Annotated in this window: 751 protein-coding genes, 29 tRNA genes, 12 rRNA genes, 3 other RNA genes, 5 pseudogenes and 13 riboswitches (2 of these 813 running past the window's edge); of the genes and pseudogenes, 208 read left to right on the top strand and 592 right to left on the bottom strand. The window is 45.2% G+C overall.

The features are described 5' to 3' along the window. Both NSQ50_RS04240 and NSQ50_RS04235 read left to right on the top strand, forming a co-directional pair. A protein-coding gene (locus NSQ50_RS04240) for a helix-turn-helix transcriptional regulator (RefSeq protein WP_076224960.1) crosses the window boundary here: on the top strand, window positions 1-72 show its end. 816 nt of this gene lie to the left of the window's left edge; the window shows 72 of its 888 coding nt (coding positions 817-888); the start codon falls outside the window, past its left edge; its stop codon occupies window positions 70-72. Window positions 73-305: 233 nt separating this feature from the next. Continuing rightward, complete coding sequence (locus tag NSQ50_RS04235) at window positions 306-1121, top strand: hypothetical protein (RefSeq protein WP_076224959.1); 816 nt, start codon at window positions 306-308, stop codon at window positions 1119-1121. A gap of 99 nt (window positions 1122-1220) precedes the next feature. On the opposite strand, the gene NSQ50_RS04230 is transcribed toward NSQ50_RS04235, so the two are convergent. From NSQ50_RS04230 to NSQ50_RS04205, 6 genes are all read right to left on the bottom strand, one after another. Continuing rightward, on the bottom strand, window positions 1221-3290 hold the full coding sequence (locus NSQ50_RS04230; protein ID WP_076224958.1) for a class I SAM-dependent methyltransferase: 2070 nt from the start codon (window positions 3288-3290) through the stop codon (window positions 1221-1223). Between the two features lie 129 nt (window positions 3291-3419). Continuing rightward, entirely contained in the window at window positions 3420-4295 is an 876-nt protein-coding gene (locus NSQ50_RS04225; RefSeq protein WP_076224957.1) for a radical SAM/SPASM domain-containing protein, read from the bottom strand. Window positions 4296-4317: 22 nt separating this feature from the next. Next, window positions 4318-5304 (bottom strand): Gfo/Idh/MocA family protein, encoded by a 987-nt coding sequence (locus NSQ50_RS04220; protein WP_036680747.1) that lies wholly within the window; start codon window positions 5302-5304, stop codon window positions 4318-4320. Window positions 5305-5555: 251 nt separating this feature from the next. Further along, window positions 5556-6329: an SDR family NAD(P)-dependent oxidoreductase gene (locus tag NSQ50_RS04215; protein ID WP_036680744.1), complete on the bottom strand. Its 774-nt coding sequence runs from the start codon at window positions 6327-6329 to the stop codon at window positions 5556-5558. 77 nt (window positions 6330-6406) lie between these two features. Further along, window positions 6407-7219 carry an acetoacetate decarboxylase family protein gene (locus tag NSQ50_RS04210; RefSeq protein WP_051491139.1) on the bottom strand — a complete coding sequence of 271 codons (813 nt, stop codon included), beginning with the start codon at window positions 7217-7219 and terminating at the stop codon, window positions 6407-6409. A gap of 29 nt (window positions 7220-7248) precedes the next feature. Next, window positions 7249-9189, bottom strand: a complete 1941-nt coding sequence (locus NSQ50_RS04205; RefSeq protein ID WP_036680741.1) for an NAD(P)/FAD-dependent oxidoreductase — start codon at window positions 9187-9189, stop codon at window positions 7249-7251. Between the two features lie 121 nt (window positions 9190-9310). Here NSQ50_RS04205 and NSQ50_RS04200 point away from each other — a divergent pair, with 121 nt between their 5' ends. Continuing rightward, window positions 9311-10585: a PucR family transcriptional regulator gene (locus tag NSQ50_RS04200; protein WP_038568822.1), complete on the top strand. Its 1275-nt coding sequence runs from the start codon at window positions 9311-9313 to the stop codon at window positions 10583-10585. Window positions 10586-10672: 87 nt separating this feature from the next. Here NSQ50_RS04200 and thrC read toward each other — a convergent pair whose 3' ends face one another. From thrC to NSQ50_RS04175, 5 genes are all read right to left on the bottom strand, one after another. Continuing rightward, a complete protein-coding gene (gene thrC / locus NSQ50_RS04195; protein WP_036680736.1) occupies window positions 10673-12064 on the bottom strand; it encodes a threonine synthase in 1392 nt (463 codons plus the stop codon). A 248-nt stretch (window positions 12065-12312) separates the two neighbouring features. After that, a complete protein-coding gene (locus NSQ50_RS04190; RefSeq protein ID WP_036680734.1) occupies window positions 12313-12816 on the bottom strand; it encodes a CYTH domain-containing protein in 504 nt (167 codons plus the stop codon). 1667 nt (window positions 12817-14483) lie between these two features. Then, entirely contained in the window at window positions 14484-15443 is a 960-nt protein-coding gene (locus NSQ50_RS04185) for an alpha/beta fold hydrolase (RefSeq protein WP_370510618.1), read from the bottom strand. 594 nt (window positions 15444-16037) lie between these two features. Further along, window positions 16038-18191 carry an alpha-galactosidase gene (locus NSQ50_RS04180; protein WP_036686930.1) on the bottom strand — a complete coding sequence of 718 codons (2154 nt, stop codon included), beginning with the start codon at window positions 18189-18191 and terminating at the stop codon, window positions 16038-16040. A 25-nt stretch (window positions 18192-18216) separates the two neighbouring features. Continuing rightward, the gene (locus tag NSQ50_RS04175) at window positions 18217-20769 is read right to left on the bottom strand and encodes a beta-mannosidase (RefSeq protein ID WP_076100564.1); all 2553 of its coding nucleotides are present in this window, start codon (window positions 20767-20769) and stop codon (window positions 18217-18219) included. Window positions 20770-21080: 311 nt separating this feature from the next. Here NSQ50_RS04175 and NSQ50_RS04170 point away from each other — a divergent pair, with 311 nt between their 5' ends. The 6 genes from NSQ50_RS04170 to NSQ50_RS04145 all read left to right on the top strand — a co-directional run bounded on the left by NSQ50_RS04170 (window position 21081) and on the right by NSQ50_RS04145 (window position 28396). Then, window positions 21081-22427 carry an ABC transporter substrate-binding protein gene (locus NSQ50_RS04170; RefSeq protein ID WP_038568815.1) on the top strand — a complete coding sequence of 449 codons (1347 nt, stop codon included), beginning with the start codon at window positions 21081-21083 and terminating at the stop codon, window positions 22425-22427. A 107-nt stretch (window positions 22428-22534) separates the two neighbouring features. Next, the gene (locus NSQ50_RS04165) at window positions 22535-23428 is read left to right on the top strand and encodes a carbohydrate ABC transporter permease (protein ID WP_036686923.1); all 894 of its coding nucleotides are present in this window, start codon (window positions 22535-22537) and stop codon (window positions 23426-23428) included. 2 nt (window positions 23429-23430) lie between these two features. Continuing rightward, complete coding sequence (locus NSQ50_RS04160; protein ID WP_051491485.1) at window positions 23431-24264, top strand: carbohydrate ABC transporter permease; 834 nt, start codon at window positions 23431-23433, stop codon at window positions 24262-24264. A gap of 31 nt (window positions 24265-24295) precedes the next feature. After that, the gene (locus NSQ50_RS04155; RefSeq protein ID WP_036686920.1) at window positions 24296-26128 is read left to right on the top strand and encodes a cache domain-containing sensor histidine kinase; all 1833 of its coding nucleotides are present in this window, start codon (window positions 24296-24298) and stop codon (window positions 26126-26128) included. Window positions 26129-26145: 17 nt separating this feature from the next. Further along, a complete protein-coding gene (locus tag NSQ50_RS04150) occupies window positions 26146-27645 on the top strand; it encodes a response regulator transcription factor (RefSeq protein WP_036686917.1) in 1500 nt (499 codons plus the stop codon). Continuing rightward, complete coding sequence (locus NSQ50_RS04145; protein WP_051491484.1) at window positions 27617-28396, top strand: spermidine synthase; 780 nt, start codon at window positions 27617-27619, stop codon at window positions 28394-28396. Before NSQ50_RS04150 ends, NSQ50_RS04145 begins: the two co-directional genes overlap by 29 nt. A 76-nt stretch (window positions 28397-28472) precedes the next feature. On the opposite strand, the gene NSQ50_RS04140 is transcribed toward NSQ50_RS04145, so the two are convergent. From NSQ50_RS04140 to NSQ50_RS04120, 5 genes are all read right to left on the bottom strand, one after another. Beyond that, window positions 28473-29360: a sugar phosphate isomerase/epimerase family protein gene (locus NSQ50_RS04140; RefSeq protein WP_036686914.1), complete on the bottom strand. Its 888-nt coding sequence runs from the start codon at window positions 29358-29360 to the stop codon at window positions 28473-28475. 36 nt (window positions 29361-29396) lie between these two features. Further along, window positions 29397-30419 (bottom strand): LacI family DNA-binding transcriptional regulator, encoded by a 1023-nt coding sequence (locus NSQ50_RS04135; protein WP_036686912.1) that lies wholly within the window; start codon window positions 30417-30419, stop codon window positions 29397-29399. Between the two features lie 68 nt (window positions 30420-30487). Then, window positions 30488-32065, bottom strand: a complete 1578-nt coding sequence (locus NSQ50_RS04130; protein ID WP_036686909.1) for a DUF3502 domain-containing protein — start codon at window positions 32063-32065, stop codon at window positions 30488-30490. An 80-nt stretch (window positions 32066-32145) separates the two neighbouring features. Further along, window positions 32146-33042: a carbohydrate ABC transporter permease gene (locus NSQ50_RS04125; protein WP_036686906.1), complete on the bottom strand. Its 897-nt coding sequence runs from the start codon at window positions 33040-33042 to the stop codon at window positions 32146-32148. A 28-nt stretch (window positions 33043-33070) separates the two neighbouring features. Further along, the gene (locus NSQ50_RS04120; RefSeq protein ID WP_305953532.1) at window positions 33071-34015 is read right to left on the bottom strand and encodes an ABC transporter permease; all 945 of its coding nucleotides are present in this window, start codon (window positions 34013-34015) and stop codon (window positions 33071-33073) included. Window positions 34016-34659: 644 nt separating this feature from the next. Between NSQ50_RS04120 and bglX the strand changes: the two genes are divergently transcribed. The 4 genes from bglX to NSQ50_RS04100 all read left to right on the top strand — a co-directional run bounded on the left by bglX (window position 34660) and on the right by NSQ50_RS04100 (window position 39772). Further along, window positions 34660-36819 carry a beta-glucosidase BglX gene (gene bglX / locus NSQ50_RS04115; RefSeq protein ID WP_076100566.1) on the top strand — a complete coding sequence of 720 codons (2160 nt, stop codon included), beginning with the start codon at window positions 34660-34662 and terminating at the stop codon, window positions 36817-36819. Window positions 36820-36935: 116 nt separating this feature from the next. Beyond that, a complete protein-coding gene (locus NSQ50_RS04110) occupies window positions 36936-37904 on the top strand; it encodes a metallophosphoesterase family protein (RefSeq protein ID WP_076225240.1) in 969 nt (322 codons plus the stop codon). Window positions 37905-38090: 186 nt separating this feature from the next. After that, the gene (locus tag NSQ50_RS04105) at window positions 38091-38843 is read left to right on the top strand and encodes a 3'-5' exonuclease (protein WP_076225239.1); all 753 of its coding nucleotides are present in this window, start codon (window positions 38091-38093) and stop codon (window positions 38841-38843) included. 176 nt (window positions 38844-39019) lie between these two features. After that, a complete protein-coding gene (locus NSQ50_RS04100) occupies window positions 39020-39772 on the top strand; it encodes a MerR family transcriptional regulator (RefSeq protein ID WP_256717131.1) in 753 nt (250 codons plus the stop codon). 83 nt (window positions 39773-39855) lie between these two features. Here NSQ50_RS04100 and aroD read toward each other — a convergent pair whose 3' ends face one another. Both aroD and rbsK read right to left on the bottom strand, forming a co-directional pair. Then, window positions 39856-40620 (bottom strand): type I 3-dehydroquinate dehydratase, encoded by a 765-nt coding sequence (aroD, locus tag NSQ50_RS04095; RefSeq protein WP_076225237.1) that lies wholly within the window; start codon window positions 40618-40620, stop codon window positions 39856-39858. A gap of 61 nt (window positions 40621-40681) precedes the next feature. Further along, window positions 40682-41611, bottom strand: a complete 930-nt coding sequence (rbsK, locus tag NSQ50_RS04090) for a ribokinase (RefSeq protein WP_200870230.1) — start codon at window positions 41609-41611, stop codon at window positions 40682-40684. 255 nt (window positions 41612-41866) lie between these two features. Between rbsK and glgP the strand changes: the two genes are divergently transcribed. Beyond that, the gene (gene glgP / locus NSQ50_RS04085; protein ID WP_036686887.1) at window positions 41867-43483 is read left to right on the top strand and encodes an alpha-glucan family phosphorylase; all 1617 of its coding nucleotides are present in this window, start codon (window positions 41867-41869) and stop codon (window positions 43481-43483) included. 262 nt (window positions 43484-43745) lie between these two features. Further along, entirely contained in the window at window positions 43746-45203 is a 1458-nt protein-coding gene (gene katA, locus NSQ50_RS04080; RefSeq protein ID WP_076225236.1) for a catalase KatA, read from the top strand. Window positions 45204-45354: 151 nt separating this feature from the next. On the opposite strand, the gene NSQ50_RS04075 is transcribed toward katA, so the two are convergent. Next, window positions 45355-45549, bottom strand: a complete 195-nt coding sequence (locus NSQ50_RS04075) for a sporulation protein Cse60 (RefSeq protein WP_036686883.1) — start codon at window positions 45547-45549, stop codon at window positions 45355-45357. Between the two features lie 396 nt (window positions 45550-45945). Here NSQ50_RS04075 and NSQ50_RS04070 point away from each other — a divergent pair, with 396 nt between their 5' ends. Then, window positions 45946-46401, top strand: a complete 456-nt coding sequence (locus NSQ50_RS04070; RefSeq protein ID WP_036686880.1) for a GreA/GreB family elongation factor — start codon at window positions 45946-45948, stop codon at window positions 46399-46401. 139 nt (window positions 46402-46540) lie between these two features. On the opposite strand, the gene NSQ50_RS04065 is transcribed toward NSQ50_RS04070, so the two are convergent. The 18 genes from NSQ50_RS04065 to NSQ50_RS03980 all read right to left on the bottom strand — a co-directional run bounded on the left by NSQ50_RS04065 (window position 46541) and on the right by NSQ50_RS03980 (window position 52901). Next, window positions 46541-46611: transfer RNA gene (locus NSQ50_RS04065), tRNA-Gly, on the bottom strand. Window positions 46612-46623: 12 nt separating this feature from the next. Continuing rightward, a tRNA-Pro gene (locus tag NSQ50_RS04060) sits at window positions 46624-46697 on the bottom strand. Between the two features lie 32 nt (window positions 46698-46729). Then, a tRNA-Arg gene (locus tag NSQ50_RS04055) sits at window positions 46730-46806 on the bottom strand. 10 nt (window positions 46807-46816) lie between these two features. Then, window positions 46817-46891, bottom strand: a tRNA-Gly gene (locus NSQ50_RS04050). Window positions 46892-46898: 7 nt separating this feature from the next. Continuing rightward, window positions 46899-46983, bottom strand: a tRNA-Leu gene (locus NSQ50_RS04045). A 15-nt stretch (window positions 46984-46998) separates the two neighbouring features. Continuing rightward, a tRNA-Lys gene (locus tag NSQ50_RS04040) sits at window positions 46999-47074 on the bottom strand. A 7-nt stretch (window positions 47075-47081) separates the two neighbouring features. Continuing rightward, window positions 47082-47156 (bottom strand) — tRNA-Gln (locus tag NSQ50_RS04035). Between the two features lie 16 nt (window positions 47157-47172). Next, window positions 47173-47250 (bottom strand) — tRNA-Asp (locus tag NSQ50_RS04030). A 25-nt stretch (window positions 47251-47275) separates the two neighbouring features. Beyond that, window positions 47276-47352: transfer RNA gene (locus tag NSQ50_RS04025), tRNA-Met, on the bottom strand. 71 nt (window positions 47353-47423) lie between these two features. After that, window positions 47424-47500: transfer RNA gene (locus NSQ50_RS04020), tRNA-Met, on the bottom strand. A 15-nt stretch (window positions 47501-47515) separates the two neighbouring features. Further along, window positions 47516-47591: transfer RNA gene (locus NSQ50_RS04015), tRNA-Val, on the bottom strand. 6 nt (window positions 47592-47597) lie between these two features. Beyond that, window positions 47598-47669 (bottom strand) — tRNA-Glu (locus NSQ50_RS04010). 16 nt (window positions 47670-47685) lie between these two features. Next, window positions 47686-47778, bottom strand: a tRNA-Ser gene (locus NSQ50_RS04005). A gap of 5 nt (window positions 47779-47783) precedes the next feature. Continuing rightward, window positions 47784-47859, bottom strand: a tRNA-Asn gene (locus tag NSQ50_RS04000). A gap of 3 nt (window positions 47860-47862) precedes the next feature. Continuing rightward, a tRNA-Ile gene (locus NSQ50_RS03995) sits at window positions 47863-47939 on the bottom strand. A 57-nt stretch (window positions 47940-47996) separates the two neighbouring features. Beyond that, window positions 47997-48113: ribosomal RNA gene (gene rrf / locus NSQ50_RS03990) — 5S ribosomal RNA — on the bottom strand. A 73-nt stretch (window positions 48114-48186) separates the two neighbouring features. Beyond that, window positions 48187-51111 (bottom strand): 23S ribosomal RNA (locus NSQ50_RS03985). Window positions 51112-51343: 232 nt separating this feature from the next. Continuing rightward, a 16S ribosomal RNA gene (locus NSQ50_RS03980) occupies window positions 51344-52901 on the bottom strand. The 16S, 23S and 5S rRNA genes sit together here with 15 tRNA genes alongside, the layout of an rRNA operon. A gap of 472 nt (window positions 52902-53373) precedes the next feature. On the opposite strand from NSQ50_RS03980, the gene NSQ50_RS03975 reads away from it, so the two are divergent. Continuing rightward, on the top strand, window positions 53374-53661 hold the full coding sequence (locus tag NSQ50_RS03975) for a hypothetical protein (RefSeq protein ID WP_036684938.1): 288 nt from the start codon (window positions 53374-53376) through the stop codon (window positions 53659-53661). Window positions 53662-53705: 44 nt separating this feature from the next. Here the strand turns inward: NSQ50_RS03975 and NSQ50_RS03970 are convergent, their stop codons facing one another. From NSQ50_RS03970 to NSQ50_RS03915, 12 genes are all read right to left on the bottom strand, one after another. Further along, a complete protein-coding gene (locus NSQ50_RS03970; protein ID WP_076224332.1) occupies window positions 53706-56453 on the bottom strand; it encodes an alpha-mannosidase in 2748 nt (915 codons plus the stop codon). A 21-nt stretch (window positions 56454-56474) separates the two neighbouring features. After that, the gene (locus NSQ50_RS03965; RefSeq protein ID WP_256717068.1) at window positions 56475-59636 is read right to left on the bottom strand and encodes a beta-galactosidase; all 3162 of its coding nucleotides are present in this window, start codon (window positions 59634-59636) and stop codon (window positions 56475-56477) included. Next, window positions 59633-60952: a glycoside hydrolase family 125 protein gene (locus tag NSQ50_RS03960; protein WP_076224336.1), complete on the bottom strand. Its 1320-nt coding sequence runs from the start codon at window positions 60950-60952 to the stop codon at window positions 59633-59635. Before NSQ50_RS03960 ends, NSQ50_RS03965 begins: the two co-directional genes overlap by 4 nt. Before the next feature lie 36 nt (window positions 60953-60988). Continuing rightward, entirely contained in the window at window positions 60989-64147 is a 3159-nt protein-coding gene (locus NSQ50_RS03955; protein WP_076224339.1) for an alpha-mannosidase, read from the bottom strand. Window positions 64148-64151: 4 nt separating this feature from the next. Further along, window positions 64152-66446, bottom strand: a complete 2295-nt coding sequence (locus tag NSQ50_RS03950; RefSeq protein WP_076098668.1) for a glycoside hydrolase family 3 N-terminal domain-containing protein — start codon at window positions 66444-66446, stop codon at window positions 64152-64154. Then, window positions 66443-67366, bottom strand: coding sequence for a carbohydrate ABC transporter permease (locus tag NSQ50_RS03945; RefSeq protein WP_076224342.1), 924 nt, complete (start codon window positions 67364-67366; stop codon window positions 66443-66445). The genes NSQ50_RS03950 and NSQ50_RS03945 overlap by 4 nt, the downstream gene beginning before the upstream one ends. Window positions 67367-67390: 24 nt before the next feature. Continuing rightward, on the bottom strand, window positions 67391-68296 hold the full coding sequence (locus NSQ50_RS03940) for an ABC transporter permease (RefSeq protein WP_282579979.1): 906 nt from the start codon (window positions 68294-68296) through the stop codon (window positions 67391-67393). A 123-nt stretch (window positions 68297-68419) separates the two neighbouring features. After that, window positions 68420-69922, bottom strand: coding sequence for an ABC transporter substrate-binding protein (locus NSQ50_RS03935; protein ID WP_076224345.1), 1503 nt, complete (start codon window positions 69920-69922; stop codon window positions 68420-68422). A gap of 175 nt (window positions 69923-70097) precedes the next feature. Then, window positions 70098-71618 (bottom strand): response regulator transcription factor, encoded by a 1521-nt coding sequence (locus NSQ50_RS03930; protein WP_076224347.1) that lies wholly within the window; start codon window positions 71616-71618, stop codon window positions 70098-70100. Beyond that, window positions 71611-73434 (bottom strand): cache domain-containing sensor histidine kinase, encoded by a 1824-nt coding sequence (locus tag NSQ50_RS03925; protein ID WP_036684922.1) that lies wholly within the window; start codon window positions 73432-73434, stop codon window positions 71611-71613. The genes NSQ50_RS03930 and NSQ50_RS03925 overlap by 8 nt, the downstream gene beginning before the upstream one ends. A gap of 179 nt (window positions 73435-73613) precedes the next feature. Then, window positions 73614-78668, bottom strand: coding sequence for an endo-beta-N-acetylglucosaminidase (locus NSQ50_RS03920; RefSeq protein ID WP_081386942.1), 5055 nt, complete (start codon window positions 78666-78668; stop codon window positions 73614-73616). Between the two features lie 561 nt (window positions 78669-79229). Further along, entirely contained in the window at window positions 79230-83588 is a 4359-nt protein-coding gene (locus tag NSQ50_RS03915) for an S-layer homology domain-containing protein (RefSeq protein WP_076224350.1), read from the bottom strand. Between the two features lie 168 nt (window positions 83589-83756). Between NSQ50_RS03915 and NSQ50_RS03910 the strand changes: the two genes are divergently transcribed. Next, entirely contained in the window at window positions 83757-83882 is a 126-nt protein-coding gene (locus NSQ50_RS03910; RefSeq protein ID WP_051491363.1) for a DUF4023 domain-containing protein, read from the top strand. A gap of 98 nt (window positions 83883-83980) precedes the next feature. Here the strand turns inward: NSQ50_RS03910 and NSQ50_RS03905 are convergent, their stop codons facing one another. Continuing rightward, window positions 83981-84685 (bottom strand): hypothetical protein, encoded by a 705-nt coding sequence (locus NSQ50_RS03905; RefSeq protein ID WP_036684919.1) that lies wholly within the window; start codon window positions 84683-84685, stop codon window positions 83981-83983. A 186-nt stretch (window positions 84686-84871) separates the two neighbouring features. Further along, window positions 84872-85393 (bottom strand): GNAT family N-acetyltransferase, encoded by a 522-nt coding sequence (locus NSQ50_RS03900; RefSeq protein ID WP_036684918.1) that lies wholly within the window; start codon window positions 85391-85393, stop codon window positions 84872-84874. A gap of 169 nt (window positions 85394-85562) precedes the next feature. Here NSQ50_RS03900 and mbcS point away from each other — a divergent pair, with 169 nt between their 5' ends. After that, window positions 85563-87158 (top strand): acyl-CoA synthetase MbcS, encoded by a 1596-nt coding sequence (gene mbcS / locus NSQ50_RS03895; RefSeq protein ID WP_036684916.1) that lies wholly within the window; start codon window positions 85563-85565, stop codon window positions 87156-87158. Window positions 87159-87246: 88 nt separating this feature from the next. Here the strand turns inward: mbcS and NSQ50_RS03890 are convergent, their stop codons facing one another. Both NSQ50_RS03890 and NSQ50_RS03885 read right to left on the bottom strand, forming a co-directional pair. Further along, complete coding sequence (locus NSQ50_RS03890; RefSeq protein ID WP_076098672.1) at window positions 87247-87825, bottom strand: SMI1/KNR4 family protein; 579 nt, start codon at window positions 87823-87825, stop codon at window positions 87247-87249. An 11-nt stretch (window positions 87826-87836) separates the two neighbouring features. Continuing rightward, on the bottom strand, window positions 87837-88274 hold the full coding sequence (locus NSQ50_RS03885; RefSeq protein WP_036684913.1) for a HEAT repeat domain-containing protein: 438 nt from the start codon (window positions 88272-88274) through the stop codon (window positions 87837-87839). A gap of 227 nt (window positions 88275-88501) precedes the next feature. Between NSQ50_RS03885 and NSQ50_RS03880 the strand changes: the two genes are divergently transcribed. From NSQ50_RS03880 to NSQ50_RS03870, 3 genes are read left to right on the top strand one after another with little or no spacing between them, the layout of a single operon-like run. After that, complete coding sequence (locus NSQ50_RS03880) at window positions 88502-89002, top strand: DUF4358 domain-containing protein (RefSeq protein ID WP_036684911.1); 501 nt, start codon at window positions 88502-88504, stop codon at window positions 89000-89002. Between the two features lie 6 nt (window positions 89003-89008). After that, entirely contained in the window at window positions 89009-90394 is a 1386-nt protein-coding gene (locus NSQ50_RS03875) for an MBOAT family O-acyltransferase (protein WP_036684909.1), read from the top strand. Window positions 90395-90414: 20 nt separating this feature from the next. Next, a complete protein-coding gene (locus NSQ50_RS03870) occupies window positions 90415-91554 on the top strand; it encodes a DHHW family protein (protein WP_076105354.1) in 1140 nt (379 codons plus the stop codon). Window positions 91555-91747: 193 nt separating this feature from the next. Here the strand turns inward: NSQ50_RS03870 and NSQ50_RS03865 are convergent, their stop codons facing one another. From NSQ50_RS03865 to NSQ50_RS03850, 4 genes are all read right to left on the bottom strand, one after another. Continuing rightward, the gene (locus NSQ50_RS03865) at window positions 91748-93157 is read right to left on the bottom strand and encodes a sensor histidine kinase (protein ID WP_081386943.1); all 1410 of its coding nucleotides are present in this window, start codon (window positions 93155-93157) and stop codon (window positions 91748-91750) included. Next, window positions 93141-93788, bottom strand: a complete 648-nt coding sequence (locus NSQ50_RS03860; RefSeq protein WP_076142146.1) for a response regulator transcription factor — start codon at window positions 93786-93788, stop codon at window positions 93141-93143. Before NSQ50_RS03860 ends, NSQ50_RS03865 begins: the two co-directional genes overlap by 17 nt. An 86-nt stretch (window positions 93789-93874) precedes the next feature. Next, complete coding sequence (locus NSQ50_RS03855; RefSeq protein ID WP_076224353.1) at window positions 93875-95146, bottom strand: glycoside hydrolase family 5 protein; 1272 nt, start codon at window positions 95144-95146, stop codon at window positions 93875-93877. A gap of 126 nt (window positions 95147-95272) precedes the next feature. Beyond that, complete coding sequence (locus NSQ50_RS03850) at window positions 95273-95809, bottom strand: hypothetical protein (protein ID WP_340949281.1); 537 nt, start codon at window positions 95807-95809, stop codon at window positions 95273-95275. Window positions 95810-96011: 202 nt separating this feature from the next. Here NSQ50_RS03850 and NSQ50_RS03845 point away from each other — a divergent pair, with 202 nt between their 5' ends. Next, the gene (locus NSQ50_RS03845) at window positions 96012-96455 is read left to right on the top strand and encodes a hypothetical protein (RefSeq protein WP_036684901.1); all 444 of its coding nucleotides are present in this window, start codon (window positions 96012-96014) and stop codon (window positions 96453-96455) included. A gap of 80 nt (window positions 96456-96535) precedes the next feature. Here NSQ50_RS03845 and gshAB read toward each other — a convergent pair whose 3' ends face one another. Genes gshAB through NSQ50_RS03830 form a run of 3 tightly spaced genes read right to left on the bottom strand, consistent with a single transcriptional unit; the run spans window position 96536 to window position 100679 of the window. Further along, window positions 96536-98866 (bottom strand): bifunctional glutamate--cysteine ligase GshA/glutathione synthetase GshB, encoded by a 2331-nt coding sequence (gene gshAB, locus NSQ50_RS03840; RefSeq protein WP_076224359.1) that lies wholly within the window; start codon window positions 98864-98866, stop codon window positions 96536-96538. 19 nt (window positions 98867-98885) lie between these two features. Next, a complete protein-coding gene (locus NSQ50_RS03835; RefSeq protein WP_249267769.1) occupies window positions 98886-100259 on the bottom strand; it encodes an MATE family efflux transporter in 1374 nt (457 codons plus the stop codon). A gap of 48 nt (window positions 100260-100307) precedes the next feature. Continuing rightward, window positions 100308-100679, bottom strand: coding sequence for a MerR family transcriptional regulator (locus tag NSQ50_RS03830; protein ID WP_218640741.1), 372 nt, complete (start codon window positions 100677-100679; stop codon window positions 100308-100310). A 64-nt stretch (window positions 100680-100743) separates the two neighbouring features. Between NSQ50_RS03830 and NSQ50_RS03825 the strand changes: the two genes are divergently transcribed. The 3 genes from NSQ50_RS03825 (at window position 100744) to NSQ50_RS03815 (ending at window position 103568) form a co-directional block, all read left to right on the top strand. Beyond that, window positions 100744-101052, top strand: coding sequence for a hypothetical protein (locus tag NSQ50_RS03825; protein ID WP_036684896.1), 309 nt, complete (start codon window positions 100744-100746; stop codon window positions 101050-101052). A 260-nt stretch (window positions 101053-101312) separates the two neighbouring features. Next, window positions 101313-102224, top strand: a complete 912-nt coding sequence (locus NSQ50_RS03820) for an ArsR/SmtB family transcription factor (protein ID WP_036684895.1) — start codon at window positions 101313-101315, stop codon at window positions 102222-102224. A gap of 69 nt (window positions 102225-102293) precedes the next feature. Further along, complete coding sequence (locus tag NSQ50_RS03815) at window positions 102294-103568, top strand: MFS transporter (RefSeq protein WP_036684893.1); 1275 nt, start codon at window positions 102294-102296, stop codon at window positions 103566-103568. Between the two features lie 318 nt (window positions 103569-103886). On the opposite strand, the gene NSQ50_RS03810 is transcribed toward NSQ50_RS03815, so the two are convergent. The 5 genes from NSQ50_RS03810 to NSQ50_RS03790 form a co-directional block, all read right to left on the bottom strand. Further along, entirely contained in the window at window positions 103887-104615 is a 729-nt protein-coding gene (locus NSQ50_RS03810; RefSeq protein WP_076105347.1) for an ECF transporter S component, read from the bottom strand. Then, window positions 104597-106267 (bottom strand): ABC transporter ATP-binding protein, encoded by a 1671-nt coding sequence (locus NSQ50_RS03805; RefSeq protein ID WP_076179115.1) that lies wholly within the window; start codon window positions 106265-106267, stop codon window positions 104597-104599. The genes NSQ50_RS03810 and NSQ50_RS03805 overlap by 19 nt, the downstream gene beginning before the upstream one ends. Beyond that, complete coding sequence (locus tag NSQ50_RS03800; RefSeq protein ID WP_081383600.1) at window positions 106240-107130, bottom strand: energy-coupling factor transporter transmembrane component T; 891 nt, start codon at window positions 107128-107130, stop codon at window positions 106240-106242. Before NSQ50_RS03800 ends, NSQ50_RS03805 begins: the two co-directional genes overlap by 28 nt. Further along, complete coding sequence (locus NSQ50_RS03795) at window positions 107130-108119, bottom strand: DUF4430 domain-containing protein (protein WP_036684886.1); 990 nt, start codon at window positions 108117-108119, stop codon at window positions 107130-107132. Before NSQ50_RS03795 ends, NSQ50_RS03800 begins: the two co-directional genes overlap by 1 nt. Before the next feature lie 71 nt (window positions 108120-108190). After that, the gene (locus NSQ50_RS03790) at window positions 108191-113800 is read right to left on the bottom strand and encodes an S-layer homology domain-containing protein (protein ID WP_340949280.1); all 5610 of its coding nucleotides are present in this window, start codon (window positions 113798-113800) and stop codon (window positions 108191-108193) included. Window positions 113801-113964: 164 nt separating this feature from the next. After that, a riboswitch (cobalamin riboswitch) is annotated at window positions 113965-114165 on the bottom strand. A gap of 342 nt (window positions 114166-114507) precedes the next feature. On the opposite strand from NSQ50_RS03790, the gene NSQ50_RS03785 reads away from it, so the two are divergent. Then, window positions 114508-116229 (top strand): cellulase family glycosylhydrolase, encoded by a 1722-nt coding sequence (locus NSQ50_RS03785; protein WP_038568775.1) that lies wholly within the window; start codon window positions 114508-114510, stop codon window positions 116227-116229. 70 nt (window positions 116230-116299) lie between these two features. On the opposite strand, the gene NSQ50_RS03780 is transcribed toward NSQ50_RS03785, so the two are convergent. The 8 genes from NSQ50_RS03780 to NSQ50_RS03745 form a co-directional block, all read right to left on the bottom strand. Then, window positions 116300-116548: a transposase gene (locus tag NSQ50_RS03780; protein ID WP_339815378.1), complete on the bottom strand. Its 249-nt coding sequence runs from the start codon at window positions 116546-116548 to the stop codon at window positions 116300-116302. A gap of 65 nt (window positions 116549-116613) precedes the next feature. Continuing rightward, window positions 116614-117195 (bottom strand): hypothetical protein, encoded by a 582-nt coding sequence (locus NSQ50_RS03775; protein ID WP_038568773.1) that lies wholly within the window; start codon window positions 117193-117195, stop codon window positions 116614-116616. 192 nt (window positions 117196-117387) lie between these two features. Further along, window positions 117388-118338: a carbamate kinase gene (gene arcC / locus NSQ50_RS03770; RefSeq protein ID WP_036684877.1), complete on the bottom strand. Its 951-nt coding sequence runs from the start codon at window positions 118336-118338 to the stop codon at window positions 117388-117390. Between the two features lie 36 nt (window positions 118339-118374). Continuing rightward, the gene (locus NSQ50_RS03765) at window positions 118375-119640 is read right to left on the bottom strand and encodes a tetratricopeptide repeat protein (RefSeq protein WP_063829824.1); all 1266 of its coding nucleotides are present in this window, start codon (window positions 119638-119640) and stop codon (window positions 118375-118377) included. A gap of 33 nt (window positions 119641-119673) precedes the next feature. Beyond that, on the bottom strand, window positions 119674-121215 hold the full coding sequence (locus NSQ50_RS03760) for a hypothetical protein (protein WP_036684876.1): 1542 nt from the start codon (window positions 121213-121215) through the stop codon (window positions 119674-119676). An 89-nt stretch (window positions 121216-121304) separates the two neighbouring features. Next, on the bottom strand, window positions 121305-122735 hold the full coding sequence (locus tag NSQ50_RS03755) for a YlbE family protein (protein ID WP_076142351.1): 1431 nt from the start codon (window positions 122733-122735) through the stop codon (window positions 121305-121307). Window position 122736: 1 nt separating this feature from the next. Further along, window positions 122737-124281, bottom strand: a complete 1545-nt coding sequence (fdrA, locus tag NSQ50_RS03750; protein WP_036684874.1) for an acyl-CoA synthetase FdrA — start codon at window positions 124279-124281, stop codon at window positions 122737-122739. A 3-nt stretch (window positions 124282-124284) separates the two neighbouring features. After that, on the bottom strand, window positions 124285-124995 hold the full coding sequence (locus NSQ50_RS03745; protein ID WP_081383599.1) for a DUF2877 domain-containing protein: 711 nt from the start codon (window positions 124993-124995) through the stop codon (window positions 124285-124287). A gap of 540 nt (window positions 124996-125535) precedes the next feature. Between NSQ50_RS03745 and NSQ50_RS03740 the strand changes: the two genes are divergently transcribed. Beyond that, on the top strand, window positions 125536-127233 hold the full coding sequence (locus NSQ50_RS03740) for a PucR family transcriptional regulator (RefSeq protein WP_036684872.1): 1698 nt from the start codon (window positions 125536-125538) through the stop codon (window positions 127231-127233). Window positions 127234-127291: 58 nt separating this feature from the next. Here NSQ50_RS03740 and NSQ50_RS03735 read toward each other — a convergent pair whose 3' ends face one another. The 8 genes from NSQ50_RS03735 to NSQ50_RS03700 form a co-directional block, all read right to left on the bottom strand. Beyond that, window positions 127292-127948: a M48 family metallopeptidase gene (locus NSQ50_RS03735; protein ID WP_036684870.1), complete on the bottom strand. Its 657-nt coding sequence runs from the start codon at window positions 127946-127948 to the stop codon at window positions 127292-127294. An 80-nt stretch (window positions 127949-128028) separates the two neighbouring features. Continuing rightward, window positions 128029-129402, bottom strand: coding sequence for a hypothetical protein (locus tag NSQ50_RS03730; RefSeq protein WP_036684869.1), 1374 nt, complete (start codon window positions 129400-129402; stop codon window positions 128029-128031). A 164-nt stretch (window positions 129403-129566) separates the two neighbouring features. Further along, a complete protein-coding gene (locus NSQ50_RS03725; protein ID WP_179086900.1) occupies window positions 129567-131438 on the bottom strand; it encodes a flagellin N-terminal helical domain-containing protein in 1872 nt (623 codons plus the stop codon). 239 nt (window positions 131439-131677) lie between these two features. Further along, complete coding sequence (bshB2, locus tag NSQ50_RS03720; protein ID WP_036684950.1) at window positions 131678-132331, bottom strand: bacillithiol biosynthesis deacetylase BshB2; 654 nt, start codon at window positions 132329-132331, stop codon at window positions 131678-131680. 23 nt (window positions 132332-132354) lie between these two features. Next, on the bottom strand, window positions 132355-132699 hold the full coding sequence (locus NSQ50_RS03715) for a YojF family protein (RefSeq protein WP_036684865.1): 345 nt from the start codon (window positions 132697-132699) through the stop codon (window positions 132355-132357). A gap of 233 nt (window positions 132700-132932) precedes the next feature. Then, on the bottom strand, window positions 132933-134813 hold the full coding sequence (locus tag NSQ50_RS03710; RefSeq protein ID WP_036684863.1) for a PAS domain S-box protein: 1881 nt from the start codon (window positions 134811-134813) through the stop codon (window positions 132933-132935). 112 nt (window positions 134814-134925) lie between these two features. Continuing rightward, a complete protein-coding gene (locus tag NSQ50_RS03705; protein WP_051491360.1) occupies window positions 134926-136623 on the bottom strand; it encodes a hypothetical protein in 1698 nt (565 codons plus the stop codon). A 241-nt stretch (window positions 136624-136864) separates the two neighbouring features. Beyond that, window positions 136865-137314, bottom strand: coding sequence for a VOC family protein (locus NSQ50_RS03700; protein ID WP_036684862.1), 450 nt, complete (start codon window positions 137312-137314; stop codon window positions 136865-136867). 96 nt (window positions 137315-137410) lie between these two features. On the opposite strand from NSQ50_RS03700, the gene NSQ50_RS03695 reads away from it, so the two are divergent. Further along, window positions 137411-138349, top strand: a complete 939-nt coding sequence (locus NSQ50_RS03695; protein ID WP_036684860.1) for a helix-turn-helix transcriptional regulator — start codon at window positions 137411-137413, stop codon at window positions 138347-138349. Between the two features lie 2 nt (window positions 138350-138351). Here the strand turns inward: NSQ50_RS03695 and NSQ50_RS03690 are convergent, their stop codons facing one another. After that, the gene (locus tag NSQ50_RS03690) at window positions 138352-139026 is read right to left on the bottom strand and encodes a MarR family transcriptional regulator (protein WP_036684858.1); all 675 of its coding nucleotides are present in this window, start codon (window positions 139024-139026) and stop codon (window positions 138352-138354) included. Between the two features lie 168 nt (window positions 139027-139194). On the opposite strand from NSQ50_RS03690, the gene NSQ50_RS03685 reads away from it, so the two are divergent. Next, window positions 139195-139818: an NAD(P)H-dependent oxidoreductase gene (locus tag NSQ50_RS03685; RefSeq protein WP_036684857.1), complete on the top strand. Its 624-nt coding sequence runs from the start codon at window positions 139195-139197 to the stop codon at window positions 139816-139818. Window positions 139819-139914: 96 nt separating this feature from the next. On the opposite strand, the gene NSQ50_RS03680 is transcribed toward NSQ50_RS03685, so the two are convergent. Continuing rightward, window positions 139915-140757 carry an aldo/keto reductase gene (locus NSQ50_RS03680; RefSeq protein ID WP_036684855.1) on the bottom strand — a complete coding sequence of 281 codons (843 nt, stop codon included), beginning with the start codon at window positions 140755-140757 and terminating at the stop codon, window positions 139915-139917. A 223-nt stretch (window positions 140758-140980) separates the two neighbouring features. Here NSQ50_RS03680 and NSQ50_RS03675 point away from each other — a divergent pair, with 223 nt between their 5' ends. Together NSQ50_RS03675 and NSQ50_RS03670 are read left to right on the top strand one after the other, a co-directional pair. Beyond that, on the top strand, window positions 140981-141979 hold the full coding sequence (locus NSQ50_RS03675; RefSeq protein WP_036684854.1) for a DUF4003 family protein: 999 nt from the start codon (window positions 140981-140983) through the stop codon (window positions 141977-141979). Window positions 141980-142000: 21 nt separating this feature from the next. After that, window positions 142001-142447 carry a GNAT family N-acetyltransferase gene (locus NSQ50_RS03670; protein WP_076179114.1) on the top strand — a complete coding sequence of 149 codons (447 nt, stop codon included), beginning with the start codon at window positions 142001-142003 and terminating at the stop codon, window positions 142445-142447. Between the two features lie 108 nt (window positions 142448-142555). Here NSQ50_RS03670 and NSQ50_RS03665 read toward each other — a convergent pair whose 3' ends face one another. The 3 genes from NSQ50_RS03665 to NSQ50_RS03655 all read right to left on the bottom strand — a co-directional run bounded on the left by NSQ50_RS03665 (window position 142556) and on the right by NSQ50_RS03655 (window position 147030). After that, on the bottom strand, window positions 142556-142978 hold the full coding sequence (locus tag NSQ50_RS03665) for a hypothetical protein (RefSeq protein WP_340949275.1): 423 nt from the start codon (window positions 142976-142978) through the stop codon (window positions 142556-142558). A gap of 691 nt (window positions 142979-143669) precedes the next feature. Beyond that, on the bottom strand, window positions 143670-146315 hold the full coding sequence (locus tag NSQ50_RS03660; RefSeq protein ID WP_076179113.1) for an FtsX-like permease family protein: 2646 nt from the start codon (window positions 146313-146315) through the stop codon (window positions 143670-143672). Window positions 146316-146328: 13 nt separating this feature from the next. Further along, window positions 146329-147030: an ABC transporter ATP-binding protein gene (locus NSQ50_RS03655; RefSeq protein WP_036684849.1), complete on the bottom strand. Its 702-nt coding sequence runs from the start codon at window positions 147028-147030 to the stop codon at window positions 146329-146331. A 274-nt stretch (window positions 147031-147304) separates the two neighbouring features. Here NSQ50_RS03655 and NSQ50_RS03650 point away from each other — a divergent pair, with 274 nt between their 5' ends. Further along, window positions 147305-149080, top strand: coding sequence for an ABC transporter ATP-binding protein (locus NSQ50_RS03650; RefSeq protein WP_036684847.1), 1776 nt, complete (start codon window positions 147305-147307; stop codon window positions 149078-149080). Further along, on the top strand, window positions 149067-150842 hold the full coding sequence (locus tag NSQ50_RS03645) for an ABC transporter ATP-binding protein (protein WP_036684845.1): 1776 nt from the start codon (window positions 149067-149069) through the stop codon (window positions 150840-150842). Before NSQ50_RS03650 ends, NSQ50_RS03645 begins: the two co-directional genes overlap by 14 nt. A gap of 81 nt (window positions 150843-150923) precedes the next feature. On the opposite strand, the gene NSQ50_RS03640 is transcribed toward NSQ50_RS03645, so the two are convergent. The 4 genes from NSQ50_RS03640 to NSQ50_RS03625 form a co-directional block, all read right to left on the bottom strand. After that, window positions 150924-154289, bottom strand: coding sequence for a hypothetical protein (locus tag NSQ50_RS03640; RefSeq protein ID WP_036684843.1), 3366 nt, complete (start codon window positions 154287-154289; stop codon window positions 150924-150926). 173 nt (window positions 154290-154462) lie between these two features. Further along, entirely contained in the window at window positions 154463-155215 is a 753-nt protein-coding gene (gene yaaA / locus NSQ50_RS03635) for a peroxide stress protein YaaA (protein WP_036684841.1), read from the bottom strand. A 96-nt stretch (window positions 155216-155311) separates the two neighbouring features. Next, entirely contained in the window at window positions 155312-155560 is a 249-nt protein-coding gene (locus tag NSQ50_RS03630; RefSeq protein WP_036684840.1) for a hypothetical protein, read from the bottom strand. A gap of 31 nt (window positions 155561-155591) precedes the next feature. Continuing rightward, window positions 155592-157148 carry a glycosyltransferase family 39 protein gene (locus NSQ50_RS03625; protein ID WP_036684838.1) on the bottom strand — a complete coding sequence of 519 codons (1557 nt, stop codon included), beginning with the start codon at window positions 157146-157148 and terminating at the stop codon, window positions 155592-155594. Between the two features lie 365 nt (window positions 157149-157513). Between NSQ50_RS03625 and NSQ50_RS31550 the strand changes: the two genes are divergently transcribed. After that, the gene (locus NSQ50_RS31550; protein WP_367946913.1) at window positions 157514-157594 is read left to right on the top strand and encodes a putative holin-like toxin; all 81 of its coding nucleotides are present in this window, start codon (window positions 157514-157516) and stop codon (window positions 157592-157594) included. Window positions 157595-157820: 226 nt separating this feature from the next. Here the strand turns inward: NSQ50_RS31550 and NSQ50_RS03620 are convergent, their stop codons facing one another. Together NSQ50_RS03620 and NSQ50_RS03615 are read right to left on the bottom strand one after the other, a co-directional pair. Beyond that, a complete protein-coding gene (locus tag NSQ50_RS03620) occupies window positions 157821-158690 on the bottom strand; it encodes an aminoglycoside phosphotransferase family protein (RefSeq protein WP_036684837.1) in 870 nt (289 codons plus the stop codon). 51 nt (window positions 158691-158741) lie between these two features. Next, a complete protein-coding gene (locus NSQ50_RS03615; protein WP_036684835.1) occupies window positions 158742-159629 on the bottom strand; it encodes a spermine/spermidine synthase domain-containing protein in 888 nt (295 codons plus the stop codon). 484 nt (window positions 159630-160113) lie between these two features. Between NSQ50_RS03615 and NSQ50_RS03610 the strand changes: the two genes are divergently transcribed. Next, a complete protein-coding gene (locus NSQ50_RS03610; RefSeq protein ID WP_036684833.1) occupies window positions 160114-161637 on the top strand; it encodes a flavocytochrome c in 1524 nt (507 codons plus the stop codon). 83 nt (window positions 161638-161720) lie between these two features. Here the strand turns inward: NSQ50_RS03610 and gnpA are convergent, their stop codons facing one another. Next, window positions 161721-163883, bottom strand: a complete 2163-nt coding sequence (gnpA, locus tag NSQ50_RS03605; protein ID WP_036684832.1) for a 1,3-beta-galactosyl-N-acetylhexosamine phosphorylase — start codon at window positions 163881-163883, stop codon at window positions 161721-161723. Window positions 163884-163895: 12 nt separating this feature from the next. Next, on the bottom strand, window positions 163896-164915 hold the full coding sequence (locus NSQ50_RS03600; RefSeq protein ID WP_036684830.1) for a glycoside hydrolase family 88/105 protein: 1020 nt from the start codon (window positions 164913-164915) through the stop codon (window positions 163896-163898). Window positions 164916-165339: 424 nt separating this feature from the next. Between NSQ50_RS03600 and NSQ50_RS03595 the strand changes: the two genes are divergently transcribed. Then, a complete protein-coding gene (locus tag NSQ50_RS03595) occupies window positions 165340-166281 on the top strand; it encodes an AraC family transcriptional regulator (RefSeq protein WP_036684829.1) in 942 nt (313 codons plus the stop codon). A gap of 22 nt (window positions 166282-166303) precedes the next feature. On the opposite strand, the gene NSQ50_RS03590 is transcribed toward NSQ50_RS03595, so the two are convergent. The 5 genes and pseudogenes from NSQ50_RS03590 to NSQ50_RS03570 all read right to left on the bottom strand — a co-directional run. Beyond that, the gene (locus tag NSQ50_RS03590) at window positions 166304-167062 is read right to left on the bottom strand and encodes a hypothetical protein (RefSeq protein ID WP_051491358.1); all 759 of its coding nucleotides are present in this window, start codon (window positions 167060-167062) and stop codon (window positions 166304-166306) included. Window positions 167063-167724: 662 nt separating this feature from the next. Then, on the bottom strand, window positions 167725-168888 hold the full coding sequence (locus NSQ50_RS03585) for an Abi family protein (RefSeq protein WP_051491357.1): 1164 nt from the start codon (window positions 168886-168888) through the stop codon (window positions 167725-167727). 325 nt (window positions 168889-169213) lie between these two features. Then, on the bottom strand, window positions 169214-169420 hold the full coding sequence (locus NSQ50_RS03580) for a hypothetical protein (protein ID WP_036684827.1): 207 nt from the start codon (window positions 169418-169420) through the stop codon (window positions 169214-169216). 22 nt (window positions 169421-169442) lie between these two features. After that, window positions 169443-170012, bottom strand: a complete 570-nt coding sequence (locus NSQ50_RS03575) for an SF0329 family protein (protein ID WP_036684825.1) — start codon at window positions 170010-170012, stop codon at window positions 169443-169445. Then, window positions 169994-170242: pseudogene (locus tag NSQ50_RS03570) on the bottom strand (winged helix-turn-helix transcriptional regulator); the annotation flags it as partial. The pseudogene NSQ50_RS03570 and the gene NSQ50_RS03575, both read right to left, overlap by 19 nt. A gap of 185 nt (window positions 170243-170427) precedes the next feature. Here NSQ50_RS03570 and NSQ50_RS03565 point away from each other — a divergent pair. Then, the gene (locus tag NSQ50_RS03565) at window positions 170428-170961 is read left to right on the top strand and encodes an NAD(P)H-dependent oxidoreductase (RefSeq protein ID WP_036684823.1); all 534 of its coding nucleotides are present in this window, start codon (window positions 170428-170430) and stop codon (window positions 170959-170961) included. Window positions 170962-171034: 73 nt separating this feature from the next. Here NSQ50_RS03565 and NSQ50_RS03560 read toward each other — a convergent pair whose 3' ends face one another. Beyond that, the gene (locus NSQ50_RS03560) at window positions 171035-172201 is read right to left on the bottom strand and encodes a DUF4317 domain-containing protein (protein ID WP_036684821.1); all 1167 of its coding nucleotides are present in this window, start codon (window positions 172199-172201) and stop codon (window positions 171035-171037) included. A 158-nt stretch (window positions 172202-172359) separates the two neighbouring features. After that, a complete protein-coding gene (locus tag NSQ50_RS03555; RefSeq protein ID WP_036684819.1) occupies window positions 172360-173481 on the bottom strand; it encodes an NAD(P)/FAD-dependent oxidoreductase in 1122 nt (373 codons plus the stop codon). Window positions 173482-173650: 169 nt separating this feature from the next. On the opposite strand from NSQ50_RS03555, the gene NSQ50_RS03550 reads away from it, so the two are divergent. After that, window positions 173651-174838, top strand: a complete 1188-nt coding sequence (locus NSQ50_RS03550) for a YhgE/Pip domain-containing protein (protein WP_036684818.1) — start codon at window positions 173651-173653, stop codon at window positions 174836-174838. A 46-nt stretch (window positions 174839-174884) separates the two neighbouring features. Next, window positions 174885-175424: a PadR family transcriptional regulator gene (locus tag NSQ50_RS03545; RefSeq protein WP_036684816.1), complete on the top strand. Its 540-nt coding sequence runs from the start codon at window positions 174885-174887 to the stop codon at window positions 175422-175424. 80 nt (window positions 175425-175504) lie between these two features. Here the strand turns inward: NSQ50_RS03545 and NSQ50_RS03540 are convergent, their stop codons facing one another. From NSQ50_RS03540 to NSQ50_RS03475, 14 genes are all read right to left on the bottom strand, one after another. Beyond that, window positions 175505-176491 (bottom strand): FecCD family ABC transporter permease, encoded by a 987-nt coding sequence (locus NSQ50_RS03540; RefSeq protein ID WP_162164281.1) that lies wholly within the window; start codon window positions 176489-176491, stop codon window positions 175505-175507. Next, on the bottom strand, window positions 176491-177531 hold the full coding sequence (locus NSQ50_RS03535) for a FecCD family ABC transporter permease (protein WP_036684813.1): 1041 nt from the start codon (window positions 177529-177531) through the stop codon (window positions 176491-176493). The genes NSQ50_RS03540 and NSQ50_RS03535 overlap by 1 nt, the downstream gene beginning before the upstream one ends. A 70-nt stretch (window positions 177532-177601) precedes the next feature. Next, window positions 177602-178423, bottom strand: coding sequence for an alpha/beta hydrolase (locus NSQ50_RS03530; protein WP_036684811.1), 822 nt, complete (start codon window positions 178421-178423; stop codon window positions 177602-177604). Beyond that, the gene (locus NSQ50_RS03525; RefSeq protein ID WP_076179112.1) at window positions 178420-179436 is read right to left on the bottom strand and encodes an ABC transporter substrate-binding protein; all 1017 of its coding nucleotides are present in this window, start codon (window positions 179434-179436) and stop codon (window positions 178420-178422) included. The genes NSQ50_RS03530 and NSQ50_RS03525 overlap by 4 nt, the downstream gene beginning before the upstream one ends. Before the next feature lie 112 nt (window positions 179437-179548). Then, window positions 179549-180661, bottom strand: a complete 1113-nt coding sequence (locus NSQ50_RS03520) for a helix-turn-helix domain-containing protein (RefSeq protein ID WP_076224365.1) — start codon at window positions 180659-180661, stop codon at window positions 179549-179551. Window positions 180662-180874: 213 nt separating this feature from the next. Further along, window positions 180875-181738, bottom strand: coding sequence for a hypothetical protein (locus NSQ50_RS03515; protein ID WP_076224367.1), 864 nt, complete (start codon window positions 181736-181738; stop codon window positions 180875-180877). After that, complete coding sequence (locus tag NSQ50_RS03510) at window positions 181731-182309, bottom strand: sigma-70 family RNA polymerase sigma factor (RefSeq protein WP_081383426.1); 579 nt, start codon at window positions 182307-182309, stop codon at window positions 181731-181733. Before NSQ50_RS03510 ends, NSQ50_RS03515 begins: the two co-directional genes overlap by 8 nt. A gap of 675 nt (window positions 182310-182984) precedes the next feature. Continuing rightward, entirely contained in the window at window positions 182985-185399 is a 2415-nt protein-coding gene (locus NSQ50_RS03505) for a restriction endonuclease-like protein (RefSeq protein ID WP_076224369.1), read from the bottom strand. Beyond that, window positions 185371-187608, bottom strand: a complete 2238-nt coding sequence (locus tag NSQ50_RS03500; RefSeq protein ID WP_076098729.1) for an MrcB family domain-containing protein — start codon at window positions 187606-187608, stop codon at window positions 185371-185373. Before NSQ50_RS03500 ends, NSQ50_RS03505 begins: the two co-directional genes overlap by 29 nt. Before the next feature lie 110 nt (window positions 187609-187718). Further along, a complete protein-coding gene (locus tag NSQ50_RS03495) occupies window positions 187719-187826 on the bottom strand; it encodes an NERD domain-containing protein (RefSeq protein WP_081382388.1) in 108 nt (35 codons plus the stop codon). A gap of 181 nt (window positions 187827-188007) precedes the next feature. Further along, window positions 188008-188157 (bottom strand): hypothetical protein, encoded by a 150-nt coding sequence (locus NSQ50_RS03490; RefSeq protein WP_176462595.1) that lies wholly within the window; start codon window positions 188155-188157, stop codon window positions 188008-188010. A 69-nt stretch (window positions 188158-188226) separates the two neighbouring features. Then, on the bottom strand, window positions 188227-189249 hold the full coding sequence (locus NSQ50_RS03485; RefSeq protein WP_076098730.1) for a restriction endonuclease: 1023 nt from the start codon (window positions 189247-189249) through the stop codon (window positions 188227-188229). Further along, window positions 189246-189935 (bottom strand): nuclease-related domain-containing protein, encoded by a 690-nt coding sequence (locus NSQ50_RS03480; RefSeq protein WP_076098731.1) that lies wholly within the window; start codon window positions 189933-189935, stop codon window positions 189246-189248. Before NSQ50_RS03480 ends, NSQ50_RS03485 begins: the two co-directional genes overlap by 4 nt. A gap of 248 nt (window positions 189936-190183) precedes the next feature. Then, window positions 190184-190681 (bottom strand): hypothetical protein, encoded by a 498-nt coding sequence (locus tag NSQ50_RS03475; RefSeq protein WP_076098732.1) that lies wholly within the window; start codon window positions 190679-190681, stop codon window positions 190184-190186. A 151-nt stretch (window positions 190682-190832) separates the two neighbouring features. Between NSQ50_RS03475 and NSQ50_RS03470 the strand changes: the two genes are divergently transcribed. Continuing rightward, window positions 190833-191078 carry a helix-turn-helix domain-containing protein gene (locus NSQ50_RS03470; protein WP_036684794.1) on the top strand — a complete coding sequence of 82 codons (246 nt, stop codon included), beginning with the start codon at window positions 190833-190835 and terminating at the stop codon, window positions 191076-191078. A 450-nt stretch (window positions 191079-191528) separates the two neighbouring features. Here the strand turns inward: NSQ50_RS03470 and scfB are convergent, their stop codons facing one another. The 5 genes from scfB to NSQ50_RS03445 form a co-directional block, all read right to left on the bottom strand. Further along, a complete protein-coding gene (scfB, locus tag NSQ50_RS03465; protein WP_076224372.1) occupies window positions 191529-192923 on the bottom strand; it encodes a thioether cross-link-forming SCIFF peptide maturase in 1395 nt (464 codons plus the stop codon). A 122-nt stretch (window positions 192924-193045) separates the two neighbouring features. Then, window positions 193046-193195, bottom strand: coding sequence for a six-cysteine ranthipeptide SCIFF (gene scfA, locus NSQ50_RS03460; RefSeq protein WP_076098734.1), 150 nt, complete (start codon window positions 193193-193195; stop codon window positions 193046-193048). A gap of 290 nt (window positions 193196-193485) precedes the next feature. Beyond that, complete coding sequence (gene ltrA, locus NSQ50_RS03455; RefSeq protein WP_036681916.1) at window positions 193486-194748, bottom strand: group II intron reverse transcriptase/maturase; 1263 nt, start codon at window positions 194746-194748, stop codon at window positions 193486-193488. Window positions 194749-195657: 909 nt separating this feature from the next. Next, entirely contained in the window at window positions 195658-196440 is a 783-nt protein-coding gene (locus tag NSQ50_RS03450; protein WP_076128491.1) for a response regulator transcription factor, read from the bottom strand. Next, a complete protein-coding gene (locus tag NSQ50_RS03445; RefSeq protein WP_076224976.1) occupies window positions 196415-198001 on the bottom strand; it encodes a histidine kinase in 1587 nt (528 codons plus the stop codon). The genes NSQ50_RS03450 and NSQ50_RS03445 overlap by 26 nt, the downstream gene beginning before the upstream one ends. A gap of 272 nt (window positions 198002-198273) precedes the next feature. On the opposite strand from NSQ50_RS03445, the gene NSQ50_RS03440 reads away from it, so the two are divergent. Next, on the top strand, window positions 198274-200064 hold the full coding sequence (locus NSQ50_RS03440; protein ID WP_076142561.1) for a flavocytochrome c: 1791 nt from the start codon (window positions 198274-198276) through the stop codon (window positions 200062-200064). A gap of 490 nt (window positions 200065-200554) precedes the next feature. Here the strand turns inward: NSQ50_RS03440 and NSQ50_RS03435 are convergent, their stop codons facing one another. The 8 genes from NSQ50_RS03435 to NSQ50_RS03400 all read right to left on the bottom strand — a co-directional run bounded on the left by NSQ50_RS03435 (window position 200555) and on the right by NSQ50_RS03400 (window position 209148). After that, window positions 200555-201160 (bottom strand): hypothetical protein, encoded by a 606-nt coding sequence (locus tag NSQ50_RS03435; RefSeq protein ID WP_076224977.1) that lies wholly within the window; start codon window positions 201158-201160, stop codon window positions 200555-200557. Beyond that, a complete protein-coding gene (locus tag NSQ50_RS03430) occupies window positions 201153-201776 on the bottom strand; it encodes a hypothetical protein (RefSeq protein ID WP_340949270.1) in 624 nt (207 codons plus the stop codon). Before NSQ50_RS03430 ends, NSQ50_RS03435 begins: the two co-directional genes overlap by 8 nt. Before the next feature lie 352 nt (window positions 201777-202128). Further along, window positions 202129-203277 (bottom strand): hypothetical protein, encoded by a 1149-nt coding sequence (locus NSQ50_RS03425; RefSeq protein ID WP_076224979.1) that lies wholly within the window; start codon window positions 203275-203277, stop codon window positions 202129-202131. A 99-nt stretch (window positions 203278-203376) separates the two neighbouring features. Then, window positions 203377-204825, bottom strand: a complete 1449-nt coding sequence (locus NSQ50_RS03420; RefSeq protein ID WP_340949269.1) for a hypothetical protein — start codon at window positions 204823-204825, stop codon at window positions 203377-203379. Between the two features lie 515 nt (window positions 204826-205340). Then, window positions 205341-206897 carry a 23S rRNA (uracil(1939)-C(5))-methyltransferase RlmD gene (gene rlmD, locus NSQ50_RS03415; protein ID WP_340949268.1) on the bottom strand — a complete coding sequence of 519 codons (1557 nt, stop codon included), beginning with the start codon at window positions 206895-206897 and terminating at the stop codon, window positions 205341-205343. Window positions 206898-206962: 65 nt separating this feature from the next. Then, window positions 206963-207853 (bottom strand): diacylglycerol kinase, encoded by an 891-nt coding sequence (locus NSQ50_RS03410; RefSeq protein ID WP_036680719.1) that lies wholly within the window; start codon window positions 207851-207853, stop codon window positions 206963-206965. Between the two features lie 230 nt (window positions 207854-208083). After that, the gene (locus NSQ50_RS03405) at window positions 208084-208854 is read right to left on the bottom strand and encodes a sirohydrochlorin chelatase (RefSeq protein ID WP_076225040.1); all 771 of its coding nucleotides are present in this window, start codon (window positions 208852-208854) and stop codon (window positions 208084-208086) included. Window positions 208855-208857: 3 nt separating this feature from the next. After that, a complete protein-coding gene (locus NSQ50_RS03400) occupies window positions 208858-209148 on the bottom strand; it encodes a YerC/YecD family TrpR-related protein (RefSeq protein WP_019913624.1) in 291 nt (96 codons plus the stop codon). A gap of 429 nt (window positions 209149-209577) precedes the next feature. Here NSQ50_RS03400 and NSQ50_RS03395 point away from each other — a divergent pair, with 429 nt between their 5' ends. Beyond that, on the top strand, window positions 209578-210138 hold the full coding sequence (locus NSQ50_RS03395) for a hypothetical protein (RefSeq protein WP_038568686.1): 561 nt from the start codon (window positions 209578-209580) through the stop codon (window positions 210136-210138). A gap of 82 nt (window positions 210139-210220) precedes the next feature. On the opposite strand, the gene corA is transcribed toward NSQ50_RS03395, so the two are convergent. The 10 genes and pseudogenes from corA to NSQ50_RS03345 form a co-directional block, all read right to left on the bottom strand. Further along, a complete protein-coding gene (gene corA / locus NSQ50_RS03390) occupies window positions 210221-211180 on the bottom strand; it encodes a magnesium/cobalt transporter CorA (protein WP_076225041.1) in 960 nt (319 codons plus the stop codon). 1210 nt (window positions 211181-212390) lie between these two features. After that, window positions 212391-213413: a hypothetical protein gene (locus NSQ50_RS03385; protein WP_340949267.1), complete on the bottom strand. Its 1023-nt coding sequence runs from the start codon at window positions 213411-213413 to the stop codon at window positions 212391-212393. A 104-nt stretch (window positions 213414-213517) separates the two neighbouring features. Continuing rightward, window positions 213518-214510 carry an inorganic phosphate transporter gene (locus tag NSQ50_RS03380; RefSeq protein WP_036686873.1) on the bottom strand — a complete coding sequence of 331 codons (993 nt, stop codon included), beginning with the start codon at window positions 214508-214510 and terminating at the stop codon, window positions 213518-213520. 13 nt (window positions 214511-214523) lie between these two features. Continuing rightward, a pseudogene (locus tag NSQ50_RS03375) lies at window positions 214524-215140 on the bottom strand (DUF47 domain-containing protein). Window positions 215141-215342: 202 nt separating this feature from the next. After that, window positions 215343-216440, bottom strand: coding sequence for a DUF3048 domain-containing protein (locus tag NSQ50_RS03370; RefSeq protein WP_036686869.1), 1098 nt, complete (start codon window positions 216438-216440; stop codon window positions 215343-215345). A 203-nt stretch (window positions 216441-216643) separates the two neighbouring features. Further along, window positions 216644-217420 (bottom strand): DODA-type extradiol aromatic ring-opening family dioxygenase, encoded by a 777-nt coding sequence (locus tag NSQ50_RS03365; protein ID WP_076148059.1) that lies wholly within the window; start codon window positions 217418-217420, stop codon window positions 216644-216646. A gap of 85 nt (window positions 217421-217505) precedes the next feature. After that, window positions 217506-218336, bottom strand: a complete 831-nt coding sequence (locus tag NSQ50_RS03360) for an alpha/beta hydrolase family protein (protein WP_076195105.1) — start codon at window positions 218334-218336, stop codon at window positions 217506-217508. A 511-nt stretch (window positions 218337-218847) separates the two neighbouring features. After that, window positions 218848-219711 (bottom strand): IS3 family transposase, encoded by an 864-nt coding sequence (locus NSQ50_RS03355; protein WP_235219498.1) that lies wholly within the window; start codon window positions 219709-219711, stop codon window positions 218848-218850. Between the two features lie 11 nt (window positions 219712-219722). Next, window positions 219723-220040, bottom strand: a complete 318-nt coding sequence (locus NSQ50_RS03350; RefSeq protein ID WP_036683594.1) for a transposase — start codon at window positions 220038-220040, stop codon at window positions 219723-219725. A 335-nt stretch (window positions 220041-220375) separates the two neighbouring features. Beyond that, complete coding sequence (locus NSQ50_RS03345) at window positions 220376-220576, bottom strand: hypothetical protein (RefSeq protein WP_036680885.1); 201 nt, start codon at window positions 220574-220576, stop codon at window positions 220376-220378. Between the two features lie 183 nt (window positions 220577-220759). Here NSQ50_RS03345 and NSQ50_RS03340 point away from each other — a divergent pair, with 183 nt between their 5' ends. After that, the gene (locus NSQ50_RS03340; protein WP_036680887.1) at window positions 220760-221422 is read left to right on the top strand and encodes a DUF1129 family protein; all 663 of its coding nucleotides are present in this window, start codon (window positions 220760-220762) and stop codon (window positions 221420-221422) included. Window positions 221423-221472: 50 nt separating this feature from the next. Beyond that, on the top strand, window positions 221473-222411 hold the full coding sequence (locus NSQ50_RS03335) for a hypothetical protein (RefSeq protein WP_052096760.1): 939 nt from the start codon (window positions 221473-221475) through the stop codon (window positions 222409-222411). An 87-nt stretch (window positions 222412-222498) separates the two neighbouring features. Here the strand turns inward: NSQ50_RS03335 and ilvA are convergent, their stop codons facing one another. The 19 genes from ilvA to NSQ50_RS03240 form a co-directional block, all read right to left on the bottom strand. Then, window positions 222499-223761 carry a threonine ammonia-lyase IlvA gene (gene ilvA / locus NSQ50_RS03330; protein WP_036680889.1) on the bottom strand — a complete coding sequence of 421 codons (1263 nt, stop codon included), beginning with the start codon at window positions 223759-223761 and terminating at the stop codon, window positions 222499-222501. Window positions 223762-223919: 158 nt separating this feature from the next. After that, on the bottom strand, window positions 223920-225215 hold the full coding sequence (locus NSQ50_RS03325) for an SEC-C metal-binding domain-containing protein (RefSeq protein WP_036680892.1): 1296 nt from the start codon (window positions 225213-225215) through the stop codon (window positions 223920-223922). 287 nt (window positions 225216-225502) lie between these two features. Then, window positions 225503-226768 (bottom strand): phosphoribosylamine--glycine ligase, encoded by a 1266-nt coding sequence (gene purD, locus NSQ50_RS03320; protein ID WP_036680895.1) that lies wholly within the window; start codon window positions 226766-226768, stop codon window positions 225503-225505. 23 nt (window positions 226769-226791) lie between these two features. Then, window positions 226792-228339: a bifunctional phosphoribosylaminoimidazolecarboxamide formyltransferase/IMP cyclohydrolase gene (purH, locus tag NSQ50_RS03315; RefSeq protein WP_076225249.1), complete on the bottom strand. Its 1548-nt coding sequence runs from the start codon at window positions 228337-228339 to the stop codon at window positions 226792-226794. 206 nt (window positions 228340-228545) lie between these two features. Further along, on the bottom strand, window positions 228546-229163 hold the full coding sequence (gene purN, locus NSQ50_RS03310; RefSeq protein WP_038568663.1) for a phosphoribosylglycinamide formyltransferase: 618 nt from the start codon (window positions 229161-229163) through the stop codon (window positions 228546-228548). Further along, window positions 229163-230203 (bottom strand): phosphoribosylformylglycinamidine cyclo-ligase, encoded by a 1041-nt coding sequence (gene purM / locus NSQ50_RS03305; protein ID WP_076225248.1) that lies wholly within the window; start codon window positions 230201-230203, stop codon window positions 229163-229165. The genes purN and purM overlap by 1 nt, the downstream gene beginning before the upstream one ends. A gap of 695 nt (window positions 230204-230898) precedes the next feature. Continuing rightward, entirely contained in the window at window positions 230899-232395 is a 1497-nt protein-coding gene (purF, locus tag NSQ50_RS03300; RefSeq protein ID WP_036680905.1) for an amidophosphoribosyltransferase, read from the bottom strand. Then, entirely contained in the window at window positions 232380-234626 is a 2247-nt protein-coding gene (gene purL, locus NSQ50_RS03295) for a phosphoribosylformylglycinamidine synthase subunit PurL (RefSeq protein WP_076104163.1), read from the bottom strand. Before purL ends, purF begins: the two co-directional genes overlap by 16 nt. Continuing rightward, window positions 234604-235293, bottom strand: a complete 690-nt coding sequence (gene purQ / locus NSQ50_RS03290) for a phosphoribosylformylglycinamidine synthase subunit PurQ (RefSeq protein WP_036680909.1) — start codon at window positions 235291-235293, stop codon at window positions 234604-234606. The genes purL and purQ overlap by 23 nt, the downstream gene beginning before the upstream one ends. Before the next feature lie 5 nt (window positions 235294-235298). Further along, on the bottom strand, window positions 235299-235544 hold the full coding sequence (purS, locus tag NSQ50_RS03285; RefSeq protein ID WP_036680912.1) for a phosphoribosylformylglycinamidine synthase subunit PurS: 246 nt from the start codon (window positions 235542-235544) through the stop codon (window positions 235299-235301). 124 nt (window positions 235545-235668) lie between these two features. Beyond that, complete coding sequence (locus NSQ50_RS03280; protein WP_036680914.1) at window positions 235669-236559, bottom strand: phosphoribosylaminoimidazolesuccinocarboxamide synthase; 891 nt, start codon at window positions 236557-236559, stop codon at window positions 235669-235671. 312 nt (window positions 236560-236871) lie between these two features. Continuing rightward, window positions 236872-238167, bottom strand: coding sequence for an adenylosuccinate lyase (gene purB / locus NSQ50_RS03275; protein WP_036680917.1), 1296 nt, complete (start codon window positions 238165-238167; stop codon window positions 236872-236874). Between the two features lie 5 nt (window positions 238168-238172). Continuing rightward, window positions 238173-239294 carry a 5-(carboxyamino)imidazole ribonucleotide synthase gene (gene purK, locus NSQ50_RS03270; RefSeq protein WP_256717133.1) on the bottom strand — a complete coding sequence of 374 codons (1122 nt, stop codon included), beginning with the start codon at window positions 239292-239294 and terminating at the stop codon, window positions 238173-238175. Beyond that, the gene (locus NSQ50_RS03265; protein ID WP_256717132.1) at window positions 239197-239433 is read right to left on the bottom strand and encodes a hypothetical protein; all 237 of its coding nucleotides are present in this window, start codon (window positions 239431-239433) and stop codon (window positions 239197-239199) included. Before NSQ50_RS03265 ends, purK begins: the two co-directional genes overlap by 98 nt. Then, window positions 239402-239887, bottom strand: coding sequence for a 5-(carboxyamino)imidazole ribonucleotide mutase (gene purE, locus NSQ50_RS03260; RefSeq protein ID WP_036680920.1), 486 nt, complete (start codon window positions 239885-239887; stop codon window positions 239402-239404). Before purE ends, NSQ50_RS03265 begins: the two co-directional genes overlap by 32 nt. 306 nt (window positions 239888-240193) lie before the next feature. Next, window positions 240194-240295, bottom strand: a riboswitch (purine riboswitch). A 233-nt stretch (window positions 240296-240528) separates the two neighbouring features. Next, the gene (locus NSQ50_RS03255; protein ID WP_036680923.1) at window positions 240529-240963 is read right to left on the bottom strand and encodes a universal stress protein; all 435 of its coding nucleotides are present in this window, start codon (window positions 240961-240963) and stop codon (window positions 240529-240531) included. Window positions 240964-241003: 40 nt separating this feature from the next. Further along, the gene (locus NSQ50_RS03250) at window positions 241004-241267 is read right to left on the bottom strand and encodes a DUF1294 domain-containing protein (RefSeq protein WP_036680925.1); all 264 of its coding nucleotides are present in this window, start codon (window positions 241265-241267) and stop codon (window positions 241004-241006) included. 91 nt (window positions 241268-241358) lie between these two features. Further along, on the bottom strand, window positions 241359-242582 hold the full coding sequence (locus NSQ50_RS03245; RefSeq protein WP_052096757.1) for an MFS transporter: 1224 nt from the start codon (window positions 242580-242582) through the stop codon (window positions 241359-241361). 161 nt (window positions 242583-242743) lie between these two features. Further along, window positions 242744-244879, bottom strand: coding sequence for a DNA topoisomerase III (locus NSQ50_RS03240; protein WP_076100599.1), 2136 nt, complete (start codon window positions 244877-244879; stop codon window positions 242744-242746). 127 nt (window positions 244880-245006) lie between these two features. Between NSQ50_RS03240 and tsaA the strand changes: the two genes are divergently transcribed. Both tsaA and NSQ50_RS03230 read left to right on the top strand, forming a co-directional pair. After that, on the top strand, window positions 245007-245453 hold the full coding sequence (tsaA, locus tag NSQ50_RS03235) for a tRNA (N6-threonylcarbamoyladenosine(37)-N6)-methyltransferase TrmO (protein ID WP_038568655.1): 447 nt from the start codon (window positions 245007-245009) through the stop codon (window positions 245451-245453). Window positions 245454-245503: 50 nt separating this feature from the next. After that, window positions 245504-246421 (top strand): AraC family transcriptional regulator, encoded by a 918-nt coding sequence (locus tag NSQ50_RS03230; protein WP_038568653.1) that lies wholly within the window; start codon window positions 245504-245506, stop codon window positions 246419-246421. 106 nt (window positions 246422-246527) lie between these two features. Here NSQ50_RS03230 and NSQ50_RS03225 read toward each other — a convergent pair whose 3' ends face one another. From NSQ50_RS03225 to NSQ50_RS03140, 18 genes are all read right to left on the bottom strand, one after another. Further along, on the bottom strand, window positions 246528-247715 hold the full coding sequence (locus NSQ50_RS03225) for a DUF4179 domain-containing protein (protein ID WP_038568651.1): 1188 nt from the start codon (window positions 247713-247715) through the stop codon (window positions 246528-246530). Next, window positions 247690-248277 (bottom strand): RNA polymerase sigma factor, encoded by a 588-nt coding sequence (locus NSQ50_RS03220; RefSeq protein WP_036680935.1) that lies wholly within the window; start codon window positions 248275-248277, stop codon window positions 247690-247692. The genes NSQ50_RS03225 and NSQ50_RS03220 overlap by 26 nt, the downstream gene beginning before the upstream one ends. 184 nt (window positions 248278-248461) lie before the next feature. Continuing rightward, window positions 248462-249226, bottom strand: a complete 765-nt coding sequence (locus NSQ50_RS03215) for an acyl-[acyl-carrier-protein] thioesterase (RefSeq protein WP_076225246.1) — start codon at window positions 249224-249226, stop codon at window positions 248462-248464. A gap of 238 nt (window positions 249227-249464) precedes the next feature. Then, window positions 249465-249581: ribosomal RNA gene (rrf, locus tag NSQ50_RS03210) — 5S ribosomal RNA — on the bottom strand. A 128-nt stretch (window positions 249582-249709) separates the two neighbouring features. Further along, window positions 249710-252636 (bottom strand): 23S ribosomal RNA (locus NSQ50_RS03205). 263 nt (window positions 252637-252899) lie between these two features. Next, a 16S ribosomal RNA gene (locus NSQ50_RS03200) occupies window positions 252900-254457 on the bottom strand. Between the two features lie 367 nt (window positions 254458-254824). Then, window positions 254825-255634 (bottom strand): transglutaminase-like domain-containing protein, encoded by an 810-nt coding sequence (locus NSQ50_RS03195; RefSeq protein ID WP_081383731.1) that lies wholly within the window; start codon window positions 255632-255634, stop codon window positions 254825-254827. Between the two features lie 13 nt (window positions 255635-255647). Beyond that, a riboswitch (cyclic di-GMP riboswitch) is annotated at window positions 255648-255728 on the bottom strand. Between the two features lie 74 nt (window positions 255729-255802). Further along, window positions 255803-255885, bottom strand: a riboswitch (cyclic di-GMP riboswitch). A gap of 113 nt (window positions 255886-255998) precedes the next feature. After that, a complete protein-coding gene (locus NSQ50_RS03190) occupies window positions 255999-256664 on the bottom strand; it encodes a class D sortase (protein ID WP_244886418.1) in 666 nt (221 codons plus the stop codon). A gap of 102 nt (window positions 256665-256766) precedes the next feature. Further along, window positions 256767-257174 (bottom strand): GtrA family protein, encoded by a 408-nt coding sequence (locus tag NSQ50_RS03185; RefSeq protein WP_036679899.1) that lies wholly within the window; start codon window positions 257172-257174, stop codon window positions 256767-256769. Then, window positions 257161-258141, bottom strand: coding sequence for a glycosyltransferase family 2 protein (locus NSQ50_RS03180; RefSeq protein ID WP_038568643.1), 981 nt, complete (start codon window positions 258139-258141; stop codon window positions 257161-257163). Before NSQ50_RS03180 ends, NSQ50_RS03185 begins: the two co-directional genes overlap by 14 nt. Before the next feature lie 97 nt (window positions 258142-258238). Next, window positions 258239-260017 (bottom strand): phospholipid carrier-dependent glycosyltransferase, encoded by a 1779-nt coding sequence (locus NSQ50_RS03175; protein WP_076106075.1) that lies wholly within the window; start codon window positions 260015-260017, stop codon window positions 258239-258241. Continuing rightward, entirely contained in the window at window positions 260007-262262 is a 2256-nt protein-coding gene (locus NSQ50_RS03170) for a glycosyltransferase 87 family protein (RefSeq protein WP_076223339.1), read from the bottom strand. The genes NSQ50_RS03175 and NSQ50_RS03170 overlap by 11 nt, the downstream gene beginning before the upstream one ends. Window positions 262263-262664: 402 nt before the next feature. Beyond that, on the bottom strand, window positions 262665-264065 hold the full coding sequence (locus NSQ50_RS03165; RefSeq protein ID WP_036679893.1) for an NCS2 family permease: 1401 nt from the start codon (window positions 264063-264065) through the stop codon (window positions 262665-262667). Between the two features lie 122 nt (window positions 264066-264187). Continuing rightward, window positions 264188-264287: riboswitch (purine riboswitch) on the bottom strand. A gap of 202 nt (window positions 264288-264489) precedes the next feature. After that, window positions 264490-264954, bottom strand: coding sequence for a hypothetical protein (locus tag NSQ50_RS03160; protein ID WP_038568636.1), 465 nt, complete (start codon window positions 264952-264954; stop codon window positions 264490-264492). Window positions 264955-265099: 145 nt separating this feature from the next. Then, the gene (guaA, locus tag NSQ50_RS03155; protein ID WP_036679874.1) at window positions 265100-266638 is read right to left on the bottom strand and encodes a glutamine-hydrolyzing GMP synthase; all 1539 of its coding nucleotides are present in this window, start codon (window positions 266636-266638) and stop codon (window positions 265100-265102) included. 162 nt (window positions 266639-266800) lie between these two features. Beyond that, window positions 266801-269140: a transglutaminase family protein gene (locus NSQ50_RS03150; protein ID WP_036679872.1), complete on the bottom strand. Its 2340-nt coding sequence runs from the start codon at window positions 269138-269140 to the stop codon at window positions 266801-266803. Further along, entirely contained in the window at window positions 269109-270473 is a 1365-nt protein-coding gene (locus tag NSQ50_RS03145) for a DUF58 domain-containing protein (RefSeq protein ID WP_076223341.1), read from the bottom strand. The genes NSQ50_RS03150 and NSQ50_RS03145 overlap by 32 nt, the downstream gene beginning before the upstream one ends. A gap of 132 nt (window positions 270474-270605) precedes the next feature. Next, a complete protein-coding gene (locus tag NSQ50_RS03140; RefSeq protein WP_036679871.1) occupies window positions 270606-271979 on the bottom strand; it encodes a polysaccharide deacetylase in 1374 nt (457 codons plus the stop codon). A 107-nt stretch (window positions 271980-272086) separates the two neighbouring features. On the opposite strand from NSQ50_RS03140, the gene NSQ50_RS03135 reads away from it, so the two are divergent. After that, the gene (locus NSQ50_RS03135; protein ID WP_036679870.1) at window positions 272087-272755 is read left to right on the top strand and encodes a DedA family protein; all 669 of its coding nucleotides are present in this window, start codon (window positions 272087-272089) and stop codon (window positions 272753-272755) included. 14 nt (window positions 272756-272769) lie between these two features. On the opposite strand, the gene NSQ50_RS03130 is transcribed toward NSQ50_RS03135, so the two are convergent. Further along, window positions 272770-274032 carry an MFS transporter gene (locus tag NSQ50_RS03130; protein ID WP_036679869.1) on the bottom strand — a complete coding sequence of 421 codons (1263 nt, stop codon included), beginning with the start codon at window positions 274030-274032 and terminating at the stop codon, window positions 272770-272772. 150 nt (window positions 274033-274182) lie between these two features. Between NSQ50_RS03130 and NSQ50_RS03125 the strand changes: the two genes are divergently transcribed. Next, the gene (locus NSQ50_RS03125; RefSeq protein WP_076223343.1) at window positions 274183-275124 is read left to right on the top strand and encodes a helix-turn-helix transcriptional regulator; all 942 of its coding nucleotides are present in this window, start codon (window positions 274183-274185) and stop codon (window positions 275122-275124) included. A 95-nt stretch (window positions 275125-275219) separates the two neighbouring features. Then, a complete protein-coding gene (locus NSQ50_RS03120; protein ID WP_052096752.1) occupies window positions 275220-275525 on the top strand; it encodes a zinc ribbon domain-containing protein in 306 nt (101 codons plus the stop codon). An 84-nt stretch (window positions 275526-275609) separates the two neighbouring features. Here the strand turns inward: NSQ50_RS03120 and NSQ50_RS03115 are convergent, their stop codons facing one another. From NSQ50_RS03115 to bcp, 4 genes are all read right to left on the bottom strand, one after another. Further along, window positions 275610-277121, bottom strand: coding sequence for a DHA2 family efflux MFS transporter permease subunit (locus NSQ50_RS03115; protein WP_036679866.1), 1512 nt, complete (start codon window positions 277119-277121; stop codon window positions 275610-275612). 5 nt (window positions 277122-277126) lie between these two features. Then, window positions 277127-277570 (bottom strand): MarR family winged helix-turn-helix transcriptional regulator, encoded by a 444-nt coding sequence (locus NSQ50_RS03110; protein WP_036679864.1) that lies wholly within the window; start codon window positions 277568-277570, stop codon window positions 277127-277129. A 215-nt stretch (window positions 277571-277785) separates the two neighbouring features. Further along, on the bottom strand, window positions 277786-282069 hold the full coding sequence (locus NSQ50_RS03105) for a 2-hydroxyacyl-CoA dehydratase (RefSeq protein ID WP_081386881.1): 4284 nt from the start codon (window positions 282067-282069) through the stop codon (window positions 277786-277788). A 123-nt stretch (window positions 282070-282192) separates the two neighbouring features. Then, window positions 282193-282660, bottom strand: a complete 468-nt coding sequence (gene bcp, locus NSQ50_RS03100; protein WP_080742389.1) for a thioredoxin-dependent thiol peroxidase — start codon at window positions 282658-282660, stop codon at window positions 282193-282195. Between the two features lie 105 nt (window positions 282661-282765). Here bcp and NSQ50_RS03095 point away from each other — a divergent pair, with 105 nt between their 5' ends. Together NSQ50_RS03095 and NSQ50_RS03090 are read left to right on the top strand one after the other, a co-directional pair. Beyond that, window positions 282766-283812: an LCP family protein gene (locus tag NSQ50_RS03095; protein WP_036679863.1), complete on the top strand. Its 1047-nt coding sequence runs from the start codon at window positions 282766-282768 to the stop codon at window positions 283810-283812. Between the two features lie 124 nt (window positions 283813-283936). Then, a complete protein-coding gene (locus NSQ50_RS03090; RefSeq protein ID WP_036679861.1) occupies window positions 283937-285253 on the top strand; it encodes a glutamate-1-semialdehyde 2,1-aminomutase in 1317 nt (438 codons plus the stop codon). A 553-nt stretch (window positions 285254-285806) separates the two neighbouring features. On the opposite strand, the gene NSQ50_RS03085 is transcribed toward NSQ50_RS03090, so the two are convergent. From NSQ50_RS03085 to NSQ50_RS03045, 9 genes are all read right to left on the bottom strand, one after another. Further along, window positions 285807-286427 (bottom strand): hypothetical protein, encoded by a 621-nt coding sequence (locus tag NSQ50_RS03085; RefSeq protein WP_076223346.1) that lies wholly within the window; start codon window positions 286425-286427, stop codon window positions 285807-285809. A 168-nt stretch (window positions 286428-286595) separates the two neighbouring features. Continuing rightward, window positions 286596-287147: a peptide deformylase gene (gene def / locus NSQ50_RS03080; RefSeq protein ID WP_036679906.1), complete on the bottom strand. Its 552-nt coding sequence runs from the start codon at window positions 287145-287147 to the stop codon at window positions 286596-286598. Between the two features lie 101 nt (window positions 287148-287248). Further along, window positions 287249-288541: a stalk domain-containing protein gene (locus tag NSQ50_RS03075; RefSeq protein ID WP_076106079.1), complete on the bottom strand. Its 1293-nt coding sequence runs from the start codon at window positions 288539-288541 to the stop codon at window positions 287249-287251. A gap of 106 nt (window positions 288542-288647) precedes the next feature. Then, window positions 288648-288905 carry a hypothetical protein gene (locus NSQ50_RS03070; protein ID WP_036679858.1) on the bottom strand — a complete coding sequence of 86 codons (258 nt, stop codon included), beginning with the start codon at window positions 288903-288905 and terminating at the stop codon, window positions 288648-288650. Window positions 288906-288920: 15 nt separating this feature from the next. Further along, window positions 288921-289805 (bottom strand): inositol monophosphatase family protein, encoded by an 885-nt coding sequence (locus NSQ50_RS03065; RefSeq protein ID WP_036679857.1) that lies wholly within the window; start codon window positions 289803-289805, stop codon window positions 288921-288923. Window positions 289806-290073: 268 nt separating this feature from the next. Continuing rightward, complete coding sequence (uvsE, locus tag NSQ50_RS03060; protein ID WP_076138420.1) at window positions 290074-291081, bottom strand: UV DNA damage repair endonuclease UvsE; 1008 nt, start codon at window positions 291079-291081, stop codon at window positions 290074-290076. Then, complete coding sequence (locus tag NSQ50_RS03055; protein ID WP_036679853.1) at window positions 291078-291395, bottom strand: hypothetical protein; 318 nt, start codon at window positions 291393-291395, stop codon at window positions 291078-291080. The genes uvsE and NSQ50_RS03055 overlap by 4 nt, the downstream gene beginning before the upstream one ends. A gap of 44 nt (window positions 291396-291439) precedes the next feature. Further along, the gene (locus tag NSQ50_RS03050) at window positions 291440-292531 is read right to left on the bottom strand and encodes a D-alanine--D-alanine ligase (RefSeq protein ID WP_038568619.1); all 1092 of its coding nucleotides are present in this window, start codon (window positions 292529-292531) and stop codon (window positions 291440-291442) included. A gap of 20 nt (window positions 292532-292551) precedes the next feature. Next, on the bottom strand, window positions 292552-293583 hold the full coding sequence (locus NSQ50_RS03045; RefSeq protein ID WP_080742388.1) for an amidase domain-containing protein: 1032 nt from the start codon (window positions 293581-293583) through the stop codon (window positions 292552-292554). A 453-nt stretch (window positions 293584-294036) separates the two neighbouring features. On the opposite strand from NSQ50_RS03045, the gene acnA reads away from it, so the two are divergent. After that, window positions 294037-296778: an aconitate hydratase AcnA gene (gene acnA / locus NSQ50_RS03040; RefSeq protein ID WP_038568617.1), complete on the top strand. Its 2742-nt coding sequence runs from the start codon at window positions 294037-294039 to the stop codon at window positions 296776-296778. Window positions 296779-298518: 1740 nt separating this feature from the next. On the opposite strand, the gene NSQ50_RS03035 is transcribed toward acnA, so the two are convergent. Continuing rightward, the gene (locus tag NSQ50_RS03035) at window positions 298519-299262 is read right to left on the bottom strand and encodes an IclR family transcriptional regulator (RefSeq protein WP_036676839.1); all 744 of its coding nucleotides are present in this window, start codon (window positions 299260-299262) and stop codon (window positions 298519-298521) included. A gap of 296 nt (window positions 299263-299558) precedes the next feature. On the opposite strand from NSQ50_RS03035, the gene NSQ50_RS03030 reads away from it, so the two are divergent. After that, a complete protein-coding gene (locus NSQ50_RS03030) occupies window positions 299559-300599 on the top strand; it encodes an alpha/beta hydrolase (RefSeq protein WP_143760481.1) in 1041 nt (346 codons plus the stop codon). Here NSQ50_RS03030 and NSQ50_RS03025 read toward each other — a convergent pair whose 3' ends face one another. Further along, window positions 300600-301976, bottom strand: a complete 1377-nt coding sequence (locus tag NSQ50_RS03025) for an MATE family efflux transporter (protein WP_036676836.1) — start codon at window positions 301974-301976, stop codon at window positions 300600-300602. A 255-nt stretch (window positions 301977-302231) separates the two neighbouring features. On the opposite strand from NSQ50_RS03025, the gene NSQ50_RS03020 reads away from it, so the two are divergent. Continuing rightward, complete coding sequence (locus tag NSQ50_RS03020) at window positions 302232-303410, top strand: Fe-Mn family superoxide dismutase (RefSeq protein WP_076105973.1); 1179 nt, start codon at window positions 302232-302234, stop codon at window positions 303408-303410. Window positions 303411-303528: 118 nt separating this feature from the next. Here the strand turns inward: NSQ50_RS03020 and folE are convergent, their stop codons facing one another. The 5 genes and pseudogenes from folE to NSQ50_RS02995 all read right to left on the bottom strand — a co-directional run bounded on the left by folE (window position 303529) and on the right by NSQ50_RS02995 (window position 307000). Next, on the bottom strand, window positions 303529-304122 hold the full coding sequence (folE, locus tag NSQ50_RS03015) for a GTP cyclohydrolase I FolE (RefSeq protein ID WP_036676830.1): 594 nt from the start codon (window positions 304120-304122) through the stop codon (window positions 303529-303531). A 45-nt stretch (window positions 304123-304167) separates the two neighbouring features. Next, entirely contained in the window at window positions 304168-304419 is a 252-nt protein-coding gene (locus tag NSQ50_RS03010) for a YneF family protein (RefSeq protein ID WP_036676828.1), read from the bottom strand. 129 nt (window positions 304420-304548) lie between these two features. Then, window positions 304549-305745 (bottom strand): annotated as a pseudogene (gene queG / locus NSQ50_RS03005) (tRNA epoxyqueuosine(34) reductase QueG); the annotation flags it as partial. 35 nt (window positions 305746-305780) lie between these two features. Then, a complete protein-coding gene (lepB, locus tag NSQ50_RS03000) occupies window positions 305781-306389 on the bottom strand; it encodes a signal peptidase I (protein ID WP_076101394.1) in 609 nt (202 codons plus the stop codon). Between the two features lie 191 nt (window positions 306390-306580). Beyond that, window positions 306581-307000 carry a GNAT family N-acetyltransferase gene (locus NSQ50_RS02995; protein ID WP_036676822.1) on the bottom strand — a complete coding sequence of 140 codons (420 nt, stop codon included), beginning with the start codon at window positions 306998-307000 and terminating at the stop codon, window positions 306581-306583. Window positions 307001-307484: 484 nt separating this feature from the next. On the opposite strand from NSQ50_RS02995, the gene NSQ50_RS02990 reads away from it, so the two are divergent. Next, complete coding sequence (locus NSQ50_RS02990; RefSeq protein WP_076223350.1) at window positions 307485-308093, top strand: superoxide dismutase; 609 nt, start codon at window positions 307485-307487, stop codon at window positions 308091-308093. Between the two features lie 1139 nt (window positions 308094-309232). Here NSQ50_RS02990 and mutY read toward each other — a convergent pair. Together mutY and acpS are read right to left on the bottom strand one after the other, a co-directional pair. After that, entirely contained in the window at window positions 309233-310513 is a 1281-nt protein-coding gene (gene mutY, locus NSQ50_RS02985) for an A/G-specific adenine glycosylase (protein ID WP_076223353.1), read from the bottom strand. A gap of 37 nt (window positions 310514-310550) precedes the next feature. After that, window positions 310551-310949, bottom strand: coding sequence for a holo-ACP synthase (gene acpS / locus NSQ50_RS02980; RefSeq protein WP_076223355.1), 399 nt, complete (start codon window positions 310947-310949; stop codon window positions 310551-310553). Window positions 310950-311149: 200 nt separating this feature from the next. On the opposite strand from acpS, the gene NSQ50_RS02975 reads away from it, so the two are divergent. Next, window positions 311150-311977, top strand: coding sequence for an alpha/beta hydrolase (locus NSQ50_RS02975; RefSeq protein ID WP_036676817.1), 828 nt, complete (start codon window positions 311150-311152; stop codon window positions 311975-311977). A 94-nt stretch (window positions 311978-312071) separates the two neighbouring features. On the opposite strand, the gene nadE is transcribed toward NSQ50_RS02975, so the two are convergent. The 3 genes from nadE to NSQ50_RS02960 all read right to left on the bottom strand — a co-directional run bounded on the left by nadE (window position 312072) and on the right by NSQ50_RS02960 (window position 315320). After that, a complete protein-coding gene (gene nadE / locus NSQ50_RS02970) occupies window positions 312072-312881 on the bottom strand; it encodes an ammonia-dependent NAD(+) synthetase (RefSeq protein ID WP_036676815.1) in 810 nt (269 codons plus the stop codon). Window positions 312882-313049: 168 nt separating this feature from the next. After that, window positions 313050-313484 (bottom strand): BrxA/BrxB family bacilliredoxin, encoded by a 435-nt coding sequence (locus tag NSQ50_RS02965; RefSeq protein WP_036676813.1) that lies wholly within the window; start codon window positions 313482-313484, stop codon window positions 313050-313052. Window positions 313485-313604: 120 nt separating this feature from the next. After that, window positions 313605-315320 (bottom strand): two-component system sensor histidine kinase NtrB, encoded by a 1716-nt coding sequence (locus tag NSQ50_RS02960; RefSeq protein ID WP_081386883.1) that lies wholly within the window; start codon window positions 315318-315320, stop codon window positions 313605-313607. Between the two features lie 181 nt (window positions 315321-315501). On the opposite strand from NSQ50_RS02960, the gene NSQ50_RS02955 reads away from it, so the two are divergent. Further along, window positions 315502-316770 carry a BaiN/RdsA family NAD(P)/FAD-dependent oxidoreductase gene (locus tag NSQ50_RS02955; protein ID WP_076223358.1) on the top strand — a complete coding sequence of 423 codons (1269 nt, stop codon included), beginning with the start codon at window positions 315502-315504 and terminating at the stop codon, window positions 316768-316770. A gap of 445 nt (window positions 316771-317215) precedes the next feature. Here the strand turns inward: NSQ50_RS02955 and NSQ50_RS02950 are convergent, their stop codons facing one another. The 3 genes from NSQ50_RS02950 to NSQ50_RS02940 all read right to left on the bottom strand — a co-directional run bounded on the left by NSQ50_RS02950 (window position 317216) and on the right by NSQ50_RS02940 (window position 320715). Continuing rightward, window positions 317216-318475 carry an ABC transporter permease gene (locus NSQ50_RS02950; protein ID WP_076223361.1) on the bottom strand — a complete coding sequence of 420 codons (1260 nt, stop codon included), beginning with the start codon at window positions 318473-318475 and terminating at the stop codon, window positions 317216-317218. Further along, a complete protein-coding gene (locus NSQ50_RS02945) occupies window positions 318472-319212 on the bottom strand; it encodes an ABC transporter ATP-binding protein (protein ID WP_036676805.1) in 741 nt (246 codons plus the stop codon). The genes NSQ50_RS02950 and NSQ50_RS02945 overlap by 4 nt, the downstream gene beginning before the upstream one ends. A 159-nt stretch (window positions 319213-319371) precedes the next feature. Beyond that, window positions 319372-320715 carry an MFS transporter gene (locus NSQ50_RS02940; RefSeq protein WP_076141870.1) on the bottom strand — a complete coding sequence of 448 codons (1344 nt, stop codon included), beginning with the start codon at window positions 320713-320715 and terminating at the stop codon, window positions 319372-319374. Window positions 320716-321064: 349 nt separating this feature from the next. Here NSQ50_RS02940 and NSQ50_RS02935 point away from each other — a divergent pair, with 349 nt between their 5' ends. Beyond that, window positions 321065-321532: a MarR family winged helix-turn-helix transcriptional regulator gene (locus NSQ50_RS02935; RefSeq protein WP_036676802.1), complete on the top strand. Its 468-nt coding sequence runs from the start codon at window positions 321065-321067 to the stop codon at window positions 321530-321532. A gap of 588 nt (window positions 321533-322120) precedes the next feature. On the opposite strand, the gene NSQ50_RS02930 is transcribed toward NSQ50_RS02935, so the two are convergent. From NSQ50_RS02930 to NSQ50_RS02915, 4 genes are all read right to left on the bottom strand, one after another. Further along, window positions 322121-322261, bottom strand: a complete 141-nt coding sequence (locus NSQ50_RS02930; RefSeq protein WP_179088401.1) for a hypothetical protein — start codon at window positions 322259-322261, stop codon at window positions 322121-322123. Window positions 322262-322286: 25 nt separating this feature from the next. Beyond that, the gene (locus NSQ50_RS02925; protein WP_076101386.1) at window positions 322287-323795 is read right to left on the bottom strand and encodes an MDR family MFS transporter; all 1509 of its coding nucleotides are present in this window, start codon (window positions 323793-323795) and stop codon (window positions 322287-322289) included. 30 nt (window positions 323796-323825) lie between these two features. Further along, on the bottom strand, window positions 323826-324380 hold the full coding sequence (locus tag NSQ50_RS02920) for a GNAT family N-acetyltransferase (protein ID WP_076105960.1): 555 nt from the start codon (window positions 324378-324380) through the stop codon (window positions 323826-323828). Between the two features lie 184 nt (window positions 324381-324564). Then, the gene (locus NSQ50_RS02915) at window positions 324565-324846 is read right to left on the bottom strand and encodes a hypothetical protein (RefSeq protein ID WP_036676794.1); all 282 of its coding nucleotides are present in this window, start codon (window positions 324844-324846) and stop codon (window positions 324565-324567) included. 228 nt (window positions 324847-325074) lie between these two features. Here NSQ50_RS02915 and NSQ50_RS02910 point away from each other — a divergent pair, with 228 nt between their 5' ends. Next, a complete protein-coding gene (locus NSQ50_RS02910) occupies window positions 325075-325554 on the top strand; it encodes a GAF domain-containing protein (RefSeq protein ID WP_036676791.1) in 480 nt (159 codons plus the stop codon). An 86-nt stretch (window positions 325555-325640) separates the two neighbouring features. On the opposite strand, the gene NSQ50_RS02905 is transcribed toward NSQ50_RS02910, so the two are convergent. The 3 genes from NSQ50_RS02905 to NSQ50_RS02895 form a co-directional block, all read right to left on the bottom strand. Then, on the bottom strand, window positions 325641-328073 hold the full coding sequence (locus tag NSQ50_RS02905) for a glycogen/starch/alpha-glucan phosphorylase (protein ID WP_038568597.1): 2433 nt from the start codon (window positions 328071-328073) through the stop codon (window positions 325641-325643). A gap of 100 nt (window positions 328074-328173) precedes the next feature. Beyond that, a complete protein-coding gene (gene glgD / locus NSQ50_RS02900) occupies window positions 328174-329277 on the bottom strand; it encodes a glucose-1-phosphate adenylyltransferase subunit GlgD (protein WP_036676786.1) in 1104 nt (367 codons plus the stop codon). A gap of 122 nt (window positions 329278-329399) precedes the next feature. Beyond that, a complete protein-coding gene (locus NSQ50_RS02895) occupies window positions 329400-330563 on the bottom strand; it encodes a glucose-1-phosphate adenylyltransferase (protein ID WP_038568594.1) in 1164 nt (387 codons plus the stop codon). A 475-nt stretch (window positions 330564-331038) separates the two neighbouring features. On the opposite strand from NSQ50_RS02895, the gene NSQ50_RS02890 reads away from it, so the two are divergent. From NSQ50_RS02890 to NSQ50_RS02880, 3 genes are all read left to right on the top strand, one after another. Continuing rightward, window positions 331039-331722: a response regulator transcription factor gene (locus NSQ50_RS02890; protein ID WP_038568592.1), complete on the top strand. Its 684-nt coding sequence runs from the start codon at window positions 331039-331041 to the stop codon at window positions 331720-331722. Continuing rightward, entirely contained in the window at window positions 331719-333302 is a 1584-nt protein-coding gene (locus tag NSQ50_RS02885) for a sensor histidine kinase (protein WP_076141868.1), read from the top strand. Before NSQ50_RS02890 ends, NSQ50_RS02885 begins: the two co-directional genes overlap by 4 nt. Before the next feature lie 167 nt (window positions 333303-333469). Further along, window positions 333470-334036 (top strand): FAD-dependent oxidoreductase, encoded by a 567-nt coding sequence (locus NSQ50_RS02880; RefSeq protein WP_036676776.1) that lies wholly within the window; start codon window positions 333470-333472, stop codon window positions 334034-334036. Between the two features lie 392 nt (window positions 334037-334428). Here NSQ50_RS02880 and galU read toward each other — a convergent pair whose 3' ends face one another. The 18 genes from galU to NSQ50_RS02790 all read right to left on the bottom strand — a co-directional run bounded on the left by galU (window position 334429) and on the right by NSQ50_RS02790 (window position 360776). After that, complete coding sequence (galU, locus tag NSQ50_RS02875) at window positions 334429-335349, bottom strand: UTP--glucose-1-phosphate uridylyltransferase GalU (protein WP_218641097.1); 921 nt, start codon at window positions 335347-335349, stop codon at window positions 334429-334431. 18 nt (window positions 335350-335367) lie between these two features. Beyond that, on the bottom strand, window positions 335368-336354 hold the full coding sequence (locus NSQ50_RS02870) for a glycosyltransferase family 2 protein (RefSeq protein ID WP_076223364.1): 987 nt from the start codon (window positions 336352-336354) through the stop codon (window positions 335368-335370). 78 nt (window positions 336355-336432) lie between these two features. Continuing rightward, the gene (locus NSQ50_RS02865; RefSeq protein ID WP_076223367.1) at window positions 336433-338559 is read right to left on the bottom strand and encodes a glycosyltransferase family 39 protein; all 2127 of its coding nucleotides are present in this window, start codon (window positions 338557-338559) and stop codon (window positions 336433-336435) included. Window positions 338560-338765: 206 nt separating this feature from the next. Next, window positions 338766-339311: a DUF1697 domain-containing protein gene (locus NSQ50_RS02860; protein WP_036676770.1), complete on the bottom strand. Its 546-nt coding sequence runs from the start codon at window positions 339309-339311 to the stop codon at window positions 338766-338768. A 27-nt stretch (window positions 339312-339338) separates the two neighbouring features. After that, window positions 339339-340157, bottom strand: coding sequence for a phosphotransferase family protein (locus NSQ50_RS02855; RefSeq protein WP_038568584.1), 819 nt, complete (start codon window positions 340155-340157; stop codon window positions 339339-339341). Between the two features lie 14 nt (window positions 340158-340171). Further along, the gene (locus NSQ50_RS02850; protein ID WP_036676767.1) at window positions 340172-340468 is read right to left on the bottom strand and encodes an antibiotic biosynthesis monooxygenase family protein; all 297 of its coding nucleotides are present in this window, start codon (window positions 340466-340468) and stop codon (window positions 340172-340174) included. A gap of 18 nt (window positions 340469-340486) precedes the next feature. Beyond that, on the bottom strand, window positions 340487-341113 hold the full coding sequence (locus NSQ50_RS02845; RefSeq protein WP_036676765.1) for an alpha/beta hydrolase: 627 nt from the start codon (window positions 341111-341113) through the stop codon (window positions 340487-340489). 23 nt (window positions 341114-341136) lie between these two features. Then, a complete protein-coding gene (locus NSQ50_RS02840) occupies window positions 341137-341655 on the bottom strand; it encodes a DJ-1/PfpI family protein (protein WP_076223369.1) in 519 nt (172 codons plus the stop codon). A 225-nt stretch (window positions 341656-341880) separates the two neighbouring features. After that, entirely contained in the window at window positions 341881-342993 is a 1113-nt protein-coding gene (locus NSQ50_RS02835) for a GerAB/ArcD/ProY family transporter (RefSeq protein ID WP_036676761.1), read from the bottom strand. 26 nt (window positions 342994-343019) lie between these two features. Further along, on the bottom strand, window positions 343020-343208 hold the full coding sequence (locus NSQ50_RS02830) for a hypothetical protein (RefSeq protein WP_143760483.1): 189 nt from the start codon (window positions 343206-343208) through the stop codon (window positions 343020-343022). Window positions 343209-343232: 24 nt separating this feature from the next. Next, window positions 343233-344390 (bottom strand): Ger(x)C family spore germination protein, encoded by a 1158-nt coding sequence (locus NSQ50_RS02825; RefSeq protein WP_076223371.1) that lies wholly within the window; start codon window positions 344388-344390, stop codon window positions 343233-343235. Beyond that, window positions 344387-345937, bottom strand: a complete 1551-nt coding sequence (locus NSQ50_RS02820) for a spore germination protein (protein WP_218641096.1) — start codon at window positions 345935-345937, stop codon at window positions 344387-344389. The genes NSQ50_RS02825 and NSQ50_RS02820 overlap by 4 nt, the downstream gene beginning before the upstream one ends. Window positions 345938-347460: 1523 nt before the next feature. Further along, the gene (locus NSQ50_RS02815) at window positions 347461-353838 is read right to left on the bottom strand and encodes an S-layer homology domain-containing protein (RefSeq protein WP_340949265.1); all 6378 of its coding nucleotides are present in this window, start codon (window positions 353836-353838) and stop codon (window positions 347461-347463) included. A gap of 19 nt (window positions 353839-353857) precedes the next feature. Next, a complete protein-coding gene (locus tag NSQ50_RS02810; protein WP_081383335.1) occupies window positions 353858-354736 on the bottom strand; it encodes a carbohydrate ABC transporter permease in 879 nt (292 codons plus the stop codon). Next, on the bottom strand, window positions 354736-355713 hold the full coding sequence (locus NSQ50_RS02805; RefSeq protein ID WP_081383334.1) for a carbohydrate ABC transporter permease: 978 nt from the start codon (window positions 355711-355713) through the stop codon (window positions 354736-354738). Before NSQ50_RS02805 ends, NSQ50_RS02810 begins: the two co-directional genes overlap by 1 nt. Window positions 355714-355747: 34 nt before the next feature. Further along, a complete protein-coding gene (locus NSQ50_RS02800; RefSeq protein ID WP_076223379.1) occupies window positions 355748-357148 on the bottom strand; it encodes an extracellular solute-binding protein in 1401 nt (466 codons plus the stop codon). 93 nt (window positions 357149-357241) lie between these two features. After that, a complete protein-coding gene (locus tag NSQ50_RS02795) occupies window positions 357242-359656 on the bottom strand; it encodes a hypothetical protein (RefSeq protein WP_076223381.1) in 2415 nt (804 codons plus the stop codon). A gap of 67 nt (window positions 359657-359723) precedes the next feature. Continuing rightward, the gene (locus tag NSQ50_RS02790) at window positions 359724-360776 is read right to left on the bottom strand and encodes a LacI family DNA-binding transcriptional regulator (protein ID WP_076193723.1); all 1053 of its coding nucleotides are present in this window, start codon (window positions 360774-360776) and stop codon (window positions 359724-359726) included. 215 nt (window positions 360777-360991) lie between these two features. On the opposite strand from NSQ50_RS02790, the gene NSQ50_RS02785 reads away from it, so the two are divergent. After that, a complete protein-coding gene (locus NSQ50_RS02785) occupies window positions 360992-361309 on the top strand; it encodes an MGMT family protein (RefSeq protein ID WP_036676747.1) in 318 nt (105 codons plus the stop codon). Here NSQ50_RS02785 and NSQ50_RS02780 read toward each other — a convergent pair. The 8 genes from NSQ50_RS02780 to NSQ50_RS02745 all read right to left on the bottom strand — a co-directional run bounded on the left by NSQ50_RS02780 (window position 361306) and on the right by NSQ50_RS02745 (window position 368055). Then, entirely contained in the window at window positions 361306-362001 is a 696-nt protein-coding gene (locus NSQ50_RS02780) for a DUF1361 domain-containing protein (protein WP_038568569.1), read from the bottom strand. The two genes, NSQ50_RS02785 and NSQ50_RS02780, sit on opposite strands and share 4 nt — an antisense overlap. 150 nt (window positions 362002-362151) lie before the next feature. Next, window positions 362152-363915 (bottom strand): SulP family inorganic anion transporter, encoded by a 1764-nt coding sequence (locus NSQ50_RS02775; protein ID WP_076223383.1) that lies wholly within the window; start codon window positions 363913-363915, stop codon window positions 362152-362154. Window positions 363916-364022: 107 nt separating this feature from the next. Further along, window positions 364023-364349: an ArsR/SmtB family transcription factor gene (locus tag NSQ50_RS02770; protein WP_036676741.1), complete on the bottom strand. Its 327-nt coding sequence runs from the start codon at window positions 364347-364349 to the stop codon at window positions 364023-364025. A gap of 74 nt (window positions 364350-364423) precedes the next feature. Beyond that, complete coding sequence (locus tag NSQ50_RS02765) at window positions 364424-364801, bottom strand: hypothetical protein (protein WP_038568565.1); 378 nt, start codon at window positions 364799-364801, stop codon at window positions 364424-364426. A 62-nt stretch (window positions 364802-364863) separates the two neighbouring features. Then, complete coding sequence (locus NSQ50_RS02760; protein ID WP_076223386.1) at window positions 364864-366432, bottom strand: phospholipase D-like domain-containing protein; 1569 nt, start codon at window positions 366430-366432, stop codon at window positions 364864-364866. A gap of 175 nt (window positions 366433-366607) precedes the next feature. Further along, a complete protein-coding gene (locus NSQ50_RS02755; RefSeq protein WP_036676736.1) occupies window positions 366608-366901 on the bottom strand; it encodes a putative quinol monooxygenase in 294 nt (97 codons plus the stop codon). Window positions 366902-366957: 56 nt separating this feature from the next. Beyond that, window positions 366958-367593 (bottom strand): nitroreductase family protein, encoded by a 636-nt coding sequence (locus tag NSQ50_RS02750; RefSeq protein WP_076223389.1) that lies wholly within the window; start codon window positions 367591-367593, stop codon window positions 366958-366960. 33 nt (window positions 367594-367626) lie between these two features. Next, on the bottom strand, window positions 367627-368055 hold the full coding sequence (locus NSQ50_RS02745) for a MarR family winged helix-turn-helix transcriptional regulator (RefSeq protein WP_076304354.1): 429 nt from the start codon (window positions 368053-368055) through the stop codon (window positions 367627-367629). A 158-nt stretch (window positions 368056-368213) separates the two neighbouring features. On the opposite strand from NSQ50_RS02745, the gene NSQ50_RS02740 reads away from it, so the two are divergent. Further along, a complete protein-coding gene (locus NSQ50_RS02740) occupies window positions 368214-368999 on the top strand; it encodes a carbon-nitrogen family hydrolase (protein WP_076223445.1) in 786 nt (261 codons plus the stop codon). 102 nt (window positions 369000-369101) lie between these two features. On the opposite strand, the gene NSQ50_RS02735 is transcribed toward NSQ50_RS02740, so the two are convergent. Further along, entirely contained in the window at window positions 369102-369995 is an 894-nt protein-coding gene (locus NSQ50_RS02735) for a lipoate--protein ligase family protein (protein WP_076223391.1), read from the bottom strand. 239 nt (window positions 369996-370234) lie between these two features. Here NSQ50_RS02735 and NSQ50_RS02730 point away from each other — a divergent pair, with 239 nt between their 5' ends. Further along, the gene (locus tag NSQ50_RS02730; RefSeq protein WP_076124450.1) at window positions 370235-371122 is read left to right on the top strand and encodes a CHAD domain-containing protein; all 888 of its coding nucleotides are present in this window, start codon (window positions 370235-370237) and stop codon (window positions 371120-371122) included. A 28-nt stretch (window positions 371123-371150) separates the two neighbouring features. On the opposite strand, the gene NSQ50_RS02725 is transcribed toward NSQ50_RS02730, so the two are convergent. From NSQ50_RS02725 to NSQ50_RS02695, 7 genes are all read right to left on the bottom strand, one after another. Next, window positions 371151-372362 carry a Ger(x)C family spore germination protein gene (locus tag NSQ50_RS02725; RefSeq protein WP_076185167.1) on the bottom strand — a complete coding sequence of 404 codons (1212 nt, stop codon included), beginning with the start codon at window positions 372360-372362 and terminating at the stop codon, window positions 371151-371153. Further along, window positions 372359-373450 carry a GerAB/ArcD/ProY family transporter gene (locus tag NSQ50_RS02720; protein WP_076185168.1) on the bottom strand — a complete coding sequence of 364 codons (1092 nt, stop codon included), beginning with the start codon at window positions 373448-373450 and terminating at the stop codon, window positions 372359-372361. Before NSQ50_RS02720 ends, NSQ50_RS02725 begins: the two co-directional genes overlap by 4 nt. Before the next feature lie 27 nt (window positions 373451-373477). Then, window positions 373478-375220: a spore germination protein gene (locus NSQ50_RS02715; protein WP_076185169.1), complete on the bottom strand. Its 1743-nt coding sequence runs from the start codon at window positions 375218-375220 to the stop codon at window positions 373478-373480. A gap of 116 nt (window positions 375221-375336) precedes the next feature. Continuing rightward, window positions 375337-375663, bottom strand: a complete 327-nt coding sequence (locus tag NSQ50_RS02710; protein ID WP_076124458.1) for a thioredoxin family protein — start codon at window positions 375661-375663, stop codon at window positions 375337-375339. A gap of 37 nt (window positions 375664-375700) precedes the next feature. Beyond that, on the bottom strand, window positions 375701-376093 hold the full coding sequence (locus tag NSQ50_RS02705) for a MerR family transcriptional regulator (RefSeq protein ID WP_076185170.1): 393 nt from the start codon (window positions 376091-376093) through the stop codon (window positions 375701-375703). Window positions 376094-376238: 145 nt separating this feature from the next. Further along, window positions 376239-376874 carry a ThuA domain-containing protein gene (locus tag NSQ50_RS02700; protein ID WP_076185171.1) on the bottom strand — a complete coding sequence of 212 codons (636 nt, stop codon included), beginning with the start codon at window positions 376872-376874 and terminating at the stop codon, window positions 376239-376241. A 48-nt stretch (window positions 376875-376922) separates the two neighbouring features. Next, a complete protein-coding gene (locus tag NSQ50_RS02695) occupies window positions 376923-377645 on the bottom strand; it encodes an SDR family NAD(P)-dependent oxidoreductase (protein ID WP_036676722.1) in 723 nt (240 codons plus the stop codon). A 228-nt stretch (window positions 377646-377873) separates the two neighbouring features. Here NSQ50_RS02695 and ytxJ point away from each other — a divergent pair, with 228 nt between their 5' ends. Further along, a complete protein-coding gene (gene ytxJ, locus NSQ50_RS02690) occupies window positions 377874-378200 on the top strand; it encodes a bacillithiol system redox-active protein YtxJ (RefSeq protein ID WP_038568551.1) in 327 nt (108 codons plus the stop codon). Beyond that, window positions 378197-378436, top strand: a complete 240-nt coding sequence (locus NSQ50_RS02685) for a glutaredoxin family protein (protein ID WP_036676715.1) — start codon at window positions 378197-378199, stop codon at window positions 378434-378436. Before ytxJ ends, NSQ50_RS02685 begins: the two co-directional genes overlap by 4 nt. Window positions 378437-378536: 100 nt before the next feature. On the opposite strand, the gene NSQ50_RS02680 is transcribed toward NSQ50_RS02685, so the two are convergent. The 6 genes from NSQ50_RS02680 to NSQ50_RS02660 form a co-directional block, all read right to left on the bottom strand. Then, on the bottom strand, window positions 378537-380861 hold the full coding sequence (locus tag NSQ50_RS02680) for a histidine kinase (RefSeq protein ID WP_076220122.1): 2325 nt from the start codon (window positions 380859-380861) through the stop codon (window positions 378537-378539). A 104-nt stretch (window positions 380862-380965) separates the two neighbouring features. Further along, window positions 380966-381553: a potassium-transporting ATPase subunit KdpC gene (kdpC, locus tag NSQ50_RS02675; protein ID WP_076124738.1), complete on the bottom strand. Its 588-nt coding sequence runs from the start codon at window positions 381551-381553 to the stop codon at window positions 380966-380968. A 76-nt stretch (window positions 381554-381629) separates the two neighbouring features. Continuing rightward, window positions 381630-383663 carry a potassium-transporting ATPase subunit KdpB gene (kdpB, locus tag NSQ50_RS02670; protein ID WP_076138246.1) on the bottom strand — a complete coding sequence of 678 codons (2034 nt, stop codon included), beginning with the start codon at window positions 383661-383663 and terminating at the stop codon, window positions 381630-381632. Window positions 383664-383679: 16 nt separating this feature from the next. Then, window positions 383680-385356, bottom strand: coding sequence for a potassium-transporting ATPase subunit KdpA (gene kdpA / locus NSQ50_RS02665; protein ID WP_076223394.1), 1677 nt, complete (start codon window positions 385354-385356; stop codon window positions 383680-383682). Window positions 385357-385368: 12 nt separating this feature from the next. Beyond that, the gene (gene kdpF, locus NSQ50_RS31545) at window positions 385369-385446 is read right to left on the bottom strand and encodes a K(+)-transporting ATPase subunit F (protein ID WP_076101420.1); all 78 of its coding nucleotides are present in this window, start codon (window positions 385444-385446) and stop codon (window positions 385369-385371) included. A 126-nt stretch (window positions 385447-385572) separates the two neighbouring features. Next, window positions 385573-386064, bottom strand: coding sequence for a hypothetical protein (locus NSQ50_RS02660; RefSeq protein WP_306083442.1), 492 nt, complete (start codon window positions 386062-386064; stop codon window positions 385573-385575). Window positions 386065-386241: 177 nt separating this feature from the next. Beyond that, window positions 386242-386431: riboswitch (cyclic di-AMP (ydaO/yuaA leader) on the bottom strand. Between the two features lie 419 nt (window positions 386432-386850). After that, a riboswitch (cyclic di-AMP (ydaO/yuaA leader) is annotated at window positions 386851-387015 on the top strand. Window positions 387016-387083: 68 nt separating this feature from the next. On the opposite strand from NSQ50_RS02660, the gene NSQ50_RS02655 reads away from it, so the two are divergent. The 3 genes from NSQ50_RS02655 to NSQ50_RS02645 all read left to right on the top strand — a co-directional run bounded on the left by NSQ50_RS02655 (window position 387084) and on the right by NSQ50_RS02645 (window position 388668). Next, entirely contained in the window at window positions 387084-387638 is a 555-nt protein-coding gene (locus tag NSQ50_RS02655) for a hypothetical protein (protein WP_036676704.1), read from the top strand. A gap of 14 nt (window positions 387639-387652) precedes the next feature. Further along, window positions 387653-387877: a hypothetical protein gene (locus NSQ50_RS02650; RefSeq protein WP_076223397.1), complete on the top strand. Its 225-nt coding sequence runs from the start codon at window positions 387653-387655 to the stop codon at window positions 387875-387877. 143 nt (window positions 387878-388020) lie between these two features. Next, on the top strand, window positions 388021-388668 hold the full coding sequence (locus NSQ50_RS02645; RefSeq protein ID WP_076223400.1) for a hypothetical protein: 648 nt from the start codon (window positions 388021-388023) through the stop codon (window positions 388666-388668). 462 nt (window positions 388669-389130) lie between these two features. On the opposite strand, the gene NSQ50_RS02640 is transcribed toward NSQ50_RS02645, so the two are convergent. The 6 genes from NSQ50_RS02640 to NSQ50_RS02615 form a co-directional block, all read right to left on the bottom strand. Further along, complete coding sequence (locus NSQ50_RS02640) at window positions 389131-389325, bottom strand: hypothetical protein (protein WP_143761263.1); 195 nt, start codon at window positions 389323-389325, stop codon at window positions 389131-389133. A 31-nt stretch (window positions 389326-389356) separates the two neighbouring features. Continuing rightward, complete coding sequence (locus NSQ50_RS02635; protein ID WP_076141852.1) at window positions 389357-390637, bottom strand: ABC transporter permease; 1281 nt, start codon at window positions 390635-390637, stop codon at window positions 389357-389359. Beyond that, window positions 390630-391532: an ABC transporter ATP-binding protein gene (locus tag NSQ50_RS02630; RefSeq protein WP_036676693.1), complete on the bottom strand. Its 903-nt coding sequence runs from the start codon at window positions 391530-391532 to the stop codon at window positions 390630-390632. The genes NSQ50_RS02635 and NSQ50_RS02630 overlap by 8 nt, the downstream gene beginning before the upstream one ends. Window positions 391533-391536: 4 nt before the next feature. Next, entirely contained in the window at window positions 391537-392466 is a 930-nt protein-coding gene (locus tag NSQ50_RS02625) for an ATP-binding cassette domain-containing protein (protein ID WP_036676691.1), read from the bottom strand. A gap of 19 nt (window positions 392467-392485) precedes the next feature. Then, window positions 392486-392881, bottom strand: a complete 396-nt coding sequence (locus tag NSQ50_RS02620; protein WP_036676688.1) for a GntR family transcriptional regulator — start codon at window positions 392879-392881, stop codon at window positions 392486-392488. A gap of 61 nt (window positions 392882-392942) precedes the next feature. Further along, window positions 392943-393671, bottom strand: a complete 729-nt coding sequence (locus NSQ50_RS02615; protein WP_051490929.1) for a hypothetical protein — start codon at window positions 393669-393671, stop codon at window positions 392943-392945. A 506-nt stretch (window positions 393672-394177) separates the two neighbouring features. On the opposite strand from NSQ50_RS02615, the gene NSQ50_RS02610 reads away from it, so the two are divergent. Then, window positions 394178-394345, top strand: a complete 168-nt coding sequence (locus tag NSQ50_RS02610; protein ID WP_179087745.1) for a hypothetical protein — start codon at window positions 394178-394180, stop codon at window positions 394343-394345. Window positions 394346-394697: 352 nt separating this feature from the next. Here NSQ50_RS02610 and NSQ50_RS02605 read toward each other — a convergent pair whose 3' ends face one another. The 7 genes from NSQ50_RS02605 to NSQ50_RS02575 form a co-directional block, all read right to left on the bottom strand. Beyond that, window positions 394698-395162: a DUF420 domain-containing protein gene (locus tag NSQ50_RS02605; RefSeq protein ID WP_076223402.1), complete on the bottom strand. Its 465-nt coding sequence runs from the start codon at window positions 395160-395162 to the stop codon at window positions 394698-394700. A gap of 26 nt (window positions 395163-395188) precedes the next feature. Further along, entirely contained in the window at window positions 395189-396109 is a 921-nt protein-coding gene (gene ctaG / locus NSQ50_RS02600; RefSeq protein ID WP_076101359.1) for a cytochrome c oxidase assembly factor CtaG, read from the bottom strand. Window positions 396110-396194: 85 nt separating this feature from the next. Continuing rightward, a complete protein-coding gene (locus NSQ50_RS02595) occupies window positions 396195-396521 on the bottom strand; it encodes a cytochrome C oxidase subunit IV family protein (RefSeq protein ID WP_036682505.1) in 327 nt (108 codons plus the stop codon). A gap of 5 nt (window positions 396522-396526) precedes the next feature. After that, complete coding sequence (locus NSQ50_RS02590; RefSeq protein WP_076101357.1) at window positions 396527-397153, bottom strand: cytochrome (ubi)quinol oxidase subunit III; 627 nt, start codon at window positions 397151-397153, stop codon at window positions 396527-396529. After that, a complete protein-coding gene (gene ctaD, locus NSQ50_RS02585; protein WP_051491246.1) occupies window positions 397150-398997 on the bottom strand; it encodes a cytochrome c oxidase subunit I in 1848 nt (615 codons plus the stop codon). Before ctaD ends, NSQ50_RS02590 begins: the two co-directional genes overlap by 4 nt. Before the next feature lie 126 nt (window positions 398998-399123). Further along, window positions 399124-400170 (bottom strand): cytochrome c oxidase subunit II, encoded by a 1047-nt coding sequence (coxB, locus tag NSQ50_RS02580; protein ID WP_076101356.1) that lies wholly within the window; start codon window positions 400168-400170, stop codon window positions 399124-399126. Window positions 400171-400574: 404 nt separating this feature from the next. Further along, window positions 400575-400763: a hypothetical protein gene (locus tag NSQ50_RS02575; protein WP_019913840.1), complete on the bottom strand. Its 189-nt coding sequence runs from the start codon at window positions 400761-400763 to the stop codon at window positions 400575-400577. Window positions 400764-401233: 470 nt separating this feature from the next. Between NSQ50_RS02575 and NSQ50_RS02570 the strand changes: the two genes are divergently transcribed. From NSQ50_RS02570 to NSQ50_RS02560, 3 genes are all read left to right on the top strand, one after another. Continuing rightward, on the top strand, window positions 401234-402223 hold the full coding sequence (locus NSQ50_RS02570) for a serine hydrolase domain-containing protein (protein WP_076223405.1): 990 nt from the start codon (window positions 401234-401236) through the stop codon (window positions 402221-402223). Window positions 402224-402316: 93 nt separating this feature from the next. Beyond that, window positions 402317-402655 (top strand): DUF4870 domain-containing protein, encoded by a 339-nt coding sequence (locus NSQ50_RS02565; RefSeq protein ID WP_036682511.1) that lies wholly within the window; start codon window positions 402317-402319, stop codon window positions 402653-402655. Between the two features lie 111 nt (window positions 402656-402766). Then, a complete protein-coding gene (locus NSQ50_RS02560) occupies window positions 402767-403723 on the top strand; it encodes a diacylglycerol/lipid kinase family protein (protein ID WP_052096739.1) in 957 nt (318 codons plus the stop codon). Between the two features lie 113 nt (window positions 403724-403836). On the opposite strand, the gene NSQ50_RS02555 is transcribed toward NSQ50_RS02560, so the two are convergent. Genes NSQ50_RS02555 through NSQ50_RS02540 form a run of 4 tightly spaced genes read right to left on the bottom strand, consistent with a single transcriptional unit; the run spans window position 403837 to window position 406451 of the window. Further along, window positions 403837-404430, bottom strand: a complete 594-nt coding sequence (locus NSQ50_RS02555; protein ID WP_076101352.1) for a xanthine phosphoribosyltransferase — start codon at window positions 404428-404430, stop codon at window positions 403837-403839. 42 nt (window positions 404431-404472) lie between these two features. Further along, the gene (locus NSQ50_RS02550; protein ID WP_038568522.1) at window positions 404473-404775 is read right to left on the bottom strand and encodes a hypothetical protein; all 303 of its coding nucleotides are present in this window, start codon (window positions 404773-404775) and stop codon (window positions 404473-404475) included. A 25-nt stretch (window positions 404776-404800) separates the two neighbouring features. Further along, entirely contained in the window at window positions 404801-405619 is an 819-nt protein-coding gene (locus NSQ50_RS02545) for a TrmB family transcriptional regulator (protein ID WP_036682516.1), read from the bottom strand. Window positions 405620-405659: 40 nt separating this feature from the next. After that, window positions 405660-406451, bottom strand: a complete 792-nt coding sequence (locus NSQ50_RS02540) for a zinc ribbon domain-containing protein (protein WP_036682517.1) — start codon at window positions 406449-406451, stop codon at window positions 405660-405662. A 243-nt stretch (window positions 406452-406694) separates the two neighbouring features. Here NSQ50_RS02540 and NSQ50_RS02535 point away from each other — a divergent pair, with 243 nt between their 5' ends. After that, window positions 406695-407384 carry a GTP pyrophosphokinase gene (locus NSQ50_RS02535; protein ID WP_051491247.1) on the top strand — a complete coding sequence of 230 codons (690 nt, stop codon included), beginning with the start codon at window positions 406695-406697 and terminating at the stop codon, window positions 407382-407384. 362 nt (window positions 407385-407746) lie between these two features. On the opposite strand, the gene NSQ50_RS02530 is transcribed toward NSQ50_RS02535, so the two are convergent. From NSQ50_RS02530 to NSQ50_RS02520, 3 genes are all read right to left on the bottom strand, one after another. Then, window positions 407747-408898 carry a WD40/YVTN/BNR-like repeat-containing protein gene (locus NSQ50_RS02530; RefSeq protein WP_076223407.1) on the bottom strand — a complete coding sequence of 384 codons (1152 nt, stop codon included), beginning with the start codon at window positions 408896-408898 and terminating at the stop codon, window positions 407747-407749. A gap of 138 nt (window positions 408899-409036) precedes the next feature. Further along, the gene (locus NSQ50_RS02525; protein WP_076223409.1) at window positions 409037-409828 is read right to left on the bottom strand and encodes a hypothetical protein; all 792 of its coding nucleotides are present in this window, start codon (window positions 409826-409828) and stop codon (window positions 409037-409039) included. 33 nt (window positions 409829-409861) lie between these two features. Further along, a complete protein-coding gene (locus NSQ50_RS02520; RefSeq protein WP_036682521.1) occupies window positions 409862-412948 on the bottom strand; it encodes a DEAD/DEAH box helicase in 3087 nt (1028 codons plus the stop codon). Window positions 412949-413411: 463 nt separating this feature from the next. Between NSQ50_RS02520 and NSQ50_RS02515 the strand changes: the two genes are divergently transcribed. Beyond that, window positions 413412-414179, top strand: coding sequence for a TspO/MBR family protein (locus NSQ50_RS02515; RefSeq protein ID WP_036682522.1), 768 nt, complete (start codon window positions 413412-413414; stop codon window positions 414177-414179). Between the two features lie 93 nt (window positions 414180-414272). Here NSQ50_RS02515 and NSQ50_RS02510 read toward each other — a convergent pair whose 3' ends face one another. From NSQ50_RS02510 to NSQ50_RS02490, 5 genes are all read right to left on the bottom strand, one after another. After that, window positions 414273-414653, bottom strand: a complete 381-nt coding sequence (locus NSQ50_RS02510; RefSeq protein WP_036682524.1) for a RidA family protein — start codon at window positions 414651-414653, stop codon at window positions 414273-414275. A gap of 93 nt (window positions 414654-414746) precedes the next feature. Continuing rightward, window positions 414747-415412, bottom strand: a complete 666-nt coding sequence (locus NSQ50_RS02505; RefSeq protein WP_076103876.1) for an oxidoreductase — start codon at window positions 415410-415412, stop codon at window positions 414747-414749. A gap of 19 nt (window positions 415413-415431) precedes the next feature. Next, window positions 415432-416706 carry an MFS transporter gene (locus NSQ50_RS02500; protein ID WP_051491245.1) on the bottom strand — a complete coding sequence of 425 codons (1275 nt, stop codon included), beginning with the start codon at window positions 416704-416706 and terminating at the stop codon, window positions 415432-415434. Between the two features lie 95 nt (window positions 416707-416801). Next, a complete protein-coding gene (locus tag NSQ50_RS02495) occupies window positions 416802-418214 on the bottom strand; it encodes an ATP-binding protein (protein WP_076223413.1) in 1413 nt (470 codons plus the stop codon). 167 nt (window positions 418215-418381) lie between these two features. Beyond that, window positions 418382-418585, bottom strand: coding sequence for a CsbD family protein (locus NSQ50_RS02490; protein WP_036682530.1), 204 nt, complete (start codon window positions 418583-418585; stop codon window positions 418382-418384). Between the two features lie 460 nt (window positions 418586-419045). Between NSQ50_RS02490 and NSQ50_RS02485 the strand changes: the two genes are divergently transcribed. The 4 genes from NSQ50_RS02485 (at window position 419046) to NSQ50_RS02470 (ending at window position 423560) form a co-directional block, all read left to right on the top strand. After that, window positions 419046-419939: a hypothetical protein gene (locus NSQ50_RS02485; protein WP_036682532.1), complete on the top strand. Its 894-nt coding sequence runs from the start codon at window positions 419046-419048 to the stop codon at window positions 419937-419939. Between the two features lie 48 nt (window positions 419940-419987). After that, on the top strand, window positions 419988-421868 hold the full coding sequence (locus NSQ50_RS02480) for an FAD-dependent oxidoreductase (RefSeq protein ID WP_036682533.1): 1881 nt from the start codon (window positions 419988-419990) through the stop codon (window positions 421866-421868). 245 nt (window positions 421869-422113) lie between these two features. Continuing rightward, the gene (locus tag NSQ50_RS02475; RefSeq protein ID WP_076223415.1) at window positions 422114-422563 is read left to right on the top strand and encodes a hypothetical protein; all 450 of its coding nucleotides are present in this window, start codon (window positions 422114-422116) and stop codon (window positions 422561-422563) included. 16 nt (window positions 422564-422579) lie between these two features. Next, entirely contained in the window at window positions 422580-423560 is a 981-nt protein-coding gene (locus tag NSQ50_RS02470) for a polyprenyl synthetase family protein (protein WP_036682537.1), read from the top strand. Between the two features lie 559 nt (window positions 423561-424119). Here the strand turns inward: NSQ50_RS02470 and NSQ50_RS02465 are convergent. From NSQ50_RS02465 to NSQ50_RS02420, 10 genes are all read right to left on the bottom strand, one after another. After that, a complete protein-coding gene (locus NSQ50_RS02465; RefSeq protein ID WP_036681005.1) occupies window positions 424120-425004 on the bottom strand; it encodes a UbiA-like polyprenyltransferase in 885 nt (294 codons plus the stop codon). A gap of 38 nt (window positions 425005-425042) precedes the next feature. Then, the gene (locus NSQ50_RS02460; RefSeq protein ID WP_076103873.1) at window positions 425043-426329 is read right to left on the bottom strand and encodes an aspartate aminotransferase family protein; all 1287 of its coding nucleotides are present in this window, start codon (window positions 426327-426329) and stop codon (window positions 425043-425045) included. A 97-nt stretch (window positions 426330-426426) separates the two neighbouring features. Beyond that, window positions 426427-428352: a peptidase U32 family protein gene (locus NSQ50_RS02455; protein ID WP_076223417.1), complete on the bottom strand. Its 1926-nt coding sequence runs from the start codon at window positions 428350-428352 to the stop codon at window positions 426427-426429. A gap of 43 nt (window positions 428353-428395) precedes the next feature. Continuing rightward, a complete protein-coding gene (locus NSQ50_RS02450; RefSeq protein WP_036681014.1) occupies window positions 428396-429187 on the bottom strand; it encodes an energy-coupling factor transporter transmembrane component T family protein in 792 nt (263 codons plus the stop codon). Further along, window positions 429180-430082, bottom strand: coding sequence for an ATP-binding cassette domain-containing protein (locus NSQ50_RS02445; protein WP_076215095.1), 903 nt, complete (start codon window positions 430080-430082; stop codon window positions 429180-429182). Before NSQ50_RS02445 ends, NSQ50_RS02450 begins: the two co-directional genes overlap by 8 nt. Then, the gene (locus NSQ50_RS02440; protein ID WP_051491165.1) at window positions 430073-430927 is read right to left on the bottom strand and encodes an ATP-binding cassette domain-containing protein; all 855 of its coding nucleotides are present in this window, start codon (window positions 430925-430927) and stop codon (window positions 430073-430075) included. The genes NSQ50_RS02445 and NSQ50_RS02440 overlap by 10 nt, the downstream gene beginning before the upstream one ends. Before the next feature lie 29 nt (window positions 430928-430956). Next, window positions 430957-431514, bottom strand: coding sequence for a Gx transporter family protein (locus NSQ50_RS02435; RefSeq protein ID WP_036681020.1), 558 nt, complete (start codon window positions 431512-431514; stop codon window positions 430957-430959). Further along, window positions 431498-431887 (bottom strand): NusG domain II-containing protein, encoded by a 390-nt coding sequence (locus NSQ50_RS02430; RefSeq protein ID WP_036681022.1) that lies wholly within the window; start codon window positions 431885-431887, stop codon window positions 431498-431500. The genes NSQ50_RS02435 and NSQ50_RS02430 overlap by 17 nt, the downstream gene beginning before the upstream one ends. An 818-nt stretch (window positions 431888-432705) precedes the next feature. Beyond that, entirely contained in the window at window positions 432706-433641 is a 936-nt protein-coding gene (locus tag NSQ50_RS02425) for an alpha/beta hydrolase (RefSeq protein WP_306068379.1), read from the bottom strand. 149 nt (window positions 433642-433790) lie between these two features. Further along, on the bottom strand, window positions 433791-435746 hold the full coding sequence (locus tag NSQ50_RS02420) for a choice-of-anchor A family protein (RefSeq protein WP_340949262.1): 1956 nt from the start codon (window positions 435744-435746) through the stop codon (window positions 433791-433793). 108 nt (window positions 435747-435854) lie between these two features. Beyond that, window positions 435855-435945, bottom strand: a riboswitch (cyclic di-GMP riboswitch). 390 nt (window positions 435946-436335) lie between these two features. Between NSQ50_RS02420 and NSQ50_RS02415 the strand changes: the two genes are divergently transcribed. Further along, a complete protein-coding gene (locus tag NSQ50_RS02415) occupies window positions 436336-436833 on the top strand; it encodes a hypothetical protein (RefSeq protein ID WP_143760486.1) in 498 nt (165 codons plus the stop codon). A gap of 196 nt (window positions 436834-437029) precedes the next feature. Here the strand turns inward: NSQ50_RS02415 and NSQ50_RS02410 are convergent, their stop codons facing one another. Continuing rightward, entirely contained in the window at window positions 437030-437443 is a 414-nt protein-coding gene (locus tag NSQ50_RS02410) for an ASCH domain-containing protein (RefSeq protein WP_076179467.1), read from the bottom strand. 327 nt (window positions 437444-437770) lie between these two features. Between NSQ50_RS02410 and NSQ50_RS02405 the strand changes: the two genes are divergently transcribed. The 4 genes from NSQ50_RS02405 (at window position 437771) to NSQ50_RS02390 (ending at window position 440086) form a co-directional block, all read left to right on the top strand. After that, complete coding sequence (locus NSQ50_RS02405) at window positions 437771-438184, top strand: MarR family winged helix-turn-helix transcriptional regulator (RefSeq protein ID WP_076223419.1); 414 nt, start codon at window positions 437771-437773, stop codon at window positions 438182-438184. Between the two features lie 13 nt (window positions 438185-438197). Beyond that, a complete protein-coding gene (locus tag NSQ50_RS02400; protein WP_036682566.1) occupies window positions 438198-439019 on the top strand; it encodes an SDR family oxidoreductase in 822 nt (273 codons plus the stop codon). 191 nt (window positions 439020-439210) lie between these two features. Beyond that, on the top strand, window positions 439211-439555 hold the full coding sequence (locus NSQ50_RS02395; RefSeq protein ID WP_076223421.1) for a DUF3221 domain-containing protein: 345 nt from the start codon (window positions 439211-439213) through the stop codon (window positions 439553-439555). 315 nt (window positions 439556-439870) lie between these two features. Further along, window positions 439871-440086 (top strand): hypothetical protein, encoded by a 216-nt coding sequence (locus tag NSQ50_RS02390; protein WP_038568499.1) that lies wholly within the window; start codon window positions 439871-439873, stop codon window positions 440084-440086. Between the two features lie 277 nt (window positions 440087-440363). Here the strand turns inward: NSQ50_RS02390 and NSQ50_RS02385 are convergent, their stop codons facing one another. The 3 genes from NSQ50_RS02385 to NSQ50_RS02375 form a co-directional block, all read right to left on the bottom strand. Further along, window positions 440364-441167 carry an undecaprenyl-diphosphate phosphatase gene (locus tag NSQ50_RS02385; RefSeq protein WP_038568497.1) on the bottom strand — a complete coding sequence of 268 codons (804 nt, stop codon included), beginning with the start codon at window positions 441165-441167 and terminating at the stop codon, window positions 440364-440366. A 722-nt stretch (window positions 441168-441889) separates the two neighbouring features. Continuing rightward, window positions 441890-441961, bottom strand: a tRNA-Thr gene (locus NSQ50_RS02380). Window positions 441962-442055: 94 nt separating this feature from the next. Further along, a complete protein-coding gene (locus tag NSQ50_RS02375; protein ID WP_036682575.1) occupies window positions 442056-442364 on the bottom strand; it encodes an MTH1187 family thiamine-binding protein in 309 nt (102 codons plus the stop codon). Between the two features lie 378 nt (window positions 442365-442742). Then, a riboswitch (cobalamin riboswitch) is annotated at window positions 442743-442977 on the top strand. A 242-nt stretch (window positions 442978-443219) separates the two neighbouring features. Between NSQ50_RS02375 and NSQ50_RS02370 the strand changes: the two genes are divergently transcribed. From NSQ50_RS02370 to NSQ50_RS02355, 4 genes are all read left to right on the top strand, one after another. Beyond that, on the top strand, window positions 443220-445205 hold the full coding sequence (locus tag NSQ50_RS02370; RefSeq protein ID WP_076103867.1) for an anaerobic ribonucleoside triphosphate reductase: 1986 nt from the start codon (window positions 443220-443222) through the stop codon (window positions 445203-445205). Next, window positions 445202-445717, top strand: coding sequence for an anaerobic ribonucleoside-triphosphate reductase activating protein (gene nrdG, locus NSQ50_RS02365; RefSeq protein ID WP_036682580.1), 516 nt, complete (start codon window positions 445202-445204; stop codon window positions 445715-445717). Before NSQ50_RS02370 ends, nrdG begins: the two co-directional genes overlap by 4 nt. Before the next feature lie 55 nt (window positions 445718-445772). Continuing rightward, window positions 445773-448106, top strand: a complete 2334-nt coding sequence (locus NSQ50_RS02360) for a ribonucleoside-diphosphate reductase subunit alpha (RefSeq protein ID WP_036682582.1) — start codon at window positions 445773-445775, stop codon at window positions 448104-448106. Between the two features lie 285 nt (window positions 448107-448391). Next, complete coding sequence (locus NSQ50_RS02355) at window positions 448392-449423, top strand: ribonucleotide-diphosphate reductase subunit beta (protein ID WP_036682584.1); 1032 nt, start codon at window positions 448392-448394, stop codon at window positions 449421-449423. 181 nt (window positions 449424-449604) lie between these two features. On the opposite strand, the gene ssuE is transcribed toward NSQ50_RS02355, so the two are convergent. Continuing rightward, complete coding sequence (gene ssuE, locus NSQ50_RS02350) at window positions 449605-450153, bottom strand: NADPH-dependent FMN reductase (RefSeq protein ID WP_036682586.1); 549 nt, start codon at window positions 450151-450153, stop codon at window positions 449605-449607. Between the two features lie 401 nt (window positions 450154-450554). On the opposite strand from ssuE, the gene serS (NSQ50_RS02345) reads away from it, so the two are divergent. Together serS (NSQ50_RS02345) and NSQ50_RS02340 are read left to right on the top strand one after the other, a co-directional pair. After that, entirely contained in the window at window positions 450555-451841 is a 1287-nt protein-coding gene (serS, locus tag NSQ50_RS02345; RefSeq protein ID WP_036682588.1) for a serine--tRNA ligase, read from the top strand. 418 nt (window positions 451842-452259) lie between these two features. After that, a complete protein-coding gene (locus NSQ50_RS02340; RefSeq protein ID WP_076223424.1) occupies window positions 452260-458550 on the top strand; it encodes a 5'-nucleotidase C-terminal domain-containing protein in 6291 nt (2096 codons plus the stop codon). A gap of 105 nt (window positions 458551-458655) precedes the next feature. On the opposite strand, the gene NSQ50_RS02335 is transcribed toward NSQ50_RS02340, so the two are convergent. From NSQ50_RS02335 to NSQ50_RS02285, 11 genes are all read right to left on the bottom strand, one after another. After that, window positions 458656-459294, bottom strand: a complete 639-nt coding sequence (locus NSQ50_RS02335) for a histidine phosphatase family protein (RefSeq protein ID WP_076223426.1) — start codon at window positions 459292-459294, stop codon at window positions 458656-458658. Window positions 459295-459331: 37 nt separating this feature from the next. Next, complete coding sequence (locus tag NSQ50_RS02330) at window positions 459332-460135, bottom strand: aminoglycoside N(3)-acetyltransferase (protein ID WP_036682594.1); 804 nt, start codon at window positions 460133-460135, stop codon at window positions 459332-459334. Between the two features lie 73 nt (window positions 460136-460208). Beyond that, window positions 460209-461768 (bottom strand): response regulator, encoded by a 1560-nt coding sequence (locus NSQ50_RS02325; RefSeq protein WP_038568486.1) that lies wholly within the window; start codon window positions 461766-461768, stop codon window positions 460209-460211. Next, a complete protein-coding gene (locus NSQ50_RS02320; protein ID WP_080742381.1) occupies window positions 461765-463675 on the bottom strand; it encodes a cache domain-containing sensor histidine kinase in 1911 nt (636 codons plus the stop codon). Before NSQ50_RS02320 ends, NSQ50_RS02325 begins: the two co-directional genes overlap by 4 nt. A gap of 118 nt (window positions 463676-463793) precedes the next feature. After that, on the bottom strand, window positions 463794-465488 hold the full coding sequence (locus NSQ50_RS02315) for an extracellular solute-binding protein (RefSeq protein ID WP_036682600.1): 1695 nt from the start codon (window positions 465486-465488) through the stop codon (window positions 463794-463796). Between the two features lie 92 nt (window positions 465489-465580). Continuing rightward, the gene (locus NSQ50_RS02310; protein ID WP_036682603.1) at window positions 465581-466471 is read right to left on the bottom strand and encodes a carbohydrate ABC transporter permease; all 891 of its coding nucleotides are present in this window, start codon (window positions 466469-466471) and stop codon (window positions 465581-465583) included. Between the two features lie 17 nt (window positions 466472-466488). Next, a complete protein-coding gene (locus NSQ50_RS02305; RefSeq protein WP_036682605.1) occupies window positions 466489-467478 on the bottom strand; it encodes an ABC transporter permease in 990 nt (329 codons plus the stop codon). Between the two features lie 173 nt (window positions 467479-467651). Next, complete coding sequence (locus NSQ50_RS02300; RefSeq protein ID WP_076223429.1) at window positions 467652-470879, bottom strand: cellobiose phosphorylase; 3228 nt, start codon at window positions 470877-470879, stop codon at window positions 467652-467654. Between the two features lie 28 nt (window positions 470880-470907). Further along, a complete protein-coding gene (locus NSQ50_RS02295) occupies window positions 470908-472245 on the bottom strand; it encodes a glycoside hydrolase family 30 protein (protein ID WP_036682611.1) in 1338 nt (445 codons plus the stop codon). 395 nt (window positions 472246-472640) lie between these two features. Further along, the gene (locus NSQ50_RS02290; protein WP_036682614.1) at window positions 472641-473657 is read right to left on the bottom strand and encodes a LacI family DNA-binding transcriptional regulator; all 1017 of its coding nucleotides are present in this window, start codon (window positions 473655-473657) and stop codon (window positions 472641-472643) included. A gap of 62 nt (window positions 473658-473719) precedes the next feature. After that, on the bottom strand, window positions 473720-474109 hold the full coding sequence (locus NSQ50_RS02285) for a hypothetical protein (RefSeq protein ID WP_256715949.1): 390 nt from the start codon (window positions 474107-474109) through the stop codon (window positions 473720-473722). A gap of 366 nt (window positions 474110-474475) precedes the next feature. Here NSQ50_RS02285 and NSQ50_RS02280 point away from each other — a divergent pair, with 366 nt between their 5' ends. Then, window positions 474476-475198, top strand: a complete 723-nt coding sequence (locus NSQ50_RS02280) for an HNH endonuclease (protein ID WP_076103848.1) — start codon at window positions 474476-474478, stop codon at window positions 475196-475198. A 65-nt stretch (window positions 475199-475263) separates the two neighbouring features. Here the strand turns inward: NSQ50_RS02280 and NSQ50_RS02275 are convergent, their stop codons facing one another. After that, window positions 475264-475461 carry a YwbE family protein gene (locus NSQ50_RS02275; protein ID WP_036682616.1) on the bottom strand — a complete coding sequence of 66 codons (198 nt, stop codon included), beginning with the start codon at window positions 475459-475461 and terminating at the stop codon, window positions 475264-475266. Between the two features lie 62 nt (window positions 475462-475523). Here NSQ50_RS02275 and NSQ50_RS02270 point away from each other — a divergent pair, with 62 nt between their 5' ends. Continuing rightward, window positions 475524-475826 carry a hypothetical protein gene (locus NSQ50_RS02270; RefSeq protein ID WP_036682619.1) on the top strand — a complete coding sequence of 101 codons (303 nt, stop codon included), beginning with the start codon at window positions 475524-475526 and terminating at the stop codon, window positions 475824-475826. A gap of 2 nt (window positions 475827-475828) precedes the next feature. Here NSQ50_RS02270 and sdaAA read toward each other — a convergent pair whose 3' ends face one another. From sdaAA to NSQ50_RS02250, 4 genes are all read right to left on the bottom strand, one after another. Continuing rightward, window positions 475829-476707 carry an L-serine ammonia-lyase, iron-sulfur-dependent, subunit alpha gene (gene sdaAA, locus NSQ50_RS02265; protein ID WP_036682621.1) on the bottom strand — a complete coding sequence of 293 codons (879 nt, stop codon included), beginning with the start codon at window positions 476705-476707 and terminating at the stop codon, window positions 475829-475831. Then, window positions 476704-477414, bottom strand: coding sequence for an L-serine ammonia-lyase, iron-sulfur-dependent subunit beta (sdaAB, locus tag NSQ50_RS02260; RefSeq protein WP_076147382.1), 711 nt, complete (start codon window positions 477412-477414; stop codon window positions 476704-476706). The genes sdaAA and sdaAB overlap by 4 nt, the downstream gene beginning before the upstream one ends. Window positions 477415-477568: 154 nt before the next feature. Then, window positions 477569-477988, bottom strand: a complete 420-nt coding sequence (locus NSQ50_RS02255; protein WP_076103846.1) for a GNAT family N-acetyltransferase — start codon at window positions 477986-477988, stop codon at window positions 477569-477571. 2 nt (window positions 477989-477990) lie between these two features. Beyond that, window positions 477991-478566, bottom strand: coding sequence for a DUF4269 domain-containing protein (locus NSQ50_RS02250; RefSeq protein WP_038574055.1), 576 nt, complete (start codon window positions 478564-478566; stop codon window positions 477991-477993). A gap of 124 nt (window positions 478567-478690) precedes the next feature. On the opposite strand from NSQ50_RS02250, the gene NSQ50_RS02245 reads away from it, so the two are divergent. Beyond that, window positions 478691-479590, top strand: a complete 900-nt coding sequence (locus NSQ50_RS02245; RefSeq protein ID WP_038568476.1) for an SDR family oxidoreductase — start codon at window positions 478691-478693, stop codon at window positions 479588-479590. Between the two features lie 31 nt (window positions 479591-479621). Then, a complete protein-coding gene (locus NSQ50_RS02240; RefSeq protein ID WP_051491252.1) occupies window positions 479622-480077 on the top strand; it encodes a hypothetical protein in 456 nt (151 codons plus the stop codon). 16 nt (window positions 480078-480093) lie between these two features. Here NSQ50_RS02240 and NSQ50_RS02235 read toward each other — a convergent pair whose 3' ends face one another. From NSQ50_RS02235 to NSQ50_RS02225, 3 genes are all read right to left on the bottom strand, one after another. After that, window positions 480094-481740 carry an NAD(P)H-hydrate dehydratase gene (locus NSQ50_RS02235; protein ID WP_076223431.1) on the bottom strand — a complete coding sequence of 549 codons (1647 nt, stop codon included), beginning with the start codon at window positions 481738-481740 and terminating at the stop codon, window positions 480094-480096. Window positions 481741-481830: 90 nt separating this feature from the next. Then, window positions 481831-482463 (bottom strand): NAD(P)-dependent oxidoreductase, encoded by a 633-nt coding sequence (locus NSQ50_RS02230; RefSeq protein ID WP_076101322.1) that lies wholly within the window; start codon window positions 482461-482463, stop codon window positions 481831-481833. Between the two features lie 232 nt (window positions 482464-482695). Then, window positions 482696-483109: a GNAT family N-acetyltransferase gene (locus NSQ50_RS02225; RefSeq protein ID WP_254924569.1), complete on the bottom strand. Its 414-nt coding sequence runs from the start codon at window positions 483107-483109 to the stop codon at window positions 482696-482698. A 179-nt stretch (window positions 483110-483288) separates the two neighbouring features. Here NSQ50_RS02225 and NSQ50_RS02220 point away from each other — a divergent pair, with 179 nt between their 5' ends. Continuing rightward, window positions 483289-483597 carry a hypothetical protein gene (locus NSQ50_RS02220; protein ID WP_038568468.1) on the top strand — a complete coding sequence of 103 codons (309 nt, stop codon included), beginning with the start codon at window positions 483289-483291 and terminating at the stop codon, window positions 483595-483597. Between the two features lie 557 nt (window positions 483598-484154). On the opposite strand, the gene NSQ50_RS02215 is transcribed toward NSQ50_RS02220, so the two are convergent. The 4 genes from NSQ50_RS02215 to NSQ50_RS02200 form a co-directional block, all read right to left on the bottom strand. Continuing rightward, window positions 484155-484379: a YezD family protein gene (locus tag NSQ50_RS02215; protein WP_036682638.1), complete on the bottom strand. Its 225-nt coding sequence runs from the start codon at window positions 484377-484379 to the stop codon at window positions 484155-484157. A 117-nt stretch (window positions 484380-484496) separates the two neighbouring features. Then, window positions 484497-485360 (bottom strand): sulfate ABC transporter permease subunit CysW, encoded by an 864-nt coding sequence (cysW, locus tag NSQ50_RS02210; protein WP_076179471.1) that lies wholly within the window; start codon window positions 485358-485360, stop codon window positions 484497-484499. Window positions 485361-485486: 126 nt separating this feature from the next. Continuing rightward, window positions 485487-486335 carry a sulfate ABC transporter permease subunit CysT gene (cysT, locus tag NSQ50_RS02205; RefSeq protein ID WP_038568467.1) on the bottom strand — a complete coding sequence of 283 codons (849 nt, stop codon included), beginning with the start codon at window positions 486333-486335 and terminating at the stop codon, window positions 485487-485489. 93 nt (window positions 486336-486428) lie between these two features. Then, window positions 486429-487556 (bottom strand): sulfate ABC transporter substrate-binding protein, encoded by a 1128-nt coding sequence (locus NSQ50_RS02200; protein WP_076215059.1) that lies wholly within the window; start codon window positions 487554-487556, stop codon window positions 486429-486431. A 387-nt stretch (window positions 487557-487943) separates the two neighbouring features. Here NSQ50_RS02200 and NSQ50_RS02195 point away from each other — a divergent pair, with 387 nt between their 5' ends. Continuing rightward, window positions 487944-490211, top strand: coding sequence for an alpha/beta hydrolase family protein (locus NSQ50_RS02195; RefSeq protein WP_076223434.1), 2268 nt, complete (start codon window positions 487944-487946; stop codon window positions 490209-490211). A gap of 129 nt (window positions 490212-490340) precedes the next feature. Here the strand turns inward: NSQ50_RS02195 and NSQ50_RS02190 are convergent, their stop codons facing one another. After that, window positions 490341-491390, bottom strand: coding sequence for a lactonase family protein (locus NSQ50_RS02190; RefSeq protein WP_076215053.1), 1050 nt, complete (start codon window positions 491388-491390; stop codon window positions 490341-490343). Between the two features lie 249 nt (window positions 491391-491639). Here NSQ50_RS02190 and NSQ50_RS02185 point away from each other — a divergent pair, with 249 nt between their 5' ends. From NSQ50_RS02185 to NSQ50_RS02175, 3 genes are all read left to right on the top strand, one after another. Next, entirely contained in the window at window positions 491640-491900 is a 261-nt protein-coding gene (locus NSQ50_RS02185) for a GlsB/YeaQ/YmgE family stress response membrane protein (RefSeq protein ID WP_036682650.1), read from the top strand. A 207-nt stretch (window positions 491901-492107) separates the two neighbouring features. After that, the gene (locus NSQ50_RS02180; protein ID WP_036682651.1) at window positions 492108-492608 is read left to right on the top strand and encodes a CcdC family protein; all 501 of its coding nucleotides are present in this window, start codon (window positions 492108-492110) and stop codon (window positions 492606-492608) included. A 402-nt stretch (window positions 492609-493010) separates the two neighbouring features. Beyond that, a complete protein-coding gene (locus NSQ50_RS02175) occupies window positions 493011-493973 on the top strand; it encodes an L-lactate dehydrogenase (protein WP_076147370.1) in 963 nt (320 codons plus the stop codon). Window positions 493974-494082: 109 nt separating this feature from the next. On the opposite strand, the gene NSQ50_RS02170 is transcribed toward NSQ50_RS02175, so the two are convergent. Next, window positions 494083-496125, bottom strand: a complete 2043-nt coding sequence (locus NSQ50_RS02170) for a methyl-accepting chemotaxis protein (protein WP_256717042.1) — start codon at window positions 496123-496125, stop codon at window positions 494083-494085. Window positions 496126-496305: 180 nt separating this feature from the next. Next, window positions 496306-498555, bottom strand: a complete 2250-nt coding sequence (locus NSQ50_RS02165; protein ID WP_076147368.1) for a heavy metal translocating P-type ATPase — start codon at window positions 498553-498555, stop codon at window positions 496306-496308. Window positions 498556-498819: 264 nt separating this feature from the next. On the opposite strand from NSQ50_RS02165, the gene NSQ50_RS02160 reads away from it, so the two are divergent. Continuing rightward, the gene (locus NSQ50_RS02160) at window positions 498820-499581 is read left to right on the top strand and encodes a CPBP family intramembrane glutamic endopeptidase (protein WP_076147366.1); all 762 of its coding nucleotides are present in this window, start codon (window positions 498820-498822) and stop codon (window positions 499579-499581) included. Window positions 499582-499944: 363 nt separating this feature from the next. On the opposite strand, the gene NSQ50_RS02155 is transcribed toward NSQ50_RS02160, so the two are convergent. The 7 genes from NSQ50_RS02155 to NSQ50_RS02125 form a co-directional block, all read right to left on the bottom strand. Then, window positions 499945-500310, bottom strand: a complete 366-nt coding sequence (locus NSQ50_RS02155; protein WP_036682656.1) for an ArsR/SmtB family transcription factor — start codon at window positions 500308-500310, stop codon at window positions 499945-499947. A 100-nt stretch (window positions 500311-500410) separates the two neighbouring features. Then, complete coding sequence (locus NSQ50_RS02150) at window positions 500411-501145, bottom strand: ABC transporter permease (protein ID WP_036682657.1); 735 nt, start codon at window positions 501143-501145, stop codon at window positions 500411-500413. Window position 501146: 1 nt separating this feature from the next. Further along, complete coding sequence (locus NSQ50_RS02145) at window positions 501147-501863, bottom strand: ABC transporter permease (RefSeq protein ID WP_076223436.1); 717 nt, start codon at window positions 501861-501863, stop codon at window positions 501147-501149. Beyond that, window positions 501860-502771, bottom strand: coding sequence for an ABC transporter ATP-binding protein (locus NSQ50_RS02140; protein ID WP_036682661.1), 912 nt, complete (start codon window positions 502769-502771; stop codon window positions 501860-501862). The genes NSQ50_RS02145 and NSQ50_RS02140 overlap by 4 nt, the downstream gene beginning before the upstream one ends. A 70-nt stretch (window positions 502772-502841) precedes the next feature. Continuing rightward, window positions 502842-504269, bottom strand: coding sequence for a HAMP domain-containing sensor histidine kinase (locus tag NSQ50_RS02135; RefSeq protein WP_076223438.1), 1428 nt, complete (start codon window positions 504267-504269; stop codon window positions 502842-502844). Continuing rightward, window positions 504266-504940, bottom strand: coding sequence for a response regulator transcription factor (locus tag NSQ50_RS02130; RefSeq protein ID WP_038568445.1), 675 nt, complete (start codon window positions 504938-504940; stop codon window positions 504266-504268). The genes NSQ50_RS02135 and NSQ50_RS02130 overlap by 4 nt, the downstream gene beginning before the upstream one ends. Window positions 504941-505059: 119 nt before the next feature. Beyond that, the gene (locus tag NSQ50_RS02125; RefSeq protein WP_036682665.1) at window positions 505060-505479 is read right to left on the bottom strand and encodes a pyridoxamine 5'-phosphate oxidase family protein; all 420 of its coding nucleotides are present in this window, start codon (window positions 505477-505479) and stop codon (window positions 505060-505062) included. A 160-nt stretch (window positions 505480-505639) separates the two neighbouring features. Between NSQ50_RS02125 and NSQ50_RS02120 the strand changes: the two genes are divergently transcribed. The 6 genes from NSQ50_RS02120 (at window position 505640) to NSQ50_RS02095 (ending at window position 512546) form a co-directional block, all read left to right on the top strand. Further along, window positions 505640-506860, top strand: coding sequence for an MFS transporter (locus NSQ50_RS02120; protein WP_076215041.1), 1221 nt, complete (start codon window positions 505640-505642; stop codon window positions 506858-506860). A gap of 72 nt (window positions 506861-506932) precedes the next feature. Then, window positions 506933-508396, top strand: coding sequence for a hypothetical protein (locus NSQ50_RS02115; RefSeq protein WP_076101301.1), 1464 nt, complete (start codon window positions 506933-506935; stop codon window positions 508394-508396). Window positions 508397-508554: 158 nt separating this feature from the next. Beyond that, window positions 508555-508665: riboswitch (TPP riboswitch) on the top strand. 161 nt (window positions 508666-508826) lie between these two features. Beyond that, window positions 508827-509876 carry an ABC transporter substrate-binding protein gene (locus tag NSQ50_RS02110; RefSeq protein WP_076101299.1) on the top strand — a complete coding sequence of 350 codons (1050 nt, stop codon included), beginning with the start codon at window positions 508827-508829 and terminating at the stop codon, window positions 509874-509876. Window positions 509877-510626: 750 nt separating this feature from the next. After that, window positions 510627-510920, top strand: coding sequence for a thiamine-binding protein (locus NSQ50_RS02105; protein WP_076225294.1), 294 nt, complete (start codon window positions 510627-510629; stop codon window positions 510918-510920). Further along, window positions 510917-511678, top strand: a complete 762-nt coding sequence (locus NSQ50_RS02100) for an ABC transporter permease (RefSeq protein ID WP_036682669.1) — start codon at window positions 510917-510919, stop codon at window positions 511676-511678. The genes NSQ50_RS02105 and NSQ50_RS02100 overlap by 4 nt, the downstream gene beginning before the upstream one ends. A gap of 34 nt (window positions 511679-511712) precedes the next feature. Further along, window positions 511713-512546 carry an ABC transporter ATP-binding protein gene (locus NSQ50_RS02095; RefSeq protein WP_076101297.1) on the top strand — a complete coding sequence of 278 codons (834 nt, stop codon included), beginning with the start codon at window positions 511713-511715 and terminating at the stop codon, window positions 512544-512546. A gap of 869 nt (window positions 512547-513415) precedes the next feature. Here NSQ50_RS02095 and NSQ50_RS31540 read toward each other — a convergent pair. Together NSQ50_RS31540 and NSQ50_RS02080 are read right to left on the bottom strand one after the other, a co-directional pair. Then, window positions 513416-514279: an IS3 family transposase gene (locus NSQ50_RS31540; RefSeq protein WP_256717136.1), complete on the bottom strand. Its 864-nt coding sequence runs from the start codon at window positions 514277-514279 to the stop codon at window positions 513416-513418. Between the two features lie 11 nt (window positions 514280-514290). Further along, the gene (locus NSQ50_RS02080; RefSeq protein ID WP_036683594.1) at window positions 514291-514608 is read right to left on the bottom strand and encodes a transposase; all 318 of its coding nucleotides are present in this window, start codon (window positions 514606-514608) and stop codon (window positions 514291-514293) included. 71 nt (window positions 514609-514679) lie between these two features. Between NSQ50_RS02080 and NSQ50_RS02075 the strand changes: the two genes are divergently transcribed. Beyond that, on the top strand, window positions 514680-514967 hold the full coding sequence (locus NSQ50_RS02075; protein WP_340949259.1) for a hypothetical protein: 288 nt from the start codon (window positions 514680-514682) through the stop codon (window positions 514965-514967). A 645-nt stretch (window positions 514968-515612) separates the two neighbouring features. On the opposite strand, the gene NSQ50_RS02070 is transcribed toward NSQ50_RS02075, so the two are convergent. Next, window positions 515613-516251 carry a WecB/TagA/CpsF family glycosyltransferase gene (locus NSQ50_RS02070; RefSeq protein WP_340949258.1) on the bottom strand — a complete coding sequence of 213 codons (639 nt, stop codon included), beginning with the start codon at window positions 516249-516251 and terminating at the stop codon, window positions 515613-515615. A gap of 408 nt (window positions 516252-516659) precedes the next feature. Next, window positions 516660-517541 carry a nucleotidyltransferase domain-containing protein gene (locus tag NSQ50_RS02065; RefSeq protein WP_076225290.1) on the bottom strand — a complete coding sequence of 294 codons (882 nt, stop codon included), beginning with the start codon at window positions 517539-517541 and terminating at the stop codon, window positions 516660-516662. A 185-nt stretch (window positions 517542-517726) separates the two neighbouring features. Between NSQ50_RS02065 and NSQ50_RS02060 the strand changes: the two genes are divergently transcribed. Next, a complete protein-coding gene (locus NSQ50_RS02060; RefSeq protein WP_076107432.1) occupies window positions 517727-518773 on the top strand; it encodes a YncE family protein in 1047 nt (348 codons plus the stop codon). Window positions 518774-518887: 114 nt separating this feature from the next. On the opposite strand, the gene NSQ50_RS02055 is transcribed toward NSQ50_RS02060, so the two are convergent. From NSQ50_RS02055 to NSQ50_RS02045, 3 genes are all read right to left on the bottom strand, one after another. Next, a complete protein-coding gene (locus NSQ50_RS02055; RefSeq protein ID WP_340949898.1) occupies window positions 518888-519622 on the bottom strand; it encodes an IS3 family transposase in 735 nt (244 codons plus the stop codon). After that, on the bottom strand, window positions 519612-520025 hold the full coding sequence (locus NSQ50_RS02050; RefSeq protein WP_340949257.1) for a helix-turn-helix domain-containing protein: 414 nt from the start codon (window positions 520023-520025) through the stop codon (window positions 519612-519614). The genes NSQ50_RS02055 and NSQ50_RS02050 overlap by 11 nt, the downstream gene beginning before the upstream one ends. A gap of 100 nt (window positions 520026-520125) precedes the next feature. Continuing rightward, window positions 520126-521649, bottom strand: a complete 1524-nt coding sequence (locus tag NSQ50_RS02045) for a DHA2 family efflux MFS transporter permease subunit (protein ID WP_036682711.1) — start codon at window positions 521647-521649, stop codon at window positions 520126-520128. Window positions 521650-521854: 205 nt separating this feature from the next. Between NSQ50_RS02045 and NSQ50_RS02040 the strand changes: the two genes are divergently transcribed. From NSQ50_RS02040 to NSQ50_RS02020, 5 genes are all read left to right on the top strand, one after another. Next, window positions 521855-522745, top strand: a complete 891-nt coding sequence (locus NSQ50_RS02040) for a TetR/AcrR family transcriptional regulator (protein ID WP_235219480.1) — start codon at window positions 521855-521857, stop codon at window positions 522743-522745. A 77-nt stretch (window positions 522746-522822) separates the two neighbouring features. After that, entirely contained in the window at window positions 522823-523512 is a 690-nt protein-coding gene (locus NSQ50_RS02035) for a response regulator transcription factor (RefSeq protein WP_076148008.1), read from the top strand. After that, a complete protein-coding gene (locus tag NSQ50_RS02030; RefSeq protein WP_076148006.1) occupies window positions 523509-524513 on the top strand; it encodes a sensor histidine kinase in 1005 nt (334 codons plus the stop codon). Before NSQ50_RS02035 ends, NSQ50_RS02030 begins: the two co-directional genes overlap by 4 nt. Before the next feature lie 106 nt (window positions 524514-524619). After that, a complete protein-coding gene (locus tag NSQ50_RS02025) occupies window positions 524620-525381 on the top strand; it encodes an ABC transporter ATP-binding protein (protein ID WP_038568421.1) in 762 nt (253 codons plus the stop codon). Next, a complete protein-coding gene (locus NSQ50_RS02020) occupies window positions 525371-527317 on the top strand; it encodes an FtsX-like permease family protein (protein WP_038568418.1) in 1947 nt (648 codons plus the stop codon). Before NSQ50_RS02025 ends, NSQ50_RS02020 begins: the two co-directional genes overlap by 11 nt. A gap of 164 nt (window positions 527318-527481) precedes the next feature. Here the strand turns inward: NSQ50_RS02020 and NSQ50_RS02015 are convergent, their stop codons facing one another. Beyond that, entirely contained in the window at window positions 527482-528153 is a 672-nt protein-coding gene (locus NSQ50_RS02015) for an O-methyltransferase (RefSeq protein ID WP_076142319.1), read from the bottom strand. Window positions 528154-528381: 228 nt separating this feature from the next. Between NSQ50_RS02015 and NSQ50_RS02010 the strand changes: the two genes are divergently transcribed. Next, entirely contained in the window at window positions 528382-529278 is an 897-nt protein-coding gene (locus NSQ50_RS02010; protein ID WP_076224901.1) for a LysR family transcriptional regulator, read from the top strand. A 65-nt stretch (window positions 529279-529343) separates the two neighbouring features. Here the strand turns inward: NSQ50_RS02010 and NSQ50_RS02005 are convergent, their stop codons facing one another. From NSQ50_RS02005 to NSQ50_RS01995, 3 genes are all read right to left on the bottom strand, one after another. Further along, window positions 529344-529826, bottom strand: a complete 483-nt coding sequence (locus NSQ50_RS02005; protein ID WP_076142321.1) for an NUDIX hydrolase — start codon at window positions 529824-529826, stop codon at window positions 529344-529346. Window positions 529827-529862: 36 nt separating this feature from the next. After that, a complete protein-coding gene (locus NSQ50_RS02000; protein WP_076224900.1) occupies window positions 529863-531578 on the bottom strand; it encodes an ABC transporter ATP-binding protein in 1716 nt (571 codons plus the stop codon). Window positions 531579-531884: 306 nt separating this feature from the next. After that, entirely contained in the window at window positions 531885-534137 is a 2253-nt protein-coding gene (locus tag NSQ50_RS01995; protein WP_076224899.1) for a glycoside hydrolase family 127 protein, read from the bottom strand. A 145-nt stretch (window positions 534138-534282) separates the two neighbouring features. Here NSQ50_RS01995 and NSQ50_RS01990 point away from each other — a divergent pair, with 145 nt between their 5' ends. Next, window positions 534283-535176, top strand: coding sequence for a helix-turn-helix transcriptional regulator (locus tag NSQ50_RS01990; protein WP_036682739.1), 894 nt, complete (start codon window positions 534283-534285; stop codon window positions 535174-535176). A gap of 47 nt (window positions 535177-535223) precedes the next feature. On the opposite strand, the gene NSQ50_RS01985 is transcribed toward NSQ50_RS01990, so the two are convergent. The 5 genes from NSQ50_RS01985 to NSQ50_RS01965 all read right to left on the bottom strand — a co-directional run bounded on the left by NSQ50_RS01985 (window position 535224) and on the right by NSQ50_RS01965 (window position 541356). Next, a complete protein-coding gene (locus NSQ50_RS01985; protein ID WP_051491258.1) occupies window positions 535224-536201 on the bottom strand; it encodes a phosphotransferase in 978 nt (325 codons plus the stop codon). 102 nt (window positions 536202-536303) lie between these two features. Next, the gene (locus NSQ50_RS01980) at window positions 536304-538694 is read right to left on the bottom strand and encodes an ABC transporter permease (protein WP_076224897.1); all 2391 of its coding nucleotides are present in this window, start codon (window positions 538692-538694) and stop codon (window positions 536304-536306) included. A 266-nt stretch (window positions 538695-538960) separates the two neighbouring features. After that, the gene (locus NSQ50_RS01975; protein ID WP_076224896.1) at window positions 538961-540535 is read right to left on the bottom strand and encodes a sigma-70 family RNA polymerase sigma factor; all 1575 of its coding nucleotides are present in this window, start codon (window positions 540533-540535) and stop codon (window positions 538961-538963) included. A gap of 85 nt (window positions 540536-540620) precedes the next feature. After that, window positions 540621-540950, bottom strand: a complete 330-nt coding sequence (locus NSQ50_RS01970) for a carboxymuconolactone decarboxylase family protein (protein WP_036682746.1) — start codon at window positions 540948-540950, stop codon at window positions 540621-540623. A 1-nt stretch (window position 540951) separates the two neighbouring features. Then, entirely contained in the window at window positions 540952-541356 is a 405-nt protein-coding gene (locus NSQ50_RS01965; protein ID WP_038568393.1) for a tautomerase family protein, read from the bottom strand. Between the two features lie 110 nt (window positions 541357-541466). Between NSQ50_RS01965 and NSQ50_RS01960 the strand changes: the two genes are divergently transcribed. Together NSQ50_RS01960 and infC are read left to right on the top strand one after the other, a co-directional pair. Next, window positions 541467-542372, top strand: a complete 906-nt coding sequence (locus NSQ50_RS01960; RefSeq protein ID WP_076224895.1) for a LysR family transcriptional regulator — start codon at window positions 541467-541469, stop codon at window positions 542370-542372. Between the two features lie 61 nt (window positions 542373-542433). Beyond that, on the top strand, window positions 542434-542952 hold the full coding sequence (infC, locus tag NSQ50_RS01955) for a translation initiation factor IF-3 (RefSeq protein WP_076101229.1): 519 nt from the start codon (window positions 542434-542436) through the stop codon (window positions 542950-542952). 533 nt (window positions 542953-543485) lie between these two features. On the opposite strand, the gene NSQ50_RS01950 is transcribed toward infC, so the two are convergent. From NSQ50_RS01950 to NSQ50_RS01910, 9 genes are all read right to left on the bottom strand, one after another. Next, a complete protein-coding gene (locus tag NSQ50_RS01950) occupies window positions 543486-543659 on the bottom strand; it encodes a histidine phosphatase family protein (RefSeq protein WP_081386973.1) in 174 nt (57 codons plus the stop codon). A gap of 18 nt (window positions 543660-543677) precedes the next feature. Then, entirely contained in the window at window positions 543678-544280 is a 603-nt protein-coding gene (locus NSQ50_RS01945) for a response regulator transcription factor (RefSeq protein ID WP_036682756.1), read from the bottom strand. Next, on the bottom strand, window positions 544277-545431 hold the full coding sequence (locus NSQ50_RS01940; protein WP_076224894.1) for a sensor histidine kinase: 1155 nt from the start codon (window positions 545429-545431) through the stop codon (window positions 544277-544279). The genes NSQ50_RS01945 and NSQ50_RS01940 overlap by 4 nt, the downstream gene beginning before the upstream one ends. 4 nt (window positions 545432-545435) lie before the next feature. Continuing rightward, the gene (locus NSQ50_RS01935; RefSeq protein WP_036682760.1) at window positions 545436-546170 is read right to left on the bottom strand and encodes an ABC transporter permease; all 735 of its coding nucleotides are present in this window, start codon (window positions 546168-546170) and stop codon (window positions 545436-545438) included. Between the two features lie 2 nt (window positions 546171-546172). Further along, entirely contained in the window at window positions 546173-547081 is a 909-nt protein-coding gene (locus tag NSQ50_RS01930) for an ABC transporter ATP-binding protein (protein ID WP_076224891.1), read from the bottom strand. A 195-nt stretch (window positions 547082-547276) separates the two neighbouring features. Beyond that, the gene (gene nfsA / locus NSQ50_RS01925; protein ID WP_076224889.1) at window positions 547277-548029 is read right to left on the bottom strand and encodes an oxygen-insensitive NADPH nitroreductase; all 753 of its coding nucleotides are present in this window, start codon (window positions 548027-548029) and stop codon (window positions 547277-547279) included. Between the two features lie 25 nt (window positions 548030-548054). Continuing rightward, window positions 548055-550517 carry a heavy metal translocating P-type ATPase gene (locus tag NSQ50_RS01920; protein ID WP_036682766.1) on the bottom strand — a complete coding sequence of 821 codons (2463 nt, stop codon included), beginning with the start codon at window positions 550515-550517 and terminating at the stop codon, window positions 548055-548057. Window positions 550518-550630: 113 nt separating this feature from the next. Further along, entirely contained in the window at window positions 550631-550831 is a 201-nt protein-coding gene (copZ, locus tag NSQ50_RS01915; protein WP_036682768.1) for a copper chaperone CopZ, read from the bottom strand. A gap of 53 nt (window positions 550832-550884) precedes the next feature. Next, entirely contained in the window at window positions 550885-551232 is a 348-nt protein-coding gene (locus NSQ50_RS01910; protein ID WP_051491259.1) for a metal-sensitive transcriptional regulator, read from the bottom strand. Between the two features lie 259 nt (window positions 551233-551491). Between NSQ50_RS01910 and NSQ50_RS01905 the strand changes: the two genes are divergently transcribed. The 8 genes from NSQ50_RS01905 to NSQ50_RS01870 all read left to right on the top strand — a co-directional run bounded on the left by NSQ50_RS01905 (window position 551492) and on the right by NSQ50_RS01870 (window position 558264). After that, window positions 551492-553012, top strand: coding sequence for an MDR family MFS transporter (locus NSQ50_RS01905; RefSeq protein WP_036682771.1), 1521 nt, complete (start codon window positions 551492-551494; stop codon window positions 553010-553012). A 5-nt stretch (window positions 553013-553017) separates the two neighbouring features. After that, window positions 553018-553584: a PadR family transcriptional regulator gene (locus tag NSQ50_RS01900; RefSeq protein ID WP_076134833.1), complete on the top strand. Its 567-nt coding sequence runs from the start codon at window positions 553018-553020 to the stop codon at window positions 553582-553584. A gap of 89 nt (window positions 553585-553673) precedes the next feature. Continuing rightward, window positions 553674-553889: a hypothetical protein gene (locus tag NSQ50_RS01895; RefSeq protein ID WP_076224887.1), complete on the top strand. Its 216-nt coding sequence runs from the start codon at window positions 553674-553676 to the stop codon at window positions 553887-553889. Between the two features lie 52 nt (window positions 553890-553941). Further along, window positions 553942-554919, top strand: a complete 978-nt coding sequence (locus tag NSQ50_RS01890) for an aldo/keto reductase (protein WP_036682775.1) — start codon at window positions 553942-553944, stop codon at window positions 554917-554919. A 379-nt stretch (window positions 554920-555298) separates the two neighbouring features. Further along, window positions 555299-556474 (top strand): hypothetical protein, encoded by a 1176-nt coding sequence (locus NSQ50_RS01885; protein ID WP_076224884.1) that lies wholly within the window; start codon window positions 555299-555301, stop codon window positions 556472-556474. A gap of 1 nt (window position 556475) precedes the next feature. After that, on the top strand, window positions 556476-557066 hold the full coding sequence (gene sipW, locus NSQ50_RS01880) for a signal peptidase I SipW (RefSeq protein WP_076101220.1): 591 nt from the start codon (window positions 556476-556478) through the stop codon (window positions 557064-557066). A gap of 90 nt (window positions 557067-557156) precedes the next feature. Next, window positions 557157-557765, top strand: a complete 609-nt coding sequence (locus NSQ50_RS01875) for a TasA family protein (RefSeq protein WP_036682781.1) — start codon at window positions 557157-557159, stop codon at window positions 557763-557765. Between the two features lie 169 nt (window positions 557766-557934). Then, complete coding sequence (locus NSQ50_RS01870) at window positions 557935-558264, top strand: helix-turn-helix domain-containing protein (protein ID WP_036682795.1); 330 nt, start codon at window positions 557935-557937, stop codon at window positions 558262-558264. A gap of 107 nt (window positions 558265-558371) precedes the next feature. Here NSQ50_RS01870 and NSQ50_RS01865 read toward each other — a convergent pair whose 3' ends face one another. Beyond that, window positions 558372-558527: an anti-repressor SinI family protein gene (locus NSQ50_RS01865; protein WP_232061118.1), complete on the bottom strand. Its 156-nt coding sequence runs from the start codon at window positions 558525-558527 to the stop codon at window positions 558372-558374. A gap of 27 nt (window positions 558528-558554) precedes the next feature. Beyond that, window positions 558555-558639: riboswitch (cyclic di-GMP riboswitch) on the bottom strand. 470 nt (window positions 558640-559109) lie between these two features. Here NSQ50_RS01865 and NSQ50_RS01860 point away from each other — a divergent pair. The 4 genes from NSQ50_RS01860 to NSQ50_RS01845 all read left to right on the top strand — a co-directional run bounded on the left by NSQ50_RS01860 (window position 559110) and on the right by NSQ50_RS01845 (window position 565167). Continuing rightward, entirely contained in the window at window positions 559110-561977 is a 2868-nt protein-coding gene (locus NSQ50_RS01860; protein ID WP_076224882.1) for a 2-oxoglutarate dehydrogenase E1 component, read from the top strand. A gap of 52 nt (window positions 561978-562029) precedes the next feature. After that, complete coding sequence (gene odhB, locus NSQ50_RS01855; protein WP_076224879.1) at window positions 562030-563316, top strand: 2-oxoglutarate dehydrogenase complex dihydrolipoyllysine-residue succinyltransferase; 1287 nt, start codon at window positions 562030-562032, stop codon at window positions 563314-563316. Window positions 563317-563841: 525 nt separating this feature from the next. Beyond that, window positions 563842-564126 carry a helix-turn-helix domain-containing protein gene (locus NSQ50_RS01850; protein ID WP_081383738.1) on the top strand — a complete coding sequence of 95 codons (285 nt, stop codon included), beginning with the start codon at window positions 563842-563844 and terminating at the stop codon, window positions 564124-564126. Window positions 564127-564375: 249 nt separating this feature from the next. After that, window positions 564376-565167 carry a hypothetical protein gene (locus NSQ50_RS01845; protein WP_340949256.1) on the top strand — a complete coding sequence of 264 codons (792 nt, stop codon included), beginning with the start codon at window positions 564376-564378 and terminating at the stop codon, window positions 565165-565167. Between the two features lie 348 nt (window positions 565168-565515). Here NSQ50_RS01845 and NSQ50_RS01840 read toward each other — a convergent pair whose 3' ends face one another. The 3 genes from NSQ50_RS01840 to NSQ50_RS01830 all read right to left on the bottom strand — a co-directional run bounded on the left by NSQ50_RS01840 (window position 565516) and on the right by NSQ50_RS01830 (window position 569228). Further along, window positions 565516-566760 carry an L-lactate MFS transporter gene (locus tag NSQ50_RS01840; RefSeq protein ID WP_036687460.1) on the bottom strand — a complete coding sequence of 415 codons (1245 nt, stop codon included), beginning with the start codon at window positions 566758-566760 and terminating at the stop codon, window positions 565516-565518. Window positions 566761-566898: 138 nt separating this feature from the next. Further along, window positions 566899-567627 carry a LytR/AlgR family response regulator transcription factor gene (locus NSQ50_RS01835; RefSeq protein ID WP_036687441.1) on the bottom strand — a complete coding sequence of 243 codons (729 nt, stop codon included), beginning with the start codon at window positions 567625-567627 and terminating at the stop codon, window positions 566899-566901. Beyond that, window positions 567624-569228, bottom strand: a complete 1605-nt coding sequence (locus NSQ50_RS01830) for a sensor histidine kinase (RefSeq protein ID WP_280513476.1) — start codon at window positions 569226-569228, stop codon at window positions 567624-567626. The genes NSQ50_RS01835 and NSQ50_RS01830 overlap by 4 nt, the downstream gene beginning before the upstream one ends. Before the next feature lie 261 nt (window positions 569229-569489). Between NSQ50_RS01830 and NSQ50_RS01825 the strand changes: the two genes are divergently transcribed. Further along, the gene (locus tag NSQ50_RS01825) at window positions 569490-570005 is read left to right on the top strand and encodes a nucleotidyltransferase family protein (RefSeq protein ID WP_076224903.1); all 516 of its coding nucleotides are present in this window, start codon (window positions 569490-569492) and stop codon (window positions 570003-570005) included. A gap of 75 nt (window positions 570006-570080) precedes the next feature. Here NSQ50_RS01825 and NSQ50_RS01820 read toward each other — a convergent pair whose 3' ends face one another. After that, entirely contained in the window at window positions 570081-571595 is a 1515-nt protein-coding gene (locus tag NSQ50_RS01820; protein WP_076224877.1) for a methyl-accepting chemotaxis protein, read from the bottom strand. Window positions 571596-571829: 234 nt separating this feature from the next. Here NSQ50_RS01820 and NSQ50_RS01815 point away from each other — a divergent pair, with 234 nt between their 5' ends. Further along, window positions 571830-572924 carry a GGDEF domain-containing protein gene (locus tag NSQ50_RS01815; protein WP_076224874.1) on the top strand — a complete coding sequence of 365 codons (1095 nt, stop codon included), beginning with the start codon at window positions 571830-571832 and terminating at the stop codon, window positions 572922-572924. Window positions 572925-573042: 118 nt separating this feature from the next. On the opposite strand, the gene NSQ50_RS01810 is transcribed toward NSQ50_RS01815, so the two are convergent. Beyond that, on the bottom strand, window positions 573043-576165 hold the full coding sequence (locus tag NSQ50_RS01810) for an EAL domain-containing protein (RefSeq protein WP_051491508.1): 3123 nt from the start codon (window positions 576163-576165) through the stop codon (window positions 573043-573045). A 305-nt stretch (window positions 576166-576470) separates the two neighbouring features. On the opposite strand from NSQ50_RS01810, the gene NSQ50_RS01805 reads away from it, so the two are divergent. Beyond that, on the top strand, window positions 576471-576614 hold the full coding sequence (locus NSQ50_RS01805) for a hypothetical protein (RefSeq protein WP_167348483.1): 144 nt from the start codon (window positions 576471-576473) through the stop codon (window positions 576612-576614). Window positions 576615-576788: 174 nt separating this feature from the next. Further along, the gene (locus tag NSQ50_RS01800; protein WP_076101188.1) at window positions 576789-579071 is read left to right on the top strand and encodes a TPM domain-containing protein; all 2283 of its coding nucleotides are present in this window, start codon (window positions 576789-576791) and stop codon (window positions 579069-579071) included. 91 nt (window positions 579072-579162) lie between these two features. On the opposite strand, the gene NSQ50_RS01795 is transcribed toward NSQ50_RS01800, so the two are convergent. The 20 genes from NSQ50_RS01795 to NSQ50_RS01700 form a co-directional block, all read right to left on the bottom strand. Further along, entirely contained in the window at window positions 579163-580779 is a 1617-nt protein-coding gene (locus tag NSQ50_RS01795; protein WP_036687435.1) for an ATP-binding protein, read from the bottom strand. 192 nt (window positions 580780-580971) lie between these two features. Continuing rightward, on the bottom strand, window positions 580972-581760 hold the full coding sequence (locus NSQ50_RS01790) for a formate/nitrite transporter family protein (RefSeq protein ID WP_036687433.1): 789 nt from the start codon (window positions 581758-581760) through the stop codon (window positions 580972-580974). Window positions 581761-582176: 416 nt separating this feature from the next. Next, complete coding sequence (locus NSQ50_RS01785) at window positions 582177-583277, bottom strand: toxic anion resistance protein (protein WP_036687432.1); 1101 nt, start codon at window positions 583275-583277, stop codon at window positions 582177-582179. An 11-nt stretch (window positions 583278-583288) separates the two neighbouring features. Beyond that, window positions 583289-583996 carry a hypothetical protein gene (locus NSQ50_RS01780; RefSeq protein ID WP_076224902.1) on the bottom strand — a complete coding sequence of 236 codons (708 nt, stop codon included), beginning with the start codon at window positions 583994-583996 and terminating at the stop codon, window positions 583289-583291. A gap of 34 nt (window positions 583997-584030) precedes the next feature. Next, window positions 584031-585086 carry an ATP-grasp domain-containing protein gene (locus NSQ50_RS01775; RefSeq protein WP_036687430.1) on the bottom strand — a complete coding sequence of 352 codons (1056 nt, stop codon included), beginning with the start codon at window positions 585084-585086 and terminating at the stop codon, window positions 584031-584033. After that, window positions 585083-585916, bottom strand: coding sequence for an HAD family hydrolase (locus tag NSQ50_RS01770; protein WP_036687429.1), 834 nt, complete (start codon window positions 585914-585916; stop codon window positions 585083-585085). Before NSQ50_RS01770 ends, NSQ50_RS01775 begins: the two co-directional genes overlap by 4 nt. After that, complete coding sequence (locus NSQ50_RS01765; RefSeq protein ID WP_076224872.1) at window positions 585913-587064, bottom strand: cysteine protease StiP family protein; 1152 nt, start codon at window positions 587062-587064, stop codon at window positions 585913-585915. The genes NSQ50_RS01770 and NSQ50_RS01765 overlap by 4 nt, the downstream gene beginning before the upstream one ends. Next, window positions 587045-588487 (bottom strand): phosphoribosyltransferase family protein, encoded by a 1443-nt coding sequence (locus NSQ50_RS01760; RefSeq protein WP_081386972.1) that lies wholly within the window; start codon window positions 588485-588487, stop codon window positions 587045-587047. The genes NSQ50_RS01765 and NSQ50_RS01760 overlap by 20 nt, the downstream gene beginning before the upstream one ends. Further along, window positions 588432-589640, bottom strand: coding sequence for an HpcH/HpaI aldolase/citrate lyase family protein (locus tag NSQ50_RS01755; RefSeq protein ID WP_235219550.1), 1209 nt, complete (start codon window positions 589638-589640; stop codon window positions 588432-588434). The genes NSQ50_RS01760 and NSQ50_RS01755 overlap by 56 nt, the downstream gene beginning before the upstream one ends. A gap of 224 nt (window positions 589641-589864) precedes the next feature. After that, complete coding sequence (locus NSQ50_RS01750; RefSeq protein ID WP_036687425.1) at window positions 589865-590605, bottom strand: TerC family protein; 741 nt, start codon at window positions 590603-590605, stop codon at window positions 589865-589867. A gap of 27 nt (window positions 590606-590632) precedes the next feature. Continuing rightward, window positions 590633-591913 carry a TerD family protein gene (locus tag NSQ50_RS01745; protein WP_038568304.1) on the bottom strand — a complete coding sequence of 427 codons (1281 nt, stop codon included), beginning with the start codon at window positions 591911-591913 and terminating at the stop codon, window positions 590633-590635. Between the two features lie 133 nt (window positions 591914-592046). Continuing rightward, entirely contained in the window at window positions 592047-592628 is a 582-nt protein-coding gene (locus tag NSQ50_RS01740; protein ID WP_036687422.1) for a TerD family protein, read from the bottom strand. Window positions 592629-592684: 56 nt separating this feature from the next. Next, on the bottom strand, window positions 592685-593260 hold the full coding sequence (locus NSQ50_RS01735; RefSeq protein WP_036687420.1) for a TerD family protein: 576 nt from the start codon (window positions 593258-593260) through the stop codon (window positions 592685-592687). Between the two features lie 29 nt (window positions 593261-593289). Then, window positions 593290-593886: a TerD family protein gene (locus tag NSQ50_RS01730; protein ID WP_036687418.1), complete on the bottom strand. Its 597-nt coding sequence runs from the start codon at window positions 593884-593886 to the stop codon at window positions 593290-593292. Window positions 593887-594010: 124 nt separating this feature from the next. Next, window positions 594011-594457, bottom strand: a complete 447-nt coding sequence (locus tag NSQ50_RS01725) for a tellurite resistance TerB family protein (protein ID WP_036687417.1) — start codon at window positions 594455-594457, stop codon at window positions 594011-594013. 155 nt (window positions 594458-594612) lie between these two features. Further along, window positions 594613-595335: an amino acid ABC transporter ATP-binding protein gene (locus tag NSQ50_RS01720; RefSeq protein ID WP_038574023.1), complete on the bottom strand. Its 723-nt coding sequence runs from the start codon at window positions 595333-595335 to the stop codon at window positions 594613-594615. A 10-nt stretch (window positions 595336-595345) separates the two neighbouring features. Beyond that, window positions 595346-595996 (bottom strand): amino acid ABC transporter permease, encoded by a 651-nt coding sequence (locus tag NSQ50_RS01715; protein ID WP_036687415.1) that lies wholly within the window; start codon window positions 595994-595996, stop codon window positions 595346-595348. A gap of 93 nt (window positions 595997-596089) precedes the next feature. Then, entirely contained in the window at window positions 596090-596899 is an 810-nt protein-coding gene (locus NSQ50_RS01710; protein WP_370510592.1) for a transporter substrate-binding domain-containing protein, read from the bottom strand. A gap of 231 nt (window positions 596900-597130) precedes the next feature. Continuing rightward, window positions 597131-598006, bottom strand: a complete 876-nt coding sequence (gene aguB / locus NSQ50_RS01705; protein WP_036687411.1) for an N-carbamoylputrescine amidase — start codon at window positions 598004-598006, stop codon at window positions 597131-597133. A 54-nt stretch (window positions 598007-598060) separates the two neighbouring features. After that, window positions 598061-599089, bottom strand: a complete 1029-nt coding sequence (locus tag NSQ50_RS01700; RefSeq protein WP_038568299.1) for an agmatine deiminase family protein — start codon at window positions 599087-599089, stop codon at window positions 598061-598063. Between the two features lie 106 nt (window positions 599090-599195). Here NSQ50_RS01700 and NSQ50_RS31535 point away from each other — a divergent pair, with 106 nt between their 5' ends. Next, window positions 599196-599615 (top strand): hypothetical protein, encoded by a 420-nt coding sequence (locus NSQ50_RS31535; RefSeq protein ID WP_370511394.1) that lies wholly within the window; start codon window positions 599196-599198, stop codon window positions 599613-599615. Between the two features lie 13 nt (window positions 599616-599628). On the opposite strand, the gene yfcE is transcribed toward NSQ50_RS31535, so the two are convergent. The 5 genes from yfcE to NSQ50_RS01670 form a co-directional block, all read right to left on the bottom strand. Further along, the gene (yfcE, locus tag NSQ50_RS01690) at window positions 599629-600177 is read right to left on the bottom strand and encodes a phosphodiesterase (RefSeq protein WP_036687408.1); all 549 of its coding nucleotides are present in this window, start codon (window positions 600175-600177) and stop codon (window positions 599629-599631) included. Between the two features lie 125 nt (window positions 600178-600302). Beyond that, window positions 600303-601787, bottom strand: a complete 1485-nt coding sequence (locus tag NSQ50_RS01685; RefSeq protein WP_036687407.1) for a glutamate synthase subunit beta — start codon at window positions 601785-601787, stop codon at window positions 600303-600305. Window positions 601788-602037: 250 nt separating this feature from the next. Further along, on the bottom strand, window positions 602038-603993 hold the full coding sequence (gene pulA / locus NSQ50_RS01680) for a type I pullulanase (protein WP_038568292.1): 1956 nt from the start codon (window positions 603991-603993) through the stop codon (window positions 602038-602040). A gap of 107 nt (window positions 603994-604100) precedes the next feature. Then, window positions 604101-604724: a C39 family peptidase gene (locus tag NSQ50_RS01675; protein WP_036687404.1), complete on the bottom strand. Its 624-nt coding sequence runs from the start codon at window positions 604722-604724 to the stop codon at window positions 604101-604103. Beyond that, on the bottom strand, window positions 604721-607222 hold the full coding sequence (locus tag NSQ50_RS01670; RefSeq protein WP_051491506.1) for a PAS domain-containing hybrid sensor histidine kinase/response regulator: 2502 nt from the start codon (window positions 607220-607222) through the stop codon (window positions 604721-604723). The genes NSQ50_RS01675 and NSQ50_RS01670 overlap by 4 nt, the downstream gene beginning before the upstream one ends. Before the next feature lie 280 nt (window positions 607223-607502). Between NSQ50_RS01670 and NSQ50_RS01665 the strand changes: the two genes are divergently transcribed. Then, on the top strand, window positions 607503-608318 hold the full coding sequence (locus tag NSQ50_RS01665) for a hypothetical protein (protein WP_051491505.1): 816 nt from the start codon (window positions 607503-607505) through the stop codon (window positions 608316-608318). Here NSQ50_RS01665 and NSQ50_RS01660 read toward each other — a convergent pair. Continuing rightward, window positions 608311-609087, bottom strand: coding sequence for a YheC/YheD family protein (locus tag NSQ50_RS01660; RefSeq protein ID WP_036687402.1), 777 nt, complete (start codon window positions 609085-609087; stop codon window positions 608311-608313). The two genes, NSQ50_RS01665 and NSQ50_RS01660, sit on opposite strands and share 8 nt — an antisense overlap. 181 nt (window positions 609088-609268) lie before the next feature. Here NSQ50_RS01660 and NSQ50_RS01655 point away from each other — a divergent pair, with 181 nt between their 5' ends. Further along, window positions 609269-610408: a glycosyltransferase family 4 protein gene (locus NSQ50_RS01655; protein WP_052096721.1), complete on the top strand. Its 1140-nt coding sequence runs from the start codon at window positions 609269-609271 to the stop codon at window positions 610406-610408. Between the two features lie 448 nt (window positions 610409-610856). Here NSQ50_RS01655 and NSQ50_RS01650 read toward each other — a convergent pair whose 3' ends face one another. Continuing rightward, window positions 610857-612098 carry a DUF445 domain-containing protein gene (locus NSQ50_RS01650; protein WP_076224869.1) on the bottom strand — a complete coding sequence of 414 codons (1242 nt, stop codon included), beginning with the start codon at window positions 612096-612098 and terminating at the stop codon, window positions 610857-610859. Between the two features lie 304 nt (window positions 612099-612402). Between NSQ50_RS01650 and NSQ50_RS01645 the strand changes: the two genes are divergently transcribed. Continuing rightward, window positions 612403-613275: a Cof-type HAD-IIB family hydrolase gene (locus tag NSQ50_RS01645; RefSeq protein WP_076179345.1), complete on the top strand. Its 873-nt coding sequence runs from the start codon at window positions 612403-612405 to the stop codon at window positions 613273-613275. 478 nt (window positions 613276-613753) lie between these two features. Here NSQ50_RS01645 and NSQ50_RS01640 read toward each other — a convergent pair whose 3' ends face one another. Together NSQ50_RS01640 and NSQ50_RS01635 are read right to left on the bottom strand one after the other, a co-directional pair. Further along, window positions 613754-615133 (bottom strand): sugar phosphate nucleotidyltransferase, encoded by a 1380-nt coding sequence (locus tag NSQ50_RS01640; RefSeq protein WP_076147820.1) that lies wholly within the window; start codon window positions 615131-615133, stop codon window positions 613754-613756. Window positions 615134-615135: 2 nt separating this feature from the next. Next, on the bottom strand, window positions 615136-615972 hold the full coding sequence (locus NSQ50_RS01635; RefSeq protein WP_036687392.1) for a DUF6492 family protein: 837 nt from the start codon (window positions 615970-615972) through the stop codon (window positions 615136-615138). A gap of 1409 nt (window positions 615973-617381) precedes the next feature. Here NSQ50_RS01635 and NSQ50_RS01630 point away from each other — a divergent pair. Next, window positions 617382-619679, top strand: a complete 2298-nt coding sequence (locus NSQ50_RS01630; protein WP_036687345.1) for a UvrD-helicase domain-containing protein — start codon at window positions 617382-617384, stop codon at window positions 619677-619679. Window positions 619680-619743: 64 nt separating this feature from the next. Here NSQ50_RS01630 and NSQ50_RS01625 read toward each other — a convergent pair whose 3' ends face one another. The 3 genes from NSQ50_RS01625 to NSQ50_RS01615 all read right to left on the bottom strand — a co-directional run bounded on the left by NSQ50_RS01625 (window position 619744) and on the right by NSQ50_RS01615 (window position 621622). Further along, the gene (locus NSQ50_RS01625; RefSeq protein WP_052096720.1) at window positions 619744-620328 is read right to left on the bottom strand and encodes a 50S ribosomal protein L25; all 585 of its coding nucleotides are present in this window, start codon (window positions 620326-620328) and stop codon (window positions 619744-619746) included. A gap of 87 nt (window positions 620329-620415) precedes the next feature. Then, window positions 620416-621360, bottom strand: coding sequence for a DUF1861 family protein (locus NSQ50_RS01620; protein WP_036687344.1), 945 nt, complete (start codon window positions 621358-621360; stop codon window positions 620416-620418). Beyond that, window positions 621326-621622: a helix-turn-helix domain-containing protein gene (locus tag NSQ50_RS01615; protein ID WP_051491502.1), complete on the bottom strand. Its 297-nt coding sequence runs from the start codon at window positions 621620-621622 to the stop codon at window positions 621326-621328. Before NSQ50_RS01615 ends, NSQ50_RS01620 begins: the two co-directional genes overlap by 35 nt. Before the next feature lie 216 nt (window positions 621623-621838). Between NSQ50_RS01615 and NSQ50_RS01610 the strand changes: the two genes are divergently transcribed. The 3 genes from NSQ50_RS01610 to NSQ50_RS01600 are packed head-to-tail and all read left to right on the top strand — an operon-like array spanning window position 621839 to window position 625198. Beyond that, window positions 621839-623020, top strand: coding sequence for a glycosyltransferase family 4 protein (locus tag NSQ50_RS01610; protein ID WP_036687342.1), 1182 nt, complete (start codon window positions 621839-621841; stop codon window positions 623018-623020). After that, entirely contained in the window at window positions 623020-624126 is a 1107-nt protein-coding gene (locus NSQ50_RS01605) for a glycosyl transferase (protein WP_051491501.1), read from the top strand. Before NSQ50_RS01610 ends, NSQ50_RS01605 begins: the two co-directional genes overlap by 1 nt. Next, window positions 624119-625198, top strand: coding sequence for a mannose-1-phosphate guanylyltransferase (locus NSQ50_RS01600; RefSeq protein WP_036687341.1), 1080 nt, complete (start codon window positions 624119-624121; stop codon window positions 625196-625198). Before NSQ50_RS01605 ends, NSQ50_RS01600 begins: the two co-directional genes overlap by 8 nt. Window positions 625199-625302: 104 nt before the next feature. Here NSQ50_RS01600 and NSQ50_RS01595 read toward each other — a convergent pair whose 3' ends face one another. From NSQ50_RS01595 to NSQ50_RS01535, 13 genes are all read right to left on the bottom strand, one after another. Next, window positions 625303-625539 carry a DUF6953 family protein gene (locus NSQ50_RS01595; protein WP_036687339.1) on the bottom strand — a complete coding sequence of 79 codons (237 nt, stop codon included), beginning with the start codon at window positions 625537-625539 and terminating at the stop codon, window positions 625303-625305. Window positions 625540-625649: 110 nt separating this feature from the next. Beyond that, window positions 625650-625967 (bottom strand): hypothetical protein, encoded by a 318-nt coding sequence (locus NSQ50_RS01590; protein ID WP_036687337.1) that lies wholly within the window; start codon window positions 625965-625967, stop codon window positions 625650-625652. A gap of 57 nt (window positions 625968-626024) precedes the next feature. Continuing rightward, entirely contained in the window at window positions 626025-626900 is an 876-nt protein-coding gene (locus NSQ50_RS01585) for an alkaline phosphatase family protein (RefSeq protein WP_051491500.1), read from the bottom strand. A gap of 4 nt (window positions 626901-626904) precedes the next feature. Next, entirely contained in the window at window positions 626905-627948 is a 1044-nt protein-coding gene (locus tag NSQ50_RS01580) for an ABC transporter ATP-binding protein (protein ID WP_036687334.1), read from the bottom strand. Beyond that, the gene (locus NSQ50_RS01575; protein ID WP_051491499.1) at window positions 627945-628748 is read right to left on the bottom strand and encodes an ABC transporter permease; all 804 of its coding nucleotides are present in this window, start codon (window positions 628746-628748) and stop codon (window positions 627945-627947) included. The genes NSQ50_RS01580 and NSQ50_RS01575 overlap by 4 nt, the downstream gene beginning before the upstream one ends. Then, a complete protein-coding gene (locus NSQ50_RS01570; protein ID WP_036687331.1) occupies window positions 628745-629665 on the bottom strand; it encodes an ABC transporter permease in 921 nt (306 codons plus the stop codon). Before NSQ50_RS01570 ends, NSQ50_RS01575 begins: the two co-directional genes overlap by 4 nt. Window positions 629666-629756: 91 nt before the next feature. Further along, on the bottom strand, window positions 629757-630869 hold the full coding sequence (locus NSQ50_RS01565; protein WP_036687329.1) for an ABC transporter substrate-binding protein: 1113 nt from the start codon (window positions 630867-630869) through the stop codon (window positions 629757-629759). A gap of 275 nt (window positions 630870-631144) precedes the next feature. Continuing rightward, window positions 631145-631924 carry an ABC transporter permease gene (locus NSQ50_RS01560; protein WP_036687327.1) on the bottom strand — a complete coding sequence of 260 codons (780 nt, stop codon included), beginning with the start codon at window positions 631922-631924 and terminating at the stop codon, window positions 631145-631147. Window positions 631925-631939: 15 nt separating this feature from the next. After that, on the bottom strand, window positions 631940-632716 hold the full coding sequence (locus NSQ50_RS01555) for an ABC transporter ATP-binding protein (RefSeq protein ID WP_036687325.1): 777 nt from the start codon (window positions 632714-632716) through the stop codon (window positions 631940-631942). Between the two features lie 12 nt (window positions 632717-632728). Next, entirely contained in the window at window positions 632729-633769 is a 1041-nt protein-coding gene (locus NSQ50_RS01550) for an ABC transporter substrate-binding protein (protein WP_036687322.1), read from the bottom strand. Between the two features lie 22 nt (window positions 633770-633791). Beyond that, a complete protein-coding gene (locus NSQ50_RS01545; RefSeq protein ID WP_036687320.1) occupies window positions 633792-635246 on the bottom strand; it encodes an aryl-sulfate sulfotransferase in 1455 nt (484 codons plus the stop codon). A gap of 25 nt (window positions 635247-635271) precedes the next feature. Beyond that, entirely contained in the window at window positions 635272-635811 is a 540-nt protein-coding gene (locus tag NSQ50_RS01540; protein WP_036687318.1) for a MarR family winged helix-turn-helix transcriptional regulator, read from the bottom strand. A 575-nt stretch (window positions 635812-636386) separates the two neighbouring features. Beyond that, window positions 636387-642290 carry an S-layer homology domain-containing protein gene (locus NSQ50_RS01535; protein ID WP_051491498.1) on the bottom strand — a complete coding sequence of 1968 codons (5904 nt, stop codon included), beginning with the start codon at window positions 642288-642290 and terminating at the stop codon, window positions 636387-636389. A gap of 256 nt (window positions 642291-642546) precedes the next feature. On the opposite strand from NSQ50_RS01535, the gene NSQ50_RS01530 reads away from it, so the two are divergent. Then, window positions 642547-642933 carry a hypothetical protein gene (locus NSQ50_RS01530; RefSeq protein WP_036687317.1) on the top strand — a complete coding sequence of 129 codons (387 nt, stop codon included), beginning with the start codon at window positions 642547-642549 and terminating at the stop codon, window positions 642931-642933. 105 nt (window positions 642934-643038) lie between these two features. Here NSQ50_RS01530 and NSQ50_RS01525 read toward each other — a convergent pair whose 3' ends face one another. From NSQ50_RS01525 to NSQ50_RS01515, 3 genes are all read right to left on the bottom strand, one after another. Beyond that, window positions 643039-644055, bottom strand: coding sequence for an AI-2E family transporter (locus NSQ50_RS01525; protein WP_036687315.1), 1017 nt, complete (start codon window positions 644053-644055; stop codon window positions 643039-643041). 140 nt (window positions 644056-644195) lie between these two features. Continuing rightward, entirely contained in the window at window positions 644196-645383 is a 1188-nt protein-coding gene (locus tag NSQ50_RS01520) for a polysaccharide deacetylase family protein (protein ID WP_051491497.1), read from the bottom strand. Between the two features lie 210 nt (window positions 645384-645593). Next, a complete protein-coding gene (locus NSQ50_RS01515) occupies window positions 645594-646151 on the bottom strand; it encodes a GbsR/MarR family transcriptional regulator (protein WP_036687313.1) in 558 nt (185 codons plus the stop codon). Between the two features lie 195 nt (window positions 646152-646346). Between NSQ50_RS01515 and NSQ50_RS01510 the strand changes: the two genes are divergently transcribed. From NSQ50_RS01510 to NSQ50_RS01485, 6 genes are read left to right on the top strand one after another with little or no spacing between them, the layout of a single operon-like run. Next, on the top strand, window positions 646347-647252 hold the full coding sequence (locus NSQ50_RS01510) for a carbohydrate ABC transporter permease (protein ID WP_256717342.1): 906 nt from the start codon (window positions 646347-646349) through the stop codon (window positions 647250-647252). 25 nt (window positions 647253-647277) lie between these two features. After that, window positions 647278-648123 carry a carbohydrate ABC transporter permease gene (locus NSQ50_RS01505; protein ID WP_051491496.1) on the top strand — a complete coding sequence of 282 codons (846 nt, stop codon included), beginning with the start codon at window positions 647278-647280 and terminating at the stop codon, window positions 648121-648123. A 35-nt stretch (window positions 648124-648158) separates the two neighbouring features. Next, the gene (locus tag NSQ50_RS01500; protein WP_081383642.1) at window positions 648159-649505 is read left to right on the top strand and encodes an ABC transporter substrate-binding protein; all 1347 of its coding nucleotides are present in this window, start codon (window positions 648159-648161) and stop codon (window positions 649503-649505) included. 15 nt (window positions 649506-649520) lie between these two features. Continuing rightward, window positions 649521-650309, top strand: coding sequence for an HAD family hydrolase (locus NSQ50_RS01495; RefSeq protein WP_036687306.1), 789 nt, complete (start codon window positions 649521-649523; stop codon window positions 650307-650309). Between the two features lie 11 nt (window positions 650310-650320). Then, window positions 650321-650647 (top strand): DMT family transporter, encoded by a 327-nt coding sequence (locus tag NSQ50_RS01490; protein WP_036687363.1) that lies wholly within the window; start codon window positions 650321-650323, stop codon window positions 650645-650647. Window positions 650648-650698: 51 nt separating this feature from the next. Continuing rightward, on the top strand, window positions 650699-651568 hold the full coding sequence (locus tag NSQ50_RS01485) for a metallophosphoesterase family protein (protein ID WP_036687304.1): 870 nt from the start codon (window positions 650699-650701) through the stop codon (window positions 651566-651568). Window positions 651569-651662: 94 nt separating this feature from the next. Here the strand turns inward: NSQ50_RS01485 and NSQ50_RS01480 are convergent, their stop codons facing one another. The 7 genes and pseudogenes from NSQ50_RS01480 to NSQ50_RS01450 form a co-directional block, all read right to left on the bottom strand. Beyond that, window positions 651663-652112: a hypothetical protein gene (locus tag NSQ50_RS01480; RefSeq protein WP_036687301.1), complete on the bottom strand. Its 450-nt coding sequence runs from the start codon at window positions 652110-652112 to the stop codon at window positions 651663-651665. Window positions 652113-652145: 33 nt separating this feature from the next. Then, window positions 652146-653063, bottom strand: coding sequence for an ABC transporter ATP-binding protein (locus NSQ50_RS01475; protein WP_280513446.1), 918 nt, complete (start codon window positions 653061-653063; stop codon window positions 652146-652148). Continuing rightward, on the bottom strand, window positions 653056-654075 hold the full coding sequence (locus NSQ50_RS01470; protein ID WP_340949253.1) for an ABC transporter ATP-binding protein: 1020 nt from the start codon (window positions 654073-654075) through the stop codon (window positions 653056-653058). Before NSQ50_RS01470 ends, NSQ50_RS01475 begins: the two co-directional genes overlap by 8 nt. Before the next feature lie 15 nt (window positions 654076-654090). Beyond that, the gene (locus tag NSQ50_RS01465) at window positions 654091-654936 is read right to left on the bottom strand and encodes an ABC transporter permease (RefSeq protein ID WP_036687295.1); all 846 of its coding nucleotides are present in this window, start codon (window positions 654934-654936) and stop codon (window positions 654091-654093) included. A gap of 4 nt (window positions 654937-654940) precedes the next feature. Further along, entirely contained in the window at window positions 654941-655891 is a 951-nt protein-coding gene (locus tag NSQ50_RS01460) for an ABC transporter permease (RefSeq protein WP_036687292.1), read from the bottom strand. Window positions 655892-655960: 69 nt separating this feature from the next. After that, window positions 655961-657577 (bottom strand): ABC transporter substrate-binding protein, encoded by a 1617-nt coding sequence (locus NSQ50_RS01455; RefSeq protein ID WP_076141416.1) that lies wholly within the window; start codon window positions 657575-657577, stop codon window positions 655961-655963. Window positions 657578-657704: 127 nt separating this feature from the next. Further along, a pseudogene (locus NSQ50_RS01450) lies at window positions 657705-657865 on the bottom strand (peptidylprolyl isomerase); the annotation flags it as partial. A 434-nt stretch (window positions 657866-658299) separates the two neighbouring features. On the opposite strand from NSQ50_RS01450, the gene NSQ50_RS01445 reads away from it, so the two are divergent. Further along, a complete protein-coding gene (locus tag NSQ50_RS01445) occupies window positions 658300-659877 on the top strand; it encodes a glycosyltransferase family 2 protein (RefSeq protein WP_038568244.1) in 1578 nt (525 codons plus the stop codon). Between the two features lie 55 nt (window positions 659878-659932). Here the strand turns inward: NSQ50_RS01445 and clpB are convergent, their stop codons facing one another. Beyond that, a complete protein-coding gene (gene clpB / locus NSQ50_RS01440) occupies window positions 659933-662587 on the bottom strand; it encodes an ATP-dependent chaperone ClpB (RefSeq protein WP_076224527.1) in 2655 nt (884 codons plus the stop codon). A 109-nt stretch (window positions 662588-662696) separates the two neighbouring features. Here clpB and NSQ50_RS01435 point away from each other — a divergent pair, with 109 nt between their 5' ends. Then, window positions 662697-662840 carry a hypothetical protein gene (locus NSQ50_RS01435; RefSeq protein ID WP_340949252.1) on the top strand — a complete coding sequence of 48 codons (144 nt, stop codon included), beginning with the start codon at window positions 662697-662699 and terminating at the stop codon, window positions 662838-662840. 1074 nt (window positions 662841-663914) lie between these two features. Here NSQ50_RS01435 and NSQ50_RS01430 read toward each other — a convergent pair. Further along, a complete protein-coding gene (locus NSQ50_RS01430) occupies window positions 663915-664919 on the bottom strand; it encodes a DnaJ C-terminal domain-containing protein (RefSeq protein ID WP_179087765.1) in 1005 nt (334 codons plus the stop codon). A gap of 175 nt (window positions 664920-665094) precedes the next feature. Further along, window positions 665095-665568 carry an Hsp20/alpha crystallin family protein gene (locus tag NSQ50_RS01425; RefSeq protein WP_076224521.1) on the bottom strand — a complete coding sequence of 158 codons (474 nt, stop codon included), beginning with the start codon at window positions 665566-665568 and terminating at the stop codon, window positions 665095-665097. A 409-nt stretch (window positions 665569-665977) separates the two neighbouring features. Between NSQ50_RS01425 and NSQ50_RS01420 the strand changes: the two genes are divergently transcribed. Beyond that, entirely contained in the window at window positions 665978-667624 is a 1647-nt protein-coding gene (locus NSQ50_RS01420; protein WP_076224519.1) for an SWIM zinc finger family protein, read from the top strand. Beyond that, on the top strand, window positions 667621-670641 hold the full coding sequence (locus NSQ50_RS01415; protein ID WP_076224517.1) for a DEAD/DEAH box helicase: 3021 nt from the start codon (window positions 667621-667623) through the stop codon (window positions 670639-670641). Before NSQ50_RS01420 ends, NSQ50_RS01415 begins: the two co-directional genes overlap by 4 nt. A 49-nt stretch (window positions 670642-670690) precedes the next feature. Here the strand turns inward: NSQ50_RS01415 and NSQ50_RS01410 are convergent, their stop codons facing one another. Then, window positions 670691-671491, bottom strand: coding sequence for a hypothetical protein (locus tag NSQ50_RS01410; RefSeq protein ID WP_076224515.1), 801 nt, complete (start codon window positions 671489-671491; stop codon window positions 670691-670693). A gap of 527 nt (window positions 671492-672018) precedes the next feature. Between NSQ50_RS01410 and hflX the strand changes: the two genes are divergently transcribed. Continuing rightward, window positions 672019-673284 carry a GTPase HflX gene (gene hflX, locus NSQ50_RS01405; protein WP_076147608.1) on the top strand — a complete coding sequence of 422 codons (1266 nt, stop codon included), beginning with the start codon at window positions 672019-672021 and terminating at the stop codon, window positions 673282-673284. Between the two features lie 156 nt (window positions 673285-673440). Here hflX and NSQ50_RS01400 read toward each other — a convergent pair whose 3' ends face one another. From NSQ50_RS01400 to NSQ50_RS01385, 4 genes are all read right to left on the bottom strand, one after another. Next, window positions 673441-674169: a protein-glutamine gamma-glutamyltransferase gene (locus NSQ50_RS01400; protein ID WP_076107334.1), complete on the bottom strand. Its 729-nt coding sequence runs from the start codon at window positions 674167-674169 to the stop codon at window positions 673441-673443. 75 nt (window positions 674170-674244) lie between these two features. Next, window positions 674245-675507, bottom strand: coding sequence for a PucR family transcriptional regulator (locus NSQ50_RS01395; protein ID WP_076224513.1), 1263 nt, complete (start codon window positions 675505-675507; stop codon window positions 674245-674247). A 761-nt stretch (window positions 675508-676268) separates the two neighbouring features. Next, window positions 676269-677402 carry an alanine dehydrogenase gene (gene ald, locus NSQ50_RS01390; RefSeq protein WP_076101139.1) on the bottom strand — a complete coding sequence of 378 codons (1134 nt, stop codon included), beginning with the start codon at window positions 677400-677402 and terminating at the stop codon, window positions 676269-676271. A 281-nt stretch (window positions 677403-677683) separates the two neighbouring features. Further along, the gene (locus tag NSQ50_RS01385) at window positions 677684-678910 is read right to left on the bottom strand and encodes a Zn-dependent hydrolase (RefSeq protein ID WP_076224511.1); all 1227 of its coding nucleotides are present in this window, start codon (window positions 678908-678910) and stop codon (window positions 677684-677686) included. A 220-nt stretch (window positions 678911-679130) separates the two neighbouring features. On the opposite strand from NSQ50_RS01385, the gene NSQ50_RS01380 reads away from it, so the two are divergent. From NSQ50_RS01380 to NSQ50_RS01365, 4 genes are read left to right on the top strand one after another with little or no spacing between them, the layout of a single operon-like run. Beyond that, window positions 679131-680189, top strand: a complete 1059-nt coding sequence (locus NSQ50_RS01380; protein ID WP_076101136.1) for a glycosyltransferase family 2 protein — start codon at window positions 679131-679133, stop codon at window positions 680187-680189. Next, window positions 680186-681313 carry a polysaccharide pyruvyl transferase family protein gene (locus NSQ50_RS01375; protein WP_076141422.1) on the top strand — a complete coding sequence of 376 codons (1128 nt, stop codon included), beginning with the start codon at window positions 680186-680188 and terminating at the stop codon, window positions 681311-681313. Before NSQ50_RS01380 ends, NSQ50_RS01375 begins: the two co-directional genes overlap by 4 nt. After that, window positions 681288-682835, top strand: a complete 1548-nt coding sequence (locus NSQ50_RS01370; RefSeq protein WP_076224509.1) for a sugar isomerase — start codon at window positions 681288-681290, stop codon at window positions 682833-682835. Before NSQ50_RS01375 ends, NSQ50_RS01370 begins: the two co-directional genes overlap by 26 nt. 19 nt (window positions 682836-682854) lie before the next feature. Next, window positions 682855-684171: a glycosyltransferase family 2 protein gene (locus NSQ50_RS01365; RefSeq protein ID WP_052096714.1), complete on the top strand. Its 1317-nt coding sequence runs from the start codon at window positions 682855-682857 to the stop codon at window positions 684169-684171. On the opposite strand, the gene NSQ50_RS01360 is transcribed toward NSQ50_RS01365, so the two are convergent. Continuing rightward, a complete protein-coding gene (locus NSQ50_RS01360) occupies window positions 684157-685257 on the bottom strand; it encodes a threonine aldolase family protein (protein ID WP_076147663.1) in 1101 nt (366 codons plus the stop codon). The genes NSQ50_RS01365 and NSQ50_RS01360 overlap by 15 nt on opposite strands. Window positions 685258-685414: 157 nt before the next feature. Between NSQ50_RS01360 and udk the strand changes: the two genes are divergently transcribed. The 3 genes from udk to NSQ50_RS01345 all read left to right on the top strand — a co-directional run bounded on the left by udk (window position 685415) and on the right by NSQ50_RS01345 (window position 688218). Further along, window positions 685415-686041, top strand: coding sequence for a uridine kinase (udk, locus tag NSQ50_RS01355; protein ID WP_036687251.1), 627 nt, complete (start codon window positions 685415-685417; stop codon window positions 686039-686041). Window positions 686042-686187: 146 nt separating this feature from the next. After that, window positions 686188-687780 (top strand): spore germination protein, encoded by a 1593-nt coding sequence (locus tag NSQ50_RS01350; protein ID WP_076224507.1) that lies wholly within the window; start codon window positions 686188-686190, stop codon window positions 687778-687780. Window positions 687781-687987: 207 nt separating this feature from the next. Next, window positions 687988-688218 (top strand): hypothetical protein, encoded by a 231-nt coding sequence (locus NSQ50_RS01345; RefSeq protein WP_235219548.1) that lies wholly within the window; start codon window positions 687988-687990, stop codon window positions 688216-688218. 30 nt (window positions 688219-688248) lie between these two features. On the opposite strand, the gene NSQ50_RS31530 is transcribed toward NSQ50_RS01345, so the two are convergent. The 5 genes from NSQ50_RS31530 to NSQ50_RS01325 all read right to left on the bottom strand — a co-directional run bounded on the left by NSQ50_RS31530 (window position 688249) and on the right by NSQ50_RS01325 (window position 693023). Next, the gene (locus NSQ50_RS31530) at window positions 688249-688524 is read right to left on the bottom strand and encodes an ArsR/SmtB family transcription factor (protein ID WP_367946839.1); all 276 of its coding nucleotides are present in this window, start codon (window positions 688522-688524) and stop codon (window positions 688249-688251) included. 88 nt (window positions 688525-688612) lie between these two features. Continuing rightward, on the bottom strand, window positions 688613-689644 hold the full coding sequence (locus tag NSQ50_RS01340) for a LacI family DNA-binding transcriptional regulator (RefSeq protein WP_036687244.1): 1032 nt from the start codon (window positions 689642-689644) through the stop codon (window positions 688613-688615). A 164-nt stretch (window positions 689645-689808) separates the two neighbouring features. Next, window positions 689809-690642, bottom strand: coding sequence for a carbohydrate ABC transporter permease (locus NSQ50_RS01335; RefSeq protein ID WP_036687243.1), 834 nt, complete (start codon window positions 690640-690642; stop codon window positions 689809-689811). Continuing rightward, a complete protein-coding gene (locus tag NSQ50_RS01330) occupies window positions 690642-691484 on the bottom strand; it encodes a carbohydrate ABC transporter permease (protein WP_036687240.1) in 843 nt (280 codons plus the stop codon). The genes NSQ50_RS01335 and NSQ50_RS01330 overlap by 1 nt, the downstream gene beginning before the upstream one ends. A gap of 156 nt (window positions 691485-691640) precedes the next feature. Beyond that, window positions 691641-693023 carry an ABC transporter substrate-binding protein gene (locus NSQ50_RS01325; RefSeq protein ID WP_036687237.1) on the bottom strand — a complete coding sequence of 461 codons (1383 nt, stop codon included), beginning with the start codon at window positions 693021-693023 and terminating at the stop codon, window positions 691641-691643. A gap of 333 nt (window positions 693024-693356) precedes the next feature. Here NSQ50_RS01325 and NSQ50_RS01320 point away from each other — a divergent pair, with 333 nt between their 5' ends. Genes NSQ50_RS01320 through NSQ50_RS01310 form a run of 3 tightly spaced genes read left to right on the top strand, consistent with a single transcriptional unit; the run spans window position 693357 to window position 696485 of the window. After that, entirely contained in the window at window positions 693357-694007 is a 651-nt protein-coding gene (locus NSQ50_RS01320) for an N-formylglutamate amidohydrolase (protein ID WP_051491494.1), read from the top strand. After that, window positions 693973-695121, top strand: a complete 1149-nt coding sequence (locus tag NSQ50_RS01315) for a hypothetical protein (protein WP_143760525.1) — start codon at window positions 693973-693975, stop codon at window positions 695119-695121. Before NSQ50_RS01320 ends, NSQ50_RS01315 begins: the two co-directional genes overlap by 35 nt. A 14-nt stretch (window positions 695122-695135) precedes the next feature. Further along, entirely contained in the window at window positions 695136-696485 is a 1350-nt protein-coding gene (locus tag NSQ50_RS01310; RefSeq protein WP_076224504.1) for a bifunctional folylpolyglutamate synthase/dihydrofolate synthase, read from the top strand. Here NSQ50_RS01310 and NSQ50_RS01305 read toward each other — a convergent pair. Beyond that, window positions 696480-697277 (bottom strand): ATP-grasp domain-containing protein, encoded by a 798-nt coding sequence (locus tag NSQ50_RS01305; protein ID WP_038568197.1) that lies wholly within the window; start codon window positions 697275-697277, stop codon window positions 696480-696482. The two genes, NSQ50_RS01310 and NSQ50_RS01305, sit on opposite strands and share 6 nt — an antisense overlap. 362 nt (window positions 697278-697639) lie before the next feature. Between NSQ50_RS01305 and NSQ50_RS01300 the strand changes: the two genes are divergently transcribed. The 7 genes from NSQ50_RS01300 to NSQ50_RS01270 all read left to right on the top strand — a co-directional run bounded on the left by NSQ50_RS01300 (window position 697640) and on the right by NSQ50_RS01270 (window position 705983). Next, window positions 697640-698533, top strand: a complete 894-nt coding sequence (locus NSQ50_RS01300; protein ID WP_036687229.1) for a carbohydrate ABC transporter permease — start codon at window positions 697640-697642, stop codon at window positions 698531-698533. Beyond that, window positions 698530-699408, top strand: coding sequence for a carbohydrate ABC transporter permease (locus NSQ50_RS01295; protein ID WP_038568194.1), 879 nt, complete (start codon window positions 698530-698532; stop codon window positions 699406-699408). Before NSQ50_RS01300 ends, NSQ50_RS01295 begins: the two co-directional genes overlap by 4 nt. Before the next feature lie 52 nt (window positions 699409-699460). Continuing rightward, window positions 699461-700846: an ABC transporter substrate-binding protein gene (locus NSQ50_RS01290; protein ID WP_038568191.1), complete on the top strand. Its 1386-nt coding sequence runs from the start codon at window positions 699461-699463 to the stop codon at window positions 700844-700846. A gap of 135 nt (window positions 700847-700981) precedes the next feature. Next, on the top strand, window positions 700982-701971 hold the full coding sequence (locus tag NSQ50_RS01285) for a LacI family DNA-binding transcriptional regulator (protein WP_036687224.1): 990 nt from the start codon (window positions 700982-700984) through the stop codon (window positions 701969-701971). 30 nt (window positions 701972-702001) lie between these two features. Next, window positions 702002-702997 carry an N-acetylglucosamine kinase gene (locus NSQ50_RS01280; protein WP_036687222.1) on the top strand — a complete coding sequence of 332 codons (996 nt, stop codon included), beginning with the start codon at window positions 702002-702004 and terminating at the stop codon, window positions 702995-702997. Between the two features lie 6 nt (window positions 702998-703003). Further along, complete coding sequence (locus NSQ50_RS01275; protein WP_036687220.1) at window positions 703004-704314, top strand: 6-phospho-beta-glucosidase; 1311 nt, start codon at window positions 703004-703006, stop codon at window positions 704312-704314. Between the two features lie 190 nt (window positions 704315-704504). After that, window positions 704505-705983 (top strand): alpha/beta hydrolase, encoded by a 1479-nt coding sequence (locus tag NSQ50_RS01270; RefSeq protein WP_076224501.1) that lies wholly within the window; start codon window positions 704505-704507, stop codon window positions 705981-705983. Here the strand turns inward: NSQ50_RS01270 and NSQ50_RS01265 are convergent. Both NSQ50_RS01265 and NSQ50_RS01260 read right to left on the bottom strand, forming a co-directional pair. Continuing rightward, window positions 705965-706939 carry a MerR family transcriptional regulator gene (locus NSQ50_RS01265; protein WP_256717074.1) on the bottom strand — a complete coding sequence of 325 codons (975 nt, stop codon included), beginning with the start codon at window positions 706937-706939 and terminating at the stop codon, window positions 705965-705967. The genes NSQ50_RS01270 and NSQ50_RS01265 overlap by 19 nt on opposite strands. Window positions 706940-707504: 565 nt before the next feature. Next, window positions 707505-708845, bottom strand: coding sequence for an aminotransferase-like domain-containing protein (locus NSQ50_RS01260; RefSeq protein WP_076224495.1), 1341 nt, complete (start codon window positions 708843-708845; stop codon window positions 707505-707507). Between the two features lie 142 nt (window positions 708846-708987). On the opposite strand from NSQ50_RS01260, the gene NSQ50_RS01255 reads away from it, so the two are divergent. After that, window positions 708988-709911, top strand: coding sequence for a DMT family transporter (locus NSQ50_RS01255; RefSeq protein ID WP_076224493.1), 924 nt, complete (start codon window positions 708988-708990; stop codon window positions 709909-709911). A gap of 96 nt (window positions 709912-710007) precedes the next feature. On the opposite strand, the gene NSQ50_RS01250 is transcribed toward NSQ50_RS01255, so the two are convergent. Then, complete coding sequence (locus NSQ50_RS01250; protein WP_076224491.1) at window positions 710008-710655, bottom strand: hypothetical protein; 648 nt, start codon at window positions 710653-710655, stop codon at window positions 710008-710010. Window positions 710656-710815: 160 nt separating this feature from the next. On the opposite strand from NSQ50_RS01250, the gene NSQ50_RS01245 reads away from it, so the two are divergent. The 3 genes from NSQ50_RS01245 (at window position 710816) to NSQ50_RS01235 (ending at window position 714484) form a co-directional block, all read left to right on the top strand. After that, window positions 710816-711553, top strand: a complete 738-nt coding sequence (locus NSQ50_RS01245) for a response regulator transcription factor (protein ID WP_036687211.1) — start codon at window positions 710816-710818, stop codon at window positions 711551-711553. Further along, a complete protein-coding gene (locus tag NSQ50_RS01240) occupies window positions 711531-712883 on the top strand; it encodes a sensor histidine kinase (RefSeq protein WP_036687209.1) in 1353 nt (450 codons plus the stop codon). Before NSQ50_RS01245 ends, NSQ50_RS01240 begins: the two co-directional genes overlap by 23 nt. Window positions 712884-713728: 845 nt before the next feature. Further along, window positions 713729-714484: an SDR family NAD(P)-dependent oxidoreductase gene (locus NSQ50_RS01235; protein ID WP_038568170.1), complete on the top strand. Its 756-nt coding sequence runs from the start codon at window positions 713729-713731 to the stop codon at window positions 714482-714484. Window positions 714485-714587: 103 nt separating this feature from the next. Here NSQ50_RS01235 and NSQ50_RS01230 read toward each other — a convergent pair whose 3' ends face one another. The 6 genes from NSQ50_RS01230 to NSQ50_RS01205 form a co-directional block, all read right to left on the bottom strand. Beyond that, on the bottom strand, window positions 714588-718895 hold the full coding sequence (locus NSQ50_RS01230) for a glycosyl hydrolase (RefSeq protein ID WP_081386951.1): 4308 nt from the start codon (window positions 718893-718895) through the stop codon (window positions 714588-714590). A gap of 397 nt (window positions 718896-719292) precedes the next feature. Then, window positions 719293-719637 (bottom strand): hypothetical protein, encoded by a 345-nt coding sequence (locus NSQ50_RS01225; RefSeq protein WP_076147676.1) that lies wholly within the window; start codon window positions 719635-719637, stop codon window positions 719293-719295. A gap of 217 nt (window positions 719638-719854) precedes the next feature. Next, complete coding sequence (locus tag NSQ50_RS01220; RefSeq protein ID WP_076147678.1) at window positions 719855-720955, bottom strand: glycerol dehydrogenase; 1101 nt, start codon at window positions 720953-720955, stop codon at window positions 719855-719857. A 163-nt stretch (window positions 720956-721118) separates the two neighbouring features. Then, window positions 721119-722513, bottom strand: a complete 1395-nt coding sequence (locus tag NSQ50_RS01215; protein WP_036687203.1) for an MATE family efflux transporter — start codon at window positions 722511-722513, stop codon at window positions 721119-721121. Between the two features lie 118 nt (window positions 722514-722631). After that, window positions 722632-722715: transfer RNA gene (locus tag NSQ50_RS01210), tRNA-Leu, on the bottom strand. A gap of 227 nt (window positions 722716-722942) precedes the next feature. Next, on the bottom strand, window positions 722943-727250 hold the full coding sequence (locus NSQ50_RS01205; RefSeq protein ID WP_076147680.1) for a bifunctional 2',3'-cyclic-nucleotide 2'-phosphodiesterase/3'-nucleotidase: 4308 nt from the start codon (window positions 727248-727250) through the stop codon (window positions 722943-722945). 686 nt (window positions 727251-727936) lie between these two features. Here NSQ50_RS01205 and NSQ50_RS01200 point away from each other — a divergent pair. After that, entirely contained in the window at window positions 727937-728365 is a 429-nt protein-coding gene (locus tag NSQ50_RS01200) for a hypothetical protein (RefSeq protein ID WP_076147682.1), read from the top strand. A 36-nt stretch (window positions 728366-728401) separates the two neighbouring features. Here NSQ50_RS01200 and NSQ50_RS01195 read toward each other — a convergent pair whose 3' ends face one another. The 5 genes from NSQ50_RS01195 to ltrA (NSQ50_RS01175) form a co-directional block, all read right to left on the bottom strand. After that, window positions 728402-729316, bottom strand: a complete 915-nt coding sequence (locus tag NSQ50_RS01195) for a polysaccharide deacetylase family protein (RefSeq protein WP_076147684.1) — start codon at window positions 729314-729316, stop codon at window positions 728402-728404. Continuing rightward, window positions 729288-730610 (bottom strand): MFS transporter, encoded by a 1323-nt coding sequence (locus tag NSQ50_RS01190; protein ID WP_076141434.1) that lies wholly within the window; start codon window positions 730608-730610, stop codon window positions 729288-729290. Before NSQ50_RS01190 ends, NSQ50_RS01195 begins: the two co-directional genes overlap by 29 nt. Window positions 730611-730764: 154 nt before the next feature. Beyond that, window positions 730765-731298 (bottom strand): DUF1854 domain-containing protein, encoded by a 534-nt coding sequence (locus tag NSQ50_RS01185; RefSeq protein WP_051491493.1) that lies wholly within the window; start codon window positions 731296-731298, stop codon window positions 730765-730767. Then, entirely contained in the window at window positions 731291-733486 is a 2196-nt protein-coding gene (locus NSQ50_RS01180; RefSeq protein WP_076224489.1) for an ABC transporter ATP-binding protein, read from the bottom strand. The genes NSQ50_RS01185 and NSQ50_RS01180 overlap by 8 nt, the downstream gene beginning before the upstream one ends. Before the next feature lie 166 nt (window positions 733487-733652). Next, window positions 733653-734915: a group II intron reverse transcriptase/maturase gene (gene ltrA, locus NSQ50_RS01175; protein ID WP_036681916.1), complete on the bottom strand. Its 1263-nt coding sequence runs from the start codon at window positions 734913-734915 to the stop codon at window positions 733653-733655. A 361-nt stretch (window positions 734916-735276) separates the two neighbouring features. Between ltrA (NSQ50_RS01175) and NSQ50_RS01170 the strand changes: the two genes are divergently transcribed. Further along, window positions 735277-735411: a hypothetical protein gene (locus NSQ50_RS01170; protein ID WP_340949247.1), complete on the top strand. Its 135-nt coding sequence runs from the start codon at window positions 735277-735279 to the stop codon at window positions 735409-735411. Between the two features lie 128 nt (window positions 735412-735539). On the opposite strand, the gene NSQ50_RS01165 is transcribed toward NSQ50_RS01170, so the two are convergent. From NSQ50_RS01165 to NSQ50_RS01150, 4 genes are all read right to left on the bottom strand, one after another. Next, window positions 735540-737921 (bottom strand): phosphoketolase family protein, encoded by a 2382-nt coding sequence (locus NSQ50_RS01165; protein ID WP_174890031.1) that lies wholly within the window; start codon window positions 737919-737921, stop codon window positions 735540-735542. 293 nt (window positions 737922-738214) lie between these two features. After that, entirely contained in the window at window positions 738215-738937 is a 723-nt protein-coding gene (locus NSQ50_RS01160) for a GntR family transcriptional regulator (RefSeq protein WP_036687196.1), read from the bottom strand. A gap of 87 nt (window positions 738938-739024) precedes the next feature. Next, window positions 739025-739213, bottom strand: a complete 189-nt coding sequence (locus NSQ50_RS01155; RefSeq protein ID WP_036687195.1) for a hypothetical protein — start codon at window positions 739211-739213, stop codon at window positions 739025-739027. Window positions 739214-739328: 115 nt separating this feature from the next. Then, window positions 739329-740027, bottom strand: a complete 699-nt coding sequence (locus NSQ50_RS01150; RefSeq protein WP_235219546.1) for a GyrI-like domain-containing protein — start codon at window positions 740025-740027, stop codon at window positions 739329-739331. Between the two features lie 119 nt (window positions 740028-740146). Between NSQ50_RS01150 and guaD the strand changes: the two genes are divergently transcribed. The 3 genes from guaD to NSQ50_RS01135 all read left to right on the top strand — a co-directional run bounded on the left by guaD (window position 740147) and on the right by NSQ50_RS01135 (window position 744256). Next, entirely contained in the window at window positions 740147-741511 is a 1365-nt protein-coding gene (guaD, locus tag NSQ50_RS01145) for a guanine deaminase (RefSeq protein ID WP_038568158.1), read from the top strand. 38 nt (window positions 741512-741549) lie between these two features. Then, on the top strand, window positions 741550-742902 hold the full coding sequence (locus NSQ50_RS01140; RefSeq protein WP_036687191.1) for a uracil-xanthine permease family protein: 1353 nt from the start codon (window positions 741550-741552) through the stop codon (window positions 742900-742902). Window positions 742903-743104: 202 nt separating this feature from the next. Beyond that, window positions 743105-744256, top strand: coding sequence for a glycosyltransferase (locus NSQ50_RS01135; protein ID WP_038573993.1), 1152 nt, complete (start codon window positions 743105-743107; stop codon window positions 744254-744256). Between the two features lie 48 nt (window positions 744257-744304). Here NSQ50_RS01135 and NSQ50_RS01130 read toward each other — a convergent pair whose 3' ends face one another. Next, the gene (locus NSQ50_RS01130; protein WP_036687189.1) at window positions 744305-744646 is read right to left on the bottom strand and encodes a nitrous oxide-stimulated promoter family protein; all 342 of its coding nucleotides are present in this window, start codon (window positions 744644-744646) and stop codon (window positions 744305-744307) included. Between the two features lie 204 nt (window positions 744647-744850). On the opposite strand from NSQ50_RS01130, the gene NSQ50_RS01125 reads away from it, so the two are divergent. From NSQ50_RS01125 to NSQ50_RS01115, 3 genes are all read left to right on the top strand, one after another. Beyond that, the gene (locus NSQ50_RS01125; RefSeq protein WP_038568157.1) at window positions 744851-745333 is read left to right on the top strand and encodes an RNA polymerase sigma factor; all 483 of its coding nucleotides are present in this window, start codon (window positions 744851-744853) and stop codon (window positions 745331-745333) included. Continuing rightward, window positions 745330-745938, top strand: a complete 609-nt coding sequence (locus tag NSQ50_RS01120; RefSeq protein WP_038568155.1) for a zf-HC2 domain-containing protein — start codon at window positions 745330-745332, stop codon at window positions 745936-745938. The genes NSQ50_RS01125 and NSQ50_RS01120 overlap by 4 nt, the downstream gene beginning before the upstream one ends. Window positions 745939-746151: 213 nt before the next feature. After that, window positions 746152-748533 carry a GH36-type glycosyl hydrolase domain-containing protein gene (locus NSQ50_RS01115; protein ID WP_038568153.1) on the top strand — a complete coding sequence of 794 codons (2382 nt, stop codon included), beginning with the start codon at window positions 746152-746154 and terminating at the stop codon, window positions 748531-748533. 213 nt (window positions 748534-748746) lie between these two features. Here the strand turns inward: NSQ50_RS01115 and NSQ50_RS01110 are convergent, their stop codons facing one another. From NSQ50_RS01110 to NSQ50_RS01100, 3 genes are read right to left on the bottom strand one after another with little or no spacing between them, the layout of a single operon-like run. Continuing rightward, window positions 748747-751332 (bottom strand): metallophosphoesterase, encoded by a 2586-nt coding sequence (locus tag NSQ50_RS01110; RefSeq protein ID WP_076224806.1) that lies wholly within the window; start codon window positions 751330-751332, stop codon window positions 748747-748749. Between the two features lie 3 nt (window positions 751333-751335). Further along, window positions 751336-752601, bottom strand: a complete 1266-nt coding sequence (locus tag NSQ50_RS01105; protein WP_036687179.1) for a class I SAM-dependent methyltransferase — start codon at window positions 752599-752601, stop codon at window positions 751336-751338. A 25-nt stretch (window positions 752602-752626) separates the two neighbouring features. Further along, on the bottom strand, window positions 752627-753418 hold the full coding sequence (locus NSQ50_RS01100) for a nucleotidyltransferase domain-containing protein (protein WP_076105209.1): 792 nt from the start codon (window positions 753416-753418) through the stop codon (window positions 752627-752629). Window positions 753419-753647: 229 nt separating this feature from the next. Between NSQ50_RS01100 and NSQ50_RS01095 the strand changes: the two genes are divergently transcribed. From NSQ50_RS01095 to NSQ50_RS01085, 3 genes are all read left to right on the top strand, one after another. Beyond that, window positions 753648-754961, top strand: a complete 1314-nt coding sequence (locus NSQ50_RS01095) for a helix-turn-helix transcriptional regulator (protein ID WP_076224808.1) — start codon at window positions 753648-753650, stop codon at window positions 754959-754961. After that, window positions 754948-755745, top strand: coding sequence for a WYL domain-containing protein (locus tag NSQ50_RS01090; protein WP_076224810.1), 798 nt, complete (start codon window positions 754948-754950; stop codon window positions 755743-755745). The genes NSQ50_RS01095 and NSQ50_RS01090 overlap by 14 nt, the downstream gene beginning before the upstream one ends. Before the next feature lie 200 nt (window positions 755746-755945). Next, entirely contained in the window at window positions 755946-756167 is a 222-nt protein-coding gene (locus NSQ50_RS01085) for a helix-turn-helix domain-containing protein (protein ID WP_076126905.1), read from the top strand. Window positions 756168-756308: 141 nt separating this feature from the next. On the opposite strand, the gene NSQ50_RS01080 is transcribed toward NSQ50_RS01085, so the two are convergent. Further along, the gene (locus tag NSQ50_RS01080) at window positions 756309-758462 is read right to left on the bottom strand and encodes a pectate lyase family protein (RefSeq protein ID WP_340949245.1); all 2154 of its coding nucleotides are present in this window, start codon (window positions 758460-758462) and stop codon (window positions 756309-756311) included. Window positions 758463-758804: 342 nt separating this feature from the next. Between NSQ50_RS01080 and NSQ50_RS01075 the strand changes: the two genes are divergently transcribed. Further along, a complete protein-coding gene (locus NSQ50_RS01075) occupies window positions 758805-758981 on the top strand; it encodes a hypothetical protein (RefSeq protein ID WP_169744731.1) in 177 nt (58 codons plus the stop codon). A gap of 111 nt (window positions 758982-759092) precedes the next feature. Here NSQ50_RS01075 and NSQ50_RS01070 read toward each other — a convergent pair whose 3' ends face one another. Then, on the bottom strand, window positions 759093-759230 hold the full coding sequence (locus NSQ50_RS01070) for a helix-turn-helix domain-containing protein (RefSeq protein WP_081386638.1): 138 nt from the start codon (window positions 759228-759230) through the stop codon (window positions 759093-759095). 173 nt (window positions 759231-759403) lie between these two features. Between NSQ50_RS01070 and NSQ50_RS01065 the strand changes: the two genes are divergently transcribed. Both NSQ50_RS01065 and NSQ50_RS01060 read left to right on the top strand, forming a co-directional pair. Further along, entirely contained in the window at window positions 759404-759874 is a 471-nt protein-coding gene (locus NSQ50_RS01065) for a DinB family protein (protein ID WP_162164288.1), read from the top strand. Window positions 759875-759925: 51 nt separating this feature from the next. Next, window positions 759926-760372, top strand: a complete 447-nt coding sequence (locus NSQ50_RS01060; RefSeq protein WP_036687161.1) for a YdeI/OmpD-associated family protein — start codon at window positions 759926-759928, stop codon at window positions 760370-760372. Between the two features lie 235 nt (window positions 760373-760607). Here NSQ50_RS01060 and NSQ50_RS01055 read toward each other — a convergent pair whose 3' ends face one another. The 11 genes from NSQ50_RS01055 to NSQ50_RS01010 form a co-directional block, all read right to left on the bottom strand. Then, on the bottom strand, window positions 760608-761924 hold the full coding sequence (locus NSQ50_RS01055; RefSeq protein ID WP_036687159.1) for a BaiN/RdsA family NAD(P)/FAD-dependent oxidoreductase: 1317 nt from the start codon (window positions 761922-761924) through the stop codon (window positions 760608-760610). 31 nt (window positions 761925-761955) lie between these two features. Continuing rightward, window positions 761956-763263, bottom strand: a complete 1308-nt coding sequence (locus tag NSQ50_RS01050) for an aminoacetone oxidase family FAD-binding enzyme (RefSeq protein ID WP_340949244.1) — start codon at window positions 763261-763263, stop codon at window positions 761956-761958. Window positions 763264-763801: 538 nt separating this feature from the next. Beyond that, complete coding sequence (locus tag NSQ50_RS01045; protein ID WP_036687158.1) at window positions 763802-764167, bottom strand: hypothetical protein; 366 nt, start codon at window positions 764165-764167, stop codon at window positions 763802-763804. Window positions 764168-764573: 406 nt separating this feature from the next. Continuing rightward, entirely contained in the window at window positions 764574-764936 is a 363-nt protein-coding gene (locus tag NSQ50_RS01040) for a hypothetical protein (protein ID WP_036687156.1), read from the bottom strand. 305 nt (window positions 764937-765241) lie between these two features. After that, window positions 765242-765522: a transfer-messenger RNA gene (gene ssrA / locus NSQ50_RS01035) on the bottom strand. Next, on the bottom strand, window positions 765475-765999 hold the full coding sequence (locus NSQ50_RS31525; protein WP_440971517.1) for a hypothetical protein: 525 nt from the start codon (window positions 765997-765999) through the stop codon (window positions 765475-765477). The genes ssrA (NSQ50_RS01035) and NSQ50_RS31525 overlap by 48 nt, the downstream gene beginning before the upstream one ends. Continuing rightward, window positions 765996-766853, bottom strand: a complete 858-nt coding sequence (locus NSQ50_RS01030) for a ParA family protein (protein WP_076224815.1) — start codon at window positions 766851-766853, stop codon at window positions 765996-765998. Before NSQ50_RS01030 ends, NSQ50_RS31525 begins: the two co-directional genes overlap by 4 nt. Before the next feature lie 227 nt (window positions 766854-767080). Continuing rightward, the gene (locus tag NSQ50_RS01025) at window positions 767081-769396 is read right to left on the bottom strand and encodes a DGQHR domain-containing protein (RefSeq protein ID WP_076224817.1); all 2316 of its coding nucleotides are present in this window, start codon (window positions 769394-769396) and stop codon (window positions 767081-767083) included. Further along, a complete protein-coding gene (locus NSQ50_RS01020) occupies window positions 769389-770276 on the bottom strand; it encodes a Dam family site-specific DNA-(adenine-N6)-methyltransferase (protein ID WP_081386970.1) in 888 nt (295 codons plus the stop codon). Before NSQ50_RS01020 ends, NSQ50_RS01025 begins: the two co-directional genes overlap by 8 nt. Before the next feature lie 166 nt (window positions 770277-770442). Further along, window positions 770443-772047, bottom strand: a complete 1605-nt coding sequence (locus NSQ50_RS01015) for a recombinase family protein (RefSeq protein ID WP_076224819.1) — start codon at window positions 772045-772047, stop codon at window positions 770443-770445. Between the two features lie 101 nt (window positions 772048-772148). Further along, the gene (locus NSQ50_RS01010) at window positions 772149-772997 is read right to left on the bottom strand and encodes a recombinase family protein (protein WP_076224821.1); all 849 of its coding nucleotides are present in this window, start codon (window positions 772995-772997) and stop codon (window positions 772149-772151) included. Window positions 772998-773591: 594 nt separating this feature from the next. Here NSQ50_RS01010 and NSQ50_RS01005 point away from each other — a divergent pair. Further along, window positions 773592-774434 (top strand): hypothetical protein, encoded by an 843-nt coding sequence (locus NSQ50_RS01005; protein WP_143760542.1) that lies wholly within the window; start codon window positions 773592-773594, stop codon window positions 774432-774434. A 44-nt stretch (window positions 774435-774478) separates the two neighbouring features. Here the strand turns inward: NSQ50_RS01005 and NSQ50_RS01000 are convergent, their stop codons facing one another. The 5 genes from NSQ50_RS01000 to NSQ50_RS00980 form a co-directional block, all read right to left on the bottom strand. After that, entirely contained in the window at window positions 774479-777106 is a 2628-nt protein-coding gene (locus NSQ50_RS01000) for a hypothetical protein (RefSeq protein ID WP_076224825.1), read from the bottom strand. A gap of 179 nt (window positions 777107-777285) precedes the next feature. After that, window positions 777286-777438, bottom strand: coding sequence for a hypothetical protein (locus tag NSQ50_RS00995; RefSeq protein WP_179087773.1), 153 nt, complete (start codon window positions 777436-777438; stop codon window positions 777286-777288). Between the two features lie 144 nt (window positions 777439-777582). Beyond that, complete coding sequence (locus tag NSQ50_RS00990; RefSeq protein WP_076224827.1) at window positions 777583-777864, bottom strand: hypothetical protein; 282 nt, start codon at window positions 777862-777864, stop codon at window positions 777583-777585. A gap of 27 nt (window positions 777865-777891) precedes the next feature. Beyond that, the gene (locus NSQ50_RS00985) at window positions 777892-778164 is read right to left on the bottom strand and encodes a hypothetical protein (protein WP_076224829.1); all 273 of its coding nucleotides are present in this window, start codon (window positions 778162-778164) and stop codon (window positions 777892-777894) included. A gap of 40 nt (window positions 778165-778204) precedes the next feature. Beyond that, window positions 778205-778753, bottom strand: coding sequence for a hypothetical protein (locus tag NSQ50_RS00980; protein ID WP_076224831.1), 549 nt, complete (start codon window positions 778751-778753; stop codon window positions 778205-778207). A 176-nt stretch (window positions 778754-778929) separates the two neighbouring features. Here NSQ50_RS00980 and NSQ50_RS00975 point away from each other — a divergent pair, with 176 nt between their 5' ends. Beyond that, a complete protein-coding gene (locus NSQ50_RS00975) occupies window positions 778930-779262 on the top strand; it encodes a helix-turn-helix domain-containing protein (RefSeq protein ID WP_076224833.1) in 333 nt (110 codons plus the stop codon). Window positions 779263-779408: 146 nt separating this feature from the next. Here NSQ50_RS00975 and radC read toward each other — a convergent pair whose 3' ends face one another. From radC to NSQ50_RS00915, 13 genes and pseudogenes are all read right to left on the bottom strand, one after another. Further along, window positions 779409-780017, bottom strand: a complete 609-nt coding sequence (radC, locus tag NSQ50_RS00970) for a RadC family protein (protein WP_081386971.1) — start codon at window positions 780015-780017, stop codon at window positions 779409-779411. Between the two features lie 514 nt (window positions 780018-780531). Further along, window positions 780532-780671: pseudogene (locus NSQ50_RS31520) on the bottom strand (Rpn family recombination-promoting nuclease/putative transposase); the annotation flags it as partial. Window positions 780672-780722: 51 nt separating this feature from the next. Next, the gene (locus NSQ50_RS00965) at window positions 780723-781253 is read right to left on the bottom strand and encodes a hypothetical protein (RefSeq protein WP_076224837.1); all 531 of its coding nucleotides are present in this window, start codon (window positions 781251-781253) and stop codon (window positions 780723-780725) included. 509 nt (window positions 781254-781762) lie between these two features. Continuing rightward, window positions 781763-782127: a transfer-messenger RNA gene (gene ssrA, locus NSQ50_RS00960) on the bottom strand. A 201-nt stretch (window positions 782128-782328) separates the two neighbouring features. Beyond that, window positions 782329-782808 (bottom strand): SsrA-binding protein SmpB, encoded by a 480-nt coding sequence (smpB, locus tag NSQ50_RS00955; RefSeq protein WP_036687155.1) that lies wholly within the window; start codon window positions 782806-782808, stop codon window positions 782329-782331. Between the two features lie 706 nt (window positions 782809-783514). After that, complete coding sequence (gene rnr, locus NSQ50_RS00950; RefSeq protein WP_076224862.1) at window positions 783515-786382, bottom strand: ribonuclease R; 2868 nt, start codon at window positions 786380-786382, stop codon at window positions 783515-783517. Window positions 786383-786736: 354 nt separating this feature from the next. Continuing rightward, window positions 786737-786970 (bottom strand): preprotein translocase subunit SecG, encoded by a 234-nt coding sequence (gene secG, locus NSQ50_RS00945; RefSeq protein ID WP_036687153.1) that lies wholly within the window; start codon window positions 786968-786970, stop codon window positions 786737-786739. Window positions 786971-787201: 231 nt separating this feature from the next. Then, complete coding sequence (gene eno / locus NSQ50_RS00940) at window positions 787202-788488, bottom strand: phosphopyruvate hydratase (RefSeq protein WP_036687130.1); 1287 nt, start codon at window positions 788486-788488, stop codon at window positions 787202-787204. Between the two features lie 73 nt (window positions 788489-788561). Next, window positions 788562-790106, bottom strand: coding sequence for a 2,3-bisphosphoglycerate-independent phosphoglycerate mutase (gene gpmI / locus NSQ50_RS00935; protein ID WP_036687125.1), 1545 nt, complete (start codon window positions 790104-790106; stop codon window positions 788562-788564). A gap of 1 nt (window position 790107) precedes the next feature. After that, a complete protein-coding gene (gene tpiA / locus NSQ50_RS00930; RefSeq protein ID WP_036687124.1) occupies window positions 790108-790860 on the bottom strand; it encodes a triose-phosphate isomerase in 753 nt (250 codons plus the stop codon). A gap of 26 nt (window positions 790861-790886) precedes the next feature. Beyond that, window positions 790887-792068: a phosphoglycerate kinase gene (locus NSQ50_RS00925; protein WP_076224839.1), complete on the bottom strand. Its 1182-nt coding sequence runs from the start codon at window positions 792066-792068 to the stop codon at window positions 790887-790889. A 116-nt stretch (window positions 792069-792184) separates the two neighbouring features. Continuing rightward, on the bottom strand, window positions 792185-793195 hold the full coding sequence (gene gap, locus NSQ50_RS00920; RefSeq protein WP_036687120.1) for a type I glyceraldehyde-3-phosphate dehydrogenase: 1011 nt from the start codon (window positions 793193-793195) through the stop codon (window positions 792185-792187). A 113-nt stretch (window positions 793196-793308) separates the two neighbouring features. Next, window positions 793309-794361, bottom strand: coding sequence for a sugar-binding transcriptional regulator (locus tag NSQ50_RS00915; protein WP_036687118.1), 1053 nt, complete (start codon window positions 794359-794361; stop codon window positions 793309-793311). 268 nt (window positions 794362-794629) lie between these two features. Here NSQ50_RS00915 and NSQ50_RS00910 point away from each other — a divergent pair. Continuing rightward, window positions 794630-794704 (top strand) — tRNA-Arg (locus tag NSQ50_RS00910). Between the two features lie 193 nt (window positions 794705-794897). Next, entirely contained in the window at window positions 794898-795494 is a 597-nt protein-coding gene (clpP, locus tag NSQ50_RS00905) for an ATP-dependent Clp endopeptidase proteolytic subunit ClpP (protein WP_036687113.1), read from the top strand. A gap of 89 nt (window positions 795495-795583) precedes the next feature. Here the strand turns inward: clpP and NSQ50_RS00900 are convergent, their stop codons facing one another. The 26 genes from NSQ50_RS00900 to NSQ50_RS00775 all read right to left on the bottom strand — a co-directional run bounded on the left by NSQ50_RS00900 (window position 795584) and on the right by NSQ50_RS00775 (window position 823631). Further along, on the bottom strand, window positions 795584-796222 hold the full coding sequence (locus tag NSQ50_RS00900) for a GDSL-type esterase/lipase family protein (RefSeq protein ID WP_076224841.1): 639 nt from the start codon (window positions 796220-796222) through the stop codon (window positions 795584-795586). Window positions 796223-796333: 111 nt separating this feature from the next. Then, complete coding sequence (locus NSQ50_RS00895) at window positions 796334-797437, bottom strand: PdaC/SigV domain-containing protein (protein ID WP_076224844.1); 1104 nt, start codon at window positions 797435-797437, stop codon at window positions 796334-796336. Between the two features lie 126 nt (window positions 797438-797563). Further along, complete coding sequence (locus tag NSQ50_RS00890) at window positions 797564-798319, bottom strand: SIMPL domain-containing protein (protein ID WP_076147709.1); 756 nt, start codon at window positions 798317-798319, stop codon at window positions 797564-797566. Between the two features lie 168 nt (window positions 798320-798487). Further along, a complete protein-coding gene (locus NSQ50_RS00885; protein WP_036687106.1) occupies window positions 798488-798757 on the bottom strand; it encodes an HPr family phosphocarrier protein in 270 nt (89 codons plus the stop codon). A 97-nt stretch (window positions 798758-798854) separates the two neighbouring features. After that, the gene (gene whiA, locus NSQ50_RS00880; RefSeq protein WP_076224847.1) at window positions 798855-799784 is read right to left on the bottom strand and encodes a DNA-binding protein WhiA; all 930 of its coding nucleotides are present in this window, start codon (window positions 799782-799784) and stop codon (window positions 798855-798857) included. A 45-nt stretch (window positions 799785-799829) separates the two neighbouring features. Next, a complete protein-coding gene (locus NSQ50_RS00875; RefSeq protein WP_169744815.1) occupies window positions 799830-800777 on the bottom strand; it encodes a gluconeogenesis factor YvcK family protein in 948 nt (315 codons plus the stop codon). A 54-nt stretch (window positions 800778-800831) separates the two neighbouring features. After that, complete coding sequence (rapZ, locus tag NSQ50_RS00870) at window positions 800832-801731, bottom strand: RNase adapter RapZ (RefSeq protein ID WP_036687099.1); 900 nt, start codon at window positions 801729-801731, stop codon at window positions 800832-800834. Between the two features lie 46 nt (window positions 801732-801777). Next, window positions 801778-802728: an ROK family glucokinase gene (locus tag NSQ50_RS00865; RefSeq protein WP_036687097.1), complete on the bottom strand. Its 951-nt coding sequence runs from the start codon at window positions 802726-802728 to the stop codon at window positions 801778-801780. 209 nt (window positions 802729-802937) lie between these two features. Then, entirely contained in the window at window positions 802938-804197 is a 1260-nt protein-coding gene (locus tag NSQ50_RS00860) for a DUF438 domain-containing protein (protein ID WP_076105203.1), read from the bottom strand. Window positions 804198-804212: 15 nt separating this feature from the next. Further along, window positions 804213-804437, bottom strand: coding sequence for a DUF1858 domain-containing protein (locus NSQ50_RS00855; RefSeq protein WP_036687092.1), 225 nt, complete (start codon window positions 804435-804437; stop codon window positions 804213-804215). A 208-nt stretch (window positions 804438-804645) separates the two neighbouring features. Then, window positions 804646-806136 (bottom strand): UxaA family hydrolase, encoded by a 1491-nt coding sequence (locus tag NSQ50_RS00850; protein ID WP_036687136.1) that lies wholly within the window; start codon window positions 806134-806136, stop codon window positions 804646-804648. Between the two features lie 33 nt (window positions 806137-806169). Next, window positions 806170-807639 carry a tagaturonate reductase gene (locus NSQ50_RS00845; protein WP_076147711.1) on the bottom strand — a complete coding sequence of 490 codons (1470 nt, stop codon included), beginning with the start codon at window positions 807637-807639 and terminating at the stop codon, window positions 806170-806172. Window positions 807640-807796: 157 nt separating this feature from the next. After that, complete coding sequence (locus tag NSQ50_RS00840; protein ID WP_076147713.1) at window positions 807797-808801, bottom strand: LacI family DNA-binding transcriptional regulator; 1005 nt, start codon at window positions 808799-808801, stop codon at window positions 807797-807799. A gap of 57 nt (window positions 808802-808858) precedes the next feature. After that, a complete protein-coding gene (uxaC, locus tag NSQ50_RS00835; protein ID WP_038568112.1) occupies window positions 808859-810286 on the bottom strand; it encodes a glucuronate isomerase in 1428 nt (475 codons plus the stop codon). 351 nt (window positions 810287-810637) lie between these two features. Then, window positions 810638-811591 (bottom strand): thioredoxin-disulfide reductase, encoded by a 954-nt coding sequence (gene trxB / locus NSQ50_RS00830; RefSeq protein ID WP_036687084.1) that lies wholly within the window; start codon window positions 811589-811591, stop codon window positions 810638-810640. Window positions 811592-811742: 151 nt separating this feature from the next. After that, complete coding sequence (locus tag NSQ50_RS00825; protein WP_051491491.1) at window positions 811743-813482, bottom strand: tetratricopeptide repeat protein; 1740 nt, start codon at window positions 813480-813482, stop codon at window positions 811743-811745. Window positions 813483-813714: 232 nt separating this feature from the next. After that, window positions 813715-814665, bottom strand: a complete 951-nt coding sequence (locus tag NSQ50_RS00820) for a ribose-phosphate diphosphokinase (protein WP_036687083.1) — start codon at window positions 814663-814665, stop codon at window positions 813715-813717. 26 nt (window positions 814666-814691) lie between these two features. Next, window positions 814692-815519, bottom strand: a complete 828-nt coding sequence (gene hisJ, locus NSQ50_RS00815; RefSeq protein WP_076224850.1) for a histidinol-phosphatase HisJ — start codon at window positions 815517-815519, stop codon at window positions 814692-814694. A 13-nt stretch (window positions 815520-815532) separates the two neighbouring features. After that, the gene (gene hisIE / locus NSQ50_RS00810) at window positions 815533-816246 is read right to left on the bottom strand and encodes a bifunctional phosphoribosyl-AMP cyclohydrolase/phosphoribosyl-ATP diphosphatase HisIE (protein ID WP_036687080.1); all 714 of its coding nucleotides are present in this window, start codon (window positions 816244-816246) and stop codon (window positions 815533-815535) included. Continuing rightward, on the bottom strand, window positions 816243-817001 hold the full coding sequence (gene hisF, locus NSQ50_RS00805; protein ID WP_076101059.1) for an imidazole glycerol phosphate synthase subunit HisF: 759 nt from the start codon (window positions 816999-817001) through the stop codon (window positions 816243-816245). Before hisF ends, hisIE begins: the two co-directional genes overlap by 4 nt. 1256 nt (window positions 817002-818257) lie before the next feature. Further along, window positions 818258-818995: a 1-(5-phosphoribosyl)-5-[(5-phosphoribosylamino)methylideneamino]imidazole-4-carboxamide isomerase gene (gene hisA, locus NSQ50_RS00800; RefSeq protein WP_036687075.1), complete on the bottom strand. Its 738-nt coding sequence runs from the start codon at window positions 818993-818995 to the stop codon at window positions 818258-818260. Between the two features lie 147 nt (window positions 818996-819142). After that, complete coding sequence (hisH, locus tag NSQ50_RS00795) at window positions 819143-819760, bottom strand: imidazole glycerol phosphate synthase subunit HisH (protein ID WP_076224852.1); 618 nt, start codon at window positions 819758-819760, stop codon at window positions 819143-819145. A 1-nt stretch (window position 819761) separates the two neighbouring features. Further along, the gene (gene hisB / locus NSQ50_RS00790; protein ID WP_036687073.1) at window positions 819762-820370 is read right to left on the bottom strand and encodes an imidazoleglycerol-phosphate dehydratase HisB; all 609 of its coding nucleotides are present in this window, start codon (window positions 820368-820370) and stop codon (window positions 819762-819764) included. Beyond that, window positions 820357-821667: a histidinol dehydrogenase gene (gene hisD, locus NSQ50_RS00785; RefSeq protein WP_076126836.1), complete on the bottom strand. Its 1311-nt coding sequence runs from the start codon at window positions 821665-821667 to the stop codon at window positions 820357-820359. The genes hisB and hisD overlap by 14 nt, the downstream gene beginning before the upstream one ends. Window positions 821668-821705: 38 nt before the next feature. Beyond that, the gene (gene hisG, locus NSQ50_RS00780; RefSeq protein WP_036687062.1) at window positions 821706-822344 is read right to left on the bottom strand and encodes an ATP phosphoribosyltransferase; all 639 of its coding nucleotides are present in this window, start codon (window positions 822342-822344) and stop codon (window positions 821706-821708) included. Window positions 822345-822413: 69 nt separating this feature from the next. Beyond that, complete coding sequence (locus tag NSQ50_RS00775; RefSeq protein WP_036687060.1) at window positions 822414-823631, bottom strand: ATP phosphoribosyltransferase regulatory subunit; 1218 nt, start codon at window positions 823629-823631, stop codon at window positions 822414-822416. A gap of 280 nt (window positions 823632-823911) precedes the next feature. Here NSQ50_RS00775 and gntK point away from each other — a divergent pair, with 280 nt between their 5' ends. Beyond that, entirely contained in the window at window positions 823912-825441 is a 1530-nt protein-coding gene (gene gntK / locus NSQ50_RS00770; RefSeq protein ID WP_076224865.1) for a gluconokinase, read from the top strand. A gap of 70 nt (window positions 825442-825511) precedes the next feature. Here gntK and NSQ50_RS00765 read toward each other — a convergent pair whose 3' ends face one another. From NSQ50_RS00765 to rpoE, 35 genes are all read right to left on the bottom strand, one after another. Then, window positions 825512-826669 carry an acyltransferase gene (locus NSQ50_RS00765; RefSeq protein WP_076224854.1) on the bottom strand — a complete coding sequence of 386 codons (1158 nt, stop codon included), beginning with the start codon at window positions 826667-826669 and terminating at the stop codon, window positions 825512-825514. A gap of 111 nt (window positions 826670-826780) precedes the next feature. Next, entirely contained in the window at window positions 826781-827989 is a 1209-nt protein-coding gene (locus tag NSQ50_RS00760; protein WP_076186883.1) for an acyltransferase, read from the bottom strand. Between the two features lie 293 nt (window positions 827990-828282). Then, entirely contained in the window at window positions 828283-828792 is a 510-nt protein-coding gene (locus NSQ50_RS00755; RefSeq protein ID WP_170914218.1) for an acyltransferase, read from the bottom strand. Then, window positions 828789-829445, bottom strand: a complete 657-nt coding sequence (gene ppaX, locus NSQ50_RS00750) for a pyrophosphatase PpaX (RefSeq protein WP_340949236.1) — start codon at window positions 829443-829445, stop codon at window positions 828789-828791. The genes NSQ50_RS00755 and ppaX overlap by 4 nt, the downstream gene beginning before the upstream one ends. 5 nt (window positions 829446-829450) lie before the next feature. Then, on the bottom strand, window positions 829451-830482 hold the full coding sequence (lgt, locus tag NSQ50_RS00745; protein WP_076126827.1) for a prolipoprotein diacylglyceryl transferase: 1032 nt from the start codon (window positions 830480-830482) through the stop codon (window positions 829451-829453). A gap of 12 nt (window positions 830483-830494) precedes the next feature. Continuing rightward, window positions 830495-831433, bottom strand: a complete 939-nt coding sequence (gene hprK, locus NSQ50_RS00740; RefSeq protein ID WP_036687047.1) for an HPr(Ser) kinase/phosphatase — start codon at window positions 831431-831433, stop codon at window positions 830495-830497. Between the two features lie 210 nt (window positions 831434-831643). Then, on the bottom strand, window positions 831644-832765 hold the full coding sequence (locus NSQ50_RS00735) for an ABC transporter ATP-binding protein (protein ID WP_076126826.1): 1122 nt from the start codon (window positions 832763-832765) through the stop codon (window positions 831644-831646). Window positions 832766-832876: 111 nt separating this feature from the next. Continuing rightward, window positions 832877-833971, bottom strand: a complete 1095-nt coding sequence (locus NSQ50_RS00730) for a PucR family transcriptional regulator (protein WP_036687042.1) — start codon at window positions 833969-833971, stop codon at window positions 832877-832879. Window positions 833972-834120: 149 nt separating this feature from the next. Further along, window positions 834121-834193: transfer RNA gene (locus NSQ50_RS00725), tRNA-Lys, on the bottom strand. A gap of 5 nt (window positions 834194-834198) precedes the next feature. Further along, window positions 834199-834284: transfer RNA gene (locus tag NSQ50_RS00720), tRNA-Tyr, on the bottom strand. Between the two features lie 8 nt (window positions 834285-834292). Continuing rightward, window positions 834293-834365: transfer RNA gene (locus tag NSQ50_RS00715), tRNA-Phe, on the bottom strand. Window positions 834366-834427: 62 nt separating this feature from the next. Further along, a tRNA-Asp gene (locus NSQ50_RS00710) sits at window positions 834428-834505 on the bottom strand. Between the two features lie 14 nt (window positions 834506-834519). Continuing rightward, window positions 834520-834595 (bottom strand) — tRNA-Thr (locus NSQ50_RS00705). Between the two features lie 32 nt (window positions 834596-834627). Next, window positions 834628-834703: transfer RNA gene (locus NSQ50_RS00700), tRNA-Val, on the bottom strand. A gap of 8 nt (window positions 834704-834711) precedes the next feature. Continuing rightward, window positions 834712-834788, bottom strand: a tRNA-Met gene (locus NSQ50_RS00695). A gap of 30 nt (window positions 834789-834818) precedes the next feature. Next, a tRNA-Ser gene (locus NSQ50_RS00690) sits at window positions 834819-834910 on the bottom strand. A gap of 82 nt (window positions 834911-834992) precedes the next feature. Further along, a 23S ribosomal RNA gene (locus NSQ50_RS00685) occupies window positions 834993-837918 on the bottom strand. Between the two features lie 139 nt (window positions 837919-838057). Then, window positions 838058-838133, bottom strand: a tRNA-Ala gene (locus NSQ50_RS00680). 24 nt (window positions 838134-838157) lie between these two features. Next, a tRNA-Ile gene (locus NSQ50_RS00675) sits at window positions 838158-838234 on the bottom strand. A 46-nt stretch (window positions 838235-838280) separates the two neighbouring features. Beyond that, window positions 838281-838397 (bottom strand): 5S ribosomal RNA (gene rrf, locus NSQ50_RS00670). Window positions 838398-838521: 124 nt separating this feature from the next. Next, window positions 838522-840079 (bottom strand): 16S ribosomal RNA (locus NSQ50_RS00665). Window positions 840080-840380: 301 nt separating this feature from the next. After that, complete coding sequence (locus NSQ50_RS00660; RefSeq protein ID WP_370510561.1) at window positions 840381-840638, bottom strand: pro-sigmaK processing inhibitor BofA family protein; 258 nt, start codon at window positions 840636-840638, stop codon at window positions 840381-840383. Between the two features lie 42 nt (window positions 840639-840680). After that, window positions 840681-840932 carry a DUF2508 family protein gene (locus NSQ50_RS00655; RefSeq protein WP_076130375.1) on the bottom strand — a complete coding sequence of 84 codons (252 nt, stop codon included), beginning with the start codon at window positions 840930-840932 and terminating at the stop codon, window positions 840681-840683. 137 nt (window positions 840933-841069) lie between these two features. Then, window positions 841070-841669, bottom strand: a complete 600-nt coding sequence (gene recR, locus NSQ50_RS00650) for a recombination mediator RecR (RefSeq protein ID WP_036679922.1) — start codon at window positions 841667-841669, stop codon at window positions 841070-841072. Between the two features lie 38 nt (window positions 841670-841707). Further along, window positions 841708-842019, bottom strand: coding sequence for a YbaB/EbfC family nucleoid-associated protein (locus NSQ50_RS00645; RefSeq protein WP_036679924.1), 312 nt, complete (start codon window positions 842017-842019; stop codon window positions 841708-841710). 47 nt (window positions 842020-842066) lie between these two features. Continuing rightward, window positions 842067-843836, bottom strand: a complete 1770-nt coding sequence (gene dnaX, locus NSQ50_RS00640; RefSeq protein WP_076225179.1) for a DNA polymerase III subunit gamma/tau — start codon at window positions 843834-843836, stop codon at window positions 842067-842069. A gap of 137 nt (window positions 843837-843973) precedes the next feature. After that, an RNA gene (ffs, locus tag NSQ50_RS00635) (signal recognition particle sRNA large type) lies at window positions 843974-844242 on the bottom strand. A 117-nt stretch (window positions 844243-844359) separates the two neighbouring features. Then, window positions 844360-844557: a 50S ribosomal protein L31 gene (gene rpmE / locus NSQ50_RS00630; RefSeq protein ID WP_036679927.1), complete on the bottom strand. Its 198-nt coding sequence runs from the start codon at window positions 844555-844557 to the stop codon at window positions 844360-844362. Between the two features lie 121 nt (window positions 844558-844678). After that, complete coding sequence (locus NSQ50_RS00625) at window positions 844679-845956, bottom strand: radical SAM protein (protein WP_038568079.1); 1278 nt, start codon at window positions 845954-845956, stop codon at window positions 844679-844681. Between the two features lie 25 nt (window positions 845957-845981). After that, complete coding sequence (rho, locus tag NSQ50_RS00620) at window positions 845982-847334, bottom strand: transcription termination factor Rho (RefSeq protein WP_036679930.1); 1353 nt, start codon at window positions 847332-847334, stop codon at window positions 845982-845984. A gap of 164 nt (window positions 847335-847498) precedes the next feature. Continuing rightward, window positions 847499-848752, bottom strand: a complete 1254-nt coding sequence (locus tag NSQ50_RS00615; RefSeq protein WP_036679932.1) for a UDP-N-acetylglucosamine 1-carboxyvinyltransferase — start codon at window positions 848750-848752, stop codon at window positions 847499-847501. Window positions 848753-848940: 188 nt separating this feature from the next. Then, window positions 848941-849795 (bottom strand): class II fructose-1,6-bisphosphate aldolase, encoded by an 855-nt coding sequence (fba, locus tag NSQ50_RS00610; RefSeq protein ID WP_036679934.1) that lies wholly within the window; start codon window positions 849793-849795, stop codon window positions 848941-848943. 207 nt (window positions 849796-850002) lie between these two features. Further along, window positions 850003-850389: a response regulator gene (locus NSQ50_RS00605; RefSeq protein ID WP_036679935.1), complete on the bottom strand. Its 387-nt coding sequence runs from the start codon at window positions 850387-850389 to the stop codon at window positions 850003-850005. Window positions 850390-850659: 270 nt separating this feature from the next. Further along, window positions 850660-852267 carry a CTP synthase gene (locus NSQ50_RS00600; RefSeq protein ID WP_076130377.1) on the bottom strand — a complete coding sequence of 536 codons (1608 nt, stop codon included), beginning with the start codon at window positions 852265-852267 and terminating at the stop codon, window positions 850660-850662. Between the two features lie 325 nt (window positions 852268-852592). After that, entirely contained in the window at window positions 852593-853141 is a 549-nt protein-coding gene (gene rpoE / locus NSQ50_RS00595; protein WP_036679939.1) for a DNA-directed RNA polymerase subunit delta, read from the bottom strand. Window positions 853142-853601: 460 nt separating this feature from the next. Here rpoE and NSQ50_RS00590 point away from each other — a divergent pair, with 460 nt between their 5' ends. Next, window positions 853602-854768: a S8 family peptidase gene (locus NSQ50_RS00590; RefSeq protein ID WP_076225178.1), complete on the top strand. Its 1167-nt coding sequence runs from the start codon at window positions 853602-853604 to the stop codon at window positions 854766-854768. A gap of 127 nt (window positions 854769-854895) precedes the next feature. On the opposite strand, the gene argS is transcribed toward NSQ50_RS00590, so the two are convergent. From argS to NSQ50_RS00575, 3 genes are all read right to left on the bottom strand, one after another. After that, on the bottom strand, window positions 854896-856581 hold the full coding sequence (gene argS / locus NSQ50_RS00585) for an arginine--tRNA ligase (RefSeq protein WP_036679944.1): 1686 nt from the start codon (window positions 856579-856581) through the stop codon (window positions 854896-854898). Beyond that, window positions 856578-857021, bottom strand: a complete 444-nt coding sequence (locus tag NSQ50_RS00580) for a DUF1934 domain-containing protein (protein WP_076225177.1) — start codon at window positions 857019-857021, stop codon at window positions 856578-856580. Before NSQ50_RS00580 ends, argS begins: the two co-directional genes overlap by 4 nt. A 629-nt stretch (window positions 857022-857650) precedes the next feature. Further along, window positions 857651-858835 (bottom strand): hypothetical protein, encoded by a 1185-nt coding sequence (locus NSQ50_RS00575; protein WP_076225176.1) that lies wholly within the window; start codon window positions 858833-858835, stop codon window positions 857651-857653. Window positions 858836-859016: 181 nt separating this feature from the next. Between NSQ50_RS00575 and NSQ50_RS00570 the strand changes: the two genes are divergently transcribed. Continuing rightward, complete coding sequence (locus tag NSQ50_RS00570; RefSeq protein ID WP_076225175.1) at window positions 859017-861083, top strand: transglycosylase domain-containing protein; 2067 nt, start codon at window positions 859017-859019, stop codon at window positions 861081-861083. A 205-nt stretch (window positions 861084-861288) separates the two neighbouring features. Then, entirely contained in the window at window positions 861289-861762 is a 474-nt protein-coding gene (locus NSQ50_RS00565; RefSeq protein WP_038568063.1) for an AbrB/MazE/SpoVT family DNA-binding domain-containing protein, read from the top strand. 77 nt (window positions 861763-861839) lie between these two features. Here NSQ50_RS00565 and NSQ50_RS00560 read toward each other — a convergent pair whose 3' ends face one another. Continuing rightward, window positions 861840-862346 carry a YwhD family protein gene (locus tag NSQ50_RS00560; protein ID WP_036679953.1) on the bottom strand — a complete coding sequence of 169 codons (507 nt, stop codon included), beginning with the start codon at window positions 862344-862346 and terminating at the stop codon, window positions 861840-861842. Window positions 862347-862449: 103 nt separating this feature from the next. Here NSQ50_RS00560 and NSQ50_RS00555 point away from each other — a divergent pair, with 103 nt between their 5' ends. From NSQ50_RS00555 to NSQ50_RS00530, 6 genes are all read left to right on the top strand, one after another. Beyond that, on the top strand, window positions 862450-864456 hold the full coding sequence (locus NSQ50_RS00555; protein ID WP_076225174.1) for a M1 family metallopeptidase: 2007 nt from the start codon (window positions 862450-862452) through the stop codon (window positions 864454-864456). 11 nt (window positions 864457-864467) lie between these two features. Beyond that, window positions 864468-865298, top strand: a complete 831-nt coding sequence (locus NSQ50_RS00550) for a hypothetical protein (protein WP_076225181.1) — start codon at window positions 864468-864470, stop codon at window positions 865296-865298. Between the two features lie 218 nt (window positions 865299-865516). Further along, window positions 865517-865655: riboswitch (cyclic di-AMP (ydaO/yuaA leader) on the top strand. Window positions 865656-865712: 57 nt separating this feature from the next. Beyond that, window positions 865713-866141 (top strand): C40 family peptidase, encoded by a 429-nt coding sequence (locus tag NSQ50_RS00545; RefSeq protein ID WP_076130394.1) that lies wholly within the window; start codon window positions 865713-865715, stop codon window positions 866139-866141. Window positions 866142-866502: 361 nt separating this feature from the next. Next, a riboswitch (cyclic di-AMP (ydaO/yuaA leader) is annotated at window positions 866503-866645 on the top strand. 5 nt (window positions 866646-866650) lie between these two features. Continuing rightward, window positions 866651-867142 (top strand): C40 family peptidase, encoded by a 492-nt coding sequence (locus NSQ50_RS00540; protein WP_036679958.1) that lies wholly within the window; start codon window positions 866651-866653, stop codon window positions 867140-867142. Window positions 867143-867331: 189 nt separating this feature from the next. Beyond that, the gene (locus tag NSQ50_RS00535; protein ID WP_076138618.1) at window positions 867332-867817 is read left to right on the top strand and encodes a GNAT family N-acetyltransferase; all 486 of its coding nucleotides are present in this window, start codon (window positions 867332-867334) and stop codon (window positions 867815-867817) included. A gap of 127 nt (window positions 867818-867944) precedes the next feature. Then, entirely contained in the window at window positions 867945-868301 is a 357-nt protein-coding gene (locus NSQ50_RS00530) for a c-type cytochrome (RefSeq protein WP_076225173.1), read from the top strand. An 82-nt stretch (window positions 868302-868383) separates the two neighbouring features. On the opposite strand, the gene NSQ50_RS00525 is transcribed toward NSQ50_RS00530, so the two are convergent. Next, on the bottom strand, window positions 868384-868671 hold the full coding sequence (locus tag NSQ50_RS00525) for a 4a-hydroxytetrahydrobiopterin dehydratase (protein ID WP_076187214.1): 288 nt from the start codon (window positions 868669-868671) through the stop codon (window positions 868384-868386). A gap of 228 nt (window positions 868672-868899) precedes the next feature. Then, on the bottom strand, window positions 868900-869193 hold the full coding sequence (locus tag NSQ50_RS00520) for a hypothetical protein (protein WP_036679966.1): 294 nt from the start codon (window positions 869191-869193) through the stop codon (window positions 868900-868902). Between the two features lie 206 nt (window positions 869194-869399). On the opposite strand from NSQ50_RS00520, the gene motA reads away from it, so the two are divergent. Together motA and motB are read left to right on the top strand one after the other, a co-directional pair. Then, a complete protein-coding gene (gene motA / locus NSQ50_RS00515; protein WP_036679967.1) occupies window positions 869400-870200 on the top strand; it encodes a flagellar motor stator protein MotA in 801 nt (266 codons plus the stop codon). Continuing rightward, window positions 870184-870999, top strand: a complete 816-nt coding sequence (gene motB, locus NSQ50_RS00510; RefSeq protein ID WP_076130384.1) for a flagellar motor protein MotB — start codon at window positions 870184-870186, stop codon at window positions 870997-870999. The genes motA and motB overlap by 17 nt, the downstream gene beginning before the upstream one ends. 112 nt (window positions 871000-871111) lie before the next feature. On the opposite strand, the gene rluF is transcribed toward motB, so the two are convergent. Then, a complete protein-coding gene (gene rluF / locus NSQ50_RS00505; protein WP_076225180.1) occupies window positions 871112-871813 on the bottom strand; it encodes a 23S rRNA pseudouridine(2604) synthase RluF in 702 nt (233 codons plus the stop codon). Beyond that, window positions 871803-874130 (bottom strand): sensor histidine kinase, encoded by a 2328-nt coding sequence (locus NSQ50_RS00500; protein WP_076225172.1) that lies wholly within the window; start codon window positions 874128-874130, stop codon window positions 871803-871805. Before NSQ50_RS00500 ends, rluF begins: the two co-directional genes overlap by 11 nt. 304 nt (window positions 874131-874434) lie before the next feature. Here NSQ50_RS00500 and tadA point away from each other — a divergent pair, with 304 nt between their 5' ends. Together tadA and NSQ50_RS00490 are read left to right on the top strand one after the other, a co-directional pair. Beyond that, window positions 874435-874956, top strand: coding sequence for a tRNA adenosine(34) deaminase TadA (gene tadA, locus NSQ50_RS00495; RefSeq protein WP_076225171.1), 522 nt, complete (start codon window positions 874435-874437; stop codon window positions 874954-874956). Then, window positions 874957-875526: a GNAT family N-acetyltransferase gene (locus NSQ50_RS00490; protein WP_038568049.1), complete on the top strand. Its 570-nt coding sequence runs from the start codon at window positions 874957-874959 to the stop codon at window positions 875524-875526. A gap of 105 nt (window positions 875527-875631) precedes the next feature. Here NSQ50_RS00490 and NSQ50_RS00485 read toward each other — a convergent pair whose 3' ends face one another. From NSQ50_RS00485 to NSQ50_RS00265, 45 genes are all read right to left on the bottom strand, one after another. Next, the gene (locus tag NSQ50_RS00485) at window positions 875632-876723 is read right to left on the bottom strand and encodes a hypothetical protein (RefSeq protein ID WP_076138622.1); all 1092 of its coding nucleotides are present in this window, start codon (window positions 876721-876723) and stop codon (window positions 875632-875634) included. A gap of 105 nt (window positions 876724-876828) precedes the next feature. Continuing rightward, window positions 876829-876981 carry a small acid-soluble spore protein P gene (locus tag NSQ50_RS00480; protein WP_076138623.1) on the bottom strand — a complete coding sequence of 51 codons (153 nt, stop codon included), beginning with the start codon at window positions 876979-876981 and terminating at the stop codon, window positions 876829-876831. A gap of 11 nt (window positions 876982-876992) precedes the next feature. After that, window positions 876993-877334, bottom strand: a complete 342-nt coding sequence (locus NSQ50_RS00475) for a hypothetical protein (RefSeq protein WP_036679977.1) — start codon at window positions 877332-877334, stop codon at window positions 876993-876995. A 145-nt stretch (window positions 877335-877479) separates the two neighbouring features. Continuing rightward, window positions 877480-877568 (bottom strand) — tRNA-Ser (locus NSQ50_RS00470). A gap of 67 nt (window positions 877569-877635) precedes the next feature. Further along, window positions 877636-878922, bottom strand: coding sequence for a serine--tRNA ligase (gene serS, locus NSQ50_RS00465; RefSeq protein ID WP_038568043.1), 1287 nt, complete (start codon window positions 878920-878922; stop codon window positions 877636-877638). Between the two features lie 74 nt (window positions 878923-878996). Continuing rightward, complete coding sequence (gene pdxT / locus NSQ50_RS00460) at window positions 878997-879593, bottom strand: pyridoxal 5'-phosphate synthase glutaminase subunit PdxT (protein ID WP_038568040.1); 597 nt, start codon at window positions 879591-879593, stop codon at window positions 878997-878999. Between the two features lie 18 nt (window positions 879594-879611). Beyond that, complete coding sequence (pdxS, locus tag NSQ50_RS00455; RefSeq protein ID WP_036679980.1) at window positions 879612-880493, bottom strand: pyridoxal 5'-phosphate synthase lyase subunit PdxS; 882 nt, start codon at window positions 880491-880493, stop codon at window positions 879612-879614. A gap of 112 nt (window positions 880494-880605) precedes the next feature. Next, window positions 880606-882000 (bottom strand): D-alanyl-D-alanine carboxypeptidase family protein, encoded by a 1395-nt coding sequence (locus tag NSQ50_RS00450; RefSeq protein WP_036679981.1) that lies wholly within the window; start codon window positions 881998-882000, stop codon window positions 880606-880608. A gap of 125 nt (window positions 882001-882125) precedes the next feature. After that, a complete protein-coding gene (gene guaB, locus NSQ50_RS00445; RefSeq protein WP_036679982.1) occupies window positions 882126-883583 on the bottom strand; it encodes an IMP dehydrogenase in 1458 nt (485 codons plus the stop codon). Between the two features lie 431 nt (window positions 883584-884014). Further along, a 5S ribosomal RNA gene (rrf, locus tag NSQ50_RS00440) occupies window positions 884015-884131 on the bottom strand. A 128-nt stretch (window positions 884132-884259) separates the two neighbouring features. Continuing rightward, window positions 884260-887186, bottom strand: a 23S ribosomal RNA gene (locus NSQ50_RS00435). A gap of 263 nt (window positions 887187-887449) precedes the next feature. Further along, window positions 887450-889007: ribosomal RNA gene (locus tag NSQ50_RS00430) — 16S ribosomal RNA — on the bottom strand. Window positions 889008-889413: 406 nt separating this feature from the next. Then, window positions 889414-890931, bottom strand: a complete 1518-nt coding sequence (gene lysS, locus NSQ50_RS00425) for a lysine--tRNA ligase (RefSeq protein ID WP_038573979.1) — start codon at window positions 890929-890931, stop codon at window positions 889414-889416. Window positions 890932-891179: 248 nt separating this feature from the next. Beyond that, window positions 891180-891659 carry a transcription elongation factor GreA gene (gene greA, locus NSQ50_RS00420; RefSeq protein WP_036678719.1) on the bottom strand — a complete coding sequence of 160 codons (480 nt, stop codon included), beginning with the start codon at window positions 891657-891659 and terminating at the stop codon, window positions 891180-891182. Window positions 891660-891860: 201 nt separating this feature from the next. Then, a complete protein-coding gene (dusB, locus tag NSQ50_RS00415) occupies window positions 891861-892877 on the bottom strand; it encodes a tRNA dihydrouridine synthase DusB (protein WP_036678722.1) in 1017 nt (338 codons plus the stop codon). Window positions 892878-892910: 33 nt separating this feature from the next. Next, window positions 892911-893120 carry a helix-turn-helix domain-containing protein gene (locus NSQ50_RS00410; RefSeq protein ID WP_076099929.1) on the bottom strand — a complete coding sequence of 70 codons (210 nt, stop codon included), beginning with the start codon at window positions 893118-893120 and terminating at the stop codon, window positions 892911-892913. Beyond that, complete coding sequence (gene folK, locus NSQ50_RS00405; RefSeq protein WP_036678725.1) at window positions 893072-893623, bottom strand: 2-amino-4-hydroxy-6-hydroxymethyldihydropteridine diphosphokinase; 552 nt, start codon at window positions 893621-893623, stop codon at window positions 893072-893074. The genes NSQ50_RS00410 and folK overlap by 49 nt, the downstream gene beginning before the upstream one ends. A gap of 11 nt (window positions 893624-893634) precedes the next feature. Further along, window positions 893635-893997 (bottom strand): dihydroneopterin aldolase, encoded by a 363-nt coding sequence (gene folB / locus NSQ50_RS00400; protein ID WP_036678726.1) that lies wholly within the window; start codon window positions 893995-893997, stop codon window positions 893635-893637. Window positions 893998-894027: 30 nt separating this feature from the next. Beyond that, window positions 894028-894885 (bottom strand): dihydropteroate synthase, encoded by an 858-nt coding sequence (folP, locus tag NSQ50_RS00395; protein WP_036678729.1) that lies wholly within the window; start codon window positions 894883-894885, stop codon window positions 894028-894030. Continuing rightward, on the bottom strand, window positions 894882-895763 hold the full coding sequence (locus NSQ50_RS00390) for an aminotransferase class IV (RefSeq protein WP_036678731.1): 882 nt from the start codon (window positions 895761-895763) through the stop codon (window positions 894882-894884). The genes folP and NSQ50_RS00390 overlap by 4 nt, the downstream gene beginning before the upstream one ends. Next, a complete protein-coding gene (gene pabA / locus NSQ50_RS00385; RefSeq protein ID WP_036678733.1) occupies window positions 895760-896341 on the bottom strand; it encodes an aminodeoxychorismate/anthranilate synthase component II in 582 nt (193 codons plus the stop codon). The genes NSQ50_RS00390 and pabA overlap by 4 nt, the downstream gene beginning before the upstream one ends. After that, a complete protein-coding gene (locus NSQ50_RS00380) occupies window positions 896338-897951 on the bottom strand; it encodes an anthranilate synthase component I family protein (protein ID WP_076225103.1) in 1614 nt (537 codons plus the stop codon). The genes pabA and NSQ50_RS00380 overlap by 4 nt, the downstream gene beginning before the upstream one ends. A gap of 406 nt (window positions 897952-898357) precedes the next feature. Beyond that, entirely contained in the window at window positions 898358-899296 is a 939-nt protein-coding gene (cysK, locus tag NSQ50_RS00375) for a cysteine synthase A (protein ID WP_036678737.1), read from the bottom strand. Between the two features lie 141 nt (window positions 899297-899437). Beyond that, window positions 899438-900382, bottom strand: coding sequence for a peptidylprolyl isomerase (locus NSQ50_RS00370; protein WP_081386996.1), 945 nt, complete (start codon window positions 900380-900382; stop codon window positions 899438-899440). Window positions 900383-900391: 9 nt separating this feature from the next. Then, on the bottom strand, window positions 900392-901276 hold the full coding sequence (hslO, locus tag NSQ50_RS00365; protein WP_036678742.1) for an Hsp33 family molecular chaperone HslO: 885 nt from the start codon (window positions 901274-901276) through the stop codon (window positions 900392-900394). 48 nt (window positions 901277-901324) lie between these two features. Continuing rightward, window positions 901325-902092, bottom strand: coding sequence for a type III pantothenate kinase (locus NSQ50_RS00360; RefSeq protein WP_036678745.1), 768 nt, complete (start codon window positions 902090-902092; stop codon window positions 901325-901327). Further along, on the bottom strand, window positions 902089-902964 hold the full coding sequence (nadC, locus tag NSQ50_RS00355; RefSeq protein WP_036678747.1) for a carboxylating nicotinate-nucleotide diphosphorylase: 876 nt from the start codon (window positions 902962-902964) through the stop codon (window positions 902089-902091). The genes NSQ50_RS00360 and nadC overlap by 4 nt, the downstream gene beginning before the upstream one ends. Beyond that, window positions 902954-904570, bottom strand: coding sequence for an L-aspartate oxidase (gene nadB / locus NSQ50_RS00350; RefSeq protein ID WP_076105842.1), 1617 nt, complete (start codon window positions 904568-904570; stop codon window positions 902954-902956). Before nadB ends, nadC begins: the two co-directional genes overlap by 11 nt. Before the next feature lie 39 nt (window positions 904571-904609). After that, window positions 904610-905548, bottom strand: coding sequence for a quinolinate synthase NadA (gene nadA / locus NSQ50_RS00345; protein ID WP_036678753.1), 939 nt, complete (start codon window positions 905546-905548; stop codon window positions 904610-904612). Window positions 905549-905807: 259 nt separating this feature from the next. After that, window positions 905808-907862: an ATP-dependent zinc metalloprotease FtsH gene (gene ftsH, locus NSQ50_RS00340; protein ID WP_038568034.1), complete on the bottom strand. Its 2055-nt coding sequence runs from the start codon at window positions 907860-907862 to the stop codon at window positions 905808-905810. Window positions 907863-907971: 109 nt separating this feature from the next. After that, on the bottom strand, window positions 907972-908511 hold the full coding sequence (gene hpt, locus NSQ50_RS00335) for a hypoxanthine phosphoribosyltransferase (protein WP_036678757.1): 540 nt from the start codon (window positions 908509-908511) through the stop codon (window positions 907972-907974). A gap of 46 nt (window positions 908512-908557) precedes the next feature. Continuing rightward, entirely contained in the window at window positions 908558-910000 is a 1443-nt protein-coding gene (tilS, locus tag NSQ50_RS00330; RefSeq protein WP_036678759.1) for a tRNA lysidine(34) synthetase TilS, read from the bottom strand. Between the two features lie 36 nt (window positions 910001-910036). Then, a complete protein-coding gene (locus tag NSQ50_RS00325) occupies window positions 910037-910975 on the bottom strand; it encodes a serine/threonine protein kinase (protein WP_076225110.1) in 939 nt (312 codons plus the stop codon). Then, entirely contained in the window at window positions 910965-911711 is a 747-nt protein-coding gene (locus NSQ50_RS00320) for a VWA domain-containing protein (RefSeq protein WP_038568031.1), read from the bottom strand. The genes NSQ50_RS00325 and NSQ50_RS00320 overlap by 11 nt, the downstream gene beginning before the upstream one ends. Before the next feature lie 468 nt (window positions 911712-912179). Then, window positions 912180-914687: a stage II sporulation protein E gene (gene spoIIE, locus NSQ50_RS00315; RefSeq protein ID WP_036678764.1), complete on the bottom strand. Its 2508-nt coding sequence runs from the start codon at window positions 914685-914687 to the stop codon at window positions 912180-912182. 343 nt (window positions 914688-915030) lie between these two features. Further along, window positions 915031-915531, bottom strand: a complete 501-nt coding sequence (locus tag NSQ50_RS00310; protein ID WP_036678766.1) for a S1 domain-containing RNA-binding protein — start codon at window positions 915529-915531, stop codon at window positions 915031-915033. A gap of 124 nt (window positions 915532-915655) precedes the next feature. Then, window positions 915656-915991 carry an FtsB family cell division protein gene (locus tag NSQ50_RS00305; RefSeq protein ID WP_036678769.1) on the bottom strand — a complete coding sequence of 112 codons (336 nt, stop codon included), beginning with the start codon at window positions 915989-915991 and terminating at the stop codon, window positions 915656-915658. A 24-nt stretch (window positions 915992-916015) separates the two neighbouring features. Then, window positions 916016-916579 (bottom strand): spore cortex biosynthesis protein YabQ, encoded by a 564-nt coding sequence (gene yabQ, locus NSQ50_RS00300; RefSeq protein WP_036678771.1) that lies wholly within the window; start codon window positions 916577-916579, stop codon window positions 916016-916018. Then, complete coding sequence (gene yabP, locus NSQ50_RS00295; RefSeq protein ID WP_036678773.1) at window positions 916576-916860, bottom strand: sporulation protein YabP; 285 nt, start codon at window positions 916858-916860, stop codon at window positions 916576-916578. Before yabP ends, yabQ begins: the two co-directional genes overlap by 4 nt. A 158-nt stretch (window positions 916861-917018) precedes the next feature. Further along, window positions 917019-917297 carry an RNA-binding S4 domain-containing protein gene (locus NSQ50_RS00290; protein WP_036678775.1) on the bottom strand — a complete coding sequence of 93 codons (279 nt, stop codon included), beginning with the start codon at window positions 917295-917297 and terminating at the stop codon, window positions 917019-917021. Beyond that, on the bottom strand, window positions 917297-917569 hold the full coding sequence (locus tag NSQ50_RS00285; protein WP_036678778.1) for an HU family DNA-binding protein: 273 nt from the start codon (window positions 917567-917569) through the stop codon (window positions 917297-917299). Before NSQ50_RS00285 ends, NSQ50_RS00290 begins: the two co-directional genes overlap by 1 nt. 289 nt (window positions 917570-917858) lie before the next feature. Beyond that, window positions 917859-919358 (bottom strand): nucleoside triphosphate pyrophosphohydrolase, encoded by a 1500-nt coding sequence (gene mazG / locus NSQ50_RS00280; protein ID WP_038568022.1) that lies wholly within the window; start codon window positions 919356-919358, stop codon window positions 917859-917861. A 27-nt stretch (window positions 919359-919385) separates the two neighbouring features. Further along, window positions 919386-921068, bottom strand: coding sequence for a putative polysaccharide biosynthesis protein (locus NSQ50_RS00275; RefSeq protein ID WP_076225104.1), 1683 nt, complete (start codon window positions 921066-921068; stop codon window positions 919386-919388). 148 nt (window positions 921069-921216) lie between these two features. Further along, window positions 921217-921759 carry a stage V sporulation protein T gene (gene spoVT / locus NSQ50_RS00270; RefSeq protein ID WP_036678783.1) on the bottom strand — a complete coding sequence of 181 codons (543 nt, stop codon included), beginning with the start codon at window positions 921757-921759 and terminating at the stop codon, window positions 921217-921219. Between the two features lie 255 nt (window positions 921760-922014). Then, a protein-coding gene (locus NSQ50_RS00265; protein WP_036678785.1) for a peptidylprolyl isomerase crosses the window boundary here: on the bottom strand, window positions 922015-922746 show its 3' portion. 309 nt of this gene lie beyond the right edge of the window; the window shows 732 of its 1041 coding nt (coding positions 310-1041); its start codon lies off the right edge, out of view; it ends in the stop codon at window positions 922015-922017.

Genomic DNA, 922746 nt, shown 5'->3' with positions numbered 1-922746 from the left:
TACTCTTCCTGCTTCTCCAAAAAAGAAGGCATCTCTCCCTCTCACTTCCGACAAAAATTCACTGGAAAATAGACATGAAAAAGCCTGGAATCGAAAACAGCTTCCTCTTCCGGGCTTTGTTCAGATAGGCTAATCAAATCTTTAGACACGCTGCAAACGAATAACATTCCAGGATAATTAGGACAAAGAAGCCGTTAAGTATCCATCAACCAGCGCTGCGGCTAACAGCTCTCCTTATTAAGTATTACTGCTGATTTGCCGATATATTATAGATAGATCTTATCGTCGTAGGAGGATAAAGAACCATGCACATAACGAATATGACCTCATCTATGGGAACGAGGTTTAATGTCTCTGTTAGTCACCAAACTAACGATAAAACCATGAAATCAAACAGCAATACTAGTGGTAATGGCAATGGAGACAAATTATCAATAAGTAAATCTGCAAAGGCCGCTTTTCAAAATCAATCCAAAATGGACGGAATGGTTAACTCCCTGCTTAAACAAAAACAAAGTATCATCGACAGTAAGAACAGTCTGATTGAAAGAACTACCAAAAGTTCGCATAATCTCGAATCTATTCAAGATCAACTTAAGGAGTTCGACAAGCAGCTCCAAACGATTGACCAACAAATTGCAAAATACAGCTTCGAAGAGCAACAAAAGAACTTAGAAAATGCTCAAAAAGAAAATCAATCGGATGAACCTAAAACCGAGCAAGAGATACAAAACGAAAGATTAAATACGCTTGTTTCTGTAAGCCAAGATGTTAGCCAAATGGAGGTAGTTTCTTCTACCCACACTAAGATGCGTGGCGAGGCTAAAATTCTGACCAAGGAAATAGAGCTGGATGAGGCTCGTTCTACTCATTCTGCAACAGCCAAACGGGAGCAGTTATCCAAAATCGAAAATAAACTATCGGAAATGAACGAAACGTTAGGCGATGCCATGAAAGACACGGGAGATAAAATTAAAGATCAGATCGATAAAGCAGGTTCAACAGAAATTAAACCTTCTGAAGAGAACACCAATGAGCGGACAGAACAATTAGCTACCTATCAAGAAATTCAACGTTTAGCTGAAGAATCTGATAAGTCGCAGCTAGAAGTACTAATTTAACAAGGGCATGATTCTCTAAATAAAAAAAGCAATCGGATCTCCTCCGCATCAGAGGGTCTGCCGATTGCTTTTTTAGATGCAGCTAATGTTATTCTTCGGCTATTCCTTCCGAATCACAATAAAGCAGGTGCTGTCCGGCAGCGCCACTTCCTGTCCGCTCTCATCCATGAACCTTACTCTATCACGCAAAGCTTCGGTATAACCTTCTTGCAGGTAATGCCGGAAGATCTCAAGCTTCGCCTGCTTTCCTAAAATCTGTTCAATAAATGAGGCAAACTCCGTAGGGGTGAAATAACCAAATTGTTCTTGGACTTCATGAATATAAGCCTCTTCCCCCCAGGTATACGTATATAAAAATTCCATGGCATCATTAACGGGCATGAGCACTTCTTGTTCCCCTAATCTTTGAAACTGAATCTGACGTCCAGCAAAATCCTTCGCATAACGCTCCAGCCACATCAGACCGTCCTCTTCCAAAAAGTGAACTCTCCGCAGCAATGATGCAGGTTCGGTCATGATCCCATCGCGGATAATGATAACCCCGCCAGCTGACAATACCGCAAAGGCACTTCGCAGAGCTGCGGAGACGGTGTCGTGATTGAACTTATTACCATTTAGCGGCACATAAGAATATAGCTCATGCAAAATCGAAGAGAAGATTACCGTGTCCACCGTTCCAGCCTCCACGAAATCTTTAAGGTTCAACGCATCTCCCTGCAGCACCTCCCACTGGCGACCTTCCCGCTGCTTGCGTTGCCGCAAGGCTTCCACTACATTGCTTGAGATATCAATGCCGATAGGAGTAACCTCAGGCATACGCTCTTCCAGTAAATCCAGCAGCACACCGCCGCCCGGACCGATATCCAGCACTTTTTGTCCAGTGACATGATCCAGAATTACGGCTTTATAATCTGCTGTATTATTCATTTGGCTTAAGTAGGTATCTTCATTATGAAAACGGTCGAAAGCATCCCTGCGCAACTCGAATAGGTCGAACAACAGCAATACAGCACGTTCATACAAGGGTGATTTTTCAGCTTCCATACAGAATTCGATCAGCTTCTCAGCCGCTGCCGAGAATTGGAATTGAAAAAATACCGTGCCTGGCAGATGTTCCTTAGAATATTGCCGCAAGAGTAGGTGAGGGTTCTCAGCAGGCAAAGTCCCTTGCTCGATATCCTTCCATGTAAGCTCCGCTAAATATTTTTCGATAATCCGCTTCTTATAAATGTTGGTCTTCTTAACACCCTTGTAATCGTAGTAAATGCTGTTCATGACATGTTCGAAGCTGATATGGCTTAAGAATTCATTTTGCGCCCTCTGGGCAGCAAGCACCATCACCTTCAGAAATTGCTCCAGCGAAAAGGTCTGTAATGCAGATTCCACATACCAGAAGGTAATCTTACTTAATGACTCCAACCGTTCAGCATGGAAGCCTTCCTGCGTCAGCTTAGCCCATTCCGTAGTGAAATCCTCTCCTCTAGAGATCGGTCCCAGCCGCATTCTGCGCAGTCGTTCCTTCATCGGCATAGGACTAGCAAGATCGCCTGAAGAAATCAGCTCAATAAGCTGCTTCACTTCATGCTGCACATTCTGCCATAACTCGGGAGACACAGCTCCGATGATGCAATGATTGAGCACGGTCAGCAGGCGTTCCAGTTCCTCCGCGGTCAGCAGCTGATCTTCCACTATATCATGGAGTGGCTTATTGACTTCCGGCGGCACTTCTCCGCGAATTTGCTGTCCTATGAGTCCATGAGTCTCAATTAGCCGCTGAATCATCGCACCTTTCTCGGAGACAGCCCTCCCTAAATATCTCTCATATAACTGTGCGGAACCTAAATTATGTACAAAACAATTAATCCCTTCCTCCTGCCAAACCAGCCGCTCCTTTGCTGTACCTCCCTTAGCTGTTTCTGACCAAATTAACGTTTCTTCCACCAGCTCTTTTATCCAAATAGAACGGGGGAGTTGGTCCAGAATCTGCAAGCTACGTTCCACATAATCCAGTACGGGATTCCTGCGATCCAGCTCCTCCAGAGATTCCACACGTTCCAAATTTACTATCTGCTCCTCCGCTTGGACAATAAGCTTCAGCCAAAGGTTATCCTCCAAATGATCTTGCACACCTTCACGGTATAAGGCGATGGCTTCCAGTGATTTCAGCATATGCTCCTCCTTCGCTCCAAAGTGGAGACTATAAAGACCTATTATTATATATATACAATCCCGTTAATTAAAAAACAGAACCAGGATTCATGAAATAGCCATGTCCCGGTTCTGTTTGCATTCCAATCATTAGGTTCCGAACCGCTGCCGATACCCACATTTGCGGCATAGCTCCTCCACCGCTTCTCTACGTGAGAAGCCATAGAATAAATTGTTCGCCCGCTCCCCCTCCATAATCTCTGAGAACGGAGTCTCATGGATGTTGCCTAGGTTAATTACTCCTTCACCATCCAGACAGCATGGCACAACAGTGCCATCCACAAGAATCGCCGCTTGGCTCCGCAGGGCATGACAGAACCCTTTTCCGTCATCTTCCGGCTCATTTAGCGCTGGCCAACGGAACTCATGATCCTGATTAATGTAAACGCGCGGGGCAATCTTGACACCACTGCCAGGCACAACCTTTTCTTCGATCTTGAAATCCAAGTTGAAGGCTTCCTCCAGCAGGGCGAGGGTTTCACGGTTACGGTTTCTTTCCAGATTCGTCAGATTATCCTCCGTCAAATTCCACAAGCGGAAAGAAATAATGACCCCTTGCGCAGAGGCTTCCCGTACAAAAGAAATTATCTCTGAAAGATAGCCTTCACGGTTCTCTGACCCTTCATGCCCATCAAAGCTGTGCAGAGAAAAGTTCATCTGACGCAGTGCGGGCTTACCAAGAATTTTAGGTCCGGCTTTATGAATTAACGTGCCATTAGTTGTAATATTAACCTTGAACCCTTTGGCATGAGCAGCATCCAGCAGTTCACCTATCTTGGGATGCAGCAACGGCTCCCCTTTTACGTGAAGATAAATATGATTGCTGTGTGGTTTAATTTCATCCAATATCGTATTAAACGTATCCAGCTTCATGAAATTTTTCGTCCGGGCGGTTTGTGGACAAAAGCTGCAGGCGAGGTTGCAGACGCTTGTTATCTCAATATAAACCTTTTTAAAAGTCTTCAAGTCCTGCTCCCCATTCTATTTATTATAAATCTGAGGCATAGCGGAGACCGATCTGTGCTCTGGCTTCCTCCATAATCTCTGCTGCGGCCATGGAGTTCTCATGAGTATTAATTCTGCTCTCCCGTTCACCATTCTTAATCAAGTTGATGAATTCCTCAACCTCATAATACATAGGTTCAAACACCTGAGGCAACGTAAGCTCCTCAACTGTACCATCACGATAGTAAATTTTCACCTGATAAGGCTCATTGATCTTGTCGATCACCATCGTACCGTTCTCTCCATGAATCTCAGCTGGCAGATAGGAGTCGGAAATTTTGGAGTGCATAACTACCGCATCCATATCGTCATATTTCATAATGAGACTTCCTTCACCATCCACACCTGAGGAGAGCATGACACCCACTGCCTGTACTGATTGAGGCTTGCCAAAGAGCACCACCATTGGATACAAACAGTACACACCAAGATCCATTAACGAGCCATTGGAAAAAGCGGGATTAAACGCATTTAGCACAGTCCCCTGCCGATAAGCATCATATCTAGAGGAGTACTTACAATAACTTGCAAAATAACGGCGAACTTGGCCGAGTTTATACAAATTATCCCGAATCACTCCAAAGTTCGGCATAAAAGTCGATTTCATCGCCTCTACCAGCAGCACATCATTTGTGCGCGCAGCTTCAATCATAGCTTTAAGCTCTATACTGTTGGATGCAGCCGGTTTCTCGCAGAGCACATGCTTGCCGTGATTTAAGCACATAATCGCTTGCTCTGCATGCATAGAATTTGGGCTGGCAATATATATAGCATCTACATCTTTGCTTTTCACCATATCTTCCAGATTCGTATAAATTGTAGCTCCCGCATATTTAGCAGCAAAGGCCTGACCTTTCTCCATTGTGCGAGAGTACACGGCTGTCAGGATAAACTCCTCATTCTCCAAGCCGGCTTGCACGAAGCGGTCTGTAATAAAGTTTGTTCCAATGACCCCGAAACGAATTGTCATGATGTTATCCCGTCCTTTTTAGTTATTACTAACTCTACATGCTATTTTCTCACTCATAGGTAGTCATGTCTACTTTTTAAGGCAAATTAACGACAATTTCTGATAAATTCAGCAATTCCCTTGTTACTGGCGGAGCATCTTTCATCGTACAATGCAAAAAAAGGCGTATCCCAGCCACCCTTTCATGGCTTTTGAGATACCCTTTTTTTGGAGTTACAACTATTGCCTGAACTTACGGACCCAGATGAACTCTATATAATCGTCCAGCCGCCATCTACAAACAAAGTCTGACCTGTAGTGTAGCTGGAAGCATCTGAAGCAAAGTAGAGTACAGCACCGTTTAATTCTCCCGGATTACCAGGGCGGCCCATCGGACACACTGCGTTGTACATTTTTAGCGCTTTTTCTGCAAATAACGTATTCTCAGTCATTTCAGTTTTGAACAAGCTTGGTCCAATCGCATTAACAGTAATCCCATGCTTAGCATAAGTTGCCGCCACCCCTCTTGTCAGATGGATCACTCCACCTTTAGCAGCATTGTAAGAATGCGTAGGAACCGAAGCAGAAGCTGTAAGGCCTAGCATTGAGGCTGTATTGACGATTTTACCGTAATTCCGTTCTTTCATATGCCGGATCACATGTTTCGACATCAGGAAAACGCCCTTTAAATCAGTATCCAATACCCGATCCCAAGCTTCTTCTTCCAGCGCTTCAATCGGAACCGCATCCACCACACCAGCATTGTTCAGCAGAATATCAATTTTTCCAAAGGCTTCCATAACCTTTTGAACAGCCACAATAATCTGGTCCTCTTTTCTTACATCACACTCAATAGGAATTATTCTGCGTTCAGGGTATTTAGCCCGGATATCCTCGGCTACTGCTACAAGCTTGTCATATCTTCTAGCCAAAATAGCAATGTCTGCTCCTTGCTCAGCAAGCATCTCTGCGAATTGTACCCCGATCCCACTGGATGCTCCTGCGATAATAGCTGTCTTACCCGTCAAATCAAAAAGGTTAGTCATTCTAATTCCTCCTAATGTTTGGTTAGCCAATCCTTCTTCGGTTTCATTTCGCACAAACTCACTTCAAACACATAGGCTTATACTGAGGAAGCAGGTTGCAAATTGTTTTCCCACCAGTCCCAGCGGAGATAGCAGTATGGAAGATACTCCATTGGATTCAGAGGCTCCAGAATTTTACCTTTTTCAAGCACATTTGTACTGACGGTGTAAACCGCGCCCAGCATATTCACAACTTCAAGCTCACTCCAAGGATCATGCGGGGAGTCTTGGAAGGTGATAGAGGCTTCTGCCGCTTTATAGACTTTAACCTCACTTACTAAACGCTGTGTGACCAAGGTTGGCATCAGATCGAAGCCGTTTCCGTCAATTGCATTGGCATATTTGATGTTATACAAAGGGATATCTTTGCCGTAATATTCCTCCAGAATCTTCTCGGCTCCATTGTCATTGAAGTGTCCATCCATAGTGGCTTTTACGTTGAAAAAGTCAATGCCATGCCGGCCAATTGCCCCATCAATGCCAGCTTCTGAGGTGTTCATACGCACATCGGCCATTTTCTTAGGCAGCCCACATACTTCCCGGCCCATAGCCATCCCGATATCGCTTGTAATAGGCATCGACAGGCAATAGTTGCCTAATTGTCCGTTATAGTCTGCTAGAACGAACAATCCAGCTTCACGATAAGGTGGACAAAAGTTCGTAGCTGGGTAATTGGCGATAAAAGCATTTACCAGCGGCCGGCTTGTTGGCTTCAGTGGCTTCGGCAACAAACGCTCGATAATCTCTGGTTTGGTCTCCCAATACACCGTCAGCATCTCAGCATCATAAAAGGTGGTTGGCTTGCCTCCGTATTTCTGCATATCTGCGAAACTTTTCACAAAACTCACCATGAATGAACCCTCCTTAGATTAGTAACCCTTTAGTTCAGCACAAATGCCGTTTCGAATCCAGATTGAATGGCCTGTCCGATTCGTCCTGGCTTGCCTGCATCGCCGATTACCTTCACATTGGGCAGTACCTGCTTCAGCTCATCAACGAATGAGCGATCGGGTGTAACACCAATGGATAATACAACAGCATCCGTCTTTTTCAGCGAAGTTTCCCCAGTGGACGTATTCTCAAGCACAATCGCGCCGTCCTGCACTTCTACCAGCTTGGTTGATGCTAAGAGCTCCACGCCGTTCTTTTTCAGCCTAGTCACAATGTCGATCAGATTTGGCAGATAGGCGTCTGGGCCAACCCGCGGCTGCATTTCCACCACCGTGACCTGATTTCCCATATCGGCTAAATATTCAGCCGTTTCCAGCCCTGTCATGCCGGAGCCGATGACCACAGCCTGCTTGTTCTTAATCACAACTGACCCACTAAGTACGTCAACAACCGTGCAGACCGCTGCCTTTTTCACTCCCGGAATAACAGGCACTATAGGCTGTGCCCCAGCGGCAACAAATACCGCATAAGGGTTCAGTTGCTTCAGTTGTTCCAGCGTAGGTTTCGTAGAGAGATGGACATCAACATCCAGGTCCTCTAACTGATGCTGCATATTATCAATAAACCAGTTCAGCTTCTCCTTCAATGGTGGCCGGCTTCCCAGCTCCACACTGCCGCCTAGCACATCTCTGGCTTCGAACAATACAGGTTTAAAATCTCTGAGCGCCAAAATCCGTGCTGCTTCCATACCTGCTGGACCCCCGCCGATCACAGCTACTACTTTGCCATCGCCATCTTTTGCTGGTTCTGCAAATTCAAGCTCCCGGCCCACTCTGGCATTGACAGCACACTTGATTACCTTGCACTCCATCACTTCCTGAATACAGTACAGGCAAGAGATACAGGTTCTGATCTCTGCTTCTTTGCCTGCTGCCGCTTTGTTACCCCACTCCGGATCGGCCAGTTGGGCTCTTCCAAGGGCTACAAAGTCCGTGTTTCCTTCCTGTAGCAGACTCTCAGCAAATTCAGGCTTACGGATCACATCACAAGCAATCACTGGAATTTGCACCGCTTGCTTAATGGCTGCGGAGAGATGTTTTTTCCAGCCTTGCGGGTAGGATATCGGCTCAATGATCGTATTGGATGATTCATAAGTGCCGGAGCTTACATTTATGCAATCCACTCCGATGCTTTCCAGATGTTTCGCAGTCTGGATAGCCTCATCCAGTGTAATCCCACCTGAGACAAATTCATCGCCGTCGATTCGCACCGATACTGGGAATCCTGCGCCACAGATCTTTTTGATGCCAAGCACAATTTCGTTCAGGAATGACATTCTACCTTCCAGTGAACCGCCATATTTATCAGTTCTCAGATTGGTAAGCGGGCTCAGAAACTGTCCTACGAGATAGCCGTGGGCACCATGGATCTCCACGCCATCAATACCTGCTGTTTTAGCTATATAAGCTCCGAACACAAATTTACGAACTAACTCTTCTACCTCTTCAGTAGACAGCTCCCGGGGCATTTCCCCAATCGCTGAAGACATCACTGCGCTAGGAGCAACAATTTGTTTGCCTCCAATAAGCCGTCCGTGATTTTGCCGGCCCGGATGCTGGAGCTGAAGGAATATTTTGCTGTCATGACGGTGCACAGCTCTTGCCAGTTTCTCCAGACGCGGCACAAACAGCAAGTCACTTGCATTCAGCTGGTTCGGTGTACCTACTCCGGTCTCATTATCCACACGCGTAATTTCCGTAATGATTAGACCACAGCCACCCGCGGCACGTTCCTCATAAAAAGCAATCATTTCGTCCGATGCTTCACCACTGGCCGCGGCCAGTGACGTTCCCATAGCCGGCAATACAATTCTATTCTTAAGTTCAAGGCGTCCAATTTTACCTGCTGCAAACAGTTTTTCATATTTCATCTGCTTAGCACCTCCACCTTTAGTTTAAGGCGTCCAATACTTTGTGAATATATTTACAAGCACCAAAAATCACTTCTTTATAGTGCATATTGCACTATTATTGAACTAGGGGGCGATATGAATGGATGTTTCCTTAAATGAGCAAATATCAGGTAAAATCGAAATGGAGCATTATACCGCATCTTTGTTTACTGCATACATTTCAGGTGCAGGCCTTTCAGCTATCGTACAGACAGCTGCCGAGCTACTGCAGAATCCCGTCATTGTATTTGATTGCAGCTTCAAAATTGTAGCTCACTCTGACCTTTCCGATATCGACGATTACATATGGAGTGATAATATCCGCAAAGGTTATTGCTCTTACGACTTCATTGCGGCTGTGAGTAAAATGAACAGTGTCCAGCGTGGGAAACAAAGCGATGAATCTTATGAAGTAACCTGCGAGGAAACGTCAAACTCTAAACTGATCTCCAAAATAAAAGTAGCCGGCAAACAAATCGGTAATGTATTGCTTCTTGGATGCAAAAATCCTTTTCGCGCCAGAGATAACGAGCTGCTGTCCATCACCGCTACCATACTTGCCGAAGAGATGGGCAAAAACAGCTACTATCGCAACGCCAAAAATATAAAAGTTGAAGATTTTATCTGCGCACTGCTAGAGGAACAGCTTCAGGACAACCGGATCATTCAGGACAGAATGCGGAGTGCAGGATTAAAGTTCGGAAATCAGCTGCTTGTGCTGCTGTTCGATCTTACCTGGTATGAGGGTTCAGGCCGTTATGATGATTATTTAAGAGAACGTTTGCAACAGCTTTTTCCGGGCAGTCCTTCCACCTATTATGATGGGCAGATTGTAATGATCCATGACGGAAATCTCTCCAAAGAGCTTGTAAATAAGCAACTGCAGGAATTTCTAACTCAAACCGGCATCTCGCTTGGCATCAGCAATATATTCACTAATCTTACGCAGTGTAGGAGACACTATCTTCACTCCCGAAACGCTATTCGGATCGGTTCCATTCTCAGCCCGCAGCAGCAGCTGACTTACTACTCAGATATCCAGCTCTATGAGATGCTCTCTGCTGATGTTGTGTTTAACGAGGATAATAACTACTACCATCCAGAGCTGCTCAAGCTTCAAGAATACGATGCTGTGCACCAGTCCAATCTGTATCATACCTTTTACGTTTATCTCAAAAATAACCGGAACATGCAGATTACATCAGACGAGCTGTACATTCACCGGAATACACTCAGATATAAGCTCGATCTTATTAGCAGACTGCTGGACACCGACTTTACCGATTCTGAAAAAATGCTGGCGTACTATGTCTCTTACAAGGTCGCTGCTTTTTGTGAAAAAGCTAGGGAGCAGACCCGTACGCCGCAACGTTAATGTTAGAAGCTACTATAAACGCACAAACAGCCCCCGTTCTTATCCCAAGAACGGGGGCTGTGCTGTGAAGTAGAACTGTATATGATATTACAATCCGTAAAAAGCTTGCAGCTGACGCACGATTTCATCCTTGTCATGATCCACTACGGTTTGATGTTGTGGCATCTCGAACAATGCTTTAATCTGTGCCGGGAATTCCTGCTTAATATCGATCAAAGTAATTGCCTCATCGAACTTAGCTGGATGTGCAGTCGCAAAGGTAACGCCAATCTCATCCGGGCCATTAAAGGCTTCGTAAGCCGCGATTCCACATGCTGTATGTGGATCAAGCAGGTAGCCATATTCTTTTTGATACTTAGCGATCGTATTCAAGCATTGATCATTCTTCACACCCAGCGCTGCAAAATCCTTCTGCACCTGCTGAAGCGCCTCGCCTTCAACCGTAATCTTGCCTTCGGTTTGTAGCTTGGACATATACGCGGATAACTTCTCAGAATCCTCGCCTACCAGATAATACAGATACCGTTCGAAATTACTGGCCACTTGGATATCCATCGAAGGGCTGTAAGTGCTTGTGAAATTACCTGGTTTGTATTCGCCAGTATTCACGAAACGCTCCAAAATATTATTTTCATTCGTAGCAATGATTAGCTTGTTAATAGGAAGCCCCATTTGCTTAGCCAAATAGCCCGAGAAAATATTACCGAAGTTACCGGAAGGCACGCTGATATTAATCTTTTTCTCGTTGCTGCCATCAACATGCAGATATGCATAGAAATAATAAACAGTCTGCGCCAGAATCCGTACAAAGTTAATGGAATTGATTGCACGCAGATGATACCGACCTTTAAAGTCCAGATCTGCGAACAGATCCTTAATCACCTTCTGGCAATCATCAAAGTTACCATGAACAGACAGATTCAGTACATTGCTGTCGTCCACCGTAGTCATCTGCAGCTCCTGCACTTTACTTACCTTGCCGTGTGGATGGAGAATACAGATCTTGATGCCTTCTTTGCCGCGTACACCTTGAATAGCCGCCGCTCCAGTGTCCCCAGAGGTTGCACCGAGGATGTGGATGATTTTGTTTTGTTTTTTGGAAATATATGAATACAGCTCACCCATAAACTGCAGCGCTACATCCTTGAAAGCAAAAGTAGGCCCATGGAACAATTCAAGTACATATAAAGAATCATTTACTTGGTGTATAGGCGTTACTTCAGGTGTGCGGAAATTGGCATAACTGGTGTTGACCATTTCCTGCAGATCCTCGTAAGGAATCTCATCATTGGTGTAATAGGCAACAATCTTCAGGAACAACTCCTGATAGCTAAGACTTCTCCACTCTTCCAACGTTGCTGCTGAAACCACTGGAATCTCGGATGGAACCATCAACCCACCGTCGTCCGCAAGTCCCATCAACACCGTATCAATAAAACCTTTAGGTTCCACATTACCTCTTGTGCTTATAAACTTCATGCTCATCCTCCTGAACCCCTCGTTAATATATGACAAGAATATATGATAAGAAGAAACAACGTTGTCGTCCTATAGAGATGACAACTGTTTCTCGCAGAAATATAAGGCTATTATAGTTGCACCACTTATAAGTTCTTATAATTAACTATAAGTTTCACCCTAAACGTTATCCTTAAGCTAGTTAGGGATGATAAAGCTATTTCTGCTTGTTTTCCCTATATACTACCACGTTTACGCGCTAAAGTCCGTTAATTCTTTGTCTTATTTTGCAGCTCTCTCCAGACTGTTTTGTTGCTGTATTGCCGTTCTGTACTAACATCCTTACCGAACCATTCCGGCTCTTTAAAGCTTTCCGCTTCCTCCAGAGATTCAAATTCAACCTCGAGTACGGACAATTTCAGCTGGGAATATACGTCGATCTCAACCGTTGTGCCATTCCACACCGCTGTAATTCGCTCTTTGACCAAAGCTACCGCATTTACCGCTTCGATCATCTGATTATATAAACCCTCTGAGATAAAATATTCGATCTCTTCGCGTTTGATCCCTTTGCCATCCTTAAACGTATGCGTGTAGGTTACCTCACCTGAGTCCAGATCCGTAATTTTACGCACACGAAGCTCTTGACCACCATCTATCGCCAGATATGTCTGATCGATATTATGACGGGTAACAATCTTCAATTCTCCCTTTTGAATCAGCTGCTCCGGAAATTCCGGCAGCAGAAACTTGCGTTCGATCTCCAAAGCCATGATGTTTCGCTCCTCTTCGTGTCATATATTTTATATTAATAATCATCATAGGGGTGTGACAAACCCAAGTCAATGTGGATTATAGAGAAATAGGACATGCTCTAGCTTAAAAAGGCTACCGTGGTGCTCATTGTGGGATTTATGGAGGTTGTGGAAGCTGGGGCTCACCATAGATTACTGGAAACTACGGATAATTAGCGAGTCAGCCGGCGATCATTGGGAAGCATCATTTGATTAGTTGGTCAGTGTGCCACTGGTCGTACTCACCTATTCGATTAGTTGGTCAGCGCGCACTGGCGGCTCCCCATTCGATTAGTTGGTCATGCGCTACTGGTCATACTCACCCATTCGATTAGTTGGTCATGCGCTACTGGTCATACTCACCCATTCGATTAGTTGGTCATGCGCTACTGGTCATACTCACCTATTTACTTACGGACCGTATAGCCACTATTTGCGAAAAAAGCACATATTTGAGATGGTATCGGACTCAGGTGCAGCTATTTACTCCAAAACACCCCATGCGGTTGCGATAATTAGCCAATAGCGTCGCTGGGGTCCGAAAGTAGCCTCAATTACCTCTTTTCTAGCAAATAAGGACTCCTGAGTCCGATCCGAAGCAGGGTACCTAGGTACCTAGCAGCAGCCAAGGAAATTCTCCATCAAATGTAATCGGCGCCTTCTCGTTCTTAACCCAGACCAAACCATAATGATTGGAGCATCGTTAACTGTTGGTGCCTCCTCATACTCCCTCATACTTTCTCATACTTTCTCATACTTGCTCATACTTGCTCATACTTTTTCATACTTTCTCATACTCTCTCATACCACCCCTACTCCCTATTTACTTACGGACCGCACAGACGCTATTTGCGAAAAAAACGCACATTTGAGATGGTATCGGACTCAGGTGCAGCTATTTACTCCAAAACACCCCATGCGGTTGCGATAATTAGCCAATAGCGTCGCTGGGGTCCGAAAGTAGCCTCAATTACCTCTTTTCTAGCAAATAAGGACTCCTGAGTCCGATTCGAAGCAGGGTACCTAGGAACCTAGCAGCAACCAAGGAAATTCTCCATTATATGCAGTCAGCACCTTCTCATTCTTATCCCAGACCAAACCCTAAAGATTAGACCATCGTTAGCTGGTGGCACTCCCCCATACTTTCTCATACTTTCTCATACTTTCTCATACTTTCTCATACTTACTCATACTTACTCATACTTACTCATACTTACTCATACTTACTCAACTTTCTCATACTCCCCCACTCCCTATTTACTTACGGACCGTATAGCCTCTATTCGCGAAAAAAACGCATATTTGAGATGGTATCGGACCCAGATGCAGCTATTTACTCCAAAACACCCCATGCGATTGCGATAATTAGCCAATAACGTCGCTGGGGTCCGAATGAAGTCCCAATTGCCTCTTTTTTAGCAAATAAGGACTCCTGAGTCCGATTCGAAGCAGGGTACCTAGGAACCTAGCAGCAACCAAGGAAATTCTCCATTATATGCAGTCAGCACCTTCTCATTCTTATCCCAGACCAAACCCTATTGATGGAGCATCGTTAACTGGTGGCACTCCCCCATATCTTACGGACTAATAAAAAACCGAACGAAAATCAGAGGAAATCCTGAAATCCGCTCGGCTCGACGGCAAACTTATTTTATTTCTTTCATAAATGCCTGAAAGTCTTCTACGATTTCTTTTGCTTTAGTGCGATATAAATAATGTCCCTCTTCAAACTTCACTATTTTTCCATGTACAGAGTCCTTGATTTGCTTTTCATGCTCTGGTATCCATCTATCCGTTGCTGGTTGATTCGCTTGTATAAAGAAAATAAGAGGAAGATTTTTAGGAAATGTTAAACTTTCAGCTGATTTAAAATTAGAATACATCATTCCAGCTTCATTTAATTGGGTGGGATTAAATATGTTTTTGCGATTGATCAATCTCATTTGTTCTTTTGTTTTATCATCAAATGGTAGTTCAGCAATTGGGTCAGCACTGAATTTCATTTGCAATCTGATTAGACCTGATTTTTTGAGCAGATTTATAGTTTTTAATTCCGAAGCTTCGATTTTCCTCTCGCTTATCGATGGAACACTACTATCAAGCCCGACAAATGCACTCACTTCATTTTCATACTTGTTAACATAATCTAGTCCATAAATGCCTGAAATGGAGTGGCCCATTAGAATATAACGGTCAATATTAAGAGCCTGTAAAGCCTCATGAATTTCACTTACAATATTCTCTGTGCTGCGCTCCTTTTTGGTCAGATCACTTAATCCATACCCAAAAGGCTCAATCATGACGACTTTGTAAAACGGTGAGAGCTCATTTATTAATGATTTAAAATCAAGAGCTGGCGCTGCTGTGCCATAACCCGGTAGTAGAACGACTATTTCTTCACCTTTTCCTTGAATATAAACATTCATATTTTTCCCATCAACAGGTACTAACTGACCATAGGGCTCTATTTTACTCTGTTCCGATTTGTTGCTGATCAGATTAACTGTATAAACAATGGCGAGAAAAAGCAGGATTGCGATAATTATTGCTCCTATTACTTTAAGTAGTATGTTTAGTATTTTACTTGTTCTCGTGCCCGCCTTCATTTTCATTACTTCTTTTATTTTCAATCGTATCTTCTCCTGTCATCACCTGTGTATTGGACTGCCATAACTAACTGCTAATCTAAGATTAACCAATAAAGATGTACTCTCTATGACCTTAATATGAACGGAATATGAACAGGTAAAAAAGCTACAGCGTCTTACGCAAGGTAGTTGCACAGGATGTCATAACATAAGGAATATATGTGTATAGGCGGAGACGGTCAAGGCTGCCTTGCCATCCGCAGCTTCAGCTGGTTCAAATTTGTCATTGCCAACAAAAAAAGCAAACCACGAGCTAGGCTCATGGCTTGCTGGTGGCTTGCTCGTGTTTGCTCATGTCTTACTCGTAGCTTGCTCATGGCTTGCTCGTAGTTTGCTCATGGCTTGCTCGTAGCTTGCTGGTGGCTTGCTCGTGTTTGCTCATGGCTTGCTCGCAGCTTACTCATGGCTTGCTCGTGTTTGCTCATGGCTTGCTCGTAGCTTGCTCATGTCTTACTCGTAGCTTGCTCATGTCTTACTCGTAGCTTGCTTATGTCTTGCTCGCAGCATTGCTCGTGTTTGCTCGGGGTTTGCTTTCTGTTTATCTAATGAATTCTAATCCTGCACCTTCAATTTATAACATCCGCTAACAAAATCCTGCTGGATATCCGGCAGAGCCAGTCCAGCCTGCATTAGCCGATCACCACCGTAAACCTCACCACTCACCTCCAGAATATAATCCAGCTCCGGATTCAAACCATTCAGCTTCAGGCTACGGCGGGGCGGGTGCGGCACAGCCATTACCCGGAAGTAATAAACTAATGCCTCACGCTGATCATCGGACACGAACATCCATGCTGTCTCATTGCCCTCAAACGGGCTATGCAGCCGGTACAGATTCCCTTGCTGCACAAGACTGCGGATTTGCTTATAGTTCGCAACCTGTTCCTTCACAATTTCCTTCTCTTCGTCTGTAAACTTCGTAAGATCCAGCTCATAACCGAAATTACCGGACATAGCTACATCTCCACGGAAGGACAGCGGGGTGATCCGTCCTACCTGATGATTCGGCACGGCAGACACATGCGCGCCTATCGAACTAACCGGATACACCAGACTTGTTCCATACTGAATCTTCAGTCGTTCCACAGCATCGGTATCATCACTGGTCCAGGTCTGCGGCATGTAATGCAGCATGCCTGGGTCGAAGCGGCCACCACCACTACAGCAGCTCTCGAACAGGATATGTGGAAATTCTGAAGTTATTTGCTCCAATAGCTCATACAGACCAAGCACATAACGATGTGCGGTTTCCCCTTGGCGTTCAGAAGGTAACTCTGCAGAGCCAATCTCCGTTAAACAACGGTTCATATCCCATTTCACATAACTAATGGGCACGGTCGAGAAAATCCGGGACAGTGACTCATAAATGTACTGGCGCACATCCTCCCGAGTATAGTCCAGCACCAATTGCCAGCGAGCTTCGCTGCGGCGGCGTCCCGGCACATGCAGACACCAGTCGGGATGCTTACGATAGAGCTCGCTGTCCGGCGAGATCATCTCCGGCTCGAACCAAAGGCCGAACTGCAAGCCTAGATTGTTCACGCGCTGCGCCACATCAGACAGTCCGCCCGGAAGCTTGCGCAGATCCTCCACCCAGTCTCCGAGAGAGGAGTTGTCAGCGTCTCTTTTGCCAAACCAGCCATCGTCCAGCACGAATAGCTCTATCCCGAGCTTGGCTCCTTCCGCCGCAATCGACTCCAATTTATCCGCATCGAAGTTGAAATAGGTAGCTTCCCAATTGTTGACCAGAATGGGCCGTTCCTTATCTCTATATAATCCTCTGCATAAACGGGTCCGGTACAGGCGATGATAGGTTCTCGACATTTCCCCGATCCCCTCGGAAGAATACACCATCACTACCTCAGGGGTCTGGAATTGTTCGCCCGGCTCCAGCAGCCAGGAGAAATCAAAAGAGTTCAGTCCCATCGTAAACCGGGTCATCCCGAAGGAATCGACCTCTGCCTCAGCTTCAAAGCCTCCACTATATACAAGACTGAAGCCGTAGGCCTCTCCATGATTTTCATCCGTTTCAGGTTTCACCAGCGCAGCAAATGGATTTAACTGGTGGCTGCTCATCCCTCTGCGGCTCCCAATGGTCGTACCACCTTGCACCAGACGTCTACGAGTCAGATTACCTTCCCTTGACCAAGCTCCTGCCAAATAGATCATATCCATATCGCCAGACGAGAAATCGACACTAGCACTCAGTGCACGCTGCAATTGCAGCTGCGTTTTCCCCGCATTGGTGAACTCCACAGAGCGGGTGATTACGTTAGTATGTTCAAAAACTGTATAGCGCAAAATAACATTCAGCTTGGTGTAATCATCTTTAAGTGTAAGCTCCAACGTCTGTGCTTCTTGCGCAGACTCAACATATACGGATGGTAGACCCGGCAGTGAAGGTTTACCCTCAACTACCCGATACCCGCTGTATTTCAACTCTGTAATACGAGTGCCGTCTTCGAGCCGAACTTGATAAGCAGGTGTTCTGAAATCTCCCGTCCCGTATTGTGGGTATTCCTGCGGGAGCCGGTCGAGACCCGTATTTCCTCCCAGATTCAACAGCCCTTCCAAATTGCTGTCACTACGCAGCTTCTTGCCCCAATACGCATGTGCCGGATAATCATTTACAAGCTGAAGAATGTAACTCATCCCTGCACTCTGTAAATGGAATAATCCCTTATCTTCCTGAACTAAAATCCCCATGTGCCAGTCCTTCTCTCCTTAGGATTTACAGCAAATCTTCGCTCACAAAATCAACCATCGATTGAACCTTTAGCCCCTTAGGTGCGGCTGGAATCCAGTCTCTTCCATCGTTCCCGCGTTGTGAGAACTCTATCGTCTTGGTCTGACCTGGGAGAAGGTCAAAATAATTGTCAGAGAATATTCCTTCGTCTTCTGAAGTCAGGTATACGCCTCTAGCTAATACATCACTGGTCACGGTGAAGCTTAATCCGCCACTCTCTGGAGTTTCCAGCACGGTAATCACTGAGCGCTGTAACGCAATTTCTTTTTCCGGAATAAAATAATGCAGCTTGTGATCTATCACCCGGCCATCCGCCTGCAAGCAAATTCCAAGCAATACATCACCCACCCCTTGACCTTCTAGCAGGTCTGCCACAGGAGAAGAGAATACGATAGCAGCAGAATCAGCTCCCAGCTCAAAGGGATGTGTCCACTCTCGCAGCACCGAACCGTTAAACTGATACAAAGTAAGCACCAACTCAGCGCTCACTGCTGTTCTTAAATCAGATACGACATGAACGTCTACCTTCTCACGGTCTGTACCGTCGATAGACAACAAAACATCTTGGAAGCTTGAACGCACGGTATATTGCAGAGCTTTCCAGCGCCCGTTATAATCCATCCCCGCCCAAGAAGCCACCGGCCAGCAATCATTCATCTGCCAATATAAAGTGCCCATACAATAAGGTTTATTTCTTCTGTGGCTTTCAATCGCGATTCGGATCGCTTCGGCCTGCAGGATTTGACTCATATATAAAAAGGCTTTGAAGTCCTTCGGCTGCGGCAGATACATATCCATATATTCTTTAATCAGCAGATTACCGCGACCATTCTTCTGATGTGCCAGCATCACCTCTGAGGTAAGCTCCATATCCTGCTCTTCTGCATAGCTCATTACGGTTTTCAGTTCCGGGAACGACTGGAAGCCGTATTCACTCATAAAGCGGCCAACCTTTGTATTATAGTTCTCAAATGGCTCGATCCCGTGCCACACACCCCAGTAATGCACATCCCCTTCGCCCACAATCCGCGTCGCATGCTGATTTATATCGCCAGTCAGCTCCCGCAGCGGCGAAGACGGCCAATAGTCCACACCTGGATGGAATGCGGCTACAGCCTCCGGCAGAATACGGTGGAAGATTTTAATATAATCGGCCCACATTGTCGCTCTTTGCTCAGCGCCGAGTTTTTCTTTCCAGCCCCAGCCCATATTTTCCTCGAACTGTGACCAGGCCGAATCAATCTCGTTATTGCCACACCATAAGGCGATGCAGGGATGATTGCGCAATCTTTTGACGTTGTATTCGGCTTCTTTTTTCACATTCTCAAGGAACGCCTCGTCCCCGGGATACATACTGCAAGCGAACATAAAGTCCTGCCAGACCAGCAGTCCGTATTCATCACAGAGCTGATAAAAAATATCTTCTTCATATATACCGCCGCCCCAAACGCGCAGCATGTTCATATTCGATTCTACTGCTGTGGCAATTTCATGCCGATACCGCTCCTCGGTTACTTCTGTGGTGAAGCTGTCATTTGGAATATGATTGGCACCTTTGGCGAAGACGGAAACTCCATTCAGCGCAAAAGAAAACGAAGCTCCTTTGGCATCACGCTCCCGAATCAATTCAATACTGCGGAGTCCGGTTTTTACACTTTTGCTAACCTCTACTTCCGTTCCCTGCAGCAATTCCGCTTGGAAGGTATATAAATGAGGCTCTCCAAGGCCCCTGCACCACCAGAGCTTTGGCTCAGGTATAACAATATTCATCTCTAATTGCTGCTTGCCTTCCTCTAAAGTAACCGCTTGCATCCACTCCAAACCATCGGCACTTATTCGCAGCATTCCCCGCCAAGCAGCAGGAGCATCCACTTCTACCATTGCGGTCAGGCGAGCTTCTTCCTTAGCAATCACATTTTGACGGATATAGAGGTCAGTAATTTGAACGGTGTCACGTCCCACCAGAGATGCTGCACGCCAAATTCCACTGGTCAAAAAACGCGGGCCCCAATCCCAGCCGTAATGATAAGGTGCTTTGCGCGCAAAAATACTAATCCGTTGTTCATCTAATCCCCCAAGCTCGGATTGATCATTCGAGGCAGGCAGCGCATAACCCAGCTTCGCTAATTTCGGTAAATCTTCCTTAACCACAGAGCGGAACTTCACCCGTATATTATTTTCTCCAGTCTTCAGCTGACCTTTGACATCCACTTTCCATGCCAGAAACATATTATCAGCAGCGAGCACATGTACATTATTCACGTACACATCTGCATAAGTATCCAGTCCCTCAAAAACTAACTCCGTACAAGCAAGCTCCTGCCACTCTTCCCCCAACTGCAGCGAGGTTTGATATTCCCAGTCCTTCTTATCGATCCACTGTAGATCATGTTCATTTGTTCCATAAAAGGGGTCTGAAATTTTTCCGTTCTTTAGTAAATCCGTATGAACTGTACCTGGCACAGTCGCCGGAAGCCACTCCTCATCACCACAGCCTCTAAATTCCCACTTCGCAAGATTCATATGCAAATGTTTCATAATACCTCCTAAAAGTTTTGTAAGCATAGACTTCTCTGAATGACTTCGCGCAAAACTCGCTTCGGAAGCATATGCCTAAGTTTGGTAAGCATAGACTTCTCAAAAATAGCATAAGACTCAAATTAATTCATTGAACCCTTTTGATATTCTTTGTATTTTGTTATCTTATTGTTAGGTACATGCTAATTATAAACGCAGAAACAAAACAAATAAAGACAATAAATAATAATACAATACATTTATTAACGGCTTCGATAAAGCTATAATGTTCATGTAAACGCTAACAATAAAAACGAAAAGGGGATTAAGCTATGAGAAATAAGTTATTTTCGTTATCCTTTGTTATGATTATGGTCTTATCTTCAACGCTTGCTGGCTGTGGTTCGAATAATGACAACACCACGAATAACGGTGCTGCCGCAACTGATAAGCCCGCAGCAACTAACACAGAGAATACCGGCGGTGACACGAATGCAACTGCAGAACCTGCAGCAGGAGCTGATATCAGCGGCAAAATCACCTTCCTAACTAACAGAACAGACATGATCGGTAAAGAATATGACGAATATGTAAAGCGCTTTAATGAAAAATACCCGAACATTAAAGTCGAGTTCGAAGCTTCCCAAACCGACTATAACCAACAGGCTAAAGTCAGAATGGCCAGCGGCGAGCTTCCAGATGTTATGTTTATTCCTTCCATCCCTAACTCTGACTTGCCGAAATACTTTGCTTCACTGGATGATCTCGGTTTGAATGACCAAATCACCTTTAAAGACTTCAAATCCTTTGATGGTAAGCTGTACGGAATTACTACAGGGAACTCTACTTCCGGAATTGTTTATAACAAAAAAGCATTCACCGATGCCGGCATCACCGAAACGCCTAAGACTTGGGATGAATTCCTGGCTGCCTGCGAGAAGCTGAAAGCAAAAGGTGTCATTCCACTGTCCTCCAACTTCAAAGACAAATGGCCACTTGGTACTTGGGCTTATGATACACCACGCCTAATTGAAGGCAATCCCGACTTTCCTAATGCTAAGCTGAACTCTGAAACACCATTCACTATGGACAACGGTTACGGTAAAGCCTTTAGCCTGCTTAGTGAGCTCAACGAAAAAGGTTATCTGGAAAAAGACATCAACTCCACCAACTGGGAACAATCGAAAAAGGACATCGCTTCCGGCAAGTTCGCCATGTATTATCTTGGCAACTGGGTTATTAACCAAGTCATCGGAGCAGGCGCTGCTTCAGACAATGTCGGCTTCTTCCCATTCCCTTATGACAATTCGGGTAAACCATCTGCTACCCTAAGCCCTGACTTCTTCTATGCCGTTGCCAAAAACAGCAAAAATTTAGAGGCAGCTAAAGCCTTCGTAAAATGGATGATTGAGGATTCGGGCTATGAGGATTTCGCTGGCTTTATCTCTCCATTAAAAGGCAAGGAATCCAATCTGACTCAGCTGAAAGAATTCCAAGCTACCGGAGTAGAACTGGTAGAAGGAACTGTTGACGATGCGAAGGTTACAGAGATCGGTAACAAGGCACAACTGGATCTTCCTGCTGTAGTACAGGAATTCGTGCTTGCCAAGGATCCACAAACTGTATTAGACAAGTGGAATAAAGCTTGGGCTAAAGCCAAGAAGGACCTCGGCTATTAATTTGAGCTTGTGATTAGAAGTACAGAACGGCGCAAAATGGATTATTGCCTTTACGGATAATCCATTTTGCCTTTCCATACCACGCTTTTATGAAAGAAGGGCTAGCGATGTTCGGAACACTTTCCTATAACAAACAGAAGACTATAATCATTGTATCCTTCCTCACGATTCCATTGTTGCTGCTTGCAACATTCACGTATTATCCGGCACTTAAACTGATCTATTACAGCTTTACAAATTGGGATGGCTATAGTCCCGAAAAACCTTGGGTTGGCCTAGATAACTACCGCGAGGTCTTCTCCAATCCTGATATCTTCAAGGTTTTCACACATAACTTTGCTTATTTTGCAATGGGAATTCTCCAGAATATCGTTGCTATTTATTTTGCGGTTGTGCTGAATAGTAGACTAAAAGGGAAAAATGCATTCCGCATCTTACTTTTCCTTCCTTATATCATGAACGGAGTCGCTGTAGCCTTTATGTTCGGTTATGTCTTTGACACTACTAACGGTTCATTGAATATGCTCCTGAATAGCATTGGCCTGACCGGCCTCGGACAGACCAGTTGGCTTGGAACAGAAGGACTAGTCAACTACTCCCTTGCATCCACAGGATTTTGGCGTTTCATGGGCTACAACATGGTCATTTATATCGCATCCTTGCAGGCCATTCCACGTGACATTTATGAAGCTTCTAAGATCGATGGTGCCGGCTCCTTTCAAACGCTGTGGAGAATCACTTTGCCCAATATGAAGGCTGTTATTCAGCTTAATTTATTTCTTACCGTTACAGGGGCACTGGAAGTATTCGATCTCCCCTTCGTGTTGACCAAAGGTGGTCCAGCAGGGGCCAGCCAAACTTATGTACAACGGGTTGTCGATACCGCATTTGCATTTAACAACTACGGCCTTGCATCTGCAATGAGTATAATCCTACTCTTCTTTGTCGTCATCGTACTGCTCATACAACAACTTGTTCTTAGCCGGGGAGGAGATAAGTAGCTATGACACACTCTAAGTTTCGTTTTACAGATATCATTAAATACTTTTCGCTAATTATCGGCGTATTCGTCGTGCTCTTCCCTCCATATGTGGTCATCGTTAACGCCTTCAAATCGACCGAAGAATTCAACAGCAGTAGCTCCACCGCGTTGCCAAAAAGCTTTTTAAACTTCGATAACTTCATTGCCGTGTTTCAGCGTGGAGGTCTACTCAATGGCTTTGGCAACGTATTAATTATTATAGCTATCACTTTAATTCTGAACATTTTGTTCGGGACTATGGTAGCATTTGTATTAGGACGCTTTTCTTTCAAATTGAAACCCATTGTTTTCGGTGCTTATTTAGTAGCCACTATCATTCCTAGTATCACGACACAAGTAGCGACTTTTGGTATCATCAAAAATATGGGTCTTTACAATACGCTTGGCGCCCCGATCGTGCTCTATATTGGAGCAGATGTAATTCAAATCATTTTATACCTGCAATTTATCCGTAATATTCCCGTGGATCTCGATGAAAGTGCGATGGTAGAAGGTGCCTCTCTGTTCAGAATCTATCGGTCGATTATTTTCCCTTTACTTACGCCAGCAACGGCTACTTTGATTATTTTAAAAACCATTAGTATCTATAATGACATGTACATCCCTTATCTCTATATGCCTAAACAAAGCCTTGGTGTAGTTACGACGATCCTGATGCGTTTTCAAGGGGTCAATTCGGGGGAATGGAATTTAATCTGTGCAGCTATTCTGCTTATTCTGCTGCCAACAGTAATTTTATATTTCTTCCTGCAGCGTTACATCTTTGAAGGCGTAACCAGCGGAGCGGTCAAATAAGGTAGCTTATTACAGGAAAGGAACAACGCAAATGCTATCATACATCCGGTTAACTTTACGCAAAATGTGGTTGTTCCTTGCCAATCTACCGATGGAGCGCAAGCTGATCGTTATCTTTGTTTTTCTGATCTCTCTGCCGATCACTTATGTAAGTTATCTATCATCCCGCTCCATGTTCAACTCGGTTCTTGTGAATGCGACTGACGGTGCGGGTCAAATGACATCGAATGCTTCAGATACCATTGACCGGTATATTGCCGACCTCAAGAGATATACAGCCCTGCCGCTGTATAACACCGATGTGCAAGTCTACCTGACACAGCAAAATACCGACTGGGAAAAAAATACGGGCATGGCGATGTTCCTTAGCTATTTGAATCATACTAAGGAAGAGATCATTGCCGTGTATTTGGTAGACCAGTACGGTTCGGTCTTTTATGATAAGGACGCCGGAATTAATGAGCTGTATCCAGAGGAACGATTAGCTAAATGGAGAGCCATGAGTGAAGATGCCGGAGCGGCGCCTGTCATTCAGGGCAGACATACAATCCGTACCAACTCGAATGTCCATAAAGAGGTCTTTAGTGTTCTGCGTACGATTAACTCTGTAAGTACTTTGCAGAATATAGGAATTCTCGTTTTCGATGTAGACATCAATCTGTTTAAGGGTATTATCGATCCCGTAAATGCAGTTACGCAAGGAAATACGTTCATTGTAGATAACAATGGAGAACTGATCTATGCCAGTGAAGATTCAGCGGTTCCGAATCTGGCTGCCGATACACAAACTCTGAATACAAAGCTGTTGCTGCAGCAAGTAAATCAGCAGCAGGATCATTTTCAAATAGACTTGAATGGCCAGTCTTATCTTGCAGTGTATACCGTCTCGAAACAGACCGGTTGGACCACCATGGTTACGATTCCTTTAACACGTATCCTATCCCCTGTACAAAAGAATCGGAATACGCTTATCTTGACCACACTGATCATCATTGCCTTTGCGCTTTTTGTTGCGACTATAATTTCCCATGCCCTGACCAAACCCCTTAAATCCTTGGTCCGCCTAATGAAACGGGTGCAGCATGGTAATCTGGATGTCTGGCAGCATTCCAAATATAATGATGAGATTGGGATGCTGGGCAGTCATTTTAATCGGATGATCGTAAGGGTCAAAGATCTGTTACAAGAAGTATCCATCACGGAGAAACGGAAGCAGAAGGCTGATATGCGGGCACTTCAGAACCAAATCAATCCCCATTTTATTTATAACACGCTGGAATCCATCCGCATGCTTGCAGAAAGCAATGATGATCCACGTGTGGCGAAGCTAACCTATTTACTGGGACTTCAAATGCGTTACAGCATTGTCCGAAACGAAGAGGCTGTTACAATTAGACAAGAGCTGGATCATGTACGGAATTATTATCAGCTGCTGGAAATCCGATTCCCAGACAAATTCAGACTTAACATTGACGTGCCGGACGAACTCCTTCATCTTCCTGTTATTAAACTTGTCTTTCAACCGATCGTAGAAAATGCAGTCTTTCACGGCTTGGATCAAAAAGTAGGACTGGGCACCTTGAGCATCACCGCATGGAGCGAGCATGGAGATGCCGTTTTCTGTGTAGAAGATGATGGGATCGGTATGGATGAAGCTAATCTTCGTTCCTTAAACAATAGTCTGCAAACTGGAACGGACAATGAAAGGTTCGGGATTGGACTACGTAATGTAAATGAGAGAATCCGCCTGCATTACGGCAGCTCGTTTGGACTGCTTGTAGAGAGTGAGCTTGGAGTCGGCACTCGTGTTACCCTGCGCATTGAGGATATTAACGCTAAATATAGCGAAGATGAATTTATTTAGGAGAGGGGCTGCTCTGATTGCTGCGTATTGCGATTGTTGATGATGAGATCTTAATCCGCGAAGGACTGGCTCGAATGATCAGTAAAGAAAGCGCCGAATTTCTGGTCATCGGCACCTACTCCGACGGAAAACATCTATTAGATGAGTTAACCACACTTCAACTTGATGTCGTGATTACAGATATTCGTATGCCGCAAATCAATGGTTTGGAGCTGATTAAGCAGTTAAAAGCCACCCATCCGCAGATCTATTCTATTCTAATGAGTGGATTTGTTGAATTTAATTATGCCCGAGAAGCCATCCGCAGCTCAGCTGTAGACTATTTATTAAAACCAATCAATAAAGAGCAGCTGTTCGAGCTGCTATATCGGCTAGACAAAGAACGGCAGCTCGCGCGCGACAAGGAAGAACGCCACCGTTCCGGGCTTTTATTGACATTCTTACATATCGAAGAGCCCTCTTCCCCTCTACTATTATCCAGCCTTACCTTGCCCCAGACTTATTTCTCGGTCTTTGTCCTCAAAGGGAGCACCAGAGAAACCGTCTGCTCCTGTGCAGACAGTCTGCGGCAAGAGAAGGCGTTGAGCTTTGACAGCTTAGAGCTTCAAAAGGGACTATACGTGTGGATTGTATATTCTGCTGAGCCGCTGTCAGACAACGATTTAAAAGATATCGGTGACATTATGCGGATATCTGCGCACGGAAAGATCCTACATGTAGGTACCAGCGGTTGTTATAATGAGGTTTCCAAGCTTAGACAGGCATACCTAGATGCTAAACAAGCGTGCAACCTGGGCATATATAATCCGGAGCCTGTGCATTACGCGAATATTCAGGATATTCAACAGCCGGAGATAAACATCCTGGATCACTTTAATACAATTAGAGAACCGCTGATCCATAACCTGCAGATTCTGAATGTGACAGGCATCTTAGAATGGGTTCATGACCTGTTCTCAGTGTTGAAAGCGCAACAAGCCGGCCCTGACCAAATTCTCCGTGTCTGTCGATGGATTGAAGAAACCGCACAAAAGGAACTGCAAGAATTCGAGGCCCGCAATAAAAGTGCTCCCGACCTCAGGTTGGATGACAGAATCGCGTCCAGCTTAAGCTTTAGCGACATTGAGGAGATGTTTACCGCCCACTTTACAAATATTCTGACCGAAATCAGAACCCATCGTCTGGAAATGTCCGGTACAGCCATAGAAACCATCAAACGCTGGATATCCGCTAACTATAATCAGCATGCGGATCTGAACACTTTGGCGAATATGGTTTTTTTGACCCCAAGCTATTTAAGCAAGCTGTTCAAGCAAGAGACTGGACTTACACTGACGGACTACATCACCGAAATTCGGCTGCGCAAAGCCAAACATCTGCTCAAGAATGCTCCGGACCTAAAGGTTCACGAGATTGGGGCAGAGGTTGGATATGGCGACCCTGCCTATTTCAACAAGCTTTTTAAACGTGTTGTCGGGGTTACACCCAATGAATATAAACGAATTTCTATTGTATAAGGAGATTGATCACTTGCATTCAGAGCTTCAAAGAAATAGCGAAAATCATGAAATAACCGTCTACGACACAACAGAACTATATGGTGAAAAAGGCTCCTTCCGCGTTATGCAGTTCTCGAATCATGCCACTCAAGGTGCGATGGATCTTAATGACCCGCAACGAATTCTCTTTGAATATCCGCGGGCCATCATTCACTTCATGGAGTTCAACCTCCCCTCTTTTGAGGATGTTTTTCTTATTGGGCATGGAATTGGAACAATTGCCGGGCATTTTCCGGAGAAAAGATTTAAAGTAGCCGAGCTAGACAACGAAGTAGTCGAATTAAGCCGCCGCTGCTTCGGATATAGTCAAGATAACGTAGTGATCGGTGACGGACGTCAGATCCTTGAAGGTGAAAATCCGCAAGTATATGATTACATCATTTTGGACGCATTTACTGCCGCTGGTACACCAAGGCATTTAGTCTCCCGTGAATTTTTCAGTATTACCCGTTCGAAGCTAAACACAGGCGGATATATTCTCATGAATCTAATGGGAAAAGGTGAAAATGACCCGCTTATCAACGCGATTTATACGACGCTTACCGAAGAGTACGCCTATATCAAAGCCTTCTCCCTGCCTTCAGAAGGGGCCGCTGATATCCAAAATATCATTATGGTTGGCGGCAGCTCCCCTGTCCGCTTTCAAGCCCGCCATTTGGCAGGTTTCAAAGAAATACAGCTGGGACAAGGATATCTGATTCAGGATTAACTATAAAAAATGACCTCATCCTCCACTTCATTGTGGATTTCGAGGTCATTTTTGGGTTGTTTTCATATCGCACCATTTAAACCGGATTAGGCACAAAGCTGCCACCACGGCAATATTTCAAGTAATTCAGTGCATGCACCTGGCCGGTCATTTCCAGCTCATCACGATACACTGGATCATGCCAGCCTTCGATATCAATCGTACCTTTATAACCCGCTTGGCGCAGGATGGTGATTACATCTACCCAATTGGTATCCCCGAAGCCAGGGGTTCGATCCCATACATAAGGTTTGGGGCCATGAATACCGTATTCCTTGACGATGTCCCAAGCGATGGTCGCATCCTTGCCATGCACATGGAATACTTTATCCATCCATTTGCGCAGCTGCGGAAGCGGATCAATTAATGCGATCATCTGGTGGCAAGGCTCCCATTCCAATCCCAGATTATCTGCCGGAACGGCATTGAACATCTTCTCCCAGGCCGAAGGATTGTGAGCGATGTTCCACTCTCCGCTCTGCCAGTTTCCGCCCATAGCACAATTCTCAAAAGCAATTCGCAGGCCGCGATCTGCCGCTCTCTTCGCCAGTTCTCCGAACACCTCTGTAAACTTCGGGATGGACTCGTCAATGGACAAACCTGGCAATCGGCCGGTGAACCCGCCTATAATATCTGTGCCAAATAAATGTGCATGATCAATCAGCCGCTCCCAGCTGGCCAATGTGTCGGCATTGTCGCCGCTGCCATCCAGCGGATTGCCATAGATGCCCACAGAAGAGATGACAAAATCATGCTCAGCAGCTAACTCCCTCAGTCGTGCAGCCGTTTCGATCAAATCGGTTTCGCCGGTGGTCTGCCAAAAGTTCAGATTAAATGATTCAAATCCATGCCCCACAATTTGTGGAATGACCTTAACGGCTTCTCCACCACGAACAATCGTACCTATTCTCAGTGTATCTTGCATTTCGGTTCCACTCCAATAAAGGTTTATAGTGTGATCTTAACGAGGTTTAATCATCTTGCAGGAACCACGCTTGAGCAATACCGCATCATAGACAATATGCTGATGGTTTGACCGTCCGGAAATGAGGTCGAACAGAACACCTACACTGGATAAGGCCATTTCCGTACCCGGCTGGCTGATTGTATCCAGAGAAGGATGATAATATTCAGCCATCTCGATCCCGTCAAAGCCAATGATTGAAATGTCATCAGGGATAGATAACCCCGCGGTAAGCACCGCTTTGGCAGCACCGATGGCAATCGTGTCGGAAGCGGCAAATATAGCTGTAATTCCCTTGTTCTTGTTGAGCAGTCTTCGCGCAGCATTAAATCCCGAGCTGGGACTGTATTCACAATCCTCGACCAGCCCCGAATCGTAGGGCAGACCCTGCTCTTCGAGTGCTTTTTTGTAGCCCAAATACCGCCGGTTGCCCGTGGTTTCATCCAATAAAGGAGACTTGGCTAAAAAGCCGATATTCGTATGACCTAATGAGATCAAATAATTGGTAGCCTTATAGGCTTCCTTCGTTTCATTGATAATAACGCTGGAAAAAATAAGCGGGTTCACCTCCTGCGTTGAGGTGATCGTTGTCAGCACAAACGGAACCGTCAGCTGTTTGAACTTCTCTTCAGAATGATCATAGGTTCCACCCATGAAGATAATCCCGCACAGATTCTTCTCCTTCACCAGTTGAATAGCAGCATTGATTTCATCGGTCCCATCCTCTACTTGCTGGATAAGAAACGGGTAGCCCCGCAGATTGACCTGCCGTTCAATTTCTCTGATCATATTAGAGAAAAAAGGATTGGTAATCCCCTTGACCATAAGTGCAATGTTCTTAGATTGTGTAGTTTTCAAATTCCGCGCGTTGGAATTGGGAATATAATTGTATTCCTTAACCACACTCATCACTTTCTCACGTGTAGACTTGCTCACCGGTCCCTTGTTATTGATTACCCTGGAGACCGTCGAGATGCCCACACCGGAAATCCGCGCGATATCCTTGATATTTACATCCACTTTACTCCCCCATTTATGGGTAAAGGAGCTATATCGAATTATAGCTCCCTTACACCCCTTAACTTTCTTTAGTTGACAGGAACAAACGCAGCCAATTGCTTCTCTACTTCGGCAATGACCTTGTCAACTCCTGCTTTTTTCAGCTGATCGCGGTACTCTGCAACAGCTGCTTTTGGATCTTTGCTTGTTTTACCAAGCATCAATTGAATACCGAGCTGTGAATTTACGTTGGAAATCGAAGCAATTTCAGTTGTAACATTGGTTGGATCAAAGCTGAAGCCATTGTAAGGATCATCGATAGCCACTTTATCCCATTCTGCGAATAAGGAGTTACGGATTGGGTTTTCTGTATCCGTAGGAACTACGAATTTGTCATTACGAAGTGACCAAGCAGCGAAACCTCCGCCGTCCGTTTTATCATTGAAGCCTGCAGGCTGCTTTTTAACACCATTTTCCATCACATATTGTTTGCCTTCAATACCGTTTTGGATGAGGTTGTAGTAGCTTTCATCGGTCATGAACTTCTCGATCACCATCAGAGCGCGCTCTGGATTAGCTGAGTTCGTGCTGATTACAGTCGAGTTATCAACGCCCATTTTACGTTTGATCTTCTTATTAGCTTCCGCAAAAGTAAAGAAGTAAGGATCTGATTCCGGTTGTGCTTTCAAATCCGCACCGTATTGGCCGATCCAGTCCTGAGCATGAGTCAAATAACCTGCGGAGTTGGCTGCTCTGAAGTTATCCTTGCTGCCAAGGGTTGCAGACAGCACATCTTTACTCCAGTAGCCTTTATCCGCCCATTCACGCATCTTCACAGCCCAATCTTCAAATTCCTGAGTAAAGGCTGGATGGAAGACGGTCTTGTAGTCCTCTGGACTTTTGGTCACAAGATTCAGCTCATTCAAGGATATACCAGGTGCGTTAAGCCACATCCCTGTAGTATCTACGAGCATTCTGAACATATTGGCCGCATCTTCTGCCTTGCCGTTAATTGGCGGGAAGGACTCATTAGCAACCACATTATCCATGTATTTAACCATATCATCAATGGAAGTGATTTTGTCCATTCCATATTTCTTCAGCAAGTCAGAACGGTAGGCATAACCGGCAGGTGTATATTCGCTATAAAGACTTGGTACACCATAAATTTTGCCTTTGTATTTTGTATTTTCCCACACACTTTCCGGAATTTCCGCCTTCAGCTTAGGAGCAACTTTATCCAGCATTTCTGTAAGGTCCACTAGAGCACCTTCACTAGCCAATGTGAAATAAGACACCGGAGCTCCGGGAGATGCATGCGACATATCAAATTCTTCGCCTGAAGCAAATAGCAGCGGGTACTTAGTAGCGATATCCGGCCAGTCAATATACTTCACTTCAATCGTAGCGTTTAGATCAGCTTTGAGCTTCTTGTTAATCTCAGCGAGGATTTCTTTATTTTTAACTCCTTCGCTGCCCCACAGGTAGTACACCAGCTTAGCTTCCTTGGAAGTATCCACTCCGCCTGCATTGGCTGAAGCCTCTGGAGCTTTCGTGGCTGCCGGATCATTACTCGGCTCATTGTTGTTCTTGGATGTGCAGGCTGTCAGTGCTCCAGTAAGCATGAGGACAGCAATTAAAGAAGACGCGATCTTTTTACCTTTCATTTAGGTAAGCCTCCCTTTTCTCTTCTATTTATGAAACTTTCATTTATAATAAACGCTCTTCGAAAAGAAGATTGCGTCCATTAACCCTTTACAGCCCCGATGGTGAGGCCTGTTACGAAATAACGCTGTACAAATGGATACAGGAGAATAATCGGTCCAGTGGCCAGCACAGCTGTAGCCATCTTGATGGATTGCGTCGGAAGATCAGCAGTATTGATGACCGCTCCCGAGTTGATTAGCGCTCCTAAGTTCGTCTGATTGACCATTCGCTGCAAAAAGTATTGGAGCGGATATTTCGTCGGACTGTCAATATACAACATCCCGTTATACCACTCATTCCAGAAGCCTAGTGCTGAGAAAAGCCCGATGGTAGCCAAGGATGGAACCGCCAGCGGAATAAATATCCGCCAATAGATGCGAAAGTCGCCAGCACCGTCAATGGTAGCGGATTCATATAAGGAATCCGGAATCGCCTTCATGAAATTACGCATCAGGAAGATGGACCATGCGCCAACTACACCTGGCAGAATCATAGCGAATAAGCTGTCCTTCATATGCAGGTGCTTCACCATCAGGATGTATGTCGGAATCAAGCCGCCACTGAATAGTGTTGTAAAGTAAATCAAGAAGGAAAAGAAGTTGCGGTACTTGAAATCCTTACGGTTGAGCACGAATCCGGCCATCGACATCATAAACAGTCCGAGTACCGTACCCACTACGGTAATGAAGATAGTTACCTGATAAGCATTCACCAGCTGAGTAGAGTTGTTGAATAGCATCTCGTAAGCTTTAAAGGAAAATGCCTTCGGCAGCAGCTTATAACCTTCACGAACAATTTCCTGCTCGTTCATGAACGATGAGGAGATCATCAACGCGAAGGGGAATAAACAGAATAGCGCAAAGATTGCGATACAGATATAACTGACTGCTTTTATGAGAATGCTTCCGGAATCCTGTTTGATGGTCGTATTTTCCATATTTATCACCCCTGTTTCGTGTCTAGTCTTAGAACAAAGCGCTGTCCGGTTCTACCTTACGTACAATAAAGTTAACCACAAGCACCAGAATCAGGCCGAATAAGGATTGGTAGAAGCCCACTGCGGCACCCATAGAGAAGTTGAATTGTCCCACCAGTGAACGGAAGACATAGGTATCGATGATATCTGTCTGCGGATACAGTACGGAGTTCGTACCGATCAGATTATAGAAAAGGTCAAAGGATCCCTTGAGAATTCCACCCATACCGAACAGTAGAAGCAGAATAAAGGTTGGCTTCAGAATCGGCAAGGTCATATAACGGATTCGCTGCCAGGTAGTCGCTCCATCCATATAAGCAGCCTCGTACAGATCATGATTAATTCCTGTGATCGTTGCCAGATAAACAATCATTCCATATCCGGTACCCGCCCAGATCTTGAAAGCCACAATAATATATTTCCAGATGCCCGGATCGGAATAGAACTCGTAACGGTCTAGCCCCATTCCAGTTAACATCGTATTGATAAACCCGGAATTGAAATTGAATATATTGTAGGCAAACACACCGACGATAACCATGGAGATGAAATTCGGTAACAGGATAACGGATTGTGATATTTTTTTGAACCACTTGCCTGAGATCTCAGACAACATAATGGCAAATACTATTTGAATGATATTACCTAGAGCTAGAAAGACGATATTATAGAGCAGCGTATTTTTGGTAATATTCCATAGATCCCCATTTTGAACCAGAAACTCAAAGTTCTTAAGGCCGATAAAGTTACTTCCAAAAATCCCCTTATTGAGCTTGTAATCTACAAATGCGACGTAAGCTCCAGGCATTACAGCATAGTGAAAGATAACGAAATATACGATTACAGGCAGCAACATTAGAAAAAGAACTTTGTTCTTAATGACTTCCCGAACAATGTTTCCACCCACAAGCTTCAGTCTCGCCAAAGTGCCCACCTCCAATTTGAAAGATGCATTCAGTCACATGCATAAATTACCTTCCTTTCTTGTCCAGCAGCCAGAATAAAAACAGTTTGCCCAACCTTCATAAAAAAGTGTATCGAGCGTTGTAGAAACGTTTCCAGTGTTTCTGTAAAACTCTCTGTGTGAGAAGCATACTCCCAAAATGTATGCGCTGTCAATTCATTTTATTTTTGAATTACAAGTACTAAAGTTACATTTTTCACGTAAAAAAATATAAATTAGCTGTTTTTCCAAAGGCGATTGACTTTTTTTGGTGTTCAGACTAATATCGAGGTGTATCGTTTGTGGAAACGTTTTTATACTTTTCTTTCATAGACATGTCAGTCTCCATATGTAACATCTTAATGATGCAATCCTCTTCTGATTTAATTCATGCCTCATCCCTGTATCCGAAGAGAGAAATGCTATGATTTTCACAACAATTGAACCTGATTATAGCTCAGGCCCATTCCGCATCTCGGAGCTGCGTGCCAGGAGAGTTAACGGTTCACTCCCATCCTTATCGCCTATATAACGTAAGCTTTGCAAATAAAAATCATGCTTACGCTGCCCGGCGGGGAACTACACATCTATTTAACAAACTAACTTTCGATGCGCTCACGAGGAAGGAGTTAACCATGACTAAAACGTTTATCCAAGATCTTGTGAACGATATGACCCTGGACGAAAAGCTGGCCCAATTAACCCAGCTAGGTCCTCACTATTGGGGTTTGGACGATACCGTGGATTTAACCGGACCATTTAAGGAACTGAACATTAAGCCGCAGGTAATGAAGAACATCGGAAGTGTTCTGAACGGTATTGGAGCTAGGAATGTTATCGAGCAGCAAACCCGACATTTGCAAACCAGCAGACAAAAGATTCCTCTGCTCTTCATGGCGGATGTCATTCACGGCTACCGGACCATCCTCCCGATTCCGCTGGCCATGGGCAGCAGCTTTGACCTTGAAGCCTGTGAAAGGTTTGCCGAAATCGCCGCCAAGGAAAGTGCGGCTGCCGGTATTCACGTTACCTTCTCGCCCATGACTGATCTCGTACGCGACCCGCGCTGGGGACGCGTCATGGAGACATCTGGTGAGGATCCCTATCTGAATGCCCGTGTCACCGAAAGTATGGTGCGGGGTTATCAGGGCAAAGACCTAAAAGAAAAAGGACGCATCGCTGCCTGTGTGAAGCATTTCGCTGGTTACGGTGCTCCCGAAGGCGGACGGGAATACAACACAGTGGATATGTCTTCCGGCGTATTGCGTGAGTTCTACCTGCCAGCCTATAAGGCTGCCGTAGATGCTGGAGTGGCCATGGTTATGGCCGCATTTAATACCATTGACCGTATCCCGGCAAGTGGTAATTCCGAGCTTCTTCGCGGGATTTTACGGGAAGAATGGGGCTTCAACGGCGTTACCATCGCCGATTTCAATTCCGTTAATGAGCTGATTCCCCATGGCGCCGCGATAGATGGCAGTGAGGCAGCGGAGAAAAGTCTGGCTGCTGGGCTGGATATTGAGATGATGTCCACTCACTATCTAAACCACGGCGCTGCTCTGGTCGAGGAAGGCAAGCTTGACATCGCCTTGATCGATGAAGCCGTCATCCGGGTGCTGGAGCTCAAGGATGCGCTCGGCCTGTTCGATAATCCATTCAAGGATGCAGATCCGCTGGTGGATGAGGCTCCGAAACCTAGCGCTGAGCATCTGCAGGCCGCACGGGAGCTTGGAGCTAGCTCAGTTGTGCTGCTCAAAAACGACAATGAAGCTCTGCCCCTTAAACGTGGCATGAAGATTGGTCTGGCTGGTCCTTTCGCCACCTCCATTCATGTGCTGGGCGGTTGGGCCGGGACAGAAAAAGATCCGGCTGTATCACTCTACACCGGCATTTTGCAAAAAACATCTGCCGAAGATATACTTACGGCCATGACTGGTGAGCTGGGAAGCATGCTTGAGGGTGTTTTTGATGTGGAGGATGAAATCGAGGACGCCTACCAGCAGCTGAAGGATTGTGATGTAATTCTCGCCGCTGTCGGTGAGAATCAGCAGGATACCGGGGAAGGCGGAAGTAAAGCCAATCTCCGCCTATCGGCCAATCAGGAGAAGCTGATCTGGCGTCTGAAGGATACCGGCAAAAAGATCGTCACCATTGTATTCAGCGGCAGACCACTGGAGCTGAAACCCGTTCTTGATGCCAGCGACGCTCTGCTGCAGGCTTGGTTTCTGGGTACAGAGTCAGGAAATTCATTGGCCGATGTGCTGTTCGGAGACTATAATCCTTCCGGACGTTTATCGATGAGCTTCCCCTACTCGGTTGGGCAAATTCCTGTCTATTACAACGCTTATCAAACGGGACGACCTTATGATCCTAAGTATCCTAATGTGCGTTACGTGACCCGTTATCTGGACTGCCCGAATGACCCGCTGTTCTGTTTTGGTTATGGCCTGAGCTATTCCAAGTTTGCTTACAACAGCTTCAATGTTGAAGCTGCGGATCGGGTGGTTACCTCCATTGAAGTAGAGAATACTTCGGACATCGCCGGCAAGGAAACCATTCAGCTCTACATCCACGACGTCAGCGCAAGTGTCGTGCGCCCGGTCAAGGAACTGAAAGGCTTCCAGCAGATTACACTCGCACCGCATGAGAAACAGGTGGTTTCCTTCGAAATCACCAGAGAAATGTTAATGTTCTACGGAAAAGACGATCAGTTGGTCTTCGAGCCTGGGGAATATGATATTATGATCGGTAGAAACTCTGGAGATCATTGCACTCAGCGGATCTGGATCGGTTGACCTGCGTATAGCTATGCTTCTAACGACGTCAGCCCTTATTGCCCTCTTGGCGCAATGAGGGGTTGGCGCCTCCACAGCTTGCTATTCAATATTCGATAGTAAGGGAGATTATTCTAATGAGACACAGTTTATCATTTCAGCAAAATGGCACTTTTAAAATCGTACAATTTACCGATCTGCACTGGATGGATGGAAGAGCTGAGGATCAGCTTACCCAGGCACTGATGGAACGCATTCTGGATGCGGAACAACCTGATCTTGTGGTTTTCACGGGAGATCTTATTTACACCGGTCCTGTATCACCGGGAAACAAGGCATGCGAGCACCCCGCACAAGCATTTCGTGAGGCTGTCGCTGCCGTGGAGAGATCCGGCATCCCTTGGACCTTTGTATTTGGCAACCATGACACAGAAACTCTGATTTCAAAAAGTGAACTGATGCAAATTGCCCTGGAACATCCCCACTGCCTGACCGAAGCCGGTCCAGAAGAGCTGGAAGGCTCGGGCAATTACACTCTTGAAATTAAAGATCAGGAAGACCACGCGGCCGCTATTTTGTATTTTCTAGACTCTGGCGGCTATTCCGAGTATGAGGATATCCCGGGCTACAATTGGGTTGGGCGGAATCAGATCAACTGGCTGACGGCTGAATCTGCGCGGCTGAATCCGAAGACTGCTGAGAACAGGCTGCCTGCCTTGGCTTTCTTCCATATTCCAATTCCCGAATATCGGGATGTCTGGTCTACACAGGTCTGTCATGGGCATAAGTTTGAGCGTGTATGCTCACCTGAGGTGAACTCGGGCTTATTCTCGGCTTTGCTGGAAATGGGTGATGTGCTTGGCACCTTCTGCGGACATGACCATATCAACGATTTTAGCGGCAACCTGTATGGCATACGTCTTTCTTATGGCCGTGCTACCGGCTACAATACTTATGGAAAAGAAGGCTTTATGCGGGGAGCACGCGTCATAGAACTGGTCAAAGGCAACCAAGACTTCAATACCTGGCTTCGTCTTGATGACGGATCTGTTATTAATGAACAGCCGATTCATATGCCTGAACCTGCTGCCGATTCAGGACATTAATCTTTTATAGGATTAAATTTAAATACTGATTAAATGAACCAGTGCGCAAATGTTGTGCTGGTTCATTTTTTTGTGCAAATATTAGCTTGTCTCCATATTCCCCATTACATCACTTTTTTTGTTAAAATAGAGAAGTCGACGTATTAAGCACTACAGCGTCAGTCATGGAAACGGAGGCAAGTACCTGTGGATTATATTATTCTGGACATCGAATTCAACGGCCGTAAGTTTGCCAGCGAGCACCCTATGGAGGTCATTGAGATTGGAGCCGTCCGGTTAGACTCTTCACTGCAGTATAAGGATGAATTTTCTTCCTTGATCAAACCTATATATTTCTCCACCCTGAATTCCTTTATTAAGAAAAAAACCGGTATCCCTCAAGAGGAAATCGACATTGCCTCCCGCTTCCCCAAAGTCATCACTGCTTTTAGAGAGTGGCTTGATCTAAGTACAGACGGAGTTCTGCTGCTTACCTGGGGTGGCGAAGATATGAAGCGAATCATTCAGGATGTGCGCATGCACAAGATGGACGAATCCTACTGGATGTCCGCTACGTATTTCGATTTGCTCAAAGGAGTTCTACGTGCGCGTGGTCTTAGCAATGATGTCAGCGTGGAAAGCGCGATGGCATTGTTTGAGCTTGAGCCTACTGGATCTGCACACCGGGCGCTGGATGATGCACGGATGACGTCAGAGATCTTCCGCGCCGTGTTTAAGGATCTGGATTTTGAACGTTCACAACATTACGTAGATACCTTCTCCAATGCCAAAGAACGCAAAACAGTTAAGGTAGCCATTAAGGCAATGACCTCACAAAAAATTGTACCTACCTGGGACCTTGTCGTTGAACACTACTTCTCAGACAAAGCAACCCTTGCGGACCCTCGCAAGCTGGAGGAATTGCACAATTATTTCACAGCACAAATGGGCCATAAATAAATTCAGGCAGCAGCAAAGCTCAACATTATAGACTTATTCATAGCAGCGGCAGACTTCCCCATGATCATTCAGAGGGTAGCTGCCGCTGTTTTGGATATGCTAAAAAAACCATTTGACCTTCACGTTACGTAAAGGTGTACATTTGAATTGTAGGAGGTGATACTACGGAATACACAGTGCAGAAGCTCGCAGAGTTAGCTGGAATCAGCACACGGACCCTGCGCTACTACGATGAGTTTGGCATTCTTAAGCCGGCGAGAATCAACTCTTCAGGGTATCGTATCTATGGCCGTACCGAAGTAGATCTACTACAGCAAATTTTGTTTTATCGGGAGCTTGGCTTAAGTCTGGAACGTATCAAGGCTATTATGACAGAGCCCTCATTCGACGGAGCCAAAGCGCTGCGGGAGCATCATGACAAGCTACTGGAAAAAAGACAGCAATTAGATCTATTAATCGCTAACGTCGAAAAGACGCTGGCTCAAAAAGAAGGGAGAATTACCATGAGTGATACTGAAAAATTCGAAGGCTTTAAGCAAAAGCTGGTAGATGATAACGAAAAGAAATATGGCCAAGAAATACGGGAGAAATACGGAGATAACACCATTAATCAATCCAACCAAAAGCTTAAAGGGATGACAGAAGAACAATATGCAGCTATACAACAGCTTGAGGAAGAGATGTTCGAAACGCTCTTGCAAGCGATGGAGCATGGAGATCCTGCCAGTGTATTGGCGCAAAAAAGTGCTGACCTACACCGTGAGTGGCTCTCCTTCTACTGGAATTCCTATTCCAAAGAAGCTCATGCTGGTGTTGCACAATTGTATGTTGATGATGAACGTTTTACAGAATACTATGACAAGCGCCGCTCTGGACTCGCTGCGTTTCTAAGAGATGCCGTACATGTATATACGGGAAAAAATGCGTAAGCGCACGAACAATACTTTAAAATAGAAAAAGGCTTCCGGATATTCCGGACGCCTTTTTTTGCGGCAATAGCAATCAGCAGAAATCACAGACTGCGGTGCAGCAGTGACAATGTATTCCGAAGCTCAACCACAGCTACCTGTCCAGGTGCAGAAGGTTTATCTGCAGCTCCGAAGGTAAGCGCTGAACCGAAAATTTCCCCTGCCAAACGGCTGATCACCCCGGCTCCCGCCATAGACATCGTTATAATTGGGCGGTCTGCATATTTTTCCTTCATGATGTGTGTAGCTTCCAGCAAAGTTAGCACATCGCCTGCATCTTGGGGCATAACTGCAATTTTGGGCAAATCCCCGCCAAGCTCCTGCGCCTTGCATAACCGCGAGATGATCTCCTCTTTAGGAGGTGTTCCATGAAAATCATGATTTGAAATAATGACAGATACATTATGAGTATGAGCAGCTTCGACCAATAGCTTTACATCCTGCTCATCATTAAATAATTCAACATCTATTATATCTACTAGACCGCTCTCGGCAGCAGCTTTATTCAGTGCTGTGTAATATTCCGTGCTGACTTGCTTCTCTCCGCCTTCTTTTGCACTCCGAAAAGTAAAAATCAGCGGCAGATCTGGAATCACAGAACAGATTTCGCTTAGTGCGTTCTTAACAGAAGCAACGTCTTCCACTTCAGCAAAAAAATCCGTCCGCCACTCCACCAAATCAGGTTGCAGTACTTTCAGCGCTTCCGCTTCCTGCTTCAGCTCAGACAAGGTCGCTCCAATTAGCGGAACACATATCTTAGGGATTCCTTCGCCGATGATCACATTTTTAACGGTTACTGTTCTGCTCATTATTTAAGCTCCTTATCCTATCTCATCTAGTATAGATCTTGAGTATCCTGTACTGTCTATTCTACAGCGATTTACGATTTAGAAACTGCTCGACCTCGGACAACTGCGGCAATGAAGGGATCGCCCCTTCTTTCCCTACAGCCAATGCACCTACAGCATTAGCGAAGCTCACGGCTTCCTCCAAGGTCTTTCCTAAGACTAACTGCTGGGCTAATGCGCCATTAAATGAGTCTCCGGCAGCAACTGTATCTACCGCCTTTACCGGGAAGCCTGGAACAGCCTTGGCTCCTTCAGCATTCACAATCAGAGCGCCTTTTGAGCCCAAGGTTACGATAACGTTCTGTACTCCTTTTTGCAGCAAAATACGGGCTGCCTGCTCAGCAGTCTCTGCGCTATCCACAGTCATTCCGGACAAAATCCCGGCTTCTGTCTCATTAGGTGTCAGGTAAGATACCTGAGCCAGCATCTCATCCTTTAGCACTCTAGCTGGTGCAGGATTAAGGATCACCGGAATCCTCTTACGATGGGCAATCGCAATCGCCTGCTCACTCATCGCCAGATCCATTTCAAGCTGCAGCACAATGATCTTAGCCTGGCTAATCACAGCCTCCAATGCCTGAATATCCTCTACCGTAAGCTCAATATTCGCTCCAGGTACCACGATAATCCGATTTTCTCCATCTTCTTCAATAACGATCGAAGCGACTCCTGTTGCCTGATGTTCACTTACAGAAATATGCTCTATATGAATGCCTTCATTCCTGATAATCTCCAGCATTTCGCTACCAAAGGTATCTTTTCCAACTCTTCCGATCATACTAACCTCTGCACCCAGACGTGCTGCGGCAACGGCCTGATTTGCCCCTTTTCCGCCAGGAGATAGAGCAAAGGCTTGTCCAATTAGGGTTTCTCCAGCATCCGGTGACCGGTTTGTACGTACTACCATGTCCATATTCAAGCTTCCAATCACAACTATATCCAACTTAGACACCACCATTAATTATTTCTTCAATCTCTTTATCTTAGGGGCTTCTGTCCACTTTATCAATCAATTCCGCTCAATTGGATTCAAAATGGTTGTTTTCACCAAATTGACGTTATGCTTTTATTCATCGAGTGTGCTAGAATAGTGGTGCAATCGCTTCCACAATGATTGCTGCACTATTTTGAGCAAACGTTTGCACCTGAGATAATGCCCGCAGCTTCACTGCAATTTAATCTAATCCGTGATTAGGAGGCTTATCAAGTGAACGAACAAAAATTACCGTCAGTCGCTTATTTTAGTATGGAGTACGGGCTGCATTCCGATTTCAAAATGTATGCCGGAGGTCTGGGCATTCTTGCCGGAGACTACATTAAGGGTGCAAAAGATATCAACGCCCCTATCATCCCTATTGGGCTGAAGTGGAAACAAGGTTACACGGACCAAAAGATTGATGCAAACGGCAATCCGTACGACTCCTATCACAATTATGTTTATGAGTTTCTTGAAGATACAGGGGTTAAGGTAACTGTTAAAGTCCGAAAAACCGATGTGGTATGCAAAGTATGGAAAACTGATTATTTTGGCAACAGCACATTGTATTTACTGGATACAGATATCCCCGAGAATAATGATGCCTGGATCACAGGCCAATTGTATGGTTGGTTCGGCGAGGAACGGATCGCACAAGAGATCGTGCTTGGGATTGGTGGAGTCAAAGCTATGCGTGCGCTGCAAATCCCTATTGATGTCTATCACTTCAATGAGGGTCATGCGGCTCTAGCGGCTATCGAGCTAATCCGTGAAAAAATGTCCGGAGGCCATACCTTCGAAGAAGCTTGGAAAGCGACTCGCGAAGAAGTAGTATTCACTACCCACACACCAATCAAAGAAGGCAACGAAACCCATCCTCTCGACCGACTTGAGTATATGAGTGCGTTCAACGGCTTAACCCGTGACCAGATGGAGCGGATCGGCGGCGAGCCATTTAATATGACGGTTGCAGGTCTAAGGCTGTCACGTATCTCCAACGCAGTTGCCCAGCTACACGCCGATACGGCTAATAAAATGTGGAAGGAAGTAGCCGGAAGATCAGAAATTATAGGCATTACTAATGCCATCCATACTCCTACCTGGGTAGATGAAAGAATGACGCAAGCCTACGAACAAGATGGCGACTTATGGGCAGTGCATAAAGAGATCAAGGGAGAACTGATCCAGTTCATCAAAGAACGTTCCGGCATTAGCTTAAATGCTGACAATCTACTCATTGGCTTCTCACGCAGAGCAGCTCCATATAAACGAAGCGACCTGATCTTCTCGCAGCCAGAAATTATCGAACCTTATCTGGAGTCTGGAAAGATACAAATTGTATTCTCCGGCAAAGCGCACCCACTCGATGATAACGGTAAAAAAATCGTCAGCAACCTAGTAGCGATGATGAAAAAGTATCCAAAGAGTGTGGTGTTCCTCGAGAATTACGATATGACGATTGGCGCCCAGCTGACGCGCGGTGCCGATATTTGGCTCAACAATCCACGTAGACCATTGGAAGCCAGCGGCACCTCCGGGATGAAAGCAGCTATGAACGGTGTATTGAACTGTTCTATTCTGGATGGCTGGTGGCCGGAAGCCTGCATCGATGGTGAGAATGGCTGGCAGATTGGAGACGGCTTCGAAACTACAGACTTTGAGGTGCTGGATAAGCATGATAGTGATGCACTGTACGACACCTTATTGAAACGTGTGCTCCCAACCTTTTACGAGAATCGTAAACAATGGGTGCAAATGATGAAAAAGAGTATCGAAACCACCCGTACGGAGTTTGCCACCAAAAGAATGCTAGATGAATATTACAACAGAATGTACATTAAAGCCTAAGTACAAGAACCGAATATCTTCTATATCAAAAAATGCAGCGCACCCCTCCAGTCATGGTAGGGATGCGCTGTTTCTTTTTTAATTCTGCTAAGCAATTAATCACTTTGTCTATCATATATATCTGAATGTGCCAACGATGTAATGACGATTCCCACATATTGTAATGTGCCAATTATTTAAAAAGTGTTGCAATTTCTTTAAAAAACATTAATATAGAACTTATACTAAATCTAAAATCAAATCTCATGAGGTGATTCTATTAATGAGCTCCAATAATAATAATCTTACAACCAGCTGGGGTGCTCCAGTAGGCGACAATCAGAATTCAATGACAGCCGGTGACCGCGGTCCCACTTTGCTGCAAGATGTCCATCTGCTTGAGAAATTAGCCCACTTTAACAGAGAACGTGTTCCTGAACGTGTCGTTCATGCTAAAGGTGCTGGCGCTCACGGGTATTTTGAAGTTACAAAAGATCTGACCCAATACACAAAAGCTAACTTTTTGTCTGAAGTAGGCAAACGTACACCGTTGTTCATTCGTTTTTCTACTGTAGCTGGTGAATTAGGTTCTGCTGATACCGTACGCGACCCTCGTGGTTTTGCCGTGAAGTTCTATACTGAAGAAGGAAACTATGATCTCGTAGGTAACAATACGCCTGTATTCTTCGTTCGTGATGCGATTAAATTCCCGGACTTTATTCATACACAGAAACGTGATCCACAGACACATCTGAAGAACCCGAATGCTGTATGGGACTTCTGGTCTTTATCGCCTGAATCTCTGCATCAGGTAACGATTTTGATGTCGGATCGCGGAATTCCAGCTACGCTGAGACATATGCATGGGTTTGGTAGCCATACCTTCAAATGGGTAAATGCCGAGGGTAATACAGTCTGGGTGAAATACCATTTCAAAACAGAACAAGGCATTAAGAATCTAGATGCAGACCTTGCTTCCAAAATCGCTGGGGAAAACCCGGATTATCATACAGAAGACTTGTTCAATGCTATTGATAAAGGAGATTTCCCTGCTTGGAAGCTCTACGTGCAAATTATGCCGATCGAGGATGCGAAGACTTACCGTTTTGATCCATTTGATGTAACAAAGGTCTGGTCACAAAAAGATTATCCGTTAATCGAGGTTGGCCGTATAGTATTGGATCGCAATCCGGAGAACTACTTCGCTGAAGTAGAACAAGTCACATTCTCTCCCGGCTCTTTCGTTCCTGGTATTGAAGCTTCGCCGGATAAATTGCTACAAGGCCGTCTGTTCGCGTATGGTGATGCACACCGCCACCGGGTTGGCCCTAACCACAACAGCCTGCCTATCAACCGTCCAAAAGTAGAAGTGAAGAACTATCAACGTGATGGTGGCATGGCCTTGGGCAACAATGGCGGTTCCGGAGCCTATTACGAGCCTAACAGCTTAGGGGGACCAAAAGAATCACCGCAGCATAAAACATCGCCGTTCGAAGTCTCCGGATATGCGGATAGTGTCGCCTACAATAGTGACGATCACTATACACAACCAGGTGACTTGTACCGTCTAATGTCTGAAGAAGAACGTACCCGTCTAGTTCAAAACATCGTTGGCGCTATGACTCCTGTTGAAAGTAACGATATCAAACGTCGCCAGATTGAACATTTCTTTAAGGCTGATCCAGACTTGGGACAGCGTATCGCATCCGGTTTGGGTCTATCCGTACCAGACGGAATGTAAGACTGTAAATGCACTTATAAACTAAAGAGGACCTTTGCCCGTAGATGGGAAAGGTCCTCTTTTTACTAATTAGCTGAAAACATAATAAATGATGACAATCACAACGCACAGCGTAGAGACAATGGATAGACATGAAAAAAACGTGTTCCAGTTATTGCCTTTCATTTGTCTTATACACGACCAGTATAGTGGTTCTTTGGTGCTCTGCCCCATCACGTGATGATTTAACTACCGAACCGTAACAGATATTCACAATCTGTTCCTCCCGTAGTCCTGCCAGGAACTCATTAGCTTTATTCTCTGCATAAGAATTATCAGCATCTACAAACTCTTTAACTTGAATCATCCTGATCTCCTCCTTTAATAAATTAAGTTGTTATTTTATAGTTCTGGAATCTATATGTGAACTCAACGAAATGTACATGGCGTATCACTCCCCAGGTAACAATTAATGTAAAAATATCTTCAAAATACAGTATAGGCATTTCGCAGTTTTCTACGAAATGCCTATGCATCAGCCTATCATAGCACCCAAGTATGTAATAGTCAAAGGTTTTCATTACAATATTTAGAAGGTTTTAATTCCCCTTTTAAAATGGATTGGATTTACAAATAGAAGCTGGTATACTGATCAGAAGGTCTCCATTGGGGGACCTCTATTTGTATAGGAGGGATTTTAAGATGGCAACACACCATAACAAGTTTACAAGGAATGTGCTACTTAGAGGGGGTGAAATCTACTATGAACCATAGTCTTATCTATGAAGGCTCACGGACACAGCTGCTTCAGCAGCTTATCTATTTTGATGAGGAAAAAATCGCATTTCTAAATCAATACTTTCCGGTACGAAGCAAGGATAGAAGCAATGCTGAAACGCTGTTGTCCCGTTATTGCTCCGAGCTGGAACAATTACTAACTGAGTTTAACGGTGAAGATTTAAATTCTCAGGTCTTTATCGGAAGCCAGTTGCAGCTTCGTTACTTGGACGATAATACTACAGATATCTATACCATCGTATTTCCTAACCAAGCAGAACCTAACGATAACAAGATTTCTATGTTGTCACCTATAGGCATGCAGTTGCTGCTGGCTGAGCTCGGCAGTACTTGTCAGCTAGCGATTCCTTCAGGTCAACTAGAGGTGAAGATCGAAAGTATTAAGTTCGTGAATAATGGTGAGGTAGGCGTTCTTATATAAGGACGATCCCTTATAAACCCACTACAGCAGCGTCCCTTTCCTATATTAAGGAGGGGGGCGTTTCTATTATTTAAGTCTCCGTAAGATATGTCCAATCAAAAAAACACCCGCCTAATACCGGCAGGTGTTTCTCATTATAAGCGGGTGATGGGAATCGAACCCACGCTATCAGCTTGGAAGGCTGAAGTTCTACCATTGAACTACACCCGCAAAGGTATAAAATCGGGATGACACGATTTGAACATGCGACCCCCTGGTCCCAAACCAGGTGCTCTACCAAGCTGAGCTACATCCCGTTAACAATACTATAACTGCTTAGTAATAAAAATGGCGCGCCCTGAGAGATTCGAACTCCCGGCCTTTTGATTCGTAGTCAAACGCTCTATCCAGCTGAGCTAAGGGCGCAAAATCTATATGGAGCGGACGACGGGAATCGAACCCGCGACCCTCGCCTTGGCAAGGCGATGCTCTACCGCTGAGCCACGTCCGCAAAAACATGGTGCGCGTGAAGGGACTCGAACCCCCACGTCGTGAAACGCCAGATCCTAAGTCTGGTGCGTCTGCCAATTCCGCCACACGCGCACACTTTAAAGAAAATGGTGAGCCATGAAGGACTCGAACCTTCGACACCCTGATTAAAAGTCAGGTGCTCTACCAACTGAGCTAATGGCTCTCATAAATGGCTGGGGATATAGGATTTGAACCTATGCATGACGGAGTCAAAGTCCGTTGCCTTACCGCTTGGCTAATCCCCAATAATAATTAACTAAATGGCGGAACCGACGGGATTCGAACCCGCGATCTCCTGCGTGACAGGCAGGCATGTTAGGCCAACTACACCACGGTTCCATAGACATAATGCATAAGTGTAAATTGGTTGCGGGGGCAGGATTTGAACCTGCGGCCTTCGGGTTATGAGCCCGACGAGCTACCGGGCTGCTCCACCCCGCGTCATTAATAAGTATATACTATTCATTTTCACCATACCAGCTTATCCCTAAACATAATGTATAAGAGTAAATTGGTTGCGGGGGCAGGACTTGAACCTGCGACCTTCGGGTTATGAGCCCGACGAGCTACCGGGCTGCTCCACCCCGCGTCAGTGAAAATAATATGGTGGAGGCTGAGGGGATCGAACCCCCGACCCTCTGCTTGTAAGGCAGATGCTCTCCCAGCTGAGCTAAGCCTCCATGATATGACCCGTATGGGATTCGAACCCATGTTACCTCCGTGAAAGGGAGGTGTCTTAACCCCTTGACCAACGGGCCATGCTAATAATTTTTATGGCGGAGAGAGAGGGATTCGAACCCTCGAGACGCTTGTGGCGCCTACACGATTTCCAATCGTGCTCCTTCGGCCAAACTCGGACACCTCTCCATAAATGGCTCCCCGAACAGGACTCGAACCTGTGACAACTCGATTAACAGTCGAGTGCTCTACCAACTGAGCTATCAGGGAATATGGTGGGCCTTAGTGGACTCGAACCACCGACCTCACCCTTATCAGGGGTGCGCTCTAACCAGCTGAGCTAAAGGCCCTTCTAAGACATATTAATATTAAGGGCAAAAAAAATACCACGGGTAATGTGGTTGTCCGCTTGGCGGCGTCCTACTCTCCCAGGACCCTTCGGTCCAAGTACCATCGGCGCTGGAGGGCTTAACGGTCGTGTTCGGGATGGGTACGTGTGGAACCCCTCCGCTATCGCCACCAAACGGGCATTTACAGCGTAAATGCTCAGGCTTGATGCCTGAAAACTGAATCCGAAACGAATTTGCATTCTAAGTATAGGATAAGCCCTCGACCGATTAGTATTGGTCAGCTCCATGCATTGCTGCACTTCCACCTCCAACCTATCTACCTCGTCGTCTTCAAGGGGTCTTACTAATTGGGAAATCTCATCTTGAGGGGGGCTTCACGCTTAGATGCTTTCAGCGCTTATCCCGTCCGTACGTAGCTACCCAGCCATGCTCCTGGCGGAACAACTGGTGCACCAGCGGTACGTCCATCCCGGTCCTCTCGTACTAAGGACAGCTCCTCTCAAATTTCCTGCGCCCACGACAGATAGGGACCGAACTGTCTCACGACGTTCTGAACCCAGCTCGCGTACCGCTTTAATGGGCGAACAGCCCAACCCTTGGGACCTACTTCAGCCCCAGGATGCGATGAGCCGACATCGAGGTGCCAAACCTCCCCGTCGATGTGGACTCTTGGGGGAGATAAGCCTGTTATCCCCAGGGTAGCTTTTATCCGTTGAGCGATGGCCCTTCCATGCGGTACCACCGGATCACTAAGTCCGACTTTCGTCCCTGCTCGACTTGTAGGTCTCGCAGTCAAGCTCCCTTATGCCTTTGCACTCTGCGAATGATTTCCAACCATTCTGAGGGAACCTTGGAACGCCTCCGTTACTCTTTAGGAGGCGACCGCCCCAGTCAAACTGCCCGCCTGACACGGTCCCCGTACCCGGTAAGGGTACTAGGTTAGAACCTAGATACGATCAGGGTGGTATCCCAACGGCGCCTCCACCGAAGCTTGCTCCGATTTCTACGGCTCCCACCTATCCTGTACAGATCGTACCCAAATTCAATATCAAGCTGCAGTAAAGCTCCATGGGGTCTTTCCGTCTTGTCGCGGGTAACCTGCATCTTCACAGGTATTAAAATTTCACCGGATCTCTCGTTGAGACAGCGCCCAAGTCGTTACGCCATTCGTGCGGGTCAGAATTTACCTGACAAGGAATTTCGCTACCTTAGGACCGTTATAGTTACGGCCGCCGTTTACTGGGGCTTCGGTTCATAGCTTCGGGTTACCCCTAACCACTCCCCTTAACCTTCCAGCACCGGGCAGGCGTCAGCCCGTATACTTCGCCTTGCGGCTTCGCACAGACCTGTGTTTTTGCTAAACAGTCGCTTGGGCCTTTTCACTGCGGCCCCCTCGTGCTATTCACACTACCGGGGCACCCCTTCTCCCGAAGTTACGGGGTCATTTTGCCGAGTTCCTTAACGAGAGTTCTTCCGCGCGCCTTAGAATTCTCTTCTCGCCTACCTGTGTCGGTTTGCGGTACGGGCACCTTCTCCTGGCTAGAGGCTTTTCTTGGCAGTGTGAGATCATGACCTTCGCTACTATAATTTTCGCTCCCCATCACAGCCCAGCCTTATCGATGTGCGGATTTGCCTACACATCAGCCTCACTGCTTAGACGGACATCCATCAGTCCGCGTCACTACCCTCCTGCGTCACCCCATCGCTCATAGCGGATTACGGTGGTACAGTAATTTCAAACTGTTGTCCTTCGACTACGCCTTTCGGCCTCGCCTTAGGTCCCGACTTACCCTGAGCGGACGAGCCTTCCTCAGGAAACCTTGGGCTTTCGGCGGATCAGATTCTCACTGATCTTTTCGTTACTCATACCGGCATTCTCACTTGTGTAGTGTCCAGCGCTCTTTTCAGTACACCTTCAACCCCTACACAACGCTCCCCTACCCCAGATACATACGTATCTAGCCATAGCTTCGGTGGTGTGTTTAGCCCCGTTACATTTTCGGCGCAGAGTCACTCGACCAGTGAGCTATTACGCACTCTTTCAATGGTGGCTGCTTCTAAGCCAACATCCTGGTTGTCTGTGCAACTCCACATCCTTTCCCACTTAACACACACTTGGGGACCTTAGCTGATGGTCTGGGCTGTTTCCCTTTTGACAATGGATCTTAGCACTCACTGTCTGACTCCCGGCAATAAGTATATGGCATTCGGAGTTTGACTGAGCTTGGTAATCCTTGCGGACCCCGCACCCAATCAGTGCTCTACCTCCACTACTCTTATACCGAGGCTAGCCCTAAAGCTATTTCGGGGAGAACCAGCTATCTCCGAGTTCGATTGGAATTTCTCCGCTACCCCCACCTCATCCCCGCACTTTTCAACGTACGTGGGTTCGGGCCTCCAGTGCGTGTTACCGCACCTTCACCCTGGACAGGGGTAGATCACACGGTTTCGGGTCTACGTCCACATACTCATTCGCCCTATTCAGACTCGCTTTCGCTGCGGCTCCACCTTCTCGGCTTAACCTTGCATGTTAAACGTAACTCGCCGGTTCATTCTACAAAAGGCACGCCATCACCCATAGATCGGGCTCTGACTTTTTGTAAGCACACGGTTTCAGGTTCTATTTCACTCCCCTTCCGGGGTGCTTTTCACCTTTCCCTCACGGTACTGTTTCACTATCGGTCGCCAGGTAGTATTTAGCCTTAGCAGATGGTCCTGCTGGATTCATACGGGGTTTCACGTGCCCCGCACTACTCGGGATCCGTCTCGGAGAGAACACAGTTTAGGTTACAGGGCTTTTACCTCTATCGCGGGCCTTTCCAGACCTCTTCACCTACCATATTCCTTTGTAACTCCATGTGAGACGTCCCACAACCCCAAGAGGCAAGCCCCTTGGTTTAGGCTGTTCCGCGTTCGCTCGCCGCTACTGACGGAATCACTATTGTTTTCTCTTCCTCAGGGTACTTAGATGTTTCAGTTCCCCTGGTCTGCCTCTACACACCCTATGTATTCAGGTATGAGTAACTGCGAATTACCACAGCTGGGTTTCCCCATTCGGACACCCCCGGATCAAAGCTTGCTTACAGCTCCCCGAGGCAGTTTCGTTGTTCGCCACGTCCTTCGTCGGCTCCTGGCGCCTAGGCATCCTCCGTGTGCTCTTATTAGCTTAACCTTGATTTTTCCGAAGAAAAATCTCACTAATAACATTTACTTGTTTGCACAAGTTGCTAAAAGATGTTCTAAAACGCAAATTCGTTTCGGTATCCAGTTTTCAAGGATCAAGTCTTACTTGAGAGCTTAAACTCTCAAAACTGAGCAACGAGTGAGTAACAGGCCTAAACCTGAGTTTTGGAAGCTGAGCTTCCGATTTGAATGTCCTCATTGCAGAGAACGATTCTCCATAGAAAGGAGGTGATCCAGCCGCACCTTCCGATACGGCTACCTTGTTACGACTTCACCCCAATCATCTACCCCACCTTCGGCGGCTGGCTCCCTTGCGGGTTACCCCACCGACTTCGGGTGTTGTAAACTCTCGTGGTGTGACGGGCGGTGTGTACAAGACCCGGGAACGTATTCACCGCGGCATGCTGATCCGCGATTACTAGCAATTCCGACTTCATGCAGGCGAGTTGCAGCCTGCAATCCGAACTGAGACCGGCTTTGATGGGATTGGCTCCACCTCGCGGCTTCGCTTCCCGTTGTACCGGCCATTGTAGTACGTGTGTAGCCCAGGTCATAAGGGGCATGATGATTTGACGTCATCCCCACCTTCCTCCGGTTTGTCACCGGCAGTCACTCTAGAGTGCCCAGCATTACCTGCTGGCAACTAAAGTTAAGGGTTGCGCTCGTTGCGGGACTTAACCCAACATCTCACGACACGAGCTGACGACAACCATGCACCACCTGTCTCCTCTGTCCCGAAGGCCGCTGCTATCTCTAGCAGATTCAGAGGGATGTCAAGACCTGGTAAGGTTCTTCGCGTTGCTTCGAATTAAACCACATACTCCACTGCTTGTGCGGGTCCCCGTCAATTCCTTTGAGTTTCAGTCTTGCGACCGTACTCCCCAGGCGGAGTGCTTACTGTGTTAACTTCGGCACCAAGGGTATCGAAACCCCTAACACCTAGCACTCATCGTTTACGGCGTGGACTACCAGGGTATCTAATCCTGTTTGCTCCCCACGCTTTCGCGCCTCAGCGTCAGTTACAGCCCAGAAAGTCGCCTTCGCCACTGGTGTTCCTCCACATATCTACGCATTTCACCGCTACACGTGGAATTCCACTTTCCTCTTCTGTACTCAAGCCACCCAGTTTCCAGTGCGACCTCAGGTTGAGCCCAAGGTTTAAACACCAGACTTAAATAGCCGCCTGCGCGCGCTTTACGCCCAATAATTCCGGACAACGCTTGCCCCCTACGTATTACCGCGGCTGCTGGCACGTAGTTAGCCGGGGCTTTCTTCTCAGGTACCGTCACTCCGATAGCAGTTACTCTACCGGACGTTCTTCCCTGGCAACAGAGCTTTACGATCCGAAAACCTTCATCACTCACGCGGCGTTGCTCCGTCAGGCTTTCGCCCATTGCGGAAGATTCCCTACTGCTGCCTCCCGTAGGAGTCTGGGCCGTGTCTCAGTCCCAGTGTGGCCGTTCACCCTCTCAGGTCGGCTACGCATCGTCGCCTTGGTGGGCCGTTACCCCACCAACTAGCTAATGCGCCGCAGGCCCATCCCTCAGTGACAGATTGCTCCGTCTTTCATTCTTCTCTCAGGAGAAAAAAGAAATTATCCGGTATTAGCTACCGTTTCCGGTAGTTATCCCAGTCTGAAGGGCAGGTTGCCTACGTGTTACTCACCCGTCCGCCGCTAAGTTATTTTGAAAGCAAGCTTTCAAAATAACTCCGCTCGACTTGCATGTATTAGGCACGCCGCCAGCGTTCGTCCTGAGCCAGGATCAAACTCTCCAATTAGTATTGAAAAGAGCGATATGCTCATTTTGAAACATCTGACGAGAAAATTAATTCTCTAATTTTGGATATCACTTACGTGATTTCCTACTCACTCGTTGTTCAGTTTTCAAAGATCAAGTTCTCGTTGGCGCCGTTTAATGTCTCAGCAGCAACTCTTATACTATATCATGTTCGGCTATTTAATGTCAAGCTCTTTTTTCAACTTCTTTTTCGAGCTCGGCATGTGTATTTCTTGGCCGGACTTAGAATATATCATGTATAGAGATTCATTGCAAGCTTTATTTTAAAAAACTAAACACATACTTTTCCCCAATTGTATCGCAACCGCATTCCCCTTTTCCGCGTCTATCTATTCAACATCAAAGTCCCTTCATACATAGGTATCAACTCCATTATTTTTTGGCAAAGAGGTGATTCATATAAAGACCTTGCATGATCTCTAGCTTCCCTCTAAAAGGAGGTTGGAGAATCAATGAGCAGAAGTGTGAAAAAGCAACCCGTGTGCAGCGACCAACAGAAACACGGTTCCTCATGGGCTAAAAAACAAGCCAATAAAGCCGTCCGCCGCTCCCCTGGCGACATCCCTAAAGGGAAATGGTATCAGAAACTGTATAACAGCTGGAACATTTGCGACTACAGCTTTTACCAAACTAAACAGCAGGCGATTCATGAATGGGAGACAAACAACTGGATCCAGATGAGATTTCCCTCCCGCCAAGAGGCCATTCAAGATTGGCACAAGTCTTATAGAAGAAAGTAAATCAAAAGATGCCCCGGCAGGGAAGCGCCGGGGCATCTTTTTACCTAGAAGCTTAATTTCGCACCTACAGTTACAATCTCAGATGGACCTATCTCTAAGTGGTGAACCGAAGACGTTGCTCCTTGTAAAGCAGGGTTAAGCTGCTCTAAGATATTGCTTTTAAATAAATACTCTTGAGGACTGTTCACTTTCAGTTGCAGTTGTGTCTGCTGAGCGGACATATTGTACCAACGCAAAAACAAGTCGCCTGAAGTTCCGTTCATTTTCATGGATGAGAAGGCCATGTTGTCTCCTTCCCAAACCAATGGGGTATATCCAGAGTTCAACTTCCCGCTATGCAGACCGGTCTGACATACCGTCCAAGGGATCTGGAATTGATAGGCCTCTGTAAATGCCCGCTGTTCACTTCCCTCACCAGAATGAGGAATCAGCTCCAGTTGTGCTGTATATTCACCCAGGCACTGAGCTTCCGGAGTTGGGAACCAGCCCCAATCCCCCAATTCCCCTACGCTGCGTAGCAGGGTGACGGCAATAGTATTGCGTCCATCCCGCAGAACCTCATATTCGTTCAATCCCTGGTTGGCTACCGTAAGTCCTACATCGCCATTGCTGACATCTACAAAGGATTGCTGATGTTGAGTATTGCTCGGATTTGCCCATTCCGGTGCCGGATTATTGTCCCGCATAGCCACTTCGAACATAGAATCCACACGATGCACATCGGTAGACAAATCGGTCGGGAACAGCATTCGCACCCGGTGATCCTTGGCTTTGTTATTAATTGTGGATTCAATATGCACGCCTTTGCCTTCCCGCTCCAGCGATACGACGGTACGAAGCTTCAAAACCACCGTATTTACGCTCCGCTGCGCTTTACGCTCAGGATAATACACAAGTGCACGCTGTTCCGCCTCCAAGGTGTCATCCGCCGAAGCCGGAATCTCCCAATCTATTTGGATCTCAATGGCCGCACGGAAGGGAGAGTCTTCAATCACCTTAATGACTGCAGGCTGGCCTTTGGTCGTCAGCGCTTGTTCACCTTCTGGCTGCTTGTACATGTATTCATTGCCTACGTCTCCGGTATTCTCGTAAATCCCCAACTCACGATAAGTGGTACCGCTGCGCTTATCCAATAATGTAAATGAACCATCCTCAGCAACAACTACCTTGAGAGATGCATTCTCCAAGCTGCGCTCTCCTTCTATTAAAGAGCTTCCCTGAGCGGATTCCGTAGTTGATTGTACCCAAGCGTAAGTACAGAGTCCAAGTGCAGGCACATTGCGGGCTTCAAAAGTAAGTCTCACCTTGCGGCACATATACGGCTGGCGGAATTGGTCATCAGGCAGATCATAACCAAAGCTTAAACCCAGGTCTTCCACTGTAGACGCTAATTCCTCCCCTGTGTGATCGACGAGAATCCGGCCGGACAAATCAACAGCCAACATTCTGCGGGCGGTCTCATCCAACGGATAACCCTCGCGCAGATATAACCGTTCAGCATCCAGCTCTATAGTCACCGTTCCCGTACGCTTCCACCCCGTGGTATTCATCACTACAAAAGGAACTGCATCTTCCCCGTAGGCGGAAAAGCCCGAAGTCTCCACTTGATCTGCGATAAACTTAGCACTGTCATCTATGATGCTTTCGGCAACATGCCGGCTTTTATCAAAACGCGTTACCATCTCACGATGCACTTCATCCACACTACAACCACAGATACTGTCATGCGGATGGTTCTGCATCAGCGTCTTCCAGGCATAGGTGAATAGATGATGTGGGTAGTCCTGTCCGGACAGGCGGGCGATGGAGGCCAGCGGCTCGGCTACTTTTTCCAAAAGAGTCTGGCCCAGCTGGTTCATCTGCTTCAAATAAACCCGAGCTGAGGCTGTGTTCACTAAGGTGCCCCATCCGTCTGTACGCTGACTGCGCAGTTCCCCTGTAACGGTGGAGAGCTCCCGCTGATCCGAGGATAATTGCTGATCCAAGGCTTGCAGATAGTCCGGGAAATTTGAATGCACGAACTTCACTTCAGGGTATAGCTTTTCGGCGGTGCGGATAGCTTCCGGCAAATCCAATTGCAGAGGCTGGTGGTCGCACCCGTTCATGAACAATAACTCCCCCGTTGAAGCATACTTCTCTGCATCCGCAAGCTTACGGTCCCAGAATTCCCGGGCCGCACCTTCCTCTACAGGAACTTCATTGCCGTTAGAATACCAGTTGGCAAATAGGATACCGAGAATTTTGGATCCATCCGGCCCTTCCCAGATCAGCTCGGAGAAAGAGGACTCATAACCCGCATCCGATACAGTGTTGTTAAATCCCGTAGGCTTCACCCCGCGTCCAAAAAAAGCATTCGTAATCCCTGACTGCAACATCAGCTGCGGAGTCTGTCCGACCAATCCAAAGGTATCGGGAAAATAACCGATTTTGGAAGGCTCGCCGTATTTCTCGGCATCCTGATGGCCGATCTGCATATTCCGCACATTTGCCTCACCGCTCGTCAGGAACGCATCCTGCAAAATGTACCAAGGTCCAATCAAGATTCGTCCATCCCGGATATACTGCTCCAGCTTCTCTTTGTTCTCTGGCCGAACCTGAAGATAATCCTCCAGAATAATGGTTTGCCCATCGAGGTAAAAACTGCGGAAGGCGGAATCTCCGTCCAGCTTGGCAAGCAGTGCATCCACCAGCTGAACCAGACGGACGTGGTGTTTCTCATACGGCAAATACCATTCACGGTCCCAGTGAGTATGGGACACGATATGGGCTGTTTTGGTTGTTGTGTGGGTCATCTGTGTGTACACCTCAGTTCTTCAGCATTTATTAAGCGTAATGTTAACCTCTTCAGGTCTATAGACAGCTACCAGCTTGCCCGCTGAATCAGCTGCAAACAACACCGAACGTTCCTTCTCCAGTAAAAATGAGTAATGAGCTCCAGTTGCAGGATCTTTTACTTCAAGTTCGGCATCCCAGGCGTATTCAGATACGAAGATATACAATGAACCTTCTGCAAAAGCAAGCTTTCGCCCGTACACACCTGGCAGGTCTCCACCGCTGATCCATTCCAGCTCGGTTTCGATACCTGCGGCTTGTGCAGCATATTGGTAGAGCGCGGCGATTGGCTCGTCGCGGTCATTCAGTTCTAAAGGTAGCGGGCACCAGATCAGGCGACCTGTGCCAATCTGGCGTTCGATGAGGTGATCACCTACACCTCCTGAGCTAGACGAATCAACATCTGCATTTGCTGGCGTTTCTTTGACTAGCTCCGCGATTCGCTTCTGTCCGTAGGACACGGCAAACTTGCGTCCGTTCAATAGAAGCTGCTCCTCACGGCGCATGTTGCCAAGTTTACGGACTCCTACTATTGCGTCCATACGATCCGAAGGCTGCCAGTATGCATCTACACCCAATGCTCCAGTAATGAGCAGAACGGCACCTGTACGCTCCACTATGTCCAGCAAGTGCTGAAGGGCGTCATTATCCAGATTGTGCACACTCGGCAGGAGAATCAACTTAGCCGGCTCTGCCTCCAGCGGAGCCAGATCGTATTCCGATACGGCGCGGAAAGGCAAATGAAGCTGATAAGATAAGATCCGTGTCAGGCGGGTAGTCGCATCATAGGTAAGCTTCCGGTTCGAGAAGTCATTAGAGTAAGGGAAAACCACGGAAATCTCTTCCAGCTTCCGCCCGTCAAATAACCCCCCCGCTTCGCCGATGAACCGCCCAAAATCATAAGACACATCCGCTTCCGGCTTCTCAGTCCCATCGGCCCGCAGCGCACCGATCTGCGATTCATTGGCATTATCCATATAAAAGTTCGTGTTCCAGATCCATTGCACAGCCCCGGCACCTCCAGAAGCAAACGCATAGGCATATTTGCGCTCCAGCATGGCCCGCAATTCTTCCTCACTGCGTTTAGCCCGTCCGTCTGGCGTCTCCACATACATGATGCCGGTCTCCTGGATGAGGTTCGGTTTGTGATGGGTTTTGGCAAAAATCCCATCCCAAAGCAGATTGTCATTCAACCACCAGCTGTGAACAGTGGTGTAATCGACATCGCGCTCATAAAAGAACGGCGATGGCCGCTGGGCACCCAAAGCCTCATCCTGCCCTACAGTCACTAAATGATCTGGGCAGAGTTCCTTGATAGTGCCGCTAAGCTCCCTTGCCCATACGTTGTGCATGTCCATGGAGAACAGGCAGTAGTCGAGCCAACGCGTGCCGCGCTTCCCGGAATGAATATCCTGCACACTGAAGTTAATCTCTTCTTGCTCAGGAGGTTGTGCAGCCGCAAAATCCGGCAATTCCAGCGGCGTCATATTCCAGCGCTCTTGCAGCGAAGTTATATCACCATGGCGTTCTTCCAGCCAAGCAGAGAAAGCAGCGCGTTCATATTTATCTCGCGCCGAGCTCGGTCCGTCCGAGAAAATCCGCGGCGGATCAAACATTGACGGTTCATTGATCAAATCCCAATCGACATGGGTTGTCGTGCGATGCCGGGCGACGATGGAGCGGATGAACCGTTTTTGCGCTTCTACACTGCGCGGATCGAGATAAGGATTCGTCCCTTCCCAAGTCTCCGGCGTAAAGGAGAAGAACGTAAAGGTAACCTGCAGCTCATGCCGCTTCGCAGTCAGTAGAAAAGCATCAATCGCCCGCAGCACTTCTTCCGAGGCATGGCCGTCTACCTGCATAATATTGCGGTAGGCTGTCCAGATGCCGGTACGAATCCAGTTGATGCCTGCCTTCCGCATCTGTGCCATATCCCGATCCCAGACATCAGCATTTGGCAGGAATAGAAACTTCCGCGCTACGTCAGAGGTCATATAAGTCATGCCGACAACAGGTAAAGGCTGACCGTCTTTGATAAAATAATCTCTTCCAGCCTTAATCGCTTCCCCCTGCGATAACAGGCCCACGTCATGTCCCCAGAAGCCTTGACGCAACATCCGCACTTCGCCTTCTTCAGATACAGCATGGCAAGTGAGATGGTACAGGCCAGGTTGAATTTCTACAGCAAGCGGTACACGTAGGAAGTTCAGCTCGCGACTGACCTCAAGCTTGCACTCGTGAGTAAAACATGGGATAGACTCCCCGTCTTTGCTCAGAGTGATGTTCAGGGTCCACTGCGCTGATGTCGGTGAAGATTGGCTGCGGCTTAGCCGCTGGCCCTGCAAAAACAGCAGCGGCCGCTCGCCTTCTTCATAAGAAGCATAGTTTGGCTTCAGCCACAGCTCTGTTACACCCCGAGCGGCAAAGGTTGCCCAGCGGGTTAATGCTTCCGTTCCGCCTTGATTCCAGAAATCAGGCGTAAGCGGTTGGCCGATGAAGATCCAGCGGCCACCGGCAAAAGGCCCGCCGATATGCTCCCACAGCACAGCTGGAGCTGAAACTTCCCGCCCGGCGGCGGTAATGCCCTTAAGCAGCGGATAAATCCGCGTGTCCATAGGTCCACTGGAACCCATCTGCTCCGGCAGGTCACTGCTTTTAGTGACATGCGGTACCAGGTTCCAGGTATCCGTCAGAGCCAGCAGCTGCTCATCACCTACGAAGAGCGGAATGTCTCTAAGCGCAACATGCTGCTGTATGCGATCTGTGCTGCTCACACGCAGCGCTTCATGGATATGCAGCTGGCGGTGATAGGCAGTCTGCTCAGCTTCGATCCGCCACTCTTCAGCGACTAGGCGGACTGGATGCTTAAACGGGGCACCCCCAATGCTGATCAAGCTGCCGCCTCTGCTCAAATAAGCGACGATGGAAGGCCAAGCCTCCTTCGGGAAGTATGGAGCATGGAAGCTAACGAAGCAGTCCCCGGCCTTGGCGCTGTCCAGCGTTTCGGCCAGCTGTTCTGCATGAACAGGAGAGTCAGTATGATGTAATCCTATGGACTGTGCCTGTTCTGTGGTCAGTCCGCCCGCTGCGGTATACCCGGGAAAAGACGGGTCCGCGAACAGGATGATACGGCCCCCGCTCACAGAATACCTTCCTTCATCGCCCGATAGACAAGCTGCGAAAATAAGCTGTTAGACCATGCAAACCAGCTGCGGGTAAATACACTAGGATCATCTACATGGAAACCTTCATGCATATATCCGGTTCCGGCATCCGTACTTTCCAGCATCGCAATCAGTTCCAGCTTCTCTTCGGCAGTCTGAGCCGTAATGCCCTGCATGGACAACGCCATGTGCCAGATATAGTTCTCCGGAGTGTGCGGGCTGCCGATCCCTTTGGCAGCTGTGCCTTCGTAATAGAACGGATTTTCTTTGCTCAATGCGAAACGTCTGGTGTTCTGGTAGATGGGATCATCCGCCGAAGCGTAACCCAGATACGGAATGGAGATCAGTCCGGGCGTTCCCGCATCATCCATCAGGCAGTAATTGCCGAAGCCATCGGTCTCATAAGCATAAATCGGACCAAACTCCGGATGGCGATAAATGCCGTAGAGTTTGATGCCATGATCCACTTCAAATTCCAACTCTTTAAGTTCAGCCAGGAAGTCTAGGTCGCGGAAGACCCACTCCGCGAATTCCTGCATCTGGCGCAGCGCGACAACAGCGAACATATTGCCAGGAATGTTGTAGTGGAAATCACAGGCATCATCGCTGGACCGGAAGCCCGACCAGATCATTCCGGTATAGTTCACCGGCATGCCGAGACCGCTATTGTGCAGAGAATCTTCCGGAATGCCGTTATTGCGGCTGAACCGGTACGGAGACTGCTCGAAATGCCGCTGCTCTCTTTTGAACAAATCGAAGATCTGGCGCATGGCCGACTTGAACCCCGCGTCGAAGAAATCAGTCAGACCCGTCTCTTTCCAGTAGGTATAAGCGAGGCGTACGACAAAACATAACGAATCAATCTCAAATTTACGCTCCCACACCCATGGCGACATCTCGGTCACATCCGTAGTGTTCCAGTGCCAGTCATTGGCCGACTCATTAAATGCATTGGCGTAAGGATCGATATGAATATACTGAATATGGCGTTTGATAAGACCTCCGATAATGCGCTGGAGATCGGGATCGTTTTTGGCCAGAGGCACGTATTGAATTACCTGCTCCACTGAATCACGCAGCCAGGAGGCCGGAATATCGCCGGTAATCACAAAGGTGGTTCCGTCATCCAGCAGTTTAGTCGTCGTCTCCAGCGTATTCGGAAAACAATTCTTGAACAGCTGCAACAGCTTCGGGCGATGTGCCAGCTTCTCCTCTGCTTCGGCAAGCACTTCTTGTACAGCCTGCGGCAGCGGTAGCTGGGGCATTGCTATTTTGGGTAATCGGAATTGTTCCAAGTGAGTTATGCTCCTTTGCATCTGTGATGTGATTATTTAACTTCTGATGTAGATTGTTTTGATCTCGTAAGGGGCAAAGTGAAGTTCCAGTTCACCGCCAGCCGTGTGTTCGATCAGTTCCAGCTGCTCTTCCAGAGCATTGGACAGGTAGACGCTCTGAACCGGATGCTGCCATTTGAGCTGAACCCGCTCGCGGCCTCCCGAGGATTCGTAGAAACGCAGAACAGTCCCCTGCCCATCCTCGGATGGCTTGATCGTATCCAGCACCACATGCTCACCGGAGAATCCGATAAATGAGCCCGTTGGCGGCAGCTGCCCCTGTGTTGATGAAGCGGCAAAAGTATACAGCTCATGATTTAGCTCTGCTGCACGGCGAACAGTATGAGCCTCCTGCCAATCCCCACGGTGCGGATATAGCGAATAGGTGAAGTCATGCTCGCCGAGATCCGCAGTAGCATCCGGCCATTTCGGCGCGCGCAGGAGCGACAAACGAATGGTGCTGCCTTGGATGTCATAGCCGTATTTGCAATCATTCAGCAGACTGACACCATATCCGCGTTCGGATACATCGGCAAAACGGTGCCCGCAAACCTCATATTGCGCCTGCTCCCAGCTGGTGTTGCGGTGGGTCGGACGTTCCAGCGCACCAAAAGGTATCTCGTAAGTCGCTTTATCCGCCACAACATCAATTGGAAACCCTACCTTAAGCAGCTTATGGGCTTCGTTCCAGCTTACATGCGTCTGGAAATCAATCCGGGGATTATGGTGATGTAGAATCATATCCTGAGTAATCTCGGATTGGCCCAGCTTCCAGCGGAAGCGCAAAATATCCTGCACCGCCCCAGTGCGGATCACTGCCTTTTCTATAAGTTCAGCCTCCCCGGCGGGTTGGGCTTCATAACGGTTGTCAATGTCCCAGGCATCCCAAAGCGTGGGACGGTCGTGGAAAAAGTGGAAGCGATTCGCCGGCTCACCGGATTTTACGATCTCCCGGTTTACTTTTTTATCAAAAAGGCTGGTGATTTCTCCCCGCTCGTTAAAGGTAATACGATAATAGTCCGTCTCCCAACGATCGCCGAAGGGAACAGCTCCTACAACTGTTTGATTATGTTCAGCAGCGGCAGATTCTGCATGACTTTCATCGGATGTGTTCTGAGACAGTTCACGAATCCAGATCGTTTTGTAACCAAAGGCTGGAATATCCGGAACGAGAACCGAGACACCAGAAACTGCTGCCTCTTCCGTCAGGACATCTGCTTCCAGCAGTACGTTATCCTCGCCATACACCGCAAAGTTTCCGCTGGCGACTCCTTCTTCATTGAGGGCAAGTTCGACCACGGCATCCCGAGTCCAACCCAAACTATTAAAAACAATGTAAGGTGTGCCCTCGCCTGATGTGTTAATGTTCCCCGCCAATGCCGCAAGCCCCGGCTGAAGGGCAACACGGCCAAGCTCAAACACCTCTGCGTATTCCTTCTCTGAGGTCTCGTAAGCTTCGGTAATCGCCGAGCCCGGAATAATATCATGGAACTGGTTCAACAAAATCAGCTTCCAGCCCTGATGCAGCTGCCCGGCAACTACGGCACGTTGCTCTGTGTCCAGCTGCGGCGAAGCTAGTGTCTGCCACAGCTCCGCTTCACGGTACAACACTTCCGCCTTGCGGTTGTTCCGCTTGTTGCGGCCGTGCGTAGTGTAGGTGCCGCGGTGCAGCTCCAGATACAGATCGCCCCGCCACTGCGGCAGCTGCGGCTGACTGTGCGTAATGCCCGCGAAAAAATCCGCGGCATTACTGTATTTGCTTTCCGGCTGGCCGACCATTAGCTCGGCACGCTGGATATATTCCAGCATCTCGCGCGTGACCCCGCCGCCGCCGTCACCATGCCCATAGAGCAGCATCTGCTCGTTATGTTTATCTTTTTCGCGGAAGGACTGATAGTGTTCATGCACATCTTTGGGCAGCGTATTCTCATTAACCCCGTGATTCAGATAAGACAACATTGGTGTGCCGTCAATGCCGACCCAATGGAACAGATCGTAAGGGAAGACATTAGTGTCATTCCAGCCCAGCTTGGTGGTCATAAAATATTTGATTCCACCATGCTGCAGAATCTGCGGCAGAGAGGCGCAGTAGCCGAAGGTATCCGGCAGCCACTCAATCTGCGAGGTGCGCCCGAACTCTTCCAGATAAAAGCGTTGGCCATACAGCATTTGCCGCATCAGCGATTCTCCGCTCGGAATGTTCAGATCCGGTTCGATCCACATTCCACCGACCAGTTCCCAGCGTCCTTCACGGATGCGCGTCTTGACCTTCTCATAGAGTACCGGGTCATTGTCTTTCAAATATTCGAACAGCAGCGGCTGGCTCTGCGCATATTGATAGTCAGGATATTCGTCCATCAGGGCATTCACCGTCGAGAACGTCCGGCTAGTCTTGCGCACGGTCTCGCGCGCAGGCCACAGCCAAGCAATATCGATATGGGACTGGCCCACCATGTGGATTGTTCCTTCGGCATGACCGCCGATCTCCCCGACTCTGCCCCGCAGCTTCTGCTCGATTCGCGTAATCTCACCACCATCGCGGATCTCCTGCGTGGTAAGGCCAACGAATTCATCCATCGCCACATACAAAGCTTCCAGCATCCGGTTACGGCGCTGGTCCTGCTCAGGCAGCAGAATTGCCGAATCGCGAATCACTACTGCCGTGTACATTAGACTCTGCACAGGTCTGTTCACCAGCACCAGCTGGCTGTGGATCAGCCGAATCGGCGGCTGGATCACCGCCTGTTGATTTAATGGGTCCACCGGCTCGGGGACCGGATCGAAGAGTTCGATTTCCAGTTCCAACGGACGGCCAGAAGGATCACCTGTCAGGGTCACAAAGGTATGATTGCGGTCGAGTCCTTGCCGCGATTCACCGTTCACCCGCAGCAGCCCTTCCCCACCTGAAGCAAAAATCAGTCCGATGTGGCCCGGCAGCCAGTTAGCCGGAATCTCCAAAGTACGGCGGAAGAAATAGGTCGTTCCTTGCACACTCGGGAAGAGATCATAATTGCTGGCGTCCTTGTAAGGCTGCAGCTTGTCATACTGTCCCGGCAATTGATACACCGAGGACATAATCTCCCAATCGCGCAATTCCTCCACCTCTAACCATTGCTGCTCGGAGAGCTCGCGGATGAAGCGTTTAATGCGTTCCATGTCTTTACCCCCTCACCGTCAAATCGGTGCTCAGTGTATCATTCACATGCTTACCCACCAGCACTTTAAAGGCTCCTGGCTCTACAACAGGTCTTAAATCCGGTCCGATATATTGCAATTGCTCCGGTCCTACCGTGAACAACACGGTTTGCTTCTCACCCGGAGCCAACTTGATTTTGTCAAAAGCCTTCAATTCCCTGGCGGGACGGGTGACCTTACTGGCGACATCGGAAATGTACAGTTGCACCACCTCTGCGCCCTCACGGTCTCCTGTATTCTGAACGTCCACGGAAACTGTAGCCGTCTCCCCAGCCGTAATTACTTCTGGTTCTACCTTTAAGCCGGAGTACGTAAATTCGGTGTAGCTAAGCCCGAAGCCGAACGGATACTGAGGCTGGGAATCGGCCTCCAGATATCTTTTGCCACGGGAACGTTTGCCGTTGTAATAGACCGGGAGCTGGCCCACATGCTTCGGTACAGATACAGTCAACTTCCCGGAAGGGTTCACATCGCCGAACAGGATATCCGCAACAGCGTGTCCGCCTTCTTGGCCTGGATACCAGGCTTCCAGAATGGCATGTGCATGCTCGTCAATCCAAGGCTCGCTCACCGGACGGCCGTTAATATAAACGACGATCACAGGTTTGCCGAGCTGATGAACCTGCTGGATCAGTTCCAGCTGCACTCCCGACAGGGTCAACGACACCCGGTCAATGCCTTCGCCGCAGTCCATATCATTCCAGGCATTCTCCGTCACCTTGGACGCGCCTGTCTTGAGATCGATACTGCCTTCCCCGAAATCGCGTGCACTGGAGCCGCCGACGACCATAACAACGGTATCGGCCTGCTCTGCACAAGCGAGCGCGGCTTCAAAACCTTCGCGCGAATCGCCTTTGATCCGGCATCCCGGTGCATAGAGCACCCGCTCCGGCTCTGCAGCCAGCTTGCTGCGGATGCCGCTGAGCACGGTCGCTACCTTAGCCGGAGGCTGTGGCGAGGTGTAATCGCCGAGCTGGTTGTACCCGGCATCGGCGTTAGGGCCAATGACGGCGATCGTGCCGGCCGTCTTGGATAATGGCAGCACACCTGCTTCATTTTTCAGCAGGATGATGCTCTCGCCCGCCACTTGCCGGGCCAGCTCTTGATGCGCCTTACTGCCGATGACGCGTTCAGCCGCATCAGGATCAGCATATGGCTGCTCGAACAGGCCCAGCCTGAATTTGAGCGTCAGCACACGGCGGACCGCACGATCCAGCAGTTCCGGGTCCAGCTTGCCATCACGGACGGCAGCCACCAGGTATTTGCCGTACATTTCCCCGGACATCTCCATGTCGATGCCGGCTTCCATTGACTGCACTGCTGCATCCATGCCATCTTCAGCTACATCATGGCCAGAGGCCAGCATCTCTATAGCTCCGCAATCGGTAATGATTAGACCCTCAAACCCCCATGCTTCGCGGAGTATATCCTCTAGTAGTTCTGTATTTGTCGTGCAAGGCACGCCGTCTATTTCGTTATAAGCAGGCATAATGGAGACTGCACCCGCTTCGACCGCTTTTTTGAAGGGCAGCAGATCCACTTCCAGCAGTTCACGCCAGCCCATGTGCACAGGCCCGGCATTCCGGCCGCCTTCTGAGCTGCCGTATCCCACAAAATGCTTCAGCGTAGCCCCCACGCTGCCGCCGCTCTGCAAGGATTCCCCCTGCAGACCTTCAACGGCCGCAACCGCCATCTCGCTGATCAGGTAAGCGTCCTCGCCGAAGCACTCCTCGGTGCGGCCCCAGCGGGGATCACGCACCACATCCAGCACGGGCGAGTACGTAACCGCGCCGCCCTGACTGCGTGTCTCCAGCGCTACGGCGCGGCAGACCTCACGATACAGCTCCACATTCCATGAGCTGCCAAGCGACAGGGGCACCGGGAATACGGTGGCCCCGATCGCCATGTGACCATGCGAGCATTCCTCGCCGATCAATACCGGAATGCCCAGCCGCGAATGCTCCAGCACATACCGCTGGAGCGTATTCACCGCTTCCGCACCTTCACGCGGAGACAGGCCAGTGGCCAGCGTCACACCGGTCCACGGGTCAGCGCGTAACATCCCGTAAAGCGAGCCCACGCCGCCCCCCGCAACCTTCTCCTTGAAGCTTTCTGTCAAGGTCATCTTACCGTCTCTATGTTCATAGGCCTGCCAGCCAAAAGGCTGAATCAGCTGACCGGCCTTCTCTTCCAAAGTCATCAGTCCGAGCAGATGCTCCGCCCGTTCTTCAGCAGGTAAATTCGGGTTTGTATAACTCATTCCTTAACAGCCCCTACGGTAAGACCTTGAATGAAATAACGCTGGAAGAACGGATAGGCAAAAATAATCGGCCCTGTCGCCAGCACGACCATCGCCATCCGCGATGTATCCTGCGGCATGGAGCGAAGAGCTTCCAGACTTAGCGAACTGTTCTGGGAGTTCTGCAAAATAAACTGCATACTGGTCTCGATCCGCATCAGCATCGATTGCAGCGGGACTAAATTCGGGTTGTCGATGTACAGCAGCGCATTGAACCAGTCATTCCAATAGCCGAGGGTGCTGAACAAAGCAATCGTAGCCAGACCGGGCAGTGATAAAGGCAACACCAATTTCAGGAAGATACGGAACTCGCCCGCCCCGTCGATTTTGCCGGATTCGATAATGGCATCAGGCACACTCGTGCTGTAGAAGGTGCGCAGAATCATAATGTAAAAAGCATTCACCGCCAGCGGCAAAATCAACGCCCAGATCGTATCCTTCAGGCTTAGAAACTGCGTAACGATAATATAAGTCGGCACAAGTCCACCGTTGAACAGCATGGTAAAAAACGCGAAGAACGAGAAAAAATTGCGGTAACGGAAGCTTTTCCGGGAAATGGCATACGCATAAAAAGCGATAAACAAAAGGCTGATGATCGTCCCGATCACCGTTACAAAAATCGTCACACCATAGGAACGCAGCAGCATATCTCCGGATTCAAACACATAGCGGTATGCGCCGAGACTCCATTTTGCCGGAATCAGCTTATAGCCATCCCGCGCCAGCGCCACCTCATCGGTGAAGGAGATGATCACGACGAACAGAAACGGAAACACGCACAGAAACGCAAAGATGCCGGCTATCAGATTAAAAGTGACATTCCAGGGCGTTGAGAGATGGTGGAAATCACGTTCTTTTTTAGTCTTAGTAATGGAAGACATATGGCCCACTCCTTTCATGAGGTTCTAGAACAAAGCGCTATCCTTGTTGTATTTGCGGACAATATAGTTAGAGGTCATCACTAGCGTAAAGCCGACAACCGATTGATACAGACCTGCGGCAGTGCTCATACCAATCTCACCCGTTGTTTTGAGGCCTTGATAGACATAGGTATCAATAACATTCGTGACACTGTAGAGCGTACCGGAATTACGAGGCACCTGGTAAAAGAGACCGAAGTCGGCGTAGAAGATTTTACCGATGGCCAGCAGGGTCATGATCGTGATAATTGGACTCAGCAACGGCAGTGTAATATTGCGAATCTGTTGGAACTTACTAGCTCCGTCGATCATCGCCGCTTCATACAGCGACTTGTCGATCCCCATAATAGCTGCGAGATAAACTACGCTGTTGTAACCAACCGCTTTCCACAGATAGACTAAGATCAGGATGAACGGCCAATAGGCTTTTTCCGAATACCACTGAATTGACTCTGCGCCAAAAAAGCCCATGATCTGGTTCAGCATCCCGCGTTCGGAGCTCAGGAAACTAAATGCAAAATAGCCGACCACGACCCATGACAGGAAGTAGGGCAGGAACATGCCGGTCTGATACACTTTGGCCAGCTTCTTGTTCACAATCTCGGACAGCACAATCGCCATCAGAACCGACAAGATCAAGCCAAGCAGGATAAATGCTCCATTGTAGAGCAAGGTGTTGCGGGTAATAATGTACGCGTCATTGGTGGTGAACAAAAACTTGAAGTTGTCTAGCCCCACCCATTTGCTGTTGATAATACTCGCCCAGAAGCCATCGCGGCTAAAGCGGTATTCCTTGAATGCAATAATCGTCCCTATCATCGGCAGGTAAGAGAAAAAGAGAAACCAAAGCGCACCTGGTAAAACCATGAGCAGCATAATCTTGTTATTCATAATATTTTTTATAAATCCGCTGATTGTCTTCACACTTAGATCCCTCCTGTATGTCCTTATATTTCAAAAAAAGACCGGGTCAGAGGCCACGCCCCTGCCCCGATCTTCTCTTACGTTGATGTTTTACTTGTTGTTGGACGCTTTCCAGGCATCAATTTGCGATTGCGCTTCAGCGATAATTTTGTCCAAACCAGCTGCCTTGAATTTCTCAATAGCTTTCGGTAGATACTCGTCAGGATCAACGGTTCCAGTCATCAGTGGTGACCAGTATTCTTCTTTTACGTTCTGAACCGCAGCGATTTCAGTAGTCACCTTGGAAGTGTCGAAGTTAAAACCAAGCAGCGGTGCATTTACACCGGATTCATTAAACTTTTTGAACTCTTCCCATTTGTTCTCAGGGTCACCCTCGTTCAAATAGTTGATCATGATATTGCCCAGCGAGAAGGTTGGCATGTCATAGTTCTTGGATTCATCCAGGTTCTTCATGGAATTCTCACCAGTCTTCTCGTAGTGCACGCCTTCGATTCCGGAGTCAATCATGTTGCGCAGCACCGGATCGGTGTTGAGCAGGTTCAGGAACTCCATCGCTTTCTCCGGATATGCGGAGTTAACCGAGATGGCTTGCATCGAACCCATAACGGACCAGTTGTAAATGTAAGGTTTGCCAGCTGGCGTGGAAACTACAGGATAGCCGTAGCTTGCCGACCACAGATTGTCCGCCATCGGCTGGGTAGCCGCGCGATCCATGAACCAGTTCGAAGATTTATATAGATCATCCACCGAAGTTGTAGTTGCTACTTCCGGCGAGATATAACCTGCCTTGTAATATTTGCGAACGGTTTCAAGAGTGCTTTTGAGTTCTGGGGATTCCAGAATGTTCACGATCTTGTAATCCTTCGTGTCCATATAAACAGCCATTGGCATCTTTTCAATGATATAGTCGAACGGCAGCACTGGCATGAAATCCTTCACCATAGCGTAAGGCGTGATGCCCGGTTCATTCTCTTTAATCGTCTTCAGCAGTGGTTCAATGCTTTCCATTGTGTTCACCCCGGAAATGTCGAGGTTATATTTGTCGAGCAGCTCTTTATTGAAGCGCCAAACTTCTTGCGCCGGAAGCTCTTTGTTGGCAGGAACGGCATAATTATGTCCATCTACCTTGGAACCTTCCAGGAACGCCGGATCAATCGTGTCTACGATGCCTTTTCCATATTCATTAAGCAGGCTGTCCAATTCCATAAAAGCGCCTTTGCGGGCATTTTGCACATAATCGAACGCCCAAGAGCACGTAAAGAGAATGTCCATGGGTTCACCAGCGGCTACTTTGACCTGCATTTTTTGTGTATAATCACCAAAATCAATCATATTCATCTTCAGGGTGACATTTATCTTCTCTTTAGTGTACTTATTGACTTCTTCCACGACACGGTCCAGATCCTTCTGCGGTCCGCCGATCGTGTACCAGATCAGTTCGACTGGTTTCTCGGATGATGCACCGTCGCCGCCCGCTCCTGAACTGTTAGTTGCCGCGTTGTTTGAATCGCCGCCACATGCGCTGAGCGCAAGCGAGAATGCCATAAGTGATGTCAGTAACAGGGAAAACCTTTTTCTTTTGTTGTTGCCCATTCCTGTATAACCTCCCCTTTGTTTACCTCAAGATCGCTGGCCTAATCCGGAATTAAACCAGCAGCTTTCTCCTTCAAGGACTATCTTTACTGTAATTTATGAAAGCATTTTCAAACAGAAGATAAACTAAATAAATCATGTAGAAAATAAAGAAAAAGCTTGCAGCGGGGGTCCGCTAGACAAGCCCTTTGTACTCCGTAGGAGATATCCCGACATGCTTCTTAAATTGTTTGTAAAAATATCCGGTCTCCCAATAACCTACTTTGAGAGCGATTTCATGAACTTTAAGTGAGGTAATCCGCAGCAGCTCCTTTGCCTTCTCAATCCGGTATTTATTGATATATTCGGTGAATGACTCATTCACCTCTTTATGGAACAGCTGTCCCAAATACACCGGGTGAATATGGTATTGGGCACCGAGGGTCTTCAGTGACACATCTTCATTGTAGGACTCATGGATATAATTCAGCACCTGCTGCACGACTGGACTCTTTACGTCCCGAACTAAGGCGTCTACCGTAATGGTAGCGGCTTCCTGAATAATCTGAGTTAGTTCATTTATGGAAACTGTGGAGCGAATGAGGCCAAAACCGTCTGCGAAAAGCTCCGGTTCTTCCACATGGCGGATCTCCTGCAGCTGCATCTTGAAGCGGATCAACCATTCCATGGCAATGCCTTGCAGCAGCACAGGTGTAATCCCCTCCATTTGCCGCAGCTGCTCAAAATGATCCTGGATCCGCACCAGCAGCGCTTCCTTATCCTTCGCCATAATCAGCTTGAGATCATCTTCCCAATTCAGCGGCATACCTTGGACAGCAACCTCATGCCTATCCTGAACTTCCTCATAATGCAGCAGATTCCGCTCTGGAAACAGCATGAAATATTCCTGAGTCATCTTTGCATGGGCATAACTCTGAGCCGCAGCCTCCTCCATCTCCTCCACCGTTCCTACGGAGAGACGCATTGGCGGACCGCCAGTTAGGGATAACAGCAGCTGCGCATGAAGCATCTCCACCGCTTCTTTACCCTGCTGATACTCACTAAGCAGATGCAGCAGCACGGTATCTCCATCCATATCCCGGAATGCAATCAAAGACGGGTTACCGCCTACAACCTCTTCCACCGCCTGGAATAGCTCGGCAGCGTCCTGTTCAGAGCGAAGCAGGGCCACCTGCACCAGCGGCTTATCTAGTCTAAGTTCCAGAAAATCAGTCCGTTCACTGAATTCCTTCGGCCCAATCTGGCACCGCAGCCAACGGTACATCACATTATCGCGCAGAATGGAAATACTATGCGCATTGAATTGACTCTCTTGGCGGGAGACACCCAGCTTCTCGGCGGCAGTCACTAGTGTTGCCCGGAACTCTTGCAAATTAATAGGCTTGAGCAGATAATTTTCAATGCCGAGCGCCATTCCCTCCTTAAGATATCCAAATTCATCATAACCACTGAGGATAACAACTTTGATCTCCGGTTGAATCTCCCGCACAGCCCGGATCAGATCCAGTCCGTTCATCAGCGGCATGGAAATATCCGTAATCAGAATATCCGCTGGGACAAACCGCAACGACTCCAGCGCTTCCTGGCCGTTCTCGGCGTGGCCGACAATCTCCATCCCCAGTGCTGCCCAATCCACAATGTCATATAATCCTTCGATAATAAAAGGCTCGTCGTCCACAATGAATATTTTATACATGGTTTGGATCATCCTCTCCCAGATCGGGAAAATACACAGTCACGGTTGTGCCGGTACCCGCTTCGCTTTGTAATTCAATGCCATACTCACTGCCATAAAGCAGCTTCAAACGTTCATGAATACTGCGCAGGCCGAATGATTCCGATTGTTCATCTGGCTGCAAAAGACCTTCTTTGAGCTGGACCAATCTGTCCGGGGCAATCCCCCGCCCATTGTCTGTAACTACCGCACGCAAATATTTGCCATCCTTGGCCACAGCCACACTGATGTGATTATCATTCTTGTCCACGCGCATCCCATGCAGAATGTAGTTTTCAATGATGGGCTGCAGCGACATTTTGAGTACAACTCTTCCGGTAAGCTCTTTCCCGCATTCCATTGTATAAGAGAATTTATCCTTATAACGGATGCGGAACAGCTCCAGATATAAACGGCAGGCCTCTAGTTCATCCTTCATCGTATGCTTGGGTTTCTGGTGAACATAGCTTTTGAACAACACCGACAAGCTGTAGATCATCTCCCCGACATCTGAAGCTCCTTGAGAGATGGCCCTCATCCGGATCACCTCTAAGGTATTGTAGAGAAAATGTGGGTTTACCCTGGCTTCAAGCGCGGCAATTTCGGTATGTTTTTGCTTGATTTCAGCCTTGAACACACGGTCTATATGAAGATTCAGCTCATCCAGCATGTCGTTGAAGCTCTTGGAGATCTGCCCCAGCTCGTCTTCTCTGACATCGGTAATCCGGGCATCCAGGTCACCGTTTTTCACTTTGCGGGTGAACTTGATAATTTTATGAGTCCGTCTGGCAAAATTATTGATAAATAAAGTGGGCGTAATAATCGCAAACAACAGGCAGATCAAGCAGATAATGAAGATCATGTTCCGCAATCCCCTATAGGTGGCGGCTAATTCCTGCTTAGGCACAGCACTCAACACAGTAAATCCGCCTTGGGTATGAGTCTGCTTAGTAATGATCATCCCGCCAACTTCTTCACCATCTGTATAGGCGGAATTCATCTGCTCGGGATAAGGATAGCGCTTTCCATAATAAGTGCCCGAGGTATCAAATAACACATCCCCATCCGCTGCCAGCACCAGAATCTTTCCCTTGAAGTCATCCTTATAATTGCCCATACTCCCCCAGACCTCGCTGGCATCAAAATAGACTAGAAGCTGACCAATGTTGCGCAGTGATATCTTGTTATTGACCGGGGTACGAACCGTAAACATCGGCCCCTCTGGAGATGAGATTGCCTGACTGACCCAAGTGTTTGGAGCGGTGACACTGCCTTCCTCCTCCAGATACAGCGCATCCGGTACAAAAGAATGGGCTGCATTAGTGGAAATAATCTGAAATTTGCCTTGGTCGTTATAGACATACAACTGCTGCTCAGCTGCACTGTAGAGCATTAAACTGCGGATATCAGGATCATCTTCAACTTGATTGCGAAAAAACTGCACGGTATCCGTCGTAGCATTACTTTCGTTGAAATACCGGTCCAGCCGGTACCTCACGTAATCTTCATACGGGTGCTCCAGCAAATACGACGTATTAGCAGTCAGCTCCGTGTCCCGGTACACGTCCCGCATCATAGACTGTACAGAGTCATATTTTTGCTCAATATAGCTGTTGATGCTCTCCACGGTACGTTTCTGAATCTCCATCTGCCGCTGCACTACGGCCTGAGACATGAGCAAGAACATCAGGTAAGAGAAGGTGATAATGGTGACCACGGCAATGACTGAGAAGAGCAGGATGATTTTCATAAACAGATTATTCTTCAGATACTTTCTGTACAATTTCCCCGGAAACATCAGCAACCTCCTACAGCAGGGGGGAAGCCTAAGCCTCGCTGCTTGTCATTATGAATAAAGTATAGCATGAGGTGCTTCCTGCCTGTGGCTGGTAAAAGCTTGCATTCCTCCGCTAAGCAAAGACAGTCTGCCCATGGAGCAAAGGGCTCCTTGGGCAGACCGGGGTGGGACTATATAATCTACCGGATGTAATTCAAGATGAACTGCGCAGCCTCGGCACGGGTCGCCAAGCCACCGGGCACAAAATTTCCGTCCGTGCGGCCATTCACCAGACCCAGTGATGACGCAGCATTCACGCTGTCTGCCGCCCAGGCTGCTACCTCACCGGAATCGGTGAATGTTGCCGGGGCTGATGACTGAAGCGCTCCATGCTCCAGTACATAGGCACGCATTAGCATAGTCACAATCTCCTGGCGGCTGATGTTCGCACTCGGATCGAAGTGTTCAGCAGTGCGTCCGCCTACAATACCTGCCCGGACCAGACGCGCCAGGTCCTGCTCATACCATACACCAGATGGCACATCACTAAATTTCAATTCCGCCTGAGCTTGCAGTCCCAGCACGCCAGCCAGCAGCTTCACAAATTCCGCTCTTGTAATACTGCGGGCGGGCTCAAATCCATTTTCGGAAGTGCCTTGTATCAGATGTTTAGCCGCCAGCTGGCGGATAGTGTCCGCAGCCCAATGGGTAGACGGAACGTCAGCGAAGGATTTATTGTACTCCAGCACAGCCAGCCTGCCTGTTCCGCTAAACTCTCCTAGCAGGAAGCCATTCGCGTATACTCCGCCGAGATAGGTAAGCGAACCCCCTTCAGCAATAGCATATAAACCAAGCAAATTAGTATTATAATCCGTATTTGCTGCACTCCATTGTATGGTTACTGGTTTGCTGAAGCTTGGAAGACGGTTAGATGTACCATTCCCCGCGATGATGCTCAGATCAAACGTCATCCCCGTACCCCGCAAGACCACCCCACGCTCTGCTTTCAGTGTGCTCATGTTCAAAGTTTCCGGGCTGAGCTTCACCTGAATCTTGCTGCCTGAAGCTTGAGCTTCATTAAGCAGAGCCTTCAATTGCACCAGCAATTCCGGCGCAATACCAAGTGTGGTTCCCGAGGCGGCCAATTCAAGTTGACGGATCCCTAGCAATTCACCTGCATTCACAGGCAGCTCGATAGCTGTAACGCCTGCCGGCACATTTACCGTCACTTTTCCGTTCTCAGTAGATGTACTGAGTGCACTTGCTGGAACAGTCAATGTTGCACTAGTCGGACTTGGAAGCGGCGTTGCTGTCGCTGCCGGAGTCGTTCCGCCAGTTCCCGTACCTGTCCCTGGAGCCGATGTCGGCTGCGGTGTAGATACAGGAGTATTGTGGACCTCCAAATCAATAATCCCGCTCTTTTGAACAGCCGTATAAGGGCGGCCATTCAGTATTTTGGTGTTGGTGACTACGGCCGTGTATTCGCCGCTGTCTGTTTCTTTTGCAGAAGCAATCGTATAATTACGCTCCACAGCGCCTTCAACGGCCTGCCCGTTTTTCAACCATTGGTAGCTTAACTCGCCATAAACTGCAGAAGCCACTACGGCAAAAGACACCTTATCACCTACAGCTGCCGGATTCTTATCTACGCTATAAGCGGTGATAATTGGCGCATCCGGTGCCGGATGTACTGTCACCGTAAGTTCATTACCGGTTCTTGTTGAAGGCTCCGTTCCCTCTTTTCCAGTCAGAACCACACGGAACTGCGTACCGCTGTCTGCTTCAGAAGCAGTATATGCGTATACCGCCGAAGTCACGCTCTCCGCCACAGTCCATTCCTCTGCGGTTGCTGCCTTCGTCTCCCAGTGAATCGATTCCACATCCCCGCGGATCTGTACGAACAGCTTCACCTCTTCACCGGTAATGACATCAAGTGCAGATGGAAGATCGGTTATGAAATCAGGCGCTTCCCATGGTGCTTCAGCCGGAGTTACGTTAAGTGTGTACTCTGCTTCACTGCTGTCACCAGATTCATTGGTGACGATGACCTTGTACTTATTGCCATTCATCCCGGTAGTCAAAGCAGGGATATTATAGAAGGCGGACATTCCCAACGCATCTCCATAACCGCTGCCTGTGTCCGCATACCAGGCATAAGTCAGCTGCCCTGCGCCAGTCGCAACTGCCGTTAGTGTCGCGGACGTATTTTCACGGAAGGAGCCTTCCCCTACGATCTGCACCTTTGGAGCTTGCAAGGCCCACTTCGCCTGCAAGTTCAGTTCACCGGTTATTAGATCTTCGGCAAAATTCCATCTTCGCGCACCTTCTCCTTCTCCAACGTACCAGCCTTCCAGGTCATAGCCCTCTCTGGCAATGCCCGTAGGCTCCAAGAGCAAAGTGCCATACACAGCCTCGGCCACAGTATTTGCTGGTTCACCCCCATTAGCATCAAAGAGAACGGGATAGCTGCCTTTCAGATAGACCGGTTTGGAGCGGTTGCCTGCATAATCCTCCATCACCACATGCACAACTTTTGCCGTCGAGGTAAAGCTTAAGCTCGCCTTAGTTGTCCGTCCACGGATAATCATCGGCTTATTGCCAGAGCTATACGTTGTGGCAAAAGATTTCGGATTCCCATCTTCATACACATACATATACCGCCAGTCTCTGGTATTCGGCATCGGCAGATTCAGCTTACCGTCCGTCCAGGACCATTCTTCCGCGTAAGGTTCCGCGACCGTGTCGATGAACCGGCCGCTGACCGAGACTGGATCGGTGTTGCCTGCGGTAACGGTGACAATGTAATCATCGCCGTTTACCGGCATCCCCGTGAACAGCGCAGTGCTTGCACCTGCCGGGACAACCACTTGCTGTGACACCGGTTCGGATGTCGTAATCCAATTCAAGGACTGCACTCGAACGGTAATGTCACCGGAAGCTTGAGCGGAGTTCGTCCAGTTCACATTCAACTCTCCGTCCGCACTTGAATCCACCTTCACTCCGGAAACCGCCGCATCCAGATCAAAAGCCAGCGTTGCCGCTTCACCCTCCACTCCATCCGCACCCACTGCAACCACTTTAAGGGTTCCGGATTTCACTGGGAGATGCTTCAGATAGAACACCTCATCGTATTTGCCGCCCATAAATACATCATTCACGTACACATTATATTGCTTGATCTTAGTGTAATCGGGATCTAGCTTCCACTTGACAACCATTTCACCTGTATCTGCAAAAGCTTCGGCAACTGCTAATTCCGCAGGAGCTGCGGGCTTTAGGGCAGACCCGTCATAAACGCGCAGCTGTCCGACGTTCATCTGGTAGTTGGACGCTGTTCCTTGCCCGGGATCGAAGACCAGTCCAAGGGCTGCAATATTATGACCCGCGTATGCACTCAGGTCCAGCTCCTTTGTCACCCAACCTTCCGAGTGTTGACCACTGTTTGGAATAGCGACCTCTACTACGGTATTCGGATCATCAGCCAGGATGAGTCCCACTTCCATCGCCGAAGCATCCGTGGCAGATGGCTTGTTGAAGCTGATCGACAGCTTGGAGTTGCCGTTGACCTCCAGCTCTGTTTTGTATAGACGCAAGAAGTTCTTCGCATTCAGATTGCCGTTCACCACCAGTGAACTGCCACCGTTATACGCACCGATCTGCTCATAGTTGTAACGGTTTGTACCCGCAAGGTTGTACTCCGGTCCATAATCAAAATCTACAGTAAGCTTATTGCCAGCAGTATCCTGCCACCACTGCCAAGTCACCGGGATATCCTGCAGGCTCATATTAGACCACTCATCCGGGTTCGATACTTCACCGTTCACGGAATAGGACAAGCCCTGTCCAGTGTTAAAATTGGTGTAAAAGTTCTTGTCCTTAATTACCGAACGCTCCGCAATGACGGAGGAGATTCCCGGCCAGTAACGGTTGTCGGCATAAACATCGGAAACAGTATTGGTTGCCGATTTGACCGTATTCTTAGGGTCCACGTTCGGGCCTGACCACCATAGCTGCTCACGCAGTTTTGTCATCCATTGGTAGTCATTTTCGGATCTGTGCGAGACCGGGTAAGACAGGTTCATGTCCTCATCCAGACCGGCATGAACGAAGTCCGCACCGAGTGTAGCCAAGCTGAGCCGTGGCAAGCCATTGCTGTCCAGCTTGTTCATCAACGCTGTTCCGTTAACGGACTTGAACCGGTCGCGGCCTGCTTCCAGCCCTGCAAAACCAACGTCAAACAAGTTGTAGCTTGTTCCCAGACTGGCATTCAGATTGCTTAAGTAATTAGCCGCGTTGGTAATCTGTGTATTGCCAGCCCCGTAGTCGAAGAAAAACGAATTGGAGACGGGTTCCTTGGTGCTTTTATCCACTAAAAAGGAGATATTGGTATCATTAATCGTCCGGGCGAACGTATTAGCACCGGTATTGGTGTTCAGAGAGTCATACCACTGTACATATAGGCCGCCCTCTTGCAGCACCTTCATAAAAGCGATGTAATCGGGGATATCCTGGGTCGCGACATTCGGATTCATCTCTTCCTGATTTACAAAATAACCGTCAAACCCGAAATATCCGGCCATCTCGATCAGTTTATCCGCCACCGGAAAATTACCATTCTCGTCTTTAACTATCATTTGTTTGTACGTCTGCTGTCCACGGTCATTATTGGAAAAAAAGATTCCCGCCAATGACAGCACGCCGTTCTTATGCGCTGCATCGGTGTAGGTAGGGTTCGGGATGTTCAGCATGCCGAATTCGAACCATTTTTGCTGCCAGTCCTTCTGGGCCAATTCATCATAATATTCCGGCGGGGTGTACGCAGTTGCTGTACCGTGCCAATAGGAGTAGTAATCGATATATTGCCAAAAGTTAAAATGATACTGCGCAAACTTGTTCGTATACGGCGCGTTCTCAATAAAAGCATTCCCGTAGTCGCCAGCAACGTTGATCATCTGTGTATCTGCGCTAAGCGCTGGGTTAGCTTGGGTTGCAGCAAATGGGGCATTCCGCTTCTGCAGCGGCACCCGCGATCTCAACAGCTCTGCATCCGGATCAGTTGCCGGACTCCAGTTCGCAATATGGCTGCTCGTATATCCATGTACATTAGGCTGATTGGCACCCGGCGCACTGTCTCCTGTAAAAGGCCATGTATCGCCGGCGTAAGCCGTTAGGGGAAGTCCTGAAACTAGCAAAGCTGCCGCCAGAACAGCTGATGTCAGCTTACGACGCGCTCTTTTACCGGTGTGAAGGTTCATTTTCCACTCTCCTCGTCCTGTAGTTGTTTCGGTTACTCTCATCCATGAAGCGTAATGTGTGCTGTCTATGTCGCCGAACAGCCAGGTAGATTACTTCTGTTATCCCGTCCCTCTGCCGCTCCTACCCTCTTCTGCCTGCACATTCTGTATCCAACCACATATGTGCAAGCGCATTCATATTTGTCGGCAACCCCCCTGTCTTACTTTGATTAGTCCACCCTAATCTAACCCAGATCTTTCCTTACAAATAGCCGCAAAATTAAAGATATGCTGGATAAATTAAAGATTATCGCGCCAGCAGGGATCGATATCCTGGCAATGAGTGGGTTGTTAAACATATGTTGGTTGAAAATATAAAGAGGATAAAGGAGCGTGGCCTCTTTTGCCTCTTATCTCCGCCACTCCGCCGTATTCGCTCAAATCAGAGGCACTTTTGCTTCTCTTTCACGCCGCACCACCGTATCGCCGCCTCCCTCAGACTACCCAGCTACGAAAAAAAGATTGTCTCTCCGTCATCAACGATGACCTTGAGGCAATCTTTTTTCAAACCATCCGATTTAGTTACTTTCCTTGCTTCTCAAGCAAGTTCAGAATGATTGTTACTGCTTCAGCCCGGGACGCTACCTGGTTAGGTGCGAAACGATTTTGTCCTATGCCATTCACAATGCCCGCGTCTGCTGCTGCCGCAATATATGGTACTGCCCATGCGGGTACATCCTTAGCATCATTGAAGGTTAAGGTCGCTTTTGGATCTACTGTAATGCCCAGAGCCCTAACAACCATAACTGCTAATTCAGTGCGAGTAAGCTCCTGCGTAGGACGGAAGGTACCATCGTCATAGCCGCTGATAATTTGCAAAGCTACTGCCTGAGCTACAAAGGACTTAGCCCATGCCGGAATCTTCGCTGAATCCTTAAAGCTTGAAGTGTTACCACTGTCCGGCAATTGCAGGGCACGAGCCAGCATAGTGATAAATTCAACCCGATTTACTTTCTGATTAGGACGGAAAGTATTATCCGGATAACCGCTAACGAAGCCTCCTGCTACTGCCTTCTCAATAGCCGCTGCTGCCCAATGGCTGCCAGTATCCGTCAATGATGGTTTGACTACTGGCGTTGCAGATGGTGTAGGCACCGTTGTTGGTGCTGGTGTAGCTGTTGGTGCTACTGTTGGCGTTGGTGTTGGTGTCGGTTTTGTTGTTGCCACTGGACCTGTTGATGATCCTGTTGTTGGTGCTGCTGTTGGTGCTGCTGTTGGTGCTGTCGTTGGCGCTGTTGTCGGTTCCGTCGTTGGCGCTGTTGTCGGTTCCGTTGTCGGCGTTGTTGTCGGTTCTGGTGTTGGGCTTACTTCAGGATCTGCTTCCTTAATAATACCAAACTCTTCCAGAACGTATGGTTTAGCATCATTAATATTCTGATCGATCTCATAAGATACAGCTGTTAATTTGCCAGCATCTACAGTAATACCTACAAAGGTCTGAACTTGACCGCGTTTTGGACGCGTAGCATCACTTGGGTCCGGTCCGTATTTTGCTGCTGTATTCTCATTTGCTACTTCGAAGAGATTATAATACGCATCTCCCAATTCTGGTTTCATGTTCTTGTAGTAAACCTTCGCTCCCGCTGTAGCTGGGATCAGATAAATCGTTCCATCTGGATTTACTGTGTACTCTACAGTTTGACCATTGAAGCTTTCCTTGATCTTCACTGTGTCTGCCGCAGTTCCATCAGCTTTAATTGGCTTGGTCCGGGCATAAATATGGTCGTGTCCTTGAAGAACCAAGTCAATGCCCAGTTCAGCCATCATTGGAGCAACCTTCGCTCTTTCTCCATTTGTACCCATAATGTCTTTGTCAGTAGCATGGTTAGAGGTTGTGTATGGACCTTTATGCATAGCTACGATAATCCACTTCGCACCAGCAGCCTTCGCTGCTTTTACGTCAGCCTTCATCCAATCCAACTGTGCTTGGCTGAAGTTAGCAAATTCATCGGAATTCTCATTTGTATTCAGGACTACAAAGTGAGCATTGCTGTAGTCATAGGAATAATATGCTCCAGTTTCTGTTGCAGAGCCCGGTGCTTCCTTAATATTGTAGTGCTCATAGAAGGCATTTGCCTTATCCTCATGATTCCCCGCAACAGGCACGATGGTCGTGTTAAGCAGGGTATCCTGCGAATGACCAAGCAACCAATTCCATTGTGATTCATTAGTTCCGGTATCTACGATATCTCCGTTAATCGCCACAAACTCAGCATTCGGGAACGTCGTAAGTGCTTTTGCCATCGTTTCACCGGAAAGAATCGCTTCATCTTCGGTCTTAGCCTGTGTATCAGCCAAATCGATGAAAGTAAATGCTCCTGTCTTAGCGGCAGTTTCAAAAGTTCCCACTGCACTCCACAGGCCTAATGCTTTATCACCTACACGGAAGTAGTATTTTGTATCAGCTTTCAGGCCAGAAGCTTCCGCTTTATGAACTAATTCATCTTTTGAATTTCTGGAAACCGCCGAACGTCCTGTAAACTCAGCAGCCTTAGCAAAGTCTGGAGTAACGCCCGTATTTTCTACAACCTGCAGATCGTTTCCAGTAGACTTCAACGCTGTGTACCAAGTGAAGCCTTTTGCACTCACTGGGTCGCCATTAAAGGTAACTGTAACCTTTTTAATCGAATCCGTTGAAGCGATAGCAGCTTCTGAATTTGTTCTTTCACTTACAGCTTTGATAACAAATTGATAGGTTTGGTTTGAATTAGTATTTTCTACAGTGTAAGTATAAGAAGCTTTACCTTCTTCATTAGGAACACTGGCCGTCCAATTTGCCGATACCAGATCATTTTGCTCATAAATACGATATCCAGACACTGGTGCACCGGAAGCAGGCGCATCCCAAGTCAACGTTATTTTACCACCATCTGCTGCAGTAGCCTTTGCATTTTGCACAGGTTTAACTGCTACTTCCGATTTATGAATGCTGTAGTTATCATACAAGTCTGTAGAACCACCAGTTGTTGTGGTGTAGGCTTCGTAAGATAGCTCATCATTCGTTACCGTCATCCCCGTGAACATTTCCTTGCCAGGCTGTCCGTATTTAGCTGCAAAAGGGAATGTTCCTGAAGCTACGTTGTATTTTTTATTGCCCGCTGCATTTGTAATCAGGTATAAAGTACCCTTAGGATCAGTTACTACTCCGTTTGAGTCCGGAACAATATCCGTCAATGGCTTGTTGTTGTACATCTGATAGCTTCTAGCAAAGGTGTGGTCATGCCCGCCAATTACCATGTCGATACCAAGCTCATCAAACACCTTCGTTAATTGCGCTCTGTAAAAGAGCACATCTGTATCATTGGTGTGATTGGCAACGGAATAAGGAGATTTATGCAGAAGCACAACCTTCCATTTCTGATTGCTTTTTGCTGCTTCGCTACGAAGCCATTCCACTTGTTTATTGTAAATTTCGTTATTCTCAAGATTCGAGCTTGCACCATAATATTCTGTATTAATTACCATAAAGTGCGCTGAACCGTAGTCAAAAGAATATACAGAACCATCAGGCTTCGCACCTGTATTCGAAACATTCGGCAAATTAAAATGAGAGCTATAATTGCTATAATTTTTGCTTTCATGGTTGCCTACCAAAGGCACCAACGGAATATTCGCTAAAATATCCTTAGGCTTATTGAAAAACCATCCCCATTGCTCCTCAATATCACCGTTATCCACCAAATCACCAGAATTCAGAATAAACTCACTTTCCGGGAATTTAGTCAATCCTTCTTGAAGGGTATGATTCCAGATATCAAAATCTTCTTCAGTTGTCCCTTGGGAATCCGTTGTATATAGGAATTTAAAAGCTTGGTTGCTGGAACGTTCTGTCTTAAAAGTTCCTACGTCGCTCCAATTATCAGCTTGTCCATCTCCAGCACGGTAAGCATATTCCGTGCCCGGCTGCAGATGATCCGCTATTACCTTATGGCTGGTTAGCACAAGTGGTTTTTTAGCTGATTTATCCGCTTTTGTCATATACACACTAGTTGTAACGGATGTTCCTTCATACAATTGAGCTCCTGCCGCTGGAAACTGGCCATTCTCCAATTTAGAAGCTTCTACCACTTCCAGTTTGGTGCCAGTCACACTTTCAGGTGCATACCAGTTAAATCCCATACTAGTCTGCGGGTTGCCATTAAAAGTAATTGCGATAGAATCTGGCTTCCCAACTCCAGGTTCTACTGTCTCCACTACAGGATAAGCAATCAGGCTCATATCCCAATAAAGGTCAGAGCTAGTGTCGCCTGTCTGGTGAACTTCAGCTGAAAGCTCATTACTTCCATCCTTCAGATTGGCTTTTACGATTTCCGTTAGGTCAACCTTTGTATACTCATTTGGATCACTGCCATTAGTTGTACTAAGTGTCTGATAGTCGATTTCACCAGCTGGCATAGCCTCGCGGTAGATTTCTGCACCGTTCAGATACAGCACAACTCCGTCATCAAATGCAAAATTACCCAATACTTTATCCGATTTTGTAATTTCTTCCTTATTCACAGTTACATTTGTCCGGAAATAGGAAGTACGATATTTCTTCTTTTTATCCGAGCCGTAGCTTATATTTGTATTCAGAGCACCAAATTGCTTGCTGCTGACTCCGGCCCCAGAATCTTTATAACCAAGCGGCGCTTGGCCTGATGCCCATGTAGAATCATCGTAAACAGACCGCCATACCGAACCTTGATCCGTTCCGTTATCTAGATATTTCCATGTAGAATTGCCCGCCAGTAGTGTAATTGGCTCTAGCGTTTGTAATTGCAGTAATCCAGCATCCTCATTGCTGTCTTCTGCAAAAGCTGGCATTCCTGTAAATGTAAGTCCCAGTACCATAACGAAGGCTAGTGTCATGGATACTGCTTGTTTTAATAACCTGTTCATAATCAGTCTCCCTTACTGTTATTATGAAATGCTTGCATCCATTCATAGTAACTACTAAATATTTTCACAATGTACGGATTGATCCACTAGTTTGTAAAAACGGCTTGTGTATTTAATCAGGCAAAAGTGGTTACAGTAACGGCAAGGTTATGATCAAGGAGGACAAACATGGACGATACTCAAGCTTTTGTAGACAAAGTACACGACACCCAGAAGAAAGCAGAAAAGAACAAACAGAATCACGGTAAAGGAACACCAAGCCAAAAGCTGCCTAATAAACAGCACAGTAAATAGAACACGCCTCCACGAAAACAAAAAAAGCAGCAAGCCCTCCCGGATCGGAGTGACTTGCTGCTTTACTTTTTGTAAATTGAGCTTTGCTTTTAAAGGAGTTATTTACTCCATTTCACCACATTCACGGCTACCTTCTCTAATTGCGCCTTGCTCAAAGCCTTGTCTGGAGAACTAATCGTCACAAAACGATCATCCAGTTTATAGGTCAAAAACAATGAATCGCTGGTAGGGCTGTACCACTTAGCTTCTGTACCATTGGAAAGCTTTATGGTATCGCCTTTGTAATCATAGGAGTAGTCACGTGGAGAAACGTTCACCCTCATATGGTTGAACAAAAAGTACACTCCATCTTCAGAGCTAGCTGCCTTTTGATAAGCGTCTCCACTCACCATTTGTGCTGGTGCATAAACCGTTTTAAACCCATCGAAATTTGCAAAAGCTTTAGAAATTTGTTCTTTTTGAGCGTTGCTGTACTGTACTGGTGTTAATGTATCTTTATCCGGCACCACAGTTCCAGTACCCAGAATGACCTGATTCGCTGCCGCATCAAAAGTCACTGGCACCTTCAACACGTCAGCCAAGGCGCGTACAGGAAGGTAGGTTGTATTGTTATAAGTAATCGGAGCTAATGTGTTACCTTTATTATCAACAGGCGTATAAGCTGCACCATTCACTTTAAATCCAATGCTGTGATTGAGGTATGCGGTGATTTTTTGCAGCTTAGTTCCTGCGTACACACCAGCCGAACCTGTGATTGCCATCCCAAATACCATCGTTGCTATAATGAACTTTTTACTTTTCATATGTTATGCCTCCTTAGAAGATCAATCTCGGTTTTTACTTTAGCTCAAGTTTTAAAAGAATATGTCTCTAAGTTGTATTTAACTTGTACCCAATTTGTAAAGAAACTATTCATCTGGAGCTCTGGTTTGTATAAAAAAAACAGCAACCCGCTTATCCCATAAGGATTTAACGGATTGCTTAGAGCTTTAACCTTGATACGGAGTTGTAACCTTATACACTTCTGAATATAAAATTTCTCTATAAAGTTGGAATTCTTCTTCATCAACAGGGTTAGGGTAAGTCATAATTAAGAGTGGTAAGTCTTCATTTCCTTCACGCAAAGGAGGCTGCACATAATCGTAAGGATTCAAATGAAAGCCCAGCCGCTCATAAAAGCCAATTCTCCGCTGCTCCATTTCACCCAGTGGCCGCTCAACTTCCAAAAGGACAGGCTTGTTAGATAGACTGATGTATTCAGTCATCAGCTTTTTGCCAATTCCTCCGCCTCTAATGCTTGGGTCGACTGCTATATGTTCTACAAAACGAAAGCCGGGAAACTCCCAGCAGGCCATAAAAGCAACAATTTTACCCTCAGAGTTCATCTCGGTAATGAGACGATAATCTGGAACGTCCAATAACTCCTGTTGTCCCTCAAAGGTTCTGATCTCAGAAGTAGGAAATGAGGCTTCCATAATAGCGAATATTTCATCAAAAGTTGTGTGATTCATAACATAAGTTCTCACTTTCTGGATTTGTGGTCTATTATAAGTATACCTTACACATATTATCTTAACCCGAAATTCATTAAGAACTCAAGGTACTAGTACCTGGTACTAGGATAACGTGATATACTAAATAGAACAGTTATACACATCTTGTTTGATATAGGAGAGGTTCATATTGGATAATCAGCAATGGATCGCACCTGAGTTCTACAATCTCACTTCGGAAATGGAAAGCCATGCTCCTGAGAAGATTGCGCTTAAGTGGTTAAATGAGCAAGGAGATTATGAGGAAATTACTTACGGTGAATTACGCAAACAAGCTAACCGGCTGGCCGGAGGACTTGCGAAGCTTGGGCTGCAACAAGGGGATCGTGTTCTTGTTATGGTTCCACGCCGCATCATCGCTTATGTCATCTATTTAGCTTGTCTGAAACAAGGACTTGCCATCATTCCATCCTCAGAAATGCTGCGTGCCAAAGATTTATCCTACCGCCTGCGCCATTCTGAAGCCAGAGCGGTTATTGCTTGGTCCGAAGTAACCGGGGAAGTTAATAAAATCTCAGAGGATCTTCCTGCTCTCGATTACCGTCTTTCCGTATCTGGCAGCTCAGACGAACTCGGTGAAGGCTGGCTGGATCTAGAAAGTCTGATGGTCGGACAACCAGATACCTTCACAGCAGTCGCAAGCCGCCGGGATGATATGGCTATTCTCGCCTACACCTCAGGTACTACCGGCAACCCTAAAGCGGTCGTTCATAGTCATGGCTGGGGTTATGCTCACTTGCGGATCACCTCACCTCAATGGCTGGATATTCAAGGATCTGACACCGTCTGGGCAACAGCAGCTCCCGGCTGGCAAAAGTGGATCTGGAGTCCCTTCTTAACCGTTCTTGGCAACGGAGCTACAGGTTTTGTATATAGTGGATCCTTTCATCCCAAAAAATATTTGCAGCTATTGCAGGATCACAAAATTCAAGTATTATGCTGCACCCCAACGGAATATCGTCTAATGGCTAAAACAGAAGACTTAGGTCGTTACGACTTGTCTACCCTGCGTTGTGCAGTATCTGCCGGAGAGCCATTAAATCAAGAGGTCATTAACACCTTTCAGCGTGAATTCGATATCACAATCCGTGATGGGTACGGCCAGACGGAAAGCACCCTAATTATCGGAACACTCAAAGATACTCCAATACGCATTGGTTCTATGGGTAAATCAATCGCACCCGGCTTAGTCGAGGTTGTGGACGAAGACGGCAAGCCACTACCTGCTGGAGTGGTTGGTGATATTGCCGTACATTTGAGTATGCCAGCCCTGTTCCACACTTATTACAAAGATCCCGGTAGAAAAGAAAGCTCCACACACGGCGAATTCTTCATAACCGGCGACCGGGCAAAAAAAGATGAAGATGGTTATTTCTGGTTCGAGGGCCGTGGGGATGACATTATCATTAGCTCAGGTTACACTATCGGTCCTTTCGAGGTAGAAGAAGCATTGATGAAGCATGCCTCCGTTAAGGAATGTGCGGTCGTAGCCAGTCCAGACGAGATCCGTGGGCACATTGTTAAAGCATTTATCGTGCTCAAGGATGAAATTGTTGGTTCACCAGAGCTTGTAAAAGAGCTGCAATCCCATGTTAAAGAGTGGACAGCCCCTTATAAATATCCGCGCAAAATCGAGTTTATTCAGGATCTTCCGAAGACGACCTCCGGTAAAATACGGCGAGTAGAGCTTCGTGAGCAAGAGAACCAAGCTGCGCAGGAATAAACATAGCCATGGAATTCACCTTATTAAAAAATAAAGAGCAGCTAGTCCATAAATGGACTGCTGCTCTTGTTTATTTGGCATCAGGTCGTTACTCGGACCAATATTTCGCATCCGGGTTCAGCGCCGCGCCAACTTCGCCTTCTAATACTAAATCGCAATCGAGGTAGCCCTCTTCATCCAGGAAATAAACCTCCTGCTTGTAGAACTCGCATAAGGTCTCCAAGAATTTATCGGGCGAATCATACATCACGATTAAATCGCCGAAATCATGGAGCAGGTCACATACCTGTTCCACACCATCGGCAGACTTATAATAACAAATGAAATCACTGCCATAGTTCGTTAAGATAGGCAAGATAACTCCATCAGGATGTTGACCTTTTTCCTCCAATATCCCAGCTAATACCTTCATCTCCTCTTCATATTCATCCATATGAATCAGGCGGTACCCTGGAATAAATTCGATAAGGCTTGGTTCCTCTTCCTCACTGCTTGTCCCTGAGACAGTGCTATAAATAGCTTTCAGCAGTTCAGGAGTCTCCGGCAAAACTGCCGTAATCTTTGCTTCGTTACCGCCCTTGCCCAAGCTGGCAATATAATCAGGGCGTAATTCTGCGGACAGCTTAAGGTATTCTTGAAATTGTTCTGTCAATTTATTGGTGTGCATATTGTCATCCTTTACTTATTCGCAGAAGTCCACATCTTCATCAGCCACGTATCGAAGTCAGCGCCTTTTTCACCTTCATAAGCGTCGTACACGTCAACTCTCATCTTCTTCAACTTCTCTTTGAAGTCCTCGTAAGAATGATCTCTTGGCAGGCTCTTTTTAATTCTCAGCAGGATCTTGGATACGCCTTTAACTAGTTCAGGCTTGTTCTTCGATGGCACCTTAACGTCTTCACCAAAAGCCTTCAGCTTAAGGTAAGCAGCTTCTTGAACTGTATATACAGGATCGCTCTCCATTAAACGCGTCAGGATATCGATAATTTGTTTGTGGTTGGTCTGTCCCAGCTCTTCAACTGCTTCTAGACGTGCTCTCCAATCCGCAGAGCGGTTGGCAGCTTTCTTTAATTCCTCATAATTCTCCGGTAGTTCATTGTTCAGTTCTTCGATCATTCCGTTCAATCCCCTTCTATTAAAAACTATCTATCTTACAGTAACAGTATAACCAACCATTGCGCAAGCTAAGAGAGGAAGATCTTTGCATGAATTCATGTGAATATCATATTTCCGCAAAAATATGGGTAAAGTATCCGAAGTAAGTATCCAGCGCAACATTCTATCGACTATATACGTTAGTAACTAGAGAAATTTAGACAATACATCAAGGAGAGTGACCTAAGTTGAAAAAGCATACCTTCATGCTAGCGTTAACCATTGTACTAAGTGTGGTGCTTGGCGCCTGTTCCAGCAACAACAGTAACAATGGAGCTGCCATTGAAACGAATCTAACTGCAAAAGAAATGGTCGATCAAATGCTGAGCAAAGTAGAGCAGCCATCATTAATGGAGCTTGATGCGGCTACAGTCGAACAGCTATATCATCTCAACCCAGAATTGCTTGAAGATTATAGCATTAGAATGCCTATGATGAATGTGAAGACTAACGAAATTGCCGTTCTGAAAGTTAAAGATGTAAAAGATATGACTACTGTTGAGGATGCCATCAAAGCGCGTGCAACAGATGTTCAAAAACAATTCGAAACCTATCTGCCTGATCAATACGAAAATGCCAAGAACTATAAACTTATTAAAAAGGGTAACTATTTCCTGTTCGTTATTGCTGATCCTGCGGATCAAGATAAACTCGTAGCAGACTTCGATACTTACTTCACAGAAAAATAAATAACCATGGTATTCAGCAGCCTACTTTTCCTATTCCTATTCCTGCCGGCTGTCCTAGCGCTCTACTATGTTTCGCCCTGGCGAATCAAAAACCTCATATTGTTTTTAAGCAGCCTGGTTTTTTATGCTTGGGGCGAACCTGTCTACATTGTAATCATGTTGCTGTCCACCATTACAGATTACAGCTTTGGTTTACTGCTCAGCAGACCAAAGCTGACTGCGGTGCAGCGCAAGTGGATTGTGGTTAGTTCTGTCATTATTAATCTAGGCTTATTGTCGTATTTTAAATACGCAGATTTTCTCATCCAAAATATAAATGGACTCCTCGGTACACATATTCCTTTAACGGATTTACCTTTACCTATTGGGATTTCATTTTATACTTTTCAATCCATGTCCTATATTATTGACGTCTATAGAGGAACTTCGAAAGCACAACGCAATTGGATTGATTTCGGTACATTCGTAGCGCTGTTTCCACAGTTAGTAGCAGGTCCGATTGTTCAATATAACACCATTGCCGGGCAACTACGTGAACGTTCGGTCGATATCCCCATGTTCGCAGAAGGTGTACGGAGATTCATAATCGGATTAGCCAAAAAAGTACTGCTCGCCAACAACATCGGTCTGCTCTGGCACACCATATCCAGCTCCAACCTAGATTCCCTGCCTGCTTTAACCGCCTGGCTTGGGATTATTGCGTTTGCTTTTCAGATCTATTTTGACTTCAGCGGGTATTCGGATATGGCTATTGGTCTCGGTCTCATGTTCGGCTTCCGCTTTAACGAGAACTTCAACAAACCTTATATCTCTCAGAGTATTACTGACTTCTGGCGGAGATGGCATATTTCCCTTAGCAGTTGGTTTCGTGACTATGTCTACATCCCGCTTGGAGGCAACCGCCGGGGGTTAGGCGTTCAAGTGCGCAACATCCTCATCGTATGGCTGCTCACGGGTATCTGGCACGGGGCAAGCTGGAATTTTCTGCTCTGGGGATTATACTTCGGGGTCATTCTTATCTTTGAAAAATGGTGGGGATTAAAGCTATTAAGCCACCTCCCCCGTTGGACAAGACATTTATATGCTGTAGTACTTATACTCATCGGATGGGTCTTATTCGCTTTTGAAGAACTTCCTCTGGTCATTGGCTACTTACAAGCGATGCTTGGCTTTAATGGACAGCCGTTATGGAATAATACCACTTTATACTTCACTTACACGAACGCGATTCTACTCGTGGTGTTAACCTTTGCCTCTACACCTGTGAAGCTCTCCAAGCGGATGGATTCTAGATCGGTTCCTGCTCTTGTTTGGTATGGCGTGTTATTTTTCCTATCTGTAGCCTACTTAGTAGATGCAACCTTTAATCCATTTTTATATTTCCGATTCTAACCATTAGGGGGTGATTGTTTATGAAGCTGAAGACGGATCGAATCCTGGTTGGGGGATTTGCTGCAACGTTATTTCTGGTCGCTATCCTTTTTTTCTTACTGCCTGTTCAGCGTTTCTCTGAGCTTGAGAACCGGTATTTGCAAAAGGCACCCCATCTGACATGGGACAATTTATTATCCCACACCTATGCGGAAGAGGCCGAAAGCTTTGTAACCGATCATTTTCCATTTCGGGCCAAATGGGTATGGGTGAAATCGGCGGTGGAACAGATGAGGCTGCAGCAAGAGAATAACGGAATCTATAAGGGAAAAGACGGCTATCTTTTCGAAAAATTTGCAGCACCTGATTACACTAAAGTTCAGCAATATGCAGCAGCTGTGAAACGCTTTGCCGATAACAATCCTGATGCAAACACCACTTTCTTACTCGCACCTACATCGGTTGGCTTGTACAAGGAACGTCTACCCTGGTTAGCTCCTGTCTACTCGCAAGCTGAGGTGAATCAAACAATAGCTAAGGATGTAGGAGATAGCCTTACTTTTATAAATGGATTTGATGTTCTTAGCCCACATGCCGCAGAACCCATTTACTATCGGACCGACCATCACTGGACAACCTACGGTGCCTACTTAGCTTATGTAGCCTATGCTCAAAGCATGGGCTGGCAGCCTCTGTCCCGGAGCGAATACCAGATTCAGACTGTGAGTAATTCATTTCTCGGGAGCTATCATACCCGGGGGCAATTTATCGGGGTCACACCTGACTCCATTCAAATGTACAAACCTAATCATGAGGTATCCACCCAAATGTACATTGAAGATACCGGTGAGACTTTAACAAGTATGTATGACCCAAGTTTTCTGGCGAAAAAAGATAAGTACTCTTATTTCCTAGGGGGCGTACATGCGCTCATGAAAATTACCAGCCAGCTTGATCCAACAACGGTCAAACAGGAAAAGCTGCTCGTCATCAAGGACTCTTATGCACATAGCGTTATTCCTTTCCTGACTCAGCATGTGCCTGAAATCCATGTGATCGATATCCGTTATTATAATGGAAACATCAGTGACTATATGGCTCAAAATGATATCAAGGATGTCTTGCTGCTTTTTAATACGGCTACTTTTATTGATAATGCGGCGCTATTGAAGCTTAATTAATGATATTGCGATGGATGCGGTGAAAAGACCTTTAATATGGTGTTGTGCGTAACTGCGGGAATGTTGGACTTTCGGTCGCTGTTGTCTCCAGATGTTTTTGATTTTACCGCTATCAGCGGATAACATCCGGAGACAGCTTATGCTTCCGATGCGAGCTTTCCTTCGGAAAGCTTTCAGGCGAACGCTAACGCTCCTACAGTTCCAAAATTCCCTCCTTAACTTCAAACCAAATACTAAAACTAATATACGAGTCCTCTAATCTGGACTCGTATTTCAGATCATTTTTGCCAAGTATCTCCGCGACGATGGACAGGCCAAGTCCAGTACCGGAGATTTCTTTATTTCGAGACTCTTCAATTACATAGAATGGGTCCCAGATATACGCTAAATGCTCCGTTTTTAGGCGAGTGGTTTTATTGGAGATCGTAAATTTTAATGTACGCGTAGTGTCACTCCGTAGTTTTATTTCAAAAAAATCCTCTTCACCATACTTAATGGCATTACTAATTAAGTTGTTGAATACTATCTCGATTTGGCTGATATCTTCTTCAACGATAGAGGATTCAAGCGAATGAAAGTCGCTCATTAAGGTTATGTTTTTATTTTTTAACGTAATATTATATTGTGAGATCACTTTTAGCAGAAGCTCTTTAAGATCAAAAGGCTCTTTATGCACTTCTGACTTCTGGATCTTGGACAATTTAATTAAATAATCCACCATATCCGACGTATACTTCACTTGCTCCAAAATGATATCCGTATACGTGCCATCATCCAGACCGTCCTGAATGCCAATCGTATATGCTTGGATTAAGGATAATGGTGTTTTCACTTCATGCGAAATGCTTGAGATAAGGGTATTTAAACTTTGATTTTTCTCCTCCAATTTGGCATGGGTGCTCTTTAGACGCTGACTCATCTGATTGATGCTTTTCGAGAGCTCTTCGATTTCATCCCCCGTTTGGATCGTCACTTGTTTAAAATCGAGATTGGATATATCCTTTGCGACATCCTGCAATTGTTCTAACGGTGTAATGATCTTTTTTGAAAAATAAGCCACTAACAGCAAACTGATAATAATCCCCAATAGAATGGAGTAAAAGCTGAATTGATTTACGAGGGTCAAGGCATCTGTATTGTGCACAACCACAGTTCCTATGAGGATTAGACTGCTATCCTGCTCGTATATTTTCGTTAACAGACTCGATTTCAATTTGCCCTGATTAAATAAAAGATTAACCGTGTTGCCTTGTCTTACTTTTTGTAATACCTCATCTGTGATCCAAAATTTATTAAGTGCCACCTTATCTTTAAACAACGCAAATTGAATATTTTCATTAATTTCTGCTGTACTTCCACTGTTTTCAACCCTAACAATCGTTACGTTATTATTGTTCTCGATCCTGCTTTCATTTTCCATGAGTTGATCCAAACGGAGATCCTTTACTTCGTCATAAATGGTGTTGATCTTGGTTTTCATTTTGTATAGGTAATAATCTGCTGAGAAATAGTTGTGCAAGAAATAAGACGTACCAAAAACAATCAGCAAAATAATGCTCACCATGATCAATAACTTCGTACTTATTTTATGAATTTTTATCATGGAAGCTGTACCCCATTCCCCTATGCGTGATCACGTGGTCGGCCCCAATCTTATCGCGCAGCCTCTTAATATGCGTATCTACCGTTCTTTCTTCGCCCAGATAATCCATTCCCCAAACCGCAGACAATAAGGCATCTCTGGATAAAATACGCCCTTTATGCTCGTACAGGAAGGTTAGCAATTCAAATTCTTTTTTATATAACGCCAGTTCTGCCCCATTCTTGTACACTTTCTTCCGCTCAAAATCGATTTCTAAATCCCTAATCGCAGCCACTTTTTCGGTGCCTAGCATTTTTTTAATTCTAAGCATCAAAATCCGTGGGTCGAATGGTTTTCTTATATATTCATCTGCCCCTATATCCAAGGCACTGAATTCATCATCATGGGAAGACCTTGCGGTCAGCATTACAACTTTAGCCAAACTGACCTTCTTGATTTCATTACAGACCTCAAGACCGCTTCGCTTAGGCATCATCCAATCCAGCACCACAAGATCAATCCTATTCGAAAAAAAGAGCTCAAGCGCCTCCTCACCATCCGCAGCTGTCCAAACGTTATAGCCTTCTTTTTCAAAATAAGTCTTCAATATAGTGATCATATGTTTCTCATCATCCGCAATTAAGATATTCAAAGTTTAGATTCTCCTTGCTGTAGTTATCAGAAGAAAAAGGCGAAATCCTTTACAGGTTTCACCTTTTCATATATTTTCATGCTACGCTATTGCAACTTCTCTAGTCCCTTCGTCAGTACGTTCCATATCGGGTTATCGACTGTCTTTCGATCAGGCTGTTCACCCTTCTCTATCGCTTCCCAATACTCCCAGGTTGGAGGCTCAATGCCAAGTTCATAATCCATGCCATCCCAAGTATCCTCCCGGAACGCATAAAACGCCCAGTGCCAGCCGTAATCAGCAAAAATCGAGATTAAATCAGCCAAGTATTGATCTGCACCTTTTACAAGCCGGTTCGTGCCAAATTCTTCAGCGACAATACGATTAGCAGGGATGTTATTCTTTTCTGCCCACTGTGCGATAGGTTCTAGAAAATCCTTTAAAGCTTTCTTATTAAATGCTTTTTCCGTCTTCTCCTCACCCACTTTAACCGTTCCAGGATATTCATAGGTTAAGCCTTTTTTCTTATTTTGGCTGGTGAGTTCGTAGGGTTCATACATATGAAAAGCATATAATACATTTGCATCATCGATGGGTTTCAAATATTTAAAGGCCCATGGTGTAGCATACAGACCAGAATTGACGATAATAGGGGTTTCCGTATCTACGGTTCGAATCGCTGTCACAATAGTCTCATATAAAAGATTCAAATCCGCCGGAGTATTCTCCACTGAGCTATACCACTCGTTGTAATCCTCTGTCCAGAAATCATTAAATCCAGTAGCTTGTTCAGGATGTGGCTCATTAATCAGATTATAGCCGGCCACCGCAGGATGATCTTTTAATCTTTCCGCAAGATCCTTCCAAAACGTTGCCGCTTGTTCATGATAACTGAAATCCTTCCAGATTCGATCATCATTTGTATAATCATTAAACTGTCGCCACCGATCTCCGGGCAGACTAAGGACTGTCAGCACTACTTTTGAACCCCGCGCCTCGGCTGCATCCAAGTCTGCTTTTAACGCTGTAAAATCATCCTCAACAAGCCCCTCGTATTTATCTGCATTCCCTATTAAAAAGTCTTTATCTGGAGTAGCATCCGGTTGATCGTTAAACAGAAAATCACTATCTTTTGCCCATTTATCTGGCGCAAGTCGAATGAACTCTATATTATTTTCTTTCGCCGCATCATAATTTTCGGGTATAGATTTGGAATTCATGAAATTTGTTCCTTTTCGCTGTTGATCCCAGAAAGCGATCTTCTCATTGACCTCTTTCTTTACCTCCTTCTCCGGTTCATGATTTGCTTGTGGTGTTGCTGCACTGCATCCTACGACTGCCAACAAAATCAATACGATAAATCCTTTAAACTTCTTCATTCCCTCACCTCATAACCTATCGTAGCCAATCTCTGTTACAAGAGTGTCACAAGAGAAGTCCAGATTAAAAAAAGAGATATTCTTTAAGCCAAACGGCTTTAGAATATCTCATTATTTCGACTAACCTCACAAATCATATTCATAGTTATCAAACTTGCCATCTGATGCAAAGACATATTCGCAGATGTTCTCACCCCATCTAGCTATTACACTAAAGACGCGACCCGAAGTGGGAATATCACTGGTGGATGCTGGAGGGTTCACAAATTCATATTTCCCTTCCACGAGTGTTACAGGAACTTCTACAATTGGAAGCTGCGATTCATCAAAGCTCTCAGTTAGATAGGCCATCTTTACTGTGACTTCACTCGGTGCGTAATCTCCAAAGTCGACCTGCATTTTCTCCCCTGGTTTCAAGCGACGCAGACCCGTTAGAAGCGTAGGTTCATTATGCCAAGCCGTATAGTAAAAGGAGGCCCGATCATAGTCCGCTCCATTCCAGCTCGTCTTTAGAATGACATAGTTCTCTATAGCATCTGTACTATTCTCATGTGTAATGATAAGGGGCGACGGTTCAGCAGGACTTTTGAAAGAGCTCTCGGATTTACTCATTATTCCTCCGCGTTCCCCAAGCACCACCGCACCAATGATAACCACTGCCAACAGCATTAATGAAATCAATAATATCCTTTTAGACTTATTCCTATGTTTGATAATAGCTCCCGCCTTTCCTTAAACTTCTAACCCTTCTTTCATTTAACACTTGATCATCAAGCCATGCAAGTAGGTAGCTGATGAATTACATAGCAAATCCAAGAGTTAACTCTCCTTCTATCATATTCTATTTCTAGGAGGTGAATATAATATGACCATTCAGTTTGTAGATTTAAGACTATCCAACCAAGCTGCTTCGGATGCTACACCAGCAGTTATTCCACTAGCAGCGACCCCCCTTGTTTTTGGGGATATTGGTATTCAGACCGCAGGCGTGTCGGCTGAGAATCAAGGCAATGTCCGCGTACTTTTGACCGGATTTCTAAAAGTAGAAAACAATCCTCTTTTCAATACCAATACCGTTAATGTTCGCAGAAACGGAACGATCATTTTCACCACGACATTTGGGGTTGCGATCAGCAGAGAAAATGAAGCTTTCGGTTTTACAGCAGTAGATATCCCACCACCAGCGGCTGTCGCAACAGGTCAAATTCAGTATACAGCGGAGATCTTCACCAATGCAGCCGCAACAGATCCCTTTAATAATGTCCAAGCCAGAAACTTTAGTGGCGTTGCAGCTGCGGGTAACTCCTAACATGAACATGTAGTGGGTGAGGGAGCGAATTGCCCCTTTAAAAACAGAAGCTCAGCCAAAGGTACTGGTTGAGCTTCTGTTTATTCCCCAAATAATAGATCCAGAATCCGTTCATCCGCCTTTCGGTTCTTCCCTTTATAAGGATAACAATGAATATGAATCGCTGGATTAAAGTTAATCTCAATAACGCTATAGTTGGTAGCATTGGCTTCTTCCTTGATGTCATCAATCATCATATCCACTCCACAAAAAGTGGCGCCCGCAGCTTTAGCCGCTTGAATCGCCAGAGCCTTATAACTATCTGGGATCTCATCCGTAAAATCCAGGCTGTCACCACCCGTGCTAATATTAGAGTTCTCCCGAAGATAGATGACTTCGTTTAATGGAGGAATATCACTCCAAGCCTGAGCGTGGTTGTTCAAGAACATCGCTTCTGCTTCACCGATCTGAATTTTCTCAAGTGGTGTCTTGTACCCGCGGCCTCTTAACGGATCCTTATTCTTCTCGTGCACCAGTTGTTCAATCGTATGTACACCATCTCCAATCACATTCGCAGGAACACGGTGTAATACTCCGACTACTTCATCACCCATGACAAGAAAACGATATTCTTTTCCCGTCATGAACTCCTCTAGTAGCACAGTTCGATCAAATTCGAAGGCGATTTCGAAAGCTTTTTGATAATCTTCTTTAGAGAAGTCGTCTGTAAAAATAGTAATGCCGAGTCCAAAATTGGTTGATTTGGGCTTAATCACAATAGCCTTGTTACGGTAAGTGCTATGCGCATTCATTGCCTCTTCCAGATTTCGAAAAGCTTCTCCTGCGGGAACCCGAATGCCTTGCTGTTTAAGAACTTCTTTCGTAACGATCTTATTCTCCATGATTAATACCGTACTATAAGAATCAAGGGAGGTCTTCGTAGCTTGCTTAATATATTCTTTATGATCACCTTGCGTAAGCACTACAAAGTTCTCTTCCCGATCGATCAATTGAAACTTAATGCCACGTTTAACCGCTGCCTTCAAAAGAAGCTGTGTAGATAGCTCCAGATCCTCATATCCCACAAAACGGTATCCATTCGCAAGACTTTCCTTAGCATATTGTTTAGCTTTATTCAGATGGTATTGTACAAAAGAGGATTGTTGAACTTCCGACTTCACAATAGCTGCAAAACTCCGGTCTGGCTCTACAATTTTATTCTTAGCTCCATGCAATACGTTCAAAAACACTTCATTCTCCGGGTTCAACAGTTGGATCATATCCTGCATCTCATGAATACAAGTTAATGCCTGCTGCTCCATCGTTGTACATGAATCCCCGTAATCATGCAAACATCCCTTTATCCCCTCCATGATCAATTGATCATGATTAAGATTCGCCATCTTCTGATCCTCTACTCCGAACGGTTCGTCCTCCTTCAGCAGCATATACAAGATAAATAGATGAATGAAAATCATCGTTTCTTTGCCGATTCCTATTTTGTAGAGTGGATTCAGATCAATAAACCGAAGCTCCAAATAAGCTATCCCATCTTGCATCAGTTCCTCTAAAGGATGTTTGCCTCTTGCTGTCTTCACTCTAACCGGACTATAAAACTCTTTTACACTTAATAATTCTTCCGATTCGATCAAAGCTTGTAAATCATGAACATAATCCTTTAACGAAGCAAAAGATACATAAAGAGGCTTTTCGTTTCGATACCCACATTCGCTATTCCGAAGTGAATTCATATTCTGATAATAAAAGCTTTTGTCGTCATCTGATTCCCCGCGAGCTACACATTGTTCCATATAAGTCTTATCAAAAACAGGGCTGGCGCCTGTTAAATAGATAAGAAGCCAACGGTACCGCAATAGGTTGCGGGCTATTTTTAAGTAGGTAGCGTCTTTGAATTCTTTAAAGCTCACCTGCGGATCTGCTATGTCATGAAGCTGTCTCAGAAATTGTTCATCAAAAGAGAAATTGTAATGGATTCCGCTCAGCAATTGTCTTTTGCGACCGTATTTGTCTGCTAGCTGATGTCTGTATTCATCCTCAATCGGATTACCCATCTTGGCAATGGGGATGTCCTGATCATTCGGTAGCCTCGGAGGATTACTACTTGGCCACAGATATTCTTCCTTGAGCTCAAGCGACACAATATCCTGCAACGCCTCCAGAAAGTTATAAGTTTCATCAATAGAATCAAAAGAAGGGGTGACCATTTCAATTTGACTCTCTGAGAAGTCGGTTTGAATATACGGGTTCTCCATTTTGTTGCCAAAAGCTTTAGGATGTGGTGTCAGCGCAAGTCTTCCCTCTGGATCCACTCTGACATTTTCTTTTTCCAGTCCAAATTCGCCGTGAAAAAGCTCCTTATTCAAATGGTTATCCCTCAGAAGCTGTATGAGTTTACGATTTAATAAAGCCATTTCAACGATCATCCTTTGCTTAGTAGTTTACCTGCTGTTTGTTCATTTTGAATAAAGATCTTCTAAACCAGAACACAAGAATAACTCCTTTAAACACACTGCTTAGAGCAATCGACATCCACACCCCACTCAAGCCAAAAGGTCCGGATAAGATCAAGGCTAGTGGAATTCGCAGTGCTGTAAATGTAATACTAAAGATCGGCGGGATATGGGTTTGGCCAATACCGTTAAAAGCACCTACTGTCATCAATTCCATACACATGAATAATTGTGAGTAACCAATGATGCGCATATAATTAGTGCCTAATTCCAGGCTTGTCTGATCTGATAAAAATAAGGAAAATAGCTGCTGCGGGAACGCGATAAATATAAGCGATATGATCACGCCAAAGATGGAGGTTAAGATCAAAGCCTTACGATAGCCCTGCCCAATACGGTCCAATCGGCGTGCTCCATAATTTTGACCAAAAAAGGCAGCAATAGCTCCCTGTAGTCCTCCAATTGTCATATAAGAAATAGATTCAATTTGAATCCCTACTTTTTGCACCGCAATCGCATCCGCCCCAAAACGTACAATGATCTTAGCAATGACGATCGATATGAGCGTAAAGGTGACCCGTTGGATTGTGATCGGAAGTCCCATACGGATTACTTCTTTCATTTGACGACTGTCCCATGCTGATGTGTTCGAAATGATTTCTGACTTTCTTGTCTTTATGATAAAAAGAGCCGTAACTAAGATGTTCGCTGTCAATGTTGCCGTGGCTGCCCCCGCTACTCCCCAACCTTCAAAACTGCCCCAGCCAAAAATTAAAAATGGATCAAGAACAATATTAACCATAAGACCAATGGAGAAGATCTGAAACGGTTGTTTACTATTTCCCATCGAGTTTAAGAGTGTGGCAAACAAAGTATTTACGATGGAAAATACCGTCCCGAAGATCGAAATCATTAAAAATTGCCGTGCCATCCGTTCAACTTCATCACTTCCAAGATCAAAAAAACCAATCAACCGATTGTTGGTCAACAGAACTAAACTCATATAGAGAAATCCTAATAAAATAGACATCATAAACCCGTTTTTCATATAAGATTTAGCCTTCTCTATCTGGCCAGATCCCATACAAAACGCAACCTTAATCCCTGTACCGATCGTAATCATAGTCGACAATGCAATCGCTAGATTAATGAAAAAACTCGCCGTGCCAATCGCGGCAACAGGACCACTTCCTAATCTTCCAACCCAAATCATATCGACGAGGCCATAAGTTGTGGAAATGAAATTCGTCGCAATAATGGGAAGCGTTAATTTCATTAAGGTAGGCATAATAGGACCCTGAGTCAAATCATTCATGCCCTTCAATTCCTTCAAATCTAATAACACCTTCTTCATCTGATTTTCAGATTTATTATATAACCAAACACTTATATAATCAATTGATTATATTTCAGCAATCTGTTGGACCAGCCTTTCAAGCATCCGTATCCGATTACGGAGTTCCAATTCTTCTTGTCTCAATCCGTCCAGCTGAAGATTCAGAGAATCACCTACTTCCTTAATCAACTCGGCATGGCCACACCCATAACTCCTTTTCAATTTAAAAATAGACTGGATATCCCTTAGTATAACTCCATAACTTTTCAACTCTTGAATGACAAAATAATCTGCCAGATGCTGCTCTGTATATATCCGTTTACCATCTGGTCCCTTGGACATAATCAAGTCCAGATCCTCATAATGTCTGATGGTGTCTTTCGTAGTTCCTGTTAGGGCTATAAATTCACCGATTCGCAAAAGTACAACCTCCTCCATACAAATATAAATTGACACGGGGTTAACCCCGCAACGTTTAATTTTATTAATGGGGGTGCATCAAATGATAGGTTCAAGCCTTATAATCTTGTATGGAATGGTTAGTGTGCTTGGGGCAGTGGGGATTCTAATTAAGGGCTCCGCTAAATCTGCTGTGGGTTATATTTATTTGTTTTTGCTTTCTCATATTACGTTAGTCGTCATCACCCTTTATGCCTTATGTAAACCGCTTAACTTCATTTGGTTTATTATCGGTTTTCTCACCTGTCTTATCTCCCGCTGGCTCAACGGTAAGTTTGTCTTCGGTAGGAATAACTGGCTTCATTACTTTATTGTTGCGCTGATCTTTGCTGTGGGCTACTTCTTAACCTAGTCTCTTCATTATGAGCCTGAAGACAGAAAGTGGAACTCCTAAAAAGTATATAAATTGTGTAGACATCAAAAGACAGTTCCTAGTGCACAAAATGTGCCTACCGGAACTGTCTTTTTTTCGTAATTAAAATTTCTTTTGTTTTTCAGTCGAATGGCTATTGAAAACGAATTTTAGTTCGTTTACAATAAAACCAATAATAAGTTCTATAATTATAGAACAAATAAATGTTTCAGCAACTTACTCAAAGAATGGAGAAGCTCATGGAATATAAAGTAGAAGTCGATTTTGCCCCCATGTATGAATGTGTGAACAGTATGACTGCTTTTCTAAGCAAGCAGAACCATACTGCTATGGATTCCGGTAAGCTCTGGGTACGTGAAGTCCAAGCAAGATTTGCCCCGATGTTGCTTCGTAAAATGCAAGAGGTCGTTAAAAAACTTGATGATTTCAGTTTGGCTCCCTACATTTGGTCTTCACCGGGCGAGCGTTCTGTAGACGGCTTTTTGAATTGGTTCGATGGTTTATCTTCGGGTGAACTGTATGAAATATCTGGACGTTTCGGCCAATCGGTTCCCTCTAATCTTTCTGAGCTAAGGGACACTGCCTCTGACATCCTGCGCGAATGGAACGCGGGTTACTTCAATGGAATCGACCCTAATATCCTCAAGGGGCTTGAACAGGAAGCCGAGTCAAGACGAACGACACTGAATGGGAACAATGATATGGAAGTCTTTGAAGCAGCAACCGACGGAATGCGCCTCTATCCAACCGAACGTCTGAAGCAGGTCATTATCATTCCGCAATATCATGCCCGCCCACTGGTCACCACCTCTATGTTTGATGAATTCGTGTTCACTAGCTACTCTTGTGATGTTCTCCCTCCGGAAGCTGGCCGGCCTGCTCCAGCACTGCTTCGACTTACCCGGGCACTCTCGGATGAGACGCGGCTGTATATCCTTCGTTTGCTTACAGGCAAGCAGTTGAATTTCACGGAAATCGTGCGGGAAGTCGGACTTTCTAAAAGTACAATCCACTACCATCTGATCGCGTTGCGCGCAGCAGGTCTGGTCATTGTCCATACCAACGTTAAAAGCACATCGTACAGCCTGCGATTGGAAGCCTTAAATGGGCTACCGCAGCAGATTGGGTCGTATCTAGAGAGTCAAGCATAAACGCCTTAAGCGTCCATATAAGGACGGTAAGCGTATATGCGAGAAATATAAGAAAGGAGTGAACAGGCTATGATAAAACGCAGCTATTATGGTTTACTCTCAACCATAACTTTAAGTGCTTTTGGGGATGCTTTTGGCTTGTTGGCTATGGAATGGCTCGTCTATGAATTGACGGGTTCCAAGCTAGCGATGGGAGCACTCGCGCTCAGCTCCGGCATACCTGAGCTGCTGCTGCGCTTGCTGGGCTCGCCGCTGTCCGACCGACTCCACCGGGTACGCTTTATGGCCTGCTTGGCAGCCATTCGCCTGCTGGCTATAGCACTGCCGCTAGGCATGGGTCTGGCTGGCCAACTGCAGCTGTGGCATCTGTTTGTCGCTGCTGGTCTCAGCGGGGCCTGCGCCGCTCTGTTCATGCCAACAGCCATGGCTGTTATTCCCGGCGTTGCCGATAGCCAGAAGCTGGTGCGGGCTTTTGCTATCATCGATGGCAGCAAAAGTGCAGCCGTCTTGCTAGGCCCCGCCCTGGCTGGGGCGTTGACCGCTGCCAGTGGAGCACTGCCAGCCCTTAGCATCAACATGTTATGTTATGTTGCGGCCATCATTACCTTGCTGTGCCTGCAGAAGCTACCCAAGCCCTCTCCAGCTCCAGGCCGTTTCTCCATTACCGTCTATGTTCGCGAAATTGCTGAGGGTTTTACCTTCTATAAACAATTCCCCGCCATGCTTACGATAATGATGATGGCCTCTATTAGTAATCTAAGCTCAATTGCCGTCTGGACCATGATGGTTCCTTTTGTACGCGAAGTGCTCCACCGTGATGCGGCGACGATGGGCACACTTAGTACAGTTTTCGCACTTGGAACCTTAGTCGGGCTAAGCATCATTTCCATGATAGGGGAAATTAAAAAGAGGCGGCTTGTCATGCTCGGTAGTCTGGGGACCATCGGTTTAGTAACAACATTATGGGGGTTATTTCCTAGTTTTTCTTTTGCTCTCGCCGCCGTATTCGCCACCGGAACGATAGCTCCCTTCTTCGGCTCCTTAAGCTCTTCACTCCATGGACGTCTGGTTCCGGGTAATCTGCAAGGAAGAGTCAACTCCATCCGTTTTTTAATCGGTGGCGGCTTGCAGCCTTTTGGTGCTTTTGCCGGCGCCGCGATTGCTGAACTCTATGGCGTGCCTGCGCTTTTTGTCATCGCCGGATTGCTTCCAATGCTCTGCGCCAGCGCAGCCTTGCTGCTCCCCGGACTCAAAACACTGGACGGCGACCTCTCTACACTTGAAGCCACTCATAAGCAGCCCGATGCTGGGGTTCCCCCGCACAAAGTTGTTGCTGAACGTTAAGTGAATCAAAAAAACAGGCGATACCGGTATACCGGAACATCGCCTGTTTTTATAAGTTTTCACCTAGGAGCATCGCTACTAGGTATATTCTCTTTTCAGTGGTTTGTCACAGTGGCTTGATTCGTAGCCACTAGTTCCCCTCCCCCTTCCGGTAAAAACCGAAGCGGGAGGCGTTGAGCCTTTAGTTTGTGTTTGTGTTTGTGTGTTGGTGTTTTGGAATTCGCGCTGATAGCAGCGGAGAGAACGGACTGATTGTGGAAAAGCGGAGCGTTCGCCAGCGTAAAAAGCGCACAACGTCCAAAAGCTAACACCAAGAACCTAAGGCTCAATCAACCCATATTTCGTTTTTATCCGATCCAACTTCTCAATCATAGGATTAGCAATAAAAAACAAAAACACCACCGTCGAGATCGCATGCACCATATCGAACCAAAAACCTGAAATATAAGTGGTCATTAAAGCCGGCCAAGAGAACTCTGAAGTGAACATCATCAACGAGCCTATATTGATAATGCCTCCGTATACGAAAAACGTCGCTAAGCCTCCGAATATACATAGCGAAAGCTTATTCTTTTTAAGCAGACCCTTCTTGAAGAAAATGCCCGCCAGGAAGCCAATGATGCCAAAACAAAACATTTGCCAAGGCGTCCAAGGCCCCTGCCCAAAGAAGAAATTCGAGACAAAACCTGCAACAGCGCCAACCAGAAACCCTGCCTCCGCACCCAAGCTTACCCCTGCGATGATGACAATAGCAACCACTGGCTTAAACTGCGGCAACATAAAAAAGGCTGCGCGTCCCGCCACGGCAATGGCTGCTAACACTGCTATAACGATCAGCTCCCTCGCCTGCGGCTTCCGGTTCTCGAACACCATCGCAAAAGGAACCATCGTATAGATAACAATTAATAGACTGATAAAATAATACTTCCGATCATTTAGCACAAAGATGCCTAATAAAATCGTAGCTGGAATGACTATGAGGATTAGTAGTGCCGCTAATAAAGTTCGACGACTCAAACGACGATCCGTTATCTGCTTCTTTGACATAAATCAATCACACCCTCTATCGTTACTCCCTCATTCCATACATGACGCGCCATACGGTTGGCAGCAGTTGTATAGAAGCTGTTTCCCGCAAAAAACTTCTGCGCTTCATTCGTAGTGATAATGCTTCCATCAAAAAACATGGCGCAGACCTCAGCATACTTGGCACAAAATTCAACATCATGCGAGACCATTACAATAGTAACGCCTTCGGCATTGAGCTTTTGCAGGAATACGGCTAGCTTCTCTTTGAAGGGCCCATCCAGTCCTTTGGTCGGTTCATCCAACAGCAGAATCTTTGGTTCTAACAAAAGGACCTTCGCCAACGCTGCACGCTGTTGTTCTCCCCCGCTGAGATCATACGGATGCATGGAGAGGAGATGTTCCAGTTCTGCGAACTTAACCACAGCTTCAACTCTGGCGTTTTTTTCTTCCTTCGTCAAAGAGAGCTGGGATAACATTTCATATAAATCTAGCTCGACTGTTTTTTTCACAAATAAGGTTTGCGGATTTTGCGGGAGGAAGCCCAGATTGTTAGTAAACAACGCTTTGGCATTCATCTTCGCAGGGTTGCTCCCGCCGATAAGAACTTTCCCTCTATAAGGCTGAAGGATTCCGCTCATCAGCGACAGCGTCGATGTCTTCCCTGTTCCATTCCCGCCAACAATACAATAAAATTGCCCTTGCTTCACTTCAAACGACAAATCTTTAATGACATTCGGCCCATTTTTATCATATTTAAACCATACGTCCTTAAACTTTATGACTACAGGGCCGGCCTCTTTCGTGCTAGGCTGAGTTTCTGCCATCGTTGCAGGAGTCTTACCCTTTAGAAAAGCATCCAACCATTGGCGTCCTTCCTTTACAGTAACAGGCCACACTAAGTCATGATCTACTCCTGCAACAATCTGCATCGGTGAGGGCATGGACAGAAACATCGGATGGTTCAGCTTACATAAAACCTCGCCCACCTTTTGCGGGGGATCATCAGCTATCACAGCTCCCTCATTCACCACAATCAACCGATCTGTAAGCGGAAGAACATCCTCTAGACGATGCTCGGTCATGATCACGGTTGTTCCCAGCTCACGATTTATTTTTTTGACCGTCTCCAGAAAATCGGAAGCCGCAATAGGATCTAGCTGGGAGGTAGGCTCATCGAGGATTAGAACCGAGGGATGCATAGCCATTATGGATGCTAAGTTAAGCAGCTGCTTCTGGCCGCCTGATAGCTCGGTCACACTTTTATGAAACCAGGTCTGGATCCCAAAAAAACTAGCCATTTCCGCCACACGCAGGCGAATCGTAGAATTATCGTACCCTAAGCTCTCAAGCCCAAAAGCAAGCTCATGCCATACTTTATCTGTCACAATTTGATTGTCCGGACTTTGGAGTACATAACCAATTTCCGCTGCCTGTGTGCGTTGATCGATCTCCTCTACAGGTTGACCCTTATAATAAATTGCCCCTTGGCGATTGCCATGTGGGGTTAGGATTGTTTTCAGTTGTCTAAGCAGAGTGCTTTTGCCACAGCCTGACTTTCCACAAATGGTAATGAAGTCTCCACTTTCAATCGTTAGATTAATATTCGAAAGAGCCGCTTGCTCTTGTTCAGGAAAAGTAAAGCTTAGTTCTTCGATTCGATAGATTTCCATTTCATTGCCTCCACCATATTGATGAGCACTGGGATCATACATAACGCAAAATAAGCGATATATATAAGAATACTAAAAGGTGTAATTGTGCTCGCTTTAATCGATGGATAGAATCTCATGGTGTTCTCACCCATCACTGCCCCTACGGCTACCAGCGCAATTAAGCCTGTCATGATCAAGAGAACTACTTTGTCTCGGGCATCTAACCGAAAGATAGAAAAGCTTGTACGGCCCGGCAATCCATACCCTCTCGATCTCATGGAATCCGCTGTCTCAATCGCATTTTCCAAAGCCCAGGTGGTCATAATGGAGAGAATCGTAATCCCATTCCGCGCACGCGCGAGGAGATTTCCCTGTGAGACATCCCGGCCTATACATTTTTGAGCATTAGAAATCACCTTGATTTGCGCTAAATATCTAGGAACAAAACGAAGCACCATCGAAAAAATCAACGACAGTGCCGGCAGTATTTTTCCGAATATATAAATAAACTTATCCGAGGTCATCACGACGTTATAACAAGAGAACCAAACAATTACCGTCACAAACATACACGCCGCTGCCACGCCATAAAGAATCGATTCTTTCGTAATGGGATTCCCGTTGTTTAAATAGAACAAGATCGTTACCCCTTGATGATTAAAAACAGGATTCATCACTGCCATAAATAGCAGAAAAGGAATCATGTAAAGCAGATTAAATCGGATGCCCTTTTTTCCTTTTAACATAATTGAGTAGGCTACAGCACTAATAAGGGCAATCACCTGAAATATAGGATGCATAAACACCATGCTAAACAGCAATACAACAACAAAATATAGAAAATTCACAAACGGATGAAAGGTAGAAAAGCTATCCTTCATTATTTCTGAGCTCCTCCTGTGGCTACATATCCACCCACATCTCGACCTAGATCACAAGTGTATACCCAATCAATGACATCGCCATCTTTGAGAACATAACGGCTACTGCCGTAGTTAGGGAACCAGCCATTTACTTTGTACATCCATCCACTGAGCTCTCCAGCATCGAATTCATACAGATTATTTATGCCTTCAATATAATTACTGTTATAGATCGGCGTCATGCTAAATTCCATATGGATTTTATTCTTCTTCATTTCTCTTAGTAAAACATCAAACACAGACTCACCTTCATAAAAGGTTACCTTCTGCGCTTTATAAATGATACCATCTGCCGGCAATACTTCAAGCTTATCCTCATTAAAAATATCCATGTTATCTAAAATTGTTGCCGCTGAGACGGACAAGGTAGCCGTTAATTGCTTCTTCTTATCTACTGTTGCATCTTGCCATTCCACTGGTTTAGGTTTCCCGCTCGGCACTGGATCGGTAAGAAATTTATCCCTTTTCGGTTCCTGCTTGGTTTCTGTTGTCGCTACTTTTGAATCAGGTTTTGTTACGGGTTTTGCCGTCGCTTTCGTCTCCGGCACGGGCGTTTTAGCCGCTTTCGGCGTTGCGGTAGGTTGCTTCGTTGCAGCAGGTTTTGTTGTTACGACCGGTGTTACAACTTCTGTTGGTGCTGCAGTTCCTGTTGGTGTTACAGCTTCCGTTGGTGTTGCCGATTCATTTGGTTTTAGGGTTTCAATGGGCTTAGCTGTTTCACTTGGCGTAGCTGACGGTGTTATCTCTGTTGTCTCAGTAGCGATTGCCTCAGTGGGTTCAACATCATCATTTGTTGCGGAAGCAGTGTTCTCAGGCTCTATAACCTGTGTCTCAACGCTACTATTAGCGACCTTGTTTGGGCTCTTCTGGTAATCCCCGCCCCAAAAGAAGGCGATAGCCAATACACCTATGATTAGTATCGCGGTTAACCATTTCTTCTTGTTCATTTCTCTAGTCCCACCTTAAATAATAAGCAAGGGTATACACGCTACCCTTGCTTATCTCTCTAAATAAAATTCTATTTGACGTCTGTCATATCATAAAGACGTGTCTGGCCATTAACGAGCCGATCATAGGAAACCAGTGCATACATCGCCTGATCCGTAGCCATAAGATCTACTTCTCCTGGTTGCGCGCCTCCATTGCCTACTCCACCCTGCTTCACGTGATAAAAGCCACCTTCAGGTGCAGCAAAACTAAGCAATGCGTCTACTGCGGAATGTCCATTTTTAATAAATCTGGAATCCTTATGCGGGTCAATACCAAGGCCAGTTAAAGCTACAATCACCTGAGCGATGCTTTCGGAATTTGTAGATTCCCAGCTTGCAAAACCACCGTCTGCTGTCTGTGTTTTGGATAACCAAGCAATCCCCCGGTCCACAGCAGCTGTTACTTTGGCGTTGGTTTTGTAATAAGGCGTTAAGCCTTGAATGACCATCCCCGTGATATCTGGATCAGCCGCTGTAGCATTACTGCCTAGTGCCCATCCACCGCCGCTGATCTCTCTGCCCAAAATATAATCAATGAGCATCTCTCTAGTCGTCTGCGTCTTTACATCCTTAACCACTGGAATGTCGTAATGATTACTGTCCAGTGCAATGAGAGCAAACACAGGTCCATTAATACCTTGCTTAATTACAGTATCAAAATCCGCGAGCGGTTCCAGTAGGTTATAACCCGCCACTTTATCAATATTTTTGTTGATTGAAGTTAATGCCAAAATAACTCTATCATATTCCGTATATTTTACGCTATGCAGCTTCCCTGATTTTTCTTTAAGAGTCGCTTCTACATTTGCATAGTACTTAGTGTAATAACTATCTGGAACCTTCACACCTGAACGTGCCAGCCCGAAGACTGTCCAGTCCCCGCCAACCGAGGAAATGACCGGGTTTGTTACTGTTTTTTGCAAAAAGGCAGCTGTGTTCTGAATGTAAGAACTAACTGCTGTATTCTGAATAGTTGGACTAACCACTTTGTTCCCACTCTTATAATCATGGGTTCTAGTAGCTACAACAGCCGCCATTTCTCTGGTTACTAGCTCTTTAGGCTTAAATTGATTATCATCACCTAACATCAAACCAGTCGCAACAACGGTCTCTACATCTGCTTTGGCCCATGCCGATACTGTGTTGATATCTTTAATCGCTGTTCCAGGCTTCGTCGCCGGGATGGCCAATGCTCTGACGATAATTGCGGCCATCTGCTCACGAGTAATCTTGTCATTTGGCTTAAATTCATTATTAAAGCCTGTGATTAGACCTGCCTTATGCGCAGCATTCACATATGGATAGAACCAATCGCCTAGAGCGACATCCTTATAGGTAATGCCTTTATCACTCTTAATATCAAGTTCTAATGCAGAAACGAGAATCTTAGTGAACTCCGCTCTTGTGATATAAGCCTTCGGATTCACCTGACCATTGTTACCTTGGATATACCCTTTTACTGTAGCTGTTTCAATCGCTGAATAGGCCCAGGAAGAGATCTTATCAGCATCTGTATACAGTTGTTTAATATCATTCGTATTCTGGGTAGGATCCTTAGGAGTCACTGTTGGAGATGGACTCACATTTGGATCACCACTGCCTTCCGGATTAGCTCCCCCACCAGGAGCCGGAGTAGCACCAGGCTTAGGCGTTGGGGTTGGGCTCATCGTTGGTATCGGTGCATTTAGATCCACACCCAAATTCGTAGTATAACGCCACTGAATTCTGTCCCCGGCACTTAGGTCATATGAAGATGCACCATAATTAGGATATTTCCCATTCACATTATACATCCATCCACTGCCGCTGCCATGGTCAAATTCCCCATCACCAGCTATGGATTCAACATACACACTTCCAAAGTCACTGTTCCAGGAATCTCTATAGTCGATACCGCGGCTATCCAGCACTCTTTTTAGTACAGACCACACTGTGTCACCAGATTGTAGCTCTACCTGTACAGATGGAACAACATATCCCTTATTAATCGTAAGCTTATCCACGGACAGGATTACATATGGTTTCGATGGAGTGGTTCCGCCACCATTGTTGCTGCCATTTCCTTCACCATTTCCACTACCATTACCTTCGCCATTACCGTTACCACCGTCGCCGCCAGGTGTTTGTACTGCACTGGAAGCATAAGCAATGTAGTCAGTGAAGTGATTGGTTTTTACAATTAAATCATTTCCACTATCATAGGCATACTCAGACTTACCGCTTGCAAAACCTAAGTCATCACTTGCAAATTTTTGAATGGCATGAGGAGTGCCATTTTGAATATAAGCTGCATCTTTTCCTTTAAGGTCCTTAAAGGTTAACGTAATAAATTGACTGAATTCTACTCTTGCACTACCACCCATGGAAAATGCTTGAAGAATGTTATCAAGCTTCTTGTCCCCGGGAATAATCTGATTCACACTATCTTTTAGTGCAGATTCTCCACCGGTTAAAGCTGAAATCAGTTCAATTGCAGAGGCATCCCCACTTGTAACTTTTGCACCCTTAGGAATGACTACAGATACGTTACCTTTTATGGCCTCTATCTGAGGAAGGTCGCTGTTACTTGGTAAATTGACACTAACCTTCGATTGATTTCCCTCCGGAATAGCTACTGTGATTTCTTTGTTGCTATCTCCAGTGCTGATCGGAACGATATAATCATTAGCGTCATTTGGGATTTCAACTTTCGGGTTCTCCCCAGAAGGTAACGGAAATTCTTTCGGACCCTCTGGTTGCCCAGGCCCAGGTTCTTCTGGTTGTTCCACTTTCACATCATTCATATCAAAGAGACGGCTGCTATGATTGATCAGACGATCATAAGACACAAGTGCATACGTACCTTGGTCCGTTGCCATATTGTCCACTTTGCCTGTGAGGATATGCTTAAATCCACCCTCAGGTGCAGCAAAGCTAAGCAGTGCATCAATAAGCGAATTTCCACTTTTAACAAATCTAGCGTCCGTGTGCGGATCTACACCTACACCAGTTAAGGCTACAATTACCTGCGAGATACTCTCGCTGCTAGTGCTTCCCCAGCTTGTAAATCCGCCTTGATTGTTTTGGTTATCGGACAGCCATTGGATGGCCCGATCCACGGCAGCTTTTACATCATCTCGGGTTGCATAATAAGGTGCAAGAGCTTGCATCGCCATCGCAGTCATATCGATATCGGCTTTGGTTACGCCTAATGCCCAGCCACCAGCTTCTGCTGTACCTTTTTTAACCTCTTTATCTAAAATATACTGAACTAGTTTTTCTCTTGTGGTCTGTTCTGTAACTCCATCAACTACAGGGATCTCATAGTTATGGCTATCTAGCGCAATCAGAGCAAAAATCGGACCATTATTGCCTTGCTTTTGGATATATTGATAATCAGCGAGTGCTTTTCTCAGATCATATCCCGCAACATTTGTGATATCTTTTCCGATAGAGGTAAGTCCTAGAATCGCTCTGGAATTCTCTGTGCTTTTATTGGCGTCGAGTTTTCCATCCTCTTTAATGATCGATGCTATTTTCGTTGCTACATTGTTGTAATAAAGATCGTAATAACCGTTAGGTACTGTATAGTTCGCCCGTGCCAGAGAAAGGATCGACCATTCTCCACTACCTGTACCAAACGACGGATTCTTTACAGTGTTTAGAATATAGGCAAGGCTTTTATTTAATTGTTGTTTGGCTACAACAGTAGTAGGTTGTTCTAATTGCACATCATTCATATCAAAGAGACGGCTGCTATGATTGATCAGACGATCATAAGACACAAGTGCATACGTACCTTGGTCCGTTGCCATATTGTCTACTTTGCCTGTGAGGATATGCTTAAATCCACCCTCAGGTGCAGCAAAGCTAAGCAATGCATCAATAAGCGAATTTCCACTTTTAACAAATCTAGTGTCAGTGTGCGGATCTACGCCTACACCAGTTAAGGCCACAATTACCTGTGAGATACTTTCGCTGCTAGTGCTTCCCCAGCTTGTAAATCCGCCTTGATTGTTTTGGTTATCGGACAGCCATTGGATGGCCCGATCCACGGCGGCTTTTACATCATCTCGGGTTGCATAATAAGGTGCAAGAGCTTGCATCGCCATCGCAGTCATATCGACATCGGCTTTGGTTACGCCTAATGCCCAGCCACCAGCTTCTGCTGTACCTTTTTTAACCTCTTTATCTAAAATGTACTGAACTAGTTTTTCTCTTGTGGTCTGTTCTGTAACTCCATCAACTACAGGGATCTCATAGTTATGGCTATCTAGCGCAATCAGAGCAAAAATCGGACCATTATTGCCTTGCTTTTGGATATATTGATAATCAGCGAGTGCTTTTCTCAGATCATATCCCGCAACATTTGTGATATCTTTTCCGATAGAGGTAAGCCCTAGAATCGCTCTGGAATTCTCTGTGCTTTTATTGGCGTCGAGTTTTCCATCCTCTTTAATGATCGATGCTATTTTTGTTGCTACATTGTTGTAATAAAGATCGTAATAACCGTTAGGCACTGTATAGTTCGCCCGTGCTAAAGATAGAATCGACCATTCTCCACTACCTGTACCAAACGACGGATTCTTTACAGTGTTTAGAATATAGGCAAGGCTTTTATCTAACTGTTGTTTGACGGCAACTGTAGTTTCCAGTTTGTAAGTAACTTGATAAGTTACATTTGTTTTGTTTCCAGCTCCGTCAAGAGCCGTTACAGTAATTGCATTACTGCCTGAATTCAGAGAAGCTTTGTACTCCCCATTCGCAGGTGATAAAGTAACACCATTCAACTTCACTTCTGGAATGATGTCACTATATACATTGTCTGTGACAGCTACTTTGAAGCTTATATCTTTATTAGATACTTCCTGTTTATCTTGTATGCCACTTACAGTAATAACAGGGGGTTCTATATCTAATGCATGGTTAAGCCCTACAAGCGCATGATCTACACTTATTTGAGAGCTTGCCATATTTTCGAGCACGGAATAGGCTTGATAAACTGCCGATTGTACTACTGGTCTGTCCAAAATAGTTTCTTTATTAGGGTCACTGTTAATCTCGGCGATTTCCGCAGTTAAAGCATCCTTATTGGCAAGTTGAACTGGGATTTCTCCCCAGCCGCCAAGATCAGAACCATAGCCATAAGTGGTGAACTGAGTTCGAATGATATCACCGTCTTGAGGCTTATAATCGGTCATCCCAAACGGAGGAAACACATTATTTACTGCATACATCCAACCCGACATGGAAGTATAGTCAAACTGACTTAACCACTCTGGGTCTGCTTTAGTGCCGACTGTATTCCCATCAGCTGAAATCATATCTAAAATATATTGTGGAATATTGACTTCGCTTCTGCCACTATCTTTAACTTCTGATAAATAAAAACCACTATCTATATTTCCTAAATATCTATAATTCCCATCTCCTAGCGCACGTGTTATTAAAGATGCGCCATTATCGCCTTCATAAATCGGAACTTTAATAGGTTCCTTAATATACCCTTGGCCTACGGTGAATTTCTCTACGGCTACAGTTACGTACCCTTTAAGAGTAGAGCTTGCTCCATTTGCTTGAGCCGGGATAACACTTGTAGAGAATGTCGTAATAAATACAGCTACAATGAGTAACCACGCTAAAAACTTATTTTTCTTCATTTTTCCATAACCCTTCCCTTCATACCTATGATAAAAAAACAGAATAAACTTTCTTATAACCACAAAAAAACCACTCAACATAAACGTCAAGAGGTTAAGATAGTGAACCACAATACTAGCTGGCAAACACTATTCAAGCACCTCTCTATCGATCGTAGAGTTTGATGGTGTAACAGAAAAAGGCAGATATTCTGGCTCAAGTATCATCACCCTTGCTGCCTTCCCAGTTTCCCAGTGGCATTTTGCAAGGACTCCTCTTTCACAGCGGCGGGACCGCGCGGGATTCACACCCGCTTTCCATTTAACCACTCTATGATTGTACTTCCGCAACATTCATAGTTGGCACCTATTTCTAATTTTAAATTTTCATGCTTCATCATATCTAATATATATGCTTTTGTCATGTTATATTTCTTTTTTGTATAACGGGCAGCTAGAGATAATCCTATTGAATAACCAATTTCTACGAGTAGGGATATTTAAATAATTTCTTTATCCAACTGTGGGGAAAATTAATTTAAATCACTAATTCTTATATGAATTTGCCACAAATTAGTAAGGTACTCGCTGAGTGAATTCTATGTTAGGGTATATTCAGAAAGCGTTTACAAAAATAACATTGGAGGTGTTCGTGTTCATCTAACCACCAAGTACAGCGTCAAAGCCAGGTCCAAGCATCCTAAATTTATCTCACAAAGGAGAATTCAATGACTACGCGAATCCAGAAATCCTTCTTATCATTGACACTTGTCACCGCTCTTCTGCTCTCTCTGTTCTCATCCATGGCTGCAGCTGCAACTAAGGATGAGCAACAAGCTAAGGCAGCGCCAAAGAGTAAGATCCAATCCTATGTAGACGAAATGCAGCCCGGATGGAACCTCGGTAATACTTTAGATGCTACAGGTGAGGACGAAACCTCCTGGGGCAATCCTCGTGTGACCCAAGAACTTATTAAAAAGATCGCCGCTCAAGGCTATAAAAGTATTCGGATTCCTGTGACCTGGGATACTCACATGGGTGCGGCACCAGACTATACCCTAGAAAAAGCCTACCTCGACCGTGTGGAAGAAGTTGTCGGCTGGGCACTGGACGCCAAGCTTTATGTCATGATTAATGTCCATCATGATTCCTGGCTATGGGTAAGCCATATGGAAGAAAAACACGATGAAACGCTGGCGCGTTATAATGCAGCCTGGACTCAAATTGCCGATCGCTTTAAGGACAAATCCGATAAGCTGATGTTCGAGAGCATAAATGAACCTCGGTTCACCGATGGTGGAAGCACAGACGAAGCAAAAATGGAGCAAATGCTTACTGAACTCAATAACTCCTTCTATCAGATCGTGCGGAAATCCGGTGGGAAAAACGACCTCCGCCCACTTGTATTGCCTTCATTAGAGTCTTCACCTACACAAACAAGAATGGATCATCTCTATAAGACGATTACGGCTCTAAACGATCCGAATATTATTGCGACCGTTCACTTCTATGGCTTCTGGCCTTTTAGTGTGAACATTGCCGGCTACACCACATTTGAAAAAGATACAAAAAACGATATCACTCAAACTTTTGATAACGTTTACAATACATTTGTAGCTAAAGGCATCCCTGTCATCGTCGGCGAATTTGGTTTATTAGGTTTCGATAAAGACACGGGTGTGATTGAACAGGGCGAGAAGCTTAAATTCTTCGAGTATCTGACTTATTATTTGAAAGAAAAGAAAATGACTTCCATGCTCTGGGATAACGGGCAGCATTTCAACCGTAAAACTTATAAGTGGTCTGATCCTGAACTCCACAATGTATTAATGTCTGGTCTGAAGGAGCGTTCCTCCAGCACCGAAAGCGATTTGGTCTACCTAAAAAAAGGTGCACAAATCAAAGATACCAAGGTTAAGCTAAACCTGAACGGCAATAAGCTAACCACCATTAGTGCCAACGGAAAATATCTGACCAAAGGTAAAGATTACACATTAAATGGTGAGGAGCTCATCCTCAAAGCCAGCCAACTCAAAAAGCTCACAGCTTCCCAAAAATACGGTGAAAATGCCGTGCTGACTCTGAAATTCAACAAGGGTGTTGCGTGGAGACTTAAGGTGATTGTGTATGACACAGCTAAATTAAGCGATGCAAAAGGCACGACTGAATCCTTTGCCATTCCGACCACCTTTAATGGTAACCAGCTTGCCACAATGGAAGCTGTATATACCGCTGGTGGCAATGCAGGTCCGCAGGACTGGACTCCATTTAAGGAATTCGGCAATACCTTCTCACCTTCTTATAACACTAAAGAAATCAAGCTGCTTCCCGCGTTCTTTAAAGATGTTAAAGACGGCGAGGTTATCCTAAAATTCCACTTCTGGAATGGGGATATCATCACCTACAAGATCACGAAGAGCGGAGCAAACGTTGTAGGAAAGTCCTCTTAAGCATCCGTCCTGTTAACAACACAAATAGGGGTGTCCCTACGCGGGAACACCCCTATTTGTATTGTACCCATCACATATTAACCTCGTCATACGAAATTATCATCAACCGATAAATTAAATAAACGCCAAGATAGGCTCCGGTAATAAGAAACATTGGATTTAAAAATATCGCATGGATCGAGGTCATAAATACAGCATGATCCCTTAATATTTCGTAAATCGCCAAAGCGGAAATATTTCCAAAGATAATCGCACTTAAGACCGAAGCAACATTGAATACCATACGCCACTTTATCGATTTACCTTGTAACATCAGCATGACAATGGGAACAATAATACTACCAAGTACGATTAGAAATTTCATCCAGTCACCTCGGTAAATTTTTAATCGTCCAGTTCCACGCTTTCGATTTGTCCGTCTGCATTTACCGTCCACTCGATTTCAACGCCATTATTTAATCCGAGCTTGTCTTCATCTTCAATGACTATATGATCAGGAATCGTTAAGGTTTGCTCTTTACCACCCTCCACTTGAACGGTAATCTGTTTATCCTTAACCGCAGTGATCCTTCCGTCATATTCAATCTGCTGCAAAACAATCTTTTGATTCTGATCTGTAATGGTAACCCGCTTGCCACCGTCGCTTAACAGTTCAACCTTTTTATGATAGCTATCTTTTAACGAAACATCCTTGATAACTCTCTGAATGCTCACTCCCTCTGGAAGTTCCCCAGTATTTGAACCGGGTGACGCAGATGTCATGGGTTGTTCTGTTGCGTTATTCGTAGGCGCAGGTGTAGTAGCTTCTGCAGAAGGTGCTGTGGTTTCTACTTGAGCCGTTGGAGTAGCCACTTGAGTCTCATCCGCTGCTTTAGTGCATCCACTTAACAATACCGTACATGCACAAATACAACAAAGAATTGTAGCCCTGGTAAAACGTTGTGTTGTTCCTTTATTCGATCTCATCTTTTACCCCCGCATTTTAATGTATTCTTTTTTATATAGTGGACATAGTTTTACCTCTTATCTTCCTTTTATTCACCAGAATATGGCCATCTGAAAGCAGCAGTTGAGTAACAATTCATGAACATGTCAAAAAACCGCCCTGATTTAGATCAGTGGCGGTCTCCATGAAATGATGAGATAAATAAGATCATATTAATTTACAATATGTGTGCCAGCCTGTTGACTCATCGCAGCTTTCATATTTTCCGGATTAGTAATGATAACTCTACGTCCCTCCTTTTTCAAAAAGCTAAGACTTGCTTCAATTTTAGGCTGCATACTTCCAGCAGGAAAATGACCCTGCTCCGCATATACCATCATTTCTGCCGCTGTAACTTCTTCAAGAGCCTTCTGCTCAGGCGTACCGAAATTTACACATACCTGAGGAACTCCTGTTGTAATAATCAGCGATTCTGCATCGATCTGTTCGGCCAACAGACTTGTAGCAAAATCTTTGTCAATGACCGCATCGATACCTTCGTAGGTATTATTTTCGGTTTTGATCACAGGAATCCCGCCTCCGCCAACAGCGATCACCACATAACCCGTCTCAATGAGTGATTTAATGACGTCTTTTTCAACGATATCAATCGGCTTAGGCGATGGAACAACACGGCGGTAACCACGACCTGAATCCTCAATGATGACCCAATCTGGCTTGGCACGCTTCATCTCCTCTGCTTGCTCAAGCGTGAAGAAGGAGCCCACTGGTTTCGAGGGAGACTGAAAATTCGGATCATTTTTGCTAACCTCGACCTGAGTAATGACTGTGGCAACCTTTTTGTCTAATCTGCGGTGAATGAATTCATTTGTTAAGGCCTGCTGAATTAAATAACCTATGCCCCCTTGCGTGCCCGCCACGCAATTGACCAGCGGAGTAACATCCATTCCAGTGACTTCCGAAGCCACCTCGCTTCGTCTCAGCTCGAATCCAACCTGTGGACCGTTGCCGTGAGTAACCACCACATCGTTGCCTGCTTGCACCAGATCAGCGATATTGACAGCAATTTCACGTACTGCCTCAGATTGATCCTCTATAGAATCGCGGCCATTGTCTTTCACCAATGAATTACCGCCAATGGCTACAACTATAAATTTACTCATTCCATTCCTCCTGACGGATCAGTTGATCCTCATTGATTAGCGTTTAAGGGCCAGCTGAAATTGTTCCTTCGCGGAGTGAAAATCCGGATTGGCAGGATTATAGCTGATAGCAATATCTATTTCTTGAATGGCCATTTCATGATCACCAAGTAAACCAAGTGACTGAGCCTTATGATGATGATATAAAGGATTGCTCGGATCGTTAGCAATTGCGTTCTCAATCGCCTCAACTGCCTCTTGATGCCGGCCAAGTGATCTCAAGCTGTTCGCCTTATGGAATGAGAAATCATACCGGGCAGGCTGCTGTTCCAGGAGCTGATCCATAACTTTGACCGCTTCCTCATGCCTGCCCAACTCTCTTAAATAATTGGATTTATGATAGCGGAAGAAGCTTTCGCCAGGATCGCGTTCTATCGCTTTGTCATACTCTGCTAATGCTTGCTCGGATCGCTTCATCATTCGGTAGGCATTTGCGGTATAGAAATAGAAATCAAGGTCATCCGGATCAATAGTAAGTGCCTGTTGATAGGCTGCCAGAGCTTCGTCATATCTCCCGAGTTCCCCTAAGAAGTATCCTTTATAGTAATAGAAATCTGAATTATTACTGTCCACTTGCATTGCATGTTCCATAACCAAACTTGCTTTCCGGAAATCCTCTGCCCGAGCTAGCTCTTGAGCGCTTTGAATACTTGGATGAATCGTTAGCTTTTCTTTATTGAGAATACGGATGACCCTCTCCTGACCCAGCTCTTCTGCATGCTGCAACGATGATTTCCCGTCACGATCCGGCAAATGAACATCCGCTCCAGCATCCACCAACAACTGAATAATATCGGAGTATAAACGGCCACCATTCCCGAGAATTACTGCCTCCAGCAAGGCAGACCATCCCAGATTGTTCATATGGTTAACTGCAACACCTGCTTCCAAGCATTTCTGAACAGTTCTTAGATACCCCTTCTCGCTGGAGGGAAGCAGTGTAGTTCCCCCAAAACGATTTACACTGGTTGTATCCGCACCTGCGGCAAGAGTTAAAGACAGAATCTCATGAAATCCATTGGCACCGGCACACAGGTAGGGTGATAACATAGTGATATCTCTTGCATTCACATCACTGCCTGCTTCAATCAGCTTTTGAGCGAGAGGAATATGATTTTTTTGCGTTGCCGCCATCAGCGCAGTACGACCACTGGCATCCTTATGATGAACATCGGCACCACGAGCCAAAAGCTGTTCTACGGCAGCTAAATCCCCGCGATCCGCTGCTTGAATTAAATCTTCTGACAGAGTTTGATTAGTCATGGCTTAGCTCTCCTATTTCTTTTTATCAATTATTTATTCGGATTGCAGCTTGTTCGCTGGGTCACGAAGGTCTGAAAAATGCTTATAAACAAATAATCCTGCCACCATCAAGTAGGCGTATACGAACGGCATAAGTGAAGCTTGAGCAAATCCAACAGTCGGCGCGTGAATGATTCCAAATAAAGATAGGCCAGACGCGATTACAGCAAAGACAGCAGCCCGCAGTGGTTTATTCAGGATAGAGAAAATAGTGATGGAGCCCCAAATCAAGCTGCTAAGCGGTGCACCATTTCCTAAATGCATCAGGCCGTTGTAATAAACCCCTTTGCTTAATAAGAGATCAATCCCCACCTTGGAAGCCGAAGTTTCAGCCGCATTAAAAATGTTGTTCGCAAGCGTTAAAGCCCAGTTGGCGATCCATGGGAACAAGGTGATAAAGATAACGGGCACTTCATTTTTAGGTGTCTCTCGAACCACCTGATTCGCCGTAACGACCCCGACATAGACCAGAATCGGAACAATCGCCACAACAGGTATGATAGACAACAGCAGTGCTCCTATGCCAAAGAGACAAATAATTAACATGGAGAAACCAGAAGCTATGGTATAACCAAGTCCAGCCCCAATAGATTTCCAGCCTGCATGACCAATATACACAGTTACCGGGAACGGATTACCTGTGAAAGCACCAATACTTGAAGCAACCCCATTCGTTAGCATAACGTTACGAGTGTTATAAGGGTCTCCGGCAGCATGTGCGCTCTCAATATTTTCAAGGTCAAAAATATAATTCGCCAGTCCCAATGGAATTGCAGAAGCCAGGTATGGCAAGGCATGCGGAATCCCTTGAATTAAGCTGGTAATATGCACCTCAGGTGGATTAAACCCAAGTGTTGAAAGAGCCGTTGTGATCGCTTCTGGATTCTGCAAGCCGAATATCCAAGCCAGCGCGGTTCCAGCAATCAGCAGCAGAAATCCTGTAGGAATTTTTTTGAATATTGGCGATTTGCCAAACCAGTTAATAAAGATGATCACAAGTACAACAAAAGCAACCACTGGTGTTTCGAAGGATTGTAGCATCGGGTTCATGGCCAGCAATAACAATCCAAGTCCAGATAAACAAGATAAAAGTACGGTTCTTGGAATAACCTTGCGCAGCACATCTCCCAGAAATGAGCCGACAATAAGGATCAAGGCTTCGAACAAACACCATACGAGACCAATTTGCAGCGCAAATGATGCATCATTGGTTTCTCTAAATACGGGAATTAACACTAGAAAAGTTACCGTAAAAATCGATGGAGCACTAGGTCCTGAAGGTAATGCGGTTATATCCGTTCGGCCTGTTTTTTTGGCTAGCTGATATCCAAACCAGCCATAAGCAATACTTGCGATAAAAATCGCGAGTCCAAACGCAGGAACGACTCTGCCGTAAACCATACCTTCCGGAAATCCTACTACAAAAATTAACAATGAAATCATCGTAAGCAGATTGGTTAAATTGTTAGCAAGCAGCCCGAAAAACGCGGCCCAATCTCCCTTTTTCCAGAACATCTTCATAAATACTTGATCCATAATAAATCTCCCCCTAGATCGTTAGCGCTTACATACCAATGGCTTATGAAGCCCTCAGACCCTTGAATAGGCCTGAAGGGCGGGTGGTTCTATGAATGCATGCTCTGACTAAAAGCGAGAATGGCTTGCTCGAAACACTCGATTGGAGGATGAGTGATTCCGGCTCCAATCATTCCGATGCCTGGATCCTTATGGGCAATAGCCGTGTTGATCACTGGCATAATGCTGGTTTGACCCACTTTACGAATATCGATTCCAGTAGGAATTCCGCGGAAGTTCAACAAAGGAATCGTCACATTTGGATTCTCCGTCGTAGTGATTTCCTTCATTTTCACAGAATAGTTCATGGCATCATCTACGGTTCCCCCAACTAATGCTACAATCGCCGGCGCGGTTGCCATGGCGAAGCCACCTATACCATACGTTTCGGTAATCGCACTGTCTCCGATATCGAGTCCCGAGTCTTCCGGCTTATACCCTGCAAACATCGGTCCGACAACCTTTTGCGCAGGACCGGTAAACCAGGTATTGCCTTGCATTCCACTGACACGAATACCAAATTCCACGCCATTGCGGGCCATCGTTGTTACGATGGTGCTATGCTCGATGCCATGGGCAGCATCAAGTGCACATTTACAAAGAGCCATCCAAGTTGGTCCGGAGAAATAATCACTCATTGCCACAAAGTCGAACACTTCGATTTTCTGCTCATTAGTAAAATCTGTTCTCAGGATAAGCGGCGTTAATGCCTGAATCAAAAGAGTTGTTCCAGCGTTGTTGCGGTTATGGCATTCATCTCCCATATGGAGCGCCTGTGATAACATGAGCCGCAGATCAATGCCGTTCTCAGAGAACTTCATCGCCTCACGCAGCATCGGTCCAAGCACATCTCTCATCCAGATCAAACGGGCAACGACCGTTTCATCGTTTGCACCCATCCGCAAGATTTTCGACAGTTGCTCACTAAGGTTCGTATAAGCGATGTTGCCATACGTTTTATTCTCTACAATGTGCATAAACATAGAGGCTGAGGTTACCCCTGCCATGGAACCCACACAATTATGCTCGTGACAAGGGGAGAACGTAATCTCACCTGATGCCGCTAGTTCGGCAGCTTCATCGAGATCCTTCGCCAAGCCCTCAAAGACCAAAGCGCCGGTAACTGCACCTTTCATGGGACCACTCATCTTATCCCAAGTAATCGGAGGCCCTGCATGTAATATCGTAGTCTTAGTCATCCCTGGTACGACGTTGATCGCTTGGTCAAAACCAACCAATACCGGTTGTGAATTCACGATTCGCTCTACAGCCAGCTTGTTGGCAGCCTCAATCTTTGCAGCAATTTCCTCTTGCTCTAACGCATCCAGTGCGGCAATTAATTCGGGCTTACCTCCACCAGGTGGCTTCCATTCCAGATGGGTTACGTTGCCTTTTTGCTTCAGGATATCATCCTTGAACATTTCTAGGCCGACATTGATAACGTGAAGTTCACTCTTAAATAACTCATTGATTCTGCTCATGTTATACTCCCTTCTCTACAAAACCTCTGGCAAGAAGTCCTGCATTCGTATTACTGCTTGCATAGGTAACACCCACGGATACCAGCTTATCAAGCTGTTCTTGGACCGAAGGTGTATCCAGATCGGTTCCAAGGACATAGCCGATAATCTCCAAATGTCTGCCTTCTTGTTCCGCTGCTTGCTTAGCCTCAATAATTGCAGGCACCATAACACCTACTGGATCCTCATGCGATCCATAGCCTAATACAAAATCCATAATGATCACGCCCACCGCCGGGTCCTTCGCTTCCTGCTTGAATCTGGCAATCCGTGAAGAAGGATCAATCATCGGATGTGGTTTGCCGTTAGTGAACCCATCATCCCCAAAGTCAATAAACGTATGTGCTTGGCTGATATGGATATCACCCAGCTGATATTCCGGATCTTTTGGAATGTTGCTATAGACATCGTCGTATTTCTCCATCGCTAGATACATTGCTTCATCACATAAAGTACCGCCGCAGAATAGCCCACGAATATACTTCTGTTCTGGCTTCAGCTTGACCTTAATCTCTTCAATCAGCGGAAGGTTTAGCGGATGCTTATCAATTTGACTCTCATCAATGCCGGATAGAATTACCGCCTTCAGCGCGGCCTCTTTGGTTGTTTTGGCAAAATGTCCACCTGCCTCCAGAACAGCTTCCTCCGTTCCTCCGATAAAGCAGACTACGACAGGCTTATGCATATTTTTGATTTCATTCAGCACTTTTTGTTCCACACTTTTGGCTGGTGGCTTGGAAATCAACACAATGATCTTAGTGGCTTCGTCTTCGTTAAGCGCTTTCATAGCATCAAGCATCATTACTCCGCCGACACGTTCACTTAGGTCTCTGCCGCCTGTGCCAATCAACTGTGAGATGCCTCCGCCAAAATCGTGAATCCGCACGCTGATTTCCTGACTTCCTGTGCCGGATGCACCCACGATGCCGATATTGCCTTTACGAACTTTATTGGCAAAACATAAGGCCATATTTCCAATGATCGCGGTTCCGCAATCCGGCCCCATCATCAGTAATCCACGCTCATGTGCTATTTTTTTTAATTCAATTTCGTCTTCTACGCTTACGTTGTCACTGAACATCATGACATGGAGATTATTCTCCAGCGCTTTTCTTGCTTCTCTGGCTGCAAACGCTCCGTTGACTGAAATCACTGCAAGATTAGCTGCTGTCCTATTCTTCACTGCCGACTCAATTGTTGGATATTTAAGCTCTGTACCGCCAACTGCACTGTCTTTTTTAATAAACAGCTCTTCGATTGCTCCAAAGGCAACTTCAGCCAGCTCAGGGGATGCTGCTTTGATTACGATCATCAGGTCACTATTCTTAGCTTCCTCTAGCTCAGGGGTTATCAGCCCTACATTCGCTAATACCTCTTTATTCATTTGAGTAGCCATTGCGATAAAAGCTTGTTCGACACCCTCTATTTGATTCGCTTTGGTCGACAACGACATGAGCGAGACGGAATCAAAGTATGTGTTTCTTTTAATTACTATTTTAGTCGACATATCTTACCTCCAACGTTGTTCTAGATTAAGATCCAAACCGCTAATGATCCCCAAGGCAATATCTGTTCCGGAAGAAGAACCTATATCCAGCACTGCCGATAAGCCAAGAAGCATATTTTCCTTACTCTCATACATGAGCGAATGCAGCATCTGACCCATTGACTCTCTCACCTGACCCCAAGCCGCTTTTTTCAGAGCCATATAGCTTATTTCATTCGTTAATTCAGCTGCTTCGTTCACGACTTCCCTGCACCACGGCTGATATTTATTAATAGGACTCTGAGGCAGATGGATCACAGCAAACAATCCAACTAAAAAATCATCTCCCGACGGAGTCAGACCTGGGCCTAATCCCATTAGTCGAATTGCATAATGAGCAGCATCTCCCATGCTGTCATTCGCCAAAGCATTTAGAAGACCTGAAGATCGCTCTTCCAGCAGCCGCATCGTTTCTCTCTCAAAGCAGCTAGAACCCGCAAACTGCTTCATACCGCCTGGTTTTCCATAGCTATTGATATAAGCTTTTGCCACAGCCAAATTATCTCTTAGCGTCTTTACTTCTTTTGGAAAAATAGATAGAGAGCTCTGCCAAACTGTCAGTTCCTTGATCGATATTGAAAGCTTAGTGCCAATATATAATTGATCATTCTCCGCAAAAACTTCTTCTCCCACAACCAGTCCAAGAACCGAAAAACTACTAACCTCTGTAATCAAAGTATTAGGCGCATTATCTACCCTACTGCTCGCAATGGTATATAATTCATCAGTTGCCTTGCACCTTACATTTATCGTCCGCTCAAATATGCTGTGTATATTTCCGAAAAATCTTGATTCTCGAATCCGATGAAAGAACGCGCTATCACTGGATATCCCAGCTTTTAAATAAGAGGTACACTTGCTCTGAGAATACTCCGTTTGATCGCCCCCTTGAGAAGGAAGTAGATAATGGTTTGGTCACTTATTGTCAGGTTATCCTATATAGAAAGCGTTCTCATAAAAAACCGTAACGGTTGATGATGAATGATAGAAGATGTTACACTCAGTTCATAAAATTCCAAGAATGATGAAGATTGAGCTGCTTTCTGTGTGAAAAAGGATATTTTTGTGAAATATATCACAGTTTAACGGTTAAACGTTACCTGACACCCTTATTGTAGTCCTCCGTACACTGGGGGTCATCATACAAGAACACTAAAAACAACAAGTAATCACTATGCACATTGCACAATGGGTGATGATGAGAGGTGTGAATTGATGCTAACGATAAAAGATATCTTACAAATCAAATCCATCGAAGGCATAAAGATCGTTGCGGGGCATTCTGGCCTAAACAATCAAATCTCCGTAGTTAATATCATCGAGAATCCGGACGTATTTGACTGGCTGACCTCGAACGAGCTGCTTTTATCCACCGGATATATCTTCAAAGACAGCACGGAGCTGCAGAACAAATTCATTCATGAGCTGGTGGAGAATAACTGTGCAGGACTCTGCATCAAAATGAAGCGATATTTCGATGCTATCCCGCAGAACATGACCGAGCTTGCTGATAAGCATGGACTTCCGCTACTGGAGCTCCCTTTTGAATACACCTTGTCCAGAGTCATTGCGATCATTAACGAAAAGACCAACGCGGATTACGATGCAGTGAACCGACGTTCGCTCGACCTTCATAATGCGCTGTTCAAAATCGCGCTCGAAGGCGGCGGTATTGAGCAAATATCGGCGGAATTGTCCGACACGATCCATAACCCTGTTCTTATATTAGATAGAGACTGGAACCTACTCTGCTATACAGATCATAAGGACAACCCATCTCCACTTCAGGAATTCCTGCCACTGGTGAAGAACAGGCCTGTTTTTCCAACAGAGTTCACGGTAGCTTTCCCAAAGTATATTACTGAAATCAAAAAATCCATCAAACGCACCTACTATTCTCAGGGACAGCCGTACAAGTGCTGCATTATGCCGGTTTCTGTATCCAGTAACGCTTACGCGTATATCGTCGTTCTGCAAACGGTACGCAAGCTGGTTGAATTTGACTACACCGCGTTAGAGCATGTATCCACGATGCTTGCACTGGACCGGATCAAAGCCAAGGAAATCGAAGAGGTAAAGCATAAAATTAGGCAGGACTTCTTCGACGACTTATTAGCTGGCAATATTACTTCAACAGAAACACTGCATTCCCTATCTGCTATGCATGGGCTTAAAGTTAACTATGCGTATTACTGTACAGTTATCCATGTTGAAGCTACACAGCTGGAAAACTACACGGACATGGTTTATAGAAAATATGAAATGGAGCATATGGTCAAAAAATGTGTCAATTTGATCTATGGCTTGTCCAGTAATGCAGGTGGAGAGCTAATCTGTTACTATCGCAATCAGCAAATCATCATCTTGATCGGCAAAAATGAAAATAAACCGCCAATTTCCGTAAGCGATACGAAAGCCTTTGCTCAAGAGGTGCTGCAGTTGCTGGCTCAGGAAATGACTAAAAATCATTTTCTCATCGGCATTGGCAGTCAGTATAAGACACTTGCTTCGCTCCATCGAAGCTTCTTCGAGGCCCAGGAAGCTATGCGGCTCATGCAGCGGTTTAATAAAGACAGCCGGAGCATTGCTCACTTCGAGGATTATTCTGTCTATCATTTTCTGGATTCCAACATTAAGCCTACGGAAATGGAGACATTCTTTAACAAAGTTCTGGGAGGCATTCATGAACATGACCAGACGATGAACACGAGATTCATGTCTACCTTGGAGTATTATTTTATGTACAATCAGAATGTAACCGAAGCCGCCAAAGCGATGTTTATTCACCGCAACACCTTTATTTACCGGATTGATAAAATCAAAGATTTGCTAAATATAGATCTGAAAAACTCTGATGAGTTATTCGAGATTCAACTGGCACTTAACCTCTATCGATTGCTGCAAAGGGGTTAAAATAACGAAGGGTATTCCCGGCAACCATTACTCTAGTTGCACTGGAATACCCTTTTTTTCATAACGTCATAGCACCTCCATATCTTGCTAAATATTCTTCCTTCTCCTTATAATCCGGCATTAGGCTTCCAACCCGTCGCCAAAAGGAGCGATCATGGTTCATATGCAGCAAATGACATAACTCATGGATGATCACATAATCGATAACCTCCACGGGAGCCATGGCCAGACGATAGTTAAAGGTTAGTTTTTTATCGGAGCTGCAGCTTCCCCATTTGGTCCTGGACTCTACAATCTCGATACTTTTAGGTTTTACTCTAAGCTGCGTCTGGTACCTAGTGATCCGCTCTCCTATAAGCTTCTTGCAGCTAGAGAAATAGAACTTTTTCAGCTTTAACTGAAGTTGTTCTTCACTTAGCTCCGCTGTCTCTATAAGCTCATGCAGAGAATAATATTTGCCTAGATACAGGAACTTCCCTTCATCTTCGTACGCTCTGATCATCTTTGGCGTTTCACGAGCCGCTTCGAGACTTTGCAGCTTCTCCACAATCATTTTGCCATTACGCTCTACCACACTTTTAATCGTCTCTTCAGATGTTTTCTTAGGTACCTTGAGTGTTATGCGCCCTGACGAATCTATATGAATGGAGATTTTTTTTCCGTTTCCATATTGAACATTAAACTCGATCACCTGATTGTCGTAATCAATCTTCATACCCACCATCGTTTCTATAAGATTATTCGCAATAAAAAAGAAGAACGCACCTAGGCGTTCTCCTATTTTAACACGATTCCTCAGTACACCGGATATCCCGCTACAAACATTGCCAAGTACAGTATACTACCTACAACAGACATAACAGTGAGTGCAACATCCTTCGGCTTTTCATTAGTGAGCGCAACGGCTGCAAAAGCTAGCGGAAAGGCAACAAGCAAATAACGCGGGGCTGACAGCAGCCAAGTAGCTCCCACTACGAAAGCAAAATACACGATAAAATAAGCAGTGTAGGATGGCCGTAGTTTTCTTGCTCCCATAAACATGATAATTAGTGCTGAGAATATAGCGATTAAATTGGGCAGCCACATGCCGAGAAAAGAACGGCTATCTCCACTTTTAAAGGTGCCCACCGCATATTCCATCTGATATCTTACGGTATCAAAAAAAAGATAGAACTTCTGTGACCAATGCTCCCTCTGGTAAATACTGAACTGAAAAGCATTTCCCGTAACATAGTAGTTGATATAAAGATAAGCCAGCAAACCCATCGATATGATAGCAAGACAACCAATGGCGGTGGTCAGTTTATGTATAAACGCTTTTTTATCTAGTAATTTATAATTCCCGAAAAGTTCCCGTGCAAATTCAATCGCAACCGGTACAATCAACAGCACCCCTGGAGAACGTGTATACGCTGCGAGTGCACCGCATAAACATCCGATGAGCCATTCTTTTTTTCTCACAAAATATAAACACAACAGCGATAAGGCCAGAAATAGAGATTCGGTCATAGGGATGAAGAAAAAGAACGCAGCCGGAAATATAAAAATATACTTCACTACTCGCATAGCACTCTTTCGATGCATGTCTAGTGAGGCAAGCTCATAGGCGACCAAGGCAGCAACAAGCGAGCAAATATTAGAAACGATAAATCCAGCGACGAGATAATTCCCTACGAATACCTGAACTACTTTAATTAGATTTGGAAAAAAAGGAAAAAACACAATATGGTATTTCGGATCTCCCTCCGTCACATACCAATTCTCCGCGATGCCCAAATAATGTGAAGCGTCGATCCCTGATATATGCCAGGTCTCAGCTATTTTGCTAAACAAACCACCGGAATAGCCATTCTGTATGATCAAAAATATATAACCGATAAACATAAGCAAGACCCGACTAGCCACTACCCAGCCGATAATATATAGCCAAGCCTGCTTTCTGTCCCGTGTTTTATTTTCCAGAGTTACTTCAGGTGCTGGATTTGTCAGAACAAAATCTGTCAAAACAGGTATAGTGCGGAGTCCCAATAATATAAAAAGTACGAAACAGGCCACGGAAGCAAGGGTACCCATCATAGTCCAACTAGTGGTCGAGTTTACCCAGAAAATAGCCGTCACCATCATAATGAACATGAAGATGAAGGAAATGATTTTGTCGTGCTTTTTCATTTGAACCTCCAGAGATAAATTCTTACAATAATCTAGTTAAAAAAGGAAAATATTACGCATAGAAATATAATAGTCTCTGGAAATTTTTTTGTAAATCATTTCTTAGATCCTCATAGATTCTAAAAAAGTCTATGCACTGAAATGCATAGACTGTATGTATAGCCCTATTTTAACAACTCTAACACGCCTTGAGGCTGTTGATTAGCTTGAGCCAACATGGCTTGTGATGCTTGAGATAGGACATTGAATTTGGTAAGCTTCATCATTTCCTTTGCCATATCCACATCTCTTATTCGTGATTCAGCTGCTGTTAAGTTTACTTCGTAATTGGTTAGGTTATTATGGATATGTTCTAATGCATTTTGATACGCGCCGTACATTGAACGCTTAGATGAAACGGTATTTATAGCCTTGTCTATTTTCGAAATCGCTAATTCGGCACCTTGTCTAGTTGAAAGATCTATATCCGCAATTCCCAGAGCAGTAGTTCTAGCATCTGTTAATTTAACAGCGAAGTTATCCCCAGAGTTTGCTCCCACCTGAAGGTTTACTGTTTTGTAATCATATGTGGTACCAGGGTTTGATCCGTAAGATACATTGAAATTGGTTATTCCAGTTGTAGTTGAAAAAGTGTAACTTCCGTCATCATTACTAATAATGTTATTTAATCGATCCGTAGAGCCCCCACCATTTAGATTAACATTAGCCAATTCATTTCCCTGTGAATCAAAAATGGAAAGACGATAATTATTATCTACTATTCCTCCAACGATGTAATTCCCATCTTTCATTTCTGTAATGCTAGTAAGTTGACTGGAGTTGGAAGTTTCATTTGAGATATTCTTCTCCCATAATACGTTTCCACTACTGTCTAGTTTATAGATTAATCCACTAGTTTTAGTAGAGTCGTTATAAGAACCAACAATTATGGCCCCTCCATCACTGGTTGCGATGGCGCGGTAACCTTCATCATCCCCAGCAGCACCGACTCGTGTGTCCCATAACGGATTTAAGTTACTATCATATTTCACAACCCAGCTTGACTTATCGGTATAAGAACTGTTTAGTTTGAGACTTGATGAACCAATAGCCAAATAACCGCCGTCAGCAGTTTCAATAATAGAATTAAATTCTTCGCTTCCATAGCCAACAGGATTGGATTGTGAAGAACCCACTATCGAGGTGGATTGTTGCACACCACTGCTATTAAATTTAGCCATAAGGCCATCCCAATTTTGAATACCGGAACCCGTCCCTGCCACAATAAAGGAACCGTCACTAGTCTCAATTACTTCATTCCCCATAATGGAGTAGACGCCAGATACCCCTGTACTCCACTGCTCATTCAAATTCCCATCCCATTTAATTATATTTATCCTTTGATCGGAAATTGCCCCTGCTGAGAAATCATTTCCTAATAAAATATAACCACCATCACTAGATTCCTTAATACTATACACATCCATATTAGGAATTGCTTGTGACCAAACCAGATTACCCATACTATCTAATTTGAAGGGATTATTACCGGGAATTCTTATTCCGACGTAACCTCCATCTGAAGTCTTAGATAAATCTCTGGCAGGTATGTTAGCTGTCCAGTTCGTACTTATATTGCCCTGTACTGGGGTAATATTCGTGTTTACTTCGAGGTCATTATTCAATAAATGAATTCCATTAAATTGAGTGTTATTAGCAATATCATTTATCCCAAGCTTTATCTGCTCAACTTCTTTTTGAATCAATGTTCGATCAAAATTTGTTAAGGTATCATTTGAAGCCTGTATTGCAAGCTCCCGAAGTCTTAGCAGATTAGGATCTTGTATAGTTCCAAGTCCACCCTCAGCAGTCTGAATTAGTGAAATACCATCCTGTGTATTCCTTGCTGCCTGAGATAATCCACGAATCTGTGCTCTCATTTTCTCAGAAATTGCTAATCCTGCAGCATCATCTGCCGCTATATTTATCCGAAGTCCAGAAGATAACCTCTCTTGTGAACTTGTAATAGATTTATTATTTTTATTTAATCTGTTCAAACTATTTAAAGACGTGATGTTGTGACCGATTCGCATTTAATCACCTTTCAATTGTTAGTATCTTCTATATCGGATAGTCCTTAGTAATTTTTTAGGTCAAATTACCCGTGTCTTAAGGCCTCGCCTTAAATTCCCACCGTCCCCCGCTGAAAAGTTGAATATTTACATACAAAAACGGCGACCTATCCCCGGTTAAGCACCGACAACAGATCACCGCTAAAATTCTGACTAGATCATTATCATTCAAACGGATAAATCCAGAAATGTTCTGTTCCAAAACGAGCTTGGATCTCTTTATCATTTAAAGGTTTGCTGCCCAACAGCTCAGCAGCCTGGAATTGGGAACGATGCGCCTGAATGGACGCCATCTTGTGCTTGAGGAAATCTCTCACATCATTGATAACCTTTGGCTCCCCAATCTCTACAATATTATTAGCAAAAGCTATACAGTGAACAGGAGGTCTTTCTTCCTTCGGCAATCTTGCAACGGTTCGGATCACTGCAGCTCCAGTAGCATCGTGATCAGGATGAACGCTGTACCCTGGATAGAACGTGATGATCAGCGAAGGTTTAAGCTCTTTCAAGAGCGCATCAATCTGCCCATCGAGCAAGACTTGATCTTCGAATTCTATCGTCTTGTCGTGAAAACCAAGCATTCTTAAATCCTGTATGCCAATAGCCTCGCAGGATTCCTCCAGCTCCTTCTTACGTATTTCCGGGAGGGTTACCCGATTCGCAAAGGGCGGGATGCCCATATTTCGGCCCATTTCTCCAAGCGTTAGGCATGCGTAGGTAACTTGGGTCCCATTTTGTATTTGTTTGGCAAGGGTACCTGATATACCGAAGGCCTCATCATCCGGATGTGGCAAAATAACAAGAATATGTTTTTCCACAGAACTCTTCATCTCCTCTTCCATTAGAACGGCTCTCGGCTTAATTGTAACGATACGATCAGTTTGCCTTGAGCATCATGTCCAGCCATAATCAATCTGCCTGTCTCACTCTCTTCATAGTGAGTTAGCCCTTCCGAGTAAACCCAGCCCTGCGACATTTTTAAGCCGACCCGATAAGGACCGTTGCCGGAAATCGAACCATGGGAATATCGAATAATAGCATTGGTAATAAAAGTAGCGGCTGGATGCTTCGAACTATCTAAATGGGCAGCGTAGGCTCCCGTTGTCATCTCAAGATGGATATATAGATCCTGATCTTTAAGCAGGTCGATCCTATCTTGTACTTCCGATTGATTGATTAGCTGCAATGTTGCGCCTCCGTCTCTGACTGAATATATACATACAAAAAATAAGATCCATACCTTATAGAAGGACGGATCTGTTATATGATAAGCGGGTCCGTATTTCTTTTCAAAGTATAACGTGCAATGCTATGTAATTCAATGGATAGAGCGATCCCCTCCAAGTGTAACAGTAATGGACTGGCTTTTTACTGTTCACCTGAAGGGGATAATATCACTAAGAGGTTATGCAGTTTATATTAGATCACAAACTGATCTAACATCTTTATGATGACTTCACGTTTTACAGGCTTGCTGATATACTCGTCCATCCCGGCAGCTAGACAATTTTCACGATCACCCTTCAAAGCATTAGCCGTGACCGCGATGATGGGCGGACATTTCTCTTGATGCTCATCTCTTAACATCTTCATAGCCTCTATACCGTTCATAATGGGCATGTGAAGATCCAATAAAATAAGATCAAAGGGTTCTTTCCGTGCTGCTTCAACCGCATCTATGCCATTTGTGACGGCGATAACGCTGTGACCCATTTTTTCGAGTATTTTGGTCAGCACTAGCGCATTGATAGAGTTGTCTTCAGCAAGTAAAATTCTTGCCTCACGTGCGGTATGAAGCTTGTTAATGTTAGCCTCTTGGCTAGGGATTACCACTGATTTCTTGGGCCTGATTGTGAAGGTAACCGACGTACCGCTCTTGCCGTCACTCTCCGCATAGATCTCACCACCCATCATTTCGACAATTCTGCGGCTGATGGCAAGGCCAAGACCCGTGCCTTCGTGTCTCCGCATCATAAAGCTATCCACCTGCTCAAACGGTTCAAAAATATCAGTAAGTCGATCAGGATCAATTCCAATGCCAGTATCGGTTACCGTAAAGGCCAGCAGGAAGGGATCTTCCTTTACAAGCCTCACTTTTACCGATATGCTGCCCGCGGGTGTGAATTTCACAGCATTCCCTAGCAGGTTCAAGAACACCTGCTTCAAGCGTTCCTCGTCACCGTAAATAAAGTCAGGAACATCATGATTTATGATGCTGGTGAGCTCCAGATTTTTTTGTTCAGCTTTTATTGCGATAACAGAAAAGCTGTCCTTGAGGCAAGTCCGCAGATCGAATGTATCCTCTTGCAGCTCGCTACGGCCTGCCTCAATTTTTGAAAGATCAAGGATATCATTGATTATATTGAGCAGGATTCCTCCGCTTTTGCGAATGATTTCTACATATTCACGTTGTTCTTCATTAAGCTCTGTTTCAAGCAAAATATCAGTCATGCCGATCACCCCGTTCATGGGAGTGCGAATTTCATGACTCATCATAGCCAGGAACTCACTTTTAGCTCTATTCGTGGACTCTGCGGCTTCCTTAGCTAGCGACAATTGCCTTTGCTCGGAAATGTCCTTGCATATAAGGTAAAATCCGATATTATGATTGTTCACATAAATGGGTGCAATACTGGTGAGCACTTCAACTACTTCGCTTTCCTTAGTGACAAGCTTATTGATATACTGCTCAACCGTATTATCGTAAAGGGCTCTTTCCAGAATGCGCTGGACATTCTCTTCTCCAATCAGACTCGCAAGCTTCATCCCGATCAACTCGGACTCGATGGCGTAGCCCGTTATCTTTTCAGCCATACTATTAGTGTTAATGATTCGACCGTCAAGGTCAAAGGAAATGACGGCGTCATGGTTGTATTTTTTAAGCGACGTATACCGTTCAACAGACTCCTGAAGGCGTTGCTCGGATTCCTTTTGCTTTGTAATGTTAACGATTTGGCAAATGAAATATGCTGGCTGGTTCGACTCGTCGCTGAATAAGTGGAGAGTAAGCTGTCCCCAAATATAATCTCCATTTTTTGTGATAAACTGCTTTTCCATCTGCACTTCTGTTTCCTCACCCAAGAGTGCTTTTAAATCATGAAGGTTGCCGAAATCTTCGGGGTGAGAAAGGTCTTCTAACCGCATACCCTCAAACTCTTCAGTGGAATAAGCAAAAGTCTGTTCAAAGGCTGGGTTTACGGTCAGAATCAAACCATTTGGCGCTAAAAGGGCGATCCCAAAGGAGGCGTGATTAATCACCTGTTGGTTGAACTGTTCCTGGTTTAGATTTACGCGATGCATAGCGACCTCCATGGATGATGTGATTTTTGCGTGAAAAAATAGACCTTCTAATTAGAAGGTCCTATTTATAGCTTATAGTCTAATTTACCCACTTTGTTGTTAATTGAATCCGTTAATTTAACGGGATCGAATAGAACACTCTGGACCCCTTATTGTTCGTATACCAAATGATTTTGTCCCCACTAATAATAGGACTGCACTCTGATAAGGCAAAATGCTTGATCGTTTGGATGTCGCTAGTAGCTTTTCCCGCTCCATCTATAAGAACATATTTCAGATCACCCGGATGATTCTCTTTATCAAACTCCTGCCACAGCACCATCATTTTGTCGTCTGTGATTTTTACTAGTTTAGGGATGGACGCGATCAGGTTCGTGCCTACATATTTAGCCAAGGTGACGTGGTTCACCGAAGTACTGCTCAGGTTGGACTTGGGCAACACACTAAGCATGACATCCCTTTGGTCCGTTTCTAAACCCACCATCTCATAAGATGTATACTCTTTGACTAGTGAATGATCTACCGAATTCATAGCGACTATATAGTTCGCCGAGGACAGCTCAAATCCGCCTATAGAAACACCCGTCGCGTTAGCTCCGATTTTGCCGGGAATATTAAATAAGTCTACTTCGTTATAACTGGCTCCGTCTCCTTTATTCAGAACAATCGAACGGGGATAAGCGTCTCCATGATCGACTAGAACATGCGCTGCACCATCAAACAATACATATTGGTCAAAAGAGTGACTGACATGATTCTTCTGGAATCTTCCCAGATCATTGGTCACAGTCATGGATTTAGTATTTACGATAATAGTAAGCTGGGATTGATGATTTAATTTATCTTCTGTCGTGTATCTTGTACGTGAGGTATGAAATACAAGCGTATCTCCAGCCTCAGCCATACTACCGGAGCCTGAATCAAACGGGCTAACGGTATAGCTCTCCCCACCTTTTACGGAGACACTGTCTACTCTATTGAAGCTTTTATCATAACGGACAATACGAATGACTTCTTTGCTATCATTCTCTTCGCGGTTCTCTTGGCCAAAAGCAATATAGTTATACTTCTCCCCACTATAGAAACCACCAAACACCGGAAGCTCAAAAGGAATGCTCTTATTGCCTGTTAGTTCGTACTTCTCATTGTACGTTTCAATCGTAAACTCTTTGTTCGCCTCAATGACACTTACAGTCCCATCCTTATTATTCACAAGATAAGAAGAGGCCGTACTTTTCCATCTAGGAAAATAAGAAGATTCCCCGTTACTCTCAACTACAGCCGCCGTCTTTACCCGGTAAGCATGATCTGGGATTTTGGAAAATAACGATATGCGATCAGACTGAACGTCAAATTCAATATCGAACGGGATTTTACCCGCCAAATCTCTCAACTGAAAATAATTGTTATCATCAATATTGTAAGCCGTAATAGACTGCAACTGTCCATTGACCAGCACCTTAGAGTTGGAAAGCGTAGCTGCATAATTTTTATTGCGGCTATAATAGTTGCTCGTAGTTTTCTTTTCGGGCGTATAAGCTTGTCCAGTTATGATCTCAATCGCATTGTTCGCTTTATTCCAAGTGATATCAAACTGGCTGCTCGTTCCCGAGAAATACTCTGCCAAATCGCGTAGTCTGAAATAATTGTTATTCGATATGTTGAACCCATTCAGGTTCCGCTGTTCTCCATCAAAATATGTACTGCTCTCTGTCACCTTAGCCTTCACCGTATTGCCCGCAAAGGTTGTAGTGCCGAGTGCTGGTGTAACCAGTAATAACATCAGCAATATACTAAAAATCCTCTTCATCCGTCTTTCCTCCATTAGATATATTCATTAGCTATTATATTTATCGGTAATTTGCTGTGCCACCTTAATTTAGAAAGGAACGTCAAAAAGCACAATCTGCATAGTCTCGCGATCTTCGTTCTATCGTTTGGTTGCAGGTAATCCGTCTCTCAAGAAAAAAGCCGGCCAAACTCAGGACAATACCCCTGAAATTTAGTCGGCTGATCTTAAACTTGGTTTGTTTTAGAAGCATGAAGCTTTTTTAATGTAATCTTTCATCAAACATGAGTTGAATTTGAATACCAAAGGGATCCTCAATGATACCGTAGGCTTTACTAAACACATTGCTGGATAACGGAGAAATAATTTTCACGCGCTCGTCTGTGATTAAGCTTTTATAAAAACCTTCAATCCCCTCTAAGTCAGCACTTTGAATACATAATGAAGTGTTATTGCCCACTGTATATTTCTCATTCGTATTCATTGTATCTTCTGCTATCATTATTTTTGTTTTTCCGATTAACAGAACAGAGTGAGTAATATAATCCTTATTTTCATCCGTAAGCTGTATGGAGCTGTCACGCTCTGCAAGTTGTTGATAGGTGACACGTAACAATTCCTCTGCGTTAAAATGTTTTTTGTAAAATTCTATAGCTTCCTTGGCTCTTCCCTTCATCGATAAGAAAATAGCTACTTCTAGTGTTGTACTCATAGTGTAAATCTCCTTCGTATATTTGATATGTGATCTTAAACTTATTATCATATATAAAGGTATCAAAACATGACACCTTAATAAGGAGCTTTTTATATGAAGAAATCAGAACGATTAAATGACATGATGAGATACTTAAACGGGCGAGAGTTTTTTAATCTAAGTAACCTTATGGAGAAATACAATATTTCAAAAAGCACAGCGCTACGTGATGTTACTTCATTAGAACAATTGGGTATGCCTATATTCGCGGAACATGGAAGACACGGACGTTATGGTATTCTAAAAAACAGATTGTTATCCCCTATTATTTTCACGATAGATGAAGTCTATGCGCTGTATTTTGCCATGCTGACGTTAGAATCTTATCAATCTACACCCTTTCATCTAAGTGTTAACAAGCTAAACGAAAAGTTCGAGCACTGTCTATCGAGTACACAAATCAACCAGATTCACAAAATGAAAAAGGTCCTGCAATTCGAAATGTATCAGCATAAGCATGTCAGCCGTTTTTTAGATAAAATCCTAGCAAGTATTCTAAATGAGAGTGCCTGTAACATTGAATATACAAAAGAAAACCAAACAAAAAGCTACCCTGTTCAATTCTTTAGGATTTCCGCTAAGTTTGGTCAATGGTATGCCACTGGAATAGAGCTTGCGACGAATACATATAGAGTTTTTAGATGTGATCGAATAACCTTCATTGAAGAAGAGGAAAGCAAGGCTCGTTATTCTATAGAAGAACTTCTTAGTCGTTCATTAGAAATCTATCAGTCTGCGAAAAGTATTGACTTTGAAGTTGAGATTGCGGAACAAGCAAAGGATATTTTTTATAAAGAACATTATCCTTCTATGGAAATAGAGGTTGGTCCGAAAACAGTCATTAAGGGATTCTATAATCCAGGTGAAGAGGATTTCTTGGCTAATTATTTTATCCGATATGGTCATGCTGTTACATCCGTGAAACCTGAAGCCTTAAAACAAATAATCAAAGATAAGTTAGAGCAACTGGTAAATCACTATCAAAAAATATAAAGCTAATCAAAAGGGGTAAAAAACATAGCTTGGAGAACTGTCTTAGCCTTTTTGAGGTTGCGCGTATCCAGTTGGTTAAGCATGTCTACGATTTGACTCATTTCATCGTTTTCCACTGGCTCAAGAGATGCTCCGGTAGTTAATAGTTCTTTTTCAGCAACAGATTCCGAATGAACCCATGACGCTTCCAAAGTATCCTCGAAGGCTTGGATTATAAATAACAATTCATCTGTGTTATATCTCTGTAGAAACCGGTTTATCCCTTTATTCATCTGCTTATGTAGGGCTAAATGCAAATCGAATATTTCTTTCCCTAGAGGTGTTGTAAGAAAAAGCACTTCTTTTTTATTATCGGGGAGAAACTCCGTGCGAATAATTTCCTGTTGCACTAATCTTCTTGTAATTTTGGACACGCTGCCTTTAGGAATTCCGAATTGCTTCGAAATAGTAGTGCCATTCACCGGCTCAAGCTGTCCAATTGCATCTATTACATGCAGCATCATGACTGTGGAGTCTTGGAGGAAGTCAATGATAAGGGGATTACTGCAGTTCTGAATCAACCATGCCTTCTCTTCGTCATCCTCCGATTGAAATCGCTTTTGTAATTGGGGAATCTTCTCTATTAATTTTTTTATCAAAATATCCTTATTAGGTAATTTCTCGAAAGAATGCGTCACTGTTACGTCTCCTCGTAAATTCATCTTATGCTCATTTTAACAAGATACAGCTCATAAATAAAGTTTCCTAGAAATAATATTGACAACAAGGAAACTTAAAACGTATTATTGTTTCCATAGTTAATATTTAATTTCTAGGAAACAATAAATCATAAAGAAGGTGTTTATATGAATGTCTTAATTATTTTTGATCATCCCTACGGTGCATCAGCGTCCGAGAATATCCCCCATCAGCGAAGCTATTCCGCAGCTTTATTAGCCTCCGTTATGCGAGGTCTCACCACCAAAGGCCATACGATTGATCTTATCGACCTGCATACCGATGGATTTGATCCGGTCATGTCACGCGAAGAACTCACTGCTTGGCGACAAAAGAAAACCACCGACCGGCTAGTCGCCAATTATCAGCAGCGTCTTATAGCAGCGGATCATATCGTCTTCATTTTCCCTATATGGTGGGAAGCCATGCCCGCTCTTACCAAAGGTTTTCTTGATAAGGTATTCGCAAAAGGCATTGTCTACGAAGAAACTAAACCTGGGCGGCCCTTCAAATGCTTGCTCCCGAATATCAAAGGAGTGTCCCTCCTGACCGTAATGAACACACCCGACTTCTTTTATCGCTGGATTTTTGGAAACCCCATCACCAAAATTCTGTTCAGAGGCACCTTCCGCAAAATGGGAATACGAAAGAACCTGAGTTGGTATAATTATGCCGGGATGTCAGATCGCAACTTAGAAGAGCGGGTGAAGCATCTCGATAAAACAGAACAACGGTTTGCACGACTATACTAAACTAGACTAGATTAAATTACTCAAGCGCTGACTGATTCTGAGGCTAGCCTAATATAAAAAAACACGCCAATAACTGGCGTGTTTTAGTTAAATTTATTAAAATTCTTCATACGATGCGGGATCTTGATCAGCTATGCGACCTGTTGGCGAGGTTAATGCGGAAATAACGGTCATCTCAGCTTCCGATAATTGAAAATCAAAAATATTCAGATTATCGCGCTGATGCTCTAGAGAAGAAGCCTTTGGAATGGGAATAGCCCCAAGCTGTATATGCCAACGTAAGATAACTTGCGATATCGATTTATTATGAACCTTGCCTATTTCCGCTATTTTCTCATTTTCCAGTACGCTGCTAGCTCGTCCCAATGGACTCCACGATTCAATCACTACCCCATGCTCTTTGTTCCATGCACGTTGCTCTTCCTGATTAAAATGAGGATGCAGCTCAATCTGATTCATGCTCGGCGCTACGCCAGTTTCTTGTATCAAACGCTCGATATGCTCCGGCAAAAAGTTACATACACCGATGGAGCGGATCAAACCTTGTTTCCGTGCCTCGATCATCGCCTGCCAGGCTTCAACATATAAATTCACTCTAGGGTTAGGCCAGTGGATGAGATAGAAATCATAATAATCCAATCCGGCTCTGAATAAAGACTCCTGTATGGTGGCTAATGCTTCTTTATAAGAGTGATGGCGACCTGGCAGCTTGGAAGTAATGAGCAGTTCTTCCCTAGGCACAGAAGTTTGCCGAACAGCCTGGCCTACAGCACCTTCGTTCTCATAATTAAACGCAGTGTCGATCAGACGATAGCCAACATCAATCGCCTTAGTGATGTTTTGTGCTCCCTCAGTACCATTTAACGCGTAAGTACCAAAACCAATAGCAGGCACCTTCACTCCATCGTTCAATATGATTTCAGGTATTCTCTCAGTCATCGTCGCACTTCTCCTTTGTTGTCATTTAAGCCCCTGCCGATCCATCTTATAATTATTATAACATCTTCATAGTAAACTCAATCATTGGGTTACCTGAACAACCTCTAGCTTATTGGTAAGCCGCTTTCGTGGGCATCCGATTTATTTTTTATAGTAAAATGAATCTACAGCACTGGATTTTCGTAATGTTATGAATTAAAAGTAGAGATAAGAGGTGTACCCAATGAAGGAGCAATATCCAGCTAGGCTTGAATTGTTCGCAGACAACGCTCAGAGGATCAAAAAAGCTTTTCCATGGCAAAATGCAATGGTTAATCGGTTAGCGGCACTATTGTATGCTGTAGAGGACAAAGTTGCAGATGACGAAGCCATTCGTGCTAGCTACGAGCTAATTAAGGAGAGTACCGGGATTTTCTCTCAATTTAGAGGGGCTTCGGTGATCAGCATTGCTGCCCTGCTTTCACTTTCTGACGAAAAGGAAACTCTGCTTGCAAACACATTTACCGTGTATGATTTAATGAAGGAAGCCAAATTCAGAGCCTCTGATTATCTCGTCGTTGCTGCCTATCAAATCGCTGCTAATGCAACATCGGATCGATATCAGCGTACGGTAGAACGGGCAAAGCTATTTTACGATAGTATGAAGGCAAAACATCGTTTCCTTACCGGACAAGACGATTATATCTTCTCCGCTATGCTTGGTCTTTCCGATATCGATGTTGAGAGTGGCGTGGACCGCATGGAGCAGCTCTATGTAACACTTAAGCCCGAATTTATGTCAGGCAACAGTGTGCAAGCCCTGACCCAGGTATTGGTTCTTGGGGAAGAAGCCCCTCAAGCAGCGGACCGTGTATTGGCATTAAGAGATGCATTTCGTGCACAGGGTATCCGGCTAGACAAGGAATATACCCTCTCCTCGCTGGGCGTGTTATCCCTGCTCCCTTGCAACAAGGAGGACATCGTTACTGATGTCTCAGAGACTTACGAATTTTTGCGTACAAAAAAGGGCTTCGGTAACTGGTCTATTGGCAAGCAGGAATTACTGCTCTTGTCTTCTGCACTGGTAGCCTTCAGATCTGTGGAGGATGTACAAAACGGCGTATTAAATACGATGCTCTCCACCAACATTACCAATATTGTGATTGCTCAGCAGGCTGCTCTTGCCGGGGCAGCGGCTGCGTCAGCTGCGGCTGCAGCGGCTGCAGCTTCTTCTTCGAATTAGATTGAATCGTGAGGGAAAGACATGGACTCCATAAAAAGCTTCACAACTAGAAATGAAGAATTGTTAAACCTTCTACTTAATATTTGGGAATCATCCGTGCGGCATACTCATCTTTTTCTATCCGAGCAGGATATTGATGCTTTGCGGCCGCTGGTTATGCAGGCGCTTGAGGGCATAAGCGATTTGTTTGCTTTTACTGATGATCAAGAGCAGGTGATTGGCTTCTTAGGGGTTCAGAATAATAAGATTGAAATGCTGTTCGTAGAACCTGCTGCAATGGGAAAAGGGGTTGGAAAAGCGCTTCTAGCTTATGTCATGCAGGAACTCGACGTACACCTCGTAGATGTGAATGAGCAAAATCCCCAAGCTTTAGGTTTCTATGAGCATATGGGATTTCAGGTTTTTGAGCGTTCAGCACTCGACGAACAAGGTAATCCTTTTCCTATCCTGCACATGTCGCTTAAGTAGCTTTTTCCTATGCAGGAGACAGTTCGATGCATTTTAGTATCGTAAAAGACAACAGAGCAGCGATTCTCTCGTTTGAGAACGCTGCTCTGTTGTTTAGTTGTCTGCAGTTTAGGTTGGCGAAGCTAGGAGCGGATAGGCGGAGCGGCTCCGAGTATTCGGCTCAGCTGTATCTACATCTACTTCTACCTCTAATTCTGCTTCTTCATCTACACTTACTTCTACTTCTACTTCTACTTCTACTTCTGCTTCTGCTTCTGCTTCTGCTTCTACTTCTACTTCTACTTCTACTTCTACTTCTACTTCTACTTCTACTTCTACTTCTACTTCTACTTCTACTTCTACTTCTACTTCTACTTCTACTTCTACTTCTACTTCTACTTCTACTTCTACTTCTACTTCTACTTCTACTTCTACTTCTACTTCTACTTCTACTTCTACTTCTACTTCTGCTTCTACTTCTACTTCTACCTTTACATCTACTTCTGCAACTACTTCTAAATCTACGCATATCCCCTCATGCACATCACCCAATCAAAGCTCTCTGTTGCTTGCGGACTCAGATGACGCTATTTGCTCATTTATCGCCCTTGAAGCACAGTTTCGGACTCCAGTGTCGCTATTCTATAGAAAGAGCATCATTTCTGGCGTTTTTTATGCCAATAGCTGCTATGGAGTCCGATAACATCCCAAATGGCGGATAATCCGGCGTTTAAGGTCATCTAGGTCCGATAGCGTCGGGCAGAGATTCAGATAGCAAACTATATCGTCAGAAATCGTCGGATGGCATCCGATAGCGAACGATAGCGTCGATTCCTAACCATCCCCTGTTCCTTACGGACCCAGATGACGCTATTTGCTCATTTATCGCCTTTGAAGCATAGTTTCGGACTCCAGTGTCGCTATTACATAGAAAGAGCCGCATTTCTGACGTTTTTTATGCCAATAGCTGCTATGGAGTCCGATAACATCCCAAATGGCGGATAATCCGGCGTTTAAGGTCATCTGGGTCCGATAGCGTCGGGCATAGATTCAGATAGCAAACAATATCGTCAGAAATCGTCGGATGGCATCCGATAGCGAACGATAGCGTCGATTCCTAACCATCCCCTGTTCCTTACAGAGCCAGATGACTCTATTTGCTCATTTATAGCCTTTGAGGCATAGTTTCGGACTCCAGTGAAGCTATCCATAGAAAAAGCCGCAACTATGGCGTTTTTAGATGCTATTCCACCGACTTCAAAGCCTCAATCATATGGATTCGTTTGAGCTTAATATGCATGAACGCCATGACAATACCGGAAAACAACAGTGTTAGAAGCGCCGCATAAATATAACTTGGCCACTTGATGATCGGAGCGAACATCGTCGCATCCAGCTCGGCCGTCTTCAGGACGAAGCTATGCAGCACTATGCCGAGACCCGATCCAGCCACAATACCGAGTAGGCTAAGCAGCATATTCTCGCGGTAAATATACATGGTTACTTCCTTGTCGTAGAAACCCAGTACCTTAATGGTTGACAGCTCCCGGATCCGCTCGGACACATTGATATTGGTCAAATTGTAGAGGACGACAAAAGCCAACGCCGCCGCTGAAACAATGAGCACCAAGGTTACAACGTCCATACTCTTCATAGTCTCATCGAAGGCGGAGCCTACACTGCTGGAAAAGCTGATGGCAGCGACGCCCTCATTAGCCGTCAGCTTTTCACCAAATTTATCTTCCCATGTCTTATCATGTGCGGCGTAGTTCAGCAGTTCTGTGTTGAATAGCGGTTTTTCTCCGAACACAGAAGCATAATACGCCGGTGTCATATAAACATAGTGCATTACATAATTCTCTGTAATCGCTGCGACCTCAATCTCGAACGTCTCATTATCTTTGTCCACCACGGTCAATTTATCACCAGACTCCAGCCCATACAGCTTAGCCAGCTTCTCTGAGATAATAGCCCCCTCATCCGTAAGCATCCGCCCTTCTCCACTTTTTCGATCACGCAACTCCACGAAATCGGATAAAGAGTCAACGGAGGTAGGAACGAACAGATGAACCTCTTGATCATTTACACCACTAGCATGTGCGGTCATCCGTTCTTGCGCCACACTCAGCGTCCCAGTTACTGCAGATTCACCAGTGATTAGTCGGTCGTAGGCTTTTAGCACATCGGTAGATACATCTTCATGCAGTGCCACAAGTGCATCATATTTCATAATCGTGCCGAATTGCGACCCGGCGATGCTGCCAATTGAATCCTTGAGACCAAATCCCGTCAGGATCAGCGCTGTACAGCCAGCCACGCCGAATACAGTCATGAACATCCGCTGCTTATAGCGGAATAGATTCCGTGCGGTAACCTTTTGGACAAAGCTCAATCGCTTCCATACAAAAGTGATCCGCTCCAGTAAAATACGCTGGCCACTCTTTGGTGCCTTCGGACGCATCAATACGGAAGCATTGCTGCGTAATTCTACCCGTGAAGCAATCCACGCCGTCAACGTAGTACATATTAACGCTACGATAACGGATATGATCGAATACGAAAGATAGAAATTCTTCGTGATATCCGGCAAATTGTAGATTGCACTATACGCATCGTAGATAATACCCGGAAACAGGGTAAAACCAACAGCAAGACCTGCAATTGAAGCCGCCAGACTGGCAAGCGTACCATAGACCAGGAATTTGGCCATGATGTCGCGGTTAGCATAACCAAGTGCTTTCAGGGTCCCGATCTGCAGGCGATGCTCCTCAACCATCCGTGTCATGGTCGTCAAGCTGACCAGCGCAGCAATCAGGAAAAAGAACACAGGAAACGCACTCGCAATCGCCGACAACCGATCAGCGTTATCTTTATATTCGGCATATCCCGGATTAGCGCTTCGGTCAGTAACGTAGACCTTAAGCTGCTCCAGCTCTGCAAGCTTTTGCTCCCCTGCCGCCAATTCCTCCTTGGCAGAAGCAAGTCCGGCAGCAATTGCCTTCATGCTTGCAGCCTGTTCCTGCTGCACTTCCTCCGGCTGGCGCTGCAAATCCGCAAGCTGCTGCTCGGCGGCGGCCACCTTGGCGCGGCCTCCGGACAGCTCTTTCTCGCCTTCCGCCCGCAGCTCAGCAAGCCATGCTTCCGGCACGCCGGACATCGCCTGCTCTACAGCATGGGTATGCTGTTCGATCAGATCTTCATACTCCGGCGAATAAGCCTTCACCCCAGTTGTATCCTTAAATGACAGATAGGCTTCCGTATACACCGGAAGCTTGAAATCTGACTCCGGGATCGCGGCGAACGCATCCGCCGTACCTTTGCCGATCCCACTGGTGCCACGGGTACTTTGCTCAATAAAATGTGGACTTCTAACAAAGCCAACTACGGTATACTCCAGTGTCTCGAAGCTGTTCGACAGCTCCGCATCCGTACCGTTTCCACTGAAAGATACCTTGTCACCCAACGCATATTCTTCCGCTAGCTTATCGTCCAGCACGATTTCACCGGAATGCTCCGGTAGATGGCCTTCAATTATACGGTATTGATTAAGTGGTTTATCCGTGTTGTAAGAATTGACTTTAAGTATTAAGGCATTATCACCCATGAATACATCTGCGCTATAGCTCGGCTGAATCTCATCGATCCCCTGTACATTTCTGAGTAACCCGATGTTGTCTTCAGTCAGGCCGTAGTTAGTCTGCACCTTCAGATCCATCAAGCGCTGCTCTTTGTAAAAGGTTCCAGCTGTATTCAGCATATCTGGCCCTGTAGCCTTGATTCCGGCAAAAAAGCTGACGCCTAACATAATAATTGCAAAAATCGAAATAAACCGGGCTTTGGTATGCCCAATTTCACGAAAAATATCTTTCCACAATGCTCGCTTTTTCATAGATGCCTTCTCCTTACCATTCAATATCGTCAACGGATACCGGCGAAGGATTGATCACCATCTTCCGTACCTTAGCGTTGTTAATCTCTATAACCCTGTCAGCCATCGGAGCGATCGCCAGATTATGTGTAATTACGATGACCGTTGTCCCGGTGTTACGACAAGTATCCTGCAGCAGCTTCAGCACCTGCTTGCCGGTGTTATAATCAAGCGCTCCTGTCGGCTCGTCGCAGAGCAGCAGCTTCGGCTGTTTAGCCAACGCTCTGGCGATAGCGACACGTTGTTGCTCACCACCGGACAACTGAGCCGGGAAATTATCTAACCGCGCGCCCAGACCCACATCCTCCAGCACCTTACGCGCATCTAATGCACGCGGAGAAATCTGTGAAGCAAGCTCAACATTTTCCAGTGTGGTCAGATTAGGCACTAGATTATAGAACTGAAATACAAAACCTACGTCATTTCGGCGGTAGCCTGTCAGCTCCTTGGCACTAAACTTGGCGATATCAATGCCATCCACAATGACCTGACCTTCATCGGCGGAATCCATTCCACCCAGAATATTAAGCACTGTAGATTTACCCGCACCGCTTGGGCCGACGATCACGGCAAATTCACCTTTTTTTATCTCAAAATCAATCCCGTCATTCGCGACAATTACATTCTCGCCCATCTTGTAACGCTTGTACTCCCCTTTTACAGCAACAAAACTCATTCCTCTTCCTCCTGTCCCTATCCCAACTAAGTCTAATTACTCTACATTGTCTCAGTTTATCATAATTAGAACGCCCAAGCCCGAATGGCAAACCCTCATTACACAAGGTGAAATTCACATCATTAATAAGTTCATTTTTTTGTAACAATAATGTAACAAGGAAATTTTACCGTAAACGATACTTAGTCATTTGATAATGTTATAATCACTTTGTTTTATTTACTCTTTTCAGGCAAGAGTGAAAGAACAAGAACAATCAGAAACAGGTGATCAGATGTTCGAACTGAAATGGCTATGGCAGAACCTAGAGGGAAACCGGACGCGATACATTCTGGCACTCTGCCTTTCGGTGGTGGGCTCAAGTCTTACAATCGTGAATCCGTACATCAGTCAGCGCATTGTCGATACGTTTATAGCCGGTGACAACGCCCTGCAGAATCTTACACAAGAACGGCAATTATTGATTATGCTCTGTCTGGGCATGATCGGATTTTCTCTACTGCGCACAGGTCTCGCATATTTCACGACCATGCAGTACGAGATATCCTCGCAAAATATGATGTACAATGTCCGCATTTATTTGTACAACAAAATTCAGGGACAGGACAGAAAATACTACGATCATAATCGTACCGGCGATCTCATGACCAAGATGACAGGCGATCTGGACATGGTCCGTCACTCTATGGCCTGGATTTTTAAGACGATCATTGAATCGCTAACGATCTTCCTTGCCGCCGTTATCTATTTTTTCACCATAGATGCGGAACTGACGCTGTGGATGCTTATCCTGTCACCGCCCATTTTTATCGTGGCTTACATATTTGCTAAACGCGTCCGTCCTATGTATATTGACCTGCGTGAACGGCTGTCCCAGCTTAACACGACTACACAGGAGAATATCTCAGGCAACCGTGTGGTCAAGGCTTTTGCCCGCGAGGAATTCGAGGTCGAAAAATTCACAGAGAAGAATGTCAACTATTCTACGGCGAACAAAAAGGCCGCCCTTGTATGGCTTGATTATTTTCCTTATCTGGAATCCTTCGCTCAGGGCTTCAACGTAATTCTTATGTTGGTTGGTGGTTTGTTCCTTATGAACGGCCGGATCACCTTCGGTGAATTTATGGCCTTCTCTTCGCTTATTTGGGCTATATCCAACCCTATGCGCAACATTGGTATCATTATCAACGACATTCAGCGCTTTTTTGCGAGCTTGTCCAAAATCGTAGATATCTATTATGCCCGGCCAAATATTGTTAACGAGCATACTGTCACTGACAAACGCCGTTATGAAGGCCGTATTGAATTCGATCATGTCCGCTTCAAATATGATAGCGCTATCGTACTGGACGATATTAGCTTTACCGTTGAACCCGGTGAAACTGTAGCAATCATGGGCGCGACAGGATCAGGCAAAACAACAATCATCAACCTCATCCCTCGCTTCTACGATGTAGCTGAAGGGCGCGTACTCGTAGACGGTGTTGATGTTCGGCAGCTGGAGCTTGATGAACTTCGTGGAAATATCGGCATGGCGACCCAAGATGTACTCTTGTTCTCTGATACCATTGATGGAAACATCGCCTATGGCGATCCTGATCTTCCGGAAGAAGATGCAATGGGTTATGCAGAGCTCGCAGCCGCACACGACTTCATTACCAAAATGCCTGAAGGTTATGATACCGTTGTCGGGGAACGCGGAGTCGGACTGTCGGGGGGGCAAAAGCAGCGTATTGCCTTAGCGCGTGCTTTGGCGGTACACCGTCCTATCCTGATTCTCGATGATACGACCTCTGCAGTCGACCTTGAGACGGAGGAGCATATCCAAAAAAGTCTACGTGAACTGGACTATCCTTGTACGAAAATTATTATTGCGCAGCGTGTATCTACTACCTCGCAAGCCGACCGTATTCTCATTCTGGATGGCGGGAAGCTAGTTGAGGAAGGGACTCACGCTGAACTGCTAGCGAAACGTGGTTACTATTACGAAGTGTTTAAACTGCAGAACGAGGGTATTGGAAGGCAGGTGACCGCAAGTGGCAAGGAATAAATTTGACGTCGATGAAAATCTTGAATCGCCGTTTAATATAAAACACTTCCGGCGTGCGATGGTATATATCAAACGAAAGAAAACGCCAATGATTGTTGCGTTCGTGCTCAGTGCACTTTCAGCAGCCATTTCACTGTCGGCTCCGCTGATCATGCAACATGTCATCGACGTGACCATTCCGGCAAAAGAGAAGCTTGCACTGCTGGGTTGGGCTGCACTGATGCTTGTGACCATCGTGGTCAGTGTTTATCTGGCTACGATACGCTCGCGCATCATGACGAGTGTTGGGCAGGATATTATTTTTGACATCCGAACGGATTTGTTTAAGCATCTGCAAGAATTGCCTTTCAAATATTATGACGACCGCCCACAGGGCAAGATCCTTATCCGGGTCGTAAACTACGTCAACGCCGTTTCAGATGTGCTGTCCAACGGGATTATCAACTTTATTCTAGAAATCGTGAATTTACTCTTTATCGCAGCCTTCATGTTCGCTGTCGATGTACGACTCTCATTTGTCATCCTTGCCGGACTGCCAGTCTTCCTTGGCATCATGCTGCTGATCAAAACCCGGCAACGCCGGGCATGGCAAGCAGTGTCCAACAAAAGCTCTAACCTGAACGCCTATCTGCAAGAGAGCATCAGCGGTATTGGTGTGACACAAATGTTCTCCCGGGAACAACGTAACGAAGGAATCTTCACACGTCTCGCAGGTAATTTCCGTAAAGAATGGATGAAGGCTCAACGTTACAACTTACTTATTCCGTTCTCTGTAGACAACTTGTCTACGATTGTTACATCATTGATTTTCCTTGTAGGCCTACTAACACTGAGTCCTCAAGACATGACCCTCGGTGTCATTCTGGCGATGAGCAGCTACGCTGCCCGCTTCTGGCAGCCGATTCTGAATCTTTCGAACCTGTACAATAACTTCATCAACGCCGTTGCCTATCTTGAGCGTATCTTCGAAACGCTGGATGAACCGGTTACCGTCAGTGATATCCCGGATGCAAAAACACTGCCATCTGTTCAGGGCCATGTCACCTTCGACGATGTAACTTTCGCCTATGACCCGGGGCTTAATATTCTGGAGAATATCTCCTTCAAGGTCAAAGCGGGAGAAAGCATCGCGCTGGTAGGACCCACAGGTGCGGGCAAAACAACCGTCGTCAATCTGATCTCACGCTTTTATAACATTTCCAGTGGTCAGATTCTGATCGACGGCCAGGATATCTCGCAGGTGACGTTAAAATCTCTTCGCAGCCAGATGGGGATTATGTTACAGGATAGCTTCATCTTCTCCGGTACCATTCTGGACAATATTCGGTACGGCCGACTGGATGCGACCGAAGAAGAAGTAATCGCCGCTGCAAAGGCCGTTTGCGCCGACGAATTCATCCGTGAATTCGATCAAGGCTACATGACAGAGGTCAATGAACGTGGCTCCAAGCTGTCTCAAGGACAGCGGCAGCTCATTTCGTTCGCAAGAACACTTTTGGCAGATCCGCGCATTCTCATCTTGGATGAAGCCACTTCTTCCATTGATGCGAAGACTGAGCGCTTATTGCAAAAAGGGCTGAATGAACTGCTTAAGGGACGCACCTCTTTCATTATCGCGCATCGCCTCTCCACCGTAAAAAACTGCGATCGTATTATGTACGTATCTAACAAAGGCATCGCGGAAAGCGGCTCACATGATGAGCTTATCGCACAGCGGGGCCTTTATTACCGCCTCTACACAGCACAGAAGATGGAAGCTTAATTGAAGAAATACCAAAAGAGCTCAGGCCGATTTGCAGCCTGAGCTTTTTGATGCTTTATTATTTTCAAAAAATATCAAAAACTAATCTATCGCCGTCCAAATATTTAGCGCAAGTGAGCGAACCGCAAGGTTCGTGTGATTTCTGTACAACCGCAGACGCTCTGCAGGCTCTGGACTCCACAATAGAGCACTTCCGGCAACTTCAAGCAACGAAAGTCCAATATACTGAGATTCGTAACGGCTCTCAAACCCTAGAACATCTACAATTTCCAATAAAGTTTCCGGACTCCAGTATCCCGTGCTCTCTTCTAAATTATACGCGACCTGCTTATAAACATCGCTTAATAGCTGGGGCTGATTTGAAATAGTGGCAACGATCCGATTCAGATAATTGGCGGATTCCTCCACGTTATTCCAGTCTGTTGCTGCTATATACAATTTCATCACAGCTTGCTGTAAGGTCTCATCAGATGCCAGACAGTCAATCAGATCCGTATACAAAGGGATAAGGTGCATCCGGGTGATTTTTGGCAAAGCTATCAGCTGGTTGACTAATTTCAGTAGACGTTGCCGATGAGGCAAATCTCTTTTGGCAGTAGCGTTCCATTCATCACTTATCGCTGCACTAACCAGTCTCTGACATACACCAACTACAACCTCATTGATCTTACCATCGCGACAGGTTTCTACCAGCGTGTCCATAGCAGTTTCCCATCTAGTGCTGTCTTCCAAATCCGTAATAGACTGAGCGGTGGCAGCTGCAACAATCCCTTCATTTCCATTTGTCCACCGCATCATAGAAATGAAAGCATATCTGCCAATATACGCATCCTGGTGCCTTGCAATTTCAAGGATTAATCCTAGATAACGTGGTCTATAGTCTAGCGGAAGAGCATTAGGCTGTTGAGATAATAAACTCCCTGCGATGTCACTTTCTGATGAAGAAGCCATTGTACTTAAAATATCCCAAGCGCGTTCATCATCTAAAAGCTGTTTCGCAGCATGCCCTATGGCTATGATTACATCCTTGTGTGCATTGAGTTTCTCGAACTCGTTCATCAATAGCGGAAGACTGTCATCGCTTCTATAAGCGCCCAGTAAGCGGATGGCTTCTTTTCTGACAGTGATCTTCAGCTTATCCCGATTCAGCAGCTCTTTCAGCATGGTAACCAGTAACACCGGATTCACCCTGCGGATGCATCTGGGTATCGAGTACATGGCTACACGGGCCCGGTCCCCATCCAGATTCTCCAGCAGAACGGGAAGTGCCTTCTCCGGTTCTTCCATAAGTGAAAAGGCATGAAGTGCAGCTTCTACTACAGTTACTTCCTTATCCTGCATAAGCCCCAGTAACCTATCCGAACCGAGATCAGGCATGCTTGCCATGATCTTAATAACGCTTGCACGCTCCCAAAGATTACGTTTGGCATCGTATGCAACTTTTTCTAATAAGGCACTTAAAGCTTGTTGCTGACGTGGCAGCCATCTGTGGAATCCATCCGCGGCCGGCACAAGATAGATAGTTTTGCCTGATAGGAACTTGCCCTTAATGACAGCCCCTGAAATAAAAGGATCGAGCCATTCCTGTCGCTTCAGATGCAGATGCTGGAACACTTCATGGATCGTAATATACGATTTATCTATAGCTAATAATTCCTTAACTCTGGCATCACGCGTTGTATGAGGCGCAAGCCAGTATCTGGCCGCTTGTATGGCTGTAGAATCTGCCTTTGCCCTCGTTGCTTCCTTTAACAGATTTTGAAGTTTTATGATGCCGTAACCTCTTTTACCGAATGAGCTAGCTAGACTTAACACCAGATTGTAGTCTTCTCTTTTGTTGGCCTGTACAGCTAATGTATAAATTTCGTCGAAGATAATCTCTTCTACTCCCCGGGGTAAATTCTTCTCCAATGATGGAAGGGAAAGCTGCCCATTCTGCTTGGCCAATTTCTGAATCGTCTTTAAAGAAAACTTAAACAGCTCACCGTGAGGAAGTAATGCGTTATGCCGGAGAATAGCAAATGCCAGTTGTTGAACGGAAAATTTTGTACCATATGAAGTATCTCTGGCCTCTATAACACTATCAACAAGCAAAGTAAGCTCTTGTACATGGGTATCCGTGAACACAGACGCAGGACTTTCCGATAGCTCTTTAAACACAGCGCCCCGGACAGGATCCTGATCATTTTTAATCCGGCCCAGGTACACCAAAGTTTCATTCATGCCCTGTCTCGACAGAACGGTACTTCTGATCAGCTGCATAAGCGCCGTGGCACGTTCGTCTGCACTGGATACCTTTGCTGCTTGTTCAAGTCCCGCTCTTGAATGAAGAATAGAACGGCAAGCTGTAAATCTGATTGTTCTCTCCCGGTCATCATTGATTTCACGAAGGGCAAGCATCCGGGTGGCTTCCTTGTCACGCAAGGCATGTGGTAATACATACAGTAATCTTTCCGGAAAAATGCGTTCATTGCGTTTATCTTCTTCATACACAGCATCGAAAATGACCTTGCGCTTAGAGGGTGCAATATTATTAAGCAGCTTTGCTATGTGCATAGGGTGATCTGCGAGTAGTTTCGCTATCTCAATCCATTGATCAATGGATAAATATTTTTTCCTTTTAAGAACAGCTTCAGGAACACCATAAGAAATCAGATCGCTCCGCGACTCCGTTCGTGTTAACAGCTGATATACCTTATTAGGATTTTGGCGTACAAGCGTGCCAAGCTGTTCTTTTAAAGCAGGATGTATGATGTCCATGGGTCCATGATTCAGCGCACACTCCAGCACCAAATCTGCCTTCAGATTGCATAGGATCTCCAGAGCTGATGAGAATCTCCACCAGACATAGCCTTTTTCCCTGAGTGGTGTGCTTTCCAGTGTTGTTGCAAAGTATTCCGCCACTACGTCAAGATGCCGGCTGGATAATTTCTTCCAGTCTTTTATGGCATACCCGATATCAGCTAGCCATTTACTTACCGTTGCCGAATAACAGGCCTGCAATATAATCGCGGCTTCCTCTGCTCCCCACCGGGCATACACTACAGGCAATAAGCGTTCCGCTAATTCCTGACGGTTAATCTGTGAAATACTGTGCAGCAGCTTGCGGCGGCAATCATGGGATAAATGGGGGAGCTCACGTTCAATATCAGCATCCGAAGCCACCCTTGCCAAAAGACCCGCAGCCGTATTTCTGATACTTGCCTTGGGATGCCGCAGTGCTGATAGAATAATAGCAGCATCTTGTGTTGCAATGGCGCCGATTAAGGCAAGTCGCGCTTCATAAACGCCATCCTCCAGCAAAGAGGCTAGTAATTGGGAGTACTGGACAGATCCGAGATGATCACGGCCTAAGATTGCTACTTTTTTGATTCTGTCGGAATAGCCTAGCGAATCCAATTCTTTAAGTAAGCTCTGTTTATCCAATGGATCTCTTTTGAAAATCATAAGTCCTCCTCGTTAACCTGTTCTTATTCCACCCGAACTTTATTCTCTATACCCTAATCTATCCCCTTTAAAAAACTAGAATTCAGCATCTGGTTTCGTTGACCAAAAAATAAAGGTAACCCTGAAGCCGGTTATTCAACCTCCTTCAGAATTACCTTCATGTACTGCTTGCTCTAGTCATTCTTTTTCTGAATAAACACATACGTACTCTCATCCGACAGCTCATCAGCAAAGCTGAAATCAAATCCGTCGAAGCCTTTGATATCCTCCACACAGCTGATTTGCCGCTCAGCCATGAAGCGTACCATTTCACCTCTGGCCATCTTGACCAGGGTCGCTCTCTCCACTACCTTACCACCGATCTCCTGCCCGAATATACAACTAACCATGCGAACGTTCCCGCCAATATAAGGGGAGATGCACTTGCTGTATTCCTTAGAGGCCAGATTCAGAATGATGTCAGTCTCCGAAAATAGCTGATCTGCCAGCTTCCTGTTCCAGAACTCGTAGATAGACTTGAAACCAGGTCCGCTAAGCTTAGCCTGCATCTCCAGCCTGTACGGAACAACGCCGTCAAATGGCCGGACGATTCCATAGAATCCGGACAATATCCGTAAATGCTGCTGAAGATATTCCAGCTCCTCCATTTGAAGTACCCCGGGTGCCATGTACTGGTACTGGATTCCCTCATAAGAAAAGATAGCCGGTGTAAGATTCCGTGTTACATCCATATCCCGAATCCGTTCCACATTCAGCGTGGCGATGGCATCATTGCATTTCCATAACGATTTGGCTTCTTCATAATTCAACTTTTGTAATAAGGCCAGAAGAGTCTGCGACTCGCTTATGAATTGCGGCATCTGGCGGCAATCCAAGAAATCTGTATCCATCTTCATCTTCTTGGCAGGCGATATAATGATTCTCATGGTGCTCCCTTTTCTTACCCCCGCGGGGAATTTAAATGTAACCTTATCCTATCACACTTAATCTTCGTAGGCTTGGGGCAAGTTCATGAAATTTGTTCACTGCCGCCCACCTTGTGCGCCACCGCCATCTGTACCTGGGTTGCCGTTTCTCCTTGTCCCACCATTCATGCCGGGAGATCCGCCCCCATCTTTCCCCCGCCCGCCGGTGAAGCCCTGTCCCCCGTTCGCTCTTGACCCGGAGTCAGTACTCGTTATCTTCTGTGCGGTAATAGCATCGCAGGAGACGAGCACCATGGAACAACTTAGCACTGCTATGAGCAAAGCGAAATATCGCTTGATCCGCATCTTTGAATCCCCTCTTTCCGAGCGAACATAGTTAACGTGGAAAATATCTTTTTAACATATAATCGTATACGTCCTTAAAACCCATGTAGGATAATACGATCAGCAGCGGATACACCGGGTAAATATACCGGGACTTGATCTCCCATAAAAGATAGAATCCGATAAAGCCCAGCACCACAAGAATCAAAGAGGTCTCTTCAAATCTTTTGGCTCTTATTCCACCGATTAAGCGAACGAGTATAAACACATACATCAGAAAATTCAGAACATACAGCAGCCACAACATTCCACTTCTATAATTGGAGTCTGCCTTAAACAAATCCGTAGCAGCATTAGTGTAGCTATAACGGTCCATGACAAAGCCCATTCTTCCCCCGTTACTGGATGATCCGTCATTTCCGAGCCCATATCGTTCCATCTGGTAGGTTCCTTCCGTCCAGGTCCAAACGATTTTTTTATAATACATCTTCACTAAGTCACTTAGGCCCGCCTCGGAGAGTTTATTACGGATTTCTTCTTTAAATAACTCCGTACTTTCTGCCTTATTATAATTTGCATCCTGCTGATAGATAGCGTAGCTCTCCCGGTTGTCCCAGAACCCAAACGTCTCCAGATTGATCCCCATATTCAGCCACATGTAGACAGGTGCGGAATTTTCGTTCATCGGTTCATCTACAACATTCGTCGCCTGCAGCACAGCATTTTGCGTCCAGCCGGGAACATTAAACAATATGGCCGTGATAAACAAAGCGCTAAGAACCTTTTTCACTCCGATAGAACGTATGTTAAATAAAAGACCCGCCACCACGGTAATCAGAAAAATAACACCGATACTGCGGAAATAGTTGCCTATTGCCAGTAAGAGAGCTGCGAAGAAAATATCCTTAATGGACCTTCTTTTGATAAATCTTATGGCAAAATATAAAGCACTTGTCAGAAAAGCGGTAGCGATCACATCGTTATAGATAAAATTACTCATAAACAATGAAGGGATATAGGTTGCGGCAAACACGAGGATGCCATAATCCTTATCCTTGGACTTATAATTGAGCTCTTTATACAGCATATAAATCATTAATGAGGTTAAGAGTGTAAACAGAATATTAAATATTTTGATTACCAGATAATTATCCGGAAAGATCAACAACAACGTCTTTAAATATAAAACGATCGAAAAATTAAACGGAAACATATGCAGATAGCCGTTCGTGTCAAACGACGAATAATCATTCCTGTACAGCATGTCGAGTGCCAATGAAAGCACTGTCTGCGAATCATCCGTCGGCAAGCGTGGAAACAGAAAGATAATCACCATCTGGATTGCAAAAGAAAATAGCAGTGTGGCTGGAATGACTATTTTCCAACTGTACTTATTAAGCTTCAGGCACATTTTATACAAAATAACGCTTAATGCCAGCACCCCTGCGATCACTAGAATAAAAAGACCCAGCTGTTGTCTCTCCAAAATTGGCGTATCCCCATATACGAAATAATTATATTTCGCCCTAATAAAAAAGGAGGATGCGATAAAAAGACCGATAAAGAATGCAAGTATGAGATACAATGTTTTTTGAATTCCTCTTATCATGGAAAACCTCCTTTGCGCAATCGAAAGCCCTTTACAATCCGCTGCCCCGATTCATAAAAAGCATTATAAACACCCAAACTGAAAATCCAATGAAAATCGGATGTTTGGGAATTCGCAAGGAAGAGATTTAGAAAGAGGGGTACGTCCTACAATTGGGAATCAAAAAATCGCAAATGTGATACGGAAGTTTCAAAATGGAGAAAGTTGCGGAGACAAAGAGAGAAAATGGAAAACTACTCCAATCCTAGGGAGTATTATGACAAGAGTCTTAATTCTCTTTCAAACGATTATGCTATACTGGTGGAGCAAATAGAATAGGCTTAAAGGGTCGGTCGGCTACCTCTCACCGAAGGGAGGGATGCCTTGTGACAGTGTTTGAAGCAATGATGCTTATGCTAACCTTTGGTTCGCTTATCGTAGCGCTGCTGTCCAATAAACGCAAATAGACCGCCCACTCACAAAGGCATGCGGTCTATCTGTCGTGTCCTATTTGCTGAAGCCTACCGCCCTTAAAAGCGGCTATTGCCTTGGGAGTCGTGTTACAGCACGGCTCTCTTTGCATTTTACGTCTTTTCTGCCTTTAATATACCACAAATAATTTAATAACGTAATAATGTACGGTGTTACATTACATTTCCAATCTCCCAGAAAATCCATCCATCCTTGCGTACATCAGAAGAATTTACTATCCATCTTTTTTAAAAACCGATTATCAGCGATTAAACTTTTCACTCTCTTCGTTGTATTAGGCCCTTTCGGTGTGCTACCTCTTCTATTCAGCAAAATCCACCGTAGACATGCCCAAGCTTCAAAGATCTCAAGTTCTTCCTGATCCATATCATTTTCCAATAGATAAGCAGTTCGGAACACATCAGCATAACGCTCGGAGATATATATTTTCAGCAGAATAAGTGACCAGGCAAAATCATATCTAGAGTCTCCCAACTGGCCGTTCGTCCAATCAATTATGGTATATCGCTCTTTATCCTCCACTATATTTCCGATATGAAAATCCCCATGAATGATACAGTCTTGCTTCATTGGAGTTTGCTCAACAAGAATAGTCAACACATTAGAAATATCAGATTGTTCTTTGGCTTCAGGGAAAAAGTAGCCGATGAAATTGTATTTTGGCAGTTGTATATTTCCAATCTCTTCAACGCGAATTTTATGTATTTTTGCTAATAGGCTTGCGAGTTCCTTCATTTTCCTGGTATTCATTTTATGAATAGGGGTTCCGTCAAAACTTGTTAACAACACCTTATCTCCATCCAAATTGATTCCCCAGCCCACTGGTTTAGAGACGGCTACTCCTCGTTCGGATAGAACATCCAATAAACGATATTGAAACTGGACATCCGGTCTGGATTCCTTATTCCATGTTTTCAGTACATAGCTCTCTTGATCAGAATTAATCCTTATGACCTCAGCTTCAAATCCTTGATCCATTGTATGCGCAGTTAAGCTGTCTTCCTGATTTAATAAGTCGTTTATGATTTCGTTGTGCTCTAGCCAATTTATGAGAGATATAGGAGTTTTCAAAAATGGTTCTTCCTTTCGGAGTCAGCTACAACAGATTTACGCAACCCAAAACTACAAATAACATAAAATAGATTGTTCTATCCAGTACATAAATACAGTATCCGGGCTTTTCTTTTCAAACTTTTTCATTTTTAAATACATGTCCATTCCATCAGAAACATCATGCCATAAATCCGTAAATACAAAATCATATTTTTCCTTAGACATATGTTGTTCTGCATATTCGAAAGCATCTGCTTGGATAAGCCTGATCTTGTGAGCATTACTGAATTGTGGCAGTACGTATTTATTAAATAGATCAATGACATCTTGATTTTTTTCAACAACCGTTATGCTTTCAACATTATCTTTTTCAGAAACCATATAAGCATAATAGCCAAGCCCAAGTCCAAACGTAAGAACATTCCCACACGCTTTATCTACAGCTTCTTTCATTGTTTCTATTTCATTTGGCGTGATCGTCATCCAGATTCTATCATTCTCTAATACGGCCGGGAACATGAATTCAGTTTGAAAAAAACCAACCTGAGGAATTTGTCTTCCCTCTTCTGTCCGGATGATATCATTGCAAACAAAACCTTCAAAAGGTTTATATTTTTCATATTTTAATTCACTATTATTAATCTTTATAGTTGGTATCTTGATATTTTTATAATATGGATTGTCATAATATTCATTTGCATCAAGCTTATGAAGCATATTGCTAAAATATTGGTTGAACAATTCCTTATCATCAACATTATCAACCGTATCCATCCCAAAGGCAGAAGCCAACATTAAACCAAAAGCGTATTCATAAGACACTCCAAAGTTAACAATTTCTTCAATTTCTTCTTTGCTAATAAAGTCGGGGGTATTATTCAAATAATGACTTAGTAAAGCAAACACTTTATAGTTATCTTCTTTTACCTTTTCTTTTATTACTCTATTAGATTCCATATCCTCACCTGTTTATTAGAAATTATTTCCACGACTCTTATTAGTCTTTCCAGTATGCCTAGTAGGCAATACTCCCATTTTACCATTTAAAAATCCAGAAGAACAAAAATCGCTTTACTAATCCGTGACAGTTACCACTTCTACAGTGAGAAAATCTTACGTCAAAATCTTCTAATTGCAAGGTTTATGGTCCATTTTTCAGCTAATCTGCTCAATATTTCGTTACCCTATGTTAGAATAGACGACTTGTATAATTTGTGAAAACTTTCACTAATAGTCATGATTGATGGTATACTTAATAAGAAGATGAACTAAAGAGAATAACGATGGAAACTGTGGACGTAACCGTAGAAGATTTGAAGTTAGGAGAATAACAGCGACGCGCGCGCTTCTCCACTTCCAACTCCCTCTGATACTTCCTTTCTTTTTTGTCGGGTTCTTTTGGTACATCTTAATAGAGAAATATAAAAGTGGAGGGTTAACAATGAAAAAGAAAGCAGCTGGTGCTCTGAGTCTCGTCCTCTCTGTCATGCTCGTTACCGCAGGTTGCGGTAATGGAAACGACAAGGTGAACGAGAGCAAGAGTAATAACAACGAGAAAAAAGAAGTTGAAGCCGTCTCCGGGGCATCTGAAGCAAGCTACACACCATTCGATCAATTAAAAGATAAATATGATATCATCATTGTCGGTGCGGGTGGTGCGGGAATGTCCGCGGCGCTTGAGGCCAAAGAGAAAGGCATGAACCCTGTTATTTTGGAAAAAATGCCGGTTGCCGGCGGGAACACAACCAAATCCTCTTCGGGAATGAACGCTTCTGAAACAAAATTCCAAAAAGAACAAAACATTGAAGACAGCAATGATTTATTTTATGAAGAGTCATTAAAAGGTGGCCATGACACTAACGACAAAGAAATGCTTCGTTTCTTCGTTGATAATTCCGCGAGTGCGATCGATTGGCTGGATTCCATCGGAATCCGCTTGAACAATATCACCATTACAGGCGGCATGAACGAAAAACGTACACACCGTCCTGAAGATGGCTCTGCTGTGGGTCAATACCTTGTCAAAGGTTTAGTGAAAAACGTACAAGAGAAAGAAATTCCACTTTTCGTGAATGCTGATGTCAAAGAAATTACCGAAAAAGACGGCAAGGTTAATGGCGTTAAAGTCCTCTTTAACCAAACAGAGGAAAAAACAATTACGGCAGATGCTGTCGTTGTAACCACTGGCGGGTTCGGTGCCAATATGGATTTGATCTCCGAAGTAAGACCTGACTTGGAAGGCTACGTTACTACTAACCAAATCGGCAGTACCGGAGACGGCATCAAGATGATTGAGAAACTCGGAGGCACAACCGTCGATATGGATCAAATCCAAGTTCACCCGACTGTGCAGCAAGAAAAATCCTACCTCATTGGCGAAGCTGTTCGTGGGGAAGGCGCTATCCTTGTTTCCAGTGAAGGTACACGCTTCACCAACGAATTGGATACCCGTGATAAAGTAACGGCTTCCATTAATACACTGCCTGAAAAAGCAGCTACGCTGGTCTTTGATTCCGGTGTTAAATCCCGTGTGAAGGCTATTGAACAATATGACAAAATGGGTTTCGTGATTCAGGCGGATTCCATCGAAGCTTTGGCCAAAGAAATCGGTGTTCCAGAGGATAAGCTGGCAACAACGCTTGATACTTGGAACAGCGCCGTTAAGAATAAAAAGGATGCCGAATTTGGCAGAACTACAGGAATGGACAATGACCTGTCCACTGGTCCTTTCTACGCTATTAAAATTGCTCCTGGGATTCACTACACCATGGGTGGCGTGAAGATCAATACGAACACAGAAGTTCTAAATAAAGATGGTGAAGCTATTCCTGGTCTGTTTGCGGCTGGTGAAGTTACAGGCGGCTTACACGGACAAAACCGGATCGGCGGCAACTCTGTTGCAGAAATCATTATTTTCGGCCGTCAAGCTGGGATCAAATCTGCTGAATTCATAAAAGCAAAATAAGTAGATAATAGATACTATAAGCCTCACAGCAAAAAGCTCAAGCATCGGCAAGTTAGCCGCTGGCTTGAGCTTTTTTAATGTAATTAATCGCCAATAGTCCGGATAATAGTATCAAACGGATCTAATTCCAACGTTTGTTGTCCATATTCTGTATCAATCGTAGTTTTTTGAAGCTGGTCGCTATTGTTAATCACGACGAGTATTTTACTTTCTGGATAATACGCACACTCTGTATATAAATTATCCGTAATATACTTTGTGTCCTTTAACTCATTCCCGGCATAACGAATCACATTTAACAGCAATCTTGTATTTTCAAAGCTTAAGGTGAAAGAAGGCAGGTAGATCCCCTTTCCTTTACCAAAGGTATGGGCAGACAATGTTATCATCCCACTCTTTTCACACAATACCGCTGCCGAGCCATCCGTAAGATAAATGTTATTTTTAGGTGTTATACTGGCTCCTTCAGGCACTAAACCTTGCTCATCTCTAGCCTCAAATGTCCATCTTCCATGAGCTACCTTGGAGCCTGTATCCTCATCGAGACCAAGCACATGGGCCATTCTGAAAAAGCTGTCATAACCTTCAAGCGCCGAAGGCTGATTGACACCTATAAAAGTACCGCCCTCATAAACCCACGCTGTCAGTAAGTCCACGCACTTATGGTCACTCCAGTATTCTCCGCCACTCCATGCTGAACCTGCCGAGCCGGCATTAATCACTACATCACACTCTTGTAATACTCCCTTACGGATATCTTCAAAATCAATGAACTGGACTTCAATCGGCAATCCGGACAAAGCCTCATTGATATGAATCAGATCATGGATATACGTTTCATGGAAATGCCCGGACAAAGTCCACGATCTCAATTTACCCCAAGCGTGTAAAATGGCTACCTTCGTCTTAATGTGATACGGTTTGCCTTTATGATGCAGCTCTTTAATTTCTCTGAATTCATCCGCGATCTTTTCGATATAATCACAAAAATCCGGATAAGGCTCTACAAGATGCAAATATCCGCCCAGTCCAATCCGATCTATAGGCTCTCTGAGCAAGGCGCGCCGGATATTAATCCAATACTTTTTGGCATCGAGCGTAGGGTTACCTCCCTCCATAAACGTAGGAAGCCCTCCCAATCCAACCGGAAATAAATAGGGATGCAGCCGAATCTCATGGGTATCTACTTTTACACCAGAACAAAGCCTTGCCTCATATCCTGAGAACACACATTTAATCATCCCGTCAAAACCAAATTCTTCAAAACGGTCATTGTAAGGCTCCATGCCAACCCAACTATCATCATAGAAGACATACGCCAGCTTATCGTGCTTATGCACAATATCAATTAATTGCTTACCAAATTCGATGACAAAATCATTGATAAATGCCATATAGTCCAGCTTCCGTTGCTGCGCCGGGATATGACTGACCCGATATTTCCCACCATTCACAAAATCCTCGGCCGTGAGCGAATACCCATATTTTTTGGCAAACAGATCAAGCGCTCTTGAGCTTACCGTAAAATCATATGAACCCCAGTCCGAGAACAAATGGCGATTGCGCTCATCACTGCCCCAGATCCAGGCGAAATTATAAAAGAGGGAGGTAAATCGAACCACTGTTGTTTCCTTATGCTTATGACACCAATCTTCTATCCAATGGAGTAAATATTTTTGCGTTTCTACATAGATGGGATCAATCTGCATCAGATGCTCTTTTTCCCAGTGATTCGTGGTGTGATTGTACATGGAGATCTCTTCCCAAATCCGATAGACCATGAAGCTGACTGTGTATTTATGCCAAGGTGCAATTCCAGTAATGACTACATTTCCCGATTCCCGCTCATAATTCCACAGTTCTCTTGGAACCTCTTCGCCCGTCGTTCGGTCAAAAACCTGCCAGTACTTAAACGCCTCTTTGGAATCATTCACTCGGAATTGTTCAGCAAAAAAATCCTCCATCAGATAGATGGATAAATAATCTTGTACCGCTACCTTAGGATTTGTTATTAAAAAGCTCTGCTGCAGCTTGTCTGAATTCTGGGACGCCCATTCGTTATGATCTCTGATGATGCAGATTGTAGAATAAATGCCGTATCCTGCGTTGATAATCTCATCGGACAACTGTGTGCCGTCACTGTCACGGATGACATCGGCACCCCAACGTTCAGCTAATTCCAGGGTCAATGCCTCATAACCGGATTCTCCCGGCAGTGTAAAGGCCCCCGTTGTTTTTTTGGACAACTTGGATCCCTCCTATTTAAGCATATCGGATAGAAAAGCTAATGCTAAGCCTTGCCCCCAGCCTTGATTCCAGTCTTTTGGAATATTGCGGTATCCTTCCCGATCCTTCATAACCGCTGTTCCGCCAGAAACACCTAGTACCCGTCCATCTTCACTGATATTGTTCAAAATACCTTTCAGGGCCTTTTGCACATATTTGGTATGCAGCGGATTGCCGTTATTGATCATAGCAGCCGCAATGCCGCAAGACGCGGATACTTCTTCATAAGACTCCTCGTCATCTAGTACAGTCCGCCACAGGCCGTTCTCCGTTTGCACCAGCTTGAGTGCGGCCAGCTGATCGCGCAGCGAACACTCCACGTCCATACACTGCGGATACAGATACCATTCTTTCAAAAGCTTTTTAACTTGCGACATAGTGTATGCGCCCCAAGCATTCGCTCTGCCCCAGAATAGTCCAGACATGTGATCCTGCTTCACATTATTGTAGCCGTGGTACCAAAACCCGCTGCTAGGATCTTGCAGGTATTTGATATGCCAATAATATTGATTCAAGGCATCTTGGATCATTTCCTGATCCTTTAATTTGCTTCCTACACGAAGCAGAAAAAATGCCGCCATAAACAAGGTATCCGCCCATGCCTGTTCTGGAAAATCATTAGAAATAGAGACGGTATGCTGCAACACATGATCTCCGAATCTAAGCGCATTGTTCTGCAGATAATCCACCTTGCTCATCACAATATCCCAATACTTCTGGTTACCTGTTTCTTCATACAAGGTGATCAGCATATGGCCCATAGCACAGGTGTTAACTGTCCAATCCGGCAGACCCAGCTCGATATATTCATCTGCCCACTGGACAAGCATATCCAAATACTCTTTATTTCCTGTAGTTTCATAAGCTCTGGTTACCCCATAATAAGCCACACCACAAGGCCAGTCCCATGTTAGATCCATCGCCATTGTTTTTCTGACCACTTTATCGATGACCCTTAAAATCTCTTCTCTGTCATAATTTAATTGAAGCATCTTGTTTCTCCTCTCTTTCGCACACGCCCCCAAAGGCGCTTGAGAGCTGTCCGTCCATATTGTAAACGCTTTACTAACTCTATTGTAAGTAGTAAAATGGTCTGATTCTAAGCATATTCATAACTAAACTGTGCAATTTCAACCATTAACTAGTAGTTCTTATATTTCGGGATTGGCCGTGACTACAGAGAATGTTTGGACTTCCGGCCGCTGTTGTCTGCAGATTTCTTGATTTTATACCGCTCTTCGCGGTGGAAATCTGCTGACAAAGGCGGACGCTAACGCTCCTACAGTTCCAAACTTCTCCTCCGCCACTTTTTTCCCAAATTGTATAATATCAAGTTCTCTTTATATAGTTGAATTTGATATAACGTTAACCTATAATCTACTCAACCTACGTAATAAGAATGGGAGTATTGAGAATATGCCCAGAAAAAAGAAGCCCATCATTGAATACCGCCACTACAGCTTACCGATAAACTTTCCTATCCTGCTGTTAAGCGGTGAACGTTGGAAGATTTCTGATATTAAAAGTGAACATCTGCATTTCCATAATCATTTGGAGATTGGCATTTGCCATTCGGATAGCGGCATCATGGAGATCAAAGGAGAATCTGTGCCTTTTAAAGCCGGAGATGTGACCTTCATCCCTAGGTATCTCCCTCATACAACTTATAGTTCGCCGAATGAAGCCAGTCTGTGGTCTTATATCTTTTTTTCGCCTGAGGATCTTTTTCAGCAATCCTTCAAGAGCGCTTACAGCAACTTTGAGCCGAATCTGTGGGCAATTAAGGGAACAAACTGTATTTTGAACAAAGAGGAACATCCCAAGGTTTATACCCTTGCGACATCGGTCTTAGAGGAATTGAAGCAAAAAAATCCTTACTATCAAGAAAGTGCCTACGGCTTATTGTTATCGCTTTATATAGAGCTTCTTAGAATTCATTCCCGGAATGAACCCTTGATTAATCAAGACACAGAGCATAGCCTGAAGGGCGATTTTGTCATCTCACCCGTTCTGGAATACATCACTAAAAACTACATGATGCCGATTACCATCGATTTTTTAGCTGATCTGTGCCACCTAAGTACCACTCATTTCCGCAGGAAATTCCATGAGATTATGGGGTCCGCACCTCTCGACTTCCTAAACAGTACCCGTATTGAAGAGGCCTGCAAGCAGTTAAAAAGTACGGACGATTCCATTCTCTCCATCTCTGAGCAAGTCGGTTTTCAGTCCATATCCAGCTTCAACCGATGTTTCTCCAAGCTTATGGGTGAGTCACCTAAACAATGGCGTAAAGGCGCACAATCCGAAGCACAATCCGCTAAAGCGTCTATTTTGGAGTTTACGGGGTGGGTTTGATCCATTTATCCATTGGTCTATTCTAGATCATCTTTCTCCCGATCGTTTTATATAACATGGTTCTTATCTTCTTTAACTGCGCAAAGTTTTCTTCAAATGAAATGCTGTGGGTCAGTGCCAGCCCTTTTGAGAAATCTTTTTTATATAGAAAAATTGATTCCAAATACAAACCTATGACATGAATCTGATTCCAAGTAGGATAACTTGAATTATGATAGAAGACAGTCAGCGTTTCTAATGCATAAAAATTATGACACCATCTCGCTTCCTCCATTATGTACTTCATTGCCGGTCCGTTATTGTTAATCATTATGTCCCGGAATTCATCTAAATGATTAGGCTGAACATCGACATATTCAATTGCATAAAATGGCTTTACATGCCGTTTTCGCGCGCCTTCCCCTGGTGTAGGGTACGTACTGTTTGGTGTAGTTACAAGTAACTCCATACGGATTGTTTCAAGCACGAAAGGTATATTCACATTTTTCAAGGTAGGTAAAATGATTTCGGCATCTTCTTTTTCCTTGATCTGCATTAGGATAAGATAATCCCATATAATGAATTCTCCATGTTTTTCGGCTGTTTTGTTATGACTGTAAACTGAAATATCCTCCACAGCATTATTTTGAGTCATGGATCCTAGAACGTCTGTGAGTTGGCTCTTTATTTCTTTTTTCATATGCTTTTTATACTTCTTATCGACTCCGATACTCCAAGCAATATAATAAGTATCATTTTGTGGTGTCAGTTTTAGATTCTCTACGCTTATTTTCTTATCCATTTCTGTTTCCCTTTCTGTACATGTCCCCAGCCATCGATGTATAATTCGTCTAAGATTTCTAATAGCTCAGGAGGGGTTTGAAGCAAGGCTGCTTATGATTAATCGTAACGCTGCTTCCCAATAAACGCAAATAAGCCAACCCCTATGAACTGCCCCATCAGGCACAACAAAAAGGCATGCGTCCGGTACACTACCGAATTCATACCTAACAAGTCGCCTAATAAAATAAGCTGTTATGTGATAAGGCTCCCCATATCATCCGAGGGCGAAGTTTAAAAGGTACCAAGATAGTCCCTTACTTCAGCAAGTATGTCCACATGGCGAGCTCAGACTTTACAAGCACAGTAGGACTAAGTTGAATTACTGATAGCTCAAAAGAAAGCCTACCCAAGATTTAATTATTTTGAGTAAGCTTCTTTACCTTCAAATCAAAACCTCACTTACTTATGATAAGGTTCTCCGTGATAGTGATAAGCTAAGTTCTATAAATAATTTAGATACTAAAAAATCCCTGAAACAATTACACAAGTAATAATTGTTTCAAGGATTTTGATTCCTTTAATCTAGAAATAGCTGTTACCCTATTTTCCAGACGACCTTGCGGAAGGGTCTTTCATCTAAACTGAATTTTACCACTGTAAAATAGTCAAGTCAATAACATCTTAAGGTTTCACTTTATAATTTCTGACCAGTTTGAATAAAATGTACATTATCTCTCCAAACTCAGAATGTTCTTCATAAAAGGATTTCTTCAATCTACATCTTTTAATGAGACTTACTAATTCTTTTTTACGTTCAACTCTTGAAATTCTTCCTTTAACATAATAATCATGTAAATACAGTAGGGCAGTAATATCATGTGTTTTAAGATTTCTAAGTAGAATATTAGTACTTGAATCACTCATATTACAATTTTGAGTTATATAATTTCGAACTTGCAATTTTATATGCTTTTCATTAGATATTAAAAATTGATTAGGCCCTACAATATTAAAAATAATAGGTCTACTATGTGCAGAGGAATCTCTAATATTTTTCGAATCAAATAATAGGCTATTCGCCAGTTTTAATTCTTTATATTTATATTTCTTTTTTTGAACATAAAAATTAATAAAGAAACATAATTGACCATAAGACATTAATTCAATGAGTACCCATATGGAAGGTTTGTTTTTCCTTTTAACAATCAAATCATAGCTATAATCTCTTTGAGACTTAAATGCCTCCAATAACTTTTTATCTATAGTTTCATATTTTTTCATTTTATTTTCGATTACTTCAAGCGTTAGTTCTTTTGTTATAAGTTTTCGTCTATAACTTTCTAACTCAAATAATTTATACTCATCAATAATTTCAAAACCATCTTCATCACTCTCAGTTATCAAGCGAATAATTAAAGATTTTATATTATGTTCGATATCTAAAGACAACTTTAAAAATAAATACCTAAAATGCATATCTATTGTAGCTAAATCATTTAAAATTGAAAAATCAACATTTGTGTATTTGTTATCTCTATCTTTATTAAAATTCTTTCTGAAAGCAGTAACTTTATAATAGTAAGTTCGATCCGTTAATATTTCTTTAGCTAATGACTCATTATAGGAATTGAAAGTAATGCCTTTAAATTTTAAATACTCGATTTGCTCTTCTACTGATAACTTCTCTTTTAATTTCGTCTTTTCTACCAAATTCAAAACAGGTTCTTTGCTCAAAATCAGTAAATCTTCTACCGTAGCTGCAACTTCATCTTTAGCCTCTATTCTTTTAAGTGGACTTAAAGATTGTTTAAACTTCAATAACTCTTCTGTTGATGCTCTTTTCAAAAGTATATTCACCACCTATTAGATAACATTATGACAATTATATCATGTATTACCTAATTCTATCGATGAGTTAAAAATACTCCCTGTTGCTAAACCTGCTTAATTAACAGTTCACAAAATTTCGCCCTAATGATACGGTTCCCCTTTACTTTACCTCACAAAATCTATTTAACAAGGGAATGATTTGTTCCTTGCTCATAGGGGCGTCGTGCCCTGGGATATACGTAGTAAATGAAAGAGTCGATAAAAGCTCAATATATTCTTTCATTTTTATTGGATCAATTTTACCTTCTCCATGATAATAATCCCCGCTATGTGCATCTTATCAAACGTGCGTGATCAAAGCATATTTGGGACGTGGCAGATTGTTATCATCTAAACACTTTATAAAGGCATCTAAATGCGATTTTGAATTGCCACAATCAATCATTATTGAAAAGCTGTCACCTAAAACATATCCCAAAACAGGTCTGTCTGTTTCTCTCACATTTTCTAAATAATAAATAGAGTCATTTATTTGTTTCAGTTTCATCCTATGGGTTCCTCTCCTGTATTCACAATGTACTACGACGTAGTTCATAAAAATATTGCACAATCGGATGCTTTAACTGGATCTTCTCGCTCATGTTTAAAATCCGCTTTTTCCCAACCCGTCTGTCCACTAAAGCCAGAATATTCAATAGGATATCATCGCTCTCTAAGCTTTCTTCTATAGAAGTAGATAAAAACTTATTAGCTATAACGATAAAATTCGATTTACTTAATGAGGTCTGTGCTGACAAAAGCTCCTTTGCAACTTCTGATATCTTTCTGCTTCTTGCAATGACTATTAGACGATCCTCCGGGATGTTCCCTTTACTATCTTTTCTAACCGCTTCGATGTCTTCAGGGTGGACAGGAATTTGGAGTTCTGAATCATTCTTAATCTCCTGCTCCGTCTGATACCATCTGATTGAGCTAGTTCTATCATTCATATTGAGTACGTTCTTTTTATCTACCGAAATATAACAGCTCCCTGATTTATCAGGTAAATAACGGTAACTGCTTGCACGATATTCAACCTTGCCGGATAACGCAGGACAGAGAAAACTCTCCAGTTGTTGCTTTAATTTGCTCCAGGACATGTATCCTCCAACAAGACGATCTCTTCTCCTCGTCTTTGTCTTATTTTTATATTTTCTTTTCCCCAAGAACACATAACATCCACGATCTTATTGGCTGTAACGCCATATTCCGTGAGGCTGTATTCAACTTTTGGCGGCATCTGCTGGTACACGAATCTTTTGACAAGCCCATCCCTCTCAAGTTCACGAAGCTGCTGGATCAGAACCTTTTGTGAGATGCCCTGAATATTACGCTGTAATTCAAATGATCAAATTAAGCTTACTCAAAACTTCATTGTTGCATATATTTTTTTCGGAGTCCAGTACACACCTCGAAGTAACCATCTTACTTTATTGTGTGTATTTTCTTTTTTTACAACCTGCAAGATAATAATAATATTCATAAATAATATAGGCCTGAGAATGGAGATTCATCATGAAAACACTAGTGATTTTGGCGCATCCGGGCCTTGAGAATTCGAGGGTCAACCAGCGCTGGAAAGAAGAACTGCTATTATATCCCAACGATATTACCCTTCATGAGATTTATATGGAGTACCCTGACTGGAATATTAATGTTCCTAGAGAGCAAAATCTAATGGAAGCTTATGACCATGTGATCTTTCAATTCCCGTTGTATTGGTACAGTTATCCGCCGCTATTAAAAAAATGGTTTGACGATGTGTTGGCTTACGGATGGGCTTATGGATCAAACGGTGACAAGCTTAACGGGAAAGAGCTAGGGCTGGCCCTGTCCATCGGTGATAAAAAAGAAAATTATCAGCCAGAGGGCTCTGTATCTTTTACCGTAGACGAAGTGATCGCACCCTTTAAAGCCAGTGCCAAACATGTAGGTGCAGAAGCCCTACCGTACTTTGCTGTTTTTGGAGCTTCATTCCAAGCCAGCGATGAAGAAATTAATACTAGCGCAAAAGAATATATCACCTATATCTTTAATCACCGTATTTGACACAAAACAAATTGGGCTATCCTTAGTCTTGTTCAAAGACTTTAAGGATAGCCCATAACATTGTTGAAGCGGTCTAAAGATTCTCTGTAGTAAGTGTGAAGCCTTCGATCACAGCATCTTCGTCAACCTCAATCAAAATGCAGCGTCTCCCATGATAATTCACTTGCTTCACATATTTTAAATCCTGTGGGCTGACCGAAATCGTAGCTACCTTTGTATCGATCTTTATCGATTTGGTAGTGAATTTCGGCATTACGCTGCTCGCCTTCATCTCATAATGCTTATCGTCAACGATCGTTTCAAACGCCCGTTCCACTTTTTCCATTGTCACGTTCTCTACGCCACTTACCGTCAGTACACGTTCCAGATCTCTATAATCGAGCATTGGAGGTTCTTCCTTATCGTCGTTGGTTTCGATGACCTGATGGATCTCCTCGTACACCTGTGCGAGAGTGGTTGCATCAAGCTGTTCGCCCGCCACTTCCTTCACGATGTCTTCGAATATAGCTCTCTCTTCCAGAGCCGTATTGGATCTTTCGGCATTCAAGACCTCTCCGACAAAATGCGGATCCGGGAAGTTCGATTTCCCCGTACAATACAGAATGCGGTTCACATCGGAATAATTGTCCGTCACGCTTGGGTAAAAGAAACCTTGCTCCGGTGTACTTAACTTGACGATCGGATCTACAATGACATTGTACTTGAACTCCCGCTCCACGTAATCAAACAAGAGAGCTTTCCGTTGTTTCTCCGTGGAATTCACGCTGCATAGAATAAAAGGATGCGCGAATAGTTCATTTTTCTCACTTTCCTCAGCTTCATCGTTTCTATCTTTAGTCGGGCGGAAATACTGTCCGCGAACGAAAGTGATCACCGTATCCCGTTCATAATGAGTATCCGCCATCATTCTGTCCACCAACAGCAGCATCAGGTCCTGCCATTCATCCGGATCCCCTGTCACCAAAGCTTGATGAAGCATCACCTGCGCTGGCTCCTCCGCTTCCGCTTGAAACTTTAACTCGAACAATTTCTGATCCAGTTCACCGGTCAGGAGTTTTTTGAAATTGCCCATATACAGCTCCTGCTTCTCTCTGTCCACCATTCCAAATGGCTGGCGCTCCCAATGATAGATCTCGTTGCTTTCCTTCATAATATACACGTTGAGAATATCGTAAATACTCATTAAATCGTGATCCAGCTTAAATTGCTTGCGTATATGCGCGACTTCTTTCTTTATCATGATTCGTTAGACAACTCCTAGGAAGATTAATTGGTCTTTTCAGTATAAAGGATAAAAAAAACCTTCGCTATATTAGTTGAAGTTAAGATTTTTCTATTAAGGTAAGTGCGTGACTCCGGTGAATGTTTGGACTTCCCCTCCATTCGTGCTCGTTCTAATCAATTAATCGCATGCTCTAATGCATAGTCTTCAAGCTGAATATCTACCTGTTGATTCATGGCCAGCTTGGCTAGCTGCTCACCAAGAAAGGGTCCCATCGTTAATCCGGATGACCCTAGTCCATTAGCAACAATTAGTTTATTCCATCCTTGAACCCTGCCTAACACGGGAAGAAAATCTGCAGTAAAAGGACGGAACCCTACTCTTATCTCATTTAGGCTACAATCCGCAAGACCGGAAGCCGTTTGCAAACCTTTATTTAATATTTCTTGCATTCCTCCTGCGGTTACAGCAGTATCATAACCTACGACATCATTTTCGTGAGTAGCACCTACCACGATATTTTGATCCGCAAACGCAAGGATATATTGATCTGTAGGCGGCATTACCACAGGCCATTGCTCTGTACTCGCTTGTTGAGCAAGCTTCAAATGCATAATTTGAGCTTTTTGATAACGCACCTGGAGCATGATCCCAAGCGGATGAAGCAAAGCGTTAGACCAAGCCCCTGCGCACACAATCACTTCATCCGCTGTGAATGTCTGTTCTCCTACGCTAACCCCTTTAATTTCATGATCAGCATGCTCTAAAATAGCATCGCCCTCAATCATTTGCGCACCATTACGCTGTGCCGCTCTTAGCAAAGCATCACGTAATTCACGTCCGTTCACTCTTGCTGCACCAGATACATGCAGCGCATGATAACCTTCCGACAATAATGGAAACTTCTCTTGCGCTTCAAGATCCGTCAGCATCGTAAGTTCCCCTATTTCAGGGGCGTCCTCTCTGCGCAGCTCCGCTCTTTCTTTCATCGCGAGTAACTTTTTCAAATCCTCATGAATACATATCGCTCCTACTTTTGCGTATCCAGTCTCGGTTTCTCCAGCCTCTTCCAACTCTTGAATAAGTGCCGGATAAAAGCTTGCACCCGCTTTAGCAAGACGATACCATGCTTTGTTTCTGCGTTGAGACAACCATGGACAAATAATCCCTGCTGCTGCATCCGTTGCTTGTCCAACATCCTTACGATCTATAATGATGACCTCAGCACCTAACTTACTTAGCTGATAAGCTGCTGAAGCCCCTAATATGCCTGCACCAATTACAATAACCTTGTTCATATTCGAAGTCCCTTCAGTTATTCATTTTTTTAATCATTCACTACTTACCCATTGTATCTTAAATTTGACATTTCTAATGAATTATCGTACTATAAATCTCACTCAGTTAAAAGTACTTTAATTGGAGTACTAAAATAAAAGTGTTATTTAGAAGAAAGAAGGAATACAGTTGAAGTTTTCACAGTTTTTGAAGTCCAAAGGGGCCATTGGTTCTATTTTTATGGGTGTGTTCTATGCCATTGCGATGCTTGGTATTTTCTTACCAGGGTATACAGCACTTCCAGGGAACATGGATGATTTAAAAATTGCTATTGTCAATGATGATGCAGGTCAATATGGGGCTCAGATTTCGAGTCAGTTCTCGGAGAGTTTACCATTCAAAACGATAAAAACCGATGTATCGAATAAAAAAGCGATGGATGAATTAGAACATAATAAGTTAGCTCTAGTTGTCCATATTCCAGAAGAATTTTCAGCCAACGTTCAAAGCGGTAAGGTATCCGCAAGTATTGATTTCACAGTCAACGAAGCTTCTGCCACCATGGTATCTTCAGCCATGTCTTCCGTTGTAGGAGAAATTAACAAACAATTAAGCGCGAACTTCTCAGAGCAAACCGCAAAAGGTGTGTTAATGAACTTTAACGTACCAGAAGAACAAGCCACCGCAATGGCTACACAAATTGAAAATAGCTATGTCGGGAATTATGTTGTCATCAATGATGTTCCGGACGGCATGCACAACAACATGTTACCTATGTTCTTAACTATGGCTGGTTATGTTGGGGCAATGATTGCCTCCATGCAATTAGTTGCTTCTTTTAAAGCGAACCGCGGGAAAGCAAGCAAGACAAAACTGTTTATGTTCGTTCAATTCACAGCTTTATTAATCGCTGTATTATCAACAGTCGTTGCTTTAACCATTGCCTTCTCTGTTGCAGATGTAGACCTATCCTTACTGTTACCAGTTGCTGCTCAACAAATTCTAATGTATATGGCTGCATTCAACGTGTGTGCGATTATGGTCTTCCTAGTTGGCGAAGGCGGTATGGTCTTAAATATTCCAATCCTGCTCATGCAAACCATCGCCAATGGTGCTACCATGCCTCGTGATATGATGTATACACCATACGATTGGTTCGGCCGCATCACCCCGATGTATTATTCTGTGCAAGCTTATTTGGCACAAATGTTTGGTTCTATTAGTCCAGCACCCTTCTTATGGGGATTAGCAGGCGTATTTGCCGGGGCTATGATGATTAACATTGTAATCGTCCGGTTTGTTCATAAACCTGTACCTTTGACTAAAGAAACTATACTGCCCGTTGAAGTTAAAAATACAGCTGAAATAACCGCCTAGGTTTGGTAAGATAGAGTTTAGCCAACAATTAGGAGTGGGTTCTGTGATGTCAATTCAAATTTATATCTTAAGTAAGTTAATGGATGAAAATAATTATCCTTATAAATTAAAAAAAGAACTATCCACCCCTATTCCTTTTGATAAATTGCTCAATCTATCTGAAAGCAAACTGTATTATCACTTTGAATCTCTTACGAAACAGGGCTTAGTTGAACAGGTAGAGATCATCAAAGAAGAACATCGTCCAGACAAACAGGTGTTTTCCATTACCCATAAAGGGCGTAAGCAGCTCCCGCTCAAAATTTATAAGGTAATAGAAGATGCAGAATCTATTTCAGATATGATTGTCGCTCTTGTGAATCTTCGTTTTGTAGAGACTGATAAAGTGATCCCGATTATCGAGAAGAAAATTGAACAGTCACTTATAAAAAAAGATCAATTAAATCAAATCTACCAGCAAATAGATGTAGATAGCTCCACTCGTGAAAGTGTAGATTTCATGGAAAGCTACTACGCTTCTCAACTTGAGCAATCTATACACTGGTGGAAAGTTCTTTTAGAAAAGCTGAACACGAAAACGATATAAAAAAGAATGCCTTGGATTATAGCATAATCAAGGCATTCTTTTTTTATTTCCAGCACCAATCACACAATAGCTTTTTTCAGTTATTCACTTTTAATCAATAAATATAAAAAGTATGGAGCACCGATTAAAGCCACGATTACTCCTGCTGGTATTTCAGTATTGGCTACTACCATTTTACCAAGCGCATCTGCAATAACAACTAATCCGCCACCGATTAATAAACATGCGGGAATCATTATTTTATGGCCACGAAAGAGTCGTCTAACTAAATGTGGAACTACTAGTCCTACAAATCCAATGCTCCCACTGACAGCAACCGCTGGTGCCGCCAATAATACACTACATACTAAAAACCAAACGCGATACTTATTTAGAGATACCCCTAAACTAATGACTACAGGATCGTTAAGCCTTAGTACATCCAATATAAGATGATTCCGAATTAATAAAGGCACAATAAGAAGTAACCAAGGCAGCATAGCATACACGTGGCTCCAATTACTATTCCCTATGTTCCCTGCCAGCCACACCTTAATCATCTGATATTGCGAAGGATCTAGTACGAAGGTTAACACAATCATAAATGCACTAATCGCAGCCGCAACAGCAATACCAGTATAAATTAATCGAATGGGAATAATGCCTTGATTACGATCATAAGAAAGCATAAATAATAGAGCGACAACGATAAATCCGCCCAATAAAGCATACAGTGGCTGAACATAAGTATGTAAGCCGGTTGAGCTATTTTGTAAGAGTAAAAATAACATCATGGATAATCCAGCACCAGCATTTATCCCCAGTATACCCGGGTCTGCTAACGCATTTCGGCTTATGGCTTGCAGCAGCATTCCTGCTATTGCCAACGCGCCACCTACTAGAAAACCCAAGATCATACGTGGAATACGGAACTGAAAAAGTACAAGCTCCTGTCTCGGTGTTCCATTTCCCAATACGGTTTGCCATAACTCTTGTAAGCTTAAGCTGCTTTGACCAGTAGATACACTATATATAAAGCCTAGCAGTAAAATGATTGCTATAATTATAAACTTCCATCTTAGCTTCACTATAGCTCCCGCCTTTCTTTACGAGCCAAATATAGAAAGAACGGAACACCAATAACCGCAATTACAGCACCTACAGGTATTTCATAAGGGGCATTTACGATTCGTGCCACTAAATCAGCAAGCACAACAAGGGTGGCTCCCAGAATTGCGGATAATGGAATAATATAACGATAATCCACACCCACTATGTAACGTACCAAATGAGGAGCAATTAAGCCCACAAAGCTTACAGATCCGGCTAAAGCACATGAAATCCCAGCTAACATAAATGCGGCTAAAAGCGAAAGATTTTTGATAAGTTTTATATTAACGCCTAACCCTTCCGCTGTCTCATCCCCTACAGAAAGTATAGTAATCGACTTTGAAATTACGATGGCAAGTAATAGCGCAAGAAGCATCCAAGGCAACATTTGCTGTAGATGGGCCATGCTAATGCCACTTAAACCTCCTCCATACCAAAAAGCCACCTGCTGAGCCACTGAAAAAAAGATACTTATTCCTTCACTTAGGGCAGTTAGCATAGCAGAGATGGCAGCACCCGCCAATACAAGCCGAATAGGCGTCATGCCTCGTTTACTTAATAAACCCACACTAAAGACTAAACCCGCTCCCAATCCCGCACCTAGAATACAGAGCCAAAGTGTACCTGTGAATGAAATCGTCGGCAGGAAAACCATAGCAATAACTAACGTGACCCCTGCCCCAGCATTTAATCCAAGAATCCCCGAATCGGCTAAAGGATTGCGACTAATCCCTTGAATAATCGCTCCACTTACTGCAAATCCAGCGCCTGTTGCCATAGCGGCAAGTACCCGGGGTAAACGAATCGACTGGATCACCTGATGAGTAGACGCCTTATCATCAAAAGCGATGATCGACATGAATACATCTGCGAAGGGTATTTTTTTCGCGCCAAGGGCCATAGCAAGCACTAATACGCCTATTAATAGGAGGAGCATGAGGATTAGCAATAATAAAAAGGAGAACTTTTTTTCTCCTGCTAGTGATGATTTCTGAACATTTGCGGCCAATGTTTCCAACCCTTTCCCTTCACTTTACAAAAAGAGCCAGCCAAGGGCCAGCTCAGATGCAAACGAATATGATTTCTATCTAACTTAAGTCAGAGGATGTGGTAAGCAAAAATTTGACGGCCCGACTAATCGCACCCGAGATTACGCTCACATGCTCCTCTTGCTCAAGCAATGCCCAGCTTACTTCAAAGCTTGGAAGGTGTAAGGCCATCATGCTGTTACATAAATCCAAGCTATCCTTGACCATATAATCCAGCTCTTCCCCACCGGCAATCATAAGCGTTTTAGGTAACTGACTTAGCGTATTGCTGTGTAAATCAGCTTTAAAATTCTCATACTCCTTTAAAAGTGCGTAATCATTCCACCAGATGGAAGCACTACTTGCAATATAATGTGAGAACAAGGTGGGTTGTGTAAACAACGCATGCAGAACAAATAATCCGCCAAAGGAATGACCAAACAATGCTTGCTTCTGCTTATTGATAACGAACCGCTGGGCAATGGCTGGCATTAACTCTTTTTCAAAAAAAGCTAGCAGCTCATCTGCCCCGCCAAATGCTGGCCAAGGCTCCCCGTTGGGACGTTTCGGTAAATTCGCGAGCTCGGCTGGCATGGTTAAATCATAGGTTCGACGCACGGTATCAAACGCCTCACCCCCAGGATAACCAATGCCAACAACAATCGCGGGTGGATAGCCTTTAGGCTTACGCGTCAGCAATCGGGTGATTTCTGCTGCGGTTTCAAAAAGTCCATTACCGTCAAGAACATAAATGACACCGTAGCCATCTTTTGCAGGCTCATCCAAAGGTTTGGCAATAAAAATTTCATAGTCCTTATGATTAGCTTTACTCGTGATCAACATCGTTTCATAGTTTGGTTTTACGTACGGTTTGATAATCATGGCAGCAGGAACGCTACAATATCGTCCATCGTTTTTTGATAAGCAATTAATCCACTGGATCTCCAGTGATCGCCATCCACCTCGAACACTTTACCTGCTTGAACTGCAGGCAGCGCCTTCCATAAAGGACTAGCTTTAATGTCTGCCAGGAAAGCATCTCCCAGACCATCATTATCGTTAATAAAGATATAATCAGCGTCTAAATCAGACAACATTTCCAGCGAAATATCAGCGGACATTTCTCCTTCTACAAGAGCACTTTGAGCAAAGCCTAGCTCACTCAGCACATAACCCCCGTAATGGAAGTTACCCACTAAAAAGATCGCACGGGCATTCGCATTAATATAAATTGCTTTTTTACCGGCAGAAACGCTGGCTAACTGTGCTCTAGTTGCTTCTAGCTTTGTATTGTAAGCAGCAATAGCTTCTGTTGCTTTATCCTCTAAACCTAGCAATTTCGCAATCGTTTCTGTGGCCTCCACTACATTGCCGAGTGCATTCTTAAACACGTAAGTTGGAGCAATTTGCGAGTAGTTTTCATAAACACCATTTTGTGCATAAAAAGCAGTGGGGAATATAATTAATTCCGGCTCCAAATCTACTACAGATTCTGGAGAGGGAACACCATTAGCGAAGCTGATTTCTTTTACACCACTTAACGTATCCTGTAGATACTGCTGCGGTCTTTCACCCGTGGACCATTGGGCTACTGGGGTTACACCAAGGGTAACTAAGTAATCCTCTAGACCAGGGGCATACACCTTTTGTACAGTCCCCGGAATGTTTACTGTATTGCCTACTTGGTCTGTTACTACAAACGCATCTCTAGCCGCTACTTCCGTTTCTTGTACAGCGGGTTCATCGGTTGCAGTTGCACTCGCTTCACTGGTTGTTACTGGAGTATCTGTTGCTTGCTGATTAGCTGTATTATTGCCGCCGCAAGCTGTTAGTAGAATGGATAATAAACCAACCATTACAACATAACTTATTGTTTTTGTATTAAACCCCTTCATGATAGACCTTCCCTCTTTCCTATATTCTCAATAATAATCATTCTCAGTATTGAGTGTATAAGAGATAGGACGCATTGACCATGTAACATCTTATGATTAGACATGTACATTTTCAAGGTATCATCATTACTGCAACTTCCTCTAGCATCCGCTTTAAAGCTACAGGCGAATATTCAAACCAAGGATCGGAGTGAATAACATAGATTTGTTGCTGCTTAATAGCCTCTAACTGTCTGAACCCAACCTCTCTCTGCAAATGATGCCATGTTGCTCGTGACTCATCATCGGGGCAGATAATCGTAAACAGCTTATCTACCTTCAATTTACCTAATTCATCAAAAGTAATCTCAGTATTATATAGACCGGGCTGCTCATAACTAGATTCCGCTCCCAAATCCTGAAATAAAAGATGCTGAATGCCTGTATTACAATAAGCAAAGATTTGCTGCTGATAGATACGTATAACTAGAACTTTAGGTGGTGTAGAGGTCCAGTCTAACCTGCGCCGAACGTCTTCCAATCTTGCCCTATACTGTGTGATCCACTGTTTCGCTTCTTCTTGTTTATTTAGTCGGGCAGCAAGTTCAGTTAAGGCTACTAAACAATCTTGCTTATCATCCAGCCAATAGATTGGAAAATGATCCTCTATCCGTTTTACCAGCTCTGACGACAAATCTTTGGGAGAAATAAGAAGATCAATTGGCAAATGCAATAGCTCATTGGGGCTGCAGTAATTTTTGTTTTGCGTCAAGGTTACCTTATGCTCGATTTCTTGCGCCCACAAATTATAGTAGTACGGTGTCCACTTTGCACTTAAAGGTGCAGCAAACGGGATGATCCCTGCCGCGTGTAGATACCCCATCATATTCCCAGTTACAACACCGATATGAGATTTTTGCTGGCTGGAATACATCGTTGGCGAGATCCCTTCAACCTTTTTGAACACTCGGCTAAAATAGAACTCATCACTATATCCAACAGCCTCTGCTATAAACTTCAAGCGAACGTCTTGTTTCTGCAATAATTGTTTAGCCTTTTGAATCCGCAGCTGGGTAACATACTCCATTGGACTTTGTATATATTCCTGTTTAAACGCCGAGGAAAAATAACTGGAACTAAGTCCAGAAAGATTAGCTAAATGTGCTAAAGACAAGTGCTTCGTGAAATTCTCTTCTATATATCTTCTAACTTCAGTTAAATCTGTCTTCTGCGATTGTTTTTGCATTCTGTCACCTCTTTACTGCTTATATAAATGCACTTAACTCTTTATTCATTCATCAATTGATAATCATTATCAATTATACTTTTGTTTTTGGGGGGTGGCAATGGTTGGGGAACGTTCTATAAAAGTGTGCTCAAAAAAGAAGACGCTCAGGGGACTAATCCCCTCGCGTCTTCTGTGTGTAACTATAGGCTGCTGCTGCCCGGAGTAAGTCTTTTATTTTGAATCTACAGCCGGAGCCGGAGCCGGAGCCGGAGCTGCAACTGCTGCGCCATTCTTTTGCGAGTTCTCCTTCACTTGACCTTGCTCTAAAGGCTGAACAGGAGCACCAATGTTAAAGCTATCAATGATTTTCCCTAGTGTAGCTTGGTCAAAGTCTACTTGGGAATACAACTCTACTGTATAGCCATCCTCTTCCCAAATCACAATTCCATTTGCATAATAAACCTTAGTCCCGTTAATTACTTCTGTCTTCACTTCTTCCGTAGTGCTGATCCCATTGTCCCCGCCCTTGGAGATTAGAAAATTCACAGCATTCTCACCGGAATTATACTGCACTTCAACCATGCTGGTCCCCTGAAGAACACAATTCACAAACTCATAGTCTCCCATCCAATCGGGTGCCGGGAAGTTCATGCCAAGTGCTGCACGTGCTTCATCTAGACTCAACTTAGCTGCAACCGGCAATTCAATGACCGCATTCTCCCCACCTTGGGCATCTTCAGATGGAGTCATTGACTGTGTTGCCGATGGGATTTCCTTATCGTATTGTGTGATTTCGAGATTTCCCACTTCAAACTTTGCCATGATCGACTGGAACATATCCTGTGCATAGGAGGTTGCAGAGAATGCTCCACCCAGACAAATTACTGCACTGCCAATCACTATTGCATTTCTCCAGCTGTTTTTTTTCATCGTTATCCCGTCCTTTATCTCTGATTGGGGGCTAAGAGCCCCATGGTCCAATTTGTATATCAAGCGGTTATAGATTCTTTCTTTGGCGGTAGTGCTGTCCTGTTCGGCATTCTCAAGCCGTTCTATGGTCTTGCTGAATTTGGTGAGATCATCTTTCTTATTCATTTTTGAACCCTCCTGCCTTTAAGGAAATATGCAGTTTTTTCAAGCTTCTATATACTACGACACCGATATTGGACTCACTAACTCCCATGATCTGTGCAATTTCGGAATTTTTCAGCCCAGCCCCATATTTCATTGCAATGATATTGCGTTCTTTCTCACGCAGCTTGGAGAGCGCCTTGAATAGTGCCTGATTATTATCCTCACGGATCGCCAGCTCCTCAGGAGACGGCTTGGGAAATATAAGCTCCAGCAACGAATCCAGTGAGGTATAGCTTCTTTTCTTCTGCGCCCGAAAGTAATCCGTCACAGCATTTCTTACAATGGCAAACAGCCACACCTCAAAATTCGATTTTTCTTGTGAAAAACTATAATACTTACACATCACAGTCTCAAACACCTGACTGCATATGTCCTCTGCCGCGTGGTGGTTATTAATCCGATAACAGATATATTTGTAAACACGTTGGTAGTACGTATCATACATCCGGGTAAATTCCTCTTTGGACATGATAGCTTCACGTGATCTTTCGGTATTCATGTAACGCTCCACTTTACCCTGAATAACCTCCATCTCCACCCTCCTTCCACCTCACCTTCATCGAAAAGCTAAACAAATTGCGCAATTTGTTGTGAAGAAACTTACATATGTTAATACGGAAAAACGGGCGGAGCATTAACAAAATGTTTTGATAATTGTGGATAGTGAGTAAAAAACGCGGAAGCCAGCGGCTTTTTTCAACATTCATTCAATAGAAGATACAGCAACTTCGAACCCAATTTGTGGGATAAGGGGAAATCTATTATGAACAAGGTCAGCTGATGTTTCGGCGAGCTTATAGGCAAGTGGACGAAACAATGGCGGTAAAAGAGTGTTATCCGCGAAAGCGTTGATACTAGAATTGCGAGGTGGATATAGGGAGGTAAAAAAGGGGAGAATCTCTGCGTTACAATTAATTTCATAATTTATGTACTTCAATTGTTCAAATGAAATTCTCTTTCATTTCATTTATAATTTTCACAGCACTAATCTTCCAATTTAATCTGTCACGAACCAAAAAAACAATAATTCACCGGAGTATACCTCTTTTAGCACATTTTGCGAATTATACACCATCACTTCAAAACCAGAAGCTAGCACGAATACTTAAAGTATTCGTGCTAGCTACACTATAGCCAATTCCACTTACGTATGATTCAGCTTGAGTTCGATGATGTTTTCGTTCACCTTACTACATTTTCACTAACCTTAAATATTCCGAACTTCAACAACCTTCCCTAAGTCCACATACTGCTCATGATCCAACTTCACCTTCACTCTGCCCTTTCGGCGCTTCTCACGCCATTCACGAAGGTCACTCTCCGTTTCCAGGCGAAGCTCCGCAATCTCTAAGGCACGATCCATAATATATTTACTAGTATAGAGCACCGTTTGTATTCCTTGACCACCTAGCATGATAGGAGACATAATTCCTTCCCATTCCTCAACCGTAAATCGTACATAAAGGTCCTCTTCTGTACCCGGCCGACAAGGAACCTCCTTAATCTCATTACGCCGCAGCACCTTCCAATCCGCTACTTTCCCTACCCAGTGAATCCCCGTTTTTGCAGGATCAATGAACTTTTTACGGGATTGGCACATCGCTACGTATTCAATTTGCGTTAGGATCTTCTGGTTTGCAAGATTCCTTAACGGCATATGATAAAAAGCTTTCCGCAGCGCCACCTCCACTTGTTCGGGTCCCCGGACAGAACCAACAAGCACATTTTTGCCCGCGAGTTGGTTGGCATAGTATTCTTTCGTGCCGCGCGGACGGGTGGAACGCTCATAAGCTTTTTCCGGACTATCCTGAATAATCTCATCCAAGAATCGCTCCACTAGGCTTGTAGAATTCGGTAGGAATGGCAAAGCGCCAATATTCAATAGCTCGATGCTTTTGTAGAATCGGTGGGTCTTATACCGCTCCTCATCCGGGTAGGGGAATAAAACATAGGCGCCAAACATGCTTCGCTCATATTCTTCCGATCCCTTCTCCTGATACACAATGGCATCCCGATAACGGTGCATGGTGTTGATGTCATCCTCTTCAGGACCAGGCTGCCTATAAGTGCGGTGATAGGAAGTCCCTTCATAAGCCGGATTTAATCGGTATTTCGCATCAAAAACATACTTATACTCTTTGATTTTGCCAGCATCCTTCTTCTTCAGTGTCAGCACATTATCCGGACGCTGATTGAGCGTCGGTGCCTTATCCGAGCTAGGAATCGCATTATAATACAGGATGAACTGCTCTCCGTTAACTGGATTCTCGTACACCATCTTAGCGCTCTGCGAGCGGTCAAGTGTAACAAAAATACCATTCCGATTCACCTTAATAATATCCTGCTTCACCAGCTTATACTTCTGACCCAGAAGCTGATTCAACTTGAGGAAGCACCAGTATTCATAGAGCTGCGCGACATCCTTCATAGACAGGCGCAGCAGATCACCTTGGATCGACAAGCCTTTGAGCAGCATTAGATAACAGCGATAGACCTCGCGGTATCCAGGGGCCATCTGCAGCACCAGTGTAACGGACATCTGCCTCAGTACTCCAACCTCACGCAAAAAATCCATCTTGAGCACCCGCTCTAGTTGAGTGAGCATGTTGTCTAACCTTTTTATAAGTAATGGATCTGGGGTTCGGTTTTTAATCTTCCAGCGACCCTTGAGCTCTTTCAGCTTTCCATGAATGCGTTCCAGCATCCAGCGGATGAACCTATTCTCATTAGTATCATAGGCGAGGCGTCTTCGTGTCTCCATTAAATGTGTGGCTGTGTAATTTCGGCTGCCGATGGTCAAGAATCCATGGTTCATGTCTTCTCTTAATCGTTCGGGATGCTTCGCGAGCTCGCGGATGTTCTCTCTTCCTGCCTTTTTGACCCGATTAGCATCCACTAGTCGGCGGTCCTGAAGCAGAGCGTAATTGGGATTCTTGTTAATCCGCTCAACGGCATCCAAGAGCTGTCTAAACACATGCTGAAGTATGGTGAAAAACTCCGTCAGGCTCTGATGCTGCGTCTCCCGCAAGCCTGTTAGTTGGTAGGTTTTGCGCAAAAAATCAAAAGCCAAGTTATAAATCTGCTCATTCACTTCATTTAAAATATTCTGGTAATCCAGCTTGTAATCCATTTTAGAGGGGAAGATCTCCATCTCTACCCGCAGCAAAGCCTGTCCCGAACTGCGGATCTCCCATTCCGTCAAACCGACCTCATTCCCAAAGTTCAGCACACCCGCAAGAATAGACTCACCTAGGGGCTTAATTGCCTGCCGAAGCAGCACATTGTCATGATAAAAAGAGAGGTTAGCAGCGGTCTTCCTCTGGATCACCAGCTCATACGACTGTGTCTCATAAAAACAAGGAAAAACAGACTCCCCCGGCTGCCAGTCCACCATTCCGTGGACTTCAGGGGAAAACACTTTAATCTGAACCTTACCAAGCCGTTCGGAGCAAACAAGCCCAAGCTGCGCATTCACCCACTCCTGACTAGAAGAACGATGAAGCTGCAAGGTCTCCACCGTAGGATGATAAGGCCGTCCTTGCAGAAAAAGCGTAAAAAGCTCCGTTTCTACACGGAGCAATTCTACCGCCTGATTAAGAGAGCCAGTATGAGGTGAATCCATCTTCCTCCAGCCTCCTAAGCATAAAAGCCAATTTACGCGCACTTTGTGGATGTTTGGCCGTAGGGGGAGTTTGTCCAGCAGCCCATCTCATATACAGCGGAGTAGCATCATCCATAAAAGCTGGGAAGTCTACTGTAACACCAGATCTGGTACTCAGAGCCTCTTTCATCAAGTTCAACAATACCCGGCGAACCGATGAATGGCTCCCTTGAATGCGCGGCAGTATCTTTTGCAGCAGTTGCCAGTCAAAAGCTTCTTCCTCACTCATCAGCTTGTACCGTTCGTTATAGATCATATAGAAGCAAATCGCATCGCGTACCCGGAAACCTACATGAGCAAGGACATCCTCAAGCAGAGCATTGATCTTAACCAATCTCTCTGTCGTCCGAACAACTAGCTCCTTGTTGGCATCATAGGCATCCACTAGCTGCAAATAATCGGAGCGCAGAAAAAGATGATTCAGTTCGGCAAGATCAGCGGGATCATCCGTCTCTACCTGCACACCCAAATCCGGATACTGCTGCAGATTAATATAATTGAATTCTATTGTATTGGCTCGATCCAGTACCTTTTTGCTAAAAGGATGTGTCGTTTCGTCCATATTCACAGTCCCGATTAAGAACACATTCTCCGGGATACCGAGGCTGCCAAACTTCACTTGATCCTCAGGCGTATCCAGCATGGTAGAAGATATGAGATCCTGTGTCTGGATCTTCCCCTCCTGCCAGTCCTGCGTTTCCAGCACACTTAACAGGTCACTGAAATAATGCTCTACCCGCGCCAGGTTCATCTCATCCATACAGATAAAATATGGCTTATGTCCATTCTCCGGCTTCCGCGCCTCTACTAATACTTCCGTAAGCGGACCCAGTTTGAACCTGCCCGAAAGATCCTTGTACCCCAGCAGATCCGCAGGATCACTCCAATCCGGCCGCACTGGGATCAAGGTAAACTGGCCGTTATTTCCCGTTGCACCAAGAGCCTCAGCAAACAGCTTCACCAACCGAGTCTTTCCCGTGCCCGATATGCCTGCCAGAATGACAAAAGGCTTAGTCTTTAGTGAGAGGTAAAAGTTTTCAATAAGGTGCTCAGGGAAGAAGAAACCTTTGCGGCGGATGTGGGATTGGATTTGGTGGAGGATACCTGTTACTTGTTCATCCTGTAAGGGCGCAGCTTCTTGCGTCACTACTTCCACTTCCTCATTATCAGCTACATTACCTGTAGAAGTCACAGTGTCCACATATAGACGGTAATCTTCCATCACATTCTCGAGATCTTGGATTAGTTGCTCGTCATTCGGAACGGCTCCTCTTTCATACTTGATGTAAGCGATAGTAGACACCTGATAATCTTGACCTAGACCACTATCTACCAGGTGTATATTATCATCCTTATTCATATGGTTCAGTGAAAGGAGCCCTTGTATGTCTTGTGTTCGAGATCGCAGATAGGCATAACCTTCTCTACGCCCCTTCTCTTGAATAGGCGCCGTCACTCCTTGATTAAAAGTAAGATAGACAGCACTCATATCCTCAGCAAACAGATACACAACATACTCCCCACGCTGAGTCGTTTCCGTGATCCGCTTATCCAGTATTGCAAGCCAAGGAACTGTTGCCCAATTCCCTTGACCAACAGAACCTTGAATTTTATATTGATCATCTAAGAATGGTAACGCTTTGAGCTCAGAAGGAAGTGTCTGACGAAATAACGTACCTAGTGCATGACTTGCAAAGGTTTCTTTTTTGGCAGAAGTGTACTCCGCCATGATCTTCTCCAGATAACCTTGCAAAGAGAAATGCTGCAAAGCGGCATTATAAGACTGGAGTTCGTCATTAGCTAGTCTCTCTAATTGCGATAGCTCCTCTTCCCCTAGCTGTCTTTGAATCTGGCTATGAAAACCTATGGTGTTATCCTCCGAGTTCACAAACAAAATATGCGAGAGCGCATTAATTGGACTGTTAATAATATCTTTCAGCTGGCTTTTGGGTGCATCACTCCATAGTTCTCGACCTGGTGGCAGATCTACCCGGTTTCCACTATCCTGTTCAGCTATAAAGTAGTTAAGAAACCGCTGCTTCACGTGATCATACGATACGCGCTCCTGATGAAAGGCTCGCAGCTCTTCGATCAAGGATAGGATCAGGACCATCTTGTATGATTTTTGCTTACGCTTGAAAATCTGCGTGACTGATTCCGGTAATGGCATGTTGACCTCCAAGACTAGTTAACGATTTCTAGTAGTCATATTTTTTTACATGAAGTTTGCGAATCTTTGAGTCTGTAATATTTGCTTGGCTCAGTTGGTCATAGATCGATTCAACCTGTAATTGAGGCCTTAATATAGCCATAGTTTTGCTTTAGTGGATTATACATCTTGTAACGGTTACCCACTAACCATTGTTGATCCGTCCGCTTACCTTTAATTTCTCCATTGTAGTTTTTCGTCTTTCAATGACAAATAAGCAATACGTAGTCATCTGGATTTACAATATATTTGGTAATTCGACAATATGGGAATGTATTCCTTCCAATCATGCATATAAGAAAAAGGACTGTCGCATGGACAGCCCCAACATATAGTTAACGTATACCTTGTAATTCCGTCTTAATCCGAGAGAACAGAAGGAGCAAATGCATTAGCAAGCTGCATGCCATCCTTAAGTCCCTGTAGATATAAAAGTTCATAAACAACAGATTGCTTTAAAGAAACTTTATCCTCCCAATTTTCAAACTCTGGCTTACGTGCAATATCCATGGAGACAAATAACGCTTAGAAGGCCTTGCTCTTCTTCAAAAGAATGTCTATATAGAAAAACATTCAAATTTATAACGGCCAATATATTTTTCTTAACGGTATTAATGTCCGTGTCTCTGAATCAAATTGATCATAGTATTGTGTTACTAACTCCGCGAGCAGATCCAAGTCTATTAACGATAAAGGAATATTCGATCTTTCCGCTTCATATTTTGCTTCCTTTGTGAATCCACCACTAGATACATAAATCCCCCGATCTCCTACTCTTAATCCTCCGGTAAAACTACGTATTTGATTAGATCCCATACTGCCAGAACGGTGCTTTACTTCCACTATAATTCTGGGTTCTTCAAGCCCTAGACCATCTGGGGATGCAAAAATATCTCTTCCCCGGTCCGGCCCTTTGGGTGATATTCGTGTCTTGTAGCCCATTCCTCTAAGGATGCCCGCAACAAGTTCCTGCATTTGCTCCCAGTCTAACTTAGCAATCTTATCTTTGATAAATTCATTGGACTTCTCAATGACGTCTTCCTTAATTAGCTCTAATTCTTCGGCTTCTTCCTCCGTCTCAGCTTGCACAGACTCTATGGGTTGACTTGGTTGATTACCATCGGTCTGTCCGATTACCATTTGTTTGAGCAATTCCTTCTGAACATCATTCGGGATAGATATAATAGTCATTATGGAACCAAGCGTATTCCGGGCGCTTGCCGTCAAAACATCTCTAGATACAGTCCCCTCCCAATCTATTCTGCGAATATGAGGCTTATCCGTAATATAATTTGGCTTAAATTCATAATTCGACTTGATTCTTCCTATGTAATAGAGTCGCTCTTCAGGATTATATGTGATTACTTGGTCGTCTATTTTAAATTCACTTACAAAACGAAAAATCTGACCAGCAGTAATATTGATCTTACCCTCTTTATATCCAGGATACCGTACCTTCAAAAGCCTCTTCATCTCTTGCAGTGTATTTACCCCACCGATATCTCCCAATGGAGCCCAACCAATCGCTACAGCTTGCTTATCTTTAAATTCATTAATAAGATATGCCCTTTCTCCTGCTCGAACAAGCCACATACTTTTCATAGTGGACCTCCCTTTATTCTCTGTACATGAAGTTTGCGAATCTCGGAATCGGTAACATTAGCCTGAGCCAAACGATCATATATAGTTTGGACCTGCGCCGCAGAAATAGGAGGTTCAGGGGTTCCCGTTTTTAAACTAATCAACTTCCTAGAGATAAACTCACTTAGTTCCACATCATAGACAACCAGTTCGTCCGAGTGGATTTTCCGAAGATCCGGATCAATACTGAATCGACATCTCATAGTGAATGAAATCATAGAGATAAATTTCACTGCAGCTATACCTTGTATCAGGCTCTCGATGGCCTTGATATGTCCATAGTTTTGCTTCAGCGGATTATACATCTTGTAACGGTTGCTCACTGACCATTGTTGATCCGTTCGCCCACCTTTAATTTTCCCATTGTAGTTTTTCGTCTCAATGACAAATAAGCAATACGGGGAAATAACGATATGATCAATCTGGGTGTAACCTGTTCGAGACTTGGGATTAGGGAGCATTAGATCGCTTAACGATTTACACTCCTTAGGTAACTGGTCGAGTTGAATATTGATTTTATGCTCACCTAACTCTCCAATTCGTGTGGAAGCAACCTTCGGTTTCGACTTGGGAGTTTGTGCCTTACGCACTGCCTGTGGTGGCTTAGTGTCGGATTTTTTAAAGAGAGACAATAGCGCTTTAAACATAGCAAAACCTCGTCTGATATAGATTTACAATATGTATGGTTATTCGACAATATGGGAAGATATCCCTTTATTCAAATCATGAATGAAGGTCTGCCCTCTTTTTAGATGAACAGCATCTAAAAAAACAAAAATTCCAAATATATATATAGAAAAAAAGACTGTCGCATTGACAGTCCGAAGATAAGATATGCATATATCCCCTTTGGTTCCGATACCTATGTGCTTCTCCGCTACCCGCAGGACATGTCTTAGTCCGAGAGAACTGAAGGGGCAGTAAAGGCATTTGCAAGCTGCATGCCATCCTTTAGTCCTTGAAGATATAGACGTTCATAAAGAACAGCTTGCTTCGATTGAAGCTTATCCTCCCAATGCTCAAACTCTGGCATACGTGCAATGTCCATGGAGTCAAACAACGTTTGAAAAGCTTTGCGCTCTTCTTCAAAAACATGCCTAGGCTCGGATTGATGTTCAATCAGTGCGGTCACCTCATCCACTCGACCTTGAATCGTCTGTAAAAACCATGCAGGAAAGCTCAACATATCCCCTCCAAGATAGAAACTCAAACGAAATGACGCTGCATGTCCGTTTTTTTCTTGGTACATCCGATTAATCAGTTCGTCAACCTTACGACTCTGGGCCTGAACCGCTTCATTGCTGCTTAACGGAATTCCCTGCTCCAGTGATTGCTGTCCGAGTTCATTCAGCTTGCGCTTTTCCTCCTCATATTTGCACATCAGATGTTGCATTGCACCCCCACCTTCCGGGAAAAGCTATATCTGTAGACGATGTATGGAAATTTTAATGCGTTTATCGGTTTATCTTATTTTAATTCGATATCCGCATTAAAACAATACTTACCTCGCATACAATTTGGTTAAATTGTGAGGTGACACCAAAATGAGGCATCGCAAAGAGCCCCCGGGTGACAAAAATATCATTGGAACCCGAGTTGTAGCTATTCGAAAAGCTAAGCGAATGAAGCAAAAGGATTTCCTTGCCAGGTTGCAAACCTTCGGTTTAGACATCAGTCCAACCAGTTTATCGCGATTGGAAGGTCAATATAGACTTGTGCAGGATTATGAGGTGGTTGCCATTGCGAAAGCATTGGAGGTTTCTGTTGGAGAGTTGTTGGGGGAAGGTTAGTGAAGTGATAGTGGGAGATAACTCTCTGTTTTTGGAATAGATCGTTATTTTCATTTAAATAGATACTACATAGATCTGCAAATTTTTTATGCAAAATCCCTGAAGGGATTTATTATTCAGATATAGACACGTACCTACGACGTCCAATAAAATGGAGGCCTGAGGCAATATCTGACCCCCAGATTTTATCCTTCGGTCCGCTTTCAGGTGTCATTCATCGTGCTATGTAGACATCAAATAATACATAGCTAGAACAACGATATACCAACCTATCGCGTGGAATTCATTCTATAGATTCAAATTAAAAGACAATCAGTGATCTGCCCTTTGCAGAAACTGATAGTCTCTCTTGTCTTACAGTCCTTCTTCTCCGTACAAAAAAACCGAGAAATAACACCTTATTTTGAAGTGTCTATTTCTCGGTTATAGTTTATTCGTCCGTTACGTTAACTAGCTAGATTGCCCTTCCATCGCTCTAATAGATTCATCAACCTTCACCATCATGGAACATTCGACTCTTTTGCGGAAGACGTCACAGCTGAAGTCATAGGTTCCGACCAGGGAACCTGTCGCGTGCAGCGCATTGGCAGGACAACCGCCGCTGCAGTAGAGTTTAGCCCAGCAGTCCTTGCATTCCGGCTTCGAGTAGCAGTTGCTCTCTTGGAATTGACATTGCAGCTCTGGCTTTGTGATGCCATCCCAGAGGTTTCCCATGCTGTACTCTTCATCCCCTACGAACTGGTGGCAAGGAAAAAGCTCTCCCCAAGGGGTGACGGCAAGATATTCGGTTCCTGACCCACAGCCAGTGATTCTCTTCTGGATGCAAGGTCCTTCCGAGAGGTCTAGCATGTAGTGATAAAAGGTAAAACCCTTGCCTTGTTCACCGCGACCGATCATTTCCTTCGCGAGAATTTCGTACTGGTTGTATATCTCCGGCAGGTCCTCCTCGGTAAGTGCATAGGGCTCCTTTGGATCACAGATGACCGGTTCCATCGAAATTTTGTCAAAACCAAGGTCTGCGATATGAAATATATCGTTGGTGAAATCGACATTATTACGAGTGTAAGTTCCTCGTACATAGTACTCTTGGTCTCCGCGCTTACGAACGAATTCCTGGAACTTCGGAAGAATATGATCATAGCTGCCTTTTCCGTTAACCGTTTGGCGAAGCCGGTCATGAACCTCTTTTCTTCCATCCAGGCTTAATACGACATTGTACATTTCCTGATTTAAAAACTCGGTGACCTCATCGTTCAGCAGCATCCCGTTCGTCGTGAAGGTGAAGCGGAACTTCTTTTTGTATTCTTGTTCTTTGCTTCTTGCATAAACTACGATCTGTTTAACTACTTTCCAGGCCAAAAGCGGCTCACCACCGAAAAAGTCGATGTCCAGGTTGCGATGATGACCCGAATTTTCAAGCAGGTAATCGATAGCTTTTTGTCCAACCTCATAGCTCATGATCGCTCGATCTCCGTTGTATTTCCCTTGGCTGGCGAAGCAATAGTCGCAGGATAGATTACAGGTATGCGCAACATTAAGACAGAGCGCCTTAACATAAGTTTTTCGTTTTTTTAAATCAAGCGAGAGGTTCTCATACTCATCTTTTGTAAAGAGCTGTCCATCATTTATAAGCTCCTCGATATCCACGATGGTTTCTCGAATGTCACTCTCAGAAATGCTGGAATCATGCTTATATTTCTCTAACATCATTGTCACGATTTGGTCGACAGAAGTTTTCTCATAAAGCGCTATAATTTCATATGCTAGGTCATCAACAACATGTACTGAGCCACTGTAAGTGTCGAGCACGATATTGTATCCATTTAGTTTATATTGATGAATCATACTTGCTAATCAAGCTCCTTTTGCACACTAGTAGAAACGGCTTTGCCATCCTTTAGAGGAAGCGTCCATTTCTTAAAAATAGCCGCCCATCAGCAGAGCAATGGGCGGTAAAATTCCGAATCCTATCTGTTCATTGCATTTTCACACTTCTGGTTTGCAACGCCGCAGGAAGTTTTACAAGCGGACTGGCAAGATGTCTGGCATGCGCCGCACCCGCCGTGTTTTGCGGTATCCATCAGTTTGCGGGTGCTTAGGGTTACGATTCTTTTCACGATAAATAACTCCTTCTGTAATTTCTTGTGATCACTTTCACTTAATTTCCATGGAACATCGTAGCAACCTCACGTAAGTACGTCTATGATTCCCGTCACCTAGCAGAGTAGAGAGGGCTTAAACATAAGCATCAACGTTAATTTTCGTGCAGTCGTTCATGCTTGTGATCCTAGGATGCGGTAGCGGGAACCAGAGTCAGTGCAATACTAAAAAAGTGAAATCGAGTAGGAGGGGGCGGCTAGCCCCCGACCTCTCACACCACCGTACGTACCGTTCGATATACGGCGGTTCATGAAATATTCCGTAAGGAGTTGTATCTGTCCAATACACTCTTTAATCCATTGGCTTCCCAATATTGGTTATTCAATGCATGTTGTAGAATTGGACTCCCTGCAATTCGCCAATACCCTTTTCGGGTATTTCCCCACTCATAGGCTTTATCCTTAGGTACCCCTAAGGATATAAGTCTTTTGACTTTGGTTCTAGGGGTCTTCCACTGCTTCCAGAGGCACATTCGTAGCCTTCTTCGTATCCATTTATCCATATCTCGAAAGGTACTTGGGGTATCCGCCAGCGAGAAATAACCGCACCATCCCATGAGGTAGTGGTTTAGTTCCTTGATTCGCTCTTCCATCTTCATCGATCTCTTTCGAGAGGATATCTCCTGTATTCGAACCTTGACTCTCTGTAAGGACTGCTTCGCAATTCTCACCTTTGGTTCTTTGTCCACACTAAAACTAAATCCTAGAAACTTTCGTTTCCAGGGACGGTCTACCGCGCTCTTTACTTGGTTCACCTTCAGCTTTAGCCTCGTCTCGATGAATCGGGTGACCGTTGTCTTGACTCTCTCTCCTGCTCTTAGCGTTTTCACGTAAATATTGCAATCATCCGCATAACGAACGAAGCGGTGCCCACGTTTCTCGAGTTCTTTGTCGAGCTCATCTAGGACAATGTTAGATAATAACGGACTCAGTGGACCGCCTTGCGGGGCACCTTCCGTTGTCGGGGTTACTAACCCGTTCTCCATCACACCTGACTGAAGATATTTGCGGATAAGCAGGAGAACTTTCTTGTCCTCCACTTTCTCCGAAATCTTCATCATCAGTCGGTCATGGTTGACGCGATCAAAGAATTTCTCCAAGTCTAGGTCGACTACGAATCGATAGCCTTCTTTCATAAAGGTTCGAGCTTTCCTCACCGCATCATGCCCTCGTCTTTTCGGACGGAATCCATAGCTATGGTCGGAAAACTCTGGATCAAACAATGGAGTTAACACCTGCGCGATTGCTTGTTGAATCATTCGATCTGTCACGGTAGGTATTCCTAGTAACCTAACACCTCCGCCACCGGGTTTCGGGATTTCGACTCGGCGCACGGGGCTCGGTTCATAGGTTCCTTCTTCTATGGCATGCCGCAAGGTCTGCCAGTTTTGTACGATGTGTTCTCGTAAGGATTTTACGGACATCCCATCTACGCCATGACTTCCTTTATTCGCTTCAACACGCTTTAAGGCTTGCAGAAGATTTTCCCGTGATAGCAGTTGCTCCAACATTTTTTTTTAACCTCTCTTTACGTGATTTATACCTTCCATTTGTGCCAAAGATGAACTCCGCCCTGCTGAAGACCCCCACGGGATTCACCGTTTCCTTCTTCAGTCAGGTCCTTTCGGATTTTTTTTTTCTGCATTCATCGCTCATCTTGAACGCCTGGATGTATAAATCCTATTCCATGTTCAGCCCTTCCGCAGCTGTTGCAACAGCTTGCGTACTATGGCGTCTGCTGACTTCTGTGCACTCAGCCTACTCTCACAAGTAGGGTTACGAAGTATACTCGCCTATCACACAGATCTCCCCAGGTAAGAACGCTATCTTCCTCTCCATCTATCTGCTTCATTTACTCTCGTACGCCTTTGGCAGTATGGACTTTGGTTTGTTGTGCAACCTCATCCAGCCTACGTTAGCCTTGTATGAAGTTCGTATTCCTCAGACCGGAGATTTGCCGCTGGCTTCCTTCAGATTCCACCTCGCGGTGGACACCCTTGCCTTAAGCTAATGGCTACTACTGCCTTCGCCATTCGGGACTTCAACCCTATAGATAGCGCCCATGCTGGGCGCACACAAAAAAGAGACGGCAATGATGCCATCTCTTTAACAACATTTTTTCTCATACTTGTCCGTAAAGTCCAATAAATATAAGGATCTCATAGCACTGTATCCTTCCTTACCAGTAGAGCGACACTCTCCACATGCGTGGGTGGACAGTGTGAACAAACTTATATGAGGAGTCCTAAGACACTTCCTGACAGTTTATCTGCTCTTGACGCCTTAGTTCATAAAAATATTGCACAATTGGATGCTTTAACTTCATCTTCTCGCTCATGTTTAAAATCCAACCGTTTTGATAGAAGGCGGCTCCGAGCATAGCATCTATGGCGTGCTGCAGAGGGACGAGAATGGCCCTCCTATCCATAACCGAACGGATGCTTTTTGTACTCTAAGGGGCTTGAGCCGACTCTATTTTTAAACACACGACTAAAATAGTACTGGCTCTTATACCCTACCTTCACGGCCAGATCCCCGATTTTGATATTCGGCATTACGTCATCCAGAATCTCCTTCGCCTTCGATATCCGAAGCTCGGTGACATAGTCAAGGAATGAAGCACCGATTTCTTGCTTCATACGCTTACTAAGATAGGTTTGGTTGATATGAAATAGTGCTGCTACTCGAGTAATAGACAGCTCCGGATCCTGATAATGACTGTCAATATACTCGGTCACTTTTTGGATAAGCACTGTTCCATCCCCTGTATACCCGGGAAGCTCCCGCTCCTTATCCACCCTGTCTTCATGTGAATGCAAAGGATATTTTACCTGAAGATGCTCATCGATCCGATGAAGCAGCTTGTTCAGATCACTCTTCGGCACAGGTTTCAATACATAATCGAATGCTTGCAGTTGCACGGCTTGACGCGCATATTCAAAGTTATCGTACCCGCTGATGATGACAACCAGAACCGACGGGCAGCGTTCGCGCAATATGTTCATCAGATCGAGCCCATTCATATTCGGCATGTTGATGTCCACAAGACATACATGTGGTGGGGCTTCCTCCACCATATTCAATGCTTCGTTTGCACTTTTCGCTTCTCCTGCAACTTCAAAAAGATACGGACTCTCCTCAATATATTGTCGCAAGCCTTTGCGAATGATCGTTTCATCATCGACGATGACAATCTTCCACATCTTCATTCCACTCCCCGTCCAAAGGTATTCGAATGACCATAACGGTAATGCCATCTTCGCTCTTCACTGCAAGGCCATATGGCACTCCGTAAGCTAGTCGAATGCGATGGTTTACACTGTATAGCCCAAAGCCTGTGGCAGAACGATCATATGTATCATCAAGAAGGGCTTGATTTATCTGCTCAAGCTTCTCTTCCGGAATCATAACCCCATTATTTTCAACCTTAATGACCAAATAATCGGCCTGTTTATATGCTGTAATCGAAATTTTGCACTTTTGATCCCCAAGTGGCTTAATCCCGTGATAAATCGCATTTTCCACCAAAGGCTGCAGTATGAAGCGAACGACTTGGCACTGAGCAAGCTTTTCATCATATCGAAGCTCGTAGTCCAGAATCTCCTCATATCGCACACCTTGAATATGAAGATAACTCTCGACATGGTACAACTCCTGATCAAGCAGAATGTATGGACTGCCTGTGCCAAGCCCTAATCGGAAATACGCGCTAAGCGCTTCCACCATCTCCACCACATTGTCTGCTCCATGTTCCGTTGCCATCCACTGGATCGTATCCAATGTGTTGTATAAAAAGTGCGGCTTGATCTGCTCATGAATCAGTCTGAGTTCCATCTCCTTTCGGTCCTGCTCCACAGCGTATAATTGAACAAGCATGTCATTGAAGCTTCGTCCAAGATCGCCGATCTCATCCGAGCGCGTAACATCTGCTCGTATGGTTTGGTTGCCGTTCTGCACATTTTCCATTACCTGGCGAAGCGACTGAATTGGACGAATAATGGAAGAAGCAAGCAGCATCAGAAAGACGATAAACGCACTACCGATAAGAACGCCTACCAGCAATGCAGTCCGCTGGGTTTTGATCACCGCTAACGATAGACTTGAATTCGGTACTTCGAGTACTAACTTCCAGCCTTCCACATTTTGAATTGGAGCCTCAAATACACTCATGTTCTTCTTATCTGCTGTATCCTCCGCTCCATCTTCTTCACCCAGCTCTCTGCAATCGACGATAAGCTGGCCTGACTGGTCATATAGCATTACATCTTGAGCAATCTCCTTCATCTTCTTAACGGAGACGGCTGCGGCAATATAAGCTACCTCATCATTCACCGATGGATTAACACGATAAAGAATGACGACGATTTCGGCTGCATTCGCTTTGGATACGATCGGATTGCTCACCACATAATTGGAATCTGAATTCAGCAGTTTTCGATAGTAGGGTCGGTTTAGTATCGAAAAAGGCTTGTCCCTTGCTGACCAGGAATTTCCGTGAATATCCACCACACGTATGGATTCGTACTCTACTTGCTTCTTCGCCTCGAACTTATCGAACTCTTGCAGCAATTCATCTCGTGTCCACTGATGGTCCGAAGCTAGAGAAGCAAGCATGTCTATCTCTCCAATGCGCTGATTAAACCAATAATCAATCTGGTCGCTGCGTGCAGTAACCACTTGCTGCGTTAAGTTCTTATTCAAAGGGACAACCGTATGGTTCATCTCCAAATATATTGTTACAAGCAATGCAACGAACAGCAGCAAGAAGCAGCCTCCTGCGATTAACGTGATTTTTAAGTGAATTGATTTCATTGTAATCATAGCCCTTCACAATATCCGTCTCTTACATGCCCGAAAAAGACAAAAAAACACTAATCTGTGCAAATACATAATGCTGTACTAAATCTATAATAGGTCTTGTGCATATTTTCACATGAAATAACATTCATGTCTAGGCTAGAGATAAAGGATTTGCCTAGCAAATCTTCCTCTCCCTAGTGTATGTAACCAATTCACAACAGAATGAAGGAGATATTATGCGAACTCACACGAAAAAGCTGTTATCTATTCTACTAGTCCTCAGTCTTATGTTCACGCTTGCTGCCTGCGGCGGTAAAGATGCAGAACCCGCTGCAGATGCAAACGGAGTTCAAGTCTTTGAAGGAGTTGGGCAAGGTAAACATGGCGATATTAAAGTACAAGTCTCCTTATTAGATAACAAGATCACTGACATTAAAGTGACAGAGCATAAGGAAAATGAAGTACTTGCAGAACCTGTTTATACGCAGCTCAAGCAAGATGTCATGGCAACTAACAGCGCAAAAGTTGATGCCATTAGCGGATCTACAGTTACAAGCAAAGGATATCTCGAAGCCATTCAAGATGCAATTACGAAGTCTGGACTTACCCTTGTCGCTGGCGCTGCAGTCAGTGGAAGCAAAGACAAAGAAGAAGTCGAGCAAACCTATGATGTTGTCGTCATCGGTGCCGGGGGTGCTGGCTTTAGTGCGGCTATCGAAGCGAAGAGCGCTGGAGCTAATGTAGTTCTGCTCGAGAAAATGCCAGCTGTTGGCGGCAACACATTGATTTCCGGTGGTGAGATGAATGCGCCGGACAACTGGGTTGAACGTGCTCTTGGCATCACTGATGACACGGCTGACTTGTTCTATGATGATACGATGAAAGGCGGAGACAACCTCGGGGATCCAAAGATGGTTCGTATTCTTGCCGACAATGCTCTAGCATCTGCCGAATGGCTGCGCGATGATATCAAGGTAGAGTTCTTACCTGATCATCTGTTCCAATTTGGAGGCCATTCCAGAAAACGTGCGTTGATTCCTGTAGGTCATACAGGTGTTGAATTGATTACTAAGTTAAAAGCCAAAACAGACGCTGATCAAATCACGATCAAAACGAATATGAAAGCCGAAACCTTGCTGAAGGACGAAAGCGGCAAAATAACAGGTGTAACTGCGACTTCGGGTACTGGCGACAAGATCACATTCCATGCGAACAAAGGCGTCATCATCGCTACCGGTGGTTTTGGATCCAATGTAGAGATGCGTAAAAAGTATAACCCTAAAATGGATGAAAAATATATGTCTACCGATACACCAGGATCTACAGGTGACGGTATCGTTATGGCAGAAACGATTGGCGCCAAACTGACAAACATGGAGAGTATTCAAACGTATCCAATCTGTAATCCTGAGACAGGTGTTATTTCCCTGGTTGCAGATTCCCGCTTCGATGGTGCGATCCTGATTAACCAAGAAGGCAAGCGCTTCGTTGAGGAATTAGAACGTCGAGACGTTATTTCTAAAGCAATTCTTGCCCAAACGGGCGGATATACGTATCAATTATGGAACCAAGGTATTGAGGATATCGGTAAAACGATAGAAGTTCATCAAGACGAATACGATCAACTCGTTAAACAAGGCTTGCTCTTTAAAGCCGATACGATTGAGGAGGCAGCTGATTTCTTCAAAATCGACGTGAACACTTTGAAAGAAACGATTAATAAAGTAAATGATTATGCGAAAACAGGTAATGACCTTGATTTCAAACATCGCGGTGGATTGAAATCTCTTGAAAAAGGCCCTTACTACATCGAAAAAGCTGTACCCTCCGTTCACCATACAATGGGCGGCTTGGTGATCGACGAGAAGACTCGCGTATTGAATGAAAAAGGCGAAGTCATCCCTGGGTTGTTCGCTGCAGGTGAAGTAACAGGGGTCATTCATGGTGCAAACCGTCTTGGCGGTAATGCCATCGCTGATATCTTCACATTCGGCCGGATTGCAGGCAAACAAGTTGTAGCAGAGTAATCTTATTTTTTGTGTAACTGCTCTATTAATAAGGTAGACTTAAAAACGTGCAAGATAACTTGTAGAGTGCCGGTTGACTGCTAACTTTCAAGCTGCCCTCTATGACATAGCAAACCGCCCTGTTAGCAACATTGCGAACAGGGCGGTTTTTTATGGTGGAGTCTAGGGTGCTCGTCTAACTCGCTGCTCTTTTATCGTTCTCCGTTAGTGGAATTAAAATCGCCCAATTATTTAGGGTCTAATTGGCAAGGGTTCCTCACCAACAACGCCACCGACTCCACATGCACCGTATGCGGGATTATATCCCGCTACGGTGCTTCATGCTAAGACCCGCAACCCCTTGCAGTTACTGCATTCTTCGAATCGGTGTTTAGGCTATCCACAGCAGCGATATGTAGCTTTATGCTGAATTTCGTCCCCAATTTGTCCCCAGTAATAACAGTATTATGAAAGCCATTGTCCCTTAGGAAAAAAATTCTATTTCTTATATTTACCCTAAAAACACAGGTAGACTTTCTAACTTAGTTTCAGAAAAAAGTTCACTCTCAAATGTAATATTTATTTTTTTACTTGATTGTAAGAACTCACTTTCTCTCTCTTTGCTTAAACTTAAAGAACGAATTGTTATAATTATTGCTTCTGATTTTAAGAATACCTTGAATTTTGTATTATTTGAGTTGCTCTCTTCTTTTATTATATACTCATTTGAAAAGTTATAATCCACGCTCAGTTGAGACGGATAATTTATTTCAATTGTTACTGTTGGTTTTCTGCTGGCGGCTTCTTGTGTTAAAAATGAGGTCATTACAATAGTAATAGGTGATTCAGAAATGTACTTTTCACTTTCTTCATTATACTCTAAATCAACGTTCTGATTAAAAATATGATAATTTAACTCATCTAATCTTCTAAGCATTTTTGAGTTTTGACGGACCAAGTTTATCAATATGATTAACACAAAAAAACACAGCGATAATATCGCCCAAAGTACAAATTTATCATTTATAATCGAAACTCCTAAGGATATAAGAGAAGCCAGCCCTGAAAGAAATACAAATAAAGAATTCTTAGAAAGAATATCATAAAACCTATTCAAGGGAATATCTCCCCTCTAATAACAAATATTTCAATTCCGATATTGTATCAAGCACATCATATATGGAAGGCGAATTATATATAGTTATCTTAGAATTTTTATAGATTTTCACTTTATTCAAATTCTTGATAATCAGAGTAATCTCAGTAATATTATTATTTTCTTTATTCGCATTATCAAAAATATCACTTAAACTAATATTATTTCCTGAAATAGTAAACGAAGATAGATTGGTTTTATTGGATTGATAAGAAGCCGATTGAACTTTGTTGATGATGTTAGATTTAATAATACTCTGGAAGAATTCGTTCGTGAAAGATATATTGCTAGTAATGATTCCTAAGTAACTCAAAAGAATACGTTGTATGTCTCTTAAAGAGCTACTTTTCTGTGTAAAAACAAAAACAAACGGAAAATCATAATCATTTTTATATAACCATACCAATGACTGATTAACTTCTTTAATTTCTTTCACATTTGTGTCAATTTCCCCATAAATATTTAGCGTTTCTGTTTTGATTTCTTTTGTAGTTTCCCATAGAATTTTGAATTGAAGAATATCCTCTTCTATCATTTTATGTGATATTATAATTTTCTTTTTTTCTTCTTCCAACACGTGATGTCGCGAACTATCTAAGATCAAATTGGAATATACATCGGGTTTAATGGATAGTACAAAAAAGGTTTTGTATAATTTCAAGTCATAATCCATCTGTCTGTTATCCTTTCTCAATAAATTCCAGGATTTTTAATCTTGATACAGCTTTTTTAATCGAATCGAATTAACTTTTTCTTCAAAAACATCTCAAGTATTTATAAGTTGAATTAATTCATCAGAAGTATAAATAAAACTACAATGTGGATCACCAGCATTGCTAAATTCACTGGCCTTATTCAATACAAATGAGAAATTAAATCATATGTTATGAATAACCTTTGATGCAGCTTCGAAATTATAGTAAAAGCTATCATCTTTCGATTCCCTCAATTGCCTTTAAGTTATATATGAAATAGTTTCCAGTATCTCTGATCCAATCATTCGTTAGCGTTATTATATCATGTACACAATGCACAAATGTTAGTTTCATTTCTTCACTAATTGTATACATGTTTAATAAAATCTTTGTATCAATATTTTCAAAGTTTCCGCTGCTGACCACAATTCCTTTTTCTTGATTTATTTCTTTAATTAGAAGGTATGAATTAGGAGCATTACTGGGGTTTAAGCTTTTTCCAGAAACAACTTTATGACAGGTAACTAATTTTTCAAATTTCAACATTTTTTCATTTAGCATAATTTCTTTGTATGCCCTTAGCGCATAGATTGTTTTAGCTATTAGTCTCTTTTCATTACTTGACAGAAAAAACGTTTCAATTTCGTCTTTAAAAAACTCAGTAAATTCGCTAATGTTCAGGAATATATTTTTAAACAATTCGAATCCCATGAAAGTCTCTTTGTCAATTATTCCTCTAATATCCTGATGGGTGCTATGTAGTAGCCTTACATAATTATATTTTTCAGCGCCGTTCTGTTCTTTATATAGTAGTTTACAAAAATCAATTAAAATAGCTTGTAACCCTAAATCAACTTGTCTTTTAGTTTGAAGAAATTCTTTTTTATCTAAAATACGTTTTTCTATGATTTCTGAAATTGCTAACTCTAAAGACTTGATTAATTGCTTCTTTACATAAGTGTTATCTTCCGCAGTATTATAACAGACTGGTTTCCTATGTCTAATATCAAACGGGAGCTTTTCAACTTCTCCAAATTCAGTATTATAAATGCAGAGAATATTTGTCCAGCCAATAGATTTAGAGGCATATCCCAACTCAATCAAAACATTTGGATTTGGTGTTAGCCGATTAGTGGTATTAGAATTAATTATACTTATATCTGCAATAAAAATATCACATACATCTATTTTACTAAAAATCGTAGAGGCCAAATCTGGGGTGCCAATCTCATTCCGACTGTCACTTTCCAAATGAATTTCAGTAATATGTTTATGGCTAGCACAAATTGAATTTAAAGCGTTTTTTATGCAATCATTTATTAATCCGCGATTTTTTTTGTTTGGTAAATCTGACTGCCATGAATAAAAGACATTAATTTTCATGACATACCTCCTCACAATTTGAAATATCATCTATTAATTTAATAACCAGTAGAACCCTAGATGTAGCGATCTTCAAAGAACAATATGTCTTTACAGTATTCACTTCTTTCTTTTCTGCTTTTTAATCAATTTCTTCATTCTCTTCTCGCTTTTCTTTTTACTCCGTACTTTCTCCTTTATTGCTTTTTGCTCAAGATGATTCATACTAAATACAGCTGGATTAACTGATTTCATACCTTGACTCACATATAAATGCTTTTCAGTTTGGTAAAGCAACTCCCAAATATGAACTACAGTCTGAAAAATAGACAAACATTTACCTGCAAATTGAACTAAATACATTTCACGAATGTCAGATGGCTTATTCTTACCAACAGGGTCATATTTAATCAATTGACTAATCCCATCGAACTCGTAAGTGTTGTGTCCAATTGCATTTCGAATTTTATTATCAATGGAACCATCAACAATCAAACTGTCGAACACCTCGGTCCCATCAATATACTCGACCTTTTTTCCTTTATGTGCTTCAAGAAATTTATCAAACTCATACTTAGGCTTTGTGTCAGACATCTTTTTAAAGTCGTCGCGATACTTTAAATTGTTATAGCCAATAATAATTGGTACAATCTCTGCAACAAATTCATACGTATCTATATAGAACTCTTTTATATCTTCAAATGCTGCAGTTGTCATACCCTTTTTTTCAACTAGATCTTCAGATATTTCATGATAATATGTAAGTCCATATGCAGGAATTAGAAATTTAAAGACTTCTGTAAAGTGCTCTATAATACGCAGTATTCGTCTATCATAACTTCTATAATGATCTTTAAAATATCTTGATAGCTCTATCATATTCGCAGGATTTTGCTCAAAAAGAGATTTTAACTCTCTAAATATTGTTTCGTTATGCTCGTAGCTAATAACTGGCTGTAAGAAGAATTTTGTAATAAAATGAACCCCTCGCAAATATTCAAGTCTATTGTTCATTGGGAATTGTTTTTTTGGCAATACCTTACGAACTTCTTGGACTAGATATTCATGATTTTCATGATGCCATAGTTCATTGATTCTTCTAATTCTTGGCCACTCATTTTTTGTTGTATGAAGAAAGCTTATTACATTTTTCTTGAATATATCAAATTTCTCATAACCACTCTGTGGATCACTTGGGTCACCCATTCCCCATAACCCTCGAAAAAATGGAGGCGGTATGTACCAATGAGTTTCAGAATTATAGGGTTGCAACTTTTCAGTTAAAAGCTCTCCCGAGGTTTCGATATAAAAATCTGCTTCATTTTCAGGAGAAACCAACGAAGCATTTTCAATATCGATTCTAAAATCTGCATTTTGTTGGTCAAGGATGGCAATCCCTTTAATTAATATCTTACAATTTCCGCATGTATATCTTATAGGATGACTATCAAGCCATCCATATTGGGTACGTACAAGTGTTACATAGCCACAAACTTCGCATTTATAGTAAGACCGAATATTTCCCACAGTCAATCCCCCCTCATCTTCCACTTCTTCTCGTTTAATCATTTCATACAAAATGAATGTATAGGCAGTTATTTTATACTCGCTAACTGTTATAAACTCCGTTATACTTCAACCTCACGTGACCATTAATAATCAAACGAATATCCACAAAACGAAACCAATCCAATTATAACCAAATATCTCTATTATCAATATCAGTTACATAGGTCTTTGGTTATAGTCCTATGTCGATTTTTAATACATGAGACTTATAGTCCGAGGAAATAAGAAAAGTCGATACCTATAATTTGTTTGAAATAGAAAGACCGCAGGACATCAAAAAGATGACCTACGGTCTTTCCATTCATCAATTTTACGCGGGTCTGTCTCCAGAACTTCATAAATATATAGAGCAATATTAACTGTAGACAACTAATCCTATGTTTAATATTTTGATAATGTTTCAAAAATATATATTGCTCTGCACAATTGTCCTTGGGTAATTTTTCTGGCTTCACTCAATTTCAAGGACAAACAACCTCTAAACTCACCATTTCATCCCCAACTATGCTCTTCACTTACTCACAACCCTTATAAATCAAAGAACAAACAGCTTCAACATGACTCGTATGCGGGAACATATCCACCGGAGTTACCTCCACTGTCTTGTACCCGCCATCTTCGAGCACCCGCAAGTCCCTTGCTAATGTCGATGGATTACACGACACATACACCACACGCTCCGGCTTCATAGCCAGAATCGTCTCTAACAACCGCGGATCGCAACCCTTACGCGGTGGATCGACCACGATAACATCCGCCGTAATCCCTTGCTCTTTCCAATTCGGAATGACATCTTCAGAGGCACCAACCTCGAACACTACATTCTTCATCTCATTCAACTTCGCATTCGCCCGGGCATCCTCAATAGCTTCCGGTACAATTTCGACACCGTATACCTTAGCCGCATGCTGCGCCAAAAAGAGGGAGATCGTACCGATCCCGCAATAGGCATCAATAACCGTTTCATTGCCAGTCAGTCCGGCATATTCAACGGTTTTACCGTACAACACCTCAGTCTGTGCCGGGTTCACTTGATAGAACGAACGCGCTGAGATAGCGAACTGTACATCGCCGATGTAGTCATAGATGACGTCTCTGCCCCACAGGACGCGGGTTTCGCCACCGAAGATGACATTCGTGCGCTGAGTGTTGACGTTCTGGCAGATGCTGACTACATCCGGCAGCTGTTCGCGGATGCTGCCGAGCCAGGCGTCCAGGTGTGGGATGTCGCGGCCGTTGGTTACGAGGACGACCATCATTTCACCGGTGCGGAAAGCTTTCTTCACGACGACATGGCGCAGCAGGCCACGACCGGTTTCTTCACTATAAGCAGAGATGCCAAGTTCTCTGCCGATGTCTTTCACCTTGCGCACAACGTCATCATTATCTTCATGCTGAATCAAGCAGGTTTCCATATCGATGATACGGTGACTTCCGCGTGCGTAGAAGCCGCCCACAAGACCGCCTTCTGTAACCCCAATTGGCACCTGTGCCTTATTGCGGTAACGCCAAGGCTCGTCCATGCCGAGTGTAGGGCGAACAAGAATGCCATCTGTCTGAGCTACTCCAGCGCCATCAGTCGTACCATCCACGATGCCACCATCGTTAGCACTATCTATCTGACTCTCAACAGCTTCATTCTCTTTGCTCTTTCCGCTGTTCCCGCCACCAGCCACCCGAAGCTTCCCAATCCGCTCCAGGTTGTCCACCACCAGCTGCCGTTTCCACGCCAGCTGAGCAGTATAGTCCATATGCTGCAGCTGGCAGCCGCCGCATTGGTCATAGATCTCGCAAGGCGCTGCGATGCGGGCGCTGCTTGCTTCTACTATATTCAGCAGTTTGGCGTAGCCATACTGCTTTTTGGTCTTGAGCACCCTTGCCCGGACTTTCTCTCCGGGAAGGGCTCCCTGCACAAAAAGGGTAAAGCCTTCTACGCGGCCTACCCCTTCACCTTCATGGGTCATGCCGATAATATCGAGCATAACCTCATCATTTTTATTCACAGGCAGTCCGGCGACAGGCGCCTTGCCGGCTGGGCGGCTGGTGCTGCGTCCACTGCGGTGTTTACTCATTATTTATAGTTCACTTCTTTCATTATCATCGCTGTATAATCCCACACTCTTACTTTCAATCAACCCTAATTATTCTGAGCAAAAATCCGCAGATGCTGCGGCAAAATCCGAAAACGGCCCGGCAGTTCTCCGCCAAGTTCTCCATCCAAGTTCAATTGGACATGCCCTGGAGAGATTACATCCATTGCATCCGTACGGAAATACACAACCTTTTTATCCTGTAAATGCTCGCCACGAAGGGCCAATCTAACCAAACGGACAAACTCTGCCAGGTTGCATTTTTTGACCGCAATAACATCTAACAGACCGTCATCGATTCGAGCGCCGGGAGCAAGCTTTTCAAAGCCGCCGACAGAATTCGTATTTGCAATCAGGAACAGCATGAACTCATCATGAATAACCTCCTGCCCATTGGCTCGAATGATTAGTTCCTGAGGAGATAGGCTGACCATTTTTTCAATACCTTTTAAATAGTACGCAAGCTGCCCTATCATGGTCTTCAGCTTACTGGGAACTTCATAGGTCAGTTCGGTTAGACTGCCACCGCCTGCTATATTAATGAAATAACGATCATTGGCTTTACCGATATCAATCGGACGCGACTCTTGACGAAGGATCAAATCAACGGAATCTTCCCAATTCTTCGGGATCCCCATCGCACGTGCAAAATCATTGGTAGTCCCAAGCGGCAATACGCCAAGCGGGGGGAGATTAGGTTTCTCCGCCATACCATTGATAACCTCATTTAAAGTGCCATCCCCACCGGCTGCTATGATTAGATCATAACCGCGCTCTACTGCATCCGCAGCAGCTAACATAGCATCGCCTTCTCCGGTCGTTGCATGGCAGGAGGCTTCAATGCCACCCGTATCCAGCCGGTCCAAAATGTCGGCGAGCCGCTTCTTCATTTCTTCCCGTCCAGAAGTGGGATTATAAATCAATCTCGCAGTTTTCATTACCGGAACGCCACCTGTTTTTTATAATAGAATAACCTAATTGATTATACCTAATTCGGACCACTACAATCAATGTCAGAGGACATTTATCGTAAATATTCCATTATACAACAATTCACGACACCTTATTAGGCAAAAACAACTATATATATGTCTATGCAGCAAATCCCGTATTATCCACGGAAATGGGCACTATTTTTCATGATTAAGTGGGCTAAAAAGGAAGCTTTTTAACTCTTTTTTCGAATCTGTTCGAGGAGTGTCTCTACCTGTCTCTCAATCCAATGCGGAAGAAGCGGGTGCGGCAAAAGCGTCTGGCCAGAATACTTATAGGTTAACCCTTTAAGTCTGTTCGGAACCACATGTTTTGTGAAATAACCTTCACTCAAAAAAAGCGGCGCCACCAATACCTCGTGACCCTGCTCCTGCCAATACTCCACTTTGCTTCTTACACTGTCCGGATTCAGCAGACCGTAATCGGCCGCCGCTACGCCGCTCACCTCACGTACACGTCCTGCCAGTGAAGAGATGCCCTGCTGCCAACGCTGGCGGAAGCCCTCATAGATGCTGCCGTGACCTACCAACAGAATCGTCTCACGTTCAGGTTCCGTAGACAGCTTACGAAGCTTGTCCCAGATCATCAGAGCGATGTCCGGGTCATCGTCGACAGGATAACCATAGTGAACCTTAGCCTTCACGTGGAACGGCTCTAAATCGGTCTCACGTTCAGGTGCAGGTTTAGCCCCTAGTGCATATTCTATTTCATCGACATGTGTGCTTCCCGAGGAAACGAACAATGGGATCACAATTATATCTGTGACCCCTGCATGTTCCAGTTCATTTATTCCATCTTGAATCAGACGGCCCTCTACCAGCTCTAAAAAAGAGACCACCACTGGCATCTCTTCATCTAGCGATAATTCGCTTACGGCCTCTTCCACGATCGACACCCAAACCTCGTCGCGGGAGCCGTGACTGATAATAAGTACGCCCGGTACCATAAATTAGCGTCCCAAACGTTCCAGCGTTAATTTATAACCATCATTTCCGTAGTTCAGGCAACGTTTTACACGGGAAATAGTAGCTGTACTTGCTCCTGTCTCTGCTTCGATCTGATTGTAGGTCGAGCCTTTGCCAAGCATACGCGCTACTTCCAGTCGTTGCGACAGCGATTGAATCTCGTTCACGGTGCACAAATCATCAAAGAAAACATAACATTCTTCCATATTCTTTAATGTTAAAATGGCTTCAAATAATTGGTCTATACTTTTATCATTTAACTTCTTAAGTTGCATCAATTTTTCATCCCCTAAAAGTTCTATCAGCATTAGTTTCTCTGATTAAGCTCCGTACAAAACTAGCTCCGGAAACATCAACCTAATGTCACTATCCTGCCTTTACTATATTGCACTGGAGCGCATTTTTCAAGCATTAACGATTTCACGCTGTAAAGAACGAAAATGATGGACAAACGTCCACCCCACGCGCACACCATTTATGTACCCCAATACAAGTATTTTTCTCTACATAAGAATTATCGCCTACACTATAGTACTACAAAAGCGCCGAAAATCAAGCTCGTACACGGTTTCTTCACTACTTTAGCCTGTTTATAGGCATACGCCCTTTTCCGCTCCTATCCCTATTACCCGGGCATTCGTCTATACCGTATGTTCGCCCATGACATACAGTATAGCAGACCACTAACAAAGGAATGTGATATTATGCCTGATCATTACTATAATCATTCCCGCCGGAATCAGCGTTCACTGAGCGATTCGTATAATGCCTCTGCCTACCCCGGCCTCAGTTCATATGCGCCCTCAGCTCTCCCAGGTGAGACCGGAATCCTTCCTGCTTTAGGAGCAGAAGCTGCCACCGAAACTGCACTAGCGCTCCCTGCAGCTGAAGCTGCAACAAAGGCAAGCGGCGGGCTTGCCGGACTGCTCAGCGGCTTAGGCGGCGGTGGCGGAATTGGTGGAAATATGGAGCAAATCAAAGGTATCATCGATCGTATGGGCGGCATTGACGGGATCGTAAACTCTATGGGTAAAGTACAAAAGGTGATGTCCGGCTTCCAGCAGATGGCTCCAATGGTTAAGCTGTTCATGGGTAGCTTCGGTAAAAACAAAGGCGCAGCAGGCGCACTAGCCGCCGAAGAGGATGCCGCCCTGTACAGTCCTAATCGCCGCAAAAAAAAGCGTTCCACCTCACCCCGTCGCAAATCTACTACAACTACTCGCCGGCGCTCTACTTCTTCCACCGGAAAACGTCGCCGCAAATAGCGGTGACGTTTTCTAGCTATGTATCAGAAAAACAGCAATTCTCGCAGAAAAGAGATTTGCTGTTGGCGCTTCTGCTCTATTTTTACTTAAACCAGCCACTCCGTCGGAACCATCGGAACATCCCAAAACCAACCACCAGCATAAACAGCAGCACACCAAAATAACCATACTTCCACTCTAGTTCAGGCATCTTCACAAAGTTCATTCCGTAGATCCCGGCGATAAGCGTCAGCGGCATGAATACGGTGGTGATTACCGTTAGTGTTTTCATAATCGAATTCATCCGGTTGGAATTGAGTGAAATGTAGCTGTCACGCAAATCCGCGGTCATTTCCCGATCAGCCTCAATCATATCGGAGAGTTTTAGCAGATGGTCATAAATGTCGCCAAAATAAATCCGTTCCTCGCCGTTGCTCTGGACATGCTGTGAATTCACGATCCGGTACATCAAGTCGCGCATCGGCACAATCGTCCGCCGCATTTTGAGGAGTCTTCCGCGCACGCCAAACACCTGTCTCATCAATTCCTCCACCGACTCACTGCTGCCGCTACTTTCCAGATCCGCAAGCTCGTCCTCTAAACTGTAGAGACATGGAAAATACTTGTCCACCAGCTTGTCCATCACCGTATAGGCAGCTGCCATCGGCCCACCCGACCAGCCTTTTCGACTATGTATTTCGCTCTTCACTTGTTCCCACGCTTCATTCATCTCTGCTTTTTCCTGATGGTGATAGGAGACAAGAAAGTTCGAGCTTAAAAATAGGTCAACCTCCTCAGCATCCAACGTCCGCTCATTCAGCGCATGCAGCACAAAAAACTGCACATTCTCATAATGATCCAGCTTCGGCCGCTGCAATACATGCATACAATCTTCTATCGCCAAGGGGTGAAAATGAAAATATTGATCCAGCAAAAGCGTCTCTTCTGGCGTAGGCGTAGCAAAATCTGCCCATATCCAAGCATAATCCTCCAGCCGGATATTTTGCAGAGGGATCTCTGTCAGCACCTCACCTTTATGTGTGACAACAAGTGTACGTATCATAAATGTTCCTCCGCTTCATCTTCTTCCACGCCTCTATTGTACAGCAAGAAGACAAGTCTTCCAAAAAGCAAAAAACATAACCAGCAGCACCTCTTAAGCTAGACTAAGAAACATTTGGTGCTTCGTCGTTCGTTAATGCTCGATTTATTTGTGTAGGGTTAGTTGCGCTGGGAGCGAGCTATCCTTATTCTCTTCTGTCGGTATCGGGTTTATGAGTGAGATGAATTCATAGCTGTGAATTACTATCGCTATTTTTACTAATTAGTTGGTGAAAAAGTGCTCCTTTGGGGATGGTAAACAACCCTTCGATCGTAAGCAAAACTGACCTTTTTTTCGCAAAAGATTGAGTCCATCGCCTCGCGTTCATTTAACGTAAGTAACATATGTTTTACTTTGGGCTGGTAGTGATTTGTGGGATTGGGATGCAATCCTTGCATCGTACATGTAAAGTTCCGGGCAGGATACTGTGAATATAGCGATGCTCATGGACGGCAGAAAAGCAGGGAGAAAGAGAATAGGGTTGGGTTGGGTTGGGTTGGGTTGGGTTGGGTTGGGTTGGGTTGGGTTGGGTTGGGTTGGGTTGGGTTGGGTTGGGTTAGTTTGTACTAGGTTACTTTGCGATGGACTGGATTAAGGTGCGCTGGGTTTCCTTGAAATGTGTTACGTGGGACTATGCTGAGTTAACTTTGGCTAGGTTACTTTGTACAGGGCTGGACTTCGGTGCGCTGGATTCTGCTGAAATGAGGTAAGTTGGGCTGCGTTTAGTTAGTTGGATCTAGGTTACTTTACGATGGACTGGATTAAGGTGCGCTGGGTTCCCCTGAAATGTGTTACGTGGGACTATACTGAGTTAACTTTGGCTAGGTTACTTTGTGCAGGGCTGGACTTCGGTGCGCTGGATTCTGCTGAAATGAGGTAAGTTGGACTGGGCTGAGTTAGCTTGTGCAAGGTTACGTTACGATGGGCTGGATTAAGGTGCGTTGGGTTCCCTTGAAATGTGTTACGTGGGACTATACTGAGTTAACTTTGGCTAGGTTACTTTATGCAGGGCTGGACTTCGGTGCGCTGGATTCTGCTGAAATGAGGTAAGTTGGACTGGGCTGAGTTAGCTTGTGCAAGGTTACGTTACGATGGGCTGGATTAAGGTGCGTTGGGTTCCCTTGAAATGTGTTTAGTTAGGCTGGTCCACCTTCATACAAGTCAGGTGCCGTCATTCTAAGGCATTTATGCCTTTCTTTCTGCTTCTTCGACGAAGTGTCTCCAATTCTAGGGCAGTTATGCTCTTCTTTTTGTCACCACCCTCGAATTTCGTAAATTCAGCGGGATTTATACCGTACATTCCCCCTCCATCGCCAAACTCCATCATTTCTACGGGATTTATACCGTACATTCCCCCTCCGACGCCAAACTCCGTCATTTCTACGGGATTTATACCGTACATTCCCCGTCCGACGCCAAACTCCATCATTTCTGCGGGATTTATACCGTACATTCCCCCTCCAACGCCAAACTCCGTCATTTCTACGGGATTTATACCGTACATTCCCCCTCCAACGCCAAACTCCGTCATTTCTGCGGGATTTATACCGTACATTCCCCCTCCATCGCCAAACTCCATCATTTCTGCGGGATTTATACCGTACATTCCCCCTCTATCGCCAAACTCCGCCATTTCTACGGGATTTATACCGTACATTCCCCCTCCAACGCCAAACTTCGTCACTTCTACGGGATTTATACCGTACATTCCCCCTCCAACGCCAAACTCCGTCATTTCTACGGGATTTATACCGTACATTCCCCGTCCGACGCCAAACTCCATCATTTCTGCGGGATTTATACCGTACATTCCCCCTCCAACGCCAAACTCCGTCATTTCTACGGGATTTATACCGTACATTCCCCCTCCAACTCCAGACTTCGTCATCTCTACGGGATTTATACCGTACATTCCCCCTCCATCGCCAAACTCCATCATTTCTACGGGATTTATACCGTACATTCTCCCTCCAACGCCAAACTCCGCCATTTCTACGGGATTTATACCGTACATTCCCCCTCCAACGCCAAACTCCATCATTTCTACGGGATTTATACCGTACATTCTCCCTCCAACGCCAAACTCCGCCATTTCTACGGGATTTATACCGTACATTCTCCCTCCAACGCCTAACTCCGTCATTTCTACGGGATTTATACCGTACATTCTCCCTCCAACGCCGATTTCCGCCATTTCTACGGGATTTATACCGTATATTCTTCACTCTCCTCATGTCCACACAACAAAAAAAGATGTCCGCAGCCCAATGGCTAACTGACATCTTTATTAAAGGGTGTTTAAAAAATGATTTTGAAAATCAGACCTGCTAATACCGCACTGATTGGAATCGTGATGAACCAAGTGACCACAATACGTCCGGCTACTCCCCATTTCACTGCAGAGAAACGTTTGGCAGAGCCAACCCCAAGGATCGCTGATGTGATCGCATGCGTTGAGCTTACTGGCAAATGCAGCAGCGTTGCTGAGAAAATAACAGATGCCGCGGAAATATCAGCCGCGAAACCGTTAATAGGTTCGATTTTAAAAATCTTCGTACCCATAGTCTTAATAATCTTCCAACCGCCAATGGAGGTACCGAGCGCCATAGCCGTAGCTGCAGCTATCTTAACCCACAAAGGGATAACATCCATAGTTTCTTGACGTCCTGAGGTAACGAGTGCAAAAGTAATGATCCCCATCGCTTTTTGCGCATCATTTGTACCATGTGTGAACGACTGTAACGCTGCCGTAAGGACTTGCATAGAGCGGAAGCCCTTGTTGACCGTATGTGGACTACGCTTAGCAAAGATCCATTTCAGGATGGTCATGATAATATAACCGATAACAAACGCAATGATTGGGGAGAAAATCAGTCCTTCGACAATTTCCACAAACCCGCCCCAATTGATGTGTGCTGAGCCTGCCCCCACGTATACTGCACCCGCTAAAGCGCCGATCAGTGCATGAGACGATGAGGATGGAATCCCGAGCCACCAAGTAATCAAATTCCAAATAATCGAAGCAATCAGCGTGGCTATTATGATATCCAACCCATTTTCAAGCAAGGTCGGGTCGGTGATACTTCCGCCGATTTTTTTGGCCACACCTGTAAACATCAAGGCCCCAACAAAGTTCATCAGTGCTGCCATAATAATTGCTGTTCGCGGTTTTAAGGCACGTGTCGAGACAGAGGTAGCAATTGCGTTGGCCGTATCATGGAATCCATTGATAAAGTCAAACGCAAGCGCGAGAAATATAACAATTCCAAGAATCCATATAGATGTTTCCATATTCTAGTACCCCTTATGAGTTGCGCATGATGATCGATTCCAACATGTTGGCTACATCTTCACATTTGTCTGTAGTGGTCTCGAGCCGCTCATACAGTTCCTTGCGTTTAATCAGCTCAATCGGGTCTTTACAGTTTCGAACAGGACCTTAGTACAAATACGCAGCACTTCGTCCCCTTGATTCTCAAGGTCATTCAGACGGATTGTATATTCACGGATCGCCAACAATTTCTTCTGGGAGAGCAAATGAACTGCTTTTTGGATTTCATAAGCACACTGACGAAGGATTTCGGCGAATTGTACAATGTATTCATCCGGGTCAAGAAGGTTGTACATATAGAAACGTGAGGCGGATGCCTCCAGACCATCGATGACATCATCCATGCTTGTGATCAAGTCCATAATGTCGTCACGTTCAAGCGGCGTAATAAACGTCTTGTTCAATTCTTTGATAACGGTGTGAGTGTAAGTATCACATTGGGATTCGTACTTTTTCATCTCTGCAGCGAAATTATCAACATTATTCCGGAGATCAGTGATATTCTGAGCAAAATAATCTGCAGCTTGGACAATAGTATCGGCCATATTTTCCAGCGTCTCAAAGAATATGTCCTTTTTTCTCAACTTCATTGTTTTAAACCCCTTTACATAAAATTACCGTGAATACAGAGCCATTCATATGTAAAAAGCATGAAAATGAATGACAACCCTTGTTATCTTATCATATCCGTACAAGGTATAGAAGCTATAGAAATGAACTTTTTTACACTCTATTAACACATACCCATTATTCCGAACACAAATCTGTATAACACTGGATATTCCGACTTTCTTATGTTGTACCATCCGCCCCGCCATATACCACATGACTGCTAAATGAAGGCGCATTAGGGACCACCAAAATATGGGTAATTCCTGGATACATCAGCTCTTCTTTTCCATCCCTCACAAAGCGGATCACATCCCCTGGTTCACGCGACCATCTGCCTTGGGTGACCTGTCCCCGCTGAAAAAGCAACGCTTCCCCGCCAAGCTCAACATCAATCTGAAGTCTTCCGACATCATCAAGCACTTTATGATCCGCTCCTATAACCATAACATTGGCCGCTTCCACCGGATTATCGTTATTTAGATCCAAATGAGGTTTGTCATTCACATAACGCTGATAGGTCTGACGTTTAGGATCATATTTATAGTCAACTTTATAACTTTTGAGCAGATAGTTTATGCTAAATTCAGCGGCTTTCTCTCCGTCCGCCGGTATGTAATCTGGATTATTAAAAAGATACCCGGGCACCTTCACACTTTGCGCAAACCCAAGCTTCTCGGCACCTTCCCGCAGTTTGGCTGCGTTGCTGTACAGGTTATGTGGTGCTTTTCGCGCTTTATCCCGCCAAAAATAAGCTCCGGCACGGCCGATCTCGTCCATATCTTCTTTTTTCTCTTTTTGCAAAATGGCATAAGCCGCCGGACTTCCTCCGGCATGCACCGTCACACCACCGTAGCTCTCGCCAATATCCAGCAGATAGGGGCGGATGCTGCGAATCGGTCCGATTTTCACCACACCTGTATGGCTCTGAAAAATACCAATCAAACGCGTAATGCCACCTTCGGCAAGAATCTCATACAAAATATCTGCTTCACTAACCCCCGATTGCGGCCGGGCGGCAGGAGCATTATTTATCATTACGGCCAAGGGACGTGGAAGACTGTCTTCAGAAACTGGAAGACCTGTTAATCCGGATACGAGCTCAGCAGCGGGATCAATAGTAGGTGAGGGTTGAATCGTTTCGATAGGCGTGGGCTCTGCGGTAGGCTGCTGTGTCGGGGTGATCTCATTATTTGCACTCTGTGTTCCGCAAGCGGAGAGCAATAGGGTGGTCAATACAATGGCAGATAACAGACGGGAAGAAGAGCAATTTACTTTCATAAGCTTGTAGTTCCTCCTAAACGTTTTATGAAACTCACTGATTCCTTCCATTTAATCACAGTCAGTCCCATTTGTCTTGATTACCTACTCCCTTTTTCATAGCAAGCATAAGGAAATTTTATAGCATGGAATAGATAAATTCTTATATTAAAAAAAGGGTACAGCCATTGCGGCTGCACCCTGCGGGTCTCTTATTCATTCAGTTAGTCTAGCTTCCAGCAATTCAGACTTAATGTCCCATACTGATAAGCCTGAAAAATACGCTCTGCCTTCCTGCTGCCATCCGCTGTTCCCATCGCGTAAAAGAGAGGTGCAAAATGCTCTCTTCCATAAGAAGGAACCGCATCGCGTACATTTGGAGCTTTTTTCTCATACGCAAAAAGTGAAGGCAAATCCCAGGCTTCTAGTCCCTTGGCAATCCAGGCATCGAATTCAAGTGCCCAATCCTCAGGCTGCTCACTTTCACTTAGCATCCGCAAATTGTGAACAAGTCCACCGCTTCCAATCAGCAGTATGCCTTCGTCACGAAGCGGCGCTAACATCCGCCCGATATTGTATTGCTCCTTGGGAGAGCGCAGGGAATCGACGGATAAAGCAACTACCGGAATGTCGGCGTTCGGGAACATTTTTTTCAGTATCACCCAGACTCCATGATCGAGTCCTCGCCCCAGAACGGGCTGATGTGAAAGATTGTTATCCTTGAAGAGCTCAGAAATCCGTCTTGTTAGGGCCGGATCGCCCGGGGCCGGATAGGTCAGCGTGTAAACTTCTTCAGGGAATCCGTAGAAGTCATGCTGTGTCTCGTGCAGTTCATCAACGGTAAGTAGCTGTTCAGGGCTATCCCAGTGCGCTGAGAAAACTACTATACCGCGTGGCGCTTCAAGTTCTTGACCAAGCCGCTCCAGAAAACGGGTATACTCGTTATCCTCCAGTGCGAGGAGCGGAGAACCGTGCGCAATAAAAAATGACGGTAATTTCATAGGATGCCAACCTCCATAACCCAGTATATGGTGTGCATCTTTATTTTACCGCTTATTGCAAGTTAATGCGAATAAAAACCTTCTCCTAAATCATCCAATTCTGCCACTCTGTCTGCAGATGCTCTTGTTCGTTCATCCATTCTATAGTCCGCTTAAGCAGCTGCTGCTGCGCTGGTCCAGAAGAAAAGGTGTGATCCCCTTGAAAAATGATCTCTTTATCGCAACGTCCTTCCGGACGTGTCCAGAACAGCTTCTGATAAAGAAAAGCGTAATCCACCGGGATGACATCATCAGAGGTGCCATGGATAACGAGTACATCGCCGCTAAATTTGCTCGCTTCTTGGAAGGGCTGAAATGCCGCCAAAGAATTAAAATATACCGGCGTAAACGAGTAGCCCACATAATCGGCTGATCCATTCTTCACAGCACGATCATAAGCCTCCCGCCCTACAATTTTCACAATATCATTGAAAGGATAACCCACAGAGGCCCATAACACGAGATTCTTCACGCGGCGATCGCGAATACTTGTCAGCAGCGCCACCGCGCCACCGAGGCTATGGCCAATCAGCGTCACGCGCTGCGGGTCCACATCAGCAGAGCTAATTCCGTAATCAAGCACCGCTCTAGTCTGAGCGATCATCGATTCCATATCTTCGCCGCCATAATTCCCGCTGCTCTCGCCGCAGCCCACATAATCAAAACGAATAACCATATATCCCTCTTGTGCCAGCTCACGAGCCGCCTTCACAAAAATCCGGTCTACGCCAATCCGATTCCCCACAAATCCGTGGCAGATCACGGCTAATGGCAGTCTATCCTTGCAACGTGAAGAGGTTCCCTTCTCTTTGTTCGGGTAATGTATGCTCGCCGTCAATTCTTCTCCGTTATGCCGGATTACAATATTCCGTTCCATTGCCGCATCCTCCTATAATTATATTTATATTTATAATTTAATTTATTTTAATTTATTAGAATTCCGATTAACTTAGTATGAATTATAATCTAATTATAAAGATTTCGTTCATATTGTCAACAGCAAGGGGACAATTCTTAATAAACGCACGGAGTATTTGGGCATTAGAGTCTGCGCGACAAACAGGGTGTCCCGTAAGTCATGGGGATGCTCTGGGGCACCCACGTCGAGTGGATTGGAACCTACCTCTTAAACCTCTAAACGCCAACCTTTGTTGGATTAGTTAATAATCGCGATTCAGTAGCTCCTTCGGACTCAGCAGCTTCATCGGAATCAACTGCTCCAGCGGACTCAGTAGCTCTATAGGACTCAGAAGACCCTATTCGCAGATTTAGCACACTTTTTGAATTCTATCGGACCCCATAGTCGCTATCACCCTGTAAAACAGCAAATACGAGCTACTTTTCGAGCAATAGCGTCACTGGTGGACCTCTGTCAAGAAAGTGGACACTCACGCAACAGACATTCTAGTCAATTGCTCAGCAAAACGAACTGGAGAAAGATACCCCAGCGCGCCATGCATTCGCTTGCGGTTATAATAAAACTCAATATATTGAAAAAGTGTCTGGTAGGCTTGCTCCTTAGTTTTGAATCGTGGATTACAATAAATGAGCTCCTTTTTCAAAATGCTGTGCCACGACTCGATACAGGCGTTATCATAACAGTTACCTCTGCGGCTCATGCTGGACTCCATGCCATACGCTTTCAACTGCTGCCTGTATTCATGAGAAGTATATTGAGAACCTCTATCGGAGTGATGTAATAGACCCTTTTCCGGTTGTTTAGCTTCGTAAGCATCTTGTAAGGCGCCCGAAATTAAGCTAGTTTCCATATGGTTCTCCAAGCGCCACCCCACGATTTCGCGCGTGCAAAGGTCCATCACACTAGCCAGGTACAAGCGCCCTCCCCGGCAAGGAATGTACGTAATGTCGGTAACCCATACTGAATTGGGTTTGAGTATTTTAAATTGCTGGTTCAGCGTATTCGGGGCAATCGGATGGTCATGATTGGAGTCGGTGGTCTGTACGCGATACGTTTTGGAGACAATGGAGCGAAGCTTCATATGTCGCATGTACACACTCACCGTGCGTTCGGTAACGGTATAACCTTCTTGATGCAACAGGCGGGTGATCTTCGGACTCCCATACCGCTTTTGATGGTCTGCAAAATGATACTGAATTCGCTTCATTATCGCAGCCTTACGAAGCATATGCGTACTGGTTTTTTCTGTCCGCCACTTGTAGTACCCGCTCCGTGACACATGTAGGGTCATGCACATCTTCTCCAAGAGAAACTCGGAGCGATGTTTTTCAATAAACTGGAATCTCAGTTCCTTGGTTTGCTGAAGATGTGCACTGCTTTTTTTACGATCGCTAATTCCTCTTCCACATCAGCAATCTTGTTATCTTTTTCTTGAAGTTGTCGGCTCATTTCTTTCAACTGTGCCTCGAGTTCCCGTACTCGATCCACGCTAGCTGCCGGTTCATTCTTTAGTTCTCGATACTGGCTCATCCATTGATGCAGGGTACTTTTTGGGATGTTGAGCTCTTCCGCCAAGTCGCCCACTGTCTTTGTTTGCTCTTGAATGAACTGCACTGTCTGTTTTTTAAATTCTTCGTTATACCGTTGTCGATGTTCTCCCATGTGAACACACCTCCGTGGACTCATTATCGCCAGTCTGTTAACTACTGTCCACTTTTCATTCTAGCTTCATGGAGTCCGAAACTGTGCTGAAAAGGTGATAATTTGGCTAATAAGGTCATCTGAGTCCGATAGATGGTAGATGCTACGACAACCGGGGTCTGGGGGGCTTGAGGTTTGGGTTTGGGTTTGGGTTTGGGTTTGGGTTTGGGTTTGGATTTGGATTTGGATTTGGGTTTGGGTTTGAGAACCCCACCAAAAAACACAGAGCAGCGATCCCCAGTATCGGAGGATCGCTGCTCTGTTGTTTTTTCAAGATGAATGGCCAGGGTTGTTAATCAATCGTAGCTGTCGTTAAACATCTCATGGGTTTCATGGCTGCCTTCCCAATCCTTAAGCAAGCCCTCGGGAGCATCTTCTGCGGAATCCCACATGCTGAATCCATCGGAGCCGCCCCAATCCCCCATTGAATTATTGGGCGTAGGCTCGAAACCGTTGCCCATGGATCTTCCCTGTTCTTTCTTGTTCTCATGTTCCATAAAGCTCCCAACCTTTCCCAATGCTATATTGATCAAGCAACAACATTATCAGTGTTCACTCTTCTAAAAGGATTATGCATATCGCCATAGAAATGGTTGTCCTTGCGTAGACCTGTCATGCAAACGTATACTCTAGGTTAAAGACTATACCGATTAACAACACTGGAGGTTTACATCCAAATTATGAAAGTGAAAGATATGATTAAGGAAAATAACGCCCTGCGTGAGCAGTTGACGCCCTTCAATCGCTCCTATTTAGAAGATATGATCCTTGCAATGCGGGCCAGTCGAATTGACACCCTGCGCGGAGAAGAACTTTTGCTGGATGCGGCCAAGCTGCTGTTGAAGGAACAACGTAAAGGGAAAAATGCCAAGCAAGTATTCGGCGAGAATCCGCACGATTATTTTAAAGAAATCATAGACAGTGTTCCCGGGCGCCCGGTGCGCAGTAAATGGAACTATTACTTGATGATTCCCTGCGCAGCTCTGACCTGTCTTTTTGGGATATTGGCAATCGGTGGACTCTTCTTCCAATGGACTGACGATTCACCTGGAATGTTCGGACAGATCAGCCTTTTCACCCTGCTCGCTGTGGGAGTAGGCTCCATTATCTTAATTGAACTGATTATGAAATGGATGTCTTCCTTGTCGGAAAGCGATGCACCAAGTGCCAAGCCTTTTGATATAAAAAGCCTTGGAATCTATATTGGCATCGCAGTAGCTGCTGTATTTATCGGCATGTTCCTCGATCGATTATTTCCGGTCATTACAATATCCCCGTGGGTAAGCTTAATTCTGTGCATCATTGGGGGGTTGGGACTGAAATTTATATTTTTCAAAAAATAAATATCTAGGCTGAAAACTTTATTCCATCCGATAGATAGGGGGAAACTTCCATGATTAAGAAACATTATATTCTCTACTCCGTTCTAGCTATAGCCTTAGGGCTAGGCATAGTACCCAGTGCTATTCACGCCGAAGGTGCTACCAGCCCTCCTGGGGAAGGCGCTAAGGCAATTCCTCAAGCAGCTAGTAATAATCATGCAGAGGCTGTCTATAAAGCTGCATTACCGCTGTTATCTACCTCTGACAAGTTACCCGAAGCCATAAAATATTTGAACTCCAATATGTATGCGGTAGGGTCATATCGTGCAACAATGATGACCCTGAAGCTTGAGAATCTGCATAAAGCTGCGCTGCAAGCCTGGGAAAGTAAATTCAGTACCAGCACTGTCCAGCGGAAGCTCACCGCCATTTATAAAGCAGGCGCCAGCATGTCGTCTCTTGCCGCTATTACTGATGATCTCCAGCTGCGTACACTGCTGAAAAGTGCCAGCGAAAACGGATATAAGCTGGAGACAGCAGAGGGTACTTTTTTCCCGGTGATCGATTATGGGGCTTACCGCAAGTACAAGCTATACGTTACCAATGATATCAGCGCTTATATTACCATTATGGCCACCGAATCGGACCTGCCCTCTTCCAAGGACAACGGGCTAGTTATCGCCTGGACTGAGGTTGCAGCCAGAGCTTTATCTCAAGAGCAATTCATTCAAAATCATCCGAAGTCAAACCGAATTTCTGCTGTAAAAGCCTTGTACACTATGTATGTGAATAATACGTTTTACGGCCAGAATAACACTCCTCTCTTCCATTATGACAATCTGGAAATGGATTTGGAGGCGCAAAAGGCTTACTCCAGTATTCTGACCAAAAATAATGACAGCAGCCCATTTCTACAAAAGCTGGATAGCTTCATGAAATTAATGAAAGACAATAGCTACAAATTGACCGATGAGGTCGAGCAGTATCGTAAAACTTCGTTACCTCTCTAATAAAGAAATCACAAAAGCCCGTCCCTGAAATGAATAGGGACGGGCTTTTTTATATTCGTTAACGAGATTATGAAGTGGATGCGAGCATTAAATAAGGATGTTAAAGAGATTAGAATCCTTATTGATCTCTACATAATCGACGCCCTTCTGCTGCATCCGTTCGATGAGAGGTTCGTAGGCATCCGTTGACAATAATTCAATGCCAACAAGCGCGGGACCATTTTCTTTATCATGCTTCTTAATATACTCGAAACGGGTAATATCATCGTGAGGTCCAAGGATTTCACCCAAGAACTCACGCAGCGCGCCTGCCCGTTGCGGGAAGTTCACCATGAAATAGTGTTTTAAGCCTTCGTAAATCAATGAACGCTCCTTGATCTCCTGCATCCGGTCAATATCGTTGTTCCCACCGCTTATGATACAGACAACTGTTTTGCCGCGGATTTGATCACGATATTGATCAAGCGCTGCGATAGGCAACGAACCTGCTGGCTCAACCACTATGGCATTCTCGTTATATAGTTCCAGAATCGTGGTACAAGCTTTACCTTCAGGCACCATCACGATGTCATCCAGATGTCGGGAGCAAATATCATATGTCAGGCCGCCAACACGTTTTACAGCCGCTCCGTCCACGAATTTATTAATTTCATTAAGAGTCACCACTTCTCCAAGCTTGATCGCTTCCGTCATAGAAGCGGCTCCGAGTGGCTCCACACCAATCAACTTGGTAGAAGGACTAACTGTCTTCACATAGGTGGCTATACCCGCTGCTAGGCCGCCTCCACCAATGGTTACGAACATAAAATCTGCAGGGTTATCCAGACTCTCCATCACTTCCATTGCAATGGTGCCGTTGCCCGCAATGATTCGTGGCTCATCAAAGGGGTGGATCAGCGTCATCCCATGATCTATACAAGCTTGCAGTGCTTCATCATAAGCGTCATCAAAGGTATCCCCCTTTAGAATGACCTCAACAAACTCACCGCCAAACCGCCGCACCTGCTTAACCTTCTGGTTAGGCGTAGTGCTTGGCATATAGACCTTGCCTTTAATTCCAAGCGCCTTACAGGAATAGGCTACGCCTTGTGCATGGTTGCCCGCACTCGCACAGACAATCCCTTTCGCTCTATCTTCTGCTGACAAACTACGAATCATATTATAAGCTCCGCGGATTTTAAAAGAACGTACAATCTGCAAATCCTCGCGCTTCAAATACACATCACAATCATACTTGGCTGATAATACAGCATCACGTTGTAGAGGTGTCCGGATTATGACTTCACGCAGTACGTGATGAGCCCGCACAATATCTTCCATTCCTACGATTCGGTCTTCCTCTTCTCTCATAACCCTCTCGCCTCACTATCTATCTGTTATTCTACTTCTTGTAACATACTCTCCCGAGGACATTTTTTCAAGCATCCTAATCAGTGATAAAGAAAAAGAGACTAAAGGAACCCTATAGTCTCTTACTAATATTTGCTATCCCTACGCTATGAAACCTACTAGTCCTGTTGCTTCAGCATCCACTTCACCAGGTCTGGTAAGCTTGTCCACAAACGTGAATGTACAATAACATATTCGATAGCCTCGTTAGCGTCACCCACGCCTACAAAATCAGGCAGGTTATGCGGCAATCTTTTGATACCTAACAGATAATCCGGCACATGCTTGTTCACATTCTTCGCCACGCGGTAGAGCATTTTGAGCTGGGAAGTAATCCCGTTCTTCTTATATTCTAAAACCATACGGTCATATGCTACTGTTGCTGCTGCATCCTTGCCGAACTTCTCCAGTACCTTCTCGGTCTTCTTAAGCTTATTGGTGTAAAGGTACGTTGCCGTTAGAAGGTAACGCGCACCTGTGTTATCTTCTGGGTTCAATTCTAGAATGTGCTCCAACGTCTTTTGTGCTTCTTCTGCATTTCCGCTAAACCAGCAGGAGTCAGCGTAGCTTTTGCAGATTCGAATGTACGAACGCGTCTCGTAAAGACCCCAGAAATGTCCTTTGTTCTCAATGAAAAAGGCTTCTCCAAGCTCACGCGCACCCGCTTCCATCCCTGCTTTCAGATAAGCACGGGCATCTGCTTCATTCTCGGCTTCCTCAGCCAAAATGAGATAGGCGTCCGGACTGTCCGGATAAACTTCCAATGCCGCTTCTGCTAGCTGGATCCGACGATTGGATGCTTTAGTTTCCATTGCTTTTTGCAGCAAAGCCTGTTCCTGATCCTTCGGAGTGCCTGAAACGTTGAGCAAAAGTAATTCTTCCTCTGCCCCGCCCATGCCGTACTGTTCGATATAATTAAGCATCTCTTTAACTTTTCTGGAGATGGTAGGTGCAGTAACCTCATGTTTGATCGCTAGATCAGCTTGAGTTTGAAGGAAACCATATTCCTCAGACAAGATAAATTCGATAGCCGCGCAGAAGGAGCCCATTTTCTTCACTGCAGGCTTGATGTGACGGGAATAACCATTCCATAGAACCAGACCTTCCCAGATTAGCTCCCGGTCATAGCTGTCTCTCATGGTCTCAATAAGGTGCATAGCCAATTGTTCATGCGCCGGATGCTCCCATTTCAGATCACGTGACACCTTTTTTTTGAGCGTGGTTAGGGTAAGTTTAGCTTCAGAAATGGCTGCCGCTTCTGGTTTCTCGGCCACAGCCACAGTAGCAGCGGATTCTTCCGTTGTTACCAGTCGCATGATGGATTCCACTGCAGAAGTTTCTTTCCCTAGGCAGCATTTCTTATATTTTTTCCCGCTTCCGCAAGGACACATATCATTTCTTCCAATCTTACTCAAAACGAATTCCCCCTTAAATCTGTGAGTAGCCATTCGCCATAAGCGTATCGCTAGTATGCACTATAAGTATCAACATTTTCAGGCACGAGGCATCCTTTATAAGGTTACTGCACAAAGTCTGAAGGACTCCGATTTAAAAGGGCCTTCCCATGATCGGAAAGGCCCTTATCTGTATATATCCGCACATTTTCCCCCGTACGTGTAGTATTATAGCACTTCTTCTATCACTTGTCAGTCCTTTTTTAGGACTTAAAGCGCAAAAAATTGCTAGATACAGTGCTTTATCCTTATACCAGAGCCTTCATAGCGATGTCGCTGCGATTCTGTTTCCCGGAAAAAGAGATTCCTTCAGCCCTAGCATAGGCTGCTGAACGAGCTTCGGCAATCGTAGCACCCAGGCCTACCACGCCTAAGACCCGTCCGCCGTCCGTTACCCAGCTGCCATCTGCCCCCCGTGCTGTACCGGCATGAAAGATCAGCCCTCCTTGGCTGTCCTCAAGCCCTTCGATCGGCACTCCCTTAGGATAAGAGCCTGGATATCCTCCAGAAGCGAGAACCACGCACACCGCTGCTTCGTCGCTCCATTCAATGTCGATATCCGCAAGTTTGCCCTCGGTTACTGCCAAAAAGATTTCTAACAAGTCGCTCTTCAATCTAGGCAGCACGACCTGTGTCTCCGGATCCCCAAACCGAGCATTAAATTCAATGGTCTTTGGTTTACCTTCTGGAGAAATCATCAGCCCTGCGAACAAAACGCCGCTAAATGAACGGCCTTCAGCTACCATAGCCTTAGCTGTTGGCTTAATGATGGTCTCAATCGCTTCTTGGATAATCGCCTCGTCGATATGCGGCAGAGGCGAATAGGTGCCCATTCCACCGGTATTAGGACCTTTATCTCCATCGTAAGCAGGCTTATGATCCTGAGCGGCAGCCATCGGACGAACTGTCTCTCCATCAACAAAAGCCAAAATCGACATTTCTTGACCCGCTAGGAACTCTTCAATGACAACCTGAGCGCCAGCTTCACCAAACACTTTGGTTACCATAATATCAGCTAGTGCCTGCTCTGCCTCTTCCCGTGAATAGGCAACGGTCACGCCTTTTCCTGCGGCAAGCCCATCTGCCTTGATTACGATCGGCAGCGGTTGCTCGCGTAAGTAAGCCAGTGCAGCTTCATAGCCATCAAATTTTTCATAGGCTGCTGTCGGAATATTATATTTGTGCAATAGATCCTTCATAAAGGTTTTGCTGCCTTCGATCTCAGCTGCATTCTTACGTGGACCAAACACAGGAATAGCCTGTGCTTCAAAAGCATCCACAATGCCCCCTGCTAACGGATCATCCGGTCCGATTACAACAAGACCTACTTCCTTCTCTTTTGCAAAAGCCGTCAGACGGTCGAACTCAAACACACCGATAGGCACACATTCTGCTAGCTGCGCGATCCCGGCGTTGCCGGGTGCGCAATAGATTTTACCAACCTTGGGACTTTGGGACAGGCTCCAAATAATCGCATGCTCCCGGCCGCCGCCGCCAACCACTAAAATATCCATTAGAATAAAATCCTCCCAGCGTTCTAGTGTTTGAAATGACGGACGCCTGTGAAGATCATAGCAATTCCATACTCATTCGCGACCTTGATCGATTCTTCGTCTTTAATGGAGCCGCCTGGCTGAATAACTGCGGTAATGCCTGCTTTGGCTGCCATTTCAAGCGTATCTCCCATTGGGAAGAAGGCGTCAGAGGCAAGGACTGATCCTTTGGACTTCTCGCCAGCTTGTTCAATCGCAATTTTAGCTGCGCCAACGCGGTTCATTTGCCCTGCACCTACGCCAACTGTCATATCATCAGCAGCTAATACAATCGCATTAGATTTCACATGCTTAACTACCTTCCAGCCGAACAACAGCTGTTTCAATTCTTCTTCGGTTGGCTTACGGTCCGTAACAACTTGTAGATCATCCGGGTTCACAGAATGCACATCGCTCTCCTGTACAACCATTCCTCCATCAATAGAGGTAACTACGAAGCTGCTCTTACGCGCACTAGCCGTGCTGAGATTGCCGATTTTGAGCAGACGCAGGTTCTTTTTCTTCGTAAGGATTTCCAGTGCTTCTTCCGTAAAGCCTGGCGCCAATACGATTTCGAGGAAAATCTCTTTCAGCAGAGTAGCAGTGTCTGCATCGATAATCCGGTTAGCTGCCACGATACCCCCAAAGATAGAGGTTGGGTCTGCGTTGTAAGCTTTTTGATAAGCTTCGTATACACTTTCACCAACACCTACACCACAAGGATTCATATGTTTAATGGCTACGACAGCAGGTTCTTCAAATTCTTTCACGATTTGCAGCGCTGCGTTAGCATCGTTGATATTGTTGTAGGATAATTCTTTGCCATGCAATTGCTCAGCTGCTGTAAGAGTATCCCCCGCAGCCAAAGGCTTGCGATAGAAAGCCGCTTTTTGATGCGGATTCTCGCCATAGCGCAGATCCTGAATTTTCTCATAAGTCACGGTGTAGCGCTCAGGAAGCGGCTCGCCAGTAACATTAGCCAAATAATCGGAAATTAAGGCATCGTAAGCCGCCGTATGACGGAACACTTTTGCCGCAAGACGTTTGCGTGTTTTCAGCGTTGTATCTCCATCTGCGCGAACCTCTTCAAGCACTGTAGCATAGTCGTTAGCATCTACCACTACACTTACAAAAGCATGGTTCTTCGCCGCAGAACGCAGCATCGTCGGTCCGCCGATATCGATATTCTCGATAGCTTCTTCATACGATACATCCGGTTTAGCAATGGTTTCCGCGAACGGATACAGATTTACTACTACCAGATCAATGTAGTCCAGACCAAGCTCTTTCATTTGACGCGTGTGTTCCTCATTGTCACGAACCGCTAGCAATCCGCTGTGTACAGCCGGGTGCAAGGTTTTGACACGTCCATCCATGATTTCCGGGAATCCTGTAACATCGGAAATACCGATGACTGGAACACCTTCCTTAGCCAAAAGCGTGCTTGTTCCACCTGTGGAAATAATCTCTACGCCTAATGCAGACAACTCGCGGCAAAAATCCACGATACCTTGTTTATCCGATACGCTAACTAGCGCTCTTTTGATACTCACTTTGAATAGTCCTCCTTCGGGTTGTACGTGCGATTTAATGTGATGACATCTAAAAGCTTGGGAAATTACTATAAGAAAGAATCTGACTCTATTACCTACTACACGACACATAATGCCGCTTCTGCAATATTTCCCGAGAAATACCCTGAAATCTCTCCGCCTGTCACCAAATGTCGATCCAAAACTTTGAATGACTACAGTGTGGCTTACTTTTCGCGGATAATCGTCTTTCTTCCACTCAGTTCCACTTTCCCACTGGCAAAAGCGCCAACCACTTCAGGATATAACTCATACTCAACCTTATGAATCCGTTCCGCCAATGAATCCGCCGTGTCGTTATCCAACACAACTACGCTACGCTGAGCAATAACTGGCCCGGTATCCATACCTCCATCGACAAAATGCACAGTGACACCCGTCAGCTTCACGCCATAATTCAGCGCTTGTCCGATCGCATCCTTTCCAGCAAAAGCAGGCAGCAGCGATGGGTGAATGTTAATAATCCGACCCGCATACGGCGTTAAAAGCACTGGTGTAATGAGGCGCATATACCCTGCCAGCACAACCAGCCCGATATCCCGCCGCTGAAGCTCTGCTACAATCTCTGCTTCGTAGAGCTCACGGCTGGCGAAGTCTTTTGGCCGCAGCAGGAGGGCGGGAATTCCCGCATCCTCCGCACGTTGTGCTACAGGCGCTTCCGGCTTGTCCGAGACAAGCAATTCAATCCTGCCGTCTCCAAGCAAACCTGCTTTCTGTGCCTCGATCAGTGCTGCAAAATTGCTGCCCTGCCCCGAAGCAAAAACAGCGATTCGACTTGATTGCATCACACTTCAGCTCCAGTAAAGGTTACTTTGCGTTCCCCTTCTGTTACTTTCCCAATGATATACGCCTCTTCTCCGCTAGCCTTAAGCAGTTCAAGAGCGCGTTCTCCATCAGCAGCGCTAACTACCAGAACAAGACCAATTCCCATATTAAAAGTAGTGAACATATCACGGTTGCTCACGTTTCCTTTGTCCTGCATCAATCCGAAGATTGGCAGAATCGGCCATGATCCGTAATTGATCTCCACGTCTACATTATCAGGCAATACGCGTGGGATATTCTCGATGAATCCGCCACCCGTAATGTGAGCCATACCTTTTACCGGAAGCTGCTCCAGCAGTGCCAGCAAAGGCTTCACATAAATCTTAGTTGGTGCAAGGAGTACATCCGCCAGCGGAGCGCCAAGCTCAGGAAGCACGTCATTCAGACCATAACCCTCTTGCTCAAGCAAAAGCTTACGCACCAGCGAGAAGCCATTGCTGTGCACACCACTGGAAGCCAGACCAATCACTGTGTCTCCAGCAGCGATGTTAGCGCCTGTTACCAGCTTCGCTTTGTCAGCTACGCCCACTGTGAATCCAGCGATATCATATTCACCTGCTGAATACATACCCGGCATCTCAGCCGTTTCGCCGCCAATCAGTGCACAACCCGCTTGGTGACAGCCTTCAGCGATTCCAGCTACGATAGCCTCGATTTTCTCCGGCACCACTTTGTCGCAAGCCAGATAGTCGAGGAAAAAGAGTGGCTCTGCACCTTGCACTACAATGTCGTTCACGCACATAGCTACAGCGTCGATGCCAATCGTGTCATGACGATCCGCCGCGAATGCGATTTTGAGCTTTGTGCCTACACCATCAGTTCCCGATACAAGCACTGGCTCTTCATATTTATCTTTATTGAGGCCAAACAGTGCTCCGAACCCACCAAGTTCCGTCATTACTTCTGGACGGTAAGTACGTTTTACGTGCTTTTTCATGCGTTCTACCGCTTCATTACCAGCCGCAATATCCACTCCGGCGTTTTTATAAGCTTCCGACACTATTGGACACCTCATCTTTTAATAGTTTAGAGCGCGTTTGGGCGCATTCGGCTTTTGGGTGGTTGTAGGGGAGTTACTGCGAGGAATGTTTGGACTTCCGATCGCTGTTATGGTTGGATTTCCTGATTCGAACCGCTCTTCGCGGTAGAAATCCAACCATAAGCGTATGCTTACGAAGCGAGCTTTCCTTCGGAAAGCTTTCGGGCGAACGCTACGCTTCTACAGTTCCAAACTTCCTCTCCATAACTCCCTCCAACCACCGCTTCGTCCCTACTGCAAGCCGCAGTGCGCGCCTTGCACACGGACCTCAAGACCTCGGTGCATGAGCTGCGCCATGCAACCTCTTCTAGCGAAACAAGCGAGTAGCGCATTTGCGTAGCAAACAGGGACGAGCTTGGGGAGCTGCTCTTGGCGCTTAGGGTGCAATCGAGCGCCACCTTAGCGAGACAAGCGGCCCTCGTATTTGCGAAGCAAACAGAGGGAAGCTTGGCGAGCCAGTCCCGGCGGCGGATGCAGCCGGGGGGCGGAGCGTCGTAAAGCGTGTCCCGTCCGTGCGCAGCACACAGGGACAAAGCGAGCACTCGTACCCAAGTCTTCTTAGCAAGTTATAACCCAACTCCTACCGCCGAGCTTTCGGGTGGCCGGAGGGCAGAGCCCTTCGGAATCCCCCTTTGAAAGGGGGACTTAGGGGGATGTCAACACGAGCAGCCATCTTTCTCTGCCCCGCCAAAATCCACCTGCGTCGGGTAATCATTATCAAAGCAAGAAAGGCAAAGTCCGCCTTTGTAGTCATCTTTGTTGTGTCCACCAATGGAAGAGATTAAGCCTTCCGGCGACAAAAATGCCAAGGAATCGGCGTTGATCTCTTCGCACATTTCCTCAATGGTCTTGTAGGACGCGATGAGGTCGCGGCGGTCTGGTGTATCAATGCCGTAGAAGCAAGGATTCTTGAACGGCGGCGAAGTAATCCGCACATGCACTTCAACAGCTCCCGCTTCCCGAAGCAGATTGACGATTCGGCGTGAGGTCGTGCCACGAACGATAGAATCATCGATCATAACGACACGTTTGCCATCAACTACACTGCGCACGGCGCTCAGCTTCATCTTCACACCTTGCTCACGCAGTTCTTGGCTCGGCTGGATGAAGGTCCGTCCAGTGTACTTATTCTTAATGAGCCCAAGCTCATAAGGAATTCCCGTTTGCTCGGCATACCCGATGGCTGCTGAAATACTGGAATCCGGCACACCGGTTACGAGATCAGCATCGACAAAAGCTTCCAGTGCCATGCGGCTACCCATCCGCTTACGGGCGGAGTGCAGGTTAGAGCCGTTCATATCACTGTCTGGGCGGGAGAAGTAAATATACTCCATCGCGCACAGCGCTTTACGTTTGGGTTCGGTAAAACGGTCCTCTAAGAGGCCGTTTTTGTCGAGGACTAGCAGTTCGCCCGGCTCAATATCTCGAACCAGCTGTGCCCCAATGACCTCTAATGCGCAGGACTCGGAAGCAAAAATATAAGCTTCACCAATCCGTCCCATCACTAGCGGACGCAAACCATGAGAATCCGAAGCGACAATCAGCTTGTCATTTGTCATAAGCAGAAAAGCAAACCCGCCAACGAGCTGCTGCAGCGCATCTTTTGCCGCTTCAACAAAATCCTTTGGCGAACGGGCAATCAGATGCGCCAGCACTTCTGTATCACTCGTAGTTTGAAAGATCGATCCGCTTTGCTCTAGCTGTTTGCGGATCAACGGTTCATTTACTATGTTGCCGTTCGTAGCAATCGCCAAATCGCCGTCACGATATTTAAATACCAGTGGCTGCGCATTGGTTAAGCGGCTGTCCCCACTGGTGGAATAACGTACATGCCCAATGGACATGTCTCCAACCAATGAGGCAATTTTGTCCTTGTCGAATACTTCTTTTACTAACCCCATCCCGCGGTGATAGTTGAAATCGCGACCGTCTGCTACGCAGATTCCCGCACTTTCTTCCCCACGGTGTTGTAAGGCGTGTAAGCCGTAATAAGACATGGACGCCGCTTCCGGGTGTCCGAAGACCCCGAAAACGCCGCATTCTTCTTTTAATGTGTCAAAAATATCTCCCGAGCCCGTTCCTTCATTGTAAAAGTCACCAGTCCACAGGATAGGAGTCTCCTGCTCTTTCCCGGTCTTTATTTCATAAGACATGGAATAGCATCCTCCCAAACGAATTTCAATTCTGCTACAGCTTCATCTAGTGCGGACACGCCGTCCAGATTTACGCGCAGTCTGTCTCCACCTACAGTTCCGATGTTCTCCACTGGAACACCGCTGGCTGCAATCGCTGCTTTCAGCTCTTCCGCACGTTCAGGAGCGGCTGTCAGCACAATGCGTGATTGGCTTTCGCTGAACAATGCTACATCAGATCTAAGACCGTTAGCTGAAAGCTCAACGTTCGCTCCGATTCCACCGCTGATACAGCTCTCTGCAAGTGCTACGGCAAGTCCACCTTCGGACAAGTCATGTGCGGAACGCACCAGACCGCCACGAATTGAGGTAAGGACTGCGTTCAGCAGTTTTTTCTCAGTAGCCAAATCCAAAGCCGGAGGACGACCTTCGGTCACACCATGAACAGCATATTGGAATTCACTGCCGCCCAGCTCAGCCTTGGTCACTCCCAGCAGAAGAATAGAATCTCCTTCTTGCTTGAACCCTTGAGTCGTAATATGATCCGTGTCCGCTACTAAACCAACCATGCCGACAACCGGCGTTGGATAGATGGAACCCGTAGTATTTTCGTTATAAAGACTGACATTACCACCGATAACCGGAGTATCCAGCACACGACAGGCTTCAGCCATACCATCAACCGCACGCTCCATTTGCCAGAACACATCAGGCTTCTCAGGATTTCCGAAGTTCAGGTTATCCGTAATAGCCAGCGGTTCAGCACCGGAACAAACGATGTTGCGTGCCGCTTCGCTGACTGCAATACGTCCGCCCACTTCAGGATCAAGATGAACATAACGGCCATTACAGTCTGTAGTCATCGCAAGTCCTTTACGAGTACCATGAATGGTAACTACAGCCGCGTCAGATCCAGGGCGTACAGCTGTGCTCGTCCGCACCATGTAATCGTATTGATTGTATACCCATGCTTTACTTGCTACGGTTGGTGATCCAAGTACTGTACGCAATGCACCGCCCAGATCCGTAACTTCCTCGTAACGAAGAGTATCTACCTTTTCATTCGCAATATAATAAGCAGGAACCTCAGAAGGTTTGTTATATACTGGACACTCATCCACGAGCGCCGTTACTGGCATGTCACCAACAACCTCGCCGTGATGATACAATTTCAAGCGGCCATCATCCGTAACTTTACCGACTTTACAGCAGATAACACCCCAGCGATCAAAAATCTCTTGTGCCTGGGCCTCATCCTTCGGTTCAACGACGAACAACATCCGTTCTTGTGATTCTGAAAGCATCATTTCGTAAGGCGTCATGCCCTCTTCACGTTGTGGCACCTGATCAAGATACAGTTCCAGACCATTGCCTGCTTTACTTGCCATCTCCGCACTAGAGCATGTAAGACCTGCTGCGCCCATATCCTGAATCCCGATAACGATGCCGCTGTCGATCAGTTCTAGACAAGATTCCATAACAAGCTTTTCCATAAATGGATCGCCGACTTGTACTGCGGTACGTTTAGCTTCTGATTCCTCACTAAGCTCTACCGATGCAAAAGTAGCACCATGAATTCCATCACGACCTGTAGGAGGGCCTACATAGAAGACTGGGTTGCCTACACCCTTAGCTACACCACGTTGGATTTTGTCATGATCAATCAGCCCCACACACATTGCGTTAACTAGCGGATTGCCATCATAGCTATCATCAAACATGATTTCGCCGCCAACCGTTGGAATCCCGATACAGTTACCATAACCAGCAATACCAGACACAACATGTTCGAACAAATATTTTACTCGATCACTTTCCAGCTTCCCGAAACGTAGTGAATTGAGGATTGCGATAGGTCTGGAGCCCATGGAGAAAATATCACGGATAATCCCGCCCACACCCGTTGCCGCACCTTGGAAAGGTTCTACCGCTGAAGGGTGGTTATGACTTTCGATTTTGAAAACAACCGCTTGGTTGTCACCGATATCTACAATCCCTGCGCCCTCGCCAGGTCCCATCAGGACACGTGGTCCGGAAATTGGGAAACGTTTCAGGAGTGGTTTGGAGTTCTTATAGGCACAGTGCTCGGACCACATTACGCTGAATACGCCGATTTCAGTGTAGTTCGGCAAACGTCCCATAAAAGACTTGATCAGCTCATATTCGCTGTCCGACACACCGAACTGGCTGTAAATTTTCTGCTCCGCAATCTGTTCTGCGGTCGGTTCCTTAACGGATACTTGCTGCGTCATGACGATCCCTCCAAGTCTTCAGTATGGATGTAAACATTCTTTTGCCGTCTTCTGAACCAAGTAAACTATTAGCCGCGCGCTCAGGGTGAGGCATCATGCCAACCACATTCCCTTGTACGTTACTAACACCCGCAATATCGGCTACGGAGCCGTTAGGGTTATCGCTATAGGTAAACACGATCTGATTGTTAGCTTTCAGCTCTGCCAAAGTCTCGTCATCACAGTAGTAGTTGCCTTCACCATGTGCGATTGGGATGATGATTTCTTCATCTTTAGCATAGTCAATAGTAAATGGGGTTTCATTATTAACAACCTTAAGCACTGTATCGTGACAGCGGAACTTCATCGACATGTTGCGGCGAAGCGCACCTGGCAGCAAACCAGCCTCAGTAAGAATTTGGAACCCATTGCAAATGCCCAGCACGTATTTCCCTTGCTCTGCTGCTTTAGCAACTTCCGCCATAACAGGAGCAAATCTGGAAATCGCGCCACAGCGCAGGTAATCACCATATGAGAATCCGCCTGGAACCAAAATGCAATCATACGCCGACAAATCTGTCGCTGTATGCCACACATAATCGACTGGTTCGCCGAGACTGTCCTCTACCGCCTTGTAGCAATCAATATCACAGTTGGAGCCTGGGAAGACAAGTACAGCAAATTTCATGTCGTTTAGTCCTCCAATTCGTAGCGGTAATCCTCGATCACCGTGTTGGCAAGTAGCTTTTCGCACATTTCCTTGAGACGCACTTCCGCTTCAGCACGGTTATCCGTATCCAAAGTCAGCTCCATATATTTCCCGATACGCAAGCTTTCAACTTCTTGGAAACCTACCGAATGAAGTGCTCCTTGTACTGCTACCCCTTGTGGATCAAGAACGCTTTTCTTTATGGTGACATATACCGTCGCTTTTAACATATGCTTGTAGTTCCTCCTAAATTTTAATGATCATACCCTCTGAAACTGAAATTCTACAATGAGTACATTTAGCTTCAAAAATATATACTGAATTTATTCCCATGAGTGCACACACTATGTTGAACTATAAAGACTTGCCAGTAAGACGATGATAAATGTCCAGATAACGCCGTGTAGTTTCTTCTACTACTTCAGTTGGGAGCGGATCAGGCTTACTATTCTTATCCCAGGCAGATGCAGATAGATACGTACGAACAGGCTCTTTATCCATACTATCAATTTCAATATCAAGCGCGTATTTATCCTTAGCCCAGAAGCGGGAAGCATCCGGTGTAAAAATCTCATCGATCAGAATCACCTTGCCGTCCAACAAGCCGAATTCGAATTTGCAGTCCGCAAGAATGATCCCCCGCTCAGCACAATACTCTCTAGCAAAAGCGAACAGCTTTAAGCTCTTTTCCTGCAGCTCAAGCGCCAGATCAGCTCCGATTAATTCCTGCATTTTCTCAAATGGAATATCCTCATCGTGACCTACATCATTTTTAGCCGCAGGGGTAAAAATCGGCTCTGCCAGCAGCGCGTTTTTGCGGAGGTTAGCAGGAAGCTCAATACCATTTACCTTGCCGGTTTCTTGATACTGTCTCCAGCCGCCGCCAGTGATGCATCCACGCACTACGCATTCGATATCAATACGCTCCGCTTTGCGTACCACCATGACACGGTTTCTGAGGGCCTCTTTGTCCTTAACTACGTCGCCAAGCAGATCCACATCGATATGAACGACATGATTCTCCATCAGCTCTTTAGTCTGTCCGAACCAGAACGCGCTCAGACGGTTAAGCACATTTCCCTTTTCAGGGACCGCCGGGTCCAGCACATAGTCAAAAGCAGATATCCGATCCGTAACTACGATCAGTACATTTTCCCCTAAATCGTATAGCTCACGAACCTTCCCTTTGTAGAGCAGCGGCGCATTGATGAGTTCCACGGCTGTGGATACGGCCGATGATGTCATGACCTTTCCTCCCTTGAACTAATGATCATTAATTATTACTTGAGCGAAAACGTCTCTTGCAAAATCGGAAATATCTGTTGGGTCAATCGGGCCACTACAAGAAATGTTTGGACTTCCGATCGCTGTTATCCTCGGATTTCCTGATTTGAACCACTGCCCGTGGTAGAAATCCGAGGATAAAGGCGAACGCTAACGCTTCTACAGTTCCAAAATTTCTCTCCGTTCCTTATCGACCAGTTGCATTTCAATTCTGCACAACATTAACCGCTCGTACTATTCCTAGCTCCTTAGTTCACCACTAACTTATCTTTTTTAGATAAGTTCTAGCTTGCGGAAGATGGTATCCACATGCTTAAGGTGCCAAGAAGGGTTAAATGCATCTTCAATCTCTTCTGGGGTGAGGACATTAGTGATTTCAGGTGTGGCTTCCACGATATCACGGAACTGCTTTTGCTCTTCCCAAGCTTGCATCGCACGTGGTTGAACGGTATCGTACGCTTGCTCGCGGCTGAAGCCTTTATCAATCAGCTTGGTTAAGATCCGGCCAGAGAAAGGAACGCCGAAGGTACGGTTCATGTTACGCTTCATATTCTCTGGGAATACAGTCAGGTTCTTCACGATGTTTCCGAAACGGTTCAGCATGTAGTTCAGCAGCATCGTTGCATCCGGAAGGATGATACGCTCCACTGAAGAGTGCGAGATATCGCGTTCATGCCAGAGCGGCACGTTCTCGTAAGCTGTAACCATATGTCCGCGAATCACGCGGGACAGACCGGAAATATTCTCGCAGCCAATAGGATTCCGTTTATGCGGCATAGCAGATGAACCCTTTTGACCTTTGGCAAAAGCTTCTTCTACTTCGCGAATCTCACTCTTTTGCAGAGCGCGGATTTCGGTAGCGAATTTGTCTAGCGAGGTTGCTACCAGAGCAAGAGCTGCCATATACTCAGCGTGACGGTCGCGCTGTAGAGTTTGTGTCGAGATCGGTGCAGGGCTTGTACCCAGCTTACGGCAGACAAATTCTTCTACGAATGGATCAATGTTGGCATACGTACCAACGGCTCCGGAGATTTTGCCAAATTGCACACCGTTCGCAGCATGGCGGAAACGCTCCAGGTTACGTTTCATTTCTTCGTACCACAATGCCATTTTCAGACCAAAAGTAGTTGGCTCAGCATGAACCCCATGTGTACGGCCCATCATCGGTGTATCTTTATAAGCAATAGCTTTATCTTTAAGGATCTCAATAAAGTTGATGATATCCTTCTCTAGAATCTCATTCGCTTGACGCAGCAAGTAACCCAGTGCTGTATCCACCACATCTGTGGAAGTAAGGCCGTAGTGTACCCATTTGCGTTCTGCGCCAAGGCTTTCGGAAACCGCACGTGTAAAGGCGATTACGTCATGACGTGTTTCCTGTTCGATTTCATCAATACGTGCGATGTCGAATTTAGCATCCTTACGCAGCTTAGCAGCGTCTTCGTGAGGGATTACTCCCAGCTCCGCCCATGCTTCACAAGCGCATATTTCCACTTCCAGCCACGCTTTGAATTTATTCTCCTCAGTCCAAATGGCCCGCATCTCGGGTCTGCTGTAACGTTCGATCATATTCTTTAGTTCCTCCAAAGTTTAGATTGCTCCACCCAGGATAAGCCGTCTCCGGTATCCTTGCACAGCAGATTGATATGACCCATCTTACGACCAGTCTTACTCTCAGTCTTGCCATATATATGAAGCTTAGGTACAATACCCAGCTTATTATCTTTTTCCTCATGTGTACAGGTCGCTTTAATAGCACCATCCAAATGCTGACCTAATACATTTACCATAACTACAGGTGTCAAAAGCGTTGTATCGCCCAGCGGCAGATTACAAATCGCCCGGACATGCTGCTCGAACTGTGAGGTCACGCAAGCATCCATGGTGTAATGGCCGGAATTATGCGGTCTTGGTGCCAGCTCATTGACGAACAATTCACCGTCCGCTGTGACGAACATTTCCACGGCAAGCAGTCCAACCGCATTCAGCCCTGCGATTAAAGTCTCAGCCAGCTCGCAAGCTCTGCGCTGAATGTCCGCTGACACTCTTGCAGGTACAATGGACAGATGCAAAATATTATTTACATGAATGTTCTCAGAAGGCGGGAAGCTTTTGACCTCCCCAGATGCACTACGTGCAGCAACAACGGATATTTCGCATTGAAAAGCTACAAACTTCTCAAGCACCAGCTCCGGAATCACCTCACCGGGTGCAACCTGCCGGAAAGCTTCTTCCAGCTCTTCTTCCTGACGAATCACAGCTTGACCCTTGCCGTCATAACCGCCTGTGGCTGTCTTGAGCACACAAGGTAGTCCAAGTTTAGCCGCAGCCTGTTTTAGCTCCGCAAGGCTGTCCACCTTCCGGTACGGGGCGACCGGAACGCCCGCCGCCTCGATGGCGGCTTTTTCGCGCAGCCGATGCTGCGTGGTATACAGCAGCGCGCTGCCCTGCGGCACGTACGATTCTTCCGCCAGCAGCGCGGCTACGCCCGCGTCGACGTTCTCGAACTCGTACGTGATGACGTCCGCGCGGCGGGCCAGCTCCCGCGCCGCGTCCCGGTCGTTATACGCCGCCGTGATCTGCGGCGTAACTTGACCGCTAGGCGCATCCGGCGCAGGGTCCAGCGCCACGAAGCGGTACCCCATGGCGCTGCCGGCCAGCGCCATCATGCGCCCGAGCTGCCCGCCGCCGAGCACACCGACGGTCGAGCCGGGCAGCAGCGTCCGGACGGTGTCCGCACCGGGCGCTTGTGCGGCTGGCGAAGCTGCGCCGCCAGCCTCCTGCAGCTTCAGCTCCTCCGGTCTCATAAGCTGTCGCTGCTTTCCAATACTTCATCGCGGATCGCATCCCGCCGCAGCTGCACACGCTGCTGCACTTCAGGGTCGAACGCTCCGATGATCTGTGCGGCCAGCAGGCCTGCATTTACAGCGCCTGCCTTACCAATAGCTACCGTTGCTACCGGTATGCCTCCAGGCATCTGCACGATGGAGAGCAGCGAATCCAGCCCATTAAGTGCTTTTGACTGCACTGGCACTCCAATCACTGGCAGGATTGTCTTTGCAGCCACCATACCCGGCAAATGCGCGGCGCCGCCTGCTCCTGCAATAATCACGCGAATGCCGCGGCCTGCGGCTTCCTCCGCATAGCGGAACATCAAGTCCGGTGTACGGTGCGCGGATACTACCTTCTTCTCATAAGACAATCCCAGCTCTTCCAGCACCCCACAAGCGTGCTCCATCGTATCCCAATCCGACTTACTACCCATGATGACAGCTACCTGCACAGACATGATTCGACCTACCTTCCAATCACTAGTATGAGATATCTTTATCTTGTAAATCCGAACAAACAGAGACTACATTCTCGTCCTTCAGGGATGACTATCGTTTTCCTTAATAATATAAGGTTGATGTATTACGTGTAACTTATTCCTTATATTAAAAAAGCCCGATGTCCAGACGCATTTTGCTGCGGGAGGATCGGACTAGTAAAGGAATTAGGAAAAAAACACTCCCGCTTGCCTCTCACCAAACTGGCATTAAGCGCGGAAAGCTGCACAATGCATCACTCCATTATCTGGACTGAACTATCGCATTCTAGCATCCTATTTCCTCGTAGTCCGGTAATTTACGGTTCCCGGGTAGAAACTTCCGGGCCATATTCCCGGTTTTATACGAGCTCTTCATGACATCAGTTTAACAATCCCCTACACATGATGTCAACTCAAACACGAACATTGGTAAAAACACCATAATAAATGTTCGCTTTTGGACGAATTTAAATTCTCAACAACCTTTTATTTTGTCAAGAAAGACTTCTTTCCGTACACTCCTAGCTCTAACACTCTATGTTGTTTAAGCTCCAGAATACGACCTATACTTCCTTAAATTGAAAAAAAGGAACGCTATCAGCGTCCCTTTGAACTCTATATTATTTTACAACCAGCACTGGAATACGAGCGCTTTGTACTACATTATGGCTGACACTGCCCAGAACAAATTCACGTATACCGCCAAGCCCGCGGCTGCCGATAACTATGATGTCTATAGCATTTTCCTTAGCATATTTCAAAATCACTTCCGCAGGAGATCCTTGTAAAAGCTCAACCTCAGCATTCAGGCCTTCAGCCTCAAGGCGTCCCTTCACTTCTTCGGTAGTCTGCACTGCCAAATCATAATATTCTTTATTTACTGAAGCTGGTAGAGGTGCAAGAGCTTCTCCGATAAAAAATCTTGGGAATTCAAATGCGTGTACGACATGCAATATAGAACCTGGTGTGACTTTAGCGAGTTCAATTGCGCGCTCCAATGCTTGATTAGAAGCCTTTGAACCGTCATAGGCTAGCAAAATTTTAGAGAATAACATGTACGCCACCTCTTTTTCTAGTTTGTAATCCTAAAGACTATTATCTTAAAAAATAGCTGTACAAAAAGATATTCAGCAGCAGCAGAAGCGGAATTCCGATCCTGAAGGATGTATGACGCGTCTTGTGGCGCTTACGGTACATGGCAATCAGCACACCTAGTGCGCCGCCCATGGCTGCCAGCAGAAAAAGTGTTTTCTCAGGTACACGTTCCCGCCTTTTGCGGGCTTTGTTCTTGTCCTCGGACATCACTACATACCCGATAATATTAATTACCACAAACCACAACATTACAACCTTGACCATTCTCCCGGGCTCCTCCTCCTTGCTTCCTATCTCTATTATATTCCCCTTTTGCACAAAAAACCAATCATCCTTACACGCTCTGCCAAGTCTGTTAAGTTTCTTTTAGCTGCTTCTGCTTCGTATCCTTCATCCATACCCAGGATAAAATTGTAGCCAACGCCGCCGCAATCCCACCTAACCAGAATCCTCCGGTCAAGCCATATACAGAGCTCATCCAACCTGCTACAAATGGCCCTGCTGACATCCCTATCGCATAAACGGCCTGATAGAACCCCATAGCTGTAGCCCGTTTAAAGGGATCTATTTCTGATACGGATTTACTCAACAGCAGCGGAAAAATAAGTCCCTGCATAAAACCATTCCCCACCTGAGTCAGACAAAGCGCCGCTAATGTCGGCATAGAAGGAATGAGCAGCGTAAACAGTGCGCTTCCCGCAAAGCCTAGCATAAGCTTCCCTCTATCACCCAGTAGCCCTCCAAACAGACGTGAACCGTAGAGTGTTGCGATGGCATGCGGAATCATAAAAGCGAGTGTTAGCCAGCCCAAACTTTCTTTGCTTGCTCCGATATTCAGCGCCTGGTTCGGAGTATATCCGAACATCGTTATAAATAGCACACAGTGCGCCAGCACAGACAACAGCGAGACTTTTACCAGCAGAGGTTCCTTTACGACACCAGCCAGCTCCTTGATCTGTATGGCATTTTGCCGTTTTTCCTGCTTTTGTTCCGGTAACCGAAGCGCAAGAATTAGTGCCGCAATAGCTACAATTCCACCAATCAGGAAGGGGGCATTCCAGCCCCAATGCTCTACCATATAGCCGCTGATCATCATGCTGGTCAATTGGGCGATTACTGTAGTAAATTGCAGCATGCCCATCGCTTTTCCAGCTTCCTCTTTTGGAAAATATCCTGCGAACATCACAGAGTACACAACCCATGCCGATGCTGCTATCCCGGATACCGCACGTGCTGCCAACGCCCAACCCGGCTGTGCTCCCCACATAAAAAGAAAACAGCTGACTCCACTCGCAATCAATCCCAGATAGATAAACGGCCGCCGCCTATTTAAATAATCTGAACCGATGCCAATGGGTATACGGAATAGGATCTGCATTAACCCATATATCCCAAGCACCATACCCACCATAAAATACGATGATCCCAAATGCTCAACATATGGTGAAAGCACCGGCACATAAATATAAGAAGAGAACCAAAACATAAATACAATAACCAAAAAGAAAAACCTGCTGCTTCCTTGCCCCTGTGGGCGATCTGCCGCTTTCAACGGATTCGCCTGCTGCTCAGCTGCCACCTAATCACCTGCTCCACTCATTTGCTTACCATTCTAATTCAAAGCCTATCCGTAGACCACATAAACTTACTAGGATAGAAAAAAGACTACTGAGCACACTCAGCAGCCTTCATTATTCTAATCATTCGTTTTAATTGAAGCTAACCATCCGATGATTCCTACTACTTATCCTTCTTTTGTCCTTCAAGCGCTGCTTTCAGCAGTTCCCCAAGGTTAGAACCAATGCTTTCCTGCTTACTGTATTGCTGCACCAGCTTTTGCTGTTCACGTTTATTAACATGCTTGTGATCCTTATCTAAGGTCTCTGTGATTCCACAGCCTAGACATTGTACGAACATGCCTGCTTTACCCTCTTTAAGCTCCATTTTCTTATGGCACTGTGGGCAGCGGCGATTCGATAGTCTTTTCTCACCTGCACGGGTGTAACCACAGTTATCTGCAGGACATACCAGCAGCTTCCCTCGTTTGCTCTTCTTCTCGAGTAGTCTTGTACCGCATTCCGGACAATGGCTGTTAGAGACATTATGCGGCTTATATTCTGCTCCGCTAGTTTTCACACCTGTTACCAATTCCTGTGCCATACTGCGGATACCTTGTAAAAAGAGCTCCGGTTTGCCTTGACCACGCGCTATTTTCTCCAGCTCAGCTTCCCAACGTGCGGTTAGATCCGGGGTACGTAGCTGAGTGGATACCAGCTCGATTAACTGCTTACCTTTTCCTGTCGGATGCAGGAGATTACCTTGCCGCTCAATCGTATCGGAGCTTACCAGCTTCTCAATAATATCCGCGCGGGTAGCCGGGGTTCCGAGGCCGTGTTTCTCCATTTGCGTCAACAGCGAAGCTTCATTATAACGCTTCGGTGGCTGCGTTCGGCCAGCACGCACCATACAGCGGCTAATCGTGACAGCAGCCCCTTCGCGCAGCTCAGGCAGCTTTACACTGCCCGCTGCCGGCTCGTCCGCAGATTCCTCCTCGTCATCACTACTCATATCTCCGCCGTATACTTCGCGCCAACCGGCATCTTTAACCGTCGTCCCTTTGACATGAAAATTTTCGCCTTCTACATTGACGGTTACAGCTACCGCATCATAACGAGCTGGCGGATAGAACAAGCTTATAAAACGCCGCACAATCAGATCATACAACTTACGTTCCTCAGTACTCAGACCATTTAACAATACGGTCTGTTCTGTAGGAATAATAGCATGGTGATCATTGACTTTACTATCATCCACGATTCGTTTCGTAATCGGCAGCTGCTTGCGCAGCAATGGACGTGCTAACGCTGCATATGGACCGACCGCAACACTATCCAGTCTTTCCTTGAGTGTGCCCGTCATATCTGAAGTTAAGTAACGACTGTCCGTACGCGGGTATGTGACAAGTTTATGCTGCTCATATAACCGCTGCAGCACACTGGAGGTCTGCTTCGCGGAGAAGCCGAACTTCCGGTTCGCATCACGCTGCAGTTCAGTCAGATCATAAGCCAGTGGATGAGGTTCACTTTTCTCACTCTTCTGTACCTTAATAATACGGCCGCTGCGTCCTGTAAGCTTATCCTTTAAGCTGGCTGTCTTATCCTTTTCGAATATCCGACCATCACCGTTACTGGCCCGCCATGCCGCTTGGAAATCCCCAAAATCAGCAGTCAGCGTCTCAAAATCGACGGAACGGAAACCCGTAATCTCCTGTTCACGATCCATGATCATCCCTAATGTCGGCGTTTGTACCCGTCCCGCTGAGAGCGGCGAACCGAACTTACAGGTCAAAGCTCTCGTGACATTCAGTCCAATCATCCAATCCGCCTCTGCGCGGCAACGTGCAGATTCATACAACCGATCAAATTCCCGACCCGGACGGAGTTTTGCAAATCCCTCTTTAATTGCCTTATCAGTCTGCGAGGATATCCATAACCGCCGGAATGGCTTTTTCCACCCTGCCATATTCATAATCCAGCGAGCCAGCAGCTCCCCTTCACGGGCAGCATCTGTAGCAACAATAAGCTCCTCAATGTCCTGACGCTTCATTAGATGCTGGACAGCCTTGTATTGCTGGTTGGTCTCCCGCAGCACCTTCAGCTTGGTCTTCTCCGGCAAAATCGGCAGATCCTCCAAGGCCCAAGTTGCAAACTTTTTATTATAATCCTCAGGCTCTGCCAGGCCGACCAAATGACCAAGCGCCCAGGTAACCACATATTTTGGACCTTCAATATAACTCTTCTGTTTATTATTACATCCCATGACCCGTGCAATCTCGCGTGCAACAGACGGCTTCTCCGCCAATACTAGTGTCTTCATAATGCTCCCCTTTCCACATCAAATTTCATTATAGCATTAAATGAATGTTAGCAAATATCGTCAGGCTTTACCGTATGCCTCTGTTATACACTAGATCATATCTGATACCCGAAAGGAGTCATAGTCAATGAATGAACAAGAAAGCTATAATATAGTACCTATAGGATGGGTTAGAGGTACAGCACAAAATTTGCAGCTTGAAATCAACCCAGAATTTAGGCCGGCGCTTAAAGGTTTATCTCAGTTTAGTCATTGCCAAGTACTTTGGTGGCTGCATGAGTTTGCAGATGATCATTTCCGGCAGACTACACAGATTCAGCCTCCTTATGATGCGGCCTTAACTGGAGTATTTGCTTCCCGTTCCCCTATTCGCCCTAATCCAATTGGGCTTAGTGTAGCAGCAATCCTGTCCGTCGATGTAGACTCTGGAATAGTAGAGGTGGCCGGGCTTGATGCCTATCCGGGTACACCGGTTCTCGACATCAAAGCCTATTTTCCTAGTGCAGATCGCGTAATGGAAGTGACCGTTCCCGATTGGGCTGCTGCTTGGGGCGACTGGACAGCAAATAATTGAAGTAATCGTGCTAGACACCATTTCTATTAACTGTTATGGGAGGACATCTCTTGAACAATCGCCAACTAATCATTCAAGCCTTAGATCTCATTGAGGATCGCTTAACCACGTTTCTTCCTGTAGCTGTCCTCTCCAAAGAAATGGGATACTCCCTTTATCATTTCACCCGTCTATTTCAAGCAGTCACTGGGATAGCACCCGGCGACTATATAGCCAGACGCAAAATCTCTGAAGCAGCCTTGGACATTCATCGAATGCCAGAGCGCTCACTCCAGGACATCTCATTAGACTATAACTTTAGTAACTATGAGACCTTTACCCGTGCCTTCAAAAGAATGCTGCACACGACTCCCTCTCTTGTTCGAAAAAGACTTACTGAAACGAAACTCCCTTTGCTCCCTAGACTAAATGAACAAGATCTACTTCAAGTCCTTTCTGATAGTGATCTCTCCCCCCAGCTCGTTGATTTCGGAGAAATTATACTTCAAGGACCCGTAGTTAAAGTAGACCATGATTTCTCCGTCATTTCTGATACTTGGCCTTTGCTTTTCAATAAGGTAGCCACTATATCGGATAGAATACAGCCTGAAAAATATTATCAGCTTGGCTTCTGGCCAGATGACTATGAGAGTAATGGGTTTTCGATCATGTGTGCCTGCGAAATTAGTCCTATAAAAGCAGACCACAATCAGACTTTCCCCCTTCAGATCATACCACCCATACGTTATCTGAAATTCATCCATAAAGGCCGGTCTTGTGATATCCCTTCTACCTATAAATATATCTACGGAATCTGGCTGCCGAAAACAGAATACAGGATGTCCATTCCATTTGAATTGGAATATTATGGCGAATTGTACCTTGGACCAGATAACGAAAACTCGGTGAGTGAAATTTATATTCCATTAGAATTTTTACAAGAAGAGACCACGTTGTCGTCTTTTATAGATGACAACCGGTTCTTTTAGAAATATAAAGATGTTATAGTTGTGTAGCTTATAAATTCTTCTCTTTTAATAAAAAGTCCGTATCTGCTATGCAGACACGGACTTTTTTTGCTTATGGGATTAACAGTTACTTTAGCTCCACCTGAATCGTTTGTTCAAGCTCCGGATAATAATGTTTAACTTGTTTTCCCTCTTCATCCCTTAATGCTTTATGATTTTCATCGATGGAGTAAGTAAACGGCTTAACTGTAATTGTCTTTGGTGTTTGCGCGAACGGTATGAAATCTTTGTCTACCAAAGGATAGACTATAGCTGGCAAGTTAAATGACCCACCCGATGAGAACGCATTGCCTAGTTCATCAACAATTTCATAGAACATTTCAGAGGTTGTGTATCCATCCTTTTCTTTCACAGTTGGCGCTTTACCTTCTTCGCTGAGCTGTAATCTGCTTGTGGCTGGAGTTAATTCCAGCTTGGTAATCGTATAACTGAATTCTTCTGCCTCTTTTGTTTGGTTCAGATCAAGCTTGATAATTCCTTCCGTTACTTTTTTCACCGGCACCTTGATTACAAAAGGCTCTGCAATTTGTGTAACCGGCACACTGATGCTTAATTCAAATTCATCCCCCAAAGCCTCTATATTATTTAGATTTCTGTAATCGTATAAAATAGCATTCTTTTTTCCCTCAACATCACCAAAAGATGACATTTGGCTCTCCAGTTTTTTCCCATTCGGCAATTTCACTTCTGCTGAACCCAACAACCCTTTTTCGGACTGGTTCATTGTCACTTTCGCATGTTGTTCTGTTAGCGATGGATCGAACTCAATCGGTTCAATAATCATCTCAGCCATCATCTTATCATTATCAATGCCTTCCCGTTCAATCGCAAATGCCAACCGCGAGCCGTCATAATAGGCATCGGTAACCTTTAAGGTCACTCCATCATGAGTAACGCTTTGGTTAGGGGCAGTAGATAATCCTTTTTCCTCAGCAGCATTTAGACCTTTATCGTCAATTCCCTTGAAAATACTTCCTACAACAGGAATCTGCTTCAACGTTTCAGCCATGACCGGGGATACAAATCCGCTACCGATTATGCCCGCACCCAACACTGCTGCTGCCGAGGCAGCCACCAATGATTTTTTCAGGAACTTATTTCCATTCTTTCTTGACGCTCGTTTTTCCATTCCCTCGTCTCCTATTCGCTTCATAATTGAATCGCTGAAACTGTCTACCGGCATTTCATAATTTTGGAATGTTTGACGAATGTGCTCCATCTTCTGACTTTCAGTTGGATCTTGCCATTTCTCCATGAGGGCTGCCTCCTTCATTCATTCTTTGCCGGACTAACTTTTTGCGTAGACGTTCAAATTTTTTGCGTAAAGTAGCTGAATTACAATCCATAATCTGACCCATTTCTTCAAAACTGTATTGCTCAACCACCTTAAGAATCAAAAGATTGCTCTCTTCGGCTGTCAGGTCATCCATAAATAACTTCTGCAATGGCTCCTCATCGTTAGGATTATAATAGGCTTTGGGCTGCTGCTCTTTATATAGCGACAACAGACGCTTTCTTCGCTTGCGTTTGCGAACCTGATCCAGACAATGATGATAGGCCACTTTATACAGCCATGCACTAAAAGAGACTCGTTTCTCATAACGTCTGAGTTCCTGATACACTTTTACAAATATATCTTGCACAGCATCCTCTGCTTCTTCATGACTTCTCAAAATATAATAGCAATACGTATAAATCTTTCTTTCATAGGCTTGTATTATAGTTCTATAGGCTTCGCGGTTACCCGCAAGAACCTGATCGATAGCCTCTTCAATTATTGTTTGATTCACTTGGACCCCGGGGCTGCGACGTTCCAAAGAATCACCTCCTTGTTATTGACTACAACTATATAACGAATGTGATCCCTTTAATTGTGACAGGCTCAAAAAATTTTTCCAAATATGTTAGAAACATTATCCGTTTTTCAATAAAAAAAGCGACTGCCCCGATTGAAGTTCGGAGAAATCGCTTTTATAATAATATTCCATATTTATAAATTAATTACTCATTCGTACTATTTGACACTTTTAACGCTATACATGCTTCAAAATACACAGTATCACTATTCTGACCGCGTACATATATACCATCATCCGTTACAGCTGAACGTAAAATAGTCAGTTCATCCCCAAACTTAGCTTCTTGTAGATAAGTAATCCGGAAGCGTGTGAACTCTGCATTATCCCATTCCGCTAAAGTGAGCGCATCACAACATAAATCCCCGTATCGGGCATTATTCAAATGTCCGTTGCTGTCCAGCCCACTATATCTTACCTGATACCGATAAACTTCTTCCATAGTAATATCAGAAGGGATCGTTACCTTAACAGGCATATCGCCTACTGAATCGCCATTATAGTGCTTAACCTGAACTGGAAGGGCATTCGGTCTAAGTATCTTTCTCTTCTCAATATCTACTAAAGCCCATATGGATCGTGCTGTGGCGATTTCTATATGATCTGCATCGAAAATACGATAATCCCGTTGCCACAGTGCCCCTTTAGTGCCTTTACTCCAGGTATGTACGCTAAGCACATCATTTGGGCGGGGAATACGCTTAAAATCAAGATCTAACGTAATCATCGTCCAGCCCATTCCTGCATTCAGAATCTCTTCCACACTTATCCCCAAATTACCCACTGCGAAGTCTGCCGCACATTGCATGATATCCAGAATAAAGGATAACTTACCCTGCGAACGATAATCCGTGTCGCTCGCATGTACAGAAAAATCTTCTATCCACACAAGATTGCTACTGTTGTCCATTGTTTATCCTCCTGCCATGCAAAATATCCTTGCATTTACTTGAAGTGTCCACATATACCACTGCTCTATCCACATAAATTGGGGACTACTTTCATTTTTGAATATATTTTATTATTTCATCCACATGTTAGTAACTTTTATAATTTCGTTAATTCCCCATAACTTATCCACATTATTTAAATTAAGCGATAAAGGGAACAAAAAAGCCATTGTTGATAAATCAACAATGGCTTCGTGTGCTTGGCAACGTCCTACTCTCCCAGGACCCTTCGGTCCAAGTACCATCGGCGCTGGAGGGCTTAACGGTCGTGTTCGGGATGGGTACGCGTGGAACCCCTCCGCTATCGCCACCAAACATGCGTCTGTGAAACAGACGCTGCCGCGTGAAATTCGGTTCATCACCAGAAGTGACAATGAATTTCTAAGCGTATTTCAGGCTTGATGCCTGAAAACTGAATCCGAAACGAATCTGCATTCTAAGTATAGGATAAGCCCTCGACCGATTAGTATTGGTCAGCTCCATGCATTGCTGCACTTCCACCTCCAACCTATCTACCTCGTCGTCTTCAAGGGGTCTTACTAATTGGGAAATCTCATCTTGAGGGGGGCTTCACGCTTAGATGCTTTCAGCGCTTATCCCGTCCGTACGTAGCTACCCAGCCATGCTCCTGGCGGAACAACTGGTGCACCAGCGGTACGTCCATCCCGGTCCTCTCGTACTAAGGACAGCTCCTCTCAAATTTCCTGCGCCCACGACAGATAGGGACCGAACTGTCTCACGACGTTCTGAACCCAGCTCGCGTACCGCTTTAATGGGCGAACAGCCCAACCCTTGGGACCTACTTCAGCCCCAGGATGCGATGAGCCGACATCGAGGTGCCAAACCTCCCCGTCGATGTGGACTCTTGGGGGAGATAAGCCTGTTATCCCCAGGGTAGCTTTTATCCGTTGAGCGATGGCCCTTCCATGCGGTACCACCGGATCACTAAGTCCGACTTTCGTCCCTGCTCGACTTGTAGGTCTCGCAGTCAAGCTCCCTTATGCCTTTGCACTCTGCGAATGATTTCCAACCATTCTGAGGGAACCTTGGAACGCCTCCGTTACTCTTTAGGAGGCGACCGCCCCAGTCAAACTGCCCGCCTGACACGGTCCCCGTACCCGATTAGGGTACTAGGTTAGAACCTAGATACGATCAGGGTGGTATCCCAACGGCGCCTCCACCGAAGCTTGCGCTCCGATTTCTACGGCTCCCACCTATCCTGTACAGATCGTACCCAAATTCAATATCAAGCTGCAGTAAAGCTCCATGGGGTCTTTCCGTCTTGTCGCGGGTAACCTGCATCTTCACAGGTATTAAAATTTCACCGGATCTCTCGTTGAGACAGCGCCCAAGTCGTTACGCCATTCGTGCGGGTCAGAATTTACCTGACAAGGAATTTCGCTACCTTAGGACCGTTATAGTTACGGCCGCCGTTTACTGGGGCTTCGGTTCATAGCTTCGGGTTACCCCTAACCACTCCCCTTAACCTTCCAGCACCGGGCAGGCGTCAGCCCGTATACTTCGCCTTGCGGCTTCGCACAGACCTGTGTTTTTGCTAAACAGTCGCTTGGGCCTTTTCACTGCGGCCCCCTCGTGCTATTCACACTACCGGGGCACCCCTTCTCCCGAAGTTACGGGGTCATTTTGCCGAGTTCCTTAACGAGAGTTCTTCCGCGCGCCTTAGAATTCTCTTCTCGCCTACCTGTGTCGGTTTGCGGTACGGGCACCTTCTCCTGGCTAGAGGCTTTTCTTGGCAGTGTGAGATCATGACCTTCGCTACTACAATTTTCGCTCCCCATCACAGCCCAGCCTTAACGATGTGCGGATTTGCCTACACATCAGCCTCACTGCTTAGACGGACATCCATCAGTCCGCGTCACTACCCTCCTGCGTCACCCCATCGCTCATAGCGGATTACGGTGGTACAGTAATTTCAAACTGTTGTCCTTCGACTACGCCTTTCGGCCTCGCCTTAGGTCCCGACTTACCCTGAGCGGACGAGCCTTCCTCAGGAAACCTTGGGCTTTCGGCGGATCAGATTCTCACTGATCTTTTCGTTACTCATACCGGCATTCTCACTTGTGTAGTGTCCAGCGCTCTTTTCAGTACACCTTCAACCCCTACACAACGCTCCCCTACCCCAGATACATACGTATCTAGCCATAGCTTCGGTGGTGTGTTTAGCCCCGTTACATTTTCGGCGCAGAGTCACTCGACCAGTGAGCTATTACGCACTCTTTCAATGGTGGCTGCTTCTAAGCCAACATCCTGGTTGTCTGTGCAACTCCACATCCTTTCCCACTTAACACACACTTGGGGACCTTAGCTGATGGTCTGGGCTGTTTCCCTTTTGACAATGGATCTTAGCACTCACTGTCTGACTCCCGGCAATAAGTATATGGCATTCGGAGTTTGACTGAGCTTGGTAATCCTTGCGGACCCCGCACCCAATCAGTGCTCTACCTCCACTACTCTTATACCGAGGCTAGCCCTAAAGCTATTTCGGGGAGAACCAGCTATCTCCGAGTTCGATTGGAATTTCTCCGCTACCCCCACCTCATCCCCGCACTTTTCAACGTACGTGGGTTCGGGCCTCCAGTGCGTGTTACCGCACCTTCACCCTGGACAGGGGTAGATCACACGGTTTCGGGTCTACGTCCACATACTCATTCGCCCTATTCAGACTCGCTTTCGCTGCGGCTCCACCTTCTCGGCTTAACCTTGCATGTTAAACGTAACTCGCCGGTTCATTCTACAAAAGGCACGCCATCACCCATAGATCGGGCTCTGACTTTTTGTAAGCACACGGTTTCAGGTTCTATTTCACTCCCCTTCCGGGGTGCTTTTCACCTTTCCCTCACGGTACTGTTTCACTATCGGTCGCCAGGTAGTATTTAGCCTTAGCAGATGGTCCTGCTGGATTCATACGGGGTTTCACGTGCCCCGCACTACTCGGGATCCGTCTCGGAGAGAACACAGTTTAGGTTACAGGGCTTTTACCTCTATCGCGGGCCTTTCCAGACCTCTTCACCTACCATATTCCTTTGTAACTCCATGTGAGACGTCCCACAACCCCAAGAGGCAAGCCCCTTGGTTTAGGCTGTTCCGCGTTCGCTCGCCGCTACTGACGGAATCACTATTGTTTTCTCTTCCTCAGGGTACTTAGATGTTTCAGTTCCCCTGGTCTGCCTCTACATACCCTATGTATTCAGGTATGAGTAACTGCGAATTACCACAGCTGGGTTTCCCCATTCGGACACCCCCGGATCAAAGCTTGCTTACAGCTCCCCGAGGCAGTTTCGTTGTTCGCCACGTCCTTCGTCGGCTCCTGGCGCCTAGGCATCCTCCGTGTGCTCTTATTAGCTTAACCTTGATTTTTCCGCAGGAAAATATCATACGATGACATTCTCTTTTGGAATCATCTCACTAATAACATTTACTTGTTTGCACAAGTTGCTAAAAGATGTTCTAAAACGCAAATTCGTTTCGGTATCCAGTTTTCAAGGATCAAGTCTTACTTGAGAGCTTAAACTCTCAAAACTGAGCAACGAGTGAGTAACAGGCCTAAACCTGAGTTTTGGAAGCTGAGCTTCCGATTTGAATGTCCTCATTGCAGAGAACGATTCTCCATAGAAAGGAGGTGATCCAGCCGCACCTTCCGATACGGCTACCTTGTTACGACTTCACCCCAATCATCTACCCCACCTTCGGCGGCTGGCTCCCTTGCGGGTTACCCCACCGACTTCGGGTGTTGTAAACTCTCGTGGTGTGACGGGCGGTGTGTACAAGACCCGGGAACGTATTCACCGCGGCATGCTGATCCGCGATTACTAGCAATTCCGACTTCATGCAGGCGAGTTGCAGCCTGCAATCCGAACTGAGACCGGCTTTGATGGGATTGGCTCCACCTCGCGGCTTCGCTTCCCGTTGTACCGGCCATTGTAGTACGTGTGTAGCCCAGGTCATAAGGGGCATGATGATTTGACGTCATCCCCACCTTCCTCCGGTTTGTCACCGGCAGTCACTCTAGAGTGCCCAGCATTACCTGCTGGCAACTAAAGTTAAGGGTTGCGCTCGTTGCGGGACTTAACCCAACATCTCACGACACGAGCTGACGACAACCATGCACCACCTGTCTCCTCTGTCCCGAAGGCCGCTGCTATCTCTAGCAGATTCAGAGGGATGTCAAGACCTGGTAAGGTTCTTCGCGTTGCTTCGAATTAAACCACATACTCCACTGCTTGTGCGGGTCCCCGTCAATTCCTTTGAGTTTCAGTCTTGCGACCGTACTCCCCAGGCGGAGTGCTTACTGTGTTAACTTCGGCACCAAGGGTATCGAAACCCCTAACACCTAGCACTCATCGTTTACGGCGTGGACTACCAGGGTATCTAATCCTGTTTGCTCCCCACGCTTTCGCGCCTCAGCGTCAGTTACAGCCCAGAAAGTCGCCTTCGCCACTGGTGTTCCTCCACATATCTACGCATTTCACCGCTACACGTGGAATTCCACTTTCCTCTTCTGTACTCAAGCCACCCAGTTTCCAGTGCGACCTCAGGTTGAGCCCAAGGTTTAAACACCAGACTTAAATAGCCGCCTGCGCGCGCTTTACGCCCAATAATTCCGGACAACGCTTGCCCCCTACGTATTACCGCGGCTGCTGGCACGTAGTTAGCCGGGGCTTTCTTCTCAGGTACCGTCACTCCGGTAGCAGTTACTCTACCGGACGTTCTTCCCTGGCAACAGAGCTTTACGATCCGAAAACCTTCATCACTCACGCGGCGTTGCTCCGTCAGGCTTTCGCCCATTGCGGAAGATTCCCTACTGCTGCCTCCCGTAGGAGTCTGGGCCGTGTCTCAGTCCCAGTGTGGCCGTTCACCCTCTCAGGTCGGCTACGCATCGTCGCCTTGGTGGGCCGTTACCCCACCAACTAGCTAATGCGCCGCAGGCCCATCCCTCAGTGACAGATTGCTCCGTCTTTCATTCTTCTCTCAGGAGAAAAAAGAAATTATCCGGTATTAGCTACCGTTTCCGGTAGTTATCCCAGTCTGAAGGGCAGGTTGCCTACGTGTTACTCACCCGTCCGCCGCTAAGTTATTTTGAAAGCAAGCTTTCAAAATAACTCCGCTCGACTTGCATGTATTAGGCACGCCGCCAGCGTTCGTCCTGAGCCAGGATCAAACTCTCCAATTAGTATTGAAAAGAGCGATATGCTCATTTTGAAACATCTGACGAGAAAATTAATTCTCTAATTTTGGATATCACTTACGTGATTTCCTACTCACTCGTTGTTCAGTTTTCAAAGATCAAGTTCTCGTTGACGCCGTTTAATGTCTCAGCAGCAACTCTTATAATATATCATGTTGTTTTCAGAAATGCAAGCTTTATTTTTCGAAGCTTTTTATCAGCCTCGTTTGTATCGCCTGTACGCTGTCTAACAACGCTTACCTATAATACCCCAACTATTAATAGAAAAGCAACCCCTAATATAAAAATAAACAACTAGCTTAATAATTAAGCTAGTTGTTTATTTAATAGAGTTATGTTTATAGCAACGAATTTAATAGTATTTTGCCGCAGTATATTTGCTTGAGGCTTTAATTAAATCGGTTTTCTTATCACTCTTTGCAAGTCCTGCATCCACTGTAGTATCAATGGTAACCCACTTCCCATTAAGCAACACTTCGTTCCAGGCATGATATTGCGTAACGTAGCTTGTATTCCCCATTACCAACTTAGCAGGAACATCTACACTCCGCAGCATTGCGGCAAAAAGAGAAGCGTAATCATAGCAAATCCCTTTTTTAGTAGTCAATGTCTTATCGATGCTTGGAATATAATCAGTAGTTACACTATTAGCAAGAGAGTAATCATATTGTACATTCGCAACTACATAGTTATAGATCGCTTTAACTTTCTCTTCGTCTGTTGTTTTGCCTTGTACTAATTGTTTAGCTTTGACAATCGCTTTATCAGAAGAACTCCATTTCACATTCTGTACGGAGCCCAAATATACGGAATTCGAGTCACTCATGGTTACGTCTACTACTTCGGAATATAACGCTTTATATTTATTGCCGGTTGTATTCTCCAGAACAGAAACCTTATAAGTCCCATTTCCTTGTTGCAAAGGGAAGTCCTCAGCTTGTCCAGAAGCATACAAGTTATATGTATAGCTGCTGTTATCTTTGGTGATCATGAGTTTGATTCTTTTATCTTTCGGAATATCATAGTTAATACCAATAACACCTTGAGCCACTTTGGATGTAATCAGCCAGCTGGCATCTGCACTTGCAGCTTGAGCTGTACTTATCGGAACTGAAGTCATTAGGACGAATAACGCCACCAGCATAAAATAAACCTTTTTCACGGATAAAACTCCTTTCGGTAGCTGGCTGCCATCCTTTCGGGAAGGCCCTTTAGCTTTGCGTCCCTACCTTTCGATAGGTTTGCCGTTATCGTATAAGCTCTATCTGTTCTAGCTTTACTAGATATAATTGATAGAATCCATTTGAAACAAACAAAAAAAGCCTCTTCATTCGGTAGCTGGCTGCCATCCTTTCGGGAAAAGGCCCTTTAGCTTTGCGTCCCTACCTTTCGGAAGGTTTGCCGTTATCGTGTTTAGCTTTCATAGTATAATACTATCATATTTATAGTTGTGAACAAGACCTAATTTACTAGATTACCCATTATTTTATAAATATCTCCCGGTATTTGTGTTTTCTTGTCATTCACTATTCTCCTTTTGTTAATTTGGCATGAACAATCAGCCGATGCGTTGGATTCACTAGCGGATCACATGTAATCAGAGTAAGAATCTTATCCTTGTCATTCCCGTCAAGAACGGAGACATCACTCGGATCTACAACAGAAATATCGTATACCTCATAGTTAAACACCTGATCACTAGTCTTTACCGTGATAACATCCCCCACAACAACCTCATTCAATCTGTTAAACAAACGCCCCGTAGTTCTAGCCCGATGCGCCGCGATTGCAGCATTTCCGATCTCTCCAAGGGGTGCCGTTTCTTTCATATGGGCTGCAGCATGTTTCATATTAGCTTTTGTAGCCCCTTCTAATACAGGCAGCTTCAAATCAATCTTACCGATTTCAATTAGTGCGATTACTTTGCCACCGACCTCAATCTCCGGTTCAGGCTTTTCTGTCTCTTGGGGTTGGGGCTGTGCCTGAGCATCCAGAACCGATTCCTCTGCTAACAGCTGAGTAACTTCAGCATACCTGCTCTTCAAATCTGGCTGGGGAGTACTATCGGCAGTGCTTAGTTCAGCCGTTTCTAATAACTTCTCCTGCTGCCTGTCGTTGTACCATTCGTTAGCTGTCGGATATAACATGATAAGTATCCCAGCCAGTATGAGTAGATAGGAGAATTTACGCAATGTTATTCACCTCCGTATATTGTTTCTATGGTTATATACAAATCAAGCAGAAACAGCTACTTGCCTTTAAGCATAGCAACTCCTTCTGCCTGAAATTAATGTTTAAAATACCCATTTACGACTTCCAAAGAAATTGATGATCACCGTGATAAATGTAACCAGCACCTTTGAGATCAAGACTTGAATACCTAGTCTGTCTGTCAACAGATGCATTAGCAGCAGTGATATTCCGAGCACTACCAGATTCAGCACGATAAACTTGACCAGCTGCACGCGGTCGAAGCCTTCTTTATTCCCCCGGTTGCGATCACGAAAGGTTACTTTTTTATTCAAAATAAAGCTATTCGCCGTACCTGCACTATAGGAGATCACCTGCGCCAATGCGTATACCATCCCTAGTGAATTCAACAATGTGAAAATCACAAAATCAATAAGCGTATTGAGCAAACCTACGGCATTAAATTTAAGGAACTGTATGAATGCAGCACGCAAGTTCTTATCTGACATCATTGTGGTCCTTCCGGCGGTCCAGTTGTTCTTCGTTCTGGTAGCCTTTAGTCTCACTAACAATGTATAGCGGTCTATCTTTAGACTCGTCATAAATCCGTCCGATATACTCCCCAATCACACCTAACAGCATCAGAACGATACCGTTAAAGAGCAGATTGACGCCTACAATGGAAGCCCAGCCCGGAACCGTCCAGGAGGTGAAAAATATCTTTTGAAACAAGACGAAAAATAAATAGAGAAAGCTAGAGAATGAAAGGAAGAATCCAATATACGTAGCAATCTTAAGCGGCTTATGTGAAAAAGAGGTGATGCCATCTAACGCAAAACGAATCATTTTCTTCAGCGGATATTTGGTTTCTCCGGCAAAACGTTCTTCCCGTTCATATTCCACCATAGTCTGCTTGAAGCCAACCCAGCTCACCAAACCTCGGACATAGCGGTTCTTTTCTTTAAGTCCCCGCAGGACATCACATACCTTACGGTCAATAAGACGGAAATCGCCTGTATCCGTAGGAATATCCACACTTGTCATACTGCTGAGCAGGCGGTAAAAAAGCTTCGCGGTGACCTTTTTGAACATCGTTTCTCCGTGGCGCTTCAGGCGTTTCGCATATACAACGTCGTAGCCCTCTTTCCACTTCTCGATCATTTGCAAAATGACCTCCGGAGGATCCTGAAGATCAGCGTCAATAACAACAACCGCTTGACCTTCGGCATAGTCCATGCCAGCTGTAATCGCTACCTGATGTCCGAAATTACGCGAGAAGTCAATCAGCTTGACATGCTCGTCTCGTTCACAGATCTCCCGAATCATCTGGGCGGAACGATCACGACTGCCGTCATTGACGAAGACCAGCTCATAAGTATCGCCGCACTCGTCCATTACTTTTTTCAAACGTTCATAAGTATGGCTAATTACTTGCTCCTCATTGAACATGGGTACAATCACACTATATCTGGCTTTCACCTTTATTCCTCCTACAAGCTTTTTGGAGCGTTACATCCATCTACACTTCATAATAACGCTGCATGCATAAACTTATTTTATAGATTTTTATTAAATCCTAGAAAACCCAAGTAGGGAACCAACGCAGCATATCTTTCACGTAATCTCCACTGACCTGCATCCCTGACAGTACCGGGTAGAAAGCGATAAAGAGCAGCAAAGCAACGGCTACATAGACATACTGTACGTAACGGGCCTCAGGGAATTTACTATCCAGCAACTTCATTATATATACAATACCAAGAATCATAAATGGTACCATAGCAAAATAATGGTAAATAAATGTTTCTCTTGGGACAAGCATCCACGGAACATATTGCGAGAAGAAGGCGATCCAGATCATGTAGAGGTTCTTATCTTTACGTTTCAGCGTAATCCACAGCGTTGCCAGCATCGCAAAAATACCCGTCCACCAGATAAGAGGATTCCCCATAGTCACTATACTGCTGACCTGACCTTCCGGCAAACCTTCACCGCCGCTAAAGAACCAGACCGGTCTCTTCATAAACGGCCATTGCCACCATGAGGAAGCAAAGGGATGTGTAGCTACAAGCTGACTGTGATAGTTGTACATATTCTTTTGGGAATCAATCAACCCTTTAATAGTGAAGCCCTCTGCTGATGCAGATAACCCTGGCACAAAAGATAAGCTATAAATAATTACTGGAATAATTACAAAGAACCCGATACAACTAGCCAACGTAATAATAGTCTTTTTCCAAAAAGAATCTACCGCTTCACGACAGGTGCCCAGCAATTCCTTGTCTTTAATCTTCCCCTCGGCCAGCAGGCGTCCGGAGGCTTGGTATTCTCTGTAGCGTTCAAAAAGGGAGATAGCCAGCATAATGGCCAGCCCTGCTCCTCCATAGAGCACAATCCATTTCGAAGCTACGCCGATTCCGAAGAATAAGCCAGACCAGAATAACGGAATTAATGTTTTTCTTAAAGGCTGCTTGTAGAAATTCATTGTGTAATACCGCTGCATAAAATAGAACATCAACATAATGAAGAATACTCCGTATACGTCAATCGTGGAGATTCTTGTCTGTGTGAAATGCATGAAATCCAGTGCAAACAATCCTGCCGCGAGGGCCGCGTATTTGCTTTTCTTAAACAAACGCAGCGCCATTACATATATGAGAGGTAACATGGCAACTCCGAACAAGGTTCCGATAATACGCCAGCCGAATGGATTGACCCCGAACAGCTCCATCCCTATGGCAATTAACAACTTACCAAGCGGTGGATGCGTATTCTCGTAAGGCACAATCCCGTGTGTATATTCATAAGCTGTTCGCGCATGATAGATCTCGTCAAAATAAGTGCTATTCATAAAGTTAGAATATTCCGGAATGAGCGACTGCTCGTCAAAAAGATTGGCCGCTGCTCCTCTTTTAGGAACTGCGTTAGCATCCGGTGTCACACCAGCAATAGGAAGGGGTATTCTTTCTCCCCCCTGCTCATAAAAGGCCATTTCGTTCAAAGTGAACCCTGGAGAGGTAACTGTAAACTTCACATATCTCGCAGTAACGTTCAGGGGTTGGCTTTTCCAGATGAAGACATTCCCGACATCCTCACTGACATCCATCGGACTGCTCCAGACCTCAGGATTGTCGCTGAATTCCAGCTTGAACTTACCCGTGCCCACGCCACCAAAGATATTGACCCGTTCCAATGGTTTACTCTGTCCCAAATCTACATAGAAGCTTTCACCACTGGCAGCAGGCTCCCATAAAGTCTCTGGAGATTTAGTAGAGCCAAGATTATATAAAGCAAGCGCTGCGTAAACGGCCGTAATAGCTATTAGGCATATCCAATCTATACGCTTAAACTTCATCGTTAGATCGCCCTCCCTTCTGATGCGGTTTAATTTGCCCGACAACTCTCAAATCTTCTTCATATTGTTCTTCCAGTGTAATTGGTGCTGGAAGAGGTTTTATACCCTTGCGGACATACACATCGTAACCGATATTCAGCATATAAAGCAGTAATGCTAGATTAGCTATAGCAGTCACTAATACGATTCCGTCTGCACCCGGGCTAACATCTGCATTCAGGTGGGATAAGGTGTACGCCACATTGATGTATTGCGTTAAGCTGAATCCGAGAAATAGCGATAAAAAGCGGCGGTCCCGACTTTCTATATAAGTAAACAAACAAAGAATAAGAGCAGGGAACATATAACGTTCATGCATTTTGGTGCCAAGCACAAAGACCACTACTATAAGCACCATGCCGATAAAATAGGATTTGGTCAGGTCCAAGCGATCCTTTTTAAAGGAATAAAATGCCGCAACAGCTACAGCCACTAAAATAAATATGAAGCCCCATACACGGTATGGAATGCCAAGCCAGGTTAGATCAAGGGATGACCACATCGGATCAGTCAGTGCATACAGATTAAATGCATTCACTGAAGAATACGGATAGGAAGATAACGTACTCTTGTAAAGATCAATAATCCCTATCAGACCTCCGTTATTCCAGAAAAATGGTGCCGCAAGCAATCCGAAGATCCCTAATCCATACAAAGCTCCGAATCCAAGCTGCTTCCAAGCGCGGTGATGATAAAAAGCAAACAACAATACCGGCGTGAATATCAACGCTTGCGGTTTAATTAGCGTCGCTAAGGCAAACAAAATTGCGGAGCGAACAAACTTTTTGTTCGCAGCGCCATGGATACTGAGCAGCAGGAAGATCAAAAAGAATGAATCCGCTTGTCCCCAAGCCGCTGAATTAATAAGTACCGCTGGATTAAACAGAAACAACAACATTAAGCCGAAAGCTATTCCGGTGCCGAGTTTTTTGCGTGACATTTGATAAATGAAGTAGCCGAGCACCAAATCAGAAAGAATCGCAGGGAGCTTGAAGAGTAAATTTTCTCCACCTGAGCCCTGAGTGAATCCTAAAACGCCACGTATGGCGCTAAGCACGTACAATATGTACAAATAGCCTGGAGGATAATCGGCAAAATAACCTTCTTCATAAAATTTGCCTGGACCTAAATCCACCATACGCTGTCCCCAAGAAATAAAGGTATTCATATCATTCTGATATCCTTGCGCGGTAAGACCAATCCACACCCTCAGGATAAAAGCAACTCCGATGGCAATACTCAGCCATTTGGAATAAATATTCTCAGGCTGCTTCATAAGCTTCTCACTACGGAATGCTTTAGTATAAAGCACTGCAAAAAACACACTAAACAGCGCTGAGATCAGCAACATCTTAGTTGGAGATACTTTATGTGGAGTGTCTGCCTTTTTGTCGCCTGCATCTGGACTAACCGCTGCACTATCCAGCGAAATGACGTTAGCCCCTTCGGGAGCCGCGTCTAATTTTTCTACAGCAAAATCATCAAAATAAGCCTTACCTTGAATTAAGCTAGAGTAGCCGCCCAGACTTGCGCCTATGCCAAATGACTTCTGCTCCGGTCCTGTCTGGCCGATATATTCAAGATACTGCCATTCACCTGCCGTATCAGTTACGCTGGGATACCCCCCGCCTACTCCAACGGCAAGAATGTTGGCGCCTATTCCCTCGCCTGCTGTACTTACTACTTTGATCCATCCAGAGATTCTATAATAACTATTCGGCGTAGCCTCAATCGTCTGCACCCATTTCAAATGATTGGGTTCGATATTCTCAATGACTGCCGCCTTGCTGCCGGAATGAACTTCCTCCGATTGGATTGAAAGTAGGCCTGAGTTGTCTCCTGAAATCCACATATCCTTAGTCCAGTTAGAAGGCGCATCATCTCCCCCCTCCTCAAAGCCAGGGTTCTGCAATAGATTCCCCTCTGCATAAATGCTTGTTACAGGAAGCACAAACAATAACAGCATCAATACAGTCATTACGGCCGCACGTGTACTCTTGATCATCGTCCCAACCTCACCTCGTCCTATATTCATCTTAGTCCAGCCAAAAGCATATACCTTCTGAAAAAAAGCTCCCGAATTAGTGTATTTCACCGTTGCTAAGAAATCATTTGGATTGATTTTCTCATAAAAGAGCATATAAATATAGGGCATGTTTACCTTATCTGGATCGCAAACCCTTCCATCCACAATACTCCATTCCATAGGATCGCCTAAGCTTCAAGGCTCTTATATAGACTCTTATATAGAATAGAAGAATCGTAGTGGCTAAAGCAAATGCCGGAGCAAAAAAAACAGGCCATTCTATATGCATAAAGCGAGAGAACTAACAAAATGGTAAGACCATAGGACCACCTAGGGGTTTGAAGTATTTTCAGTACAAAATAAACAGAGATCAGGATCAAGGTGGGTAACAAATTGGACTCTAACACCAAGGCTGCCTCGTCCTGAACATCACCTCTTCAACAATATAATCTAAATCATAGATGATGAAAAGCTAGAAACATAGACTAACCTGAACGGTTAAGTGCCAACAAAAATATAAAAAAAAGGGCCCCCTCAGTTATGAAGGAGCCTTTGAATGCACATCTGTATGCTATATATGAGTTAGCCCGCACTACCAAGAAATACATAACGGAGAATAATCAGAATAGCAAGTACCCACATCATCCAGTGAATATCGTATTTTTTCTTGCCAGCAAGGTTAGCTACACAAGCAAGGATTACATAAGTTACGATACCAAAGGAAATACCATTAGCAATATTATAAGTGAAAGGCATGATTACTAGAGTAAGGAACGCTGGAATCGCAACAACCATATCTTGAAAATCAATTTCGCGAATCGATTGTGCCATGAGCACGCCTACGACAATCAATGCTGCAGCTGTAGCAGATCCAGGGATCAGAGCCACTATTGGTGCAAGGAATAACGCAAGCAAGAAGCACACACCCGTTGTTACAGCTGTAAGACCTGTACGTCCACCTTCAGCAACACCTGCCGCGCTTTCTACAAAAGCAGTAGTAGTGGAAGTACCCAATGCCGCACCACCAGCTACAGCGATAGCATCGACAAACATTGCATTACCTACACGTTTGTTACCTTCTTCAGGGTTGTCCATAATACCAGCGCGTTGAGCAGTACCTACAAGTGTACCAAATGTATCGAACAATTCTACAAAAGTGAATGTTGCGATTGCTGAAACAATACCGGTGTGCAGGATACCATCCCAGTCAAATTCGAAAAAGTTCAATTGCGTCAGGTCAGGCACCCAAGGGGTTGTCGGACTGGACAATGAGCCAAAATCAACTACACCCATCAGTATACCCGCGAGGGTTGTACCCAAGATACCGAATAAAATCGCACCTTTAACTTGCAGTACCATCAGGATGGAAATAAGAAGCAATCCGATAATTACCAATTGTACATCAGTGTTCTCTAGACTACCCATATGAATGATTGTTTCAAAGGATAGGACGTCTGTGAATGTATTGGCGGAAATATCTTTACCAGCTTCGACACCAATCGTCATCAAACCACTGTTCTTAAGCCCAAGGATTGTAATGAACATCCCGATACCTACGGTAATGGCATGCTTCAAGCTGTCAGGAATGGCTGTCAGTAAGATCTGCCGCACTCGGGTAACCGTGAGCAGGATGAAGATCAAACCGGAAATAAATACTGCAGTCAGACCCATTTGCCAAGTGAATGGATGTTCTGAGGTTGCAGAAGACAAAATTACGGAAGCAAAGTATGCATTAAGTCCCATACCTGGTGCCAATGCTACTGGAAAGTTTATAAACACGCCCATTGCAATGGTGAAAATACCTGCTGCCAGCGCAGTCGCTAGAAATACAGAGTACCAGCCCATATCGATGCGGCCAAATGCTGTTAATGTGCTCGGATTAACCGACAGGATGTAAGCCATAGCCATGAACGTAGTCAAGCCGGCCATTATCTCTGTACGTACTGTAGTGCCGTTCTCTTTCAACTTGAAAAACCGATTCAAATTGTTCTCCCCCTAAGGTATGTTGTGGCTGACAGCAACAAAAAGCCGGTATCTGATCGACACCGGTTCGAAAAAAAGAGTAGCACCCATGACTATAGCCCTAGATTCAGGCTAATACGGGTTGCTCAGCTCTTCTTAATCGTAGCCAGGTCATTACGGTGACCTCGTAGAAACTTCCAGGCCTATTCCCGGAAATATACGAAAGAATTATGTTGTTGTGCTTTATCATTTTAGGGGGACATCACATAAGTTGTCAATGAAAAAAGCGAACATTTTCGACTTTATTTTTTCTATTGTTCGTAATTCATACATTTTTATCTTTAACTCCAACCCCAAAATCCATTAAATCATGCAGCTTATTAACTATCAAAAGCCTTATTAAATGGGTATTTTTCCCTATAAAACAGTTTCAACATGCCCTAGCTTATTGGTCTTTGGAATACTGATAGCTATGCCAAGAATTAGCAAAATGCCCTATAGCTAAACAAATCACTGCAATACCTAACCAAAAAGATCTGCCCCATATAGCCGCAAATCCAAATGCACAAACAGGGAGAACTGCCATGGGAATCGGAAGAAACAATAATGGAGCCCATAATAATCTGAATTGCTGTCCCTTAACCATATAACGAATCCATAAACCGTAATAAATCGTGATAAACACAAAGATAAGTCCAGCCCAGATCCCGAATTCTACATTTTCGAAGTTATCCTTTGAAATCACAAGAATGGCTATACCCCCCAACTGCCCTACTCTCTCCAAAAGGGTATAGACGATGCCGGCATCTTTTAAACCGCTGGGAACATGATCGGGCGGAAACTTAATTATCAGCAAACTTGGGGCAAGAATAACCATAGCTATTAGTGTTCCAATAAGTGAGAATCCCATTCTACTGGCTCCTGTAAGTTTATTTTTTCCAGTTTATCACATTCTCTATAGTTGCTATATAGGGTCCGTCACAAGCTTCACGGTTAATAAAAAAACCTGCAGTCCCTTAATAAATAAGGAGCTGCAGGTTTCTTATTGCTATATGCTATTCCCACTCAATCGTTGCAGGTGGTTTCGAAGTAATGTCATACACTACACGGTTTACGTTCTCAACTTCGTTGACAATACGTACAGAGATTTTTTCAAGAACATCCCATGGGATACGTGCCCAGTCAGCGGTCATGCCATCGATGGAAGTTACTGCGCGGACACCTACTGTGTAGGAATACGTACGAGCATCACCCATAACTCCGACACTCTTCATGTTAGGAAGTGCAGTGAAGTATTGCCAAATTTCACGGTCTAATCCTGCTTTAGCAATTTCTTCTTGCAGAATGTAGTCAGAATCACGAACGATGGTAAGCTTGTCCTCTGTTACTTCACCCAAGACACGAATAGCAAGACCTGGACCTGGGAAAGGCTGACGCCATACGATCGCACGTGGCATGCCCAGCTCTTCACCGAGTTTACGAACTTCATCCTTAAACAAGGTGTTTAGCGGCTCGATCAAGCTGAATTTCATATCTTCTGGCAGACCGCCCACATTGTGGTGGGATTTAATGGTTTGCGCTGTAGCTGTTCCACTCTCAACGATATCCGTATAAAGCGTACCTTGTGCAAGGAATGAAAAATCTCCGAGCTTAGCTGACTCTTCGTCGAAGCAGTAGATAAACTCGTTACCAATGATTTTACGTTTTTGCTCAGGGTCTTCAACACCTGCAAGTTTGCTCATGAAGCGATCGCGTGCATCGATTTTCACTACATGAATATCGAATTTGCCTACGAAAGTCTCCATAACGCTTTCTGCTTCACCTTTACGCAGAAGACCGTGGTCAATAAACATACAAGTCAATTGATCTCCAATTGCACGGTGGATAAGCATAGCCACAACGGAAGAATCCACTCCGCCACTAAGAGCGCAGAGTACTTTTTTATCTCCGACTTGATTGCGAATATCTTGAACGGCTTCATCGATAAACGATTCCATTGTCCATTTGCCGTCGCAACCACAAACTTGGTATAAGAAGTTCGAGATCATCTCGTTACCTTGAACGGAGTGACGTACTTCTGGGTGGAATTGCACAGCGAACAATTTGCGCTCCGCATTGCTCATTGCTGCAATTGGAGCACTTTCTGTACCTGCATCCAGCTTGAAGCCTGTTGGAAGCTCAACTACATGGTCACCGTGGCTCATCCATACAGTCTGGCGGTTCTCCAATCCTGCAACTAAAGCAGTTCCTTCTGCAAAGTCAACATCAGCTTTACCATATTCCCGTTTAGCTGAACGTTCTACTTTACCATCAAGCTGATGAGCCATCAGCTGCATACCATAACAAATACCGAAGATCGGCACTCCTAGATCATAAATAGCCGGATCTACGTGTGGTGCATCTTCAGCGTATACACTGCTAGGTCCGCCGGAGAAGACAATTCCTTTAGGCGAAAGTGCTTTAATCTTGTCAACTGGCGTATTGTACGGCAAAAGTTCGCTGTATACTCCCAGGTCCCGAATTCTGCGCGCGATAAGTTGGTTGTATTGTCCTCCAAAATCGAGAACGACGATAATTTCATTTGGCTTGTTCATTACGTGCCTCCCTTGATTATTGGATTCATTATACTCATGGTTAATTCTCATCGTCAAGGAAAGGAGGACACGCCTCTCATAATCAGAGAGTGATAAAACTTCATGCAGAACCTTCCTTGCTATGGCATAAATTAGATAGCGGATCTAAGCGTTCTTGCCCGTTTATGTTAAACGGAAGGTAATGATCAGACATTCGCGAATAAACGCGTTCGCATCAGAAGCCGCAGGTTCGCCGCCAAGGTCGGGAGCGGATTTTAAGGAATTGCCGCGGGCAGAGATCACGGCTGTGGATGCCAAAGCTGGCGCGTACGCCAAGGTCTCCCACTGGCGGACGAACTGCCGGACGGCCACGTATAGTCCGGCATCGTAAATCCGCAGGGAGTCCACATACTCCCTGCCAGTAACGCCGGGCGGCGGCGGTCCAAACCGCTCCGCCAGCCCGTGCCAAGCCAGAGAGGCCGCGCGCAGCTGCCTCTCACGGCTCAAGCTGCTGCCGCGAAGCGCGGCCAGCAGCAGAGCCAGACTGCGCCGCCAGCGCCAAGCGGCGGCGGGAAGCAGCGCCGCGGCAGTCAGCGGCGCTGAAAAGGGTCCGCCCGCCAGCGGCAGGACGGGTAGTTCCGCGCTGCGCGTTGCTTGCGGCGCGAGCGCCGCTGCCGCAGGCCGTGCCGGCGCGGGGAAGCCAGCCGCAAGCGCAGGACCCGGCGTCGGATCGAAAGGAACCCAACCTGCGCCGGCAAAATAAACCTCTACCCAGGCATGGGCATCCCCTTGGGTGACTAAATACTTCGCCGGCATGGCTTCCTCCTGCTGGGTTCCAGGTCCGTACCCTTGAACATACCGCGCTGGAATGCCTGTGCTTCGCAGCAATACGGTCATCGCTGTTGCAAAATGCACACAATAACCTTGCTTGGTCTCAAACAGGAAATGATCCACAAAATCAGCGCCAGCTGGCGGAACCATGGTATCCAGCGTGTAAGAATACCCGTTTTGCAAATAATCCCGAATGGCGGTTGCGGAGTCATATCGGTTACCCGAGGAAGCTGTGAGCTTCTCTGCCAGAGCTTTCACTCGCTCAGGTAATAAATCAGGCAGCTGCAAATATTTGTTCTTTATTTCTTGAGGATCAGCATCACCCAACCCGCGCAGCAGTACTGGATTACTCTCGGGAAGTATAGAATCAACTATATACTCAGTGATCCGAGTTGAACCCGCCGAATCTGGCAGACGAAAGGTATCCCTGTCCTTATTCGCCAGAACATAACCAAGCTGGCTGCCATTAGATAGTTGAACTGTCTCAACATCCGTTATGGTGCCCGCATTGAATACAGGAATTCCTCCGGAAGAAGGGCTGGCAAATTGTATCCGCTGTTGTAAAGTCCGTCCACCATTAGTAGTAGTTACCGTCGCCGGAATCTGAGGCAGGCCGGACAAGTTAAGCGGAGTAAATTCCTCACCACCTCTGATCCAACGGCGTCCGTCATAATAGGCAATGCTCTCCCCGCGCCAATAGGTACGCAGGCTGGTCAATGCTGTGAAGACTGGCTCGGTATTGCGTGACAATGGAGCACCCAGTTCTCCATCATTTGTACTATACCCTGTTGTTCCTGCAGGTATAGCCTCATTATCTTCCGGCATATGGCCCGAAGCCCATTCCTGCAGCTTTTCAAAGGTTGACTGGAGTGTAGTTTGGGTAGGCGGTCGTACTTCATATACCTGCCCACCGAACCATGCTGTCATCATTACGAATATGGCAGCCGCTAATGCCAAAACTCCCCATCGGGCATACGGCAGGTGAATGCTGCCCACCCGTTCCCGCAGACGGAGCAAACCGCTCATTGCTTGCATCCATACAATAAGCCCCACTGATATTACAACATCCGTTGTCGTATTAACGCCAAAGCCAATATCCAGAACCAATAGATAAATGAGGGTCACCGCTGTAAACAGCAGCGTGCTTCCTCTGAAAAGTGCAAGCTGCTGCACCGAAGATACCAGCAGCCCCCAGCCAACAATCAAAATCAAAAGTCTGCTGATCTCGCTAAGCTGAGAAACATGCCCTGAAAAGAGCAAAATCAGATCATTTGGAATTTCTACTGCATAAATGCCCAACCATCCTGTCCCTACGCTCTCACTGCATAGATATAGCCAAGCCGTGCCGATCATCAAACATTGGATACTTAGCAATAGCCACCCGGGAATCTGAAGGATTCCCCACATCAACAGCACGGCAGCAGAAATCATCAGAATCTGCAGCAATCTAGCAGTATCTTCCAATGAAGTCGTTCTATATAAAGGGAGCAGCCATTCTAAAAATAGCCCCAAAATAGCCAAAGAGAACAGCATGCGATAATACAGAGGTATTTTTCTCTGTTTACCGGCATGACTGTTCTCCAGTTTTTCCAAATGGAGCTGCTTTGGTCCCATCCTACTTTGCCCATTCATAGAGAAGCTTGTGTCACCCGGTATCCGCTTACCGTAGCGTTGGTTTTCCGGATGATTCATGGTACTCTACCTCCCTGAGCCTGTAAGCTGGCAATGCATCATCCAGACAAAACATCCGTGCTCCAAGACGACCCAGACTATCTCCGACCGTTCCCCGCACAGGCTGGCGGATCTCCTGCAGCGTTACCTCCGCAGGCACCGGAGCTGGCTGATCCCAAGCATAATAGAGCTCAACTTTTACACCTTGCACTAAGAATTTAGCGATAACCTTAGCAGATTGTTCCTCTAATCTTCCGGTCACTATAGCAACGGTCATTCCCGGAATCCAGCCTCTAGAAGCATCCTCCAACAGCTCGGACAGGGTTCTTGTTCCATTCGGAGAAATATCAGTTAGAATATCCAGCACTCTCCCTGGGATTTTGCCCAGTCCTTCATGCCTAGCCATTCCTTCTGGCCAGCCTCCGCTGAATAACTGGACATAAGCACCTGACTGCTCAGCAAAGAGCATCAGCCCCATCGCCGTTGACACCGCCTTCTCAAATACCGGTGGCTGCTCTTCCCGACTGCCACGAGGTGTAAGTGCATTGGCTGGAATCTCATAGCTTTTGGGATCATTAGCCAACACGATACAGCTCATTTTTGCCTTTTCACGCTCTGGAACTTTGCTCTGCAGATTCCCAAGCCGGGCACTGTTCTTCCAATGGATTCGGCTAAGTGGATCACCGGGCTCATATTCCCGCGATTCCATGGTCTCATCATTGCTGCTTCTTCCCCTTCTAGAATAGAGAGAATCACCGCTAATAAAGCCGCTGTCCGGGACTGCTCCGCCATAATATAGGGGGGCTGGCAGCACTTTAACGCTATGCTCTTCAGCAGGCTCAGATCGGCCTGTGAACCAGCCGGGCAAATCTCCCCAGGTTACTCTACAGCCCTGCAAATGATGATGTCCGCGTGGCATATTCTCAAGAATGTAGGTGTATTCAAAAGAGCGTCTGAATCCCGGAAACAGTAGCTTGTGATGTCCTCTGTCCCCCCAAAAATCAGCGATAGTCAGCCATGGCAGTGGAAGCCGGGAAGAGAAATTCACCCGCACCTTCACAAGCAGTGTATTTCCAGCTATCGGTCTTACAGGAGTGATTGTACGTTCAATCTTTATCGCCCGTGGACCTGAAAGTTGAACGATAAGTCCGCCAACCATGATAACGCCTACAGCGATCAGCAGAAATAAGAGTGATGCGCCTCCGCGCCATGCATATAAAACACCTATAATTCCAGCCACAGTCAGCACCCGCAACCATTCAGCCAATGCACTACGGCTACGCGGATAGGAGAAGCTTCTAACTCTTTCAGTCTTGTTATTTAATTTGTGCTCTACTTTTTTTGAAGAGGACAATGGAACGAACACCCTTCCTTTGGGTCTAGACTTGTTCCCAGCTGAGGAACTTATTACTATCTATTCTTCCCATGAAAAAGGGTGCCCAGACATTGTTTTTTTCTTTTAAAAAAACTGCCTGAGCGCTAAATCTCAGAAGGCTATTACCCGGCGCTCACCTTCCGTCACGCTTATATTTAAAGGAGGATGATCGGCTGTCTCCAGCAGCTCACGCAGCGATACCCAGATAGAACCGCCAATCATCTCCACACTGGCACCGTTTATCTTTTGAACATGATCAGGAAGATTTAAAAGGAGTTCCTTGTTCGCCACATCCGCGATGATATCTTTGCCGTTCCAGGCAATCCTTCCACTGCGACTGCCCGCATCCCAGCTAATCTGCCCTCCCAGCCGTTCGATCACAGCGCGAAGTGGCACCATATATTTTCCTTTTTGCAGAGTATATTCACCTGGCGCCAGCTTCGTCTCCAGCTTTCCAACCTCCAGCACCAAAGGTTTGCCGGGCGCAAACAGCTCTGCATTCGGTATGATATTCGAGGTGATCCAAGCTTCTGAAGGTTTCACTCTGCCCAAGCTATTGGCTTTTGAGGAGACTCTGAATTGTACAGGCTCCACCGTCTCATCTAAAAGGCCAAAGCTGTATCCAGCAGCCTTATAACGCGCAATAATATCAGGCAGTGCTTTAACACTCTCCTGATGGCCGCCGCCATCATGCAGCAGCAGAATAACCCGAGAGGACTTCAGATCCGCGGTTGACTCTTTTAAGATTTCTGACGCCGGTACCCCTTTGCGTTTGGAATCCCCGCTGTCCACCGTCCAATCCGTAACGATATAACCGGCTTGCTTCAACAAATTGAAGTAGGTATTATCAAAGTGATCAAAGGTTCCGCCCGGGGCGCGGATAAGTTGTGGGCGAACCCCTGTAATGCCCCGAATAATTTCTTCGGTCTTTTTAATCTGGCTCCAAAATTCAGTGAATCCACTATATAAATCATGGTAATTATGATTATAGGTATGATTGCCAATAGCATGTCCTTGTTCCCATATGGCATTAATTAGCTCTGGATGGCTTTTCGCTTGATTACCAAGGACAAAAAAGGTCGCCTTCACACCTTGCTGCTGTAAAATTTCAAGAACGTTGAAGGTATTGTCACTCGGTCCGTCGTCAAATGTAATATAGACTGTTTTTGAAGCTTTCTTTGCGGCTGTGATTGCCGAATATGTTGTTGACACCTTGGATACTTGTGCCGTACTGGAATTCAATTTAACTTCTGGAGAAGCAGTCACAATGGACTCTGCTTTAGGAGGAAATTCTTGCATCGCCACTAACGGGAGATTATTCTTAACAGAGACAGACTCCGCACTTGCGGACTGTAATGAACGATTCATCCAAGAATCTACACTCTCCCCTGCGTTCCATCCCAGCATTACGATGACGATTACAACCATAACAAGCAATCCGCGTATGAAGTTTCGGCGGCCGTGAGTGTTTTTGTTACCTTTCATCTTCTCTACCTCCAGCATTCTATTGGCTCAAAAGCCATTTGGTAGATTGTATGAAGACAAGCTTCAAAATAGAATAAGGCAACTGCCCCTTGGAGAGTGAGAATCTTATGGAAATGCTGAACTTTATACAAGAATTATTCAGCAAATATGGATATAGCGTATTGTTTTTTGGATTGCTGCTCGAATTCGTTGCCTTGCCGTTTCCCGGAGAAACTACCATGGCTTTTGCAGGTTTCCTTTCCTATACGGGAAGACTTGATTTCATAACGCTGATTCTAGTGGCGTTTGCAGGGACCACCGCCGGGATGACCCTCACCTATTTTGTCGGATTAAAAGCCGGAATGCCCTTCATCCAGCGATACGGCAAGTGGTTGCTGTTCTCCCCTGCCAAGCTGGATAAAACGCAAAAATGGTTCGAGAAATACGGCAGCATCCTTATTTCCATCGGATATTTTATTCCAGGCGTTCGTCACTTCACCGGCTATTTTGCTGGTATAGTTGCGCTGCCCTTCCGTAAATTCGCCCTCTACGCTTATAGTGGAGCATTATTCTGGGTAGTGCTGTTTCTTGGCATAGGACGGGTATTTGGTCCGCAGTGGATGGGTATTTTCCATTTATTCGAGTTATATGCACTATGGATTATCTCCGGCTGTGTAGCTATAGCTGCCCTTGTAATCCTGTATCGTTACCGCAAAAAGATAAGCATCCGCCTGTTCCCGCGCAAAGCTGCCATAAAGCTACAGACTCAGGTCAAAAAAACTTCCAAGGGACGGTGAAGCCACCGCCCTTTTTAAGTACGTTTTTTCTTGCTGCGTACCCCCGCATATCCTGCAAGCAAAAGCGCAACTGCGGCAAATCCCGCTCCCCCAGCAAACCCTACCATTCTTGGTTCCACCCCTTCTAATAGCCACCCGGCGAACAGCATAGATAACCCCAGCAGCGTATTTCCTACTGCAGACAGAAGTCCAAACATAAAGGACTGCATAGCAGATGGCGTTTCCCGCATAACAAGCGTATCCAGACAGGCATTCCCCGTCCCCCCGGCAAATGACAGCAGAATATATAACATAAATGCTGCCGCAAAATGATTGCTGACACTGATGCCCATCAATAATACACCTTCAAGTAAAAGCCCTCCGATGGCTACAATCAGCAGCCCCTTTTTTAAATAACGTGAGATAAAAAAACTAAGGCTAAGACCGACACCAAGCGCCGCATAAAATGCCCCTACTCCAATATCGCCCGTGTGAAATACCTGTATCGCATATACACTGATCAGTACATTATCCAGACCATTTAACAACGGCACCAACAGCTCATAACCGAAAATGACCTGCAGCGTTAGGCTCCCGCCAATTACCATTCCCAGAGCACGCAGCCGACCGTATTTTGCTTCTTCAGCAGATTTTTCTAAGTCCCCCTCAGGAGAATATGTAGCCTTCTTAGCCACCGTCGCCATTTCCGTATGTTGTGGAAAATCGATACCGTAAATTAACATCGCCGCAATCAAAAAAGACACTGCATTCATAATGAACGCTGCCTCCGAACCAAACCACATCGACACCACCCCTCCACTGAACGCCCCAAGGATCAGCACGCAGCCGCTCATTAACTGCTCTAGTCCGTTGACGGTCAGCAGAGAATCTTTGGTGACGAGCAAAGGGATAGTGGACTTACGAACAGGGCTGTAAATGGCTTCGCCCGCTGCCAGCAAAAAACTTGCCATATATAACAACCACAGGTTCTCCTCCCCATCCACCCATAAAAAGGCTAAGGCTACTGGGACCCTCAGCATATCTGTAGCTATCATGATATATTTGAGTGGAATTTTACTGCCAAGTATGCCTCCAAGCGGGGCCAGAAATAAATAAGGAAGCAGTCTCACACCTAACGAAATCCCCACCGCCATGCCTGATCCCGTCAACTGCAGAACCAGCGCCAGTACTGCAACGCTAGTAAAACGATCACCAATTCCATTGATCAAGCCGGCTGTGAACAATCGTGAATATCCCTTATGACTCCTAAACATCGCAACAGCTGAGTGATTATTCATAAAATAAACCTCATTTCATCTATTTATACATATATCTAATTAGATATTAATCGAATCATTTATTTATGACAATGCTTTATTTTCAAGGATTTGCTAAGATGAAATACAGCATTACTTCACGGAAATCTCCGGGAAAGAAGGAATTGTCTTTTGAAAATAGATCGATTGCTCTCTATCGTTATCCTGCTAATGAACCGCCGCCTAATTCAGGCGAAGGAGCTAGCCGATATGTTCGAGGTATCTGTGCGCACGATTTATCGTGATATTGAAAGCATTAATGGAGCCGGAATTCCTATCGTCACCTATCAGGGAGCTAACGGTGGGATCGGGCTTATGGAAGGATACCGGCTGGACCGCAATGTCTTGACGGATCGTGAGCTAGCGGATATTTTCACGGCTCTGCAGAGCGTCTCGTCTTATGGAGGAAATGAACATACGCTGCTCATGGAAAAGATCAGCAGCGTAATCCCGCCCTCCCAATCCGCCGCCTTCCGCAGCAAAACGACTCAGCTCATCATCGACTTCTCCCCATGGGGTCTTCAACGTATTTTGGAAGAGAAGCTTGCCACTCTAAAAGAAGCACTTGAGGAAAGCGTGACCGTAAACTTTGATTATGTAGATGCTGCGGGTCAGACAAGCCAGCGTTCGGTAGAGCCCTATACTTTAGTGCTGAAGGGGCAAGCCTGGTACTTATATGGATTTTGTCTGAATCGTCAGGATTTCCGTCTATTTAAGCTGTTGCGCATGAAAGAGCTCGTTAAGAATACCCAAGTTTTTATTGCAAAAGATGTAGATGCAAGCGAGCTGCCTTGGAGCAACGAGTATCAGAGATCAACCGTAACAACAGCAACACCCATCGTTTTGCAGTTTAAGGCTGAAAGCAAACATCTAGCGGAAGAGCGGTTTGATTCTACCGAGCTACTGCCCGACGGTAATGGAGGTTACAAGGTTACCATCAACTATCCTGAGGATGGATGGCTATATGGTTTCCTGCTAAGCTTCGGGATGCATGTAGAGGTCTTAGAGCCACCGCATATTCGGCAAAAGCTGGGGCAGCTTGCAGCAGGCATAGCATCAAAATATACAACCTAACAATAAACCTGACGGAATGCCGTCAGGTTTATTGTTCTATACTGAACTTAAAGCGGGCGCTCGAGAGCTTGCATACCTTTAAAGGAGTGTTAAATATGGGACATGAACATGTAGAGCAAGGAGATCTTAAAATTTGTCAAAGCTGTGGGATGCCAATGCCTACGGCGGAATTGCTTGGAACGGACCAGAATGGCAACAAGATCGAAGATTACTGTGTGTACTGCTATGAGAATGGCGCATTCAAACAGCCTAATATCACGTTGCAAGAAATGGCTGACATTTGTACAGGCTATATGGTCGAAGAAGGAATGGATGAGAATGTTGCCCGTAAACTTCTCGCGGAGCAGCTGCCACATTTGAAACGCTGGAGCGATCCTGCAGCTGTGTCTCCAGCTAACTAATAGCAGCACAACAAAAAGAAGCGCCCTAGGAACCATAACGGTTCGTAGGACGCTCCTTTTTCCATTCTTTTTTAGCCCAGTTTTTTATTGATTGTCCTGCTGTGGCTGCACTTCCTCCGTCTTCAGGAAGTCTGGCTGCGGTGAAGTCTTTTTAATAAAGAAAGCCAATACCAAAGCAATTACAGTGATCCAGGTAGCAATGTTAAAGGCATGCGTAACCCCGCTAATTGTAGCCTCTTGCGTAAGCTTAAGCATGGCTGCTTTATCGTTTAACGAAACCGTTCCGCTCATAAGCGTATCAGTGATTGTGCTCTTCGTCTTATTGGTCATTAGACTGACGAACAACGCCATTCCCAGCGCGCCCCCGACCGTCCGCAGCGTATTCGACATTGCTGTACCATGCGAGCTTAAACGCTGTGGAAGCTGGTTAAGTCCAGCCGTTACAATCGGCATCGATAACATCGACATGCCTAACATCCGAACCGTGTAAGTAATAATCATATGCGTATACGTCGTACTGTCTGTAAGCTGGCTGAATTGCCAAGTCGTAATTACTGTAATAATCAGGCCTACCACAGACAGCCATCTTGCCCCGATTTTATCAAATATAATCCCCGTGATTGGAGACATAATTCCCATTAGAATGGCTCCCGGCAGCAGCATAAGACCGGACTCCATTGGTGTAAAACCACGGATCGTCTGCAAATAAATCGGCAGCAAAATCATACCCGAATATAAAGCCATCGTAATGATGATATTGATTAATGTCGTGAGTGAATACATATTGTATCTGAAAATCCGGAACTCAAGCAGTGGTGTCTCAGCCTTAAGCTCTCTCCATACGAATAAAGCCAGTGCAATCACACCCACAATGAGGCAGGTAATGACTGTTGCACTTCCCCAACCATCGGTTCCAGCATCACTGAAGCCGTACAACAATCCCCCAAAACCAATGGTAGACAGGATAACACCCGTTTTATCCAGTTTCGGAGAGGTTGTTTGCCCTACATTTTGCATTGTTTTCATACCTAGCAAGGTAGAAAGAATGGCCAGCGGAAGAACGATAAAGAACAATACGCGCCAAGAATAGTTCTGAACTACCCAGCCTGACAACGTTGGACCTACAGCTGGAGCAAAAATCATAGCTACCGCCATTAGCCCCATCGCTTTCCCCCGCTCTTCAATTGGGAAGATACGAAGAAACACAATATTCATTAACGGCATCAAAATCCCTGCGCCAACCGCCTGTATGACTCTGCCGACCATGATCATTTCAAAGCCTGTTCCGATTCCACAGACAAGTGTGCCTAACGAAAAAAGTGACATCGCGGTGATGAATAGCTGGCGGGTCGTAAACTTTTCCACCAGAAATGCACTAATCGGTATCAGCACACCGTTCACGAGCATAAATCCCGTTGTTAGCCACTGTGCCGTATTCGTAGCGATTTTTAGATCGTCCATTATGCTCGGCAATGCCACATTAAGAAGTGTTTGGTTCAAAAGTGCGACAAACGCACCTATTAAGAGCGCTGCAATAATCGGTCCTCTACGTATTCCCTTAGTTGCCGCTGCAGCGTTACCTGTAATTGTACTCATAAATTCTATTTGTCTCTCCCCTGCTCTAAGATCTGAATGATTTCGTTATGAATCCTAAGTAATTCACCTGCATCCTTGGCAGGTATATTGGATAGTGGAAGTAAGTGTCTTCTGAGCGATTGCTTACTTCTTTCCCTGATCTCTCTGCCCTTTTCAGTAATCGCCAAGTTGTATATACGCCGATCTACCTCAGAGCGCTGTCTTGTGATCAAATCGGCTTTCACCATCCGGTCCACTACGCCGCTCGCTGCACTGTTCCCCAAATGTAATAGCTCGGCAAGATCTGTAATGCCAATATCGGGATTTGCAGATATTTTGCGGAGAACCATTAACTGTGTTGGTGTGATGTCCAGCTCTTCGGCATCCTTCCACAGCAACTGCTGGAATGCATGGCTAATCCGGCGAAAAGAGGAGAAAATATCATCTAATTGCTGCTCCTTATCTTCCAAATCTTCACCTCCAAAGAATTAATTAGTTAGATCATCTAATAGTTCGCATGCGTACTATTTTACACCTTAACTAAATTTCGGTCAATAATTTGCTGTAACTTTCTGAAAGGTAATTTTATATTGCAGGAAAAACATGAAAATCATACATAAGTGCACAAAGCATAAAAAAGCGAACCAAGGTAGATCCTTGGTCCGCTTTTTCGTCTGAACAATGCTCAGGTTAAGCTGTATGAACTTTCAGGTAAAGTCTGCTGCTGAGGCTTATCCGGCAGTTTTAAATTAGATGGCTTAGTCTCTTCCTGGCTGCTGGCAATTGACATCATCAGCTTGATCCGATTCGCTTGGTTGACTACGCTGACTCCAGCATCATAGTCAATCGCCACGATATTTGCACCCGGATATAATTCCTTAAGACCTTTAATCATCCCACGCCCGGTGATATGGTTGGGCAGGCACGCGAACGGTTGAATACAGGCGATGTTGTTCACTCCATTATCCAACAAATCCATCATTTCTGCGGTTAAAAACCAGCCCTCACCCATCTGATTTCCTACGGACACCAGTCGGCTGGCCTTCTCGGCAAGACCATAAATATTCTCCCGTCCTTTAGCTAACCCCGCATCCTCAAGGGCAACCTTAATCGGCTTACGGTAAATTTCCAGATAAGAGATCAGCATGGGATTGATATAGCCGAGCCGTTTGCTTTTGCCGAATTGCTCAGCTTTGTAGATCGGATTATATACACAATAGAAAATGAAATCCAGGAAGTCCGGCATTACCGCCTCCCCGCCCTCTGCCTCGATCATCTCTATAATGCGGTTATTGGCATCCGGATGGAATTTGATCAGGATCTCACCGACAATGCCCACTCTTGGTTTAGCAATACCCGTAACGGGCAGCTTGCAGAACTCTGCAACAATCTCACGAATCAGGCGTTTGTATTCTCGGAATGAAAAGTTGGATAAGCTTGCCTTGCAACGCTCCATCCCTTTGCGGAATAGAACTTCCGCACTTCCTGGAACAACCTCATGCGGCCTAAAGTGATTTAACATCCGCATCATAAGATCACCATAACAAGCGGCAGCTATCAACCGATTCGCCAGCTTAAGACTGATGCGGAAACCCGGCTGATTCTCCATCCCCGAAGCATTGAGTGAAATCACCGGAATTTGTTCAAGGTCTGAATCCTTTAAGGCTTTGCGGAGCAAAGAAATATAATTCGTAGCCCGGCAGCCGCCACCTGTCTGTGACATAATCACAGCAGTACGATCCGGATCATATTCCCCACTCTTCAGCGCTGATAGAATCTGGCCAATCGTCACAATTGCCGGATAACACGCATCATTATTAACGTATCTCAGGCCTTCTTCTGTCTCTTCGGGTCCGGTAGTCTCAAGTATCTTCAGACGGTACCCGGCATCGCGAAAAACCTGCTCAAACAATTCAAAATGAATAGGTGACATCTGTGGTGCAAGGATGGTATAGGTCTCTTTCATTTCCTTCGTAAATAACACATTAGCCTGCACTTTTGGCGGCTTTTGCGGCACTACCTTACCTTTTTCACGCTCACGCATTGCCGCCAGCAATGAACGAAGCCGAATGCGCGCTGCACCAAGATTGCTGATCTCATCGATTTTGATCAATGTATATACCTTGTTATGTCTTTCCATAATATCCTGTACGGCATCACAAGTGATCGCATCGATCCCACAGCCGAAGGAAGTCAATTGAACAAGCTCCAGATCCGAGCGGACTGCAGCAAGGCGGGCTGCACGGTACATCCGGGCATGGTAGGTCCACTGATTCACAACAGCCACATCTCCTTCGCTGTGGTCCAGATGGCAGACAGAATCTTCTGTCAGCACGGCGAGTCCCATCCCGGTTATCATATCCGCTATTCCGTGATTAATCTCAGGATCGGCATGATAAGGGTGCCCACAGAGCAGGATTCCTTTGGTTCCAGTATCAGCTAGATACACAAGGGTCTCCTCACCTTTAGTACGCACATCACTTTTGGCGTTATCAGCCTCTGTAAGTCCCGCCTGCACCGCGGACGTAATCTCATCTCGCGGAATGCTGGTAAATGTCTTCACCAGTCCTTTGGTCAGCGCAGAAATATCATCAAAGGTCAGGAATGGACTGACAAGCTTGATTCCATTGTCCTTTAACCCATCCATATTGTTGCGAATGACTTCGGGGTACGAGGCGACCACTGGACAATTGAAGTGATTATCCGCGGCTTCATCTTCTTTTTTCTCATACACCACCGCTGGATAAAAAATAAAATCGACACCTTTACCGATCAGGCTTTGCACATGTCCATGTGCCATCTTCGCAGGATAACATATCGATTCTGAAGGAATTGTATCCATTCCGCTTTCGAAAAGCTTCTTGCTTGATTTAGGGGAGAGAATCACCCGATAGCCCAGTTTGGTGAAAAAGGTGTGCCAGAACGGGTAATTCTCAAACATATTCATGGTGCGCGGAATCCCGACGGTCCCCCGCCATGCCCCTGTTTCCGGTAAACTCTCGTATTCAAAAAACCGTTCATATTTATACTGCATCAGATTCGGCAGGACATTTTTCTCTTTTTTGACTCCTGCGCCACGTTCGCAGCGATTGCCGGTTACATAAAAGCTCTTATCCGGAAAACGACTGATCGTCAGCGCACAGTTATTCCCACAGCGGCCACAGCGGCCTGAGGAGACCTCATATTTAAAGCTGGCAAGCTCCTCTGGTCCAAGCAGCGTACTGGATCCGTTAACCCCGGCTTGCTCACGCGCAATCAGTGCACAGCCATAAGCTCCCATTACGCCAGCTATATCCGGTCTAACCACCGTCCGCCCCGTTAAGGACTCAAAGGCACGCAATACAGCTTCATTATAGAAGGTACCGCCCTGAACGATGATATTTCGCCCTAAGTCCTCCGGATTGCGGATTTTAATTACCTTTTGCAGAGCATTCTTGATCACAGAGTAGGCAAGACCCGCCGATAAATCCGCTAATGACGCGCCCTCCTTCTGAACCTGCTTAACCTTAGAGTTCATAAATACCGTGCAGCGCGAGCCCAAATTAACAGGCTGAGTCGCTTCGAGTGCAGTCTTAGCAAATTCCTCGATGCCAAGTCCCAAGGCAGAGGCAAAACTCTCCAGAAAAGAGCCACAACCGGCTGAACAAGCTTCATTGAGCATAAGGCTGTCGATAGCACCGCCACGGATCTTGATGCACTTCATGTCCTGACCACCGATATCCAGTATGAAATCTACTTCTGGCATGAACTTGGAAGCTGCCTTGTAGTGTGCAACAGTCTCTACTTCTCCGCCGTCCGTCCGCAGAGCAGCCTTGATTAACCCTTCACCGTACCCTGTCACATATGAGCCTGCAATATGGCAGCCTTCAGGCAGAACCCGGTAGATCTCCTTCAGTGCATCGCTGACCGAATGCAGCGGGTTACCTTTGTTGCTGCCATAAAAGGTATAGAGAATTTCGTCAGCCGAACCGGTTAACACGAGTTTAGTTGTGGTTGAGCCGGCATCAATCCCTAGATAACAGGGTCCACGATATAAGGCTAAATCTGATCTCGCTGCAGAGGCTTTGCCGTGACGAAGCCGAAATTCTGCAAGCTCGGCGGCATTCTCAAAAAGCGGCGGCAATTCAGCATCCGCAGCTCGATCCGCAGTAAAATCAACTGCCGCAATTCGCGTGATCCAGCTTGAAAGTGGCAATACGACTGGATCAGCATCGGAGAGCGCAGCTCCAATCGCCACGAAATACTGTGAGCGTTCCGGGAACAGGATATCCTCCTCCGCCAGCTCCAGCGTTTCCGAAAAACGCTGCCGCAAGGCAGGCAGGAAGGTCAGCGGGCCGCCAAGAAAAGCCACCCGTCCTCGAATCGGACGTCCACAAGCAAGACCGCTAATCGTCTGATTAACGATACTCTGGAAGATCGAAGCCGCCACATCCTCCCGGCGTGCTCCTTCATTAAGCAGCGGCTGTACATCGCTTTTGGCAAATACACCACAGCGTGAAGCTATGGGATAGATTCGCTCATGCTTCTCCGCCAAAACATTTAAGCCTGCCGGATCGGTCTGCAGCAGCGCTGCCATCTGATCGATGAACGCTCCCGTTCCGCCCGCGCAGGCTGTATTCATACGCTGCTCAATGCCGCCCCGAAGATATATTATCTTAGCGTCCTCTCCACCCAGTTCAATCGCCGTGTCACATTCGGGGATCAGCGCACTGATCGCCTTCGTGCAGGCTATCACCTCCTGAATAAAGGGAACTCCACCTAATTTGGATAAAGACAAACCCGAGGAACCGCTTACAGTAAGCCTAGCTCCCCTCTCTGGGAATCTGTCGCGTACATCAGACAGAAGAGAGAGGGCCGCTTTTTTAATATCGCTATAATGTCTTACATAGTCTTGATAAACAATGAGGTCCCGCTCTATGACAACTAATTTAGCAGTAGTTGATCCGATATCAAGCCCAATATGCAGCATTATCACTCCACCACCTCTTCTTGCTCCAAATTTGAAGCAATTATGAGGAAACTATATCATGACAACACCTTATATAAGCTGTTAAAAATGTAATAGACATCTATAAAAAGTAATTAGTAAAATTTATGATTCGCTTATTCCTGCTATCGTGTTTGCGACATGCCCTTTTACCCGTACCTTCCGCCATTCTTCCACTAATATCCCCTGCTCATCAATCAGAAAAGTAGATCGCACAATCCCCATAAACTCTTTGCCGTAAAGTTTCTTAAGCTGCCATACGCCGAACATTTCACTTACCTTATGATCCTCATCAGACAGCAGTGGAAAGGGCAGACTATGCTTCTCTGTAAATTTAGCGTGCGATGTCAAAGAGTCCGGACTAATGCCCAGAACAACCGCACCCACCGCCGTGATTTGATCAAAAGCGTCACGGAATTCGCAGGCCTCCTGCGTGCAGGCTGGTGTCATATTTTTAGGGTAAAAATATAAGATGACCTTTCGGCCCAAGTAATCACTCAAACTAACCTCATGCCCATTGGAAGAGGGAAGGGTGAAATTGGGTACTTTTTGTCCAATAGCTACTTCGTTCAAGATAGATCCACTCCTTCTTAAGATTGGGGAATTATTCCTAAATTGCACGTATCCCCAAAAGAAATTATAATGTAGTCAACGTGAATGCGAAAGGAAGAACGAGAAATGCCACCTAGAAAGAAAAGGCACGCAAAGACTGGTAAGTCAAAAAAGAAACCGCTGCTTTGGACGTTGGCCATTATACTCCTCCTTATTATCGGTGGGGCCATTTTCTACATTACAACCATTTACAATGAGCTTGGTAGCATGTCGAATACTGAAGATTCACCTTTTCAAAATGCAGAGACCGTTGATGTTGACACCCCTGAGCCTCCTAAATGGGAAGGTACAGAGCCGGTCAATATCCTATTAATGGGTGTGGATGCCCGAGGTGTGAAGAAAGGGGAAATCCCCCGTTCAGATACAATGCTCGTCGCTTCTCTTGACCCTGTGAAGAAGAAAATCAGTGTATTTTCAATACTGAGAGATACGTACGTTCCGATTCCGGATCATGGCGAGAAGCGTATTAATACAGCGATTATTTATGGACCTAATACTGCGATGCAGACCGTCAGCGATCTGCTCGGTATCCCAATTCAATATTATGTCTACACGGACTTCCAAGGATTCATCAAGCTGGTTGATGCCGTTGGGGGTGTGGATTATGAAGTCGAAAAAGATATGGTCTACAAAACCGTTGCAGACGGTCCGGAATATGATATTGATCTGAAAAAAGGATACCAGCATCTTGACGGCAACATGGCGCTACAATATGTTCGCTTTCGGCATGACGCTACCTCCGATTTCACTCGAACCGAGCGCCAACGCGGTTTTCTCAAGGCTGTGGCTGATAAGCTGATCAGCACCACCTCCATCGTCAAGCTGCCAAATATCCTGTCGCAGGTTACGCCTTATATTGAAACCAATATGTCAGTTAATGATATGTGGAAGCTGGCAAGCGTAGGGTATAATAGCAGTATGGGTGGCAGCGAGCAAATTCCGCCAATGGATCTGCTCACCGAGGAAACTACAAGTGACGGATCACAGGTTATTGGAATTCGTAGCGAAAAGAAGCTAAAAGAATTTATACAGGATACCCTAAATGGTCCTGAGCCAACACCAACCCCTACATCGGAGAACACCTCCAATAGCAGTTCTGGCGGGACCAATTAAGGGCCTGACAAGCAAAGTTCACATGTACACAAAGCAGTGACTTGGTATAATACGGGCGGACAATGGAAAACACCGTTGTTCGCCCGTTCCCTTGAGCACCAACAATCGAAAGGATGATCACATTATGAATCGTTCCACATCTGAACAACTTTATCACGAAGCCCTCCAGCATATCGTTGGAGGTGTAAATAGCCCTTCCCGCTCCTTCAAAGCCGTTGGCGGCGGAGCACCCGTATTTATGAAACGCGCCAGTGGATCTCACTTCTGGGATGAAGACGGCAATGAATATATCGATTATCTCCAAGCCTATGGACCGATCATTACCGGCCATGCCCACCCTCATATTACCAAAGCAATTACTACAGCAGCAGAAAATGGTGTTCTTTACGGAACCCCAACCCAGCTCGAAATCAAACTTGCTAAAATGCTAAAAGAAGCCATTCCATCTATGGATAAAGTACGTTTCGTCAATTCCGGAACCGAAGCGGTTATGACAACGATTCGTGTAGCCCGTGCCTATACAAAACGCAGCAAAATCGTAAAATTCGCCGGCTGTTACCACGGCCACTCCGATCTGGTGCTCGTAGCAGCAGGATCCGGACCTTCTACACTTGGCATTCCAGACAGTGCCGGTGTTCCAAGCAGTATCGCCCAGGAAGTAATCACCGTTCCTTTTAATGATCTGGACAGCCTGAAAGAGGCGCTGGAGAAATGGGGCGAAGATGTCGCAGCTGTTATGGTTGAACCGATTGTAGGAAATTTCGGCATGGTGATGCCTAAGCCTGGTTTCCTCGAAGGACTTTGCAAGCTGGCTCACGATAATGGCTCCCTTGTTATTTATGACGAAGTCATTACTGCCTTCCGCTTCCACTATGGTTCTACACAAACCTATGCAGGGCTGGATAACCATGAGGACATCACTCCTGACCTTACTGCACTTGGCAAAATCATCGGTGGCGGCCTGCCTATCGGCGCTTACGGCGGCCGCAAGCATATTATGGAACAGGTAGCTCCACTTGGACCGGCATATCAAGCCGGCACAATGGCAGGCAATCCTGCGTCTATCTCTGCAGGGATTGCTTGTTTAGAGGTTCTGAGTGCAGAGGGTGTATACGAAGAAATGGATCGGCTTGCAATCCGGCTTGCCGATGGACTTCAAGCATCTGCCGACCGTCATGGCATTCCACTGACAATCAACCGCATCCGTGGTTCGTTTTCCACTCATTTCTGTAACCATCCGGTTACGAATTATGACGAGGCTCAGGATACAGACGGCGAATTGTTCGCCAGCTTCTTCCGTCATATGCTGAACCGTGGCATTAACCTTGCCCCTTCGAAATACGAAGCTTGGTTCCTGACCACAGCACATACTGATGCAGATATCGATGCTACACTTATCGCAGCTGAAGAATCCTTCCGCGCTATGGTGGCTGAGAAATAAGATTGTTTTGAAACGCAGTGCTCTATAAGCTAAAAAAAAGCTGAATAGATTAACGGGCTGTCCCAGTCCCATAAACCGCAAATGTTAAAAGAGCAGCGTTTCTCCTGTATTGGAGGATCGCTGCTCTGCATTTTTACTCATCCACGGTCTGCATCTGTAGCTTGTGGCAAGCTTAAGCCAGCCGATCTCAAGCGTCAATTTCTCTATGCTACGTAACAGGTATCGCTGGACCTTCTCTGTGTTAAGTACAAGGGTTAGGGAGCTTCGATAGATAATTAGGGAAATTGCACCTTAAATTCAGGGATTTCTGGTCATTAAACTAATAATTGGGGAAATCCTCCCTATAATTTAGCTAATTTAGTGGAAAATAAAGAACTTACCCCGTTTTTTAGGGAGAAAATCCCTAATTCTGTTCATTTACAGAGAATATAGGTTATTTTCAGGGAGTTTTTCCCTAATAACTCTGTAGCTCACACCGCAAAAAGCTCAAATACACTTTATCTACGGATTTCATCCGCTAACAGCGTTTAGAAGTCCAAATATTCTACTGCTCTCATGTAAAATCCACCTGCTTGTCCAATGTAATCTCAGTCATTAATGGTCTTAACATTTGCTCGCTCCCGGGTACCAGCCAAAACTCTACACCCTCCAGATGCTCCGGCAGCGTTGGGGCGACCAAGAATTGCATTTGTGTATGCGCTCCACCTCCATGACCACCATGCGGCTGCACTTCATATTCATTCTCACCCGCCACTTCAAGCGTTAAAGCCGTTCGAAGATGAATATGTCCTACAGCTTCTTTTAAATATTTAATTTCCACAGTAACTATGCTGAAGGCTTCATACTGCATAGCATGCGTAAGTATATATTCACATTCTTCAACGACCGTCCGCTTTACAATCGGAAGCACTCCCAGCAATAAACCAGGCTCTTCCCAATATTGTCTTCTGGGTACAGTTTCATTCATAAGGTGCAAATGCTGCACAATCTGAGTAGTGTTCATCTCGAATCTAGTTACCCATTCCTCAAGTAGCTTACTATCAGGGGATAATCGTTTCTTGCCTGTTATAGCTTTACGTTCCTGAATCAGACTCAAAATCTGCTCATCAATCTTTTTAACCTCATCATTATATTCGTTGGCGAATCCTCTAATTGGCATTCTGCTCCAGTTCATTTAACGCCCTCCTCTTATTACTAATTTAAATCCATTAATTGTAAGGGTACATCCTTTCGATTGATTTGTAAAATATTTGAAATATCATAATCTTGCCGATAGGTAAAAAAAAGCGACCATCAGCTTTACGCTGTAAGGTCGCCCGCTTTTTAATTTGGAGTTACTCTCCTACTCATATAAGTTCCGGATCTCCACACCCTGAGGCAGCTTAAACGGATTCTCCTTGTTAATTCGGTCATAGAACATAATCCCATCGAGATGGTCTATTTCATGCTGGATGATGATAGCTTGGTAGCCCTTAAATTTAAGGACAACCTCCTTGCCTTCCAGATCATAACCCTTCACCTTCACGGTTTCATACCGAGGTACAAAGCCATGCACGGGACGATCAACGGACAGACAGCCCTCGCTTTCTGGTAAGTACACCATAGACAAGGAGTGGCTTATGATCTTAGGATTAACCCAAGCATGCTCTACAGCGCGCCCTCTCTCGTCTGTAAGATACATCGCGAACATACGCTTCTCCAGTCCGATTTGATTCGCCGACAGACCTACGCCAGAGCGCAGCTTATATTCTTCGGAAATCTCCGGGTCCTGACTGTTCTTCAGAAATTGAAGCATACATTGCAAAGCCTCACGATCTTCCGCCTGTAATGGAAGCTCCACTGGTTGTGCTACGGTACGAAGTACGGGATGACCCTCCCGCACTATATCATCCATGGTGATGATATATTCAGCATTATATTTTGAACTAGACAATATTCCATCCACCTTTTCCTTACGGGCTTAATTTAATTTCTTATGATGTATAGTATGCAGCTTTATGGATTTATGAAAGCAGTTCGCAGTTTGCTGCTGTAATTAACATCGAATCCAAGTCCTGTCGCCAAAGCGGCAAGGGGTAAGTAGGTTTTGTCCTCCTTACCTACCTTTTGCAGAAAAGCTGGAGTATCAATAGCCACGTTCTCTCCATTCACCTTAATAAATTTCGAGCCAATGGTGATCACAACGGTTCTTCCGCCATACACGATGGTAGCGCTGGAGGTTTTGTTATCCCACTTCCCGCTTGCGCCCACGGCATTTAGAATATCTTTCAGCGCCAAAAAATTCTGCCCATTTTTAAGGATAGGCTTATTGGGTGTATTCAACTCCACGCCCTTCACTACAATCGACATCGGTACCGATGCAGTAGCCATTGTAGCTACAGTAGGAACACGATACTCTCCCCATTGTAACTCCGCGAAAACCTTAGCAATAGTCTCATATCCAAGCTGCGTTGGGTGAAAATCAGTTTGCCCTGCTCCAATAATATGTGTCAGCGAGCCTTCTACCCCGGCAAACTTTGCCGCAACATGAGCTACAAGCACCTTCGCTCCCTCTTGATTTACGCTTGCAGCTACACTATCCGCTGCTTCCGTAAATTTGCCCGCTGCCGTCATTAGTCTGTTGTACATTTGACCAAGCGCGACCTTAGGGGCAGGTTGATATTGATCGGCCAGTATAATCGTCGCTTGCGGACTTACCGCACGAATATTCTCCAGCACTGCCTTCACATTTGTTTGATAATCCGCTAACCGCTGGTCCAGCTGTGTTTGGAAATCCGCATCCGTCAGCTCCTTGAACTGCAAGAACAGACTGCTTACATCATTCCCACCAATCGTAATGGTAATCAGATCAGCTTCCTTAAGCTCTGCTGCGATCTGCGGAGTTAGCTTCACGAACTGCTCTATTCGTGGATCTGGGAGACCTGCCTGAACTCCTTCAGCAGTAATCACTGAACCATCCTTGATTGCTCCTGTGTAATTACGTAATCCGGCCGTAGTCAGGCCTAGGATACCATAATTAGTAAGTGCACTTCTGCCATGATACCAGCCCTGCTCAAGCAATCTCTCCGCATAGCCGTATGGCTTGGTATTCACGTCCGTCATTCCTGGCTCGTAGCCAGCAGTAATGGAATCACCTAGAGCTACGATGCGAAAGACATCCTGCCCAGAGTCTTGTATTGCAGTCGTGTCAGCCGCATTTGCCGTGCCTGCTCCTACGCTAATCAGCGCAGATAACAAAAGCAGGCTGCTTATGCCAGCTGCCCAAATTTTTTTCCAATTGCCTAGCATCGTATCCCTCCCAAATTGTTCTAATTCCATTCTACCATCCCAGGGTAGCAACGCAAAAGAGCGGCCTCCTATATTCAGGAAACCGCCCCTCGCAAATCACTGGCTATTATTTGTCTGAATCTTCATCTGACTCTAACTTCTGCCCTGCACGCTCCAGATATTTATCATACCGGTCATCCAGCTCATATCCAATCTTACGATAACGCAATGTTTCTTCCACAATAGGATCGAGCGTAGTCTGAATACGAATTTCATATTTAGGTGAGATTTCCCGGATTTCTTTAGCCGTACGATCGCCTTGTTCCATCTCACCATCTACCAACATTTCGCTCAGCTTGCGTTCCAAATCATCCTTCTCACTCATGCTGTATCGTCCTCCCTAAAGCTTATATCCTGTTGCTTCAGCATTCTTCAGTGACGAAACCAAATATTCGTGAATGTGGCCATTACTTGCTACTACATGGCGTGTACCAATATCATATGAACGTCCTAGGGTATCCGTAATCTTGCCTCCTGATTCAAGTACAAGCAGTACTCCTGCTGCACAATCCCAAGGGCTTAAGCCCACTTCCCAATAGCCATCTACCCGGCCTGCCGCCACATAAGCTAAATGTAGAGCAGCCGCGCCTCCGGCACGAATACCACGAATCTGCGGAAGAATACTTTGCAGTCCGGCCATATTCACAGGTTGTGCAAACTCACGATCCGGCGGAAAGCCCATAGCGATCAGGCTGTCCCCAAAATCAGTCTCCGTAGAGACCGAGGTAGGAACACCGTGCATGTAAGCTCCCTTTCCTTTTTCAGCGACGAACATTTCATCACGAGTCGGATCATAAATAACGCCTACTGTTAGTTCACCGCGAATCACCAATGCTATGGAGACACAGTAAAAAGGAAATCCGTGTACGAAATTAGTCGTACCATCTACAGGATCTACAATCCACAAATATTCATGCTCACGAGCTTCTTCCAATGCAGCGGTAGCCGCTGCTGCTCCCGGGGAAACCCCTTCTTCCCCGAGAATGGCATGGTCGGGAAAATGTGTCAGGATCAGCCTGCGAATCATTTGCTCAACGCCTTTATCAACTTCCGTAACCAGATCTTGTGCTGAAGTCTTTGTATTCAGCTCCTTCACGAGACCCTGTCTGCTCTTTATCCATTCTCCTGCTTTGGCAGCCGCATTAATGGCCACCGCCGTATGTCCCTTGCTTGTTACTACATAGGGTTCACGTTCATTCTTACCCTCTGGATTTAAAGGACTCATATCTTCACTCCACTTTCTTGAACATAATCGCCAATGGCTTTAATTCTAAAGCAATCCTATTCACAATACCGTGCAATACGTCAAAACGTTCCCCAAGTTCCCAAAGTTCCGCCAAAAGAGGACCCCATTCTCACCTGCGAGCATAAATGCCCTAGGTCCATATAAAGACGATAAGCGATTAAAGTTTCATTCAACGTACCCTATTTCAAGTTACATATCAAGTCATGATAGGACCCGTATTCGGGACCTATCTCCTTATTTTCATTGTTTAAGGTTCAATATTCACGCTTGCCCCATTTAATAAGGAAATTCCGTTACCAGCCTCAGCCAGCTCCTTCATAGCCTCCATCAATCCAAATAACGCGCCATCTTTTAGTTTCGCCTCAATCATAACATCGACAGCAGGCGTATCTGCGGCGATACGTTTCAGAAAAGCCAGCAAAGGCGCAGGTTCCACGCCATCCGCATGGCTGCGCGGATCAGACGGACTGCGCGGACTGGAAACATGAATCTTAGGCGGCAAAAGCTCTCCCGAAGGAACATCCTTCTGTGCTAGCTCGCTTCGCCATGTCTGCAAAATGTCAGGCCACAGCTCCCAAGGGAGCTCTCCTTCATTATTCACCCATTGGTGGTGAATATCCAGCACCATCGGTAATCCTACGCTCTGACTGACTGCCAGTGTCTCCGGAGCTGTAAATGTCTTATCGTCATTCTCCAGCGTTATACGCTCCTGCAGCGCTGACGGCAGCGCGCGGAAATGCTCCTCGAATCGCTTCGCCGCTACAGGCTTGTCCCCATAAGCTCCGCCAATATGGATATTGTTCTTCGCCATGGCAGGAAGCCCCATAGCAACCAGCATGTCCACATGGTACTGCAAATCCCGTACGGAGTTTATCAGCACCTCCGGACGGGGTGTACTAAGTACTGTAAAGTGATCTGGATGAAAAGAAACACGCAGCCCGTGCTTTTTCACATATTGGCCCACTTCCGCAAATTCCTCGGCAAGCGCCGCAAACGGATTCCAGTCCTGCAAATCCGGATGCGTCGCCAGAGGAATGATTTTGGAAGTGAGGCGGTACACCATGATGTCCGAGGCCACATTATGCTTCATCAACCGCAGTGTATTATGCAGATTCATTCTAGCGATGTTCTCCAAACGCCGAAGTGCCGCTTCACGGTCATCCAGCTTCTTAAAAGAGGCCATCGTCATTGTCTTAGATGGGGAGCAGTCTTTGATAACGGTGGACATCGCTACATATCCGAAGCGGACAATCATCCCTGTGCTCCAAAAAACATTTCCTCAGCCAAAGCCGTCTGCACTCTGGACTCTTCTTCATTCAGCTTACGCACAAGCTCCATCTCTACCGCGGTAACCTCATGTCCTTGAAAATTAATCTCTGCAATCGAGGCTGAAATTTTGACAATGGCTACAGCTACGTTCTCAGGGGTGTAAGCAATAACCTTCTGACCTGTTGGATACACACGAAAGCCTTGTTTCACCATTTTGGTGCGCCCATATTCCAGCAGCTCGTACAGCTCTTGTTCACTCTTGAATTTGCAGACGGAGTTGAATTCTGTTTGAAAACCCATGTTCTTCTCTCCTTCCAGTCGGGATATTCCCGCTATAGCTTCTATTACTCATTGTCGTACTTAAGACCTTGTTTAAAATTATAGCGCTCCAAGGCTAACTCAATCATTCGGTCTAACAGAGCTCTATAAGATACACCCGTCTCACGCCACAATAGCGGATACATGCTGTAAGGAGTGAAACCAGGCATCGTGTTCAGTTCGTTAATTAGAATTTTACCATCCGATTTTCGCAAGAAGAAGTCTGCCCGGGTAATTCCACTGCCCTCAATCGCTCGAAAAGCAACTATCGCGGACTCCCGCAAACGATCGGCCACTTCAGAATCCACTGGTGCAGGAATCATCATTTGCGATTTGCCGTCCGTATATTTGGCTGCGTAATCATAATATTCACCAGAAGAAACGATTTCACCCGGAACAGAGGCTTCTGGTTCATCATTTCCAAGCACGCCAACCTCTACCTCACGCGCATCCACAAACTCCTCAATAATAACTTTGGTGTCATAACGGAAAGCAAAATCAATTGCTTTTACAAGACTATCCTTATCAGCAGCCTTAGAAATACCTACACTTGAGCCTAGATTGGCAGGCTTCACGAATACCGGATATCCCAGTTTATCCTCTACACCAACAATCAACTCATGACGTTTTCTTTTCCAAGCGCTGATGTTGAAATAACAATACTCGCATTGATCCAGGCCGGCATCAGCGAACAGCTTCTTCATGACAACCTTATCCATACCTGCCGAAGAGGCAAGAACACCAGCACCGATGTAAGGAATATTCGCCATTTCGAACAACCCTTGAATCGTTCCGTCCTCACCATACGTGCCGTGCAGCAGCGGGAACATTACGTCCACTGTTTTGTCCGCACCGGATAACCCACTAAATACCACGTTCAGGGCTGTGCCCATATCTTCGGTCGCTTCTGCAAGCTTGAGCTGCTCCACTTGGCTGTAAGGCGCTGATAACTTCTCTCCAACCTTCCACAATCCCTGTTTTGAAATGTAAAAAGGTATAATCTCATATTTATCATAATCAAATGAGTTCATCACGGCAAAAGCCGTCTGTAGCGATACCTCATGTTCTCCTGATTTGCCCCCGTACACCAGCCCTACGGTTAGTTTTGCGTTCCCCATTCCCTTAACCTCTTTCTGTACTATAAGTAGTCGTTAATATGAAAAAAACGGTATTTCGTTTGATCAGTCCATGCGTAGGAATCACGATAGTCCCAATAGCGATGACGGCTGCTAACGGTACGTGCATTCACAAGCGGCATGCCTCCTGCATCAAAAGCTGTGACGATTGTGCTGTGCTGATACTGCCCGTTGCCATCCCAGTCATATTGAATGATATCGCCCAGCATCAATTGCTCCGGCCGCTCCATGACTTCCGCACGCAAGCCACTGCTCCGACTTCCGCTCAAATAGCGTTGCAGACTGTCTGATACAGCCCAGCTATAGCTCCACCATTCTTGTTTGCCTTGGTAACCTTTGTACCACCAGCCCGTTTCTCTTTTACCAGTATAGTTGATAGGTGCTCCCCCTGCAAAGAGACATTGGGAGACATAATTTGTGCAGTCCACCTCGAAGGTTTCGAACTCCGGATTGCCGTCTTTCCACCAGCGGTCGGCATACGCCACAGCTTCTTCACGGTTATAACGAACCTCTCTTGAACCGGCAATTTCTCCGAGAACATTCCGGTTAAGCAGGGGCTGTGATGGCAGCGGTGCCGGCAAAGCCTCTCCCCATTTGGATAGTCTGCCCGATAGCTCTACCTCTGCCCGATGAACCGTATTTCTTTCAGGGACACTTCGTTCCACACCAGCAATCTCCCAGCCCCCACCGTCCCGTACAAAGGTCAGCCGCTCCAGCTCGATAATATCCTCGCGGTGGTTAACACCGCCTTTTTCATAATAAAGCGCACTATGCAGTGTAACCTCTGCTACTACCTCGGTCGGAGTCTGCCGGACGGTCCGCAAAGTCTTAACCCCTGTCTCTCCGCGCAAAGGAGTTATCCCACGTTCTTTATACCACTCAGCAAGACGTCTTGAACGCTCCCCTTGTTCTACCAGAAAACGCGGATCCTTAACGGACACGGAAACGGTATGCGATGATGACTTAGGCTCCACCCTGGCCTTATTCACTTGATCAACATATACATAAAGACTTTGCTTCCACTGTTGTTCCATTATACTCGCGCCCCTTCTTTCCCTTTTAACTGCTGTTCTATGTATATGAAAGGAAACAGGCCGCTATACAGATCGGTTGAATAGTTAAGGATGTTTCAAGCAAAAACTCTAACCCCAAGTACGACATCTCAATCAAACATCGACAACGAGGACCATATCACCTAATAACTGAGGAAGAGAAATTCAGTGTGCATTTCCCCTAATAAATAAGTAAAACCAAGGATTCCGGTGAATTCCTTCGTATTATCTCCTTTAAATGGCTCTTTTTGAGGTAAAAAGAATATCCCGAAACGATACAATATAACAATGGAAGGGTAGCTTGGCATTTTCTCAGGCATAATTCGGGCTTTAGATGTAGGAAAAAAAACTTTACTCCCCACTTTGTAACCGTTATAATTAAGCTAGAAGCAATTTGAAATTGGGTTTCATTAGACGAAACAAGGAGGCGCATATATGCCAAGCAAGGATCATTTTTCATTGGCTCGGACCCTGGAATCAGGCGGCAAATCTTATCGCTATTATGATCTGAAGTCCCTTGAGGAACAAGGATTGGGCTCTATTTCTTCCCTGCCTTTTTCGATCAAAGTCCTACTAGAGGCTGCTGTTCGTCAGTTTGACGGACGGGCAATTACTGAAGAACATGTGAAACAACTGGCCGATTGGTCAGGTGACATTGACCGTAATAAAGAAATTCCATTTATCCCTGCTCGTATCGTGCTTCAGGATTTCACCGGAGTTCCGGTAGTCGTGGATCTCGCAGCTATGCGTGATACTGTAAAAAAAGCCGGAGGAGATCCTAAACAGATCAATCCGCTTGTCCCGGTTGACCTTGTAATTGACCACTCTGTCATGGTTGATGCTTTCGGTACAGCAGACGCCTTGGAATACAATATGAACGTTGAGTTCGAACGCAACGAGGAGCGTTACCGTTTCCTTCGTTGGGCACAGACAGCTTTTAACAACTTCCGTGCAGTTCCACCAGCAACAGGTATCGTGCACCAGGTAAATCTAGAGTATTTAGCTTCCGTTGCCACTACCAAAACTATCGATGGTGAAACTGTCGTTTATCCAGATTCCCTTGTAGGAACGGACTCCCATACCACGATGATCAATGGTCTTGGTGTTGTGGGCTGGGGTGTAGGCGGTATTGAGGCTGAAGCAGGAATGCTTGGACAACCGCTCTATTTTGTTACACCTGATGTAGTGGGCTTCAAGCTTACAGGCAGCCTTATCGAAGGGGCTACAGCAACGGATTTGGCACTGACAGTAACTGAAATGTTGCGTAAAAAGGGCGTAGTCGGCAAATTCGTCGAATTCTACGGACCCGGCCTTGCTAACATCAGTCTGGCTGACCGGGCAACTGTTGCCAACATGGCGCCAGAATACGGAGCAACTATCGGTTTCTTCCCTGTAGATGACGAGACACTCGCTTATCTTCGCAGCACTGGACGTCCGGATGATCTGGTGGCGTTGGTTGAATCTTATTACAAAGCACAAGGGATGTTCCGTACCTCGGATACGCCAGACCCTGAATTCAGCGATGTGATTGAGCTTGACTTAGCTTCTGTCGTTCCTAGCTTGGCTGGACCTAAACGTCCGCAAGACCGGATCGAACTTACGCATATGAAGGAAAATTTCGAAGGTATTATCCGTACACCTGTAGACAAAGGCGGTTATGGTCTCAGCGATGAGAAAATCGCTCAAGTCGTAGAAGTACAGCACAAAAACGATACCACTAGCAAGCTCAGCACAGGTGCAGTCGTAATCGCAGCTATTACTAGCTGTACGAATACTTCTAACCCTAGCGTTATGCTTGGAGCAGGTCTTTTGGCGAAAAAAGCTGTGGAACGTGGTCTGACCAAACCGGCTTACGTTAAGAGCAGCTTGACTCCAGGATCCTTGGTGGTTACTGAATACCTGCAAAAAGCAGACTTGCTGAAGCCACTCGAAGCATTAGGCTTCTACTTGGCTGGTTATGGCTGTGCCACTTGTATCGGTAACTCCGGTCCATTGCCTGAAGAAGTTAGTCAAGCCATTACTGACAATGACATGACCGTAGCCGCAGTCATCTCCGGTAACCGGAACTTTGAAGGCCGCGTACATGCTCAGGTAAAAGCAAACTACTTGGCTTCACCGCCGCTCGTAGTTGCTTACGCACTGGCTGGCACAGTAAATATCGATTTGCAGACTGAGCCACTTGGATTTGATCCACAAGGTGAGCCAGTATTCCTGAAAGATATCTGGCCAACCACTGCTGAAATTCGTGAAGCCATTGGTCTCTCCCTTAGTCCGGAGATGTTCCGTAGCAAATACGAAAATGTATTCACCGCTAACGAACGTTGGAATTCGATTCCTGTTCCGCAAGGCGAGCTGTATGAGTGGGATGATAATTCCACGTACATCCAGAATCCGCCATTCTTCGAACATCTGGCAGACGGTCTGGGAGACATTAAGGATATCAAAGATGCACGCGTTCTAGCGCTGCTTGCTGATTCCGTGACAACCGACCATATCTCACCAGCGGGTAATATCTCTACCTCTGGTCCTGCTGGCGAATATTTGCGCGATCATGGTGTAGAACGTGCAGACTTCAACTCCTACGGCTCCCGCCGCGGAAACCACGAAGTCATGATGCGCGGTACGTTCGCTAACATTCGGATTCGTAACGCAGTAGCTCCTGGTACGGAAGGCGGCGTTACTACCTTCTTGCCAAGCGACGAAGTTATGTCCATCTATGATGCTTCCATGCTCTATCAGGATGCTGGACAAAATCTGATCGTCATCGCTGGTAAGGAGTACGGTACAGGAAGCTCACGTGACTGGGCAGCTAAGGGTACGCTTCTGCTTGGCGTTAAAGCAGTTATCGCTGAGAGCTTTGAGCGGATTCACCGCAGCAATCTGGTCGGTATGGGCGTGCTTCCACTTCAATTCCAAGAAGGCCACGGCTGGAGCAGCTTGGGACTGACCGGACGCGAGACCTTCAACATTACTGGTCTCGATAACAACGTGGCGCCAAGTCAAGAGCTAACTGTCACGGCTACCCGTGAAGACGGCACACAATTCGATTTCCCTGTCATTGCACGACTCGACAGTACAGTCGATATTGATTACTATCGCAACGGCGGTATCCTGCAGACTGTTCTTCGCCAGATGCTGGCAGATGCTACAGACTCTTCCGCGGTGTCGGTAGAATAGGTTTAAAGTAATTTAAAAAGGGACTGTTTCACGGCCATGAGTGGCTGTGAGCAGTCCCTTTTTTTGTAGTTATGGGGTGGTTCCAGCAGCCAATTTGTGGCGGGTGGGGTGGTTCCAACAGCCAATTTGTTGCGGGTGGGGTGCCTCTGACTGTTGGACGTTCACTATTGTTGCGTTGCCTCAGGGGACGCCTAGGATTCCAGCGAGTTCGGACTCAGATGACTCTAAATGAACAAATTCACGACTTTTGGCGTGTGATCGGACTCAGATGACTCTATTCGCTCAATTATCCGACTTTTAGTGTGCGATCGGACTCCATAGTCGCTATTGGCATAAAAACACGCTGAATGTTTCCGTTTTGGTCGAATAGCTGCACTGGGGTCCGAAACTACGGCAAAATGGCCTTAAATTCGCAAATAGTGTCCCCTGAGTCCGCACGCCTCAGGGGACGCCTAGGATTCAGCGCTATCGGACTCAGATGACTCTATTCGCTCGATTATCCAACTTTTGGCGTGGGATCGGACTCCATAGTCGCTATTGGCATGAAAAACACGCGACAGGAGATCATTTGGTCGAATAGCTGCACTGGGGTCCGAAACTACGCCAAAATGGCTTTAAATTCGCAAATAGCTTCTTCTGAGTCCGCCCGCCCTAGGGGACGCTTAGAATTCGGCGCTATCGGACCCAGATGACCCTATACGCTCGATTATCCGACTTTTGGCGTGCGATCGGACTCCATAGTCTCTATTGGTATAAAAAACATACTAAAGGTTCCCGTTTTGGTCGAATAGCTGCACTGGGGTCCCAAACTCTGCCAAACTGGCTGTAAATTCGCAAATAGCGTCCCCTGAGTCCGCACGTCTCAGGGGACGCTTAGGATTCCGCGCTATCGGACCCAGATGACTCTATACGCTCGATTATCCGACTTTTGGCGTGCGATCGGACTCCATAGTCGCTATTGGCATGAAAAACACACTAAAGGTTCCCGTTTGGGTCGAATAGCTGCACTGGGGTCCGAAACTATGCCCAAAAGGCTTTAAATGGGCAAATAGCGTCTTCTGAGTCCGGAAGCCTCAGGGAAGATCTAAATAACAACCCGAGATTACTTGTGTACGAGTTATGAGATACGTGGGTTCGTGGGTTCGTGAGTTCATAGGCTCGTGGGCTCGTGGGTTCGTGGGTTCGTGAGTTCATAGGCTCTTGGGGTCGTGGGTTCGTGGGTTCGTGGGTTCGTTGGCTCGTGAGTTCGTTGGCTCGTTGGCTCGTAGGTTCATTGGCTCGTGGGTTCGTTGGTTCGTGGGTTCGTGGGTTCGTGGGTTCGTGGTGATTTCTCTACTCTCCCGCCCCTCCGTCCCTCTGCCTATCTAGGCCCTGGGTTCAAACGCTCGTGCCTCAGCATTACGAGTTACTGAGGCTCCCAAAGGGTACGTATATTCACTGAAGCTCACCATACAAACGCAAGGTGGGGAGCCGTTAGTTAGTCATCAGTTAGCTGTTGATTAGCCGTCAGTTACGCATCTATCATCCCATCAGTTACCCGTCAGACCGTCAGTTACCCATCAATTATCCATCAGTCACTCATCAGTCACTCATCAGGCCATCAATTCCCCCTCAGTTACCCATCGTTTCCTGCCACTTTACCCACAATCGACTAAGCATCCCTCCCCAAAACATCAAAACAGCGATCCTCCAGTAACAGAGAGATCGCTGCTTAGTTTCTTATATGTCTCAGCCAGCGAATTAAGGAATCATCATGCCCATTTCACTAGCCGCTTCCTTCAGTACCGCGGCATATTCCACTAACGTATCCCTTGATAGGCGACTTACTGGACCTGACAGTGATAACGCCGCGATCACATTTCCACTGCGCCCCGTAACAGGCACCGCCACCGCGGCCGCGCCGGGCTCGCGTTCCTCGAAACTGGTGGCATATCCGAGCCGGATAATGTCATTAAGCTGCTCTTGATAGACATCCTTCTCAACGTAGTCCGGCCATCCCGAACTCTCCAGCAATTCTTTCAGCACCTCTGGAGGAGCATAGGCTGCCAGCACTTTACTTGATGCGCCCACAGATAAAGGCAATCTCGCACCGATCTGCGCCACTCGCCGTATGGCCTGCTGACTCTGAACCGCCTGAATCCGCACACGTTCTATGCCGTCGCGTAAGTATAAACTAACGGTCTCCCCTAGCCGATCCCGCAGCCGTTCCATTGACGGCAACAATACCGCAGCCGACTCATCAAAAGCAGGCAAATGCGTAGACAATTCCCAAATTCGTATACCCAGGCTGTATTTCTCAGTGGCCGGATTACGAATGAGGAAGCCCTTTTCCTCCAAGGTTGCCAGCAGCCGATGGACGGTACTTTTATGTAAATCAATCTTTGAAGCGATCTCCGTCAACCCTAAATCTCTGTCCTGCGTAAAACAAAGCAATATATCAAGCGCACGTTCTACCGCACGCACTGTAAGCTTTCGGTCCTCCATGACAATCTCCCCCTCGTGTTTCATCAAATGAAACTCGGTTACATTATAACTAACTCTATCTTAGTGCAAAACTCTATGGAAAGTCCAGTATATTCACTCCTCCGGAGTTGTGCCAAAAATGTGCCGGAAAAGGTTGGGCTGCACTTTACAGTTACATTACAAAAGCGTCTAATTCATTGACTTTGTAAGGGCTTTTTCATACGATTAACATATTAAATTATCTACTGATGCTTTAGAATCATTTTTACAAATTCTTCTAGGCACTAGTACTCACATCATTCTTAGGAGGGGACCATATGGATCTGGCAACTCGCCAAACCGGCACAACCGTCTCCCGTCGACCTAAACTACCTAAACAAGGCAGTTCGTCCCGGCTATCGCTGCGGATGATTCGTGTGAAGCATATTATCGTTGCACTGCTATTATCTATTTTTTTCTTTTTAGCCTTCTGCTTTGTCTCACTTCATGGCTATATCGCCTGGGTATTATCTAATCCAACGGTCGCACCTCTGTATTCCAATCCCATGCAGGCCAAAGGTCTCGCATACGAGGATGTGACGTTTCCAGCTAAAGATGGTAGTCGGATGATGAGCGGCTGGTATATTCCCTCCGAAGGGGCTACCAAAACTATCGTGTTCAGCCATGGCTATGGCGCCAACCGGGAAGAATCTTGGGTACCTATGTACGATCTCGCTCACTATGCACACAGTCTGAATTTCAATGTCGTGATGTTTGATTACGGCTTTGCTGCCCAAGGCAACAAGGATATTGCAACCGGAGGTAAAAAAGAATCCCAGCAGCTTCTAGGCGCTATTGATTTTGCTAAGGAACGTGGAGCTGAGGAGTTAGTTGTATGGGGCTTCTCCATGGGAGCAGGCACAGCACTGCAAACAGGATTAGTATCAGAGGACATTGACGCGATGATTCTGGACAGTACCTTTTTGTTAGAGCCAGATACGCTGTATCATAATATTAAGCAAAATATTGATCTGCCCCGCCAGCCTTCCCTGGCGATTATGGAAATGCTGTTCCCAGTTCTGAACGGTACGGGGCTGAATCAAATTCCTTATGCGAGGGTCAAATCCGAAGATTATCCTTTCCCTATTCTACTCATGCATGGAACCGAAGATGATAAAGCTCCTTATCCTATTGCAGAAAAGCTGGCCGCGAACCAAAGCAATCCGTTCTCAGATTCCTGGGTCGTAGAGGGCAGCCATCATGAATTGCTGTTCCGTGAGCACCCGCGTGAGTATTTGCGGCGAGTCTCTGCTTTCTTAGGAAATGTTCAACTAGCCAAAACCTACAATGGCAATCAGCCGGCGATGGCAAGTAACTAGTTAAGCACTACAATCCGCCTCTGTCCCCTGATGGGTCAGTTGCTTCAACCATTTACCACGGCGAAAACGCACGTAACCTATAACCAATCGAACAGCCTCTTCCAGGGACAGAAAGAAGTATACCCAGGGAAGAGGCTGTTTCCATCCCCATGACAACAGTAGCCCTAGAGGCACCCCAAGCAACCAAGTTGTAGAGGCTTCCATAATAAAGACGAACTTACTATCGCCACCACTCTGCAGAATCCCTCCCGCAATCATCATATTGCCCACCTTTATCCATAAAAAAAGAGCAAAAAAGCAGATAACAGAAGTGGCCATTCGGCGTTCTTCCACTGTTAAGTTAAAGGCTGAGACGTAGAGCGGGGCTAGAACAGCAATAAGAACACCAAGCAGCAATGAAATCCCTACTCCTATTCGAACAAAAAAACGAGCATACTGAAAAGCACCTGCATTATTATTCTCTCCCAGCTTATGTCCGACCATAATCCCAGCTGCACCAGAAAGCCCAGCCAGAAGTCCAATCGTCAACCCCTGCAGCGGAAAGGTCACTGTCATAGCGGTCATCTCTGCTGTGCCCATACGGCTATATATTACGGAATAACAAGCTTCACCTAAAACCCAAACCAATTCCGTTAAAACAATAGGTGCTATCGTTCTTAAAAAAGGTATACACAGCGCTTTCGAAAACGAACTCAGCTCCTTAATTCCTCCGGCACCCGGCAGTTTCCCGCGATACACAGCTCCGATGATCAAGGTACTTTCGACTATACGTGAGATTAACGTTGCATATGCCGCACCTGCAAGTCCAAGCTCTGGAAACCCCCAATGCCCAAAAATAAGCGCATAGTTTAAAATAATATTCAGTCCTACAGCAGCTATGCTCACACCCATTGGATACTTTACATGTCCTGAATTTCGTAGAACCGCCGAATAGAGCATCGTCAACATCGTTGGAATATAACTGAGGGCAACGATTTTTAGAAAAATGTACCCCTTCTCCAACACTTCTTTATCCGTTGTAAAAATAGACAGGCATAGCCGAGGGTTGAAAAAAACAACTATCGTAAATGAACCCGACAATATCAGGCCAATTCCAAGACTTAATCCCAGTAATGGTGTGATGCTCTTTCGATCTTTACTCCCCCAATATTGAGCCGCGTATATGGCAAGACCCGTAGCAAGACCCGCCAGCACCACCGAAATCACGCTATAGATTTTACTAGCCATACCAACCGAAGCGATCGCTACACCCCCAAGCTGCCCTACCATCAATTGATCTACTAAATACAGAACCGCCATGACTAGACTTTGGAGGGATATCGGTACCGCTAATTTTAACAGCTGATTATAAAATTGTTTCTTCTCAAGCTTGTTCATACCCTCATCTCATTTCTCAAAGTTTTTCTACTACCCCAAAGGATTTCATTAATCGGTCCACACGACAAAAAAAGGTACACCCTCCTTTTCGCGAGGTTGTACCTTTCGGTATCATTGCCTTTATTTTCCTGTATTATTTCACCATATCAAACGGTTGTCAACGATATTATTATCGCGTTCTTATGCTCTTCATAAGCTATCATGAGCACACATATAATGGACTGATGAAGACATATCACGGGAGGTTTTCTTGGAATGTTATATGTATACGGGCCGATGCTGCCAGTACGTATTTTAGAAGAAATCGTATTCTGGAAAACACAAGAGAAAGAGCATACCGAGGTTATCAAAGCAATCGTACCTAACCTGGAGGAACCCTATGTTAAACTGCTGGATGAATGGGCGGTGGTCTTCGGTGCCACAGAGATGGCCGCTCAACAGTTATTGAATTCTGCCCTCTCTGCTTCTCCACCAAGTCAGGCTGAACTCACTGCGGAAACAGAAAAGCTGCTGCACATCTCCTGTACCCAATCCCAAGAATTTGTTCGGCAGCTTTTTGCCATCATGGAAAGCAGCGCAGCCGTCAAAGCCGTCCCCCTTGCTACCACTGTGATCCTGCATATTATTCGTGAATCAGAGTATTTCCTTGCCGTACTACACACTTTGAGCTCGCCCGGACAGCTCACGCAAATTATGAGAGATTATACAGCAGCCGACTATGTCGTAAGAACAGAAGAGGACAATGTCACGCGGAATGAGGGACTTATTCCTTCTACAGATACTATCCTTGATATTCGTGAAATGAGTGCTGTGCCAATTGGCGGGCATACACTGCCTCCATTGCCTTATGCTTATAATGCGCTGGAACCATACATCGATGAGAAAACCATGCGGATTCATCATGATAAACACCATCAAAGTTATGTAGATGGACTAAACAAAGCGGAGAACAAGCTAGCCGAGGCTCGCAAGAAAGGAGATTTCGATCTTGTTAAGCATTGGGAACGGGAGCTAGCCTTTAATGGGGCTGGCCACTATCTCCATACAATCTTCTGGAACGTAATGTCACCTCAAGGTGGCGGGCGTCCAACTGGAGCCTTACTGGAAGCCATTGAACAAAGCTTCGGCAGCTATGACAACTTCAAGAAACAGTTCACAGAAGCTGCGAATAAGGTTGAAGGTGGCGGCTGGGCTATTCTCGTCTGGAGTCCACGCAGTCATAGACTGGAGATTTTGACTGCGGAGAAACATCAGAACCTGTCACAATGGGACGTGGTTCCGTTACTGGCTCTGGATGTATGGGAGCATGCTTATTACCTTAAACATCAGAATAATCGGGCCGATTATATTGAGGATTGGTGGAAGGTCGTTAACTGGCCTTACGTCTCAGAACGTTATGCTGCTGCCAGTAAACTGGCCTGGAAGCCCTTTTGATATTATTTCATTTCACAGTGAATATCACTCTTATTCCCACACCCTGACCAAAAAGGACCCCTCATTCACATTACGTGAACGATGGGTCCTTCCAATTTCGAGGTATGCACCCCGATATTTATTCCTTAATCAAGCTTAGAAACTCCGCACGAGCGGCGGCATCCTCACGGAAGACCCCTCTAGTAGCCATAGTTACCGTTTTGCTGCCTGGCTTCTTCACTCCGCGTGCACACATACACAGATGCTCTCCCTCCACAACAACCATCACACCGTGGGGGCCTAACACCTCCGTCATAATATCAGCAATTTGCGCCGTAATGCGTTCTTGAACCTGTAGACGACGGCTTACTGCTTCAACAAGCCGAGCTAATTTGCTGAGCCCAGCAATACGTCCGCTCGGAATGTATCCTATATGCACTTTACCAAAGAAAGGAGCCATGTGGTGTTCACATTGGCTGTAATAGACGATATCCTTAACGATCACTAGCTCTTCATGAGACTCATCAAAAGTAACGCCGAGCGCCTCGCGGGGATCTATCGAATAACCGCCGAATATCTCCTCGTACATCCGCGTAACACGTGCCGGTGTTTCCAGCAGTCCCTCGCGGCCGGTATCTTCACCGATTAATTCTAATATTTTCTCAACGTGATACTCGATTTGCTCACGGTTCTCTGCAACTTTACCGTTCACATATTCCTTGATGTTCCCCATGATGTCTCCCCCTTCCGCACCCGTATACATGTTATCCGGACCCGGTTACTTACTTCTACGTTTATTCCCTTTAGCTGCTCCAGGGCGCGCACCTGGCTGTCCCTGAGTCTTCATCATTTGCTGGGCACGCTGCATTTGCTTCCCGTTCAGGTTATAACCCATTTGCTTTGCAACCTTTTGCAGCATTTCAGGATCATTCTGCATGTTTGTCATTTGTTTGCGCAGATAATATACACCGATGAAAAAACCACCGATGAGACCTACGACCAATGTAATAATAGGTAATGCGATACTCATCTAAAGCCCACCTCTACACTCTATTGTCTGCATCGCCATATGGCACGCGAATCTATCATAGCATTTCAGGAACTGGACAGCAATTGGCAATATGCAACCTGTCTATGAACTTTTTCCTCCATTAATATCGCTGTCCTCCCGTGCCTTCTTCCCAGTAAGGAGCACATCCTGCGCCCGGCTTAGCATTTCCCTCACCGTGCTATCCTCCTCGCGCTCTAAACCCGCTTCTACAGCAGCTAGAGCCTCATCACCTCCAATACGTCCAAGCGCCCAAGCAGCAGTGCCCCGCATCTCTGGCCGCGGCTCTTTCAGAACAATTTCTGATAGCTTTGGCACAGCCCCGGCTTCCTTGAAATTGCCTAGGGCAATGATCGCATTTCGCTGCATCGGCTTTTTGCCTCTCCAGGCTGCTGAGCTATTGCCGAATCTCTCTTTGAACTCACGATTGCTAAGATCCAGAATCGGCAGCAGCAGCGGCTTCACGATTTCAGGATCAGGTTGCATCTGAGGGCGATGATTCCAGTTCTTACCTCTATTCTTGGGACATACAATCTGGCAAGTATCACAGCCGTATAGACGGTTGCCGATCTTGGTCATATACTCCTCGCTGAGGAACCCTTTAGTTTGCGTCAAAAAAGAAATACAAGCCTGTGCGTTAAGCTGACCCGGACCCACCAGCGCTCCGGTAGGACAAGCATCAATACACTTAGTACACTCCCCGCAGCCTTCTTCAACAGGTTCATCCGGAGCAAAAGGAATGTTGGTAACCATTTCCCCAAGATAAATCCATGATCCCCATTTGGGCGAGATAATAGAACAGTTTTTGCCGCTAAAGCCTATTCCCGCTCTTTCCGCGACCGCTCTATCTACTAGAACACCGGTGTCCACCATGCTTTCCAGCACAGCCTCCGGTACACGCTCGTGAATAAATTCCTCTAGCTTACTTAAGGCTTCCCTCAGCACATGGTGATAATCCCTGCCCCAAGATGCCCGGGCGAGGATGCCTCTACGTGCACCCGGCTCAGATTTAGGAGGGTTCTCCATTTTAGAAGGGTAGGCCACTGCAATCGAAATAATAGATAACGGCTTGTCTCCAGAAGACAATGCTGGAACTGTCCTTTTATCCAGATCGGGTTCCTCGAAGCCAGATTCATATCCTTTGTCCCGATGGTCTTGCAGTATATTTTTTAAATATAAAAAAGGTTCTGCTGTTGTAAACCCGATATCATCAATACCGAGTGATGTCGCAGCCTCCTGAATCTCTGCTTTAAGCTGTGCCCACTTGGAAGGCGGGGGAGCATACGATGACTGAAATGTATTGGTCATTTCCGCCTTCTCCTTTCATATCTTCGCTGACTTTCTTATAATCTATTCAGTTTTGACAGAGGCCACCATATATAATCAGCCCTGCCGACAATCATATCCTGTGAAATAGAGCCGAAGTAACGGCTGTCCTTGCTGGCTGATGCATGACGGTTATCGCCCATTACAAAATAATTGCCACTTTCTACGGTTAACGCTGCAAAATCCGGATCTTCAATCTCAGTATCGATATAGGGCTCATTCACTATTTTTCCATTTACGTATAACTGATGATTCCGTACCTCTATGATATCTCCAGGTATGCCAATCACTCGCTTCACTAAATACTCCTTATGACTAGGACCGGTACTTGGATCATGAAGAATGACAACATCACCATGTTTTGGATTTACGAACAGCAATGAAATTTTATTAATGAAGAGCCTTTCTCCTTCCCAGAGTGTTGGCTGCATAGACTGACCTTTAACTGTTGATATATTGAACACAAAAACATTAAGAACAGACATCACAGCAAAAACAATCACAGCTGTAAGCAGCCAATCCTTCATTTCCGAGACCAAACGACCGCCCAGGGTAGTCTTGGATCTGGAGGATCTATGTCTTTGTTTCCTATTTCTCGTGTAATCTACTTGGGGCTCCTGATTCAATATGTCACCTCTTGTTCTCAATAATTGAAGATTATACTTGCAGATATTATAACAATAAAAAAGCATATCTCCCAGCCATTAGCAATGGACTTCTGGGAAATACGCTCGAGTATGAATGAAACAGACTATATCGTCAGCTATAGTTCTTTTTTCTAGAAAATGTTTCCGCTTTCGCAGCTGAGTGATCAAAATTACCCAACAATGCTCAGCTTCCGGACAGATTTGAAGATTTGATTCTCGCTATATCCCATAGCTTCATACAATGGCAAAGCAAAAGAATTATGCTCATCGACGGCTACATAGATACCACTGACTTTACGAGCTTGAAACCTGGATTCCATAGCCGATACCAGACTTCTGCCGACTCCTCTGCGGCGATAATCAGGATGTACAGCAATCCGGAAATAACAACCGTGGTTTTTCTCAATCGTACCAATCAGTGCTCCAACAATTTCTTCTTCATCTTCCGCAACTACAATGAGATCTGAATCCCATGAAAGCTGCCTGGAGAAAGGCTCGATAGTGTTCTCGAAACACTCTTCCGATAATGCGGTTTGCAGCAAATCAGTCACAGGGCTAACGTCGCTTAATTGAAAGGAACGAACGTGCATTCTTTAAAATCTCCCTTGTCTATGGCTTATGAATTTAACAAAAAGAAGGGGTTCCCTTAACATAGAGAAAATAAAAAAAAGCATCAAATACCGAGGAATACCTGCTTTTAAATCTATTAAAGCACACTTTTCTCGTGATATCATCATTTTTCTTTTGAAAGCGCTTAATATCAAGCGTTTACATTTTAGATGGGGTTCATTTCTTCATTAAAAGGGTATTTATAAGGATATATGTCTATAGGATTGGGGACTATTAATTTTAACATTCCAAATACAATTGTAAAACCCTTTCCCTCTCCAATTATACTTTATAAACATTTATGTTTGTTTAGTGTTGCATTATTGGTCTAGATACGGTTTAATTAAGGTATCCTATCGGGCGAATACCCTATAGTACATATTTACAATAAAGGATTTTGACGTTAGTTCGCCAGAATTCTTTATCTATAACAAAATTCTAATATAACTCAGGAGGGATTTTTCCATGGCATTTCAATTACCGGCACTTCCTTATCCGAACAACGCACTCGAACCACACATCGACGCATTGACGATGGAAATTCACCATGACAGACACCATAACACATATGTAACTAATCTGAATGCAGCTTTGGAAAAAGCACCTGAATTGCAAAGCAAAAGCATTGAAGAGCTTCTTACAGATCTGAACTCTGTACCTGAAGCTATCCGTACTGCTGTTCGCAACAATGGTGGCGGACACGCTAACCACACCCTGTTCTGGGAAGTTATCGGACCAAACGGCGGCGGCGCACCAACTGGTGCATTGGCTGAAGCTATCGATAAAGAACTGGGCGGATTCGAAAAATTCAAAGAAGACTTCGCAGCAGCAGCAACTACTCGTTTCGGCAGCGGCTGGGCTTGGCTAGTTGTTAAAGATGGCAAACTGGCAGTAACAAGCACACCTAACCAAGACAACCCAATCAGCGAAGGCGCTACTCCAATCCTCGGACTTGATGTATGGGAGCACGCTTACTACCTGAACTACCAAAACAAACGCCCTGATTACATCAAAGCGTTCTGGAACGTAGTAAACTGGGAAGAAGTTGGCAAACGTTACGAAAGCGCAAAATAAGAAATTACATTTGGCTTAAGCTATGGAACTAAAAAAGAAGGTATCTCAGAGCCGAATTGGCTATGGGATACCTTCTTTGTTTAGGTTGGATAGAGAGAGAGATAAAGATAAAGACAGAGATTGATTGAGATCCTCCCAGACACCGTATTTCACGCCGCTTGCGTCGCTTAAATGGATACACTGGATCGGAATAGATCGGAATAAATCGCAATAAATCTATACTCGGCTTATGAAAATCTGCTTTTGGAGTCGCTGAGCAATAGATTAGGGAATAACTCCCTAAAATTCTGCGATAGGCTCCATAAACACATGTAATTAGGGAAATACTCCCTAAAAATCATCCGTTATGGGCATAAAACCGATATTCGCCAAATTATTAGGGAGGTTTTCCCTAAAGTGATCAATTACAAGCCAAATCGACCTTTTTTTAGGGAAGAATTCCCTAATTAAATTTCACTCACTCTCGTAGCCATAGGAACACCAGAAGAATTTAGTTGGAACAAGACTGAACTAGTCTAAGCCAAATAAACAAATATTTGCTACGAAGAGACTGAAGCATACGACCATACTTAGGTGCATACAACCATACTTAGGTGCATACGACCATGCTTAGGTGCATAAGACCCTACTTAGGTGCATACGACCCTACTTAGGTGCATACGACCATACTTAGGTGCATACAACCATACTTAAGAGCATACAACCATACTTAGGTGCATACAACCATACTTAGGTGCATACGACCATGCTTAGGTGCATAAGACCCTACTTAGGTGCATACGACCCTACTTAGGTGCATACGACCATGCTTAGGTGCATACGACCATGCTTAGGCGCATACAACCATACTTAAGAGCATACAACCATACTTAGGTGCATACAACCATACTTAGGTGCATACGACCATGCTTAGGTGCATAAGACCCTACTTAGGTGCATACGACCCTACTTAGGTGCATACGACCATACTTAGGTGCATACAACCATACTTAGGTGCATACGACCATGCTTAGGTGCATAAGACCCTACTTAGGTGCATACGACCCTACTTAGGAGCATACGATTCTACTTAGGCGCATACATCAAACTGAGGTTTTGTACATTTAGTGCTTTAGCAACACAACACGGCGAATCTTCTACTACTCTAGCTTCGACCGCTCTTCCTGCTCATCAAAATAAAGGTTCAGTAGCTTCAGAAAAACGTTAGGAAACGCATAGTTAGCCATGTCTTCGCGGCTGATCCAGCGCACTGCTCCGCCGTCCTCTGGACTAGCGTTCCCGTCCTCAAATCTCTCGATAGGCATGCTGCTGTCGATCCCTGAGAACAAGTCCGCTTCCGCGTTGTACACCACCCGTCCTTCTGCCGCTATCGGCAGCGGAAGGGCGTCCTCTACGCTGCAGCGGTACACCTGCAGCGTCCACACGATATGGCTGAAGATATGCTCAGCAGCCATCCAGTGCTTTTCAGGCCGGGCAGAGATCCCGGCCTCCCGCAGTGACCGGCGCAGCCGGTCCAGCGCCGCTGCTTCCGGCAGCCGCGCGCCTTTGGCGCCGCCTTCCACAGGCGGCGCCGGCCAGTGCGGCAGCTCCCACATGCGGGCTAACAGCCCGCTTTGTGGCCGCTGCCGGATGAGCACTTGGCCCGCGTGGGCACCGCGGCCCTCGATTAAGGCCGCCAGCCGCTCCTCAGGGCGCGGCGGCTTGGCCTTGGTCTTGATGGGCAGCGAAGTCTCGCAGCCCGCCAGGCGCGCGGCGCAATGCTCCATCACCGGGCAGGTTAAACAGCGCGGTGACTTAGGAGTGCATACGAGCGCCCCGAGCTCCATCAGGGCCTGATTAAAAGATGCCGCTTCCCCCTCCGGGATCAGTTCAGCTGCCAGGCGCTCCATTTTTACGCGGGTGGGTCCCTTGGCGATATCATCCTCTATCAGGAAATATCGGGACAACACCCGCATCACATTGCCGTCGACCGCTGGCTCCGGCCGATTGAACGCAATGCTAAGGATAGCCCCTGCCGTATAAGGTCCCACTCCCTTTAAACTGAACACAGCCTCGCGATCATTCGGCACCTGCCCGCCATACAGCTCTTTGACTTGCTTGGCCGCATGCTGTATATTGCGAGCACGAGAATAATAACCTAAGCCTTCCCAGCACTTAAGCACGTCCTCTTCTGGTGCATCGGCGAGCGACTCCACGGTAGGAAACCTTTCGATAAACCGATTGAAATACGGGATTACCGTATCCACCCTTGTCTGCTGCAGCATTATTTCAGAAATCCAAATATAATAAGGATTGCGGTGCCGACGCCAAGGCAAATCCCGTTTCTGCCCTTGATACCACTCCAGCAAATGATAGCTGAAATATTGCTTAGCCTCCCGCAGCTCCTGTTCGTCTTGAACTTGTAGATCTTGTTGTGTCATTATAACGCTCCTTGCCTTTCTATAATCATGGTTCAATTTATGAACCTAGCCCTTCCACGACGGCAAAAGCCGAAGCCAAATCACGGCCATGTGTTATCGTAAGATGAATGGTGTACTTCTGTCCATCTGGAAGATTTAGTCTGCTCCAGGCTTCACACGATAAAGTTACCTCTGGTTTTCCTTTAACATCAGGCAATATCTCAATATCCTGAAACCCAACTACATTGCCGATGCCACAGCCTAAAGCCTTCACAACTGCTTCCTTGGCAGCAAAACGCCCGGCTACGAACTCAGCCAACCTCCCGCTTCGCTCTTCAGCAAGTTGATATTCTTGCTCTGTTAAGACCCGCTGGTTAAATTTCTTACCCAGTCCTCTATTTATTACCTCTGAGATTCGTTCAATTTCTAACACATCATGTCCGATTCCGTAAATCAACACTTCACGCTCCTTATGGACGTGTATCCCATTTTGCTTCAATAATGGTATGATCAATCAAATGAAGTATTATTAAAAGTAATAGTCCTGCAAGATTCTTTCTGCTATCTTAAAAGAAAATGCGCTCTAAGTCTATCCAGCGACTTCACGATAGACTAGCTGATTTACTTCATTTTTATATATGGAGAGGGGATTACCCTATGAATCATCGTAATTTTGAAATACCTGCCGGTGACGGAGCTGTTCTCCGCTGCTCGCACTTCCCTGCCCAAGGCAAAGCCAAGAGTGTTATTGTTATTGCCCATGGCTACAAAGGTTTTAAAGATTGGGGAATGTTTCCTTACATAGCCACAACTCTCAGCCAGGAGCATGAAGTGATCACTTTTAACTTCTCTCATGCTGGCATCGGAGAAGATCTGCTGCATTTCACTGAGCTTGAGAAGTTCGCCCGCAACACCTATCGCCGTAGCTTAAAGGACATGGAAATCCTGTTGTCTTATCTTAGCCAACACCCGAAATTCGGCAGCTTGCCCTTATTCCTTCTCGGCCACAGTCTCGGAGGGGGAATTTGTTTGGTCTACACGCTTGATCATCCCAATGAGATCAGCGGAGTAATCTCCTGGAACGGGGTTACGAAACTCGATTTGCTGACGGAAGAACAAAAGCAGCAGATGAAGGAAACAGGAAGAACCTATGTCCTTAATGGACGTACTGGCCAACAAATGCCGCTGGATGCTGTAATTTTAGAAGATATGGAGAACAACAAAGAACGCTATAACATCCTTGAACGCATACAGAAAGCGTCCTTCCCAGTTGTTCTTATTCAAGGCAGTCAAGATGGAGTACATCTCCGCCAAGGGTCTGAGCATCTCATCAAACTTCGGCCAGATATTAGCTGGGTGCAGGTTCCTGAGGGTAATCATACGTTCAACACTGTGCATCCTTTTGCTGGCACGACTCCGCAATTAGAGCTCGCGATTGCTGCGACAACTAATTTTATCGATCAGACACTTACGCTTACAGAATAATTATTCTTCTTAGTCTATCCAGCTATCCAACTCACAAAAACCGCCACGAGCTCTGCTGCTACGCAGACCCGTGGCGATTTCTAGTTCAACTATTCTAAATCCCCGGAATAACATTACGCTTATGTGCCGTTCTCCGGTAATAATTCTCAAGCTTCTCAGCTACCTCAGGATTAACCTGTTTACCTTCCAGATAGTCGCTGTTATCGTCATAAGTAATGCCCAGCTCGGTTTCATCCGTCTGCCCCGGCCATAAGCCCGCCGTAGGTGCTTTTGTGACAATATCCGCAGGCACACCAATATGTGCAGCCAGCTGACGTACCTGACGTTTATTAAGTGTGGATAGTGGTGTAATATCTACAGCGCCATCGCCCCACTTCGTGTAGAAGCCGGTAATTGCTTCAGAAGCATGATCCGTTCCTACTACAATCAGATTGTTCTCAAAAGCGAGTGCATATTGCATAACCATACGTGTTCTGGCTTTAACATTTCCTTTGCCTTGATGCGTCATATGGCGGTGTTGGCCTATTGATTTCAGACCATGCTCAACTTCAAGGGCAATTTCATTTACAGCTTCCTCAATGTTGGTCTCCACAGTATGAGTCAGATTAAAAGCTTTGGCAACATCATAGCTGTGCTCGATATCTTCCTGAACCCCATAAGGCTGGAATACTCCAAGCGTCATATACTCTGTGCCTTTTTCTGCCGACAGCTCGTCCGTAGCCTGTTTACACAGACCCGCGGCTACCGCACTGTCCACTCCACCACTAATGGCGATCAATAATCCTTTAGCCCCTGCGTTCAGCACGTACGACTTTAAGAAATCAACCCGTTTGCGTGCCTCAACCTCTACATCAATCGTTGGCTTCACGCCAAGATCCGCAATAATTTCCTTCTGTAAACTCACCAAACACACCTCGTTCCATCAGAAATGGTTCCATATCCATCAAAATATCCACCCAAACGAAGCTCATGCTTCTAAGCATATTCTATCCCATTATTGCTCTTATATTTTGAAAAATCCCGCATGCAGCCGATTTGCCGGCTGATGCGAGATTATATGGAATAACTGTTTTTACTGGCACAAACGATTGAAGACCTCTTTCAATTCAGCAGCAATTTCAGCAGCCGAACGATCTTCTACGCCATGACGTTCAATAAAGTGAACGAGTTCTCCATCCTTCATCAGTGCGATGGAAGGTGAGGATGGCGGATAAGGAGCAAAATATTCACGTGCTTTAGCAGTAGCTTCTTTCTCTTGACCTGCAAACACTGTGAACAAGTGATCCGGAGTGATTTCATTTTGCAAAGCCTGAGCTACACCTGGACGACATTGTCCAGCAGCACAACCACAGACCGAATTTACGACTACAAGCGATGTTCCTTTTGCGGTTGGAAGAGTAGCTTCCACCTCTTCTGGAGTCATAAGCTCCTGAAACCCGATACTTGTCAGGTCATCACGCATAGGCTGAATTGAATCTCTCATATATTGATTAAAAGACATGGACATTTCTCTGCACTCTCCTTCACTTTTCAACTGTTTGTCAGATAATATTACAGCAGTACTTACTAACTTTATTATACATTCATACTCTGTGAAAGCAAGAGATGCTGTAGAGGGTGATTCAATCTAAGAGCGAACCCCGCTGGGTTCCTCCTTATCCAATGGGAAGGAGATCGTAAATACCGTCCCCTCTCCTTCTACAGACTCTACATTTATTTTACCGTTATGCCGCTCCACAATACTTAGGCACAAGGATAAGCCTAGACCTGTTCCCTGAATTTTCGTCGTAAAAAAGGGTAAAAACAACTTCTCGCGTTGACTTTCTGACATACCAACGCCGCTATCGGTGACAATCAACTCCACTTTATCATGAGTACTGCGTGTCTCCAGCGTCAGCACCCCCTTGGGTCCCATAGCCTCCATACCATTACGTCCTAAATTGAGAATAAGCTGCTTGATTTCCCGGACATTTAGTTCCAATTCATGCAGTGATGGGCTCAGCTTCAGTTCAACACTTTGACCGCGAAGATTAGCATCAGCCCACAGCAATGGACTAACTTCTTCTATAATATGGTGCAGCAGCACCTTCTCTTTATCAGAAACCCGGCTCTGTGCCAAGGATAAAAAATCATTAATAATACTATTAGCGCGGTCCAGCTCTTCCATCACAATCTGATAATAAGAATCCAATTCTTGAGCACTCTTTTCTCTCATCAGCTGCAAAAAACCCCGAACTACCGCCATAGGATTACGAATCTCATGGGTAATTCCAGCAGCCATCTGCCCGACCAAGCTCAAACGTTCCACATGATCCAGCTCTACACGTAGTTTTTCCTCATTGGTCATGTCCTGCACAATAATTACAGCACCACTTGTTACCCCTGAACTCTTATGCATTAACGGCGCTGAATAAATCTGATAGATGCGCGACTCATGAATCATTTTTTCACTTGAACGCCGATTAGAGCGGATATTATCACTTACCCGCATATATGCCTGTGTATCCACTGAGCTATGAAAAAACTTTTTTACCGGCTCGTCAATAATATCCTCTTTTCGCAAATTGGGATAATGAGCCCGCATCATTCCTAGCATACAATCATTAAGATCAGTTACAACTCCGTGTTCATCCAGAGACATAATACTCAGAGGAACTACATTGGTAATCTGCTGCAGCTTCTCGGACTCCCACTGGAAACTTTCACTGATATTCTCCATCTGTACTTTATCCTGCAATCTACTTCTAACCATCTCAACATAATATACAAAAATACCACCTAAAGCGATGGTGAAAAACAGATATACCGTAATCAGAAATGCTTGCACGGAATTAGATTCATATATATTTTTCCCGCCTATAATAGGGACTAACGCAATAAATAGCATGCTTGGACAAAGAATCATCCATAACACACCGATCTTCTCAACTACTGTACCTTTCTTAAAAGGTTTGGCCAGTCCAAACAGTAGCGGATATAATAAAATCCCTGAATTCAATATCACATTACTGATTCCTGTAGGCTCCGCGATGATTACATTGCAGATAAGCAAAAAAATGGACAGCAAAATGCCCGAACGGGTAGTTCCATATAAAATACCAATATACGCAGGGATTAATCCTAAATTTAAATAGGCTACACCAAACAAAGTTGTCGAAAGAAGAGAGCACAGGATAAGACTAAACGTACACGCCAAAATCAAAAAGGTCTGATCATTTGGAAGCTTCCCCTTTTTCCGTGTTACAAATCTACGGTCCACCCACCATTGAAAAAGAAAAAGAAAGGAGCATGCTGCCGATATTTGCAATAAGATATCCTTAACCGCACCAATAATTACAATCACACCCCAAAATGGACAAATTACCCTACATGCTTAGATTAAAGCACAGGATTACTCTCCTGACAACGATAATCACCTAATGATTGGACAAGACTGGTTACATGTGAATCAGAATGGTATGATTCCGTTAGGAATACCCGCGGAATAGGCTTCCGTGTCTTAACATGTAAAGGAGTAAAATTTCATGAGCAATTACGATGTGATCGTCATTGGGGGCGGCCCTTCGGGTCTAATGGCAAGCGTGGCCGCTGCAGAACACGGGGCATCCGTTCTGCTAATCGACAAGGGAGCAAAACTAGGCCGAAAGCTCGGAATATCTGGTGGCGGACGCTGCAATGTTACCAACGTCAAGGAAAGAGACGAGCTAATCGCCCATATTCCAGGAAACGGGCGTTTTTTGTATAGTGCCTTCGACCATTTTAATAATCAGGATATCATCGCCTTTTTTGAAGGTTTAGGCATTGCATTAAAAGAAGAAGATAACGGGCGGATGTTTCCCGTTTCCGATAAGGCCTCTAGTGTCGTCTCTGCCTTAATTAGCAAAGTACGGAGTCTAGGCGTACAGATTATGACCGACAGTCCCGTCTCAAGAATAATCTATAACGAAGGGGCTGTTAAGGGAGTCCAACTGAGCTCGGGCAAGACGATCGCCTGCACTGCTGTTATCATCGCTACCGGAGGCAAGTCCGTACCACAGACCGGCTCCACGGGAGATGGTTACCCTTGGGCAGAAGCCGCAGGGCACACGATCACCGAGCTGTTCCCGACAGAGGTGCCGATTCTTTCACGGGAAGAATGGATTAAGTCCGGCGAGCTGCAAGGTCTGTCGTTACGTGATGTGGTCCTTACTGTGTGGAATCCGAAAGGAAAGAAGGTCATCTCTCATCGAGGGGATATGATATTCACCCATTTTGGATTATCAGGACCCATTGCACTGCGGTGCAGCCAATTTCTGAGACAAGTCCAACGTAAATCCGGCACAGATACGGTGGAGATGTCCATCGATCTCTTCCCTGATCTGAACGCACAGGAAGTAGAATCTATGTTGCAGGATAAGCTGGATCAGGAACCAAAGAAAGCGATCCGCAATTCGCTGAAAGGGCTGTTGCCAGAGCGTCTCATCCCCCTCTTGCTGACTAAATCTGACTTAGATGGGGACACAACCGGTCATCACGTCTCCAAGAATGGATTGCTTCTATTGGCTGGGATTTTGAAACGCATGCCGGTTTATGTGCATGGCACCCGGTCCCTATCCGAGGCCTTTGTTACCGGCGGTGGGGTAAATCTGAAGGAGATCGATCCCAAAAGAATGGAATCGAAGCTTATGCCGGGGTTATTCTTCTGCGGCGAGGTACTCGATATCCATGGCTATACAGGAGGCTACAATATAACAGCGGCCTTCTCAACAGGATATACAGCAGGCAAACACGCCGCTGACATTCGACTGGGATAATCTCTAGTGCAACGTGAATATCCTCCAAGCAGCTTACTGCTTTGAAAATGGCGGACCGTGCGATTCTCTCATTAATTAGAGAATCGCTCCTCTGTTTTGGGTTCGTTAGCTATGTGGAGCGTCTGCCTAATCAGCTACTGCGGCTTCGGACCCAGATGACGTTATTTGCGTATTTTTCACCTTATTGGCAGGGTTTCGGACTCCAACGACGCTATTCCTTATAATGAGGCTCATATATGGTGTTTTTCATGGCAATAGCAACTATGGAGTCCGTTAGCATCCCAAAAGTGGAAAAATAGTATGTTTAGGGGCAGCTGTGTCCGATAGGCTAGCTAGGTACCTCATACGTACGTGCGTGCAATAGATCGAATCAAGACAAAAAAAGAAGAGTGCCCCAGCAGCCTTTTTACGGCTTATGGGGCACTCTTCCGTTCTATTTATATCTTTATTTCGCTAAGCGAAATGTTCCAAATATTCTAGAGCTAAACAGTGCAACGATATAACCTAGCGGGATGAACAGGATAATCCCAAACCATCCATATAAGGAAATACAGATCAGCGCAGAACAAATGATTGAAAAAGGAAACAGTAAGATAGGGACCGCACGCAGCCCCGCTTCGGCTTTTTGTTCTTTCGTAAACGGCAGAATTCCGATGTAATCATCTCCCACGAATAACAACCAGAACGACAACAGCCAATTGGTCATGAGGGAAATTAAAACTATAAAACCCAGCCATTTGAACCCTGATGGAATGATAAATATCGCTAGAAGGGACACAGCAGTAAACGATAAGTAGAGCTTTAAATGGGCAGGATTCCGTACAAGTGCCTTAATCGCTGCCGCAGAGAAACGGCTCTCGGCAGTTTTTGATTTTAGCAAAGGCTGTGATTTCCGGAAAATCCACGGCTTATGGCGGGTCGGACGTGGCTTATCCAGTACGCCGCGGAGCAATAGGGCCGCTATTTTCATCCGCTGCTTATAATCTTCACGCACATCGTTCATGAATGTCCCACGCATCACTATACGCCGCTGAAGAGCGATTACCGCTACGACTGCAAAGAGTGCTGCAATCAGCAGCATAAAAACTGGACGGTTGTTCCAAAACGCAGCTGCACGGAAATAAATCCCACAGGGAACGGAGATGGCCAGAATCAGCCACAGCCAGCGCCGCCAGCCTTGCTTTTGTACTTTTACAATATGCCCAAGTAATTTAACGCACCAGCTACATGCCAGAGTCAGAGCGAACAGCGCCCATACCTCGGATGACAGCATTCCATATCCCCGAACCAGGAAAGGTAATAACAGCACAAAAGCTACACAGAACTTCAACGATGTTACGATCAGGCTGTACAGCAACCCGCGAAACATGATCGTATATATCCATCGCTGCCGTTGTCTTAGAAATAATAGATCCCCTTCCTGCAATAATAGCACCAGTCCACCTCTACAGAGCAGGAGCACTAATAATGAAGGAATCAACATAAACGGCAAATCTGCACTCCAAGCTGGCAGTGCCTCATTCCAGAACCCGTAATATAACCGTCCTCCCAGAAATCCTCCGGGAATCAGTATATATAACAGCACAGTCCAATCGGCTGCCGTACGAATAATAGCAGATTGCTCACGCCAATGAGAAAATAATCGCCGCCAGAATAGCTTTTTGGAGGTAGGAAAAGCAAACCCTCGCTGCTTCTGCTTACTCATGTCAGTTCGTCGAAGCAATCAAACAACGACGCCTCCGGCAGCCCAGCATAATCACGTATATCTTCAAGCGTTCCTGCAGCGGCAACCCTGCCACCCGAGATCAGCACAAAATCATCGCAAATTTTCTCAGCAGTATCCAATACATGCGTAGACATTAATACACCAGCTCCGCGCTGCCGCTCCGCTTCCAGCAGTCGCAGGAAATCTTTAGTGGCCCGAGGATCCAAGCCGATAAAAGGCTCGTCCACAATATAAACATCCGGCTGTACCAAAAAGCCCAGCATCAGCATCATTTTCTGTTTCATACCCTTAGAGAAGCCAGCTGGAAGATCATCACGGACATGATTCATACCGAACTGCTTCAGTAATCTCTCCGCCGTTTCTTGAAACTGCTCATATTTTAGTCCATAAGCAGCAGCAGCCAAATCTAAGTGCTCCCATAAGGTCAGATCCTCATAAAACACCGGCTGCTCCGGTACATAAGCATAGGACTTATTAACTCCATTAAAGGAGACCTTAGCTTTGGTATTCTTAAGCAAACCGAGCAATGTTTTGATTGTAGTACTTTTTCCCGCACCATTTGGTCCGATCAGTCCGAGCAGCTGTCCACGCCGCACCTGAAATGAAATATCGAATATGCATGGGGCACCTGCTTCATAGCCTGCTTCATCGATCTCAACATCGAGTACAATCTCTTCGTCGCTCTCGGTATCCCCTGTTATTTCTACATTCTCCATATTCGCCAACTCCTAAATATTTCTTATAAATATTATTATCGAAATTCCAATCCAGAAAGATAGCTTCTCTAATCGTACTATATATACTTTCTCCAAGGAAGCATACTGATTTTTTCACAGCTAAGAGAACTACTCTTATATTTAAAAAGAAACCTCCCATTAAAGAGAGGTCTGTCCGAGAAGCTCTAGGTTATTTGTTGCTGAAATTCCTTCCTCACGTTTAATTGCCGCTTCATCTCTCCGCTCGATTTTACCACGCAGCATTAACAGCAACACTCCAAGCAGGGCTGTAAGCGTACCAGAGAGAATGAACGCCGGGACAGGTCCTGACGCTGTAACTAAAGCCCCACCGGCTACAGGTCCCAAGATAACAGCCGCACTTGTTAGACTGCCTATAGTTCCAAATACACGGCCCGTGTATTCCGCAGGGGTCCGCTGTTGCAGCATAGAATTGAAGGGAATAAACGCAAGGCCTGCTCCCACACCAGCAAACATAAAAGAACCAAACAAAGCGATGTTCATCCAGAGTCCAGCCTGACCGTGGGCAGTTACAATTCCTGCACTTGAGAAAACAACCCCCATAATTACAGCTCCCAATCCCATGAAGACGAGCGTATGTTTACCACTGCCTATACGGCTTACAAGCAGGGCTGACAGTAAGGTGCCAAGACCACTGGCTGCCACACACCAACCCAGCAGATCTCCGTTCACACCCGGAATTTCCCGGAATAACGTTACAATCTGCGAATCACCAATTTGCAGCATTAACAGCACTAGCACCAGCATAGCAATCCCGCAAAGTACTACAGGCATTCCCACGATCACCTGCAGACCCGCCGACATTTCTTGGCGAAAAGACTTCCGAGCACCATTCTCCCCTGTGCTATCCTCTGCTGCATCTTTCTTCAGTGCAGCCGTACGCGGCAGTCCTATTAAGATGACCGCCGATAAAATGAAGGTAGCCGAGTCAATCACATAACAAGCAGCAATACCAAATGCGGCAACCAGCAGTCCACCGAGAGCAGGACCTACAATTTTAGTTATTTGTTCAATAGATGAGCTAAGCGCCATGGCTTTATCCATCTGGGCCGCAGGGACAAGCTCCTTGAGCTTTCCGCTTTTGGCTGGTGAAAAGAGTACATCCATGATCCCTTTAGCTACCAACAGGACATATACCTGCCAGAGAGAACCTGCAAATACCAAACAAACAACGATTCCGGCACGAGCTAGATCGGAACCAATCATCAGCGCCTTGCGGTTAAAACGATCACTTAAATAACCTGCAAACGGCCCTCCCAAGAGCAACGGCACAGCCATACATAAAGATATAGCCGTAATTTCCCACGGTGTAGCATTCCATTTAAAACCTACCATTGTCAGTAGCGCTAGTATATGCAACCAGTCTCCCACATTCGATACAAGCTGTGCGGCAATAAGCAGCATAAAGGGCTTATTCGCCGTCAGCTTTCCTTCTTTTGAATCATGAGCCAGCTGTTCCTCCATCTTACTTCACTCCCCGTTACTATTTCTCGATGAAGTAATAGTAAAATATTGGAGAACATCAATCATCCGTCTGGAGGCGTAAATAGCGCTTGAACCTAAGGCTGAAATTCTTATCCTTTCAAAGACTGAAATCAAAAAAACCTTCGTTTTTACCGTATTTAAAAAATTGTTTGATTTTTAATAATTAAAAGTGTGCTCATTGTGACAAATCACATGTTCTTCATTCGCTCTTTCACGTATTCTAAGGTTATCTCAAGGTTCGTTGCACAGGTAACCCGTGCACTAATGACTATTGATTGCAAACTGTGCGATGAGTTCACACATGATTAACGATAGAGGGTGGAGAAGCATGATACAATCTTACGAACGTGATACGCAATTAACACTACATTTGTACCGGGTATTTGCCAAATCTTTTAAGAGCATTAATGAACATGCTGTTACCGGCAGCAAAATTGAAGGTTTTAATCCGACTGCCTTTGCCGTTATGGAAGTGTTGTACTATAAGGGACCACAACCCATTCAACAAATTGGCGCCAAGCTGCTGCTGCAAAGCGGCAACGTTACTTACGTAATCGATAAGCTTGAGGAACGCGGCTATTTGCAGCGTAAGCCTTGTCCGAGCGATCGCCGCGTGATTTTTGCGGAGCTGACTACGGAAGGTGAACGTCTCATGAATGAGATGTATCCGAAATATTCAGAACGCCTGCATCTTGCTTTCAGCGGTCTGAATGATGATGAGAAGGAACAAATGATTGTTCTCCTCAAAAAGATGGGTCTACAAGCTGAGAAGCTATCCCCTCTTCCCCGTAAGTAAGAGTCCCTTGTTTATGTGTTACAGACAAGCTGTTATTGATTTCTGTTAATGTTAAAAAGAAAACCAATAGGCGATTCTCCGATTTATTTGAGAATCGCCTATTGGTTTTTTTGTTCTGCGCCGGCTTACTTGAGCAGATGATCGGTAAGTCGATGCCGAAGACGGACTTTGAGGTCCGCTTTTGGCAACCCTCGGATCATAGTCATCCTTATTCGGCAGGACTTGCAAGCACGCTTCCGATTGGGCGTCCCTTTCAGCTGACCGTTACTATCGCTCTCGGTAAAATTCACTTTTGATGTAACTCGCTATATTTTCAGCGCCGGATCTTGATGAACCTGAGCAGTAACTTAGGGAATAACTGCATTCTATACAGCTATTTCGTATGCAAATCCGCTCATTCTAACTTTAAGTGTATTCTGTACAATTAAAAACCAGACAAACCACCCCTAGGCGAGTAAATCAAGAAAATAGGTGTACTAAATACAGCTATATCCATTGAAAAAGTTACCAGCAGGATTATAGTTGTACGAAATACAACTAAACGCGTCTATCCACTGCTTCCATCGACTCTCTACTCTAGAGGTTACATCAATCTGGCGTGCCACCGTCCGTTATTCCGTGCGTGATTCCATGTGCTACTCCGTCCGTTAGTCCATGTGTCTCTCCATGCGTCATTCTATGTGTCACTCCGTACGCCACTCCAAGAGTCAATTCGTATGGTTCAACCACTTTAACACGCTATCTACCTAATAAGTTATGCCTTTTTCAAGGACGATGTAGCATCCTCTACTGAAGGCACACCCTTGCGCAAACCCCAGGATATTATCAGCGACAAAACAGCGAAAACTGCCATTACGATAAATAATGAATGAAGACCACCTTCAAGGGCATCACGCAGACTATTTGATACTTCCCCAGACAGGTTAGTTCCTGCATGCGATCCAAGCAGCTTATTAATATCATCCCCTGAGATGTTCGAATCCGGTTGTTTTCTTAACAGCTTATCAATATTCAAGTTCAGCCAGGAACCAAAAATAGCCACCCCAACAGTCTGTCCTAAAGAACGCGTGAACGCATTAAGCGCTGTAGATGCTCCCCGTTGCTCATACGCAACAGAGGACTGCGCAATAATCGTAAAGACTGTAGAAGAATACCCAAAGCCAACTCCACAGACCAGCATCAAGCATAAAAGCAGCAGCTGTGAAGACTCACCTGTTAAGAAAGCCAGGCCAATAGCCCCGGCAGCGATCATAATCAATCCAAGCATTGCGGTTCGACGCGAACCCGCTTTTAGAATCATCCGCCCTCCGGCGATCGAACCAAACATCCAGCCTACCGACATCGGCGCCAGTAGCAAACCTGAGATGGCGGCGCTTTTTCCGGATACACCCTGCACCCATAATGGCACATACGTAGAAAGCCCAATAATTAATGTGCTTACCAGCAGGTTAGCGCCAGTAGACACCGCTATGTTGCGGTTCGAGAATAGACCCAGCGGCAACATAGGTTCAGGAGCACGACGCTCCACAAAGAAAAATAAGACTAGCAGGATAACAGCCACACTTAGAGTTGCGATTAGCAGTGGGGATGTCCACTCCAGATTCTGTCCACCTGTGGAGAGACCGAAGAGCAATGCGCCCATACCAGCAGCGAACAGCAGCACCCCTGCCACATCAATTTGTGCTTTCCGACGTACCTTCTCTTCCTTCAGATAGCGGGCAATAAATACCATTGCTAATAAACCGAATGGCAGATTAAAAACAAATACCCAGCGCCAGCTTAGGTAATCTACTACATATCCCCCAAGAAGAGGACCTACCAAAGAGGAAATCCCCCATACAGAGCTAAGTAATCCTTGTGTCTTCGCTCTCTCCTCGATACTGTAAATATCCCCGATGATGGTAAAGGTCATTGGAATGAGCGCACCCGCGCCAATCCCCTGTATTGCCCGGAACAGGATCAGCTGCTCCATACTTTGCGAAATACCGCATAATAACGAGCCTAATAAAAAAACAGCTGCTCCCCACATGAACACCGGCTTGCGTCCAAAGAGATCACTGATTTTGCCGAAAATAGGAGTAGTAATAGCCATTGCCAGCAAATAAGAAGTGAATATCCAGCTAAGCCACTGCATTCCCTGAAATTCACCTACGATAGCTGGACCCGCTGGTCCTGTTACCGTTCCTTCAATCGCAGCCAGAAAGGTAGCTAGCAGCACCCCTATCAGTATTAATTTACGTTCTAAATCCCCTGTTGACTTCAATGTTCCAAACCCTCTCTTTATGTAATAAAATCATTCCCATTCCCCACGTAGAAGCGCATGTAGGGTCACATCCTGAAAGCCGGAAGGTGTCTGGCGATATTGACGCAGTATACCTTCCTTCTGAAAGCCGAGCGTTTGAACCAGCCTCTCCGCACGATTATTATCAGGATGACACAGCGCTTCTATCCGATTCAGCCCCATCCTATTAAAGCCGAAGTCGAGCACTAAACCAAGCGCTTCTTTCATATATCCAAGTCCCCAAAAGGCAGGCGCCAGATCGCAGCCAATTTCCCCGCGGTAAGCTCCCTGCAACTGCCAATAGTTATAACCGCAGCTCCCTATAACTTCACCTTCGGGTCCTACAATACTCCAGCGCAAGCTCTCCTCTTCCTGAGCCATCTGTAATAAAAAAGCAATCAGTTGCTTAGTCTCTTCTATAGAGGATAATGCTGGAGCCCCCAGCCAGCGGGTGACCTCTGGATGAGACCAGATCTGATATAATGCTGAAGCATGCTCAGTAGTCATAGCGCACAGCTTCAATCTACTGCCGACCAGTGTGGGTATCACTCCATTGCAGATATACAAATCTCTGCCCCCCTTCAACTTATCAATTATACATCATTCAAGAGTATATCCTTAAGATAAAAGTTCTAAATTCTTTAACATTGAAAAGAACAAATTCTACGCGTTAACATAAAAAGACGTCTGCATCAGGGGGCATACACTCCCTTAATACAGACGCTTTTTATTAAACTTAACTACAATGATTTCATTCCGCTTCATGAATAACTTCACTGCATAACACCTGAAGTTTGGCTCGAATATCCTTGAACTCTTCAATTCCAGTCCCCGTAATACTGTACCCTTCGGTATGGGCAGTCAGAAAGTTGTCCAGTGTCAGCTTTTCCAATTCCTGTTTCACTTCGCGTTCTCCTACACGATACCCCAGATCTTCAAGTCCGAGCAGCATCTCTGAGATCGTCACATCTTTATCCCGTGCACAATAAAGCATATGAATTCCTATGAACAAGTTCTGTACATCAGCGCGCATATTCCACCTCTTCCGGCTATATAGCCTTCGGTATTTATACTAGCATTACCCTCTGACCGATCCTCGGAAACATTATTGTGGCTGTTGCGCATTTCATGGACTTCAAGGAACATTCCATATTGTTACAGATTGGTATTGTCGCTTGACGTATCATGTCTAGCTGTACTATGTTGATAATTACAGTTAGGAGTTCATATTTGAATTTAAAGTACAGGAAGGTGATGCTTCATGTTTCAAGCTATGCCTTACGATGGAACACGCAACGAGCAGTTTGAAGCGGTTCTAATCCAACTAGAAGCATTAGTAAAGGACGAACCAAGTGCTACGGCCAACCTGGCCAATGCTTCGGCACTGCTTAAACACGCTATGCCGGATACGAATTGGGCCGGTTTTTATTTATTTGATGGCAAGGAGCTTGTGCTCGGACCTTTCCAAGGTCTTCCTGCCTGCATCCGCATCCCGTTGTCTCGTGGAGTCTGCGGAACGGCTGCTGCGGAACGACGCACGCTAGTAGTTGGAGATGTCCATGCATTCCCGGGACATATCGCCTGTGACGCCGCTTCAAACAGCGAAATTGTTGTCCCGCTGATCAAGGATGATCGTTTGCTTGGCGTACTCGATATCGACAGTCCGCTGAAAGATCGTTTTGATGATGAGGAACGCCGGTTCCTAGAGCGGTTCGCTGCCCTGGTATCGGAAGTTATCTAAAGCAGCTCTGCCTTATAAAGCATAAGAAATAGGCTGTCTCATTTGTAGGAATCTCCTACTTATAAGACAGCCTAATCTTGTTGAGCCTATAGCCGTACCGGACTGATATTCCAAATCTCCGCGGCGTAGCGGCTAATCGTATTATCGCTAGAGAATTTACCGGAATGACCAATATTTATAATAGACTTCTTCAGCCATTCCTGACGGTTGCGGTATGCCCGGTCAATCTCGACATGAGTCTCGACATAACTTGCGAAATCCTTAAGTACAAAGAATTCATCGTTATTATCCAAAAGAGAATGGAAAATGGTCTCAAACTCCGCACCATGACAGCATATAGGTCCCGGATTAACCAACTGATCCAATACTTCCTTCACACGACTATCCCCATTGTAGATATCACGTGCGTGATAGCCGCCATGCTGATAATAATCCATTACCTGCTCAGCACGAAGACCGAACAGGAACATATTGTTGTCCCCTACCATCTCATGCATTTCCACGTTAGCGCCGTCCATCGTACCTACGGTCAATGCACCGTTCATCATAAACTTCATATTCCCCGTGCCGGAGGCCTCTTTACTCGCAGTAGAGATCTGTTCACTAATATCCGCAGCAGGAATGATTTTCTCGGCCAAAGATACTGAATAATTCTCAAGGAAAAAGATACGAATCTTGCCTCTAACATCCGGATCTTTGTTGACAGCTTCTGCCACAGTATTGATCAGCTTGATAATTCGTTTCGCCAAATGATAGCTTGGTGCCGCCTTTGCTCCGAATATAAACGTGCGCGGTACCATATCCATCGAAGGATTATCTTTGATTTGGTTGTACATATGCAGAATATGCAAAATATTAAGCAGCTGCCGCTTATAAGCATGCAGGCGCTTCACCTGAACATCAAAAATAGAGTCGGGGTCTACATGTACCGAATGCTTGCTGTAGATGTATTCAGCCAACTTGAGCTTATTCCGCCGTTTAATGCTGGCCACTTGTTCTTGGAAGGAAGCATCCTCACAATATTTAATCAAGCCAATCATCTCTTGCGGATGGCTCATCCAGCGGGTTCCTATCGATTGATTGATTAGGTTAGCCAGATCCGGATTGGCATGCATCAGCCAACGCCGGTGAGTAATCCCATTCGTCTTATTATTGAAGCGGTGCGGGTACATTTCATTAAAGAGCCGCATTTCGCGTTTCATCAATATTTCTGTATGCAGCGCCGCTACCCCATTGACACTATGGCTCGCCACAATCGCCAGATGGGCCATGCGAACCTGATCGTCATGAATAATCGCCATCTGTGAAATCCGGTCCTGATCACCGGGATAACGGCTCATCAGCTCGCCGCAGAAGCGGGCATTGATCTCTTCAATAATAAGAAAAATACGTGGAAGCAAGTCCCTGACCATTTGAATAGGCCATTTCTCCAGCGCTTCGCTCAAGATCGTATGATTAGTATAGGACACCATACGAGTTGTAATACTCCACGCCTCATCCCATCCTAATCCATGTACATCCATCAGAATCCGCAGCAATTCAGGGATTACAAGCGTCGGATGTGTATCATTGATATGAAGTGCAACCTTGTCGGGCAACGATTGTATAGGGAGTCCAAGCTTTCCAAAGGTTCGCAGAATACTTTGCAGGCCAGCACTGCAGAGGAAGTATTGCTGCTTCAACCGCAACAGCTTGCCTTCGTATTGTGAATCATCCGGATACAGAAACTCCGAGATGGATTCTACGGAACGCTTATATTCCAGGAATTTATGATAGTCTGAACCCGCAAAAGAGCCAAATGTTCTCGCTGGCTGAGTGATGGACTCCGCACTCCAGTTGCGCAGTGTATTCACATGCCGCCGATCTGCACCAATGATAGGCACATCATACGGAACTGCACGAACGGCCTCATATTGACTATGCTCAAAGATAAGCCGCCCGTTCTCCTCGCGAGTCTCAATCACGCCCCAGAACCTTACTTCTACCTGCTTGTCTTCACGACGCACTTCCCATACATTATCATTTTGCAGCCAGTAATCGGGCAGTTCCACCTGATACCCGTCAACGATTTTCTGCTCGAACAAGCCGTATTTATAACGTATACCGCAACCATGCCCCGCATATTGCAGGGAGGCCAGTGAATCCAAGAAACAAGCAGCTAGACGTCCAAGTCCTCCATTGCCAAGCCCAGCGTCGGCTTCTACCTCCTCAATATCCTGCAGCGAGAAACCAAGATCGGCCAATCCCTCACGCACGACCTCCAGCACGCCCATATTCAGCAGATTGTTCCCCAGAAGTCTTCCGATCAGAAACTCCATAGAAAAATAGTATACCTGCTTATCCTTATCCGTCTTGTACTTTTGATTGGTATCCGCCCAATTTTTCCCGGCATTCTCGCGAATCATGTTGCCTAATATTTTATAGACATCAGCATTAGAGGCTTCCTCCAAAGGTTTGCCCAATTTACTGATGAGCGTCTCGCGAAACACCTGTTTGAAAGTTTCTTTATCGTTAAACAACAGCAGGTTCCTCCTGACAAAAGCTTTTTTTAGGGATGCATTAGACTATGCCTATAGATCAGATAGGTTATACTGTTTCGTTTCATCTAATCCAGTTGGTTTATATTTTGCTGCTCTTGGCGATGACGAACGGACGTTTACTATCCCCGACGAGAATTCGATTCTTACTTAAATGTACGTCTTTATCCATGATCACATTCTCAATAACAGCATCTTCCTCTATAATGCACTTCTGCATAATTACAGAATTGATGATCTTCGCTCCTTTACGTACCTGAACCCCACGAAAGATCACGCTGTTCTCCACCGTTCCAGCTATAATGCAGCCGTTAGCCACCAGTGAATTGCTGACATTTGCGCTTTCTAAATATCGGGTAGGAGCCTCATATTTAATCTTCGTCTGCACGGGACTTTCTTTGAACAGACTAAAGTAATTCTCCTGCTGAAGCAGCTCCAGACTATTCTTATAATAGCTTTCCAATGAATTAATTACGGCATGATAGCCATGATATTCATAAGCAGCGATTTTGAATTTATGGCGGTTTTTCTGAATCACATCACGGAAAAAATAACTCTCACCATGTGCAATGCAATGTTCCACCTGCTCCAGGAACAGTTTTTTCTCCATAATGAAGATATCGAGATATAAATTGGGATGATCCTTCTCATGATGGATATTGGTCACATTATTCTCTTCGTCCACTTCAATACGCTGGCATAACTCATGTTCTGGCTGCAACTGCTCTATTTTTTTGTATACTACTGTAACGTCGGCACCCTTCTCCAAATGATAGCTGTACAAGTCCTGGAGATCGATAGTATTAATATGCTGGCTACCGGAAAACACAATATATTTAGCAGATCCCCGTTTAAAAAGATCCAGATTATTATGATAATGCTGAAGGTCGCCAAGAGAAGTATCGGTGGGATCATTCCAGTCCGGAGGCAAAATAAATAGTCCCCCATGCTTGCGATTCATATCCCAAGATTTCCCGTCACCCAAATGGTCCATTAAAGAACGGTATTTACGGCGAACAAACAGGCCCACACTCTCCAGATCCGCACGCATCATATTGGAAAGCACAAAATCTATCAACCGATAACGACTGGCAAAAGGTACGGCTGCACCACAGCGGAAATAAGTGAGTTCATTTAGTTTATCGAGTTCATGATCCAGATTAATTACACCCATGAGTTGCTTCATCGGAATCCACCGTCCTCTTATAATTTATAAGAAAGTATAAGTTTCACTATATACTTTATCCTTATAAATCTCGCATAAACGCTTACCGTCCCTAGAAGGACGCCAAAGGCGTTTTAGCTTGATTATATGGTTTTGGCCACAGCTGATTTACGTTTCTTGCTTTTATTGTCGATCAGCAGAATTTCGTTCTCGTTCTCCCGCTCGATGCCTATTTCCATATAATCGTCGATTACCGTATTCTCACTAATAATCGCTTTATGAATGCGTACGTTCTTACCAATCTTAACCTTAGGCATAATTACGGAGTCCGTAATCACACTGCCTTCACCTACTTCTACGCCATAAAAAAGAACCGAGTGCTTCACTTCACCATGCACAATGCAGCCTTCATTAATAATGCATCCTGACACTTTCGCCCCAGGTGCGACATATTGGGCAGGTTGATTCGGATTGCGTGTAAATATGCGCCAGCTGGGATCATTTAGATTAAGCGGTGGATTATCGCTCAGTAAATCCATATTCGCTTCCCACAGGCTTGCTACCGTACCAACGTCTCTCCAATACCCTTCAAAAGGGTACGCAAATAAAGAGTTCCCGTCTTCCAGCATCAAAGGAATGATATCTTTACCAAAATCGTGAGATGATCCTATATTCTCTCCGTCCTCCAGTAAATGCTTGCGGAGAATTTCCCATTTAAAGATGTACACACCCATAGAAGCTAGCGTGCTTTTTGGCTGTGCAGGCTTTTCCTCAAATTCGTAAATTTTCAGATCGTCCTCCGTATTTAAGATTCCAAATCGACTTGCTTCCTCCAGCGGAACGTCAATCACAGAAATCGTGCAATCTGCGTTTCTCTCCTTGTGGTATTGCAGCATAGCATGATAATCCATTTTATAAATGTGATCACCGGATAGAATAAGGACATGCTCGGGGTCGAACTGATCTACAAATTTAAGATTTCGATAAATCGCATCGGCTGTTCCCCGATACCAGCTGCTTCCATTCTCACGTTCATGCGGTGGCAATACGAATACTCCACCATTCTTACGGTTCAAATCCCAATCACTGCCTACTCCGATGTAAGAATGTAGTATAAGTGGCTCATACTGTGTCAATACACCGACAGTATCAATACCCGAATTGGAGCAGTTACTTAAAGGAAAGTCGATGATCCGATAAGTGCCCCCAAAATAGACAGCGGGCTTGGCAAGCGATTTGGTTAAACCTTTCAATCTTTTGCCTTGGCCTCCAGCCAATAGCATGGCTACCATTTCTTTTTTCTTCATGGAAAAGCCTCCCTTGACTTATGGGTAATATAAAGTTCAGCAAACCTAGGATGAATGAACAGAATTCCAGAAAGAAGTGAATTAGAAAAGAAATACACCAGAAAGAAATGAGCCTTGATAGGAAGATGACAAAGTTGAAAAAACGAGGAAGGAAATTTTACACGTTCGGATGATCTAACCTAAAATAGGGAGAGCATTCTCCAAAATCAGGAGCCTGAATCAGGAGATTATCCTTATTGTAAAGTGTTCTATATTCTTCGTCAAAACCCTTTATCGCAATTCCGAAAATCCGGAATTTTTAACCCTGTTTGTCATTAAACACGTTAATATTCCTTATAACTAGATTAACCAATTTAAAGCCATGTGAAAGAAATTCGCTCATTTATTCTAGAAAAAGTATCCTCCGGTCTTCAGCAAACATTCAACCGGATATGGCATAATGAAGCTATCTATCACCGATTTGGAGGAACCTATGATGAAAGCAGTACAAGGAGTTCGACTTCTGCTCGTAGATGATGAGCCTCATATATTACAGTTCCTGGAACTGGGTCTCCTTAATGAAGGTTTTGAAGTAAGAACCGCGTCGGACGGGCTAAGCGCCATTTCAATTGCAGCTGAATTCAAGCCCCATGTAGCTATCCTGGATGTTATGATGCCGGGTATGGATGGATTCGAGGTATGTCACTATCTGCGCTCGGAAGAGACAGAGGTAGCTGTCATCATGCTTACTGCAAAAGACGAAGTGGATGATCGCGTAAAAGGACTATCTATTGGTGCTGACGACTATATGGTCAAGCCCTTCAGCTTTGATGAATTACTAGCGCGGATCCAAGCGCGGCTGCGGAATCAGTTTCCGGGGCTGCTAGGTGAGGTCCGCTGCGGTCCTTTCCGAATTGACAGCCGGCGAAAGGAAATTCGCTTCAGGGAGGAAGTACTTGAACTATCCCCTACGGAATACGAGTTATTACAGTATCTCGTTATCAATCACGGCCTTGTACTCAGCAAGCCTATGATTCTTGATAAAGTGTGGGGCTATGATTTTGGCGGTGAGGAAAATATTGTTGAGGTCTATATCCGTTCGCTTCGTGAGAAGCTCGGAGATAAGGAGCACCGTATTATCCGTACCCTGCGGGGCGCAGGCTACCGGGTGGATCTATGAGCACTCCCATCTTCAGATGGCTTCGCAGACTACCTGCACCACGTTCCCTGCGTAAACAGCTGCTTGCCACATCGTTGCTCATTCTATCAGGATTGCTGCTGCTAATTGGAGTCTTACAATATATCCTTATGCGAGATTTTATATACAGCAATAGAGCGGAGTCTATGGAAGCGCAAATACGTTCTGTCCCCCGTGAGATGTTTTTCAACTTTTTTAATTCCTATGACGAGGACACCACAGGTATAAATGACACGAACAACGAGTTTAACAGCAATTTCCCGATGGAAAGAGAAGACATGAATAAAATGCCAAGTGGGCTGCGAACTGGCGAGAACCGGCGTCCGCTTCTGCTTGATGCCCATACAACTCTCGCCATGTACAGCTCGGATGGCACCTTCAGGGATTTACAGCAATTGACCCTCTCAGATATAGCAGCACCCAGGTTGACCAATGAGCAATACGATGCGCTGCTGATTCACACCACAGATAGGGCAACAGGAAATTACAAGCTCATCCAAGCTGAAGACGGCACTGAACATCTAGCCATATTCATGAATCTTTATAGGCCTGGAAATACTAGATTGCTGCTGCAAATGAGTGTGAGCACGGGGCCATTAACGGATGTGATTATGCAGCAGCTGCTGATCTACGCAGGTTTGTCAGTGATTGCTTTATTGACTGGATTATTCCTATACTTGCCGGCCCTGCGAAAGACGTTAGTTCCTCTTTCTAATATGGGAGAATCGGCTGAGATCATTAATGCCGGTAATTTGGACATTCGGTTTCCAGTTGACCAAGGACAGGCCGAGATCGACAAGCTTGCTCATTCATTCAATGGTATGCTCGAACGTCTCGAAATATCCTTTCATAATGAACGGGAGGCCAAGGAGCAGATGCGCAGGTTCGCTGCCGATGCTTCTCACGAGCTTAGAACTCCGCTTACCTCAATACACGGTTTTCTTGAGGTCTTGCTGCGGGGCGCCGCCGATAATAAAGAACAGTTATATAACTCGTTGCGAAGCATGCATGGTGAATCGAAACGGATCAATAAGCTGGTCGAGGATCTGCTACTGCTCGCTCGAATGGATGGAGCTCCACAGCTGCAGATGACTGACCTGATTCTCAGCGAGGTAATTCACGAAATGAAGCCTCATCTGCTTTTGCTCGCAGATCAACGTAAAGTTACTTTTGATATCTCCTATGGTATCCGTGGTAAATATGATCCCTATAAGCTCAAGCAGGTGATTCTGAATCTGTTCCACAATGCAGTTCAGCATACCGATGCCGCGGCAGGCAGCATTCATCTCTCTTTACAAGCCGCAGGAAATCAGGCTCTCTTAAGCGTGCGGGATAATGGCTGCGGAATTCCCGCAGAGCATATCCCACATATCTTTGATCGATTCTACCGCAGTGACTCCTCTCGCACACGTAAATATGGAGGATCAGGTTTAGGCCTCTCTATCACAAAATCTATTGTCGAGGCGCATCACGGCAAGATTAGTGTAAATAGCACCGTCGGCGAGGGGACAACATTTACGGTCAGCCTGCCTTGTGAGGAAGGATTAGCCAAGGAACAGTAACAACCGTTATAATTAAGAGGAACTGGAGCATCGCTCCACAAAACTTAAGCGTATGCTTTCGTTGCCAGTTTTGCTCCACAAAACCAAGCGTATGCTTTCGTTGCCAGTTTTGCTATGTAGTCCATTCTAAGGAGCATCGCTCCACAAAACTTTTAGGAGGTAAATACATGTACGAAATCGCCGTAATTGGCGCCGGTCCTGCCGGTGCAAGCGCAGCCCTGTTCGCCGCCAAGGCGGGCAAAAAAACGCTGCTGATCGACAACGATAAGGGCATGACCCGCAGAGGTTGGTTTGAGAACTTTTATGGAATTTCCGAAGTAGGTGGTCCTGAGCTGGTCGAAACTGGGCATAAGCAAGCCGTTAAATTTGGCGCTGAGCTGGTTTCCGAGCAGGCTATCAACCTCACCTCCAGCGGCAATGGTTTTGTCATTGAAACTGAAGATGGAATTATCTATGAAGCAAAACATGTTATTCTTGCCACAGGCGCCCTTACAGATCTAGCTGCCAAAGCTGGCGTAGAGACTAAGGATGGTACAGAGCCAAGAATCAAAACTGTAGTAGCCGTTGATGCTGAAGGCAAAACGAATATCGCTGGTATTTGGGCTGCTGGTACTGTTGCTGGAGTAAGTGTACATGCCATTATTACCGCAGGCGATGGTGCGAAGGTAGCTATTAATGTAATTAGCGAGTTAAATGGCGCGCGTTACGTTGATCATGATGTGTTGAAAGCTTAATCTTCAGTACTCAAATCATAATCCGGAGGATGATTCTTAGGAATCGGTCTTCCGGATTTTTTCGTCACCAAGGAGAACCAAGTTACGAGATTTAAAAATAACTGCACTTGATGCAGCTATTTCAAACAATAACACCCACACGGCTGTTTTAAGTGTATTTTATGCAACTAAAAACAGGCTAAATGAGCATTCTAGCTAAAATGTGAAGATATAGATGTATCAAGTGCAACTAAATCGATTTGCAGCTGTCCCCCATACTTTTAATTGTATAAAGTACACCTATTTGCTCGTCCCTCACTTGCCCGTTGAACACCACACGCAAGAAAACTGCTTCAAAACCTCATGCCACCGCCAAAGCCGATGTTATGATCATTTGAAACAGTTCCTCTCCCTCAACTGTGTATACTCCGATGCAAGGAGTCCACTTCTTCTTCTCTTCCCTTAAGACTAGCAGCCAGCTCCTGCAAATACGGAACCAATAATGGGCGCAAATCCTCCCGCATCAAACCTACCTCCAGCGTGGCCTTAATGTAACCGAATTTATCACCAATATCATAACGCTTGCCGATTAAATCGAGCGCCAGCAATCCTTCATGCCGGCATACCTCGTGCAAAGCATCCGTCAGTTGATATTCACCGCCCGCTCCACGTTCGAGGTTAGCCAGCACTGTGAATATCGAAGGCTCCAAAATGTATCGCCCCATAATGGCGTATTCTGAAGGAGCTGTTTCAGGCGAGGGCTTCTCTACCAATCCTTTTACTTCATGAACTCCATTTAGTGAGCCGCTGGAGGCTATAATCCCATATTTGTTAACCTCCTGCCGTGGCACCTGCTGCACACCGACGATAGTCTGCTCATCTTGCTCATACAATCTCATCATCTGCAGCAGCGCCGGGTCCTCCGAAACCATAATATCGTCACCAAGCAGAACAGCAAAAGGTTCATCACCGATAAATTGTTCCGCACAAAGGATGGCATGGCCTAGTCCCAGCGGCTCCTTTTGCCTAATGTAATGGATGCTCGCTAGCTCACTAATTAGCTGGACTTCACGAAGTAGATCCTCTTTCCCTTTTTCCAAAAGCGTCTGCTCCAGCTCCACCGATTTATCAAAATGATCTTCAATCGACTTCTTATTACGGCCGGTCACGATGATAATACTTTCAATACCAGACCGAACGGCTTCCTCTACGATATATTGAATCGCTGGTTTATCCACAATGGGCAGCATTTCTTTTGGCTGAGCCTTAGTTGCAGGCAGGAAACGAGTGCCTAAGCCCGCGGCGGGAATGACAGCTTTTCTAATCTTCATCAGGAATCCCTCCCTTGCAGTTTATTTACGGAGATGGGTCACAGGGTGCTCACGAACATTCTTTTGCTGCCCCTTACCTTCATAGAACTCTTGGACAATATAAAGCGGACGTCCCTTAGTTTCATCATAAATCCGGCCGATATACTCACCTAGTATTCCTAGCATAATGAGTACGAAGCCATTAAAGGTCAGCGTAATTCCAATCATCGAAGCCCAGCCCTTAACGACTGAGTCTGTAAAAATTACCAGGTACAATACATACATAAGGTACAGAAAACCAGAAGCCGACAGCAGTGCGCCCAAATATCCTGCCAGCTTCAGCGGCTTATAAGAAAAGGAGGTGATTCCGTCCAAAGAGAGCTTGATCATACGTTTTAGTGGATATTTTGTTTCCCCCGTCAGACGTTCATCCCGTTCATATTCAATCGCCTTCTGACGGAAACCAACCCAGCTGACCAGTCCGCGTACGAAACGGTTTTTCTCCGGTAGACGTTTGAGCTCTTCGCAAACCCTACGATCTATGAGCCGAAAATCACCTGTATCCACAGGGATAGAAATATCGGTTGAATAACGCAGAATTCTATAAAACAGGCTGGCCGTCCACTTTTTGAATAAGGATTCACCGTTTCGCTTCACCCGTTTAGCATATACAACTTCATACCCCTTCTTCCATTCTGCAATCATGTCCAAGATCAATTCAGGCGGGTCTTGCAAATCAGCATCAATAATGACAACTGCATCCCCAAGGGCATAGTCCATTCCGGCAGTAATAGCGATCTGATGTCCAAAGTTACGTGACAAATCGATCAGCTTCACACTCTCATCCCAATAGCTATATTCCTCGATCATCTGGGCACAGTTGTCTGTGCTGCCGTCATTCACGAAGATCAGCTCATATACTTCCTCCGTCATTGCCATCACTTTTTTAATACGACGATACGTTTCCTGAATGACTGCCTCTTCATTAAACATCGGTATAATAATGGAATAGCGCACGTTGATACTCATGAGCAGCTCCTCCTTTAATTTGAATGCTGAAGCGTGCCTGCAAATGTATTAGCACGCTTCGTATCCTAAAACACTGAACTAGTTAACTGTAACTTTGTATAACGTTCCGCTGTTGCCAGCGTCGTTTCCTGCCCAATCCGCTGCTGGAACCTCTGTGCCATTGTCGGTAATCCAGGTAGATAGCGTAGAATTCCCTCCACGTCCACCACCCATACCGCCGCTGCTCAGCAGGAAGTATTTCACCTTGCCACTCTCTACTAACGCCTTTAGGGTATCTGTGGTATACACTGTGTCTGAGTTGGAAAATCCGTTCAGAATAACAACCGATACCCCCTTATCGACGATATAAGGAGCTGCTGTGCCATAATCCAATACGGCAAACAGATAAGGCTCCCCAGTATTATTTTCCTCCAGATAGGACAGCAGACTCTCATTCGCACTTGTGGCGCTATTACGCCCAAAGTTGCTAGAATTGCCGCCCATTCCTCCTCTGCCCTCACTGCTCCCTGGTCCTGCTTCAGGGGTTTGGCTATTCAGGCCATAAGTAATTGGGGTAGCTGCCCAGTAGAGCGGGCCAATTAACAATACTAGTACAGCGACAATACTTGCCGAGAAAACAAATGGCTTCTGCTTGCCTTTAAGAACGACCAGCACCAAAGAAACAACTATACCGGCAGCCAGAATGCCAATCGACCAGCCCCTGCCAATCGTATCGTCATAAGGATGAATAATGTACCATTGAAAAACTGCTGTAACCAGCGTCGCAACTGGCAATAGCCATGACAGCCAACCAGAGTGCTCGCGATACAGACTCCAGAGCTTTGACCAGCCTGCACCGACCAGCGCGGCTATCGGCGGAGCCATCATCACCAGATAATATTGATGGAAGAATCCCGCAATACTGAAGAATCCCATCACCGGTACCAGCCATGCTAACCAGAATAGAGCTTCTTTATGCCCTTGCGTAAAGTTCCTTCTCCGCAGATTAGCGAATAATCCAATACAACCAAACAATACAAAAGGCAGCATCCAGCTTGCCTGACCTGACAGCTCTGATTGGAACAGGCGCAGTGGACCTGCGGTTCCAGTATTGAACATTCCACCTCCGCCGCCATTCATGCCGCTGCGTTGTCCTTGGCCCCCACCTTCACCACCAAATTGCCGGTTTTGATTATCTGTTCCACCGCCGGGTGGTTGCCCTGGAGAACCTCCATCATCGGCGCCATTTTGACTGTCTGAGGTTGAATTCATACCTTGCCGACCCGAAAATGCTCCACGTCCGCTATCCGTACCATTTTCAGCATCTGCCCCGTTCATAGCGGGTCTTTCACCGTTCATAGCTGGCATCTCGCCATTCATGTTCGGCATCTCACCACCATTCATTGAAGGCATTCCACCTCCGCCACCTGTCCCCCGATCACCCGTCAACCGCGCGACACCATTATAACCAAAGGCAAGATTGAGCACGGAGTTAGTACCGCTGCTACCGATATAAGGTCGTTTACTAGCGGGAATCGAATCCACTATCACTGCCCAGGATAACGAGACCACGAGTAATATAGCTGTCGAGGCCGCTAATACTCCAGTTTTTCGCTTCCAGTTCACTTTCGCAGCCAAGACATAAAAGAGATAAAAAGCCGGCAAAACCATATAAGCCTGCAGCATCTTCTCATTAAACCCAACACCGATTAAAGCGAATGCGGCAAGGAGACTGCCCAGCTTATTACTCTTCGTTCCTTTAAATAAAAACCAAACCGCCAACAGTAACGTGAATACTAACAAAGCATCAATGTTATTCGTCCGGCTAACAGCCGCCGCTACTGGAGTTGTTGCCATGGCCAGCGCTGCTAAACGTGCTGCCGCTTTACCAAAGGTAGGTTTAACCAGAAGGTATACGAGCAACACGGAGCCCACGCCCCCAAGCGCCTGAGGCAAAATTACACTCCAGCCATGAAGCCCGAAGATGAGCGCGCTAAGAGTCTGAATCCAAAAGGTGACCGGTGGTTTATCCACCGTGACTGAACCTGCAGAGTCGAGTGAAGCGAAGAAGAAATTATGAAAGTTTTGCAGCATACTTCCCACGGCAGTGGTGTAGTATGTATTCACATAGTGGTCATTCCAAACTCCATAACCGTACAAAAAAGCAGCGAGTATTAAAATGAGCCACAGTATAAGATCCGAGCTTATTTTTCTAGCAAAACTCATCTCCATTTCACTCCTATCCCTTGATCATTCTATATGCCGGCAGTTCTGTAACTCCGGCCCAAGCTTTCCGTAGGTGTATTATTTCATCCATACCTTAACTCTCAATGAGTGCGAGCTGAATGTTTGCTGAATAAATGAGGCTGCCAGAACGCAAAAAAGACCCCACAATGTGGAGCCTTTCGGTACTCTTTTCAATCCAAACTATGTTATTCCATCTTGCCTATAGCAACAAGCTTATTCACCGTGTTCCAGTTGCGTGCGGTAATGGGCATCCCGAGTATTTTGTCAAACGGGACTTTAAAAAGCGGCGATTGGCTCACACTGACCTCATATAATATATACATCTCTCTGCCGACAAAACGCACCTTATCCGGTCCATTCTCATAAGTGCGCAGTTTATCCAATGCTTCCGCTGAAGGCTCGGCTGGTAAAAAAGTAACATACCATCTTTTGAATTCCTCTGGCTCGGAGAGCTGAAAGGGATCGTTAGCGATCACGTTCTCCATCTCTGCTAAAGTACGGATAATAACAGAGACCTCGAATCCAAAAACCTCATGAATCTGACGTTCAATGACTCCGCTAAGCAGGCTCACCGAACCTTCATCACTCTCAAATACGACATTTCCGCTCTGAATATACGTTCGTACATTTGCAAATCCAAGAGCTTGAAACATCGCCTTCAGGTCCAGCATTTTAATAATTTTGTTCCCGCCGACGTTAATTCCACGCAGCAGCGCTATATAGGTAGTCATAGAATACGCCTCCGTTTTGTGCCATGATCAGCTTACCTCTGCGGCTAAGGTGTGTAGACGTTTACGAACTTCTTTTACCAGCAGCTCCTTCTCTGGAGGCGAAAGCCCCTCCACCAGACGCGCGGCCGCGATCGGCAAAATCCAGCGGTCTACGTCCTCATAAGTGTGTCCTGATAATCTGAGATACTCTTGAATGTATCCCTTAGTTAATCTTTTTCTTATAAAACCTAACATTAATTTGGAGAAGGCAGAAGCTCCCGGAGGCATAGCTCCCAAACTGAACATCACTACGGAACGCGCAGCATCTCCAGCAGGTTCTCCCACTACACCCGTCATCCAGTCGATCACCCAGAGCTGTTCATCCATAAGCACATTGTCGGGATGAAAATCCCCATGACATAAACGAGTGCCTTCCGGCAGCTTCTCCAGATACTTCAAAATGACGGATTTTTCCTCTTCGCTCAGCATAGGGGCAACCATGATCTGACTTTTCAGCATATCCTTTTGCTGGCCGATTTCCTCTGTAGTTTCAAGCTTATGCAAATCACAATGAAGCCCCGCCATCAGCCTGGCATATTGGGTAACTTTCCAAGGCTTCTCACCCATCACCTTTAGTAAAGAGGGACCCTGAATTTGTTGAAAAACGATACCTTGTCGATTCTGTTCAGTAATAAGCTCAAAAGGCTGAGGGGTCCGAACACCCCGCGCATGTACAAACCGGCTGATTTTATATTCCCGGCTGACGTGTTGCTCTGCTATATCCTCCCGGTACAATTTAAGAATCCTCTGATCGTCATGCTGCCAGATCTCCGCTGTTCTGCCTTCCCCAACAAGCTTCGCCTTCATTCGGTATCCTCCATTTAGTCCAGATTAATGCGGGTAAAATGCTCAACTACCGGAAATGGGTCGTAGTAATGGTGAAGGAGTGCTTTCCATTCCTGATATTGGCTGGATTCTCTAAAACCAACAGTGTGGTCTTCAAGCGTTCTCCACTTCACCAGCAACAGATACTTATGATCATCCTCCAAGCAATGTTGTAATTCATGGCCCATATAACCCTCTATCGAGGAGATTAAACTTGACGCCTCCTTGAAGCTTTGCTCAAATTCAGTAGTCAAACCAGGCTTTACTTGCAGCATCGCAGCTTCCAAAATCACAATCATCATCTCCTAAAGTTATGTATTTAAAGCATCACGGAAAAACTCATGATAGAAATTAATGATGACCAACAGTATAGCTAGTGACTCATTGACACTGCCTACCTCCAGCGAATGATTAGCATCATCGATTCTATACACCTTCAAATGATTCAGCCCACTAATTTCACCGGAATGTTCTTGACCAAATAAGGGGTCACTGCCGCCATAGATTACAGTACCACGACTCCGCTGAATCAGCGGCACCGCCTCAGGCAACGGGGTGATATATAGATGAGACGTCTTCTTCTGTATTTCTAGCTCTTCAGCTATTCTACCTGCAATAACAGCGCCCATGCTTTTACTTATAAAAAGAAATCTCTTATAATCCGGAAGAGAAGCGATCACAGCTTTACATTCCTCAATGATAATACTCATTTCTTCACGTTTGAAATCCACCCTTGCACTCTGGTAACCATATTCTAAAAGCAGAACATCACAATTATGCTCCCGGGCAGCTTTAGCCGCATAATCTAGCAGAGAGCGATCAGCTGAATAATTTTTACCCGGAAAAATAACAGCCAGCGCTTTGGACCCTTGGGTGATATATTTATGTTTAACCTCTCTACCCCAATAAGAGGACATAATGATATTGCTAACGTTCATACATGTTTCCCCTCTTCTACTCCTTAGACGGATTTAAAATGTTTAAAGAAATCTATCGTTTCTTGCAAATCTACCTCATCTTTATAGATACTCATTATTCGCCCAATTTCAAGCGCAAAGTCTACATATCCATTCGGTTTAGCGGTAATGATTGTTCCATCGACAAAGACGTTAGATACCCCAGATTCATTGTCCACATAAACCTTACCATCCAGTACTCCGGCAGCCTTAAGAATGGATACCCCACCGCAAATGCCCGCGATGACTTTTCCTGCTCGATTCAGGCTTCTGATTAAATCTAATAGAGCCTCCTGCCCTATTAAATTATCTGTTTCCCCACCAGGGATAATCAATAAATCTATGGTGCTAACGTCCACATTTTCAACCAATACTGATGGATTCACAGAAAAACCCTCGCAGGAGATTAACGCCTTATCTTCCAAGCTTAAGGTATAGACCTCGCCCTTTGTTTTCATAAAATAAGCTGCCAATGTAACCTCAAACTGCACAAAGCTATCATATATAAGAATATATGTATTCAATGATAGATCAGCTCCCCTGTTCTCAATAAAAAAGTAAACTCTATCTATGTATCTATCATTATAGCATCATCGCCTTCTCCTGAAACTTACGGACTCAGAGGACGCTATTTGCACATTTCCCGCGGCTTTAAAAGCGTAAATGTGATCAAATAAAACGAAATAAAAAAAGACACGGGCAACCAGCCACTTTAAGGCTTACGAGACACCTGTATCCTCCTATTAGAGCTATTGCTGCGACTGCGGCGCTAGCTGTTTATTTTTACGCCGGCTCACAACAATTTCAGCGCAAATCCATAACATCAGTGGAATAATCACCTGAAAAGGAAAGGCGTATATTTTATAAATATGGTAAGAAAAATAGTACATTTCCATAATATCCTTGTACACAAAATCCGCAAAATAGATCATGAGTAGTCCCATCTGAAGCACAACAGAGCGGTAACTCTTGAGCTTGAGTACTTTTGCTATCCCACTACTCGCTACATACAGACATAAACTTGTCTTGATAAAAGTAGTGATTACAAAAGCAACTGCCGATGAACCTTCAATTCGGGTCAGAAAATCACCTACATTAATACGGCCAGCAGACACATAAGCGGGAAAATATAAACTGGATAGAACTTCAGGACCCAGCATCAACAGGTTACGCAAAGTAGCCATAATGATAATCACCCCTGAAATTACTAGACTACCAAATAATATCTTCCGTATTGAGCTCTTGTCCGATAAATTACTGAATGCTCCCAGAAATATTACAATCTCCGCAAATGGAAAAGAAAAAGTACCCAGAGTGTCGCTTAATAAAGGCTGCCAGCCTTTGTCCAACAGAGGAAGTAAATGATGATATTCCAGTCTGGAAAAGGCGAGTGTTATCAGTACTAAATTAACAAATACAGCAAACAGCAACAGGAGCTTAGCGCTTCTCCCCATCACTTCAATCCCCGCCTTAACCACCCAAACACACAATAGTCCCAGACATATCATAGGTGCTAACATAGGGGTATCCGTTAAGGTAATTGTGCGACTGAATTCTCCAAAGTTTCTAATAATTAGTGCCCCCAAATGAAAGGAATACCATATATAGAGAGTGGAGATGATTCGACCCAGGATTCCGCCAAACACGGTAATCAACATATCAAATAGATCCTTACCCGGTAATAGGACGTGGAGTCTGGCATATATCAGCAAAAGTGGGGCAACCAGCACCATAGCTAACAATACGGCGATCCAGTTACTGTTACCGGATTGTCCCGGTACGCCCATAAATATTGAAGTCCCCATAATAAATAAGACAGCAATACTAATAGCATGCCCTGTTGATATGATCTCTTTATTCATACTCTATTCTCCCTTTAGGCTAATACCTAGAATAGCTTCTTGATCCAATACACAAGGAATGGTGACGGACTAGGAATCGACCATCTCATTGCCAATGCAAAGGCAATACAGAATGAAATTAGACATAATGCAGAAGAAACATAAAAATCCCGCTTCATCCCCTGCTTCCACAGACCATAAGGATCGATTAAAACAATTACTACATAGATAAACATGACCACCACAACCAATATTATCACCTATTTTTGATGAATCTTGATAGACCTTGTCGTTTGTGCACTGTTCTCAATAATCACCTTGGAATTCACTACTACTTCTACGTTGGAAAATTCTCTCACCCAGTTTTTCTCGATTTTCTCCCAGGTCCGCGGCATTTTCTCATGAAGGAGCTCTCCAAACCCAAAAATATCTGCATGGTAATCCTTCTGAACCTTATGAATAACGGAGAAAATCTGCTCTTCTAGTTCTTTTTCAGCCCACCTTTCTATCGTTTTCTTGCTGTCCAGACTATTGAATTCGCCCGAAGATTTGACCTCGTCCAATCCGGCATGTGTCAGTGTATTAAGTTTTATTTGGAGCTTACCATTTACCCATACAGGTTTTATTTTTGTGCGATTAGATAAAATTTCGAGCGAAAAGTTAGGCTCTCCACTTTCATCCTTTACGATTAACACACCTCCCTGGATTTGATTGTTGGCAAACAGCATGTATTTCGTTTCTTCGCCACTGATCATACCGATCATTTTATCCATTTTGAATATAGCTGTTCCGCTAACTCGTGCATTCTTCATCTTATTTTGTTCATGGACATAAATTAACGGAGCGATAGCATATTCTCCAGAAGCCTCAAGCTTGTCAATGAAGTCCCAGATTTCCACAACAGGCGCTGTGCTGACATTCTTCTCAGTTCTCATCTGCTGTGCAAGTGCGTAAGACATAATACTCTCAGTTGAACTACTTAGGCTTATGATTTCTTGAGCCGGTTTGTCTTTAGCGACAAAGATATACACATCTGATCGGGTTTCCGTATCCCTGTTGTACCAATCAATTACTTTGGTGACTCCCTCCCTTGCAATCTCCTCACTGAGGATAATCGCCTTAGAATGGCTCCAAAATAACTTTTTTCCAGTAATCGAGATCATCCCCCGCACAATATCAAACATGGTCTCGCCCGCGAGCGTAATCATTTTGAAACCAGCCTGACTTGATTTCAACCCTTCCTTCGTATCTACAATTTCTGTCGTTACCAATAACTGACCGTCTTTTTTCCCCTTATCAATTGCGACCCCAGCAACAATCGACATATCGTCAATTTCAAAGTAGTTCCAGCAGCCTGTATTGCAGATCAGAAGCATCATGGATATAACAATCAGAAGTATCCTTTTCAGCTTGCTCATGGTCTTCTCCTTACTTTATTGGAACCTTTTCTCCTCATATTTCGTGCCCCAATCAACGCCGGACGCAGATACATATGCCACCACGGCGCCCTGATCGCTGTATCTTTAATGTCCTGAGGACGGATAGAGCCTACTTCAAGCATGTATGGAACCCCAAAGCTGCGCAAACTCATCAAATGTACTACTAAACCAAGCATTCCAAGAAAATATCCGTATATCCCCAGGAAAAAACTCGCACCCAGCAGCAATGTTCTTACGATAATTAAAGGACCGGTCAACCTAGGATTAAGTAGCGTCATGATCCCTGTTAAACCGACTACAATAATCATTGGAGCACTCACTATTCTGGCCTCCACTGCCGCTTGTCCTAACACGAGAGCGCCTACGATACTGATAGCCTGCCCTATATAGGTAGGTATCCGCTCGCCCGCCTCTCTTAATATTTCAAAAATAGTTAACATGAATAGCGCCTCTACTATTGTAGGAAAAGGGACTGCTACTCTTGCTGTAGAAATACTGAGCAACAACATGGTGGGGATCATTTCCTGGCTATAGGTAACTAAAGCTACATAAAGAGCAGGAATACTGATCGACAAAAAAGCTCCAAAAACTCTTAACATGCGATTGAACGAACCAAAATAAAAGTTAATGTAATAATCCGAGCTGGCTTGAAAATTCTCTACAAATAGATAGGGAACGGTCATTGCAAACGGGCTGCCTTCTATAAGCACGGCAACTCTGCCCTCCATCATGTTACTGACTACGGCATCCGGGCGCTCTGTACTTCCTGTCATCTCAAAGGGCGAATAGGGTTCGTCTCTAATTAATTCCGCCAGAGATGCCGTGTCCAGAATAAGATCTATGTCAATCTGTTCAATTCGATTCTGTAATTCTTTGAGAATAGCCGGTGATGCCAAGCTCTCCATATAACAGATACATATCGGTGTTTTGGAACGTGTTCCCAGTGAACTAAAAACAAACTTTAACTCGGAGTCTTGCACCCTGCGACGAATAAGGGTGAGATTCACTAACAGTGATTCCGTAAATCCTTCCCTTGGACCTTTGACACTTTTTTCGGTCACCGGTTCCGCAAGAGCCTTCGTCTCCCAACCCTGTGCCCCAATGTTCAGAACACCCGCAAAGCCGTCCATCAGCAGTAAGGTCTTGCCAGCTATAATCGAATAAATCATTTCATCAAAATCTTCAGAGGCGACCACATCACTAATGCTAATGACCTGCGTCCGGATGTTCTCCATCAGCTCGGCTTTATTGTCACAATTCTTTTTGGTAAAATCAAAAGCCATAACAGGCTTAATAATCCCTACCTGGATCAAATGCTTGTCAACCATTCCGTCAACATAGACTAACCCAAAGCGAAGACTATCAGTAAACATGTTGCTAAACACTCTGATTCTAAGCGTTTCATCGTCCTTGAATATGTTTCGAAACAAAGTCATCATTTCATCCAGTGACGTACTCAGAGTCTGCTCAGATTTTGTGTTTTTTTGAGACGTATTTCTGTTTCCACCTGCTGGCCGTTCCTCCACAGTAGTCACTCCTGTCAGAATTAGGTTTCCTAGAAATTATCCCCCGTCTCTCCAAATCCTATCCGCCAAAATTATACTGAAAAGGGATCAACAAGAAAGAAACGAGACTACTCCATACGCCGGGTTCGGCAGGTAAGTAACCCAATCAGCCCTTGGGGTCATGCCAATAGTGACTCACCGCATAACATCCTCAGACGCTTCGGCTCAGGCACGTAACACCGAGTACATCCTCAGACGCTTATGGACTCAGGCACGATAACACCGCATATATCCTCAGACGCTTTCGGCTCAGGCACGTAACACCGCATACATCCTCAGACGCTTATGGACTCAGGCACGATAACACCAAATACATCCTAAGGCGCTTACGGACTCAGGAGGCGTTATTTGCTCATTTATCGCCTTTTTGGCATAGTTTCGGACTCCAGTGCAGCTATCTCATCAAAAGTGGCTCAAACCGGGCGTTTTTCATGCCAATAGCGACTCTGAGGACCGATAGCACGCCAAAAGTCCATAAATGCAACGTTTAGGGGCTACTGGGTCCGTTACCGCCGAATCACACTCATCCCTTGGGGTTTACGGACCTCGCACAATAACACCAAATACATCCTCAGGCGCTTACGGATCTAGGACGATAACACCGAATACATCCACAGGCACTTAAGGACTCAGGAGGCGTTATTTGCTCATTTATTGCCTTTTGCGAACAGTTTCGGACTCCAGTGCAGCTATCTCATCAAAAGTGGCTCAAACCGGGCGTTTTTCATGCCAATAGTGACTATGGGGTCCGATAGTACGCCAAAAGTCGATAAATGCTACGTTTAGGGGCTACTGGGTCCGTTAGCGCCAAAACACCCTCTCCCCGGGGAGCTTACGGACCTAGCACAATAACACCGAACACATCCTCAGACACTTACGGACTTAGCCGCGATAACACCACTTGCATCCTCAGGCACTTACGGACTCAGGAGGCGTTATTTGCTCATTTATCTCCTTTTTGGCACATTTTCGGACTCCAGTGCAGCTATTTTATCAAAAGAGGCTCATATTGGGCGTTTTTCATGCCAATAGCTACTATGGAGTCCGATAGCAAGCCAAAAGTCGATAAATGCTGTGTTTAGCGGCTACTGGGTCCGTTAGCGATCTCTTGCGTGCAAATGACATACCATGAAGCAAAGTTTGTTTTAAGAGCATGGGGGATACGAGCATGTGATTAGGTGTTTTTGAGTTGTCAGCTCTGAGATAGCAACTTCGATCTAGACGTTTGAGGCTGGTATCTCTATGCTAGCAACTTTGAGTTAGGCCTTAGGGGTTGCCAGCTTGTTCTATGCGTTTGGCACTGGCATCTCTGAGCCAGCAACTTTGAGTTAGGCGTTTGGGGCTGGCACCTTTGAGCTAGCAGCTTTGAACTAATAAAGCTGGCGTTCGGGACATACGGTCAGCAGCAAAAAAACACAGGTACCCCACCAGTCATTGGCATGACTAGGACACCTGTGTTTTTTATATCTTGTATTGCTGCACGATTATTGAAGCTGCTCAAACAGGCGGAAGATCACTGTCGCTGCTTGCGCTCTTGTAGCCTTGCCGTTTGGCCCAAATTGGTTGGATGTCATACCGTTAATAATTCCACTAATACGCATCGCTTCTACAGCTTTGGCTGCATCCGCAGACAACTGGTTCACATCAGAGAATGCTTCACCAGAAGCCTTTGTTCCGTTAGTCAATGGGATATTAATCATCTGAGCCAAACGATAAATCATGACTGCCATTTCCTGACGAGTAATCTCCTCGCTTGCACCAAAGTTGCCATCCGCTTTGCCTTTAACAATGCCGAGCTTTTGAGCGCTCGCAATCGGACTGGCATACAATGCCCCATCCTTAACGTCTGTAAATGTGCTTACAGCCGTCTCATCTAGTAAATCAAAAGCGTTCATCAATATTTTGATGAATTCTGCACGGGTCACATTTCCACTTGGATTAAAGTGTTCAGCATCCATCCCTTCGATTGCACCTCGTGCTGCGAGTGCTTCAATGCTGTTTACCGCCCAATTAGCTGTAGCGATATCTTTGAATGAAACATTCGAGTGAACCACTACATAACTGCCAAGCTGCGGCAAAGTTAACTCAAGCATCTGTGTTCCTGTATTAAATCTTCCGTTCTTAACGATCTCTAGTTGCTGATTACTGTTCAAGTAATAAACCACTACTTTATGAGCTTTCTCACCAGACTTCAGCGTATAAGGAAGTGCCAGCTTGACCCCCGATGTCTTCAGAACATCACTCGGAATAACCACACCGTCTACGCTAAGACTGATGTCTTTAATTGTACCAGCATTCAACTGACTGCTTACCGACAGTGGCAATCCGGATACATCTCCAGTGCCCACAATAAGCTTAAGTTTGCCGTTCTTAGCATCTGTGTAAGTCTTCAAGAAACTTTCCGGCAGCATTATGCTTGCTGTTCCTGTATCAATCTTGAGGGATTTAACATTTCCCGCTGCTGCCAGTGACTGCAGTGGCAGCTCAATTACAATTTGTTTCGCGTTTCCGGCAGGATTCACGACAATGGACAGAATACCATCCTTTGCATCTTTAGCTGCCTTTTCAACATCTGCGGCAGTGAGTTCAGCCAATGCTTTTCCATCTGCTCCGATGACCGTCTGGACCACGATTTTACCACTGCTTACAGCAGGGGCTGTCGCAGACGCGCTAGGCGACGGTTTGGCCGTGGCTACCGGCACATAAGTACCCGGTGCCTCTGTTGGTTTTGGTGTTGACGTTGGCGTTGGTGTCGCTGTCGGTACAGGTGTTGATGTTGGCGTTGGTGTTGGCGTAGCTTCTGAAAGCAACTTCAGGCCCGCAACCGCCGCATTAAGCTGACTTAATGCCTCATCAATGTCTGCCTGAGTGGCAGTCCCACTCTCCAGCAATATCACTGCTCGTGCTACTTCTTTCTCAAGAGTATTCCAGCTCTCCTCTACATAAAGGCTCTTATCCAAAGCTTCTATTGCTCTAAGCTTCTCTTCCAAAGGTGCCGTTATGAGAGGCGGATTTACAGAAACCAATGTTAGGGTATACGTTCTGGTCGTTGTTTTATCCAGTGCCGTCACAATGACCTTGTAACCCGTTTGGATTTCTCCCGCAAGAGTAATGCTATCAGGTTCGTACACAGCGAAGGTAACCCCTACCGGAACAGTAAGTCCTTCCTTCAGCTCATCAAGCGTAGTCGTATCCGGTAAAATAATTTCTTTGGCTACCTGATCAATAGATCCGCCCGGAATTGTGATTCCGCTGATCGTTGCATCATGAGCTTCGACAGGCTGTAAGGCTTCAAAGGCATTTTTCAAATTGGAATATGCCACATTAATATCACCATCGGTAGCACCGTCATTTGCATAAGTGGCTTTAGCAGCCTCTAGTGCAATGCGTAATGCCTCCCATTGCTCAGGCGTTCCGGTATAATTCTCTTCATTTACCGAAGGATCTTCCGCTGTATCAATGGCTGCTTTAAGTTTAGATTTATCGTACCTCACACTGATGCGGCAGCTGGCAGCAATATCAGTGCCCGCCACTTTACCAAATATAGTGAAGTCTGTAGCAATGGTGAGTTTGTTAAGGGGAATTTCCTCCCATACCACACTTGCCAAGCCTGTCGTTTTATCGGCGTAAGTTACCGTAACCTTAGCTGGAAGCGTAGGCACGACGTTAACTGTCGTACTCACCGCAATCTGTTCAATGCCCGCAATCGCGCCGTGGTCGCCGGGAGCAGGAACTTCTCCTTCTGGCATAGACGAAATAGCCCGCCATTCCTTAACGCCTGTCCAAATACTGGTGGACTGCTTATTAAGAATCAAACGGAGTTTATCCGTCTTCACCTCGTCAAAGGTTACCTCGTTAAATGCATTTCTTGCTTTGCCTTTCTCGCTCAAGCCCGATACCGGTACATATTTTCCAGCATCCTTATCCCAATATTCGAAGTTGTAATCTCCCGGTACCTGCACACCGCCTTCATCATCATAGAAGTACACGGAGCTGCCTGACAAAGTCACGGGCTCTTTCCAGGTCAGTTGCAGCCAGTGGCTTTCACCGGGACCGCCCCAGTTCCCATACTGAGTTTCTGCTTCGCTATTGTAAATACTTGCTGAAGTATAAGGGATATAACCATCATTAATGCCATACACAGACTCCCATGCCGAAGTGTATGAGGCACTAGGGGCAGCCAAAAGGGCAGCATTTCTGTATCTAAGGTTATCCACCGCCATCCGCATTTGATCCGTTGCCACCTTGATCTCTTCCAGCGTATATTCTCCCTGAGCCAGCAACGCCTTGGCAGCAGTCAGCGCAGCTTGCAGCTCTTGCCATGTTGCCGCAGTAAAATCATCCTTGTTCCGGACAAGTCTGCCGGAATCCCGATCCGCAAACTTCGCGATCATCTCTGTCAGTTCCGCAGTAGCTACAAATACGGTGACTGGAACCTTCACGACAGTTTCCAGTTCTCCATCGCTGACAGTCAGGCGGTATTCGTATTCACCAGTCGTCTTAAAGGTAGCTTGCAGCATGGCTTTATCAAGCCCTGTCTCCTCTACTTCTCCTTCACCTGAATTCTTCTCCCAGGTATAAGTCAGCTTGCCACTTGGCAACCCATCATCAACGATCTGCGGCATAATCGTCAGAGGAACATTTTGCTCAACCTTCAATGGTGTTTCTAGATAAACCTTTGGTGCCTGATTGGCAGCCGCCTTAACCTCCAGATTATTATTGTAGATCTGAATCTCCTTGATGGCGGTCGCAAGTTCCAGCGGATGCGTCACATGAATGCGAATCGCTGCAGTGTTAACCTTTTGGAACTCCACATTGTTATAGTTGGAAGCAATATATTCCGGATAGCGGAATTGTCCCTCCACTGGTTTCCAGCTTCCATCAGCATCCTGATATTCGACACCAAATGTCTGTGGTGTACCATAACCGTTCAGAAGCCGGTCATTATAGAAATAGACTTTTACATTGTCCACAGCCTGGACTCCATCAAATTTGAACGTAACCGTATCGACAGAATTCGGCGAACCGCCGAATAAAGCTGTGTTTGACGTATGATTAATTGATGCGATTGTCGAATTGTCCGCCAGGTTGCGGATATTCGAACCGCTCTTGATATAAGTCGATTCAACAGTAGTGCCTGAAGCAACAGCCAGATTCGTACCGTTATTAACAATATCAACGCCTGCTTTATTAAACATGTCGACAGTCTTCTCATTGCTGGCTAAGGATGTTTGATCTGCTGCAGCAAGCGTCGTAGCACTGCCTTTTTCATATAACACCTGTGTCTTCGAGTTGTCGCCAACGGCCCCAGTTACATCCCCTGAAGGTTTTTCCACCTTGCCAGTAGCTGTATCATAAATCAGATGGGACATTTCGTTAGTTGTCATTACGAGTTCGTCATTAATGAAGAGCGAATAACCTGCTGGAATACCTTGATAATGAGGATTGTCACTATACTTAGCAGGATCCTGCCATACGATAGATAAGTTAGCATCATGATAACGCACGTTATCTACAGCAAAATAGTCATAATCGACATTAATCGGCCATAGCTCGATTTTGTCATCTGTCCGTGGCTGAATACCCGCCATATCTTCAACCACAGTGTAATTCATCATGCCAAGCGTATCGTGGTGAATCCATGCCCGTACCATATCTCCACTAGGGTTAGGAGGATTGTCTTTTGTCCATGGTGTGCCGAAGAAGTAATCCTCCAGCCAGAAAAATTCATTAGAGTCCAGGTGGTCCGTATTGCCCGGTTCCACTGTATGCAACCAAGCGCCCCAATCAAACAGTGTTTTGTAAACGTCACTGTTGATATTATCTATAGGATAATAGCGCAGAGAGGCACGAACGGTATTAATATAGTTGCCGAAGTTACACCATGCGAACTGGTCTGTACCGAAGGCATCCGTCTTGCCATTCTTGAAATCTTCTACCCGCTTCATAATGCTGTTCTGATCCGCTGTAAAGAAAGGAAAGATCGGATAATAATTCGGATCAGCGTAATCAGACAACTGAGATAAATATTTCGCCTCATATCCTTCTTCACCTTCAGTTGGTACTACACCAAAGTTAAAGACAAACATGTTATTATCCCGCCAAGGGTTGAATACATCGGTACCGCCCACAACTTTTTTATGCAAAAAGCTGCCTGTACCATTCGTATCTGCCACACCGTCACCATCAAAGTCAGCCTTGTCGTACCACATCTCATTCAGAATTGAATTCTTAATATTCTGCGCCACAGTGTTCATTTTAGCTGCACCCGCAGTATCTCCAAGCTGCTCGTACATCTTCGCTGTTGCCACTGCATTGGCGTAGGTAGTAGAAGAACCATCCAGGCGGGCATAGTTACCACTGCCATTCCAGTGCATGGATACGGTATCTCCGTCATTACCTGTAATCGGACCATGGTTATAATAAACAAGATTTGGATTAGTGCCTTTAAAATGTTCAAGTGTGCCGGTAACATCAGTCGCAGAAAAATCAGCAAACTTCTTCAATATTTCCTGACCACCACCGTAAATCTTGTAAGCGTCCCAGCCTACTTGCGACGTGTTCTGCATCATATCCCAGGTCCAGATGTTAGGACGTCCGGGATTATTTTTATAATTCTTATTCTCGGAATATTCCCCTTGAGCCAGCCAGGTTCCATACAAGTAGGAAGGATCACGCAGCCATTTCAGATCCTGCATCGCCCAAGGTACACTGACCGTAATCCCGTTGTTGTAGCCGAGAACGCCCTCCATGTTCATTGGGAACTGCCAGTCATTGCCCGGAATGTTGGCATCCAGCAAATTAAAGCGGTTACACCACCAACGATAATAAAGTACCTTCTTCACATTCTCATCGGGAACATCGATATATGGAATGTTCTCTGCCCACCACTCGTTGTACTCCCGCACCTGTGCAGAGAAGGCTGTGTCATTGCTGTCAGCAGCCTTAAAGCTCTCATAATGCAGCTTTGAGCCCGGTATTTCATCCGCGAGCCAGCCCATGACTACCTTTTGGTCAACGGAGCCACCGGCGGGCACTGTAATCTCTCTAACCAGTTCATTTCCGGAAGGAATCATGCCGTTTCCGCTCAGGTGAACATCCACGTAGGACATTGCTTCAACTACCTTTTGCCCGGCTTTGCCTATCATTAGCGGAGCAGCCACTCTGTAACCCACCAGCTCATCACCCTCAGCCGCTGAGACGAAAGGTGATTTAACCTTCATCGTCAACGTTATATCGCTGGCTGTAGGATTCTTCAATTGAAGCAGCGTTACAGCACTGTTATAGCTGGAAATAAATTTCCGCTGGTTAATCTCCAGGCCTCCGCTTGTGTAGGTCTGATTCTCATGACTCGGGTAGTTCTTCCGCACATTTTTCTGTTCCGCCAAGTCTCCTGTAGAAAGGGTGATGTTATACATCGTGTCCTTGTTCAAAGTATCCGCGTAATGCACTGTTCCCACAAAACCCAGCTTGGTATTATCCTGAGTCTTCATGTACAAAGCGCTTCCCCGGCTGAACAGAGTATTGGCGCTAACTTCGTCGTTGACATCATCCGGAATGACACCTTCGTTAACTAGCAAGGCGTCAAGCCAAGGCAAATCGGAATTATCTTTTGCAAAAGCCTCAAAATCAAAAGCTTCAATTGCCTGCATCATTTCTCCGACGGTGACATCGCTGAAATTAACGCCTTCCTTAACAATAGAATTATCCTTCCACTTCGCCTGCCCGTAATCGGTGCCTACACCTTCATGATAGAAATCAGTCGTGTAGTTAGCCGATACGGGAACAATCCCTGCATTTAATACCACAGCCGCGCATAATGCCGCTACAGAAGCTCTTCTGGGCCATTTATGACTTGTCATTTGGATGAATTCCTCCTTTTTATCCCTTGATTCCTGTTAATGTAATGCCCTCAACAAAATATTTGTTGCCGATCAAGAAAAATACTAGACAAGGAGCTGTAACGACGAGCGCCAGTGCCATGACCTGTTCATAGTTCGGAATGCGCATCCCGTTCACAATATACAAGCCCATAGGCAGCGTATAATCTGCTTCAGTCTTCAAATAAATCATAGTGTAGAAAAATTCATTCCAACAGTTGATAAAGCTGAACAACGCCACAACAATCATTGCGGGACGTATAAGCGGCAGCATGATGCGGGAGTAGATACGGAAATAACCCGCACCGTCAATCTTGGCAGCTTCACTGAGTTCTAGTGGAATCGTCATGAAAAATTGCCGGAGCAAAAAGACAAAATACGCGTTGCCGCCTGCACAGAAAAAGGCCGGAATAATAAGAGCAGGTTTGCCAGCTAGTCCCAAAGAAGTGTACAGAGAATATTGTGGCAGCAGGGTTACGGCACTAGGCAGCATCATCGTACTGATGACCAGCACGAACCACATCCCGCGCAGCGGAAAGTTCAGCTTAGCAAAGGCATACCCCGCAAAGCTTGTCGTCAGCACCGTCCCGATCACATAAGGAACTACAATCGAAACTGAATTCCAGAGCTGCCGCAGGAACTGAATACGTTCCAACCCAAGCCGAAAATTATCGACATTTAGTGACTCAGGGAAAAACACAGGCGGCCGCGCCAGTATTTCTGTATGGCTCACGAAGGCACCTCGCAGCAGCCAATAAAGCGGAAAAGCAAACACCACTGCTAGCAGACAGGAGAGCAGAATCAGCCCGGTATTAATGGCTTTAGCTCTTTTCTTTTTTTTCTGGATACTTGTATAATTCATAATTGCGGTAGCCGCCATTATCTCGCCTTCTTTCTTTTGCCCATCGAATCGTCCCTTTTAAATGCGCCCTGGAAGTAGAACAGCACACCAGTAATGGCCATAGTGATTAGGAAGACGACCCATGCCTCAGCAGACGCCAAACCGCGCATCCCTACCTGAACAAATGAATGGTCATAGATCATAACGTTGATAAAATAAGTCATCCGATCGGGTGCACCATTTCTGGACAACACCACACTTTGCGTATAAATCTGGATAGAGGTCATCATGCACATAATCAATTGGAAAAAGAGGACAGGCTTGATCGTCGGATAGGTTACTTTGAGGAACTTGTGCCAAGCATTTCCCCCGTCCATCTCGATAGCTTCCAGCAATTCTCCCGGAACATCCTGCAGCGTAGCGATGAACACAACAATCGTCCCACCACAGGTCCACAAGCTCATGATAAACAATGTCTCAAAAATACGGATGGGATCTGTCAGGAAATCAACAGGGGCAATTCCTATCTGCAATAAAATCCAGTTAAGCAATCCACCCTTGGCTTGGTTCTGTAGAAGCATCTGCCACACAATTGTTGTCGCCAGCATCGGAACTACAGACGGCAGAAAGAATATAGCCCGCATCAAGTTTCTGCCGATAAATTTACGGTTCAATAAGAGTGCAACAATCAGACAAAAGGTGATTACAAGCGCCACGTTAATGAAGGCATAAATCAAGGTTACCGTTATGGATTTCTTGAATTCGGAGCTGGTATTGGTGAATATGTACCGGAAATTATCCAGTCCAATCCACTCCATAACTTGGCTTCCGCTCATAATCGTTATTTTATGAAAGCTGTAAAACAAACTGGCCAACATCGGATAAAGCGTCAATACCAAAAATCCAATAATGGCCGGTGCTGCAAACAAATATCCAGCCACCGCCTCTTTGGTGACACCTCTGGCATGCTTTTTAACATAGACCGCAGCCGTTTCGGTTTTGCTCTCTGGGTTCATAAGCAATAGCCCTCTTTTCAAATATAAGCTCTAATTAGGAAACCTTGCCGCTTTCGAACAACTGCTTGATCGCTGGCATGATCGCGTCATAGACTTCTTTAACACTTTTCTTACCTGCCAACGCCTGATCAATAGATTTCTCATATTCAGTATTCATCTTGAGGTAGGCAGGAACGTAATATGCAGGCCATTGTACGATAGAGTCTTTCGTTGTGGAATAACTAAGGATAGTTTCTTTTGCGCTTTCAGGAAGATCGGAGGTCCACTTTTCAACCAAGGTAGGATCGGTATACCAATCTGCCTGGTTCGGCAACCACGCACCACTCTTCAGCAGCTCCAGACTGTTCTCAGGGTTGACCATGTAAGCATAGAATTTCTTGGCTTCCTCAATGTGCTTCGATGTATTGTACACAACAAGCGGAGCACCACAGTTCATCGTTACTGCCTTTTCCATCTTAGGCAGAACGCCAACGCCGATATCTTCATTACCTTTGATATTAGCTAGATCCCAAGAGCCGCTGATTGCCATGGCATAACCACCACTCAAAGCGTCTACCGCAGAACCAATTCCGGAATTCCAAGTGTAATTGAAAGCGGATGCAACCTTGTCTTTGTTAACGAGATCAGCTAGCTTCTGGATCGCATCAACCGTTTTGGGAGAATCCCATTGAAACTCCTTTCCATCCGGGGAAACAATCCCGCCACCGTTGGCATAAGCTGCCCAGAAGTGGTGGAACTCCCGTCCCGCTGTCATACCAAGCCCGTAGTTCTCGGTCAGAGCAGCATCAAAGCCTTCATCTGCCGCTGTTTTTCCTTTAGTATCTGTCGTTAGCTTTTTCGCGTTTGTTACGAATGTATCCCAATCCCACGCATTTTCAACTTTGGAGGGTGGATATTCAAGGCCTGCTGCATCAAATTTGGACTTGCTATAGTAAAGCAGCTCCAACTGGTTGGATAGGCCGACTCCGATCACTTTTTGCTCAGGTGAATGGATTGTAATCGCTGATAGTTTTTCAGGAATGCTTCCGTCCGCTAATAAATCGCTGATATCTTCGATAATTCCCATTTCATTGTACTTTTGGATATCGCCTTCACCCATATAACTGATATCTGGAAGTTCACCGGATTCGAGCCGGGTCTGAATAAATGTATCAAAGGAGCCATCTGCTGGAAGTACTTGTGCATTGATTTTCACTCCGGTGTCGGCTGTATATTTTTCTGCTGCCGCTTCTACCAGCTTTTTCTGTACATCATCACCCCAATACAATAATTCCAAGGTTACATCTTTATCAGGCGTAGTTTCTTTGTTGGCTGCTCCAGACCCTTCAGATGCCTTTGGAGCCGCGTTGTTGGAATTGCCCGAACAGCCAGCCAGTGCGGAAAAAACCATCATTGATGCTAAAGATAGAACTAGAGTACGTTTTCCAAACTTCATGTTTGTTGCCTCCCTTTTTTTCATATCTATTTATTTCAAGCCAAGCATTTAAAGCTTTAGCCTAAAATCATCATGGTTTGTCATTCTTAGCGATTACAGACAAGGGCTGAATATTCCTCCGCCTGCCAGTCTTACGCGAGACTCTAGTATCCCCTCAGTTGTGCGATATTCGAGCTTATCCTCAAGCAGCACATATCTTGACGGATATGCAGCGTAACTTGTTACGATCCAGCCCTCCGAGTCTTCTTCAATATAACCGTTAATACAGCGCATCTTTCCGCGTGGATCCCTGTACAAATATGTGGTTGTCCCGAAGCCCATTAGATAGGCCACTAGCTCCTCCCCCATATCCCAATCATCTCCTGTCACACCCGAGAACAGCGAAGCAAACAAGGAATCACTTGCCCCCACAAATACGGATTGCCCAAAACGGTTTCGCGACAATTCTGGCATGTTCAGGTTAGGAGCTGCCACACTATATGTAGAGGCTGCCTCTCCAGGCAACAAACGGCGTGGAGTAGAGCGTACATTCCAATCGTAACAATTGAATACTGCCATCGAAGAACGGTAAGCGGCTTCCAAATATTCAGGGTCTCCAAGGAATTCATAGGCAACCCGGGATGCTCCTGCTACCAATCCACCCCAAAGGGAATGAATCATATACGACAAAGCTTCCCACCAGCGATCCGGATTCTGCACTCTGTAATCATTGCTGAATCCGATATTTGCCAGAATTAGTTGCCCATAACGCTGAGCCTCCTCTTTATTTCCAAGGTGACACAATGTTTCACAGGTAGGACCAAATCCTGCATTATCGTAAAAATGCTCCGTTATAGCTCCCTCATACTGCTGTATCCCTGTCTCCAGATTTCTGCCAAATTGCTCCCATAAGGTAAGTAGACTTTTATACTCTTCTGAAAGACCGCTCTGCTTCAGTGCCTCTAATAAATCAAGAATATAGAGCACAAATATACCATTTAGACGGCTCTCATCCTGCTCACGCTGCCCACTATGCCGATCAGGGTCTAGGCGAAGGCACATGATTTCGGCAGCCCATTGTAGATATTCTCTAGGAGAATGAATTTTAAGTAATGAACCATCCATTCGTGACAATAGATAAAAGACATGCCCAATATAATCCAGATCATAAATGCGGTAGAATTCTCCATACAAGGGACGCGGATGATTGAAATCTCCGCCTTCAAACCAATGCTCCTTCACATCCAATACTGCGGCAATCTCGGCCTTAGCTACTTGTTCGGGGACAGCCTTGGCCATGCTATTCTTCATCAGAAGAAAAGCAACCTTACCCAGCGATTCTCCCTGATTCGATAGCGGACGGAAGGCATATGGCCTCTCAGCCTCACCTGTCCCTCCAAAGTTGTTATTTACCAACCACTCGGCTCTCTTTTCCAGAATCAGGTCAATCGACTCCAGTACATTCCAGACCAGGATATCGGTCCGTCCATCTTCTAGCCCCAGCTCCAGCTTATGTTCTCCCGGCTCCAAACGCTGTAAAGATATAGTGTAGCTGCTGCCTGACTCCAACCGTACAGCTTCGTTCGTAATATTCTCCTGGCGGATCAGCTCCGTTGCCGTTGAAGTGCTATACAAACGCAGCTCACGTAGAGCCTGGCCCTGCGGCAGATCAACAACAGCTTCGAACCTTCCTCCCCGGGTTAATACAGGCGTATAGCTCCAGCGCGGATGTCCATAGGCCATACCCTGCCTATAGAAATCATCTCGATTCTGACAGGGATGGAATATGTATTCCCAGCTGGAGGTTTCTCCAGCGTCAAGATCCAGCGGACTGTAAGCGCCACCATATATCCAGTCGGCAGCTGCAGATTCGGTCATAGATGATCCGTCCTCCACCAACGATAGCCGATGATACAGCAGACCATCCAAAGAAGGGGAAACCTGCTCAAGAAAACGATTCTTATAACTACAATAAGTACCTACGGTTACTGTTCTGCCCTGAACACCATAAACACCCAGATGTGGTGCTTCGTTGCTCCGTCGAATGGCAGCAATTTTAGCGAAATCTCCACCAAGATGGGGGAATACTGCACAGGACTGACTCATATTGCGCTGCACATTTTCATCTCGGTACATGACATAAGCGAGCGAAAACCACACATGAAGTCCATTAATTCTTACAGACTGTGTTGATCGGTTCATAGCTTCAATAGTCCATCTTAGTCGCTCATCTTCCAAAGAATATGTAAGTCTGATTGCAATCGGCGCACCTTCAAAATCCACAAATACACGGTTTTTTCCTTCTGGTGTGATTTTGGGCAACAGATCAGTGCTTTTTATGATATTCCCGTCTAGCTCTATTGTCCATTCTCCGAATAGCTTATCTGTATCCGCATAACCTGCCTCTTTCAAATAAGACGGATCAACTACCCAATTCATTTCACTAGGGTCGCCTTGTAATATCAGAGACTGAAGTGCTCCGCGGTCGCTTAACTCCATCCTGAAATTTTCGTTGCCTAGAATCGTCATTGCCTAGCACCTCTTCAATATTTTAAGTTAAACGTTTAGATTTATGAGGAAAAAGGAGCTGTGAAACTTATTTTTGTCTCACAGCATTTTTTAACGTAGCCACAGAATCACGTTCGATCAACCGGCACTCCGGCATGGTCAGTGAATCCATCTTCGTCCCCTTGATTAAATTGAACAAAACCTCAATAGCTTGATAGCCCATCTCATGTAGCGGAAGTCCCATTGTTGTTATACGCGGGCGTAAGTAATCACTGAATTCACGATTATCAAAACCGACAACCGACAGATCATCCGGTATTTTAAACCCTTTTTCCTCTGCCGCCTGCAAAATACCTACAACCATTACATCATTCATGGAAAGAATCGCGGTTGGAGGCTCCGGCAAAGCGAGCAACTCGGAGGTAAGACGATACCCTGATTCCCTCTCCCAGTCTCCCATCTTAATTAACAGTGGATCGAACGGTAATTGATATTCAGTAACGGCCTTGTAATAACCGTTCAGTCTTAATCTGGAAGGGATTGAATCCATCAAACCACTGATTACAGCAATTCTGCTATGTCCTTGGTTAACCAAGTAGGACATGGCTTGGTAAGCAGCTTGCTCATCATTATACTGGATAGAGATATCGTCCTGTGTGTAAGAGTAGGTATACACAATAGGCTTACCTTCCGTATCGATTAAACCCGTTAAATCACGGGGATGAACACCGATATAAATAATCCCATCCACTTGATTACTGAGCAGTTCGGCAACCGCATTAGCGGCATACTTTCGATAGTCCTCCGTATTCGAGAAGTTACGGCCGATACGCTTGTCCAAACGAAGATTCACCAGTAAAATATGCAAATCATTACGATCTCCAAAATCATTAATTCCATCGATAATATCGGGGGTGTTAAATACCGTCACATCTTCTGCAATAACACCTATTGTATTCGTACGGTTGAGTTTGAGACTCTTCGCAATAGCATTCGGCTTATAATTCAACTCCTCAATGGCTGCAACAACTCGTTCCCTTGTATCGGAACGTACATTGCGGGTACCATTAAGCACATAGGAGACTGTAGCAATCGAAACATTAGCCTTTGCGGCTATGTCTTTAATGCTGGTTTTCCTCATTACACCTTCTCCTATCTTATTATGGGAACTCTTTTAATCACGTTGTTAAACGTTTAGATTATTTTTACAGTTAAAATATACCACGCGTATTTATTGCTTTGCAACCCCTTTTTTGCTATTCTCAAAAAATCCTCCTGTTCGTCCCCCGTTTCGTTTAGAATTGATTTATCTGTTGTTCATTGGATAAAAATAAGATATAGGAGCTTGAGCTTGCTATGACACCATTTACTGAGAGAGTTATTCATATCATACAGTCTATACCAGAAGGTAAAGTGATGACTTACGGAGGAGTTGCCCGCGCGGCAGGCAGCCCAAGAGGAGCGAGGCAGGTCGTTCGCATCCTTCATTCCATGAGCAAAAAATATAAGCTGCCCTGGCATCGGGTCATTAATGCTAAAGGAATGATCGCACTAACTGAGGATGAGTCTAACTCCCTCCAGAGGCTCTATCTACAGGGAGAGGGAGTTAGTTTTAATGAAAAAGGTGTGGTAGATCTGAAGCAATTCCAGTTTGAGCCGGAGTGTACCGATTAGTACCCTCTGGTAACTCTTCGTCTTTCTCCGGTGCCAAGAGCATTGAGTAGACAATACATCGTCGCGTAAATGACCAGCAGGACAAAGGCAATGAACAAGCTGAAAAATACGGACTGGAGATTCAGGCTATCCAGAACAAGTTGATACAACTGATGCCTGTCCGTCAGGACGTCCCAGCTATTGAGTCTGTAGACTCGGCCAAGCAGTACACCATATCCCCCGAGCATACATGCCGCAAGCACGAATACCCATGACCACAGCAGGTTGCTTTTACGATAAATGACCGTCTGGAACTGATACAATGAGAAGAACCCGGTCAACCATCCACTCCAGGTGAACAATAAAAGAGTGACCAAGTCATACCAGTAGCGATTCTGAATGGCTCCCTCCACGATATATCTACTTTTTCTTACCGTTAAATGCACCAGGTCAGTCATGAGATAAGGCGCGTTGGGAAAGAACAGCAGCCACGCGACACCCAAAGGAAGAAGTAATAAACCGCCTATCTTCCTTTTGTCTAGCTCATAAGCAGCCATGGAGAATAAAAATGGAATCCAAGCTAAGAACAAATTCCAAATTAAAAAACCGTAAAACGAATCCGTCTGAAGTGACACTACACGATATACCGCCAATGTAGCGACAGACAATCCCGCCAAGAGCATAAACACCTTCGGATAATTCAATTCCTTCATGAGCTTATATTCTCCTTATCGATATTGATTACATTAAACTTATACCTAATTGTACAAATTCAGAATTCCGAAGTCCAATTTTAATACAAAAGCCCAGACGCAAGAATAGCGCCCAGGCCGACTTTATTTATTAAGCTCAAGTACCGCTGATTAGTTCAGAGGCAATGCTGGCTTCTTGCGTCCTGTCAGACCTCGTAGTCCACCTGCATCCTCCTGACAGGATAATGCCGTACACTCCCTAAACGCCGCATGACTGCATCCGATACATTTATTGTGATTAATACTGCTAAGAGCTTCATTGATCGCTTCACCGGTATGATGATAGAACTGTGCCTCTCCTATTTTGTCATATAGCCCGGTTCTCTTAAGTAGCTCAAGCGGCTGCGGCTGAACACCGGAGATCATCAGTTTCCCTCCAACAGCATGGAGATGCCGCACCAGCTCCGCCAGATTGGATTCACCCGTAGTATCCATGAATGGCACTTTTCCCATCCGCATTAATATAATTTTCGGCTGATCGGAGCCATAACCCGGCATGGTGTCATCAAATCTATACGCAGCGCCAAAAAACAGCGGCCCTTCCACGGTATAAATCCCAATCTGCGGACAATCATGACTCTCCGTTACCATATGTGCTCCTACCTTGACGGAATTAGGATCAGGCAATACTTTGGATACCAGATGAACCTCTCCCATCCGTTTCACAAACAAAATCACCGCAAGAATCAATCCCACCTCTACGGCCAGCGTTAAATCTGCAAATATCGTCAACAAGAAGGTGATGAATAATACCAAAGAATCACCTGTTTTGATTTTAAGCAAATGAAGAAATTGTTTACGCTCACTCATATTCCAAGCTACTACCATCAAGATAGGAGCCATCGCTGCCAACGGAATACTAGAAGCATAGGGTGCAAACAACAGAAGAATTAGGAATACCACTACCCCATGAACGATCCCTGAGATCGGAGAAACTGCGCCGCTTTTGATATTTGTGGCGGTTCTGGCAATGGCACCTGTGGCTGGAATTCCTCCAAACAATGGAGCTGCAATATTGGCGATTCCCTGACCAATCAGTTCACGGTTGCTGTTATGGCGGCTGCTCGTCATCCCATCAGCTACGACAGCTGACAATAAGGATTCAATAGCACCCAACATCGCGATGATAAAGGCCGGACGAATCAGCAGTGTAATCCGCTCCCAGGTAATGGTCGGAAAACGGAAGCTTGGCAATGTATTAGGGATATTCCCATAGGCCAAACCAATCGTAGTCACCTTACCGCTAAAAAATAACGCTGCTATGACAGTTGCACAAAGAAGACCGACCAATGAACCCGGCACCTTCGGAGCGAAGCGAATCGCTAGGATAACAACGGCCAGACAAATCGCGGCGGTCAGGATACTATATCCATTGATCGTCGATAGATGAAGTCCAATTTCTTTCATGTTATCTACAAAGCTCTCGTGTCGTTCAATATCCCTTAACCCAAGGAAGTTAGCAATCTGTCCGGTGAAGATAATAACCGCTATTCCGGCTGTGAAACCAATCGTGACCGGCTTCGGAATAAATTTAATCAGTACACCCAGCCTTAACAATCCCATGAGGACTAAAATAACCCCCGCCATCATCCCCGCTAACAGCAGGTTCTCATAACCATACTGCATCCCAATGGCAAACAAGATAGGAATAAATGCACCTGTCGGTCCACCAATCTGAAATTTCGATCCCCCGAACAATGAAATACATATGCCGGCAACGATTGTCGTATAAATGCCATATTCCGGCTTTACACCAGAAGCAATAGCAAATGCCATCCCTAAAGGAATGGCAATAACCCCGACGATTGTCCCTGATATCAAATCCTTGCGAAAAGCGTTCATGTTGTAGCCTTTATAACGACCCCGCCCTGTCATGTTCAAACCTTCTTTTCTTTAAATATCTGATTATTTGAATATAAGAAGAACATTACTCTAGGACGCGACTGTTGTCAACGCCAAAATAACGTTAATCTATTCCATTTTCACTCGCCGCGCATGCCTTCCAGCAATGAAATGGTATTCACGAGATGGTTATCAAATATTTGTTTGGCCACAACCAGAAGGTCCTTGATCAGAGGATCACGTAAGGCATAAATGACTGTGGTGCCTTCTTTCACACTGGTTACTACATTTTTGGCGCGTAAAACAGCTAGCTGCTGGGATACAGCAGAACCTTCCGAGCCGAGAATAGCCTGCAGTTCATTCACATTCTTCTCACCTTCGCTAAGCAGCTCCAGAATACGAATACGCATCGGATGAGCCAGCGCCTTGAAGAATTCGGTCTTAAATTGCTGAATTTCGGTGTTCATAGCTTTCTACTCCTCATGCTTAACTTTCTGAATCTAATGTTATCTTTGTATGTTATCTTAGTCCCTAAGAAGCGTCAAATACTGAAGGGATAGATTCGCACATCACGGACCTGCAATTCTACGAACACACCCAGTGCCATAGGTTCACCGAGACACTCGAACATCACTAACCCTTCACCTATTCGTAAAAATCCTGTGCCATCTTCTTCAATATTCTCCAACACGCCCGTAAAAATAACCCTATCCTGTTCGAGCCTGATGTTGAACTCACCTGCAGGCACAGGATGGATATCCACCCACCTCATAAGCAGCTCCGAAAGCTCGAATTCCACATCCATTTCTACCCCTGGATTCACAGGAGCACCACACCAGATTCCCCGGCCCTCCCCAAATTCTGTGAGAAAAAATACCTCGTCCTTTTTCAAACCACTTTTTGTAATTTTGATTTGCATAGCCCATACTCCACCCTAATGATTTATAACGATCATTATATCATGAGAATCAGCCCAATTTATCAAGTATAATTCTGGGTTGCCTTATTCAGATAAGTACTAGGGTGTAACCAAGGATGCTTAAAGAACTCACTTTTACTGGTAATCTTCCGCGAGACACTCAGGTCATAATCGATCATAGACTTTATCTGCTCTGCAAAGGCCTCCCCTTTTACCAGCATTCCCAGCTCAAAATCGTGGCAGGCACTTCTTTCGTTGATATTATATGAACCATGAAAAACGGCTTGTGATCTATGATCATAGGTAATTTTCCAATGGGAAAATCGACCGGTGGCACTGTAGTCATAGAAGGAAACACCGTTAATAAACGGCATATACATATTGCCTCTTACCGCCGCGCGATTTGTAGGATGATCATTAACCTCCAGCGGGTTACAAATGTTCAAATTACACGAGCATTCCGGACCAAGCAGCCCAAGCCGATCCCAAAAATCCTGATCAATCAAATAAGGATTCACGATGATAGTCTCTTCTGCCGCGTAAGTAATTAAATCCAGATAATATTGTTGAATCAGGTTAACCGGGTTACCTGGAAAGCTTGCTAACAGCGTACATTCTTCCTCACCAAAATGATAATCCACATCCGGATAATAAAAGACATCATTCACATCAAAATGATCTCCGCCTAGAAGCAGCCAGCGAGAATAGAACATCGCATTCAAAGGCTGCGCTGCAGCGCCGCGAATCCGGAAGCAGCCATCATGCCACTCAGCCTCTTTACTAGGAATCCCCTGTGGATGTCCATCTATACTCATTGCAGAGGATGCCTGCACTGGGGTCTCATACGTATATTGGTCACCAATATTTACACTGCCTATAATCGAGGTTACCCCATCTATGACCATAAACTTCCGATGATCGATGACATTCAGTCCTGTGACCTCAACATCCTCTTGCACTTTATCCTGCAGAAACAGGATACTTTCCGGCACTCCCGCTTGCTCCAGCGCCTTTCGTTTCACCCGCCATTCAATGGCTGTATAATACGAATTGAAGGTATTCAGCAGCTTGGCGCCTGCATTCTCAAGCTGATCAGCAATCTTGGAGAACTGGCCGTACTCCAGATTATTTCCGTACCCCAAAGCCGTCAATGTGTAATTGACCATAACCCTTACCTTAACGCCACGCTTAAGAGCATAAAACAGTTCATCTGCAACCAGATTGCCCGAGCGATCATTAAAAAAAAGCATGACAGACAGGTGGATATAATGCTGCGCTTTTCTGATCTCCTCTAATATCATTCCTAGACACTCCGGACCATTCACGTAAGGTGTTACTTGATTATTCCACGTAGTCTGCGGAGCCAGAACCTTTAGCTTGCCTGAGTCTAGTCTGCCCAATACTTCAGTAAGTTGTTCCAGGAAGCTTGGGCTAAATCCAGGAAGCTGGAATAGCTGCTGACTTGTCGTAATGACTCCGCCAAGCGTCTGACGATAGGCTCTGGCAGCCTCTAGGTCTATCCCCTCAAGCTTACGCTCCACCTCTTCTCCTGCTACACCCATAATACGGGCAAGCGATCCACCGGATAGATAATAATTCAAGAAATCAATCATATTTCTCTGTGTCTTCATATGTAAAGTCCCCCATCGTTTATATTGCATGCCTTTGAATCAAGGTAAGGATAGATACCCTAGATCTCCTTTTTATAAACGGGGTGAAATGCAAAATAGGGATGCCCCACAGCCTTTATGGCTATGGATCATCCCTGTTTAGGTTTAAATAGAATTCGCTAAGAATGGAGACAGCTTATTTTACCTGTTCTGCGCTAAATACTTTAACATCTAGAGGAGCAGCCAAGAATTCGCCGGCTTTAGCTGAGAAAGCAGTGAAATGAGCGCTCGTATTGTGGCTGGATACTGCTTCAGCATCACGCCATTGCTCAATCATAATAAATGAGTTGGCTTCTCCAGCATTCTCATATAGCTCATAAGAAAGGTTACCCTCTTCAGCATGAGTAGCAGCCAGTAATGCTTTAGACTCCGTCAAAAACTGTTCACGACGCTCTGGATTAACTTTAAGTACAGCATGAATAATGATCATTGTATATTCCTCCTAAGATTAGTGTTTATGGTAGCGCGTTTTACTAACTTTAATAATTATTTCCACTCAGCAACTTTATCGATAGGCAGACGAACAGAGGGGTAACCTGCATCAACAGCTTTACCAATGGAGAGCAGCATTACAGGAACATAACGATCTTTTTCCATACCAAACGCTTCAGCGATTTGGTCTTTTTCAAATCCACCAATTGGGTTTGTATCGTAACCATGTGCACGAGCAACCAGCATCAGCTGCATAGCAACAAGTGCGCCATCGATAAGCACGGTGTCTCTGTTAATTTCCCGTGGCAGGTTAGCGAAATGAGCGGATAATCTGGTTAATTGATTTTCTTTTACTTCAGCAGGCATAAGTCCACGTTCAACAGCCGTACCGTAAATTTCTTCAGCGTAATCGAAGTTGTTCAAATCACCAAAGATGGCAATCATAGCCGCAGAAGTCTCTACTTGTACGTTATTAAAACGAGCGAGAGGCGCTAAGGTAGCTTTAGCTTCGTCACTTTCAATGACCAGAAAACGCCAAGGCTGCATGTTCACTGAAGATGGAGCAAGTGTAGCTTCGGCAAGGATCTGTGTCATTTCTTCTTTGCTGATTTTAACGGATGGATCATATTTGCGGATAGAGCGGCGTCCTGTAATAATTTCTTGAAAATCATTTGTTTGTGTAGCGTTCATATGATTAATTCTCCTTTGAGTGTGTTTTGTAAGTTACAACAGAATGATATTAGATTGCAGACGATTGAGCATATCAATGAGCACTGCTCGCTCCTGATCGTTAAAACCTGTTAGCAGAGTAGCGATAAACCGCCTTTTCTCTTCGCTATATTTAACCATTCTTTCCCGACCTTGATCGGTTAATGAGACCAATGTGACCCTGTTATCGGCTGGGTTATTGCGGCGAGCGATCATGCCACTCTCTTCCAATCCCTTCAGATGACGGGTGACGGCTGCCGCATCAATATCCATTTCCTTTTGCAGACTGATTTGGCTGACTTCATCTACCCGAAACAGTTCATGCAGGAGGCGAAGCCGTGTGGGACTGATCCCTGCACAACGTTCGAATTTTGGAGAGATTCCTTTGTTTAAGGCCTGCAGCAGTTCAAATATATGTTCTTCCTCAGGACAGTACTCCGTCAAAATATACCTCCTTTCTATATTTAATTGCATGCAATTGTTTTGTATGAAATTATACTAACGCATAATCATTGACCCGTCAACTAATATATCAAATCATTTTTAAAAAATCAACATTGCTTATCCTCATCCGGTGCTATACGCTTGAACAAAAGAGGAGGATACCTATGAGAATATCCCTGATTCAGCTGGATATAGCATTTGGCAATCCCGCTATGAATTATGCTGCTGTTGTCCAGAAAATAAAAGAAGCCGCTGTCGCTGCCCCCGATTGTCTGATTCTCCCTGAGCTATGGACCACTGGTTATGATCTAACTCGCTTAGAAGATATTGGCGATCCGGAAGGAGAAATTACCAAGGCATTTATCTCCAGCTTGGCTAAACAATACAGCATCAATATCATCGCTGGTTCTGTCGCTAGCCGAAATGATACTGGTGTAACTAATCGTATGTATGTATTTAATCGATCAGGTGAGCTCGTCGGACAATACAGCAAGCTGCATTTGTTCCAGCTGATGGATGAACATTTGTATCTGCAGCCGGGAGAAGCCAAAGGACTATTTACATTAGACGATACGTTATGTGCAGGGTTAATCTGTTATGATATCCGGTTTCCGGAATGGGTTCGCGCCCATACCGCACAAGGGGCGGAAATCCTGTTCGTCTGCGCTGAATGGCCACTGCCCAGATTGTCCCACTGGCGGGCGCTGTTGATCAGCCGGGCCATCGAGAACCAATGTTTTGTTGTAGCCTGCAACCGTGCAGGCAGCGATCCTGCCAATATCTTTGCTGGGCATTCAATGATTATTGATCCTTGGGGAGATATTGTGTGTGAGGCTTCTGAAGAGGAAGAAATTCTAACCGGAGAGATCGATTTACATCAGGTGCGTGAGATTAGGAAACAAATTCCGATTTTTTCGGACAGACGTCCTGAGTTGTATAATTAAAAGAGCGTCATTGTTGAATATTAAAAAAGACGTTACGTAGGCTGGCATTATCCAGCTTTCCGTTACGTCCTTTTTTAACAGACTCCAACCCATGCTCAGCCCTTAGGAATACCGCTCGCGCAGCACCCGCGTTGCATCGAGCACACGTGGATCATCATAGTCCAAGCTGTATCCTGTCTCTTGCTGCAAAATGCGGGATGCTCTAAGAGAGACCCCACGACGAATTAAAGCCTGAATAATCCCCTCCACAAACACTTTCGCCACTTCAGGTCCACCGAGTTCACCCAGTCCAGCAATCGTCTCTGGACGAACCCGTGGATAAGCTAATGAGGAGTCTCCTCCGGAGGCTCGCGCATAGAAATCGCGGATTTGTTCACCGCGTTCTTGTCCCGAGCCAGAAACTACAACAAATGCATGTACAAAATAAGCATTGTTCTGCCTACGCTGAGCAATACCACAAAACTTCCGGCCACCAATGGCCAGATCGAAATCACCAGGGCAGTAAGAACCAACAATCTCACCAGCCTCAATTTGCGCCGCAGCCTGTGGATGACTTATAGCAACCGCTTCCGTGATCAAAGCAGCCAAGAGCCTAAAGTCATCATGAAAGTCCAGCTTTCCACGTCCTTTGGGCAGAACTAGAGAAACATTAATGATCCCTGCATCCAGAGGCACCGCAGCCCCGCCGGAATGCCTAACCGCCGTTCTAATCCCTTGCTCCTCAAGCGTGAGCATCGCCTGAGCTGCACACGGTAGCTTACTGTCCCGAAGTCCAAGCGCTACACCACCAGAATGACTCCACAGATGTAAGCTAGGAGGTATAAGTCCCGCTCCAACATCCCGGCATAAGGTTTCCTCAAAAGCGAATGGGACCAGCATATCCTCTAAGCTCCCTGCTTCTGTACCTTTGCTCTCATCCCTTGCACTCAGATGTTGAAAGAGCCCCATTTCTGAAGGAAGTTTACTAAATATTGAATCATACTCACGAGTATCCACCAAAGCCCCTCTTTCCCGAATATGAGCCACGAGACCTGCTATTCTCTACCAGCTAAAGATCCAAGCCTATCCGTATAAATAATGATAGTAATATTGTAACCGATCTGTCTCCATGCTGTGAGTAGAGAATTGAAATGAGGTTATGATAACGCTATTCTTATAGTAAATGGACTTACCCCAGAGCATAATAGGGGAAGCCCTAAATTCATGCTATCCCAAACGTTAAGGAGTGATGCTGCATGACAGGAGACAAGCTGACCAAAGAACGACAGCTAACCAAAACAAAGCAATGGGAACAAGCCCTTAACCACCTTTATATCAACTTTTGGGATTACAGCCATGACGCATTAAATAAATTCGCTGATGAAGATATCCACCAGGCAAGAGTGAACTGCCGTAAGCTGCTAAGTCTATTATCCATTCTTGATCCGCGGCACACTTCAGGCCTGTACCCTATTTTCAAAAAAGCGCAAAAGAGATTAGGTAAAGTGAGAGATGCAGATGTTCTAATAGAATCTTTCAAGAACAAGCGCAAGCAAGCGAAGGAGAACGGAGATTCCAAAACTGCAGACCTGTTAAAGGCAGTGATTGCTTACCAAAAGGATAAGCGCAAAACTTACCGCAAGAAGCTCGCTAAGGAGCTGCCTGAACTAATCAATGAAGACCTCGAGGAAAAGTGGAAGACCTTCCTAAGCGAGCAGCTTGAAGCCCTAGCCGCCAAAAAGAATGTTAACGTTGTTATGCGTGAGCTTGAGATCGCTTATGAGCAGAAGAAAAAAACCTGTAAAGCTATTTTCCATGAAGACAATGCCGAATCTAAAGAAGCCTTCGACGCTTTGCACCAGCTAAGAATCGCTGCTAAGGAACTGCGTTATACCGCGAGTGCGGCCGATTTTGCGTTAAATCAGAAATTTCATGCGCATGAGGAGATCTATAAGGAGATTCAAGATCAACTTGGGCTGATTAACGACAAACGTCTATGGCTGGAAACACTGAATGCTATTGGACGTGAAGAGCTGGACATCGGTAAAAAAGCATGGAACGCCTTCACATCGCAATTAAAGGATGAAGTGCTCGATGCACTGCATCATAATGATGTCATTCCTATCCAGACACAAACGAAGTAGCTCCATACAACATTGCAAATGGTCCTTTCTATTCAGCCGTTGTATCTGATGCACCATACTCTTCAATATTCAGTTTCACTTCATAGGTAATCGGAATCTCGCTAAAGGTTTCATCCCAGTTATCCTCTACGCTCCGCCATACGGCTGGATGTTGAATACGCAAAGCGTTGCCGAAACCTGCAACCTCTGTATGCAGCTCCTTCTGCATTTTTTTCACAGTGACCTGAAGCATGTCTAAGACATGCTTCTCCAGCACTGCTTTATCCTCCTTTACAATGCCGTCATGTAACTTCTTTGCACTCTTGGCAAAAGCCTCACCATATCTCCCCGTAGATTCTATTTTCACATGAAAAGAGATCTTCCCATCCTTCACATTAGCTTTATACTTACTACCCAGGGATTTGATTTCATAGGTAATGAGCTTATTGTTAGACGGGTCGTATGCTTTGAGAGCACCCCCCTCTCCCTTTCCAGTCAGCCAGACCATACCTTCCAGCTCCGATGCATCTAAAAAACCAACGAGCTTTCCCGTTTTCCCTTTAATTACGCCTGCTCCATCCAGCTTTGTCTCCTTCTCTTTTTCTAAAGAAATTACATTCTGCAACATGAAACTTCTTTTACCATGCAAAGGACCCGCCACTTTAGCTATTGAAACCGGCTCCCATATCCTCGTGCTCCGACTTCTATTCACAAAAATCCCCTCTAATACAAATGAAGGGGTTTGGCCCGGCAGCGCATTTTCCAATACATCTTTGGCTTTTCCCTTGCTGACATATAGTAGAACACTGGGACGGATATCGTTATCCCTGCTAAAGAAATCAATTAACTCAGAAAACTTGGTAGAACGTGCAAGCTTCTCACCGATCACAATGACCTTAAGGTGATGTCCGATCGGAGTACGTCTAGTACGCAGTGAAAGTGCCCGTAATGCTTCAAACATCGAATCACTTACTTCACTCATGTTATAGTAATTTCTGGTTGAGGATGGGGAAGCCCCAGACTTCATACCTGACCCTCCTGAGCCTTGAGGAATCGTAAACTGGTAGGTACTCATTATTTGGGCAGGCATAGGATTTCTCCCGCCTCCTTGCTGGGTTGCCTCCTCATCCCCTGTCTCCTCCGCACTGTCCAGGGCAACACCAATCTCCATACTTAACTCCTCAACAGGTGTGCTGCTCCAGCAGCCAGTCAACAAAGTACATAATATAAGAAATGTAATCGACACTCTCCATTTTTTCATGAAGCCGCCCTCCGGAAATGTGCGATGATCAACAGCGGCAATGGAATTAATCCAAATAAAACGATCATCCAATTACCTACGACTGTTCCTAATGCAAATAGAGCATTCACATTTGGTGGCATTCTGGAAACTACATAGGCTACTGGAAGTATAGCCAATAAGCAGCTATTAAATCGTTTATGAAATATTTGAGAAACTCCCAAAGCAGCAGCATAAATAGTGATGCAGAAGGTGCAGAAAATTTGCATAATCCAGATTACCAGCAGTAGCGATTCAAACCTCTCAAAAATAAGATAATTCACCTCAAAGCTTCGCACTAGATCAAGAAATGGCCAAGTTCTTGTGACCACTCCATCTATAGAAAACGCACCAATAGTCATTACAACGGCTAAAAGATAAAAGAATGTTGATATACAAGTTCCTGCAATAATTACCTTTACTGCTTTTTGTGGCTTATCCATAAAGGCAACAACGAATAGCATCGCTTCACCAGCAGTAAAAGTCAGAATGGTCGGCCTGATGCCCTTCCATACCGGTCCTAAACCATCTCCAAGGAAAGGCCGCAAATTATCGATATCGAAAACTTCAATACTAAGCAAGCATACTCCAACAAAAACTGTCCAAGTAATCGGAACAATCAACCTACACATGCTAGTTATGGCATTAAGTCCTCCTCTGCATAAATAGAAGGCTATCCAAATAAATATGGCAACAATAGCCCAAGGAGGTGTTCCCTCCAGCAGAAAAAAAGAGGTCACCTCCTGCACGGAACGCACTTCAAAACTGGCGATGCATAGAAAATAAAAAACCACTAATATAGAGAGAATGGCTCCAAGTGGCTTGCCAATGATTTTCCCGCTAAATTGAAAGATAGTTTGACCTGGAAACCGTTGACTAAGTTTCACTATAATTAAACCTGTTAAAAAGGTAATTACTCCCCCTAAAAAAACGGAGATCCACACGTCTGGAGTTTCACTAGCCTCTACAATCGTCCGAGGAAGTGTAATTATCCCTGCCGCAATAGTATAATTGGCTAGTATGATTGTCGCTTGAACAGCAGTAATTCGATCCTTCACCTCGGCACTCATATTCTCTTCCTCCTTTACTTAGATCTCTCACCCTTTGCGTCGGGGGTCCTTCGGCTTCAACAGGGTAGGACGACCTGTTAGAAATTGCAGTGGCATACGGAATATAAAATCTTTCCAATCCTTAGTCTTATACGGTATAAACATGCCAAGATAGGGTATGCCAAAGCTTTTTAGCTTGATTAAATGGGCACTCAGGAAAAGAAAAAATAATACAACTCCATATAATCCAAAGACTGCTGCAAAAAACATAGCTACAAAACGGAGCATACGCAGCGTCATTCCCGCACTATACATAGGGATGGTGAAGGAGGAGATTGCTGTAACTGAAACAACGATGACTAGAATTGGACTCACAATTCCCGCTTCTACCGCGGCTTGGCCGATGATTAGACCGCCAACAATCCCCATCGCAGGACCGATAGGTTTAGGCAGCCGGAGTCCGGCCTCCCGTAATATTTCGATTGAGGTCTCCATGATCAAAGCTTCGATTAATACCGAAAAAGGTACCCCTTGGCGGGAGCTGATGATTGAAATGGCCAACTTTGTCGGAATCAATCCCGGCTGAAAGGAGAGGAAGGAAATATATAGTGCCGGTGCAAACATTGATATCAATGCGGCGAGAAAACGCAGTAAGCGCACCAACGACCCCACCATCCACCGATCGTAATAATCCTCTGGGGATTGCAACAGCATCCCGAAGGACACGGGCATGATCAAGGCAAAAGGTGTGCCATCCAGCAGGATAGCTACTCTCCCTTCCAATAACGCTGCCATTACGCGGTCAGGTCTTTCCGTATTCTGAATCTGCTGGAATGGCGTGAAGCTATTATCTTCGATTAATTGCTCCACATAACCAGATTCTTGCACATCATCTATATCAATCGTCCTAATTCTTCGTTTGACTTCTTCGACAAGTTCATCATTCGCGATATCTTTGATATAAGTTAGAACCAGATCCTTCTTCATCCTCTTTCCTACAGTAAAAGAAATCATGGCTAGCTCTGTGCTTTGCCCATGTCGGCGCAGTAATGCCGTGTTATCACTTAACGTCTCATTAAATCCGCTTCGAGATCCCCGCAAGACAGCTTCTGATTCAGGCTCCTCTATCCCTCTTGTGTTCCCCTTCGGGGTGCTGAGCACAATAGCCTCCGGTATCCCTTCTACTAACAGCACTACAGAGCCGAACAATACCTTTTGAAGGGAGAGCTTCACATTATCCGTAAACTCAACTTCCGAAATAAGCACGATCTCATGAATGAGAATATCTTTTAGATCCTTTGCTTCCGGTATCGTATGGGGATCTTTAAAAACCTTATAGGCATCCATTAAAGGCTTCAGAATATTCCGATCCATTTTATCTTTATCTGTCAGTCCATCTACAAATATAAGGGCCGCTTGCAGCTTTATACCTCCGATACGCAACTCCCGAAAACTCACATCATGCATATCTGTGCTCATCTCTTTAAATCTTTGCAAATCCTCCCGAAATTGACCGCTATAGTTTGCTCCTGTAGGAGATTCTTCACTGATTCCAACGGAATCGTCCGCCTTAGTAACCTTTTTCGTATTGCTAGAACCTAGAGATGCTTCTCCGTAAGGAATACCCCCGCCTATGCTGCCGGCAGCTTTTGTTGCTCTAGTACTTATCGTATCTTCCTTTACATTAGCCCAACTCATCATCCGGATTAGAATAAACGGAACGAAAAAGATCATAATAGCTTGGAAAATCACGCTCCATTTAGGAATTATCTCTAGAATAATATTCCACACTCTCTTCACCTCCTTTATAACTGTGTTCGTATTTTTTACCGAAGATGGGTAAATCATGCACGCAAAAAAGACCCCACAATATGGAGTCTCCCTAATTTCATCTTTAAATTATTGCCTTATGCTTGAAGAACCTTGTTCAGTATGCCTTGGTAAGCTGCTTTCGGACGCAGACCGACCAGCTTTTCCACGGGCTGCCCCTCTTTATATACAATGACTGTAGGCATCCCCATAACACCCGCTTCTCCAGCCAAATCCGGCAGTTCATCACAATTCACCTTAACAATAGAAACATCGTCTCCATATTCCTGGTGAAGATCTTCCAGAACAGGCAGCAGCACCTTACAAGGGGGGCACCATGGCGCACCATAATCCACCAGTACCGTTCCTCCACCACGTATTTCTGACCGCACCCAATCCGCACTATCGGCATTTATAATAGACATTTGCCATTCCTCCTCATATTTTTCAACACCAGCAGTACTATTCCAAGTTCTCCAGTGGACACGTTCCCAACTTGCTCTCATCCTGCTCCTGCAGAATAGATGCCATTCGTTCTTCCAAATTTCTCTTGATCTGATTCAGCTCTACAAGCTGACGTTCAATATCTTCCAATTTACTGCGGTATAGTGGCATCACTTCTGCGCAGAAAGCTTCTTTGTTCTTCAAGACACAATGTAGAAAGCCCGCGATCTGCTCTGTCGACAGACCCAGGTTCAAATATAGTTTAATCGTTTCTACCGTCTCTACAGCAAGTGAAGAATACTCCCGATATCCGTTGGCCTGACGGATCGGCGAGATTAATCCTTGACTCTCATAGTAACGAAGTGAACGGACGCTTACGCCCGTCAGTTTAGCAAGCTCACCTATTTTCATAGCATTCTCCCCGGGGTTCATGAGAATTGTTCTACACCAGTATAAACCCTGACACCAATGTTAGAGTCAACAAAAAAAATCCAACCGCGGCTAACCCGCAGTTGGACTCGTGTTTTATTTTACAACAGGTATATCCGCTTATATCCTACAATAATCCTGCCGCCCAAAGTCCACCTCTAAGAATCATCTGGCGAAAGGGCTCTACGGAAAATGACGGCAAATGATGACCAGGCATTAAATAAACAACCCGGCCTAGACCAAATTCATGGCACCAAGCCGCCTGTCTCATTGCCCCATCATGAGGATATTCCATAAGCACAGTTGTTTCGAAATAGGGATGCTGCTCAAAATAATAAGGCTCATCATCGATCACAAATTCTTCGATCCCCTGCATAATGGGATGCTCCCGTGCCGGTATGGACATCTGGAGCGAAGTGAATTCTGGATGATGAGTGAAATGCGCTCCCAGCATAGCGCCTAGCTCCTGATTACGCTGTAAGGAGATTCCGTTATGTACCACTAGTAATCCGCCACCGTTAGCCACATAGGAGAGCAATGCGCTGCTTTGTTCCGCCGGTATTTTATCATCGGAGAATTCGGTATAAGAGATCACCAGCTTGTAGTCAGATAATGTTTCTTTATTAAGCAGCCCATAATCCTCCGAGGAGAATACCTGCAGGTCATTGGCAAGGATCTGCTCAATCTCCCGGTCTACTCCCGCAAATGGGTGATATTTAACCTCCGAATAACTTCCGAGTGCCAGTGCTTTTAGTGTAGACATCCTATCATCGCCTTTCTTCGTGTACTTTTTTGATTACGGGAAGACCATCTACCAAGGCCATGTATTTCCATCCACGTCAAGATAGGCCGGCTCATCCCCTAGATACTTTTTATACTCCATAACCTGACTTATAATCTGGTCTGCAGACACATCGGGTGAAATATCCGCTTGCTCATTTTTTTCGCCATGCATATAAGTCTTCATCCAGCCGGGGTGAAACACCATCACTTGACCCCCAAGCGTCTTTAGATGATTGTGCATCAGGGAGGATTGCATATTGAGAGCCGCCTTAGACATGCAGTAGCCGTACATATTAATACGTTTATTTCTGCCAATGCTGCCCGCTTCCGAAGAAATATTAACAATCAATTTATCCTTACTTTGCAATAAAAGTCCCATAAGTGCATTGCTGACTCTCAACGCGCCTAGCGTATTCACATTATAAATCTCTGCCATGCCTTCATCATCCATATCCACCAGCATCGTAGCATCATCTGCGGAATGAATAATTCCGGCATTATTAATAAGAATATCAACATGCCCAGTTCTGCTGGCGATAGCCCTTGCTGCCTGCTTTACACTATCCTTACTACCAATATCGAGTGGAATAAGTTCCAGCTGTTCCGGATACTCTTCTTGAAGCGCTTTCAATTCATCTGCGTCTCTCATGTATTGTCCAGCAAATACTGAGAACTGTTTCTCTAAAAGAGAGTGTACAAGAGACAATCCAAGACCCCGATCAGCTCCAGTCACGCATGCGACTCTGTTCATTCTTATCAACGCTCCTACCTAGTAAGGATTATTGAAGCAAGTTGTCTTGCTTTCACCTTAGCATGCCGTCCCCTTTTTTTCAACGCGCTAAAATGAGGGTTTGGTCATCCTTGGATTAGCTGCTCCAGAATCCTTTTTGTTTTAAATTTAATATATGTTACAATCATGATTACAGGTTGTTAACAACACAATGGTTAGTAAAATAACGATCCCAGGAGGGTGATATCTATGTCTATTCAACAACTTCATACATTGGAAGATCTTAAGCAGTATGTGGCTAAACCTGGCAAAAAACTGCTGTTCAAACACAGCACTACCTGCCCGATTAGCGCCAAAGCTAATGAAGAATTCCAGGCTTATCTAAAGGATGCGGATACTGCAGCAGCAGTAGTTCTAGTCATCGAGGATCGTCCAGTTTCCAATCAAATTGCCGAGGATTTCGGGATTAAGCATGAATCTCCACAGCTCTTCCTGCTTGAGGATAATGAGGTTCGCTGGAACACTTCCCACTGGAAGATCACAAGAGATGCTATCAAAGAGGCTGTGAACCAATGAGCCAGCAAGTGATTGTTTATTCAACAGCAGGCTGCAGCGATTGTAATCTGGTCAAACAATATCTTACGGAGCAAGGTATCCCTTTTGAAGTAAGAGATGTTATGACTAGCACAGTCTATCAAGAGGAAGTCGAAAAGCTTGGTTTCATGGGTGTTCCTGTTACTGTAGCAGGGGATCATGCCACCAAAGGATTCAATCTTCCCGAGCTGAAAGCACTCATCGAAGCGGCCCAGTAATTCATCCGGTTAATTATTTAGCACTTGATATATGCATACCAAAAAAGGGTATTCCAACAGCCACTTGGCTAGGAATCCCCTTTTTTCATTGTTCTAAAGCTTAAGGTTCCTCACGCATAAGATTTGCCACGACCAGTACATCTACATTTCTGGCCGAACGCAGAATCTGCTTAGTGACATCCCCACGCAGCCATTTACGTACCCAGGAGCGTTGAGATTGGCCGATAATAATCTGTGTGCTCTGTAAGGCTTGAGACCTTTCAAGCAGCAAGGAAGACACTCGTGCCGGGAGCACGTTAGGAATCATCTTAAACGTTCCACCCAGTCGTTCCGTCAATTCTTTCAAATCATTAATTCGTTTATCGTAAGAAGGCCCGCTCTGCTTATATTCCTGTACGTACGTAACATACCAGCAAGCTTTTAGACGATAGGCAATCCGAAAACCTCGCCGAATCAGACGTTCCGCATGATCTCCTAAGGTGATGCACACATAGATCACTTCCTGCCGCCGCCAAGGTCCCCGCAGCGACCCGACACGTTCCCAGGCCTCCAGACGTTCATCCACATCATCAGCAATTTCCCGCAGCGCCAGTTCACGGAGGGCGATTAGATTGCCGATTTTGAAAAAAGCCCCCAGCGCCTGATCCACTTTGGTCATCGCATATATTTTCCCATCCTTCATCCGCTCTTGCAGTGTTTTAGGAGATACATCGATAAGTTCAACTTCGTCGGCCCGTTGCAGAATGCTGTCCGGGAAAGTCTCTCTAACTCTAACTCCGGTAATTTGTTCTACCGCATCATTCAAGCTTTCTAAATGCTGAACATTCACTGTGGAGATTACAGAGATCCCCGCATCCAATAACTCCATAACATCCATATACCGCTTCTTATGCTTGCTGCCCGGCATATTGGTATGTGCCAGTTCATCTACCAGTACGACCTCCGGATTACGCTTAATAATAGCTGCCGTATCCATTTCCTCAAGGACAGTCCCCCGATAGTCAATGCTCAGTCGCGGAAGGATCTCCAGCTCACCGATCTGTTCAAGCGTTTCTTTACGTCCATGCGTTTCTAGTAGTCCAATAACAACATCGATCCCTCTCTTTAAGAGATCATTTCCTTCTCGCAGCATCTTATAAGTCTTGCCCACCCCGGGAGCAGCACCAATGTACACTTTAAATGTGCCCCCACGAATCGCATCGATTTTATCCTTTACTTCCTGAGTGCTTAATCTGTGATAAGCATCAGCTTTCCGCTCATTTCGGCTCTGCCGGGTAGGAAGAACACGTTCTCCCTCACGCTCAGCACGATCAGCCACGAAAAACACATCTACTCCGCGGATTTGCTTTAACAATGAGTTAGCAATCGAACCCTTCCACAGCTCCTGCCACGCCGTTTGCTTAGAGTGACCCATAACGATACGGGTAATATTATGCTGGATAGCGTATTTCACTAGAAGTCCCGGAATCTCCCTCTTCGAGCGAAAAGAAATCTCCTCCATCGAGGCCCCAATCTTCTCAGTCAGCTTCCATAGGGATCGCTTGAAGGTTGCTGCTTCCTTAGAGGGCGTCAGGCCCTGCTTCCAGAAGGATACCACCGCCAGATCTCCGTTTAACCGTTTAGCGATTTGCTGCCCACGGCGGATATGAATCGAGCCATTCCAATAATACTGTGCGGACACCAACACTTTTTCGGCAATCCCCGAAGCCCCCAGCAATCCTTGCTCCTCCCGATGCTTCTCCAGCGAACCATTAACATCCTCCGCAACCATTCTCAGCGCCAGCTCCCGCAGCTTGCTTAGATTCCCTTTGTTAAAAAGCGAAGTCCGCTGCTTCTTGCCCAAATGTCCTTCGGACAAACGTTGAAGTATCTTTTCCGGAGTCACATCAATTAGAACGATATCATCTGCAAGGGTGAGCACTTCCGCAGGCAAGGAATATTCCACCTCAATCCCCGTCCACTTCCGCGCAAGATCTGCTGCGCCTTCCAGCTCGTATACGTTTACAGTTGTGATGACACTAATTCCACAGCCCAATAAATATTTGATATCCTCCAGCCTAGTCGATCTCTCCGCACCCTCGCGATTATGATGAGCCAATCCATCGGTCAGTACAACCTCTGGATTACGCGCCACAATGGCCTCCACGTCCAGATCCTTCTTCTCGATCTCCTTCTGAAACCAATGAATACTTGGAATCCGTTCCAAGTCACCCAGCTGATCCCTTGTTTCTGGACTCTGGTTGGTTGAAACCGCACAGATTACAACATCGATGCCCTGTGCTTTCAGCGCCTGACCCTCACGCAGCATCTGATAGGTCTTGCCTGATCCACTGACCGGACCTATATAGATCTTCAGGCGTCCACGATGCAGCTCATAAATAGAGAGCAGCAGTTCCTCCGGCGTCTTCCTCCGATATGTTCCCATCAAGACCACTCCTTAATAACCCGTTCACACATTCACTCTTCTATGCCAGAAAGCAAGATATCCCTGACCCAGTTTGAACAATCGGGCAGGGATATTAGCTATATTTATTTGTTCGTTAATTTCTGCAGCTCCATGTTCAGCTTCAGAACATTTACCCGCTTTTCACCAAACAGCCCTAGATCGCGACCTTCGGTCTGCTTATTCACTAGCTCTTCCAGCTGCGCGGCTGGAATCCCAGTCAAATTACTGATCCGGGGAATCTGCACAATTGCCGACGCAGGAGTGATATGCGGATCAAGACCTGAACCCGAGTTGGTTACTAAATCAACCGGCAGCTTGTTTACAGGCACATCCGGATTATCCAGCTGCCACTGTGTGATGGAATCCTTCGTCCGCTGCAGCATATCCGGGTTGGATGGGCCGTAGTTATTGGAGCCTGAGGCTTCCGCTTTATAATCAATGCTGGATACACGGCCATGGAATAATGCCGGGTCCGTAAAGCTTTGCCCGATGAGTTCTGAGCCCACAACTACTCCAGCGTCATTCTTCAACTGACTGCCGTTCGCTTGCGATGGCATCAGAACTTGAGCAATCGCTGTAGTAGTCAGAGGATAAATCACTCCGCAAAGAACAATAAACACTAGACATAGCCGTAATATAATAAAGAAATTAGCACCCTTCGATGATGACAACTGTTCTTCAGCGTCCGCAATCGATTTTCTGTTATTCACGATGCTCTCACCCTTTCAATGATTAGTCAATCCGTTGTTATATCCATACACTTACGAGCAAATCAATAAGCTTGATGCCCGCAAAAGGAACGACTACTCCACCTAAACCATAGATAAAAATATTACGTCCCAGCAGCTTCGTAGAACTCATCGCTTTATACGAGACACCTTTCATAGCCAATGGGATCAGCAGCGGAATAATAATCGCATTAAATATTAATGCAGATATAATTGCCGAGCTAGGTGAACCCAATCCCATGACATTCAGGGCTTCCATTTCAGGAATGGCGAGCATGAACATTGCCGGAATAATTGCGAAGTATTTAGCGATATCATTCGCAATACTGAACGTTGTCAACGCGCCCCGCGTCATCAGTAGCTGTTTACCAATAGCTACAACCTCAATGATCTTCGAGGGATCGGAGTCCAGATCAACCATGTTTGCTGCTTCCTTAGCGGCTGTAGTCCCACTGTTCATCGCTAAGCCCACATCAGCTTGGGCAAGGGCAGGTGCGTCATTCGTACCATCACCAGTCATTGCCACCAGCTTGCCTTCGTTCTGCTCACGGCGGATAACCGCTATTTTATCCTCAGGTGTACTCTCTGCAATAAAATCATCTACCCCTGCTTCACGGGCAATAGTAGCTGCGGTCAGCGGATTGTCCCCTGTACACATGATAGTCTTGATTCCCATTTTTCGCAGCTCATCAAACCGCTCTTTCATGCCTGGCTTAACTGTATCCTTTAAGTAAATAAGTCCATAAATCCGGTTGTCTACCGCAACAGCAAGCGGGGTCCCCCCCATCCGAGCGATAGCATCGGAATTACTGTCGAGGTTCGCGGGAATGACTCCGCCCTTCGACTGTACCCATTTCTTCACGGAATCGACTGCCCCTTTACGAACAGATCGTCCATCACGCAGATCTATACCACTCATCCGGGTCTCAGCCTTAAACTCTACGAACTCTCCGCCTTCAGCAAGTTTGCTGTCATAGCTACGCTCCAGCTTCTTAGCCAGCTCAATAACAGAACGTCCTTCCGGAGTCTCATCCTTTAGCGAACTAATAGCTGCCCAAGCCGTAAGCTCAGCTTCCGTTTCATCTCCAACTGGCACAAAATCACTCGCCATCCGGTTTCCGAAAGTAATCGTACCGGTCTTATCTAGAATCATTGTATTAATGTCGCCGGCAGCTTCAACGGCCTTCCCTGACATAGCAAGGACATTAAACTGTGTGACGCGGTCCATCCCTGCTATCCCGATAGCGGAGAGCAGTCCCCCGATTGTGGTCGGGATCAGACAGACCAGCAAGGCGATCATAACAGGAATATCTAGATCAACGCCCAGATAAGTCGCAATAGGCCGCAAGGTCACTACTACAATCAGGAAAATCAACGTCAGACTGATCAAAAGTGTATTTAGTGCAATTTCATTGGGTGTCTTTTGGCGTTTCGCCCCTTCAACGAGGGAGATCATCCGATCCAGGAATGACTCACCGGGATCACTGGTAATTTTGACTTTAATCTCATCACTGACTACCCGGGTGCCGCCTGTGACTGAGCCGAAATCTCCGCCGGCTTCCTTAATAACAGGTGCAGATTCACCTGTAATTGCAGATTCATCTACGGAGGCCAGCCCTTCAATTACTTCACCATCGCCAGGGATAAGTTCTCCCTGACTGACGATGACAATATCTCCTTTACGAAGCTCGGAAGAAGAAACGGTCTTCACAGACCCTCCAACGAGTTTGTTAGCTGTGATATCCTGTTTCGTTTTCTTGAGTGAATCCGCCTGGGCTTTCCCGCGGCCTTCAGCCAGCGCTTCAGCGAAGTTGGCAAACAGCACTGTGAATAGCAGAATAAACAACACTGTGATATTGAAGCCTACCGATTTCTCTGCATTAAAATATCCGGGGGCCAGTACCATAAGCAATACAATAATCGTACCGATTTCGACTACGAACATGACCGGATTTTTGATTAACGTCACCGGGTTAAGCTTAATAAAGCTATCCTTTACAGCGCTTAGGAGTATGGGTCCCGTCAGCAGCTTTTTTCTTTTTACAGTACTCATCTTGTTCTCCCTCTTCCTACCGTAAGGTCAAATATTCTGCAATCGGGCCGAGCACAATGACCGGCAGAAACGTCAGCGCACCGATAATTACTACGGTACCAATCAGAATTCCGGTGAACAGACCATTGTCTGTGCGGAATGTGCCAATCGTCTCAGGAACTGGCTTCTTCTGGATCAGTGAGCCTGCAACTGCCAGCATCGCGATTATAGAGACATAACGGCCAAGCAGCATTACGATCCCGGTTGTAACATTCCAAAAGGTGGTGTTGTCCGCAAGCCCTTCAAATCCTGAACCATTGTTCGCGGCAGAAGAGACATATTCATATAACACTTGGCTAAGCCCATGGAATCCGGGATTCGTGATGGAACCGTTGCCCAAGTCCGTTAAGAACGCACCTGCTGTTGGTACAAGGATAATGAACGGATGCACAAGGATAGCAATCGCAATTAGCTTCATCTCCTTGGCTTCTATCTTTCGCCCGAGAAACTCTGGTGTTCTGCCAACCATTAGTCCACATAAGAAGACACCCATGATGGCATACATCAGCATATTGATTAGTCCGACACCTTTTCCCCCGAAGACGTTGTTGAGCATCATTAGGGCCAGAGGGGTAATGCCACCCAGCGGTGTCAGCGTATCATGCATATTGTTAACACTACCTGTCGTAGCTGCCGTTGTTACCGAAGTGAACAACGAAGATTGCGGGATCCCAAAACGTACCTCTTTACCTTCCATGCTGCCTTGCGAAGACTCGATCCCCAGCGTATTGATAGCTGGATTGCCTTTGGTTTCCGCATAATAATTCAATCCCAGCAGTAGTACGAACAAGGTCATCATTGCTGTGAAAATCACCCAGCCCTGACGTTTGTTCTTAGCGAACAATCCGTACATATATGGCAAAGAGGCTGGCAGCATCCACATAGAGAGAATCTCCAGAACGTTCGTAAGTGGATTAGGGTTCTCAAAAGGATGTGCTGAATTGGCTCCGAAGAAGCCGCCACCATTCGTACCTAAGTGTTTAATTGATTCCAAAGAAGCGACTGGACCGATAGCGATTTGTTGCGTCTGCCCTTCAAGTGTAGTGACCTCAAGCGATGGCTTGAGCGTTTGTGGCACATGCAATCCTACCAGCACCAATGAAACTAGCAGAGCTAATGGAATGAATACACGAATATGTGCTTTTACGAAGTCCTCGAAAAAGTTCCCGACTGATTTCTGTCCTGTAATCCCTCTGACAAAAGCAACCGCAACAGAAAATCCGCTCGCTGCAGACGTGAACATCATCATCGTAATGACTGCCATTTGTGAAAAATACGATAATCCCGTCTCCCCGCTATAATGCTGCAGGTTCGTATTGGTCATAAAGCTGATCACCGTATTAAATGAAAGCGTCTGTTCCATATCGGCAATTCCATTCGGGTTCAGCGGCAATCCCCGCTGTAATCTTAGAAAAATATAACTGAAAGCAACCAGTACGATATTAGTTAAAACAAAGCTGAGTGCATACTTCTTCCAGGACATTCCGTCCCGTTTTTTCAGGCCGATCAGCTTATAAATACCTTTCTCTGTGCCTGCAAACCAGCGATGCGTACGATTCGGTTCGTTAGAAAATACATGATATAAATACGTTCCCATCGGCTTGACCAGCAAGATGAGAATTACAATTACGACGACTATTTGCAAAATGCCCATGAATGCCCCTCCTTAAAATTTCTCAGGATGAATCAACGCGTAAACCAGATATATAAACAACAGTAGGGTAACAGCGATTACTAGAATCACAGCTTATCCCTCCCCGTATCCTCAACTACACCTGCGCACCAGCGCATAAAGCCATAAAATAACCCGTAAATTACAGCTAACGAAGCCACCATATACAGATCCATCATATCTTCCGCACTCCTTCCATTATCCTTGATGAGGTGATCTATCGATTAGAAAATCAGCATCACCACTATGGGAATAGATTACATAGCTCGCACCAAGTCTTTTATAGACCAATCTAGGATTTATAGAACTTGTAATCACAAAAATTGGCTGTGTCGTCCAGGTACGGCACATCTGAATATAGCGGCAGCAAAGCGGAAAGCTGCTCTCAAACAGATATACCCTGCCTACCGGGAACGATGGGCGAAACCAAGTGCTCTGATGGCGGGTATCCACTAGAATAACCTGCTCGATTCCGAGCTCCTCTAGTAAAGCTTTCTCAGCCAGATTGTTGGTTAATCCCGCCATCTTAATACCCCTGAACTTCAGAAGTTTAATGAAATGTTCTCCCGCCTTTGTAGGCGCACATACAAGCACATATTCATTCTGATCCGTCATCTCTTTTTTCTCCTCCTGCTCATTTACAACAAGGAGGCAACGAAAATCTCCGAAAGGATGTTGACCTATCGTCATTTTCGGGCACAACCTAAAGCTCGGTTGTGTCACGTCATTAGACGCTGCCTTACAAATACCGCTAATGATGAATTTAGCGACCTCTTGGGGGAGGCCTCCATAAATGCTTTGCTTCTAAGAGCACAGCAAAAAGCCACAAAGGATCTCCTCTGTGGCTCGCTAGCGGTCACATTGCACTCATCCTCTCTCCATACGCTTACGAGGTTAGCTGTCGGATTCGGGCGGTGAGAGTCGCCCTACCTGTATAGATGCGAGCTCACTCGCACCCTCTACAGGATTCACCCCATAATCAGCTTCCGACTCTCACATCGGCTGCCGATTGTTGGTTCCCCCGCTTTCCTTATCGGAAATTAAGCGGATCAAATATTCGATTGTCGTTGAAACAGGAGTAATCATACTCTTATGCACGAAGACTTGTAAAACCTGAATGATGCCAAAATAATGCAAATTAAAAACTATTTTCCCATTAGATAGCGCTTACTTGATATCTAATCTCTCTATATCTCTTGTTTACTCGAGTTTCGAGCGTTTAATCGCTATCTATAACCCATGTGATTTTATTCACCTTTTTAGAGCGAAAATACTGCAAATTCCCTTTATAGGTTGAAACGCAAGAAGCTGAGGTTGAGCGAGAAAGAGGCGCGATAACACGCCATAAATACCTATTTACCTCGTTTTTCAGTCGTAGTCGGCAGGATATGGTTAAAATCGCTCTAAAAGAACATTTTCCGTTTTTTACAGAAAATCTTGAAAAGAGTATGATTCGGGTTGAATCTAATTCATGAAAAACAATCAACGCTGAGTTCCTGCATTCGCAGGGAACGGGGGAACCATCAGGCCACCTGGCCTACTTGGGGTGAATCCAAAGGAGACTGCGTAAGTCTCAATAGGTAGGGCGACTCTCACCGTCCGAATCCGACAGCTAACCTCGTAAGCGTAAAGAGAGAGACCCTTGATCCGCCACGCTTTGGCCCAGGTATATCTGCCTGTAATCCAAAACCGCAGCAGAGGTCCTCCTCTTGCTGCGGTTTTTGCGTTACCTGAGCCTATTAGGTGATAGCACGCTGGATGGGGTGAATGTTTTGAAGCACTATTATTTAGGGATACATCAAGGGCTGCTTGAGCCGATAAGTCTAAATTACGTTTGTTTCGGGGCCTTGTGGTTCGAAGAAAATAATCACAGGTACATTGTAGGTTATGCATTTGGCCAGAACCAGATCCAAGCCCTTCGCCAATTCAGTACACCTTCTTCTTGTAAAGACTGTTTAGACTCTAAGATTGTATATGAAATATATAAAAAAATTCGAGAACAACAACAGCAGCAGGATTGGTCATCGCATCAAAAACTCCCGTGGTTTACAGCCTTCAAGGAGCCTTGGAAAGATGTAAGCGCCGGTTGGTATGTCTTGAGATCCCGCAGCACCTTTCCCTTACATCTATCTGTTATACGGAAAGAGAAGTTCCGACTATGGCTAGAGCATACCGCAGTCTGTGAGAATAAAATGGAAATGCTCGCCTGTGTAGAAAAGGCTAGTGTCACTCATCATGTAGACTTAAAGCTTTTGGAAATCTAAGGAGGAACCCTACTATGGACCAGCGCAGACTATCCCGCATTGAAGTATTTGTATTGGATGAACCCGAGCCTATTCACTATGGAATGGAAGGGGCTGAAGGCTGCCGTTATGGTATTCTGAAGCTCACCTGTAAGGGAGGTTGCAGTTGGGGGGCTTGTCTAATCTCTGCCAACACCAAAAATTTCGATCTCATTAAATGGAGTTCTTTTTTTACGGGCTATCTGTCATTGCCGTCTTGAGGAAGCGCTGGATAAGGTCCGCCGCGAAGGTTCAGATTGGGAGCAGGTTAAGCTTGAGCTAGTTCAGGGTGCTTTGCAGGATTTAAAGGCCAAGCTCCAGGGTAAATCCTTGGCAGGGCATATTCAGCAAGGGCGTCTGTACAGTGTTGCAGCTGGGGGGAGCAATTCCAGAAGTGAACGGCTCTACTACAAACCTTCCAAAGCTTTATCCACTGCCTCCCAGCAGAAACACAGTTGCCCGGAACCAGACACCGCCGATCTTATCAATAAATCCATCTCTTACTTTTCTATATTATAGATTCAAGCAAATCTCTCATTCTGAAAGGATCGTGTTCACCATGCCTGACCCCTTACCTCCCGTGTCCACCTACAGTGCTAAATTTGCAGAGTGTGTTCAAAAGTATACTAATGAAGTCTACGTACTCAGTTCCATGTTATTAGAACAATCTAATGAGGCAGACAAGGTTACTATCCGCACCTTCACAGAGCTTCATAAAATATATCGTCAGGATAACTTCGACCCTCAGTTATTCTCTATCCACGCTTACCGCACTTGTATTCGCCAGTGTGCTGATTCTTTTGCCCGGCGCTCTCTTCTATCGGCTAAGGGATTACCTTGGGAGGAACAGCTTGTGAAGGTATTGTGGTACGGCTTAAAGCTGCCTCTTTCTCAAATAAGCATTATTCTGCAAAAAAGTGTTCCTGCACTGAAAGCACAGCTTAGAGCTGTACGGGAGCAGATGACCGACCAAGCGGATATACGAACGAGCGCAAATCTTTCTATAATTTAGTCACTGACTAGAATTCAGACGATCTTTAAGCGCATGAAGCATCTAACGGACTCAGGAGCCTTTAATTGAAGCTTTTCCTCAAATTTGGCCGGCGTTCGGACTCCAGTAGAAATCCCGAGCGATGAGCGTCTCGGATCGTCTTCAAGCAGGCCCTAATCATCTTCCACCAAGGCAAGGCTTACGGACCCAGATGACATTATTTGCACGTTTATCGCCTTTTGAGCATAGTATCGGACTCCAGTGCAACTATTTGGTTAAAAGAGCTACTAATTCACCGTTTTTCATGCCAATAGCGACTATTGTGTCCGATATCTTGCCAAATCTCGATGATTGTTGCATTTAAGTGTTGCTGGGTCCGTTAGCTATATCAGCTCGTATACAAAGAGATTGCCAACGCAAAAACGGGGATATCCCAGCAACCATAAATGGCTGTTAGGATCCCCCCCGAAAATTCAGTACCTACTATTGTGCCTTACTCTTACGCGCCTTACTGTACATCCACAATCCTGCCAACATCCCCACTATAGCAACACCGGTCAATACGCCTTGAACGAAATCCATAAAAGTGGAGCCATCCGGAAGCATTCTACTAACCGAAGCCAGTGATACCGAACTCATTAAAAGCATAATGGTATATTGTTCGCTTGTAGACATCATTAGCACTCCTTAAAAGTTATATGGGGCCTTCTTAGATCTTGTATGCTTTCATTGCTTTTCTGATTTCTTTAATACTTGGGCGTTTGCCGTACATCAGTACGCCGGTACGATAGATCTTGGCTGCCAGCCATCCGAAGATGAAGGTAGTCACAAGCAGGATCAGCAGCGATACAATGACTTGCCAGATCGCCACCTCACCGACACCAATTCGGAGCAGCATCGTCAATGGTGAAGTGAAAGGTACATAACTCGCTATCTTAACCACTAGAGTATCTGCATTGGAGATACTGAACAGTGGAACATAGAACGCTACGAAGCCTAACATCATGATTGGCATTACCGCCTGACCGAGATCCTCCGTACGGCTGACAATCGAACCTACAGCCGCATACATCAAGGCATAGAGGAAGTAACCTAATACGTACAAGACAAATCCATAGAGCAGCAAGTTAATATTGAGCTGGCCTAAATCGAGATCAAAATCAGCCAATACAGTCGCATTATGCGGGAGCGTCAAATTGACGACGATCGCTGCGACAAAGATCCCAATTTGCAATATTCCTACTAGGAAAACACCGATAACTTTACCGAACATTTGCGCTAAAGGTGAGGCACTTGTAATGAGAATCTCCATAATCCGCGAGCTTTTCTCAGAGGTTATCTCAGCGGCAATCATGTTGCCTGTCATCATAATGGACATAAAGAACAACATAAGCATGGCATATACGATAATGTAGTTAATGGCCGGAGTGTCCTCCTGAGAGCTTTCACTGCCACCGCCTGCCTTAAGCTGTTGTGTAGTAATCTGCACTGGTGTTGACATTGCAGCAATCTGTTCAGAGGTCAGCTTGTCGCCAACGATGAATTGTGTGTTTGCTTGCTGAAGTGCATTTTGAAGATAAACTTGAACATCTCCGTTTAGTTCCCCATCATTACTGTGATAAGTAACGGGTGGAAGCCCTTCACCAGTAGGTTCTGCAAAAGTAACATAACCTTCTACTGTCTCTTCATCTAATGCTTTCTTTAACTCGGCATCATCCGCAGAAGCATATTGTACTATCTTAGCCTGTGGCATGCCCTCTGGCGCAGTATAAGCCTTCAGCAATTCTGCAACCTGATTTCCCTCTTCAGCAATCACAGCAATTTGAGTAACTTCACTTTTGGCCGAATCACCCTTAAACTGATCGATGATATAGGGAAGATTCATCCCTATGCTGAGCAATAATACTAGAATCAAAGTAGTAATCATAAATGATTTCGTTCTAACTTTATTTTTAAAGGTAAAGCCGATAATTGTCCCCATCTTATTCATTAGATTCACCCACCGCTCTGATAAATATTTGGTTTAACGTAGGTTCCTTGATTTCAAAATGCTCCACTTCACCCTGTGCTATCGCCTGCTGTAAAATACGCTGTGCTGCACCGATCTCACTGATCGATAACAGATACCCACGCTCCAGCCGTTTCACTGCTGTAACGCCTGCGATGGACTCCAGACCTTTTACCTCATTAGCTGTACGCAGCAATACTTCTTCCCGCGGGTAGCCATTCTTGATCGTGCGGATATCCCCTTGAACGACCGTATTGGAACGATCGAGAATCGTAATGTTACGGCACAGCTCTTCTACATGCTCCATCCGGTGCGTAGAGAAAAGGATACTTGTTCCCGAATCACGCAATTCTTTGACCGTATCTTTCAGCAGCTCCACGTTTACTGGGTCCAGCCCGCTGAAAGCTTCATCTAGAATCAGAATCTGCGGTTTATGAACGACAGCGGCGATAAAGCCCATTTTTTGCTGATTTCCTTTGGAAAGCTCTTCTATCTTTTTATTGTAATAATCCGGAACCTCAAATCGATCCAGCCAATAGCGCAAGCTCTTATCTGCATCACTAGCTGACATCCCACGCAGGCGGGCTAAGTAAACGATTTGATCGCTGATCTTCACCTTAGGATATAGCCCGCGTTCTTCGGGCAGATAACCCATAAGTTGCTGCAGTTCACTGTTGAAAGGCTTCCCGTTATACAAAATTTTGCCCTCATCAGGGTAGATTAGGCCGAGTACCATACGCATCGTGGTTGTTTTTCCCGCGCCGTTCGCCCCCAGTAATCCGTAAATTTCCCCTTTACCTACAGTTAGGTTAATTCCGTTTACTGCGGTTTTTTCTCCATATTGCTTAACTACACTTTCCAGCTTTAAGGCTTCCATTTCTCTAGTCCCCTCTCTTGTGGTCAATTAGAATAGGACGATGACCCTGTGTCCATAAACTTAATATTTCGTCCAGTTCCAAACTGCGGCTCTTGATAACCTTTACGCCCAAGTTATGAATGCGTTTCTCGTTTTCAGAAAATTGTTCTATGATAAAAGAAGCTACACCCGGTGTATCCATTGTAAAGTGCAAGCCTCCTGGCAACTCAGCCGATAACTCCGCAAGCTCCTCTTCATCCGCAGCATTCACCCAAACCTCGGTCCAAGCACCGAACAGACTGTCTTTTTCAGCCATGCCCAGCAGTTCTCCCCGATGCATAAGGACGATATAATCCGCCAGCCGCCGCACCTCATCCACAATGTGTGTGGAGATGATGATCGTTGCGTTGTTCTCATCCATATATTTACGAAGTGTCTCGATCATAATCTTCCAGGCAAAAGGATCAAGACCTGATGAAGGTTCATCCAATAGCAGCAGACTTGGCCGCGCCGCAAGTGCTGCAGCAATTTCGAATTTCCGACGCTCCCCTTTAGACATCTTCGAAAGTCTCATATGATACGGAACCTCCAAGCGATCCATCAGCTCCTGAAAATATTGATCGTCCCAATTTGGATACCAATACTTCCGAAATCGAGCTGCCTCCTCTGCATTCCAGTGGTTCTCCTCAGTAATTGACGTTTCAGGAACATAGGCAATGGTCTGGCGAAGCTCCAGAGACAACCCGCTATCATACCTGTTCTCAAACCAATATATCTCGCCTTCCTCTGGATTAGTCAGCTGCATCAGCAGATTCAGCAGTGTGCTTTTGCCGGAACCATTCTGACCTACCAAAGCTGTAATATATCCTTTAGGCATATTCAGGGTCAGCGGCCCTATCGTCTTGTTTCGCCGCCGTTTAAGTACATTCCGCAATTCTATAGCCATCTGTACCATATGAGTAAGCGCCCCCCTCTCAATCCTTTTCTCTATACTTGCGTTCTACAATCTCCATAAAAATCTGTTCAAGTTCATCCTTGCTGCAATGTACCGATCGGCCGATATCCACTGCACTTTCAAGTGCTTTGCCAACCGTTTCCCGTTTATATTCTTCCATTGCTCCGTCACCTACATGGGATACAAAGGTACCTGTTCCTTGTCGCGTTCGCAGCAAACCTTCGTTCTCCAGATCCTGATATACCCGCCGCACGGTAATTACACTGCATTTCAGATCTCCTGCGAACTCACGAATTGAGGGCAGCAGCGTACCTTCTGTAATGACTCCGCTAATGATTAATGATCTAAGCTGAGTCTCTATTTGATGATAGAGGGGCTCTGCACTATTTTCGTTGATTTGTACCGGTATCCACATTATTTACACCTCGCCTTCCACTCTAGCGTGCTAGAGCGCAGTCCTTGCCATTTCCGATTTTTTATACGAGATTGCGACTTTTCAGCCGATGTATAGTCCATTTAGAGAATAATTGCACAGATATTGTCCCCAGCAGAAGTGACCCCCACATGATCGGAGATAACAACCCCCACTCCTTTGAATAGGAGATACTGTATAAGAACAAACTGCCTCCGCCCAGTGTAACTAAGAACGATGTTGCCCACGATAAAACTACGATAAGCAATGTTAGCCATAGATAAGCTTTGCCGCTAAAAAGATATTCAATAAAAATATATAGACCCGAGACCATGAATCCGAAGCCGAGCCAAGTAATCGCAAAAGCTATATACGAAGGAACCGCCAGTTCTGTCCGGAAATTCTCTCCTAACAAGTAAATAATACCGAAGAATAACGTACCATTTAGTGTAAAGGAGCCCACACCCTGAAGTTTCCTCCGCGATAATATTACTGCAGCTGGAATCGGTAAAGTCCGTAAGTAAACCAACATTTTTGTGTAAGAGTCTTCACTCCAATATTTCATGGAGCGGCGAGAGAATGTTAATCCCAATAAGGGGATAAAGGAGAGAAATAAGAAATCCGCTAGCATCGTCCGATCCTGCTCACCTAGTACATCATTTGCTATCAGGCTAGTCAGTCCACCAAGATAACTCATAAAAACAACTGTTATTACGAGGGTCCCTAATATTTTTAATTTGTCTCCGCGAAAATCAGAGCGCAACATAAACCATGAATCTTTTAATGTTCTCATCAATGCTAACCTCGCTTTACAATGTCTTCAGCGTCTAGCAGAAGCAGGTGTTCATATCCCTGTGCTTACTGTATATATCTATATACACAGTATATGACCTTAATTTTACATTGTCAATCCTGTAACTGGAAATTATTCAAAAGAAATAGGCGGTTTGGGCAACCTCATACTTCAAGCTTATGAAGACACTCTCAGACGTTAGGTAACGCTTATTAATTGAGATTAACTACAATGAGGGGGAATTGAGGGGGAATTGAGGCAGAATGCTACGGGGCGAATGTAACTGGGATAATTGAGTTTATTAGATAATTCATTCAGTGGAATGAATTAGTAAGAGCTCACTCTCTGCTTCTATGCAACGTGTTGGTGTGATGTGCGTTGAGAGAGGCGGGTGGCGGAGCAGATACTGGTTCGGGTTAGGGTGCTGGTGCGGCTGTGGTGCTGATTCGGGGGTATGATGCGGGCGCGGCGGATGGTCCGGTTTCGAGGGTGGGGTGCTGGTTCGGATGCTGGTGCAATTTCAGATGCGGGGTGCTGATTCGGCTGCTGACTGGTTCAGGTTTCAGGTGTGGGATACCGTTTCGGCTGCTAGTGCAGTTTCAGGTGTGGGATATGGGCGACTGCCGGACGGAATAGAAACATTAGGGAAAAACTCCCTAAAATCAGCCAAATAGAGCTTAGATTACGAGCTTTTAGGGAATTCCTCCCTAAAAATTCAGCTATTACTCTGTTATTGGGTTAATTCCATTCAATTTTAGGGAGGATTTCCCTAATTATGGCCTTTTTTAGCTAATTTCGTTCATTTTCAGGGAGGTTTTCCCTGATTACGTCTTTTTCGAGCTAGCTTCGTTCAATTTCAGGACAGATCCCGAAGCTCTACAAACCAAAATAAGCCCATCACCCGCAATCCCTACTCAGGAACATGCAGATATATAGGCTTATTTCATAACTATTTACGACTCTGCTACTCTAGTGCTGTTCATTCGCTCAACGCACTAAACTCTGTGCTCTATTCAAGCACTTATTTTACGCACCCAAAATAACTTCCCACACCGGCTTGGTGTGTCCACCTGGATACAAAACATACAACAGCACGTACACCATAACGCCTGTAATCGCTGTGATAAACCAAATTATCGATGTCACTCTGCCCCACTTACGGTGCTTGGAATACTTCGCCTTGAAACCAAGAGTTAACGTAGTAAGTCCGAATACCGCAGCTACGGTTGCCAGGACGATATGGAAGATCAGAAACACTTGATAAATCGTCTTCAGTTCATCCGGACCGCCCCATGAGGTATTCCCCACAAACAACGTTCTCGATGCGTAAACAATAAAAAACAGCAGCGCAGCGATAGCGGCAGCAATCATCGTTTTCTTATGCGCCTCGCGTTTGCCCTTGATAATGAGCCACCAACCTATAGCCACCAGCACCGCGCTGAGCACGATGAATGACGTACTAATGGTCGGGAACACTGTGAAAATATCCATGATTCTCCCCCTCGGCAGTCTACCAGTTATGCACGGTTCAAGTTGCTCTCCTGAAGTGTTGAGGATGGCGTCGACAATTCATCGTCGTCTTGTCCGTTCTCTTTTTTATACCAATGATAGAACACATAAGCAAGCATAGAGGCAAAAATAAATTCCTGAATGAACTTCATCGCGATGCCTCCCACCTGTTGATCCACCTTCGGCGACATCACTTCAAAGAATGCAGGACCTCCAAAATTCTGAAGTAAAACAGTGGGGTCACCCGAGATACAATAGCCCATAGCACGCGCCCAAGTCTCTGGATCACTGTAAGTGGCGTAGAGCGGATGATCGGCAAATATAATCAGCCCGCAAGCTGGCGTCAGCAATACCATGTTCAGAAAAATAAACCCAATCTTCCCAAGCCCACTCGCCATACGATGTTCCGGCAGCGGATTAATCAGCGTCCACCACATTAAAGCAGAGGTCAGGAACAAAATAATGTAATAAATACGATGAACAGTAAAATGCAACATCACATAATCATGAATAACAGGAATATGGTACAAGGAAAAAAGTCCGTTAAACAATAGGGCAGCGACCACTGGATGAGCTAAAAAAGATAACCGCCGAAGCGGATTCACCTTTAGTATCCTGCGCCAGATAAAATCTGGAATTCCAAGCATAATCAGCGGCACTGCTACCAGATAAGACAAGGCCATACTGACCATGTGGAAGGAAAACATCATATGCCCTAAAAGGCTAATGGGTCCTCCTTGTGCCAGATAAAGGGCAAGCATCCCACAGACAAATAACGCTCTACGCCAAAATGGCACCGTAACTGAATCGGCATAACGCCCAGCAATCGGACCAATCCACACAAAATAACCTGCTGTCAGCAGCAGCATTACCGCTAGAAAAAGCGGACTCCATAGTTCAGCAAAGCTAAAGTATTCTAATCCCAGCATAATCCCAACCTCCTAGCGCAGGAATTCTTATATCTAAACATCAAAAAGAGGGGGCATCGCAGCCCACCTCTTTCATTATTGTCCGTTAGTTCCACCAAACCCAATACAGCGACATAACAATACAGGTCCCAGCGATAAAGAAGCCGCCCAGCATGAAGAGAATCGGCAGAAGATGCCCTTTATCTTTTAGGTGCATCCAGAAGCCCATCTGTACAATCACCTGAAGAACAGCCATTACCAGCAGCAAAATAATCGCAAAGGTTGCATTTACTCCCCCAGCCGCAACAGCGGCGAAAGCAATCAATGTTAAGACAATGGAGAAAATAAAGACAACAATATGTTTCTGTGGTCCTTCATGCCGATGACGTTGCTTATACCCGCCGCTATCTGGCATATGCTGATCCGTCGTCATAGTGCCTAGCCCACCTTTCCGAGTAGGTATACAACCGTAAAGATGAAGACCCATACCACATCGATAAAATGCCAGTACATGGCTGACACATACACTTTTGGTGCAGTAACTACCGTTAACCCCTTGCGGGCGAGCTGCCCGATCAAGATGGAGATCCAAGCGATCCCGAAGGCTACGTGCGCACCATGAAATCCTACCAGTGTGTAGAATGCCGAGCTGAATGCACTTGTGGTCATTCCGAATTCTTCGTGTCTTACATATTGAGTAAACTCATAGATCTCCAAAACCAGGAAACCTAAACCTAAGACTACAGTCACTAAAAGCCAATTCCGTAGCAGTGCCGGCCGATTTCTGTGCATCGCTTGAATAGCGAATACACTCGTCAGACTGCTTACCAGCAGGATGAATGTTGCAGCGGCTACAAGCGGCAGGTGAAACAGTTCATTCGCCGAAGGCCCCTCATTCGTCTGATTACGCAGTGCGAGGAAAGTAGCGAACAACGTGCCGAACAATACCGCTTCGCCGCCTAGAAACAACCAAAAGGCAAGAACCTTGTTGCGTCCTTCGAGCGTAGCTTTTTCCGGCTCGTGCGGAAAGGTATCCTTAGAAGCTTCTGCATGTGCCGTTGTCATGTCCGCTCACTTCCTTCCAGCTCTTCAGGTTCAATATGCCATCCGTGATCATCATACAGCGAACGCATCAGCATGGATCCAAATGTAATAATAAGACCGATGGCTGTAACGATATAATTATTAAACAGGAAGCTCATAAAAGCATTGCCGAATTCATCACGGCTAAACATAAAGCCAAGCCCAGCGATAAAAATTCCGATAGACATCGTAAACGGTAAAATCGTTGCCGACGGCATATGAATTGAGCCCACCGGCTCTGCTGGTGTCATGCCTTTATTCCCTGCTACTTTTTCTTTCCAGAAGGCATCAATCCCCCGAATAAGAGGTGTTTGCTTGAAGTTATATTCTGGCGGCGGTGAAGGAATGGTCCATTCCAATGTACGTCCATCCTCCCACGGATCATTGCTTGCATCCGCTGGTTTTCTGGAAGTCAGGAAGATGTTCACCAAGAAAATAATCATACCGACACCCATAAGTCCTGCACCGATGGTACTGACTAGATTCAGGAAATCAAATTGCTGATTAGGTAAATAAGTAAATACGCGGCGCTGCATCCCCATAAGCCCAAGGAAATGCTGTACAAAGAAGGTCAGATGGAATCCGATGATAAACGTCCAGAAAGTCCACTTGCCCAGCTTCTCACTCAGCATCCGTCCGAACATCTTCGGCCACCAGTAGTGCAGACCTGCGAACAGGCCAAGCACCAAGCCACCAACAATAACATAGTGGAAATGCGCTACGACAAAATACGTATCATGGAACTGAAAGTCAGCAGGTGCGGACGCCAGCATCACTCCAGTTACTCCCCCCATAGTGAAGGTAGGAATAAATCCAACAGCGAACAGGTTAGGGGTTGTGAAACGTACTTGCCCGCCCCACATCGTGAACAACCAGTTAAAAATTTTAATCCCGGTAGGAACCGCAATTAACATCGTTGATACGGAGAACAACGCGTTAGCTACAGGTCCAAGTCCAGTTGTGAACATGTGGTGAGCCCAGACCATGAAGCCTAAAAAGGCGATCAAGATGGTTGCAAACACCATGGAGCTATATCCGAACAGTCTTTTACGCGAAAAGGTTGGGATGACCTCGGAAATAATCCCGAAGGCAGGCAGAATGAGAATGTAAACTTCCGGATGACCAAATATCCAGAAGATATGCTGCCATAGCACTGGACTTCCTCCGGCTCCAACTTCGAAGAAATTGGCTCCGAGAATCCGGTCGAATGTCAACAGTACTAAACCTACTGTTATTGCTGGAAAAGCAAACAAAATAATGGCGGAAGTGATAAATGTGGTCCAGGCGAACATCGGCATCCGCATATAGGTCATTCCCGGTGCACGCATCGTAATGATCGTGGCTAGAAAGTTAATCCCCCCGATGAGGGTCCCTAATCCGGCAATTTGTAAGCCGATCGTATAGAAGTCTACACCGTGTGTAGTGCTGTATGTACTCGTAGATAGTGGGGTGTAGGCGGTCCACCCGGCGTCAGGAGCGCCACCCATAACCCAGCTAAGATTCAGTAGAATCCCGCCGAACAGGAAGGTCCAGAAACCAAGTGCATTTAGAAAAGGAAAGGCTACGTCACGTGCACCGATCTGTAGCGGAATGACGGCATTCATGAGTGCGAAGATGACTGGCATGACGCCGAGGAAGATCATCGTCGTACCATGCATGGTTATGAGTTCATTAAACGTTTGTGCATCCAAAAAGTTATTCATCGGCTTGATGAGCTGCCAGCGAATCAGAAGCGCTTCAATTCCCCCGATGCCAAAAAATAATCCTCCGGCCCATAGGTACAAAATCGCGATTTTTTTGTGATCGACGGTTGTTAGCCAATCCATAAGTCCTGTATGGCGCTTCACACTGTGGCCGTGCCCCAGAGGCTTGGATGAATTCAAGGTATGCGCTGCTTGAGCCAAAGTTCGTCCCCCCTTTTCGAAAGTTCCGCCCGCCTTTAGGCTAAGGCATTAGTCCAGCTTATAGTTGGCCAGATACTCTGCAATGCCATCAATCTCAGCATCACTCAGGCCCAGATCTTTGGGGTTAGGCATCAGATTGCCTGGTTTTACGGATTGCGGGTCGTGCAGCCAGGTTTTGAGATTCTCTTCAATCGGCGCACCATCTTCCCTCGTGTCGTCGTTGAGCAGAATTCCAGCAATCGACTCCCGAGAACCAATTCCGGTCAAGTTCGGCGCATTATTAATCCCTTGATCGCCTACAGCGTGGCAAGTCAGACATGCCGCTTTGAACTTCTCAGCTAAAGCAGGATCCTCCGGCAGCACAGCGACAGGCGCTTTCATCGAATCAATCCACTTCTGAAATTCCTGTTCACTAACTGATTTCACCTTAAATTCCATCAATCCATGAGAAGGCCCACATAGCTCCGCACATTTCCCACGGTAAACGCCTTCATTAGGCGCACTAAAGCTAAAGCGGTTAATCGTTCCAGCTGGGTTGGTATCGATTTTACCGGAAAGAGAAGGGACCCAGAAGGAGTGCAGCACATCTTTAGTTTCCAGTTCAAAGGCGATATCTTTGCCCACCGGAATAATCAGATCCTGTGCTGTAGTTACCTTATAATCGGTATACTCAAACTCCCACCAGTATTGGTGGCCGGTTACTTTAACCTTGATCGCATTCTTGTCATTGGAATGATCATCTCCAGCGGCAAACACTGCTTTCACCGTTGGCACGGCCAGTACTACAACAAGGATAAGCGGAATAACTGTCCAGAGAATCTCAAGTTTAATGCTGCCCTCAACCTGCTCAGGGATTTCATTCTGACCCGGTCTTCTGCGGAAGCGGATCAGTACATAAGCTGCAATCGTAAAGACAATCAGCAGCACCACGATCATAATGCTGATCGACAGCTCCATTAATCCGTAAGATCTGTCTGCTGCAGGTCCCTGTGGTCTGAGTACTGACAAGTCCTCACGACCGCACCCGGCAAGAAAGAGTCCAAACATAGCGGTCATGGGAAGGAGTCGCTTTACAGCCTGCCACGTTTTCATCATTGATCTACCCCGCTTTTCCCGATTTCGTAGATTCCTGTTTTTTTCTGTCAATTATAACAATCACTATTAATATAAGTTTAAGGGAAAGTTTTGTCAATCGTTCACAACTAGTTCACATTGTAATTTTCGACACAATAAACCCTTGTCCCATCTGGATTTGATAGCATTTTATGAAAACGCAAACAAATAAAAAATAATAATGAAAGCGCATACACTTTAAAATGTGTCTATTAATTCATTTGACTATTCTATGAGGAAGACTCTTCCTTATTCGTAAATGGGCATACAAAAAAAACCGATTCCAGCAACAAAAGTTGCTCGGGCACGGTTTATAAGAATCCTCGTGGATGTTATTACTCAAAATGATGTCTAAAGTTTAAGCAAGTGACAATCGTATCTGTTAGCTAGGAGACGGATGAATTCATCCGTACCAACTCGTGTTCCACGACCATGGTCAGTTCCTCTTCATAGCCTCCTGTAATCCGATACTTTCGGACGTACTCCTTTACGAATTTCTTGGGATCTTTGGGCCGGAAAATGCGTGTCATTTCCCGTAGACTTTCCTTGACTTCGTTATGACCTTTACTTGCCATGATCAGTTCCCTCCCAAAACATTGAAAATGAATGCTCCGTTGTAGAGAATGCATGATGAAAAGTACGCCGTAACCTCGAATGCAAGTGAAGTATCCATTACACATACGTGGCTTGCACTATCCGTCAAAACGTGGAATCTAAAGCTATGTCTAGCCTTTGAAACACCGCCTTGCCGGTGAAGCAGGTTCGTCGTGATTTGGGCTGAGAGTAAGGACGCCTGATGAACGATAGCTCCTTGACACTTTTATTACCCGAAGAGCCACTTACTGAATCACTCCTTTCGGGCCTTATCGTTATATTGTATCATATTCCGGATTAACTTCCACCTTTCCTTGTAAAATGTACTATTTGGAAAATATTATTTTTTTACAACTCTCTTCGTAAGTCATATGTCTCCAAACTGGTTAAAATACAATAACCAATACAGCAAGTGAAACTGCATTTATCAACAAATGAGAAGGAGATCGTTATGGCCCAGCCTGTAATTCCCGTAATGACTACCGCAACGCCAGAGGACACAGCTACACGCCGGGAGGGTCTTGAACAAGCCCATCAAGCTATCCTAAAAGAATATCCCAAGATGCATAGCATACTTATTGTGCGCCATGGCAACCTTATCTTCGAACGTTATTATAACGACCATCATGCTGGAGCATTAAATGATCTCCGTTCTGCTACCAAAAGTTTTGTCAGTGTCCTTACGGGAATCGCTATCGACCGTGGCGAGATGCCTGATCTCCATATTTCTGTATCTGAGGTACTTCACAAGCATATTCCATACCTTCACTCCCCACATCTCTCAAAAATCACACTCCGTCATCTTCTTACCATGACTTCCGGCTTTAGCTGGATCACAGGGAAGAAGCTCGGTGAACCTCTCGTCCGGAACCTCCATCGCAGCCGCCGCTGGGGTTCCTTTGGCCTTAGCTTGAACATTATTCCAGAACATGTCGGCCAGTTCCAATATCGAAGCATCGACTCACATCTAATCTCGATGATGATTAGTGAATCTACAGGTCTTGATGCATTTTCCTATGCAGCACAGCATTTATTTACTCCACTCCGAATGGCTAATACCGCTTGGTTACCTAGTCCCGAAGGACATAGCATGGGCCATATCGGCTTGCACTTAACCTCTCGGGATATGGCTAAATTCGGAATCTGCCTGCTGAATAATGGAGTGTTTGCAGAGCAGCAAATCATCCCAGAGCATTGGTTGCAGGATGCACTTACCGCTCAAACTAAGGGATATCCAGCGTTTGGTGATTACGGATATCAGTTTTGGATCGGTACGATGAGCGGGCAGCCCTACAAGCTCGCCCACGGGCATGGCGGGCAGCAGATTCTGCTCTTCCCCAATCTGGATACTGTCGTGGTCTTTACAGCAGAGAGCAAGACAAACAACTGGAAGAACCCACGCAAGCTGCTTGAAAAGTATGTTCTCCCTTCAATGAGCTAAACATACTTTTTCCTGACAAGTCATAGGCTTGTAAGGAAGAAGGATTCGAACAATCAAGCCCCTTCTTCTCCAAGCAGAAGGAGAGTGAGCCTATTGTCCCCTTTTAAATCATCTACCGGATTGCCCGATAATATAGCGGGCGCGTTGTGTTACTTTTTCCCTTTTCTCGGCGGCGTCGTCTTTCTCGCATTGGAGAAACGCAGCCGTTTTGTGCTGTTCCATTCGCTGCAATCACTGATTACCTTCGGAGTGCTGATGATCCTCCACGTTCTAACCGGATTGGTCCCTTTCCTCGGTCCCTTGATGAGTGCACTCGTCTCTCTCTGCAGCTTTGGAGTGTGGCTGCTAATGATCTACCATGCCTTAAGTGGCAGGTGGTACAAACTCCCTTGGGCAGGTGATATCGCAGAAAGTCAGATTCGCCATCTGTAATCCCCCAAAAAGCAGCCCCTTCTGATCGCTGAAAAGTATTCCCTTTTGCCCATCCACTCCTTACAATGTAGAAAGGGCATCAATGGAATTCTACAGGCTGGAGGAAATTATATGTATCTATTTATCATAAACCCACGTTCCGGCGGGGGAGCAGGCGGCCGGACCTGGCATACTGTAGAGGCGCTCATGAAGGAGCGTTCGCTGCCTTTCATGTCCTTGTTTACGCACAGCGTAGAGGGTGCAGAAGCCCTTGTTTTAAATACACTAAAGCATCGCGAGGATTGGAAAGCTGTGATTGTAATCGGTGGTGACGGCACGCTCCATAGCATTTTGGGTGCACTTTGCGGTAAAGATATCCCCATGGGCGTAATTCCTGCCGGCTCCGGCAACGACACCGCCCGGGGGTTCGGCATCCCGCTTTCGATAGAAGCCGCGCTGGAGGCCGCCCTTAGTGAGCGGTATATCGAAGCAGACCTGCTTTCAGGAGCAAACGGACTGACCGTAACAGCCGTTGCCAACGGCTTTGATGCTCAGGTGGCTGAGAATGTGAATGCCAGCCGTTACAAACGGCTGTGCAATGCCATTGGAGCAGGCCAGCTGGCGTATATCATCGGCATATTGCATACGCTGATGACGTTCAAGCCCTGCCGGGTAAGTGTAGTCTGCGACGGCACGGAGCATGCCTTCGAGAAGGCATGGCTGGTCTCGATCTGCAACCTGCCCAGCTACGGCGGCGGGCTTTTGATCTGCCCGCAGGCAAAGGCCGATGACGGCCAGCTCGACGTCTGCGTCGTGCACGGGTGCAGCCGCGGGCAGCTGCTGCGGCTGTTCCCTACGGTACTGAAGGGCAAGCATGTGGCGTTGCCCTTCGTGTCTATGCTACGCGGACGTAGCGTAGCCGTAGGCTTTGCCGAGGCCCGGCCTGCGATCGGCGACGGCGAGAGCCTGGGCAAAGGGCCGCTGGCCGTTCGCTGCGAGCCGGGGGCGCTGCGGGTGCTCTCGCCGCTGGCGGCGGACAGCGTACAGCTGCCCGTCGACACTGCAGCGGCATGCGGCAGCAACGGGTAACCTGACCCGTGCATACCATACACACAAAAAACAGCAAGCGACTGGTTCATTACCAGTTCGCTTGCTGTTTTGTATATCCTATAGCTTTTGTTTGAGCATTCATTCCTAAAGCCTCAAACAAGAGGCTCTTCCTCGTCTTCCACGAAAGTGACTCTTCCGTCCTCCAGTGAAGCAATACGCACAAGTGATTCTACGCGATATCCCGCTTCCTGCAGCAGCCGATTCCCTGGCTGGAACGCTTTTTCGATCACAATGCCAATTCCAACCACACTTCCGCCCGCCTGCTCAACAATACGGGCAAGTCCGAAGGCGGCTTCACCATTCGCCAAGAAATCATCAACAATCAGCACCCGTTCTCCGGGAGCAATGAATTTCTTCGAAACGGTAATTTCATTCGTTTCTTTCTTCGTGAAGGAGTATACCTTCTCCACGTAAATGTCTTCTGTCAGCGTCAGCGATTTCTGCTTACGGGCAAAAATCAACGGAACCTCCAGCTCTAATGCTGTCATAATCCCCGGAGCGATTCCCGAGGATTCTATAGTCAGCACCTTCGTAATTTCTTCGCCAGCGAACCGGCGGATAAACTCACGGCCAACCTCGCGCATCAGGAAGGGGTCCATCTGATGATTCAGAAAAGAATCCACCTTGAGCACTCCTTGCCCGAGTACAATACCTTCTTTCAATACCTTTTGTCTCAACAGCTCCATAGTGCTCCTCCTTCTCCCATCATTAAATCCATTCTCCCCACATTACAGGCCTGTCGGCTTCTGAGGCAATAAATTTCCAACGATCGATTTTAAATTATGATCATCCTTGCTCTTTTCCTGACCGTTATCATAACCCGTAATTCGAATCTCCAAGAAATCTCCCGGATTTACCGGTTTAAAAATCAATTTCTCGCGGTCTTCCAGTCTCACGTTAAAATTCATATCCTTAAACATTTCGACCAGTTCTGCTTCTCCAGGAGATGCTCCCTTATCCAGAAACAATAGTCCACGCAATTTCTTAGGACCATCATTGTGCACCACTTCAAAATGAACGATACATTCCATGCTTCTCACCTCCCTATGATAATAACTACTGCGCCTGTTCTTCCCCATCATCGCCTTGATCATACATAACATATTTGCTATGAATTTTGCTGTAACGTTCTCCATAACGCTCTACTAATTCTGCGCCCATATCCTGCTCCAGCTCGAATAAGACCATTTCCTGTGTAAAATGATTCAACAGCAGCTCCACTAACACCGGGTGCTCTGTTACCACTGCTTGTGCGGATCCATCATCATAACGCATCCCCAGCATACACCAGCTCCGGTCGATCACAAATGAGAACTTCCGTCCATCCGCCCGCTGCGAATCTTTTCCGAATGACGGCCATACCGGGTAAGAGGCAGCAGCAGCATTGCCACCGTCAAAAGCCCATAAAAGCCTAACGCCACGCAGTTCGGCCTGTTCAAGTTCGCTCCGCAGAAGCGACGCTTCCTCGCGCCACATATCCACTACAATCTCCTGCTCTGCCATGTTAAGCTGGCGAATCAGCGCCCCCATTACATTGCGGTCGCCCTCTACATTATAAAAAGAAGGACTAACAGGCCCCCCGCGAGGCATCTCACTTTCCATATAAGCCAGCGAAGCTTGAACTCTTCCCGAGATCATCGTCGCCAGCTCCTCTGGATTGAGAACACTATACCGCGCAGGCTCTCCTTCACCACATCGTACATATCCCTGCTGTGTTAGGCGCTGAAGCGCCGCATACACATTTGATCTTGAAACTCCGAGCTGTTTGGCAACCTCATAGCCAGAAGCCTGACCTTTAGTCGCAAGCTCGACCATGATTTTGGACTCCATCTCCGTGAAGCCCAGATTGCGCAGATGCAGCAGCAGCTGTTCCATCTTGTTGTCCCCCTAAGCCCTAAGCTGACTGATATCTGTACTATATTTGCTCCGATCCACAACGCGGGCACCATAAGGAGCCCTTTGGCAATTCATTCCGACAGATTTGACACTTAATCATATCACGTACACCACTGTCCTGGGTGACTGCGGACTCCTCCTGATGTTCATTCGCATTCCAATCGCGGATGCGACGATCCAGCTCAAGCTGTCTTTGTCTTTCCCGTTCCAGCTGATCAGCATGTCTGCGATCCCGTTCAATGTCATGTTCGTTCGCCGCATATTCCTCCAATGGCAGCTCATCATCCTCTGAAGGCAGGATCTCAGAATACACCATACTTTGCGGATGGAGCTTCATTGCAATCTCCTTCTCTTCATCCGTTAGCTCATCTGCACCATAGTATTGATCCTCATCCTCTTCGTCCTCATCCACAGTTTTGACGAATACGGGCGGTGAAGGAATCTTTCTTGAAGTGGTTAGCTCCTCCAGCTTACTTCCACACTTTGGACAAAAGTTTGCATCGAGCGCCACAACATTGCCGCAAGAACATAACCGTTCATTTTTCAGTTCAGCAATCCTTGCGCGTTGGACTTCGATTTTTTCCTGAAGTTTGGAACAGGTCCGTGCCAGCTCTACCATTTTGCCTTCAGCTACCGACATATCCTTAGTGCGATACCCTTCATAAAAAAGCCTGCCCATTTTCGTGAATTCCACTTCCATCTCACGTTCAATATCGGAAATAAGCCCGTTCAGCTTGCCAATCTCAACAGAGCTTTGTGCTTTTTCAGTAACCCGGCTCGCACTATCTTTGATTCGTTTCATAAAACTCATTACAGTTCCTCCCTCTCCAGCGATACGTGATTCTATCATACCAAATGTATCGAACAGATTCATTAATGTGCTTTAATACGCGATTTAGCGGAGAATGTTCCTATAAATTCTTATTTTCACTGATTTCAGACGTTATTTTGCGTCAGGGGTTCTACATCGGTTAAAATAGAATTAATCACAAATAACGAAATTGGGAGAGTTTCAGTGGAAGAACATGACAGCACACAGCTTACGCTAAAACAGATGCAGGTACACGTTAAGGATCTGCAACATTGGCAGGATAACGAGGATTTCACAAATCTTATCAATGAGTTTAAGTCTCTGCCAGCACTCTATCGCCATGCACTAAATGATCTTGAGAATAAAATCGATGTGATCAAAACGGAATGGCAGGTCCGTGACGGCTTCAGTCCCATCGAACATGTTAAATGCCGAATTAAAGAACCCAAGAGCATCCTTCAAAAGATGGAGCGCAAAGGTTTCGAGTTCAACTTGGAAAATATGGAGCAGCACATTCACGATATTGCAGGTATGCGGATTGTATGTGCTTTTGTTAAAGATATTTACCGTCTGGTTGATCACCTCAGCACACGCGAAGACATTCGCGTATTGGAGATCAAAGATTATATAGCCCATCCCAAGCCGAATGGGTATCAAAGCCTGCATCTTATCGTCGCAATTCCGCTCGTCCTGCTGGAAGGAACACGCTGGGTCAAAGCAGAAATACAGCTGCGAACCCTAGCCATGGACTTCTGGGCAAGTATGGAACATATTCTGTATTATAAATTCGATAAACAGCTCCCTTCGCATGTTGCTGAGGAATTGAAGGATGCCGCACGCGCCGCCGATGAACTGGATCAAAAAATGTTGCGCCTGCGCCGTGAGATTCTGGAACTTGCAGAAGGGGAATCCCCTGCCGGCGGGCAGGTTTAAGCTTTCATATTTCTACATTTCTCAAAAATTAAGGGGATGTCTCATAAGCCATGACAATGGCTGCTGGGACACCCCCTTCTTTTTAATCGATTAGGCCGTTTGATCGATACCCTTCGTCGCCGAAGCAAGGTGTTATCGGACCCAGCCGATCTTATTCACAGAATAATCCTCCATTTTGCATAATAACGGACCCCAAAGTCGCTATGGACATAAAAAACACCAGATTTGTGCCCTTTTATATGAAATAGCTGCACTGGAGTCCGAAAACATGCTGGATAGGCGGTAAATGTGTGAATAACGCCCCCTGGGTCCCTAAGCCTCAACGGCTAATCATTACATCCGGCATTCCGCTGTATTCAGCCTCAAGGCTTGCCAACCAAAGGCTTCCATGTAACGCCACCATCTGTAGTGGTCTGTAGAAATTCAGGACCCGCCAGCCAACCGTTTTTCGGCGTAACAAACTGAATATTCTCTGCCTTTGTGAATAGCTGCGAAGTAGCAATTATCCTCCAGCTTACACCCCCGTTGACAGTCGCCACCAGTTTACCACCCTCCTGCAAGGCCCAACCTTCCCGAGCGTTCAGCCATGTTGTTCTCACCGCCTCAGTACCGAGCAATTGAGGGCCCGGCTTCCATGTCCTACCTCCGTTATCACTTGTGTAAAACACCATACTTCGAATCCCATCGTCAACAATCTCCAGCGGCAGGATGCCTTTCATATTGTCTTTGCCTGAGAATTTAGGTGGATAACTATTACTGTAAGTAAATGCTGCCATAGCAGCCGGCTTCTTTAATTGTTCCGGCTTCCAGCTCTTCCCGCCATCCGAAGTTCTGAACGTTAAAATGTATTCTTGCCCATGGTTGCTGGAGGTGATCCAGCCATTCCGGGAATCCTGAAAGGTCATCCCTGTTGGATAGGCTTTAATACTCCCCGTTAGATTTCCGATTCGCTTCCAGCTGTTCCCGCCATCTGTCGTGCGATACAAGGATTTCTCCATCATCCCGAGACCAGGTTCTGAATCCAGCAGCACATACCCGTTATTCACATCGATAAAATGAATAAATCCGCCACTGTATCCTTGCTCCCAATCCTCCGTGACGGGAAGTTTTGTCTCCTTCCAGGTCTGGCCCTGATCAGAGGTATGATAGATCAGGACAGGTTGACCCATACCATGACTACTTATAATCCAGCCATTTGTGGCATTCAGGAAAAAGCTTGCTGCGGCAAAGATGCCTGTTTCTTGTGGAATAGGAACGATATTGCTGTCCGGATGGTACCAACTACTCCCTCCATCGTTCGTAGTCCATAATCCAGTCTCGTCTATTCCCCACCCATGCTTTATGTCATTCATGCTAAATTTAGCAGGATACCCCCGCAAAGAATTCATATCCGTCTTCAGCTCAGCGGTATTTGTCCCAATACTCGAATCTAAACCAAGCTTATCGTTTACCATGCAGGATTGCAGAAATAACCCGGCAATGATTATCGGGGCAAAAACGGCATATAGTCTCAAATGAAATCCTCCTTTTTCCATTTCCTTCTATTCTATAATCATAAACAGAGTTTAATAGTAAAAGGTTACAGAAGCTTTACACAAAGAAGCCGCCTCCTCAGATAGGATGCGGCTTCTCTACACTCCACTGCTGTTTAATTACGCCTTACTTGCTCGACGGGCAGCAGCTTCTGCTACTCGATTCATAATCAAAGTTAGGCCTTCTAGCGCCTTAGGTGTCTGAGGCAGCAAAGCTCCCCAGTCTTCCGTTACCGCTGCTACTACCGGCGATGAAGGAAATGGCCTAGCCGTAATCTCATGGAACTGCGGTCCCGGCTGGTGAAGCGAACCTTCAGCAGCCGCTTCTGCAAGCCATTCTCCAGAGGAAATTGCGGGGCCCTTGCGCTCTAGCCGTGCTAATTCCGTTGCAAGCTCACTAACGGGGGCTGCCTCTGTCTCAGAATCATCGGCGGCTATATCACTTTCAGCCCAAAGGGCAAATATTCCATCCAGGAGTTCTCCCTTAGTAAATCCTCTCAGAGAAAGCGCCAGCAGCGGTTCTTCAGCAAGTCGTTCTTTTATAAGCTGCAGAGTCTCCGCCTGATCCTCTAACCCTTCACCCTCAAAGAGGGCCTGCTCCAGCTCTGTATCTGTAGGCAGAAGATCCAGTTCCGCCAGCCCACCCGTTAATCTCCCCTGCAACAATGCAAATACCTCATCCGGACTTAGCGCCAGACGCCGCAATATTTCTTTTCTACGGGCAGCATGCCATACTGGAACCTTCAGAGAGAGAGGTCGCTCCGGTCTTTGTCCCTGAGGAACAGCAGAAGTACCGACATTCCATTCACCCTTTGCCCGTGACCCTCCCGTCACTTTCCCGGGCGAAGTCGTCCATGCTGCTTTTACTAATCCAGGCACAACTTCCAGCCGCATCTCTAACAGTTCACTCATTGTTTGATCCCTCCGTATTGCTCATATCTTTCCTTACATCCAATCCTGATCCTGCAGTTCAATAAGCTCCTTCAGTTCATGATTAGACATCTCGGTCAACCATGTTTCACCAGAACCAACAACCTGCTCCGAAAGGCTTTTCTTCCGCTCAATTAATTCGTCAATACGTTCCTCCAGTGTTCCTTGGCAAATCAGCTTATGAACTTGAACATTCTTATCCTGTCCAATTCGGAAAGCCCGGTCTGTCGCCTGATTCTCCACTGCCGGATTCCACCAGCGATCGTAATGAATAACATGATTGGCCCGGGTTAAGTTCAAACCTACTCCGCCCGCTTTAAGAGATAACACGAAGAAGGATGGACCCTTGCCCTCTTGAAAATCATGCACCATCTCGTCACGCTCTCGTTTTGGAATCCCTCCGTGAAGGAACAATGGCGATGTACCATAACGCTTAGTAAGCTTGCTCACCAGCAGCTCACCCATCGCTACGTATTGCGTAAAGATCAACACAGATTCGCCAACTTCAGCAATACTGTCCAACACCTCGAACATAACCTCCATTTTACCGGAATGTTCATTACGCGGACTGCGACCTTCTTCTTTTCGGAATAGCTGAGGATGATCGCAAATCTGCTTCAGCTTCGTCAGAGAGGATAACACCAGTCCACGGCGAGCCATACCACTGCTCTCCCCGATCACGCCGAGCATTTCATCCACAACACCCTGATACAGGGCAGCTTGGGTCTCGGTCAGCGGGCAATAAGACTTCAACTCTAGCTTCTCCGGTAAATCCTTAGAAATATCCGGATCACTCTTCAGACGCCGCAACAGGAAGGGTGATACCAAGCGATGCAGCTCCCGCAGACGCTCCCCACCCTCCCCAGACACATAACGCTGCCGGAAGGAATGATAGGTTCCTAAATAGCCCGGGTTTAAAAAGTGGAAAATAGACCATAACTCGCCAAGTCTGTTCTCTACCGGAGTACCCGTCATAGCTATGCGATGCGGCGCTGATAACTTCATCACACTCTGCGCCTGCTTCGTACGGTGATTTTTAATATATTGAGCTTCATCCAGCACCACTGTTGACCACTGAACATTAGCTAAATCCTCGCTGTCACGCCCTGCCAAGTGATAGGTCGTCAGTACGATATCATGACTGGTTGCCAGTTCTAAGAAGCTATCTCCCCGAACACGGCGTCCACCATGATGTATGTGTACATTAAGCGAAGGAGCAAAGCGCTGCAGCTCCCGCTGCCAGTTGCCAAGAAGCGAAGTTGGGCAGAGAATCAGCACAGGCTCCTGCTTCTCTTCAGGGGGAGCACTTAACGCCCGGTCCAGCAGGCAGGTGATAACCTGCACCGTTTTACCTAGACCCATATCATCGGCGAGGCATACCCCAAAACCCAGACCACTGAGCTCGGCCAGCCACTGATAACCCCGCTCTTGATAAGGTCTTAAAGTTCCATGCAGACCTTCAGGTACGGGACGCACCGGAAGATTACGTAATACATCTCCGCGCATAAGCGATGCCAACAGCCCGGATGTCTCCATCCCAGTGACGGACATTCCTTTCCAGAGCCGATCTTCACCATCCTCGGCTTCTAGGCGCATCCAATCCGCGGCAGTCATTTCTCCGTTTTCATGGCGTTTCATATATCTAAGAACCTGGCGGATTTCTTTAGGATCTATCTCGATCCATTCCCCGCGGAAACGTACAAAAGGTACGCCAGCCTCTACTAATGCGTTTAGTTCTTCCTCACTAATCGCACTTTCTCCAAGCGAGGCCTCAATACGGAACGAGATCAGCTCTTCCATACCCAGAGCCGCGGGCGCAGGACTATCGCCCCCGTTCACGCCTGGCTGCATTTTCATCTTCATGCCAATGCGGCGGCGTCCTTCACGGCTCCAGCGCGAAGGCATTTGCACCGTTATTCCCCGATCGCGCAGCTGCTGCACCGTCTCCTTCAAAAAGAAATAAAGACGTTCTGGTTCCAAATCTGCCCCCGTAGGCGCAGGCTTAGCAAGAGCGCGCTGGATATCCGGCGATATCTTCGCAGCCCGGCCCAGCGCTATAAGCAGCTGCTGCTGGATATTGCGATAGCGTTTCCCCCATAACGTAAACTCTCGTTCCTTACTGCTCCAGATCGATTTGGCGGGAAACCAGAATTCCCCTTCTTCCTTATTCTCCGCCCAGAAGGTTAACCGCCAGACTTCATTATTGTCTTCTGGCGGCTCCAGCCGTAGCCCAAGACCCAGCTGCCCGCTCCGCGCTTCCTCTGGCTCTGAATGTGGCACATCGCTGCCAGCGGTCTCGTTCACAGTGACCAAAAGGTCCGTCACCTCTGCTGGAGTTCCTTGCACGGGTATATCTCGGCTTCCAGTGAGAAGGCTATTCCACCACAGTTCAGTTAAAGGAGAATAACCCCGGCGATAATTTGCTTTATAAGGGGTTAACTCACTTTCAATGCCCGCAATTACCTTTTTTATCTCAGCAGTCATTACAGCCTGCATAAAGGAGTAAAGCACATAAGCTCCAGCCTCATCGCGAGAGGATAGATCCCCTGCCTCTGCGATATGCGTTCCTAGTGCAAGAACAGGCATGGATGCTGCCAGCTGCAAAAAGATCTCTTTGTCCTCCTGCTTTCGGAAAGCTGGCGACCAGCAGACTGTCGCCGCCTGTTCTCCGCCGCGGCGACGTGAGCCCACGGGGCGTGGTGGCAAGGCTCCCGGCGTAATCCCGCCTGTACCCATCAGCTCCAGCGCAAAACGTGCCGCTGCTGCCCAGTAACGCAGTTCGCCGCCTGGCTCCACTCCCTGATCTCGGCATAACGTCTCATCCCATGCCAGAAGCAGTTGAAATGCATCGCTAGGAACCAAGGCGAGCCCTTCGAACGTTCGTCCGGGCAATCCGCGCCGGGCTGGCTTCCCCTCTACAGGGGGAGCCGGATATTTCACTTCTGCCAGACGCAGAGCAGCAGTTGCAAAAGGACGCACTCCTCCCTGTAGCTCCATCCGCTTCACTACGCGAGTCCAAGCGTCAACCTTCGGCTCCGAAGTTTCGCCAGAGAAGCAAAATAAAACGTCCCCTAACCATATTGCATACAGATGCTTAGTCATCGGTGATCTCCTGTCTTTTAAGCAAGCAAAAAAAGAACCAGCCCCCCACCATCAGGAAGGGTAACTGCAACCTTTTCCGCGAGAAATAAATTTTGAAGCTATACAAGTAGAAGCCGCCTCTTCCTCTTTTAGAGAGGGGATGCGCTCCTGCGGTAAATATAAGGATAAAGAACTAGGACAAAACTTATATTTTCTTGAATCTTCATCTCTTCATCTTATACGAAAAAGCGCTGATTTAAAAACATTTCTGCATATTTTCTGTAGATTTTTATGAAATAAAGTTGAAGGATATAGAAACACCCAGTAATTTGATTCATTTAAAATACCCCGCACTACTGCCCTGCTATCCAAGAATGTTATGACTCACTAGTCACTTCTTTTCTTTTTATAGTCTTAATTGTGCCAAAAAGGGGTATATTCTAAATAAGCAATACCCTATTAAAAAAGCTAGGGAGTGAATTATTTGAGACGTTATAATCCTTATAAATGGTGGAACCTCGTATTCTTTGTGGGTGTAATTATCGTAAATGTGCTGGCGGTAACCTTGCCTTTGGGCGGAAACAGTACAGGAGAAATCTCTGACAAATATAAGACTTACATGACTCCTGCTGGCTATGCTTTCTCCATTTGGTCGCTGATTTATTTATTGTTAGCCGGTTTCGTTATTTATCAATTCCGCTCCTATACAAGCTCTAGGGATTCTGTACGAGTTATTTCGTTCTGGTTTATCCTGAGCTGTGTTTTTAATATGAGCTGGCTTTTCCTCTGGCAGTATCTATACATCGAGCTTTCATTGATTGCCATGGTGTTAATGTTAATTTCAATCATTGTTATCTATCGCAAATCGCGCCAGATCGCAAAACCTACTTCAGGTGAGAAATGGTTGATCAAGCTACCCTTTAGTATATACCTTGGCTGGATCTCTGTGGCTACTATCGTGAATGTTAGCGTTGTTCTAGAGAAAAATCATTGGGATGGATTTGGACTTAGCGGGATAACCTGGGCTGTGATCATGCTCTGCGTGGGGACACTGCTTGCGGTGTTAGTCAGCTATCCTAACCGAGACAGCATCTATCCTCTGGTCTTCGTATGGGCTTTCATCGCGATTGCCCTGGAACATAGAGAGGCTAATGCAGTCTTTGTGACGGGCACAATAACGGCAGGTCTTCTGCTGCTCTACAGCATTTGGCTATTGCTCACACCACGCCGCAGAAGATACAGCAGATACTGATCGTCCGCTCGATAATATAAAAAGGCAGGCTCAGAAGGTGATCCTTCTGAGCCTGCCTTTTTTGTAGATTAATTTAGAAGTGCGAAATCATATTTATTTTTTACGCGCTACCGCTTCGATCTCAACAAGGCCATCTTTTGGCAGACGGGCAACCTCAATGGCACTGCGGGCAGGATAAGGTTCTTTAAAGAAGGTGCTGTAAACCTCATTAACTGCTGCAAAATCATTCATATCCTTTAGGAATACAGTGGTCTTCACTACATGATCCAGTGATGCACCAGCCTCCTCAAGAATAGCTTGTACATTGCTAAGTGCTTGACGAGCTTGTTCCTGAACGCCTTCAGCCAAATTCCCTGTCTCTGGATTAAGGCCCAGCTGTCCTGAAGTGTATACCCAACTACCGGTGGTAATGGCTTGACTATAAGGACCAATGGCTCCAGGTGCTTTTGTAGTAGCTACTTGTTTTTTACTCATCTTGTTACCCCTCTCCATTAAACGCTGATCATTTATTGTCCATTGTAAGTCCTGTTCTCACCGTAATGCAAATTTATTAGCAGCCCGAAAAACTTATCGTTTTCCAATCACATGTATTACTTCATTCGTGTAGATATGCAAACCATGCGTGTCAGCAGAGGCAATGTTAACCATAGCTCTCGCCACAGTTACACCAGGTATGGCACGATATTTAGCCGCTTTGCCAACCATTACAAACTCCAGTGCTTTCATCAATCTAGCCGCGACGCGTTCTCCCAGTCTGAATTCCTCACGATGACCCAGCAGCAAGGAAGGCCGAAACAAATGCAGCCCTTGAAAACCGATATTGCTTAACGCTTCCTCTGCTCTACCCTTAGTCCGACTGTAGAAATTGCGCGATTTGGCATCTGCCCCCATGGATGAAACAACCAAGAACTGTTTAACACCGTGATCTCTCGCAATAGCAGCAGCTGCAAGCGGATAATCCAGATCGACACGTTCGAACTGCTCTTGTGAGCCTGCCTTCTTGATCGTAGTCCCGAGGCAACAGAAGATGGAATGAACGCCTTCGAACGAATCGCTATACTCCGCCAGGTTCTCCCAATCCACAACGATTTGCTTAAGCTTGGGATGTTCTAAAGCTAATGGAGTCCGTACAAGCACTCTCACCTCACCCCAACCTTCATGATTCAGCAATTCCTCCGTAACCGCTTTCCCTACTAATCCAGTAGCTCCTAATACCAACGCAATCCTTAACATGGAATAGTCCCCTTTACTTCTATTCGTCCTTTAGAATACGACGGCCCAGCAGGAATGCAAGAGCGATCATAAGCGTTCCCACTACCAACTGCATACCGTATACTTGGGTCCATTGCGGCCAGTGCGCAATTTTTTCATACAACTGTCCCCCGATAAGCGGACCAAAAAAGGATGATAAACCCGTAAGCGCCGCATAGGTCGCCATATACATAGGCCGTTCTTTTTTCGGCGTGTCTCCAATAATAAAATTAAACGCCAGCTGGTTGAAACCGCCTACACCTACACCAAAAACAATATGAGCGGCAAACAACACCAACAGCATCGGCAACACAGACAAGAGTCCCCACATTAAAGAGGACAAGGCAATAATCGGCAACGTAAAGAACAACAGACGTTTATTGCTATATTTTGCATTTAGATTGCCCCAAACGTAGAAACTGGCCATCATAAAAAGAGTCTGGGACACATTAAGTAGTGATAACGTTTCATAATTTATATGAAGTAACTGCAACATGACATACGAGTATAGCGGAACAGTTAGATTCTGCAGCAGCAACCAGGCGGCCAGAAACAAAGTAGACTTCATAAATAAAGTATCTTTAAGCGGTTTCTTAAACATCGGCAAAAATTTATGTTCTTCCGATTTCTCGAAAGGCACGTCGGGATAAAAAAAGAATACAACGACGTTAGAGATCGCGAAGATCCACACAACAATATAAAGAATCAGAAAGCCATGGCTCCCGGGATAACGATCCAAAACGATACCCCCACCATACATTACCAGACTACCGAGTGCATTCAGGAACGTATTACGAATCCCAAAATAACGTCCGCGTACACGTGCTGGAACAAGATCGCTGATCACAGAGCTCCACAGCACACCACCCGCCGTATTGGCAATAAATGCAGTAGTATATAAGGCTATAAAAGCCATGACCCAATACTCTTTAGGAAAAATAAACGGAATTAGCCCCGTAGAACTCCAAAGTATCCTATGCAGGCCGATAAAAGTAACCATAGCCCATTTGCGGCTTGGCAGCTTCTGAATCAAAAAAGCTACCCCGATCTGCATCACATTAACCAAGGTGGTAAGCGCTAGCACAAATCCAATTTGACTTGAAGTGGCTCCTAAATATAGTAGGAATCCTGTTAGAAACTGCCCTTGCAGCAGTACCTGGAAAATGGTCGATGGCACACCTTCCCAGGTAGCAATGCGCAAATTTCTGCGATGCACTGAGGTTTTACGGACACGCTTTGAACTAGTAACTGTGTGCTTAGTTTCCATGTTGTTCATAGAGAGGGGTAACACTCCTTTGATGCGGCATTTGCTTCATTCTACTCCGCATCAATCTACTGTCAATACGCCAAATTAACAAATAATATTGGAGCTTACTCTTCTATGATTTCGAGGGGTAAATAAAGCGAAAAACGGCTCCCTTTACCTTCCTCACTTTCTAAAGTAATGAAACCTCCGAGCAGTCTGGCCAAATCATTACTAATAGAAAGCCCTAATCCTGTTCCGCCATATTTTCGACTAATTGTTCGATCCGCCTGTTGGAAGGCTTCAAAGATCATGGCATGCTTCTCTGGTGCAATACCAATACCGCTATCTTCTACCTCAAATACAATCCAATGCTTCACAATAGCTCTTTCCCCACGTTCCTCTTGACGAATACGGAGTGCGACATGGCCAGACTTTGTAAATTTAAAAGCATTAGAAAGCAAATTGCGCAGGATTTGCTGAATCCGCTGCGGGTCGGAATGAATCATTTGTGGAACATTTTTTTCCATATCAATATTAAATTCCAGTTCTTTTTGTTTCGCTGTCACAGCGAACTGCATAGCCAGAATCTCTGGAATCTCACTAACACTTAAATCTTCATTAATAATATCTAATCGACCTGCTTCCACTTTGGACAGATCTAATATATCGCCAATAATCATCAATAATTCTTCACCAGAACGGCGGATAATAGCTGCATACTCCCTCATTTCTGCTTCCGTAAGAGAATTATCATTGTCTTCAATTAATTGCGACAAATTAATAATGCTATTCAGTGGCGTTCTAAGCTCATGAGACATATTTGCCAGAAATTCGGATTTAAATTGCGAAGCCATCATTAACTGATCGGCACGCTCTTCAAGCTCGATCTTATTCTTATGCAGCTCATCCGTCTGAGCAGACAGCTGTTCATTAGCACGCTCAATCTGTCCATTCCGCAAGAGACCCAATTGAAAGTCACGGATAATTAAGGAGAATAGAACACTTAGAATCAATCCGGCAGGGAAAGTAATCGGCATAATCTCTTTTATGTACTCTGGGGCGGGGATCACACCAAACACCATAATGTTGATTGCGTTCATTACATTTATGACTAGAATCACGATCAAACCTTTGTTCACCATACATAAGTTAGATCGTCTGACCCAGTAGCTAAGCGCAGCACAAACAAATCCTAGAATGGACAGATTAATGGTTCCGGCCATCGCCGCCTCATTTACTCCAAAAGTTAACCGTGTAAGACCTGTTCCTATACCGATCAAAACAAGAATGAAAGGATGCGGATAAGCCAGCGTTGATATAATAAGTGGCACAAAACGTAAATCAAAAATCACATGCTCACCCAGCCTATATCCAAAAAGAGTACTAATCCACCCGGCAAAAATGGCCAGTAATACCCAGCTTACCTTCTTTATTCCTACACTTGCATTTGAAATGGTGTTTTTATATATAAGATTAGCCAAATAGGCTACAGCTATTAGCATTGCGGTATTTCCAAAAAATATTTTAAGATAACCCATAGATTCACTCCCACCTCGGCAAAATAAATTACAACTTTCATCTCATAATACTACCATACTAAAGCCCCATTCGATAACTAACGCCCATGGACGCAGAAGAAGAGCGCAAATCAGATGCGATTTGCGCTCTTCTTCTGGAATTTTATATTAACGTCATTAGTAATGAATTAATCGCGGTAGGAACGTCCCCAGGTTTGGTACTCTTTCTCCGCGTCTTCTTTCGTATGTCCATAACGTTCTTGTAGTTTACCTACTAATTTATCCTTTTCACCGTCAATTACGTCAAGATCATCATCTGTAAGCTTGCCCCATTGCTTCTTGGCCTCGCCTTTGAGCTGTTTCCATTTTCCTTTAAATACATTGTTGTCCATTATAAGCTCATCTCCTTAGCTGAATTAATTAGGGTAGGATTGTTATCCCGTGTTACCTTTACTTACCCTTCCCCATTCGCTATGAATCTTTCCACATTTCAAGACATTCGCAAATTAAGTCGTATTCTGTCACATATATTTTTAAATATATGTATTCAAATCTTTTAAAATTTGATATAATCCAGATATAAATTAAATATTTAATTTTTTAAGTGATTTATTTCACAATGGTTTTCCTAGTCCATGTGCTAGAATGCCATCGGAGATAAAACAACATCATTAAATTTTTTCCTAATGTATGCCGATATAAGTCAAGATACTGTTACAAATGGGTAATAACGCATGAGATTAAAGTGACAAATATCATTTATAAAGTGATTTTTATCACTTCGCTCGACTATTAAAATGTTTTACATTTTAATATATATATTTTAAACTATATTTTTGGAGGTCATTTGAAATGAAAAAAGCTTCTGTTATCTTGTCGAGCGCACTTATCCTTGGATTGCTCGCAGGTTGTGGTAACAACACAGACAACGCCGCAGCCCCTACTAACGCACCAGCTGAAACAACTGCTCCTGCAACAAATTCCGGTAACGCTGGAACTGAAGCTGGACAGTACAAAGACGGAGTTTACTACGGTACTGCTGACGTTGATGCTAAAACTGGCTGGCAATATTTCGCACTCTTAACTGTAGAAGGTGGAAAGATCACTAAAGCTGACTGGGATGCCTTTAACGTTAACACTGCAGGCGACCTGAAGAAAAAAGTTTCCGAAGATGGTAAATATGGCATGAAAGCTGGCGGTGCTTCTTCTGAATGGCACGAGCAAGCAGCTAAAGCTGAAGAATTCCTGATCGAAAAACAAGATCCAGCAGCTATAACTTTTGATGCTGAAGGGAAAACTGATGCCATCTCTGGTGTATCCGTACACGTATCTGACTTTGTAAAAGCTGCTCAAGCTGCTCTTGCTGCTGGTCCAGTAGAAGCTGGTCAATATAAAGACGGAGGCTACCATGCTGAAGGCGAAATGGACGCTGAATCCGGTTGGAAATCCACTGTTGACCTGACTGTTGCTAACGGTAATGTTGTAGCTGTTAAATTCAGTGGTTTGAATGCTGCTGGCGATGACAAGAAGCAATTCTCCGTTGATGGTAAATATGGTATGAAAGCTGGCGGCGCTTCTGCTGAATGGCATGAAGAAATCGCTTTGGCTGAAAAATACTTCCTTGAAAACAAAGGTGTTGCTCCAACGCTTGATGCTGAAGGCAAAACTGATGCAATTTCCGGCGTGAGTATTCATGTTGGTGAATATTTTACACTTGCAGAAAAAGCACTCGAAGGCGCGAAATAATTTCGCAGGACCTTCTGCAGCTAATCAGACGAATGAGGTGAATTTCTCTTGAAGAAGATAGTCATTTTGGGCGGCGGCTACGGCGGCGTACTCACGGCTAAAAAACTGGCAAAGAAATTTAAGAAAAACAAAGATGTTGAAATTACACTGATCGACCGGAATCCATATCACACTCTATTGACTGAGCTGCATGAGGTTGCCGCGAACCGTGCTCCAGAGGATTCAATCAAGATCGATCTTAAGAAGATTTTTGCGGGCCTTAAAGTAGATGTTGTTCTTGATGAGATCAGCAATATCGATTTCAAAAGCAGAAAACTTAAATCGGATAAAGCTACCTACGCTTACGATTACCTTGTAATCGGCACAGGTAGCAAACCAACCTTCTTCGGCATTCCAGGCGCAGAAGAAAACACCTTCTCCTTCTGGTCTTACGATGATGCGGTAGCATTGAAACGTCAAATCCGCGATATGTATACCAAAGCGGCTATGGAGAAAAATCCAGCTGTACGTCGTGCTATGCTAACCTTCGTTATTATCGGTGCCGGCTTTACTGGTGTCGAGCTAGTTGGTGAAATGGCTGAACAACGCGAGGAATTATGCAAGGAGTTCTTTATCGACCCATCCGAAGTAAGACTGATTGTGGCTGATATGGCTCCGAAGATTTTGCCTATCCTTCCAGATAAGCTGATTCAAAAAGCTGAAGCTCGCCTTCGTAAGCTGAACGTAGAAATCGTGACTGGCGCTAAAATCACCGAAGTAGGCAATGGTAGTGTTGCACTTGGTGAGAAAAACGTTGTCGATTCCCAAACAATTGTTTGGACTGCTGGTGTTGAAGGCTCCGAAATCGTTGGTGGACTTGAAGTACAACAACAAGGCCGCAAACGGATTGTTACGAATGAGAACCTGGAAAGTGTAGATCATAAGAACGTTTACGTAGTAGGGGACAACATTTTCTACATTCCTGAAGGTGAAACTCGTCCTGTACCACAAATGGTTGAGAACGCTGAACAAGCAGCTCCGATTGTTGCTGGCAACATTGCCGCTGACATTCAGAACACTGCTAAAAAAGCTTACAAACCAGGTTTCCACGGTACAATGGTCTCCATTGGTAGCCGCTACGGTGTAGCAAACGTTGGTCTGCCAGGTAAGTTCTTTATGCTTACTGGATTCATGGCAATGCTTTCCAAACACTTTATTAATATGTTCTACCTGTCTCAGGTTGTCGGATTCAATAAAGTATGGACATATATGATGCATGAGTTCTTCCATGTTGAGAACCGCAAGAGCTTCTTGGGTGGTCACTTCTCCAAACGTTCACCTAATTTCTGGCTCGTACCACTTCGTGTTCTACTTGGTGGTATGTGGTTATACGAAGGTATTGAGAAGATCCAAAAGATTTGGAAAGATCCAGATAAGATTTTCTTGATTCCAGCTGCTCCTTTTGCAACGGATGCTTCATCAGCAGCCAGTGTTGCAGTAGATGCAGTTAAAGACACCGTAGATGCACAATCTGCAGCTTCAGCAGTATCCACTGCAAAAGAAGCTGTTGAAGCGTTGCCTGTACCTAACTTCGTATACAACATTACAAACTGGTTCATGGATTTGATGTTCTACAACAACGACGGAAGTTACACTTTCCTCGCGAAATGGTTCCAAATCGGTATGGTATGTGCAGAAATCGTCTTCGGTATTATGCTCATCGTTGGTCTCTTCACTGCACTCGCTTCTATAGCGACTGTCGCCATGTCGGTCATGATTTGGTCAACCAAAATGGCATCGACAGAAATGTTATGGTACGTTGCTGCTGGTATTGCCTGCATCGGCGGATCAGGAAGCACACTTGGTCTAGACTATTATGTACTTCCTTGGCTTAAGAAACAGTGGAAGAGAATTCCGCTCGTCAGACGATGGTATCTATACACCGACTGATAATAAAACCCTGAATTAGTGTAATTTATCATATAGAACATATGTGCAAATTGTATTTTATTAGGGTTAAATATGGATATACTTCAGAGTAATGTGTCCCTAGGACACATTACTCTCCTTATTTACAAGAAGAAAATAACCTTCCTAATCCTAGGAAATGGTGGTTTTTTCTTGAATGAATGGTTTTGTAGGGATGATCGGGGTATGGTTTCTTCCGGCAAAACCGACAAGAAGGAGAGAATCTTGTGAACAAACAACTCATAGAAGATACCCTCCGGTTGTTGCATACTGAAATGTCACCTATTGCCGGAATTGAGCTTCAGCCCTCTCCGGCTGCATGTGAACAGTTAATCTCGGTACTGGAACGCCATGATCTGGAATACAGCCGCAAAGTCAATTTGCTGGGTATTTACACTATTCTCACTTTGGCAGCAGAGCGCCATATGGAATGTATCCCACATCATCCCGACCTTACACGCAACATTTTGGATGGAGATTATTTGTATAGCTTTTACCTGCAGTTTGCGGTGAAATGCCGTGAGCTCGACTTAGTTGCTTATCTAGCTCCTTCGATCAAAAAAATGCAGATTAGACGGTCAAATGGAGACTTCGCGGAACATGATTCAGCTACTGGAATCGAAGAGTTCTTGATCCAAGAGTGCAGACAGCGTAATCGCACAAGCAAAGCCATTTGACAGGTGGGATCCATAAATGAAGCTGCATGAGGCCTTAAATATAGACATAAATGAAATCAACCGCGAAATCGTAAACCTTGTGGCGCGTGATAAAGATGTACCTAAGAAATCTCAGCTCGCGCAAAGTGTTCTAGAGCTTATAAATTCCGGTGGTAAACGCCTTCGTCCCCTCATGGTCATTGTTGGCAGTCGGTTTGGCCGTAAGGATACCGGCCGCAGAGCGCTTCAATTAGCTGCTGCTGCTGAATTTATTCATGCCGCCTCATTAATTCATGATGATATCATTGACCGTTCAGAGTTACGGCGGGGCGTACCCGCCTTACATATTAAGACGGGGACATTGTCAGCAGTACATGTTGGTAATTACATGTCCGCTCGGGTCATCGAGCTGCTGAGCAAATATACCGGAGATAAAAACAGATACGTTCATGACTTATCCTCTGTAGCCACCGCTCAGCTGTGTCTGGGTGAATATCAGCAAATGGAACATGCTTTTGATTATGAAATTACAATGGATCAGTATTTGGAGAAATCCTTAAACAAAACCGCTCTTCTTATGGCAACCTGCTTACGGGTTGGTGCTTTGTCCACTGAAAGCACCGAAGAAGTTGCCAATCTCCTTTATAATTTTGGAGAAGCCTTGGGGATGTCCTTTCAGATACAAGATGACTTGCTAGATTTCACACAGTCCGCCGATGTCCTAGGCAAACCTGCCGGTAGCGACCTGCGACATGGTCAGGTCACCCTGCCAGTGCTGTACGCCTTGCAGGACCCTAAGCTCTCGCCTGTGATCCGTGCAATCGGCCCGGATTCTTCCGACGCTGAAGTAGCACATGTGCTCACCCTAATTAACAATAGCGATGCCCTCGCTCGCGCTGAACGGGTCAGCCAGAACTATCTGGATAAAGCTGCAGCTATTGTGCAGCAGCTCTCCTCCTACCCGGCGCATGCTGATCTGGAAACGTTGCTGCAATATTTTGCGGACCGTGATCGCTAAAGAGTACGTTCTCATACTTAAAAACGGATACCTCCCATTCACTTGGGGGTATCCGTTTTTTTGATTTAAACACATCATTTCATTGATCTTGTCGCAAATTCAAACCGATATTTTTCCGCTTCAACAAGACAAGCTAAACACGCAAACGCAGCGTAGCGCACATGAGCTCGTTTAGTCATTCTACTCCATCGGACGTAATTAGGGAAAACCTCCCTAAAATTAGCTACTAATCGCTCGAAAACTACGATATTAGGGAAAACCTTTCTAATAAAGTCCACTTTAGCATGCTTTTAAGAGTAACCAGCTATATTTCAGGGAGAAATTCCCTAAAACAGAGTCAACAGATAAAAAACTCAATAAGATTAGGGAGGTTTTCCCTAATCTTTGCATTTAGCTTCCCCCTTACAGAGCGGGGAGCGAGTCAACACAAAAAAGGAAAGCTAGCGTAGCCAGCTTTCCGATTCCTTTGCCTACCCCTTTTGGGTAGGCTATTGTCTTTTATTGTTAGTTTGCGGGCAATGCGCCAATGTCAGCCAGCCGGCTCACCAAAGCCAGCTCCCTAACTAACATAGAAAAAATCAATCAGCGTACACAATAATATCACTATGCTGATTACCTGATTTAGATTATAAGAAGCCACCTTCATCAGCTTACGATTCGAAGGTTTTATTATCTTATGCTCGGTCATCAGGAGCAATGTAGCAATGCCAATCCCAACCAGATACATCCAGCCGAGATCCTGCCATACGTATAGGAATAATAGCAGCATAATCATAATGAAATGTAGACCTTTGGCGATACGCAGCGCATTCTCTAATCCAAAGAAGCTCGGAATAGACCATAACCCATGCCGCCGGTCAAATTCAATGTCCTGAGTGCCGTAGATAATATCAAATCCGGCAATCCAGAGCATAACTACCGTTCCGATCACAAACGGTGTAAATGCGATATTTCCAGTTACGGCAAACCATGCACCAATCGGCGCGGAAGCAATGACAAAGCCTAAATATAAATGGCTGAGAAAGGTGAAACGTTTTGTATAAGAATAAGTCGATATCAATACGATTGCTACCGGCGATAAGAGCAGGCAGAGCAAGTTCAGCATGCCTGAAGCCACAATAAAGATGGCATAATTGACAATAACAAAGACAACCACTTCTTTTTCTGCCAGTAACCGTTGTGGCAAATGCCGATGTGCCGTACGAGGATTCTGTTCATCAAACGTACGGTCTGCCAGCCGATTGAATGCATTAGCGCCATTACGGGCACCGATCAATGCAATCAGACCCCAGATCATTACATGCCCTGATGGCCAGCCCCCAGCGGCCCACACCATAGAGATAATGGCAAACGGCAGCGAAAAAAGTGTATGAGAGAACATCACCAGTTCACTGAACATTTTCAGCTTTAGGCCTGCAGTTTTAAAAATGTTTAGAATAGCCATTCGTTTTCCTCTTTCTTCGCTACTTGAAATTCATTGTATTAGACATTAAGCTCCGCAAGGACTTCATTCAGGTTGTTAAGCAGCCCGTCGATATCCTCTTCCGTAATAATCATCGGCGGTTGAAAGGCTAGTACGTTGCGTCCTATACCATTTTTGCCGATCAGGTATCCTCTGTCTTTCATCGCTTCCAGCACTTGATCTGTAAGCGCCGCAGAGCCTTCAGCATTCTCACCAGCAAGCTCCGCTCCCAACATAAGCCCAATTCCCCGGACATCCACAATAAGCGAAGGATAACGCTCTTGAAGGGTCTTTAGCCCTGCTTTCAATTGTTCTCCGAGCAGCACTGAGCGTTCAGGAAGCCGTTCATCGCGAATATAATCAAGCACAGCCAGCGCCGTTGCAGCAGATACCGGATTGCCTCCAAAGGTTGAAGCCGACGGACGGTTCAGCGCAAGTGCAATCTCATCCGTTGTCGCAAAAGCCGCAACCGGAATTCCATTCCCCAGCGCCTTAGCCATACTTATAATATCGGGCACTACGTCAAAATGCTCCATAGCGAATATTTTGCCTGTACGACCAAATCCAGTTTGAATTTCATCAGCGATCAGAAGTACGCCGTATCTCTCCAGCAACATTTTGACCTCACTGAAGTAGGTTGGCGTTGGCATAATCATACCACCATTGCCTTGGATTGGCTCTACGATCATTGCGGCGATAGTATTCCCCTTCTCCTCAAGCACTCGCTCCAGAGATTCCAGGGAGAGTGCAGCGGCTTCCTCCAGAGATAGTTCTGGATGATATGGGCGAGGAATAAACTCAACGTCATGATCCAAGTATTTATCGGTACGCCACATCGGCAGTCCTGTCACACTCATAGTTAGATTGGTACGGCCGTGTAGACCACTCTCCAATGCAATGAACCCCTTACGTCCTGTATACATCCGGGCGAGCAGCAATGCACCTTCATTAGCCTCTGAGCCGCTGTTCACGAAGAAGGTTCGGCGTAGACCGCCTGGCATAACCTCTTCCAGACGTTCAGCCAAATCCACATTTGGCTGAGTTAAATAGATCGTAGACGTATGCTGCAGCTGCTGCAATTGCTCAATCGTACGTCCAGTTATGGCTGGATTGCAGTGCCCACAAGCGACTACAGATACACCTGCGAAGAAATCTGTATATTGTTTGCCATTTTCATCATACACAAACTGCATCGAACCTCGCACAAGCTGAGGCGCATCGCGGTAAAAATGCTGTGTACACGGATAGAAATATTGCTTACGCTTCGCCGCTACGGCTTCTCTTCCGATGAATTCTTGCTGTTCCATGATTGATTCCCTCTCTTCTTGTGAAAATAGTAACTTATTGATAGAGTACTGTGCATTCTTCTTACTAGCAGACGATATTTTGTCCCAAAAAATAGAATTAGTTAAATTGCAGCGAACCTAGAGTATAACCCGCATAAATGGGCTCAAGACCACCTAGAATGTCATCTTTTACTTCAGTACGATTCATAGCTTGTTGATAAGAAATTATAATTTCACGCAACTGCTGAGCACTATACGTCGCTCCTTCAATACGGAAGCTAGATATGCCTAGATCAATCATCTCACCAAGTAACGGTAAATAGCAGAGCTCTTTTGCGAACAAAAGATGGCAACGGCCGTGCTGATCACGATATACCGGATTCTCACCTTTGTCTGTTTTTAGAACCAATACATTATTGTGCACATATTGATTATCCTCTTCAGCGATAGGTTCCATTACTTCAGTATTCTCATAAAGGTCGTGCTCCATATACATTAGTGCAGGTGTACCATGTACAACAACTTCCAAAGGCGTGTCACAACGTGAGGCAAAGGTAGCAAAGTGCTCCAGCGTCATTTCCGGTGAAACCGAAAGCTGAGTCAAACCTAATTTTGCATATAATTGGGCGGAAAGATGATTGTAGACATTTAAACTACCATCTCCAATTAACGGATAACCTGTAGAGCTGTATCTGCGAATCGCTCCCAAATTAGTAACGATTATACCGTCGATCGGCAAGCGTTCTCCATCAAGCAATTGATCATATTGATCGAAATGCAGCTCGGTCATCATGCGTGGCAACCCTAAATATATTTTGCTATCGCCTTTTAATTCACCAAGTTCCTTAATATCACGTTTTGTAAAAGGTCTGTCCGGTTCAAATACATCGCCCGGCAAATACAGACTATCCACACCCAGTTCCAATACTACGCGCGCCTGTTCCATATTATTCACACGTACAGCCAGCTTCGCTTTTGTTGTCTTAGGCTTCTTTTCTTGCGCCAAACGTTCCCGCAATTCCTCTACACGTTTTTCAGATAGCTCACGTTCTGCGGTTGGTGTGCTAAATACTTTTCCAGTGCTATAGAATTTGCCCGTACCTTCATAACGACGGTTGATATTAGCTAACCCTGGTTTACCAAAAGCATAAGCTGTCGAAAAGTCGCGCTTGCGGTTGTTGTACAGTTCTTTGGTATCAACCGTACGATCAAAACCAATCGGATCATCGATATATCGGTCAATGGCTTCGCCGTAGCTATTCGCCAGCATCACCATAAATTCCTTATCACGCATACGGCCCTCAATTTTAAAAGAAGTAATGCCTGATTCAATCAATTCCGGAAGATGCTCATACATAAACATATCTTTGACAGCCAGTGGATATTCAGCAGGATATACATATCCGTCTTTTTTAACCCGATAATCCCAGCGGCAAGGCTTCATACATTTCCCCCGGTTGCTGCTCATACCAAAAACATGGGAACTAAAGTAACAATTTGCACCATGCACAGAGCACATATCTCCATGAATAAAATATTCCAGCTCCATGCCACTCCGCTGACCAAGCAGCTTAGCTGTCTGCAGGTCCATTTCCCGCGAGGTAACTACACGAGTTACACCCAGATCACGCAGCGCATAGATCATCTCCAGGTTGTGAACATTCATCATTACTGAAGAGTGAATAGGAAGGTTAAGCTCCATCTCCCGAATAAGCTCCAACACTGCCATATCCTGAACAATCAAGGCATCCGGCCGAGCACTATCAAGAAAACGCAGGTATTCTCTAGCTTCTTCCACATCTTCCTCACTAAAAAGATTATTCACAGTGATATACACTTTTTTGTCTAGACGGTGAGCGATATCAAGTGCCTCTACAATCTCTTCATGAGTAAGATTATAACCTTTACGCATCATTCTCATATTCAATACAGGTCCACCAAAATAAACTGCATCACACCGTGATTGGATCACTTCCTTGAAAATCTCAAACGTTCCTGCGGGTGCGAGTAATTCAACTTCTCTACCGTTAAAATAACGTGCCATTCAAGTTCCCTCCCAAGTTGATACTACTAATAGGGAATGAGTATTATAACAAAGCTACTGCAATTCCCATGACCACAAACATCCCAATAAAAACAGTATCGAATTTGCCCCACCTTAGGCGGTGATACCGACTGCGGGGAGCATCCATGCGAAAACCGCGGGCTTCCATGGAATACACCAGATCCTGAGCACGCCTAAAAGCACTGGCGATAATCGGGACCAGCAGGGAGACTAACATCCGTCCCTTTTCCTTCAAAGGCAGCTCTTTTAGATCGGCTCCCCTTGAGGCCTGCGCTTTCATTATGATCTGCGATTCATCTAGAATCGTAGGAATGAAACGAAGTGAAATGCTGATCATCAGCGTGATACGGTCAGGGGATAAGCCAAGCTTTTTGAAGGGTGTCAAGATCCCCTCCAACCCTTGATTCAGCTTCCCCGGCGTTGTTGTGAAGGTCAGAAGCGCTGTAAAGGTGATAAGAAAGAACATGCGGATGACCGAAAATGCCCCTAATCTTAGCCCTCCCTCATAGATAGACCAGGAACCAAGAGTCAGCACTACCTCCCCTGTCTTCACAGACACCACCTGCACAATAAAGATAAATAACATTAAATAACGTAAAGGCTTAGCTGCTTTCAGGAAGTATTTAAGCGGAATCCGCGTGGAAGCCATAACGGCTATCGAAAAAATAGCCAACACAGCCATGGCCATCCACGAACGTGAGAGCAGGATAACAGCTACGTATAATAGCATGCCAGTGATTTTGGCACGAGCATCCAGCTTGTGCACCCACGAACCGGTCTCAATACTCCGACCTAAGATCAGTTTCTCATTCATGGTCATCCCTCTTTCCATCGGGCTTACCAGTGCTTATTGATTCCGCTGGCAGCGAAGCTATAAGCTCTGCCAGACTCTCAGCCGTCAAGCGGGGGACTTCATCCACAAGACCTAAATGATCAGCAACTGCACGCCAGTAACGAAGGGACTGCGGAACCGTCAAACCACACTGTTCCAGAATCGAAGGATCATCTGCAAGTGCCTTTACACTGCCCTGAAACGCCGTGCTGCCCTCTTTAAGTACAACCCAGCTGTCCGCATAGGGCAATAACTCATCCATCCGATGCGTAACGATAATGATCGTTCTGCCCTGCTCACGGCATAATCGCTCCAGCAAGCTGATTAGCTCTGCACGGCTAATGGGATCAAGCGTTGCCGTGGGCTCATCCAGAACGATGACCTCCGGGTCCATAGCTAGCACGGAAGCGATAGCCGCCTTACGCATTTGTCCACCGCTCAATTGAAAAGGATTCCGCTCCAGCAACGCGAGATCCAGCCCCATATCTGACATGGCCTGACGTGCACGTGACTTTGCCTCATCGAGACTCATACCGAAATTAAGGGGACCGAAAATGAGATCCTTTTCGACCGTATCTTCGAACATCTGCTGCTCCGGAAATTGAAATACCAATCCGACTCGGCGGCGCAGTGGCATTAGCTTAGGGGACTTCTCACCAGCCTGAATGGTTACATCAAGCACTTTTACCGTACCCTCGGTTGGTTTCAGTATCCCGTTAAACATTTGCAGCAGCGTCGATTTACCTGAGCCCGTCGCCCCCGCAATACCAACCATCGAGCCAATGGGTACACTGAGGTTAATGTCCCGGAGCGCCGTCAGCTTCCAGAGGCTTCGGTCAGCGTAGGTGTAACTTACTTGCTGTAATTCTATGGCCATAACGTGTCTATAAGCTCCTTTTCACTGATCGGAACATCCACATGAATACCCTGGTTCTGCAGCTCGCGTGCAAGGCGCCAAGGATAAGGTTCACGCAGATGGCATTTTTCCAGAAGCTCCTCGTTCCGGAACAACTCCGCCGGTGTAACATCTGCAGCCAAACTACCTCCATGCAGCGCAAGCACCCGATCCGATGCCAAAATCTCATCTGCATCATGCGTAATCATGAGGATCGTGTACTTCCCTTCTGCCCGCATATCCTGCAGAATGCCGAGAAGGTCATTTCTGCTTCCTTCATCCAACATAGAAGAGGCCTCGTCAAAAATGACGATGCCTGGTTCCATAGCAAGAATGGAAGCGATAGCAACACGCTGCTTTTGGCCTCCCGACAGCTCACCCGGATGCTTGGACAACAGATGATTTATTCCTAGTCTTGTCGTATAGGAGTGCAAACGTTCAGCCATCTCTTCGTACGGCAAACAAAGCCCTTCCAGGCCGAATAGGATATCTTCCTCTACAGTGGCTCCAATAAACTGATTATCTGGATTTTGGAACACCATTCCGATACATTGCCGAATGCTTCCGATCGTTTCCTCACTAAGCAGCATGCCACTAACCTCAATCTCACCAGCCCCCTTAGGCAGCAGAGCATTAAGCAGCTTGACCAACGTAGACTTCCCGCAGCCATTAGGACCAACCAAGCTGACCCATTGTCCTTGTGAGATAGATAACGTTATATTTTGAAGAATCGGATGCTCGGGATCATAGCCAAACGATACCCCATCCAGAGAGATGACTGCTTGTCCTTCTCCCTCTAAGTCTTGACCTTCGTATGATTCATTCATGTTAGTCATCCTTCCGCTGATGTGACTAATCAGTCCAAAAATTCTTCAAACAGCGATATTTTTGACAATGACGCCACCAAATAACGGACTGCATAGCCCACGGCAATTCCTGTTACTACCCCAGTGATCAGCAGCATGGGAAGATAATAAAAAATACTAAGTGATGCAAATACCATAGAAGCTGCCAGCAGCTGACCGATATTATGTGCAATCCCACCAGCTATACTAATTCCGATCAAGCTTATACTCTTACCTTTGCCACTAATCAGCATCAGCACAAACATAACAACAAAGCTAAAAAGTGAACCAAATAAACTAAACAGCAAGCTTGAGAAGGTACCTAGCAGAAATGCAGTAAGCAGTGTTTTGAGGATGACAAGCAGGAAAGCATCCCGTCCACGTAAAAAGTAAATACAAGTCAAAATCATAATGTTGGCCAGTCCGAGCTTAGCACCCGGCACCAGTCCCATCCCGGATAACGGAATCTGTGCCTCTATTAAACTTAACACTACTGCCACTGCGGCGAAAATCGCAATAATCACTGTTCTTTTTAAAGCTGTTGCAGATTCACTACTGGACATAGGCATCTATATCATCCTCCCCCGACGCACTGGTGATTTCGACTAATACTCTATGCGGTAGACAGACAATCGTCTGTTTGGGCAGGGTAATAAAACCAAAACCTAGGCAAACTTTATCAGCGCAATCGGCATCGTACATTTCAATCCCGTAATCATGCACCTTCAAAATGTTATAGCCGCGTTCCGTGCGGACCTCAATGGTTTGTTCTTCTTTTGTAAGCTTTACCGTTTTAAATAACTCACCGTCCACCGTTACATTGGCTATGAGATTTTTACCGGCCCCACCTTTGTCATCATTGTCCGAAAACCATCTCGGTACGAGAAAAGCGAGCGCAGCAATCAATACGATGGAAATCAGCCACACATCTGCGCGTTTCATAAAAATCTCCCTTATTTTTTAATTAAAATCCAGACTTATTAATTATAACGGTCTACCCTCAATCCTTCAATCAATGTTGGAGTTTATTGTCAGTTTTAGAGAGCTGTTCACAAAATAGGCACGCAAAATAACCCCAGCAGACACAAGCCCTTCGTCTCTGGCATTTTCAGTTGTAGTTTGTAGCGTTTGCAAAAATATCCAACTTACATTTTAGCCCATTTGCACCGAGATCGCCCATCTCCTCTGGTTTACTAGCTTTTCCGGAATAATTCACAATTAACCCAATTTAAGTTACTTCGAAATCTAAGCGCTCCCTATCGAGGTTTGTTTCTCTCTAGAATCAAATAAACCTTATCTTGGAATTCATTATTATATTTGCCTTTTAAACAATAGTGTGTTATATTTATATGGTATTTGTTTTTCGATATATTGAATATCCCCACCAAGAAGATGTCAGGCCGACTATTATACACATCGGCATTTTGGACAAAGAGGCTTTATGTTTTCTTGCAGTACTCTTCCTTTTTATGAGATTAAATTCGAAATATAGCATTCCGATTCACACTGGCGCGGTCAATGGAGCCGCAAGGGCAAAAGAGAGGTAGGGCTTTTGTCGTATTGGAAGGATTATTCTCGCCACACGGCTGCTGGAAATAACAAGGAATCAAGACACCCGTTACTCACGAACGGCGGGGGATGAATATAACGAGAAAGCATGACGGTACGATCCTTATTCAAGGACTACGTCATGTGTGGAAAAATATAGGCGCCCGATAACCGCTACCTAGCGGATATCGGGCGCTGTCTACGTTCAGGACTTATTTTACATATCGGCTTACAAAAGCTGTTACTACATCTATATACCCCGCCTTATCCGTATCATAAGACAATCCATGCCCCGCTTGCGGCACTATGAGCCTCTCTTTTGGACTCTGGCATGCCTCATACAATTCATTCATCATAGCAAAAGGTACAAAGTTATCCGCATCCCCATGAATAAAAAGAATCGGAACCTTCGCTTTCCGCACTTGTTTTAATGCAGAGGCTTCACCAAAACCATACCCCGCCTTCAAGCGGGTGATTAGACTTGCACTTTGAACGAAAGGGAAACTTGGCAAACGATACATGCGCCGTAGTTGGTAAGATAATTGTGCTTTTACTGAGGTATAAGCGCAGTCCGCAACAATAGCTTTTACCTGCGGTGGAAGATCTTCCCCTGAGGTCATTAGCACTGTAGCACCGCCCATAGAAACACCGTGAAGCACAATTTGAGCACTAGACCCAGTCTTTTTAATCATGTATTCAATCCATTGCAAATAATCTTTTCGTTCCGGCCAACCAAAACCAATGTAATCCCCTGCGCTATCTCCATGCCCCCTTGCATCGGGAATTAGGATGTTAAAGCCTAAGTTCTCGTAGTAGATTTTGGCGTACGCCCCCATATCCTTTGCTTTACCTGAATAACCGTGGGCTAGAATGGCTGTGCGTCCCGCAGCACAATTAGATTGGAGTAAGAAACCTCTTAGTTTAAGTCCATCTGCAGATACGATCTCAATATTCTCGAAGCTCTGGCGAGAGACCCAATCTTTCCCCTCCCCCCAAGAAGCTCCGGCAACCGGAGGATCAGCCTTCAGATTAGGATTATTACTTAGAAATACCTTTGGTGCTCGTTTAATAGCAATACCATAGAAGAAAAATCCCACATAGATTAGAATCCCTATGATGATTACAGCGCTAATAATGAACCATATCAATTCGCCTTCGCCATCCCCTCTTCATTTCTTTTGCAACAAGAGTATACCATCTACTTAGAATGCACCAAACTATCGCAATCATGACATACAAATAGAGCCGCCATCGGGACACCCCCCGAAAGCGACTCTATGTTGTGCTCTACCGTTTATTATTTATTCTTTTTGGAGAACTTGGTTCTCATTAATAATCCGATAAGTGCAAAACCTAAACCTGCTACATAGTAAGGTGCAGGACTTGATTCACCCGTTTTTGGCAATTCCTTCACAGGTGGCTTACCTAATGGGATCGTATCGTCCACTACGATGATTTCATCAGGTGTTGGTGTTGGCGTTGGTGTCACTGCCGGTACCGGGCCTAATGGGATCTCATCATCATCAACAAGTACTTCTGTGCTATTCGACGGTGTTGGTACTGGCGCTGGTGTCGGCGAAGCTACAGGCCCAAGCGGCACAGGATCTTCTGCAAGAACTATAGTGCCAATTACGGATGATGGCGTTGGTGTCGGGAACACCGAAGTCTCTGGTGTCGACGTTGGTGTTGCTTCTGGTGTTACTGTCGGTGTCGGTGTTGCTTCAGGCGTTACCGTCGGTGTCGGTGTTACCTCTGGCGTTACCGTCGGTGTCGGTGTTACCTCTGGCGTTACCGTCGGTGTCGGTGTTGCTTCTGGTGTTACCGTCGGTGTCGGTGTTGCTTCTGGCGTTGGCGTTGGTGTCGGCGTCACTGTTGGCGTCGGCGTTGGTGTTGGCGTCGGCGTTGGTGTCACTGTTGGCGTTGGCGTCGGCGTTGGTGTCACTGTTGGCGTTGGCGTCGGCGTTGGTGTCACTGTTGGCGTTGGCGTCGGCGTTGGTGTCACTGTCGGCGTCGGTGTTGGCGTTGGTGTCACTGTCGGCGTCGGTGTTGGCGTCGGCGTCGGCGTTGGTGTCACTGTCGGCGTCGGTGTTGGCGTCGGCGTCGGCGTTGGTGTCACTGTCGGCGTCGGTGTCGGCGTTGGTGTCACTGTCGGCGTCGGTGTTGGCGTCGGCGTCGGCGTCGGCGTTGGCGTCGGCGTCGGCGTTGGTGTCACTGTCGGCGTTGGCGTTGGCGTTGGTGTCACTGTCGGCGTTGGCGTTGGTGTCACTGTTGGCGTTGGCGTTGGTGTCACTGTTGGCGTTGGCGTTGGTGTCACTGTTGGCGTTGGCGTTGGTGTCACTGTTGGCGTTGGCGTTGGTGTCACTGTTGGCGTTGGTGTCGGCGTTGGTCCAGGTTCATCACCATCGTATGGATAGTGGTGAAATTCACCACCACCAGTCCCTTTGAGTGAAGCCGCCACTAAAGTACCGTTAATCTGACCATTAATAAAATCAACATGAGCATAGGGGGCAAGTATGCTTCCCATTACACCTATGCCTGCCATATCAAGATACGCAGCTTGGCTAAAGTTAAGCAAAATTTTCTTGCTGTTCAACACGTTATTAGGTAGAAATCCGAAGTTTTTCATTTTTACGTTAGAACCATCAATATTAATAATTGCTGTAGATCCTGAAGGAACATTTATTGTAATTCCATAGGTATTAGAGACGTTATCTCCTGGAACATTAAAAACATTGACCGCAGGATCTGTACCTGTCAGGGTAAGACTGCCATATTGGTACACTGTTGTTCCATTCGCCGGCAATGCTGCAAGTTCTGCTGATTTGTCCTTCAAAGACTGACCTACGGCTGAAAAGTCAATCGTACTCCCCTGTCTTTTTGTACCTCCCTTGAGGAGCGTTACATTCCCTGAAAAATCTCCCCCGTGCACGATATTCCCATAAACAGTACCTCCGTTGAAAGTAAGATTCCCTCCAACAACAAGTGTGTCAGTCAAGGAAACCTCAGCAGCGGTCAACCTATCTCCAACACTATAGTTGGTTAAGTTAACGTTACCTCCAGCAGCAAACCTTCCTTCCGTATCCGAAACCGTTGTTATATCCCCTAGAATAAACACGTTGTAGACCCCTGCAATTCCCAATGTAGAAGAACTACTAGCTCCAGCAACTCCAGCTCCTAATGAGGAAAGCCCACTACCTACCGTCAAAATCCCAGCTAATACAAGCGAGAGTAACGGTCTTATTCTTCTTTTCAAATGGCACACCTCCTAAAACTATGATTTATATTAATCAGAATAATTACCAGAAACTCTAAAGGACCTAACAACAAAAAAGACCGCCAAAAAGAAGTGGAATTCCCTTCTCATGGCAGTCGGACGGTCATTGTGCCTTTAAGACACTTTAGACTCCTGGACTTTGCGTCCCGCCCTTTCAGACGGTTTGCTATTATCATGACTATATATATGTATTACACTGCAAGTCCAGAACTGGTAGCCGAAGCATTCTCTCCAATAACCGTCTATGACTTTTAATACTTTTTGAATTAATAACAGTTTAGCGCCCGACACCCACAATTGTCAATCAATTCCTTTCGATGATCCCCCTCATTATTACCATACAAAAAAAGCGCCTAAAGGCGCTTCGCATAAGGTTTTTCATTAAATTTTAAAGTAACTGTATATAGCCCAATATGGATATCCATAAGGGAACACTCAGAATTAAACCAAAAAAAAATCCACGCTGGAGGCTGCCCTCTTTTTCCATCATAATTCTCCTTTATGTGCGTCCGATACATTAATTTTTATTATTACAATTTTAATATAATTTATTCTTCGTTATTTAGTTGTGAATTTAATCACATTGGATAAGCTGTTTAGAAATACCATTGATTATTTTTGGAATGTCGGGGTAGAATACGAATATACGTTCCTATTAGAGGTGATGAGATTCATGCATAGAGCAGAAAGCAGGGACAACATGCTGGTGAAATCTTATTTATTGCTTCCGATGATTTTATCAGCTTTCGAACGGGACTCCGCCATTTTATCTACACACTTACGAACACCCGCCCCTTATCTGGAGGTGCTTGGAACAGCTGCTGCAGTAGCTACAACAGATCTAAGGGATGTTCGTGCAGAAATGAGAAGACGGGGAATCAAGGTGTATGAGCAAAACAGACTTAATACGGGAATTGAAGCCAAGTATATATGTCGTGGCTATCACGAACGAATGCTGCTGTTGAATGACATTGTTGCGGCTCAGGCTGCCATCCATATGCGCAGATACCTAGGGCTGGATATTTCCTCTTTTAAGAGTTACGAAGAACAGTTTCAAATTAAATAAAGCTGTATAGAAGCCGCTCTACTCTCCCCCCATCAATTAGCGAACAAAAAAATAGGCCTTACCATGGGAGTTGGCAAGACCTGAGAGAGATATACCACAAAACACTGGGGGGTGTTTGGTGTCTTCAATATATACCTCGAACCTGAAAAAAAGCTGATAGGCACATAAAAATTACATTAAAAATATCATTCGCCGTTCAGAAGTGATTAGAGTGCTCCCACAAGCTTAGCCGACCTTTAGCTGGAATTGGATGGCTTAATGGATGAACCCCTTCAAGCTTCCAGGCAAACCGTCCTTCGCTATAGTCGCCAAAATCATATTCGTTCCCATTGATCCATTCCCTTAAATCCACCTCTGGAGTAACCACATAACATCCCGCGAGCTGACCTGTAGCAATAATAGCTCCTGTCGGCAAATTATTTGCTGTATAGCCATGTTTCGCCAATACTGATTTGTACGGTTCCTGTTCACAAATCTTTTTGTCAATCCTCATTCCGGCATGAATGCCTAACTCGCCGCGGTAGGCTGTTCTCCATGAACGAGTTTCAAACTCTTTTTCACCAAGAGCAATTAAGGTCGCCCAAGGCTGCCGTATTGTTATACACCGCATGATATCTATCCCCTTTGTTTATGTTGGACGTTTGTCACGGATGTCACGGATCTCGATCTCGCGTTGTGTAATCTTGCTCTCCTAGACTTGATAAATAATCCCAACCGTTTGGTCGATACTCATTTCCATGATTGATCGCCTCTAAAAATAAGAACATTCATTTTTATTATATACAAACAAAAGTTCTAAATATCAATATTATTGACATTCACCTGTAACTCCCCACAATTTAAACAAATAAAATAATTAAAATTGATAAAGGAGAATATAGTTTGTATACTAATCAAGTAGTTAGTGTGCAAACTATTTAAAGAGAGGAATTAATTTATGGACAACCCAGGACAGTTATTAATAAGAGTAAGTCTTGAAATGAAAAAAAGCTTAACAAAAAAACTTTCACTTTATAATGTAACAGCTCCTCAATGGGCAGTATTAAAAGATATATCTATTCATTTAGAAGGAACAACTCCAGCTATGATTGCAGAGCGAACTTACTCGGATCGCCCTACAATAACGGGTATACTCGAGCGACTTAAAGCAAAAGGACTTCTGGACATTAGAGATAATCCAAATGATAAACGATCAAATCTTGTATTTATTACAGATTCGGGAATGATAATTAAGAGTCAAATAGAAGTTCTTAGTGACGAAATCATGGATAACGCACTTAAAAATATTTCTGAACAAGAAATGTCCACGTTTATGAACGTGCTTAAAATGATCTATTTAAATATTAGTTAGGGAAGTGAGACTTATGATTCTAATCACAGGGGCAACCGGTAATGTAGGACGTGAAGTGGTTAACGAACTAAGGAAAAGTGAAACACCTTTTAAAATTGCCTCCCATCGAAAAGACAGTGAGTATGTTTATTTTGATTTTGAAAATGCTGATTCTTTTCGTCCAGCGTTAACAGGAGTGAAAAAATTATTTTTACTGCGCCCTCCTCATATAGCTGACGCAAAAAAATATTTCCAACCCCTCATAGATATCGCAAAGGAAGTCGGAGTTGAACACATTGTGTTTCTATCTCTATTGGGCGTAGAGAAAAACCCAATTGTTCCACACCATAAAATTGAAAAAATCATTAAAAAATCAGGAATTCCATATACTTTTTTACGCCCAAGTTTCTTCATGCAAAACTTAATTTCTCAACATGGGGAAGAGCTACGTAAAGAAAAGGAGATCTATGTACCCGCAGGAAAAGGCAAGACTAGCTTTATCGATGTTCGTGATATCGGTACTGTAACAGCTAGAATCCTAACTGAGAATGGTCATGAAAATAAAGGTTACTCGTTAACGGGAACTGAAGCGCTAGATTACTATGAAGTAGCTGAAATTTTATCTGAAGAGCTAGGAGAAACAATCAAATATGTTAATCCATCAGTTCTTCAGTTTAGAGATAAAATGTTAACAAAAGGAATTCAAAAAGAATTTGTGACTGTTATGATTGGAATTTACTTCACTGCAAAAATTGGATTAGCCAAAAAAATCACGCCCGATTTACAAATATTACTTGGTAAAAGACCCATTACATTCAAAGAATTTGCACATGACTATAAGTACGAATTAGTTTAATCATGGTGGTTTTTTGGCTAAACCATCAGGAAGCATTTCAGGATACATTGTTACTGCCGCGTGCGAGGGGAATCAATAAAGGTCGTCATAATGGATATGCTGCTGTTTATTCTTATATTGGTAATGTACAAAATGCTATGCCTGTGCAACCGATTTTAAACTGATGTCGTAACCACTAGAGGGGAAGGTCCATGATTCAAAAACCACGTACTACTATTAAATGGACTCTTATTTTTATTTTTTTGTTATTAGTCACCGCCTGTAGTAAGAATGATGAAGTTTTGAAAGGAATTGTACACACAATAGATGTAGAAAATAAAAGAATTTTAGTAATTTCCGAATTAAAAGAAGAAGACTTGAACAAGGAATACAAGGAGGTGCTCGAATCTAATGAGTACTCTCAAGCCATTTGGGTAAATAAAGTTGCACCTTCTAAATATAAAAAAGGCGATGAGATTAAAGTATTTTTTGAAGTAAGTGATGATTCATTCCCTGCACAAGTTACCGCCAAAAAAATCACCAAAATCAAGAATTGAGCAAAAAGAATAGAATCTACTATAAAGAAGCGGCTTCTCCAAAGGGACGGCGCTTCTTTGTGTAGATTTAAGGAGAAATCCATATTTATAAATGCACTCTGTGCAAAAAAGTGACCCCACCACTTTCGGCAGGGTCTAGATCTATTTTATAAGGGGGTTATGTGATTACTATAATCCTCTTAGCTTAAATAAGTATGAAGCCCGTCTAAAGATTTGCTGAAATATTATTATTTTTATCGAAACCGATCAAATATAGTAACGTATCAATCTTAATTTTCAAATTACTACATATACAAAATGGAGGTGTGTATAAAGATGAAAATACTCAGTCTATTGCTTGTAGCATTGTCTTCCATTGGAGTAGTTGCCACATTCGGGTTTTCAACATTCAGCTTAATCACAGGAATTATAGGAGGGCTTATTGCAGCATTTGCAATTTCAGGCTACTTGCAGTCTGTCAGACGTGATTACCCCAATGAGAGCTATGAGAATAAACAAGTTAAGTATCAATCGAACTATAATACTTGGTAAGCAAAAGCCCCACCTTAAACTGGTGGGGTTTTTCATATTCCCAAACACTTGTAAAATCACTTTGTGATATTAATGGTAGAAGAAACAAACGAGGGATAATGGCTAGCTGTAGAAGTGCTTTCACCGAAAATTCATTCCTTAGTTCATAGACTACTTGAGCTTTGTCTTGTTTGGTGATTTCCCCTTGTTTTGAACCTCTAGTTTAATCTGTGCAGGATATGATGTATAGCCCTTTTTAAAAGCTTCTTTCCCATGATGTTCATATTGATTAATCCAATTACTGTATGACAATTAAATAGAAGAGAGCCGCTAAAACAAACCGGTATAGAGCAAACCACTCCAATCGAAGTCGCTTAATCAGTTTGATGAACGTCACTACTGCAATCATTGCCACAAGAAAGGATGTCGCAAAGCCAATTAACATTAGAAGTAAATCGTCAGAACTCAGCAAATCACGACTATCGTACAAATCCAACAAGCTTGCACCAAACATAACTGGCACAGAAATAAGGAATGTAAAATCTGCGGCGGCTTTTTGGCTAGTGCCAAGCAACAGGCCACCTGAAATTGTCGAACCTGATCTCGAAAATCCCGGCCATAACGCCAAGCATTGGAACAGACCAATTCCGAAAGCCTGTTTATAATTAATCCCATCGATAGTATCAGCGGTTTCAGTCCGCCTATTTCGCGCTGCAATGATCATCAACACGCCACCAACAACTAGACCGATCAAAACAGGGGTTGGGCCAAATAATTGGCTTTTTATTGTGTCCTTGAAGAGAAGATATAGGATTAATGCTGGTAACATAGCCAAAATCATATGAATGACATTTAATCCTTTGCTTTTGGAAAAATCCATTCTAATCATATTAACCCCAATTTCCAAATACCTTTTCCAATAAAGAATTAGAACTGCCATCACTGCACCCAACTGAATAACAATTTTAAAAGTTATTGCAGCATCTCCCTCAAAGCTAAGCAAATCGCCTGCTAAAATAAGGTGTCCAGTAGATGATACTGGTAAAAATTCAGTTAAGCCCTCTATTATGCCAAGTATTATTGCTTTAATTACGTCAGTCATCAGTGGATTGTCCCCTTTCGGAAATAAAATCATTTAATTTCCAGTATAAGGGAGACACGTAAACTTCCCCATCGATTAACCTAACAATATTCAATTCAGAATGACATAATTGTCACATTGCTCATTATTTCAGTCTTAAGGGGGCTTTGGTTTGCAAAACACAAAATATTAAGTATAATGTTACTGTCGAAACGCTAAGGCGTCTGTACAGGATGGCTACCTGGCACTGATGATGGCAGGCCAAGCGCTTTATAAAGTTTTCTTTATGTGTATTTATACTTTAGGAGCGTGGTTATCTATGAAAATTAATATTACCGCACATTTTAACATTGATATTACTTTATCTCTTCATCTGTTAGCCGTAGCCAGTCTTGCTTATGAACTCAGTTCACTGACGAGCTCGTGAAATTCGAGCGAAAAGTATCTGTACTAAGACACCTTGTGGTGTCTTTTTTATTTTTATAGTAATTACCATCTAACCGATCTGCCCCCGCAAGAAAAAAGCAGCTTATGCTGCTCCTCCTCCACCATCCTTCATTCTGATTGCTGTCAGCTTGCGACACGCCTTCCATCTGCTCGACAGTGACCACTAGTCATACCGTTTTCATTAGCTATTTCGCCATGTCTTATCTTTTAGAAGAATGTTAGAAGCCAGGGGATTTAATGAAAAATGACGCGGTCCCGAACCCTCGGAAATCCGCGCCACATATGGTTTTTTGGGATGCTGGTGAAGGGAATTGAACCCCCGGCCTACGCATTACGAGTGCGTTGCTCTACCCCTGAGCTACACCAGCTTAAAGCTGATTTTTCTGTCAAACAAAAAATATTATACAACTTTCAGCCAGAAACGCAAGCCTATTTCTCCCTGTTTTCCGCCCTCCTAAACTGCTAATCCACCTGTAGCTTACGCTCCACAGACTCTAACTTTCCACGGCTAGTGGAGGGTTTATCGCGGCGGTCGTCTATTTTAAGTGAGGTAGAGACACGTTCTGCACCTGCGGCAAAAGGAGACTCATGCAAAGCTTCTACCGCGGCAAAAATGCGTTGCAGAGGCCCTTCGATGATCGTCCCCATGGACGTAAGTTCATATGTAATCCCTTCTACTGTCTTCAGCACCCGCTGCATATCCGCAACATAGCTGCTAAGACTGGTACTGCCTGTTCCAATTGGAATAACTGTAACTTCAGCAATAGGCATGAGAATACCTCCTCGAAATTTTATAGTACCCATCTTCTTCCATTGTAACAATTCCACCGCTCTGTCACAAACTAAGCAAGATTATCCTCCCTTATCTCTTCTATTTCTTCTGATTACTCCAAAATATGACTTTGGGCTAAGAGTATTTTCTCATGCGCAAATTCTAGGGTCATCTGCACTATATTTATGGACTCTTTGTGGCATCTTTTCGGACAATTTATGAATCATTTCGAATCTCCCTGTGGATCAATTGTGGATTACTTATGGACAGCCTGTGGATCATTTGTGGAGTACTTTTAAAGAACCCGCTCCCCGCGCGGGTTTTCTAAAAAACTGTTTACAAACACAACATCTTGGGTTATTTTTATCTAACGACAACAAAATATAGTGGAGACAGGCGCTTTGATCCTTAACCGGATTTAGAGCTTAATAGGGAAGCGCGGTGAGAATCCGCTGCGGTCCCGCCACTGTAACCGGATGGCCTTCTTAAGCTTCTGGGAAGCTTGAGAATCCACATCTCCCGGCAGATGCCACTGAGGGTTAGGAACACCCTTGGGAAGGCGCCGAGAGATCCCACGGAAGCCAGGAGACCTACCTGTTTCGACGACACCAACTATTGATGCCTGCGAGGAACAGGGATGGTGTCCGCATGCGGTCATCTACGTAGAGACCTCTGCAAATATCCGTGTGGATATTTACATAACGCATCGGGCATTTTCTGCCATCCTCGGGTAGGGGATGCTTTTTTTATGTAATCAGAACAAATATACGACTGCTTATGGTAGTCCAACTTCCTATGGATATATGGATTTGATGATAGATGTTTTTCTTTTATACTGAGAGGAGAGCTGTACAATGACGTTGTTGGAGAGACAATTTAATGGAGTAGAAAATGCACGGGAAGTTCTTTTAGAAGAGCTCATTGATTTAGGCCGGGATATTATCGACAGTCGGGATATGGACCTATTGCGCGAGAATGCCAATTTGAATGGAGAGAGTTTCTCCGGTAAAATGAGCAAGTTCGGCAGTGAATATTCAAAATGGTACGCCCGCAATTTTACGATGCCGCCGCAGCTAGTGCAGGCTATTGATGACAATGTCGTCTATGTGCATGATCTGGATCAATACGCGATTGGAACGACGAACTGTATTTTTATCCCGTTTGATAAACTTCTCCGTGAAGGTTTCAATACCGGCAACGGCAGCGTTCGTCCTCCGAACTCAATAATGACTGCTATGTCTCTGGTAGCGATTATTTTCCAATCCCAGCAAAATGCTCAATATGGTGGTGTATCCGCCAATAAACTCGACTATGATCTGGCACCTTATGTAACCAAATCCTTCGCCAAGCTGTTCCGCAAGGGTCTGGATTATTTTGAAGAAGGACAAGCTGATGAATCTTTGGGCGAGATTACGATGAGCCGGACCGATCTGGCGGAGTTATATCCAAGAGCGTTCCGTTTTGCACTAAAGGAAACCGAAATCGAAACCCTGCAAGCGGCTGAAAGTATGGTACATAATCTGAATACCATGTCCAGCCGATCCGGTGGACAAATACCGTTTACCAGCATCAACTACGGTACTTGTACTTCACCAGAAGGTCAGCTTGTGATCAGTTCTCTGCTAACAGCAACTATGAACGGACTTGGCAGCGGAGAAACACCAGTGTTCCCGATTCAAATCTTCAAATGCAAGCAAGGAATCAATCAACAACAAGGCGATCCTAACTATGAACTGTTCCTAAAAGCGGCTGAATGTTCTGCGCGCAGACTATATCCAAACTTCGCTAATCTGGACGCTCCGCTCAACTTGCAGTATTATGATCCAAGTGATCCTGATACGGAGTTCGCTACAATGGGCTGCCGAACCCGAGTGCTCGGTGACCGTTTTGGTCGTAATCATTGCTCTGGAAAGGGCAACCTTTCCTTTAATACACTGAATCTGGTTCGGCTAGGTCTGGCACACGGCACAGTAACAGGCAGACGTACCGTCGCAGACGAAGCTGGCTTCTATGAAGATCTAAATCATTATATGGATATTGCGCTGGAAGGACTTCTTCATCGGTTCCACATTCAAACCGCACAAAAAGCTAAAGCTTCCGATTTCATGATGCGAGAAGGCGTCTGGGAAGGCGGCGAGCATCTTGCACCTGATGACACTGTAGGCGATCTGCTAAAGCATGGCAGTCTGTCTCTTGGCTTCATCGGTATGGCGGAATGTATGAAAGCTATGTACGGCAAACACCATGGCGAGGATATGGAAGTTCATGCCAAGGCGCTGGCTATTGTGCGTCATATGCGGGACTATTGCGATCGGAAAAGTGAGGAACTGGATCTCAACATCACTCTGTTCGCAACTCCAGCAGAAGGTTTGTCCGGTAAATTCACAAAAGTTGACCGCAAGGTACTGGGTTCCATTCCGGGCGTAACTGACCGTGAATATTATACGAACTCTTTTCACATCCCTGTATACTTCGATCTGGGTGCTGCTCAGAAGATCAGCTTGGAAGCTCCTTTCCATGAATATTGCAATGCCGGGGCTATTTCTTATGTCGAATTAAACGGCAATGCACGCAACAACCCATCGGCTTTTATCAAAATTATTAAATATGCGCTCGAACAACAGGTCAGCTATTTCAGCATTAACCATCCGATTGACCGCTGCTCCAGCTGTGGATACGAAGGCGTAATTGGGACAAACTGTCCTTCCTGCAACGCACATGAGAATGACGTGCACATCCGCCGTTTGCGCAGAGTTACAGGTTATTTAACCGGCGACTATCAGACCCGCTTTAATGCCGCCAAACAAGCTGAAGTACGGGATCGCGTTAAGCATCTATGAATATTTGCGGTTACTATCCGGAGTCGATTAACGAGGGAGAGGGCATGCGGGCCGTCCTCTTTCTCAGCGGCTGCCGCCATCGTTGCCCGGGATGTTTTAATCCCGAGACATGGAACTTTAAATATGGAGAAGTCTTCACCTTAGAACGACAACATGAAATTATTGCAGAAATCGCCGCTAACCCTTTGCTGGATGGTCTGACACTGGCAGGCGGCGATCCTTTTTTCTCAGCAGAAGAGTTGCTGGGGTTCATTCATGAGCTTCGCGCTGTACTGCCAGGCTTCTCAATCTGGATTTACAGTGGTTATACGTACGAAGAACTTACAGCCCTTCCCGGTACGCCGGAATGGGATCTACTTAAGCAGTGTCAGGTGTTAATAGATGGAAGATTTGTAGAAGAACTGAAAGATACTACGCTTCTCTACCGGGGAAGCTCCAACCAACGCATTATCGACATTCCGGCCAGCATGAACGGCTCGGAGGTCTTTCTGTGGCAGCCTGCTGCGCTATAATATATCAATTTTTGATATTGAAAATTAATTTGAAATAAGAAGGGATGAACTAACCATGCCGCAATTCGTAGTAAAACCGGATAATCGCCAACTGGCTTTTGATGAGAACCGTCTTTCCGTCTACGCTGACCGTATTCTGGAAGGTCTCGATCAACTAAATAAAGAAACTTTGCTGCGTGGAGTGAATTCCAAACTGCGTCGTGACTCGGTAAGCGGAGAAGAAATCAGCAACGCCTTCACCATGAGCGCTCTAGAGCTTGTAACAAAAGAAGAGCCTACCTGGAAGTTCGCAGCTGCCCGCGCCCTTCTGACAACCCTTTATAAAAAAGCTGCCGTTCATCGCCGCTACAAAGCTTATCCAGAAGAGCCTTACGGTGAATTGTATCCACTAATTACGGATCTCGTGAAAAAAGGAATCTATCGCGAAGAACTTCTAAGTCATTACACCAAAGAACAAATTATCGAACTAGGTGGGTGTATCGATTATACACGCGACCTTTTGTTTGACTATATCGGTCTGCTTACGCTATCCGACCGTTATTTGGCGCATGATTTTGACGGCCGTGTGATGGAGCTTCCACAAGAACGTTATATGATTATTGCCATGTACCTGATGCACCGTGAGCCAGCTGAGAAACGTCTTGAGCTTGTAAAAGAAGCTTATTGGGCTATGAGCAACATCTACATGACTGCTGCTACACCTACAATGTCCAATGCCGGCAAAAAGGTCGCTGGACAACTATCCAGCTGCTTTATTGATACTGTAGACGATTCCCTAGAGGGTATCTTTGACTCCAATACAGACGTAGCACGTCTAAGCAAAATGGGTGGCGGCATCGGCGTTTACCTTGGAAAAGTACGGGCACGTGGTTCGGATATCCGTGGCCACAAGAACACAAGCTCCGGCGTAATCCCTTGGATTCGCCAGTTGAACAATACAGCAGTCAGCGTAGACCAGTTGGGCACACGTAAAGGTGCTGTAGCTGTTTATCTTGATGTATTCCATAAAGATATTCTCGCTTTCCTCGATCTTAAGCTGAACAACGGTGACGAGCGCATGCGTGCACATGACGTGTTCCATGGCGTCTCCCTGCCTGACCTGTTCATGGAAGCTGTAGAATCGCGCAGCCATTGGAACCTCTTCTGCCCTCATGAGGTGAAAAAGGTCATGGGCTGGACAGATAAAAATGGCCGTCCACTAGGATTGGAAGATTTCTACGATGAAGAGCTTGGCAAAGGTACTTTCCGTGAAAAATATGCTGAAGCTACAGCGAACCTGGAATTATCCCGGATCACTGTTCCTGCGATCGACATCATGAAACGGATTATGAAATCACAGCTAGAAACAGGTACACCGTACATGTTCTACCGCGATACCGTGAACCGGACTAACCCAAACCGTCATCAAGGTATGGTTTTCTCCTCCAACCTGTGTACAGAAATTATGCAGAATCAGTCTGCAACAGTTATTGAGCAAGAAGAATTAGTAACTAAAGATGGCCAGACCCGTATCGTTATTTCCAAAATCCCTGGCGACTTCGTAGTCTGCAACCTGAATTCGATTCACTTAGCACGGGCGATTCCAGCTGGCGTATTAGAAAGACTTGTTCCGATCCAAGTTCGTATGCTTGATAACGTAATCGACATTAATAATATTGAAGTTCTGCAGGCACAATACACGAACAGCCAGTACCGCGCAGTAGGTCTCGGCACATTCGGCCTGCATCACCTATTGGCACTCAAGGGCATTCGTTGGGAATCCGATGAAGCCGTAGAATATAACAATCATTTATATGAACATATCAACTACCTGTTGGTTCGTTCGAGCATGGAGCTTGCCCGTGAAAAAGGCCGTTATCCGAAATTTGCTGGATCCGATTGGGAGACTGGCGCATACTTCACTTCCCGCGGTTATGTTAGCGGTGAGCAAGAAGGTAAATATGTAACGACTGAGCAATGGCGCGAGCTGCAAGAAGAAGTAGCTAAGGACGGCGTACGTAACGCTTGGATGTTCGCCATTGCGCCGAATGGATCTACATCGATTATTGCCGGCTCCACCGCCAGCATTGATCCGCTGTATGAACTGCTTTCCTATGAAGAAAAAACAACTTATAAGATTGCTAACCCAGCACCGGATCTGTCCGACAAAACGATCTGGTACTATAAGACAGCATTTACGATTGACCAAAACTGGTCGATCCGCATGGCTTCTGCTCGCCAGCGTCACGTCGATCAAGGCCAAAGCTTCAACCTGTATGTCCGTCCTGACATCAAGGCTACCGAGTTCCTGGAACTGCATCTGAATGCCTGGAAGGGCGGCTTGAAATCAACTTATTATGTGCGTAGCCGTGCTTTGACTATAGAAGAGTGTGAATCTTGCGCTAGCTAATTATCTTAGTGCCCTGAATAGAAAAACGATGATGAATTTCGTAACTGCGAGGAATGTTTGGGCTTCCGGCCGCTGTTGTCATCAGAGGTCTTGATCTTTACCGCTATTAGCGGATGACATCCGATGACAGCATATGCTTTCGATGCGAGCTTTCCTACGGAAAGCTTTCGGGCGAACGCTGACGCTCCTACAGCTCCAAACTTCCTCTCCGTTACTCCATCACCGTCTTTCTATGAACAAGACACCAAAGAAAGATTACCCGCGCAAAAAATGGAGGGATAAGAAATGCAATTACAAAAGATTTTTAATACTGAAGCACCTAATCAATCCACACGAATTATCGACGGTGAATGCTCAGGTATTCTGAACTGGAACGATATTCGCATGCCTCATATGTACAAGCTGTATAAGGTGCTGCTGCTTAATCACTGGATCGCGGATGAAATTCCAATGTCCAAGGATGCGCAACAATTCCCGATGCTGGATGCCGAGGAACAACGCGTATTTAAGATTAATATCTCCCTACTCGCTGTGCTGGATTCGATGCAGACGATGTTCGTGAGCGACGTGAAGCGTTATTTCACCGATTCCTCTTTGGAAGCTATCTCCGCTATTATCGGGCAGCAAGAAGTGGTGCATAACCAATCCTATTCCTATGTTCTATCCTCTATCGTGTCGGAGAGTGAGCAGAAGGAAATTTTTGAATATTGGAAAAAAGACCCTGTCCTGCTGGAACGCAATCAGTTTATCTCTGATATTTATCAAGAGTTCCGTGATAACCCTACGAGACAGACCTTTTTCCATGCGCTGGTAGCAGATCTCATCTTGGAAGGGATTTTCTTCTACAGCACTTTCGCCTTCTTCTACAATCTGGCCCGTGACCAGAAGATGATGGCGACCAGCCAAATGATCTCTTATATTCAACGTGACGAGAATCAGCACTGCTACTTCTTCGCAGAAGTATTTAAGCAGCTGCTCGTAGACTTCCCTGAGCTGAACACCAAAGAAAACATGGATTACGTATACCGTACCATCGACCGCGCGGTAGAGCTCGAAACCAACTGGGCTTACTACACACTTACTAACGTGCGTGGCATTGATCTTAACGAGCTTAGCGACTACATCAAATATACAGCGAACAAACGTCTGACTTTGATGGGTATGGAAAAAGCTTACCAAGGTGTTGACGTTAACTGTATGCCTTGGATCAAACCTTTCTCCGATGATGCGCTTAATGCTACCAAAACTGACTTCTTCGAAGCCAAGTCCCGCAACTACGGTAAGGTTGGCGACGATAACGGATTCGACGATTTGTAAGACCGGATATATAACGAGCCCTATATATAAAAAGAGGCCATTCTCTACTTTCACAGTGAGATGGCCTTTTTGCTATAGCTTATATAATGCAAAAAGCGCCCCTCTCCCCTGGTATCAGGGATGAAAGAGACGCTTATACATTTGTTATTAGCACTAAGCACAGAAGGCTTGCTACTTAGTCTTATGCCTTGCGTTCCACACGATGTGTAGTTTCTTCAGCAAGCTCATCTAATGCATCGTTCAGGCGCAGCTTCAGCTCCTCAGCAAGCTCTACCACTCCGTGATCATTACGAACCACTTGAGAATCCACGGCATAAACGCCGCCAAGAATGTAACGTGCGCCCAGTACGGACAACACAGGTTTCAATGCGTAATCAATTGTGAGCAGATGTGCAAGACTGCCGCCCATGAACAGCGGGAGTACAACTTTTCCGGCCAATCCCTTTTGTGGAACCAGATCTAAAAAGGTCTTCAGCACACCTGTATAAGAAGCTTTATAAACCGGGCTAACCACGATTACCGCATCAGCTTCCGCTACAAGGCCATTGGCTTTGACGATAGACTCACTTTCAAACTTAGTGTGAATCAAATCCTCCGCGGGTAGTTCTGCTACGTTAATACGCTCAACCTCGAAGCCCTGATTGGTTAAGCTGGCCTCCGCATATTCTATAGCTGCATTGATACGCGATACCAGGGAAGGCGTTCCGTTAATCACAACAATTTTAGCCACTTTTCCACCTCTTCCATCCCACTTAAGCAGCTCAAACTGCTTTATTTATTATCCCGACAAAATTACTTTAAATTAATACTAATCCTAACGTAGAATTGATATTTTTGTCAAACCATAACCACTTGCGCTCCTCCCGCTCTTAAGTTATACTAAGCAACAATATTAAATCCAACAATCAGGCCAATGATCGGCATCCAACCGTGAGGCGTCTGCGACCGGAGTCTACAACAACTCCCTAAGTTCACCGGGTTTCGCCCGTTACCGCGAAGACCAAAGAGGGTCGGATTGTTCCTGCAGTTAAGGAGATTCGATCAACCTGGGTGGCACCGCGAGCTGACGCTCCTCGTCCCATGGATGAGGGCGTTTTTTGCGTTTTTTTAACCAAAAAGGAGCGAAACGGTATGCTGGATATGAACTGGATCAAAGACAATCAGGAACTTGTAAGAAACATTACGGCTTGGAAAAGAGTCGACTTCCCACTGGATGAACTGCTGGAATGGGATGAGAAACGGCGCGAATTGCGCCAAGATACGGAACAGTTGAGAGCCCAGCGTAACGGCCTGACCAAAGAGGTTGAACGACTTTTACGACAGGGTGACAGCGTGGCAGGAGAAGCAGTTAAAGAACAAGTAAGAGAACTGAACAACCGCCTGAATCTCTATGAGGCAGATCTAACTGAAGCAGACCGGCGCTGTGGAGAACTCATGCTGCTCGCACCAAACCCTGTATCGCAGGATACACCGATCGGCCATGATGATAAAGATAATGTAGAGCTGCGACGGACTGGAACGTTGCCGGAATTCGGCTTTACACCGCGTGATCATGTGGAGCTAGGCGAGCTCCACGATATCATCGATATCCCCCGTGGCGTCAAAGCAGGCGGTCCACGCAGCTATGTGCTGAAGGGTGCAGGCTTGTTGTTACATCTGGCTGTACAGCGGCTGGCCATTGATGTACTTACGGCCCGCGGGTTCACGGTGATGGATGTTCCCGTGATTGTCCGTCCGGAAGCGCTGGAACGTACGGGCTTCTTCCCCGGCGGGATGGATCAGACCTATGAGCTAAACGGAGACAATCGCTGGCTGGTAGGCACATCGGAGGTGTCGCTTGTTTCGCTGTATAGCGATGAGATTGTCGAACTGGATTCGCCAATGCGGCTCGCCGGAATGTCGGCCTGCTTCCGCCGTGAGGTAGGATCGGCGGGACGGGACGTGCGTGGCCTGTACCGTGTTCATCAATTCTCAAAAATTGAACAAGTTATCGTGTGTCGGAATGATGAGGGCGTATCGGAGGGCATGCTGCAGGAGATTCTTGCGAATGCAGAGCATATTCTACAGCTCTTGGAACTCCCCTATCGGATCATGGCTGTCTGCACAGGAGATATGTCCCTGAAGACACATAAGCAGTATGACATCGAGACTTGGATGCCAAGCAGAGATGCATACGGAGAGACACACTCGGCTTCCAACCTGCTCGATTTCCAGGCTCGTCGCTCGGGCATTCGTTACCGGGATACAGACGGTAAGCTGCAATACTGCCACACCTTAAATAACACCGCAGTGGCTACACCAAGGATCCTAATTCCGCTGCTGGAGAATCATCAACTGGAGGATGGATCCATTTACATTCCGCAGGCACTGCGTAAATATATGGATGGAATTGAACGGCTTGAGCTTCCGCACCAGTAATACTGTGTTGTCCAAATAGATTTTAAATTAATAATGCCCTTCCACTTCTCGATAAGAAGCTGGAGGGGCATTATTTTAGTTCCGATACATTCTATATAATTCTAATCTCTATTGTTTTCCCTATGTAAAAATTAACAAAACTCTAGAATAAATTTGTCGTAATCCATACTGAATTCAACAATATACATAACATGCAATTAACATGTTGGTGCTCTATTAACCATAAAAATACTAGATTTATTATTAATATTGTATTTATGCACTGTTTTTATACTAAAATCACAACATTTCAATTTTTAGATTTAATTGATGCAAACTTTAATTTATATTCATGTAAGACAACCTTTCATTTTACATTTGAATGCTAAGATTTAATAGGTTGTAAATAAAAGATTCGAGGGGAGAATGACTTATCCAAATGATTATTTCTTCAAGAGTAAGAAAATGGTTCGCTACTGGACTGGCAATGTTAATGGTTGCCGGCAGTGTGTTACCAGCTGTCCAGACTGCCGAGGCAGCACCGGATAATAGCAACATTGTTATCTCGCAGGTCTATGGTGGTGGTGGAAACGGCGGAGCGGAGTTTAAAAATGATTTTATTGAATTATACAATCCTACGAATCATCCAGTAGATTTGACTGGATGGAAAGTTCGGTATACCTCAGCGGCCGGAACCTTTAGTAGTGGAACAGACTTAAATGGAACTATCCCGGCAAATGGATACTTCCTTATTGAGGAGGCCGCTGGAGCTGGAGGAACTAGCGACTTGCCTGCTCCTGATGTTAGCAAGGGAATCCTTGCTATGAGTGGTACAAACGGCAAAGTCGACCTCGTTGATAAATCAGGTACAACGATTGATTTAGTTGGCTACGGAACAGCCACAAATGTCGAGGGAAGTGCGACCGCTGCTCTCTCTAATACGACAGCCGCTATCCGTAAAGCTGCGGCTAATGCACCGGCAGACAGCCGCGGTCTAGATATGGATAACAACTCTACGGATTTTGTTGTCCAAGCACCAAGTCCACGAAACAGCAGCTACGGTACATTACCTGAATTACCGGAGACTGCTAGTTCCGTATTAGCTTCACCAGCCTCTAATGCCTGGCCGGTAGGCACAGAAATATCTTTAAATTCTCCAACGGTTGGAGCATCCGTCTACGCAGCTGTTTATGGATCAGGTGGTTCAACTAATTTTCAACCTTACACAGGGCCTATTACCTTAACTGAGGACACTACGATTAAAGCGTATGCTTCAGAACCAAATATGCCAGACAGCCCTGTATCGACTTTTGATTACACGATTCTGGCCAAAACAGATGTTGCAACAGCACGCCTTGCTAGTAAAGGTCAGAATATTTTAACAGAAGGTATCGTAACTCACATTAATGCAGCAAAAATGTATATTCAGGATGAATCCGGCGGGATCGTACTTTATGGATTTCCAGAGTTCGCAAACGTTGGAGATCGTGTTGAAGTAAGCGGCACAATGGATATCTACAGCAATCTGCAAGAAATCAAATTCCAAAGTGGACTTCAATACAATGTAGCTGCACAAAATGTTGGGGTGCCTGCACCAAAATTGATCACCGCAACCGACTTGTCTGCCGCGAACGGCGAAAGCCACGAAGCTCAGCTGGTAACTATGAATAATGTGACCATAGACAATGTAAATGGCAGCACGGTGACTGCTAGCCAAGGTGGACAACAATTCACAATTTTTTCAACCCTGCCTAAACTAGTTAAGGGTAAAACCTTTGACAATATCACTGGGGTTATCGAGCAATATAATACGACTTATCAGTTCATTCCACTTAACGAAAATGCTTTGGTGGAAGAAACTTTTTCCGTTATGGCCAGCCCTGGCGCAGGTCGCATCATCAAAGGAAGTTCTGTGACCCTTTCCAGCCCTACTCTTGGAGCACAGATTTACTACACGACCAACGGAACTGAACCAACAACAGCAAGTAAACTTTATTCAGATCCGATTACAGTTAATCAAGATCTTACCGTCAATGCAATTGTCGTAGCAGATGGCAAGACAAGTAAGGTTTATACCTTTGCTTATAAAGCGTCTGAACTCCCTCGTATACATGATATTCAAGGAGAATCTCATGCTTCTGAGTATACAGGTCAGAACGTTTCTGATGTAGAAGGCATCGTTACCCAATACGGGTACACCTTTGCAACTGGCGCTTATAGAGGTTTCTTTATGCAAGATCCTCAGCCAGACGATAATGTAAACACTTCGGAAGGTATTTTTGTATACAGCACTAATTCATCCCTTAAACCTCAAATTGGAGATTTAGTCCAAGTTAGTGGAGCTATTTCCGAATACAACGAAGGTAACGCAAGTAATTTAACCTCTACTCAAATTACTATGACTTCAATAAAAGTGGACTCCTCTTCAAGTTATACTGTGCCGGTGCCTGTTGTACTTGGTAAAGGCGGGAGAGCAATTCCGTCTACCATAATTGACAATGACGGCATGGCTAATTTTGAGCCTAATGAAGATGCAATTGATTTCTACGAATCGTTAGAAGGTATGCTAGTCAAGCTCCCTACCCCTACGATTATCAGTCCTTATTGGACAAGTGGTAGCGGAAATTCTATGCTCTATAACATCCCTACAAGAGTAGAAAATGATACACCTGATGTCATCACACCAGCTGGTGGATTAGTTCTCAAAGAATACAACCAATACAATCCTCAGCGCCTCATCATCGCTTACGGAAATCCGGGTCAAGAAGTCATCACCGGAGATAAGTTCGCTGGAGATGTTACTGGTGTCATCGGATACAACAACGGTAACTTCAAAGTGATTCCGGAAAACGGTAAGCTTCCAGCCATCACTCCAAGTACCTTTAAGCAAGAAACAACTACTCTTGAAGTCAATGATAGTAAGTTGTTGATTGCATCGTATAACATTGAAAACTTCTACCCCGGTGTCGGAGCAACAAAAATCCAGAAACTAGCCGACTCCATCACAAACAATATGAAAAAACCTGACATTATCGGCGTTGTCGAAATGCAGGACAGCAATGGTGAAACCAATAATGGAATCACTGAAGCAAGTGCAGCCGAACTGATTAAAGCCATTGAAACCGCTGGCGGTCCTGTATATAAATACACAGACATCGCTCCGGAGAACAATATGGATGGCGGTGCCCCAGGCGGAAACATTCGCGTAGGATTCCTGTACAATCCAGCAAGAGTACAGCTTGCAGACAGTGTGAGCGGACAAAAAGGTACAGCTACACAACCCGTTGGATATAATGCAGCGGCAGATCAATTGACCTACAATCCGGGCCGAATTGATCCAACAAACTCTGCCTTTGCAAGTTCACGTAAACCCCTTGCTGCACAGTTCGTATTCGGTGGCGAAACAGTAATTGTGATCGCTAACCATTTCAATTCAAAAGGCGGCGATACCGGTCCTTTCGGAAACGTTCAGCCCCCTGTATTGTCCAGTGAAACACAGCGCCATAAAATCGCGGCGGTCGTAAACGGATTTGTCAAAGAGGTTCTGACTGCAAATCCTAAAGCCAACATCGTAGCTCTTGGTGATTTGAATGACTTCCAATTCACTAAAACTGCAACCCTCTTAAAAGGTACAGAACTAGACAATTTGATCGATACATTGCCTTTAAATGAGCAGTATACGTACACCTATGACGGAAACTCTCAAGTGCTAGATCATATTCTTGTCAGTAAAAATCTAACGGCTTCTTCTAAAGTAGATGTCGTTCATCTAAATGCCGACTTCTCACCATCGAATGGCCGGGTATCCGATCATGATGCGGTTTTGGCACAGATTGATTTTAATACTGCTGAAGACTTCCCACTAACCATTCTGCACACCAATGATACACACGCAGGATTAGATACTGTCAGCTCGCCAAACAACATCTTGCGCCGTGTAACAGCAATCCAAGATGCCAAGGCGACTACAGAGAATCCTATTCTTGTAGACGCAGGTGATGTGTTCTCCGGAACACTTTACTTCAATAAGTATCTGGGTCAAGCAGATCTGGCCTTTATGAATCTGGTCAAATATGATGCTATGACTTTCGGTAATCATGAATTTGATAAAGACTCTGATGTATTATCCAAATTCATCGGCAACGCTAAGTTCCCATTCGTCTCCTCCAACGTGAACTTCTCAGCGGATGATATTCTTAGCAAAATGTTCACCAATGAAATCGGCCGGTCAGGTAATGCTGGAACCATCTACCCTGCGCTGATCAAAGAAGTAGACGGCCAACAGGTCGGCATCATGGGTCTGACGACAGAAGACACGGCGAACATTGCTTCACCAGGTAAAGTGACCTTTGAGAATGCCTTCGCTAAAGCGGAAGCAACGGTCGCTATGCTTGAAAAAGAGAATGTTAACAAGATCATTGTTCTCTCACACCTTGGCTACGAAGAAGATCTCAAGTTAGCCAAAGCTGTTAACGGCATTGATATTATCGTTGGGGGGCACAGCCACACGCAACTGAATCAAGCCGTTGTTGATAACAGCGATCCTAACGCACCGAAGCTTATTGTACAGACCGGTGAAAAAGGTCTTTTCCTTGGACAACTTGAAGTTAAATTTAACCAAGATGGCGTACTGACCGATTGGAAAGATCAATTAATCTCCATCGATGCTAAAAACGGCACTAACTACGTTATCGCCGAGGACCCAGAAGCCAAAAAGATCCTGGATACGGAGTATAAGCCGGGTATTCAAGAACTAACCAATGAGGTAGTAGGAAATTCAGAGGTTGTTCTAAACGGCGTTCGCGATAATGTGCGCACAAAGGAAACTAATCTTGGTAACCTGATTGCCGATGGCATGCTTTATGCAGCTCAAAAAGCGGGCACTAATGCCGTAATCGCCCTGCAAAACGGTGGCGGTATTCGCGAATCCATCAACGAAGGACCGATCACACAAGGCGAAGTACTCGGCGTACTTCCATTCAACAACGATCTGGTTACGATCACTTTGACTGGACAAGAAATTAAGGATGCCATGGAGAACGGGGTTTCCAAAACGCCGGCAGCAGACGGACGTTTCCCACACGTTGCAGGGTTGAAATTCTATTACGACTCTACGAAACCTGTGAACGAACGTGTACTGCGTATTGAAGTGAAAAACGGGGATAAATACGTCCCTCTGGATCTGAACGCATCCTACGAAGTAGCTACGAATGCTTTCACAGCTAAGGGTGGAGATTTCTATACTTCACTTGAAAAGGCCTATAAAGAAGGTCGCGTGAATCTGCTGTACCTACCGGACTTTGATGTATTTACGAAGTATCTGCAGAAGGTTGGAACGGTCACTGCGAACACTTCCGCCGTTGAGGGCCGGATTGTTGATCTAAAAGGTGCACCACTGCCGGAGACAAATCCAACTCCGACACCAGACCCAACACCAGTACCAACACCAGATCCAACTTCAGTGCCTACATCAGTACCAACATCGGCTCCAACAGTACCAACCGCTACAGCTACACCATCACCAACTGTTGCTCCAACTGCGGCACCAATTGCTTCAGCACAAGTAACAACAATTAATGCTGCTGATCTAACCAAACAACTTGCTGAACTGCCAGCGGGTAGCCAAGAGCTGGTTATTCCGGTTAAAGCTACTACAGGCGGCGCTCAAGTAGTGCTTCCAGGCAGTGTGCTTGTAAAACAAGCAGCAGCACAGCCTAACACAGTTCTTACCTTTACTACTGATGGCGCTTCTTATTCCTTGCCACTCCGTGTTGTAAACAGCGCAGCACTTGCCGCTCAATTAGGCACCAGCGACTTTACAATTACGGTATCTATTCTACTAGCGAATTCGGGAACACTAAGCAGCACAAACCAAGCTATCGCATCACAGCTAGGTAATGCTACTTTAGCTGCTCCAGTAATCGAATTCAGCGTTTCAGCGCAAGCCGGAAGTAAGAGTGTGCCGCTGAACAATTTCGGCAGTACTTACGTGAAGCGCACGATCAATGTACCTGCCGTCTTAAATTCAAATAATGCAACGGCAGTGGTCTTTGATCCTGCTTCAGGTAAGATCTCTTTCGTACCTGCTATCTTTGTTCCTAAAGCAGATGGAACAACGGATGTTACGATTAAACGGAACAGCAACAGCTACTACACCGTTGTTAAGTCTTCCAAAACGTTCGCAGATATTAACGGACACTGGGCTAAATCATCCATTGATCTGTTAGCTTCCAAGCTGATCGTCAGCGGAACAAGCAACGATACGTTCTCTCCTTCACAGTCGATCACACGTGCTGAGTTCGCCGCATTAATTACGCGTTCTCTGGGACTTGCGACAGGTAATGGTGAGACCACATTTAAAGATGTAAACTCAAGTGCTTGGTATGCTGATGCTATACGCACCGCAGCAGAAGCCGGATTGATTTCCGGTTATACCGATGGCAGCTTTAAGCCGGGTAGCCCAATCACTCGTCAGGAAATGGCCTCGGTATTAGCAAAAGCCATCAAGTACACAGGTAAAACCTTAAATGCCGATCCTGCGGCACTGGCTAAATTCAGTGACGCAGCAAGCATTCCTGCTTGGTCTCAAGCAGCAGTAGCAGAAATCGCTGCTGAGGGCATTATCCAAGGAGCAACGGACGGTTCCTTTGCTCCACAGAAGCTGGCAACTCGTGCCGAAGCGGTTACGATGCTGGAGAAGACATTGAAATCTCTCCAGTTTATCAACTAGCAAAAACTGATCTCCAGCTCTGAAGACAAAAAGGCGGTTCCCCGAGTGCGTAACGCACCCGAGGAACCGCCTTTTTTAATAAACCAACCTGATCTGTAGGAAGTGTTATGATTCCATCCCAGCTTCACTCTCTTCGTAATGGCTCGTATCCCCGTGCAGCAGGATTTCCGGCACACCATCCGTAAAATCAACCCTGCATAAGCAGGTCGGATAAATGTAAGGCAGATCCCAGAGCTTAGGCAGCGCTCTGCCCTCAAAATAGGCCATTAACAGCTTGATCACTACTGTATGTGTGACGATAAGAATGGTCTCACCTTGATGGTCAACGAGAATTTCCTGAAGCTTGCCCAGTGCCCGTGCCTGCACCTCTGCGAAGGTCTCACTGCCCTCCACTTTAAACTGCTCAGGGTCTTTCCAGAAATTGCGATGCTGCTCTGAATACTCGCTCTCCAGTTCAGTAGAATCACGGCCTTCCCACACACCCATGCCAATCTCTTTGAACGCCTCAGAGGTCTTAAGCGGAGTACTCCGCTCTCCACGAATAATCTCAGCTGTGCGCAGCGCCCTTGGGCTGGGGCTTGCATAGATGACATCCAGCTGTTCAGTGCGCATTCCCCGGCTCAGCCATTCTGCCTGTTGCACACCAAGAGCCGTCAGTTCAGAATCCATATGTCCCTGCATCCGATGCTGCACGTTCCATTCCGTTTGACCATGCCGGGTTAAAAATATCGTTGTTGTACTCATGCCAGCTTCTCCTTCCGTTTCCCCTATCCAATGAGTTTTACTTCCTGTTCTGTTCCATCCAGTTCACTGCATAATCAACGATTTCCCGTTGCGGAATCAATTGAGCGGTTGCCGAAGCAACCTGTCCATATGTAATAAGTCCCGTCTCTTGTCCAAACTGATCTGCCAGCTGAACGAAATCGTCAGAATCCCAATCCAGCTCCTTAAATTCAACCCACTGTCTAACTCCATCCACCATAATGGGCGCCCCGCCAAGGGTTTCCTTCTTGCCAGCATAAGATGCGCGGCATTCGGCAAGATGCAGGGAAGTATTATTAAGATTGCCTACACCCAGCAACAGTACATGTCCGCCCAGATCGTAAATACGAGCCAGCGGAGAATCTTCCCCCAGGCCCATTTCAAGCGAATGACCATACATAATTTCATCTCTATGCTTGCCCCAAGCGGCAAACGAATGTATCGGATGGTCACTACGTTTTACTCCTTTTTGTTTACGGAAGCAGTCCGGAATAACCCCCATTCCTCTAAGCTGGGTCAGATCTGGATCATAAGCCGGCATCTGCTCGCGGATACTCTGCCACCACGCCTCCGGCACCGGTGGGTTGCTCCAGCCTGCGGGATCAGTCAGGTCACTGGAATGTGTGGGCATTACTAGCGTGCCAGATTCTCCGAGGACCTCCTCCAATGCCAAAATAACAGCGACCGGGCCCCCGGCTACCCATTGGCCTAACGATTTAAAAGAAGAATGCAATAAAATCGTCATGCCCGCCTTAACGCCCAGTCGACGAAAATCCGCTGCTAATGTCTGAACCGTAATCAAATTGCCTTGTATTTCTTCCACCCTTCATTCCTCCAATGAATCTTCTCAAATCCATTATATAGGAGGGCCGCTTCTAAATGCATCTTCAAAAGCCTCAACACTCTTCGGATACTATTTTCGCTCTATAATCACCTGGGGAAATCCCCTCCAGCTCTTTAAAAACACGGGCAAATTGTTTACTGTTCTCGAAGCCTACCTCTTCTGAGACTGTTGCGAGCTTACCGCAGCCTTTTGCCAATAGCTCTTTAGCATGACGGATGCGGACCTTTTTTAAATAGATAACAAAATTCTCACCGGTATATGCCTTAAAGGCTTCGCTAAAATAAGAATAATTCAAGGATACATGATTGCTGACCATAGCCATATTCAGTGGACGGGCGTAGTTGGCTTCAATATAGCTCAGTGCCTCTTCCATATCCGCATGCTCGGTATGCGCGGACCTTACGCCTACAATGTATTCATTCACACTCAAGAGTAAGTTCTCCAGCGCACGATAATATTCGTGGAAATGACGATAGTTGTACATATTGCCTACCGTACGATACAGCTTCAATACCTCTACCGAGGCTTCGCCATGCACCCGAAACACTTCATCCAACACCAGCTCGTTTACATTCTGTCCCACGGACTCCAGATAAGCTAGGTCCAGTTCCTTCAAATGCTCAGTTTGAAAAATCACAGATAGAAGATGCTTCATCTCCTTCTCGCGTTCTGTTCCCAGCATATTGAGCAGCTTGCGAAGCTCCTCCTTAGGTAACGGAAAGTTAGACCGTCCCTGGCCAACATCCCCATAATCCAATAAACTCACTTGCGGATATAAAAAAGTATATTGCAGTGCCCGGCATGCTTCCTTATAACAGGAACGGAGGTCCTCAAGACTTCCTCCTTCGCTGCTAATCCCAATCGATAATCCCTTTATTTCCTTAGCTTCAGCTTGTCTGGACAGCTCCATAAAATCCTGTTTTCTACTCCCGATCAAGACTAATTTGCCATCCCAATCCGTTGTGATTTCCGAGAAAAACTTTTCAAGCGGTCCGATCAATCGTTCCGCCAGTCCCTGAACATCCCCCGACTTCATTCTTGTTCCGTCATTGTAATAGTAATTCAACACACCAACTGTAAAAGGTGCTTGCAGATCACTTAGCCACTCTTGCTGCTCACGCTCCAGCGGAACCTCCTGCTGCATTAGCAGTCCCCGTAAACGACTGGACCGCAGTTCCCTGCGGAAGTGTTCCGTTTCCTGTTCCAGCTGCCTTGCGCTGAGATCCTGTTCTTCCTGTTCCTTATCGATATTCTTCAAAATTTCGAACAACTCATCTCGGCGAATCGGCTTCAGCAAGTAATCCTTTACGCGATAACGAATCGCGCTTTTGGCATATTCGAAATCATCATACCCGCTTAAGATCAGCACTGCTGGGCTTTTCTCACCACTTGTTACCTTAGATATCTGCTCCAACAGCGTAATTCCATCCATCACTGGCATACGTATATCTGTAATAATAATATCTGCACCTTCGGTCTTAAATATCTCGAAACCCTCTGCGCCATTACTCGCCATTGTGATGGTATACACGGACGGAAATTCTCTTTCTATCATAGTCTTGAGACCGTAACGGATATTCTTTTCATCATCAATGATCAGTAGCTTCTTCATAGTTGTTTTTCTCCTGTCAAAAGAACTTTCGGCAAGGTCAGACGTACCATCGTCCAACTCCCTGCTTCACTCTGTACTACAAGCCCATATTCATCACCATAAAAGATTTGCAGTCGCTGATGTACATTTCTCAGTCCAATACCACCTGTTCGGCGGTCAACATCTCTCTGTTCTGAGGCACTCTCACAGCGCTCATCTTTCGCATAAATCGCCTCGTTCAAAGCAACCAAACGCTCTGGAGTTAAGCCGATGCCATTATCACGAAGCTCTATGCAAATATCACCTTCCGTTTCCGAAATATGAATATGAATGTTCGGGTCCTGTAAATTCTCTTTCTCGTCGCACCAAGCATGCTTAACACTGTTCTCTACAATAGGCTGCAGTGACATTTTCAGCACCTCCAGCTCCAAATATCGAGGTTCAATATGAAGCACTAACTTAACCGGATATTCAAAACGAATATTCATCACTTCAATGTAATTTTCAATGTGGCGGACTTCATCCCGCAGCTTCACATACTCTCCGGACCATTTAAAATTATAGCGCATCATCCCACCCAGCGAGGTCAGTGCGTCCGAGATCGTTCGCTGGTTCTCAATTTCAGCCAGCATTTTTATATTTTCCAGCGTATTATACAAAAAATGTGCGTCAATCTGGTTATGCAGCGTACGCAGCTCAGCCTCTTTAGACAACGCCTGCTTGCTCACTGCCTGAGCCACCAACGTATTGATGGTATTCATCAGCTTGGAGAAATGATGGGCAAGCTCCCCGACTTCCCCTCCACCACGAATCATTATTCCAGTGTACGCTTCACCTCTGCGCACTTTTTTCATCGTTTCGGTCAATCTACGTAGATTTTTTAGAATAAAGGCATTTGTCACATAAGCGATCAGCGTTAGTAAAGTAATAAAACCAACATTGGCTCCAATGATTAAGTTGCGCGTGCGGGAGATATCCTTCATCACTCCCTCCATTGACACTACATTTAGCAAATAAGCATCAATTCGTTCTAGCGGAGTGTTAATTAACAAAAACGATTTACCATTCTCCGAGTAATTACTGTCCCATTCGCCAGTTTCCCGGAACTGCTTATACCGTTCTGCAATCATATCAGCCATCTCTAGATTATCCTGCAAAAAAGAGTTGTCCGGCCTGGTGAAAAGCTGCAGCTCACTATCCACAAGGAACATCTGGGTCTGATTATCCCGTACATCTGTATACGTCTTGGGTGTAAACCGACTCAGCAGCATATCCACCTGCACCATGCCGATATGATTGTCTGCTGGCCGACTCTTCTCACGCAGCAAAGAAACCTTTGGCAGACTCTCCGTCGGTGCTCCCAAGTATCTCTGCATCAAATCCGGATCACTTTTCTGAAAAGACCAGTATTCCTGCCCTTTCAATTGAAGCGCTTTCTGAAACCATGGGGTGGAAGAAACTCGCTCTTCGCGAAAGATAATCGGCCAAATTTCATGCACCTTATTGCTTCTCGAATACAGCCGTAAATGCTCAATATTCGGATTATTAAATTGAATACGAGTCATATTCACATAGGCATTTGTATTAAAATCAACCAAATCTACTAGCTGCGGCTCGGTTTCATTCGCTAAGAATTTTTCTACTTCAGCATCAGAATAAGCCATTTGTGCCGCCCGTTCCATCGCCTCAATCTGATTATGAATGTGCAGTTTCTCCATTTGCGACAAATAATCATTTTTCTCGACGGCATCGCGGAGATAGGTATTATTAATGGCTTTATAGGAATAGACAGAAACCAGCATACACGGGCCTAAAACAATAAAAACATAAGCTGCAATTAAACGGCTCTGAAGAGATCTCCGCCCCCACCAATAACTAAAAGAATGCCATAATGCTCTGATTCGATCTCGCCTATTCACTTTATACACTTCTGTCCTGTCCACCTCGCTAAAATAGTGAATATTCAAATACTTAATAACTATTCCTTATTATAATTCGAAAATAACCCAAAAGCCCGCAGTTAGCGGGCATTTTGGGTCATGCTTTTTATTTTATGGACAGCTTCACTTTATTCTCTTCATATTTCTTTTGTTGGTAGGCATCAAATACATCTTCGCCTTCCTTCTTTCTCTTCTCTAAATACTCATTCCAAATCTTATCGAATTCCGCATCGGAAGAAGCCATGAGCAATTTCGGCATAGTTTTACCGCGCAACTGTTTCAGCTTCGAAGCGATGATGCCTTCAGGAGAGTTTCCTGTTGGTTCGATTTGTTGGAACTCAGAGGAGCCTATGGATTTACCTCTAGTCCAATCTTCCAATTGCTTAAATGGTTCTACCGATTTAGGAGCCCATTGGTCTGTGATGTTCGTATTTTGCAGCATCCAGAATGTAAAGGAAGATCCAATTTGCTTATCAAACGTCGAACGGTCTTTATTCATCAAATCAAACACTTCTGGTTTAAATTGATCTTTTCCATCAATCGTATCGTAGCTGACACCTTTTTCGCCTAAGAACAAGTCTTTGTTGCCTTCTTCACTGTTCAAGTAGCTGAGGAAGCGGATAGCACGTGCTTTATCCTTAACATCTTTGGAGATCAGCGTTACCGTCCAACCGGAGATACCAGGGCCATCAAGAGTTGGTTTATCCAAGTTCGTATTGGAAGGTCCGTCAACAGCAATATACGTTTTGGTTGGATCCTGTTGGTAAATCGTTCCTAGCTGTGCTGCAAAGTCTGTACGTTGATACAGCATTGCGAAATAACGGCCTTGGGCAATTTTTTCTTCCATTTGTGGGCGTTTGTCGATAAAGATATCTTTAGCCAGCAGACCGTCTTGATTCGCTTGACGAAGTGCCTTCATCCAGCGGATATATTCAGGATCGGTTTCACGAGCATATACCTTGCCATCTTTTTCTCTTGGGATTGCCAAGAAGTTCTGCAGGTAACCTTCCAAAGAATCGTTACCGTTCTCGGTAAATTCATGCAAACCAAGTGGAATAAGCGGCTGTCCATTTACGTCAGGGAATTTCTCTTTCGCTAATTTAAGCGCATTCAAGAAACCTTCTGGTGTGCGCATATCTGGACTTCCAATAGCTTCATACATATCCTTGCGGACAGCGAATACTTGGTTGGATACGTAATTTTCTCCATACTTCTCATAGTCGGCAGGAGAGGAAGAAGAGTTAGGATAGCCATACACATTGCCGTCTTCTTGTGTATACCAGCCCAGCTTATCAGCATCGGATACTTTAAAGAAGTACGGATCATATTCATCAGCAAGTTTGTTCAATGGAAGAACAAGTTCACCTTCGACCATTTTCTTAATCGCATCTTCCCAGAAACCCAAAGTGATGAAATCAGGCAATTTACCGGATGCAATCAGCGTATTAAGCTTCTCATTCTCGTTACCAGCCGGAACGATAAAATTAATATCAACTCCGGTCTTCTTAGTTACATATTGGGAGGTTGGGTCCACGCCCCATTTATTAGGGAACCATGAGAAGTTCAGGTACCAGTCAAATGTAATGGGTGAAGTATCAATCTTCCATCCCGGTTCATCTGCTGATAATGCAGCAGCAGTCGGTTCAGCACTTGCCTCCGTATTAGTAGCTTTAGCGCTGTTAGCATTACCTTCGGCATTCTTGCCAGCATTATTCCCGCTGGAGCAGCCTGCGGCTGACAATGACATCATTATTGCGAGAAGCAGAACTCCCATTGCTTTTGGCTTACGTTTCATGCCCATGCTTGTTTACCCCTTTTCTATGAATGTTAATTATAAGCTCAACCCCAGTGCCTACAGCTGTAGGCAACCGGAGGAGTTATCACTGCTAGACATCAGCCCTTAATGGAGCCGATCATCATCCCTTTAACGAAATAACGCTGCAGGAACGGATACACGAATACTATCGGCAATGTGGTCACTACCATCGTCGCCAGCTTAATGGACTGTGACGTTACGCTTCTCGTAACGCTGCTGCCTTGTACAGCGACCATCATTTGACTAGAGCTCGATTGTGCGACGACCCGGAACAAATACGTCTGAATCGGCTGCAGATCAGTATTATTGATATAGATCATGCCCGTGAAGTAATCATTCCACTGATACACGCCATGGAACAGCGCAATGGTAGCAATTACAGGCATGGATACTGGAAGTACGATTCTTAGAAAGATGGACCAATCATTAGCACCGTCAATCCGTGCTGCTTCTTCCAGCCCATCGGGAATCTCCCGGAAGAAGGTCATGAAGATAATAAGATCAAAGAAGCTAAACATAACAGGAATAATATAGACTAGGAAATTCTCTAATAGGTGAAGGTCCTTCATCAGCAGGAAGGTAGGAATGAGTCCCCCGCCAAAAAAGAGAGTCACTGTACCCATCAGCATGTAGAACTTACCGCCAATGAGGTTTTTTCTGGAGAATGCATAAGCTACCATCGCTGTGAAAAATACATGCAGTACAGTACCCAAAAGTGTTTTGGCGACAGTAACCCACATCGCCTGCATGATGCCGGGGCTGGCAAACACGGCCTCGAAATTCTCAAAGCTGAACATCCGCGGCCACCAGTAGATCCCTCCCCGCATGGCGTCATTACCGTTATTGAAGGCGTTAACCAATACGTACCAGATCGGGTAAAGCGTTATGAAGCAGATACATAACATGATAAGGTTATTGATGATATCGAACAGGGCCTCGCCCTTCGTCTTACGCTTAAGTGCAAACATATATGGTCCTCCTTATCCTAGAACAACGATGTATCGTTGATTTTTTTAGATACTTGGTTGGCAATCAGCAGCAATATTAGAGCGATAACCGATTTTAACAATCCAACTGCAGTTGAGTAAGAGAAGCGGCCTGAGAGAATCCCTGTATAGTACACATAGTAATCAATTACATTACTTGCACTATCATTCAGTGAGTTGCGCAGGACCAGAATCTGATCAAAGTTGGAGTTCAGCACTCCGCTGACCGCGAGAATGAAGAGAATGCTGATTGTCGATTTAATCGCCGGCAAGGTAACATACCACATCTTCTGAAATCTGCCCGCGCCGTCGATTGTCGCCGCCTCGTACATTTCAGGAGATACACCGGAAATTGCTGCTAAATAGATAATCGCTGACCATCCAAGTTCTTTCCAGATATCAGAGGAGATAATAATTGTCCAGAAGTAACCAGGCTCAGCCAAGTATGTAATTGGCTGATCAATCAGATGAAGCGCTAGCAAAATGTTATTGATAATTCCTACATCAGCAAGCCATGTAGCCAAAATCCCTCCGAGTACCACCCATGAGAGAAAGTGGGGCAAATACGAAATCGTCTGTATGGTCTTCTTGAATTTCATTGAACGAACTTCATTCAGAAATAGAGCAAATATTATTGGCAATGGAAATCCGATAATTAGCTTAAACAAGCTGATGCCGAGCGTATTTTTAATTACATTCGAGAGATTGTCATCATCCATGAACTCTTTGAAATGTGTAAGTCCCACCCATGGGGCTTCTGCAATCGTTTTAACGATGTTGTAATCTTTAAAAGCAATGATAATTCCATACATGGGAATGTAGTTAAAGATTATCATCCACGCAATGCCGAGTAGAGCCATTGTCTGCAAATGACGCTGGGCAATGAACCTCTTCCAAAGCGGGCTCCGATTCACTTTACCGGTTTCGAAATTGCCAGGAATTAACGGCTTCATCGCTGAGCTTACTTCCATGCTTTTTTTGTTCTCCATCCTTTGGACCTCCAGGCTCTATATCTGTATTTAATCTAAAGCGCTTACAATGGTTATGTATCCATTGTATTTGCTTTTGCCTGTCTCCGTAAGGCTTTGAATTTCGGATTATAGGTACCATTTTTCGGATTGAGTGAAAATTTAAGGGCGAGCCGCAGCTCGCCCCTCTATTTTTATGCTAATACTGCTTGAATTTGTGCAATTTCTCCACGCCGCAGAGCCTCTGCCTCTTCACCGCGCACGAACGCTCCAGATATTTTAGTCATAGTTCCATTACGGTATACAAGCATCAAAGATTGAATGCTGACCTTCTTCTCGCCAAAGGTATTTTCACGTTTTGGGTTAGAATAGATTACCTCCGTATTCCCTAGGAAAGTGAAAGACAGTTTGCCCTCTTCATCAAACAGCCATCCTGGCAATACCGGATCGAGAGACAGCGTAAGCGCTCCATCCTCCATTCTGAAAACATGGCTTCCAGCCATCATTGTTCTCCACATGCTTAAGAATTCCGCGGTCGATCCACTAAGTCTCGCTACGAACCCTCTACCATGGTTATTTGGATCAGGATTGCCTCCAGTTGCGATAAATGATGAATTCTCCAGTGTACTGCGTCCATAAACAGCAGGATCAAGGAATGGCACCAGCGACGTCTTCAGCTCACCGTAGAATTCCTCGTACAGCCCGCCCTTCAGCAGCTCAAGCAGATACTTATAGGACATGTGCAGGAAGTTAGACTCCCGTTCTAGCCAGCCTGGTGTAAAGGCTCTCATTCGTCCGATTTCATGCGATTCACCTTCTAGACTAACAGAGGTCTGATACATAGATGTTGCCCGATCATACAGCTCTGTTTGCTTAATCAGATTATAGATTTCTTTTGCCTGCACCGGGTTCTTCATCGTCTTCAACCAGCGGGTAGGTCCTTCCAGGAAATAAGGCAAGGCATAAGCCTTAAACTCCTCAACCACAGCTTTTGGCAGTCCGTATCCGCTAATTACTGGCTGACCCTCAGCATCTGTTACCTGATGGAATTTCTCCGCTTCAAAACGGAAATAGGTGGGGGTAAGTCCATTGCCCATTTCTACCGCCTTGTTGATCCCCTCATCAATTTTAACTAGGAACTTGGAAAGGGCTTCGCGGATGTGCTCCAGCGTTACTGCGGACTCAACACCAGTAATGCCAAACCGGATACTTGCTCTATAAGCTTCACGGGCTGAAGCTACTGTATCCCAATAGTTGAATTGTTCCACTTCTCCTGCTAGGACAGCAGTTACCGCGTGATATACCGCTTCAAGCAGCTCCGCGATTTCTTCTGGCAGCTTTACAGCTCCCTGTACATTCTCAGCACCGTTCAGCACATCCAGCAAAAAGACTACAGTACGCTTCAGCTCAAAAGTCTCACTCATTCCGGAGCCAAACAATCCTGGCAGACCGTTCATGGCATCGTTCCAGCCCGGCTTGTTGCCTTCCATCTCCACACCCATGCCGTAAGGGTCAAGCGTAGCAAATTTATTCAAAGCAAGAGACAACATCTTCACGAACAGATTGGTGTGGTAAATAGCACCTTGCCCACCTTCGGCACGCAGCCAATGGGTATCTCCTGCTTTCCATTTCAGCTTATGCAGCTTCTCCTCATCCTCCAGGAGGGCGCCATATTGCCGGGCTTTTCCGTCACTAATTACATACTTCTCACTACGTGGCAGCACATATGCTGGGCTGTCATAGAACGCATAAGTGTTATCCCCAAATAAAAGCTCCTGCTTCTTGTCAGGGAAGATGTCCAAATAACCTACTACGAGATCCAAATTATATGTCCAGTGATCAGACCAGAAGCCTTCGCCAAAAGCAGCCTCAATGTTTTGCTGTGACAGGGCTAGCAGACCCGACAGAAACTCCTGCTCACTAACCTTCAACGTAACGTTATGATCCGCAATGTAATTGATCAGGCTGCCTGGGGTGAACCGACTGTTGCATAGCTTAACAAGCTCAGCTTGATGATCCGCAGCCGCTTCTCCGATCCATTCCGCAGCCTTCGCTCTGCTGTCTGACTTCACTTCAAAGGTTGTTCCTTGAACACTAAGTGGGTTGTAGCCATCTGCTTGAATTAAGCTATAGAACATTTTGATGTTGAAGCTGCCCACCTTCGGATTAAAAAACACATCATTCCGGCGGTTCTGATTCATATCGCGGAAGTTTCCGTTCCCCTGTGAATAGTATTCTGGGGCAAGCGAGAAGAAGTTATAGTCGCGCTCCAAATCGCCATGTTTACGGGAATATAAATGAACCACAAAGCCATCTCCGCCATTGTCAAAAATAAAAGGATAGCCTCCACGCAGGAAGTTATCGAGATAGGACTGACGGCAATAAGCATCGAACACAGCCGATGAAGTGTGCGTGGCAATGTCTTCTGTTAATTCCTCTGTCAGACCTGCGGCTTCTTGGGATTTGGACAGAATATATTCATCTCGGCATAACTGCTCTGCCTTTTTATTGATTTTATCGATGTCATTTACATGCCCAACCAAAGTATTCAGGGTCAAGCTGCTGCCGGGTGCCAAACGTCTAGCCACACCACTGAAGCCGCAAGGAACCTTATTGACTGGATATTGTGGAAGCTCACTCAGCTCCGAAAGCGTTAATCCCGCAAAGCGGTCTGGGTAAGTAAGAGAGGTATTGCCGCCGAAAATAAGCTCGAAATCAACGATTGGCGCGACTTTTTCTCCTTCTCCAGTAAACGACAGATAGAAATGCCCATTTGTGATTTCGCTAACCTGCGCGCTATCGTTGGTGCTGGAACGCAGCTTATAGAACGGAATACCGTTCTCCAGATTGTATACGTCCATCCAGCTGCGCAGCAGGTTACCAATCTCCTTGTAGCCGCTGTTTTCTACTCCGTAAGGCAAGATCTCAGGCAGACCATCCATCAGCTCCAGCTCAATCTCTTTGCCCCCGATATTCTCAATCTCCACCCGACGTACCAACGCGGCATAATCGTCATTAGGCAGATTGAAATAGTGTACGGTCGTCTTCAGCCCATGCCCGGCATGGCTTTCTTCAAGGGTCAGTCCGTTAGGCAAAATGGTCATGATCCGCTTGGCGGCAGGATCTGGACGTGCCGATTGAAATGGCTCATAAATCTCTTGCTCGCCTTTTATTTTAATAAAGGTTCGGAAGCCGGTGGTTCCTACGTCTTTATAAGAGATATTTGCTGGAGAAAATTCCATGATTGGCGAGTTCTTGTCGCGTACCCCAAAGCTGCAAATCGCTTGCCCCCGGTTCACATAAAAAGTCCACATTGGAATTCCCTTAAGACCTGCAAGACCTGGCAGGAAACTAGAGAAAGGCTTTCCTGTATCAAACTGCTCCATTACAAAATTACCTGATTCGAAATAATAATTACTCACGTTAATGTCCTCCTAAACTGTTACTTATTTATGAAATCAGATGCGTTACGATAGAATGAGGGGATAGCTCGCAGTTGGCAATCTCTTCGCCAAGCCCCAAGGTTACCGTGCGAGCTTCTTCGCTCTCATTCATCAATATGACAGCAAGGCTGCCGTCCGGATTACGGAATGCTGTGGATAGGATTCCTTCCGCTTCAGAAGTAAAGCCAATCCGTACCGCACCTGGCGCGATAAATTTACTGAAATGCCCGATATAATAATAAGAGCTGTTATAGTGCAATTCGTCTGTTGTTGTATCTGCAATAATTGGAGCATCACAGAGATTCCCTACATGATTGGGCCCGCCGGTCTCATCCAGTACCAGGTTCCAGTCCAAATACCCTTCTGTCCATGCATTGAGATCCCCAATCATATTTCTGCCGTAACGTTCACCTGTAAACCATTCGCCAAGCTTGACGCCGCCCTCTTGACAGCCCTCAGTGAACAATAGATGTTTGTCAGGAAATAGATCATGTACCTTCTCTACCTTGTCGAACTCCTCACCACCATACCAGTGGATGCCTGTACCCCACACATATTGTGCAGCTTCAGGATCAGACAACACGACTGAAGCACGTTCGACCATAATATCGCGGTTATGATCCCAGATAACAATGTTCACATCGGAATGGCCTGCCTGCTGCATCACTGGACCGAGATGATTTTTAACAAAATCGCGTTCCTCTTCCGCACTATAAATGCAAGAATCCCAGACTTGAACAGCAGCCGGCTCATTCTGCACGGAAACCGCCCAAATAGGTACGCCTTCCTTCCCATAAGCTTCAATAAATTTGGTATAATAGCGTGCCCAAACTTCAGCGTATTCTGGCTTGAGCGATCCTCCATTATTCATTTCACCATTTGTTTTCATCCATGCCGGAGGGCTCCAAGGAGAGGCCAACATCGTGAACGGTCCACCTTTTACCTGCATTGCATCCTTAATCAGCGGAATCACCCACTTATGATCATGGGAGATATCAAAGGTAGCCAGCTCCGTATCATGATCAGCGACATAAGTATAATTTCCAAGCGCAAAATCACAGCTATGAATATGAACACGACCCATGTTATAGCCTAATCCCTCTACCGGATGAAAGTAGCGATGAATAACCTCTGCCCGTTTCTCAGGACTGAGCCGTGACAACGTATATGCCGCAGCTTCTGTGAAAGCGCCGCCAAATCCTATCATCTTTTGGAACTCCTGCTCTGGCTTAAGCTCTACATCGGCAGATCCAGAATCAACTCTTGTGCTAAAAACAATTGCCTCTTTCGGAGTTAAGCGTTCCCCTGTATCTTTTGCAGTTACTACAGTTTGAACTTTTGCCATTTCATCCATCTCCTCTAATTGTTTTGTTACTAACAACAAGCACTGTCTTTACTGGATCACCATCCGATGTTAGGGTTCGGAGCGATGGGCCACTGAAACGTTTGAGAAAATTCAAGGAAGCCTTCGGTAAACTTTGATTTCAGCTCATTCGAAACCTAAAATCGAAACCGGTTTCGATTGTTGCGAAAAAAAATGATCTAACGAAGAGCAGGAAAAAAAGCGGCATAACAATATACCCATTATAGCCCCATTCCTCTGAATAAGCTGTAGCAAATACCACATAGGAAGAATTCGAGCTATGATGTCCTCTACTTTATCAGGACTCTTTTCTTTTCGTCAAGATTTATCCTGTGGGCAGCAGCCTGCTCTCTGTACTTATGGAATTTGATACAGCCCTAATTTCCACTCGGAGGCGCACAGGATTCCCGTTCGATCACTTCTACTGGAACTAGAACCGCTTCCTTATCCAACTGTTTCCCTTCAATCGATGCTAAAAGAATGTCCGCTGCTCGGCTTCCTAAAAGTTCCGTATCCTGACGAATGGTTGTCAATGCAGGTGTAACATACTCAGCTAGATCAATATCATCGTACCCCACAACTGAAATGTCCAGCGGTACGGAAAGTCCACTATCTTTTACCGCCATAATAGCCCCTAAAGCTAACATGTCACCCGAAGCAAAAACAGCGGTTGGCCGATCAGGCAGCTTAAGAAGCTCCAGCATCGCTTGATAACCACTTTCACGAGAATAAAAAGCTCCATTCACAACATAGGACTCCGGCACTTCAAGCCCCTGCTGCTTCATAGCGTTCTTATATCCTAACTCCCGGGTTTTACCAGGGAAAGTGTTCATACCTCCGGAAATATGAGCAATCTTGCGATGACCCAAAGAAACTAAATACTCTATCGCAAGCTGAGCTCCAGCCGTATTATCCGAACATACCGTATGCGACTGCGTAGTCTCAAAATCCAGAATCACAGTAGGAATATCACTCTCTAGCAGCTCACGGAAATAAGGGTCCTCGTAATCAGACAAGAATACGACAACACCATCTACACCACGAATTCGGCAATTCTCCAAATAACCACTTTGTTTACCTCCAACATCCTTGGAAATAAACATGAGGGCATACCCCTTATCCACAGCAACCTTCTTAAAGCTCTCAATCACAGCGCTAAAAAAGGGATGGCGAATACCAAATCCCGTATTCTCTACAAACAATACACCGATGGTCCATGATTTCTTAGTAGTCAGTGTACGGGCATGGGAATTCGGCAAATATCCCATTTCTTGGGCAACCCGGAAAATTTCCTGGCGAGTCTTCTCCCGTACATCGGAATAATTATTAAACGCCTTGGATACCGTTGTAGGAGAGTAACCGGTTCTTTTGGCAATATCATATATAGTTGTCAATCCGGTTCACTCCTTGCCCAGACTAATGAAATACCTTCTGATACCTTCTGTTCACTGCAATTTTAACGTCTTTCGATACCGCCGTCCAGCAAAAAGTAACTTTGTACGGAAGGAAGCAGCGTAAAGACTTGGATCAAAAGCCCTAGACTCATATAGATCAGATGTATGATTGCCACACTGTTCAACATATACGTCTGCACCATAATCCAAATAATTAACCCAAATCCGATATATAGGGACAATGCCCAGAAGCTATATAATTTCTTAAAGGGATTCAAAGTATTCACCCAGCGCAATTCTGGTCTCTTGATCAACCCATAAAACACAAACAAGGGCAGGATACCAAATACGATGAATAGCAAAATACCCGGAATTAAAAAATCTGAAAATGGCGATCTTTCCAGCATAGATGTGGGCATGTGTATCAGATCACCACTAGGATCTATGACCATTGACCCGCCTCCTGCTAACGCTCCAACCCCCAAAAATATATGAAGAATATAAAGCAATGTTACCGTAAACGGCCTTCTTTTGGTTGGTTCCATTTCAATACCCCTTCCCATGTTAAAAAAGTAGAGCATTCCCTACTGCTCTTTTCAATTTTACATGTTTTTCCTGAACGTCACCAAGATAGATATCACACAAAAAGCCGTATTTAAGCTTTTTTTGAGTGCGATGTGAACGATTGTATTTTACGCTATACTAAGATTAGAACGAAATGTTAACCCTGCCGACTGAATCTAATAAATAAAATACATTGGATCCTAAAAAACAAGGAGACAGGACGGGCGCAAAGACGCGCTGAACCTAACATATCTATGAACGATACCCATCTTTTATCCACCAAACAATGCACCTATTGCCAGCAACAGAAGCCGCTCTCTGAATTTCGTAAACGTACCGGCAAACGTTCCAAAGGCCAGTCTCGCCGTGGTGCTTGTCGGGAGTGCCGCAAACAACGACAAAACATAGATCTCACTCTTGCAGCAGGTCCCATTCCAGTACAACCTGATACCATTCAACCCCCTTCTTCAGCTGTCAAGGAACGCTCCAAACAAGGAAAGCCTTCTTCCACGGTTGCTTCTTCACCGCAATCCAACCCAAATCAGCGCATACGGGGCTTGGAACAACGAAGGAAACATTCTCATTCTCAAGGCGCGAAACTGAGTCCCGAAGATCCAACGCAATTGATTCCCTCTGCCAAAGGGAAAATTCTAATGCGTGGCCACAGTGATAAAGGACGGCGCTGGCATCAGGAAATTGACTACGAGCTTGCGGTTACTCTAGTCAGAGAACATGCCGCTATCGTAGTGAATCGCCGAACCATCCGCAGGATATACAGCAATAAGGATTTCCGTGCTTATATATTGACCAGAGACAACTATACCTGCTACTTCTGTGGCTCCTATGGAGACACTATAGATCATCTGCTGCCCCGTGCTAAAGGTGGCCATACTACTCCGGATAATTGCGTTTGCGCTTGTACGTTATGTAATCAGACCAAGGCCGATCAGTCCGTTGAGGATTTTATGAGCAGATAAAATAGAAAAACGCCCCAATCTCAGTTGATTAGGGGCGCTTTTTAAATTAAAGGTGAATTTTATTATTAGTTAGCAACAATATTTTTAACTCGTCCTACCTGTCCACTGGTTAAACGCACCTTGATGCCATGCGGATGTCGAGGTGAGTTGGTGAGAATATCCTTCACCGTTCCATGTGTTAGCTTACCCGTCGGCTGATCCTGCTTAAGCACAATATCCACTTCAAGCCCAGGACGAATATCGGCTCTTACCTGTCCGTTCATGATGTAATCCCCTTTCAATGGGTTATAATGTTGTCAACTATACTAGATAAGGAGGAGACGTAATGGCCTTCGGCATCAACAGAGAAGAATTAACCCGCTGGAAAAAAGCAGTCTCCGCAGGAGAAATCGCCTTCTTAACCCATTACTGGCTAGACCCGCGTTTTCCCGGCATGACTACTGTCACCAAGGTAGGCTGTAGTGACCTAACCAGATTAACCTATTGGTGTGAGGAAAATGGACTGCCGGCTAAATATATTCATAATCGTTCCCCATTCCCCCACTTTGACCTTATGGGACCCAAACAAGCAGAAATCCTTCGGAAGGAAGGCCTATGGGAACAGTTGGAACGTTTCAAAATGCTCTAAAATTATTTCTTTTTACGTAAATCCTGCATGATCTTGCGGCCGGTAGGTGTCTGTGCTAATCCGCCACCTGCGGTCTCGCGGTGTTTTTCTGGCATAGCTGAGCCTACCTCAAGCATGACCTTGATTACTTCATCTGAAGGGATCACGCTACGTACACCAGCCAGTGCCATATCGGCGGCGGCGAGCGCGGTCACTGCACCGAATCCGTTTCTAACGATACAAGGAATCTCTACAAGTCCTCCCACCGGATCGCAAATCAGTCCTAATGTGTTCTTAAGCGCCAGTCCAACAGCATGCACTGCTTGTGCAGGCGTCCCTCCACGCAGTTCGGTTAAAGCTCCTGCCGCCATCCCGATGGCCGATCCGACCTCGGCCTGACAGCCACCCTCTGCGCCAGATACAAACGAATTGTTGGCAATGACATAACCAATTGCTCCCGCAGCGAACAAACCGGAAACCATATAATCATCATCCCAGCCAAACCGTTCCTGGCAGCTGAGAAATACACCCGGAATAATTCCGCATGAACCTGCGGTAGGTGTAGCAATTATTCGGCCCATTGAGGCATTAACCTCGGATACAGCCAAAGCATAGGCCATTGCTTGACCAGCGGGTCCACCTAGGCATGGTTCATCTGCTGCGTTATAGGCTCCTACACGCTGGGCATCCATTCCCGTAAGGCCGCTGCGCGAAGTGGTATCTTCATGCATCCCACGATGAACAGCCTCTTTCATGACCCCATAATACTCACGCATAGTAGCAAATTCCTGTTCACTGGAACGTCCAGATTCCGCGCTTTGCTCTTCGAGCATAAGAGCTCCAATGGTGAGGCCACGTTCCTCACATAATACAGCCAGTTGGCTAAGTGTTTGAAAATTCATGTTAAGCTTTCCTTCCCCTTCTCATCTTGCTTACCTTCGTTTAAATTAACCAATTTCACCGATTTCACCGCAGTGAGCGCTTTAAGCGCTTCAATAAGCTCAGGAGTAGCAGCTTCATCCAGCTCCAGTACCGTTAAGGCTGCACCGCTGCGATTCTTCCGATCCAGAGACATATGCCCTATATTAAATTGTCCGTTACGCATCACTTCTGTAACACTCGCCAGAACACCTAAATAATCCATATGATGAATCAATACCGTCGGATACATTCCCGTAAGCTTTACTCCAAAACCATCCACATCGACGATCTCAATGTTTCCACCACCGATGGATGTCCCCGTTAAAGTCAGCTCACTTCCTGTCTCTTGTCCGATAAGATGCAGTTTAACCGTGTTAGGATGAGGAAACAATCCCGTTCCTTGCTCAAAAGATACTTCCATCCCAGCTTCAACCGCCAACTCCAGAGAGTCGGGTAACCGATGATCATCGGTAGCGTAATCCATAAGTCCTCCGACAATAGCCCGGTCTGTACCATGTCCCTGATAAGTAGCTGCAAAAGAACCAAAAAACGTCACTTCTGCCACACGCGGCACTTCACCCAGCACCTGCCTTGCAGCCCTTCCGATCCGTGCTGCACCGGCTGTATGCGAGCTTGAAGGCCCGACCATGGCCGGACCAATAATTGAAAACACATCTTTAAAACGCATAAAAGACCTCCTGCCTGCAAATAGGCAATTATCAAACTCATATATAGTATACTGCACTGGCAGTCGGAGTTCACCGTTACATTTGCTGTGATATATCCACTTCTAATCTAATGATATTTTACTTAGATAGTATCTTCATTTCGCATCTTATGTATCACAAGATATCCTGGGAGTATAACATAATTCCACCTCTATACTGCCAGCCTATCCCTTCCCAGAATCCTCTTCCTTGTTCATTGGTTCCTATAACCATCAGATGGCATTTTGCAATACCAGCTGCATGTAAATTACCGAGACAACGCTTTACAAGCTCACGCCCGATGCCCATGCCTCGGCAGTCATTACTAACCGCCACATGATACATATAACCTCTTCGCCCATCATGTCCACACAATGCAGTTCCTACAATCCGGCCGTCTTCATTCTCGCAGATCTGGCTGAAGCCAGCATTACGCTCCAGATAACGCGCAACCTCCAGCCTCGAATCTGCTTCGCTGAGTCCCATTCCCTCTGTATTTTCCCATAGCTGGTAGGCAGCTTCATAATCATCCGCAATCATCTCTCGATAATTCATGTCTATCCCCTCGCTTGTATAGAATGACAAAAAGCATAAAGAGCACTCCGCGGAAGCTTTTCCAGCATCAGCAGCGCTTCATAAGGGTCACCTTCCAAACCCAGCACTTGCGCGAAGGCAGGTTCGGTCTTCCACCCGTTTGTTTTCATTGTAATGATCTGCTGGCGAAAATCATTATCCAGCTGAGCTAGAATTTCCGCTTCAATGATCATATGTAAGTAACCATTCTGCAGAGCTGTGGGCCGCGGCTGCCCAAACAGTTCTATAGGCCAGCCCCCGGCCATAAAGTTAATTTTCGTTCGAGGGACCCCATCAACCACACGCGATACACTAGTAAAATCATCCATGGTTCCGAAATATCGACTAACAATGTCCGTAAACATTACGGAATCATGAACCTCACAAATAATATCCAGGTCGCTGCCCTTCACCTGAATTCCAAGCGGCACTGTGCCAACCAGCACCGGGTTATAGTCGGCCAGCAAACTCATAATATTTAATTTTCTTAACAGGGCATAGACCTCTTTTTGCACTGGAGTTCCGTGATTCAAATAATCTATATTTCGCCAATCATTCATCTCGGACAAACGCCCCTCCGACTAGGATATAAACACAGGTATAACTGGATAACAGCGCACGCTTTTCTAGGCGCATGCATAGAAATATACGGAAGATAGAAGGCAAGGAGGAGTGTATGTAAAAATGAATCCCACCTACCCCTACTATGGGGAACAAACGATATGTAAGGAACAGCCTATTGCTTTTCCCCCGCAGCACCAAGACCGTCAGCCAGGTCTAGAGAGTCTAATGAATCCTCGCCCCATCAGTGAAGATCCGGAGATTGCCGGCAGTGGAAAGCTGAAAGGAAAAATTGCACTCATCACCGGAGGCGACAGCGGGATTGGTAAAGCGGCGGCCATTGCTTTTGCAAAGGAAGGCGCAGATGTCGCTATAGCTTATTTATACGAAGCTTCAGATGCAGAGGTCACTCAGCGGCGAATTGAAGAATTAGGGCAACGTTGTTTGCGGATCGAAGTTGATTTACGCCATAAGGAAAACTGCTTCAAGGCTGTGGAGCATACCCTTCGCACTTTTGGCAAGCTGGACATCCTCGTCAACAATCATGGCGTCCAGTATCCACAAAAAAGTATTTTGGATATCACGGAAGCACAGCTCTACCAAACGTTTCAGACGAATATATTTCCATTCTTTTACCTGACGCAAGCCGCACTTCCACATCTAAAAAAAGGCGCAGCCATCATCAATACTGCGTCCATTACTGCCTATCAAGGAAATAAAGAGCTTATAGATTATTCCTCAACTAAAGGTGCGATCGTATCCTTTACCCGCTCTTTAGCCTTATCACTCGTAGACTCTGGCATTCGTGTCAATAGTGTAGCTCCCGGACCCGTATGGACACCACTAATTCCCTCCAGCTACTCCGCAGATGAGGTTAGTGTATTTGGGACGGATACACCCTTTAAACGTGCCGCACAGCCATATGAGTTAGCAGGAGCCTATCTTTATTTAGCGGGACCGGATTCTTCGTATGTTACCGGGACATGTATTCATGTCAATGGTGGAGACATGGTCACCAGCTGATGCATTACACCACGAGAGGAATGTATATCAAATGAATAAGATAAACGATTATGATATCTCTTCTGTCCGCCTGAGCAGTGGCATGTACGCATTAACCAAATTAGCCTGCGCAGGGTTAACCTACGTCCTTGTTACCTTACTTATGCTTGGATTTCCACAATCCGACGGAATCCCTGAAGGCTGGCCACTATCGATTCCTTATGCCATTTATGCTTATGGATTGCCTGCGGCGTTAGTAGCGGATATACTGCTGCATATTCTGCGTTCGAAATCGCAAATCCTGCCTCTGGCTGTATACGTCGTCACGGGTTTCGGCGCAGGTTTATGGCTGGCAGCGGAACAAGGTGCAGAGTATCTGCTATGGGGTCTGGGTGGAATTCTGGGACTGCTCATTCTTCGAGTGACCCAGCTTGGTGTGGAAAGATTCCCTCTGTTGCTGCCAGTATTCGCCCTGTTTCTGCCACTGCTCTGTTTACTGCTGTCATAAGCCTTATTAGGTGTATTCAAAGCGCTTCAATGATATCTCCGGCAATGATAGCCGCCGGATTATTCCGCTGACGGGCTGCTCTCTCTCCTGCTAATCCGTGCAGGTATACCCCAAAAGCTGCTGCCTGCGTAGCATGAAGTCCCTGAGCCAGCAGGCTGGAAATCATGCCCGTTAGCACATCACCGGCTCCACCAGTGCCCATGCCGGGATGGCCTGTGGTATTTACATAAGCTTGCCCTTCAGGAGTTGCTATCACGGTATGCGCTCCTTTTAACACAAGTGTAACCCCATGCTCCTTGGCATAGTCCATAGCCAGACCGATCCGGTCACGCTGGACCTCAGCCGTAGTTAGGTTGGCTAGACGAGCCATCTCACCTGGGTGAGGGGTCAGAATTACAGAATGACGCCGCACCCAACTCTTATAATCGGAGTCAGCCAGAATATTTAAGGCATCCGCATCGATAACCAGCGGGCAATCACTGCCTTCCCAAAGACTGCGAAGCCAATCTGTATCTCCCGGGAACCGTCCAAGACCAGGACCCACAGCTATTACATCTCGCTCTTCGCTTAACTTCAGTAGCTCTGACACGGTCTCAGCCACCCAGTTTCCCTCTTCACTGCCACCTACATCAGCCAGCATCAATTCAGGAACAACACCGATGACGGAAGGTAACAGCTTCTTAGGAAGCGCCCACGTCACCAGTCCGCAGCCCGTGCGTAGCGCAGCACGGGCTGCGAGTAGTCCAGCACCGCTCATCCGTAGGGTGCCGGCGGCAAGGAGTACATGCCCATAAGTACCCTTATGGCCTTCAGGCGACCGCCGCCGGGCCAGATCGACACCCAGATGGGCATGCAGCACTTCCGGTGTCAGCAGGTGTGCCTGCACACCGCTGTTAAGAGCCAGAGCAGTCGGAATGCCGATAGCCCGTACCTTGACATGCCCCGCTGCGCCTGCACCGGGGTATTGCAGGAGGCCTCGCTTGAGAAAGGCGAGGCATACCGTCACAGATGCATGAATGCAAGGCTCATGCGTCTCTCCTGTGTCCGCGTTCAGACCACTGGGGATGTCCGCGGACACAATGACCTTGCCGCTGCTGTTCGCTGCGGCAATCAGCTCCGCATAGGCGCCGCGCGGGGCTCCCGCGCCGCCGGTGCCGAGCAGCGCATCCAAGATGCCGCTGCACTCGGCAAGGTCCAGCCGATCCCTGCCGTATACTACGGCAGGGAGGCCCATGGCTGCAGCCGCATCGCGCTGCAGGGCGGCCTCGCCGGAGAGCGACTCCGGCGGCACCGCATAGACGAGCGTGACGGCGATGCCGGTCTCGCGAAGGTACCGTGCGGCGGCGAGGCCATCGCCGCCGTTGTTGCCTTTGCCGACGAGGATGAACCATCGCTCGGCTGCGGCAGAGGCAAGCGTCAGCGCATGATCTGCGCTGACCTTAAATGCCTTGCCTGGGTCATCCAGCGCGGCCTCCTTTAGCCCGGCATCGTTCCCTTCTGCTGCATTACTGCAGCCTGCCCCGCCTCTCTCCCGGCAAAGCGCGATGATCTCCTCTGCGATAACTCTTCCCGCATTCTCCATCAGCGCAATCGCTGGAATCCCCAGCTGCTGGATCGTTTCGCTGTCCAGCTGCCTCATTTGCTCAGCAGTTACCAGATACATGATTTAGCCCCTTTCCGCTATCTACCGTTCCAAAGCTTCACACGCAATTCCAAGTACAAGTCCGAGCGCAAGTCCGGCGCAAGTCTGATATCAGTAAGCGACAGTAAATCTGGCCCGACTAAAATTCCCTTCCTCCAGCTCGTCCACCATAGCTACAGCGAAATCCTCCACACTAATCTTGCTTTCACCATTCTCATCTAGAATAAGACGGTCCAATCCGATGCGGAAATGACCTGTACGACGACCTGGATGAACTACCGCAGCAGGACTGAGATACGTATAATCCAATTCTGTATTTTTGTAAATCTCATAAGCCTGCGCATGCGCCTCTGCAACTGGTTTAAACTCTTCCGGAAAATCCGGTGTATTCATCAGCAGCTCTCCAGTTTCAGTCTTTAAGCTACCTGCACCTCCAACAACCAACAGCCGATTTAACCCTGCCGTCTGCATACCCTCCACCAACGCTTTTGCCGCCGTAATCAGATCCTGCTCTTGCCCCGCTCCTGGTCCATAAGCACTGATTACCTCTTCATGGCCACGGACTGCAGCTGCTACTGAAGCCGGATCAAGAATATCCACCGTTGTTACATGTAAACGCTCGTGTTCGAGAGTTATTGACTCTGGATTGCGTACCGCAGCTGTTACTTCGTGTTTTCTTTTTAATGCCTCCTGTACAATTGCCTTTCCAATCGTTCCTGAAGCGCCCAATATTACAACATCCATCTTGTTGTTCCTCACATTCTACGAGCAAAGCCATTATCGTGCAGCCTTCTGCTCAATTATTTTTTTGATGCTCATCTGAATAGCTTTTCCCTTACAGCCTTTAAACATTATTTATCCCCTGAGATCCAATCGAAACCAGATCGCACCTACTAACCCGCTTTCAGACCAAAAACCCCTTAACCAATACAAGGGGCACTCTCTACTAAAAAAAGCAGCATGTATTCGCCTTAGCTTAGCGACGCAAAAACATTCCCTGAGAACGTGGCATAACCGATTCAAAACCATATTGTGCGTAGAGCTTCGAGGCTTCTCCATCTGCAATCAGACTTACATAAGCCTTGTCCGGTACAGTATTAAGGAACTCTCTAATTTCCCGTATGATCAGCTTTCCCAAACCTTGTCCTTGATGTGAAGGCTTGACCGCGATATCCGTGACCTGAAAAAAGCATCCCCCATCGCCAATCACCCGCCCCATCCCGATTAGGTTATTCTCCTCATACAAAGTTACCGCAAAAATAGAACGAGGCAAACCGATCGCTGCACCTTCCACACTCATTTCACTCAGCCCAGCTTCTTTTCTCAGCGCCAAATACTGTTCCACTGAAGGCTGTTCATGGCGTATATCAAGCTTACTTGTTGTTTCCACCCGCACTCCTCCGTTCAGCATTGCTGTTCCCACTATATACGACTGCATGGTTCACAGGCAAGGCTCACTGCTAGGGATGTTTTTGAAACTGAGGGATAAGTTTTATATTCTTGAATTCCTTTACTGACTGTGTGGAATAGTATCTGTAACAATATTTATAAAAGGGTGGGTGAAGCATTATGTCTCCTGTAGCCAAGCTGTTCAAATGGGGAACATGCCTTTATGAAGCTTTTCTGGCTCTGCCGTTGATCGGCGGACTCTTTATCATTGCAAATGGTTGGGTCCCTTTGGCCATTGCCTTTTTGCTCCACGCTGTAGCCATTGTTGTGCTGCAGAGAGAGCATAAACCATTCATGGGTAACGTTCTGGGCATTATCACCTCGATTTTAGCTTTTATTCCGATCGTTGGTTGGATTATGCATGCCATCACTGCGTTCATCCTGTTAATGGAGGGCGTATCCGCCTCACGCCAAGCCCCTCGTTATTAACAAACGTACCTGCAACATCAAAATATGTAACTGTCCCACGGGCCGAATCATTTGTAAAAGTCGTAAAAGACAGATCATCCTCTGCGACCTATGGACCCGGATGACGTATTGCTGTTACTGGTGGGCGGTCTGCTTCAACACTCATCATCCCCGGCGACTTGCGAACCCGTATGACGTATTGCTGTGTTCTTACTCATGAGCGGTCTGCTTCAACACTCATCATTCCCTGAGACCTGCGGACCCAGATGACGTTATTTGCGCCTTTTCAGCTTTTGGAGCGTGGTTTCGGACTCCAGGGACGTTATTGCTTAGAATCAGGTCCATATGTGGTGTTTTTTATGCCAATAGCAGCTATGCGGTCCGTTAGCGTGGCAAATGTGGCATAATACTGCGTTTAGCGTCAACTGAGTCCGATGGGATGCGTCATACGTGCCAGAATATCCAAGCATACAAAGAAAAGGAGTTGCCCCAGCAGCCATTACGTGGCTTATGTGACAACTCCATAATCTTTTATCCAAAAAGATGAGATATATCTTTATGATTGCCCAGAGATTGAATCAACGTCCCGCGGATTGAGAATCGGCCCGCCGGCCGCCGTTTTCACCAATATAACGTCCATTTGCGTTGCCACTGCTATTCTCAAACCGTTTGCGTTCCGTACGCTCCATCTGAACAATCTGACCTTCATGCACCACAATATGCAATGAGCCAAATTCCATATCATCCAGAAGTCCTGCAATCCGCGTAAGCCATAAATCGTCCACTTTCAGCGGTTTAGCCATTCTCTAGCCTCCCTTTCTCACCAAAGGATTATATCCGCCTAAATTCCTTTTTTCCTCAATTCCGTTATTACCAATCAGTATACTATGAATTAACTTAGCATGGAACTAAAAGTCATGTCAATGGGCATTTTTTCGCGACAACCAGCTTTTAATAATCATCGTTACCAAAGCCAATAACAGGAGCAAAGAAGCTACTGCAAAAGATGCTGAAAATTGATATTCGTTATACAAAATCTCAACATGCAGCGGCAGCGTATTCGTCTCCCCACGTATGTGCCCGGACACCACAGAAACCGCACCAAACTCACCCATGGCCCGCGCATTACACAAAATAATGCCGTATAGTAATCCCCATTTAATATTAGGCAGTGTGACTCTGAAAAAGATTTGCCACCCATGTGCTCCGAGTGTAATTGCGGCTTCTTCCTCCTGTGTACCCTGATCCTCCATCAGCGGGATTAACTCACGCGCTACAAAAGGAAACGTCACAAACAACGTGGCTAGCACGATACCCGGAAGCGCAAATACAATCTTGATATCATGTGCGCTTAGCCAAGGACCAAACCATCCGTTAGCACCGAAGACGAGCACAAAGATTAGACCGCCGATGACAGGCGAAACTGCAAAAGGGAGATCAATCAAGGTAATTAGAAACCCTTTGCCGCGGAAACGAAACTTGGTTACAGCCCACGCCGCTGTTACACCAAAAAAGGTATTCAGAGGCACCGTTACCGCTGCAACAAGCAGCGTCAATCGCAGCGCTGAGCGGGCATCCGGATCAGTCAGGGCAGCTATATATACATCCCAGCCCTTCTTCAGCGCCTCGGTTAACACAACAACTAATGGCAGAGCAATCAGCCAAAAAAGGACTAGCCCAGCCGCTCCGATCAACACCCATTTTACAATTGGGGTTTCTGTTGTCGCGGACGAGGACGCATTCTTTTGTAGCCGGGGGGTGTAGAAGGGGACGGTACCGGCCAAAATTATTCCTCCTTTAAGGGTTTTACGAAGACAAGATACTTCGAGTATGCAGTATCGACAACAGATACGAATTGTCTCCGAGTAAGTTTGAACATGATCGGATGTCAGCTGTCACGGAGATTACCCTCAACGAGAAGTCTTACGAACCCAGCGCTGAAGTGTGTTAATAACAAGCAGCATAAGGAAGGAAATGAAGAGCAATAGCAGGGCTACGGCGGTAGCTCCGGCATAATCATATTGCTCCAGTTTAGACATGATAAGCAGCGGAGCAATCTCCGTCCTCATCGGCATGTTACCGGAGATGAATACGACGGAGCCGAATTCACCGATGCCCCGGGCAAAAGCTAGAGCAAAACCTGTTAGCAGTGGCGGGAACAGCTCAGGCAGTACTACTGAGCGAAAGGTTCTCCAGCGGCCTGCGCCAAGGGTTGCCGAAGCTTCCTCCATATCTCTGTCCAAATCCTCCAGCACCGGCTGCACCGTCCGGACAACGAACGGTATGCCGATGAACATCAAAGCCAAGGTAATCCCGAGCGGAGTGAATGCCACCTTTAATCCCAGCGGCTCAAGCCAAGACCCAATCCAGCCATTGCCTGCATAGAGCGCCGTCAAAGAGACACCGGCTACAGCTGTCGGCAAGGCAAACGGGAGATCGATCAGCGCATCAAATATTCTTTTGCCCGGAAATTCATAACGTACCAGTACCCACGCCAGCAAAAGTCCTAGAATTGCATCTACAAAAGCGGCCGCAGCAGCTGTCGACAGGCTCACACGATACGAGGCTAATACCCGCGGGTCCGTAGCTACATCCCAGAATTTCGCCCAGCTCAGACCTGTAGAATTGAACAGCAGCGCCGAAAGTGGCAGTAGAACCACTAGACTCAGGTATAGTACACTGTAGCCCATCGTCAGCCCGAAGCCGGGCAGTATTTTGCGCCGTGTTGCTGCTGGTGCAGCCGTAGTGGTGACATTCATCCCCTATTCATCCTTTCTCGCCTTCGGCCTTTTAGCCGATCAGCCCCTACCGGGACAAATCTCAATGATTACATCCTGCGTTTCATTCATCTGTTATTTGGCACCTGGCACATAAATCTTGTCAAAGATCCCGCCATCATTAAAATGCTTCTCTTGCGTTTCTTTCCAGGTTCCGAATTTGTCAGCCAATGTGAACAGCTTGATTTCCGGGAACTTATCTTTGTATTCTTCTTTCACGCTATCTAATGTAGGACGGTAGTAGTTTTCAGCCGCGATTTTTTGTCCATCTTCACTATAGAGGTACTTCAAGTACGCCTCGGATACCTCACGCGTGTCTCTTTTATCCACAACCTTATCTACTATAGCTACTGGCGGTTCAGCCAAAATACTCTCCGAAGGATTCACGATATCAAATTTGTCCGGTCCCAGCTCTTCCACAGATAAATAGGCTTCATTCTCCCATGCGATCAGCACATCACCAATTCCACGCTCCACAAACGTTGTCGTAGATCCACGCGCGCCGGTATCCAGCACTGGCACATGCTTGAACAGTTCTTTTACAAATTCCTCAGCCTTAGCCTCATCATTATTGTTCTGGTCTAGTGCGTAGCCCCAAGCTGCCAAGTAGTTCCAGCGTGCTCCACCTGATGTTTTCGGGTTTGGTGTAATAACCTCTACGCCCTCTTTGAGCAGATCTGGCCAATCCTTGATTCCTTTCGGATTCCCTTTGCGTACAAGGAACACGATAGTCGAGGTGTAAGGCGAGCTATTATGATCGAATTTACTTTGCCAGCCCTCATTGATCAGTCCCTTTTCCTGCAAGGCATCAATATCATAACCAAGTGCTAATGTCACAACATCCGCTTCCAGACCATCAAGCACAGCACGGCTTTGTTTCCCTGATCCACCGTGGGATTGTTTAATGGTGACCTTCTGTCCTGTTTCTTTCTCCCAATAGGCAGCAAAAGCTTTATTATAATTCTCGTACAATTCGCGAGTAGGGTCATATGAGACGTTCAGTAGTTCTACTGGATCTTTAGATGGAGTTTTTGTTGCTTCAGCCGCATTTGTGGCCTCCGCTGAATGGGTTGTTGCTGGTGCGTCTGTTGCCGGACTAGCACTATTGCCGTTATTGTTATTGCTGCCGCAAGCAGCAGTAAGCCCTGCCGTCAGCAACAAGCTAAACCCTACAAGAAGCCCTTTATTCATCTTTTTCTTCATCTCTTCCACTCCCCCATGTTTTTTCGTACCAGACAAACCCTTGGGTAACACAAAAAGAACGGAGGAAAGCCTACGTATGGCAGGTCAAACCGGTCCTAAGACCGTGTCTGCGAGCCTAATGCAGGCGTTCCTCCGTTCGTACGGTAAGAACTTTCTTCAATTATTCCTATCTACTTAGTTGGTTTATATGGATATAATACTGAAACCCTTTAACTGTGTCAAACCTTTTTTTCCAGCCTATGTCAAAGAAAACTCCCACACACCACACCGTACAAGCTATGGGGTCGGTTCCTGTAAGATCCACTTGTTATTGATGCTATAAAGTAATATTATTGCTACAGCTTATGGGTTAAGAGAAAATACCGCTTTATGTCAGGGGAGAGAGTCATGGGTATGGAGTTAGAGTACGTCCCTGCGCCGTTGAAACCACGGCTCCACAGACGTATGGCTCAAGAAATTGGACGAAGAATTAGGGGAACCTACCGTTACGATACAGCAGTTTGGAGAACAGCTATAGCCGGTCTTTGGATAGTATGCTTTTTAGCCTTTAGTAGTGCCGTGTTAGGCATTCCTACTGGATTAGGTAAACCTACGGATATCGCTCTTGCTGCAGGTGCAGGCACTGTCCTGCTGGCGATTTCCGGCAATATCTTAGCTGTTCTGCTAGCGTTGACCGGACTGCGTATCCCAAGATTATTTGCAGGCTGTGTATTGAGTGATTTTGGAGCTATTCTACTAATCTTATATTACGCAGATTTTGAGATTGAAGCCGCGGTTGTCATCGCGGTCGTGCTTGCACTGCTAGGGGCATTAGGCGGATTAGCCATCGGCCTGCTCCGCAGCAAAAGAATAACACTAGGGCTTCTGCTAACAGTGGCGGTGACTTTTTCCCCACTTGCGCTGGCAAGCGGAGTACAAGAACTGCCTATTTCAGAGCCGGTCGATATCAACGATACGGAAGTCGTTCCACTGACAGCCTCCGATCCGGGAATACCAGGCAATCTAGCTTATCAGACCTTCACCTATGCCAGTGGTACCGATCTTCATCGTGCCGAATACGGCAAGGATACAAGCTTGATATCCTCTACGGCCGATGCTTCTGCTTATATTAAGGATTGGTCAAAGCTGCGCACTTTATTCTGGGGTTTCGATTATAAGGCACTTCCCCTGAATGGTCGCGTATGGATGCCAGAAGGTGAAGGTCCATATCCAGTAGTGCTGATGGTGCACGGCAATCATATGATGGAAGATTACTCTGATGGCGGGTACGCTTATCTCGGCGAACTATTGGCAAGCCGGGGATTTATCGCGATCTCGCTCGATGAGAATTTCCTGAATTATTCTGCTTGGTCCGGCATTCCGGACAATGAATTTAAAGTACGTACTTGGATCCTACTGAAACATTTAGAGCAGCTAGCAGATTTTTCAGATGATCCGGGCAGTCCTTTTTATCAGAAAATAGATTTCACAAAAACCGCCCTGCTCGGCCATAGCCGCGGAGGACAAGCCGTAGCTATGGCCGCGGATGCCACTCGTTGGTTTAAGGATGATCCGGTGATGGCGGCAGTTAATCGCTTTAATATAACCTCTGTAATCGCGCTTGCACCGACGGACAAAACAATAGATGACCAGCAAGCCCGTCTCAAAGACATCAATTATTTGACCTTGCAGGGAGCCCGCGATGGAGATGTACATGATTTCTATGGTGATCGGCAGTATATACGCACTTCCTATTCCCAAGGATCATCTGCTTTCAAAAGCTCGCTGTATATTGCGGATGCCAATCACAGTCAATTCAACAGCGATTGGGGCGGGTATGATCAGACCTTGCCAGCTGGACTCTTTTTAAATCGGACACAAATCATGGATGCAGACAAACAACGGCAAATCGCCAAGGTCTATGTATCAGCTTTCTTAGAGACCACCTTGCATAAAAAAGAGGAATACCAAAGCTTGTTCCGGGATTATCGCAGCGGGCTGAAGTGGTTACCAGATACCGCCTACTACAATAGATTCCAAAGCGGGGGATATCGTCCTGTAGCCACATTTGACGATGACCGTAACAAAAACACTGTAGAACTGGGAACAGCAGCAGCATCGGGTATTTCTTGGTCAGAAGAGTTAGCTAAAGACCGGGAGTCGAAAAGCAAAGCCACCTATGGTGTTGTCCTTGAACGCACAGCCAGCAAAAACGAAGAAGCTTATTACAACATTAAGCTTAACGACAGTGTCCGTACTGAAACTGCTCTTTTAGGGGCAGATGGCCTTACGTTCTCCATGGCAAATCTGAATGACGACATGAATGAAGAAATGGATGTTCCACAACCTCCAAAGGTTGAGGTGGAGTTAACTGACCATAACGATACCTCAGCACGCTTGAAGCTGGATGAAGTAATGGATATACTGCCACTTCCACAAACTCAGTTCACGTTATTCCCATGGCTTGAAGAGCGGATAAATGATGGCAAATACGGCGACCTTTCCGAAGCTGTATTTCAAACCTACGAGATGCCGTTCGAACAATTTCAGGAGGAAGAACCAGAGCTGGATCCTGACAACCTGACGGAAATCACCTTCTATCTTGAAGAAGAAGGCGACCGGATCATGCTTGATGACATCGGTTTTTACGATTTAGGTATCAGAAATACATTTTAACAATCACTTGCTATTATCCTTAGGTCTTCATTTGCAAAATAGGGCTATTCCCAACCTCCACTCACGAAAAAATGAATGGATTACGGGAATAGCCCTTATTTTTACGACATACAATAACCTAGTCTCAGCCTACAACGCTTGCACACAAACAGGTGACTTCATTTCCAATTCATTTCCTGTAGGGATTAATCTGCCACTCTCACTATCGATGGAGAACGAGGTAATATTATCACTATTCTGATTAGCAGCAAGCAGCTTATCCCCAATAATTGCAAAGTTACGCGGAGTACGCCCGCCGGTAACCTGCCAATCCACTGCTTCAAGCAGACCCGTTAATTTATCGATATGGAACAGGGCGATACTGTCTTGTCCGCGATTGGAGACATACAGGAATCTGCCACAAGGGGAGACATGAATATCGGAAGCTGTATCGTCACTACCAGCAGTATAATTATCAGGAAGCGTGCTAAGATGCTGTAAACTATTTAGATTTGCATCCTGTTCATCATTAGCAAATGCCGTTACTGTACAATTCAGTTCATTCGCCAGGTAAATCCATTGTCCAGAGGGATGCACCGCCAGATGACGTGGACCTGAACCAGGTGGCAGATTAAGCTCACGATGTTTTACCAGTTTGCCCTCTTCAGGGCGATAGATCACAATTTGATCCAGTCCCAAATCGCACACCAGCACATGTCTACCACTTGCGTCCGGAATGACAGAGTGCGGATGCGGAGCCTCCTGACGGTCTTCACGAATGCCTGAACCCACATGTTTTACTTGGTCGGACATTTCTTGAAGCGAACCATCTTCATTTACAGGAAAAGCATTAACATTGCCTCCCGAGTAATTGGAGACGAATATGTAATCTTCCTTAGGACTAATGGAGACATAACAAGGAGCGCCGCCTTCCGTAGAACGACTTCCAAGTGATTGCAACGCTTTAGTTGCGGGATCAATTGCATATGCGTAAACCTCACCTTGATCCTTCTCACTAACTGCATACAACACGCTGCCTGCACTATTCACAGCTAAAAACGATGGGTTCTCAATTCCCTCGGTACCCTCAAGAATTCTCATTTCCCCCGATAAAAGACTAAGCGCACATAACTGAATCGCCTTCTCATTCTCAGAGTTATACGTTCCTACATAAAACAATGCCTCATTAGCCCGTTCCATAATAGTGGCTCCTTTATCTTTATGTATTGTATTACTTCTTACTTACCCTTTACTAATAGGGGTTTACTCATAATTTTATAATATTTTTTCACTATAGCATGTTTATAGTTGTAATACATTATCGAAACTGCATTTAGAGCCTACTCCCTAACTATTCCGGAAGAAGTAAGTTTTTCCATGTGGTTTAAAGATGGTCACAAAGGTTAATAGTAGACATCGCAAACAACAAAACGAAGGAGTTGAAGTAACATGAGTTTTCTATGGATGTTAATCGTTGGTGGGGTTATTGGTTGGTTGGCTGGTCTGATTATGGGCAGAGATATTCCTGGTGGTGTTATCGGTAATATCATCGCTGGTATTATCGGTTCATGGCTCGGTGGCGTGCTTCTGGGAAGCTGGGGACCTAAAGTAAGTGATTTCTACTTCTTCCCTTCTTTGATCGGTGCGGTTGTGCTGATCTTTATCGTGAGCCTTATTCTCCGCTCGACAAGTGGACGCAGCCGTTCGTAAGTCTGGGCTGAGATAATAATATTCGCATCAATAAATCCTCGTCAGAGTATGCTCTGGCGGGGATTTTTGTATGTATCGCTCCTTTAAGAAATAATTCCTAAGCTGGAATTGTAGCGGGTATGGAGCCAATACACTTCAATGTTTTGCCATCGTTTTTCTGTTATAATGAAGATACAAGTGACTGAAATCATAGAGAGGTCGTGTATCATGGGTAACATAAACCCCTCGCTTCTACATATTGGCTCTACATTAGGGGCTTTGTTCATGGCGCTGATGGTTATTTTCATTCGTCTAAAAGCAAGCGCACGTCCGGTTACCATTCGAAAAATATGGATTCCACCTCTCGGTATGTCGACGGGTTTTGCCATGTTTGTAGCACCTGCGGTCAGGTTCCCATTATGGTGGGCGGCAGTCGCCTTTCTGATTGGCTGGTTCATCTTCGCGTATCCTCTTATACGCAGCACCCATTTTGAACAACGTGATGGACAAATTTATGCTCAACGCTCCAAGAGCTTTGCGTTTATCCTGCTCGGACTTCTTCTAGTCCGCACTTTACTCCATGAATTTATTAACCGTTATGTGTCTATCCCACAGTCCGGTGGTTTGTTCTTTATTTTAGCCTTCGGCATGATTGTTCATTGGAGATTTTTTATGTTCAAGCGTTATAAGGCTATGACTTCCTCGGGGAGTCTGCTGCCCCAGCCATGATTGTCAACAATGATCCTAAGAAGCCATCTCAGGGTGCTTACCCGATATCCTTGAGATGACTTCTTACCTCTTGTAACTCAAGCTTATGTTATATCCTCTGCTTTTTTCTACTTTCCACCCTTTTTTGACATCAATTAGCCATCCTCTTATTACATCCTCTTTTAGTACTTTACATACAGTATAGGGATAGATCACCTAAAATATCTAACTCATTATGTCACCTATTCAGCATTAAAAAGAAAAAATATACTCTTTGTAAGTCCGATGTCAGGTAACCTGCGAAGGGATACGTTAAACTATAAGCATACCTAACGATAAGCTTCCAAAAGACCTTAATGCTGAAATAAATATCATTTGGAAACCTATACTGCGTATAACTTTTAGAGAGTGAGGACAAGGCAATTGAAAAGTAAATCGAGAAAAGTAGCCATCGTCGGGGCAGGAATGGTGGGTTCAAGCTGTGCTTACTCCATGGTTAATCAGGCCATTTGTGACGAGATAATGATGATCGACCGCACCTATGATCGGGCTATGGCACAAGCACTTGATCTCTCGCACTGTATGGATTTCACAAGCACACGCACAAAGGTATATGCCGGAACCTATAGCGATTGTGCAAAGATGGATGTAGTTATCTTAACCGCTGGTGCTAATCCAACAGCCGGGCAGACCCGACTTGACGTATTGGAAGCCTCTGCTGTTATTACTAGAGAAATCATTACCAACATCATGGCTGGGGGATTTGATGGAATATTCGTAGTCGCCGCTAATCCGGTCGATATTGTCACTTATATGGTCTGGAAAATATCAGGTCTGCCTCGCCACAGAATTATCGGTACCGGAACCTCCATTGACTCGTCGCGCCTAAAAACACTGCTCTCCGATGTGTTCTCCATTGACCCGCGTAGTGTTAATGGCTACGCGTTAGGTGAACATGGCGAATCTCAATTTGTAGCTTGGTCCCATGTGACAATTGGCGGCAAGCCTATTCTACAAATTTTGGATCAGCATCGCGAGCGGTTCCCGCATCTGGATCTGGAGGATATCTCCCGCAAGACAAAAGATGCCGGCTGGGAAATTTTCACCCGTAAAGGCTCCACACATTTCGGGATTGGCAGCGCACTTGCCTACATTACCCGTTCGATCCTGAATGATGAGCACAAAATTATCGCCGTATCCGCCATTCTGGATGGAGAATACGGACATAGTGGTGTATGCACGGGTGTGCCCGCCATTATAGGCAACACTGGGATTCAAGAGCTGCTGGAGCTTAATTTAAATACAGAGGAAACCCAGAAATTGAACAGCTCCTGCAATATTGTACGTGCAGGCATCGAGAGTCTACAGCTGGAAGAAAGCATTTAATCTCATAAAGAACAAAAAAAATCGCTACTTTGGGAATTGGTGAAATAAGCCCACCAGCTCCCAAAGAGCGATTTTTTGTATTATAAGGAGATGAATCTCAGTTTATCTCCTACTTTTTAAACTTCTCGATTTCTTCTTTCAGCACAGACATCACTTCATTAAGTGATTCCGCCGAGGACACGACATCCTTCATAATCTCCGTCTGCTCCGCTGAAGCTAATGAGACCGCCTGAGCATTCTCAGCAGATTCTTTAGCTATTCCGAGCATATCGGATATAGAAGCCGTTATTTCTTCTGTGCCAGCTGACATCTCTTCATTAATTGCTGACACATCCTGTATTTGCGACGATACTTCACGGATCGAAGAACGGATATGATCAAAGGAAACACCGACGTTTTGCATTTTTCCCATTCCATCGCCAATTTCCTCAATACTCTTCTTCATGGAATCCGCTGCACTTGTTGTCGAAGACTGAATGCCGCCGATCAGCTCCACTATACTAATGATGGAACTGTTCGTCCGCTCCGCTAACTTCTTCACCTCATTCGCAACTACACCGAAGCCACGGCCATGTTCCCCAGCTCTGGCAGCCTCAATAGAAGCATTTAAAGATAATAAGCTTGTCTGATTGGATATCTCAGAAATTACATCCACAATTTGTCCGATCTGTTCCGATTGCTCACTTAATTTACCAATCATCTCGGCTGTCTGATTAGCTGTGGAACTGATAACAGCCATCTGTTGCAGTGTAGATTGGATTTCCAAATAGCCACTCTCTACTTCTGAGTTGACCGTCTCAGCCTGATCTGATACCGCTGCAGAGGACTCAGCAATACGTTGCAAACCTACGGCCATCTCTTCCGTTGCTCTTGCCGATTGCTCCGAGCCTCTGAATTGCTCTTCCATTCCTTGAGCCACTTCTTGGATAACTGTTGCTACCTCTGCTGAAGTATAAGACGACCGTTGAGCCGATTTCAGCATTCCTTCTGAGGAATAAGAAACCTCCACTACCGTTGTATCAATCTTGTTGACAATACCGGAGAGTGTCTCAATCATATCATTGATATTTTGACTCATCTCGCCGATTTCATCTCCGGATTGCACTTTAACCCTCTCATTCAGATGACCCTCTGCCACCTTTTTCATAGTGGAGGAAATAGCTTTAATGGGTCTAACGATAAGGCGAGTAAGGTAGAGAGAAACAAAAATTATGACGAGTATAACTGCCAATAAGATGAACATTGCTGTTCTTTGTGCAGAGGTCACTTTGGCAAAAACCTCTTTCTCCGGTACTGTTACAAGAAGCTTCAGGTCAGTATCTGGAATGGTCTTAAAGTATGTAATGACTTTCTTACCATCTTCGCCCTTATAAGTTTCGGCCCCCTCTTTGTTGCTCAAAATCTTGTCAACGACCTTCTGAAGAGCCGGCTCTTTAGCGTAATCGGTAATTTTTTTGCCCATACGACTGACGTCTGGATAAGTATAATACATGCCATCATTTGAGATTACGTATCCAAATCCGGTATCCGCCATAGTAATTTCATTACTCATTTGGGCAAGAACTTCAGGAGTAATCGAGAAGACAATACCTCCCATAAATTGCTTATCCTTATCCATGACAGGAACTACGATCGGAATGATATATTTATCAAGCTGCTCCAGATAGGACATTTCCCCCAACACAGGCGCATGCGTTTCTTTCGCTTTCAAGAAATAGCTCGCATCTGCTACACTTGCGGTCATGTTCATCATATTAGTTAACTGGCCGTCTTTACTGATGACACTGTAACCTTCTGTCTCACTGTCACTTTCCTCCAGCACTTCTATCACAGGGAAGATACTCGCTGGATTCGTAAAATCGAACTCAGGATGCTGGGACACCAGATCCTTTACGGACGAGGTTTTGTTGGATAGCCACTCATCCATCCGGAATGTGTTCGTATTAATGGTGTCCTGCGCCATTTGCTCACTGTCTGTGCGTGTGACATTGCCGAAATAATCAAGTAAAAATATGGTCGCTACCATGAGCGGCACGATTGCAATAGCTAATATAACAGATGACCACTTAAGTTGAATTGACGTCGCTTTTCTCTTCGTTACATTTTTTCTCATTTTTTTCATCTTGTTTCCTTTCATTTCATTTTCATTCACGATGAAATAGCCTCCTCACTCCATTTGTTATAATGTCTCCTGATGTGGATATATCTTCTATATCGGCAAAAAAAGACAAATTCTTTGCTGGCGAATAAAAAAAGTAAGCCCTAAGACCCCTAAAACCGGAATCCTAAAGCTTACTTTTGTTGAAATCATTTATTTAAACACCAAAGATACTTAACCCTCGTCTTGCACTTTTAAAGCTCGAATACTGTTCAGTACGGCTAGTACGGTTACCCCTACATCTGAGAATACAGCCTCCCACATCGTGGCAATCCCGAATGCACCGAGCAGAAGGAATATAGCTTTTACACCTAAAGCAAAAATAATATTTTGCCATACGATGGTCCGTGTACGCTTGGCAATTCCGATAGCTACAGCAATCTTCGAAGGTTCATCGGTCATAATTACAATATCCGCTGCTTCAATGGCAGCGTCGGAACCGAGTCCCCCCATAGCGATCCCGACATCGGCTCTAGCCAGTACAGGAGTATCATTAATTCCGTCTCCAACAAAAATAATCTTCTCGCGTGGAGGCTTTTCACGATCCAGCTTCTCGATGGCCTCTACCTTATGCTGTGGTAAAAGCTCTGCGTGTACCTCATCTACCCCTAACTGCTTCCCTACATCTTCAGCTACGGCGGAAGCATCACCTGTCAGCATCACCGTCTTGCGTATACCAAGCTTTTTGAGGCGCTGAATGGCCTGCAGTGAGTCCTCCTTCACTTCATCGGCGATCACCAGATAACCTTCATATTGATGATCTACCGCAATGTGAACAACTGTACCGCTCTGCTCTGGGACCTCATAAGCAATCCCCTCCCGCTCCATCAGACGTGCGTTGCCTGCAAATACGGTCTTGCCTTCGATAGTTACTTCGATACCATGACCAGAGATTTCATTATAATTCGTGATAGCTTCCTTAGAAATCTGTGCACCATAAGCCGTCCGAATCGACTCAGCGATCGGGTGATTGGAATGGCTCTCCGCATAAGCGGCTGTCCGCAGTAATTCATCCTTAGATTTGCCACCCGACGGATAAATCCCCGTCACCTTAAACTGTCCCTTGGTCAACGTTCCGGTTTTATCAAAGACAACTACCTTCACATCATTTAGGGCTTCCAGGTAGTTGCTTCCCTTAATCAGAATACCGCTGCGTGAAGCAGCACCAATCCCTCCGAAGAATCCCAGTGGAATCGAGACCACAAGCGCACAAGGACAAGAGATTACGAGGAATACAAGTGCACGGTAAATCCAATCCGAAAATGTCGCACCACTGATCAGCAGTGGAGGAACGACGGCCAGCAGGACTGCTGTGATCACTACTACAGGTGTGTAGGCACGTGCAAATTTAGTAATAAAGTTCTCGGTTTTAGCTTTGTTGCTTGATGCATTCTGCACTAGCTCCAGTATTTTGGATACGGCCGACTCTCCAAAGGTCTGCGTAACTTGCACAGTAATTACGCCGTTCCGGTTAATAAAACCACTTAATACCGCACTTCCTGGACCAGCTGATCGTGGCACCGACTCTCCAGTAAGTGCAGATGTGTCCATCATGGCGTTACCTTCAAGTATTGTTCCGTCAAGGGGTACCTTCTCACCGGGTTTAACAACAATCAAATCTCCGATGGCTACTTCCTCAGGTGAGACCTTCTTCAGATCATTTCCAAGCTTGAGATAGGCAAACTCGGGGCGAATATCCATAAGTGCCGTAATAGATCGGCGTGAACGATTCACAGCCAGACCTTGGAACAGTTCTCCAATCTGGTAAAACAGCATTACTGCCACGCCCTCTGGATACTCACCAATCGCAAATGCACCGATAGTTGCCAGAGCCATCAGGAAATTCTCATCAAACACCTGACCACGGATGATGTTCTTAACCGCCTGCCAGACAACTTCACCACCCACGATAAGATAGGCTGCCAAAAAGATCAGCAGTTCAACTACTCCATCCACGGGCAGGAATATCCCAGCTAGAGCAAGAATTCCACCAGCGCCTAACCGCAGCAATATTTTGCGTGTGTCGCCTTCCCCATGCTCATGTGTATGACCATGACCTTCAGCATCCTCATGACCATGATGATGTCCAGCAGCTTGATGATCGTGAACATGCTCGTGTCCATGCTGGTGATCATGTGTATGTTCATGAGCACCGCTATTGCGCGCCTTGTGATTTCCCCCAACCTTCTCTTTCACATTTACGTGGGGCTCGAGTGCCTTCACCGTTTTCTTCGCTTCTACAATCGCTGATTCCTCATACCCTGCGGCGGTTTCCAACGTCATTGTTTTTGTTACAAAATTAACGGAACAAGACGATACACCTTCAATCTTCTTCACCTTATCTTCAATTTTCATCGCGCAATTGGCGCAATCCAAACCTTCTAATTCCCACTGACGTTTTAATTTTCCTTGCATTGTATCCATACGGCACATCTCCTCAAATAAAAACCATATATGAGCACTTGTTCATATGTTATCTTAGCCCTATTATATTCCCTTTATATTTCAAGGTCAATACGCGATATACACCATTTTTCTACATTATCTTAAAAATCAAATCAATTGACCTTTACGTGAAAATATGTAAAATCATGTATGACCGAAAGTAAGTTTCTTACATACGAATGACCCCATTATCAATGAAGCTCGATGGGCAAATGATTTACACAGAAGGGATGAATTTAGAACATGTCAAAGCTAGCCAAAACGTCTTCTTTTTCACAGAAACACCCCATTTGGAGCGTAGTTATTATCGAGGTGTTATTACTTGTAGCCGTAACTGCCGCCGGGGCTTACGCAACCATTAAGGAACTTGCGTACAACGCCCCTGTACTTATCTCCTTCATCCCAATCGCGCTTGTACTCATCATCTACTTTACAGTTAAGCGCAAATGGAGCACGCTCGGCTTCCGACCTCTAAACACCATATCCTCGGGCAACTGGATCTATTATGCCCCACTAGTAGTGGTCCTGATTACCATATCCTTTAAGGGTTTTCGTGAGATCAGCGCATCCGAGGTACTGTTCTTTATTTTCTTCACCCTGCTGGTCGCTTTTGTGGAGGAAAGCATCTATCGCGGTTTGATTTTTAAGACCTTGCTTCCTAAAGGGGCTAAAACAGCAGTGATCACTTCAAGCATTCTCTTCTCTATTACCCACTTACTTAATGCATTATCCGGCACAGATATCACACAAACTCTTCTACAACTCGTATATGCGCTTCTGATCGGTTTTGCGCTAGCCTTGCTGATGCTAAAAAATAATAATATTCTTCCGCTGATATCCTTTCATTTTATACATAATTTAATTCAGTTTGTGGGCAATGATAATACGAGTGAATACATGGGAATCGATCTATTTATCCTGCTAGTGCTCGCAGTGCAATGTGTCTGGCTAGTGTTGTCCTTTAGAAAACCAAACCTAACGAAGAACCTAAATCAAGCCAGTTAATAAGCTAACCCTTGCTTCAAAATACAAAGCTTCAGTGGATTCAACTTGGTTTCATTAGAGCAATATTTGTCGCAAACCACACAGCTAACGGACCCAGTTGACCCTAAAAACAGTATTATCCCCGGTTTAGCATAATATCGGACCCCATAGGCGCTATTGGCATGAAAAAGAGCAAAACAAGACCTCTTTCTAAGGAATAACTGCACTGAGGTCCGCAACTCTGCTCAAAAAGCGTTAATTTTGCAAATAAGGTCAACTGGGTCCGTAAGCCGTAGCGGATGATCAGGACTCGTCGGCATAATAAAAAGAGGGACTCCCAAAAGCCATCCAATGGCTGCTGGGAGTCCCCCTTTTTGCAACTAGCTATTCGTGTCGGACATGCTCGTGGGTCTGTAAAAAGATCTGCTCCACATGCGCATCGTTCAGCGAATAGAATACCGTTTTCCCCTCTTTACGGCGCTTCACGATCCGTAGATTCCGTAAATAACGGAGCTGATGGGATATCGCAGATTGGCCCATATCAAGGATCACGGACAAATCATGTACACATAATTCTTGCTGAGACAAAGCGTAAATGAGCCGCACTCGTGTTGGATCACCCAACGCTTTGAACATTTCTGCCATTTTATCAGTAATCCCACGGTCTGGCAGGATCAATGCAATGGATTCCGGTTCAAGCTCTGAACCCTTGCATGTATTGTCGCAATCTTCTAATGCCGTTGGCTCCATGCTCTCGCCCTCCTCCATCTTAGCTAATTATATTCTTTAATTATAAGAAAAACAGCACGGGATGTCCATTGAGGAGGAGTTTATAGCCTCTGATTGTGAATCAGACTGCTTTACGATAAAAGGAGATTAGTCCTGCGGCAAAAAAGACAATCAAGCTCCCTCCCACTATCATCATCAGTGTCTCTAAAGGCAGATTAAAGGCACCAAATCCGTCATCACCATAAGGACTCATGGCTAACATCGGCTGTACCCAAGGATAATAGGGGCCGTAGGTTGAAGAATTAGCGATCAGTATATTGGGAATGGTCAGACTCACATTCAGCGCCAGCGGTGCGCCGAAGCTGCTCCAGCTTTGCGAGATCGCCAGCTGCAATGCGGCGAGTGGTAGGCAGGCTACAAAGCCGCCAAATACTGATTTTAGCAGCAGCGCCCAAGGGATTGGATCTGGAGCCCCACGGAACAAACCCATTCCCAGCACCATAACGAGGAACGTTATTTGCACAGCAGCCAGCAATCCGATGATCATCACATATTTTGAGAGATACACCGACAACCGGGTTACAGGCAGAGACAACAATAGCTTCCAGCCACCGTCATGATGCTCATAACGACAGATCAGGGCCGCAAAAATGCCTGAAAGCACAGGCAGAAACAGCAAAGCATGCATCATTGACATCACACTTAACAGCAGCTCCCAAGTCATCTTCTCGCCTTGATTATCCGATAACAATCCGGGAACCAGTGATAAAACCGGACTTCCTATGACTAAAAGCCAAACATATGATTTAGACATTTTTAATCGCTCTGAGGATAATACTCTCCAAAATGACTTCATCTTAATCCACATCCTTTCGAGCGAAATGCACTGCACCCGGCAAAAATACCAGCATTCCTAGCAGCAGACCCGCACCGCTGAACAAGAGGCGATTAGAGGAGTCCCACGCCAAATATGGCCATGTTAAAGGCACCCACTCCGAAAGGAACATGGAGAAAAATGACGTCAAGGATAATGTGATTCCCAGGGCAACCGGCAGTGTCTGATTACGATTAGCCAGGGAAAGCCAAAGCTGTAGCGCGATGACCGGCAGAGCCGCAATGTAGGACATAAAGCCAATTCTGAGTACATCCACATAAGGAATAAGATCAGCTGCGAAGCCCAAAATAAGCCCCAAAACAACTATCCCCACTGAGAGCAACAAGCAGGAAACAGCCACAAGCAGCAGACAGAGCGTTAGCTTAGCCATAAACACTGAAGTACGGGAGATAGGTAGTGCCAAGAGCTGCTTCCACGAGCTCATCTGATGTTCGACATTTGCAATCAGCGAGCATACTAAAGTGCCTCCCAGAAAAAGAGCTGTGGGCACAAACCCGGACACATTATCCAGTAGTCCTCCCCATAAATCCGCGCTATACTGCTGACGCAGATAATCATAACGAAGGCCAAAGTTAAGGCCCTGCATGGCTACTAGACCAATCGGTCCTAGAAACACTAGAAACCAAATTCCTTTGCCGCGGATTTTAAGCCAATCCGCTGACAACGCCCGCCACATCATGATTCCCCGCCTCCCACAACCTGTAGGAAGAAGTCCTCAAGCGATTGTCTCCGCTCCTCTACACGATAGACAGCGTGCCCATTCTCTACCAAAGCTTTGACTAGCAGCGCTACTCTTGCATCGTTCATTCTTGAAAAAATCAGTTTTTGCTCATGTAGTGTCCCTTCATACCCCCGACCTCCAGCGAGACGTAACGCAGACTCTGGTTCCGAAACCGCAAGGCGTATCTCGCCAGCAGCCTGTTGTTGCAGATTAGCTATTGTATCTTGGTACACCATTTGCCCTTGGCGAATAATACCCACGGTATCTGCCATTTGTTCAATTTCACTAAGCAGGTGACTGGATACTACAACCGTAATTCCTTGCTCCTGTGGCAAGCGTTTGATAAGCCCACGAATTTCCTGAATCCCTGACGGGTCGAGTCCGTTCGTTGGTTCGTCCAGAATAAGCAGCTCTGGATTCCCTAACAAGGCAGCTGCGATACCAAGTCTCTGCTTCATCCCGAGGGAAAACCCTTTGACCGGACGTCTCTCTTCCCCGGTTAGAGAAACAATATCTAGCACCTCAGCGATTCGTGACTTCGGAACATCCAGAATGCGGCGGATCGCTTCGAGATTGTCCACAGCGCTCAGATGCCCATAATACGAGGGGGATTCGACAAGCGACCCTACCTTCCGTAAAATTTGCAGCTTATTCTTCCGAAGATCCTGACCGAACACTTCAATTTTTCCAGATGTCGGTGTAATTAGGCCAAGCAGCATACGGATTGTTGTAGTTTTCCCAGCTCCGTTGGGACCCAGAAAACCATAAATCTCACCCTTGCGGATATTTAAATTCAAATTTTCTACCGCAGCCCGGCCACGATATTTTTTCAATAAATCCTTAGTTTTAATCACTGTTTCTTCCATGTTCTTCACCTCGGTATACAGCATAACGTCCCAAGGTTAAGAACAAGGAAGTGCCAAGTTTAAGTTTTGTTTAAATTTCACGACGCGGATCAAAGATTACAATAGAAGTGCCTTCGCCTGTGCTCTCCATAACCCATTCCAGCTCCATATGCTTCATCAAAAGATCGACGATAGACAATCCCAAACCTGCCCCCTTGTAATCGGATGGACTCTGAATGCCTCGACCATGATCCGCAATAATTATGGCACGTTGTTCATTACGTTGCTCCGTTGAGATCCCGACATAATGCCCGCTGCTGGCATGTCGTACAATGTTTTGATACAAATTATCGAGAATACGGCGGAACCAGACCTCATCCACCCTCCAGAATAGCGGTTCGGCTTCCAGGTTAATATCAATGTCGAAGCCCTCTTTTTCCCATACGGGGTACCAAGCAGCCGCACTTTCCCGCAACAAGCGTAAAACATCTTTACGTTCCAGCTTTAAGGTTACCCGTCCACTATTGAGCAGATTGTAAGATAAAAGATTCTCGATCAGGACGCTAAGATCCGCAATACGCTCATCCATAAGCTGTAAGGACTGCTTACCTTTTGAGGTCAGATCCTCTTTGGTCATAACATGGATATGGCTGCGAATGACGGTTAGAGGTGTACGTAAATCGTGAGATAGATTCGAGACTAGACGCTTACGCAACTCTTCCTCTTCTATTTCCCTGCGTCGGCTTTCATCCAGTTTGGTTACCATCGTATTAAAAGCTTCCTCCAGGCGACCGATCTCGTCCAGTTTGCCTGTCACTATAGACTTAGGCATTCTATCCGGGCCTGTAATCGTCATCGCGGTTTGCAGTTGCAATAGCCGTTTGCGAATTTTTCTAAAGAACATCCACGAAACCAGAGCGAACCCTCCAAAAAGGGTAAATAACACAAAGTTATACCAAGCCCAAGCCCCTAATCCCCCATAAGCCCCTTTGTTCAGCAGCTTGCTTGGAATTTGCATCACCATAAATCCCTTGTCTGCCTCCACTTTGTCCCCCACGAAAGCAACGATGGCTAAAGGATCACGATTCGTACTTTCTTTCATAAATGAAATAGCCTCAGCCGCAGTCCACTGATCAGGAACTTCATGGTAAATCTTATCCTTATCCCCTTCATCAGGCGTGAGAATCAACTGGGTTTTTCCCTGCCCGTCTACCCAAAACATAGTAGCTTCAGTGTATTTTTGACTCAATTCATGCAGCCGCTGATTTATGGCTTCCGAAGAAGCATTTCCTAAGTGAAGTGCCTCTTTATGCCACATAGTCTCCAGCGGTGCAATATTCGAATACAGGGATGTATCTACAGGCGGGGCACCTTTGGTCACTTCGTTAAGAATATTGTAGCCAACAAAAGACAACGGAAGGACCACAGGGATAAATAGCAGTGCAGATACGATAATTAGCAAATACCCTGATAACAAAGAGGAATTACGTTTCTTGCGAATGCGCTCTAATCCTCTCATGCTCTTACCCGGTATCCGATCCCACGGACAGTTTCGATAATTTCCGGATTACCCGGATCAAGCTCCAGCTTTTCGCGCAAATAACGAATATGTACCATCAGAGTTTTATCCCCTTCGATATAAGCCTCACCCCACACGGCCTCGTAGATCTGCTCCTTCGTCATAATTTGGTTAAGATGACGCAGTAAATAGGAAAAAATCTGAAATTGCTTGCCTGTAAGCATGATTTCTTCCTGAGTCTGAGCATTCATCACGCGGTTATCCCCTTCATATACGACTAGATGTTTAAGTGTGAGCGAATCCTGAACAGATGCCCCATTCCTTCGGAGCAGCACCTCGATTCGAGCGGCCAATTCATCCGGATGAAAAGGCTTGGTCAAATAATCATCCGCGAATTCCAAACCTTGCAGCTTATCATCAATCGAGGTTCGGGCAGAGAGCATTAAAATGGGCAGCTTAGGGTAGGAACGTTTCAATCGTTGCCCGATCGTAAACCCATCCAGACCAGGAAGCATAACATCGAGAATAGCCAGTTGGCAGGCGCCGGCTTCTTCCATCGCACCTTCGCCGCTCCGTAGCCAGCGGACACTATATCCTCTTTCGCTTAAATCAGCAGACACTACGCTGCCAATCTCACGATCATCTTCAATATATAACAGAGTAACGCTCATGTAGCTTTAGCTCCTCCCCGATCTGAATACCTAAAAAGTTGAAGTCATTATAACACATCAAACAGCCCTCCTACCCCATAGGGGATAGGAGGGCTGTTTGATCAATTCAAGGCTATAGCTTATGGCTGCCATACTCCATGCTCTTTATTGCTACCTACATACTCAATACGTGTTGGAGTAAGCTCCAAAATCACATAATTAGGATCATCAGGTCCAGTAAACCATGGCTCCAGCTCTTTATTCCATACCTTGGAGCGCAAGCCTTCATCCTTAGAGACGGTAGCGGTCGCTTCAATCTCCAGCACATCTTTGCTTCCGCCGGCCTCATAGCCAAGCAGTACAAAAGCATTCGGATTATCGGATAACTCCTCCACTTTATGAGTTTTGCGATTTGTAGCCAAATAAATCTTCAAACCCTCATGGAAAATGGCCATATAACGTACTTTCGGCTTATTTCCTTCTTCGATCGTACCAAAGGAACCGAACTTGTTGTCATCCAATGCTTTAATAATGAGTTGTTCCAGTTGTTTGTTATCCATTACGTAAATCTCTCCCTTCAAGCATGTAAACAAAAGTTTATATATCCAAGCTCACCGTTTGGATTTATCATAACAATGGTGCTTATTATAATGTACCCTTCAGGTTCACATTGAATCCGACCTTACTCCATAAACTACATCAAGATAAGGAGCTTACTTCGTGAAAAAACTGATTTGGATCGGCTGTCTCTCCTACTTCGTTATCGGTCTGGCACATGTTGTGCTGGGATCTATTCTGCCCGTTCTACTGCAACATTATGATCAAAATTACAGTGCTGGCGGTGAATTAATCTTTAGTCAATTCGCTGGTTTTTTAGCAGGCGTGTTGGTCTCTCCCCTACTTAATCGCCGCTTCGGTAAACGTGGAGGCATCCTCATTGCCACCAGTCTTCTAATAGTTGCAGAAGTTGCCTATGCCTTTCTACCGCCTTGGGGCTGGATGTATTTTATCGCTGTTGCCGCAGGTTTTGGTTTCGGGATGATCGAAGCGGTTATCGGCACCATCATTATTGGTGCTGTAACCGAAGGAACGGCTATTGCGATGAGCCGGCTCGAAGTTCTATTCGGGATAGGCGCACTCGTGATGCCGCTTATCGCCAGTCCGCTCATTGCTGCCGGAGCGTGGAGATTGGCCTTTCTAATCGTCGCTGCCTTCTCTTTGATTTCTCTTATCCTCTGGGCAAGAGGACACTTCGGTAATCTACAACGCATGCTGGATGAACGTGCCTCTGTCCAAGGAGCAGACAATTCGCATTCCTCAAGCTCACGTTCTAACAAAAAATTTCCGTATAAAGGTAAGCAATGGATTCTGCTAGGGATCTTCATCGTTTTCTTTTTTCTTTATGTAGGCACAGAGATGAGTTTAGTCAACTTTATGCCGGCTATCTTTATTGCCAAGCTAGGGATGACAGAGTCTGCGGCAGCACTGACAGTCACTTTCTTTTGGCTGGCGATGTCTACAGGAAGATTGTTTGCGGGTGTAATTGCCGAAAAAATATCTTATCGCGTGTACATTCTCAGCAGCTGTTTACTAACCTTGTTACTGCTGACACTCTTTCCGTTCACTGACAATCGAATGACTGCTTTCATTGTAATTCTGCTGCTGGGGCTGTTTATGTCCGGTATTTTCTCCATTGCATTGGTTTTCTCCAGCAAAATGCTGCCTGGCACCGAAGAGTCAACACCCAGCATTATGATTGCTTCCGGAGGCGTTGGTGGTGCTTTGCTACCTCTGTTTACGGGCTGGTCTATGGACCATTTAGAAGTGGCACAAACAGCCGGATTACTTGCCACTTTTGCTGCCTTCTTGTTCCTGCTAAGCATTGCCGCATGGAGATTCCAAGCCAGGCAAGCGGTGGAAGGAAAGAGTTCCCGTATTTAGAATAGTATCAACGTTATCCTTTTAGGGTAATGTGATCTATAAGCATATTCTGAGCACAAGGATGGACAATGAATGAATGAGTCTTTAAATGAGTCTTCAACTGAGCCTTTGTTACATACTGCGCTTATGCAGTTTATATTTCCCTTCTCTATAAAAAAGGGCGATTCTAAGCAGCTTATCCAGCAATTACAGGACGACGGATTCACACGTTTTTTTCTGGATAACAAAGAACTGGAAGCTGCCTATTATGGAGAAGGTTACTGTGTTTCCCATGAACGAATGGAGCGCACCTATTTACCGTTTGCCGCACACGTCCTTTTTCCGCGCAGGAAGGATGCCGACTCGTTTCGCCGTTTTTCCAGAGTAAATAATCTCGACTGCATTCTGGAGATTCCGCAGCAATCTATATTTTTCAAAATTCTCTCGACGGATATATTCATATGTCCCTTTCAGCTTGGATTCGTGACGATACGTGTCCAGCTGGAGGGGGATTCGATTCCCTTTAGTATTGCCCTAGAATTCGCGGATCGTTTCCGTGCGCTAGAGAAAACCTTCATACAGGATGACTACACTTATATTCATTGCGGGGAACAGACCTATGAGATGGTAGAGGATTTTGTCTTCCGAAATTTGGTGGATGGACTGGAGCCATATCTGGATCAATCGGATATCAATGGGGCTTATTTTGAGACCCTTCCTTTTTTCGTAGATGAAAGAATGCAGGTACAAGCTTTTTACGGCTTTCAGAATGAAGAAAGTTCTGATGAGATTAGTGTAAATCTACGCTATCGCGCCTCACAGCTTGATGGAATTGATCTGAACGGAAAGCCCTATGCCAGTGCAAGCGATCCAGCGTATATTGCAAACTATTGTCATGAGCATTCCTATAATCGCTGGGGCCCAGACACGTATTATATGATGAATGAGCAGACCTTTTGCTGCATGACCCGCGCTGAACAGGAAATTGCTGTTAGTCTAGCCAACCAGATGTACGGGCAATATTATTACGGATTTTTACTCAATATTTTCCACAAAATCGTTCTGCTAAAGCTTGCCAACATGCACTCCCGACTTCGGATTAATCATGATTATGAGGAAATAGACAATCTAATCTACTCCATTAATAAGTTCTCGGCAAAGTTCTACTTCTTGGAGTTGATTTCCCAGTCGCAGGGCCGGGAGATATTTCTTCAGCTGCGTAAAGTATACGGAAACGACGCTTTGTTCGAGGAAGTGAAAGAAACCTTAAATGACCTGTTTCAGTATCAGGATAAGTTTCAATCCAAGCGACGGGATAATCTGCTGATGATTCTCACTGTATTTACGGTAGTAAGCGGGATTTACGGCATGAATCAGGTCATTGACGATCTGGATGGAAAAATCCAATGGAGTAAAATGATTGGTTATTCCCCCTTTGAATTTCTTGCCCTCTTCGTGATCATGAGCGGGATTCTGATCAGCGTTGTCCTCACGCTAGGGGCGCTGGTTAGTGAGCTTAAACGGCGTCACCGCAAGAAATATAAAGATCTAGACTAGCAAAAAAGAAACTACTGGATTGGAAAAATTCAGGAGTGCACTACTAGACATTCCGAGTACAGCCGTCTATAATACACCGTATGCGAGAAATATAAGATATAAAGTATGGGTACAAAACTTATACTTACTTATATTGCACATAGAAATACCCGTTAACTTCATAGAACCAGGGGTGCTGGAATTGGCCGGCTGAGATTGTATCCCACAAGATACTGACCCTTATACCTGATCTGGATAATGCCAGCGTAGGAATCGCCAATTGGTTCTGGTCCCTGTGACCTTGACTAACCTTGCGCCAAGCCAGCGTCCCGATCACTCGGGGCGCTTTTTTTGTAAGATCACTAAAAGATGTAGAAAAACGTACATACTACACTTTACGGTTCATGTTGTGAAGACGGGATTCTTGTAACCTTAAAGGAGAGAAGAAGACATGCACCTCAAAAAAGCACTTACGTTGTGCCTCACCTGTGTACTCATTCTTGCCATTGCCGGATGCGGCAGCAACAATGGGAATACAGCCGGAAACAAAGCAAATGCTACTGATCCAACTGCAGCGGCTGGCACGGATGCTCCAAAAGAGCTCACCAAAGTTAAAGTCGCACTCGACTGGACACCGAACACGAATCATACCGGTCTATACGTAGCTAAGGATCTTGGTTACTACGCTGAAGAAGGTCTGGACGTCGAAATCGTTCAACCAGGCGCAGCGGGTTCTGATACTATGGTTACTTCTGGCGAAGCCGCATTTGGCATCAGCGCCCAAGAAGGATTAACGCTAGCCCGTCTACAAGGCGTACCCCTTGTCTCGATAGCAGCTATTATTCAGCATAATACATCGGGATTCGCCGCTCCAGTAGATCGCAATATTAAATCACCAAAGGATTTCGAAGGTAAAACCTACGGAGGCTGGGGCTCACCGGCCGAAGAAGCAGCCATGAAGGCCATCATGGATCCTGAAGGTGGCGATGTGAAAAAGGTGAAGCTGATCAGTATCGGTGAAGCTGATTATTTTACCGCCGTCAAACGTGACATTGATTTCGCCTGGATTTTCTACGCTTGGACTGGAGTTGAGGCTGAGTTGCGTGGCCAGCCATTGGATATGCTGTACTTAAAGGATTATGCGCCACAGCTCGATTATTACACGCCTGTGCTGACGACGAGTGAGAAGCAAATTGCAGATCATCCTGAGCTGGTGAAGGCCTTCATGAAAGCCACATCAAAAGGTTATCAATATGCTATTGATCATCCGGAAGAGGCTGCCGGTATGTTATCGAAGGCCGTTCCTGACCTGGACGCCGACCTTGTCCTAGCTAGCCAAAAATGGCTTAGCCCAAAATACAAGGACGATGCTGCCCGCTGGGGCGAGCAAAAAACCGAGGTCTGGCAAAATTACGGCGACTGGATGTATGATCTGAAGTTGCTGGATAAACCGCTGGATGCTGCTAGTGCATTCAGTAATGATTTTTTACCGGCGGAGTAGAGAGCGGACTTCAGAACCAAGAAGGTTGGACGTCACTTGAGGAAGGAGGAACGGAACGGAGCGTAGTGATGTGCTACGTGAGTACCGGACTTCCCAAGTTCGTTCAAGATTCGACGTCGAGTTTGCTTCCTGAATTACTTCATTATCAAAGTTGGCTTTTTGAACTCACCTTATAATTTAAGAGCTCAAAAAGTCGGCTTTCAGAACCAAGAAGGTTGGACGTTACTTGAGGAAGGAGGAACGGAGCGTAGTGATGTGCTACGTGAGTACCGGACTTCCCAAGTTCGTTCAAGATTCGATGTCGAGTTTGCTTCCTGAGTTACTTCGTTATCAAAGTTGGCTTTTTGAACTTACCTTATAATTTAAGAGTTCAAAAAGACGGCTTTCAGAACCAAGAAGGTTGGACGTTACTTGAGGAAGGAGGAACGGAGCGTAGTGATGTGCTACGTGAGTACCGGACTTCCCAAGTTCGTTCAAGATTCGACGTCGAGTTTGCTTCCTGAATTACTTCGTTATCAAAGTTGGCTTTTTGAACTTACCTTATAATTTAAGAGTTCAAAAAGTCAGCTTTCAGAACCAAGAAGGTTGGACGTTACTTGAGGAAGGAGGAACGGAGCGTAGTGATGTGCTACGTGAGTACCGGACTTCCCAAGTTCGTTCAAGATTCGATGTCGAGTTTGCTTCCTGAATTACTTCGTTATCAAAGTTGGCTTTTTGAACTTACCTTATAAAATGAGAGGATTGATTATTGTGGCTAACACCCTACTAAGCATTCAAGTAATTCCAAAAACTCCGAACAATGAGGATTCCATCCCATACGTAGATAAAGCGATTGAGGTCATTCAGAAATCCGGTGTTAAACATCAGGTGAATCCGCTGGAAACCACAATGGAAGGTGAGCTTAGCGAGCTGCTGGAGATTGTGCGTCAGATGCAAGAGGCGTTGATCGAAGCAGGCAGTCCAAGCGTAATTTCGCAGATCAAAATCGCTCATAATCCTAACGGAATCAGCATGGATAAATTGACGGAGAAATATCGGCCGTGAGATCGACCTGGAAGCTAATATGGCCGCCCCTTGTGGCGGTCGTCTTCTTTTTAACCGTATGGCAGCTATCTGTATCTGTATTTCATATTGAATCCTGGATTCTGCCGAGTCCTGCTGATATTGCCCGTGAATCCACCAGTAACGCTTCTGGTCTTTGGGCTCATACGATGGCTACGCTGCGGCTCACTTTAATTGGTTTTCCCATCGGTACGGGGGTAGGTCTGATCGTCGCTTTGCTTTTGCATCTTTTGCCTTGGGCTAGACGGGCTTTTTATCCACTCATTATTCTGAGTCAAAATGTTCCCTCCATCGCGCTCGGCCCCCTGCTCATTATCTGGTTCGGCTTTGGTCTTTTGCCCAAAATCGTGCTGATTACACTAGTATGTTTCTTCCCTGTAGCTGTCGCTGCGATGGGCGGCCTGGCCCAAAGTGATCAGGTCATGATGAATTATATGAAAATGGCTGGCGCAAGCAAGTGGCAAATCTTTACCAAGCTGGAGCTGCCCTCTTCTATCCCGGCACTATTTTCCGGTGTAAAAATATCTGCTACTTATGCGGTTATGGGCGCCGTGGTCGCTGAATGGATTGGCGCGGATAAAGGTATTGGCTATTATATGCTTCTGCAGAAATCCGCTTATCGTACGGATCGGATGTTTGTCGCTATTGTTATTATTGTACTTTTAAGTCTTGTACTCTTTGCTATTATTGCATTGCTGGAAAAATGGCTGGTTCGCTGGAAGCCGCGCCGTAACTCATAGAAAGGAAGATGCCTGTATGTCTCAAGCGACGCAAATGCAACACAGAACAACAGAAGTTATAAGCTCCCCTGAAGCTCATACCGTGGCACCCGCCCTTGAAGTGAGCGGCATCTCCAAATCTTTTTTCCATCGTCGCCGTAAGACAAAAGTTCTGAATAATGTCTCTCTCAAGGTAGAGCAACAAGAATTCGTTTCGATCGTTGGTCCTTCCGGCTGCGGAAAAAGCACCTTATTCCATATGATTGGCGGCCTTGTGAAACCCGATGCAGGCACGATCCGCATGAACGGTAAGGTCGTTACAGGTCAACGCGGTGAAATTAGTTATATGCCGCAGCAGCCTGCTCTTTTTCCTTGGCGTACGATTGAGGATAATGTGCTGCTTGCTGGGGAGATCAAGGGCGCACTGCGGGATGGAGCCCGCGAGGAAGCACGCCAGTGGCTTGCCAAGGTTGGGTTAAGCGGGTTCGAACATGCTTATCCGCATATGCTGTCTGGCGGGATGCAGCAGCGTGCAGCTTTTCTCAGAGCATTGCTCGCTCCGCAGGAGCTAATGTTGCTGGATGAACCTTTCAGCGCACTCGATGCACTAACTCGCAGTGAAATGCAGCGCTGGCTGCTTGAGCTGTGGGAAGAGAATCGCCGCTCTGTGCTGTTCATTACTCACAACATCGAAGAAGCGTTGCTGCTCTCTAATCGTATCTATGTATTTTCCGGCCGCCCCGGCTCCATTCTGCATACAGTCGATGTGCCATTTCCGCGGCCACGCCGTGATGAGATTACGGACTCTCCCGAGTTCCTTAAGCTCAAACGCCAGTTGTCACAGTGGATGCGAGAGGAACAAGCTAAAAATAGGCAGCCGCTAGCTTAATCGCTAAGCACTGTAAACTGATATCGCTGGTATAGCGGTGTCAGTTTTTTATTTTGCAGCGATAAACTCCCTAACATATTTACAATTGGTGCGGATGTATCTGCTCATTTAACAAATTTCACTCATCATAGTAGGGATCACATTAAATGTGTGGCGAAAACGGCCTCCGTGTTGGTAATGGATAGTAACCGGGTTGGGCTGGGGACATTTACGGGATTTATACCGTTGATTTGTTTCGTTGGGCCAGATTCGGCTCATTCTACGGGATTTATACCGTTGATTTGCTTCGTCGGACCGGACTCGGCTCATTCTACGGGATTTATACCGTTGATTTGTTTCGTCGGGCCGGATTCGGCTCATTCTACGGGATTTTTACCGTTAATTTGCTGCTTCGGGCCGGATTCGGCTCATTCTGCGGGATTTATACCGTTGATTTGCTGCTTCGAGCCAGACTCGGCTCATTCTACGGGATTTATACCGTTGATTTGCTGCTTCGGGCCAGATTCGGCTCATTCTACGGGATTTATACCGTTGATTTGCTGCTTCGGGCCAGGTTCGGCTCATTCTACGGGATTTATACCGTTGATTTGCTGCTTCGGGCCGGATTCGGCTCATTCTGCGGGATTTATACCGTTGATTTGCTTCGTCGGGCCGGACTCGGCTCATTCTGCGGGATTTATACCGTTGATTTGTTTCGTCGGGCCGGATTCGGCTCATTCTGCGGGATTTATACCGTTGATTTGTTTCGTCGGACCGGATTCGGCTCATTCTACGGGATATATACCGTTGATTTGCTGCTTTGGGCCAGATTCGGCTCATTCTACGGGATTTATACCGTTGATTTGGACCTCTGTCAAGAAAGTGGACAGTCACGCAACAGACATTCTAGTCAATTGCTCAGCAAAACGAACTGGAGAAAGATACCCCAGCGCGCCATGCATTCGCTTGCGGTTATAATAAAACTCAATATATTGAAAAAGTGTCTGGTAGGCTTGCTCCTTAGTTTTGAATCGTGGATTACAATAAATGAGCTCCTTTTTCAAAATGCTGTGCCACGACTCGATACAGGCGTTATCATAACAGTTACCTCTGCGGCTCATGCTGGACTCCATGCCATACGCTTTCAACTGCTTCGTGTATTCATGAGAAGTATATTGAGAACCTCTATCGGAGTGATGTAATAGACCCTTTTCCGGTTGTTTAGCTTCGTAAGCATCTTGTAAGGCGCCCGAAATTAAGCTAGTTTCCATATGGTTCTCCAAGCGCCACCCCACGATTTCGCGCGTGCAAAGGTCCATTACACTAGCCAGGTACAAGCGCCCTCCCCGGCAAGGAATGTACGTAATGTCGGTAACCCATACTGAATTGGGTTTGAGTATTTTAAATTGCTGGTTCAGCGTATTCGGGGCAATCGGATGGTCATGATTGGAGTCAGTGGTCTGTACGCGATACGTTTTGGAGACAATGGAGCGAAGCTTCATATGTCGCATGTACACACTCACCGTGCGTTCGGTAACGGTATAACCTTCTTGATGTAACAGGCGGGTGATCTTCGGACTCCCATACCGCTTTTGATGGTCTGCAAAATGATACTGAATTCGCTTCATTATCGCAGCCTTACGAAGCATATGCGTACTGTTTTTTTCTGTCCGCCACTTGTAGTACCCGCTCCGTGACACATGTAGGGTCATGCACATCTTCTCCAAGAGAAACTCGGAGCGATGTTTTTCAATAAACTGGAATCTCAGTTCCTTGGTTTGCTGAAGATGTGCACTGCTTTTTTTACGATCGCTAATTCCTCTTCCACATCAGCAATCTTGTTATCTTTTTCTTGAAGTTGTCGGCTCATTTCTTTCAACTGTGCCTCGAGTTCCCGTACTCGATCCACGCTAGCTGCCGGTTCATTCTTTAGTTCTCGATACTGGCTCATCCATTGATGCAGGGTACTTTTTGGGATGTTGAGCTCTTCCGCCAAGTCGCCCACTGTCTTTGTTTGCTCTTGAATGAACTGCACTGTCTGTTTTTTAAATTCTTCGTTATACCGTTGTCGATGTTCTCCCATGTGAACACACCTCCGTGGACTCATTATCGCCAGTCTGTTAACTACTGTCCACTTTTTATTCTAGCTTCAATTTGCCTCTTCGGGCCGGATTCGGCTCATTCTACGGGATTTATACCGTTGATTTGTTTCTTCGGACCGGATACGGCTCATTCTACGGGATATATACCGTTGATTTGCTTCGTCGGGCCGGACTCGGCTCATTCTACGGGATTTATACCGTTGATTTGCTGCTTCGGGCCAGATTCGGCTCATTCTACGGGATTTATACCGTTGATTTGCTGCTTCGGACCGGATTCGGCTCATTCTACGGGATATATACCGTTGATTTGCTGCTTCGGGCTGAATTGCACCCGATCTAGGGCATTTTTGCCTTTCTTTTACCACTTCGGGCGGAATCGCACCGATTCTAGGGCATTTTTGCCTTTCTTTTGCCTCTTCGGGCGGAATTCCAGTGACTCAAGGGAATTTATCCCCTTATTGTACCCCTTTAGCTTTTAGCTTGAATTAAATACGAGGCTATGGCATCAACCAGAATCGGTGTTGTTTATTATTATTAATTTGTTTAAAGGTCACAACTATAGTCGCACTTACATTCTACTCCCTACCTCAATCCCACTACTCACTTTTACTCCTACTCCTTACCTCAATCCTACTACTCACTTTTACTCCTACTCCTTACCTCAATCCCACTACTTACTCTTGCCCCTACTCTTTACCTCAATCCCACTCCTTACTCTTGCTCCTATTCCTTACCTCAATCCCACTACTTACTCTTGCCCCTACTCCTTACCTCAATCCCACTACTTGCTCTTGTTCATACTCCTCATCTTACTCCCACTAATCTCTCCTACTCTTCCCCCTACTCTTCCCCCTACTCCTCACCTCACTCCCACTAACCACTATTACTCTGCCCCTTACTCCTTACTTCCTACTCTCACACCTGCCCCCTCTTCCTCTCACACCAACCGAACCTAAAAAAGGCCCCCATAAACGAGGCCTTTTCTTCATTTCCTAATCATAGCTCGGAACACGAATTTGGGCAGCACTGCCTGTCTGCGCCATCGCGACTTTTGTCCCTTCGCAACGGGAGCGAACAAAAGTCGATGCAACCACTCCAGATTGAGTTTTTTCCATAGCGCTGGTGCAGGAGTAACTTTTCCCGCTATTACATCTAAGCTGCCCCCCACGCCAAAAACAACTTTTACCTGCGCAAGCTCCTGTTTGTGCTTATATACCCATTTGTCAGAGTATGGCGCACCCATCGCAACGATCAGGAAATCTGGCTGTGCGCGCTGTATTTCTGCTACAATGGCAGGCTCCTCTTCCTTGGTAAGAAAACCATTATGTCTTCCTGCAATCTTCACATTCGGATATAACTCCGTGATCTTTTCGACCGCTTTACAGCTGGTAAGCTCATCTGTTCCCAAGAAATAAAAACTCCATCCCAAGCTATTTCCTTGCTCCAAAAGCTCAAGAAGCAGCTCATATCCAGTTACCCTCTCAGCAATAGGATCGCCTTTTCTTTTTGATGCCATCACAATGCCAATCCCGTCAGGAGTGATTAGATCCGCTTCTTGAAGTATGGTTCGTAGCAGCTCGTCCGATTGACTTGTTATCGTAATTTCCGGGTTAGCCGTGATCAAATGGAAAAGTTTCGATTCCCCAGATTGAATATGTTTTGTTAGATGAAGTGTTGTCTCATGTAGTGTTAGTTTTGAAAAGGGAACTCCTAATATTGAAACTGTCCCGTCCATATAATCACCTCTCACTAAAATTCCACTTCAATATACCTTACCATAATCAAGAGGAGGAAGGGGAGTCATTTAAATTACTTAATCACCACAGCTACTACGCCGCTACAGCTAGCTATCCACTACGATCACCCAAACACTATAGCCACCTCAACCATCCGACCATTCCACCACCCCAGCTACTACGCTACCCAAACACTTCAGCCATTCCACCGCTTCAACCATTTCAGCCCACTACAGCCATCCCAGCAACCCCGCCACCACAGCTACTCTACTCACCCAAACACCCTATAGCTCCACTCACTCCTCCATAAACTTCCACCACTCTACTAACCAAGGTTCATCGATCCCCCGCATGCGGAATTCCTCTACAAGTATCTTCCGGAATCGTTTTTCCATTTTGACAAAGTTATTATCCTCTTGGTACATAGGGGCAAAGGATTCATCATCTCTAATAAAACTCCAAAAATCGCCCGCACACTCCAAAATCTTTCGGCCGACAGCTGTTTGTTTGGCTACAGGTACCAGCCATTTGTCATAGGGGTAGGGGTAACCTTCAATAGTAATGGCACAGCGTAATGCTTCTTTATAAAGAGAAACCGCTAAAAATAAAATAGGAAAGGCGTCGCCACGCACTACAGGATTATCTAAGCTTTTGGCATAACTTCTTAACTGTATGTATGAATTCTTACGAAATCTCATTAGGACTTCAGGTTGGAGGGGGACATAGGCATCAAAAAGTGACTTTACATCCAATCGGTCATAGTAGATATAAGAAATAGAAGCATTCCACAGCCATTCCATATTTCCGCTCATTAACGCCGCTTTAATTTCTGATATTTTATGCAGTGTGTAATGTCCGGACTTGCCGCTGGGGAGTCGTAAATCCATAAAAAAACTACTTTGCTCCGGGATCAGCCCCGCTTGTTCGAACCGATGATTAATGCTGCTATAATACTCGTCCTGACAAATAATGATTACATCCACATCCGACTGCTCATCCACCACACCAAGTGCGGTCGATCCATCAAGGAGAATACTTACCCGCTGACTCTCCTCTTTCATTAACGGATGATTTAGAATTTCTTGCGTGATATACTGCCCAATTTCCTCTAACAATTCACTATGAAGCTGCGTCTTATCAGGTGTTAATAAAATATCCGACAACACTGATTTCACCATCTCAACCCCAACCTCCAATCAATCTCAATTTTCCAAAAAATAAAACGCTTACACATAACCTAATATTTGGATAATGGAGTACCATTCTACACTCCTAATATATATCTTGCAAGGATAAATGAAGTACCCTTTTGCCTAAGCCTAAATATAATGAAGTATCTATTTACTTGGAAAGGGGTAAAAGCATGGCGCAGCCAAAAGTGATTGCTACAGTCCGCTCTGCCGGACCGATCGGAGATATAAAAGTAAATGTCGTTACGAATCGAGTATACTTTGTAAACCCAGACACCGAGGCTGGAACTATCGGGGTATTGGAGGGCAGAACTAATCGCATTATCGCTCGGATCCCTGTAGGAAGACTGCCGTCTCAGCTCGGAATCAACCCCCAAACCAACCGGATTTATGTACCTAACTTCCGTGACGAAAATGTCTCTGTCATAAACGGGCGGACAAACCAGGTAATCAAAACTGTCAAAGTAGGCCGATTCCCAGACAATATCGGAGTGAATGTTCGAACCAATCTGATTTATGTAACTAGCGCATTCGGAACCCTATTCGTCATAGACGGGAAAACAAATCAGGTCCGCAAAAAGATTGAAATCGGTGGACGCCCTTCCAGAATCGTTATCAATGAGCTTACAAACCGTGTCTATGTGACCAATACAGCAAATGATAGCGTCACCGTCATTAACGGAACTACACAGGCTATCATTGCGACAATAAAAGTCGGAAGTAACCCCGTGATAGCGCCAGCACTTAATAAAATTACCAATCGTATTTATGTCGCTAATAACTTAAGCCGGTTTCTTTCTGTGATCAATGGCCGAACCAACAAATTGTTGCGTAATGTACAGCTGGGACGTCTGCAAAGCGAGGTCGTTATAAATCCCCTGACGAACCGTATTTTTGTTTCAAGTGCACAAGTTGAAGGTAAAGGAAAGCTATTCGTCATCAATGGAAATAACAACAAAATCATTACAACAAAGGTTCTTCCTACTTCCTCCAACATAACCATTAATCCGAATACAAATCATTTATTTGTTGGTAATTTCGATAAAAATCATATGTCCGTTTATAACGCCACCACGTTTAAACGGCTCGCAAGATTCCCCTCTGTATCAGGCAGTACTGTGCTAAACCCGCTCACAAATAGAATTTATGTAGGTGGAAACGACTCCATAACGGTCATTCAGGATGGACCAAGACTCACTCAGAGCTCTATTTTTAATTAAGACAAAAAAGACGCCCACCACAGTGAAGTGCTCCCTGTCAAGTGGACAGTGTAAAAAACAAAAATAGTTAGTTTAGATACCTCAGTTCGTATTGCCAGAACTGAGGTATCTTCGTTATGTAGCTCGTCGGTATTCGCTAGGTGACAAGCCATCCAAACACTCTGTGTAGCGGTAATTATTGTAGTAGTGAATATATTTGCTAACCTCTGTGAGGACATCATCATAGGTGTCATACTTTGTAAGATAATAGCTTTCTGACTTGTATGTACCCCAAAAACGCTCAATAGGTTGGTTGTCCAAACACCGACTCACACGAGACATGCTTTTCTTAAATCCGTATTTTACATGAAGTCGGTTGTACTCATGAGACGTGTACTGGAAGCCTCTGTCGCTTTGTAAAAGAGGGGTTACGCCAGGATTCTTCGCGTAAGCCCTCTTCAACGTATCCATCACGAGTTTATTGTTGTTGGAATGGCTTAATACCCATGAGACAATGGAATTATCATATACATCAATAATAGCGCTCAAATAGGCTTTGCGCCCATTCCCGTACTTCAGTTCAGTCACATCTGTACACCATTTTGAATTAGGAGAATTGGCATCAAAGTTACGGTTCATTACATTTTCAACTACATGGATCTCCGTAGCTTTCACATAACTCGCTCGTTTTCTGCGAATGACTGCTTTAAGCCCAAGAGCACACATAATTCGGTAATAACGCTTTTTGTTGTACTGCTTTTTGAGCTTTCGGTTTAATTGCGTGCGCATTTGACGATAGCCAAGAATCCCTTTTCGCTTGTCATATCGTAGCTTTACTTCTTTCGCTAACGCATGAGTTTCAAGTTCTATGCAAGAGGGTTTCCATTTTAACCACTCCTTGGTTCATATGAGATAGTCCTTTTCCTGTATGTGTAGGTTTCAATTCTATCTCATTAGTATACTTGGTAATCCATTTTGTCAAAACACTTCTGCTTGAAATATAATGCTTGTTTGTCACCTCTTCAACGGAGCAACGACCAGACAACACTTCGTTAACAGCAGCAAGCTTCAATTCCTTTGGGTATGATTTCCATGTTCTCGATTCCCTCAACCCGTCCAAACCATCTGCTTTATATTTCCTAATCCATTCTCTAACTGTGTGTGAACTAAGACCTAGCTGCTTTGCCTCATAGTTTGGATTTGACTTGTGCTCAAGGCACAGCCCTACGACATGTAATTTTACTTTTAAAGATGTTGGACTTCTATTAGACATTAGAAAAACTCCCATCATTGTAGCAGTAGAAGTTTTTGTTTTTTCTACTGTCTACTATGATGGGAGCTTATCACAGGTGAGCGTCTTTCTGCATAGCAAATTACATCGATCTAGCGGATGAAACTTGTTTAACAGCCACTTTTTCTTCGACTGTTTCTGTATCCTTAGGCTGTATCCCTCTTTTTATGAAGAAAGCTAGGATAAAGGCAATGATGGCTACGCCTACTGACACTAAGAACGCATCGTTAATTCCTTCGATCGTTGCTTTTGCGATGACTTGGTTTTGAATACCAAGCAATTGCTCTGCAGAAGGTTTAGCCGTTAATTTACTCACAGCTTCTGCTACCATATCTTTGACATGTGAAGTGGTACTGTTAGACATAATCGTTACAAGCAGCGCCCCGCCAATCGCTCCGGAGACTTGCTGAATCGTACTGTTCATGGCTGTACCATGCGGTGTATATTTAGCCGGGATGGAGTTCAGACCATTGGTCATCACAGGCATCATAACCATTGAAATCCCGAACATTCTCACAGAATACAAAATCATAAGTGTCGAATATTTCGTTGTTTCAGTTAGATCACTAAAGAAATACGTACTGATCACTACGATAGCCAGACCCATTAACGCCAAGACTTTGCCGCCGAATTTATCGAACAATTTACCTGTGATTGGAGACATAACCCCCATAATCAATGCACCAGGCAACATTAGGAGTCCCGAATCCAGAGGTGAAATGCCTCTAATATTTTGCAGGTAAATCGGCATTAACATCATCGCTGAGAACATCGCCATATTCAGTGTAATCGAAATCGCTGAGGATAAAGCGAACATCGGATATTTGTACACTCTGAAGTTAAGCATAGGCTCCTTCATTCTCATCTGGCGCATTATGAATATCACTAAACCAATTACCCCGATAATAAGGGTGGAGTAGACCATTGGATCATCCCATCCTTTATTCCCAGCGGAACTGAAGCCGTATAGAAGACCCCCGAACCCAATCGCTGATAGAACTACAGATAGAATATCGATTTTAATAGCCACATCTTTTTTAGGATCATGCAGTTTGAAGAAGGCAAGAATGAACACCAATACGGCGATAGGTGCAATCATAAAGAACAGCACAGGCCATTCATAATGCTGAATAATCCATCCTGACAGTGTAGGACCAATGGCTGGTGCAAAAATCATAACCAAACCAAACATCCCCATGGCCGAGCCGCGTTTTTCAGGTGGAAATGTGGTAAACAATACATTCATTAATAATGGCATCATAATTGCGGCCCCTGAGGCTTGGACCATTCTCGCAATCAATAATACAGGGAAACTTGGAGCAAAGCCTCCAATAAAGGTCCCTATTGCAAATAATCCAATGGCGATTAAGAATAATCGTCTCGCTGTATACTTTTGAATTAAAAAGGCCGTTGAAGGAATCATGATCCCGTTCACTAGCATATAACCCGTCGATAGCCACTGTACCGTTGAGGCACTGACATCAAAATCCTTCATAATCGATGGTAAAGCTATATTGAGTAGTGTATTACTTAGTAAAGCAACAAATGCACCAATCATAAGGATTGCCAAAATCCCATAGGACGCTTTACTTTCTTTCGTTTTCATTTTGGAATCCTCCATTCTATAATCATACCGTCGGTTCAAATTTGAACTTATGTTACAATGTAGAATATATTACTCTTATATTTACTGCTTGGCAAGTCAGAATTCATTTAAAAACTAAATTGTATTAAGTGGAAATATAAGCTAGTCTATTCTACGTGAAGTGTTTTTTTTGCACAAAAGAGTCCAGCTTAAAGGGGCACCTAAGATGATAAATAAACGGAAAGAGCAAGTAATTCAAAAAGCACATGAATTATTTATTGAAAAAGGCTACCACGCCACATCCATACAGGACATTCTGAATCACAGCCGGATCTCCAAAGGATCTTTTTATAATTATTTCCCTTCCAAAGGGGATCTCTTTAAAGCTGTATTCACCTCTATTCATGACCAGCTGGAAGAAGGCAGAAATGGCCTGCTCATTGGCCAGGACCCCTCTGACATTGATATATTCGCTAAACAAGTTCAACTGGTTATGAAAATCAATAAGAAAAATAAATTGTTGCAGCTGGTTGAAGATGCCCTGGTCTCCAATGATCCCGACTTAATTACGTTCATCAAAAAAACTAAATTCACCTTATTAACCTGGGTGCATGAACGTTTCCTGCATATATTTTCTGAAGATAAGAAGCCCTATCTACTGGATGGAGCCATCATTTTCACAGGCATCTTGCAACATATGCTGCAAATTAACAGTGCCATGAATGAAGTCATTACCTCTCAACAAATCATTAATTATTGCACTACTCTTATCCAGACGATTGTTGAGGATGTAAGCGAAAAAGGAATCCAGCTTATCTCCCCCGATCATGTAGGGAAACTATTGCCTGTTGCTGAATACACTGATTTTTTTAATAATGATTTATCGTTTGCGACCGTGAGCTTAAAAAAAATCATAGATAAATCATTCGCCGCTGATGATCCTAACCTGTCCAATGCACTAAAGCTGTTATATTTTATCCAAGAAGAGATCATGAACAACAAGGAACCAAGAGAGTTCTTAATCGAAAGCGCCCTGCTCTCCTTGAAAATGTGCCCTCAATTTAATGAAACGAAGGAATTTGCGCATTACCAGACAGTGTTATCTGCAATGCTCTAAGCACAATCAAAGTATGGCTTCAATCGTTTAAGCGTATTCTAAACGCAAGGTACGAAACTAAAAGTGTGGTGACCGATTTGTTCAAGCTTTTATTAATCGAAGATGATACAACGCTGTTTAATGAGATCAAAGAGCGGCTTACGCAGTGGTCTTATGATGTATATGGCATTCAAGATTTCAACAATGTTACACAGGAATTCACGGAAATCAAACCTGATTTAGTGATAATTGATATCCAATTACCCAAATTCGATGGATTTCATTGGTGCAGAATGATTCGCTCTCACTCTAACCTGCCGATTATCTTCTTATCCTCCCGGGATCATCCGACAGATATGGTGATGTCCATGCAGCTGGGAGCCGATGATTATATCCAAAAGCCCTTCCATTTCGATGTACTCATTGCCAAGGTGCAAGCCATTCTCCGACGTGTGTACAATTACAATTCGGATAACATTGAACTCAAAACGTGGTGCGGAGCTACCGTCGATTATGAGCGGAATTCAGTGACCAACGACACGGGATCGATTGAGCTTACCAAAAATGAGATTTTCATATTGAAATTACTCATTGAGAAAAAGAATAAAATTGTCACCCGCGAGGAATTAATTAATAGCTTATGGGACGATAAGCGCTTTATTAGTGATAACACCCTCACCGTCAACGTAAATCGGCTGCGCAAAAAGCTGGACGAGCTTGAATTAGGGGCGTTTATTGAGACGAAGGTTGGACAAGGGTACGTAGCCATTGAAGAGGATTCTCTATGATAAAAAAGTACCTGCTCGAAAGACTCGGTTGGATTCTGCTCTTTCTCTTTGTACATCTATTTATGCTCTTTATCACCTTTATGGACCCGACCATCCCCCTGTCTTCAGTGCTCTATCTGGTCTCTTTATCAATGATTTTTTTCGTAATTTTTCTAGTCATTCGCTATCCTAAGGAAACCAGATTTTATAAAAGCTTAAATGAGCGGGACGATGATCTCGATCTGACAAGTATCGCTCTTGCCGAAAGTCCTTTTGAGAAAATCATCGAAGAGAGCATCACCAACCAAGTGAAACTGTTAAAGAGGACTGCTTCAGACAATCTAATGAACTTGGAGCAAGAGAAGGATGAGCTGTTATCCTGGATTCATGAAGTAAAGACTCCACTGACCGCAATGCATCTAATGATTGAACGTATAGAAGATGATGTTATGAAGAGGCACTTGACCTATGAGTGGCTGCGTATTCATCTGCTGCTGGATCAGCAGCTCCACCAAAGACGGATACCCTTTATTGAAAACGATCTGTATATGGAGCAAATCGATATAGAAACGCTTATTTTTAGTGAGATTAAGACGTTACAGTCTTGGTGTATTCAGAAGGGAATCGGCTTTGAGTTGCACTTAGAAGCTGCTGAAGTGCTTAGTGATGCTAAATGGCTGGCTTTTATCCTCAGACAACTACTAACCAACGCCGTAAAATATAGTGAAGCTTCTGATATTACAGTGAATAGCTACCAGCAAGCTGAACATATCGTTCTTGAGGTGAAGGATTCCGGGCGCGGGATAGATCCGAAGGACCTGCCGCGCATCTTCGATAGAGGGTTTACTTCCACTACTGTACATCGCGACAATGCAGCCACAGGCATGGGCTTATATTTAGCTCAGAAAGCAGCTCAATCCTTACTCATCATCATCGGGGTTCAATCCAAGCTTGGAGCGGGAACAACATTTACTTTAACCTTCCCACTCAAAAATGAATTCGTTAAAATCTCAAGCATGTGACAACAATGTCACATGCTTTTATATTTTGTTCGGGCAATCGCAGGATAAGAACAATAAACTTTTTTATAATAAGGCTATACAAGAAGAAACGAAGGAGTGAATCATTATGGCAATTCTAGAAGCTACTAAAATTCATAAAAGCTATGGCAATAAATTAAACAAACAATCCGTGTTAAGCGGACTCGATATTCGTATAGAAGAAGGCGAATTCGTTGGCATCATGGGGCCTTCCGGTTCAGGTAAAACAACCCTACTCAACGTACTCTCGTCGATCGACAAAATCAGCAACGGATCTATTACCATTGAGGGCAATGAAATCTCCAATATGAAAGAGAAGCAGCTCGCGGAATTTCGCAAAAATCATTTAGGTTTTATTTTTCAAGAATATAATCTCTTGGACACACTGACGGTAAAGGAGAATATCCTGCTGCCACTATCCATTACCAATACACCCAAGAAAGCCGCCAATCAGAAATTCGAAAGTCTCGCAAAGGAATTGGGGATTTTGGAATTAAAAAATAAGTACCCCAATGAAATCTCTGGCGGTCAAAAACAACGTACCTCAGCAGCTCGTGCCTTCATTCATGATCCAAGTATTATTTTTGCTGATGAGCCTACCGGGGCGCTGGATTCTAAATCCGCTTCTGATTTATTAAATAAGCTAAGTGAACTCAATCAAAAACGAAAAGCAACCATCGTTATGGTTACGCATGACCCAGTGGCTGCCAGTTATTGCAGTAGAGTTATTTTTATAAAAGATGGAAAAATCTATACGCAGCTAAATAAAGGAGAACAATCAAGACAAGTTTTCTTCAACGACATTATAAAAACACAGGGTGTATTAGGCGGTGTGCAGAATGAGCATTAATGTATTAATGATTCGAAATCTGCGAAAAAACATTCGAAATTACTACCTATACGTGTTTGCGCTAGTTTTTAGTGTGGCCTTATATTTCGCCTTTGTCACCTTGCAATATGATCCCTCGATGGATGAGCTGGAAAGCTCTATCAAAGGGGGCGCAGCCATCATGGCTGCCTCGATTTTACTAGTCGTAATTGTCTCTATTTTCCTGTTATATGCTAATACGATCTTCATCAAACGACGCGGTAAAGAAATTGGCTTATTTCAGTTAATTGGAATGACCAAAAATAAAATCTTCCGCATTCTTTCGGCAGAGAACTTTATTCTGTATTTCGGTTCCTTGGTCCTGGGGATATTGGTTGGCTTTTCTATCTCAAAATTAATCCTCATGATCTTATTTAAGATAATGGGGGTCGATGCTATAGCCTCCCTTCATTTCTCTATCGAAGCTTTGATTCAGACGTTGATCGTATTCTGTGTGATTTATCTTTTGATCATGCTGATGAATTATGGATTTATTAAAAGACAAAGTATTTTATCCTTGTTCCGGGTGACCTCAACAACAGAAGGTACAGTGAAAAAATTATCCTTCTTTGAAATGATCATAGGGATTGTCGGAATTGGCCTAATCCTATTGGGCTATGTGCTCTCCTCTAAATTACTTACCGAAGACGTAACCTCAATGAATCAATTGGCTATATCCATGATTACTATTTTGGGATCCGTCATTATTGGGACCTATCTATTTTATAAAGGCTCGGTAAGTTTTATTTTTCATATCATTCGTAAGCGGAAAAACGGCTATCTGAACATTAGAGAGGTTCTATCTCTTTCCTCCATTATGTTTCGCATGAAATCCAATGCCGTATTATTAACCATCATTACAACGGTATCGGCACTAGCCCTGGGTTTATTATCCCTTAGCTACATTTCCTTTTACTCTGCTGAGAAAACTTCCAAGCAATATGTCCCAACGGATTTTGTATTCACGAATGCCCAAGAGGCTGAACAATTTACAAAGATCCTAACGGCAAATGATTTAGTATTTACAGAAAGAAGGACCCAAGTCCTTCAGGTCGATGTAGATGTTGAAGAGATTCTTGTTAAAAAACCGGACGGAGACAATATGTTTTCAAATATTATGACCCTGGCGGTCATAAGTGAAAATGCACTTGAAGACGTTGATCTAACTCCAGATAAAGCTTATTTCACGAAATCAAGCAGTACATTGGATAATTTTGTTACTATGAAAGATAAAGGTGCGATTGAACTCAAAGGGTTACATGAGGTTTTTCCGCAGGATTATAAAAGATTAGATATCGAAAGTCCCATTTCAGGGTATTACACAGGTGGTGGCTTACCGGTTGCGGTTGTAGACGAATCTATCTTTAAGCGCTTAAAGAAGGATTTAGATCCTGCCCTTCAAAGAGGATCCTCCCTTAATATCGGGATTGATATGAAAGTCCGGGCCAGCGTTGAACAGGCAAATGAACTTTTCAAGACCTTAAAATTTGATGAGAATAACAAACAAGACTCTCAATTAGAGTCGATAAAAGGTCAAAAACAAAATATGGGACTCATTATGTTTATCGTTGCTTTTCTGGGGTTAACCTTCTTGATTACCTCCGGATGTATTCTATACTTTAAACAAATGGATGAAAGTGAAAATGAAAAACCTAACTACACCATTCTGAGAAAGCTTGGATTCACGCAAGGTGATCTGCTCAGAGGTATACAGATGAAACAATTGTTCAACTTCGGTATTCCATTAGTCATAGGTCTGCTTCACAGCTACTTCGCCGTTAAATCCGGCTGGTTCTTATTCGGCACAGAGCTTTGGACACCGATGATTCTGGTGATGCTGTTATACACTGCTTTGTATTCGATCTTTGCAATATTGTCCGTCTTCTATTACAAAAAGGTGATTAAAGAGGCGCTTTAAAATAACGAAGGTGTTCCTAAAGCCATCATGGCTTAGGGACACCTTTGTTTGATTTGATATCATTTACAGGTAGGAGGCACCGGCATCTATCGGACACAGATGAACCTCTTTCTAAGCAATAGCGTCACTGGGGTCCGTAACGCTCAGAGGACCTGTGAAATCCCTCAGCTATTCACAATCCCCAATACAAATCCATCATAACCTTTGCTTCCCACCGTCTGAATGGCAGTAGCCGAAATTCTAGACTCTTCAGCCAACAGATCATAGAATTCCCGTACGCCTACTACACGAGCGTCTTCGCTATTCTCATTAATGACCTCACCTTCACGAATCACATTATCTCCAAGGATCACCGATCCGGGCTGGGAGAATTGCAGCGCCCACTTTAAATAGTTAGGATTATTCGGTTTATCGGCATCTATAAAAATAAAGTCGAAGGGTTCAACGCCCTCTTGTTTCATCTGAGACAGTTGCTCTAATGCATCCCCTACACGAAGCTCTACCAGATGATCCACCTCGGCAAGCGATAGATTAGCTTTAGCTACCTGCGCATGGATGGGATCCAGCTCCAAGGTAACTATCTGTCCGTCAGACGGCAGGGCTCTTGCCATCCAAATCGTACTGTACCCGCCCAAGGTGCCAATCTCCAAAATCCGGCGTGCACCTTTCATTTGCACCAGTAGATTCAGGAATTTCCCCTGACTGGGCGAAACATCAAAGGGCGGCAGCCCTGCCTGTTGATTGGTGACCAACACTTCTTCCAACACAGCGTCCTGTGGAATCAGGCGCTCTTTAATATACTGATCGACTTTATCCCAAGTAGTCGTTTGATTCATATTTATCACTTCTCCTTTAGTATTTGTTCATGGTTGAAATCCGGAGACAAAGGCGATCGCTACGCTCCTACAGTTCCAAACCTCCTCTCCATTACTCCTTTCCCTAATCTCATTTTTCCAAGTTCATCTTTATATCTGTATTGTAAATCAGTTATAATCATAAATATAATATATCTTTAAGTCTAATTTATATATTTAATATATAAATCGAAGAATGGGAGTTTAACCATGAACCTACATGCCTTACGCTTATTCCATGTAATCGCATCGACAGGCAGTGTGACACGCGCTTCAGAAATTTTAAATATAAGTCAGCCTGCCATCACTGCGCAGATTAAGAAGTTCGAAAAAGAACTGTCCTTTACCCTATTTAAACCTCAAGGCAGAGGAATCGCTTTAACGGATGCTGGGGAAGAGCTTACTCTACTCGCCAAGCGACTGTTCGCCGTAGAACAACAAATTGAACAATTCGCTCAAGATTATGTTAACGGCACTAACGGAAGTATCCGTCTAGCCGCAACGTATTTGCCTGCTCACTTTCTCATTCCTACCTGGATTGCAAAGTTTAAGCAACAATATGAACAAGTGGAGATGATGATCACCACTACCAACTCAAGTGATGCCCTCAAGCAGCTGTTAAATGTAGACGTGGATATAGCTATTTATGGAGGAATCGCCGAGGCTTATCCAGATACAATCCAGACAGAGGAGTTATTTCAGGACGAGTTATGGTTTGTAGTCGCACCCGATCATCGTTATGCCAATCAGCAGGTTTCTCTATCCGAAATGATGAAGGAACCCTTTGTTATGCGTGAAAAAGGAAGTTCAACGCGGGAGCGATTATTATCTTTATGCCGCACATACAACACACCCGCTCCTATCATCTCTTTGCAATTTAATGGACTACATGAAGCCATCAAAGCCGTTATCGCCGGATATGGTGCAAACTTCGTTTCTTCATTAGTCGTACGCAAATATGTAGAGCGTGGAGAATTGTGCCGAGTATATGTAGAAGGAATCCATCTGAAGAACACCATTGCGATCTGTACACGTAAAAATGAGCCCTTATCAGCAGCCGCAGTGAATTTAATTGAGATGATTCGTCACAATCCTTATACGATATAGCGGAATGATCGCTCATTCTCAACAAAAGAGGCCTTCCCTTTCGGGAAAGCCTCAAAGTATCTTTTTTACACCATCCGATCCAATTTAACTTCGAACGCACCTCCAGTTACATAATCCATATACCTAGTATTTCCATCGAAATCCAAATAAGCTTGATAGCGGGTACGAATAGCCGCTGCAGAAATCAGATCCAGCACCTTCTCCTTGGCTACCCACATCACTTCAGATGTTTCCTCCGAAGTACTTAATTCTCCTCCCACGGGCTTGCAGATAAAGTCTAACATGACCTTGGTAGGAACATCCGTCTCACCGTCATACCATTTATGCATACCTGTATTCGAATACACGCCAATCAATTGAGAAACAACGACATCTATTCCACTTTCCTCTTTAATCTCGCGAATTAGTGCATCCATTAGGTTTTCTCCAACTTCCACTTGTCCTCCAGGAAATACCCACCCACCATGATGTGTTTTTACTAAAAGAATATCTCCCTCTTCATTTATTGCAATTCCACCCACCGCTACAATATGTGTTGGCCAAGCCATCGATAGCACCTCTTTTTTTTAGAAGAGTCTAGCAATTTATCGATAATCTGTAAACGATATTTTTCTATTCCATAACGCTTTAAAAGCTTCGCACTGTTCTATTAAATCATCAAACTTCCCTTCCCCAACAATTGACCCTTGATCCACTACCAATATCTTATCAACGTCTTTTATAAAATTAAGCCTGTGGGCCACAATGATGATAGTTTTGTCCTTAAATTCATTCAAAATCGTCTCCATAAGACTCTGCTCAGTGATATTATCAAGCGCTGACACAGGCTCATCCAGAATTAGAATATTTCTTTTTTGGGCAATGATTCTGGCAAAGGCTAATCGCTGTCTTTCGCCTCCTGATAATTTTAGACCTTTTTCGCCCACCAAAGTATCTAAGCGATCCGGCAAATGGCTTACTTTTTCCTGCAAATGAACTTTTTCCAAAATCTCATATAGCTCTTCATCGGACAGAGTATCCTCATCGAATACAATATTATCTCTTATCGTAGCATCGAAAATCGGCGTGTCTTGGGATAGATAGGAAATATGATCATAGTAGCTATTCAAACGAATCTCATCGATATCCTTACCGTCCAGTAAGAGTTCACCTTCGCCCTTTTTTAATAACCCCACAATCAATTTAATCAGCGTAGATTTCCCGCCTCCACTTAATCCGACAATAGCAACGGAAGTTCCTCGCGCAAGCGAAAATGACAGGTTATTCAGTATCTGCACATTCCCATAAGTAAAGGACACCTCCCTAAACTCAATATTGCCTTGGAGCTCAGTGATGGCTTCTCCGGATTCCAAGTTCTTATCTTCTGGGGCAGCAATAAATTCCTCGAATCTTCTGTAAGTCACTTTATTCAGTCTGTAATCTACAAATAAAACATTGAAGATGGCAATTGGGGTATAAATTTTATCGATGAACATAAACAATGCGACCACAATACCAAGTGAGGTCTCGCCTGCGACAATGCTTTTCACACCATAAATCAGGACAATAACTTTAATGATCGTGACAAATAACTCGAATATAGCGAAAAAAGCTTCATGGATCATTTTTAGCTGAGCATTTTTATGAATGATAGTGCGCGCGGTCTGGCTTAATTTCTCGATCTCTTTCTCATATCTCTTGTTGGTTCTAAAGACGACCAATTCCATAAACCCGCGGATAGAGAATCTGGACATCTTTTCTTGCTCTTGGAGAATGGTTGCCTTCATGGCATACAGAAATTTCAACAGCAGATTTGTTATCAGAAAGACGACCACGTAGCCAGCTGCAATCACTAACATGATCCTTAGATCGTAGAAGCTGATAAAGACTAGACTGAATAGAAGAGTAGGTAATAGCTCATGTAGTGTTTTGAGAAAAAAAGAAAAAATAATACTGTTTCCAGCCGCTGCCCCGTTCTCGATCACCTTAATCATTTGCCCTGTCCCCATATCCTGATACGCTTGATAATCCATTTTTGATATTTTGGACAGTGCAATGATCTTTAACCTCTCCGTGATGCTGTTCGATAAAAACACACTCGGGTATTCGTCTATATAATTCAGGATCGCCACCCCAGCCAGCAGAGCCCCATACACCATAATTAATGTTGCTATTTCATCAAAACTGTTGATTACCGTGGCCTTATCTAATATTTTTTGAAAGACAACAACACCTAAACTACTTAACAGCTGAATGGCAAAACCCAATAAAATATAACCACCTACCCACCATTTTAGGTGAGCTAGACTCTTTTTTAACATATCGTTTATCCCCTCTTTTAATTGAATGCAAAAAAGCCAGGCGCCCCTATCCCACTGTAAAAAACCATCCACAAATAAACGGTTCTCTAAGTTAAATAGGTTAAGTGCCTGGCTCTACAAAAATAGCTGCCTATGGCACCGTACAAAGCTCTAGTTAGTTGTAATCAAAAGGGTAGACTCCCCCCTTGATAGCTGGTACGCGTTTCACCCAGCCCGATAACTAGTTCCTTGTAACGGTACGGAAAGACATCCATTTCACCTCAATTAAAAGAATTGACCCTATTATAATTCTGTAAGCCTTTTAATTCAAGAATTACGTTTAACGATACGAAGTCCGGCCACTTGACCAACCTTATGTCCTTCATGAGAAGCAAACTTGATCGTAACCGCTGATTTGCCGCTCGTGATCGGTTGCGGGAGTTCATAGCGAATCGTCTCCAGCTTATTCATCTCCTCAGACTCAAGAGTGCCTACACCAAGTTGCTCCCCATCCGCCAAAATATCGAATGCCAGCGAAGTATCGTTCGACTTCAGATACGTGACCACCAGATCCACTTGCTCATCCGGCAAAACTTCCATCGTGAAGGAGAACCAGCCATTGATCCAGCTGTCCCGATACTTGCGATTGTGGATTTTGCCTAAGCCTACAAATTCACCTGTGAAATTATGATCGCGTTCAGGCTGCATTTCAGCAGGTTGTACGGAATCGACAGTTAACAGTTCAAGCAGCAAGTTATTCTCCACGGCTTCGCGATATTCAGCCTCTGCCAGCTTCCACTCTTCCGGTGTGAACAAATCCCAATACACGGAATAACGATGATCATGCATAGGGTAGAACGGACGAAGCTCATGATCCCCTGTATACCCTAAACCTTTCATCCGGAACACATTTTTGCTCACATTAGATTGGATGAGGTTGTCCGTCAGTGTGTCCCCATCTCCGATTAATACGGAGGCAAGGGCGCGATCGCTATTGACCTCTGCATTTATAGGCCCAAAATCACCTGCGAGCACAAGTGGACCGTAAAGGAATGCAATTCGGTTCGGATTATCCGGCATCGTCTCGATTCTCACCGACATCGGAATATCGTATTCGACAACGTCTCCATCCTGCCACTCTCTATCCAAAGTAAAGTAGTTAGATTTGCCTACATTTACTTGAACATCTTCACCATTTACGCTAACACTCATCCCTTGCTCAGCCCAGTAAGGATGTCTTAGCTTTAATGTGAATTTCGTTGGCTGTGCTGCACTGATCCGCAGTACACCTTGTCCCTCTGCCGGGAACTTGGTCTCTTGCTGCAAGCTAATGCCTTGCTCTTTCCAAGCCACTGTAGAAGGTACGTACTGATTGACATAAAGCTCATCTGCACTATGGAAGTATATCGCCGAGCCATACATAGAATGGCTTTCCATTCCCGAGCCTACACAACACGTAAAGCTTTCGAACTTCGAATTAAATGATTTATGTCCACCCATCTCGAGAGATACAAAGTAACATACCCGGCCATCTACCGGCTCCTGAGAGGCTAAGATGTGGTTATACATCGCACGTTCGTAGTAATCCGCATACGCTGCATACGCATCCCATTGGAACATATGCTTGGTTAGCTTCAGCATGTTGTACGTGTTGCATGTCTCACAGGAGCCTTCACCCAATCGATCATTTAACTTATCCGGTTCACCAAAATGCTCATTATAGCTGTTGCCGCCGATCACATAAGAATGATGATTCACGACCCGATCCCAGAAGAAGCGGGAAATACCTGCATAATGCTCCTGCCCTGTTACCTCATATTGTCTAGCAGCTCCGATGATTTTTGGAATCTGTGTATTAGCATGTCTTCCAGCTAGGGTATCTTTTTCTATAGCAAGATCATTAAAGACTTCCCCATGATAAAAGCTTTCCGCTAACGCGAGGAAACGCTCTTCCCCGGAATCCTCTGCCAAATCCGTCAGCGCTTCATTCATGCCGCCAAACTCACAACGCAGCACCTCTTGGATCTGATCTTTACTCAGCCCTGCAAAAATATTCTCAAGCCACAGCCCTAGCTTCGTTTCAATAACGAGCGCCTTCTGATTGCCGGCCAGTCGATAAGCATCGCGAAGACCTGCAAACAGCTTATGCATCGTGTAAAGTGGCACCCAACCTCCGTTGAGGTCAAAGCCCTGTGAGCGAATGTCGCCTGCCTTCACTTCCTCAAATAACTCCTTGCCACGAGGAATGCCGGAAATAAAGCCATTGCCATGCGCATCCTGACATTGCTCTAATTCATCTACTACATAATTCACGCGTTGTAGCAACTCTTCATTTCCCGTAGAGGCATACATTAACGCACATCCAGAAATATAATGGCCTAACGTATGGCCGCTAATCCCCTGAGATTCCCAGCCCTCGTAGTGAGCAGCCTTAGGCTCTAAGCCAGCATATTCGCGAAAACGCGACAGAAGCCGATCTGCCTCAAGCTTGAGTAAATAATCAGTATTTAACTCCATCGCATGGAGAAGTGGACCTGAATCAATTCGTACGTTCTGTAGATCAAAAGCTTGCGTCTTCAATGAAATCGCTCCCTCGCAATCTTGTCAGGGTTAGATGACAAGTGTATATTTGTATCCATAAGATAACACCGGAACGTTGATTTGTCGGTAGATCAGTCGTACAAATAGTGGACAAACCCGACTTATTGATTGCTAGGAGGACCGCATGAGCTATTTAAAAATAAATGCAGATGTACCTGTTCATTTTACAGCGGCAGGTGAATTTATCTCAGAAACACCATGGAAGCATGTGGAGCGTGTTATGGGGAACTACGAACTAATCATTGGCGTGAACGAAACGGTGTATTTGAGTGAGGAAAACAAACAATTTGAAGTAGGCCCTGACGAAGCTCTTCTGCTCATGCCTAATCGCACACATGTCGGCTATAGAGAGTCACGACCCGGGGTTAAGTTTTATTGGTTTCATTTCGAACTGACAAACGAGGGGCTATTGCTGAGTGAGGAGGAAATGAAGCCTGAGGCAGAAGAAATCTTTTCGCGCACACAGCGCTTATGGTCCGTACATGATCTATATCTGCCCCAAATCATAAAAATCGAACATAGTGACCGGATTCATATTCTGGCGAATCAAATCCTTCATGTGGCCAATTCGGGGTATTTAACCTATTCCAGCGTTAATTATTTGCTGACCTCGCTTTTAATTGAGCTATCTGAGCATGCACTTCAGCCGTTCGCCAGTAAGCTGATCCGCGCACAGCAAGATGTCACCTTCGTCAAAATAGCTGAGTGGACAAGGATTCATGCAAGCGAACCCCTTACCGTGGCCATTATCGCGGATAAATTCAATTACAACAAGGACTATTTAGCTCGGCTATTTAAACAGCATACCTCCATGGGGCCATTGGAATATATCCATTCAGCACGTGTGACTAAAGCGAAGGAGCTACTAACCAGAACCGCATTAAGCGTGAGGGAAATCGCGACAGAGACGGGGTTCACCGACGATAAATATTTCATGCGCCTCTTCCGAAAATACGAAAACATGACGCCCACCCAATATCGTAACGCTTATCATAAGACGTTTATGAATAATGACTGAAGTAAAGCCACCCCTAAATATGGAGTGGCTTCTTGTTTGGGTATTGTCTATTGGATAGAATGAACTTCACACCAATTACGTAGGAATTGCAGATTAGTATTGAAGTAATGATCGTTTTGCCACCCACAACTCCAAACCTGTGCGTTCCCTGTGTGCAGACCCATCAACCATATCTCCCGGATAGCAACAAATATAGGGATTGCCTTTAGATCGTTCTCAGATAATACTTTATGCTTTTGGTATGACTCCAGGAAAACAGTCCATTGTTCATTGTCAAAATGCTCTCGTTCTTTCCCTCTAACCCTTGACCACAAAAACACGGAAACATCATAGGCCCTCCAGCCAAAACCTCCGCAATCAAAGTCGAAATGAGTCAGGGTATCCTCGTAGAAATGTACGTTCGCTCCATGAAGATCACCATGACATGCCCCCCAATCCAGCTCTGATGAGATTTCTGCTATGCTATTTGCCAATACTTCCGACAAAGATTCTAGATAATCGATATCCTCTTGCCTGTGGGATAAAGGCTTGCGAATCGATTGAAGCGGTTCTTTAAGCAGATGATCCAGATTAAGCGTAAATCTTTGCTGCCCACATTCGAAATCATCCATAGCCAGATGCATCTTAGCCACTTGTTCACCGTATAATTCACAGCTAGTTTTTTCATCGGAATAATTGCCTTTTGCAAAAGTAAACAGAACTGCGTAACGTGTTCCTTCAGGAGCCTCCAGCTCAACTAGGTAACCACCATCCCTGCTGATTACCGGAGCCGATACAGGGATATTCTTCTTATTTAAGTGATTCAATAACTCCACTTCAAAATCAATCTCATGTCTATTTCGCCAATGAGCTTTATAGATCCTAAGAATGTATTTATCAATAGAGGTCTTTAGTAAATAGGTATCATTAAGTCCGTTCTCATAAAAACTACACTCCAAAACATCCCCGATTTCATAAAGATCATTAATTACGGGTACTAAGGCATTGGAAGAAATAACGGAATGATACACCGGTAGTTTCAGCATATAAATCACCCTTCAACGTTAATTGCTACTCACTATTTATTTTCACGTTTGGCCCGTATAAAGGCGAGGGATTTATTAAATATAGCTAAACTTTCCGCATCGTTAATTTAATTGCTCTATAATGCTCTGCTTCGATATTGTTCGTCTAACAAACTGAACCATACCAGTCTGGACAAGTAAAATAACCAAGAAATACAGGAAAATAGCACTCCAAGGGAATTGGTATTGAATGTAGGAAAGCCCCCCCATATTCCCCGCACTCTTACATATCATGTATCCCATTAGATTGCCCGTAACAAGAGCCATCGTAAAGCTTCCGACAACTAAAAATCCTGTTTCATAGGTTAACATAGCCATTAATTGTTTTCGGCCCATTCCTATGGCTTGCATAAGGCCTAGCTCCCCTTTTCTTGCAGAAATAGTGGTGATTATGGTGTTCAAGAGATTGATCATACTGAATACTGCTATAAAAACCATAAAGCTATACACTGAAATAGTGATAGTTCTAAAAGCAATTCTATTAGATTCCACAACTTCGGAAAAAGACAATAATTTGAGTGTATCCTCATTGAGAATCATACCCTCTAACTCACTCTTTATTAACTCTTCATTCGCTTTATCCATAGTAATAACTTCGTAGCTCTTATTGCTATTAAAAGGGGCTATAGTTTGCATTACTTGGGGTGGAAGATAAAATGAAGTTCCTGAATTCTTATCCGGAATATCTCCAATGATCTCAAAATCATGTTTGGCCTTCTCCTGATCATTAGCAATTATGAATGAAATATGATCACCGACAGCGTAATGAGCCCCGTAATAATCTAAGTCACTACTGGCGCTGTTCAAGAGAATGTAGGATGCATCCGATGAATCAACATCCGAGATCTTCCCCTCAGCCAAATGACTACTCCATCTTTCGTTGTATAACGTAGGGATATTCTCAATACTGACTATCGCGGCCCCGTCATCCGTCTTTATTCCTTCGATAGCAGCTTCAATATACTGATGTTCGATTACGTCCTCAACTTCATTTATAGCTAGGATTTTATTTTTTAAAGAAGTAGATAGTTGCCCTTCCGTCTGAAGATCACTTAATGAGGTTGTTTCAGAATACAAATCATTATTAATTTGAATATCAAACTGACCATGATTTGGAAAATATTTCTCTGCTTTTGAGATTGGGTCGACCGAGTTTAACAATGTCCCCAAGGAAACAAATAGCGTTCCGCTTAAAAAAAGAGACAGCAAAGTTAACACCGTCTTTTTCCTGCTTCTTGATAAGTTCAATGCAGCTAAAGAAAATGGTGTTAGTCTTTTAGAGTTTCTTTTCTCCTTTTTTGTATTAACATCGGCATCTACATGTCTAATCGCTGTTATAGGGGAGATTCTTGATGCGAATTTAGATGGTGCGTTTAATGAAGCTCTAACTGTTACTTTGGTGAGCAAACCTGCTAAAAAAGCAAGTGAAAAACTTGGAGCTGCATTCCAGTGAAAGCCACTTAAAATCCAGCTCATTAAACATCCAAAGATAACTCCAATAGGGATATATTTTCTTGAAAGATTTTTCCCTTCATATAGAACAAGCTGTTTTATCTGCTTTTTTGTTGCACCGATTGCTCTAAGTTGTCCGTATTGTTTAATTCGCTTAGTAATTGAAATATAAAAGATATTGTAGATGACAAGCCAACAAGCCAGTACGATAATCAGCATGATAGACAGGATGGTTATCACAGTGCTTCCTGACAGATTATTACTATCCACATTCACATTATTGATCTGAATATTTCTCTCAGGGATACCCATTCGCTGCCCTATTTCTTTGATTTTTGACTTCAGTTCCTCGTTGGAATAACTGCTGCTATTGTTGATGCTAATTGCCGCGGAGTAATCTTCTTTGGAAAGAAACGGATCCGCCTCAACGAACGCGCTTGATACCAGAGCATTGTAACCGATTCGATTCTCGTTACCTGATGCGGTTGTTTGCAGAATTCCAGTAATCACAAATTGGCTGGTTTGAAATTCTTTGCTGGCATTGTTTCTAAATTGCAAAGAAATAGAATCGCCAAGCCCCAGGCTTCGATCATCGGATAACTGAAAGTCTTTTTCTATTGCAATTTCATTTTCTTTTGTAGGAAATTTCCCCAGAACGATATTGGCATTTGATAAATCCATCATGGCTGGATCCGTGTAGAGAATGGACAATAAACGTTCTTCTTTTTTCTCTCTGCCTATTTCCTTATAGAGTCCGATTTTATTAATTTCCTCTATTTCTTTCAATCGTGAGATTTCATTGTTATTGAGGTTATAGAATAAAGCTTGGAAATTCGACTCATTTTGTAGGTTAGTAAAAGAATTATAACCAAAGGTCATTACAACAGTTAATAAAAATGCAGCTAAAGCTATTACACTGCCTACAAAGTAATTTTTGGTTTTTTCCGCTTTTAAATTCGCTTTTGCAATTCTTATCATTACTGTTTTATTCTGTATGGACATTGATACATCATCCTCCTATCGTGTAACGAATATTCCTCCCTTTACATCAACAAGTGAATACTTTCACTATTTATTCTATAGATAATATTCTCCAACAAAGATCAATCACCCTTTAAATAGATGATATATACTATATTTACTATTCATATAATATATGGATACAACAAAAAAAGACTTCCCCCTCTGGAGCGCTTGAGTATCTCCAAGTTAGTGGAAGTCTTTTTATGCTCAATATGCCTTGTGTAGCAAACATTTAGATTAATAAATTACGCCTCGGCACTTCTATCCTGAAGCGCACCGACCAACGGATTCCACCGCCAGCGCGGAGTCAATCCTTGCAGATGTACACCTCCAAACCACTCATCGCTGCCATTCTTCTGCACCCAGTCTTCGTTTCCAGTTATTACACTCTTACCTAGCTCTGTTAATACAAGCTCACAGTCTTTAAATTGCATTACTGAATCGTTATAAACAGGGAACTCATTGCATCCATGGGTTTGTAGCAAAGGGTACGGGCCTTGCACCAGCTTTCTTAGAATATGCCAATATTGCAAGTCGCCCATTCCCAAGATATGAAGCTTATCACCCACATTTTTGAACAGCTCATAGGGTGATTTTATTCCCTCATAGATCATCTCCAGCGTGAGTTGTTCTACGATGCCAAGTCCGTTTGTAGTAGAAGGAAAGCGGGATAAATGCGCCCGGAAGGCGTCATGTGCAAAGGGTAAAGCCGACGTATCTGTAGTTAATCGTTGTGACAGCAATTCTGGATTCGGTGATACATAGGCTTCCCAGAGTGCTTGACCTGCTTCTAGTTCTTTGGCTCCGATTAGCTTCCATGTGCCTGATAATGTTTCCATCTGCTCTATAGAAAGTTGTCCAAGTCCTCGAAATAACTTTATTCCCGGATATTCTCCAATGCATAGTAAGCTTAGCTTGGTGGTTAATATTTTCTGCTTCGAGAACCAATGGAGTAAATAACTGAGCATCGTCTGATCGAATAAATCATGCTCGAACCATAACACCACTTCTTCATATTTATGAAAATCAGCTAAAATCTTCTCTTGCCTCTCACTATTTTCAATAAATTCCCTCTGCGGAATTCCCATCGTTTGTTCCAAATATTGCGCTCGAACTGCACGGTTATCTCCATCGGCAGGATCCAAAAATACGGGCCCATGCGAATATACCTCTCTCCACACCAGTACATCACCTTTAACGATTCCTTGCCGCAGCTTCTCTCCCACTACATCTCCATTTACAATGTGAAGCACATCTTTTCCCCCTTCGTACAAATGGTTGAATACGGAAAGAACATCTGCCACAGGCAATGCACCTTTCAGTTTGCGGCGGGCATCAAAAAGTCGCTTCTTCAATACCGAAACCGAAGTCCCCAGAAAGTCAGCAATCTCTTGTAGTGAGTAGCCTTGAAAATAATATAATTGAACGGCAATCCGCATATTGGACGTTAATGCAGCTATAGACTCGTGAACCAGCCGCTGGGTTTCCTTTTTTTCAATAATATCTGCTATAGAAAATGAAGATTCTGTCGCTTGCGCAGCTTCATCGTAGGGTAATGCAGGACGCTGCTTTCTTCGCAAGATGCGATAACATTGCCGCACCACAATAGCTTTAAACCAGCCCGGGAATGCCTCTACTGCTCGTAATTTATTCAAATGCAAAAAGGCTTCTGTGAAAGCTTCCTGCACAGCATCTTCCGCTAACTGATAGTCACGCAGCTTTTCGGACGCAACTGCAATTGCCATCGGTGTAAAGTGCCTAACAATCTGTTCAAAGGCTTGTCGGTCTCCTTGTTTAGCCTCCTCGATATACTGAAGCATTTTCTCCCCCGCTCCCTTCTTCCGTATTATATACAAGTGCCAATGAAGTTCCTAAAGGTTACGGATGGGATTAAAAAGTCAGACGTTATTTATTTTTTCCTATTACATCCTTTGCAACCTCTAGAGCAGAAGAGGCTCGCGGCCAACCTACATAAAAAGAAAGGTGGGTGATGGCCTCCACGATTTCTTCAAGTTGTAAGCCGTTCTCTAAAGCCAAGCGCAGATGATAGGGGAGTTGTTCCGTCATGCCCCCCATCACCAAGGCAGAAATCGTAATCATGCTACGATCCCGAAGTGATAATTGCTCACGTCTCCATAAGTCCCCAAATAACACATTTTCCGAGTATTCGACGAATGCCGGAGCGAACTCGCCTAACGATTCCCGTACATTTGTGGCGATTTTCTGATGCGCCATATTACGCCTCCCTAACCGGAGGTTGTAGCATTTGAGCAACACCGTTACCAAACGACCAATCTTCGAATTCCGTATCGACGAGCACAATGAATATATCTTCTTTTCTGATGTTTAGCGTCATCGATAATTCCTCGGCTAGCCTCGCGTAAAAGCTTTTCTTCTGTTCCGTTGATCTTCCGGATTTTAGCGTAACTTGGATATATATCAGTCCGTCGCTTCGTTCAATATTTAAATAATCTTTACTATAAAAATATTCCCCCGCTTTATGCGCATGAAAAACCTGAAACATATCATCCTCCGGTACATGGAAATGCTGAATTAACGCGCTCATAATCGCTCTGCATATTCCTTCTAGCTGATGAATGTCGTATTGTTGCTCCAGATAACTGACTCTAATGAAAGGCATTTTAATTCACTCCTTCTTTGGAATTCTTTTATTGTACTCTCAGTATTTTGATTTATATAATTGAATAAGATAATAATCTTAATCAATTATACCGATAGAGGTGACAATCGATGGATCTAAAAGAACTGATGGCTTTTAAGACCATTCTTCAAGAAGGCACTTTCTCACGCGCTGCCGAGAAGTTGAATTATGCGCAGTCTACCATTACCAACCAAATTCAACGACTTGAAAAAGAACTGGGCATACAACTCTTTCACAGAGGCTGGGAAGTAGAACTGACAAGTGCTGGGCAAGTTTTTGCAGGGGAAATCGATAACCTTATTCAACATTGGAACTATGTATCAGAACTCACCAAGGCTTTACAGCATGACGAAATTGGCACACTTCATATCGGAGGCATTGAATCCATGATGGAATCCGTCCTACCGAACGCCTTGCGAAAGTTTCAGGAGCAAAAACCAAAGATGGCATGTAACTTCATTCAGGGTAACACTGATTCCCTCTCACAGCTTGTCCTCCAAAGTGAGCTGGATTTCGCCATCTGCGGTGAGCCGTCCGACCTGTCTTTCATTTATTTCGAACCGCTCTATCAAGAGAAAATCGCTTTTATAGTAGATGAAAATCATCCTTTAAGCGGACGAGACGATATTTCATTTCGAGAAATTCTTGAATATCCAATTATAGCTGGAGGGCGCACTTGCTTATATTACCTTCGGTTAGCTAAGCAATTTTCGAGATTCGAATCAAAGCCCACTTTATCCACCATAAGCCAAATTTCTGCTATTCCTCATTTTGTAAGAAAGAACCCTGGGGTAGGGGTAGTGCTTGATTCGACAGCTTTAATGACAGATATCGTAAAAATAGATGTTGCACTAAGCGAACCGTTCATACAAGTAGGTATATTGCAGCGGCGCAACCGAGAATATCTAGCAACATCATCTAAAAAACTAATCCTAAAAATCATAAAAGAAGAAATTGAGAGGATTAGTAACGCTAATCCTACGCTCCACATTTGAACCTCAAGCTAGTTCCATATATGATAGCTTTATCATCGTTATCAGGGGAGGATTCATAGAAGTGGCAGTATTAATCAATGAACAAATCAGAGCATCCGAAGTAGTCCTTACAGGACTTAGGGGTGAGAAGCTGGGTATCGTCTCCCGGGAAGAGGCGCTGGCCATGGCCAGATCAGCAGGTGCTGATCTGGTATGCACCTCGCTAATGAGCAGCCCACCGCCCTGCAGCCTAACTGCAAAAGGCAAAGCAAAAGCGGCCGCGCAGAAAGAAGCAGCCTCAGCACGCAAGGCCAGTGGGGGTTCAGCTGCAAAGGGCGGCAGCAAGGAGAAGGTCAAAGAACTCCGCTTTACTGCTCATATTGAAGAGCACGACTACGATACTAAGCTCCGTCAGGCTGATAAGCATCTCCGCTCCGGCAAGCCGGTGCAATTAGTCGTGAAGGCATCCGGCGCCAAAGAAGCGGCTGCCTCCAAGGCCGTATTGGAGCGACTAGTGACTGACTTGAAGGAAGTTGGAACGAAGGAAACGGGCATACAGACAGGCGGCAAAGGTTCACAGGTGAAATTAAATCCACGGTGAAGAGTGGAATTTCAGATAGAGTAGGCTCAAAACTAAAATGAGTCGACCATTTCATGAAAAGCTGCTGCTATCTGCCAATGTAGCTTTATTGCGAGCAGAATTCAGAATTGCGTTCGGACACCACAGCCCTTATTCGTAACTATTTCGCTGTTCCGGGATGCTAACGGACTTCAGAGACTTTATATCACTAAAATAGCACGATATTCCCTCCATTTATGGAAAATAAGATCTCTCGAGTCCACAACTTCCTCCAAAAGGCTTAAAATGTACAAATAGCTGCATCTAAGTCCGTTAGTACAATAGCAAGTGGAAATCAGGAACTGGGCAAGGGGCACGATTCTTATATGCAAACAAAAATGCCTTCGATGTCCCTAAAGAACGGTAAGCGCTTATGCGAGAAATAGAAGGATAATGTATCGTGCCGAACTTATACGTTCTTGTTGTATTTAAAAAAAAGGCCATCCTCTGCGGGATGGCCTTTCACTTCATAGACAATATCCTAGCTCGCTCTTAATCAGTCACCTTAAACATGATTACCCATTAATCCCCTTGGGCGATAGTTCATACCCCAATGGTGAAGCATATAATTCATCCAGACCGCTAGATGCCATGCGTTTTCCCAATGCCGCTGCTTCCTGATGCCCGAATTCCGTTAGATTATCTATGGAATAGTCCGGATCACCATGACGAATCAGAAATATTTGCATAACAATACCCTTCTCCCCTCAAATCCAGCCTTTTTCTTCCGCCAGCCGTACCGCCTCAATCCGGCTTTTCACTTCCAGCTTGTTGAGTATTTCAGAGATGTAATTGCGGACAGTGCCGTAAGACAGATGCAGCGAAAAGGCTATCTCGCTCGCGGTTTGCCCTTCTCCAGCCAGTTTTAAAATCTCTCGCTCCCGTGCTGTTAATGGATTCTCCTCCCGCAGACTGCCAAAGACTAACTCCGGAGATACCTCCCGATGTCCAGCCATGACACGACGAATAGATTCAGCTAGCTTATCTACAGGCTCGTCCTTCAACAAATACCCTTGAATACCAGCCTTTACTCCACGCTCAAAATATCCCGGACGGGCAAAGGTAGTCAAAATAATAATACGGGTCGGACAACCCTTACTCCGCAATATTTCTGCAACCTCCAGCCCGCTCTTGAACGGCATTTCAATGTCCATGAGACAGACATCCGGCTGAAGCTTGTCGATTAAAGCTAACGCCTCCGCCCCATCACAAGCTTCTCCGACTACTTCGATATCGTCTTCAAGATCCAGCAAAGAAGCCATCGCTCCCCGAAGCAGACGTTGATCCTCCGCTATAACAATGCTTATCATGCAGTCTCACCCCCTTGTGCATCTTTTACGATTAGCGGGATGGCAACGATCAGCGTAGCTCCCTGACCCTCAGCTGAGCTTAGCGACAGGGAGCCATCAATCAGGGATAGGCGCTCCGCCATCCCCTTCATGCCATTTCCATCGCTAAGCCCGCCGTTCCCTTTCTCCCCGTGCTGTAGGCCAATGCCGTTATCTTTAACGGTAACTCGCACTTCTCCAGCCAGCTTTGCCACTCCTATGAAGCATTTATCCGCTCTGCTATGCTTCACGATATTAGTCACCGCTTCTTTGATACAGAGGCTGAGGATATTTTGCGTCAGGTCGGATACCCCCTCCAGAGAGATATCCCCTTCCACTTCTAAGGCGATCTCTGCCGTCCGCAGCATCTCTCCAGCTTCAGCCAGTTCCTCTGCTACTGAGACCGCACGCATTTCCGACACTAGCTCACGCACTTGACGGAGCGCAGCCCGTGAAGTGCGCTGGATTTCCCGCGCTTCCTCTTGGGCTCGCTCCGTATTTTTCGTCACCAGCTTCTCTACGAGTTGGCTCTTTAACGTAATCAAGGACAAGGTATGGCCAAGGGTATCATGCAGGTCACGGGCGATTCGCATTCGTTCCTCACGCTTCACCAGCTCTTTAATTACCTCATTCGCTTGATCCAGCTCTTTCTCCAGCTTCTGATTCCGATTCATGGACCTCACTCCGAACGGACTAATCAACATAATAACAATAAACGGAGCTAAAAATATCACACTTCCCCACTCCATCCCACGACCCACTAAGACCAGCACCGAAAGGATCATGATCACAAAAGAAGTAAATGCAATTTTGAAACCTTTATTCTCCGTATAATATGCGATAAAATTTGCGGTGAAAAAGCCCATGTACAGATTATAGGGGGTATAGAACACACTAAGCACCACGATGATCAACATTTGAATAATTAACCAAACATTAAACACTCCACCCCGCACCCAATACAGCTGGCGATAGCTGAGGGCAAATACCGCTATCATAATCCCGCCCAGAATGAGCTTCATTCCAGTCTCCCCGCGCAAATTCAGGATGGGCAAAACCAGATAAACAGCCCATACAAAAGGGAAAAACCCCTGTTTTTGTGGAAATAACCGGAACTTCGCACGCTCAGCCATTCATTCACACCGCTTCCTGTTTTTTTCGAATATAGACCGATAGTAACATAAAAACTACCAAATATCCGAGCAAAATCAAGACATTACTCCACGTTGGAGCTGATCCACGAACGATCTCCCAGGCTCCATTCCCATAGTTATAGGAAGGCAACCAATGACCAATCCGCTGCATTAATCGTGGAAGAATCTCAATCGGCATCCACATGCCCCCTGCTACAGCAAGAGCCATATAAATCACGTTGCTGACTCCACTGGCTGTATCCACCCGTTTCATAGCACCTACAAGCGTACCAATCGCTAAAAATGGTAGAGAACCGATCAGGATCCACAGCCCGCTAAGTACCCATTGACCTGCGGATAAAGAGACGCCATTGATTAAATAGCCTGCGATAAAAATACAAATGACTGAAAACAGATGCATCATCGTCTGTCCGAACATTTTTCCGAAAAAATAGATCGAACCCGGCAGCGGTGTAATCCGAATAAAGGTGGTCCAGCCTTGTGTTCGCTCTTGCACCAACCGGATGCCAAGCGTCATAATGGCTGAGCCCATTACACTGAAGGTCGCCATAGACATTAAATAATGAGCACGCCACGTTAGGTCATCGCTACCTGTATTGACCACCCGGGTGAAGATGAAATAGAACATGATGGGCATGAGCAAAGACCAGAACACATAATAGGGATTACGGATGATCCGCAGCATTTCTGCTTTACACTGTACAGTAATTAGTCTCATGGTTAGACAGCCTCCTCTTGGTTCATGGTCAATTGTTCAAAAGCCTCATCCAAACGTCCCTGATCAATTCGAACATCCTTCACGGGAAGTCCAGCCACAAAAATCGCTTTAAGCGCCTCATCTGTATCCTCTGTGGTCACATGAATGCGGCCATCTTTTTCATAACAATCCTCTATAGCAGCTAGGTCTAGCAGGTTGCTGCGCAATTGCGAGCGATCACCCACAGGCAGGAAGGACACGGAACGCTTCACAATCCGCGATTTAATCTCATCTGGACTTCCGTCCGCAACTAAGTGGCCTTTACTGAATAACAGAATACGATCCGCGATATCTTCTGCTTCCTGCAAATAATGGGTCGTGAACACAATCGTTTTTCCTTGCTCCGCAAGTCCACGAACCGTTTCCCAGAACCGCCGCCGGGAAGTAATATCAAGTCCGACTGTAGGTTCATCGAAAAAGATCAGCTCCGGATTACCCGCGAGGGCTAGCGCAAAGCCCAAACTACGCTTTTGACCGCCCGAGAGCTTCTCGGCGTATCTATTCAAATCGGCTGGCGCAAGTCCAGTAGCCTTAATTAGAAACTCCATATCCATAGACTTTGGATAATAGCTGCGGATCAGATCAATGATCTCCCGCACCTTTAGCCGATCCATTACACTTACTTCCTGCAGCATCGCTCCAGTCTTTTCACGTACTGCTTTATCCTTCGGATGATGCCCGAACAACTCCACTGTACCCTCGGTAGGCTCTATTAGCCCCAGCAGCATGCCTAATGCCGTTGTTTTACCCGCTCCGTTCGGTCCCAGAATAGCTGTAATCGAACCTTTAGCAATGTTAAAGGTGATATTATCTACGGCCTTTTTATCCTTATATATTTTGCTGACCCCGTGCATTTCTATAATATTATCCATAACGTAATCCCTCCGCTTCCGAATGCGTTTGATCTATTTCAATCATATGGAAAAAGAAGATATGACATTAGTATGGACTGTCATTTCTTTAAGATGACAACTGTCACCTTCCTGGCTCCGAATAAAAAAGAGAGGCTGCCCTATCAGTAGAATGAACTACTAATAAGGCAGCCTCTTTAGGTGAAGAAAGTTTAGTTATCTTCGAAGGAATCCTTTTTCCAGCAGGAACTCCTTCATATGCAGCCGTGCTGGCTGTGCCAATCGCTCTGCCATAATGGCCGACCAAGGGGTGTCTTTGGCGCCGTGGGTCCGCTCACGCATATAGTCTGAGGAGACTTTATCGTAAGTTTTGACCTGCTCCACAGTGGTTTCCGCATTGTAGCGATTACGATGCAGAACAGCCCCTAGTGGAAGCCGCGGACGCAGGCCCGAAGCTCCGTCAGGATAACCCACACACATCCCAAATATCGGGTAGACCAATTCAGGCAGTCCCAGCAATTCCGATACCTCAGCGATCCGGTTACGGATTCCACCGATATATACAATTCCAAGTCCTAGTGATTCCGCAGCCACTGCAGCATTCTGTGCAGCAAGCGCAACATCAACGGTAGCTACAATCAGGTTCTCAGCAGAATCTTCATAAGAAGTCTCTCCCTGCAAATGAGGTTTCGTCACCTCGCGCAGCCGATACAGATCAGCGCACCAGACCAAAAACACTGGGCATTGTTCTATATAAGCCTGATTGCCCGCTAATCCCGCAAGCTCCGTCTTTAGTGCCGGGTCAGTAACTGCAATAACACTATAGGCCTGAACATTGCTTGAGGTTGAAGCCATCTGAGCTGCTCCAATAATAGCGCTAAGCTGATCTTCACTTACTGGCTTATCCCGAAACTTGCGGACAGAGGCATGTTTCATTAACAGAGAAATTGTATCGTTATTTACTTGCACTGTGGCCACTCCCTAAATAGTGATGTTACAGCTTTACCCGCTGTAGCCGAAGTGCATTCAAGACAACAGACACGGAGCTAAATGCCATCGCAGCTCCTGCCAGCCATGGGGCTAGAAACCCAAGTGCAGCAATCGGTATTCCTATTGTATTGTAAGCAAGCGCCCAGAACAAATTTTGTTTAATATTTCTCATCGTTTTGCGGCTCATCATAATCGCATCAGGAATACTCTTCAAATCCCCGCGCATCAGCGTAATATCTGCTGCTTCCATAGCTACATCCGTTCCTGTCCCAATCGCCATACCCGTATCGGCAGTAGCCAGTGCCGGAGCATCGTTGATCCCATCCCCAACCATGGCAACCTTAGTTCCATTTTGCTGGAGCTTGCGAACCTCTTCAGCTTTGCCCTCTGGCAGAACCTCTGCTAACACTTTTTCGATCCCTGCCTGCTTCGCAATAGCCTCAGCTGTAATTTTATTGTCACCAGTGATCATAACGACTTCAATACCCATATCATGAAGCGCGGCTACAGCCGCTTTTGAGGTCGGTTTAATCGTATCAGCAACGGCCACAATCCCAGCGATTTCTCCCTCTACCGCTACTAGCATAGCGGTCTTTCCCGACTCCTCGAGCTTCTTCATAATTGGAGTCCATTCTGTGATATCGAGCTGATGATCTTCCATCATCCGCCGTGTGCCTACCATAACCTGCTGATCAGAGATAACCGCCATAATTCCACGTCCGGGCACATTATCAAACTGCTCAGCAGTAGGCAAAGCCAAACCTCTATCAGCGGCGCCAGCAACAATAGCTTCCGCAAGTGGATGCTCTGATAGCTTTTCGGCGGCTGCAGTTAAAGCTAACAAACGGTTTTCCGCGTTTTCTTTTCCATAAGCTGCAATTCCAGTAGTAGTCACAACATCGGTAAGCACGGGTTTACCATTCGTCACTGTACCTGTTTTATCTAGCACAACGGTCTGGATCCCTTGCGCTCCCTCTAAATGCTCCCCACCCTTGAAGAGGATTCCAAGCTCTGCTGCCCGGCCCGATCCTGCCATAATGGAGGTTGGCGTTGCCAGACCTAGCGCACATGGACAAGCGATTACGAGCACTGCAATAGCTTTTTCGAGGGCATCAGCGAACTGGCCAGGGGCTGCCCAGAAATACCAGATCAGAAACGTTATCACAGCAATACCCACAACAATCGGCACAAAAATCCCTGAGATTACATCGGCAATCCGTTGAATCGGAGCTTTGGAGCCTTGAGCTTCCTCCACTACTCGGATAATTTGAGCCAGCGCAGTGTCGCGACCCACTTTATTTGCTTTGATTCTCAAGATACCATTCTTATTCATAGTGGCACCGATCACGGTATCCCCTGGTTTTTTCTCCACAGGAATACTTTCCCCGGTCAACATCGACTCATCCACAGAAGAAGATCCCTCGACAACTTCGCCATCCACAGGCACCTTAGTACCGGGCTTCACCAATACAATATCGCCAGGAATGACTTCATCTGTCGGGATATTCATTTCTTGCCCATCCCGAATTACGAGGGCGGTTTTTGCCTGAAGCCCCATTAAGCTTTTGATTGCGTCAGAGGAACGGCCTTTCGCCAGCGCCTCAAACCATTTACCGACGAGGATAAGGGTAATGAGTACAGCACTCGTCTCATAATACATTTCTACAGTATGATTCATTCCCTTCATGCTTAAGGAATCAATGGTCAGATAAAGACTGTAGAAATAAGCTGCTGACGTCCCTAATACGACCAACACATCCATATTGGCGCTCCGGTTACGAAGGGCTTTATAAGCACCGACGTAGAACTGCCAACCGATGATAAATTGCACAGGGGTAGCCAGAACAAGCTGGAACCAAGGATTCATAAATATATCCGGTGTTGGAATCCAGCCGGTGAAGGAGAAATGACCCGCCATCGCCCATAACAATGGGAACGAAAGAATTGCAGAAATGATCCATTTCCACTTTTTATGCTGAATTTCTTTTCCACGACGATCCACATGATCTTTGCGGTCTTCTTTAAGAGAAGCTTTATAGCCGATACTGCTTACCTTCTCCATGATCTCCCTTGGACTGATATTACCGGGTGTATATTCTACATGTGCTGTTTCCAGCGCCAAATTCACATTAACTGCTGCTATGCCCGGTGTACGGCTCAACACTTTTTCAATCCGTGAGGAACAAGCAGCACAGGTCATCCCCGATATATCAAAATCCGCAGATTCTTTAATAGTGTCATAACCAAGAGAACGGATTTTATCTTCAATTTGTGGCAACCCTGATACTGTCGGATCAAATCCAACAGTAGCCTGTTCCAAGGCTAGATTCACATTCGCACGAGATACGCCGTCCATCCGGGACAAACCTTTCTCAATCCGGGTTGCACAAGCGGAACAAGTCATCCCTGTAATCTGTACAGTTGCCTGCTGTTCGTTTGGTGAAGCTGTTGTTTTGGTTTTATCCATGATTTCCACGCCTCCACATACCCCTATAGGGTATGATAATTTCTAAAAGAAAAGGCATTGGAGCTTCGGGTTGCTTCCCCATATCACTCCAAGCCTTATTACTGTGCTTCAAACTAAACTACGTCATACCCTTGATCTTCAATCGCTTCTTTAATCGCGCCAAGGCTTACTTTGTTCTCATCATACTCGACGGAAACTTTCTTAGCAGCAAGATCAACTTTAGCTGTTGCTCCAAGATTGCCTACGGCTTTCTCTACGGAGTTAACACAGTGACCACAAGACATTCCTTCAACGTTTAATGTAGCGTTTGACATTAATATAACCTCCAATAAATGTTGTGAAGCTATGCTCTAGAAGCATTAGCTTATTATTTCATTAATTTGTTAACCGTAATTAGGAGCTCGTCGATAACCTCATGTTCGCCAGCTTCGATTCGCTCAACAATGCAACTTTTCATATGCCCTTCTAGCAGCAACTTACCGACACCATTTAACGCCGCCTGTACCGCTGCGAGCTGGTTGAGCACATCATCACAATAGGTATCCCGCTCAATCATACCCTTTACCCCGCGGATCTGGCCTTCAATCCGGTTGAGGCGCGTATTCAAGTTATTCTTGAATTCTGCCGAATGATGACTTTTTCGTTCTCCTGATGATGAAGAATGACAATTTATGTCGCAGGATTCTGCAGCTTGCTCCTTCTTGGCAGTAGACATAAGAATCAGCCTCCTTGGTTATAATATAATATACCCCCGTAGGGTATGTCAAGAGGCATTCCTAATTCATCCACAGATGATCTCCACCGGTAGTTTGTCCCTTTATTACCGCCGTATTCTTCTATGGTTGGCTATACATCTCTATTTTTCAAAAAAACTATTGCCTCCCTATTCAAATTTGAATATAATAAATTTTGCTTCCAATTATGAACATTTTTCGAACAGAACTATCACTATTTAGAAGAAGGAGCTGCGAAGCATGCATACTAAAGAAAGTAATCTTAAACTCGTAGTAGTTGGCCTGCTGCTTGGTATTCTTATGTCCGCAATGGACAATACCATTGTAGCTTCAGCTATGGGAACGATAGTCTCAGATCTCGGCGGTCTGGATAAAATCGTATGGGTCACCTCGGCTTACATGGTAATGGTAATGGCCGGGACCCCTATCTTCGGCAAGCTCTCTGATATGTACGGACGTAAACGTTTTTTCATTTTCGGATTGATTGTATTCCTGATTGGCTCGGCTCTGTGCGGTACTGCCACCAGTATCACACAGCTCAGCATTTACCGTGCCATTCAAGGGATCGGCGGCGGTGCACTAATGCCAATCGCCTTCACCATCGTTTTCGACATTTACCCGCCTGAAAAAAGAGGGAAATTGACCGGTCTCTTTGGAGCCGTCTTCGGAATCTCCAGTGTACTTGGACCTTTACTCGGTGCCTATATTACCGACTATGTTGGTTGGCAGTGGGTATTCTACATTAACCTGCCGCTAGGAATTATTGCACTGTTCCTGATTGCAACTTCTTATAAGGAGTCGATCTCCCACGCTAAACAGCGCATTGACTGGGGCGGAGCCTTCACTCTGGTTGGCGCGATTATCTGCCTAATGTTCGCTCTGGAACTTGGTGGTAATCAATATGCTTGGGATTCCAGTGCCATCCTTGGCTTATTCGTAGGTTTTGCTGTTCTCTTGCTGGCGTTTATCCTTATTGAGAGAGTAGCTGCTGAACCTGTGATCTCGTTCGCTATGTTCCGCAAACGGTTGTTTGCAACAAGCAGCGTGACCAGCTTATTTTATGGTTCTGCTTTTATCGTAGCTACTATTTATATCCCTATCTTTGTGCAGGGTGTATTTGGCGGCTCAGCTACGAACTCAGGGCTGATCCTTATGCCGATGATGATCGGTACGGTCGTTGGCAGTCAGACCGGGGGGCTGCTTACAACAAAAACCAGCTTCCGCAACATTATGATCCTATCCGCAGTCTGCTTTGTCGCAGGGGTCTACAGCCTAAGCACTTTATCACCAGATACCTCCCGCCTCATGCTTAATGTATTTATGGCTCTGACTGGGTTCGGCGTAGGCTTTTCCTTCTCCGTGCTGAGCATGGCAGCTATCCATAATTTCGATATGCGTCAACGGGGGTCGGCAACATCAACCAGTACCTTCATGCGCTCCCTTGGAATGACGCTGGGAATTACGATCTTCGGGATTATTCAGCGGAATAGCTTTACTAACAGTCTAAGCGATGCTTTTGGCGGTAGTGAACAGTCAGCAGCTTTCGGAGATCCACGCGCTGCGTTAACACCTGAAGCAAGAGCGAAGATCCCTGCTGAAATATTAGAAAAAATATCAAGTGCGTTATCCACCTCTATTGCACAAACCTTTATGTGGGCTTTGATTCCTGCAGTGCTCGGTCTAGTCTTTGTACTGCTCATGCCAAAAGACCGTCTTACCATTCCTGCTAAAGCTGTTCAGGCATCAGAGGGCAAAAGGTAACCATTATGTCCATGAAATTAGCCATTTTAGGTTTACTGCTGGAGCGGAACATGCATCCCTATGAAATCACATTAGTGATGAAGGAACGTTCCATGGACCGGATCACCAAGCTGCAGATGGGATCACTCTATTATGCTGTGGATAAGCTTGCACAAGATGGTTATATAGAAGCTTTAGAGGTCATCCGCAGCAGTGATCGGCCGGACAAAACGATCTATGCCATAACAGAGCAAGGTAAAGCTTTATTCGAACAACTTATCCTGCAACAAATTAAGAAAAACGAACCCTTCTATCATCCGATGTATATGGCGCTTGCTATGTCCCGTCATATCGATCAGAGCAAGGTTGAGAAGCTGCTCGAGGAACGTCTCCGGGAAACAGAACATCAGGTTAATCTGGCTTATCAGGTATACGAGGAGCATATCTCCATCGTGCCTCGTTCTGCCCTGCATCTAATGTACGGTACATATGAGCACACCCTGACTGAGCTGAAATGGCTGCAGCGCCTATACGATGATGTTGTAGCACGCAAGCTAAAAGACGTAGGGACACCGTTGAATTTAGAGGCCTAATGGCCTCTTTTTCTGTTTAAGGGAGTCAAAATACGTTTATTAACGAGCACAATATCCATTAAATCTCAAAGGAAGGCGAGGCGGTAAAAATGACCCAAGAAAAACATCAGCTGAATAGTGACAAACGGGATCACCCGGAACAATATCCAACAGAGAAAGAAAGTCTATTCAATCTTCATGAAAGTGAGCAGAATGTAGACCCGATTCCGATGGAAGATTTGACACTGGAAAAGCAAGAAGAAAAGAATAAAGAGGAGACCAAACACCGCTCTTCCAGCGACAAAAAATACCATACGGGCTTCTGAGAGTGTACAATAACTACAAGTACGCAATCATATTTTCCAAGGAGGAATCACATTGTTGAAAGCGTTACCTTTAAACAAGCGCGGGATTCCCGCAAGCCGCATTGCTTTAGGCTGCATGGGACTAGGCGGTGACTGGGACCATGAGCCGATTACTGCGGAGAATGTTAAACAAGGGCATGAAGCGGTCGATGCCGCACTTTCTATCGGCATCAACATGTTTGATCATGCAGATATTTACACTCGTGGCAAGGCGGAGAAGGTATTCGGTCAGATTTTTAAGGATCGTCCAGGACTACGTGAAGAAATCATAATTCAATCTAAATGTGGAATTAAGCTAATGGAGCCTGGGGACAGCACTAATACGTTTGATTTCTCTGGCCAACATATTCTGAACAGCGTGGATGGAATATTGTCACGACTTGGGACCGAATACATTGATATTCTTCTATTGCATAGACCCGATCCCTTAATGGATCCTGAGGAAGTAGCCTCCGCATTACATCAACTGAAGGCCGCTGGTAAGGTTCGTCATTTCGGGGTTTCCAATATGAGCGCCGCTCAGATCAAGCTGCTGCAGACTTATTGCGATGAACCTTTTATCGTAAACCAGCTGCATATGAGCTTGGCTAAGATCAGCTGGGTGGATGCTGGAATCAGTGTAAATCGTGAACCCTGGAAGGATATTATCTTTCCTGAGGGAACCCTTGAACATTGTCGAATGGAGAACATTCAGCTTCAAGCCTGGGGGCCACTCGCCCAAGGTCTATTTAGCGGGCGTTCATTAGAGGATCAACCGGAGAATATCGTCCAAACAGCAGCTATGGTCCAACAGCTTGCAGATGAAAAAGGAACAACACCCGAAGCTATTGTATTGGCTTGGCTAATGACACATCCAGCTGCCATTCAGCCTGTTATTGGAACTGTGAATCCGAAGCGTATTACTGCCTGTGCCGATGCGGACAAGCTGGAGCTTAGCCGTAAGGAATGGTACGACCTGTATGTTAGTTCACGTGGTTCAAAACTTCCGTAACATATACATTTATATTCTCAACTTCATTACTCCACTTATACCCGGCTCGCGTTTTTACTGCGAGCCGGGTATTTTTATGCGAATCACCCTAATAGATCGTTCTTTATTGCGAATATATTTAGTAATCGAGCGATAAATGGAGTTATTTAGAGATAAATTATCATTTTTGTTCTTTATAGAGTACAAATGCGCGTTATTGGCAGTTTTCTTTTTGTTTTATTCCATGTATGATTCATTACAGAAGTTGTTCTTAATAAAGAACGATAATAACGAACCAAAGAAACAGACATTGAGGGGAGGTATTCCTCTGAGACCCAGATCAGCAAGGAGAAGACCTAGAAGAAACAGGAAAATTGGTTTACGTATACTGCAATCAGGAATGGCTGTCTCCGTCTTATTTCTATATACCTCGCAGCAAGTTGGTGGTACCTATGGAGGCTTTGGAGCTGCTGCGCAAACCACTAGCACGATTAGCTTTTGCGAAGTATTTCCGAATTCGATCAAGGCACTGCTTACAGAGTTCAAAGAACATGTTAATCGAGCGCTCACTTTAAAAGAATCACTACAACCCTTTTCCTCATCAGCTAACTACTCGGACGTTTCGGGAATAGAAGGGATGTCGCTGGAAGAGCTTGATGTCGCTGCACAAGAGATTTCTTCGCAAATAGCGGCGCTTCAATCCCAAATAGATAGCGTTAACGAGCAACTGGCGGCTAACAGCCAAATTTGGAATCAAATCCACAATGAGCTAAGTGCAGCAGCAGCCTTACTCTTCCAGATAGGAGGATATATGACTTCTCTAGATTCAAACTGTCTAGAAATCAAGGATGAGCAATTTTTCAGAGATTTACAAAGCAGCCTGAATCAAAGTGGTGTGATCTCGGAATCCTTGAATGCTTCCTTAAATGGAGTTATTAGTTACCTAACCTCCATACACGATGTCGGTCTTCCATTCGCTTCGGTAGTTACCAGTGATGTTTATGGACAACTTGAATTACGCGAAGGAGAGTTCCCACAGCCACTGCCATTCCTGATTACCTTCACTCAACCAGATGGCGTGATCTCTAGCGACCTCACCTCCACTTATGAAGCTCTAAATACCGAATTGACTAACCTTAAAGAATCGGCAACCTCAGGTATCACTACCCTTCAAGATAAACTCCAAATGATCAGTCAGACTCGCGAGCAAAAACTAGAAGAGCTTGAAAAAGCTCGGCTAGAAGAAGAGCAAGCAAAGAAAGAAGAAGAAGCGAAGAAGGAAGAAGAACGTTTGGCTGAGGAGAACAAGCAACAAGAAGCCGAGGATAAAGCGAAAGCTGAGGCAACCCCTCCAACGTCAGGTGAAGCTGCTCCGGAAGCCCCAAATAAAGAACAACCTGAAGCCCCAGCCACTGACCCGGTTAAGCCGGAAATTGGTGAAGAGCTCACAATTCCAAAAGATGTTCCTCAGCAAGAGGCTCCACAAGAGACGCCAAAGGCGGAAGACAGTACGACTACCCCGCCGGTAGCAACCCAAGCTCCTTCGGACCCTCAACCTGAGAAAGGTGGAGAATAAGATGCGAATTAAAAAAATTATCAATAATACCTTATCGAGCTTAATGCTTGTGATCTTTATTCTGCTGGTGGCAGCCGTAGTGTTATCCAAGGCCTCCGGTGGTGAACCTGCTTTCTTCGGATATGAGATCAAAACCGTACTCTCAGGATCGATGGAACCAGGAATTCAGACAGGCTCAATTGTCGCATTAAAACCCGGAGGGGATATGAATCGTTTCAAACCAGGCGATGTCATCACCTTTAGGAACGAAGATAATCTGCTCATTACTCACCGGATTGTAGAAGCGACCGTCAATAACGCTACTGGTGAAGCTGTTTATCGCACTAAAGGCGATAACAACGACGCACCCGACATGAACCCTACCAGTTCTGCGAATGTTGTAGCTCAGTATACCGGGGTCACTGTACCCTATGTCGGTTACGCTATGAATTTCGCGGTTTCCAAAGCTGGAAGTGTAGTCCTCATGATCGTGCCTGGCTTGATGCTTCTGCTCTATGCTCTGTATACCTCTTGGAAGGCTGTAGCTGCATTAGAAAAGAAAAATGCTGCCCTACTGCCAGCCTCACCGTCCCCAACAGAAACACAGCCCTAAGTTGATTGTCCACTTCCGCTTACGAACCGGAAGATACAATATATAAATTTTATAAAAAATTCAAACACAAATTTGAGGAGGAATTTTATTATGGGTATCAAGAAAACATTGGGTCTTGGCGTAGCATCTGCAGCACTGGGTTTATCATTAATCGGCGGAGGAACCTTCGCATACTTTAGCGACACTGCGCAAAGCACAGCTACATTCGCAGCGGGTACACTCGATCTGAACTCCGACCCTTCTGTCATCGTTAATATTCCTAACCTGAAACCAGGTGATACTGTAACTAAATCCTTCAAATTGAAAAACGATGGTTCGCTCGATATCGGATCTATCATTCTGAATACATCGACTCAAATCACGGATGCTAAAGGAGATAACTACCTGGATTTAGCCGAGTTCATTAAAGTTAAATTCCTTAGAAATAATGATAAAGGAGTACCTATCGTCTCTCCTGAAAATGTAGTTTATGAGACTACACTTGCTGCTTTAAAAAGTCAGCATCCGGATCTCGTAAAAAATACAGGTTGGGATCAACTCTTTACCGAAGCATCCGGTATTAAAGCCGGTACCAATGACAGCTTCTCCGTCCAATTCGAATTTGTGGAAAATAACCAAGATCAAAATATTTTCCAAGGCGATAGCTTAACACTGACTTGGGATTTCGTAGCTAAACAAGGTGCGAAAAAAGACTACTAAGATCAATAAAGTAATTTAATAAAATACTCGAAGAGCAGCAGATCCTGAATCCGGCCACGGATAAGCAGATTGCTGCTCTTCTCTTTACAATAAACTTTGTCCGATTTATTGATATTTGCTATACTAATAACAAAAATTACGGAGGGGCGTCAGCATAGTGCCACAGAATATGGGCCAACGTATCCAGCAGCTCCGCCTAGACAAGGGTTTCTCCCTATCTGAGCTTGCGGACAGAGCAGATGTGGCTAAGTCGTATCTTAGCAACGTGGAGAGAAACATCCAATCCAATCCATCCATCCAGTTTATCGAAAAGATCGCTGACGCGCTTCAGGTATCCATTCATGCCCTACTCTATGGAGAACCAAATGATGCAGAGGAATCACATTTAGATTCGGAATGGTTCCGATTGGTGCAGGAAGCTATGGACTCAGGCATTAGCAAACGCGAATTCAAAGAATTTCTGGACTATCAGAAATGGAAGCTCGATCAAAAGGATTAATACTTCCTACTAATCTGGTACGATCCTCTCTTCTACTAAATCATATCGAAAAAGGACACAGCGAAGAACCGCTGTGCCCTTTTTCGATATGTAACCCCTCTAATGTATTACTGCACGATCTGCACAGTTTTCTCATGAAAGAACTGGCGGATTTCATCTGCCTTAATGCCAGCCTTCTTAGCTGCTAATAATAAATGTACCCACTCTTGATCCAGATCAATAAACTGCTGTTCTCTGTTGCTACCCTGGTTGGACTTTTCCAAAAAATCTCCCCCTAAGATTTTACGTCCCCAGGCAATCCGGCTGTCATAGTATCTCTACCTTAGACCCGCGACTTTGTGCCCCTTCCTTTCGGCAAGTTTACCTTTTACTGGACCCTTTTCACGAAAGGATCTGCTTAAAAAACTATAAAATTACTATCTGCAATAACATTATACAAAAAGAAAGCGGAAAAGTGTGTCGATTCCTGGTTACTTTCTATTTTAAAAACGAAAAATAAAAGATTTTTTTTCAAAGATCTTGTCCGATTATCACGATACTCGTCCGTTACATAAAATAAATTGTACTAGCAAAATAAATATTTACTGACCTAATAGTTAAAAATAAGGATAATAGAATCATTTTAATAGGCCTTTAGAATGGGTAATGAGAAGAAACACCCTTCTTTTCATTAGAACAAGCTAACCTATACCATTTTGCGAACGTATTGGACGAAAGAATGAATTGATTACAGTGGCTGAAAGTAGCACAATAAGATGAGAAATGAAACCGCAATCATCACAGCTCCAGTAAGCGTTGACACAAAATGTCACGTATGGAGTTCATCCGTTAAGGAGGATGTATTCATGGCAGCCAAAGAGCCCTATAACGAATCCATTTGGAGTAAGTATTACGGACCCAATTTAGGCTACATTCAAGAAAGATATGAACAGTTTGTGAAAGATCCCTCCACCGTAGAAAATAATTATCGCGAGCTTTTTACAAATTCGGGACCCCCTCCCCTAACTCCGGATAGCGAACCGGCTCCTCAGCCGCGCATCTCGGGAGACACCGAATGGCTTAGAAAAGCAGTAAGAGCTTCCAAGCTAATCGCCAATATTCGTATATATGGCCATATGGCCGCTGAAATTGATCCGCTGGTACGCGATCAGAATCCCATGGCAAAATATCTTGAGCCTGAAACCTATGGGCTGACCCGCGAAGACCTGATTGCACTGCCTGCCACGCTTATATGGGAAAATGCGCCGAATGATGTGCATACCGGGTGGGATGCCGTGCAACGTATGCGTCAGGCATACACCAAGACTATCGCCTATGAATTCGGGCATGTGCATGAAGAAAAAGAACTGCAATGGCTAAATAGACAGGCAGAATCCACCAGCTCACCAGCACCCCTGAATAATACAGAACGCAAAGAGCTCCTGAACCGCCTGATTCAGGTAGAGCAATTTGAAACCTTCCTCCACAAGACTTTTGTAGGTCAGAAGCGTTTCAGTCTTGAAGGCAATGATGCTCTTGTGCCGATGTTAGACGAAATCGTACGCGCTGCTGCACATGACGGTGCAGAGCATATTTTGATGGGCATGGCGCATCGCGGTCGCCTCAACGTCCTTGCACATATTTTGGGCAAACCTTATGATATCATATTTTCAGAGTTTCATCATTCTCCGAACAAGGAGCTTTTCCCTTCCGAAGGCTCCACAGGCATTAACTATGGCTGGACAGGTGATGTGAAATACCATCTCGGTGCAGACCGTGCTGTCCGTGAAGGAGAAACCGTACGCACAAGAATAACACTAGCGAATAACCCAAGTCACTTGGAATTCGTCAATCCTGTCGTGGAAGGTTTCACTCGTGCCGCACAAGAAGACCGGAGCACTGCAGGACTGCCGAAGATTGATACCAGTAAAGCTATGGCGGTGCTGATGCATGGTGATGCTGCTTTTCCAGGTGAAGGAATTGTTGCAGAAACGCTTAATATCGGCAAACTTCAAGGTTATCAAAATGGTGGGACGATCCATATCATTGTTAATAACCGAATTGGTTTTACGACTGAAAGTGAAGATTCCCGTTCTACGCATTATGCGAGTGACATTGCCAAAGGGTATGAAATCCCGATAGTCCATGTCAACGCTGATGACCCAGAGGCCTGCGTAGCAGCCGTACGTTTAGCTAGCGCATACCGCCATCAATTCAAAAAAGATTTCGTAATTGATCTCATCGGCTACCGCCGTCATGGTCACAACGAAATGGATGATCCTGAAACCACACAACCTATTGTCTACGGCAAGGTTCGCAATCATCCGACCGTCTACAAGGTTTATGCAGAGAGACTGAAAAACGAAAAGGTTCTTACCGCCGAAGACGTACAAAAGATGAATGCTGAAGCAGAAAGCGTATTGCAGCGTGCGTACGATAATATGAAGGAAGGCAATCATAAGAAAAAAGAACCCAAAGCCTTCATTCCTCTACAAACGGACCGCGCAGCGGCAAACACTACAGCGGTATCCATCTCCAGCCTGCAGGAGATCAATCGTGAACTGTTGACGGTTCCAGCTGGATTCCAGGTTTATCCGAAGCTGGAGCGCATTTTACAACGTCGTAAAGATGCACTGAATGAGGGTGAAAAGGTCGACTGGGCACTGGCTGAAACGTTAGCCTTCGCTACCATTTTGAAAAATGGGACGCCCATCCGACTGAGCGGTCAAGATGCCCAACGCGGAACCTTCGCACATCGCCATCTGGTGCTGCACGACAGTAAAACAGGAGATTTATTCTCTCCGCTACATCAGCTAAGCGATTCCCGTGCCTCCTTTGGCGTATACAACAGTCCATTGTCAGAGGCATCAGTATTAGGCTTTGAATATGGTTATAATGTGTTTGCACCGGAAACCTTCGTAATCTGGGAAGCACAGTATGGTGATTTCGCCAATGCGGGTCAGGTTATTTTTGACCAGTTCATTGCGGCTGGACGCGCCAAATGGACACAGCGCAGCAATCTCGTCATCATGCTGCCGCATGGCTACGAAGGACAGGGACCTGAGCACTCCAGCGGTAGGCTGGAACGGTTCTTGCAGCTATCCGCTGAGGAGAACTGGACAGTCGCTAATCTGACTACCGCTTCGCAATATTTCCATCTGCTGCGGCGCCAAGCAGCGTTATGCGGGCAGGAAGATGCTAAACCGCTAGTCATTATGACGCCGAAAAGTCTCATTCGTAATACGCGCAGCACTTCTGCCGGAACCGAGCTGGCTTCAGGACAATTCAAGCCTGTATTAGCTGAATCTTTGCTTGGCCAGAAACCAAGTGAAGTTAAACGGCTCGTAGTCTGCAGCGGTAAAGTCGCTATCGACATCCAAACAGAACTGGAAGCAGCACCTGATAAGGATTGGTCATGGCTGCATGTTCTTCGCCTAGAGCAGCTTTATCCGTTCCCGGAACAGGAGCTAAGCGAACATTTAAACTCCCTCAGCTCCCTCCAGGAAATTGTCTGGGTGCAAGAAGAGCCGAAGAATATGGGCGGCTGGAGCTATAGCGAGCCTCGGTTACGGGCCATCGCACCGAAGAATGCCGGCGTAAGATATATCGGCCGTCCGGAACGTTCCAGCCCGGCCAGTGGTTATGCAGATGTTCATAGCTTCGAACAACGGAGAATTGTAACAGAAGCCCTAAAATCAAATTCGAACGTACAAGCGGCTGTACCGTCCTCTTAAGAGGACGGTATCACAATAGCGTAAACCATTATGTTTGGGGAGGAAACGGCCTGTGTCAGAAATCTTAGTACCCGATCTGGGAGAATCCATATCCGAAGGAACCATCTACAAATGGCTGGTTAAAGAAGGCGACACGGTAGGTCAAGGCGATGTGCTCGCTGAGCTGGAAACGGATAAAGTGAATCTGGAAATTAGTGCAGAGGTGGAGGGTGTCATCTCCACCATCCTGCGTCAAGCGGGCGAGAACGTAGCCGTTGGCGAAGCCATCGGCATCATTGGAGCCGCAAGCGGCAGTACGCCGCAGGCCGCTGAAAGCGAAGCCGAAGCGCCTAAAGCGGCTCCGGCAGGCGGCAACGCAGTAGCAGCCGCCGCGCCTGTAGCCGCGCCCGAAGTGCCTGCAGCAGGTGGCGACAGCCACGCTGCATTGGCATCGCCGGGCGCACGCAAGCTGGCACGGGAGCGCGGCATCGACCTCGGCGAGGTTAGCGCCCGTGATCCTATCGGCCGGATTGGTCAGGCCGATGTGTCCGGTCATGGTGCGGCAGCGCCGCAGTCCGCTGCACCGGTAGCTCCGGCGCCGCAAGGCAAGCCGGAGCCAGCGAAGCCGGCAGCGAGCAAAGCCACGCCGGACGAGGGCAAAAACGTGGAGCGCAAGCGCATGTCGCGCAGACGGCTCACGATTGCCAGCCGCTTGGTCGAAGCGCAGCAGACCGCGGCCATGCTTACCACCTTCAACGAGGTGGATATGACAGCGATCCTCGACATCCGCAAGCGCCGCAAGGATGCTTTTAAAGAGAAACATGAAGTTGGACTGGGCTTCATGTCCTTCTTCACTAAAGCCGTGATCGGTGCGCTTAAAACCTATCCACTGCTGAACGCCGAAATCGACGGTGAAGATCTGGTCGTTAAGAAATTCTACGACATCGGTATTGCTGTTGCAGCGAAAGAAGGACTTGTAGTTCCAGTAGTCCGTGATGCGGATCGGCTCAGCTTCCCGGAAATCGAGCGCCAGATTGGCGAGCTCGCTTCCAAAGCACGCGCCAATACGCTCAGCCTCTCCGAGCTGCAAGGCGGAACATTCACCATCACCAACGGTGGCGTATTCGGCTCCTTGTTATCCACACCGATTCTGAATACACCACAGGTGGGTATTCTAGGGATGCATAAGATTCAACTGCGTCCGATCGCGCTGGACGAAGAAAGAACCGTAAACCGTCCAATGATGTACATTGCCCTTTCCTATGATCACCGGATCGTAGACGGCTCTGAAGCGGTAAGCTTCCTCGTCAAAGTGAAGGAATTGCTGGAAGATCCAGAAGCACTGTTGTTAGAAGGCTAACGCTCTTCGACTTTTCGACGACATAAGAATATAAAGAAGGTATCCCTGCAGCTCTCGCTTGGGGGATACCTTCTTTTATATCTGGATCGACTTGCTGCCTTCCCTGCATACGATTTAACTGTATTTTATACACTTATTTATTTCTAATCTGCTCATATCCTCTTCTCTAATTGCATTCTCTACAACTAAAATCCGTAAAAACGTCTATTTCCACTAATCTAACCAGTAATAACTGTATCAAATACAACTAAAGGACCTATATACAGAATATTAGTGAACTTTAATTGCACATAATACAACTAACTTAGCGCATGCATCTACTAACTACTAACTACTAACTACTAACTTCAAACCTCAAACCTCAAACTTCAAACTTCAAACTTCAAACTTCAAACTTCAAAACTCTACTTCAATAGCTCCTCAGCCAGCTGTAAAAATTGCTCCTTGGTCAAAATCTTATCTCCATAGCTGGTGAATGTATAATACGCATCCTGCTTCTCGTTATACCAATTCAGATAATCATAGCTGACTTCTAAAGAGTTCTTTATCAGCTCCTATTATTTATCACACCAATTTAAGTTAATTACCGGCTCCACGCTGACAGAATATATTCAGATGACCCGGGTCCGTAATGCCCAGCAATTGCTGATTTACACCCGCCTGAAGATTTCCGAGATCGCCGGGCAATGCGGATTCAACAGTTTCTCCCAGTTCAACCGCATATTCAATAAACTTAGCGGGGTCTCCCCATCCGAGTTCCGCAAGAACCAGGTCACATCCAACACTGCTTCGACCACACTGTCCTATTGATGTACTTGCTTACCTAGTTACAAAAAATCCGCTGTGCGTCCGACAAATCTATCCACCCTCTAAATAAACATATTGAGCAGTAACGGAGGCAATGTTTAGACGCAAAAGAGAGACGAAGGGAAAGGAATGGCAAAAGTGATGGTGCAGGAACAGACGTTGGTAGAGATGCTGGTACTGGTACTGGTGCTGGTACTGGTGCTGGTACTGGTGTAGGTACTGGTACTGGTGTAGGTACTGGTACTAGTGCTAGTGCTGGTACTGGTGCTGGTGCTGGTACTAGTGCTGGTGCAGGTGCTGGTGCTGGTGCTGGTACTAGTGCTGGTGCAGGTGCTGGTACTGGTGCTGGTGCTGGTGCTGGTGCTGGTGCTGGTGCTGGTGCTGGTGCTGGTGCTGGTGCTGGTGCTGGTGCTGGTGCTGGTGCTGGTGCTGGTGCTGGTGCTGGTGCTGGTGCTGGTGCTGGTGCTGGTGCTGGTGCTGGTGCTGGTGCTGGTGCTGGTGCTGGTGCTGGTGCTGGTGCTGGTGCTGGTGCTGGTGCTGGTGCTGGTGCTGGTGCTGGTGCTGGTGCTGGTGCTGGTGCTGGTGCTGGTGCTGGTGCTGGTGCTGGTGCTGGTGCTGGTGCTGGTGCTGGTGCTGGTGCTGGTGCTGGTGCTGGTGCTGGTGCTGGTGCTGGTGCTGGTGCTGGTGCTGGTGCTGGTGCTGGTGCTGGTGCTGGTGCTGGTGCTGGTGCTGGTGCTGGTGCTGGTGCTGGTGCTGGTGCTGGTGCTGGTGCTGGTGCTGGTGCTGGTGCTGGTGCTGGTGCTGGTGCTGGTGCTGGTGCTGGTGCTGGTGCTGGTGCTGGTGCTGGTGCTGGTGCTGGTGCTGGTGCTGGTGCTGGTGCTGGTGCTGGTGCTGGTGCTGGTGCTGGTGCTGGTGCTGGTGCTGGTGCTGGTGCTGGTGCTGGTGCTGGTGCTGGTGCTGGTGCTGGTGCTGGTGCTGGTGCTGGTGCTGGTGCTGGTGCTGGTGCTGGTGCTGGTGCTGGTGCTGGTGCTGGTGCTGGTGTAAGGGTAGTCACGTTTAGCTGTATTTCGTACACCTATTTTTTCATGCATCACGCCACCATTAGATATAGCTGTATTTGGTGCAACTATTTCCTTGGTTTTTTCGCCTATAAGCAAAATTTCGAGTTTTTAGTTGTACAGAATACAGCTAAAATCCGAAGATTCACTATTTCATACGGAATAGTTGTACAGAATGCAGTTACTTCTCAGATCCCAGCAAAACTCCTTCTCCCAATTGAAGATAATCCGCCCAAAAAAGTCTCAGCTCAGCAAGCCACCGCAAATCAAAAAAACAGGCAGCAATTCTCCACTAACCGGAGAATCGCTGCCTGGCTCTAACTTCAATTACATCTTAAGCTGTACGTTCCGTTGCTTTGAGACGCAGCGCTTTTTTCTCTTTCGACTTCGCCACTGGCGGTTTCAGAGAAATCGCGATGATGCAGGCCAGCAGGCACAAGAGGCCAAAGATAACAAAGGTTGGTTTGAACCCGCCTAGGAAGACGGCGATAAACGAACCGGAAAGGGCACCAATACCAAAACCTTGGTAGACGATTCCGTAGTTCTTACTGTGATTTTTCAGTCCGAAGAAGTCGCTGACAATGGCCGGGAACACCGTGATATTCCCGCCAAAGCAGAACGCAATGGCTGCTACACAAGTGAAGAAAAGTCCGAAATTCAGGGTCGCGTAGCTGAGGGTCAGCATAGCCGCCGCAGTTACAGCAAGTGATGCGCCTACCAGCTTCAAGCGACTCATTTTGTCAGATAAAGCACCCAGAATTAAACGTCCCGCTGTATTAAAGATCGCAATCATAGCCACCGCACTAGCTGCAGTCTGTACATCAAGTCCAGCCAGCTGCACGCCGATATCTTTTACAATACCGATCAAATACAGACCACACATACAGGCGGTGAAAAAGATGATAAATAGCAGATACGCTTCTTTTGTCCGCAGCATTTCTTTGACCGTATAGTCTTTCGGTGAGCTCATTACTGCAGCTGTCGTTGAACCCGCTGGTGCTGGGGCCGCTTGAACCGGAGCTTCTCTTACGAGCAAGGAACCGATTACAATCATGCCCATAACAATCAAACCCCAATACATAAATGTATTAGACACACCCACTGAGTCAATCAACCCGCCGTTAATATATTTAAAGATCAAACTCCCTGTTCCATAAGCACCAACGGATACGCCGGAGATTAAACCTTTATTATTCGGAAACCATTTAATTAAATTAGATAATGAAGTGATATAAGCTGTCCCATCCGCAAAACCAACGATCACCCCAACCAATAAATAGAACATGAAGAGTGAATTGGCCTGCGAGCTAAGGATCAATCCTAGTCCGAGCACAATCCCAGCAGTAGCAGTCAAACGGCGAAGCCCGAAACGATCCTGCAGCTTCCCTGCGAACAAGGTCGCGAAAGCGAGTGCAAAGCTCGTTATAGAAAAAGTAATCGAAACGGAGTTAAGCTCCCAGCCAAATTTTGTTACCAGATGCGCATTAAATAAACTCCATGTATAGATGGTACCTAGACCCATTTGCATAATTACTGTACCTAATACGATTAGCCACCGTTTGGTGCTTTTGCTGTCCATTGTCGTAGTCATGGTCTTTTCCTTCTTTCTCTCTCGTTGTCTGCTACAAGAGCTTCTATCGCCTCTTTATTGTAGCTAAACCAGCCGATGTTGAGAGAAATCCGGCATGAGATGACGGAAATGAAGAATGAATTGCATTTATAAGCGCATAATCTGCCTGAATTCTTTTACCTTACTACGACTTACCGGCACTTCAAAATCTAAATCATGCAGGCGCAGCAAATACGTATTGTTGAACCACGGGATGATTTCCTTGATCTTGGACAGGTTAACAATATAGGAACGATGGCAGCGAAAAAAACGATCCTGCGGCAGCCGCTGAAAGAAATCGCTAATACTAAGTGCCATGCTGTATTCCTCACCTTTAGTCATCACACTTGTACTTTTTTCCTGCGCGGAGGCGTAATAAATATCGTCGGCATTCACTACGATAATCTTTTCATTTTTCCACAGATTGACCTTGTCACTGACCGGATTACGCTCCTCTTCCCCCTGTCGTCCACGGTTGGCAAACGCATTTTCCAGCTTGTGCAGCATGGCTTTAATGCGAACCTCGCTATACGGCTTAAGAATATAGTCAAAAGCTTCAATCTCAAACGCCTCAGCGGCATGCTCCTTATACGCAGTGATGAACACTATGTAGGGTTTTACCGAGAATCTACTGATATTCTGTGCCAACAGCACCCCATCGATAGAGGGAATATTAATATCCAGAAAAATCACATCTACCGTATCACTCTGCAAAAATTTAAGTGCGTCCAGCCCATCTTCAAACTGTGCCGTTATATCGATCCCGCTGTGCGTCTCTATTAAATAAGCCAGCTCCTGTCTTGCCAGCTCTTCATCCTCTACGATGATCGCTCTCATTGGTCCTCCTTTTTAACATCAAAAAAGATGTTCGTCCCTTTATCCAATCTCTGAATGGTAAGTCCAGTCCCATAGATCAGCTTTACCCGTTGGTGTACATTAAACAGCCCGATTTTATTCTCCGGCATATCGCCAGTATAGACTTTCTCTATCGTTTCCTCGCTGATGCCAGCTCCGGTATCGCGAATGCCCACCCGTACGGTATCCCCGTGGTCTTTTACAGAAATCGTTACTGTTCCTGTCCCTCTTACCTTCAGTATGCCATGTATAATCGCATTTTCTACAAGCGGCTGAATGATCAGACTCGGAATCCGAACCTGAACCTCATCAATATCATAAAGCACGTTAAGCCGGCTTCCAAAACGCGCCTTTTCGATCTCTACGTATTGCTGGACCTGCTGTAGCTCTCGTTTGATATCAATGAATTCATCGGTAAGCTCCAGATTGTATCTCATATAACCGGACAGATTCACAATCAGCTCACGCGCCTTATCCGGATTAATTCGAATCGAGGACGCAATCGCATTCAGTGCATTGAATAAAAAATGCGGGTTAATGCTGGTCTGCAGTGCCTTCAGCTCCGCTTTGTTCGCCATTTCCTTAATGCCTTCCACCCGCGACACTTCCATCAAGGTAGAGATCATTTGCGACAGACCCACGGCCATAGCTTGAAGTGAGTAGGTAATCTTGTGGGCTTTGGTGTAATAGATTTTGAGCGCTCCCGTCACCTCACCCTTTTCCTTTAAAGGAATAATGATCAGCGACTTGATCTGCGGATTCACGTAATCACTATCATCATTACGGATGGTAATTTCACCACTGGACAACGTTACTTTAGTTTCCTCACTGATAATATCGTTAGTTGTCTCATAATCCTCCTCACCCACACCAACATAGGCACGAATAAACCGAGTATCAGTAATCGCTACAGCGTCTGCACCGATATCCTCTTTGATGATCTGGCAGATGGTGTGCAGCGACTCCTGGTTAATATTGCGAAAATACGGCAAGGTCTTATTGGCAATATCAAGCGCCAGCTTGGACTGCTTAGCCGCAATCCGTTCCTTCTCACCTTCCACGCTCTGCACTAACACGACAATCAGGCCGACACTAATCTGGCTCATAATCATCGGAAAAGCGATCTTGGACACGATATCCACACCCAGCGACATCGGCTGAGCCATCGCTAGAATGAGCAGCATCGTCAGTGCCTCACAGGCCATTCCCGCCAAAATGCCTGCTATCCAGCGACGCTCACCAGAGGTGCGGCGATAGATTATCCCAGACACTATGCCCGCGGTGATACTCGTAATCAGACAAGGAAGAGAGGTTACCCCTCCGATATCAATCAGAAAACGGTGAACCCCTGAGATGATGCCTGTTATAAGTCCAACCCATGGCCCGAACAAAATCCCGCCAGATACGATGGCGATAATTCGTACATTCACAAGCGAACCTTCCACATTAATTCCGCTATAAGTGCCAAAAATGGCAAATAAGCTGAAGATCATCGTTGCAATAGCAAGCTCTTGCGGAGCGTAACTCCCTTTTTGAAAAACCTCTTTAAACCGCGGCAGACGAGTCAATACAAATAGACACATCAGCAATAACGCAGCTCTTTCCAACAATTGCAGTAATATAGTAAACGTATATTGCACGGTCACCGCCTCCAAAGGTCTCGATGTCGATTCATTATAAAGATAGTTCATGCCTCTGTCCATTCAGCCTGTCCCTTTATACCTCTATTGAAACTCTTGTTGTATGATATTAACAGATTGGAAGCATGAATATTAGGAGGTGGCAGTTTGCGCAAGATAGAACACGAGGCAGATATCATTCAGCTTGTACATAATGATCCCTGGATGATGGATATTTTAGAAAATGCCAGATCGCTACAGTTACCTGACTGGTGGGTTTGTGCGGGGTTTGTACGTTCAAAAATCTGGGATACCTTACATGGATTTGAAGAACGGACCCCTTTGCCAGATATTGATGTTATTTATTATGACGGCAGCAATCTTCATGAGGAAGTGGTAAAGCAATGGGAGGCAAAACTAAGAGATTTAAATCCCCATGTGCCATGGTCCGTTAAGAATGAAGCAAGAATGCATACCATTAACAACCTTGCACCCTATACGTCATCTGTAGATGCCATCTCCAAGTTTCCGGAAACAGCTACAGCGCTTGGGCTTTCCTTAGATGAATACGGTAAGGTTATCCTAACCGCTCCGCATGGGATTGCGGATGTTATTAATGTAGTGTTGCGGGCTACCCCTCATTTCAACAATAATCCAAGCTTACTCCCTATTTATGAAAAACGAATTGCACAAAAAAACTGGCAGGCAACGTGGAAGCAATTGCAGGTCAGCGCTACCTAAAGCTAAGTTGTGTTAGCATCGGAATAAAAAAAACAGCAAGCCTCTGCTACAGAAGGGCTTGCTGCTGTTGCTTTATTACACCGCTAAATCAATACCCACCACGCCTACTACATCTCCCTGACGATTCCGGATTGCTCTAGATAATGTAATACAAGAACGTTTCGTAATCGCAGATACGTAAGGTTTAGAGACATATTCACCTTCATTCATGGCCCCATTCCACCAATCACGCCGCTTAGCATTCAACAAGCCAGCCGCTGGCTCGGAGTAGATAAAGGTTCCATCCGTCCGATTAGACCAAATGGCTTGTACATCTGGAATTTTCTTAATGTAAGCGTTCAAAACACCTTGATGAACTTCAGTATCTGGAGCGTAAAGTTCTTCCTTGGCGGAAATCGTCTCCAAGAGACTCTGCATTTCCTGAAGCCGGGCTGCATATTGGCTCATCTCAATTTCCGCTCTGCCCGCAATGCTAGTAACCGATTGCTGCAAGGATTGCGACTCCGCTAACAGATTGGCGCTGACTTCGTTCAGCTGCCCAATTTGATCCCGCTGCCGTGTCACCTGCTCCAGCGTAAGGTCTACATTGGCAATCGTCTCATTCACGATCGCCACCGCACCGCTCAGCTCCGTTGTCACTTCTACAATCAGCTTGCCCTGCTTCGCGGCAGCATCGATTGTTTCCGTCACGGCGCTGCCTACTTCATCTACTCTCGACGCGATATCATCGAGTCGAAGCTTCACCGTGCCGACCTCGTTCACCCCACGCTCCACTGAGACTTGCTCTTTCGTAACGGATTCCAGCACCTGCTGTACTCCATTATTAATGTCAAGCAAGATGCCTGAGGAGCGGTCTACCGAGCTCTTGCTTTGATCAGCCAGCTGCCGAATCCGGCTGGCCACTACTGCAAATCCGCGGCCCTGTTCACCGGCCCGGGCCGCTTCAATAGAAGCATTCAGCGCGAGCAATGAGGTCTCATTCACAATGGAGTTAATCAATGTATTGATCTCCTCTACCATCGCAATATGATTACTCAGGGTAGTAAACTTAGCTAACATGTCCCCACTCTGTATTTGCAGATCCTTCATCACCACATCTGCAATGCTCAGGGAATCTACCATTGCTGTCATTCCTTGCCGAGCATATTGCATATTCGAGCCTAGTTTTTCCGTCAATTCTTCGATATGTGCTGTAACTGAGGCTACACCGCCCATCGTCCGATAGGCCCCTTCAATATTGGCTTTAGCTTCGTTGCTGCGAATCCTTAAATCCGTTTCATACGCGTGTGAATAATCTGCTGTCTGCTGCAGCTGCTCTGTATGGCGGCTGATTTCTTCAAGTGCACCATGCAGCCGATCCGAGGTAACTACAATCTCATTGCCAAGAAGCTCCACTTTGTTCTGTGACTCCTTCAGCAGCGCTTCTTTGCGATAACCGTAGCGGGATGTATTCAGCGAGAACCATCCTAGAGAACCCATAAGCAGAATAATCACCAGCTTATGAATCCAGAGCATGTCAATCAATAAGCTGTACATACTGACAAGAAGCAACAGGACGACTTCGAAAATCTGGTTTCGACGGATCTGCATCTTTACTTCCACTCCACTCGATTGATGTTATGTATTCTAACATTATATCAGCAGAGTTAATTAAAGGAAATACTTTCTATAGTATTCCTTTTCGTTCAATCATTCCCCGGGCAAGGCAACTTCCCCTTATAAAGATGCTTGTTGATCTCCCGCTTCCAAGAAAGCCATCAAGAGGAAACCTGAGCTTATTGTCGAATATATAAGCATATTGCCACTGGAAAAGAGGATCACATTATGCGCGCCACACCTCAAACTCCTCGTCAGACCTATTGGAATCGTGTGCTTCTCAATTCATTCTGGATCATCCTGATTGTGTATTTAAGTATCCAGTTCATTGTTTCTCTATCCTTATGGAGCCAGCGTCCGGAAACCCCTACCAGGTACGATTATATTGAGCACTCGTTGATTTCTGATTCCATCATAGTGAGTTTGATCATTATTCTAGAAGTAATCTACAGATGGAAGCCCCTATGGGCCCAACTCGCCATTACGGTTGCAAGCCATCTATTTGCGGTTTTGATTATCGTCAATCTCAGCGATGAGTTGCATGTTAAATCATTAATTATGCTGTTCCCGCTACTAGTCTCGATGATCTATCTGAAGAGCAGTTATATGATAGCCACTTCTGCTATTTCTCTACTGTACACGATCATTTTATTCACCAGGACACCCATTCACCAGTACTTACCGATCACCCAAACTATCATTATCGCTCTTATTTTTGCAGGCACTGCTTTGGCAGGTTTTGCAGTAATCGTTCGTGGACGTGATTTGATGCAATCCCTGCAGAACTCCGTTAAGTCAGAACAGGAATTACGCATTCAGAATATAATTATGGATCGTCTATCTAAGATAGACCCCCTGACTGATCTGTATAATCACAAGACTTTTCACGAATATTTAGGTTGGCTAATTGAGCACCAGCAGAGTAATCCATTCTCCATGCAGCTTGCCGTTATGGATATCGATAATTTCAAAAAAGTAAATGATTGCTATGGACACTCCGTTGGAGATATCGTATTACAAAAAGTCGCAGCGATTCTGCTCGAGTATATCGGTCCTGATGATTTCGCCGCGCGGTACGGTGGCGAGGAATTCATTGTCATTTTGACTACCAAAACCTTTGAGCGATCCTATGAAATCATGCAACAAATTCTAGCCAAAGTAGCCGATACCCCTTTTGCCGAAATGGAAGGTAAAAGCATAACCGTCAGTATCGGGATGCATGATTACACAGGCGCAGACTCCAAAAATTCCACTTTTCAGCAGGCTGATAATGCACTTTACGAAGCTAAAAACACCGGGAAGAATAAAATTGTCATCAGCTAGTGACAAGCTCCACAGACACTGTTTATCTGTCGGAGCTTGTTTTTTTGCAAAGCCTTAATTTCAGAAGCATTTCACACCAAAAACCCCCACCTTGTAGATGAGGGCTGTGTATCAACTGCTATATTCCGTAACGCTTCTGCGGTTCCAAAAGCTCCACCACTTCCTGCTTCGGAACAGGTCTGCTAACCAGATACCCCTGTACCTTATCGCAGCCCGATTTTCTGAGGAAATCCAGCTGGCTGATCTCTTCCACCCCCTCCGCAACGACCTCCAGCCCCATATTGTGTCCCAGCTGTATAATGGTCTGCACAAAAGACTGGCTGTAAGCTTTTTCCGAAAGCGAATCGATAAAGGTTTTATCCATTTTAAGCGTAGAAATCGGCAATTGCTGCAAATAACTAAGAGATGAGTACCCCGTTCCGAAATCATCCAGCGCAATACGAATGCCTTGGGATTTGAGGAATTGAAGCTTATTCACGATACTCTCAAACGATTCCATAAAGATAGACTCGGTGATTTCCAGTTCAAGACAACTAGGCTTTAGCCCGCTTTCAGCCAGACTTTCCTGCACCATCTCGACGAAATCATCCTGCAATAGTTGAATAATGGAAATGTTAACTGATATCTTGTAAGGAATGCCCATACGATCTTGAATGCCCTTCATAAAGATGCACGATTCCCTAAGCACCCATTCTCCAATATAAATAATCAGCCTGGAATCCTCGGCGATTTTGATAAAAGAAAGTGGAGATACAAAGCCCAGCGTTGGACTATTCCAGCGAATTAAAGCCTCAAAACCAGAGATTAATCCAGACTGGATATCCACCTGCGGTTGATAATATAGCTCAAACTCATTATTATTCATGGCACTGCGCAAATGCTTCTCTATATTCATCCGTTCATTAAACGCAGTATGCATGGATTTGTCATATACCACATAAGTCCCCTTGCCATCCTCTTTTGCCCGGTACATAGCGACATCCGCATTTTTTAAGATTTGCTCGGTGGTCTCCCCATCTTCCGGATAAAAGGAAATTCCGATGCTTACGGAAACGTACAAATAACTCTCTCCGATTAAAAAGGACTGCCTGAACGCTCTCATGATACGCTCCGCCAGGTCTAACACATCCTCGTGGTCTTCTATATCCTTAATAAAAATCACGAATTCATCCCCACCGAGCCGAGAGAGCATATCCCCTTCACGCACCAACGACTGCAGCCTTTTGCTAGCCTTCTGAATGAGAACATCACCGGATTTATGCCCTAAGGTATCATTGATGTATTTAAAATTATCGGTATCTACGAACAACAGCGCCGCCTTGCCTCCTGAACATTGCAGATATTTCTCCATAGATTCCAGTAGACATACACGGTTGGGTAAATTACTAAGCTCATCCACATAAGCTAGACGATGCATGTGTTTTTGATTCTCCACCAGCATATCGTATTGCTCTACAAGCTCCTGCTGTGTGGCTGTTAGCTGTTCATAGGTTGCCTCAAGCTCCTGATAACTGTTGCTCAGCTTTAGCTCTACCTGCTTCCGCTTACTAATATCAATCAGTGAACCGATAAATAACACAACTTCATCCTTTGGATCAACGATAGCTTTACCACTTACCTCAAACCAGACGAATTGATTATCTTTGGTCCGCATGCGGTATTCCGTCTCGTAGATAGGTGTTAAACCTGCCAGATGATCATGTCTTGCCTTTTGGGATGATGGCTGGTCATCGGGATGAATAATACTAAGCACCCCATTTTCGAATGAATTGATTTCATCCTCCGTATAGCCCATGAGCTTGTACCAGCGATCCGATAGATTATACAGTCCTGTCTCCCAATCAAGCTCCCACATGTAAGCACCAGAACCCTCTGTCGCGAGACTGAACCGTCGTTCACCTACCTGCAGCTTAGCAAATTGCTCCTGTAGCTCGACCTCTGTCGCTGACAGCTCTTCGTAAGTAGCTTCCAGTTCCTCATAACTTTGCTGAAGCCTTAGCTCATTTTGTTTGCGCTCATCGATATCCACTCCTACAAGCACAAAAATATCAGCTGCCTGCTTATCCAATCCTTTTAACAAGGTGGTCCGAAATGAAAAATACCGCGCTGCTGGCGAATTGTCCGGAAGTTTATGCTCGATATTATCAACATAGTCAAGCTGTACGGCTCTTTCCAGCAGATTCCGAATAGCCGCCGTACTGCCTGTCAGACCCTCCATATCCGCAATGTTTTTGCCCACTACTTCATTCTCGCATAGGCCCGTCATTCGCTCAGCGTAATTGTTAAACCGAACTACCTTTTTATCCGCCTGCACAGCCCAAACCACCATACCGCTATGCTCTATTACATCCTCAAAAAATTGCTGTTCCGAATAAACCGCACGCCGTAAGTGATTAATATACATTTTTAGCAAAACCGCACTAATGATTAGAAGACCAAGCAGAATAATGGCTCCCACAATAAATCTATTGCGCATCATAACTTTATAATAATCTGAATGAACGTAGAAATAGTGCTGATACAGCTCTTCAAAAGCACCGGAACGATGCAGGCGATCCAATCTCTCGTTAACATAAGTTACTAGCTCCGGAGCGGATTTACTTATTGCAAAAGCAACATCCCTAGGGTAGAGATTGCTCATTTTTTTGATAATACTCCCCTTCAATTTCTGTTCAGCAATCAGATAATCGATCACTTCCTGATTCTCAAATAGAAGGTCGATTTCCCCTTTTTCAAGAGCCTTTAAAGCTTCAGGAGTCGTTGCATACTCTATGTAATTTGTAATCCCCACCTTGCTGTTCAGCACGGTTGCAGAATACTGTCCATTCCCTAACCCAATCTTATAACTTCCCAACGTCTTTAAATCGATCTCATCCTCAAGCTCTCGCCTTGCATAGATGGAAATATAGTTTTTAATAACCGGATCTGAAAATAACACCTCTTGGTTACGCGACTCCGTAATTGCCATAAGACCTGCTATCTCAATATCTCCTTGAATCAGCCGACTGTAAACTTCATCCCATTGCCCAGTACTGTAGTGAATAAGATAATCCTGCTTCTCAAAAATCATCGTGCTCAAATTAATATCAAACCCGGTCAAATACCCATTTTCTACATATTTATACGGTGGATATTCCAGTTCTACTTGGTACCTTATATCCTCTCTTTCGGCGTGAGCGGCTGTAGGAGGTACGAGCAAAAGCAGAAAAATAATCAGAAGCAACATTGTGCACCGCTTCATTGCCCAATTCCCCTTTTTGCAAAAATTTAGAATTTAAAGCATTATTCTAAAAAGTATTCGACAAAATATGGTAAGATTCCTGCTAATTCTTTCCTAAAACCACACATTATACGCAAATCCCCATCTTTCGATGGACTCTTTTATTTGTAAATGATAAAAGTTACGAAGTCTGGATTTTTATATTGCTTTTTACATAGAAAATGTGGATAATAGCAATAACGACAAACGATGATAATGATTATCATTATTATAAGCGTTAATAATTTCAATTTACTATATTTAAGTTAAAAGGAGACTGATCACCCATGAACGTTACCTCTACCCGAACAACATTACAGGTTGACGATTATCTGGATCTGCTCAATCTTGCCGTTAAAGTTGGAGATTTGAAATGGCAAAAAGAAATTAAATCCAGACTGCAATACATTCTCTGTCTGCCGACAAGATAATGCTTCTGAATATACGCCGTGTTCCCTTATTGGGAGCATGGCTTTTTTTGTTGGTATGCCGACATAGCTATATAATAATAGGAGTATCTCCAGGTCACCTGATGGTTAATGATATAGTATAATTATCAGCATAATATATAGAATAAAAAGCCCTTCAGATCGGAGCGTGTCAGCTTGAAAAAGTATATAGCTTTATTCTTAATGCTCAGCCTGTTATGGATACCCGGTGCATATGCCGCTGGAATTCCTGCACAGCAGGGATTCGTTACCGATAACGCTGAAATGTTCAGTTCCGCAGAAGCCGCGTCTATTTCTGCTACCGCTACTGGAGAACTCCTGACCATCCACGTACTCACTGTAGATTCCACAGACGGTACTCCAGCTGATAAGTATGCAGACAAGGTTTACGACTCGTGGAAACTGTCCACGCGGGATCTTCTACTGCTGATCTCCGCTGGTGACCAGTCCATTGAGCTAAATTTCTTAAATCCAGACTTTCAAAGCTCGTTAAATACTTGGTCTAAGAATCAGGGAGGGTCCTCGGGAAGTTCAGCCATCCAAAAACTGCTCGACACTTATTTCATTCCTTATGCCAAAAAAGGGGACTTCGCTGGCGGGACAAAGACTTTGATTAATGCCATCCATTCTATTGGAGATCGTGCCGGCAATACTGGAGGAACCGCAGGAAGCGGGAGCGCAGTCGGCGCCGGGAATGGTGTAAACCGCTCCAGCAGCTCCATGTTTATGATTGCAGCGATTCTTATCGGAGCCCTTCTAATCCTCCTTGTACTCTTTGTAGTGGTTACGGGCCTGCGTCGTCGCAAGCAGCTTAGCGAGCAACAGAAACAGTTATCTAATTTAATGGTCCAGGCAAATCGGGCACTGGAATCGCTAAATCCTTTTCAAGGGATCGTTCAAGGCAAGACGGGAGAGCTAGTCGAGGGTATTTCTAAGCGGCTGTCTGCCAAGCTCGTTGAAATCTCTGCACTACAAAGCGAAGGTCAAGGCGTTCAGCCGGCATTTTATCGCTTGGCTGCCCTCAAGACAGCTGTGAAACAATTACAGCTGACCGAAGCTTCCTTCCGCGCAGCGCTTGAAGAGGAAGAGAAACACATTGCTGTCATCAGCGAAGCTGACCGCAATGTCAAACAGCGTATTACAGAGCTGAAAGAGGATACGCCGGAGCTTGAAGAGCAACTGCAAGGTGCAGTTAAAGAAACCGGATATGAACTTCAAGAAATTGTAGAAGAACTTAAGGAGCTTGCGGAGGAGACAGCTAAGGCAGACCAATTAGAGCTTTTTGATCCCATTGCTGCACAAGAGGTTACCGAGGATGCACAGGAACGTCAGGAAAAGATCGAACAGGATCTGAAGGATGTTGATCTCTATGATGATAAGCTAAACAAATTCCCTACGGTATTAGCTGCGGCACGTGCCAAAATCACCGGGATCATTGAACAGAATTCACTGCACAATATGAAGGTTAAGCCATATGATCACCTGGAGCAGGCCCGCGCAGAATCGTTGACTCTTGAAGCGCCACTGCGTATAGGAGATATGGATGAGGTGCGCAGAATCGGCGCCAGTCTAGACCTTCTTCTGGATGAAGCTATTGCTATGACAGAGCAACAAGCACTGCTGCGGCAGAATAACCGTAGAGATCTAGAGACATTCCGCACCACATGGAGCCATTTGAAACAGCGGCGAGACGAGCTGCAGGCACGAATTACAGAAGCACGTGTACATTTCGAAGAACAGCATGTAGCTACTATAGAGAATATTCTGACGGAGTGGAGCACACGTCTTCGGGAAGGCGCAGGTGAAGTGGCGCAAATTGAGAACTGGACCAGTGATGAACGGGGCGAATATGACAAGGCCCACGATGCGCTGGAGCGCTTGCTGTCATTGCAGGATGAAGCTGGCCGGCAATATGACGGTGTCTCTGAAAGTCTAAATGTATTAAATGAAAGACTTGATAAAGTACAACGTCTCTTCTCCGAAGGACAAAGCCGGGTAGAGACGACCCAGCGAATGCTGCACAGCAGAGGCTTGTCTTCCAGAATCCGCTTTGAGTTGTCCTTATTGCCGGAATATAGCCAGTTGGAGCAACGGCTGTCATCCCGGCCTTACAACCTAGAGGAACTGGAATCGATTGGCCGCGCTTATGACGCTCACATCACTTCCTTTGTGAATGAAGCGAACCGAATCATTCGCCAAAAGGAAGAGGAAGAACGGCTGGCCCAGCTAGCCATGATGAGAGAGCAACAGCGGCGTGCACAAGCCCGTAAACGAATGTCCTCTGGTCCTCCTTCTTCAGGCGGATTCGGTGGGGGACGTTCCTCCGGCGGCTCTTCCTGGGGCGGAGGCGGCAGTGGCGGCAAATCCTCCGGCGGTTCTTCTTGGGGCGGTGGCGGCGGCAAATCCGGTGGAAATTCATCGGGTGGCTCAAAGTGGTGATTCCTCACACTTAGATGCAAATGGATATACAAAAAGACTCTTTCGCCTATACCGGGCGGAAGAGTCTTTTTAATTATGAATTATTGCTGTTTCATTTGTGGTATGAATGTGCCATTGGAAGATAAATTGTAACGGCTGTGCCCACTCCCTTTTCACTAGCTATTGCCACATATCCTCTGTGGGCAGTCACGATTTTTTTGACAATCATGAAGCCAAGTCCATTCCCATCGCCTCTGGTCGTGTGAAAGGGCTCCCCTAATTTCTCCAGAACTTCCTTGTTCATACCCTCTCCATTATCGGTAAAGGTAATCACCTGGAATTCATCCTTCACATCAAGAGTTACTGTAATGCTCCCGCCAAAAGGCAAAGCTTCCATTGAATTTCTTAGGATATTCAGGAAAATCTGCTTAATCTGATTGCGGTCACATTCGATCTCAGCATCATAATGGATCTTTGTATTCAACGCTATATTATTCATCTCCACCTGAATCGCGAAGATATTCAATACTTCCAGAAGGATCGTACTACATTGTTCAGTCATATAATGCGCAGCCTGCGGCTTACCCAGAATAAGAAACTCGCTCACAATGAGATTCATTCTTTCCACTTCTGACATAATGAGATCATAATGCAGCAGACGTGAATCTTTATTAGCCAGTTGAAGCATCCCTTTCACCGTAGTCAGGGGATTGCGGATCTCATGTGCAATGCTCATGGCCAGTTGTCCTGCGACCACTAGCTTTTCTGTATTGCGCAGCACTTCTTCCGTTCTTTTCATCTCCGTGATGTTGCGCAAACTTCCAATCACACGCGCTAAGTAACCATTCGCATCGTAAACGGGTAGTACATCTAACATATAATGCTCGAACAACCCGTTTTTCTCCTGAATCACTTCTAACCCGGCACATGCGACATGATGTATGATGACATGTTGAAAGTATGCGCCCACATTCCTAATTTCAAAGACACTAGTTCCAACAACAGACTCTTGATGCTCACCACCCAAATGAAGCATGGCTAAACCGTTCTCATTTATATTCACGACTGTTCCGAATTGATCTGTTATGATTACCCCTAAGTAATTGGTCTCTAGCAAAATCCGATTTAATAATTGCAGCTGAGAATTTCCTCTCCGCAACAAAATCTCACGTTCAATCGAGTCAGCCATCGTACAGAGCAGAGGCAGCAAATGGGGATGGGCTACATCTATATCTGCCATAAATGAAATTGTGCCTAAGATTTCCTGCCCATTTTCTTTATAAAATGGAGCCGTACAGCATACTAAATGATGCAAAATATGATGGAAATGGTCTCGTCCTGTCAGCTGGAATGGCCTCTGATATTCAAGGGCTAAAGCGATTGAATTGGTACCCACCTCTTTGTTCATCTGCACGCCTTCTTTGATGCCTACCTGTCCTACGAGATCAATAATCGTCGCATCTCCCTGGAACGCCAATAGATAACCTGCATCATCCGAAATCGTAATTAGGATCGGGTTCCCCTTTACTGAGGACAGAAATTTTTTGACAAAAAATTCGATAACCTCAATCACTTCACTATATACGCTAAGCTGCGCTCCCAATTCATCAGCAGAATATCCCTTTGCAAAGACAGGCGGTTGCTCAGGATCAATTCCTTGGTCTATACAATGCTGATTGGAAGCCTTAATAATGGTCTCATCCGTCAGTATCCCTGTTGTCTCATCCAAAGCCCTTACCCCATTCTGTATGAATCTTCAATTTTGCATTGCATAATTATGTATTCTACCTCTCTCCCTCTAATCCTTTTCAATCCTTAAAAATCAAATAATCCCAATGTTAAAAAATAACTTTCTGCACAAAAAAACTCCACCCCTGTAAAAGAGCGAAGTTTTGGAGGATTATTATTTTCTGTTTTTCTGTTAATGCTTAGTGTCATCCAAAAAAGGTTTATTCACATAATAATACATTACCCCCATCAGTACGCCACCGCCAATTAAATTGCCGATCGTAACGGGGACAAGGTTATGGAACACTCCATACCACGATACCGTTCCGGGATGATCAAGTACAAGCGCAATCGCAAAGGTACACATATTGGCAATACTATGCTCATAGCCGGAGATGAAAAAACAGAATACGAATAAGACCATTGCGAACATTTTGGCCCCATCGCCTTTCATATTCATGGGTATAAAAAAAGCCATACAAACGAGCCAGTTACAAAGAATGGCCCGAAAGAAAAGCTGACCTGCCGGGGCTTCCATCTTATGCTCCACTACATATAACAAAAATCCGTTTACATCTGAGCTATAGAACAGTCCTGTCAAAAAAATCAGCAAGGCAAAAACGGCAGCTCCAAGAATATTACCGATATAACTCATGATCCACATGCGGATAACCTCAGACCATTTCATTTTCCGTCTTAGTGCCGTGTATGTGTAATAAAAAGTATCTCCGGTGAATAAATCCCCACCACCAAAAGAAATTAGAATAATAGCCGCTCCGAAAGTTATCGCAGCCATTGGATATGCAAAGGGGGATTGCTCCATAAAGAAATAGTTGCCTGTCTTAAAGGCTACAATTACACCGAATCCGATAAACATACTGGCCAGCATGGCTCTGGCAATATAGCGCATTACGCTTTGCCGGAATATCTTCTGTTTCTTAAGTGCTAAATGTTCAACCTGAAGCAGCGCCTCGTTCTCCATGTGACCTCCTTAGGGATTTTGGTATTTCCAGCTGATTATGTGCTAATCGTACAGCCTTGCGTTATTATACCCAATAACCCGCTGGAAATTACTTGAACCAATTCACGCCAAAAAATCCCTGAATACTTACGGGGAAGCGAAGCTACCTCTTGCTAATTGTCTTCATTGATTTTAGCAATGGCTTCTGCTTTTTCACTGCTGGCGACGATGATAAGCACGAGTATCAAACAGCCTAAAACCATAGCCTATCCCCACTTCCTCCACATGTAGTCTTGTGACAACTTATGTATGTGGATAGGGCTTTATGTTTGGCTACAGCAAACTTCATTTGATTAGACCAAAAAAAGCAGAGCAGCGAACCCCCAGAAACGAAGGCTCACTGCTCTGCTATATTTTTACGGTCTTTTTTTAACTAATTAGTTCAAGAAACTGCTCAGTTGGCTCTCTGCTTCACCTTGTTTCAGCGCCTCAGGCTTGTCCGCTTCATTGAGACCTAGACGATTGCCCAATTGGGTATTGATCGTCGTCATTTTGGATGTATAATCCTGGCAGCTCTCGATAATACGACGGTTTGACTGTTCCGAAGTGTCTAATGCGCTAAGCAGATCGCCGATCGCTTGATTCACGGCTTCCATAGACATGGAAGGTTTGGATAGAAGCTCGGTCGTTTTTTCTGTAGTCGTACGCAGCAAGCGTGCATTTTCTTTAAACTGATCTTCAATCGTCTTATTTGTTGCTTCTACAGCATTGATAACATTCTCCTGATCGGCCAGCGACATCGCAATCATTGCCGACACTGTGATCAGATTAGAGGTCTTATCAATCGCATTATTCACGGAATCGATCAGTTTATCATTATTGTCATTGATGATATCTGTAGCAGCGATCGCTTGATTGTACAATAGAATCATCTCTGTCATGGACTGAATACGAACCATCACTTTACGTAGACCACGCTCCAGATAAGCTTTACGGAACTCATTCTCAGGCTTCGCAATCTCCACCTCGAACAGCTCTTTTAGCTTATTGCCGAAGGCAATTTTGGTCTGCAGGTTATAGATCTCCTCCATAGAGGTACGTTTCAGCTGGCGCATATTTACAATACTCTCTTCGAGGGTATCCCTGCCGTCGCGTAGACCGGTAACAATCGCATCAATATTCGTGCGGACAGACTGATATTTGTACACATAGTTCTTCATCGGACTCTTCCGCAGCATTTTGCCGAAAAAGCTAACATTCTTACTCTGTTGCAGATTTTCACACTCATTCCGCAGCTTCATAATCATGTTAGGCACTTCAACACGCTTACCGGACATCAGGTCATTTACCGGACGATCCAGCAGTTTGAGGGTTTGGCCTGCTTTTTCCTGCGTCTTCACCCCAAGCTTCCCGATATCATCCATTAAAGAATCCAGTGTGACTGTATCTGTTTGGGATACCTTCTCGATCAATTGTGCCGCTTCTTCGACTACCTTTTGTTCATCTTCTTTTTTTAATTGGATCAACTGCGTGGACATGGGTTTCCCTCCTATAATTCGGAACTGCTATACCGCTGATGAATCAGTTCCGCCTTCGTCTGAAGTTCCATCAGGTCTTTATGTTCGATCGTCGAAGCAATATCCGATATTTTGGAATCAACATCTCTTAGACCGTTCAGCAGCGTTCTCCGATTCTTCGTCTTTGCTTCACCACTTAGGCGCAAAAATGGGTTAATCACACCATTCAAATCCTTCAGAATCAATCTGCGGACCGTGTGATTAATATCGCCATTATTGAGCTCCTGCAGCAGCGGAATTACACGTTGAAGTCTCGCAAAAAGCGCCAGTGATTTCTCGACAATTTCATTGTCCAGTGTATCCTTCTGCCCCTCGGAGATAATCATATCTTCCAGAATGCTAAGATACTCAACTACCGGAGCAAATTCCGGTCCAATCTTCGTTGGTTCGGCCTCAGTTCTACCACTATTGCCCGGATTACCTGGTGCAGCATTATTTGCCGCACTATTTAATTGCGGAGCATTTGCAGAGGGAGCTGGAGCAATAGGTACCGTCTCTGGACCTGCTGGCAGCACCTCAGCCGGAAGGTTGGTTCTCGGACTTCTCGTTGCAAGAACCCCTACAGCAGCACCTGCTACAGGCAACAGCAAGGAGAGTAACTCAGGCAGAAAAGAGCTCGTTAATACAGCGACAACATAGCCAATACCGGCATACAGCAATATTTTCGATTTAAATTTAATTTTTCTCACCTCTTGTGAGCGAGATTGCGAACGCTCAATTCACGGGATCCGAAATTACGGATTCGCCGTTTATTTTCATAATTAGCGGCTGCTCTACATGGCTGGCAAGCACATTATCGCCGAACTCCGCAGGCTGGACCTCTCCGCCGAGTGCACTTTTGACAGCCAGGTATGGAAAGTTAATTCCAGACAGACAAGAAATATGAAGACCTCCAGACATCCGGGGGTTAATCTCCAGCAGTTTAGGAATTCCACCACTATACTTCATTTGAATATTGAAATTGAAAGGTATTTTATATACCTCTGCTACCCGAGAAGCAATCTCCTCCAGCTCCGGAATATGCTCCATCAGCCGCAGACGGCCACCAGCTTTACGACGGGGCACAGCCGCTAACAGTCTGCCGTTCTCATCTGACAAGCAATCTATACTGTATTCATAACCTTCCAGCAATTCCATCACCATAAGTTCAGGGAATGTAGCTTCACTTCCCAGAATACGATAAGCCTCTTCGAAGGATATCAGCGGTGTTACATGACCAAACAGCTCCTGCAGAGGACTACGTGTGTTATCAATGATACGGAAGCCGAGGCCCCCCTCTGTCTCCGTAGGTTTAAAGCATACGCGATGCCCTTTGGCTACAAGATCATGATAAGCCTCTTTGAACTGCTCTGCTGTACTGACCACATGATAATCAGGAATTGTCATAATCCCGGTTTCCTTAACACTTTCGTAGAACTTACCCTTATCCATGATGGTCTCCAACAAGTCCAAATCTCTACAGACCAGAACCTTGGTACCAATCGCATCAAACATAGCAGCATGCAAAGCTATATCCAGCATATGTAACCGTGGAATAAAGATATCGATCTCATTGCGGCGACAGAAATCCACACAAAATTGAACATATTCTATTCCAGTCAGTGCCGGTTCAGTCCCAGCAACATCAGCCCCTTGAAGTGACATATGGTGAATATCTGGGTGCGTGGCGAAGATTTGTACAGGAACGCCATCCTCATTATTGCGGATGAGATTCATATAATGGTAAGCGACGGAAAACCAGCGATTGAAATAAATGTTTACCTTTTTCATAGTGGCCCAACTCCCAATACGGTTAAGTTATTATAGATCATGTTTACATACTGTAGAATTTCATCACCAGCAAAAACACCCGCTTGCTTCGTAAAGGGATACCTTGATTTTACAAGACCACTTTGCTGCTCTGCAAATATTTCTCCATGACAAGGAGCAATCGCATAGTCCGCACTTTCTAGTAAACTCTTATCCAACAAGGAATCTCCCGATGCTACCATCGGTTCTGACCGAACCGTCCGGCGTACATGAACAATCGCATCACTTTTATTTACAGCGGCAGGAACGACATATAGCTTGCGCCCTTGTAAGGATACCCGCCAGCCCAAATCGTATAATCGCTCTGCCAGATTCGTAATCTCATCCATAGGTAATAAATCACGCACTACCACAAAGGTATAGAATAAATCATCACAATACCGCTCACTAATGATCCATTCCTCGTGCACTACAGACCTAACGTGCATTCTAACTTCTTCTGCCGCAGCCGATTCATTTTGAACAAGCCTGCCCACAGAAGCTCTCCAGCTCTTATCCACTTCGCCACCAATCAGAATATTCCCGCCATTACTAGTAATCGCGTAGTCTGGAATAATCGTGTCTTGAAACAGATTAATACGCTTATACTGCGCGATTGTACGTGTTGTAACGGGCATAAAGATAATACGGGAAGTAAGCTCCATCAGATCAGCCAATGCTTTTTGGGAAATGTATGAAACCGTCTTGCCATCCACAACCTCCGCAGGAACCAGGCCCGGAGTATTCTCCGGGACACCAATTGCATTTAGGGAATAGATTAACGTTCGGTCCAAATCACTGGCATAGATCATTCCGTCTCACCTCTCAGCGGTTTAATAATTCCGCAACAGGAATAGGTGAGTCCAGGGAATACTTCTACTGGAACCCCCCTATCCTCTGCTAAGAGAATAATATGACGGAGATTTGGATTATCCATAGTATCGACAAGAATCTTCCACGGTACTCTGCGCAGCAGCACTCGGGTTGTTTCTCCGACTCCGGGCTTGACCAAATCGATGTTATCTATGCCGAACACTTCTTGAATACTCTGAATATCACGCAGCCCCTGCCATGTAATTTCTGGCGGGGATTGCTGCATCTGTTCAGCAATCGCTTGTGCTTCTTCCGCAACGGAGGAGAAATACGGGCAGATCGCCGCAATGAATACATTAGATACATCCGTATCGAGCCATTCCTTGTAGAATTTAGCCCCATGGAATTCTTCCGGACCGATTAAATCGTCGCGCAGCACTGTCCGGCTCATCAGCCCTGAGACCGTAGAATTGAGGCATGCACTAGGAATAAGATAATCCTCTCTAGTACCGAACGTGCCTGAACAGTTCCCGGGATCAGCCAATACGGCCAGGTCATCATTTAGCCGAATGCCATATTTCTCATACAGGCTGTTGCACGCTTCAATCAATACCTGGCGAATAGCTCCTTTCCCCGTCCATCCATCGACAAACTGCAAATCAGCGTCAAGCCCGTGCTTTTGCAGAATATAGAGGATTGCGTTCTCATCAATCCCCTTGCCCCGAATGATAGAGATACTATAATGCGGCAAATCAGCATCATATCGCTCTTGGATATAACGCTTAATCAGTACACCAATTGGTGTTCCCGCTCTTGCCAAAGAGACTAACACCGTATCAAGTCCCCGTTGAGCGACAATCATCTCAGAGACTACCGCTACTGCTAGAGCGACCTTCTCCGCAGATTGCTCCAGCGTCTCGTGAAATAACTCAATATACTGCTCAGTAGGCTGATATTCCACGGGCAGCATCTCAGAGTAATGTACACCTGATTGAATGGCGGCCTCTCTTTCGTCAGTCGCCCGCTCCAGTGAAACATCACTCAGATCCTTAAGCAAAAATATAACATCTGATGGAGAATAGCTGCCTAGCGGAACCGGTTCGGCTATACTTCTGTTTAGAATTTCTTCAGTTACTGTTCCCTTCATTGGTAGGGCCTCCACTTCTTCTTTCCGAGGTCAGTACAATAAGATGCACTTTATGGCGGGCCAGTTTCTTCAGTATATCAAGCATAGGTTTCATACGTTCATGCGGTACATCACGCTCAATCAGCACAAATATATCATCGTATTGATCAGGAGCTACATTATAGATAAAGTTTGTGATCTCCGGGTCGCCGGCTGAAGGATAGGCAGCAGCACTATGCACCCCATAATCCGGTCGACGCTCAGGGTGGATTGGACTTCTAGTGGAAGACTGATAAGCAATCCCTTCCCCCATTTCCGCCGCCACTCTCATCGGAAGATACATAAATTCCCCTACGCCCATTACCAAGGCTTTCTGTCCTCTACGCAATTGCCGCAGCTGTTCAGCTATTCGCTTCACACCCTGATCAAGCCCCGGATTATCCTGCGACACAATTCCGAAACGTCCACTATATTTCATATACGGCGCTGTGTTAATCTCACCATATGAATCGATAGAGGATACCTCCAGTCGTTCCATTCCATCTGGAGCATAAGTGGTTACAACCTCACACTCTACAGCAGCCTCTCTATCCAGCTGCTCTGTATCCTTATTAAATACTGGTGAACCTATCACTTCAATATTCCCTTGCAGCAGACATAACGACTTAATGCGAATCCCCAGCTCCTGCTCAAGATCACTATAGCGTTGAAGATTGCTGCCGCTTCTCCAGTCCAGAAGAGAGACTACCACATATTCCTCCCGCGGGAACTTTGACTGAATATCCCGAATCGTATTGATCGCGGTTTTCCCAGTCGTTATCTCGTCATCTACCAATATAATAGGCTCTGTCCCAGATAAGAGTTCGGTATCCAAGGCATAACATAGATGATCAACCGCATGAGAGTGTTCTTCTACAAAACTTACAACAGACTCCAAATCAGGAATATGCTCACGCGTAGTATGAATATATGATGCCTGCTCAGCAAAGATGTTGTACACACTGTGACCCAGTGCAGTTGCCGTTTCTGCGAATCCAATAAAAACCACAGGCTTGGGCAAAACCAGCTGGGCCGCTAGCAAATGTTGATAGGCTTCCTTAGCAAATTCAGGATGAATCAGCCCATGAACCGCCATATCCAATAACTCTGTCATACGATCACTGTCCACGGAATCACCGTTCATCTCCTGATATAACAGCAGCGCCAACGCTGCTCCGCTTAGAAGTGAAGTATACGGATCGACGGGGATATGCTTGCCAAGCACCTTACTGACAAACAGAAAAGTCCGCTTTTTATTAATTCGCGCCGCCATAGAGAATAAAGAATCCAGAGGCATATGAAAGGGGTTAAAGGTTTCGGTTACATTCACTTGCAGGTTCTCGACTATGTTATACGTGCGTAAATTCGTTTTCGGGTAATAATCCGACAAAATGCTGTTGTTCATGTAACACCCCGTATATTTGAGATCGTAGTAAAGTTCGTCTTGCCCAATTGAGATGGGGCTTAATTTCATTCATTTTATTAAAATATTGACTCTTAAACACGCCCAAACTGCCATCATTACTTTCTACAATGCTTAAAGCATCAACGTATTCCTCATGCATAACCGTATACATCGCCTGAACAGGTCTGAGGTGAGAAGGATGGATAATCGTCTTGCCTACAATTCCATTCTCTTTATCTAAAATAACCTCACGAATTAGCCCGTCTACACTGCTCGAAATATAGCTATTCCGCATATCACGGCCGTTTTTGCCGTAAGTATCCTCAAATGGCGTCTGCCGTAGCTGCGGCCGGAGAACTCGATGGCCTTTATTCGCAAAATACTCCCAGACGGGTCCTGAGATCACATATCCCTCTTCAACCCGCCCAAACACATTGATAATGTCCGAGATACAGTCACGAATAGGAGTAAGATCATAAATACTAACATCAGGACTGCGACGCAGTCCGAACAGACTGGAGAAATCCGTTGCCCCAATTCTAACGTTTAGGACAAGTTCACGGTAATTACGGAGTAAATCACGGATAGATAGCAGACTGTCCACTCGACTTTCCCGATAAATAATAGGTGCAGTTTCCAAGATTGGCATCCCGTAAAGCACAGGATCATTATAACCACGCGTATTGTTGTACTCAGCTAACGTTTCAAAATATTGAATTCCATTGTCCACAGAGAACTTAGGAAAAACAAACCCTGTTAACATCGTTACCAAGGATCCCAAGCGGAAAATCATTTGCCGGAGTTGGTCCGGGTTACGTACTCGTATAAAAAGAAGCGGGAGGCTGTTTGCCGAATCCAGCTCATTTTCTGCGTAAGCAGCTAGATAAATAAGATGCTGGATAATAGACTCCTCTGCATTGTCAACCTGGTCATCTCCGATTGCGTCCTCCAGATCTATAATAACCGTCACCAGACCTGCATTCTTGAGCTTAATGATGTCTTCTGCAACACTTGCACGGGTAGCCGGCATATAGAGGGCAGCGCCGACAGCGTAGGCTAGCAGTTCCTTGTTCGTGGTATGATCAAATGAGATAGGCGGAGTGTAAAACAAAGAGTTTTCTTGTTCTTTCGTCAGGTAATCGAAGTATCTCAAATCGGTTCCCCCTTATAGTTTTGCGAAGCCAAGCAAAACAAGCGTAGACCTCTCCTCATAGAGAGTGTCAGAACCGGCAATACTGTCCCTTGGGATGGCATCTTGGCTCTCTCAAATATAAGTGAAGGCCTACGCTATAACATATACGATTACCTGAAAGAAGCAGGCGTTTCTATTCTTGCATGATCGGCTCCGACTTCTCTATGGTGCAATTACTTTTTTAATCATGCACTTTTGTGGGCATCTTTTTTCTTACGTCTAGCACTGTAGAGGATCGTACCCACGAATACCGCTATAAGGATTGTAAAGAATACGACATGCGGCAATTCAAAGCCAAAAGCACCCGCTAGCATCTTACCCGCAATAATGGCGATAAGCAGGAACGCTGCCTGTTCCAATTCAGGGAATTTATCAATAAGCTTCAAGAATACCTGCGCCACTCCGCGCATCATCAGAACTCCTAATATACCACCCATAAAGAGAACCCAAACCTGATCGCTAAGTCCAAATGCAGCAATGACACTGTCAATACTGAAAGCAATATCCATTAATTCAACAAGGAGAACCGTCTTCCAAAAAGAAGTGCCTTTATTCTCCGTATGCTCTTCGCCACTGCCCTTAAATAAACCTTTATATGCGATATAAAAGAGATACAGTGCACCAAGAACCTTAACCAAAGTAAACTTAATAAGAAATGTCCCTAGTCCAATGGCCAGGAATCTGAACAAATAAGCCCCTAAGATACCGTAGAAAAGTGCCTTTTTCTGCTGCTCCTTAGGTAGATGCTTAACCATAACGGCAAGCACAAGCGCATTATCTGCAGAGAGCAAACCTTCTAGTAGAATTAAGCTTCCGATAATCCCCCAGCTCACAGGATCAGAGAGCGTGCCTACTACATCACTCCATGAGAAAAAATGCCCGTAATTCTCACTAATATTTCTAAAAAAATCTGCGAACCAATCCATTACACTTTGCGCCTCCGGTAAAATCGATTATTTGCTGCCCGCAACCCAGCGCAGCCCCCATCCATAGGCTTCATCCATCTCACGATGACCACTGTAATATTGCACCAGCCGTTCAACACTAAATGTTTCATTGCTTACATTCCGGAATAACGCAATGGCACACATCCCTTTTCGGTTGTTATGCTCGTCCAAATTTACAATGATATCAGGTCCTCCGCCTTGTTTGATGGTGACAACCCCATCGGCCTCCGACCAGTTGGTTACCCCTTTATAAATAAAGGAAAACACTAGAATGCGTTCAATCTCGGAAATTTTGATACCATTTATACGCAAATTCTCACCAGTAGTTACGGAGCCTGTACGATCATCCCCATCAAGCATGACATAAGGAGGTTGATTTAAGGAGCCAAAGGCATTGCCTAACGCTTGTACCACTCCTTTACTGCCATTCTTCAGTTCATACAGACAAGCAAGATCTAGATCTACGCCATTTTTACGACTAAAGAGTCCGCCCTGTTTCTGGTTCCAGTTGAGATTAATCAACACTTCCCCTAAATCACCACTGGCTGATTTTTTCAAATTGATGGAATCGCCTTTTTTCTTCAGCTCGATTTTCTTCAAGTTGAGATTTATTGGCGAAGGCGGAGGTGTGGGTGGAGGGCTCTCTTCACGTTTCACTGGCTGCGCAGGCGGCGTTGCGAAGATTTGTGGTGGAATCTGCGGCTTAACCTCCGGCTGTGGAGCAGCAGGAGCAGGCTCCTCATTCGCTTCAATACCAAAGTTGCTGCATATCTCTTTCAAACCTCCGGCAAACCCCGCTGCAATGGCACTGAACTTCCATTCACTGTTATATCTATATAATTCCCCTACCACAATGGCCGTTTCCACGGAGAAAAGATTGTCGAGATCACATCGGAGCAGTTCCGCACCTGTTACTTGATTCAGAATCCGAAAATAGGCCTGACTTACTTGCCCAAAACTTTGACCCCTTTTCTCCCCATCATAGATGGTAAGTGTAAAGGCAATCTTCATCACATCGGAAGGAATCTTATCCAATTGAACTTCGAATTGCTTGCGGTCATTGAATCCTGGCACATCCTTATACCTAATATAAGAAGTGGCTGGATTATTATAAAATATTAAATCCTCGTCTTTACTTACCTTACCCTCTGATCCAAGCAGGAAAGCAGAGCTATCAATCTCCAGAGCAGCCGGAGCATTCCAGCCGATTTCTACGATTATAGAATGAAGTCCAGCATTGCCTTTGGTCAGATCAGCTTTTTGCCCTTTGACTACGTTAACACTCATTCTTACGCCACCTTTATAAATGGAGTAAACCAACCCATAATTTTGTAAAAAAGAACCCCACAAAGTGGAGTCTGTACTGCTCTAAATATTTAGAAAAAGGGCAGGATCGGTAATGACCCCGCCCACTTGGATGCTATTGCGCGTCCAGTCCATAGTTTCTGCATAAAGCGCTTAGACCGCCGGCAAAGCCACTTCCAATCGCCTGGAACTTCCAATCCGCACCATTGCGGTAGAACTCACAGAATACAACAGCTGTTTCAGTTGAGAAGTCTTCACCCAGATCAAAGCGAAGCACTTCACGATCATTAGAAGCATCTACCACACGTACAAAGGCATTGGAGACTTGTCCAAAGTTTTGTGCCCGAGTTTCGTAATCATAGATCGTTACCGTTATTCCGATGCGCTGAATATGAGCAGGGATTTTGCTGAAGTCAACAACAATCTGCTCATCATCTCCGTCCCCCTCACCCGTACGGTTATCCCCCGTATGAGTCAAAGAACCTGCGCCACCCGAGGGATTATTGTAGAATACAAAATCATCGGAGCCCTTGGCTTTACCATCTTCATGCAGTAGAAAGGCTGAAGCATCAAGGTCAAAATCTTGGCCGCCGCTATACTTATTAGTATCCCAGCCCAATCCTACTACTACCTTAGTCAAACCCGGATTAGTCTTGGTAAGATCAATCCGTTGTCCTTTAGAGAGACTGATCGTCACTGACAAAACCTTCCTTCATTATTCATTTGGTTCATCTTTGGCATATACAACGAAATTTATTGCAGGCCGTAGTCGCGAGTCAAACCGCTCAAGCCGTCTTTATAGCCGCTGCCGATGGCATTGAACTTCCACTCTGCACCATTACGATACAGTTCGCCTACAACAACACCAGTTTCAATAGAGAAATCCTCACCGAGGTCGAAACGAATCAGCTCTTCATTGTTCAGATCGTTTACGATACGTACATAAGAACGGGAAACTTGTCCGAAGTTTTGACTTCTTGCTTCAGCATCATAAATTGTAATAGTAAAAGCTACTTTGTCTACATCAGCAGGGATGTTCTGAAGATCCACTTGAACCTGCTCATCATCACCATCGCCTTCACCTGTACGGTTATCACCGGTATGAACAACAGAAGCATTTTCATTTTGCTTGTTATTGAAAAAAATAAAGTTTGTTTCTTTATCAACTTTACCACTAGCATTGGTCAAAAAGACGGATACGTCCAAATCGAAATCTTTTCCGCCGTCATATTTATTAGTGTCCCAACCAAGACCTACTGTGATTTTGGATAGACCTGGGTTTGTTTTCGTTAAATCGATCTTTTGACCTTTGGATAGATTAATTGCCATGATTACATACCTCTTTTCTTATATTTGGATTATACGTAGCGTTCTGCAAGTTGATTGATATGAGCGGCGTGGCTGCCTTCACCAATTGCAGCGAATTTCCATTCCCCACCTTGGCGGTAAAGCTCTCCACAAATAAGTGCCGTAAAACCTGTGTAGTTGTCTGATAAGTTAAATTTAATCAACTCATTATTCCCGGCAGCATTCATTACCCGAATATACGCTGATTTGATCATTCCAAAATCCTGTTTGCGATTCACTGCATCGTAAATGTTAACGACAACCAGAACCTTGTGAACATCGGCAGGAATGGCTTTCAAATTAACCATGATTTGCTCGTCATCTCCGTCGCCTTCACCCGTCAGATTATCTCCGGAATGAATAACCGAGTTGCAAGGACTTTGCTTGTTGTGGAAGCAGATCAGGTTACCCTTCTTAGTTAGCTTACCTTCCTCATTTAATAGCAGTGCTGAGGCATCACAGTCGACATTCGCCTGTTTCTTGACTCCAAAGAATCCCCGCGAGGCTTCAATCGGATCCCAGCCTAAGCCCACAATTACATTGGACAAGCCCGCATTACCTTTAGTCAAATCAATCTTTTGACCTTTTACCAGATTAATTCCAGCCAAATCAACGTACCTCCGTTTCCGATAAAAATCATTATCTGTTAGTCTAGCTTTTAGGTGTTATATCAGTGATACGATAAAGATTAAATTACGTTTCAACGAACTTTCATCTATGACTCCACCTAATTTATAAACTGAATTCGCTAGGGTTTAATCCCAAGACGCTACAAATATTCCGCACAACTGCTTTTTCATAGTCATCAAAATCGCCATCGGCCGATCCAATTGCCGAGCATACGCCCACGATTAAACGTCCTGCATCTGGTTTGCCGCTAAACTTTGCGATGGCCTTCAAAGCCTCTTGTTTCCCTATTTCCGGTGAGAATTCGAAGTTGCTTACATAATAGTTAAATTGAGCAATGACATCTCTCATGTCAAATACCTTCAATTCATTACTCATATTCATATAGCCGGCCATTTTATTTTTCTCTGCTTCTTCTATTTTACCGTCAGCCGCAGCCACCAAAGCGCAGCCCGCAACTACAGCATTCATAAAATCTTTATTTTTGAATTTTTTCACTTGATCTGTTAGTCCGCTTTTGGTTGTGTTTAACCAGTTTTTAAATGTGCTCATCGTATTCTCCCTCTATCACTGCAAGATTATGATAACAAAAGATATCCCCAGAGCCTCCTCTCCACGTTCCGACAGATTTTGCATATAAATCCCTGAAATAACCGTTACTCTTCTAATATACCTGATAAAATAACAAGATTCTACTTTCCACAAAATTACAGCACCTTTGATAGAAAGGAGCGTGTCCGTTCTTGCACAGGATTTCCGAACAGCTGCTCCGGACTTCCTTCCTCCACAATCTCACCTTGTTCCATAAACAGCACACGATCTCCCACCTCACGTGCAAAGCCCATTTCATGCGTCACCACGACCATCGTCATCCCCTCACGGGCCAGCTCCTTCATCACCGCCAGCACTTCCCCCACCATCTCCGGGTCAAGCGCTGAGGTTGGTTCGTCAAAGAGCATAATTTGGGGCTCCATAGCCAGCGCCCTTGCAATTGCTACCCGCTGAGCCTGCCCCCCAGACAATGAGGCTGGATACATCTCTGCTTTTTCACTTAGACCTACTTTTTGCAGCAGCTCCAGCGCTTTTTGCCGCGCTTTATCCGGAGACCATTTACGCACCTGAACCGGTGCCAGCATAACGTTCTCTATAACCTTCATATGAGGAAATAAATTAAACTGCTGAAACACCATCCCAAGCTCTGTACGGATATCGTTAATCTTCGTACTCGCCGCCATCAAAGAAGTGCCTTCAATTACAATCTCGCCCCCCTGCGGCTGCTCCAGTAAATTAAGGCAACGCAAAAAGGTGGATTTACCCGATCCGGACGGCCCAATAACCACCACTACCTCCTGACTGAAAATATCGATACTTATGTCGGCCAGCACCGTATTTGTTCCAAATGATTTATGTAAGTTCCGTACTGAAATCATAGGCTCCATCCTATTTCAGCCTCCGTTCAACGTAATTCAGCAGCTTGCTAAGAGAATAGGTAAGAATGAAATAAATAAGTGCCGCTGTCAAATAAGGCTCCCATATCCGCAAATATTGCCCTTTCATCGTGTTGGTCCAATACATTATTTCCGGTGCAGCCACCAAAGCCAGAAGAGAGGAGTCTTTCACAAGCACAATAAACTCGTTACCAAAAGCCGGAACCATCCGTTTGATCGCTTGCGGTAAAATAATAAATCTCATCGCTTGCCGATTAGTCATCCCCAGTGAAATAGCGGCTTCCCGTTGCCCACGATCAACCGACTGAATGCCCGCCCGAAAAATCTCAGCCGAATAAGCAGCCGAATTAAGCGACAGAGCGACAAACGCAGTGATTAGGGCGTTGGTTTTGCCGTAAAGCGGGGGAATCACTCCAAAGTGAACAATCAGAATCTGCACATACAGTGGTGTTCCCCGAAAAAAGTTGATATATGAATGAAAAGGCCAGCGCAAATACCATTTAGGAGCCATTTTGCCAAATCCGATCCCCAGTCCCAAAATAGAACCAAATAAAATAGAAACTACAGAAATACCGATAGTCAGCAATGTCCCTTTTAAAAGGACGGGCAAATAATGAATAATAATGTCCATTCTAAAATCCATAGGACTCTCCCCTTCTCTTCTTTATGTCATCTCTCTTTAAAAAAATAAGCATGCGCAATAGCTATCATTACGCATGCTTATTAGGTTCTTTCCTTATTTTGCGTTCAATAAGCTATCCAGGTTAGGTTCTTCGCCGAACCAAGTTTTGTAGATTTCCGTGTACTTTCCGTTTTCCAATACCTTCTTAATAGCCGGATCCAGTTTCGCTTTTAACTCACTGCCCTTAGGGTAAAGAATGCCGTAATATTCCGCTCCGAAGTTCTCCGTATCTACAATCCCCACCAGCTTCTGCTTAGGATTGTTTTTCATGTATTCACGTACAATGGCAATATCCGCTACGACCGCATCGGCTCCGCCGCCATTCAGTTCCATCAATGCCACCGCATTGCTGTCAAAACGTTTCAAGTTAGGGTTGTCGACGCCCATTATTCCGCTCATCAGGTCGTCTGCAGTTGTGGCCCCTTGTATTGCAACTACTTTATCTTTAAGATCAAGTGCATTTTTGATGTCGCTGCCTTCTTTAACCATGATCATATTGGTAGATTCGAAATAAGGGATGGAGTAGTCATAGGTTTCTTTACGTTCATCCGTAATGGATACTGAAGACAGCCCTGCTTGATACTCCGTTCCCTGCTTCACACTTTGAAGCATCGTTTCCCAGCCTGTGTTCGTTACGTCATAGTCTATTCCCGCTTCTTCCATAACTGCCTTAATAAAATCGATGTCGAATCCTTTGATTTTATCCGTGTCCATGTACTCCATAGGAGCGTAGCTGGCATCACTGGCAAACTTAATTTTCTCTGCCGGGGATTCGTTACCAGCTTTACTGTTATTTGCTCCACAACCTACCAATCCAACCACCACCAATGCGATAAAAACTGACATTAAAGCGCGACTTTTTATTGTCATATCTCCATACCCCCTATTTTTGGAAATAACTTAAAGAGATTTTAACAGATTAAAGGATTCATGACAATTAACTTTTCTATTTTATGTAAGGTTATATAACATAATATTATTATTTTATAAGTTTTATACGTACATCACTCTCAAAAAATTACCATCAAACACAAAAAGGCACTGCCAGAGATTGTATTCTCCCTAGCAATGCCTTTAGATTTAACCTTAAACCTATTAAAGTGTGATATCTCCATCATAAGAACCGATCAATTTATACAAATCCGGCCGGCGGTCACGGAAGATTCCCCACTCGATCCGTCCAACTTCCAAAGCATCCAGATCGAATTCGCTTACCAGCACGGTTTGCTCATCACGTCCAGCCTCAACGATTTTATTGCCCTGAGGACCTGCAATGAATGATGAACCGTAGAAATTAATGCTCGAATCCTCATCAATTTCTTCACCAATACGGTTGGAAGCCACGACTGGAATAAGATTAGCAGCTGCATGTCCAAGCATACAGGTCTGCCAATGATCCTTGGAATCGATCGATCCATCCTGCGGTTCAGAACCAATAGCCGTTGGATAGAACAGAATTTCTGCTCCCATCAGGCTCATTACTCTAGCCGCTTCTGGATACCATTGATCCCAGCAGATACCTACGCCAATCTTGGCATAACGAGTGTTCCATACCTTAAAGCCAGTATCTCCCGGATTAAAGTAGAACTTTTCTTCATAACCTGGGCCATCTGGAATATGACTCTTGCGGTATTTACCAAGCACCGTTCCATCAGCATCGATTACAGCAAGTGAATTGTAACGCGCGTAATTCTTTTTCTCATAAAAACTAATTGGCAGCACCACTTGCAGCTCCTTGGCTACTGCTTTGAAATGATTAATCGCCTTGTTATGCTCAAGCTCTGTTGCGTATGCGTAATAATCAGCTTTCTCTTTTTGACAGAAATACGGAGTCTCAAACAGCTCCTGCAGCAAAATTATTTGCGCACCCTGTGCTGCCGCTTCTCTGACCAATGTCTCGGCTTTGCTGATATTCTCATCAATATTGCTGGAACAACTCATTTGTGTCGCAGCTACTTTTACATTTCTCAAGAATCTGTCCTCCTTGTATATAAATGTCCCTTTGGACGTTTAGTTTCCTTCAAATTATTGCTGTGCAGGCATTTGCTGCGTAGTGCAATGTACATTCCCGCCTTCGGTGATAACGGCCATTCCGTTAACTGTACGAATCTTGCGATCCGGGAACAAACCAGCGAGCACTTTCTCAGCAAGTGTATCCGTTTCTGTTGCGGTGCCGCCAAACACAGGCAAGATAATTCCGCCGTTCACGAAATAAAAGTTCAAATAACTGAGCGTCAGACGACTGCCGTCATGATCGACCCGTGGTGGCTGCTGAATCTTGATAATCTCCAGCTTACGCCCTTTGGCATCTGTAGCGTTCTCCAGAATACGCAGATTTTCTTGCGTAATCTCATAGTTCTCATCCTGCGGGTCCTCACAGACCTGGATAATAACTTTGCCTGGTGCAGCAAAACAAGCAATATTATCAACGTGACCATCGGTTTCATCGCCGCTAAGGCCACGTCTCAGCCAGATAATAGCTTCTGTACCTGTATAGTTCCGCACGTACTCTTCGATCTCTTCGCGCTTCAGCTCCGGGTTGCGGTTTAGGTTAAGCAGACACTCTTCTGTAGTAAGCAAAGTGCCTTCTCCATCCGTATGAATCGAGCCACCCTCCATCACAAGCGGTGCATCAAAACGGGTGATCTGTGCATGCTCCAGAATCTGCGGAGCCACTTCGTCATCCAGATCCCAAGGTGAATATTTACCGCCCCAAGCATTAAACTTCCAGTTCACACCTGCCATTTGTCCTTCTTTATTAACAATAAAGGTAGGTCCGTTATCACGCAGCCAAGCATCGCTATGCGCAATAGGCAGCAGCGTTACATTCGGTCCGCCGACCAGATGTTCTACCCGCTCCACGTCCTCCGGGTTCACAATGACCGTGATCGGTTCAAACTCGGCGATGGCTGTGATAATGTCAGCATAACCTTGACACACTGACTCGTGGTTGTCCGGGAAACACATAGATTCCTGCACCGGCCAGGAGATAAAAGTACGTTCATGCTTGCCCCATTCCGGTGGCATTGTATAGTTCAAATCTTTAGGATTCATGTGTTAACTACCTTTACTAATATATTTGGAGCCATTCCTGCCCTTAAAACTCCTTCCTCATCATACAATAATATGTTCTAGTGCTCAATTCCCTGGGACATTAATAATGTTGGAAGGAATTTTTTTGTTCGCAGCCCCCATTTTACAGTTAAAAAGTTTAAGTTTCATCCGTTACAACGAAGCTAACAGAACCCAATTCCCCAAAAAGCTCACTGAATTCATACACGGTAACGCTGTTGCTGACGTTGTCCAATCCCATGACAATTATTTTTTCCTTGGCGTATTCAGCGCATCTGGCGTCCTCCTGTCTCATAGCAGCTCCAATATGCCGTTTCTAGTTAGCGGCGTCTTTCTGGGTTCCGCATTATGGTGGATGGGTTTGACAGGGAGCACCGCTTTGTTCAGAAACAACATAATGTCAGGACGTTCGAAACAGCTCTTGTTCAACAAACTATCCGGATTGGTAATGTTGTCTTTCGGCATTGTCGCCCTTATTCAATCTCTCAATCTTCAGGAGTTCCTTTAAACGATCCCTCTCACTATACGGTAATCTTTTTTACCACATTGCCTTCAAAATCCTTAACGATAAATTCCCCGCCCTCTAGAACAGCATAGGAATTAGGATTATTCTCTTTAGGCAGCGATATGGAGCCGGGGTTCAGCACGTACACTCCCTCCTTTACATCGGCAACTGGTATATGGGTATGTCCCTGAATAAAAATATCCTTCTCGGAAAGCGCCGGCAAATGCTCAATGCTAAAGCCATGACCATGTGTAGCGTAAATCCGTTTGCCTTCGTGCAAAAGCATTACATAATCGCCCATCATCGGGAATTCCAGCAGCATTTGATCTACCTCGGCGTCACAGTTTCCACGCACTGCGGTTATCGGCTTGTTTTTGTTATATACGTTAAGCTTATTAGCAACCTCTTGTGGGTTATAGTCCTTCGGCAGCGGATTTCTTGGACCATGATATAGGAAGTCTCCTAGAATAATAAGACTGTCCGGCTGCTCTTCTTCTACCTTTTCCAAAGCCCGTTCCAGCCAAAATAAAGATCCGTGAATGTCGGAAATAAACATTAACTTCATCATGTATTCTCCTTTTCAACTTAACTTAAGTAAATATGCGCTTAGACAATAATCTTAACCTTGAACATACCACAACGCAAAGCAGACGTTCCCAAAGGAACGCCCTGCTCGCTATATCTTAACACTCACGGCAAATTCGAGGATCCCATCAAAAAGCGGTCTACTTCGCGCGCAGTCTGACGCCCTTCTTCAATAGCCCATACTACAAGGCTTTGCCCGCGCCGCATATCACCTGCTGTGAACACACCTTCTACATTGGTTGCTTGTGCTCCGAACTCTGCTTTGGCGTTCCCCCGCTCATCGCGTTCCACCCCAAGCTCGCCCAGTACAGTTTCTTCAGGCCCTGTGAATCCCAAAGCCAGCAATACCAGCTGCGCTTGCAGGGTCTCCTCACTGCCCGGCACTTCGACCGGTACCATTCGTCCCTGTTCATTACTTCTCCATTCAATGCTCACTGTACGCAGCTCCTGCACTTGCCCGCCCTCATCGCCGACAAACCGTTTCGTCGAAACCAGATAACGGCGTGGATCTTCTTTATACAGTGAAGCGGCCTCATGCTGACCATAGTCCACTTTAAGCACCTTTGGCCATTCCGGCCAAGGATTGTTAGGCTGACGAGTCAGCGGCGCCTGTGGCATAATCTCGAGCTGTGTTACACTGCGGCAGCCGTGGCGGATTGAGGTGGCCACACAGTCTGTTCCAGTATCCCCACCGCCGATTACAACTACATCCTTACCTGCTGCAGATAAATACTCGCCATCTGCAAGCCCTGAATCCAGTAGGCTCTTTGTATTCAGCGTTAAAAACTCCATAGCTTGATGAATTCCACGCAGATCACGTCCTTCTATCGGAAGATCACGTGCCTGTGTAGATCCACCACACAGTACCACAGCATCATGCTCTGCCTTGAGCTGTGAAGCTGGGAGATCTCGGCCGATCTCTGTTCGAGTTACGAAGGTAATGCCCTCAGCCGCAAGCAGATCCACCCGGCGCTGCACAGTCTTTTTATCCAGCTTCATGTTGGGAATACCATAGGTAAGCAGACCGCCAATCCGGTCAGCCCGTTCATACACAGTCACCGTATGTCCAGCCTTATTAAGCTGTGCCGCACAGGCAAGGCCTGCCGGACCTGAACCCACTACAGCAACCTTCTTACCCGTGCGATGAAGTGGCGGCTCAGGCACAATCCAGCCTTCTGCAAAACCTCTATCTACAATTGACTTCTCAATAGATTTAATGGTGACAGGTTTGCCGTTCATCCCTACCGTACAAGAGCCTTCACAAGGAGCAGGACAGACACGGCCTGTAAATTCAGGGAAGTTGTTTGTCTTATGCAGACGTTTTAGCGCTATCTCCCAATTTCCACGATAGACCATATCGTTCCATTCAGGAATCAAGTTGTGCAAAGGGCAGCCGGAAGCCATACCAGACAACAGACGTCCTACATGACAGAATGGCGTACCGCAATCCATACAACGTGCCCCTTGCTCGCGCAGCTTTTCTTCATCCATAGGAATCGAAAATTCATTCCAATTCTTAATTCGCTCCAATGCCTCACACTCGGAGGGTGTCTGTCGTTCAAACTCTAAAAATCCGGTTGCTTTCCCCATCTCTTTCATCCTCTCTACCAAAGAAAAGTACTCTCTGTCACTTTCTGCTGTTATGCCACTCTAAAGCGCCAAAGTAAATGCCTTAATATTAGCATCCTAGATCTTTAACGAAAATGAGTAATGTCACCTTTTTATGTAAAATAAAAGCATCCTTTCAAAAGAAAGTTCCGCGCAAAAAAGCACACAGCGCACTGTACTCATTGAGCACAATACTCCGTATGCTTTTGACGAATTATCTATAACAAACCATCTAGTTCACCGTCAGCACTACCATTCCAATCCCACTTACATTTAGCTTATTACCCGTCAGATTCTGCACAAGATCGGCTCCAAAAACCGTTTTCCATGCCCCGAGCTGTGGCAGAACCAAAGTCGTCTGTTCAACATTAGCATTAAAAAGCACATAGATATGCTTCGCCGCATCTCCTCCAGCATGGCCACGCAGCGTATAAGCTACCGAGCTTACCGGTGCTTTTTCAAATACTAGATGATTCCGAATGTCATCTGCCGTTCGCATACGGAAAGCCGGATGCGCTTTTCGCAAGGCAATTAGCTGCTTCAGATAAACCACATCGTCTTGATGAGCAGCGCACAGTTCCCAATCCAATTGGTTGATCTTCACCGAGGATTTATAGCTGTTCTCCACCCCGTTTTTCGTGCGCATAAATTCCTGACCCGCATGGACAAAGGGGATTCCCTGACTCATGAACACTATCGCAGAAGCTAATCTATGCATAGATTGGCGCTGTTTGTCCGTCTCCCCTTGTGTGGACAGTAATATTTTATCCCATAACGTATGATTATCATGACATTCCACATAATTGACGGTTTGCTGAGGCTCCACGGCAAATTGTCCAATGCCTGGGGCAAAAGCAATGCCTCCCGCGACCCCGGCCTTTATCGCAAGCTCCAGACCCATCATTCCGCTGATGAAGCCCGGTTGATCATGCAGAAAGATATTCCCTTTAATTGCATCCCGGAAATCATCATTAAAATGTCCGATTCCCGGCAAAAGCGCCGCATTCTTCTGATGGGCAAGCCGCTCCATCGGCAACTCTGTCCCCATCATCCAACCTTCACCAATCGTCATGATGGACGGGTCAATCCCATCCAGACGACGCCGGATTTCCTCCATCGTGTCGAGATCAATCAAGCCCATCAGATCAAAACGAAAACCATCGATATGGTATTCTTTGGCCCAATAAACTACGGATTCCACAATGAAGCTGGACATCATCAATCGTTCCGAAGCCACGTCATTCCCGCAGCCAGAGCCATCCGACAGGCTTCCGTCTTGCTTGTAACGCAAATAATAGCCGGGAACCAGCTTGGTAAAATTCACGCGGTAGCCATCGTACACATGGTTGTAAACCACATCCATAATGACGCGGAGGCCCCGATCATGAAGTGCTTGAATCATTGTTTTTAGTTCACGGATACGCACTCCAGGCACATAAGGATCTGTAGCATAGGAACCTTCTGGCACATTATAATTCTTCGGATCATAACCCCAGTTATAATGCGGTTCATCCAGCCTCGTCTCATCTACACTCTCTGTAGAATAATCATAAACAGGCAATAGCTGCACATGGGTTACACCGAGGTTCGCGATATGATCGAGTCCAGTGAGAATACCCTCCGGTCCGCGGGTCCCTTCTTCCGCCAAAGCAAGATATTGTCCTTTATGGGTCATACCACTTGCTGGATGGATAGATAAGTCACGCAAATGAAGCTCATAAATGATGGCATCTACAGGATCATCCAGGAGTGGTTTATCTTCCGTCCACCGCTCAGGATCTGTTTTGCGTAAATCTAAAATAGCTCCCCTATCACCGTTCACTCCTACAGCACGTGCATAAGGATCAGCCGCCTCATTCCACTGTTCTCCAAGACGTACTCGGTAGGTATAGAACTTGCCATCTAAATCACCGTCAACTGTAATTCTCCACGTGCCCCGGATATCACGGATCATAGAATACTTACACTCGGCTGCTCCCTGCCATGAATTATAAAGTACCAGCTCCGCTTCTTGAGCGGTGGGCGCCCACAAACAAAAAGCTGAACTACCCGGTGAGTACGTTAGGCCAAGATCGTCCCCATCATAGCTGAATAACTGATCAAACTCCTGAGCAAACACGGAAATCCCTCTAGTAGCCGCAGGGTCCCCATAATAAATGGGTTCCTTCATTTCCCTTTGTACGGACAAAGCACCTATCCCCTTTTCCAGTTATTAACTGGATTATAGTATGATCGTCTAAGTAGTGCAAACGTTTGGACTCAAATTTTTCAAGCTATTTTGTCAGGACAACCCCTCTACCTCGATGCATCTGCAATATCTAACCCGACCATCGTAATAATGTCTTTATTTGCAAAATACGGAATACGCCGTTCTTTACCTAGAGTAACTCTACCATCCTTGTACCGCACACCATTATCGTGAACAATCAGGGTAGGACGCTCTCCGTCATCAAATACCTCATATCCTATACCTAGTACCCAATGGTAATCGTAAGTAAACTTGCCTCTCCACCGCAGACGAAACCACTTATCAAATTTAACAGCCACAGGCCGGCCGGCATCAATTTCTGTTTTATATACTTCAAAATCATTAAACGTAGTAATGAGTAACTTTTGCTGATCCTTAGGTAAAGTCGATGAATGGATATAGTTCTTCAGTTCTTTGGTAAAACAGCGCACACTCATCCCCCAAGGTCTTCCGCCGTGATGGCTGTATATGTAATTAATATGAGCGGCTTTGGAAGGAAAATGACCTTTCCCCCGAATAAAGTCCGCTCCGAAATGGGTGTTCCAATACTCCGTTAACGCTGCCATCGTAGCTGGGCCACACGCAGAGGACGGGGATTCGACCCCAACCTCCCACTGTGTATATGGCTCCGCAGGCAGTTTGTTGCTAATCCGAGGCTGTCTATGCTTCATTCAGATAGATCCCCTCTTAAAGGGCTAGACTTAGGAGTAATATGTGGAGTCGCCTCCGGAAGTAAAATCACATTTGTACCGGCATCCAATTCTCCTTCTACAGCTGTTGCCCCTTCCATTGTTGTCTCCCGTTCTTCTGTCTGCACTGTATCTTCCACATCTATCTCAGCTTTACTATCAGGATTGATCTGCAGCGTGAAATAGAAATTAGAGCCCTCTCCTTCACTGCTCTCTACAGCGATGGCTCCGCCCATCAGCTCAACGAGCTTTTTACAAATCGCCAGCCCCAATCCGGTCCCGCCATATTTGCGGTTAAACGAGGAATGCAGCTGATAAAAAGACTGAAACAGCCGATGCTGCTTCTCTAGAGGAATGCCGATTCCCGTATCCCTAACATTAAATTTCAAAGTTAATTTCTTTTGATCTGCGGACAGCTTCTGCTCTACGTAAATACTGATACTGCCCCGATCTGTAAACTTGATTGCATTGCTGACCAGATTGACCAATACCTGACGCAACCGCCCGGCATCGCCCATAATCAGTGGCGGCACTCCAGGTGCCATGCTGCATGATAACTGAATATTTTTCTCCAAAGCCTTCGCTGTAAATAGATCGATTACGCTGTCCAATACGGCTTGAAGCTGCACGGGCTCATTTACAATCATCATTTTTCCGGCTTCAATTTTGCTGTAATCCAGTATTTCATTCAAAATAGATAGGAGCGAGCTGCTGCTCTCCTTAATAATGTCAGTATATCCAAGCTGTTCTTCATCAAGCTCCGTCTCCGCCAGGAGATCCGTCATCCCTACAATTCCGTTCATCGGAGTACGGATTTCATGGCTCATAATAGCTAAGAACTCAGACTTAGCCTGGTCTGCTTTTTCCGCAGATTCCTTCGCCCGAATGATTTCCTTCTCATCCGTGATGTCCCGGAACACTACAACAACACCCTTCGGCTCCCCCTTATCAAACAGAGGGGTTACCTGATATTCCGCAAGAAAGCTAGAACCGTCCTTACGCCACAAGACCGCATCATTACTCTGATAAGATACACCTGACTTAATAGCCTTCATTAGTGGAGATTCCTGCGGCCGATAATGGCTCCCATCGAGTGCTATCTGCTGAATTTGATCCAAATAAGGATGGCCCATAATTTCATCATGTTCATAGTCCAGCATTTGCAAACCTGCAGGGTTAATGAACGTCACCTTCTCCTCCATGTCGAGTCCAAAGATGCCTTCCGAAACTGCATTTAAAATAAGAGTGTACTCATTGCTAAGCTTCTCAATTTGTTCTGTATAACGGATGCGCTCTGTAATATCACGGGAAATCCCATACACACCTACTACTTGATCATCTACAATAATCGGAATATTGGTAGTATTAATCTCTACAAAGTGTCCGTCTTTATGAATAAGCGTTAGATCATAGCTTTGAGGATAACCCTGGGCGGCTAAGTTAAAATGATACAACGTCTTCTCTATGTCCTTCTCATGGACAATGGGGCCAAAGTACATTCCGATCAGTTCATCCAGCGAATACCCGGTCAACTTCTCCAAATTCGCATTGGCGGTCAAATAATCTCCATGCAAATTCATAGAGTACACGGCAGATGGATTATATTCGAACAAAGATTTATACCGTTGCTCGCTCTCCTTAAGCTTGAACTCGAACTGCTTGCGCTCCGTAATTTCACGTCCAATCGCTATAATCTCCATGACATTCCCCTCATCATCATAGGTATAACGACTGCTCGACTCGAACCAGACATAGGTGCCATTCTTATGGCGGTAGCGGTAAGCTACAGCCGGAATAACGCCAGAGCTGCGGCTCTGCTCCATTAAACCTTGCATCATAACTAGATCATCCGGATGGAGATAATTATAGGCGCTTGTCCCAACCATCTCTTCAGGTTCATAACCAAGCAGGGTACGACTAGCCGAAGAACAATATAAGAAAATACTGTCTTTGACCGCATGACGCGAGATTAAATCCAGTGAATTCTCGGACATTAATCTATAATTGCGTTCACTTTGACGAATTTGTTCTTCCATTTGCTGCTGCTGATCCAGATGATCCACCGTTTCCTGAGCTGCGATCTTTAGTTCCGTAATATCCTCGGCATATACTATAATATACGAAGGCGCTTGTCCTTCTTCTGCTCCTAACCCAGAGAACATGAGAGACAGGCAGACGGGTTGACCTTCTTTGTTTAAAAAACAATGCTCCTTCTTCCAGCTGCCCGCTGGCGATTTCTGAAGCTCATCCATTACCACTCTATAGGAGAGCTCTTTTGAATGTGCCTCTCTATTTTCCGATTCTGTAAAAAGAGCCCCGGCAAGAAACTCGGCTTCCGTAAAGCCAAGTAGATTGCAAAAAGCCGGATTGACTTTTATCCAGTTGAAATTGCCGTTATTCGAAAACAGTACGGCCATTCCTTCTGGAGACCTCATAAATGCATGATCCAGAATTGCGTTAAATTCTACCGAGCTGCCCATTTAAGCCAGACCTCCTTTGTTGCTAGCGCTAAAGCTCTCATACCTTCTTATGTCAGTATACGATAAGAGAACTGGGGAAAGAAATGTCTAGCGCATTATTTTAAATTGGAAATATTTAAATTTAAATTATTGACGCAAGCAAATAAACAACTTATATTTAACAATAAATATATCGTTCGTGACCTATTACGATGGAAGCACCCGTAATAAAGGCTTTTGCCTTTGCTACGGGTGCTTTTTTGTTGTCTTCAGGAATACGGACAAAAGGAGGAGCGAATCAATGAACGCACTAAAGTCATTCCCCTTACTACTACTGGTGATCCTGCTATCGTTAAGCACATCAACAGGAGCTTTTGCTGCAGCAACGACTGAATTAACACCTTCTATTCAAGCGGCTTTTGATCTAACAGCTGCCACTGCCGAGGCTCCTGCAAGGATGAAGATGACTAATCTGTACAATGAATTATCTACTTTAAAGATGCAATACAATAACCGTGAGGAGCAGATCCGAACCCTTCACTATAACAATGAGCAAACACTGATTGCGGTACGTAAGCAAATTAAAGAGATTGATTTAGAAGCCGTAGCTCAGCTGGAGGTCACCGTTAAGAGCTGTAAACAGCACTATCAGCCCTTATTCGACCAATACAATGCGCTTCATAAACGTATCAAGATCGCCAAGGGTCTTAAAAATAAGACTTTGAATACCGTACTACAAGCCCAAGGCGATGCTATGAAGGTCCTGGTTCAGTTGGCTCGCAAAGAGATTAGCGACAAACAGAATCAGTTGAATGCAGCCAAACAGACACGTACCCGAAAGATAACCTATGCCCGCAAAACCTTGTCTGGCATTGATAGCCCACAAGTCTCAATTAAATCTAACAAAAGCGTAGTCACCTCATTGAATAAACGGATTTCCGCAGATTGGAGTGACTTCAAAGCAGCAATTCGCAAGCAAAACCTTACATTAACCACTCAGTCTCTGTCCTCACTCGTCTCGGGTTACCGCCAAATCGCAACGCACAAGCAAAAAATCATAGAATTAGAACAAAAGATTTCTGTTGTCATTGCTAATACGAGGAAACAGATCATTTAGTATTTTTTTTCTTCTCATTCGCTCTGCGGTAAGCCATTACTTTGCGGTACATGCTTTTATCAGAAAGATGTTTAAAAATATATGGGTCCGGACTAGTATTCACTTCAATAATCCAAGGCGTCATGGATCTATCCAATCCTACATCGACACCAATCTGTCTAAACCCAGGATATTTCTTATGGTAGAAACGTCCGGTATCTTCTCCTAGCTTTCTCAGTATCCTAAGCATTTGCGCTTGCTGAGCTTCGTTCAGATAAGGAGACAGAAGCTTTTCCATAGCAGTTAGTTTGCCGCCGCTATGATAGTTGGTAACAATCTTACCTTTCTCAGCTACCCGACCAATCAGACCGGTAGTTTCCCATTTGCCCTGCGGGCTGAGCTGGACCATCACACGGATATCAAAGCGGTGTTTCCCGTGCTTTAGCAATACTATTCCTCTCTGGATCAGGTAACTACGTCCACGCGTCGCTTTCTTTAAGGATAAATGGAAGGCGTCGAAGGTTCTAAAAGTCTTAAGTCTTGTTCCACTTTGGTACTTGTATTCTGTTCCATAAGTCTCTCTACTCTGTTCAACCTTCATCACACCATTGCCATAGGTACCGTATTCTGGTTTGACATAAACCATTCCATATTTCAGCAGCATAGCTTTCAGATTGACTTTACTGAATTTTACTGTTTCGGGAATCAACGGTGAAATTTCAGTGCTTCGCATGAGCACCTTGGTTTTAATCCATTTGCTGGTCAATGCAGACTTTAACTTCTTTCCCAACTGTCCTCTCCCCTGTCCCTCAGAAAATAATCACGGCCTTAGTAAGCCTTAGTATTTTATGCTGCAACTGTACAAATGGCATGAGTGAAACGCCCTCTCCGCTTTCGGATGTATCTACTGTTTACTGTGTTGCATATGGTGGAAGAGGATATCCATTAGCGGATAAAAGGAGGCGTGAACCATGCACATTTGTATCATTGCACCGGAGCAGTTCCCAGTTCCGGGAGACGGTTCAGTAGAAATCTGCATTTGGGCCATTGCCAGAAGGCTCGCGGAGAGACATAAGGTAACCATTGTAAGTCGGAAGTTACCTGGACTACCTGCTGCCACTATATTGGAGCAGGTCAGAATTATCCGGTTGCCCGCAAGCACCCCAGCCCATTATCTTACTTCGGTATTAGAATACATTCAGAAAGAATCCTTTGATATCATTCAGGTTGATAATCGCCCCCATCTTATGTCTGCTGTAAAGAAACAGCTTCCTCATATCCCGGTATTTCTGTTCCTGCACTCTCTTACCTTCACACCGGGTACAGATAAAGTGGCAAATGCCTTGGCAAAAGCAGATCTGATCATTGCCAACAGCCACTCCTTACAGCGAAGATTGGATCGCCGCTTCCCTCAACTGACCACAGGGATTCACATTGTCTTATTGGGAGCCGATCTTGATCGGTTTACCCCTGTGCAGACATCTGAAAAACAACAGCTTCGTAGTTTTTACAGACTTCCGCAGACCTTTACCGTTTTGTTCGTTGGTCGGGTTATACCCCGCAAAGGAGTGCCTATATTAATACGTGCTATGTCGCATTTAAACAAACACCTCCCCGCTCATCTCGTCATCGCAGGCAAGGGCAAACCGTCGTACATACGGCAGTTAAAGCTACTTGCACGGCGGCTGAGAGTGTCAGTTACTTTTCTAGGAAATGTAGCTCATGAGAATATTCACACCCTTTATCAGGCAGCAGACTGCTTTGTATGCCCTTCCCAGAATCATGAATCCTTCGGGCTTGTTAATGTAGAAGCTATGGCCTCCGGTCTACCTGTTATCGCTTCTAATAATGGGGGAATCCGAGAGATTGTCGCCTCTGGCCATAACGGTTATCTGGTAGAACGATATCGCGAGGCTTTACCCTTTGCCCGACATTTGCTGCGGATAGCCCGCAATCCACAATTGGCAGTTACCATCGGATCACAAGGGAGAACAGATGCGCTTGAAGCCTTCAATTGGTTGCGTACAGCGAACCATTTAGAACAGCTGTACCAAGCTTCTACATCACCACAGCAGGGGTACAGAACTCTTGCAGGTGGAATGCAATTGTAGACTCACCAAAAGTAGGGGTCCCCATAAGCCATCAACTGGCTGCTGGGTTCCCTTCTTTTTGGTGTTTGCTTGAGCTAAACAAACACCAATCTCCGATTGAATTAGGTCATATATGCGTATAAAAGGTAGCTATCGGACACAGCTGACCCCAAACGCAGCTTTATCCCACATTTGCAATGCTAAAGGACCCTATAACCACTATTGGCATGAAAAATGCCCAATATGAACGCATCCATAGGAATAACGTCGGTGGAGTCCGTAAACATGTTCCAAAGGCCAAAAACTAACAAATAACGTCATATGGGTCCGTAAGCCTCAGAGAAGGATTATTACTCCACGATGCAGACAGGCCATAAGCAACAACAAAAAGCAGCGATCCTCCAACACGGGAGAATCGCTGCTCTGCTTTTTTTGTCAATTTTACATTAAATAGGTAATTTCCTTCAATTCAAATCAATTGAATAACTGTAAGCACAAGCCCTACGACAAACCCGCATAAAGCCCCGTTCACACGAATCCATTGCAGATCTTTACCCACTTTATCTTCCAGCATATTCACTAGACTAGCGTCATCCATGCTGTCCAGATTCTCTTTTACCAAAAGACCTATTCTGTAGTGGTTAGCCTCTACAAAAGCAATTAGCGAAGCGCGAATCCGCTCTTCCCAGCTGCTGATCCATTCTTGTTCCTTGCCAATACGACGTACAAGCAGGGTATATAACGTGAACAGCTTGCGTCCGCCAGACGCCCGATCTTCTTCCAGTAGGGAAATTGCTTTGCTGCGAATGTTCTCCAATTGCGTATGCAGAAATACGGTCGCCGCTTCGCCTTCAAGCTCATTTAGTGCCCATTCTTTTAATGAAGCCAGTCTAGCCTCATCATTAACAATCTGGAACAGGGCCACTCGAATCTCACGGATAACCTCTTCACGGTATGGGCTATCCTCTTCCCGAAAATCGCGGATACCGGACTGCAACATACCTTGCAGCATTTCACCAAGCATATCTGCATCCATAAACCCGACAAAAGCCTGAAAAGCCATACCTTTAAGTCCGCCAAGCTTCACTTCAGCCAATTTCTCGCTGGCGATCTTGCCCAGCATAGCTTTCGTTTCAGGACGTCCGCTCCAATTAGATACCCCTTCCAGCGCATAGTCCAGAGCAGCTACATCTTTACCGTCATTCATTAATTTAGTAACTATTTTATCGGCCGCAGCGCCAAGCTCAGCTTCACGAACATATTCGGAGGCTGCCTTTTGCAGAAACGGTACTGCCTTCTCTACCGGAAGACGAGACACGAATTCGCCAAGCTGCTCCAATATTTGTACTCTTGCCTTCTTTTTACTAAAAAACTTTGTCAGCAGCTTGGAGCCCATTGATATAAAGCCAAACTTACGCAGCTTGTTCTCAATGCTTTCCTTGTTAAGAAGCTCAGTCTCCATCGCGGTGATTAGTGATTGGATGATCTTATCGCGATTCTTGAGCAGTAGTGAGGTATGTGGAATACGTAATCCCATCGGATGGCGGAACAGCGCCGTTACCGCGAACCAGTCGGCAATCCCCCCCACCAAACCGGCCTCGAAACCACCTCTCAGTAGAATCACGGCTAGGTTTTCAGGTAGAAACAGTGTAATCAGAAACCCACATGCCATAAAGGCGAGTGACATGGTGGCTAAGTTTTTGGATCTCATAAATAGTCCCCTTTACATAAGCAGCTGCCGATGTCCTTACGCAGGAAAAATACCGTCGGTCACGTTCCTCGAACATAAGCTGACGATAGATTCGGCTAGTCGGTTAGTTTGACAACTATTGTACCACGACTGAACTATTTTCTAAAAATATACTGTAAAAACTCTTATCTCTTGTTAGACGTTCATTATTGTGCATTTGCATGAAAATGGTTTTTGGTTTTCAGAATATTAATGATAAGATACAAGTAACGTTTCAAATCCCCTTAAAAAGTACTACTTCACCTGGAAAAGGAGCTCATACAATATGCTGATTGCTTTAGATATGGATGGAACATTACTGAACGAAGAAGGAAACATCAGTCCAAAAAACCGCGAAGCTATTATAAAAGCTCAGAAACTAGGTCACATTGTTATCATTGCTACAGGGCGCTCCTTTATGGATGCAGAACGTCAGCTTCGGCTGGCGGATCTGGAATGTCCTGTAGTCAGTCTAAATGGCGCAGTCGTCACATTATCTGATCGCACCCTCGCGGCAAGCACGCCGCTGAATAAAGCGGACATCATTCCCGCTCTGCGCTGGATGAACGAAATTCCGGACTTGTATTACGAGGTATACACTGAGGATAACGTTTATGTAGAGCTGAACAAACGTGTACGGTTAGAGAAATTATCTGCACTAAGCGATGATGAAGTTCCTGAAGAAGTCAGCTGGCTGCTAAAAGCAATGATCGATCAACAGTTTCAACAAGCAGCGGTAACCTATGTGGAGAGTATGGAAGAGGTGTGGAGCAAGGAGGAAAATGTTATTTATAAAACATTGGCTTTTTCTCTAAACCGAGAGCTGCTCAAGGAAGCCTCCACCCGCTTCGCGGCTATTCCGGGCTTAATTATCACCGCCTCCCATGTGAATAATATCGAGATTAACCATGAAGAGGCCAACAAAGGCTCCGGTGTAACCATGCTTGCTGACCATTATGGTATCTCGCTAGCGGATGTAGCTGTCATGGGCGACAGTTATAACGATCAGCCGATGTTCGAGAAGGCCGGCTACCGGATTGCTATGGCTAACGCTGCGCCAATCCTTAAGGAAATGGCGGAATTCATTACCACCAGTAATGACGAAGACGGAGTCGCGGCAGGAATTGAGCATCTTTTGAATAGAAATTCTAAAGAGTAATTCCTGTATAAAGCAGTGGATGCACAAATAGCACCCTGGGCAGTTCTGCTCACGGTGCTATTTGTGGGTTTATTTTTGTTAGGCAGGGGTCTCTCATTTACACTTTAGGTTTAGGTTTAGGTTGTGGCACGCCTATAGCTTACTTGTGGCTTACCTATAGCTTACTTAACGCTTTCCTGTAGCTTACTGTGGCACGCCTATAGCATCCCCGTCCCTCTCAAGAATTAGTTGTACTTCGTACAGTTAAATGCCCTCTTTTAGGCGCTAATTCGGATTTAATTGCACTCTGTACACTTATATTCAGCAAATCTATTCAGAACGCAAAAATTCGCGATTTTTAACTGTACAAACTACATCTAAATCGCAAGACATTCGCTACTCCACGAAATAGTTGCACTGAATACATCTATTTCACTTCAGCCACGCAATCTATCCATATCTATAGCAGCCTCCGGGTTAAAGCGAACTACCTTTCCATTTATCCCAAATCATCAAGGAAGCTGTCCTCCCCCTCCCATTCGGCAGACACTCGTACGTAGTCATCCACCTCAGGAAATTCCAACAGTTCAATGATAATCAATTCGAGCGCTGTAATGGCCCGCAGCCCATGCTTCGTACCAGCAGGAATCGTGACCGTGTCCCCGGCGGCAACCGCATGAAGATGGCCATTCATCCGGTATTCTCCATTCCCAGAAAGAAAAGACCAAACTTCTTTAGTATGCCGATGAAAATGGTAGCTGGTGTGCTCACCTGCCAAAATGGTTATTTTTGAGGTCGTAACCTCAATACCGGCTGCCGTGCGAGAGAAGTCCAAAATGCGTGAGGTGCCCCAGCGTTTTTCTTCAATCATCGGCTTCGCTGCATGGCCCTCCAGCTTCTGCTTAATTCGTTTTGCCTGCTCTATCCCAGCAACCAAAATGCCATCTGGCCCCGACGCCACGATTAAACCAGGAGCGCCAATGATATGCACAGGACAAGTGAGTTCGTTGATCAAATGGGTACCTTTTGAATCCTCAGAAATACTCCCACTGCCAATTACTCTTCCTTGCAAATGGGGAACAAGTGCATCCCAGCTGCCAATATCCGCCCACACCCCAATATAGGGGATGACTACCGCTCGCCGCGTGTGTTCTAGCACCTCATAGTCAAAGCTTCGTTCTGGCAATTGATCATAATGCTCCATAAATTCCATGTAATCTACGGGAAGATCCCGTTCCACCATACTTGAGAGCAAGTACCCTAATGAGCAGGAAAACACGCCGCAATTCCACAGTCCTCCCTGAGAAATGAACTCGGCGGCTGTCGATTCGTTCGGTTTCTCTGCAAACTGTTTAACATTTAAAAAAGACGTCCCCCCTACCCCAGACCCTTCACCCGGCAGAATATAACCGAACTGTGTAGAAGGAAATTCAGGTAAAACACCAATTAAGGCAATGTCCGCGTGTGATTCGGCAAGCACCCTTGGAAATTTATGAAGCTGTTTAAAAAAAGAAGTCTCCACATACGAATCCACCGGAATGACCACTACGATCTCTTTTGAGTCCATCCCCTTCACAGAATGCAGATAACTCGCCGCCAGAGCTACTGCAGTAAAAGTCCCCCGTTTCTGCGGCTCCGCTAATAAAGGGACTTGAGCACCAACGGATTTGCGTGTAATCTCCACCTGACTGCGATGAGTCACAATGCAGCTTGAATCCAACAAACCTACTTCTTCCAGCCCTCTGCATACCCGCTCGATCATCGACTCCACACCGCCAGCTTCTGTTGGAAGCAGCCTTAAAAAAGCTTTTGACCTGATCTCATTTGATAGCGGCCACAACCGCTTCCCCGATCCCCCTGAAAGGAGTACGATCTGCAATCCTATCGCCCCCCTGCGCTGGATTTAGCCCCTGGTGTTCTCACATACCCCTTTCGTTTATGAAAAGACAATGATCTATACTTCTCAGCCAGCTGATTCACTCTCTGCTTGGATAGCTGTCCTGCATTCATATGGAGACCTTTATTACGCGCTTTTTGAATCTTCATTCCCTCGCGATTCTTCGAATACAGGTAATTGGCATAGGTTTCGAATTCGGAAAAGGCAAATTGCTTGGAACGGTTCATACTGTGTAAAATAGCTCGATACCAAGGCATTTGGTGTTTTGCTTCTATCTCTCTTTTCATTTGAGTCAATTGACTGCGTTCAAACAGCATATAATGGGTCACAAATGACGATTTTGCGGTCACCTTGCGGCCCATGAGTTTCCTATAGGTTACAAAATACTGTGGTTGGCTCCAGTTCCGGCTGTAAAAGAGTGTCTTGCCGTCCGCCCGAAAACGGTGGGGGGTGATCAGAACGGTATCGGCATCAATAACCAGAAAATAATCCGCCGTGCAGAGCTTGTCGCCATTCAGCTTCAGCAGCTGTTGGAATAGCCAGCCGGAACGTTCCCAGGTGCGTGAGCGATAATGAATGTCTTTTTTCGTAATCGGCAGCACCGTATTCTCATCAATAAAGGTACAGCCTTTTGTGCGACAGAACTCAATCATCCGTTTCTTTTTGGGAGCAACAATTAATATCCGGCCGATGGGATGCTTAACATGCTTTCTAACAGCGTCAATCACATGGGGAAGGGTCTGTAAATCTTTTTCAATCGCGGGAATCAGTACGTCTATAGTAACGGCATGTCTGATGCGGACCTTACTGGGCGAGGGCATAGGGTCATCTCCATATCATGTTTTTGCTTTAGGATATGAGCATGATAGGAAAAGGGAATGGGCATCACAGAATTGTTCAGGGGAGTGGCAAACGTGCGCTGAACAATTCTGTGATGCCCGGGGCGGAAATTTTTATATTATAAAAATAGAAACAGACCTGCACCCAGCGCCCTTTAGTAGGGCGAATATGCCTCTCATTTCGCTTACGGAGGCGGGTTCATCCTTTTCTAGGGCATTTTTGCCTCTCATTTCGCCGACACTGCCACATTCCTGCCAATCTACGGGATTTATACCGTACATTTCGCCCACGCAGCCACGATCCAGCTAATCTGCGGGATTTATACCGTACATTTCGCCCGCGCAGCCACATTCCAGCCTATCTACGGGATTTATACCGTACATTCCGCCCACGCAGCCACAATCCTACCTATCTACGGGATTTATACCGTACATTTCGCCCGCGCAGCCACAATCCAGCTAATCTGCGGGATTTATACCGTACATTCCGTCCGCGCAGCCACTTTCCAGCCTATCTACGGGATTTATACCGTACATTTCACCCACGCAGCCACGATCCAGCTAATCTGCGGGATTTATACCGTACATTCCGCCCGCACAGCCACGATCCAGCTAATCTGCGGGATTTATACCGTACATTCCCCCACGCTGCCGCATTCCAGCTAATCTGCGGGATTTATACCGTACATTCCGCCCACGCAGCCACAATCCTACCTATCTGCGGGATTTATACCGTACATTCCGCCCACGCAGCCACAATCCTACCTATCTACGGGATTTATACCGTACATTTCGCCCGCGCAGCCACAATCCAGCTAATCTGCGGGATTTATACCGTACATTTCGCCCGCGCAGCCACAATCCAGCTAATCTGCGGGATTTATACCGTACATTCCGTCCGCGCAGCCACATTCCAGCTAATCTACGGGATTTTTACCGTACATTCCGCCCGCGCAGCCACATTCCACCCAATCTACGGGATTTATACTGTACATTTCGCCCACGCAGCCACATTCCAGCTAATCTACGGGATTTATACCGTACATTCCGCCCGCACAGCCACGGTCCAGATAATCTGCGGGATTTATACCGTAGATTCCCCCACGCAGCCACATTCCAGCTAATCTGCGGGATTTATACCGTACATTCCGTCCGCGCAGCCACAACCCTACCTATCTACGGGATTTATACCACCGTTGTGTCCCACTCCCACACCAATCCCCAGATTTTTACTGGCTCAATATCCAACACTTTTCCTGTGCAGCAAAAAGCTTGGGATGGTATATTGTAGATTGGCTAAATTTTCGGCACATTTTAAGATGAACTCAAACATCATAGAACTAGGTTTGTTGAGATCACTACTCTATACAGAAATAATGAAGGTGAATCTATTGAATAAGCTTTTATTTCATACTATCCCGCTGGGAGCTACTGGTGAGCGGATCCCGCAAGCGGCTGTGGCCTCAGCGCAGACAAGCCAAGAACTGGTGAAGCGGGAGGATGAGGACTCCGCTTATTTCCGCAGGCTGGAAGAAGGCGGCATCCTGCTCAACCGTCCGCAGATTTCTGCGGTACGGCATCATAAAGGGCCGCTTCTAACACTGGCCGGCGCAGGCTCGGGCAAAACCTCGGTTCTGATCTGCAGAACCGGTTATTTGTTGTCCGTGCGCGGCGTCTCGCCAAGTCAGCTGCTATTGCTGACTTTTTCGAGTAAAGCTGCGGCGGAAATGCGCGAACGGATCGCCCTATTGCCGGGAGTAGGCCCAGCGGACGTCGCGCGGCTGCAAGCCCGTACTTTTCATTCCTTTTTCTTATTTTTCTTGCGCAGACAAGGATTGCAGCAAGAAATTTTCAGTGAGACGCGGCGCCAGCACATCCTGTTGAAACAAATCATGCGTGAGCTCGGGCTACCTAAAGATGCCTATCCACCGGAAACGCTACTCTCCCTGCTCTCTTCCTGCAAGATGAACATGGGTACCGTAGAAGGCTTGCCTGAAGGAACCACCGCTGAAAAAGAAATGAAATCCATTCTGGAAATCTACGAACAATGGAAACTAGACAATTTCAAAATCGACTTCGATGATGTCCTCTTAATCGCCTATCGGATGCTGAAGGAGCGTCCAACGCTTTTGCAGGAATTGCAGATGAGATATCTATACGTGATGGTGGATGAGTTTCAGGATACCAATGCCTTGCAGTACGAGTTAGTCAAAATGATTGCTCACCCGCAGCATAATCTGATGGTAGTTGGCGACGATGACCAGACGATTTATTCCTTCAACGGGGCACGCAGTGAATTCATTCTGGAATTCGAGAAGCTGTACCCGGGAGCAAGGGTTATTACACTTGATATTAATTACCGCTCTGGTCCAGCTATAGTCGGACTCGGCAACGGTATTATCCGGCACAATACGCGCCGGCGTTCCAAAACCCTGCAAGCTGCCAAAGGCAGCGGGAGTCAGCCCCGGTATATGCGTCCGCAGACAGCAGACGAGGAAGCTGAGCAGATGGTTGAGCATATTTTAAACGAGGTTTCGAGCGGCAAAAGAGAATATAGCGACTTCGCCATGTTATATAGAGCGTCCAGCAGCAACCGGGCCGTTCTGGAATTACTTCTTTTACGCGATATTCCCTATATTGATTATGGAGAAGGCCAATTACTGTACGAACACTGGCTAATTTCCCCGGTCGTGGATCATATGCGTCTCTCCGTGAATCGGCGGAATTTTGCGGCTATGGAGAACATCCTGCCTACTCTATATATGAACCGTGAAAAGGGTATGAATCACATCCGGCAAATGGAAGCTAGACAACCAAAGCAAGGCCCACTAATCCATCTGTTGTCCATGCCCGGCATGGAGGATTTCAAGGGCACTAAGCTTAGAGAGCGGCTGGATCTAATTCGCAATATGCGCGAGTTAACCCCAGTCCAAGCGATCCGCCAGATCCGCACGCAATTCTATGATTATTTCATCGAAGCGAATGAGCGGCATCAAGCAACCTTGCATCGCGAAACGTTAAAAGAAATGCTAGATGAACTAGAATCGTCTGCAGAGCGATTTGATAGTATCCCTGCCTTTCTAGATTTCATAGATAATGTTACGGAACGTAATGAACATAATCGTCAGCCAAGCACCAAAGAACAAGGGAATCGGATCGCGCTTATGACCATTCACAAATCCAAGGGCTTAGAGTTTCCTGTGGTCTTTTTGATTGGAGCCTCTGAAGGAATTCTTCCGCATAGCTCCGCACTGGAGGGCGACCGGCTCAAGGACCGCAAGCTGGCCGCTGCAAATAGTGGTAGTTCAAGCTTGGCTGCACTGGAAGAGGAGCGAAGACTGGCTTACGTAGCTGTTACTAGAGCCCGGGAAGAGCTATTTATCAGTTCACCTGCGAGGCATCGAGGCAAAAAAGCAGAGGTCTCCCGCTTCATGTTATCAGCCTTCCGCTCTGCCGTTTCCTCCACAGCAACGACTACGGTGAGCAGAACAGTGACAACAAGATCCTTACCTACCAGTCGCACAACTGCGACAAGAACTCATGTCGTTCCGGTATGGAATTGTACCAGCAATACCTGTCCTGGCTGGACACGCATGAAAGCGGGCGGAGCTGAGGATCATTTAACCTCAAAGCCCTGCCCGTTATGTAGTTCCCCTATGGCAAAGGACCAACGAGAAGTTCCTGTATGATTCAACGCAAAAAAAGCAAGTTTCCTCTTCCCTGGAAACTTGCTTTTTTAATAAAAATATAGGTTTAGGCTGGAGTTACTACCGCTTCTTCTTCCTCTTCTTCATGCACGGTCTTGATCTGGATCATTACGGTTGACGGTTCGGTCAACACTTCAATCCCGTCCTTAAAGATCAGGTCAGAGACAAGCAATTGGTCGCCAATATCCAATCCGCTAATATCCACTTCCATGGAGGTAGGAAGATCTTCAGGCATACAGCGAACTTCCACTTCATAAATTTCAACCTGAAGCGTACCGCCTGCTTTAATACCTACGGCTTCACCTGCAAAATGAATAGTCACCTTGCTGTCCATGCTCTTTTTCATATTTACATGTTGAAAATCAATATGCAGAATTTTGCCGGACAGGGTATCCTTCTGAATGTTCTGAACCACGACCGGAACCTCTAGATCTTCCGATACCTTACCTTGCAGAATTGCGCGCGGATTCTTTTTGAGAATGTCCAGAAGTTCTTTTTCATTCACTTCCAACGTCAGAGTCTCTTTACCAATACCATATAATACAGCCGGAATACGTCCTTGCTTACGCGCCTGATTGATGTTGGACTTGGTGTCAGTCTTACGTGTGTTGAATTGAATAAACTTATTCATTGGGTTTCCCGCTCTCTTTGACCATAAATTCTTGTCACACTAAGTGTAACATGACCATATAATCTAGTCAAACCAACTGAAAGAACGCTAGGATTCATATTCGTCAAATGGGTCAGCGATTTCAATCTGATACGCTTCTGCATCACTCACCCCTACAGACAATACCGCCCGGCCTCCTCCAAGACGTTTCAAGCCACCACTGAAGATGACATCCTCCAGTTCTTTGCGCTTGCCCGGTCCCGCCGGAAAATCACTGCGGACTGCTATTATTTTGACCGGAGTTGCCTTATAAGTCTCAGGATTCAGCGAAAAAGCCATGGCATAATAGTGTTTGTTTCCGGCACTATCGAAGCAAGCAATATGGCCCAATACGCCCACCATTCCACCCCGCAACAGATGAGCTTCATTGGCTCCACCCCACTCTTCGGGCACGAATTGATCCTGTAGCACCTCGGCATCAATGAAGGTCTGCTCATTTAGTTCGTCCAGCGAAGGAATCACTGTGAACCCAATCTGTCCTCGCCCACCCCGCTCGCCCTGTGGCCGGGTAAATACGCCTACACTGCCATTATCAAGCTCGATAAGCCGGATATCCTTCATCGTGCCGGGACCTGAAGAAAAGTGGGTCAAAGAATCGATGTGATACCCCCGGTAGAACTGGGTCACCCAGGAGACAATCCGGTGCGGATCATCCGCTGCCGCAATCACTTCCACCCCGCCCACGATCAGTTCCCCCCTGATCCGGGTCCAGCACGGGTCCTGTAAATTGTACGTATGCGTATGCGCACGAGGTCTCCAAACCCCATCATGGCATGTAAAAAAGAAGACTTGAGAGAACTCACTGTCCCGTTCCTCAACTCTTCCCATTAGTACCTCTTCCCCGTTATACATAAACGGGGCGGTTATATTATAGACATCCCGGTGCCCAACACCGGTGAACGTCAGTTTATTTACAGTAGTTGTACCGCGTCCGGCATGATATGTATCCAGAAGCTGCTTACAGGTGGCTGTCCGTGCCGGGTTCCTTGTCATCGCCGTCCTCCTCGTAATCATTTGAACGATCGATCACCCAATCGTTGTCTTCCGCATCCATGGCAATCAGCTCGCCGGGCTGGACATTAAAGTATACACATAATTTTAGCAACAGATCCCTTGGATACTGCACCATCTCATTCTTATACATTCGGCGTACCGAATCAAAATGGTAATTGATCTCTTTAGCAAGCTTGCGGATCGATAATTTCGGATCATGCCTCTCCATGACCTCACTCAGTTTACTGCGTATGACTGGCATTCCTACACCTCCTCCAATAATATATCCGCACTAACCCCAAGGCGTCAATCGAATTGACAAGATAAAACGGTCATGTTACAGTGGGATTAGGAAATAATTTGCAACATTTCTAATTTCAGAAAACCAAATACCTTTCCCTATTCAGAAAATAGAGTCTTCTTTATTTTCTTTTTTTGTATCCAGACCAATCGCAAGACCATTAGGGAGGCTCTTTGAATGAAAAATACAGTCCGTAATCACAACATCGTGTTCTTGGGAACCAGTCTGCCGCGAGAGTGCGGTATCGCCACGTTCACACAGGATCTGCTAGATGAACTTATCCACCTTCCCGGCTTCAACCCGCCCCGGATTATTGCCATAAACAACAATGAAACCTACGCTTACGATCAGCAGGTAATACGGCAGATCGACCAGCATAATTACGCAGATTATATAGATACGGCCGATTTCCTCAACAATTCTGATACCGATTTGTTGGTCATCCAACATGAATTTGGCATCTACGGCGGAGAAAGCGGTGAATACTTGCTCCCCTTTGTCGAACGTTTGAACATTCCATATGTTGTTGTTTTTCACACAGTGTTGACCAAGCCCTCCCCTAAGCAGCATCAGATCATCCGATGTCTGGCCGAGCGTAGCGTGCAGGTCGTGACGATGGCAGAATCAACCCTTACCGATTTATCTACTATTTATGAGATCCCAGTTTCCAAAATCACATTCATCCATCACGGTGTCCCTCAAGTTAGCACAGCCTCACGCACCAGCCTTAAAGCACAATACGGTTATCCAGACCGCAAGATCCTCTCCACCTTCGGCTTCCTCAGTCCCGGCAAAGGGATTGAATACAGCATCGAAGCCATGCGCGGCGTGGTCAAACGCCATCCCGAAGCACTTTACATTGTCTGGGGCAAGACCCATCCGGTCGTCAAGCTGGAATCCGGGGAAGTTTACCGCCAGAAACTGACGGACCTCGTAGAAATGTTTGACTTGCAGGACAATGTCCAATTCGTCGATAAGTTGCTGACCCAAGAAGAAGTAATAGAGTCCTTGGTCATGTCAGATATCTATGTGACTCCTTATCTGGGTAAGGATCAGGCCGTCAGCGGCACCCTGGCCTACGGAGTCGGTTATGGCCGGGTCATCGTGTCGACCCCTTACCGCTACGCCCAGGAAATGCTGGCAGAAGGCCGCGGTCTACTGGCTGATTTTCATGATTCTGCTTCCTTGGAAGCCTGCATTTTGCGCTTGCTGAACAGCCCTGCTCTGGTGCAAACAATGGAAGACCGCACGTTGAAGCTCGGGCTCACTATGCGCTGGAACGAAATCGCCAAAATCTATGCCGCCTTGTTCCACAGCCATATCCAGAGCTCGGCGTCAGCTGATCGGAGCGTGATTTAATGGAAACCTCCACCACAGTACAGTCTAAACCAGGCTATCTGCGCAGAATTACGGACGATACAGGAATCTTTCAGCATACCAAGTTTGGGGTTCCGGACCGTTCCAAGGGCTACACTACCGATGATAATGCCCGCGCCCTGATTGCTGCGGTCTTAATGTACGAGAATTCCCGGGATGCCGTGGCACTCGATCTCATTCATACGTATATCTCTTTTATCTATCATTCCCAGACAGCGGACGGCAATTTTCGCAATTTCATGGATTATAACCGCTCCTTTATAGAGGATAAAGGTTCTGAAGATTGCCAGGGACGTACCTTGTGGGCACTAGGGTTCGCCTTGTCGCATGCAGCTTCCCTGCCTGACAACCTGATGAATACCTGCCGGTATTTGATCAATCAGGCACTGCCGCATCTGGAAGCCTTGGGCTCACCTCGGGCCGGAGCCTATGCCATCATCGGCTTAAGTTATCTTACCGAAGCACCCGGCCCATTAGGTTATGCTTTTCCATACCCGCATACTGAAAACACGACCGAAGAAGCCGCCTTTCTGCCAAGGGCAACCATTGAGAGTCTGATCGAAAATATTGCGGTTCGGCTGCATAATCAATATACCCGCTATAAGGGGCACGGCTGGAATTGGTTCGAGGACAGCATCACTTATGGCAATTCCATGCTGCCCTGGGCTCTGCTTCGGGCCTACCTGATCTCCGGGAATAAAAACCTGCGGGAGACCGCCAAGGAAAGCCTGGATTTCCTAGCTTCCACCACCTTCTCCAGCAAAGGCTACTATAAACCGATCGGCAGCCATGGCTGGCTGCTGCGCGATGGGCTGGCTGCACCCTATGATGAACAGCCCATTGAAGCCTGCGAGATGCTGCTGGCCTGCCGGGAAGCAGCTGTTGTTCTTGAGGACCCCTCTTATCTTGCGCAGGCAGAATTATGCTACAACTGGTATCTAGGGCATAATTCCTTGGGAATCCCCCTAATCGATCCGCAGACTGGTGCTTGTTATGACGGTATTCATGCGGCGGGGCTCAACCTGAATCAAGGCTCGGAGAGCATTATATCCTTCACAATTGCCCGGTTGGTGATGCATCATGAATAAATATGCTACGATCCTAGCCGGCGGGGGCGGAACACGGTTTTGGCCCCTGTCCAGACAAGAAATCCCAAAGCAGCTGCTGAACATTAGTGGCAACGACATTATGTTAAACGATACGATTGAACGCTTCAAAGGGATTATTCCTCAGGAGAATACAGTTATCGTTACTAATCGTACCCAAGCAGTATTGTTGGAGAGTATTATGCACAGCAGCGTTCTCAAAGCTAATATTCTAATTGAACCTGTGGCGCGAAATACAGCCGCTAGCATTCTTTTTGCAGCATTATCTATAGAGAAGTCTCATGGCAATTCTTTAATGGTCGTCCTTCCTTCCGATCACTATATAACGGATGAGGAACAATTCCGTCTTACACTAGACGAAGCCTGTACTGTTGCCATGGAGTCAGACAAAATAGTAACCATCGGAATCAAGCCTACTTTCCCATCTACTGGCTACGGCTATATTGCCTTTGATAAGACGCCGATTGCGACAAGCCCAGTGGCTGTATATGATGTAGATGAATTTGTAGAGAAACCAAACTTTCAGAATGCACAGAGTTATCTGGCATCCGGTAATTATCTATGGAATAGTGGGATTTTTATTTGGCAGACCTCTGTCATTATTGATAATTTCAAACGTTATCTACCTCGACTCTACAAAACCATGCTGCCCATCAGTGATTGTTTGGGTACAGATCAGGAAGAGGAAGTTATTAATGCCATCTACCCAACGCTTCAGAATATTTCGATTGATTACGGCATTTTAGAACGCTCTGATGAAGTTGTCGTGCTTTCCGGACAATTTGGCTGGAATGATATCGGTAGCTGGGATGCACTGGGTTCAATCTTCCCTCCGGATGATGCAGGCAACATTATAAAAGCAAATCATGTGGGAATAGATACCCATAACTCAATCATTTATGGAAATGGCAGACTTATCACGACCATTGGTGTAGACGGGTTCATCATTGCGGATACTGGGGATGCACTGTTAATCTGTCCCAAGGATAAAGCGCAGTCAGTCAAAGATATCGTGGAGCTTCTAAAGGAACAGGGAATGACAGAATATATCTAACTAAAAAGAATGCAAAAAGACGGGCCATTGCAGTACATGCATGGTCCGTTTTTTATCTAATTATATAAGTTGAACAGTTTGTACATGTTTTGTAAGCGCCAAACTTAGGTCCAAGCCCACAAGAACCCGTCTCGATCCCAAGCAATTCTCCCGCCATGGAGTTTCCGGAAAGCTTTCTTCACTTCTTTGGAGAGTGAGGCATTGCCGTTCTCATTCACAAATACAAATTGTTCTCCAAAATTCTCTTTCACATATTCAATCGCCGCCGTCTGATGCAAGGTACCCGTAAAACGAATCTCCTTCACCATCCATTCTGCTACTTCTTGTGCGGTTATTTCCATATGGATGCGCCTCCTCTCTCTGCTTACTGCTAAAATGTGCCCTCATTATAACATGAATACAGCCCAACCGGACAAACGTCCGAATTGGGCTGTATTGAAGTCATTTTACATCACTGTGGATAGATATGGTTCGAAGGATAACGGGACTTCTGTCCTCCACTCACCATCAACAGAATCCCAGTAATTAAGTGCAAGAACCAGCCCACAAAAGGAATCCATGCCAATAAAGAAGTTATAATTCCTAGTACTGAACCGTAGATAGACTCACGGTCTCTTGAAGATAAAATCAATGTAATCACATGTAGAATAAACATCAACCCCAGAACGGAATACCCCGTGCCAATAACAATAGCAGCACCCAGGATTGGAATTGCCAAAATAATTTCACAGGAACCCGTAATCCATTTCATAGCTTTAGAAGCGCTCAATAGACAACCTCCTAATTAGTTGAAATATATGATTTTTCTCGTGCTAATTATTTTATTTCATACCAACGGCAAAGGTTCTTCCACTTTGTCATGGGATTGCTTCTGCACAAGTGGAGGCAAGCCCTCCTTACTCATTGCTGCCGAAGGGGCCAGCCCCAAACAGTGGCACATTAAAGGAGCCATTCGCAGCTGTGGCAGTACTTCTTCCTCTTTTTCCGAAGATAATACATCTACCCCAAACGTATATAATGGCACATCTCGCTCGGAAGGAGTTATCCCGCCGTGGTACCCATTTGCGTTCATTCCGTGATCTGCCGTAATCATAATCTTATAGCCCTGTTCCATCCAAATAGGCAAAACAGTGGCCAACAGACCGTCAGCATTACGCACTGAAAACTCATATTCCTTGCTCTCTCCGCCATAACGATGCCCGGCGTCATCTATATTCATGGAGTGAATGTATAGGAAATGCGGATCATAGGCACTCCGTAAATACACAGCGTCGGCAAACACATGACTGTCGGGATAGTGATCCTCGAAATAAAAACTGCCATGCTGAATGGGCTTCATCACATTGTGCTGATGGCGATCAGCAAGCGGATCAAAAGGGGCCGAATTATAAAGCTCACTGACCCAATGATAGGCGACAGCAGCTGTGCGCAAATTAGCGCCCACTGCCAGATGGAATACGCTCTCTTCATGGCTTGGTCTCACAATATGGTTAGCCGTAATTCCATTTTTGGACACGGGTGTACCCGTCAAGAGCACTTCATAAAGCGGGCGTGACAGACTGGGTAATTCCGATTTCACTCGGTGACATGATATTTTCCCCTGCTCCACCAGATGCTCCATATACCCCATATATTCACGTGCGGCCTCATATCTAAGTCCGTCCAACACTACCACAATAAGTTTATTGTTCATTTCAGTCATCTTATTACGCTCCCTCTCGTTCCAGATGCAGCAGCTCAGAAGGGTTCAGAGCCAAGGTGACGTTAGCCCCTTCCACCAGCCTCAGCCAGCGTCCGTCATTTAAAAGATCAACCGTTAAAGAAATGTCTTCCACCTCTACCGTACACCTAACAATATTGCCCAATACGGAGACAGATTTAATGATGCCATCCACCAGTTGCAGTCCGGCAGCAACCTCGTGAAGTCCCGCGCCCTCATGCAGCAGCGTAACCGCCTCAGGCCGAATAGCAAAGCGGTCCTTCGTGCTATCTATCCCCCGGAACAACGTCATCACTTCTGATCGGGTCAATACATTGTAACTGCCCATAAACCGGGCAACGAACTCTGTTCGTGGTGCGGAGTACAACCCCTCAGGTGTGCCATCCTGCACAATCCGGCCACCGTTCATAATACAGATGCGGTCAGAAAGAATCAGTGCTTCCTCCTGATCATGCGTCACGAATAGTGTCGTCATGTTAAACCTTTTTTGAATATCACGGATTTCAGCACGTAAATTCTTGCGTATCTTAGCATCTAGTGCGCTTAAGGGTTCATCCAGCAGCAATACTTTGGGCTGCACCGCTAGAGAACGAGCCAGCGCTACCCGCTGCTGCTGTCCACCAGAGAGGGACTGCGGATATACATCCCGTTTATCCTCCAGATCGACCAATGCCAGCAATTCCGCGCAGCGATGATGGCGGGCTGATTTCGATAGTCCCCGCATTTTCATTCCATACTCGATATTTTGGCTCACCGTCAGATTGGGGAACAAGGCATAAGACTGAAACACCATTCCTACCTCGCGCTTACGGGGCGGCAAACTTCCCAGATCTTTATTATCCAAAAGAATTCTGCCGCCATCCAGCTCTGAAAGACCGGCTATGCAGCGTAGCAATGTGCTTTTTCCACAACCGGAGGGGCCTAGCAGTGTCACAAGCTCACCTTCACGGATCCCCAAATCAACATTGTCTAACACACAGGTATTCCCAAACATTTTGCGTACACCCTGCAGCTTTAGATAATCATTCATCCCTTAATACCTCCCCCCATCTTTTTACCGAGCTTCATTAGTACCATCGAAAGAATTAGAATAAACAGAAAATAAGAGATCGCAATCGCACTGGCCAAATGTCCACTTTCACCAACCCTTTGATATAGATATACCTGAATCGTCTGAATATGTCCGCCAACTAACATGTTCGTAAGAACAAATTCGCCGAATAGAACTGAAAATGATAACAGTGTAGAGACGATAACCCCAGGCCATATATTAGGCAAAATCACATTCAAGAAGGCCGTTCTTCGGCGGGCACCAAGCAGCTCCGCAGCATGCAGCAGTTCTACGGCATTAACCGTTAACAGACTATTGCGAATGCCCTGATACATATAGGGAAGGATGACCACAAAATATGCGCCCACCAATAAATACGCTGTTCCAGCGATATCAAAAGGACCAGAGGAATAGGTACGAATAAGACCTACCGCAGCCACAACACCAGGCACCGCATAAGGCAAAACAACAATACCTTTCATAAAGCTCTCCCAGCGCGGAAAATAGAGGGTGATGACAAAAACAGCTGGCAGCATCACGGCCAGACTCAGCACCACGCTGATCAGGCATAAATAAAGCGAGGTCCAAAGCGCCTCCAGAAAGCGAATATCCTCAAACATTTCCCCAAACCAATTCAAGGTCCAAGCTCGGGGCAGCAAGGTATTCTGCCAATCTTGTGCAAAAGCATAAATGCCCGTTGCCAAAAGAGGAAGCAGCAAATATACCATGAGCAGCAGCATGAAGGTGCGTGGAGCAAAGCCTGCTTTACGTATATTCATTGCCCTACCTCCTCACGAGCTGTCCATAAACGCCGGGGAGCTGTGGTTTTCACATCCGGTTTACTGAGCGCTTTCGTTCCGAACCTCTCCGCGCGCCGCACCATTAAATGGTTCAGATAAACCGCCAAAATCGTAGTCAGACCAAGCAGAACAGCAAGCGTACTCCCCATTTGTGGCTGTGTAACCACATCTCCGGCAACCAGTGAACCGATACGTACCGCCAACAGATTGTAATTTCCGCCAACCAATGCGTAAGCAGTGGCATAAGCCCCCATTGCATTAGCAAAAAGAATTCCAAGTGTGCCAAAGATCGCTGGAGTTAGAATAGGCAGGCCAATCGTCTTCCAGAACTGCCAAGGCCCAGCCCCCAGTAAGGACGCTGCCTCTCTCCACTGCTCACGGATTCCGTAAAAGGACGGGTACAAAAGCAATAAGGCTAACGGAACCTGAAAGTATACATACACCAGTATTAGACCTGACCAGCTATATAGATCAAAATCGGCAAAAACACTCCAGCCCCACTGTTTAAATAAGAGTGTAAACACCCCATTATTTCCGAGCAAAATGATATAAGCAAACGCCAGCGGAACACCTGCGAAATTAGAGGTCATATTCGACAGCATTAGAAGTCTATCGCGTACTCTCGGGGTAAACCGGGTAATGCAATAAGCACAAAAAAGTCCGATAATGATCCCTATCAGACTTGAGGTTATGGAGATTAGCAGACTGTTCTTAATCGCCTGCATGTAATAGGCACTTTGCAACGCATGCAGATAATTGCCTAACGTAAATCCCGTTCCGTCCGCTGTGCGTAAGCTTCCCGTCAGCATGGATATTATAGGTACCAGTTGAAAGGCTAACACCATTAGTGCAAATGGAATAAGTGCCAGGATCACACCGCGGCTTCTTTGTTTCATCTTACTCGCTCCTTGTCGCGGGAATAGAACAAAGGCGCCTTACGGCATCATGACGAAGGCGCCCTGCTTCTTTTTTGGGGAGAAATGAATACTAATTCAAATGTACAAGCACACGTTCCTGCCACAATTGAGGAATGGTTTTTGCCGTCTCTTCCCATACCTTGTAATCACCAACAGGCTTAGCGTTGACATATTCTTCTTTTGGCAGCAGCTTAGCTGCAACATCATCCGGCAACGTTACACTGTCACGGATCGGACGAGCGTAACCTTTGGCAAGATTAATCTGTCCTTCATCACTAAGGATGTATTGGCGTGTAAGCTTCGCCGCGTTAGGATGCGGCGCATATTTGTTGATGATCGTGGCATACCCGCTCACGACACTGCCTTCTTGTGGAATGGCTACAGCGAAGCCATCTTTGTTGATCTGGTCTCTATAATTCAAAGCGTTGAAATCCCACAGCAGGGTAACTTCCACTTCACCTTTTTCAATGTTGGCAAGGGAAGCCTCTGCATTGGAGAGACGTCCTTTTTTAGCTAAATCCTCGAAAAAAGCAATCCCTGGTTCAATGTTCGACTCGTCGCCACCAAAGGCAATCGCTGCGGCCAATACAGCCATCTGTGCTTGAGCAGCTTTGGTTACATCACCAACGATGATTTTGTAATTGCCGTTCTTCAGATCTTCCCAGCTCTTCGGCGGATTCGCCACGAGCTTAGTGTTAGTCAGAAAAGAGATGGTGCCTTGATAGCCGACGATCCAATTTCCGTCCTTGTCCTTAGCCCAATCAGGGATTTCATCCCAGTAGGATGTTTTATAAGGCTGTGTTACCCCTTTCTCCACGGCAACCGATCCAAACGCAATCCCCACATCTCCGATGTCGGCCGTTGGTTTGTCTTTTTCCGCATCAAACTTGGCAATTTCCTCCGCGCTCGACATATCGGTATCCGAATGTGTAAGACCATACTTACTGTCCATATCACTCCATGTATCTTTCCAGTTCGCCCAAGAATCCGGCATTCCTACACTGACGATACTGCCCTCTTCTTTAGCTTTACTCTCGATCTCAGTCAGACTTAATTCTTTGGTGCCAGCCTTTCCATTCGTTGTTTCTTCAGCCTTGGCTGAATTTCCACAAGCAGCAAGCAACAGGACGAGCAAGGATAACATTAGACCCATTGATAATTGATTTTTGATCCCTTTTTTCATGATTTCCCCCTTCACTCCTATTTCTTATTTGCGGGCTTCTTTATGCTCCAACTGTTAGGCACCCAATTGCAGTATAGGCGTGTACTATTTTCGCGGCATTAAGGAGAATAGGAATATTTGTAAATAAAAAGAAACGACCTGTCGTCTTTTTTAGATGACCGCCGTTTCCCTTAGAAATACAATTTACTTACAATGACAAAAAATATTCGTATAAACTTCAGTCCAAGTAAAAAACTGCCCGACATTTCCAGGCAGTTTTACATGTATGAATATAACTACCGTCTACGCGCTGCCACACTGACAACACCGTATCTGTAAAGCACCTTCTTACCGAACCAGCCAAAAAGCCGATCCGTAAAGAAGCCCATAAAGCCAAGGCAGAACAAGCCGACAAAGATCCAATCCGTACGGAAAAACAACCGGGAATTCCAGATCAGATAACCTACGCCTTCGTTCGAAGCAATCATTTCCGCACCGATAATCGCCATATATGAGGTGCCCATCGCTAAGCGGATACCCGTAAAAATATAAGGAATCGTCGCCGGAACGACCACATGAATCAGAATTTGCCACTCACTGGCGCCCATACTGCGGGCTGAGCGGATTTTGTCCTCTTCCACGGACATCACACCGGTTAAAGTATTCAGCACCACGATAAAAAAGGTGGCGTACATAATTAACGCAATCTTCGACTGCTCCCCAATACCAAACCATACTAGGAACAAAGTAATGAATGCAATCGGCGGGATAAAACGGATAAAGTTCAGGAAAGGCTCCGCAAAAATACGGATCAAGTTCACCTTCCCAATGATTAGTCCTACGGGAATCGCCAGTAAACTGCCGAGTACCCAACCAATGAGCACCCGATAAAAGCTAATCCCTATATATTGCAGCAAGGTTCCGTCTTCCAGCAGCTCCCGTCCGCCCTTAAGTGTACTCCATGGTCCGGGGATCACATCGGGGCCATAGATTACAGCTCCAAGCTGCCAGACGCAGAGCGCGGTAATCCATAGAAGGGTTACGGAAACCCACTTCTTCTCCACCCATTTCCTCATCTGTCTCACCCTATCCTATTCTTCGAAATGACCTTGAATTTGATTGTATAACGAGTAGAATTCCGGTGAGGTTACGTCCCGCGGATACGCCAGTGTATTGTCATAAATATCTGTAATATTAGAGGACGGTCCTACTGACATAATGCCAATTCGTTCTCCCAGCAATAACGCCTCCTGAATATCATGAGTTACAAAAATCACCGTCTTATGTGTCTGGCGCCAAATGTTGACCAATTCCTTCTGCATCGTTCGGCGCGTCATCGCATCCAGCGCACCAAATGGCTCATCCATTAGCAGAATCGCTGGATCATTCGCCAGCACCCGAGCCAGCTGAACACGCTGCTTCATACCCCCAGATAGCTCCTTCGGGAACTTCTCCTCATGCCCGTTCAGCCCAACAAGCCCGATGAACCTATCCGATATTGTGTGCCGTTCCGCCTTTGCGATTTTCTTCATCCGCAATCCGAACTCCACATTCTGCCGGACGGTTAACCAAGGGAATAAGGAGGAATCCGCCTGCTGGAACACAACCGCCCGATCTCTGCCGGGCTTATTCACCTCTACATTATCCACCCGTAGATGCCCACCAGATTTTGAGACAAACCCGGCGATCATATTCAGCAGTGTTGATTTCCCGCAACCACTCGGCCCAAGCAGAACGAAGAATTCCCCACCTTTAATTACGAGATCTACATCTTTTATAATGTAGTGAATGTCCCCAGCAGTTGGTTCGCTGTAGCTTTTACGGAGCTGCTCAATATGAATGGTATGCTGCTTAGCAGGTAATGACATTCTGAACTCCCCCTATTTCTTGTACGTAACCTCTTCTGGCAATGCCTTCGCCAGCGGCTCAAGATTCAGCTTGCTATCCAGATCGAAATCCTTCTCGATGATTCCGTTGTCGACCATATATTTCTTCTGCTTGGTCAAACTGTCATACGCTGCTTGAGTAAATCCTAGTGCCCACGGATTATTCGGCAGGTCTTTTATCGTAGATTCCTTAGGCTGCTTCACTTCCTTATACATCAGATCAGCAACCTCATCTGGGTGAGCCTGAGCATAGGCTCCAGCTTCATCCACCGCTGCTAGGAAATTCGCTATACCTTGTGGATTCTTAGCCGCAAAATCATTTCCCGTTACAATCCCCATCCCCAATCGAACCGTGGTTTTAGACATATCCGTCAGTTCATGAACACCTTTAAGCGCATAGAGCTTATCATTCAGAACCGAACCATAAAACCATGCTCCATCCACAGCACCTTGCTTCAAAGCGATATAAGCTTCATCAAAGGCACCCTGTCCTATTAACTCCACATCACTGAGAGCGGCATTATGCTCTTTCAAATATTCATCCCAAAGGTACGGAATGAAGGTGCCGCGTATGAAACTCAGCTTCTTTCCCTTCAAGTCTTCAGCCTTCTGAATATCGTCCTGTACGAACAATTTCCATTCAGTGGACGCTTCATCAGTCGCTAATCCCGCCGAGGCGATAATAGCATAATCGCCCTTCGCCACTGCGTTCAGCAATGGGAAGTCTGCCCCGAAAGCCACATCCACCTGTTTAATAAAAAGGGCATTTACACCTTCCGCAGGGGAACCAAAGTTGACTAGTTCAGCGTCAATCCCGTGTTTGGCAAAGATGCCTTTATCTAATGCCACCCGAAAAGTGGGATTCGTATTGATGTCAGCAATTTTTATCTTTAATATCTCATCTTTGCTGTTCGCCGCTCCCTCTTTAGAGGCATTAGAGGCAGCCGCATCGCCCTTGGAGCTGCAGCCCGATAAAAGGATAACCACTGATAAAGATAAGAGCAGAAAGCTTGAGCTGATCCATGATTTTTTCAACCGACACATCTCCTCAAATTTGTTAATTTACCTTGCGGCTGCTGCCTTCATCCGTCGTCGCCACACAAGCAGCTCCTTCAACAAAGGGCAGGGTTGTCGCCACACTTACCACAGAATCCGATCCTTTAGGTGCAGACCCCGGGACTCTGAACTGCGTTACGTCTATTGGCTCAATCGCTTGTTCAACTGGCGTTTCCAGCTGTGGTACCCAGGCATAAGGCACACGGTAGGAACGATAGACCATGTTGGTATTTCTGGAGTCCGTAAATGGCGAGATATATTCCCATACCAGTTCATGTTCTGGCGTAACCTCAAAGAGTCTGCCGTTAGAACCTTCTGTAATTAAGGTGTTGCCATTCGGAAGCCGTTGAGCTGAGCTGATATATGGACTGTAGAATTTATAAGAATCGGTTGGGACAGAGAAACCAGCTTCTGCCGCTGTATATTGCCACTCAATCTCAAGGGTCACGGGATTAATCTCCAGAATTCGCGAGTGGTCGCGGAGTGCATTTTTTTGCCCAAAAGGAGAAGATGGATTTGGAAGACCATAACCGCCCCAGCCCCCGTTATCGAATACAAGTAAGTTACCTTCTCCCGGCAAACCTTTCGGAATGATGTGCGCATGATGCTGGCCAATGATCCAGTCGATATGCTTCACTTCTGGCAGCGAGTAATCCGGACCGATTCTCCAAACGGTGGCTCCGGTACGCTTATCCGTTATCGCAATAATATTTGCTTCCCGCGCATCCCAGATCACGTTATCCGGATGGAAACGCTCGTCACCTGCATCGTAAAACTTATTGGGTCCTACATAAGAAGCCGAATTGATATGCAGCCAGTCCCCAACACCGCCACCTAGATTTCCGAAAGAGCGTGAGTTAGGATCACGGAATAGTACATTTTTGGCAGCTTCATCAAAGCCTAGCTCATCAAAATGTTCATTTGGAGCCCACTCCCAGACGATATTCCCCTCCCAGTCCACCTCAAGGATCGTGTCATCAAGCAATTGTTTGTCGGAGATCTGAGGATTGTAGATATTTTTGTGAGCAAGAATTAGCGTTTTGCCACTGTCTACCTTGGGTTCAAGCCCTGGTGCAAAATATCCGACCGGATTGCCTTCGCGCTGATAGTCATGATGCTGGCGGGCATACCAGAGGGGTTCATAACCCGGATCTTCTATATGTTCATAGCTGTTATATTTCCACACGATGTTCCCATCCCAGTCCACCTGTACCAGATCTACATTATCCTGTATGCCGAATTTGGGATCTCTTCTTCCTGTGCTGCCCAGCACATAACCACCCGGGAAGATTTTAGCCGGAAATCCAAGCAGCCCCTTCCACAAATGTACCTCTTTACCGTTCATATCTATCAGTACAACACCTTCTTCACCAGCTTGAAATACAGTATAGCCACTCCAGGCTTTGTCAGGGTTATATACGGTTGCTCCAGTTGGATAAATGGTTGAATGTCCCATCGTTCATCTCTCCTATTTTCAATTTTTAGTAGCTAAGATAATTACTTTTTTTGGTGGTTGTTCGTGGCTTCTGTTCAAGGGTTGGAGAGGTCTCTGCATTCTCCTTGGCGAGCTTCAGCAGGATATCCGAGAATCCTTCTAAATTGCTAATGATCCGCTGATAAAAGTCATTTTGCTGCGCCAATTCCTCCTCTGTAAACCCCTCAAACAAAAGCGAAATACATCGTTCTCCGATGTTGCTGTTCTGCTCCGCCAGCTTGCGGCCTTTATCCGTAATATCCAGCATTACCGTTCTACGGTCGCCTTCTTTACGTCTGCGCACGGTATATCCACCCGCCTCAAGCTTATCGCTCAATGCGGTAATCGCACCTGAGGTGAAGTCTAGTTCATCCGCTAAGTCTCCTAGCCTTTGCTCACCATCGCGAATGATTTTGTGCAGAATCAGCATGCCTGGTAAGGAGATGCCTGCTACGGCGACCTTATCCCGCTCTTTCACGAATCTGCGAACCGCCTTGCGAAATGCCCAATCCGTCTCCTCCAGCTGTCTCCAATACTGTTCGCTCATGCCTACCTCTGCTTTCTCCCAATCAGCCCATAAAAAAAGACTCCCAGCACCTACCCCTGACAAGGGAAAAGTACGGGAGCCTTTGGTGGTCCAATCAGCTCGGTTGAATTATTTCACTGTTCATTTAATTACTGTTTAAGTATTGGTAATATCATATACCCCTTTATTCCTACCTGTCAAGTGAGTATTTTTAAGAATTCAAAAAAAGAGCACTCACAAAGGTGCCCTCCAACTTGTAAGCTTATTGACCACTTTCCAGTACAAGCGCATGACTGTCTTCATCATAAACCTGCATAAAAGATGATACGGCCGGTAAATAACGCTCTAACCAGTAAATATATTTTACCCGATTCCTGAAGTGGCAGATTGGAGATATTTAATTTCACTTGCACTCCTTGCAATCTATCTTTTATTTCGAAAAATTTGAAAATTAAAAATTAATCCAAAATATTATATATGAAAAATCATATGAGTAGTGAGAATTTCCTTTTTTTCATAGAAGAACATGAAGACTACACGCCAAAAATGACAAAAAGCAGACCAGAGTCACCTCTGCCTGCCTTTGCCATCCAATCTTATAAATTAATTATTCCATATAACAGTTTTGCGATTTCAGCGCGGGTTACTTTACCACGAGGGTCAAAGTTATTGTTGCCCTTGCCGTCAAGGATTCCCTTAGCCTGTAAATCAATGACTGCTTGCTTCGCCCACTCAGATACGCTATTCATATCCTTGAAGCTTGCAGTAGCAGCAACGGAAGCTTGCGATCCAGCTTTATACTGCATCAGTTTCTGCAAGACAACTGCCGCTTCCTCACGGGTAATTGCATCTTTAGGGCGGAACTTGCCATCACTGCCTTGGATCAATCCAAGCTGGACAGCTTTGTCTATCGACTGTGCATAATAAGCATCTTTAGATACATCTGCGAAAGCACTCTGGGCGATAGCTCCACTTGCCTCATCCAATCCGAGAGAACGAATGGCCAGTGTAACAAAGTCTGCGCGGGTTACATTCGCCTGTGGTCCATAATGCGTATCGCCAATCCCTTTAATCACATGCTTAGCCGTCAGCTTGGAAATATACGACTCTGCCCAGTGGCCAGCAGTATCCCTAAATTGCTTATGGTATTCCAGCACCGCAAAGGAGGAAAAGTGATTTGTTGTGAAGGTAACGGTATTATCCTTAAACACTCCACCCAAATATTCTAACGTGCTGCCATTTACATAATAGACACCCGCAAAATCCGTATCGAGCTTAGCAAGCTGTTCCTTAGTCAGCGTCAAGGTAACCGTAACAGTACCTTTAAGCTGATGGATAGCTGTTTCTTTGCCGCCTGCTGATGTACTGAGGTTCATCGTAACGGTAGCTCTAGCTGGACCCATTCCAGCGACATTGGCCTGTACAGAAATCATACTCATATCAATGCTTAGTAGCAGCATATCACTGCCTGCCGGGATGGCTGGTAAGGAGCTTGTCGGTACGCTCAATGTAACGTTAGAAGACACAATATTCAGGTTCAGCTTCTTATCGATAGCCTGTTGTATACTCGCTGCATCAAGAGCAATTCTAATCTGATCTTGAGCCGAGGCGGCTCCGCCTACGCTAATCTTTAGGCTTCCCCCTGTAGCAGCTTCCTCTATCCGCTTCTTCAAGGCTGACGGATCAGCTATATACGTTCCATTACTTCCTAATGTCAGTTCAATGTTTCCTTTTCCCGCTCCAGGTGTGGCTGTAGGCGGTGGAGTCACTGTTGGCACTGGGAAAACTACTGGAGGTGCCGTTGTCACCTCAGGTGTTGGTGTCGGCGTCACTTCTGGCGATGGCGATACCTCAGGTGTCGGCGTTACCTCTGGCGACGGCGACGGCGTCGGCGTCGGTGTCACCTCTGGTGTCGGCGTTACCTCCTCTTTTCCAGTGTAAAAGCCCCAGATATCTGAAAGCACACTGCCGGAGTGATCATCCTCAACCTTTGTGTACCATTGGTAGTAGCTATCCGTATTTAGCTTACTCCAAATGACCTGAGTCTCCGCGCCACTCTCTACTTGTTGATTGGCCGAAATTTCCTGATCGCTGTAAACCTTGACTCCGATATAGTCGGTAGCCACACGTTTAGTCACAGGCTGTAGATCCAGATCCAGAACGAACTCATCTTTGCCTGGATATTCGTCTTCATCATAGTAGTTATAATCATCCAAATAAGGCGAATAAGTCTTCACGCGAAGTTTGTTATTAGCGACATCGAACTGAAGCAGACGGATATAGCCAAGGCCTCCTTCTTCAGCACCTTGATAATCTGCCAGCATTTGATAGACACTGCGGTCTGGAATACCGTCACCGTTATCATCCAGCTCGTCTACCTTAAGCTCAGCATCATGATAATGGCCGGACAGTGCTGCGATTACGTTTTTGTTAGGTTTCACAACCATCTCAAAAATCTTATCCGCAATAGGTGCACGGTTATTAGAAACCAGCAAATATTCATGGAGACAAAGAATCGCTTTACGCTCTGGATAACGGGCAACGATCTCATTCATCCATTCGATTTCTTCCTCAGCCAATCCCCAGCCCATGTATACAATAACAAAATCATTTCCGTTCGCAGACACTAAATCGTAATGGCCCCTGTTGTTGTCATAAGAGCCACCGAAGGTCGGCATATTCTTGAATCTCCACTCCCCAAAATACTCCCAGAACTTCGTGTAATCCCCGGTTTGATGGCCTACGTCATGATTACCCGCAAGAACACCATAAGGAATGTTAGCTTCCTCCAGAACCTTCATGTTCCGGTCAGCTTCCTTCCACTCATACTCCTGATAGGATTTATCCACGACATCTCCTGTATGGATTACATATTTCAGGTTCAAGCTCTCTTTGTTGTCAGCTATCCATTCTACATTTTTACGGTAAATGTAAGGGTAGCTCTGTGAATAATATTGTGTATCAGACATCCATACAAAAGAGAAATCATACGTATCTTGTGTTACTGTAGGTGCTGTCTTAGCCACAGAAGCAATTTCGTCCTGAACCATTACGGCAATGCTATTTCCATTAGCATATGCTCCAGCTGTAACCGTGGATTTCAGCTCAAAATCCTCTGTTCCAGCGATTAAATGATCCAGCTGTACCCATTTTTGTTGAGCAGGGCTCCAAGCGTAGAGACTTACTTTACGTCCCGGCAACGAATTCCCTTTCCATTCAATATCTACACGATCTGACGCCTTAACCGACTCATCCAGCTTAATTTCATAACGCTGATAAGGGAATTGATCAACAGCATCATTAATTAAATATTGTCCGTCCACCGCACTTATTTTACTGTAGTCGTCACCGCTAAGCGCTTGTTCGCCCGCAGGTTCGGATTGTTTCGGCGGCTCTGTATCGGATGCGTTTATAAACCCAGCAAAGCCGTGCTCTGGATGGTTAGCATCGTACTTGAATCCTCTAAAGAAGGTAACGTTTATCTTATCCTGATTAGGATCTTCAACCTTAACCTTTAAAGTCGGATTAGTACCTACAGCAGTCTCCCAGTTCGTAGGAGAAATAAGCAGTGGTGCAAATGGATTCTCATTCGGCACATGGAATGCAATTACCCTTTCTGCCTGATTGCCGATCTTATCCAAGGCTGTGATAGAAAGTGTATGATCCCCAGCGGATAACTTCCCGGATGAAGTAGCATAGGGCAGTTCAATGACATTACCGTCCAGCTTCACACTGACCTTATCTACACCCGCATAGGTATCCTTAACTTCAGCAGCAATTTCAAAATTGCCACGGTAAGTTTGTCCTTCTTCTATCGATGCTTTAATGGATGGTGGCGTGTTATCGACAATCACGTTTGATGATACTTTCGTTCCACCTTCGGTAAGCGTTACTTTATGTTCTCCGTCAGGTACTTCTTTAGTATTCCAGTTATACGCCTTTGAACGGAACAAATCCGCTTTCAGATCGAACTGGAAGCCGAGGGATTCGTGCTTACCTGCGCTGTCCCCCATCTTGATTTCCTTATCACGTTCTGCATAAGCCGGATCCCAAATTTCGGTACCGTCTGCCAGCAGGAGACGAACATTTTTCACTTCAAAATCATCCTTATTCTCCTCAGGACGAGGGTCAAAGGGGGATGATTTAGAGCCCGCCCGAATGTAAATCACATTATCCGCGCCCACTTGTAAAGCGGCAGAAGAAATAGGAAAAGTCAATGTAGTATACGTAGTAATCGGGTCCATAAAGGTATACAGAATACTGGCATCTCCTAGTTCTTCCGGTCCCATCGTGATGGCATTTTTAAAATAATAGTCCACATTTTTGGCTTCAAATACAAAGTAGGCATCATTTTCAAGTGCAGTATATGCCTCGTTATTGCCCAGTAGCTTACTGTCGATGCTCAAGCCTAAATCATCAGCCTTAGCGGTGGCAGAGGTTCCTTTTACGGTCACAGAACCATTGATCAATTGCCCCTCCTTCACGTTCAAACGAAGTGGGGATTGATCCTGTCCTCCTGTAACTTTTACTTTTATTACTGGAGATTGTGTTTCATTCGTTCCATCAGAAACGACAAAGTAATATTGAATTTCATTTCTGCCAATCAAATCAGCAGAGGTCAATTTAAAGTGATACAAGCTGTCGTTGAAGTCTTGGGATAGATTGTGGCTAACAGCCTCCGGCTGCTTGTCCGAAGATACTCTAACCTCCACAGAAGTAACAGCTTTATTGTCATCAGCAAAAGCCTTCAAATCGAGACCCATCGACTGGTCAATCTCCGTTACGCCCGTCAGATCTTCTACTGATGGTTTCTCTGTATCCGGCTCCACATGGATCGGCGTGTTTGGAAGTTGTGTTACATCCGTATGGCCTGGTGACGGAACGGCTGAGCCCGTACTGATCTTGAGCATTTTGCTTAGTCCATTGACAGGATACTTGTATAGAAGGGCTTTATTTTCTTTAGTATCGTCACCTTTAGCTCCATCATCGTAGGTGAGGTCTGCATCATAATACGCGGAGGAAATTTCTTTCTCCGTGTTACTTTTGATTACGACTGCCCGGCGGCCTGAGTTCGCCATACCATCGCTTTTGATCAAAAAGAGATTGGTGCCTTCAATTAAGTTTGTGTTGAATTCTGTATTGAAATCATTAGCAGTGTAAGTGCTATTTGCACTATTAATAACCCAAAACACCACGGACTGCTGTGCAGGAATCAGAAAGTTCTCTGGTGTCGAAGGCCACTTCACATCAGAAGCGTTACCTTTATCGGGATAACGATAATAGACCTTGTATTCCTTGAAATTAACTGGTGCATCGGTATTGTTATAGACCTCAATGAATTCAAAAGCGTCGCTGCTCGTTCCTTTTACATTCGTCGAGTTTGGCAGCAGCTCTGTGATTAACAATGGTGGCACATTGTTCGGATCGAACGCCGGCAGATTCACATGAACAGAATAACTCTCTGTCACATTGTTAACGCGGATGCTGTAATGCAGCTCCGGCTCTTCCAGCGCAGCTGCAGGAATCATTGCCGCATAATCGTCCCCACCTTTTGAGGTCATGGTGATTACCGTATCTTTCACCTGAGAAGGAGAGCCATACTGTAGCTTCACTACGGGTAGTGATCCATCTGCCCCGCTTTCCAGATTAGTAATCTTCGCACTGATAGGGAGATCGGCTGGATCAACACTACTCTGTGCGATATGTTCAATCACTGGCTGCTTGTCCCCAGGAACTAGCTCAGGCACTTGTTCTGCCTCTACGGTTCCAGGCGTAGCCACAACCGTTCCCGAATTCGCCATGAGGTTCATAACGGAGCTATCTGCCTGCAAATATTGATAGAAGATCCCGTTATTCTCCTTCACCTGTTCTTTTCCATAGGAAGCAGAAACAATTAACGTATCTCCTGCATTGCTTTTAATTTGTAAATTACGCGCAGAAGTATTAGCCATCCCCCCGCCACCGTTGATCCGGAACAGATTCACTCCTTCCTGCAAAGCTGCAGAAGGACTAAAGTTTTTGATGAAATCCTCCGTAGGAACATTCAGATTATTGCCGTTCATAATCCAGAAAACAATATTTCCATGCGCCGGTATTACAGCATCACCATTAGGTGCCCATGTATCTTTGTCATTATAAAAGAAATAATAATCCTTAAAATTAACCGGCTTGTCCGTATTATTGTAGACCTCAACGAACTCGTAACCATCTACAGAGGTTCCATCTGTCCCTTTTACATTTTTAGTATCCGGAACAACCTCTGTAATCAGTAATGCTCCTGGATGGTTAGGTACCGCGTACACATCTGCCATTACAGTCGGTTGACTTAAAAGCGTGTCGAGCTCAACCTGTTCATCAAAATGCGCCTCTAATTCGGAAGATGTCTGCTCCATCTCCAGCTGCTGCTCCTCGGCATATCCTGCTGGAACCATGATTCCAAACATCAGACTGCTGGCAATTACGCTGGATAGAAAACGTTTAGCTTTTGCTGTTATTCTCAAAACTCCGAACACTCCCCATTTGTTTGATTGTGATTCAATGCATAAATATGCATTGAATCTCATCTGGAAAGTATACCTGTGGTGTATTATCGCTATATCATAGCCGTGTTAAATCTTTAGGTTATTTTTAATATTGCTTAAGCTTCAGTTCAGCTTCACGGGTTACAATATAACTAGTTAGAACCCATTTTAAACGATACTTTAGACGGATGCTTAAGCAAGATAAGTTATTGCAGAACAAGAAAAGAGGACTCTAATGGATATAAAAAGAGTGATCATAGTCGGAACGGTAGTTGTAGTGATGTCTTTCGGAAATGCTTGGACTAGTCTTACCGCTAATGCAAGTTCGCCTGTAAAATGGTCCACCGCAGAGGTCGCGGATCAAGACGGATTATTGGAGGTACTTAACCAGCCAACGGACGAGGATCTATACGAGGCCATATATGACGGTAAGTCACTTCAAGATATTGCATCAGAACAAGGCCAAGATATTGAAGCTGTAATCGATCTACAAGTTGCCCAGCTAACGGATCAACTGGATTCACGGTTAGCCGCTGGAAGCATAACAACCGAGCAGTATGCGGCATATAAAGCGGAGCTGAGGGACATCGTTTCAGATAGTGTCCATACTTCCTTCGGTTAAGGGAATACATACAGCGACGCTGTAACATACACAAAAAACCCGGCTAGATGGACCTTCCATTTAGCCGGGTTTTGAATGTTTAATACTTATTTTATAACAGAATCCCTAAGTTCCTATCTTGTTCTCTCTGTTAATTTCCAGAATATCAAGGAAGAATACAAAGATCGGAATCCCCAGAATCAGACCCCATACCCCGAGATAATGCTCAGAGAATAACAACACGATAAACGTATAGAACATAGGCAAATTCATTTTGGATGACATCAGTTTAGGATTTAGGAAGTAGCCTTCTACAAAATGCAGTACGGCAATCATTGCCAGTACGTATATCGTCATGACTAGGCCACCAATATTGTAACCAATAATACAAAGTGGGATTAGCGAGATAACAAAACCTACTACCGGAATTAAACTGAGCAAGAAGATCATAATGGATAATGCGAAAAGGTAAGGAAAACCTAAAATCCAGAGTCCGATCACCGTAAAGCATGTATTAAACAACGCGATCAGAATTTGTGCTTCGATCACTTTTCCGAAAGAGGAGATAAATTTTCTGCCAAAATACTCAAGCTCTACATAGAACCAAGAGATTTTGCTCTCTTTAAGGCGGGAAGTGAAGCTAACGATCCTGTTTTTCTCAAGTATAAATACAAAGCTCAAAATGGTTGATAAAACAAAGCTGGTGCCCCAATTGCTTATTTTCAAGACATATTCAATACCGTCTTTCATGTACGACTGATAGTTCAAATCCTTAAGCTGGGCGAATATATATTGCACAATATCATTCTGCGGGATGTTCTCAGGGGTCAAATTGGTCAAAAAATTCGTTAACTGTTTAATCTGTATGAAAACCTTAGGCAGATAATTAACGAGGGTTATGACAATTACAGCGATTAAGGCAAGGTATAGAATAACAATAATCACTTTGCTGTTAACTGCTACATATTTGTTAATGCGCTTCGTGAGCAGCACTTGAAAGCTATTCATTACATACGCAATCAAAAACGTCAACAGTACCAAATTAAGCATATCTCTAATACTGAATAGCAGTAGAGCAACCAATCCTAAAATCAAAAAACGCCGGACCGTTAAATTTGCGTAATAACGCTTAAACAATTCCATCAGTTCTCTCCATTCGCCTACCAATTAGTACTCTGTTTATAGTCTACAGTAAGGAATTCACTTATAGCAACTAGTGATTCGCCTAAAATGACGAAATTACTCACTTTTTGTAATCTCATCATCGATAAAAGTGACACTTTTCATGCTCCTGCATCCATATGAGTCAATTCAACGATTCGGCGTTTCGGATCATATTTCATATTTATATGCAGATCTTTGCATAATTGATGAAACGGAACCATCAAGGTTCCCTTCCTCATTTCAGGAGAATTCCTTACCATATTCACCTTTTGGTTGTTCAAGGTCAATTCCATTGGCAAATCGATATGCTTCATCTGGTCAAGTGTTAATGCAGCGGTAAGTGTCTCACTTCCCCCGTTAATTCGTGCGGCATTCCGATCCGCTCTGGTGTTAATCCCATCCTCAATTTTGAAGGTCAGTGAAATCCCCAGCGAATCACAAACAGCCAGCAATCTGTCATTGTAGGAGCCGTAAGGAAAAGCAATTGCCGAATCCGTATTGCCCAATTCTTCCTTCAGCCTTTGCTCCGCCTTGGCCAGATCACGTGTAACTCTGCTGTAGTATTCAACATTCATCTCATTCCTGTTCTCATCATCAACATATAACAGGGCACTTGCAGCTGGCCGCTGCCCGCCCTCGGCATCCACAATCCCATAATGATGCAAATCATAGGTATGACTATAAAATCCCATCCCTACATGCTTCATTTCCCGCATTTGCTCCCAAGTGAGCTTCGGCACACTATTCGGATCTGGGTGATCTATTGTAGATACGATAACAAAATTCACGGCTGTATATCCGTATTTTTGCAAGACAGGGAACGCCAATTTATAGAAACTCTCATATCCATCATCAAAGGTCAGCAGCACTGCATTGTCCGGAACTGCGCCGTTATTCAACATAAATTCGCGGTATTCCGCCATGGTAATCACATGAAAGCCTTCCTGCTTCAGCAAATTCATTTGATCATCAAACCGATCAACCGATAATACCCAAGGAAACTGTGGCATGGGCTTCTCGGAAAGATGATGATACATCAGCACAGCCACCTGATCTCTGTAGTAAATGCCTTGCGGAAGAGGCCCGGATTTCTGCCAGCCGATTTGTGTATTTAGTGCCTGTTCAGCCACTGCCTTAGGGATCATAAGATCATCAGGCGAGGCTGGGTTGGCAGCTACCGTCTTTATAACTTGACCATTTACATTAATAGTAATTGTTGAAGGTTCACGTTGTGTATTTAAAATAGCAGCAAGGCTTAGCAGTAGAACTATGACAACAACAAGCAGCATATATTTTTTCGTTTTCAATCTCAGAATCTCCTTAAAAACATTTCTTGTCCCTATGTAACTATATATTTTATGGAAGTTCCACCTGCTATTGGTTACATTTTCTTCTTATTTTTGTTTCTTTATCATAAAAAAGAGGGCGAACCTCAAGCCTGAACCGGCTTAAGGAAAACCCCGCAAAAATGGAGATCTATATACAATTATGTACATCTATATGTGATTGTAGACGGTCTAGGACCTTCTCTTATCTGCGAAGTAATTCTCTTCCCCAAGCTCGTCCACGAACTGCTGCAGCCAATGATAATATTGAACGGCATGCTCCAGCTTCTCCAGATCCTTCAGGCAGAATTGCCGCTCCTCCTCAGACGTATCCACGGCTTGAACCAGTCCCTCCAGCTCAGGAATGACAACGTCCAAGGCTTGCTTCATGACATCAATCTCCCGCTGCAGCTTCATCCCAAAAAAGTTCTTAAAGGTCTGAAAGAAATCTGTCTCCACTGCATACAGATCCTTTCGGTCCCGCTTCTCCTCCAGCTTAGTGACCATCTTGGAAGCCATCAAAGAACGGACCCCATAGCTCATATTACTCTTGCTCATATTCATCACATTCTTCATCTCTTCAAGCGTCATCGGACGGTCTTCAAAGAACATAATTCCATACAGCTGCCCGAATGAATAATTCGCACCATATAGGTCCATCGTCTGAGCAATCGCATCGATCATCGGACGCAGCAGCTGCTCGCGTGGAGATAAGTCTTTATTCTCTTCACCAAAGGCTACCTGTTTCATAGCTGCACCTTCATTCCACTTATAATCTACCCTTCTATTTTACACAAAATAGCAACTACCTGCGCTAATCTCTTAAATTTTTACATAATCTCGCATCGATCTTTACGTCCACTTGACCACGCAGCTGCTCGATGAGTGTACAATTTTTTTTGAACGGAAGAGCTTTCCTCAGAATTATACCGCAAAAAACAGAAGATGGAATGGGGTATCGACAGAATAATGAAACGTTCGAGATTTATAGGGGAGTTGAAACCGGTGCTCTTCACCTTGCCGGCAATGATTCCATTCGTTGTATTTTGGCTAGCGCCATTACTTTATGTATTTTATCTCAGCTTTACCGAATGGGACTTCATGAGCCCCGAGAAAACCTTTGTCGGACTAACCAACTATCTGGATCTGTTCAGCAATCCTGCCTTCTATAAAGCACTTAGAGTGACTCTGTTATTCTGTGCGGGAAGTGTGCTGCCCGTTATTCTGATCGGACTTGGACTAGCACTCCTGATGAACGGGAAGCTGAAAGGCTCCACCCTCTATCAGGTATTGCTGTTCTCCCCTTGGGTCACGCCGACCGTGGCTGTATCCATTGTGTGGTCCTGGATCTATGAACCCGAAATCGGCCTTGCCAATACTGTACTTGATCTATTAGGTCTAGAAAAAATCGGCTGGCTTCAAGATCCTAAATGGGCGCTGCTCGGCGTTCTGCTCGTGACGATATGGAAATCGGTAGGCTGGGCGATGATTTTTTACTTGGTAGCACTACGCAATGTCCCTACGGATCTGCTGGAAGCTGCTCAACTGGATGGAGCAAATGCTGTTCAAAAGTTCATCCGCATTACCTTACCGCTTATCTCACCAACGACACTGTTTCTGTTCATCGTACAGATCATCGGGGCGTTACAGGCTTACGACCAGATTAACGTACTTACACAAGGTGGACCCTCAGGATCAACACGCACCTTGCTCTATATGTATTATCAGTCTGCTTTTGAAGCCTTCCAGATTGGAGAAGCCTCTAGTGTCGCAATGGTTCTGGTATTTATATGTATGCTGCTATCCGTAGTCTCGCTAGAGGTTAGTAAACGGACAACCCATTATCAATAACAACTGCTGTAAAGGAGAACGACTGATGAATGCAACGATCGTACGCGTGGGCAAGCTGACCCGCCATCTATTTTTTACAGCTATTGCACTGATCATGGCCTTCCCCTTCTATTGGATGGTCACCAGCGCCTTAAAAACCAATGATGAAATCTGGCAGTCTCCGCCCACAATCTGGCCTAAGGATCCGCTGTGGAGTAATTTTTCAGCCGCCTGGCACGAAGCCCCTTTCTTCAGATATATGGGCAATAGCATATTTGTCGCTGTGTCGATTGTTATTTTGCAGGTAATAAATTCCGGGATGATGGCCTATGCGCTTACGCATATGAAATTCCGCTTCAGAGGGCTGTTCTCAGGCGTTATTCTTTTCGGCTACATGGTTCCAGCCACCGCTGTTTATCTTCCCGGATATTTGGTATTGTCCCAGCTCCATCTACTGGATTCATATGCCGGATTAATTCTATCCAACTGTGTAAGTGTCTTCTCCATTTTTCTAATTCGCCAGGCCTTCCTTCAGGTTCCCCATGAGCTGGTGGAGGCTGGAGAAGTGGACGGTTCCTCACATATGCGGATTCTGTGGACCATTCTTGTCCCCATTACACGTTCTTCCTTTGCTGTGCTAGCCCTGATCACCTTCATTGATCAGTACAATAACTATTTCTGGCCGATGCTGATCACCAAAGACCCTAATCTCCAGCTAGTCTCGGCGGGTCTGCGTAGTTTCTTTACTCAAGGAGGTGCTTACGGATTAAAATGGCCGCTGATCATGGCCGCTAGCGCATTCACCATCGCCCCGTTGCTGCTAGTATTTCTACTAGCTCAGAAAACGATCATGCAAAGTGTCAACATGACCGCTGGTTCCAGCAAAGGATAAGCTAACAATTCTATTTTAATAAGAGGAGAATGATGATGAACGTATTGAAGAGACTGTCCACCCTGTCTTTGGTTACCGGATTTACAATGTTAACAGCTTGCGGAGGAAATGCGAATACAGGCAATGTTACAGCGGCAAATGGAGCTTCTTCCTCCCCCTCCACAGAGGCTGCACCCACACAAAATGCGCCGGTAACGATTGAATTCTGGTATGGTCTCGGCGGCAAGCTTGGTGAGAATATGGAGGCACTGATTCAGAAATTTAATACCTCTCAGCAAGAGGTCATCGTCAAAGGTATCGCGCAGGCAGACTACACTGAAACCGAACAGAAGCTGCAAGCAGCTATCGCTACAGGGAAAGTGCCTGCGGCTGCTCTCTCCTCCAATGTAGATTGGGCCCGTAAAGGATATTTCGCTCCGATAGACGAGCTTATGGCACTGCAGCCAGATTTTAATAAAGAGGATTTTGTCCAAACCTTTCTAAATCAGGGCCAGGTTGATGGTAAGCAATACTTCCTGCCGATGTATGGAACAACGCAGGTCATGTACTATCGCAAAGATGTTTTTGAGAAGAATGGGATTGATGCGAGCACACTAAAGACTTGGGAAGATCTAGCTGCCGCAGCTGCGAAAATGACAGTGAAGGACGGCGGCAAAACCACCCTTTATGGTTGGGAGCCTATGTGGGGTTCAGGGAACATGATTGATGCCGTACTCAGCAAAGGAGGCACTATCCTTAGTGAGGATGGAAAACAAGTTATGGTCGACTCTAAAGAGTGGATTGAAACCTGGGATTTGTTCCGCAAGTGGATTCACGAGGATAAGATCATGCGAATTCATTCCGGCGGTCAAGGCTGGGAGTATTGGTACAAGACGATTGACGATGTAATGAAGGGTCAATCCGCAGGCTACACCGGCTCCAGCGGCGATCAGGGCGACTTGGACTTCAGCATTGTTTCGGCTATGGAGCAGCCAGGCTGGGCAGGGATCGGTGAGGGCAAACCCGTAGCCCAAGCACTTATGGCCGGCATTCTATCCAAAGCTAACGACAGTGAAAAGGAAGCAGCTATGAAATGGCTAACCTACTTCACAAATGCTGAGAATACTGCGTCCTGGTCCATTAATACGGGATATATTTCGGTGCGCCAATCCGCATTGCAAGACCCGGCATTTGTGTCATTCAGCGAAAGCAATCCACAGATTAAGGTCCCATTGATGCAAGCTTCTCATGGTTCTGCACCTTTCCAAGACCCAACTGGCGGCAAAATTAACGATGCGTTGACAATCGCCGCAGATAAGGTGCAAATTGAGAATATCCCAGCAGCACAAGCACTTAAGGAAGCACAAGAAACGGCACAAGCAGCGCTTGATAAATTAAAATAAAGGGCGGTGGACTTCATGTCTGAGCTCATCACTCCGCAAGGCAGATACACTGTAGCAGCTATTCTATTCGATAAGGATGGTACGCTGCTCCAGTTCGTATCCCTCTGGGGCAGCTGGGGCGAATGTTTTTTAGAGAGATTCACGAAGTATATGAAGGAAAAAGGACTACAGATTGCAGAAGAGCAGCTCCCTGCATTAATGGGAACTATACACAATGCCCAGGGGAGCATTACCGATTATGATCGCAACGGACCGCTGGCTATGGGGACTATGAGTGATCTTTATGCCATTCTGTCATGGCAGGGTTATCTGCAAGGTTTATCTTGGGCGGAGTCCATGGAGCTCGTCCATCAATGCCGTCTCGAAGCGGATGTTATGTTAGAAGAGAAACGCCCTGTTCACACCCTTCCGGGACTTCATCGTTTTCTTGATGAGTGCGTGAGTGCAGGCATCCCTCTCGCCGTGGTGACCGCAGATGAAACAGAGGCCGCAGACAAACATCTCCAATGGCTGGGCATACGGCATTATTTCTCCGAAGTAATTGGAACAGATCTTGTGGATCAGGGTAAACCTTTCCCCGACATGGTGCAGTTGGCCTGCAAAAGGTTAGCCGTGGAACCCGCGTACACAGCGGTTATCGGCGATACTAACGGGGATATGCGAATGGCTAAAGCAGCGGGTGTACAGGTAGCTATCGGCCTAGCAGAAAGCGAAGGTACTAGTGCTTCAACACATATTCTCCCGGATGCAGATCTCATTGTACAATCTTATGCTGAGCTCAGAATTGAGGTTACTTCCCTGTGAGAATAGAAGGAATGTGGGCATGGATGTTTCTGACGCTGGCTATTGTGTTCGAACTCTCAGGGACCATCTCAATGAAAATATCTCAGGGGTTCACCCAGCTCTGGCCTTCCGTGCTTATGTTCCTGTTCTATGGGGCCAGCTTCACCTCCCTGAATTATGCTCTCACCTCGATTAAGGTAGGCGTAGCTTATGCGATATGGTCAGGAGCGGGAATCATCCTGATTTCCTTCATAGGAACCCTGTTCTTTGAAGAAAATCTAACCCTATCCTCACTACTATGGATAGCCGTCATCATTGTCGGGATCATAGGACTGAACATTAGCGGCAAGACGCATTAGCGAACAGCAACAGTATTGGATAGGTTCATAGATGAAGGAGGATGCCCAAACATGAGTACGAACACATCACCTGAAGATAAACCAGTTATCACCTTTCAGATCATTACGGATACCCATGTCACTGCTGACCGCAATCATGAGTACAATCTTAACTTCGAGCTGGCACTCCGTGATATAGCAGCGCATGGGGAAGGCAGCAGCGGGATTATGCATATCGGTGATGTCACAGACCACGGCTTCCCTGCTGAATACGAAGAAATGCTTCGTATCCTCAAACAATATAAAACCGACCTGCCCGAGATTACCTTTACCTTAGGCAATCATGATGTGGGGCTCGGAAATTGGGAATCACGTTTAGGAATGTATACGTCACAGACCGGAATGTCCGGACCCTATCATGATCACTGGATCAATGGCTATCATTTTATTTTGCTAGGGACGGAGCAAGGATTGCCCAAGTTCTGTGATCTCTCCTCTGAGCAGCTTGATTGGCTGGAGCATAAGCTTGGAGAGCAAGCTTCACCAGAGCAGCCTATCTTTCTCTTCCTGCATCAACCGCTTAAAGACACCGTAGCCGGATCACTGGAATCGCAAGATTGGTATGGTGTCACACAAGATAAGGAATTAAAAGAAATTCTGTCGAGATATCCCCAGACCTTGTTATTCACTGGACATACCCATTGGGAGCTGGAGGTAAACAACACTATGTTCCCTGGCCATGGAGAGATCGCAACGATGTTTAATGCTGCTTCTGTCGCCTATCTTTGGACTAATGAAGATAAACATAAGACGGGCAGCCAAGGCTTCTATGTGGAAGTGTATAGCGATAAAGTGCTTGTCCGGGGCAGAGATTTTAAGACAGGAAGCTGGATTGAGGCTGCACAATATGAGGTAGCTTACCCAGCGGTAAGCGTATATTAATGATAAGCATTTAAGCGAGAAATATAACAAAAAAAACGATTGTGCACAGGGAGTCCTTCCCCGCAACAATCGTTTTTTACTGTAGCTATTCAGCTTATCGTCCAATGGGCGCAATCCGGTAGACAGCTGTATCTCCATCCGCTGCCTTCGTATCGCTCTCGATCTGCCAACCGAAGGACAACACAGAGGCCAAACGTTCCTTCTCGGCCAAGGTTAAAGCCACCTCAGCGGCTTCTTTACCTTCCTCAAGCTCCAGAGCCGCTTCTTTGCCCAGAGCTACCCATATCCAGCTGCGAATCCCACGAATCGTATTGTATTTGATCTGATAGCCTGTCTTCACCGCTTGCCCGAACAACTCCGGCTGCTCTGACTGCAACGCGGTCAGCTGCTTATAATCAAATTGGTATTCGCTCTCGTCAACGGGCAAATCGCCCTCTGCCACTTTACGAAGAATATCCTCATCAGACCACCCCAAGGAGCGGAGTGATTCCACCAATAACGCATCCCACTGGGATAACTTTACCCGGTTTAAGTTCTCTGACATTCTGATCCCTCCCAATCTATATATAGAGTCTAATCATACCGTAAAATCATAAGCAACATAATGGCCCGGGCTTACTTCCTGTAGTGTAGAAGTCTCAGCTCTGCCGTACTCTTGCGAGTATCCGTCTAAAATAATTCTCTGATTGGCCCGCCGGGGATCCGTCTCCAAGATGGAAGACAGCAGCGCCTTTGTATAAGGATGAATAGGATTATCGTACAGCTCATCACTTTCGGCTACCTCTACTAGTCGACCGCCATACATCACGCCGATCCGGTCAGAAATATGCCGTACCATCGACAGATCATGTGCGACAAAGAGATAGGTCAAGCCAAATTCGGACTGCAAATCCTCCAGCATGTTCACTACCTGGGCCTGGACAGACACGTCCAGCGCTGAGATCGGCTCATCACACACGACAAACTCAGGTCTTACGGACAATGCTCTGGCAATCGAAATCCGCTGGCGTTGTCCACCGCTGAATTCATGCGGGAAGCGGTAGAGATGTTCTCTTTTTAAACCTACCTTTTCCAGCAATGCCGCAACAGCTTCTTTGCGTTCTTCACCTTCGTGGATGCCGTGGATTTTCATAGGCTCACTGATCAGATCAAGCACATTTAAGCTTGGATTAAGTGAAGAATAGGGATCTTGGAAGATCGACTGAATGCGTCTGCGAAAAGGTTTTAACTGCTTCTCTCCAAGCTTGCTCAGCGGCTGCCCGTCAAAAGACACTTCACCGTCTGTGTAATCATATAAGCGCAGCAAGCAGCGTCCAACCGTGGACTTGCCGCTTCCTGACTCTCCAACCAGCCCAAAGGTCTCTCCCTGACGAATCTGAAAGCTTACGCCATCTACTGCCTTAAGCACCGATGTATCGCGTCCCCACATATCCTTGCCTTTGGAGAAATGTTTTTTGAGATTATTTACGTCCACTAGAATCTTATTGTCACTCAACCGAACCGCTCCCTTCAACGCCAGCTACGGCTGGAGTCTCCTGCACACCATCTGCTAACCAGCACATCGAACGGTGACCGGGCGATAATTCGATTACCGGAGGACGTTCGCTGCAACGGGCAAAAGCATTAGGGCAACGCTCCATAAAGGGACAGCCAGAAGGAGGATTCAACAAATCCGGAGGTGTGCCTTCGATTGGAATCAGACGTTCACGTGATTTGCCGTCACGTTTCGGGATCGAGCGAAGCAGACCTTTCGTGTAAGGATGCTGTGGGCGGTAAAAAATATCCTCCACCGTACCTTCCTCCATCACTAGTCCACCATACATTACGATAACCCGTGTACATACCTGAGCCACCACACCCAAATCATGGGTGATCAGTGCTATAGCTGTACTGGTATTATTTTTTAGCTCTTTAAAAAGTTCAAGAATTTGGGCCTGTATCGTTACATCAAGCGCAGTTGTCGGCTCATCCGCAATCAATAGCTCTGGCTGGCAGGAAAGAGCCATGGCGATCATGACCCGCTGCCGCATCCCGCCGCTGAATTCATGCGGATACTGCTGCAGCCGCTGCTCAGGATTATTTATACCCACCTGCCGCAGGATACTTGCTGCTTCTTTGAACGCTTCTTCCTTATTTAAGCCGCGATGCCGCCGGATGACCTCCGTAAGCTGCTGGCCGATTTTTTTCACAGGATTAAGAGAGGTCATGGGATCCTGAAACACCATCGCTATGCGGTTGCCACGCAGTTTTCTCCACTCTTTTTCCGAAAGGTTAGATAAATTCTCACCACGAAAATTGATATTTCCAGCGATAATTTTACCCGGAGGTGTAATCAACGACATAATCGCCTTCGCAGTTACACTTTTCCCGCTTCCGGATTCACCAACAATCCCTACCGTTTCTCCAGCATCTATATGAAAGCTAACGCCACGAACTGCCTGATTCTCCCCATCTCGAGTTTGGAAGGAAACCTTCAAATTCTCAACAGACAATAGCTGTTCCGTCATGATGTCTTCACACTCCTATCTTCGGATCAGCTTCGGTTCAAAGCCAACCCGCAAAATATCGCCCAGAACATTAAAGCTCAGAACCGTTAGTAGTATCAATAACCCCGGGAACAATGCCAAATAAGGTGCCTGAGCGATATATCCCTGTGCATTGTTAAGCATACTGCCCCAAGTGGCATTCGGAGGTTGTACCCCGAACCCAAGGAAGCTTAGGGACGACTCCATCATAATCGCGGAAGCGATATTATTCGTCGCACCTACAATCACAACAGGTACTAGCCCCGGAAGAATATGACGCCAGATAATTCCGAAGTTGCTCTGGCCGGAAGCTTTTGCATATAGTACATATTCCCGTTCTTTAATCGTCATCGTCTCCGCACGAATCACACGGGCAATGTTCATCCACATTAATAGAGCAATAATTAAAATGATGTTTCCTACACTCGGCTTCAGAAATACGCTGAGCAGCAGCAGCACAAGGAAAGATGGAATGGACATCACTACATCAAGCATCCGCATCAATAGATTATCAATCCATCCGCCAAAATATCCACTGATTACGCCCACCGTCACACCTATACCCGTGGCAATGATCATTGAAGCAAAACCAACTAGCAAAGATACCCGGCCACCATACAAAGCTCGGGCAAAATAATCCCGGCCGTAATCATCCGTACCAAACCAATGATCCGCTCCGGGCGCTTTCAAACGTGCCAAAACATCCATTGCATTCGGATCATGTCCGGACAAAAAAGCAAATATAGAGCCTAGTGTGAAGACGATTAAAGTAATGAGGGCTGCGACACCCAATTTATTCGTAAATAGCTCATCTCCAACACTTTTCCATTTACTGCGATTCATGAGGTCACCTCGTTAATTTAATTCGTGGGTCCACGAAGCTATATAGAATATCCGCGACCAGATTGCCGATGATCAGCATTAAAGAAGAGAACAAAGTTATTCCCATAATTACGGGATAATCCATCCCTTTAACCGCAGTCATCCCTAAAGAGCCAATACCCGGCCATGAAAATACCGTCTCCGTTACAATTGCACCCGCCACCAGATCACCCATCGACATCCCGAGCAATGTAATTACTGGCAACAGTACATGCTTAAGCACGTGACGGAACAGAATCGTTGTCTTGCTGGATCCAAAAGCATATTGAATCTGCACATACTCTTCTTTTAGCTGTCCAATCGTACTAGAGCGGATGTATCGTACGTAACCGGCCAGAAATCCAAAAGCCAATACGGCGCAAGGCAGAATACCATGCTTCAATACATCAACCGCTGATTCCACACCAATGGTTCGCATCCCCATAATAGGCAGCAGGTGCAGCTTAATTGCAAATAAGTACATAAGTAATATGGCCAGCCAAAATAAAGGTACTGAAATTCCGATATAGGATAAAAAGTTAATTAGTTTATCCACCCAGCGGTTCCGGTTAGCTCCAGCAAGCAGACCCATCGGGATCGCCAACAGAACGGCTAAGCCGATTGCACTGCCCATCAAACCTGCTGTTGCAGGTAAACGTTCTAGAATTTGCTCCAATACAGGCTGATGATTCACAAGGGAATAACCGAAATTGCCCTGCAGTACTTCTTTGATCCATATAAAATATTGAATGTAGGCTGGCTTATCCAGCCCAAGGTTATGCCGGATGCGCTCAATATCATCCGCGTGCATATTCGGCGTAACGAAGGATAGTACCGGATCCCCCGGAGCCAGCTTAATCATCGCAAAGCACACAACCGAGACAAAAAACAGCATCGGCAGGGTTTGCAGTAATCTTCGGACGATAAGTTGTCTCATACGTATATTCTCCCAGTTCTATATCGGTAAAAAAATAAGCTGGATTGACCAGCTTATTTTTTCCCGTTCTTATTTAAGGTAGATTTTCGATAAATCTTCAAAAATAACGACAGGCTTCAAGACTGCTTCTTCTAGACCGCCGTAGTTCTTGGAGACAGCTACAATAGTCTTAGTATTAGCAATTGGATAAATCGGTGCATCATCAGCAATGATCTCTTGGATCTTCTTATAGATCTCACCACGTTTAGTCACATCTGCTTCTCCTGCACCATCATTGAACAACTTATCGACTTCAGCATTATTATAATGCGAGTAGTTAGAGTCTGCAGTAGATGTATACAAAATTCTGTAAGCATCAGGATCGTAACCCATAATATAACCTGCAATCGCAAGTTCAAAATCTGTTGAATTCATATCACTGAATTTCTGACCATATGCCGAGGCATCCATATTTTGCAGTTCAACTTCAGCGCCAATGGCCTTTAGCTTTTGCTGCACGTATAGTGAAATGGCTTCCTGAGCTTTATTACCGCTCGATACAATCAATCTCAATTTCAGATCGCTAACCCCTGCCGATTGCAGAAGCTCTTTGGCTTTTTCTACATCATTATCAAAAGAAGGTACGTCATTAGTATAGAACAATGCATCCGGAGTCAAAAAGGACTTCGCCGGGTCTGCATACTCGTTAGAAGTATAAGCAGCCTGAATGATTTCATCACGACTTAGGGCTAGAGACAAGGCTTGACGAACTTCTTTTTTAGCAAGAGCACCTCTATCACTGTTTGCATTGAACAACAGGTAGGACAATCGGCCTTCACTATAAGGCAGGATTTCGAAATTGTTCGAAGCCTCAATCGTTCCAACATCCTGTGGATCTAGATATTTAATGTTGATCTCACCATTCTGAAGTGCGAGATTCGCAGCATTCGTATCTTTAGCAATCCGGTACGTTATAGAATCAAGATGTGGTTTGCCACCAAAGTAGTTATCAAATCTCTCGAGCGTAACATATTCGCCTGCTTTGTATTCTTTAAATTTAAATGGGCCAGATCCAACCGGAGCAGCATTCTTGGTGCTTTTCTCTAGATCCGTCTCATTCTCAAAAATATGCTTTGGAATCGGAAATACTTGCACTAGTGTAGCTTCAAAAGCTGGGCTGACCTGCGGAAGCTTGAACTCTACAGTCAGATCATCCACCTTAACTGCCTTAACGGGTTTATCACCGATGAATAAGTTCGCTCTCAACATGCTGTTTTGCTTCTCATCGAGGATGCTATCAATCGTGAACACGACATCGTCAGCTGTAAGCTTTTCTCCGTCATGCCAAGTTAGTCCACTTTTCAGTTTCAATGTATAAGTCAGGTTATCTTCGGAAAGTGTCAGGCTGTCTGCCAAGTAGAAGGTCTTCTCTCCGTTATTCACTTGGAACAATGGCGCGTAGAGCGCTTGGTCAATCGTCAGACTGACACGATCACCAGCATAGTTCGGATTTAGAATGACAGGATCTGCAGCGACCCCAATAATTAAGTTGCCACCATCTTTTGGTTCAGTGCTTGCTGTCGATCCTTCAGTAGCCGTAGGCGTCTGATTTGTATTTGTGGAAGCGGCGTTATTTCCCCCGGAGCACGCGCTAATCAAAAATGTTAACAAAACCAAAGTAATAACTCCAGATAATCCTTTACGCATAAGTTTCTCCCCCGTGTCTATATTGTCTTTGTTTGTTTTTTATATTGTATATCGGGATACTAGGAATTACAATGGATAGCATTTCACATTAATGTAATATTGAGGGAACTGATAATTCCGACCTTTTTCATGACTCATCCCCACGCTTTAAAGTATCCACATGGTCCATACCTGAAATGACTCTTCCGAATACAGTATGCCAAGGGTCGCAATACCCCCTTGGACAATAAATCCACGAACCACACGTTGGAAAGTCAGACCGTTATAAAAACCTTGATGGACCAGCTTCATCGTGACTACTCTCCTAAACTCTGTTCAGCCACCAATATGAGCTTCAGTCTTCGCTGTCTCTTCCGGTACGTATATTTCCTCAACATCCCCATCCAGCAGAGGTCGGTATTTACCTTTGCATCATACCAGAACACATCCGCACGAGGATTCATGGCCAGTAACAGATCGATTAACTACTGAGCTTTTTGTGGTGATTTATCCATAGTCTCATTCCTGTGCTCATCTGGCTGGCATTCTTATCTAATTATCCGGTAATTGTACAGCAGATCCATAAAAATTAATATATCTAAAAAGTTCAATTTATCCAACTCTCATTTCTCATTTACTATAAGAACTTTGCGAAATAAGGATTATTACTATCTAACTGTAAATATATTGAGAACATACCTATACCTCTCGGAAGAAAGGGAGAGTCCCCCAAGGAGGCCGCAATGAATAAGACACGCGTATTAATCGGCAGCCCGATCCATCAAAAGCCCAATGTGTTGCGAGAATTTCTGAATTCCCTGCTGCGCCTGAATATCGAGCAAATCGAACTGGATTTCCATCTGATTGATGACAATGATGATGAAGCGTCCAGCCGGTTGCTCCAGGAATTCAAAAGCAAGGGTGAGCATATTTTTATTCAAAGCTCCGGCTTTCACGATGCGTACATTCGCAATGATACGACCCACTTTTGGAATTCTGATTTAGTCTGGAAAGTCGCCAACTTCAAAAACCTCATGATTAACCGAGCGCAAACCCTGAACTATGACTACCTCTTCCTGATCGACTCTGACCTCATCCTCCACCCAGATACGCTAAGACATTTAATAGGGACGAACAAAGATATTATTTCAGAAGTATTTTGGACACAGTGGCAGCCAGATACCATGTTTCAGCCGCAGGTCTGGATGCATGACGAATACAATCAGTGGGAGATACTTCCCGGCGAAAAACTGCAACCCGAGGAGATCAACCGCAGATTTCATGAATTCATAGCCAAACTCCGCAATCCTGGAATCTATGAAGTGGGGGGTCTCGGCGCTTGTACATTGATTAGCCAGCATGCGTTAAAAGCCGGGGTAAGCTACAATCAGATCCGGAACATTTCATACTGGGGCGAGGATCGCCATTTCTGCATTCGTGCCGCGGCCCTTGGCATTCCGCTATTTGTTGACACCCATTATCCTGCCCTTCATTTGTACAGAGATAGTGATTTGAACAAGGTTGAAGATTTCATCAGAGAAACAACAGGGGTAAAAGCTGAATCGGCACCCACACCCATCGAGGAAAATTCCAATGAGGCTGCAGCTGCTCCTATAACCAAAAAGCGCCCCAAGCTAACCCTTACCATGGTTGTAAAAAATGAAAGCGGGCGCTTCCTGCAACAGGTTCTGGAGGAACACCGCAAATATATCGATGAGGCTGTCATTATTGATGACGGCAGCACCGACAATACAGCAGCTGTCTGTCTGGAAGCACTTGACGGCATTCCCGTTCATCTCGTGCATAATACCGAATCCAAGTTCAGCAATGAAATTGAGCTGCGAAAACAGCAGTGGGAGGAAGTCCTAAAGACAAATCCCGAGTGGATTCTGAGTCTGGACGCGGATGAGATCTTTGAAGCCAGCTTTGCGGAAAATATAGATACCTTGCTGTATGCAGATGGGGTCGATCTGTTCTGCTTCCGCCTTTACGATTTATGGAACGCGAACCATTACAGGGAGGATACCTACTGGCGCTCTCATCTGAACTACCGCCCTTTTTTGCTTCGCTATAAAGAAGACTTCAACTATGTATGGAATGAATCCCCACAGCACTGTGGGCGATTCCCGGAAAATATCTTCGAGCTGTCTCATCAGCTAAGCAACCTGCGGCTCAAGCATCTCGGTTGGTCCAAAGCCGAGTTCCGGCTCGAAAAATATCTGCGTTATATGCTCCTCGACCCCGACGGCAAATACGGCTGGAAAGAGCAATATATGTCCATCTTGGATGAACAGCCTCATCTAATCCCTTGGGTGGAGTGAGGCTTACCATAAAAAGGACGTCCACAAAGCCGTTACGGTTTTGTGGACGCTTTTTTTATTCAGAACTCAATTCAGAACTCTGTGGCCCATCGACTTCTGGCTTCAGAATGGTTACCGCAAGCTCGTTGCCGGATTCATCTACCTGAATAACTGATCCCTCTGCGGCTTCACCAGCAATAATCGCACGTGCCACACGTGTCTCCAAGCTGCGCTGGATGAATCTTTTCAACGGTCTTGCCCCATACACAGGATCAAAACCTTCCTTAGCGATAAAACGCACCGCCGATTCAGTTAATGCCAGCCCGATCTCCCGTTCTGCCAGACGTAGACGCAATCCATCCACCAGTTTGTCCACAATTTTCTCGATCTCACCCAGTGTCAGCGGCTTGAACATTACAATGTCATCCACCCGGTTCAGGAACTCTGGACGGAAATGACCACTCAGTTCCTTCATCACTCTATCCTTGGCAGCTTCCGTGAGCTGACCTTTTTCATCGGTGCCTTGAATCAGATGAGGTGAACCGATATTAGAAGTCATAATGATGATTGTATTCTTGAAGTCAACCATTCGGCCTTGTGAATCAGTCAGCCGTCCATCATCAAGCAGCTGCAGCAGAATGTTAAACACATCGGGATGCGCCTTTTCCACTTCATCGAGCAGCACTACAGTATAAGGCTGACGCCGCACAGCTTCCGTGAGCTGCCCGCCTTCCTCATATCCAACATATCCTGGAGGTGCGCCGACGAGACGGGAGACACTATGCTTTTCCATATACTCCGACATATCTATACGGATCATGCCATCTTCGCGGTCAAAAAGAGATACCGCAAGCGACTTAGCCAGCTCAGTCTTCCCTACACCCGTCGGGCCAAGGAACAGGAATGAACCAATCGGGCGATTCGGATCTTTGATTCCTGCTCTTGCCCGAAGCACCGCATCGGCCACCAAGCTGACGGCTTCGTCTTGGCCCACTACCCGTTCATGCAGCGTATCCTCCAGACGCAGCAGCTTATCCCGTTCGCCTTCTACCAGTCGGCTAACCGGAACGCCGGTCCAGCGGGAGACAATATCTGCGATTTCCTCTTCAGTAACAGCCTCACGTAGCAATCTTGTATCCTGATCCTGCTGTGCCGCTTCTTCCGCTGCTTTCAACTGACGCTCCAGATCAGGAATAATGCCGTAGCTCAGTTCGGCTGACTTATTAAGATCATATTCCTCCTGTGCATCGACCAGATCCTTACGTGCTTGCTCCAGCCGTTTTTTGAGGTCGCGAATCCCTTGGATGGCCGACTTCTCTTTCTCCCAGCGCGCCGTCATCCCTAGCTGCTTCTCCTTCAGGTCAGCGAGCTCGCGCTGCAATATTTCGAGTCGGCGTTTGCTGGCGTCATCAGTTTCTTTTTTAAGCGCCGCTTCTTCAATCTCCATCTGCATCAGGCGGCGGGTCACTTCATCCATCTCACCCGGCATGGAGTCTATCTCTGTGCGGATCATGGCGCAAGCCTCGTCCACTAGGTCAATCGCCTTATCCGGTAAAAATCGATCCGTAATATAACGATTGGACAATACCCCTGCGGCTACCAGGGCGCTGTCATGGATTTTGACCCCGTGGTGGACTTCAAACCGCTCCTTCAGACCACGCAAAATGGAGATCGTATCCTCTACATCGGGTTCGCTCACGAGCACCTGTTGGAAACGGCGTTCCAGCGCAGGGTCCTTCTCTATATATTTGCGATATTCATCGAGCGTTGTGGCACCGATACAATGCAGCTCACCCCGGGCCAACATCGGCTTCAGCATATTACCCGCATCCATCGAGCCTTCGGTTTTACCTGCGCCCACAATCGTATGCAGCTCATCAATAAAAAGAATAATGCGGCCGTTGCTTTCGCGAACCTCTCTCAATACCGCCTGCAGGCGTTCTTCGAATTCACCACGAAACTTCGCGCCTGCCACAAGTGAACTCATATCCAGTGAAAAAATCGTCTTATCCTTCAGACCCTCCGGTACGTCTCTGCGTACAATCCGGTGTGCCAAGCCTTCTACAATGGCTGTTTTCCCTACACCTGGTTCACCGATCAGCACAGGGTTATTTTTCGTTTTACGGGACAAAATCCGGATTACTCGGCGGATCTCGCCATCACGACCAATGACTGGATCAATCTTGCCCGCGCGAACCTCAGCTACAAGATCACGGCCGTATTTCTCCAGCACCTCATAAGTAGCTTCTGGCTCCCGGCTGGTTACCCGCTGATGTCCACGAATCTCAGCAAGCACCGACATCAGCTTCTCACGGGTCAGCCCACGGCGGACAAAAAGATCCCTTAGCTCACGATTCTCCCCGCTCGAATCTGACACCATGGCCAGCACAGCATGCTCCACAGAAACAAACTCATCCTGCATCTTCGCCGCTTCCTTCTCCGCCTGCTCCAGCAGATGAATCAGCGATTGCGAGGCGTAACGCCGTACCGTGCTTGCTCCTGACCCGCTGATGCTCGGCTTGCGTTGAAGCAATTCATCCGTGCTGCGCATCAGCTCAGCCACAGGGATATTCATCTTTTGCAGCAATCTTGGCAGCAAACCTTCTTGCTGCTGAAGCAACGCTTTTAACAGATGGAGATTATCGATCTCCTGATGACCGCTGTCTGATGCCAGCGACTGCGCCGCAGCCACTGCTTCCTGCAGCTTTTGAGTTAATTTATTGAAATCCATAGCTCTCTCACCTTTCTATTTAAGAGTGATTATATTAAATCGGCCTTTTTGGCCGGGGATAGGTTAATTTAGCGGGATTTATCCCGCTTATTTCGAGTAACTAGCCGTTTTGCGCTCATTCTGCGGGATTTATACCGTTCTTTTCGGACTAGTGGCTGGTTTGCGCTCATTCTACGGGATTTATACCGTTCTTTTCGGACTAGTGGCTGGTTTGCGCTCATTCTACGGGATTTTTACCGTTCTTTTTGAGTAACTAGCTGGTTTGCTCTCGATCTACGGGATTTTTACCGTTCTTTTCGAGTAACTAGTTGGCTTGCACTCATTCTACGGGATTTATCCCGCTTATTTCGAGTAACTGGCTGGTTTACGCTCAATCAGCGGGATTTTTACCGCTCTTTTCGAGTAACTAGCTGATTTGCTCTCATTCTGCGGGATTTTTACCGTTCTTTTCGAGTAACTAGCTGGTTTACGCTCGTTCTACGGGACTTTTACCGTTCTTTTCGAGTAACTGGCTGGTTTGCTCTCATTCTGCGGGATTTTTACCGCTCTTTTCGAGTAACTAGCCGTTTTGTACTCAATCTACGGGATTTATACCGTTCTTTTCGAGTAACTGGCTGATTTGCGCTCATTCTGCGGGATTTTTACCGTTCTTTTCTTATAACTAGCTGGTTTGCTCTCATTCTACGGGATTTTTACCGCTCTTTTCGAGTAACTAGCTGATTTGCGCTCATTCTGCGGGATTTTTGCCGTTCTTTTCGAGTAACTGGCCGTTTTGTGCTCATTCTACGGGATTTTTACCGTTCTTTTCGAGTAACTGGCTGGTTTGCTCTCATTCTACGGGATTTTTGCCGTTCTTTTCGAGTAACTGAACGCTTTGCGCCCAATCTACGGGATTTTTGCCGCTCTTTTCGAGTAACTGGCTGGTTTGTGCTCATTCTACGGGATTTATACCGTTCTTTTCGCACATCGAGCCCCATTCGACGCACTCTAAGGCACTTTTGCCTCTCTTTTCGCCAGACGAGCCCCATTCGTCACATTCTAAGGCACTTTTGACTTTCTTTTCGAACAACGAGCCTGATTCGGCACTTTCTAAGGCACTTTTGCCTTTCTTTTCGACCAACGAGCCTCATCTAGCGCTTTCTAGTACACTTTTGACTCTCTTTTCCCACCATAGTGCCGACTTTCACCGTTTGAGCGAAACGTTCATTTATAGTTAGTGGCTAAATAAGTTACTGTTCTGCAACTAGCATTCAATTCAGCCTTTCACCAATCAGAGTTGATCACAAACGAGTGAAATCACCTCACCTCTACCTCTTCTACCTATCTATTAATTACCCACTTTCGCCTTCTGCCGCTGGGTGCCAGTGTTTTGACGTTTAGCTCTGGCTTCGAAAGGGCTGGAGTCTGCCAGCTTTCGGTACAGATTTTTCTCCGCTTCGCTGGTGGGTTCAGGGATAACAATCTCAATACCAAATAAAATATCGCCGTTCGCACCATTCTCACGTTTTAAGCCCTTGCCGGGGATGCGTAGCGTTTTACCGCTCTGAATTCCTGCTGGAATCTTCAATTTCACGGCGCCGCCACCCGGTAATGGAACCTTCACTTCTCCGCCCAATACCGCTTGCCAAGAAGCAATTTCAACCATGCCATATAAGTCACCATCGCGAATCTCATAAATATCATGAGGAAGAATATGAAGTGCCAGCAGCACGTCGCCACCCGGAGTGTTTCCCGCGATTTTAATAATTGTACCCTCATAGGATCTAGGCGGAATGTTCACATCCACCGTTTTGTCGCTGACCTGTACTCTTACAGTGGCGCCCTTATAAGCCTGCTCCAAGGTAATATCCAGCTGCGCCTGCATAGTACTGCGGGCCTCGCCCCACGGATTGCCATTCGCACGCCCCGTTCCACTTCCCGAGAAAAAATCAAAGCCAGCCCGATCCGCCGAGCCCCGATTTCCAAAAAACATCCCGAATAAATCTTCCTCCGAAATACCAGAACCTCCCGTTGAATAAGTCCCACCGTTCCAGCTTCCACTTCCACTTCCACCAAATTTTGAATCCCAAGAAGAGGCTCCACTCGCCGCCCCTCCACTAGCTCTGCCACGTTGAGCTCCATAAAGCAGCTCTTCATCATAGAGTTTTCGTTTATCCTCATTACCAAGCACTTCATAGGCTTCAGCCGCTTCTTTGAATTTCGCCTCTGCCTCAGGGGCTTTGTTAACATCGGGATGCCACTTCTTGGCAAGCTTCTGATAAGCCTTTTTAATTTCCTGTTTAGTAGCTTTTTTGCTCACACCCAAAGCATCATAATAGCTTTTACTAGCCACTCGCGCTTCCTCCTTTCCATCCCTATTCTCATATTGACCACCATTGCACTCCGAGAAAAGACGCACCATAGCCGGAATCCTCCACTACAATGCGCCTTCTATTCATAACACTATATTAAAAGCCCGCTGCCATCTCTAAAAGGCTGAGCGGAAGTCCATTCCGCTTAATTTATGCTTATTCAGACTGCGAACCGGTAGAATTAGAATCTCCGTCTTGAATCTCGATGCGTTTACCTTGCATTTTTTGCCGTTTGGGAACTTCCAGCTTCAGCACTCCATCTTTCAAAGACGCGCGAATTTCTTCCTCGGCAATATCTTGAACATAGAATCTGCGCACATATTCACCATATCGACGTTCTCTGCGTACAATCTGATGTTCATTGTTCTCCTCGGCATTTTCTTCCTTACGTACCGCTTTAATCGTCAAATAAGGACTGGCATAATCAATGTCGATTTCTTCTTTTTTCAAACCAGGAAGTTCAGCTTCAATCAGGTAAGCCTGCTCACTCTCACGAATATCTGTTCTGAACGACATCGCGGAACTCTTAATCGGTGCAAAAAAATCATCATTAAAAACATCATTCAAAGACTTAGCCAGCATACCAAAAGCATCATCTCTCCGTTTACCAAAAGGAACCATATCAAACATTATCCATTCTCCTCTCATTGACTTTGACTTTATTTGACCTATGACCTTATTATAGTCCCCTAACTGAGGAATAACAAAACCGATTTAAGCCGATTATCGCTCAAATTCAGGCGAATTAACTGATTTCACACGAGAAAATTAGTTCTTTTTATTTATTTGACCAATTTTGACCTTTGTTTGATCTTTCGTAAATGACACCTATATAATCATGACCCAACTTGCAGTACGATTATTATATGTTCAGACCTTCCGTTCAATACAAGCCATTAGCTTCTAATCATCTCCACGCCAGCTTTTAAACGGAGTTTCCTTACGAGCTATCAAAATTTAACGATTTAAAGATGAAACCTGCAGAAGTGATATAATGAAAGACAAATAAAGACCATTTTCGTTACAGGAGACCAATTGTATGCAACCAACCTATGCTATGGATGATACGCAGTGGAGTAAGCTCATCCAAAATGTCGCCTATTATTTCGATGATCTTACCCTCAAGCGAGGGTTCCAATATTATAAACAAAATCGAGTGCAGCCGTTTACCATGACGGAGCCTCGTAAGATTAACGCTCTAGTTGAAGGTAGAGAGGATTACCGCGTCACCATTGATCTCGACGGCTTCACCAATTGTCATTGTAATTGTCCAGTATCAGGTCATTGCAAACATATGGCTGCTGTGCTGCTGAATTATGCCGAACAACAGAATAGATCTGTACAGGTTCTGGCCAACGCTAAAGCTGCATCCTTTTTGCCCAAAATATCAAGCACAGCAACAAATGCCTCTATTGGAGCCGATGCAACTCGTCAGCAGCAAATGAAAGAGATGGCCAACCGCATTGCTGGCGGAAAAATCACGGAGTGGCGGGAGTATTTTGAATTCTGTGTCTCCCCTCTAGCCCATACCACCCGAAATCCTGAATATGTGAGTCGGGCCTTGTCTGCAATCAATAAATTCAAACCGAAAATGCTTCCGGAAACGGAGAAGCTATTCACTCTGCATGCTCATCTTTTTCTGTTGGAAAAGCTTGCTAAGCCTTCTGCGCAATCCGTCGGTCAGGCCGCTTACGCCCCTTCTCTTGGTTATTACACACAGGTAGCGGTCTCAGAGCTACAGGAAGTAATCACAGGTCTTTTAAAAAAGACACTTCCGCTGTCCCCCGAGCAAGAGCAGGATCTATGGCCATACGTCATCGATACTTTATCTTATCTGCGGCGCGAGATGTTGATGGAGTCACGGGATCGCTCACGGGATCAACCCTCTTTTTCTCTTAGCTATGATCTGCTGTGGAGAAATTGGATTTATCCGAATATAGGTGGAACTAAGCTTTACCTGAATGAAATCGAACAGCTGCAGCAAGCAGAAGGTGAATTAGGTGCTTCCCTTTCACAACATGCGTGGCTGTTAGCTCAGAGCCGTATGTATTACTATCTGATGGATGACCAGAAGGCTTGGGACTTATTGAATAAAGCGGCCGAGCGCCCGGGTCTCCATCCCGATGAGCTCATGAGCTTCACCTTTCCGCTGCTGGCTGCAGGGGACTGGTCCCGTTTGGTGGGTTGGCTTGCTCAAATCGGTCCACTGCTGAGCAGCAGACTCTATAATCTCAATAGCTATTCAACCAGTTGGGAAGAAGCTGTTCGCCACCTGCCTGAAGCTGAGCCGCAAATGTGGGATACACTAGCCACCATGTTACCTATCTCTGGCGAAGTCTATGAAGAGAAGCTAATCACCTATGAGAAATGGCAGACCTGGATGGATTATCAGCTGTCCATCGGTAAACAGCCCTCCGAATTTCGTGTCAAAGACCTCCAACCGGTGGAAAAGAATGCGCCTGAGGTTCTGCTGCCCTTTTACCATCAGGCCGCCGAAAGATTTGTGCTGGATAAGAACAGACATAGCTACAAAGCGGCTGTGAAATTATTGAAACGATTATCCAAGCTGTATAAAAAGCTGAAACAAGAAGAACGCTGGGAAGAGTTCCTCACTGCCTTCGCCATTAGGCATAGCAGGCTCCGTGCGCTGCAAGAGGAGCTTCGGAAAGGAAAGCTAATACCATGAACATGCATTTACGCACGCTGACCATCCGGCTTGCATTAAGCCAGTATGGCGATGCTTTAATATTTGGAATGAATGAGCGCGAAGATCTCGTGCCGGGCTTGCAGCTTAAGCAGCGGCTTTTCGCCTGGCATGAAGCGTCTTTTTATGGTACGGAGTTAACCGTGCAGCCAGCTGGCGAAGGCGTGGAGCTAGTGATTCTTCCTGCTGAGCAGGTCATCCCCTTCTTTGCCGAGCAGAAGCTTCTGGCGCATATCGAATGGAGCTGGGAGGGCGATGCCGCCCAGCTCACAGAACTGGCGCCACTTTTGGCAATATGTCTGGAGCACAAACAGTATATTCCCGACATCTCAGCCTACCGCGCCGGGAGGCTGCAATGGACTTGGGACGAAGGGGCTCTTGCGCAGGTGGCAGTGGACAGTGACACTGCTAAGGGAGCCCTTGAGGCGCTAAATGGCGGCAGCGAATTTAGCCGCGGATTACGTGCGGCGTTCTCTGCCGCCGTATCGCAGCGCTATTACAGCACGGAGGCCGAGGCCGGCGACCTCCGCAGCGAATTCCCGCTTCTCTTCGATAGAAGCGGAGCACTTGCAGCGGGCATGGATACCGCCGCGTGGCTTATCGCCATTGGCTGGAAGGCGGACACCGCGCCTTTCCGGCCCGCTCTACAGCTGCTGGAGCCCGATGAGGATGAATCCTATTGGCGGCTGCAGCTGATCCTTCAGGACAAGCGCGATGAATCCGCGCTTGTTCCCATCAGGCTCGCCGATAACGGCGAGCCGTACGGCTTGTGGCCGGCCGCGTGGTCGGCTCACGTGCATGAACGGGCCGCGGGATGGCTGGAGGGCCTCCGCGGCAGTCTGCCGCCCGAGCGCTTCGCGGCGGGCGGCGATGTGCTGGCCGAGCCGCTCAGCGATGCCATCGCCTGGCGGTTCTTGACGGCCGAGAGCCAGCGGCTGCTGGAAGCAGGCTGGCAAGTGCTGCTGCCGGCGTGGTGGGAAGCCGCCAGCCGGAAAAAGCCGCGCCTGCGCGCAAAGATCAGCTCCGGCGAAGACAAACGCAGCGGCGGTGAGTCGCTGTTCGGTCTCGATTCGATCATCGATTTCGATTGGCGAATCTCCATCGGCGACGCGGATCTCACTGAGGCCGAATTTGCCGAGCTGGTCGCAAGAGGGGAGCGGCTCGTCCGCTTCAAGGGCAAATGGGTCTCACTCGATCCGGCTCTGCTGGCGCAGATCCAAAGAGCCATGGCGGGAATGGACAAGTCGCAAGGCTTGTCCTTCCAAGACGTGCTTCAGCTCCATTTGCTAGGAGCAGGTGAAGAGGCAGACGCTGAAGCTACGGAAGAGCAGCTGCAAGAGGATGCCGCGCGTCTGCGTCTGGAGGTAGAGCTGAACGAGCATTTGATCAGCCTTATCGGTCAGCTGGGCCAGCGCTCAGAATGGCCTAAGCCGCCCGTACCTGCAAGCCTTAAGGCGGAGCTGCGCACCTATCAGCATGAAGGATTCGCTTGGCTGACCTTTCTGCGCCGCTTTGGGCTGGGGGCCTGCCTAGCCGATGATATGGGACTAGGCAAAACAGTACAGCTCATCGCCTATCTGCTACACATCCAAGAGAACACGGATGCAAGCTCAGCCCGGCGGCAGACCGACCCACCAGGTTGGCCTTCATTGATCATCTGCCCGACCTCCGTGTTAGGCAATTGGCAGAAGGAGCTGCAACGCTTCGCGCCTTCGTTGAATGTTATGCTTCATTACGGAAGCCGCCGTCTGGACGCAGGATTCTTCTATGGCGCAGCTTCGCAAGCCGATGTGGTACTCACCTCTTATGCGACTGCCGCGCTTGACCAGGAGCTGCTGAAGGAATTCACTTGGGCGACGATCTGCCTGGATGAAGCTCAAAATATTAAAAATGCCCAAACCAAACAATCCGCTGCTGTACGTAGTTTTCCAGCACTACACCGGGTTGCCTTAACAGGGACGCCTATAGAGAACAGATTATCCGAGCTGTGGTCCATTTATGATTTTATAACCCCAGGTTATCTGGGCAGCGCCAAGTCTTTTAATGACCGATTCACGAATGCTATTGAGAAGGAACACGACGCGAAACGTACAGCGGACCTACAAAATCTAGTGAAACCTTTCATGCTGCGCCGCAAGAAAAAAGACCCTAATATACAGCTCGATCTACCTGATAAAAACGAAATGAAAACCTATGTTCATCTGACTGCCGAGCAAGCAGCGCTTTACGATCAGACCGTAAATGGACTCTTGGAACGGATGAAGAAGCTGGAAGGCATTGAGCGCAAAGGGGCAATTCTTGGAGCTCTGACCGGGCTTAAGCAGCTATGCGATCACCCGATGCTTGTAACAAAAGAGGCTATCCCTGAACTGGATACGGACAACAAGCTGGATACCAGCTTTCTTATTAACCGTTCCTCCAAACTCGAAAGACTGCTGGATATGGTCAAGGAGCTGCGCGCGGAAGACGAGCGCTGCCTGATTTTTACTCAATATGTGGGTATGGGAAAAATGCTTCAGGCGGTTCTCCAGCAGGAGCTGGGCGAACCTGTCCTTTATTTGAACGGAAGCACCTCCAAACAGGCGCGCGACCGTATGATCGAGCGGTTTCAGACACCAGCCCCTGCTGCGGAAGATGGGTCTACACGTCCAGACGCACCGCCGTCTGATCAGCCGAATGTATTCATCCTTTCACTCAAAGCTGGGGGAGTTGGCCTGAACTTAACTGCAGCCAATCACGTATTCCACTTCGACCGCTGGTGGAATCCAGCGGTGGAGAATCAGGCAACTGACCGCGCTTACCGCATGGGCCAGACTCGTGATGTCCAGGTGCATAAGTTCATCGTCCTGGGTACACTCGAAGAACGGATTGATGAAATGCTGGAGAATAAGCAGCAGCTCAGCGACAATGTGATCTCCAGCTCAGAAGGCTGGATTACCGAGCTGTCCACTGAGGCTCTGAAAGATCTCTTTACCTTGCGTAGAGACTTAAATGACTAGCAAAAGGAACATTCGCGTAGATGCGAATGTTCCTTTTTCACAAGAATAATTACCATTGCTCGGACATTTTAAAGGTGACTGCGAGATCATCCCCGCCCGAGAGGGAGTTTACCACCAATGTGACAGGTTCATCATGGAACTCGTATGAGAGTCGCTCATTAAGCAAATTGACCGCCAGATTCGCATACGCACCAGAAATCCCTGATCCTGTACCTTGCATAATAACTTTTCCACCCGTGACCGTAGTGCAGGTATAGTTCACTAGCAGTGCCGTGTCCGTGGCAGGAATATTCGTAGTCGGTGTAGGATAACTCTCGAAGGTCCCATCAAGTGTCCCGCCTGCAACGATCATATAGCGCACTGGTCTTTTGGACATAACATCTAAAGCTGCCGGTCGAATCTCAGCCGCAAGACCTTGTGGAATAGCAAAGCCGGGACGCCTCATAAAGCTGATTGCTGCGAAGTCAGTCGATGTAACAGACACGTTATCACGTATTTCCGAAGTTATCCGGCTCACTTGAAACACTTCAAGATCAACGGCGGTCCATACACCGTCCACATCAACAAGAAAAACCTGAATCTTCATCTGCTCCTGCGAATATACAAAATTAAATTGGAATAAATCCTCTACCATGACATAGGTCTTGCTTAAGGTCTCCTGATATTGCAGCTCAAATAACTCTTCAACAAAAATGGCCTGGGGACTGACACTATTGGATAAGCCCGTAATATAACAAAACGCGCCAGCCGATCCATTGTTAACAACTTTGATCACTACTTGATCTATTGGCCGAGTACCGTCGACAGGTAAATTAATAATGGTGTTTGTGGACAGAACAGGCAATGTCATCACACCTCCTATATATCAATTCATATATGATATGTAAACATTGTTTAGAATTATTGGATGTAATTAAAATACAAGAGATGTTCCAGAGCCTAAATAGAGATTTGCCACTAAATAACGAATGTGGTAAACTCGACTTAACTTTTTATGAACGGAGGGTTACGTGTGATAGACTTTATCCGAGTTAGAACTTTGCGCGGCTAATTGAATAGCGCTAAAGCTCTGCCCATGTGCAGAGGACTCAGGATTGGTCTACCCATTTTTAAAGGTAACCCGATAATTTAACAACAGCGTGTAGGGAGGATTCTCTTCACCTCCATTCCTTTAAGAATTGAACATCCATAGAAGCCGATTAGCCAACTGCTGCTCGCAAGGGATCAAAGTGCCTCTTCCCTGCGACTGGACTGTTGTTTAATTCATTCTACCTATGGAAGGCCCTAACTCTGACGTCCTCTAACGAACCGTAAGCACAGGCAGATTGCCTGTGTTTTTTTGCGTTTATTATTTACTATTGGAGGATGAATAAATATATGGAACAAATACGAGAAAAAGCAATTATAGTCGGTGTCCAGCTTCAGAACGAAACGAATTTCGCCTATTCGATGGAAGAGCTGAGCAATCTGGCAGCTGCCTGTGACCTTGAAGTCGTAGGAGAGCTTAGTCAAAAGGCAAGTCGAATTAACCCCTCCCATTATATCGGGACAGGTAAAATCGAGGAATTATCGGCACTTTTAGAAGCACACGATGCTCCTATTGTTATTTTTAACGACGAACTGTCACCTTCACAGATCCGCAATTTGGAGTCCGCACTGGACCGTCAGGTCATTGACCGGACCATTCTAATCTTGAATATTTTTGCGGAAAGAGCGAAGACCAAGGAAGCACAGCTGCAAGTTGAAGTAGCCAAGCTGCAATATATGCTGCCGCGCCTCACAGGTCTTCGTGAGTCGCTGGGCAGACAAGGTGGCGGAGCTGGACTTAAAAACAGAGGTGCGGGTGAAACCAAGCTAGAGCTGGACCGCAGAAGAATTGAAGAGCGGATCACTGCTTTACAGGTTGAACTGCAGCAACAAGTAGCAAGACGTCAAATCCAGCGGAAACAACGGCATAAAAATGAAGTTCCCGTCGTCTGCCTTGTAGGCTATACGAACACCGGAAAGTCCAGCTTAATGAATGTCATGGTAGAGACTTACCATCCAGGTTCCAATAAACAAGTATTCGCCAAGGATATGCTGTTCGCTACACTAGAGACATCGGTTCGCAGCATTGAGCTGCCTGATCACAAAACCTTTTTATTAACAGATACTGTCGGATTCGTCAGCCAGCTTCCCCATCATCTGGTCAAAGCGTTCCGCTCCACTCTTGAAGAGGTTACCGAAGCGGACTTATTGATTCACGTAGTCGATATTTCCGATCCGCAGCATCAACAGCATATGGCGGTTACGGATGAGACGCTTAAAGCACTCGGCGCTGACCAGATTCCAACGATCTATGCCTATAATAAGGCTGATCTGACTGATTTGCCTTACCCGCAAATTGAAGGTGACAATGTCTACCTTTCCGCCAAGCAAAATAGTGGAATGGCTGAACTTATCGCTCTGATCCGCAGCCATGTTTTTACGGACTATGTCCAGTGTGAGATTCTGGTTCCATTTGATCGGGGTAATGTAGTCTCATATTTCAACGAACATGCCCATGTTCAATCTACTAGCTATGAAGAAACAGGCACACGCCTTGAGCTGGAATGCAGAAAATCTGATTTCGAGAAATTCCGCAACGATTTTATTGAGCTATAACAAATTAGAAACGAAGTGGTAGTCCTTAATTAAAAAAGAGGGATAGAGTTTTCAGAGTTATCTGAAGCTCTATCCCTTTCTTTTGTGAATAAAAAAATGAACAATACAAAAGAGCCCTCTCTTTGCATTGCTCAGTAAGTATACAATAGGCAGACGCTAGATCTTATAAATATAGTTTCTAGACCCTATTCTTGAACATACAGTGTATCGGAAGCTTCTATTGTTGGCTGCCGGTAAAACCGTTCCTGCAGATAACCGCTGTAAGTAATTAAAGTCTGGATGCACCGATTCATCCGTTAAATAGGCCGAGATATCACTCCCATATACTCTTTCCTGATTCAGAGAGTCTATGATGATCTCTCCAGTAGTAATCCCTATGCCATGGCCGTAGAACAGATCATTTTCAAGCTTAATTGCATTCTCGCCCTGCCATTCTGGCTTGCTCGGAGCATGATCGGGATTCTTGAAATATACAACGTCTCCCCGCTGCGTGTGGTCCTTGTTGTAGTTTGTGATTAAGCGTAAATTCTCGTCATAATTCCAGTCCCATAAGAACAAGTCCTTAAAATACTTATTAAAGACTCCTTCACCTATAGCTTCAATTGTCGCCCTATACAAAACAATAACCATGGCTGTCGCGCATTCGAAGGCATATAAATGTCCATTCCGAAAAATATCTTTAATCCCCACTGTGGGTTCCACGCCAGCGTTCAGCTGAAGTCCACCAATCTCCGTACGTGTCCAAAACAGCGGATTACAGCGGGAATCATCAAATGTTGCAAAATCCACTCCACTTTCATTTAAAGCTTCAGCCGATTCCACGATGCTTTCTCTCATTTTGCGCTCAAAGTCAAGGGCATCGGGTGAACGAACTTCCTTCACCATGCTTAGTCCCTCCAATGTTATAGGTTCTAAATATAGGTTATTGTACGTGTTCGTCACCGGGTTGGTGCTTAATTCTCATGATTCCCAGGCATCGACAAACCATTGGTTAAGCTGCCGTGTCTCTTCCGTCAAAATATCGAGGAAAATAGAAGTCCGATAACCCGTATCCTTCAAGCTTTTGCCCGTAATCTCTGCGATTCGGTTTAATCTATAAAGCAATGTATTAGTGTGTATATGTAAAAAAGCCGCGGATTCCTTTAAATTGCCGCTTAATGATAAATAGACAGCGATGGTTTTGAGAAAATCACTTTTATGCTCGCGATCATGTTCTTTTAGCGGATATAGCAACGGGCTTTTACGAATTCGACTGCGCTTTTGCTCCATAATAGCCGGTATATATGCCCAAAATCCAATCTCCTCGTACAATAGCAACTCTCGCCCATGAAAAGGCAGCAGCTTTTTGATCTCCACAATGGATACCGCTTCCCAATAGGCAATAGCCGCGGACATATATTCAGTGTAATCGAGACTACAGCCAGCAGCCAGTGCGCAGCCTTCACTCTTATACATATCCTCCATTGTTTTATGCAGGAATGAAGATAATCCACCCGCCCCCTCGATCACAAAGCTGAAGGAAAACAAAATAATCAGCCGATTATGCTCAGCCGTCAGAAATAATAATTGTAGACCGGAATAAGAAGCCATAACCTGCCGAAACCGGAGTATTAAATGATCATCGATTACCTTGTCACTCTCAAACACGCTAATATAATATTTTTCCGGCAAAAGAATGGACCAAAATTCCGCATCCTTTTTAATATTTGCTTCGTTGTCGTAGTGGGAGGTAATCAGCTTCCAGAAAAAATCCTCATGCGTTTTGTCCTGCTTCGTTTTCCAGCCTCGCTGCTTAAGTAAATAACGACCTACGATACCTGCCGCTTTCTCAACGATATTTTCGGCATGCCCTTCTACCAGGTTGCCTGTATCTACTACCCATATGTACCCGAGAATTTCCTTCTGATGTTTAATACAAATGGCCAGCCGGGGACCAAGTCCCACCTCCAGCACCGCAGGAATTCGAATGGGATGTGCCGCGCTCTCCAGCTGCTGCATAATCCCTTTTTTGCGCAAGCCAATAATCACAGCGTTAGGTACACGCTTCCCGATAATCGTTGAAATCCGCGCGGAGTCACTCTCAAATTCATGCGAGCTGTAGCCAATCACATGATGATTGCTGTCCTCGATGGTAACTTGAGACTGTAGCGATTCACTTATCGTATCCGCCAATGATTCCATACTGTCGAAAAAACGATCAAATAATGGATCTTTATCTGTCACTAGCTTCACTCCCACCTGAAGAATAACCAAATCCTGTACTCTAGAGTGATTTCATTATAGTATGCATCCCCCTAACTGACTATAAGATAAATAGCTGGTTTAGGTGAGGGACGAGATCGGCTAGTTGAGGAAGGTGTTTGGGACGGGGATGTTTGGTGGGGGTTTTGTTGGGGGTGGTGTGGGAAGTTTTGTGGGGAGTTTTGTCGGGTGTTTGGGAAGGTTTAATAGTTGTTGGTGTTTACCGAATGTTATAGATGGTTTTTAGGGAACATCGCCCGGAAATTCTGTGTTTTAATCATCACACGATCATAATTAGGGAAATCCTCCCTAATATTCTGCACTTTAAGCATCACACGATCATAATTGGGGAAATCCTCCCTGATTTTCTTCCGTTTTGCGTATAAACAGGCGTATTCCTCGTTTTTTAGGGAGGAATTCCCTAATAACAGCATTTATAAGCTATTTTCGCGTTTTTTTAGGGAGAATTTCCCTAAAGCATCTCTCCATCAAAGCCTTCACCATCGCAGAAGCAAAAACTAATCAAAACTAGCCTGTTCTAGCCAACTTCACTACATAATCTTTCCACCATCACACCACACGAGCAAACACCTAATGTATCTAATCACACTGAAACGCAATCTATTTACTTTAACACCGTACTGACAAACTTCCACCCGATCTCCTCCGCAAGAAACGCCAAACAGCAAGCTCCCCGCAGAGAGCTTGCTGTTTGGCTCATTCCATTATGGAACGTGTTTATTTTAGATCAATGTGAATGTCTGCTCCATGGCTTGCTCAACCGAATAAGGTGTCTCACCCAACGCTTCGGCAACAGCTTGGCAGGTGATTCTGCCATTGGCTACATTCACGCCGCTTCTTAGGCCGTCATTATCCTGAATCGCCTTGATCACACCTTTATTGGCAATTTGCAGGGCATATGGAACTGTAACATTTGTTAAGGCAATAGTTGAGGTCTTAGGAACAGCGCCCGGCATATTAGCCACGGAATAATGCAGCACGCCGTGTTTCACAAACACGGGATTATCATGTGTCGTCACTCTGTCGATGGTTTCTACAATGCCACCTTGGTCAATGGCCACGTCAACGATCACTGATCCCGGCTTCATAGTCTTAACCATTTCTTCAGTAACCAGCTTCGGTGCTTTGGCACCCGGAATTAACACGGCACCTACCAGCAGATCCGCTTCAGCCACTGCTTTGGCAATATTATAAGGGTTAGAGATCAACGTATTGATCTGTGCTCCAAAAATGTCATCTAATTGACGTAGTCTCTCCGCACTGAGGTCAACTATCGTAACATCTGCACCTAAGCCAATAGCCATTTTAGCTGCATTAGTACCTACTACACCGCCGCCAATAATACTCACTTTACCTCGGCTAACGCCAGGAACACCGGAAAGAAGAATACCTTGTCCGCCGTAGTTCTTTTGCAGGAACTGCGCTCCCAATTGGACGGACATCCGGCCAGCTACTTCACTCATCGGTGTTAACAGCGGCAAGGTGCGTCCATGAACAACCGTCTCATATCCGATCGCAAAGACACCTTTGTCTTTAAGCGCAGCAGCCAAGGCAGGCTCTGGAGCAAGATGAAGATACGTAAATAGAATAAGATCTGGACGGAAATAGGGGTACTCCGTTGCCAATGGTTCTTTTACCTTCATCACCATTTCAGCGGAGCTCCAGACTTTTGCTGCATCCTCAATCAGTTGTGCTCCGGCAGAGACATACTCTTCGTTAGGAAATCCACTGCCCACACCGGCTCCAGCTTCTACGAGCACTTGATGACCTTCAGTAATTAAACTAACTACACCCGCAGGGGTTATGGCAACACGATTTTCATTGTTTTTAATTTCTTTAGGTACTCCGATAATCATCATTCATCTCTCCCATCTAATGTAGATCCCTTATGTAAAGAATAATAACATATGATTAGCATTCCCATTTTGTTAAAAAATTAAAATATTATCTACCATGATTGTGTTTTTACACAAAGGATCTGACTTAACTGCCCATTAATCTTTAACCACTTTGGTACTCAACACAACCATCTTTATTATCTCATAAAAAAAGACACCCTATAGAGTGCCTTTTTGACGATTTTGTATGAAATTAAAGCGACTACCATATCGCATAATGTTATATTAAGTTACATGGACTATCTTGATAATAACAACATCACTGTTTCTAACACTACATTTACCCCTTTTTCGCAGTCTTCATAAGAGGTTAGTTCCTCTTCACAATGGCTTTTACCATTCACGCTAGGCACGAACACCATTGCGGATGGCAGAAAGCTGGCTACGAACTGTGCATCATGCCCTGCACCACTTGCGATCTTTCGACTGGAATAACCTAAGGTTTGAGCCGCTTGCTCCACCAAATCACACACATTCTGATCAAACCACACCGTATCTCGGCCCCAAAGCTTAGTTTTGCTTACTTCACAATCCAGCAGTTGCTCTGGCAAACCGTTAATAATGGCTTCCACTTCACGCACAATCTCCATATCTTTATGTCTGGCTTCAATGGTGAAAATCACTTTATTGGGAATGACGGTATGGATATTAGGAAGCACATTCATTCTGCCCATGGTATACACAAGCTCGGAATCGAGCGCCCCCAGCTTGCTCCGCAGCTCAATAATCAGGTCTGTGGCAGCAAACAAAGCATCTTTGCGCATCGCCATGGGGGTTGTGCCCGCATGATCGGATTCTCCCGTCACCTCAATCTCGTAACAGGCCATACCAACTACACAGTCAACCAGCCCAATCGCCAGCTCCTCTTTTTCAAGAACAGGCCCTTGCTCGATATGAAGCTCCAAATAAGCGGTGGCTTCGGTGATACGATTGCTCATCTCTCCCTTATATCCACTCTTCTCCAGCGCTTCACCAAAGCTAATGCCCGCTGGATCCTTTTTGTTCAACATAACACTTTTATCAAACTTTCCGGACAACACACCAGAGGCCATCATCGATGGCTCAAAACGTGCCCCCTCTTCATTCGTAAAATTCATAATCGTCACCGGAACCTTCGGCTTAATCCCGTGATCTACAAGCGTCCGCACAACCTCTAGACCCGCGATAACCCCTAGGACGCCATCGAATCTGCCCCCTTTTTTCACAGTATCCATATGCGAGCCAATCACAATCGGAGGCCCGGAAGTTTCGCCTGCCAATGTGGCATACATCGTCCCCATATCATCCATCTTCACAGACATTCCGAGCTCTTCACAACAGGCACGAAAATACTCCCGAACTTTAATATCCTCTTCGGCCAGCGATAATCGGGTCACGCCATTTTTATCTGTACGCCCATAATCGGCAAATGCCTCGATTGTATTCTTCAGTCTCTCACCGTTCACGAATATTTTTTGCAGCTGCATCCCAGATCCCTCCGCTTCGAACGTTTTGTTGGCTTTCTATCTATGTTAAACCAAACCATAATATTTTCATTTTACATATTGTAATAATTATTATTCACATGATGCTACAACGAGTAGAGCCAGCAATAAGTAAACTAAAGTAGTATATACAATCTTTTCATACGAGGGGTAAGCTTAAGATAGCTTATCGTCCCGTTTTACACAGGAAAGGAGCGAGCCCATGAATCTAAGCCTTGTGATCCCGGTATACAATATAGAGCAGTATATAACCCCTATATTCAATTCACTCCTTGACCAAAGCGATCCGCATTTCGAGGTCATCATCGTAGATGATGGTTCTACGGATAACACTTACAACGTTATAGAAAAGATTCTTTCGCGTAATCCCGGCCTTTTCTGTAAAGTCATTCGAACGGAGAATCATGGAGTAAGCGCGGCTAGAAATAGGGGTTTAGCTGAAGCCACAGGTAATTATGTTCTTTTTGTAGATGGAGATGATTATGTCTCCGCAGACTTGGTCTCAACCCTTCAGTCTTATACCCAAGATGAACAACCCGAGATTATTTGCTGGGGTTATAATCATGTCTCCGAAGGCAGAGAAACTCTATTGAGCTGTACCTCTGATTTCAGCGACGTGACGGGAAGTGAAGCACTGGCGCGGATTTTCGTGAACAAGAGCTTGCGAATATGGACAGGGAGTATCGCTTATAAGCGAGAATTCCTACTTCTCCACGAGCTAGGTTATACAGAACGCTGTGTGAATGGAGAGGATCAAGAGTTCATCTACAAAGCCTTGTCCAGAGCGGCCAGAGTCATCTCAATCCCGGATATACTATCATTTTATTTACAGAGAAACTCCTCCATCTCCAACAGCTATAACGTGAATAAATTTGATGTAGTGGATGCTTTTAAAAGGGTGGATGAATATTTCAAAACCTATCCCTTTGCTGAACTAGATACGATCTCCCCATTGTTAATGAACCGGGAGCTGATTGAGAACTACTTTTTCAACCTCAAAACCTGTCTAAATGGTACGGAAGGGGTAAGCATTCAGGAATTACTTCGTGACATCAACCATACCTATCCCAAGCTCAATCAAGAAATGGATGAACTCATAAGACGTTATAGAGGAGATAATCGCAGATTAACCCTTTATATCAGAACATTTTTAATCTCCCCGCTTCTATATCACAGATTCATCTCTGTGGAGAGAAGCTTATCCAGGTTCAAGCGAAACCTACTTAAAGGGAACGGAACCCGAAAGGAATCTAGAATATGAAAAAAATGCTGATATACGCCTATACTGAATTTAATCTGGGCGATGATCTATTCATTAAGGTGCTATGCGAAAGATATCCGGATACCAGATTCAGAATCTGCGCACCACGCCTCTATAAACTATGTTTCAAAGAGATCCCTAACCTCAAAGTGTATCCTTCCGATTCCCTTCTTCTAAGAGGCATTGGCTATATTTGCAGGAAGCTAAAGATACATAATGTGGCTCACAAATATCTGGCAGATCACTCAGATGGCGTCGTTCATATCGGCGGCTCGATTTTCATGGAGGCAGACCACTGGGCAGAGCATTTCAAGAATGCAGAAGTCATTCGTAATCAAAATAAGCCTTACTATCTGTTAGGATCTAATTTTGGCCCTTTTACAAATCAAGAATACTATGATGAGCACAAGCGGATTTTCAAGGATTATACAGATATATGTTTCAGAGAACAGTACTCTTATGATTTATTTAAGGATCTGGATAATGTCCGCTTAGCCCCAGATATTATTTTTCAGCTAGACCCGCCAGATATTCCAAACGAACCGGAGGATTACATCGTCTTATCCGTTATTAAGCCTTCTGCGAAAGGTCTGAACGGTTTTGACAACCTCTATTATGAAAAAATGAAAGAACTCGCAATTTATTTCATTGAAAAAGGTTACGCGGTTCATTTCATGTCATTTTGCGAACACGAAGGCGATCAACTGGCAATTGAAGAGATTCAGCGCCTTATCGGTCCCTCCTACAAGGATGCTATGCAAGTGCATTTATATAAAACGAACATGGAAGAAGTATTGTCCGTGTTAGCTAATGCCAGATCTATTGTGGCTTCAAGATTCCATGCAATGATTCTGGGCTGGGTATTTAATAAACCGGTATTCCCCGTAGCCTACAGCAAAAAAATGATCAATGTAATGAAAGATGTTGGGTTCACAGGTCTGTATGCCGATTTCAATACGCTGGAACAGGTCCAGCCTGCACAGATTTTTGAAAGTATGATCACCTGCTCTATGGATGTCACATTGCAAGCAAAACAAGCCGAAAGGCATTTCGAGCATCTAGATACGTATTTATCGCTTTACGAAAGGGGGATTCGTTATGAAAGCCAAGCGGAGCATTCTTAACTTATCCTTTGGACTGGGAAGTCAACTCATCACGATCATCCTCGGTTTTTTTATACCCAGACTGATAATGGTCAACTATGGCTCTGAGGCCAATGGGTTGATCGCTTCGATTGTGCAGATTATTAGTTATTTGGCGCTGCTGGAAGCAGGTGTTGGAGCGGCCTCGATCCAAGCGCTTTATAAGCCGGTAGCTTCGAATAATAAAAACAATATTAACTCTATTCTGGCTGCCACCTCCAGCTATTATAAAAAAACAGGCATTTACTATTTCTTCGCCGTACTGCTACTCGCCATCGTGTACCCGCTGGTGATCTCTTCTGAGATCGATAAATTATCGATTATGGTCATTATTTTGCTTACAGGGATGGGCGGAGCGATCAATTATTATTTTCAGGGAAAATTCAAGGTCCTGCTCGCTGCGGAGGGAAAAAGCTATGTAGAGACTTCTATTGTCACTGTAGCTAATATTATGAACAGCCTGATCCGGATTCTGTTATTACTGCAAGGTGTGGACATTATTGCCGTTCAAGCTTCCTATTTTATCTTAACCTTACTTCAAATTATCGCTTTCTATATTTATATGAATAAGAATTACAAGTGGATCAACCTGAATCTCAAACCAGACTATGAAGCTATTGGCCAAAAGAATTCCGTATTAGTCCATGAAATCTCCTACTTGGTGTTTAGAAATACGGACGTACTTATATTAACCATCTTTACGAATCTAAAAATCGTCAGTATCTATGTTATGTACAATATGATTTTTACGATCGTGGATAATATCGTCCAGACCATAAACGGAAGTGTGAAGGCTGCCCTCGGGCAAAGCTACCATGAGAGCAAAGAAGCATTTATTAAATTTTATGATGCTTACGAAGTGTATTTCATGGGGCTTATCTTCTCGATTCTAACGGTGGCTTACATTTTGATTTTACCCTTTATGAAATTGTATACCGCTGGGGTAAACGACGTGAATTACATTGATATGTGGCTGCCGATCCTGTTCGTAGTCATCAAATTATTAACCAATGCCAGAACGTCTTCCAATAATGTGATTACCATCGCTGGACATTTCAAAAAAACACAAAACCGTTCCATTCTGGAATCCGCCATTAATCTGGTGGCTTCTATTGTCTTCGTAATCTTCATGGGAATTTACGGTGTACTAATTGGAACGATAGCTGCCCTCTTATACCGCTCCATAGATATTGTAATCTATGCCAGCAAACATTTACTGGACCGCAGTCCTTGGGTCACTTTTAGAAGATGGCTCACGAATGCAGTAGTTTTTGTAGGCATTATTCTAATCACCACCGCCATCGACATCCCGATCCATTCCTATCTGGGGCTTATGATCTGGGGTGTACTTCTAGGATTTGTGATCTTGCCTGTATATTTCGTAATCGGCTCTTTAATGGAACGGGAAGTCTTCCTCTATACATGGGAACATCTCAAAAAGTATCGATATAAACTCAAAAATAAAATTAACGCTCAGCCTGAGGTAAGTGGTTTATCCAAATAACACAACAGGAGGACTGGAAATGGATCATAGCGAGGTTTTGCAGCAAGCCTGTTACGTCTTTTTAAATGACCTAAATGATGAAATAAACCATTCACCCACCATCCAAATAGATGATACAGAACTATTGCAAAGATGCCGCCAGATCATAGATCAAGAACAAAATGTACAAATCAAACCTTATCTGGAAACCTTATCTGAGGTTATTCATGCTTATCTCACGGGGAGGGCTTCAGAGGATACCTTGAAATTCTATTTATCTGAACAATTCAGCATTGTTGCCAGCGATATCGCAGGTTTAATTCAGGGGTTGGTTAAAATGGAAAGCCGCATTTCGGATACGGAAATTTCCTATCCAACGGTCCAGTCCTTAGCCGATTCCCCCAAGATCAGCGTCATTATCACTACCTATAATAGAAAAGCATTCCTATACCAAGCGATCCAAAGTATCTTAATGCAGGACTATCCCAATAAAGAGATTACAGTGATTGATGATTGTTCTACAGATGGCACGGAAGAGTTAATGCAGCAACACTTTGGGGCGGAGCCACGGGTCATTTACATGCGCAATGCTACCAATAGCGGACCTGGAAATAATCGCCGAAAAGCTTTCGCTGCACATGGTGATGGGGAATATGTTCTTTTTCTCGATGATGATGATTATCTGATCGACATGAATTATTTCAGTAAAGCGGTCCGCTTCCATCTCCTTCATCCCGAAATTTCATTTGTAGCTGCGAATGTGTTCCTGGAGTATTCCAAAGCCAAACAACTAAAAATCTCCAATCTGCAGCTTAGCAGCATTATTAAGAAACGCGATTATTTCATGAATTTTGAGAAAAAAGGATATCCAAAACCCGCCTCTACTTTAACTACTGTCTTTAAACGAGAGGCCTTAATGGCTATGGATATCCTAGATATGAATATGGTCAACGATGCTTCCATCTATTTGCGTTCCCTGCTGGTAGGTGATGCGGGCTTCATTGATGTGATTGCCGGCGTGTACAGAATACACGGGAATAATATCACCTTTAATCTGAGCCAGGGATTCTTAATTGAGAATCTGGAAGAAAAGAAACTCATTAAGAATATGGCCGTGCAGAAATATGGATATAACGCACAGGAAATGACGGAATGGTTCAACCATAATGCTTACGATACGATCTCATACTATTTATTAAATTCTGCAAAAGATGCTACAGACTTTAAATTCATGTACCATTGGGCGCTTAACCATTGCCCGCTGATCTACAATCAATTAAAAAATGAGTTTCGCATGAAGCTTATTAAAAAACAATTATTACGAATCTCCTTACTCCGTACGTTACTCGGCAGATGATTCGCTCATTAGCTTATCGAGCAGCAGAAAAAACTCTCTAAGCTTTTCTTTTGGGATGTCGGCATACTTGTCTCCAATGCTGATCTCACAATAAGAAGTATGTTCCCCGGTAGCTCTTATTCCCGCGCTTAAACCGATTCCTGTCGCCTCATACACCGCTGACAGAATCGGTTCAATTTGTTCCTTAGACATGTGAAAATGCATGTGAAACATATTGGAGACAGGTTGAGCGGGCAGAGTGGTTACGTCGTGACATTGATTAACCCAAGCAGCAAGCTCCTTCGCGCCTTCATAATACTGCTGCATCCTGCCCTCTCTTTGCCGGAAATAATAATCAGAAGAAATGATGTACGGATATAAGCTGATTAAGTCTCCACCATGCCGCCGTTTCCATATCTTTGATTGCTTCGTAAAGTCTTCGCTGCCTGCAAGAATTGCCCCAGCGATTCCTCCAATTCCTTTATAAAAGGATATATACACACTATCAAAGAGTGCAGAGATTTCAGCTGCTGACTTCCCGTAATACGGAAGAATCTCAAATAATCTCGCCCCATCCAAATGCAATTTAATGCCGCGTGCACGGCAATGAGCAGAAATAGCTTCAAGCTCCGTGTACTCTGGCAGCTGGCCACCAATCTCGCGCTGGGGTAATTCCAGCAACAGACAAGCGATATCCTCCTTTAGATTCGCCACATCCTCCAAAGTGATTAATCGGTCCTTATCCGCAAGCAAGATAGGCTCAATATGATGTAATTCCTTCATGCCATCCTGCTCATGGATCTCCAAGTGGCATAAGGGATGATAGGCTACTTTTTTCACCTCTTTTTCATCGCACCAGATTCTTAAAGCGATTTGCTGCGCCATCGTTCCGCTCGGAAAGAAAACTGCGGTTTCTTTGCCCAGGATATTCGCCATTTTCGTCTGGAAATCTTCAATCACTTCGCCCGTTCCATAGATATCAGATGCCGTACTGTTCTCTACGGCTGCCAAGGCTTCCTTCAACACTTGCACATCTCTATTCCCATTCCCTGCGATTCGATAGGCCGTTTCATTAAAAGCCTCTTGTACTGATTTTTTTCCGTTCATTCGTTGAATAACCCCTTCCGGATTTGCCTTGTCCCTAATATAGACGAATTTCCAAAAATCCCATCTTAATTTTACCCGATCTAAGGTGAAAAAACATGAGCGCTGTGCTACAATATTGGAATTGCAACGGCAATCTTAGGGAGGGTTATTGAATCACATGCTCATTATTGGTATCGCCGGCGGCACCGGCTCGGGAAAAACAACCGTAGCCCGCTCCGTCATTGACCGTCTTGGAACGGGAAAGGTAACTTTCATATCTCAAGATAACTACTATAAGGATCACTCACATCTCAGCTTTGCTGAACGTGAATCCATTAATTACGATCATCCTTTCGCTTTCGATAACGAGCTGCTCATTGAGCATCTTAAATCTCTGCGTGAAGAACAGACCGCATTCGCTCCCGTGTATGACTTTACAGTCCATGCCCGCTCCACTACAGAGACGGTAGAACTGAAGCCAAACAATATTGTAATCATTGAGGGACTCCACGTCCTTTCTGACGAGAATCTCCGTGAAATGCTCGACATCAAGGTATTCGTGGATGCCGATCCTGATGTGCGTATTCTCCGCCGGGTCCTTAGAGATATTGAAGAACGTGGACGGAGCATCCAGTCGATCCATCATCAATATTTGAGTACAGTTAAACCCATGCATGAAGCGTTTATCGAACCATCCAAAAAATACGCTGACCTGATCATCCCTGAAGGTGGCCATAATGAGGTTGGTATTCAGTTGTTGTCCATCCTAACGGAGAAGCATTTATATAACGATTGGACGTCTTAAAGTCTTAATTAAGCGCTTCTAGCTAGCTGCAGAGAATCTCTCTGCGGCTTTTTTGGTGTGTATGAACCCATCTATGGTTCAGAATAATCCCACCTCATTATGGTAATAGCTATATTTACAGCACCAGCGGAAGAGGGATAACAACTATGGGATTTCTGAACAGAACAATAACAAAAGTTTTTAAGAACCCTTCATTAGGGCACCCCAACCCCACTAAAGAATTACCTAAGGAACCTATTAAAGAAAAACTTCAAGATAATATTCAATATATAAAAACAACACTCGGCAATAGTACAGATCTTGTGATTAGAGAATTCTTTATTGGTTCCAAACACCAGATTAAAGCAGCTATTTTCTATACAGATGGATTGGCGGATAGTAAAGCTATTCAGGATTTCATTCTGGAATCACTAATCTTAGAACTTCCAGATCCAAGTCTTGATACACAAACAGCCAACTATCAATTATTAAAAGATCACATGCTCACTGTAGGGGATATTAAAGATGCGACGGAGTTCAATTCTTTATTCACCTCTCTATTATCCGGAGATGTGATCCTCTTACTCAATGGATATACCAAAGGGTTCACCATAGGCATGCGTGACTGGAAAGACCGTGGCGTAACGGAAAGTGCCACTGAAACGGTGATTCGTGGACCAAAGGAAGCCTTCACAGAAAGCTTACGCACGAATACCGCATTAATCCGGCGGAAAATAAAAGACCCCAATCTTTGGTTAGAAACACAGCAAATTGGACGTGTAACACAGACAGACGTAGCCCTCATGTACATCAATGGCATTGTTAGTGATGAGATTCTGCAAGAAGTACACTCACGTTTAGATCGGATCGACATTGACGGTATCCTGGAAAGTGGCTATATCGAAGAATTAATCGAGGATGAAACCTATACCCCATTTCCAACCATCCATCATACGGAACGTCCTGACGTTATAGCTGCTGCTCTTATGGAAGGAAAAGTAGCCATATTAGTAGATGGGACTCCTATAGTAATGACGGTGCCTACCTTATTCGTTTCCTTCATGCAGACAGCGGAAGATTATTATCAACGTGCCGATGTCAGCACCTTAGTACGGATGCTTAGATACTTCAGTATTTTCATTTCACTACTAGCCCCATCTTTGTATGTAGCTATTACTACCTTTCATCAGGAGATGCTGCCCACAACCCTGCTGATCAGTCTAGCTGCACAACGGGAGGGCGTACCGCTTCCAGCATTTATTGAAGCACTCTTAATGGAGCTTGCCTTCGAGATTATAAGGGAAGCGAGTGTACGAATGCCTCAAACCATAGCCCAATCTGTATCCATTGTAGGCACCCTGGTGATTGGGACTGCGGCAGTTGATGCCGGCATTGTTTCTGCTGCCATGCTTATTGTCGTCGCTATTACTGCTATCTCCAGCTTTGTGCTGCCATCCTTCGATCTTGCCCTGACCATCAGAATGCTCCGTTTCCCGATGATGTTCCTTGCTGCATCTTTTGGTTTGTTCGGAATCATCATCGGGGTTATTGCGATAGTTCTTCACATGTGCAGCTTACGTTCCTTTGGCGTTCCTTATTTGAGCCCATTTGCTCCCTATAATCTCGCCGATCAAAAGGACACCTTTTTCCGAATGCCGCATTGGGCTATGTTTACCCGCCCTAAGCTAATCAATAAAAAAAATATCGTTCGGGAAAAGAGCACACCACCGGAAAAACCGGGAGATCTCACAGAGGAATAGCCCCTGAAACCTTGACCTATGAAGTGATAAATTGGAGTGAACAAAACCATGTATAACATCGCAAGGCGCATATCTGTAGGTGGAATCTTTGAGTATCGAGTGTTAACCTATTACTACACTTGGTTTTGTTAAGCGCAGTAATGTTCAGAAGAGCACTGAGCAAAGACTTAATATCACGAAACTAGATGGTTTGGGAGGTTGTGAATATTGGGTATAGTAGTGATTCTCATAGTTGTAGCCATTATAGCAGCCATTGAAGTTCCCCTGATGTGGAGGAAAAAATTAATCAAGGAGATGTGGATTTTCTCATTTCTTCTGTTGCTGGGAACTTTCTTCAGTCTTATTAATGCGTTACATATTTCGTTCTCTAACCCACTGGGATGGATGATATTTATCTATAAACCCGTCTCGGATATGGTAAATGCCTGGTTATCCTAAAATGGGACTGAACCATTCCCTTGAGATGGCTTAGTCCCCATGATTAAACGACGTTGCCAAATCAGCAAGCGCCCTAAAGTTTGTTGCTAGCCGTTCACGCGCCAGCCAGTAATAAACTTCCTGGCCTCTCTTTTTATGGTCAACAATGCGGGCATCCCGTAGGATTTTGAGATGATGTGAAATCGCTGGCCTGCTTATTTCGAATTCACCTGCAATTTCCCCAACATTCAGCCGACCTTTATTCCCTAATAACGTAACAATCCGAATCCGAGTAGGATCACCAAATGCGGTGAGAAACCGTGTGATGCTGTTGATATCGTTAGGTTTAATCTCTTGCGGTTCTATCTCCCCACCCCGATTCGTAAATAAACTTAAACATACTCACTTGTTGAAACTACAATAAAGACCTCGTAGATTCTCTAACTATTAATTCTGCCGGGAAAATCTGATGCGCATGATTAACCTTCTTATTGATGAGATCAAAGAGAATCTTAATCGTCGCTTCCGCAATCTCTACTACCGGCTGTTTGATGGTAGTAATAGAAGGATTATAATAGAAGGAAATATCCAATCCGTCATAACCAGCAACCGAGTAATCTTCCGGGACTCGCTTGCCCGCTTCAAATATCGCCTTACAGGCGCCGATAGCCATACTATCTGATAAGGTGAAAATAGCGGTGAACTCTTCTCCTAACTCTAGCAATTCTTTTGTAACCGCATACCCATTTTCCATACTGTAACTGTCGATATCTTCTTTCATCCGCCGCACTAGCCGTTCATTATAAGCGATTCCATGATCAGCTAAAGCCTTTTTATACCCTTCATATCTCAACTTACCGATACTTACATCTTCTTCTGGTGCAGTAATGACCGCGATTTTCTCATGCCCTAGATTACATAGATAGTCGACAATTTTATAACTCTCATTAAAGTCATCTACAGATACAGAGGAATAGTCGCTCAAATCAAACTCTTCCGTCATCCCAATCGTACTAAGGACAAATGGAACCGTTAATTGCTGTAATTTCTCTTGAGAGTGTGAGAATAACCCCCCTAAGAAGACAATTCCCTTCAACCGTTTTTCTTTCTCCAGCTCAATCGCCACTTCGATCTCATCTTGATTCTCATCAACTCGTTGTAGGATGAAGGAGTATTTCTTGCGTTGAATCTCTTTTTCGAACACTTTGATCATCGGGCTAAAAAATGGATTGGATATCCCTTTAATCAATACTGCAATCGTTTTCGAATCAGAACGTTTTAAATTTCTTGCACTGTTGTTCGGAACATAATGATTTTCTTTGATAACCCTCATAACCATCGCTTTTGTTTCTTCATTAATATCCGGATGATTGTTAATAGCCCTTGATACAGTAGTCACGCCAACACCGCATAATTTGGCGATGTCTATAATAGTCAGTCTCTCCATTTCTATCTATCCTTTACTTGTTAGTATCTATCAAACTCCTTAATCCTTATTCAACTTCATAGTCAAAATAAGAAAGCAGGGGATTCCTGATGGTCACCCATCAAGAAAAACACCCTACTCGCTTCTTACATGAATATTAATTTATTTAACGAGGTAGATCAAGCTTAACCCTTAACCGCACCTGCAACGACACCTTCGATGATGTACTTTTGACAAGTCAGGTAGAAAATGATGATTGGCACAATAGCTAAGACCAGCATCGCCATCATAGCTCCCATGTCAATCGATCCGTATCCACCTTTTAGGTACTGGATCGCAATAGGAATCGTTTTATACTCTGTACCAATCAGCAGGTCTGGCAATAGGAAGTCGTTCCATACCCACATTACATTAAGGATAGCTACAGTTACAGCAATAGGTTTCAGGATGGGCAATACCACTTTAAAGAAGGCCTGAGGTGGATTACAGCCATCAATCATTACCGCTTCTTCAACTTCAAGCGGGATAGACTTCACAAATCCGCTAAACATAAACACAGACAGCCCTGATCCAAACCCTAAATAGATTAAGATAATCCCAATCGGATTGTCGAGATGCAGCACGTTTGCAGTCTTAGTCATTGTGAACATAACCATTTGGAAAGGCACGATCATCGAGAATACAAACGCATAATACATCATACCTGTGAATTTGGACTTCACCCGGGTAATGTACCATGCAGTCATGGAAGTAAATAACACGATCACAGCCACCGAGCATACCGTGATAAACAAGGACATTCCGAAGGCACTGAAAAAATCAATCTTTGCTACACCACTAGTATAGTTCTTTAAACCAACAAATGTAGTCTCATTAGGGAATAAGAACGGCGTATCACTAATGTAGAACTTACCCTTGAAGGAGTTCATCAGAACAATAAAAATAGGAGATAAGAACGCAATGGCCAAGACCAACAAAATGGTGAATATGGAATAATCTTTTGCTCTAGTCTTTTGCATTAGTTCTCAACCTCCTTTCTTCTAGTAATGACAAGTTGTATTAAGGCGATTAAGGCTACTAAAGCAAAGAATACGACGGCTTTCGCTTGACCGACACCTTCCCATCCTGATTTTCCGTAGAATGTATTGTAGATGTCCAGTGCTAACATGGAGGTCTGCTTAGACGGAGCACCAGCGGTTAATGCTAAGTTCTGGTCAAACAATTTAAATGAATTGGATAAGGTTAAGAATAAACAAATAGTAATGGACGGCATTACGAGTGGAATAGTCACATTACGCAAAATCTTAGAACGTGAAGCTCCATCAATTCTTGCGGCTTCTACTATATCTTTAGGAACATTCTGAATACCTGCAACATAGATAATCATCATGTACCCTATCAATTGCCAATTCATAAGAACGATTAGTCCCCAAAATCCGTACGTTGCATCAGAGGTCAAAGTGACACCAAATTTGTACAAAATCCCATTAAAAATCAACTGCCAGATGTATCCTAATACGATACCGCCTATCAAGTTAGGCATAAAGAAGATCGTTCTAAATACGTTGGTACCTTTTAGCTTTCTAGTTAACAACATCGCCAAGATGAAGGCGAACACATTAATAGTAAGAACAGATAAAACTGTGAATTTAACGGTAAAACCTAATGCATTTAGAAACTCTTGATTTGAAAAAGCTTTAGCGTAATTGCCAAACCCTATCCATGTTGCATCATTGACTGTAGTAAACTCTGTAAAAGACAAATATATACCCAAAAGAAAAGGGATCACAAATGCAATTCCAAAGGCTATTATGGTCGGTAATGCAAAAAGAGCAAAATATTTTTTTATCGATTTTTCCATGGAGTCTTCTCCTATCTCAGTATGGAAAATGATGAAACGTAGCAAGATCCACTCAAATTGTTGCTTAGTGCCACTGAATCCCGAGGGAGCCCAGTGGCACTAAGCTTTTATCTGTATGACAACTGAGAGTTATTCAAGCATCTTTCCATGCATTTATTATTTTGCTTTTTCAGCCTTCCAAGTGTCCTTGAAGATGGTTACAACTTCATCCCAAGTTTTGTTTCCTTGAGCGTATTGCAAGAGGGCATCACCAAAGACGTTTTTGAATTCTTCACTTGGGAATGCTGCGAATGTCCAAGCTACAGAAGTAAGATCTTTTTCCATCCAAGCAGATACTTCTTTAGCAAGTGGATCTGCTGGTTTTTCGCTGTCTTCAAAGGTATTGAATGGAGCGATGAAACCTAGATCGTTAGTTACATAAGCTTTACCTTTTTCACTGGAGAACAACCATTCCAAGAAAGCGATAGAAGCTTGTTGGTTCTCAGCAGATACTTTGCTGTTGATTGCGAAATAGTTTTCTGTACCTACAGCCAGACCTTGTTTTTCTTCGCCTTCCATACCGGTGTAAACAGGCAAGAATTTGATTTCTTCAGCTTTAACTACGTTACCGTCAACATCGTTGATTTGTGACCAAGCCCAGTTACCGTTTTGAACCATTGCTGCGTTACCTAGTGCAAATTCAGCCATGGAGTCAGCTACGGATTTACTACCCAGCAAGGATTCTTTAGTTACAGAGTTCTTGATGTACAGATCGAAAATATTTTTAAATTTATCGTTGTATTTGAATTCAACTTCTTTAGAAGCTAGACCCGCAAGAACGGTGTTGTCAAACTCAGTATTGTCTTTGAATTCATAGTACAGCGGCAAGTTTGCAAGGTGAGTCTGCCATCTCCATTGCTCGCCAGCAGCGAGGGAAGTGGAGGCGAATACACCTTTAATGCCCAGTTGGTCTTTTTTAGCCGTCATATCTTCTACTACTGCCTTCAAAGTATCGAAGTTATTGATCTCAGTTGTGGTGGAGATCGATACCGCTTTATCAGCCAAAGCGAAGTATTTCTTCATAATTGCGTCGTTGTAGATGATGCCGTATCCTTCAACTACGTAAGGGATACCATACACGCCTTCACCTTCAGTTACAGCCAAGCTTTTGTCGGACAGATAGCTGTAAAGCTTAGTATCTTTCAAATCCAAGGTGTAATCTTTCCAGGATTGAAAACCAACAGGTCCGTTAATTTGGAAAATAGTTGGCGCTTCAGACTTGGAGATTTCGGATTTCAATTTAGTTTCGTAAGTACCCGCAGCAGCCGTTACGACTTTTACCTTAACTCCTGTTTCTGCTTCGTAATCCTTAGCGATCTTTTCATATATTTCTGCAATCTCAGGTTTGAAGTTCAAGAAATAAACTGACCCTTTTTTACCAGATGTAGCGTTTCCATCATTGGATGCAGAATTATTTTCTTTATTCCCACATCCTGCCGCTAAGACAACAACCATAGACATTACTAACATGAGCCCTAAATATTTTTTGATATTCTTCATTCTTCTTCCCCCTCGTACTTTTTATTAGATTACTTCGCATGAAGACGTTCCGATGCTCTCAGTGAAAATTATGTCAGCGTTTTCATTTGCTTAAGTAATCCCCAACCTACTTTTTGGTATCCTTATCGGTATCCTTATCGGTAACGTTTTCAATTGAAATATTAGCACACCATTTTGAACTTTTCAATAGCTAATCTTTTAGAATCATTTTATGGAAAAACTGCCCACGGCAAACCTTGCAAGCGTTATAATAGATTCATCCTTATTCATGAATGGTGAATGCTTAGGACATACTAATGGTTAACGACCCATTAAATAACTATGAATAGGTGATTGCATATTTTATCTCTGATCGAACAGTATGAGCTACAATTCTCCAATAATAATTATTTTGGCGATATCGGGGTAGATCCCTCCTACTCGATTGTAGAAGGCTCCCTTCCTGTACTTGTCTCAGCTCCACATGCCATTAACCATTTTCGAGAACATGCTGTAAAACCAGCTGACATGTATACAGGCTCCCTTGCCCTCTTGTTACAAAAGCTCACAAATTGCTACTGTATTTATTCGAATAGCTTCTCCAAAGAAGACCCAAATTACATCTTAGGTGGAGAATATAAGGCTGCGCTACGAGCGCTTGTCAAAGAACATTGCATTCAGTTTGTGATCGATCTGCACGGGGCTTCCAAACTTCGGGAGTTTGATATTGACCTAGGGACACTGTACGGAACCTCTATACGAGAGAATAATTTAAATGACGTCATAGGCATCTTTAACAATAATGGTATTACCAAAGTTCGACAAAATCATACATTTTCCGCTTCCCATCCTGGAACGATTACTTCATATTGTGCTAAGGAATTGTTAGTTCAAAGTATTCAAATTGAAATTAATCGAAATTATCGTAACCCGAATGCGTTTGATTTATTCCAAAAAACCATTCATTCCCTTGAACAAATCATTAAACTATTGGGCGGTGTCTGACATTATTATCGAGCAAACCTTTACTATTCTAGACAAACAAAGCCTTCAACCTCGTGAAGAAATCACAATGAACTCTGAAGAGTTAAAGGAATTAGGTTTAGTCCAGCATATCTTCGTTGATCTTACAGCAGAGAATGGTGTGAAAGTCAGCTGTTTAATTTTATCGGCAGATGAGGTGCCAAGAGGTACAATCCAATTATCCAAGCGGGCAAAGGACAAGCTCGGGGACTGCCTCACTACAGGATTAACTATAACGAAGCCAGAATACGACACAGTTCTTCGGGGAATTCCTAAAGTGGACGAGATTGCCAAACCCTATGTAAAAGCCTGTCCAGCACTCGTCCGTAAATATACGAATCAAGTGGAACTAATCAATCCCACAAACGGCTTCCGGGTAAACCTAACTTTACGAGAAGATAGCACAGCCAAACCAAATACCCTTTACTTCAACAGATACATCATGTTATTGCTTGAAACCCATTCCGAGGGGCATGACCCATTAATCATTACTCGCGCTAGGACGCGTTCCCAACCCAAGCCAGGTATACATAAACTTATCAATCAACTGATCCGACGGCCCTTAAGTGCATTAGGGAACTTTTTTATTGGCAAAAGAGAGCTCACCCTCAGAGTGGGCCATCCTTACCCTTTTGATGAGCACCAGAATTTATGCAGAATTCATCCGAATGTTAGAAAACTGCTAGGCATGGAAGAAACAGATCAGATCGTGATCTCCTATAATTCAAAACAAATCACCATCCCCATCTTAGACATCGATACGGAGCATATTGCCCAGTCGGTCAAGCTTCATGCGGATAATGAGCAGCTTAAATTTATCGACAGCCACTTATTTATCGGAATCACCGCCTTATCGCGTAACGAGTTAGAAATTCCAAGCATCGGCACATCAGTTACCGTAAAAAGAAGTATGTACTCCTTATTCCTAAAGCACTTAAACAAACTGGTCTTACCTGTTATCGCTTTGTTGTTCACCATAGTACAGCTATATAAAGATTTGAACTGGAGCATCGCTCTGACCGTCATCATTTCTCTTGTGTTACTTCCGATTATCATCTACACAACACTATCTGAGGAACGCGCCAAAATTAATTAAATGGAGGGATTTCCGTGGAATTCACTTCACAATCCCAAGTTGAAGATATGATCTACAGCTCTTATCTAAGAGCCATTAACAACATTACACAAACTTTGGATGAAGAAGTTAGAAAACCGGAGTTAACCAGAGTATTACTGGATGCAGTTGGAAGTCCGGATCGTAATCAAAAATACATACTGGTCACAGGCAGTAAAGGTAAAGGCTCCACCTCTAGATTTATCTCCTCTCTGTTAAGTCACTTGGGATATAAAGTGGGGTTATTCACCTCCCCTCACCTGGTGGATTTCAACGAAAGAATCCGGGTCAATGGGCAGGCAATAGCCACCGAAGACTTTGTACGATTAGGTAATGTAATTCGCGGGAGCTTCCACCAGATTGGGGAGCAGCTTGCTGCTGACGAATATCAAGGTCCGGTTGGGGTTGCTTTGGCTATTGCGGCTTTGTACTTTAAGGAGAAGGGTACAGATATCAATGTGATTGAATGCGGTAGAGGGGGAAGGTTTGATGACACCAATGTCCTGAGCAATGACTGGGCTGTCATTACCCCAATTATGGAAGAGCATGTAGCCCATTTGGGACCTGATCTGAACAGCATTACACTGCATAAGCTGGGGATTGTCAAAAACAACACAACAAATGTCTATGTTAGCAAACAGAAATCGGGAGTTCTTGCGATCATGAAGGACAACCTCTCCTCCAACCCTGTGCAATATTATGAAGAACAGTTTTTAGCTGAATCTATCACAACCACTTCTATCGGGACTACTTTTGATGTCCGGACGAAGCAAGCCATTTATCCATCCTTGACCCTCCCGCTATTGGGACAGTTTCAAGCGGTCAATGCTGCCAGTGCAGTGTCACTTTGTGAAGAGATTACAGGGGGACCCCTTGATCAGGAGATCGTACATCACTGTTTTGAACAATTACAATGGCCGGGGCGTTGTGAAGTTATCTATCATGATCCACTGACGATTATTGACGGAGCTATTCATAGAGATTCTGCAAGCTATCTGGCTGAACTTATTCAATTAGTGAATCCTGAGCGCAGCCGTACCGTCACATCCATCATCGGTGTCCCTAAGGATAAAGATTACACAGGGGTCCTTGAAGTCATGAGCACAGTCTCGGATCAACTAATCGTAACCAAACCCGATATAAGCCATCTAATTTTCCCTACGGATGCCCTGCTAATCGCCAAAAGTTTTCTCAAAAAAAGTTCCGAATTCCCTTGTTTAGAGGATGCTCTTACGTATCTTAAAGGACAATCACCTTCGGAGATTATTGTAATCGTGGGTACGCAAACTCTAATCGGAAATGCCAAAAGATTATTCGGGCAATCGCTGCTGAATATCGGCTTATAACTGATTCATACGCTGAAGAATAACTTCCCTGTAAAGGTCTGAGAGGCCAGGTACTTCACTTGGATTTTGCTTGCAATATTCATCTAACATCACCTTATGGTTAACCTCAATCACCATCAAGCCTTGATTTGTCTCTAAGATATCTACTGAGCAGAAATCAAGGCCCAGCGCTTTAGAGGTCCGGGAGGCAAGCTCCGCCAGCGCCTCTTGTTTGGCCTGATCTTTCACCTCAATCGTAACAGCCCCGTTAATCAAATTATGCTTCCACGAAAGAACTCTTTTTTTGCCAAGGAATACACGCGCCTGATGATTAAAGGTTACAATTCTATACTCAATCTCCGCTTCATAATAAGGACCTATTGCCCCATTAAGCTGTAAAGAAAATAATAAATCGAGCTTTTCGTGCAGATCGGCTATCTCATTGATTTTGTACACATGCTTTCCCTGCGCCCCGTTATCCTGCTTCATAACTACCTCCCCATTGCACGCTTGGAAATAACGCTCAGCCAATGGATAAGGATTCAAATTGCTAAATTTGGAGTCAGGATGCGGCAAATAAATATGTTCTACGGCTGGGATATTCGCCTTATGCAAAACATCATAAGTTAGAGATTTACTCATGGCAATAATCGTAGAAGCACTGTTGTTTAGTCCGATCTCAGCGTCTACCATCACAAATGATTTCACTCCATCTGTCGCTCTATATACGAAATTTGGTGTAATTTCCTCAAAGCTAATCCCTGAGGCTGTAACAGAATGCTGGATCATTTTTAAGTAAGGTCTAGTCGTCATTCAGTTTCCTCATTTCTAACAAAATATGACCAAACCTAATCATAGCATGAGAAATATCAATAAAAAATAATAACATTACGTTATAATAGTTAACACATTCATCCCTTGAATCTTGTTTTAGGTCCGTTTTTCACAAAAATCGCAGAATATATGTTACGTTTAATGACTGATAGCGCTTTTATAGATAAAATAAGTGTTGATTATTTAGTGATCATCCTCTATGATAAGCTTATTAAAGCGAATCAAAAAGTTAAAGCGGTTAAACTTTAATCTCTAGGCGCCTAGTATTATTGCTAATTAATAGTGTTAGTTTGATTAAAAGTTAAAGCGCTTATACTTTTAAAACGAGAGGTTGGTGTGTCATGATCAATCGCGAGAACAGGCGGCAGACGTTCTACATGTATCTGTTCATTTCTCCTTGGATTATCGGCTTCCTAGTATTCGCCCTTTATCCTATCTTATCATCGCTTTACTTCAGCTTTACTGATTATGACATCATACACCCACCTAAATTTATCGGGCTCGCTAACTACACAGAGATGTTTCACAATGACCTGTTCTGGAAATCAGTGGTTGTCACGCTGAGATATACCTTCATCGGTGTACCTATCCAGCTTGCACTCGGTCTTGGCTTTGCGCTATTGCTCCACCAGACCATTCCTTTGCGCGGCTTTTTCAGAACAGCAATGTATTTTCCAAGCATGGTATCCGGCGTGGCCATGTCCCTGCTGTGGTACTGGATCTTTAACCCGCAGATCGGGCTCTTCAATTACATCCTTTCCTGGTTCGGCATTCATGGACCGGCTTGGCTGATGAACCCAGACACTGCACTATATGCCTTGATCATCATGACTTTCTGGACAGCAGGCTCAGGAATGATTTTATTCCTCGCTGGTCTGCAAGGCGTACCGGCTAGCTTGATCGAAGCCGCTAACCTTGACGGTGCCGGGCGCTTCAGAATCTTCCTGAACATTACCTTACCGATGATCTCTCCCGTGCTGCTCTTCCAACTGATTATGGGACTGATTGATTCCTTCCAAGTCTTTACCCAAGCTTTTGTCATGACTCAAGGGGGGCCGAATTACTCTACCTGGTTCTATGTCTATAATCTCTACACCAGCGCTTTCAAAGAATATCGTGCCGGTTATTCCTCAGCCTTGGCATGGGTGCTCCTTATCGTAGTTATGCTCTGCACCGCACTAATTATGAAATTGTCTAACCGTTATGTTCACTATGAAGGAGGCGGACGCAAATGAGTACAGTCAGAGCGCTAAGCCCCCGGACTAAAGGAACAAAACGCCGCCGGAAAGCGGAGCCTGTTAAGATTTTCAGCTTTATTACTCTAGTAGTTACAACATTTCTGATGCTGCTTCCTTTGTTCTTCATGGTCTCCACTTCACTTAAGTCCAAACGCGAGATGCTGAAGTTCCCACCCACCTTTCTTCCGGAGAGCTGGCAGTGGAGCAATTACACAGAAATATTTGATACCCTGCAGTTCGGTACTCTTTATAAAAACAGTCTGATTATCGCCGGCTTTAGTGTTGTGGGAACCTTGATTTCTTCGGCGCTGGTTGCCTATGGATTCGCCAGATTCAGAGGTACAGGTAATCAGGTGTGGTTCATCCTGCTGCTGAGCACCATGATGTTACCCTATCCGGCCATTATGATTCCGCAATTTGTACTCTTTTCGCAAATGAACTGGATAGATACCTTTTTACCCCTGATCGTGCCTGCTTTCTTCGGCTCAGCCTATAATATTTTTCTGCTGCGCCAATTCTTCTCCACATTGCCTGAAGAGCTGTTTGATGCCGGACGCATTGATGGCTGTGGTGAAATACGGATGTGGGCTACCATAGCAATCCCACTCTCCAAACCTGCACTTGCGACCGTAGCTATCTTTGCTTTTATCTACAACTGGAATGATCTGCTTACGCCAGTGCTTTACTTAAGCTCATCAGATAAGTTCACGCTACCCGTCGGGATGGCTTCTCTTACCTCATCGAGGTTCCGCATTCCACCTTGGCATCTGCTAATGGTTGCTTCGGTTCTAGCTATGGTCCCAATCGTTACGCTGTTTGCTGTAGCCCAGAAACAGTTCGTCGAAGGGATTGTACTTACAGGGATTAAGTAATAATCCGCCATCCGGCGGCCAAATATACTTGAAATCATGGAGGGTTTAGCTAATGAACAAGAACAGGAAAAGTATTGCGCTTTTACTTGCAGCTACCATGCTCGTTGTTCTAGCCTTATCAGGCTGTAGCGGCGGCAAATCGGCGGGTAACGCCCTATCTGGAGGAAACGGTGACTCTACTAATTCTGGAGGCAAAGCAGAAACGGTAACAATTACCCATTACACAATAGATTCAGAAGACCGCACATTTGTCGAAAAATTAATCCCTGATTTCGAGAAGCTGCATCCGAATATTAAAGTGAAAGTGGAAAAAGCGCCTTATGAGCAGTTCGACAGCAAGCTGCAAACGCTAATTGCCGGCGGCAAATCGCCCGACGTGACAAGTCACTGGGGGTATGGAGGTTTCGCAGAATACTACAATAAGGGTATGTTGTTCGATATGACCGACCTTATGAAAGAGGATGGTTTCAAGGCAGAGGATTATAGTATCCCAGAGAATCTAATGGGTATCTACAAGGTTAAAGATCACACTTACGGCATCCCGGTCAATATGTATGTCACCTTAATGCTCTATAACAAAGACATGTTTGATGCTGCCAAACTGACTTATCCAACAAGCGATTATGAAGATAAGAGCTGGACGTTTGAAAAAATGGTCGACGAAGCTAAACAAATGACGCTTGTATCCGATGATATCGCCAAAACTCAATATGGCGTAGACTTCACTTGGTCCGAACGCGATATGCGGCCGTTATATTTTGGAGCGGAGCCTTACTCAGAAGATACATGGACTAATGGCGGCGTGCCTTCCGAGACTTATTTTGACTCCCCTGAAGTGATCGCTGCCTACAACAAGCTTTTTGATCTTGTCTTTAAGGATAAAGTCTCTCCTTCTTCCGAATGGAGCAAAAGTGTAGCTGGACAGAACGGCGATCCCTTTGTTGCTGGTAAAATCGGCATGTCTATCGGAGGCTCATGGAACCTTGCAGGTGCAAATGACTTCCCCTTCAAAATTGGCGTAGCCGCTGTACCATGGGGAGGAAACGAAAAGGTACGCAGCACCCTTTATGTCGATCCGCTGCTGATCTTGAAGGACTCCAAACATCCGAAGGAAGCTTTTGAATGGATCAAATACCTGATCACAAGCGAAGTGCAAGAGAAATCCATTGAGCTTAGTGGCGGTAACCCGCCAGTCAACACCGAAGCTGCAGAAGCTTACTATAAACATTTTGAAGGTATCGATCCACAGGATATCAAAAATGTCTACGAGGGTGCTGTTAACTACGGCTTCGAATCCTATAACCACTTAATCACCAACTACTCGCAAATTAATGACATGTTCATTAATGAATTGCAGCCAGTAGAAACTGGACATAAGACGGTTGAAGAGGTGATGGCGACGATTCAGAAGAAGGTTACAGAGATCATTCAGCGATAACTGTTTGGCAGGTATACCGCCCCCTTTAGGGACGGTATACCTGCGTGAAATCATACGTTTAGCGGACAGTCTGCCAACCCTGTATACTGAAAGTAGAAAACAGGATCGGAAAATCTGCCGTGAGGAGAATTAAAGATGAAAGTTAGTATTTTTGATGTAGCCAAAAAATCCGGATTATCCGTTGTAACCGTATCCCGGGTGTTAAATGGGGCCGAATCGGTACGCGAGAATAATCGCCAAAAGGTGCTGGAGGCAATTAAAGAGCTGGATTACCGCCCTAATGCTGCGGCACGCAGTCTGGCAAGCGGTAAGACGGGAATTATCGGCATTATTGTCACTACCCTGCAAGATTCCTTTTTTGACGCAGTGGTCAAAGAGCTGAATGAAATATTAGCGATGCATGGTTATTTTTTAGCCATATCCATCTCAACAGGCATCGAATCGGATGATAGCCATTATTTAATTCAGGAGGATCGTGTAGACGGTTTAATTTTGCTCTCTCCGATGGAAGAGGACAATTATATTGTGGAGTTAAAACGGCGGGGTATCCCTTATGTGCTGATAGATAATCAGAAGCCCGAAAATGATACCTACTCCATCACGATCGACAACTTCAAGGGGGGATACGCAGCTACGCGTCATCTACTGGAGCTGGGACACACTTCAATCGCTCATCTCTGCGGTCAGGAAATGTTCCGGAGTACGCGGGAGCGGCGCAGTGGATTTCTACAGGCGCTTCAGGAACAAGGGCTGGCCCCCTTTGAGATCGTGCCTGGTGATTTCGATATTGGGATGGGATACGATACCTGCAAACGTTGGCTGAAGGAAGGAAAGCTGCCCACCGCCGTCTTCGCCGGGGATGACAATATCGCGCTTGGAGTCATCAATGCCCTGATGGAAGCGGGCATTCAGGTACCCGAAGAGGTGGCAGTGGTCGGCTATGACGATCATTATATTGCTTCACAGCTTCATCCACATCTGACAACAATACGTCAGCCTGCGGACAAAATCGGGCTGGCAGCCGCGGATATGCTGCTCAAACGCATCTCTGGAAAGATGAAACGTGGGGCCGGGATGCGGATTGATCCTGAACTTATCGTACGTGAATCTACCGGAGCTGAGTAGATTAAATTTATACACTAGGAGTGACGACCATTGACTTACTACTTGGGGATCGATGGGGGAGGCACGAAAACCTATGCTCTGCTAAGCGATGAACATGGCAATGTTCTTGGCAAAGGCAAGAGTGGTAACGGCAACCACCAGACAGGCGCCCTTGAGGCCGCCAACAGTATTCAAGAGGCCACATTCGGGGCGCTGGCTGAAGCCGGACTCCGGTTGGAAGACATCCAGCATACCTATCTCGGACTTGCCGGTGCTGATCGCGAGGCCGACTATGCTATTCTCCATCCGATGATACGCCAGATAGGATTCACCAAATACACCATTAACTGTGACACTATGATCGGTCTACGCGCCGGAACGAATCGCCCTTATGGTGTCGCGCTCATCTGCGGCACCGGCACCAATTCAGCAGGCAGAAACCTGCAGGGAGAGCATTATCAATGCGGCGGCTTTGACTATATGTACGGTGATTTTGGCGGGGGTGGCGCACTCAATATTGAGGTGTTTCGTTCCGTTATCCGAGCTTGGGACGGCCGGGAACAGCCCACCCTATTAACAGGCTTACTGCTAAAAATGCTAGGTTATGAGGAAGTTGGGCATATGTTTCACGATTTCCTCGATCATTGGAAAAAAGTACCTGTAAATGTTGCCCGCCTGCTCTTTGAAGCAGCAGCTGAAGGAGATGCCGTAGCATTGGAGATTTTACATCGGCAAGGGGTTGAACTAGGTAAGTCTGCGGCAGCTATCATTCACAAGCTAGGCATGGAGCAGGAGACCTTCGATGTGGTGCTGGCAGGAAGTCTGCTAACCCGAGGGGATCGCGGTTGGATTCGCCAGCCTATCGAGAAAGCTGTACACGCTGCAGCCCCTCAGGCAACCGTGGTTACCCTTGCCACAGAGCCTGTAGTCGGTGCAGTATGGTCAGCTATGGATCAAGATGGGTTGACCATTAGTAGTGAAGTATATGAGAAAATGCGGAAATTTCAGGATTATGAATCGATCAAACAAACTACAAGACAGGAGTGATTAATCTTGGCAGCTAACCAAGGATTAAAGATTGCAGTTATCGGTGGAGGTTCTTCGTATACCCCAGAATTAGTAGAGGGATTCATTCTTCACTATAAAGAACTTCCCGTGCGCGAATTATGGCTTGTAGATATTGAGCCTGGTCTTCGCAAGCTGAATATTGTAGGTAACTTGGCAAAACGTATGGTGGAGAAATCCGGCCTTCCGATTGAGGTTCATCTGACAACAGACCGCCGTAAAGCGATCGAAGGCGCCGACTTCGTCAGCACTCAGATGCGTGTCGGCATGCTTGATGCCCGTGCTCGTGATGAGTCGATTCCGCTCAAATATGGCGTTATTGGCCAAGAAACAACAGGTCCTGGGGGAATGATGAAAGCACTGCGCACCATCCCTGTTATTCTGGATGTATGCCGTGATATCGAGGAACTGGCTCCCAACGCATGGCTGCTCAATTTCACTAACCCTGCTGGGATGGTCACCGAAGCCGTTCTGAAATATTCTAAGGTAAAAAGTATTGGCCTGTGCAACGCACCTATCGGCCTGATCAAGCAAGTCTCTGCCAAATATAATGTAGCAGCAGACCGTGTATATGCCGAATTTGTGGGCCTCAACCACTTGCACTGGATTACTCGTATCGATGTTGAAGGTGAAGACAAGCTGGACGATATGCTTGCAGATACAACCAGCTACAGCGCTAAGAACGTACCAGCAAGAGAATGGAACCCGGAATTCCTGCAATCCCTTCATGCACTGCCCTCATACTATTTAAAATATTTCTATATGACCGATGCCATGCTCGAAGAGCAGATAGAATCCCATAAACAAGGCATTAACCGTGCTGAAGTCGTTAAACGTGTAGAAGAAGAGCTCTTCGAGCTTTATGGCAATCTAGAGCTAAGCGAGAAGCCGAAGCAGCTGGAACAGCGCGGCGGTGCTTTTTACTCAGAAGCAGCTGTTAATCTCATGAGATCGCTTCATAACGGATCAAACGACATTCAGACCCTAAATGTCGCTAACCGTGGCATATTGGACTTCCTGCCAGATGACGCCAGCATTGAGGTGAACTGCGTGGTCACCAAAAACGGCCCGTTACCTCTGCCACTGACCAAAATTCCAACCATGGCTAAAGGACTCATTCATGCTGTCAAAACCTATGAACAGCTGGCGATTGACGCCGCTGTAACCGGAGACCGCGCCCTTGCCCTTCAGGCGCTCGCACATCACCCGCTTGTTCCGTCCGTGGACGTAGCGATTCGGATGCTGGACGAAATGCTGGAAGCTAATAAAGAGTTCCTGCCGAACTTTTTTGCGAATTAATTCATACCTCCTATCGAGAAATAACTAAAAGAGACCGAACCCGTCGGTCTCTTTTTTTCTTGTTATAAATCTTAAATAATCCTCTAAATATAGTGAAGTCACAGCGAGCATTGATTCTCCCCTAACAGGAGGTTCTATACTTGGATTCAGGACGGCAGCCAGAAAAGAAAACCAAGGAGGATTATAGATTATGAGATTACTTGAAATCACACTTGTCTTATTTAATGTATTGTTGTTGGGATGGCTAACCCTAGGACGGCCCAAATCACAGCGCAGGTGGCTGATCGGCGGAGGGATTTCTGCTGCTTTACTGCTTATCCATGCATTCGTGGAAGGGTTGCGATGGCCGATGATTCCAGTGTATCTGATCACACTATGGGCAAACGTGGGCGGAACAAGACTTTTCTTCCGATCCGCAGCAAAGGCAGCAAGAAAACCGCAACGGCGTTGGAAAACACTAGTGCTGACTGGAGTTGGGGCGGTTTATGCTGCCGTTTCCATTGCTCTGCCCCTCCTGTTCCCTGTATTTTCTTTTGCGGAGCCCACAGGTCCTTACAAGATAGGAACCGTCACCTACCATTGGACCGATTCTGCACGGGAAGAAAAGTTCACGGAAACATCCGGTGACTCCCGCGAATTAATGGTGCAAATCTGGTATCCAGCAAGTTCAGAGGCTACAGGGAGCCCGGCGCCATATTTATCTGATCCTACTCCGTATATAGAAGGGCTGCATGAATTTTTACAATTGCCGGAGTTTTTATTCTCAGGATTAAAACTGGCCAACTCCCACGCTATTGCGAATGCCGGTTTGGCAGATACGGAAACTAAATATCCGGTGCTTCTTTTCTCGCATGGATTTATGGGCTACAAAAATCAGAACACCTTCCAAGTCGAGCATTTGGCAAGCCACGGCTATATTGTCGTAGGGATTGAACATGCTTATAGCAGCGTAGCTTCGGTATTTCCAGACAAGTCTTTGGTAACGTTTGATTCAGAAGGAAAAACAGGCTATGAGCAAATGAAGTATTCTTTTATGGACCGGCGTAATGAAGTCTGGGTAGAAGATGCTAAATTTGTGCTGGATCAAATGGAGGCCTTATCTGCGGACGATCCTAGTGGTCTGTTTACAGGCCGGATCGATCTTGAACATATGGGCATGTTCGGTCATTCCTTTGGGGGAGCCACAACGGTGCAGATGCTGATAGAGGATCAAAGAATTCAAGCAGGCATTGATATGGATGGGGTGCTTTACGGTGAAAAGCGGATTCCTGCAGACGGCTTGAAGAAACCTTTTCTGCTCATGAGTGCCGATGACACCTTAAAAGGAGTAGACCAAACCAGCGATGCTGAAATCGCCGCACTAGGGACGGATAGGAAAGAGATTACAGCCTACTATAATGAGCTATTCGCACGGTATGAGCCAGTAACTGCAGGCGGGAACTATTGGCTGACCTTCAAACACAGCAAGCACATGAGCTTCTCAGATCTATATCTGCTTACCCCCTTGTTTGAATGGATAGAAGATGTAGATGTGCGCGGAACACATGAGCTGATTAATGAATATACGCTGGATTTTTTTGACCATTATTTAAAAGGACAGCCCTTGCAATATTTGAATAACAACCTGGGAGACCATCCGAAGTATACACTTCAACAAGGTGCGGAATGAGAATTCTCCTGCCCAAGCTTCCATTGTAGCCCTTCCATCAGCAAGGCGTTACCTCTCACAATAACATCCCATTTGGGATTGAGGAGCAAGCATAGTTTATTAAAGCGTTCTATCCGTTCGGTAGGAGCAGTTTGCATCAAATGAGCATATTGGCGGAAAAAGGCGGCTTTATCGCGGAACTGCTCTGGACCTGCATACATCATCACAAAATCTTCAACAATTGCCTGTACAACAGCGCTGTCTGCTGATAGTTTTTGTTGCAAGGCTGCTTCCACCCGAATTCGGATATTCTCCAGCGTCCGAATCCAAACCGCAGCGGGAACGCGGGGATGCCTAACCATATTGAAAAAAGGCAGCTCAAATCGGACAAGCTCCTCCATGTACTGTGTATCGTTCATAAGTGCTTGCAGTTCGTTCCAAGCTACGGTTTGTCCGGCTGTCACTTTGACTTCATTCATAATATATTTATTGAACAAATATAAAAAGGTATCCCGCCATTCGGACGGCAATTGACCGAGCGGCTGTATTTCTTCTATTTTACTGGAGATGAACCGGGTTCGCTTATCAGCATTCATGGACAAAGAATCAACCAGCTCATTCATGTAATCCATGGAATCACCTGTTGAGACATGCTCTTGGGCTTGGCGCAGAATCGAAATCATATTGGTCAGCGTACTGACCTGGGTCTCCAAAGCTTCAATCTGCCAGTTGAGTGCTGTAGTGAGCTGGATTTCTCCAGCGATAACTTGGCGAATCTCGTCAATGCCGAAATCCAAATAACGTAACGTTGTGATCAGCCGCAGGCGGGAAATATCTTCAGGAGTATATAAACGGTGTCCGCCTTCGCTGTGGCTGGATGGTTTCAATAGATCGATATCGTCATAATAACGAACGGTTTTAATAGTTGTGCCCAGCAGCTTAGCCACCTCGCCGATGGTTTTCGTATCTTTACGCAAGTGATCACCCTTTTTGATGGAATCATACGATGTTGGAATGGATTGTACCGAAAGGAACGACAGCTTTCAATTTGCTTGTTGCTGATACTTGCTACCCAAGCAAAGATGGATAAAGCATCTTGGTAATTTGCACTTAGCCAATTCGATATCGGACACAGCTGACCTTAAAAGCGGCTTTTTCCCACTTTTAGAGTGCTATCGGACCCCACAGCAGTTGTTAGCGTGAACACCACTCAATATGATCACTTTCTACTTGAATAGCGGCGCTGGGGTCCGAAACTCTTCTCCAAAGGCTAATAAATAGCAAATAACGTCATCTGGGTCCGCATGACTCGGCCGAAGATTGCACAGAAAATGTGTTCGGATATTTATAGAAGAACCAGAGATTACTGCGAGTTGTACCGATAATGAGATCTGCTGTCCATCAGTTCACTGCTGCCAGATTTGCCAACGACCCACAACGCCAAAAAACGATCCCTGTTACTGGAGGAACGCTTTTTTATTTCTACTCCAATGGACTCCCAGCATTTCGACCATTATTATCCACTCATTTATTGCTGCGCTCTCAGCGTATTTCTTGCATTACCTGTTCAATGCCAGAGCGAATATCCGGCTCTTTTACACTGGATACATTGAGCTTTAGAATCTTCTCTTTATTAAAAGAGGGCAGATACCCGCTGTCCGCCATTTCGATGCGAATGAACTTTTTTTGCAGACGTTTGATCATCTGTTCTGTCTTTACGCTGTCACTAAGCTTCAGATACGTATGCACACCAAGCTGGCCGGTTGGATGGTAGGAATAATGCTGTGCTGTCGCTGTATCTAACTCTCTCATAATCGATTCATGGAGCAGCGCGGATCTTTTTTCGTAGCAGGAACGCATCTTTTTTCGGTGGCGCTCGAACATTCCGCTTTTCAGATACAACTCCAGGGCAGCCTGAGACAGCATAGAGCTATCTATATCCATCAGTCTTTTGAATCGGTTAAAAGAGTCACACAGGACCTCTGGCAGTACAGCGACACCGACACGCAGGCCCGGAAATATAATTTTGGAAAAGCTTTTTAAATAGATCACATGGGAAGCATCGTCATAAGCGTAGATCGGATCCTCTTTTGCATCCTGCTCCAAGTCCGCCATGTAGTCATCCTCAACGATGTATACATCGTATTTAGCTGCTAGCTGAGCAATCGCCTTCTTCTGGGGACGGGTATAGGAGACGCCAAGCGGATTATGAAATCGCGGGACGGTATAAAAGAACTTGAACTGGCCTGTCTTAAATAACCGCTCTAATTCATTCAAGTCCACCCCAGCATCCGAACGCTTTATCCCCTCTGTCTCAATGCCATACGTCTTCAGATATTCCATAAACAACGGGTAACCCGGCTGCTCAATCAGCACTCGCTGCCTGCCATTCGGAAAAAGAATTCGGGTCAATACGCCAAGCGCCTGCTGCACACCTGAGGTAATAAAAATCTGATCCGGATTGGCAAATACCTGATAAGAAGCCAGATGGCGCTGCATTTCACGAATAAGAGAAGGAAGCCCCTGCGGCGTTCCATAGATGAACAAGTCATTGCGGTACATATCAATCGCTTTATTAATACAATGTTGGAAATCCAGATACGGAAAAATATCCGGGTCGGGTGCAGACACCGTAAAATCGATCCAATGTGCACCTTCGTCTTTTCGCTGTCCGCTTCGTTTCATGACATAATAACCACTTTTTGAGGCGGCATAGATTAAATGTTTGTCCTGAAGATCCTGCAACGCGCGAATAACCGTACTTTTACTACATCCATAACGTAAGGACAACTCCCGGATAGACGGTAATTTATCCCCCTCACGATACGTATCCTCGGCGATTTGCAATTCCAGCTCGTTGATTAACTCCGAATACTTATACATCCCTTTCACCTTCCTCCAAGCTTATTCTGTACCGGTACAGATGAATAATAATTACATTGTAGCACAGCTACTCTAGCCTTAGAATAAAGAGCAGAACAGGACCGGTACCTAAATGCGCGCAACACTTTGGAGGTCTTTACTAATGAATACATCTTCTACTCAAAAAGCGATAGCAGCAGCTGTCATGAATGCTATTATTGTCGGGTTTTCCTTTATATTTGTAAAAATGGCCCTAACCGTCTCGGATCCTTTTGATACGCTAGCTCATCGCTTCACGTTATCTTTCCTTGCCGCTTCTTTATTTACTTTTCCAGGGTGGGGGCGGGTGAAGTTTGGAATATCCAAGGCAGCAGTGATAATCCCACTGGCTTTAATGTATCCAGCGTTGTATTTCACCCTTCAAGCGTATGGGCTTCTGTATACAACCTCCGCTGTAGCGGGTATTATTCAGGCCACTATGCCCATCTTCACCATCCTTTTGGCGGCGATGTTCTTGAAGGAAACCACGAGCAGCTTCCAAAAGATCTCTACATTAATCTCAGTTGCAGGCATTATTCTTATCTTTGCCATTCCAGGTTTGAGTATCTCTTCTTCTAGTCTTTGGGGCGTCTTGCTCATCCTAATCTCAGCCTTATCCCTTGCCGGTTATAATGTTGCGGCTCGGAAGCTGACACGTACCTGGAGTCCCAAAGAACTTACCTATATGATTACTTTGTTCGGATTTATATTTTTTAATGGACTGGCGATCATTAAGCATGGTTCGGCAGGAACCTTGGATCAGTATTTCACACCTTTTCAAGAGCCCAAATTTATATTCTCCATGCTCTATCTCGGCGTACTCTCCTCCCTCGTGACCTCCTTCCTCTCCAACTATGCTTTATCACGGATGGAAGCTTCACGCGTGAGCATTTTCGGCAGTCTTTCAACAGTTGTCTCTATTCTCGGTGGTGTACTTCTGCTGAATGAGCAACTGGAATGGTACCATTGGACTGGTACAGTGATGATCATCGCCGGGGTGATCGGTGTGAACTGGCGGAAGCAAGTAAGGGCCAAAGGCAAAGCGTGAAGATTGATATGCATACAAAAAAGACACCCCGCGAGGTGTCTTTTATCTTTACCCTTTTCAGTATCTCTATTCTGTATCAAGCCTCGCTAATCACCGTTATTTGGCTGTTTCAAGCTCCTTGATCTTCTCTTTATATTGGTCCAACAGATTAGCTAAAGCTTCCTTGATCACAGTCGCATCTTTGGATTTAACGGCACTATTCAGATCATCTTGAGCTTTGAAAAAAGCTTTATCCGCGTCGCTAAGATCTGGAATGGAAATAGCAATTGAAGTCGCATCTACAGCTTTAATTGAAGTAGTGATATTGCTATCTACCTGCATATCATCGACTACAGGTACTACTTCAAGGTTACGACCAGCTTCGATATATCCCGCAGGTAGAGCTTCGGTGGATAGTATTTCTTTTGATAATTGAACTCCCTCCGCCAGTTCCGCAGGCACAAGCTCGGCAAGTGCGGTTACACTAAATCCAGCAACCTTATAATACTGATCCAAGGTGTTCTTCCAGTCTTCTTGGGTATTAGGTGCGTAGGTCTTAGCCAACTCCAGGGGATCTACCCAATCAATAGTGGTTACTTTAGTGGCAATTGTTCCTTTAGAGGCAGCAGTAACCACGGCTGCGGCCGTTGTTTTCGTGTTTCCGTCTTGTGCTCCACTTGCTGCGTTCGTTGCAGACGGTGCAGCAACGGCGGACACTAGCAGGGCGGACAGCGCTAACTTTTTAAATAACATCTGTTGATTCATAAATACAACACTCCTCGTCGATTCGAATGATCTTACAAGACCAAGCTTACAAAAGGGGTGTGGCAGAACATTGGTTAATTTGTGGAAAAACGATGGCAGCCACCCCTACCCACCTCTGGATTGATATACTTGTAGGAGAATAATCTGGAGGTAACCCGAAATGAATAATCCATACCTCATTGCCGTAGTCGACGATGATGAACATATACGCAATCTTGTTGAAGCTTATTTACAAAAAGAAAATTACCACACCATCGGCCTTGGCAGCGCTGAGGAAGCATGGACCTTGTGGCAGACAAGCCCCCCGGATATGTGGGTACTCGATGTTATGCTCCCCGGCATGGATGGTTATGAGTTCTGTAAAAGGATTCGTAACGAAGCCGAAGTACCGATCATTATGATCTCCGCAAGAGATAATGAAGTGGATAAAATATTAGGATTGGAGCTTGGCAGTGACGATTATCTAGTCAAGCCGTTCAGTCCTCGTGAGTTAGTCGCCCGGATCAAACGTCAGCTTCAACGCTGGTACAAAATGAGTAATCAGGCCGAAAAATTGAACAGTCAGGCCACTTCCACCCGTCTTGAAATTGACCAGCTTCTACTATTGCCGGAAGAAAGACGTGTATTCTGGTGTGGTGAAGAGGTGGACTTGACCAGCAAGGAATTCACCATGCTAAAAGTATTCGCGGATGCCCCTAACCGGGCATTTACAAGAGATGAGCTGCTGAGCTATGTGTGGGGAGACGACTATTTTGGAAGTGATCGCGCCGTGGATCATCTAATTAAACGGATGCGCAAAAAACTGGAGCATTTGCCCATTGAGGCAGTATGGGGACACGGATACCGCATGAGAACAGATGGGGGTGAGCATACGAATGAAACTAGCACATCAGATTAATTTAGCCTTTAGTATTGCATTGGTATTGCTACTATCTATTACTGCTGTCGTGATCCATTTTGTACTGCTCAACCATTTTGTCGGAACACAAAAAGAGGATTTAAGAACCATTGGTGCGGCGATGTCAGCTACATTGACTGAAGAAAGTAAATACATCGGGGAGATTGGCACTCAGCTGGAAGCTCTGCCCGTGACCATACCTTCTCTAAGCACTGCAGGCGTCGAAGCCATTCTTAGCGATGAAACAGGAAAAGTCTTGTCCACATCATCAGAGATGAGTTCAATTGCAATAAACTACGATGCCAAGAGTGTCACAGGCCAAGCCACTGAGCTCCAGAACATTTGGAATGGAACAGATACACGGTATATTACTGAAGTGAAGGCTACACCTATAGGCACGCTAACTTTACTAACCCCTATGAGCGCAGTCACTGCTATTGAACAAGCTTTGCTCAAAAGACTGCTGATCGTTTTCAGTGCAGCGGGAGCATTTATGTTCCTATTTGGCCTATTTATCACCAAGAAGCTGATTCAACCTCTAATGAGGCTGCAACAAGAACTCCGCAAAGTCAAAGAACGCCGCTTCTCAGATGTTAAATTAATTAAAGCTGGTGGAGAGCTTGGATCCGTCGCTCAATCGGTATATGACATGGCAGATGAATTAAATCGTTTCAACCATGTGCAGAAACAATTTTTCCAGAATGCGTCTCATGAATTAAAAACCCCCTTAATGTCCATTTCCGGCTACGCTGAAGGGATTAAGGATGGTGTTTTTGAAGGTGAGAATGTAGTAAAAGGGCTAGACATTATCATGAGCGAAAGCAGCCGCTTGAAGAAGCTCGTGTCCGAAATGACTTTACTTGCGAAGCTGGACAGCGAGGAAGATATATTCAAGCCTACGGAAATTTGTTTAAAAGATCTACTGACAGAAACCATCGAAAGAATGAACCCTCTATTAATGAAAAAAGAATTAACCCTCCATATCTCCCACGATCATCAAGATTCTCTTACGATCCTCGCGGATAGGGATAAGCTGCTACAGGCGCTTCTTAATGTAGTATCCAATGCAACACGTTACGCTAACCAACATATCTATATCCATGTTTCGGTCAAGGAGGGCCGGGCCCTGTTATCCGTTAGTGACGATGGCCCTGGAATTTCTGACGATCTGCTTCCCTATCTCTTCCATCGGTTCGTAAAAGGAAAAGACGGAGAATCCGGACTTGGACTGGCTATTTCCCGCGCAATCATCGAGCGTTGTGGAGGTCAGATCAGCGCAGGCAACCGAAGAAATGGCGGTGCGGTCATCTCGATGGGGTTTCCCTTATAATTATTCGTAAGAGGCTGTCTCAAAAGTAGTGAACTCTACTTGGGGGCAGCTTCTTTTTTATGGAATGGAATTGAAAAGAAAAGTAATGGATTTTACTGTGCCATATGACACCACGCGTAGTGTTCTATGATATTGGGTTGGGCGGTTGGGCGGTGGGCGATAGGCGGTGGGGCGGTGAGCGGCGGTGAGCGTAGGCGGTGGGCGTAGGCGTGGGTGTAGGCGGTGGGTGTAGGCGGTGGGCGTAGGCAGTGGCCGGTGGGCGTAGGCAGTGGCCGGTGGGCGTAGGCAGTGGCCGGTGGGCGACTTGCTAGGTGTGATTTTCGTACGGCTTGCGGTAGGGTTTAAACTAATTAGGGAAAAACTCCCTGAAAATAGCCGGTATTCGCTCTAAATGAACGAAATCAGGGAATTCCTCCCTAATAATTAGGGGGATTTCTTAATTAGTTACTAAATCGGCCGAAAATCAGGTAAGTTTTCCCTAATTATAAGTCTGATGAACAGAAATCTCTGAATTTCAGGGAGAAATTCCCTAATTACTCTATAAATATTTCACTTATTGCATCACTTGCAGCATCACTTGGTGCGACACATGAATCATCAATTGCTCATCACTTGGTGCGCCGCTTAATTCAATCGCTCAACATCTACATAAGAGCCGGAATAGGCCTCATCAGCTGCTGAAACATTCATCATCCCCCTCTATATTCATCTTGGGAAATGATGCCGTTTCTACTTCATGGTAAATATAGCTACTATTTTGGGTAATATATAGTCGAAGTAACAATTACACCTTACCTCGAATAAGAGTTAGATACTACATTTTTTCACAAAAAGGAGATCACAACATGAGCAGACTTGCAGGAAAAGTAGCTATTATTACTGGTGGAGCAGGCGGCATTGGTAAAGGGATGGCCCTGGCTTTTGTTAAAGAAGGCGCTAAGGTAGCTATTATTGACCTCAATGAAGAAACCGGCAAAGAAACAATTAAAGAATTACAAGAATATCAACCTGAATCTATCTTTATTCAAGCGAACCTCAAGGAACACGATAAAATAGCTCACCTTGTTAAACAAGTAGCTGATAAATTCGGAAAAATAGATATTTTAGTAAACAATGCCCACGCATCCAGAATGAAATCTATCGAAGAAACTACACAGGCTGATTTCGATTTATCTTTTGATACAGGCTTCTATCCAACCTTCTATTTCATGCAAGCAGCACTACCCTATTTAAAAGAAACTCAAGGTAAAATTATTAACTTTGCATCGGGCGCCGGTCTCAACGGTGACACCAATCAAGGAACATATGCTGCTGCAAAAGAAGCTATCCGTGGAATTACCCGGGTAGCCGCTAATGAATTTGGTCCATTTGGAATCAACGTAAACATCATTGCTCCAATTGCTAATTCCCCTGGCATGATTGAATGGGCAGAAGCAAATCCTGAGTATTACCAAAACATGATTTCAAAAATTCCTTTGAGAAGATTGGGTGAACTGGAAAGTGATATTGGTCGTGTTGCGGTATTCCTAGCGAGTGAAGATTCCGATTATATTACGGGCCAGACTATCATGGTAGATGGCGGATCTATTAAGCTTCGTTAATTTCAAGCAGATTCTCGTAGACCTTAAAATGAATAAATTTGATGCTAAATAAATAAGCCGGAAGTGAACATCGTAAAATGTTCGCTTCCGGCTTTACTACTTTCTATTTAATCGTGATTTCGTCCACATATACGGTAGCACTACCCACCGGATCGGTTGCTGTGGTCATGACTTGTACGCCAATCGCTTGGGTCAAATTACGATCCGCTACCTTGCTGATATCCAATGTTATTGTAGTAAATCCATTGGTATCTACTGGTGCAGCCGTAGAAGCAGTCCATGTTCCCCAGCTTGAGCCACTTTGGGTAAACAGCTGAGCCATTACACCGCTAACATCGCTTGCTTCAATAGGTACAACCTTGATTTTAAGCGTAATTGTTGATGCATTCGCTAAGTTGGTAACCACCATACGACGCAGCTGGAATTGCCCTCCATTCAATGTTAAGTCCGCTTGCATCGAATGAGTTCCCTCAGCATACACAGCATTGCTCACAGATAGATTCTGAGCCAGTGCTGTATTATATTTATTATTTTCATCCACATTGATGCTGAAGCCTTGCAGTGTATTGTCCTCGAAGCCATAGACGACAGCTTCAGGTGCGGTACCATTCTTCAGGGTCCGAACATCATCCAGATACAGCGTAGAAGTTCCCGTACCGCTGAATCCCTCGAGCTTGATACCTATGGCTTTTACACTATTAAGATCAGCAATACCTGCCAAGTTGAGCGAAACCGTAGTAAATCCACTCGAATCTACTTTCACAGCTCCACTGTCAGCCCAAGCCCAGGTTGATCCCGTCTTAATATACAAACGTGCATCCGCTGTTCCGTTCGACAGTTTAATTTGTGCGCTTAATTTATCTACCGCGCTCAGATCCAGACTGCCATTTTTGCTGAGCTCAAAAGCTCCACCTGAATCGAGTGAGAACAAGGAGCTTAACGAATGAGTTCCTTCAGCAGCCTCATCAGTCGAGATCACTGCCGCGCTTGCACTGGCATTATTTTGCTCTACTGTCCAGTCCTGAGTATCTTTTTCGAAGCCATACAACAGCTTCGCCTGTTCTGGCGTGCTGCCAGGACCTTCGCCCCCGTTAGGGACGCCACCCGTTCCATCATTAAACGCTGTAATATCGTCAAAGTACAGCGTACCAGACGTACTTGCTACTGTGTCCTTTTTATTTACGTAGATAGACACTGCCCGAATGTCCTTAAGGTTCTCTTTAGTGATTACTTTACCAGCATTTCCTGTATCCCATGGCGCTGGAGCGAACTGGCTGAATGGAATTTCCACCATGCCAGGTGTCGTACCTGCCAGTGAAGGATAAGCTTCAAAAGAGATGCCGCTTGCATTGACCTGAATAACAAGCTTGTGGTCACTGCCATCAGGTGCAATCCAGAGCTTCAATTTGTTGGCGTCCGACCAGTCGGCATTATTCATGTTTTTGGTACGACCTGTATAACCTTGACCATCCACATTATAATCGAACCTCAGGCCATACTTGCCATCATTTTTATGGTCCGCATCAAGTGAGATCGTATTTAGATCGCCCGCAGGACTTAATGCCGCACGAAGTAATTCATCATTCCCTTTGTAATTCTCAAAAGTATCTACAACCAATGGATCCCCATTGCCCTGCACGTCACTTACAAAGATTTGGATCGTTTGTGAAAGTACAGAACCATCCTTTGCATAGGACTTAACAGTAAGCATCACGCCAGATTCGTCGAAGGCTACACCTGGCGTCCAATCTGCCAAGTAATAGAAACCTTCTGCGTCAGCTGCCATGCTGTACTCTGTTGTGTCATCCCCAATCAGGTAGGTTACTTTATCCACGTCTTGATTTAACACACGAACACGAAGGGTCGATGCTTTTGTCGTGGGCACTGTTTGGTTTGCCGTTGGTGAGGCAATGTGTAAAAAAGGTTGCTCGGCTTCTGTAGTTACCTGTTTCGAATAAGCATCCGCAACAGCCACCTCATGGCTGAAGCTTGTATACGGATCATTATAATAGTCCACAAAATCAGGGAGCAGTTCATGATCCCCTAGTCCGTTTGGAGCATTTCTATAAGGGACAAAGATAGAATCTGTATTGAAATTCGCCCAAGTCTGCATGTACGCCATCCGTTTAGCATCCGGATCAGACTGCAGCGCAGCGATTAGCTTGGTAAAGAACTTCGTTCCAGTTGGCTTCACACCCGAATAACCGAACTCAGTAAATGCTGCAATTTTTCCCTTATCATCCGCCAGCTTCGAAATCAGCTTAGCATCCTTCACAACTGAATCAAACCAACCCTCAGTGGTTCCGTCATAATAATTATCGAAGCCCAGGATATCAACATAGTCATCTCCCGGATACGTCTCAAGGAAGGTCGCATCTGTGCCGTTAAATGGACTTCCCGGTGAGAATGCATATAAGAAGTTATGCACATCTTTTTTGTCCCTTAAGTATTCAACGGTATAACGATAGATTTCAGCATACTGCTCCTTCGTACGGTAAGGCGCACCCCACCAGAACCAGCCACCATTTTGCTCGTGGAATGGACGGAAAATGACTGGAATAGCTTTACCATCATCATCTTTTAAGTTATTCGCAAAGTCCGCAATCATATCCAGGAATGCATTAAATTCTGCATGCTTGTCACCGCCGGGTAATATATGCGTAAGCACATTTCCTTTGGTGTCATAAAAGTCCTTTCCTGTGACGAAGTTCGGCATATGCGAGCTTAATGTAAGCACGCCGCCTTTTTCATAAGCAGACTTCATCACGCCGATTAATTTATCACGATTCTCCAGCTTGGTTGCGCCTAAATCTCCCGGTTTCTCAAAACCTTCAAGACTAAGTGTATCCCAGCCGAACAGCCCCGGAAGGTCGCCTACTGCATTCTCGACCTCAGACTGCGTTCCGTCCTTTTCAGTAATAGAAAGTCCTTCTGTAGTAGCATGCTGATGTCCAAACAAGATCTCACTGCCGCGGATATCCTGTAAGTAGGCGAATAGTGATTTAGTCTCACTACTTGCATCAACATCCGCTAAATTCTCGATACGTCCCACAGGACCCGTCGGTTCGGTCGGTGTCGGTGTTGCTGTTGCTGTTGGTGTTGCCGTTGGTGTCGGTGTTTCCGTTGCTGTTGGTGTTGCTGTCGCTGTAGGTGCCGTGGTTGGATTAGTCGGACCTGCCGGCGTTGTTGATGAGCCTGATGCCGAGGTAGGCGCTGGGGTAGCCGTTGCTACAGGACCTTGATTGCTGCCTTTGATAATGACAATTGTGCCAGGAGCAATGGGCTTACCGTTCAACGTTACTCCTGTTGCTTTAACGTCCGCTTTTGCAATGTCGCCCTGACCAGAAATGGTGGTTCCAGTCGCTTTATCAGCAACGTTTAGATTTGCAATCGATGCGCCTTCACCTAGGATCAGTCCCACAGTTCTATTTAGAATTCCCGTGGTGATCATCGTCCCAATTCCAAACTCCAGCCTTGCTAGACTATCTACCGTTAGCTGAGAGATTTGGGTTGTACCACTCGTGAGGACACGAACCTCACCCTCTTTACGATTTATATTTACTTTGCCTAATGAGCTATTCTTAATAAGAATGGAGTTTACCCCGCCACCTGCAATAAATGTGGTGCCCGTAACCTTAATGCCCTCAAGGGTCACTTCGCCGTTACCGATCCCAGCGGTTAGATACAGGTTTCCGTTTATCGTTGCATTTTTTAACACAACACCATCCTGATTAACGACTACATTTCCAGAAACTATTCCTCCTTCAAAGCTCCCAGATTGCGAGTAATAACTCTTCACTATTTTATTAATTAACGTTATAACTTCGGCACGGGTGATCCTTCCAAGCGGCTTAAAGGTTCCATCCTCATACCCTGTGATCAATCCTGAGAGCGCATCAACTGCATCCTTAGCATAAGCTTGAATCTGAGAGGAATCATTAAATCCACTCAATGATGAAGCGCTTTCAGTAGCTTGAAGAGTAAATATCCGAGCCAACATCGTCACCGCATCCTGACGCGTTATATAATCAGTAGCTTGTGCTTTATTCTCTGAGTATCCTTCATAATACCCAGCATATCGTGCCAACGAAAGCTGATCTGCATACCAATCGGCCGCTTTTACATCGGAAAAAGATTGATCTGACTTCATATAGAAACCGAATACCTTATTCAAGATCGTAGCAAACTCAGCTCTTGTAATTCCTTCATTGGGATGAAAAGAACCATCCTGATACCCGTTTAAAACGCCATTTTCTACCCACTTCGCAATATTTTGTTGTGCCCAGTGACCCTGTGTATCACCGAATCCAACAGTGGATGGTGCTGCTGCTGCAGAAATTACAGATGGGAAAGGAGACATTATCATTGCACAGGCAAGTATACTCCCCAGCCACTTTTTCGCTTTTTTCATTCCTAATTCTCCTTCGAAAATGAATGGATTTGATAATAAGAATAGCCAACCAGCTGTTATGAACCCAATAACTATCTGTCCTTATAGAAGACAATTACAGACCTACTCGCTAACTATTCACCTCCACATCTCCAACTTTGTTATTGATAACAAACGCTAACAAAAACTTCTTATTTCGTTACACATTCCGGTATATGCAAGATTATAGCGGTTACATTGGCATAAAACAATCAAAATATCGCCTTTTGTTATAATTATTTTATCTTTTACGTTAGCATATATGTTAGTTATTTCGAAAATAAATAACAAAATTCAATACAATATAACAAAAATAGACACCCCTTAGGAGTGCCTCCCAATGATCATATAGATGAAATCCAATTCATTTATCATTTTTTTATTGGTGGCATGGAAATACAGATGTACCTTCCCGCACCTCTTTCGTCAGATCGTCCATAGTGACAAGATTACGTGTAGTTCCGAGAACGATAATGACATAATACGATTGCCCACGTGAATCCTCCAGCACTACCTGATAACCCGACCCTCCAAATAAGGGTTTGCAAACCGTTGCAACTCTCAGCGACGCACTTTCCGTGTACTCTTTGCGCACATAATCCATCCCAGGACTTCCTGCTGCCCGCTTGTTCTGACGCTCCGAATTTCCGTGAATTACCGCTATTATTACCGCTCCAATAATTATGATAATAAGGATTAGATAACCCAATTGGTTTTTTCTCATCTTTCCTTCCTCCTTATTACATAGAGTACAATTGGCACAGCGCGGGGCGATTAGCAATAATCTCGTTTCTGTAGGCACCCTATCCCGCGATTAAGTGCCGAAGCCAATAGCTATATGCAAAATTTTACCACTACAGTACTTCAAAAGCTTACCCTATATAAAAACAAAAGGCACCCCCAAGGGTGCCTTCATTATCACTGCATATTAGTTGTGCTAGTTATTTATAAGACTCTGCCAGCGAGTTCGCTACCACTATCGCATTGTACACATCTTCCGGAGTAACCGGGAACGGCATATTGCCCATTGTGTCTCCTTCTGCACAAGCAGCTTCAGCAACTTGGCGCCATTCGGATTCGATAAATTCCGTACACCCCAGATCGGCGAGGGTTAGCGGAAGATCTACATCCTTGATAAGCTTAATGACAGTTTCCAGCTCCTCATTTGAGGCATTTTCCAGTACTAGCTGGGCTAAAAGACCAAACGTAACCTTTTCACCATGCTGAGCTTTGTGTAGTGAAGGAACGGCTGTCATCCCATTATGGATAGCATGTGCGGCAGCCAGACCACCAGATTCAGCACCCACACCACTTAGATAAATTGTCGCTTCAATGGTTTCCTCCACCGCGCGTGTATAGAGTTTCTGATCGACCGCACGTTTAGCTTTTACCGCATTCTTAAGTAGAGCTTCATAACAAAGTCTTGATATACCTAGACCCGTTGTAGAAGGTTTCATGAGTACGAGATTGTCACCATTAGAGGCATAACAAGCACGGGCTTCAAAATAAGTAGCCAGTGCATCGCCAATTCCAGCTGCGAAAAAACGGGAAGGCGCTGAAGCTAAAATCGCTGTATCAGCCAAGACTACATCCGGATTACTTGGGAGGAATAAGTATTGATCAAATGAACCATCTTTATTATAAATGACAGCCAGCGCTGTACATGGTGCATCAGTAGATGCGATCGTCGGAAAAATAACTACAGGCAGCTTCTCATAATAAGCAGTAGCTTTGGCGGTGTCCAGTGTTTTACCTCCGCCGATACCCACGATGATATTCGCCCCAGCTTTACGGGCAAGTTCCCGATTACGATTAATCTCTTCCTGAGTACATTCAAAATTGAATTTTTCAAAAGTAGCCTTATTGCCCGCACCTTCGATGGAACTTCCCGCCTCTTTTTTAGCACGTTCCAAAATGAACTCATCACAGATCACATAGGCATGATCGCCAAACGCCTTAATATACTCATTCAGATCTGAAAGTAAGTTATGGCCGGAGATAAATTTCTTTGGTGAAGTAACGGATCTAACGAAATGTGACATTGTGCAAGACTCCTTGTTGTGTGTTTTAGTAAGCATAAAGACGCAATTCCTACATATTATTACCCCGCTACCCAAGAAATACTCAAGCTGCATTCTCCAGAGGCACTCATCAGAGCATGCAAAAAAGACACCCCTCAGGGTGTCCTTTGATTTTTTATATCTATTATATAACACGATGCTGAACCCATTTCTTGCCCATAAATCGCCGCAGGAAAATCAAACCTCTGATCCCCCACTCACAGTTCATCGCCAGCCAAACGCCGAGTATACCAAAGTTCAGAACAATACCTAAGATGTATCCGAGCACTACACGGAACAGCCACATCGTAAGCATCGAAACCATGGAGGTAAACTTGGAATCCCCTGCCGCTCTAAGCGCCGAAGGTGTAATAAAGCTTATGGACCATAACGGAATTTGCGCAATCGTATTGATGAGCACAATCAGGAAGATATCTCCCACAATCTCAGCAGGAGGATGGAACATCGACACTAATGGATTGAAAAAAGGCATAATCAGCAAACCCATCACCACCAGAGAAAGAGAAGAGGTGACAAGGAAGGATTTAATGAATTTTCGAGCATCCTTAACATTATTACTTCCCATACATTGTCCAACCACTGTAATAATCGTCAAGGACAACGCATTCCCGGGGATTTGCATAATCCCTGCAAAGGAGGAGGCAATCGCATTAGTCGCAAGTGCATACGTACCCAGACTAACGATAAAGATCTGAGTCAGAATTTTACCACCATTAAAGAACATCTGCTCCGCCGCAAACGGCATCCCGATGAACATTATTTTTTTCAGCATAGACAGCTTAACCACTACAAGATCGCGAATACGGATATGCAGATCGTTGTCCAATCGGAATAGATAATAAAGTGCGCAGAACGCCCCCAGGTATCTAGCTATATTTATAGAAATAGTCATCCCCAGAACACCCATATGCAACAGGTTAATAAAGACGAGATTCAATAAGACATAAGTTAAATTCATAATTAGCGAAAGTACAAGCGAGGCCCTCGTTCTACCAATTCCACGAAGAGCACCACATACCGCTTCCACAACAGCTATACCAAGATAAGAGATACAGCTCCCAATCAAATATATTCGGGCGTTCTCCATAACCTCTGGTGAGGCCGCTCCAAATAGTAAATTCAACAGCGGATTGTGAAAAAGAATTCCGAACATCCCAATAGCAAATGCCATCAGCGAAACAGATGACGTAGCACCTGCCGTAGCTTTTGACACCATGAGGTCATTGCCGCTCCCTTTATACTGCGCAACAACAACCGTCCCACCTGTTGAGACGGCAATAAACACACTAATGAGAAAAATATTAAGAGAATCTATCATATTGACCGCACTGATAGCTGCCACACCAGACGAGCTTATCATAGCTGTATTCACTAGATTAAGACCCACCACAAAGGCCTGATCCACTAGGATAGGGATGAATAAAGCAATCATCTGACGATAATCTATCGATTCACCAGAGAAATACTTTTCCAGAAACCGCACACTTTGCTTCGTATTTACACCTACATTAGGCTCCATCTTTGCTTCACTTCTTTTACATAGAGTTTGTCAAATTGAATTATGCGTATAAATAGAAAAAGGCTCTTCAGGTTGAAGAGCGATTCAAAAGTATTGCCTGTTTATATGCACTTAGGTATGCGGTCGAGAGGACTCGAACCTCCACGGGGGTTAGCCCACACGGACCTGAACCGTGCGCGTCTGCCAATTCCGCCACGACCGCACAAAATATTAAAAAATACAGTGCAGAATATAAGTTAACATGATTTCACAGAAAGAGCAACAACAAATTTAACAAGTAAAAGCGCCATCGGCGTCCTTGTAAGGACAGTAAGCGTTTAAGGGAAGACTATAAGAGTATTGGTGCCACTTATACTTTCTTATATTTAAAAAAAGTGTATCGATGCCCTCACGAGGATCATCGATACACTTTTAGTTAGAACAATAGAATTATGATGCTTGTCCAAGCATGCGATAGATGATAACCGCTGCTTGAGCGCGATTAGCTATACCCTTAGGTGCAAATTTCCCACCATCAACACCGTTGACGATTCCCAATTGAGTTAGCTGTGCGATAGCCTCTTGTGCATAAGGAGCAATACTGGATTTGTCTGCAAACTTACCCAATGCTGCATTTTTATCAATCGGCTGTAGTTTGTCTTTCAGTGCGTTAGCAACCATAATGGCCATTTCTTCACGAGTCACTTCACGACCCGGTTCAAATTTGCCATTTCCAGAGCCTTGTACAAGTCCAGCCTTCACCGCAAGGGCGATAGAATCCGTGTACCAAACTCCTTGTTTAACATCGTTGAACGAACTGGTTGTTGCTGAACCCGTAAGATTCAGTGCGCGTACCAGCATCGTAACGAACTCTGCTCTAGTCACTGTTTTGGTTGGCGCAAAAGTATTTGCATCCAGACCTTTCAGAATGCCCTTAGCAGCCAATGCTTCAATAGCTTCTTGCGCCCAAGCTACCTTACCCAGATCCTTGAAGTTTGCTGCTGGCGCAGTAGTTGGTGCAGGTGTTACCGTTGGTGCTGTTGATGGTGCTGGTGTTGCTGTTGGTTTCGCGGTTGGAGTAGGCGTTGGAGTTACACCGGTAGAACCGCCTCCACTGCCATTGCCCGATCCCGAATCAGCCTTTAATTTATTAATAATACGTCCTTCAATGGCCGCTTTAATCTCTTTGCCATTAAACGTTTTTACAATGTAGTCGTAGAATACGTCCAAATCAATAGGTCCAGCCAATGAATCACTAGCTTGAGTCAGAACCTTGTAGTTATCTCCACCCGCAGCCATAAAGTTATTTACTACTGCTGTATATTTCTGCGTAGGATTAATTGGTGTTCCATCAGTTAGTGTGAGGCTCGCAATACGATCAGCTACTGGCAGATACATATTCGCTGTATATTTCAGTCCGGAAATTTGCAGCGTTTTGATATCTGGTGTTCCATCAGCTTTTACATTCCATTGCTGTTGCAGCAATGTTTTGATTTGCGCTCCGGTTAGTGTCAGCTTCACAAGCGTGTTGCCGAATGGCTGAATTTTAGCCAGATCGCCGAAGGTTACAGGACCTTTCGGAAGGTCCGCACGGATACCGCCTGGATTCATAAAGGCGAAATCGGCAGCTTTTGCACCATCGCCGAAGTCAGCATTACGCATAGAGTCAGCAATCAGATTACCAAGTGCAGCCTCATTATTGTAAGCATCGGTACGAGTGATAGTTCCGTCCGTTGTACCCACTGGTTGAGTGAGCTCAGGATGCTTCTCAAGGTAAGCATTAACCAGTGCCACACTTTCCGGATCTGGTGTTACCCCATCATGGAAGGTGGAAGTTACCACAGCAGACTTGTCCTTCACATCACCTGTTTTAGGATCAATGATCAACTTGATATCCTCAAATGCTGTACCGTAAGAATAAGCTTGTACAATCAGCTTGCCGTTTACTGTTCCATTTGCAAGTGCATGGTTATCACCAGCAACGATAACATCAACAGGGGATTCCGCAGGAAGCGCATTGGCTAGATCAGCCGCTTCACCTGTAGTCACACCATCTTTGGTTGTTGCAGGATCATGTGCAAGCACGATAATCGTCTCAACACCTTTAGATTGAAGCTCCTTAGCGTATTTCTCCACAGCCGCCACTTCCTCATCAGGCGTGAGGAAATGCACGCCGGCCGTACCGGAAGGTGCTACCTTGCTTGGTGTGGATTTTGTTACAAGACCAATAAAGCCAATCTTCACACCGCCTACTTCTTTGATTACATAAGGTTTAATAATCGGCTCGCCAGTTTTGGCATCTACCGCATTCGCATTAACATAATCAAAATTGGTACCCTTGTGGGTAACATTGCTGTCCTTAGGGTCCACGCCGCCATAAAGCTGTGTCATCAATGCATCGACACCTTGGTCAAATTCATGGTTTCCTAGGGAGCCCACATCAAATCTCATCAAGTTCATCCACTCAATCGTCGGCTCATCGCGCTCAAGCGAAGATACTGGAGCAGATGCACCTACGGAATCTCCGTTATGGAAGAGTAGAGAATTATCGTATTTAGCCTGTGTTTCTTTCAGATAAGTCGCAAGAATAGCAGCTGTCCCCACATTCTTATTGTTGACGACAGACACCGTATCCAGTTGACCGTGGAAATCATTAATTCCAAGAAGGTGAACTTCTACGTCCTTAGCTGGTAGAGCCAATTTATAAATACTAAATCCCTTAACATCTTTTTCACCAATGTCCTTAATGTTGGCCGGCATAACTTTCGCCGCTTCTGGTGACGAAGTAAACGTGAGATTTACGTTATCCGAAAGTGGAGCCAAAGACCAGTTGCCATCCGCAGAAGGATCTATTGTACCTACTTCTTTGATGTAGTCCATAAGGATCTGGCGATTCTCATCCTGGGAATCGACTAGAATCTCCGAACCCTTCACACCTGGGAAATTCCCTCCGCCACTCGCACGGTAGTTGTTAGTCACAACAATGAAGTCTTGGTTAGGATCCAATGTTTTTCCTTTATACGTAATTTGCTTCACACGACTCGATGAAGCATCGTTTATAACACCGGTAGGAGTATATTTTGCAGGTTTGGTTACATCGATTGTGTACTTAATGCCATCAATAACATCGAAGTTATAAACAGCAAACTCCCCATTCAGCAAACTTTGTGGAGCTGTGCTGTCTACTTTGATAGTATTAAACGCACCCGCACTCATTTCAACCCATTCCTTAACAACAGAGCCTTTAACTTTAATGGCTTTCAGCGTGTTGTCATACAAATACAAGTCACTTGCACTACGAATAGTCAGTGGACCTTTCTCAATACTCGTGTACTCTGAAGGACCGTTACGTCCAGCCTTGAAAGGAGCACCTACGCTGAGAATTGGAAGATTTTTATACTGTGGAAGATTGGTATCAATATACTTCTCCACATACCACTTCTGGGCATTGGTAACAATCTGCACGGTAGGGTCGTCCTGAACCATTGCAAAATAGCTGTTCATCGGAGCGGTAGTAACACCTAGCTCTTGACCTGTATAGTCAATAGTAGCTTGGTGATCTGCTGCAACAGCAGCATCAACAGCAGCATCCGGTATAGCATTGGCTATGGAGCGGGTTGAGGCGATGGATTTATCTTTGTCCACTTCCCATTTGCCGCCTACTTCCACCAATTTGAGATCAATCAGACCCAAGTAACCCCCACCATAACCCGCTTGCACGGCTGGAGTCCCATTAATGTGGCCATAAACATTATCAACAACAGATTGAGCGTTATTATACGCCTGCCCTGTTAGGGGATCCTTGAAAGAAGCGTCAAGGGATTTATCATCAACTGTTGGGAACACTTTGTGAGTGTGTGAGAAGGTAATCGCATCAATACCGTCAACCTTACTTAAAAGATTGATAGCATTCTCTGCACCAGTACCCGCAACTGCGGTTGCATCGAAGCCGGTATGTGCCATTGCTACGATTACATCGACACCCTCACTCTTCATGATAGGAACATATTTTGCTGCTGTTTCAGCAATGTCCTTAGCAATGACTTTGCCTTCCAGATTAACCTTGTCCCATTCCATAATCTGCGGGGTCACAAGACCAAGCACACCGACTTTAATATCCCGGAGCTGGTTATCGCTATCCACTATTTTTTTATCAAGAATGACATAAGGTTCAAAAGCATTTACGTCATTATCTGGATTACCATCTTTATCATCAATATATATATTGGCATTTACATAGGGGAAGTCCGCACCACTCAATGGGTTATTAGCACTGCCCTTAATAGTCCGATTTAAGAATTCCAGCCCATAATTGAATTCATGATTACCAAAAGTCGCAACATCATATTCCATAATATTCATAGCCGCAATCATAGGGTGTAGCTTAGTCTCTGATTCTACTAAATTACTTTCATTCGCGATGTAAGTACCCAATGGCGTACCTTGAATCAAGTCCCCATTGTCGAGCAGAAGATTATTATCAGGATATTCGCTCCTAGCATAAGTAACCAACGTAGCTGTCCGATCAAGTCCTACAGTTGTAGAAGCCGCATTCTTAAAATAGTCCCAGCCGTAGACATTGGTGTGCACGTCCGTCGTGCTCATCAGCCGGAGTTTGGCTGTGGCTGCGGATGCTGCTTCAGCTTTATCTGTACCCCAAGCTGCACCCAAACCAATACCTCCAAACACCTGCAAAGAAAGCACTGCAGTTGCTAATACAGAAGCAATCGGCTTATTCCATCGTGTCTTCCATCCCATAATAATATTAGTCCTCCCTATCATTTTCACATAATTTCTGTGATATTATATCACACAAACATAACCAATTATCATATAATTGTAAAAATAATATAAAACAATGTTAAATATAATAACATAAGAAGAAAGACCTAGACTTATGAATCCGTTTTTATAGGTCAAGAGTCAATAGATGCAAAAAGAACACATCTTCACCAGATGTGTCCTAAAAACAATCCTATATAAAGTCTAGAAAAGTCGAATCTATATCCGGCACTACTTTTTACCCATTCATAGCAGTAATCCCAAAACAGATTGCAGTTATTAGAGATAAGGGTGTCATCACAAGTTTTTCTTTCATGCTCCTCGACAATAAGTTCATTATAGTATTAAGAATTAAATAGACTGCGAAAAAATAACATACCCTTCTATCAAAAGGTAATCCAATAGAGATCACATTACCTGCCTGCAATAAGTACAGGATGGCAATTAGCTGTATCACTACTGAAACTCCACACGCGACTCTCATTTGTGGAGGCATAATTCTATGCCTTCCTCCCATTGCAAATTCCCCATAAGGCAGTCCCAGAGACAGCAGTACATAAAGAATCACTGCTCCCAAATATTTTTTTATGATGAACCAGCACAAGCAACACAAAAATATCTGAGTAATATAGAAGTAAATAGACCAATGAGGTGATCCGCAAATGGCAAATACAACGAAGATTCGCAAACGTGCTGAACAGCTGAAAGGTAGACCCGTGTGTATTACGTTACATGATGGACGTACGTATATAGGATGGATAACCGGCCTCGATAAGAATGGACTGACCCTTTCCAAACCGCGTAAAAACAAACACAGAAAATCAAAAAAACACTCTTCTTCCCGCTCCCGGAAAGCAAGCGTATCAGGATTAATGCCCTTATTCGGCTCACTTTTCGGAATGGGTGGAGGCGCTCTAGGCTCCGCAGGAGCAGGGGCTTCCAGTTCTGGAGGCGGTGGATTTGGCGGATTTGGGGGAATCGGCAACTTTATTGGAATGGTACAAAAAACTATGCCGGTTATGAAGATGGGCTACAATATGATTAAATCTATTTCCCCCTTCCTTAACGGGCTAAAAGGATTAATGGGATAATCAAAAGACACCCCTCAAGGTGTCTTTTATTTTTGCTCATAATCTTATCAGGTTCTTTAACAATCTGCCTGCAGATCTTAACCGTGGACGTTTTAGATGCTCCTGTACATAACGATAATTCGTCAATTCAACCTTAGCATCACTGAGGGCATAGGTAAAATCATCATCAAAGGGTAACTTATACTCCCAAACGCGCTTACTCCAGTGCGGAATATTTGCTTGCATCCATGGATCGTCTATCCCGGGATGAATATAGGTCTCACTAACGCCATCCGGCAACGAATACAGCTTAGCAATAATAGATCTTTTAAAACTTTCATACGTCTCGCCTTCCTCTACACCAAAAGGATGCGACAGCAAATAGTCGGGAATCGGCACCCCAAACGTATCCGCCAGCCCTGCTCCAAGGGCAACTGGTCGTTCAATATTTTTCAGCGATGCCAAAAGCGGATCCTCAGCATGGATGTATCTGAAGAATCGTGAGGGCAATCCCCAGCGCGAAATTTTCCACAGCGTCTGCGGAAGCAAGCTGCGTCCTGTTTCCATTCCGTATAAACTACCCATGTGGTTGTCTACATGGCTAATCACTATTCCCGACTGTTTTACTCGCTCGTACTGCGCATCTATCTCCTTTAGTACAGCTTTCGTCTGCGCCCCCAGTTCGAACTCTTTTACCGTCCTATATTGATGTCCGCTCTCGTCGTGAAGAGAAACCTCTCCCGTCAGGCTTCCCCAGCGCAAAGCCTCAAATTCACTAGTCATCGTCAAGTGCAGTCCCACATTTCGTTGTTGCCTGCGACTACACCATGCAGCTGCCTCCTCAAACCCAGGGGCCACCGCCATAATCGTTGCTGAGGATACTTTTTCCTCTTCCAGCAGATGTTTAATCGCCTGATTCATGGGGGGACTTTGCCCAAAATCATCACAGTTGATGATTAATTTTTTGTTCATAGTCAGCCTCACCTCTCAAAGAGTCCATAAATGTAAATTTCATTGTGAAGGATATGACAACAGCTATGGCCAACAGACATAATGGCACCACACTTATTAAATACCTAAATGTCGCTTCAGGATTGGACCCTGGGTCATCGCCGCCTTGATAGCCAAAAATCATACCTACAATGAAAAAAGCCAACGCTGAGATTAACCCGCTTGAACGAGTGATGAATCCGCTTACAGCCGTATAGATCCCTTCTCTTCTCAGACCTGTTTTTTCCGCATCCTCATCAATAATCTTGCCACCTACTATTGCTGGGGTCACTAGAAATCCGGCTAATCCGAAACCGACAACTACGCCAGCAGCCACGCCACTTAAGAGGTCATAACCAAACCATAACGGAATTACCGATAATGCATATAAAATCAGCGATAACCGCCACGCCTTGACCCCGTCCATCTTACGAATCATCCAGTACCACACGAATACTAATGGAATGACCGAAACAAACACAGCTGCGAGTAAAATCGATACCTGAGCCTCTGAGATATGAAGTACATATTTTGCATAAAAAGGGATCATCGAGCTTACAAGTCCATTCACCGTTTGAGCAAAAGAGTTCGAAATATTAAACACCCAAAACTTTTTATTCCGAATGGTCTCCCGAAAGGCCGGAATCAACTTCAAGGGTTCCTGCTCGGTGGGCTCCTTCTTTTCTTGGACATTCATCATACATAAAAACATAAACACTCCAAAGAGACAGGCATACACTATAGCCATATTAGAGAAATTAATAGCTGCAAAAATAATTGGCGTTAAGGCAGTACCGATTAACAAAGCAACGACCTGATAGCCTTGCTGAATCGCGGAAGCTTTTGCCCGAATACGGTCTCCTCGGAAGAGCTCCGGGAGTAACGCTCCATAGTTCACCCACAACACAGTAGCGACTGCCTCATAGAAAATAAGTGTGACTAAAAACCAAGTGAACAATCCATTCTCAGATAATCCGCCGGGAGGGGAGAAAACCAGTACAAATGCCAGCATAAATAACGGAATTGAGCCAAATACCCATGGTCTGCGTCGACCTAAACGAGTCTCTGTGCGATCTGACCAATAACCAAATAACGGATTGTTTACCGCATCCCAGATCAGAAAGATTGTTCTGGCTAATGTAGCTAGTCCAATGCCCAATCCTAATTTTTCTACATAAAAGTAACTGTAAAATGAACTAAATGCCTGACTTGGAACCATCATCGCAAACATCCCTAAAGCAAAGGTGTACGGCGAATTGATCCATTTACGCTTCACTCACATACCTCCCATATGGAAAAGATCCGGTTGTAATATATTACCATACCAATGAGAGAACGCCATCAATTTTTTCCTTCGTAGAATCTACGGATAAAAAAAAGAGGCTCCGCAGACCATCAACAAATGGCTGCGGAGCTTTTTCACAACTAGACTATAAAACATCCTTCAGCTTGCTCCGGCTCTGAACATCCAGGGCTAGATAATCACGGATTTCGCATCTTTTCCCATTGATATCTGTAAGAATGATTCGCTTATGACTTGGATATTGCATATGCTCGTGCAGGTTCCGCATAACGATCCGGGTCTGGCCCAGATTCGTTTGCAGCTCCCAAATCCACATATCCGCTTTTTGCTTAATAGAATCAATGCGGGTTACAACCGGAAGAAAATACCGCAGCCGGAGCTCTGTGTCCACTTCCACGCGACTTTCTTCATCGAGCTGATCAATGTCACGAATGACTCCGATCTCCTCACTCTTGGAGTTACGAACTGAAATATACTCCGTGGTATATTGGAATGGAAATATACGAAAAAGAATTAATTCCTCATAGACCTGACCCTCCACTACTCCTTGAAACACGCCACCTTGACTGCGGCTAAAAGAGATTGCACCCGGTTCAAGAATGTTAATCTCATAGGGATCTTTAGGATTCAATTCCCCGTTAACAAGATTCGGATCACTCATGCATCTCAACCCCCTTAATCTGCGACATTTCCTTCTGTGCCTCAACTAGCTTGAAGTAAGCACCTTCTGCAGCAAGCAATTCCTCATGTGTACCCACTTCAATGATCTTACCGCGTTCAAGCACTACAAGCCGGTTCGCATTTCTTAGCGTGGATAATCGATGGGCAATCGCGAATGTCGTTCTGCCTTTTACCAGTCGCGAGATCGCTTCTTGAATTTGCCGCTCGGTCACTGTATCTACAGAAGCTGTTGCTTCATCTAGGATTAGAATTCGTGGATCGTGAATTATTGCTCGGGCAATAGACACTCGCTGCTTCTCTCCACCAGACAATTTATGTCCACGTTCCCCAACTCTTGTATCATAGCCATCCGGCAATTGAACGATAAAATCATGGGCGTTGGCGATTTTTGCAGCGCGCATGATTTCTAATTCCGTAGCGTCCGGTTTAGAATAGGCAATATTCTCAGCAATCGTTCCGTCGAATAGAAACGTCTCCTGCAGCACTACACCGATCTGACTACGCAGATCTGACTGGCTGATATTTCGGATGTCCACATCATCGATGGTAATGGTTCCCTCATCTGTGTCATAGAAGCGACAGATCATATTAATGAACGTCGACTTACCGGCACCTGAATGTCCGACCAGACCAATCATCTCGCCCGCACCCACTTTTAAATCCACGTTCTTGAGCACAGGATGATGTTTTTCGTATCCATAAGTAACCCGCTTAAACTCAACCTCACCATTTACGCGGCCGATGGCTGCTGGATTTACTGTATCAGGCACATCTGACGGAGTATCCATAATCTCAAAGACCCGATCTGCTGCTGAAATCGCATGGCTGGCCCAGTTGATCATTTGGCTCACCCACTGCAAAGGTCCGAGAAGCATCCCAAGGTAGGTCACCAAAGCAATTAGCGTACCGATGGATAATTGACCCTCCAGCACCGTTTTTCCGCCATAAAACCAAATTAATAACGTACCAACACCAGCAACCAACGCAAAAGCAGGAAACATCCCCTGCCATAAGCCTTCGATCCGAATATTATGCCGCACCAACTCCTTATTGGCGACCGTATAACGTGACATCTCTGTTGTTTCCTGGCCGAATGCTTTGACTACACGAATCCCCTGCAAAGAATCGCCAACCAAAGCGTTTAATCTAAAAATAGATCTCCACTGCTGGTACCAACGTCTGCCAATCATCGGCCATAACACGGTCGACAGCACCACCATAAGCGGCATAGGCAGCATAGCAAGCAGCGTTAGCTTCCAATCCATACTGAACATAATAGTGAAAATAGCGATTACCCGCAGCGATTCACCCGAGACCCAGATTACACCGTCAGTCATAAATTGCCGCATCGCCTCTGAATCATTATTCACCCGTCCAATAAATTGCGAAGATTGTCTTCGGTCGAAAAAAGATAAAGATAATTTCATCAAGGAATGATACACATCATGACGAAGATCACCCATGATTTTGGAACCAATCCATACCCCTATAAGTCCACGTACAGTCTGCATTAAAGTTATTACTAAGGACGTGGCTGCTAGCCCGATCACAATCCATAGAAGCGTCGAGCCCATATCCTTTTCTGTCAACACATTATCAACGATCATCTTCGTCAAAAATGGTGGAACAAGCTCTACCAATGTAGTAAAAATCAACATAATCGCCGCAGCGATCATTTGGATCTTATAAGGCTTAGCGTAACTCAACATCCGAAATAGAACCTTGCCGTTACTCTTGCACACCGGACAAGCTTGTGAATCTTCCGGCAGCGGATTGCGGCATTTTGGACAATTTCTTGGAAACTCTTTTTCAGAAGCGGTTGGCCGTTCCTCGCCTTTAGCTACAGCGCCAATTAATTTAGCAGCAAAACCAAATATAGAGGTAAGTGATGCTGTATAACGTATAAGTATAATAGGCCCCGCTTGGGTATCCACAAGCAACGAACCGCCGCCTACCCCGCCTACTACCCGGGCATCGGTAATATTCGAGACTAGAAGCTTTGAGACCAGTTTCCCGTCCGTCCCCCAAACGGAAACCTCCTTCTCAGTCAATACAAGCCACTGCTCACCGAATTGCCCATCTTTCATTAAATCAGATACAGAGTGAAATAAAGGTTGTTCTGCAAGCTGTATTTCTATAGACTTGGGAAGTTTATCAATAGATGTCATACATTTCTCCCCTTTCTTTACCCACCTATTTACTCACATATATTTACAGTGGTAAAGATGAAAAAATGATTATAATTGTTTTGTATGGTTACTTGAATCGAGTAGGAGGGGGCGGCTAGCCCCCGACCTCTCACACCACCGTACGTACCGTTCGATATACGGCGGTTCATGAAATATTCCGTAAGGAGTTGTATCTGTCCAATACACTCTTTAATCCATTGGCTTCCCAATATTGGTTATTCAATGCATGTTGTAGAATTGGACTCCCTGCAATTCGCCAATACCCTTTTCGGGTATTTCCCCACTCATAGGCTTTATCCTTAGGTACCCCTAAGGATATAAGTCTTTTGACTTTGGTTCTAGGGGTCTTCCACTGCTTCCAGAGGCACATTCGTAGCCTTCTTCGTATCCATTTATCCATATCTCGAAAGGTACTTGGGGTATCCGCCAGCGAGAAATAACCGCACCATCCCATGAGGTAGTGGTTTAGTTCCTTGATTCGCTCTTCCATCTTCATCGATCTCTTTCGAGAGGATATCTCCTGTATTCGAACCTTGACTCTCTGTAAGGACTGCTTCGCAATTCTCACCTTTGGTTCTTTGTCCACACTAAAACTAAATCCTAGAAACTTTCGTTTCCAGGGACGGTCTACCGCGCTCTTTACTTGGTTCACCTTCAGCTTTAGCCTCGTCTCGATGAATCGGGTGACCGTTGTCTTGACTCTCTCTCCTGCTCTTAGCGTTTTCACGTAAATATTGCAATCATCCGCATAACGAACGAAGCGGTGCCCACGTTTCTCGAGTTCTTTGTCGAGCTCATCTAGGACAATGTTAGATAATAACGGACTCAGTGGACCGCCTTGCGGGGCACCTTCCGTTGTCGGGGTTACTAACCCGTTCTCCATCACACCTGACTGAAGATATTTGCGGATAAGCAGGAGAACTTTCTTGTCCTCCACTTTCTCCGAAATCTTCATCATCAGTCGGTCATGGTTGACGCGATCAAAGAATTTCTCCAAGTCTAGGTCGACTACGAATCGATATCCTTCTTTCATAAAGGTTCGAGCTTTCCTCACCGCATCATGCCCTCGTCTTTTCGGACGGAATCCATAGCTATGGTCGGAAAACTCTGGATCAAACAATGGAGTTAACACCTGCGCGATTGCTTGTTGAATCATTCGATCTGTCACGGTAGGTATTCCTAGTAACCTAACACCTCCGCCACCGGGTTTCGGGATTTCGACTCGGCGCACGGGGCTCGGTTCATAGGTTCCTTCTTCTATGGCATGCCGCAAGGTCTGCCAGTTTTGTACGATGTGTTCTCGTAAGGATTTTACGGACATCCCATCTACGCCATGACTTCCTTTATTCGCTTCAACACGCTTTAAGGCTTGCAGAAGATTTTCCCGTGATAGCAGTTGCTCCAACATTTTTTTTAACCTCTCTTTACGTGATTTATACCTTCCATTTGTGCCAAAGATGAACTCCGCCCTGCTGAAGACCCCCACGGGATTCACCGTTTCCTTCTTCAGTCAGGTCCTTTCGGATTTTTTTCTGCATTCATCGCTCATCTTGAACGCCTGGATGTATAAATCCTATTCCATGTTCAGCCCTTCCGCAGCTGTTGCAACAGCTTGCGTACTATGGCGTCTGCTGACTTCTGTGCACTCAGCCTACTCTCACAAGTAGGGTTACGAAGTATACTCGCCTATCACACAGATCTCCCCAGGTAAGAACGCTATCTTCCTCTCCATCTATCTGCTTCATTTACTCTCGTACGCCTTTGGCAGTATGGACTTTGGTTTGTTGTACAACCTCATCCAGCCTACGTTAGCCTTGTATGAAGTTCGTATTCCTCAGACCGGAGATTTGCCGCTGGCTTCCTTCAGATTCCACCTCGCGGTGGACACCCTTGCCTTAAGCTAATGGCTACTACTGCCTTCGCCATTCGGGACTTCAACCCTATAGATAGCGCCCATGCTGGGCGCACACAAATAAAAAGACACCTCTAAAGGTGTCTTTTTGTATTACTTCCTATGGTACTGGCTATACGTTTATTTCAAAGCTTTCCATACCCAGTTCTCTACTTCTGGCAAATCAATACCCTCTTCACGAATGAATTGGTGATGTTTCTTAACGATAGCATCCATTTCATCTGCGATCGCTTTATAGTCGTTAGCATTAGGCAAGCTCAGAACAGCTTCCTTCGCCAAGTCAAAGCGGTCCATTTGATTCAATACGCGCATATCGAATGGTGTTGTGATATCGCCATTCTCGCGGTATCCGTGTACGTGCAGGTTATGGTTATGGCGATCAAAGAACAAGTCTTTAATCAGACCTTCATATCCGTGGAAAGCGAAGATAACTGGTTTATCTTTTGTGAAAAATTGATCAAACTCTTCGTCAGATAAGCCACGCGGATCTAATTTTTGACTTCTCAGTTTCAACAAGTCTACCACGTTGATATATCTAATCTTAAGGTTCGGCAGTTTTTCATGCAGGATAGAGATTGCAGCCAAGCTTTCGATAGTTGGTTCTGTACCTGCAGAAGCAAAGACAACATCAGGCTCTCCACCTTGATCGGTGCTTGCCCAGTCAATAATCTTCAGTCCTTTATCCACCAGCTCTTGTGCTTCATCCGCACTGAACCATTGTGGACGAGGATGTTTGGAAGAAACGATCAGGTTGATTTTTTGACGGTCATTTAAGACGGTGTCAAAGACAGCCAGCAAGGAGTTCGCATCAGCCGGCAAATACTCACGGATAAATTCTGGTTTTTTATCAGCCAAGTGACCTAGCAAACCTGGATCTTGGTGAGTGTAACCATTGTGGTCTTGTTGGAATACAGTTGAAGTTGCTACCACATTCAATGATGGAATATCCGCACGCCAGCTTTGATCTGTTGCTTTACGCAGCCATTTGAAATGCTGAGTAATCATCGAATCCACGACACGCAAGAAAGCTTCATAGCTTGCAAAGAAACCATGGCGACCTGTCAATACGTAACCTTCAAGCAAACCTTCTGCCTGATGTTCAGACAATTGGGAATCGATAACACGGCCATAAGAAGCTAGGAATTCATCATTCGGCTCAATCACTTGATCCAACCATTGACGTTTCGTCACTTCAAAGACAGGTCCCAGACGGTTGGACATTGTTTCATCCGGTCCGAAAATTCTGAAATTGCGGTTCTCTTCGTTCAGAGAGATAACATCTTTCATGTATTTACCCAGAACGGCCATATCTTGTGCTATTACTTCACCTGGTTTGGAATTATCAAGTGCGAACTTACGGAAATTGGGTAAGTTTAGATCTTTAATCTGGTTGCCAGCATTAGTAACTGGGTTCATTCCCATACGTCTGTCGCCAGTTGGCAGAATCTCGGCAAGTTCAGCGTTCAGACGACCATTGTCATCAAATAATTCTTCTGGTCTATAGCTGTTCATCCACTCCAATAACGCTGGAGCATGTTTCATATTCTTTTGATCCACTGGAATCGGCACCTGATGGGCACGGAACGAGTTCTCATTCGGAACACCATCCCATTGCTTTGGACCCGTCCAGCCCTTAGGAGAACGGAAGACCAACATTGGCCAAACCGGACGCGTAAGGTCATTGTTGTCACGTGCATTCTTTTGAATCGCTTCAATTCTTTCTACGATGGTATCAAGCACCTTAGCCATTTCTGGATGCATTAGATCAGGATTTTCGCCTTCAACGAAGAACGGTTCCCAACCCATACCTTTAAAGTATGCAGTAATTTCTTCTTTGGATTGACGAGACAGAATCGTCGGGTTACTGATTTTGAAACCATTTAAGTGCAAGATCGGCAGAACTGCACCATCAGTAACTGGATTGATGAACCGGTTGGAGAACCATGAAGCCGCTAATGGGCCAGTTTCAGCCTCTCCATCGCCAATAACAACAGCGGAGATTAAATCTGGATTATCCAGAATTGCACCTACACCGTGGGATAGAGAATAACCTAATTCGCCACCTTCGTGGATCGATCCAGGTGTTTCAGGGGCAGCATGGGAAGCAACTCCACCTGGGAAAGAGAATTGTTTGAACAATTTCTTCAGACCTGAGATATCTTGTGTAATTTCCGGATAAATTTCAGTATAGCTACCATCGAGATAGGAGTTCGAAACCATGACCTGACCGCCATGACCAGGACCCTCGATATAGAACATATTCAAATCATATTTAGTAATGACCCGATTCAAATGGGCATAAATAAAGTTCTGGCCGGGAATAGTTCCCCAGTGTCCAATTGGCTTAATCTTTACGTCTGCTTCTTTCAGCGGTTCTCTTAACAACGGATTATCTTTCAAATACAGTTGACCTACAGAGATGTAGTTAGTTGCGCGCCAGTATGCATCAAGCTTCTCTAAATAAGTTTTTGATGAGTAATCAACATCCATGGATAATACCATTTCTTCCACTCCCCAAAATTTTTTCTGTGTCTACATTGCCGTAATTTCTTCCACAAGTACATCATACCGCCGCCAAAAATTAATTCAACCTTTTCAACAAATGATACGGTCCAATTTTGTGAAAATATGAACATAGTATGAAAAACGGTGTCAATTGTCTGTAAAAATACGTCAATATTAATATATATGTAAAAATATGGGCTGTAGTTTGCGGGGATATTTGCTACTCGTCCTTCATCTATTTTGCGCAAAATAAAAAAAATAAGACCGAGAAAAATTCCCCAGTCTTACTTTTAATGAACGGACACAAAGGTATTAAATTTTAAGTATTTATAGTGGAAGCGCATATGGGAGAATTCAAAGGGTGTGCCATTATCTAAAAAGAAAATCCCTTCCATAATGCTTACTGGTTCATTCGCCTGCAAATGCAGCAGCTCTTGATCCGTAGCCTCAGAGGGTTCTGCGGATATCGATAAAAAGGATTTGGTTACCGCCAGGTTCCGTGAATCCTCCAAATAATTAAAGATAGATCCTTCAATAATAGTCTGATTTAAGTTCTGCACGATTTTGATTGGGATATAACCCGTTTCAATCATAAAGGGTTCATCATCAAAAAGACGCAAGCGAACGATTTTGTATACAAAATCATGTGGTCCTAAAAACAGATCCCGTTGCAGTTCTTCCGTTGGTGGAATGACCTCGAATTTCAGAACTTTAATCTTTGGCTTCTTCCCATTCATTTGAAAATTGTCGGTGACACCTAAATTAGAGCCTTCGTAGTTAAAAATAGATTCATTTTTTATGTATAAAGGATTTATAAATGTCCCTGAGCCACGCTTTTTAAAAATAATGCCGGCATTTGCCATTTTAGTCAGAGCACTTTTAATAGAACTACGACTCACTTGATAAGTTTCACTAAGCGTTCGTTCATCCGGTAATTTCATGTCGGGAAACTGCCCAGCAAAAATTTTCATTTTTAAGTCATCAATAATTTGTTTGTAGACAAACTGTGTCATGAAGTACTCCTTTTCAGGTCGATACAAGTTTTATTTCAATCTTTACTATAACATAATAACCAGACGTTTATAATCTATCCGGCCAGCTTATTTACGTCGGCGATTTGTCATGCGATTGTACATCACTAAACCGGCAATGACCATGCCCAGCGTCCCCATACTACTTGCTGATTCAGCCTGCATACCAAACAAAATACACAGGTTAGTGACCAAGCTTTTTGTAAGTACAGCAACAATAATTAACATCAACGGGCGCCAAATGTTGTATCTTCTCATCCAGGCAACACTCCTAATCCAATTTTCTCAAACTATCGATCGATTTCATCTATTATATCACAAGATGGTAACCGCATTCATTTCCTATAACCGTAAAGGAATCGAAGCCGACCTGCTATTTTTTATTAATTCTATATCTTAAAATGGTTTTCAACTTATCGTGTTCTACTTTTCTAGCATCCGACAGATAAATTTCTCTATGAACAAGCGTTTTTAGCACATAATTGTTTTCATCTATAAACATTTTTAATTGTTGGAATGATTCAGGTTCACTATCATATGAACCAATATGCAAGATTTGCACCGATAAGCCATCTTCTAATTCATCAAAATATGCCTCTTTCAATAGGGGGTGAGGTTTCTTTTTATTTACTATCTCAAAAGCTCTTTCTACCGTCTCTCTTGTTACAAAATCCGGTTGTCTTATCATTATTGTATATAGTAATTCATCTTTTATTAAATCCTTGTGATTTCTACCTTCCTCTGTCAAATCCCATAATCCTTCGAGTGGATATACCGTATAATCAAAATAACCCTCCGGAGTAAATCCATTTTTAGGCATCATTTTCACCGCATAGGACAGAGAGTATAGAACCCCGACTCTTTCTAAAAAATCCTCATGATTAGGATTACCTTTACCTTTTATACAGATGAATTTCTGTTTCCCAACTTCTAATAATTGCGGCTTAGCTTTGGGTTGATATAACTCCTTTTCATGCTTTCTATATTCATGTTTTGGCATTTTGCTTCCCCCTATCTTTTTCTGTATTCTAGCATAGCGAACATGACGTCTATGCGTCATATTCGGTTTCAATTCCTCCGCTCCTCCTATCCGTCAATTACGCCTTTATTCGACTTTTGGTCTGGACTTATCCTTTTTCACGGATTATAATAACGAATGCACACCAAAAGACGAACATTAAGGCGGAAATCATGAGAAAATATATGCAAATATTCCTAGGCACTTCATTTTCTAGCCTATCCCCAAAAGAAATTCAAATTTTAAAGGACCATCTCTTCTGTATCAACACGGATGGGATGATAGAAATGATTGTTGCACCGAAGCACCCCGACTATCAACCCTTGCTTGATGCTTATCAAGGTCAGGACAATTTTCATGTATTAGCTGAAGGCCAGTATTTTTTGCCCGGCTTTATCGACCTGCATGTTCACGCGCCACAATGGGCTCAATCTGGAACTGCATTAGATATTCCACTCTATGATTGGCTAAATACTTATACCTTCCCACTGGAGTCTAAATTCTCGGACCTGGCTTTTGCAAAAAAAGTCTACGATGACGTGGTTGGCACTTTGCTCGCAAACGGAACAACTACAGCACTTTATTTTGCAACGGTGCATAAAGAGGCCAGTTTATTATTGGCTAAAATATGTGCGGAAAAAGGGCAACGTGGACTCGTTGGAAAAGTGGTTATGGACGATCCGCAGGGAAATCCTGAGAATTACCGCGACTCCGACACCCATACCGCACTAGTGGATACGGAAGAATTTATACTAGCTGTACAAGAACTCGCTAAATCTACTAAACAAGGCGTATATCCAGTAGTGACACCAAGGTTCATTCCAAGCTGCACTAATGAGGCTTTACAAGGCTTGGGAGAACTAGCCGCTAAATATGATACGTATGTTCAATCGCACTGTAGTGAAAGTGATTGGGCGCACGGTTATGTGCAAGAACGGTTCCAGAAAAACGATGCTTTTGCCTTGCATGATTTTGGTCTGCTCAGTGATAAATCTGTAATGGCACATTGTAATTTTTTAGATGAAGATGATGTGAATTTGTTTGCAGAGACAGGAACAGCTATTGCTCATTGTCCGATATCCAACGCGTATTTTGCCAATAGTGTTATTCCGATCGCTGACTTCCATGCCAAAGGCGTGGAGATTGGTTTAGGCTCTGATATTTCCGGAGGTTTTTCACCTAGTCTCTTCGATAACATTAGACAAGCCGTAATGTCTTCAAGAATGCTGGAGGATGGTGTGAATCCTTCCCTGTCTGCACCAAATCGCGGAGTACCCGGATCACGGATTACGATCCATGAATCCTTTTATCTTGCTACCGCTGGCGGCGGGGAAAGCTTAAGCTTACCTATCGGCCGGTTACTAGAAGGTTATACCTGGGATGTTCAAATTATTGATACGAAATTACCGTCGGCGAAATTGCCCATCTTTGATGAGAATGAGGATTTGCAAGATATTTTTCAAAAGATAATGTATCTGGCCCGGCCTGAAAATATCCGTGAAGTCTGGGTACAGGGTGAAAAAGTTCATTCGCGTTAAAGATTAATTAAACTAAAAAACTTAAGGTGGGCATCGGAGTGAAAACACAAGCAAACGTACAAGAGCAAGCACATTTGGAATCACAGCTATTAACTGTCCTACCCGATGAAAAAGTTTCATTTAGTAAATCCGTCATTCTCGGTTTTCAACATGTATTGGCTATGGATGTCTATGTAGTGCCATTCCTTATTGCGATGTTAATCGGCTTACAACCCAATCAGTCCAGCGCGTTAATCCAATCCACCTTTATTGCCGCAGGACTTGCAACGATTGTGCAAACCTATTTCTGTATGAAGCTGCCTATCGCTCAAGGTCCTTCTTATGTTCCGCTTGGTGCGATCGTCAGTATTTATGCGGCTAGTGGTGGCGGGGAGCTCGGTTGGAGCTCCGTGTTAGGTGCCAGCTTAATCGGGGCCATCCTGGTTATTATTTTGGGCTATGCTGGAATTTTTAATAAAATCGTCAAAAACTTTATCCCACCTATCGTAGGAGGCACAATCATTTTCATTGTAGGTCTATCTTTATTGCCTGTTGCGATCAGAGATAATATCTACGGAGCCTCCGGCGCTTCAATTAATCAAAACGTATTATTAGCCCTTATTTCAGGCGCTACACTGCTTATTTTTGTGATTCTCGGTACTTTGTTCCGTAATAAAGGATCTATCTTCCGAATTCTTTCCGTAATGATGGCGTTAGTAGTCGGATGTATTTCCGCTAATATTATGGGCGTTTTAGATTTCTCAGCGATAAGCAACGCTAAATGGTTTAGCATGCCGCGGATCGCTTTTGTTGATTTCGGCTTTTCCTTCAACTTTTCAGCTATTATCACCATGGTTATTATTTATATCGTGCTGCTGGCTGAAACAACAGGCACCTGGTTTGCGGTCAGCAATGTAATCAATAAACCTTTGACAGACAAAAATATTAACCGCGGCGTAATTGGAGAAGGAATTGGCTGTCTTATTGCCTCTGTGCTCGGTTCGACTCCTGTTACAGGTTATTCAACTAATGCAGGGATCATCTCCATTACAGGTGTTGCCAGCCGCCGGGTCTTTCTCGCTGTAGGAGGATGGTTTGTCCTCTTTGGTTGTTCTGGTAAACTCGCCGCTTTGATCTCTTCCATTCCATCCGCTGTAATCGGCGGCGTCTTCGCCATCATCTGCGGCATCATCGCAATTAATGGTGTGCAAGTAATGAAGAATGTAACTATCGGCGAAAAAGAAATGTACATTATTGCCTTACCTATGATCATCACCTTGGCGTTGGTACTCATTCCTGGTGACTACTTGAACTCTTTACCTACATTCGTGCAGTATTTATTAGGCTCACCTATCCTAGCTGCTTCATTGGCAGCGATCTTATTGAATAAATTATTACCTAGTGGAAAATAGAAAATAAAAAGGAGCAGCCCCTAAAGGAATCGATAGATCTCCTTTAGGGGCTGTCTTTTTTAAAGATCATCCCATATTGGCCCCTGTCCACTGCCTATTTCGATCCTTAAAGGCGTTTGACTAGACCAGGCTAAAGTCCCTGAATATATTGTTATTATTTATCCTATTCAAGGGCTTTTATTAAATGGTGGGGGTGATCATTCTGGCTATCCGTTACAGCATCATAATTCCAACCTATAACCGACTTCAGCAGCTGCTACTTACACTCACTTCATTCGAGACACAGACCTATCCCAAGGATCGATTCGAGGTGATCGTCGCAGATGACGGTTCTACAGATGGTACCAAGGAAATGGTCGAAAGCTTTCAAACTTCTTATCCGCTTATTTATGTCGCTCAGCAGGAACAACGCGGCCGTTCTGCCGTGAGAAATCTGGGGCTGAGTCAGGCAAAAGGGAAATACGTCATCTTCTGCGATGCGGATTTTCTAGTATTCCCTGACTTCATTAGGATCGTAAACCAGTATCACCGTAAATATCCTAAGTCCATAATTTCAGGTATTCCACACTCATGGGATGACGCTTATACCCACTACTACCCAGACTTTTCTCCTGAAGAAAAAGAGCATTGCCGCAATACACTTTCGCCTTCTAACTTATGGAATCCCGACTTCGAATCAGCGACTGAAATCATCCCATTAATCACACCCAATGATATCCTTCAGCAGACGGAGACGTTATCAAAAGTCACCTTTCCCTCAAGAGTTCCTCCAAATACTAAAAAACAATTTGCCAGCACAGATGTAGCCCCTTGGATGTTACTCGTCACACGTTGTGTGTCCATAAGACGCAGCCAATTAACTCGTGCTGGAGGTTTTAATGAACAGTTTATCCTCTATGGACTCGAAGATTGGGACCTTGGGTATCGACTGCATCGATTAAAAATCCCTTTTCACAGCATCAAAGAAGTTGTCGGCGTTCACCAAGAACATCCAACCCACTTCAGAGGAAACCTCATAAATATTGAGAATCTAAAAATCATGTTCAAAAGCTACGGGTTCAATGACTCCTCCCTAAATCTGTTCGCCCTTGTTCCCCCAAACGAAGACTTAGAGAAGTATAAACATACTTTACGGGTCTTGCGCAGAGGATACCGAACGAAGTTAACCCGTTCATCAGCAATATTAATGAGAAGAACGTTACGGATTGCCGCCAAACAGCTCTATGAACCCAAGGATACCGCCGTATACCAAGAGTCGTTAAGACGGATAAGTGTAAAAGTAAAGAGAAGAAAAAGCCGGGTTGCCCGGGTTTTGCGAGAGATTTTGGTGAAGGCTGAAAAACTGGGAGAATGATATCTAAAAACACATTAAGCCGGGCATCAAATGATGTCCGGTTTTCACTTATTTTCTCAATTTATTGGGTAGCGGAATATGCCTAATCGACTCAATGGGATGATAGAGCAGCATCCACGGACCAGAAAAACGCATAACCCCTTTAATTCTTTGGCGATAATCCGGTTTGTAACAATGAACAGGACATTTGGCACAAGCTGTTTTCTCTTCACCAAATTTACAATAGGCTAGCCTCTTCAGCGCATACTCATTTAATTCCTGACATTCCTCACAAAACCCCTTATGATGATGTTTTTTCTTACAATATATACGAATCATTTTGGTAACAAGCTCTTGTTCTTTTTGAATTTTAGGACCCTCATTTAACTGCCGGTTTACCTTTGTTATCATATATGAACCCCCTTGTAACTTGTACAATAAGATCTCATGTAATTATAAAGGGTAACCCTACTGTGAAACCAGCCTTAACGCTGAACCTCCTTAATTCCCTCACATACCGGGGATGAAAGCGATAATTGTATAAATCAAATTTTTTAAAAAAAACTTGTAACGTTTATAGCTTTTTACGGATATATAACTTGAGGAGGTGAATGGATGCAGGACAACGAGCAATTATACAGGGAATATTCAACCCAAGTATATAAATTCGTATTTAGCCTTTGTCATAATCACTTGCTGGCAGAAGAAATTACCCAAGAAACTTTTTATAGAGCTATAAAATCGATAGACAAATACGATGGGACCTGCAAAGTATACGTATGGCTCTGTCAAATTGCTAAACATGTGTGGTATCAGGAGCTGGACAAGCAGCGCAAGCGGAAGTCTGAGGAATTAGAAGACGCTTCTTTGGCTAACGCAAATTCAACAGAATCCCAGTTCATTTTTGCTCAGGACAAAATGGATTTATTTAAACAACTTCATTTACTTGATCCAAATACCAAAGAAGTATTATATCTGCGTTTAACCGGAGAATTCAGTTTTCGGGAAATTGGCGAAATTCTTGGAAGAGATGAAACCTGGGCAAGAGTTACCTTTTACCGTGGAAAACAAAAATTGATGAAAGGAAGATCTTCATGAAATGCGAGATTATTCAGGATTTATTACCTTCCTATATTGAAAAGCTAACCTCTGTACATAGTAACGAAGAAATCGAAAAACACCTGAAATCCTGTGAAAGCTGCCTTCAATCCTATAATGAAATGACCGCCACAGCAAATCTAAGTGTGCCTATTATTGATAAAGAGGAAGTTAACAAACTCAATTATTTTAAAAAAGTGAAAAAAAAGAATATAAAAACTCTCATTTTTTCCGTCTTATCGGTACTTATACTGGCTACGGCCCTTATTGGTTTTTTTGTTATCGGTTTCCCTGTATCCTCTAAAGATGTAGTCATAGATTATCAGAAGACAAAGGATCGTTTGGAGGTTCATCTAACTTTGGAAAATGGCAAGGACCTCGTGTTCTCAGGAAAAACTAAATTTATCCGCGATGAGAATAATAATGTAATCGGTTCTGAAACTAGGTATACGCCTAGAGGTTTACTTCATAATCCCTTTGATGATGTAGGAAAAAAAGTTATGTTGGGGACGGAGATTCATACCGATCTGGATTTTCCAAACAAGTTTATTCTTGAATTCAAAGATAAAACTATGACGTTTGTTAATGGTGTTTTAGTGGAGTAGACATGCCGCAAAAATAAAAAAAGACACCTTTCAAGGTGTCTTTCGCTTTACACCTACCAAAAAAGTTAGCATTTTTGTTCGTTTTTTCGCTAAAATATAGGGTTATCGATTTACTAAAAGTATCTTATAATAAAATTACACATGGATATTTCACCCCTTTGTGAACGCGCGTTTATAGATTGACCCATTAACCACTTAATAGGAGGAATGGTTATGCAATATGGTTGTTTTGATGAAAAAAACAAGGAATACCTCATTACCAAGCCGAATACGCCTGCCCCTTGGGCGAATTACCTCGGCTCGCCGGAATATGGCGCGATCATCTCAGGTAACGCAGGCGGTTATAGCTTTGTAAAATCTGGCGCAAATGGGCGGCATATCCGTTACCACTTCAACTCTAAGGACGAGCCCGGACGCTATATTTACGTGAGAGATTTGGAGAACGGGGATTATTGGTCCGGCTCCTGGCAGCCTGTGGGTAAAGATCTGGAGCAATATAAGTCCGTATGCCATCATGGAACCGGATACACGAACCTCGTCTCGGATTACGATAACATCCATACAGAATCATTATATTATGTGCCACTGAACAAAACCTACGAGGTGTGGCGCATGAAGGTGCGCAATGATGACTCCAAAGCACGCAAGCTGGCTCTCTTCGGATTTGTTGAATTAACCAACAATAACAACTACGAGCAGGATACCGTCAACCTTCAGTACACTTTGTTTATTTCACGGACCTACTATAAAAATAATATGATCCTTCAAGTCATCAATGAAAACACCCCCGAAGAACAGACCTGGAGATTCTTCGGCGCTGCAGGTGCAGAAGTTACCGCTTATGACGGTGACCGGGATACGTTCCTAGGCGATTACCGCAGTTATGGCAATCCAGCCTCTGTGGAGAACGGCCAATGCTCCAATTCATTAAACTACAATACTAACTCCTGCGGTGCCCTGCAGATTAACGTAGATTTGCAGCCGGGAGAAGAGAAAGAAATCGCATTTCTACTGGGACAGTATGATGAGAAAGGCGCTTCCGAGATTCTCAGCCATTATAAAGACTTGTCCGTGGTAGATAAAGAACTCGAAGAGTTAAAAGCATTCTGGCACAGCAAGCTTAACCGCTTCCAGGTCCAGACACCAAGCGATAACCTGAACAACATGATCAACACTTGGAATGCATATCAATGCTTTATCACTTTCATCTGGTCACGAGCAGCCTCTTTCCAATACTCCGGTCTTCGTAATGGACTGGGCTATCGGGATACGGTGCAGGATATTCAAGGCATCATTCATCTGGATCATGAGATGGCCCTTGAACGTCTTAGACTGATGATATCCGCCCAGGTTTCCAACGGCGGTGGACTTCCGTTGGTGAAATTTGACCACAATCCTGGGCATGAGGGCACACCGGATGATCCGGAATATGTACGGGAAACTGGTCATCCCCATTATCGGGCCGATGACGCTTTATGGCTGTTCCCAACCGTCATTAAATACTTGAATGAAAGTGGCAACTGGGATTTTACAGATGAAATAATCCCTTATTCGGATAAAGGTGAGGGCACTGTGTACGAGCATTTGCGCCAGGCGCTTCAGTTCAGTCTGGATCGTATGGGCGCACACGGCATGCCGGTTGGGCTTCATGCCGACTGGAACGATTGTCTACGGCTTGGAGCGAAGGGCGAGTCGTTGTTCGTCGCATTCCAGCTGTATATGGCATTCAAGGTGTTCATGGAAATTGCACAAAATAAGAACAAGCCTGAAGACATTCAATGGGCGCAGGGCCTGCTTGATGAGCTGGACGATAACATTCAAAAGCACGCTTGGGAGAACGATCAATTCGTCCGCGGATTTACAGAAGACAACTATACCATCGGCTCCTGGGAGAATGATGAGGCCAAAATTTGGCTTAATCCGCAAAGCTGGGCCGTATTAAGCGGTGCAGCCCGCCCGGATCAGGCGAAGCTCTCCATGGACAAAGTGTATGAGAATCTGCGGACCGATTACGGCACTATGTTATTCTACCCACCGTTCCGTGAATACGGTTTGCCAGTAGCGTTGATGGCTCTTTTCAACGCCTCAACTAAGGAAAACGGCGGCATCTTCAGCCAGCCGCAGGGATGGCTCATTCTGGCGGAAACCATGATTGGCAACGGTGGGCGCGCGTTCGAATACTTCCTGAATTGCAGTCCGGCCAGCATGAACGATAAGGCCGAAATCCGCAAACTCGAGCCTTATGTACATGGCCAGTTTGTCGAGTCCAAGGACAGCCCATATCAAGGCCGGGCGCATGTCCACTGGCTGACCGGCACCGCTTCAACCGTGATGGTCTCCTTGGTGGAAGGCATTATGGGGGTTCAACCGCAATTTGATGGCCTTCGCCTCAACCCGTGTGTTCCTTCCGACTGGACAGACTTTTCCATGGTCCGGGAATTCCGTGGGAAGAAGCTGAACATCCAGGTGGAGAACAAGAAGGGTGTACAAAAAGGGGTTACCCATATCGTTATTAACGGTGAAGAAATTCAAGGCAACCTGATCCCGGTGGCCAAAATGGCGCCAGAAAACAACGTGCTCGTTATTATGGGTTAAGGCGTATTTATGAGGAATAGATAGGAGGACGGACCGATAAGATGCGTCCTCCTGTTTTTACAATTAGAACGAGGCTTGTACACTTGCCTTCCGGCTCTATGACCGCGATTGAGCTGGATACAATTGACGAAAAAAAGACTGCCGGGACCTTCCCGACAGCCTGAACTCATTCTCATAATTGGCAAACCAAGTTTCTTCGCCTGTAACAATTCTCTACAACCTCGGGTCGATCTCTTTCTCCTTCGTTACCTCGAATAACAAGTTTGCTGCAATTTGCTTGTAGTCCTCGTTGTCAGACGAGATCTCATCCAGCTTCACTTCTAGCATTTGTCTGCCCAGCCGGTGTTCGATTAAGGTCGTACGAAGCTTAGGAGCGATATTCTTCTGCTTCATCAGCTTGGCATACTTATGTGGAAACTTGTAGTCGTACCCGTAGATGATCGACAGGTAGCCCGGATTGCGGACCTTCATGTATGGGACTACCCCCTGCTGTTCTTGCTCCGGTTTGATTACAATTCCCTCCATATGTTTCTCTACCGTTATCTTTGCGAAATACTCCTCTGCTCTGATGTAAGCATCAGGCTCTTTCAAGTCCAGAACCAGAGATTCATCATCATTTAAGAACCTGTATAGTTCCGAGGTTTTGCCGTCAGGTAACCGTTCATCGCCATTCTCCAGCACTTCCTTCAGGATTGCAAAAGGTTTGTACGCTAATTCCGCATCACCTGCATACAACTCCAGTTGCTGTTTGTATACTCGGTAGGCTTCCTCACGCTGGTCAAGATCTACATACGATTCTCTTATGTCACGGACATGCTTAAAAGTCTGGTAAACATGAGACCCATAGTTGTTGTTAAGCGCCTCTTTCGACAAATGGTGCTGGTCTTGTTCAAAGCCGCTTGCTTCAAAATCCTGTATCAGTTTACCCAGTGACTCCTCAAATCCATATTGTCTTAAGAAATCCAGCTCTGTCTCCAGCGACTTGCCAATCGGCCGGAACTGACGCTCAATTAACCCATCCCCAAGCGCTTTCCATGGCAGAAGCTCGCCATCCAGTAAAAGCACACGGACCCCCTGCTCAGCCATATAGGTTCCGAATTTATGAAGCAGCTGTTCGTAGATAGGCGTCAGATCGACCGCCTGAACCTTATAGCCGTTCCGGCTAATTGCGTAACACTGCTCTATATCCCGATAAAGGTACACACTACAGCGTGATCCCATATATTTAGGCTGCAGGACGACTTCAGATATACGACGCTCGGCAAAATAATCCAACCCTTTTCGCAGAGACTCAAGCTCACCGGCAGCCACATCCTTATCCGCAGGTGACATCGTCCCGGAGATGAAGTTGACCCGGTTCTGCGAGGAATACTGCAGTCTGCGCACAGACTCGTAATCAAGCTCCAACAAGGATACGGTTGGCTTTTCCCGGAACAGGATAGGTAGCTCTTCGTGCACCGTAGTCACATGCGATTTTTGACTTTTATAGAAAGGTTTAAATGACATGCGAACAGAAGTTAGTTCATTCCCCTGCGCACTCCCTGTGTCGAGGTGGAGTTTGTTTTTGATCCGAAAAGTCTGCTTGGCTGCAATATGTCCGAAGAGATGAAAGGGGTGATTACTAACAGCCTCTTGCTTTAGGAAATCAAGCTGTTCCTCAAAGGAAACCTCACGATCCAGCCGAAAGTTACGCTGATGGCGTAGTGAATTCGTATCCAGCTTACCAATGTACTTATTACGGCAAGGAGCATGAGTAACATAAAAAGAAGGACCTTGCATACCGATATAGCGGTAAAAGGGCTGGGATTGCTCCACTAAATCCGAAAATTTACTAAAAAGCGCGGGGTCCTCCTTAAGCACTTGGGTGGAATCAAAGTACGTTCTTAGCAGTTCCGGATCGGTTCCTTGAATCTCCCCCTTTACGTACTTGTATACAAAGTTCTCGTGATTGCCCATAACAAATAGGAAATACTCGCGGTTATCAAATAAGAACTCAATCGTCTCCCGCGTTTTTTTACCCTTATCAATCCAGTCACCAGCAAGAATGACTCGTGTGTTACTAAGCTTATCTGTTGCACTTAACTTACCTTCGTGCTCCCGATAGCCGTAATTACGTAATAGTCCCTGAAGCTCTTCGACACACTCATGAACATCCCCAACCACAATATACTCTTGTGCTTGTAGAAGTACCGTAGATGCGTAAGTATCCCAATCCTGTATAATCACCCGGTAGTCCGGATTAGGTATCCCTTCACCCTCGAGAATAAAATCTTTAGCACGCACTTTATGAATCTTGTTGTAACCTTCCCGTGACAGAACAGGCAAGACTTCTTTTCTGAGCCGGTTTAAATGATTGGAGATCAGCTTCTTCGAGCGCTCTGAGGCGTAGTAATCCTCCCGTTTGCGGTAATCAAACAGAATAACCTCCAGATTGTAATTATTTTGCCCGGCGATCTCACGGACTTTACTACGATAATCTTCGGATAGCCCAATGGTATCCATCACCACAAACTCCGCATTAATCGGAAAAGAAGTGACTAACTTCAATCTCTCAAACAATAATTGAAAGGTATGCGAACTCGCCTCCAGCATAACCTGATCATACTTATCATAGTCGTAGCCCAATATCTCCTGACGGATACTATCCGAGGATAAATACTGCACATTCGTACGTAAACCTTTGGAGGCATCCTCTAGTTTTAACTGCGGGATCAGAACTTCTTTAGCAAAAGTTGATTTCCCGCATTCCGTTGCTCCTACAAGCAGAAATATGGTATGTACACGCGTTTGAATTTCCACTGTCTATTCCTCCTTTCTTCGCACAATAGCGCATTGCGTCGTACGGATCTCGCCAACCCGGTCACCAACCATCAAATATTCGACCTCGACTGCTAAACCTTGAATCGTATCCAAAACCCATTGCCCGAACGCTTGCTGTCCCATTTCCCACTTGTGATCCTCATGCCGGAATCCTTCCAGCTCATAATAACGATTGAAATCAGCATTCGGTGTGGTCACAATAAGCTGTTGAAAATTCACATTACCGATTATTTGCTGAATAAGCTCTGCTGCCTCACCTTCGCTCATGTGCTCTACAACTTCTGTTAGAATCACATCAACCTGCTCCCCGTTGTACGACTCCAGAAAATGGTCCAGTGAGCCAAAGGTTGCAATGTTATCAATGTCCTTAGCTTTCGCTTTCCGATTCACAACCTCCAGCAGCTCCTCAGCTATATCTACCGCATAATAGGTACTCTCTATTTTCCCGGCAAACGGAATTGCATAGAAACCTTCTCCGCAACCGATGTCCAGAATCGGCTTATTGAATGGAAGCACACTCGAAATAAAAGTACGCCGCTGCATCGCAGTACCGCCATACTCCAGCCCAATAGAATACTGGTCCGTTTGTTCGATGGAGGCTTTATATCGCTTGAACCGTTCCTTTGAGGTAAGGAAATTCCTTGCAAATAGACTTCTTATATAAAAGGGTGCATCAATGACGTTAAGGCTGCGGATATATTTATCCAAAATAGCATCCGAAATATCTATGTACTCATCCCCAAATATGGATAAGAACAAGGACAGCACACCAACAACATGCAAGAGGTGATACAAGCTTTTATGTGTGGTAATCGTCAGTGAATAGCTCTTATGTGCCTGATGCTGCAAGGAGAAGGTATATCCCTTTAAATGCTTTTGGAAAAATTCAATATAGTGTATCCGCTCAACCTGAACCATATTAATGAAAAAAGAATGCTCATATCCTTCCGCATCCCGTTCATCCTGGGCTTTGAAGGGTGTAGAGAAAAACTCATTGACCGCATTAAGCGGAAATAGAGGTGTATTAAACCGGGAGACATTTAAATACTCAAAGCTCTCGCTTCCGTTCTGCTTGTAGGATATATCGTTATCTGCATCCTTAAAATAAACGTTATAAGTTGCCTCATCAGAATACCATCCATAAGCCACTCCCTGACGAACCGGACGAAGCTGCATACCTGTCACTGGATTTTTTTTAATTAAAAAAGTGAATTTTGGATTCGTAGATTTCAGTTGTACAATAGCCACTACCATCTTCCTCCTATCAATCTTTCTATAGGGCCCGTCCCCATACTTCCTGTAAAGCTTCTCGAAATAGAGCATCCAGCTGATGATCTCTGTTGTTCTCCTTAGCATTCAAGGACGCCGCCACCTTATCCAACACTTGGAACTGTTCTTCTAAATAATCGTTAATCACGGTTAGCTGCGGTCCGTAGTCTAGTTCTTCACCGGATTTTTTTCGTGCCAGCAATTGCTGAATCACCTGCCACAGCTCTTCATCCTTCGGAATAAGCCGCTCTACCAGTACATCGAACTCCATCGGCGGCATCTCTCCATATCGGTGAGTCCACTCACAAGCTAGAACGGGACGAAGCACATAAAAGTACTTTTTGATCTTGACCTGTTCGCCTTGCAGATAATCACGGTAGTTCCCTCTTGCCATGTTTAAATAATGGTACATACAAGACTTCCGCGAAAATGTGTACGGGGAGATGCTTCTAAGCTTCTCTGCTATACTGTACTTTTCTGCATATTGAATGGGTGATTGCAGCCACTCCAGCAGCGGTGGATTTGACTTCCGGAATAAATTCAGTGCTTTACGCAAATCCCAGCCATTGATATCAAGCATATTGTTAATAGGACGCTCGATCACATCCCGCTTATCAAAAATAGATAGATACCATTCCGGTTTATGCAGATAAATAAATCTCACATCATAATCACTGTCCTGCGATGGGAATCCCCAGGCCCGGCTGCCTGATTCGCAGGCATACAATATTGTAACTTGCTCCTCATATTCAATCTGTTCCAGCTGCTCACAGATAAGCTTGTTTATAGGATCCATCTTCATCCCTCCAGATCGGTTACTTCCCTATTCTCTACCATTGATACTATTCGAACGCCTCTTCAGAATTGCTTCGGCTTCATGGATCTATCTTCGCTCATCTTCCCTGTAACGAACAGGGCGGAAGTATGGCGGCGGCCAAAAATACTTCCATTTTATTCAACTCTGGTGCTTAATATAATAAGTACTACTATTTCTAATGGATTCGCTACAGGCTGGAGGGATACAAATGGCCCGGGAAAGTTTTGACAAGGAGATTCAATTTCTTCGCATGCTCTCTTTAGCGGGGGGAGCTTACAGCAGACAACAATTCGCCGATCGTCTCGGCATTTCTGTACATACCTATGACAAAACGCTGCGCAACCTGAAGGGCATGGTAACCGTATTACAACAAGACCTGCCTACAGAACAAGGAACGGAACTCTCTGAATGGCTCCGCTATAACTATTATGAATCTGCCGACCCGCTGCTCCTGTTCTTGTTCCGGGCGAAGTCGCTTAAGGAAACGGAGAGCATCCGGCTTACTCTACTATTAACTGCGCTTCAGACTCAGGAGCTAACGGCTAAAGATCTACAGGATGTCTGCAGTGAGCAAATGCCAACCGATTGTCCAATGCCCGATGAGAAGACCATCCGTGGAGATCTGAAATATCTTGAGGAAGTTGGCGTTATTCTTCGTGTAAATGAGGGCCGTCCTTATCGATACAAGGCTGCTAACGATCTGATTGATCAATTATCGGGCGATCAGCTCTTGGATCTTTACGACTATGTTGATGTCATCGCCAACACGCAGACTCCGTCGGTGCAAGGTTACCTGCTGCGCGACACCTTAAAAAAGGTCCTGCGGAAGCGGGGTTATAACCCCGAAGCTACGGAAACCCATAGATACAAGTATAATTATCATTCACGTATTCTTGACGAGGCACACCTATACACAATTTTTGCAGCGATTCAGCAGCGAAAAAAAATTAAGTTTCTATATCTATCCCCTAAAAAGGGCAAAAACTACGCCTCTCAGAATACCAATCCTCTCTTTGAGCGGGAAACAAGGGGCGTCACAGAAACCGTTCTTCCGCTCCGCGTCATCTATGACCATCAATATGGGCGCTGGTATTTAATCGGACATAATTCACGTATGGGCATCATGAAATTCCGAATGGAGGGCCTTACTCAAATTGAGGAGGGCGACACTGTGGAAGAATCAGAGTTTGCTCAGAAACTCAGCAATCTGGAAGAGCAGATGACAAACAGCTGGGTTATAGATACCACCAGTGCAATTAAAGTGGTGGCGAGATTTTATAACCCCAATCGCTCTGGTGTTAATTTTATTCGGGAGCGGGTTGAAGCGCAGGGACAGTGGGGAGTAATTACGGAAGAGTCCGATTCTACATTCCTTTATGAGATCACAGTGAATGGTATTTATGAAATTAAGCCGTGGTTACGAAGCTTTGGTTCGAGCTGCGAGGTATTAGAACCCCCTTGGCTGCGTAAGCAATTTATCGCGGAGTGGAAGGAGATTCACAGCTATTATGAATCCATTTGAGAAAATATTTAACTTCCAAATCATTTCACGCCTCGACGAAGTGGGTTCATTAGCGCTGACCTCCCAGGAACGTTCCTGGCTGAAAACCATGTTAATGCACCCGGCCTCAGAAGCAGCTTTTACACTGGATACCTTAAGTGAATTGAACTCCATATTGGAGGCAGAAGCGTCCACAGAAGTGCAGGGAATTATTATGGAGAAAGCTAAAAGCAAAGAGCGGCAGGTCTATCACCCAATGCTTCGTACACTCCGCCGTATAATCATGCAGAATCAAGCGATCCTTATTACTTTCCATATTAAGCATGGAGGCCAACGAACTGACCAAGCCGGGTTCCCTCATAAGCTGGAATACAACATGTATAAGCGGGAGTGGTATTTGCAATGGTACAGCACCCGGCAACGTTCTCTTATGTCCACTAAACTAAAAAACATTGTTTCTGTTGAAGTAGCTCCCTTCCCTGCCAAACGGATTGATGACTTAAAAGCAAGAATAACGCGATTATTAGAGGATCAGAAAGAATGTGCATGTATTCAAGTCATTCCCACCTTTAATGCTGAGCTGTCCCGAATTCTGTACGCCTTTTCCTGTTTTGATAAATCCGTGTCCTTTGATGAAAATTCGGGCATCTATCGAATCAAAGTCATCTACATGAGAGACGATAGCGAATTCCTATTGTCCAAAATCCGTTTTCTTGGCCTCCGCGTAAAAATCGTCGAGGGTGAGCATCTTAAGCGGCGCATGCTGAAGTCGGCAGCTATGGCGATTGACCGGTATGGGGAATAACCGAGAATTAGTATAGGCTGGTCAACTATCCTGAAGTGCTGAAACTTGCTTATATAGTAAAGTAATAGACACGGTTAAGATGTCTTTTACTTTACTTACAGCAGCTTTCTTAAAAACTGAGAGGTTTATTCTCATGAAAAGAAAATCCGTCTTATGCGTATAGTCAAGATGAAAACTCAGAGTTAGTGAGGGGATTAGAAGTGGGAAAGAGAGTTATAGTAAAAATATCAGAATTGACCAAAAAACATAAGATTTCCCTACGAGAATTGTCCAGAATATCCGATGTCCGACATGCCGCATTAAGTGAGTTAGCTAATGGAAAAAGGGAGAATATTAACTTTAGTCATATAGGAAAAATTGCAGAAGCTTTAAATATTGAGGATATTCGTGAGATTATTGATTTGGTTGATGATAAAGATTAATCAAATCAACACAAAATTGATAGTTTTTCAATCGACAACAACTCAAGTAATAAAATCATAAGAAAAAGCAGAAAAGCGACCCCTACAGGTCGCTTTTCTGCTTTTCTGATACTCCATATTATAGTCGAGGCAGCCAATTCCCTATTCCAGCTTCATATAATACAGATTCGCCGTACTATCTTTTGTAATGGTATGTGCACCTGCGGCTAGAGAGACAGTAGCAATGCCATTGGTTATAGGATAACTTGTTCCATCTACTTTGATTTTCGTTCCCTCTGTGTTGAACACTAGGGTTAGCGTTGAAGCTTTAGCAGCAGTGAATTGAATGCTGGTTGCACTCTCGATTTTTAGACATTGGGTTAGAGATAAACCCTGATATGCCACAGTTCCCTTACTTGTTGAGAGATTGCCTTGGATATTGAAGAAATTGCTTGTTGTTCCATCCGTAGTAGAGTTGTGAACGGTTGCTCCCGCTGTCGGCACTGGCGTTGTCGTCGGTGCTGGAGTCGCCGTTGGTACAGGAGTTGCTGTTGGAGCTGGGGTCGCTGTTGGCACAGGAGTTACTGTTGGCGTAGGTGTTACTGATGGAGTCGGAGTCGGGTTCGTTGGGTTTGAATTCCCCCCTACAGAGACAAGTCCCGTTGTGTAGCCTCTGATTGCAGACATCAGCGCTGTATTCAGCGCATACGAAACGTCATCCACTGAATCATTAAATTCCCATGTGAAGTCTCCGCCATTCAGACGTCCGGCTTTTGCCATAACAATCTGTTCAACATTGCTTACGTTATCAATATTAGATACGTTCACTCCTGTATTTACGCTCGTGTCGAAGTTATTATAGGCTGTTCCGCCTTTTAGTGCTTTGTATGAGCTTGGGACGGTTTCATTTCTTGACGAAGCTAAGTAAGCATCAAATGAGGTAGCATTAGCAGGAGCTGTCCCTGTGTTTGAATTCGCATAGATGAGACTTGAAGCCTCTACAATAAGATTGTTATAGGCTTTAATCACACCTCCATTTTCGCCTGAGAACGTACCCTCCCCTAAAGCATCTGTACCTTGTAAGGAGATCATCATTGGAAATTTAGCATGTCTAAAATAATTAGATTCTACAAAAGCTGAAGCACCTGTAGTTACACCCACACCGTATTTGGAGATACCATCGAAAAAGTTGTTATAGATATGGACGGAAGCCACTCTAATCCGCGGATGACGGGAGTCCGAATGGTCAAACCAGTTGTGGTGGAAGGTAACAAAAAATTCAGCCGGCTCACTCAAACCAACTAGCGAGGATTTTCCGGAATCCCAGTAATGGTTGTAAGAGATTGTAATATAGTTGGATCCATTTTTAAGGTCTGTGGAACCGTCGCCCTTGGCTTGGTCTGCATCGCCTCCAGCAGCTCCATAAAAAATATCATTATTATGCACCCAGACATTCATATTGCCGGAATCCATTGAAATGCCATCGTCAGGGAATAACATTACACCCAGGTTTCTTACTTCCACATTACCTACATATCTTAGAAGCATTCCCCAACCGTACGCGTAAGCATCATTCCCGATACCTTCAATAGTAATATTCATTTCCGAATAATTGTTTTTACCTTTGACTTCAAGATACCCACTGCTGTTAAGCTGTCCACTCAGATCAGCAGCTGTAACCTTTCCGATAATTCGGATCGCAAGTGGAGTTGTATCATAACCTTTTTGTCTCAGTGTCAGAATACCACCCAGACCAACCCCTGTTTGTACAGCGCCGGAGCTGTTGATTTTCACACCAAGGGTTACGGTTTGCGCATTCTGAGATGTTATATACAGCACTTGAGCACCATTCTTGAGGGTTCCATTCTCATTATAAGCCCCTGATCCTGTACCATATTGCGAACTAGTCGAAAAAGCAAATCCTGAGCGGTCATATGACGTTACGGATAGTGGATTTGAAACCGCACTTACCGTCCCACCCCCTGACAAGGTAGCTTCAACTTTCATCACATAATTACCGGCTGCAAGCCCAACAGCATCTGCTCTCCAGTAGGAAGAATATTTGCGGATTAACTCATTATTAATTTGTTGATACCCAGAATCCGCTGCACTTGCCAATTTAACATAAACGTTATACCCTGTCGCATTGCTTACAGGTGACCATTCCACATATGCCGTTTCATTCCAGCCTCCACTGCCTGTTACCGCAAGACCAGCAGCATGCACCACCGTATTTGTCCATCCACCTACTATTAAAGAAAGAGCAAGAGAAAACAACACAACAATACTGGTTACCTTTGCAACTCTTTTTTTCATTTTATTTCCTCCCGATTTAATTTGTTGCAGATATTATTGTAACCGCTTGCAAAAAATGAAGTTTCTCTTTTCACCTCCTAAATATTTAGAAAGAGATCCTGCATCTAGCCCCTGTATCCCTTCGAAAATAATACAAATTCTGGAACCAGAACACGTTCAACATATCAAAACTAAAAAAGGTTCCGAAACAATCATTTACTCATATCTCCCATATCTAACCGTGTTCTGAGCTAATGATTATAGGACAGCGAATGGATTGTGATCATACAACACGAATAGCCACACAGTAGCCAGCACATAATAAAATTCACAACCATTAGGTAAACAAGGAGGAATTTTCAATTGAGCGCAAATAAACCAGACAAGAATCTGATCAACACTGTAAAAGATTTGGAAGCCACGCCCGTAAACAGCCTGGAAGCCCAACAGCAGCAACAAGCCCGTAATGATCGCCGCAAGCAATCTCAGCATGACAGCGACGGCAAATTCACGGAAAATGAAACCGGGAACTTTCATTAAAGTCGGGAATACTGTTGGAATCTTCTTTTTAAGCTGCAATAACGTAAAAAGACACCCTTCAAGGTGTCTTTTCTTTTACTACCTATGGAGCCGCATCATAATGTATTTCCTTTAATCAATACGTATCAACTGCTCATCCTGTAATCCAAGCAATGATTTTTTCACGGTCTCACGCGCCGTTCCTGTCATATCCGCCAGGTGTTGATGCGTTAATTTCAAATCGATTAGAACACCTTCATCAGAGGGCACTCCGTGCTGTTCTGTGTCATTAAATTATGATGTGACATTTTTACATTTTATGGGTTTATGATTGAGCGTATTTCACAAATTTTCCAAATACACCATCATAAAATGGAAGGTTTTGGTTGCTGAGAACAAGAATAAGGTTAAGATTCTAAAATTCAAGAAGTGAGTTGATGAACATGAGTGATAAGATGGTGGCTGTTTTAAGAAGACAGTTTGATCCAACCGTAGAAATGCTGAAGAATCTTATCGAAGTATGTCCTGATCATTTTTGGAAGAATGCCAAGCATAAATACTGGAAGCATATATTCCACGCTACAACCAGCATGAAATTTTGGTTTAGGCAGCAGAAGGATGAAGAATTCAAAATACCTGACTTCGGTAAAGATATAACAGAAGACTTAGATAAGGAGTGCTCTGACTACCCTACTAAGGAGGAAATGACGACGTACCTAGAGGAGATATTGAGTGTGGCTCGTAATTTTTTTGATGAACTTACTGACTGCAGATTATTGGAACCATGTGTACTATACGAAGAAATAACTAAAACTGATGTTATCCTCATGCAGATAAGGCATGTTCAACATCATATAGGTTATTGCAACAGCATATTGAATTCGAATCACCTAGAAACAGCAAAGTGGCTATGATAAAATGAGTGACCGAAATCAGCTTCTTTACCACGAGGAGTGTTATTTAATATGGTTTATGAATTTGATAGTGAGATAAAGCTGCTGGAAGGTAAAATGAAATGGAAAGTAGTCTATTTCCCCTATTCAGTAAGGGAGATATTCAATACTAATGGTAAAGTACCTATTCAAATCTCTGTTGACGGGTACGAATTTGACCATACTTTATTGCCGTCAAAGAATGGGCATTATTTTGTTTATAACGAATTTATTCGAAGAGCATTACAAAAAGAGCTCGGTGATACATTACATATAATACTTAAGAAATGCGAGGAAAATCGTAAACTGATTGTGCCAGATTACATTACTACAAACCTTGAAGAGTACCACATGCTGAATACATTTCTAAACCAGCCTGATTACATTAAACGAGAGCAGATTAATTATATTGAGCTTGCTAAAAAGGAAGATACAAAAAATAGACGAATACTAGCTCTAATTGATAAACTTAAGGATTAATAAAGGGACGACAATAAAGTTGAGGTAAAATGAAGACATCAGAGTTAAGCAACGAATATTGATATTTCGCTAAACCCCAACAATCATTTTTAAATGAGCACCAAACTTTAAAAAATCACAAAAAAGCGATGAGAAACAACCCTCATCGCTTTCACATTACTAAAACCAGACTTGTTACAGCAAACCTCTGCCTAGTAATAGGTGATCGTTTAAGAGTCAGCAACCATCTGCCCCCTTACGTGGTGCTAGCACGTCGATCAGCAAGCGCCATCGCGGCGGCATAGCCGGAGCTCCAGGCCCATTGCAGGTTATAGCCGCCGCAATCTCCATCGACATCCATCACCTCACCTGCCAAATACAGTCCAGGGACTAACTTAGATTCCAACGTTCCTTCGGTTAGCTCCGTCGTATCGATGCCACCAGCTGTTGTTTGTGCATTAGTAAAGCTATTGGTATCGGTCACTTTAAATTCCCAACGCTTCAAGATTTTATAAAATATTTTTTTTGTTTTCCACGAAAGATCCTGACAAAGCAGGTGCAACTGTTGATCAATTCCAGCCTCCTTCAGCAGAACTGGAATCAGTTTCTTGCTGACGATACCTATAAGGGAATCGGCAACCGTCCGGTGTCCGAAGATCCCCCAGTGGATCTCCAGAAAATCAATTAACTCTTCCTCCGTGCGCTCCGGCATTAAATCAACCGACAATGTCACCGATTCTCCTATTCCGAGATTATACGCAGCCTTTCTGCTGAGCTGAAGTATGGGCGGGCCCGAGATACCATAGTCCGTAAAAAGAATCTCACCAGACTCAGTGCGGATGACTTCATTGTTTACGATAACATGGGCCTCTCCCTCAAATTTGATGCCCGATAGTTCCTTCAAATACGGATAATCCAGCTTCAATTGTACAATGCCTGGCACCGGGTTGATCAAGGTGTGCCCCAGACGTTGGACAAGCGTATAACCGGAGCCGTCCGTTCCCGTTTTGGGAGCGGTAAGGCCGCCTGCACATAGAAAAAGATAGTCGCTGGTATACACAACCTGTTCCTCTGTCTCCGTCTGGCAGGTTATCGCGAACCGCGGATGTCCCGCCGAAACGGTAACATCCAACACTTTATGTTTATAATATACGGGAACATTCCGATCCTCCAGCGCCAGCTTAAATACACCCGGCACCGAAGCCGCCTGCAGCGACATCGGATACATCCGGCCATTCTCCAAGCTTACAAAAGGAAGCCCGAGCGAGGAGAAAAATTCGATCGTTTGGCGGACACCGAATTGCCGCAATACATGTATTGGGAATCCTTCCTGATTACTGTGATACTTGCGTGATAAAGCGGCCGCTTCATCCGTACCGGTGGCGGTGGATTGGTTCGTAATGTTGCAACGCCCGTTACCCGTCGTTATTATTTTCTTCCCCAGCCGGTCATTGCTTTCAATAATTGCTGTATCAATACCTTGATCCCTCGCTGTAACTGCAGCCATTAGACCTGCAGCACCCCCACCGATAATGAACAGCTCGTGGTGCTTAGAAGTCTGATCCTTATACATGTTAATTGATGCATCCCTTTTCCTAATAAATTTATTGAATTGACTTAGCTAGCGCCATGGCGGCCACATATCCGGAACTCCAGGCCCATTGTAGGTTATAGCCGCCGAAGTCTCCGTCCACATCCATCACTTCGCCAGCCAAATAAAGCCCAGGTACTAGCTTGGATTCCAGCGTTCCTTCGATTATTTCCGACGTATCGATGCCGCCAGCTGTCACTTGTGCATTCGTAAAGCCATTGGTATCCGTCACTTTAAATTCCCAGCGCTTCAAGATTCGATAAAATTTCTCCTTAGTTTTCAACGACAGAGCCTGGCAAAGCAGCTGTGGCTGCTGATCTAAGCCGGTCTCCTTGAGTAGGACCGTAACAAGCTTCTTGTTAAAGATGCCAACGAGAGAATCTGCAACCGTCCGGTGTCCAAAAGTCTCCCAGAGCCTTTCTAAAAACTCAACTAACTCTTCCTCCGTGCGGCCAGGCATCAGATCCACCGATAATTTCACCTGTTCTCCTCTTGCAAGATGATACGCAGCCTTCCTGCTTAGCTGGAGAATTGGCGGACCAGTAATACCATAGTCCGTAAAGGCAATTTCGCCCTGTTCACTGCCGATGACTTTACCGTTTACAATAATATGAGCTTGTCCCTGAGATTTGATAGTGGACAGTGCTCTCATATTCGGATATTGCAGCTTCAGTTGCACAATGGCCGGTAAAGGCTCAATCAGGGTGTGTCCCAGACGTTCAGCAAGTGTATACCCAGGAGGTTCTTTTCCCGCATTTGGACCGGCAAGGCCACCCGCAGATAGAAGTAGATAGTCGCTAGTATAAACAACCTCCTCCTCTGTCTCCGTTTGGCATTTTATCTTGAAGCGCGGATGATTCTTCGAAACAGTAACATCCAACACTTTGTTATTGAGGTACACCGGAACATTCCGATCCTCCAGCGCAAGCTGGAAAATATCCAGCACCGCTGCTGCCTGCAGCGACATCGGATACATCAAGCCATCCTTCAATCTTGTAAGCGGAAGCCCGAGAAAGGAGAAAAAATCTATGGTCTGACGGATGCCAAATTGCTGCAATACCGCAAGTGGAAATCCGGCCTGATTACTGTGATACTTACGCGATAAAGCGATTGCTTCATCTGTACCCGTTGCAGTGGATTCATTTGTAATGTTACAGCGGCCATCACCTGTCATTAATATCTTCTTTCCAATCCGGTCGTTACTCTCCAGAATGGCAGTATCGATACCCATATCACACGCAGTAACAGCGGCCATTAGTCCGGCAGCACCTGCGCCGATAATAAACAGCTTCTGGTGCATAGAAGTCTGATTCTCATACATGGTTGATCAATGCATCCTTTATTCCAATTTTTCTAAAAGCACAGAAGCACTTTATTAAATTATAGCATAAGTGTACTGGTTTTCATTTATCTCCTTATGTACTCATCACATCTTAGGTTAGCCTTTTATCCCTTGACTGCAATTTAGTCCATAAACAAGAAAAAAACCGCTTTATCAGCGGGTTTCAAATAGAGCCTAGGAGTCGAACCCCTATCCAAAGATAACGGCACATAAGCTTCTACGAGTGTAGTTACAGTTTTGATGTCCCCTAGAAGCATTCTATCCAATATTTGATGAGTCATTCTGATTAAGGAGACTGATCATAGGAATAACTCCTTAGTATAGTGATCCAATTATATAAGTTAATCCTGAATATATCGGTTCATCACAGTGCTTCTTCAATACGCAGAAAGTACCTTTGGCGCTATAGATGATGGCTGGATCCAAGCAACAATTATGATCACCAACCACAACGTTGAATAAAGAACGATAACCTTATGTATGCTACCAGAAGGTTTACTAAAGTTTTTAGAAGTTGCTAATTCCCTGCGGAATCAAGATACGCTTCAGCTTCTTCTATCGATTCGTACAAGTTTGCAATATCTTTAAACATACGATTCATTTGCGTTTTGTAGAACGCGGTAGGCGCAACATACACCCATTTATGTTTTGTAGAGATTCCAGCTTTCACAGCATCTTCACCAGTTGGAGCAAGAATTGCCATCACCTCTTGCTTAAATACCAGGCCACCAGTAATTACAGTCATACCTGTAAACCCTCGCTTAGTTTTCTTCAGTACTTTCGGAAATTGTTCTGCGTACGCAAAGGCATCCTCAACTTCCATACCGTCCGATGTTACAATAATTCTGTTTTTATTTTTAACATAATCAATAGTAAAACTCATAATAGTAATTCCTCCGAATGTTTTTGCTTTTGAGTGCTTAATGCCATAATCTAATCTTATATCAGTTCGAGCTCTTATAGATGTAGTTTCGGAAAATGTGCCACTAATTATTAACTTCAAAGTGAATGATCTAATTTTAGACGTAGACAACATGTCTACAAAAATGAATATATTAGTTCCCCATAATTCATTGTCTGCATTCGGTCTACAATTCAATCACTAAACAGCAAAAAACCGCTATCTCAGCGGTTTTTTGCTTATGGAGCCGAGGGAAGTCGAACCCCTGTCCGAAGATAACGGCACATAAGCTTCTACGAATGTAGTTACTGTTTTGATGTCACAAAATTCATGACTCCCACCAGAAAATTGTTTACGGTGTAGTTGTAATTCTAAACTCAAAACTGTGCTATAGCGAAAAATCGGTAACACCCTTTTTATAGGAAAATTTAAGACTATATGTTTCTTCTTTTCCATAGGGCATTGTAGCAATTTTTATACGAGTATAGTCAAGCCTGCTATCTCTTAACACTCTCTTTATCAAGGCTATACTCCGTTCTTCTTCCGTAATGATACAAAATATATTAAGAGCATATTTTTTCGGGTCGGAAATGCATTTACCCATATCAAAGCCATCAACACAACCTAAGTTAGTATCTACTAGAGATATGTCCAGGTATTCCATGACTTTATCTCTTAACCAGTTATCACGTTGGCTTCCTTTTTCACTTTTTAGAGGATACTGTACTACTAACCAAAATTTCTCACTCATTCATAATCACCAGCCAATGAAGAGATTTATTATAATAATTATAACAAAGAAACTTTGCAAAAGGGTACCGTTAACCATAGTATGGGAACCATCCTCATGCGGATGGTATTCGTGGTGGTAGAGAAATCTTTTGCAGTTTAAAATGCATACCAAACATTCTGAGACCTCATAGTTGACATGATAAACCACAAGTACACATTTGAGGAATTGGCTGAAATCATTAAAAAGCATTGCCTAACTTTAATTATGAGGATACAAAAAAGCGACCCCTAAAGGTCGCTTTTTCTAAAACTCCATATGGAGCCGAGGGGAGTCGAACCCCTGTCCGAAGATAACGACACATAAGCTTCTACGAGTGTAGTCACAGTTTTGATGTCACCCGAGTATCGCCCCGTAACCGGCTATACGTTGGGTCAGCCTGATTGTCTTCTTCAGCTCACCTCAGGCGGAGATGAGACAGCGTATCCCACTATTTGTTAGCCCCTATCCCTGTCACATGGGCGATGCAGAGTAGAAGCACGCACACAGTTTCTTAGGATTATTTGTTGTCAGGATTTTCAAGTGAAGGTCTTTGTAATATAGCGTCTGCTAACATTTCAAACTTATTAACACTTTCTTGAGAAGACCACAGTTCTTGTTCAATCAAACGATTAGCCTCTGCTGTTTTTAATCCAGCTAAATGCTCAATAATAATTTTTATTGTCTGTTCCCGTTTTCTTCCCTTAGAACTTGGAATTCCAAGTTCTCCAGTAAAACGATGTAAATCTTTAGTTTCAACATCAATACTCCGGTTTAATAACTTATCTCTAAAATTTATTAAATTAAGATATTGATCGTAATCATTATTTTTAATTTTTTCAAGGTTTGTGGTTTTTTTTGGAGTTTTTTCAATTGAATCTCTTCTTTGCTTTACATCAATCATATTAACTAATTTTATTATATCTAAGACTGTTTGGTCATACCCCTCATTCTCAAGTAAAGAGAATATTTCACTAATATCTTTCTCAGTATATTTGACCTTTATTTTCAACAAGTCCAGTAATAGTTCTTGTTTACTACTCATTTGAACCCCACCCTTTCGAGAAATTCACGACCGAATGCAGTAAATTCATCAATAACATTTGAACGTGCGTAATCAGTTAAGAAAATAGGCAGTTTATTTCTTGCCCCTTTTGGATAGGAATTCGAATGCCTTACTTCATTCTTAAACACATGCCAGCCTTCTTTAGATGCATAATTTTTCACTTCTGCACGTGATATATTGTGTTCATCATAAGTCATGGTTGGATCAGCGTCATTAAACACTATACCTGCAATTTCTATATTTTGATCTCCAAAAGATTGTTTAAAGCTCTCCAATGATCTGACTAATAACGGCAAACCTATAGAAGCTAAAAATTCCGGTTTTATCGGTACTACGACAAATCTACTCGCACGATAAACAGCAGTAGTAAGAATAGACTCAGTTGGAGCACAATCAATCAGTATTAAATCATAATTTTCTTGGACGCTGGTTAAAAAACGAGCGAGCAGATGATCTTTATTAGTAGGATTTTTTAACGTCCATGACAGTTCGAGCCTTGATGGAATAAGATCAATTAAACTTTTCTCACTCCATTTTTTTACCGGATATATGACCGACTCAGCCTCTAGACTTGTTGGACTATTATTGCCGCCAAAACCTGAAGGAGTATACTGCTCAAATATATGAAATACTGTCGGTCGATTTTTATCTAAATAATTTTTATAAGCCTCGGCTCCCATTAGATATTGACTTGCATTAGCTTGAGGATCTAAATCCACCACTAGAACCCTCAAACGACGTTTGTAAGCGGCATACCAAGCAAGATTAAAAGTAAGTGTAGTCTTCCCCACTCCGCCCTTCATATTAATTAAGGATACACAAGTTGCTGTCATTTTAAAATCCCTCCACTATAAATTAATATTATTTATGTATGTTGATGATTTATTGTGTAACCTTAATAAAGGATACACATTAAACCACCTTTTAAAAATCGCTTGACTGCACCACATCAGCGTTTCAATAACAATTACATTCTATTTTTCAACTACAAGTTTGTTTTTCATAAAGCTCAAGTTCTACCCACTCATCTCAAGCCCAAAAATTAATTTGGATTCCTAAATCAATTTAAGACTGGATCTGTTTCTTCTTCATCAATAGTATCAAAATCCATTTGAAGCAATTGTCCTTGGAGCCACTTTTTATAATCTTCTAGTTGCTCCAGCTCCTCTATCGAGAGCGTAACTCCTGATGAAGGATGGGAGACTACATTACGATTATTATTAACAGTGTTTAACCAAGATGTTTTCGATTCTTTATTGCCTGTTTTCTGGTAAGAGAAGGTTTTCTCGAATAAACTCCAATTGTCCAAAATTATTTTTCTATAATCCATTAACTCGAAGTAGTATTCACGACCTCCTCTTTGTCCATCATTTTGCTCGTATCTTTCTATAACTTTCAATCTCACATTTTTAGGAATGCCTAACGTCCACCATTCAGATTCTGCATTACCAAATTCTTGACGCAGTTCTTCAAGTATATATTTTTGCATGGTTGTTTCGATCCAATCAATTATTTCCTTCGCTCTACTGTTTGTCTGTGCTTTTTCAAGATTAATAAATTCTTCCAGTCCAGGTGGATTAAACGAATTCTCTCTTTCATGGAGAGCCTGCTGGCATCTTCTAGTGCGGGTTGTTTGACCCTGAATTCCTCTCAGGTCACGAAATTTTTTCTTCTCCTCTTCAGAAAATCCTCCGAGATAATCACCCAACATTAAGGCAAACGGTTCAATACGCTCTAATAATGCATTATTATTCAAATCTATTAGGCGTGTCCCTTTCGATTCCAGATGACTCAATACACTCTTCAACAAATTTATACATGTAATAATACCGTCGTTCATGGCAAGGCCTCCACCTTCGGCAGAGCCTTTATCCCACCAATCTCGTGTTTTCAGTCGGATTATATTCAACCAACTCTTTATAACGTATGTCGTACGTGTTAGGATCTCTTCATTGCTTCCGGCCCACAGTGGCCCAAACTCAACCGGAACACCGTTTTTAATTTTTTGAATGTGAAATCCATTTTTACAAGCTGTGAAAATACTCGTTAATGAAATACATCTTGTAGTATCTCTACCAGAATCAGCTGTTTGAATCCTGCCGTATAATGCACTATCAGGATCTGTGCCCAAATCTTGTATCGTTTTCGAAAGTATAGCTTGTATTCTAACTTCAGGATCATCTGCGTTCCAGTGCAGTTCAGCATACAGTTCTTGTAATAAAGATTGCTTTACGCTTTTTTGTTTAGCATTTATATCAATGAATAACTCTGCCTGTTTACTTGGAAGAAGACCTTCAAATGCTAGAATGGATAATTTCGAATTAAGTGCTTTTTCGTGTCCTGAATAGGCATACAATCTATGCTGACCATCAATTATCCAAGCGGATTTGTAGGTTGGTCTTATTGTAAGCCAACCTAAAATGCCACTTTCAATGCTCTGCTTGTCTTTGGTATCTTGACTTATTCTCTCAAACTGAACTTGCTTCTGTTCTAAATTCAAAACAACATTTGTAGGGAATATTCCATCATCACTTATATATTTTTTTATAGTAGCTAATCTAGATCTGCTTATCATTCTTTGATAGGTGTTCACATCGGAGGTTCTGCCCTTTGCTCTATGAGAAATGTAAGATATTTTCAAAAGATATTCAGGGGAAATAGAGAAAGTATAGCAATTACTTCCTCCCATTTTTGTCTTTACTGCTGGCACTCTTATTTCAAGTCCTGGGACCTTTTTTCCTGGTATCATATCAGCAAAAAACTGGTACTTCGCTGCTGGACCAATATGTGATATTAAGCTTTCGTAATAAGTTAAATCTTGCTCCTCAAATAGAATAACATTTGCACGATTAGCTTCTTCTTTGTCTGCCATCGTTAAAGAAATGTTTTCCAAAAACATGACCATAACAATTTGGCGTTTATGAGTTGTTCCATAATCTTTGTTAATTGTACGAGCAAAGTTCTCCCTGAGATTAGAGAATGTGCTTATTTCTTCTTGAAGTTCAATTCTATTCATTCTTTTGTCAGCGAACTTACAGTCAATAGCTAAAGCAACCTCATTATCAATGCCCACAATGTCGATTATCCCCAATGCTTCCTCAGGTTCTTTTGAACCAATAAGCTTACTACCCAGGTCCCCAGATAGATATTGGAAATTCATTTTATATAACAGTGTCCATACCCGGTCTCGAAAGATCTTGTTTGGTGCTTTATCCTTCTTAATACGCACAGATGAAGAATTGTTTTTTTCAACTACCCACCCTTCGGCTATGAATCCATCTAGCTTGGTTTTTGGGACTGATTTCGTTACCATTCGTTTATTTTTAGCTCTGGCTAAAGATCCTAAATTACTGGAGAAATCAATGTTTTCAAGCATTTATCTCACTCCCACTATAAAAAATACATTCAGTAATTTTTTTTCGATGTTCGCCTGATGCGGCAATTATAGAAGACCGTTCTAAGACTTTGTAATTAAAATCAGAATACAAATCTCTAATCTCCTCTACATCTGCATTACTAACAATAACTTTGCAACCCTTCTCACTTAATAATTTAGCTGCTTTAGCTAATCTAATTTGGTCATCCCATGTGAATATTTTTGAGTTATATTTCACAAAACCATTGCCTGTACTTATTGCATATGGTGGATCTAAATAAACTAGATCATTCGGCATTGCATTACTTAATGCATCTTCAAAATCACAGCATTTTATCTCCGCATCACGAAGTGCTGTACTTACGGCTAAAATCTTTTCTCTATCACATGGAACTATATGAGTTTTGTTTCCGTAAGGAACATTAAATTCACCCTTCAAATTCAATCTATATAATCCATTAAAAGACAAGGTTGTTAAGTAAATAATTCTTGCCGCCCGCTCAATACCTTGATCGGGGACTTCACTTCTCACTTGATAATAGAACTCTTTTGTATTTTTCATATCGTTCAGTTTACTAATTACTTCCTCAGGGTATTCTTTAACATATTTATAGCAATCGATTAGTTCTTGATTTGTGTCGGAAAGAACAGAGTGTTTAGGTTGCATAGCAAAAAACAAAGCTCCTCCTCCAAAAAACGGCTCGTAATAATTATTAAAGTTTTGAGGAAGTAGTGGTACAATATGCTTTAATAAATTTCTTTTACCTCCTGCCCACTTAAGCATAGGCAAGCATTTAACCTGATAATTGTTTTTTCTCTTATTAACCTTTTTCACTTCTTTTTTTATGTCTACATTTATATTCTCGCTATTTTTTTCCATAATAAAGGTGCTTATCAATAAATTAACCTTCTCTCAAAATCATTAATTTAGTTCTAAAGTATCATGTCCATTGAACATTCGACATATATGGTTAAATTTCCTTTTTTTATTCTTTGTTTTACGAAAGACAAGCCGAGAGTATCTTTGAGTCCTCTCGGCTTGTCTTTTACACACTCAAATTTATAAGCATTTCTTTTTGGTATAGCTTCTGCTCCCTATAATTTAATTGAATGGTGATGTGAATTAACTTGCTTTCTCTGCGGACCGTTACATTCGAAACAAACTTCTTCACCCACTCATTCATCAACTGCGGACTCGGCGTTTCCTCATCCAACAAAGCAATCATCGTCTTAATGTCCTGCTGAAGCGTCTGTAAGCTCTCCTGCGATATATTAAACGCTTGATTGGCTGACTGGTGATCGGCATGCTCTCTTCGCTTCTCCGTCAATTCCGAAGACATTTCGGCAATCATGTCCGTGTAGTATGCTTTGCCACTGCCAGTTTGCAATTCCTGCTGCATCTGCTCAATCCGTTTCTCCAAGAAATTAATCTCGGCTTCCATGTTCGCTGCGGATACGATCTGGTGACGATTGGCTTCATCATGATATTTACGAATCTCTTCCTCCAATTGATTGTCGAATGTAAGCCGCAGTAACGCACTACGAAGCTTGTTGACGACAATCTGTTCAATACGATCTTTCCTCCAGCTTACATAGGGACAGAACTCTTTGCCCTTCCGCATGTAGCCACCGCAGACATAATATTTCTGGCCCCCGTACTTCTTTGTCGTTGATGTTGAGTTGCCAACCATTCTTGACCCACACTTATCACATGTAAAAGTACCTCTGAGCCAAAAGGGTGAAGTTGGCTTGATCTGATATGGATTATGAGTCACTCCGCCCCCATTATGCCTCTTCTCGGAACGCTGCTGACAGAGCTTGAATAATTCTTCATTAATAATGGCCGGGTGTGTATTCTCCGTAATGATCCATTCAGAGCGATCCCGCCACTTCTTCCCTTTAGTCTGATAGTCTTGCTTATTCCATATTCTGCGGCCTAGGTACGATTCATTATGGATGATGGCCTGAATAGTGCTGGCCGACCACTTCCCGCCTTTTTGCGTGGGAACATTGCTCTCGTTAAGGAGCGAAGCTATTCTCTTGTACCCCATCTCTTCATAGGCATACTGATTGAATATAAAGCGAACTGTATCTATCTCTTCCCGCGGTCCAAGTACCCATACCGCTTTTGTCTTTTGGTTGCCAAGTGCGATATGTTCAGTACGGTAAGCGTATGGAGGCGTACCAGCGTTGTTGTAACCTTGCTTAGCATTCTGTGTCATACCTTTACGGACTTCTACGGCCAGATTAGCATTGAAGAACTCCGAGATCACTTCTAGCATCCCCTCAAGCAGCATATCTTGCGGAGAATCAGCTTCTGTCTGTTCAACAATAGAGATTACCTTAACCCCACATTGCTTCAGCAGAGCCTTGTAAAGCACATGATCGTCACGATTACGTGAAAATCGGTCAAACTTATGGACTAGAATAGCCTCAAAAGAACGATTTGTACGTTTCGCCATTGCAATCATTCGCTGAAACTCTGGACGATCATCTGTCTTGGCTGACTTGCCTTTTTCAATGAATTCATTAACAATAGTCCACCCCTTGCCTTGGCAATATTGCTGCATAGCTTTGAGTTGGGCTGGGATTGATAGTTCCTTCTCTGCTTGACGTTCCGAAGATACTCGTGCATATACGACTACTTTCATTACATTCAATCTCCTTAGTGTGGATTATTTGGGCACAAAAAAGCAGGTACACCGTCAATGCGGCATACCTGCTTGGGGAAAGCTTTTCGATTGGGTATTTCTCATTTGAACTTTGTTGGCCTACGAAGCTCCAAAACCGACTGAGCAGCATTCCAGAGCTTTTCATCTATGATTGCGGGATGAGCTTCTTTTACAACGATCCATTCAACCTCAGCATTTCTGGTACCTTCTACAATGCATTTTTTATTCCATATGCGATAGCCGCGATAAGCCTGGTTGCCAAGAATGGAGAGCACCGTTGAAGGTGTCCACCGTCTCCCACCAGCACCTATACGATTCAGTTCACGCATAATACGTTTTCCACCCCAACCATCAGCGGCCAGCTCAAAAATAGTTCTGACAATTCCGACCTCTTCATTTGGTCCCAAGCAATACGTAACTTTAACGCCTTCACGCTTCCGGCGATAGCCAAACGGAGCCCGCCCTCCACAATGATACCCCTGTACTGCATTCTCTCTCATGCCTTTAAGCGTCTCATGTCTGAGATTGACGTTATAAAACTCGCTGATGACCTCCAGCATCCCTTCCAATAAAATACCATGCGGTGTATCTGGCTCTGTCGGCTCTGATGCAGAAGTTACGATAACGCCTTGTTTCTTCAACAACGCCTTGTAAATGACATGATCTGCACGACTCCGGCTAAAGCGATCAAACTTATGCACCAGGATCATCTGGAAGCCCTTATCGCTTTTCTGGGCGGCAGCGATCATCCTTTGGAACTCTTGCCGGCCATCGGTTTTAGCCGATTTGGCTTCGTCAATGTATTCATCTACAACAGTCCAACCTTTGTCCTCTGCGTATTTGAATAATGCTTCTCGCTGTGCTGGAATGGACAGCTCTTTATTGGCCTGTTGCTCACTGGACACTCTCAGATAAATGACTACATTCATGGTTAATTGGCCTCCTATGGCGATGTGATGTTACGCAGATACCTCCAGAACGCAAAAAAGAGCCAGGGGATAATCCCCTGACCCAGCTTGTCTTTCTTACACCCTGTCTTATTACAATTTTATAAAGACTGAATCTCCCTTCGCAGTACCTCGTAGTATCTATATAATCAGCATGAGCTATGCTGGTATTTTAATAGCTGAACTTGATTCATTGACTGGCAGGCAGTGGAGCACAGAAACAAAATTCACAAAATAGACACTTCTAAAATGTTGTATATAACGTGGATCAACTCGTAATGGAGAACAAACAACATCTACACAATCACGACATGTTTCCTTTACGATTTTCTCTTGTATCCCTTGCTACGTAAGGGATTATAGCATCCACAGGCTTTACCGAAACCATAATACCTTGAAAGTGAGTTGACCAACATGCTCCACACCTTGCTATTAACCACCCCTGTAACCGGTACACTTTATGAAGAGATCGCTTCAGTTCTTAGATTGCCTACCACTCCAGGTCGCCATTCTTATCCCTGCTTCTCTAATGTTGGATTCAGGGAGATCACACTGGTATATGCTCATTCTCCCAAAATGACATACCGAGGCCTGGAGATCAGACTGAACCCCCAAGTGCTGCTCAGTCCCGATAGAATCATTCAATCTACCACAGCTTCCGAAGTCAGCAAGATACCGGACATGTTCACTATTCAACTTCGTAATCTTCTTGGCACTCTGAGCGATCATCTACCGCAGTTCAATGATTGGATATGCAAACGGATAGATTACTGCGTCGATATCCGTACAGAGCATGTCAGCGACTATATACGCCTATTCCAACGTTCCAAGGTTCCGAACCGCTTTTTTCAGGCCAAGAACAAGCTAAACGGAAGTGCATACGCCAAGTCCGGCTCGGTCACTTTGAACTTCTACGACAAAGAAGATGAACTTCGCAACCGAATATCAAAATCAGATACACGGATTAAAGAACAGCATCTTGAGGAAGCTCATCATCTACTTCGTATAGAAGTACAAGGCGTGTACAACTTCTTGCATGCTCCTATAGCAGAAGAGTTACTCCTGGGCTATTACGATAAAAGCATCGGGGCGGGCGACTTCTACAGCCTGTATGAAGCACGGAAGATTATTCAGCAAGCAAATATTCAGGAGAGGACCAAAGAAGCAGCAAGACAAACTCTGGAGTTAATTGCACAGGTAAGAAGCGTAGATGGTGCCAGGAAGCAGTTTATGGATGGAGTTGTATTAGAGCAATCAGGATTCATGCAAGGCAGCAGCGTAACCTTCAGCCGATCTGTAAAGTTACTTCGAGAGCTGGGAATTAATCCAATAACAATACCAAGGGGATGGAAGATTCATCATCTTCCCAATCTGCGGGAGCACATTGTTCAGATACTTCATGAGGAGCTTACCGTTTAGAGAAGAAAAGGCTGGCATGCTTCTCTTAGCATCCAGCCTGTATACTACTTGTTATTCAAAAATGTAATATCCAAGCAACCCGGCGGATAGTTGGAGTATATACGTATAATGCAATTGTGGTCTATTGGCCGGACTCTCCCTAACGCCTGAATCATTTCACTCTCAACCATCCACATGTGTATTTTACGGAACGTTTCGTGGTCAGCTGTCCGAAAATAAAATCTATATCCGCTATTCGAGACCAATTGTTCAGAATATTTGGGTACGGACTCCAACTTATCATTTGGATAAAGGGCATTAACATAAAGAGCATAAGCACATGAAGGAATGTTGGGTGTACCAAATACAGCAACATTCTTTCCTTCATGCTCATTCACACTCGTTACACTACCGTAGTGGAGCGTAGTATCAAACCCCTGAGTATTGAAGAATTCTTCGTATTCGCTAAACGTAACTATTAGCGGTTGCCTTTGTTCAAGTGATTCCGATAGTGAATCCAGCCTGTAATCACGAATAAACCGTACGAAGGTTGTTTTCTTCCATAGCATTTCCCCCATCTCCTTTATACTGGTTCTGGAGAATGAGTGATCATGTATCATAGATATGGGGGAGTTCAAACGTGGAAGTTCAAACTCTTGAAATCTTATCTTATCAGCACCGAAGAGTTGCTCATATATATCTTGATCGGCTGTAGCTGACATTACAAACACTTTGCAAACAAATGCCGGAAGCTCTCGTTTGCTTACAAAGTTGATAACAGGGATGGTAGGTCTGCCTTCACGTTCCCATAGCGTATATACGAACTCGGAAGCACTAAACACCTGGTCAACAGTTCTTCTGCTAATTGAACCGTCCTGCGAATCATTTATTATCCTCAATACTTCATTCTTTGCACTTTGAGGTTCAAAACATTCCAGACTGCCCAGCTGATCTTTAGATACCCGAAGAATAGTATCTATTCTTTGGATAACTTTCTCCTTGTACCGTGATTGCATATTACCTTTGATCAGACTTCTCAATCTAATAAGTTCCTCTCGTTCTATCTGGTGTTGCTTTAACATGGCAAATACTATATCTTCATCAATAATGACCACATCAGGTTCTGCATGCCCGAGATTGAACAACCTGTCGTGAGTCGTAAATACGATCTTCCCCTTAATAAAGTCCTTATCACGTAAGCTATCTGTTATCTGGAGATATTCCTCCAATTGTCGACCTTCATTGATACGCTCATCATTGTTTGTCTCAATAATTTCGGTTAGGCGACTTTCCATGAGTCTTCGTGCACGTTTGTATTCCCCGTTATCATAATAGCTATTAATCAATGCATCAAATTCACAATTAATATTGGGCACCTCGGGTACATCTATTACTTTCTCCTCAATTAATTCTTCATCGAGAAACTGTGCTAGCCGCCCAAGCACATCATCTTTAGCAGCATGGGTCGGAAATGCAATTAGCACTGTTTTATCTTCTGCAATAAAGCAGATTATCTGTTCAAGGTACAATCTTGTCTTTCCGATTCCGACAAAGCTTTTATATACAGTAATCCCGGTATACTCTGAATTCAAGTCAGCAGCAAATTGCTCCTGCATTCTTTTGCGAACTACAAAATCTTCCTGGCAACCGATTCGCCTGTTTTTTAGCTGTCTAACTGTGTTGTGATACTGAGGCAGTAAATCAGCGATATGATTAACCACAGTTTCATTGTTCGCTCTACAATCAACTGTTAGGCCACAGAAAGACTTACAAGCTAATGCATGTTTGCCATAACCACTCCTCCTGTACCGACTCATTAAACTCCCCATGAGCTTTATTTGTCTCGATTCGTATTCACCTGAAAGTCTCATTCTTTTCTTCAGACGCTTTTGAGCACCTTGAACATTACATAACGCCTTGGCTATCCCGTTTATTTCATACATAGTAAGACATCTGCTTCCAGAGTACAGCTCAGCCAGTAACTGACAAGCAGACGGATCGGCTATTAAGGAATTCTTCTCCCTTTCATCCCATGAAGGGTATGCTGCATTGTTTACCGTCTCATTAGGAGTTATTCGTTCTCCATTGAGCTGCCTCACCATATCATTGCTATTAATAGCAAAATGGATTTTTACGAATTCATATCCGGTGTCTATTATATATATTAGCGGGTCGGACGAATTCGTAATTTCTTCCTGCGGGCTCATAGGTCGCTTCGTAATCTCTATAAGCGGGCTGGAATCGAAATCTTGTATGTTAACAGCTTTTAAGAATCCTCTTACTGCGGCTGCCCCATTGTTATTCTTCGCCTCGTTATTAATGTGAAAGCATGTAACTTCTAATAAATACGCAATATCCAATTTGTCTTCGGTGGCTGAAGATATAGCAATACCTGCTCTCAGATCGTTTAGGGCATCGTACTCAAGCTTCATTTCGTTCTTAAACGTTGGCATTGTCTTATCAGAATGCTCAAACAACTTCTTAAGACAGCCTTGGACAGCATAGCTCATTCTGGCATCGTTTAATGGACCTGTTGTCATAAAGACCGCATATGTATTCAATTGCCCGTCAATTCGAGATTTAATAGCTGGAATAATGCCATATGTGCAGCTGATCTCTTCAAAGTGATCCTCGTCGTCTATTCTTACGAAGAAGGTATTCTCCATAATTACGCTTGCCAAATTATCCTCCATCTAGCGATCCTCTTTTCAAACTGGACTACTTGCCTCTCTATTAAGTATCGCATAGAGAACATTATCCGGCAGTAGCATGTCTAACATTCTTCTTCATGCTTCATTGCTGAGCTTGCAGTTACGTACAGCAAAAAACCGCAATCCATAGACCGCGGCTCTTCACTCATTATTATGCTGGCTTAATCGCAGAGCACTCTTTGAGCAAGAATGCAGTAGTGTTTTTCTTCATCCTTACTAATTCCCGGTTTGTTAGTGGCATAGAAGTAAAGGGCCTTGCGAATCTCACGCAGTTCCTCTACATTTAAGTCTTCGGATAAGTTTTTAGTCCACATTTAGTTTCCCCCTCTCCTGTAAAGTATCTATGCAATCAGAAGCTGAATAACTTCTGCTGATCCATTATTACTTGTCCAACACGTTCATCCACACAATATAAAAGCCCTTAACCGAGAAACTCAGTCAAGGACTTATCTTAGATATCAGAACCAATACACAAAACCAAATCGGACAAGCGGTGCCGCAATAATAACCCCAGGCCCCAGGAAAGCCCCTGCAATAAGGCCGACTGTGGTGCCACAAATCCAGTTTGTCCAGAATCCTGAAGCTTTCAAGTGAGCACGCTTCTTATGCAGCATGTATCCAATCCCTATCATTACTAGCTCAGCAAAGAAGTATAGACCGCCAAACGCCAGCATTGCAATACAGATGCCAATATACAGAACTGTACCTATTACTACGTAACTCTTTAAGAATCCGTTCAAATCCACCCTCCTTTTCTTGAACTGCTATTATTGCTTACGACTCAAGACAATGAATATCATTCCGACCACGCTGCCGATGATACCGCCTATCCCATATCCCGTCATTTTATCGTTCCGTATCTCTTGATGACCAATTTCAGCCGCGGCTTTATATCTAGTTGATCCGGTGTTTTCAGCGATCTGAGACATAACAGAAATGGCTGCTTGCTTCTGGTCGCTATTCCGTGTACCGATAAGTCCACCAATAAAAGCACCCAGAACAACACTGACGATCAAAATCACGATGTGCCTTCTGTTCATAATAGTATTCTCCTTAATGAGTTCTGTCATAGAATCCTGTTCAAATCAACCCGCCTATCTTGGCTCCCGAATCTATCGCGAGATTCTTCGCGTCAGCACTATAATCTGCAAGTAGTCTATCTGAAAATGGAACGCTATTCTTTTGTTTATCTAACATTAGAAAGGTTTTTCCGTCCACACTGACATAAACATTGGTAATGTATGTTTTATCATGAGATGAAGAGGTTATCTCAAAAACATAATACTTCTGTTCGTTAATCACTTTTAATCTTCGAAGGTCTGTAATAATGGTTGCTTTGTTAAGCATCAGCAATTTAATTTTTGTCTCAAGAATTTCATGAGCCTTGCCTCTGGATATGTCTGTAAAGAAGGCCACTAATAACTCTGGAAGAGATACTCTTACTACTTCTGACTCTCCCGATTTCCCTTCACTTGTTAAACTCCCATACGCAGATAATAAAAGAAGCAAGCCAGTAACAATCAAAATAACAGTAGCAACAAATGCCATGATCACTTCAGAGTGTACTTGATTTCCATACATACCTTCAAAATAGGCTTCTTCCTTATATTGATCTGATTTTGTAACCATAATTGCTACGACTCCTGCCTAAGCTCCAAGCAGTAGAGTGATCCAACCAGCAACTTTTTTCATAATAATCCCTCCCAGTTTTTGTGCAATAATTCTAATAGTAGTTCTTTATAAGTCTTGTAATCAATTAATATAATTGTACTATTCCTCTACTGTTTGAATAGAGGGGATGAATCATGAACTATATCGAATTAGGTTTAAAGGTTCGGACTGAACGCAATAGGATCGGATTGACTCAGGAGAAACTTTCGGAGCTTGTTGGCATTTCCGAGTCTTATCTTGGACACATTGGACGCGGCGACCGGAAGCTCTCTGTAGAAACACTGATCAGTTTGGCCTCTGTTCTTAATGTAACTATCGACTCCTTGCTCTATGAAGAAATTAACGGAGAAAGTGACATCTACATCAATCAATTCAAACACCTTACTAATAAGCTTGCTCCCAAGCAAAAACAAATAGTAATTGATGTTGTAAAGACACTTACATCACATCTGGATACTGAAGAGTAGGACATAACACTAAAGCCCTTTATACGGAGGGGTCGCCATGATAGGCTGATGCCTTGGCGATGCTGGTTCATGGCATCGCCTTATCGCCTTGTATCATGGCGACAGAGGCTCCGTGTCAAGGGCGGCTCGAACGTAGTAAGAAAGAGTTACATTAGGCCACGCTCTTTCATTGAGCAGTAGTTCTCATTAGCGATGATTAGATGATCCAAAAGCTGTACTCCCATAATCTCTCCTGCATTCACCAGACGTTCGGTAAGAGCGATATCCTCCCGTGAAGGTGTTGGGTCACCTGAAGGGTGGTTATGAACGGCTATGATCGCAGCAGAGCTTCTTTTAACAGCAGCTTTATAGACCTCACGTGGGTGCACAATGGCACTATCTAAAGAGCCAATAGCAATTACCTCCTTTCCAATCACTCTGTTCTTTGTATTTAGAAAGAGTAGTACAAAGTGCTCCCGTTGCAAGTAGGCGAGCTCCGGCATCATGAGGTCTGCTGCATCTTTGGGTGAGCCTATGGTGTATACCTGTTGTGTCGTTGCATTCAGAGCACGGGCCAATTGCAGAGCAGATAAGATTTGACGGGATTTGGCCTTTCCTATTCCTTTTATAGTCAGCAGTTCATGCTCAGTAACATCAAGGAGTTCAGATAATGTCGAGTAACGATTGAATAGTTGTTCCATTACATAACCCTCCGACTTTTCACAGAGCGTATTAGCCAGTAAGACCTTCCTTCCTCCCCTATTGCTTGAGTCCACCTTAAAAGTTACTGATCTCACCTTCCTCTTATTCGCTGTAAGCAGAACAATTCAATAGACCTGCATCATTAAGTGCTTAGAGACTGATTGTGAATGACACCCCCCGGGCAAGAATTCTCAATAGACTCTTCTTTATAATTATCCTGGAGGGGTCAGGATATTTTTCGCATTTTCGTTTCTGTAATAGAAATTTTCAACAGGTAAACATAGAAAAAACAGCACAAAAGTAGCCGTTTCTCCAAAACGGAAAAACGGCTGGTTTAATGCAAAATATTTTACTTTTTTATTCGGAATCCCATAATACCAAGCATTGGCAGAGGCCCTTAAACAATCAAATGGATATTCCTGTGTACTACGGCCTATTAAGCGGTAATATACTCTGCAGCAGGCCTCAAGCCCACCGCCTTCGAAGAACTGCTACAAACGAAAACAAGGACATGGATGAGCCCTCCAAAGTCCTTGTTTTTTAATATGATCGACTGAAAGAATAAGAATGTTAAAACTTTATAGACCGGGCACCTTTCAGAAACAACAGCCAATTGATCAATCCCCTTTAGACGGAACGCTACGCCCATCAAGCTTCGGCAGTTCCAAGATATGAACCTCGATGTCGTCAATCAAGGATATCTCTGTCCGGTCTTCCCGCAGATAATAGTACTTCATATTACTTCAATTTTATTAGGTTTAGATTTTACATAAAATGGTTCACTGACTCAAGATTTGCTCCAACTTTTGATTGTAGTTATTAAAGATTTCATTATCGGAATTAATTTGCTTAGTCTCCTTAAGCATATTGACTTGGAAAATCATATTTAACAGTACAACCATATTACTTAACATTATTTCTGAACGTTCCTCATCTGATACAGTACTTAATTCTAAATTTAGAAGTGCTTCTTCAGCAGAGTCGAATTTTCTGAACGGGTCAAAATCCATTGAGCAGTTATCAAAGTCACTATAGAAGTACATTTTTTTAATGACTTTTAAAACTGCGTCCATCTCCTTCTTATTCAGTTCAAATGGTGTCGTATCAATATCCTGTCTAATTAATGGATAATGTACTGCTAACACTTTATTAGAATCTAAAGAAAAGATAAATGCATAGTCCTTTTCGCTACACAGTACATATAAATTTTGAAAGTCAACTCCTGCTCCAATATGTATTGAAACTAATAAATCTAAAACTGTTTGTTCTCCCTCAGAAACATCTCTTTGCGGAATAAGAGTATATCCCAAAATCAACACCGTCCTTAAAATTTATTATGCATCCGTGACATTCATGCATGTACTTCTATCTAGCCTCTGAATCCTAGCTCGAGTTAATCGTTATAATTATATCATTTTCCAAGGTTTCTGAACCTAGCAAAGATGCGTAAAACTGCTCAGATTGAATCTGGTTGGCGTTTGAATCATAGTAAGCACGATTATGTGAAGTAGGAGTATCCGAATAACTGAGAAGCTTTGAGGGCTTTAGAGAGATAGCTTGAGGAGTAGTCATAAGTAATCGAAGTGCGGATGATGAGGCATGGAGGGCAAAAGCTCACGCCGAAGGGGATTGGATTTATCACTGGTTACGTGGCGGTCAAAACCTTCTGTCTCCGTATAGGCTCAGTGAAACTCACTGTGTCCATTAACAGCAAGCCCCAGAAACCGTATCATAGCAAGCTTTTCAACCACCACGTATAGTCCAAAACAGCCGCTAAAACGAAAAAAGACACCCCTAAAGGTGTCTTCACTGATACTCCATATGGAGCCGAGGGGAGTCGAACCCCTGTCCGAAGATAACGGCACATAAGCTTCTACGAGTGTAGTCACAGTTTTGATGTCACCCGAGTATCGCCCCGTAACCGGCTATACGTTGGGTCAGCCTGATTGTCTTCTTCAGCTCACCGCAGGCGGAGATGAGACAGCGTATTCCACTACTTGTTAGCCCCTAGCCCTGTCACATGGACGATGCAGAGTAGAAGCACGCACACAGTTTCTTAGGCTGCGAAAGCGTAGTTGTTTTGTTGTTTGCCGTTTAATAGGCTTTAGCGTTGATGAAGCGGACGCGTCCCCACTACTCGCTACTCATGCTCGAACTACCCCCGTCGAATCCAAGAACGGCCCCTCATTAAAAAGGGCGCTTCGGATCAAGCGGATCTTCCAAGCAAGAGAGATCCAATCTACAGCTTCTTATTCAAGAAAACTGTAACGAAGCAATAACTAACTTACTTACTCAGTATAGCACATTTATCAACACTTTAACACGTGGGTTAAAGGAATTGAAGGTTGAAACTGGAACTCATTTGAATCGTCTAGTTCTCCCAGATTATCTGGCGATCTTTTGCTTATCACGCAGTACACGCTGGATATCACGTTGAGCATCTCGCTTGGCAGCCGAGTCACGTTTGTCATACTCTTTTTTACCTTTACCAAGACCAATCAGCAGCTTCGCATAGCCATTCCGCACATAAATCTTAAGTGGCACAATCGTAAACCCATCTCGCTTGGACAAGCCCAGCAGTTTATGAATTTGCTCCTTATGCATTAACAATTTACGTGTGCGTGTGGGATCGGTAGGATTGGCACGGTTACCTTGTTCAAAAGGGCTGATATGCATGTTGTGAATCTGAATCTCGCCATTACGGATCGTAGCAAAAGCATCTCCAATATTAGCGCGGCCATTACGCAGCGACTTGATCTCTGTACCCGTCAGCACCAAGCCAGCTTCATAAGTATCCTCGATAAAATAATCATGGGAAGCTTTCTTGTTCTGGGCGAGTACTTTCCCGTCTGCTTTTTTACCCATGAGAATCACTCCTTGAATCATATTCATAAGTTAAAGTAACCATGTCTGTCTAATCTTAAACGACACAGCCATCGAACGTCTGATCTATATTGTAACAAATGGAATCAAGTGAGCGCAAGGAACCTTCAACCAAATATACCTCACCTAATTTGTCATATAGTTGTCAGTAACATTGTCCAATATCTAGCACTTGTGACAAAAAAAACATTAAGCTGAGTTGATCTGGAGTTTTTCCACTAATCTCCACATATCTATATCCATCTACCCTATTTACTTATTACCTATTTGTTCTCAATTATCCGCTTCCCTCTTCTTGGATATACATCTATTCGACGCCTATTCAAATAGTGCTGCTTTTACCTATACTGTGCAATCCTATACTGTGCCTATCCTATCCTCTACCTATTCACTTGCTATCACCTACGTTTTTCTATATAAATGTATTTCGTGCACCTATTTAAGCCTTATCACCGCAAAAAAACTAATTAGTTGCACTTTCTGCAGCTAAAAAAGCGAAATCAGACCAATTAGAGGTAACTCATCAGATTTAGATGTACAAAATGCAATTAGCTACCACTTTTACTACATAACCCAAATTTAACTGCACATAATGCAATTAACCAAATTGATTATTAGTTAAAAAGCACCGCCCCAAGAGGGACGGTGCTTAGTATCGTTATAGAGTTACGCAGCGTATAACCGTCATTTATTTCTTTTTACGCTTACGTGGTGCTCCTTCTGGAACGCCGCCATTATTGTCACTTCGTTTAGAAGTGACTTGCTCAGATGACTCTACGTTGCCTGGTGTCACGGACTGGCCGATGAACACCCCGCCCTTGGTTTTCTTTTTGCGGCGGCCTTTGCCTGTAGGAGCGCCGTTACGGCCTTCTCCACCGCCAAAGTTACCCCCGCGATCCTCGCGGCTGCGGAACTTCGTGCTGCCGTCCACGCCCCGCGCTTCGCCGCCGGAGGAGTCGGACGCAGGAGCGCCGTATCCGCCTTTGCCGGAGCCAAAGCCGAAGCTGATGCCGCGTCCACCACCAGCACCGCCGGTGTCTCCGCCGCGGCCTCGCCCGCCGCTGCGCTCACGCGGCGCGCCTGCGTTGCCGCCGGCTTCGCCTCCGCGCTCTGCGCCCGGCGCAGCAACTACCCGGCTCGCATCCTCGCCGGCCTCGCGCCCGCGCTTCCGCTTACCGCGTCCGCCCGCTGCGCCAACACCGGCCGCTTCGCGCGGTACATCACCGGCGCGCACACCTGCGCCCGGCTTGCCCTTGCCCACGCCTGCAGCAGCGCCGCCCGGCTTGCCTTTACCGCCGCGTCCCTTGCCCGCGGCGCCTTTGCCCCCGGCCGGCTTAATGAAGCCGCCGCCCGAACGGCCGCCCTTGCCTCCGCGGCCGCCCGCAAAGCCACCACCGCGGTGCTCGCCTGGCGCGCGTGGCTTCATGTCGACCAACTCGAAATCGATCGTGTGGTCATCCATATTTACTTTGGCGACTCGGATCTTCACCTCGTCACCAATGCGGAACACACGCGATGTGCGCTCGCCAATGAGCGCCATATGACCTTCGTCGAAGTGATAATAATCGTCGCTCATTGCACTGAGACGAATAAGACCTTCGACGGTATTATCCAGCTCGATGAACATTCCGAAGCTGGTCACACTGCTGACCATAGCCTCGAATTCCTCGCCTACTTTATCCTGCATGTATTCTGCTTTCTTCAGTTGCTCCGTATCGCGTTCAGCTTCTACCGCCACACGCTCGCGTTCCGAAGACTGCTGAGCAATGTCAGGCATCCGGCTAGACAAATAATCATGCCGCTTCTGGGTCAGTGCCCCTCCATTCTCAATCACTTCACGCATTACGCGGTGAATGACCAGATCGGGGTACCGGCGAATTGGAGAAGTAAAGTGAGAATAATATTCTGCAGCCAGTCCGAAATGGCCCGTGCTCTCTGCATCATACTTTGCCTGCTTCATGGAACGCAGCATCATCGTACTGATGACCGTTTGTTCCTTTGTGCCTTGGATTTGCTCCAACAGATCCTGCAAAGCACGTGGATGAACCGAATTGCCACGGCCCTTCACGTGATATCCGAAGTTGGCCGCAAAAGCCATGAAATTCTGCAGCTTCTCTGGGTCTGGATCTTCGTGAATCCGGTAAAGGAACGGAACCTTCAACCAGTGGAAATGCTCAGCAACTGTTTCATTTGCCGCCAGCATAAACTCCTCGATAATCTGTTCCGCTACAGAACGTTCACGCTTCACGATATCTACAGCCTTGCCGTTCTCATCCACGATGATTTTGCTCTCTTCAAAATCAAAATCAACCGCACCCCGGCGCATCCGCGCATCGCGCAGCTTCATCGCCAATTCCTTCATGAGGCGGAAATCGTCAATCAGTGGACTATAACGTTCCAACAGCTCTGGATCTTCGTCTTCGAGAATTTTACGAACATTGGAGTAAGTCATTCTCTCTTTGGTGCGAATCACGCTCGTAAAGACATCGTGCTTCACAACCTTCATTTGCTCGTTAAATTCCATTTCACAGGACATTGTTAACCGATCTACCTGAGGATTCAAGCTGCAAATCCCGTTCGATAGGCGGTGCGGCAGCATCGGAATAACCCGGTCTACCAAATACACACTACAACCGCGGTCATAGGCTTCTTTATCCAGCTCAGAGCCTTCACGCACATAATAACCTACGTCTGCTATATGGACGCCCAGCTTGTAATGTCCATTCTCCAAGCGCTGTACGTTTACCGCATCATCCAAATCCTTAGCATCTTCGCCATCAATCGTAACAATGTTCAGTCCGCGCAGGTCGCGTCTTCCTTGCTCCGCAATCTCCTCTTCTGTAATTGAATCAGGAGCGCTATCGGCTTCATCCATCACTTCAGCTGGAAATGCCTCAGGCAATTGATGTTTGCGGATAATGGAAAGAATATCAACACCCGGATCATCCTTATGTCCGAGAATCTCAATAATTTCACCTTCTGCCGCTGCTCGGCCTTCCGGATAACTCACAATTCGCACAACGACCTTTTGACCATCAACAGCACCTTTAAAGGATTGTTTCGGAATAAAAATATCACGATTAATCCGCTTATCATCAGGCAGCACAAAACCATAGGTCTCCAGGTTCTGAAATACACCTACCGTCTGCAACACGCCACGTTTTACAATACGTACTACTTCGCCTTCCATACGTCCGCCGGACGGACTTTTAGAGGTAATACGAATCAGAACGATATCGCCATTCATTGCTCCCTTAAGATCATTTGCATGGATATATACGTCAGGATGATCACGATCATCCGGGATTAGAAAAGCAAAACCCTTCGCATGTGCTTGTAAACGTCCACGCAGCAAATCCATCCGTTCTGGCACGCCATAACGTGCAGTACGGGTTAATACAATTCTTCCATCCTGCTCTAATTCAATCAGCAGTTCCTCGAACTTTTTAAACCCCTCGCTATCCTCTAGAGCAAAATGACTCACCAGCTCTTCATAAGTCATTGGTTTATATGCAGTTTCCCGCATGAAATCGAGTAATATTTCTTGTGTTATCATGTTCGTCACCCCAGCCCTCCGCGGCTTCAAGCCGCTGGCAAATATGTATATCTTGTCCTGCCCTGCAGTAATGCCAAGTAAATTTTACCTTTACTACTTCATACCCTAGTATACACGAAATCAATCCTGCGCATCCCTGTTACTGTCATCCAAAGGTTAACACAGTACAAAATTTCCTTTAAATGCTGAAATACATCCATGCCGACTTCAGGTTTACTTCCTATCGATCCAGCCTTTTTCTTTGCGAATATGAAAAGAAAAGCACCCTTAGGTGCTTTTTAACTCCTTTTAATATAACAAAAAAGCCTCCGCTCTATTCCATTTAGAACAGAGCGAGGGCTTACGGTAGATCTTTTAGTCGATTAGAACTGCAGCTAGAATCGCCATGATGAAGAAACCAGCAGCAAGTCCAACAGTTACACGTTGTAGTACGAGCTCCATACCACGAGCTTTTGTTTTACCAAAGAGATGCTCAGCACCGCCAGAGATGGCACCGGAAAGACCCGCGCTTTTCCCCTTTTGCAGAAGAACGACCGCAATAAGACCGACGGAAAAAATCAGGAGCACAACTTTCAAAAAGATATCCATTCACTTCCACCTCCTACGCCTAAGCATCACTATCTATGGTAATTTAGGTTATCACGATACATAAACAGTATTCTTATTTTATCATAGCGCTGTCGGTAATACAACAGCTTAGACTGTTAAGTCGTAGCTTTTCTTGCAAGATAAGGATAAACCTATTGAAGTCTATCTTCTTCAAATCATAAAAAAGACCCGCCATAACGGCGGGTCTTAGAAGTCTGCTATAAAAGCAGATTATCTTTTGAGGTTGTAGAAGGATTTCAGGCCGTTGTATTGAGCCAATTCACCCAACTCATCTTCGATGCGAAGCAATTGGTTGTATTTAGCAACACGGTCTGTACGGGAAGGAGCACCTGTTTTGATTTGACCAGCATTAGTCGCAACAGCGATGTCAGCGATTGTGCTATCTTCGGATTCACCGGAACGGTGGGAGATAACTGCTGTGTAACCAGCACGTTTAGCCATTTCGATAGCATCAAAAGTTTCAGTCAATGTACCAATTTGGTTAACCTTAACCAAGATGGAGTTACCGATACCTTTTTCGATACCTGTTGCAAGACGCTCAGTGTTAGTTACGAACAAGTCGTCACCAACCAATTGGACTTTGTCGCCCAATTTTTCAGTAAGCAATTTCCAGCCATCCCAGTCGTCTTCGGACATACCGTCTTCGATTGTGATGATAGGATATTTTTCAACCCATGAAGCAAGAAGGTCAACATACTCAGCGGAAGTGTAAGATTTACCTTCGCCAGCAAGGGTGTATTTACCGTCTTTGTAGAACTCAGTGGAAGCAACGTCCATACCCAAGAATACGTCAACACCTGGTTTGTAACCAGCTTTTTCAATAGCTTCGATGATTGTAGTGATTGCTTCTTCATTCGAACCAAGGTTCGGTGCGAAACCACCTTCGTCACCAACAGCTGTGTTCAGGCCTTTGGATTGAAGTACGGATTTCAAGTTGTGGAAGATTTCAGCACCTGTGCGAAGAGCTTCTTTGAAGCTTGGAGCTCCTACAGGAAGAACCATGAACTCTTGAACGTCGATGTTGTTATCCGCATGCTCACCACCATTGATGATGTTCATCATTGGTACTGGAAGAGTTTTAGCGTTGAATCCGCCCAGGTATACGTACAAAGGAATATCCAAAGCTGCTGCAGCTGCACGAGCTACTGCCATGGATACAGCTAGGATTGCGTTAGCGCCCAATTTACCTTTGTTAGGAGTTCCGTCCAAAGTAATCATCAATTTGTCGATGCCCACTTGGTCAAGAGCGTCCATACCGATAACTTCTGGAGCGATGATTTCATTTACGTTCTCAACAGCTTTCAGAACGCCTTTACCCATGTAACGGGATTTGTCGCCATCACGAAGTTCTACAGCTTCGTGAGCACCAGTGGAAGCGCCGGAAGGAACGATAGCGCGGCCTTTAGCACCGGATTCCAGATAAACGTCAACCTCTACTGTAGGGTTACCACGGGAGTCAAGGACTTCGCGAGCATATACATCAGAAATAATAGTCATGTAAGTTAATCTCCTTTTAACATTGTTTTGGTCTTACTTGTATAGCTTAAAATCAAAGGCGTTATACCTTACCTTACTTACGGCTAGCAATCATGGATTGTCCGGTCATTTCCGCAGGTTGAGGAAGTCCCATCAAATCTAGGATTGTTGGTGCTACGTCTGCAAGAATACCGGATTCACGCAATACAACATTCTCAGTAGTCACGATGAACGGAACAGGATTGGTTGTATGAGCTGTGAACGGGCGACCGTTCTCGTCAAATACCATATCTGCATTACCATGGTCAGCGATAATAATTGCAACGCCACCTTTGGCAACAACCGCATCCACTACTTTACCCACACACTCATCCGTCACTTCTACAGCCTTGATTGTTGGTTCCAGCATGCCGGAGTGTCCAACCATATCAGGATTGGCAAAGTTAAGAATGATAGCATCCTGTCTTTCCGCTTCGATTTCCGCTACGCAGGCTGCAGCCACTTCGTATGCGCTCATCTCAGGTTGAAGATCATAGGTTGCCACTTTAGGAGAGTTGATTAAGATCCGGGTTTCCCCAGGAAGCTCCTCGTCACGTCCACCGCTGAAGAAGAAGGTTACATGCGGATATTTTTCAGTTTCCGCGATGCGCAGTTGCTTCTTGTTTTGTTGAACAAGCACTTCACCCAATGTGTTATCCAGGTTCTTCGGTGAGTAGGCTACATAACCTTGTACCGTTTCGCTGAAAGTAGTTAGGCATACGAAGTGCAGGTTTTGCGGGAACAAAGGACCACGGTCGAAACCGCGGAAATCTTGATTCGTGAACACTTGTGACAATTGAATAGCACGGTCAGGACGGAAGTTGAGGAACACGACGGAATCGCCGCTCTCTACTGCCGTTACAGGTTTGCCTTCACTGTCTACAATTACACTAGGTTCAACGAATTCATCAAATACCGAGTTTTCATAAGATGAAGTGATGGCTTGCACAGCATCCGTGTATTTAGGGCCTTCACCATAAACCATAGCACGGTAGGCTTTCTCTACACGTTCCCAACGTTTATCACGATCCATTGCGTAATAACGTCCGGACACCGTTGCAATTGTACCCACGCCAACCTCTTCGATTTTAGCTACTAGATCTTGGACAAACTTCTTCCCACTATCAGGAGCTACGTCACGGCCGTCCATAAAAGCATGGATATACACTTCATGCATATCTTCTTTTTTAGCCAGGTCAAGCATAGCAAACAGGTGGTTAATATGGCTATGTACCCCTCCGTCGGATACAAGCGCATATAGGTGAAGCTTTTTGCCAGTGTTCTTAGCATTTCTCACTGCACTAACCAGGGTTTCGTTATCGAAGAACTCGCCCTCGCGGATCGATTTATCGATACGAGTCAAATCCTGATAAACGATCCGGCCTGCACCAATATTCAAATGCCCTACTTCGGAATTGCCCATTTGCCCTTCCGGAAGGCCTACAGCTTCACCGCAAGCAGTGAGTGTAGTGTTAGGATATTGTTTCAGGTAACGGTCATAGTTAGGTTTGTTGGCTTGAGCAACGGCATTACCTTCTGTCGTTCCACGCAAACCAAAACCATCCATGATGATCAAAGCTACGGGTTTTGGAGCTGACATCTTACTTCGCCCCCTCAACCAATTGAACGAAGGAATCCGGTTGTAAGCTGGCACCGCCAACAAGCGCACCATCGATGTCGCTTTGGCCCATGTACTCAGTTACATTCTCAGGCTTCACGCTGCCGCCGTATTGAATACGAACAGCTTCAGCTGTTGCTGCATCATACAGATCTTTTACAAGACTGCGGATGTAAGCAATAACTTCGTTAGCATCTTGGGAAGTGGAAGATTTACCTGTGCCAATAGCCCAGATAGGTTCGTATGCAATAACAACTTTTGCTGCTTGCTCGGCACTAAGACCTTGGAATGCAGCTTCAGTTTGTACTTTACATACTGCTTTAGTTTGATCAGCTTCACGCTCTTCGAGCTTTTCGCCAACACATACGATAGGAGTAATTCCGTGACGGAATGCAGCATGCATTTTCTTATTCACGATTTCATCCGTTTCGCCAAAATAAGCACGACGCTCAGAGTGGCCAATGATAACATAGTCCACACCAAGATCACTTAGCATTACACCACTGATCTCGCCTGTGTAAGCACCGTTATCTTCAAAGTGTAGGTTTTGTGCACCAATCTTGATGTTAGTACCTTTTGCAGCTGCTACAAGTGCAGGCAGGTTAGTAAATGGAGCGCAGATTACAGTCTCAACGCCTTCTACTTCTGCTTTGCCTTTAATTTCAGCAATAAAGCTTTCTGCTTCAGGAACTGTTTTGAACATTTTCCAGTTACCTGCAATAATAGGTGTTCTCATGACTTATGTTGCCTCCTTCTTAGGTCTTACTTATCGTTCAGTGCTTCTACGCCAGGAAGCGCCTTGCCTTCCATGAACTCAAGGGATGCACCGCCACCAGTGGAGATATGATCCATTTGATCAGCCAGGTGGAATTTCTCTGCTGCTGCTGCGGAATCTCCGCCACCAATAACAGTGTAACCTTCAGTAGTTGCACAAGCTTTTGCTACTGCAAGTGTACCTTCAGCGAATTTATCGATTTCGAATACGCCCATAGGTCCATTCCAGACAACCAGCTTGGAGTTCTTGATAATATCGGCATAAAGTTCACGAGTCTTAGGTCCGATATCAAGTCCTTCCCAACCTTCTGGGATTTCATTGTAATCAACGATCTTAGTGTTAGCGTCAGCACCAAATTTATCAGCAACAACAACATCAACAGGAAGCATGAAGTTTTTACCAAGTGCTTTTGCTTTTTCGATGAATCCAAGAGCAACGTCAAGTTTGTCGTTGTCTACTAGTGATTTACCGATTTCAAAGCCTTGTGCTTTAGTGAATGTATAAGACAATCCACCGCCGATCAGGACGTTATCAGCCAAAGACAACAAGTTATCAATAACATCAATCTTGTCTTTAACTTTCGAACCCCCGATGATCGCAGTGAAAGGACGTTCTGGGTTAGAAAGAGCTTTACCAAGAACGGACAATTCTTTCTCCATCAAAAGACCGGATACAGCCGGCAGGAAATGAGCGATACCTTCTGTCGATGCATGTGCACGGTGAGCCGCGCCAAACGCATCATTAACAAACAAATCAGCCAGTTCAGCGAATTGTTTAGCCAGTTCAGGATCGTTTTTCTCTTCACCTGGGTAGAAGCGAACATTCTCAAGTACAAGTACGTCGCCTTCGCCTAGCTCAGCGATTTTTGCTTTTACAGCTTCGCCAATTGCTTCGTCAGCTTTAGCTACTGGTTTGCCAAGAAGCTCGGACAGACGTTCAGCAGCAGTAGTCAAACGCATGGAATCTACGAATTCGCCTTTAGGACGACCCATATGACTCGCAAGAATGATCTTTGCACCGTTCTCGATCAAATATTTAATGGTTGGAAGTGTTTCGCGAATACGAGTATCATCAGTAATTTTACCGTCTTCTACAGGTACGTTGAAATCCACGCGTACAAATACGCGCTTACCCTTTACTTCTACATCACGGACGCCTTTTTTGTTCATGATTAATTCCTCCACACCCAAAATTGTTTCTAGCAGGAAACAAGAAATACATTTAGAAAGAGCGGAAACAAGGAATTTCTGTTTCCGCTCTATAGATGTTGCTTATATCAAGTCAATTACTTAGCGATTTTAGCGAATTTCTCCAAAGTACGAACCAATTGTGCAGTGTAGGACATTTCATTGTCATACCAAGCAACAGTTTTAACCAGTTGTTTGTCGCCAACAGTCAATACTTTAGTTTGTGTAGCATCGAACAGGGATCCGAAAGTCATACCTTTGATGTCAGAAGATACGATTTCATCTTCAGTGTAACCATAAGTGTCTGGATCGGAAGCTGCTTTCATTGCTGCGTTGATTTCTTCAACAGTAACGCTCTTATCAAGAACAGTTACAAGCTCAGTCAGGGAACCAGTTGCAACTGGAACACGTTGAGCTGCACCATCCAATTTACCTTTAAGTTCTGGAATAACCAGACCGATTGCTTTAGCAGCACCAGTAGTGTTAGGAATGATGTTCTCAGCTGCTGCACGAGCGCGTCTGAAGTCACCTTTAGCATGTGGAGCATCCAAAGTGTTTTGGTCGCCAGTGTAAGCATGAATTGTAGTCATCAAGCCTTCAACGATACCGAACTTGTCGTTCAGTACTTTTGCCATTGGAGCTAGGCAGTTAGTTGTGCAAGATGCGCCGGAAATAACAGTCTCAGTACCATCAAGAATGTCATCGTTAACGTTGTAAACGACAGTTTTCATGTCGCCAGTAGCTGGAGCGGAGATAACTACTTTCTTAGCTCCACCTTTCAAGTGTTTTTCAGCTGCTTCTTTAGTTGTGAAGAAACCTGTGCACTCAAGTACGATATCAACGCCTAGGTCGCCCCATGGCAATTCTTCAGGGTTGCGGTTAGCAAGAACCTTAACTTCTTTACCATTGACTTTGAAGAAGCCATCATGCACTTCAACATCACCTTGGAATTTACCTTGAGTTGTATCATATTTAAGCAAATGAGCAAGCATCTTAGCGTCAGTCAAATCGTTGATTGCTACCACTTCGATACCTTCTACATTTTGAATACGGCGGAAAGCAAGGCGTCCAATACGTCCAAAACCGTTAATTCCAACTTTTACACTCATTGAATAGTTCCTCCTAGAATTCGTTTTATTTATTCAAAACAGACGGTGAGGTCTGTCATGACAACAATGTTAAGTATGATGCAAGAAGTATGTTATTGCCTGCAATCTAAAAACTACGAAGATAGCTGTAGTTGATTGTCAATTTCCTTGCCTATTTCTACTGCGGCAGCCTCGTCCGTGACGAGAATATTCTCCTGCCCGAAACGCAGCATGGCATGAATGGCTTTGGCCTTGGGTTTGCCTCCTGCAATACCGATGACTTTCTCTGTCCGAATAATATCTTCTAGACGTAGACCCATCGTAAGCATGGTATGGACAACCTGACCCTCTTCATTGAAATAATAGCCAAAAGATTCGGCCACTGCCCCTTCACCCTGGATTTCCGAGACTGTAGCCTCGTCCAGTTTGCGGCGGCGGGTCATTTCAATGGCATCCCCAATCCCATGTACAATAATACGCGAACTGCGGATGGTTTGTACAATCTCTCCAATATTAGAGTCAAGTGCCAGCGATTGGTATGCATCCCCACTAAGCAAATCAGGGACATGCAACAACCGGTAGTTGGCTCCAACCCGCTTTGCCATTGTTGAGGCAATCGTGTTGGCTTGAATCTCCATACTCTCTCCTAATCCTCCACGCGCCGGAACAAACCAAGCGTTCTTATAGGAAAGGGACAACGGCGGTGTCAGTTGATCAGCCATATCGGCAAGCGTCGATCCACCTGTGACGGCAACTGTATCATCTGCGCGAAGTATACTCAGCAGCGCTTTCGCACCCGCCCGGCCAAGCTCTCGTTTGGTGAACGGCGATGACTCACAATCACCCGGTACTACAATAACTTTATCCAGACCATACGTTGCTCGAATTTTCTCTTCCAGCTCATCCAGACCAAATAGGCTCTTAACAACCGGCTCTAGCAAATCAAGCAGTCTACGTCCAGCAGCGCTAATGCGCATGCCAACACTCTCGATCTCAATAAGCCCTTGCGATTTCAGAAGATCCGTCTCGGCACGCAGTACCCGCTCAGTCATATCTAGCGAAGCGGCTAGCGTTCTGCGCCCAATAATATCGGACAGCATGATCTGATGAAGAATCGTGTACCGTCTCTTAAGGGTTTCCATGAGATCAGGCAGAAGCTGCTTTTGGATATCTAATAAATTACGCATACTTTCACTCCTGCAACTTCGTCTTCCTCTATTCCCTTGTTCATGGTCTCAAAACGTCCCGGGTAAACTTTTTAAGTCCCACCCATATTCTAACCAAATATTGCTCGAAGCGCAAGTCTTCCGAGAGTAGAATTCTCAAGCACTTGTCTTCTTATACATTAATAAGGTCAGAAAAAGATATAGCGCCCGATGCCTGCCCCTAGAGCGCTTGTCCAGTATTAATATTACATTGCAATTGTGTAAAAATTGTATTATAATCATTTTTGTTGCGCCCGTGGTCCAATGGATATGACGTAGGCCTCCGAAGCCTGAGATCCAAGTTCGATTCTTGGCGGGCGCGCCATTAATTTCATTTTTGCACATAATTTAGTAGTGCCTATACTACTACTTAACCAAAGAGCCGCTTGTCGGCTCTTTTTTTTGAATATAAGTTTGACTTTCTTTGACTTTTTGTTTGAATTTGTTTATCATGTGGGTAATACGGCAAGAGTAAAAATGAATACATTTGAAGAACCAATATCAAGGAGGTTTTCCACGTGAGTTATATTCCTATGGTAGTAGAACAGAGCAACCGCGGCGAGCGCGCTTATGACATCTATTCCCGCCTGCTGAAGGACCGCATCATTTTCCTTGGAACGGAGGTTAATGACGTGGTAGCCAATTCTATCATCGCACAAATGCTGTTCTTGGCTGCCGAAGATCCTGACAAGGACATTCACCTTTACGTGAATAGCCCAGGCGGTTCCATTACTGCAGGTATGGCTATTTTTGATACAATGCAGTACATTAAACCAGACGTTTCCACCATCTGTGTGGGTATGGCAGCTTCCATGGGAGCTTTCCTGCTAAACGCTGGCGCCAAAGGCAAACGCTTCGCACTGCCTAACAGCGAGATCATGATCCACCAGCCTCTGGGTGGTGCTCAAGGTCAAGCAACGGACATTGAAATCCGTGCCCGCCGCATCCTCAAATTGCGCGATAAGCTGAACCGTATTCTAGCAGAACGTACGGGTCAACCTCTAGAACGTATTGAGAAGGATACAGATCGCGACTACTTCATGACTGCTGCAGACGCGGCTGAATACGGTATCGTAGATAAAGTAATCGAGAAGACATTGCCTAGCGGTGTGTAAGCTATAAAGTAAAAATATAAAGAGGCTGTGCCCTAACCATAACGGATAGGGCACAGCCTCTTTATATTTTATAGAAGACCTAAATCCAATCAATTCAGCCCTCCATAACCTAGTGCATCCAGCTTCTCGGCAATTACGCGATAACCCCGGCCATTCGGATGCAAATGATCAATGGATAACAGCCCTCTCTCATTTCCTGCGAACTCACTGTAAATCGAAGCAAATCCACATACTCGGCTGCTGTACTGTGCTGCGTATTGATTAAACTGTCTGACCCATTCTGTCGCACCAACCACCTGAGGATAGGGATTATATAATCCCACAATTCTAATGATAAAAGGTCTACGCGTCCTCGCCTTCAATTGTATAAGGATATTCATAATTGCAGAGAAATTTTGTTTGCATTCCTGAAGCGATCTGCGCAGTTGTGCGGATAAGTCCCCTTGCTGTCTTGCTGCTGATTTGGCCGCGTGAATCAAATCATTACCACCGATAGACACAGTGATGATATCGGCTTCTCGAACGGCCTCACGCATCATGGAATTTCCGCGCAGCCGCTGCTCCAGCTCTGAAGTAGTCATTCCGTTCACGCCTAAATTCGTAGAGGCTACAGTAGTCCGCAGTCTCCCTTCTGCCATTCTACGGTACACCGGAACAAAACCGTTACCTGGCAGAGCACCAAATCCAGTCGTCAAGGAATCGCCAATTGCAGTATATTGGTAGCCCATAGCTCTCCCCCGTTCATAAACTAGTTACTCCCTTTAGCATATGAACTAGAGACAACTCCGGTAAGGGGGAGATGCCTTGTGCTGACATTAGCGGAGACGAGGTATCTCCATTTATTTCATGCCAGCAAACGGGCTACTGCCATCCGACAAAAGCTCTTTGAAACTAAAGGTATACTCAGGGAAGCCTGCAGCATACGCTGTGTACTCATATAATTGGAAGAACAGAACAACCTTGTCATCCTTCAGATAGAAATATTTCTCCGTATTCAATCCGTTGAATCCTCCCAAATAACTATCCTCTGCCTTCAGCAGCTTGCTCAACTTAGCATTCAGCTGTTTTTTGTAGTTTGGATTAGCTCCAAACAGGTCGCCCAACAATAGACGTTTACCATCTTTAAGCGAGAAGGTGAATGCCTCACGGTTAGTCATTCCATGAGCGCCGCCCGTATCACTATACTGATGCATCACTATGCTGATCACACCATTCTGATTGTAGGTCACTACATAACCTGAATCATAGGTGTATTTGGGCTCTGCTCCATCTCGATCGGAGATATCCTGTTCTGCACCCGCCGCGAATTTCATAACACTTTCCTTCAAAGTATTATTAATAGCTTGTTGCGCACTGGAATTGCCCAATCCACTGATCTTCGGATAATCAAGCTGAATAAAAGCTTCTGTCCGATCTTTAGCATAAGTTTCCGTGGTTACCGTCAGCGCGTTCTGCGGTCTGTTCACCACATTCAGCTTACTGGCGGCCCGACTCCAATCTACCTTATAACCCATATAATCATTTAACAAACCTGATGGAACGTAGAGGCGATTATTAATTAACTTCCCTTCATACTCTCGAATGAAATAGTTATTCACCCACACAGAAGTACCGTAACTGGATAACATCAACTTCGCCTTGGCCGATCCTTTTCCAATCATGTATGCATTTTCCTTCTTATCATACGCAAGCGGTAATCCCAACACATCTCGCATAAAAGTTATGGGAATCCAGGCCTGTCCTTCCTTCAAAATACCTTCCTGTAACGAATTTATCCCGTTTGCCTTTAAAACGATACGCGAATCAATAGCTTTATTCTCCGTTTTACTAGCTGCTGCATAACCCGTTTCGCTGGGCAGCAGACCTCCACCAAACAATAAACCTGCCGACATCAGACCTATGCCCCATTTGCGTACTGATTCTTTTGAAATAATATTCATCATCTTATTTTTCCTCTCCTTTCCAATTTATTAAACAGAATCGTAGAGAACTTACACAAAAAAAGAGGCGCCCCCCACTATTACTAGTGGAAGATCACCTCTCCTCTCTGCATTCACCTTGTTCTGATACTATTTCAATTCATACATTACGCTTAGCTGAGTTGTAACTTTAACTACACCAGGTTGCACGGATGTACTTGCACCAGCATCTGCTGCAGCCATATTCATTTTTAGATTCTGTTCAAAATAAACCGGAGTGATATCGCCATCATTTTGGCTGACCGTGATCACTTGACCCAAGCTGCGTTTAGCTGCCTTAGCAATAGCCCCTGCTTTAACATCTGCATTCGCCATCGCTTTTTCAATCACCTGAGCTTCAAATGCAGAAGTATCTTCCACAGAAAAACGTGCATTTCCGATATTATTCGCCCCTGCCGCAGATGCAGCGTCCAGCAATTCACCAACCTTAGTCAGATCTCTATAAGACACTAACAGCGTATGATTGGCGTTGTATCCCTTCACTTGCTGTCCTTCTTTTTCGCTGTAACTATAATTGGGTTGCACATAAAACTGCGTGCTTTGAATATCTTTATCTGCAATTTTCCAAGTATTCTTTAGTAAAGTCATAATCTTCTGAATTTTAGCGGCATTGGTCTTCTGCGCTTCTTGCGCAGTTGTGGCCGTAGTATCCACACCGATGGTCAAGTATACGATATCCGGCTTGAGGGACAATTCGCCTTTACCTACTACACTAACGACATTTTTCTGCACTTCATCTGCGTAAGCCTTTTCAGGACCTTGGAAAACACCACTCATGCTGATCCCTCCAATTAACAAGCTCCCTACGATCATCACTGAACCAATTTTCTTCAATAAACCTTTCATATTTGCCAGCCCCTTTCATTTCTTGTGATTTGTTATTATCCTCTAGACGAGTCATTTTGGTAAATGTTGCACGTCTCAATCTATTTTTTGGTATTAAAAAAAGCCCCGAAGGGCTTTTGGTCATGCGATAAATAAAGTCTTCCTAGCAGAAACGATGTTGTCTTCCTATTATTGGTTCTCAAGCTCTTCTTTGCTGACCAGACTTGTCAAAGCGTTTACAGCTTGATCGGCATCCGCACCGTCCGCGCTAATGTAAATCTCCGTGCCGGAACTGATAGCGAGGCTCATAATCCCCATAATACTTTTAGCATTTACTTTTTTATCATCTTTTTCCACGAAAATCTCCGACGAAAACTTGTTAGCTTCTTGCACAAACAATGCTGCCGGTCGGGCATGAAGCCCTGTCTTCAACCGAACAACTACCGGGTGCTTTGTCATGAAACGCTTACCCCCTAATTGAGTTCTCCCCAAAAGTTTCACATTAATTTTATATTATTATATCATTATAACGTAAACCACACTAGAAAAAAAGTAATTAGCCGCCTCGAACCTTGTCCGCCAGCTCATCAATCTTACGAAGCCGATGATTTACTCCCGACTTACTGACTGTACCTTTGAGCATTTCACCAACCTCCTTGAGGTTGATATCTGGATGCGCCATTCGAATTTCTGCTACTTCACGCAGTTTATCCGGCAAATTCTCCAGTCCCATTTCTCGCTGCAACAGCTTGATATTCTCAATCTGCCGCACCGCAGCACTTATTGTTTTGTTGAGATTTGCGGTCTCGCAGTTCACGATCCGATTCACGGAATTACGCATATCGCGCATAATTCTTACATCCTCAAATTTGAACAACGCCTGATGCGCTCCAATCAAACTTAAGAATTCAATGATCCTCTCGCCTTCTTTAATGTAAAGAATGAATCCTTTTTTACGTTCAATACAGCGTGCATTTAAGTGGAATTCCCCAGCCAGATCCACTAATGCTTTACAATGTTCCTCATACATCGAGGAAATCTCCAAATGGTAGGAGGAGCCTTCCGGATTATTAACCGATCCGCCAGCCAGAAAGGCACCACGCAAATAAGCACGCTTGCAGCAGTTATTCCCAACAATCTCATCATCAATACCATCGGTAAAAATAAATCCTTCCGACACAATTCTAAGATCCTTTAGGATCTCTTGTACACGGTTTGGAATTCTGACGATATAGACGTTATTTTTCTTCAAACGCATTTTTTTACGCACGAGTAGCTCAATATGGACCTGGTAATATTTCTTAAGTAAAGAATATACCCGCCTTGCAATCGCGGCGTTCTCCGTCGAAATGTCGAGAATAACCTTTTTGCTTGAAAGCTGCACAGATCCATTCATACGGATAAGCGCTGACATTTCCGCCTTCTCGCAGCAGGGTTCACTCTCCACCATCGTCAGCTCTTTTTTGGTAAGGGCCGCAAAAGACAAGGGTCTCACCTCTTTCTTGATAAGTACTTCATTCTCATCTATAAGTTATACCCTAGGGTTTCTGTTTATCCAATCCTGCACAAGCTGATAAATGTGATGGCTAAGCTTATCGGTATCATGTCTCAAATAAGTTCGGAATAAAACCAGTTTATCGGCTATAACCTTGTATCCATTGCCATCCAGCGCTTCTTTATCAAGCTGCACCGGGCGCGCGCCCTTCTCGGCGTATTTCGTCTGGACCTGTTCCGGAATCTCACCGTCATTAACAATAACATAATCGAATAAATCGATCCCGATATGATCATATACAGCTTGAAGATGATCGCTGACGGTATAGTTATCCGTTTCACCCGGCTGAGTCATTACGTTGCAGACGAAAATTTTGATAGCATTCGAAGATACAACCGCTTCTGCCAGTTTCGGAACAAGCAGGTTGGGAAGAATGCTCGTATACAGACTGCCAGGACCCAGCAGGATCGCATCTGCATTCCGAATCGCCTCAAGCGCTTCGGGCAACGGTTCTACATCTGGCGGCTCCAAAGACACTCGTCTGATGATCCCGCCAGCTTCAGGAATTTTGGACTCCCCTGTGATAATCGTGCCGTCCGACATTTCTGCATGCAGGATTACAGCTTCACCGGCCGCAGGCAATACCCGGCCGCGAACAGCGAATAATCTACTGAGCTCCCGAACAGCCGTAACGAAATCGCCGGATATATCCGTGAGCGCAGCAAGAATCAAGTTGCCGAGACTATGACCAGCTAGTCCCTCACCCGTGTTGAAACGGTATCTCATAATCTCTGCCATGAGCGGCTCAACATCAGCCATAGCTGTCAATACGTTGCGGATGTCCCCAGGAGGAGGCATTTGCAGTTCACTGCGTAAAATACCAGAGCTTCCCCCATCATCGGCAACGGTAACAATAGCAGTAATATCTAATGGCTTCTCTTTTAAACCACGAAGCATGACAGATAACCCCGTGCCACCGCCCATAACGACGATACGTGGACGCTGTCTTTGTTCTTCAGCCACTATGACCCCTTCTCTCTAGTGCCGATCACGCTCGGAATCCCTATGACTAACGGTTACGGATTCCGTCTCGCTAACGCCCAGCATTTTACCCAAATACTCGGATATGGCTACGGAACGGTGTTTACCTCCCGTACAGCCAATGCCAATGATAATCTGGGACTTACCTTCCTTACGATATTGCGGAATTAGAAAATGAAGCATATCGAGCAGTTTGGTCAGGAACACCTGTGTTTCAGGCCACTTCATTACATAATCGTAGACTTCACTATCCTGGCCGGTTTTAGGCCGCAGATGGTCCACATAATGTGGGTTAGGCAAGAAGCGGACATCGAAGACAAGATCTGCATCAATAGGAATACCGTACTTAAATCCGAAGGATGTAATATTGACGGAAAGCGTACTTTTTCCTAGATGCGAAAACCGTGAAATGATCTTCTCCTTAAGCTGCACAGGCTTCATACTGCTGGTATCTAAACATAACGTAGCTGAATTTTTCAATTCTTCAAGCATCTTACGTTCTAGCTTGATACCATCAAGCGGCAGCCCCTTAGGTGCTAATGGATGATGACGTCGACTTTCCTTGTAACGCTGAACAAGTACTGAATCTGTAGCATCCAAAAACAAGATCTCACAGCCAATGGTTGACTCATCCTTGATATAGGCAAGAGACTCAGACAAAGCAGTGAAGAATTCTCGACCACGCAGGTCAATTACAAGGGCTACCTTGGCAATCTTACCCTTCGACTGTTCAATTAGCTCTGCGAACTTGGGAATCAGCACCGGTGGTAAATTATCGACACAGAAGAACCCTAGGTCTTCCAGACTCTGTACAGCAATTGTCTTCCCCGCACCTGACATTCCCGTAATAATAATCAGGGTGGCTCCAGCCGTTGGGGTATTGTCCAATTCGGTCATAAAAGCGTCCCCTCCCTAGATTTAGTATATGAATACTTCCCGTCTTTTAAGAACGCAGCAAAAGGCCGGCAGCCCCAACAATACCTGCGTCATTGCCAAGCTCAGCTGGAATAATCGAAACACCAGTTTGAAGCGGAGCCGGTGTCAATTTCGCAAACACACGACGAACCTCATCAAATAGAATATCTCCAGCCTTAGACACACCGCCGCCAACGATAAATACTTCAGGGTTAAGCACAGCCGCCACAGAAGCCATGGATTTACCCAGATAGTACGCTGCACGATTCACTATACGGATAGCTACTTCATCGCCAGCCTTAGCCGCATCAAAAACTTCTTTCGCAGCAATCTTCTCTACCATAGAGAGGGAAGTACGATCGCCACGAGCTACTGCATCATTAGCCATGCGGATAATACCTGTAGCGGAGGAAACGGTTTCCAGACAGCCCATGTTGCCACAGCCGCATTGAATAGCTTCCAGATCCGGCACTACTGTGATATGTCCAAGCTCACCAGCTAGTCCCGCAAAACCTTGATAAATCTTTCCATTAATAATGATTCCGCCACCGACACCTGTTCCAAGCGTATAGCAGACACAGTTATCAACGCCACGTCCCGCACCACTCCAAGCTTCCCCCAGTGCAGCCACATTCGCATCATTGTCTATTTTGACAGGCTTGTTCCAACGATCTTCCAAAATGGAACGGATCGGCACATCTCTAAATCCTATGTTAGGCGCAAGGATGATGATTCCTTCACGAATATTTGTGAACCCGGCTACACCCGCTCCTACACCTGCAAGCTGATCCCAAGAGTACGGGGAATCCTCCACAATTTGGCGTACATACTTCTCGATATTATCGATAACAGTATCGACACCCTCTGCAGTTCCTGTAGGTCCCTCATAAGTATGTAGCAGGGTACCTTCAGCATTACAGATTCCAACCTTAATTGCAGTTCCACCCAAATCCACGCCAACGTAGATATTCTCAGACATGTAACAAGCCACCTTTTTTTATACTAAAATAGTTAATCCTAAGTACCAACTATAATAGAAGCCCTCTCTGTGGTCAAGGAAAGACAACACACCCGGGAATTCCTTATTTTAAGAGTATACTCTATTATATTCTAAAAAGACCCCCTTACACCTAAGTAAGAGAGTCTTGTACCTATATTATTATCTGGAAAATAACCCAACGTACCGATTTATTCTGATAAAATGCGCTTTTGTCCCTCTAGTGCTCGGATTGGAGCGATATTCTGTGTGAACTCTAGCGTGCCCATATATTGGCCTGACTCGTCTCGTACAGCGAAGTAACGGATGTAGATAAACTTATCCTTGATGTTGATCCAGAAGTCTTCAGCATCCTTACGACCTGCCTTAAAGTCTTCCAAAAGCTTCTCTACCACATGAACACTTTGCGGGGGATGACAGTTCTGTACTGTACGGCCGATAACCGCTTTAGTTCGAGCAAAGATACGTTCCTTCCCGTGTGAAAAATATCGAACGACATCATTCTCGTCAATGAAGGTTAGATCTACAGGCAGATGGTTGAGTACGGTCTCGAGCTGATGCAGTGACAACAACCCTGTCTCAAAACGGATGAACCCGCCTTGCGGCGTCGCTCCTTCTGTTTCTTCCGGCACTGCGCCTTCCGGCTCTGCAGCCCGCTCAGGGATCCACTCCTGCTCCGGTGCGGTTAGGCAGAACCCGATCTCATCGCTCTCCCGGGCGATTTTGACCCATTCATCTTCCGTCAGTTTGTCCAGGGCCATGGGCAGTAGAATATTTTCTTCCTTAAAGATCATTTCATTAACTTCCTTGATGATCTCCTCAAGCTGAACGCCTATTTCTGCTGCATTTCCGCTATAAGTGCTGAGCGCTGCTTTTGCCTCTTTAATCATACGGCGGATATTATCATCCACTCCCCACATTACCTTGGTTGGGCCATAAATGCCGTATTTTTCGAGGTATGGGAACAGCAGATTTTCTTTTCGGCTATAGTGCTTATCAAGATCCAGCAGCAAGCTAAGATCCTCCAACAACTTGAAGATCAATTCCTCACTATCGTTCTTTTGAAACTTTGTTGCGTGCAGATCCATGCGGAAGTTAACAAGTCTTTCGATCTCACGATTCTCCAATTTGAAGGTGTGTACTGGATGGCCTGGCTGCTCCTCGGGCTTAGACGAGCGGTGAATCTGCTCAATAGAGCCTTTAAAGATGGCTGTATGCACCGAACAAAGACGTTGGACCTCGGATACCGGAATTCCTTCTTCGGTCATTAATGAATGCTCCATCGCGGAAATCTCCGCTACGGTAACATCACCCACAGCTTCGGCGAACCGCGCCTTAACCTCTTCTACACTTTTGCCTGCATGCAGCTCTTTAATAATTTCCTTAAGCATAGCCTGGCGACGAGTCTGTTCCGGCACATCAACTTCACGGTTGTTAATTAGTTCGCTCATATTAACACTCCTTTATTAAATAATCTCGAAACCATGACGTTCAAAAGTTAGCTTCACGTGCTCGAGATCCATTTTCTTCAGCTTAATTCCTTTGGATAAGGTCATGAAACGGCCAGCGGTCTGCAGCATGCCAGGCTTGGCAATATCCTTAAAGCCCAGCTCTACCATAATCTCGATGACCTCCGGATGCCGTGATACCATCTCGAATATAGATTCATCCAAACTCAGCACTTTTTCCATTTGACTCTTCTCCTTTATGTGAGAACTATTCTCAATAAAAGATTAGCACAGGCCGTACAGGACCATTGTGATTGCAATCACTAATTTCCAAGAATGCAATTATCGTTCTTTTAAAGACGAATTATGTATGCTTTGAACCTAAAAAAAACTGTCCCCTACGCTTAAAAAGCATAAGAGACAGCCTGATCTGTCATTAATTAATTATTTATTATAGCGTTACTCCTGTTTTGAATATAGAGATCTCACGGAAATTATTCTTTTCATTATTAACCCATTCACCGCTGGCCACCGAAATAATATAGTTTATGAAGCTGCGCAGGACCTCATCTGGAGAACCATCTTCCACCAATACACCTGCATTAAAATCGATCCAGTGACGTTTGCCTTCATACAATGGGGTATTGGTAGATACCTTCATCGTTGGCACGAATGTACCAAATGGTGTTCCCCGCCCGGTCGTAAAGATCACCAATTGGCAGCCAGCAGCAGCCAGTGCAGAGGAAGCCACTAGATCATTGCCAGGTGCGTTAAGGAGATTTAAGCCTTTGTTAGTGATAAGCTCTCCATACTTGAGTACATCCATCACTGTAGCGTTCCCGGATTTTTGAGTACAACCCAATGATTTATCCTCAAGCGTAGTAATCCCTCCGGCTTTATTCCCTGGAGAAGGATTTTCATATACCGGCTGTTTATAGTCCATAAAATACTGCTTAAAGTCATTAATGAGATCGACAATTTTGTGGAAAATATTTTCGTCCGCAGCACGTTCCATTAGAATTTTTTCGGCACCGAACATTTCAGGTACTTCAGTCAGTACAGTGGTCCCGCCTTGAGCAGCCATATAATCAGACAGACGTCCAAGGAGCGGATTCGCAGTAATACCGGATAACCCGTCGGAGCCTCCACATTTCAGACCGATTTTCAGCTCAGAGAGTGATACCTCTTCCCTTTGATCGCCTTGGACATTATTATAGATTTCCTTCAGCAGCTTCACGCCTTCTTCAATCTCATTCCCAACCTCCTGGGAGACAAGGAAACGCACACGATCCTCATCATAACTGCCAAGCATATCTTTAAAAATATGCAAATTGTTATTCTCACAGCCCAATCCGAGCACAAGCACGCCGCCCGCATTCGGGTGTTTAACCGCGTTAGCCAGTATCGTACGTGTATTGTCATGATCATCGCCCAGCTGGGAGCAACCGTAGTTATGCTTAAGCACGAGCACGTTATCGAAAGGTGCGATATCCCCAACCTCTGCTTTGAAAATATTGATGATCTGCTCCGCCACTCCATTCACACAACCAACAGTAGGGACGATCCACAGCTCATTGCGGATACCTACAGATCCATCAAAGCGGCGATACCCCTTAAAGGTCAAATTCTCCGCTGCAAAAGGATTCGGCGTCAGCTTCTGCTCAAAGGTATATTCCTCTACCCCTGTTAGGTTTGTCTTAGTGTTATGGGTATGCACCCACTGCCCCGGCGCGATAGACGCTATAGCATGACCAATGGGGTAACCATATTTCAATACGTTTTCACCTTCGCTAATGCTGGACAGTGCAATTTTATGGCCTCTAGCGATATCTTCAGTAATTTTAATCTCTTTTGAACCAATCACAATGGTGTCGCCTGCTTTATAGTCTTTAAGTGCAACAGCGACATTATCAGCCTCATTAATCTGCAATACTTCTTTCATCGTCTTGATCATATCATTGTCACCTCCAGGGTATTAGTTGTGTGCCGGTCTCTTCACGAACGCTTTTAAGGCTTGCTTCATGCCATTTTTCTCAATCGCAATCAGTCCTTCTGTCACCTTGTCAGTAAGTCCAGCCACTTCATTCAGATCACAGCCCCAGCGATTGGTTGCGGCAAGTACTTCGACGGCCAGTGCGCGCAGCCCGGTGTCTGTGCCATCCCATCCTCCCCATAAGGAGGCGAACCATTCCAAAATATCCGCATCATCAGCCAGTTGAATGTTTTCTTCCCCTCTGCGTCCTCTATAGAAGGCAATTAATGCGCTTAATGAGAAGACGAGCTTTTCAGGCAATTGTCCTTTGGCCTCTACATATTGCAGTAAAGAAGGCAGATCTCTTGTCTTAAACTTCGATATAGAATTAAGGGAAATGCTCATCAAGTAATGCTGCACATAAGGGTTCAGGAATCTTTCTAATACCGCGTCTGCAAAAGAATTCAATTCTTCTGCCGGCAGATCCAGCGTTGGAATAATTTCATCATAGATTAAAGACTTCACGTACGCCCCAACCTCTTCGTGCTCAATGGCCTCAGCAACCGTATCAATACCGTACAAATACGCTACTGGTGTCATAGCTGTATGAGCTCCGTTTAAAATCCTCACTTTTCGAGTGCGATAAGGGGCCATATCATCCACCACCAGCACATTAAGACCTGCTAGTTCAGCCGGGAACTCCTCTTTAATCCACTGCGGTCCTTCAATCACCCAAAGATGGAATTGCTCGCCGACAACGACCAGCTTATCCTCATAACCCAACTCTTCTGTAATCTCGGCAATGCTGTCTCTTGGATAACCGGGAACAATGCGGTCCACCAGACTGCAGCAGAAGGTATTAGCTTCATTCAACCAGTTCACAAAACCTTCTCCAAGATTCCACAGCTCAGCATATTTCAAAATAACCTTTTTGAGCTCATCACCATTCCGGTCAATCAGCTCACATGGAATGATGATAAAACCTTTAGAAGCATCCCCATTAAAAATTTGATAACGTTTGTACAATAAGGCCGTCAGCTTGCCCGGGAAACTACTCTGCGGCGTATCGGTTAACTTGTCGCCGGCTTCAAAAGCAATTCCCGCTTCAGTAGTATTAGACACGATAAAGCGCAGCTCAGGGTTCTCAGCCAGCTTCATATACTCCTCATGCTGTGAATAGGGATTAAGCGTCCGCGTAATACAATTAATTACCTCGTGCTCTTTTACAGCCGCTCCGTCTTTAATGCCTTGCAGATAAAGGGTATACAGCCCATTCTGATCATTTAGCATTTCCGCCAGTCCGTTAGCCAGCGGCTGTACAACAACCACTCCACCATTGAAATCCGTTTTTTGATTCATGGTATGAATCTGCCAATCTACAAAAGCGCGCATGAAATTGCCTTCGCCAAATTGTAGGACCTTCTCAGGATACTGCTTGTAAGCTGTCCAATTATCGCTATTTAATCTTTTCATATAAACGCCTCCTAATAGTAAATGCACACGATAAACTAATTAAACAAACTATATAAAATCATATTTATATTGATAATTAATTAAATATATGCACACGTGAAAATTTTAGATAGCAACCCTTTACGATAGTAAAGTATTAGGCTGCTATGCGCAGCCTCTACTTCTGCAACTTCCTGACTGATTCTCTGGCAATAAGCTCTGTCTCGATCGAGATCCGCCCGTCTTTTTCTGAGGGCTCCTTGACCAAGCTTAACAGCTGGCGAGCGCCTTGCTCACTAATCTTCTCAATAGGACGTTTGACCGTGGTGAGTGAAGGATTGGCAAAAAGTGAAAACCCAATGTCGTCAAAACCAACAACAGAGATATCATTTGGCACCTGCAGCCCTCGCTCAAACACACCTTTCATAGCCCCAATCGCCATATCATCATTGGAGCAAAATACAGCAGTTGGTGGTTTCTCGAGATCCAGTAGCTTGCCCATCGCCTCATATCCACTTTGCATATCATAATTACCACTTATCATGTAGTCATTACGAACAGGGATATTATGGTCAATCAAAGCTTTTATAAAGCCATCTCTGCGTTCCTGTGTGGATTTAAAGCCCTCGACACCTTCAATAATTGCAATGTCTTGATGCCCGTTTTCGATCAGGTATTTGCCTGCATTATAAGCACCTTCCCGGTCGTTCGAGATGATGTTAATAATGGAGCGGTCATCAATTTGCCGGTTCAGCACAACGATTGGAATGCCTTGCTGGACAACATGGTAAATGAATTTATTATCTGCTTCACTCTGGCTCATTAGAATAATTCCATCAAAACGTTTGCGATGAATAGAGGAATATTCCGCATAATCGTCGATCCCACGGATGAACAGATTGTACTCTACATCTATGACACTATTTACACCACGAATCGTGTCAGAGAAGAAACCCGAAGTTGTGCCGTTGGCAATACTCGTGAAGAACAGACCAATGGTATAGGATCGCTGCATCACAAGGCTTTTGGCATTGTAATTAGGGACGTAGCCCACTTGCGCAGCGATCTCGGCAATTTTTTTACGTGTGACCTCTTTAATTAGTGGACTATTGTTAAGTGCTCTCGATACAGTTGTATGCGATACATTCGCCAATTTGGCGATATCCTTGATTGTAGGTGCCATGGGTCAACCTTCCTTATCAAACGGGTTTGGCTCTTCCATGTAAGGATATCATAACGATTACCTAGTCACCAATGCCTGTTTCGAGAAATTAAAATAATGATCAGCGTTATTGTAACAGATGTTCTCAATCATACTGCCCAGTAACTCCATATCATCCGGGGCTTCTCCAGCCTCTACCCAAGAGCCTACCAGATCACACAAGATTCTTCTAAAGTACTCATGTCTGGTATACGATAAAAAGCTTCTGGAGTCTGTTAACATCCCAACAAATTGGCTAAGTACGCCTAGATTAGCAAGTGTCTTCATCTGTTCCAGCATGCCGTCTTTATTGTCGTTGTACCACCATGCGGTTCCGAATTGAATCTTGCCTGGAATACCACCGCCCTGGAAGCTGCCCATTAAACTGGCAATAACATGATTATCATTAGGGTTCAGTGAGTACAAAATGGTCTTAGGCAATGCATTCTCACGATCCAGCGCATCGAGCAGACCCGCCAAAGGCTTAGCAATCACGCCGTCATTGATGGAATCATAACCCGTGTCAGGTCCGAGACGTCCGAACATTACGCTGTTGTTATTCCGAAGCGCATGAATATGGAATTGCATCGCCCAACCCAGCTCGTTATACAATTTGCCGAGGAATACTAGCGTGAATCCTTTATATTTCTTTTCTTCACTCTCACTTACAGTGCCTTCATGAAGTGCTTTAGCAAATATAGCTGTAGCTTCCTCCAAGGTAGTAGGCTCAAACATTACCGCATCCAAAGCATGGTCAGATACACGGCCGCTTCTGGCATGGAAGAATCTAACTCTGCTCTCCAATGCTGCAAGAAACTGTCCGTAATTCTCAACAGCCATTCCCGAAACTTCGCTTAGCTGGGCTACCCACGGCTGGAAGGTAGGACGGTTGATTTCAAGCGCTTTATCTGGCCGGAATCCCGGCACAACGCTAGCATTGAACCCACTCACATTACTGATTTTCTCATGATATTCTAGATTATCTACAGGATCATCGGTAGTACAAACCGTAGTCACCTTCGATTTAATGATCAAATCTCTTGCTCCGAATCCTTCACTTTGTAGCTGTCTATTCACTTCATCCCAAATTTTTGGTGCGTTAGCTTCATTCAGCAACTCATATACACCGAAGAAACGTTGCAGCTCCAGATGCGTCCAATGGTATAGCGGATTCCCGATAATCATCGGAACCGTTCTAGCCCAGGCCATAAATTTATCATAATCACTGGCATCGCCAGTAATGAATTTCTCTTCTATACCGTTAGCGCGCATCACTCTCCATTTATAATGGTCGCCATACAGCCAAGCTTCGGTAATATTGTTGAACGTTTTGTTCTCATAAATTTCTTTTGGACTGAGGTGGCAATGATAATCGATAATGGGCATGTCTTTCGCATGATTATGAAATAGCTTAATTGCGGTCTCGCTCGACAATAGAAAGTTCTCATCCATGAATTTTTTACTCATGAGGTTTGCTGCTCTCCTTTAAGTTCGAATGGGAGTTACACAAAGTTTAACGTGAACATTAATTTAATCAGTTGATTTCCCAATAAATATTTTAAACTTAAAATCATTGCTTGTAATAGGTATTAATATAAATTGTTCACGTTAACATTATATCTTCATTGTAAACGTATTTTTAAAATGCGCAAGTCTTTTTATAAGGACATTGTTACAGTTATTTTAACTTCTGAGCGGTAATAAATAAACAACATATTTAATTTCCGGACACGGCCCCACCATTATAAAAAAAGCAGGCAACCTTTTAGAAAAAGGATAACCTGCTTATATGTCATCGGACTACGATTTCTCGCAAAATTAACTATCCAGTGTTTCGCTCCAGTCATGCACCATCGTGCCCTCTAGGTACTTCTCGGCATCCATTGCTGCCATACAGCCAGATCCGGCTGCAGAAATTGCCTGACGATAACGGGTATCCTGCACGTCGCCACAAGCGAATACGCCCGGGATGTTCGTTTCTGTCGTTCCAGGGTTGACCACAATGTAGCCGTTGGTATCGGTCGTAATTTGTCCCCCTAAAAATCCGGTGTTCGGCGTGTGCCCGATCGCGACAAACACTCCGTCCGCTTCGATGAGTTCATCAATTCCCGTCTCATTGTTGCGAACCGTCAGCCCTTTAACGCCAGACTCGTCGGTTGTAACCTCAAGCGGTGTACGGTTAAGAGCCCACGATACCTTACTGTTATCCCGTGCGCGAGCCTGCATAATCTTCGAAGCTCTAAGCTCATCACGACGGTGAACCAATGTTACATTGGAAGCGAATCGGGTTAAAAAGCTGGCTTCCTCCATCGCTGAATCTCCACCACCGACGACAATAATCTTTTTGCCACGGAAAAAGAATCCGTCACAAGTAGCACAAGTGCTGACCCCACGGCCCACATTCTCCTGCTCCCCGGGGATTCCTAAATATCTGGCAGATGCGCCGGTTGAGATGATCACTGACTCCGCTTCTAATACTCCCAATCCATCTACAGTCACTTTAAATGGACGCTGTGAAAAATCAACTGAATCCACCCAGCCATTCTTAAATTCAGCTCCAAAACGTTCAGCCTGCTTGCGCATGTTGTCCATTAAATCCGGGCCTAGAATTCCTTCAGGAAAGCCTGGGAAGTTCTCGACTTCTGTTGTCGTTGTCAGTTGTCCACCTGGTTGCATACCTTCAATCACAAGTGGGTTTAGGTTGGCACGTGCCAAATAAATTGCAGCAGTAAGCCCGGCTGGGCCTGTTCCGATTACAATCGTTTTGTACATAACAGTGGCCTCCTCACAATAGGGTTTATTTAGAAGAAACGGGCCCTTTTTTGGCATGCATAGCCGCCTTCGGTGCCCCTATAAGGAACATTAGCGTTTACGCAAGACATATAAAAAGGGCTCCGTTTCTACGAAATACTACATGATCGTTTTAGATATTCTCGGTAAATGGCGGAAGACTGTCGCTCACACTTCCCTCGAAACTACATTCCTCATCTATGCGCCGAGCATAACGACTGACCATAGATACAGAAACATTGTAACGCTGAGCTACTTCACGGTAGGTGACCGGCAGGTTATGCGTTTTAGCAATTAGATATTCTAAGGCAGCACACCAGCCATTCGCATGACGGATAAACGGAATATCCGGATAAAGGCTGCTCAGAAATTGCTTCCAAAGTAATTCAGCATCTTTTTTATGGATTGCATCATATCTTCGATCCATCATACTAAGGGTCTGATCGATAACTTTCTGCCAATCCTCTCTCCATTCCGGCAGTCCCTTCAGACGCGGGGAAGAGGTTTCTTTGACTTCCTGAAGCACATTCTCTTCAGGAACACTTCCAATCAGCCGCTGCAGACTAAGAAGTGCCGCTTCTTGCAGCTTTTCTTCCTGCAAGGGCTGCTGCTTCAGAAGTCCTTGCAGAATTTCGGACATCTCTTCATCTTCAATCCACCGCAGAGCTTCTGTAACCTGAAGCTTCGTATTGGCATCCCCGTAGCGGAGCGCCCAGAAGAAGGAAGAGCGAAGCAGCGGATTGTTCCGTACCTCTTCGGTAAAGCTGCCCTTGTTGTCCTTCCACAGCTTCAGCTGCTCCTGAAAAGGAAGCTGATAGTTGTAGCTGACCAGCGACAGCGTTTTGCCTTCCCCCTGCGCCTGCTGCAGCTGAGCTAGAAAAAATCTCGGCACAGCCGATTCCGGATCGAGCTTAGCCGCCTTCTGCCAGCAGCGCTGGGCTTCTGTATACAGGCCACTATTGCTGGCAGCAGCCGCACAATAATGATAGAGACTGGCGTCGCCACCGACCTCTTCATCCTTCAACAGACGTCTAAAATGGCCATAGGCGGTTCTATGGCGTCCCAGAATCCCCATGGTGGTGGCCATTTTGAACAGATGCTCCTGATGAAACGGAATAGTGGTCTCCAGAAGGCGTAACAATCCATCCAGTTGCCCGCGGTCGCCTTCATACTGAAGGAAGATCGCTAAGTTACAGAGTGCATGCAGATTCCCGGAGTCCTGCTCCAGCACCCGCATAATACATTCCTTAGCTTTGGTAAAACGACCCATGTAAAAATACGCTAGGGCTAGGTTGTTATGTGCCGCCAGGAAGTCAGGCGTATTGCTCACAATCTCTTCAAGCAAAGTGACGGCTTGTGTAAACTTGCCCTCCTCCAACAGTGCTCGGGCTCGCTCATGCTCTATTACACCTTCCCGGCTTCTAATCCGGATAAGTGGAGCAGGACGGTCCAGCTCATATTGCAGCAGCTCCATCAATTCTTCCGATTCGGCCAGAAATTCACCGTTCACATCTTCTTCGAGATAAGTGACGAGTGAGCGTTCTGCCTCCTCATAGCTTTCCATATTGGCGAAGTTGTTAGCCATATAGAAATAACATTCCGTCATTGCCGGATCAATATTCTCCAGTACATGGGTTAAAATGTCATTGGACGCTTCATAATTACCCATTTCTGATAATACGCCAGCCACGTTGCAATGATTGACCGGATTCTCCGGCTCGTACTCTACAGCTTTGCGAAAATTCTTTAATGCCTTATCATATTGAAAGCGATCCAAGGACCGAACGGCTCTTTCAAAGAAAAAATTGGCATTCAGAGTTACAGGAATCACATTATCATTCCCCAGTTCATACTCTGAAGTTCTCTCAATCATGGAAGCAAGGCACCTCCCTTATAAGAAGCTTCCTTATACTAACGAAAAATAGGAGGGCGGCGCCCTATGGGGTATGCCGGAGCTCCATCCTTAATCGCTATTCCGTTCCCTTATTGGGCGCGGGTATCTCCACACAGTATACCACATGTGACAGCGAGAATCTCAAGTTGAGAAAGACTCTACCACTCTGCTTACAACATCTTTTTTGACAAAAAATAAAAAAGACGGGGAATTAAATTCCCGCGTCTCTAAATAGCTTATCGATTGAACCACCCTCAAGGATGATGTGCGTAGCCTGGGCAAGCATCGGTGCAACAGATAGTACCGTAAACCGACTTGAATGGTCATCAGGCAGTGCAATAGAATCTGTCGTAACCACTTCCTGAATAGAAGGATGGTCAAGCCGCTGTAGCGCGGGCCCTGAGAATAATCCGTGCGTCGCGCAGACAATACTGTCCTTCGCACCTCTCTCCTTCAGACCTTCTACCACATTCACAATGGTCGTCCCAGTATCGATCAGATCCTCAATAATGATTGGTGTCCGTCCCTCGACATCACCAATCACATGAGTGATTACCGATTCATTATGGGCTGGACGCTTCTTGATCATAATGGCAAAAGGTGAATCCAGCTTATTCGCCAGCTTCTCAGCCATAGACGCACGCCCTGCATCCGGGGAAACAATGACCAGATCAGACATTGCCTTGGCTTTCAAATGGCTGCTGATCAAATCGAGTGCAGTCAGATGATCGACCGGAATGTTGAAAAAGCCTTGAATCGCCGCTGCGTGCAAATCGATGGTGATTACGCGGGTTGCTCCAGCGGTCGTCAGCACATCAGCCACCATCTTAGCCGAGATCGGCTCACGAGGTGCGGACTTCCGCTCCTGCCGAGCATATCCATAATACGGCACAATAATGTTCACTGTGCGAGCTGAAGCCCGTTTGGCAGCATCTATCATCACCAGCAGTTCCACGAACATCTCATTAATGGGATGCGAAAGGGATTGCACCAAAAATACGTCGCAGTTCCGGATGCTTTCTTCGTAATGAACGTAAATCTCGCCGCTCATGAAGCGGGTCAGCTTTATCTGCCCCAATTCAACACCAAGTCGCTCCGCAATATCAGCCGCTAACTTTGGATTCGACGAACCGGAAAAAATACGTAATTGTTGATGATGCATAATACCCTCCTGCGGATTATAAATTATTATAGTTTGAACTGAACAGTGGTACGGCGGCGTCCCTCAAATACAGCCAGCTCACGAAAACCAGTGTGCCAAAGCATGCTACGCGCCTCTTGCAGCCCGTCCCCCAGCTTGGCAGGATCATGTGCATCGGAGCCTAATGTCAGCGGTATGCCGAGCTTTAGGGCCTCCTGTAGCAGGTGCTCCGCCGGGAACATCTCAGCGCAAGGCTTCGTAAGTCCGGAAGCATTCAGCTCCATGGCGATTCCGCTATCCGCTATAACCTTTAAGGTCTCTAGCTCCAGCGCCTTCACCTCAGCCTTGCCCTCCGGTGTTTGTGGACCATAACCGAACCGTTTAATAACATCCATATGTCCTATAATATCATATAATCCCGATAACGCCGACTTCTTTACCGCATCGTAATAAAGACGATATACCTCTAGCGCATCTTTGCCTTCCCAACCATGAACCTGGCGATGATCCGTTATATCCCACTCCCCAAGAAAATGCACAGAACCTATAAGATAATCCCATGGATACGGTGACAAAACCTCGCGGATTTGCTCTTCGTAGCCTTCGATATAATCGGCTTCCAGCCCCACCCGCAGATCTATGACTCCACGGTAACGCTCCTTTAGGGTTAGACATTCCTCCACGTAACGAGGCAGCTCAGCCATTGGCATAGCCATTTCAGGATAATAGCTGGCGGGATCTACGTGGATAAGCGGCAAGTGGTCAGATAACCCCAGCTGCTGAAGTCCAAGCTCTATCCCGCGCTGCACGTACTCCTCAAGCTTACCCACGGCATGGCCACAGCGTTCATGATGCGTGTGGTAATCAATATGCATCACTCAGTCCCCCTTAGTACTGATCCCGGCGTGGGCGTTCGTGACGGGTACTCAACTCTTCCATAATCTCATCCAGTGGAAGCTTACGTTCTTGTAGCAATACCAACAGATGATAGATCAGATCGCTGACTTCAAGGCGCAGCTCGGCGTTATCTTTATTTTTGGCGGCAATAATGGTCTCGGAAGCTTCCTCGCCTACCTTTTTGAGGATCTTATCCACGCCTTTATCAAACAAATAAGTGGTATACGCGCCTTCCGGGCGTTCTACTTCCCGCTCAGCAATCACACGCTCCAGCTCACCAAGAACAGCAAAACGCTCACCATCTGTCAAACTAGACACTGGTTTCGAGGCATCTGTTGTTGGGTTATTCAAAGGAATCTCACGGAAAAAGCATGACGTAGCTCCAGTATGGCAAGCTGGTCCTTCAGGCACAACCTTCACGAGTAGTGTGTCGCTATCACAATCATAGGATATGGAGGTAATAGCTTGTGTGTTGCCTGAGGTTCCGCCTTTATGCCAAAGTTCGCTGCGTGAGCGGCTCCAAAACCAAGTCTGACCACTCTCCAGTGATAGCTGTAACGATTCGGAGTTCATATAAGCAACCATCAGTACCTCTAAACTGCTAGCATCCTGAACAACCGTAGGCACCAGACCAGCTTCATTCCAGCGAATGCCTGCCAGAGCTTCTTTTTGGCTTATTGTTGTATTCTTTTGTGTTTCGCTCATCGGATTTCTACCCCTTTTTGCTTCAAATCTGCCTTTAAATCATTAATTGCAATCTCTTTATAGTGAAAAATGGTCGCCGCAAGTCCCGCATCGGCTTTCCCTTCCGTAAATACATCGTAAAAATGCTCCTTCTTCCCAGCGCCGCCAGAAGCAATCACAGGAATACTGAGCAAATCGCATACTGCCGAGGTTAGCTTCAGATCGAAGCCGTCTTTTGTGCCATCTGCATCCATACTAGTGAGCAAAATCTCGCCTGCGCCCAGCTTTTCAGCTTCTTTAGCCCAAGCCAGAGCACGGATGCCGGTGGGCTTACGCCCGCCATGAGTGTACACTTCCCATTCACCAAAAGCCTCATTATATTTAGCATCTATCGCTACTACAATACACTGGGAGCCAAATCGGCGAGCACCCTCCAAAATTAACTGAGGATTAGTGATGGCTGCCGTATTAATGCCGATTTTGTCTGCGCCTGCACGAAGAATCCTTTTCATATCATCAGTTGTAGAGATCCCTCCACCCACTGTAAAAGGAATGGCAATCTCACCGGCGGTCTGCCGCACAACCTCGATCATCGTTGCTCTACCTTCTACGGAAGCCGATATATCTAGAAACACAAGCTCGTCTGCGCCCTCGCGGTCATACAGTGCCGCTAGCTCTACCGGATCTCCAGCATCACGCAGATTCACAAAGTTAACGCCTTTGACTACCCGTCCATCCTTAACGTCAAGACAAGGGATGATACGTTTTGCTAACATTATGAAATCCCCCTTTCTTTAAAAAGCGTTTCAAACGCCTAAAGTGTGTCGGTCCCCCTAAAGCCCTCTTAGCCCAGGGGGAGCCCAAGGGCCGCTGCCCTTTGGAAACCTTGATTGTTGGCATGGCGGATCATAGCCCACCCGGCTGAACCATAGCCCACACTACTGAACATGTGCTATGATCGCTAACCCCTTCGGGGCCGCTTCCTAGATCCATAACACCTTCATGTTCCGCGGTTTTGGCCCTTATGTGGTCGGAAGGGCTCGCGCCACCTGCAAGCCCACGAGTATTTAGTTGCACAACGTGCAGTTATTTTATCAGCCTTTTTGCAAGCCACTCTTTTAACTGCATTTCGTACAACTAAATCTGAGGATGAGCTTATAAATCAACTCATCTCTGAGTTATAGCTGCACGAAATACAACTAAATTAGCTAATCAGCTCTAAATGTGAAAAATAGCTGTATAAAGTACACTTAAATCATCATCCGAGGAAAAATACCCTTCCCGCCGCCTAATTACGCCTATTGTAGCAGATTGTGCAGCGGGTTTTAGCCGATAACCAGCTTAGTTCAACATTCTATTGCACTCAGTGCAATAGAATCGAACTCATACCCTCTAGTTGAGCAGTCTGTTGCATTTCATACAATAATTTCCTTTAGAATTCACGAAAAGGAGATTTTTAACCAGTTTTGATTGTACAAAGTGAAACACATTAGCTAGTTGGGTTTGTTGCTTTATTGGTCAGCTGGTTTGTTTTAGCTCTTTTGTTGCTTTGTTGGTTTGTTGTTAAGCCCATTTGCTGGTTTACTTGTTTGGTCGTTTGTTCGTTTGGTCGTTTAAACTTTTGCTAGTTTGCTTCTCTGTGCGTTCATTTAATTATTATTAGTTACTCATTTACTGTTACGTCTATTTCTTTTATCCACTGCTCATTGGATTGCTCAACTGTTGTCTTTTTGTTCATTCGCTCGTCTATTAATTAGTTTGGTCATTGGTGATTTGCTACTTTATTCATTACACCTATTTCTTTTACCCACTGCTCATTGGCCAGTTCATCTATTGTCTTTTTGTTCATTCGCTCGTCTATTAATTTAGTTTGGTGATTTGGTGATTTGGTGATATGTGTTCACTACGTTACTGTTAAGTCTATTTCTTTAACCCACTGTTGGTTCTGTCTGTTTCATTGATCCACTATTCCATGGCTAGCTCATGTCGTCTTTTTGTTCATCCGCTCATCAATTAGCGCGTTCGCCCAACGCTACTTCTGCCCAAGCGCTCGCAAAGCTTCAGAAAGATCAATATTGCCCGTGTATAACGCCTTGCCAACAATAGCTCCACCTACACCACTGCCGCTGTGCACGTTCAGACGCAACAGATCATCAAGACTGGTGACTCCGCCGGAGGCGATCACTGTTTTACCGCTGGCTTGCGCCATGGACAGGATACCGTCCACGTTCGGCCCCTGCATCATCCCGTCACGGGAGATGTCGGTGTAAATGAACGTCTCGGCTCCTTTTGCCGCCAATTCTTTGGCAAGAGCTTCAGCACGAACTTCGGAAGTGTTCAGCCAGCCGTGTGTAGCAACATAACCGTTGCGCGCATCAATGCCAATCGCTACTTTATCGCCGTATTTTGCCAATACCTCTTCGGTAAAAGCATGATCGTTAATCGCAGCAGTACCGATAATGACGCGGCTAACGCCAAGTCCGAGCAATTTCTCTACGTCCGCAAGATTGCGAAGACCGCCGCCCACCTGCACAGGAACGTTAGCATTAGCAGCAATAGCACCGATGATCGCATCGTTCACAGGATGACCTGCTTTCGCACCATCTAAGTCCACCAAATGAATGAACTTTCCACCTTGCTCTTCCCATGATTTTGCCACCTTTAGTGGACTATCATTGTATATCGTTTCCTGATTGTAATCCCCCTGCTGCAGCCTGACGCACTTTCCATCCCGGATATCAATCGCCGGATATACAATAAAAGAAGACATTTGGCGCTCCCCACTTTCGTTACATTATATTTATAGCGTGGCTTACGCCCGCTCTCTCTTAATCTTCAAGTATAAACGCCTTCGTCGTCCTTATAAGGACGGTAAGCGTTTAAGCGAGAAATATAAGGATAAAGTATATTGTGAAACTTATACTTTCTTATATTTCAAAAAATTACCCAACAGCTTGATTCCCAGCTCTCCGCTTTTTTCCGGATGGAACTGCATACCGAACACATTATCTTGCCCGACAATAGCCGTGACTGGGTAACCGTAATCTGTGACAGCCAGCAGATCACTCTCTTTTGCTACAAGCGCGTGATAAGAGTGGACAAAATACACATGCCCCTCCTCAAGGCCAACAAAAAGCGGATTCTCCGGCTGTCTAAAGCTAAGCTTGTTCCACCCCATATGCGGCACCTTATAGCCATCTCTAGGAGCGAACCGCACCACTGAACCCGAGAGAATATCTAACCCCTCATGGCTGCCATGCTCTTCACCGGTGCTAAACAACAGCTGCATACCAAGACAGATCCCAAGCAGAGGCTGCTCTCCAGCGGCTACCTGTTTGACGACAAGATCCAAACCATTCTCCCGCAGATGCCCCATCGCATCGCCAAATGCACCGACACCTGGCAGAATGACACTATCAGCAGCGAGAATTTGCTCGGCATCACCCGTCACTAAACACTCATAACCGAGACGTTCTACCGCCTTACTCACACTGTGCAGGTTGCCCATGCCATAATCGACGATTGCAACAGTCATCCTACAGCACTCCCTTCGTAGAAGGCACACCCTTCACACGGGGATCAATCAATGTTGCCTCATCCAGCGCCCGTCCAAGCGCTTTGAATACAGCCTCAATCATGTGGTGTGTGTTAGAACCGTAGTGTACGATAACATGTAACGTAATCCGTGCTTCGAGCGCGAACTTCCACAGGAACTCCTGAACAAGCTCCGTCGAAAAGCTGCCCACCTGCTGTGAAGGATAGGTTGCACGATATTCAAAGTGCGGGCGATTGCTGATATCGATCACAACCTGCGCCAACGCCTCATCCATCGGTACAAAAACACTCGCATAACGTTTGATTCCTTTTTTATCACCCAGTGCTTCGTGCAGTGCCTGCCCTAGGCAGATCCCAATGTCTTCAACAGTATGGTGGTCATCAATCTCGATGTCTCCACGCGCCTGTACAGACAGGTCAAATTGTCCGTGCTTCGTGAACAGATCCAACATATGATTCAGAAAAGGAACATCCGTCTCCAGCTCTGAAACTCCACTTCCATCTACGTTAAGAGACAACTTTATATCCGTCTCGTTTGTTTTACGGCTTAATCCAGCTTGGCGCAGGGCCTGTTCGTTATTGTTCTCCATATCCGTCTCCACCTTTTCCTTCGTTCTTGAGTCGAATCTCAATGGCTCGTGCGTGGCCTTCTAAGCCTTCGCGACGTGCCAGCTCTATAATGGTCTTCCCATCACGCAAGAGTGCTTCCTTACTGTAATAGATCAGACTTGATTTTTTAATAAAATCATCCACATCCACTGGTGACGAGAAACGTGCGGTCCCATTGGTTGGGATAATATGATTTGGCCCGGCAAAATAATCACCCACGGGCTCGGAGCTATACGCTCCCAGGAAGATGGCTCCAGCATTCTCAATGCTGCCTACGAGGCCCATAGGATCTTCGACAACAATCTCCAGATGCTCTGGTGCCAGTCTATTCACTACGGAGATCCCTTCCTCCATAGATTCCACAACAATGATCGCGCCGTAATTCTCTACCGAAGAACGGGCGATCGCCTGACGCGGCAGCTCTTGCAGCTGACGCTCCACTTCGGCCGCCACGTTATCCGCCAGGCTCTGCGATGGCGTGACCAGAATCGCCGAGGCCATCTCGTCATGCTCGGCCTGCGAGAGTAGATCCGCTGCGACATAAGCCGGCTCAGCGGTCTCATCTGCCAGCACGACAATTTCGCTTGGACCCGCGATACTGTCGATATCCACGGCGCCATATACCTCGCGTTTAGCCAGCGCAACGTATATGTTGCCAGGCCCACATATTTTATCTACCGGCGCTATGCTCTCCGTACCAAAAGCCAAAGCAGCTACCGCCTGTGCTCCGCCCACACGGTAGATTTCATTCACACCTGCTTCTGCGGCAGCAACCAGGATATAAGGGTCAATCCCTTCCTTGCCGCCGGTGGATGGCGGAGTCACCATGACGATCTCCGGCACACCCGCGATCTGTGCTGGGATCACGTTCATCAGCACCGAGGAGGGATAAGCTGCTTTGCCACCAGGTACATATACCCCTACCCGCTTCAGCGGACGAATAATCTGCCCCAGAATCGTGCCATCCGGCTGCAAATCCATCCATGAATTCCGTTTCTGTCTGGCATGGAACGCCCGGATATTGGCTGCAGCTGCTTGAATGGCAGATACGAAAGATTGCTCTACTCGGCCATACGCTGCCTGAAGCTCTTCCGGCGTTACCCGCAGTTGATTCGGCGTAAGTGCAACCCGGTCAAATTGCTCCGTATAGCGAAGAAGCGCTGTGTCTCCTTCTTTTTTAATGGCGGCCACAATTTCCTTTACCGCCTGATTTTGCTCTGGCGTACCATACTCCACTTCCCGCTCTAGCTTAAAGTCCTTGCTCGACACAACCTTCATCGCTGGTTCCTCCCTTTACCCCTAACATCTGTTGCCGCCTACCGCAAATTAGGTTGCCCTATAACTGCCTGTAGTCGGTCACACAGTTGCTGTATCTCTTCATTTTTCATCCGATAGCTCACACGATTTGCCACCAGGCGGCTTGTAATTTCGAATATACTCTTCATTTCGATTAATCCGTTGTCCCGCAGCGTTTGCCCGGTCTCTACCATATCCACAATACGATCGGCCAGACCAATCAGTGGTGCAAGCTCGATGGATCCATTCAGCTTCACTACCTCGACCTGTTGGCCCTGCTCCCTAAAATACCTTGAAGCTACATTCGGATATTTCGTCGCTACACGCTGCTGAATTCCCGGCTGCCAGTTCGGCAATCCGATGATCGACATCCGGCAGCGGGCAATGCCAAGATCAAGCAGCTCGTATACATCACGATCTTCCTCCAGCAAAACATCCTTGCCCACGATCCCAATATCCGCCACGCCATATTCTACATATGTAGGTACATCTACTGGTTTCGCCAATATAAACTCCATCCCTGCCTCAGGCAGCGGAATAACAAGCTTGCGTGATGCCTCACCGTCCGGTGGAATCGGAAGACCTGCCTGGCGGAACAGCTCAGCAGCCTTTTCGTAAATCCGGCCTTTTGGCATAGCCACCTTCAATATCTGTGCCATTGTTAAGTTGCCTCCTTTTCCATCTCCATGCAAAATTTATGTTAATCGCTTTTTGTACTAGCGATATCCTCAGCCATGCTCACTTACAAAAGATACGAATGTATAGATCTCACCGTACCGTACACCCTCTGCTTCAACCGTGTCCGTATCCAAACGCTTCACCGTTTCAAGCTCTTCTGGACCTGCAGCAAGTCTAGTAACGACTGCATGACCCTCTGACCGCAGGCGTGTTGCCTCTTCCAAGCCTTCTTTTCTGCGAATCGCATCATATTGGATCAAAATAGGCAGCTCTTCCTCTTCGACCACTCCAGTTACACCATCCAGGATGCGATTCGTTTTTAAGGAAAATCCTGTGGATGGGATCGGACGCCCAAACTGTTGCAGCAGATTGTCGTATCTACCACCACTGCATACCGGAAATCCTAATTCCGCTGCATAACCTTCAAAAGTCATGCCAGTATAATAGGAAAAGTCCCCGATCATCGTCAGGTCAATCAGTACATGCTGTGATACGCCGTAAGAGACCAGCACCTCCCACACCTTGCACAAATGATCAATCGAATGACGCGCGAGCGGATGATTGCTCAGCTCTAGCGCCTGTCCACAAATCTCCTTGCCTCCGCGCAGACGCAGCAGCCCATCCAGTTCGTTCTTCTGCGCTTCTGTAAGATCCAGCCGCCGTAAAGTCTCCCGGAAAGAAACATAGTCACGGCCCAGCAAATGACTTTTCAGCTCCTCTTGAGCCTCAGGCAGTTCAGGAAGTGCCTCTTGAAATAACCCATTTAGAAAGCCTACATGCCCCATAGCGATCTTAAAAGACTTCACACCCGCGGCTTGCAGCGAAGAAATAGCAAGCGCAACTACCTCCGCATCAGCTTCAGGTGAATCATCACCTACCAGCTCTACACCTGTCTGGAAGAACTCCGCTTCCCGCCCCGCTTCTTCCTCAATGGCACGGAATACATTCGCGTGATATGACAGACGCAATGGCAGTGGCTCATCCTTTAATAGAGAGGCAACAACACGGGCAACCGGGGCAGTCATTTCTGATCGAAGCACCAAAGCCTGACCACGATTGTTAAGTAATTTATAGAGCTTCTGGTCGGACGTAGAGCTAGCCACGCCAACTGTATCGTAATATTCCAACGTTGGAGTCATCATTTGCTGATATCCCCAGCGACTCATGCAATGCAGTACATCGTTCTCAATTTTGCGCAATTTCGTTACGGCCCGGGGCAGATAGTCCCGAACGCCAGACGGCTTCTCAAATCCCTTTGGTTTGGACATCTTCATTGTTCACCTCGTCAGTTATCATTAGATACTGTTTATGTTTACTTTACTATGGTAAAGTGGTAGCAAATTAAAGTATTTTCAATATCGTATCATGCTCACTGCTTTTTCGTCAATCAAACCCTTAGTCGAGCGTTTGGCATTTTCTTTATTTTTGCCTCCCCGCTTATCGAATACTATAATGAGCTAATACGATTGTACTTCATAATTTTGTAATTGGTGTTCTAAAAATATACTTTCACCTAGAAAGAAGGGCTAACGCTTGACTAAATCCTATATGATTGGCGTTGATATTGGTACTACAAGTACAAAGGCAGTTCTCTTCGAGGAGAATGGAGCCATAGTTGCACAAGCGAATATGGGTTATCCCTTGCATCAACCCTCCCCTTCTATAGCGGAGCAGGACCCAGAGCAAATCCTACGTGCAGTGTTTCATACCCTCTCTAATGTCATGCGGCAAAGCGCCGTATCTCCAGATAAGATCCTATTCGTCTCCTTCAGTTCAGCCATGCACAGTGTCATTGCAATTGATCAGCTGGGTAAACCACTTACCGCCTGCATCACTTGGGCTGACAACCGTAGTGCCGGGTCTGCACTTCGCCTGAAGAACGAGTTTAACGGACATGAGTTGTATTTGCGCACAGGAACGCCTATTCATCCTATGTCACCGATTACCAAGCTAATGTGGCTTCGGGATGAGCAGCCTGAGTTGTTTCAACAAACCTATAAATTCATTTCTATAAAAGAATACATATTCGCTCGGCTGTTCGGCGAATACATCATCGATCATTCCATTGCCTCTTCTACAGGCATGCTCAACCTTGAACTTTTGGAGTGGGATAAAGAGGCCCTGGAGATAGCCCATATTTCACCAGATCAACTCTCACGGCTTGTTCCCACCACAGAGATCATGCAAGGCCTGCTTCCCGGTCTAGCAGAGGAGCTGTTACTGCTCCCGACTACACCTTTTGTCGTAGGAGCCAGTGATGGCGTCTTGTCCAACCTTGGCGTAGGCGCGATTAAACCCGGTGTAGTGGCCGCAACGATTGGAACAAGCGGAGCGATTCGCACCGTAGTGGATAACCCGCTTACCGACCCTAAAGGACGGACCTTCTGTTATAACTTAACCCCAAAACATTGGGTGATCGGAGGGCCCGTTAATAACGGCGGTATGCTGTTCCGCTGGGTACGGGATGAGTTCGCTGCTTCTGAAGTCGAAACCGCCAAACGTCTTGGCATTGACCCTTACGAGGTTCTAACGCGCATCGCGGAACAAGTTCCGGCAGGTAGCGGTGGTCTTCTGTTCCATCCTTACTTAACTGGTGAACGGGCACCGCTGTGGAATCCTGATGCTCGTGGCTCCTTCTTCGGCCTTTCGATGAATCACCATAAGGAGCATATGATTCGCTCGGTACTAGAAGGCGTGATTTTCAATATGTATATGGTTCTACTGGCTATGGAAGAGCAAATCGGGCGTCCTAGCAAAATTCTGGCTACAGGCGGCTTCGCCCGCTCCTCAGTCTGGCGGCAGATGATGTCTGATATTTTTGATCAAGAGGTCATCATTCCGGAGAGTATCGAAAGCTCCTGCCTCGGAGCAGTAGTGCTTGGTCTTTACGCAACGGGCCGTGTGGACTCCTTCGATGTTGTATTCGACATGATCGGTTCAACTTACCAGCATGATCCGATTGATGAACATACCAAAGTGTACAAGCAGCTGCTGCCGATTTATATTTCCGTCTACCGTAGTCTGGAAAGCCAGTATCAAGCTATTGCGGAGTTTCAGCGGGAACAAGCTGGAGAATAGACAAAATATAAAAGCGCCGGTCAACCCGCATATACGGGAGACCGGCGCTTTTATATTACCTAGCAGTAGACTATGCGCTTATGGAGCCTGTTTTTGCTTTCTTTGGTGCGCCTGATCCGAAAATAATCCAAGACGCAGGCACATACCGGAAGACGAGAGCCACTGCCAGCCATGAAACCAGCAGCGCAACAAGCCATCCTCCTACAATCGCTGCGATGTACGCAAGAGAACCCCCGTGAAACGGTAATTTTCTATAGAAATACAGCAGCAGAGGGTGCAATAGATAAATTCCGAAGGAGCATGCTCCCACAGATACCAAAAGTCTTGTCAGCAAGCTACGACCCGCCCCATAGAGCAAGAAGGAGATTTGCAACAGCACCACACAAGAGAGCAGCGCATGTAAATTAGAGAAACCCTCATACCATAAGCTGTTGATGACAGTTTTTTTCGTGTAATTGTTAAACCATAGCTCAACATGAACAACCCCTGCTACAATCCATAACAACCACAACGTAATCCAAACCGGACCTTTACCGGCGCGCCAGCCTTCACGTGAAGGCACTAACCATTTTTTCAAAGAAGAGTAATACACTGCAATCCCAGCACCCAGCAGGAAATACGAGAAATAAGTGATCGCCAGACTCCCCTTGGATAACTGCCAATACCCGTGATTGGTCATGTATTTATTCAGCAGCACAAAACCCCACTGTAGTAATAACCCGATCAGTGGCGCCCAAGCCGCCAGATGACGAACCTTTTGCAAACACCACAAAATAAGCGGAAATAACACGTAAAACTGAATAATGATAATAATATAATACAGATGCGTATATGCCGTTCCTGTCCATAAATACTTCCATAGCTTAGAAGCCATCTCCCCCGGAGGTAAGCCCCAAGTATTCCCGGCATTCATTTTTAACGCAAAATACAGCAGTGAAAATACTACATAAGGCACAATAATATAAAGCAGCCTTCTAGTGTAGAACTTTCCTAGCGTTTTGCCACCCAGCGGACGGTCAATATAGTTATAGAAGAGCACGAACCCACTCAAAAATATGAATGAAGGTACGGCGAACTGGCTGAATTTATTAATAAATAAGAACGGATGAAACATGTTTGTACCTAGTGTCTCCGCCAACGTTCGTGAAGTAGCATGAATAGCCAGCACTGCAAAAATAGCAATCGCCCGAAAAATATCCAGCTGCGGAATTCTTTCTTTTTGTCTCATAATCTTTCCTCCTGTTAAGCTCCGCATCGAAGTGATGCCTTTTTAATCAAATATTATGAAGGCTACTTCCCCACGTTTAAGCGTGTGCGTGTATCAGACCTTCTTCTAACGCTATTTCTCCTGCTGCACGAACCCCTTTGCCCGTTCCTCAGGGATATAACCTGACTTTTCCTGCGGACTGGATTCCAAAGAGCGAGGCACGCTTCCAAAAATAATCCATGAACCCGGGACTCGCCGGAAAGCAAACTGCACAATAAGCCAGCTCCCTCCCAGTGCGACCACAAGCCCTCCGTAGATGAACAAAACATATGTTAGCGACTCTAGGGGAATCTGATATCGGAACCTGCGATATACCGCCAGCAATAGCGGATGAATCAAATATATCGCAAATGAGAGTTCACCCAAACGTGTTAAAAAAGCAACAATCCCGCGAGAGGCCTTACGATAGATCAGGAATGTAGCATACAACAGAACCAATGCTGATAACATCGTATGGACATTCCATAATAGCTCGTACCACAGCGAATCCGTCCACACCCCAAAATGGCGGGCCACATACCATAGCTGCACATGGATAAAGGCTGCAATTAACCACCCGCTCACTAACAGGGCAGTCCATCCTTTTTGCCTGGCAGTTAGCTCTCTCCATGGCTTCATCAGCCAAGTCTTCACCTTCTCAAAGTGAATTGCGATATAAGCACCCATCATATAATAAGCCAGATAAGAGATCGCGAGGCTCCCTTTTTCAACAATGTGCAGTTCGTATTTATTCCAGAAAATAAACCCCCACTGAAGTGCCAATCCGAGCGGAACCGCCCATTTAATTAAAAAGCGGGAACTCTGGAGTAGCTTAAGCAGTACTGGAAAAAGCAAATAAAACTGAATGCTGATAAATACAAAATACAAATGCGCATATGCGGAACCTGAGAATAACGCTCTAATAAAGCTGTACAGGTTGCCACCGAGGTTCTGGGTCAATCGTCCGTTCACATATAAGGTTAGTGCGTAATAGCCCATAGAGGCTAGCAGATAAGGTAATAAAATATACTTTAATCGACGACGGTAGAAATTAATAATCAAGCTGCGTGTCACAGGACGCCCATAATAATTATAAAACAATACAAAGCTGCTCAGAAAAATAAATGAGGGCGTACCGAATTTAAAGAAAATGTTGATCCAGTTCAGCCAGTAATAATAAGGGGAATGCAGTGCCTGCTCTCCAGCGGCAAAAGATGAGGAATGCACATGCAATACGCCTAAGATCGCTAATGCTCTGAAAATATCCAGCTGGGGCAGCCTTTCCTGTCTCGCAGTGTTCATATTATATTCCTCTTCTCTACTATGATGGTTGTTCATAGAGACGCTAAGCGGAATGTGGAAACTGAAAATACCAGGAAGCCTGCACCTGCTGATTTTACATTCTGATATTTGAAGCTGAATGCCTAGCGTGGGATTCGCCTTATCACTAACGCTAATTATATCGAATGTATCTGTTCTAAAAACTTAAGAAGAACTTAAAGTTTCCTTAATAATCTTCTCTAAGACGCAAGAAACCCTGCAGAACCTGCGCTAAAAAAACGCAATATGTAACTGCAGGGTTAAAAAAGCATCGTTTACACTTGTTCCGCATGTTCTTCCGTTGAAGAGGGGCGCAGCTCTCGCAGAGGATTGCCTCCGACAAAAGAGCCAGCCGCCACATTTTTGTGCACCACGGAGCCAGCAGCTATAACTGCCCAATCTCCAATGGTTACACCGGGAAGAATCGTTGTATTCGCGCCGATCAATACATTTTCACCGATCACCACTTCGCCCAGGCGATATTCCTTGATCAGATACTCATGCGCCAGAATCGTCGTGTTATAACCAATAATAGAATTCTCACCTACCGTTATTTTCTCCGGAAAAAACACATCCACCATTGCCATAAGACCAAAAGCCGTGTGTTTACCAACCTTCATCCCCAGCATCCGTCGATAGATCCAATTCTTTAACGGTAGAATCGGACAATAGCGGGCAATCTGAATAAAAATAAAGTTGCGGACACCCTTCCAAGGGCTGACCGTACGGTAAATATACCAAAGTGAGTTATGACCTTCTACTGGATAACGGGTTACGTTTCTCACGATTCATTCGTTCCTCGCTCCATAATTTCTATAATATCCTTCATGTTATGGATGATAAAGTCCGGATCATACTTGCGGAGCGTATCCTCGCCCTTCAAAGACCAAGATACTCCAACAGCGTATACACCGGCAGCTTTGGCTGATTGAATATCAACCGCACTGTCACCTATCATTAAGGTTTTACGAGGATCAACGCCAAGGTTTTTGACCGCTGTCAGAACGGGCTCCGGATGTGGCTTTGGTTCAGTAACATCGTTCACAGTCACAATCGTATCCATGTACTTAAGCAAATCGAACCTTTCCAGAGTCTTGATCGTTGTTGGACGGATCTTAGTAGTTACAATCCCAAGTTTGATCCCACGACGCGAGAGCTCCTCAATGGTCTCCTTTACAAGCGGGAAGGACCGCACTAACTCATCATGATGCTCATTATTATAAGAACGATAGGACTTTTCTAACGTACCATTTACATCCTCTAGTCCAGGGAATACTCTCATCTGTTGCTGAAGGGTTGTTCCCATATGCGGAATTATCTCTTCTCTGGTCAGTGGAGCCAGACCATTGTCCTTCAGCGCGTACATAAATGAACTAATGATTAGCTCATTCGTATCGACAATCGTTCCATCCAGATCAAAAAGAACGCATTCTATCATAAGTTTTACTGCTCCTTCTTATCTCCATCCGCTGGCTGTCCTTGCTCAGGTTGTGTTCCTTGACGAGTTTTCTGCGGTGTATTTACTGCGCTTTCTGGCACTACAGTATCTGCTTGGATCGGTTTAGTACATACGATAGGGTCAGAATAATGTGCTTTAGGCTCTCCGGTTACTCTGCGAATAACGATCAGCAATATAGCTGCCACAATAATAAGTAGAGAAAGCAGCTGAGAAATACGAATATTACCATAGGCAGGATCCAGATATCCTTGTTCAAAACCTAACCATTCCATCGGACTCCATAAGCCGTTTATAAACGAAGCCAGTCCTGCACTTCCGTTAAAAGCTAAACTGTCAGTACGCACAGCCTCGATGAAGAACCGACCGATGGAATACCATATAAAGTAAGACATAAAGATTTCTCCAGCACGTACAAACTTCTGACGACGGAGAACCATCAATAACGCAATCCCTAGTAAGCTCCAAAGAGATTCATACAGGAAGGTCGGATGATGAAAAGCATCTCCTATGTACATTTGATTAACGATGAAGTCAGGTAAATGCAGTTTATCCCGTAAAAAAGATTCCTCAACTACGCTGCCGTATGCCTCTTGGTTGACAAAGTTTCCCCAGCGGCCAATCATTTGACCCGCCAGTAGTCCAGGTGCACAAATATCAACAATACGCCAGAAAGGGTAACCCTTATAACGGAAATAAATAATTCCGCAAATAATCGCTCCTATTAATGCGCCGTAAATGGCGATGCCGCCATTCCAGATCTTAAAGACGTCTATCAGATTATGCTTATAATCGTCCCATTTAAAAGCTACAAAATAAATCCGTGCCCCTATAATTGCCGAGGGTACACCCAGTAGCAGCATATCCATAAAGAATTCTTGCGGGATTCCGAACCGTTTGCCCTCGCGGATCGCAAGAAATAATCCCGCGAGTGCACCGACCCCTAGTATTAACCCGTACCAGTGTACAGGTAGTGATCCAATTGAGAATACAATAGGATCTATTGCTAATGGGAACATTGTCTCACACTCCTAATCGAGATCGTCCATATCCTCAGATATGGTCGCAGTTAACTTATTCGTAAACTGCAGGGCTGCATTAAAGCCCATTTGCTTCAGGCGATAGTTCATCGCAGCAACCTCAATAATAACGGCAAGGTTACGTCCTGGACGTACAGGAATGGTTACAAGTGGAACATCGGTATCAATAATCCGCGTTGTTTCCTCATCAAGTCCAAGCCGGTCATACTGCTTGTCTTGCTGCCAAGCCTCTAATCTAACGACAAGTGTAATCCGTTTATGATTACGGATAGCACCCGCACCAAAAAGTGTCATTACGTTAATGATACCTACTCCGCGAATTTCCAACAAGTGACGGATCAACTCAGGGGCTGTACCATGCAGCTGGTTATCTGAAGTCTGGCGGATTTCCACGGCATCATCAGCGATCAGTCTATGTCCACGTTTTACAAGTTCAAGGGCTGTCTCACTCTTACCAATACCACTACTACCAGTAATCAGCATACCTACACCATATACATCACAGAGTACACCATGAATCGTTGCTGTAGGGGCTAATCTCCCTTCTAAGAAGCTCGTCAAACGGCTGGAGAAAATAGTCGTAGCCATCGAGCTACGAAGCACAGGAAGTCCCTTTTCATTACTTATATCAATTAACTCCTGTGGCACATCCAAACTACGGGTAATTACGATACAAGGGGTATTGTCATTACAGATTCCACGAAGCCTACTTTTACGTTCAGCTTCAGGCAGCATGGAGAAGAATGCGAGTTCTGTCTTACCTAATAGTTGAACACGTTCTTCCGGATAATATTCGAAATAACCAGCAATCTCTAGTCCAGGGCGATTCAGGTCATCGACCGTAATAGGTCGTTTTAGACCTTCCTGGCCGGAAATAACCTCTAATTGAAAATGTTGTACCAATTCAGATACTTTTACTTTCTTAGCCATGTAAATTCGTCCTTTCGTCACCTGCGGTATATGTCCGCTTACTGCGTCCGGTTGACAGCGATCTCATTACAATTCCGGAGGTAATTCTCCTGCTATCTTAATTGATAACGCTTGTGAATGCAATCTTAACGCCTATCCATTACGACCCTAATTAAACAATAAAGCCACCCTTTCGGGTGGCTTTATCAAGAGAGAAAAGATCCTGCGATCTTATCCCAACAGAATGTTAACTTCGGATTCTTTATCGAAGAAGTGAACTTTGTTCATATCGATAGCCAATTTTGGCTTGCTGCCTTCGCGAGTAGTGGAACGTCCATCTACACGAGCGATTACAGTAGATTTACCAAGGCCGCTCAAGTAAAGGAGCATTTCGTGACCAAGGTTTTCAGTTACATCAACCAATGAAGTAAAGATTGTGTTCGGGGAAGCTTCCAAGAATACTGGCTCTTCATGGATATCTTCTGGACGAACGCCCATAATTACTTCTTTGCCAATGTAGCCTTTGCTGCGGATGATTTGAGCTTTTCCGCCTGGTACTTCAACATCAAGGTTCTCAGCGCGGAAACGGATAGAACCGTTTGCTTCGGACAAAGTACCATTGATAAAGTTCATTGTAGGGGATCCGATAAATCCAGCTACGAACAGGTTAGTTGGTTCATTGTACAACTCTTCAGGGGAAGCAGCTTGTTGAATGATACCATCATACATAACTACGATACGGTCACCCATTGTCATAGCTTCTGTTTGGTCATGCGTTACGTAGATACAAGTGGTTTCAAGGCGTTTAACCAGTTTAGTGATTTCAGCGCGCATTTGACCACGAAGTTTAGCATCCAAGTTGGAAAGAGGCTCATCCATCAAGAAGACTTGTGGATCACGTACGATAGCGCGTCCCAAAGCGACACGTTGGCGTTGACCACCGGAAAGTGCTTTTGGTTTACGATCTAGCAAATGCTCGATATCGAGAATTCTAGCAGCTTCACGTACTTTCTTGTCGATTTCATCTTTCTTCACTTTACGAAGTTTCAAACCGAAAGCCATGTTTTGGTATACGCTCATATGCGGATACAGGGCGTAGGATTGGAATACCATCGCGATATCGCGGTCTTTAGGTGCAACGTCGTTGACTACACGATCGCCAATGTACATTTTACCTTCGGAGATTTCTTCCAGACCAGCGATCATACGCAAAGTTGTGGATTTACCGCAACCGGATGGTCCAACCAATACTAGAAATTCCTTATCTTTAATATCAAGATTGATATCCATTACTGTTGCTTTATCTGAACCCGGGTATTTTTTGAAAATATGCTCTAAACGTACGCCTGCCATTGTATTTCCCCCTCGAGTTAATTATTGATTAATTGAAAAATTCTTTTTTCCTTGTACATTTATATTACCCTAGACGGGACACGGTGGCTATTTGTAACGTTCACAAAAAACCTATTTCCTTTTCGTCACTTTATACAAAAGCATAGTAAGCTTCACAATAGCAGCGTCCCCAAAGCTACGCACATCGGCACCCGTCTCCTGTTTTATCTTGTCCAGACGGTATAAAAGCGTGTTGCGATGAATATATAACTTCTTGGCTGTTTCACTTACATTACAATCCATCTCAAAAAACGTCTCCAGGGTCATCAGCATCTCTTTATCCGATAATACGGAAGAATAGTCGCCAATCTGTCCAAGTAACTGTTTACGCCGTGCATCAGGAATGCTGTTAACCAAACGTTCCAAATGCAGCTCCCAAGGTAAATGAATATATTCACCCACTTGGAAAATACGTCCGAGTACAATGGTCTCCCTCAGCAAGGCCACGGATCCCGTCAATCCCTTAACAGGGACTATAGCCGGAGCTACAGCCAAATGGAATACACCTACCCATTCGCTGGCTATCAGTTCGTGTAAGCCCATACTGGTCTGAGCCAGAATTTCATCTACACTCTCTTCTTCCTCATCCTTATCATCTCCGCCCGTGAGTAGTTCCTTCCGGGCCAATATTAACCATTCTTTTTCTTGAAGAGGTATAAGCAGAATTTCATTCTCAAAATAGCTGCGCAGCAGCTTCATTAAGGAACGATAAGTGATCTGCGGGCTATGTGCATTCTCACTGCTAAGTAGGAATGGAACCATATCTCCGAATAAACGTCCCTTTAGAGCCATCTCATCGGGTATCTCAGAGTCATTTTTCTCTTGCTCCAGTTCGGTGTTCAACCAGGTACCCAGCTGCCGAGCCTCCGCTTCCCCTTCTTCTCTAACCCCAGTAGCTTTTAGTGCAATTGCAAAGTTTCGAACTGCATAATTCACTAATTGTATTTCCAAAGAGTTAAGTCCATCCAATTCCACCCAGACAGCGGTTACACGTCCATCAGTCTCATATAATGGTGCCCAAAGATGACCTTCATGGATTACCGGCTGTTCTTGTGCTTCCAATCCCAGGCTAAAAAGAGAAGCTGAATGTTGCCTCCCTAACTGCTTGATTCCGGTTTTCTTTCCGGTGAGCTGCTCTAACTTTTTTCGCAATGTTTCGCTATCCATAGTCACCATACTCCACCACTTTTGCTCTTTTCGCCTATTTTAGCATATTCTCTAATATTATGTTAATCACTGCAGCAGCGCGCTACTATAATACGACATAAAAACACAAAAAAAGCCACCACCCTAAGGTGATGACTTTCTGTTTGGGATGAGCCATGAAGGACTCGAACCTTCGACACCCTGATTAAAAGTCAGGTGCTCTACCAACTGAGCTAATGGCTCATAAATGGTGGGGGATGATGGATTCGAACCACCGAACACGTACGTGAGCAGATTTACAGTCTGATGCGTTTGGCCACTTCGCTAATCCCCCAAAAAAGGTGGCTCGGGACGGAATCGAACCGCCGACACGAGGATTTTCAGTCCTCTGCTCTACCGACTGAGCTACCGAGCCATAAGATTACATGACAATTAAGCGGAAAAGTCTTACACTTCCCACTCATTTTGTGGAAAAAATGGCGGAACCGACGGGATTCGAACCCGCGGTCTCCTGCGTGACAGGCAGGCATGTTAGGCCAACTACACCACGGTTCCGCATTAATTAAAAATGGTGCCGGCGAGAGGACTTGAACCCCCAACCTACTGATTACAAGTCAGTTGCTCTACCAGTTGAGCTACACCGGCACGGTGTAAAAGCAATTCTAAAAAGATGAAAATGGTGGAGGCTGAGGGGATCGAACCCCCGACCCTCTGCTTGTAAGGCAGATGCTCTCCCAGCTGAGCTAAGCCTCCAGGTATTATGGTAGCGGCGAAGGGGATCGAACCCCCGACCTCACGGGTATGAACCGTACGCTCTAGCCAGCTGAGCTACACCGCCACAATAATTAGTATTGCTATGGATTGAAAATGGCGGAGAGAGTGGGATTCGAACCCACGCACCGCTTACGCAGTCTAACCCCTTAGCAGAGGGTCCCCTTATAGCCACTTGGGTATCTCTCCAAACGATATCAGTACCACAGCAATCCAAACAGGAATTTGACTCCCTGAAAACTGAATCCGAAACGAATCTGCATCCTACGTATAGGATAAGCCCTCGACCGATTAGTATTGGTCAGCTCCATGCATTGCTGCACTTCCACCTCCAACCTATCTACCTCGTCGTCTTCAAGGGGTCTTACTAATTGGGAAATCTCATCTTGAGGGGGCTTCACGCTTAGATGCTTTCAGCGCTTATCCCGTCCGTACGTAGCTACCCAGCCATGCTCCTGGCGGAACAACTGGTGCACCAGCGGTACGTCCATCCCGGTCCTCTCGTACTAAGGACAGCTCCTCTCAAATTTCCTGCGCCCACGACAGATAGGGACCGAACTGTCTCACGACGTTCTGAACCCAGCTCGCGTACCGCTTTAATGGGCGAACAGCCCAACCCTTGGGACCTACTTCAGCCCCAGGATGCGATGAGCCGACATCGAGGTGCCAAACCTCCCCGTCGATGTGGACTCTTGGGGGAGATAAGCCTGTTATCCCCAGGGTAGCTTTTATCCGTTGAGCGATGGCCCTTCCATGCGGTACCACCGGATCACTAAGTCCGACTTTCGTCCCTGCTCGACTTGTAGGTCTCGCAGTCAAGCTCCCTTATGCCTTTGCACTCTGCGAATGATTTCCAACCATTCTGAGGGAACCTTGGAACGCCTCCGTTACTCTTTAGGAGGCGACCGCCCCAGTCAAACTGCCCGCCTGACACGGTCCCCGTACCCGGTAAGGGTACTAGGTTAGAACCTAGATACGATCAGGGTGGTATCCCAACGGCGCCTCCACCGAAGCTTGCGCTCCGATTTCTACGGCTCCCACCTATCCTGTACAGATCGTACCCAAATTCAATATCAAGCTGCAGTAAAGCTCCATGGGGTCTTTCCGTCTTGTCGCGGGTAACCTGCATCTTCACAGGTATTAAAATTTCACCGGATCTCTCGTTGAGACAGCGCCCAAGTCGTTACGCCATTCGTGCGGGTCAGAATTTACCTGACAAGGAATTTCGCTACCTTAGGACCGTTATAGTTACGGCCGCCGTTTACTGGGGCTTCGGTTCATAGCTTCGGGTTACCCCTAACCACTCCCCTTAACCTTCCAGCACCGGGCAGGCGTCAGCCCGTATACTTCGCCTTGCGGCTTCGCACAGACCTGTGTTTTTGCTAAACAGTCGCTTGGGCCTTTTCACTGCGGCCCCCTCGTGCTATTCACACTACCGGGGCACCCCTTCTCCCGAAGTTACGGGGTCATTTTGCCGAGTTCCTTAACGAGAGTTCTTCCGCGCGCCTTAGAATTCTCTTCTCGCCTACCTGTGTCGGTTTGCGGTACGGGCACCTTCTCCTGGCTAGAGGCTTTTCTTGGCAGTGTGAGATCATGACCTTCGCTACTACAATTTTCGCTCCCCATCACAGCCCAGCCTTAACGATGTGCGGATTTGCCTACACATCAGCCTCACTGCTTAGACGGACATCCATCAGTCCGCGTCACTACCCTCCTGCGTCACCCCATCGCTCATAGCGGATTACGGTGGTACAGTAATTTCAAACTGTTGTCCTTCGACTACGCCTTTCGGCCTCGCCTTAGGTCCCGACTTACCCTGAGCGGACGAGCCTTCCTCAGGAAACCTTGGGCTTTCGGCGGATCAGATTCTCACTGATCTTTTCGTTACTCATACCGGCATTCTCACTTGTGTAGTGTCCAGCGCTCTTTTCAGTACACCTTCAACCCCTACACAACGCTCCCCTACCCCAGATACATACGTATCTAGCCATAGCTTCGGTGGTGTGTTTAGCCCCGTTACATTTTCGGCGCAGAGTCACTCGACCAGTGAGCTATTACGCACTCTTTCAATGGTGGCTGCTTCTAAGCCAACATCCTGGTTGTCTGTGCAACTCCACATCCTTTCCCACTTAACACACACTTGGGGACCTTAGCTGATGGTCTGGGCTGTTTCCCTTTTGACAATGGATCTTAGCACTCACTGTCTGACTCCCGGCAATAAGTATATGGCATTCGGAGTTTGACTGAGCTTGGTAATCCTTGCGGACCCCGCACCCAATCAGTGCTCTACCTCCACTACTCTTATACCGAGGCTAGCCCTAAAGCTATTTCGGGGAGAACCAGCTATCTCCGAGTTCGATTGGAATTTCTCCGCTACCCCCACCTCATCCCCGCACTTTTCAACGTACGTGGGTTCGGGCCTCCAGTGCGTGTTACCGCACCTTCACCCTGGACAGGGGTAGATCACACGGTTTCGGGTCTACGTCCACATACTAAATCGCCCTATTCAGACTCGCTTTCGCTGCGGCTCCACCTTCTCGGCTTAACCTTGCATGTTAAACGTAACTCGCCGGTTCATTCTACAAAAGGCACGCCATCACCCATAGATCGGGCTCTGACTTTTTGTAAGCACACGGTTTCAGGTTCTATTTCACTCCCCTTCCGGGGTGCTTTTCACCTTTCCCTCACGGTACTGTTTCACTATCGGTCGCCAGGTAGTATTTAGCCTTAGCAGATGGTCCTGCTGGATTCATACGGGGTTTCACGTGCCCCGCACTACTCGGGATCCGTCTCGGAGAGAATACAGTTTAGGTTACAGGGCTTTTACCTCTATCGCGGGCCTTTCCAGACCTCTTCGCCTACCATATTCCTTTGTAACTCCATGTGAGACGTCCCACAACCCCTAAGAGCAAGCTCTTAGGTTTAGGCTGTTCCGCGTTCGCTCGCCGCTACTGACGGAATCACTATTGTTTTCTCTTCCTCAGGGTACTTAGATGTTTCAGTTCCCCTGGTCTGCCTCTACATTTCCTATGTATTCAGAAATGAGTAACTGCGAATTACCACAGCTGGGTTTCCCCATTCGGACACCCCCGGATCAAAGCTTGCTTACAGCTCCCCGAGGCAGTTTCGTTGTTCGCCACGTCCTTCGTCGGCTCCTGGCGCCTAGGCATCCTCCGTGTGCTCTTATTAGCTTAACCTTGATTCTTCCGAAGAAAAATCTCACTAATAACATTTACTTGTTTACACAAGTTGCTAAAAGATGTTCTAAAACGCAAATTCGTTTCGGTATCCAGTTTTCAAGGATCAAGTTGAAAAAATTATTCATTTAAAAATTTATGGTGGAGCCAAGCGGGATCGAACCGCTGACCTCCTGCTTGCAAGGCAGGCGCTCTCCCAGCTGAGCTATGGCCCCATAAAATTACTCTATAATGTTATATGGTGGGCCTTGGTGGACTCGAACCACCGACCTCACCCTTATCAGAGGTGCGCTCTAACCAACTGAGCTAAAAGCCCATATAACATATATAACATTGTGAATCAACCAATGAATTGGTTGTCCGCTTGGCAACGTCCTACTCTCCCAGGACCCTTCGGTCCAAGTACCATCGGCGCTGGAGGGCTTAACGGTCGTGTTCGGGATGGGTACGTGTGGAACCCCTCCGCTATCGCCACCAAACGCATACGAAAGAGACTTGCTCTTTCAAAACTGAACACGAGTGAGTGTTCGAACCCGAGGGTTCTATCGTGGAAGCTTAGCTTCCGATTTGAATGTCCTCATTGCAGAGAACGATTCTCCATAGAAAGGAGGTGATCCAGCCGCACCTTCCGATACGGCTACCTTGTTACGACTTCACCCCAATCATCTACCCCACCTTCGGCGGCTGGCTCCCTTGCGGGTTACCCCACCGACTTCGGGTGTTGTAAACTCTCGTGGTGTGACGGGCGGTGTGTACAAGACCCGGGAACGTATTCACCGCGGCATGCTGATCCGCGATTACTAGCAATTCCGACTTCATGCAGGCGAGTTGCAGCCTGCAATCCGAACTGAGACCGGCTTTGATGGGATTGGCTCCACCTCGCGGCTTCGCTTCCCGTTGTACCGGCCATTGTAGTACGTGTGTAGCCCAGGTCATAAGGGGCATGATGATTTGACGTCATCCCCACCTTCCTCCGGTTTGTCACCGGCAGTCACTCTAGAGTGCCCAGCATTACCTGCTGGCAACTAAAGTTAAGGGTTGCGCTCGTTGCGGGACTTAACCCAACATCTCACGACACGAGCTGACGACAACCATGCACCACCTGTCTCCTCTGTCCCGAAGGCCGCTGCTATCTCTAGCAGATTCAGAGGGATGTCAAGACCTGGTAAGGTTCTTCGCGTTGCTTCGAATTAAACCACATACTCCACTGCTTGTGCGGGTCCCCGTCAATTCCTTTGAGTTTCAGTCTTGCGACCGTACTCCCCAGGCGGAGTGCTTACTGTGTTAACTTCGGCACCAAGGGTATCGAAACCCCTAACACCTAGCACTCATCGTTTACGGCGTGGACTACCAGGGTATCTAATCCTGTTTGCTCCCCACGCTTTCGCGCCTCAGCGTCAGTTACAGCCCAGAAAGTCGCCTTCGCCACTGGTGTTCCTCCACATATCTACGCATTTCACCGCTACACGTGGAATTCCACTTTCCTCTTCTGTACTCAAGCCACCCAGTTTCCAGTGCGACCTCAGGTTGAGCCCAAGGTTTAAACACCAGACTTAAATAGCCGCCTGCGCGCGCTTTACGCCCAATAATTCCGGACAACGCTTGCCCCCTACGTATTACCGCGGCTGCTGGCACGTAGTTAGCCGGGGCTTTCTTCTCAGGTACCGTCACTCCGGTAGCAGTTACTCCACCGGACGTTCTTCCCTGGCAACAGAGCTTTACGATCCGAAAACCTTCATCACTCACGCGGCGTTGCTCCGTCAGGCTTTCGCCCATTGCGGAAGATTCCCTACTGCTGCCTCCCGTAGGAGTCTGGGCCGTGTCTCAGTCCCAGTGTGGCCGTTCACCCTCTCAGGTCGGCTACGCATCGTCGCCTTGGTGGGCCGTTACCCCACCAACTAGCTAATGCGCCGCAGGCCCATCCCTCAGTGACAGATTGCTCCGTCTTTCATTCTTCTCTCAGGAGAAAAAAGAAATTATCCGGTATTAGCTACCGTTTCCGGTAGTTATCCCAGTCTGAAGGGCAGGTTGCCTACGTGTTACTCACCCGTCCGCCGCTAAGTCATTTTGAAAGCAAGCTTTCAAAATGACTCCGCTCGACTTGCATGTATTAGGCACGCCGCCAGCGTTCGTCCTGAGCCAGGATCAAACTCTCCAATTAGTATTGAAAAGAGCGATATGCTCATTTTGAAACATCTGACGAGAAAATTAATTCTCTAATTCGGATTTCACTTACGTGATTTCCCACTCACTCGTTGTTCAGTTTTCAAAGATCAATGCCTCTTCTTTCGTCGTCGTTGCTTGTCAGCAGCGACCTTTATAATATATCACAGCGCCTTTGTTTTCGTCAAGCATTTTTTTAATTTCTTTTTTTGCTTGACCATTTCAGCAAGTTGTTAATCAACAGCTTGTCCAAACGGGCGAGACTTAATGTATCATATTTTTCAAAGCCACGTCAAGCATTAAAATAAAATTATTCTTAATCCGAGTAACATCACCACGCCAGGAAGCCCAAGAACCGTTACTGCGCCTATAGTTGCAGGGTTCAAAGGGATATACACCTGCGTGAGCAAACCTGAGAAGTTCACTACATATATCCCGAGTGCAGCCAATACCAAATGAACCCCAAATAAACTTAGCCACCCAAAACCCAGCTTTTTTCTAAATACAACTAAACCTAATAGGATAACGGATAATATCAATACGCCCATAGCTATCATTCTAAGCATGTAGATCCCCCTTATACATTTATTTATAAGCCCTTATATTTGACTGCTGTTCAACCCCAAGCTTTTTGCATGTTTGAGATGTATCTGATATTTACGTTCTGCAGCCTCCAAAATATATATTGCGTAATCTATCTGATCCTGTCCCAACGCCTCGTCGAACATCAGGTACGCCCTCTCCCACTCTGAATGCGCCTTACGGACCTCTAAGAGGGTTTCCCATCCCTCACTTTCCTTTGCGCCTTGTTCCTTATCCACTCCCCACCACAGCTCTCTCCACCATCCCATTTCAATTCCTCCTCAGAATAATTTTGATGCAAAATACACATCTCGTTATTCTCATTCATATCGGGATAGGGACAAACTTAGAACAAAAAAAAGGAAACCCGAGGGCTTCCTTTTTGAAAAATACCACTATAGAGCTGCTAGAATAGCTCGCGACGGCCTTCCAACGCTTTGGACAAAGTAACTTCATCAGCGTATTCAAGATCGCCACCTACAGGCAAGCCATGAGCTATCCTGGTGATTTTAATCTCAAACGGCCGAACAAGACGAGAAATGTACATCGCCGTTGCTTCACCCTCAATATTGGGGTTAGTCGCCATTATAAGCTCGCTTACTCTCTCATCACTCAGACGGGTCAATAATTCTTTCAGGCGAATATCATCAGGGCCGATACCTTCCATAGGTGAAATAGCACCCTGAAGAACATGGTAATATCCATTAAACTCCTTGGTTCGTTCTATAGCCACCAAATCCTTAGAGTCTTGAATCACACATATCACTGAAGGATCTCTAGTTTTGTCCTGACATATCTTGCATGGGTCCGTATCCGTAATATTACAGCAGACCGAGCAATAGTGAAGATTGCGTTTGACGCTTACTAGCGCTTTTGCAAAATCAATGACTTCATCCTCTTTCATGTTAAGCACATGAAAAGCTAACCGGGCGGCTGTCTTCGGTCCAATCCCGGGCAAACGCGTAAAAGCATCGATCAGCTTAGCTAGCGGTTCGGGATAATACAAATTAATAATTCTCCTTTAGACTGAAGTGGAGTGGGCTATTAGAACAAGCCTGGGATCTTCATTCCACCAGTGAATTTACCCATGTCATTGTTAGCAAGCTCTTCAGCTTGAGTCAATGCATCATTTACAGCAGTGATTACAAGATCTTGCAGCATTTCAACATCTTCCGGATCAACGGCTTCCGGTTTAATTTGAATAGACAGCAATTTTTTGTGGCCGTTTACTTGAACAGTAACTACGCCGCCACCTGATGAACCCTCAATAACCTTGCCTCCGAGTTCCTCTTGAGCTTTAAGCATTTGCTCCTGCATTTTCTTAACTTGCTTCATCATTTGGTTCATATTATTCATACATCGTCTCTCCTTTGGAATGCGCAATTAGCGCTAGTATGTTTATATTACTCTTTTATGACAACAAGGTCTTCTCCAAAAAGCTGGATAGCCTCATCAATCCAAGGTTCAGGTTTAGCTTCTGCAGTATCGTGTTCATGCTCCAATTGCAGTTCTTCTTTGCCAGTCTGTCCCACAGACTTCTGGGCAGCTTCATTCCAGTCACGAAGCATCATGGTTACAAGTCTATAAGGTTTGCCTAGACGCGCTGCAAGCACACTCTCAATAACCTGTCTGTTTGCCGGCTTCTCCGTAGTATCGCGGTGAATCGTGTTCTTGAATGCAACAAGCACCGCATCCTCCATAATCGATACTGGCTCACCGTCTACAAACCATGCATGAACCGTTACCTTTTCCTCTTTTACTCCCTGCAGGACAAGGCTCCACTGTTTATAGATAGCTGCAAAATCGGGACTATCTTTACCAGCAATAAACTTATCTACGTTAGGAGGCATTTTTGAGGCTGAAGAAACCCGCGGTGTTGGAACCGCGTGCGATTTCGGTGCAGGAGCACCATCACGCCCTCCTCCGGAAATACCACCGGATTGCATTGCCTGTTCCAGCTTCTTCTCCAGTGCTGCGATCTGTCTTTTGAGAAGATCCAGTTCACCAGAGTCAACGCTCGAATGATTCGCGCCTACTCCGGCATTTGTTTCACCTAACGGAGCAAATGCGGCGCTCTGACTTACCTCTTGCTGCAAGCTGCAAAGCTTCATCAGCGCCACTTCAAACAGTGTCTGAGGATGTGTTGCGTATTTCATTTCACCTAGGTATTTATTGATTGTATCTACAATCTGAAATAGACGCTCCCGAGAAAATGCGGTGGCCATATCTTTAAATTCAGCAGAATTCAGCACCCGCTCTGTTAATTGATCGGCCTCGGGTACCATCTTAATCATCAATAAATCACGGAAATAATACATGAGATTCTCTAGGCATTTATCTGCACTTTTACCTTCATGCATAAGCTGCTCAACGAGCTCCAGAAGAAGACCCATATCACCTTCCAATATGGCAGTGGCAAGACGTGCAAATTGCTCGGAGGGAATTCCTCCTGTCATTCCTAACACTTGCTCGTACGTAACATTACCATCTGTAAAGGATGAAATCTGATCCAGCAAGCTCAATGCATCACGCATACCACCATCAGATAGACGGGCAATATACTGCAATGCGTTGTTATCCGCTGTAATCCCTTCCTTCTCACAAATAGCAGTCAGATGGGCGGTCTGTTCTTCTAACGCCACTCTACGGAAGTCAAAACGCTGACAACGGGAAATTATTGTCGCTGGCAATTTGTGAGGTTCCGTTGTCGCAAGAATAAACATCGCATGTGACGGCGGTTCCTCCAACGTCTTTAATAGAGCATTAAAAGCTTCTGTAGTCAGCATATGCACTTCATCAATGATATACACTTTACGGCGCACCTCGGTAGGTGCATACTTCACCTTTTCACGCAGATCACGGATCTCCTCTACGCCCCGGTTTGATGCCGCATCTATTTCCTGCACATCCATTACATTACCAGCAGCGATTCGCAGGCAGGATGGACATTCGTTACAAGGTTCCGGACCTGGCCCACGTTCACAGTTAACCGCTTTAGCTAAGACTTTAGCAGCACTTGTCTTACCAGTTCCCCGCGGACCGCTGAACAGATAGGCATGCGAAACCCGCTGTTCACGAATTGCGTTCTGCAGCGTTTGGATAATGTGCTGTTGTCCAACCATGTCTTGAAACGACTGCGGCCGCCAAGCACGGTACAGCGCGATATGTTCCACTATGCATTACCCTCTCTTAAGCTGCCGCTTTCCCGGCATTTGTCGCAAATTTATTATACTATATTCATCGGCTATTGACCAAAAACAAAAAGCATCTTTGCTTGTGGCAAAGATGCTATGATAAACAGAATTATAAACCGTGCACCTGTTATTGATGGCTACGATCCAAGCGGCAACCCTACATGACTGCTCGAGTTAGGCCACCCTCCGGCACAAAAGTAATCTTACTTATGGCTGCTTCCTTCCGGACCTGACCAGGTTCATAAGCACTCATTGCGGAGGACCCAACTGTCAACACAGCCCGTAGGAACCAAGGCCTCACATCGATAGCACCTCTAACAGGAATTCAACCTCGCTACAGCGGATTGCGAGTTACAGGGCACCGCTACCTCCCCGTCTAGCACGGCGAAGATAAGTATAGCTCACGCTCGGACAAAAATCAACTCCAAGACATAAAATGAGCCCCTCAGCTATACAGCTGGGGGCTCAATCTAACCGTTAAGCCGCAAAGCGACTATTCAAATTAGATACCATATTTCTTCTTAAATTTATCAACGCGACCGCCGGCATCCAAGAACTTCTGCTTGCCAGTGAAGAACGGATGGCAGTTGGAGCAAATTTCGACACGAAGCTCTTGTTTAACAGAGCCAGCTTCGAAAGTGTTGCCACATGCGCAGGTTACCTTAGTTACATTATACTTTGGTTGAATTGCTTCTTGCATTTTGAATTTCACCTCTCATGCCCTAAGCCTCATGCGGACCCAGAGTTATATGATTACACTGTGGTATTTTAGCACGAAATATCGAATTGGGCAATATGTTTCATTTTTACATTTTAGCTGCTTAAATATTAATTCCCCGCCGCTTAGCCCGCGCCATATCTGCTGGTGGCACATGTGTATAAGAGCCTATAACTACATCCGGCAGTTCATCGCGGAAAATATCAAGCATCGTCTTCATCCCAAGGATTTCACCCTGGGCAGGAGGAATCAACTCTAAATAACTCTCCGGGTCAATGTTTAGATTGCGCATCTGAATAAGCTTCAGATCAGTACGTCTTACAAACTCAAGCATCGCTTCAATCTCTTCTTCGCGATCAGTCACTCCAGGGAAGATCAGATAATTGATCGATGTGTAAACACCCTGCGAAGCAGCGTATTTCAAAGATTTCTCTACGTTGGCCAATGTATAACCGCGTGGTTTGTAATAAGCATTATAATGGTCATCAAGGGCACTGATTGTGCTGACACGCATCAAATCGAGCCCAGCATCAACGATTCCTCGCATATGATCGCTTAATCCCGCATTGGTGTTGATATTGATATAGCCCATATCAGTAATCGAGCGCACTTCACGAATAGCTTCTATAATAAGTTTTGCCTGCGTGGAAGGTTCCCCTTCACAGCCTTGTCCAAAGCTGATAATCGATTCAGGCGTCTTTAAATGCTCCAACATAACTTGTGAAATTTCGTTGACCGTAGGCCGGAAATTCATCCGAGTCTGCGGAGATACAAAGCCGCTATCATCAGGTTGCTCAGAAATACAGCCAAAACATCCAGCATTACATGAATAAGAGACGGGTACACCGCCCTCCCAACGCCCTAAAAAGGTATTGGAGGAAGTCAGGCATTCATAGCCAAGCGCACAGTTAGAAAGATGCTCATAGAGGCGGTTATCAGGATATTTGGCTGTCATCTCACCAACACTGACTTCAAGATCTTCTTTGTCACAATTAAGTGGATTCCATTTCTCTGGATTATCGGTAGGGTCTGCCGCAACATAGAACCCGCCATCCTTCCACACTACAGCCGAATACCCAAACAGAGGAAGCTTATAAGACTTATCTGTCTTCACATAACCAGGAAGACATAGACGAGTGTAGCCTTGCGGCAGCAGCGCTCCGACAGCCTGCGAGCCTTCCGGCAAAGACATCATTTCACCCGTCTCAGGATTCATACCCACAGCACGTGTACTAGGCAACCCCACGAGCGTAGCACCTTCTGGTAATGGAATTAATTCTTCCTCCAGCATTTCAACAATCATATCCCCACTACGGGCTAGCCCGTACAGTTCGGGATGATCATATACGTTTCCTTGCCCGTCGGCATATACCAAATACATGTTAGTCTCCTCTTATTATCAATTCTCAAGTTGTAGGTACTGAAGGTGTCTTCGCCCGCGTGGTACGACGAGCAGCTGTACCACTGTTGGAGGTGCCCCCGTTACTTGCAGTCCCGTTTGGTGTTGTTTTTGCCCCAGCAACGTCAAAGGATGCCAAGAACTCAGCATTAGTCTTCGTATCACGCAGCTTTTTGATGAATCCCTCCACAAAATCGTAGGACTCGTTCATATTTTTTCGAATCGCCCAAATCGTATCCAGTTCTTCTTTGCTCAAGAGCACTTCTTCGCGACGTGTACCTGAACGACGAATATCGATAGCTGGGAATATCCGGCGTTCCGCCAATTTGCGGTCCAAATGAAGCTCCATATTACCGGTACCCTTAAATTCTTCATATATAATATCATCCATACGCGAGCCAGTATCTATTAATGCTGTTGCCAAAATAGTTAATGAGCCGCCTTCTTCCACATTCCGTGCAGAACCAAAAAACCGCTTCGGCCGGTGAAAAGCCGCCGGGTCAATCCCCCCGCTAAGTGTACGTCCAGATGGTGGAACCACCAGATTATAAGCACGCGCCAGACGCGTAATGCTATCCAAAAGAATAACTACATCCTTCTTGTGCTCAACTAAACGAAGTGCCCTTTGCAACACAAGCTCAGCCACTTTAATATGATTCTCTGGAAGCTCATCAAACGTCGATGCAACCACTTCGCCTTTTACAGAACGCTGCATATCGGTTACTTCTTCAGGACGTTCATCAATCAGCAATACAAAGAGCTCAATCTCAGGATTATTAGTGGAAATACTATTGGCAATTTCTTTTAAGAGGAGCGTTTTTCCTGCTTTTGGAGGTGCTACAATCAAACCCCGCTGCCCCAAACCTACAGGAGCGAGCAAATCCATTATTCGGGTAGACAAATGAGTAGGGGATGTTTCAAGCGGTAGCTTGTCTTGCGGATAAAGTGGTGTTAATGCTGGAAAATGAAGACGCTCCGCTGCACTAGCAGGGTTCTCGCCATTAACGGCATTGACTTGAAGCAGGCCAAAATATCGTTCATTTTCTTTTGGTGTCCGACATTTACCAGACACAAGATCTCCGCTTCTGAGATCAAACTTACGAATTTGTGAAGCTGAGATGTAAATATCTTCAGCACTGGGCAAATAGTTAATCGGCCTAAGAAATCCATAGCCCTCAGGCAAAATTTCTAGTACGCCTTCCATAAACATGAGACCGCTCTGCTCTGCCTGTGCCCGAAGGATCGCAAAGATCAGTTCCCGTTTCTTCAGCTGTCCGTAATAAGGAATCTGGTATTTCTTGGCCAGCTTATATAACTCGGTCAGCTTCATTTCTTCCAGATCGGAAATTTGAAGATCCATGTAATAACCACCTATTCAATTTTTAAATGAGTTCTTCCTAGTCTATCTACTAGGCAAAAATATGATTCTATTAAAATGCTCATTAGATTAGTATTACCCCAAATGGAAGGAAATATGCGGTTTGGCCGCAAATTAACACTCCTTCCAAGCGGGATATCCTAATATTATTCATTCTCACGCCAAACATGAGCACCAAGTTGCCGAAGGTTGCTCACTAAATTATCATAACCACGATCAATATACTCTACGCCGGTCACTTCAGTAATACCATCCTCTACTGTTAACCCGGCAATGACAAGGGCTGCACCCGCACGCAGATCAGCTGCCTTTACTTTAGCAGCATTAAGTTTACTGCCCTCAATAATTGCAGATCGGCCTTCAACACGAATCTTTGCGCCCATTCTTACCAACTCTGGCACATGCTTGAAGCGGTTGCTGTAGACGAAATCGCTAAGCACACTAACCCCTTCTGCCTGTGTCAGCATACTTGTCATAGGAGATTGTAAATCTGTAGGAAATCCAGGATAGGTCAGTGCTTTAACATCTGCATGTTCATAATTAGCTCTACCTATAACTCGGATACTTTCATCAAGCTCTTCAATATCCACACCCATCTCTAAAAGCTTGGCTGTTAAGGCTTCCAAGTGCTTAGGAATAACATTATCTATCAACACATTACCGCGCGTAGCCGCAGCGGCAATCATATAAGTTCCTGCTTGAATCCGATCGGGAATAATGGAATGACGGCAACCGTGCATTTCCGAGACCCCTTCGATCCGGATTGTTTCTGTACCAGCGCCTTTAATAACAGCGCCCATAGAGTTCAATAGGGTAGCTACATCTATAATCTCAGGCTCTTTAGCCGCATTTTCAATAATTGTAGAGCCTTTGGCTCGTGAAGCCGCCAGCATGATGTTTATAGTGGCACCTACGCTTGATACGTCCAGATAAATCTTCGCACCGCGTAGCTCTTTTGCATATAAGTGGATAGAACCATGTTCGTTGGTAACTGTTGCTCCCAAAGCCTCGAATCCCTTGATATGTTGATCAATTGGACGAGGTTCAAAATTACAGCCACCAGGAAGACCTATTGTCGCTTCTTTGAATCTTCCAAGCAGAGCTCCCATCATATAATACGAAGCTCTAAGTTTCTTAACCGGCCCATTGGGCATTGGAATAGATACAATACGTGAAGGGTCAATTCTCATCTGATTGCCTGACCAAGATACATTAGCGCCAAGCTCTTGCAAGATTTCGGAGTAAACGGCTACATCACTAAGGGACGGTAAATTATCCAGAACAACTTCAGATTCGGCCAAAATTGCCGCAGGAATAAGCGCGATGGCACTATTCTTTGCTCCACTGATGGTTACAACGCCCTCTAGCGGACGTCCACCGCCAATCATTAATTTTTCCATAGATTTATCAATTTCCCCCTACGTGTATTGCAGCTGGGTGGGCAATACGTGCTGTGGACTTTTAGTGATGAAAATGGAAAGACACCGGCTAAGCGGTGTGCTTTCCTCATCAAACTATTCAACTGGACAGAGTAATAGCCCTATCCTTTAACAAATTGCTTGTCCACCTGAGGCGGAAGCTACAATGATTAGGCTTTGTTGTTGGATCCAAATTCGCGAATTTTACCAATAACGGTTTCTTTGATTGCATCGCGACCTGGTGCGATGAATGTACGTGGATCGTAAGCATCAGGTTTAGCAGCTAGAACTTCGCGAACCACTTTTGCGAAGACGATTTGGTTCTCAGTGTTCACGTTGATTTTGGAAGTACCCAGGGAGATGGCTTTCTTGATGTCATGTTCAGGAATACCTGTACCACCATGAAGAACCATTGGGATGTTAGTAGCGTCACGGATTTCTTCCATTTCTTTGAATCCGAGGTTAGGCTCGCCATGGTAAGGTCCATGAACGGAACCAAGTGCAGGAGCCAGGGTGTCGATACCTGTTTCTTTCACAATACGTACGCACTCATCAAGCTTAGCATACATGATGCCGCCGATAACGTCGTCTTCTTGTCCACCAACAGTACCTACTTCAGCTTCTACAGAAACGCCTTTAGCGTGAGCATATTCAACGACTTTTTTAGTCATATCGATGTTCTCATCGATTGGGTGATGGGAACCGTCGATCATTACGGATGTAAATCCAGCATCAATTGCTGCTTTACATTTATCAAAGCTAGATCCATGGTCAAGGTGGATAGCTACAGGAACAGTGATATTCATGTCAATAATTAGACCTTCAACCATTTTAACAACAGTAGTGAAGCCGCCCATGTGGCGTGCTGCGCCTTCAGATACACCAAGGATTACTGGTGATTTTTCTTGTTCAGCGGCACCAAGAATAGCTTGAGTCCACTCCAAGTTGTTAATGTTGTACTGACCTACTGCATATTTTCCTTCAAGTGCTTTGTTCAACATGTCTGTCATAGATACTAATGGCATGGTTTCATCCTCCTAAGAATGTTGGTTGGCTATGTTTTTAAACCGACATCACATACAGGCTTATTATAGCACATCCTGTGTCAAATACTAAATAGGGTAAACAAAAAAATGTCCCGGTGGGACGATTTTTATCCAGCCCATATAGCAATTAGACTCATCCGCTTCGGAGTCACCACGCGAAATAGGACCGATACAGAAATCACCGTTCTAACTGCATTGATCCACAGACTTGTTATGAAGATGCATGTTTACCGCTACGCGCATTTCGTCTATGTCGAACGGCTTTGTAAAATGCATTAACGCCCCTAGCTTGGTCGCCTCCTTAATCATGTCCAGTTCACCATACGCCGTCATCATAATGACCTTAATGGACGGATTGATCTCCTTTAGATGCTTCAGAATCTCGAGTCCATCCATTCCCGGTATTTTCATATCGAGTAAGACCAAATCGGGTGACTCGCTGCGAACAATGTCTAATGCCAATTTTCCGTTAGCCGCTTGAAATGTTGTATATCCCTCACTATTGAACACTTCCATAAGAAGAATCCGGATCCCATTCTGATCATCGACAATTAATACTTTCTTCTTTTCCATACGATACCCTCCCAGAAATTAAGGCAGATTGACTATACCGCGCTCTCCACAGCGACCGGCCCCTTTAGAAACTACTCCATACGAAACCTATTATTCGTGCTTTACTGTCCAAATCCTGCTAATTGGATAAAATGGGTAAATAATGAGTCTAAAATGAAATAAATGTAAGTTACAATATTTCTATTAAAGGGTAATACAAAAAGAGAGCCTTCGGATGAAGGCTCTCTTCGACTATTTAAGAACCGAGGGTTCTTTCTGTCTGTGTATAAATTATTGTTGCTCGGAATGCGTCAAAGAGGCTTTGACAAATTCACGGAATAGCGGTTGCGGACGGTTCGGACGTGAAGTGAATTCCGGGTGGAATTGAACCGAGAGGAACCACGGATGCTCTGGAAGCTCTACGATCTCAACTAGACGGCCATCCGGAGAAGTTCCGGAGATAACCAGTCCTGCTTTTTCAATTTCGTCACGGTAAGCATTGTTGAACTCATACCGGTGACGGTGACGCTCATATACCAGTTCATCATCATAGCAAGACATTGCCAGAGAGTCCGGAATAATCTTACAAGGATACAACCCAAGACGCATAGTGCCGCCCATATCTTCAATATCTTTTTGCTCAGGAAGCAAATCAATCAATGGATATTGTGTATTTGGATCGATTTCGGAGCTGTTTGCACCTTGTAGTCCAAGAACAGAACGGCCATATTCAATTACAGAAACCTGCATTCCAAGGCAAATCCCAAAGAAAGGTATCAATTGCTCACGGGCATAACGAATAGCGGAGATTTTACCTTCGATTCCCCGATCACCGAAACCACCAGGAACAAGAATACCGCCAATACCACGCAGCATTTCGTCCACGTTCTCATCCGTAATTTCCTCTGCATTCACCCAGCGGATCTTAACCTCTGCATTCGCAGCAAAACCTGCGTGTGAAAGTGATTCAACAACGCTCAAATAAGCATCATGCAGTGCTACGTACTTACCTACAATTGCTATTTCTACTGTCTTCTCTAATTTCTGAATCCGGCTAAGCATACTTTCCCATTCGCGCATATCTGGCGCAGGTGTTGTAAGCTTCAAATGATTAACAACAATCTCGTCCAATCCTTCATCACGAAGGTTCAATGGAACTTCATATAACGTCGAAGCATCGCGGCATTCCACAACAGCATTAGCATCAATATCGCAAAAGAGTGCGATTTTGGCTTTCATATCTGCGGAAAGCTCATATTCCGTACGGCACACGATGACATTCGGTTGAATACCGATACTGCGCAGCTCTTTAACGCTATGCTGTGTCGGCTTCGTCTTCACTTCTCCAGCAGCCTTGATATAAGGAATCAAGGTTACGTGGATATACATCACATTTTCCCGGCCAATATCACTCTTGATTTGACGAATCGCTTCCAGGAACGGAAGACTTTCAATATCCCCTACAGTACCGCCGATCTCTGTGATAACAACATCAGAGTTGGTCTCGCGGCCCGCGCGGAACACGCGTTCTTTGATCTCATTCGTAATATGCGGGATAACTTGTACAGTTCCACCCAAGTACTCTCCACGACGTTCCTTGCTGATTACGGATGAATAGATCTTACCTGTCGTCACATTGCTGTTCTTCGACAGATTGATATCAATAAACCGTTCATAGTGCCCAAGGTCAAGGTCAGTCTCTGCACCGTCATCCGTTACGAAGACTTCTCCGTGCTGGTAAGGGCTCATTGTTCCAGGGTCTACGTTAAGATACGGATCAAATTTCTGAATCGTTACCTTTAGACCTCTGTTCTTGAGCAGCCTGCCCAGCGAAGCGGCGGTAATGCCTTTACCCAGGGAAGACACAACGCCACCCGTTACAAAAATATACTTTGTCACTGTAAAACCCTCCTAAATAAAGTCCAAACATAAAAGCGGCACATGGTGTTTATCGTAACCCGTTTTACTATCATCAAAACAGGGGAAATCAAAAGTTTAATTCACCGGGGAAAACATAAACCGTCATCCCTCAAATTCCATTAATCTACAGCTACTTTGCATCTAAAAAAACAAAAAAGTGACACCCGTAGAACCGGGGCACTTTTTATTTTAGAAAACACGTTTATTAACTTACATGATAAGCCCATGCAATAGTTTACTCTGACGATCCCCCACTGTCAAGGGAGGAATTATGCCACAGACAAGACTCTTCTGATTATTGATCTTACTTGTCATCCTCGGAATCTTCATCGTCGCCATCTTCTGCATCGTCTTCGTCCGTATCGTCTTCGTCTATGTCATCTTCATCGATCACGACATCTTCGTCGACTTCTTCTTCGCTGTCGTCGTCAGAATAGAGGTCGTCGCGATCTTCATCGATAGCGTCGAAATCCTCTTCTTCAGCTGTGTAGTTTTCTTCTTCATCAGCAAAATCGTCATCTTCCAAATCATCGTCTTCATCGTTGATGATGCGCACCCGTTTAGTGTTACCAACCGGATCATCGGAGCGCTCAAGAGGATACCAGCGTTTCAGTCCCCAAAGGTTGGTTCCGACACAGGCAAAACGCCCGTCAATGTTAATCTCGGTATATAACTGGGCAATAGTATCTTGGCTTTCTTGATCGGTCATGCCGCGTAACTTGGCTACCTCGACCATCAGATCACGGTAATAATACGGTGTATTGGCTGCTTTAAGCACCAGAAAGGCAAGATCCACCATTGGCATTTCTTTAACTTTCTCAGGGTCTAGCTTTAAATTGAGTGGCGTACTCACTAAAGGACACTTCCTCTCACGCATTGTTCACATTACGGTTTATTTCAATAATATCCATTAACAAAACTAAGTAAAACCTATTTAACAACAAAATGCAAGTCAAATGCAAGAACCGCCCAACAGAAAAAGCCTCCTGCTTATTATCCATACAGGAAACCTGTCTTCATCAAGAAGAGTTGATATGTAATTGTAGCAAGGGTCGCCGCACCCAAAGTTTTTAGAAATGGGATTTAAAAAGGCGGAGGAAGACCTCCGCGCATGACTGTATCCACGCCAAGGATCGGCTCCTTACGGGATGTTACAAAGAGAGTTTTAATCTCTTCTGTTTATTTTATGTAAAGCGCCGTCTTTTGACACGCTGGGCAGCCCATTTCCTTAAAAAAGGGCAAGTTCCCATTCGGACCCCTCCCTCCGCTCATACAATATGGCAGCAGGGCACCGAGGAGGGACAGCGAAACCTATGGACTATTACAAATTTTGGAACATGCTTCTTGAAGAAATATCGGTTGCCCCCAAAAATGGTGAGCGGCGTATTCTTACCTTCAACGATCCCCGCCAGTATGCCGGAGCTTTCTCCCAATGGAAGGCTCTAAAAGCAAAGCAGCCCGAGCTGCGGCAAGTACAGGTATCTCCGCTGATTCGGGCCTTCTTCGTGCCCGCTGCCGCCGGAAAGCTGATGAACCGATTTGCAGACCTTCTAAATATCGAAGACGATCTGCAAATCCAAATCCATTCCATAGCTAACGAAAAAAGCGGAATCGCAGCGCTCCCTTGGGGGGTGAAAGCGATTCATGCTCCTCAGGCATGGTCTAAATCAACCGGAGTTCACGTCAAAATCGGCGTCATTGACACCGGCGCGGATTACCGTCATCCCGATCTGAAGCATTCATTAGCCACTGGAGTCAACCTACTACACCGCGGAATGCTGCCGCTGGATGATAATGGGCACGGAACTCATATCGCCGGAACCTTAGCGGCAGCAGGGGGGAATCGCGGAATGATGGGAGTGGCGCCGCGGGCGCTGCTATATCCAGTCAAGGCCTTTGATCATAGTGGATCAGCCTATGTGTCCGATATTGTGCTAGGTATTGATTGGTGTGTGCAGAACCGAATCGACGTCATTAATATGAGCTTTGGAATGAAGACTAGAAGCAAGGCGCTCCACAATGTGGTTATAAAAGCGTATCGGGCCGGAATCGCCGTCATTGCCTCCTCTGGGAATGACGGCAAACGTGGCGGGGACTATCCCGCACGTTATCCCGAGACGATAGCCGTGGGCGCCATCGATAAAAGACACCGGGTTGCCGGCTTCAGCAATCGCGGTTCATATATCGATGTATACGCGCCCGGCGAAGGCGTGCCCTCCTGCTGGCTGAAGGAGGGCTACAAAGAAATGAGCGGCACCTCCATGGCGACCTCGCATGTCACGGGAGCCGCCGCACTGCTGCTCGCACTGCGACCGGGCCTCACGCCAAGGGAGCTGAAGCTGCTCTTGCGCCGCACCGCGTCCCCGGTGCGGCTACGTAAGGGGCAGCGCCGCGCATCCCTAGGCGGCGGCTCTGCCGATGCCCTACGCCTGCTGAGAGCAGGAGTAAGGGCGAAGCGTTCGGTCTCCGCGAACGTGTAGACCCCGCCCGGGCACCGGGTGGGTCACTCTGACGTGAGCGCAGCTGATGCCGGTGCGAAGAACGGCAGCAAAGAAAAATCCGCCCCCAGGAAACCGGAAGGCGGATTTTTTGTCGTTTGCTGTTGATTTACATGCGATCCGGTGCAGAAACTCCGACAAGACGCAGTACATTGGCAATAGTAGTACGCGTTGCGCCAAGCAGTGCAAGACGCGCCACGGTTTGAGCAGCATCCTCAGTAATTACACGTTCAGCTTTGTAATAACTGTGGAACATCGCAGCCAGCTCATATACATAACGGATGAGGCGATGTGGAGCATAACCTTCAGCCGCAACAGCGATTTCTGCCGGGAGCTCACCAATTTTGCGCAGCAGGTCATATTCATGCACTGCTGTCAGCTTGGAGAAGTCAATTTCAGCGTAATCAGGGATAGAAATCCCTTGCTCCTCTGCCTGACGGAAAATACTGCAAATACGCGCATGCGCATATTGAACATAGAATACAGGATTTTCATTAGAAGTAGAGATCGCCAAATCCATATCGAAATCAAGATGAGAATCCATGCTGCGCATGGTGAAGAAATAACGAATCGCATCGATTCCTACTTCCTCCATCAAATCTTCCATCGTAACCGCTTTGCCGGTACGTTTGGACATTTTGACCTTTTCACCATTCTGGAACAGGCTGACCATCTGAGCAATCAGAACCACTAACTTCTCAGGATCATTGCCAAGTGCTGACATTGCCGCCTTCATCCGCGGAATATAACCATGGTGATCAGCGCCCCAAATGTTAATCATTTTATCGTAACCGCGGCCATACTTATCGCTGTGATAAGCAATATCCGGGGTAAGGTAGGTATATGTGCCATCATTTTTGATCAAGACACGGTCTTTATCATCGCCGTATTTTGTCGTTTGCAGCCAGGTTGCCCCATCTTGCTCATACACTTCTCCACGATCACGGAGCTCGTCCAGCGAGCGCAGTACTTCTCCGTTCTCATACAGCGAGGTTTCACTGAACCAGATATCGAAATTTACACGGAAAAGACCTAGATCACGCTTGATTTTATCCAACTCTTTATTAAGTCCATAGGTCCGGAAAAAAGCAGCGCGCTCACTAGGGCTCATCTCGAGCAAGGTATCGCCCTTTTCTGCCACAAGCTCCTTCGCAAAACCCTTAATATCCTCACCATGGTAACCATCTTCCGGCATTTCTGCCTCTTGTCCCAGCTCCTGAAGGTATCTGGTTTCAATGGATTTACACAGATTAGCCACTTGGTTACCGGCATCATTAATATAATATTCCCGGGTCACTTCATAACCTGCATAATCAAGCACATTACACAGCGCATCACCGACAGCAGCACCACGGGCATGCCCTAAATGTAGGCTACCTGTTGGATTGGCACTGACGAACTCCATTTCAACCTTCTGACCTTGACCCAGATTAATACGGCCATAGTCATCCCCCTGCTCAGCAACAAGGCTGATGATTGGGTACAGGTAGTTCTTAGACAGGGTAAAGTTAATAAAGCCTGGTCCTGCAATCTCCGCTTTCTCAATAGAAGCTCGGCTCGTATCCAAATGCTCAATAATAGCTTCAGCAATCTGGCGTGGATTACGTTTAGCAATTTTGGTCAGCTGCATAGCAGCGTTCGTAGCCAAATCACCATGCGCCTTATCTCTTGGCACTTCAAGTACAATATCCGGAACCTCTTCCGGTGCAACCAGCCCAGCATTCACAATCGCATCGGCGATGGCTTCTTTTACCCGTTCATTTACAAGCTCTAACGGATTCTTACTATGTGTCATAATTTCGGTTCCTCCTGTATATGCAAACTAATAGCGAACTTTCCTGTCAATTCCTCGTAAACGTACAAATCATATTCCCAGGCAACCGTTAAAGAACGCCCTTCGCGCACAACTTCCAGCTTGTTTGTTTCCGTAGAAAGATTGAACTGCGTATATGGCGAGCGGTAGAATCCTGGCAGACGCCGTCCAGCTTCAAAGCTCTGCTCCGACTGAATCGCGCCATGGCGAATTAGCTTCAGTTGATTGCCTGCAATCTTTATCGTTGTACGAACAGAAACTTCCTCTCCGCGAGGACCCTGCTCTAATTCTTCATATTGAATATATAGATGCGGTCCTTTGGATGTTACTTCTCCATTCGCTTTCATAACATTTCGCTGACCATCTTGAAGGCTCACGAGCGTAATAGAGACATCATATTTGTCAGACTGTATTTCAGGCATCACACGTTCCTCCATTCTGCAAGCCTCTGCATTCTGCATAAGAAAAACGTCTACTGGCAAAGCTTAAACATTTTTATATTAATCAAAGGCCTATTTCGCTTTCCCATTGTACACTATAATCCAGTTCAAAGAAGCATTTCAATACAGAATCAAGCATATCTTCATAAGCACATAAAATATTACCATATTGATGATTAAAAGCACACTTTGAACGTCCATTCTCTATGTATATCATTTACTTCGATAATATTTGCACCTACCAAGCACCTATCGGACATAAATGACCCTATGTGCAGTATAATTCCATATTTGGTGCGATAACGGACTTCATAGTCGCTATTAGCCTAAAAAACAACCCATGTGAACCTCTTTCTAGGGAATAGTGTTACTGGAGTCCGAAACTCTATCCCAAAGGCCGAAAATTTGCAAATAACGTCATCTGGGTCCGTAACCCTCCGAGGATGAGGGATCTGATAAGGCCACTGATAAGGGTACTATTGAAGCAAGCAAAGATACCAACGACAAAAATACAGAGCAGCGATTCTCCAAGTATCCGGAGAATCGCTGCTCTGCTGTCTATTTGCGATTTTTGCAATACATCGGACCCTTATATTTTTTATTGAAGAGAATTATTGGGTCATCACTTTCAAAGAAAACCTGCGTTCCCATGAAGCTCCGCCGTCTTTGGTCACATATAAGGAAGAGTAATCAAGCTCACGGATGGCGAGCCAGCCCTCTTTATTACTAGTGAAGGAGATTACCCCGTCATAACCAGCGAGCCCCGGAAGATTAGTCCATTGCTTACCGCCGTTATAAGAGCGTCCAACTGCCACTTTCTCTGCTGCTGGGGAAAACCCCACTAAAAAGGATGTGCTGTTTCCTACAAGCTGCAGGTTCCCGGGTTTGCCAGCGGCTGGCCCTTTATTGAATTCAGCCTTGCCGCTGCCTGGCGCAGGTCCCCCGCCCGCAGTTTCCTGAGCGATCACACGATTCCAACTTTTCCCCCTGTTCGCACTTTCGTACAGCGAGTAGGAGGTCTGACTCATCCCCGTACCGCCATAGAGCACTACAGCGACCTGATCTCCCTTAGCGGAGATTTGTCCAAACTCGGGCTCGGCAAAAGCCGCCTTCAGTGAAAGGCTCCAAGTTCCCCCTCCATCTGTGGTCTTCATTACCCGATATCCGCTTCCGGGCACGATTACAACCGCCCAGCCGGTATTCCGGTCACTAAAATAAGCGCCTCGTGTATTGGGTGGGGTGGAAATCTTACTCCAGCTCAGCCCCCCGTCTTTGGTGTAATACGTTGCGGCTCTCTCATAAGCAAAACCTTTCTTACTATCGATAAAATTTATTCTTTCAAAGCTGACGGCATTGTTCGAAAGTCTCTTCCACTCCGAGCCACCGTTAGAAGTACCAATTAAATATTGAGCCTGCCCCTCCTTTACAGAAGCAAGAGCAAAGCCATGTACATTATCGGGAAAATCGAATTGTTTGAAGCTCCATTGGCCTTGATAGATCTCTTGAAAATGGCAACCTCCGTCAGAGGTACCAATCATAAATCCATTACCTGCTGCCCGTCCGGTATTCCCATTCAAAAACTGAACATCAGAAAAGCTTAGCGGTGTAGATACATCACCTGAATGCTTGTTTTGCAGGGCCTGTAGCAAGCCGTGATCTCCCGTGCCGCAAGTCGCTGGTGCTGGTGTAGCCGCAGCATGTACAGAAGTTACAGGTGCACTCCAGCCTGAAACCATAATAAGCGTCGCCGAGAGGGCGGTTATTGTCGTCTTATGAATCCTTTTCGTCCATTTCATGATGACACCTCCTAATATGTATATACCCTTACTCACAATCCCTACTCTGTTATACCGCCAGAGAGGATACCCTATCTACCTTAAACAATCACAAAATAGAAACAATTTGTTACCCTCCATATCCCTAATGAATATCCTTCCAGATCCTTCCCCATAATATGAGAGAAAGGAGTCTGGTGCCATGACACGCGAATCAACGAATCCACCGAAACGAAAAAGCCGCTTCCGGCGTTTATTTCGGCTGCTGGCAGCCTTGATCATATTATTTGTATTAACCACCGGAGCTCTGCTCGGTTATCTATATCAAAAAGATCTTCCACCGATTAGCGATGATGTGCGCTCCAAGCTGTTTGACTCCCGGGGCAATGTTCTTGCCACCTTTACCTCAGACGGCCGCAGCCGCGAACCGGTCAAATTAAGTCAAATTTCTCCCCTGCTCATTGAAGCTACACTAGCAGTCGAGGATCGTAAATTTTATGAGCATTCCGGATTTGATCTGAAAGGGATGGCACGAGCTGTTCTTGTCAATCTGGAAGAGGGGAACCGGTCGCAGGGTGCTAGTACACTAACTCAACAGCTCGCACGTAACCTCTACCTATCCCATGAAAAAACGTGGACGCGCAAGGCTAAAGAAGCTGTCTATACGATGCAGCTGGAGATGAAATACAGCAAAGATGAAATCCTGAACATGTATTTAAATAATATCTACTATGGCCACGGTGCTTACGGCATTGAAGCAGCCTCACGGATGTATTTTGGGAAATCTGCAGCGGATTTAGACCTGGCAGAGAGTACCATGCTGGCTGGAATTCCAAAGGGACCTACCTATTATTCACCATACAACCACATGGACAATGCTAAAAAGCGCCAGAGAATCATCCTGACCGTCATGGCGAATTTAGGTAATATCACTCAGGAAGAAGCGGGACAAGCCGTCCAAGAGAACTTAAACTTCAAGCCGCAAGGGCAAAAGGATACGCTTGTAGCTGCGCCTTATTTCCGGGATTATATCCGCAATTTGGCTATAGAATCGCTCCACATCAGTAATGATGAGCTGGAGCAAGGCGGACTAAATGTCTATACCACCCTAGACCCTGACATGCAGCATGCCGCAGAAAATGCCGTTGACAAAGAGATGGATCAAACTAGTGATCTGGAGACTGCGCTTGTATCCATCGATCCTCGCACCGGTTACATCAAAGCAATGGTCGGCGGAAAAAATTATCGTACCAACCAGTACAATCATGCTTTGGCCACCACACGCCAGCCGGGTTCTTCCTTTAAACCGATTATGTACTTGGCCGCACTCTCATCCAAAGAGATGACAGGACTTTCGGTCTTCAATAGTCAGCCAACGATGTTTCATTATGATAACAACCGCAAAACGTATCAGCCCCGAAACTTTGGAGATAAGTATCTGGGTGAAATTAATATGCGGCAAGCTATCGCAGCATCCGACAATATCTATGCTGTTAATACAATTATGAAGATCGGCGCGGATAAAGTAAGCGAAATGGCTGCGAAGATGGGCATTGACAGTCCACTTCAAAGCGTACCTTCACTGGCCCTAGGCACTTCACCGATCAGTCCGCTTGAAATGGCTGCGGCTTTCGCTGTAATTGGAAACAGCGGTCAGAAAATGCCGACCACAGCCATTCTAAAAATAACCGATTCAAATGGCATGGTCCTGTATGAAGCACCTCAACCCAAAGGAGTAACCGTCGTAGAACCTTCAGCTGCCTATGTACTGACTCGTTTAATGGAGGGGGTATTCGAGACTGGGGGGACGGGCAATCGTGTGGCTTCCATAATCAAACGTCCGGTAGCCGGCAAGACCGGTACTACGGATACAGATGGCTGGATGGTAGGTTTCACCCCGGAGCTATCAACGGCAGTCTGGGTTGGGTACGACAAGGGGCGCGACATCGCAACTACCGACGGACGGCGTGCAGCTCCTATTTTCGCCCAATTTACTGAAAAAGCGCTGGAAAATGTCCCTCCAAAAATTTTCCCCATTCCAGATGGAGTGGTCAGCGTATACGTCAATCCGCAATCCGGTAAACTTGCTACAGCAGCATGTCCCGACAAAGAACTGGAAACCTTTATTAGTGGAACTGAGCCCACCGAATACTGCGAACTGCATGGAACTGGCTCCGCTCCTGCTGTCGATGACACACAAAGCAAGGTAGATCCTGCTGAAGAGAATCGTTCCCTATGGAAGAACATTAAACGCTGGTGGTTGAATTAGCTCCTTCATTTATATTGAAGGGGTTTTTCTTTTTTTATAAGTTATATATTGTAGTAACAACAGGATTTCCAAATTCAAATATCACTTATCACATAAGGGATGTAACCGTTTTATTTATTATGCTTACCCCATTCTCTTAACTCTCAATTACTGCTATAATAGTTATTAGAAACCAAAATATAATGATGTAAATGAGGGACATGGGATGAAGGATACAGGCATGATCCGGAGTTTAGACAGTCTTGGGAGAATTGTGGTTCCCGCAGAAATCCGTATGACGCGTAATATCGACATTGGTGATCCTATCGAATTTTTTGTTTTAGACGAAAAAATCATCGTCCTTAGGAAGTACACCTCGACAGAGTGTACATTTTGCAGAAGCCACGACCATGTCACCTACTATAAAGAGCAGTTTATTTGTAGCAGCTGTCTAAAAGAAATCGTCGATCCTGAACGCATGTCTCAATTGCCAGAGTCACGTGAGGATTTTGTTGTTGAGGCACCTGAGCACAACACCAGCATCCGAAAGTCGAAGACAGAGGAAATGTGCCAACGTCTGGAACAAGCTATTGAAGATCATCCCTATGCCAACCAAAAAGAACTTGCAGAAATCCTCGGGATTAGCCAAGCCAGAGTGAGTCAGCTCAAACGCAAGCTTAGCAGCACAAGCAAATCATAAATTAAAAAGCTTCGACGCTCCTATTTCCGGAGGTCGAAGCTTTTTCTATATCGGATAACCCTTCTGGAGGCCCTATACTATTCAGTCAGTGCAGCTTTAAGCTCATCTGAGGATGCATTCCACCATGCTTCATTATGAGAGATCAGAAGGGATTTGAGCGCCGACTTCTCAATGGCTCCAAGCCCTGCCACATCGATCTTGCGTTTAAGAGCTGCATCCAGCTTATTGACATGCTCGGCAAGAATTTTCCATCCGCGGCGCGCTTCTGTATCAATCCACATTTCACAGGCTGTGATTCCACCATAAAATTGAGCTTCCAATGTACGGTCTACCGCTACCCATACCACCCAAACCTGTCTTCCATTCGGTACATCTTCACGATTCATGGAAAATTTAATTCCTTTTTCCACTTTGCTCTTGGCATGCATGGCACCGATATCAATAACCGCCACATCACCATCAATAATGACAGGTGAAACGTTGTTGAGATCTATAGAGCCTGCTCCAAAGCCTTTATGTTTACTTTTAGCGTTCACAATATTTAAGGCAATCTGTTTCTTGCCCTCCGGTTGTATGTTGTCCACGAGTGCACACCCTTCCTCTTACGAATAATTTAATTTTAGCTAATAATGCGGCGATTGCAAACATATACATCCCGTAGATGCTTGTCACGGGAGGAATCACACTATGAAGTCACTGTCATTAAAGTACATCATCTTTGCGACCCTGGCCATCCTCGCGCTGCTGGGAGGAGGAATATGGGCCTTTTCAGGGGATAGCTCTACAGCTTCTGTTACTAGCTTTGCTTCAAAAGAGGCCAAGTCCTCCAGCGGCACAGCGCCTGCAGCCGTACCACAGCAGGTATTGCCTGAGAGCGCGCCCGTCCCGGCAGAGGAGGCTTTAAGCCAGCGGGTAGTCGAGTATCACATTGATGTCCAGCTTGTTCCTGACACAGAAACCTTAAAAGCTTCTGAGACAGTAACCTGGACACACCCCGGAGTAAAGCCAGTAAGTGATTTATATTTTCACATGTATCCAAATGCATTTGCCTCATCAGATACCACCTTTATGAAGGAATCCGGGGGGACGCTCAGAGGCGACAGCATGCCTGAGAACGGCTTCGGAAATATGACGCTGACCGATCTGCGCACGACAGAAGGAACTTCGCTAATGCAAAGAGTGCAATATGTCCAACCTGATGACGGCAATATCAACGATAAGACGCTCCTAAAGGTACATCTTCCTCAGCCTGTTAATGGTGGGGAAAGTGTAACACTTAAGCTTCAGTATGAAGTCCAGCTGCCCAAAATCTTTGCTCGCATGGGTGCTTCAGGTAACTTCGTTATGGCTGGGCAATGGTTTCCTAAGCTTAGTGTATACGAGCCTAAGGGCACACGCGGAGTTAAAGAAGAAGGCTGGGACCTGCATCAGTATCACGGGACTTCTGAGTTTTACAGTGATTTTGGCATCTTTAATGTAACGATTGCCGTTCCTTCCAACTATACGGTGGCAGCGACCGGATTTCCTGTAAAAAATGCCAAGCTCAAACAAGATCAGAAAATATATCAGTTCTACGCCGATGATGTCCACGATTTCGCTTGGGCCGCATCCCCTGATTTTACAGTAGCAGAGGAAGCTTTCTCTACGCCGGAGGTGCCTGGAGTACGAATTAAGGTGTATCTCGACCCTCTGCACAAGGACTTACAAGAGCGTTACCTTCAAGCTGCCAAGGCTGCCCTGACCTACTTCAGCAAATGGTATGGCCCTTATCCCTACTCTACGCTGTCTATTATCGTCCCACCTAAGGAGGGAAACGGCGCGGGAGGAATGGAATATCCTACCCTTATTACAGCCTTTGGGGCCGCAGATTCTTCTCCAGATACCTCACTTGAAAGAACCGTCATTCATGAGATCGGCCATCAATACTTCTACGGTATGGTAGCCAGCAATGAATTCGAGGAGGCCTGGCTGGATGAAAGCTTTACTTCCTATGCCGAAGACAGACTTATGGAACAAGAATACGGTATCAAGTCTAATTTGCCTTTACAGGCCAGCCTGGTGACTATACCTGAGCCGTTAAATCTGGAAACGTGGAAATATGCAGGGGCTGATTCCTATAGCCGAAATGTTTATATCCGCGGCAAGCTTGTACTTAAAGATATCGAACGCCAGGTAGGTACCAAAGCAATGAACAACATCATGTCCTCCTACGCTCGTAAGTTCCGTTTCCAGCATCCCGCTACGTCAGATTTTCAGAAAGTCGTTGAGAAGGTAACCAAAAAATCATGGCAGGCCTATTTCGATGACTATATTTATGGTGATGGTGCGCCTGACTTCTCAGTAGATACGATTACTTTTAAAAAAAATAACAGCGGCGATGCTCAAAGCTACGAATCATTAGTGAAGATTTCAAACAAAGGGAGCCATTACGTTGATGTTCCCGTGAAATTCACATTCGCCGACAGCTCTTCGGTGCAGCGGGTCTGGAACGGTGATGGAGCAGAGACTACGTTTCAATTGTTAAGCGATAAGCCTCTTCTCTCTGCTGAGATTGACCCTGAGCAATCCATCTTATTGGAGAGCAAACATTTAAACAACTTTAGGCTGGCGGAAATAGAGCCCAAGACGCTCTCTCGCTGGACGTTAAGTGTAACTAAACTACTTGAAACCGTGCTCGGAACTCTTGTCTGGTGAGGTGAATGATTGTGAGAACATCGATAACCCGCGGCTGGCAAAGCATGAAGGAGCAATTTTATATTTTAATTCTGCTCTTCATCTACCGACTGCTCTGGGGCTACTTTATGTATGGTTTCATCCGATCTGCTATTATTCCAATTCTACTGCGCTATCCAGATAAAGACGCTGGCGGCAGCGGTATGGGCAGACTGTTGTATTATATCGAGGGACAGTTCAGCTTGAATACTGACCCTGCGATACGCACTTGGTTATGGATGCTTCTAGGACTTGTTGTCTTACGACTTCTGCTTTCTCCTTTCATAAGGGCAGGATTGCTGCATGAGCTGCACCAGGAGCGAAATGGCGAGCGCGGGCTGTTCTTTTTCCCCGGCATGAAGATCTATGGACTACCTGTCTTAGTCTTTAGCCTAATCGAATGGGTGATGACCCTGCTGCCGCTTTACTGGCTTGCTCCCAAAATGTACGGGCTGTTCTTATCCTCTTTGTTTAACTACACTTTGTTACTTCATTTAGTACCATACGTATTGGCATGGCTTATATATATTTTTATCGTGCGCCTGTTTCTTCTATATATGCAGTTTGGTTACACCGGCGGTACAGGAATGTTCTCCTCACTGTTCATCTGCTTGCGGTCACTGATTCCTGCTATAGGTGTTTCCATTGTACTTGGTGCGGGAGGCTTGCTCTTATTGCTAGTGTGCGGACTGACGGGTCTGTTCTGTCCCGGCCTGCCGGCACTTATAATACGGCAAATCTCACCACTACCTTCTACGCTCTTAAAAATGTGGGGAATTTCTGCACAATATCATCTATGGCGTAACAAAGCATTTCCACAATAAATTAACCTTATTTGACATAATAAAAAGGTCCCAATTCCTGTATTCAGGAGCTGGGACTTTTTCTCATTACGGATAACTTAAGAGTATTTGCAAAATCGTAAAAGCTCTGTTACAATAAGTCCTGTGCTATTAGTAACAATTTTGTAATCAATTGAAACGATTCCTACATAACTAAATGTATTTATCGTAAGTGTAACTGTCGAAACGTCATTCTCTTGGTGCTTAACACGCCTAATTCCTTTGCACCGGGAAGTGGGGGAACCATATTTTGGGTGAATTGATCTCGCTTTACAGGGATCATAGGGAATCTTCTACCGAACCCTTAAGCTAACCTCGCAGGCCTTGGAAGGAGTACATCTTTTGAAAAGACATAATTTAAGAAAAAAATGCGTCGCTGCGGCGCTAGGACTTGTAATGGCATTATCTATTGGTGGAGGAAGCGCCTTTGCTGACTCTAAGATGGACACTGTAATCTCAAAGACTATTGGAGTTGCCTATAAAACCGGAGGTACAAGCACTGCCGGATTTGATTGCTCTGGATTTACAAAATATGTATTTAAGAATGTGGGTCTTACTTTACCTCGTACATCAAAAGCTCAATATAGCGTTGGAACTGCTGTATCCAAAAGCAATCTGCGTTCTGGTGATCTAGTGTTCTTTAACACACTTGGCAATGGAGTATCCCATGTCGGCATTTATGTTGGAAACGGAAAATTCGCACAATCGTCCTCTTCGCGTGGAGTGACCATCACTTCACTCAGTCAGGCCTACTGGGCCAATCGTTATGTTGGCGCTAAAAGAGTAATGAGTACTTCAGCTTATCAAGCTGTAGCCTTCGATTGAAACCTTCCTCACAACTATAACCTCATAATTACAACTATATGAACCTGAATCTGATTATGCCCGTAATCAAATTCGGGTTTTTCTTTTTCCATAATATATTTTTACACTATTAGAGCCCGATTGAAACACGTTTATTTGATAAAAATTGCAATTATATTAAAAATTAGGTCATTATTAACGCTTACATATGCCTTTCTACCGTAAAAATGCCAATTTTTCTGCATTAATATGTTAAAAACGATTGCCAAGCGGCTTTCTGTTTGTTACAATTAGCGCAGTGAGATTTTAGTAACATTTTTGTAATCATTAAGTTGTTATTTACAAAGGTTTTGTCATGTATTGATTACAAGCTAATCCTAATCAACAGTATGAGCCGAGTTTCCTAACTATTAGGAAAACGGGGGAACCAACTTTGGGTGAATTGACCTCCATTATATAGAGGGGTCATAGGGGACCTTCAACCGAACCCTTAAGCTAACCTCGTAGGCATTTGGAAGGGGTATACACTTTTGAAGAAGAAGTTAGCAGCAGCAGTACTAAGCTTTTCCATCATCCTCACCATCGGAGCAGGAAGCGCTTTCGCAGATTCCAAAATGGATAAAGTGATTGACAAGGCCATCGGTACTAAATACGTATCCGGCGGTATATCCACTAACGGATTTGATTGCTCCGGATTTACAATGTATGTGTTTGATAAGATTGGCATTAACCTTCCACACCAATCAGGTTCCCAATATCAAATGGGCACAGCAATCTCCCGTGATGATATAAGAGCCGGAGATCTTGTATTCTTCAATACAAGTGGCAAAGGTGTCTCCCATGTCGGCATTTATGTCGGTGAAGGTAAGTTCGCACACGCTTCTACCTCACGCGGTGTTACGATTAGCTCTCTGAGTGATAGCTACTACGTGAAACGCTACGTTGGTGCTAAGCGCATTATGAGCACAGACGCTTACCAATCGGTTGCTGCTGAATCGGAAGACAATGATGATGTTCAATAAGTAACGTACATAGGCTCTTTTCCAAGGTAACTCTTGGAGGAGAGCTTGTTTTTTTGTCTTATTACTTATTTACCCCTCTCATAATTTGTAAAACATTCCTCTCATATAAAGTTTCTGAGTCGAACCTCCCCCATTTTGTATATAATTAGTAATATAGCAATGTCCTCGTGAAAGGAGATCGTTGACTTTATGATAAATCCCTCGGTAACTTTTCATGTAGTTCCTATGGAGGCAATTCACGGAGAAGCTATTTGTAAGTGGAGCTATACGCCTCCATATAATATTTATGGCTGGATGCCGTGGGAGCAGATGCAGGCTCTTGGCATCGAGTTTGGTGATCCGCAGCTCCGGGAGGAACAATATATCTCCATATTAAATGAACAAGAGGTTTTGTGCGGATTCGCACAGTTGTTCCCGATGGAAGGAGTCGTTCGTTTAGGAGTTGGGATGCGCCCCGATCTATGCGGCCATGGTTTAGGCAAACTATTCGTAGATGCAATCGTCCAGACAGCCTTGAATCGTTATCCTGATCGTGAGATAGATCTAGAAGTCCTGACCTGGAACCAACGCGCCATTCGAACTTATCAAAAATGTGGATTTACGATTACAGATACGTATGAACGCCGCACACCTACAGGAGACAAACCTTTTTATTGCATGGTCTATGACAAATGATATTAAATACCATATATTTCATGAGAATGATTGTATTCTCGTTCATTTTTTTGTCACAAACCCTATGATAACGCTTCACCATAAGCTATAATGTAGGGAGCAGCTTACATAGAAGGGACGAATTGGGATGCAGAAATGGATCATGAGCGGTTTGTTTTTTGCCGCCTGTGCCTTTGCGGTAGTACTCATGTTTACACTTCCGGGTAAAGAAGAGGTAGCGGAAGAAAATAAGCCCACGATGCCGGTAGTTCAACTGGACGCAGCAAAGGCAGAAGCAACCGTGAAAGCCAGCTGTATCACCTGTCACGGCGATCAGCTTCAAGGTGGAGTTGGACCAAGTCTTCAGAATGAAGGTGGCCAGCATGACGCTGAGGAAATCTATAGCATCGTCACTAAAGGACGTGGCCAAATGCCTTCCTTTAAGGAGAATCTAGCGCCTGAAGAGATCGCCAACGTCGCACTCTGGCTCTCAGAGAAAAAGTAACCCACCCAAGCAACTAAAAACGCCCGTGTATGAGATAGGTGACTATCTCTGCACGGGCGTTTATTTTATGATTTCGGCTAAACTAGTGATTTTTTTCAAAGGCTTCATTAAATTGATGCGCCTCTCGAAGATCTAGAGCCGTAATCCCATCTTCTTCATTAGATTCAAGTCGCAGTGTAACTGTTTTATAATCAATCGTAATATGTGGATGATGATCGAAGGCTTCTGAAATCGTGGCTACTTCATCAACAAACGCAATGCCCTTCATATATTGGCTGAACATATATTTTCGTACCATAACGTTATCTTCCAGCTTCCAGCCCTCTAGCTTGGTGATCTCCTCACGCAGTTCCTCTTCCGTAAATAACAATTCGTTTCCTCCCTTACAAAAAATTGCAGTAAAGTGCGCAGTTCCCTTTACTTGTCTTAGGCTTTAAACAAAACATCCCTTAGCTTCTGAGGTCCAAGGGATGTGCCAGGATAAAGGCGATATTTTCGATTTAATGTATTCACAAATCCCAGCGATTATAACTCGGCTTTATCAATTTTAACACGGGCTACTGACTACGGGCAAATTACGTACAGACTTCTCCTCCGCCTAAATTAAAACCACTGAAGCCAAATCCTCTTCGCCAACTAAAATATTAATGCGGTGCGTGTCCTTATCGTAAATAATTACGCCGCTCCCCACCTCAATCATAGGTTCATTACCCAGCGCGAAGAAAAGATCCTCAGCCAATGCTTCCCATACCTCCAGCTTTGATTCTTGGGGTAGTTCCTGCCACTCGTCCGGATCCATCTCAAAAAATAAATATCCATCGGAAATTCGTCCGACGGCTTCGGTCAAATCGGTTAGAATTTCACCGTAATCTCTACCATGCTTTACACCCACGTATATCACTCCGTTTTCTTCACAGATGAATAATTACTTACCTTATCCATTATAGCCGAAAAAATGACTTCACAAAAAACCGAATGATGTCGATAAATAAGAATATACGTTAATTCGGTTTCGCACAGAGTGCCCTGCCGCTGTTTCAAGGATGATATACGCGGCATTGTCGGAACACATCTTAAATCTCACGGACGAGGTGCAAAATGGAAATTTCAACAATAATTGGTTTAATTTTTGGTTTGGTTGCTGTAATCTGGGGCATGATCCTCAAGCACGCTCCACTTCATGCTTTGGCCACACCTGCTGCTTACGTTATTATCTTGGTGGGTACGGCAGCGTCTATTTTCATGGCCTTTCCTTTCAACGAGGTCAAAAAGATTCCAAGTCTGTTCAAAATGATCTTTATCAAAAAGAAATTAATCAGTAAACCCGAATTAATCACTATGTTTATGGAATGGGCTTCTATCACACGGCGTGAAGGTCTGTTGGCTCTAGAATCAAAGGTCGATGAAATAGAAGATAACTTCCTCAGGAATGGCATGCGGATGATCATTGATGGAAATGATCAGGATTTTGTCCGCGATGTCCTCATGGAGGATATCCACGCCACAGAGGATAGACATAAAGCAGGAGCCCTCATTTTCTCACAGGCAGGTATGTATGCTCCTACCCTTGGGGTGCTCGGGGCGGTTATCGGCCTCATCGCCGCTCTGGCTGATATGAGTGATATGAACAAATTGGCTGCGGCAATCGGGGCTGCCTTCATCGCCACTTTGCTTGGTATCTTTACAGGTTACGTATTATGGCATCCTATTGCTAATAAACTGAAACGTCTCTCCAAACAAGAAATCGAAGTTCGAATGATGATGGTCGAAGGTCTTTTGTCCATACAGTCCGGTGTATCTACTATTGCCATCAATCAGAAGCTTGCTGTATTCCTAACACCTTCGCAACGCGTTAAGTTAAATGAGAAGGACGGTGGATCAGGTGAGCAAAAAGACTAGACACGAAGAGCATGAAGAACATGCCGATGAATCGTGGCTGTTACCTTATTCCGACCTCATGACTCTTCTGGTGGCTCTGTTCATCGTTATGTATTCTATGAGCGCAACGGATGCCAAGAAATTTGAAGAGATGAGTCAAGCCTTCAGTTCCGCACTTAATGGCGGTACAGGTATTCTTGAAGAGCGGGCAGCAATGCCTAGTAAAACTCAAGAAGATCTAGGGAAAAATGATAAGATGGGTAGCTCTACTTCCAAGAAAGCTGAAGAAGCAGAAATGGCAAAGCTACGACAAAAGGAACAAGAGGATTTAGAGAAGCTTAAGAAACAATTCGATCAATATATTAAGAGCAACGGTCTAACTGATCTGCTCAGTACGAAGCTTAATCAATCTCAGCTAATGATTACGATCAGTGATAACGCATTGTTCGCCTCTGGCCAAGCCATTGTTAAGGATGATTCGCGGCAATTAGCTAAATCCATCTCAACGATGCTGCAGCAATTCCCGGATTATGATGTAGTAGTTCAAGGGCACACCGATGATATTCCGATTTCCAATAGCAACTATTCATCCAACTGGGATCTGAGTGCGGATCGGGCACTTCAGTTCATGAAGATTTTGCTGCAGAACACGAATCTAAATCCGCGCAAATTTAGTGCGATTGGATACGGCGAGTATCATCCTATTTCGGATAATGACACAGCTACCGGCCGAAGCAAGAATCGCCGGGTAGAGGTTTCCATTATTCGCAAATATCAAGAATCCAAAGAGTTTACAGGGATTGTTCCCTCTGCTGAATAAGTGATGTCGTAAGGTAATAAAAAGAGCTGTCCAAAGGTCTTAGACCCCGGACAGCTCTTTTTTGTTGCGAGTACTACATTCTATATGGACCTGTAACATTGTAATAACATTCCTACAGTAACTCGTAGTTCAGCGTAGCTCCAAGCTCTTTCTTCTCATCAGCAGACAGCTCCCGCCATTCTCCCGTTTGCAATGCCCCCAGGCGAATATTCATAATCCGAATGCGTTGCAGCTTTCGAACCTCATAGCCAAAAGCGCTGCACATACGACGAATCTGGCGATTTTTGCCCTCTGTCAAAATAATACGGAAGACACGCTCCGTAATACGCGTGACCTCACAGGGCAGCGTCTTCTCACCTAATATTTTCACACCGCTCGACATGCCGGTAATAAATGAAGGCGTAATGGGTCTGTCCACGGTAACCACATATTCTTTTTCATGCCGGCCTTCCGCCCGCAAAATTTTATTAACGATATCACCATCATTAGTAAGCAAGATTAATCCTTCCGAATCCTTATCGAGACGACCAATCGGGAATATACGCTCATGATGACCTACAAAATCGACAATATTCCCCTTGATATGCTGTTCTGTGGTTGATGTAATCCCTACCGGCTTGTTTAGAGCAATGTAGACCGTCTGGCTTGAGGTTTCAAGCGCTATACCATCTATTCGCACATCATCGCCCGGAACAGCCTGACTGCCCAGCACAGCAGGCTCTCCGTTGATCGTCACTCTGCCGGCATCCACAAGCTTGTCTGCTTTTCGGCGTGAACAGTACCCTGTCTCACTGATGAATTTATTAATTCTCACGTTGTTCTTCACTCCGTTCATCCTTAATGTTGAGCCAAGGTGTAACCCCTCCAGCTGCAGGCAGCTTAATCATAACGGTTGTCCCCCGGCCAACTTCACTTTGTATTTCCAAATGACCCTTATGAGCCTGAATAATACGCTGGCTAATCATTAACCCAAGACCAGTCCCCGATTCCTTATTCGTGAAGAACGGTTCACCCAGCTTAGGCAGCACGTCCTCTGGAATCCCTTCACCCTGATCTTTAATTACAATAAAGACGCAATCCACAGAGTTCCACAGTTCCATCGAAATGACGCCACCCTCGGGCATAGCCTCAATTGCATTTTTAACAATATTAATAAATACCTGCTTCAGCTGGTTCTCTTCACAATGTACAGTAGCAGGTTGTTCAGAGAATTTCGTACTAAATTGAATATCATGTAGATGAGCCAGACTATCCAATAGAGAAACTACATCACCTAATATGTAGCGAAGATCTTTCTCCTGAAAATGAACGGCTTGTGGCTTAGCCAGAATTAAAAATTCACTGACGATAAGATTAATCCGCTCCAGCTCGGATAACATCAGCTCTATATGAAGCGGAACCAAGAGCTCCTTCTCCTGTTGAAGCTGTAGAAATCCTTTTAATGTGGTAAGAGGATTACGAATCTCATGAGCTACTCCTGCGGCCAATTGGCCGACTGTAGTTAGTTTCTCAGAGCGTCTAAGCAGCTCCTCCATTCGATTGCGTTCCGTCATATCACGAGAAACGTGAATAAAAGAATGGGGATAACCCTCTTCATCTCGAATTATCGAGGTACTAACGCTAACCTCAACTAATGATCCGTCCCGTTTAAGTCTCACTGTCTCAATCGGCGGCAGAACTGCACCATTTCTTAACGCATCAAGCCGCTCTTCCTCTTGCTTAAGTGCTGTCGCGGGTACAAGATATGGCATATTGCCTATCACTTCTGTTGCACTCCATCCGTACAGCTCCTCAAAGGCTCTGTTAGTGCTAGTGATTCGTCCCTCCATATCCAACGTATGAATCGCATCAGACGTACCGTTAATTACGGATTCCAAATGCTCCTTAACCGCCCGGTTCTCTTCCAGCGTCTGCTTAAGACGATTGGTGCGTTGCATAAGATGAGAAGTCATAGCGTTAATCCGCAAGGCTAATTGACCTAACTCATCACGAGAGGTTACCTTTAATGGAGGTTCGAACTTACCTCGCGCTACATCATTGACTTTGGCAAGTATAGCCTGAATTGGACGAGTAACAAAACCTGAAAGTATGTAACTACATAGCAAAAATAATGCCAGCAACAACAGAGACGTAGTCAAATAATTGGCTAATTGTTCATGAACTACGGATGAAATCACAGAATAATCCAAAACTACACCGATTACGTAAGGCTCCATTTTAGGATTCTGAATAGGAATGAAGCTTTTGAGTACTCTTTTCCCATGTACCCTCGTCTCCAGTGTAACTGGCTTGTGCTTCTGCTGAGCTAATAGAATGGCCGCTTTATCTTGCTCCACATTACCATAAGTATAGGTACCGAACTTAATTGGGCGGTTGCCAAGTTTCTTTTTAAATGCATCGCTTCCATCGCCCGCCATACTCGCTAAACCAAATGTTGTTGGATTAAATCCTGTAAGCTCTAAAATCCCTGGATTAACTTCTTTGGTTCGCTCTACAATTTGATCGGGATTGGTGATTTTGACATATTCACTAGCCGCTGTATTGAGAATAACAGGATTAATGATGTAGTTACTTGCTTCATCATGATAATAACCCCACTTCTCAATGAAATCGGGATTGTAGGTTGAATATTCAAATGGGCCTGACCAAAAATGATCCAATGCCTGACCTTGTCCCACAGTGACTTCCTGATTATCAAATAACTCCAAAAGGGCAAGGTACCAGTACCCCCAACCTTGAGTGGACATTCCAATATCAATAGGATTTGATGCCTTTGTCACCACGATATCATTATCAGTCTTTACCAGAATTGAAATATTAGATACGCCCAACTTGGAAGTTAGGGCCTTAAGTTGAGCATTGGTTATATTCTTATAATCCGGACCCAATTCCTTAGAGGCAAAGATGGCAGCCATTCTTAAGTTATGCGCAATTTGATATTCTACATAGTTAGAGCTATAGTTACTTTGTTCTACAGAAACAGCCATTTGCATAGCGGTGATCTGCATATTATTTACGTTTTCATTTCTTAGATTATTCTGAGCGGCATAAAGGTTAAATGTCAGGTTTAATGCTAAAATTAGCAGTACCGCTCCAAAAATAATAGCAGATAGTTTTGTCTTTATGGACAAACTGTTATTCACCTCTTATCCACTGGTAAATCCTTGCGGAGCCTATAATAAACATCATACCTTTTGCCCCCTCATTTGAAAAGGACATTTAAAACAAGCCTATTAATTCACGAAATATTGAAATTCAAAAGGTGTTTCTCTACAATATATAAGAAACCATCCACATCTTATGCACATATAAACAAATTATTAAAGTCCGATGTGTACAAAAATGTGTATAAGTAGGCTGTTATCCACAGAGTTATACACATTTTGTTAAGAACGAATATTTGTTCGTTGTACAATGGTTACAGAAGAAGGGAAGATGATCTTGAATATTAAAGCCAATGAATCGCCAGAAGATATACAAGCGGTTCATGAATATTGGATGAGGCAGGCGATAGCAGAAGCACGTAAAGCTGAGGCATTAGGTGAGGTTCCTATTGGCGCTGTCATTGTTCGACATGGTGAAATTATAGGACGTGGATACAATTTACGAGAAACGACAATGGATTCGACAGCCCATGCAGAGATGGTAGCCATTCGTGAGGCCAGCAATGTCATGAATTCTTGGCGTCTGCTGGATTGCCGGCTGTACGTCACCCTAGAACCTTGTCCGATGTGTGCAGGAGCAATAGTGCAGTCCAGAGTGCCTCTCACGGTATATGGAACGCCTGACCCTAAAGCTGGATGTGCCGGGACCCTCATGAACTTGCTTGAAGAGCCGCGATTTAATCATAGAACTGAGGTAATACAGGGTGTTTTACAAGAAGAATGTGCAGATCTACTCACCTCCTTCTTTCGCCGTTTACGTAAAAAGCCAATAAAACAAAAGGAGGACTCCTAAATGACCCTTACTCTATATCATACCTCTCAAGGCATCTATATTTCTCCACTTGAGCTTAAGGATGCACAGAGCCTGCTGGAGCTTCGTTTAAATAACCGGGTAACCCATGAACCGTTTGAGCCAAAACGTGATGAGCACTTCTTTACCCTGGAGAGTCAACAACAGATCATCAATCAGCGTATTGAGGACGCCCTACAGGACAGAGCTTATATGTTCGGCATTTATCTGCTGGATGGACAGATAATCGGTCAGATCACATTGTCCAACGTCTCACGAGGTATAGCACAATATGCTGATTTAGGATATTTAATGGATCATCGGATGCAAGGACAAGGTTATATGACAGCAGCAGTCGGATTAGTCCTCGGCTATGCGTTCCGGGCCTTAGGTCTACATAGAGTTCAAGCAGCTATTTTATTGCATAATGAAGCTTCCCGAAGAGTCCTGGAGAAGAGTGGGTTCAAACCTGAAGGGATCGCCCGTCAGTATCTTAAAATAAATGGACAGTGGCAGGATCACCAAACCTACGCAATCTTAACCGAAGATGTGCTGACTGAGGAACGGAAATAAGATTCTGCATTGTCGCAGGAATGAGTGCTACTTTTTTTCCTAAAAAAAGACCCGCATGGGCGTATAATATACGCATCATGCGGGTCTTAATCTTGCGAGCTGGGATTAATAAGTTCCCATACCACCGAATTCTTCTCCAAGTTGATCCATTGTAATTACATCATCACCTTGAGGGATACCAATCTTGAATACCGGCTTCTCGTTGATCTTACTGTATTGGCCCGTTCCATTTACTGAGAAGGCTACTTTTGTGCCATCTTCCGGATCATTTACTTTAACATCCATCAATAAATCCTGATACACAGCGTATCCATCTTTATTGATCGCAGTATTATAGTGGAACTGGTTGATGGTAAGGTACTTATCAAGATCAGCTAAGCCCTTATCCAATTCAGTTCTAGCTTCACCTGATGTCAGTTCTTCTTTAGCCTTAGCTAGATCTGCATCTTTAATCTGCAGCATATCCTTGTATTCTTCCTTGCTTACGATATCAATGATTTTAGGCAGGGCATTATTCACCAAGATAGTGATTGCTTCTTTAACATTATCGTTAGTCACTTGGAACTGAACGACTTGTTTAGCTTCCACGCCTTCTGGTAAATTAGCATCTTTGGGATCAATCTCGTTAAAATATTTTTCTTCGTCATATTCAGCTAGGACAGCGTCCACCACTTCATTAGACAGCTTCTGCATTTTCTGAGTATCCATCGTACTTGGGTTAAATTCTGCACCCTCCTGCTCTGCCAACGCCTTCAGATCAACCTCTACAAACTTATTGAGGATCGTCTCAGGAATCGGTACGAAAGGAATAGATGGAATCTTAACATACAACTTCTCGGCAGTCATTACCATAGGAACATTAAAGCTCATGCTCATATCGCCCTTCAGATTCAGAACCATAGTTAGTTCTGTCTGCATTGGCTCTGCTTGATATACCCCATCAACGGTAATATCAGCATTCTTAAGCATACTAAGTACCTGTGTAGTCATTGCAGCAGATTCAGCGTCAGAAGTCTCGATCGTAAGATCGTTGATCGTGAATTTACTCTTCATCTCATAAGATGACATTGTAGTCGCTTTAGTAGCGGCTGATTTTAAGGCCTCTTTTGGCGCCTCCTGTTTACTTGCACATCCCGGCAGAATTACTGCTGCTGTAAGCAGCAATGCAGCGGCCGACAAACCCCACTTTTTGTTCATTATTGTTCTCCTCTCCCATTGTAAAAGAAATCTCTCCCCCTCCTATGATAAACCATTTGTAAAAATCAAGAAACACTTCTTTAAAATTCTTAACGTTTTTATTTGTTAACCTTGTGGATTATGGTGGTCAACATGGTTCGCTTGTTTCACCTTTTTAGAACCTGAAAGCGGTTCTGGACCTGAAGGTGTATGGTCTTTTCTCCGCTCACCACTTGTTGGCTCTGCCCCAGGAACAGGGATACTTTTTGGTTTCGACATTTTCATTCCTCCTAAGGATTGGTCAAGTTCTGAAGAGCCTGAGCACATTCATGAATTTGCCGTGAGTATTGCTGTGCCAGCTGCTGTACGGCATCACTACGCTCATCAATATGGAGACCGCTCTGTTCCACATCCAGCAGATCCACTGCCACTTCTCTGCTATCTACATACTTGCAGCGAAAATCCAATGAATAGCCTTGATGACCTGCCGCATTAAAATGAATCAGCAAGCTATTCGGATCCCCATTATCCGCCAGCACACTGAAACTATCCCCATCATCCATCAACGCCGGCAAACGCTCCTGCCAGGCTGAGACAAGCTTATGCTGATCAACTTCTAATGATCTATCCATGATTATGATCATCCTCCTTCTCTAATACATTGCGGAGAAATGAAGCTTTTTATTCTCAATAGAACTCGGTCTACCAAACAAAACAAAAAACCGTCCCCCAGAGGGAACGGTTTCTATCTAATTATTCTTTAAGTTCATAAAGGAATGGCGGAGAGGATGGGATTCGAACCCATGTGGGCTTGCACCCTAACGGTTTTCAAGACCGCCCCGTTATGACCGCTTCGGTACCTCTCCAAATGCATTTAAATTTCACATGCATTAGGATTGTACCATACAATGCAAAGAAAAAGCAACTATATCTTTAAATAGTTTTTGGTTGTATCGATTTTACATTGCGCATATAAGGTTGTAGGCATTCTGGAATCAGAACACTGCCATCCTCTTGCTGATAATTCTCAAGAATTGCAGCAACTGTACGTCCAACCGCCAAAGCAGAGCCGTTCAGCGTATGAACAAATTCAGGCTTCGATTTTGGATCCTTACGGAAACGAATATTTGCCCGGCGTGCTTGGAAGTCTTCTGTATTTGAGCAAGAGGAGATCTCACGGTACATCCCACTCTCAGGCAACCACACTTCCAGATCGTACGTCTTAGCCGATGTAAAGCCCATATCAGCCGTACATAACCCAAGTACACGATAAGGCAGTCCTAACAGCTGCAGCACACTTTCAGCGTCTGCTGTCATTTTTTCTAATTCCTCATAAGAGGATTCAGGGGTGGTGAGCTTCACCAACTCTACCTTGTTGAATTGATGCTGGCGAATCAAACCGCGAGTATCACGGCCCGCCGAGCCCGCCTCAGAACGGAAACAAGAGCTGTAAGCTACATGGTATTTAGGCAGGTCAGCTGCCGTCAAAATCTCTTCGCGATAGTAGTTCGTTACCGGTACTTCAGCTGTAGGAATCAAATAGTATTCGGTATCCCGCAGCTTGAACAGATCCTCTTCGAATTTAGGCAGTTGTCCTGTACCATACAAGCTATCTTTGTTCACAATGTAAGGCGGCAGCATTTCCTCATAGTTATGCTCACCACTGTGAAGATCCATCATAAAGTTAATCAGCGCCCGTTCTAGACGTGCTCCAAGTCCTTTATAGAAAACAAACCGGGATCCTGTAACCTTTGCTGCAGCTTCGAAATCAATAATATCAAGCTGCTGCGCAAGCTCCCAATGTGATTTCGGAGTGAATCCGAACTCTTTGGGCTCCGACCAGCGGCGTAATTCAACGTTATCATCCTCAGACTTCCCTACTGGAACTGAATCATGAGGAATATTAGGGATATTCATAGTAAGATCAGCAATCTGAGCTTCCAGTTCACGTACTTCATCATCAAGCTCTTTAATACGGTCAGATACCGTACGCATTTCTGTAATTAGGTCATCCGCTGGCTCGCCGTTCTTTTTCTTTTTCGCTACTTCACCCGAAACTGTATTACGACGGTTCTTAAGCCCTTCGGTTTCTTGCAGTAATTCACGTCGACGCAAATCAAGTTGTGGAAAATCAGCAATTAAATCCAGTGATTTGCCCCGTTTTTCTAAAGCCTCTTCCACTCTTGCGTAATCACTACGTAGTATTTTTACATCTAACACAAAGTTTCCCTCCTGAAAACAGCCTAAACTCTTTCAAAATGCTGATTACAGCTTTGAAAGAGTCAGGATGTTCTTTATATGCGATTTTGTTGTTGGACTTCCCTATTCACCTCTACCATATCGGCGAAATATTGGTGCAGTCTGAAATCATCAGTCAGTTCTGGATGAAAAGAAGACACCAGCAAGTTCCCTTCGCGCGCGGTTACAATCTCATCATTATAGACTGTAAGCACATCAACTCCCGGTCCTACCTCGTTGATAAGCGGTGCACGTATAAATACAGCACGAACCGGCTCATCAATGCCTTTAACCTCCAGATCACATTCAAAGCTTTCCCGTTGGCGGCCGAATGCATTCCGGGCTACGGTAATATCCATCAGCTCCAAATGCCCCGGTTCACCACCGGCAATTTTTTTGGCCAGCACGATCATACCCGCACATGTGCCAAAAATAGGCTTGCCCTGATCAGAAAAATCACGGATGGCTTCTATGAAACCATATTTCCGCATTAGCTTTCCAATCGTTGTACTTTCTCCGCCGGGGATAATCAGGCCTTCAACTTCTTCTAGCTGCTCCACACGCTTGATAGGCACGCCTTCTGCACCGGTCTTCTCTATACTAACAATATGCTCCGTAACAGCGCCTTGAAGCGCCAATACTCCTATCTTCATCCTACAACCTTCTCTCTATTAACGGCCACGCTCCGACATACGTTCAGCCGGGGTGAGAGTTGCAATATCAATCCCCTTCATTGGTGCACCAAGGTTCTTGGATACTTCAGCAATCAGTTTGTAATCAGTATAGTGTGTAGTGGCTTCAACAATCGCACGCGCAAATTTCTCAGGATTGTCCGATTTAAAAATACCCGAACCTACGAATACACCATCAGCACCCAAATGCATCATAAGAGCAGCATCGGCAGGTGTAGCTACACCCCCAGCGGCAAAGTTAACAACCGGCAGTTTGCCAAGCTCATGCACTTCGAGCAACAGCTCGTAGGAAACTCCCAGGTTCTTTGCTTCATTATATAGCTCGTCCTTGGACAAATTCGTTACTTTACGGATTTGACTGTTGATAAAGCGCATGTGACGCACGGCCTCAACAATGTTGCCTGTTCCTGGTTCACCTTTTGTACGGATCATGGAGGCACCTTCGTTAATACGTCTCAGTGCTTCTCCCAGATCCTTCGCTCCACATACAAAAGGAACGGTGAACTCATGTTTATCAATATGGAATACTTCATCAGCAGGAGTAAGAACTTCACTCTCATCCAAGTAATCAACACCCAAAGATTCTAGAACTTTCGCTTCTACATAATGGCCGATACGAGCCTTAGCCATAACAGGGATACTTACCACTTTGAGAACCTCTTCTACAATTGTAGGATCGGCCATCCGTGCTACACCGCCAGCTGCACGAATGTCAGAAGGTACGCGTTCCAGAGCCATAACAGCAACTGCACCAGCAGCCTCAGCAATTTTTGCTTGCTCTGCATTCATGACGTCCATAATGACGCCGCCTTTTTGCATTTCTGCCATGCCTCTTTTAACTCGCGATGTACCTGTTTCCATGTCCTAACCCCCCGAATGATCTATCTTAATCTAACTTGTAATTTTACCCCAATGAAGGGAAATCTACAACCCATTTACTCGGATTTACTGCTGATTTCGACACCGAACTGCATTAGAACAAGTTCTTGATCCCTGAAAATAAATCACCGAAGAAATCGCCAATCGCTCTAAGGAACAACTTGAACCAGCCAGCTTTCTCAGCTTCCTCTACAGTGATCAGATTAACTGTTTTCTCCTGTGCTGCTTGCATGCCTTCAGCCTTGTAGGAATAGGTAACTTTACCTACTTTAGAGGATTGGGCTATAGGAGCAACCAAAGTTGCAGGGTCATTTGTTACAACAGTTGTAGTAACTTCAGGAGAAACAGTTCCCTTAGGAACAATGAAAGAAACTCCTTCATCAGTAACTATAGAAACATCTTTATTCTTGCCTTTCAGTACCGGAACTGTTTCCGTGCCAGCAATAACAGCCTTCGGAGCTACAACCTGTTTGATTTCAAAGTTGTTAAACCCGTAGTCGAGCACTTTTTTAGTTTCTGTGAATCGATGTGCCTCTGAATTAGCACCCATAACAACACTGATTAGACGCATTCCATCACGCACAGCAGTACCTGTAAAGCAGTTACCTGCATTTGTGGTATGGCCAGTCTTCAGTCCATCTAGACCTGGATAAGCATATGCCTTAAAGTTGGGGATACTTTTGTTAGCTTCCAGCATCCAGTTGTAGTTAATGATCGGCGCTGTATCCCGATCACGGAATTTATAAGACTGAATCGTTGTAAATTCAGTGAAGTCCGGGTGGTCAGTAACTATAAATTTAGCAAGAGTAGCTGCATCTCTAGCTGACATTACAGTCTCTTTATCAAGATCAGGACGGAATTTCTTCGGCATGTCTGCCCGATCAAGTCCAGTTGAGTTAATAAAATAGGTATTTTTCATGCCCATCTTCTGTGCAGTCTGATTCATTAGTTCTACGAATTGTTCTTCTGAACCCGATACCAATTCTGCCAAAGCAACTGTGGCATCATTCGCTGATCCTACGGCCATCGCTATGTATAGCTCTTTAACCGTATGTTCATCTCCAGCTGCCAAAAAAATTCGTGATCCGACCTGTTTGGAAGCATTCTCTTGAATGATAACTTTCTGATCCCAAGAGATGTCTCCTTTTTTCACGGCATCAGATACAAGATATTCAGTCATCATCTTGGTCATACTCGCAGGTGGGAGTGGTGTATCTGGATTTAGAGCCATAAGTACTTGGCCTGTAGTTGGTTCTATTAGAATAGCAGAACTCAATTCCAAGTTAAGAGATTCCACAGAAGGGATCTTAACTGCGTTGGTCTTGGGTGCAGTTTCAGTAGTAGTTGCGGCACCTTCGGTTGTAACCGGAGTTTTGCCCGCTTCAGCCAATGCTGGAATTACTGGGTTCATTAACATATTTAAAAGCAGACCTACAGTCGCTGTCTTAATTACAATTTGCTTACCATTAAATTTTCGTTTGTGCTTCAATGATTACGACTCTCCTTTAAATCTCATATCAATAGCTTGTTCTATTCTAACACAGGGGTACCCGCAAAAAAAGACAGACAGGACGAAATAGTCCTGTCTGTCCAAAAAATAATACGGTTAGTCCATTATACGGAATAGTTTGGTGCTTCTTTTGTAATTTGCACATCATGCGGGTGGCTCTCACGAAGTCCAGCACTTGTGATGCGAATGAAAGAAGTATCGTTACGCAGTTCTTCCAATGACTTCGTACCGCAATAGCCCATACCTGAGCGCAATCCGCCGATCAATTGATGAACAGTGTCAGAAAGAGGCCCTTTAAAAGCAATACGTCCCTCAATTCCTTCAGGAACGAGCTTTTTATCATCATCTTGGAAATAACGGTCTTTACTGCCTTGTTTCATGGCACTCATGCTGCCCATACCACGATATACTTTAAATTTACGGCCTTGATAGAGCTCAGATTCCCCTGGGCTTTCTTCTGTACCCGCAAACATACTTCCCATCATTACAGCATGAGCACCAGCTGCGATAGCCTTTGTGATCTCCCCAGAATACTTAATACCGCCATCAGCGATAATAGGAATTCCATACTCACGAGCAACTGTCGCACAATCATAAATGGCTGTAACCTGAGGTACGCCGATACCAGCGATAACGCGTGTTGTACAGATCGATCCTGGTCCAATACCTACTTTAACTACAGATGCACCAGCTTCAATAAGTTCACGGGTTGCTTCGCCTGTAGCTACGTTACCAGCAACAATCGTAAGATCAGGATACAACTCACGAATTTGGCGAACCGCTTCAATAATATTAATGTGGTGACCATGTGCAGAATCGACGACGATCAGATCCACACCAGCTTTTACTAATGCTGCAGTACGTTCGAACGTGTCTTTAGAGATACCAACAGCTGCTCCAACAAGTAGACGGCCATGTGCATCTTTGGCTCCGTTAGGGAATTGAATAGCTTTTTCAATATCCTTAATGGTGATGAGACCCTTAAGAATATTATTCTCGTCCACAAGGGGAAGCTTCTCGATCTTATGACGTTGCAGGATACCTTCTGCTTCCTGAAGGGTTGTACCCACAGCAGCTGTTACAAGATTCTCATGTGTCATAACTTCTTTAATCTGAATATTGAAATCATGAATAAAGCGTAAGTCTCTATTAGTTAGAATACCGACAAGTTTATTGTCACTGTCTACAATCGGCACTCCGGAAATGCGATATTTACCCATTAAAAGCTCTGCATCAGATACCATGTGTTCTGCCGTAAGTGAGAATGGATTCGTAATAACTCCGCTCTCGGAACGCTTCACACGATCTACTTCTTCCGCTTGCTGCTCTACAGGCATATTCTTGTGTATAATCCCGATGCCACCCTCACGAGCAATTGCAATGGCCATGGCTGCTTCTGTGACTGTGTCCATCCCTGCACTCATAAGTGGAATATTCAACTTCACATTCTTACTTAGAACTGTGGTCAAATCCACTTCTTTAGGCAGTACCTCAGATTTACGCGGAACCAGCAGCACATCATCAAAAGTTAGACCTTCTTTACCAAACTTATCTTTCCACACCTGGGTCATTCCTCCTCGGTTGTTTTAAATTATACCCGCCTACAAACTTTATGAAAGAAGAACCTTTGACTCCAGTCCATTCACGACAGACAATTCTGTACATCTGGGGGCTGAACAAGTGTAGATCTTCAATTAAGGTTTGAGATGCTTATCCAAAAATATATTATTGCCATCTTAGCAAAGGGCATTTGGACTGTCAAGAACATTACATCATCAGAGTAGGTATTCAAAAAACGGCCCCCGAGTAAGCGAATTATTGGACGTTAGTCCGTGCTCAGTGGACATATAGTGTATAAAAAATCCACAATGCATTTCTGCTCATCTTATTACCCACGCTTATCTCCATCATAGTATTTCAAAATATAGCCTAATGAATTCTCTATTTACATAACAAAAAGACCACTGTCGATTACTCAACAGTGGTCTTGTGTGCTTGGCAACGTCCTACTCTCCCAGGACCCTTCGGTCCAAGTACCATCGGCGCTGGAGGGCTTAACGGTCGTGTTCGGGATGGGTACGCGTGGAACCCCTCCGCTATCGCCACCAAACATGCGTCTGTGAAACAGACGCTGCCGCGTGAAATTCGGTTCATCACCAGAAGTGACAATGAATTTCTAAGCGTATTTCAGGCTTGATGCCTGAAAACTGAATCCGAAACGAATCTGCATTCTAAGTATAGGATAAGCCCTCGACCGATTAGTATTGGTCAGCTCCATGCATTGCTGCACTTCCACCTCCAACCTATCTACCTCGTCGTCTTCAAGGGGTCTTACTAATTGGGAAATCTCATCTTGAGGGGGGCTTCACGCTTAGATGCTTTCAGCGCTTATCCCGTCCGTACGTAGCTACCCAGCCATGCTCCTGGCGGAACAACTGGTGCACCAGCGGTACGTCCATCCCGGTCCTCTCGTACTAAGGACAGCTCCTCTCAAATTTCCTGCGCCCACGACAGATAGGGACCGAACTGTCTCACGACGTTCTGAACCCAGCTCGCGTACCGCTTTAATGGGCGAACAGCCCAACCCTTGGGACCTACTTCAGCCCCAGGATGCGATGAGCCGACATCGAGGTGCCAAACCTCCCCGTCGATGTGGACTCTTGGGGGAGATAAGCCTGTTATCCCCAGGGTAGCTTTTATCCGTTGAGCGATGGCCCTTCCATGCGGTACCACCGGATCACTAAGTCCGACTTTCGTCCCTGCTCGACTTGTAGGTCTCGCAGTCAAGCTCCCTTATGCCTTTGCACTCTGCGAATGATTTCCAACCATTCTGAGGGAACCTTGGAACGCCTCCGTTACTCTTTAGGAGGCGACCGCCCCAGTCAAACTGCCCGCCTGACACGGTCCCCGTACCCGATTAGGGTACTAGGTTAGAACCTAGATACGATCAGGGTGGTATCCCAACGGCGCCTCCACCGAAGCTTGCGCTCCGATTTCTACGGCTCCCACCTATCCTGTACAGATCGTACCCAAATTCAATATCAAGCTGCAGTAAAGCTCCATGGGGTCTTTCCGTCTTGTCGCGGGTAACCTGCATCTTCACAGGTATTAAAATTTCACCGGATCTCTCGTTGAGACAGCGCCCAAGTCGTTACGCCATTCGTGCGGGTCAGAATTTACCTGACAAGGAATTTCGCTACCTTAGGACCGTTATAGTTACGGCCGCCGTTTACTGGGGCTTCGGTTCATAGCTTCGGGTTACCCCTAACCACTCCCCTTAACCTTCCAGCACCGGGCAGGCGTCAGCCCGTATACTTCGCCTTGCGGCTTCGCACAGACCTGTGTTTTTGCTAAACAGTCGCTTGGGCCTTTTCACTGCGGCCCCCTCGTGCTATTCACACTACCGGGGCACCCCTTCTCCCGAAGTTACGGGGTCATTTTGCCGAGTTCCTTAACGAGAGTTCTTCCGCGCGCCTTAGAATTCTCTTCTCGCCTACCTGTGTCGGTTTGCGGTACGGGCACCTTCTCCTGGCTAGAGGCTTTTCTTGGCAGTGTGAGATCATGACCTTCGCTACTATAATTTTCGCTCCCCATCACAGCCCAGCCTTATCGATGTGCGGATTTGCCTACACATCAGCCTCACTGCTTAGACGGACATCCATCAGTCCGCGTCACTACCCTCCTGCGTCACCCCATCGCTCATAGCGGATTACGGTGGTACAGTAATTTCAAACTGTTGTCCTTCGACTACGCCTTTCGGCCTCGCCTTAGGTCCCGACTTACCCTGAGCGGACGAGCCTTCCTCAGGAAACCTTGGGCTTTCGGCGGATCAGATTCTCACTGATCTTTTCGTTACTCATACCGGCATTCTCACTTGTGTAGTGTCCAGCGCTCTTTTCAGTACACCTTCAACCCCTACACAACGCTCCCCTACCCCAGATACATACGTATCTAGCCATAGCTTCGGTGGTGTGTTTAGCCCCGTTACATTTTCGGCGCAGAGTCACTCGACCAGTGAGCTATTACGCACTCTTTCAATGGTGGCTGCTTCTAAGCCAACATCCTGGTTGTCTGTGCAACTCCACATCCTTTCCCACTTAACACACACTTGGGGACCTTAGCTGATGGTCTGGGCTGTTTCCCTTTTGACAATGGATCTTAGCACTCACTGTCTGACTCCCGGCAATAAGTATATGGCATTCGGAGTTTGACTGAGCTTGGTAATCCTTGCGGACCCCGCACCCAATCAGTGCTCTACCTCCACTACTCTTATACCGAGGCTAGCCCTAAAGCTATTTCGGGGAGAACCAGCTATCTCCGAGTTCGATTGGAATTTCTCCGCTACCCCCACCTCATCCCCGCACTTTTCAACGTACGTGGGTTCGGGCCTCCAGTGCGTGTTACCGCACCTTCACCCTGGACAGGGGTAGATCACACGGTTTCGGGTCTACGTCCACATACTCATTCGCCCTATTCAGACTCGCTTTCGCTGCGGCTCCACCTTCTCGGCTTAACCTTGCATGTTAAACGTAACTCGCCGGTTCATTCTACAAAAGGCACGCCATCACCCATAGATCGGGCTCTGACTTTTTGTAAGCACACGGTTTCAGGTTCTATTTCACTCCCCTTCCGGGGTGCTTTTCACCTTTCCCTCACGGTACTGTTTCACTATCGGTCGCCAGGTAGTATTTAGCCTTAGCAGATGGTCCTGCTGGATTCATACGGGGTTTCACGTGCCCCGCACTACTCGGGATCCGTCTCGGAGAGAACACAGTTTAGGTTACAGGGCTTTTACCTCTATCGCGGGCCTTTCCAGACCTCTTCACCTACCATATTCCTTTGTAACTCCATGTGAGACGTCCCACAACCCCAAGAGGCAAGCCCCTTGGTTTAGGCTGTTCCGCGTTCGCTCGCCGCTACTGACGGAATCACTATTGTTTTCTCTTCCTCAGGGTACTTAGATGTTTCAGTTCCCCTGGTCTGCCTCTACATACCCTATGTATTCAGGTATGAGTAACTGCGAATTACCACAGCTGGGTTTCCCCATTCGGACACCCCCGGATCAAAGCTTGCTTACAGCTCCCCGAGGCAGTTTCGTTGTTCGCCACGTCCTTCGTCGGCTCCTGGCGCCTAGGCATCCTCCGTGTGCTCTTATTAGCTTAACCTTGATTTTTCCGTAGAAAAATATCATACGATGACATTCTCTTTTGGAATCATCTCACTAATAACATTTACTTGTTTGCACAAGTTGCTAAAAGATGTTCTAAAACGCAAATTCGTTTCGGTATCCAGTTTTCAAGGATCAAGTCTTACTTGAGAGCTTAAACTCTCAAAACTGAGCAACGAGTGAGTAACAGGCCTAAACCTGAGTTTTGGAAGCTGAGCTTCCGATTTGAATGTCCTCATTGCAGAGAACGATTCTCCATAGAAAGGAGGTGATCCAGCCGCACCTTCCGATACGGCTACCTTGTTACGACTTCACCCCAATCATCTACCCCACCTTCGGCGGCTGGCTCCCTTGCGGGTTACCCCACCGACTTCGGGTGTTGTAAACTCTCGTGGTGTGACGGGCGGTGTGTACAAGACCCGGGAACGTATTCACCGCGGCATGCTGATCCGCGATTACTAGCAATTCCGACTTCATGCAGGCGAGTTGCAGCCTGCAATCCGAACTGAGACCGGCTTTGATGGGATTGGCTCCACCTCGCGGCTTCGCTTCCCGTTGTACCGGCCATTGTAGTACGTGTGTAGCCCAGGTCATAAGGGGCATGATGATTTGACGTCATCCCCACCTTCCTCCGGTTTGTCACCGGCAGTCACTCTAGAGTGCCCAGCATTACCTGCTGGCAACTAAAGTTAAGGGTTGCGCTCGTTGCGGGACTTAACCCAACATCTCACGACACGAGCTGACGACAACCATGCACCACCTGTCTCCTCTGTCCCGAAGGCCGCTGCTATCTCTAGCAGATTCAGAGGGATGTCAAGACCTGGTAAGGTTCTTCGCGTTGCTTCGAATTAAACCACATACTCCACTGCTTGTGCGGGTCCCCGTCAATTCCTTTGAGTTTCAGTCTTGCGACCGTACTCCCCAGGCGGAGTGCTTACTGTGTTAACTTCGGCACCAAGGGTATCGAAACCCCTAACACCTAGCACTCATCGTTTACGGCGTGGACTACCAGGGTATCTAATCCTGTTTGCTCCCCACGCTTTCGCGCCTCAGCGTCAGTTACAGCCCAGAAAGTCGCCTTCGCCACTGGTGTTCCTCCACATATCTACGCATTTCACCGCTACACGTGGAATTCCACTTTCCTCTTCTGTACTCAAGCCACCCAGTTTCCAGTGCGACCTCAGGTTGAGCCCAAGGTTTAAACACCAGACTTAAATAGCCGCCTGCGCGCGCTTTACGCCCAATAATTCCGGACAACGCTTGCCCCCTACGTATTACCGCGGCTGCTGGCACGTAGTTAGCCGGGGCTTTCTTCTCAGGTACCGTCACTCCGATAGCAGTTACTCTACCGGACGTTCTTCCCTGGCAACAGAGCTTTACGATCCGAAAACCTTCATCACTCACGCGGCGTTGCTCCGTCAGGCTTTCGCCCATTGCGGAAGATTCCCTACTGCTGCCTCCCGTAGGAGTCTGGGCCGTGTCTCAGTCCCAGTGTGGCCGTTCACCCTCTCAGGTCGGCTACGCATCGTCGCCTTGGTGGGCCGTTACCCCACCAACTAGCTAATGCGCCGCAGGCCCATCCCTCAGTGACAGATTGCTCCGTCTTTCATTCTTCTCTCAGGAGAAAAAAGAAATTATCCGGTATTAGCTACCGTTTCCGGTAGTTATCCCAGTCTGAAGGGCAGGTTGCCTACGTGTTACTCACCCGTCCGCCGCTAAGTTATTTTGAAAGCAAGCTTTCAAAATAACTCCGCTCGACTTGCATGTATTAGGCACGCCGCCAGCGTTCGTCCTGAGCCAGGATCAAACTCTCCAATTAGTATTGAAAAGAGCGATATGCTCATTTTGAAACATCTGACGAGAAAATTAATTCTCTAATTTTGGATTTCACTTGCGTGATTTCCTACTCACTCGTTGTTCAGTTTTCAAAGATCAAGTTCTCGTTGACGCCGTTTAATGTCTCAGCAGCAACTCTTATACTATATCATGTTCGGCTATTTAATGTCAAGCTCTTTTTTTAACCTCATTTTCGAGCTCGGCATGTGTATTTCTTGGCCGGACTTAGAATATATCATGTATAGAGATTCATTGCAAGAGTTTTTTTGAAACTAATATTAAATCTCTACATTCTATAGGAGCAATGAAGTGAAAGCACCGCTTCTAATCAACAGTAGCCAAGAGAACTGTCCTTAGACAGCTCCCTTAAGCCCTGTGTTGTATAGATACTATTCAGTACGGTTACGCATATGTGGAAACAGCAATACATCGCGAATCGATGCAGAATTGGTAAGCAGCATGATCAGACGGTCTACGCCGATTCCCAGTCCGCCAGTAGGTGGCATACCATATTCCAGGGCGCGGATGAAATCATCGTCCATCTCATGAGCTTCGTCATTACCTTGCTCTTTCTCCTGGATCTGTGCCTCAAAGCGTTGACGTTGGTCAATCGGATCATTCAATTCACTAAATGCATTAGCGTGCTCACGACCCACAATAAACAGCTCAAAACGATCGGTAAAGCGTGGATCCTCATCGTTTTTCTTCGCAAGTGGTGAAATTTCAACAGGGTGTCCCATTACAAAGGTTGGCTGAATTAGAGTTTCCTCTACAAATTGCTCGAAGAAAGCGTTAAGGATATGACCGAACGTCATATGTTTCTCAACAGGCACACGATGTTCTTTTGCCAAAGCTTGTGCTTCGTCATCTGTCATGTGAACACTGAAATCAACACCGGTTACTTCTTTAACAGCATCAACCATAGTTACACGACGCCATCCTGGAGACAGATTTACCTCTTTGCCTTGGTAATCCAGCAGTTGTGTACCTAATACCTCTTGGGCAATATGTGCAATCATATTCTCCGTGAGATTCATGATGTCCTTGTAGTCAGCATATGCTTCGTACAACTCAATCATAGTAAACTCTGGATTATGACGAGTCGACATTCCCTCGTTACGGTATACACGGCCGATTTCGTACACTTTTTCCAAACCGCCAACAATAAGGCGTTTCAAGTGAAGCTCGATAGCAATCCGCATATACAGCTGCATTTCAAGTGTGTTGTGGTAAGTAATAAACGGACGCGCAGCTGCTCCGCCGGCGATCGTATGAAGTGTAGGTGTTTCAACTTCAAGATAACCAAGTGAATCCAAATAGCGACGCATCGATTGAATAATTCTTGAACGGGCAATAAAGGTCTGTTGAACTTCCGGATTAATAATCAAATCAACATAGCGCTGGCGATAACGCAGTTCTACATCTTTAAGACCATGATATTTCTCAGGAAGTGGCAGCAGGGATTTGGACAAGACTTCGAGATTATGCACTTTGATGGAGGTCTCGCCTGTTTTGGTTTTGAATACTGTTCCACGAACGCCAATAATATCTCCCAGATCGAGAACATTAAACGCCGCGTATTGAGTTTCAGGAATGCTGTCTTGACGAACATAAAGCTGAATTCTTCCACTAAGGTCCTGGATATGCGCAAAGCTGGCTTTACCCATAACGCGTTTTGCCATAATACGTCCAGCAATGCTCACTTCAACAGAAAGCTCGTCCAATTCCTCTTTGGAAAGTCCATCATACTTAGCTACGATATCGCCAGCGTTAGCTGTGCGCTCGTATTTTTTGCCAAAAGGATCAATACCAAGTCCTCTTAGCTCGTCCAGTTTGGCACGGCGGATCTGCAAAAGCTCACTAAGTTCGTTCTCTGCATTGTCCACATTGTTCATTTCCTCGGTCATGCGATTCATCCCCTTATAACTCAGTAATATCATATACACAAGAAGAAACGGCTCCGTCTCCATAGTTAGAGGACAGTCCCGTTCCAGCTCAAAATATAAGCAGTTTGTTTTACCTATCGTTTCTGGATGATTTGAAAAAAGCTTCCCTAAGGAAGCTTTCCCAAACATGTTCCCTTATCTACCTATGTACAGTGAAATGACTAATACATACGGCAGCACATCTATTTACAGACATTAAGGTCTGTATATTACTTCATTCTGATATCGAGAATTTTATATTGAATAACTCCTGCAGGTGTAGAAACATCAACAACCGTACCTATTTTTTTCCCGATAATAGCTTTGCCTACCGGACTTTCATTGGAAATCTTGTTATTCAGTGGATCAGACTCTGCTGTACCTACGATCGTATACTCCATAGTGTCCCCATATTCCAAATCCTCGACACTTACAGTAACACCAATACTTACTACGTCAGTAACGATCTCGTCGCTATTGATGATACGCGCGTTGCGAAGCATCTTCTCCAAAGTTAGAACGCGTCCTTCGATAAAAGCTTGCTCATTCTTCGCGTCTTCATACTCCGAGTTCTCACTGATATCTCCGTAGCCAATCGCTACCTTAATCCGTTCAGCAACCTCACGGCGTTTTACGGATTTGAGGGTCTCCAGCTCATCTTCCAGACGTTTTAGCCCGTCCGGCGTAAGGATGACTTCTTTATCGCTCATCTCAACCGATTCTCCTGTCGTATACAATTATTGAAAACACCATACTATATGCTAATCTAGAAGGATAAGAACCCTCCCTGCTGCATTGCTCTTACTGTAACGGCGATTTTATACTGTGAAATTATATTGGAACCGCTACAAAATGTCAATGACACCACATATAAAGTCAGATGTGTTCAAATATCAGCAGAAAAAAGGTGATTATACAGCAGAAGAAGACATTTCAATGCCCTTGCTCTCTTCTTCATGCTTTAATTGAACGACAAAATCATTCAATATCCTCACCATTCCATCGCGTTTTGTTTCTGTCATGAGAACATCCTTCACTCTAGCGGCAGCCTTCAAGCCTTTTAAGTACCAGGCCATATGCTTACGCATCTCACGGACAGCTACAGCTTCTCCCTTAAGAGCTACCAGTCGATCCATATGAAGAATAGCAACCTTAATCTTCTCATCCAAGCCAGGTTCAGGCATAAGCTCGCCGGTGCTCAAATATTGAATCGTACGATACAACATCCAAGGATTGCCGAGTGCTCCACGCCCGATCATTACGCCATCGCAGCCAGTCTGATCCAACATAGCCCGAGCATCTTCAGGTGTATTAACATCCCCGTTGCCAATAACAGGAATAGAAACTGCTTCTTTTGCCATCTTGATATAGTTCCAGTCCGCATGGCCTGTGTAAAGCTGCTCCCGGGTACGACCGTGTACGCTGACAGCCTTACCCCCGGCACGTTCAACCGCACGCGCATTATCTTCGACAAAAATATGCTCGCTATCCCAGCCAATCCGCATTTTCACGGTTACGGGTTTATCGACAACATCGACAACCGCAGAGACCATTTCATAGATTTTGTCGGGATTCAAAAGCCAGCGGGCTCCCGCATCACATTTAGTTACTTTAGGCACTGGGCATCCCATATTGATATCGATAATATCAGCATTGGTTTCTTTATCAACCACTTTTGCTGCTTGCACCAGTGATTCTCTATCCCCGCCAAAAATCTGCAAACTAAGCGGTTTCTCCCGTTCATCTACAAACAACATTTCGCGAGTACGTGTATTTCCGTGAATAATGGCCTTATCGCTTACCATTTCCGCACAGACCAGACCTGTACCAAATTCCTTAGCGATCAGACGAAAAGCCGGATTGCACACGCCAGCCATAGGTGCCAGAACAACCTGATTTTTCATCTCGATATCGCCAATCTTCAGCATTCGTATCACTTCCTGCCTTTTAATTCTTAAAAATTATGAGTTGGGATCCACAAGCTCTTCTGTTGTAACCCCTAGGACATTCGCAATTTTATCTAAAATTTGATCTTCTAATCGTCTGTTACCCCTCTCGACTGCACCAAGCACAGCCAAGGAAATTCCGGCAAGATCCGCAAGATCCTGTTGAGTATACCCTTTTAGCTTACGGAATGCCCTGACCCTCCGTCCCAAACGCTTGTTGTCCACAACCGAATTCCTTCCTTCCCGTCTATGTCTTGAAGCGCTGCTGTAATCAGCTTGCGAAGTCCGGAAGATTGTTCATTCTGTGGAACGATGTCACTGAGCGGAAACAATACAAAAGCACGCTCTAACATGCGTGGATGCGGTAACGTTAAATGTGGTGTATCGAGCACCTGACCCTCAACCCACAACAAATCCAAATCTACCGTTCTCGGTCCATAGCGGATATCCCGGATACGACCCAACTGCGTTTCAATCCCCAACATCACTTCCAGCAAGGACTCGGGCGCAAGTGTCGTTCGCAAAGCTGCTGCCATATTGAGAAACTGCGGCTGATCTAAATAACCTACTGGCTCTGTCTCGTAAACTTTGGAGCAGCGGACCACAGATATTTCATCATGAGCGTCCAGTCTGTTCAAAGCCTCTGACAGTGTACCCTCGCGGTCACCCAAATTAGCCCCTAAAGCAATATAAGCCTCTGATTCTTCAGAGGTGGAATGTATATTCATGGACCTTGTTCTCACTTTCTAGTTCTGCGCAGCTCTACAGTCACTCCCTGAAAATGAATGTCGAAAGGCGGATGGGGTTTAGTTACCTTAACCGTTACTGCATTGATAACAGTATAAGTGTCCAGTACGGAGGATGCAATATATTCTGCCAAAGCTTCGATCAACTTAAAAGACTTTATTTCGACAATGTTTTTGACTAATTCATGAACTTCAGCATAATTCACGGTTTGACTCAAATCATCATTCAAGCCCGCACCCTGCAAATCAAGCTCCAGCTCTAAATCAATGTAAAAACGTTGTCCCAGCTTACGTTCTTCCTCAAATACACCGTGGTATCCGTAATATTCCATGCGATGCATTGTCATTTTATCCATGATTAATCCGCCCTTTTTCGTAAAATATAGCTATTCACGCACCAATGGAGGTGCAGCATACAACATCGCATCACACATCTTAACCGTTCGTTTAATCAGAGATACATCATGTACACGTACGATCTGGCAACCCTGAGCTATCCCAAAAGCTACTGTAGCTGCGGTGCCTTCCACAACATCATCAGACGGCAAATCAAGTACCGTGCGGATGAATTTTTTGCGGGAAGTCGCCAGTAACAACGGATAACCTAACTCAGTCAACCCGTCTAAAAGCGTCATTGCCTGCAGGTTTTCATTATAATCCTTAGCAAAGCCGATACCTGGATCCAATATGATATTGGCCGGCTTAACGCCTGCGGCTACCGCAAGATCAATACTTTCCTTAAGGTCAGCCGACATATCCGCACTCAGATTCGTATAATTACGGTCCTGCCGGTTATGCATCAAAATAATAGGACAGTCAGCAGCAGCGGCCACTGCCGCCATTTCCGGATCGGCCTTACAACCCCATATGTCATTAATGATATGGGCACCCGCAGCTATAGCTTGGTGGGCTACTTCAGCTTTATAGGTATCGATAGATAACGGAAGGTGAGGTGCCGCCTTATGAATACTCTCAATCACAGGCAATACACGGGCTAACTCCTCTTCAAGTCCCACCGGTTGATGACCAGGACGAGTAGATTCACCGCCGATATCAATAATATCAGCACCCTCTGCAGCCATACGCAGCGCATGCTCAACTGCTTTGTCCGGATGATCCCAAAGTCCTCCATCCGAAAAAGAATCCGGGGTCACATTAAGGATGCCCATAATCAATGTTCGATTTCCTAACTCCAAGTCTGTATTTCCACAACGGTATGTCCGCTTAAAGAGGACTGGTCTCATTTCGAAATCGCCGTCCTATCTCTATATAATGAAATCAAGCCAGCAGTAATTGTTCCACACTGGCCAGTACCTATAGTAAATCTTGCATCTCCGTGCCACACCCCAGTAACAGGAACGATTTCTTGTACGGAATTGGTAAGAAACACTTCATCAGCAGCTTTTAACTGCTCCCAGTGATATGTTCCTTCTTCAACACTAAGGCCTGCACTAAGAGCCAGCTCCATTACCATTTCCCGGGTAATTCCCGGAAGTATCCCTGTTGTAAGATCTGGGGTATAGAGCCTGTTGTTTTTTACAAAAAAGATGTTGCTGACAATGCCCTCGGCAATAAATTCTTCTGCCGTCAGCATTAGTCCTTCAGCACCATTTGCCGCAGAAGTATACCCTCTAAGCTCTCGCTTAGCCAGAATGTTATTCATATAATGCAGCGACTTGAATCGCACTGTTCCCTCAGGAGTATTACGCCGCAAGGACAACAGCTGCAGCTCTTTGCCTTCACTATAGAGTTTATCTGGTACTTTCGGCAGCGCTTTGATGTACAACAAATGATTAGGCTTTTGATAATCACCAGCAGGTAATCCGAGAATATCCTCACCGGCTGTTACGGTATAGCGTATATAAGCTTCTTTTAATTCATTTTTGTCCATAACGCGCTTAATCCAGTCAAGTAGATGTGCCGCTTCTGCTTCAAATGGAATGCCCAGTGCCTTGCAACCCTCTGCCATACGCTTCAAATGACGCTCCAGCAAAAAGGGAACTCCCCCATAGGTCCTAAAGGTTTCGAACAAGCCAATGCCGTACAAAAAGCCGTGATCCAAGGTAGAAACCACGGTTTCTCGGGCGTCAATGACACCATTGTTAAATCCTATATATTTCATGCCGTTTCTCCGGCTCTCCGTTTCAAGAAATTACGCAGCATCGTATGACCATGATCCGTAATAATAGATTCCGGGTGGAACTGCACACCTTCAATAGGGTATTCTTTATGGCGCAATGCCATAATCTCCCCTTCTTCAGTCTCAGCCGTAATCTCCAAGCAATCTGGGAGACTCTCCCGCTCTACAATCAGTGAATGATATCGGGTAGCTGTAAATGGAGACTCCAGACCTTCAAAAACTGAGGTCCCGTTATGGTAAATAGGCGATGTCTTCCCATGCATCAAACGCTCAGCACGGATGACATTGCCACCAAATGCTTGTCCAATCGCTTGATGTCCAAGGCATACGCCGAAGATCGGAATGATCCCCTTGAAATGATGCAACAATTCCAGACTAATTCCCGCTTCATTTGGCGTACACGGGCCTGGTGAAATTAGAATATGGTCAGGTGCCAGCTTTTCAATCTCTTCGATGGTAATTTCATCATTGCGGTGCACTTTAACCTCTTCCCCAAGCTCACCTAAATACTGTACGAGGTTATACGTAAAGGAATCATAATTATCGATGACCAAGATCACAGTGCTACTCCCCCTTCGGCTCCGCTGGTAGCTGGCAATTCCTGCTGCAGTTCACTACAGAGTACTGCCTTCACTACCGCTTTGGCTTTATTATGGCATTCACGGTATTCACGGTAGGGATCGGAATCGATCACTATGCCGGCACCTGTCTGAATATATCCGACCCCGTCTTTTACAGCCAGCGTTCTTATAATAATATTTAATTCCATATTGCCGTTATAGTCAATAAAACCCATCGATCCTGTATAGGGTCCACGTCGAACCGGCTCCAATTCTTCAATAATCTCCATTGTCCTTACCTTGGGAGCCCCTGTAATAGTCCCCCCGGGGAATAAAGCTGCAATAACCGCATACGCGTCTTTATCCGGCGCAATCTGGCCCTCTACCTGCGAAACGAGATGCATCACATGAGAGTAGCGCTCCACCGTCATCAGCTCCGGCACGCTGACGGAACCGTATGCAGCGACACGCCCGATGTCGTTGCGTTCCAGATCGACAAGCATGATATGCTCGGCGATCTCTTTTTCGCTCCCGCGAAGCTCCGCCTCCATGGCGGCATCCTCCGCGGGAGTGAGTCCCCGGCGCCGGGTGCCAGCGATTGGCCGGGCGCTCACTTTGTCCCCGTGCAGCTTGACGAGCAGCTCCGGTGAAGCGCTGGACAGCGCGAAGCCGGGCGACCGCAAGAGCCCCATGTACGGGGACGGGTTGAGCTTGCGCAGCCACTCGTAAACATCCTCCGGCGGGGACTTCAGCTGCGCCTCCTGGCGCAGCGAGAGGTTCACTTGGAAGACATCACCTTGGCGGATGTATTCCTGAACGTCCAGCACTGCCTGCTGAAACTTCTCAGGCGAAAAAGCGGAAGCCATGCCCGGCCACTCTCCTGATGAAACTGTAAGGGCCTCAATGCTGCCCACAGCCTCATCATCCAATCCTGCAGCTGAAGATATCAGCTGCCACTGCTCTACCATTTGTCCAGCCTGTTCTATACTGCCAAGATAAAGATTTTGCAGCTCTTCCATCCCACAGTCTGCTGGAACTGGAACGTGAACAGCACAATACAGCACATGCTCTTCGTGATCATAAATCCATATCTCGTCAAACCTCATAAAAAGATAATCAGGAAAACCAGGATCATCTTGGGCAAGAGACGGCAATCGTTCCAAAGAACGAACCACATCATAACCAAGGAAACCAATACATCCACCAGAAAAAGGAGGAACATCTTCATCCTTTAACTTAGGTGACGTAAAATCCGACATCCATTGCTGCAGTAGCTCCAGCGGTTGTCCATGTAGTGTTGTTGCCTCAGGTATCCTCTCCTCGTCCACTGATGCTGATTCCAAAGATTCAGTAGGGAAGCTAAATACTTCCGCATTATCCTCCTTGCCCTTCAATATCGAAACAGGGTTCAAGCCCAAGTACGTATAACAGCCACCCTTACCACTTTCTAAAACTACAGAATACTGGGAAGCTAACTCCCAGGCTTTCTCCCAGGACGCGGGTAATTCGTTTGTGCACCGGGGGGATTTTATAATCAAGGGAAACATGCTCCAGTCTTCAGCAGCCCATTGTTCCCACTCGTTCCAGGTTGTTATGATTTCCAAAGCCATCCTCCTAAAAGTTTTGTCTAGCATCATCTTACAGTTTAATCTTCGAGACAAAACTCGCTTCGTAAGCATATGCTTAGTTTTATGAAGCCATTACTTCGTAGACATCACTTCGCAATAAAACTTGCTTCGTAAGCATTTGCTTAGTTTTGTCCAATCATCAGTAGTATATTGCCTGTCAGTATACTGTACTTAAGGCATTATTGAAAAGCCCTCAGCGATAGGAAATTATTATGATTTTTGCGTTTTTTTGCAAAAACCAGAGCTTTTTTCAACAATAATAAAATCACCACGTCTACCCCGGCATATATGCACAGAACCTAATTCCTTTTAAATCAACGAAAAGAGTCTCCATCACCACCAAAAAAGTGGTATGAAGACTCTTATAGATTTACGTTATTGCAAACAATTACGCTTCGAAATTGTAAAGTGGTGTGCTCAGGTAACGTTCGCCGTTACTTGGGATAATGACTACTACTTTTTTGCCAGGGCCTAAATCTTTGGCTACTTTAAGTGCGGCAAATACAGCAGCACCTGAAGAAATACCAGACAAGACGCCTTCTTCTTTAGCTACACGACGTGCAGTTTCGAAAGCTTCATCATTCTCAACGTGGATGATTTCATCATAGATATCTTGGTTCAGAATCTCAGGGATGAAGTTAGCTCCGATACCCTGGATTTTGTGAGGGCCTGGTTTGCCTCCAGCCAAGATTGGGGAAGCAGCAGGCTCCACAGCATAGATCTTAATATCAGGATATTGGCTTTTCAGCACTTCACCCGCACCAGTGATCGTTCCGCCTGTTCCGATGCCTGCAATAAAAGCATCCAAAGGACCGCCGATGGATTCAATAGCGTCAATGATTTCAGGTCCAGTAGTCTCACGGTGAATCTTCACGTTCGCTTTATTCTTGAATTGCTCGGATGGGAAATAGCTTGGGTTCTCTTTCAGAATTTCGTCTGCTTTCTTAACCGCACCATTCATACCTTCCGATCCTGGAGTCAGCACCAATTCCGCTCCATATGCGCGAAGGAGATTACGGCGCTCCAAGCTCATTGTTTCCGGCATTACGATAACTGCCTTATAACCTTTAGCAGCAGCTACAAGTGCCAGGCCGATACCAGTGTTACCACTAGTAGCTTCTACAATCGTACCTCCTGGTTTCAGTAGACCTTCACGCTCAGCTTCTTCCACGATGCTGATTGCAATCCGGTCTTTTACGCTTGATCCCGGGTTCTGATATTCCAATTTCAAATAAATATCTGCGGAGCCTTCCTGTGCCAGACGATTCAAACGAACGAGCGGAGTACCTCCGATTAATTCTGTTACGTTGTTAACGACTTTAGCCATGAGCAAAAACCTCCTTAGAATGATAAATGCGATATAAGAACGTAAATTGTGACTTTATGCTTCTGTGTGTGGAGTTTAAATTGTTGACCACCGTCAGTTATTTCCGACTAAAACGGTAGGGTTTACGTTAATATCATATTATCAATCTTGCAGGCTGTTGTCAATATTTATTGACACCTCATATTTATTGCGTAAATTGCTTTCCACCTGCTGCAAGGGAGGGGCTTGCTCCAAAGCCAGCTCTTGACGTACAAGCGCCCGAATTTCTTTCTGATCTGGCATTTCTGGAGAGTGAATACTCTCCAAGCGAATAATGGCGAAGTATTCCCCTGTCTCGATCGGACCGGCTATATCACCCACATCCAATCCAGCCGCAGTCTTTAACATTCCCTCTGGCCAAAAAGGGTCGTCTTCCTCTACTTTGCCTAAACTGCCTCCATGCTGCCGACTCTCTTCATCAATAGACACTTCCCTAGCCAAATCAGCGAAATCCTCACCCTGTTCCAAGCGATCCATTACCTGCTGACCTTCCTCATAGGATGAAACCTTGATCATAGAAAGCTGCATTTCCTTTTTTGGAACGAAGCGCTCGGCATTTTGCTCTAAATAAGCATCTATATCGGCATCACTGATTGTAATGCCCACCGTGGCTATCGCTTGTAAGGACAGACGATAAGCTGTCTCTGCGAACACTTCCTGACGAGATAATCCCAGCTGAGATTGCATTTGAGCATAATATTGCGCTTCTGATTCGTATCCAACTATAGTGCGTGCCAGTTCCTGCTTAACCTCATCGTCTGTCACGGTAATTCCTAAAGCCTTAGCTTCCATGTCCACGACAATATGGTTAAGCATACTGATTAACACTTCTTCTCCATGCTTTTTTTTGAGCTCATCCATCCACTGCTGATCCGTTATCGGTTGTCCGCCTGCAGTCGCTACATCCGGTGATTCATTGTCTGTTGTATCTCCTTTAAGAAGAGCCATGGCGCGTAAACTCCAGAATAATAGACCCCCGAGCATTAAAGTTGCAACAGCTAGAATAATAACCGTATTGCGAAGTGCGCGTTCCTGTCTCGTCATCATCCCAATGCCCTACGAATTCGCTTGTTCTAAAATGACCTGTAAATCGTCCTTATTGAAAACATAAGCCTCATTGCAAAAATGGCATACGACTTCAGCCTGTTCATCTTCTGCAATTAATCTCTCCAGTTCATCCCGCCCTAAGCTAACCAATGTCTGCTCTACCCGCTCACGCGAACACTGACAAGCAAAGTTAATATCCAGTTCATCCATAACCACTGCATCCGGCAACAGGTAGCGCAGCATTTCTTCTGGCTCCAGCCCCTGATCGAGAAGCGCTGTTACAGAAGGCATCGCCCCTACAGCTTTTTCAATCTCTGTGATCTCCGCATCAGTCAGACCAGGAAGAAGCTGAACAATAAACCCTCCAGCCACAATTACCGACTCATCGGTATCTACCAGTACACCTAGGCCAACCGCAGCTGGAGTTTGCTCAGAAACCGCAAAATAATAAGTAAAATCATCGCCAAGCTCCCCGGAGATAATAGGTATACTACCTCGGTATGGCTCTTTCATGCCTAAATCTTTTATAACATCAATGAACCCTTCAGTTCCCACCGCTCCAGCTACATCCAGTTTCCCCATACTATTGCTCGGTAAATGAATGTGTGGATTATGCACATAACCACGCACTTCTCCCAATGCATTGGATTCTGCAACGATTTGTCCGATCGGTCCATTCCCTTTAACCATAATACTCAGCTTCTCACTACCCTTGAGCATAGCGCCCATCATGGCTGCAGCGGTAACTGTACGTCCCATTGCGGCTGTAGCCGTTGGATACGTATCGTGTCTGCGTCTCAGTTCTTCAACCAATTCAGTTGTGCGGACAGCAAACGCTCTCACTTTACCATTTAAAGCCGTGCCGCGGATTAGTCGATCCTTCTTTTTTTCCATTGGGTGCATAGCCCTCCTATCTCTTCGCCTTTTTAGGCTTCTTTATCTTTATTGGTTACGATCGTAAATAATTCTTAATCCTTCTAGCGTTAACATAGGATTTACTTCATCGATACAGTCCGTTTCACCCGCAATTAGCGAGGCGAGGCCTCCGGTCGAAATAACCTTCAGTTCGGGAGCGTTCATCTCGACTTTAATTCGTTTAACGATGCCCTCAACCTGACCCGCATAGCCAAAAATAATTCCGGCCTGCATCGCATGCACCGTATTACGTCCGATGACCTTTTTAGGCTTCTCCAATTCAATTCGCGGCAGCTTAGATGCCCGCTGGTATAATGCCTCTGTTGAAATGCCTAGACCAGGAACTATCGCGCCACCAAGATAATTAGCACCTGCATCAATGCAATCAAAAGTCGTAGCCGTACCAAAATCAACAACCACAAGTGGACATTTGTATTGTTCAATCGCAGCAACTGCATTAACAATCCGGTCTGCGCCAATTTCACGCGGATTCTCATAACGTAAGTTAAGCCCCGTCTTAATCCCTGGTCCAACAATCAATGGGTCTTTCCCTATATATTTAATACACATATCCTCAATAGTCTTAACCAGTGGTGGAACAACCGAAGATATAATTACACCTTCAACGTCTTTGACAGATATACCTGACATGTGAAAAAGATTGTGTATCATTACTCCATATTCATCCACGGTCGATTGGCGCGCAGTGCTTAGCCGAAAATGATGCAGCAATTCGCGTTTTCTATATACACCGAGAACAATATTGGTATTACCGATATCGACAGCAAGCATCATGACAAAGGCCCTTCCTTCTTAGCATTAAGGTCTAGACTAATATCCAGACTGGAGAAGGAGTACGTAAGGCGCCCGACAGAAATCACATCCACACCCGTTTCAGCAATCCCGCGTACGGTTTCTAACGATACATTTCCAGAAGCCTCTGTCTTAACATGCGGAGCTTGGGATTTAATCCTAGCCACGGCTTGCTTCATCATATCGTTAGACATGTTATCGAGCATTATAATGTCGGCACCTGCTGCCAGCGCCTCTTCGACTTGCTCTAAATTTTCGGTCTCCACTTCGATGCTCATCGTATGCGGGATGTTCTTCCGAGCACGACCTACAGCCTGCCGAATACCACCCGCGCCTTTGATATGATTATCCTTGATCATAACTGCATCATATAAGCCAAAACGGTGATTAAAGCCTCCACCAATACGAACAGCATATTTCTCCAGCATCCGGTGACCTGGTGTTGTCTTACGTGTATCCACTAAGCGAGTCGGTAATCCCTCCAGCACCTGCACGAAAGAAGCTGTACGTGATGCCACACCCGAAAGACGCTGCATCAAGTTAAGCGCAAGCCGCTCACCTGTTAGAATCGCATGTGTGCTGCCCTCAACCTCAATAATTACAGTCCCTTTGGTTACAGCTTGACCTTCCTCGACAAGGGCTGTAAAACTAAGCGCCGGATCCACAATTTCAAAGACCAGCTCTGCAATTGGGATGCCACAAATTATCCCGTCTTCCTTGGCATGAATAATCCCTTTGGACTCATGGCCCACTGGAATCGTCATCTGCGTGGTTACATCTCCGGAACCAACATCTTCCCGCAACCAAGCCTTGATAGATTGTACTAGTTCTTCATTGTAACCATTAAACATCATCGCTTAATTCCTCCACTATTCCCAGTTCGCGAATTTGAAGCAGGTGCTTACGCCACTGATCATCATCCCGCTGCGGATAATCCTCACGGTAATGCGCCCCACGGCTCTCTTCCCGTGCCAGAGCAGACTCTGTCACAAGCAAACAGCAGGTCAGCATATTAGCAAATTCATATTCCTCACGTTTGGACAAAGCTGATCCAAAGATTGGCAGCTGTCGTTTTAATTCATCTAATCCTTTAAGTAACATCTCTTCGTTACGACGTAGTCCGGCATATCGAACCATTACCTTCTGTAGCTTCAAACGACGTTCCACAATAGCTTGAGTTGGCGAATCTACACGGCCCTCGTTACTGATAACCGATAAAACATCACGGTCCAGCGGGGAAAGCTCATGAATCCGATCAATAATACGCTGTCCAAATACAATGGCCTCAGATAAAGAATTACTAGCTAAACGGTTAGCGCCATGCAGGCCTGTGGAGGAAACCTCTCCGCAAGCAAACAGACGCGGGACGGTACTCTCTCCATTCAGATCGGTCTTAATCCCCCCCATCATATAATGCGCAGCAGGAGCCACTGGAATCCAATCACTTGTAATATCCAGTCCATAGCCCATACATGTCTCATATATTGTGGGAAACCGATGCTTCACCATCTCTGGAGATTCATGTGTAATATCCAAATAAACGAACGTTGATTTAGTAAGTTCCATTTCACTTACAATAGCTCGCGCTACAATATCCCGCGGGGCTAGTTCAAGCAGGTTATGATAACGCTCCATGAACCGCTCTCCATTAATATTGCGCAAGACTGCTCCTTCCCCACGCACAGCTTCGGAGATTAAAAATCTAGGAGCTCCTGGGTAACTAAGTGCTGTAGGATGAAATTGAATAAATTCCATATCTCGTATATGAGCACCAGCGCGATAGGCGATCGCTACACCATCTCCTGTAGCTACCTCAGGGTTGGTAGTGTATCGATATAATTGTCCTGCTCCACCAGAGCACAAAATGGTCGCATCCCCTTGCAGGAACAACCGTCCACCACCGGGCCGCTGCAATAATGCGCCTACACATTCGCCACCTTCAGTGATGAGATCGATAACATAATGATCATCCCAGACCTCAATATTCTCATGTTCCGCTACCTGTTCCGCCAATGCACGAACAATCTCATAACCGGTAGCATCCCCATTAGCATGCAAAATACGGCGGTGGCTGTGCGCTCCTTCCTGAGTCAAAGCCAGTACCCCATCTTCCTTATCAAACAGAGTTCCTAAGCGAATTAACTCATGAACGCCTTCCGGCCCTTCATTAACAAGTGCATCGACAGCTGTTGAGGAGCAAAGACCTGCTCCGGCCATTAAGGTATCCTGCCGGTGGTAAGCAGGGGAATCATCCTCAGCTATAACAGCTGCGATCCCCCCCTGTGCATAGCGAGTATTACTTTCCATTACTGATTTCTTTGTGATCATTATGACACGCCGATCTTCACTGGCTTTAATAGCCGTGAATAATCCGGCAATCCCTGAACCAATAACAATACAATCTGTCTTTACCGTAGGAATATCCCGAAGATCAAAATCAACCAAATATTGTGGAATCATGACCGCTTTTCACCTGTTTCAACGAAAGAGTAGCGCATGCTACCGGACTTGTAGCATGCGCTCTAGGGATGTTCTGGCTTTGTCGGCGACAGCAGGCGGTACATAGATTTGTGGCTTCATCGTCTCCAGGCATTTCACCAGTTTTTTTAGATTATTAACTTTCATATTAGGACAAACAAGAAATTTGGTAGCAAAATGGAATTCTTTATCTGGACTATCCTTACGAAGCTGATATCCGGTACCATCTTCCGTTCCAACGATAAATTGCTTACGATCCGATTTCCGGCAATACTCCAGAATTGATGTAGTGCTGCCTACATAGTCACCCATGGCCACTACTTCAGGACGGCACTCTGGATGAACTACAAATTCCGCATCTGGATATTTTGCTCTCATCTCTACTACATCTTTGACGGTCAACATGTCGTGAGTGTTGCAATAGCCTTCCCAGATAATCAGCTTCTTGCCCGTCTGATCTTGTACATATTGACCAAGATTCTTATCTGGGACCCAAATAATCTCTTCGGCGTCAAGGGATTCGATTACTTTCACAGCATTAGCAGAGGTACAACAAATATCGGTTTCTGCTTTAATCTCGGCGGACGAGTTGATATAAGTGACTACTTTAGCATTTGGATGTTGAGCTTTTAGCTTACGTAAACCGTCTACATTGACCATATCTGCCATTGGACAGCCTGCACGTTCATCAGGAATTAGGACGGTTTTGTTCGGGGCTAAAATTTTTGCACTTTCCCCCATGAAATGAACACCGCAGAATACAATAACTTCCGCATCTGTCTCTGCAGCCTTCTGAGCGAGTAAAAAAGAGTCGCCCCGGAAATCGGCAACCTCCTGAATTTCATCACGCTGATAATAATGAGCTAAAATGATTGCGTTTCGTTCCTTTTTAAGCTGTTCAAGACGTATACGAAGTTCTCGATTCTGTTCCTGCTTGCGCTCAAGCGCCAGAGCTTCCACCGATTGTTCTCCCCCTTAAATCCTCGCGGCTTTTCGCCGACATGATGTTATCAAATGGCATGCGCCATCATGGTGAAAAAATGAACATGCTGATATAAATAGTAAGTAATATTAATCACTAATGTACACAACGTTCCAGCCCCTGTCAATGTAACTGGACAGGCTTTAAGGCATAGAATCCCTTAAAAATTAAAATAAAAAATCCGGAGAACAGTTACGTTCTCCGGATAAATTTACATCATATGAATGGTGGACCCAATTAGGTAAGGCTAGTGCCCCCACCTTTGTTGTCATCATCGGAACCGTCATTACCCTCAGAATCAGGGTTATTCGGGATATCCTTTGATAAGTCAGGAAGTGTGGACTGTTCGTCCTCAGGCTTGCCTTGAATGCGAACTCGCACATCACCGATATTGTCGATGACAGGCTCGCCAACTTCATGGGCAACACCTTCGCCACCCTCTGGTTTACCATCCTCGGAAAGGAATCCTTGTTCAATCAGTTGTGTGATCTGATCAAGCTCAAGTGTTTCTTTCTCAAGTAATGTATTGGCAATCAAGTGCATTTCTTTGGAGTGTTTGATCAACAGATCTTTACAACGTTCGTAACTCGAAGTAATAAAGTTCTGCATTTCCTGATCAATCTCATAAGCAATGGAGTCACTGTAATTCTGTTCATGCCCAATATCACGACCTAAGAATACTTGACCTTGAGAAGATCCGAACTGCATAGGTCCAAGCTTATCGCTCATACCGTACTCCATAATCATGGCACGCACGATGCGCGTAGCCTGTTGGAAGTCACTGTATGCACCCGTACCGATCTCACCAATAAACAATTCTTCGGCAACACGTCCACCAAGTAATCCAGTAACCTTATCTAAAAGCTCCTGCTTGGTAACGATCATCCGATCTTCCTTCGGAAGCATAATAACGTATCCGCCTGCACGTCCGCGTGGGATAATAGTAACTTTATGCACCATATCGGCGTGCTCAAGGAAGTAACCAGCAATAGTATGGCCTGCTTCATGATAAGCTACAATACGTTTCTCGCGGTCACTGATCACACGGCTGCGTTTCTCAGTACCTACGATAACACGGTCAATAGCTTCATCCACTTCAATCATGGAAATATCTTTACGGTTACGGCGTGCAGCTAGCAAAGCTGCCTCATTCAGCAGATTCTCCAAATCAGCACCTGTGAATCCGGTTGTGCGTTTAGCAACAACATCCAGTCTTACATCTTTCGTAAGCGGTTTGTTACGAGCGTGCACCTTAAGTACAGCTTCACGGCCTTTCACATCAGGACGGTCAACCGTAATTTGACGGTCAAAACGTCCTGGACGAAGCAATGCCGGATCAAGTATATCAGCGCGGTTAGTCGCCGCTACAATAATAATGCCTTCGTTACCACCGAATCCATCCATCTCAACCAGCAATTGGTTAAGCGTCTGCTCACGCTCGTCATGTCCGCCACCAAGACCGGCACCACGCTGACGACCCACAGCATCAATTTCATCAATGAAGATAATACATGGAGCATTCTTCTTAGCATTCTCGAACAAATCACGTACCCGAGAAGCACCGACACCCACGAACATTTCCACAAAGTCAGAACCGGAAATACTAAAGAAAGGAACGCCAGCTTCACCTGCTACCGCACGGGCAAGCAATGTTTTACCTGTTCCCGGAGGACCTACAAGCAATACGCCCTTAGGAATACGTGCGCCGACAGCTGCAAATTTGCGTGGATCTTTCAGGAACTCAACGACTTCGACAAGCTCTTGCTTCTCTTCGTCCGCCCCTGCAACATCCTCAAAGCTGATTTTCTTCTTCTCTTCATTATATAACCGAGCCTTGCTCTTGCCGAAATTCATGACTTTACCGCCGCCACCTTGCGCCTGATTAAACAGGAAGAAGAACAAGATGAACATAATTACCAGTGGGATAATTGAAGAAAGGAATGTCAGCCAAATGCTGGTACCTTCCATTTTCTTCTGAGTTAATTCAATCCCATTAACATCACTGGCTTGAATCAGTTCATTGATAGCGGCATCTGTAGGAGGAATATATGTGGAGAAGCTTTTCGATTTAGTATCGGCAGGCAGCTCTCTATACTCGCCTGTGACCAGAAAGGCATTACCCTCAAACTGAACCGTCAAATCCTTCACATTGTTGTTCTTGATCTCCTGCCGTAACTCGTCGTATCTAGGGAAATCGGCGGCTTCATTTCCATTGCTCACAAACTGGACAATACCCACCACGACTAAAAATAAAATCAAATAAAAACCAGAATTCCGGATGAACCGATTCATCCCCTACCTCCTCTCACAACACTCAAGTTATTGTACCATAGCCTCTTGGGACACCTCAAATAAAGGAAGTTGTGGGTATCCGATCCGTATGATCGAGGCAGTCCTTAGTTCAATTGGAATAAATCTCAGGTTTCAGTACTCCAACATATGGGAGGTTCCGATACCGCTCGGCATAATCCAATCCGTAGCCTACTACAAATTCGTCAGGTAACACGAAGCCTGTGTAGCTGGCTTCAAGATTAACAGTGCGGCCTGATGGTTTATCAAACAAGGTAACCACAGAGATAGTAGCAGCATTCCGGTTGCGGAGCAACTCAATTAAATAGCTGAGTGTAAGACCACTGTCAATAATATCTTCAACGATCAAGATATCGCGGCCTTCTACCGATACATCCAAATCCTTAATAATTTTGACTACTCCAGAGGACTTGGTGGATGCTCCATAGCTGGACACTGCCATGAAATCCATCTCAACAGGTACTGTAATGGCTTTAACCAAATCTGCCATAAATATAAACGCACCTTTTAGTACACAAATGACTAAAGGGGTACGACCTGCGTATTCTTCGCTCAGTGTTCGACCGAGCTCCTTAATTTTCTGCTGAAGTTCCTCTTCGGTGATCAATACTTCTTGAATATCGTTTTGCAACTTGCGAAACCTCCTAAGTTATACTATGAAAGACTTACTTCGACCATTACGTTTCTTCGCGGTCATCCAGCTCTGCCAGAGACAATAGAAGTACGGAGGTCGTGTGCCGCCCTACTGCGGCATGCATCGAGCGTCTTACGCCCGGAATCCAGACGATATTGCCCAAACCATCACAAACGAGGGGAATCAATGACCGTTCGGAAGCAGGTATTTTATCATCAATATAAATATCTTTTACCTTTTTGCTTCCGTTTAATCCCATGATCCTTATGGTATCTCCAGGCAATCGGGATCGTATCGTCAGTGGAAAGACCAGTTCATCACGGTCAAACCAAGCCGACATCTTCCCATAATCCTCCCCCTGTACAAAAAAGTGTTCTCTCTCCAGTACCGCCATCGACATCACCTTACCTATTTCCTCCAATTTAAGCTTAGAGTCCGGTAAAAACAGACGATATGTATAGCTTGCCTGTGGCGTCGTGGGCTTGGACGAGAACAAGATACTATCATATTGCCGCACACAAGTCAGGCCTCCACCCAAATCCAAGCTCCAGGTGGTGGGATAGCTCTGCAGCGTTCCCCGACGTACAGTTTCGATCTTGGGGAAATCAAGGGCAGATAAATCCGCCGACAGATAATTTAATATTAGTTTAATCAAACGCCGTTGTAAAGCGGAGGGTATGGCAGCAAATGAAGCTCTGTTAAAGGTGTATTTCCCATCCCCTTCCGAAACTAGCTCTTCAAAGCATTTTGCCGCAGACGTCTCCATATACTCATCTTCAGCTCCCGCAATTTCCGCAAGCTGTACGAGGGATTGCTTCACTCTGCCATTATACTTTTCCAGAAAAGGAAGAACTTCCAAACGAATGGCATTCCGCTTGTATTTCGTCAGCAGATTGGTGGCATCCTCAGCATAAGTGAAACCTTCATTTTGGCATAACCCTAAAAGTGCTGTTTTGTTAATACGTAGGAATGGGCGAATGAGTTCCACCTTTTTTTCTGTTCTTTTCCACTTGATACCCGACAGTCCAGATAAGCCACTTCCGCGTAATAGACGCATAATTACAGTTTCTGCCTGATCATCAGCATGATGAGCCAGAGCAACAGAACGCGCCCCATATCGGTGTGCCGTATCAATCAGAAATTCGTACCGCTTCTCACGTGCAGTACCCTCAGGACCAAGTCCACTCTCTTTAGCCAAGGAGGGAATATCGAATTCCGCAAACTCAAAGGGCAGTCCCAGTTCTTCAGCCATACCACGTACGAGCTCTGCCTCTTCCTTCGACTCCGGCCTAAATCCATGATTCACATGAGCACATATTAAGGTAAGCGGTATAAATTTTAAAGATATTTCATGTAAAACATGCAAAAGAGCCACAGAATCCGGGCCGCCGGAAACTGCGACTACAATGGTGTCATGGGGCGCCCACAGCTCATGCTCGGCTGCTGACTCCAATACAGACTCCACCAGTCCATTCATTTGCTCCATATGCGCCCCCCTCTCTCTCCAACTATATGTATGAGTTCAAAAATGGAATACCCAATAAATCGTAAAGGCGAGCAAAAACAAAGACAATGCGAATGCATTTTTTAACCACCGGGGGGTGTCCATACTATCCGGGCGCTTTCTGCGCGAGTTATAAATATGGTTTCGCCAGACCTCAGTAGCATCCGCAGAGCCTGAGAACCCCCCTTTTAACGCCATACAAATCCAGGAGGATAGTTTCTTATTGGGTAAATTTCTAGCCAGCTTAAATAATTCGTCCACACTTCTCGTCTGCGGCAGCTGTAAGGCTGCCTTTTTGAGCCCTTCTTCATTGAGCAAACGAAGACACAGCACAGCAAATGCGAAAAGATCGTAACCCTCATCGCTGATTCGACTGCCCGCATTCCAGAAACCACGATCATGCCATTCGGTAAACTGCTTCACACTACGACCAATAGGGCTTGTGCCCCCAAAGTCGATCAGTTCCACTTCACCGTATTTCGATACCATGACGTTCTCGGGTTTTAAATCACCGAACACAAATCCACATTCATGCAGTGTACGCAGCTTTTCAAGCAGACCAAGACCTACCAGGCCTAACCAATCGGGACCGTTTTTCGATAAAAAATGATGCAGCGGTTTGCCTTCAACATACCTCATCACATAGAAGGGGATATTATCCCCATTCGCAAAATCATCCGCTTCCAAAAAATAAGAAGACAATGGATTCTCACGACGAGCCCGATGTTCATTCCGCTTTCGTCGCGATTGCAGCGAGGTCAGTACATTGATCTCCGATTGAAGTTCAAGTGTATCGTATCCGATTTTTAGCGCGTACCTTTCCCGTCTGCCTTCTCTTTGCACAAGATATACGGTTCCGTTCGCGCCCCTTCCCAGCATCCGCTCAACGACATAACGGTTACCCCGCCATTTGCCGTTAATTAAGGTACCAGTAGGATAGGACGGATTAGACGACATACCCACCAATCATCCCTTCTCTTTCGTCGTGGTCATCGCTTAGTCGGCGTCCACGATGTTCATCCAGTGTATCATAACGATAATGTTCAAGCACCTTGAAAATAGCTGGGCCAGTCGGTGTTGCGCCTCTCATGTGTAATTTAGAGAATAGCGTACGAATACCTGACATGTCATGCGTCCAATCTAGATCAAGCTTGGCATCTTCACTGCTGTTATTTCCGGGAAAATGAAACACAGCGATCTCACTCTTGCCTTCCCGTGCTTCTAAACTGAGTGCCAAATCGCGGATTGCATCTTCCACAGCACCCAGTTTAGGCTTCATACTGGCACTGGCATCGATAAGAAGTGCAATGCGCAGCGGCGTTGTTTCTGTCAGTTCATCTACAACTGTAACAACCTGTGAACGTTGAACAGGAGGCAGCTGATCCAGTGAGCCGTCGCCTAGTATCTTTTTTACCTCTTTATTAACCGCCTGCTGGATCGTCTGAACCACGGTCTTGCGTGTCATCATCTGAATCGTCTGCGCCAGTTGTGGTGTTCCGACTATTCGGCTAAGGCCTCCCCCGGCCTTGGCAATGTCGGCAATCTCCCGGCTGCCGATTTCACCGATCGTACCATAATCAACTACACCGACCACATTTACGGTGATTCCCTCCTGCAGGGCATGCGCCGCTGCCAACACCGGACTTTCTCCTACATTCGAACAACCGTCAGTAATGAGCATAATTTGCTTCATAACCCTCAACTCCCCCTTTGTTTGAACCTCTGTTTCTAGCATATCCAGAAATGAGAGATTTCAAACGGTCGATGTTAAGTGGGAGTCTAGATCAAAACAGAGGGGTTAGTGAATAGGGGAGCTGCGAGAAATGTTTGGGCTTTCGATCGCTGTTGTCCTCAGATTCCTTGATTAGAACCGCTTCTCGCGGTTGGAATCCGAGGACAAAGGCGAACGCTCCGCTTCTACAGCTCCAAACTTTCTCTCCGTTCCATACCTTCACTAGTAAACAGTTTAGATCTACAGATTCCGTCCCAAGTCAGCCGACCATTGAAACGAGAATAGTAGAGGCCGGCGAGTTACACATCACGGACTCGCCTTGACTGCCTCCATTAGCACGACGCCTTACGCGTGCCTTAAACTATACAAGCAACACGACGCTTCGCGCGTACCCAACATTAAAACCTACTAAACCTAAACCTAAAATAACTAACTTACCGTACGCGGGCGCTCCATACGGCCGATGCCCGGCATATGCAGGCTGGACCATTCCGGATGGAAATGATCAAGACGGCTGACGACAATAGTCATGTCATCAAGGATCTCATTGCCCTGGTAACGGATCACTTTCTCCAACAGGCTGTCCGCTAAATCTTGAGGATCATCACCCTCAAGCTCTTGGATCATCCGTTTCATCCATATCTCCTTATTAACGGCATATCCAGGCGCATCATAAATACCATCGGTCATCATAATTAAAATATCGCCGGGGCGAAGCTGCATACTGATTAAATCCACATCAATATCTTTAATGATTCCTATCGGCAGATTGCTAGAGGTTATTGGAATGACCTCACTCCCCCTCCGGATAAAGCTTGGTGCAGAAGCAATCTTCATAAACGTTGTCTGCGCAGAATATTGATCGATTAAAGCCATGTCGACAGTAGCATAGAATTCATCAGGGGAGCGTAATAAAAGAATTGAGTTGACCGACTTTACAGCCAGCTTCTCATCCATTCCGGATTGCAGCAGCTTTTCTAACATGCCGAGTGCGGCACTGCTCTCCATCCTTGCCCGTTCACCATTCCCCATTCCATCACTGATGGAAACTGCAAAGGTGCCATTTCCAAGCTCTACGGTGCTGAAGCTATCGCCAGATAGCATATCTCCACCTTTAGAAACAACTGCCACACCCGTATTTACCTCAAAGGCTTTGGCTGAACCAAAGGTAACCATCGAGAGTCCTTCCCGGGGATGAACCGCCGTCTCACTCATGACAGCAATATTCTCATCCAGAATGTCGGAGAGGAGTGGGGCAATCATTTTACGGCATTCATCAAAACCGCGATTATAAGCGTGCACTACTTCTATTTCTACGCGTCCGGGGTCCAGACTTAAAATTTCAATGCCATGAATAGACAGTCCCAATTTCTCAAGAGCCTCGCGGATTTGCGCTTCCTGCCGATACATGGCCTGCCCCTCACGCTTAATTTCCTTGGCCAAGTCTTCCATAACCTGTGACACGCCGGACAGCTGCTCGGCAACAAATTGCCGACTATCGTATATTTGTCTTTTCCACCGCATATCATGTTGGTAGAGATCATATTGTCCCTTCATGACCTCAAGCACTTCACCGGTTTTGCCACAAATACGGCTCCATTCCGGTGGCAGCTGAGCAGCCGTAATATCAGGGCATTCCTCAACAGTTGTCATCATATCTGTCATGTATCTATATGTCTGATAGAATTTTGCATCCCAGCAGTGAGTACGGCGAATGCAGCCAGCGCAGGCTCCTTCTGTGACCGTATTCATAAAATCTTCCATTTCACGATCCGATTTGCCCACTTCTCCGGCACGTGGAATCTGACCAAAGCTACTGGAGAGCTGTTGGAATACCTGTGAGAATTGAGTGACCCGTTCTGCAGTCAGATCCCTGACCCTGCGGGCATATTCATGTTGAGATCGGCTATGATCTGACGTGCCCGGTACATATTTTGCAATCGCTGATATCATCGCCTTAGGTGTTATTAGAAACAACACTACTGCTGCGCAGGTCTCCCATGTTGAGGCCATCATATCACCCGGACCCGTAAAATAGACGGAAAGGATCGTTGATCCTAGCAGCATGCCAATAGATACCGCACCCTTTCGCCCACCTTGCATCATTCCCGCTAGCATTCCGGAAAAAGCAAGCAGACTCATCTGATAGATAGCACTGATATCGGCCAGACTAAGGATCAACCCCGTCACCACCCCAACAGCTGCACCGAGGGGAGCGCCCCCTGCCATGGCAAAGAGCAGAATTAAATAACGAGACAATATATGCTCTAATGACAAACCATTAAGGGTCCATCCCACAAGGCCTGTCATTACGGAGGCTAACAGAATAATAAGGCATAAAACCTCCTCGTTCCTCAGCGATCTGCTCTTTTGTTTGTAAGTTAGTAGAGGAAGTGCCTGAATGAACACAAGAGTAAGTACAAACCCAAGTAAAGCATCCAGAGTTGTCATCATAAAGGGGTACCAGGAAAGAGAAGGTCCGAGAACAATCTTGAACAGGCCAACCATAAACGAGGATACGAATACCATAAGGGGTGCATAGGACAAATCTATTCGTTCGAAACTTTCAAGCCCTCTATAAACAAGAAAGAAGATAATCAGTTCAGCCGTAGTAACCAAGGCACCCGGAAACGGAGTGAAGAGACTTCCAGCTATAATAGCACCCGCTACAGGTAAAATAGAGTCTCGACGCATAAACACAATGACGGCAAAATATGCGACAGCAAAAGGGGACAGCTCGTCCAGGATCATAGCTCTACCTAGCAGAAACCCCATAAAACTTAACAGAAGCATCCACTTCTTCGCTGTTATAAGCTGAATATAACGCTGCTTCTGACCCCAAGCTATAATACGCGTGCCTAAGGCTTGTCTCTGCTTCTTATCTTCGCTTCCCACTCTTGTCCACTCTGGCAAATTCACCACATTGCTTTTACTCATTTCCCTACACCACCCGTTTAAGAATTTATGGTTCTCATTATATAGCGGGTCATTTGAGAAAGTTTGTCAGAAATGGAGGGACAGTCATAAGAAATTTCCGACAAAAAAGCCTTTGTTCATTATTCCTAAAAAAATAGAGCGATCCCTTGCGGCGCAGTAGTTTGCTTCTCCTCAAGCTTGATTCCAGTGCAGTTTTAGGCGCAAGCCTGGCGGTCATTCGCCAGCGATTGCCCTAGAGTTATGTGAAAATGACATGGATGCTGTCGGCAAGTTTATATGACACGACAAAAAAACCGCAAGGGCGAAATGCCCTTGCGGTTATTTATGATGTACAGGTATTGGATTATACGCGTTTGGCTCCACGGCCTCCGCGCTTTCCTTCTGTGTTCTTCTTAATCGAAGATATCCGTTCTTCGCTGTCTTTCAGGAATCGCGACATTTTATCCTCGAATGAAGGTTTACCGGCTGCAGGCTTAAATGGACGCCCACCCCGTTCACGATTGAATCCACCGCCGCCTCCACCACTGCCGCCACCGCCGCCGAAACGGTCTCCGCCGCTAGGACGTTCTGGTCTTGGAGCTCTAGGCGGACGTACTTCCGATGCTGGCTTGTCAACAGCCTGCTTAATGGAAAGTCCGATCTTGCCGTCCTTATCGACGTTGATCACCTTGACGGTTACTACATCACTAATCTTCAGATGATCGTTAACATCCTTGACGTAATTATCGGCGATTTCCGAGATGTGAACGAGACCTGTGACACCTCCTGACAGATCCACAAATGCTCCGAAATGCGTGATGCCTGTCACTTTGCCTTCTAACTTGGTGCCCACTTCAATTGCCATAGAATAAAATGATCCTCCCTTAAAAATATACAGACGAATATTAAGGTCATCCTGTCTGCGGTGATTTGATTATACAGTAAAGAGCAAAGCAAGGCAACAGAGTAAAAGCCTCTTTTAGCCAGTATTATTGCTCTGATTGCTCTGTTCGAATAGGAGTTTCCCCTTGAGGATAGATATTGTACCATTTACGCGCTAATTGGCCAATATACTCATCATCATTAAGTCTGGACACTTCATATTTCAGTTGATTCAAAGATGACGTGACACTCTCGCTAGTCTTTTGTTTCTTGGCGAGTTGCTCGCCCTTGTCCGCAATAACTGCACTTTGATTGAAGTAAGTATAACCCGCCCAGCCAAAAAATACTGCCACAAAGAGAATCCACATGAATCTTCTTCTCTTCGCGCCTGCGGCCGAATTTTTGCTAGGATTACTTTTCTCTTCCGCAGTGAATCTGTTCATGCAGCGTACCCCCTAATTCAAAGGTCAGCGTTTCCGCCATTTGGTAATCCATCCAGTGATCTTCACGATCCAGGCGCTATGCTTAAGCCGTGATAACCATGGAGAAATCCACCTTACAGGTAATACCCAAATTGGCTTCGTTAGACGCAGCAGAAGCTTAAGGATGAATAATAGAATACGACCTAGCAGCACTAGCAACCCTATAATAAGGCGCCAAAGCCAGCGAAGAGGTTTACCTATCATAATCTCCATAAGTCTCCATAGCAATCTGCACATATACTGAACCGATTGAATTAACATTAACACAAAACGCCGCACCGTAACACTGAAGATCAAAAAATAGATCCATATTCCTAGAAATAAACCTAAAAAGACATAAAATCGCAATTGCCCCTGATTTCCGGCATAGAGCATTCTAAAAACAAACAAAGCAGCACAAAGCCAATACAGCAGGTCAAGCATGGCATTCAGCCATTTGGGAAAATTGAACTTGAGCGACAGCACCCGGTAGCTGTCATAGGCCAGTCCCATTGTCACCCCGGCCAATATCATGTAGAACAGCGTCAGCCACTGAACTGCAGGATTCATTTAAATAGCTTACCGAGTAGACCTTTATTTTTGCCCTGCGATCCGGGATCTAGATAAATCAGGGAATGTACATTGCCCTCCAAGGACAACAGTCCATTCTCCAGACTTAAATTTTTGATATGTAAATGATTCCCGCGAATGGTGAGATGGCCGAGTTCTGTACGAAGCAAAAATTCCTCGCTATCAAAGCTCTCCACATTTTGCACGCCCGTCAACTCTAGCTGTTTACGACTGCGCATGTGCAGATCATGCTGTTTATTTACCTTTCCTGGCTCGATCATAGCATGTACCCCTCCTTCTTACTTCTAATCTATGGCAGTAGAAGAAGTTATAGAACATTCCAATCCACTAAAATAAGAGAGACAAAAAGAAAAAAAGAAGGTGCAACTTTACATATTGTAGAGTTGCACCTTCTTTTTTACTATTCATTATGTTACTCCTACCAGTCCAATCCGCTGCTTTTGGCAACAGGCTCTTCCCGAAGTAGAGTATACATACCAGCGGCTTCGTCCTTGCGCGTCGTTTCGACTAGCTTTTCGACTTTGACCGTTACAAGCTTTTGTCCAAATTGCACAGTAATCTCGTCACCGATCTTAACTGCACTACTTGGTTTAGATTCCCGCCCGTTAATCAGCACCCGGCCTTGTTCGGACACATCCTTGGCCACTGTCCGGCGCTTGATTAATCGGGACACTTTCAGGAATTTGTCAAGACGCATTAGTTAACGGCTTCTTTAAGCTTGTTACCAGCTTTGAATGCCGGTACAGTTGATTCTGGAATTTCAATCGTTGTGCCCGTTTGCGGGTTGCGACCAGTACGTCCTGCACGTTTGCGAGTTTCGAATGTACCGAAACCGATCAGTTGGACTTTATCGCCTTTTGCCAAAGCTTCTGTGATCTCACCCAAGAATCCGTTCAATACTGCTTCTACATCTTTTTTTGCCAATCCGTTTTTCTCGGAAATGTTGTTTACCAAATCTGTCTTGTTCATAATTTAAAGTTCCTCCTAGGATACGAAAAAATAAATGAAACGAGATTCACCGCCATATTATGGGGCAAGTCGTCATTTCGTCTTTATGATATTCTTGATGTCATCTTAAAATCCTGCCACGAATCGTCGTTTTTTAAAAAAAGAAACCGTTATTTCTCAGAAATCGTCGCAGAATCTATTCTATAGCACTATTAAACTACTCGCCATAATCTAAATCAGAGATGAATGCTACTTTCACAGCATTGCCTCATCTTAAGGTCCGTATACCGTACATAGTCTGAGAAAATCACTATACTTTTCGTTCCTCAGTCTTTGCCTCCTGCCACAACTCTTCCATCTCTTCCAAGCTGCTATCCTCTACACTCACACCCTTGGCTCGCAGACTTTGCTCGATATACTGAAACCGACGCACAAATTTGCGGTTGGTCCGGGTTAAAGCTTCTTCCGGATCTGCACCAATAAATCGGGCAACATTGGTAACAGCAAATAATAGATCGCCCAGCTCCAGGATTTGATCCTCCGCGGCTGCGTCAGTATCGATGGCTTCTTGCAGCTCTTCTATTTCTTCACGAACCTTAGCTAAGCAATCCGTAGCGTTGTCCCAATCAAAGCCCACCTTGGATGCTTTTTTCTGAAGCTTGTACGCCTTCATAAGAGCAGGCAAATCACGCGGAACTCCACTGAGTACGGATAGTTCCTCGGGCTTTACGCCTTTCCGCCGCTTCTCCTCTGCCTTCATGCCCTCCCAATTGATCAGAGCTTCTTCAGCGTCATTCGCATTCTTGTCACCAAATACATGAGGATGGCGGAAGATAAGCTTATCATTCAGTCCTTCTATGACGTCAAATACGTTAAACGTGCCTAGCTCCTCTTCCATTTGGGAGTGCAGCATGATCTGCAGCAAAAGGTCGCCCAGCTCCTCTTTCATATGGTCTGGGTCATCCTCATCAATCGTCTCAAGCACTTCATAGGTTTCTTCGATTAGATTTTTACGTAAAGATTCATGAGTCTGCTCCCGATCCCACGGACAACCGTCCGGACTGCGCAAAATATCGACAATCTCATGCAAGCGAGCGAAAGTACGACTTCTTAGCTTCTCATCACGATTCGCAGGTACATAGACCAGAGACAAATTGCCATAACCCTCAAGCCGGTCCAATTCGTATAGAGGAACAGTCACAATGCTTTCTTCGTTCTCCACGCCAAGGGCATGACCCACCACCACTTCATATTCCGGCGGATACAGCTCCATCAGACATAACTTTGTCTCCGAAGCTGTAAAGCTGTCATAAACCTGGCCAATCAGAGTATGCAATTCAGGTTGAAGCTGAGCGCTGCGAATGCCTGAAGCATCTAATAACTGGAACCCTTCAATAGGGTCAAATCCCAGTCGTACAAACGCCTCGTCCAGAAAACTCTCCCCGCCTAATATTTGCAGTTCTATTCCTTCTTCCGGGCAACGCTGACGCAGCTGTGAAACAGCTGACTCTGCAACCATGGGATGCCCCGGAACCGCATAGACAATATCTGTACCGTCTGCGGCAGAGCGAGCCTCTTCAATCAATTTTGAAGTAATTGCCGTATAGACCTCAGGAAACGAAGATAATGTTTCATACAGTCCATCAAAGGATTGCGTGGCGATTTCAAGCTCGGTGAGAGCAGCCATGACTGGATGCTCTTGGGTACGAACGTAGACAACGGATGCTGCCTTCAGTTTTTTTATAATTCCTAGTGTCAGGCGATCGGGATTACCTGACCCGAGACCAACAACTGTTAATGTTGCACTCATATCTGTTCCTCCTTTTAAGCGAGTTAATTATGGAAATAACCGCAGCTTTTTGAACTTGTCCGCCAGAGACGGGCCGATGCCCGGAAGCTGGCGAAGCTCGCTTTCGCTGAGCAGCCGCAGCACCACCGCGCCTACGGCAAAGACAACGCAGCCTGCGAGTACCCCGAGCAGGCTCTGCGCCAAGCTGGCGGTGCGTCCGCCGCCGATGCCAGCGGCCGTAGCCGCGGCGCCAGTGCCCCAGCTGGCAGCTGCGGCGGCAAGAGCCAGGCCCGCTGTGAGCAGCGCGGGCCGTGCCAGGGCATCTGCGAGGCGAAGCCGCAGATGGCCCTGGCGGTACAGCAGCAGCACGTTAAGCGCTGCTGCGAACGAATGCGCAGCCACGCCAGCGATGGCCGCGCCGGTAATGCCCTGCTGCGGAACCAGCAGCAGGTTCAGGGCCGCCTTGAGCAGCGCGGCGGCCAAAAGGTGCAGGGCCGGGGCGCGCACGTAGCCGAGGCCCTGCAGGAGCGCAGCAGAGATGATGCTGACTGTACCGCCAACAGCGGTAAAAGCCAGCCAAGTCATTGTGCTGCTGCCAGCGGTATCGCCGTAAAGAGCCATATTAATCGGCTCAGCAAGCACTGCAAGGCCCGCTGAGGCCGCTAGACCTAACAGCCAGAACCAACGCAGCGACAAGCTGCAGCGGGTCTCAATCAGCTTCATATCTCCCTTGTACTTCGCTTCCGCCAAAGCTGGAATGAACACAACAGACAGTGAGGTGGCAATCATCGTTATAATCTGCACAAGTGGCAAACCCCGATTGTACACACCAAACTGGGCCATCGCAGCTACTTCACTTCCGTCAGACGACAGCAGTCGAGGCACAGTGAATACATCTACAAGACCGATAAGAGGCATAGCCAGTGCACCTAGCATTACGGGAATTCCATAAGCCAGCAGTGTACCTGCTTTAATGCCCATAAACCCTTGCTTGGAACCTAGTCCATGTCCTGCATCCAGCGCTCTTACACGCTGACTTTCGACAGCAGCAGCTACTTCAGCAGCAGCTTCCTGTTTTACCCTCCGGCGGGGACGTCTCAAGTACAGCAGCATAATTACAAGCCCTGCGGCTCCCCCTCCGGCAGAACCAAGCAGCGCGCCAGCAGCGATGCTCTCAGCTCCTGCTCCCTGCGAAGTGAGATATAAAAGAAGAACAATCATCACTGTAACCCGTACAGACTGCTCTACAATCTGTGACACGGCAGTAGGAACCATATTATGCAGCCCCTGAAAATACCCGCGTATGGCCGACATGACAGGGACAACTGCCAAACCCCAGGCGCTTGTCCGCAAGGCAGGCATTACATGTGAGTTACCTACCCATTCGGCAATGATGGGTGCACCTACATAGGTGATGGCGCCGATAACCAAGCCGCTGATGCCTGTAATTAGCGCAGATAATAATAGAATCCGCCGGCCTTCTTCATCGCGTCTCCCAGCCGAAGCTTCGGCGACAAATTTGGAGATCGCCGCAGGCAGACCTAGCATAGCTACTGTTAACAGCATCGTATACAAGGGATACACTGTGTTGTATATACCAAATACAGCATCTCCGCCTAGATTTTGCAGCGGAATTTTTTGGAGTGTGCCAATAAGCTTTGAGATAATGGCCGCGGCACTAAGGATAAATGCGCCTTGCAGCAATCGTGATGTTTGTGTATTGGATTTCATATAATACCTGCTTCTACAACTTTGATGGGATGAATTTCTATATTATAACTTATGTATGCCCACAAGTAGAAACGGTTTTGTGTAAACGACAAAACCCCGTTTGCCCTTTGTATATCTTACCAAAAGGAAACCGGGGTCTAAATTAAGATTACTGCTCCATTTGTTTGCCCAGGAAAGCGGCAGCCGTTTCGGCCATTTTTATTTCCATTTGCGCCATCTTCGCCGAATCATCCTTGCTCACCATCACTACACAACCAATAGGATCTCCACCGGAAATGATCGGTGAGGCTACATATGAGGACACCAAATCCGGATGATCTTTAGCGATTTCATAACTGCCTTCATTGGTTTCTAACACAGTCTTACGGCTGTCCATGACTTTCTCCAACAGCACTCCCACCTGTTTCTCCAAATAATCTTTTTTGGAACCGCCTGCAAGGGCAATGAAGGTGTCACGATCAGCAATCATCGTAATGTGCCCAGTACCTTCGAACAATGACTCCGCGTACTCTTTTGCAAAGTCACCCAACTCACCAATCGGAGAATATTTCTTGAGAATGACTTCACCGTCCCGATCGACGAATATTTCCAGTGGGTCTCCTTCTCTAATACGAAGAGTACGTCTAATTTCTTTGGGAATAACCACGCGTCCGAGGTCATCAATACGGCGAACAATTCCAGTAGCTTTCATTTCACATGTGCCCCGCTTTCTTAAGAAGTATGGTCTTACTACTGTCCATTATGGGAAAGGATAATCCCAGTGATTTATCGTAATATCTGACCATAGTATTCATCTCTTCCCAGATCCTTATACATAAGCTGACATGTATTAATATCTGCATCAAGATAAAGGTAGTTCTACAACCGTTTCTGCGAAATAAAAAGCCATCTTCACTTTAAGTGAAGATGGCTTTTCTAAGGTAAGCTTGTCCATATTTACCGATGTTTATTCAGCGGCATCTGTAGCACTTGGGGATGCGCTTGGAGCTGTAGTGGCTTCTGTTCCACTATTTGTTCCGGTTTCATCTGCGGAAGCAGAGCTTTTTGGCAGATTGATGTTCTCAATAATGCCTTCCAGATCCTTTTCCATGAACGTTTCTAGGTTCTTGGATACAATTGAGCTCTTAATGCCTTCTTTTTGCTCATCCGTTAACTGGTCGAAAGTCTTGTCTGTACGGGACTCCACCTTGATGATGTGGTAACCGTACGAAGTTTCTACAGGATCACTGATGGTATTTAGAGGCAAGGTCTGTGCAGCCTTCTTAAATTCATCCACATAAGTGCCTACAGCTTTATCTTTATATTCTCCGCCTGCCTCTTTAGAGCCAGTATCGTCAGAATATTCCTTAGCGATGGCTGCGAAATCAGCACCGCCATCCAGCTTCGCCTTAACTTCTTTCGCTATTTTAAGCGCTTCTTCGCTGGTACGCTCTTTGTTGTCTGCATCTGTCAGACCAATTAGCACATGACGCAGTGTGGCAACCGTAAAGTCGCCTTTAGTCGCTTCGAATTCTTTGACAACTTGATCATCAGTCACTTTAAGCAGCATATCCTGATAAACTGACAGCACACGCTCCATATAAGTACGAATATCTTTCTCTGTAACGTCAGCATCTTTCAGTGTCTTCTTATAGGTATCGCCCAATTGTTCCTTAATGCTTGCAATTTGAGTATCGGC

The sequence above is a fragment of the Paenibacillus sp. FSL R10-2788 genome (assembly GCF_038003885.1).
Taxonomy (GTDB): domain Bacteria; phylum Bacillota; class Bacilli; order Paenibacillales; family Paenibacillaceae; genus Paenibacillus_AQ; species Paenibacillus_AQ odorifer.
The sequence above is the reverse complement of the archived record's forward strand: the minus strand, read 5'-3'. Positions and strand labels throughout refer to the sequence as shown.

What these genes read in the sequence shown, in the direction of transcription:
- NSQ50_RS03565 (WP_036684823.1), top strand. Translation starts at nt 170,428, where the DNA reads ATGAAAACACTAGTGATTTTGGCGCATCCGGGCCTTGAGAATTCGAGG.
- NSQ50_RS04175 (WP_076100564.1), bottom strand. Translation starts at nt 20,769, where the DNA reads ATGAAACATTTGCATATGAATCTTGCGAAGTGGGAATTTAGAGGCTGT.
- gshAB (WP_076224359.1), bottom strand. Translation starts at nt 98,866, where the DNA reads ATGGCTTTATTAAATCGTAAACTCATACAGCTTCTGAGGGATAACCAT.
- NSQ50_RS02505 (WP_076103876.1), bottom strand. Translation starts at nt 415,412, where the DNA reads ATGTTAAGGATTGCGTTGGTATTAGGAGCTACTGGATTAGTAGGGAAA.
- NSQ50_RS03855 (WP_076224353.1), bottom strand. Translation starts at nt 95,146, where the DNA reads ATGAAGAAGTTTAAAGGATTTATCGTATTGATTTTGTTGGCAGTCGTA.
- tsaA (WP_038568655.1), top strand. Translation starts at nt 245,007, where the DNA reads ATGAATGAACAAGAAAGCTATAATATAGTACCTATAGGATGGGTTAGA.
- NSQ50_RS01290 (WP_038568191.1), top strand. Translation starts at nt 699,461, where the DNA reads ATGAACAAGAACAGGAAAAGTATTGCGCTTTTACTTGCAGCTACCATG.
- secG (WP_036687153.1), bottom strand. Translation starts at nt 786,970, where the DNA reads ATGGATATCTTTTTGAAAGTTGTGCTCCTGATTTTTTCCGTCGGTCTT.
- NSQ50_RS00275 (WP_076225104.1), bottom strand. Translation starts at nt 921,068, where the DNA reads ATGAAATCCAATACACAAACATCACGATTGCTGCAAGGCGCATTTATC.
- NSQ50_RS02255 (WP_076103846.1), bottom strand. Translation starts at nt 477,988, where the DNA reads ATGAATTATCGAGAGATGATTGCGGATGATTATGAAGCTGCCTACCAG.
- NSQ50_RS01540 (WP_036687318.1), bottom strand. Translation starts at nt 635,811, where the DNA reads ATGAGCGAACAGTATTGGAGACAGCTGGAGGAGACGGATTGGGCATTT.
- NSQ50_RS01665 (WP_051491505.1), top strand. Translation starts at nt 607,503, where the DNA reads ATGAACGCACTAAAGTCATTCCCCTTACTACTACTGGTGATCCTGCTA.
- NSQ50_RS02490 (WP_036682530.1), bottom strand. Translation starts at nt 418,585, where the DNA reads ATGGACAACAATGTATTTAAAGGAAAATGGAAACAGCTCAAAGGCGAG.
- NSQ50_RS04070 (WP_036686880.1), top strand. Translation starts at nt 45,946, where the DNA reads ATGAACCATAGTCTTATCTATGAAGGCTCACGGACACAGCTGCTTCAG.
- NSQ50_RS01030 (WP_076224815.1), bottom strand. Translation starts at nt 766,853, where the DNA reads ATGACAGCAACTTGTGTATCCTTAATTAATATGAAGGGCGGAGTGGGG.
- coxB (WP_076101356.1), bottom strand. Translation starts at nt 400,170, where the DNA reads ATGATGAAAACGTGGCAGGCTGTAAAGCGACTCCTTCCCATGACCGCT.
- uvsE (WP_076138420.1), bottom strand. Translation starts at nt 291,081, where the DNA reads ATGATTGTCCGCTTCGGATATGTAGCGATGTCCACCGTTATCAAAGAC.
- NSQ50_RS02965 (WP_036676813.1), bottom strand. Translation starts at nt 313,484, where the DNA reads ATGTCCATGTCTTTTAATCAATATATGAGAGATTCAATTCAGCCTATG.
- NSQ50_RS01225 (WP_076147676.1), bottom strand. Translation starts at nt 719,637, where the DNA reads ATGAGAAAAAACCAATTGGGTTATCTAATCCTTATTATCATAATTATT.
- hprK (WP_036687047.1), bottom strand. Translation starts at nt 831,433, where the DNA reads ATGGCTAAGAAAGTAAAAGTATCTGAATTGGTACAACATTTTCAATTA.
- NSQ50_RS02270 (WP_036682619.1), top strand. Translation starts at nt 475,524, where the DNA reads ATGGCCTTCGGCATCAACAGAGAAGAATTAACCCGCTGGAAAAAAGCA.
- pdxT (WP_038568040.1), bottom strand. Translation starts at nt 879,593, where the DNA reads ATGAAGATAGGAGTATTGGCGCTTCAAGGCGCTGTTACGGAGCATATT.
- hisF (WP_076101059.1), bottom strand. Translation starts at nt 817,001, where the DNA reads ATGTTAGCAAAACGTATCATCCCTTGTCTTGACGTTAAGGATGGACGG.
- NSQ50_RS00925 (WP_076224839.1), bottom strand. Translation starts at nt 792,068, where the DNA reads ATGAACAAAAAAGGCGTCCGTGATGTAGAAGTAAAGGGTAAGCGCGTA.
- NSQ50_RS02310 (WP_036682603.1), bottom strand. Translation starts at nt 466,471, where the DNA reads ATGTTTGCACTTAAGCGTAAGACGAAGGGCGAGGCCCTGTTCGATATC.
- sipW (WP_076101220.1), top strand. Translation starts at nt 556,476, where the DNA reads ATGCGAATTAAAAAAATTATCAATAATACCTTATCGAGCTTAATGCTT.
- NSQ50_RS02995 (WP_036676822.1), bottom strand. Translation starts at nt 307,000, where the DNA reads ATGCACGTTCGTTCCTTTCAATTAAGCGACGTTAGCCCTGTGACTGAT.
- NSQ50_RS02520 (WP_036682521.1), bottom strand. Translation starts at nt 412,948, where the DNA reads ATGACTAAGCATCTGTATGCAATATGGTTAGGGGACGTTTTATTTTGC.
- NSQ50_RS01055 (WP_036687159.1), bottom strand. Translation starts at nt 761,924, where the DNA reads ATGTATAAGGATCAGACTTCTAAGCACCACGAGCTGTTCATTATCGGT.
- NSQ50_RS03215 (WP_076225246.1), bottom strand. Translation starts at nt 249,226, where the DNA reads ATGGACAACAGTAGCAATCTTGTGTGGATAGAAGATTTTTCTGTACAT.
- NSQ50_RS02190 (WP_076215053.1), bottom strand. Translation starts at nt 491,390, where the DNA reads ATGGAACGGGCTAATGAGGCATTGTTTTATGTAGGAACGTATAACTCT.
- NSQ50_RS03095 (WP_036679863.1), top strand. Translation starts at nt 282,766, where the DNA reads ATGCCACCTAGAAAGAAAAGGCACGCAAAGACTGGTAAGTCAAAAAAG.
- NSQ50_RS02755 (WP_036676736.1), bottom strand. Translation starts at nt 366,901, where the DNA reads ATGATCATTATTCATGCTGTACTTAAAGTTAATCCAGAGCGTCGTGAA.
- NSQ50_RS03830 (WP_218640741.1), bottom strand. Translation starts at nt 100,679, where the DNA reads ATGGAGGAGGTTGTACTTTTGCGAATCGGTGAATTTATAGCCCTAACA.
- NSQ50_RS02950 (WP_076223361.1), bottom strand. Translation starts at nt 318,475, where the DNA reads ATGAGTAAGCAGAAGCAGCGAGGGTTTGCTTTTCCTACCTCCAAAAAG.
- NSQ50_RS01365 (WP_052096714.1), top strand. Translation starts at nt 682,855, where the DNA reads ATGGATCATAGCGAGGTTTTGCAGCAAGCCTGTTACGTCTTTTTAAAT.
- NSQ50_RS03335 (WP_052096760.1), top strand. Translation starts at nt 221,473, where the DNA reads ATGATTAAGAAACATTATATTCTCTACTCCGTTCTAGCTATAGCCTTA.
- NSQ50_RS01875 (WP_036682781.1), top strand. Translation starts at nt 557,157, where the DNA reads ATGGGTATCAAGAAAACATTGGGTCTTGGCGTAGCATCTGCAGCACTG.
- katA (WP_076225236.1), top strand. Translation starts at nt 43,746, where the DNA reads ATGAGCTCCAATAATAATAATCTTACAACCAGCTGGGGTGCTCCAGTA.
- NSQ50_RS03815 (WP_036684893.1), top strand. Translation starts at nt 102,294, where the DNA reads ATGATAAAACGCAGCTATTATGGTTTACTCTCAACCATAACTTTAAGT.
- NSQ50_RS00850 (WP_036687136.1), bottom strand. Translation starts at nt 806,136, where the DNA reads ATGAAAGAAGTATTGCAGATTAATGAGGCTGATAATGTCGCTGTTGCA.
- NSQ50_RS02050 (WP_340949257.1), bottom strand. Translation starts at nt 520,025, where the DNA reads ATGTCTAATAGAAGTCCAACATCTTTAAAAGTAAAATTACATGTCGTA.
- NSQ50_RS01655 (WP_052096721.1), top strand. Translation starts at nt 609,269, where the DNA reads ATGCACATTTGTATCATTGCACCGGAGCAGTTCCCAGTTCCGGGAGAC.
- NSQ50_RS31525 (WP_440971517.1), bottom strand. Translation starts at nt 765,999, where the DNA reads ATGAGTAGTAAACAAGAACTATTACTGGACTTGTTGAAAATAAAGGTC.
- NSQ50_RS04130 (WP_036686909.1), bottom strand. Translation starts at nt 32,065, where the DNA reads ATGAAAGGTAAAAAGATCGCGTCTTCTTTAATTGCTGTCCTCATGCTT.
- NSQ50_RS01155 (WP_036687195.1), bottom strand. Translation starts at nt 739,213, where the DNA reads ATGAGAAGATACAACATTTGGCGCCCGTTGATGTTAATTATTGTTGCT.
- NSQ50_RS02615 (WP_051490929.1), bottom strand. Translation starts at nt 393,671, where the DNA reads ATGAGAACATTAAAAGATTCATGGTTTATGTTGCGCTCTGATTTTCGC.
- NSQ50_RS01620 (WP_036687344.1), bottom strand. Translation starts at nt 621,360, where the DNA reads ATGACAAGGAACCCGGCACGGACAGCCACCTGTAAGCAGCTTCTGGAT.
- NSQ50_RS01510 (WP_256717342.1), top strand. Translation starts at nt 646,347, where the DNA reads ATGGAATGGGGTATCGACAGAATAATGAAACGTTCGAGATTTATAGGG.
- NSQ50_RS01720 (WP_038574023.1), bottom strand. Translation starts at nt 595,335, where the DNA reads ATGATTTCAGTACGGAACTTACATAAATCATTTGGAACAAATACGGTG.
- NSQ50_RS03640 (WP_036684843.1), bottom strand. Translation starts at nt 154,289, where the DNA reads ATGATTTTCAAAAGAGATCCATTGGATAAACAGAGCTTACTTAAAGAA.
- NSQ50_RS04220 (WP_036680747.1), bottom strand. Translation starts at nt 5,304, where the DNA reads ATGACAATTCGTTTCGGGGTCATTGGAACAAACTTTATTACAGACCGC.
- NSQ50_RS04215 (WP_036680744.1), bottom strand. Translation starts at nt 6,329, where the DNA reads ATGACTAACCTTTTTGATTTGACGGGTAAGACAGCTATTATCGCAGGA.
- NSQ50_RS03360 (WP_076195105.1), bottom strand. Translation starts at nt 218,336, where the DNA reads ATGGAACGGAATATTGTAATCCGGCATAACGGAGAAGAATTGACGGCG.
- NSQ50_RS01000 (WP_076224825.1), bottom strand. Translation starts at nt 777,106, where the DNA reads ATGGAGGATAATTTGGCAAGCGTAATTATGGAGAATACCTTCTTCGTA.
- NSQ50_RS03020 (WP_076105973.1), top strand. Translation starts at nt 302,232, where the DNA reads ATGTTATATGTATACGGGCCGATGCTGCCAGTACGTATTTTAGAAGAA.
- NSQ50_RS02890 (WP_038568592.1), top strand. Translation starts at nt 331,039, where the DNA reads ATGAAAGCAGTACAAGGAGTTCGACTTCTGCTCGTAGATGATGAGCCT.
- NSQ50_RS02770 (WP_036676741.1), bottom strand. Translation starts at nt 364,349, where the DNA reads ATGAACACCGAAATTCAGCAATTTAAGACCGAATTCTTCAAGGCGCTG.
- cysK (WP_036678737.1), bottom strand. Translation starts at nt 899,296, where the DNA reads ATGGCTAAAGTCGTTAACAACGTAACAGAATTAATCGGAGGTACTCCG.
- NSQ50_RS01625 (WP_052096720.1), bottom strand. Translation starts at nt 620,328, where the DNA reads ATGAATAAGTTTATTCAATTCAACACACGTAAGACTGACACCAAGTCC.
- NSQ50_RS01375 (WP_076141422.1), top strand. Translation starts at nt 680,186, where the DNA reads ATGAAAAAAATGCTGATATACGCCTATACTGAATTTAATCTGGGCGAT.
- NSQ50_RS02685 (WP_036676715.1), top strand. Translation starts at nt 378,197, where the DNA reads ATGAGCCAGCAAGTGATTGTTTATTCAACAGCAGGCTGCAGCGATTGT.
- NSQ50_RS02805 (WP_081383334.1), bottom strand. Translation starts at nt 355,713, where the DNA reads ATGAACCCAGAGAGCAAAACCGAAACGGCTGCGGTCTATGTTAAAAAG.
- NSQ50_RS01495 (WP_036687306.1), top strand. Translation starts at nt 649,521, where the DNA reads ATGTCTGAGCTCATCACTCCGCAAGGCAGATACACTGTAGCAGCTATT.
- NSQ50_RS03945 (WP_076224342.1), bottom strand. Translation starts at nt 67,366, where the DNA reads ATGTCTTCCATTACTAAGACTAAAAAAGAACGTGATTTCCACCATCTC.
- NSQ50_RS00590 (WP_076225178.1), top strand. Translation starts at nt 853,602, where the DNA reads ATGGACTATTACAAATTTTGGAACATGCTTCTTGAAGAAATATCGGTT.
- NSQ50_RS01615 (WP_051491502.1), bottom strand. Translation starts at nt 621,622, where the DNA reads ATGCCAGTCATACGCAGTAAACTGAGTGAGGTCATGGAGAGGCATGAT.
- NSQ50_RS02435 (WP_036681020.1), bottom strand. Translation starts at nt 431,514, where the DNA reads ATGCCTATGTCCAGTAGTGAATCTGCAACAGCTTTAAAAAGAACAGTG.
- purD (WP_036680895.1), bottom strand. Translation starts at nt 226,768, where the DNA reads ATGGATATTTTAGTGGTTGGCGGCGGCGGCCGGGAGCATGCGATTATT.
- NSQ50_RS03685 (WP_036684857.1), top strand. Translation starts at nt 139,195, where the DNA reads ATGAATGTCTTAATTATTTTTGATCATCCCTACGGTGCATCAGCGTCC.
- NSQ50_RS01025 (WP_076224817.1), bottom strand. Translation starts at nt 769,396, where the DNA reads ATGCTTGAAAACATTGATTTCTCCAGTAATTTAGGATCTTTAGCCAGA.
- NSQ50_RS04160 (WP_051491485.1), top strand. Translation starts at nt 23,431, where the DNA reads ATGACACACTCTAAGTTTCGTTTTACAGATATCATTAAATACTTTTCG.
- NSQ50_RS00325 (WP_076225110.1), bottom strand. Translation starts at nt 910,975, where the DNA reads ATGTCGTCTAATCCGTCCTATCCTACTGGTACCTTAATTAACGGCAAA.
- NSQ50_RS03580 (WP_036684827.1), bottom strand. Translation starts at nt 169,420, where the DNA reads ATGAAACTGAAACAAATAAATGACTCTATTTATTATTTAGAAAATGTG.
- tpiA (WP_036687124.1), bottom strand. Translation starts at nt 790,860, where the DNA reads ATGAGAACACCTATTATTGCAGGTAACTGGAAAATGTTCAAAACAGTT.
- NSQ50_RS02500 (WP_051491245.1), bottom strand. Translation starts at nt 416,706, where the DNA reads ATGAACAACATGGAAACTAAGCACACAGTTACTAGTTCAAAGCGTGTC.
- NSQ50_RS03470 (WP_036684794.1), top strand. Translation starts at nt 190,833, where the DNA reads ATGAGGCATCGCAAAGAGCCCCCGGGTGACAAAAATATCATTGGAACC.
- NSQ50_RS01125 (WP_038568157.1), top strand. Translation starts at nt 744,851, where the DNA reads ATGCAGGACAACGAGCAATTATACAGGGAATATTCAACCCAAGTATAT.
- NSQ50_RS01385 (WP_076224511.1), bottom strand. Translation starts at nt 678,910, where the DNA reads ATGCAGCTGCAAAAAATATTCGTGAACGGTGAGAGACTGAAGAATACA.
- NSQ50_RS00855 (WP_036687092.1), bottom strand. Translation starts at nt 804,437, where the DNA reads ATGGAAAAAGTGCTGAGTTTGGATGAATCTATATTCGAGATGGTATCA.
- NSQ50_RS02800 (WP_076223379.1), bottom strand. Translation starts at nt 357,148, where the DNA reads ATGAAGTTTGGAAAACGTACTCTAGTTCTATCTTTAGCATCAATGATG.
- NSQ50_RS02400 (WP_036682566.1), top strand. Translation starts at nt 438,198, where the DNA reads ATGATTCTAATCACAGGGGCAACCGGTAATGTAGGACGTGAAGTGGTT.
- kdpA (WP_076223394.1), bottom strand. Translation starts at nt 385,356, where the DNA reads ATGGGCATTTTGCAAATAGTCGTCGTAATTGTAATTCTCATCTTGCTG.
- corA (WP_076225041.1), bottom strand. Translation starts at nt 211,180, where the DNA reads ATGATACGTACACTTGTTGTCACACATAAAGGTGAGGTGCTGACAGAG.
- NSQ50_RS01930 (WP_076224891.1), bottom strand. Translation starts at nt 547,081, where the DNA reads ATGGATAATATTATAGAAATGCACGGGGTCAGCAAAATATATAAGGAT.
- NSQ50_RS00360 (WP_036678745.1), bottom strand. Translation starts at nt 902,092, where the DNA reads ATGATGCTTGCTGTCGATATCGGTAATACCAATATTGTTCTCGGTGTA.
- NSQ50_RS00900 (WP_076224841.1), bottom strand. Translation starts at nt 796,222, where the DNA reads ATGGGCTACCAATATACTGCAATTGGCGATTCCTTGACGACTGGATTT.
- aroD (WP_076225237.1), bottom strand. Translation starts at nt 40,620, where the DNA reads ATGAGCAGAACAGTAACCGTTAAAAATGTGATCATCGGCGAAGGAATC.
- NSQ50_RS03825 (WP_036684896.1), top strand. Translation starts at nt 100,744, where the DNA reads ATGATAGGTTCAAGCCTTATAATCTTGTATGGAATGGTTAGTGTGCTT.
- NSQ50_RS00875 (WP_169744815.1), bottom strand. Translation starts at nt 800,777, where the DNA reads ATGGGCGGTGGCACGGGGTTATCTGTCATGCTTCGTGGTTTAAAAGAG.
- NSQ50_RS02630 (WP_036676693.1), bottom strand. Translation starts at nt 391,532, where the DNA reads ATGGAAGCCTTAAAGCTGGAAAGTGTAGTTAAGCAATATGGAGAAAAA.
- NSQ50_RS02125 (WP_036682665.1), bottom strand. Translation starts at nt 505,479, where the DNA reads ATGGATAACAAACAACTGGAACAACTCATTATTAAAGCATTGGATGAC.
- NSQ50_RS04200 (WP_038568822.1), top strand. Translation starts at nt 9,311, where the DNA reads ATGGATGTTTCCTTAAATGAGCAAATATCAGGTAAAATCGAAATGGAG.
- NSQ50_RS03885 (WP_036684913.1), bottom strand. Translation starts at nt 88,274, where the DNA reads ATGATCGAAGAACTGAACAATGAACTACCGGAGAATTATGAGGAATTA.
- NSQ50_RS02275 (WP_036682616.1), bottom strand. Translation starts at nt 475,461, where the DNA reads ATGAACGGACAGGTAAGAGCCGATATTCGTCCTGGGCTTGAAGTGGAT.
- NSQ50_RS04190 (WP_036680734.1), bottom strand. Translation starts at nt 12,816, where the DNA reads ATGGCTTTGGAGATCGAACGCAAGTTTCTGCTGCCGGAATTTCCGGAG.
- NSQ50_RS01670 (WP_051491506.1), bottom strand. Translation starts at nt 607,222, where the DNA reads ATGGGCAGCTCGGTAGAATTTAACGCAATTCTGGATCATGCATTTATG.
- NSQ50_RS01050 (WP_340949244.1), bottom strand. Translation starts at nt 763,263, where the DNA reads ATGTATGAGAATCAGACTTCTATGCACCAGAAGCTGTTTATTATCGGC.
- NSQ50_RS03950 (WP_076098668.1), bottom strand. Translation starts at nt 66,446, where the DNA reads ATGAGTTATACAAACCCGAATTTACCTGCTGAAGAACGGGCGGAGCAT.
- NSQ50_RS04125 (WP_036686906.1), bottom strand. Translation starts at nt 33,042, where the DNA reads ATGGAAAATACGACCATCAAACAGGATTCCGGAAGCATTCTCATAAAA.
- NSQ50_RS02215 (WP_036682638.1), bottom strand. Translation starts at nt 484,379, where the DNA reads ATGGCTAAACCGCTGAAAGTGGACGATTTATGGCTTACGCGGATTGCA.
- cysT (WP_038568467.1), bottom strand. Translation starts at nt 486,335, where the DNA reads ATGAATGTCACCACTACGGCTGCACCAGCAGCAACACGGCGCAAAATA.
- NSQ50_RS00660 (WP_370510561.1), bottom strand. Translation starts at nt 840,638, where the DNA reads ATGATAGCTATGGGCGTATTGATATTATCCGTTATCCTATTAGGTTTA.
- NSQ50_RS03070 (WP_036679858.1), bottom strand. Translation starts at nt 288,905, where the DNA reads ATGAGTGAGAAGGATGATTTGGAACGCAAGCTGAGCGAAATGTTGGTA.
- NSQ50_RS02880 (WP_036676776.1), top strand. Translation starts at nt 333,470, where the DNA reads ATGTACGAAATCGCCGTAATTGGCGCCGGTCCTGCCGGTGCAAGCGCA.
- NSQ50_RS01505 (WP_051491496.1), top strand. Translation starts at nt 647,278, where the DNA reads ATGAATGCAACGATCGTACGCGTGGGCAAGCTGACCCGCCATCTATTT.
- NSQ50_RS00575 (WP_076225176.1), bottom strand. Translation starts at nt 858,835, where the DNA reads ATGAAATGGACGAAAAGGATTCATAAGACGACAATAACCGCCCTCTCG.
- NSQ50_RS00490 (WP_038568049.1), top strand. Translation starts at nt 874,957, where the DNA reads ATGACCCTTACTCTATATCATACCTCTCAAGGCATCTATATTTCTCCA.
- thrC (WP_036680736.1), bottom strand. Translation starts at nt 12,064, where the DNA reads ATGAAGTTTATAAGCACAAGAGGTAATGTGGAACCTAAAGGTTTTATT.
- NSQ50_RS01580 (WP_036687334.1), bottom strand. Translation starts at nt 627,948, where the DNA reads ATGAATGATTATCTAAAGCTGCAGGGTGTACGCAAAATGTTTGGGAAT.
- NSQ50_RS02445 (WP_076215095.1), bottom strand. Translation starts at nt 430,082, where the DNA reads ATGGCCATAGAATTACAGCAAGTAAGTTACACCTACGCTGACCGAAGC.
- NSQ50_RS01205 (WP_076147680.1), bottom strand. Translation starts at nt 727,250, where the DNA reads ATGGGATGGAAGACACGATGGAATAAGCCGATTGCTTCTGTATTAGCA.
- NSQ50_RS01700 (WP_038568299.1), bottom strand. Translation starts at nt 599,089, where the DNA reads ATGAATCCTAAAGATTTGAACTATACAATGCCACCGGAATGGGGCAAG.
- NSQ50_RS00480 (WP_076138623.1), bottom strand. Translation starts at nt 876,981, where the DNA reads ATGTCGAAACCAAAAAGTATCCCTGTTCCTGGGGCAGAGCCAACAAGT.
- NSQ50_RS02595 (WP_036682505.1), bottom strand. Translation starts at nt 396,521, where the DNA reads ATGACGACGGATCAGCATATGCCAGATAGCGGCGGGTATAAGCAACGT.
- NSQ50_RS03870 (WP_076105354.1), top strand. Translation starts at nt 90,415, where the DNA reads ATGAAGCTGAAGACGGATCGAATCCTGGTTGGGGGATTTGCTGCAACG.
- NSQ50_RS01180 (WP_076224489.1), bottom strand. Translation starts at nt 733,486, where the DNA reads ATGACATCTATTGATAAACTTCCCAAGTCTATAGAAATACAGCTTGCA.
- NSQ50_RS01300 (WP_036687229.1), top strand. Translation starts at nt 697,640, where the DNA reads ATGATCAATCGCGAGAACAGGCGGCAGACGTTCTACATGTATCTGTTC.
- nadB (WP_076105842.1), bottom strand. Translation starts at nt 904,570, where the DNA reads ATGATTCCACAATATTTGGTTGATTTTGATCTTCGGGATATTCCTACG.
- NSQ50_RS03835 (WP_249267769.1), bottom strand. Translation starts at nt 100,259, where the DNA reads ATGAAGAAGGTGTTATTAGATTTGAAGGAATTGAAGGGCATGAATGAT.
- hisH (WP_076224852.1), bottom strand. Translation starts at nt 819,760, where the DNA reads ATGACTGTTGCAATCGTCGATTATGGCATGGGCAACCTGCACAGTGTG.
- NSQ50_RS02000 (WP_076224900.1), bottom strand. Translation starts at nt 531,578, where the DNA reads ATGTTAAAAAAGAGTCTAGCTCACCTAAAATGGTGGGTAGGTGGTTAT.
- kdpB (WP_076138246.1), bottom strand. Translation starts at nt 383,663, where the DNA reads ATGAGTACTGTAAAAAGAAAAAAGCTGCTGACGGGACCCATACTCCTA.
- NSQ50_RS01585 (WP_051491500.1), bottom strand. Translation starts at nt 626,900, where the DNA reads ATGACTGAAATGAACAATAAACTTATTGTGGTAGTGTTGGACGGACTT.
- NSQ50_RS00555 (WP_076225174.1), top strand. Translation starts at nt 862,450, where the DNA reads ATGAAGTCACTGTCATTAAAGTACATCATCTTTGCGACCCTGGCCATC.
- NSQ50_RS02335 (WP_076223426.1), bottom strand. Translation starts at nt 459,294, where the DNA reads ATGAGTACAACAACGATATTTTTAACCCGGCATGGTCAAACGGAATGG.
- NSQ50_RS02440 (WP_051491165.1), bottom strand. Translation starts at nt 430,927, where the DNA reads ATGAATGAATCATACGAAGGTCAAGACTTAGAGGGAGAAGGACAAGCA.
- NSQ50_RS01350 (WP_076224507.1), top strand. Translation starts at nt 686,188, where the DNA reads ATGGGATTTCTGAACAGAACAATAACAAAAGTTTTTAAGAACCCTTCA.
- gntK (WP_076224865.1), top strand. Translation starts at nt 823,912, where the DNA reads ATGATTGGCGTTGATATTGGTACTACAAGTACAAAGGCAGTTCTCTTC.
- NSQ50_RS03030 (WP_143760481.1), top strand. Translation starts at nt 299,559, where the DNA reads ATGGATCTGGCAACTCGCCAAACCGGCACAACCGTCTCCCGTCGACCT.
- yfcE (WP_036687408.1), bottom strand. Translation starts at nt 600,177, where the DNA reads ATGAAGTTAATGTTTATTTCCGACATTCACGGATCTTTATTTTGGCTG.
- rho (WP_036679930.1), bottom strand. Translation starts at nt 847,334, where the DNA reads ATGGATCTTCAAATTTCCGATCTGGAAGAAATGAAGCTGACCGAGTTA.
- NSQ50_RS04110 (WP_076225240.1), top strand. Translation starts at nt 36,936, where the DNA reads ATGAGACACAGTTTATCATTTCAGCAAAATGGCACTTTTAAAATCGTA.
- NSQ50_RS03240 (WP_076100599.1), bottom strand. Translation starts at nt 244,879, where the DNA reads ATGAAGACACTAGTATTGGCGGAGAAGCCGTCTGTTGCACGCGAGATT.
- copZ (WP_036682768.1), bottom strand. Translation starts at nt 550,831, where the DNA reads ATGTCAAACGCTACATTAAACGTTGAAGGAATGTCTTGTGGTCACTGT.
- NSQ50_RS00655 (WP_076130375.1), bottom strand. Translation starts at nt 840,932, where the DNA reads ATGGGATGGTGGAGAGAGCTGTGGTGGGGAGTGGATAAGGAACAAGGC.
- NSQ50_RS02025 (WP_038568421.1), top strand. Translation starts at nt 524,620, where the DNA reads ATGGCAATTCTAGAAGCTACTAAAATTCATAAAAGCTATGGCAATAAA.
- NSQ50_RS00530 (WP_076225173.1), top strand. Translation starts at nt 867,945, where the DNA reads ATGCAGAAATGGATCATGAGCGGTTTGTTTTTTGCCGCCTGTGCCTTT.
- NSQ50_RS01835 (WP_036687441.1), bottom strand. Translation starts at nt 567,627, where the DNA reads ATGAGAGCGATCATCGTAGAGGATGAAGAGCTGGCAAGACAGGAGCTG.
- NSQ50_RS00485 (WP_076138622.1), bottom strand. Translation starts at nt 876,723, where the DNA reads ATGAACAAAAAGTGGGGTTTGTCGGCCGCTGCATTGCTGCTTACAGCA.
- NSQ50_RS04185 (WP_370510618.1), bottom strand. Translation starts at nt 15,443, where the DNA reads ATGAAGGCGGGCACGAGAACAAGTAAAATACTAAACATACTACTTAAA.
- NSQ50_RS02220 (WP_038568468.1), top strand. Translation starts at nt 483,289, where the DNA reads ATGTCTCCTGTAGCCAAGCTGTTCAAATGGGGAACATGCCTTTATGAA.
- NSQ50_RS02095 (WP_076101297.1), top strand. Translation starts at nt 511,713, where the DNA reads ATGCAACACAGAACAACAGAAGTTATAAGCTCCCCTGAAGCTCATACC.
- NSQ50_RS03170 (WP_076223339.1), bottom strand. Translation starts at nt 262,262, where the DNA reads ATGGAATGGAGTATTGTGGATGGAAGGGTTTGCGATCCAGATAAGGTA.
- NSQ50_RS03600 (WP_036684830.1), bottom strand. Translation starts at nt 164,915, where the DNA reads ATGCTTCAATTAAATTATGACAGAGAAGAGATTTTAAGGGTCATCGAT.
- NSQ50_RS02640 (WP_143761263.1), bottom strand. Translation starts at nt 389,325, where the DNA reads ATGATGTCTACAAGCGAACAATATACCATTATGCTTTTAATGAGTTCG.
- NSQ50_RS03250 (WP_036680925.1), bottom strand. Translation starts at nt 241,267, where the DNA reads ATGGTCAAGGTTGTAATGTTGTGGTTTGTGGTAATTAATATTATCGGG.
- mazG (WP_038568022.1), bottom strand. Translation starts at nt 919,358, where the DNA reads ATGAGTGCAACATTAACAGTTGTTGGTCTCGGGTCAGGTAATCCCGAT.
- NSQ50_RS01260 (WP_076224495.1), bottom strand. Translation starts at nt 708,845, where the DNA reads ATGTATAAGTATTCGGAGTTAATCAACGAGCTGGAATTGCAAATCGCC.
- NSQ50_RS03705 (WP_051491360.1), bottom strand. Translation starts at nt 136,623, where the DNA reads ATGAAGAGGATTTTTAGTATATTGCTGATGTTATTACTGGTTACACCA.
- NSQ50_RS01220 (WP_076147678.1), bottom strand. Translation starts at nt 720,955, where the DNA reads ATGTCACATTTCGTTAGATCCGTTACTTCACCAAAGAAATTTATCTCC.
- NSQ50_RS02180 (WP_036682651.1), top strand. Translation starts at nt 492,108, where the DNA reads ATGGGTAACATAAACCCCTCGCTTCTACATATTGGCTCTACATTAGGG.
- lysS (WP_038573979.1), bottom strand. Translation starts at nt 890,931, where the DNA reads ATGACCGAGGAAATGAACAATGTGGACAATGCAGAGAACGAACTTAGT.
- NSQ50_RS03135 (WP_036679870.1), top strand. Translation starts at nt 272,087, where the DNA reads ATGGAAATGCTGAACTTTATACAAGAATTATTCAGCAAATATGGATAT.
- NSQ50_RS01115 (WP_038568153.1), top strand. Translation starts at nt 746,152, where the DNA reads ATGCAATATGGTTGTTTTGATGAAAAAAACAAGGAATACCTCATTACC.
- argS (WP_036679944.1), bottom strand. Translation starts at nt 856,581, where the DNA reads ATGACACATAGTAAGAATCCGTTAGAGCTTGTAAATGAACGGGTAAAA.
- NSQ50_RS02145 (WP_076223436.1), bottom strand. Translation starts at nt 501,863, where the DNA reads ATGATGTGGCGGGCGTTGTCAGCGGATTGGCTTAAAATCCGCGGCAAA.
- NSQ50_RS01935 (WP_036682760.1), bottom strand. Translation starts at nt 546,170, where the DNA reads ATGAGACTAATTACTGTACAGTGTAAAGCAGAAATGCTGCGGATCATC.
- NSQ50_RS01985 (WP_051491258.1), bottom strand. Translation starts at nt 536,201, where the DNA reads ATGCTGAAACTACCGGTGTATCATTCCGTTATTTCTTCCAATGCCTTA.
- NSQ50_RS01900 (WP_076134833.1), top strand. Translation starts at nt 553,018, where the DNA reads ATGTCCATGAAATTAGCCATTTTAGGTTTACTGCTGGAGCGGAACATG.
- NSQ50_RS02450 (WP_036681014.1), bottom strand. Translation starts at nt 429,187, where the DNA reads ATGAATGAGAAACTGATCTTAGGTCGGAGTATTGAGACCGGTTCGTGG.
- NSQ50_RS03930 (WP_076224347.1), bottom strand. Translation starts at nt 71,618, where the DNA reads ATGTATAAAATATTCATTGTGGACGACGAGCCTTTTATTATCGAAGGA.
- fba (WP_036679934.1), bottom strand. Translation starts at nt 849,795, where the DNA reads ATGCCATTAGTATCTATGACAGACATGTTGAACAAAGCACTTGAAGGA.
- NSQ50_RS03025 (WP_036676836.1), bottom strand. Translation starts at nt 301,976, where the DNA reads ATGAACAAGCTTGAGAAGAAACAATTTTATAATCAGCTGTTAAAATTA.
- NSQ50_RS02870 (WP_076223364.1), bottom strand. Translation starts at nt 336,354, where the DNA reads ATGAGTATCAACGTGCGCTATTCCATTATTATACCGATGTTTAATGAA.
- NSQ50_RS01610 (WP_036687342.1), top strand. Translation starts at nt 621,839, where the DNA reads ATGAAAAATACAGTCCGTAATCACAACATCGTGTTCTTGGGAACCAGT.
- NSQ50_RS01595 (WP_036687339.1), bottom strand. Translation starts at nt 625,539, where the DNA reads ATGGAAATAACCGCACAAGAAGTAGCAGAATGGATGGTGAAGGAGATT.
- gap (WP_036687120.1), bottom strand. Translation starts at nt 793,195, where the DNA reads ATGAGTGTAAAAGTTGGAATTAACGGTTTTGGACGTATTGGACGCCTT.
- NSQ50_RS03615 (WP_036684835.1), bottom strand. Translation starts at nt 159,629, where the DNA reads ATGGAATCTAATAGAGTAATAAAAGAAAAGGTAAAAGAAGATAACTAT.
- nrdG (WP_036682580.1), top strand. Translation starts at nt 445,202, where the DNA reads ATGAATATTTGCGGTTACTATCCGGAGTCGATTAACGAGGGAGAGGGC.
- NSQ50_RS01635 (WP_036687392.1), bottom strand. Translation starts at nt 615,972, where the DNA reads ATGCCCTCGCCCAGTAAGGTCCGCATCAGACATGCCGTTACTATAGAC.
- NSQ50_RS02825 (WP_076223371.1), bottom strand. Translation starts at nt 344,390, where the DNA reads ATGAGCAAGCTGAAAAGGATACTTCTGATTGTTATATCCATGATGCTT.
- NSQ50_RS03845 (WP_036684901.1), top strand. Translation starts at nt 96,012, where the DNA reads ATGACCATTCAGTTTGTAGATTTAAGACTATCCAACCAAGCTGCTTCG.
- NSQ50_RS02785 (WP_036676747.1), top strand. Translation starts at nt 360,992, where the DNA reads ATGACACCATTTACTGAGAGAGTTATTCATATCATACAGTCTATACCA.
- glgD (WP_036676786.1), bottom strand. Translation starts at nt 329,277, where the DNA reads ATGAAGCAACTCATGGGTGTAATTAATCTGGATCATGAACTCGATAAA.
- NSQ50_RS01980 (WP_076224897.1), bottom strand. Translation starts at nt 538,694, where the DNA reads ATGTCCATACAGAATAAAACAGTAATGATAAGAATTGCAAAAGCGAAT.
- NSQ50_RS02710 (WP_076124458.1), bottom strand. Translation starts at nt 375,663, where the DNA reads ATGTCTATTATAAATGCCGATAGTGCGGATTGGGTGCGGTCAGAAATA.
- NSQ50_RS00580 (WP_076225177.1), bottom strand. Translation starts at nt 857,021, where the DNA reads ATGCCTGAAATACAGTCTGACAAATATGATGTCTCTATTACGCTCGTG.
- ltrA (WP_036681916.1), bottom strand. Translation starts at nt 734,915, where the DNA reads ATGTTGGAGCAACTGCTATCACGGGAAAATCTTCTGCAAGCCTTAAAG.
- NSQ50_RS01975 (WP_076224896.1), bottom strand. Translation starts at nt 540,535, where the DNA reads ATGCTTCAGTATATCGAGGAGGCTAAACAAGGAGACCGACAAGCCTTT.
- NSQ50_RS00570 (WP_076225175.1), top strand. Translation starts at nt 859,017, where the DNA reads ATGACACGCGAATCAACGAATCCACCGAAACGAAAAAGCCGCTTCCGG.
- NSQ50_RS01815 (WP_076224874.1), top strand. Translation starts at nt 571,830, where the DNA reads ATGCGCGCCACACCTCAAACTCCTCGTCAGACCTATTGGAATCGTGTG.
- NSQ50_RS00535 (WP_076138618.1), top strand. Translation starts at nt 867,332, where the DNA reads ATGATAAATCCCTCGGTAACTTTTCATGTAGTTCCTATGGAGGCAATT.
- yabQ (WP_036678771.1), bottom strand. Translation starts at nt 916,579, where the DNA reads ATGAATCCTGCAGTTCAGTGGCTGACGCTGTTCTACATGATATTGGCC.
- NSQ50_RS01080 (WP_340949245.1), bottom strand. Translation starts at nt 758,462, where the DNA reads ATGAAAAAAAGAGTTGCAAAGGTAACCAGTATTGTTGTGTTGTTTTCT.
- NSQ50_RS03410 (WP_036680719.1), bottom strand. Translation starts at nt 207,853, where the DNA reads ATGAAAACTGCGAGATTGATTTATAATCCCACTTCTGGACGGGAAGAA.
- NSQ50_RS00860 (WP_076105203.1), bottom strand. Translation starts at nt 804,197, where the DNA reads ATGAGCGAACTAATTAACAACCGTGAAGTTGATGTGCCGGAACAGACT.
- NSQ50_RS03875 (WP_036684909.1), top strand. Translation starts at nt 89,009, where the DNA reads ATGGTATTCAGCAGCCTACTTTTCCTATTCCTATTCCTGCCGGCTGTC.
- NSQ50_RS03425 (WP_076224979.1), bottom strand. Translation starts at nt 203,277, where the DNA reads ATGAAAATTAATGTCTTTTATTCATGGCAGTCAGATTTACCAAACAAA.
- NSQ50_RS03790 (WP_340949280.1), bottom strand. Translation starts at nt 113,800, where the DNA reads ATGAAGAAAAATAAGTTTTTAGCGTGGTTACTCATTGTAGCTGTATTT.
- NSQ50_RS00615 (WP_036679932.1), bottom strand. Translation starts at nt 848,752, where the DNA reads ATGGAAAAATTAATGATTGGCGGTGGACGTCCGCTAGAGGGCGTTGTA.
- NSQ50_RS02020 (WP_038568418.1), top strand. Translation starts at nt 525,371, where the DNA reads ATGAGCATTAATGTATTAATGATTCGAAATCTGCGAAAAAACATTCGA.
- NSQ50_RS02385 (WP_038568497.1), bottom strand. Translation starts at nt 441,167, where the DNA reads ATGACTGACGTAATTAAAGCAATAATACTTGGCATAATAGAGGGCTTA.
- NSQ50_RS02040 (WP_235219480.1), top strand. Translation starts at nt 521,855, where the DNA reads ATGATAAATAAACGGAAAGAGCAAGTAATTCAAAAAGCACATGAATTA.
- NSQ50_RS02485 (WP_036682532.1), top strand. Translation starts at nt 419,046, where the DNA reads ATGAAAAAAGCTTCTGTTATCTTGTCGAGCGCACTTATCCTTGGATTG.
- NSQ50_RS01950 (WP_081386973.1), bottom strand. Translation starts at nt 543,659, where the DNA reads ATGCAAATATTTCTGATTCGTCATGGTGATCCGGACTATTCCATAGAT.
- motA (WP_036679967.1), top strand. Translation starts at nt 869,400, where the DNA reads ATGGAAATTTCAACAATAATTGGTTTAATTTTTGGTTTGGTTGCTGTA.
- NSQ50_RS03140 (WP_036679871.1), bottom strand. Translation starts at nt 271,979, where the DNA reads ATGAAAGGTAACAAAAACACTCACGGCCGCCGAAACTTCATACGCGGA.
- hisD (WP_076126836.1), bottom strand. Translation starts at nt 821,667, where the DNA reads ATGAAGGTTGTGTCGAGCAAGGACTTTAAGCTAGAGCGGGAAGTGGAG.
- NSQ50_RS03160 (WP_038568636.1), bottom strand. Translation starts at nt 264,954, where the DNA reads ATGGGATTCTCACTTATTGGAACACTAATAGCTATGGTTATTCTTGCC.
- sdaAB (WP_076147382.1), bottom strand. Translation starts at nt 477,414, where the DNA reads ATGCGTTTTAAAGATGTGTTTTCAATTATTGGTCCGGCCATGGTCGGG.
- NSQ50_RS00915 (WP_036687118.1), bottom strand. Translation starts at nt 794,361, where the DNA reads ATGCGTAATTTATTAGATATCCAAAAGCAGCTTCTGCCTGATCTCATG.
- NSQ50_RS03970 (WP_076224332.1), bottom strand. Translation starts at nt 56,453, where the DNA reads ATGACCCACACAACAACCAAAACAGCCCATATCGTGTCCCATACTCAC.
- NSQ50_RS03910 (WP_051491363.1), top strand. Translation starts at nt 83,757, where the DNA reads ATGGACGATACTCAAGCTTTTGTAGACAAAGTACACGACACCCAGAAG.
- NSQ50_RS03475 (WP_076098732.1), bottom strand. Translation starts at nt 190,681, where the DNA reads ATGCAACATCTGATGTGCAAATATGAGGAGGAAAAGCGCAAGCTGAAT.
- NSQ50_RS03700 (WP_036684862.1), bottom strand. Translation starts at nt 137,314, where the DNA reads ATGAGTACAACACTAGAAGTAGCTATTTTCTTATCGATGAAGGGAAGA.
- mutY (WP_076223353.1), bottom strand. Translation starts at nt 310,513, where the DNA reads ATGACACAACAAGATCTACAAGTTCAAGACGAACAGGAGCTGCGGGAG.
- NSQ50_RS01370 (WP_076224509.1), top strand. Translation starts at nt 681,288, where the DNA reads ATGAAAGCCAAGCGGAGCATTCTTAACTTATCCTTTGGACTGGGAAGT.
- NSQ50_RS02540 (WP_036682517.1), bottom strand. Translation starts at nt 406,451, where the DNA reads ATGAGTTTTATGAAACGAATCAAAGATAGTGCGAGCCGGGTTACTGAA.
- NSQ50_RS01565 (WP_036687329.1), bottom strand. Translation starts at nt 630,869, where the DNA reads ATGAAAAAAGGGATCAAAAATCAATTATCAATGGGTCTAATGTTATCC.
- NSQ50_RS02605 (WP_076223402.1), bottom strand. Translation starts at nt 395,162, where the DNA reads ATGGATATTTTCACAGTGTTCCCGACCATTAGTACGTCATTCATCGTG.
- NSQ50_RS02795 (WP_076223381.1), bottom strand. Translation starts at nt 359,656, where the DNA reads ATGACGATTCTAGGCAACGAAAATTTCAGGATGGAGTTAAGCGACCGC.
- NSQ50_RS01470 (WP_340949253.1), bottom strand. Translation starts at nt 654,075, where the DNA reads ATGACGGAACAGCTATTGTCTGTTGAGAATTTGAAGGTTTCCTTCCAA.
- pdxS (WP_036679980.1), bottom strand. Translation starts at nt 880,493, where the DNA reads ATGGAAACAGGTACATCGCGAGTTAAAAGAGGCATGGCAGAAATGCAA.
- NSQ50_RS03485 (WP_076098730.1), bottom strand. Translation starts at nt 189,249, where the DNA reads ATGAAAAGTATGTGGCTTGTTCGAGCAGGAGAAAGGGCATATCTTATT.
- NSQ50_RS03560 (WP_036684821.1), bottom strand. Translation starts at nt 172,201, where the DNA reads ATGATAAAGAAAGAAGTCGCGCATATACGCAAGCAATTTAAGCTGGAT.
- NSQ50_RS02895 (WP_038568594.1), bottom strand. Translation starts at nt 330,563, where the DNA reads ATGAAGAAAAAAGAAATGGTAGCCATGCTATTGGCTGGAGGCCAAGGC.
- NSQ50_RS02340 (WP_076223424.1), top strand. Translation starts at nt 452,260, where the DNA reads ATGATTATTTCTTCAAGAGTAAGAAAATGGTTCGCTACTGGACTGGCA.
- NSQ50_RS01045 (WP_036687158.1), bottom strand. Translation starts at nt 764,167, where the DNA reads ATGAGTTTTACTATTGATTATGTTAAAAATAAAAACAGAATTATTGTA.
- rapZ (WP_036687099.1), bottom strand. Translation starts at nt 801,731, where the DNA reads ATGACCGAATTGGACAATACCCCAACGGCTGGAGCCACCCTGATTATT.
- NSQ50_RS01960 (WP_076224895.1), top strand. Translation starts at nt 541,467, where the DNA reads ATGGATCTAAAAGAACTGATGGCTTTTAAGACCATTCTTCAAGAAGGC.
- NSQ50_RS01170 (WP_340949247.1), top strand. Translation starts at nt 735,277, where the DNA reads ATGGACTTTGGTTTGTTGTACAACCTCATCCAGCCTACGTTAGCCTTG.
- NSQ50_RS01775 (WP_036687430.1), bottom strand. Translation starts at nt 585,086, where the DNA reads ATGAAAAAGGTAAACATTTATTTCAATCGCTGGTTTTCCGTCGCTTAC.
- NSQ50_RS01340 (WP_036687244.1), bottom strand. Translation starts at nt 689,644, where the DNA reads ATGGAGAGACTGACTATTATAGACATCGCCAAATTATGCGGTGTTGGC.
- NSQ50_RS01810 (WP_051491508.1), bottom strand. Translation starts at nt 576,165, where the DNA reads ATGAAGCGGTGCACAATGTTGCTTCTGATTATTTTTCTGCTTTTGCTC.
- NSQ50_RS00895 (WP_076224844.1), bottom strand. Translation starts at nt 797,437, where the DNA reads ATGATGAATATTATTTCAAAAGAATCAGTACGCAAATGGGGCATAGGT.
- NSQ50_RS01160 (WP_036687196.1), bottom strand. Translation starts at nt 738,937, where the DNA reads ATGACACAGTTTGTCTACAAACAAATTATTGATGACTTAAAAATGAAA.
- acnA (WP_038568617.1), top strand. Translation starts at nt 294,037, where the DNA reads ATGCCAAGCAAGGATCATTTTTCATTGGCTCGGACCCTGGAATCAGGC.
- ald (WP_076101139.1), bottom strand. Translation starts at nt 677,402, where the DNA reads ATGATTATCGGAGTACCTAAAGAAATTAAAAACAATGAAAATCGTGTT.
- NSQ50_RS03905 (WP_036684919.1), bottom strand. Translation starts at nt 84,685, where the DNA reads ATGAAAAGTAAAAAGTTCATTATAGCAACGATGGTATTTGGGATGGCA.
- NSQ50_RS00290 (WP_036678775.1), bottom strand. Translation starts at nt 917,297, where the DNA reads ATGCGTCTTGACAAATTCCTGAAAGTGTCCCGATTAATCAAGCGCCGG.
- NSQ50_RS01530 (WP_036687317.1), top strand. Translation starts at nt 642,547, where the DNA reads ATGGATATAAAAAGAGTGATCATAGTCGGAACGGTAGTTGTAGTGATG.
- NSQ50_RS02760 (WP_076223386.1), bottom strand. Translation starts at nt 366,432, where the DNA reads ATGAAGACACAGAGAAATATGATTGATTTCTTGAATTATTATCTATCC.
- NSQ50_RS03505 (WP_076224369.1), bottom strand. Translation starts at nt 185,399, where the DNA reads ATGGATTCACCTCATACTGGCTCTCTTAATCAGGCGGTAGAATTGCTC.
- bglX (WP_076100566.1), top strand. Translation starts at nt 34,660, where the DNA reads ATGACTAAAACGTTTATCCAAGATCTTGTGAACGATATGACCCTGGAC.
- NSQ50_RS01910 (WP_051491259.1), bottom strand. Translation starts at nt 551,232, where the DNA reads ATGTCTACTGCCAAGAAGGAGCAAGCTGCAGAATCCTGCGACATAAAT.
- NSQ50_RS02395 (WP_076223421.1), top strand. Translation starts at nt 439,211, where the DNA reads ATGATTCAAAAACCACGTACTACTATTAAATGGACTCTTATTTTTATT.
- NSQ50_RS01885 (WP_076224884.1), top strand. Translation starts at nt 555,299, where the DNA reads ATGGCTGTCTCCGTCTTATTTCTATATACCTCGCAGCAAGTTGGTGGT.
- NSQ50_RS04170 (WP_038568815.1), top strand. Translation starts at nt 21,081, where the DNA reads ATGAGAAATAAGTTATTTTCGTTATCCTTTGTTATGATTATGGTCTTA.
- NSQ50_RS03345 (WP_036680885.1), bottom strand. Translation starts at nt 220,576, where the DNA reads ATGGAACATGAGAACAAGAAAGAACAGGGAAGATCCATGGGCAACGGT.
- NSQ50_RS01425 (WP_076224521.1), bottom strand. Translation starts at nt 665,568, where the DNA reads ATGTTTGATATGGTTCCTTTTGGTAAACGGAGAGATGATGCTTTTGGT.
- NSQ50_RS01575 (WP_051491499.1), bottom strand. Translation starts at nt 628,748, where the DNA reads ATGAATATACGTAAAGCAGGCTTTGCTCCACGCACCTTCATGCTGCTG.
- NSQ50_RS02865 (WP_076223367.1), bottom strand. Translation starts at nt 338,559, where the DNA reads ATGAGTTTTGCTAGAAAAATAAGCTCGGATCTTATACTGTGGCTCATT.
- ctaD (WP_051491246.1), bottom strand. Translation starts at nt 398,997, where the DNA reads ATGGATTGGCTAACAACCGTCGATCACAAAAAAATCGCGATTTTGTAC.
- NSQ50_RS00565 (WP_038568063.1), top strand. Translation starts at nt 861,289, where the DNA reads ATGAAGGATACAGGCATGATCCGGAGTTTAGACAGTCTTGGGAGAATT.
- NSQ50_RS00730 (WP_036687042.1), bottom strand. Translation starts at nt 833,971, where the DNA reads ATGGATAGCGAAACATTGCGAAAAAAGTTAGAGCAGCTCACCGGAAAG.
- NSQ50_RS00605 (WP_036679935.1), bottom strand. Translation starts at nt 850,389, where the DNA reads ATGGAAAAGAAGAAAGTATTAATTGTCGATGATCAGAATGGGATCCGG.
- NSQ50_RS04205 (WP_036680741.1), bottom strand. Translation starts at nt 9,189, where the DNA reads ATGAAATATGAAAAACTGTTTGCAGCAGGTAAAATTGGACGCCTTGAA.
- NSQ50_RS03055 (WP_036679853.1), bottom strand. Translation starts at nt 291,395, where the DNA reads ATGGGTTTTCAAACAGAATTCAACTCCGTCTGCAAATTCAAGAGTGAA.
- NSQ50_RS01675 (WP_036687404.1), bottom strand. Translation starts at nt 604,724, where the DNA reads ATGAAGCATAGACAGCCTCGGATTAGCAACAAACTGCCTGCGGAGCCA.
- NSQ50_RS04235 (WP_076224959.1), top strand. Translation starts at nt 306, where the DNA reads ATGCACATAACGAATATGACCTCATCTATGGGAACGAGGTTTAATGTC.
- NSQ50_RS01460 (WP_036687292.1), bottom strand. Translation starts at nt 655,891, where the DNA reads ATGAGACAACTTATCGTCCGAAGATTACTGCAAACCCTGCCGATGCTG.
- NSQ50_RS03010 (WP_036676828.1), bottom strand. Translation starts at nt 304,419, where the DNA reads ATGAGTATCGCATTACCTATTATTACATTGGTCGTAGGTCTCATCGGT.
- NSQ50_RS02780 (WP_038568569.1), bottom strand. Translation starts at nt 362,001, where the DNA reads ATGAAGGAATTGAATTATCCGAAGGTGTTTATGCTCTTGGCGGGATTG.
- NSQ50_RS02720 (WP_076185168.1), bottom strand. Translation starts at nt 373,450, where the DNA reads ATGAGTGCCGAGGTGAAGGATCGAATTACTGCTGTTCAAGCGACAATC.
- NSQ50_RS02945 (WP_036676805.1), bottom strand. Translation starts at nt 319,212, where the DNA reads ATGGAGAATGTAGAAATAACAGGGGATACCGAGAGCGACGAAGAGATT.
- greA (WP_036678719.1), bottom strand. Translation starts at nt 891,659, where the DNA reads ATGAGCGATAAAGAAGTCATCCTTACGCCGGACGGGCTAAAACGTCTG.
- NSQ50_RS01060 (WP_036687161.1), top strand. Translation starts at nt 759,926, where the DNA reads ATGGTTTATGAATTTGATAGTGAGATAAAGCTGCTGGAAGGTAAAATG.
- NSQ50_RS01860 (WP_076224882.1), top strand. Translation starts at nt 559,110, where the DNA reads ATGGCAGCCAAAGAGCCCTATAACGAATCCATTTGGAGTAAGTATTAC.
- NSQ50_RS01285 (WP_036687224.1), top strand. Translation starts at nt 700,982, where the DNA reads ATGAAAGTTAGTATTTTTGATGTAGCCAAAAAATCCGGATTATCCGTT.
- tadA (WP_076225171.1), top strand. Translation starts at nt 874,435, where the DNA reads ATGATCTTGAATATTAAAGCCAATGAATCGCCAGAAGATATACAAGCG.
- NSQ50_RS01605 (WP_051491501.1), top strand. Translation starts at nt 623,020, where the DNA reads ATGGAAACCTCCACCACAGTACAGTCTAAACCAGGCTATCTGCGCAGA.
- NSQ50_RS01185 (WP_051491493.1), bottom strand. Translation starts at nt 731,298, where the DNA reads ATGAGTGATCCGAATCTTGTTAACGGGGAATTGAATCCTAAAGATCCC.
- NSQ50_RS01095 (WP_076224808.1), top strand. Translation starts at nt 753,648, where the DNA reads ATGGCCCGGGAAAGTTTTGACAAGGAGATTCAATTTCTTCGCATGCTC.
- NSQ50_RS02650 (WP_076223397.1), top strand. Translation starts at nt 387,653, where the DNA reads ATGGACCAGCGCAGACTATCCCGCATTGAAGTATTTGTATTGGATGAA.
- NSQ50_RS00885 (WP_036687106.1), bottom strand. Translation starts at nt 798,757, where the DNA reads ATGACAAAGCACCCGGTAGTTGTTCGGTTGAAGACAGGGCTTCATGCC.
- NSQ50_RS04180 (WP_036686930.1), bottom strand. Translation starts at nt 18,191, where the DNA reads ATGGGGATTTTAGTTCAGGAAGATAAGGGATTATTCCATTTACAGAGT.
- NSQ50_RS02510 (WP_036682524.1), bottom strand. Translation starts at nt 414,653, where the DNA reads ATGAGTAAAAAACAAGTAGCTACTACAAAAGCACCTGGAGCCATTGGT.
- NSQ50_RS03105 (WP_081386881.1), bottom strand. Translation starts at nt 282,069, where the DNA reads ATGCTGCATATTGGGCTTGATATCGGATCAACTACTGCTAAATTAGTT.
- NSQ50_RS01760 (WP_081386972.1), bottom strand. Translation starts at nt 588,487, where the DNA reads ATGAACAACAGCATTTTGTCGGATTATTACCCGAAAACGAATTTACGC.
- NSQ50_RS00285 (WP_036678778.1), bottom strand. Translation starts at nt 917,569, where the DNA reads ATGAACAAGACAGATTTGGTAAACAACATTTCCGAGAAAAACGGATTG.
- NSQ50_RS02935 (WP_036676802.1), top strand. Translation starts at nt 321,065, where the DNA reads ATGATACAATCTTACGAACGTGATACGCAATTAACACTACATTTGTAC.
- hisJ (WP_076224850.1), bottom strand. Translation starts at nt 815,519, where the DNA reads ATGCATATTGATTACCACACGCATCATGAACGCTGTGGCCATGCCGTG.
- NSQ50_RS00625 (WP_038568079.1), bottom strand. Translation starts at nt 845,956, where the DNA reads ATGTATTTGGTATATGCCGACGGGCAAGGAAACGTATATGATCATCCC.
- NSQ50_RS00980 (WP_076224831.1), bottom strand. Translation starts at nt 778,753, where the DNA reads ATGGTTACAAAATCAGATCAATATAAGGAAGAAGCCTATTTTGAAGGT.
- NSQ50_RS03490 (WP_176462595.1), bottom strand. Translation starts at nt 188,157, where the DNA reads ATGGATATTGCACGTAAGCCAGAGTTTGAAAATTGGGAGGATAAAGTT.
- NSQ50_RS03900 (WP_036684918.1), bottom strand. Translation starts at nt 85,393, where the DNA reads ATGAATCACACAACTTTTGATGAAATATTCGCTATTATGGAAGCCTCA.
- NSQ50_RS00475 (WP_036679977.1), bottom strand. Translation starts at nt 877,334, where the DNA reads ATGGATAGATCATTAGAAGTTGATCAGCATAAGCTTGTCTCAGCCTGG.
- NSQ50_RS02590 (WP_076101357.1), bottom strand. Translation starts at nt 397,153, where the DNA reads ATGACAACGGCACATGCAGAAGCTTCTAAGGATACCTTTCCGCACGAG.
- NSQ50_RS03925 (WP_036684922.1), bottom strand. Translation starts at nt 73,434, where the DNA reads ATGTTTCCGGGGAAATTGTACAGAAAGTATCTGAAGAATAATCTGTTT.
- gpmI (WP_036687125.1), bottom strand. Translation starts at nt 790,106, where the DNA reads ATGTCAGCTCCAAAACCCGTAGCTTTGATCATCATGGATGGTTTTGGT.
- NSQ50_RS01840 (WP_036687460.1), bottom strand. Translation starts at nt 566,760, where the DNA reads ATGGACAGCAAAAGCACCAAACGGTGGCTAATCGTATTAGGTACAGTA.
- NSQ50_RS01570 (WP_036687331.1), bottom strand. Translation starts at nt 629,665, where the DNA reads ATGAAACAAAGAAGCCGCGGTGTGATCCTGGCACTTATTCCATTTGCA.
- NSQ50_RS02550 (WP_038568522.1), bottom strand. Translation starts at nt 404,775, where the DNA reads ATGGAATGTATCGTTCATTTTGAAGTGGTGCACAATGATGGTCCTAAG.
- NSQ50_RS02390 (WP_038568499.1), top strand. Translation starts at nt 439,871, where the DNA reads ATGAAAATACTCAGTCTATTGCTTGTAGCATTGTCTTCCATTGGAGTA.
- NSQ50_RS01715 (WP_036687415.1), bottom strand. Translation starts at nt 595,996, where the DNA reads ATGGATTTTAGAATGGACATTATTATTCATTATTTGCCCGTCCTTTTA.
- NSQ50_RS02830 (WP_143760483.1), bottom strand. Translation starts at nt 343,208, where the DNA reads ATGTTTATCTATGTAGTAATTGTTTTAATCGATCCTTATGGTCTGTGG.
- NSQ50_RS03370 (WP_036686869.1), bottom strand. Translation starts at nt 216,440, where the DNA reads ATGAAAGTAAATTGCTCTTCTTCCCGTCTGTTATCTGCCATTGTATTG.
- NSQ50_RS03530 (WP_036684811.1), bottom strand. Translation starts at nt 178,423, where the DNA reads ATGATTATCAAACCGTACGTAAAACCAAACTATGAAACGATGTTGATC.
- purB (WP_036680917.1), bottom strand. Translation starts at nt 238,167, where the DNA reads ATGATCGAACGTTACAGCAGACCCGAGATGCGGGCCATTTGGACTGAG.
- NSQ50_RS01560 (WP_036687327.1), bottom strand. Translation starts at nt 631,924, where the DNA reads ATGAGGAAATGGGTGGAGAAGAAGTGGGTTTCCGTAACCCTTCTATGG.
- NSQ50_RS02355 (WP_036682584.1), top strand. Translation starts at nt 448,392, where the DNA reads ATGCAATTACAAAAGATTTTTAATACTGAAGCACCTAATCAATCCACA.
- NSQ50_RS01870 (WP_036682795.1), top strand. Translation starts at nt 557,935, where the DNA reads ATGGGCCAACGTATCCAGCAGCTCCGCCTAGACAAGGGTTTCTCCCTA.
- NSQ50_RS02575 (WP_019913840.1), bottom strand. Translation starts at nt 400,763, where the DNA reads ATGGCAAGTAAAGGTCATAACGAAGTCAAGGAAAGTCTACGGGAAATG.
- NSQ50_RS01010 (WP_076224821.1), bottom strand. Translation starts at nt 772,997, where the DNA reads ATGAATGTAGTCATTTATCTGAGAGTGTCCAGTGAGCAACAGGCCAAT.
- NSQ50_RS02695 (WP_036676722.1), bottom strand. Translation starts at nt 377,645, where the DNA reads ATGAACAGAGTCGCATGCGTGACTGGAGCTGATCGGGGTCTTGGATTG.
- hflX (WP_076147608.1), top strand. Translation starts at nt 672,019, where the DNA reads ATGGAACAAATACGAGAAAAAGCAATTATAGTCGGTGTCCAGCTTCAG.
- NSQ50_RS02845 (WP_036676765.1), bottom strand. Translation starts at nt 341,113, where the DNA reads ATGAACGTTAGCAATATCATTATGTCCTCTTATTGGGGTAGAGAGGTT.
- purQ (WP_036680909.1), bottom strand. Translation starts at nt 235,293, where the DNA reads ATGAAATTTGCTGTACTTGTCTTCCCAGGCTCCAACTGTGATATTGAT.
- NSQ50_RS04145 (WP_051491484.1), top strand. Translation starts at nt 27,617, where the DNA reads ATGAATATAAACGAATTTCTATTGTATAAGGAGATTGATCACTTGCAT.
- NSQ50_RS03450 (WP_076128491.1), bottom strand. Translation starts at nt 196,440, where the DNA reads ATGTGGAAGATTGTCATCGTCGATGATGAAACGATCATTCGCAAAGGC.
- NSQ50_RS02835 (WP_036676761.1), bottom strand. Translation starts at nt 342,993, where the DNA reads ATGAATAAAGAGATCATATCAACAGGGCATGCTATTAGTATTGCTGTC.
- NSQ50_RS03255 (WP_036680923.1), bottom strand. Translation starts at nt 240,963, where the DNA reads ATGTTATTCTCTAAAATTTTGCTAGCCTATGACGGTTCAAAGGCTTCT.
- fdrA (WP_036684874.1), bottom strand. Translation starts at nt 124,281, where the DNA reads ATGTCGACTAAAATAGTAATTAAAAGAAACACATACTTTGATTCCGTC.
- NSQ50_RS03680 (WP_036684855.1), bottom strand. Translation starts at nt 140,757, where the DNA reads ATGACTGAGAGAATACCTGAAATCATATTGAACGATGGAGTGAAGGTG.
- NSQ50_RS01500 (WP_081383642.1), top strand. Translation starts at nt 648,159, where the DNA reads ATGAACGTATTGAAGAGACTGTCCACCCTGTCTTTGGTTACCGGATTT.
- NSQ50_RS01945 (WP_036682756.1), bottom strand. Translation starts at nt 544,280, where the DNA reads ATGATAAGCATTGTTATAGCGGAGGATCAACGTCTGCTTCGGGGAGCG.
- NSQ50_RS01410 (WP_076224515.1), bottom strand. Translation starts at nt 671,491, where the DNA reads ATGACATTGCCTGTTCTGTCCACAAACACCATTATTAATTTACCTGTC.
- rnr (WP_076224862.1), bottom strand. Translation starts at nt 786,382, where the DNA reads ATGATAACACAAGAAATATTACTCGATTTCATGCGGGAAACTGCATAT.
- NSQ50_RS02195 (WP_076223434.1), top strand. Translation starts at nt 487,944, where the DNA reads ATGGGTATGGAGTTAGAGTACGTCCCTGCGCCGTTGAAACCACGGCTC.
- NSQ50_RS02140 (WP_036682661.1), bottom strand. Translation starts at nt 502,771, where the DNA reads ATGGAAGAAACAGTGATTAAAACTAAGGATTTATTGAAAAAATATCGT.
- NSQ50_RS03590 (WP_051491358.1), bottom strand. Translation starts at nt 167,062, where the DNA reads ATGGATAAGAAAATAAGCGTAGAGAATCTAAAACTGACACCACAAAAT.
- folK (WP_036678725.1), bottom strand. Translation starts at nt 893,623, where the DNA reads ATGAATATACATTCCACCTCTGAAGAATCAGAGGCTTATATTGCTTTA.
- NSQ50_RS02730 (WP_076124450.1), top strand. Translation starts at nt 370,235, where the DNA reads ATGACAGGAGACAAGCTGACCAAAGAACGACAGCTAACCAAAACAAAG.
- NSQ50_RS00390 (WP_036678731.1), bottom strand. Translation starts at nt 895,763, where the DNA reads ATGAAATATATAGGATTTAACAATGGTGTCATTGACGCCCGAGAAACC.
- rpmE (WP_036679927.1), bottom strand. Translation starts at nt 844,557, where the DNA reads ATGCAAGAAGCAATTCAACCAAAGTATAATGTAACTAAGGTAACCTGC.
- ctaG (WP_076101359.1), bottom strand. Translation starts at nt 396,109, where the DNA reads ATGCTGGGATTAGAATACTTTAGCTTTGCTGAACTATGGAGTCCGCTT.
- NSQ50_RS00840 (WP_076147713.1), bottom strand. Translation starts at nt 808,801, where the DNA reads ATGGCACCTACAATCAAGGATATCGCCAAATTGGCGAATGTATCGCAT.
- NSQ50_RS03510 (WP_081383426.1), bottom strand. Translation starts at nt 182,309, where the DNA reads ATGGAGGTTATTCAGGGTAAAGTGGAGCGTTACATGAATACCGAAAGA.
- NSQ50_RS02465 (WP_036681005.1), bottom strand. Translation starts at nt 425,004, where the DNA reads ATGGCTATTCTAAACATTTTTAAAACTGCAGGCCTAAAGCTGAAAATG.
- NSQ50_RS03265 (WP_256717132.1), bottom strand. Translation starts at nt 239,433, where the DNA reads ATGAAGTATTGGAAAGCAGCGACAGCTTATGAGACCGGAGGAGCTGAA.
- NSQ50_RS04140 (WP_036686914.1), bottom strand. Translation starts at nt 29,360, where the DNA reads ATGCAAGATACACTGAGAATAGGTACGATTGTTCGTGGTGGAGAAGCC.
- NSQ50_RS01685 (WP_036687407.1), bottom strand. Translation starts at nt 601,787, where the DNA reads ATGGGGAAAGCAACCGGATTTTTAGAGTTTGAACGACAGACACCCTCC.
- NSQ50_RS04165 (WP_036686923.1), top strand. Translation starts at nt 22,535, where the DNA reads ATGTTCGGAACACTTTCCTATAACAAACAGAAGACTATAATCATTGTA.
- purN (WP_038568663.1), bottom strand. Translation starts at nt 229,163, where the DNA reads ATGCAATCAAGTCGAATCGCTGTTTTTGCTTCGGGGCAGGGCAGCAAT.
- ftsH (WP_038568034.1), bottom strand. Translation starts at nt 907,862, where the DNA reads ATGAATCGGTTCATCCGGAATTCTGGTTTTTATTTGATTTTATTTTTA.
- NSQ50_RS01015 (WP_076224819.1), bottom strand. Translation starts at nt 772,047, where the DNA reads ATGAAAGTAGTCGTATATGCACGAGTATCTTCGGAACGTCAAGCAGAG.
- NSQ50_RS02010 (WP_076224901.1), top strand. Translation starts at nt 528,382, where the DNA reads ATGAACCTACATGCCTTACGCTTATTCCATGTAATCGCATCGACAGGC.
- NSQ50_RS03085 (WP_076223346.1), bottom strand. Translation starts at nt 286,427, where the DNA reads ATGAACTGGAGCAGAATGCCAATTAGAGGATTCGCCAACGAATATAAT.
- NSQ50_RS01645 (WP_076179345.1), top strand. Translation starts at nt 612,403, where the DNA reads ATGCTGATTGCTTTAGATATGGATGGAACATTACTGAACGAAGAAGGA.
- purF (WP_036680905.1), bottom strand. Translation starts at nt 232,395, where the DNA reads ATGTCTTATGAAATAAAGACCGGGAAAGAGCAGGAGACTCCTATCCTG.
- NSQ50_RS01745 (WP_038568304.1), bottom strand. Translation starts at nt 591,913, where the DNA reads ATGAGTGTTAACGTAGTCAAAGGGCAAAAAGCTGATCTGACCAAAGGC.
- NSQ50_RS01335 (WP_036687243.1), bottom strand. Translation starts at nt 690,642, where the DNA reads ATGCAAAAGACTAGAGCAAAAGATTATTCCATATTCACCATTTTGTTG.
- NSQ50_RS01555 (WP_036687325.1), bottom strand. Translation starts at nt 632,716, where the DNA reads ATGTCATTACCTGCTAAGCAGCATACCATTCATATTGAGCAGCTCCGT.
- NSQ50_RS01090 (WP_076224810.1), top strand. Translation starts at nt 754,948, where the DNA reads ATGAATCCATTTGAGAAAATATTTAACTTCCAAATCATTTCACGCCTC.
- NSQ50_RS01770 (WP_036687429.1), bottom strand. Translation starts at nt 585,916, where the DNA reads ATGATCTATGCCAGTGATTTGGACCGAACGTTAATCTATTCCCTAAAT.
- NSQ50_RS02790 (WP_076193723.1), bottom strand. Translation starts at nt 360,776, where the DNA reads ATGAGGAAAACCAGCATTAAAGACATAGCCGCAAAGGCTAATGTTTCG.
- NSQ50_RS01895 (WP_076224887.1), top strand. Translation starts at nt 553,674, where the DNA reads ATGACCCAAGAAAAACATCAGCTGAATAGTGACAAACGGGATCACCCG.
- NSQ50_RS01235 (WP_038568170.1), top strand. Translation starts at nt 713,729, where the DNA reads ATGAGCAGACTTGCAGGAAAAGTAGCTATTATTACTGGTGGAGCAGGC.
- clpB (WP_076224527.1), bottom strand. Translation starts at nt 662,587, where the DNA reads ATGGATTTCAATAAATTAACTCAAAAGCTGCAGGAAGCAGTGGCTGCG.
- NSQ50_RS03280 (WP_036680914.1), bottom strand. Translation starts at nt 236,559, where the DNA reads ATGACATCATCGGCCGTATCCACAGCCGTGGAACTCATCAATGCGCCG.
- NSQ50_RS02860 (WP_036676770.1), bottom strand. Translation starts at nt 339,311, where the DNA reads ATGACTACCTATATAGCGCTGCTGCGTGGAATTAACGTCGGCGGGAAC.
- NSQ50_RS02130 (WP_038568445.1), bottom strand. Translation starts at nt 504,940, where the DNA reads ATGAGCGTTACTCTGTTATATATTGAAGATGATCGTGAGATTGGCAGC.
- NSQ50_RS03225 (WP_038568651.1), bottom strand. Translation starts at nt 247,715, where the DNA reads ATGGAGAAATGGCAAGATCCAACTGAAAGTCAGAAGATGGAGCACATT.
- NSQ50_RS03755 (WP_076142351.1), bottom strand. Translation starts at nt 122,735, where the DNA reads ATGAGCAGAATCAATGAGTTATTTAAGAGTGAACTTCACGTTATCAAT.
- NSQ50_RS02150 (WP_036682657.1), bottom strand. Translation starts at nt 501,145, where the DNA reads ATGAAGTCATTTTGGAGAGTATTATCCTCAGAGCGATTAAAAATGTCT.
- NSQ50_RS00645 (WP_036679924.1), bottom strand. Translation starts at nt 842,019, where the DNA reads ATGAATAATATGAACCAAATGATGAAGCAAGTTAAGAAAATGCAGGAG.
- NSQ50_RS02470 (WP_036682537.1), top strand. Translation starts at nt 422,580, where the DNA reads ATGAAGCTGCATGAGGCCTTAAATATAGACATAAATGAAATCAACCGC.
- NSQ50_RS02555 (WP_076101352.1), bottom strand. Translation starts at nt 404,430, where the DNA reads ATGGAGCTGTTGAGACAAAAGGTATTGAAAGAAGGTATTGTACTCGGG.
- sdaAA (WP_036682621.1), bottom strand. Translation starts at nt 476,707, where the DNA reads ATGAATTTTCAAACACTTAGCCAACTGGCTGTATTATGTGAGGAACGT.
- NSQ50_RS03800 (WP_081383600.1), bottom strand. Translation starts at nt 107,130, where the DNA reads ATGAAGGATAGCTTTTCTACCTTTCATCCGTTTGTGAATTTTCTATAT.
- NSQ50_RS01130 (WP_036687189.1), bottom strand. Translation starts at nt 744,646, where the DNA reads ATGATAACAAAGGTAAACCGGCAGTTAAATGAGGGTCCTAAAATTCAA.
- smpB (WP_036687155.1), bottom strand. Translation starts at nt 782,808, where the DNA reads ATGGGTAAAAAAGCAGACGGGAAAGTACTCGCCCAGAACAAGAAAGCT.
- NSQ50_RS03440 (WP_076142561.1), top strand. Translation starts at nt 198,274, where the DNA reads ATGCGAACTCACACGAAAAAGCTGTTATCTATTCTACTAGTCCTCAGT.
- NSQ50_RS03625 (WP_036684838.1), bottom strand. Translation starts at nt 157,148, where the DNA reads ATGATAAGAGGAATTCAAAAAACATTGTATCTCATACTTGCATTCTTT.
- NSQ50_RS02410 (WP_076179467.1), bottom strand. Translation starts at nt 437,443, where the DNA reads ATGCGGTGTATAACAATACGGCAGCCTTGGGCGACCTTAATTGCTCTT.
- NSQ50_RS03610 (WP_036684833.1), top strand. Translation starts at nt 160,114, where the DNA reads ATGAAAAAGAAAGCAGCTGGTGCTCTGAGTCTCGTCCTCTCTGTCATG.
- NSQ50_RS02535 (WP_051491247.1), top strand. Translation starts at nt 406,695, where the DNA reads ATGCAGGTACACGTTAAGGATCTGCAACATTGGCAGGATAACGAGGAT.
- NSQ50_RS02430 (WP_036681022.1), bottom strand. Translation starts at nt 431,887, where the DNA reads ATGAAACGCGCAGATGTGTGGCTGATTTCCATCGTATTGATTGCTGCG.
- NSQ50_RS01215 (WP_036687203.1), bottom strand. Translation starts at nt 722,513, where the DNA reads ATGGAGCCTAATGTAGGTGTAAATACGAAGCAAAGTGTGCGGTTTCTG.
- NSQ50_RS03480 (WP_076098731.1), bottom strand. Translation starts at nt 189,935, where the DNA reads ATGTTTAAAGCGCTATTGTCTCTCTTTAAAAAATCCGACACTAAGCCA.
- NSQ50_RS00735 (WP_076126826.1), bottom strand. Translation starts at nt 832,765, where the DNA reads ATGGCAGGCGTACGTTTAGAGCATATTTTCAAAAAATACCCGGGTTCA.
- NSQ50_RS03630 (WP_036684840.1), bottom strand. Translation starts at nt 155,560, where the DNA reads ATGCGGATCAAGCGATATTTCGCTTTGCTCATAGCAGTGCTAAGTTGT.
- NSQ50_RS01240 (WP_036687209.1), top strand. Translation starts at nt 711,531, where the DNA reads ATGAAACTAGCACATCAGATTAATTTAGCCTTTAGTATTGCATTGGTA.
- NSQ50_RS03420 (WP_340949269.1), bottom strand. Translation starts at nt 204,825, where the DNA reads ATGATTAAACGAGAAGAAGTGGAAGATGAGGGGGGATTGACTGTGGGA.
- NSQ50_RS01415 (WP_076224517.1), top strand. Translation starts at nt 667,621, where the DNA reads ATGAACATGCATTTACGCACGCTGACCATCCGGCTTGCATTAAGCCAG.
- NSQ50_RS03710 (WP_036684863.1), bottom strand. Translation starts at nt 134,813, where the DNA reads ATGCATCGCGTAAATCTAAACCAGGAACAGTTCAACCAACAGGTGATT.
- NSQ50_RS02200 (WP_076215059.1), bottom strand. Translation starts at nt 487,556, where the DNA reads ATGAAGAAAAAGATGAATAAAGGGCTTCTTGTAGGGTTTAGCTTGTTG.
- NSQ50_RS03350 (WP_036683594.1), bottom strand. Translation starts at nt 220,040, where the DNA reads ATGGGAGAACATCGACAACGGTATAACGAAGAATTTAAAAAACAGACA.
- NSQ50_RS03740 (WP_036684872.1), top strand. Translation starts at nt 125,536, where the DNA reads ATGCTAACGATAAAAGATATCTTACAAATCAAATCCATCGAAGGCATA.
- NSQ50_RS02990 (WP_076223350.1), top strand. Translation starts at nt 307,485, where the DNA reads ATGGCATTTCAATTACCGGCACTTCCTTATCCGAACAACGCACTCGAA.
- NSQ50_RS02955 (WP_076223358.1), top strand. Translation starts at nt 315,502, where the DNA reads ATGAGCAATTACGATGTGATCGTCATTGGGGGCGGCCCTTCGGGTCTA.
- yabP (WP_036678773.1), bottom strand. Translation starts at nt 916,860, where the DNA reads ATGATCGAGCCAGGAAAGGTAAATAAACAGCATGATCTGCACATGCGC.
- NSQ50_RS01255 (WP_076224493.1), top strand. Translation starts at nt 708,988, where the DNA reads ATGAATACATCTTCTACTCAAAAAGCGATAGCAGCAGCTGTCATGAAT.
- dusB (WP_036678722.1), bottom strand. Translation starts at nt 892,877, where the DNA reads ATGCTGAAGATTGGCGATATCGAGATGAAAAATCAGGTTGTTCTGGCA.
- NSQ50_RS02110 (WP_076101299.1), top strand. Translation starts at nt 508,827, where the DNA reads ATGCACCTCAAAAAAGCACTTACGTTGTGCCTCACCTGTGTACTCATT.
- NSQ50_RS03500 (WP_076098729.1), bottom strand. Translation starts at nt 187,608, where the DNA reads ATGCCATTACCGGAATCAGTCACGCAGATTTTCAAGCGTAAGCAAAAA.
- NSQ50_RS01100 (WP_076105209.1), bottom strand. Translation starts at nt 753,418, where the DNA reads ATGGATCCTATAAACAAGCTTATCTGTGAGCAGCTGGAACAGATTGAA.
- NSQ50_RS00760 (WP_076186883.1), bottom strand. Translation starts at nt 827,989, where the DNA reads ATGAACACTGCGAGACAGGAAAGGCTGCCCCAGCTGGATATTTTCAGA.
- NSQ50_RS02570 (WP_076223405.1), top strand. Translation starts at nt 401,234, where the DNA reads ATGGCCCAGCCTGTAATTCCCGTAATGACTACCGCAACGCCAGAGGAC.
- NSQ50_RS02060 (WP_076107432.1), top strand. Translation starts at nt 517,727, where the DNA reads ATGGCGCAGCCAAAAGTGATTGCTACAGTCCGCTCTGCCGGACCGATC.
- NSQ50_RS00975 (WP_076224833.1), top strand. Translation starts at nt 778,930, where the DNA reads ATGAACTATATCGAATTAGGTTTAAAGGTTCGGACTGAACGCAATAGG.
- NSQ50_RS03090 (WP_036679861.1), top strand. Translation starts at nt 283,937, where the DNA reads ATGAATCGTTCCACATCTGAACAACTTTATCACGAAGCCCTCCAGCAT.
- NSQ50_RS01020 (WP_081386970.1), bottom strand. Translation starts at nt 770,276, where the DNA reads ATGGAAAAAAATAGCGAGAATATAAATGTAGACATAAAAAAAGAAGTG.
- NSQ50_RS00985 (WP_076224829.1), bottom strand. Translation starts at nt 778,164, where the DNA reads ATGAACAGAAGGCACATCGTGATTTTGATCGTCAGTGTTGTTCTGGGT.
- NSQ50_RS02910 (WP_036676791.1), top strand. Translation starts at nt 325,075, where the DNA reads ATGTTTCAAGCTATGCCTTACGATGGAACACGCAACGAGCAGTTTGAA.
- NSQ50_RS00865 (WP_036687097.1), bottom strand. Translation starts at nt 802,728, where the DNA reads ATGTCTGAGAATATCTACGTTGGCGTGGATTTGGGTGGAACTGCAATT.
- NSQ50_RS00310 (WP_036678766.1), bottom strand. Translation starts at nt 915,531, where the DNA reads ATGGCAATTGAAGTGGGCACCAAGTTAGAAGGCAAAGTGACAGGCATC.
- NSQ50_RS03075 (WP_076106079.1), bottom strand. Translation starts at nt 288,541, where the DNA reads ATGCTAGGCAATTGGAAAAAAATTTGGGCAGCTGGCATAAGCAGCCTG.
- NSQ50_RS01750 (WP_036687425.1), bottom strand. Translation starts at nt 590,605, where the DNA reads ATGGATTGGTTCGCAGATTTTTTTAGAAATATTAGTGAGAATTACGGG.
- ilvA (WP_036680889.1), bottom strand. Translation starts at nt 223,761, where the DNA reads ATGAGAGAAGAGGAAGACCGAATCGTAGGAATGGAAGATATTGTGCGG.
- NSQ50_RS03395 (WP_038568686.1), top strand. Translation starts at nt 209,578, where the DNA reads ATGCCTGATCATTACTATAATCATTCCCGCCGGAATCAGCGTTCACTG.
- NSQ50_RS02620 (WP_036676688.1), bottom strand. Translation starts at nt 392,881, where the DNA reads ATGTGGATACCGGTACAAATCAACGAAAATAGTGCAGAGCCCCTCTAT.
- NSQ50_RS02240 (WP_051491252.1), top strand. Translation starts at nt 479,622, where the DNA reads ATGAATAAGATAAACGATTATGATATCTCTTCTGTCCGCCTGAGCAGT.
- NSQ50_RS01480 (WP_036687301.1), bottom strand. Translation starts at nt 652,112, where the DNA reads ATGTCAGAGAACTTAAACCGGGTAAAGTTATCCCAGTGGGATGCGTTA.
- NSQ50_RS01230 (WP_081386951.1), bottom strand. Translation starts at nt 718,895, where the DNA reads ATGAAAAAAGCGAAAAAGTGGCTGGGGAGTATACTTGCCTGTGCAATG.
- NSQ50_RS01380 (WP_076101136.1), top strand. Translation starts at nt 679,131, where the DNA reads ATGAATCTAAGCCTTGTGATCCCGGTATACAATATAGAGCAGTATATA.
- NSQ50_RS03695 (WP_036684860.1), top strand. Translation starts at nt 137,411, where the DNA reads ATGAAGAAATCAGAACGATTAAATGACATGATGAGATACTTAAACGGG.
- purE (WP_036680920.1), bottom strand. Translation starts at nt 239,887, where the DNA reads ATGTCTGTGCAGGTAGCTGTCATCATGGGTAGTAAGTCGGATTGGGAT.
- NSQ50_RS02455 (WP_076223417.1), bottom strand. Translation starts at nt 428,352, where the DNA reads ATGGCACGTTATTTTAACGGTAGAGAAGTTGAATTACTCGCACCCGCA.
- NSQ50_RS03525 (WP_076179112.1), bottom strand. Translation starts at nt 179,436, where the DNA reads ATGAAGGGGTTTAATACAAAAACAATAAGTTATGTTGTAATGGTTGGT.
- purS (WP_036680912.1), bottom strand. Translation starts at nt 235,544, where the DNA reads ATGTTAAAAGCGACGGTATATGTCACCATAAAGAAAAGCGTTCTTGAT.
- NSQ50_RS02940 (WP_076141870.1), bottom strand. Translation starts at nt 320,715, where the DNA reads ATGGAGGAACAGCTGGCTCATGATTCAAAAGAAGGAAAGCTGACGGCG.
- NSQ50_RS00305 (WP_036678769.1), bottom strand. Translation starts at nt 915,991, where the DNA reads ATGAACAGATTCACTGCGGAAGAGAAAAGTAATCCTAGCAAAAATTCG.
- NSQ50_RS01965 (WP_038568393.1), bottom strand. Translation starts at nt 541,356, where the DNA reads ATGCCTTTCATTAGAGTCAGTTATCTGGAGCAACAATACGACATTCAT.
- hslO (WP_036678742.1), bottom strand. Translation starts at nt 901,276, where the DNA reads ATGGAAAAAAAGAAGGATCGACTAATCCGCGGCACGGCTTTAAATGGT.
- NSQ50_RS00775 (WP_036687060.1), bottom strand. Translation starts at nt 823,631, where the DNA reads ATGTCCAAACCAAAGGGATTTGAGAAGCCGTCTGGCGTTCGGGACTAT.
- NSQ50_RS01005 (WP_143760542.1), top strand. Translation starts at nt 773,592, where the DNA reads ATGACATACCGAGGCCTGGAGATCAGACTGAACCCCCAAGTGCTGCTC.
- NSQ50_RS02230 (WP_076101322.1), bottom strand. Translation starts at nt 482,463, where the DNA reads ATGGATGTTGTAATATTGGGCGCTTCAGGAACGATTGGAAAGGCAATT.
- folP (WP_036678729.1), bottom strand. Translation starts at nt 894,885, where the DNA reads ATGAGACCAGTCCTCTTTAAGCGGACATACCGTTGTGGAAATACAGAC.
- NSQ50_RS01785 (WP_036687432.1), bottom strand. Translation starts at nt 583,277, where the DNA reads ATGTCCACGCAGTTGATCCAATTAAAAAAAGAAGATGAACAAAAGGTA.
- NSQ50_RS03650 (WP_036684847.1), top strand. Translation starts at nt 147,305, where the DNA reads ATGTTCGAACTGAAATGGCTATGGCAGAACCTAGAGGGAAACCGGACG.
- NSQ50_RS03035 (WP_036676839.1), bottom strand. Translation starts at nt 299,262, where the DNA reads ATGGAGGACCGAAAGCTTACAGTGCGTGCGGTAGAACGTGCGCTTGAT.
- NSQ50_RS02185 (WP_036682650.1), top strand. Translation starts at nt 491,640, where the DNA reads ATGAGTTTTCTATGGATGTTAATCGTTGGTGGGGTTATTGGTTGGTTG.
- NSQ50_RS02165 (WP_076147368.1), bottom strand. Translation starts at nt 498,555, where the DNA reads ATGGATACAATGCAAGGAAAATTAAAACGTCAGTGGGAATTAGAAGGT.
- NSQ50_RS03935 (WP_076224345.1), bottom strand. Translation starts at nt 69,922, where the DNA reads ATGGGCAACAACAAAAGAAAAAGGTTTTCCCTGTTACTGACATCACTT.
- NSQ50_RS00320 (WP_038568031.1), bottom strand. Translation starts at nt 911,711, where the DNA reads ATGAAGCAAATTATGCTCATTACTGACGGTTGTTCGAATGTAGGAGAA.
- NSQ50_RS01545 (WP_036687320.1), bottom strand. Translation starts at nt 635,246, where the DNA reads ATGGGACATTCAACCATTTATCCAACTGGAGCAACCGTATATAACCCT.
- NSQ50_RS01245 (WP_036687211.1), top strand. Translation starts at nt 710,816, where the DNA reads ATGAATAATCCATACCTCATTGCCGTAGTCGACGATGATGAACATATA.
- NSQ50_RS03555 (WP_036684819.1), bottom strand. Translation starts at nt 173,481, where the DNA reads ATGAACAAGGTTATTGTAATTGGTGCAGGCATATTAGGGGCTTCAGCA.
- NSQ50_RS01200 (WP_076147682.1), top strand. Translation starts at nt 727,937, where the DNA reads ATGGCAAATACAACGAAGATTCGCAAACGTGCTGAACAGCTGAAAGGT.
- NSQ50_RS03400 (WP_019913624.1), bottom strand. Translation starts at nt 209,148, where the DNA reads ATGCAACTTAAGAAGTTAAATGATAAAAGTATAGACCAATTATTTGAA.
- NSQ50_RS03385 (WP_340949267.1), bottom strand. Translation starts at nt 213,413, where the DNA reads ATGGCGGAAATCGGCGTTGGAGGGAGAATGTACGGTATAAATCCCGTA.
- NSQ50_RS01065 (WP_162164288.1), top strand. Translation starts at nt 759,404, where the DNA reads ATGAGTGATAAGATGGTGGCTGTTTTAAGAAGACAGTTTGATCCAACC.
- NSQ50_RS01195 (WP_076147684.1), bottom strand. Translation starts at nt 729,316, where the DNA reads ATGAACAAAAAATTAATCATCAACTGTGATGATTTTGGGCAAAGTCCC.
- eno (WP_036687130.1), bottom strand. Translation starts at nt 788,488, where the DNA reads ATGACTATTATTTCTGATGTATATGCTCGCGAAGTCCTTGACTCCCGT.
- hisA (WP_036687075.1), bottom strand. Translation starts at nt 818,995, where the DNA reads ATGTCTTCTTTTATTGTATATCCGGCGATTGATATCCGGGATGGAAAG.
- NSQ50_RS01805 (WP_167348483.1), top strand. Translation starts at nt 576,471, where the DNA reads ATGAACGTTACCTCTACCCGAACAACATTACAGGTTGACGATTATCTG.
- NSQ50_RS01990 (WP_036682739.1), top strand. Translation starts at nt 534,283, where the DNA reads ATGAGCTATTTAAAAATAAATGCAGATGTACCTGTTCATTTTACAGCG.
- NSQ50_RS02815 (WP_340949265.1), bottom strand. Translation starts at nt 353,838, where the DNA reads ATGACAAGTCATAAATGGCCCAGAAGAGCTTCTGTAGCGGCATTATGC.
- NSQ50_RS02160 (WP_076147366.1), top strand. Translation starts at nt 498,820, where the DNA reads ATGTCAAAGCTAGCCAAAACGTCTTCTTTTTCACAGAAACACCCCATT.
- yaaA (WP_036684841.1), bottom strand. Translation starts at nt 155,215, where the DNA reads ATGAGAATCATTATATCGCCTGCCAAGAAGATGAAGATGGATACAGAT.
- NSQ50_RS04155 (WP_036686920.1), top strand. Translation starts at nt 24,296, where the DNA reads ATGCTATCATACATCCGGTTAACTTTACGCAAAATGTGGTTGTTCCTT.
- NSQ50_RS01465 (WP_036687295.1), bottom strand. Translation starts at nt 654,936, where the DNA reads ATGAATCGCAGTAAATGGAAAAGTGTTGGAGATGAGCTATTTACGAAT.
- NSQ50_RS03810 (WP_076105347.1), bottom strand. Translation starts at nt 104,615, where the DNA reads ATGTCAAAGAAGCAGATAACGGATCGTCGTTTGAGTCGTCGAACTTTA.
- NSQ50_RS03890 (WP_076098672.1), bottom strand. Translation starts at nt 87,825, where the DNA reads ATGCACACCAATAAATTGACAGAACAATTTCAAGAATACCTTAAGCTG.
- NSQ50_RS01165 (WP_174890031.1), bottom strand. Translation starts at nt 737,921, where the DNA reads ATGGTATTATCCATGGATGTTGATTACTCATCAAAAACTTATTTAGAG.
- NSQ50_RS03655 (WP_036684849.1), bottom strand. Translation starts at nt 147,030, where the DNA reads ATGAGTTTTGTTGCTGTAAAAGGGGAGTACAAGCGTTACAAGATGGGC.
- NSQ50_RS02295 (WP_036682611.1), bottom strand. Translation starts at nt 472,245, where the DNA reads ATGGCAAAAGTTCAAACTGTAGTAACTGCAAAAGATACAGGGGAACGC.
- NSQ50_RS02625 (WP_036676691.1), bottom strand. Translation starts at nt 392,466, where the DNA reads ATGGTACAGATGGCTATAGAATTGCGGAATGTACTTAAACGGCGGCGA.
- NSQ50_RS03765 (WP_063829824.1), bottom strand. Translation starts at nt 119,640, where the DNA reads ATGACTAATCAAACTCTGTCAGAAGATTTAATTCAAGCAGCGGATCGC.
- NSQ50_RS01765 (WP_076224872.1), bottom strand. Translation starts at nt 587,064, where the DNA reads ATGAAGGGAACAGTAACTGAAGAAATTCTAAACAGAAGTATAGCCGAA.
- folB (WP_036678726.1), bottom strand. Translation starts at nt 893,997, where the DNA reads ATGGATAAAATGACAATGCATCGCATGGAATATTACGGATACCACGGT.
- NSQ50_RS01735 (WP_036687420.1), bottom strand. Translation starts at nt 593,260, where the DNA reads ATGGCAATTAATCTATCCAAAGGTCAAAAGATCGATTTAACGAAAACA.
- NSQ50_RS02280 (WP_076103848.1), top strand. Translation starts at nt 474,476, where the DNA reads ATGAACGATACCCATCTTTTATCCACCAAACAATGCACCTATTGCCAG.
- NSQ50_RS00825 (WP_051491491.1), bottom strand. Translation starts at nt 813,482, where the DNA reads ATGATTGAGAGAACTTCAGAGTATGAACTGGGGAATGATAATGTGATT.
- NSQ50_RS03340 (WP_036680887.1), top strand. Translation starts at nt 220,760, where the DNA reads ATGAAAGTGAAAGATATGATTAAGGAAAATAACGCCCTGCGTGAGCAG.
- arcC (WP_036684877.1), bottom strand. Translation starts at nt 118,338, where the DNA reads ATGAGTAAATTTATAGTTGTAGCCATTGGCGGTAATTCATTGGTGAAA.
- NSQ50_RS02015 (WP_076142319.1), bottom strand. Translation starts at nt 528,153, where the DNA reads ATGAATCAAACGACTACTTGGGATAAAGTCGATCAGTATATTAAAGAG.
- NSQ50_RS02610 (WP_179087745.1), top strand. Translation starts at nt 394,178, where the DNA reads ATGCTGGTGCAATTTCAGATGCGGGGTGCTGATTCGGCTGCTGACTGG.
- NSQ50_RS03175 (WP_076106075.1), bottom strand. Translation starts at nt 260,017, where the DNA reads ATGAAGTTTAAGCGTATAGATTGGATATGCCTAATAGCTATTACGGCC.
- udk (WP_036687251.1), top strand. Translation starts at nt 685,415, where the DNA reads ATGCTCATTATTGGTATCGCCGGCGGCACCGGCTCGGGAAAAACAACC.
- NSQ50_RS03785 (WP_038568775.1), top strand. Translation starts at nt 114,508, where the DNA reads ATGACTACGCGAATCCAGAAATCCTTCTTATCATTGACACTTGTCACC.
- NSQ50_RS01525 (WP_036687315.1), bottom strand. Translation starts at nt 644,055, where the DNA reads ATGGAATTGTTTAAGCGTTATTACGCAAATTTAACGGTCCGGCGTTTT.
- NSQ50_RS03065 (WP_036679857.1), bottom strand. Translation starts at nt 289,805, where the DNA reads ATGAGTCCTTTAAATCCAGAGGGTAAGAATGAACGTGAACCCTATGTA.
- NSQ50_RS03545 (WP_036684816.1), top strand. Translation starts at nt 174,885, where the DNA reads ATGTCAATTCAAATTTATATCTTAAGTAAGTTAATGGATGAAAATAAT.
- NSQ50_RS01490 (WP_036687363.1), top strand. Translation starts at nt 650,321, where the DNA reads ATGTGGGCATGGATGTTTCTGACGCTGGCTATTGTGTTCGAACTCTCA.
- NSQ50_RS03515 (WP_076224367.1), bottom strand. Translation starts at nt 181,738, where the DNA reads ATGAATAAGAAAGATGATCTCACCAAATTCAGCAAGACCATAGAACGG.
- hisIE (WP_036687080.1), bottom strand. Translation starts at nt 816,246, where the DNA reads ATGAGCGAAACACAAAAGAATACAACAATAAGCCAAAAAGAAGCTCTG.
- NSQ50_RS02115 (WP_076101301.1), top strand. Translation starts at nt 506,933, where the DNA reads ATGAATGAGTCTTTAAATGAGTCTTCAACTGAGCCTTTGTTACATACT.
- NSQ50_RS02045 (WP_036682711.1), bottom strand. Translation starts at nt 521,649, where the DNA reads ATGAAAACGAAAGAAAGTAAAGCGTCCTATGGGATTTTGGCAATCCTT.
- def (WP_036679906.1), bottom strand. Translation starts at nt 287,147, where the DNA reads ATGGATGATATAGTGCGGGAGGGTCATCCCGTACTTCGTACCGTAGCA.
- NSQ50_RS01455 (WP_076141416.1), bottom strand. Translation starts at nt 657,577, where the DNA reads ATGCGTAAAGGATTATCTGGAGTTATTACTTTGGTTTTGTTAACATTT.
- NSQ50_RS03730 (WP_036684869.1), bottom strand. Translation starts at nt 129,402, where the DNA reads ATGAAAAAGCACGACAAAATCATTTCCTTCATCTTCATGTTCATTATG.
- NSQ50_RS03675 (WP_036684854.1), top strand. Translation starts at nt 140,981, where the DNA reads ATGAAGGAGCAATATCCAGCTAGGCTTGAATTGTTCGCAGACAACGCT.
- NSQ50_RS02725 (WP_076185167.1), bottom strand. Translation starts at nt 372,362, where the DNA reads ATGAAAAAATGGAGAGTGTCGATTACATTTCTTATATTATGTACTTTG.
- NSQ50_RS02135 (WP_076223438.1), bottom strand. Translation starts at nt 504,269, where the DNA reads ATGAGAGGATTAGAGCGCATTCGCAAGAAACGTAATTCCTCTTTGTTA.
- NSQ50_RS02360 (WP_036682582.1), top strand. Translation starts at nt 445,773, where the DNA reads ATGCCGCAATTCGTAGTAAAACCGGATAATCGCCAACTGGCTTTTGAT.
- trxB (WP_036687084.1), bottom strand. Translation starts at nt 811,591, where the DNA reads ATGTACAAAACGATTGTAATCGGAACAGGCCCAGCCGGGCTTACTGCT.
- NSQ50_RS02370 (WP_076103867.1), top strand. Translation starts at nt 443,220, where the DNA reads ATGACGTTGTTGGAGAGACAATTTAATGGAGTAGAAAATGCACGGGAA.
- NSQ50_RS01820 (WP_076224877.1), bottom strand. Translation starts at nt 571,595, where the DNA reads ATGCAGATCCGTCGAAACCAGATTTTCGAAGTCGTCCTGTTGCTTCTT.
- NSQ50_RS02005 (WP_076142321.1), bottom strand. Translation starts at nt 529,826, where the DNA reads ATGGCTTGGCCAACACATATTGTAGCGGTGGGTGGAATTGCAATAAAT.
- nadC (WP_036678747.1), bottom strand. Translation starts at nt 902,964, where the DNA reads ATGATGTTTAATGGTTACAATGAAGAACTAGTACAATCTATCAAGGCT.
- NSQ50_RS02375 (WP_036682575.1), bottom strand. Translation starts at nt 442,364, where the DNA reads ATGCCTATTGCTGAAGTTACAGTTATTCCAATTGGAACAGGCAGTACC.
- NSQ50_RS03915 (WP_076224350.1), bottom strand. Translation starts at nt 83,588, where the DNA reads ATGAACAGGTTATTAAAACAAGCAGTATCCATGACACTAGCCTTCGTT.
- NSQ50_RS01360 (WP_076147663.1), bottom strand. Translation starts at nt 685,257, where the DNA reads ATGAACGGAAAAAAATCAGTACAAGAGGCTTTTAATGAAACGGCCTAT.
- NSQ50_RS02635 (WP_076141852.1), bottom strand. Translation starts at nt 390,637, where the DNA reads ATGAATAAGATGGGGACAATTATCGGCTTTACCTTTAAAAATAAAGTT.
- NSQ50_RS00820 (WP_036687083.1), bottom strand. Translation starts at nt 814,665, where the DNA reads ATGCATCATCAACAATTACGTATTTTTTCCGGTTCGTCGAATCCAAAG.
- NSQ50_RS01940 (WP_076224894.1), bottom strand. Translation starts at nt 545,431, where the DNA reads ATGGCTGAGCGTGCGAAGTTCCGGTTATTTCCACAAAAACAGGGGTTT.
- NSQ50_RS03865 (WP_081386943.1), bottom strand. Translation starts at nt 93,157, where the DNA reads ATGATAAAAATTCATAAAATAAGTACGAAGTTATTGATCATGGTGAGC.
- NSQ50_RS01305 (WP_038568197.1), bottom strand. Translation starts at nt 697,277, where the DNA reads ATGACGACTAGACCTTACTTAAAAATGATCCAGCATTCTGTTACAGCC.
- NSQ50_RS00890 (WP_076147709.1), bottom strand. Translation starts at nt 798,319, where the DNA reads ATGAAAGGTTTATTGAAGAAAATTGGTTCAGTGATGATCGTAGGGAGC.
- NSQ50_RS02495 (WP_076223413.1), bottom strand. Translation starts at nt 418,214, where the DNA reads ATGGGTTATCTTAAAATATTTTTTGGAAATACCGCAATGCTAATAGCT.
- NSQ50_RS02305 (WP_036682605.1), bottom strand. Translation starts at nt 467,478, where the DNA reads ATGGAGAACAAAAAAAGCATGGAAGTAAGCTCAGCGATGAAGCCGTTA.
- NSQ50_RS02705 (WP_076185170.1), bottom strand. Translation starts at nt 376,093, where the DNA reads ATGAAAATAGGTGAGCTTGCTAAACTGACGGGCGTAAGCGTCCGTTCA.
- NSQ50_RS01295 (WP_038568194.1), top strand. Translation starts at nt 698,530, where the DNA reads ATGAGTACAGTCAGAGCGCTAAGCCCCCGGACTAAAGGAACAAAACGC.
- NSQ50_RS03050 (WP_038568619.1), bottom strand. Translation starts at nt 292,531, where the DNA reads ATGGGGAACGCAAAACTAACCGTAGGGCTGGTGTACGGGGGCAAATCA.
- NSQ50_RS03795 (WP_036684886.1), bottom strand. Translation starts at nt 108,119, where the DNA reads ATGAACAAGAAGAAATGGTTAACCGCGATACTAATCATAGGTGTATTG.
- serS (WP_036682588.1), top strand. Translation starts at nt 450,555, where the DNA reads ATGCTGGATATGAACTGGATCAAAGACAATCAGGAACTTGTAAGAAAC.
- NSQ50_RS01905 (WP_036682771.1), top strand. Translation starts at nt 551,492, where the DNA reads ATGCATACTAAAGAAAGTAATCTTAAACTCGTAGTAGTTGGCCTGCTG.
- NSQ50_RS01420 (WP_076224519.1), top strand. Translation starts at nt 665,978, where the DNA reads ATGCAACCAACCTATGCTATGGATGATACGCAGTGGAGTAAGCTCATC.
- NSQ50_RS01040 (WP_036687156.1), bottom strand. Translation starts at nt 764,936, where the DNA reads ATGAGTGAGAAATTTTGGTTAGTAGTACAGTATCCTCTAAAAAGTGAA.
- NSQ50_RS01515 (WP_036687313.1), bottom strand. Translation starts at nt 646,151, where the DNA reads ATGAAACAGGTAGCCTTTGGTGAAGAGAATAAAGACTTATCTCCACGC.
- NSQ50_RS03120 (WP_052096752.1), top strand. Translation starts at nt 275,220, where the DNA reads ATGGGACATGAACATGTAGAGCAAGGAGATCTTAAAATTTGTCAAAGC.
- NSQ50_RS03045 (WP_080742388.1), bottom strand. Translation starts at nt 293,583, where the DNA reads ATGGAACAACAGTGGAAGCAAAGTCTTTATGTATATGTTGATCAAGTG.
- NSQ50_RS01270 (WP_076224501.1), top strand. Translation starts at nt 704,505, where the DNA reads ATGAGATTACTTGAAATCACACTTGTCTTATTTAATGTATTGTTGTTG.
- NSQ50_RS03975 (WP_036684938.1), top strand. Translation starts at nt 53,374, where the DNA reads ATGAGCAGAAGTGTGAAAAAGCAACCCGTGTGCAGCGACCAACAGAAA.
- NSQ50_RS01120 (WP_038568155.1), top strand. Translation starts at nt 745,330, where the DNA reads ATGAAATGCGAGATTATTCAGGATTTATTACCTTCCTATATTGAAAAG.
- NSQ50_RS02235 (WP_076223431.1), bottom strand. Translation starts at nt 481,740, where the DNA reads ATGTATCTGGTAACTGCTGAGCAAATGAGGCAGCTGGACAGCGAAACG.
- NSQ50_RS04075 (WP_036686883.1), bottom strand. Translation starts at nt 45,549, where the DNA reads ATGATTCAAGTTAAAGAGTTTGTAGATGCTGATAATTCTTATGCAGAG.
- NSQ50_RS03595 (WP_036684829.1), top strand. Translation starts at nt 165,340, where the DNA reads ATGCCCAGAAAAAAGAAGCCCATCATTGAATACCGCCACTACAGCTTA.
- NSQ50_RS04230 (WP_076224958.1), bottom strand. Translation starts at nt 3,290, where the DNA reads ATGCTGAAATCACTGGAAGCCATCGCCTTATACCGTGAAGGTGTGCAA.
- NSQ50_RS03150 (WP_036679872.1), bottom strand. Translation starts at nt 269,140, where the DNA reads ATGAATCATCCGGAAAACCAACGCTACGGTAAGCGGATACCGGGTGAC.
- NSQ50_RS03775 (WP_038568773.1), bottom strand. Translation starts at nt 117,195, where the DNA reads ATGAGATCGAATAAAGGAACAACACAACGTTTTACCAGGGCTACAATT.
- NSQ50_RS02525 (WP_076223409.1), bottom strand. Translation starts at nt 409,828, where the DNA reads ATGAGTGAACTGTTAGAGATGCGGCTGGAAGTTGTGCCTGGATTAGTA.
- NSQ50_RS02460 (WP_076103873.1), bottom strand. Translation starts at nt 426,329, where the DNA reads ATGGAACAGCAAGAATTCATCGGAAGAGAAGCCGTAGCGGCGAAGCGT.
- NSQ50_RS02065 (WP_076225290.1), bottom strand. Translation starts at nt 517,541, where the DNA reads ATGGTGAAATCAGTGTTGTCGGATATTTTATTAACACCTGATAAGACG.
- NSQ50_RS00380 (WP_076225103.1), bottom strand. Translation starts at nt 897,951, where the DNA reads ATGGCTTTGGAAATCATAACAACCTGGAACGAGTGGGAACAATGGGCT.
- NSQ50_RS02325 (WP_038568486.1), bottom strand. Translation starts at nt 461,768, where the DNA reads ATGAAGAAGCTACTGATCATTGATGATGAAAAGAATATCCGTTACGGT.
- NSQ50_RS03575 (WP_036684825.1), bottom strand. Translation starts at nt 170,012, where the DNA reads ATGTCCTGGAGCAAATTAAAGCAACAACTGGAGAGTTTTCTCTGTCCT.
- NSQ50_RS02975 (WP_036676817.1), top strand. Translation starts at nt 311,150, where the DNA reads ATGAATCATCGTAATTTTGAAATACCTGCCGGTGACGGAGCTGTTCTC.
- purL (WP_076104163.1), bottom strand. Translation starts at nt 234,626, where the DNA reads ATGACGCAGCAAGTATCCGTTAAGGAACCGACCGCAGAACAGATTGCG.
- NSQ50_RS03955 (WP_076224339.1), bottom strand. Translation starts at nt 64,147, where the DNA reads ATGGAACGCATTAAACGCTTCATCCGCGAGCTCTCCGAGCAGCAATGG.
- NSQ50_RS01445 (WP_038568244.1), top strand. Translation starts at nt 658,300, where the DNA reads ATGAATAAGACACGCGTATTAATCGGCAGCCCGATCCATCAAAAGCCC.
- NSQ50_RS03670 (WP_076179114.1), top strand. Translation starts at nt 142,001, where the DNA reads ATGGACTCCATAAAAAGCTTCACAACTAGAAATGAAGAATTGTTAAAC.
- NSQ50_RS02810 (WP_081383335.1), bottom strand. Translation starts at nt 354,736, where the DNA reads ATGGCGGCTACCGCAATTATGAATTATACAAGTATCCAGAAAAAAAAG.
- NSQ50_RS03380 (WP_036686873.1), bottom strand. Translation starts at nt 214,510, where the DNA reads ATGGAAACATCTATATGGATTCTTGGAATTGTTATATTTCTCGCGCTT.
- NSQ50_RS03940 (WP_282579979.1), bottom strand. Translation starts at nt 68,296, where the DNA reads ATGAATAACAAGATTATGCTGCTCATGGTTTTACCAGGTGCGCTTTGG.
- NSQ50_RS02245 (WP_038568476.1), top strand. Translation starts at nt 478,691, where the DNA reads ATGAATCCCACCTACCCCTACTATGGGGAACAAACGATATGTAAGGAA.
- NSQ50_RS02855 (WP_038568584.1), bottom strand. Translation starts at nt 340,157, where the DNA reads ATGAAGGCGAAGCTTGTTGGGGAAGGCAGAACAGCGGAGATCTGGCAG.
- NSQ50_RS01325 (WP_036687237.1), bottom strand. Translation starts at nt 693,023, where the DNA reads ATGAAGAATATCAAAAAATATTTAGGGCTCATGTTAGTAATGTCTATG.
- NSQ50_RS02765 (WP_038568565.1), bottom strand. Translation starts at nt 364,801, where the DNA reads ATGCAAATCAAAATTACAAAAAGTGGTTTGAAAAAGGACGAGGTATTT.
- NSQ50_RS00845 (WP_076147711.1), bottom strand. Translation starts at nt 807,639, where the DNA reads ATGAAAAGATTAAATAGCGATAATTGGACAGCTTACAAGCAGTATCCT.
- NSQ50_RS02155 (WP_036682656.1), bottom strand. Translation starts at nt 500,310, where the DNA reads ATGGAGCCAACGGCATTAGAAGATTGCGACAATACATGCAAGGGTTCA.
- spoIIE (WP_036678764.1), bottom strand. Translation starts at nt 914,687, where the DNA reads ATGAGTAAAAGCAATGTGGTGAATTTGCCAGAGTGGACAAGAGTGGGA.
- hisG (WP_036687062.1), bottom strand. Translation starts at nt 822,344, where the DNA reads ATGGCACAGATATTGAAGGTGGCTATGCCAAAAGGCCGGATTTACGAA.
- NSQ50_RS03920 (WP_081386942.1), bottom strand. Translation starts at nt 78,668, where the DNA reads ATGAACCTTCACACCGGTAAAAGAGCGCGTCGTAAGCTGACATCAGCT.
- NSQ50_RS03520 (WP_076224365.1), bottom strand. Translation starts at nt 180,661, where the DNA reads ATGCAAAAACAATCGCAGAAGACAGATTTAACTGAAGTTAGAAGATAT.
- scfB (WP_076224372.1), bottom strand. Translation starts at nt 192,923, where the DNA reads ATGATTCATCAATATAAACTAAATGGATACAATATCGTGCTCGACACT.
- ppaX (WP_340949236.1), bottom strand. Translation starts at nt 829,445, where the DNA reads ATGATAGAATGCGTTCTTTTTGATCTGGATGGAACGATTGTCGATACG.
- NSQ50_RS02250 (WP_038574055.1), bottom strand. Translation starts at nt 478,566, where the DNA reads ATGAATGATTGGCGAAATATAGATTATTTGAATCACGGAACTCCAGTG.
- NSQ50_RS02775 (WP_076223383.1), bottom strand. Translation starts at nt 363,915, where the DNA reads ATGACAGGGCGGGGTCGTTATAAAGGCTACAACATGAACGCTTTTCGC.
- NSQ50_RS02080 (WP_036683594.1), bottom strand. Translation starts at nt 514,608, where the DNA reads ATGGGAGAACATCGACAACGGTATAACGAAGAATTTAAAAAACAGACA.
- tilS (WP_036678759.1), bottom strand. Translation starts at nt 910,000, where the DNA reads ATGGAGCAAATGAATGGACTGGTGGAGTCTGTATTGGAGTCAGCAGCC.
- NSQ50_RS02030 (WP_076148006.1), top strand. Translation starts at nt 523,509, where the DNA reads ATGATAAAAAAGTACCTGCTCGAAAGACTCGGTTGGATTCTGCTCTTT.
- NSQ50_RS03805 (WP_076179115.1), bottom strand. Translation starts at nt 106,267, where the DNA reads ATGGAAATCTATCGAATCGAAGAACTAAGCTTTACTTTTCCTGAACAA.
- NSQ50_RS02915 (WP_036676794.1), bottom strand. Translation starts at nt 324,846, where the DNA reads ATGCGCGCTGATGTACAGAACTTGTTCATAGGAATTCATATGCTTTAT.
- NSQ50_RS02405 (WP_076223419.1), top strand. Translation starts at nt 437,771, where the DNA reads ATGGACAACCCAGGACAGTTATTAATAAGAGTAAGTCTTGAAATGAAA.
- uxaC (WP_038568112.1), bottom strand. Translation starts at nt 810,286, where the DNA reads ATGAGTAAAAAATTCATGGATGAGAACTTTCTATTGTCGAGCGAGACC.
- NSQ50_RS03760 (WP_036684876.1), bottom strand. Translation starts at nt 121,215, where the DNA reads ATGGATCAAGTATTTATGAAGATGTTCTGGAAAAAGGGAGATTGGGCC.
- NSQ50_RS01790 (WP_036687433.1), bottom strand. Translation starts at nt 581,760, where the DNA reads ATGGAGAACGAGGCGCTGCTTCAGGTTGAACATTTAGCACTTAAGAAA.
- NSQ50_RS01400 (WP_076107334.1), bottom strand. Translation starts at nt 674,169, where the DNA reads ATGGTGAAGGAAGTTCGTTCACCCGATGCCCTTGACTTTGAGCGCAAA.
- rlmD (WP_340949268.1), bottom strand. Translation starts at nt 206,897, where the DNA reads ATGAGTAAACACCGCAGTGGACGCAGCACCAGCCGCCCAGCCGGCAAG.
- NSQ50_RS01600 (WP_036687341.1), top strand. Translation starts at nt 624,119, where the DNA reads ATGAATAAATATGCTACGATCCTAGCCGGCGGGGGCGGAACACGGTTT.
- NSQ50_RS03780 (WP_339815378.1), bottom strand. Translation starts at nt 116,548, where the DNA reads ATGCTGATGTTACAAGGTAAATCGATAAAGTGGCGTATGGTATTCAAT.
- NSQ50_RS03130 (WP_036679869.1), bottom strand. Translation starts at nt 274,032, where the DNA reads ATGAATAATCACTCAGCTGTTGCGATGTTTAGGAGTCATAAGGGATAT.
- NSQ50_RS00765 (WP_076224854.1), bottom strand. Translation starts at nt 826,669, where the DNA reads ATGAGACAAAAAGAAAGAATTCCGCAGCTGGATATTTTTCGGGCGATT.
- NSQ50_RS00545 (WP_076130394.1), top strand. Translation starts at nt 865,713, where the DNA reads ATGGCATTATCTATTGGTGGAGGAAGCGCCTTTGCTGACTCTAAGATG.
- NSQ50_RS02680 (WP_076220122.1), bottom strand. Translation starts at nt 380,861, where the DNA reads ATGGGAACATATCGGAGGAAGACGCCGGAGGAACTGCTGCTCTCTATT.
- NSQ50_RS01825 (WP_076224903.1), top strand. Translation starts at nt 569,490, where the DNA reads ATGATGGATATTTTAGAAAATGCCAGATCGCTACAGTTACCTGACTGG.
- NSQ50_RS03185 (WP_036679899.1), bottom strand. Translation starts at nt 257,174, where the DNA reads ATGATGTCAGATAAGAACTTGCGTGCTGCATTCATACAGTTCCTTAAA.
- guaD (WP_038568158.1), top strand. Translation starts at nt 740,147, where the DNA reads ATGAGAAAATATATGCAAATATTCCTAGGCACTTCATTTTCTAGCCTA.
- NSQ50_RS01650 (WP_076224869.1), bottom strand. Translation starts at nt 612,098, where the DNA reads ATGAGATCCAAAAACTTAGCCACCATGTCACTCGCCTTTATGGCATGT.
- NSQ50_RS00370 (WP_081386996.1), bottom strand. Translation starts at nt 900,382, where the DNA reads ATGATGACGAGACAGGAACGCGCACTTCGCAATACGGTTATTATTCTA.
- NSQ50_RS02750 (WP_076223389.1), bottom strand. Translation starts at nt 367,593, where the DNA reads ATGAACGCTACACAAACAAATGATTTTCAAGAAATTATTACAGGACGC.
- guaA (WP_036679874.1), bottom strand. Translation starts at nt 266,638, where the DNA reads ATGAACAAGCCAAATGAAATTATCGTCGTTCTCGATTTTGGAGGACAA.
- NSQ50_RS03660 (WP_076179113.1), bottom strand. Translation starts at nt 146,315, where the DNA reads ATGAAAAAGCGAGCATTGTGGAAAGATATTTTTCGTGAAATTGGGCAT.
- ytxJ (WP_038568551.1), top strand. Translation starts at nt 377,874, where the DNA reads ATGTCTATTCAACAACTTCATACATTGGAAGATCTTAAGCAGTATGTG.
- NSQ50_RS01250 (WP_076224491.1), bottom strand. Translation starts at nt 710,655, where the DNA reads ATGAATCAACAGATGTTATTTAAAAAGTTAGCGCTGTCCGCCCTGCTA.
- NSQ50_RS01330 (WP_036687240.1), bottom strand. Translation starts at nt 691,484, where the DNA reads ATGGAAAAATCGATAAAAAAATATTTTGCTCTTTTTGCATTACCGACC.
- NSQ50_RS31535 (WP_370511394.1), top strand. Translation starts at nt 599,196, where the DNA reads ATGTTGGAAGGAATTTTTTTGTTCGCAGCCCCCATTTTACAGTTAAAA.
- NSQ50_RS03820 (WP_036684895.1), top strand. Translation starts at nt 101,313, where the DNA reads ATGGAATATAAAGTAGAAGTCGATTTTGCCCCCATGTATGAATGTGTG.
- NSQ50_RS01970 (WP_036682746.1), bottom strand. Translation starts at nt 540,950, where the DNA reads ATGGCGCATCAGAAAATCGCCACAAATGTACGGGAATCGTTAGGCGAG.
- NSQ50_RS01830 (WP_280513476.1), bottom strand. Translation starts at nt 569,228, where the DNA reads ATGTGTCTATTTGTATTGACTCGTCTGCCGCGGTTTAAAGAGGTTTTT.
- NSQ50_RS02560 (WP_052096739.1), top strand. Translation starts at nt 402,767, where the DNA reads ATGTATCTATTTATCATAAACCCACGTTCCGGCGGGGGAGCAGGCGGC.
- NSQ50_RS00995 (WP_179087773.1), bottom strand. Translation starts at nt 777,438, where the DNA reads ATGTGGACTAAAAACTTATCCGAAGACTTAAATGTAGAGGAACTGCGT.
- spoVT (WP_036678783.1), bottom strand. Translation starts at nt 921,759, where the DNA reads ATGAAAGCTACTGGAATTGTTCGCCGTATTGATGACCTCGGACGCGTG.
- ltrA (WP_036681916.1), bottom strand. Translation starts at nt 194,748, where the DNA reads ATGTTGGAGCAACTGCTATCACGGGAAAATCTTCTGCAAGCCTTAAAG.
- NSQ50_RS02545 (WP_036682516.1), bottom strand. Translation starts at nt 405,619, where the DNA reads ATGGAACAGCTGCTGCTGCATCTGCGCAATCTGGGCTTCACGGAGATG.
- folE (WP_036676830.1), bottom strand. Translation starts at nt 304,122, where the DNA reads ATGGGGAACATCAAGGAATATGTGAACGGTAAAGTTGCAGAGAACCGT.
- NSQ50_RS02885 (WP_076141868.1), top strand. Translation starts at nt 331,719, where the DNA reads ATGAGCACTCCCATCTTCAGATGGCTTCGCAGACTACCTGCACCACGT.
- NSQ50_RS01725 (WP_036687417.1), bottom strand. Translation starts at nt 594,457, where the DNA reads ATGAGCACATTTAAAAACTGGTTAAACACAACCAAAAGCGGACTAACA.
- NSQ50_RS03365 (WP_076148059.1), bottom strand. Translation starts at nt 217,420, where the DNA reads ATGAAATTACCGTCATTTTTTATTGCGCACGGTTCTCCGCTCCTCGCA.
- NSQ50_RS02315 (WP_036682600.1), bottom strand. Translation starts at nt 465,488, where the DNA reads ATGGGCATGAAACGTAAGCCAAAAGCAATGGGAGTTCTGCTTCTCGCA.
- NSQ50_RS03735 (WP_036684870.1), bottom strand. Translation starts at nt 127,948, where the DNA reads ATGAAGATTGATTACGACAATCAGGTGATCGAGTTTAATGTTCAATAT.
- NSQ50_RS01485 (WP_036687304.1), top strand. Translation starts at nt 650,699, where the DNA reads ATGAGTACGAACACATCACCTGAAGATAAACCAGTTATCACCTTTCAG.
- lgt (WP_076126827.1), bottom strand. Translation starts at nt 830,482, where the DNA reads ATGTTCCCATTAGCAATAGATCCTATTGTATTCTCAATTGGATCACTA.
- NSQ50_RS03115 (WP_036679866.1), bottom strand. Translation starts at nt 277,121, where the DNA reads ATGAGTACAATTACAGGTAACGCTGCAGCGGCAACTAAGGGAATACGT.
- NSQ50_RS01920 (WP_036682766.1), bottom strand. Translation starts at nt 550,517, where the DNA reads ATGGATAAAACCAAAACAACAGCTTCACCAAACGAACAGCAGGCAACT.
- NSQ50_RS02285 (WP_256715949.1), bottom strand. Translation starts at nt 474,109, where the DNA reads ATGGTCATAGATCCTAGTGGTGATCTGATACACATGCCCACATCTATG.
- NSQ50_RS04210 (WP_051491139.1), bottom strand. Translation starts at nt 7,219, where the DNA reads ATGGTGAGTTTTGTGAAAAGTTTCGCAGATATGCAGAAATACGGAGGC.
- hisB (WP_036687073.1), bottom strand. Translation starts at nt 820,370, where the DNA reads ATGGAGAACAATAACGAACAGGCCCTGCGCCAAGCTGGATTAAGCCGT.
- NSQ50_RS02700 (WP_076185171.1), bottom strand. Translation starts at nt 376,874, where the DNA reads ATGTCTACACTAAAAGCACTGGCACTCGGAAGTTATTCGGAGGTTAAA.
- NSQ50_RS02660 (WP_306083442.1), bottom strand. Translation starts at nt 386,064, where the DNA reads ATGACGATAGGTCAACATCCTTTCGGAGATTTTCGTTGCCTCCTTGTT.
- NSQ50_RS03405 (WP_076225040.1), bottom strand. Translation starts at nt 208,854, where the DNA reads ATGGTACCGGGCGTACTTATTATCAGTCACGGCTCCCGCGACGAGGTT.